Source organism: Aureimonas sp. SA4125 (assembly GCF_019973775.1).
Lineage (GTDB): Bacteria > Pseudomonadota > Alphaproteobacteria > Rhizobiales > Rhizobiaceae > Plantimonas.
The window spans coordinates 1,530,933-2,433,455 of record NZ_AP025032.1; the positions used below are offsets into that span (position 1 = coordinate 1,530,933).

At 65.4% G+C, this 902,523-nt stretch carries 802 protein-coding genes, 10 tRNA genes, 41 pseudogenes, 2 riboswitches and 1 other annotated feature (1 of these 856 cut by a window edge); of the genes and pseudogenes, 412 read left to right on the forward strand and 441 right to left on the reverse strand.

What is annotated here, in order from left to right; translation table 11 throughout:
• Positions 1-41 precede the first annotated feature (41 nt).
• The 7 genes from Sa4125_RS07020 to Sa4125_RS07050 all read right to left on the reverse strand — a co-directional run bounded on the left by Sa4125_RS07020 (position 42) and on the right by Sa4125_RS07050 (position 5,438).
• Positions 42-644, reverse strand: coding sequence for a TIGR00730 family Rossman fold protein (locus Sa4125_RS07020; RefSeq protein ID WP_224005269.1), 603 nt, complete (start codon positions 642-644; stop codon positions 42-44).
• A gap of 81 nt (positions 645-725) precedes the next feature.
• Entirely contained in the window at positions 726-1,574 is an 849-nt protein-coding gene (locus Sa4125_RS07025) for an ABC transporter ATP-binding protein (protein WP_224005272.1), read from the reverse strand.
• A gap of 1 nt (position 1,575) precedes the next feature.
• Positions 1,576-2,295 carry an ABC transporter permease gene (locus tag Sa4125_RS07030; RefSeq protein WP_224007616.1) on the reverse strand — a complete coding sequence of 240 codons (720 nt, stop codon included), beginning with the start codon at positions 2,293-2,295 and terminating at the stop codon, positions 1,576-1,578.
• 127 nt (positions 2,296-2,422) lie between these two features.
• A complete protein-coding gene (locus Sa4125_RS07035) occupies positions 2,423-3,400 on the reverse strand; it encodes an ABC transporter substrate-binding protein (protein ID WP_224005275.1) in 978 nt (325 codons plus the stop codon).
• A 199-nt stretch (positions 3,401-3,599) separates the two neighbouring features.
• Complete coding sequence (locus Sa4125_RS07040; protein WP_224005278.1) at positions 3,600-4,190, reverse strand: energy-coupling factor transporter transmembrane protein EcfT; 591 nt, start codon at positions 4,188-4,190, stop codon at positions 3,600-3,602.
• Positions 4,187-4,861 carry an ABC transporter ATP-binding protein gene (locus Sa4125_RS07045; protein ID WP_224005281.1) on the reverse strand — a complete coding sequence of 225 codons (675 nt, stop codon included), beginning with the start codon at positions 4,859-4,861 and terminating at the stop codon, positions 4,187-4,189. The genes Sa4125_RS07040 and Sa4125_RS07045 overlap by 4 nt, the downstream gene beginning before the upstream one ends.
• Positions 4,862-4,874: 13 nt before the next feature.
• Entirely contained in the window at positions 4,875-5,438 is a 564-nt protein-coding gene (locus tag Sa4125_RS07050) for a biotin transporter BioY (RefSeq protein WP_224005284.1), read from the reverse strand.
• A 205-nt stretch (positions 5,439-5,643) separates the two neighbouring features.
• Here Sa4125_RS07050 and Sa4125_RS07055 point away from each other — a divergent pair.
• Positions 5,644-5,932: pseudogene (locus Sa4125_RS07055) on the forward strand (transposase); the annotation flags it as partial.
• A 463-nt stretch (positions 5,933-6,395) separates the two neighbouring features.
• On the opposite strand, the gene Sa4125_RS07065 reads toward Sa4125_RS07055, so the two are convergent.
• From Sa4125_RS07065 to Sa4125_RS07095, 7 genes are all read right to left on the reverse strand, one after another.
• Positions 6,396-7,301, reverse strand: a complete 906-nt coding sequence (locus Sa4125_RS07065) for a hypothetical protein (RefSeq protein WP_224005290.1) — start codon at positions 7,299-7,301, stop codon at positions 6,396-6,398.
• Positions 7,285-8,472, reverse strand: coding sequence for a cupin domain-containing protein (locus Sa4125_RS07070; RefSeq protein WP_224005293.1), 1,188 nt, complete (start codon positions 8,470-8,472; stop codon positions 7,285-7,287). Before Sa4125_RS07070 ends, Sa4125_RS07065 begins: the two co-directional genes overlap by 17 nt.
• Complete coding sequence (locus tag Sa4125_RS07075; protein ID WP_224005296.1) at positions 8,469-9,545, reverse strand: HEXXH motif-containing putative peptide modification protein; 1,077 nt, start codon at positions 9,543-9,545, stop codon at positions 8,469-8,471. Before Sa4125_RS07075 ends, Sa4125_RS07070 begins: the two co-directional genes overlap by 4 nt.
• The gene (locus tag Sa4125_RS07080; protein WP_224005299.1) at positions 9,529-10,890 is read right to left on the reverse strand and encodes a radical SAM protein; all 1,362 of its coding nucleotides are present in this window, start codon (positions 10,888-10,890) and stop codon (positions 9,529-9,531) included. The genes Sa4125_RS07075 and Sa4125_RS07080 overlap by 17 nt, the downstream gene beginning before the upstream one ends.
• A 35-nt stretch (positions 10,891-10,925) precedes the next feature.
• Complete coding sequence (locus Sa4125_RS07085) at positions 10,926-11,144, reverse strand: hypothetical protein (protein WP_224005302.1); 219 nt, start codon at positions 11,142-11,144, stop codon at positions 10,926-10,928.
• A 329-nt stretch (positions 11,145-11,473) separates the two neighbouring features.
• A complete protein-coding gene (locus Sa4125_RS07090; RefSeq protein ID WP_223998294.1) occupies positions 11,474-12,757 on the reverse strand; it encodes an IS66 family transposase in 1,284 nt (427 codons plus the stop codon).
• A 127-nt stretch (positions 12,758-12,884) separates the two neighbouring features.
• Positions 12,885-13,220: a hypothetical protein gene (locus Sa4125_RS07095; RefSeq protein WP_224008215.1), complete on the reverse strand. Its 336-nt coding sequence runs from the start codon at positions 13,218-13,220 to the stop codon at positions 12,885-12,887.
• Between Sa4125_RS07095 and Sa4125_RS07100 the strand changes: the two are divergent.
• From Sa4125_RS07100 to Sa4125_RS07110, 3 genes and pseudogenes are all read left to right on the forward strand, one after another.
• A pseudogene (locus Sa4125_RS07100) lies at positions 13,203-13,307 on the forward strand (IS481 family transposase); the annotation flags it as partial. The gene Sa4125_RS07095 and the pseudogene Sa4125_RS07100 overlap by 18 nt on opposite strands.
• Before the next feature lie 114 nt (positions 13,308-13,421).
• Positions 13,422-14,630 carry an IS256 family transposase gene (locus Sa4125_RS07105; RefSeq protein WP_223998301.1) on the forward strand — a complete coding sequence of 403 codons (1,209 nt, stop codon included), beginning with the start codon at positions 13,422-13,424 and terminating at the stop codon, positions 14,628-14,630.
• Positions 14,631-14,687: 57 nt separating this feature from the next.
• Positions 14,688-14,866: pseudogene (locus tag Sa4125_RS07110) on the forward strand (IS481 family transposase); the annotation flags it as partial.
• A 70-nt stretch (positions 14,867-14,936) separates the two neighbouring features.
• Here the strand turns inward: Sa4125_RS07110 and Sa4125_RS07115 are convergent.
• From Sa4125_RS07115 to Sa4125_RS07130, 4 genes are all read right to left on the reverse strand, one after another.
• Positions 14,937-15,152: a transcription factor gene (locus tag Sa4125_RS07115; RefSeq protein WP_224005305.1), complete on the reverse strand. Its 216-nt coding sequence runs from the start codon at positions 15,150-15,152 to the stop codon at positions 14,937-14,939.
• Between the two features lie 188 nt (positions 15,153-15,340).
• Positions 15,341-16,831, reverse strand: coding sequence for a glycerol kinase GlpK (gene glpK, locus Sa4125_RS07120; RefSeq protein WP_224005308.1), 1,491 nt, complete (start codon positions 16,829-16,831; stop codon positions 15,341-15,343).
• A gap of 262 nt (positions 16,832-17,093) precedes the next feature.
• The gene (locus Sa4125_RS07125) at positions 17,094-18,833 is read right to left on the reverse strand and encodes an ABC transporter substrate-binding protein (RefSeq protein ID WP_224005311.1); all 1,740 of its coding nucleotides are present in this window, start codon (positions 18,831-18,833) and stop codon (positions 17,094-17,096) included.
• Positions 18,834-18,948: 115 nt separating this feature from the next.
• Positions 18,949-19,233 carry a DUF2160 family membrane protein gene (locus Sa4125_RS07130; protein ID WP_224005314.1) on the reverse strand — a complete coding sequence of 95 codons (285 nt, stop codon included), beginning with the start codon at positions 19,231-19,233 and terminating at the stop codon, positions 18,949-18,951.
• Positions 19,234-19,577: 344 nt separating this feature from the next.
• Between Sa4125_RS07130 and Sa4125_RS07135 the strand changes: the two genes are divergently transcribed.
• The gene (locus Sa4125_RS07135) at positions 19,578-19,901 is read left to right on the forward strand and encodes a helix-turn-helix transcriptional regulator (RefSeq protein ID WP_224005317.1); all 324 of its coding nucleotides are present in this window, start codon (positions 19,578-19,580) and stop codon (positions 19,899-19,901) included.
• Between the two features lie 29 nt (positions 19,902-19,930).
• Here Sa4125_RS07135 and Sa4125_RS07140 read toward each other — a convergent pair whose 3' ends face one another.
• The 8 genes from Sa4125_RS07140 to Sa4125_RS07175 form a co-directional block, all read right to left on the reverse strand.
• Positions 19,931-20,755, reverse strand: a complete 825-nt coding sequence (locus tag Sa4125_RS07140; protein WP_224007619.1) for a carbohydrate ABC transporter permease — start codon at positions 20,753-20,755, stop codon at positions 19,931-19,933.
• Positions 20,756-20,832: 77 nt separating this feature from the next.
• Complete coding sequence (locus tag Sa4125_RS07145) at positions 20,833-21,720, reverse strand: sugar ABC transporter permease (protein ID WP_224005323.1); 888 nt, start codon at positions 21,718-21,720, stop codon at positions 20,833-20,835.
• Complete coding sequence (locus tag Sa4125_RS07150; protein ID WP_224005326.1) at positions 21,717-22,823, reverse strand: ABC transporter ATP-binding protein; 1,107 nt, start codon at positions 22,821-22,823, stop codon at positions 21,717-21,719. Before Sa4125_RS07150 ends, Sa4125_RS07145 begins: the two co-directional genes overlap by 4 nt.
• A 7-nt stretch (positions 22,824-22,830) precedes the next feature.
• On the reverse strand, positions 22,831-23,913 hold the full coding sequence (locus Sa4125_RS07155; RefSeq protein WP_224005328.1) for an ABC transporter ATP-binding protein: 1,083 nt from the start codon (positions 23,911-23,913) through the stop codon (positions 22,831-22,833).
• Between the two features lie 51 nt (positions 23,914-23,964).
• Positions 23,965-25,482: a glycerol-3-phosphate dehydrogenase gene (gene glpD, locus Sa4125_RS07160; RefSeq protein ID WP_224005331.1), complete on the reverse strand. Its 1,518-nt coding sequence runs from the start codon at positions 25,480-25,482 to the stop codon at positions 23,965-23,967.
• A gap of 221 nt (positions 25,483-25,703) precedes the next feature.
• The gene (locus tag Sa4125_RS07165) at positions 25,704-26,486 is read right to left on the reverse strand and encodes a DeoR/GlpR family DNA-binding transcription regulator (RefSeq protein ID WP_224005333.1); all 783 of its coding nucleotides are present in this window, start codon (positions 26,484-26,486) and stop codon (positions 25,704-25,706) included.
• Between the two features lie 111 nt (positions 26,487-26,597).
• Positions 26,598-27,458 (reverse strand): D-amino-acid transaminase, encoded by an 861-nt coding sequence (locus tag Sa4125_RS07170; RefSeq protein ID WP_224005336.1) that lies wholly within the window; start codon positions 27,456-27,458, stop codon positions 26,598-26,600.
• 241 nt (positions 27,459-27,699) lie between these two features.
• Positions 27,700-27,915 (reverse strand): hypothetical protein, encoded by a 216-nt coding sequence (locus tag Sa4125_RS07175; protein ID WP_224005339.1) that lies wholly within the window; start codon positions 27,913-27,915, stop codon positions 27,700-27,702.
• 339 nt (positions 27,916-28,254) lie between these two features.
• On the opposite strand from Sa4125_RS07175, the pseudogene Sa4125_RS07180 reads away from it, so the two are divergent.
• Positions 28,255-28,389 (forward strand): annotated as a pseudogene (locus Sa4125_RS07180) (helix-turn-helix domain-containing protein); the annotation flags it as partial.
• A 20-nt stretch (positions 28,390-28,409) separates the two neighbouring features.
• On the opposite strand, the gene Sa4125_RS07185 reads toward Sa4125_RS07180, so the two are convergent.
• From Sa4125_RS07185 to xylF, 3 genes are all read right to left on the reverse strand, one after another.
• Positions 28,410-29,234, reverse strand: coding sequence for an ATP-binding cassette domain-containing protein (locus tag Sa4125_RS07185; protein WP_224007621.1), 825 nt, complete (start codon positions 29,232-29,234; stop codon positions 28,410-28,412).
• 11 nt (positions 29,235-29,245) lie between these two features.
• Positions 29,246-30,553, reverse strand: a complete 1,308-nt coding sequence (locus Sa4125_RS07190) for a sugar ABC transporter permease (RefSeq protein WP_224005342.1) — start codon at positions 30,551-30,553, stop codon at positions 29,246-29,248.
• A 347-nt stretch (positions 30,554-30,900) separates the two neighbouring features.
• Complete coding sequence (xylF, locus tag Sa4125_RS07195; protein ID WP_224005345.1) at positions 30,901-31,944, reverse strand: D-xylose ABC transporter substrate-binding protein; 1,044 nt, start codon at positions 31,942-31,944, stop codon at positions 30,901-30,903.
• A gap of 207 nt (positions 31,945-32,151) precedes the next feature.
• On the opposite strand from xylF, the gene Sa4125_RS07200 reads away from it, so the two are divergent.
• The 6 genes from Sa4125_RS07200 to Sa4125_RS07225 all read left to right on the forward strand — a co-directional run bounded on the left by Sa4125_RS07200 (position 32,152) and on the right by Sa4125_RS07225 (position 39,633).
• Entirely contained in the window at positions 32,152-33,405 is a 1,254-nt protein-coding gene (locus tag Sa4125_RS07200; RefSeq protein WP_224005348.1) for an ROK family protein, read from the forward strand.
• A gap of 139 nt (positions 33,406-33,544) precedes the next feature.
• The gene (xylA, locus tag Sa4125_RS07205) at positions 33,545-34,855 is read left to right on the forward strand and encodes a xylose isomerase (RefSeq protein WP_224005351.1); all 1,311 of its coding nucleotides are present in this window, start codon (positions 33,545-33,547) and stop codon (positions 34,853-34,855) included.
• A 148-nt stretch (positions 34,856-35,003) separates the two neighbouring features.
• Positions 35,004-36,446, forward strand: coding sequence for a xylulokinase (gene xylB, locus Sa4125_RS07210; protein WP_224005354.1), 1,443 nt, complete (start codon positions 35,004-35,006; stop codon positions 36,444-36,446).
• A 219-nt stretch (positions 36,447-36,665) separates the two neighbouring features.
• Positions 36,666-38,153: a sensor histidine kinase gene (locus Sa4125_RS07215; RefSeq protein WP_224005357.1), complete on the forward strand. Its 1,488-nt coding sequence runs from the start codon at positions 36,666-36,668 to the stop codon at positions 38,151-38,153.
• A gap of 26 nt (positions 38,154-38,179) precedes the next feature.
• Positions 38,180-38,602 (forward strand): response regulator, encoded by a 423-nt coding sequence (locus tag Sa4125_RS07220; protein ID WP_275967470.1) that lies wholly within the window; start codon positions 38,180-38,182, stop codon positions 38,600-38,602.
• The gene (locus Sa4125_RS07225; RefSeq protein ID WP_224005362.1) at positions 38,599-39,633 is read left to right on the forward strand and encodes a response regulator; all 1,035 of its coding nucleotides are present in this window, start codon (positions 38,599-38,601) and stop codon (positions 39,631-39,633) included. The genes Sa4125_RS07220 and Sa4125_RS07225 overlap by 4 nt, the downstream gene beginning before the upstream one ends.
• Before the next feature lie 52 nt (positions 39,634-39,685).
• On the opposite strand, the gene Sa4125_RS07230 is transcribed toward Sa4125_RS07225, so the two are convergent.
• From Sa4125_RS07230 to Sa4125_RS07260, 7 genes are all read right to left on the reverse strand, one after another.
• Positions 39,686-41,140, reverse strand: coding sequence for a phosphomannomutase (locus tag Sa4125_RS07230; protein ID WP_224005365.1), 1,455 nt, complete (start codon positions 41,138-41,140; stop codon positions 39,686-39,688).
• Positions 41,141-41,447: 307 nt separating this feature from the next.
• Entirely contained in the window at positions 41,448-42,554 is a 1,107-nt protein-coding gene (locus Sa4125_RS07235; protein WP_224005368.1) for a branched-chain amino acid ABC transporter substrate-binding protein, read from the reverse strand.
• A gap of 153 nt (positions 42,555-42,707) precedes the next feature.
• Positions 42,708-43,070, reverse strand: coding sequence for a DUF6867 family protein (locus Sa4125_RS07240; RefSeq protein ID WP_224005371.1), 363 nt, complete (start codon positions 43,068-43,070; stop codon positions 42,708-42,710).
• The gene (locus Sa4125_RS07245) at positions 43,070-43,783 is read right to left on the reverse strand and encodes an ABC transporter ATP-binding protein (protein WP_224007625.1); all 714 of its coding nucleotides are present in this window, start codon (positions 43,781-43,783) and stop codon (positions 43,070-43,072) included. The genes Sa4125_RS07240 and Sa4125_RS07245 overlap by 1 nt, the downstream gene beginning before the upstream one ends.
• A 41-nt stretch (positions 43,784-43,824) precedes the next feature.
• Entirely contained in the window at positions 43,825-44,757 is a 933-nt protein-coding gene (locus Sa4125_RS07250; protein ID WP_275967471.1) for an ABC transporter ATP-binding protein, read from the reverse strand.
• Between the two features lie 107 nt (positions 44,758-44,864).
• Positions 44,865-46,265: a high-affinity branched-chain amino acid ABC transporter permease LivM gene (livM, locus tag Sa4125_RS07255; protein WP_224005374.1), complete on the reverse strand. Its 1,401-nt coding sequence runs from the start codon at positions 46,263-46,265 to the stop codon at positions 44,865-44,867.
• 2 nt (positions 46,266-46,267) lie between these two features.
• Positions 46,268-47,185, reverse strand: coding sequence for a branched-chain amino acid ABC transporter permease LivH (locus Sa4125_RS07260; RefSeq protein ID WP_224005377.1), 918 nt, complete (start codon positions 47,183-47,185; stop codon positions 46,268-46,270).
• Positions 47,186-47,509: 324 nt separating this feature from the next.
• Between Sa4125_RS07260 and purU the strand changes: the two genes are divergently transcribed.
• Positions 47,510-48,373: a formyltetrahydrofolate deformylase gene (gene purU / locus Sa4125_RS07265; protein WP_224005380.1), complete on the forward strand. Its 864-nt coding sequence runs from the start codon at positions 47,510-47,512 to the stop codon at positions 48,371-48,373.
• Between the two features lie 99 nt (positions 48,374-48,472).
• Here the strand turns inward: purU and cysC are convergent, their stop codons facing one another.
• The 4 genes from cysC to Sa4125_RS07285 are packed head-to-tail and all read right to left on the reverse strand — an operon-like array spanning position 48,473 to position 53,013.
• Positions 48,473-50,335, reverse strand: a complete 1,863-nt coding sequence (gene cysC / locus Sa4125_RS07270; protein ID WP_224005383.1) for an adenylyl-sulfate kinase — start codon at positions 50,333-50,335, stop codon at positions 48,473-48,475.
• On the reverse strand, positions 50,335-51,243 hold the full coding sequence (gene cysD, locus Sa4125_RS07275) for a sulfate adenylyltransferase subunit CysD (protein WP_224005386.1): 909 nt from the start codon (positions 51,241-51,243) through the stop codon (positions 50,335-50,337). The genes cysC and cysD overlap by 1 nt, the downstream gene beginning before the upstream one ends.
• Positions 51,240-52,304, reverse strand: coding sequence for a glycosyltransferase family A protein (locus tag Sa4125_RS07280; RefSeq protein ID WP_267461360.1), 1,065 nt, complete (start codon positions 52,302-52,304; stop codon positions 51,240-51,242). Before Sa4125_RS07280 ends, cysD begins: the two co-directional genes overlap by 4 nt.
• A gap of 52 nt (positions 52,305-52,356) precedes the next feature.
• Positions 52,357-53,013, reverse strand: a complete 657-nt coding sequence (locus Sa4125_RS07285; RefSeq protein ID WP_224005392.1) for an HAD-IIIA family hydrolase — start codon at positions 53,011-53,013, stop codon at positions 52,357-52,359.
• Positions 53,014-53,261: 248 nt separating this feature from the next.
• On the opposite strand from Sa4125_RS07285, the gene Sa4125_RS07290 reads away from it, so the two are divergent.
• Positions 53,262-55,637 (forward strand): calcium-binding protein, encoded by a 2,376-nt coding sequence (locus Sa4125_RS07290; RefSeq protein WP_224005395.1) that lies wholly within the window; start codon positions 53,262-53,264, stop codon positions 55,635-55,637.
• A gap of 339 nt (positions 55,638-55,976) precedes the next feature.
• Here the strand turns inward: Sa4125_RS07290 and Sa4125_RS07295 are convergent.
• Positions 55,977-57,112 (reverse strand): IS3 family transposase gene (locus tag Sa4125_RS07295; protein WP_224001182.1). Its coding sequence is split into 2 segments (ribosomal slippage): positions 55,977-56,845 and positions 56,845-57,112, totalling 1,137 coding nucleotides; the frame shifts between segments, so codons are not numbered across the junction.
• 447 nt (positions 57,113-57,559) lie between these two features.
• On the opposite strand from Sa4125_RS07295, the gene Sa4125_RS07300 reads away from it, so the two are divergent.
• The 4 genes and pseudogenes from Sa4125_RS07300 to Sa4125_RS07315 form a co-directional block, all read left to right on the forward strand.
• On the forward strand, positions 57,560-59,497 hold the full coding sequence (locus tag Sa4125_RS07300) for a M10 family metallopeptidase C-terminal domain-containing protein (protein WP_224005398.1): 1,938 nt from the start codon (positions 57,560-57,562) through the stop codon (positions 59,495-59,497).
• Between the two features lie 424 nt (positions 59,498-59,921).
• A complete protein-coding gene (locus Sa4125_RS07305; RefSeq protein ID WP_224007631.1) occupies positions 59,922-60,251 on the forward strand; it encodes a hypothetical protein in 330 nt (109 codons plus the stop codon).
• 38 nt (positions 60,252-60,289) lie between these two features.
• Positions 60,290-61,048 (forward strand): annotated as a pseudogene (locus Sa4125_RS07310) (IS256 family transposase); the annotation flags it as partial.
• 53 nt (positions 61,049-61,101) lie between these two features.
• Positions 61,102-62,408: pseudogene (locus Sa4125_RS07315) on the forward strand (IS1182 family transposase); the annotation flags it as partial.
• A gap of 54 nt (positions 62,409-62,462) precedes the next feature.
• Here the strand turns inward: Sa4125_RS07315 and Sa4125_RS07320 are convergent.
• The 6 genes and pseudogenes from Sa4125_RS07320 to Sa4125_RS07345 form a co-directional block, all read right to left on the reverse strand.
• Positions 62,463-62,648: a hypothetical protein gene (locus Sa4125_RS07320; protein ID WP_224005401.1), complete on the reverse strand. Its 186-nt coding sequence runs from the start codon at positions 62,646-62,648 to the stop codon at positions 62,463-62,465.
• 33 nt (positions 62,649-62,681) lie between these two features.
• Positions 62,682-63,206, reverse strand: a pseudogene (locus Sa4125_RS07325) (IS630 family transposase); the annotation flags it as partial.
• 29 nt (positions 63,207-63,235) lie between these two features.
• Positions 63,236-63,742 carry a winged helix-turn-helix domain-containing protein gene (locus tag Sa4125_RS07330; protein ID WP_345944321.1) on the reverse strand — a complete coding sequence of 169 codons (507 nt, stop codon included), beginning with the start codon at positions 63,740-63,742 and terminating at the stop codon, positions 63,236-63,238.
• A gap of 109 nt (positions 63,743-63,851) precedes the next feature.
• Positions 63,852-65,060 (reverse strand): IS256 family transposase, encoded by a 1,209-nt coding sequence (locus tag Sa4125_RS07335; protein ID WP_223998612.1) that lies wholly within the window; start codon positions 65,058-65,060, stop codon positions 63,852-63,854.
• A 116-nt stretch (positions 65,061-65,176) separates the two neighbouring features.
• Positions 65,177-65,881 (reverse strand): annotated as a pseudogene (locus Sa4125_RS07340) (IS256 family transposase); the annotation flags it as partial.
• A 159-nt stretch (positions 65,882-66,040) separates the two neighbouring features.
• A pseudogene (locus tag Sa4125_RS07345) lies at positions 66,041-66,139 on the reverse strand (IS5/IS1182 family transposase); the annotation flags it as partial.
• Positions 66,140-66,447: 308 nt separating this feature from the next.
• Here Sa4125_RS07345 and Sa4125_RS07350 point away from each other — a divergent pair.
• A pseudogene (locus Sa4125_RS07350) lies at positions 66,448-67,844 on the forward strand (IS5 family transposase).
• 163 nt (positions 67,845-68,007) lie between these two features.
• Here the strand turns inward: Sa4125_RS07350 and Sa4125_RS07355 are convergent.
• The 13 genes from Sa4125_RS07355 to Sa4125_RS07415 form a co-directional block, all read right to left on the reverse strand.
• Positions 68,008-69,048 (reverse strand): zinc-binding dehydrogenase, encoded by a 1,041-nt coding sequence (locus tag Sa4125_RS07355; protein ID WP_224005404.1) that lies wholly within the window; start codon positions 69,046-69,048, stop codon positions 68,008-68,010.
• 105 nt (positions 69,049-69,153) lie between these two features.
• Positions 69,154-70,083 (reverse strand): transketolase C-terminal domain-containing protein, encoded by a 930-nt coding sequence (locus tag Sa4125_RS07360; protein ID WP_224005408.1) that lies wholly within the window; start codon positions 70,081-70,083, stop codon positions 69,154-69,156.
• Positions 70,080-70,919, reverse strand: coding sequence for a transketolase (locus tag Sa4125_RS07365; protein ID WP_224005411.1), 840 nt, complete (start codon positions 70,917-70,919; stop codon positions 70,080-70,082). Before Sa4125_RS07365 ends, Sa4125_RS07360 begins: the two co-directional genes overlap by 4 nt.
• A 52-nt stretch (positions 70,920-70,971) precedes the next feature.
• Positions 70,972-71,967 (reverse strand): GDP-mannose 4,6-dehydratase, encoded by a 996-nt coding sequence (locus tag Sa4125_RS07370; RefSeq protein ID WP_224005414.1) that lies wholly within the window; start codon positions 71,965-71,967, stop codon positions 70,972-70,974.
• A 5-nt stretch (positions 71,968-71,972) separates the two neighbouring features.
• Entirely contained in the window at positions 71,973-72,578 is a 606-nt protein-coding gene (locus tag Sa4125_RS07375; RefSeq protein ID WP_224005417.1) for an SIS domain-containing protein, read from the reverse strand.
• Positions 72,578-73,513 carry an SDR family oxidoreductase gene (locus Sa4125_RS07380; protein ID WP_224005420.1) on the reverse strand — a complete coding sequence of 312 codons (936 nt, stop codon included), beginning with the start codon at positions 73,511-73,513 and terminating at the stop codon, positions 72,578-72,580. Before Sa4125_RS07380 ends, Sa4125_RS07375 begins: the two co-directional genes overlap by 1 nt.
• A gap of 513 nt (positions 73,514-74,026) precedes the next feature.
• Positions 74,027-74,740, reverse strand: a complete 714-nt coding sequence (locus tag Sa4125_RS07385; RefSeq protein ID WP_224005423.1) for a nucleotidyltransferase family protein — start codon at positions 74,738-74,740, stop codon at positions 74,027-74,029.
• A gap of 55 nt (positions 74,741-74,795) precedes the next feature.
• Complete coding sequence (locus Sa4125_RS07390; RefSeq protein WP_224005427.1) at positions 74,796-76,304, reverse strand: PfkB family carbohydrate kinase; 1,509 nt, start codon at positions 76,302-76,304, stop codon at positions 74,796-74,798.
• A 117-nt stretch (positions 76,305-76,421) separates the two neighbouring features.
• Positions 76,422-77,804 (reverse strand): HlyD family type I secretion periplasmic adaptor subunit, encoded by a 1,383-nt coding sequence (locus Sa4125_RS07395; RefSeq protein WP_224005430.1) that lies wholly within the window; start codon positions 77,802-77,804, stop codon positions 76,422-76,424.
• A gap of 9 nt (positions 77,805-77,813) precedes the next feature.
• On the reverse strand, positions 77,814-79,655 hold the full coding sequence (locus Sa4125_RS07400) for a type I secretion system permease/ATPase (protein ID WP_224005433.1): 1,842 nt from the start codon (positions 79,653-79,655) through the stop codon (positions 77,814-77,816).
• A gap of 194 nt (positions 79,656-79,849) precedes the next feature.
• On the reverse strand, positions 79,850-80,962 hold the full coding sequence (locus Sa4125_RS07405) for an NAD(P)/FAD-dependent oxidoreductase (protein ID WP_224005436.1): 1,113 nt from the start codon (positions 80,960-80,962) through the stop codon (positions 79,850-79,852).
• 271 nt (positions 80,963-81,233) lie between these two features.
• On the reverse strand, positions 81,234-81,614 hold the full coding sequence (locus Sa4125_RS07410) for a hypothetical protein (RefSeq protein WP_224005439.1): 381 nt from the start codon (positions 81,612-81,614) through the stop codon (positions 81,234-81,236).
• A gap of 187 nt (positions 81,615-81,801) precedes the next feature.
• The gene (locus Sa4125_RS07415; protein ID WP_224005442.1) at positions 81,802-83,088 is read right to left on the reverse strand and encodes a calcium-binding protein; all 1,287 of its coding nucleotides are present in this window, start codon (positions 83,086-83,088) and stop codon (positions 81,802-81,804) included.
• Positions 83,089-83,881: 793 nt separating this feature from the next.
• Here Sa4125_RS07415 and Sa4125_RS07420 point away from each other — a divergent pair.
• From Sa4125_RS07420 to Sa4125_RS07430, 3 genes are read left to right on the forward strand one after another with little or no spacing between them, the layout of a single operon-like run.
• Positions 83,882-84,499 carry a hypothetical protein gene (locus Sa4125_RS07420; protein WP_224005445.1) on the forward strand — a complete coding sequence of 206 codons (618 nt, stop codon included), beginning with the start codon at positions 83,882-83,884 and terminating at the stop codon, positions 84,497-84,499.
• A gap of 20 nt (positions 84,500-84,519) precedes the next feature.
• Positions 84,520-85,554: a phosphotransferase gene (locus tag Sa4125_RS07425; RefSeq protein WP_224005448.1), complete on the forward strand. Its 1,035-nt coding sequence runs from the start codon at positions 84,520-84,522 to the stop codon at positions 85,552-85,554.
• A gap of 26 nt (positions 85,555-85,580) precedes the next feature.
• Positions 85,581-86,243: a class I SAM-dependent methyltransferase gene (locus Sa4125_RS07430; RefSeq protein ID WP_224005451.1), complete on the forward strand. Its 663-nt coding sequence runs from the start codon at positions 85,581-85,583 to the stop codon at positions 86,241-86,243.
• A 60-nt stretch (positions 86,244-86,303) separates the two neighbouring features.
• Here the strand turns inward: Sa4125_RS07430 and Sa4125_RS07435 are convergent.
• The 3 genes and pseudogenes from Sa4125_RS07435 to Sa4125_RS07445 all read right to left on the reverse strand — a co-directional run.
• Positions 86,304-87,494, reverse strand: a pseudogene (locus Sa4125_RS07435) (IS5 family transposase); the annotation flags it as partial.
• Between the two features lie 8 nt (positions 87,495-87,502).
• Positions 87,503-88,903, reverse strand: a complete 1,401-nt coding sequence (locus tag Sa4125_RS07440; RefSeq protein ID WP_224007635.1) for an IS30 family transposase — start codon at positions 88,901-88,903, stop codon at positions 87,503-87,505.
• 39 nt (positions 88,904-88,942) lie between these two features.
• Positions 88,943-89,163: pseudogene (locus Sa4125_RS07445) on the reverse strand (IS5/IS1182 family transposase); the annotation flags it as partial.
• A gap of 243 nt (positions 89,164-89,406) precedes the next feature.
• On the opposite strand from Sa4125_RS07445, the gene Sa4125_RS07450 reads away from it, so the two are divergent.
• Positions 89,407-90,813, forward strand: a complete 1,407-nt coding sequence (locus tag Sa4125_RS07450; protein ID WP_224007637.1) for a DUF2793 domain-containing protein — start codon at positions 89,407-89,409, stop codon at positions 90,811-90,813.
• Between the two features lie 248 nt (positions 90,814-91,061).
• On the opposite strand, the gene Sa4125_RS07455 is transcribed toward Sa4125_RS07450, so the two are convergent.
• The 5 genes from Sa4125_RS07455 to Sa4125_RS07475 form a co-directional block, all read right to left on the reverse strand.
• Positions 91,062-93,137, reverse strand: coding sequence for a sulfotransferase family 2 domain-containing protein (locus Sa4125_RS07455; protein ID WP_224005454.1), 2,076 nt, complete (start codon positions 93,135-93,137; stop codon positions 91,062-91,064).
• A 373-nt stretch (positions 93,138-93,510) separates the two neighbouring features.
• The gene (locus Sa4125_RS07460) at positions 93,511-94,404 is read right to left on the reverse strand and encodes a sugar nucleotide-binding protein (RefSeq protein ID WP_224005457.1); all 894 of its coding nucleotides are present in this window, start codon (positions 94,402-94,404) and stop codon (positions 93,511-93,513) included.
• A 117-nt stretch (positions 94,405-94,521) separates the two neighbouring features.
• Positions 94,522-95,517: a TylF/MycF/NovP-related O-methyltransferase gene (locus tag Sa4125_RS07465; RefSeq protein ID WP_224005460.1), complete on the reverse strand. Its 996-nt coding sequence runs from the start codon at positions 95,515-95,517 to the stop codon at positions 94,522-94,524.
• Positions 95,514-96,452, reverse strand: a complete 939-nt coding sequence (locus Sa4125_RS07470; protein ID WP_224005463.1) for a TylF/MycF/NovP-related O-methyltransferase — start codon at positions 96,450-96,452, stop codon at positions 95,514-95,516. The genes Sa4125_RS07465 and Sa4125_RS07470 overlap by 4 nt, the downstream gene beginning before the upstream one ends.
• 240 nt (positions 96,453-96,692) lie before the next feature.
• Positions 96,693-97,901: an IS256 family transposase gene (locus Sa4125_RS07475; RefSeq protein WP_223998612.1), complete on the reverse strand. Its 1,209-nt coding sequence runs from the start codon at positions 97,899-97,901 to the stop codon at positions 96,693-96,695.
• Between the two features lie 259 nt (positions 97,902-98,160).
• On the opposite strand from Sa4125_RS07475, the gene Sa4125_RS07480 reads away from it, so the two are divergent.
• The 4 genes from Sa4125_RS07480 (at position 98,161) to Sa4125_RS07495 (ending at position 103,032) form a co-directional block, all read left to right on the forward strand.
• A complete protein-coding gene (locus tag Sa4125_RS07480) occupies positions 98,161-99,021 on the forward strand; it encodes a class I SAM-dependent methyltransferase (protein WP_224005466.1) in 861 nt (286 codons plus the stop codon).
• Positions 99,022-99,167: 146 nt separating this feature from the next.
• A complete protein-coding gene (locus Sa4125_RS07485) occupies positions 99,168-100,217 on the forward strand; it encodes a M23 family metallopeptidase (RefSeq protein WP_224005469.1) in 1,050 nt (349 codons plus the stop codon).
• 146 nt (positions 100,218-100,363) lie between these two features.
• On the forward strand, positions 100,364-101,056 hold the full coding sequence (locus Sa4125_RS07490) for a class I SAM-dependent methyltransferase (RefSeq protein WP_224005472.1): 693 nt from the start codon (positions 100,364-100,366) through the stop codon (positions 101,054-101,056).
• A 119-nt stretch (positions 101,057-101,175) separates the two neighbouring features.
• Positions 101,176-103,032, forward strand: coding sequence for a hypothetical protein (locus Sa4125_RS07495; protein ID WP_224005475.1), 1,857 nt, complete (start codon positions 101,176-101,178; stop codon positions 103,030-103,032).
• A 184-nt stretch (positions 103,033-103,216) separates the two neighbouring features.
• On the opposite strand, the gene Sa4125_RS07500 is transcribed toward Sa4125_RS07495, so the two are convergent.
• The 4 genes and pseudogenes from Sa4125_RS07500 to Sa4125_RS07515 all read right to left on the reverse strand — a co-directional run bounded on the left by Sa4125_RS07500 (position 103,217) and on the right by Sa4125_RS07515 (position 107,968).
• On the reverse strand, positions 103,217-104,770 hold the full coding sequence (locus Sa4125_RS07500; RefSeq protein ID WP_224007639.1) for an ISL3 family transposase: 1,554 nt from the start codon (positions 104,768-104,770) through the stop codon (positions 103,217-103,219).
• A gap of 187 nt (positions 104,771-104,957) precedes the next feature.
• Positions 104,958-106,225: pseudogene (locus Sa4125_RS07505) on the reverse strand (IS5 family transposase); the annotation flags it as partial.
• A gap of 187 nt (positions 106,226-106,412) precedes the next feature.
• The gene (locus Sa4125_RS07510; RefSeq protein ID WP_224005478.1) at positions 106,413-107,165 is read right to left on the reverse strand and encodes an ABC transporter ATP-binding protein; all 753 of its coding nucleotides are present in this window, start codon (positions 107,163-107,165) and stop codon (positions 106,413-106,415) included.
• Between the two features lie 5 nt (positions 107,166-107,170).
• Positions 107,171-107,968, reverse strand: a complete 798-nt coding sequence (locus Sa4125_RS07515) for an ABC transporter permease (RefSeq protein WP_224005481.1) — start codon at positions 107,966-107,968, stop codon at positions 107,171-107,173.
• A 330-nt stretch (positions 107,969-108,298) separates the two neighbouring features.
• Between Sa4125_RS07515 and Sa4125_RS07520 the strand changes: the two genes are divergently transcribed.
• From Sa4125_RS07520 to Sa4125_RS07530, 3 genes are all read left to right on the forward strand, one after another.
• Complete coding sequence (locus tag Sa4125_RS07520) at positions 108,299-109,450, forward strand: acyltransferase (RefSeq protein WP_224005485.1); 1,152 nt, start codon at positions 108,299-108,301, stop codon at positions 109,448-109,450.
• A gap of 305 nt (positions 109,451-109,755) precedes the next feature.
• Positions 109,756-110,577 carry a class I SAM-dependent methyltransferase gene (locus Sa4125_RS07525; protein WP_224005488.1) on the forward strand — a complete coding sequence of 274 codons (822 nt, stop codon included), beginning with the start codon at positions 109,756-109,758 and terminating at the stop codon, positions 110,575-110,577.
• Positions 110,578-110,658: 81 nt separating this feature from the next.
• Positions 110,659-111,966 carry an IS701 family transposase gene (locus tag Sa4125_RS07530; protein WP_223998556.1) on the forward strand — a complete coding sequence of 436 codons (1,308 nt, stop codon included), beginning with the start codon at positions 110,659-110,661 and terminating at the stop codon, positions 111,964-111,966.
• 42 nt (positions 111,967-112,008) lie between these two features.
• On the opposite strand, the pseudogene Sa4125_RS07535 reads toward Sa4125_RS07530, so the two are convergent.
• The 3 genes and pseudogenes from Sa4125_RS07535 to Sa4125_RS07545 form a co-directional block, all read right to left on the reverse strand.
• Positions 112,009-112,718 (reverse strand): annotated as a pseudogene (locus tag Sa4125_RS07535) (IS5 family transposase); the annotation flags it as partial.
• A gap of 62 nt (positions 112,719-112,780) precedes the next feature.
• Complete coding sequence (locus Sa4125_RS07540) at positions 112,781-113,989, reverse strand: IS256 family transposase (protein ID WP_223998301.1); 1,209 nt, start codon at positions 113,987-113,989, stop codon at positions 112,781-112,783.
• A gap of 304 nt (positions 113,990-114,293) precedes the next feature.
• Positions 114,294-115,502, reverse strand: a pseudogene (locus tag Sa4125_RS07545) (IS701 family transposase); the annotation flags it as partial.
• Positions 115,503-115,569: 67 nt separating this feature from the next.
• Here Sa4125_RS07545 and Sa4125_RS07550 point away from each other — a divergent pair.
• From Sa4125_RS07550 to Sa4125_RS07560, 3 genes and pseudogenes are all read left to right on the forward strand, one after another.
• Positions 115,570-116,465, forward strand: a pseudogene (locus Sa4125_RS07550) (IS3 family transposase); the annotation flags it as partial.
• 69 nt (positions 116,466-116,534) lie between these two features.
• A protein-coding gene (locus tag Sa4125_RS07555; RefSeq protein ID WP_223998800.1) for an IS3 family transposase occupies positions 116,535-117,670 on the forward strand; the annotation gives its coding sequence in 2 pieces (ribosomal slippage) (positions 116,535-116,802 and positions 116,802-117,670; 1,137 coding nt in all).
• A gap of 312 nt (positions 117,671-117,982) precedes the next feature.
• On the forward strand, positions 117,983-118,378 hold the full coding sequence (locus Sa4125_RS07560; protein ID WP_224005491.1) for an IS5 family transposase: 396 nt from the start codon (positions 117,983-117,985) through the stop codon (positions 118,376-118,378).
• Between the two features lie 3 nt (positions 118,379-118,381).
• Here the strand turns inward: Sa4125_RS07560 and Sa4125_RS07565 are convergent, their stop codons facing one another.
• Positions 118,382-118,519 carry a hypothetical protein gene (locus Sa4125_RS07565; RefSeq protein ID WP_224005494.1) on the reverse strand — a complete coding sequence of 46 codons (138 nt, stop codon included), beginning with the start codon at positions 118,517-118,519 and terminating at the stop codon, positions 118,382-118,384.
• A gap of 121 nt (positions 118,520-118,640) precedes the next feature.
• On the opposite strand from Sa4125_RS07565, the gene Sa4125_RS07570 reads away from it, so the two are divergent.
• On the forward strand, positions 118,641-119,849 hold the full coding sequence (locus tag Sa4125_RS07570; protein ID WP_223998301.1) for an IS256 family transposase: 1,209 nt from the start codon (positions 118,641-118,643) through the stop codon (positions 119,847-119,849).
• A gap of 583 nt (positions 119,850-120,432) precedes the next feature.
• On the opposite strand, the pseudogene Sa4125_RS07575 reads toward Sa4125_RS07570, so the two are convergent.
• The 8 genes and pseudogenes from Sa4125_RS07575 to Sa4125_RS07610 form a co-directional block, all read right to left on the reverse strand.
• A pseudogene (locus Sa4125_RS07575) lies at positions 120,433-120,591 on the reverse strand (IS256 family transposase); the annotation flags it as partial.
• A gap of 180 nt (positions 120,592-120,771) precedes the next feature.
• Positions 120,772-121,892, reverse strand: a pseudogene (locus tag Sa4125_RS07580) (IS1182 family transposase); the annotation flags it as partial.
• A gap of 34 nt (positions 121,893-121,926) precedes the next feature.
• A protein-coding gene (locus tag Sa4125_RS07585; RefSeq protein WP_223999062.1) for an IS3 family transposase occupies positions 121,927-123,080 on the reverse strand; the annotation gives its coding sequence in 2 pieces (ribosomal slippage) (positions 121,927-122,816 and positions 122,816-123,080; 1,155 coding nt in all).
• A 51-nt stretch (positions 123,081-123,131) separates the two neighbouring features.
• A pseudogene (locus tag Sa4125_RS07590) lies at positions 123,132-123,320 on the reverse strand (IS5/IS1182 family transposase); the annotation flags it as partial.
• Positions 123,321-123,373: 53 nt separating this feature from the next.
• Positions 123,374-124,131: pseudogene (locus Sa4125_RS07595) on the reverse strand (IS256 family transposase); the annotation flags it as partial.
• A gap of 121 nt (positions 124,132-124,252) precedes the next feature.
• Entirely contained in the window at positions 124,253-124,807 is a 555-nt protein-coding gene (locus tag Sa4125_RS07600; RefSeq protein WP_224005497.1) for a transposase family protein, read from the reverse strand.
• A 64-nt stretch (positions 124,808-124,871) separates the two neighbouring features.
• Positions 124,872-125,279 (reverse strand): annotated as a pseudogene (locus Sa4125_RS07605) (transposase); the annotation flags it as partial.
• Between the two features lie 336 nt (positions 125,280-125,615).
• On the reverse strand, positions 125,616-126,626 hold the full coding sequence (locus Sa4125_RS07610; protein ID WP_224005500.1) for a sensor histidine kinase: 1,011 nt from the start codon (positions 126,624-126,626) through the stop codon (positions 125,616-125,618).
• Between the two features lie 1,082 nt (positions 126,627-127,708).
• Here Sa4125_RS07610 and Sa4125_RS07620 point away from each other — a divergent pair.
• Complete coding sequence (locus tag Sa4125_RS07620) at positions 127,709-128,473, forward strand: DNA methyltransferase (protein WP_224005506.1); 765 nt, start codon at positions 127,709-127,711, stop codon at positions 128,471-128,473.
• An 11-nt stretch (positions 128,474-128,484) separates the two neighbouring features.
• Here Sa4125_RS07620 and Sa4125_RS07625 read toward each other — a convergent pair whose 3' ends face one another.
• Both Sa4125_RS07625 and Sa4125_RS07630 read right to left on the reverse strand, forming a co-directional pair.
• Positions 128,485-128,796 (reverse strand): hypothetical protein, encoded by a 312-nt coding sequence (locus Sa4125_RS07625; protein ID WP_224005508.1) that lies wholly within the window; start codon positions 128,794-128,796, stop codon positions 128,485-128,487.
• 62 nt (positions 128,797-128,858) lie between these two features.
• A complete protein-coding gene (locus Sa4125_RS07630; RefSeq protein ID WP_224005511.1) occupies positions 128,859-129,260 on the reverse strand; it encodes a hypothetical protein in 402 nt (133 codons plus the stop codon).
• 480 nt (positions 129,261-129,740) lie between these two features.
• Between Sa4125_RS07630 and Sa4125_RS07635 the strand changes: the two genes are divergently transcribed.
• From Sa4125_RS07635 to Sa4125_RS07655, 5 genes are all read left to right on the forward strand, one after another.
• Positions 129,741-130,544, forward strand: a complete 804-nt coding sequence (locus Sa4125_RS07635) for a restriction endonuclease (RefSeq protein WP_224005514.1) — start codon at positions 129,741-129,743, stop codon at positions 130,542-130,544.
• A gap of 105 nt (positions 130,545-130,649) precedes the next feature.
• Positions 130,650-132,182 carry an IS21 family transposase gene (istA, locus tag Sa4125_RS07640; protein WP_223998973.1) on the forward strand — a complete coding sequence of 511 codons (1,533 nt, stop codon included), beginning with the start codon at positions 130,650-130,652 and terminating at the stop codon, positions 132,180-132,182.
• Positions 132,172-132,966, forward strand: a complete 795-nt coding sequence (istB, locus tag Sa4125_RS07645; RefSeq protein ID WP_223998982.1) for an IS21-like element helper ATPase IstB — start codon at positions 132,172-132,174, stop codon at positions 132,964-132,966. The genes istA (Sa4125_RS07640) and istB (Sa4125_RS07645) overlap by 11 nt, the downstream gene beginning before the upstream one ends.
• 547 nt (positions 132,967-133,513) lie before the next feature.
• The gene (locus Sa4125_RS07650; protein WP_224005517.1) at positions 133,514-134,152 is read left to right on the forward strand and encodes a helix-turn-helix transcriptional regulator; all 639 of its coding nucleotides are present in this window, start codon (positions 133,514-133,516) and stop codon (positions 134,150-134,152) included.
• Between the two features lie 110 nt (positions 134,153-134,262).
• Positions 134,263-134,652: a hypothetical protein gene (locus Sa4125_RS07655; protein WP_224005521.1), complete on the forward strand. Its 390-nt coding sequence runs from the start codon at positions 134,263-134,265 to the stop codon at positions 134,650-134,652.
• An 854-nt stretch (positions 134,653-135,506) separates the two neighbouring features.
• Here the strand turns inward: Sa4125_RS07655 and Sa4125_RS07660 are convergent.
• A protein-coding gene (locus Sa4125_RS07660; RefSeq protein ID WP_224000436.1) for an IS5 family transposase occupies positions 135,507-136,276 on the reverse strand; the annotation gives its coding sequence in 2 pieces (ribosomal slippage) (positions 135,507-135,965 and positions 135,968-136,276; 768 coding nt in all).
• A 173-nt stretch (positions 136,277-136,449) separates the two neighbouring features.
• On the opposite strand from Sa4125_RS07660, the gene Sa4125_RS07665 reads away from it, so the two are divergent.
• The 4 genes from Sa4125_RS07665 (at position 136,450) to Sa4125_RS07680 (ending at position 139,149) form a co-directional block, all read left to right on the forward strand.
• Positions 136,450-136,977, forward strand: coding sequence for a hypothetical protein (locus Sa4125_RS07665; RefSeq protein ID WP_224005524.1), 528 nt, complete (start codon positions 136,450-136,452; stop codon positions 136,975-136,977).
• Positions 136,978-136,987: 10 nt separating this feature from the next.
• Positions 136,988-137,452, forward strand: a complete 465-nt coding sequence (locus Sa4125_RS07670; RefSeq protein ID WP_224005527.1) for a hypothetical protein — start codon at positions 136,988-136,990, stop codon at positions 137,450-137,452.
• A complete protein-coding gene (locus tag Sa4125_RS07675) occupies positions 137,436-138,413 on the forward strand; it encodes a hypothetical protein (protein ID WP_224005530.1) in 978 nt (325 codons plus the stop codon). The genes Sa4125_RS07670 and Sa4125_RS07675 overlap by 17 nt, the downstream gene beginning before the upstream one ends.
• A 397-nt stretch (positions 138,414-138,810) precedes the next feature.
• The gene (locus Sa4125_RS07680; protein WP_224005533.1) at positions 138,811-139,149 is read left to right on the forward strand and encodes a LysR family transcriptional regulator; all 339 of its coding nucleotides are present in this window, start codon (positions 138,811-138,813) and stop codon (positions 139,147-139,149) included.
• 15 nt (positions 139,150-139,164) lie between these two features.
• On the opposite strand, the gene Sa4125_RS07685 is transcribed toward Sa4125_RS07680, so the two are convergent.
• The 3 genes from Sa4125_RS07685 to istA (Sa4125_RS07695) all read right to left on the reverse strand — a co-directional run bounded on the left by Sa4125_RS07685 (position 139,165) and on the right by istA (Sa4125_RS07695) (position 141,707).
• A complete protein-coding gene (locus tag Sa4125_RS07685; RefSeq protein ID WP_224007642.1) occupies positions 139,165-139,263 on the reverse strand; it encodes a type I restriction enzyme endonuclease domain-containing protein in 99 nt (32 codons plus the stop codon).
• Positions 139,264-139,479: 216 nt separating this feature from the next.
• Complete coding sequence (gene istB, locus Sa4125_RS07690) at positions 139,480-140,208, reverse strand: IS21-like element helper ATPase IstB (protein ID WP_224005536.1); 729 nt, start codon at positions 140,206-140,208, stop codon at positions 139,480-139,482.
• Positions 140,208-141,707, reverse strand: coding sequence for an IS21 family transposase (gene istA, locus Sa4125_RS07695; RefSeq protein WP_224005539.1), 1,500 nt, complete (start codon positions 141,705-141,707; stop codon positions 140,208-140,210). The genes istB (Sa4125_RS07690) and istA (Sa4125_RS07695) overlap by 1 nt, the downstream gene beginning before the upstream one ends.
• Before the next feature lie 138 nt (positions 141,708-141,845).
• On the opposite strand from istA (Sa4125_RS07695), the gene Sa4125_RS07700 reads away from it, so the two are divergent.
• Positions 141,846-143,066 (forward strand): DNA cytosine methyltransferase, encoded by a 1,221-nt coding sequence (locus Sa4125_RS07700; protein WP_224005542.1) that lies wholly within the window; start codon positions 141,846-141,848, stop codon positions 143,064-143,066.
• Positions 143,067-143,168: 102 nt separating this feature from the next.
• On the opposite strand, the gene Sa4125_RS07705 is transcribed toward Sa4125_RS07700, so the two are convergent.
• From Sa4125_RS07705 to Sa4125_RS07715, 3 genes are all read right to left on the reverse strand, one after another.
• Positions 143,169-144,710, reverse strand: a complete 1,542-nt coding sequence (locus Sa4125_RS07705) for a hypothetical protein (protein WP_224005545.1) — start codon at positions 144,708-144,710, stop codon at positions 143,169-143,171.
• Between the two features lie 257 nt (positions 144,711-144,967).
• A tRNA-Ser gene (locus Sa4125_RS07710) sits at positions 144,968-145,057 on the reverse strand.
• 239 nt (positions 145,058-145,296) lie between these two features.
• A complete protein-coding gene (locus Sa4125_RS07715; protein ID WP_224005547.1) occupies positions 145,297-147,126 on the reverse strand; it encodes a calcium-binding protein in 1,830 nt (609 codons plus the stop codon).
• Positions 147,127-147,486: 360 nt separating this feature from the next.
• On the opposite strand from Sa4125_RS07715, the pseudogene Sa4125_RS07720 reads away from it, so the two are divergent.
• Positions 147,487-148,459, forward strand: a pseudogene (locus Sa4125_RS07720) (IS3 family transposase); the annotation flags it as partial.
• Positions 147,770-147,925 (forward strand) — a sequence feature (AL1L pseudoknot). Its footprint overlaps the pseudogene before it by 156 nt.
• A gap of 7 nt (positions 148,460-148,466) precedes the next feature.
• Here Sa4125_RS07720 and Sa4125_RS07725 read toward each other — a convergent pair.
• Positions 148,467-149,867, reverse strand: a complete 1,401-nt coding sequence (locus Sa4125_RS07725; protein ID WP_224007635.1) for an IS30 family transposase — start codon at positions 149,865-149,867, stop codon at positions 148,467-148,469.
• Positions 149,868-149,919: 52 nt separating this feature from the next.
• Here Sa4125_RS07725 and Sa4125_RS07730 point away from each other — a divergent pair.
• A pseudogene (locus Sa4125_RS07730) lies at positions 149,920-150,219 on the forward strand (integrase core domain-containing protein); the annotation flags it as partial.
• A gap of 23 nt (positions 150,220-150,242) precedes the next feature.
• Positions 150,243-150,656: pseudogene (locus Sa4125_RS07735) on the forward strand (winged helix-turn-helix domain-containing protein); the annotation flags it as partial.
• A 252-nt stretch (positions 150,657-150,908) separates the two neighbouring features.
• Here Sa4125_RS07735 and Sa4125_RS07740 read toward each other — a convergent pair.
• Positions 150,909-151,941, reverse strand: a pseudogene (locus Sa4125_RS07740) (IS110 family transposase).
• 70 nt (positions 151,942-152,011) lie between these two features.
• Between Sa4125_RS07740 and Sa4125_RS07745 the strand changes: the two are divergent.
• Positions 152,012-152,581 (forward strand): annotated as a pseudogene (locus tag Sa4125_RS07745) (IS630 family transposase); the annotation flags it as partial.
• A 39-nt stretch (positions 152,582-152,620) separates the two neighbouring features.
• Positions 152,621-153,619, forward strand: coding sequence for an IS5 family transposase (locus Sa4125_RS07750; protein ID WP_224005550.1), 999 nt, complete (start codon positions 152,621-152,623; stop codon positions 153,617-153,619).
• Between the two features lie 200 nt (positions 153,620-153,819).
• Here the strand turns inward: Sa4125_RS07750 and Sa4125_RS07755 are convergent, their stop codons facing one another.
• Positions 153,820-155,028 carry an IS256 family transposase gene (locus Sa4125_RS07755; protein ID WP_223998301.1) on the reverse strand — a complete coding sequence of 403 codons (1,209 nt, stop codon included), beginning with the start codon at positions 155,026-155,028 and terminating at the stop codon, positions 153,820-153,822.
• Positions 155,029-155,711: 683 nt separating this feature from the next.
• Here Sa4125_RS07755 and Sa4125_RS07760 point away from each other — a divergent pair.
• From Sa4125_RS07760 to Sa4125_RS07800, 9 genes are all read left to right on the forward strand, one after another.
• Positions 155,712-156,866, forward strand: coding sequence for a DegT/DnrJ/EryC1/StrS aminotransferase family protein (locus tag Sa4125_RS07760; protein ID WP_224005552.1), 1,155 nt, complete (start codon positions 155,712-155,714; stop codon positions 156,864-156,866).
• A 156-nt stretch (positions 156,867-157,022) separates the two neighbouring features.
• Positions 157,023-157,982, forward strand: a complete 960-nt coding sequence (locus Sa4125_RS07765) for a Gfo/Idh/MocA family oxidoreductase (protein ID WP_224005554.1) — start codon at positions 157,023-157,025, stop codon at positions 157,980-157,982.
• 212 nt (positions 157,983-158,194) lie between these two features.
• Positions 158,195-160,270 (forward strand): LysM peptidoglycan-binding domain-containing protein, encoded by a 2,076-nt coding sequence (locus Sa4125_RS07770; RefSeq protein ID WP_224005556.1) that lies wholly within the window; start codon positions 158,195-158,197, stop codon positions 160,268-160,270.
• A 151-nt stretch (positions 160,271-160,421) separates the two neighbouring features.
• Positions 160,422-162,317: an ABC transporter ATP-binding protein/permease gene (locus tag Sa4125_RS07775; protein WP_224007645.1), complete on the forward strand. Its 1,896-nt coding sequence runs from the start codon at positions 160,422-160,424 to the stop codon at positions 162,315-162,317.
• 116 nt (positions 162,318-162,433) lie between these two features.
• Entirely contained in the window at positions 162,434-163,132 is a 699-nt protein-coding gene (locus Sa4125_RS07780) for a phosphatidylserine decarboxylase (protein ID WP_224005558.1), read from the forward strand.
• Between the two features lie 4 nt (positions 163,133-163,136).
• Positions 163,137-163,979, forward strand: coding sequence for a phosphatidylcholine/phosphatidylserine synthase (locus tag Sa4125_RS07785; protein WP_224005560.1), 843 nt, complete (start codon positions 163,137-163,139; stop codon positions 163,977-163,979).
• Positions 163,980-163,989: 10 nt separating this feature from the next.
• Positions 163,990-164,550 (forward strand): pyridoxamine 5'-phosphate oxidase family protein, encoded by a 561-nt coding sequence (locus tag Sa4125_RS07790; protein ID WP_224005562.1) that lies wholly within the window; start codon positions 163,990-163,992, stop codon positions 164,548-164,550.
• Positions 164,551-164,585: 35 nt separating this feature from the next.
• Positions 164,586-165,446, forward strand: a complete 861-nt coding sequence (gene kdsA, locus Sa4125_RS07795) for a 3-deoxy-8-phosphooctulonate synthase (RefSeq protein ID WP_224005564.1) — start codon at positions 164,586-164,588, stop codon at positions 165,444-165,446.
• A 332-nt stretch (positions 165,447-165,778) separates the two neighbouring features.
• Positions 165,779-166,504 (forward strand): HAD hydrolase-like protein, encoded by a 726-nt coding sequence (locus Sa4125_RS07800; RefSeq protein ID WP_224005567.1) that lies wholly within the window; start codon positions 165,779-165,781, stop codon positions 166,502-166,504.
• A gap of 91 nt (positions 166,505-166,595) precedes the next feature.
• Here Sa4125_RS07800 and Sa4125_RS07805 read toward each other — a convergent pair whose 3' ends face one another.
• From Sa4125_RS07805 to radA, 5 genes are all read right to left on the reverse strand, one after another.
• Positions 166,596-167,639, reverse strand: a complete 1,044-nt coding sequence (locus Sa4125_RS07805; protein ID WP_224005570.1) for a KpsF/GutQ family sugar-phosphate isomerase — start codon at positions 167,637-167,639, stop codon at positions 166,596-166,598.
• The gene (locus Sa4125_RS07810) at positions 167,639-168,379 is read right to left on the reverse strand and encodes an SDR family NAD(P)-dependent oxidoreductase (RefSeq protein WP_224005573.1); all 741 of its coding nucleotides are present in this window, start codon (positions 168,377-168,379) and stop codon (positions 167,639-167,641) included. The genes Sa4125_RS07805 and Sa4125_RS07810 overlap by 1 nt, the downstream gene beginning before the upstream one ends.
• A gap of 336 nt (positions 168,380-168,715) precedes the next feature.
• On the reverse strand, positions 168,716-170,176 hold the full coding sequence (gene purF / locus Sa4125_RS07815) for an amidophosphoribosyltransferase (RefSeq protein WP_224005576.1): 1,461 nt from the start codon (positions 170,174-170,176) through the stop codon (positions 168,716-168,718).
• A gap of 243 nt (positions 170,177-170,419) precedes the next feature.
• Positions 170,420-171,064: a CvpA family protein gene (locus Sa4125_RS07820; RefSeq protein ID WP_224005579.1), complete on the reverse strand. Its 645-nt coding sequence runs from the start codon at positions 171,062-171,064 to the stop codon at positions 170,420-170,422.
• Between the two features lie 153 nt (positions 171,065-171,217).
• Positions 171,218-172,609, reverse strand: a complete 1,392-nt coding sequence (gene radA / locus Sa4125_RS07825) for a DNA repair protein RadA (RefSeq protein ID WP_224005583.1) — start codon at positions 172,607-172,609, stop codon at positions 171,218-171,220.
• Positions 172,610-172,765: 156 nt separating this feature from the next.
• Here radA and Sa4125_RS07830 point away from each other — a divergent pair, with 156 nt between their 5' ends.
• Positions 172,766-173,065, forward strand: a complete 300-nt coding sequence (locus Sa4125_RS07830) for a DUF1294 domain-containing protein (RefSeq protein ID WP_224005586.1) — start codon at positions 172,766-172,768, stop codon at positions 173,063-173,065.
• A gap of 22 nt (positions 173,066-173,087) precedes the next feature.
• Here the strand turns inward: Sa4125_RS07830 and Sa4125_RS07835 are convergent, their stop codons facing one another.
• From Sa4125_RS07835 to Sa4125_RS07870, 8 genes are all read right to left on the reverse strand, one after another.
• On the reverse strand, positions 173,088-173,231 hold the full coding sequence (locus Sa4125_RS07835) for a hypothetical protein (protein WP_224005589.1): 144 nt from the start codon (positions 173,229-173,231) through the stop codon (positions 173,088-173,090).
• Between the two features lie 118 nt (positions 173,232-173,349).
• Positions 173,350-174,480, reverse strand: coding sequence for an alanine racemase (alr, locus tag Sa4125_RS07840; RefSeq protein WP_224005592.1), 1,131 nt, complete (start codon positions 174,478-174,480; stop codon positions 173,350-173,352).
• A gap of 2 nt (positions 174,481-174,482) precedes the next feature.
• Positions 174,483-175,967, reverse strand: coding sequence for a replicative DNA helicase (locus Sa4125_RS07845; protein WP_224005595.1), 1,485 nt, complete (start codon positions 175,965-175,967; stop codon positions 174,483-174,485).
• Positions 175,968-176,240: 273 nt separating this feature from the next.
• Positions 176,241-176,822: a 50S ribosomal protein L9 gene (gene rplI, locus Sa4125_RS07850; protein WP_224005598.1), complete on the reverse strand. Its 582-nt coding sequence runs from the start codon at positions 176,820-176,822 to the stop codon at positions 176,241-176,243.
• A 42-nt stretch (positions 176,823-176,864) separates the two neighbouring features.
• The gene (locus Sa4125_RS07855) at positions 176,865-177,839 is read right to left on the reverse strand and encodes a hypothetical protein (RefSeq protein WP_224005601.1); all 975 of its coding nucleotides are present in this window, start codon (positions 177,837-177,839) and stop codon (positions 176,865-176,867) included.
• 134 nt (positions 177,840-177,973) lie between these two features.
• Entirely contained in the window at positions 177,974-178,222 is a 249-nt protein-coding gene (gene rpsR / locus Sa4125_RS07860) for a 30S ribosomal protein S18 (RefSeq protein ID WP_188850105.1), read from the reverse strand.
• A 6-nt stretch (positions 178,223-178,228) separates the two neighbouring features.
• Positions 178,229-178,681 carry a 30S ribosomal protein S6 gene (gene rpsF / locus Sa4125_RS07865; protein WP_224005604.1) on the reverse strand — a complete coding sequence of 151 codons (453 nt, stop codon included), beginning with the start codon at positions 178,679-178,681 and terminating at the stop codon, positions 178,229-178,231.
• Between the two features lie 337 nt (positions 178,682-179,018).
• Positions 179,019-181,094 carry an EAL domain-containing protein gene (locus Sa4125_RS07870; protein WP_224005607.1) on the reverse strand — a complete coding sequence of 692 codons (2,076 nt, stop codon included), beginning with the start codon at positions 181,092-181,094 and terminating at the stop codon, positions 179,019-179,021.
• 288 nt (positions 181,095-181,382) lie between these two features.
• Here Sa4125_RS07870 and fabD point away from each other — a divergent pair, with 288 nt between their 5' ends.
• From fabD to Sa4125_RS07910, 8 genes are all read left to right on the forward strand, one after another.
• The gene (gene fabD, locus Sa4125_RS07875; protein ID WP_224005610.1) at positions 181,383-182,321 is read left to right on the forward strand and encodes an ACP S-malonyltransferase; all 939 of its coding nucleotides are present in this window, start codon (positions 181,383-181,385) and stop codon (positions 182,319-182,321) included.
• A gap of 81 nt (positions 182,322-182,402) precedes the next feature.
• The gene (gene fabG / locus Sa4125_RS07880) at positions 182,403-183,140 is read left to right on the forward strand and encodes a 3-oxoacyl-[acyl-carrier-protein] reductase (RefSeq protein WP_224005613.1); all 738 of its coding nucleotides are present in this window, start codon (positions 182,403-182,405) and stop codon (positions 183,138-183,140) included.
• A gap of 203 nt (positions 183,141-183,343) precedes the next feature.
• Positions 183,344-183,580 carry an acyl carrier protein gene (locus Sa4125_RS07885; protein WP_224005616.1) on the forward strand — a complete coding sequence of 79 codons (237 nt, stop codon included), beginning with the start codon at positions 183,344-183,346 and terminating at the stop codon, positions 183,578-183,580.
• Between the two features lie 43 nt (positions 183,581-183,623).
• On the forward strand, positions 183,624-184,889 hold the full coding sequence (fabF, locus tag Sa4125_RS07890; protein ID WP_224005619.1) for a beta-ketoacyl-ACP synthase II: 1,266 nt from the start codon (positions 183,624-183,626) through the stop codon (positions 184,887-184,889).
• Between the two features lie 71 nt (positions 184,890-184,960).
• Positions 184,961-186,133, forward strand: coding sequence for an endolytic transglycosylase MltG (mltG, locus tag Sa4125_RS07895; protein WP_224005622.1), 1,173 nt, complete (start codon positions 184,961-184,963; stop codon positions 186,131-186,133).
• 120 nt (positions 186,134-186,253) lie between these two features.
• Positions 186,254-187,141 (forward strand): YicC/YloC family endoribonuclease, encoded by an 888-nt coding sequence (locus Sa4125_RS07900; protein WP_224005625.1) that lies wholly within the window; start codon positions 186,254-186,256, stop codon positions 187,139-187,141.
• A complete protein-coding gene (gene gmk, locus Sa4125_RS07905) occupies positions 187,138-187,800 on the forward strand; it encodes a guanylate kinase (RefSeq protein ID WP_224005628.1) in 663 nt (220 codons plus the stop codon). Before Sa4125_RS07900 ends, gmk begins: the two co-directional genes overlap by 4 nt.
• Before the next feature lie 178 nt (positions 187,801-187,978).
• Positions 187,979-189,040, forward strand: coding sequence for an SDR family oxidoreductase (locus tag Sa4125_RS07910; RefSeq protein WP_224005631.1), 1,062 nt, complete (start codon positions 187,979-187,981; stop codon positions 189,038-189,040).
• Between the two features lie 52 nt (positions 189,041-189,092).
• On the opposite strand, the gene rsmA is transcribed toward Sa4125_RS07910, so the two are convergent.
• The 6 genes from rsmA to Sa4125_RS07940 all read right to left on the reverse strand — a co-directional run bounded on the left by rsmA (position 189,093) and on the right by Sa4125_RS07940 (position 196,851).
• On the reverse strand, positions 189,093-189,920 hold the full coding sequence (gene rsmA / locus Sa4125_RS07915) for a 16S rRNA (adenine(1518)-N(6)/adenine(1519)-N(6))-dimethyltransferase RsmA (protein ID WP_224005634.1): 828 nt from the start codon (positions 189,918-189,920) through the stop codon (positions 189,093-189,095).
• Entirely contained in the window at positions 189,917-190,963 is a 1,047-nt protein-coding gene (gene pdxA, locus Sa4125_RS07920) for a 4-hydroxythreonine-4-phosphate dehydrogenase PdxA (protein WP_224005637.1), read from the reverse strand. The genes rsmA and pdxA overlap by 4 nt, the downstream gene beginning before the upstream one ends.
• Positions 190,960-191,865, reverse strand: a complete 906-nt coding sequence (locus Sa4125_RS07925) for a SurA N-terminal domain-containing protein (RefSeq protein ID WP_224005640.1) — start codon at positions 191,863-191,865, stop codon at positions 190,960-190,962. Before Sa4125_RS07925 ends, pdxA begins: the two co-directional genes overlap by 4 nt.
• Positions 191,866-192,096: 231 nt before the next feature.
• Positions 192,097-194,583: an LPS-assembly protein LptD gene (locus Sa4125_RS07930; RefSeq protein WP_224005643.1), complete on the reverse strand. Its 2,487-nt coding sequence runs from the start codon at positions 194,581-194,583 to the stop codon at positions 192,097-192,099.
• Between the two features lies 1 nt (position 194,584).
• The gene (gene lptG / locus Sa4125_RS07935) at positions 194,585-195,664 is read right to left on the reverse strand and encodes an LPS export ABC transporter permease LptG (RefSeq protein ID WP_224005646.1); all 1,080 of its coding nucleotides are present in this window, start codon (positions 195,662-195,664) and stop codon (positions 194,585-194,587) included.
• On the reverse strand, positions 195,661-196,851 hold the full coding sequence (locus Sa4125_RS07940) for an LptF/LptG family permease (RefSeq protein ID WP_224005648.1): 1,191 nt from the start codon (positions 196,849-196,851) through the stop codon (positions 195,661-195,663). The genes lptG and Sa4125_RS07940 overlap by 4 nt, the downstream gene beginning before the upstream one ends.
• Positions 196,852-197,131: 280 nt before the next feature.
• Between Sa4125_RS07940 and Sa4125_RS07945 the strand changes: the two genes are divergently transcribed.
• Entirely contained in the window at positions 197,132-198,634 is a 1,503-nt protein-coding gene (locus Sa4125_RS07945) for a leucyl aminopeptidase (protein WP_224005650.1), read from the forward strand.
• 16 nt (positions 198,635-198,650) lie between these two features.
• Positions 198,651-199,103 (forward strand): DNA polymerase III subunit chi, encoded by a 453-nt coding sequence (locus Sa4125_RS07950; protein ID WP_224005652.1) that lies wholly within the window; start codon positions 198,651-198,653, stop codon positions 199,101-199,103.
• 152 nt (positions 199,104-199,255) lie between these two features.
• On the opposite strand, the gene Sa4125_RS07955 is transcribed toward Sa4125_RS07950, so the two are convergent.
• The 3 genes from Sa4125_RS07955 to hemB all read right to left on the reverse strand — a co-directional run bounded on the left by Sa4125_RS07955 (position 199,256) and on the right by hemB (position 201,876).
• Positions 199,256-200,077 (reverse strand): arginyltransferase, encoded by an 822-nt coding sequence (locus Sa4125_RS07955; protein ID WP_224007648.1) that lies wholly within the window; start codon positions 200,075-200,077, stop codon positions 199,256-199,258.
• A gap of 174 nt (positions 200,078-200,251) precedes the next feature.
• A complete protein-coding gene (locus tag Sa4125_RS07960) occupies positions 200,252-200,722 on the reverse strand; it encodes an RDD family protein (RefSeq protein ID WP_224005654.1) in 471 nt (156 codons plus the stop codon).
• Positions 200,723-200,853: 131 nt separating this feature from the next.
• Positions 200,854-201,876, reverse strand: coding sequence for a porphobilinogen synthase (gene hemB / locus Sa4125_RS07965; RefSeq protein WP_224005656.1), 1,023 nt, complete (start codon positions 201,874-201,876; stop codon positions 200,854-200,856).
• A gap of 350 nt (positions 201,877-202,226) precedes the next feature.
• Between hemB and Sa4125_RS07970 the strand changes: the two genes are divergently transcribed.
• From Sa4125_RS07970 to Sa4125_RS08035, 14 genes are all read left to right on the forward strand, one after another.
• Positions 202,227-202,601, forward strand: a complete 375-nt coding sequence (locus Sa4125_RS07970; RefSeq protein WP_224007650.1) for a DUF6163 family protein — start codon at positions 202,227-202,229, stop codon at positions 202,599-202,601.
• Between the two features lie 195 nt (positions 202,602-202,796).
• Positions 202,797-203,306, forward strand: coding sequence for a MarR family transcriptional regulator (locus tag Sa4125_RS07975; RefSeq protein WP_224005658.1), 510 nt, complete (start codon positions 202,797-202,799; stop codon positions 203,304-203,306).
• Positions 203,307-203,684: 378 nt separating this feature from the next.
• Positions 203,685-205,007, forward strand: coding sequence for a L,D-transpeptidase family protein (locus Sa4125_RS07980; protein WP_224005661.1), 1,323 nt, complete (start codon positions 203,685-203,687; stop codon positions 205,005-205,007).
• Positions 205,008-205,211: 204 nt separating this feature from the next.
• On the forward strand, positions 205,212-206,525 hold the full coding sequence (glyA, locus tag Sa4125_RS07985) for a serine hydroxymethyltransferase (RefSeq protein ID WP_224005664.1): 1,314 nt from the start codon (positions 205,212-205,214) through the stop codon (positions 206,523-206,525).
• A 6-nt stretch (positions 206,526-206,531) separates the two neighbouring features.
• On the forward strand, positions 206,532-207,104 hold the full coding sequence (gene nrdR, locus Sa4125_RS07990) for a transcriptional regulator NrdR (protein WP_224005668.1): 573 nt from the start codon (positions 206,532-206,534) through the stop codon (positions 207,102-207,104).
• Positions 207,105-207,246: 142 nt separating this feature from the next.
• Positions 207,247-208,326 (forward strand): bifunctional diaminohydroxyphosphoribosylaminopyrimidine deaminase/5-amino-6-(5-phosphoribosylamino)uracil reductase RibD, encoded by a 1,080-nt coding sequence (ribD, locus tag Sa4125_RS07995; protein ID WP_224007652.1) that lies wholly within the window; start codon positions 207,247-207,249, stop codon positions 208,324-208,326.
• Positions 208,327-208,334: 8 nt separating this feature from the next.
• A complete protein-coding gene (locus Sa4125_RS08000; RefSeq protein ID WP_224005671.1) occupies positions 208,335-208,949 on the forward strand; it encodes a riboflavin synthase in 615 nt (204 codons plus the stop codon).
• A gap of 237 nt (positions 208,950-209,186) precedes the next feature.
• Positions 209,187-209,948: an amino acid ABC transporter substrate-binding protein gene (locus Sa4125_RS08005; protein WP_224005674.1), complete on the forward strand. Its 762-nt coding sequence runs from the start codon at positions 209,187-209,189 to the stop codon at positions 209,946-209,948.
• A 153-nt stretch (positions 209,949-210,101) separates the two neighbouring features.
• Complete coding sequence (locus tag Sa4125_RS08010; RefSeq protein WP_224005678.1) at positions 210,102-210,782, forward strand: ABC transporter permease subunit; 681 nt, start codon at positions 210,102-210,104, stop codon at positions 210,780-210,782.
• Positions 210,779-211,561 carry an amino acid ABC transporter ATP-binding protein gene (locus tag Sa4125_RS08015; protein ID WP_224005683.1) on the forward strand — a complete coding sequence of 261 codons (783 nt, stop codon included), beginning with the start codon at positions 210,779-210,781 and terminating at the stop codon, positions 211,559-211,561. Before Sa4125_RS08010 ends, Sa4125_RS08015 begins: the two co-directional genes overlap by 4 nt.
• 170 nt (positions 211,562-211,731) lie before the next feature.
• Positions 211,732-212,178, forward strand: a complete 447-nt coding sequence (locus tag Sa4125_RS08020; RefSeq protein ID WP_224005686.1) for a 6,7-dimethyl-8-ribityllumazine synthase — start codon at positions 211,732-211,734, stop codon at positions 212,176-212,178.
• A 1-nt stretch (position 212,179) separates the two neighbouring features.
• On the forward strand, positions 212,180-212,665 hold the full coding sequence (gene nusB, locus Sa4125_RS08025) for a transcription antitermination factor NusB (protein ID WP_224005689.1): 486 nt from the start codon (positions 212,180-212,182) through the stop codon (positions 212,663-212,665).
• Positions 212,666-212,667: 2 nt separating this feature from the next.
• Positions 212,668-213,885, forward strand: coding sequence for an MFS transporter (locus tag Sa4125_RS08030; protein ID WP_224005694.1), 1,218 nt, complete (start codon positions 212,668-212,670; stop codon positions 213,883-213,885).
• Positions 213,886-214,020: 135 nt separating this feature from the next.
• Entirely contained in the window at positions 214,021-216,171 is a 2,151-nt protein-coding gene (locus Sa4125_RS08035; protein WP_224005697.1) for a sodium-translocating pyrophosphatase, read from the forward strand.
• Positions 216,172-216,321: 150 nt separating this feature from the next.
• Here the strand turns inward: Sa4125_RS08035 and Sa4125_RS08040 are convergent, their stop codons facing one another.
• Positions 216,322-216,789: an outer membrane protein assembly factor BamE gene (locus Sa4125_RS08040; protein WP_224007654.1), complete on the reverse strand. Its 468-nt coding sequence runs from the start codon at positions 216,787-216,789 to the stop codon at positions 216,322-216,324.
• Between the two features lie 229 nt (positions 216,790-217,018).
• On the opposite strand from Sa4125_RS08040, the gene Sa4125_RS08045 reads away from it, so the two are divergent.
• The 9 genes from Sa4125_RS08045 to Sa4125_RS08085 all read left to right on the forward strand — a co-directional run bounded on the left by Sa4125_RS08045 (position 217,019) and on the right by Sa4125_RS08085 (position 224,521).
• A complete protein-coding gene (locus Sa4125_RS08045; protein ID WP_224005700.1) occupies positions 217,019-217,540 on the forward strand; it encodes a ubiquinol-cytochrome C chaperone family protein in 522 nt (173 codons plus the stop codon).
• Between the two features lie 8 nt (positions 217,541-217,548).
• Entirely contained in the window at positions 217,549-218,112 is a 564-nt protein-coding gene (locus Sa4125_RS08050; RefSeq protein ID WP_224005702.1) for a DUF177 domain-containing protein, read from the forward strand.
• An 89-nt stretch (positions 218,113-218,201) separates the two neighbouring features.
• On the forward strand, positions 218,202-219,266 hold the full coding sequence (plsX, locus tag Sa4125_RS08055; protein WP_224007656.1) for a phosphate acyltransferase PlsX: 1,065 nt from the start codon (positions 218,202-218,204) through the stop codon (positions 219,264-219,266).
• A gap of 7 nt (positions 219,267-219,273) precedes the next feature.
• The gene (locus Sa4125_RS08060) at positions 219,274-220,245 is read left to right on the forward strand and encodes a beta-ketoacyl-ACP synthase III (RefSeq protein ID WP_224007658.1); all 972 of its coding nucleotides are present in this window, start codon (positions 219,274-219,276) and stop codon (positions 220,243-220,245) included.
• A 113-nt stretch (positions 220,246-220,358) separates the two neighbouring features.
• Complete coding sequence (locus Sa4125_RS08065; protein ID WP_224005704.1) at positions 220,359-220,709, forward strand: integration host factor subunit alpha; 351 nt, start codon at positions 220,359-220,361, stop codon at positions 220,707-220,709.
• Positions 220,710-220,737: 28 nt separating this feature from the next.
• Entirely contained in the window at positions 220,738-221,295 is a 558-nt protein-coding gene (locus Sa4125_RS08070) for a MerR family transcriptional regulator (protein WP_224005706.1), read from the forward strand.
• A 99-nt stretch (positions 221,296-221,394) separates the two neighbouring features.
• Positions 221,395-221,471 (forward strand) — tRNA-Pro (locus tag Sa4125_RS08075).
• Between the two features lie 388 nt (positions 221,472-221,859).
• Positions 221,860-222,789: a dihydrodipicolinate synthase family protein gene (locus Sa4125_RS08080; RefSeq protein WP_224005708.1), complete on the forward strand. Its 930-nt coding sequence runs from the start codon at positions 221,860-221,862 to the stop codon at positions 222,787-222,789.
• Positions 222,790-222,943: 154 nt separating this feature from the next.
• Positions 222,944-224,521 carry an aldehyde dehydrogenase (NADP(+)) gene (locus Sa4125_RS08085; protein ID WP_224005710.1) on the forward strand — a complete coding sequence of 526 codons (1,578 nt, stop codon included), beginning with the start codon at positions 222,944-222,946 and terminating at the stop codon, positions 224,519-224,521.
• Positions 224,522-224,639: 118 nt separating this feature from the next.
• On the opposite strand, the gene Sa4125_RS08090 is transcribed toward Sa4125_RS08085, so the two are convergent.
• Positions 224,640-224,843, reverse strand: a complete 204-nt coding sequence (locus tag Sa4125_RS08090) for a hypothetical protein (protein ID WP_224005712.1) — start codon at positions 224,841-224,843, stop codon at positions 224,640-224,642.
• Between the two features lie 249 nt (positions 224,844-225,092).
• Here Sa4125_RS08090 and Sa4125_RS08095 point away from each other — a divergent pair, with 249 nt between their 5' ends.
• From Sa4125_RS08095 to Sa4125_RS08105, 3 genes are all read left to right on the forward strand, one after another.
• Complete coding sequence (locus tag Sa4125_RS08095) at positions 225,093-225,254, forward strand: DUF3563 family protein (protein ID WP_224005714.1); 162 nt, start codon at positions 225,093-225,095, stop codon at positions 225,252-225,254.
• Positions 225,255-225,495: 241 nt separating this feature from the next.
• Positions 225,496-225,780, forward strand: coding sequence for a hypothetical protein (locus tag Sa4125_RS08100; protein WP_224005716.1), 285 nt, complete (start codon positions 225,496-225,498; stop codon positions 225,778-225,780).
• Between the two features lie 623 nt (positions 225,781-226,403).
• Positions 226,404-226,943 (forward strand): formaldehyde-activating enzyme, encoded by a 540-nt coding sequence (locus Sa4125_RS08105; RefSeq protein WP_224005719.1) that lies wholly within the window; start codon positions 226,404-226,406, stop codon positions 226,941-226,943.
• 129 nt (positions 226,944-227,072) lie between these two features.
• Here the strand turns inward: Sa4125_RS08105 and Sa4125_RS08110 are convergent, their stop codons facing one another.
• From Sa4125_RS08110 to Sa4125_RS08125, 4 genes are all read right to left on the reverse strand, one after another.
• Complete coding sequence (locus Sa4125_RS08110) at positions 227,073-228,293, reverse strand: O-antigen ligase family protein (RefSeq protein WP_224007660.1); 1,221 nt, start codon at positions 228,291-228,293, stop codon at positions 227,073-227,075.
• Positions 228,294-228,390: 97 nt separating this feature from the next.
• On the reverse strand, positions 228,391-229,926 hold the full coding sequence (locus tag Sa4125_RS08115; protein WP_224005722.1) for an undecaprenyl-phosphate glucose phosphotransferase: 1,536 nt from the start codon (positions 229,924-229,926) through the stop codon (positions 228,391-228,393).
• 135 nt (positions 229,927-230,061) lie between these two features.
• The gene (locus Sa4125_RS08120) at positions 230,062-231,276 is read right to left on the reverse strand and encodes a glycosyltransferase (protein WP_224005725.1); all 1,215 of its coding nucleotides are present in this window, start codon (positions 231,274-231,276) and stop codon (positions 230,062-230,064) included.
• A 102-nt stretch (positions 231,277-231,378) separates the two neighbouring features.
• Positions 231,379-231,924, reverse strand: a complete 546-nt coding sequence (locus Sa4125_RS08125) for a polysaccharide biosynthesis/export family protein (RefSeq protein ID WP_224005728.1) — start codon at positions 231,922-231,924, stop codon at positions 231,379-231,381.
• Positions 231,925-232,115: 191 nt separating this feature from the next.
• Between Sa4125_RS08125 and Sa4125_RS08130 the strand changes: the two genes are divergently transcribed.
• On the forward strand, positions 232,116-234,170 hold the full coding sequence (locus Sa4125_RS08130) for a GumC family protein (RefSeq protein ID WP_224005731.1): 2,055 nt from the start codon (positions 232,116-232,118) through the stop codon (positions 234,168-234,170).
• An 85-nt stretch (positions 234,171-234,255) separates the two neighbouring features.
• Here Sa4125_RS08130 and Sa4125_RS08135 read toward each other — a convergent pair whose 3' ends face one another.
• Positions 234,256-235,677 carry a GNAT family N-acetyltransferase gene (locus tag Sa4125_RS08135; RefSeq protein ID WP_224005734.1) on the reverse strand — a complete coding sequence of 474 codons (1,422 nt, stop codon included), beginning with the start codon at positions 235,675-235,677 and terminating at the stop codon, positions 234,256-234,258.
• On the opposite strand from Sa4125_RS08135, the gene Sa4125_RS08140 reads away from it, so the two are divergent.
• Positions 235,651-236,622, forward strand: coding sequence for a polysaccharide deacetylase family protein (locus Sa4125_RS08140; RefSeq protein ID WP_224005737.1), 972 nt, complete (start codon positions 235,651-235,653; stop codon positions 236,620-236,622). The genes Sa4125_RS08135 and Sa4125_RS08140 overlap by 27 nt on opposite strands.
• Before the next feature lie 105 nt (positions 236,623-236,727).
• Here the strand turns inward: Sa4125_RS08140 and Sa4125_RS08145 are convergent, their stop codons facing one another.
• The gene (locus Sa4125_RS08145) at positions 236,728-236,946 is read right to left on the reverse strand and encodes a DUF2842 domain-containing protein (protein ID WP_224005740.1); all 219 of its coding nucleotides are present in this window, start codon (positions 236,944-236,946) and stop codon (positions 236,728-236,730) included.
• A gap of 188 nt (positions 236,947-237,134) precedes the next feature.
• Here Sa4125_RS08145 and Sa4125_RS08150 point away from each other — a divergent pair, with 188 nt between their 5' ends.
• Positions 237,135-238,298: a COX15/CtaA family protein gene (locus Sa4125_RS08150; protein ID WP_224005742.1), complete on the forward strand. Its 1,164-nt coding sequence runs from the start codon at positions 237,135-237,137 to the stop codon at positions 238,296-238,298.
• Between the two features lie 33 nt (positions 238,299-238,331).
• On the opposite strand, the gene argC is transcribed toward Sa4125_RS08150, so the two are convergent.
• The 3 genes from argC to Sa4125_RS08165 all read right to left on the reverse strand — a co-directional run bounded on the left by argC (position 238,332) and on the right by Sa4125_RS08165 (position 241,882).
• Positions 238,332-239,387 (reverse strand): N-acetyl-gamma-glutamyl-phosphate reductase, encoded by a 1,056-nt coding sequence (argC, locus tag Sa4125_RS08155; RefSeq protein WP_224005744.1) that lies wholly within the window; start codon positions 239,385-239,387, stop codon positions 238,332-238,334.
• Between the two features lie 134 nt (positions 239,388-239,521).
• Positions 239,522-240,481 (reverse strand): agmatinase, encoded by a 960-nt coding sequence (speB, locus tag Sa4125_RS08160; protein WP_224005746.1) that lies wholly within the window; start codon positions 240,479-240,481, stop codon positions 239,522-239,524.
• A gap of 201 nt (positions 240,482-240,682) precedes the next feature.
• Positions 240,683-241,882 (reverse strand): IS256 family transposase, encoded by a 1,200-nt coding sequence (locus Sa4125_RS08165; protein ID WP_224001988.1) that lies wholly within the window; start codon positions 241,880-241,882, stop codon positions 240,683-240,685.
• Positions 241,883-242,149: 267 nt separating this feature from the next.
• Here Sa4125_RS08165 and Sa4125_RS08170 point away from each other — a divergent pair, with 267 nt between their 5' ends.
• Positions 242,150-243,145 carry a TadE/TadG family type IV pilus assembly protein gene (locus tag Sa4125_RS08170; protein WP_224005748.1) on the forward strand — a complete coding sequence of 332 codons (996 nt, stop codon included), beginning with the start codon at positions 242,150-242,152 and terminating at the stop codon, positions 243,143-243,145.
• A 270-nt stretch (positions 243,146-243,415) separates the two neighbouring features.
• Here the strand turns inward: Sa4125_RS08170 and rpsI are convergent, their stop codons facing one another.
• Together rpsI and rplM are read right to left on the reverse strand one after the other, a co-directional pair.
• Positions 243,416-243,886 carry a 30S ribosomal protein S9 gene (rpsI, locus tag Sa4125_RS08175; protein WP_224005750.1) on the reverse strand — a complete coding sequence of 157 codons (471 nt, stop codon included), beginning with the start codon at positions 243,884-243,886 and terminating at the stop codon, positions 243,416-243,418.
• Positions 243,886-244,350: a 50S ribosomal protein L13 gene (gene rplM / locus Sa4125_RS08180; RefSeq protein WP_188850159.1), complete on the reverse strand. Its 465-nt coding sequence runs from the start codon at positions 244,348-244,350 to the stop codon at positions 243,886-243,888. Before rplM ends, rpsI begins: the two co-directional genes overlap by 1 nt.
• Positions 244,351-244,639: 289 nt before the next feature.
• Between rplM and Sa4125_RS08185 the strand changes: the two genes are divergently transcribed.
• The 3 genes from Sa4125_RS08185 to Sa4125_RS08195 all read left to right on the forward strand — a co-directional run bounded on the left by Sa4125_RS08185 (position 244,640) and on the right by Sa4125_RS08195 (position 247,299).
• Positions 244,640-245,461, forward strand: a complete 822-nt coding sequence (locus Sa4125_RS08185) for an enoyl-CoA hydratase (protein ID WP_224005752.1) — start codon at positions 244,640-244,642, stop codon at positions 245,459-245,461.
• On the forward strand, positions 245,458-245,889 hold the full coding sequence (locus Sa4125_RS08190) for a CoA-binding protein (protein ID WP_224005753.1): 432 nt from the start codon (positions 245,458-245,460) through the stop codon (positions 245,887-245,889). Before Sa4125_RS08185 ends, Sa4125_RS08190 begins: the two co-directional genes overlap by 4 nt.
• 129 nt (positions 245,890-246,018) lie before the next feature.
• Positions 246,019-247,299 (forward strand): O-acetylhomoserine aminocarboxypropyltransferase, encoded by a 1,281-nt coding sequence (locus Sa4125_RS08195; protein ID WP_224005756.1) that lies wholly within the window; start codon positions 246,019-246,021, stop codon positions 247,297-247,299.
• A gap of 4 nt (positions 247,300-247,303) precedes the next feature.
• Here the strand turns inward: Sa4125_RS08195 and Sa4125_RS24165 are convergent, their stop codons facing one another.
• Complete coding sequence (locus tag Sa4125_RS24165; RefSeq protein WP_267461364.1) at positions 247,304-247,438, reverse strand: hypothetical protein; 135 nt, start codon at positions 247,436-247,438, stop codon at positions 247,304-247,306.
• Between the two features lie 121 nt (positions 247,439-247,559).
• Here Sa4125_RS24165 and Sa4125_RS08200 point away from each other — a divergent pair, with 121 nt between their 5' ends.
• Positions 247,560-247,907 (forward strand): cupin domain-containing protein, encoded by a 348-nt coding sequence (locus Sa4125_RS08200; RefSeq protein WP_224005759.1) that lies wholly within the window; start codon positions 247,560-247,562, stop codon positions 247,905-247,907.
• 51 nt (positions 247,908-247,958) lie between these two features.
• On the opposite strand, the gene Sa4125_RS08205 is transcribed toward Sa4125_RS08200, so the two are convergent.
• Together Sa4125_RS08205 and Sa4125_RS08210 are read right to left on the reverse strand one after the other, a co-directional pair.
• Entirely contained in the window at positions 247,959-249,209 is a 1,251-nt protein-coding gene (locus Sa4125_RS08205; RefSeq protein ID WP_224005762.1) for a cytochrome P450, read from the reverse strand.
• A gap of 182 nt (positions 249,210-249,391) precedes the next feature.
• A complete protein-coding gene (locus Sa4125_RS08210) occupies positions 249,392-250,411 on the reverse strand; it encodes a heme-binding protein (protein ID WP_224005765.1) in 1,020 nt (339 codons plus the stop codon).
• A 411-nt stretch (positions 250,412-250,822) separates the two neighbouring features.
• On the opposite strand from Sa4125_RS08210, the gene Sa4125_RS08215 reads away from it, so the two are divergent.
• Positions 250,823-251,302 carry an SRPBCC family protein gene (locus Sa4125_RS08215; RefSeq protein ID WP_224005768.1) on the forward strand — a complete coding sequence of 160 codons (480 nt, stop codon included), beginning with the start codon at positions 250,823-250,825 and terminating at the stop codon, positions 251,300-251,302.
• Positions 251,303-251,731: 429 nt separating this feature from the next.
• Entirely contained in the window at positions 251,732-253,342 is a 1,611-nt protein-coding gene (locus tag Sa4125_RS08220; RefSeq protein ID WP_224005771.1) for an EAL domain-containing protein, read from the forward strand.
• Between the two features lie 103 nt (positions 253,343-253,445).
• Here the strand turns inward: Sa4125_RS08220 and Sa4125_RS08225 are convergent, their stop codons facing one another.
• The 7 genes from Sa4125_RS08225 to Sa4125_RS08255 form a co-directional block, all read right to left on the reverse strand.
• Positions 253,446-253,793 (reverse strand): hypothetical protein, encoded by a 348-nt coding sequence (locus Sa4125_RS08225; protein WP_224005774.1) that lies wholly within the window; start codon positions 253,791-253,793, stop codon positions 253,446-253,448.
• A 171-nt stretch (positions 253,794-253,964) separates the two neighbouring features.
• Positions 253,965-254,840, reverse strand: coding sequence for an SMP-30/gluconolactonase/LRE family protein (locus Sa4125_RS08230; protein WP_224005778.1), 876 nt, complete (start codon positions 254,838-254,840; stop codon positions 253,965-253,967).
• Positions 254,837-255,508 carry a 2-dehydro-3-deoxy-6-phosphogalactonate aldolase gene (locus Sa4125_RS08235; RefSeq protein WP_224005781.1) on the reverse strand — a complete coding sequence of 224 codons (672 nt, stop codon included), beginning with the start codon at positions 255,506-255,508 and terminating at the stop codon, positions 254,837-254,839. Before Sa4125_RS08235 ends, Sa4125_RS08230 begins: the two co-directional genes overlap by 4 nt.
• A 10-nt stretch (positions 255,509-255,518) precedes the next feature.
• The gene (locus tag Sa4125_RS08240; protein ID WP_224005784.1) at positions 255,519-256,475 is read right to left on the reverse strand and encodes a 2-dehydro-3-deoxygalactonokinase; all 957 of its coding nucleotides are present in this window, start codon (positions 256,473-256,475) and stop codon (positions 255,519-255,521) included.
• Positions 256,476-256,582: 107 nt separating this feature from the next.
• Entirely contained in the window at positions 256,583-258,391 is a 1,809-nt protein-coding gene (locus tag Sa4125_RS08245; RefSeq protein WP_224005787.1) for an IlvD/Edd family dehydratase, read from the reverse strand.
• 48 nt (positions 258,392-258,439) lie between these two features.
• Positions 258,440-259,363, reverse strand: a complete 924-nt coding sequence (locus tag Sa4125_RS08250) for a Gfo/Idh/MocA family oxidoreductase (protein ID WP_224005790.1) — start codon at positions 259,361-259,363, stop codon at positions 258,440-258,442.
• A 1-nt stretch (position 259,364) separates the two neighbouring features.
• A complete protein-coding gene (locus Sa4125_RS08255; RefSeq protein WP_224005793.1) occupies positions 259,365-260,183 on the reverse strand; it encodes a FadR/GntR family transcriptional regulator in 819 nt (272 codons plus the stop codon).
• A gap of 304 nt (positions 260,184-260,487) precedes the next feature.
• Here Sa4125_RS08255 and chvE point away from each other — a divergent pair, with 304 nt between their 5' ends.
• The 3 genes from chvE (at position 260,488) to mmsB (ending at position 264,426) form a co-directional block, all read left to right on the forward strand.
• Positions 260,488-261,552, forward strand: a complete 1,065-nt coding sequence (gene chvE, locus Sa4125_RS08260; protein WP_224005796.1) for a multiple monosaccharide ABC transporter substrate-binding protein — start codon at positions 260,488-260,490, stop codon at positions 261,550-261,552.
• 127 nt (positions 261,553-261,679) lie between these two features.
• Entirely contained in the window at positions 261,680-263,227 is a 1,548-nt protein-coding gene (mmsA, locus tag Sa4125_RS08265) for a multiple monosaccharide ABC transporter ATP-binding protein (RefSeq protein WP_224005799.1), read from the forward strand.
• The gene (gene mmsB / locus Sa4125_RS08270) at positions 263,224-264,426 is read left to right on the forward strand and encodes a multiple monosaccharide ABC transporter permease (protein WP_224005801.1); all 1,203 of its coding nucleotides are present in this window, start codon (positions 263,224-263,226) and stop codon (positions 264,424-264,426) included. The genes mmsA and mmsB overlap by 4 nt, the downstream gene beginning before the upstream one ends.
• A gap of 66 nt (positions 264,427-264,492) precedes the next feature.
• Here mmsB and Sa4125_RS08275 read toward each other — a convergent pair whose 3' ends face one another.
• From Sa4125_RS08275 to Sa4125_RS08285, 3 genes are all read right to left on the reverse strand, one after another.
• Complete coding sequence (locus Sa4125_RS08275; RefSeq protein WP_224005804.1) at positions 264,493-265,911, reverse strand: PepSY domain-containing protein; 1,419 nt, start codon at positions 265,909-265,911, stop codon at positions 264,493-264,495.
• 99 nt (positions 265,912-266,010) lie between these two features.
• Entirely contained in the window at positions 266,011-266,397 is a 387-nt protein-coding gene (locus Sa4125_RS08280) for a hypothetical protein (RefSeq protein WP_224005807.1), read from the reverse strand.
• 72 nt (positions 266,398-266,469) lie between these two features.
• Positions 266,470-267,237, reverse strand: coding sequence for a phosphatase PAP2 family protein (locus Sa4125_RS08285; RefSeq protein WP_224005810.1), 768 nt, complete (start codon positions 267,235-267,237; stop codon positions 266,470-266,472).
• A 215-nt stretch (positions 267,238-267,452) separates the two neighbouring features.
• Between Sa4125_RS08285 and pncA the strand changes: the two genes are divergently transcribed.
• Together pncA and Sa4125_RS08295 are read left to right on the forward strand one after the other, a co-directional pair.
• The gene (pncA, locus tag Sa4125_RS08290; protein WP_224005813.1) at positions 267,453-268,082 is read left to right on the forward strand and encodes a bifunctional nicotinamidase/pyrazinamidase; all 630 of its coding nucleotides are present in this window, start codon (positions 267,453-267,455) and stop codon (positions 268,080-268,082) included.
• Positions 268,083-268,279: 197 nt separating this feature from the next.
• On the forward strand, positions 268,280-268,732 hold the full coding sequence (locus Sa4125_RS08295; RefSeq protein WP_224005816.1) for a hypothetical protein: 453 nt from the start codon (positions 268,280-268,282) through the stop codon (positions 268,730-268,732).
• 203 nt (positions 268,733-268,935) lie between these two features.
• On the opposite strand, the gene Sa4125_RS08300 is transcribed toward Sa4125_RS08295, so the two are convergent.
• Complete coding sequence (locus tag Sa4125_RS08300; RefSeq protein ID WP_224005820.1) at positions 268,936-269,436, reverse strand: DUF427 domain-containing protein; 501 nt, start codon at positions 269,434-269,436, stop codon at positions 268,936-268,938.
• Positions 269,437-269,666: 230 nt separating this feature from the next.
• Positions 269,667-270,521 (reverse strand): alpha/beta hydrolase, encoded by an 855-nt coding sequence (locus Sa4125_RS08305; protein WP_224005823.1) that lies wholly within the window; start codon positions 270,519-270,521, stop codon positions 269,667-269,669.
• 124 nt (positions 270,522-270,645) lie between these two features.
• Here Sa4125_RS08305 and Sa4125_RS08310 point away from each other — a divergent pair, with 124 nt between their 5' ends.
• The 7 genes from Sa4125_RS08310 (at position 270,646) to Sa4125_RS08340 (ending at position 277,326) form a co-directional block, all read left to right on the forward strand.
• Positions 270,646-271,815, forward strand: coding sequence for an amidase (locus Sa4125_RS08310; RefSeq protein WP_224005826.1), 1,170 nt, complete (start codon positions 270,646-270,648; stop codon positions 271,813-271,815).
• Positions 271,816-272,007: 192 nt separating this feature from the next.
• Positions 272,008-272,832, forward strand: a complete 825-nt coding sequence (locus tag Sa4125_RS08315) for a transglutaminase family protein (protein ID WP_224005829.1) — start codon at positions 272,008-272,010, stop codon at positions 272,830-272,832.
• A gap of 212 nt (positions 272,833-273,044) precedes the next feature.
• Positions 273,045-273,809, forward strand: coding sequence for a molybdate ABC transporter substrate-binding protein (gene modA / locus Sa4125_RS08320; RefSeq protein WP_224007662.1), 765 nt, complete (start codon positions 273,045-273,047; stop codon positions 273,807-273,809).
• Positions 273,810-273,848: 39 nt separating this feature from the next.
• Positions 273,849-274,550, forward strand: a complete 702-nt coding sequence (gene modB, locus Sa4125_RS08325) for a molybdate ABC transporter permease subunit (RefSeq protein WP_224007665.1) — start codon at positions 273,849-273,851, stop codon at positions 274,548-274,550.
• Positions 274,547-275,671 (forward strand): molybdenum ABC transporter ATP-binding protein, encoded by a 1,125-nt coding sequence (gene modC / locus Sa4125_RS08330; protein WP_224005831.1) that lies wholly within the window; start codon positions 274,547-274,549, stop codon positions 275,669-275,671. Before modB ends, modC begins: the two co-directional genes overlap by 4 nt.
• Before the next feature lie 107 nt (positions 275,672-275,778).
• Positions 275,779-276,186, forward strand: coding sequence for a LysR family transcriptional regulator (locus Sa4125_RS08335; protein WP_224005833.1), 408 nt, complete (start codon positions 275,779-275,781; stop codon positions 276,184-276,186).
• 93 nt (positions 276,187-276,279) lie between these two features.
• Positions 276,280-277,326, forward strand: a complete 1,047-nt coding sequence (locus tag Sa4125_RS08340) for an ABC transporter ATP-binding protein (RefSeq protein ID WP_224005836.1) — start codon at positions 276,280-276,282, stop codon at positions 277,324-277,326.
• A gap of 45 nt (positions 277,327-277,371) precedes the next feature.
• Here Sa4125_RS08340 and Sa4125_RS08345 read toward each other — a convergent pair whose 3' ends face one another.
• Together Sa4125_RS08345 and Sa4125_RS08350 are read right to left on the reverse strand one after the other, a co-directional pair.
• The gene (locus Sa4125_RS08345; RefSeq protein WP_224005839.1) at positions 277,372-279,000 is read right to left on the reverse strand and encodes an iron ABC transporter permease; all 1,629 of its coding nucleotides are present in this window, start codon (positions 278,998-279,000) and stop codon (positions 277,372-277,374) included.
• A gap of 97 nt (positions 279,001-279,097) precedes the next feature.
• The gene (locus Sa4125_RS08350) at positions 279,098-280,066 is read right to left on the reverse strand and encodes an ABC transporter substrate-binding protein (protein ID WP_224005842.1); all 969 of its coding nucleotides are present in this window, start codon (positions 280,064-280,066) and stop codon (positions 279,098-279,100) included.
• A 239-nt stretch (positions 280,067-280,305) separates the two neighbouring features.
• Between Sa4125_RS08350 and Sa4125_RS08355 the strand changes: the two genes are divergently transcribed.
• Positions 280,306-280,578 carry a DUF2312 domain-containing protein gene (locus Sa4125_RS08355; RefSeq protein ID WP_224005845.1) on the forward strand — a complete coding sequence of 91 codons (273 nt, stop codon included), beginning with the start codon at positions 280,306-280,308 and terminating at the stop codon, positions 280,576-280,578.
• A 246-nt stretch (positions 280,579-280,824) separates the two neighbouring features.
• On the opposite strand, the gene Sa4125_RS08360 is transcribed toward Sa4125_RS08355, so the two are convergent.
• From Sa4125_RS08360 to Sa4125_RS08375, 4 genes are read right to left on the reverse strand one after another with little or no spacing between them, the layout of a single operon-like run.
• Positions 280,825-281,268 carry a DUF3305 domain-containing protein gene (locus tag Sa4125_RS08360; RefSeq protein WP_224005848.1) on the reverse strand — a complete coding sequence of 148 codons (444 nt, stop codon included), beginning with the start codon at positions 281,266-281,268 and terminating at the stop codon, positions 280,825-280,827.
• Between the two features lie 2 nt (positions 281,269-281,270).
• Positions 281,271-282,284 (reverse strand): DUF6352 family protein, encoded by a 1,014-nt coding sequence (locus tag Sa4125_RS08365; protein WP_224005851.1) that lies wholly within the window; start codon positions 282,282-282,284, stop codon positions 281,271-281,273.
• On the reverse strand, positions 282,281-282,826 hold the full coding sequence (locus Sa4125_RS08370; RefSeq protein WP_224007668.1) for a DUF6505 family protein: 546 nt from the start codon (positions 282,824-282,826) through the stop codon (positions 282,281-282,283). Before Sa4125_RS08370 ends, Sa4125_RS08365 begins: the two co-directional genes overlap by 4 nt.
• A gap of 5 nt (positions 282,827-282,831) precedes the next feature.
• The gene (locus Sa4125_RS08375; RefSeq protein WP_224005854.1) at positions 282,832-283,803 is read right to left on the reverse strand and encodes a biotin/lipoate--protein ligase family protein; all 972 of its coding nucleotides are present in this window, start codon (positions 283,801-283,803) and stop codon (positions 282,832-282,834) included.
• Between Sa4125_RS08375 and Sa4125_RS08380 the strand changes: the two genes are divergently transcribed.
• Positions 283,736-285,367 carry a 4Fe-4S dicluster domain-containing protein gene (locus tag Sa4125_RS08380; protein ID WP_224005857.1) on the forward strand — a complete coding sequence of 544 codons (1,632 nt, stop codon included), beginning with the start codon at positions 283,736-283,738 and terminating at the stop codon, positions 285,365-285,367. The genes Sa4125_RS08375 and Sa4125_RS08380 overlap by 68 nt on opposite strands.
• A gap of 22 nt (positions 285,368-285,389) precedes the next feature.
• Here the strand turns inward: Sa4125_RS08380 and Sa4125_RS08385 are convergent, their stop codons facing one another.
• Entirely contained in the window at positions 285,390-286,703 is a 1,314-nt protein-coding gene (locus Sa4125_RS08385) for a c-type cytochrome (RefSeq protein WP_224005860.1), read from the reverse strand.
• 131 nt (positions 286,704-286,834) lie between these two features.
• Between Sa4125_RS08385 and Sa4125_RS08390 the strand changes: the two genes are divergently transcribed.
• From Sa4125_RS08390 to Sa4125_RS08425, 8 genes are all read left to right on the forward strand, one after another.
• On the forward strand, positions 286,835-287,527 hold the full coding sequence (locus Sa4125_RS08390; RefSeq protein ID WP_224005863.1) for a DUF3306 domain-containing protein: 693 nt from the start codon (positions 286,835-286,837) through the stop codon (positions 287,525-287,527).
• Between the two features lie 138 nt (positions 287,528-287,665).
• Positions 287,666-288,346: a molecular chaperone TorD family protein gene (locus Sa4125_RS08395; RefSeq protein WP_224005866.1), complete on the forward strand. Its 681-nt coding sequence runs from the start codon at positions 287,666-287,668 to the stop codon at positions 288,344-288,346.
• A 43-nt stretch (positions 288,347-288,389) separates the two neighbouring features.
• Positions 288,390-288,617, forward strand: a complete 228-nt coding sequence (locus Sa4125_RS08400; protein WP_224005868.1) for a twin-arginine translocation signal domain-containing protein — start codon at positions 288,390-288,392, stop codon at positions 288,615-288,617.
• A gap of 7 nt (positions 288,618-288,624) precedes the next feature.
• On the forward strand, positions 288,625-291,573 hold the full coding sequence (locus tag Sa4125_RS08405; protein WP_224005870.1) for a formate dehydrogenase subunit alpha: 2,949 nt from the start codon (positions 288,625-288,627) through the stop codon (positions 291,571-291,573).
• Between the two features lie 12 nt (positions 291,574-291,585).
• Complete coding sequence (gene fdh3B / locus Sa4125_RS08410; protein WP_224005872.1) at positions 291,586-292,182, forward strand: formate dehydrogenase FDH3 subunit beta; 597 nt, start codon at positions 291,586-291,588, stop codon at positions 292,180-292,182.
• Between the two features lie 11 nt (positions 292,183-292,193).
• Positions 292,194-293,228: a formate dehydrogenase subunit gamma gene (locus Sa4125_RS08415; RefSeq protein ID WP_224005874.1), complete on the forward strand. Its 1,035-nt coding sequence runs from the start codon at positions 292,194-292,196 to the stop codon at positions 293,226-293,228.
• A gap of 5 nt (positions 293,229-293,233) precedes the next feature.
• On the forward strand, positions 293,234-294,193 hold the full coding sequence (locus Sa4125_RS08420) for a hypothetical protein (protein WP_224005876.1): 960 nt from the start codon (positions 293,234-293,236) through the stop codon (positions 294,191-294,193).
• Complete coding sequence (locus Sa4125_RS08425) at positions 294,190-294,378, forward strand: hypothetical protein (RefSeq protein WP_224008218.1); 189 nt, start codon at positions 294,190-294,192, stop codon at positions 294,376-294,378. Before Sa4125_RS08420 ends, Sa4125_RS08425 begins: the two co-directional genes overlap by 4 nt.
• A 4-nt stretch (positions 294,379-294,382) precedes the next feature.
• Here Sa4125_RS08425 and Sa4125_RS08430 read toward each other — a convergent pair whose 3' ends face one another.
• Complete coding sequence (locus tag Sa4125_RS08430) at positions 294,383-294,607, reverse strand: sulfurtransferase TusA family protein (RefSeq protein ID WP_224005878.1); 225 nt, start codon at positions 294,605-294,607, stop codon at positions 294,383-294,385.
• Positions 294,608-294,675: 68 nt separating this feature from the next.
• Positions 294,676-295,932, reverse strand: coding sequence for a gephyrin-like molybdotransferase Glp (gene glp, locus Sa4125_RS08435; RefSeq protein WP_224005880.1), 1,257 nt, complete (start codon positions 295,930-295,932; stop codon positions 294,676-294,678).
• Positions 295,933-296,145: 213 nt separating this feature from the next.
• Here glp (Sa4125_RS08435) and Sa4125_RS08440 point away from each other — a divergent pair, with 213 nt between their 5' ends.
• Together Sa4125_RS08440 and mobA are read left to right on the forward strand one after the other, a co-directional pair.
• Positions 296,146-297,048 (forward strand): formate dehydrogenase accessory sulfurtransferase FdhD, encoded by a 903-nt coding sequence (locus Sa4125_RS08440; protein ID WP_224005884.1) that lies wholly within the window; start codon positions 296,146-296,148, stop codon positions 297,046-297,048.
• On the forward strand, positions 297,041-297,670 hold the full coding sequence (gene mobA / locus Sa4125_RS08445) for a molybdenum cofactor guanylyltransferase MobA (RefSeq protein WP_224005887.1): 630 nt from the start codon (positions 297,041-297,043) through the stop codon (positions 297,668-297,670). The genes Sa4125_RS08440 and mobA overlap by 8 nt, the downstream gene beginning before the upstream one ends.
• A gap of 64 nt (positions 297,671-297,734) precedes the next feature.
• Here the strand turns inward: mobA and Sa4125_RS08450 are convergent, their stop codons facing one another.
• The 5 genes from Sa4125_RS08450 to Sa4125_RS08470 are packed head-to-tail and all read right to left on the reverse strand — an operon-like array spanning position 297,735 to position 303,236.
• Complete coding sequence (locus tag Sa4125_RS08450; protein WP_224005890.1) at positions 297,735-299,729, reverse strand: molybdopterin biosynthesis protein; 1,995 nt, start codon at positions 299,727-299,729, stop codon at positions 297,735-297,737.
• A 10-nt stretch (positions 299,730-299,739) separates the two neighbouring features.
• Positions 299,740-300,900 (reverse strand): molybdopterin-binding protein, encoded by a 1,161-nt coding sequence (locus tag Sa4125_RS08455; protein ID WP_224005893.1) that lies wholly within the window; start codon positions 300,898-300,900, stop codon positions 299,740-299,742.
• A 23-nt stretch (positions 300,901-300,923) separates the two neighbouring features.
• Positions 300,924-301,733: a substrate-binding domain-containing protein gene (locus Sa4125_RS08460; RefSeq protein WP_224007671.1), complete on the reverse strand. Its 810-nt coding sequence runs from the start codon at positions 301,731-301,733 to the stop codon at positions 300,924-300,926.
• A gap of 59 nt (positions 301,734-301,792) precedes the next feature.
• Positions 301,793-302,533, reverse strand: coding sequence for an ATP-binding cassette domain-containing protein (locus Sa4125_RS08465; RefSeq protein WP_224005896.1), 741 nt, complete (start codon positions 302,531-302,533; stop codon positions 301,793-301,795).
• A 7-nt stretch (positions 302,534-302,540) separates the two neighbouring features.
• Positions 302,541-303,236 carry an ABC transporter permease gene (locus Sa4125_RS08470; RefSeq protein WP_224005899.1) on the reverse strand — a complete coding sequence of 232 codons (696 nt, stop codon included), beginning with the start codon at positions 303,234-303,236 and terminating at the stop codon, positions 302,541-302,543.
• A 458-nt stretch (positions 303,237-303,694) separates the two neighbouring features.
• Between Sa4125_RS08470 and Sa4125_RS08475 the strand changes: the two genes are divergently transcribed.
• The 4 genes from Sa4125_RS08475 (at position 303,695) to Sa4125_RS08490 (ending at position 307,650) form a co-directional block, all read left to right on the forward strand.
• Positions 303,695-304,603, forward strand: coding sequence for a universal stress protein (locus Sa4125_RS08475; RefSeq protein WP_224005902.1), 909 nt, complete (start codon positions 303,695-303,697; stop codon positions 304,601-304,603).
• A gap of 26 nt (positions 304,604-304,629) precedes the next feature.
• A complete protein-coding gene (locus Sa4125_RS08480; RefSeq protein ID WP_224005905.1) occupies positions 304,630-304,863 on the forward strand; it encodes a hypothetical protein in 234 nt (77 codons plus the stop codon).
• A gap of 162 nt (positions 304,864-305,025) precedes the next feature.
• Positions 305,026-306,630, forward strand: a complete 1,605-nt coding sequence (locus tag Sa4125_RS08485; protein ID WP_224005908.1) for a globin-coupled sensor protein — start codon at positions 305,026-305,028, stop codon at positions 306,628-306,630.
• Positions 306,631-306,744: 114 nt separating this feature from the next.
• Positions 306,745-307,650 carry an alpha/beta hydrolase gene (locus tag Sa4125_RS08490; protein ID WP_224005911.1) on the forward strand — a complete coding sequence of 302 codons (906 nt, stop codon included), beginning with the start codon at positions 306,745-306,747 and terminating at the stop codon, positions 307,648-307,650.
• A 139-nt stretch (positions 307,651-307,789) separates the two neighbouring features.
• On the opposite strand, the gene Sa4125_RS08495 is transcribed toward Sa4125_RS08490, so the two are convergent.
• Entirely contained in the window at positions 307,790-309,775 is a 1,986-nt protein-coding gene (locus tag Sa4125_RS08495; RefSeq protein WP_224005914.1) for a CocE/NonD family hydrolase, read from the reverse strand.
• A 384-nt stretch (positions 309,776-310,159) separates the two neighbouring features.
• Between Sa4125_RS08495 and Sa4125_RS08500 the strand changes: the two genes are divergently transcribed.
• A complete protein-coding gene (locus Sa4125_RS08500; RefSeq protein ID WP_224005917.1) occupies positions 310,160-311,896 on the forward strand; it encodes a PAS domain-containing methyl-accepting chemotaxis protein in 1,737 nt (578 codons plus the stop codon).
• Positions 311,897-312,004: 108 nt separating this feature from the next.
• Positions 312,005-312,499 carry a GAF domain-containing protein gene (locus Sa4125_RS08505; protein ID WP_224005920.1) on the forward strand — a complete coding sequence of 165 codons (495 nt, stop codon included), beginning with the start codon at positions 312,005-312,007 and terminating at the stop codon, positions 312,497-312,499.
• Between the two features lie 45 nt (positions 312,500-312,544).
• Here the strand turns inward: Sa4125_RS08505 and Sa4125_RS08510 are convergent, their stop codons facing one another.
• The 5 genes from Sa4125_RS08510 to Sa4125_RS08530 all read right to left on the reverse strand — a co-directional run bounded on the left by Sa4125_RS08510 (position 312,545) and on the right by Sa4125_RS08530 (position 319,016).
• Positions 312,545-314,179, reverse strand: coding sequence for an ABC transporter ATP-binding protein (locus tag Sa4125_RS08510; protein ID WP_224005922.1), 1,635 nt, complete (start codon positions 314,177-314,179; stop codon positions 312,545-312,547).
• Positions 314,176-314,997, reverse strand: a complete 822-nt coding sequence (locus Sa4125_RS08515) for an ABC transporter permease (protein WP_224005924.1) — start codon at positions 314,995-314,997, stop codon at positions 314,176-314,178. Before Sa4125_RS08515 ends, Sa4125_RS08510 begins: the two co-directional genes overlap by 4 nt.
• 10 nt (positions 314,998-315,007) lie before the next feature.
• Positions 315,008-316,129 (reverse strand): ABC transporter permease, encoded by a 1,122-nt coding sequence (locus Sa4125_RS08520; RefSeq protein ID WP_224005926.1) that lies wholly within the window; start codon positions 316,127-316,129, stop codon positions 315,008-315,010.
• Positions 316,129-317,718: an ABC transporter substrate-binding protein gene (locus Sa4125_RS08525; protein WP_224005928.1), complete on the reverse strand. Its 1,590-nt coding sequence runs from the start codon at positions 317,716-317,718 to the stop codon at positions 316,129-316,131. The genes Sa4125_RS08520 and Sa4125_RS08525 overlap by 1 nt, the downstream gene beginning before the upstream one ends.
• A 317-nt stretch (positions 317,719-318,035) precedes the next feature.
• A complete protein-coding gene (locus Sa4125_RS08530) occupies positions 318,036-319,016 on the reverse strand; it encodes a GlxA family transcriptional regulator (protein ID WP_224005930.1) in 981 nt (326 codons plus the stop codon).
• A gap of 95 nt (positions 319,017-319,111) precedes the next feature.
• On the opposite strand from Sa4125_RS08530, the gene Sa4125_RS08535 reads away from it, so the two are divergent.
• The 13 genes from Sa4125_RS08535 to Sa4125_RS08595 all read left to right on the forward strand — a co-directional run bounded on the left by Sa4125_RS08535 (position 319,112) and on the right by Sa4125_RS08595 (position 332,648).
• Complete coding sequence (locus tag Sa4125_RS08535) at positions 319,112-320,017, forward strand: 3-keto-5-aminohexanoate cleavage protein (RefSeq protein ID WP_224005932.1); 906 nt, start codon at positions 319,112-319,114, stop codon at positions 320,015-320,017.
• Positions 320,018-320,022: 5 nt separating this feature from the next.
• Entirely contained in the window at positions 320,023-321,510 is a 1,488-nt protein-coding gene (locus tag Sa4125_RS08540; protein WP_224005934.1) for a carnitine 3-dehydrogenase, read from the forward strand.
• Positions 321,511-321,769: 259 nt separating this feature from the next.
• Complete coding sequence (locus Sa4125_RS08545) at positions 321,770-322,843, forward strand: type III polyketide synthase (RefSeq protein WP_224005937.1); 1,074 nt, start codon at positions 321,770-321,772, stop codon at positions 322,841-322,843.
• Positions 322,840-323,556, forward strand: coding sequence for a methyltransferase domain-containing protein (locus Sa4125_RS08550; protein ID WP_224005939.1), 717 nt, complete (start codon positions 322,840-322,842; stop codon positions 323,554-323,556). Before Sa4125_RS08545 ends, Sa4125_RS08550 begins: the two co-directional genes overlap by 4 nt.
• Positions 323,557-323,720: 164 nt before the next feature.
• Positions 323,721-325,331, forward strand: a complete 1,611-nt coding sequence (gene ccoN / locus Sa4125_RS08555; protein ID WP_224005943.1) for a cytochrome-c oxidase, cbb3-type subunit I — start codon at positions 323,721-323,723, stop codon at positions 325,329-325,331.
• Between the two features lie 11 nt (positions 325,332-325,342).
• Complete coding sequence (ccoO, locus tag Sa4125_RS08560; protein ID WP_224005947.1) at positions 325,343-326,104, forward strand: cytochrome-c oxidase, cbb3-type subunit II; 762 nt, start codon at positions 325,343-325,345, stop codon at positions 326,102-326,104.
• Positions 326,101-326,268, forward strand: coding sequence for a cbb3-type cytochrome c oxidase subunit 3 (locus tag Sa4125_RS08565; RefSeq protein WP_224005950.1), 168 nt, complete (start codon positions 326,101-326,103; stop codon positions 326,266-326,268). Before ccoO ends, Sa4125_RS08565 begins: the two co-directional genes overlap by 4 nt.
• 4 nt (positions 326,269-326,272) lie before the next feature.
• Entirely contained in the window at positions 326,273-327,163 is an 891-nt protein-coding gene (gene ccoP, locus Sa4125_RS08570) for a cytochrome-c oxidase, cbb3-type subunit III (protein WP_224007674.1), read from the forward strand.
• A 155-nt stretch (positions 327,164-327,318) separates the two neighbouring features.
• A complete protein-coding gene (gene ccoG / locus Sa4125_RS08575) occupies positions 327,319-328,878 on the forward strand; it encodes a cytochrome c oxidase accessory protein CcoG (RefSeq protein WP_224005954.1) in 1,560 nt (519 codons plus the stop codon).
• Positions 328,875-329,366, forward strand: a complete 492-nt coding sequence (locus Sa4125_RS08580; RefSeq protein ID WP_224005957.1) for a FixH family protein — start codon at positions 328,875-328,877, stop codon at positions 329,364-329,366. Before ccoG ends, Sa4125_RS08580 begins: the two co-directional genes overlap by 4 nt.
• Entirely contained in the window at positions 329,363-331,672 is a 2,310-nt protein-coding gene (locus Sa4125_RS08585) for a heavy metal translocating P-type ATPase (RefSeq protein WP_224005960.1), read from the forward strand. Before Sa4125_RS08580 ends, Sa4125_RS08585 begins: the two co-directional genes overlap by 4 nt.
• Entirely contained in the window at positions 331,669-331,821 is a 153-nt protein-coding gene (ccoS, locus tag Sa4125_RS08590; protein ID WP_224005964.1) for a cbb3-type cytochrome oxidase assembly protein CcoS, read from the forward strand. The genes Sa4125_RS08585 and ccoS overlap by 4 nt, the downstream gene beginning before the upstream one ends.
• 179 nt (positions 331,822-332,000) lie before the next feature.
• Positions 332,001-332,648 (forward strand): hemolysin III family protein, encoded by a 648-nt coding sequence (locus Sa4125_RS08595; RefSeq protein ID WP_224005967.1) that lies wholly within the window; start codon positions 332,001-332,003, stop codon positions 332,646-332,648.
• Positions 332,649-332,722: 74 nt separating this feature from the next.
• On the opposite strand, the gene Sa4125_RS08600 is transcribed toward Sa4125_RS08595, so the two are convergent.
• From Sa4125_RS08600 to Sa4125_RS08615, 4 genes are all read right to left on the reverse strand, one after another.
• On the reverse strand, positions 332,723-336,298 hold the full coding sequence (locus tag Sa4125_RS08600; protein WP_224005970.1) for an efflux RND transporter permease subunit: 3,576 nt from the start codon (positions 336,296-336,298) through the stop codon (positions 332,723-332,725).
• A complete protein-coding gene (locus Sa4125_RS08605; protein WP_224005973.1) occupies positions 336,295-337,509 on the reverse strand; it encodes an efflux RND transporter periplasmic adaptor subunit in 1,215 nt (404 codons plus the stop codon). Before Sa4125_RS08605 ends, Sa4125_RS08600 begins: the two co-directional genes overlap by 4 nt.
• Positions 337,510-337,577: 68 nt before the next feature.
• The gene (locus Sa4125_RS08610; protein ID WP_224005976.1) at positions 337,578-338,213 is read right to left on the reverse strand and encodes a TetR/AcrR family transcriptional regulator; all 636 of its coding nucleotides are present in this window, start codon (positions 338,211-338,213) and stop codon (positions 337,578-337,580) included.
• Positions 338,214-338,470: 257 nt separating this feature from the next.
• On the reverse strand, positions 338,471-339,724 hold the full coding sequence (locus Sa4125_RS08615) for a tlde1 domain-containing protein (protein ID WP_224005979.1): 1,254 nt from the start codon (positions 339,722-339,724) through the stop codon (positions 338,471-338,473).
• Between the two features lie 350 nt (positions 339,725-340,074).
• Between Sa4125_RS08615 and Sa4125_RS08620 the strand changes: the two genes are divergently transcribed.
• The 3 genes from Sa4125_RS08620 to Sa4125_RS24170 all read left to right on the forward strand — a co-directional run bounded on the left by Sa4125_RS08620 (position 340,075) and on the right by Sa4125_RS24170 (position 342,841).
• Positions 340,075-340,380 (forward strand): hypothetical protein, encoded by a 306-nt coding sequence (locus Sa4125_RS08620; RefSeq protein ID WP_224005982.1) that lies wholly within the window; start codon positions 340,075-340,077, stop codon positions 340,378-340,380.
• Positions 340,381-340,581: 201 nt separating this feature from the next.
• Entirely contained in the window at positions 340,582-341,898 is a 1,317-nt protein-coding gene (locus tag Sa4125_RS08625; protein WP_224005985.1) for a UDP-glucose/GDP-mannose dehydrogenase family protein, read from the forward strand.
• Positions 341,899-342,127: 229 nt separating this feature from the next.
• Complete coding sequence (locus Sa4125_RS24170; RefSeq protein WP_267461365.1) at positions 342,128-342,841, forward strand: GntR family transcriptional regulator; 714 nt, start codon at positions 342,128-342,130, stop codon at positions 342,839-342,841.
• 4 nt (positions 342,842-342,845) lie between these two features.
• Here the strand turns inward: Sa4125_RS24170 and Sa4125_RS08640 are convergent, their stop codons facing one another.
• The 8 genes from Sa4125_RS08640 to Sa4125_RS08675 are packed head-to-tail and all read right to left on the reverse strand — an operon-like array spanning position 342,846 to position 350,319.
• A complete protein-coding gene (locus Sa4125_RS08640) occupies positions 342,846-343,190 on the reverse strand; it encodes a cupin domain-containing protein (protein WP_224005988.1) in 345 nt (114 codons plus the stop codon).
• Positions 343,187-343,852 (reverse strand): isochorismatase family cysteine hydrolase, encoded by a 666-nt coding sequence (locus Sa4125_RS08645; protein ID WP_224005991.1) that lies wholly within the window; start codon positions 343,850-343,852, stop codon positions 343,187-343,189. The genes Sa4125_RS08640 and Sa4125_RS08645 overlap by 4 nt, the downstream gene beginning before the upstream one ends.
• Positions 343,852-345,426, reverse strand: coding sequence for an ABC transporter ATP-binding protein (locus tag Sa4125_RS08650; RefSeq protein ID WP_224005994.1), 1,575 nt, complete (start codon positions 345,424-345,426; stop codon positions 343,852-343,854). Before Sa4125_RS08650 ends, Sa4125_RS08645 begins: the two co-directional genes overlap by 1 nt.
• Positions 345,423-346,130: an isochorismatase family cysteine hydrolase gene (locus tag Sa4125_RS08655; protein ID WP_224005997.1), complete on the reverse strand. Its 708-nt coding sequence runs from the start codon at positions 346,128-346,130 to the stop codon at positions 345,423-345,425. Before Sa4125_RS08655 ends, Sa4125_RS08650 begins: the two co-directional genes overlap by 4 nt.
• A 3-nt stretch (positions 346,131-346,133) precedes the next feature.
• A complete protein-coding gene (locus Sa4125_RS08660; protein WP_224005999.1) occupies positions 346,134-347,150 on the reverse strand; it encodes a formamidase in 1,017 nt (338 codons plus the stop codon).
• Positions 347,151-347,159: 9 nt separating this feature from the next.
• The gene (locus Sa4125_RS08665; protein ID WP_224006002.1) at positions 347,160-348,080 is read right to left on the reverse strand and encodes an ABC transporter permease; all 921 of its coding nucleotides are present in this window, start codon (positions 348,078-348,080) and stop codon (positions 347,160-347,162) included.
• Positions 348,077-349,183, reverse strand: a complete 1,107-nt coding sequence (locus Sa4125_RS08670) for an ABC transporter permease (protein WP_224006005.1) — start codon at positions 349,181-349,183, stop codon at positions 348,077-348,079. Before Sa4125_RS08670 ends, Sa4125_RS08665 begins: the two co-directional genes overlap by 4 nt.
• A gap of 17 nt (positions 349,184-349,200) precedes the next feature.
• A complete protein-coding gene (locus Sa4125_RS08675; RefSeq protein ID WP_224006008.1) occupies positions 349,201-350,319 on the reverse strand; it encodes a BMP family ABC transporter substrate-binding protein in 1,119 nt (372 codons plus the stop codon).
• Positions 350,320-350,719: 400 nt separating this feature from the next.
• Here Sa4125_RS08675 and Sa4125_RS08680 point away from each other — a divergent pair, with 400 nt between their 5' ends.
• Together Sa4125_RS08680 and Sa4125_RS08685 are read left to right on the forward strand one after the other, a co-directional pair.
• On the forward strand, positions 350,720-350,971 hold the full coding sequence (locus tag Sa4125_RS08680; protein WP_224006010.1) for a hypothetical protein: 252 nt from the start codon (positions 350,720-350,722) through the stop codon (positions 350,969-350,971).
• On the forward strand, positions 350,968-351,519 hold the full coding sequence (locus Sa4125_RS08685; protein ID WP_224006013.1) for a 2'-5' RNA ligase family protein: 552 nt from the start codon (positions 350,968-350,970) through the stop codon (positions 351,517-351,519). The genes Sa4125_RS08680 and Sa4125_RS08685 overlap by 4 nt, the downstream gene beginning before the upstream one ends.
• Before the next feature lie 224 nt (positions 351,520-351,743).
• Here the strand turns inward: Sa4125_RS08685 and hisD are convergent, their stop codons facing one another.
• On the reverse strand, positions 351,744-353,033 hold the full coding sequence (gene hisD, locus Sa4125_RS08690; protein ID WP_224006015.1) for a histidinol dehydrogenase: 1,290 nt from the start codon (positions 353,031-353,033) through the stop codon (positions 351,744-351,746).
• A 137-nt stretch (positions 353,034-353,170) separates the two neighbouring features.
• Here hisD and Sa4125_RS08695 point away from each other — a divergent pair, with 137 nt between their 5' ends.
• The 5 genes from Sa4125_RS08695 to Sa4125_RS08715 all read left to right on the forward strand — a co-directional run bounded on the left by Sa4125_RS08695 (position 353,171) and on the right by Sa4125_RS08715 (position 358,126).
• Positions 353,171-353,740 (forward strand): cupin domain-containing protein, encoded by a 570-nt coding sequence (locus tag Sa4125_RS08695; protein WP_224006018.1) that lies wholly within the window; start codon positions 353,171-353,173, stop codon positions 353,738-353,740.
• Positions 353,741-353,925: 185 nt separating this feature from the next.
• Positions 353,926-354,975 (forward strand): ABC transporter substrate-binding protein, encoded by a 1,050-nt coding sequence (locus Sa4125_RS08700; RefSeq protein WP_224006021.1) that lies wholly within the window; start codon positions 353,926-353,928, stop codon positions 354,973-354,975.
• Positions 354,976-355,078: 103 nt separating this feature from the next.
• Complete coding sequence (locus Sa4125_RS08705) at positions 355,079-356,149, forward strand: ABC transporter ATP-binding protein (protein ID WP_224006024.1); 1,071 nt, start codon at positions 355,079-355,081, stop codon at positions 356,147-356,149.
• Positions 356,146-357,327 (forward strand): ABC transporter permease, encoded by a 1,182-nt coding sequence (locus tag Sa4125_RS08710; RefSeq protein ID WP_224006027.1) that lies wholly within the window; start codon positions 356,146-356,148, stop codon positions 357,325-357,327. The genes Sa4125_RS08705 and Sa4125_RS08710 overlap by 4 nt, the downstream gene beginning before the upstream one ends.
• A 1-nt stretch (position 357,328) precedes the next feature.
• Positions 357,329-358,126: an ABC transporter permease gene (locus tag Sa4125_RS08715; protein ID WP_224006030.1), complete on the forward strand. Its 798-nt coding sequence runs from the start codon at positions 357,329-357,331 to the stop codon at positions 358,124-358,126.
• A 215-nt stretch (positions 358,127-358,341) separates the two neighbouring features.
• Here Sa4125_RS08715 and aqpZ read toward each other — a convergent pair whose 3' ends face one another.
• From aqpZ to Sa4125_RS08730, 3 genes are all read right to left on the reverse strand, one after another.
• Positions 358,342-359,079, reverse strand: a complete 738-nt coding sequence (aqpZ, locus tag Sa4125_RS08720) for an aquaporin Z (RefSeq protein WP_224006033.1) — start codon at positions 359,077-359,079, stop codon at positions 358,342-358,344.
• 134 nt (positions 359,080-359,213) lie between these two features.
• On the reverse strand, positions 359,214-359,831 hold the full coding sequence (locus tag Sa4125_RS08725; protein ID WP_224006036.1) for a ferric reductase-like transmembrane domain-containing protein: 618 nt from the start codon (positions 359,829-359,831) through the stop codon (positions 359,214-359,216).
• A complete protein-coding gene (locus Sa4125_RS08730; protein ID WP_224006039.1) occupies positions 359,812-360,327 on the reverse strand; it encodes a twin-arginine translocation pathway signal in 516 nt (171 codons plus the stop codon). Before Sa4125_RS08730 ends, Sa4125_RS08725 begins: the two co-directional genes overlap by 20 nt.
• A gap of 598 nt (positions 360,328-360,925) precedes the next feature.
• On the opposite strand from Sa4125_RS08730, the gene Sa4125_RS08735 reads away from it, so the two are divergent.
• Positions 360,926-361,986 (forward strand): IS630 family transposase gene (locus tag Sa4125_RS08735; RefSeq protein WP_224006042.1). Its coding sequence is split into 2 segments (ribosomal slippage): positions 360,926-361,418 and positions 361,418-361,986, totalling 1,062 coding nucleotides; the frame shifts between segments, so codons are not numbered across the junction.
• A gap of 15 nt (positions 361,987-362,001) precedes the next feature.
• Entirely contained in the window at positions 362,002-362,565 is a 564-nt protein-coding gene (locus Sa4125_RS08740) for a hypothetical protein (RefSeq protein WP_224006045.1), read from the forward strand.
• Between the two features lie 12 nt (positions 362,566-362,577).
• On the opposite strand, the gene Sa4125_RS08745 is transcribed toward Sa4125_RS08740, so the two are convergent.
• Positions 362,578-363,786 carry an IS256 family transposase gene (locus Sa4125_RS08745; RefSeq protein ID WP_223998612.1) on the reverse strand — a complete coding sequence of 403 codons (1,209 nt, stop codon included), beginning with the start codon at positions 363,784-363,786 and terminating at the stop codon, positions 362,578-362,580.
• Between the two features lie 124 nt (positions 363,787-363,910).
• Here Sa4125_RS08745 and Sa4125_RS08750 point away from each other — a divergent pair, with 124 nt between their 5' ends.
• From Sa4125_RS08750 to Sa4125_RS08760, 3 genes are all read left to right on the forward strand, one after another.
• Entirely contained in the window at positions 363,911-364,060 is a 150-nt protein-coding gene (locus tag Sa4125_RS08750) for a hypothetical protein (RefSeq protein WP_224006048.1), read from the forward strand.
• 241 nt (positions 364,061-364,301) lie between these two features.
• On the forward strand, positions 364,302-364,850 hold the full coding sequence (locus Sa4125_RS08755) for a hypothetical protein (protein WP_224006051.1): 549 nt from the start codon (positions 364,302-364,304) through the stop codon (positions 364,848-364,850).
• Complete coding sequence (locus Sa4125_RS08760; protein WP_224006054.1) at positions 364,847-366,847, forward strand: AAA family ATPase; 2,001 nt, start codon at positions 364,847-364,849, stop codon at positions 366,845-366,847. Before Sa4125_RS08755 ends, Sa4125_RS08760 begins: the two co-directional genes overlap by 4 nt.
• Before the next feature lie 147 nt (positions 366,848-366,994).
• Here Sa4125_RS08760 and Sa4125_RS08765 read toward each other — a convergent pair whose 3' ends face one another.
• From Sa4125_RS08765 to Sa4125_RS08795, 7 genes are all read right to left on the reverse strand, one after another.
• A complete protein-coding gene (locus Sa4125_RS08765) occupies positions 366,995-367,678 on the reverse strand; it encodes a winged helix-turn-helix domain-containing protein (RefSeq protein ID WP_224006057.1) in 684 nt (227 codons plus the stop codon).
• A gap of 291 nt (positions 367,679-367,969) precedes the next feature.
• Entirely contained in the window at positions 367,970-369,262 is a 1,293-nt protein-coding gene (locus tag Sa4125_RS08770) for an MFS transporter (RefSeq protein WP_224006060.1), read from the reverse strand.
• A gap of 267 nt (positions 369,263-369,529) precedes the next feature.
• Positions 369,530-371,113, reverse strand: coding sequence for a hypothetical protein (locus Sa4125_RS08775; RefSeq protein ID WP_224006062.1), 1,584 nt, complete (start codon positions 371,111-371,113; stop codon positions 369,530-369,532).
• A 93-nt stretch (positions 371,114-371,206) separates the two neighbouring features.
• Positions 371,207-372,739 carry an IS66 family transposase gene (locus Sa4125_RS08780; RefSeq protein WP_224000747.1) on the reverse strand — a complete coding sequence of 511 codons (1,533 nt, stop codon included), beginning with the start codon at positions 372,737-372,739 and terminating at the stop codon, positions 371,207-371,209.
• Between the two features lie 57 nt (positions 372,740-372,796).
• Complete coding sequence (gene tnpB / locus Sa4125_RS08785; RefSeq protein ID WP_224000737.1) at positions 372,797-373,153, reverse strand: IS66 family insertion sequence element accessory protein TnpB; 357 nt, start codon at positions 373,151-373,153, stop codon at positions 372,797-372,799.
• Positions 373,150-373,584, reverse strand: coding sequence for a transposase (locus Sa4125_RS08790; RefSeq protein ID WP_224000735.1), 435 nt, complete (start codon positions 373,582-373,584; stop codon positions 373,150-373,152). The genes tnpB (Sa4125_RS08785) and Sa4125_RS08790 overlap by 4 nt, the downstream gene beginning before the upstream one ends.
• Positions 373,585-373,606: 22 nt before the next feature.
• Positions 373,607-374,815, reverse strand: coding sequence for a winged helix-turn-helix domain-containing protein (locus Sa4125_RS08795; RefSeq protein ID WP_224006066.1), 1,209 nt, complete (start codon positions 374,813-374,815; stop codon positions 373,607-373,609).
• 220 nt (positions 374,816-375,035) lie between these two features.
• Between Sa4125_RS08795 and Sa4125_RS08800 the strand changes: the two genes are divergently transcribed.
• Both Sa4125_RS08800 and Sa4125_RS08805 read left to right on the forward strand, forming a co-directional pair.
• Positions 375,036-376,244 carry an IS256 family transposase gene (locus Sa4125_RS08800; protein WP_223998301.1) on the forward strand — a complete coding sequence of 403 codons (1,209 nt, stop codon included), beginning with the start codon at positions 375,036-375,038 and terminating at the stop codon, positions 376,242-376,244.
• 572 nt (positions 376,245-376,816) lie between these two features.
• A complete protein-coding gene (locus Sa4125_RS08805) occupies positions 376,817-377,317 on the forward strand; it encodes a DUF2188 domain-containing protein (RefSeq protein WP_224006070.1) in 501 nt (166 codons plus the stop codon).
• An 85-nt stretch (positions 377,318-377,402) separates the two neighbouring features.
• Here the strand turns inward: Sa4125_RS08805 and Sa4125_RS08810 are convergent.
• The 8 genes from Sa4125_RS08810 to Sa4125_RS08845 form a co-directional block, all read right to left on the reverse strand.
• Positions 377,403-378,538 (reverse strand): IS3 family transposase gene (locus Sa4125_RS08810; protein WP_224001182.1). Its coding sequence is split into 2 segments (ribosomal slippage): positions 377,403-378,271 and positions 378,271-378,538, totalling 1,137 coding nucleotides; the frame shifts between segments, so codons are not numbered across the junction.
• A 50-nt stretch (positions 378,539-378,588) separates the two neighbouring features.
• On the reverse strand, positions 378,589-379,029 hold the full coding sequence (locus Sa4125_RS08815; protein ID WP_224006073.1) for a hypothetical protein: 441 nt from the start codon (positions 379,027-379,029) through the stop codon (positions 378,589-378,591).
• Between the two features lie 37 nt (positions 379,030-379,066).
• Positions 379,067-380,275, reverse strand: a complete 1,209-nt coding sequence (locus Sa4125_RS08820) for an IS256 family transposase (protein WP_223998301.1) — start codon at positions 380,273-380,275, stop codon at positions 379,067-379,069.
• A 567-nt stretch (positions 380,276-380,842) separates the two neighbouring features.
• Entirely contained in the window at positions 380,843-381,286 is a 444-nt protein-coding gene (locus tag Sa4125_RS08825; protein WP_224006076.1) for a DUF305 domain-containing protein, read from the reverse strand.
• A gap of 173 nt (positions 381,287-381,459) precedes the next feature.
• A complete protein-coding gene (locus Sa4125_RS08830) occupies positions 381,460-381,924 on the reverse strand; it encodes a nuclear transport factor 2 family protein (protein WP_224006079.1) in 465 nt (154 codons plus the stop codon).
• Positions 381,925-382,006: 82 nt separating this feature from the next.
• Positions 382,007-382,735 carry an IS21-like element helper ATPase IstB gene (istB, locus tag Sa4125_RS08835; protein ID WP_223999088.1) on the reverse strand — a complete coding sequence of 243 codons (729 nt, stop codon included), beginning with the start codon at positions 382,733-382,735 and terminating at the stop codon, positions 382,007-382,009.
• Positions 382,735-384,234, reverse strand: coding sequence for an IS21 family transposase (istA, locus tag Sa4125_RS08840; RefSeq protein WP_223999090.1), 1,500 nt, complete (start codon positions 384,232-384,234; stop codon positions 382,735-382,737). The genes istB (Sa4125_RS08835) and istA (Sa4125_RS08840) overlap by 1 nt, the downstream gene beginning before the upstream one ends.
• Before the next feature lie 422 nt (positions 384,235-384,656).
• The gene (locus Sa4125_RS08845; RefSeq protein WP_224006082.1) at positions 384,657-385,079 is read right to left on the reverse strand and encodes a helix-turn-helix domain-containing protein; all 423 of its coding nucleotides are present in this window, start codon (positions 385,077-385,079) and stop codon (positions 384,657-384,659) included.
• 277 nt (positions 385,080-385,356) lie between these two features.
• On the opposite strand from Sa4125_RS08845, the gene Sa4125_RS08850 reads away from it, so the two are divergent.
• Positions 385,357-385,902: a transglutaminase-like cysteine peptidase gene (locus Sa4125_RS08850; protein WP_224006085.1), complete on the forward strand. Its 546-nt coding sequence runs from the start codon at positions 385,357-385,359 to the stop codon at positions 385,900-385,902.
• On the opposite strand, the gene Sa4125_RS08855 is transcribed toward Sa4125_RS08850, so the two are convergent.
• From Sa4125_RS08855 to Sa4125_RS08870, 4 genes are all read right to left on the reverse strand, one after another.
• Positions 385,809-386,855, reverse strand: coding sequence for a hypothetical protein (locus Sa4125_RS08855; RefSeq protein ID WP_224006088.1), 1,047 nt, complete (start codon positions 386,853-386,855; stop codon positions 385,809-385,811). The genes Sa4125_RS08850 and Sa4125_RS08855 overlap by 94 nt on opposite strands.
• Positions 386,856-386,929: 74 nt before the next feature.
• Positions 386,930-387,709, reverse strand: coding sequence for a DsbA family protein (locus tag Sa4125_RS08860; RefSeq protein ID WP_224006091.1), 780 nt, complete (start codon positions 387,707-387,709; stop codon positions 386,930-386,932).
• A 138-nt stretch (positions 387,710-387,847) separates the two neighbouring features.
• Positions 387,848-388,183, reverse strand: coding sequence for a hypothetical protein (locus tag Sa4125_RS08865; protein ID WP_224006094.1), 336 nt, complete (start codon positions 388,181-388,183; stop codon positions 387,848-387,850).
• 95 nt (positions 388,184-388,278) lie between these two features.
• Positions 388,279-389,253, reverse strand: coding sequence for a murein L,D-transpeptidase family protein (locus Sa4125_RS08870; protein ID WP_224006097.1), 975 nt, complete (start codon positions 389,251-389,253; stop codon positions 388,279-388,281).
• A gap of 218 nt (positions 389,254-389,471) precedes the next feature.
• On the opposite strand from Sa4125_RS08870, the gene Sa4125_RS08875 reads away from it, so the two are divergent.
• Positions 389,472-389,825, forward strand: coding sequence for a hypothetical protein (locus tag Sa4125_RS08875; RefSeq protein WP_224006100.1), 354 nt, complete (start codon positions 389,472-389,474; stop codon positions 389,823-389,825).
• Positions 389,826-389,986: 161 nt separating this feature from the next.
• On the opposite strand, the gene Sa4125_RS08880 is transcribed toward Sa4125_RS08875, so the two are convergent.
• Complete coding sequence (locus Sa4125_RS08880) at positions 389,987-390,199, reverse strand: hypothetical protein (RefSeq protein ID WP_224006103.1); 213 nt, start codon at positions 390,197-390,199, stop codon at positions 389,987-389,989.
• 711 nt (positions 390,200-390,910) lie between these two features.
• On the reverse strand, positions 390,911-392,119 hold the full coding sequence (locus Sa4125_RS08885) for an IS256 family transposase (protein ID WP_223998301.1): 1,209 nt from the start codon (positions 392,117-392,119) through the stop codon (positions 390,911-390,913).
• Positions 392,120-392,428: 309 nt separating this feature from the next.
• Here Sa4125_RS08885 and Sa4125_RS08890 point away from each other — a divergent pair, with 309 nt between their 5' ends.
• Positions 392,429-393,115 carry a transporter gene (locus Sa4125_RS08890; RefSeq protein WP_224006106.1) on the forward strand — a complete coding sequence of 229 codons (687 nt, stop codon included), beginning with the start codon at positions 392,429-392,431 and terminating at the stop codon, positions 393,113-393,115.
• Between the two features lie 27 nt (positions 393,116-393,142).
• Here the strand turns inward: Sa4125_RS08890 and Sa4125_RS08895 are convergent, their stop codons facing one another.
• Both Sa4125_RS08895 and Sa4125_RS08900 read right to left on the reverse strand, forming a co-directional pair.
• A complete protein-coding gene (locus Sa4125_RS08895) occupies positions 393,143-393,997 on the reverse strand; it encodes a DUF1849 family protein (protein ID WP_224006109.1) in 855 nt (284 codons plus the stop codon).
• A complete protein-coding gene (locus tag Sa4125_RS08900; protein ID WP_224006112.1) occupies positions 393,987-394,565 on the reverse strand; it encodes a copper chaperone PCu(A)C in 579 nt (192 codons plus the stop codon). The genes Sa4125_RS08895 and Sa4125_RS08900 overlap by 11 nt, the downstream gene beginning before the upstream one ends.
• A 191-nt stretch (positions 394,566-394,756) precedes the next feature.
• On the opposite strand from Sa4125_RS08900, the gene Sa4125_RS08905 reads away from it, so the two are divergent.
• From Sa4125_RS08905 to Sa4125_RS08925, 5 genes are read left to right on the forward strand one after another with little or no spacing between them, the layout of a single operon-like run.
• Positions 394,757-397,015 (forward strand): heavy metal translocating P-type ATPase, encoded by a 2,259-nt coding sequence (locus Sa4125_RS08905; protein WP_224006115.1) that lies wholly within the window; start codon positions 394,757-394,759, stop codon positions 397,013-397,015.
• Complete coding sequence (locus Sa4125_RS08910; protein WP_224006118.1) at positions 397,012-397,617, forward strand: isoprenylcysteine carboxylmethyltransferase family protein; 606 nt, start codon at positions 397,012-397,014, stop codon at positions 397,615-397,617. The genes Sa4125_RS08905 and Sa4125_RS08910 overlap by 4 nt, the downstream gene beginning before the upstream one ends.
• Before the next feature lie 31 nt (positions 397,618-397,648).
• Complete coding sequence (locus Sa4125_RS08915) at positions 397,649-398,092, forward strand: DUF411 domain-containing protein (protein ID WP_224006121.1); 444 nt, start codon at positions 397,649-397,651, stop codon at positions 398,090-398,092.
• Positions 398,089-398,586: a copper chaperone PCu(A)C gene (locus Sa4125_RS08920; protein ID WP_224006124.1), complete on the forward strand. Its 498-nt coding sequence runs from the start codon at positions 398,089-398,091 to the stop codon at positions 398,584-398,586. The genes Sa4125_RS08915 and Sa4125_RS08920 overlap by 4 nt, the downstream gene beginning before the upstream one ends.
• Positions 398,587-398,594: 8 nt before the next feature.
• The gene (locus tag Sa4125_RS08925; RefSeq protein WP_224006126.1) at positions 398,595-399,200 is read left to right on the forward strand and encodes an SCO family protein; all 606 of its coding nucleotides are present in this window, start codon (positions 398,595-398,597) and stop codon (positions 399,198-399,200) included.
• Between the two features lie 63 nt (positions 399,201-399,263).
• On the opposite strand, the gene Sa4125_RS08930 is transcribed toward Sa4125_RS08925, so the two are convergent.
• Positions 399,264-400,417, reverse strand: a protein-coding gene (locus tag Sa4125_RS08930) for an IS3 family transposase (RefSeq protein ID WP_223999062.1) whose coding sequence is annotated in 2 segments (ribosomal slippage) — positions 399,264-400,153 and positions 400,153-400,417 — 1,155 coding nt in all. Because the reading frame shifts where the segments join, the coding sequence is not laid out codon by codon here.
• Between the two features lie 71 nt (positions 400,418-400,488).
• Here Sa4125_RS08930 and Sa4125_RS08935 point away from each other — a divergent pair.
• On the forward strand, positions 400,489-400,710 hold the full coding sequence (locus tag Sa4125_RS08935; protein ID WP_224006129.1) for a hypothetical protein: 222 nt from the start codon (positions 400,489-400,491) through the stop codon (positions 400,708-400,710).
• A gap of 3 nt (positions 400,711-400,713) precedes the next feature.
• Here the strand turns inward: Sa4125_RS08935 and mntR are convergent, their stop codons facing one another.
• Complete coding sequence (mntR, locus tag Sa4125_RS08940) at positions 400,714-401,154, reverse strand: manganese-binding transcriptional regulator MntR (protein WP_224006132.1); 441 nt, start codon at positions 401,152-401,154, stop codon at positions 400,714-400,716.
• A 173-nt stretch (positions 401,155-401,327) separates the two neighbouring features.
• Here mntR and Sa4125_RS08945 point away from each other — a divergent pair, with 173 nt between their 5' ends.
• Complete coding sequence (locus Sa4125_RS08945) at positions 401,328-402,674, forward strand: Nramp family divalent metal transporter (RefSeq protein ID WP_224006135.1); 1,347 nt, start codon at positions 401,328-401,330, stop codon at positions 402,672-402,674.
• Positions 402,675-402,677: 3 nt separating this feature from the next.
• On the opposite strand, the gene Sa4125_RS08950 is transcribed toward Sa4125_RS08945, so the two are convergent.
• The 13 genes from Sa4125_RS08950 to Sa4125_RS09010 form a co-directional block, all read right to left on the reverse strand.
• Positions 402,678-403,001 (reverse strand): YnfA family protein, encoded by a 324-nt coding sequence (locus Sa4125_RS08950; protein ID WP_224006138.1) that lies wholly within the window; start codon positions 402,999-403,001, stop codon positions 402,678-402,680.
• Complete coding sequence (locus tag Sa4125_RS08955; protein WP_224006142.1) at positions 402,998-403,810, reverse strand: nucleoside phosphorylase; 813 nt, start codon at positions 403,808-403,810, stop codon at positions 402,998-403,000. Before Sa4125_RS08955 ends, Sa4125_RS08950 begins: the two co-directional genes overlap by 4 nt.
• Positions 403,807-404,403, reverse strand: a complete 597-nt coding sequence (locus Sa4125_RS08960; RefSeq protein WP_224006145.1) for a class I SAM-dependent methyltransferase — start codon at positions 404,401-404,403, stop codon at positions 403,807-403,809. The genes Sa4125_RS08955 and Sa4125_RS08960 overlap by 4 nt, the downstream gene beginning before the upstream one ends.
• Positions 404,404-404,507: 104 nt before the next feature.
• Positions 404,508-405,643, reverse strand: a protein-coding gene (locus tag Sa4125_RS08965) for an IS3 family transposase (protein ID WP_224001182.1) whose coding sequence is annotated in 2 segments (ribosomal slippage) — positions 404,508-405,376 and positions 405,376-405,643 — 1,137 coding nt in all. Because the reading frame shifts where the segments join, the coding sequence is not laid out codon by codon here.
• A gap of 137 nt (positions 405,644-405,780) precedes the next feature.
• A complete protein-coding gene (locus tag Sa4125_RS08970; RefSeq protein ID WP_224006148.1) occupies positions 405,781-406,224 on the reverse strand; it encodes a YqaA family protein in 444 nt (147 codons plus the stop codon).
• Entirely contained in the window at positions 406,217-407,599 is a 1,383-nt protein-coding gene (locus tag Sa4125_RS08975) for an MFS transporter (protein WP_224006151.1), read from the reverse strand. Before Sa4125_RS08975 ends, Sa4125_RS08970 begins: the two co-directional genes overlap by 8 nt.
• Positions 407,600-407,643: 44 nt before the next feature.
• The gene (locus Sa4125_RS08980) at positions 407,644-407,910 is read right to left on the reverse strand and encodes a metal-sensing transcriptional repressor (RefSeq protein ID WP_224006155.1); all 267 of its coding nucleotides are present in this window, start codon (positions 407,908-407,910) and stop codon (positions 407,644-407,646) included.
• Positions 407,911-407,979: 69 nt separating this feature from the next.
• Positions 407,980-408,738: a YkgJ family cysteine cluster protein gene (locus Sa4125_RS08985; protein WP_224006159.1), complete on the reverse strand. Its 759-nt coding sequence runs from the start codon at positions 408,736-408,738 to the stop codon at positions 407,980-407,982.
• 9 nt (positions 408,739-408,747) lie between these two features.
• Positions 408,748-409,251, reverse strand: coding sequence for a YchJ family metal-binding protein (locus Sa4125_RS08990; protein ID WP_224006162.1), 504 nt, complete (start codon positions 409,249-409,251; stop codon positions 408,748-408,750).
• 88 nt (positions 409,252-409,339) lie between these two features.
• Positions 409,340-410,065, reverse strand: coding sequence for a hypothetical protein (locus Sa4125_RS08995; RefSeq protein WP_224006165.1), 726 nt, complete (start codon positions 410,063-410,065; stop codon positions 409,340-409,342).
• A 43-nt stretch (positions 410,066-410,108) separates the two neighbouring features.
• A complete protein-coding gene (locus Sa4125_RS09000; RefSeq protein WP_224006168.1) occupies positions 410,109-410,843 on the reverse strand; it encodes a HupE/UreJ family protein in 735 nt (244 codons plus the stop codon).
• Between the two features lie 55 nt (positions 410,844-410,898).
• Positions 410,899-411,297, reverse strand: coding sequence for a hypothetical protein (locus tag Sa4125_RS09005; RefSeq protein ID WP_224006171.1), 399 nt, complete (start codon positions 411,295-411,297; stop codon positions 410,899-410,901).
• A 149-nt stretch (positions 411,298-411,446) separates the two neighbouring features.
• A complete protein-coding gene (locus tag Sa4125_RS09010; RefSeq protein WP_224006174.1) occupies positions 411,447-411,653 on the reverse strand; it encodes a DUF1289 domain-containing protein in 207 nt (68 codons plus the stop codon).
• Between the two features lie 86 nt (positions 411,654-411,739).
• Here Sa4125_RS09010 and Sa4125_RS09015 point away from each other — a divergent pair, with 86 nt between their 5' ends.
• From Sa4125_RS09015 to Sa4125_RS09035, 5 genes are all read left to right on the forward strand, one after another.
• Entirely contained in the window at positions 411,740-412,018 is a 279-nt protein-coding gene (locus Sa4125_RS09015) for a metal/formaldehyde-sensitive transcriptional repressor (RefSeq protein WP_224006177.1), read from the forward strand.
• Positions 412,019-412,029: 11 nt separating this feature from the next.
• The gene (gene dmeF, locus Sa4125_RS09020) at positions 412,030-412,980 is read left to right on the forward strand and encodes a CDF family Co(II)/Ni(II) efflux transporter DmeF (protein ID WP_224006180.1); all 951 of its coding nucleotides are present in this window, start codon (positions 412,030-412,032) and stop codon (positions 412,978-412,980) included.
• Positions 412,981-413,045: 65 nt separating this feature from the next.
• Positions 413,046-413,435 (forward strand): YkvA family protein, encoded by a 390-nt coding sequence (locus tag Sa4125_RS09025; RefSeq protein WP_224006183.1) that lies wholly within the window; start codon positions 413,046-413,048, stop codon positions 413,433-413,435.
• A gap of 240 nt (positions 413,436-413,675) precedes the next feature.
• The gene (locus Sa4125_RS09030) at positions 413,676-415,541 is read left to right on the forward strand and encodes a diguanylate cyclase (RefSeq protein WP_224006186.1); all 1,866 of its coding nucleotides are present in this window, start codon (positions 413,676-413,678) and stop codon (positions 415,539-415,541) included.
• A 90-nt stretch (positions 415,542-415,631) separates the two neighbouring features.
• Positions 415,632-418,655, forward strand: a complete 3,024-nt coding sequence (locus tag Sa4125_RS09035; protein ID WP_224006189.1) for an EAL domain-containing protein — start codon at positions 415,632-415,634, stop codon at positions 418,653-418,655.
• 793 nt (positions 418,656-419,448) lie between these two features.
• On the opposite strand, the pseudogene Sa4125_RS09040 reads toward Sa4125_RS09035, so the two are convergent.
• Positions 419,449-419,766: pseudogene (locus Sa4125_RS09040) on the reverse strand (IS21 family transposase); the annotation flags it as partial.
• 235 nt (positions 419,767-420,001) lie between these two features.
• On the opposite strand from Sa4125_RS09040, the gene Sa4125_RS09045 reads away from it, so the two are divergent.
• Together Sa4125_RS09045 and Sa4125_RS24135 are read left to right on the forward strand one after the other, a co-directional pair.
• Positions 420,002-421,210 (forward strand): IS256 family transposase, encoded by a 1,209-nt coding sequence (locus tag Sa4125_RS09045; RefSeq protein ID WP_223998301.1) that lies wholly within the window; start codon positions 420,002-420,004, stop codon positions 421,208-421,210.
• 281 nt (positions 421,211-421,491) lie between these two features.
• Positions 421,492-421,953, forward strand: a complete 462-nt coding sequence (locus tag Sa4125_RS24135) for a hypothetical protein (RefSeq protein WP_228748757.1) — start codon at positions 421,492-421,494, stop codon at positions 421,951-421,953.
• An 85-nt stretch (positions 421,954-422,038) separates the two neighbouring features.
• Here the strand turns inward: Sa4125_RS24135 and Sa4125_RS09055 are convergent, their stop codons facing one another.
• From Sa4125_RS09055 to Sa4125_RS09090, 8 genes are all read right to left on the reverse strand, one after another.
• Positions 422,039-422,560, reverse strand: a complete 522-nt coding sequence (locus tag Sa4125_RS09055) for a cytochrome b/b6 domain-containing protein (RefSeq protein ID WP_224006192.1) — start codon at positions 422,558-422,560, stop codon at positions 422,039-422,041.
• 71 nt (positions 422,561-422,631) lie between these two features.
• Positions 422,632-423,903: an adenylate/guanylate cyclase domain-containing protein gene (locus tag Sa4125_RS09060; RefSeq protein WP_224006195.1), complete on the reverse strand. Its 1,272-nt coding sequence runs from the start codon at positions 423,901-423,903 to the stop codon at positions 422,632-422,634.
• Positions 423,904-423,990: 87 nt separating this feature from the next.
• Positions 423,991-424,275, reverse strand: a complete 285-nt coding sequence (locus Sa4125_RS09065) for a copper-binding protein (RefSeq protein ID WP_224006198.1) — start codon at positions 424,273-424,275, stop codon at positions 423,991-423,993.
• A gap of 28 nt (positions 424,276-424,303) precedes the next feature.
• The gene (locus tag Sa4125_RS09070; RefSeq protein ID WP_224006201.1) at positions 424,304-424,783 is read right to left on the reverse strand and encodes a cupredoxin family protein; all 480 of its coding nucleotides are present in this window, start codon (positions 424,781-424,783) and stop codon (positions 424,304-424,306) included.
• A 38-nt stretch (positions 424,784-424,821) separates the two neighbouring features.
• On the reverse strand, positions 424,822-426,204 hold the full coding sequence (locus Sa4125_RS09075) for a copper oxidase (protein WP_224006204.1): 1,383 nt from the start codon (positions 426,202-426,204) through the stop codon (positions 424,822-424,824).
• A gap of 17 nt (positions 426,205-426,221) precedes the next feature.
• Positions 426,222-427,670 (reverse strand): TolC family protein, encoded by a 1,449-nt coding sequence (locus Sa4125_RS09080; protein WP_224007683.1) that lies wholly within the window; start codon positions 427,668-427,670, stop codon positions 426,222-426,224.
• On the reverse strand, positions 427,670-427,951 hold the full coding sequence (locus Sa4125_RS09085) for a hypothetical protein (protein ID WP_224006208.1): 282 nt from the start codon (positions 427,949-427,951) through the stop codon (positions 427,670-427,672). The genes Sa4125_RS09080 and Sa4125_RS09085 overlap by 1 nt, the downstream gene beginning before the upstream one ends.
• A 189-nt stretch (positions 427,952-428,140) precedes the next feature.
• A complete protein-coding gene (locus Sa4125_RS09090; protein ID WP_224006210.1) occupies positions 428,141-428,620 on the reverse strand; it encodes a hypothetical protein in 480 nt (159 codons plus the stop codon).
• An 81-nt stretch (positions 428,621-428,701) separates the two neighbouring features.
• On the opposite strand from Sa4125_RS09090, the gene Sa4125_RS09095 reads away from it, so the two are divergent.
• The 4 genes from Sa4125_RS09095 (at position 428,702) to Sa4125_RS09110 (ending at position 432,568) form a co-directional block, all read left to right on the forward strand.
• Complete coding sequence (locus tag Sa4125_RS09095) at positions 428,702-428,962, forward strand: ribbon-helix-helix protein, CopG family (RefSeq protein ID WP_224006213.1); 261 nt, start codon at positions 428,702-428,704, stop codon at positions 428,960-428,962.
• A 354-nt stretch (positions 428,963-429,316) separates the two neighbouring features.
• On the forward strand, positions 429,317-431,851 hold the full coding sequence (locus Sa4125_RS09100; protein ID WP_224007686.1) for a heavy metal translocating P-type ATPase: 2,535 nt from the start codon (positions 429,317-429,319) through the stop codon (positions 431,849-431,851).
• On the forward strand, positions 431,848-432,309 hold the full coding sequence (gene cueR / locus Sa4125_RS09105) for a Cu(I)-responsive transcriptional regulator (protein WP_224006218.1): 462 nt from the start codon (positions 431,848-431,850) through the stop codon (positions 432,307-432,309). Before Sa4125_RS09100 ends, cueR begins: the two co-directional genes overlap by 4 nt.
• A 55-nt stretch (positions 432,310-432,364) precedes the next feature.
• Positions 432,365-432,568 (forward strand): heavy-metal-associated domain-containing protein, encoded by a 204-nt coding sequence (locus Sa4125_RS09110; protein WP_224006221.1) that lies wholly within the window; start codon positions 432,365-432,367, stop codon positions 432,566-432,568.
• A gap of 194 nt (positions 432,569-432,762) precedes the next feature.
• Here Sa4125_RS09110 and Sa4125_RS09115 read toward each other — a convergent pair whose 3' ends face one another.
• Both Sa4125_RS09115 and Sa4125_RS09120 read right to left on the reverse strand, forming a co-directional pair.
• Positions 432,763-433,227 carry a DUF305 domain-containing protein gene (locus Sa4125_RS09115; protein WP_224006224.1) on the reverse strand — a complete coding sequence of 155 codons (465 nt, stop codon included), beginning with the start codon at positions 433,225-433,227 and terminating at the stop codon, positions 432,763-432,765.
• A gap of 152 nt (positions 433,228-433,379) precedes the next feature.
• Complete coding sequence (locus tag Sa4125_RS09120; RefSeq protein ID WP_275967465.1) at positions 433,380-435,767, reverse strand: heavy metal translocating P-type ATPase; 2,388 nt, start codon at positions 435,765-435,767, stop codon at positions 433,380-433,382.
• Between the two features lie 299 nt (positions 435,768-436,066).
• Between Sa4125_RS09120 and Sa4125_RS09125 the strand changes: the two genes are divergently transcribed.
• From Sa4125_RS09125 to Sa4125_RS09135, 3 genes are all read left to right on the forward strand, one after another.
• A complete protein-coding gene (locus Sa4125_RS09125; protein ID WP_224006227.1) occupies positions 436,067-436,525 on the forward strand; it encodes a hypothetical protein in 459 nt (152 codons plus the stop codon).
• A gap of 591 nt (positions 436,526-437,116) precedes the next feature.
• The gene (locus Sa4125_RS09130; protein WP_224006230.1) at positions 437,117-437,521 is read left to right on the forward strand and encodes a FixH family protein; all 405 of its coding nucleotides are present in this window, start codon (positions 437,117-437,119) and stop codon (positions 437,519-437,521) included.
• Positions 437,521-437,979, forward strand: a complete 459-nt coding sequence (locus tag Sa4125_RS09135) for a hypothetical protein (RefSeq protein WP_224006233.1) — start codon at positions 437,521-437,523, stop codon at positions 437,977-437,979. The genes Sa4125_RS09130 and Sa4125_RS09135 overlap by 1 nt, the downstream gene beginning before the upstream one ends.
• Before the next feature lie 15 nt (positions 437,980-437,994).
• Here Sa4125_RS09135 and Sa4125_RS09140 read toward each other — a convergent pair.
• Positions 437,995-439,148, reverse strand: a protein-coding gene (locus Sa4125_RS09140) for an IS3 family transposase (protein ID WP_223999062.1) whose coding sequence is annotated in 2 segments (ribosomal slippage) — positions 437,995-438,884 and positions 438,884-439,148 — 1,155 coding nt in all. Because the reading frame shifts where the segments join, the coding sequence is not laid out codon by codon here.
• A 64-nt stretch (positions 439,149-439,212) separates the two neighbouring features.
• Here Sa4125_RS09140 and Sa4125_RS09145 point away from each other — a divergent pair.
• Both Sa4125_RS09145 and Sa4125_RS09150 read left to right on the forward strand, forming a co-directional pair.
• Positions 439,213-440,259, forward strand: coding sequence for an efflux RND transporter periplasmic adaptor subunit (locus tag Sa4125_RS09145; RefSeq protein ID WP_345944325.1), 1,047 nt, complete (start codon positions 439,213-439,215; stop codon positions 440,257-440,259).
• Positions 440,256-440,786, forward strand: a pseudogene (locus Sa4125_RS09150) (efflux RND transporter permease subunit); the annotation flags it as partial. The gene Sa4125_RS09145 and the pseudogene Sa4125_RS09150, both read left to right, overlap by 4 nt.
• 73 nt (positions 440,787-440,859) lie before the next feature.
• Here Sa4125_RS09150 and istB (Sa4125_RS09155) read toward each other — a convergent pair.
• The gene (gene istB, locus Sa4125_RS09155) at positions 440,860-441,654 is read right to left on the reverse strand and encodes an IS21-like element helper ATPase IstB (RefSeq protein ID WP_223998982.1); all 795 of its coding nucleotides are present in this window, start codon (positions 441,652-441,654) and stop codon (positions 440,860-440,862) included.
• Positions 441,644-441,838, reverse strand: a pseudogene (locus Sa4125_RS09160) (IS21 family transposase); the annotation flags it as partial. The gene istB (Sa4125_RS09155) and the pseudogene Sa4125_RS09160, both read right to left, overlap by 11 nt.
• Before the next feature lie 63 nt (positions 441,839-441,901).
• Here Sa4125_RS09160 and Sa4125_RS09165 point away from each other — a divergent pair.
• Positions 441,902-443,037 (forward strand): IS3 family transposase gene (locus tag Sa4125_RS09165; RefSeq protein ID WP_223998800.1). Its coding sequence is split into 2 segments (ribosomal slippage): positions 441,902-442,169 and positions 442,169-443,037, totalling 1,137 coding nucleotides; the frame shifts between segments, so codons are not numbered across the junction.
• 61 nt (positions 443,038-443,098) lie between these two features.
• Here the strand turns inward: Sa4125_RS09165 and Sa4125_RS09170 are convergent.
• Positions 443,099-443,347, reverse strand: a pseudogene (locus Sa4125_RS09170) (IS21 family transposase); the annotation flags it as partial.
• Between the two features lie 115 nt (positions 443,348-443,462).
• On the opposite strand from Sa4125_RS09170, the gene Sa4125_RS09175 reads away from it, so the two are divergent.
• Positions 443,463-444,671, forward strand: a complete 1,209-nt coding sequence (locus tag Sa4125_RS09175; protein ID WP_223998301.1) for an IS256 family transposase — start codon at positions 443,463-443,465, stop codon at positions 444,669-444,671.
• A 62-nt stretch (positions 444,672-444,733) separates the two neighbouring features.
• On the opposite strand, the pseudogene istA (Sa4125_RS09180) reads toward Sa4125_RS09175, so the two are convergent.
• The 8 genes and pseudogenes from istA (Sa4125_RS09180) to Sa4125_RS09215 all read right to left on the reverse strand — a co-directional run.
• Positions 444,734-445,825: pseudogene (istA, locus tag Sa4125_RS09180) on the reverse strand (IS21 family transposase); the annotation flags it as partial.
• A 154-nt stretch (positions 445,826-445,979) separates the two neighbouring features.
• On the reverse strand, positions 445,980-446,387 hold the full coding sequence (locus Sa4125_RS09185; protein ID WP_224006237.1) for a hypothetical protein: 408 nt from the start codon (positions 446,385-446,387) through the stop codon (positions 445,980-445,982).
• Positions 446,388-446,932: 545 nt separating this feature from the next.
• Positions 446,933-447,511 carry a Pycsar system effector family protein gene (locus Sa4125_RS09190; RefSeq protein WP_224006240.1) on the reverse strand — a complete coding sequence of 193 codons (579 nt, stop codon included), beginning with the start codon at positions 447,509-447,511 and terminating at the stop codon, positions 446,933-446,935.
• A gap of 5 nt (positions 447,512-447,516) precedes the next feature.
• On the reverse strand, positions 447,517-448,326 hold the full coding sequence (locus Sa4125_RS09195) for an E2 domain-associated cysteine-rich protein (RefSeq protein WP_224006243.1): 810 nt from the start codon (positions 448,324-448,326) through the stop codon (positions 447,517-447,519).
• A gap of 2 nt (positions 448,327-448,328) precedes the next feature.
• On the reverse strand, positions 448,329-449,864 hold the full coding sequence (locus tag Sa4125_RS09200) for an adenylate/guanylate cyclase domain-containing protein (RefSeq protein ID WP_224006246.1): 1,536 nt from the start codon (positions 449,862-449,864) through the stop codon (positions 448,329-448,331).
• A gap of 344 nt (positions 449,865-450,208) precedes the next feature.
• On the reverse strand, positions 450,209-454,099 hold the full coding sequence (locus Sa4125_RS09205; RefSeq protein ID WP_224007689.1) for a vitamin B12-dependent ribonucleotide reductase: 3,891 nt from the start codon (positions 454,097-454,099) through the stop codon (positions 450,209-450,211).
• 893 nt (positions 454,100-454,992) lie between these two features.
• On the reverse strand, positions 454,993-455,490 hold the full coding sequence (gene gpt / locus Sa4125_RS09210) for a xanthine phosphoribosyltransferase (protein WP_224006249.1): 498 nt from the start codon (positions 455,488-455,490) through the stop codon (positions 454,993-454,995).
• A gap of 73 nt (positions 455,491-455,563) precedes the next feature.
• Entirely contained in the window at positions 455,564-456,310 is a 747-nt protein-coding gene (locus Sa4125_RS09215; protein WP_224006251.1) for a competence/damage-inducible protein A, read from the reverse strand.
• Positions 456,311-456,586: 276 nt separating this feature from the next.
• On the opposite strand from Sa4125_RS09215, the gene wrbA reads away from it, so the two are divergent.
• Positions 456,587-457,186 (forward strand): NAD(P)H:quinone oxidoreductase, encoded by a 600-nt coding sequence (gene wrbA / locus Sa4125_RS09220; RefSeq protein ID WP_224006254.1) that lies wholly within the window; start codon positions 456,587-456,589, stop codon positions 457,184-457,186.
• 300 nt (positions 457,187-457,486) lie between these two features.
• Here the strand turns inward: wrbA and Sa4125_RS09225 are convergent, their stop codons facing one another.
• Positions 457,487-457,684: a hypothetical protein gene (locus Sa4125_RS09225; RefSeq protein ID WP_224006256.1), complete on the reverse strand. Its 198-nt coding sequence runs from the start codon at positions 457,682-457,684 to the stop codon at positions 457,487-457,489.
• A gap of 164 nt (positions 457,685-457,848) precedes the next feature.
• Between Sa4125_RS09225 and Sa4125_RS24175 the strand changes: the two genes are divergently transcribed.
• Positions 457,849-457,971 carry a hypothetical protein gene (locus Sa4125_RS24175; RefSeq protein WP_267461366.1) on the forward strand — a complete coding sequence of 41 codons (123 nt, stop codon included), beginning with the start codon at positions 457,849-457,851 and terminating at the stop codon, positions 457,969-457,971.
• Here Sa4125_RS24175 and Sa4125_RS09230 read toward each other — a convergent pair.
• Positions 457,950-458,034 (reverse strand) — tRNA-Leu (locus tag Sa4125_RS09230). The two genes, Sa4125_RS24175 and Sa4125_RS09230, sit on opposite strands and share 22 nt — an antisense overlap.
• A gap of 224 nt (positions 458,035-458,258) precedes the next feature.
• Here Sa4125_RS09230 and ade point away from each other — a divergent pair.
• Both ade and ilvA read left to right on the forward strand, forming a co-directional pair.
• Entirely contained in the window at positions 458,259-460,064 is a 1,806-nt protein-coding gene (ade, locus tag Sa4125_RS09235; protein WP_224006259.1) for an adenine deaminase, read from the forward strand.
• A gap of 428 nt (positions 460,065-460,492) precedes the next feature.
• On the forward strand, positions 460,493-461,755 hold the full coding sequence (ilvA, locus tag Sa4125_RS09240) for a threonine ammonia-lyase IlvA (RefSeq protein ID WP_224006261.1): 1,263 nt from the start codon (positions 460,493-460,495) through the stop codon (positions 461,753-461,755).
• Positions 461,756-461,828: 73 nt separating this feature from the next.
• Here the strand turns inward: ilvA and Sa4125_RS09245 are convergent, their stop codons facing one another.
• Positions 461,829-463,244 (reverse strand): PLP-dependent aminotransferase family protein, encoded by a 1,416-nt coding sequence (locus Sa4125_RS09245; RefSeq protein WP_224006263.1) that lies wholly within the window; start codon positions 463,242-463,244, stop codon positions 461,829-461,831.
• Positions 463,245-463,327: 83 nt separating this feature from the next.
• Between Sa4125_RS09245 and Sa4125_RS09250 the strand changes: the two genes are divergently transcribed.
• Positions 463,328-463,564, forward strand: coding sequence for a DUF1127 domain-containing protein (locus tag Sa4125_RS09250; protein WP_224006266.1), 237 nt, complete (start codon positions 463,328-463,330; stop codon positions 463,562-463,564).
• Between the two features lie 89 nt (positions 463,565-463,653).
• Here Sa4125_RS09250 and Sa4125_RS09255 read toward each other — a convergent pair whose 3' ends face one another.
• Positions 463,654-464,646, reverse strand: coding sequence for an alpha/beta fold hydrolase (locus tag Sa4125_RS09255; RefSeq protein WP_224006268.1), 993 nt, complete (start codon positions 464,644-464,646; stop codon positions 463,654-463,656).
• Positions 464,647-464,780: 134 nt separating this feature from the next.
• Here Sa4125_RS09255 and ald point away from each other — a divergent pair, with 134 nt between their 5' ends.
• On the forward strand, positions 464,781-465,902 hold the full coding sequence (gene ald / locus Sa4125_RS09260) for an alanine dehydrogenase (protein ID WP_224006271.1): 1,122 nt from the start codon (positions 464,781-464,783) through the stop codon (positions 465,900-465,902).
• Between the two features lie 287 nt (positions 465,903-466,189).
• Positions 466,190-467,515, forward strand: coding sequence for an AarF/ABC1/UbiB kinase family protein (locus tag Sa4125_RS09265; RefSeq protein WP_224006273.1), 1,326 nt, complete (start codon positions 466,190-466,192; stop codon positions 467,513-467,515).
• A gap of 750 nt (positions 467,516-468,265) precedes the next feature.
• Here Sa4125_RS09265 and Sa4125_RS09270 read toward each other — a convergent pair.
• Positions 468,266-468,577, reverse strand: coding sequence for a hypothetical protein (locus tag Sa4125_RS09270; RefSeq protein ID WP_224006275.1), 312 nt, complete (start codon positions 468,575-468,577; stop codon positions 468,266-468,268).
• 234 nt (positions 468,578-468,811) lie between these two features.
• Here Sa4125_RS09270 and Sa4125_RS09275 point away from each other — a divergent pair, with 234 nt between their 5' ends.
• A complete protein-coding gene (locus Sa4125_RS09275) occupies positions 468,812-470,020 on the forward strand; it encodes an IS256 family transposase (protein WP_223998301.1) in 1,209 nt (402 codons plus the stop codon).
• A 246-nt stretch (positions 470,021-470,266) separates the two neighbouring features.
• Here the strand turns inward: Sa4125_RS09275 and Sa4125_RS09280 are convergent.
• Positions 470,267-470,342: transfer RNA gene (locus tag Sa4125_RS09280), tRNA-Asn, on the reverse strand.
• 179 nt (positions 470,343-470,521) lie between these two features.
• On the opposite strand from Sa4125_RS09280, the gene Sa4125_RS09285 reads away from it, so the two are divergent.
• The gene (locus tag Sa4125_RS09285) at positions 470,522-470,842 is read left to right on the forward strand and encodes a hypothetical protein (RefSeq protein WP_224006278.1); all 321 of its coding nucleotides are present in this window, start codon (positions 470,522-470,524) and stop codon (positions 470,840-470,842) included.
• Between the two features lie 292 nt (positions 470,843-471,134).
• The gene (locus tag Sa4125_RS09290; RefSeq protein WP_224006280.1) at positions 471,135-471,509 is read left to right on the forward strand and encodes an RcnB family protein; all 375 of its coding nucleotides are present in this window, start codon (positions 471,135-471,137) and stop codon (positions 471,507-471,509) included.
• Positions 471,510-471,682: 173 nt separating this feature from the next.
• Here Sa4125_RS09290 and Sa4125_RS09295 read toward each other — a convergent pair whose 3' ends face one another.
• From Sa4125_RS09295 to phnD, 6 genes are all read right to left on the reverse strand, one after another.
• Entirely contained in the window at positions 471,683-471,862 is a 180-nt protein-coding gene (locus Sa4125_RS09295; protein WP_224006283.1) for a hypothetical protein, read from the reverse strand.
• 88 nt (positions 471,863-471,950) lie between these two features.
• Positions 471,951-472,024: transfer RNA gene (locus tag Sa4125_RS09300), tRNA-Cys, on the reverse strand.
• A 215-nt stretch (positions 472,025-472,239) separates the two neighbouring features.
• Positions 472,240-473,061: a phosphonate ABC transporter, permease protein PhnE gene (gene phnE / locus Sa4125_RS09305; RefSeq protein WP_224006285.1), complete on the reverse strand. Its 822-nt coding sequence runs from the start codon at positions 473,059-473,061 to the stop codon at positions 472,240-472,242.
• Positions 473,062-473,874, reverse strand: coding sequence for a phosphonate ABC transporter, permease protein PhnE (phnE, locus tag Sa4125_RS09310; RefSeq protein WP_224006288.1), 813 nt, complete (start codon positions 473,872-473,874; stop codon positions 473,062-473,064). It abuts the gene before it with no gap.
• Positions 473,871-474,710 carry a phosphonate ABC transporter ATP-binding protein gene (phnC, locus tag Sa4125_RS09315; RefSeq protein WP_224006290.1) on the reverse strand — a complete coding sequence of 280 codons (840 nt, stop codon included), beginning with the start codon at positions 474,708-474,710 and terminating at the stop codon, positions 473,871-473,873. Before phnC ends, phnE (Sa4125_RS09310) begins: the two co-directional genes overlap by 4 nt.
• Positions 474,711-474,785: 75 nt before the next feature.
• Entirely contained in the window at positions 474,786-475,763 is a 978-nt protein-coding gene (phnD, locus tag Sa4125_RS09320) for a phosphate/phosphite/phosphonate ABC transporter substrate-binding protein (protein WP_267461367.1), read from the reverse strand.
• 308 nt (positions 475,764-476,071) lie between these two features.
• On the opposite strand from phnD, the gene Sa4125_RS09325 reads away from it, so the two are divergent.
• The 5 genes from Sa4125_RS09325 to Sa4125_RS09345 all read left to right on the forward strand — a co-directional run bounded on the left by Sa4125_RS09325 (position 476,072) and on the right by Sa4125_RS09345 (position 481,891).
• Positions 476,072-476,434 carry a metalloregulator ArsR/SmtB family transcription factor gene (locus tag Sa4125_RS09325; protein ID WP_224006292.1) on the forward strand — a complete coding sequence of 121 codons (363 nt, stop codon included), beginning with the start codon at positions 476,072-476,074 and terminating at the stop codon, positions 476,432-476,434.
• A gap of 328 nt (positions 476,435-476,762) precedes the next feature.
• The gene (locus Sa4125_RS09330) at positions 476,763-477,785 is read left to right on the forward strand and encodes an ABC transporter substrate-binding protein (protein WP_224006294.1); all 1,023 of its coding nucleotides are present in this window, start codon (positions 476,763-476,765) and stop codon (positions 477,783-477,785) included.
• A complete protein-coding gene (locus tag Sa4125_RS09335; RefSeq protein ID WP_224006296.1) occupies positions 477,752-480,013 on the forward strand; it encodes an iron ABC transporter permease in 2,262 nt (753 codons plus the stop codon). The genes Sa4125_RS09330 and Sa4125_RS09335 overlap by 34 nt, the downstream gene beginning before the upstream one ends.
• A gap of 17 nt (positions 480,014-480,030) precedes the next feature.
• Positions 480,031-481,056, forward strand: coding sequence for an ABC transporter ATP-binding protein (locus tag Sa4125_RS09340; protein WP_224006298.1), 1,026 nt, complete (start codon positions 480,031-480,033; stop codon positions 481,054-481,056).
• Between the two features lie 22 nt (positions 481,057-481,078).
• The gene (locus tag Sa4125_RS09345) at positions 481,079-481,891 is read left to right on the forward strand and encodes an inositol monophosphatase family protein (RefSeq protein ID WP_224006301.1); all 813 of its coding nucleotides are present in this window, start codon (positions 481,079-481,081) and stop codon (positions 481,889-481,891) included.
• A gap of 586 nt (positions 481,892-482,477) precedes the next feature.
• Here the strand turns inward: Sa4125_RS09345 and Sa4125_RS09350 are convergent.
• The gene (locus Sa4125_RS09350; RefSeq protein WP_224006304.1) at positions 482,478-482,633 is read right to left on the reverse strand and encodes a DUF1127 domain-containing protein; all 156 of its coding nucleotides are present in this window, start codon (positions 482,631-482,633) and stop codon (positions 482,478-482,480) included.
• Between the two features lie 242 nt (positions 482,634-482,875).
• On the opposite strand from Sa4125_RS09350, the gene Sa4125_RS09355 reads away from it, so the two are divergent.
• From Sa4125_RS09355 to Sa4125_RS09385, 7 genes are all read left to right on the forward strand, one after another.
• Entirely contained in the window at positions 482,876-483,526 is a 651-nt protein-coding gene (locus Sa4125_RS09355) for a protein-L-isoaspartate O-methyltransferase (protein ID WP_224006307.1), read from the forward strand.
• 177 nt (positions 483,527-483,703) lie between these two features.
• A complete protein-coding gene (locus Sa4125_RS09360; protein ID WP_275967466.1) occupies positions 483,704-485,116 on the forward strand; it encodes a TolC family outer membrane protein in 1,413 nt (470 codons plus the stop codon).
• 261 nt (positions 485,117-485,377) lie between these two features.
• A complete protein-coding gene (locus Sa4125_RS09365) occupies positions 485,378-486,334 on the forward strand; it encodes a DUF2497 domain-containing protein (protein ID WP_224006310.1) in 957 nt (318 codons plus the stop codon).
• 140 nt (positions 486,335-486,474) lie between these two features.
• Positions 486,475-489,258, forward strand: coding sequence for a valine--tRNA ligase (locus Sa4125_RS09370; protein ID WP_224006313.1), 2,784 nt, complete (start codon positions 486,475-486,477; stop codon positions 489,256-489,258).
• Between the two features lie 294 nt (positions 489,259-489,552).
• Positions 489,553-490,959: an outer membrane protein transport protein gene (locus Sa4125_RS09375; protein WP_224006316.1), complete on the forward strand. Its 1,407-nt coding sequence runs from the start codon at positions 489,553-489,555 to the stop codon at positions 490,957-490,959.
• A 253-nt stretch (positions 490,960-491,212) separates the two neighbouring features.
• Positions 491,213-492,928, forward strand: coding sequence for a dihydroxy-acid dehydratase (ilvD, locus tag Sa4125_RS09380; RefSeq protein ID WP_224006319.1), 1,716 nt, complete (start codon positions 491,213-491,215; stop codon positions 492,926-492,928).
• 106 nt (positions 492,929-493,034) lie between these two features.
• Entirely contained in the window at positions 493,035-493,760 is a 726-nt protein-coding gene (locus Sa4125_RS09385; protein ID WP_224007697.1) for a tetratricopeptide repeat protein, read from the forward strand.
• 128 nt (positions 493,761-493,888) lie between these two features.
• Here the strand turns inward: Sa4125_RS09385 and xth are convergent, their stop codons facing one another.
• Together xth and Sa4125_RS09395 are read right to left on the reverse strand one after the other, a co-directional pair.
• Positions 493,889-494,671 (reverse strand): exodeoxyribonuclease III, encoded by a 783-nt coding sequence (xth, locus tag Sa4125_RS09390; RefSeq protein ID WP_224006322.1) that lies wholly within the window; start codon positions 494,669-494,671, stop codon positions 493,889-493,891.
• Positions 494,672-494,680: 9 nt separating this feature from the next.
• A complete protein-coding gene (locus tag Sa4125_RS09395; protein WP_224006325.1) occupies positions 494,681-495,028 on the reverse strand; it encodes an iron-sulfur cluster assembly accessory protein in 348 nt (115 codons plus the stop codon).
• A gap of 187 nt (positions 495,029-495,215) precedes the next feature.
• On the opposite strand from Sa4125_RS09395, the gene Sa4125_RS09400 reads away from it, so the two are divergent.
• The 11 genes and pseudogenes from Sa4125_RS09400 to Sa4125_RS09450 all read left to right on the forward strand — a co-directional run bounded on the left by Sa4125_RS09400 (position 495,216) and on the right by Sa4125_RS09450 (position 507,853).
• The gene (locus tag Sa4125_RS09400; RefSeq protein ID WP_224006327.1) at positions 495,216-496,430 is read left to right on the forward strand and encodes a deoxyguanosinetriphosphate triphosphohydrolase; all 1,215 of its coding nucleotides are present in this window, start codon (positions 495,216-495,218) and stop codon (positions 496,428-496,430) included.
• Positions 496,431-496,530: 100 nt separating this feature from the next.
• Positions 496,531-498,282: an arginine--tRNA ligase gene (argS, locus tag Sa4125_RS09405; protein WP_224006329.1), complete on the forward strand. Its 1,752-nt coding sequence runs from the start codon at positions 496,531-496,533 to the stop codon at positions 498,280-498,282.
• A gap of 101 nt (positions 498,283-498,383) precedes the next feature.
• Entirely contained in the window at positions 498,384-500,204 is a 1,821-nt protein-coding gene (locus Sa4125_RS09410) for an SPOR domain-containing protein (RefSeq protein ID WP_224006331.1), read from the forward strand.
• Between the two features lie 116 nt (positions 500,205-500,320).
• On the forward strand, positions 500,321-501,343 hold the full coding sequence (nagZ, locus tag Sa4125_RS09415; RefSeq protein WP_224006333.1) for a beta-N-acetylhexosaminidase: 1,023 nt from the start codon (positions 500,321-500,323) through the stop codon (positions 501,341-501,343).
• A gap of 299 nt (positions 501,344-501,642) precedes the next feature.
• Positions 501,643-501,882, forward strand: a complete 240-nt coding sequence (locus Sa4125_RS09420; RefSeq protein WP_224006335.1) for a twin-arginine translocase TatA/TatE family subunit — start codon at positions 501,643-501,645, stop codon at positions 501,880-501,882.
• A gap of 159 nt (positions 501,883-502,041) precedes the next feature.
• Positions 502,042-502,404, forward strand: a pseudogene (gene tatB, locus Sa4125_RS09425) (Sec-independent protein translocase protein TatB); the annotation flags it as partial.
• 167 nt (positions 502,405-502,571) lie between these two features.
• Positions 502,572-503,396 (forward strand): twin-arginine translocase subunit TatC, encoded by an 825-nt coding sequence (gene tatC, locus Sa4125_RS09430; protein ID WP_224006337.1) that lies wholly within the window; start codon positions 502,572-502,574, stop codon positions 503,394-503,396.
• A 44-nt stretch (positions 503,397-503,440) separates the two neighbouring features.
• The gene (gene serS / locus Sa4125_RS09435) at positions 503,441-504,724 is read left to right on the forward strand and encodes a serine--tRNA ligase (protein ID WP_224006339.1); all 1,284 of its coding nucleotides are present in this window, start codon (positions 503,441-503,443) and stop codon (positions 504,722-504,724) included.
• A complete protein-coding gene (surE, locus tag Sa4125_RS09440) occupies positions 504,724-505,479 on the forward strand; it encodes a 5'/3'-nucleotidase SurE (RefSeq protein WP_224006342.1) in 756 nt (251 codons plus the stop codon). Before serS ends, surE begins: the two co-directional genes overlap by 1 nt.
• A gap of 40 nt (positions 505,480-505,519) precedes the next feature.
• Entirely contained in the window at positions 505,520-506,164 is a 645-nt protein-coding gene (locus Sa4125_RS09445) for a protein-L-isoaspartate(D-aspartate) O-methyltransferase (protein WP_224006344.1), read from the forward strand.
• Between the two features lie 171 nt (positions 506,165-506,335).
• On the forward strand, positions 506,336-507,853 hold the full coding sequence (locus Sa4125_RS09450; protein WP_224006346.1) for a peptidoglycan DD-metalloendopeptidase family protein: 1,518 nt from the start codon (positions 506,336-506,338) through the stop codon (positions 507,851-507,853).
• Between the two features lie 63 nt (positions 507,854-507,916).
• Here Sa4125_RS09450 and Sa4125_RS09455 read toward each other — a convergent pair whose 3' ends face one another.
• A complete protein-coding gene (locus tag Sa4125_RS09455; protein ID WP_224006348.1) occupies positions 507,917-508,804 on the reverse strand; it encodes an ATP-binding protein in 888 nt (295 codons plus the stop codon).
• 137 nt (positions 508,805-508,941) lie between these two features.
• Between Sa4125_RS09455 and yajC the strand changes: the two genes are divergently transcribed.
• The 4 genes from yajC to Sa4125_RS09475 are packed head-to-tail and all read left to right on the forward strand — an operon-like array spanning position 508,942 to position 512,517.
• Complete coding sequence (yajC, locus tag Sa4125_RS09460) at positions 508,942-509,286, forward strand: preprotein translocase subunit YajC (RefSeq protein ID WP_224006350.1); 345 nt, start codon at positions 508,942-508,944, stop codon at positions 509,284-509,286.
• 52 nt (positions 509,287-509,338) lie between these two features.
• A complete protein-coding gene (locus Sa4125_RS09465; protein ID WP_224006352.1) occupies positions 509,339-509,728 on the forward strand; it encodes an Mth938-like domain-containing protein in 390 nt (129 codons plus the stop codon).
• A 19-nt stretch (positions 509,729-509,747) separates the two neighbouring features.
• On the forward strand, positions 509,748-510,638 hold the full coding sequence (locus Sa4125_RS09470; protein WP_224006354.1) for a phytoene/squalene synthase family protein: 891 nt from the start codon (positions 509,748-509,750) through the stop codon (positions 510,636-510,638).
• Between the two features lie 58 nt (positions 510,639-510,696).
• Positions 510,697-512,517 carry a DUF4153 domain-containing protein gene (locus Sa4125_RS09475; protein ID WP_224006357.1) on the forward strand — a complete coding sequence of 607 codons (1,821 nt, stop codon included), beginning with the start codon at positions 510,697-510,699 and terminating at the stop codon, positions 512,515-512,517.
• On the opposite strand, the gene trmFO is transcribed toward Sa4125_RS09475, so the two are convergent.
• Both trmFO and Sa4125_RS09485 read right to left on the reverse strand, forming a co-directional pair.
• Complete coding sequence (gene trmFO / locus Sa4125_RS09480; protein WP_224006360.1) at positions 512,488-513,906, reverse strand: methylenetetrahydrofolate--tRNA-(uracil(54)-C(5))-methyltransferase (FADH(2)-oxidizing) TrmFO; 1,419 nt, start codon at positions 513,904-513,906, stop codon at positions 512,488-512,490. The two genes, Sa4125_RS09475 and trmFO, sit on opposite strands and share 30 nt — an antisense overlap.
• Positions 513,907-514,077: 171 nt before the next feature.
• Positions 514,078-514,221: a DUF1127 domain-containing protein gene (locus Sa4125_RS09485; protein ID WP_224006363.1), complete on the reverse strand. Its 144-nt coding sequence runs from the start codon at positions 514,219-514,221 to the stop codon at positions 514,078-514,080.
• Between the two features lie 406 nt (positions 514,222-514,627).
• On the opposite strand from Sa4125_RS09485, the gene Sa4125_RS09490 reads away from it, so the two are divergent.
• From Sa4125_RS09490 to Sa4125_RS09520, 7 genes are all read left to right on the forward strand, one after another.
• Positions 514,628-514,712 (forward strand) — tRNA-Leu (locus tag Sa4125_RS09490).
• Positions 514,713-514,793: 81 nt separating this feature from the next.
• Positions 514,794-516,158, forward strand: coding sequence for a trigger factor (tig, locus tag Sa4125_RS09495; protein ID WP_224006366.1), 1,365 nt, complete (start codon positions 514,794-514,796; stop codon positions 516,156-516,158).
• Between the two features lie 202 nt (positions 516,159-516,360).
• The gene (locus tag Sa4125_RS09500; RefSeq protein WP_224006368.1) at positions 516,361-518,730 is read left to right on the forward strand and encodes a mechanosensitive ion channel domain-containing protein; all 2,370 of its coding nucleotides are present in this window, start codon (positions 516,361-516,363) and stop codon (positions 518,728-518,730) included.
• A gap of 179 nt (positions 518,731-518,909) precedes the next feature.
• Positions 518,910-519,542, forward strand: coding sequence for an ATP-dependent Clp protease proteolytic subunit (locus Sa4125_RS09505; RefSeq protein ID WP_224006371.1), 633 nt, complete (start codon positions 518,910-518,912; stop codon positions 519,540-519,542).
• 298 nt (positions 519,543-519,840) lie between these two features.
• Positions 519,841-521,109, forward strand: coding sequence for an ATP-dependent Clp protease ATP-binding subunit ClpX (gene clpX / locus Sa4125_RS09510; RefSeq protein WP_224006374.1), 1,269 nt, complete (start codon positions 519,841-519,843; stop codon positions 521,107-521,109).
• Positions 521,110-521,346: 237 nt separating this feature from the next.
• Positions 521,347-523,755 (forward strand): endopeptidase La, encoded by a 2,409-nt coding sequence (gene lon, locus Sa4125_RS09515; RefSeq protein ID WP_224006376.1) that lies wholly within the window; start codon positions 521,347-521,349, stop codon positions 523,753-523,755.
• A 169-nt stretch (positions 523,756-523,924) separates the two neighbouring features.
• Positions 523,925-524,200: an HU family DNA-binding protein gene (locus Sa4125_RS09520; RefSeq protein ID WP_224006379.1), complete on the forward strand. Its 276-nt coding sequence runs from the start codon at positions 523,925-523,927 to the stop codon at positions 524,198-524,200.
• A 411-nt stretch (positions 524,201-524,611) separates the two neighbouring features.
• Here Sa4125_RS09520 and Sa4125_RS09525 read toward each other — a convergent pair whose 3' ends face one another.
• Positions 524,612-526,090: an MDR family MFS transporter gene (locus Sa4125_RS09525; protein ID WP_224006382.1), complete on the reverse strand. Its 1,479-nt coding sequence runs from the start codon at positions 526,088-526,090 to the stop codon at positions 524,612-524,614.
• 504 nt (positions 526,091-526,594) lie between these two features.
• Here Sa4125_RS09525 and Sa4125_RS09530 point away from each other — a divergent pair.
• Positions 526,595-526,837: a hypothetical protein gene (locus tag Sa4125_RS09530; protein ID WP_224006385.1), complete on the forward strand. Its 243-nt coding sequence runs from the start codon at positions 526,595-526,597 to the stop codon at positions 526,835-526,837.
• A 41-nt stretch (positions 526,838-526,878) separates the two neighbouring features.
• Positions 526,879-527,832: an ornithine cyclodeaminase family protein gene (locus Sa4125_RS09535; protein WP_224006388.1), complete on the forward strand. Its 954-nt coding sequence runs from the start codon at positions 526,879-526,881 to the stop codon at positions 527,830-527,832.
• A gap of 25 nt (positions 527,833-527,857) precedes the next feature.
• On the opposite strand, the gene Sa4125_RS09540 is transcribed toward Sa4125_RS09535, so the two are convergent.
• The 8 genes and pseudogenes from Sa4125_RS09540 to Sa4125_RS09575 all read right to left on the reverse strand — a co-directional run bounded on the left by Sa4125_RS09540 (position 527,858) and on the right by Sa4125_RS09575 (position 536,738).
• Positions 527,858-529,078, reverse strand: coding sequence for an MFS transporter (locus Sa4125_RS09540; RefSeq protein WP_224006391.1), 1,221 nt, complete (start codon positions 529,076-529,078; stop codon positions 527,858-527,860).
• Between the two features lie 61 nt (positions 529,079-529,139).
• Entirely contained in the window at positions 529,140-530,165 is a 1,026-nt protein-coding gene (gene ltaE, locus Sa4125_RS09545; protein WP_224006394.1) for a low-specificity L-threonine aldolase, read from the reverse strand.
• A gap of 250 nt (positions 530,166-530,415) precedes the next feature.
• On the reverse strand, positions 530,416-531,915 hold the full coding sequence (locus tag Sa4125_RS09550; RefSeq protein WP_224007700.1) for an ABC transporter substrate-binding protein: 1,500 nt from the start codon (positions 531,913-531,915) through the stop codon (positions 530,416-530,418).
• A gap of 11 nt (positions 531,916-531,926) precedes the next feature.
• A pseudogene (locus Sa4125_RS09555) lies at positions 531,927-532,952 on the reverse strand (ABC transporter ATP-binding protein); the annotation flags it as partial.
• A gap of 5 nt (positions 532,953-532,957) precedes the next feature.
• Positions 532,958-533,956: an ABC transporter ATP-binding protein gene (locus tag Sa4125_RS09560; RefSeq protein WP_224006397.1), complete on the reverse strand. Its 999-nt coding sequence runs from the start codon at positions 533,954-533,956 to the stop codon at positions 532,958-532,960.
• The gene (locus Sa4125_RS09565; protein WP_224007703.1) at positions 533,953-534,795 is read right to left on the reverse strand and encodes an ABC transporter permease; all 843 of its coding nucleotides are present in this window, start codon (positions 534,793-534,795) and stop codon (positions 533,953-533,955) included. Before Sa4125_RS09565 ends, Sa4125_RS09560 begins: the two co-directional genes overlap by 4 nt.
• A 29-nt stretch (positions 534,796-534,824) precedes the next feature.
• A complete protein-coding gene (locus Sa4125_RS09570) occupies positions 534,825-535,763 on the reverse strand; it encodes an ABC transporter permease (RefSeq protein ID WP_224006400.1) in 939 nt (312 codons plus the stop codon).
• A gap of 81 nt (positions 535,764-535,844) precedes the next feature.
• On the reverse strand, positions 535,845-536,738 hold the full coding sequence (locus Sa4125_RS09575; RefSeq protein WP_224006403.1) for a proline iminopeptidase-family hydrolase: 894 nt from the start codon (positions 536,736-536,738) through the stop codon (positions 535,845-535,847).
• A 147-nt stretch (positions 536,739-536,885) separates the two neighbouring features.
• On the opposite strand from Sa4125_RS09575, the gene Sa4125_RS09580 reads away from it, so the two are divergent.
• On the forward strand, positions 536,886-537,647 hold the full coding sequence (locus Sa4125_RS09580; protein WP_224006406.1) for a LuxR family transcriptional regulator: 762 nt from the start codon (positions 536,886-536,888) through the stop codon (positions 537,645-537,647).
• 195 nt (positions 537,648-537,842) lie between these two features.
• Here Sa4125_RS09580 and Sa4125_RS09585 read toward each other — a convergent pair whose 3' ends face one another.
• The 5 genes from Sa4125_RS09585 to Sa4125_RS09605 are packed head-to-tail and all read right to left on the reverse strand — an operon-like array spanning position 537,843 to position 541,848.
• Positions 537,843-539,111 carry an ABC transporter substrate-binding protein gene (locus tag Sa4125_RS09585; RefSeq protein ID WP_224006409.1) on the reverse strand — a complete coding sequence of 423 codons (1,269 nt, stop codon included), beginning with the start codon at positions 539,109-539,111 and terminating at the stop codon, positions 537,843-537,845.
• 14 nt (positions 539,112-539,125) lie between these two features.
• Positions 539,126-539,578 carry a hypothetical protein gene (locus Sa4125_RS09590; RefSeq protein WP_224006411.1) on the reverse strand — a complete coding sequence of 151 codons (453 nt, stop codon included), beginning with the start codon at positions 539,576-539,578 and terminating at the stop codon, positions 539,126-539,128.
• Complete coding sequence (locus Sa4125_RS09595; RefSeq protein ID WP_224006413.1) at positions 539,575-540,624, reverse strand: aldo/keto reductase; 1,050 nt, start codon at positions 540,622-540,624, stop codon at positions 539,575-539,577. Before Sa4125_RS09595 ends, Sa4125_RS09590 begins: the two co-directional genes overlap by 4 nt.
• Position 540,625: 1 nt before the next feature.
• Positions 540,626-540,985 carry a TIGR04076 family protein gene (locus Sa4125_RS09600; protein WP_224006415.1) on the reverse strand — a complete coding sequence of 120 codons (360 nt, stop codon included), beginning with the start codon at positions 540,983-540,985 and terminating at the stop codon, positions 540,626-540,628.
• Positions 540,982-541,848 (reverse strand): GntR family transcriptional regulator, encoded by an 867-nt coding sequence (locus Sa4125_RS09605; protein WP_224006417.1) that lies wholly within the window; start codon positions 541,846-541,848, stop codon positions 540,982-540,984. The genes Sa4125_RS09600 and Sa4125_RS09605 overlap by 4 nt, the downstream gene beginning before the upstream one ends.
• Before the next feature lie 282 nt (positions 541,849-542,130).
• Here Sa4125_RS09605 and Sa4125_RS09610 point away from each other — a divergent pair, with 282 nt between their 5' ends.
• The 11 genes from Sa4125_RS09610 (at position 542,131) to Sa4125_RS09660 (ending at position 552,390) form a co-directional block, all read left to right on the forward strand.
• Positions 542,131-542,832: an ABC transporter ATP-binding protein gene (locus Sa4125_RS09610; RefSeq protein ID WP_345944329.1), complete on the forward strand. Its 702-nt coding sequence runs from the start codon at positions 542,131-542,133 to the stop codon at positions 542,830-542,832.
• Positions 542,829-543,578: an ABC transporter ATP-binding protein gene (locus Sa4125_RS09615; RefSeq protein ID WP_224006419.1), complete on the forward strand. Its 750-nt coding sequence runs from the start codon at positions 542,829-542,831 to the stop codon at positions 543,576-543,578. Before Sa4125_RS09610 ends, Sa4125_RS09615 begins: the two co-directional genes overlap by 4 nt.
• Positions 543,575-544,489 carry a branched-chain amino acid ABC transporter permease gene (locus Sa4125_RS09620; protein ID WP_224006421.1) on the forward strand — a complete coding sequence of 305 codons (915 nt, stop codon included), beginning with the start codon at positions 543,575-543,577 and terminating at the stop codon, positions 544,487-544,489. The genes Sa4125_RS09615 and Sa4125_RS09620 overlap by 4 nt, the downstream gene beginning before the upstream one ends.
• Positions 544,486-545,466 (forward strand): branched-chain amino acid ABC transporter permease, encoded by a 981-nt coding sequence (locus Sa4125_RS09625; protein ID WP_224006426.1) that lies wholly within the window; start codon positions 544,486-544,488, stop codon positions 545,464-545,466. The genes Sa4125_RS09620 and Sa4125_RS09625 overlap by 4 nt, the downstream gene beginning before the upstream one ends.
• Positions 545,467-545,524: 58 nt before the next feature.
• Positions 545,525-546,991 (forward strand): aldo/keto reductase, encoded by a 1,467-nt coding sequence (locus Sa4125_RS09630; protein WP_224006429.1) that lies wholly within the window; start codon positions 545,525-545,527, stop codon positions 546,989-546,991.
• A 161-nt stretch (positions 546,992-547,152) separates the two neighbouring features.
• Positions 547,153-548,226 carry an extracellular solute-binding protein gene (locus Sa4125_RS09635; RefSeq protein ID WP_224006432.1) on the forward strand — a complete coding sequence of 358 codons (1,074 nt, stop codon included), beginning with the start codon at positions 547,153-547,155 and terminating at the stop codon, positions 548,224-548,226.
• A 154-nt stretch (positions 548,227-548,380) separates the two neighbouring features.
• Positions 548,381-549,145, forward strand: coding sequence for an ABC transporter permease (locus Sa4125_RS09640; RefSeq protein ID WP_224007709.1), 765 nt, complete (start codon positions 548,381-548,383; stop codon positions 549,143-549,145).
• A gap of 11 nt (positions 549,146-549,156) precedes the next feature.
• Complete coding sequence (locus tag Sa4125_RS09645) at positions 549,157-549,936, forward strand: ABC transporter permease (protein WP_224006435.1); 780 nt, start codon at positions 549,157-549,159, stop codon at positions 549,934-549,936.
• On the forward strand, positions 549,923-551,023 hold the full coding sequence (locus Sa4125_RS09650) for an ABC transporter ATP-binding protein (protein ID WP_224006438.1): 1,101 nt from the start codon (positions 549,923-549,925) through the stop codon (positions 551,021-551,023). Before Sa4125_RS09645 ends, Sa4125_RS09650 begins: the two co-directional genes overlap by 14 nt.
• Positions 551,020-551,619, forward strand: coding sequence for an isochorismatase family cysteine hydrolase (locus Sa4125_RS09655; RefSeq protein ID WP_224006441.1), 600 nt, complete (start codon positions 551,020-551,022; stop codon positions 551,617-551,619). Before Sa4125_RS09650 ends, Sa4125_RS09655 begins: the two co-directional genes overlap by 4 nt.
• Before the next feature lie 162 nt (positions 551,620-551,781).
• On the forward strand, positions 551,782-552,390 hold the full coding sequence (locus tag Sa4125_RS09660) for a class I SAM-dependent methyltransferase (RefSeq protein WP_224006444.1): 609 nt from the start codon (positions 551,782-551,784) through the stop codon (positions 552,388-552,390).
• Between the two features lie 50 nt (positions 552,391-552,440).
• Here Sa4125_RS09660 and Sa4125_RS09665 read toward each other — a convergent pair whose 3' ends face one another.
• The 18 genes from Sa4125_RS09665 to Sa4125_RS09750 form a co-directional block, all read right to left on the reverse strand.
• Positions 552,441-555,275 (reverse strand): hypothetical protein, encoded by a 2,835-nt coding sequence (locus Sa4125_RS09665; protein WP_224006447.1) that lies wholly within the window; start codon positions 555,273-555,275, stop codon positions 552,441-552,443.
• Positions 555,272-557,524: a trehalase family glycosidase gene (locus Sa4125_RS09670; protein ID WP_224006450.1), complete on the reverse strand. Its 2,253-nt coding sequence runs from the start codon at positions 557,522-557,524 to the stop codon at positions 555,272-555,274. The genes Sa4125_RS09665 and Sa4125_RS09670 overlap by 4 nt, the downstream gene beginning before the upstream one ends.
• 154 nt (positions 557,525-557,678) lie before the next feature.
• Positions 557,679-557,915: a hypothetical protein gene (locus Sa4125_RS09675; protein ID WP_224006453.1), complete on the reverse strand. Its 237-nt coding sequence runs from the start codon at positions 557,913-557,915 to the stop codon at positions 557,679-557,681.
• Between the two features lie 615 nt (positions 557,916-558,530).
• Positions 558,531-559,778 carry an acyl-CoA dehydrogenase gene (locus Sa4125_RS09680; RefSeq protein WP_224006456.1) on the reverse strand — a complete coding sequence of 416 codons (1,248 nt, stop codon included), beginning with the start codon at positions 559,776-559,778 and terminating at the stop codon, positions 558,531-558,533.
• Positions 559,779-560,023: 245 nt separating this feature from the next.
• The gene (gene atzF, locus Sa4125_RS09685) at positions 560,024-561,823 is read right to left on the reverse strand and encodes an allophanate hydrolase (protein ID WP_224006459.1); all 1,800 of its coding nucleotides are present in this window, start codon (positions 561,821-561,823) and stop codon (positions 560,024-560,026) included.
• Positions 561,820-565,356, reverse strand: coding sequence for an urea carboxylase (gene uca, locus Sa4125_RS09690; RefSeq protein WP_224006462.1), 3,537 nt, complete (start codon positions 565,354-565,356; stop codon positions 561,820-561,822). Before uca ends, atzF begins: the two co-directional genes overlap by 4 nt.
• 3 nt (positions 565,357-565,359) lie before the next feature.
• A complete protein-coding gene (locus tag Sa4125_RS09695; protein WP_224006465.1) occupies positions 565,360-566,010 on the reverse strand; it encodes an urea amidolyase associated protein UAAP2 in 651 nt (216 codons plus the stop codon).
• An 11-nt stretch (positions 566,011-566,021) separates the two neighbouring features.
• Positions 566,022-566,846: an urea amidolyase associated protein UAAP1 gene (locus Sa4125_RS09700; protein ID WP_224006468.1), complete on the reverse strand. Its 825-nt coding sequence runs from the start codon at positions 566,844-566,846 to the stop codon at positions 566,022-566,024.
• A 10-nt stretch (positions 566,847-566,856) separates the two neighbouring features.
• Positions 566,857-567,699: an ATP-binding cassette domain-containing protein gene (locus Sa4125_RS09705; protein ID WP_224006471.1), complete on the reverse strand. Its 843-nt coding sequence runs from the start codon at positions 567,697-567,699 to the stop codon at positions 566,857-566,859.
• Entirely contained in the window at positions 567,696-568,511 is an 816-nt protein-coding gene (locus tag Sa4125_RS09710; RefSeq protein WP_224007711.1) for an ABC transporter permease subunit, read from the reverse strand. Before Sa4125_RS09710 ends, Sa4125_RS09705 begins: the two co-directional genes overlap by 4 nt.
• A 125-nt stretch (positions 568,512-568,636) precedes the next feature.
• A riboswitch (guanidine-I (ykkC/yxkD leader) is annotated at positions 568,637-568,749 on the reverse strand.
• Positions 568,750-568,925: 176 nt separating this feature from the next.
• Positions 568,926-569,993, reverse strand: coding sequence for a putative urea ABC transporter substrate-binding protein (locus tag Sa4125_RS09715; protein ID WP_224006474.1), 1,068 nt, complete (start codon positions 569,991-569,993; stop codon positions 568,926-568,928).
• Between the two features lie 75 nt (positions 569,994-570,068).
• Positions 570,069-570,167, reverse strand: a riboswitch (guanidine-I (ykkC/yxkD leader).
• 103 nt (positions 570,168-570,270) lie between these two features.
• Complete coding sequence (gene ligD, locus Sa4125_RS09720) at positions 570,271-571,251, reverse strand: non-homologous end-joining DNA ligase (protein ID WP_224007713.1); 981 nt, start codon at positions 571,249-571,251, stop codon at positions 570,271-570,273.
• 431 nt (positions 571,252-571,682) lie between these two features.
• Positions 571,683-572,456 (reverse strand): SDR family oxidoreductase, encoded by a 774-nt coding sequence (locus Sa4125_RS09725; RefSeq protein ID WP_224006478.1) that lies wholly within the window; start codon positions 572,454-572,456, stop codon positions 571,683-571,685.
• Positions 572,457-572,528: 72 nt separating this feature from the next.
• The gene (locus Sa4125_RS09730) at positions 572,529-573,257 is read right to left on the reverse strand and encodes an SDR family oxidoreductase (RefSeq protein ID WP_224006481.1); all 729 of its coding nucleotides are present in this window, start codon (positions 573,255-573,257) and stop codon (positions 572,529-572,531) included.
• Between the two features lie 42 nt (positions 573,258-573,299).
• Positions 573,300-574,064 (reverse strand): glucose 1-dehydrogenase, encoded by a 765-nt coding sequence (locus Sa4125_RS09735; RefSeq protein ID WP_224006484.1) that lies wholly within the window; start codon positions 574,062-574,064, stop codon positions 573,300-573,302.
• A 68-nt stretch (positions 574,065-574,132) separates the two neighbouring features.
• The gene (locus Sa4125_RS09740) at positions 574,133-575,134 is read right to left on the reverse strand and encodes a sugar kinase (protein WP_224006487.1); all 1,002 of its coding nucleotides are present in this window, start codon (positions 575,132-575,134) and stop codon (positions 574,133-574,135) included.
• Between the two features lie 260 nt (positions 575,135-575,394).
• A complete protein-coding gene (locus Sa4125_RS09745) occupies positions 575,395-576,615 on the reverse strand; it encodes an ROK family transcriptional regulator (protein WP_224006490.1) in 1,221 nt (406 codons plus the stop codon).
• A 109-nt stretch (positions 576,616-576,724) separates the two neighbouring features.
• Positions 576,725-577,609 carry a sugar phosphate isomerase/epimerase gene (locus Sa4125_RS09750; RefSeq protein WP_224006492.1) on the reverse strand — a complete coding sequence of 295 codons (885 nt, stop codon included), beginning with the start codon at positions 577,607-577,609 and terminating at the stop codon, positions 576,725-576,727.
• Between the two features lie 535 nt (positions 577,610-578,144).
• Between Sa4125_RS09750 and Sa4125_RS09755 the strand changes: the two genes are divergently transcribed.
• The 10 genes from Sa4125_RS09755 to Sa4125_RS09800 all read left to right on the forward strand — a co-directional run bounded on the left by Sa4125_RS09755 (position 578,145) and on the right by Sa4125_RS09800 (position 587,669).
• The gene (locus Sa4125_RS09755) at positions 578,145-579,578 is read left to right on the forward strand and encodes an extracellular solute-binding protein (RefSeq protein WP_224006495.1); all 1,434 of its coding nucleotides are present in this window, start codon (positions 578,145-578,147) and stop codon (positions 579,576-579,578) included.
• A gap of 100 nt (positions 579,579-579,678) precedes the next feature.
• On the forward strand, positions 579,679-580,563 hold the full coding sequence (locus tag Sa4125_RS09760; protein ID WP_224006498.1) for a sugar ABC transporter permease: 885 nt from the start codon (positions 579,679-579,681) through the stop codon (positions 580,561-580,563).
• Positions 580,563-581,399, forward strand: a complete 837-nt coding sequence (locus tag Sa4125_RS09765) for a carbohydrate ABC transporter permease (protein WP_224006500.1) — start codon at positions 580,563-580,565, stop codon at positions 581,397-581,399. The genes Sa4125_RS09760 and Sa4125_RS09765 overlap by 1 nt, the downstream gene beginning before the upstream one ends.
• Positions 581,400-581,403: 4 nt before the next feature.
• Positions 581,404-581,643 (forward strand): DUF2160 family membrane protein, encoded by a 240-nt coding sequence (locus tag Sa4125_RS09770; protein ID WP_224006503.1) that lies wholly within the window; start codon positions 581,404-581,406, stop codon positions 581,641-581,643.
• Between the two features lie 25 nt (positions 581,644-581,668).
• Entirely contained in the window at positions 581,669-582,706 is a 1,038-nt protein-coding gene (locus tag Sa4125_RS09775; protein ID WP_224006506.1) for an NAD(P)-dependent alcohol dehydrogenase, read from the forward strand.
• Between the two features lie 12 nt (positions 582,707-582,718).
• Complete coding sequence (ugpC, locus tag Sa4125_RS09780) at positions 582,719-583,780, forward strand: sn-glycerol-3-phosphate ABC transporter ATP-binding protein UgpC (RefSeq protein ID WP_224006509.1); 1,062 nt, start codon at positions 582,719-582,721, stop codon at positions 583,778-583,780.
• A 52-nt stretch (positions 583,781-583,832) separates the two neighbouring features.
• Positions 583,833-584,558, forward strand: a complete 726-nt coding sequence (locus tag Sa4125_RS09785; protein WP_224006512.1) for an SDR family oxidoreductase — start codon at positions 583,833-583,835, stop codon at positions 584,556-584,558.
• Positions 584,559-584,754: 196 nt separating this feature from the next.
• Complete coding sequence (locus tag Sa4125_RS09790) at positions 584,755-585,753, forward strand: ABC transporter substrate-binding protein (protein ID WP_224006515.1); 999 nt, start codon at positions 584,755-584,757, stop codon at positions 585,751-585,753.
• A gap of 109 nt (positions 585,754-585,862) precedes the next feature.
• Entirely contained in the window at positions 585,863-586,927 is a 1,065-nt protein-coding gene (locus tag Sa4125_RS09795) for a ribose ABC transporter (protein ID WP_224006518.1), read from the forward strand.
• Positions 586,920-587,669 (forward strand): ATP-binding cassette domain-containing protein, encoded by a 750-nt coding sequence (locus Sa4125_RS09800; protein WP_224006521.1) that lies wholly within the window; start codon positions 586,920-586,922, stop codon positions 587,667-587,669. Before Sa4125_RS09795 ends, Sa4125_RS09800 begins: the two co-directional genes overlap by 8 nt.
• A gap of 79 nt (positions 587,670-587,748) precedes the next feature.
• On the opposite strand, the pseudogene Sa4125_RS09805 reads toward Sa4125_RS09800, so the two are convergent.
• The 13 genes and pseudogenes from Sa4125_RS09805 to Sa4125_RS09865 form a co-directional block, all read right to left on the reverse strand.
• A pseudogene (locus Sa4125_RS09805) lies at positions 587,749-588,209 on the reverse strand (heme-degrading domain-containing protein).
• A 48-nt stretch (positions 588,210-588,257) separates the two neighbouring features.
• The gene (locus Sa4125_RS09810; RefSeq protein WP_224006524.1) at positions 588,258-589,127 is read right to left on the reverse strand and encodes an ROK family protein; all 870 of its coding nucleotides are present in this window, start codon (positions 589,125-589,127) and stop codon (positions 588,258-588,260) included.
• 17 nt (positions 589,128-589,144) lie between these two features.
• The gene (locus Sa4125_RS09815; RefSeq protein ID WP_224006527.1) at positions 589,145-589,951 is read right to left on the reverse strand and encodes an alpha/beta hydrolase; all 807 of its coding nucleotides are present in this window, start codon (positions 589,949-589,951) and stop codon (positions 589,145-589,147) included.
• Positions 589,948-590,784 (reverse strand): sugar phosphate isomerase/epimerase, encoded by an 837-nt coding sequence (locus Sa4125_RS09820; protein WP_224006530.1) that lies wholly within the window; start codon positions 590,782-590,784, stop codon positions 589,948-589,950. Before Sa4125_RS09820 ends, Sa4125_RS09815 begins: the two co-directional genes overlap by 4 nt.
• Complete coding sequence (locus tag Sa4125_RS09825) at positions 590,784-591,857, reverse strand: Gfo/Idh/MocA family oxidoreductase (RefSeq protein ID WP_224006532.1); 1,074 nt, start codon at positions 591,855-591,857, stop codon at positions 590,784-590,786. The genes Sa4125_RS09820 and Sa4125_RS09825 overlap by 1 nt, the downstream gene beginning before the upstream one ends.
• Positions 591,844-593,310 (reverse strand): ROK family transcriptional regulator, encoded by a 1,467-nt coding sequence (locus Sa4125_RS09830; RefSeq protein ID WP_224006535.1) that lies wholly within the window; start codon positions 593,308-593,310, stop codon positions 591,844-591,846. The genes Sa4125_RS09825 and Sa4125_RS09830 overlap by 14 nt, the downstream gene beginning before the upstream one ends.
• Positions 593,311-593,560: 250 nt before the next feature.
• The gene (gene ugpC / locus Sa4125_RS09835) at positions 593,561-594,637 is read right to left on the reverse strand and encodes a sn-glycerol-3-phosphate ABC transporter ATP-binding protein UgpC (RefSeq protein WP_224006538.1); all 1,077 of its coding nucleotides are present in this window, start codon (positions 594,635-594,637) and stop codon (positions 593,561-593,563) included.
• 57 nt (positions 594,638-594,694) lie between these two features.
• Positions 594,695-595,648: an SIS domain-containing protein gene (locus tag Sa4125_RS09840; protein WP_224006541.1), complete on the reverse strand. Its 954-nt coding sequence runs from the start codon at positions 595,646-595,648 to the stop codon at positions 594,695-594,697.
• A gap of 23 nt (positions 595,649-595,671) precedes the next feature.
• Positions 595,672-596,550 carry a carbohydrate ABC transporter permease gene (locus Sa4125_RS09845; protein WP_224006544.1) on the reverse strand — a complete coding sequence of 293 codons (879 nt, stop codon included), beginning with the start codon at positions 596,548-596,550 and terminating at the stop codon, positions 595,672-595,674.
• The gene (locus Sa4125_RS09850; RefSeq protein WP_224006548.1) at positions 596,550-597,455 is read right to left on the reverse strand and encodes a sugar ABC transporter permease; all 906 of its coding nucleotides are present in this window, start codon (positions 597,453-597,455) and stop codon (positions 596,550-596,552) included. Before Sa4125_RS09850 ends, Sa4125_RS09845 begins: the two co-directional genes overlap by 1 nt.
• A 103-nt stretch (positions 597,456-597,558) precedes the next feature.
• Positions 597,559-598,740 (reverse strand): extracellular solute-binding protein, encoded by a 1,182-nt coding sequence (locus Sa4125_RS09855; RefSeq protein ID WP_224006550.1) that lies wholly within the window; start codon positions 598,738-598,740, stop codon positions 597,559-597,561.
• 15 nt (positions 598,741-598,755) lie between these two features.
• A complete protein-coding gene (locus Sa4125_RS09860; protein WP_224006552.1) occupies positions 598,756-599,715 on the reverse strand; it encodes a BadF/BadG/BcrA/BcrD ATPase family protein in 960 nt (319 codons plus the stop codon).
• On the reverse strand, positions 599,715-600,515 hold the full coding sequence (locus Sa4125_RS09865; protein ID WP_224006554.1) for a DeoR/GlpR family DNA-binding transcription regulator: 801 nt from the start codon (positions 600,513-600,515) through the stop codon (positions 599,715-599,717). The genes Sa4125_RS09860 and Sa4125_RS09865 overlap by 1 nt, the downstream gene beginning before the upstream one ends.
• A gap of 207 nt (positions 600,516-600,722) precedes the next feature.
• Between Sa4125_RS09865 and Sa4125_RS09870 the strand changes: the two genes are divergently transcribed.
• Positions 600,723-602,003: a D-tagatose-bisphosphate aldolase, class II, non-catalytic subunit gene (locus Sa4125_RS09870; RefSeq protein WP_224006556.1), complete on the forward strand. Its 1,281-nt coding sequence runs from the start codon at positions 600,723-600,725 to the stop codon at positions 602,001-602,003.
• Positions 602,004-602,124: 121 nt separating this feature from the next.
• On the opposite strand, the gene Sa4125_RS09875 is transcribed toward Sa4125_RS09870, so the two are convergent.
• Positions 602,125-602,200 (reverse strand) — tRNA-Val (locus tag Sa4125_RS09875).
• A gap of 365 nt (positions 602,201-602,565) precedes the next feature.
• Between Sa4125_RS09875 and Sa4125_RS09880 the strand changes: the two genes are divergently transcribed.
• Both Sa4125_RS09880 and Sa4125_RS09885 read left to right on the forward strand, forming a co-directional pair.
• Positions 602,566-603,567 carry a sensor histidine kinase gene (locus tag Sa4125_RS09880; RefSeq protein ID WP_224006558.1) on the forward strand — a complete coding sequence of 334 codons (1,002 nt, stop codon included), beginning with the start codon at positions 602,566-602,568 and terminating at the stop codon, positions 603,565-603,567.
• A 228-nt stretch (positions 603,568-603,795) separates the two neighbouring features.
• Positions 603,796-604,080: a hypothetical protein gene (locus Sa4125_RS09885; protein ID WP_224006560.1), complete on the forward strand. Its 285-nt coding sequence runs from the start codon at positions 603,796-603,798 to the stop codon at positions 604,078-604,080.
• Positions 604,081-604,713: 633 nt separating this feature from the next.
• Here the strand turns inward: Sa4125_RS09885 and Sa4125_RS09890 are convergent.
• Positions 604,714-606,624, reverse strand: coding sequence for a potassium transporter Kup (locus Sa4125_RS09890; RefSeq protein ID WP_224006562.1), 1,911 nt, complete (start codon positions 606,622-606,624; stop codon positions 604,714-604,716).
• Positions 606,625-607,124: 500 nt separating this feature from the next.
• Here Sa4125_RS09890 and Sa4125_RS09895 point away from each other — a divergent pair.
• The 29 genes and pseudogenes from Sa4125_RS09895 (at position 607,125) to dnaE (ending at position 636,412) form a co-directional block, all read left to right on the forward strand.
• Positions 607,125-607,201, forward strand: a tRNA-Asp gene (locus Sa4125_RS09895).
• Between the two features lie 537 nt (positions 607,202-607,738).
• On the forward strand, positions 607,739-608,104 hold the full coding sequence (locus tag Sa4125_RS09900; RefSeq protein WP_224006565.1) for an NADH-quinone oxidoreductase subunit A: 366 nt from the start codon (positions 607,739-607,741) through the stop codon (positions 608,102-608,104).
• A 95-nt stretch (positions 608,105-608,199) separates the two neighbouring features.
• Positions 608,200-608,676: pseudogene (locus Sa4125_RS09905) on the forward strand (NADH-quinone oxidoreductase subunit B family protein); the annotation flags it as partial.
• 36 nt (positions 608,677-608,712) lie between these two features.
• A complete protein-coding gene (locus Sa4125_RS09910; protein WP_224006569.1) occupies positions 608,713-609,306 on the forward strand; it encodes an NADH-quinone oxidoreductase subunit C in 594 nt (197 codons plus the stop codon).
• A gap of 8 nt (positions 609,307-609,314) precedes the next feature.
• Complete coding sequence (locus Sa4125_RS09915; protein ID WP_224006572.1) at positions 609,315-609,743, forward strand: GFA family protein; 429 nt, start codon at positions 609,315-609,317, stop codon at positions 609,741-609,743.
• A gap of 1 nt (position 609,744) precedes the next feature.
• A complete protein-coding gene (locus Sa4125_RS09920; RefSeq protein ID WP_224006575.1) occupies positions 609,745-610,935 on the forward strand; it encodes an NADH-quinone oxidoreductase subunit D in 1,191 nt (396 codons plus the stop codon).
• 38 nt (positions 610,936-610,973) lie between these two features.
• Positions 610,974-611,567 (forward strand): Uma2 family endonuclease, encoded by a 594-nt coding sequence (locus Sa4125_RS09925; protein ID WP_224006578.1) that lies wholly within the window; start codon positions 610,974-610,976, stop codon positions 611,565-611,567.
• Between the two features lie 95 nt (positions 611,568-611,662).
• Complete coding sequence (gene nuoE, locus Sa4125_RS09930) at positions 611,663-613,099, forward strand: NADH-quinone oxidoreductase subunit NuoE (protein WP_224006581.1); 1,437 nt, start codon at positions 611,663-611,665, stop codon at positions 613,097-613,099.
• A 32-nt stretch (positions 613,100-613,131) separates the two neighbouring features.
• Positions 613,132-614,445, forward strand: coding sequence for an NADH-quinone oxidoreductase subunit NuoF (nuoF, locus tag Sa4125_RS09935; protein ID WP_224006585.1), 1,314 nt, complete (start codon positions 613,132-613,134; stop codon positions 614,443-614,445).
• 3 nt (positions 614,446-614,448) lie between these two features.
• On the forward strand, positions 614,449-614,757 hold the full coding sequence (locus Sa4125_RS09940) for a pentapeptide repeat-containing protein (RefSeq protein WP_224006588.1): 309 nt from the start codon (positions 614,449-614,451) through the stop codon (positions 614,755-614,757).
• Positions 614,758-614,786: 29 nt separating this feature from the next.
• Positions 614,787-614,996, forward strand: coding sequence for a hypothetical protein (locus Sa4125_RS09945; RefSeq protein WP_224006591.1), 210 nt, complete (start codon positions 614,787-614,789; stop codon positions 614,994-614,996).
• 10 nt (positions 614,997-615,006) lie between these two features.
• Positions 615,007-617,082: an NADH-quinone oxidoreductase subunit NuoG gene (gene nuoG / locus Sa4125_RS09950; RefSeq protein ID WP_224006593.1), complete on the forward strand. Its 2,076-nt coding sequence runs from the start codon at positions 615,007-615,009 to the stop codon at positions 617,080-617,082.
• A gap of 11 nt (positions 617,083-617,093) precedes the next feature.
• Positions 617,094-618,143, forward strand: coding sequence for an NADH-quinone oxidoreductase subunit NuoH (gene nuoH / locus Sa4125_RS09955; protein ID WP_224006596.1), 1,050 nt, complete (start codon positions 617,094-617,096; stop codon positions 618,141-618,143).
• Positions 618,143-618,355 carry a hypothetical protein gene (locus tag Sa4125_RS09960; protein ID WP_224006598.1) on the forward strand — a complete coding sequence of 71 codons (213 nt, stop codon included), beginning with the start codon at positions 618,143-618,145 and terminating at the stop codon, positions 618,353-618,355. The genes nuoH and Sa4125_RS09960 overlap by 1 nt, the downstream gene beginning before the upstream one ends.
• 3 nt (positions 618,356-618,358) lie before the next feature.
• Positions 618,359-618,850 (forward strand): NADH-quinone oxidoreductase subunit NuoI, encoded by a 492-nt coding sequence (nuoI, locus tag Sa4125_RS09965; RefSeq protein ID WP_224006601.1) that lies wholly within the window; start codon positions 618,359-618,361, stop codon positions 618,848-618,850.
• 137 nt (positions 618,851-618,987) lie between these two features.
• Positions 618,988-619,608 carry an NADH-quinone oxidoreductase subunit J gene (locus Sa4125_RS09970; RefSeq protein ID WP_224006604.1) on the forward strand — a complete coding sequence of 207 codons (621 nt, stop codon included), beginning with the start codon at positions 618,988-618,990 and terminating at the stop codon, positions 619,606-619,608.
• A gap of 22 nt (positions 619,609-619,630) precedes the next feature.
• The gene (gene nuoK / locus Sa4125_RS09975) at positions 619,631-619,939 is read left to right on the forward strand and encodes an NADH-quinone oxidoreductase subunit NuoK (protein ID WP_224006607.1); all 309 of its coding nucleotides are present in this window, start codon (positions 619,631-619,633) and stop codon (positions 619,937-619,939) included.
• A gap of 6 nt (positions 619,940-619,945) precedes the next feature.
• Complete coding sequence (gene nuoL, locus Sa4125_RS09980) at positions 619,946-621,952, forward strand: NADH-quinone oxidoreductase subunit L (RefSeq protein WP_224006610.1); 2,007 nt, start codon at positions 619,946-619,948, stop codon at positions 621,950-621,952.
• Positions 621,949-623,460: an NADH-quinone oxidoreductase subunit M gene (locus Sa4125_RS09985; protein ID WP_224007717.1), complete on the forward strand. Its 1,512-nt coding sequence runs from the start codon at positions 621,949-621,951 to the stop codon at positions 623,458-623,460. The genes nuoL and Sa4125_RS09985 overlap by 4 nt, the downstream gene beginning before the upstream one ends.
• A 12-nt stretch (positions 623,461-623,472) precedes the next feature.
• Positions 623,473-624,915, forward strand: coding sequence for an NADH-quinone oxidoreductase subunit NuoN (nuoN, locus tag Sa4125_RS09990; RefSeq protein WP_224006613.1), 1,443 nt, complete (start codon positions 623,473-623,475; stop codon positions 624,913-624,915).
• 7 nt (positions 624,916-624,922) lie between these two features.
• On the forward strand, positions 624,923-625,684 hold the full coding sequence (locus Sa4125_RS09995; RefSeq protein ID WP_224006616.1) for a biotin--[acetyl-CoA-carboxylase] ligase: 762 nt from the start codon (positions 624,923-624,925) through the stop codon (positions 625,682-625,684).
• A 158-nt stretch (positions 625,685-625,842) separates the two neighbouring features.
• Entirely contained in the window at positions 625,843-627,453 is a 1,611-nt protein-coding gene (locus Sa4125_RS10000; RefSeq protein WP_224007719.1) for a ribonuclease J, read from the forward strand.
• Between the two features lie 122 nt (positions 627,454-627,575).
• Complete coding sequence (mce, locus tag Sa4125_RS10005) at positions 627,576-627,980, forward strand: methylmalonyl-CoA epimerase (RefSeq protein WP_224006619.1); 405 nt, start codon at positions 627,576-627,578, stop codon at positions 627,978-627,980.
• A gap of 3 nt (positions 627,981-627,983) precedes the next feature.
• Entirely contained in the window at positions 627,984-628,256 is a 273-nt protein-coding gene (locus tag Sa4125_RS10010; RefSeq protein WP_224006622.1) for a DUF1467 family protein, read from the forward strand.
• A gap of 704 nt (positions 628,257-628,960) precedes the next feature.
• A complete protein-coding gene (gene proS, locus Sa4125_RS10015; RefSeq protein ID WP_224006626.1) occupies positions 628,961-630,283 on the forward strand; it encodes a proline--tRNA ligase in 1,323 nt (440 codons plus the stop codon).
• Positions 630,280-631,584, forward strand: coding sequence for a lipoprotein-releasing ABC transporter permease subunit (locus tag Sa4125_RS10020; RefSeq protein WP_224006628.1), 1,305 nt, complete (start codon positions 630,280-630,282; stop codon positions 631,582-631,584). The genes proS and Sa4125_RS10020 overlap by 4 nt, the downstream gene beginning before the upstream one ends.
• Complete coding sequence (locus tag Sa4125_RS10025; RefSeq protein WP_224006631.1) at positions 631,581-632,276, forward strand: ABC transporter ATP-binding protein; 696 nt, start codon at positions 631,581-631,583, stop codon at positions 632,274-632,276. Before Sa4125_RS10020 ends, Sa4125_RS10025 begins: the two co-directional genes overlap by 4 nt.
• Positions 632,277-632,485: 209 nt before the next feature.
• Entirely contained in the window at positions 632,486-632,830 is a 345-nt protein-coding gene (locus Sa4125_RS10030; protein WP_224006634.1) for a hypothetical protein, read from the forward strand.
• A 93-nt stretch (positions 632,831-632,923) separates the two neighbouring features.
• Positions 632,924-636,412, forward strand: coding sequence for a DNA polymerase III subunit alpha (gene dnaE, locus Sa4125_RS10035; RefSeq protein WP_224006636.1), 3,489 nt, complete (start codon positions 632,924-632,926; stop codon positions 636,410-636,412).
• A 150-nt stretch (positions 636,413-636,562) separates the two neighbouring features.
• On the opposite strand, the gene Sa4125_RS10040 is transcribed toward dnaE, so the two are convergent.
• The 3 genes from Sa4125_RS10040 to Sa4125_RS10050 are packed head-to-tail and all read right to left on the reverse strand — an operon-like array spanning position 636,563 to position 638,961.
• Positions 636,563-637,936: a DNA polymerase IV gene (locus Sa4125_RS10040; protein WP_224006638.1), complete on the reverse strand. Its 1,374-nt coding sequence runs from the start codon at positions 637,934-637,936 to the stop codon at positions 636,563-636,565.
• A 60-nt stretch (positions 637,937-637,996) separates the two neighbouring features.
• A complete protein-coding gene (locus Sa4125_RS10045; RefSeq protein WP_224006640.1) occupies positions 637,997-638,653 on the reverse strand; it encodes a hypothetical protein in 657 nt (218 codons plus the stop codon).
• Complete coding sequence (locus tag Sa4125_RS10050) at positions 638,650-638,961, reverse strand: DUF3572 domain-containing protein (protein WP_224006642.1); 312 nt, start codon at positions 638,959-638,961, stop codon at positions 638,650-638,652. The genes Sa4125_RS10045 and Sa4125_RS10050 overlap by 4 nt, the downstream gene beginning before the upstream one ends.
• A gap of 127 nt (positions 638,962-639,088) precedes the next feature.
• On the opposite strand from Sa4125_RS10050, the gene Sa4125_RS10055 reads away from it, so the two are divergent.
• Complete coding sequence (locus Sa4125_RS10055; RefSeq protein WP_224006644.1) at positions 639,089-639,460, forward strand: response regulator; 372 nt, start codon at positions 639,089-639,091, stop codon at positions 639,458-639,460.
• 9 nt (positions 639,461-639,469) lie between these two features.
• A complete protein-coding gene (locus Sa4125_RS10060) occupies positions 639,470-640,837 on the forward strand; it encodes a PleD family two-component system response regulator (protein WP_224006646.1) in 1,368 nt (455 codons plus the stop codon).
• Between the two features lie 415 nt (positions 640,838-641,252).
• On the opposite strand, the gene rpmG is transcribed toward Sa4125_RS10060, so the two are convergent.
• The 6 genes from rpmG to topA form a co-directional block, all read right to left on the reverse strand.
• Positions 641,253-641,420: a 50S ribosomal protein L33 gene (gene rpmG / locus Sa4125_RS10065; protein WP_188852241.1), complete on the reverse strand. Its 168-nt coding sequence runs from the start codon at positions 641,418-641,420 to the stop codon at positions 641,253-641,255.
• A gap of 208 nt (positions 641,421-641,628) precedes the next feature.
• The gene (locus Sa4125_RS10070) at positions 641,629-642,828 is read right to left on the reverse strand and encodes an MFS transporter (RefSeq protein ID WP_224007721.1); all 1,200 of its coding nucleotides are present in this window, start codon (positions 642,826-642,828) and stop codon (positions 641,629-641,631) included.
• Between the two features lie 5 nt (positions 642,829-642,833).
• Complete coding sequence (locus Sa4125_RS10075; protein ID WP_224006648.1) at positions 642,834-643,577, reverse strand: NUDIX hydrolase; 744 nt, start codon at positions 643,575-643,577, stop codon at positions 642,834-642,836.
• Between the two features lie 3 nt (positions 643,578-643,580).
• On the reverse strand, positions 643,581-644,012 hold the full coding sequence (locus tag Sa4125_RS10080) for a DUF983 domain-containing protein (protein WP_224006651.1): 432 nt from the start codon (positions 644,010-644,012) through the stop codon (positions 643,581-643,583).
• A complete protein-coding gene (rnr, locus tag Sa4125_RS10085) occupies positions 644,009-646,282 on the reverse strand; it encodes a ribonuclease R (protein ID WP_224006654.1) in 2,274 nt (757 codons plus the stop codon). Before rnr ends, Sa4125_RS10080 begins: the two co-directional genes overlap by 4 nt.
• A gap of 4 nt (positions 646,283-646,286) precedes the next feature.
• Positions 646,287-649,064, reverse strand: coding sequence for a type I DNA topoisomerase (topA, locus tag Sa4125_RS10090; RefSeq protein ID WP_224006657.1), 2,778 nt, complete (start codon positions 649,062-649,064; stop codon positions 646,287-646,289).
• A gap of 188 nt (positions 649,065-649,252) precedes the next feature.
• Between topA and Sa4125_RS10095 the strand changes: the two genes are divergently transcribed.
• The gene (locus Sa4125_RS10095) at positions 649,253-649,573 is read left to right on the forward strand and encodes a hypothetical protein (RefSeq protein ID WP_224006660.1); all 321 of its coding nucleotides are present in this window, start codon (positions 649,253-649,255) and stop codon (positions 649,571-649,573) included.
• On the opposite strand, the gene dprA is transcribed toward Sa4125_RS10095, so the two are convergent.
• The 4 genes from dprA to Sa4125_RS10115 are packed head-to-tail and all read right to left on the reverse strand — an operon-like array spanning position 649,544 to position 653,539.
• Positions 649,544-650,680, reverse strand: coding sequence for a DNA-processing protein DprA (gene dprA / locus Sa4125_RS10100; protein ID WP_224006663.1), 1,137 nt, complete (start codon positions 650,678-650,680; stop codon positions 649,544-649,546). The genes Sa4125_RS10095 and dprA overlap by 30 nt on opposite strands.
• On the reverse strand, positions 650,677-651,276 hold the full coding sequence (plsY, locus tag Sa4125_RS10105) for a glycerol-3-phosphate 1-O-acyltransferase PlsY (protein WP_224006666.1): 600 nt from the start codon (positions 651,274-651,276) through the stop codon (positions 650,677-650,679). Before plsY ends, dprA begins: the two co-directional genes overlap by 4 nt.
• Before the next feature lie 8 nt (positions 651,277-651,284).
• Positions 651,285-652,589 (reverse strand): dihydroorotase, encoded by a 1,305-nt coding sequence (locus tag Sa4125_RS10110; protein ID WP_224006668.1) that lies wholly within the window; start codon positions 652,587-652,589, stop codon positions 651,285-651,287.
• Positions 652,586-653,539, reverse strand: coding sequence for an aspartate carbamoyltransferase catalytic subunit (locus tag Sa4125_RS10115; protein ID WP_224006670.1), 954 nt, complete (start codon positions 653,537-653,539; stop codon positions 652,586-652,588). The genes Sa4125_RS10110 and Sa4125_RS10115 overlap by 4 nt, the downstream gene beginning before the upstream one ends.
• A 322-nt stretch (positions 653,540-653,861) precedes the next feature.
• Here Sa4125_RS10115 and Sa4125_RS10120 point away from each other — a divergent pair, with 322 nt between their 5' ends.
• Together Sa4125_RS10120 and Sa4125_RS10125 are read left to right on the forward strand one after the other, a co-directional pair.
• Positions 653,862-654,386, forward strand: a complete 525-nt coding sequence (locus Sa4125_RS10120) for a hypothetical protein (RefSeq protein ID WP_224006672.1) — start codon at positions 653,862-653,864, stop codon at positions 654,384-654,386.
• Entirely contained in the window at positions 654,383-654,715 is a 333-nt protein-coding gene (locus Sa4125_RS10125; protein WP_224006674.1) for a DUF6105 family protein, read from the forward strand. Before Sa4125_RS10120 ends, Sa4125_RS10125 begins: the two co-directional genes overlap by 4 nt.
• Here Sa4125_RS10125 and ruvX read toward each other — a convergent pair.
• On the reverse strand, positions 654,657-655,139 hold the full coding sequence (ruvX, locus tag Sa4125_RS10130) for a Holliday junction resolvase RuvX (protein ID WP_224006676.1): 483 nt from the start codon (positions 655,137-655,139) through the stop codon (positions 654,657-654,659). The genes Sa4125_RS10125 and ruvX overlap by 59 nt on opposite strands.
• Before the next feature lie 153 nt (positions 655,140-655,292).
• Here ruvX and Sa4125_RS10135 point away from each other — a divergent pair, with 153 nt between their 5' ends.
• The 5 genes from Sa4125_RS10135 to Sa4125_RS10155 all read left to right on the forward strand — a co-directional run bounded on the left by Sa4125_RS10135 (position 655,293) and on the right by Sa4125_RS10155 (position 658,973).
• Positions 655,293-655,994, forward strand: a complete 702-nt coding sequence (locus tag Sa4125_RS10135; RefSeq protein WP_224006678.1) for a metal-dependent hydrolase — start codon at positions 655,293-655,295, stop codon at positions 655,992-655,994.
• A 156-nt stretch (positions 655,995-656,150) separates the two neighbouring features.
• Positions 656,151-656,438 (forward strand): Asp-tRNA(Asn)/Glu-tRNA(Gln) amidotransferase subunit GatC, encoded by a 288-nt coding sequence (gene gatC / locus Sa4125_RS10140; protein WP_224006681.1) that lies wholly within the window; start codon positions 656,151-656,153, stop codon positions 656,436-656,438.
• A 23-nt stretch (positions 656,439-656,461) separates the two neighbouring features.
• Positions 656,462-656,941, forward strand: coding sequence for a GNAT family N-acetyltransferase (locus tag Sa4125_RS10145; RefSeq protein WP_224006684.1), 480 nt, complete (start codon positions 656,462-656,464; stop codon positions 656,939-656,941).
• Between the two features lie 91 nt (positions 656,942-657,032).
• The gene (gatA, locus tag Sa4125_RS10150; RefSeq protein WP_224006689.1) at positions 657,033-658,514 is read left to right on the forward strand and encodes an Asp-tRNA(Asn)/Glu-tRNA(Gln) amidotransferase subunit GatA; all 1,482 of its coding nucleotides are present in this window, start codon (positions 657,033-657,035) and stop codon (positions 658,512-658,514) included.
• A 195-nt stretch (positions 658,515-658,709) separates the two neighbouring features.
• On the forward strand, positions 658,710-658,973 hold the full coding sequence (locus Sa4125_RS10155) for a chorismate mutase (protein WP_224007724.1): 264 nt from the start codon (positions 658,710-658,712) through the stop codon (positions 658,971-658,973).
• 16 nt (positions 658,974-658,989) lie between these two features.
• On the opposite strand, the gene Sa4125_RS10160 is transcribed toward Sa4125_RS10155, so the two are convergent.
• Positions 658,990-659,595 (reverse strand): Uma2 family endonuclease, encoded by a 606-nt coding sequence (locus tag Sa4125_RS10160; protein WP_224006692.1) that lies wholly within the window; start codon positions 659,593-659,595, stop codon positions 658,990-658,992.
• Positions 659,596-659,719: 124 nt separating this feature from the next.
• On the opposite strand from Sa4125_RS10160, the gene gatB reads away from it, so the two are divergent.
• The 4 genes from gatB to Sa4125_RS10180 all read left to right on the forward strand — a co-directional run bounded on the left by gatB (position 659,720) and on the right by Sa4125_RS10180 (position 663,177).
• Complete coding sequence (gene gatB / locus Sa4125_RS10165; RefSeq protein ID WP_224006695.1) at positions 659,720-661,222, forward strand: Asp-tRNA(Asn)/Glu-tRNA(Gln) amidotransferase subunit GatB; 1,503 nt, start codon at positions 659,720-659,722, stop codon at positions 661,220-661,222.
• Positions 661,223-661,471: 249 nt separating this feature from the next.
• Positions 661,472-662,041 (forward strand): isoprenylcysteine carboxylmethyltransferase family protein, encoded by a 570-nt coding sequence (locus Sa4125_RS10170; protein ID WP_224006698.1) that lies wholly within the window; start codon positions 661,472-661,474, stop codon positions 662,039-662,041.
• 105 nt (positions 662,042-662,146) lie between these two features.
• A complete protein-coding gene (locus tag Sa4125_RS10175) occupies positions 662,147-662,527 on the forward strand; it encodes an NADH:ubiquinone oxidoreductase subunit NDUFA12 (protein WP_224006701.1) in 381 nt (126 codons plus the stop codon).
• A gap of 167 nt (positions 662,528-662,694) precedes the next feature.
• Entirely contained in the window at positions 662,695-663,177 is a 483-nt protein-coding gene (locus Sa4125_RS10180; RefSeq protein ID WP_224006705.1) for a DUF2155 domain-containing protein, read from the forward strand.
• Here the strand turns inward: Sa4125_RS10180 and aat are convergent.
• The 5 genes from aat to Sa4125_RS10205 all read right to left on the reverse strand — a co-directional run bounded on the left by aat (position 663,117) and on the right by Sa4125_RS10205 (position 668,043).
• The gene (gene aat, locus Sa4125_RS10185; protein ID WP_224006708.1) at positions 663,117-663,785 is read right to left on the reverse strand and encodes a leucyl/phenylalanyl-tRNA--protein transferase; all 669 of its coding nucleotides are present in this window, start codon (positions 663,783-663,785) and stop codon (positions 663,117-663,119) included. The two genes, Sa4125_RS10180 and aat, sit on opposite strands and share 61 nt — an antisense overlap.
• 7 nt (positions 663,786-663,792) lie before the next feature.
• Positions 663,793-665,142: an acetyl-CoA carboxylase biotin carboxylase subunit gene (gene accC, locus Sa4125_RS10190; protein WP_224006711.1), complete on the reverse strand. Its 1,350-nt coding sequence runs from the start codon at positions 665,140-665,142 to the stop codon at positions 663,793-663,795.
• Between the two features lie 13 nt (positions 665,143-665,155).
• Complete coding sequence (gene accB, locus Sa4125_RS10195; RefSeq protein WP_224006714.1) at positions 665,156-665,632, reverse strand: acetyl-CoA carboxylase biotin carboxyl carrier protein; 477 nt, start codon at positions 665,630-665,632, stop codon at positions 665,156-665,158.
• Between the two features lie 247 nt (positions 665,633-665,879).
• A complete protein-coding gene (locus Sa4125_RS10200) occupies positions 665,880-666,635 on the reverse strand; it encodes a DsbA family protein (protein WP_224006717.1) in 756 nt (251 codons plus the stop codon).
• A 34-nt stretch (positions 666,636-666,669) separates the two neighbouring features.
• A complete protein-coding gene (locus tag Sa4125_RS10205) occupies positions 666,670-668,043 on the reverse strand; it encodes a M48 family metalloprotease (protein WP_224006721.1) in 1,374 nt (457 codons plus the stop codon).
• 218 nt (positions 668,044-668,261) lie between these two features.
• Here Sa4125_RS10205 and Sa4125_RS10210 point away from each other — a divergent pair, with 218 nt between their 5' ends.
• Positions 668,262-669,377 carry an aminotransferase class I/II-fold pyridoxal phosphate-dependent enzyme gene (locus Sa4125_RS10210; protein ID WP_224007727.1) on the forward strand — a complete coding sequence of 372 codons (1,116 nt, stop codon included), beginning with the start codon at positions 668,262-668,264 and terminating at the stop codon, positions 669,375-669,377.
• Positions 669,378-669,458: 81 nt separating this feature from the next.
• On the opposite strand, the gene Sa4125_RS10215 is transcribed toward Sa4125_RS10210, so the two are convergent.
• Positions 669,459-672,386, reverse strand: coding sequence for a ribonuclease E/G (locus Sa4125_RS10215; protein WP_224006724.1), 2,928 nt, complete (start codon positions 672,384-672,386; stop codon positions 669,459-669,461).
• A gap of 654 nt (positions 672,387-673,040) precedes the next feature.
• Here Sa4125_RS10215 and Sa4125_RS10220 point away from each other — a divergent pair.
• The 3 genes from Sa4125_RS10220 (at position 673,041) to prfB (ending at position 678,206) form a co-directional block, all read left to right on the forward strand.
• Positions 673,041-674,249: an N-acetylmuramoyl-L-alanine amidase gene (locus Sa4125_RS10220; protein ID WP_224006727.1), complete on the forward strand. Its 1,209-nt coding sequence runs from the start codon at positions 673,041-673,043 to the stop codon at positions 674,247-674,249.
• 221 nt (positions 674,250-674,470) lie between these two features.
• A complete protein-coding gene (locus Sa4125_RS10225; RefSeq protein WP_224006730.1) occupies positions 674,471-676,909 on the forward strand; it encodes a penicillin-binding protein 1A in 2,439 nt (812 codons plus the stop codon).
• A 168-nt stretch (positions 676,910-677,077) separates the two neighbouring features.
• A protein-coding gene (gene prfB / locus Sa4125_RS10230; protein ID WP_224006733.1) for a peptide chain release factor 2 occupies positions 677,078-678,206 on the forward strand; the annotation gives its coding sequence in 2 pieces (ribosomal slippage) (positions 677,078-677,146 and positions 677,148-678,206; 1,128 coding nt in all).
• Between the two features lie 51 nt (positions 678,207-678,257).
• On the opposite strand, the gene Sa4125_RS10235 is transcribed toward prfB, so the two are convergent.
• Positions 678,258-679,580 (reverse strand): M23 family metallopeptidase, encoded by a 1,323-nt coding sequence (locus Sa4125_RS10235; RefSeq protein ID WP_224006737.1) that lies wholly within the window; start codon positions 679,578-679,580, stop codon positions 678,258-678,260.
• Between the two features lie 318 nt (positions 679,581-679,898).
• On the opposite strand from Sa4125_RS10235, the gene Sa4125_RS10240 reads away from it, so the two are divergent.
• The gene (locus tag Sa4125_RS10240; RefSeq protein WP_224006740.1) at positions 679,899-680,174 is read left to right on the forward strand and encodes a hypothetical protein; all 276 of its coding nucleotides are present in this window, start codon (positions 679,899-679,901) and stop codon (positions 680,172-680,174) included.
• Positions 680,175-680,228: 54 nt separating this feature from the next.
• Here the strand turns inward: Sa4125_RS10240 and Sa4125_RS10245 are convergent, their stop codons facing one another.
• Together Sa4125_RS10245 and Sa4125_RS10250 are read right to left on the reverse strand one after the other, a co-directional pair.
• Positions 680,229-681,062: a ferritin-like domain-containing protein gene (locus Sa4125_RS10245; RefSeq protein ID WP_224007730.1), complete on the reverse strand. Its 834-nt coding sequence runs from the start codon at positions 681,060-681,062 to the stop codon at positions 680,229-680,231.
• Positions 681,056-681,526 (reverse strand): peroxiredoxin, encoded by a 471-nt coding sequence (locus tag Sa4125_RS10250; RefSeq protein ID WP_224006742.1) that lies wholly within the window; start codon positions 681,524-681,526, stop codon positions 681,056-681,058. Before Sa4125_RS10250 ends, Sa4125_RS10245 begins: the two co-directional genes overlap by 7 nt.
• A gap of 390 nt (positions 681,527-681,916) precedes the next feature.
• Between Sa4125_RS10250 and Sa4125_RS10255 the strand changes: the two genes are divergently transcribed.
• Positions 681,917-685,183 carry a hypothetical protein gene (locus Sa4125_RS10255; RefSeq protein WP_224006745.1) on the forward strand — a complete coding sequence of 1,089 codons (3,267 nt, stop codon included), beginning with the start codon at positions 681,917-681,919 and terminating at the stop codon, positions 685,181-685,183.
• A gap of 73 nt (positions 685,184-685,256) precedes the next feature.
• Here Sa4125_RS10255 and tyrS read toward each other — a convergent pair whose 3' ends face one another.
• Entirely contained in the window at positions 685,257-686,510 is a 1,254-nt protein-coding gene (tyrS, locus tag Sa4125_RS10260; RefSeq protein WP_224006748.1) for a tyrosine--tRNA ligase, read from the reverse strand.
• A 101-nt stretch (positions 686,511-686,611) separates the two neighbouring features.
• Between tyrS and Sa4125_RS10265 the strand changes: the two genes are divergently transcribed.
• The gene (locus Sa4125_RS10265; protein WP_224006751.1) at positions 686,612-687,763 is read left to right on the forward strand and encodes an anhydro-N-acetylmuramic acid kinase; all 1,152 of its coding nucleotides are present in this window, start codon (positions 686,612-686,614) and stop codon (positions 687,761-687,763) included.
• An 87-nt stretch (positions 687,764-687,850) separates the two neighbouring features.
• Here Sa4125_RS10265 and Sa4125_RS10270 read toward each other — a convergent pair whose 3' ends face one another.
• The gene (locus Sa4125_RS10270) at positions 687,851-688,525 is read right to left on the reverse strand and encodes an alpha/beta hydrolase (RefSeq protein ID WP_188852156.1); all 675 of its coding nucleotides are present in this window, start codon (positions 688,523-688,525) and stop codon (positions 687,851-687,853) included.
• A 206-nt stretch (positions 688,526-688,731) separates the two neighbouring features.
• Here Sa4125_RS10270 and Sa4125_RS10275 point away from each other — a divergent pair, with 206 nt between their 5' ends.
• From Sa4125_RS10275 to Sa4125_RS10315, 9 genes are all read left to right on the forward strand, one after another.
• Positions 688,732-689,934 carry a cysteine desulfurase family protein gene (locus tag Sa4125_RS10275; RefSeq protein WP_224006754.1) on the forward strand — a complete coding sequence of 401 codons (1,203 nt, stop codon included), beginning with the start codon at positions 688,732-688,734 and terminating at the stop codon, positions 689,932-689,934.
• A 138-nt stretch (positions 689,935-690,072) separates the two neighbouring features.
• Complete coding sequence (gene sufB, locus Sa4125_RS10280; RefSeq protein ID WP_224006756.1) at positions 690,073-691,596, forward strand: Fe-S cluster assembly protein SufB; 1,524 nt, start codon at positions 690,073-690,075, stop codon at positions 691,594-691,596.
• Positions 691,596-691,817: a hypothetical protein gene (locus Sa4125_RS10285; RefSeq protein ID WP_224006759.1), complete on the forward strand. Its 222-nt coding sequence runs from the start codon at positions 691,596-691,598 to the stop codon at positions 691,815-691,817. Before sufB ends, Sa4125_RS10285 begins: the two co-directional genes overlap by 1 nt.
• Before the next feature lie 131 nt (positions 691,818-691,948).
• Complete coding sequence (gene sufC / locus Sa4125_RS10290; protein ID WP_224007733.1) at positions 691,949-692,704, forward strand: Fe-S cluster assembly ATPase SufC; 756 nt, start codon at positions 691,949-691,951, stop codon at positions 692,702-692,704.
• Positions 692,704-693,969, forward strand: coding sequence for a Fe-S cluster assembly protein SufD (gene sufD / locus Sa4125_RS10295; RefSeq protein ID WP_224006761.1), 1,266 nt, complete (start codon positions 692,704-692,706; stop codon positions 693,967-693,969). The genes sufC and sufD overlap by 1 nt, the downstream gene beginning before the upstream one ends.
• A 51-nt stretch (positions 693,970-694,020) precedes the next feature.
• Positions 694,021-695,265: a cysteine desulfurase gene (locus Sa4125_RS10300; protein ID WP_224006764.1), complete on the forward strand. Its 1,245-nt coding sequence runs from the start codon at positions 694,021-694,023 to the stop codon at positions 695,263-695,265.
• Positions 695,266-695,351: 86 nt separating this feature from the next.
• Entirely contained in the window at positions 695,352-695,702 is a 351-nt protein-coding gene (locus tag Sa4125_RS10305; RefSeq protein ID WP_224007737.1) for an SUF system Fe-S cluster assembly protein, read from the forward strand.
• Between the two features lie 135 nt (positions 695,703-695,837).
• Positions 695,838-696,215, forward strand: a complete 378-nt coding sequence (sufA, locus tag Sa4125_RS10310; RefSeq protein ID WP_224006767.1) for a Fe-S cluster assembly scaffold SufA — start codon at positions 695,838-695,840, stop codon at positions 696,213-696,215.
• Between the two features lie 19 nt (positions 696,216-696,234).
• Positions 696,235-696,645, forward strand: coding sequence for a TfoX/Sxy family protein (locus Sa4125_RS10315; protein ID WP_345944330.1), 411 nt, complete (start codon positions 696,235-696,237; stop codon positions 696,643-696,645).
• Between the two features lie 36 nt (positions 696,646-696,681).
• Here the strand turns inward: Sa4125_RS10315 and Sa4125_RS10320 are convergent, their stop codons facing one another.
• From Sa4125_RS10320 to parE, 3 genes are all read right to left on the reverse strand, one after another.
• On the reverse strand, positions 696,682-698,256 hold the full coding sequence (locus Sa4125_RS10320; RefSeq protein ID WP_224007739.1) for a DEAD/DEAH box helicase: 1,575 nt from the start codon (positions 698,254-698,256) through the stop codon (positions 696,682-696,684).
• 213 nt (positions 698,257-698,469) lie between these two features.
• Positions 698,470-699,168: a hypothetical protein gene (locus tag Sa4125_RS10325; protein ID WP_224006770.1), complete on the reverse strand. Its 699-nt coding sequence runs from the start codon at positions 699,166-699,168 to the stop codon at positions 698,470-698,472.
• A 46-nt stretch (positions 699,169-699,214) separates the two neighbouring features.
• A complete protein-coding gene (parE, locus tag Sa4125_RS10330; RefSeq protein ID WP_224006773.1) occupies positions 699,215-701,266 on the reverse strand; it encodes a DNA topoisomerase IV subunit B in 2,052 nt (683 codons plus the stop codon).
• A gap of 185 nt (positions 701,267-701,451) precedes the next feature.
• On the opposite strand from parE, the gene Sa4125_RS10335 reads away from it, so the two are divergent.
• Positions 701,452-702,351 carry an alpha/beta hydrolase gene (locus tag Sa4125_RS10335; protein ID WP_224006776.1) on the forward strand — a complete coding sequence of 300 codons (900 nt, stop codon included), beginning with the start codon at positions 701,452-701,454 and terminating at the stop codon, positions 702,349-702,351.
• Between the two features lie 180 nt (positions 702,352-702,531).
• Positions 702,532-702,870, forward strand: coding sequence for a hypothetical protein (locus tag Sa4125_RS10340; RefSeq protein WP_224006779.1), 339 nt, complete (start codon positions 702,532-702,534; stop codon positions 702,868-702,870).
• A gap of 141 nt (positions 702,871-703,011) precedes the next feature.
• On the opposite strand, the gene Sa4125_RS10345 is transcribed toward Sa4125_RS10340, so the two are convergent.
• The 3 genes from Sa4125_RS10345 to Sa4125_RS10355 all read right to left on the reverse strand — a co-directional run bounded on the left by Sa4125_RS10345 (position 703,012) and on the right by Sa4125_RS10355 (position 705,452).
• Positions 703,012-703,689: a type 1 glutamine amidotransferase domain-containing protein gene (locus Sa4125_RS10345; protein ID WP_224006782.1), complete on the reverse strand. Its 678-nt coding sequence runs from the start codon at positions 703,687-703,689 to the stop codon at positions 703,012-703,014.
• Between the two features lie 84 nt (positions 703,690-703,773).
• Entirely contained in the window at positions 703,774-704,745 is a 972-nt protein-coding gene (locus Sa4125_RS10350) for a cation diffusion facilitator family transporter (RefSeq protein WP_224006785.1), read from the reverse strand.
• A 23-nt stretch (positions 704,746-704,768) separates the two neighbouring features.
• Entirely contained in the window at positions 704,769-705,452 is a 684-nt protein-coding gene (locus Sa4125_RS10355; RefSeq protein WP_224006788.1) for a MarC family protein, read from the reverse strand.
• A 405-nt stretch (positions 705,453-705,857) separates the two neighbouring features.
• Between Sa4125_RS10355 and gyrA the strand changes: the two genes are divergently transcribed.
• Complete coding sequence (gene gyrA, locus Sa4125_RS10360; RefSeq protein ID WP_224006790.1) at positions 705,858-708,680, forward strand: DNA gyrase subunit A; 2,823 nt, start codon at positions 705,858-705,860, stop codon at positions 708,678-708,680.
• A 126-nt stretch (positions 708,681-708,806) separates the two neighbouring features.
• On the opposite strand, the gene Sa4125_RS24180 is transcribed toward gyrA, so the two are convergent.
• Positions 708,807-708,935 (reverse strand): hypothetical protein, encoded by a 129-nt coding sequence (locus Sa4125_RS24180; RefSeq protein WP_267461369.1) that lies wholly within the window; start codon positions 708,933-708,935, stop codon positions 708,807-708,809.
• 198 nt (positions 708,936-709,133) lie between these two features.
• Between Sa4125_RS24180 and coaD the strand changes: the two genes are divergently transcribed.
• From coaD to tgt, 5 genes are all read left to right on the forward strand, one after another.
• The gene (coaD, locus tag Sa4125_RS10365) at positions 709,134-709,619 is read left to right on the forward strand and encodes a pantetheine-phosphate adenylyltransferase (RefSeq protein WP_224006793.1); all 486 of its coding nucleotides are present in this window, start codon (positions 709,134-709,136) and stop codon (positions 709,617-709,619) included.
• A 67-nt stretch (positions 709,620-709,686) separates the two neighbouring features.
• Positions 709,687-710,232 (forward strand): peptidylprolyl isomerase, encoded by a 546-nt coding sequence (locus tag Sa4125_RS10370; RefSeq protein WP_224006795.1) that lies wholly within the window; start codon positions 709,687-709,689, stop codon positions 710,230-710,232.
• 137 nt (positions 710,233-710,369) lie between these two features.
• The gene (locus tag Sa4125_RS10375; protein WP_224006798.1) at positions 710,370-710,840 is read left to right on the forward strand and encodes a peptidylprolyl isomerase; all 471 of its coding nucleotides are present in this window, start codon (positions 710,370-710,372) and stop codon (positions 710,838-710,840) included.
• A gap of 260 nt (positions 710,841-711,100) precedes the next feature.
• The gene (queA, locus tag Sa4125_RS10380) at positions 711,101-712,168 is read left to right on the forward strand and encodes a tRNA preQ1(34) S-adenosylmethionine ribosyltransferase-isomerase QueA (RefSeq protein ID WP_224006801.1); all 1,068 of its coding nucleotides are present in this window, start codon (positions 711,101-711,103) and stop codon (positions 712,166-712,168) included.
• The gene (gene tgt, locus Sa4125_RS10385) at positions 712,165-713,295 is read left to right on the forward strand and encodes a tRNA guanosine(34) transglycosylase Tgt (protein WP_224006805.1); all 1,131 of its coding nucleotides are present in this window, start codon (positions 712,165-712,167) and stop codon (positions 713,293-713,295) included. The genes queA and tgt overlap by 4 nt, the downstream gene beginning before the upstream one ends.
• 82 nt (positions 713,296-713,377) lie before the next feature.
• Here the strand turns inward: tgt and Sa4125_RS10390 are convergent, their stop codons facing one another.
• Positions 713,378-713,806 (reverse strand): DUF4864 domain-containing protein, encoded by a 429-nt coding sequence (locus Sa4125_RS10390; RefSeq protein WP_224006808.1) that lies wholly within the window; start codon positions 713,804-713,806, stop codon positions 713,378-713,380.
• A gap of 241 nt (positions 713,807-714,047) precedes the next feature.
• Here Sa4125_RS10390 and Sa4125_RS10395 point away from each other — a divergent pair, with 241 nt between their 5' ends.
• Together Sa4125_RS10395 and Sa4125_RS10400 are read left to right on the forward strand one after the other, a co-directional pair.
• Complete coding sequence (locus tag Sa4125_RS10395; RefSeq protein WP_224006811.1) at positions 714,048-714,242, forward strand: hypothetical protein; 195 nt, start codon at positions 714,048-714,050, stop codon at positions 714,240-714,242.
• A 72-nt stretch (positions 714,243-714,314) separates the two neighbouring features.
• Positions 714,315-714,572 (forward strand): DUF2171 domain-containing protein, encoded by a 258-nt coding sequence (locus Sa4125_RS10400; RefSeq protein ID WP_224006813.1) that lies wholly within the window; start codon positions 714,315-714,317, stop codon positions 714,570-714,572.
• 85 nt (positions 714,573-714,657) lie between these two features.
• Here Sa4125_RS10400 and Sa4125_RS10405 read toward each other — a convergent pair whose 3' ends face one another.
• The 3 genes from Sa4125_RS10405 to Sa4125_RS10415 form a co-directional block, all read right to left on the reverse strand.
• The gene (locus tag Sa4125_RS10405) at positions 714,658-714,957 is read right to left on the reverse strand and encodes a YkgJ family cysteine cluster protein (RefSeq protein ID WP_224006815.1); all 300 of its coding nucleotides are present in this window, start codon (positions 714,955-714,957) and stop codon (positions 714,658-714,660) included.
• Positions 714,958-715,002: 45 nt separating this feature from the next.
• Positions 715,003-716,475 carry a protein adenylyltransferase SelO gene (locus Sa4125_RS10410; RefSeq protein ID WP_224006817.1) on the reverse strand — a complete coding sequence of 491 codons (1,473 nt, stop codon included), beginning with the start codon at positions 716,473-716,475 and terminating at the stop codon, positions 715,003-715,005.
• A gap of 212 nt (positions 716,476-716,687) precedes the next feature.
• Positions 716,688-717,695, reverse strand: coding sequence for a DUF808 domain-containing protein (locus tag Sa4125_RS10415; protein ID WP_224006819.1), 1,008 nt, complete (start codon positions 717,693-717,695; stop codon positions 716,688-716,690).
• A gap of 419 nt (positions 717,696-718,114) precedes the next feature.
• On the opposite strand from Sa4125_RS10415, the gene Sa4125_RS10420 reads away from it, so the two are divergent.
• The 3 genes from Sa4125_RS10420 (at position 718,115) to Sa4125_RS10425 (ending at position 720,778) form a co-directional block, all read left to right on the forward strand.
• A complete protein-coding gene (locus Sa4125_RS10420; RefSeq protein WP_224006821.1) occupies positions 718,115-718,306 on the forward strand; it encodes a hypothetical protein in 192 nt (63 codons plus the stop codon).
• Between the two features lie 9 nt (positions 718,307-718,315).
• Complete coding sequence (locus Sa4125_RS24185; RefSeq protein WP_267461370.1) at positions 718,316-718,447, forward strand: hypothetical protein; 132 nt, start codon at positions 718,316-718,318, stop codon at positions 718,445-718,447.
• A gap of 603 nt (positions 718,448-719,050) precedes the next feature.
• Complete coding sequence (locus Sa4125_RS10425) at positions 719,051-720,778, forward strand: integrase family protein (protein ID WP_224006823.1); 1,728 nt, start codon at positions 719,051-719,053, stop codon at positions 720,776-720,778.
• A gap of 362 nt (positions 720,779-721,140) precedes the next feature.
• On the opposite strand, the gene Sa4125_RS10430 is transcribed toward Sa4125_RS10425, so the two are convergent.
• The 4 genes from Sa4125_RS10430 to Sa4125_RS10445 are packed head-to-tail and all read right to left on the reverse strand — an operon-like array spanning position 721,141 to position 723,909.
• Complete coding sequence (locus Sa4125_RS10430; RefSeq protein ID WP_224006825.1) at positions 721,141-721,611, reverse strand: hypothetical protein; 471 nt, start codon at positions 721,609-721,611, stop codon at positions 721,141-721,143.
• Positions 721,608-723,443, reverse strand: a complete 1,836-nt coding sequence (locus tag Sa4125_RS10435; protein ID WP_224006828.1) for a MobA/MobL family protein — start codon at positions 723,441-723,443, stop codon at positions 721,608-721,610. The genes Sa4125_RS10430 and Sa4125_RS10435 overlap by 4 nt, the downstream gene beginning before the upstream one ends.
• Positions 723,440-723,682 (reverse strand): hypothetical protein, encoded by a 243-nt coding sequence (locus Sa4125_RS10440; RefSeq protein ID WP_224006831.1) that lies wholly within the window; start codon positions 723,680-723,682, stop codon positions 723,440-723,442. Before Sa4125_RS10440 ends, Sa4125_RS10435 begins: the two co-directional genes overlap by 4 nt.
• Positions 723,679-723,909 carry a hypothetical protein gene (locus Sa4125_RS10445; protein WP_224006834.1) on the reverse strand — a complete coding sequence of 77 codons (231 nt, stop codon included), beginning with the start codon at positions 723,907-723,909 and terminating at the stop codon, positions 723,679-723,681. The genes Sa4125_RS10440 and Sa4125_RS10445 overlap by 4 nt, the downstream gene beginning before the upstream one ends.
• Before the next feature lie 307 nt (positions 723,910-724,216).
• On the opposite strand from Sa4125_RS10445, the gene Sa4125_RS10450 reads away from it, so the two are divergent.
• Both Sa4125_RS10450 and Sa4125_RS10455 read left to right on the forward strand, forming a co-directional pair.
• Positions 724,217-724,489 carry a hypothetical protein gene (locus Sa4125_RS10450; RefSeq protein ID WP_224006837.1) on the forward strand — a complete coding sequence of 91 codons (273 nt, stop codon included), beginning with the start codon at positions 724,217-724,219 and terminating at the stop codon, positions 724,487-724,489.
• Positions 724,486-726,615 (forward strand): DotA/TraY family protein, encoded by a 2,130-nt coding sequence (locus Sa4125_RS10455; RefSeq protein ID WP_224006840.1) that lies wholly within the window; start codon positions 724,486-724,488, stop codon positions 726,613-726,615. Before Sa4125_RS10450 ends, Sa4125_RS10455 begins: the two co-directional genes overlap by 4 nt.
• 80 nt (positions 726,616-726,695) lie before the next feature.
• On the opposite strand, the gene Sa4125_RS10460 is transcribed toward Sa4125_RS10455, so the two are convergent.
• From Sa4125_RS10460 to Sa4125_RS10475, 4 genes are all read right to left on the reverse strand, one after another.
• Positions 726,696-726,842: a hypothetical protein gene (locus Sa4125_RS10460; protein ID WP_224006843.1), complete on the reverse strand. Its 147-nt coding sequence runs from the start codon at positions 726,840-726,842 to the stop codon at positions 726,696-726,698.
• 165 nt (positions 726,843-727,007) lie between these two features.
• Positions 727,008-727,265 carry a hypothetical protein gene (locus Sa4125_RS10465; protein ID WP_224006846.1) on the reverse strand — a complete coding sequence of 86 codons (258 nt, stop codon included), beginning with the start codon at positions 727,263-727,265 and terminating at the stop codon, positions 727,008-727,010.
• 58 nt (positions 727,266-727,323) lie between these two features.
• Complete coding sequence (locus Sa4125_RS10470; RefSeq protein ID WP_224006849.1) at positions 727,324-727,572, reverse strand: hypothetical protein; 249 nt, start codon at positions 727,570-727,572, stop codon at positions 727,324-727,326.
• A 74-nt stretch (positions 727,573-727,646) separates the two neighbouring features.
• Entirely contained in the window at positions 727,647-728,948 is a 1,302-nt protein-coding gene (locus Sa4125_RS10475; protein ID WP_224006852.1) for a hypothetical protein, read from the reverse strand.
• A 915-nt stretch (positions 728,949-729,863) separates the two neighbouring features.
• Between Sa4125_RS10475 and Sa4125_RS10480 the strand changes: the two genes are divergently transcribed.
• Positions 729,864-731,234 (forward strand): DNA cytosine methyltransferase, encoded by a 1,371-nt coding sequence (locus Sa4125_RS10480; RefSeq protein ID WP_224006855.1) that lies wholly within the window; start codon positions 729,864-729,866, stop codon positions 731,232-731,234.
• Positions 731,235-731,485: 251 nt separating this feature from the next.
• On the opposite strand, the gene Sa4125_RS10485 is transcribed toward Sa4125_RS10480, so the two are convergent.
• Positions 731,486-731,561 (reverse strand) — tRNA-Lys (locus Sa4125_RS10485).
• A 283-nt stretch (positions 731,562-731,844) separates the two neighbouring features.
• On the opposite strand from Sa4125_RS10485, the gene Sa4125_RS10490 reads away from it, so the two are divergent.
• From Sa4125_RS10490 to Sa4125_RS10510, 5 genes are all read left to right on the forward strand, one after another.
• The gene (locus tag Sa4125_RS10490) at positions 731,845-732,657 is read left to right on the forward strand and encodes a cytochrome c biogenesis CcdA family protein (protein ID WP_224007742.1); all 813 of its coding nucleotides are present in this window, start codon (positions 731,845-731,847) and stop codon (positions 732,655-732,657) included.
• Positions 732,658-732,735: 78 nt separating this feature from the next.
• On the forward strand, positions 732,736-734,100 hold the full coding sequence (glmU, locus tag Sa4125_RS10495) for a bifunctional UDP-N-acetylglucosamine diphosphorylase/glucosamine-1-phosphate N-acetyltransferase GlmU (protein ID WP_224006858.1): 1,365 nt from the start codon (positions 732,736-732,738) through the stop codon (positions 734,098-734,100).
• A 137-nt stretch (positions 734,101-734,237) separates the two neighbouring features.
• Entirely contained in the window at positions 734,238-736,064 is a 1,827-nt protein-coding gene (glmS, locus tag Sa4125_RS10500) for a glutamine--fructose-6-phosphate transaminase (isomerizing) (protein WP_224006861.1), read from the forward strand.
• A gap of 422 nt (positions 736,065-736,486) precedes the next feature.
• Entirely contained in the window at positions 736,487-737,173 is a 687-nt protein-coding gene (locus Sa4125_RS10505; protein WP_224006864.1) for a DUF502 domain-containing protein, read from the forward strand.
• 161 nt (positions 737,174-737,334) lie between these two features.
• Positions 737,335-737,751: a hypothetical protein gene (locus Sa4125_RS10510; RefSeq protein WP_224006868.1), complete on the forward strand. Its 417-nt coding sequence runs from the start codon at positions 737,335-737,337 to the stop codon at positions 737,749-737,751.
• A 112-nt stretch (positions 737,752-737,863) separates the two neighbouring features.
• Here Sa4125_RS10510 and recG read toward each other — a convergent pair whose 3' ends face one another.
• Complete coding sequence (gene recG, locus Sa4125_RS10515; protein WP_224006871.1) at positions 737,864-739,969, reverse strand: ATP-dependent DNA helicase RecG; 2,106 nt, start codon at positions 739,967-739,969, stop codon at positions 737,864-737,866.
• A gap of 127 nt (positions 739,970-740,096) precedes the next feature.
• Between recG and Sa4125_RS10520 the strand changes: the two genes are divergently transcribed.
• The 3 genes from Sa4125_RS10520 to Sa4125_RS10530 all read left to right on the forward strand — a co-directional run bounded on the left by Sa4125_RS10520 (position 740,097) and on the right by Sa4125_RS10530 (position 744,606).
• Positions 740,097-740,393 carry a succinate dehydrogenase assembly factor 2 gene (locus tag Sa4125_RS10520; protein ID WP_224006874.1) on the forward strand — a complete coding sequence of 99 codons (297 nt, stop codon included), beginning with the start codon at positions 740,097-740,099 and terminating at the stop codon, positions 740,391-740,393.
• Positions 740,390-743,899 (forward strand): transcription-repair coupling factor, encoded by a 3,510-nt coding sequence (gene mfd / locus Sa4125_RS10525; protein WP_224006877.1) that lies wholly within the window; start codon positions 740,390-740,392, stop codon positions 743,897-743,899. Before Sa4125_RS10520 ends, mfd begins: the two co-directional genes overlap by 4 nt.
• A gap of 83 nt (positions 743,900-743,982) precedes the next feature.
• Positions 743,983-744,606, forward strand: coding sequence for a hypothetical protein (locus Sa4125_RS10530; protein WP_224006880.1), 624 nt, complete (start codon positions 743,983-743,985; stop codon positions 744,604-744,606).
• 67 nt (positions 744,607-744,673) lie between these two features.
• On the opposite strand, the gene Sa4125_RS10535 is transcribed toward Sa4125_RS10530, so the two are convergent.
• A complete protein-coding gene (locus tag Sa4125_RS10535) occupies positions 744,674-746,518 on the reverse strand; it encodes an extracellular solute-binding protein (protein WP_224006882.1) in 1,845 nt (614 codons plus the stop codon).
• Positions 746,519-746,702: 184 nt separating this feature from the next.
• Between Sa4125_RS10535 and Sa4125_RS10540 the strand changes: the two genes are divergently transcribed.
• Positions 746,703-747,374 carry an invasion associated locus B family protein gene (locus Sa4125_RS10540; protein ID WP_224006885.1) on the forward strand — a complete coding sequence of 224 codons (672 nt, stop codon included), beginning with the start codon at positions 746,703-746,705 and terminating at the stop codon, positions 747,372-747,374.
• Between the two features lie 64 nt (positions 747,375-747,438).
• Here the strand turns inward: Sa4125_RS10540 and hspQ are convergent, their stop codons facing one another.
• Positions 747,439-747,762: a heat shock protein HspQ gene (gene hspQ / locus Sa4125_RS10545; RefSeq protein WP_224006888.1), complete on the reverse strand. Its 324-nt coding sequence runs from the start codon at positions 747,760-747,762 to the stop codon at positions 747,439-747,441.
• Positions 747,763-748,006: 244 nt separating this feature from the next.
• On the opposite strand from hspQ, the gene Sa4125_RS10550 reads away from it, so the two are divergent.
• A complete protein-coding gene (locus Sa4125_RS10550; protein WP_224006891.1) occupies positions 748,007-748,972 on the forward strand; it encodes an AEC family transporter in 966 nt (321 codons plus the stop codon).
• Here the strand turns inward: Sa4125_RS10550 and Sa4125_RS10555 are convergent.
• Positions 748,934-750,157, reverse strand: coding sequence for a UbiH/UbiF family hydroxylase (locus Sa4125_RS10555; RefSeq protein WP_224006894.1), 1,224 nt, complete (start codon positions 750,155-750,157; stop codon positions 748,934-748,936). The two genes, Sa4125_RS10550 and Sa4125_RS10555, sit on opposite strands and share 39 nt — an antisense overlap.
• Positions 750,158-750,302: 145 nt before the next feature.
• Between Sa4125_RS10555 and pcsA the strand changes: the two genes are divergently transcribed.
• A complete protein-coding gene (pcsA, locus tag Sa4125_RS10560) occupies positions 750,303-751,046 on the forward strand; it encodes a phosphatidylcholine synthase (RefSeq protein WP_224006898.1) in 744 nt (247 codons plus the stop codon).
• A complete protein-coding gene (locus tag Sa4125_RS10565; RefSeq protein ID WP_224006901.1) occupies positions 751,043-752,017 on the forward strand; it encodes a quinone oxidoreductase in 975 nt (324 codons plus the stop codon). The genes pcsA and Sa4125_RS10565 overlap by 4 nt, the downstream gene beginning before the upstream one ends.
• A 90-nt stretch (positions 752,018-752,107) precedes the next feature.
• On the opposite strand, the gene Sa4125_RS10570 is transcribed toward Sa4125_RS10565, so the two are convergent.
• The 3 genes from Sa4125_RS10570 to Sa4125_RS10580 all read right to left on the reverse strand — a co-directional run bounded on the left by Sa4125_RS10570 (position 752,108) and on the right by Sa4125_RS10580 (position 754,504).
• On the reverse strand, positions 752,108-752,263 hold the full coding sequence (locus Sa4125_RS10570) for a DUF1127 domain-containing protein (RefSeq protein WP_224006904.1): 156 nt from the start codon (positions 752,261-752,263) through the stop codon (positions 752,108-752,110).
• A gap of 171 nt (positions 752,264-752,434) precedes the next feature.
• Complete coding sequence (locus Sa4125_RS10575; RefSeq protein WP_224006907.1) at positions 752,435-753,556, reverse strand: YihY/virulence factor BrkB family protein; 1,122 nt, start codon at positions 753,554-753,556, stop codon at positions 752,435-752,437.
• Between the two features lie 81 nt (positions 753,557-753,637).
• Positions 753,638-754,504, reverse strand: a complete 867-nt coding sequence (locus Sa4125_RS10580) for a transglutaminase family protein (RefSeq protein WP_224006910.1) — start codon at positions 754,502-754,504, stop codon at positions 753,638-753,640.
• Positions 754,505-754,793: 289 nt separating this feature from the next.
• Here Sa4125_RS10580 and Sa4125_RS10585 point away from each other — a divergent pair, with 289 nt between their 5' ends.
• From Sa4125_RS10585 to Sa4125_RS10600, 4 genes are read left to right on the forward strand one after another with little or no spacing between them, the layout of a single operon-like run.
• Positions 754,794-756,017: an adenylate/guanylate cyclase domain-containing protein gene (locus Sa4125_RS10585; RefSeq protein ID WP_224006913.1), complete on the forward strand. Its 1,224-nt coding sequence runs from the start codon at positions 754,794-754,796 to the stop codon at positions 756,015-756,017.
• A gap of 3 nt (positions 756,018-756,020) precedes the next feature.
• Positions 756,021-756,251 (forward strand): hypothetical protein, encoded by a 231-nt coding sequence (locus tag Sa4125_RS10590; RefSeq protein WP_224006916.1) that lies wholly within the window; start codon positions 756,021-756,023, stop codon positions 756,249-756,251.
• Complete coding sequence (locus tag Sa4125_RS10595) at positions 756,224-756,814, forward strand: ANTAR domain-containing protein (protein WP_224006919.1); 591 nt, start codon at positions 756,224-756,226, stop codon at positions 756,812-756,814. The genes Sa4125_RS10590 and Sa4125_RS10595 overlap by 28 nt, the downstream gene beginning before the upstream one ends.
• A gap of 10 nt (positions 756,815-756,824) precedes the next feature.
• Positions 756,825-758,054 (forward strand): CmpA/NrtA family ABC transporter substrate-binding protein, encoded by a 1,230-nt coding sequence (locus Sa4125_RS10600; protein WP_224006922.1) that lies wholly within the window; start codon positions 756,825-756,827, stop codon positions 758,052-758,054.
• Positions 758,055-758,336: 282 nt separating this feature from the next.
• On the opposite strand, the gene Sa4125_RS10605 is transcribed toward Sa4125_RS10600, so the two are convergent.
• Complete coding sequence (locus Sa4125_RS10605; RefSeq protein WP_224006925.1) at positions 758,337-758,516, reverse strand: hypothetical protein; 180 nt, start codon at positions 758,514-758,516, stop codon at positions 758,337-758,339.
• Between Sa4125_RS10605 and Sa4125_RS10610 the strand changes: the two genes are divergently transcribed.
• The 9 genes and pseudogenes from Sa4125_RS10610 (at position 758,515) to Sa4125_RS10650 (ending at position 770,714) form a co-directional block, all read left to right on the forward strand.
• Complete coding sequence (locus tag Sa4125_RS10610) at positions 758,515-759,819, forward strand: CmpA/NrtA family ABC transporter substrate-binding protein (protein ID WP_224006928.1); 1,305 nt, start codon at positions 758,515-758,517, stop codon at positions 759,817-759,819. The two genes, Sa4125_RS10605 and Sa4125_RS10610, sit on opposite strands and share 2 nt — an antisense overlap.
• A 38-nt stretch (positions 759,820-759,857) precedes the next feature.
• Positions 759,858-760,760 carry a nitrate ABC transporter permease gene (gene ntrB / locus Sa4125_RS10615; protein WP_224006931.1) on the forward strand — a complete coding sequence of 301 codons (903 nt, stop codon included), beginning with the start codon at positions 759,858-759,860 and terminating at the stop codon, positions 760,758-760,760.
• Positions 760,761-760,781: 21 nt separating this feature from the next.
• Positions 760,782-761,582: an ABC transporter ATP-binding protein gene (locus Sa4125_RS10620; RefSeq protein ID WP_224006934.1), complete on the forward strand. Its 801-nt coding sequence runs from the start codon at positions 760,782-760,784 to the stop codon at positions 761,580-761,582.
• A gap of 32 nt (positions 761,583-761,614) precedes the next feature.
• Positions 761,615-764,071, forward strand: a complete 2,457-nt coding sequence (gene nirB / locus Sa4125_RS10625) for a nitrite reductase large subunit NirB (RefSeq protein ID WP_224006937.1) — start codon at positions 761,615-761,617, stop codon at positions 764,069-764,071.
• A complete protein-coding gene (gene nirD, locus Sa4125_RS10630; RefSeq protein WP_224006940.1) occupies positions 764,068-764,418 on the forward strand; it encodes a nitrite reductase small subunit NirD in 351 nt (116 codons plus the stop codon). Before nirB ends, nirD begins: the two co-directional genes overlap by 4 nt.
• 4 nt (positions 764,419-764,422) lie before the next feature.
• Positions 764,423-767,101 carry a nitrate reductase gene (locus Sa4125_RS10635; protein WP_224006943.1) on the forward strand — a complete coding sequence of 893 codons (2,679 nt, stop codon included), beginning with the start codon at positions 764,423-764,425 and terminating at the stop codon, positions 767,099-767,101.
• Positions 767,073-768,581 carry a siroheme synthase CysG gene (gene cysG, locus Sa4125_RS10640; RefSeq protein WP_224006945.1) on the forward strand — a complete coding sequence of 503 codons (1,509 nt, stop codon included), beginning with the start codon at positions 767,073-767,075 and terminating at the stop codon, positions 768,579-768,581. The genes Sa4125_RS10635 and cysG overlap by 29 nt, the downstream gene beginning before the upstream one ends.
• 234 nt (positions 768,582-768,815) lie before the next feature.
• A pseudogene (locus tag Sa4125_RS10645) lies at positions 768,816-769,718 on the forward strand (IS1595 family transposase); the annotation flags it as partial.
• Positions 769,719-770,384: 666 nt separating this feature from the next.
• The gene (locus tag Sa4125_RS10650; RefSeq protein ID WP_224006947.1) at positions 770,385-770,714 is read left to right on the forward strand and encodes a hypothetical protein; all 330 of its coding nucleotides are present in this window, start codon (positions 770,385-770,387) and stop codon (positions 770,712-770,714) included.
• 268 nt (positions 770,715-770,982) lie between these two features.
• On the opposite strand, the gene Sa4125_RS10655 is transcribed toward Sa4125_RS10650, so the two are convergent.
• The 3 genes from Sa4125_RS10655 to Sa4125_RS10665 are packed head-to-tail and all read right to left on the reverse strand — an operon-like array spanning position 770,983 to position 772,564.
• The gene (locus tag Sa4125_RS10655) at positions 770,983-771,399 is read right to left on the reverse strand and encodes a YqaA family protein (RefSeq protein ID WP_224007745.1); all 417 of its coding nucleotides are present in this window, start codon (positions 771,397-771,399) and stop codon (positions 770,983-770,985) included.
• A 19-nt stretch (positions 771,400-771,418) separates the two neighbouring features.
• Positions 771,419-772,330: an MFS transporter gene (locus Sa4125_RS10660; protein ID WP_224006949.1), complete on the reverse strand. Its 912-nt coding sequence runs from the start codon at positions 772,328-772,330 to the stop codon at positions 771,419-771,421.
• Between the two features lie 3 nt (positions 772,331-772,333).
• Complete coding sequence (locus tag Sa4125_RS10665) at positions 772,334-772,564, reverse strand: DUF1289 domain-containing protein (protein WP_345944331.1); 231 nt, start codon at positions 772,562-772,564, stop codon at positions 772,334-772,336.
• A gap of 63 nt (positions 772,565-772,627) precedes the next feature.
• Here Sa4125_RS10665 and Sa4125_RS10670 point away from each other — a divergent pair, with 63 nt between their 5' ends.
• Together Sa4125_RS10670 and dmeF (Sa4125_RS10675) are read left to right on the forward strand one after the other, a co-directional pair.
• Entirely contained in the window at positions 772,628-772,906 is a 279-nt protein-coding gene (locus tag Sa4125_RS10670) for a metal/formaldehyde-sensitive transcriptional repressor (RefSeq protein ID WP_224006953.1), read from the forward strand.
• An 11-nt stretch (positions 772,907-772,917) separates the two neighbouring features.
• A complete protein-coding gene (gene dmeF / locus Sa4125_RS10675; protein WP_224006955.1) occupies positions 772,918-773,868 on the forward strand; it encodes a CDF family Co(II)/Ni(II) efflux transporter DmeF in 951 nt (316 codons plus the stop codon).
• Between the two features lie 212 nt (positions 773,869-774,080).
• Here the strand turns inward: dmeF (Sa4125_RS10675) and Sa4125_RS10680 are convergent, their stop codons facing one another.
• The 7 genes from Sa4125_RS10680 to Sa4125_RS10710 form a co-directional block, all read right to left on the reverse strand.
• Positions 774,081-774,290, reverse strand: coding sequence for a DUF2892 domain-containing protein (locus Sa4125_RS10680; protein ID WP_224006959.1), 210 nt, complete (start codon positions 774,288-774,290; stop codon positions 774,081-774,083).
• A 207-nt stretch (positions 774,291-774,497) separates the two neighbouring features.
• A complete protein-coding gene (locus Sa4125_RS10685; RefSeq protein ID WP_224006962.1) occupies positions 774,498-774,884 on the reverse strand; it encodes a rhodanese-like domain-containing protein in 387 nt (128 codons plus the stop codon).
• A gap of 29 nt (positions 774,885-774,913) precedes the next feature.
• The gene (locus Sa4125_RS10690) at positions 774,914-775,819 is read right to left on the reverse strand and encodes an MBL fold metallo-hydrolase (RefSeq protein WP_224006965.1); all 906 of its coding nucleotides are present in this window, start codon (positions 775,817-775,819) and stop codon (positions 774,914-774,916) included.
• Positions 775,820-775,864: 45 nt separating this feature from the next.
• The gene (locus tag Sa4125_RS10695; RefSeq protein WP_224006969.1) at positions 775,865-776,665 is read right to left on the reverse strand and encodes a sulfite exporter TauE/SafE family protein; all 801 of its coding nucleotides are present in this window, start codon (positions 776,663-776,665) and stop codon (positions 775,865-775,867) included.
• Positions 776,662-777,120 carry a DUF6691 family protein gene (locus tag Sa4125_RS10700; protein WP_224006972.1) on the reverse strand — a complete coding sequence of 153 codons (459 nt, stop codon included), beginning with the start codon at positions 777,118-777,120 and terminating at the stop codon, positions 776,662-776,664. The genes Sa4125_RS10695 and Sa4125_RS10700 overlap by 4 nt, the downstream gene beginning before the upstream one ends.
• Before the next feature lie 3 nt (positions 777,121-777,123).
• Positions 777,124-777,549 (reverse strand): YeeE/YedE family protein, encoded by a 426-nt coding sequence (locus Sa4125_RS10705; RefSeq protein ID WP_224006975.1) that lies wholly within the window; start codon positions 777,547-777,549, stop codon positions 777,124-777,126.
• A 24-nt stretch (positions 777,550-777,573) separates the two neighbouring features.
• Positions 777,574-777,906, reverse strand: coding sequence for a metalloregulator ArsR/SmtB family transcription factor (locus Sa4125_RS10710; protein ID WP_224006977.1), 333 nt, complete (start codon positions 777,904-777,906; stop codon positions 777,574-777,576).
• A gap of 521 nt (positions 777,907-778,427) precedes the next feature.
• Between Sa4125_RS10710 and Sa4125_RS10715 the strand changes: the two genes are divergently transcribed.
• The 9 genes from Sa4125_RS10715 to Sa4125_RS10755 all read left to right on the forward strand — a co-directional run bounded on the left by Sa4125_RS10715 (position 778,428) and on the right by Sa4125_RS10755 (position 785,381).
• The gene (locus Sa4125_RS10715; protein WP_224006979.1) at positions 778,428-778,646 is read left to right on the forward strand and encodes an FAD:protein FMN transferase; all 219 of its coding nucleotides are present in this window, start codon (positions 778,428-778,430) and stop codon (positions 778,644-778,646) included.
• Between the two features lie 221 nt (positions 778,647-778,867).
• Positions 778,868-780,676 carry a heavy metal translocating P-type ATPase gene (locus Sa4125_RS10720; protein WP_224006982.1) on the forward strand — a complete coding sequence of 603 codons (1,809 nt, stop codon included), beginning with the start codon at positions 778,868-778,870 and terminating at the stop codon, positions 780,674-780,676.
• Positions 780,677-781,206: 530 nt separating this feature from the next.
• Positions 781,207-781,818, forward strand: a complete 612-nt coding sequence (locus tag Sa4125_RS10725) for a hypothetical protein (RefSeq protein WP_224006984.1) — start codon at positions 781,207-781,209, stop codon at positions 781,816-781,818.
• Between the two features lie 106 nt (positions 781,819-781,924).
• Positions 781,925-782,191, forward strand: coding sequence for a hypothetical protein (locus Sa4125_RS10730; RefSeq protein ID WP_224006986.1), 267 nt, complete (start codon positions 781,925-781,927; stop codon positions 782,189-782,191).
• Positions 782,192-782,347: 156 nt separating this feature from the next.
• Entirely contained in the window at positions 782,348-783,136 is a 789-nt protein-coding gene (locus Sa4125_RS10735; RefSeq protein ID WP_224006987.1) for a Crp/Fnr family transcriptional regulator, read from the forward strand.
• Between the two features lie 106 nt (positions 783,137-783,242).
• Positions 783,243-783,485, forward strand: coding sequence for a hypothetical protein (locus Sa4125_RS10740; RefSeq protein ID WP_224006988.1), 243 nt, complete (start codon positions 783,243-783,245; stop codon positions 783,483-783,485).
• On the forward strand, positions 783,482-783,712 hold the full coding sequence (locus Sa4125_RS10745; protein ID WP_224006991.1) for a helix-turn-helix transcriptional regulator: 231 nt from the start codon (positions 783,482-783,484) through the stop codon (positions 783,710-783,712). Before Sa4125_RS10740 ends, Sa4125_RS10745 begins: the two co-directional genes overlap by 4 nt.
• A 22-nt stretch (positions 783,713-783,734) precedes the next feature.
• Positions 783,735-784,109, forward strand: coding sequence for a hypothetical protein (locus Sa4125_RS10750; protein WP_224006994.1), 375 nt, complete (start codon positions 783,735-783,737; stop codon positions 784,107-784,109).
• Positions 784,110-784,172: 63 nt separating this feature from the next.
• The gene (locus Sa4125_RS10755) at positions 784,173-785,381 is read left to right on the forward strand and encodes an IS256 family transposase (protein ID WP_223998301.1); all 1,209 of its coding nucleotides are present in this window, start codon (positions 784,173-784,175) and stop codon (positions 785,379-785,381) included.
• 473 nt (positions 785,382-785,854) lie between these two features.
• Here Sa4125_RS10755 and Sa4125_RS10760 read toward each other — a convergent pair.
• The 7 genes and pseudogenes from Sa4125_RS10760 to Sa4125_RS10785 form a co-directional block, all read right to left on the reverse strand.
• A pseudogene (locus tag Sa4125_RS10760) lies at positions 785,855-785,971 on the reverse strand (Rrf2 family transcriptional regulator); the annotation flags it as partial.
• 158 nt (positions 785,972-786,129) lie between these two features.
• A pseudogene (locus Sa4125_RS24295) lies at positions 786,130-786,666 on the reverse strand (metal-binding protein ZinT); the annotation flags it as partial.
• A gap of 1,317 nt (positions 786,667-787,983) precedes the next feature.
• A complete protein-coding gene (gene aztC, locus Sa4125_RS10770; RefSeq protein WP_224007001.1) occupies positions 787,984-788,862 on the reverse strand; it encodes a zinc ABC transporter substrate-binding protein AztC in 879 nt (292 codons plus the stop codon).
• A gap of 343 nt (positions 788,863-789,205) precedes the next feature.
• A complete protein-coding gene (locus Sa4125_RS24300; protein WP_345944332.1) occupies positions 789,206-789,589 on the reverse strand; it encodes an iron chelate uptake ABC transporter family permease subunit in 384 nt (127 codons plus the stop codon).
• 76 nt (positions 789,590-789,665) lie between these two features.
• Positions 789,666-790,220: pseudogene (locus Sa4125_RS24305) on the reverse strand (iron chelate uptake ABC transporter family permease subunit); the annotation flags it as partial.
• The gene (locus Sa4125_RS10780) at positions 790,217-791,179 is read right to left on the reverse strand and encodes an ABC transporter substrate-binding protein (protein WP_224007004.1); all 963 of its coding nucleotides are present in this window, start codon (positions 791,177-791,179) and stop codon (positions 790,217-790,219) included. The gene Sa4125_RS10780 and the pseudogene Sa4125_RS24305, both read right to left, overlap by 4 nt.
• A 20-nt stretch (positions 791,180-791,199) precedes the next feature.
• The gene (locus Sa4125_RS10785; RefSeq protein WP_224007007.1) at positions 791,200-791,988 is read right to left on the reverse strand and encodes an ABC transporter ATP-binding protein; all 789 of its coding nucleotides are present in this window, start codon (positions 791,986-791,988) and stop codon (positions 791,200-791,202) included.
• 168 nt (positions 791,989-792,156) lie between these two features.
• Here Sa4125_RS10785 and Sa4125_RS24190 point away from each other — a divergent pair, with 168 nt between their 5' ends.
• Both Sa4125_RS24190 and Sa4125_RS10790 read left to right on the forward strand, forming a co-directional pair.
• The gene (locus tag Sa4125_RS24190; protein WP_267461371.1) at positions 792,157-792,279 is read left to right on the forward strand and encodes a hypothetical protein; all 123 of its coding nucleotides are present in this window, start codon (positions 792,157-792,159) and stop codon (positions 792,277-792,279) included.
• An 848-nt stretch (positions 792,280-793,127) separates the two neighbouring features.
• Positions 793,128-793,946: a DUF2189 domain-containing protein gene (locus tag Sa4125_RS10790; protein WP_224007010.1), complete on the forward strand. Its 819-nt coding sequence runs from the start codon at positions 793,128-793,130 to the stop codon at positions 793,944-793,946.
• A 15-nt stretch (positions 793,947-793,961) separates the two neighbouring features.
• On the opposite strand, the gene Sa4125_RS10795 is transcribed toward Sa4125_RS10790, so the two are convergent.
• The 7 genes from Sa4125_RS10795 to Sa4125_RS24280 all read right to left on the reverse strand — a co-directional run bounded on the left by Sa4125_RS10795 (position 793,962) and on the right by Sa4125_RS24280 (position 801,529).
• Complete coding sequence (locus Sa4125_RS10795; RefSeq protein ID WP_224007013.1) at positions 793,962-794,771, reverse strand: MBL fold metallo-hydrolase; 810 nt, start codon at positions 794,769-794,771, stop codon at positions 793,962-793,964.
• Positions 794,768-795,577, reverse strand: a complete 810-nt coding sequence (locus Sa4125_RS10800) for a TatD family hydrolase (protein WP_224007016.1) — start codon at positions 795,575-795,577, stop codon at positions 794,768-794,770. Before Sa4125_RS10800 ends, Sa4125_RS10795 begins: the two co-directional genes overlap by 4 nt.
• Positions 795,577-797,118 carry a methionine--tRNA ligase gene (gene metG, locus Sa4125_RS10805; protein ID WP_224007019.1) on the reverse strand — a complete coding sequence of 514 codons (1,542 nt, stop codon included), beginning with the start codon at positions 797,116-797,118 and terminating at the stop codon, positions 795,577-795,579. The genes Sa4125_RS10800 and metG overlap by 1 nt, the downstream gene beginning before the upstream one ends.
• A gap of 90 nt (positions 797,119-797,208) precedes the next feature.
• The gene (locus tag Sa4125_RS10810) at positions 797,209-798,261 is read right to left on the reverse strand and encodes a DNA polymerase III subunit delta' (RefSeq protein WP_224007022.1); all 1,053 of its coding nucleotides are present in this window, start codon (positions 798,259-798,261) and stop codon (positions 797,209-797,211) included.
• A complete protein-coding gene (tmk, locus tag Sa4125_RS10815) occupies positions 798,254-798,955 on the reverse strand; it encodes a dTMP kinase (protein ID WP_224007025.1) in 702 nt (233 codons plus the stop codon). The genes Sa4125_RS10810 and tmk overlap by 8 nt, the downstream gene beginning before the upstream one ends.
• Before the next feature lie 25 nt (positions 798,956-798,980).
• Positions 798,981-800,186, reverse strand: coding sequence for a D-alanyl-D-alanine carboxypeptidase family protein (locus tag Sa4125_RS10820; RefSeq protein WP_224007028.1), 1,206 nt, complete (start codon positions 800,184-800,186; stop codon positions 798,981-798,983).
• Between the two features lie 125 nt (positions 800,187-800,311).
• Entirely contained in the window at positions 800,312-801,529 is a 1,218-nt protein-coding gene (locus Sa4125_RS24280; protein WP_275967467.1) for a septal ring lytic transglycosylase RlpA family protein, read from the reverse strand.
• Positions 801,530-802,104: 575 nt separating this feature from the next.
• Between Sa4125_RS24280 and Sa4125_RS10830 the strand changes: the two genes are divergently transcribed.
• A tRNA-Ser gene (locus Sa4125_RS10830) sits at positions 802,105-802,194 on the forward strand.
• Here the strand turns inward: Sa4125_RS10830 and Sa4125_RS10835 are convergent.
• The 10 genes and pseudogenes from Sa4125_RS10835 to Sa4125_RS10880 form a co-directional block, all read right to left on the reverse strand.
• Positions 802,165-803,802 (reverse strand): annotated as a pseudogene (locus tag Sa4125_RS10835) (recombinase family protein); the annotation flags it as partial. The gene Sa4125_RS10830 and the pseudogene Sa4125_RS10835 sit on opposite strands and share 30 nt — an antisense overlap.
• Positions 803,799-804,122: a helix-turn-helix transcriptional regulator gene (locus Sa4125_RS10840; RefSeq protein WP_224007031.1), complete on the reverse strand. Its 324-nt coding sequence runs from the start codon at positions 804,120-804,122 to the stop codon at positions 803,799-803,801. The gene Sa4125_RS10840 and the pseudogene Sa4125_RS10835, both read right to left, overlap by 4 nt.
• Positions 804,119-804,436: a type II toxin-antitoxin system RelE/ParE family toxin gene (locus Sa4125_RS10845; protein ID WP_224007034.1), complete on the reverse strand. Its 318-nt coding sequence runs from the start codon at positions 804,434-804,436 to the stop codon at positions 804,119-804,121. The genes Sa4125_RS10840 and Sa4125_RS10845 overlap by 4 nt, the downstream gene beginning before the upstream one ends.
• Before the next feature lie 123 nt (positions 804,437-804,559).
• Positions 804,560-804,781, reverse strand: coding sequence for a hypothetical protein (locus Sa4125_RS10850; RefSeq protein WP_224007036.1), 222 nt, complete (start codon positions 804,779-804,781; stop codon positions 804,560-804,562).
• A gap of 84 nt (positions 804,782-804,865) precedes the next feature.
• Positions 804,866-806,398 (reverse strand): IS66 family transposase, encoded by a 1,533-nt coding sequence (locus Sa4125_RS10855; RefSeq protein ID WP_224000747.1) that lies wholly within the window; start codon positions 806,396-806,398, stop codon positions 804,866-804,868.
• Positions 806,399-806,455: 57 nt separating this feature from the next.
• A complete protein-coding gene (gene tnpB / locus Sa4125_RS10860; protein ID WP_224000737.1) occupies positions 806,456-806,812 on the reverse strand; it encodes an IS66 family insertion sequence element accessory protein TnpB in 357 nt (118 codons plus the stop codon).
• Positions 806,809-807,243, reverse strand: coding sequence for a transposase (locus Sa4125_RS10865; protein ID WP_224000735.1), 435 nt, complete (start codon positions 807,241-807,243; stop codon positions 806,809-806,811). Before Sa4125_RS10865 ends, tnpB (Sa4125_RS10860) begins: the two co-directional genes overlap by 4 nt.
• Before the next feature lie 510 nt (positions 807,244-807,753).
• On the reverse strand, positions 807,754-808,833 hold the full coding sequence (locus Sa4125_RS10870) for an alpha/beta hydrolase (protein WP_224007039.1): 1,080 nt from the start codon (positions 808,831-808,833) through the stop codon (positions 807,754-807,756).
• A 234-nt stretch (positions 808,834-809,067) separates the two neighbouring features.
• Positions 809,068-809,466, reverse strand: a complete 399-nt coding sequence (locus Sa4125_RS10875; RefSeq protein WP_224007042.1) for a response regulator — start codon at positions 809,464-809,466, stop codon at positions 809,068-809,070.
• Complete coding sequence (locus tag Sa4125_RS10880; protein WP_224007044.1) at positions 809,466-812,990, reverse strand: chemotaxis protein CheB; 3,525 nt, start codon at positions 812,988-812,990, stop codon at positions 809,466-809,468. Before Sa4125_RS10880 ends, Sa4125_RS10875 begins: the two co-directional genes overlap by 1 nt.
• A 375-nt stretch (positions 812,991-813,365) precedes the next feature.
• Here Sa4125_RS10880 and Sa4125_RS10885 point away from each other — a divergent pair, with 375 nt between their 5' ends.
• Positions 813,366-814,376 (forward strand): sensor histidine kinase, encoded by a 1,011-nt coding sequence (locus Sa4125_RS10885; protein WP_224007047.1) that lies wholly within the window; start codon positions 813,366-813,368, stop codon positions 814,374-814,376.
• A 297-nt stretch (positions 814,377-814,673) separates the two neighbouring features.
• Here the strand turns inward: Sa4125_RS10885 and Sa4125_RS10890 are convergent, their stop codons facing one another.
• Complete coding sequence (locus Sa4125_RS10890) at positions 814,674-816,194, reverse strand: DUF3363 domain-containing protein (protein ID WP_345944338.1); 1,521 nt, start codon at positions 816,192-816,194, stop codon at positions 814,674-814,676.
• Positions 816,195-817,607: 1,413 nt separating this feature from the next.
• Between Sa4125_RS10890 and Sa4125_RS10895 the strand changes: the two genes are divergently transcribed.
• From Sa4125_RS10895 to Sa4125_RS10925, 7 genes are read left to right on the forward strand one after another with little or no spacing between them, the layout of a single operon-like run.
• A complete protein-coding gene (locus Sa4125_RS10895; protein WP_184194128.1) occupies positions 817,608-817,697 on the forward strand; it encodes a potassium-transporting ATPase subunit F in 90 nt (29 codons plus the stop codon).
• A gap of 13 nt (positions 817,698-817,710) precedes the next feature.
• A complete protein-coding gene (gene kdpA, locus Sa4125_RS10900) occupies positions 817,711-819,402 on the forward strand; it encodes a potassium-transporting ATPase subunit KdpA (protein WP_224007050.1) in 1,692 nt (563 codons plus the stop codon).
• 11 nt (positions 819,403-819,413) lie between these two features.
• Positions 819,414-821,426, forward strand: a complete 2,013-nt coding sequence (kdpB, locus tag Sa4125_RS10905) for a potassium-transporting ATPase subunit KdpB (RefSeq protein WP_224007053.1) — start codon at positions 819,414-819,416, stop codon at positions 821,424-821,426.
• Between the two features lie 14 nt (positions 821,427-821,440).
• Positions 821,441-822,244 carry a transporter gene (locus Sa4125_RS10910; protein WP_224007056.1) on the forward strand — a complete coding sequence of 268 codons (804 nt, stop codon included), beginning with the start codon at positions 821,441-821,443 and terminating at the stop codon, positions 822,242-822,244.
• A gap of 11 nt (positions 822,245-822,255) precedes the next feature.
• On the forward strand, positions 822,256-822,849 hold the full coding sequence (gene kdpC, locus Sa4125_RS10915) for a potassium-transporting ATPase subunit KdpC (RefSeq protein WP_224007059.1): 594 nt from the start codon (positions 822,256-822,258) through the stop codon (positions 822,847-822,849).
• A complete protein-coding gene (locus Sa4125_RS10920) occupies positions 822,846-825,503 on the forward strand; it encodes a sensor histidine kinase KdpD (protein WP_224007062.1) in 2,658 nt (885 codons plus the stop codon). Before kdpC ends, Sa4125_RS10920 begins: the two co-directional genes overlap by 4 nt.
• Positions 825,500-826,180 carry a response regulator transcription factor gene (locus Sa4125_RS10925; protein WP_224007065.1) on the forward strand — a complete coding sequence of 227 codons (681 nt, stop codon included), beginning with the start codon at positions 825,500-825,502 and terminating at the stop codon, positions 826,178-826,180. Before Sa4125_RS10920 ends, Sa4125_RS10925 begins: the two co-directional genes overlap by 4 nt.
• 201 nt (positions 826,181-826,381) lie before the next feature.
• Here Sa4125_RS10925 and Sa4125_RS10930 read toward each other — a convergent pair whose 3' ends face one another.
• The gene (locus Sa4125_RS10930; RefSeq protein ID WP_345944339.1) at positions 826,382-826,603 is read right to left on the reverse strand and encodes a ClbS/DfsB family four-helix bundle protein; all 222 of its coding nucleotides are present in this window, start codon (positions 826,601-826,603) and stop codon (positions 826,382-826,384) included.
• Between the two features lie 349 nt (positions 826,604-826,952).
• Here Sa4125_RS10930 and Sa4125_RS10935 point away from each other — a divergent pair, with 349 nt between their 5' ends.
• The 3 genes from Sa4125_RS10935 (at position 826,953) to Sa4125_RS10945 (ending at position 827,964) form a co-directional block, all read left to right on the forward strand.
• Positions 826,953-827,279 carry a hypothetical protein gene (locus Sa4125_RS10935; RefSeq protein WP_224007068.1) on the forward strand — a complete coding sequence of 109 codons (327 nt, stop codon included), beginning with the start codon at positions 826,953-826,955 and terminating at the stop codon, positions 827,277-827,279.
• 184 nt (positions 827,280-827,463) lie between these two features.
• Positions 827,464-827,673 carry a hypothetical protein gene (locus Sa4125_RS10940; protein WP_224007071.1) on the forward strand — a complete coding sequence of 70 codons (210 nt, stop codon included), beginning with the start codon at positions 827,464-827,466 and terminating at the stop codon, positions 827,671-827,673.
• An 81-nt stretch (positions 827,674-827,754) separates the two neighbouring features.
• Positions 827,755-827,964, forward strand: a complete 210-nt coding sequence (locus Sa4125_RS10945) for a hypothetical protein (RefSeq protein WP_224007073.1) — start codon at positions 827,755-827,757, stop codon at positions 827,962-827,964.
• A 548-nt stretch (positions 827,965-828,512) separates the two neighbouring features.
• On the opposite strand, the gene Sa4125_RS10950 is transcribed toward Sa4125_RS10945, so the two are convergent.
• On the reverse strand, positions 828,513-829,679 hold the full coding sequence (locus Sa4125_RS10950; RefSeq protein ID WP_224007075.1) for an alpha/beta hydrolase: 1,167 nt from the start codon (positions 829,677-829,679) through the stop codon (positions 828,513-828,515).
• On the reverse strand, positions 829,676-830,323 hold the full coding sequence (locus Sa4125_RS10955; RefSeq protein ID WP_224007078.1) for a TetR/AcrR family transcriptional regulator: 648 nt from the start codon (positions 830,321-830,323) through the stop codon (positions 829,676-829,678). Before Sa4125_RS10955 ends, Sa4125_RS10950 begins: the two co-directional genes overlap by 4 nt.
• Positions 830,324-830,429: 106 nt before the next feature.
• Here Sa4125_RS10955 and Sa4125_RS10960 point away from each other — a divergent pair, with 106 nt between their 5' ends.
• The 6 genes from Sa4125_RS10960 to Sa4125_RS10985 all read left to right on the forward strand — a co-directional run bounded on the left by Sa4125_RS10960 (position 830,430) and on the right by Sa4125_RS10985 (position 839,463).
• Positions 830,430-831,518: an efflux RND transporter periplasmic adaptor subunit gene (locus Sa4125_RS10960; protein WP_224007082.1), complete on the forward strand. Its 1,089-nt coding sequence runs from the start codon at positions 830,430-830,432 to the stop codon at positions 831,516-831,518.
• Positions 831,515-832,582 (forward strand): efflux RND transporter periplasmic adaptor subunit, encoded by a 1,068-nt coding sequence (locus Sa4125_RS10965; protein ID WP_224007086.1) that lies wholly within the window; start codon positions 831,515-831,517, stop codon positions 832,580-832,582. Before Sa4125_RS10960 ends, Sa4125_RS10965 begins: the two co-directional genes overlap by 4 nt.
• Entirely contained in the window at positions 832,579-835,671 is a 3,093-nt protein-coding gene (locus tag Sa4125_RS10970; protein ID WP_224007089.1) for an efflux RND transporter permease subunit, read from the forward strand. Before Sa4125_RS10965 ends, Sa4125_RS10970 begins: the two co-directional genes overlap by 4 nt.
• Before the next feature lie 240 nt (positions 835,672-835,911).
• Positions 835,912-836,853: an alpha/beta fold hydrolase gene (locus Sa4125_RS10975; protein WP_224007092.1), complete on the forward strand. Its 942-nt coding sequence runs from the start codon at positions 835,912-835,914 to the stop codon at positions 836,851-836,853.
• 443 nt (positions 836,854-837,296) lie between these two features.
• Positions 837,297-838,112, forward strand: a complete 816-nt coding sequence (locus Sa4125_RS10980) for a flagellin (RefSeq protein ID WP_224007095.1) — start codon at positions 837,297-837,299, stop codon at positions 838,110-838,112.
• A gap of 535 nt (positions 838,113-838,647) precedes the next feature.
• Positions 838,648-839,463, forward strand: coding sequence for a flagellin (locus Sa4125_RS10985; protein WP_224007095.1), 816 nt, complete (start codon positions 838,648-838,650; stop codon positions 839,461-839,463).
• Positions 839,464-839,812: 349 nt separating this feature from the next.
• Here the strand turns inward: Sa4125_RS10985 and Sa4125_RS10990 are convergent, their stop codons facing one another.
• Complete coding sequence (locus Sa4125_RS10990) at positions 839,813-840,298, reverse strand: MarR family transcriptional regulator (protein ID WP_224007098.1); 486 nt, start codon at positions 840,296-840,298, stop codon at positions 839,813-839,815.
• A 418-nt stretch (positions 840,299-840,716) separates the two neighbouring features.
• Between Sa4125_RS10990 and mazG the strand changes: the two genes are divergently transcribed.
• Positions 840,717-841,589, forward strand: a complete 873-nt coding sequence (gene mazG / locus Sa4125_RS10995; RefSeq protein ID WP_224007101.1) for a nucleoside triphosphate pyrophosphohydrolase — start codon at positions 840,717-840,719, stop codon at positions 841,587-841,589.
• Positions 841,590-841,670: 81 nt separating this feature from the next.
• Here mazG and hflX read toward each other — a convergent pair whose 3' ends face one another.
• The 7 genes from hflX to dusB form a co-directional block, all read right to left on the reverse strand.
• On the reverse strand, positions 841,671-842,975 hold the full coding sequence (gene hflX / locus Sa4125_RS11000) for a GTPase HflX (protein ID WP_224007751.1): 1,305 nt from the start codon (positions 842,973-842,975) through the stop codon (positions 841,671-841,673).
• Between the two features lie 84 nt (positions 842,976-843,059).
• Positions 843,060-843,305 carry an RNA chaperone Hfq gene (gene hfq, locus Sa4125_RS11005; RefSeq protein ID WP_224007104.1) on the reverse strand — a complete coding sequence of 82 codons (246 nt, stop codon included), beginning with the start codon at positions 843,303-843,305 and terminating at the stop codon, positions 843,060-843,062.
• Between the two features lie 196 nt (positions 843,306-843,501).
• On the reverse strand, positions 843,502-844,866 hold the full coding sequence (locus Sa4125_RS11010; RefSeq protein WP_224007107.1) for a sigma-54 dependent transcriptional regulator: 1,365 nt from the start codon (positions 844,864-844,866) through the stop codon (positions 843,502-843,504).
• Positions 844,866-847,109: a PAS domain-containing sensor histidine kinase gene (locus tag Sa4125_RS11015; protein ID WP_224007110.1), complete on the reverse strand. Its 2,244-nt coding sequence runs from the start codon at positions 847,107-847,109 to the stop codon at positions 844,866-844,868. Before Sa4125_RS11015 ends, Sa4125_RS11010 begins: the two co-directional genes overlap by 1 nt.
• 81 nt (positions 847,110-847,190) lie before the next feature.
• A complete protein-coding gene (gene ntrC / locus Sa4125_RS11020) occupies positions 847,191-848,639 on the reverse strand; it encodes a nitrogen regulation protein NR(I) (RefSeq protein ID WP_224007113.1) in 1,449 nt (482 codons plus the stop codon).
• A gap of 13 nt (positions 848,640-848,652) precedes the next feature.
• Positions 848,653-849,789, reverse strand: a complete 1,137-nt coding sequence (locus tag Sa4125_RS11025) for a nitrogen regulation protein NR(II) (protein ID WP_224007116.1) — start codon at positions 849,787-849,789, stop codon at positions 848,653-848,655.
• Between the two features lies 1 nt (position 849,790).
• Positions 849,791-850,822 (reverse strand): tRNA dihydrouridine synthase DusB, encoded by a 1,032-nt coding sequence (gene dusB / locus Sa4125_RS11030; RefSeq protein WP_224007120.1) that lies wholly within the window; start codon positions 850,820-850,822, stop codon positions 849,791-849,793.
• Positions 850,823-851,014: 192 nt separating this feature from the next.
• On the opposite strand from dusB, the gene Sa4125_RS11035 reads away from it, so the two are divergent.
• Positions 851,015-852,208, forward strand: a complete 1,194-nt coding sequence (locus tag Sa4125_RS11035) for a bifunctional 2-C-methyl-D-erythritol 4-phosphate cytidylyltransferase/2-C-methyl-D-erythritol 2,4-cyclodiphosphate synthase (protein WP_224007123.1) — start codon at positions 851,015-851,017, stop codon at positions 852,206-852,208.
• Between the two features lie 20 nt (positions 852,209-852,228).
• Entirely contained in the window at positions 852,229-852,726 is a 498-nt protein-coding gene (locus tag Sa4125_RS11040) for a CinA family protein (protein ID WP_224007756.1), read from the forward strand.
• Here the strand turns inward: Sa4125_RS11040 and Sa4125_RS11045 are convergent.
• The 9 genes from Sa4125_RS11045 to Sa4125_RS11085 all read right to left on the reverse strand — a co-directional run bounded on the left by Sa4125_RS11045 (position 852,699) and on the right by Sa4125_RS11085 (position 861,189).
• Positions 852,699-853,163: a type II toxin-antitoxin system RatA family toxin gene (locus Sa4125_RS11045; RefSeq protein ID WP_224007127.1), complete on the reverse strand. Its 465-nt coding sequence runs from the start codon at positions 853,161-853,163 to the stop codon at positions 852,699-852,701. The genes Sa4125_RS11040 and Sa4125_RS11045 overlap by 28 nt on opposite strands.
• Positions 853,164-853,175: 12 nt before the next feature.
• Complete coding sequence (gene lipA, locus Sa4125_RS11050; protein WP_224007131.1) at positions 853,176-854,150, reverse strand: lipoyl synthase; 975 nt, start codon at positions 854,148-854,150, stop codon at positions 853,176-853,178.
• A 41-nt stretch (positions 854,151-854,191) separates the two neighbouring features.
• Positions 854,192-854,455 (reverse strand): GlsB/YeaQ/YmgE family stress response membrane protein, encoded by a 264-nt coding sequence (locus tag Sa4125_RS11055; protein ID WP_224007133.1) that lies wholly within the window; start codon positions 854,453-854,455, stop codon positions 854,192-854,194.
• Between the two features lie 157 nt (positions 854,456-854,612).
• Positions 854,613-856,067: a dihydrolipoyl dehydrogenase gene (gene lpdA, locus Sa4125_RS11060; RefSeq protein WP_224007136.1), complete on the reverse strand. Its 1,455-nt coding sequence runs from the start codon at positions 856,065-856,067 to the stop codon at positions 854,613-854,615.
• Positions 856,068-856,138: 71 nt separating this feature from the next.
• Positions 856,139-856,783, reverse strand: coding sequence for an SGNH/GDSL hydrolase family protein (locus Sa4125_RS11065; RefSeq protein ID WP_224007139.1), 645 nt, complete (start codon positions 856,781-856,783; stop codon positions 856,139-856,141).
• A gap of 10 nt (positions 856,784-856,793) precedes the next feature.
• Positions 856,794-858,167: a pyruvate dehydrogenase complex dihydrolipoamide acetyltransferase gene (locus Sa4125_RS11070; protein ID WP_224007142.1), complete on the reverse strand. Its 1,374-nt coding sequence runs from the start codon at positions 858,165-858,167 to the stop codon at positions 856,794-856,796.
• Positions 858,168-858,179: 12 nt separating this feature from the next.
• Positions 858,180-859,616 carry a pyruvate dehydrogenase complex E1 component subunit beta gene (locus tag Sa4125_RS11075; RefSeq protein WP_224007145.1) on the reverse strand — a complete coding sequence of 479 codons (1,437 nt, stop codon included), beginning with the start codon at positions 859,614-859,616 and terminating at the stop codon, positions 858,180-858,182.
• A gap of 13 nt (positions 859,617-859,629) precedes the next feature.
• Positions 859,630-860,574, reverse strand: a complete 945-nt coding sequence (gene pdhA / locus Sa4125_RS11080) for a pyruvate dehydrogenase (acetyl-transferring) E1 component subunit alpha (protein WP_267461376.1) — start codon at positions 860,572-860,574, stop codon at positions 859,630-859,632.
• Positions 860,575-860,868: 294 nt separating this feature from the next.
• Positions 860,869-861,189 carry a septum formation initiator family protein gene (locus Sa4125_RS11085; protein ID WP_224007151.1) on the reverse strand — a complete coding sequence of 107 codons (321 nt, stop codon included), beginning with the start codon at positions 861,187-861,189 and terminating at the stop codon, positions 860,869-860,871.
• A gap of 225 nt (positions 861,190-861,414) precedes the next feature.
• Between Sa4125_RS11085 and Sa4125_RS11090 the strand changes: the two genes are divergently transcribed.
• The gene (locus Sa4125_RS11090; protein ID WP_224007154.1) at positions 861,415-862,311 is read left to right on the forward strand and encodes a formate/nitrite transporter family protein; all 897 of its coding nucleotides are present in this window, start codon (positions 861,415-861,417) and stop codon (positions 862,309-862,311) included.
• Between the two features lie 177 nt (positions 862,312-862,488).
• Here Sa4125_RS11090 and eno read toward each other — a convergent pair whose 3' ends face one another.
• From eno to tpiA, 5 genes and pseudogenes are all read right to left on the reverse strand, one after another.
• A complete protein-coding gene (gene eno, locus Sa4125_RS11095; protein ID WP_224007157.1) occupies positions 862,489-863,766 on the reverse strand; it encodes a phosphopyruvate hydratase in 1,278 nt (425 codons plus the stop codon).
• An 89-nt stretch (positions 863,767-863,855) separates the two neighbouring features.
• A complete protein-coding gene (locus Sa4125_RS11100; RefSeq protein WP_224007160.1) occupies positions 863,856-864,767 on the reverse strand; it encodes a VOC family protein in 912 nt (303 codons plus the stop codon).
• Between the two features lie 265 nt (positions 864,768-865,032).
• Positions 865,033-866,661 (reverse strand): CTP synthase, encoded by a 1,629-nt coding sequence (locus Sa4125_RS11105; protein WP_224007163.1) that lies wholly within the window; start codon positions 866,659-866,661, stop codon positions 865,033-865,035.
• A 329-nt stretch (positions 866,662-866,990) separates the two neighbouring features.
• Positions 866,991-867,521, reverse strand: a pseudogene (gene secG, locus Sa4125_RS11110) (preprotein translocase subunit SecG); the annotation flags it as partial.
• An 88-nt stretch (positions 867,522-867,609) separates the two neighbouring features.
• Positions 867,610-868,365 (reverse strand): triose-phosphate isomerase, encoded by a 756-nt coding sequence (gene tpiA / locus Sa4125_RS11115; protein ID WP_224007166.1) that lies wholly within the window; start codon positions 868,363-868,365, stop codon positions 867,610-867,612.
• Between the two features lie 236 nt (positions 868,366-868,601).
• On the opposite strand from tpiA, the gene Sa4125_RS11120 reads away from it, so the two are divergent.
• From Sa4125_RS11120 to lexA, 6 genes are all read left to right on the forward strand, one after another.
• The gene (locus tag Sa4125_RS11120; protein ID WP_224007168.1) at positions 868,602-870,491 is read left to right on the forward strand and encodes a SurA N-terminal domain-containing protein; all 1,890 of its coding nucleotides are present in this window, start codon (positions 868,602-868,604) and stop codon (positions 870,489-870,491) included.
• Complete coding sequence (gene trpD, locus Sa4125_RS11125) at positions 870,488-871,513, forward strand: anthranilate phosphoribosyltransferase (protein ID WP_224007172.1); 1,026 nt, start codon at positions 870,488-870,490, stop codon at positions 871,511-871,513. The genes Sa4125_RS11120 and trpD overlap by 4 nt, the downstream gene beginning before the upstream one ends.
• Positions 871,510-872,322 carry an indole-3-glycerol phosphate synthase TrpC gene (gene trpC, locus Sa4125_RS11130; RefSeq protein ID WP_224007175.1) on the forward strand — a complete coding sequence of 271 codons (813 nt, stop codon included), beginning with the start codon at positions 871,510-871,512 and terminating at the stop codon, positions 872,320-872,322. The genes trpD and trpC overlap by 4 nt, the downstream gene beginning before the upstream one ends.
• Entirely contained in the window at positions 872,319-872,807 is a 489-nt protein-coding gene (gene moaC, locus Sa4125_RS11135; RefSeq protein WP_224007178.1) for a cyclic pyranopterin monophosphate synthase MoaC, read from the forward strand. Before trpC ends, moaC begins: the two co-directional genes overlap by 4 nt.
• The gene (gene glp, locus Sa4125_RS11140) at positions 872,804-874,015 is read left to right on the forward strand and encodes a gephyrin-like molybdotransferase Glp (RefSeq protein ID WP_224007181.1); all 1,212 of its coding nucleotides are present in this window, start codon (positions 872,804-872,806) and stop codon (positions 874,013-874,015) included. Before moaC ends, glp (Sa4125_RS11140) begins: the two co-directional genes overlap by 4 nt.
• 82 nt (positions 874,016-874,097) lie before the next feature.
• Positions 874,098-874,823 (forward strand): transcriptional repressor LexA, encoded by a 726-nt coding sequence (gene lexA / locus Sa4125_RS11145; protein WP_224007184.1) that lies wholly within the window; start codon positions 874,098-874,100, stop codon positions 874,821-874,823.
• Between the two features lie 63 nt (positions 874,824-874,886).
• On the opposite strand, the gene Sa4125_RS11150 is transcribed toward lexA, so the two are convergent.
• Positions 874,887-877,493: a ComEC/Rec2 family competence protein gene (locus Sa4125_RS11150; protein WP_224007188.1), complete on the reverse strand. Its 2,607-nt coding sequence runs from the start codon at positions 877,491-877,493 to the stop codon at positions 874,887-874,889.
• A 98-nt stretch (positions 877,494-877,591) separates the two neighbouring features.
• Between Sa4125_RS11150 and gltX the strand changes: the two genes are divergently transcribed.
• The gene (gene gltX, locus Sa4125_RS11155; RefSeq protein WP_224007191.1) at positions 877,592-879,013 is read left to right on the forward strand and encodes a glutamate--tRNA ligase; all 1,422 of its coding nucleotides are present in this window, start codon (positions 877,592-877,594) and stop codon (positions 879,011-879,013) included.
• Between the two features lie 151 nt (positions 879,014-879,164).
• Positions 879,165-880,457 carry a citrate synthase gene (gltA, locus tag Sa4125_RS11160; protein WP_224007194.1) on the forward strand — a complete coding sequence of 431 codons (1,293 nt, stop codon included), beginning with the start codon at positions 879,165-879,167 and terminating at the stop codon, positions 880,455-880,457.
• 157 nt (positions 880,458-880,614) lie between these two features.
• On the opposite strand, the gene ssb is transcribed toward gltA, so the two are convergent.
• Positions 880,615-881,139 carry a single-stranded DNA-binding protein gene (gene ssb, locus Sa4125_RS11165; RefSeq protein ID WP_224007197.1) on the reverse strand — a complete coding sequence of 175 codons (525 nt, stop codon included), beginning with the start codon at positions 881,137-881,139 and terminating at the stop codon, positions 880,615-880,617.
• 314 nt (positions 881,140-881,453) lie between these two features.
• Between ssb and uvrA the strand changes: the two genes are divergently transcribed.
• Positions 881,454-884,336 (forward strand): excinuclease ABC subunit UvrA, encoded by a 2,883-nt coding sequence (uvrA, locus tag Sa4125_RS11170; protein ID WP_224007200.1) that lies wholly within the window; start codon positions 881,454-881,456, stop codon positions 884,334-884,336.
• Positions 884,337-884,339: 3 nt separating this feature from the next.
• On the opposite strand, the gene Sa4125_RS11175 is transcribed toward uvrA, so the two are convergent.
• Both Sa4125_RS11175 and Sa4125_RS11180 read right to left on the reverse strand, forming a co-directional pair.
• Complete coding sequence (locus Sa4125_RS11175) at positions 884,340-884,723, reverse strand: type II toxin-antitoxin system VapC family toxin (RefSeq protein WP_224007203.1); 384 nt, start codon at positions 884,721-884,723, stop codon at positions 884,340-884,342.
• The gene (locus Sa4125_RS11180; protein WP_224007206.1) at positions 884,720-884,992 is read right to left on the reverse strand and encodes a type II toxin-antitoxin system prevent-host-death family antitoxin; all 273 of its coding nucleotides are present in this window, start codon (positions 884,990-884,992) and stop codon (positions 884,720-884,722) included. The genes Sa4125_RS11175 and Sa4125_RS11180 overlap by 4 nt, the downstream gene beginning before the upstream one ends.
• Before the next feature lie 53 nt (positions 884,993-885,045).
• Here Sa4125_RS11180 and Sa4125_RS11185 point away from each other — a divergent pair, with 53 nt between their 5' ends.
• Positions 885,046-885,876, forward strand: coding sequence for a DUF72 domain-containing protein (locus tag Sa4125_RS11185; RefSeq protein WP_224007209.1), 831 nt, complete (start codon positions 885,046-885,048; stop codon positions 885,874-885,876).
• Positions 885,877-885,948: 72 nt separating this feature from the next.
• Here Sa4125_RS11185 and Sa4125_RS11190 read toward each other — a convergent pair whose 3' ends face one another.
• Complete coding sequence (locus Sa4125_RS11190) at positions 885,949-887,463, reverse strand: NAD(P)H-hydrate dehydratase (protein ID WP_224007212.1); 1,515 nt, start codon at positions 887,461-887,463, stop codon at positions 885,949-885,951.
• Between the two features lie 283 nt (positions 887,464-887,746).
• On the opposite strand from Sa4125_RS11190, the gene Sa4125_RS11195 reads away from it, so the two are divergent.
• Both Sa4125_RS11195 and glnA read left to right on the forward strand, forming a co-directional pair.
• Positions 887,747-888,085, forward strand: a complete 339-nt coding sequence (locus Sa4125_RS11195; RefSeq protein ID WP_188854956.1) for a P-II family nitrogen regulator — start codon at positions 887,747-887,749, stop codon at positions 888,083-888,085.
• A gap of 51 nt (positions 888,086-888,136) precedes the next feature.
• Positions 888,137-889,546, forward strand: a complete 1,410-nt coding sequence (glnA, locus tag Sa4125_RS11200) for a type I glutamate--ammonia ligase (protein ID WP_224007215.1) — start codon at positions 888,137-888,139, stop codon at positions 889,544-889,546.
• A 111-nt stretch (positions 889,547-889,657) separates the two neighbouring features.
• On the opposite strand, the gene lpxB is transcribed toward glnA, so the two are convergent.
• The 13 genes from lpxB to rpsB all read right to left on the reverse strand — a co-directional run.
• A complete protein-coding gene (gene lpxB / locus Sa4125_RS11205) occupies positions 889,658-890,851 on the reverse strand; it encodes a lipid-A-disaccharide synthase (RefSeq protein ID WP_224007218.1) in 1,194 nt (397 codons plus the stop codon).
• Entirely contained in the window at positions 890,848-891,753 is a 906-nt protein-coding gene (gene lpxI / locus Sa4125_RS11210) for a UDP-2,3-diacylglucosamine diphosphatase LpxI (RefSeq protein WP_224007221.1), read from the reverse strand. Before lpxI ends, lpxB begins: the two co-directional genes overlap by 4 nt.
• A complete protein-coding gene (gene lpxA / locus Sa4125_RS11215) occupies positions 891,750-892,547 on the reverse strand; it encodes an acyl-ACP--UDP-N-acetylglucosamine O-acyltransferase (RefSeq protein WP_224007758.1) in 798 nt (265 codons plus the stop codon). The genes lpxI and lpxA overlap by 4 nt, the downstream gene beginning before the upstream one ends.
• A 13-nt stretch (positions 892,548-892,560) precedes the next feature.
• Entirely contained in the window at positions 892,561-893,028 is a 468-nt protein-coding gene (fabZ, locus tag Sa4125_RS11220) for a 3-hydroxyacyl-ACP dehydratase FabZ (RefSeq protein WP_224007224.1), read from the reverse strand.
• On the reverse strand, positions 893,003-894,082 hold the full coding sequence (lpxD, locus tag Sa4125_RS11225) for a UDP-3-O-(3-hydroxymyristoyl)glucosamine N-acyltransferase (RefSeq protein WP_224007227.1): 1,080 nt from the start codon (positions 894,080-894,082) through the stop codon (positions 893,003-893,005). The genes fabZ and lpxD overlap by 26 nt, the downstream gene beginning before the upstream one ends.
• A gap of 36 nt (positions 894,083-894,118) precedes the next feature.
• On the reverse strand, positions 894,119-896,674 hold the full coding sequence (gene bamA / locus Sa4125_RS11230) for an outer membrane protein assembly factor BamA (protein ID WP_224007230.1): 2,556 nt from the start codon (positions 896,672-896,674) through the stop codon (positions 894,119-894,121).
• A 199-nt stretch (positions 896,675-896,873) separates the two neighbouring features.
• A complete protein-coding gene (gene rseP, locus Sa4125_RS11235) occupies positions 896,874-898,013 on the reverse strand; it encodes an RIP metalloprotease RseP (protein WP_224007233.1) in 1,140 nt (379 codons plus the stop codon).
• 120 nt (positions 898,014-898,133) lie between these two features.
• Positions 898,134-898,985, reverse strand: a complete 852-nt coding sequence (locus tag Sa4125_RS11240) for a phosphatidate cytidylyltransferase (RefSeq protein WP_224007236.1) — start codon at positions 898,983-898,985, stop codon at positions 898,134-898,136.
• Between the two features lie 22 nt (positions 898,986-899,007).
• Positions 899,008-899,760, reverse strand: a complete 753-nt coding sequence (locus Sa4125_RS11245; RefSeq protein ID WP_267461377.1) for an isoprenyl transferase — start codon at positions 899,758-899,760, stop codon at positions 899,008-899,010.
• A gap of 23 nt (positions 899,761-899,783) precedes the next feature.
• Positions 899,784-900,341 (reverse strand): ribosome recycling factor, encoded by a 558-nt coding sequence (frr, locus tag Sa4125_RS11250; protein ID WP_224007242.1) that lies wholly within the window; start codon positions 900,339-900,341, stop codon positions 899,784-899,786.
• A 27-nt stretch (positions 900,342-900,368) separates the two neighbouring features.
• On the reverse strand, positions 900,369-901,088 hold the full coding sequence (gene pyrH, locus Sa4125_RS11255; RefSeq protein WP_224007272.1) for a UMP kinase: 720 nt from the start codon (positions 901,086-901,088) through the stop codon (positions 900,369-900,371).
• Between the two features lie 95 nt (positions 901,089-901,183).
• Positions 901,184-902,110 carry a translation elongation factor Ts gene (gene tsf / locus Sa4125_RS11260; RefSeq protein ID WP_224007275.1) on the reverse strand — a complete coding sequence of 309 codons (927 nt, stop codon included), beginning with the start codon at positions 902,108-902,110 and terminating at the stop codon, positions 901,184-901,186.
• 121 nt (positions 902,111-902,231) lie between these two features.
• Positions 902,232-902,523: the 3' portion of a 30S ribosomal protein S2 gene (gene rpsB, locus Sa4125_RS11265; protein WP_224007278.1), read on the reverse strand. It continues 548 nt past the right edge of the window; the window shows 292 of its 840 coding nt (coding positions 549-840); the start codon falls outside the window, past its right edge; the stop codon is at positions 902,232-902,234.

Consider the following 902,523-nt stretch of genomic DNA (forward strand, 5'->3'; position numbering starts at 1 on the left):
GCGCAAGGACGGGTTCGCCGGGGAAACGCTCCGGCGTCCCGCTACAGCCGCTCGATGATCGCCGCTTCGCCCTCGGCATGCGCCGGGGCGACCCGCATCAGCGTGGGGATGACGTCCTCGGCGCGGTCGATGACGAGGGGGCGGACCTGGTGGGCGGTGTGGATGTAGCCCTCGGCGCGCATGTGGTCGAGAAGGCTGGACAGCGGGTCCCAGAAGCCGCCGACATTGGCGATGGCGACGGGCTTCTTGTGCCGGCCGAGCTGGCCCCAGGTCATGATCTCGATCAGCTCCTCCAGCGTGCCGATGCCGCCGGGCAGCGCCACGAAGGCGTCGGAGCGCTCGAACATGATGTGCTTGCGCTCGTGCATGTCCTCGGTGACGATCAGCTCGTCGAGCCGCTGCAGCTCGCTCTCGGTCGCCTCCATGTCGATCAGGAAGCGCGGAATGACGCCGGTGACCTTGCCGCCGGCGGCGATCACCGCGTCGGACACCGCGCCCATGATGCCGCGCGTGCCGCCGCCATAGACGAGGCCAAGGCCGGCCCGGCCCATGGCGGTGCCGACCACCTCGGCAGCCCGGAGGTGGGAGGGATCGCGGCCGGGAGAGGAGCCGCAATAGACGCAGATGGATCGAATCAAGCTCATGGCGCCAAGGTCGGATGCGGCGGGTTCTGGGTCAAGGGACATCCTGCGGGGCAGCCATGCATCGCCGTGGCGGAACCGCTATCAGGTCACCCCGGGATAGAGCGCGCTGACCATTGCCAGCGTCCTTTCCCGCCATTCCGCATCGCGTTCGGCCCGCGGCGTCGGCAGGTCGTGGATGCCGCGCAGCCGCGCCGGGCGCTCGGTGAGGAAGACGATGCGGTCGGCGAGTTCCACCGCTTCGCGCAGGTTGTGGGTGACCATGACCGCCGTTGTCGGGCGGGCCGACCAGACGTCGAGGAGGAGGGTGCGCAGGCGTGCCGCCGTCGGCTCGTCGAGCGAGACGAAGGGCTCGTCGAGGAGGAGGAGGGCCGGGCGGATGGCGAAGGCCCGGGCGAGCGCGACGCGGCGGGCAAGGCCGAGCGACAGCTCGCCGGGAAACCGCTTCGTCATCTCGGTGAGGCCGAGCGTCTCGAACAGAGGCGACAGATCGTCGCCGCGACGCTCCGGCGGCAAGGCGAGGCGCACATTCGTCTCGACGTCGCGCCAGGGCAGAAGCCGCGGTTCCTGAAACACGGCGGCGATGCGCCCCGCGGGATCGGCGCGCCGGACATGGCCGGAGAAATCCGTGTCGAGGCCGAGGATGATGCGCAGGGCCGTCGTCTTGCCGCAGCCGGAAGGGCCGATGAGCGCGGTGAAGCTGCCCCTTGGCGCGGTGAAGGCGAAATCGTCGATCGCCAGCATGTCCGTGCCGTCGGCCGAGACGAAGCGTTTCTGCGCAACATGGACGTCGAGGTCGATGGGCGCCGTCGATGGGGACGAAGCTGGCACAGCGGGTAACGACGATCCCGCTTCGGTGAAGGGCGTGGGCGGGGGCCGGGCGCCGGATGGCGCGGCTGAAAAGGGCGGGGCGGTCTTGGACAGGTCGGTCATGTCAGGCCGCCCGGCCGCGCCAGCGCGTCGCGCGGGCTTCCAGCGGCTGCACGACGAGAAGCTCGACGATCAGCATCACGGCGACGAAGGCGAGCGTGTAGGCGAGGATCGCCGCGACGTTGGAGAGCGAGAAATAGGTGGCGATCTGAAAGCCGACGCCGCTCGACAGGCCGAAGAGCTCGACGACGAGCGCGATCTTCCAGATCAGCGACAGGCCGGAGCGCGTCGCGGCGGCGAGATAGGGCTGCAGCTGCGGCAGGATGACGTGGACGAGGCGGTCGCGGCGGGAGAAGCGATAGACCTTCGCCATCTCGGCCAGTTGCCGGTCCAGCGCCTGCGCCCCCTCGCGGATGGTGACGACGACGTTCGGGATCTTGTTGATGGCGATCGCCAGGATGGCCGCGGTCTCGTTCGTGCCGATCCAGATGAACAGGAGAAAGATCACCACCAGCGCCGGCAGGTTGAGGAAGAGGATCACCCAGGGATTGAAGAAGCGGTTGGCGGTGCGGCTGAGGCCGAGCCCCACGCCGATGGCCGCGCCGATGCCCATCGCGACGACGAAGGAGGCGCCGACGCGCATCAAGGTCATCGCGAGGTGGAAGGGCAGTTCGCCGGTGCGGGCGTCCTTCCAGAAGGCGAATGCGACGGCACCCGGCGTCGGTAGCAGGCGCGACTGGGCCAGGCTGGCCGCAAGCCACCAGAGGGCGAGAAGCGCCAACATCGAAGCCGTGGTCACCGCCGCGGGGCCAAGCCGGCCGAAGAGGAGAGGTTGACCGCCAGCCCCGGCCCGGCGGGGCAGGGCGGTCTCTCCGCGGGCGGACGATCGCACGGCCGGTGCCACCGTGACCTCAGGAGCCATTCTTCAGTCCGGACCAGTAGGTGCCGGGATCGAGCACCTTGCCGGGGCCGACCAGTTTTTCGCCGGCCAGACCTTCCAGCACCTGGTAGAGTTTCGCCGTGTCCTTTTCCTCCTCGGCCACGGGGCGGGCGGGGATGCCTTCGCGATAGCGCTCGCGCATGGTTGCGAGCGTCGCGTCGTCTTCGGCCTGGACGAGCGGGGCGAGCGCCTGCCATTCGGCGTCGGACGTTTTCAGCAGCTGCTTGGTTTCCTTCGATGCGGCGAGAAAACCGCTCGCGACGCCGGGATGCGCCGTGGCCCAGCCCTCGTCGAAGACATAGCCGATCGTCGCCACCTTGCCGCTTGCACCAAAGGCTGCGGCGGCCTCTTCACCCGAGACGAGCCGGCGAAAGCCTTCGGCCTCGAGGCGGGCGGCGTAGTTCCAGAAGATCAGGACGGCGTCGAGTTCGCCGCTGCGGGCCTTCTCGGCCAGGAGCGGCGGCGCGCCGTAGATGATGCGGGCGTCGCCGGCGAGGTCGGTGCCGGTGTCGCGGGTCGCGAGCGCCTGGATGAGAAGCCAGTTCTTGTCGAGCGGCCCGCCGGCGACGCCGAGCGTCTTTCCCTTCAGGTCGGCGAGCGTCCGGATCGGACTGTCGCCGGGCACCATCAGCGCGCCGACCGAGGTCGAATAGGGGGCGAAGACGTAGGGACCACCCTCGGCACGCTGGCGCGAGACCCACAGCCAGTCGGTCACGATCATGTCGACGCTGCCGCCCTGCAGGGCGATGCCCGTGGCGTCCTCGCCGGCGAAGGGGATGATCTCGACGTCGACGCCGTGCTTGGCGTCGATGCCGTTGCGCTTCATCGCGTCGAGTTCCCAGTTCACCGTGCCGAACTTCAGCACGCCGACCCGGACGGTCTCGGCGGCAGATACCGCTCCGCTCCACAGCACCGCGGCGGCAACCATCGCCGTTAAAATCGCTCTCATGGCGTCCTCCCGATCAGCGCGACGGGAACTTTCCCTCGCTCTGCTCTTCATCTCCGCGCAGCCGCTCCTGCCCCGACCGGCTGGCGATTCCGCGCGCTTTGACGGCGCCCTGGGCAAACCATAGCACCGTCCGCTTTGACGCCGCGAGCCCGTTTCGGGCAAAACTTCCCGTCGGCGGCTCGCAGCCGGCGGAACCGGATCAGGACCGCGCGTCGATGGCCTCGGCCACTTCGTCGGCAAGCTTCAGCGTCCGCACCACCACCGGAGCGGCAAGCGCGAACAGGCTGGCACTGCGGCCGCGCGCCGCCTGTGCCTCCCGCACCTCGGAAAGCACGGACTGGATGACCGGGAAGAAGCGGATGACGAGGGAGATGGCGAGGCTGCATTTGGCGGCGTCCACCCCGGCGAAGGCGAGGAAGGAGAAGCCTTTCTCCAGCGCCGCGATCATGTCGGCGCTGCGCGTCGTCAGGGTCACCAGCGCGGCGGCGAGGATGAGGGCGAGAAAGCGCAGGACGGCCAGCGTCGCCAGCGGCAGGCCGGCGATCCACAGCTGGGCGAGAAAGATGAAGGCGAGAACGAGGGCCACCGGCCGAAGCTGCCGCAGCAGCACGGCAGGCGGGATCTTGGCCGCCGCGTAGAGGAAAAGGACCAGGGCGAGACCGAAAGCGCTGGGGACGAGGCCGGGCAGGGCGAAGAGCAGCGTCCCGAGGATCGGCAGCGCGACGAGTTTCACCCCTGGCCGCAGCCGGTGCAGCGCACTGTCGCGCTCGACATAGGTCGATCCGATCATCGGCAGAGCGCGAGATAGCGGGCGATGGCCTCATTCGGCGGGGCGTCGGTGTGGAGGCGGCCCTCTTCGAAGACCAGCACGCGGTCGAACGCCGCGAGGAGATCAAGATCGTGCGTCACCATCACCAACCGGCCGGGAAAGGCGGCGATCGCCGTTGCGATACGGCTTGTGTTGCGCAGGTCGAGAAGGGTCGTCGGCTCGTCGAGGACAAGCACCTCCGGCTGCATGACCATGACACCGGCCAGCGCCACCAGCTGCCGTTCGCCGCCGGAGAGCTCGTGGATCAGCCGACCTTCGCTGCCGGCCAGCCCTTGGCTCTCCAGCACACCGGCGATCCGCGCCGCGATTTCCGGCTTCGAGAGACCCCGGCCCTTGAGACCGAAGGCCAGATCCTCGCCGACGCTGGGGTAGACGATCTGGCTGTCGGGGTTCTGGAAGACGAAGCCGACTTTCCGCCGCACCGCCTTGCCGTCCCTTGCGGTATCAAGGCCGCCAACCAGCACCTGTCCAACTGTCGGTAGGAGCAAGCCATTGAGAAGCCGCGCGAACGTGCTCTTGCCCGAGCCGTTGGCGCCGATGACGCCGATGCGCTTTTCGCCAAGCGTCAGCGTCAGGTCGGCGAGGACGTCGCGGCCGCCGCGCGAGACGCCGACACCGTCCAGGACGATCACGAGAGGCTCCGCGTCAGACGTCGCGGACGCGGGAGGCCGTGATCAGCGGATAGGCCTGGCGGACGGTGACGACGACCAGAGCGGCCATGCCGGCCTTGATGAGATCGCCCGGAATGAAGGCGACGGCCGAGGCGAGGAAGGCCGCGCCGAGGTTCATGCCGGACATCGCCGCGAACCACGGGACGCCGACGCCGTAGACGACGCCGATGCCGCCGACGACGGCGAAGGCGAAGGCCGAGACGAAGGAGAGACGGTGCCAGAAGCGCTCGGTCAGCCAGCCGATGACGACGGCGGAGATGATCCAGCCGTAGATGAAGCCCGACCACGGGCCGACCAGCGCGCCGATGCCGCCGCGCCCGCCGGCCAGCAACGGCAGGCCGACGGCGACGAGAAGGACGAAGAGCAGCATCGACAGCCCGCCACGCCGGGCGCCGAGAATGCCACCGGCCAGCATCGGTCCCATCGACTGCGCCGTGATCGGCACGCCGATCGCCGGGATCATCAGCGGCGGAAAGACACCGAGCACCGCCATCAGGGCGGCGAACAGCGCGATGTGGACGATATCCCTGGTGCTCATGTCCGGTCCTCTGAAGTCCGCTCGCCCTCAACGGAGGCGCTGCGACAATGCCGGCATCGTGAACCGCATTGCGCGGCAAAGGTCAATCGACAGGGAATGCGTCGCCGCCAGCCAAAGCCTCGGATGCGCGTCGGACCGGGGCCCGGCCAAGGCGCAGGGCGAAGAAAGTCGAAACCGCTTTTCGCAGTGTCCGGCGCGGCAAGCGAACATACTAGACCTGGACAACCTTGGCAGCCACAAGGGGAAGGCCGTGCGCCAGGCCATCCGGGCTGTAGGCGCCAGGCTGCTGTTCCTGCCGAAATACTCGCCCGACCTCAATCCGATCGAGCAGTTCTTCGCCAAGCTGAAGCACTTCCTGCGAGACGGCGCCAAGCGCAACCGGGACGACCTCTGCGCCGCCATCGGAACCATCATCGCCGACGTCCCGCCAACCGAATGCAAAAAACTACTTCGCCAATTCAGGCTATGGCGAACCTAAACTCATCCCGCACTAAATCGCCGACCGTGCCATCTCGAACCAAGTCACGCCTTCGCGGATCTCCTGATCAGTCTCTCGAAATCCCAGAGATCGGAAAAGCATTTGCGCCCCGTGATTGCTTCCTGACACCGCCAACCTGAGCTCGGTTCGTCCAAGCACTTGCGTGCTCTCCAGAGCCTGTCTCAGTAGTCTTCGGCCGACGCCTCCGCGTCGGGCAGTCCGTGTCACAAAGATGTCGAGGAGGAAAGCCCGACCGTCCGCCCGGCCTTCCACCCACACATAACCCTCCGGGCCTCCCGGGCCGTCGAGAACCAGGACGTGCGAGCCGGGGTCTGCGAGAGCAGCGGTAACGCGTTCGCGCAGCGCCGATAGTTCATTCCCCGCAAGGGGGCGGCCAAAGCTCACGCGGGCGGTCTCGGCCTGTGCTTCGGCGATAAACGCGAGGTGGCGCGCATCGGCCGCCACGAAACTCCGGTCGCTCACTGAGTGCCTTCCGAACTTGTACGCGAGCACGTGATATACGACCCGATGCGGGTCGCCACGTCGCGCCATAAGGGCAGGCTCGGCCGTGCCCCCCGCGAAAGAAGACGGGCGGCGTCATCTGCGACCTCGTGCAGCATGCGATTTCGTAGACCCAGATCGACAGTCGCCCAAAGCGCGACCTGGATGTCCGGCGCCGGTCCGTCGATTGCCGTCTGGGCGGCTCCGCCCACAAGGACGTGCTCGGAGGCGATCTGGCCGTGCATTTGGCATATGAGCGGTTTCGGAATGTCGCTCAAGCATGGCCGCCAGCCCTCGCTCCAGGGATCGCCGAGCTTCAGCATCACGGCTGGATCAGGCCGTTCGAGATAGGTCAGCACCCTCGCGCCTATCCCTGAGGCAATTTCGCGAGCTCCTCGCCGAGTCTCGATGCGGATCATGTTGTTGATCAACTGGACTCGATGCATCAGTAGCACGCCCACCCCGCATCTCTCCACGTGAAGATCGTCCAAATAGGCGGTCTTGAGGCAGGAGAGTGCGTCATCGAGGTGCCCTTCCCGATAACACAGGTAGGCCCGAGTGGCATCGGCGAAGGCCGCGCCGAGGCGGCGTGCCGGCTCCGCGTCAATGCGTTCTATGCAACGCGAGGCGCAATCCAGATCGGCGGTGGCCCGCGTCAGTTCGCCACCCCTTGCTCGCAGCAAGGCCGAACGGCTCAGGGATCGTGCTACTGACAGTGCCTCGATAGTCGGACCGGGTAGCAGCCGATAAAGCTCGGCCGAGAGCATCTCGTCAAACCAGTCGCGCTGCGAGACGCGAACTCGCGCCGTGCTTCCGATCTCGCAGGCGCGCGCAAGACTGATGACTTGGGCTTCGTTGAGCGCACCCCTAAGCAGCGACGACAAGGCACCCCTCGTCCACCAGCTTCACGGCCAACGCCAGCCGTTGCTCGTCGGTCTGCGCCGGGATGTCTCGCACCCTGACCTTGCCAATGCGGCTGAGGAACTCGAACGGCTCAACCAAGTGCTTTCCGAGACGCAGGCGAACCCCGTTGATGAGTGCCTCGCAGTTCTCGCCATCCATGCGGAATTCTGTGCGAGCGCCATCAGGAAGCGAGACAATCGTGTCGAGTCCGAGTTCCTGCTGCTTGGCAATGGACGTGAGCGTGCCATCCGTGCGGGGCCTCCGGCGCGCGGCGTGAACCTCCTCCAGCTGGTCGAGGGCCTTCCGCATTCGCGCTGGCGTGAGGCGGGATTCGAGATCCTGAAAGCGGGACTCGCATGCGGCGCGGTCGAAGCCGGCTCCGCCAACCCGAATGGGCAAAGCGTCACGAAAAGCCGTTTCCGTCATGAAAAGCTGGCTGCAGATGTTCGCCATCACGTCGGCCCAGGTGTTCACCTTGATACCGAGCGCGATGTGGACCGAGTACTCTGTGGCCATTGGATTGTGAGCCAGCCCTCGGGGAATGTAAGCGATGTCGCCCGCTTCGAGAAAGATCTCACCCGTAGCCGCACCGATCGGATGACGAGCCCGGTCAAACTCAAAGGTCCGAAGCGGCAGCTCGAGCGCGTTCTCATGCAGAATCCAGCGCTTGCTGCCGGCGATCTGAATGACCAGGATGTCGTGCGCGTCCCAGTGCGGATAGGAGCTCTGGGTGTTGGCGGGCGTGAGATATAGGTTGGTCTGCGCGTCCGAGAGAAACGTCTCCTCCATGTCTTCGCAGAGATTTCGAAGCTTGGGGAGCCAAAGATGCATCGAACGCAGGATGATCGTGTTACCCGCCCGATGAAAGCGGAGCACGTCGGCAGTCCTGACATGAACGCCGTCACTGTACTCCATTGTCGATATGCCGACCGCGTTCTTCCCCAGGTTCACGTGGGCAACCGGCAGTGACACGGTGCTCAGCAGCCGATCGATGTCTTCGACAGACAATAGGTCGGCGTAAAAATCGGGCTCATTTCGCTTCACCAGCAGCATCTTCCGCTGCCAATACTCGTTGATGAACGCCTCGGCAGTGATGGGTCTGATCAGATTGTCGAGAACCTTCAGGCTGCCTGACGGCGGAAAGGTTGTCATGGTCCAGTGGCCCTTCCCTTGAGATCTGTGATGAACAGCAGGGCGGCCGGCGCCACTGCTTGGCAGGTTGACGTTTCAAGCCGCTTGAAGCCCGCACGAATCTGGTCAACGCGCCGGCCCGCATGGCCCGGCAGAATGCCAGCGGTCAGCGCCGCCTCCCAGAACCGCTGAATTGCGAACCAAACAATGCAGGCGTGCAGAAAAGCGTGCTGGTGAAGGAGTGCCCCTGTCCAGGGGGAGCGAACATCCCCCCGAATCTCGCCCTCGATGGGAAGGAAGATGGGCGCCTCGATCTCGGCGCAGCTCGCGAGGGCATGCACCGTCTCGTGGACCAAGCCCTCCGCTATCTCGGCCGGACTCGTTTCCGATGAGCCCGCGTTCACCAAGACGCATCGGCCAATGGCCGCAGCCGAGCTGGCACTGCGGAAAGCCGGCGGCGACCTCCCGTCCTGCCGAAGGACGAGATTGGCTGTGAATCTTCGGACAGCCGACCAGGCCGGCGGCGAAATCGCCTCGATCAGGGTCGCAGCCTCGTCGAGCTTGCAAATCGTCGCATCACCGACGTCGGCACTCACCGCGCAGCCCGCATCCAGTCCGGCGGCTGGGTGCTGCAGGAGGAGCGGGCTTGCGAGGTCGACCGGTATCCCTGCGGCCAGCGACGGCCCGCGCAATCGTCCGTCCGCGCCCATGCGCAGCCGAACAGGAGACGCGACCGGCCCGTACAGACCCAACCACGCATCTCCGAGGGCGGTCCAGCTCTCAACGTGTTCGTCCGGGCAGAGGTCAAAAACGATCTCTGCTTTCACGGTTGCGGCGAGTTGCCCGGCATCGTTGAGCCGCACCGCCTGGCATACGGCCGGCGCCTGGAATATCCGGTCGGCCGCATTCGGTGATATTTGCGGTAGAAGATTGAGGTGGGGCGAGAGGCCCGCGCGGATGGCGGGCCGGGACAAGGCAGACGCCAGCGCGCCAGCGACGAGATTGATACGGAGGGCGTCGAGCTTATCCAGATGCGCCGCGTCCGCTCCCTCTCGCCACTCTATGACTGTCGCCAGGCTAGAGAGCGCGCTCATGGCCCCTCGCCGTCATTTGGCTTGCTGCATAGGCCAGCAATAGGCGATCCGAGATGTTGCGCTTCGCGGAGGGGCAGGGAGCCTTGCCGCTCTCCCACTGCTTCGGACAGGCCCCGCCGCAAACCGGAAGCATCGGGCAGTTCGCGCAACCAAACTGCTTATCCTCGACCTTGTGCAGGAAATTGGCGAGCATGTCGGCAGGCTGCGAAGTTCGCTCCTGGCTCAACGTGCCTCGCGCGTAGACGTTGGGAGACCCGTACGCCGGGACCAGCGAGACCTCGGTGCAATTGAAGGTCTGACCGAAGGGGTCGATCAGCTCCGCGTGCGGGTTGACAGCCATGCAGACTATGGGCTTCGCCGCCGGGATGAGCGCCGCCGCGAGGCCCTTGCGTAGCATGAGCGCCATCCACTCGATCTCGAGTTCGGCGTACTCGTCCACCGCAATCGCTGTCTGCGACGCGTCATTGCCCCAGTCATGGATCGGAGCGAAGTATAGCCGGAGCCGATCGCGCGAGGGTAGCGCGGCGACGCGGTCAATCAACTCCGGAATAGCGTGACAATTGTATCTGTCGACGTTACAGCGAATGGACACATCGACAGGTAAGTCCAGCGCCAGCAAACCCTCAAGGTTCTGGTAGATCCGCTCGAATGTCTTGCCTTGCTTTGACGTGACGCGTCGCCGGTCGTGCTCGTGCGCCGGACCATCGAGGGTGAGTTCAATCTCCGTCACGCCGAGGTCCAGCACCAGCTCACGAGCGATCGCTGGAACCAGGCCGAAGCCGTTTGTCACGATATGCGCGTCGTATGCGCAGCCGTGCTGCCGCGCGATATCTTGAAGAGACCTCGATAGCTTACGGATAATGTCAATGGCGGCAAGCGGTTCGCCTCCGAACCAACCCACCCTCAGCAGTTCATAACGGCACGCGTCATCCCGGATCGAGCCCAGACGCTTCGCGACACGGTCCACCAACAGCGTCTGATCACGCGGACGCAACCGAACATGAGCGTGATCCTGCCCGCAATAGGCGCAGCCGAAATTGCAAAAACCCGTCGGCTGGATACACTCGTAAAGGGTGCGTGTGCCGGCGATGGCCGCGCGACTCGTCCGTATCACCGTAGAGAGTTCATCGACCGTCTCGTCGACTAGAATGAGGTGCGAACGAAGCAGGCTCAAAAAGTCGGCCGGGATCGCACCGAAATCACTTTCCACCAGCTTGTCCCACAGCCCACCGGCGATCAGCAGGGTCTGAAGAGAGCGAGTAGAGAAGATGAGCCGTCGCGCGGTTTCTTCACCGGTTTGAACGAATGGCTCACTAATCGCAAGGTAACGAGATAGTCGGAGCATCCCGGCACCTCAGCTTGTTATTAAGCCAATTTATATCAGCCCTTTAGCTTTGCCAGCATCTCATGACCCGCGGCAGCTATAGATCCCTTACCGCAGCCACTGTTGAAATCGACAAAAGCAGAAGCGATATGGGCTAGGCCCTTAATTTCTGCAAGTTGTTCCGTGTTGGCAGCATCGACCCGTTGTACCGCGTTGTCGATCTGAATTTTCGCCGCCTCGAGTACGGATTTAAGGTGTTCACGGTCTGCGGGCATAGATCCCTCCCTCGTTGCTCACATATACCGAATTGGAATACAGCATAATTAATATCACTCTGCAACCAAAATATGCTCCTAATTCCACTCGGCCGCTGCTATCTTTTACATAAGATATCACTTAAAAAAATTTTCTAATGAATGAAAAAACTAAAATAACAAAAAGAACTAATCTCTTAAGTAAAAATAGTGTGCGATAATTGCTCACATGCCAGTGAATTGAACGCGAAGCAACTGATGACGTTGCGTCACTTTGAAATTCAATCGTCCGCAAAATTCGACAGATAGGGTCGGCCATGTAATTACCCACCCCCGCATTCCGTAGAATGTCAGGCGCCTACCGTCTCGAGAATTGTGTTGAAGACGTTGCCCCCTTGGCGCAGCCGGGCGGTATCGACGACGGTTCGGATGTCAGCTTCGCCTTCGGCGGCCCACATGGATCGATAGCCGTTGGTGACCTTGCGCTGGATCACGGCCGGTCGCAGGGCGCGCTCGCAGCCGTTGTTGGTGGCCTCGACCATCCCGGTCCAGAGAGTGAAGGTCAGGAGCTGGTCGCGCGCTCGCCTGAACTTGTGCTGGACCACTCGAGCGAAAGGGCAGGAGGTCGGTGCGGCGAGGATCTCGGAAAGACTTCGCTCCAGTGCACGGCGCTTGGCGACGATGGTCGATGCGGCGAAGGTCGTGATGCCGCTGGCCAAAGCGAAAGCCTTGGACAGCCAGATCCGCAGCCGCGACGGCAGCAGATCCTCGCCCGCCTGTTCGGCGTAGGCGACGTCGCGGGCCAGATGAGCCAGACAGGTCTGATGGGCGTCGGCATGTCCCTGCTGGGCAGAGTAGCGATCGGAACACCAGACCTTTGGCCGGTGCCCGTCCATCAGGGTCCTGACCACGATGGCACCACGGGTCGGAGCGGCACGATGGACGACTGCGTCATCGCAGCGAAACACCCATTGGAAGGCGTTGCTGCCTTCGATGCGAACGCCGGTCTCGTCCGAGGCCACCACCTTGGAGCGGCGCAGGGCGGCAATGGCGAGATCGCGGTCGGCGACGAAGGTGCCCTGCGCCCGGCGCAGCATGTTCATCAGCCCGCCCTGGCTGATCTGCAAGCCGAAGAGATCGGCCAGAGCTTTCTGAAGCCGTTCATAGGACAGGGCCTGGAAGGTCTTAAGATAGGTCGCCACCGCATGCAGCCGCGGCCCGAACGGCGTCCCCCTTGCCGCATCGGGCAATCCCGCTGAGACAAGCGTGCCGCAGGAAGGACAACAAACCGAAAGCCGGCGATGACGCGTCACGAACGGCTTGATCTCCGGCAGATCGACCGTCTCGTACGTGCCGCCGATCTCCGCGGGAAGGCTATCGGCCAGGGCTGCCTGGCAGCAGGAGCATTGCTCGGGACGGTGATCGACGAGCCGATCGAAATCCTCACCCATCGCTCGGCTGTGGCCTTCGTGACCGGGCTTGGCGCCGCCAGGTCTTGCCTGCTCACGGCGCTCCTTGCGGTCACTAGACGGAGGCTTCGAGGATGTGCGTGACGTCTTCTCCGGACGCTGAATCTTCAGCACCAGATCGATCAACTCTTCCTTCGTCAGACGCTGCAAATCACCGCGATCCATCCGTCCATGGATTCAGGGAATTCGGCCCGTGACAAGGGGGTGGGTAATTACTCGGCCATAGCTCTGATCATGCGGCATTGCGGCATTCAATTTTCTTGTGCTCTCTGAGGTCGTCCGTGTTGACGTATCAATTGGCAAACATTCGGCTCTCGTTGGTTTCGGCGGCAAGCGCCTTGACGAGACGCAGGCGGCTTTCGGAGCTGACAAAGATGAGCACGAGGGGTTGCGCGGCATCATCGCCATGCCCGGCGCCGCAGATGTTTCGGAGACTGGAGGCTGGGTGTTCATCCGGTGCACCGCTTGGCCGGGACGTTTTTCGGGCACCCCAGAATCCTTTCCGGAGTAACTGGCCGAAAAGCAGCTTTCTGGGCCTCTGCCCATTCGCTAGGTGTTTGATCCCAAGCTTTGTTGGTGCGGTCTTTTCCATCGAATGGAAGGAAGCACTATGGGCCAGGTTCACCATGGGAGCGCCACGACGACTGCGGCAGTCCGTCGAGCGATACAGCATAGTCAAGAGAGCCTGAGGGCGCTGGCCAGCCACTACGGCATCGGTAGTGTCCGCGCTCGTGGTGGAAATTCCGACATTGAAAGGTGTGGCTGAGGCGGTCACCGGATAGGGCGGCTAAGGTGGAGTTGCGAGACTTCAACCTGACCGGAGAACCCGATGACCGAGGACAGACTACCGCTTGCCGAGCTTTTTGCGAAAGCCGGGGACGGCGATTTCCTGAGAACGATAGCCGAGAGCGTGATGCAGCTCCTTATGGAGGTCGACGTTGAAGGCATGATCGGCGCCGGGCGCCACGAACGGACGCAGGAACGGGCGACTTATCGCAATGGCTACCGCGACCGCTCGCTCGACACGCGGCTCGGCTCGTTGCAGCTTCGGATACCCAAGCTTCGGCAGGGCAGCTACTTCCCGCCGTTCCTGGAGCCGAGAAAGCTCTCGGAGAAGGCCTTGGTTGCCGTCATTCAGGAAGCTTGGATCAGCGGCGTTTCCACCCGGCGGGTCGACGATCTGGTACAGGCCATGGGGCTGTCGGGGATCGGCAAGAGCACCGTATCGAAGCTGTGCAAAGACATCGACGAACGCGTCGGCGGCTTCCTCGACCGTCCTCTCACTGGCGACTGGCCCTACCTCTGGCTGGATGCGACCTACCTGAAGCAGCGCGAGGGTGGACGCATCGTTTCGGTCGCCGCCATAATCGCCGTGGCCGTGAACACGGACGGCAAGCGCGAGATCGTCGGCCTTCACATCGGCCCCTCGGAAGCGGAGACGTTTTGGTCGAGCTTCCTCAAGAGCCTCGTGCGCCGCGGCCTGTCCGGCGTGAAGCTCGTGATCTCGGATGCTCACGAAGGGCTGAAAGCCGCCATTCGCCGGGTGTTCAGCGCCTCCTGGCAGCGCTGCCGGGTGCATTGGATGCGCAACGCCCTGTCGTATGTCCCGAAGGCGCAGCAGAGCATGGCGGCGGCCGCGCTGCGCCAAGCCTTCGCCCAGCCCGATCGTGCTAGCGCCAGCCAGGCGCTGCGCCACGTCGCCGACCAGCTTCGGGGAAAGTGTCCAAAGCTCGGGGCCTTCATCGACAACAGCGAGACCGACGTGCTGGCGCACATGGATTTTCCCAGTCAGCACCGGACCCGGATCCATTCGACGAATTCCCTGGAGCGCCTGAACAAGGAGGTGAAGCGGCGTGCCGACGTCGTCGGAATCTTCCCGAACGAGGGATCCATCATCCGGCTCATCGGCGCCGTCCTTCTCGAGGCCAACGACGAATGGCAGATCCAGAACCGCTACATGCAGACCGAACCCATGGCCGACCTCATGGCCATGGGCAACACTGCAAAACCCGAACAGATTTCCACCGAAGTCGCCTGAAACGGAGCCGCTTCAGCTACACTCAATTTCCACCACGTTGACGGACACGACCACGGCATCAACCAGAAGACTGTCGCGAAGTAGAAGAAGCGGACGTCGACAGCCGACCGCAAGACAGGCCCGGCCGAGCCGAGATCCACGGGCTGTCGATCGAAGAGGAGGCCGTCATTGTTGCCTTCCGGCGTCATACGCTGCTGCCGCTCGATGATTGCCTCTACGCGCTCCAGCCGACGATCCGGCTCGAAAACCCCGCCGCGTCTGGCTCCGCTGCCATGATCGCGCAGAGGGCGGCGGCGCCGACGAACATCAGTCGTCTTCGTAAAGGCTATCGATCCAGGCCTTGTCGGCCGTCTGCCCCGTGAGAGGATGCTTTGCATGGAGCTCTCGCACCCGTGCCAGCACTTCGCGCACGCGCGGCGACATCTCTTCTTGAGGCTGGATATGCTCCGGTTCCTTCTGCAAAGCCTGACGCACCGTTTCGCTCGTGCTGACGCCTTTGAGCGCTGCAAGGCGGTCGGCCAACTCTCGCCGACCTGTGGAGCCTCGACATGAAGTGCCATGTCCTGTCCCTCCAAGACTGCAATGTCTCAGATGATGGAGAGGCAATAGCGCCGTCAATCATGGTGTCCGGCCCGACGCTCTGGTGCTTTAGCTCCTTGTCCTCGCATGATCTTTTCCGAAAGCCGGAAGCCACCTTTCAAGATCATGCTTTAGATCCGCGTCAGCGTCCGCTTCACCGCATCGCTCCAGCCGGTGAGCTTGCGGCCACGCGTGACCGCGTCCATCGCCGGCTCGAAACGGCGTTCCAGCCGCCAGCGATCCGAAAATCCATCCATGCCCGGCCACACGCCCGCCTTCTGGCCGGCGAGCCAGGCGGCGCCGAGCGCCGTCGTCTCCAGGACCACGGGCCGGTCGACGGGGGCGGCCAGGAGGTCGGCGAGGCGCTGCATCGTCCAGTCGGAGGCGACCATGCCGCCGTCGACGCGCAGCACCGTGTCGCCCCGGCTCGTCCAGTCGCGGCGCATGGCGTCGAGGAGGTCGGCGGTCTGGTAGCAGACGGCCTCGAGCGCCGCGCGGGCGATCTCGTTCGGCCCGGTGTTGCGGGTGAGGCCGAAGATCGCGCCGCGCGCCTCCGCGTCCCACCAGGGCGCGCCGAGGCCGGTGAAGGCGGGGACGAGATAGACGTCCTGGCTGTCGTCCGCCTCCGCCGCCATCGGCCCCGAGCGGTCGGCCCGATCCATCAGTCTCAGACCATCGCGCAACCACTGGACGCTGGCGCCGGCCATGAAGATCGAGCCCTCCAGGGCATAGGTCGTGACGCCGTCGATACGGTAGGCGATGGTGGTCAGCAGCCGGTTCGTCGAGGTGACTTTTTCCGCCCCGGTATTCAGCACGGCAAAGCAGCCGGTGCCGTAGGTCGACTTCAGCATTCCCGGGCGAAAGCAGGCCTGACCGAGGGTGGCGGCATACTGGTCGCCGGCCATGCCGAGGATCGGGATCGCGACGCCGAACAGCCCTGGATCGGTCGCGCCGAAATCGGCGGCGCAATCGCGCACTTCCGGCAGCACGGCGCGCGGCACGCCGAGAAGTTTCAGGAGATCGTCGTCCCACTGGTTGGCGGAAATGTCGAACAGCATGGTCCGGCTGGCATTCGTGGCGTCGGTCGCGTGCACCCGGCCGCCGGTGAGGCGCCAGAGCAGGAACGTGTCGACCGTGCCGAAGGCAAGTTTTCCGGCCTCCGCCTTGATGTGCGCGCCGTCGACATGGTCGAGCAGCCAGCGCAGCTTCGTGCCGGAGAAATAGGGGTCGACGATGAGGCCTGTCCTGTCCGTGACCATCGCCTCCGCCCCGTCGGCGACGAGGCCGCGGCAGAATTCGGCGGTGCGGCGGTCCTGCCAGACGATGGCATTGTGCACGGCCTTGCCGGTCTCGCGATCCCAGAGCAGCGTCGTCTCGCGCTGGTTGGTGATGCCGATGGCGGCGATGTCGGCGGCCGACAGCGAGGCGTCGGCGAGCGCCGTGCGGATCGTCGCCAGCACGGAATTCCAGATGTCCTCGGGGTCGTGCTCGACCCAGCCGGAGCGCGGAAAGTGCTGGGGAAACTCCTGCTGCCCGACGCCGATGATGCGAAAGCCGTCGTCGAAGACAATGGCCCGGGTGGAGGTCGTGCCCTGGTCGATGGCGAGGACGTAGCCGGACATGGGGATTCCTGGGTGAGGGCGCGTGCGTCGCTGGAACCGCCGATCTCCCCCCTTGAGGGGGAGATGCCGGCAGGCAGAGGGGGGTGGATGGCACGGCGCTTGTGTTTTTGTGTTGGAAACGGCGAGATAGGCGAAGGTTGCGCCCCTGGCACCCCCCTCTGGCCTACCGGCCATCTCCCCCTCAAGGGGGGAGATCAGCGCGTCGCCGTTTCACCACGAAAAGGCCGAGGCTTTCGCCCCGGCCTCCTGTCAGCGCTTTGACCTACTTGGCCGGAGCGGCGTCGGCCCAGCTCTTCACCAGCTCGTCATAGTTGACGGTGATTGGCTTTTCCTTCTCGTTCTCGACCTTGGGCTGCGGCGCGAGGGTGCCGTTCGCCTTGGCCTGCTCGGCCCAGTACGCCATGTCCTTCTCTTCGTTCATCTTCGGGCCGATGTCGCCCTGGATGCCGGCGCGCTCGAGGCGTTCCATGACCTTCTCCTGCTCGGCGCAGAGCGAGTCCATGGCTTCCTGCGGGGTCTTGTCGCCGGCGGACGCGTCGCCGATCGCCTGCCACCAGAGCTGGGCGAGCTTCGGATAGTCCGGAACGTTCGTGCCGGTCGGCGACCACTGGACGCGGGCCGGCGAGCGGTAGAACTCCACGAGACCGCCGAGCTTCGGCGCGCGTTCGGTGAAGCTCTCGTCGCGGATCGTCGACTCGCGCACGAAGGTCAGGCCGACATGGCTCTTCTTCACGTCGACGGTCTTCGAGGAGACGAACTGGGCGTAGAGCCAGGCCGCCTGGGCACGGTCGACCGGGGTCGACTTCATCAGCGTCCAGGAGCCGACGTCCTGGTAGCCGAGCTTCATGCCGTCCTTCCAGTAGACGCCGTGCGGCGAGGGGGCCATGCGCCATTTCGGGTTGCCCTCGGCGTCGACCACCGGCAGGCCTTCCTTGACCATGTCGGCGGTGAAGGCGGTGTACCAGAAGATCTGCTGGGCGATCTCGCCCTGCGCCGGGACGGGGCCGGATTCCGAGAAGGTCATGCCCTGGGCCGCCGGCGGCGCGTAGGCCTTCATCCAGTCGATGTACTTCTGGATGGAGTAGACCGCAGCCGGTCCGTTGGTGTCGCCGCCGCGGGCGACGCAGGAGCCGACGGGCTGGCTCTGCTCGTTGACGCGGATGCCCCATTCGTCGACCGGCACGCCGTTCGGAATGCCCTTGTCGCCGTTGCCGGCCATCGACAGCCAGGCATCGGTGAAGCGCCAGCCGAGCGACGGGTCCTTCTTGCCGTAGTCCATATGGCCGAAGACCTTCTTGCCGTCGATCTCGCGGCCGGTGAAGAATTCGGCGATGTCCTCATAGGCCGACCAGTTGACGGGCACGCCGAGGTCATAGCCGTACTTGGCCTTGAAGTCGGCCTTGTTCTTCTCGTCGTTGAACCAGTCGTAGCGGAACCAGTAGAGGTTGGCGAACTGCTGGTCGGGCAGCTGGTAGAGTTGCTTGTCCGGCGCGGTGGTGAAGGAGGTGCCGATATAGTCGGCGAGATCGAGGTCCGGATTGGTGACGGCCTTGCCTTCGCCTTCCATCCATTCGGTCAGGTTGCGCGCCTGCTGGTAGCGCCAGTGGGTGCCGATGAGATCGCTGTCGTTAATGTAGGCGTCGTAGATGTTCTCGCCCGACTGCATCTGCGTCTGCAGCTTCTCGACGACATCGCCTTCGCCGATCAGGTCGTGCGAGACCTTGATGCCGGTGATGGCGGTGAAGGCGGGTGCCAGCACCTTGGATTCGTATTCATGCGTGGCGATCGTCTCGGAGACGACCTTGATGTCCATGCCGGCAAACGGCTTGGCCGCATCGATGAACCACTGCAGTTCCTTTTCCTGGGCCGCGCGATCGAGGGTCGAGAGCTCCTTGATCTCGGTGTCGAGGAACGACTTGGCGGCGTCCATGTCGGCATAGGCCGGGCCGGCGCCGAGCGTCAGCGCCATCGCGGCCGCCGATAGCATCCATTGCTTCTTCATCAAAATCTCCTCCCAGAGAGACGTCTGGCCGGTCGAAGGGTGAGGCGCTGGCGTCGACCGGCCGAGGTCGCGCGCGCCATATCCCGCCCCGGAAGGGGGCGAAAGGGAAACGCCTCTAGACGAGGCGGAAAACGAGGACGGCGTAGCCGAGGCAGACGACGAGCGCCCACCACAGCGAGATCTCGCTGAGACCGAGAAAGCCGAGACAGATGAAGGCCGAGCCGAGCAGCGACAGGAACAGCCGGTCGCCGCGCGTCGTCTCGAAGCGCAGAATGCCGAAGCGCGGATTGCCGCCGGGCGAGGCATATTCCCAGACGCCCATCAGCGCGATCAAAGCGAAGATGGCGATGAAGAAGATCGCCGTCGGCCAGGTCCAGGCCATCCAAGTGAGGTCGATCATCCATGGCTCCTTGCATTGATATCCGCTTTGAGGTATTTAATTTTAGCGCTAAAGCGGATTTTATGATGAAGCTTATTATTCATCCTAATGCCGAAAAGGTTCTGAGTCGGCTGCCTGTTAGAGATAGTGAGGCAATCAAGGCAAAGCTGAAGATCTAAGCGGACACAGGGCATGGCGACGTCAAAAAGCTGTCCGGCCGCGATGAATATCGAATGAGAATAGGCGTCTGGCGCGCGCTGTTCGTCGTGCAGGGAAGCATGATCGTCCTTCGCGTCGCCCACCGACGCGAAGTCTATCGTTGAGGTGTCAAAATGAACGAAGCGGTAAACCTCAAAGGCGAGAGCATGATCGTCATGACTCGTGCGGAGTATGAAGACCTGATTGAGGATTCCGGCGATATCGCTCTCATTCGTCAGGCCGAGATTGACTACCCCGACGCGCCGGGAATGCTGAGCGACTTGGCGAGCGCGGTCTGGGCGGGCGAGCTTCACCCGCTCGCCGCCTGGCGCAAGTCCGTCGGCCTGACGCAGGCGGAACTCGCCGCGGCGGCGGGCCTTCGGCCGGCGACGGTCAGCGACATCGAGAGCCGCAAGATCGACCCGCGGCTGTCGACGCTGAAGGCCCTGGCGAAAGCCCTGAAGCTCGGCATCGAGGACATCACCGACTGAGGTCGGGCGCAGCTTGGTCGGGGAGCGCATCACACCCTCCCCAGGGCGAAGCCCTTGGCGATGTAGTTGCGCACGAACCAGATGACGATCGCGCCGGGTATGATGGTGAGGACGCCCGCGGCGGCGAGGACGCCCCAGTCCATGCCCGATGCCGACACCGTGCGCGTCATGATCGCGGCGATCGGCTTGGCGTCCGTCACCGTCAGCGTGCGGGCGATCAGGAGCTCGACCCAGGAGAACATGAAGCAGAAGAAGGCAGCGACGCCGATGCCGGAGGCGATCAACGGCATGAAGATCTTGAAGAAGAACTTCGGGAAGGAATAGCCGTCGATATAGGCGGTTTCGTCGATCTCCTTCGGTACGCCCGACATGAAGCCTTCGAGAATCCACACCGCCAGCGGCACGTTGAACAGGCAGTGGGCGAGCGCGACGGCGATGTGCGTGTCGATCAGGCCGAAGGCCGAATAGAGCTGGAAGAAGGGCAGGGCGAAGACCGCCGGCGGCGCCATGCGGTTGGTCAGGAGCCAGAAGAACAGGTGCTTGTCGCCGAGAAAGCGGTAGCGCGAGAAGGCGTAGGCGGCCGGCAGCGCGGCGGCGACCGAGATCACCATGTTCATCACGACATAGATGATCGAGTTGATGTAGCCGTTGTACCAGGACGGATCGGTGAAGATCACGCGGTAGTTGGCAAGCGTCGGCTCGGCCGGGAACAGCGTGAACTGGTTGAGAATTTCCGTGTTCGTCTTGAAGCTCATGTTGACGAGCCAGTAGATCGGCAACAGCAGGAACAGGATGTAGACGATCGGAATGAACGCCTTCGGCTTGAAGCGGCCGGACTTCATCCGGCTGCGCATGGCGATCGCGGTCTCGGAATGGGCGGCCGGCGGAATGCCGTCGGCGGCCTGGCGGGGCAAGGTCGGGGCGGTGTTGCTCATTCGACCGGCTCCTTCATGGCACGATCGCGGCCGGCATTTTCCATCACGGTGTAGAAGATCCAGGACATCAGAAGGATGATCAGGAAGTAGATCAGGCTCATGGCCGCCGCCGGTCCGAGGTCGAACTGGCCGACCGCCATCTTGACGAGATCGATCGACAGGAAGGTCGTCGAGTTGCCGGGACCGCCGCCGGTGACGACGAAGGGCTCGGTGTAGATCATGAAGCTATCCATGAAGCGCAGCAGCACGGCGATGAGGAGAACCCGGCCCATCTTCGGCAGCTGGATGTAGCGGAACACCGCCCAGCGCGAGGCGCCGTCGATCTTGGCCGCCTGGTAATAGGCGTCGGGGATCGAGACGAGGCCGGCATAGCACAGCAGCACGACAAGGCTCGTCCAGTGCCAGACGTCCATGACGATCAGGGTCACCCAGGCGTCGAAGCTGTTCTGGACGTAGTTGTAGGGGATGCCGAGCCAGGTGACGAAGCGGCCGAGGAGGCCGATGTCGGTGCGCCCGAAGACCTGCCAGATCGTTCCGACGACGTTCCACGGGATGAGGAGCGGCAGCGCCATCAGGACGAGGCAGACCGGCACCCAGATACCCTTCTTCGGCATGGCGAGGGCGACGAGGATGCCGAGCGGGATCTCAATGGCGAGAATGATGGCGGAGAAGATGAGGTTGCGGCCGAGCGCCGCGTGGAAGCGCGGCGACTGCAGCGTGTCGACGAACCAGCTCGTGCCGTTCCAGAAGAACTCGTTGCGCCCGAACGTGTCCTGGACCGAATAATTGACGACGGTCATCAGCGGGATGACGGCGGAGAAGGCGACGAGGATGAGGACCGGCAGGACGAAGAACCAGGCCTTGTTGTCGAAAGTCTTGTTCATGCCGCTCTCCCCAGCGTCGGCAGGGTCCCGGATCGCTCGACGAGCCAGGAGTCCGCGTAGAGATTGAGGGCGTCGGCGTCGAAGACGACGTCGGACTCGGCCGGCAGGCTTTCGCCCTCGCCCATGATCGCGACGAGCTTCTGGCCATTGAAGTCGGCGCGCACGATGCGCTCCGAGCCGATGTCCTCGACCCGCGTCACCGTCACCGGCATGCCCTGGCCGCGTGGCACGAGCCGCACGAATTCCGGGCGGATGCCGAGTTCCGTCTTCTTGGCGCTTCCCGTCGGCCTGGCACCGCCGGGAATGGCGATGCGCGTCCCGGAGACGAGGGCGTCCGTGCCCTCGACGGCGCAGGAGAGGACGTTCATGCCGGGCGAGCCGATGAAATAGCCGACGAAAGTGTGCTTCGGGCGCTCGAACAGCTCCTCGGGCGTGCCGATCTGCACGACCTCGCCATCGTACATCACCACCACCTTGTCGGCGAAGGTGAGCGCCTCGGTCTGGTCGTGCGTGACATAGACCATGGTCATGCGGAACTGCCGGTGCAGTTCCTTCAACTGGCTGCGCAACTGCCACTTCATGTGCGGGTCGATCACCGTCAGCGGCTCGTCGAAGAGGATGGCGTTGACGTCCGAGCGCACGAGGCCACGGCCGAGCGAGATCTTCTGCTTCTCGTCTGCGGTCAGCCCCTGGGCTCGCCGGTCGGCCTGTTCGGCAAGGCCGATGCGCTGCAGCATGTCGGAAACGCGCCGGTCGATCTCGTCGCGCGGCACTTTCCGGTTCTTCAGCGGGAAGGCGAGGTTTTCGCGCACCGTCATGGTGTCGTAGACGACGGGAAACTGGAAGACCTGCGCGATGTTGCGCGCCTCCGGCGACAACAGCGTCACGTCACGGTCGCCGAAGCGGACATGACCCTCGGACGGCGTCAGGAGCCCGGAAATGATATTGAGGAGGGTGGTCTTGCCGCAGCCGGACGGGCCGAGCAGGGCATAGGCCCCGCCATCCTCGAAAGTGTGGTCGACCTCGCGCAGGGCATAGTTGCCGGAGCGCGCGAGATCGGCGGAATAGGCGTGGCGGATGTGGTCGAGCCGGATGCGGGCCATGGTCTCCTCAGGCCGCAAGGGCGTTGGGGGCGGCGACGGAGCGCCCCGTTGCATCGAACAGCATCATGTCGGCTGGGCGGAAGTCGAGCGCGATCGGGTCGCCCGTCTCGACCCGGTGGATACCTGGCAGCACCGCGACGAGGCGCGTTCCCTCCCAGTCCGCGTGCACGTAGGTCACCGAGCCCGTCACTTCCGAAAGCGATACCCGCGACGCCAGCCGGGCGCCCTCGGAAAACGTGTTGCCGACGGAAAGATGATGGGGCCGAAGGCCGACCTGATAGGGGCCGTCGGACAAAAAGGCATAGCGCGCCGGGACGGCGACGCTGAGATGGTCGCCGCCGGCGAGCACCGCGCCGCGCTTCGTCAGGGTGAGGATGTTCAGCGGCGGGTCCGAGAAGGTTCTTGCCGTCACGAGATCGGCCGGCTGGCGATAGACCTCGGGCGTCGGGCCGAACTGCGTCACCCGGCCCTCCGACAGCGTCGCCGTGTTGCCGCCGAGAAGCAGCGCCTCGGTCGGCTCGGTGGTGGCGTAGACGAAGACCGCCCCGGTCTCGGCGAAGAGCCGCGGCAGTTCCTCGCGCAGTTCCTCGCGCAGCTTGTAGTCGAGATTGGCCAGCGGCTCGTCGAGCAGCACCAGTTCGGCATTCTTGACGAGAGCCCTGGCCAGCGCCGTGCGCTGCTGCTGGCCGCCGGAGAGCGTCAGCGGCGTCCGCTGCAGATAGGGGCCGAGCTTCATCAGCGCCGCTGCCTTGGCAACGGCCGCCTCGATCTCGTCCTTCGACTTGCCGGCGACGCGCAGCGGCGAGGCGATGTTCTCGTAGACGGTCATGGCGGGATAGTTGATGAACTGCTGGTAGACCATCGCGACATTGCGGCGACGCACCGGAATGCCGGTCACGTCCTTGCCGTCCATCACGATGCGTCCCGAGGTCGGGCGGTCGAGCCCGGCCATCAGCCGCATCAGGGTGGTCTTGCCGGCCAGCGTCGGGCCGAGCAGGACGTTCAGCGATCCTCGCTTCAGCTGAAGCGAAATCCCCGACAGGTGCGTCTCGGCTCCAACCTTGCGGCCGACATCGATCAATTCCAGCATGAACCCTCCCAGGTGCGGCCTGCGGTCGGAAGAAGCCTTCCGGTCGCGGTCTCAGGCGGCCGCGGTCCTTTGCGTCAGTCTATAAGTTTCCATGTATCCCGCCAGATCTTCCGTTTGGGAAGGCGAGAAGCGCAGGCCGAGTTTGGAGCGGCGCCACAGCACGTCGTCCGACGTGACGGCCCATTCCTTCGCCATCATCCAGTCGACCTCGGCGGCGAAGAGGCCATGGCCGAAATCGCGGCCGAGGCCCTGCCGGCCCGCCTGCGGCTTCACGATCTCGTCGGCGTCGAGCCCGTAGGAGCGGACCAGCCGCCGCACGCTGCGCGCATCGAGACAGGCGGCCGCAGCCCGCACGCGCGATTCCAGCGCAGCGATGCCGTCGAGAGGAAAGCCGCCGCCGGGAAGGGGCTGCGTCCCCGTCCAAGACTTGCCGCGCATCCCGAGGCGGTCGCCGATCTTCTCCAAGACTTCCTCCGCCAGCTTGCGGTAGGTGGTGATCTTGCCGCCGAAGGCGTTGAGGACGGGGGCCTCGCCTTTGTCGCCCTCGACCTTCAGGACGTAGTCGCGCGTCGCCTCCTGCGCCATGGAGGCGCCGTCGTCGTAGAGCGGCCGAACGCCGGAATAGGTCCACACGATCTGATCGGCCGTCACCGGCTTCTCGAAATACTCGCTCGCCGCCTTGAGGAGATAGTCGGTCTCGGCAGGGGTGATCTTCGCATCGCCCGGTTCGCCGTCGAAATCCTGGTCGGTCGTGCCGATCAGCGTGTAGTCGTCCTCGTAGGGGATGGCGAAGATGATGCGGTTGTCGGCGTTCTGGAAGATGTAGGCGCGGTCGTGGTCGTAGAGCTTTCGCGTGACGATGTGCGAGCCCTGGACGAGGCGGATGTGGTGCGCCTCGTTGCGCCCCATGGCCTGCTGGATGATGCGGTCGACCCAGGGACCGGCGACGTTCACGAGAAAATCCGCCGTGACGACCTCCGCAGAGCCGCCGTCCTTGGGGCTGAGCGTCACCTGCCAGCGTCCATCGACCCGGCGCGCGCTGGTGACCTTCGTGCGAACCCGGACATCGGCGCCGCGCTCGGCGGCGTCACGGGCGTTGAGAACGACGAGACGGGCGTCGTCGACGCGGGCGTCGGAATATTCGAAACCCTTGGCATATCCCGCCTTCAGCGGCGCGCCGAGCGGCCCGCCCGAGAGGTCGACGGTGGTCGTCGCCTTCAGCGCCTTGCGGCCGCCGAGATGGTCGTAGAGGAAAAGTCCGAGACGCAGCAGCCAGGCCGGGCGCAGGCCCTTGTGGTGCGGCAGCACGAAGCGCAGCGGCCGGATGATGTGCGGCGCAATGCGCCAGAGCACCTCGCGCTCCATCAGCGATTCGCGCACCAGGCGAAACTCGTAGTGCTCGAGGTAGCGCAGCCCGCCATGCACCAGCTTGGTCGACCAGGACGACGTACCCGACGCCAGATCGTTCATCTCGGCCAGACCCACCGAATAGCCGCGGCCGACCGCATCGCGTGCGATCCCGCAGCCGTTGATGCCGCCACCGATGATGAAGATGTCGAAATGCTTCATGGTTCCGCCCTTTTCGCATTGCAGCATCTAACGTGCGCTTGCGAAACTAAGGGCAGGGTCAACGAAAGCAAAACGAAAGTCAATGGAAAATTCGTGGCGCGCGGCATATGCGTGCGATGCCCGCGGGGTTGGCCGGTTGTGGAAAACCCCGACCCGGCGCCGGGCATTGCTGCGCCAGCTGCGGCTTCCGGTGACTGCCGGCAGCGACCAAGCCGGGCGGGTCATCCTTCTTCTGCGACGCTTTCCCCCAGGGCCTCGACGAGGGCGACATTCGCCTCCGCGCAGATGCGCCGGATGCCCGGCAGCGGGCAGCGATCGGTGACGAAGGTGGAGATCTGGCTGAGATGGCCGATGCGCACCGGCGCGCTGCGCTCGAACTTGGTGGCGTCGGAGGCGAGGATCACCTGGCGGGCATTGGCCATGATCGCCTGCGCGACGCGCACTTCGCGATAGTCGTAGTCGAGGAGCGAGCCGTCGGGATCGATGGCGGAGACGCCGATGACGGCGAAGTCGACGCGGAACTGGCGGATGAAGTCGACCGCCGCCTCGCCGACGATGCCGCCGTCCGAACGCCGGACGACGCCGCCGGCGATGATCACCTCGATCTCGGGATAGGGCTGCAGGATGGTGGCGACGTTGATGTTGTTGGTGATCACCATCAGTCCGGCATGGCGCAGGAGCGCCTGCGCCACGGCCTCGGTGGTCGTGCCGATGTTGATGAAGAGCGAGGCGCGGTCAGGGATGAGATCGGCGACGGCCCGGCCGATCGCCGTCTTTTCCGTCGACGCGATCGAGCGCCGCGCATCGTAGCCGACGTTCTCGACGCCGGACGAGATCACGGCGCCGCCGTGCACGCGGGCCAGGAGCCGCTGGTCGCAGAGCTCGTTCAGATCCTTGCGGATGGTCTGGACCGATACGTCGAAGCGCTGCGACAGCTCCTCGACCTGAACGCGGCCCACCCGCTTGGCGATTTCGAGAGTCTGGAGCTGGCGATCGGAAAGCATGGGGCGGTCTCGCAGAGGGATGGTCTTCCTTAAAGCGAAATCACCATGCTTGAAAAGCGAAAGCGCACTGCGAAAGATTTTCCGCAATGCGAAACCGCCGGGAAGCGGCGTTCAGATCGCCGTCTGCAGGCTTTCGGCGATGTAGATCTCGCGCATCCGCCGCGTCGTGTCGCCCGGGGTCCCGTCGCCGATCGCCTGGCCGTCGATGGCGACGACGGGCGTGACGAAGGCGGAAGCGGAGGTGATGAAGGCCTCGCGCGCGTCCTTCGCCTCCTCCAGCGTGAAGCTGCGTTCCTCGACGGCAAGCCCGGTCTCGCGGGCGAGACGCAGGACCGCGAGGCGGGTGATGCCGTGCAGGATCGCATGCGACAGCGCGCGGGTGACGAGCGTGCCGGCCTTGGTGATGATGTAGGCGTTGTTCGAGGATCCCTCGGTCACGGTGCCGTCGGCCTCGACCATCCAGGCATCGTCGGCACCCTTGGCCTTGGCTTCCATCTTCGCCATGGAGGGGTAGAGCAGTTGCACCGTCTTGATGTCGCGAAGGCCCCAGCGCAGATCCGGCACCGAGGCGACCTTGATGCCGTTCCGCACGCTCTCGCGCTCGAGCACCGCCATTTTCTGGGTGAACAGGACGAGGGTCGGCTTCGTCCCCTCCGGCGGGAAGGAGAAGTCGCGGTCGGCGGTGCCGCGCGACACCTGCAGATACACCAGGCCCTCGTCGAGGCCGTTCCGCTCGACCAGCGCGCGGTGAATCGCGAGCAGCGCCTCGGTGTCGGCCGGTGCCGTCATCTTCAGCGCCGCGAGCGAGCGGCCGAGCCGGGCCATGTGGCCGGCAAAGTCGATCAGCTTTCCGCCGACGACCGTCGTTACCTCATAGATGCCGTCGGCCATCAGGAAGGAGCGATCGAAGACCGAGATCTTGGCCTCTGCCTCGGGGACGTAGCTGCCGTTGACGTAGACGATGCGGCTCATGGGACCCTGCCAGTTCTGTCGGATGCGTGCCCGACAGCTAGCGGAATCCGGCGGGCGGGGATAGGGCCAGCGCCGCTCCACCCATGCGCCGAATCGCACGGGAAGCGCCGGCGGCGCCGCCTCGTCCAACCCGTGCGCCGCCGAAGGGCGCCAGCGTCACGCCCCCGTCACAAAAGACTCTCGCCGATTGCTGCACTGCCGTTATCGGACTTTCCAAGTCCCGCGGGCCGCGCTAGCATCGTCAGGCAATCACTGGGGTGACCGACATGCTGGTGTTCAACGAGCCGACAACCAAGACGACCAGCGCCTTCACGGTCCCGTCCAGCAAGGAACCGTGCCGCTGCTTCGCCTGCTGCCACCGCCGCACCGGCACCGGCACCGGCACCGGCACCGCCACCCCGCGCCGGGCAGCCCTGATGTCGTGGCGCAGATTGGCCGAGACGTTTCGCTCCAGCATGCCGCGCTGACGGGTCGGTCGGGTCCTGGCGGGGACGGCAGTGCGCTGAGGATCAGGCCAGGCGCGGCGACCGGTATTGATGATCCGATGATGCCAGCCCCTCTCCCGTCTGCTCGCTGCCGCTCGCATCCACCCTCTCCCCTGCGGGGCGAGGAATGGCGTACGGTGTGCACCGTCCGAAAATCGGATACGATTCGCGACAGCTGCTTCTTCTCCCCTTTGGGGAGAAGGTCGCGGCATGTCCTGCCCTGATAGAGTGGTGGCATTTCAGCCCGGATGGATGGGTGACACTTTGTTGGCTGGGAGGACCGGTCGATGGGGTGGCGCGAGAGCAATGCGATGGATGCGCGCATCGAATTTGTGGCGGCGGTGTTGCAGGGCGAGGAGACGATGACGGCGCTATGCGCCGATCACGGGATCAGCCGCAAGACTGGTTACAAATGGTGCGATCGCTATCGTCTGGAGGGCTGTGCGGGGCTGCCGCCCAGCTTCCTCTACTCCGCGCTCGCTCCCGGACCCGGCACGGCGCCGGGCGGGCACTTGCCGAGGATGATCATGCCGAGGACCTCATCCTTGGTCACGTCCGACGTGGCCGCGCCGCCGACGACCTTGCCGTTCTTCATGACGACGACGCGGTCGGCGAGGTCGAAGACGTCGTGGATGTCGTGGCTGATCAGGAAGATGCCGATGCCCTCTTTCTTCAACTGCTTGATGAGTTCGCCGACCTGCGCCGTCTCCTGCGGCCCGAGCGCTGCCGTCGGCTCGTCCATGATCAGGATGCGGGCGTTGAAGAGGATGGCGCGGGCGATCGCCACCGACTGCCGCTGCCCGCCGGACAGCGCCTTCACCGGCTCCTTGAAGCGGCGGAAGTTCGGGTTGAGACGGCCCATGACCGTGCGCGCCTCCGCCTCCATCGCCGCATCGTCGAGCGTGCCCCAGGGGGTCAGCTTCTCCCGGCCGAGAAACAGGTTGGCGGCGGCGTCGACATTGTCGGCGAGCGCGAGCGTCTGGTAGATCGTCTCGATGCCGAAGGCTTTGGCCTCGCGCGGATTGGTGATCGAGACCTTCTCGCCCTTGACGAAGATTTCGCCTTCGCCGGCCTGGTAGGCGCCCGACAGGATCTTGATCAGCGTCGACTTTCCCGCGCCGTTGTGGCCGAGAAGCGCCACGACCTCGCCGGGGTAGAGGTCGATCGAGGCACGGTCGACGGCATGGATGCCGCCGAAGGCGATCGAGATGTCGCGCATCTCGACCAGCGGCGGGCCGGAGCGGTCGACCGGGGCGGGATGGCCGGGCCCGTGGTCGGTGATCTCGGCCATGCTGGACGCGGTCATGCGGCCCTCCTGCGGTAGACGGTGTCGATCCAGACGGCGATGACGAGGACGATGCCGACGACGATCGACTGCAAGGGCGAGTCGATCCCGAGGAGCACCATGCCCGACTGCAGCGACTGCATCACCAGCGCGCCGAGGAGGGCGCCGGCGATCGTCCCGGCACCGCCGGCAAGCGAGGTGCCGCCGATGACGGCGGCGGCGATGACGTAAAGCTCGTCCAGCGTGCCCTGCGCGTTGGTTGCGGCATTCAGGCGGGCGGTCGAGATCGCGGCGGAGATGCCGGCGAGACCGCCCATCAGCATGAACACCTTCATCAGCACCCAGCGCGTGTTGATGCCGGCAAGCTCCGCCGCCTCGGGATTGCCGCCGATGGCGAAGACGTAGCGACCGAAACGCGTCCGCCGGGTGATGAAGGTCATGACGATGCCGGCGGCGATGGCGATCAGCACGGGGATGGCGACACCGTAGCCGATCTGCAGCCCGCCCTCGGGCCAGGCGATGCCGTTCGTCTCGGCGTAACGGCGGGCGATCGCCGTCGGCCAGGAATAGGCGTTCAGGACAGCCGCAGCACCGAGGATGGCCAGGAAGGCGCAAGCCGCCAGGACGCTCTCGGCCCAGATCGGGCGCAGCGGGAAGCCGAAGCGCGTGCGCTTCTGGCGGGCAAGAACGAGCGAGGCGGCGACGGCCAGGCAGGCGAGGGCGGCAAGCACCCAGGTCGCGGTCACGCCGATCGAGCCTTCCGCGCCGCCGCCCATCAGCCGGAAGGTCGTGTCCATCGGCGCGATCGTCTTGCCGGAAGCGAGCCACCAGGCGCCGCCGCGCCAGACGAGGAGACCGCCGAGCGACACGATGAAGGAGGGCACGCCGAGAAAGGCGATGATCCAGCCCTGGAACCCGCCGATGACGACCCCGGCGGCGATGCCGCAGACAAGCGCGAGGATCCAGGTGAACGGGCTCCCGAAGCCGATCAGTCCGGGCAGGACGGCAGTCTGCACCAGCGCCATGATCATTCCGGTGAAGCCGAGGATCGAGCCGACGGAGAGATCGATGTTGCGGGTGACGATGACCAGCACCATGCCGGTCGCCATCACGGCGACGGAGGACGTCTGGACGGTGAGGTTCCAGAGATTGCGGGGGGTGAGGAAGATTCCGCCGGAAAGGAGATGGAAAACCACCCAGATCACCGCCAGCGCCGCCAGCATGCCGAGCATGCGCGTGTCGATCTCGGTCGCCTTCAGGAGACGCTTCACGGCGCCGTCCTCGGTCGTGCGGCCGGCCGCTGCCTGCGATGGTGCCTGCGACATCGTCGTCTCCTGCTGTTGGCCGCCTGCTTCTGGCAGCAGCCTTTTGAAGGCGGCCTTTTGCCGGCCATGCCGGAAAGCGCCCGCTGGCCTCGGATCGGCGGACCGGCAGACACTTGGACGGACGTTCCGGCGAACCCGCCGCGGCGGGAGGGATGACTGGTTGCCGTGTTCAAGGCCTCGCCACCCAAGCCGTCTGACCTGCCGTCTGTCGGCTCGCGAGGGCGGCTCGCGGGAGTGATCCGGCGGCGGAATTTGATGCGACCCTTTCGCAACCGCGATGGGTGGCGGGACTGCGGGTCGGACGGAAAGGCCGCGCGCCCCCCGGGGGGCGCGCGGCCGGCGGCCTGTTACTGGCAGGCGGCGACCTTGGTGTCGGTCACGCCCTGGCAGACGACGTCCTTGGAAACCCAGCCGGCATCGATGATGGTGCCGAGGTTCTCCTTGGTGATGGCGACGGGCTTCAGGAAGATCGACTGCATCTCGATGCCCTTGGCGCCGCCGTTGAAGGCGGTCACGTCGGCGATGTCGCCCATCGCCTTGCCGTCGGCGAGCTCGATGGCGATCTCGGCGGCGCGCTTGCCAAGGTCGCGCGAGTCCTTCCAGACCGACACGGTCTGGGTGCCGCGGGCAATGCGGTTCAGCGCGGCGAAGTCGGCATCCTGGCCGGAGACCGGGACGGTGCCGGCAAGGCCCTGCGCTTCGAGAGCGGCGATGGCGCCGCCGGCGGTGCCGTCATTGGAGGCGACCACGGCCGCGACCTCGTTGTTGTTGGCCGTCAGGATCTGCTCCATGTTGGCCTGGGCGTTCTCGGGCAGCCAACCGTCGGTATAGGTTTCACCGACATTCTTGATCTTGCCCGCGTCCATCGCCTCCTTCAGCACTTCGACCTGGCCGGAGAAGAGGAAGTCGGCGTTCGGATCGGCCGAGGAGCCCTTGATGAAGGCGTAATTGCCCTCGGGCGCGACCTTCAGCACCTCGCGCGCCTGGATCCGTCCGACTTCCTTGTTGTCGAAGGTGATGTAGAAGGCGTCCTTGTTCTCGATCAGGCGGTCGTAGCCGACCACCGGAATGCCCTCGTTGACGGCCTTTTCGACCGCCGGACCGATGGCATCGGAGTCCTGCGCGAGAATGATGAGGGCGTTGGCACCCTGCGAGATCAGGCTCTCGACGTCGGTGAGCTGCTTGGCGGCGGACGACTGCGCGTCGGCCGAGATGTACTTGCCGCCGGCGGCCTCGATGGCGGCCTTGATCGCGGCTTCGTCGGTCTTCCAGCGTTCTTCCTGGAAATTCGACCAGGATACGCCGATGGTCTTGCCGGCCTGCGCAAGGGCCGAGCCCGTCAGCAGGCACGAAAATGCGGCGCCCGCGAGGGCGAGGGTCAATCTCTTCATGGTGTTCCTCCCAGTGGCGCATGCGCGCCCGTCAAAAACCCGGGACTCTCCCATCCCGCCGAGTGCCTTGAAAAGCATCGCACTGACTTTTTCCAAGTCTCGGAAAAAATCGTGACAGACAAAATTATCCGTGTCAACATCGTCCCCAATCACTGGCGACGTCCCGGCAACGGGGCCGAAGCCGGGGCGGGAGGAGACGGAAAAAGCATGCTTTCGAAGGCGGACGCCGATGCCGTCCGGTCGCAGAACCGTCGCATCATCCTCGACCATTTCCGGCGCTTCAAGGTGTCGACGCGGCGTCGCATGAGCGAGGCGACCGGCCTGTCCCTGTCCTCGACCTCGGCGATCGGCAGCGACATGGTCCGCAGTTCCATTCTCAGCGAGATCGGCGCGGCCGAGCCGCCCAAGGGCCGCGGACGGCCGGAGGTCAGCCTGGAACTCTGCGGCGCGCTTGCCAGCGTCGCCGCCGTCAACATCACCGTCGGCGAGATCGCCGTGACGATCTGCGATTATGCCGGCGCGACGCTTGCCACCGGCCGGCGCGAGCTCGACCTGTCCCATCTCTCTCCGGAGGAGCTCGTCGAGGCGGTGCTGACGCTTCTCGCCCGGACGACGGCCGGTGGCATGGCGGGCGAGGGGGCCTTGCGCCAGATCGTCGTCTGCGTCCAGGGCGTGACCGACGCTGCCGACCGGCGCATCGCCTGGTCGCCGGTCCTCGCGATGCGCGACGTCGACATCGCCACGCCGATCGAGGCCGCCACGGGGGCCGTCACGCGCGTCCTCAACGATTGCGGCGCCATGCCGGAACGATTCCGCTGGGGCAACGAGCTCGAGTCGTCGGATTTCGCCACGCTGTTCATCGGCTTCGGCGTCGGCATGGGGCTGAAGCTCGGCGGGCGGACGTTTCGCGGCTCGCACACCTCGGCCGCCGAATTCGGCCATCTCAACCACATCCCGCGCGGCGATCTTTGCCGCTGCGGCAATCGCGGCTGCATCGAGGCCTATGCCGGCGACTACGCGATCTGGCGGGCTGCCCGCGGCGCCCCCTCCGCCGTCGAGCGCCGTGTCCCGGATGCCGACATGCGCGCTCTCGCGGCGGCCGCCCGCGGCGGCGAGGTCGCGGCGCGGGAAGCCTTCGCGCGTGCCGGCGAAGCGATCGGCTACGGTCTCGGCCGCATGTTCGCGCTGATCGACCCGCTGCCGATCGTCTTCGTCGGCTCGGGCGCTGCGGCGATGGACCTTCTCGAGCCCTCGATCCGGCGCGGCATCGCCGAAAGCGCCATTGCCGGCGCCGGCGCCGACGTCGCTTTCCACGTCCTGCCCGATGTCGACCGCGTGACCATGGAAGCGGCGACGACGCTGGCGCTGGCGGCCGTGGACGAGGAGATGGCGCGGGGGCCCGGCGCCGGCGCGCGAACGGAGTTGGCGGCGCGGTTCCTGACGCCGGAGCCGGCGCCGTGACGGCGCGCCGCCGTACCGTCGGCGCCCTGCCGCGAACGCCGGCGAAGGGTCGCCGCGCTTGCTTCCGCCCGTTCGTTTTGAGATACGCAACCGCAGCGCCGGCCCCTGGCCGGATCGCCGCATCGCTCGGAGGAGCTCCATGACCCCATCGTTCTTTTCACGCACCGAACCCGTCGCCTTCGCCGGCGAGGGCTCGACCGATCCGCTCGCCTTCCGCTTCTACGACAAGGACCGGATGGTGATGGGCAAGCGGATGGAGGAGCACCTGCGCTTCTCCGTCGCCTACTGGCATTCCTTCACCTGGCCGGGCGGCGACCCGTTCGGCGGCGAGACGTTTCTGCGCCCCTGGATGCACGGCGGCGATGAGCTGAGCCAGGCGAAGGCCAAGGCCGAGGTCGCCTTCGAGATGTTCCGTCTCCTCGACGTGCCCTTCTTCGCCTTCCACGACGTCGACGTCGCGCCGGAAGGCGCCTCGCTCGCCGAGTCCAACGAGAACCTCGCCGTCATCACCGACATCTTTGCGCAGAAGATGGAGAGCGCGAAGGTGAAACTGCTCTGGGGCACCGCCAACCTCTTCTCCAACCGGCGCTATATGGCGGGCGCGGCGACCAATCCGGACCCGGATGTCTTCGCCTATGCCTGCGGGCAGGTGAAGGCGGCGATCGACGCGACGCATAAGCTCGGCGGCGCGAATTTCGTCTGCTGGGGCGGGCGCGAGGGCTACGAGACGCTGCTCAACACCGACATGAAGCGCGAGCTCGACCAACTCGGCCGCTTCCTCTCGATGCTCGTCGACTACAAGCACAAGATCGGATTTTCCGGACCGATCCTGATCGAGCCGAAGCCGAAGGAGCCGACCAAGCACCAGTACGACTACGACACGGCGACGGTCTACGGCTTCCTCGAGCGCTACGGCCTGACCAAGGACATCAAGCTCAATCTCGAGCAGAATCACGCCATTCTCGCCGGCCATTCCTTCGAGCACGAAGTGAAGCTGGCCTATGCGCTCGGCGTCTTCGGCTCGCTCGACGTCAACCGCGGCGACGATCTCCTCGGCTGGGACACCGACCAGTTCGCGATGGACGCCAAGGAAATGGCGCTGGTCTTCCACGAAATGCTGAAGCATGGCGGCTTCACCACCGGCGGTCTCAATTTCGATGCCAAGATCCGGCGCCAGTCGATCGAGCCGGACGATCTCCTGATTGCCCATGTCGCCTCGATGGACACCTGCGCCCGCGGGCTGCTGGCTGCCGAAAGGATGCATGCCCACGGCGCGCTGGTGACCCCCCTGACCGAGCGCTATGCCGGCTGGACGGGTGCCGAGGGACTGGCCATGGCCTCGGGCGAGCGCACGCTCGAAGCGATCGCCGCGCGCGCCGAGGGGCTAAATCCCCAGCCGCGCTCGGGCCGGCAGGAACTCCTCGAAGGCATCGTCAACCGCTACGTCTGAGCGGGCGGCGCACCCTGCCGTCCCGCACCGATCGGGGCGGCGCCAAGGGGCGGCAGGGTCGGCAATGCGTCTGCCTTGCCGGCCCTCCGCTCAGAGACAAACGCGTGCCGGCCCGCTCGGCCGGACCCTCACTGGGAAGGCCGAAAACATGCCGAACTATCTGGGTTTCGACCTCGGGACGTCCTCGCTGAAGGTTCTCGTCGTCGGCGAGGACCAGACACCGATCGCCACCGCCAGCGTTCCGCTGACGGTGGAACGCCCGGCCTTCGGCTGGTCCGAGCAGGATCCGGCTTCCTGGATCGCGGCATGCCAGACGGCCATGGGAATGCTGAAGGCAAGCCATGCCGAGGCGCTGTCGAGGGTCGAGGGCATCGGCCTTTCCGGCCACATGCACGGCGCGACGCTGATCGGCCCCGACGACGCCGTGCTCCGCCCCTGCATTCTCTGGAACGACACCCGTTCGCACGAAGAGGCGCGCGAGCTGGACGACGCGGCATCGCGGGAAATCACCGGCAACATCGTCTTCCCCGGCTTCACCGCACCGAAGCTGCTTTGGGTGCAAAGGCACGAACCGGAGATCTTCGCGAAAATCCGGCGGGTTCTCCTGCCCAAGGATTTCCTGCGCCTCTGGCTGACGGGCGAAGCGGTGTCGGAGATGTCGGACGCGGCGGGAACGGCCTGGCTCGATACCGGCGCCCGTGAATGGTCGCCGGAGATGCTGTCGCGCACCGGCCTCTCGGTCGATCAGATGCCGATCCTCGTCGAGGGCACCGAGGTCAGCGGCACGCTGCGGCCGGACCTCGCCGCGCAATGGGGCCTCGGCGTCAACATCGTGGTTGCCGGCGGCGGCGGCGACAACGCGGCCTCGGCCTGCGGCGTCGGCATCGTCCGACCCGGCTCGGGCTTTCTCTCCCTCGGCACGTCCGGCGTTCTCTTCACCACCACTGCCAGCTACGCGCCGCGACCGGAAACCGCGGTCCACACCTTCTGCCACGCCCTCCCGAACACCTGGCATCAGATGGGCGTGACGCTCTCGGCCGCGGGCTCGCTCGAATGGCTGAGCACGCTTTTGCGCCAGACGCCGGCGGAACTCACCGCCGCGCTGGGTGCCGAGGTCCAGGCGCCCGGGCGGCTCCTGTTCCTGCCCTATCTGTCGGGCGAGCGCACGCCCCACAACGACGCCGCCATCCGCGGCGTCTTTGCCGGCCTCGAGTCCGACACCGATCGGTCCGACATGACCCGCGCCGTGCTGGAGGGAGTCGCCTTCTCCATGCGCGACTGCCTCGTCGCCGGCGGCGGCACCGTCGACAGGCTCGTCGCCGTCGGTGCCGGGTCGCGCTCGGCCTACTGGCTGGACCTGATGGCGACGGTTCTCGGCTGCGAGATCGTGCTGCCAGCGGCGGGCGATTTCGGTGCGGCGCTGGGCGCGGCAAGGCTCGGCATGTGCGCCGCCACCGGCGCCGATCCGTTCGCGATCATGAGCGAGCCACCGATCGAGCGCAGCTACAGCCCCCGCGCAGCGCTGGCCGGGGAAGTCGACGAGGCCTACGGACGGTATCGCGCGCTCTATCCCGCCCTCCAACGGGCCTGATCCTGCGAGCGCGCCAGCGGATCAAAGTTAACGGAAACCTGCGATAGCGAGCTGGCCAACAATCTTGTTCGGCGGGCCATTTGGCACAGGGCATCGCGGCTATAGCCATCGACGCGCGCCTTCATGTACGGACAAGCGATGCCGGGGCCGTCAGTCCCCGTTTTGTGCCGCGTTGTCGGCCGCGGACGACGTCCGCTTCGCGACAGGAACCTGCAGCTGATGAAGATGCCCGACCGTCTGTCGAACCGCTCGATCCTCGTCATCCTCGCCTCCGGTTTTTTCGCGCTGATCGTCGCCGTCGGCGCGGCGATCTGGGGCCTGTCGCAGTCGCAGGAAATCAGCCGCCTCGTCTCGCACACCTACGAGGTCGAGCAGGCGATCCTGGATTTCCGGGGACTGACGGAGCGTGCGGAGTCGGCGCGCCGCGGCTACCTGTTGGACCCCGCCGACGATCTCACCCAGACCCTTGAGGACACTGTGATCGCCCGGACGGCGGCGATGGACCGGATCGGATCGCTGACCGGCGACAATCCGGTCCAGACCGACGCGCTGGCGCGCCTCAGAGACCGAAGCGCGGCCCATCTGGACGAGATCAAGCGCTCGGTCGCCCTTCGCCAGAGCAGCGGGCAGGAAGCCGCCCGGGCGGCGTTCGCGGCCGCGGGACGCGATACCCTGAACGAGCTGCGCATGACGGCCCGCGGGATGTCGGAAGAGGAGCGGCGCCTCCTGATCGAGCGCAGCGCGGAGCAGAAACGGGGCATCGCGCTGTCCTACGTTCTTCTCGCCGCTTCGGGCCTCCTGCTCATCTTCGTCACGGCGGTGACGAGCTTCGCGCTGCGGCAGAATTTCCGCGACGTGAAGACCTCACGCGACCAGTTGCGCGCGCTGAACGACAATCTCGAGACCGCCGTTCTCGCGCGGACCGCCGACCTGCAGCGGGCGAACGACGAGATCCAGCGCTTCGCCTATATCGTCTCGCACGATCTGCGCTCGCCGCTCGTCAACGTGATGGGCTTCACCAGCGAACTCGACGCCGTGGTCAAGCCGCTTTCCGAGCTGATCGAGAAGGTCGAGGCCGAGTCGCCGTCGCTCGTTACCGAGGAAGTCCGTCAGGCGGTTGTCGAAGACCTGCCCGAGGCGATCGGCTTCATCCGCTCCTCGACGCAGAAGATGGATCGGCTCATCAATGCCATCCTGCGCCTCTCGCGCGAGGGCCGGCGCGTCATCACGCCGGAGCCGCTCGATGTCGGCGAGATGCTGGACGGAATCGTCGACAGCCTGCAGCACCGCCTGACCGAGGTCGGGGCCGAGGTCGCGGTCGAAAAGCCGATGCCGAAGGTCGTCAGCGACCGCGTCGCGATCGAGCAGATCCTGTCCAATCTGGTCGAGAACGCGGTCAAGTACCTGAAGCCGGGACGTCCCGGCAGGGTCGTCGTGCGGGGCAGGCGGTCGGGCAACCGGCTGATTTACGAGATCGCGGACAATGGCCGCGGAATCGACCCGAAAGACCACGAGCGCATCTTCGACCTTTTTCGCCGCTCCGGCACGCAGGATCAACCGGGCGAGGGCATCGGCCTCGCCCATGTCCGGGCGCTCGCCTATCGTCTCGGCGGCACCATCAGCTGCGAATCGAGCCTCGGTGAAGGCGCGACGTTCCGCCTCTCCCTGCCGCCGCAGTTCCAACCCATCAAGGAGAGTCGTAAGTGACCGGCCATCAGACCGTGAATATCGTGATGATCGAGGACGATGAGGGCCACGCGCGCCTCATCGAGAAGAACATCCGCCGCGCCGGCGTCACCAACGGCATCCGTCATTTCACCGACGGTACTTCGGCGATGGAATACCTCTTCCACGCACCCGACGGTCCGGCGCTGAACGGGCCGGCGCTGGTTCTCCTGGACCTCAACCTGCCTGACATGAGCGGCACCGACATCCTGGCGCGGATGAAGGCGGAAGGCAGCGTGCTGAGGCGTACGCCCGTCGTCGTCCTGACCACGACGGACGACAAGGTCGAGATCCAGCGCTGCTACGACCTCGGCGCCAATGTCTACATCACCAAGCCGGTGAACTACGAATCCTTCGCTCAGGCGATCCGCCAGCTCGGCCTGTTCCTCAGCGTCATTCAGGTGCCGGAACCCGAGGCCGACGCCCAATGACACCGGCCTTGCGCGTCCTCTACATCGACGACGACGAGGGCTTGCGGCGGATCACCGCGCGGGCGCTGACGCGCCGGGGCTATGCAGTGGAGACGGCGGGCTCGGGCCAGGAAGGCGTGGCGATGGCCGCCGCGGCGGATTTCGACGTCGTCGCCGTGGACCACTACATGCCGGGGCAGGACGGGCTGGCGACGCTGGCGAACCTGCGCGAGCTGCCCTACCAGCCGCCCGTCGTCTACGTCACGGGCTCGGAAGAAAGCAGCATTGCGGTCGCCGCGATGAAGGCCGGCGCGTCCGACTACGTGGTGAAGACGATCGGCGACGATTTCTTCGACCTCCTGGCGACGACGCTGAAGCAGGCCACCGAGCGCCGCCAGCTGCGCCTCGACAAGGAGAATGCGGAGCGTTCGCTGCTGGCCACGAATGCCCGGCTGGAAGCGCTGCTGAAGGAAGTGAACCACCGCGTCGCCAACAGCCTGCAGATGGTATCGAGCTTCGTGCAGATGCAGGCCGGTGCGGTATCGGAGGATAGCGCCCGCTCGGCCCTGCGCGATACGCAGCGACGGATTCTCGCCATCGCGCAGGTCCATCGCCGTCTCTACACCTCCGACGAGGTCAGCCTCGTCGACATGGTCGACTACCTCACGGCGCTTCTGGCCGAGCTCGAGGAGACCTTTTCCACCGCCGCCGCGCCCCGTCATCTGCGGCTGCATGTCGAGGAAATGCGGTTGAAGACCGACCAGGCTGTCTCGATCGGCGTCATCGTCAACGAACTGGTCAGCAATGCCTGCAAATACGCCTACGATCCCGGCCACTCCGGCGAGGTGCGGATTTCGCTGATGAAGGACGGCGAGGATCGCTTCGAGCTGCGCGTCGAGGACGATGGCCGGGGCCTGGCGGAAAACGACTCCCCGCGCGGAACGGGCCTCGGGCGACGGCTGATCGGGGCCATGGCACACAGCCTGAAGGCCGAACTCGTCTACGAGCCGACCCCCGTCGGCGTTCACGCCATCCTGCGCGCCGCCCTCTGACGACAACGCGGCCGGTGTCGCCGGTCCGACCCGCCGCACCGGCGCCGGGGCGCTACAGGAGCGGCGCCATCGCCGCCGCGGCGCGCGCAAGGCCCCAGCCGAGCAGCCGCTCGGCCGAGGCCGGATCGGCTGCCTCGACGTAGCAGCGCAGTTCCGGCGCATTGCCGGACGCGCGGAAATGGATGACGCTGCGATCGGCAAGCGTCATGTGAACCCCATCCAGCCGGTCGACGGCGACCACGGTACCGACGTCGTCCATGAAGGCTGTGCGGTAGTCCGGGTCGTCCGCGAGGCGCCGGAGCAGTTCGCCGCTGCGTTCGGCCGGCACGTCCTGGAGGCGATGGGCGGCGGTATGGCCGACGGCCAGGCCGGCGACGATGTCGCTGAGGGTCTCGCGCCGTGCCGCCATCGTGGCGAGGACGCTGATGATCGGCAGGAGGGCGTCCCGTGTCGGCAGTGCGGCAAGGCGCCGTCCGGCGCGCTCGATCGGGGTGCCGAGAAGGACGCCGCCATTCGCCTCGAAGCCGAGGACGCCGTCCGGCGCATCCCCCGCCTCGACCATGCCGGCGATGACGAAGGGTGAGCCGACGCGCGTTCGCAGGACGTGCTCGGCGATGCAGGCGGTCTCGATCGCCGAACTCGACGTGATCGGCGTGACGATCGTCCTGATGCGCAGATGGCCGGCCGTCAGAAGGCCGAGAATGTCGCCGCGCAGGATGGCGCCGGTCTCGTCGGCGACGAGGGGGCGATCGGCGTCGCCGTCGGCCGAGACGATGGCATCGAAGCGCCCCTCGGCGGCCCAGCCGGCGATCAGCGCCGTGTCCTCCGGCCGGTGCGCTTCCGTGTCGACCGGGATGAACCGGTCGGACCGCCCGAGACCCTCGACCCTCGCGCCAAGCCCTGTCAGCACCTGTCCCAGCCCGTCGCGGGCGACCGTGCTCTGCTCGTAGATTCCGACGGTGAGGCCGGCCAGGCAGTCGCGCGGGAAGAAGTCGAGATAGCGCGCGATGTAGGCGGCAAGAGCGGGGTGGCGCTGAGCCGGTTCCGCATCCGCCGGTGGCACGACGTCTTCCCCGAGGTCGGCGAAGGCGGCGAGGATGCCGGCCTCGTCCGCCTTGGTGATCTCGCCGTCCGGCCGATAGAACTTCAGCCCGTTGCGGTCGTCGGGGATATGGCTGCCGGTGACCATCACGCCGGCCGCGCCATGCGCCATCGCCGCCAGCGCGAGGGCCGGCGTCGGGAGGGCGCCGCAATCGAGCGGCGTGTAGCCGGCGGCGCGGGCGGCGGCGATGCAGGCGGTGGCGATCGCCGGGCTGGATGACCGCAGGTCCCGCCCGACGAGGAGGGCACGCGAAGCGGCGCCCGGCACGGACTGCGCTGGATCGGTATCGGGCCGCGAAGCGTCGAGATGGCGCAGGAACGCCAGCGTGTAGGCGAAGCTCGGCCGTCCCACGAGATCGCCGACCAGGCCGCGCAGGCCGCTGGTGCCGAATTTCAGGCTGCTCATGGCTGGCATTCCGACCAAAAGGGTTGCTAGGAACACCGCCATGCGCGCCTGAAAGGCGCGCATGGCGGTGGAAGAGATGACCACCGGGCCTCAGATGTCCGCATGGGCATGTGTGGCAAGAGGGGGAGGCGGGCGAGAAGGATGCGCGATCGCGCCGCGGAAAGAGGATACAGGCCGGCGACCGGCACCCGTGGCCTCATGCCGCTGCCATGCCTCGCTCCTGCGGGCACTCCCCAAATAATAGGTCCGGCGCATCGCTGCACCGGACCCATGTTTCGACCGCTCCGACTGGAGCGGCACGTCGTCCTTACTGGGCGGCGACCAGATAGTCGTACTTGCCGGCCTTCCACTCGTACATCACGTAGCCCGGCAGCTTGACGTCACCCTTGTCGTCGAAGGTGATGTCGCCGATGACGGTCTGGTAGCCGCCCTCGTTGAGCGACTTGGTGACGGCCTCGTACTCGGTCGAACCGGCCTTCTTGGCAGCCTCGGCCCAGGCCTGGATCGCGGCGTAGGTGTAGAGGACGTAGCCCTCGGCCGACTTGCCGGCCTTGTCGAGTTCGGCGACGACCGGGGCGGCCGCCTCGTTCTTGCGCGGGTCGGGCGAGAAGGTCATCAGCGTGCCTTCGCCGGCATCGCCCGTGATCGCCCAGTATTCGTCAGTGACGAGCGCGTCGCCGGACATGATCGTCGCGGTGACGCCCTGGTCCTTCATCTGGCGGGCGATGAGGCCGGCCTCGGTGTGGTAGCCGCCGATGTAGACCAGCGTCACGCCGGCCTGCTTCAGCTTGGTGATGAGCGAGGAGTAGTCCTTCTCGCCGGCCGTGTAGGACTCGACCAGCGCAGGCTCCTTGCCGGCTTCCTTCATGTACTTCTCGGTCTCGTCGGCAAGGCCCTTGCCGTAGGCCGACTTGTCGTTCAGCACGGCGACGACGCCATCCTTGAACTTTTCGGCGATGAAGGCGCCGGCGACCTGGCCCTGCTGGTCGTCACGACCGCAGACGCGGAAGATGCCGTCGCCCGGGCGCTTGTCGGTGAAGTCGGGATTGGTCGAGGCGGGCGAAATCTGGATGATGCCTTCCTCGGCATAGACCTGGCTGGCCGGGATCGAGGAGCCCGAGCAGAAGTGACCGGCGACGAAGGGGACCTTCTGGCCGGCAAAGGAGTTCGCTACCGCGACAGCCTGCTTGGGGTCGCATGCGTCGTCGCCGACGGAGAGAACGAGCTTCTCGCCGTTCACGCCACCAGCCGCGTTGATGTCGGCCACGGCCTGCTCGGCGCCGGTCTTCAGCTGCTCGCCGAAGGCTGCGTACTGGCCGGTCATCGGACCCGCGACGCCGATCGTGATGTCGGCGAACGCCATGCCGGCGAAAACCATGTTGAGTGCGGCGCCGGCCAAAAGAGCTTTTTTCATGACAACCTTCCTGTGTGTACGGGACTGGGGTGAACGCGGGTGGAAAGCCAGGTCGGCCGGAGCCGACTGTCTGACGGGATTAAAGACCAGGATGGGCGGGGACGGAATAGCGACGTGCTACTTATCGGTGCCTTTGGTGAAAGATTCCCGGTCTCAGGAAGGGGACGACGCGCCGGCTGCCAGAAATCCGTACTGCCGCGCCATCTGCCGGCTCCGCACGAACTGCCGTCCCGCCGCCGCGATGGCCATCAGGATGACGAAGTCGACCAGCGCATAGTGCAGCGCCGTGGGGAACGTCGAGACGGGCAGGAAGAAACTGCCGCCGAACAGGCTGAAATGGATGAAGCGCGCGGCGACTGTCAGAAGAAAGACGTAGAAGACAAGAATCCCCCAGCCGCTCCAGGTGAGGGCCGTCGACCGTCCGATCATCCAGGCACCGCCGCCGCCGAGCGCCAGCGTGACCACCAGAAACTCGACCCAGCTGACTTCCCACAAAAGCGACATTTCCGGCGCCATCAGTGCGCTCCTCCCTCGAGATAGGCCTGGCGAACCTCCGGCCGGGCGAGAAGCTCGCGCCCCGTCCCGGTCATCGTGATCGCGCCATTGACCATGACGTAGCCGCGATGGGCGAGGCGCAGCGCGTGGAAGGCGTTCTGCTCGACCAGGAAGACGGTGAGGCCCTCGTTGCGGTTGAGATCGCGGATGACCTCGAAGATCTGCTTGACGATGAGGGGTGCCAGACCCAGCGAGGGTTCGTCGAGGAGAAGCAGTTTCGGCCGCCCCATCAGCGCCCGGCCGATCGCCAGCATCTGCTGCTCGCCGCCCGACAGCGTGCCGCCGCGCTGTCCCGCCCGCTCCTTGAGCCGCGGGAAGAGCGAGAAGACCCGCTTCAGGTCGTCGTCGTAGTGCTTCTCGTCCTGGAGGGTCGCGCCCATCTGAAGGTTTTCCGTCACCGTCATTCGGCCGAAGATGCGCCGACCCTCGGGCGACTGGGCGATGTCCTTGGTCATGATGAGATGCGTCGGCAGCTGGGTGATGTCCTCGCCGCGATAGACGATCGAGCCTTCCCGCGCCCGCGGATTGCCGCAGATCGTCATCATCAGCGTCGACTTGCCGGCGCCGTTGGCACCGATGATGGTGACGATCTCGCCCTGGTTCACGTCCAGATCGACGCCGCGCAGCGCCTGGATCTTGCCGTAGAAGGTCTGCAGGCCGCGGATGGTCAGCATCGGCACGGCGGTCGCCGAGGTCTCGGCCTGTTCCAGAGCGCTCACGAGGCTCTCCCTTGCACGTCGCCGGCAGCATCGACCTTCGCGACCTCGATGGCCGCGTCGATGTCGCCTGCGCCGAGTTTCTCCTCCACCGCCTCGACCTCCTCGTCGTCGACGCCGAGATAGGCGGCGATGACCTTGGGATCGTTGCGGACCACCGCGGCCGAGCCGTCGGCGATCTTCTTGCCGTAGTCGAGGACGATGATGTGGTCGGAGATTTCCATGACCACGCCCATGTCGTGCTCGATCAGCAGCAGCGAGACGTCGTGCTCGTCGCGGATGAGGCGCAGGAGCTTGTTGAGTTCGGCCGACTCGCGCGGGTTGAGCCCGGCGGCCGGCTCGTCGAGGCACAGAAGGGCCGGGCCCGTGCACATGGCGCGGGCGATCTCCAGCCGTCGCTGGGCGCCATAGGAGAGGTCTGCGGCCGGATCGTCGGCGCGGTCGAGGAGATCGGCATAGCCGAGCCAGGCGATGGCCTTGTCCATCGCGGCCTTGCGCGCTTTGACATAGCCGGGGAGGCCGAAGAGGCCGCCGATGGTGAAGCCCGAGGCGCGCATCAGCGTGTTGTGTTGGGCGACGAGGAGATTTTCCAGGCACGTCATGCCGCCGAACAGGCGGATGTTCTGGAAGGTTCGGGCGACGCCGGCCTTTTCGGTGATCTTGAAGTCGGCCATGCGCTCGAGGAGGTAGACCGAGCCTTCAGCCTTCTCGCGATGCTGCTCGCCGCTGGCGGTCAGTTCCTCGACGACGGCGTCGGGGATGTTGCGCCCGCGCTTCAGCGCGATGCGGCCTTCCGTCGGCTTGTAGAAGCCGGTGACGCAGTTGAAGACCGTCGTCTTGCCAGCGCCGTTCGGGCCGATGAGGGCGGTGATGTCGCCGCGGCCGACGTCGAAGGACAGGCTGTTGATGGCGACGAGACCGCCGAAGCGCATCGTCAGATTCTGGACGCGGAGGATCGGGTCCGTCAGCCAGCGTTGCGGTGCGGTGTCGGCTGGGGAGGACGCGCCGAGGGGCGAGGGGGCGTTCATGGTGGCGGCCATCAGTGACCCTCCCCCTGCGAGACCATGTCGGCGCCGATCCGCTTCTTCTCCTTGTAGACGGCGGACGGCGTTCGAGACGAGATCAGGCCGCGCGGTTTCCAGACCATGATGGCGATCATGGCGAGGCCGAAGATGAGCATGCGGTACTGCGTCGGGTCGAACCCCTCGCCGAACACCGACTTGAGGATGGTGAGGTTCCTGAGAAGCTCGATGCCGCCGATCATGACCACCGAGGCGATGACGACGCCGAGCTGCGAGCCGAGACCGCCGAGGACGACGATGGCCAGGATGATCGCCGACTCGATGAAGGTGAAGCTCTCGGGCGAGATGAAGCCCTGGCGCGTGGCGAAGAAGGACCCGGCGAAGCCGCCGAACATCGCGCCGGTGGCGAACGCCGTGAGCTTCACGTTCGTGGTGTTGATGCCGAGCGAGCGGCAGGCGATCTCGTCCTCGCGCAGGGCTTCCCAGGCCCGGCCGATCGGCATCTTGCGCATGCGCGTGGTGACGAAGTTGGTGAAGAGGGCCAGCGCCAGGATGATGTAGTAGAGAAAGACGAAGCGGTGGATTGAGGAGTATTCGAGGCCGAAATAGTCGGCGAAGCCGCCTTCGCCACGGCTGAACTCGAGGCCGAACAGCGTCGGCTTCGGGATGCCGAGCAGGCCGTTCGGGCCGCCGGTGATCGGCGCCCAGTTGATGAGGACGACGCGGATGATCTCGCCGAAGGCCAGCGTCACGATGGCGAGATAGTCGCCGCGCAGGCGCAGCACGGGAAAGCCCAGCATCACGCCCCAGGCGGCGGCGAACAGGCCCGCCATCGGCAGGCAGACCCAGAAGCCGAGGTCGAAGTTGATTGCCAGCAGCGCGAAGGAATAGGCGCCGACGGCATAGAAGGCGACATAGCCGAGATCGAGAAGGCCGGCGAGCCCGACGACGATGTTGAGGCCCCAGCCGAGCATGACATAGGTCACGATCAGGATGGCGAGGTCGAGGAGATAGCGGTTCTGGTTCGGCAGTACCGCATCGATGATGAAGGGCAGGAACAGCGCGATCAGGAGCATGGCGAGGCCGAAGACCTTGCCGAGCAGGCTCAGCGTGTTGGCCCGCGACGCCGATGCCGATGCCGGAGCCGCCTTCGCCTTCGGCTCGGACGACGGCTCGGCGCGGAAGATGAAGTAGGAGAGAAGGAAGCGACCGGCAAAGACGAGGCCAATGGCGATCGCCCAGAGATCCGGCCGGATCGACAGGATGAGGCCGCCGACGGCGATGTCGCTGCGCATGAAGAAGAAGAACAGGGTGAGGAGACCCGCGATCGTCGCGGCGACGCAGGCGTCCTTCAGCGACCGGACGAACCGGGTGTCGCGCGCCGGCTCCGTGGCGGCGAGGGTGTTGAGGCTCGTCATGGTCACACCTTCTCCACTTCCGGACGGCCGAGCAGGCCGGAGGGCATGAAGATCAGGACGATGGCCAGGATCGAGAAGGCCGCGACGTCCTTGTACTCCGCGGCGAAATAGCCGCCGAAAAAGGTCTCGATCAGGCCGATCAGGAGGCCGCCCAGCATCGCGCCGGGCAGCGAGCCGATGCCGCCCAGAACCGCCGCCGTGAAGGCTTTCACGCCGGCGAGGAAGCCGATGTAGAAGTCGATGACGCCGTAATAGAGAAGATACATGGTGCCGGCGACGGCCGCGAGGCTGGCGCCGAGGACGAAGGTCAGCGAGATCGTCCGGTCGACGTTGACGCCGAGGAGCGAGGCCATCTTGGCGTCCTGCTCGCAGGCGCGCTGCTGGCGACCGAGCGACGTCTTGGCGATGACCAGGGTGAAGATCGTCATCAGGACGACGGTCGTCACCATGATCAGGATCTGCATGTAGGAGATCTGGACGTCGATATTGCCGTCGCCCACGTAGAGCACGATGTTGCCCGAGAGCTGCGGGGCCAGCGGCTTGGCGCGCGCGCCCTGCGTCACCTGGACGAAGTTCTGGACGAAGATCGACATGCCGATGGCGGTGATCAGCGGCGCCAGGCGGAAGGAGCCGCGCAGCGGCCGGTAGGCGATGCGCTCGATCGTCCAGCCCCACAGCGCCGTGAAGGCCATGGCCACGACCAGCATGATGATGAGCACGATGGGAAAGAAGGTCACGCCGATCATCGCCAGCGCCAGAATGGTCGTCAGCGCGACAAAGGATCCGACCATGAACACCTCGCCATGGGCGAAGTTGATCATGCCGATGATGCCGTAGACCATGGTATAGCCGATGGCGATCAGGCCGTAGATCGACCCGAGCGTCAGGCCGTTGATCAGTTGCTGCAGAAAATATTCCATGAACCGCCTTTGCGTGCCGTTCGGCCGGTGCCCTCGACCGACATGCCGCCTGTTAGGGCAGACTAGGCCGATCTCCTCATCATGATCAGTTTCATAGCAGCGTTGCCGAAGCAACCCGACATTTGACGGGGGAATGGCGCCGATAACGAAAATTGATGAATTCAGGCAACCTTTCCACAACCGTCATCTCCCGCTGTCGCGTGTTCGACGCAAACGGTCGGGAACAGTGTCGCCGCCGGGCATTCTTGCGGGTAGGAGAAGTCTCTCGCCGCGGCGAAGCCGTCGTCTTCGCGCGCGTCCGCTCATCCCGTTCTGGAGCACCGCATGGCCGAAGCCGTCACCGCCACCTACGTCCTGACCCTCTCCTGCGTCGACCGGCCCGGCATCGTCGCCGCGGTGACGACGGAACTGGCCGAGCTCGGCGCCAACATCGCCGAGTCCAGCCAGTTCTGGGACCGCGGGACCGGGCGGTTCTTCATGCGGATCGCCTTCACCGCGCCGGTGACCGTGACGCGCGAGGGAGTGGAGAAGGCGATCGAGCCGGTGATCTCGCGCTTCGACGTGAAGACCCGTGTCGTCGACGCCTCGGTCCGGCCGAAGATCGTGGTGATGGTCTCGAAGTTCGACCACGCCTTGCGCCATCTCCTCTACCAGATCCACGTCGGCTGGATGGATGCCGAGGTCGTCGCGATCGTCTCCAACCACGAGACATCGCGGCGCATCGCCGAGATCGAGGGGATCGCCTTCCACCACCTGCCGGTCGGCAAGGAGACCAAGGCCGAGCAGGAGGAAAAGCTCCTCGGCATAGTGCGCGACACCGGCGCCGACCTCGTCGTCCTCGCCCGCTACATGCAGGTCCTGTCGGACCAGCTCTCGAAGCGGCTGTTCGGCAAGGTGATCAACATCCACCACTCCTTCCTGCCGAGCTTCAAGGGCGCCAAACCCTACCACCAGGCGCATGAGCGCGGCGTAAAGCTGATCGGCGCGACGGCGCACTACGTCACGCCCGACCTCGACGAGGGGCCGATCATCGAGCAGGAGACCGAGCGCGTCACCCATGCCATGACCGCCGACGACCTCGTCGCCGCCGGTCGCGACATCGAGAGCCGGGTGCTGGCCCGGGCGGTGAAGCTGCATGTGGAGAGCCGCGTCATGCTGAACGGCCACAAGACGGTGGTGTTCGCGTAAGCACGGATAGCAGTCTCACCTGTCGCGAGGACAGGGGAGACGGTCTTCGGCCGTCTTTGCGGCGGGGTGTGAGGAGAAGTCCGAACAGCGCCGCACGGCTTACCAGGCCGACACGATTCCGCGCTCCTCAAGAGTCCTGATAACCTCGTCGGCCAGGCGATCGGGCGTCGATCCGCCGGCCATCAGCGCGATTTCCGGGTTCGACGGACGCTCGTAGGCCTGGTCAATGCCGGTGAAGTTTCGAAGTTCTCCCGCCAGCGCGCGTTTGTAGAGCCCCTTGGGATCGCGCGCGATGCAGGTTTCCAGTGGCGCGTCGACGAAGACCTCGAGAAACTCGGAGCTGTCGACCAGCGAGCGGACAATGTCTCTTTCCGCCTGGAACGGCGAGATGAAGGAGCACAGCACGATCAATCCGGCATCCACCATCAGCTTGGCGACCTCGCCGACACGCCGGATGTTTTCGATCCGGTCGACGTCGGTGAAGCCGAGGTTCTTATTGAGACCATGCCGGACATTGTCGCCATCGAGCAAGGTGGTGTGCAGCCCGCGGGAGTGCAGCTTGATTTCCACGATGTTGGCGATCGTCGATTTTCCCGCGCCGGACAGTCCGGTGAACCAGATGACCGCCGGCCTCTGATGCTTCAGCGCGGCGCGCGCCGTCTTGGTGACGGTGAGTTCCTGATGGTGGACGTTTGTCGCACGCCGGAGCGCGAAGTCGATGATGCCGGCGCCCAATGTCGCATTGGTGCGGCGATCGATGAGGACGAAGCTGCCGGTGCCCGGATTGTCGCAAAACGCGTCGAACGCGATCTGCATGGAGACCGAAAGATTGCAGTAGCCGATTTCGTTGAGGCCAAGCGTTTTCGCGGCGATGTGGGTAAGACCGTCGATCTCCACCCGGTGCTTGAGCTCGGAGACTGTCACCGGCAACGTCCGCGTGCCGATCTTCATCAGATACGAACGGCCCGGCAACAGGCGGATGTCGCTCATCCAGACGACATGGGCGGCGAACTGGTCGGCGACGACAGGACGATCCCGGGGGGCAACCAGCAAATCGCCACGTGCAAGATCGACATTGTCAGCGAGCGCGATCATCACCGCGTCACCAGCCTCAGCACTGGTCTTGTCGCCGTCGGAACTGACGATCCGGGCAATCGTCGTCCTGCGCCCCGAGCAGGCGACGACAACTTCCTGACCCGCTGCGAGCACGCCCGTCTCGATCGTGCCGGCATAGAAGCGCTGATCGGCGTCCACACGCGTCACCAGCTGGATCGGCAAGCGCAGGGGACGGGCGAGGCGGGGATTGTCGACCGCGACCTGTTCCAGATGCTCGATTAGCGTCGGCCCGCGGTACCAGGCGAGCTTCTCCGAGGGGGTGGAGACATTGTCGCCGAGGCTGGCCGAAAGGGGGATGGCGGTGAAGGAGTCCAGTCCCAGAATATCGGCATAGGCCTTGAACGCATCGCTGATCTCGCGAAACTCAGCCTCGCGATAGTCGACGAGATCAATCTTGTTGACGGCCAGCACAAAGTGCCGGACTCCGAGGAGTGAGGCGATATAGGCGTGTCGACGGGTCTGGGTCAGGAGACCCTTCTTCGCGTTGACGAGGAGGATGGCGAGATCGCAATTGGAGGCCGCCGTCGCCATGTTGCGGGTATACTGCTCGTGTCCCGGCGTGTCCGCGACGAGGAAGCTTCGTCCTGGCGTGGCGAAGTGGCGGTAAGCGACATCGATCGTGATGCCCTGCTCCATTTCGGCCTCGAGTCCGTCGACAAGCAACGCGAAATCAACGTCGGCCGCGCCCTGCTTGCGTGACAGATCCCGCAGCGCCTGAAGCTGGTCGTCCAGGATGGAGTGCTGCTCGAACAACAGGCGGCCGATCAGAGTCGACTTGCCGTCATCGACGGAACCGCAGGTCAGAAGGTGAAGCGTCGGCAACTCGGGCGTGCGGTCACCTGGCATCAGAAGTAGCCCTCGCGTTTCTTCTTTTCCATCGAGTCTCCCCCGTCACTGTCGATCAGCCGACCTTCGCGCTCCGACCGCCGCGACGACTGCATCTCGTCGATGATATCGTCGAGCGTCGCCGCCGTGGAAGGCATGGCACCCGTCAGGGGATAGCAGCCGAGCGTGCGGAAACGCACGCTCAGGAGCTCGGGCGTCTCTCCCGGCCGAAGGGGCAGGCGTTCGTCGTCGCGGACGATGAGCGCGCCGTCGCGATGCAGGACCGGCCGTTCCCTTGCGAAATACAGTGGCACGACCGGGATGCCTTCTGCCCGGATGTAGTGCCAGACGTCGAGCTCGGTCCAGTTCGAGAGAGGAAAGGCCCGAACGGATTCACCCTCGGCGATGCGGGTATTGTAGAGGCGCCAGAGTTCTGGGCGCTGATTGCGCGGGTCCCAGCCGTGGCCGGCCGAGCGGTGGGAGAGAACCCGCTCCTTGGCGCGGCTCTTTTCCTCGTCGCGGCGGGCGCCACCGAAGGCGGCATCGTAGCCGCCTGCATCGAGGGCCTGGCGCAGTGCCTCCGTCTTCATCACCTGGGTGTGGATATTAGAACCCGAGGCGATCGGCGAAATCCCCTCCTCGATGCCGCGTTGGTTGACGTGGACACGAAGCTCGACGCCCGCCCGGCGCACCGCCTCGTCACGGAAACTGATCATCTCCCGGAACTTCCACGTGGTGTCGACGTGCAGAAGCGGAAAAGGCAGCTTGGCCGGGTAGAAGGCCTTGAGCGCAAGATGCAGGAGGACACTTGAGTCTTTGCCAACGGAATAGAGCATCACCGGCTTGCGGAATTCGGCGGCGACCTCGCGCAATATGAACATGGCTTCCGACTCGAGCGCCCTCAGGCGCGGCGAAAGAGGCTCCGTCATGATCCTGATTTCCCTGGCTCCGTGGGCTTATCCTGCCGGACGAAAGGCTTGTGTTTCCGCTGCTGACGGCGCTCCAGCGCCGTCAGCACGAGGTCGACGAGGCGATAAGGTCGAAGCCGCAGCTGCAGCCAAGCGAGCATCAGCCATTGCGCCGGTGGCATCCGAGGTGCGCAGCAGTACGCTGCGATCACCACGCGGTCGATTGCGCTTGCACCGACCAGTTGCCGGAGGAGGTCGCCTGGATCGGACGACTCCTCGATCGCCACCCGCGCCGCCGCGAACCGCCAGCGTCGCTGAAAGAAAGCGGGATACCAGGCGGGAATTTCGGGATCCTCGGACAGGAGTTGCGGCAGATCATGCAGCGCTTGCTCGGCCATGGCCGGGTCGAGGGCAGTGGTGCGGGAATAGCCCTCGCGAAAGACGTTCCAGGCTGCCATCGGACGGGGCTCGTAGACCATGCCTTCGCCGAGGGCGATCTTGCGCGCCAGGACACCGTCCGCGAAGGATCCGGCGCGCAGGTCGAACCCGCCGCGGGAAACAATGGCATCACGGCGGATGATGGCGCTGCCGGTCAGGATGAAGTTATCCGCCGTGCGAAGCCGGTCGGCCACATCGCCTGGCCCCATCGCCCCGCCTTGGCGCAGCGGCCGGACCGCAGGACGGTGACCGAGTACACGACCATCCTCGCCATCCAGGAGAATCGCGTCGCCGCAGAACAGCCCTGCGCTCGGGTGCTCTTCGAGGCGCGAGAGTGCCAGGGTGAAGAAGCCGGGCAGGACGTAGTCGTCGGCGGCGGCGAAATAGACGTATCGGCCAAGGGCTGCATCCAGCCCGCGCTGCAGGGCGCCAAGGGCTCCCAGATTGGTGCAGTTGCTGAGAATTCGAATTCGGCCGCGGGAGTTCTGCGCGTAGCGCCCGAGAATTTCCAAGCTTTCGTCGGTGGAAGCGTCGTCGACGATGATGATCTCGTCGGCAGGGCGCTGCTGGGCGAGGAGGGCATCGAGCGCGAACGGCAGGAACTGCGCGTGGTTGAAGTTCGGCAGCACGACCGACAGCATCATGGGAGTGACCAAGGCGTTGTCTGCCGACGGAGCCGCCACGCGTGGCATCGCCCTACCGTTCATCGCGCAAGCCGTCGAGACGATCCGTAATCGCCTGCGCTGCCGTTTCCTGGAGCAGTCCGGTGTAACGGCCGAGCCATTTCTGCCGCGCTTGCTCGAAGAGATCCGTCTGTCCTCGGCCGTATCCACTCACCACCAGCGTGCCGCCCGGCAACCCCGCCCGGAAACCGGCCTCCAGATCGCTGACACGGTCACCGATGATCCAGGAAGAGGGGAGATCGACGTGCAGCATTTCAGCCGCTGCCACCAGCATTCCCGGCGCTGGCTTGCGCCAAGGGTGGTCGGCGATCCCCAGCGTGCCCTTTCCGATGCCGTGATAGCCGCAGGCAAAGACCGCAGCGACATGGGCGCCGGCATCGGTCAGTCTTGCGATCAGCGCATCCTGGACGCTTTGAAACTCTGCCCAGCCGAAACGGCCGCGCGCGATGCCCGATTGGTTTGTGACAATTACCACGGCGACGCCGAGCGCATTGGCTTGGGCAATGGCCGGCGCAATTCCCGGGGTCAGTTGGATATCCTCGGCGCGATGCAGAAAATCGACCTCCTCCACCACGACGCCGTCTCGGTCCAGGAACAGAGCGGGGCGGCCGGTGAAGTCGGTCTGTTCGATCTTCTCAGCCCAGGTGCCGATACCGTCTTGCAGATACAAAACCGCCTCTTGAGTATGCGAAAAGGGCCCTGCCCGAAGATGGTGAGTGTTCCACCGGCGAACCGGCGTCAAGCAAAAAAGCCCGTGTACCCGCACGTCGGGTCGTCGTCATCGATCACCTGTGGCGCTTCGGCAGAGTGTCCGCGTCACGCAAACGTCGCACGCTGACGATAGGGAAACACATGGGCGCCAAAATATTTGGACGAATGCAAGCGCTGCCATCTTGCGGGAGCCGGCGTCTTCTACCTATGATCGCTGAAGAGTTCAATGGACAACAGGAGTCGGTGACGACGCTGGCGGGAGGGCAGATGGCAACAATTACCGGAACGAGCTTTGGCAACGTGTTCAATGTCACGGACACGCAGTCGCTTGCGCTGAATTACGCCCTCGGCGTGCATTCGGTCACTGTCGGGGCACGGACCTTCGTTTACACCGCAGGCTACTACGACAGCGGGGTCTCGGTTTTCGAACTCGGCGCTGCGGGTCAATTGACCTTCGTCCAGACGATCGGGGACACCAATTCGACGGCACTGGATGGGGCCGCAAATTTTGCGTCCGTCTCCATCAATGGAACATCCTATCTTTACGTCAGCGGCGCGGAGGATTCTGGCATCAGCGTATTTCAGGTGGGCAGTGACGGAACGCTCTCGCTCAAGCAGAGTGTTTTCGACGACGCGACGCTTGAAATCTCTGGAACCGAGGGGCGAATGTCCATCGCGACGGTCGGCGGCAACTCGTATCTCGTTGCAACGGGATTTGATGACTACGGCATCAGCACGTTTCGCATCAACTCGAACGGGTCGATTACGCCGACGGACTCCGTCGATGATTCCAGCAGCAGCCTCAACGAGTTGTACGGAGCCTATTCCACTGCGACGGCTGTCGTCGGCGGCAATACTTTTGTGTTCGCCGCCGGGTACTACGATGATGGCGTCACCAGTTTCTCACTGGATGCCAACGGGCAGCTGACCTACGCCGACAGCGTCTCGGACAGTGCGACGCTTCAACTCAGTGGAGCCCACGGTCTCGCGACTGCGGTCGTCCAGGGGACGACCTACCTATTTGCGTCCGGCGCCCACGACGACGGGATCAGTGTCTTCTCCGTCAATTCCAGCGGACAGTTGTCGAATGTGTTCAACATCGACGATACCGGGGCACTCGGTCTCGACGGCGCGTCCGGCCTCCAGACGTTCCAGTTCGGCGGTCAGAGCTTCCTCGCCGTCGTCGGCCAGAACGACAGCGCCATCGGGTACTTCCTGATCTCAGCCAGCGGCGCGCTCACATCCGTCGCGACCTTGTTCGACAGCGCCGCGACCGAACTCTATGGGGCCGCCAATGTGACGTTCGCCGAAGTGGGCGGCTCGTCCTTCCTCGTTGCCACCGGCCTCTACGACGACGGCGTCTCGGTCTTCGAAATCGGTGGCGGAAACGACACGCTGACGGGCACCAATAGCGACGACATCATGAGAGGAAGGGGTGGGGCGGACATTCTCGACGGCCTCGCTGGCAGCGACCTGATGGACGGTGGCACGGGCGGCGACCTGATGCGCGGCGGTACCGGCAACGACAGCTATTCCGTCGACAATATTGGCGACGATGTCATCGAATTTGCCAATGAGGGTAGTGATGTCGTCTACGCATCGGTCAGTTTCGATCTCACCGCCAATGTCGAATCGATCGTCATGCAGGGTACCGCCGATATCGGTACCAATGGCAACGCGCTCAACAACCATATCTACGGCAACTCAGGCAACAACTACATTAACGGCGCGGGCGGCAGCGACTTGATGTCGGGCGGCGCCGGCAATGATGTCTATGCGGTCGACAGCGCTGGTGACCAGATCATCGAGGCGGCCAATGGCGGCACCGACACCATGTACATCAACCTGACATACAACATGGTGCCCCAAGTCGAAAATCTAATCATGAGTGGTACCGGCAACCTCAATACCATTGGCAACGGCCTTTCCAACACCATCAGCGGCAATAGCGGCAACAACGTGATTGACGGCGGCGCTGGCGGCGACACGATTTTCGGGCGGGCCGGTGGCGACGCGTTGGCGGGCGGACAGGGCGCCGACACCATCTCCGGCAACGAGGGCAACGACGTCATCTATGGAGGAACCGAGGGAGACCTGATTAACGGCGGGGCGAACAACGATACGATCTCGGGGAATGACGGCAACGATTTCATCTACGGCGACGACGCCGGCAGCGCCAACTTTGGCGACACCCTGAACGGCAACGCCGGCGCCGACTCGATTTTCGGCTTCGGCGGCAACGATACGATCTGGGGCGGAGCGGACGGGGACTCGCTGCGGGGCGGCGATGGCGGCGATACGCTGCGCGGCGAAGGCGGCAATGACTATCTCTATGGCGAGGGCGGCGCCGACGCGTTTCAGTACACGGCCCGCGATTTCGACACCGACCAGATTTTCGACTTCCAGAACGGCGTCGACAAGATCCAGATGTCGCAATCGATCTTCGCCAACTACGCTGCCGTCATGGCCTCCTCGCAGCAGATCGGGGGCGACGTCCTGATCGATGCGGGTTCCGGCGACAGGATCGCACTAAAGAACTTCTCGCTCGCCAATCTCACCGCGGATGATTTCATCTTCTATTGAGAAATCTGCCGAAGAGGCCTGACGCCCACGCATCGGCGGCCGCCGCCCGCGCAATCAAGCTGCGCGGGGCGCGGCCGCATAATTTCGTCAGCGACTAGGGCCCAGCGTGCGGGGGATAGGTTAACATTCTTGGCGGTGGCTCGGATTAACCCGGCCGCTTCTGCCTGTGGTCAGCAATTAGGCGGCCAGGCGGATCCAGCGCTCGAACATGGCATGGCCATCTCCTCTCCGTGCAGGAGATATCGTCCATGTTTGTACGCCGGTTCTTGTACGCGGATAGAGGTGGCTCGGTTTGTCTGAACAGGCTCGGCGGCCTGATAAGTGGATCGTCTGCCGGGTTTATGCCGCTGCGAGAAGCGGCTGGTTGAAGTAGGCGTGGTCCGGGGTCTTCCGGCCCAAGCTCGAGTGCGGGCGTCCGCCGTTGTAGAAGTCGAGGTATCGGGCGAGCGAGGCCCGGGCATGGCTGACCGTCTCATAGGCCCGGAGATAGACCTCCTCGTATTTCACTGATTTCCAGAGCCGCTCGACGAAGACGTTGTCGCGCCAGGCGCCCTTGCCGTCCATGCTGATCTTGATCTCCCTGTCCAACAGGACCTTCGTGAAGTCGATGCTGGTGAACTGCGAGCCCTGATCCGTGTTGAAGATTTCGGGTTTCCCAAAACGGGCCAAGGCCTCCTCCACCGCCTCGATGCAGAAGTCCGCCTGCATCGAGATCGAAAGCCGCCAGCTCAGCACCCGCCGGCTGAACCAGTCGACGACGGCGGCGAGATAGACGAAGCCGCGGGCCATCGGGATGTAGGTAATGTCCATCGCCCAGACCTGGTTCGGCCGCATCACCGGCAGCTTGCGCAGGAGATAGGGATAGATCTTGTGGCCCGGCGCCGGCTTTGACGTGTTCGGCCGACGGTAGATCGCCTCAATCGCCATCCGCTTCATCAGCGTTGCGACACGCAGGCGGCCGACAACAATGCCCTCCAAAGTCAAGAGGTCGCGAAGCATGCGGCTGCCGGCGAAGGGATATTCCAAATGCAGTTCGTCTATCCGTCGCATGAGTGCGAGATCGGCGGCAGAGACAGCGCGTGGCAGGTAGTAGACGCTTCCCCGGCTGATGCCGAGTTCGCGTGCCTGCCCGGCAACCGGCAGAGGATGGGAGCGGTCGATCATCGTCTTGCGCTCGGCAACAGTCCGGCCTTGTCGAGCGCGCCTTCCAAAAAATCGTTGGCCAATGTCAGCTCCCCGATCTTGGCATGCAGCGTCTTCACGTCGATGACTGGGGCGGCGGCGATTGCGGTCGTTTCTGATCCGAAAACTCCGGCGGCGCCCTCCAGAAGCTGAGAGCGCCACTGCGTGATCTGATTGGGATGCACGTCGAACTGCTGCGCCAATTCGGCCAGCGTCTTCTCGCCGCGCACTGCTGCCAGCGCCACCTTTGCTTTGAAGGTAGGGCTGTGGTTCCGCCTCGGTCTCTTGGTCATCGTCTCTCCTGGTCGCGGCCATCCTGGCCGTCTTCAGGCAGACAATCCACTCAGCCCGCTGTGCAGATTTGCCGAGCCACCTCTGATGCCGATATCCGACGATTTCAAAAGTCCCAGTTTTACCTAGTGTTTAGCATGATGCAGTGACGCATGAGGCAATTCTGCAACTAAAAGAGCTAAATCTGTCGATACGTAAGATTGCCTACCTTGTGTCGCGACGGAGGCATCAACTATGCTCCGGCGGCATCAACTATGCTCCGGCGGTGAATAGTTAACTCCTTATTCAGCGAGCTGGCCGAATATCGCGTAATGCTTGAGCTTTAGGTATGCTCATCGATTACGGCCGACCCATACGACAGGTTTCACCATCCACAACAAATGGAACCGACTGGTTGACCTTCGGATCAATGCGTCGGGCAACCACAGCGAGCGAAAAGGCAAGCATCGATGAGCATGCATGCGGCTGACCCAGCAAGCATCCTGAAAGGACTTTCACCGTGGCTAGACGGGGCCGGACCCGTTCTCAGCGCGCCGCCTATGATCAGCGTAAACGACACGATCCGGCAGCTTCGTACCAATTGGATTGACGGAACCCAGGCCACATTCGATTGGGGGTCCGTATCCTCGATCGACTACTACGTCGGTGGCACGCCCTATTCGAGCAGCTCGGGCGAAAATAGTTACGTAACGCCCATGACAAGCCTGATGCAGTCGCGGGCGGTTTTGAGCTTCGAGCTTTGGGACGACCTGATCGCCGTCTCGCTGAATCCTGCGACCTCTGCCGCTTCGAACCAGATACAGTTTGAATATGCAACCAACACCATAAACAGCGGCACATATGCAAAAATCCTGAACGCTCAGGATGTTGGAGAAAATATTTATAACGCCGATCGCTACGTGATGGCGCGAAGCGAGATCTGGTTGAATTCCGGTTGGACGTCACACAACACCGACGGCGACATGTATTTTGGCGGATACGGGCTCAAGACCTATATCCACGAAATCGGCCATAGCCTTGGTCTGTCGCATCCCGGCGCATACGATGCCTCCCAGGGCTCTTTCAGTTACGACACGAGCGCGGAGTACAGCAACGACACCCGACAGTATTCAGTGATGTCGTATTTTGGTGGCTACAATGTCGGCACTGGCTGGAGTACCGATTACGGCGACTACTACTCTTCGACGCCTATGATCGACGATATCTCTGCGGTGCAGGCAATCTACGGCGCGGATATGACGACGCGCAGCGGAAACACGGTCTATGGGTGGGGATCGACGGCAGATCGCGCAGTCTTCGACTTTGCCGCCTATGGCAGCGACGTTCCGATCTTCGCGATCTGGGACGGTGGCGGTATCGACACCATCAACGCATCCGGGTCAAACCAAAACCAGCGGATCGACCTGACGGCTGGCAACTATTCGAGCACGGGTGGCCACATCGCCAATATCGCCATCGCTCGCAACGTCGTCATCGAAAATGCGATAGGCGGCGGTGGAAACGACGTGCTGACCGGAAATGCCGCGAACAACTCTCTCACCGGCGGCGTTGGTGGGGATTCGCTCTATGGTCTTGGGGGAACCGACACGATCGTGGGGGGCATCGGCAACGACTTCATCTACGGCGGCAGCGATCGGGACCTTCTCAACGGTGGCGTCGGCAACGATACAGTCTCCGCCGGCGATGGGAACGATCTCGTCTACGGCGATGATTCCGGAACCGCTGACTACGGCGACAACATCGACGGCGGCGCCGGTTCCGACGCTCTCTACGGGTTCGGCGGCGCTGACAGGATCTATGGTGGCGCCGACGCCGACAGCATCTTCGGAGGGGCCGGAGCCGACACGCTGCTGGGACAGGCTGGCAACGACGTCGTCCAGGCTGGCACCGAAGGAGACCTTATAAACGGCGGCATCGGCAATGATAGCCTGTCCGGTAACGAAGGAAATGACTTCATCTACGGAGACGATCCCGGCACCGCCAACTACGGCGACAATGTCGACGGGGGAGCCGGCGCAGACTCCATCTTCGGGTTTGGCGGCAACGATGTTCTGTGGGGCGGGGCGGAGGGCGACTCGCTCCGCGGTGGCGACGGAAATGACACTCTGCGCGGCATGGGGGGTAACGACTACCTCTACGGTGAAGGCGGTGCCGATGTCTTCCAGTATGTCAGTGCCGGCTTCGCCGTCGATCAATTGTTCGACTTTCAGAACGGCATCGATTTGATCCAGATAGGCGTCTCGATCTTCGCCGACTTTGCCGCAGTCAGTGCCTCGGCCCTGCAGGTCGGGGCCGACGTCTTGATCGACGCCGGAGACGGCGACAAACTGGCGATCAAAGGCTTCTCTCTGGCCAACCTGACCGCGGACGATTTCCTGTTCTTCTAGGCCTGCTCTGGACGCCAATACAGCCCGACCGAGCGTTCGACGCAGGACTCGGTCGGGCGGATGGAGCCCGAAGATTGTATGCGCCCTTTTCGGACGCAGACACGGGGGTGACCGTTTCTGCCTTCGCCAGCGCTATTTTCGCCGGGAAACGGACAACCCAATCCGGCCCGTATCCGTGACATCGGTCAAGCCGTACGAGCATTTGGAGCGGTGGGTGAAATATTAGAGGGATCGATAATCCGGCGGCAAAAGGCGTCAATGCGCATATTCTTGACATATCCTCTTGTATTTTTTCAGAAGGTAGTAATGATCTAAGTTGTGAACTGCTGTGAAACGGCTCTGTTCCCTACTAGGAGAAGTCCAATGGATATTGTTGATTTCTTACCAGTTCATTCAGAAGACGAGCAGACGAGCAGACGAGCAGATGGACAGTGATCCGATTCTTTATTGGAATCGTTGTGGGCTGGAATTCAATAGGTTAACTCATTCTATCCGTGTTCCTCAAGGAGGACCAACGATGAGTTCTCGAGCATTGGGAATGCTTCAACTCTCCATCCATGACGCATTTTTCTCAATTAGGCCGCCGAGCCACAACCACTGGGCAACTTATCTTCTTCTTGCTACGGAAGATAATGCGCCGCAAGAACTGCCCGCGCGGGACCCAGATGCAAATGATGCGGTAGTGTCCGCGCTGGTGGTGGAAACTCGGATCTCAGATGGTGTGACGGAGGTGGCCACCGGATTGGCCGGCTAAGGTGGAGTTGCGAGACTTCAACCTGACCGGAGCACCCGATGACCGAGGACAGATTACCGCTTGCCGAGCTTCTGGCAAAAGCCGGAGACGGCGATTTCCTGAGGACGATAGCCGAGAGCGTGATGCAGCTTCTCATGGAGGCCGACGTGGAGGGCATGATCGGCGCCGGGCGCCATGAACGCACCCTGGAACGGGCGACCTATCGCAACGGCTACCGGGACCGCTCGTTCGATACCCGGCTTGGCTCCTTGCAGCTTCGCATCCCCAAGCTTCGACAAGGCAGCTACTTTCCGCCGTTCCTGGAACCGAGAAAGCTCTCGGAGAAGGCGCTTGTCGCGGTCATCCAGGAGGCCTGGATCAGCGGCGTGTCCACGCGTCGCGTCGACGATCTGGTGCAGGCCATGGGACTGTCGGGGATCGGCAAGAGCACGGTGTCGAAGCTGTGCAAAGATATCGACGACCGCGTCGGCGGCTTTCTCGATCGCCCGCTCACCGGCGACTGGCCCTATCTCTGGCTCGACGCGACCTACCTGAAGCAGCGCGAAGGCGGCCGTATCGTCTCGGTGGCGGCAATAATCGCTGTCGCCGTCAACACCGACGGCAAGCGCGAGATCGTCGGCCTTCACATCGGGCCCTCGGAAGCGGAGACCTTCTGGTCGACCTTCCTCAAGAGCCTCGTGCGCCGCGGCCTTTCCGGCGTGAAGCTCGTGATATCGGATGCCCATGAAGGGCTGAAGGCCGCCATCCGCCGGGTGTTCAGCGCCTCCTGGCAGCGCTGCCGCGTGGGGCTGTTGAAGAAGTCAGTGTCCCCTGATTCACTGGCCCTGTCGATGGTTTGCCGGAGGCAGCGATGCTGGGTCGGAAGGAGCGTGATCAACTCGAACTCTACATGTGCGGGTCGCTACGTGACCTCCTTCCAGACGACCACATCCTCGTCCGCGTCGATCGCGTCCTGGATCTTTCCTGGCTGCGCGAAGCCGTCTCGGACTGCTACTCGCCCGGTTCCGGACGGCCGGGGATCGACCCTGAAGTCGCTGTGCGCCTGATGCTGGCAGGCTTCCTTCTGGGAATCGTCCATGATCGACGTCTGCTGCACGAAGCTCAGGTCAATCTGGCGATCCGCTGGTTCATCGGCTTCGGCCTGCACGAGGCGTTGCCCGATCATTCCTCGCTGACCCGCATCCGCCAGCGCTGGAGTGCCGAGCGGTTCCGCCAGATCTTCAAGCGCACGGTCACCGCCTGCGTCTCGGCCGGGATCGCCAAGGGCGAGGTCGTTCACGTCGATGCCTCCCTGATCCGGGCGGACGTCAGTTGGGAGAGCCTGGCGGTCCGCCACGTCGATGCCATTCGAGCCGAGAACGGCGACGCGAGCGAAGCCTCCCAGGTTGCCGAGGACACCGCCAAGACATCCCGCAAGTCTGGTCGATACAAGAAGGTCTGTGTGACCGATGCAGATGCCAGCATGGCAACCATGGACGCAATCGGCGACTGGAGCCGGCCTACAAGCAGCATGGGGTCGTCGATGATGTCTTCGGCGTTATCCTCGACGTCGAGATCACGACCGGCGAGGTCAACGAGGGGCAGGAGATCCTGAACCGTCTCGACGCCGTGACAGAAACGACCGGTGCGACGATCAAGGTGGCAACGGCCGATGCCGGGTATGCCTATGCCAAAGTGTTCGGCGGCCTCGAACGGCGCGGCATCACAGCCGTGATCCCGACCAAAGCAGAACCGGTCCGGAGCAAGGTGCCGCTTCGCCAGTTTCGCTATGATGCCCGGCATGATCACGTGAAGTGCCCACGCGGCCAGATCCTCCAACCCAATCGGACAAAGATCCCGCATGGACGGTTCTTCGCGTCCAAGGCTGTTGACTGCGCCGGGTGCGATCTCGCCACGATCTGTCTTTCTCCGTCCCGTGTTACCAAGGCCGTCGTCATCGTGCACGATTATCCAGCTCTGCTACGCGCCCGGCGCCGCCGCGAACAGTGGGGTGAGGAAGACAAGCGTCTGTACCAGCGCCATCGCTGGCGTTCGGAAGGATTCCACGGCGAGGCAAAGACCTGGCACGGGCTGGCCCGGGCAGTTCGGCGTGGGCTCGCGAACATGAGAATCCAGGCCTACCTGACGGCCGCGGCCATCAATCTGAAGCGGCTCGCACCGATCTGACCGAGACCGTCCTTGTCCTCTGGCTCTTCCAACGGGGGGCGCCTCTTACCAAACGCAATCTGGCTTCCCCATTCCGCCGATCTCTTTCAAGGCGCCGCCGAGCTCCAGTCGGACAGGCCGGATCTTCGTTTCCTGCGATGCTTCAAAAGCTAACTTCTTCAACAGCCCCACGCGGCATCTTTGCCATGTCGCCGTCAGGACCTTGGTGACGGCCGCGGTCGTGTCCGTCAACGTGGTGGAAATTGGGGTGTAATACCGTCGAGCTTATGAACTGACCGCTTTGATCCATGGATAATTGCAGAGCGAGATGATGCGCTCGAAGTTCTCGGTGGCGCGGTTCCATGCCTGGCAGCAGGCGTCGATGATGGCGGCCTTGTCGGGAAAGACGCGCAGCGAGAGGCAAGTCTCTTTGAGATAAAGCCAGAGGCGTTCGACCGGGTTGAGTTCGGGGCTGTAGGCGGGCAAGGGGACCAGGGTGATGTTGTCCGGCACGTTCAGTGCCGCCTTGCCATGCCAGCCGGCGCCGTCGAGGACCATGACGACATGGACGTCGGCCGCAATGGTCTTGGCGAACTCGGCCAGATAGAGGTTCATCATCTCCTTGTCAGCGAAGGGCAGCACGAGCGCGAAGGACTGTCCCGTCGCCGGCGCGACGGCGCCGAAGATGTAGGTCCAGTCGAAGCGCTGGTCGCACCGCCCCGGCGGACGTTGGCCACGTGTCCACCAGCGATGGCAGAGCCGGCCCTTCTGGCCGACACGGGCTTCATCTTGGAACCACAGCTCGATCCGTTTGTCGCGATGGGCCTGGCGAGCAGCGCTTAGGGCCTCGCGGAGCCCCTTTTTTTGAAGCGCTCCTGCGCTTTGGGATCTTTGGCGGGATGGCTTGGCCGCGTCTTCTGTCGCGAGAAGTCATTTTGTCGAAGGATACGCGACAGGCTGGCAGGGTGCAGGCTCTTGCCGAGGTGCGACCCGATCCAGCGGCACAGTTCCGACAGGGTCCAGGTCGAGATGCCGTCCTTCTCGGGATCGGGGCCGCGGAAGATGACGTTCGACAGCGCCGCCAACTCGCCCTCCGTCAGCCGCGGCGCAGGATGGCCCTTGGGCCGATCTTGCAGTCCGGCCACGCCGTCGGCCCCATAGCGAACCACCCAGTCGCGCAGCGTCTGGCGATCCATGCCGGCGGCCCGCGCCGCATCCGCTCGGCTCATCCCGTCCAACGCGTTGGCGAGCGCCAGCATCCGGCTCGCCACACGGCCGTTCCTTTCCCGCCGGGCCATTGCCCGAAGCTCACCTGCCGAATATCTGTCGCTGATCTCCAGAGCCATAACCTCTCCCTCATCCCGTCCAGAACAAGGGAATCTCCGCCGCGAATACCAAGCAAATCACGCCAGAGTCAGGTCATCCGCTCGGCGGTATAACTGAAGCGGCTCGGTTTCAGGCGGCTGCGGTGGAAATACGTACGGTTTCGGGCTTGGTGCTGTTGGACATGAGTTCGGCCATGGGTTCGGTCTGCATGTAGCGGTTTTGCGTCTGCCATTCGTCGTTGGCCTCGAGGAGGACGGCGCCGATGAGGCGGATGATGGAGCCCTCGTTCGGGAAGATGCCGACGACATCGGCGCGCCGCTTCACCTCCTTGTTCAGGCGCTCCAGGGAATTGGTCGAATGGATCCGGGTCCGATGCTGACCGGGAAAGTCCAGATGCGCCAGCACGTCGGTCTCGCTGTCGTCGATGAAGCTGCCGAGCTTGGGACACTTTCCCCGGAGCTGGTCGGCGACGTGGCGCAGCGCCTGGGCCGCGCCGGCGCGATCGGGTTGGATGAAGGCCTGGCGCAGGGCCGCAGCCGCCATGCTTTGCTGCGCCTTCGGGACATAGGACAGGGCGTTGCGCATCCAGTGGACGCGGCAGCGCTGCCAGGAGGCGCTGAACACCCGGCGGATGGCGGCCTTCAGCCCTTCATGGGCATCCGATATCACGAGCTTCACGCCGGAAAGGCCGCGGCGCACGAGGCTCTTGAGGAAGGTCGACCAGAAGGTCTCCGCTTCCGAGGGCCCGATGTGAAGGCCGACGATCTCGCGCTTGCCGTCGGTGTTGACGGCGACAGCGATTATTGCCGCCACCGAGACGATACGGCCGCCTTCGCGCTGCTTCAGGTAGGTCGCGTCGAGCCAGAGATAGGGCCAGTCGCCGGTGAGCGGGCGATCGAGAAAGCCGCCGACGCGGTCGTCGATATCTTTGCACAGCTTCGACACCGTGCTCTTGCCGATCCCCGACAGTCCCATGGCCTGCACCAGATCGTCGACGCGACGCGTGGACACGCCGCTGATCCAGGCCTCCTGGATGACCGCGACAAGCGCCTTCTCCGAGAGCTTTCTCGGTTCCAGGAACGGCGGAAAGTAGCTGCCTTGTCGAAGCTTGGGGATGCGAAGCTGCAAGGAGCCAAGCCGGGTATCGAACGAGCGGTCCCGGTAGCCGTTGCGATAGGTCGCCCGTTCCAGGGTGCGTTCATGGCGCCCGGCGCCGATCATGCCCTCCACGTCGGCCTCCATGAGAAGCTGCATCACGCTCTCGGCTATCGTCCTCAGGAAATCGCCGTCTCCGGCTTTTGCCAGAAGCTCGGCAAGCGGTAATCTGTCCTCGGTCATCGGGTGCTCCGGTCAGGTTGAAGTCTCGCAACTCCACCTTAGCCGGCCAATCCGGTGGCCACCTCCGTCACACCATCTGAGATCCGAGTTTCCACCACCAGCGCGGACACTACCACGGCCGCCTTGATGCCCTCGTGCGCATCGGAGACGACGAGCTTCACGCCGCGCAGGCCGCGCCGGGTCAGCTTGCGCAGGAATTCGGTCCAGATCGGCTCGGCTTCCGAGGTGCCGACCTCCATGCCGAGCACCTCGCGCCGGCCATCAGCGTTGACGCCGACGGCGATGATCACGGCGACCGAGACGATGCGCCCGCCGCGGCGGACCTTCAGGTAGGTCGCGTCGATCCAGAGATAGGGCCAGTCGCCCTCGATCGGCCGTTCGAGGAAGACCTTCACCTTGCCGTCGATCTCTTCGCAAAGCCTCGACACCTGGCTCTTGGAGATGCCGTCCATGCCCATCGCCTTGACCAGGTCGTCGACCGAACGGGTCGAGATGCCCTGGACATAGGCTTCCTGGATCACGGCCGTCAGGGCCTTCTCGGCCATGCGCCGCGGCTCGAGGAAGCCGGGAAAGTAGCTGCCCTTGCGCAGCCTGGGAATGCGCAGCTCGACGGTGCCGGCACGGGTATGCCAGTCCCTGTCGCGATAGCCGTTGCGCTGGGCGAGGCGCTCGGCGCTCTTCTCGCCATAGCCGGCGCCGGTCGCATTGCCGACCTCCAGTTCCATCAGCCGCTCGGCGGCAAAGCCGATCATCTCGCGCAACAGATCGGCGTCCGGGGTCTTCTCCAGAAGGCTGCGCAGGCTCATCATGTCGTCGGTCATCAGGGGATCTCCGGTTGCGGTTAGGTCTCGCAACCCAAGCCTAACCGGAAACCGCTGGTGACCACCGCGTCGCCAATCCCGTCCTACAGCGCAATCAAAGGCGCGGGCGAGATCGGCGACGCTACCGTCGAGCTACACCACGGGCGGGGACACGACCTTGTCAAAGGCCGTCCGGCCCGGATCGCCAGCCTTGCCGGGCAAAAGCAGCGCGATCCGCGCCCACTGCTCCGCCTTAAGTTCGTACCGCTTGGCCGCCATCGAAAACTCCGCGTCTCAACACGGAACCCTATGAATCAGCGATCACATCGGTTGGGAATCCTGAATGTCGATTTCGCCTAGCCGTCGCGCTGCGGCCGAGATCAACTCGGCAGCGCTCGGAACGTCCTGGATATCGAGTCGTCCGTGAACGATCTCTGACTGTTTGATCCCCCACGGTTTTTCGTATTCGGCAAGTATCCGATTTTGCAAAAAAGCTGGGGTTTGAGCCTGGATTTCTTGCGATTCCGGATTCCCTTTTTCGGCGGTTCATGGTCCGATTCTCCAGGCGATCAGCGGAGGCAGGGACGATGTCCAAACCGCGGGATGAGCGTCATCGAGACCTGTTCCTGCCGGCGCTGTGCGAGATCATCGACATGGGGCACCCGCTGGTGCGGCTTGCCAGGAGATCGACTGGTCCTTTGTCGAGAGGCGCTTTGGCGCGGTGCATCATGCCGGCGTCGGCCAGCCGCCGCTGCCGGTCCGGCTGATGGCAGGGCTTTTGATCCTCAAGCACATGCACTCTTTGTCCGACGAGGCGCTGTGCGCGCGCTGGGTGGAAAACCCGTACTTCCAGTTCTTCTGCGGCGAGGAGACCTTCCGCCACAGGCTGAGCTTTGATCGCTCGTCGCTGACGCACTGGCGTCAGCGGCTCGGCGAGGAGCGGCTTTCGGCACTCTTGCAGGAGAGCCTGTCGGTCGCCCACCGCAGCGGGGCGATCGAGGGCAAGGATCTCGAGCGCGTCGTCGTCGACACGACCGTGCAGGAAAAGGCGATCGCCCATCCGACCGATGCCAGGCTGCTGCACCGGGCGATCGTCAAGCTGGGGGCGCTGGCCCGAAAGAACGGCCTTGCCCTGCGCCAGAGCTATGTCCGGCTTGCCAAGCGGGCGGCGATCATGGTCGGGCGCTATCGTCATGCCAAGCAGTTCAAGCGGGCCAACCGGCAGCTCAAATTCCTGCGCACACGGCTCGGCCGCCTGATGCGCGACATCCGCCGCAAAACCGCCGGAAACGCCGGCCTGGAAGAGCGCTTCGCCGGGCTCTTGTCGCTGTCGATGCGGCTCCTGCACCAGAAGCACCGCCAGCGCGGGCCGAAGGTCTATTCGCTGCATGCGCCCGAGGTCGAATGCATCGGCAAGGGCAAGGCGCACAAGCCCTACGAGTTCGGCTGCAAGGTCTCCGTCGCCACCCCGGCCACCAAGCCCAGGGGCGGCCAGTTCGTCCTCCATGCCAAGGCCCTGCACGGCAATCCGTTCGACGGCCACACCCTCGGCCCTGTCGTCGCCGAGATGGAGAGCATCACCGGCGTCGAGGTCAAGCGCATCCATGTCGACCGCGGCTATCGCGGCCACAATCACCCCAACCGCCTGCGCGTCTTCGTCACCGGCCAGGTCCGCCACACCACAAGGGCCATCAAGCGCGAGATGAAGCGCCGCGCCGCCGTCGAGCCCGTCATCGGCCATCTCAAGGCCGACCATCGAATGGACCGCAACCCCCTCAAAGGCCCCGAAGGCGACCGGAGCAACGCCGTCCTCGCCGCCGCCGGCTACAACTTCCACCTTCTCCTGCGCTGGTTCGCAGCCATTTGGCGTGCCTTCATCCAGACGCTCTTCGTCGGCCCCGCCATACCCCCGCCGGATAAAGAAAAACCCCGATTGCGATTGCAAACGGGCATCGCCCACGACGATGCTCAGATGAATGGGTAGTCAAACTTCACGGGCGACTATCGAGAAGCACCGCCGGCGAATGTCCGCCGCCGCGATCGGGCGGATTTTTCGCTCGACCTTCCCTATGCCGAGTGGCTTCGGCCGGTGGCCGAGGACGGATCTGCCGGCTCGGCACTGGGACCGATCGACTTCCGGGCCGGTCCTACCGCTTTTTCATGTCGATCAGCGGCCGGCCGATCTTGCCGGAACGAAGATCGGCAAGGGCCTCGTTGATCTGTTCGAGGCTGTAGGGTGCCGACAGGAGGTCGCGCACGGGGTAGGGGCTTTCGGCGATCAGGCGGCCGAAGCGGCCGTAGTCGCGGTCTGGCATGCTGTCGCCGCCCCAGGTGCCCATCAGGCTCTTGCCTTGGTTGAACACGCCCGGGCTGATCTCGAGGCTTGAGCCGTGCTTGGCATTTCCGATGACGACGGCCTTGCCGCCCTGCTGACGGGTGACGCCGACAGCGGTGGCCATGACGGCGGGCACGCCCGTCGCCTCGACGGCAAGGTCGACACCGTTCGGCACGATTGCCTTGATCTGCGCGGCGACGTCGCCCTCGGCCGGGTCGATCACATGCGTTGCGCCGAAGGCCTTGGCGAGGTCGCGGCGCGAGGCCTTGAGATCAACGGCGATGACCGGGCTGGCGCCGGCGATGGCGGCCGCCATAACCGCGTTGAGGCCGATGCCGCCGGTGCCGAACACCGCAACGCTGTCGCCGGCCGCGACCTTCAGCACGTTGAAGACCGCGCCCATGCCGGTCGGCGCGGCGCAGCCAAGGAGCACCGCGACGTCGAGTGGCAGACCGGCCGGCACCAGGGTCAGGCGGTTCTCGCTGACGACGGCGTGGCGCTGGAAGGTTGTGACGCCGCCGGCGTTGACCTTCTGGCCATCCCAGTCGTAGACGGCGCCGCCGGCCTCGATGCCGGTGCCCTTGATCCAGGACAGGACGACGTCGTCGCCGACCTTCACCTTGGTGACGGCCGAGCCGATCTCGATGACCGTGCCGGTTGCCTCATGGCCGAGGCAATGTGGACACCACTTGTCCTCGCCCTTGTCGCCGGCAACTTCCATCAGCTGAGTGCCGCAGGCGCCTGAAAACGCAATCTCTACCAGGACCTGGCCGGCCTTCAGCGGCGGCGTCTCGATTTCGACGACGACGAGCGGCTGGCCCGTGGCGACGAGGAGGGCGGCTTCGGTCTTCATGGATCTCTGTTCCTGATTCTGCGGGCGCTTCGGGGCAGCGCCGTTTCGGGCTCCGAGGGGAGCCGTCGGAAAGGAAAGGGCCGCTCGCAGGCGGCCCTTTGGGTCTCAGTGCCTGTCGAGGCATTCGGCGATGGCATGCGCCATCTGGTGGCCGGTGAGGCCGAGCTGCTCGCGGGCATATTCCTGCTCGCCGGACTTCTTGAAGAAGGCGTCGGGCGTCGCGAAGCGCATGAGCTTGCGGGTGTCCTCGCCCTTGTCGACGGCCCATTCGGCGACAGCCGAACCGAAGCCGCCGATCAGGCTGTGTTCTTCGATCGTGGCGACGAGCTTAAACTTCGCAAGGGCCTCGCTAAGGCAGGCCTCGTCCAGCGGCTTCACGGTGTGGAAGCTGACGACGCGGGTCGAATAGCCCTGTTCGGACAGGATTCGCCCGGCCTTGATGGCCTCGGGCAGCATGTTGCCGGTCGACAGCAGGCAGACCTCGTCGCCTTCGGCCATCGTAATGGCGCGGCCGATCTGGAAGTCTGCGATCGGGCCCTTGTGCACGACAGGCTCGCCCTTCTTGCCCATGCGGATGTAGGACGGCTTGTCCTGTTTCATCACGGCGCGCAGCGCGGCACGGACTTCCCACTGGTCGCCGGGGCAGATGACGTTCATGTTCGGCAGCGCCCGCAGGAAGGCGACGTCCTCGCAGGCGTGGTGCGTCGGGCCAAGGCCCGCATAGGACAGGCCGGCGCCAACGGCGACGATCGTCACCGGCAGGTCGTGATAGCAGACGTCGGTGCGGATCTGCTCGAGGCACCGCGTCGTCACAAACGGGGTGATCGTGTAAGTGACCGGGCGCAAGCCCGACATGGCCAAGCCCGCCGCAACGCCGGTCATGTTCTGCTCAGCGACGCCGCAGTTGAAGAAGCTGTTCGGCCGGGCCGCCCGGAACTTGTCGAACAGCCGGTTGCCGATGTCACCCGAGAGCATAACGAGGCGCTCGTCCTCCATGCCGATCTTCGTCAGTTCGTCCGCGAAAGCGTTTCTCATTTCAGGCCGAGCTCCTTGAAAGCCTTCTCGACCTCATCAGCGGTCGGCGCGCGGTAATGCCAGTTGTTGTCGTCTTCCATGAAGGAGACGCCCTTGCCTTTGACGGTGTTGGCGATGAGGGCGACGGGCTTGCCCGAGCCGTTCGGCATCTTCGCCATCAGCTCGGCCAGCAGCCCGATGTCATGGCCGTCGATCTCGTGGGCATCCCAGCCGAAGCTTTCCCACTTGTCGCGCAGCGGCGACAAAGCCAGCGTCTCGTTCGAGCGGGCGGTCGCCTGCCACTTGTTGTAGTCGACGATAACGCAGAGATTGTCGAGATTCTGCCCGGCGGCAAACATCGCCGCTTCCCAGACCGAACCCTCGTTGCACTCGCCGTCCGAAAGCAGCGCGTAGACGCGGTACATCGGCTCGTCCTTGACGCGGGCGGCAAGCGCCATGCCGACGCCGATCGGCAGCCCGTGGCCGAGCGAACCGGTGGCGGCCTCGACGCCCGGCAGGATGTTCGCCGGTGGATGTTCGGCAAGCTTGCCGCCGTCCTGGTGGTAGGTCTTCAGCCATTCCTCGGGAAAGTAGCCGCGGGTGGCGAGCGTGGCGTAGAGCGCCATAGCCGCATGACCCTTCGACAGGATGAAGCGGTCACGCCGGGGATCCGTCGGGTTGGCCGGGTCGACGTTCAGCACCGACCAATAGGCCGCCGTCATGATGTCGAGGCAGGACAGGCAGGACGCCAGATGCGCCGACTGCGCCGCGTGGCACATGGTGATGACCTTGCCGCGCAACTCTGCCGCCTGGCGTGCCAGGCCCGCGGCATCGTCGATTTTCGTGAATGCGTTCATCGTGTCGGTTTCTCCCCCGGGAGGCGTCAGCCCGGCTCGACCGGAGCCGGCCTCAGGCCTTGTGGATGTAGTTCGCGTCGAGTTTCGGAATGTCGTTGCGGAAACGTTCGGCCCAGGAGATCACGTTGGAAATGCCCTCGTCGAGCGACACCTTGTCCTGCCAACCAAGCTCGGTGCGCAGCTTGAAGGAGTCCAGCATATAGGCGGCGTCCTTGCCCGGGCGATCCGGACCAACGTCGACGCATTCATCGAAGGACTTGCCGAGCTTCTTCAGGATCAGTTCGACCAGTTCGCGGATCGAGACCAGTTCGTAGCCCGAGATGTGATAGGTCTCGCCGACCTTGCCCTTCAGTGCGATCTTTAGCGTCGCGTCGGACGCGTCGCGCATGTCGATGAACACCCGCACCGACTTGCCGCCGCCATCGAGCCGCAGCTTCTGGCCGGTCATCGCCGCGTAGACGGTGCGCGGAATGATCCGGTAGAGCTGCTGGCCGGGACCGTAGACGTTGGCCGCACGCGTCGAGACGGCGGGCAGTTGATAGGTGTCGACGAAGGTCTTCAGCGACATGTCGCCGGCCGCGCGCGACACCGCGTAGGGGGTCGACGGATTGAACGGCGTTTTCTCGCGCACCCAGCCCTCGGTGGAGCCGTAGACTTCTGGCGTGGTCACGTGGACGTAGCGGTCGAGGAAATCGAGCCCGCGCAGGAGCACGTGCAGCCGCACGGTGGAAACGACGTTCGTCATCATCCAGTCGTCCGGATGATCCCAACTCTGGCCGACCATCGACTGCGCGGCGAAATTGACCACATGGGTGAAGCGCTCGCGCTTCAGGAGGGCGGCAAGGGCGTCGAGATCGTAGTTGATGTCGATCTTCTCGAACCGGACCTTGCCCGGCCGCTGCTGCCACTTGTAGGGCAACTGCGCGTCGTGCGGCTCTGCCGACCGACTGGTGGCGGTGACGTCGTAACCCTGTTCCGCGAGGTAGTCGCAGAAGGTGGCGCCCGAGAAAGAATTCGAGCCGAGAACGATGAATTTCGGGTCGGCCATGGTGTCTATAGTCTCAATTCGGAACGACGGGACGCGAGGTACTGCACGATCATGTGGCCGATGACCGTTTGCATGTCCTCGGCGATCTGCATGTCTTCGGTCTCGAAATGGATCGGCACGTCGGCCAGCGCCTTGCACTTGCCTCCGGAGAAGCCGAGCACGGCGTAGGAGCGCATCCCGATGCGGCGTGCTTCCTGAATCGCCTTGACGATGTTCGGCGAATTGCCACTGCCGGAGAAGGCGATCAGCAGGTCGCCGGGGCGGGCTTGCACCGCGAGTTGCAGCGAGAAAACGTTCTCGTAGCCTTCGTCGTTGGCCAGGCAGGTCAGCACCGCCGGATTGGCGGCGAGCGAGGAGACCCGGATGCCCATGCCGGAGGTCTTCGACCAGGCGTAGAGAAAGTCGTTGGCAAGATGATTGGCATTGCCGCCGCTGCCGCCATTGCCGCAGAGAAAGACCTGTCGGCCGGTGGTGGCGCAGTCGAATAAGTCGTCGGCAAGCGCCGCCACGTCCGTCCAGTCGAAACCTGTCAGAATGTCCGCTGTCCGCCGGGCGTAGTCGGCGAAATGCGACACGGGCGCTGCGGCCGGGAGCTTGCGGACGGTCTGCATCACAGCACTTCCTTCTGCATCCACTTCATCCGGTAGAAGCTCTCGTCATCGGTCCACGCACCCTGGCGATAGAGACCGACGAGCTCCTTGACCGCGTCCTCGACACCCTTCTTCGGGCGGAAGCCCGTCGCCAGCAGGCGGTCCGAATTGACCCGGTAGGAGCGCGGGTCGTTGGATTCCTTGACCACGATCTTGGCGTCGACGTGCTTGGCCACCAGCTGGGCAATGTCCATGATCGAGATGTTCTCGAAGCCGGCATTGTAGATGCCGGTGTGCTCGGGATGATCGAGCAGGAAGAGGTAGAGGTCGGTGATGTCGTCCATGTGGACGTTCGGCCGGTACTGGTCGCCGCCGAGCACCGTGATCTCGCCGTTCTTCAGCGCGAGCATGGTCAGGAGGTTCACGGCGACGTCGTTGCGCATCGTCGGCGAGAATCCGCAGACAGTAGCGGGACGCACGATCTGCACGACCATGTCGTCGGCATAGGACAGCAGGATGCGCTCGGCGCACATCTTCGTCTTGTTGTACTCGCTGATGGGGACGAGTTCGAGATCCTCGGTGACCTGCTCCTCTTCCTTCACGCCGTAGACACTGCCGGAAGAGGCAAAGATGAAGTGCTTGATCCCGACCCGCTTTGCCTTGTCGGCAAGCCGCATCGTGGCGAGGCAGCTAACTTCCCAGGTCAGCTTTGGATCGAGATCGCCCGCCGGATCGTTGGCGATGGACGACAGATGGACGATCGCGTCGACGCCTGTCAGGTCCATTTCCTCGGGATTGCGGACGTCGCCCTGCACCACCGTGAGCTTGGGGTGGGGCCGAAGATTGTTGCCAAACCACTGTATATCGAACGCAACGACCTCATGCCCACGCTCGATCAACTTGGGAACCAGCACCGTTCCCTTGTAACCACAAGCGCCCGTGAGGAAAATCTTCATGTCTGGTGCTTTCGAAAAGGCAACATCGATTGTTGAGGATGGAAGACGTGGAAGGAGGCACGATCATATTGGCCGATGGGTCGCTCAAATTCCGGGAGTTGTCAACCAATCCTGCATGACTTTGTATATCAGCGACCATGCCAATGCGGCGCATAATCGCTGACTCGCAGGGCTCTTGCACTATGGCGGCGCGCCCGACGATCAATGGTGAGAATTTGCTGCGACGCGGCCTGGAATTGCGCACCCGATGAAAGTGAAGTGGCGAGCGTGCCGACTTTTGTCCGCGCCATCGCCAACCGGTGCCGGACCGTGCGATGGACATCCGGCAAGCGACCTTTTGGAAATCGATTGCCAGCTTCGATGAAGCGAGACGAAGATCGGGTTGAGGGACGGGCGACCGCCAATCTCAGAACTCACAAGCGCGGAAGGAATGCAGTGTCTCCAGACTTTGCCGGTCCGTCGCCTCGTCGCGACACGGCCGTTGCAGGGTTAGCGAGGACTGGCGGCGATCTGTCAGGCAAAACCCGGCATCGGTACGAATTCGCGTTCCGCCAGCGCGAGCGCTTCGGGTGACCCGATGTCGCGATGGTAGCCGTTTGTTTCCACAGCGAGGATGCGTCCCATGAAGGCGGGAATGACCTCGGTCGAGAAATCCACGACGGGTCGCCTGAGACTTCGAATCAAGCGAACCACTTCCGGCTCACACAGGTAAACGGCCGCATTGGCAAGGTTGCCGGGAGGGTTCTCGACCTTCTCGTGGAAGGAGGTCACGACGTTCTCGCAATCGAGGCCGAGGATGCCGCAGGTCTTCGGCACGTCCGTGCGAAAGGCCAGCATGGTGATCGCGCAGTGACTGGGGCGCTGCTGGTGCCGTCTGATGAAGCCGCGAACGTCGAAGTCAGTCAGATTGTCCGCGTGGACGAGGAGAAAGGGGTCGTCTCCCAGCCAGGCAGCGTTCGCTCCGACAGTGCCGGCAGTGCCGAGGAGGTCTGCCTCGTACACCAGATCAATACGGCCGGCAAAGTGCGAGGCCTGGACATGACTACGGACGGCGTCGGGCAACCAATGGGTATTGATCAGCGCGCGCTCGATGCCGGCGGAGAAGATGTGCTCCAGCCAATAGTCGAGAAGTGGTCGCCCGTGGATCTCGACCAGACATTTAGGCACGGTCAGTGTCAGCGGCCGAAGCCGTGTTCCAAGACCTGCTGCCAGCAGAAGTGCCCGCATGTTACCATCCTCGATCTGCCGACCCTCGTCCGCCATCTGTCTACTGACAGAGTCCTTATTCGTCGGGAAGTTCGATTTCCCGGATGATATCGGAAGCCTTCAGCGGCGAGTTGCCGACGCGCGAGACCTGGCACGCTGCTGCAACCGCGCCCAGATAGGCGCCATGCCAAATATCGGCTCCCGAGCAGAGCGCCATCGACGTCGCCGTGAACAGGCTGTCTCCCGCTCCCGCAACGTCCTTGGGTGCAGTGTTAAGAGCCTGCAGACGGTCCGTCATGTATTCGCCGTTGTCGAGCCGCCCGTGAACCAGCATTCCCTCGCTTCCGAGGGTGATGATGACATTCTTTGCATCCGCCTTGCGGCAGAGTTCGTTGGCAAGGACGGCGAGGCCGGAAGCGGTATCATGGAGGGCCAGGCGCACCTCGCGCTCCGTCGGGGTCACCAGGGCCATGCGCTTGAAGCGGGAAATGTCGGAGAGCTGGGAAGAAGCCTGACTGTCGGCCGTCATGGTCACGCCATGGCTTTCGGCAACGGCGCAGATGGAATCGACCAGGGTTTGCGGCAGGCAGCCATAGTTGAAATCGGCGAACATCAACAGATCGGTCGTCGACATCGCTGCCTCGATCTGCTCCAGCATCCGCTTCTCGATCTCGCGGGAAATCGCGTGCTGGCGCAGGTGATTGACGCGCAGCAAGGTCTTATTCAACGCCCGGAAGCGCTGCTTGCGCGTTGTTGGCCGGGTCTCGTCGTGGAATCCGTGCACTTCGATCCCGCCGGCCGTCAGTTCGGCGCGGGCGTAGGCGGCAGTCTCGTCCTCACCGAAAATCGTGAAGAGCCGGGTTTCGGCGCCGAGATTGCGGGCGTGGCAGGCGACCACTCCCGCCCCGCCGACGAAGGTGCTGGTTTGTATCGGGGTCACGACGATCGTCGGATCCTCCTGAGACATCCCGATTGCGTCGCAGGCGATGTAGTCGTCGACGATCACGTCGCCGATGACCATGACGCGCATTCCCGACAGGCTGCGCAGAACCTCCAAGAGAGATGGAATTCCGAAACCATGCCGGTCCGAAAACGCATGCGACTTGTTGATCGTCGAGAAGTCGGTCGCGGAATCGCGGTTCAGGATATCGACGGAAGCAAAGCTCGATTCACCCGATGAGAAGATCAGCTTGCCGCCGTAGGCCGTCACGGCCGCTTCCTCGGGATTGTAACGCTGCTCAAACTCCTTGCCCTTGACGACGAAGTCGGGCCGGAGCCGGCTGACGAAGTCGCTTGCCGACTCGGTCAGGAGAACCGCCTTGCCAACGATGCTCATCGAACAGACGCTTTCAAGGCGCGCCTCGCCCGGCACTGAAACGCCCGTAGTCCCATCCGGACGCAGTCCGACAACCAGCACGTCGGCAACATCGCGTGCAAATTTGAGCAGGCGCATATGGCCTGGATGCAGAACGTTGAAATTGCCCGAGACGAATGCAATGCGTGTGTCGGCCGGATACGAGGCCCGTATTTCTTCGGCGGTGGACTGCAAGCTTATGTCTCCGGGTTCAATACGGTTCTGACGCATCAAAGCATCGAGAACGAGGACTCAGACTGTCCCGATCCGATGGGACGGGTCCTTACACGCTTGGCAGAGCGGGCTCAAGCCTTGCCATGGCGCTCCGCCATCTCTGCCGAACCCACATCAATCTTCTCGGAAGGCTCTGCTGAAGCTGTCGGCAAGCGGCTTCACCAGATATTCCAGGAACGTCCTGTCCGCGGTTCGGATGTAGGTTTCCACCTGCATTCCCGGATAGATATCCGACTTGTCGAGCGGCGGCGGAAGCGTGGATGAGATCTGCAGGCGGGCGGTATAGAAGGGCTGCCCGGTCTTGAGATCGAGCAGGCGATCGGGAGATACGTAGTCGACCGTCGCATCCACGACAGGCGTCACATGCGTATCGAGCGCACTGAAGCGGAGGGTGGCCGACTGGCCGACGTGCACGATGTCGATATCGGCCGGCGAGACGCGTGCCTCGACCTGTAGCTGGTCCGTGGTGGGCAGAAGCTCGAGCATCACTTCTCCCGGCTTCACCACGCTTCCCACACTGTTGTACGTCATGCTGACAACGATGCCGTCCGAGGGCGAGCGCACTTTTGCGCGGCCAATTATGGCCTGGGTCTCGTTTCGCTGCGTCGCCAAGGTCGACATCTGGCTGCGGACTTCGTTCAACTGGCTGGCTGCAGTTTCGATGCGCTGGGTCGTGAGGCGCGACAGCTGCTCCTGTGCCTCGACGATCTGCGACTTCGACGCCAGAATATTGGACGTCGCCTGTCCCAACTGCCCGACGAGATCGGCTTCGCTGCGCAACAGAAGGGTGTATTCTGAGCGATCGGTCAGTCCCTTCTCCAGAAGCTTGCGCTTGCGCTCGGTCTCCTCCCGCACGACCTGCAACTGGCTGTCGATGGCAGTCTGCTGGCTGGTATATCCTCGGATCTGCTCGGTCGCGGCGATCACCCTTTGGCGCAGGATGACGCCCTCCTGACGGTGACGCTCGAGCCGGATGTCGAACTCTTTTGCTTGCTCGTCGACAAGGCTCGTATTGCCGGTGTCGCGGGCAAGCTGCCGGAGTTCGTCGGAGAATTCGACGCTGTCCTGGCTGTTGCGTTCGGCCAAGAGCCGGGCAGTCCGGGCGCCGACGGAGACGATCTGCGCCTGCAGATGTTCCTGCGCCGAGATCGGTGCGGTCGTATCGAGTTCGAACAACACCTGCTGCGCCTTCACAGCCTCGCCCTCGCGAACGAGGATATTCTCCACAATGCCGCCTTCGAGATGCTGCACCCGCTGGTTCTTCCCGGCGGCCGCGACGAAGCCGGGCGCTACAGCCGCACCGGCAAGCGGGGCATAGAAGGCCCAGGCACCGAAGACGAGGCAGAAGATTGCCGTTGCGCCTAGTCCGGCGACGCACATCGCGCGCGTGCCGACGGACACATTGGCTGACCACGGGGGAGGAGGGGCGGGGTTTTTCATGGTGGGCAGCTTCGCCTGAGTGCCGGAGGCAAACGCGATCTTGTCTTCGGTCATCATCGCGATCCCCTAATCGTTGGCCGTGCTGGCCGACGGTCCGACGAGCGCGGGGGCGAACCGTGCCGAAACCACTTGATGGGGGGCATGCGCCTTCGGCGCGGCGACATTAGCTGCGGGCAGACCGGCGCCCTCCGCGGAACTGCCGGGCTTAGCCTTAGGAGCGGTCCTGCCACGCTCCGCCTGCCGCCTGACGACGTCGGCGCGAGGGCCGAAGTCTTCGATGGCGCCGTTGCGCAGCATCATGATCTTGTCGGCGAGATCCGCGATCTGCATGCGCTGGGTCACCACGACCACCGTGATCTTCTCCCGCTTTGCGCCTTCGAGCGCCCGTTCGAGGGCCAAGCTCCCTTCGGCGTCGAGGCTGGCGTTCGGTTCGTCCAGGATGAGCATGCGCGGCTCGCCGAAAAAGGCGCGGGCCAGCCCGATGCGCTGCCTTTGACCACCCGACAATTGCTGGCCCATAGGGCCGATGAGCGTGTCATATGCTTTGGGAAGGCCGAGGATCAGATCATGCACCTGCGCCTTCATCGCCGCACGCACGATCGACGCGTCGTCGGCTTCCTGGCTGAACCGCGCGATATTCTGTGCAACCGTTCCCGGCAGGAGGTCGACGTCCTGCGCGAGATAGCCCACTTGGCGGCCCAACTGGTCGCTCCGCCACGTGGTGATGTCGGCGCCGTCGATACGTACGGCACCGCCCCGCAAGGCCACGGCGCCGACGATGACGCGCGCCAGCGTCGACTTGCCTGCGCCAGAGGGTCCGACGATCGCCACGCACTGACCGGGCTCGATCACGGCGGAGATCCGCTTCAGGATTGGATCTCCACCGCTCGCATTCGCCGGAAAGACGACGACCTGCTGCAGTTCGATCCGCCCGAGCGGGACGGGCAGTGAGGTAGCGGGCGCCTCAACCGCGCGCGCGTCCAATGCCGCCGCGAGGCGTTTCCACGCCCGCCGCGTCTCGACGAAGCCCCGCCAGCCGGCAATGACCTGGTCGATCGGTTGGAGCGCTCGTCCGGATATCAGCGAAGAGGCGAAGATCATGCCGCCGGTCATCTCGCCAGCCAGGACGAGATATCCGCCATACCCCAAAATGGCGATCTGCAGGCCGAGCCGCAGAGCGCGCGAGATGCCGGCGAAGGCTGCGTTGCACTCCTCCATCCTTCCCTGACCAGCCAAAGCGAGCGCCTCGTCGCGGCCCCATGCGGCGATCACGTCACGGCGCATGCCCATGGCCTGGATGCTCTCGGCGCATCGCGCGAAGGCCTGGGCCGACAGCATCGACGCCATCACCTGATCGGCGGAGGCTCCGGCGACGCGGCTCGCCACCACCTGGTTGAGAAGGGCGATCAGCGTCAGGACCACCGCGCCGGCCAGGGCGAGGAAAAAGATATTCGGATGAATCAGGTAAAGAATGGCCATGAACAGGGGCACGAAGGGTATGTCCAGAAAAGCCAGGATCCCGCGGTTGGAAATGAAGCCCCGCACCGTCGTGAGATCGCGCAGGGGTTGCACATCGCCCAACGCCGCACGCGGTCCGTTCATGGAAGCAAGGAGCGCATCGGCGCCGCCGTCGACGTCCATCTGCGCTGCGATGCGCGAGGCGACTGCCGCCCGCAGCGAGTCGAGGACGGCAAGCAGCGCCAGCGCCGCGCAGGCAATGACCGAGGTGAAGATCAGGGTTTCGATGGAGCCCGAGGTCAGTACCCGATCGTACACCTGGAGCATGTAGATCGGCTGGACCAGCAGCAGGACATCGACGGCAAGCGTGAACCAGGCAAGCTTCGCGATCCCCGACCAGAAGATTGTTGCCAGGCGGTTTCTTGTCGGGCGTTCGATGCCTTTGGGCAAGCAGGGATCTTTCCACAATGCACTGTCGGGGCAGGGCGCTTTAGTCGACATGAGGGTGCCGCAAGGTAGCCACAATTGGCTGTCTTCGGCAAGGTTGTGGTTCTAAAGGTCCGGGCTCGTCGACCGCGTAGCGTGGCGACTGAAGACGATACACGTCACGGATATTGCCGGCCTTTGGAACTTCGGACGTGGGCTCAGCTTGCCAGAGTTACGACCCTTTCGGCAATCGAAAGACTGGCGGTAAGGCCCGGACTTTCGATGCCGAAGAGGTTGATGACCCCCTGGACGCCGTGTGTCTCCGGTCCCTCGATGGCGAAGTCGGCGGCAGGCTGGCCTGGGCCGGACAGCTTCGGCCGAATTCCGCTGTAGGCGGGCGACAGGCCGTCGTCGGGCAGTCCAGGCCAGTACCGCCTGATCTCGTCGTAGAACGACTGTCCCCGCTGCGGGTCCACCCGGTAGTCGATGGCCTCGATCCACTCCACGTCCGGTCCAAAGCGCATCTGGCCGGCAAGGTCGAAGGTCAGATGCACGCCCAGTCCGCCGTCGACAGGAACTGGATAGATCAACCGGGAGAAGGGCGAGCGCCCGCCGGCCGCGAAATAGTTGCCCTTGGCCATGTGCAGGCAGGGCACGGCAGTGGATGGAAAGCCTTCGATGGCTTCGGCGATCCGCTGGGCCTGCAGGCCACCGCAATTGATGAACAATGCGGTCGCCAGCTCGAAGACATCGGTGTCGCCGCGCTGCCGCGTCGCGATGACGACCGTGCCATCGGGCCTGATCCTGCCGCCGTCGACGACCGTGTCAAAGACGATCTGCGCTCCCGCATCCTCCGCGTCGCCCTGCAGCGCCAGCATGTAGCCATGGCTGTCGATGATTCCCGTCGACGGTGACAGCAGGGCCGATTGGGCACGAAGTGCCGGTTCCATGCGGCGCGCGTCACTAGCATCGACGAGAGCCAGATCCTCCACACCGCAGGCGGCTGCCGATGACCTGATGGCCTCGAGCCTGACAACCTGGCTTGCATCCGTCGCAACGATCAGCTTGCCGCATCGCCGATGCGCGATCCCGCGCTCGCGCGCATAGGCATAGAGCCGCTCCCGTCCGTCGACGCAGAGCTGCGCCTTGCTGCTTGCGACGGGATAGTAGATGCCGGCATGAATGACTTCGGAATTGCGCGAGCTCGTCTGCGATCCAATGGAATGCTCCGGCTCGATGATCAGGACCTCGCGGCCGGCTTGCGCCAAGCCACGCGCCACGGCCAGCCCGATGACGCCGGCGCCGGCGACGATGCAGTCGACACGATCCATGATACTGGCTTGTCCTCACAACTCCCTGCAGAGGTTCTATCGTCGAAACGCCGATTGCTCCAGTGGGTGCCATGGCGAAAGCGCCGGCTCGATTCCTAAAGGCTCCCGAATCCGCCAGCCGCCTGATCATGACGCCGACGCGGTTCAAAGGTCACCGCGCCGCTTTGAGATGAGGTGCTTTTCGGAGGTATTGCTGTCTCGGTCTCGCAACCCGTTCGGCGCATACGTGACCCAGGAGAGGTGGGCCGTCTGAGGCGGCTCGGCGGCTTGGCTACGAAGCGAGAACCGAAACAATGGCGGCGGCTTTTTGGGCAGGCGGAATTTCTTCCGGATAGTCCCGTCCACCCCAATCGGCGTTAGCTCCCGCTGAGAACCGCCGCAGGAGCAGAGCGGCAAAGGGATCGGTCGGCGATCGTTCAGCGAGCCAGGCTTTCGAAATCCTGATGGTAATGGTCCGCTCCGACGCTTGGAAACGCATGGGCGGCATCGCAAACATGCTCTTCAGCTTCGATAGCATGGACACGGCTCCCAGCATCCTCGCGACTTCGTATTCCGCTCGTTGCGGCCCATCCTCGACAAACGCCACCGGGACTGGTGCCTTCCTCATGGCGATTGCCGGCGAGCGCATAATGGCTTTACGAATGACGTCCATCGCGTCCATTACTGCGGGCCTCGCCGCCAAGACAACGCGACCGGGGTCCTCTTGCTGAACTCGGCGATGGTATCAACGAAGACAAGCTCGCGTCGTCAGGCAGTCAGGTTTTCAGTTAGTCGGAAGAGCCGCGGCATGTGACTTCCGCGGCTCTATGAGGAAAGGCTGTCGTTGGTTTCTGGTTGTCCTAGAAAAAGTTGAAATCATCCGCGGTGAGGTTTGCCAGCGAGAAGAACTTGAGGACGATCTGGTCGCCCTGACCCGCGTCGATCAGGACATCGCCGCCAATCTGCTGCGCTGCGGCGATGGCGGCATTGGCGTTGGCGAAGATCGTCGTCGAGATCTGCAGCTTGTCGACGCCGTTCTGGAAGTCGAAGATCTGGTCGATGTCGAAGCCACGCTGCGTGTACTGGAAGCTGTCGGCAGCGCCTTCCCCGAAAAGGTAGTCGTTGCCGGCTTCGCCGCGCAGCGTGTCGCCGCCTTCGCCGCCGCGGAGCGAGTCACCACCCGCGCCGCCCCACAGGGTGTCGTTGCCGCCAAAGCCGAAGATCGAGTCGGCGCCGTCGCCGCCATCGATGGCATCGCTGTAGTTTACGACGCCGGGATCGTCGCCGTAGATGAGGTCGTCGCCTTCGTTGCCGGAGAGCGAGTCGCTGTCGGCGCCGCCATTGATGAGGTCGCCGCCAGCCTCGCCCCAGATGATGTCGGAACCGGCATTGCCGGACAGCGTATCGTTTCCGGTCCCACCCGTTACGTTGTCGGACTCGGTGCCGGCAACGACCTGATCGTTGCCGCTGCCGCCCGTAATGGCATCCGCGCCGGCACCGCCGTCGATGAGGTCACTGCCGTCCCCGCCAATCAGGGTGTCGCCACCGCCCTGGCCCGAGATCCGGTCGTTGCCGTCGCCACCGTCGAGATAGTCGGCCGCGTTGTCGTCGGCAGCGCTGCTGCCGAGGCTCGAGTTGATCGATCCTGCCAAGGGCGCGTCGTTCGTGCCATTATGGGTATAGTTGATGGTGAAGGAGTATTCGTCAGGCACGGGGGATGTCGCGTAATTGCCCCAGATCTGGTCATCGTGGTCGCCACCGAATATCGTGTCGGCGCCTGTACCTCCCTGTAAGTAGTCTTTACCGAGACCGCCGAAAATCTGGTCTCCTCCCGCTTCGCCGTTGACATAATCCGCGCCATTCTGCGCGTAGATCAGGTCGTCTCCCTCTCCGCCCAGGATCGAGTCGGCATCAAGAGTTACATAGGAGCCTTCAAATCCGTCGGTATAATAATCGCCGAATATGATGTCATTGCCGCCGATAGCCCATATAATGTCTTTATGCCATCCTCCTTCGATGTAATCAGTGCTGCTCGAAGTCCAGATAAAGTCATTTCCGTTGTATCCGTATACTAAAACTGGACTTCCGACATTGAATATCTCACTGTTGCCGGTTCCGGTATAGACTGTACGAGTGGACGTTGCCATTATAGTCTCCCATGGTGATGGCTGTAATCAATCTTATGAACAGGTACATCGGCGAGCCGGAGGCATCCGCTTCGCCATAGACCGGCGGGGCGATGCGCGTGAGAATTTTGCGGCCAAAAGCCCTCTGTGCTCCATGGTGTCATCTGATGACGCAGAAGCAGGGGGAGCGTATATTGTAAAGTGACGAAGGGGAAGTAGGAAAAAGGCCGGCTGTCCTGGGCAATTGGAGAGCTTGGAGTCGCGGAAACGCGGTTTCCAGATAATATCGTATCGAAATCACAGACTGCGGGCATCTGCGACAGCTGTCACCAGGCGTTGATGAGGTAGGTTCTTGCCTTGTCGAGTATCGAAGCATGTCTCGCGCCGCCATCGACGCGATGGCGGCCGCCAGGCAGTGCAACCGCGGACAGTGACGACGGCTTGAGACGCTGAGCCCGTTCGCGCTCGGACTTTGAACCAACGACGGAAACCCCCAGCTCGTGTGACGGCGGGGGATATTCCCGATCGCTGAGCTGAAATCCGGGGCGCGGGCTTGCCGCTCGGTCGCGATATTGACAGGGACGAAGCTTCGACCGTAACTGCCGCCAATGTGGAAAGCCCCTCCTTGTAAGGTGCTTGCCAGCAGGACGGTGCCACATCGCGTTGATCAGGACATCGCGTTGACCAGGGGCGGGCAAGAGGTCGCCCCGGGCAGGCCCCGGGACAGGTTTGCACAGGCGGGTCGCGCTGGTGACGTCCGCAGATCCGACGGCAGCAAATCCGTGGATCAGATGAAGCGACGGGGGCAGGCACGATGCGCATTGGAATCGACTTCGACAATACTGTCGCGTGTTACGATGGCGTCTTCTACGCTGCCGCGCTGGAAAAAGGTCTGATCCCGCCCGAACTAGGGCGGGGGAAGAACGCCGTGCGCGATTACCTGAATGGTTCGGGCCGCAAGGATGACTTCACGGAACTGCAGGGGTACGTCTACGGCGCCCGGATGGACCTTGCCGCTCCCTATGACGGCTTTGCCGCCTTCGTCGCAGGCGCTCGCAGGAACGGCCACGAACTCTTCATTGTCAGCCACAAGACGCGCCATCCCATTCTCGGGTCGCGGCATGACATGCATGATGCCGCCCGCGGCTTCCTCGTCTCCAACGGTCTCGTCGGCGAGACGGCGGTTCCCGCCGGGAACGTCTTTTTTGAACTGACGAAGGAAGAGAAGGTCGCCCGCGCCGCGACGATCGGCGTCGAGGCATTCATCGACGATCTTCCCGAAATCCTGGCCATGGACGGGTTTCCGCACGGCGTGAAGCGCATCCTGTTCGATCCGCATGGCGCCCATTCCGGTGAAGCCTCGCGCGCTGGATGGCAACACGTGACTTCTTGGAACCTCGTCGACACCGCCCTGACCGGGGCGGCGGCGTGAGCCAGGGCGGTGCCGCCGGCATGACGGAATCTCTCTCCGGGTCCTTGGAAAGCGGTCCACGGCACATCGCCGAACGGCTGGTCGAAAAGGCCGGGTTGCCCGCGGTGGCGGAAATTGGCCGACTGACGGGCGGAAAAAACAACCAGGTCTTCCAGGTGACCCTCACCGACGGCAGTCTCCGGGTTCTCAAATGTTACCACGTCGATGCGCGAGATGATCGGGATCGGCTGCGTGCCGAATGGAGCTACCTGAACTACGCCTGGGAACGAAAGGTTCGCAACATACCCGAGCCGATCGCTTGCGACCCGTCGCACGCCGCAGGCCTTTATGGCTTCGTGGCTGGACGCAAGCTTGCCGCCGCCGAGATCGACGCGGCCGCCGTCGCCGCCGCCGCTGCTTTCGTTGTCGCCGTCAACGCAGCACCCCATCGACCGGAGGTCCTTGATGCGGGTTCCGAGGCCTGCTTCACGATCGCCAACCATTTGGCCACGGTCGATCGACGCGTGGCGCGCTTTGCCGATATCGATGACAGTGCGCCCCAGGCCGAGGAAGCCCGGCGCTTCGTCGCCGATCGATTGAAGCCGTCATGGCAGAGGGTGAGGGGCGAGATCGTCCGGGATATCGGGCGGGAGGGACTCGACCCCGAGGCAAAGATCGCCCGGCCGATCGTCTCGCCTTCGGATTTCGGCTTCCACAACATGCTGTGCGACGATCTCGGCCATTTGTCGGTGATCGACTTCGAATATGCCGGTCGCGACGATCCGGCCAAGCTCGTCTGCGACTTCTTCTGCCAGCCGGAAATTCCGGTGCCGATCCAGTTTTTCGATACTTTTGCCGATCAGATCGTGCGCGAGCTTGGTCTGCCGACCGAAGACCGGCGTCGATGCGCCATCCTTCTCGACGCCTACAGGATCAAGTGGGTCTGCATCATTCTCAACGAATTCCTGGCGCTCGGATCGAGCCGGCGCGCCTTTGCCGATCCCGGCGCGCGCGCCGAGCGCTGCCGCCGCCAACTCGAACGCGCCGGCCAGCGTCTGGCGCTCGTTGCCCGTTGACCTACCCATGACTCCTGGAGCTTTTGATGCCGTATCGTGATTTCGTCAGCCTGGTCCACAAATCCACGACGCGCGACTATCTCGCGCGCGTGACAGAGCGCGACAAGGCGGAGGTCGCCGACCTCGCGCTGGAATGGGCCTACGACTATTGGGACGGCTCGCGCCAGACGGGCTACGGCGGCTACAAGTACGACGGCCGCTGGCGCAAGGTCGCCGACGCCATGGTCGCGGCCTACGGGATCAAGCCCGGAATGCGCATTCTCGACGTTGGCGCCGGCAAGGGCTTTCTCCTGCACGATCTTCTGGAGGCGGTGCCCGGTGTGGAGGTACACGGCATTGATATCTCCGGCTACGCGATCGAACATTCGATGGAGTCGGTGAAGGCGAGCATCGTGGAAGGAACCGCGGCAAAGCTTCCTTTCCCGGATGACCACTTCGACCTCGTCATCTCGATCAACACCCTTCACAACCTCTACGTCTACGATCTCTTCGCGGCCTTGTGGGAAATCGAGCGGGTGTCGCGTGGGGCAAAATACCTCTGCGTGGAGGCGTACCGCAACGAACGCGAGAAGGTGAATTTGATGTATTGGCAGTTGACCTGCCGTGCATTCCACACGCCGCAGGAGTGGGAGTGGATCTTCGCCGAAAGCGGCTATCAGGGCGACCACGAGTTCATCACCTTCGAGTAGCCTGTCCAACTGCGCGGCCATCAAGCGCCGCGCAGTTCCCTGGTCGCCCGTGAAGTTTGACTACCTATTCATCTGAGCATCATCGTGGGCGATGCCCGTTTGCAATCGCAATCGGGGTTTTTCTTTATCCGGCGGGGGTATGGCGGGGCCGACGAAGAGCGTCTGGATGAAGGCACGCCAAATGGCTGCGAACCAGCGCAGGAGAAGGTGGAAGTTGTAGCCGGCGGCGGCGAGGACGGCGTTGCTCCGGTCGCCTTCGGGGCCTTTGAGGGGGTTGCGGTCCATTCGATGGTCGGCCTTGAGATGGCCGATGACGGGCTCGACGGCGGCGCGGCGCTTCATCTCGCGCTTGATGGCCCTTGTGGTGTGGCGGACCTGGCCGGTGACGAAGACGCGCAGGCGGTTGGGGTGATTGTGGCCGCGATAGCCGCGGTCGACATGGATGCGCTTGACCTCGACGCCGGTGATGCTCTCCATCTCGGCGACGACAGGGCCGAGGGTGTGGCCGTCGAACGGATTGCCGTGCAGGGCCTTGGCATGGAGGACGAACTGGCCGCCCCTGGGCTTGGTGGCCGGGGTGGCGACGGAGACCTTGCAGCCGAACTCGTAGGGCTTGTGCGCCTTGCCCTTGCCGATGCATTCGACCTCGGGCGCATGCAGCGAATAGACCTTCGGCCCGCGCTGGCGGTGCTTCTGGTGCAGGAGCCGCATCGACAGCGACAAGAGCCCGGCGAAGCGCTCTTCCAGGCCGGCGTTTCCGGCGGTTTTGCGGCGGATGTCGCGCATCAGGCGGCCGAGCCGTGTGCGCAGGAATTTGAGCTGCCGGTTGGCCCGCTTGAACTGCTTGGCATGACGATAGCGCCCGACCATGATCGCCGCCCGCTTGGCAAGCCGGACATAGCTCTGGCGCAGGGCAAGGCCGTTCTTTCGGGCCAGCGCCCCCAGCTTGACGATCGCCCGGTGCAGCAGCCTGGCATCGGTCGGATGGGCGATCGCCTTTTCCTGCACGGTCGTGTCGACGACGACGCGCTCGAGATCCTTGCCCTCGATCGCCCCGCTGCGGTGGGCGACCGACAGGCTCTCCTGCAAGAGTGCCGAAAGCCGCTCCTCGCCGAGCCGCTGACGCCAGTGCGTCAGCGACGAGCGATCAAAGCTCAGCCTGTGGCGGAAGGTCTCCTCGCCGCAGAAGAACTGGAAGTACGGGTTTTCCACCCAGCGCGCGCACAGCGCCTCGTCGGACAAAGAGTGCATGGGCGGATTCAAACGGTCGTCGCAACAGGGTTCGTTTCTGTTTTCTTCAGCCATCCGTCAAGAGCTTCAGCGGGGCTTTTCCAGCCGAGAGTCTTGCGCGGCCTGGCGTTAAGGGTCGCAGCCACGGCGGCGAGCGTTTCGGCGCTGTGGGCGCTGAGGTCCGTACCCTTCGGGAAGTACTGGCGCAGCAGCCCGTTGGTGTTCTCGTTGGTGCCGCGCTGCCAAGGGCTCCGCGGATCGCAGAAGTAGATCTCGACGCCCGTATCAATCTTGAGCGTGGCGTGCTGGGCCATTTCAGCGCCCTGGTCCCAGGTCAAAGACCGTCGAAGTTCTTCAGGCAGTGCTACGATGGTGCGGGCGATTGCATCACGAACAGCCTCGGCGCCATGCCCGGCGAGCGCGGGACCATTCTTGGCTCGCGGCCCGTCACCGTGGCCCTCAAGCCGGGGGAGATGCAGCAGCATCGTGAAGCGGGTCGTGCGTTCGACGAGCGTGCCGATCGCCGAGCTCTCCAACCCGAGAATGAGATCGCCTTCCCAGTGTCCCGGAACTGCCCGATCGGATGCTTCGGCCGGGCGTTCGCTGATCATTATCTCGGGCGACACGAAGCCTTTGCCTCTTTGACCAACTCGCGCCCGCGGCGTCCGCAGCGCCCGCCCCGTGCGGAGGCATGCCGTCAATTCACGGCGCAGCTCACCACGACCCTGGATGAAGAGCTCCTGATAGATGGCTTCGTGACTGATGCGCATCCCCTTGTCATTGGGAAAGTCGACGGTGAGACGGTTGGCGATCTGCTCCGGGCTCCAAGCCTTCGCCCATCGTCGATCCTTGCGCTGGCCATGCCGACGGCTCTTCCAGGGAACAGTCGGGCCGGGAATGGCAACACCCTTCGGCGCCGTGACCATTCCGGCGAGCCGCTCCTCGACATAGGTGCGCAAAGCTGTGTTGAGAGCAAGCTTTGTGGCTTTCGGTCGCCGACCTGATCGCTCCGCATGCCACTGAGCGGTCGTCGCTCGATACTCCAGGCCGCCGCCGCGTGTCGCAGCGTTGCGCCGTAGCTCTCGAGAGATCGTCGAAGCGGCTCGACCAAGTCGGCGTCCGATTTCCTGCCTGGAAAGGCCTTTGACACGAAGAAGCGCAATCTCCTCACGCTCGGCAAACGCGAGATACCGCCCGGACAACGGCTTGGCCGAAGACCTGAACATCGCTGGTGGCATGCCGCCCGCCTTTCGGAACCAGCGAGCGCCGACGGGGGCCGACATGCCCGCCGAGACAGCAGCATCATCGCTGCTCATCCCCATGGCAATACCGGACCAGAACCGCTGGAGCTCGGTTCGTGAGGCCAATGGTGGCCGTCCTGGTGACAGCATAGGCGCTCGTCCCGACCGATGTGATCGCCGTCTCTTCATGTCCATCGCAACCTCCTTGGTTCAGGCGTTGCGACGACCGATTGAATGAAAGATGTGCTTGAGGATCAAAAGCCCTGCCATCAGCCGGACCGGCAGCGGCGGCTGGCCGACGCCGGCATGATGCACCGCGCCAAAGCGCCTCTCGACAAAGGACCAGTCGATCTCCTGGCAAGCCGCACCAGCGGGTGCCCCATGTCGATGATCTCGCACAGCGCCGGCAGGAACAGGTCTCGATGACGCTCATCCCGCGGTTTGGACATCGTCCCTGCCTCCGCTGATCGCCTGGAGAATCGGACCATGAACCGCCGAAAAAGGGAATCCGGAATCGCAAGAAATCCAGGCTCAAACCCCAGCTTTTTTGCAAAATCGGATACTTGCCGAATACGAAAAACCGTGGGGGATCAAACAGTCAGAGATCGTTCACGGACGACGAGGAGGCCGACGTGGACAACACGCCCAATTTTTCCCTTCCCTACATCGCGCCGAGCCAGGCGCAGAAGCATGTGACGCACAATGAAGCGCTTCGCATGCTCGACATGGTCGTGCAGATATGCCTCGCCACGCGAGGAGGGGCCGAGCCCCCGGCCATCGTCGAGGAGGGTGAGTGCCATCTCGTCGGTTCCGGGGCTTCCGGCGCATGGGCGGGGCGCGAGGGCCAACTCGCCGCATGGCAGGATGGCGCCTGGATCTTCCTGGCGCCACGCTGCGGTTGGCAGGCCTATGTGGCGGACGAAGACGTTCTCGTCGTCCACGACGGCGATAACTTTCGTCCTGCGCATACGATGGTCGGTGGCGACGTTGCGACCCTCGGCATCAATCAGAGCGCAGACCTGGCCAATCGCCTGTCGGTCGCCTCTGCGGCATCGCTGTTCAATCACGCGGGCAGCGACCACCGGCTCAAGATCAACAAGGCCGGAACCGCCGATACGGCCTCGACGCTTTTTCAGTCCGGTTTCCAGGGGCACGCCGAGATCGGACTGGCGGGGCGAAACGACTTCGTCGTCAAGGTTAGCGCCGACGGAATAGACTGGGTTGAAGCGCTGAGCGTCGACGCGCAGACGGGCAGCGTCGCGATGCCAGCGACCGCGCTCGGGGAGGACATGCTGGTGAACAGTGGGTTTTCCGTCAACCAGCGCGGCTTTTCCGGGGGTTTGTTGGCAGCAGGAAAGTTCGGCTTCGATCGCTGGAAGAGCGGCAGCGCAGGCGCATCTCTGACCGCTGCGGCGGGTGTCGTCACTTTGAGTTCCGGGTCAATCGTCCAGACAGTGGAGCGCGGGATCTGGCCGGAAGGCGATACTGCGACCATGACGGTCTTCGTCGCCGATCTGGCCGGCGGTTCGCTGGAAGTCACCTGCGGAACGGCCTCCGCCACGATCACGCCGGGTGCGGGACTGTCGGCGGTCACGGTCGCGCCGGGGATGGCACCAAATCTCGCAGTGTCGCTTCGCCCGATCGGTCCGCCGGTAACGTTCACACGGGTCGGCCTGTTGGCGGGCGCCAGGCGATTTTCCCCCCGGCAGCGAACCCTCGCCAGCGAGGTCGAGCTTTGCCGACGATACTATACCAAGGGCTACGACAGTGGCGTCGCTCCCGCCGACGGCGCCGGGGGCCCCGGATACAATCTCGGCATCTGCTACACGGCCGGAACGATCGCGTCCCAAAGAGTGGTGCTGGCACCGTTGATGCGCGCTGTTCCCAGCATCTCCTTCTTCGCGCCAAACACGGGCAATTCTGTCATCAGCGCCAGATGGCAGGCCTATGGCCCCGGCATTGCCTATGGCAATGCCGCCTCGATGTCGCTGGCCGAGGTCAGTTCCGGTGGCTTCACCACCAACATCGCGTTCACTGGCGCCTTGGCGGGTAGCGCCTACCTGCTGTGCGGCGGCTGGAGTGCGCAGGCAGAACTCTAGCCGCCGGGCGGCCCGGCGAGCCCGTGCTTGGGCGCGGGACGCGAACGGTGTGGCGACGGGGTATCGGGCGCGACCGGACCCCAGAGCTACAAGGCGATCGACCAGATTTGCCTGAAACGCCATATCCGCTCGCCGCGCCGGAGAGTGTGAGGACCGGATCTCACCTTCGCCAGCACTTTCGCGCCCTGCACTCTCACGCTGGAGCGAGTTGCTGTCTGCGGTGGTACGTATCGATGCCCGTCTGCCGCTCAAGGCGTGTGCGCAGCCGCCATTTTCTGCGCGGCGTTATAGAGTTCGATGTCTCCGGCATTGAGTTGTTCGATTCGCTTGATCACGTCCGGCTCGATCACCGAACGGTCGAGCCTATCCATGGTGCGGTTGCGGTGCATTTCCTGACCCTCGAAAGTGAAGTCGAGAACCCGTCCAAGCCGGGCGATGTCGCGATCGAATGTTTCGACGAAGCCGATGAAATCGAACGTGGCGAGGTGGCGCAAGGCTGCGTCGACGATCACTCGCCGGTCGGGGTCACGAGGCGCGCGATAATCCGATCCTAGTGCGTGACACTGGTGATCGATGGTGAACATCGAGACGGAGGGCATATCGCACTGCAAAAAATCCGAGAGCGACAGGCTTTTCGCCATCATGGTTGCGCTGTTCGGATCGTCGACAGCGGCGGCCTCACGCAGATAGTAATACGAGGAAAGTACGCGATCGATTGGATCACGCAGGAATGTCATCAGGAAAAGGGGTTTCCGCAGTTTTTCTAGATGAACTGCGCAGAAGTGCCCGAGTATGAGCCCATAATCCTCGAATGCCTCGCGCGGCGTGGCGTCGAAATCGTGCGGCATACCGTTGAAAAACGGCACCTCCGGCATGGCGGATTTCAGGAGGTGGTGCACGCTCGTGCCAGCGCTCTTGCCGATGTGCAGGAATGCTATCTGGCGCGAGCGCTGAGAGGCCGGCACGCCCGACAATGACCGATATCGGTTGGCCAGTGTCTGCACCGGCATTCCGCCGACATGGATCTGGCGCTCGCGCAATTGCCGTAGCTCGGCATTCAGCGCAGCGTTTTCGCCCCGCAGCGCCGTTGCCATCTCTTCCGCCTGCTCCGCCCGCTGGTCGATAACGGGTTCCGACGACGGCGGCGGGCCGTCCGATGCCATGCCAACGGCGATCTGGGCCTGAAGCCGACCGAGCTCGGCACGGAGAGCATGGTTCTCCGTGCGGATGCTCTCGACGACGGCTTCGGCATCGGTGGCGCGCTGGTGCAGCTCTGCCTTGGTTCCGGAGATCGATCCGGCACTTTCCAGTTCCGCTTGGATTTGCCGCTGCAGCCGGCCGAGTTCCGCTTTCACCAAGTTATTTTCGGACACTACCGCGGCGACGACACGCTCGTATTCCGTCACTCTCCGCTGCAAGTCTGCACGCACTTCGGCGACTTCGGCATGCCGAGCTAGGTTTTCGGCTGCGATTACCGCGTCGGGCAGGGGGCTCGGGCTGCGGACGGCGGGGGGAAGCGTAGTAGACGGCATCGTCCCGCGGCCGCCACCAAACTGCCTCAGTGCTTCCTGGTAGACGATCATGTCGGCCTGATTGTAGCGCTCGATCAGCTCGCGCGTTTTTGCATCCAGCTCCGCGACGCCGGGACGTGACGCGGCCTTCTTTTCATGGGCAAGGACGGGCGCAGCCGCACCGAATATGGCTGCCAGACGCGCGGTATCGGCCTGGATTGTATCGAGGAAGCCGACGAAGTCGAAGCCGTCGAGATGTGACAGGGCGAGATCGGCGAGTTCGCGGACTGGCATGACCCGCGGCGCACGCCAGTCGCTGGCAAGGGAGTAGGCCTGCGTATCCCGCGAGAAGCGAATGCAGTCGGGCTCTTCACTGGCGACCCAGTCTGCCAGAGATAGCCGATGCGCCAGTTCCACCGGCGCCGAATTGCCCGGGAGGTCCGGCAGGGCGCGCAGGAACTCGTACATGGATACGACACGGTCCATCGGTTCGCGCAGAAAGGTCAGCAGAAACGGCCGGCGAAATTTTCGAACGTGGTCGTAGGAGAAATGCCCCATCAAGAGGCCATAGTTCGCCAAATTCTCCGACGTCATCGCGTCGTATTTCGTCTCGTCGAGATTGCGAAGCGGAACGCCCGGCATCATCGACGTCAGCGCCCGCTGAATACTTGTCCCGCCGCACTTCATGATGTGAAGGAACGCCACCTGCCGCGACTGCAGGGGAGGCGGAACGCGCATCTCGCTGTTCACACGCATGCGCCAGAGAGCGGCCTCGGCCTCATAGCGGTCGCGCTCGGCCTTCAGTTCGGCCACCGTTTGCGCCTCGCTTGCGACAGCACCCGGGGCCTCGTCCCTAGCCACGCCAAGCGCAGAAGCATGTCGCGGTGTGTCTGGCGATCCAGTGTAAGTCATGTCGGGCTTACTCTCCGGCCCTTCTGCACCGTCCAGTGGGTCGTGGGGTGCGAGCGCCTCCGGTTTTCTCATGCGACCCTGCCCAATCGCGCTTTTATCTGCCCATTTCCAGAATTGAATCTGTCCGGCACGAGAGATGGAATTGAAAAGCTGTCGCAATTATATTTTCCGAACCACGATGATGTAAATGACAGGAAGGAGGCATCGCCGGGATCCTGAGCCGCATCCGGATGCTGCCCTTGAGGGATGCGGATTGGATCGACGCCGATAGCGTCTAGATGCTCCCGCGCCGGCTCTCGGCCAAGGCTATCTCGCCACAGACCTGAGCCATGCTCCGAAGGGGAGAGACAGGCGCGGCCTGCAGTTTGCGGGTCGACAGCGATGTGTCCAGGGGGCGCGCCTCGAGGAAGGGGAAGTCGCCGAGGTGAGCGCGCTCCAGCTTCGCAGCTATCGGTCCGTCCGCTCGTGCGAGCGCGTCGACGAGAAGGGCCGCCAGATCGTAGCGGCTCAACGAGGTCGGCCCAGCCACATGGTAGATACCGGTGCTGCCGAGATCGGCCAGCGCGACCATGACTGCGGCTATGTCGTCGACATGTCCCGGCGTGATGATCTGATCGACGGCGCAGCGCATGGTGCGCCCGGCCTCCATGTCCTCGAGCCACTGGCCGAGCACGCTATGGATATTCCGATCGCCGCTGACGATTTTGGATGACCGGCAGATTAGCCATGGCTCGCTGCGGGTTTCGAGCCAGGCTTCCACCTCGCTCTTTTGGCGTCCATATTCCGTCGTGGGAGAGCGGACTTCATCTTCCGTCCGGTCCCCCTTCGTGCCGTCGTAGACGTAGTCCGTCGACATGAAGACTGGCACAAGGCCGCGGGCAAAGCATTCCGACATAAGCGCCACATTGCTGTCGACGTTGATCTTGCGTGTCGCGGCCGGCTCGCGGGCGCACAATTCCGGGTTGATTGCCCCATAGAGAAAGAAGACATGCCTGAGGTCTGTCGGAAGGACATCCTCGATGTCGGCGAGGCGGCTGCTTTCGGCGCGAAAGCCGATGCCGCCGGAGAAGGCGGAGCCGGCATAGGTGCCGACGCCGCGTCCGCCGAGAGTGTGCAGGAGCCGGCGGCCAAGATAGCCCGACCCGCCGACGACCAAAGCTGATTTCATATTCAGTGTCCTGCGATTACGGGCAAATGCGGGCGAGATGGTATGGGAAGCGTCGAAATCACACGGCCGATGACGCCGCAATCCGGCCCCCGAAGGTTTGGCGGGCGAAATGTCCGCCTAGCCGTGGGTCTTGATGGCAATGCGACCAGTATAGTCGACACGCATCAACATAATCGGCACGTTGTGCGCCTGAAGATATTCGTCGATTGCCTGCTTGGCGCCCTTGAAATGTCCATAATCGTCGATGATCAGGATCCCGTTGGGGACCAGTCGCGGAAAGAGATGCTCCATCTCGTGGACCGTCGACGCGTACCAATCGGTGTCTAGCCTCAGGATCGAAATCTGCTCGGGTGCATGCTGAGGGATGGTCGTCTCCACCATTCCCTTCACATAGCGCAGGCGTTCCTCCGGATAGCCGGTCCGCCGCATGTTTTCCTTGACCTCGTCAAGATGCGCGCGGGCCCAGTCGCTGGCCTCCTCGGAAACCTTCTTTGTCTCCCACCACTTCTTGGCGTCGTGTCCCCAAATATCGACGTCCTCTGCCGACGGCTCGGGGAGACCCTCATAAGTATCGAACAGGTGGATCGTCCGCTCGCCGCCAAACAGCTGTAAAGCTTCTGCCGCAACCATCATGCTGCCGCCCCGCCAGACGCCGCATTCGACGATGTCTCCCGGAATACCGGCCTTTTCGATGTACTCGACGGCCTTGAAAAGGCTGTACATGCGATCGGGCGAGGTCATCGAATAGGAACGGCACCGCGTATAGATCGGCGGAAAGGCCTCATCCATGTCGGCGAGGCCAAGTTCCTTCTGATAATGCGCGCTGGCTGCCTGATGGTCATATTCCGGCTCTGGTTCAGGCGCTGCCGGTTCCGCCGCTACCGGAGAGATGGGCGGAGGCGCCACGACAGGAGCCACCTCCTCGACAACGGGCTCGCTGGGCACTGCGGCGTGCGCTGGCTGAGCCACTGGCTCGGCAACGGCCGGGGGAACAGAGAGGAGCGCCGTATATGCCGTCTCCTTGTCGAGGAGGTCGCGCACTCGCCGCTGCGGCACGATATCGAAGCCTCGGCTTTCGACCGAGCGGCGCACCAGACGTTTCAGGAGGTTCATTCGGGGCTCCCGCGATAATTGTGGACGACAAAGCGTCGGGCGAAAATGCCATAGGTCCCGTCGTCGGAATACTCGATCCCATACCGTTCGACACAATCGCGCCAGGCGCGTCGCTCACCGAACTGCGGGTCCGCGCGGTTGCAATTCCAGTCGTCGAAATAGATGAGCGCGCCCTTCTGAACCATTCCGCGAGAGAACAACCCGTCGAGGACGTCCATCGCGGAACTGTAGAGATCGCTGTCGACGTGAAGCAGCGCAAAGCGCAGGTCACCCGGCAACGCCGGAACCGTATCTGAAAACCACCCGGAAACGATCTCGAACCGATCGGCCGCAAGATGTGCTCCGACCATGCGCCTCAGTTCGTCCGGGGAAACGCCGTGGCAGGAACCGGGCGACCAGACATTGTCTTTGACATGCGGCGACTGCGCGTCGACGCTGTCCTTTTCGGACGCGGGAAGGCCAATGAAACTATCGAAGAGATAGAGCTTTCGCGGCGCGTGCTTATACGCCGACACCGCGTAGGCGAGCGTCGAGTCGCATGATGCGATAGCGCGCGCGATCCCCGTCGCGGTGCGTCCGGTCATGGTGCCGAACTCGGCGATGGCGCCATCCACGTCGTAGCCATAAATGGCGGCAATGCCCTCGGACATCGCGTTGATCGCTGCCTGTGTATGAAACGCGAAAGGATCGCCGGTCCCGTTCCAACCGCTCATGGCCGTAAGCGGGGCGTAACTTGCGAGCCGGCGCGCGAGCGCAGCTTCCTGCTGAACCACGAACGCTCCCTGCGCACTCGCGATCCTGGCATCTACCGAGGCGTGAAGGCGTTTACGCAAATATTTCAGCATTTTAATTTCGATCTGCAGGGCTTTAGAGTTGTCAGCGCGCGTCGCTGGGAAATACATGCACCATCGACTCTGGATGAGCAAGATTGCCACGGCAATTCCATTGACGCCGCGTCACGGCCCTTTGGCCCGCGCGCAACACGGCACAGGTATTGCTCCGAATGGCCTCGATACACCACCTTTCTCTGCCCAGCGGGCAACGCTGCCTTCGGTAGGAGCGATCTCCACAATTGCGCCCGTCGCAAGGCTGACTGTCGCGCGGTCGGTAACGTGTTTCGAAGGTCGTGTCCGTCAACGTGGTGGAAATTGGGGTGTAACTGAAGCGGCTCGGTTTCAGGCGGCTGCGGTGGAAATACGTACGGTTTCGGGCTTGGTGCTGTTGGACATGAGTTCGGCCATGGGTTCGGTCTGCATGTAGCGGTTTTGCGTCTGCCATTCGTCGTTGGCCTCGAGGAGGACGGCGCCGATGAGGCGGATGATGGAGCCCTCGTTCGGGAAGATGCCGACGACATCGGCGCGCCGCTTCACCTCCTTGTTCAGGCGCTCCAGGGAATTGGTCGAATGGATCCGGGTCCGATGCTGACCGGGAAAGTCCAGATGCGCCAGCACGTCGGTCTCGCTGTCGTCGATGAAGCTGCCGAGCTTGGGACACTTTCCCCGGAGCTGGTCGGCGACGTGGCGCAGCGCCTGGGCCGCGCCGGCGCGATCGGGTTGGATGAAGGCCTGGCGCAGGGCCGCAGCCGCCATGCTTTGCTGCGCCTTCGGGACATAGGACAGGGCGTTGCGCATCCAGTGGACGCGGCAGCGCTGCCAGGAGGCGCTGAACACCCGGCGGATGGCGGCCTTCAGCCCTTCATGGGCATCCGATATCACGAGCTTCACGCCGGAAAGGCCGCGGCGCACGAGGCTCTTGAGGAAGGTCGACCAGAAGGTCTCCGCTTCCGAGGGCCCGATGTGAAGGCCGACGATCTCGCGCTTGCCGTCGGTGTTGACGGCGACAGCGATTATTGCCGCCACCGAGACGATACGGCCGCCTTCGCGCTGCTTCAGGTAGGTCGCGTCGAGCCAGAGATAGGGCCAGTCGCCGGTGAGCGGGCGATCGAGAAAGCCGCCGACGCGGTCGTCGATATCTTTGCACAGCTTCGACACCGTGCTCTTGCCGATCCCCGACAGTCCCATGGCCTGCACCAGATCGTCGACGCGACGCGTGGACACGCCGCTGATCCAGGCCTCCTGGATGACCGCGACAAGCGCCTTCTCCGAGAGCTTTCTCGGTTCCAGGAACGGCGGAAAGTAGCTGCCTTGTCGAAGCTTGGGGATGCGAAGCTGCAAGGAGCCAAGCCGGGTATCGAACGAGCGGTCCCGGTAGCCGTTGCGATAGGTCGCCCGTTCCAGGGTGCGTTCATGGCGCCCGGCGCCGATCATGCCCTCCACGTCGGCCTCCATGAGAAGCTGCATCACGCTCTCGGCTATCGTCCTCAGGAAATCGCCGTCTCCGGCTTTTGCCAGAAGCTCGGCAAGCGGTAATCTGTCCTCGGTCATCGGGTGCTCCGGTCAGGTTGAAGTCTCGCAACTCCACCTTAGCCGGCCAATCCGGTGGCCACCTCCGTCGCACCATCTGAGATCCGAGTTTCCACCACCAGCGCGGACACTACCTGTTTCGAAGGCGGCACCGTTGGCGAGGAGGAAGCTTTGTCGTAGCGCGCACCCGCACGAGACTCTGCCAGATGGAATGGCTGCTTGCGTGCCTTAGGCAACGCTTATAATCCTGCCTCAGGATTGGGAAACGCAAAGGTCGTCAATGATCGGATTTGGGCATGTCCGCTACCTGTCGGAGCGGGGGTATTTGGGGCCTCACAGTCGGCTCCTCGACATCGGGTCACAAAATCTCCTGAACCTTTCACGCGAAGACGTGCAGTGGTTCGTCTACAAGCATGGTGGAGCAATTATGCCCGAGGCGGCGGAACAATTGGCGTCGGCGGCCTCCATCCAGCCGGGGAAGGCGACGCTCTACCTCTCCGAACTCATGGTCCATACCGACATCACGTACGGCTCGTACGATGTGTGTCCGGGGATCGAAACGACGATTTTCGACCTGAACACGGACGCCGTTCCCGAAAAGGAAAAGGGTACCTTCGACGTCGTTCTGAATATCGGAACGACGGAGCATGTTCTGCACCAGTTCAACGCGTTCAAAGTGATTCACGAAGCGGCGAAAGTCGGTGGCATCATCATGCACCAGGTGCCGGAGGCCGGTTACACCGGTCACGGTTATTTCGCCTACCGCCCCCAGTTCTTTCGCGATCTGGCCGAGGCGAACGGATACGAGATCCTCGACATCTGGCACAACAACTCAGGATACGATGTCCTCTCCGAGGAGGTCGATTTCCGCGATCCTTACCGGCCAGGGGTGCCGGCCAGCGGTGCGGAGACCCACCCGCTGACGGTCGTCAACTACAACCTGAACGTTGTCATGAGAAAGACTGCGGACAAAACGTTTCGATGTGGGCTGGAACTGGCGACGTCGCATGCTGCCGTCGATCCCGCCGTTGCAGGCCGCTATGCACAGGCCGGCGTCGGCAGGGAAGGCAGGGCCCCACATGCGGCGGAGAAGGGATTCATGTCGCGCTTGGCCAATGCCTTCCGTCGCTGGCGTAGGTAAGAGTTCAGTCATCGCGCCGTCGCCCCGGCACCTTATATCGAAACGTCAGCCGGGATCTGCACGAGAGGAATAGTCGACTTGCCCGAGATTTGGGATGGCGCCACGGCGAGGCTCGCAGGCGGGCTTTCGGAGGAGAGGGCCGGAATGTGCAATCCCGCCCGCCGCAGGTCATGGCGCATCTGCCGACCATGAGGCCGGATGGACGGCTCTTGGCAGCAGCGGCGATGGCCATCGTTGCGACGGCCGGCATCGCCTCGGCCCAAGCCGTTCCTCGTGACTTCGGCCTGCCGGTGTCCTGCGACTTCGGCGTTGACTGTTTCGTTCAGCAACTCCCCGACATGGACCCGGGTCCGTCGATCATCGATCCCTTCTGCGGTCCGTCATCGTACGATGGGCATGATGGCATCGACATCCGCGTCCGAAGCCTTGAGGACGTGCAGCGCGGGGTCGCCGTCTTGGCGGCCCGTGACGGCAGGGTCCATGCGCGGCGGGATGGCGAAGAGGATGTGCTGATTAGAAATGACGGCGATCGAGGCCGTATTGCAGGCCGGGAGTGCGGAAACGGGATCGTCCTGTCCCACGCCGATGGCGCCGAGAGCCAGTACTGCCATTTGAAGCGTGGCAGTGTGCTGGTCGGCACCGGTGATGCTGTTGCCGCAGGACAAAAGATCGGGGAAATTGGCTATTCCGGCCTCGCCGAATTTCCCCACGTACATTTTTCCGTTCGGTTTCGGGGGCGCAAGTACGATCCCGTAAGTGGTCGCCCCCTGGATGCAGGGTGTACAGGCAAGGGAGCGCTGTCCTCGGGGCTGTTCAAGCCTGAAGCCGCCGGGATGCTTCCGGTCGACTTGACGGCCGTGCTCGGAATGGGGCTGACAGGACAGCCCCTCGATCACGATTCCTTGGCCGTCAATGGACCGCTTCCCGGACTCAGTCTGGACGCGGACGCGACGCTCGCATGGGGATGGTTTATCAATCTTCGCAAGGGAGACGTTATCCGCGGCCACCTGCTGGCGCCGGACGGTGCGGTCTTTTTCGAAGGCGAAAACGCGCCGCTCGACCGCAACAAGGCGACGTATTCCTGGTACGCTGGCCGCCGGCAGCCGCCGTCCCCCGGGCTTTGGAAAATAAAAATGAGCATCTTGAGGGACGGCGCCGAGGTCCTTAGCGAATCAAGGATAGTTGATGTTCAATAGGCACTTATGCTTACTGCCTACTTCTGAGGCATCATCGCCGCCGCTCGGGCTGGGTGCGCATTTGCCTTCACGCACTTCTTCGATCGTTGCCGCCATTCGGCAAGGCTGCTATCAGGGGCCGACATTAGAAACCGTTGAGGATCAGCATGCAGAATGACGCAACGACCAAGGAACCGCAGTATGAACTGTTGTTCCGTGTCAAGGAGAAGCATGGGATCACGCGACTTGGCCTGATGGTCAACGAGTCCTGGAACCAGGATCCGAAGAGAACTCTGTTCACGCTCTCGCGGTATAAGTTTGTCTCGCGGATGCTTCAGGGGCGAAAGAATGTCCTCGAAGTTGGGTGCGCCGATGCCTTCGGCACGCGTATCGTTCAGCAAGCGACGGAAAAGGTTACCGCTGTCGACTTCGACCCGCTGTTTATTGCCGACGTAAATGAAAGAATGGATCCGCACTGGCAGTTTGAAGCCCGCATCCATGACATGCTGGAAGGCGGTCCCGTTCCCGGAGACTTCGACGCGGTCTATGCGCTTGATGTCCTTGAGCACATGCAGCCAAGCCAGGAAGATCTTTTCTTAAAGAACCTCGTCGGCTCCATCACCGCCGAAGGCGTCGCCGTGGTCGGCATGCCGTCGCTCGAGTCACAGACCTACGCCTCGCCACAGAGCAAGGCCGGCCATGTCAACTGCAAGACGGGCCTTGACCTCAAGTCGACTATGGAACGCTACTTCCACTCGGTGTTCATTTTTTCGATGAATGACGAGGTAGTCCATACCGGGTTCTATCCGATGGCCCATTACATACTGGCGCTTTGTGCGCACCCGAAGACCGGAGCCTAGGAGTAGAGATGGGTATCGGTCCGCATGCAATCAAGCTAACCCGCATCATCCGCGAGTCCGGCCTTCTCAAAGATGGCTTTTCTGTCATCGAGCTGGGGAGCCAGGATTTTGCGCCAACGATGCCGGCCGCACGGAAGATGATCAAGGCCGAATTCGGCTATGATAATGTCGACGACATCAGCGCACCTGTGGAACTCTACAGGAAAATGGGCGCGGCCCGATATGATTGCATCGACCTGGATGGCCATCGCGGCGCCCATGTGTTCGATCTGAACCTTCCGCTGGATGAGGCCTACGGGTTCACGGACACGTTCGATTTCGTCACCAATCACGGGACGACCGAGCATCTGTTCAACCAGATGGTCGCCTTCGAAAACGTCCACAAGCTTGCCGCCACCGATGGCCTGATCCTGCACGCGTTGCCGTTCCAGGGTTACCAGAACCATGGCATGTTCAACTACAATGCCTCTCTCTTTCTCGATCTGTCGATCTCGAACGATTACGAAGTCTTCGGCCTCTTCCTGAGCGTCGACGACAAGCTTTTTGCCTATGACGAGGACTTCCTCAGCCGCAACAATATCTCGACGACATCTGACGTCCTGATCATGGCGGTCATGCGCAAGACCGTCGATCGGCCGTTCGAGGCCCCCTACGACGGCCGTTACTTCCGGATGCATGGCAAAGGCGACGTTGCGCCGCTGGAGAGTGTCGGATCGACGCGCCGGTTTGGCGGGCGCGAGTTCACCTTCACCGGTCTCGACGACGAGAAAAGCCTGAGCGAGGACGGAGGGACTGAAGAAGAGGCGGCTGACCAGCCGGTCACTCAGTTCCTGACCCCGATCTGGGGCATGGCCTATGTCGAGCGCTATCTGAGCGTCACGCTCCCGTCGCAGCTGTCCAAGGGAAACCTTCAGGCGTATGCGGATGAGCCGGCCGTCTACACCATCGTGACCCAGGCGCCTGAAATGGAGGCGATCAAGGCCTCGCCGCATTTCAAGACCCTCAAGGCGCTGATGCCGGTCGAGTTCGTGATGCACGAGCCGCTTGACTCCGAGCACGCCTACGTCCGCATGACGCGCTGCTACAACATCGGTTTGAGCCACCACCGGGGAAGAAGCGCGTGTTTCTTCCTCACCGCCGACGACTACTATTCCGCGTCGCTGTTCAGCATGGCCAAAAAAGCGGTCGCCAGCGGCAAGCGCGTCGTGATGGTGCCAACCATTCGCGTCGTGGCCGAGAGCTTCGAGGCCGAACTCCTGAGCAATGACGAGATCCATCTCGAGGCGCCCGACGTCGTCGGCATGATGCTGCGCCACGAGCATCCGATGATCACGGCCTGCGTCGTCAACAATCTGAACCGCGACTATCACGAACTGCCGTCGCAGACGATCTACCGTCTACCGAACGGCTATATCGGCCGGTGGAACGTCATGCATCCGCTTGTCGTCGTTCTGCCGACCAATCCCAAGCCGATCCGCTCCACGGTCGACTGGAACTATCCCGCGCTCTACGTCAGCAAGGCGGCGGATATCCACATCGTACGCGACTCCGATCACGGGGCGATCGCCAGCCTGACGGAATGGCACTACGACCAGGACCGGCCCGTTCGCCGCAACGCGGCGCGCTGGCGGCGGGTTCGGAATCTGAAGGACTGGATAGACACGGGGTGGCCGATCAACTTCCATCTGCTCCAGATGGACGAACCGGTCCACATCCATGCGGGGCCGCGGGATCCCGGTGCGGATGCCGGCATGCGGGCGGTCGATGCGGTTTGGAAGCCGTTCCGGCGCTATGTGGTCAAGCATGAGACCTTCCTGCCGCCGGCGACGAAGGGCTTCACCCTCTATCTGCTGACGCCGGCAGTCCAGGCCTCAAAGGTCGGGCTCTTCTTCCGGCGCATTCGGATTGTCCGTCACCGCAAGATGAGCACGCTGAAGCAACGTGTCTACCAGTCGCTGATGAACCGGTTTCGCTGAATAACGAGGACAACAGCAGTGATCGGCGCCAGGCGCCGACACCCGCGTGATAACGGATCGCATCGGCCTACCTTGCGATGCTCCGGGTATGCTGGCTCCCAGAGGATCGAGACGCCGACCGGGCGACCGTGGTCAGGCGCTCCCGGCGACTGGTCGCGCGCCGTGACGGGCGCGAGGGCCCCGATCATGGCGCGCCGAGCAGTCGGGCTTCGAGGAGGTCGATCTTGGCTCGCCCGTACATTTGGCGTTTGACGAGCTTAAGCCTGTTGACGTGCCCTTCGGTCTGGCCGCTCGACCAGGGCTCGGTGATAGCGGCGCGTACGGCGGCAAGATCTTTCCTGATGCCGCGGACGAAGGACGTGATGAGGCGCGGTTCTGCGTCACGAAGCCAAGGGTCGAGATCGGCCTCCGCCTTGCGCCGGACGATCGACTGGAAGCGGTCGATTAGAGCCCGGGCCTCGGCCAATGCCGGTGCCCCTTTCTCGATCACCGCGATAGTCAGCGTCTCGGCCTTTGTGAGATGATCGCGCTTCAGCGTCATCAGGCGGGCGATGGTTCGGGCCGAAGGCGGCTTGCGAAGCTCGGCGGTCGTCATGCGGTCCGAACGCCGACGGCGTGTCGTCCATTCGCAGACCACACGGGTCGAGCCGCCGAAGCCGAGGGCACGAAGGCGACGCCAGAGCTCAGCTCCGTTGCGGCAGCCCGCTTCCCATTGCGCGTCGAGGAACGGCAGATGCGGGTCGAGCGAACCCTGGCGAGCGCGGAAGACGTCCGTGCGCTCGCCCCGCACGATCAGGCGCACGAGTTTGCGACTTCGACCCGTTCTGCGGACAATCTCCTTGATGGAGGTGCCGGTGGAGGCAAGCTCCGCAACGGTCGCGTTCGTCTCCTCGCGGCGGAGATAGCCCTCGTACTGAAGCCGTTCGGCTGACGTCAGGAGCTTGGGATCAACGACGCTCGCCCGTAGAACGGCACGGATCGGCTTCATCGACTTCGCTACGGCGTCGAGGAAGTTAGCGCTGGCGTTCTCCATCAAGTGCCATCGGTCGGCGACCTGGGTGGCATTGGGCAACGCCCGTGCCGCCGCTTCCCTGTAGCCGCCGCCTCGATCGCGGGAGACGACCGGAATGGTCGGATGGTTTGTCAGCCAAGCGGTAACGGTTGCGATCTCGCGATCGGGCAGCAGCTTGACGATCCGGCGACGCTCCAGATCGCAGACGATCGTGCCGTAGCGGTGGTTGCGCCGAAAAGCCCAGTCATCGACGCCGACGGCGGCCAGAGGATCGAGACGTTTACGGGTCCGGCGCCGAACGACGCGAATCAGCGTATCGTTGCTGACAGGGATCATCAGGCGTTTGGCAAAGGCGGCGCCCGGTCTCCCTCCGAGGGCGAGGCCGAGATGATGGACGATGGCCTCCATGCGTCCGGTGCGACGCGACCGTTCCGGAGCCGTCACCCCGAAACGCTCGGCGAAGATCTTCCTGCGGCAACCAAGGCCGTCGCATCGGAAGCGTCGCGTCACCAGTCGGAGCTGGACGGCTCGACCGGCCAGAGGCAGGTCAGCCAAATGGCGGTGATATCGGCTATGGACGCGGCGGGAGGGACGGTCGCAAGAGGGGCACATCGCGACCTGCACACGCGCCGATGCCGTTACGATCAAGATGCCGTCCGCCGACTCCTGATGATCTACGGCAAGCCCGGGCGGGATGAGGGATGAAAGCGGCAGGCGACATGACATGGCAGCGATCTCCATTGAAATCGCCATTCCCATCTCCAAACTGCACCGAAGATGAGTCAGACCCAAAATTGCACGCCGAATGACAGGCGATGCCCGTTTGCAATCGCAATCGGGGTTTTTCTTTATCCGGCGGGGGTATGGCGGGGCCGACGAAGAGCGTCTGGATGAAGGCACGCCAAATGGCTGCGAACCAGCGCAGGAGAAGGTGGAAGTTGTAGCCGGCGGCGGCGAGGACGGCGTTGCTCCGGTCGCCTTCGGGGCCTTTGAGGGGGTTGCGGTCCATTCGATGGTCGGCCTTGAGATGGCCGATGACGGGCTCGACGGCGGCGCGGCGCTTCATCTCGCGCTTGATGGCCCTTGTGGTGTGGCGGACCTGGCCGGTGACGAAGACGCGCAGGCGGTTGGGGTGATTGTGGCCGCGATAGCCGCGGTCGACATGGATGCGCTTGACCTCGACGCCGGTGATGCTCTCCATCTCGGCGACGACAGGGCCGAGGGTGTGGCCGTCGAACGGATTGCCGTGCAGGGCCTTGGCATGGAGGACGAACTGGCCGCCCCTGGGCTTGGTGGCCGGGGTGGCGACGGAGACCTTGCAGCCGAACTCGTAGGGCTTGTGCGCCTTGCCCTTGCCGATGCATTCGACCTCGGGCGCATGCAGCGAATAGACCTTCGGCCCGCGCTGGCGGTGCTTCTGGTGCAGGAGCCGCATCGACAGCGACAAGAGCCCGGCGAAGCGCTCTTCCAGGCCGGCGTTTCCGGCGGTTTTGCGGCGGATGTCGCGCATCAGGCGGCCGAGCCGTGTGCGCAGGAATTTGAGCTGCCGGTTGGCCCGCTTGAACTGCTTGGCATGACGATAGCGCCCGACCATGATCGCCGCCCGCTTGGCAAGCCGGACATAGCTCTGGCGCAGGGCAAGGCCGTTCTTTCGGGCCAGCGCCCCCAGCTTGACGATCGCCCGGTGCAGCAGCCTGGCATCGGTCGGATGGGCGATCGCCTTTTCCTGCACGGTCGTGTCGACGACGACGCGCTCGAGATCCTTGCCCTCGATCGCCCCGCTGCGGTGGGCGACCGACAGGCTCTCCTGCAAGAGTGCCGAAAGCCGCTCCTCGCCGAGCCGCTGACGCCAGTGCGTCAGCGACGAGCGATCAAAGCTCAGCCTGTGGCGGAAGGTCTCCTCGCCGCAGAAGAACTGGAAGTACGGGTTTTCCACCCAGCGCGCGCACAGCGCCTCGTCGGACAAAGAGTGCATGTGCTTGAGGATCAAAAGCCCTGCCATCAGCCGGACCGGCAGCGGCGGCTGGCCGACGCCGGCATGATGCACCGCGCCAAAGCGCCTCTCGACAAAGGACCAGTCGATCTCCTGGCAAGCCGCACCAGCGGGTGCCCCATGTCGATGATCTCGCACAGCGCCGGCAGGAACAGGTCTCGATGACGCTCATCCCGCGGTTTGGACATCGTCCCTGCCTCCGCTGATCGCCTGGAGAATCGGACCATGAACCGCCGAAAAAGGGAATCCGGAATCGCAAGAAATCCAGGCTCAAACCCCAGCTTTTTTGCAAAATCGGATACTTGCCGAATACGAAAAACCGTGGGGGATCAAACAGTCAGAGATCGTTCACGGACGACTGCAGCCTCTCCCGCCTCAGGCCGCAGCGGGCTTTGTCGCCAAAACGTCGGCGATCGGGCCGAACTCGACCATCCTGCCGGACTCTATCCGCATGCCGAGATTGCAGATGCTGCGCAGCAGGTTCTCGTCGTGCGAAGCGATCACGAGGATGCCGGCGCGGTCCGTGATCTCTTTCAGGCGCGCATTGGCTTTCAAGCGGAATTCCGCGTCGCCCACGGCCAGCCACTCGTCCATCAGAACGATATTTCCTTGGACGCTTGTCGCGATGGAGAACATCAGCCGGAGAAGCATGCCGGCGGAGTAGGTCCTGATTGGAAGGTCGATATAATCGCCGAGCCCCGAAAAATCCGCGATCGCCTGGGCCGTGGCCGTGATCTGGCGCTGGGTCAGACCCGACATCAGTCCGCGCAGGATGATGTTCTCATATCCCGTGGACTCGTCGTCGAAGCCGATGTTGATATCGAACATCGGCACCAGCGTACCTTCCCGCCGGATGGATCCGGCAGTCGGGGAATAGATGTCGGCCAGGGCGCGGATCAACGTGGTCTTGCCGGCTCCATTGGGTCCGACGAGGCCGAGACGGTCGCCTGCCTTGAGCGAGAAAGTGATGTTGTCGAGCGCGCGCACGACGCTGACGTCGGTTCCGCTCGAGACCATCTTGCCGCCGACGTTGCGGGCCTTGGCAATAGCGACGGTGCGCAGCGAGCGGGCCCGGCGAGACAGGATGGGAATGTCGACGCAGACATTCGTGGCCACGAGCGAGGTCATCTCGGTTACACCCAGTACGCGATACGGTTGCGATAGCGAAGATAGAGCACGGCTGCCAATCCCGCCGACACGGTTGCCCAACCGAAGGCGCCGACCCAGACGAGGGGATCGACGGCTCGATCGAGCAGCGGATCGCGCGTCACCCTAATGAAGAAGGAGACCGGGTTGAGCCAGAGAACGACATGGCCGTATTTCAGCGTCTCAGGATACCACATGATCGGCGTCACGAAGAAGAGGAATTGCGTGATCGCCTGTACAAGCGGCGGTATATCGCGGAACCGCACGCAGAGAATGGAGACGACGACGGCGACGCCGGAGGAGAATACGTAGGTCAGGAGCAGCCCGACCAGCGCCACGAGCATGGACCATTGCAGATCCCAACGCAGCCAGAGCCAGATCCCCACGAGCACGACGATATTGTGCAGGAAGATGATCAGGTGCCGCTGCATCATTCGCATGATGTGAAAGACGATCGGAAGCTGCGAGCCCTTGATGAAGTTGCCGTTGCCGATCAGCGTATGGGCGGACTCGGTCAGCGTGGCGGAGATGAAGCCCCAGACCAGAAATCCGGTCGCGAAATAGGGCAGGTACTTGTGCATGTCCTGGCCAAAGAACTGGCCGTAGATCAAGCCGATCGAGATGACGAAGATCGCCGTGGTCGCCGTGATCCAGAACGTCCCGAGAGTCGAGAGGCGGTATTTCGAGCGGATGTCGACCCAGGCAAGGGTGCGCCAGATCCGGTTGTCGGTGACGATCCGGATGATGTCACGCCTGCCGCGCTCGTCGTGTCTGATCAAAGCCATGGAATACCTTGCGATGGGACCCGGATACCGACAGCGCGGCGAGCGCCGGACACCGTGAACTCCACCCGGCATACCCAGTCGGTTCTTTCGACGCGCTCCTATAGCGCCATTCCGAAGGCGCACGCAAGTTGGCTGAGATGCCGTTGGGCCTGAACGTGCAACGGGACCCCCGGCGCTAGAAACCGCGGAAGCAGGGCAGGGTCGATCGCGGACCGGGCTGTAAGACGATACCGCAGGGGCACGCTGTCATCCACTCTTTGACCTCGGCTTCGAGCCGTCATAGAGACGGTCGCGACGCTGAGACGGGAAGCACTGGCTGCGAGGCTTACATTGACGCACAGAGTTGAGGCGCTCACGGGGCTGCGTTTCGTCGCCGCAATTTTCGTCCTTCTTGCCCACGCTTATCCCGCGGTGCAGTTCCAGGCCAACCATGCCATCGTCTACGCTCTTCATGGTCTCGCTGGAACCGGAATGGTGCTCTTCTTTACGCTCAGCGGCTATGTCATCTCAGCCAACTACTCTGCGCAGTTTCGAACGAGGCCGTGGCGCAAGGCCACCTGGAATTTTGCCGTTGCGCGCGTGGCGAGGCTCTATCCGGCATACGCCGCCGTGTTCGTTCTGGCTTTGCTGCTGGCGGCCGAGAAAGCGGAGATCGACTGGCCGAACCTGCCGTTCTTCATACCCATGTCCCAGGCATGGTTGCCGACGGCCAACGGCAGATTTCCGATTTATGCGTTGCCCGGCTACGCCCACAGCTGGTCCCTGAGCGTCGAACTCGCACTCTACGCCGTCTTTCCGCTGGCGGTTCTCGCCACGCGCTTCGTGCGCACGCGCGGTGCCTTCCTGCTCGTATGCCTGGCCGTTGTCACGTTGGGGGCGGCCGCCAATCTGCAGCTATCTTCAGTCTGCGGCGGATGGCAGGTGGCGCTCGGCGCGGACGCGTGCGACTGGCTGATCTATCGATCGCCCATCACGCATTTCTTCGAATTCTTTGCCGGAATGTGCACGGCAAGCGCCATCGGCTATCTCGCGCCGCAGAAGCCAAGCGTGTTCGAGCGACGCGTCGGCATGCTCGTCGGGCTTGCGGCGATCGCGATCGGCGGATTTGCCACTTACCTCATGGCCTTGTCCGCCGTCGAGCGTAACGTCCTGCTGCAAGGCTGGTCGCAGTCGCTCCTTCTTCTGGCGGTGCCGCTGCTGCTGTTCGTCGTGGCACGCTATGACGGCCGGATGCGGACGTTCATGGAGACGCGGTTCATGATCTGGGGGGGCGAGATCAGCTACTCGCTGTACCTCCTCCACCCGATCATCATCGAGGCTTTCGTCAAGCCGCCGCGTCTGGGGATCTCCGTGCTCGACTTTCTCTACTGGCTCACGATCATGGCGGCCATTTTCGCCACCTGTCTCCTGGCCGCCTCCGCCTCCTACCAGATCGTGGAAATGCCCGGCCGCAGGCTGTTGCGTCGCCTGATGCGCGAGTAGGACGTAGGCGTATCAGGGATATAACGCTGACGAGCAGCGCCGGCCGGCCGCAGCGACGGCCGCATTGCACTGCAACATGCCGCATGCGCTGCATTCAGACATTCATGTCCCTCAGCTTGTTTTCTGCGCCTTCGGCCTTTGTGCAGCGCACCCCGCAGTGACGCTGGATATCGCTTAACGTTCTGCCTAAGGGTAGAAAGCCGCCAGCACCTCGTGACTTGGAGTTTCCGCATGGGTTTTTCCCGATCGCCGTTGAAGCAATGCTTCAGGAACATCTATATCGGCCCCTGACCGGACGCGTTCTGATGATCGGCCGGCAGAACACGGGTCTTACCGAAGAGGCCGTGAAGGCGCTGCTCAAACGGTACGGTATCGCCCAACGCGACATCGAATTCGAAGTCGATGCCTCGACCGTCCACAAGGTCGCGGCGGGTCCCGGCCCTTTCGTCATGGATCGCAGTTTCATTAATGCGTTCGCGGACTGCACGGTCGAAGCGATCGACGTCTCGCCCTATGAGAGGGCCGAGATCGTACACGATCTGTCGCAGCCCATTCCCGATACGCTGACGCGCCAATTCGACTTCATCTATGACGGGTCAAGTCTTGACAATATCTTCGATACGACGGCGGCGATCAAGAATTACGACCGGCTTCTCAAGCCGGGCGGTCGAATGATCCTGATGAATTGGAGCAATTCTCTGGCGAACGCCTATAGCATGCTGACGCCTGACTGGTTCATGGACTTCTTTTCATTCAATGAATACCGAGACGCGAAGGTCTATGTTGTCCAGATGGAGCCGCCGCATCTTTCGTTCTGGCATTACGACCCTTATGTCGTCCAGCACGGCCAGACCGGCTATCAGATCTCGTCGATCACCAGCAAGGAAATGCGCGCGACGATCTGCGTCGCCGAAAAGGGCGAGAACGACGCCAAGAATGCCAGTCCGGTCCAGCAGCATTACCGCGGGGACGACCGGGATATGTATCTGGCAAGCGCCAAGCGCTTCCATGAGTCACCCCGGCCGATAATGCAGTTGCAGCATTGGGGCAAGACGACAGCCAAACCCAATATCAGCAACCGAAATGCCGTGTATCTTATTGCCGATAGCAATACTGGGAAGTACTAGCACTACTTTGGCAGGTTGGAGGAACCGAGTGGCATCATCGTTGATTCGGATGTCATGATGGGCTGACCGGAATGACGCGCGATGACGGTGGACGATGGCTGGCGAAGCGATTTGGAGCGGTGGCTCGAACCGTTTTTGGCGGGGCTGTCGCATCCCTCTCGGCGCAGGATGTGTCCGCAATACATCGCTGGCTTGATCGGCCCCGGTGACCGCAAGAGCGTGCAGCCGATGGCTGCTCGTGCGGGTGAAGCCGGCTATGACCAGCTTCACCATTTCGTTGCGGCAGGGATATGGGACAGCGCACCGCTCGAGTCGGCGCTGCTGAACGAGGCCGACCGGCTGGTGGGTGGTGCCTGTGCCTTCCTCGTCATTGACGACACGGCGATGCCGAAGAAGGGCTATCATTCGGTCGGCGTCGCGCCCCAATATGCCTCGTCACTGGGTAAGAATGCGAACTGTCAGACGTTGGTGTCGGTGACGCTGGCGTCGCGTGAAGTGCCGGTGATGGTTGGCCTGCGCCTATTCCTGCCTGAGAGCTGGACCGGCGATCCGGAGCGCATGACGCGGGCGAAGGTGCCCGTCGAGAGGCAGGTCGTCCTGACCAAGCCGGAGATCGCTATCGAGGAAATCGACAGGGTAAGGGCCGCCGGTGTGCGCTTCGGCTGCGTGTTGGCTGATGCCGGCTACGGCATGAGCGCGCCGTTCCGCCAGGCGCTGAGCGAGCGCGGCCTATCCTGGGCGGTCGGCATACCCGGCCGTCAGAAGGTGTATCCAGCTGACGTCGCGATGATCTTCCCAATCTCGGGACATGGCCGGCCTCGGCAGCACCACATCCCCGATGCGAAGTCCGTCGCCGCCGAGAAGCTGCTGGCCGGGCAGCAATGGAAAAGGGTCAGTTGGCGGCGCGGCACGAAAGGGCGGCTGGCGGCGCGTTTCGCAGCTTTGCGAGTGCGCGTGGCCGACGGTCCGACCCAGCGGATCCGCGACATGGGCAACCAGCATCTGCCGGGCGAAGAAGTTTGGCTGGTCGGTGAGCATCGCTCGACCGGCGAACGCAAATACTACCTCTCGAACTTGCCAGCCGACGCGACGATCAAAACGCTTGCGGGAGCTATCAAGGCGCGGTGGATCTGTGAGCAGGCACATCAGCAGCTCAAAGAGGAGCTCGGCCTCGACCACTTCGAAGGGCGATCATGGACCGGACTGCACCGACACGCGCTGATGACGATGATCGCCTACGCCTTCCTCCAGTCCCGCCGCCTCACCGCAGCGGGACGGAAAAAAAAGAGTCTCGGGTCCGCCGCCGCAACCGAGCATGCCCGCTGTCCGACAGGCGATCCTCAACGTCTTCGCAAGACCGCCGCCGGCACGTTGCCCTCATTGCAATGAACCGCTCGCTTCGCCTTCGACAATCAACCTGCCAAAGTAGTGCTAGGCAGTGTGGACAAAGTGTCTGATCCACAATCGGATGGATGCCACGAGAACGAAGCCGAGAAAGCTGTCTGCGGTCTTGTCGTATCGCGTGGCCAGCCGCCGACTGTGTTTCAGCTTTGAGAAGCAGCGCTCGACGAGGTTTCTCAGGCCGTAAATGTATCCGTCAATGACGGGTTGGACCTTGCGGTTTCGCTTTGCGGGGATGACCGCGGCAACGCCTCTGGCCTTGAGGTCGGCAAGGATGAAGTCGGCGTCGTATCCCTTGTCGGCGAGCAGGACACAGGGCTTGGGACCGGGCTGGTCCATGACCGGCGCATAGCCTTTCATATCGGAGACCTGACCGCCGCTCAGCGTGATAGCGACAGGGAGGCCTCGAGCATTGCTGCGGAGATGGATCTTGGTCGAGAAGCCACCACGAGAGCGGCCAAGACTTTGGTCCTGATCCCTTTTTTTAGCGCGCCGGCGGCGTGCTGATGGGCGCGGATAATGGTAGAATCGATCATTTGAACGCTGTCATGACCCGTGCCGATCTCATTCAGCGCCTCCAGTATCACGTCCCAGAGCCCCGCCTGCGTCCAGCGCCGGAACTGGCGATAGACGGAGTTCCAGGCTCCGAAATCGCTGTGTAGATCACGCCACGCCGTCCCCGTTCGGGCGATCCAGAAGACCCCGTCGAGCACCAACCGATGATCGCGAGGCCGTCTACCTCGCCTCGGAGGTCGTGTCCGTCAACGTGGTGGAAATTGAGTGTAGCTGAAGCGGCTCCGTTTCAGGCGACTTCGGTGGAAATCTGTTCGGGTTTTGCAGTGTTGCCCATGGCCATGAGGTCGGCCATGGGTTCGGTCTGCATGTAGCGGTTCTGGATCTGCCATTCGTCGTTGGCCTCGAGAAGGACGGCGCCGATGAGCCGGATGATGGATCCCTCGTTCGGGAAGATTCCGACGACGTCGGCACGCCGCTTCACCTCCTTGTTCAGGCGCTCCAGGGAATTCGTCGAATGGATCCGGGTCCGGTGCTGACTGGGAAAATCCATGTGCGCCAGCACGTCGGTCTCGCTGTTGTCGATGAAGGCCCCGAGCTTTGGACACTTTCCCCGAAGCTGGTCGGCGACGTGGCGCAGCGCCTGGCTGGCGCTAGCACGATCGGGCTGGGCGAAGGCTTGGCGCAGCGCGGCCGCCGCCATGCTCTGCTGCGCCTTCGGGACATACGACAGGGCGTTGCGCATCCAATGCACCCGGCAGCGCTGCCAGGAGGCGCTGAACACCCGGCGAATGGCGGCTTTCAGCCCTTCGTGAGCATCCGAGATCACGAGCTTCACGCCGGACAGGCCGCGGCGCACGAGGCTCTTGAGGAAGCTCGACCAAAACGTCTCCGCTTCCGAGGGGCCGATGTGAAGGCCGACGATCTCGCGCTTGCCGTCCGTGTTCACGGCCACGGCGATTATGGCGGCGACCGAAACGATGCGTCCACCCTCGCGCTGCTTCAGGTAGGTCGCATCCAGCCAGAGGTAGGGCCAGTCGCCAGTGAGAGGACGGTCGAGGAAGCCGCCGACGCGTTCGTCGATGTCTTTGCACAGCTTCGATACGGTGCTCTTGCCGATCCCCGACAGCCCCATGGCCTGTACCAGATCGTCGACCCGCCGGGTGGAAACGCCGCTGATCCAAGCTTCCTGAATGACGGCAACCAAGGCCTTCTCCGAGAGCTTTCTCGGCTCCAGGAACGGCGGGAAGTAGCTGCCCTGCCGAAGCTTGGGTATCCGAAGCTGCAACGAGCCGAGCCGCGTGTCGAGCGAGCGGTCGCGGTAGCCATTGCGATAAGTCGCCCGTTCCTGCGTCCGTTCGTGGCGCCCGGCGCCGATCATGCCTTCAACGTCGACCTCCATAAGGAGCTGCATCACGCTCTCGGCTATCGTTCTCAGGAAATCGCCGTCCCCGGCTTTCGCAAAAAGCTCGGCAAGCGGTAGTCTGTCCTCGGTCATCGGGTTCTCCGGTCAGGTTGAAGTCTCGCAACTCCACCTTAGCCGCCCTATCCGGTGACCGCCTCAGCCACACCTTTCAATGTCGGAATTTCCACCACGAGCGCGGACACTACCGCCTCGGACCCTTCTCGACCACGAACGGCTCGAAGAAGGCCCATTCCGCATCCGACATCAAACCTCGAACCAACACCGCCCTCCGCAAAGAGCAGCCTTGAATCAGTCAGCAGGTGATTTGGGAATCCCCTTTGTCCACACCGCCTAGCACTACTTTGGCAGGTTGATTGTCGAAGGCGAAGCGAGCGGTTCATTGCAATGAGGGCAACGTGCCGGCGGCGGTCTTGCGAAGACGTTGAGGATCGCCTGTCGGACAGCGGGCATGCTCGGTTGCGGCGGCGGACCCGAGACTCTTTTTTTTCCGTCCCGCTGCGGTGAGGCGGCGGGACTGGAGGAAGGCGTAGGCGATCATCGTCATCAGCGCGTGTCGGTGCAGTCCGGTCCATGATCGCCCTTCGAAGTGGTCGAGGCCGAGCTCCTCTTTGAGCTGCTGATGTGCCTGCTCACAGATCCACCGCGCCTTGATAGCTCCCGCAAGCGTTTTGATCGTCGCGTCGGCTGGCAAGTTCGAGAGGTAGTATTTGCGTTCGCCGGTCGAGCGATGCTCACCGACCAGCCAAACTTCTTCGCCCGGCAGATGCTGGTTGCCCATGTCGCGGATCCGCTGGGTCGGACCGTCGGCCACGCGCACTCGCAAAGCTGCGAAACGCGCCGCCAGCCGCCCTTTCGTGCCGCGCCGCCAACTGACCCTTTTCCATTGCTGCCCGGCCAGCAGCTTCTCGGCGGCGACGGACTTCGCATCGGGGATGTGGTGCTGCCGAGGCCGGCCATGTCCCGAGATTGGGAAGATCATCGCGACGTCAGCTGGATACACCTTCTGACGGCCGGGTATGCCGACCGCCCAGGATAGGCCGCGCTCGCTCAGCGCCTGGCGGAACGGCGCGCTCATGCCGTAGCCGGCATCAGCCAACACGCAGCCGAAGCGCACACCGGCGGCCCTTACCCTGTCGATTTCCTCGATAGCGATCTCCGGCTTGGTCAGGACGACCTGCCTCTCGACGGGCACCTTCGCCCGCGTCATGCGCTCCGGATCGCCGGTCCAGCTCTCAGGCAGGAATAGGCGCAGGCCAACCATCACCGGCACTTCACGCGACGCCAGCGTCACCGACACCAACGTCTGACAGTTCGCATTCTTACCCAGTGACGAGGCATATTGGGGCGCGACGCCGACCGAATGATAGCCCTTCTTCGGCATCGCCGTGTCGTCAATGACGAGGAAGGCACCGGCACCACCCACCAGCCGGTCGGCCTCGTTCAGCAGCGCCGACTCGAGCGGTGCGCTGTCCCATATCCCTGCCGCGACGAAATGGTGAAGCTGGTCATAGCCGGCTTCACCCGCACGAGCAGCCATCGGCTGCACGCTCTTGCGGTCACCGGGGCCGATCAAGCCAGCGATGTAAGAGGTGGTCCCGGAAAACCGGACCAGCATTTAGGGTGGATCGCCTGATGAGAAGGACGATCCGAGCATGTCGAAGAGGGCGCGGTATTCCGCGGAATTCAAAGCCAAGGTCGCGCTGGATGCGATCCGAGGCGAGCTGACGCTGGCCGAATTGGCGAAGAAGCACGGGGTGCATCCGAATGTAGTCGGCCAGTGGAAGCGCCTGGCCATCGAGAACATGGCGACAGCGTTCGGGGGCGGCGTTGCCGAGACGGCCCAAGATCGCGATGCGGAATTCGAGAAGCTCCACGCCAAGATCGGGCAACTCGTTGTGGAACGGGATTTTTTGCAGAAGGCCTTCGGTCGATGAGCCGGGATCGAAGGCAGGCAGGCATCGAGAAGGACCATCCTCGTCTCAGCGTCCGGCGCCAATGCCGTCTTTTGTCGTTGACGCGCTCGACGCTGTACGCCACGCCCGCGGGCGAGAGCGCCGAGAACCTCGCTTTGATGCGACGGATCGACGAGCAGTTCCTGGAGACGCCATGGTATGGCTCTCGGCAGATGGCGCGCTGGCTGCGTCGGCAGGGTTATCTCGTCGGGCGTCATCGCGTTCGGCGGCTGATGCGCAAGATGGGCCTGTCGCCGATCTACCAGGCGCCGCGAACCAGCCAGCCGCACCCGCAGCACCGGATCTATCCCTATCTCCTGCGGGAACTGACGATCGAGCGGCCGAACCACGTCTGGTGCACAGACATCACCTACATCCCGATGCGGCGAGGCTTTCTGTATCTCGTGGCGATTATGGACTGGGCGACAAGGAAGGTGCTGGCCTGGCGGCTGTCGAATACGATGGACGTCGGCTTCTGCATCGAGGCGCTGGAGGAGGCCATGGCCCGCTTCGGCAGACCGGAGATCTTCAACTCCGACCAAGGCTCGCAGTTTACCAGCGCCGACTTCACCGACAAGCTGAAGGCGGCCGGGATCAGAGAGGTGGTCCCGGAAAACCGGACCAGCATTTAGGGTGGATCGCCTGATGAGAAGGACGATCCGAGCATGTCGAAGAGGGCGCGGTATTCCGCGGAATTCAAAGCCAAGGTCGCGCTGGATGCGATCCGAGGCGAGCTGACGCTGGCCGAATTGGCGAAGAAGCACGGGGTGCATCCGAATGTAGTCGGCCAGTGGAAGCGCCTGGCCATCGAGAACATGGCGACAGCGTTCGGGGGCGGCGTTGCCGAGACGGCCCAAGATCGCGATGCGGAATTCGAGAAGCTCCACGCCAAGATCGGGCAACTCGTTGTGGAACGGGATTTTTTGCAGAAGGCCTTCGGTCGATGAGCCGGGATCGAAGGCAGGCAGGCATCGAGAAGGACCATCCTCGTCTCAGCGTCCGGCGCCAATGCCGTCTTTTGTCGTTGACGCGCTCGACGCTGTACGCCACGCCCGCGGGCGAGAGCGCCGAGAACCTCGCTTTGATGCGACGGATCGACGAGCAGTTCCTGGAGACGCCATGGTATGGCTCTCGGCAGATGGCGCGCTGGCTGCGTCGGCAGGGTTATCTCGTCGGGCGTCATCGCGTTCGGCGGCTGATGCGCAAGATGGGCCTGTCGCCGATCTACCAGGCGCCGCGAACCAGCCAGCCGCACCCGCAGCACCGGATCTATCCCTATCTCCTGCGGGAACTGACGATCGAGCGGCCGAACCACGTCTGGTGCACAGACATCACCTACATCCCGATGCGGCGAGGCTTTCTGTATCTCGTGGCGATTATGGACTGGGCGACAAGGAAGGTGCTGGCCTGGCGGCTGTCGAATACGATGGACGTCGGCTTCTGCATCGAGGCGCTGGAGGAGGCCATGGCCCGCTTCGGCAGACCGGAGATCTTCAACTCCGACCAAGGCTCGCAGTTTACCAGCGCCGACTTCACCGACAAGCTGAAGGCGGCCGGGATCAGGATCTCGATGGATGGCAGAGGTCGCTGGATCGACAATCGGTTCATCGAGAGGCTCTGGCGGTCGTTGAAATACGAATGCGTCTACCTGAATGCGTTCGAGACGGGCTCCGAAGCCCGGCATGGGATCGGCTCGTGGATCAGCTACTATAATGCCGAGAGGCCGCATTCGAGCCTACATGACGCGACACCGAACGAAGCCTATGCGATGAGCTGGGCCGATGAGAAACTGGCGGCATAACCACAACCGCGTTCCACTCTAAATCCGCCGCTGGATGGTCTGAAAACCGGGACCACCTCTGTATTGCGGACACATCCTGCGCCGAGAGGGATGCGACAGCCCCGCCAAAAACGGTTCGAGCCATCGCTCCAAATCGCTTCGCCAGCCATCGTCCACCATCATCGCGAGTCATTCCGGTCAGCCCATCATGACATCCGAATCAACGATGATTCCACTCGGTTCCTCCAACCTGCCAAAGTAGTGCTAGGCATCGTGGACGAAGGTTGACGTGAGACTCGCGCATTGATTCAAGGCTTCTTTTTGGAGGCATCCTTGGGCGAACGCATCGGTCTGACGGACGAGGAATGGGCGCTGATCGGGCCGCTGCTGCCGGCCGAGCGCGGGCGCGGGTGTCGACCGGCGCAAGACAACCGGCTCTATTTCGAAGGCATGTTGTGGATGGCGCGGACGGGTTCGCAATGGCGGCACCTGCCCGACGGATATGGCAAGTGGAACAGCGTGTTCCGTCGCAACCGACGATGGGTCGAAACTGGCGTGTTCGATGCCATGCTCGAAACGCTGGCCGAGATGGTCGAGCGAGACGCGACCGCCGACATGATCGACTCCACCATCGTCCGGGCACATCACTGCGCAGTCGGCATAAAAAGGGGACTCAGCAGACAGAGTGTCATTCGGCGGGCAATTTTGGGTCTGACGCAATCTCGATGACGATCAGGGCGCTCCAATGAGGCGGGCTTCGAGGAGATCGAGCTTGGCGCGGCCGTACATTTGGCGCTTGACAAGCTTCAGTCGGTTGACGTGCCCTTCGGTCTGGCCGTTCGACCAGGGCTCGGTGACGGCAGCACGCACCGCTGCGGGTAGTGTCCGCGCTCGTGGTGGAAATTCCGACATTGAAAGGTGTGGCTGAGGCGGTCACCGGATAGGGCGGCTAAGGTGGAGTTGCGAGACTTCAACCTGACCGGAGAACCCGATGACCGAGGACAGACTACCGCTTGCCGAGCTTTTTGCGAAAGCCGGGGACGGCGATTTCCTGAGAACGATAGCCGAGAGCGTGATGCAGCTCCTTATGGAGGTCGACGTTGAAGGCATGATCGGCGCCGGGCGCCACGAACGGACGCAGGAACGGGCGACTTATCGCAATGGCTACCGCGACCGCTCGCTCGACACGCGGCTCGGCTCGTTGCAGCTTCGGATACCCAAGCTTCGGCAGGGCAGCTACTTCCCGCCGTTCCTGGAGCCGAGAAAGCTCTCGGAGAAGGCCTTGGTTGCCGTCATTCAGGAAGCTTGGATCAGCGGCGTTTCCACCCGGCGGGTCGACGATCTGGTACAGGCCATGGGGCTGTCGGGGATCGGCAAGAGCACCGTATCGAAGCTGTGCAAAGACATCGACGAACGCGTCGGCGGCTTCCTCGACCGTCCTCTCACTGGCGACTGGCCCTACCTCTGGCTGGATGCGACCTACCTGAAGCAGCGCGAGGGTGGACGCATCGTTTCGGTCGCCGCCATAATCGCCGTGGCCGTGAACACGGACGGCAAGCGCGAGATCGTCGGCCTTCACATCGGCCCCTCGGAAGCGGAGACGTTTTGGTCGAGCTTCCTCAAGAGCCTCGTGCGCCGCGGCCTGTCCGGCGTGAAGCTCGTGATCTCGGATGCTCACGAAGGGCTGAAAGCCGCCATTCGCCGGGTGTTCAGCGCCTCCTGGCAGCGCTGCCGGGTGCATTGGATGCGCAACGCCCTGTCGTATGTCCCGAAGGCGCAGCAGAGCATGGCGGCGGCCGCGCTGCGCCAAGCCTTCGCCCAGCCCGATCGTGCTAGCGCCAGCCAGGCGCTGCGCCACGTCGCCGACCAGCTTCGGGGAAAGTGTCCAAAGCTCGGGGCCTTCATCGACAACAGCGAGACCGACGTGCTGGCGCACATGGATTTTCCCAGTCAGCACCGGACCCGGATCCATTCGACGAATTCCCTGGAGCGCCTGAACAAGGAGGTGAAGCGGCGTGCCGACGTCGTCGGAATCTTCCCGAACGAGGGATCCATCATCCGGCTCATCGGCGCCGTCCTTCTCGAGGCCAACGACGAATGGCAGATCCAGAACCGCTACATGCAGACCGAACCCATGGCCGACCTCATGGCCATGGGCAACACTGCAAAACCCGAACAGATTTCCACCGAAGTCGCCTGAAACGGAGCCGCTTCAGCTACACTCAATTTCCACCACGTTGACGGACACGACCCCGCTGCGCAATCCCTGATGATGCCGCGGGCGAACGAGGCGATCAGGCCGGGTTCAGCGTCAAGAAGCCAAAGGTCCAGATCTACCGAGGCCTTCCGCCGGATGATCGACTGGAAGCGGTCGATCAAGGTTCGCGCTTCGGCTAGAGCCGGAGCAACTCCCTCGATCGCGGCGACGGTGAGGGTCTCGGCCTTCGTCAGGTGATCGCGCTTCGACGTCATCAGACGGGCGATGGTACGAGCCGACGGTGGTCTGTGAAGCTGGGCGGCCGTCATGCGTTCGGAACGGCGCCGGCGTGTCGCCCACTCCGAAACGGCCCGGGTCGATCCGTCAAAGCCTAGCACCCGCAGGCGGCGCCAGAGTTCGGCTTCGTTGCGACAGCCTGCCTGTCAAACGGCATTCAAATCTGGGTCTGACGCAATCTCGATGACGATCATGGCGCGCCGAGCAGTCGGGCTTCGAGGAGGTCGATCTTGGCTCGCCCGTACATTTGGCGTTTGACGAGCTTAAGCCTGTTGACGTGCCCTTCGGTCTTGGGCACCTTCGGCCGGATCTGGTCGGCGACGGAGCGCCATTGCAGGCTGGCGGCCTCGGGCGTCTCCTGGGCGAAGGCGGTGGCGATGAAGGCCGACACCACCCGGCGTCCGCTCTTGCCGGCATGGGCCAGCACATTGCGCATGAAGTGCACGCGGGGGCTGTTGAACAAGTCCGCGTTTGAAGCATCGCAGGGAACGAAGATCCGGCCTGTCCGGCTGAAGCTCGGCGGCGCCTTTGTACAAGTCCGGCGGAATGGGGAAGCCAGATTGCGTTCGCTAAGAGGCGGAAGCCCCTTGTAAGAACCAGAGCACGAGGACGGTCTCGGTCAGATCGGTGCGAGCCGCTTCAGATTGATGGCCGCGGCCGTCAGGTAGGCTTGGATTCTCATGTTCGCGAGCCCGCGCCGAACTGCCCGTGCCAGCCCGTGCCAGGTCTTTGCCTCGCCGTGGAATCCTTCCGAACGCCAGCGATGGCGCTGGTACAGACGCTTGTCTTCCTCACCCCATTGCTCGCGGCGGCGCCGGGCGCGTAGCAGAGCTGGATAATCGTGCACGATGACGACGGCCTTGGTAACACGGGACGGAGAAAGACAGATCGTGGCGAGATCGCACCCGGCGCAGTCAACAGCCTTGGACGCGAAGAACCGTCCATGCGGGATCTTTGTCCGATTGGGTTGGAGGATCTGGCCGCGTGGGCACTTCACGTGATCATGCCGGGCATCATAGCGAAACTGGCGAAGCGGCACCTTGCTCCGGACCGGTTCTGCTTTGGTCGGGATCACGGCTGTGATGCCGCGCCGTTCGAGGCCGCCGAACACTTTGGCATAGGCATACCCGGCATCGGCCGTTGCCACCTTGATCGTCGCACCGGTCGTTTCTGTCACGGCGTCGAGACGGTTCAGGATCTCCTGCCCCTCGTTGACCTCGCCGGTCGTGATCTCGACGTCGAGGATAACGCCGAAGACATCATCGACGACCCCATGCTGCTTGTAGGCCGGCTCCAGTCGCCGATTGCGTCCATGGTTGCCATGCTGGCATCTGCATCGGTCACACAGACCTTCTTGTATCGACCAGACTTGCGGGATGTCTTGGCGGTGTCCTCGGCAACCTGGGAGGCTTCGCTCGCGTCGCCGTTCTCGGCTCGAATGGCATCGACGTGGCGGACCGCCAGGCTCTCCCAACTGACGTCCGCCCGGATCAGGGAGGCATCGACGTGAACGACCTCGCCCTTGGCGATCCCGGCCGAGACGCAGGCGGTGACCGTGCGCTTGAAGATCTGGCGGAACCGCTCGGCACTCCAGCGCTGGCGGATGCGGGTCAGCGAGGAATGATCGGGCAACGCCTCGTGCAGGCCGAAGCCGATGAACCAGCGGATCGCCAGATTGACCTGAGCTTCGTGCAGCAGACGTCGATCATGGACGATTCCCAGAAGGAAGCCTGCCAGCATCAGGCGCACTGGACTTGCCCCCTTTTAGTGGAGAGCGTTTTGATTACGCGGCGGCCAGTCGTTCGAACTGGACGGGGCTGATGAAGTCGAGCGCGGAATGGCGCCGGACGGGGTTGTAGAAGCTGTCGATGTAGCGGCCGATGGCCGCCTTCGCCTCGGTCCTGGTCTGGAAGACGGTGCGCCAGACCAGCTCGGATTTCAACGTCTTGAAGAAGGTCTCGACCATCGCATTATCATAGCAGTTGCCCTTGCCGGACATCGAGATCAGCACGTCGTACCTGCGTAGCTCGGCCTGATAGTCGATCGAGCAATATTGGCTGCCGCGGTCAGAATGATGGATCAGGCCGGTTTTCGGGCGGCGCAGGACGAGGGCCTTGCGGAGCGCCTCGAGAGCCAACTCCTTGTGTAGACGATCGCTGACGGCCCAGCCGACGACGCGCCGGGCGAACAGGTCGATGACGACGGCGAGATACAGCCAGCCCTCTCGCGTCCAAACATAGGAGATGTCGGCTCCCCACTTCTCGTCCCGGCGTTCGGTCGCGAAGTCCTGATCAAGGAGGTTCGGCGCGATCGGGAAGGCGTGCAGGCTGTCCGTCGTTCGCTTGAACCGCCGCTTCTGCCGGGCCTTGAGGCCGTTCTCGCGCATCAGGCGCGCTGTCCGACGGCGCCCGATAGCGATCCCCTCGGCCTGGAGTTCATGCCGCATGCGAGGACTCCCATAGGTGCCGTTCGACAACCGAAACGCCGAGCGGACATGCGCCAGAAGCACCATGTCGCGCTGCTGCCGGCGGCAGGCCGGTCGATCCTTCCATGCAAAATAGCCGCTCGAGCTGACGCCGAGGACCTTGCAGAGACGCTGGACGGGGAATTCTTCTTTCGCCGCATCGATGAGTTCGAACCTCACCGACTTCCCTCCCGGGCGAAAAAAGCCATCGCCTTCTTCAGGATGCCACGCTCCTGACGAAGGATCTCATTCTCCCGCCGCAGCCGCTTCATCTCCGCAGCCATGTCCTCGACGCGGTCGGGAGGCGGGCTTTCTATCAAGGCGTCGCGCCGCTTGTCGATCCAGCGCCGCAGTGTCGATAGCCCAACGCCAAGGTCCTCCGCGATCTCGCGCTGCGTCCGGCCGCTCGTCTCAACCAGACGGACGGCTTCCTCCTCGAATTCCTTCGTAAATCGTCGCTGTGTCTTCGCCATGGAGTTCCTCATGCCTCATTGAGAACTCTCCACTTTTCCGGGGCAAGTCCACACAGCGACTTCAGGGTCGATCCCCGGCCGTCCGGAACCGGGCGAGTAGCAGTCCGAGACGGCTTCGCGCAGCCAGGAAAGATCCAGGCCGCGATCGACGCGGACGAGGATGTGGTCGTCTGGAAGGAGGTCACGTAGCGACCCGCACATGTAGAGTTCGAGTTGATCACGCTCCTTCCGACCCAGCATCGCTGCCTCCGGCAAACCATCGACAGGGCCAGTGAATCAGGGGACACTGACTTCTTCAACAGCCCCACGCGGCAGCGCTGCCATGTCGCGTCAGAACCTTGGTGACGGCCGCCTTGATGCCCTCGTGTGCATCGGACACGACGAGCTTCACGCCGCGCAGGCCGCGCCGGGTCAGCTTGCGCAGGAACTCGGTCCAGATCGGTTCGGCTTCCGAGGTGCCGACCTCCATGCCGAGCACCTCGCGCCGGCCATCAGCGTTGACGCCGACGGCGATGATCACGGCGACGCTGACGATGCGCCCGCCGCGGCGGACCTTCAGGTAGGTCGCGTCGATCCAGAGATAGGGCCAGTCGCCCTCGATCGGTCGTTCGAGGAAGACCTTCACCTTGCCGTCGATCTCTTCGCAAAGCCTCGACACCTGGCTCTTGGAGATGCCGTCCATGCCCATCGCCTTGACCAGGTCGTCGACCGAACGGGTCGAGATGCCCTGGACATAGGCTTCCTGGATCACGGCCGTCAGGGCCTTCTCGGCCATGCGCCGCGGCTCGAGGAAGCCGGGAAAGTAGCTGCCCTTGCGCAGCCTGGGAATGCGCAGCTCGACGGTGCCGGCACGGGTATGCCAGTCCCTGTCGCGATAGCCGTTGCGCTGGGCGAGGCGCTCGGCGCTCTTCTCGCCATAGCCGGCGCCGGTCGCATTGCCGACCTCCAGTTCCATCAGCCGCTCGGCGGCAAAGCCGATCATCTCGCGCAACAGATCGGCGTCCGGGGTCTTCTCCAGAAGGCTGCGCAGGCTCATCATGTCGTCGGTCATCAGGGGATCTCCGGTTGCGGTTAGGTCTCGCAACCCAAGCCTAACCGGAAACCGCTGGTGACCACCGCGTCGCCGATCCCGTCCTACAGCGCAATCAAAGGCGCGGGCGAGATCGGCGACGCTACCGTCGAGCTACACCACGGGCGGGGACACGACCAAAAGCCCAGTCATCGACGCCGACGGCGGCCAGAGGATCGAGAGGTTTACGGGCCCGGCGCCGAACGACGCGAATCAGCGTATCGTTGCTGACAGGGATCATCAGGCGTTTGGCAAAGGCGGCGCCCGGTCTCCCTCCGAGGGCGAGGCCGAGATGATGGACGATGGCCTCCATGCGTCCGGTGCGACGCGACCGTTCCGGAGCCGTCACCCCGAAACGCTCGGCGAAGATCTTCCTGCGGCAACCAAGGCCGTCGCATCGGAAGCGTCGCGTCACCAGTCGGAGCTGGACGGCTCGACCGGCCAGAGGCAGGTCAGCCAAATGGCGGTGATATCGGCTATGGACGCGGCGGGAGGGACGGTCGCAAGAGGGGCACATCGCGACCTGCACACGCGCCGATGCCGTTACGATCAAGATGCCGTCCGCCGACTCCTGATGATCTACGGCAAGCCCGGGCGGGATGAGGGATGAAAGCGGCAGGCGACATGACATGGCAGCGATCTCCATTGAAATCGCCATTCCCATCTCCAAACTGCACCGAAGATGAGTCAGACCCAAAATTGCACGCCGAATGACAGGCGATGCCCGCGTCATACCCGCAAACCCCTCCGCTTTCGGTGGTTTTGACGCTTTGGCTGTCGATCACGCCGGCTGTCGGACTGGCCTCGCGCCCTTCCAACTCGCGAGCGCCGATGACCAGAAGGCCGTTGATCGTCGACAGCAGAGCGCTGTCACGCCAGCCGTAGAAATAGCCGCGAACCGTGGATACCGGCGGAAAATCGGCAGGCAGCATTCGCCACTGGCAACCACTCGAGGCAACGTAAAGGATGGCGTTCATCACCTCCCGTAGGCAGGTCGTCCGCGGCCTGCCGCCACGCTTGGCCGATGGCAGCATCGGCGCAATCAGCGCCCATTCCCTTTCCGTCAGGTCGCTTGGATAGCGAACGCATCTGCGGCTATGCTCAAGCCGAGCGGTATCATCCCAGGCCATTTCGATTCCCCATCGTCTCGACAACGTACGGGAATCACAACCTGCTGATATCGCTCAACTCCTTTTCGCTCGGGCTCTAAGGGCGAAGATTCATATATTAGTCAATGGTTTGATCTTTCGGAGAGGAGCTTTCCAAGTCAGACCTTGAAAGCCCGGGCAGCGGTTCTGACGAACCCTCTCTTCAGACGCGTGTGTACCAAGGCTGTATCGACGTTCATGGCGCACGATCGTGTCGTGGGACCGGCAATTCGACAGCCTCGCTCGCAAAAGAGGCCATGTCCGCCGGATCGAAGTCTCGAACCGCAGATAGCTGCCTTCCGCTGGTCGTGGCCGCTTTCATTGAGCGAGCCGTTCGGGCGCAACTCGCAATGTCACCACGAGGCCGCTTTCAGACCAGTTGTAGTTGATGGCACCTTGCAGGTGTCCCGTGACGCTGCGCTCAACAAGCTTGCTGCCGTATCCTCGCTTTCCGACCGGCTCCCGAACCTGCGGACCGCCGCTTTCCGTCCAGACAATTGTGACGGCCTCGTCATGTGCGGAGCAGGAGACATCGAGGGTTCCTGTGTCGACCGACAGCGCGCCGTATTTGAGGGAGTTCGTCGCCAGCTCATGGACGACGAGTGCCATGACGTTCGTTGCCGCATCCCCGACGCGCATCCGGGGCACCGAGACCCTGATCCGTCCGCTGAAGGCCCCGAGGTCGTCGTAGGGCGCCAGCAGCACAGTCAGCAGATCGCCCAGGAGCGACGACGCCGCCTCCGTCTGCCCGGCGACGGGACGAACGAGATCATGTGCCCGACCCAGGGCCATCAGCCTGAGGGTGAGTTCGTGGGCCATGTCGGATGTGGTCTTGGTCGATCGCGAGGTTATGGCCGTCAGTCCGGAGGCGATGGCGAGGAGGTTCTTCACCCGGTGGCTCATTTCACCGGCCAGGAGTTCGCGTCCTTCCTCGGCTTGCTTTCGACCCGTCACATCCAGAAAGATCCCAAACATCACCCGCTTCACGATGCCGGCATCATCCCCTTGCCCGCGCGCGGATATCCATTTGAGCTCTTCGCCGATCATGATCCGGAAGTCGATCTCGTAGGGGCCAATGATCGCACGCGTCGCGTTGAAAGCGGCCCGGACCCGGTCGCGGTCCGCGGGATGGATATGCGCCGACAGGTCCTCGAAGTTGACGTCGATGCCGCGCGGAATGCCCCAGAGGTCATATGCCGGGTCGTCCATCGCCAGCGCGTCGGTGTCGACATTCCAGGACCACAGCGTGACGCCGGCAGCTTCGATGGCCCGGACGAGGTTCTCCGGTTCCCACAGAAGGGGTTTCAGCTTGTCCGCGGTGTCGACCATATCCACTCCTTATCGCTTCCATGCCGTCGCTTGATGCCTCAGCTCTTCGGGATCGCTAAGAAAAGACCATTGGCAAATTGGTCATGCCGACGCAATCGCCCGGATGCTGCAAAAAGAGCGCCGTGCTTCCGGTTTCGATCAAGCGGCTTTTTAGGCTTTCGCCCGCGGCCCCTTCGTCGAAAGCGCCCGATGTCGCCCGTCCCACACCCTGAGGACATCGCCGCTCTCGAGGAGCGCAGTCCAATTGGCGAGATCGATAGGTCGCCGGGTCCCTCCGCCCCGCGCCGGCGAAGGGCTCCGGTTGCGGGTCGAATACGCCCTGTCTACTGTTACGCGAATGGGCGGGGCGGAATCGGCATGGCGGGCAGCGTAGAGGCGTTCATTGCGCGGTGGCAGGGACGCGAGGGCGGACAGGAGCGGGCGAACTACGGCCTGTTCCTGACCGAGCTCTGCACCGTCCTCGATCTTCCGCAGCCGGACCCGGCAGAGGCGACGTCGGAGGGGAACGACTACGTCTTCGAACGCGGTGTCCGGGAGACCGCGCGCGACGGGTCTTCCTCGGTCAAGCGCATCGACCTCTACAAGCGAAACTGCTTCATCCTGGAGGCTAAGCAGTCTGCCGCAGGAGGAGATCGGCGAGCTCCTGGCGGCTGCCGAGCGAAATTGGCGCGAGGTCGAGCCGGCCATCTTCGGCACGCTCCTCGAACAGGCGCTCGACCCGACCGAGCGTCGTCGCTTGGGCGCCCATTACACGCCGCTCGCCTATGTCGAGCGGCTGGTCATCGCGACCGTCATCTACCCGCTCCGGGCGGACTGGGCAGAGGTCCTGTCGACCGCAGAGCGCCAGAAGGCGGCCGGTCGCGGCAAGGACGCGATCGCGACCGTCCAGGCGTTCCACGACAGGCTCTGCGAGTCGAAGGTGCTCGACCCTGCCTGCGGCACCGGAAACTTTCTCTACGTCTCGCTCGAACTGATGAAGCGGCTGGAGGGCGAGGCGCTGGAGGCCGTCGCCGATCTCGGCGGGCAGGAAGCCCTGACGGGCCTTGCCAGCCACACGGTCGACCCGCACCGAGTTCCTCGGGATGGAGCTGAACCCCCGCGCCGCCGCCATCGCCGAACTCGTGCTCTGGATCGGCCATCTGCATTGGCATGTCCGCACCAAGGGCGGCGAGCTGGGCGAGCCGATCCTGAAGGCGTTCCACAACATCAGGGCGATGGATGCCGTGCTCACCTGGGACGGCTATCCCCGCACCACGGTCGTCGACGGCCGCGAGACCTACCCGAACCCGAAGCGTCCGGACTGGCCGAAGGCGGACTTCATTGTCGGCAACCCGCCCTTCATCGGCGGCAAGGACCTGCGCGCCCGCATGCCGCCCGGCAAGGTCGAGGCGCTCTGGGCCGCGCACAAGCACATGAACGAGAGCGCCGACCTCGTGATGAATTGGTGGGACCGCGCCGCCGAAATCCTCCTGAAGAAGGGCACGCCCCTCCGCCGCTTTGGCTTCGTAACGACGAACTCGATCAGCCAGCTGTTCCAGCGCCGGGTGATGGAAAAGTACCTGACGACGAAGAAGCCGCTGTCGATCGTCATGGCGATCCCGGATCACCCGAGGACGAAGCAAACGCGTGACGCCGCCGCCGTGCGCATCGCGATGAACGTGGCGGAGGCGGGGAAGAAGGAGGGGCTGCTCTACGAGGTGACGTCGGAGGCGCGTATCGACACGGACGCGCGGATGATCGGATTGCGCGAGTTGGCGGGGGCGGTGAATTCGGATTTGACGGAAGGGGTGGATGTGACGAAGGCGTTGCCCCTTTGTCAAACGAAGGCATCTGCTCGCCGGGCGTGAAGCTTCACGGATCAGGCTTTATCGTCGCGCCAGAACATGCCGTCGCCCTTGGTCTCGGTCGAAGGCAGGGGCTGAAAAACCATATTCGCGAGTATCGCAACGGCAGAGACCTGACCGCTCGCTCGCGCGGCGTGATGGTGATCGATCCCTTTGGGCTTACCGCAGACGCGGTTCGAGACCGATTTCCAGAGGTCTATCAGCATCTCCTGCGAACCGCGAAGCCAGATCGGGAAGCGCAGTTCGCAAAGTCCGCAACGAAGGATTCCGAAGGCTATCTGCGATCCTGGTGGCTCTTCGGAAAGCCGCGGCAGGAACTGCGACAAGCCATGGCGCCCCTCCCACCCTATGTCGCCACCGTCGAAACAACCAAGCACCGCGGTTTCCGCTACTCGATGCCTCGATAGTGCCCGACAACATGCTTGTTGCCGCCGCCATCGCCGATGCCTTTGCGATCGGCATCTTTTCCTCGCGCGTCCACGCGATCTTCGCGCTTCGCGCCGGCGGCTGGTTGGGGATCTGCAACGACCCGCGCTACTCGAAATCCCGCTGATTCGACCCTTTCCCATTCCCCGTCGCGTCCGACTCCCAAAAATCCACCATCCGCGCCATCGCCGAAGACCTCGACGCCCACCGCAAGCGCGTTCTCGCGGACCACGCGCATCTGACCCTGACGGGCCTCTACAACGTCCTCGAACGCCTGCGCGCAGGCATCAAGCCTGCCGATCTCGACCCGAAGGAGCGCATGATCTTCGACGACGGCCTCGTGCTGATCCTGAAAGAGCTGCACGACCGCCTCGCTGTCGCGGTGGCCGAGGCCTATGGCTGGCCGGTCGACCTTCCGGAGGAGGACCTGCTCGGCCGGCTCGTCGCCTTGAACAAGGAGCGGGCGAAGGAGGAGAAGCGCGGGCTCGTGAGCTGGCTGCGTCCGGACTACCATATCCCGTGCTTCGCTCGGAAAAGGAGAAGGCCAAGCAGATCGAAGCCGATCTCGGGGGCGCGACGGAGAGTGCGGCGCCGGGGGCCAGGGAAGCCTTTCCGAAGGGCGAACTGGAGCAGACCGTCGCTAACATGGCCGCGCTCGCTTATGCAGGCGGCCCCTTGATGCCGCGACGACTGCTGCCGGCTTCAATCCCGGCCGCAACGTCCGCTCGGCCGTCGCCGACGTTCTCGTCGCGCTCTACCGCATGGGGCAGGCGGCCTCGTCCGACGGCGGCAAGACGTTCACCCTGAGACGGGCGGCATGACATGGCGGCATGAAGACGGGGCAATGACGGCGGATATTCCGAGAACCGATTCCTTCTATCGGTTCGTGATCGTCGCGCTCGATGCCATGGGCGGTTCCGGATCGGTCAGCGAGATCGACGACCGGGTGGCGGCCGACCTGAAACTCGGCCAGGATATGCTGGACCAGACCTATAAGAAAACGGGCGTCGCCATCGTCGCCGACCACATCGCCTGGGCGCCCTCCTATCTCAAGATCGCCGGCCTTGCCGACAATCCCTCGCGCGGCATCTGGATCCTGATCGACGACGGCCGCAAGGCGCTCGGCGTCGACGACCGCGTGCTGCGCAGGGTCGTCTCCGAAGCCGCCAAGGCGCGCGCCAAAAAGGAGGGCGGTAAGGCGATTGCCGAGGACCGTCACGAAATCCTCGAGGCGAACGGGCCGGTCCCCCGAGACGAGGCTTCGCCGCTCTGGTCCGACCGGCCGCTCGCCATTCTCCTCGCGATCAAGCCCGATGCCTTCGAGCGTCTCTGCCAGCGCGTGCTGCGGGAATCGGGTTTCACCAAGGTCGACGTGACCGGCCGTTCCGGTGACGGCGGCATCGACGGCAGCGGCGTGCTGCGCATGAACCTCGTCTCCTTCACCGTTCAGTGCAAGCGCTGGCAGGGCTCGGTCGGCTCGGGCGTCGTGCGCGACTTCCGCGGCGCCATGGTCGGCCGTTCCGACAAGGGCCTCATCATCACCACCTCGACCTTCACCGCCGATGCGAGGCGGGAGGCGACGCGCGCCGGCGCGCCGGCGATCAACCTCGTCGACGGAGAGACGCTCTGCGATCTCCTGCGCTGTTGATTTCCACCCGGAACTGACCCGGGACAGCGCCTGATTTCCACTGAGATTTGACCCATGTGACCTTTCCCCGAGCGCGGCGAGCGAGGGGACAATGGAGTGATCTACATGGGACTTTTGAACGTCATCCGCCGCTTGGCTTTGCGAGAGAAGCTACCGATCCGAGAGATAGCCAGGCGGACCGGGCTCTCGCGGAACACCATCAAGAAGTATCTGAAGGCCGGCACGATCGAGCCGAAGTTCTCGGTGCCGGAGCGGCCGAGCAAGCTCGACCCGTTCTCCGACAAGCTTGCAGCCTGGCTGAAGGCCGAAGCATCAAAGTCACGTAAGCAGCGCCGGCCTTTGACGCACTTGCATGCAGATCTCGTCGCTCTCGGGTTCACCGGTTCCTACAACCGTGTGGCCGCGTTCGCCCGCGAATGGCTTGCGGAGCGGCAGCGCGAGCAGCAAACGACAGGGCGCGGCATCTTCGTTCCCCTGTCTTTCCGCCCCGGCGAAGCCTTCCAGTTCGACTGGAGCGAGGACCATGCGGTGATCGGCGGCGACCGCACCAGGCTTCAGGTCGCGCATATCAAGCTGGCGCACAGCCGAGTGTTCCTCGTCCGTGCCTATCTGCTCCAGACCCACGAGATGCTGTTTGACGCTCATTGGCACGCCTTCCGCGTCTTCGGCGGCGTGCCTGAGCGCGGCATCTACGACAACATGAGAACGGCGGTAGACCGCGTCGGACGCGGCAAGGAACGCCAGATCAACCTGCGTTTCCTCGCCATGACAAACCACTATGTCTTCAAGCCGGAGTTCTGCAATCCGGCCTCTGGTTGGGAGAAAGGGCAAGTCGAGAAGAACGTGCAGGATGCGCGGCCGCGTCTGTGGCAGCCGATGCCGAACTTTCCCGATCTCGCCACGCTGAATGCCTGGCTCGAGCAGCGTTGTCTGGAGCTCTGGCGGGAGATCCCACATGGCCGTCTTGCCGGGACCGTCGCCGATGTCTGGGCCGAAGAGCAGCCCACCTTGATGTCGCTACCGCCTGCCTTCGACGGGTTCGTCGAGCAGAGCAAGCGCGTCTCGCCTACTTGCCTGATCAGCTTCGAACGCAACCGCTACAGCGTGCCGGCTTCTTTTGCGAACAGGCCCGTCAGCCTCCGTGTCTACCCGGATCGTCTGGTCATTGCGGCCGAGGGGCAAATCTTGTGCGAGCATGAACGGCGGATCGAGCGATCGCATCATCTGCCGCCGCGAACGATCTACGACTGGCATCATTATCTGGCGGTGATCCAGCGCAAGCCCGGCGCGCTGCGCAACGGTGCTCCTTTCGCTGAACTGCCGTCAGGCTTCCGGCGATTGCAGGATCAGATGTTGCGACGGCCCGGTGGCGATCGCGAGATGGTCGATATCCTTGCCCTGGTCCTGCACCATGATGAGCAGGCGGTGCTGGCCGCAGTGGAGCTGGCACTGTCAGAGGGGGTCGCCACCAAGACCCACGTGCTCAACATCCTGCACCGTCTGATCGACGGAAAGACGATCGACGGCCCGGCCATCGACACGCCGCAAACGCTGCTGCTGCGCCGAGAGCCCAAGGCCAATGTCGAGCGCTACGACGATTTGCGCGCCCGCAGGAGTGGAGGCCGCCATGCGTCATGATCCCGCCAGCGGCGCCGTCGTCATCATGCTGCGCAGCCTCAAGATGTATGGCATGGCCCAGGCCGTCACCGACCTGATTGAGCAAGGCGCGCCTGCCTTCGAAGCCGCCGTGCCGATCCTGACGCAGCTCCTCAAGGCCGAGATGGCGGAACGCGAGGTGCGCTCGATCGCCTATCACATGAAGGCAGCACGCTTCCCGGCCTACAAGGATCTGGCGGGCTTCGACTTCTCAGCCAGCGAGATCAACGAGGCCACGGTGCGCCAGCTCCATCGCTGCGAGTTCATCGAAGGAATGGAGAATGTCGTGCTGATCGGCGGGCCGGGCACGGGCAAAACCCATGTCGCGACCGCCCTTGGCGTTCAGGCCGTCGAGCATTATCGCCGGAAAGTTCGGTTCTTCTCGACCATCGAACTCGTCAACATGCTCGAACAGGAGAAAGCCAAGGGCAAAGCCGGCCAACTGGCCGAGACCCTCGTCCGTCTCGATCTCGTGATCCTGGACGAGCTTGGATACCTGCCATTCAGTGCCTCAGGCGGTGCGCTGCTCTTCCACCTGCTGAGCAAGCTCTACGAGCGCACCAGCGTCGTCATCACGACCAATCTGAGCTTCAGCGAATGGGCCACCGTCTTCGGCGATGCCAAGATGACCACCGCGCTGCTCGATCGCCTCACACATCGTTGCCACATCCTGGAGACTGGAAATGACAGCTTCCGCTTCAGAGCCAGCACCGACGCCGCCACCCGCAAGAGGAAGGAAAGCGCACATGCCTTGACCCACACATGACCCACTCAGCATAACTCAGAGCCGGGTCAATTCTCGATGGAAAACCCGGGTCAGTTCCGGGTGGAAATCAACACGTTGCCGTCAGTCGGCCGAGCGAAACCCGAAGGGGCGAAAGCCCAAAGGATTCGCGATGGACGACAGGGATTCGCAGTTGGAAACGATAGCCGGAGGGTCGCCGGGAAAGGTGCATTGGGGTTCCGCCCTGGGTACACGGCTGGGTACATCAGCCGTTTGGGCGGGGATTTCATAAACGATATCAACCAGTTGCACTGGCGGAGAAGAAGGGATTCTCCCGAGCGCGTCCAAAAGGCCCAGAAAACAAGGGTTCTGAAACCGCTTTTCGGCGGAGTGTTTACCATTGCTGTGTATCGGCGTCCACCAGATCTCCGGTCGCTTGAAGGGCTGAGCTGAACCCGTCACGAGGATGCGTCCGCAGCTTTCTGCTGCGGCGTCTCAGGACGTGTTGCGCTCGGACGCTGGTTACCTTATCGGCATTGTTGGGGTAACAGACGGTTGCGGTTGCTCTAAGCAGCACCGTTGGTGATACATGCAGGACGACATCATCCCCTTCGTACTTGCGGCGCATCAGAATGGGCAATGCGAGACCCTCGACCAGGCTAAGGCTTTGTTGCGCTCTTTGTCTGTCCGCCCCATGCGGAACGTGAACCTGTTCGTTATGGACATGCGCTCCAACGATCCACTTGGCTTCGGCATGCTGGAGACGAAGCAGAATGTTGACCTGCGAGGCGGGGTCGCCCGGCTAGGCGACTACCCCGATAGGAGATGGGTCGAGCAAGATGTCATTCCCCACTACCTCAGGGTCAAAGAAGAAAACCAAGCCAGCGTCAGGCAGATGCGTTCGAGGATCCAAGACGTCGTTGCCGTTTTCGATCGAGTCGTCGTTCCCGTTTTACGCACTGGCGCTGGAACACCTGATTGGGCTTTCTCCCTTACGCGGACTCGTTTCGTGCTTCCCGTAGACGGGACGGCGCTGAGCACTCGGGAAGACGATGTCCTCGACCTTTTGATTTCCGGTCATTCGGCGAAAGAGATTGCCATGCTCTTGGACCTCTCCTTCAGGACGGTTGAGCACCACATTTCAGCGATCAAAACCAAACTGGCGGCGAAGAACGTCGCGCATGCAACAGCCATCGGCACCGCCCGCAAGCTCGGGCTTTCAGAATAGGTAGAAATACATTCAGTCAAATTTCGGCGGCAAATTAAGAGTTTTTTATAAGCCCGCGACTAATGCTCTCCCCCGTAAGCACTTCTAAATTTCACAACCCGGGGCCAGACATGTCGAATATTAGCACTACAGAAAGCATAATTTCCCCTGAATCCCGTTCGCTCGGCTATGTTGCTGGGGCCGCTCTTCTCGTTTTTCCAATCGCTACGCCGATCATCGCAATGATCGATCGAAAAGAGGCATCACCACTTCTGCAATCTCACTACCTCTATCAGGCCGGCACCTTCTGGAAGAGCCTCATCTTGGCCATCGTCTTGACGCTGGCGTGGTTGGTGACGATGGCGGCGATGTTCGTCATTCCCCCACTCGCCCTCCTTTCGCCGGTCTTGGCCATCGGCGCCGTGGCACTCTCGGTCTGGTACGTGGCAAGGGCCATCAAGAGCCTCGTCTATCTCAGCCGCGGTAAGATCTTGTCTAAGCCGGGGACGTGGGCAGTCTGAAATCTGTGGGTCGCCGCGGCAGTTGGCACGCGATCGCCGCGGCAGGCATATGGCGCTGAGGCTTCACGTCGAAGCCTATCACTTGGGCGTCGCCTAGCCACTTCGTTCTGCGCCCATTCTCAATTGACGGTGCGCTGCTAATAGCGCGCCGCAGAGTGGGTGCTCCTTTCCATCATCTCCGGAAACACCCCATGCGTATCTCTATCGCCATTCTGGCAGCGCTGCTCTGCGCCGCTCCGGCTCAAGCCCGGACGCTCGACATGTCGGACGAAGCTACGGCATCACTTTTGCGAGCTTACCTTTCGAACTTGCCTCCGGATTTTGAAGAAATGGCATTGCGGACGGATGCCGTTCGGCAGGCCTCGGAGTTCGACCGCGCCGCCGTTCTAGTATCCGAGATCGATCGGCTCCGTCGCGACTACACGGGGATGGCCGACGTCGACGGGATCGTGCTCCGCCTATCCGACAGTCTCGGCGAGTACGATGCGGCGGCCGCCGGCTTTCCCCTGCGGACCTTCGGCCCCGACATCTATGTGCCCCTCGGGGGCACGAAGATCGTTTTCGACAACTACCGAGACTTCGCTGCCTGGAAACTGCCGGTAGCCGAAGCGAAGAGTGTGTTATCGCAGACCGAAAGGTTGGGTAGGACAGTTGACCTGGAACTGACGGTCAGGCCGTTTGCTGTCTCACGGGATCGCGACGGCGCGCTTCGGACTCAGGTGCGCTCGGTTCGCATCACGTCTGGCGGGAAGGTGATCGGCACTATGACGACGGAAGCGCCCGACGCGCCCATGCAACGGGCGGGCGATGTTGCCGCCTCTGCTATTACCGACGAGCGGCTAGACATGCTTGGCCTAGGCAGTGTGGACAAAGTGTCTGATCCACAATCGGATGGATGCCACGAGAACGAAGCCGAGAAAGCTGTCTGCGGTCTTGTCGTATCGCGTGGCCAGCCGCCGACTGTGTTTCAGCTTTGAGAAGCAGCGCTCGACGAGGTTTCTCAGGCCGTAAATGTATCCGTCAATGACGGGTTGGACCTTGCGGTTTCGCTTTGCGGGGATGACCGCGGCAACGCCTCTGGCCTTGAGGTCGGCAAGGATGAAGTCGGCGTCGTATCCCTTGTCGGCGAGCAGGACACAGGGCTTGGGACCGGGCTGGTCCATGACCGGCGCATAGCCTTTCATATCGGAGACCTGACCGCCGCTCAGCGTGATAGCGACAGGGAGGCCTCGAGCATTGCTGCGGAGATGGATCTTGGTCGAGAAGCCACCACGAGAGCGGCCAAGACTTTGGTCCTGATCCCTTTTTTTAGCGCGCCGGCGGCGTGCTGATGGGCGCGGATAATGGTAGAATCGATCATTTGAACGCTGTCATGACCCGTGCCGATCTCATTCAGCGCCTCCAGTATCACGTCCCAGAGCCCCGCCTGCGTCCAGCGCCGGAACTGGCGATAGACGGAGTTCCAGGCTCCGAAATCGCTGTGTAGATCACGCCACGCCGTCCCCGTTCGGGCGATCCAGAAGACCCCGTCGAGCACCAACCGATGATCGCGAGGCCGTCTACCTCGCCTCGGACCCTTCTCGACCACGAACGGCTCGAAGAAGGCCCATTCCGCATCCGACATCAAACCTCGAACCAACACCGCCCTCCGCAAAGAGCAGCCTTGAATCAGTCAGCAGGTGATTTGGGAATCCCCTTTGTCCACACCGCCTAAAGGTCGGATCTTCCTATTCCGACTACATCACCTGGGCAGCGAGGAGCGGTCTCGTCGCGGAACTCATGGACAAACCATACACTATGGTCGCGTCCTACAACTTCAGCGCCCGCGCCGACGGACTGCCCGGTCCCTGGTCGCCGGTTCGCCCGCCCGCTGCTTTCCCACAGTTGTCGATCGCAGGGGGAGAATTCGACTGCAAGAGCCAACTCGATAAAGAGAAGCTTTGCGGTACCGTGCACTTCTCCGCCGAGCCTTTGATGGAGAGTAAGCGCGTCCTATCGATGCAGATGGTCCAAAACGTCGTTGGCATGACGCCTGAGCAGATCGTCGCCAAACTCGGCGAGAAGTACGGTCCACACACCGACTCCTTCGACGTCGTCGTGTCGGGCGAGAGCAGCCATCGCGCCCGTCAGTACGTCTGGGGCGCGCCGTTCCCACTGGACGACAAGAACAGTGGCTCCGTGACGTTTGCGCGGCAGGAGAACAACTGGCAGATCGAGGCCGTTGTGTTCGAACCCGAAATGAACCGCGCGGTACTGCTGCTTCAACTTATCGGCGCGAGACGGGGCAGCGATGCCGTCGCCGGCGCATCAGACGTCCGACTCTAGGGAGACCGCGATGGCACAGCTCATTCCGATCACCGGCAGGGTTACTGAACTCAGCAACTCCCACTTCGCTCAGAATTGGACCAACTACGGTTCTGTCCACATCAGGGAGGACGACGGACGAGTAACCCAAGTGCGGCTCGCCATCGTGACCTCGGAGATGCCGAACGCTCTGGCTGTCGGGACCCGCGGCACCTTCTACTTCCGCAAGATGCACTTGTTGGGCAGCACGAGGCAGCTCTTGGCGGCTTGCGAAATCGACGGGCAGTTGAGGACGGCATCCGTCACCAAGGGCGCCATCACCTTCGGGATCATCACACTCGTGAGCATTCTCTTCATCCCGCTGTTGGTTGGCCTGATCGCGTTTCCCTTGTGTCTCGCGACCGCGATCTCCTATGCCCGGACGCAAAGTCAGATCTCGGCGCTGCGCCTCAACCCGTCATCCGGTGTGGAGGTGCTCCGTGTCCGTACGATATGAGACCGCGCCGCTGCTCACCCTTATCTTCGTCGCCCTTTCACTCGTTGGCGGCACCGCCAAGGCCGAGAGCGTCTACACGGACGTCGCCTCGTGCCGTGCGCAAGACCTCGGCCCGGACGAGTTCGTGCGGCACTGCAAAGGACCGAAGGGCTATGCTGCGTCCCTCCATTATTTCGATGGTCGGGCGGTCCCTGCTTTTGGCAAGTCCAGACCGGGGACGAAGGACGAGCCCTATCTCGAATCGGCCGACCTGGAACCCATTGAAATCGGCGTCGGCGTGCCCTTCGGCAAAAAAATCGAATGGGTGATGAGGGGGGGCGAACCCTGCGCAGCGATACTGCGGGTCGATACCCGGCAGGGAGAAAGGCTCGTCGTCTCCGCTCTGGATGGTGCTTCGTCACGGGTCGGAATGGCCCGGAAGAACGTGGAGGCACGTCAAATGGCGAGCACAGCCTGCAAGCGGAGGGTGGCGGCACAGCCAGGTGGCAGGGAGCCAGTCGTTCCAACCGAATCAGCGATCAAACCGACGGGGCTTCCCAGAGTGGGGGACGTCTTGCCCATCTGTTCGAAATGCCCCGGGCCTTTGATCACAGAGGTCTCCGCAGGCAGGACCATTACGGTCGTTGCACGGATCGCCCGTCCTCAGGCGAAGGAGCATTGCAGCGCCTGGTACGTCGACAATCCGGAAGGCGAAGCCGATTGCGTCGAAGGCGTCCTGCGCGATTACGGTGAAAGCCGCTTCACGGCCGCCGCCATGTGCAGCGAACAGTCGATCGTCACGGAGGGTGTCAAGTATCGCTACGACGGTCCAGGGCTGGACGAATTCGGCGACAGGACGCCTCAGTGGCTGGATCTTAATACAGGAACCCGCGCGGAGTTGTCCTCCGCCGGTGCCCGCCGGACCGTTTCGGCACAGTTTGAGACCCTCTGCCCCGGCATGCTCGCGGGCATGGGTTTCTAAGCGGTTAGGACGGCATCCTTGCAGTCTGCCGGTGCAAATCCGGCCAACGAGGGTTCGGATTTCCAAAATGCAAAGTGCTACAGGGGGTGCAGTTCGAGATTTCCGAAAGCCAAGTTAGAATGGGCCGCAGCGCCCGGCGTATCGCTTTGGTCGGGACAGCGACCCTGCAACCCGCTCTCCCGCATCCACCTCAACGGGTCGAAGTCATCGAACTAACCCTTCGAAAAAATCGAAGAGACCGCTGCGTCGCGGGAAGGTTCCCGAGTTTAGAGCATTCGGATTTTTCGAAATGCCGACTCTTAGGGAGAGCGTAACGTTCGAGGGTTTCGAAGGGAGGGCGTGACGGTGCGCTGATACGAACTTGCATATGCGTCGTGCCGACTGACTGGAGAATACGATGACCATCGAGAATCTGTCCCGCCCCACGACCGCACTACGACTGAAGGATTTGCAGTTGGGAATCGAGCTTGTGATCGAGGCGCTCGAACAGGAGCGAGGCGCTCGCGATCGAATTGCCACGCGATACGGGATCCAAAAATCGGTGATCACCGACTGCGTCCACCGGATCGAAAGCTATTTCGGCGTTAACCTGTTCGCCGGGACCGCGCGGATCGCGGTTACAGCCGCGGGCCGGGAACTGGCTAAGCGCGGCCCCTCGGTGTTCGATGCTCTCGAAGAGTTGGAGCAGGGGCTACGCGATGCCGAGACGAACGCGCATGTCTCTTCGTCAAGCTAACGGCCGCGCATACCTCTAAGCCTGCACCTCCCGCAAGAAAACCTCGGCCTGCGTGAGTACCGTCTGAACCGCCTCGTCAGCAAGGTCCGGCGGATAGCCGAACCGCTTCAGAATGCGCTACACGAGGATCCGCATCTTCGCCCGGGCGCTCTCGCGGTGGTGCCAGTCGACAGTCGCATTGTTCTGGAGTGTCAAATCGCGTCCAACCGTGACCCCTTTTCGCGTCCAATATTGACCCCTGCGCTGACGTTGTCGCCGACATGCAAAAGGGGCCCGATCGGGCCCCTTTTGCATGTCGGCGTTCGGGATGATGGATTCCGTGTTTGAGGATTAGCTTCGGTTTTTGAAGCGCCAGCTCGTGTTGCCGGTTTCGATGATGTCGCAGTGGTGAGTGAGGCGGTCGAGCATCGCCGTGGTCATCTTGGCATCGCCGAAGATCTGCGGCCAATCGGCGAAGGCGAGATTCGTCGTGATCAGCAGTGAGGTATGCTCGTACAGCTTGCTGATGAGATGGAAGAGCAGTTGCCCGCCGGCCTGGCTGAACGGCAGGTAGCCAAGTTCGTCGATCACGACGAGATCGTATCGCAACAGGTTCTCAGCCAGGCGGCCTCCCTTGCCGGCAGCCTTTTCCTGCTCGAGTTGGTTGACCAGGTCCACGAGATTGTAGAACCGCCCTCGGGCATGAGAGCGGACCACTGCGGCCGAAGTGGCGATGACCAGATGAGTCTTTCCGGTGCCGGTCCCGCCGATGAATATGGCGTTGCGCTTGGCCTCGAGGAACGCGCCGGTGGCGATCTCGCGCACCTTGGCCTCGTCGATCGTCGTGTCGGCAAAGCGGAAGGCGTCCAGATCCTTCAGCACCGGGAACTTGGCACTGGCGACACGGTAGACGATGGAGCGGGCCTGACGATGGTTGTGCTCGGCCCGCAAGAGACTGGCGAGCAATGGGTAGAGTTCGTCGCGGCGTTGCAGGCCCTTGCCGGTGATCTCGTCGAAGCTGGCGCGCATGCCCTGGAGCTTCAGATCTTCCATCATGGCCAGAAGGTCGTGGCGCTCCATCACGCCACCTTCCGGATGCTGTCGTAGCGGGCGCAGTCGGCCAACGGCGGGGCCTTCAAGGCCAGCATCGCGGGAATCTCGATGCTGGACACCGGCGGCGGCTGAAGCTGCCGGGCGAGGATCGTCAAGATCACGTCGCCATGGCAGATCCCGGCCTCTACAGCCTCGGTGCAGGCGGCCTCGACGGCATCAAGCCCATGATCGAGGACGGCGCCGAGCACTTTGACGAACTGGCGGTCGCCGTCGTCGTGCCGCTTCAGATCGGCACGGACCTGCGCCAGAGCGGGCGGCAGGTCCCAGTCCTTGAACGGCGCTCCGTTGCGCAGCGCCCCCGGCTTCTTCAAAAGCACCGGCAGATAATGCCAGGGATCGTAGATGACCTGGTCGCGACGGAATTGCCGCGGATGATCGGCGACGATCTCGCTCTCGAACAGAACGACGACCCGCTCGGCATAGGTTCGCACCAGGACCGTCTGGCCGGCGGCCCGGGCGTCGACGCTGTAGCGGTTGTAGTCGGCCATGACGAGGCAGGTCGTGCTGGCCCGGACCGCCTTCTCGACGAACCCTTCGAACGGCGAGCGAAGCTCCATCAGCGCCAGCTTCTCCTCCTGGAAGACCTCCCAGACGGTCCGATCCTTGAACTCGGGATGACGGGTGCGCTTGGCATAGGCGATGCACTGGTCTTCAAGCCAAGCGTTCAGCTCCTCGAGGCTTGCTACCTTGGGCTTGGGCCGGAATATCTGGTCGCGCAGGTTGCCGACCTGGTTCTCCACCTGGCCTTTCTCCCACCCTGCCGCGGGCGTGCAGGCCACCGGCTCGATCAGGTGGTGCGAGCACATCTGCAAGAAACGGCGGTTGTACTGACGGGCCTTGCCCACGAAGATCGTCTCTACGGCCGTCTTCATGTTGTCGTAGATTCCGCGACGACAAACTCCGCCGTAGAAGGCGAACGCCTTGTCATGGGCGTCGAAGACCAGTTCCTGCGTCTCCCGGAAATAGGCGCGGACGAACGGCATCCGGCTGTGCGACAGGCGCATGTGAGCGGCCTTCACCATCAGCGGCAGTCCCTGGAGCGTGATCGTCTCGTGGCTCCAGTCGAACTGGTAGGCCTCGCCAGGTGCGAAGCTCATCGGCACGTACGCCTTTGCTGGAAGACGAGAGCGCTCCTGACGCCATGTCCGGGCAAACCGATGAACGCTGTCGTGGGCCCCGTCATAGCCGCGACCGCGCAGCTCCTCGAAAAGACGCTGCGTCGAGCGGCGCTCCCGACAGGGCAGCGCGGCTTCCGCTTCCAGGATGGCCGTCAGGTCCTCGACATAAGCCCCAAGCTTCGGCGCCGGCTGAACCTCGCGCTCGTATCGGAACTCAGTGTCGTCGCCGCGAACAACTTTGCGGACCGTCGTCCGCGACACTGAAAACTCCCGGGCGATCGTCTTGATCCCCCGCCCTTGGTCGTGAAACGCACGCCGTATCTGTCCAATCAAATCCACGCCAATCATTCCCCAGCATCGCCCTCCACGGCCCGAAAGGCCGGAAAAGCGGAAACCTAAAACATCGCAGCAGGGGGTCAGTTTTGGACGCGAAATACCCCGCTCAGGGGGTCAGATTTGCATGCGATTTTACACAGCAGGTTCGACTTGGCGAACCTGCTGGAGATGGCGCCGACGATCGCGCAACTCCAGCCCGACATCATCGTCGGGGGGCCTCCTTGTCAAGATTTCTCCTCAGCGGGAAAGCGAACGGAAGGTCGAAACGCCAGCCTGACGCTCGGCTTCGCGATTGCGATCGTAACGGCGAGGCCGGCGTGGTTCGTAATGGAGAACGTCATCGCTGCCCGGAAGACGCAGACCTATGCCCGCGCCCGCGCCCTCTTCGTGAAGGCCGGCTATGGCCTGACGGAAGTCTCTCTCGACGGCAGCCGCTACGGCACCCCTCAAATGCGCCGGAGATTTTTTGCGATCGGGCGCCTTGGCGAGGCGGACGGTTTCCTTGCGTCGGCCATAGCTGAGGCCGCGTCGCCTCACAGGATGTCGGTCCGGGATGAGCTTGGCGACGACGTGGGTGTACATCCCGGCGGGAACCACCCGCCGGAGGCCCGCGCGTTCTTCATGCGTCCATACACCGGACATTCGGGTGTCCGGTCGATCGACGGCCCGTGCCCGACCCTCCTGCGGAGCGCACATGAGGGGCCGCAGAACTGGTACGTCGATCATGAGCGGGACATGGGACCGTCAGCGGACATTCCCCCGCTGCCGATGGATGTACTGTCACGCATCCAGGGGTTTCCTGCGGACTGGAACTGGCTCGACATCCCCCAGAACCGCAGACGGATGTTGATGATCGCGAACGCGGTTCCGCCGCCGCTAGCCGAAGCGGTCGGGCGCGCGATCCTCGCTCGGGCACACGGGGAGACGATCCCGACAACTGAGAAGGCGTTCGACAAGTGGCTCCAGAAAGGCCGTAAGGGTCTCAAGGACCAAGCGCTCCGGAACCGCCGCTTGAATCTCAAAAAGGCGCGCCGTCTTTTGGGCGGACGAATCCTCGCAAATATCGACGCCGAACTGGCGTTGCTGGAAAAGGCGGAGGGGTTCGCGGAGCTTTCCGTCCGGTCGAGGTCCGAACTACGCGGGGCTTTGCGGTCTCATGCGAAGTGGCGAGCCGAGGTGGCTGCGGCGAAGGCGCTGAAAGCCGAACTCAAGCTTTACGACGGAATGACCGAGGCTGACTTCAATGCGCGCGCTCGCGAAGAAGAAGCCATCGAAGCGGACCATCTCCCCTTCAACCCGCGGGTGGCCGCGTCTCTCCAAGCTTCACGCGGAAACATGGGGGAGCTGTCCAATACGGTTGAGGTATCCTGATCCCCCACCCGAACTAGCGTTCGCCTCCGACCCTCCCCCCGGGGAGGGTCTTACGCCCTCGCGGCGGCGATGTGATCCGCCCGGCTCGTGCCGGCTAAGCCGTCACTCCCCGGCCGCGGTTGAGGCTGCTCGAACCTTCTTCCGCCTAAGCTGCCGCGCTGGGCCACGGGTGGTCCGGTAGGGCGACAGGTCCAGCCCCTCGGGCAAGGGCATCGCCGCCAGCACCTCGACTTCGTCGGCGCGCAGCGTCTTCGAGCCGTAGCTCTCCTCGACCGTCTTGAACGCGTGCCCCGTCTGCATGCTGGATGTCCGGGGATCGACCTTTGCGATACGGAGGAGGTCCTTGGCGCTGTGACGCGATGAGTGGAACACGGTCGCGAGCCGCGTGTGCAGCCCGTACGCTCGAAGTCGCGCTCCCTGACGCTTCGAGGCGGTGTCGGCCGGATCGGCGATGTCGCGATGTAGATGCGGGAACACCCATTCGCTATCCCGACGCGCCTTCGCGTAGGCGACGAATCCGACCTCGACCAGTTCTTGGTGCAAGGCGAACAGGCGACGGCTGCCGTCGTTCTTGATCTGGCGGATTTCCGCTTTGCCATTGATCGTCAGATACCTCATGAGGTTCGCGACCCAAAGGCCCGGCCGGACTTCTTGGATGTCACCGCCCTGGAGGTAGGCCAACTCGCCGATGCGGGCGCCGGTGAGGGTGCCGAGCAGCGGCAGCCAGTAGTCGTCTGGACGGACCTCTTTCGTAGCGCGCGCGAACCATGTGTTCAGCGCCTCGACGCTGAACGGCTCGCGCGTGACGGCCTTCGGGGCGTGCGCTGGCGGGGTGACGGTCATTCCGGTGAAGGGCGAGTCGAATTCGCGATCGACAGCCAGCCACTCGAACGCGCCGACGACGGCGCCGACATAGGTGACGATCGTTGTTTCCGACCGACAGGGCGGAATGGGTTTTCCCGCTTTCCGGCGTTCCGCGATTCTGCCCGCGATTTCCAACGGCGTGGAGCCTTGGAACTCCTTGAGCTTGGTCCAGTGGTTCGGCATGTCGGCGATGATCTTGCCGAAGGTCCGTAAGTCCTTCTTGACGTATGCCGACAACGGCTTGTCGCCGACGATGGCGATGAACTCGCCGAGCTTGCCGGCGATGCCGATCGCGTAAGCCTCCGACCTGCCAGCGTCCCGGACCGATTGCGTGTAGGCGCCGACACACGAACTGAGCAACGGCAGACCGGGAACCTCGGGGACGACGGGAGGCAACGGCGAAGCGACGGGGGCCACAGCCGCGTTGGCAGGCTGAGGGTCGATCCGCCGTCCGATGGTGAGGGCGAGGTCGACGAACCGCTCGTGGCTCGCCCGTTCCGACGACCACGCGGCTTCATCCTGCGCCAGCGCCGCGCCGACGACGTCGAGCCTTGTCCGGATCGACGCCAGCGCCTTCCTGCGGGCATCCTGCGCGGCGGCGGCGGAGCGGTGATGCGCGGCGAGTTCCCGCGAGTCGGGATCGTCGTGCCCGCCGTGCTGATCGGCCTCCGAGCGGGCCGACGCAGCTTTCAGCCCAGCCCAGCGGATTCCGCGGTCAAGCGTTTCCAGCTCGGCGGCCAGAACGGCCAGGCTGCGGATCAGGGTTTCGCGGTCGGCCATGCCAGCATCCCAAAGCTCGTGACAGTGAGCCGCAAGCCTAGTCGCTCTGCGTTGAGCTTCCGTTGCCGTCAGTCGGCCGAGCGAAACCCGAAGGGGCGAAAGCCCAAAGGATTCGCGATGGACGACAGGGATTCGCAGTTGGAAACGATAGCCGGAGGGTCGCCGGGAAAGGTGCATTGGGGTTCCGCCCTGGGTACACGGCTGGGTACATCAGCCGTTTGGGCGGGGATTTCATAAACGATATCAACCAGTTGCACTGGCGGAGAAGAAGGGATTCGAACCCTCGAAACGGTTCCCCGTTTACGCCCTTAGCAGGGGCGCGCCTTCGACCACTCGGCCACCTCTCCGAGGCGAGGTACTAAAGGGGTTCGCGGTTCTAATCAAGGGGATTCGGCGCCTAAACTCGCGCGCAAATCCAGCAAGATTGGTCTGCTTCGTGCAGTATGGAACGCGCGGACGGGCTATCGCGAGGCCGTTCTGCGGCACACGCCGTTTTTTCCGCTATGCCGCCGAAGACCTGATGATCGACGGGCCCTCGACCAGTCGCCCGTTACCGGCGGGCGACTGCTTCGTTCTTGGCCAGGAATCAGAAGAAGATGAAATCATCCGCGGTGAGATTGGCGAGCGAGAAGTTCTTTAGTGCGATCCTGTCGCCGGAACCCGCATCGATCAGGACGTCGCCCCCGATTTGCTGCGAGGAGGCCATGACAGCAGCGTAGTTTGCGAAGATCGATTGCGACATCTGGATCTTGTCGACGCCGTTCTGAAAGTCGAAGATCTGGTCAGTGTCGAAATCGCGGGCCGTGTACTGAAACGCGTCGGCGCCGCCCTCGCCATAGAGATAGTCGTTGCCGCCTTCGCCGCGCAGCGTGTCACCGCCGTCGCCGCCCCGCAGCGAGTCCCCGTCCGCTCCGCCCCAGATCGTATCGTTGCCGCCGAAGCCGAAAATCGAGTCAGCGCCGGCGTTGCCGCTGATGGCGTCGCTATAGTTGGCGCTACCAGGGTCGTCGCCGTAGATGAAATCGTTGCCGTCATTGCCGGAGATCGAGTCGCCGTCCGCCCCGCCGTTGATGAGGTCGCCTTCCGTGCCGCCCGAGATGGTATCGGCACCTGCGCCGCCTGTGATCGTATCGGCCCCCTCGCCACCCGACAAATTGTCGGCACCACCGGCGCCGTTGAGCTTGTCGCCGCCGTCACCGCCTGCGATCGAATTGGCGCCTGTATTGCCATTGATGACGTTCGCCAGGCCGTTGCCAATCCCCGAGAGATTGCCCGATCCTGTCAATGTCAGGTTTTCGACCTGGCCAAGAATGACCGCCGAGTTGGCGAGGTCGAAGCTGATGGACGAGATGACCGTATCGTTGCCGTTTCCACCGTCGTCACTTTCGTCGACGACGTCGCCGGAATTATCGACGTAGTAGGAATCGTTTCCGGCGCCACCCCGCATGATGTCGGCGCCCGCAAGCCCGTTCAGCGTATCATTGCCGCCGAAGGTGCGAATCAGGTTGGCGCCGGAACTGCCGGTGACCACGTCGTTCGCATTGGTCGCCCGTACATTCTCGATGCTGACGAGCGTGTCCTGGCTGCCAAAGCCATCGATGGCTATTCCGGTCGTCAAATCAACGTTCACGCCGCGCGTGCCGCCTTGCCGGTCATCACGGTCGTATCGAACCGTGTCCACCCCGCCGCCGCCATCGATCGAGTCTCGTCCGCCGAGGCCGTAAAAGACTTCGCCCACGCTCGATCCTACGAAGACGTCGGCAAAAAGAGTGCCGCGGTAGCCTTCGAAGTTCACAAAGGTTTCCGAGTTACCGAACGGATCGATAACGGTTCCCGTCTGGGCGTTCAGGTTGATGCCACTGAAGGCTGCCGGATCGAAATAGGATGTCTGGAAGGACAGCTGGTCGACGCCGTCGCCGCCGTCGTACGTGTCTGTTCCCTGGCCGCCGTCGATGTAGTCGTCGCCATCGCCGCCGTTCAGCGTATCGTTGCCGGTTTCACCGTAAAGATCGTCGCCGCCGGCCTGACCGATCAGGACATCGTCGCCATTCAGCAGCCAGCGCCCGATATTGGGGCCGTAAGCATTGAACGCTGCCTCGAAATTCTCCAGCGACCGGTTGATATCGGTCAGCTGGTTCACCAGTGTCGTGCCGTCCGCCAACAGGAATTCGGCAGTCTGTATCGTTCCGCCGGTGGCAGCACCCTGGGAGTCGTAGGTGAAACCGGTGCCGATGAGCCGGAACTTCAACCCGCCGCCTGCGTCGAACATCTGTTCGGTTGCGGAGAATGATGTTCTTGTAAGAGATCCAAGAAAGAAAAGGTCTGTAAAACTGATATTGTAATCCACCCCTGGGATCGAGGGTGTATAGTTTTCTGGATAAACGCCGCCAGGAAAGTATGATGTGCCGTTTGCCAATGTATTTCTCTCCATTCCAGATTTCGAAACAACGATTTCGGTACGGTCCGTGTAACCCTAGGTTAGGCAAATTTTTCAAGTGCGTGCAAGCCTGTGAACTCATCAAAAACAAGTTTGTGAGGGATGGAAACGTTCATACCAGCGAGCATCGGGTCTGACTCGTAGGGGATTCCCAAACTGGTTCTGATCTGAATCATGGTGGCAAACGGAGGTTTGCCATGGCGACGCCCATTCCACTTCGCACCGATTTCGATGGTCCTGGCCTGCGTCGTCTGGCGCGGGATACCAAGGACGCCAACCAGGCGCGGCGTGAACCGCCTCGGGTTTGCCGGAGGCTCCAACTCTTGAGAGACTGGAGCCATGACAAGCAAAACGACGAACAGATTTTCCCGGAAGTCCGCGAGCGCGCCGTGCGAATGGTCCTCGAACATCAGAGCGAGCACGCCTCGCAATGGGCGGCGATGGGTTCGATCGCGGCGAAGATTGGCTGCACGCCCGAGACGCTCCGCGGCTGGGTGCGACAGGCAGAGCGTGATCAAGGCCTTCGTCCCGGACCGAGTAGTGAAGAGCGCGACCGGATCAAGGCGCTGGAGCGGGAGAACCGCGAACTGCGCCAGGCCAACGAGATCCTTCGTAAGGCGTCAGCGTATTTTGCCCAGGCCCCTCTCGGCGAATGCCAGCATTCGCCTGCCGGGCAAGGGGAGCTCGACCGCCCGTTCAGACGATGAAGGCCTTCATCGGCGATCATCGCAGCGTCTACGGGGTCGAGCCGATCTGCAAAGGGCTGCCGATCGCCCCGTCGACCTATCGCGTGCATGCCGCCCGGCAAGCTGATCCCGCCCGGGCGCCAGCCCGCGAACGCCGTGACGCCGGCCTTTGCGAAGACATCCGCCGGGTCTTCAAGGCGAATTTCGAAGTCTACGGCGTGCGCAAGATATGGCGGCAAATGCGGCGCGAAGGGATCGACGTCGCCCGTTGCACGGTGGCCCGTCTTATGCGGCGTATGGGTCTGAAGGGCGCCGTGCGTGGCAAGACCGTGCGGACCACGATCAGCAATCCTGCTGCCCCGTGCCCGCTCGATCGGGTCAACCGCCAGTTCAAGGCGCCATGTCCAAACGCCCTCTGGGTTTCGGATTTCACCCATGTCGCCACCTGGGCCGGCTTCGTTTACGTCGCCTTCGTGATCGACGTCTTCGCTCGCCGCATCGTCGGCTGGCGCGTGTCGCGCTCGGCCAGGACGGACTTCGTTCTCGATGCTCTGGAACAGGCGCTTCACGATCGAAAGCCTGCCCGGAAGGGAGGCCTCGTCCATCACAGCGATCGCGGCGTGCAGGGCGGATTCAAACGGTCGTCGCAACAGGGTTCGTTTCTGTTTTCTTCAGCCATCCGTCAAGAGCTTCAGCGGGGCTTTTCCAGCCGAGAGTCTTGCGCGGCCTGGCGTTAAGGGTCGCAGCCACGGCGGCGAGCGTTTCGGCGCTGTGGGCGCTGAGGTCCGTACCCTTCGGGAAGTACTGGCGCAGCAGCCCGTTGGTGTTCTCGTTGGTGCCGCGCTGCCAAGGGCTCCGCGGATCGCAGAAGTAGATCTCGACGCCCGTATCAATCTTGAGCGTGGCGTGCTGGGCCATTTCAGCGCCCTGGTCCCAGGTCAAAGACCGTCGAAGTTCTTCAGGCAGTGCTACGATGGTGCGGGCGATTGCATCACGAACAGCCTCGGCGCCATGCCCGGCGAGCGCGGGACCATTCTTGGCTCGCGGCCCGTCACCGTGGCCCTCAAGCCGGGGGAGATGCAGCAGCATCGTGAAGCGGGTCGTGCGTTCGACGAGCGTGCCGATCGCCGAGCTCTCCAACCCGAGAATGAGATCGCCTTCCCAGTGTCCCGGAACTGCCCGATCGGATGCTTCGGCCGGGCGTTCGCTGATCATTATCTCGGGCGACACGAAGCCTTTGCCTCTTTGACCAACTCGCGCCCGCGGCGTCCGCAGCGCCCGCCCCGTGCGGAGGCATGCCGTCAATTCACGGCGCAGCTCACCACGACCCTGGATGAAGAGCTCCTGATAGATGGCTTCGTGACTGATGCGCATCCCCTTGTCATTGGGAAAGTCGACGGTGAGACGGTTGGCGATCTGCTCCGGGCTCCAAGCCTTCGCCCATCGTCGATCCTTGCGCTGGCCATGCCGACGGCTCTTCCAGGGAACAGTCGGGCCGGGAATGGCAACACCCTTCGGCGCCGTGACCATTCCGGCGAGCCGCTCCTCGACATAGGTGCGCAAAGCTGTGTTGAGAGCAAGCTTTGTGGCTTTCGGTCGCCGACCTGATCGCTCCGCATGCCACTGAGCGGTCGTCGCTCGATACTCCAGGCCGCCGCCGCGTGTCGCAGCGTTGCGCCGTAGCTCTCGAGAGATCGTCGAAGCGGCTCGACCAAGTCGGCGTCCGATTTCCTGCCTGGAAAGGCCTTTGACACGAAGAAGCGCAATCTCCTCACGCTCGGCAAACGCGAGATACCGCCCGGACAACGGCTTGGCCGAAGACCTGAACATCGCTGGTGGCATGCCGCCCGCCTTTCGGAACCAGCGAGCGCCGACGGGGGCCGACATGCCCGCCGAGACAGCAGCATCATCGCTGCTCATCCCCATGGCAATACCGGACCAGAACCGCTGGAGCTCGGTTCGTGAGGCCAATGGTGGCCGTCCTGGTGACAGCATAGGCGCTCGTCCCGACCGATGTGATCGCCGTCTCTTCATGTCCATCGCAACCTCCTTGGTTCAGGCGTTGCGACGACCGATTGAATGAAAGCAGTACGTCTCCATCAGATACACCGAGCGATTGGCTGCCGCCGGCATCGAGCCATCGGTGGGAAGCGTCGGAGATTCCTATGATAACGCCCTCGCCGAGACGATCAACGGCCTCTACAAGACCGAGGTGATCCACCGCCGTGGACCATGGCGAAGCTGCGAGGCCGTCGAATTCGCCACCCTCGAATGGGTCGACTGGTTCAACAACCGCCGCCTCCTCGAGCCCATCGGAAACATTCCCCCCGCAGAGGCGGAGGAACGCTATTACGCTCAGCTTGAGGTGACCTCGATCGCCGCGTAGGACTCAAACCAATCAGCCTCCAGCAGACCCGGGGCGGTTCACTTCTGGCGCTGGCTGCGATCTACGAGGGCGGCTCACGCACCGACGCGGCCCGGATTGGCAGCGTGACGCTCCAGATCGTGCGCGACTGGGTGCTGCGGTTCAACGAGGGTGGTCCGACAGGGCTCATCAACGTCAAGGCGCCGGGCAGTTCCTCCAAGCTAAATGACAAGCAGCGCCATGCCTTGGCGAAGATTGTGGAGAGCGGCCCGATCCCGGCGATCCACGGCGTCGTGCGCTGGCGGCGCAAGGATCTGGCGCAGTGGATCTATGAGGAATTCGCCATCTCGTTGGACGAGACCACGGTCGGGCGCGAACTGAAGGCGCTTGGCTTTGCCAAGCTCTCGGCGCGTCCGCGCCACTATGCGCAGAACGAGTTCGAGGTGGATGCTTTCAAAACGTATGGCTCGCCCCGCCTGCAAGGGATTCTTTTCCGGCTCTTCAGTCTGCGCCAACGTATCCGGTCTCGGGGCCTTGATCGTCCCCGGCCAAGATGGAGCTTTCGCGCGTACCGATCCTCATAAACACGACGGCGTCGAGCGCCATTTTTTTGGTCAGGATGTCGGCATGCCGTTCGACTGTCAGGCCATCTTTCCAGTCCACTCACAGACATCTGCGACCTGAAGGCCTCCCTTCCGGTCGATCTGCAATCATCCAGCCGACGACGTTGTCTCCAACACGAACGGACGCCCGCTTCTCAACACCGCCCAGATAATCCTGGCCATTTTCGCCGCCAGCGCGACGACGGCCGTGTTCATAAGCGTTCGCGACAGCAGGCCCCGGAGCCACTCGCCCAAGAGCGTCTTTCCCTTGGCCAAGGATGGCAGTGTGGCTCGGGCTCCATGGATCAGCATCCGCCTGAGATAACCGTTGCCGCGTTTGCTGATGCCAAGGAGCTTCGGCTTGCCACCGGTCGTCATCTGCCGGGGAACGAGGCCGAGCCAGGCGGCGAGGTCGCGGCCTCGGCCAAACGTCTCGGCCTTGCCGACGGAAGCCACGAAGGCTGTCGCATTCAGCGGGCCGATCCCCGGGATCGTCGAGAGCAGCTTCATCGACGTGTCCTCGCGGGCGAGGTTTGTAAACTCCGCATCGAAGGCGCCGATCCGAGCGTCGAGAGCGCGCCACTCGGCCCGCATGTCCTCGATCAGCACCCGGATCCGAGAGCCGATTGCCATCTCGCCGGCGAGAAGCTCATCCAGTCGAAGTTCGAGCTTGCGTCGCCCCTTGGCGATGACGATGCCGCGCTCGAGAAGGATCGCCCGAAGCTGGTTGATCAGCGTCGTGCGCTCGCCAACCAGCCGATTTCTTGCACGATGCTGGCCTTGCATGTCGAGTTGCTCGTCGCTCTTCAGATCGACAAAGCGCATCGTCGGCCGGGTCGCGGCTTCCGCGATCGCCCTCGGCATCCCTATCGTCGTTCTTCTGAGCTTTGACGTAGGGCCGAACGTATTCTGGCGACATCAGCCGGACGTCGTGACCCTGATCGCGAAGATGACGGCCAAGATGATGAGCGCCGCAGCACGCTTCCATCGCCACGATGCACGTCGGCATTCCCGCCGCCAGCTTCAACACGGTGTCTCTTCGCATCCGGCGCCGCAACAGGACCTTCCCGGCACCGTCCATCCCAACGACGCTGCAAATGTCCTTGCCAAGATCGATGCCCAGAACCCTGATCTCATTCATCGGCTCGCCTCCGTGCTACTCTCAAACGGCGCAGATCATGCGCCGAGGGAAAGGGGCGAGCCATTCCATAAACTTCCCCGCCGAACTGGCAGCCATCCAGGCCAAGCTCCCGAAGGGTACCGAGATCGAGCTCTGGTGGGCTGATGAAGCCCGCATAGGGCAAAAGAAAAAGATCACCCGCCGTTGGGCCAGGCGTGGCACGAGACCGTCCGCGCCGCACGACCAACGCACCATGTGGGCGTACATCTTCGGCGCGGTCTGCCCGCAGAAGGGCAAGGGTGCCGGCCTTGTCCTGCCCTACTGCGACACCGGCGCGATGAACCAGCACCTGGCGGAGATCTCACGCGCCGTCGATCCTGGCGCCCATGCCGTGCTGATCCTCGATCGCGCCGGCTGGCACATGACGCCCAAGCTCGTCGTGCCCGAAAACATCACGCTGCTCTTCCTACCGCCTCGCGCGCCTGAGTTGAACAAGGTCGAGAACGTCTGGCAGTTTATGCGCGACAACTGGCTCTCAAACCGCATCTTCATCGACTACGACGACATCGTCGCACACTGCTGCGAGGCCTGGAACAAGCTCGTCGACCAACCCTGGAAAATCATCTCCATCGGCATGCGGGATTGGGCGCATCGGTTCTGACCAGCGCTCGTTGGTATGACGAGACCTGTGCGCGGGGGCTTGCCGGCAGCCTGTATCGTTAATTCACTGAAGTTCTTCGGACGGGGGGATTGGGTCATGGCGCGGCGTCGCATTGGTCAGGAAGCTCTTCGGCTTGGAGACGCGGGAGCAAAGCGCGGCCCTGGCGCCCTGGACGACATCGCTGGAATGATCGACTGGCTCGAGATCGACCAGGACCTGTCGCCGATCTACCGCTCCGCGTCAGGTGAGAAGTCCTGGCCGCCGCTGGCGATGGTGAAGGCCCTTCTTTTGTCGGTCTGGTACGACCTGTCGGACGTGAAATTGGCCGAGGCCCTGGACGATCGCGCCTCGTTCCGCCGGTTCTGTGGTTTTGCCGCGAGTGAGCCAACCCCGGAGCGCACCGCCTTCGTGCGGTTCCGCAAGGAGCTCGTGAGGCATGGCCTCGACACGGTTCTCTTCGAAGCGGTGACGCGCCAGCTCGACGAGAAGAACGTCATGGTGAAGACCGGCACGCTGGTGGACGCCACCATCATCGCCTCCGCCAGCATCACGAAGGACGAGGAGGCCCGTTGGGTCGGCCATCGCCGCAAGGCGGCCGTGCATGGCTACACGGCGCATGTGGCGACCGACGCCGACGGCGGCATCGTCCGGCGCATCGAGATGACGCCTGCCAATGTCAACGACGGCCGCATGCTCGGCGCGGTGCTGCCGCCCGATCCGGGCAACGTCCATGCCGATCTGGCCTACGCCAGTTCGCGCAATGAGATCCTGATCCGGGATGCTGGCGGCTCGTCGCGCCTGCCGGGGCGAGCGCTATGGGGCGGTGCCGAAGCGCTTGAGAAGCTGGAAGCCTGGAACCGCGAGGTCGGCCATGTCCGCCGCCGGATCGAGAAGGTCTTCGGCACGTGGAAACGCAGCTACGGTCTGCGCCGCATGCGGTGGATCGGACTTGCGAAAGCTGGCCTTCAGGTACGGCTGACGGCGATCGCCTTCAATCTCACGCGAACACGAAACATCCTGCGCGAGCGCATGGCATGACGGCGGGACACCTGTGTCCGCCATCGGCCGATGGAGGCCGCAGCGCCTCGAAACCGCCTGTCGCAAACCGAAATCCAAGCATGCGGTAGACTGGCAAAACCCCTCAGTGCTGACCTCTGAAATCAAAGCCCCCGCGCACAGGTCTCATGGTCGTGTCCGTCAACGTGGTGGAAATTGAGTGTAGCTGAAGCGGCTCCGTTTCAGGCGACTTCGGTGGAAATCTGTTCGGGTTTTGCAGTGTTGCCCATGGCCATGAGGTCGGCCATGGGTTCGGTCTGCATGTAGCGGTTCTGGATCTGCCATTCGTCGTTGGCCTCGAGAAGGACGGCGCCGATGAGCCGGATGATGGATCCCTCGTTCGGGAAGATTCCGACGACGTCGGCACGCCGCTTCACCTCCTTGTTCAGGCGCTCCAGGGAATTCGTCGAATGGATCCGGGTCCGGTGCTGACTGGGAAAATCCATGTGCGCCAGCACGTCGGTCTCGCTGTTGTCGATGAAGGCCCCGAGCTTTGGACACTTTCCCCGAAGCTGGTCGGCGACGTGGCGCAGCGCCTGGCTGGCGCTAGCACGATCGGGCTGGGCGAAGGCTTGGCGCAGCGCGGCCGCCGCCATGCTCTGCTGCGCCTTCGGGACATACGACAGGGCGTTGCGCATCCAATGCACCCGGCAGCGCTGCCAGGAGGCGCTGAACACCCGGCGAATGGCGGCTTTCAGCCCTTCGTGAGCATCCGAGATCACGAGCTTCACGCCGGACAGGCCGCGGCGCACGAGGCTCTTGAGGAAGCTCGACCAAAACGTCTCCGCTTCCGAGGGGCCGATGTGAAGGCCGACGATCTCGCGCTTGCCGTCCGTGTTCACGGCCACGGCGATTATGGCGGCGACCGAAACGATGCGTCCACCCTCGCGCTGCTTCAGGTAGGTCGCATCCAGCCAGAGGTAGGGCCAGTCGCCAGTGAGAGGACGGTCGAGGAAGCCGCCGACGCGTTCGTCGATGTCTTTGCACAGCTTCGATACGGTGCTCTTGCCGATCCCCGACAGCCCCATGGCCTGTACCAGATCGTCGACCCGCCGGGTGGAAACGCCGCTGATCCAAGCTTCCTGAATGACGGCAACCAAGGCCTTCTCCGAGAGCTTTCTCGGCTCCAGGAACGGCGGGAAGTAGCTGCCCTGCCGAAGCTTGGGTATCCGAAGCTGCAACGAGCCGAGCCGCGTGTCGAGCGAGCGGTCGCGGTAGCCATTGCGATAAGTCGCCCGTTCCTGCGTCCGTTCGTGGCGCCCGGCGCCGATCATGCCTTCAACGTCGACCTCCATAAGGAGCTGCATCACGCTCTCGGCTATCGTTCTCAGGAAATCGCCGTCCCCGGCTTTCGCAAAAAGCTCGGCAAGCGGTAGTCTGTCCTCGGTCATCGGGTTCTCCGGTCAGGTTGAAGTCTCGCAACTCCACCTTAGCCGCCCTATCCGGTGACCGCCTCAGCCACACCTTTCAATGTCGGAATTTCCACCACGAGCGCGGACACTACCGGTCTCATCAGACATGTGCGGCGGGCAGTGAGATCGCGTGCGGGTTTCGAGCGGACGAAAGGTGCCGGCAAGTCGAAGGCGCATGCGTGGTGGTGCGCGCTTCCAGAGACCGTATGCGTCGCTGACCGGTTGGCTGGTGCCGGATGGCCAGCGAGCGGACGCCAGGAAGCACAGCCCCTCGCGGGTCTTGGACAGCAAGCTGGGCGACGACCGCCCGACCCGGCCGTCGGTCGCCTGAACGCGTCCGCCGTGCAGTCGGATGGGAATGCGGATCGGGCCGGCCGGCGCCCCGGGAGGAGAGCCTTGGCATAAGGTCGATCCTCGAAAGCTGTGCGGAGGAGCAGGCCGAACCGCGACAGGCAGTTTTGCACAGTCACAATAAGTCCGGGGTTGGCGACAATATGTGACCGGATGGAACGGGCAACTGCATGCGGCATCGTTTGCATCCGGGCCGAAACAGTTTAGCGACAGTGCCTGGAAGTGATGCGGCCGGTCACGCGCGGTGCATCCTTCGGCAGTGATTGTCCGCAGATCTGGCGGACGGGGCCCCGACAGCCCAGAGGAAGAGCATGGACAGACCAATTCCCTTCATCGATCTCGGCGCCCAGCGCGATCAGATCCGCGACAGGATCGACGCCGCAATTACCCGCGTCATCGACAGCGCCGCCTTCATCATGGGACCGGAAATCGCTGCGTTCGAAGAGCAGCTGTCGGCATTCTCGGGCACGGCGCATACTTTGTCCTGCGGCTCGGGCACCGATGCGCTGGTGCTGCCGCTGATGGCCTGGGGCATAACGGCGGGCGATGCGGTCTTCTGTCCGAGCTTCACCTTCGCCGCGACGGCCGAGGTCGTCGCCCTCGTCGGGGCGACGGCGGTATTCGTCGATGTCGACCAGGCGACCTTCAATCTCGACACGGCAAGTCTGCGCCGGGCAATCGAGGAGACGCTCGCCGCAGGCGTCCTCGTGCCGCGCGCGGTCATCGCCGTCGATCTCTTCGGCCAGACCGCCGACTATCCCGCGATCCGGGTTCTTTGCGACGAATTCGATCTGAAGCTGATTTCCGATGCCGCGCAAGGTTTTGGCGCGACGCTTAACGGCCAGATGGCCAATGAATGGGCGGATGTCGTCTCGACCAGCTTCTTCCCGGCAAAGCCCCTCGGCTGCTACGGCGACGGCGGCGCGGTGCAGACCGACGATGCCGAACTCCACAAGGTGATGCACTCGCTGCGCGTCCACGGCCAGGGCGAGGATCGCTACGACAATGTCCGCATCGGCATGAACGGGCGCATGGACACGATCCAGGCCGCCGTTCTGATCGAGAAGCTGGCGATCTTCCCCTGCGAGATCGTCGCCCGCAACCATATCGCCGCACGCTACAACGCGGCGCTTGCCGGTCACGCCACGCCGCAGACGGTCGTGGACGGCGCCGTCTCGACCTGGGCGCAATACACGATCCGCGTGCCGCCGGGCCTGCGCGACGCGCTGGGTGCCCAACTGAAGGCGCGCGGTGTGCCGACTGCGATCTACTATCCCCGGCCCCTGCATCGGCAGACCGCCTACAAGCATTTTCCCGTCGCCGGCAACGGCTTGCCGGTATCCGATCGTCTGGCCGAGGAGGTCATCAGCCTGCCGATGCATCCCTATCTCGACGAGCCGACGCAAGATCGCATCATCGGCGCGGTCACCGAAGCGCTCGCCGGACTGCGCGCCGAGGCGGCCTGATTCGAGCTATCCCGCGCGCCTGTGGCAACCGGATTTCTTCGATCGCAACGGCGGGGAGGGCGGCGCTTCGTCCTTCCCCCGATCCCTTGTTTCGCGATCCCTGCGATGGCAAGCGCCCATCCCAGTGATCGTTCCCGTGCATGAAAAGGCAGTCCCTTGAGAGATAGATTGAGGATCGGCGTCATCGGCTGCGGCTCGATGGGCGGCCATCACGCCCGAACCGTCGCAGCCAATGCGTCGGCCGTTCTCGTGGGGGTCGTCGATCCGCACGAGGAACGCCGCGAGGCTGTCGCCGCCGCCCATGCGGTGTCCAGCTACGCCGACGTTTCGTCCTTGCTGGCCGCGGGCATCGACGCGGCCGTCATCGCCGCGCCGACGGCGAAGCATCATGCGCTCGCCACCCTACTCCTGTCATCCGGCGTCCATGTCCTGGTGGAAAAGCCGATAGCCGGTGGCGTCGACGAGGCGCGCGACCTGGTGGCGCTGGCCGAAGGCTGCGGTCGCAAGCTGATGATCGGGCATGTCGAGCGGTTCAATCCCGCGCTCGTGGCGCTGCGGGCAGCGTTGCAGGGCGAGGACGTCCGTTCCGTCGTCATCACCCGCGCCAGCCCATTTCCCGCGCGGATCGGCGATGTCGGCATCGTCCTCGATCTCGCCGTGCACGACATCGATCTCATCCGCTGGATGGCCTCTTCTGAGATCGCCGAGCATCAGGCGCAGGTCTCGCAGACGCGCGGGGCACATGAAGACAGCGCACTCCTCCAGTTCCGCACGACCAGCGGCGCCATCGCCAGCATCAACACCAACTGGCTGACGCCGTTTCGCCAGCGCCGCATGGAAGTGGCGACCCCGGACCGCTTCTTCGTCTGCGACATGCTGCAGCGGACGCTGACCGTGTTCAGTGACTACGGCAAGGACGGCAGTTTTCGCCAGCGCGCGCTCTTCGTGCCGGCGAGCGACCCGCTGGCGGCCGAGCATGCGGCCTTCTACGCCGCCGTCCGCGGCGAGGCCGAGGTTCCCGTCTCCGGCCATGACGGCCTGCGGAGCCTGGAAATCGCCCTTGCCTGCCTGGGCCGGGCAGGGGGCGCTGGGGTGCGCGGCGCGTCCGGGGTCTGAAGAACCGGCGCCCCTTTCCGGACCATCCACGCCCGCCGATACCCGCTGGGCGGGTGTGATTCGTGTGGCCGAAATACCGTTCAGGCGAGACCCTTAACCAGAAGTCCGGTTAAGCCCGGGGCTGCCTTGTGAGCCGACCACCGCTTGGTTAAACGTTGGTGAACAAAGCGTGTTCTTGACAGCTTTTTCTCGGGAGCGTCGACGGTCTTCACATGAAGCGTAAAATCATCGGTGCCGGTCTTTTTTGTCTCGTCCTGTTTGCCGCCATTCTGGCCGGCTATTGGGACATGCTGAGTACCGAGAAGTTGAAGATCGTCCGCGACGAAGCTTCAGAGAGCGTCGGCGAGATCGCTGATATCGTGCGCGAGGGCAGTGTGCCATCCGCCAGCGCTCCTCCTGCCCAAACGCCGTCCGCTGCCGTACCGGTTTCCGAGGCGCCGCCGGCGCTGTCAGAGTCGGTCACCGCTCCCACCGGGACGGCGGCCGTGTCCCCGGCAGAGACGCCAGACCCTGCGCCCGTGGTTCCGCCGCAGCCCGAGCCGGCTACCGCAGACGCGCCGCCGCCCGCTGTCCCGCCGGCCCCCGCAGGCGATGCGCCGCCGGCGGCCGCCGGCGCCCAGACGCCTCCCGCTTCCGTCACGCAGGTTGAGCCGGGGCCGACCGACGCGGCGGGATCGCCGCCGGCCACGCCTTCGCCGGCGGGACAGACGCCGGAAAAGGCCCCGGCTTCCCTGCCGGACGCCGCGGCGATGCCGCCCGAACCCCTGGTCTCGCCGACCTTCGACATCGTCCGTGTCGAGCCCGATGGTTCGGTGGTTCTCGCCGGCCGCGCGCCCGCCGGCAGCGCCATCGTGCTGCTCGACGGGACGACCCGGATCGGCGGCGACACGGCGAGCGCCAGCGGTGACTTCGTGGTCGCCCTCGACGATCGGCTGAAGGTCGGCGAACACCAGCTGACGCTTCAGGCGACAGCACCCGACGGGCGGGCCACGACCTCCGCCGAGACCGCGATCGTCAACATCCCGGAAAAGGGCAGGGAGAACGAGCTCCTGGCCATGGTGCAATCTCCCGACAGCCCGTCGCGCCTGATCAGCCTGCCCTCGGCCTCGTCGGCCGAGTCGGTGCCGCCCTCCGGCGCGGCCGACCTTGCCTCGGACGAGGCGCCGACCGAGCCGGACAGTGCGGCAAGCCCGGAAGCCGCGGGGGAGGCGCCGCTGCTGCCGTCGGCATCGTCGGCAACCGATGGCGCGGCGGATCTAACGCTTCCCGTTGCGCCTGCTCGGCCGGCCTTGCCCGCGGTTTCGCTGGCGGTCGAGGCGGTCGAGATCGAGGGCGACCGCATCTACGTCGCCGGACGGTCCGCCGGTGCCGCCTCGGTCCGGGTTTATATCGACAATGATTTTCTCGCCACGGCACCGAAGGTGACGGCGGATCGCTTCCTCGTCACGGCGACGGTGTCGGTGCATCCGGGGGAACACGTGGTCCGGGCCGATGCGCTCGACAATGCGGGAACGGTGATCGCGCGCGTCGAGGTGCCGTTCGTGCGTCCCGAGGGGCGGGCCATGTCGGCCATCTTAGCGCCGTCTTTGCCGACAGCGCCAGCAGCCGCGACGGTCGCAACGGCCGATCCCGCAGCGGGTGCGGCGCCGGCAGCATCGAATGATCCGGCAGCGTCGATGGCGCCTGCGGCTGGACAGGCCCAGATGGCCACAAGGCTCGAGCCATCCGGGGTCTCGAACGGGGATGAGCCAGCAGGAGCCGGCGACGCGGCATCCGTGCCGCCGGCTCCTGCCGCGCCGAATTCCGTACAAGCCACTGTTGCACCACCGGTCGCTGCACCGTCGCCGACGCCTGCGGAGCAGCCGGTATCTGCGCCCGTGCCCGCGCCTGCGACGGCGGCACTCGCCGCGGCGGAACCCGTGCCGTCGGTCGAGCCGCCCGTCGCCGCTGCGGCGGAACGGCCGGCTGCCGCGCCGTCGGCCGGTGCCGACGACACGCGGGCAGGGACCGCAAGCGATGCTGCCGCCACCGGTGCGGCCACGGCACCCATGGCGGCTGCGGCGCCGACACCGCCCGACGGCCAGATCACCGTCGTCCGCCAGCCGGCGCTGGAGCCGGCGGAGGCGCGGGTCATCATCCGCCGCGGCGACACGCTCTGGCGGATCTCGCGCGAAACCTATGGCCGCGGCGCCCGCTACACCGTGATCTACCTCGCCAATGGCGATCAGATCCGCGATCCCGACCGGATCTATCCGGGCCAGGTGTTTCGTACGCCGAAAGACGAGTAGGATGCGGCGAGGCTGTTGGAGAGGGAGCTGGCCGTCCTTTGAGGCAGGAACACCGGCGGTTAGCCTCTCCCAGGCCGGGTCGATGCTTCCCCCTCCGACCATTTCACATTAGAACCCATCCAAAGACGCCGAGCCGCGTCGCGCGATGGATCTGCCCTTGCCCAAAACGCCGAAACTGACGGTCGACAGCCAGTCGACCTTCGCGACACTCCGAAACCTCGTCCCTTACATGTGGCCGGATGGCCGCCCGGACCTGAAGGCACGCGTCGTCTGGGCGACGCTGTTTCTCGTCGTCGCCAAGCTCCTCACCGTGGGCGTGCCGTACTTCTTCAAGTGGGCGACCGACGCGCTCGATGGCGCCGACACGGCCGAGGCCTGGCTGCCGCTCGTCATCACAGGCGCGGTGACGCTCGTCGTCGCCTACAATGTCGCGCGCGTCGTCTCGGTCGGCTTCAACCAGCTGCGCGATGCACTGTTTGCGAGCGTCGGCCAATATGCCGTGCGCCAGCTCGCCTTCCGCACCTTCAACCACATGCACCGCCTGTCGCTGCGCTTCCACCTCGAACGCCGTACCGGTGGCCTGTCGCGGATCATCGAGCGCGGCACCAAGGGCATCGAGACGATCGTCCGCTTCACCATCCTCAACACGCTGCCGACGATCCTCGAATTCGCCCTGACCGCGGCGATCTTTGGCCTGACCTATGGCGTTTCCTATCTCCTCGTCATCGCCGCGACGGTCTGGCTCTATTCGTGGTTCACCATCAAGGCGAGCGACTGGCGCATCACCATCCGCCGCGAGATGAACGACAGCGACAATGAGGCGAATACGAAAGCCATCGACTCGCTCCTGAACTTCGAGACGGTGAAATACTTCGGCAACGAGACGATGGAGGCCGAGCGCTTCGACCGTTCGATGGCGCGCTACGAGAAGGCGGCGACCGAGACCTGGACCTCGCTCGGCTGGCTGAATTTCGGCCAGGGCGTGATCTTCGCCGCCGGCATGGGCGCGGCCATGGTGATGTCCGCGCTGGAAGTCAGGGCCGGCACGCAGACGCTCGGCGACTTCGTCTTCATCAACGCCATGCTGATGCAGCTTTCGATCCCGCTGAACTTCATCGGCTTCATCTACCGCGAGATCCGCCAGGGCCTCACCGACATCGAGCAGATGTTCGGGCTCCTCGATGTCGAGGAGGAGGTGAAGGACCGGCCGGGCGCTCCGGCGCTGAAGGTCACCGAGGGCGCAATCCGCTTCGAGAACGTGCGCTTCAACTACGATCCCGCGCGAGAAATCCTGAAAGGCATCTCCTTCGAGGTGCCGCCGGGCAAGTCGGTCGCGATCGTCGGGCCGTCGGGCGCGGGCAAGTCGACCATTTCGCGGCTGCTGTTCCGCTTCTACGATCTGACCTCGGGCCGGATCACCATCGACGGCCAGGACATCTCCGCGGTCACCCAGGCGAGCGTTCGCGCGGCCATCGGCATCGTTCCGCAGGACACGGTGCTGTTCAACGACACCATCGCCTACAATGTCCGCTACGGCCGGATCGATGCCACTGACGCGGAAGTGCGCCGCGCTGCCGAGTTCGCCCAGGTCGCCGGCTTCATCGACGTCCTGCCGGAGGGTTTCGACACCATGGTCGGCGAACGCGGGCTGAAGCTGTCCGGCGGCGAGAAGCAGCGCGTCGCCATCGCCCGGACGATCCTGAAGGCGCCGCCGATCCTCATCCTCGACGAGGCCACATCCGCGCTCGACACGCACACCGAACAGGAAATCCAGTCGGCCCTCGACCTCGTCTCGAAGGAGCGCACGACGCTGACGATCGCCCACCGGCTGTCGACGATCATCAATGCCGACGAGATCATCGTCCTCAAGGCCGGCGAGATCGTCGAGCGCGGTACCCACAGGGGACTTCTTGAAGAAGACGGCCTCTATGCCGAGATGTGGCGCATGCAGCGCGAGGCGACGGAGGCCGAGGAAGTGTTGCGCCGTGCCCGAGAGGCCGACGAACTCGGCATCATCGAGCGCAAACGACCGGTCGAGGCCGGGTGAGGCAATCGGCGGCAGGCATCTTTTCGCCTGTTCGATCTTGCAGATGACGGCAAAACTTGCCCTAACGCAGCCATGGTGCGCCTGCCCTCCTTGCGGCGTCAGAAGGAATGCCCCCGATGCACATGATCGCCTCGATCAGAAACGCGCTCGTCCCGATTCACCGCGCGGGCTATCCGTTCATCGCGATCTTCTTCGCCATCGCGCTGGTTCTCGGCTTCTTCTGGCAGCCGCTGTTCTGGATCGGCCTCGTCCTGACGCTCTGGTGCGCCTACTTCTTCCGTGATCCCGAGCGCGTCACGCCGCTGTCCGACACGCTGGCGGTCAGCCCGGCCGACGGAACGGTCTCGCTCGTCGGCCATGTCGTGCCGCCGGAAGAGCTCGGCCTTGGAATGGAGCCGATGCTGCGCGTCTCGGTCTTCATGAACGTCTTCAACTGCCATGTGAACCGCGCGCCGATGCGCGGGCGCATCGCCCGGATCGCGTATCGCGAGGGCGAGTTCAAGAATGCCGAACTCGACAAGGCGAGCGACGTCAACGAGCGCAATTCCCTGGTGATCGAGAGCCCGCAAGGCGAACTCGGCGTCGTCCAGATCGCCGGCTTCATCGCCCGCCGGATCATCTGCTGGCGTGGGCTCGGCGACCGCGTCGAGGCCGGCGAGCGTTTCGGCCTCATCCGCTTCGGCTCGCGCCTCGACATCTACCTGCCGGACGGCGCCAAGGCGCGGGTTTCCGAGGGCCAGACGGCGATCGCGGGCGAGACGGTCATCGCCGAATTCGGCGCGGGCCTCCAAAGCTATTCGGCACGGCGGGACTGAACCCATGAAATCGCCCTTCCAGCCCTTCGATCCCGACATGCCCGAGAGCGATCCGGCCGATCCGCCGGAGACGCCCGCCGTCCGGCGGCGGATCCCGTTCCGACACATCGTGCCGAACCTCATCACCATCATCGCGATCTGCGCCGGGATGACCGGCATGCGCCTCGCCTTTGAGGGCCGCTACGAACTGGCCGTCGGCATGGTGATCGGCGCGGCGCTGCTGGACGGCGTCGACGGGCGCATCGCGCGTCTCCTCAAGGGCCAGAGCCGCTTCGGCGCGGAGATGGACTCGCTGGCCGACATCGTCAATTTCGGCGTCGTGCCCGGCATGGTGCTCTACGCCTACACGCTGAAGGGCGCCGGCTCGGCCGGCTGGATCGCCGCGCTGCTGTTCTCGGCCACGTGCGCGCTGCGTCTCGCCCGCTTCAACACCATGCTCGACGGCCCGAAGCAGCCGGAGTGGAAGTCGGCCTTCTTCACCGGCGTGCCGGCGCCGGCGGGAGCGGGCCTTGCGTTGTTTCCGATGTATCTGTCCTTCATGGGCGTCGATTTCGGCCAGCCGGTGCTGACCGCCTATCTCTCGGCCGTCTACCTCCTCTTCGTCGGCTTCCTGATGGCGAGCCGCATCCCGACCTGGTCGGGCAAGACGATCTCGATGCCGTTGCGGCGCGAAATGGTCATCCCCGTCATCCTCTGCCTTGTCCTCTTCATCGTCCTCCTGACGAGTTTCCTCTGGCAGACGCTGTCGGCGACGGTGATCGCCTATTACATCGCCATGGCATTTTCCGTGCGGCAATATCGGCGCCGGGCGCGCCAGGATGCTCCCGCCGACATTTCCGCCGCTTGAGAGAGGCACCATGGGCAAGCAGTTTCCGGCCATCGACGACAAACACCGCGACTTCATCGCGCGGCAGAAGATCTTCTTCACCGCCTCGGCCGCACCCGGCAGCCGCATCAACGTTTCGCCGCGTGGCACGGACGCTTTTCGCGTGCTCGACGCCAACACCGTCGCCTATCGCGACCTGACCGGCAGCGGCAACGAGACGGCAGCGCACATGCTGGCCGACGGCCGGCTGACCATCATGTTCTGCGCTGTCGACGGTCCGCCGATGATCCTGCGCCTCTACGGCCATGGACGCATCCTCGCCAAGGACACGCCGGCATTCTCCGCCCTCCTGCGGAGCGACTTCGACGGCGAGGCGCCGCTCGGCACGCGCCATATCGTCGTCCTCGACGTCGATCTCGTCCATACCTCCTGCGGCTACGGCGTGCCGCTGTTCGACTATACCGGCGAGCGTGCCTCGATGCAGAACTGGTCGCAAGCCAAGGGCGAGGAGGGTCTCGAGACCTATCGCCGCGAAAAGAATGCCGTCAGCCTCGACGGACTGCCGACCGGCATGTTCGACGAAACCGCCTGACACAACGCCCACGCTTCCATGACGAGGACCTGCCCGTGACTCCGAACCATGCCGACCGGGATTTCGACGTCGGGGCGATCCGCTTCGGCAATTCTCTGCCCTTCGTCCTCATTTCCGGCCCCTGCCAGATCGAGTCGCGGGCCCATGCCTTCTTCATGGCCGAGAGCCTGGCCCGGATCGCCGCCGAGGCCGGCATCCCCTTCGTCTTCAAGGCCTCCTACGACAAGGCGAACCGTACCTCCCTCGCGGGGACGCGCGGCATCGGCATCGACGAGGGTCTGCGCATCCTCGCCGACATCCGCGACGCCTTCGGCTGCCCTGTTCTTACCGACATCCATGATATTCCGCAGGCGATCTCCGCGGCCGAGGCGGTGGACATTCTGCAGATCCCCGCCTTCCTGTCGCGCCAGACCGACCTGCTCGTCGCCGCGGCCAAGACCGGCCGGGCGATCAACGTGAAGAAGGGGCAGTTCCTCGCTCCCTGGGACATGGCCAATGTCGCGGCGAAGATCTCGGGCTCGGGCAATGACCGCGTCATGCTGTGCGAGCGCGGCGCTTCCTTCGGCTACAACACGCTCGTCACCGATTTCCGCGCGCTGCCGATCATGGCCGAGACCGGCTATCCCGTCGTCTTCGATGCCACGCATTCGGTGCAGCAGCCGGGCGGGCAGGGGACGTCATCGGGCGGCGACCGGCGCTTCGCGCCGCCGCTGGCGAAAGCCGCGGCCGCCGTCGGCATCGCCGCGCTTTTCGTCGAATCGCACGAGGCGCCGGATGCCGCCCCCAGCGACGGCCCGAACATGCTGCCGCTCGACTGGATGCCGGATTTCCTCGCCACGATGAAACGCATCGACGAGATCACCAAGGACGAACGCCCGTCACCACGTCGGATCTGATCCATTAGAGCATGATCCCGAAAGGTCGCTTCCGGCTTTCGGAAGGAGATCATGCGCAAACAAAGAACGAAAGCGGGACGGCGATTCGAAGAAAGGCCATCCCGCTTTAGCTTCGTGCAGTCCCGATGGGCATTTCATGTTGGGCGGCGTGCCGGCACCGGGCATGTTTCCAGTGCGCGTTCTTCCGTCGGATAGCGCCCCCGTGCCGCCGCCGGCCGTCTACGCAAGGAATTTCGAGCCATGATCGATCCTCACCGGCATAGCCTGGCGACGATGTTGGAGAGTGCCGGCATTGTCCCGTTGCTCGTCACCGGCGACGGGGAGCTGGCGTCGTGAGCGCGTCATTTTCCGCAAAGGGGGCCAGGGAGGGGCAGTGCATCGTCTTCGATCTCGACGGCACGCTGGTCGAGACGGCGCCGGACCTGCTGTCGGCGGCCAACAGGGCACTGATCCGCGCCGGATTTCAGGCGACCGAGCCAGCGCTGCTGCGCCCGCAGATCAGCCACGGCGCGCGCGCGATCGTCGTCGAGGCGTTGCGGCACCAGGAGGTGCCGGCGGACGCGGGTCTGCTCGACGCCCTCGAGCGGGATCTCGTCGCCGACTACAGCGCCAACATCGCCGCCGAGAGCCTGCCCTATCCAGGTGTCGTCGACGTTCTCGATACGCTGCGTGCAGACGGCGCGATCCTCGCCGTCTGCACGAACAAGCGGCTTAGCCTCGCCATGAGCCTCCTCGAGGCTCTGAAGCTGGACGGATATTTTGCCGCCATCTGCGGAGGGGACAGCTTTGCGTTCCGAAAGCCGCATCGCGATCATCTCCTGATGACCATCGGCCAGGCTGGCGGCAGTCCCGTTCGGGCCGTGATGATCGGGGACAGCGAGGTCGATGTGGCGACGGCGCAGGCCGCAGCAGTGCCCGCCATCGTGATGACCTACGGCTACAGTGCCATCGACGTGACGACGCTCGGTGCCGACGTCGTTCTCGACAGCTTCGCTGTCCTGCCTGCGGCGATCGATCTCTGCCTGTCCGCCCACGGCTTTCAGAAGCTGCGATCCTAGCTTGCGCCGGGCGGCGCGAGCACAGCTCGCCCGCTCGGTGGAAGCGGGCCGCGCAGTGATCCCCGCCTCGGAAGCTGGCGGCACGAGCGTCTCAGACGATTCCGAGCGACAGCAGGCCCTTCAGATCGACCAGTCCGACGAGGCGGCCATCGTCGCCCGTGACGAACAACGCCGCGATCCGTTCCATCTCGCAGATGGCGAGGGCGTCGACGGCAAGGTTGTCGGACGAGATCTGCCGCGGGTTGGGCGTCATGATATCCGCCGCCGTCTTGTCGAAGACGCCGCGGTCGGTCATGGCGCGGCGAAGGTCGCCATCGGTGATGATGCCGGCCAGCCGGCCGTCCGCATCGAGCACCGCGGTTGCGCCGCGCCGCCCCTTGGAGATTGCGACGATCACCGCGGGCAGGAGCGTCCCCAGGGAGACGCCCGGAATGTTCTTCAGATCCGGAAGGCGTTCCAGCACGTCGTGCATGCGCAGGAGACGCGCGCCGAGCTTGCCGGCTGGATGAAACTTCGCGAAATCGTCGCGCTGGAAATTGCGGGCGCGGATGAGGGCCGCGGCGAGTGCGTCGCCGATGGCGAGCGACATCGTCGTGGACGTCATCGGGGCCAGCGCCAGGGGGCAGGCCTCCACGGCGTCCGGCAGCTGCAGGATGCCGTCGGCATGGCGACCAAGGGCCGATTGCGGCCGGGCCGTCATGGCGACGAGCAGCACGTGGAAGCGCCGGCAGAATTCGATGATCGCCTGCAGCTCGGTGCTTTCGCCGGAATTGGAGATGGCGATCACCACGTCGTCGGTTCCGACCATGCCGAGATCGCCATGCGCCGCTTCGGCCGCATGCAGGAAGAAGGCCGGGGTCCCGGTCGAGGCGAGCGTGGCGGCGATCTTCTGGCCGATATGGCCCGACTTGCCGATGCCGGTGACGATCACCCGGCCGCGGCAGGCCCTGATCATCTCGACGACCGCGGTAAAGCGCTGGTCGATCGACGCAGCCAGAGCCTCCAGCCCGGCAATTTCCAGGGCGATCGTCTCACGGGCGGTGCGTACCGGATCGGCGCTCCCGGACACAGGGCCCGCAGGGTTGCCGTCGCCGTCGATGGCGCTTCGCGTGAGGTTCGGATGGTCGACCTGCATCAGACAGGCTTTTGATAGGCAAGAAAGCGATTCTCGCGCACGTCGAACAGCTGCCCCGTCTCGGTCACGTCCGGATAGGCCAGCGGCAGGATGCGCGCGGCGACGTCGGCCGCCTTCGGCAAGCTGTCCGGATCCTCGCCGGGCATGGCCAGAGCCCGCATCGCGGTGCGGGTGGCGCCGGGATTGACCGAGTTCACGCGCAAGGGGAGGTTTTCGGTCTCGGCCGCCCATGAGCGGACCATGGCCTCCGTCGCCGCCTTGGAAGCGGCGTAGAGGCTCCAGAAGGCACGGCAGGAATGCGCGGCGCCAGACGACATGACGATGGCGCGGCCGGCCTCGGACAGACGCAGGAGAGGGTCGACGGACCGGATCAGGCGCCAGGTGGCGGTGACGTTCAGGGCCATGGTCTTGTCGAAGACCTTCGCCTCGATATGCCCGATGGGCGACAGGACGCCGAGCGCACCGGCATTGGCCACCAGCACGTCGAGCCGACCCCAGCGCTTGTGGATCGCCTCGCCGAGACGGTCGACGCCACCGGCATCCGTCAGATCGAGCGGCACGAGCGTTGCCGAATTGCCGCCGCGGCGGATGACGTCGTCGAGTTCTTCGAGGCCGCCGACCGTCCGCGCCACCGCCACGACATGGGCACCCTCGGCCGCCATCTGCTTGGCAATCTGGTAGCCGATCCCGCGCGACGCGCCGGTGACGAGAGCGATCTTGTCTTTCAGTCTTCCGGTCATAGTGTCTCCCGATCTCTGCTGCCGCCAGCCGACCCCCTGGGCCCAACCCCTGGCCCATCACGAGCGGGGAGGTGGGACGGCAGGGCGGCCACCCATTCTTCTGCGGCGGCAGGCTCGCTACCGGGGGCCGGCGGCATCGATCTTCCGCCGAGTGGAAGGTTTTAATGCGGGAGGCGAGGGGCTTGGGTCAAGCCCGGCCTGCGCCTGCGGAACGGGACCAACGGCGCTCTCGTCGCATCGTCTCCGTCCCCCCAGTTTCGGCTGGCCGCGGACCCAGACACCGCTTTCCCCGGGCCGTGCCGACCCGTAAGCTCAGGCGGGCATCGCCCCTTGACGCTATCCGTTGCCGCCGAGGAGAGACAACTGGCGGACGTTGTCCGTTCCCTCGAAATCGGTGAGCGAAGTCGGATAGTCGCTGGTGAAGCAGGCGTCGCAGAACTGCGGCGCATGGGCGTTGCGCGCGGGCTCGCCGACGGCGCGGTAGAGGCCGTCTATGGTCAGGAAGGCGAGGGAATCGACATTGATGAACTCGGCCATTTCCTCGATCGACATGCGCGACGCCAGCAGCTTCGCCTTTTCCGGCGTGTCGACGCCGTAGAAGCAGCTCGAGCGCGTCGGCGGGCTGGCGATGCGCATGTGCACCTCGCTCGCGCCGGCATCGCGGACCATCTGCACGATCTTTTGCGAGGTTGTACCGCGCACGATCGAATCGTCGACGAGGATGACGCGCTTGCCTTCCAGCACCGCGCGGTTGGCATTGTGCTTCAGCTTCACGCCCATGTGGCGGATGGCGTCGGTCGGCTGGATGAAGGTGCGGCCGACATAGTGGTTGCGGATGATGCCGAGCTCGAAGGGGATACCCGATTCCTGCGCGTAGCCGATCGCCGCTGGAACGCCGGAGTCTGGGACGGGCACGATGACGTCGGCGGGGGCATGGCTCTCGCGGGCGAGCTCGCCGCCGATCTTCTTGCGGATTTCGTAGACGTTGCGGCCCTCGATGTTGGAATCGGGGCGGGCGAAGTAGACATATTCGAAGATGCAGAAGCGCGGTCGACGCGCCTGGAAGGGGAAGATGCTCTCGATTCCCTCGTCGGTGATGATCACCATCTCGCCCGGCTCGATGTCGCGCACGAAGGTCGCGCCGATGATGTCGAGGGCGCAGGTTTCGGAGGCGAGGATCGGCGAGCCCTCGAGATCGCCGAGCACGAGCGGCCGGATGCCGAGCGCGTCGCGCACGCCGACCATCTTCTTCGGCGAGAGGCCGACCAGCGAAAAGGCGCCTTCGAGCCGCGACAGCGCATCGATCAGCTTGTCGGTGAAGAGCCGTGCCGCGCTGGTGGCGACGAGATGGAGGATCGTCTCGGTGTCGGAGGTCGAGGAGAAGATCGAGCCGCGGCGCTGCAATTCGCGCTGCACCGTCATGGCATTCGTGATGTTGCCGTTGTGGGCGACGGCGAAGCCGCCGGCCGAGAGCTCGGCGAAGAAGGGCTGGACATTGCGAAGGCCGCCGCCGCCGCTGGTGGAATAGCGGGTGTGACCGATGGCCGAATGCCCGGGCAGCCGCTCCAGCACGGCCTGCTTGGTGAAGGTGTCACCGATCAGGCCGGAATGGCGCTCGATGTGAAACTGCGTTCCGTCGAAGGCGACGATGCCCGCCGCCTCCTGGCCGCGGTGCTGCAGCGCGTGAAGGCCGAGCGTGACGAAGGGCGCCGCGTCCGTCCGGTTGAAGATTCCAAAGACGCCGCACTCCTCGTGCAGGCTGTCGTCGTCCGTATCGCCGAAGGGAGTTTCATCCATCTGATCGCTCACCTGGGATCGGGTTCGGCCGATCCGTCTCTGCTCGCCACCGCGGGAGGGCGCGGTCCTTAAATGACAAAAGCCGGGCAACCGCGATTGTCTCCAATGCGCGGCCGTCCGGTCATCGATCCTTGCAGTCGCCCCCCATATAGGGCGTGTCTCGCCTTTGCGCGATATGCAACAACACTTTGCGCACCGAAAAGTCGGAGATGACGACAGATCGGTGACAGTGCTCGCGATGCGTCAGTTGGGCGGAGCGTCGGTGATGGCGCCGTCGATCGCGCCTTCGATGCTGCTCGGCTCCGCTGGCTCTGCCGGCTCGGCAGGTGCCGCGTCGCTTGGCGGCGCGGGTTCGCCGGCTGTCGGCGGCTCCAGCTTGTCGCGGAGCTGCTCGGGCAGAAGTTCGACCGGCTTTTCCGGGACCGCCGCCAGCAGCCGGGCGCCAAGATCGTCCAGCATCGGCTTCGACCGCGCATTGGTGATCCAGGTCGGCTGCGATTCGACAGGGCTCAGCCAGTTGAAGAAGAGCATGGCGACGACGACGAGCAACAGGCCCCGCGCCGCGCCGAAGACGAAGCCGAGAGCCCTGTCGACGGCCCCGATCCGGCTGTCGATGATGAAGTCGGCGATCCGCAGCGTGATGAAGGAGACGATGATCAGCGTCACGATGAAGATCGCCAGCGCGGAGGCCGCCATGGCGACGTCTTCGTTGGCGATGTATTCCTGCGCGTAGGGCGTCAGCGCCTCGTAGAAGAAAAAGGCCGCCGCGGCCGCCGCGAGCCACGACACGACCGAGAGGACCTCGCGCGAGAACCCGCGGACCATCGCGAGCAAGGCGGAGACAAGCATAATCCCGACTAGGATCCCGTCGAGAAGCGTGATGGTCATTGCGGTCCAACCCTGTCGTGCATTTTTCTTTTCTTCGTCGCTCGCAGAAGTGCGGTTCTCGTGGCTCTGCGCCCGTCGGCGCCCGCCAGGGGCGCCGCGGCGGCCACTTTGGCGATCATATCGGATTTGGCAAGGGCAGGCGCAGCAATCTCGTCACTCCGCCTCCTGGCTCGCCGCGGCCCCGGCGACCCGGGCGACGAGATGGGGAAGCGTTTCGACCTCGTGCGTCGACACGTCTCGCCCCTTCGGCAGATCGGCGCTGAGGGACGGCAGGACGGCCTGACCGAAGCCGAGCTTTTCCGCCTCCTTCAGCCGCTGCGCGGAATGAGCCACCGGCCGCACCGCGCCCGACAGGCTGATTTCGCCGAAATAGACGCAATCGGCGGGCAGGGCAAGGCCGGACAGGGAGGAGACGAGCGCCGCTGCGACCGCGAGATCAGCCGCCGGCTCGCTGATCCGGAAGCCGCCGGCGACGTTGAGATAGACGTCGTGCTGGCCGAGCCGGACGCCGCAATGGGCCTCGAGCACGGCGAGCACCATGGCGAGGCGCGGCTGGTCCCAGCCGACGACGGCGCGGCGCGGCGTGCCGAGCGCCGAGGCGACGACGAGCGCCTGGATCTCGACCAGAACCGGGCGCGTCCCCTCCATGCCGGCAAACACCGCCGAGCCCGGCGACTTCGTGTTGCGCTCGCCGAGGAAGAGTTCGGACGGGTTCTGCACCTCGCGCAGGCCGAGGTCCGACATCTCGAACACGCCGATCTCGTCGGTCGGGCCGAAGCGGTTCTTCACCGTCCTGAGGATGCGGAAGTGATGGCCGCCTTCGCCCTCGAAGTAGAGCACGGCGTCGACCATGTGCTCGACGACGCGCGGGCCGGCGATCTGGCCGTCCTTGGTGACATGGCCGACGAGGATCACCGCCGCACCGCTCGCCTTGGCGTATTTCACCATCGCCTGCACGCCGGTGCGCACCTGCGTGACCGTCCCCGGCGCCGATTCGGCGAGATCCGACCAGAGGGTCTGGATCGAGTCGATGATGACGAGGTCGGGCCGCTTGTCGTCGCCGAGCGTCGCGAGGATGTCCTCGACATTCGTTTCGGCCATCAGCATCACGTCCGTATCGTCGGCCTTCAGCCGCTGCGCCCTGAGGCGGACCTGCGCCACCGCTTCCTCGCCCGAGACGTAGACGACGCGGTGGCCGCCGCGGCTGAGACCGGCGGCGGCCTGCATCAGCAGCGTCGACTTGCCGATGCCGGGATCGCCGCCGATGAGGATCGCCGAACCGCGCACGATGCCGCCGCCACAGGCGCGGTCGAGCTCGGCGATGCCGGTCGAGATGCGCGGCGCCTCCTCCATCTCGCCCGACAGCGGCAGGAGGGCGGTCACGCGGCCGCGCCGGGCGCCACGCTGCGGCCCACCACCGATGCCGCCGCCGGCGCTTTCCTCGACAATCGTGTTCCACTCGCCGCAGGCCTCGCAGCGCCCCTGCCAGCGGGCGGTGACCGTGCCGCAGTTCTGGCAGATGAAGGAGGCTTTCAGCTTGGCCATGGGGTCTTTCGAGCGTTGGCGGAGAGGCAATCCATGCCATGAGAACAAAGCATAAACAAGACGGGCCGTTGCGGCACCGGTTGCGGCGGCAGGGAACGCCGAGGCTCGACAGGGGGCCGCGCCGGTGCTGAGTGGCGGGGCTATCAGGAGACCGACATGATTCTGCCGTTCATCGCCTACCTCGTCCTGGCCAACGCCGCGACCTATGCGGCCTTTGCCTATGACAAGAGCATGGCGCGGGCCGGCGGGCGCAGGGTTCCCGAGCGTACCCTGCTCGGCCTCGCGCTGGCAGGTGGCAGCGCCGGCGCAGTCACCGCGCAGCGGACCCTGCGCCACAAGACGCAGAAAGAGCCGTTCCGCTCCATCCTCCTGGCGATTGTCTTCCTCCACGTCGCGCTGGTGCTTGGCTGGGCCTTTCTGGGCGAGGCGTGGCTGATCGACGGGTCAGCTGCCTGACGACGTCGTTCTTCCTTGTCCGTTACCGGGGCGGCGGCGACGGGTGCTCCGGCATGGATCCCCGCCTCTTCGAGGCGAGGATGACGAAGGACTGGGAGGCGGGGATGACGAGGGACAGGGAGGCGAAGATGACGAAGGACTGGGCGCGCCCCATGTCACTCGTCATCCTCGGGGCCCTGGACCCGGGGATCCATGCCGCAACGACCGGGACTGGCAACGAGGGTGCAAAACCCGCACGAAAGATGCCCATCCGAAAGGGTGGCGCCGCGGGCAATCCGCCCACGTCACCGCCAGTCGCGCGCGACCCGGGGGCCGAGGCCCGTCAAGAGCTCGTAGGGAATCGTGCCCGCCGCTGCCGCGACCTGCTCGATCGGAACGTTTTTCCCATAGAATTCGGCGCGGTCTCCCGGACGGACGGCGTCCGCGGGAAGATCGGTGATGTCGAGCAGAATGAGGTCCATCGAGATGCGCCCGAGGATCGGCACGGCACGGCCGCCGAGAAAGGCCGTCGGCACCGACCGGCCCGGCCAGATCGCGACGCCCGCGCCGGAGCCGGCGCGCAGAAAGCCGTCGGCATAGCCGAGGCCGACGGTGGCGATGCGGGTGTCGCGGGCGAGCGGTGCGGCGGCGCCATAGCCCGCGGCCTCGCCGCACCGGGCCATGCGGATCTGCAGTATGGCGGCGGTGAGCGTCGCCACCGGCCGGAGGCCCTCCAGTGCTTCGCACGTCCCGCCGTAGAGCGCGATGCCGGGCCGCGTCAGGTCGTAGTGGAATTCGGGGCCGAGGAGGATGCCGGCGGAGTTGGCGAGCGAGCGCGGCACGCCCGGAAACAGGCCGGCCACGCGCTCGAACACGGTGCGCTGCTCGCGGCTCTGCTCGCTCGCCTCGTCGGCCGAGGCGAGATGGCTCATGACGCAGGTGACGGAGAGGGCGCCGGAGGCGGCAAGGGTCGCGGCGGCCCGGGCATCGGTCTCGCCGAGGCCGAGCCGGTTCATGCCGGTTTCCAGCTGGATGAAGGCAGGAGCCGGCGCGGCGCCGGCCTCGCGCCAGACGGCGATGTCGTCGGGAGTGGACAGCACCGGCGAGAGCCTCGTCTCGCGGCAGAGCGCGGCCGCGGAGGAGTCGAGGCCCTGCAGGACCATGATCCGTGTATCCGGCCCGCCGAGGGTCTCGCGCAGCACGGCGCCTTCCTCGGCCCAGGCGACGAAGAAGTCCCGGCAACCGGCATCATGGAGCGTGCGCGCGACCTCCGCCGCGCCGAGGCCATAGCCATCGGCCTTGACCGCGGCGCCGGTGCGCGCGCCGGGCGTGTGAGCCGCGAGACGCTGCCAGTTGCCGGCGAGCGCCGCCCGGTCGATCTCGACGCGGGGCAGTCGCTCCGACAGTGGAGCGCCAAAGCTTCGGATGCCGGACATGCCTACTCGAAGCGCTCCGGCAGATAGCTCTCGTCGGCGAGATCGGTGAAGCGGGTGAACTCGGCCTGGAAGGCGAGGGGCACCGTGCCGGTCGGTCCGTGGCGCTGCTTGGCGATGATCACCTCGGCCTTGCCGCGCGCCTCGTTCATCTCGGTCTGCCAGGTGAAGTGTTCCTGCGTGCCGGGCTTCGGCTCCTTGTTCGAGAGGTAGTATTCCTCGCGATAGACGAACATCACGACGTCGGCGTCCTGCTCGATCGAGCCGGATTCCCGCAAGTCCGACAATTGCGGGTGCTTGTCCTCGCGGTTCTCGACCTGGCGCGACAGCTGCGACAGGCCGATGATCGGCACGTTCAGCTCTTTGGCCAGTGCCTTCAGCCCGGTGGTGATCTCCGTCATTTCCTGGACGCGGTTCTGCGAATTCTTCGACGAGCCCTGCATCAGCTGGAGATAGTCGATGACCATCACGTCGAGGCCGCGCTGGCGCTTCAGCCGCCGCGCCCGGGCCGCGAGCTGGGCGATCGAGATGCCGCCGGTCTGGTCGATGTAGAGCGGCAGGCGCTGCATCGTCTCGGAGCAGGCGATGAGCTTCACGAGCTCGGTTTCGTTGATCATGCCGCGGCGGATCTTCGAGGAGGAGATCTCGGTCTGCTCGGAGATGATGCGCGTCGCCAGCTGTTCGGCCGACATTTCCAGGGAGAAGAAGCCGACGACGCCGCCGTTCTTGGCCGAGAAGGTGCCGTCCGACTGGTCGGCCGGCTCGAAGGCGGCGGCGATGTTGAAGGCGATGTTGGTGGCGAGCGAGGTCTTGCCCATGGCCGGACGGCCGGCGAGCACGATCAGATCGGAGCGCTGCAGGCCGCCGAGACGCCGGTCGAGACCGATGATGCCGGTGGAAACGCCGGACAGACCGCCGTCGCGGTCCTTGGCCGCCGATGCCATCTCGACGGCGAGCGTCACCGCATCGGTGAAGGACTGGAAGCCGCCGTCGTAGCGCCCGGTCTCGGCCAGCTCGAACAGCCGGCGCTCGGCATCCTCGATCTGCGCCTTCGGCTCGACGTCGAGCGGCGCGTCGAAGGCGATGTTGACCATGTCCTCGCCGATCCGGATCAGGTTGCGCCTGAGGGCCAGATCGTAGATCGCACGGCCGTAGTCGGACGCGTTGATGATGGTCGTGGCTTCCGCCGCGAGTCGCGCCAGGTACTGCGCCACCGTGATGTCGCCGACCTTGTCGTTGGCGGCCAGAAAGGTCTTGATCGTCACCGGATTGGCGATCTTGCCCATCCGGATCATCTCGGACGTCTTGGTGAAGATCTCGCGGTGCAGGGGCTCGAAAAAGTGGTCGGGCTTCAGGAAGTCATGGACGACGTAATAGGCGTCGTTGTTGACGAGAATCGCGCCGAGAAGGGCCTGCTCGGCCTCGATATTGTTCGGAGCCTCGCGGTAGAGCGCTGCGTCCTCGTCGAATTTGCGCGCCGCCTCGGCCATTGCCTCTGTCCTTCGTCTTCCGCCGATCGCGCCGTTTTAGCGAAGCTGACAGCCAGATGACAGCGATTTAGCGGCCGCGGCCGAAACCTCGTCGCTGTGCACAGGGTGCGTGCCGCCCCTGTGGGAAAACTGGCGAACGGCTTGACCACCGGCCAAAATCGACTCTGGCGATATCGAGCGGCACGCCTGCTCGGAGCCACGCTGGCAGACACAAAAAAAAGGCCCCGGCGCGATGCCGGGGCCTTCTGGACGTCGTGTGGGTTGCCGAGGGAATCAGGCGGCGTCTTCGTCCGTCGTGGTGCCGGCCTCGGCGTCCTCGGCTGCATCGTACTCGTCCTCGAGGTCGTCGATATCCATGAGGGCGTCGACCGAGGTGAGGTTCTCGCCCTGGGACTGGCGCTGACCCTCTTCGTGCGAGCGCGCGATGTTGATCTCGATTTCGATCTCGACTTCCGAATGCAGGGCGATCTGAACCTTGTGCAGGCCGATGACCTTGATCGGCTGGTTCAGGAGGATCTGGTTGCGGCCGATGCGGAAGCCGGCTTCCTTCAGAAGGTCCGAGACGTCGCGGGCCGAGACCGAGCCGTACATCTGGCCGGTTTCGCCGGCCGAGCGGATGGTCAGGAAGCTCTTGCCGGCCAGCGTCCCGGCGACCTCGCCGGCCTCGCGCTTGCGCTCTTCATTGCGGGCGATGTGCTCGCTCTTCTGCGATTCGAACTTGGCGCGGTTGGCTTCGTTGGCGCGCAGGGCCTTGCCGGTCGGCAGGAGGAAGTTGCGGGCAAAGCCGTCCTTGACGCGGACGGTGTCGCCCATCTGGCCAAGGCGGGCGACGCGCTCGAGAAGAATGACGTCCATGGTGATGTTCCTTTGGTTGGTTTCAAAAAAGGGTATGCGGGGTTACTGCGACGCCCGGCCACGGGAGGAGGGGCGGGCGGTTTCGAAGACGCCGAGCGCCGTGGCGGCGAGCAGCGGGAAGGTCAGGAAGACGATGGCGCTATAGGCGCCGATGAGGATGAGGGTGCGGTTCCTGGCGCCGCGCGACCGGCGATGCACCGAGGCGAGACCGACGAGGGTGAAGGCCGTGCCGAATGCGCCGGCGACGACGGCGGCGACGGTGGAGAGTGTGCTGGGCACGAAGCAGCCTGCGATGGCGAGGGCGAAGATCGAGACGGCAAAGCCGGGAAGCGAGGCCTGTGCCGGGATGTCGTCGCGCGGGCGTGCCAGACGTCCCGACAGGCGGGTGATGATCGCCGAGAGATGCAGGCCGGCGACGAGCGTGATGACGAGGAGCGCGGGCTGGATGAACGGCACGAGCTGCACGATCAGCCGCGCGAGAACCTGCACCTGCTCCTGCATCGCCGGATCGACCGTGGCGCCCATCTGCGCGCTCAGCGCCGCCGACAGTTCGGGTCCGATCTCGGACGCGTTGTAGCCGAACAGCCAGCCGATGAAGAGGCAGGCGACGGAGGCGATGGCGGCGATGGCAAACAGGATTCGCTCGAGCGGATACCAGTCGAAGGCGGGTGCGGCGGGCTCCGCCGGGCCGAAAGGACCGGCCGCGGCCGGCTCCTCGGTCTCCCTGGGTCGCGCAAGGCCCGCCAGGTGGCCGATGATGGCGCTGGGCAGCGACATGGTGGCGAAGAGGATGAGGCCGCTTCCGGCAAAGCCCGTCACGGCGGCAAGCGACGCCGAGGCGGTCAGCGCGGCGACGACGCCGACGCGGCTGCCCCAGCCGAGGCTGGCAAGGAAGATCGGGATCGGCGCGGCCAGCGACAGGCCGACAGCCGTCGGCGACTGCAGGATCAGGCCGGCGAACAGCAGTGCCGAGGCGAGGCCGGCGGCCAGTCCGATGAGGAGCGCGGAAAATTTCATGGGTCTTCGCTGTCCTGCTCGTCGCAGTTAGGGGTGCAGAAGCCACCCCAGCTCGGCCAGATGCCAGTCTCGCCGGTTGCCGGCGGCGAGGACTGCGCGGCCCGGAAAGGGACCGCGCAGCCGGATGTCGAAACCTACTTCAGGACGTAGGGAAGCAGGCCGAGGAAGCGCGCACGCTTGATCGCCTGGGCCAGCGCCCGCTGGTTCTTTTGGGAAACCGCGGTGATGCGCGAGGGCACGATCTTGCCGCGCTCGGAGATGTAGCGCAGCAGCAGGCGGACGTCCTTGTAGTCGATCTTCGGCGAATCGCTCGCCGCGAAGGGATCGGACTTGCGACGGCGGTGGAACGGCCGACGGACGGTGCTGGAAGAAGAATCGCTCATGGTGCCTTACTCCGCATCAGGACGAGGGCGGCGCGGACGATCGTCGTCGTCGCGGCGCGGCGGACGGTCGTCGCGGTCACGGCGCGGACGGTCGCCACCCGGGCGGTCGTCGCGGTCGCCGCGGCGTGGACGGTCGTCGCGCTTCTGCATCATCACCGACTGCGCGTCGTCATGCGCATCGACCTTGATGGTAATGTAGCGCAGGATGTCCTCGTTGAAGCGCATCTGGCGCTCCATTTCCTGCACCGCCGCCGAGGGGGCATCGATGTTCATCAGGATGTAGTAGGCCTTCCGGTTCTTCTTGATCCGATAGGTCAGGGTCTTCAGACCCCAGCTCTCGACCTTGCCGACCTTGCCGCCATTGGCTTCGATCACACCGCGATAGGTATCGACGATCTGATCGACCTGCTGGCCGCTAATGTCCTGCCGGGCGAGAAATACGTGCTCATACAGAGCCATCGCTTTCGCCTTTCCGTTCTTTCGTTTTCATGTCCCTTGCCCGGATACAGCGGCTAAGCCTCTGCGACTCTCCAGAAGGCCCGAGGGCCGGCGGCGGAAAGGCGCGTCTTTGGGACGGTCGAGAGCGGGGACACGGGAAGCGGACAATGCGTCCTCATACCGGCAAGCCGGCACCTTCCGTTCAGCCCCCGGCTTGTGACCGGGCAGCGACGAGCCGGCTGGTAGCGCTTTCGGGCCGAAAACGCAAGGGCGGGCCGTAAAGCGGCGCCTGGCGCTCGGCCCACAGACCGTCCAGCGAGGCGCCTATCGCCCAGTTCGAACGATGTTGTTGCCCGTCTCAGGCAACATGGGGAGACAGCTGACCGGAAAATCCGTCCCTGCCAAATCTGGCGAGCAGCGCCTGGGCGGTGTCGGGCACGCCGAGATAGAAGCCCTGGCCGTCTATGGCGCCGAGCGTGCGCAGCGTTTGCCACTGCGCCTCCGTCTCGATCCCTTCTGCCGTCAACCTCAGTCCGAGACCCCGGCATAAGGCCGCGATCGATGCCACGACCGCCAGCGTCCGGTCTTCGCGGCCAAGACCCTCGATGATCGAACGATCGATCTTCACCCGGTCAACGGCTAGGCTCTGGATGTAGGCGAGGCTGGAATGTCCGGCGCCGAAATCGTCGATCGCGACCCGCATGCCGCCGGCGCGTATGCGGTCGAGGACCTGCCGCACGCTCTGCCTGTCGGCGATCGCCACGCCCTCGGTGATCTCGATCTCGACGAGGCCGGGATCGACCCGGTGCTGCGCCAGGGCGTCGGCGAGGAGATCGACGATGTCGGGCCGCTTCAGCGTCAGCGGCGACATGTTGATCGAGATGAACGGCTTCTCCAGCCCGGCATCCAGAAACTGGCGGATCTGGGCGATCGCCGTCTTCATCACCCAGATGTCGATGAGGCCGATCAGGCCGAGCGCTTCGGCGAGGGGGACGAAGTCGGTCGGGGAGACGAGGCAGCCGAGGCGTGGATTGTGCCAGCGCAGCAAGGCCTCGATGCCGACGATGCGGCCGGTATCGAGGTCGATCTGGGGCTGGTAGGCCAGAGTGAACTCGTTGCGGGCAATGGCCAGGGCGAGATCGGATTCCAGCCTCTGACGTTCATCGATGTGGCGCTCCTGCGCCGGATCGAAGCAGGCGACGAGCCCTCGGCCGCTGCGCTTGACCTGGTAGAGCGCGACGTCGGCCGCCCGCTGGACCTCGGCAGCAGTGCTGCCGTCGACCAGCATGGTGGCGATGCCGGCCGAGCAACCGATCGCCAGCGTCAGTCCGTCGATCTCGAAGGGTTCCGAAAGCCGGCCAATGATCGCTTCGGCGGTCGCCACGGCATCCCGACGCGACGCGGAGCTGCTGATTACGGCAAACTCGTCGCCGCCGAGCCGAAAGCTGCTCGCTCCCTCGCCCGCCGCAAGCCTGATGCGGGATGCCGCGACCTGGAGCAGCCGGTCCCCGACGCCATGACCATGATCGTCGTTGATGCGCTTGAACCGGTCGAGGTCGAGCGCGATGAGGTGCTGCATCCCGGTCGCGGTCCCGGCCGCGGCCTCGGCGGCCAGCTTCTGCCAGATCAGGTTGAACTGGCGACGGTTGCCGAGACCCGTCAGGGAATCGTGGCAGGCCATGTGCTCGATCTGGCTTCGCGCCTCGCGAAGGCGGGTGACGTCGGCCAGCGAGATGATCTTGGCGCCGCATTCGCCAACGGTATGGACCGAGACGATGACGTGGCGGGTGAGATAGGGCATCCGGATGTCGGCCTCGAAGCGTCCGCCCCTCGCCAGATGCGTGGCGAAGGAGATGTCGTCGTTCGGCTCGATCTGGTGCGCCAGGTCGACTTCCTCCATCGGCCGGTCGAGGAGGTCGAGGGCGGCGACATTGGCGAAGACGAGGCGTCCGGCGGGGTCGAGCTTGGCGATGCCGGTCGGGGCGAATTCCGCCAGCGTCCGGTATTCCTCGCGCGTCTCCGTCAACTGGCGCTCACAGGCGACCTTCTCGCTCACGTCGGTGTAGAGCGTGAGGGTGCCGCCCGCCGCCGCGCGTCGTCTCCATGTTACCTGCACCCAGCGACCCGAAGGCGACTGCATCATGAGTTCGCCTTCGCCTTTCTGCCTCATCACGGAGAAATAGGCAGCGGGGTCGAAGTCGGCGGGGTGGTCGCCGCGTAGTGCGCAGAAATTGACGAGGTCGCGACGTCGAAGACCTTTGCGGATGAAGCCGGGCGGCAGCTCGAGAACGAGGGCCGCCTGCGCGTTGAACAGGCGCACGACATCCTCGCCACTGGCATCATGCTCGTAGAGGACGATGCCCTGACGCATCTGCTCGAGCATCTCGCGCATCAACGTCGCGTCGTCACTCGCACCATCGATCAGTGCATCCATGCCCTGATTGAAATCTCTGCGGCGCCGTGCCTCTAGGTTGTGCATGTATCCAACAATCTCGTTTCGTGGTCGGGCTTCTGTAACCAGAACTTATGATCGCACTACCTTAACGTTAGGTGAGGGGCTCGGCGACAACTGGAAGACCGCCTGGAATGGTTGCGATTCCCTTTCCGCGCAGCGATCCCATCGCCGAACCCATGGCACCCGCATCGACCCTCCGTCTTGACAGGCCGTGCCGCTTCCGCGTTCAAGGTCGACATTTGTCGAACGGAATTCAGTAGGACTTCCATGGCGCTTGCATTGATCTTTCCCGGACAGGGTAGCCAGAGCGTCGGCATGGGCCGCGCGCTTGCCGAAGCCTTCGTCGAAAGCCGCCGGATCTTCGAGGAGGTGGACGAGGCGCTCGGACAGAAGCTTTCCCGGATCATCTTCGAGGGGCCGGAAGCCGATCTGACGCTGACGGCCAACGCCCAGCCCGCGCTGATGGCTGTTTCGATGGCCGCCCTTCGCGCCATGGAGGCGCGCGGTTTCGACCTGAAGGCTTCGGCCCGCTACGTCGCCGGACATTCGCTCGGGGAATATTCGGCCCTGGCTGCCGCGGGCGCGTTCAGCCTCGCCGATACGGCACGGCTCCTCCGGATCCGGGGCGAATCAATGCAGCGCGCGGTTCCGGCAGGGGAAGGTGCCATGGCGGCGATCCTCGGTCTCGACCACGCCGCGGTCGCGACCGTCTGCGCGGCGGCCGGCGCCCCGGGTCAGCCTTGCGAACTTGCCAACGACAATGGCGGTGGCCAAATCGTCGTCTCCGGCGAGGCCAGCGCTGTGGCTCGGGCCATGGCTCTGGCGCTGGAGCAAGGAGCCAAGCGGGCGATCGCGCTGCCGGTCTCCGCCCCTTTCCACTGCAGCCTGATGCAGCCCGCTGCCGACCGAATGCGCGAGGCGCTGGAAAGCGTCGAGATGCAGCGTCCCTTGGTTCCCGTCGTTTCCAACGTCCTGGCGCGCCCGATCGAGGATCCCGCCGAGATCCGGCGGCGTCTGGTCGAGCAGGTGACGGGGCAGGTGCGCTGGCGCGAATGCATCGAGTTCATGGCCGGCGACGGCGTCGACACGATGATCGAGGTCGGCAACGGCAAGGTTCTGGCCGGGCTCGGCAAGCGGATCGACAAGGCCGTGCGCACGATCAGCATCGGCGCCCCCGCAGACCTCGACCAGCTTTCGCCGGCGTGACCGGCCGTTTCGCCGCAAAAGCCGGCGACAACCGAATAGGGCGCCAGATGGCCGCCACCAGCCGATCCAAGGAGAGAAGCGATGTTTGATCTCACCGGCCGCAAGGCGCTCGTCACCGGTGCCAGCGGCGGCATCGGCGAAGCTATTGCCCGCGCCCTGCACGGCGCCGGAGCGAGCGTCGGCCTGCACGGGACCCGCCGCGAAAAGCTCGAGGAACTCGCCGCCACGCTCGGCGAGCGCGTCCATGTCTTCCCCGCCGATCTGTCCGACCGCGATGCGCAGAAGGCTCTGGCCGAAACGGCCGACAAGGAGATGGAGGGCGTCGACATTCTCGTCAACAATGCCGGCATCACCAAGGACGGACTGTTCGTGCGTATGTCCGATGACGACTGGGACAAGGTCATCGAGGTCGACCTCACCGCCGCCTTCCGCCTGACCCGCGGCCTGACGCACCAGATGATGCGTCGGCGCTACGGCCGCGTGGTCAACATCACCTCGATCGTCGGCGTCACCGGCAATCCCGGCCAGGCCAACTATTGCGCTGCCAAGGCCGGCATGATCGGCTTTTCCAAGTCGCTGGCGCAGGAGATCGCCTCGCGAAACGTCACGGTGAACTGCATCGCTCCCGGATTCATTTCCAGTGCCATGACCGAGAAGCTGAACGACAAGCAGAAGGACGCCATCATGTCCGCCATTCCGATGCGGCGCATGGGCGAGGGCGCGGAGATCGCCGCAGCGGCCCTGTTCCTGGCCTCCAGCGAGGCCGCTTACGTCACCGGGCAGACCATTCACGTCAACGGTGGAATGGCGATGATCTGAGCCGCAGCGGCGCTGGCGGAGACCTTGGCAGCGCCGTGGTGGCGGCCGCGGGTTGGTCCCCGCCGGACAGCATGCTAAGCGCTTGCCTGACACTGCATCGCCGAGACATCTGTGCGGCAATGACGATTGATGCCGCCGGTGCTTGATTCACGAACCCGGCGCGTCTAACCAAAACAACGAAACCATCTCAAAGAGGAAGAAACATGAGCGACACCGCTGAACGGGTTAAGAAGATCGTGATCGAGCATCTCGGCGTCGAGCAGGACAAGGTCACCGAGAATGCCAGCTTCATCGACGATCTGGGCGCCGACAGCCTTGATACGGTCGAACTCGTGATGGCGTTCGAGGAAGAGTTCGGTGTCGAGATTCCCGATGACGCGGCCGAGACCATCCTGACGGTCGGCGATGCGGTCAAGTTCATCGAGAAGAACCAGTCCTGACTCGTGCGGCGGGCATCGCCCGCTGCCGCGAATTGAGTGTTGTATGAGACGAGTGGTAATCACTGGCGTTGGAATGATCAGTCCCCTCGGGACCGGCGCCAGCGTAACCTGGAAACGCCTGCTGAACGGCGATAGCGCCGCTCGGCGGGTCGACGGTTTCGAGGTTTCCGATCTTCCCTGTCAGATCGCCTGCGAAATCCCCAAGGGGGACGGCTCCGACGGCAGCTTCAATCCTGATCAGTGGATGGAGCCCAAGGAGCAGCGCAAGGTCGATGATTTCATCATCTACGCCGTTGCGGCTGCCGCCGAGGCGCTCGACGATGCCGACTGGCATCCCGAATCCTACGCGGATCAGATCGTCTCCGGCGTTCTCATCGGATCGGGAATTGGCGGCCTGCAGGCCATCGAGCGGACATCGCTGACCCTCGACGAGAGAGGGCCGCGGCGCGTCAGCCCCTTCTTCATCCCCGGCAGCCTGATCAATCTGGCGGCGGGGCAGGTATCGATTCGCAACGGGCTGAAAGGCCCGAATTCCTCCATCGTCACCGCCTGTTCGACCGGCGCGCATGCGATCGGCGATGCCGCGCGGCTGATCGCCTTCGGCGATGCCGACGTCATGGTCGCCGGCGGCACCGAATCACCTGTTTCGCGCCTGTCGCTGGCCGGCTTTGCCGCCTGCAAGGCGCTGTCGACCAATTTCAACGACGATCCGGCCAGGGCCTCGCGTCCCTACGACCGCGACCGCGACGGCTTCGTCATGGGCGAGGGCGCCGGCATCGTCGTCCTGGAAGAGCTCGAACATGCACGGGCGCGGGGCGCCAAGATCTATGCCGAGATCATCGGCTACGGCATGTCGGGCGACGCCTACCATATCACGGCGCCGGCGCCCGACGGTGATGGCGCCTATCGCTGCATGTCCGCGGCGCTGAAACGCGCGGGCATCAAGGCGTCCGACATCGACTACATCAATGCCCATGGCACCTCGACGCCGATGGGCGACGAGATCGAGTTGCGTGCCATCGAGCGCCTTCTCGGCGACGCTTCCGACGGCATGCTCATGTCGTCGACGAAGTCGGCCATCGGCCATCTGCTGGGGGCGGCTGGCTCCGTCGAGGCGATTTTCTGCTTGCTGGCGATCCGCGACAATGTCGCGCCGCCCACGCTCAACCTCGACAATCCTTCAATCGTCACGAAGATCGATCTCGTCCCGCACACCAAGCGCGAGCACCGCATCGACATCGCGCTCTCCAACTCCTTTGGCTTCGGCGGAACGAACGCGTCGCTGGTGTTCCGTCGCCTCGTCGACTGAGATACCGTCTTTCGCCACATTGAGATGGTGGGTCACCGCTTCTTGTCGACCGATCCGTGAGGGATGATTTCGTGACCGACGATTACAGAGGTGGCGACGGCCGCGATCAAAAGCTGCTCCCCCAGTCCGCCGCCGCATCCCTGCGTCCGCGACCGGCGCCCGTGCCGCCGAGGCGTTCGCGCGGATCGCGCAATCAGGTGGTGGTCTTCTTCAACCTGATCTTCTCGGTCGCCATGCTGGTCGCGCTCGTCGCCGTCGGGATCGTTTCCTGGGGGCGTTCGCAATTCTACGGTCAGGGGCCGCTGACGACCTCCGCGAGCTATGTCGTTCCCCGCAATTCGGGCCTCGAGACCATTGCCCGCGGCCTCGAGCGCGAGGGGATCATCTCCAGCGCCAGCGTCTTCGAATACGGCGTGCGGCTGTCGTCCGCCGACGCCGGGTTGAAGGCCGGCGAATACGGCTTCGAGCCCGGTTCCAGCATGTTCGACGTGATGGAAAAGATCCGCAGCGGGCAGTCCGTCCTCCATTCCGTTGCCATCCCCGAAGGATGGACGGTCAAGCAGGCCTATGATCGTCTGGCGGCCGAGACGGTGCTCACCGGCGACCTGCCGCCGATGGTTCCCGAGGGAACGCTGCGGACCGACACGTACCGCGTGCAGCGCGGCATGACCCGTGCCGAACTGGTTGCCAGGATGCAGGCGGCGCAGACGGCGCTCGTCGAGGAGGTCTGGGCCCGGCGCGACAGCGACATCGCCATCAAGGACATCGGCGAGTTCGTGACGCTCGCCTCGATCGTCGAGAGGGAGACCGGACGCGCCGACGAGCGCTCGCGCGTTGCCGCCGTCTTCCTCAACCGGTTGAAGAAGGGCATGCGTCTTCAGTCCGATCCGACGATCATCTACGGCATCTGGGGCGGCAGCGGCAAACCCTCGGACGAGCCGATCCGCCAGTCCCACATCAAGGACGAGAACCCCTACAACACCTACGTCATCAAGGGCCTTCCCCCCGGTCCCATCGCCAATCCCGGCCGCGCGGCGCTGGAAGCCGTCGCCAACCCGTCCGAGACCGACGACGTGTATTTCGTGGCCGACGGAACAGGCGGGCACGTCTTTGCCAAGACGCTCGACGAGCACAACGCGAATGTGAGGCGTTACCGGGCCATCGAGCGGGCGCAGAATGCTGCCGCGGACGCTGCAGCCGAACCGGCCGACGCCGGAGCCAAAGACCCCGTCGTCGCGCAGTAACGCCGGGGCACGCTCGGAGCGGCCAAAAACTGACGATCAAGGGCTCGATCACCCAGGGCTTGATCAGCCACGGACGGCCATAGGCGGCAAATCCGCTGCCGGAAGAAGAGGAGTTGCGGCATGCCTGTCGCGAGCATGACGGGCTTTGCCCGCGTCGAAGGCGAGATCGGCGACGCCGCATTTGCGTGGGAGCTGCGCTCGCTCAACGGCAAGGGCCTCGAACTGCGGCTGCGCTTGCCGCAGGGCATGGAGAGCCTGGAAGCCGACATTCGCCGCATGGCCGGCGCGCGTCTGTCGCGCGGCAACGTCCAGATCAACCTGACCCTGCGGCGCACGAGCGAGGCACCCGTCTTCACCGTCAACGAGGCCATGCTGGCGCAGGTGCTGGAGCTGTCGGACCGGCTGATCACGGCTGGCCACGCCGTGGCGCCGACGGCCGACGGTATCCTCGGCGTCAAGGGCATCATCGATGTCGCCGAGACGGTGGTCGACCCCGTCCACCAGAAGGATCGGCGCGAGGCGGTGCTGGAGGGCTTTGCCGCGGCGCTCGATCAGCTGTGCATGTCGCGCGAGAACGAGGGGGCGATCCTGCGCGGTCTTCTCGACGAGCGCCTGGAAGAGATCTCCACGCTGGCCGCCGCCGCTGAACGCGATCCCGCCCGCACGACCGCGGCGATCCGCCAGAAACTGGCCGATCAGGTGGCGCTGCTTCTGGAAGCGGGCGATCGTCTCGACCCGGCGCGCCTGCATCAGGAGGCCGCGATCCTCGCCGCCAAGGCCGACATCCGCGAGGAACTGGACCGGCTGGCCGCCCATGTCACCGCGGCGCGCGAGCTCCTGGGCGCCGGCGGGCCGGTCGGCCGGCGTCTCGATTTTCTTTCGCAGGAATTTAACCGCGAATCGAATACCCTGTGCTCCAAGTCGAACGCGCCCTCGCTGACCGCCATCGGCATCGAGCTGAAGGTCGTGGTCGATCAATTCCGGGAACAGGTTCAGAACGTCGAATGAGCGAAACCGTCCAGCCGTCGTCGTCGGTCGAAATCAAGCGCCGGGGGCTGATGCTCGTCCTGTCCTCGCCGTCTGGCGCCGGCAAGTCGACCATCGCCCATCATCTCCTGGAAAGCGATCCGCGCTTCTCGCTGTCGGTCAGCGTCACCACGCGCCAGCGTCGCGGCAGCGAGATCGAGGGCCGGCACTACCGCTTCATCGGGCTCGACGAGTTCGAGCGGCTGCGCAGTGGCGATGCCCTCCTCGAATGGGCAGAAGTGCACGGCAATTTCTACGGCACGCCGCGCGCGGCGGCGGAAAAGGCGATGCAGGAGGGGCGCGACATGCTCTTCGACATCGACTGGCAGGGAGCGCGCCAGCTGCAGGAACAGGCGCGGGGCGATATCGTCTCGATCTTCATCCTGCCGCCGTCCATGGCCGAGCTGAAGCGGCGGCTCCTGCGCCGCAACGAGGACTCGATCGACACCATCGCCATGCGGCTGAAGAATTCCCGCATCGAGATCGAGCGTTGGCGCGACTACGATTACGTTGTCGTCAACACGGACCTCAATCAGGCTTTCGGGGAAGTGCGCGCGATCATCGACGCCGAGCGCCTGCGCCGCGACCGGCGTCCCGGCCTGTTCGACTTCGCGGCTGGCCTGTTGAGCGAAGAGGTCTGAAGCCTTTCGACCGCGGGTCTCGGCGCGAAGCGCTGCCATCCGCCGTGGGAGCGCTGCAAGGCTTCATGTCCGGGAAGGCGGGCCGCCGTTCTCGGCATGACGTGACCGAATACCAGCTATGTCCGTGACTTCGGGACCGCGCGCACCATGTGGCGGGGTCTCACGAAGGATGGACATCATGATCAGAACCGCGCTCGTCGTTGGTGCCAGCGGTATCGCTGGAAGCGCCACGGCCAGACTTCTCGTGGAAGAGGGTGCCGAGGTCCTCGGCCTTGCCCGCAATCCGCAGGCGCAGGAGGGCGTGACGCCCATCGCCGCCGACCTCCTCGATCCCGCCGCGCTTGCCAAGGCCGTTGCCGGCATCCGTCCCGATGCCGTCTTCATCACGACCTGGGCGCGGCAGGCGAACGAGGCCGAGAACATCCGCGTCAACGCCGCGATGGTCCGCAACCTGCTGGGCGCGCTCCGCCCCGCCGGCAGCGTCCGCCACGTCGCTCTCGTCACCGGCCTCAAGCACTATCTCGGACCCTTCGAGGCCTATGGAAAGGGCACGCTGCCCCAGACGCCCTTCCGCGAGGAGCAGGGCCGTCTCGACGTCGCGAACTTCTACTACGCGCAGGAGGACGAGGTCTTTGCCGCGGCCGAGCAGGACGGCTTCAGCTGGAGCGTCCATCGGCCCCACACGATCATCGGCCAGGCGGTCGGCAACGCCATGAACATGGGCACGACGCTCGCCGCCTACGCGGTCCTCTGCCGCGAGACCGGGCGTCCGTTCCGCTTCCCCGGCTCTGCCGTGCAGTGGAACGGGCTGACCGACATGACCGATGCGCGGATGCTCGCGCGCCAGCTCCTGTGGGCTGCGACGACACCGGGCGCTGCGAACCAGGCGTTCAACATCGTCAACGGCGACGTCTTCCGCTGGTCGTGGATGTGGGGGCGGATCGCCGAATGGTTCGGCCTGACGCCCGCACCGTTCGATGGCGAGGGACTGCCGCTGGAGGTCCAGATGGCGGACGACGCGGCCACGTGGCGGGCGATCGCCGAGCGCGAGGGCCTCGTCGAAGCCGATCTCGGCCGCATCGCGTCCGCCTGGCATACCGACGCCGATCTCGGGCGCCCGATCGAGGTGGTGACGGACATGTCGAAGAGCCGCCGGCTCGGCTTTACCGCCTACCAGGCAACGGACGACGCCTTTTTCGACCTGTTCGCCAGGCTGCGCCAGGATCGCCTGATCCCTTGATGTCTGCATCCGGCTCGGCGTGAGCGGCACAGCCGCGACACCCGAGCCGGAACTACAGCAGCGCGGCGATGCGGCAGAATTCCTCGACGCTTAACGTTTCGGCGCGGCGCTGGGGTTCGATCCCGGCGCGCAAGAGAAGCGCCTCGCCGCCGAGCGGCTTCAGGCTTTGGCGCAGCATCTTGCGGCGCTGGCCGAAGCCGGCGGCGGTGACCGCCTCCAGCGCCTCGAGCGGCACGTCGACCGGTTCATGGATCGGTTGCAGCTGCACCACCGACGACGTCACCTTGGGCGGCGGCGTGAAAGCCTCGGGGCCGACGTCGAAGAGGATCGACGCCCGCGTCCGCCAGCCGCAGAGGACCGCGAGCCGTCCGTAATGCGCGCTTCCCGGCTTGGCGACGATCCGCTCGGCCACCTCGCGCTGGAACATCAGCGTCAGCTCGTTCCACACCGGCGGCCAGGACGGCACGGCGACCCAGTCGAGCAGCAGCTGCGTGCCGATATTGTAGGGGAGGTTGGCGACGATCTTCAGCGGCCGCCCGTCCGCAAGGGCGGCGACGTCGGTTTTCAGCGCGTCGCCCTCGACGACCGTCAGCCGGCCCGGATAATGCGCGGCGATCGCGGCGAGCGCACCGAGGCAGCGGCTGTCCTTCTCGACCACCGTCAGATGTTCGGCGCCGTTGGCGAGAAGCGCCCGCGTCAGGCCGCCGGGGCCCGGGCCGATCTCGACGACGCTGCAGCCTTCCAGCGGCAGGGCCTGCCGCGCGATGCGGCCGGTGAGGTTGAGGTCGAGAAGAAAGTTCTGGCCGAGCGCCTTGCGGGGATCGAGACCGTGTTCGGTCATCACCACGCGCAGCGGCGGCAGTCCGTCGGCGGCGCTCAAGCCGCCGCCACAGTGTGGCCGGTGTCGGCATGCCCGGCCATTCGCGCAGCGAGATCGAGCGCCGCGATGAAGCTGTCCGGCCGGGCGGCCCCTGTTCCGGCGATGCCGGCGGCGGTGCCGTGGTCGGGCGACGTCCGAATGATCGGCAGGCCGAGCGTGCAGTTCACGGTCTCGTCGAAGGCGAGCGTCTTGGCCGGGATCAGCGCCTGGTCGTGATACATGCAGAGCGCCACGTCGTAGAGCGCCCGCGCCTGGCGGTGAAACATCGTGTCGGCGGGGAGGGGGCCGACGGCGTCGATGCCCTCACTCCGCAACTGATCGACCGCCGGCCGCACGATCGCCTCGTCCTCGCCTCCGATGGCGCCACGCTCGCCGGCATGCGGATTGAGGCCGGCGATGGCAAGGCGCGGCTCGGCGACGCCCATCCGCGTTCGCATCTCGCGCGCGACAATGCGCCCGGTCGCGACGATGAGCTCGGTCGTCAGCACCGACGGTACCGACGCGAGCGGAATGTGGATCGTCACGGGGACACAGGAAAGCTCAGGCCCCGTCAACAGCATCACGGGCATGAAATCGCGCTTCAGCTGACGGGCGCAGAGATCGGCGAGGTATTCCGTATGGCCGGGATGCCGGAAGCCCGCGTCGTAGAGGGCCTTCTTGTCGATGGGATTGGTCACCACGGCACCGATGGAGCCGGCGAGGGCCATCTGCGTTGCGCGGTCGATCGCCTCGATCGTGCCGAGGGCGTTGCGGACGTCCAACGTTCCCGGCTGCTCCAGATGCCGATTCTCCAACGGCATCACCGGCAGCCCCGTGGCAAAACAGGACAGGGCCTCGTCGGACGAGGCGATCTCGTGCAGCGTCAGGTCGAGCCCAAGGCGCGCCATCCGCTGCCGAAGCATCGCTGGATCCGCAAGCAGCACAAAGGCCGGGATCGGCTGGCGAAAACGGCGGCCCCAGGCGGCGAGCGCGATGTCGGCGCCGACGCCTGACGGTTCGCCGATGGTCACGGCCAGCGGCCGTGCCTGACGCGGCGTGTTCATCGCTTGATGATCGTCGCCTTGTCGCGGAGCTCTTTCAGGAGCTTGGCGTCCGGCTCGGACTTGCCGATCTTCTCCAGATCCTGACTCTGGAAGACCATGGCAGCGGTCTTGTCGTCCGAGATGGTGCGCGAGCCGCAGACGACGATGTATTCGACGCCGCGTTCGGTCTCCTGGGGCGGCGTCGTACCGCTGTTGCCAGCCTTGACGATTCCGTCCTTCCAACGTTCCGGAAGAGCCAGCAGCGGTACGCGGCCGAGCTCCCGAACGGTGACGTCGCGCAAGCCCTTGGCGAATTCGTAGTTCTCCTGGCAGGACCGGAAGCGCGAGCGCATCGCGGCGGCCTCGCGCATGCGATCGGCCTTCATCGCGCCGCGCTTGGCTTCGGGGATGACGAAGATCACCTGCTGGAGCGTGTACTCCGTGGTCGAGGGTTTGGTGCCGCCCTGCGCCAGCATCCGCTGCACCGCATCCTGCTCGGTCACGCGGCCGTCGCCGCCGCGCACGCTCGACTGAACCGCCTGGCCCCAGCCCATCTGGACACGGATATATTCCTTGAACGCCTTCTCCGAGAAACCGACCTGTCCGAAGATCTGGCTCAGCTGGGCCCCGGTCAGCTTGTTGTCTGCGGCAAATTTCTGGAACGACTGCTCGACGGCCTGGTCGGGAATCGTGATGTTGCGCCGACGCGTTTCCTGCTTCTTCAGCGCCTCGTCGATGAGTTCCTCGGTAGCGGCCTTGGTGAGGTCACCCTTGACGCGGCGCAGTTTCAGAAAGGCGGCACGCTGCCGGATGGCGAAGGTTGTAACCGGTTCCTTGTTGACGATGACCTTGATCTCGGAGGCTGCCAGGGCCGGCCCGGTCGCGAGGACGCCCATTGCCCCGACTGTGAGAGTCAGAGCCAAGAAGGCTCGCCGAAGTAGGCCAGATGTGGTCGCCAATGAAGATCTCCCCGAAATGCGTTTGTCCGTCTTGCCCCGCCTGGCGGCCGTGACGCAAGGGGCATCACGCGCCAACAAGGGTTGCTCCGGGCCGGAGGACGCCAACTGGCTTTTGTCGGCGGTCAGCACGGCCCAACCTGCCTTGGCGATGCGCTAGCCGATGCCTTTGGCGAAAACATGGTTGGCGACAGGCAACTATTCCTCGGAAAGGTTATATTCGAATTCGGTGTCGGCGATCGTCCGCAGCCCGATCTTGAAGAGGACCGTGTTCTGGGCATCGGTCTGGCGGTAGGCGTCTTCCGTGCTGGTGTAGGTCGCCATGGCGCTGAAGCACTCGTCGAGATAGCCGATGCCGAAGGACCGGCTGATCAGCGTCGAATTCTCGAGATCGTAGCCGAGGGAGGCCGAGGCGGTCCACTCGGCGTTCAGCTTGACGGTGGCCGAGGTCGTGACCTGCCGGCGATCGAGCGGGAAGCCGTAGATCTCCTGTGCGCCGATGAAGGAATAGGCGACGCCGAAACTGCCGCGGCTGTTGCCGTAGGCGGCGGAAACATCGGTACGCCGGTTTTCGAAGGTTTCCTCGTCGAAGCGACCCTGGGCACCCAGAGACAGGCCGATGGGCGTTCCCAGCGTGAGGGAAGTGACATAGTCGGACCGGTCGGTCTCGAGGCCGGAATCATAGCCCACCAACGCCAGATCTTCCTGATCGTAGGGATTTTCGCCGGCGAGGTGGTAGGACTGCCCGACCATGGCGTCGAGCGTGTAGCCGGTCTCGAAGGTGCCGGCATAGCGCAGGCCGACATTGGCGCGGGTGCCGCCCTCGATCCGGTCGTAGCCCGAGAACTTGTCCTCGGAAAAGAGATTGGCGGTCGAAAAGACGAGGCTCTGCGCGTCCTCGTTCGGCAACCGCCCGCTTTTCATCTCGTCGGGACGCACGATCAGCTGGGCGATCGGTTCGATCACGTGCGAGGAATTGGCGGCCTCTATGACGACGGGGTAGCGGGCGAGGAGACCGGCCGTGGCCATGCCGCGGAATCCGGAATCGTCAACGTCGATGCCGCCGAGGCTGATGTAGGGGTTCGCTCCCGACGTCCCGGTCGGCGGGAGAAGAGGGTTGGCCGGCGAGAAGGCGAAACCGTCCAGCGACATGTCGGCGCGATAAACGTCGCCGCGCACGCCGAGCGACGGCGTGAGAAGCAGACCCTCGTCTGTGGTCAGCGTGCGGCGCCAGGTGGCATCGGCCGTCCCGCGCGTATAGTCGCCTTCAAGGACGCTGCGGTCGAAGAAATCGTAGCGATAGGGAAAGTAGGACTGACGGCCGGCATTTGCCGCTGCCGTCGCGCTGCAAGCGCCGTTCACGATGAAATCGGGTTCGCACAAAAGCTGAACGGCGGAATTCGCCTCGCTTCGGCTGAGGCTGGCCACATTGACGTTGACCTCGACTTCGCCGCCGCCGATGGAAGACGGATCGATCCGCTGGTAATCGAAGATCGGCAGCGCGTCGGCCTGGTTTTCTGACGTGAACTCGTCGTCTGTCTGGACGTCGAAGCGCTGTGCCCGAAGATCGAAGAAGCTCTGGTCGCCGAGGCCGGTCAGGTAGACCTCGGAGGTATGATAGATCGCAGAGAAGTTCTCGATGCTGTAGTCGGTCGAGAAGGTCCGGTCGCTCTGCGCGAGAAGGTCCCAGCCGAAGGTCCAGCGATCGCTCAGGCTGAATCGGCCCGTGCTGGCGACCATGCCGCGCTCGACATTGTCGAAGCCCGGAGTGTTGACATTAAAGGAATCCGGATCGTTCTGCGAGATGCCGGCGGCCTGGAGGGTGAAGTAACCGTTGCTGGTCGCTTGGCGATACTCGACTTCGCCGAGAAAACCCTGCCGGCTGTAGTAGGTGCCCGCGACCGTGACGTCGTAGCTGTCGGAGAGGGCGAAGAAGTAGGGTACGCGCAGACCGTAGCCGAGCGTGTCGGACGATTTGAACTCGGGCGGCAGGAAGCCGCTCTTGCGCTTCACGGTCGGGTCGGCCTGCTGGAAATACGGGAAATAGGCGATCGGCTTGCCGAAGATCTCGAACCTCGCGCCGTAGTAGTAGACCTCTTTCTTCTTCTGATCCCAGACGATCTTGCGGGCCTTCACCTGCCACAGCGGCGCGCGTTCGGGATGTTCCTTGCACGCTTCGCAGGCCGTGTAGACACCCTGCTCGAAGGTCGTGAGGCTGCCTTCCTCGCGCACAGCGCCGGTCGCGGCGAAGCGGGTGTTGTCGGGCGTCTCGAGGCGCATGGCCTTGATGAAGCCGTCGGAGAAGTCGTCGGTGATGTCGGCGCCGTCGGCATAGACCTTGTTGCCGTCCGGCTGCTGCAGTTCGACGTCGCCGATCGCCAGCAGGCGCTTGGTCTTCTGGTTGTAAACGACTTTGCGGGCAACGAGCTTGTAGCCGCCATAGTCGATCTGCACGCCGCCGTCGGCGGTGACGACCGCGGCGTCGCGGTCATAGGTGACGGTGTCGGCTTCCAGGAAGAGCTGGGCATCGCTCGGCACGTCGACGCCAGCGCCGATGGCGCCGAGCGGCGCCTGCGCGCTCGCCGTGAGACCGCCGCAATACAGCGCGCATACCGCGACGCCCGCAAAGAGGGCGCTGCGCTGAGCTCTGCTGTTCGTCCGGCGCGAGTTTCCCCTCGCTGTCATACTAGCCATCCTCTTGGTGCAGCAGGATCGTCACCCCGAACAATCCAGCCGCCACGACGGGGAACCATGCGGCGACCACCGGTGGAACCACGGCATTGCTTCCCAGCGCCTGAGCCAGGAACGTTACGACGTAAAGCACGAAGCCCGCGGTGATGCCACCGACTATCGTTCGTGTCGACTGCCCGGTGCGGGCAAACTGCATGGCGACCGTCGCGGCCAGGAGTGTCATGGCAACGAACAAGGCCGGCTTGGCGATAAGCGTGTTGTAATGCATCGAGAAGGCATCGGAATTGTAGCCGAGACTCCGCGCCACCTCGATCTTGGATCGAAGGTCCCAGATCGGGATCGCCTGTGGATCGGCCAGCTTCTGCTCGACATATTCCGGACGCAGCGTCGTCGGCAGCCGGTAGGTCTCGAGCTTGCGCGGCTCGTATCCGACGCGGCTGAGAATCGGCGAGGACAGTCGCCAGCCCTTGTCCTCCAACACCGCGTTCGGCGCATCGATCCGCTCCCTCACGGCACCGTCGGGACCGAGAATGAACGCGGTGACGCCGCCGAGGCTCATGCCGCCGTTCGCCACCGACTTGGCGCCGATAATGGAGTCGACGCCCTCGCCGCTCTGCCGCAGCCACGGCGCTGCGTCATTGGTGGCCTCGGTGCTGCCGCCGGAGAGCGTTGTCTCGATGATGGCGGACTGCGCCTGGGCGAGGGCGGCCAGCGGATTGTAGAAAAGCGTCGCTCCGATGCCGAGGAGAATCGAGCCGAGGACGAAGGGCGCCAGGATCTGCCATGCCGAGACCCCGGATGCGCGGGCCACTACCAGTTCCAGCCGCTTGTTCAGCGACAAAAGCGTGAAGATCGAGGAGAACAGGACGATGAAGGGAAAGGCCTGCTCGACGAAGGAGGGGACCCGCAGCGCCGAGACGAGAGCGATCGTCGAGAAATCGACATTGGCGAACCGGCCGCGGCGCGACACCTCGATCATGTCGATGAGATAGATGAGGGCGAAGACCACCAAGATCGACGAGAAGAAGCTGACGAGATAGCGGCGGAAGAAATACTGGTTGAGCGTCGCTCTCATGACTGCCCCGCCTTTCCGGCGACGGCGCCTGGCCAGCGATTGGCGCCGATGCGCCCAAGGCGCGCGATTCCGTCGCTGATCTTCTGCACGAAGCCCAGATCGGAGACGTTCACGTTTGCGTAGATCAGGATCACACTGAAGCCGATCGACAGGAGCGGTATCAGGAAGACCACGAACTGCAGCCGCGGATCGCGATCGACAAGCGACAGCGACACGAAGCCGAGCGCCTTCAGCGTCAGCGCGCCGGCGAGGCCGAGCCCCATGGCGGGTCCGGCACCCTGGCGATTGGTCCTTGGATGGCCCGCGACAACAAGGGCCCAGAGCGCAAAGCAGATCGGGTACATCCAGTCGGTCAGACGCTGCGACAATTCCTTGCTGAAAGCCTGAGGTCGGCTTTGAAAGTCGGGATCGTTGATGTCGGGAAACAGCAGCTCGCTCGTCGGCCGCTCCGAGGTCCTTGTCCAGTCCTCGCTGCCTGCCGGCTTCAGGCTGGCGAGATCGAAGGCATAGGTCTGGAACTGGATGATCGACGTCGACCCGTCGACCGTAGTCTTCCGGTGCAACTGGCCGTCGAGGAGGAGAAGATAGGATGCGCCGTCGCGTTGCAGGATCTGCGCCTGCTTGGCGAAATAGGTCAGATCCATGGTCGGGTCGCGCGTATCGGACAGGAACAGCCCGTCGACAACCGAACCGTTGACGTCGCTGATGCTGATGACGAGGCTGTCCTGGATCTCGACGAAACGCCCCGGCTGCAGAAAAAGCGTGATGGCGTCCGCGTTGATGGTGCGAAGACCGTTGTAGAAACCCCGCTGGGCCGCCGGGCCGACCACATGGGAAAGGACGAGAAGGAGCATCGCCGCGACGATGCCGAGCGCGAGGATCGGCTTGATCACGACCGCGCCCGAAGCGCCGCTGGCCGCGATTACCGCCCGCTCGCTGTCGGCATTGAGGGCGTTGAGCGCCTGGATGGCGCCGATGATGACCGCAAACGGGACGACACCGGCTGCAAGGTCCGGAATCAGCATCATCGCGATCCAGAAGATGTTGCCAGCCGCCGAAGCGCTGGTGCGCACGATGTCGATCCGCTGCAACGCCTGGACGACCCACACGATCAAGACGAGCGACGCCAGCGATGCGAGGCTGAACCCGAGAGCCCTCCTGAATATGTAGCGCTCGAGAAGGCTCATGGCGTCATCGCTTCAGGGATCTTCTCGGTTGTGAGGGGTGAAACGGTCTGGCTCCCCGGCAATTCGGTCGATGCTTTATCCGGCAGTCTGCAGCAGCTTGGCCAAAAAAAGGGCCAATGAACGAAGTTAACGAATTCTTACCGCTGCCTGCATCCCTTGCAAAGGCGGTGCATGTTTCCATGATAGGGCCTGTGGCGAATGCATCACGTTTGGCGCATCGTCTCTTCCGCAGCGCACACCGCGCCGCCAGCTTCCAAGAACGCTTCCGATCGGAGTTTCCATGTCGATTCGACCATCCGTCCACTTTGCCCCCATGGAATTGCCCGGAAAAGGCGTGCTCGTGCTGTTTGCCGGCGAAGCAGCCGGCCTTGCGTCTTCCGTGTTGCCGCAAATCGGCGAAACGGTGGCGCGGGCGGCCGCGTCGCAGAAATTCACCGGCAAGCGGCTCGCGACCCTCGACATCCTCGCGCCGGCTGGCGTCGACGTCGAGCGCATCCTCGTCGTGGGCTTGAAGGGCGAGACCCCCTTGGGGGAGGAGGACTGGCTGAAGCTCGGCGGTGTCGTCGCCTCCAAGACGAAGAAGGCCGAGACCGTGACCATCTGGTGCGATGCTGCCGACGGCAGCCTTTCGGCCGACGCGGCCGCGGGGATCGCCTCCGGCATCGTGCTGCGGGCCTATGACTTCGACCGCTACAAGACGAAGAAGCCGAAGAAGGACGGCGAGGAGGAAAGCGCCGATGTCGCCTGCGCCGTGACGCTGGCGGTCGCCGACGTCCCCGCAGCCGGTACGGCCTACGAGCTTGCCAGCGCGGTCGTCGAGGGCGTGATCCTCGCCCGCGATCTCGTCAACGAGCCGGCGAATGTGCTCGGCCCGATCGAATATGTCGACCAGATCAACGAACTGTCGGCGCAGGGCATCGACGTCGAGATCCTCGGCGAGGCCGAGATGACGGAACTGAAGATGTTCGCGCTCCTCGGCGTCGCGCTGGGATCGCCCCGCGGCGCGCGGCTCGCCATCATGCGCTGGTCGGGCGGCCCGGAGGGCGAGGCGCCGATCGCCTTCGTCGGCAAGGGCGTCGTCTTCGACACGGGCGGCATCTCGATCAAGCCGGCGGGCGGCATGGAAGACATGAAGGGCGACATGGGTGGCTCGGCCGCCGTCGTCGGCCTGATGCGCGCGCTCGCCGGACGCAAGGCGAAGGTCAACGTCGTCGGCATCGTCGGCCTCGTCGAGAACGCCGTCGACGGAAAGGCGCAGCGCCCCGGCGACATCGTCACTGCCATGTCCGGTACGACTATCGAAGTCATCAACACCGATGCCGAAGGCCGGCTCGTCCTCGCCGACGCGCTCTGGTACTGCCAGGACCGTTTCCAGCCGAAGTTCATGATCGACCTGGCGACGCTGACGGGCGCCGTCATCGTCGCTCTCGGCAACCATCAGGCGGGCCTCTTCTCCAACAATGACGAGCTCTCCGAGCGCCTGCACGAAGCGGGCAAGGCGACCGGCGAAAAGGTCTGGCGGCTGCCGCTCGGGCCGGAATACGACAAGCTGATCGAGGGCAAGTTCGCCGACATCAAGAATGTCGGCAGCGGTCGCGCCGCCGGCTCGATCACCGCGGCGCAGTTCCTGCAGCGCTTCGTCAACGACGTGCCCTGGGCCCATCTCGACATCGCCGGCACCGCGATGGGCTCGCCGTCGAACGAGTACAACCAGTCTTGGGCCTCGGGTTTCGGCGTGCGCCTTCTGAACCGCCTGGTCGAGACGCACTACGAGCAGAAGTAGGCGGAAGGCGCGCGGGGTGGCCGAAGTCCTCTTCTATCATCTCACCGAGAGCCGGCTCGAGGAGGCGCTGCCCGACCTCCTCGAAAAGAGCCTCGCGCGCGGCTGGCGCGTCGTCATTCAGGCGGTGACGCCTGAACGCCGCGACGCGCTCGACCACAATCTCTGGACGTTCCGCGAGGAATCCTTCCTGCCGCACGGCTCGGACGCCGAGTCGAGCGGCGCCCTCCAGCCGATCCTTCTGACCGTCGACCCCGCCCAGAACGCCAATGACCCGCAGTGCCGCTTCATGGTCGAGGGCGCGGTGCCGGCCTCGCTCGAGTCCTATGTGCGGGGTGTCTATCTTTTCGACGGCCACGACGCCGAACAGCTCGCCGGCGCCCGTGCGCGGTGGACGATCGAGAAGGCGGCCGGCCATCAGGTCACCTACTGGCAGCAGGGCGAGGACAAGCGCTGGGTCAAGAAGGCGTAGGAGGCAGCGCGTACGCCAGGGTCTGAAGGCGCCGCTTGGGCCGCCGACCCGCTTGCATCAGGTCAGCCTTGATCGGCAGCCTGCATCGGGAAAGGCCGGAATCGGGACAGCCTGCATCTGTGGGGCAGGCCCTATTTTCGCCCGTTGCTGACTTACGATCCGGCGGCGAGGGCACCGGCGACGACAGCCGGCTCTTCCCGTCCATCGGCCATGGGCTCCGCCGTGTCGCGGGGCCGAAACCGCTCCCAGCCCTTCGACTGCAGGTGCTCCTGCGGCTGGTAGCGGATCTTGTAGTCCATCTTGCGCGAGCCCCTCACCCAATAACCGAGGTAGAGATAGGGCAGGCCGAGTCTCTTCGTGCGCTCGATGTGGTCGAGGATCATGAAGGTACCGAGGCTGCGGTCGTGCTCGTCGGGTTCGAAGAAGGAGTAGACCATCGACATGCCGTCGCCCATCACGTCGCTGAGCGCGGTGCCGATGAGGGCGCCGTCGGAGGCGCGGGTGAAGCCGGAGTCGGGACCGCGCATCCGGTACTGGATGAGGCGCGTGTCGACCTGACTGTCCTCGACCATCATGGCGTAGTCGAGCACCGACATTTCCGACATGCCACCCTTGGCGTGGCGATCATCGAGATAGCGGCGGAAGAGGGAGTACTGTTCGCTCGACGGGAAGGCTGCATCCATCCGGCCGACGATGTCGCGGTTGCGCGCCATCACCCGCTTCATCGACTTCGTCGGCTCGAACTCGTCGACGACGATCCGCACCGAGGTGCAGGCCCGGCAGCGCTCGCAGGCCGGGCGATAGGCGATGTTCTGGCTGCGCCGGAAGCCGCCCTGGGTCAGAAGGTCGAGAAGCTCCGGCGCCTTCTCGCCGACGAGATGCGTGAACACCTTTCGCTCGAGCTGTCCGGGGAGGTAGGGGCAGGGCGTCGGCGAGGTCAGGAAGAACTGCGGTGTCTGCGGATGCGCCGTCATCAGCACGCCAGTCTCCTCCCCCTGCAACCGATGGCTGATCGGCTGATCGTCATACTAACCACAGGCCCGATCCAATTGAAATACGGATGCGCGGGTCCGGGCGCATCGGCCGCGGTCCGCCGCGAGGTCGACCTTCGCCAGCCCGGTCAGGCACCGCGCCGGCGCAGGATCGCGTCACCGGTTCCGGATGACCACCGTTCCCAGCAGCAGATCCTGCAGGAGCTGCTTGCGCGGCGTGAAGAGGCCGACGAGCAGGACGAACGGCGTGAGGACCGCATTGGATGCCCAGAACACAACGCCGTGCACGATCGCCAGCATCGGATCCACCCGGGCGCCGTCAAGACGCACGAGCTTGAGGCCCGCCATGCGCATGCCGAGGGTCGCCTGCGCCGCACTGCCCATCGTGGTGCCGATGTAGACGACGGCAATGGCCGGCAGGAGAATGGCGTAGAGCATCCAGCCGAGGCCCAGCGTCACGATGCCGAACAGGAAGACGATCACCGCCGTCGGCACGGAGAGAAGGAGGACGATCGCATAGTCGGCGACGAAGGCGGCCATGCGGCGTCGGCGCACGCCCTCGTAGAGGTGGTCTGCACTGAAGGCGTCGCCCCGCGGCTCGAACTGCGCACCAATGTGCTCGCTCATCCCTGTCCCCATCTCCTGGTCCGTGCTGGCCCGCGCGATTTTTGCGGCGAGCGCGGGGAAGCGACGCTTCCCCATCTCCCCTTACAGATGGGATCGCCGCGCCGCCGCCGCAATATTCGGCTGGAAGCGTCTCAGTCCCCGCGCAGCTTTCTGGCGACGCGCGGCGAGAAATAGCTGAGGACGCCGGCAGCGCCCGCCCGCTTGAAGCCGACGATGCTCTCCATCATCGCCCGTTCCCCGTCGATCCAGCCATGGCCGGCGGCCGCCATGATCATCGAGTACTCGCCCGAGGTCTGGTAGGCGAAGGTCGGCATGCCGAATTCCCGCGCCAGCCGCGAGACGATGTCGAGATAGGGCATGCCCGGCTTGACCATGATCATGTCGGCACCCTCCGCGATGTCGAGCTCGGCCTCGCGGATTGCCTCGTCGCCGTTGTGGTAGTCCATCTGATAGGTGCGCTTGTCGCCTTTCAGCATGCCGCCGGACCCGACCGCTTCCCGGAACGGCCCGTAGAAGGCGGAGGCATATTTCGCCGCATAGGACATGATCAGCGTGTCGCGGAGACCCTCGCCGTCGAGCGCCGAGCGGATGCAGGCGACGCGCCCGTCCATCATGTCGGAGGGGCCGATGATGTCGCAGCCCGCCTGAGCCTGCACCAGCGCCTGCCGGCACAGCATTTCCACCGATTCGTCGTTGTCGATGCACTCGCCGCGCATAATGCCGTCATGGCCGTGGATGGTGTAGGGATCGAGGGCCACGTCGCAGAGGATACCGACCTCCGGTACCGCGGCCTTCATCGCGCGGGTCGCGGTGCAGACGAGGTTGGCCTCGTTCAGGGCCTCGGTGCCGCGCTCGTCGCGCACGCTCTTGTCGGTGTAGGGAAACAGCGCGATCACCGGAATGCCGAGGTCCCGCGCCTCCTTGGCGGCGTCGACGCAGCGGGCGACCGAGAGGCGGAACACGCCCGGCATCGACTCGACCTTCTGATCCTCGCCGTCGCCGTCGCGCACGAAGATCGGCCAGATCAGATCGTCGACCGAGACCGTCGTCTCGCGCACCAGCCGGCGCGTCCAGTCGTTCTGCCGCAGGCGCCGCAGCCGAAGTCCGCCCGTCGCGTCGTCGATCTTCTGGGAGATGTCACTGCGCTTGGCCATGGCGGGAAGTCCTCGTTTGGGCGCTGTCGGCGGGGCAGACTGCCCAAGGAAACGTCGCTTTCCCAGTCTTCTAGGCGATATAACGGGCATGCTTCAACCGTTGCGCGGGACAAGACCCGTCGCGGAGACGATCGGCGAAGCGCGTTGACGGCCCGGCCCGGCACCCTTAGCGTCGGCCCTCCCGCCCCGGCATGCCGCTCGCTGCGACACGATGGATCCCGTCCAGGCCCGATCGGCCATCGACGCCAGAAGTTTTGCCAGGAAAGGCTTGCCATGCCGACCGCCGTTCGACCCGCCGCATGACGCTGGAACCGTCGGCCCTGGATCATCTGGAGCGGCGCAACCGCCAGATGCTGGTCTGGCTGCTCCGGCTGTCGGCCATGGTTCTTTTTGCCATCGGCATTTTCTACTGGGTAAGGCTGGTCGGTATCTACGACGGCCCGCTCTGGCGTTTCGACCTGATGCCGATCTGGTGGAGGGTGGCCGCGACGGTCCTGGCCGTGCTGGCGCCCGTCGCCGGCGTCGGCCTGTGGATGGTGGTGTCCTGGGGCGCGGTGATCTGGATCATCGTGGCGCTGGTCGAGGCGGTGATGCATCTCGGCTTTCCCGGACTGTTCGGCAGTCCGACGCCCTGGATGTTCTTCCACCTCGTCGGCCTGTCGGCGCTCGCCGTGCTCCGGCTCGTCGCCGCCTGGGTCCGCTGGCGCCGCCTGCGCCGCCCTTGATGCCCGGCAATCCCCGATATTGAAACAAAAAGGTAAGGAATCGCAGGGATTTCATTAAGCAAGTCTCGGGATGATCCGAGGTAAGACTGCATTAAGCCTGGGTTTTAAGTCGAATTTTAGATGCGCCCCGTAGTGTTGGTCTCAAGATGAAGCCGAGTAAGAGCACTCATCAAAGAACACAGCGGAGAAATACAGATGAAGACGCAGATTAGGCATGATGCCTTGACGCCCGCCGCCCCGAAGCTCGAACTGAAGTCGCTCTACCTCGAAACCCTGCAGCTGGTCGAGCGGCTGCACCGCCGCCTGCTCGACGTCGTCAAGGACGAGTTCGACCGCGCCGGCCGCACCGACATCAACGCCGTGCAGGCGCTGCTGCTCTTCAACATCGGCGACTCCGTTCTCACCGCCGGCGAACTGCGCACCCGGGGCTTCTATCTCGGCTCGAACGTCTCCTACAATCTGAAGAAACTGGTCGATCTCGGCTTCATCGACCACCAGCGCTCGCGGGTCGACCGCCGCGCCGTCCGCGTCCAGCTGACGAAGGCCGGCGCCGAAGTCGCGACGATGGTTGCCGAGCTCTACGATCGCCACATCGGCTCGATCGACAAGGTCGGCGGTCTCGACGAGCAGGAATTCCAGAAGATGAACAAGTCGCTGCAGCTGCTCGACCGGTTCTGGAACGACCAGATCCTCTACCGCCTCTAGTCCCCTCCGCTCTGGCCTTCAACGCCTCGACGATGACCGGCTTCTGCCGCTCTCGTCGGGGCGCCGGTGTTTCCGGTGGGCGCAGAGGATCGATGCCGGCAACCACTGGTGACGGGCGCATCGCGGTGAGGTGAGGGCGCCCCGCATGCGCCGGGGAGGAAACCTGCCATACGCGGGCCGCGCCGTTCACGAAGAGGTGGCGGCCAAACGCCGGTGGCTTCACGCTTTGGCCATATTGCCATGACCTTTCACGGGTTAAGGCGCGCTATGGGTGTAGAGTCTCCGCCAGTCTGCCGCGTTGTCTTTCCGTTTACCCTGTTGGCGCGATAATCCGCGCCGACACGCGACCGACCGGGCCGCAGCATTGACGAGGTTGATATGACGAAACCCACCAAGGGCACCGATTCCCGAGCCATGTCGCGGCGCAAGTTCTTTGCCGGCGCTGCCGCCGCGGGTGCCGCCATGATTCCGGGCGTCGGCCATGCGCAGTCGGCCTTGGAGGGGCTGCTGTCCGCGCCGCGCCGCGGCAACTGGAACGACCAGTTCGACACGCGCGGTTCGAGCACGGTCAAGGTCGCGTCGAACGAGCCGGTATTTTCGCCCAACACCGTCGCCTCGATGCAGCAGGCACTCGAGACCTATCGGCAGATCGTCGGCGCCGGCGGCTGGCCGATGGTGCCCGACCAGGCCAAGCTGCAGCTCGGTGTCGACCACCCCGCGGTTTCCACCCTGCGCCAGCGCCTGATGGTCTCCGGCGACTTGTCGCAATCGGCGGGCATGTCGACGGCCTTCGACAGCTATGTCGACACCGCCGCCAAGCGCTTCCAGACGCGGCACGGGCTTCCCGGCGACGGCGTGATCTCGACCTACAGCTTCAAGGCGCTGAACGTGCCCGCCGATATCCGGCTCGGCCAGCTGCAGACCAATATCGTCCGCCTTCAGGCCATGTCCGGCCCCCTCGGCGACCGCTTCGTCATGGTCAACATTCCGGCCGCAACCATCGAGGCCGTGGAGAACGGCCGCGTCGTCCAGCGTCATACCGCCGTCGTCGGCAAGATCGACCGCCAGACGCCGATCCTGAATTCCAAGATCACCAACCTCAACCTCAATCCTTACTGGCATGCGCCGGTGTCGATCGTCCGCAAGGACATCATCCCGCTGATGCAGAAGGATCCGCAGTATCTGGCCAAGAACGACATCCACATCTTCGCGCCCGATGGCAGCGAGATCCCGCCGGAGCAGATCAACTGGAACACGGAAGAGGCGACCAGGTATCTCTTCCGCCAGAACCCCGGCAAGAACAACGCGATGTCGTCGGTCAAGATCAACTTTCCGAACGAACACGCCGTGTACATGCACGACACGCCGCAGCAGAGCCTCTTCTCCAAGCTGCTGCGTTTTGAATCGTCGGGCTGCGTTCGCGTGCAGAACGTCCGCGATCTCGTCGTCTGGCTGGCGCGCGACGTGCCGGGCTGGGACCGCCAGCGCATCGAACAGGTCATCGGGACGCGCGAGCGCCAGGACATCGACCTCTCCAACCCGGTGCCTGTCTACTTCACCTATATCTCCGCCTGGGCGACGGACCCGTCGGTCGTGCAGTTCCGCGACGACATCTATCACCGCGACGGTTCCGAGCTCCTCGCGATGAACGAGCAGACCGCCCCCGCTGGCATGGCCGTGGCGGAAGAGATTCCCTACTGACACAGCTTTGCTGACGAACTGAACACTTGCTGACATCCTGAACATCAGGCAGCTTTCGGCCGGGGACGGAAACGTCCCCGGCCGTTCCGTTTGCGGCCCCGCCCTGTCGCGCCGGGACGAGTGGCGAGAGGCCGGGACATGTGCTATCGGCCCATTGCATCCGGCGGGCCGTTGCGCTCCCGCCCCGACATCGGAGTGACCGGAATGTCCGCAGCCATCGAATCCACGACCGTCCTCGACGGCTTCTTCACCACCGGTATCGCGACGAGCGACCCGGCGCTGTTCAAGGCCATGCGCGGCGAACTGAACCGCCAGCGCCACGAGGTCGAGCTGATCGCCTCGGAGAACATCGTCTCGCGCGCCGTCTTGGAAGCGCAGGGGTCGGTTCTCACCAACAAATATGCCGAGGGCTATCCCGGCCGCCGGTATTATGGCGGCTGCGAATATGTCGACATCGCCGAGGAACTGGCGATCGAGCGCGCCAAGGAAATGTTCGGCTGCGCCTACGCCAACGTCCAGCCGAACTCCGGCAGCCAGGCCAATCAGGCTGTGCTGCTCGCCTTGTCGAAGCCCGGCGAGACGCTGCTCGGCATGAGCCTCGACGCCGGCGGCCATCTGACGCACGGCGCCAAGCCGAACATGTCCGGCCGCTGGTTCAACGCGGTCCAGTATGGCCTCGATCTCGCGACCGGCCTCATCGACTACGATGAAGTCGAACGCCTGGCGCACGAGTCGAAGCCCGCGATCATCGTCGCCGGCGGCTCGGCCTATTCCCGCCAGATCGATTTCGCCCGCTTCCGCGCCATTGCCGACGCTGTCGGCGCGATCCTCTGGGTGGACATGGCGCATTTTGCCGGCCTCGTCGCCGGCGGCCAGCATCCAAGCCCGTTCCCGCACGCCCATGTCGCGACGTCGACCACGCACAAGACCCTGCGCGGCCCGCGTGGCGGCCTCGTGCTGACCAATGACGAAGCCATCGCCAAGAAGATCAATTCGGCGATCTTTCCCGGCCTGCAGGGCGGCCCGCTGATGCACGTCATCGCCGGCAAGGCGGTCGCCTTCGGCGAGGCGCTGAAGCCGGGCTTCCGCACCTACATCAAGGCCGTGACCGACAACGCGAAGGTTCTGGCCGAAACACTGGTCGACGGCGGCCTCGGCATCGTCTCCGGCGGCACCGACACGCATCTGATGCTGGTCGACCTCCGGCCGAAGAACCTCACCGGCAAGGCGTCCGAGATCGCGCTCGGCCGCGCCGGCATCACCTGCAACAAGAACGCGGTGCCGAACGATCCGGAAAAGCCGGCGGTGACCTCCGGCATCCGCCTCGGCACCCCCGCCGCCACCACCCGTGGCTTCGGCACCGAGGAGTTCCGCGAGGTCGGCCGGCTGATCGTCGAGGTTCTCGACGGGCTGAAGGCGGCCAATTCGGACGAGGGCAATGCGGCCGTCGAAGCCAAGGTCAAGGAAAAGATCCTGGCGATGACAGCCCGCTTCCCGATCTACGACGGTCTCGGCTAAGCCAGCGTGCGCTGCCCCTATTGCGGATCGCTCGACAGCCAGGTGAAGGATTCGCGCCCGGCCGAGGATGGCGGCGCGATCCGCCGTCGCCGGGTCTGTCCCGATTGCGGCGGGCGATTCACCACCTTCGAGCGCGTGCAGCTGCGCGAGCTGGTCGTGGTCAAGAAATCGGGCCGGCGCGTCGTCTTCGCCCGTGACAAACTGGCCCGCTCGGTGCAGGTCGCCCTGCGCAAGCGCGCCGTCGACCCGGACCGGATCGAGCGGATGATCTCGGGTATCGTGCGCCAGCTGGAGTCCACGGGTGAGTCCGACATCCAGTCCGACCATATCGGGCTTCTGGTGATGGAGGCGCTGCGCGGTCTCGACGACGTCGCCTATGTCCGCTTCGCCTCGGTCTACCGCGATTTTCGCGAGGCCAAGGACTTTGCCGCCGTGATCGGAGAACTCGCCGGCTCGGTCGCGGCGCCCGATGGCGAGGTCTCCCTGCCGCCGCTGCCCGGCGGCCACAAGCCCGAACCGGCGCGGCCCGATGCCGAGAAGCCTGATGCCGCAAAGCCTGAAACCGATGATGCCGCCTGAAGCGACGGATGGTCCGGCGGCACAAGCCGCGAAGGCTGCCGCCGCCCTTTCTCCTGCGGCTGCCTCTCCGGCGCAGGCCGACGGCGCCACCCGGCGTTTCGCTGGTCCCCTTCGCCCGGTCGACGATCTCGACCGCCGCTTCATGGCTGCCACGATCCGGCTGTCGGAGCGCCATGTCGGCCTCACCGGCACGAACCCCTCCGTCGGCACGCTGATCGTTCGCGACGACGGAAACGGTCCCGTCATCGTCGGACGCGGCATCACCGCGCCGGGCGGGCGGCCCCATGCGGAGACGATCGCGCTCGCCGAGGCCGGTGACCTCGCGATCGGCGCCACGGCCTATGTCACGCTCGAGCCCTGCGCCCATCACGGTCGCACCCCGCCTTGCGCCGATGCGCTGGTGCGCGCGGGTGTCGCCCGCGTCGTGGCGGCGGCCGGCGATCCCGATCCGCGCGTCAGCGGTCGCGGCCATGCCATCCTGCGCGATGCCGGAATCGACGTCGTCCCGCACCTCCTGGCCGAGGAGGCGCGCCAGCCGATGTCCGGCTACCTCGCCCGCCTGACGAAAAAGCGGCCCGAAGTGACCCTGAAACTCGCGCTCTCGCGCGACGGCATGATCGGGCGCCGCGGCGGCGGCCAGGTCGCGATCACCGGCGCCATCGCCAACGCGCAGACGCATCTTCTGCGCGCGCGCCATGGCGCCATCCTCGTCGGCGCCGGTACCGTTCTGGCGGATGATCCTGCGCTGACCTGCCGCTTGCCGGGCCTCGAAGATCGCTCGCCGCTGCGCATCGTCCTCGACGCCGGCCTGCGCACGAAGCTGACGGTGCAGCTGGTGCGCACGGCGCGCGAGACACCGACCGCTTTTGCCGTGCTCGGCCAGCCGCCGGCCGCCGCCGCCTTTCGCGCCGCCGGCTGCGACCTCGTTGCCTGCGAGGCCGAGCCCGGGACGGAACGGATAGCGCTGGACGAATTGCTCGACGATCTGGCGGCGCGCGGCCATTCGAACCTCCTCGTCGAGGGCGGGGCCGAGACGGCGCGGTCTTTTCTCGAGCACGGCCTCGTCGACAGGGTCGTCCTCGTCACCGGCGACATGGTGATCGGCCCGGACGGTATTGCGTCGCCGCTGACGCCGTCCGATATGCCGGCAGAGTTCCGGGCCGGCCGCCAGCTGCAGCTCGGACCCGACCTCTGGCGCGAATACGAGCGCCGAACTTTCTAGGAAGCGCCATGTTTACCGGCATCGTCACCGACATCGGTCGGATCGCCCGCGTCACGTCGCTCGACGAGGGCAAGCGGCTGCGCGTCGAGACTGCCTACGAGCCGGGCGGCATCGCCATCGGCGCCTCGATCGCCTGCAGCGGCGTCTGCCTCACCGTCACCGCCTTGCCGGACGAGGGGGGCAACGAGCGCTGGTTCGAGGTCGAGGCCTGGGAGGAGGCGCTGCGGCTGACGACAGCCGGCACGTGGGGCGAGGGCACCCGCATCAACCTGGAACGCGCCCTGAAGCTCGGCGACGAGCTCGGCGGCCACCTCGTCTCCGGCCATGTCGACGCCATGGCCGACATCGTTTCGCGTGTCGAGGAGGGCGAGGCGACGCGCTTCACCCTCCGCGTCGACCCCGAGCACAAGCGCTATATCGCGAAAAAGGGCTCGGTCTGCCTCGACGGCACGTCCCTGACCGTCAACGGCGTCGACGACGATCTTTTCGACGTCCTCCTCATCCGCCACTCGCTTGCCGTCACCACCTGGGGCGAGCGGCAGGCGGGCGACCGCGTCAACCTCGAGATCGACCAGATCGCCCGCTATGCCGAGCGGTTATTTTCCGCGCGCGAGACGCGCTGAAACATTTGCGCCCGCGGTGGCTGTGTGGTGCGAACGCGGGTATGGCGAGGCCGGACAGGATCGGTACGAGACAGTGGGCCGGGTACTGCCGACCGTTTCTTCGAAATAGCGGACCGAGCGGAACAAACGACCCCAGTTCATCCGCCAGGCGACAATTCATGCCTTGAGATTGAGCAGCTAAATGCCGAGTTTCCGGGCAACGCGCTGCGTGCGCCTCTCGCTTCAGGAATTTCCGCCATGATCCGTATCCTCGCCACCGCTTTTTCCGTCCTCGCGCTCGGCACCGCCGCCTCGGCCGGCAGCCTCGACGACGTCACGGCAGCCGGCGCCCTGCGCATCGGCACGGAGGGCACCTATGCCCCCTTCACCTTCCACGACGCGACGGGCGCGCTGGTCGGCTTCGACGTCGAGATCGGCCAGGCCGTGGCCAAGCAGCTCGGCGTGAAGGCCGAGTTCGTCGAGGGCAAGTGGGATGGCCTGATCGCCGGTCTTGCCTCGGACCGCTACGACGCCGTCATCAACCAGGTCGGCATCACCGAGGAGCGCAAGGCGCGCTTCGACTTCTCGAAGCCCTACATCGTCTCCAAGGCCGTGCTGATCGTGAAGGCGGACAATGCTGACATCGCGAGCTTTGCCGATCTCAACGGCAAGCGCGCGGCGCAGTCGCTGACGTCGAACTACGGCAAGATCGCCGAGACGGCCGGTGCCAGCCTCGTCGGCACGGACGGATTCGATCAGTCGATCCAGCTTGTCCTGACCGGCCGCGCCGATGCGACGATCAACGACAATCTGTCCTTCCTCGATTTCAAGAAGCAGAAGCCGGACGCGCCGGTGAAGATCGTGGCGACGCAGGAGGAGGCTGCCGCCTCCGGCATCATCGTCCAGAAGGACAATCCCGAACTCGTCGCCGCGATCGACGCAGCGCTCGATGCGATCCGCGCCGACGGCACCTACAAGACGATTTCGGACAAGTATTTCGGCGCCGACGTCTCGCAGTAGATTTTAGGCAAGGGCGGCCGGTGATTGCCGCCGTGCCTGCGCTAGTTGTTGAGGCCCAATGATCGACTGATCGACACCGCGGCCAGGAGCATCGCGTTCCGGCCGCGGGCTTTCTCGGAACGTCGATGACCGCTGCGACAGGAACGGACTGCCTTGCCCCCCGCCTTGCAACTGATGCTCGATTCGCTGCTGCCGCTGGTCCGCGCCGGAATCACCTTCACCGTGCCGCTGGCGATCCTCTCCTTCGTCTTCGGCCTGACGCTCGGCTTCCTTACCGCGATCACCCGCCTGTTCGGGCCGAGGCCGCTGGCACTCGTCGCGCGCTTCTACGTCTGGTTCATCCGCGGCACGCCGCTGCTCGTCCAGCTCTTCGTCATCTTCTACGGCCTGCCGAGCCTCGGCATCCTGATCGATGCCTTTCCCGCCGCGCTCATCGGCTTCAGTCTCAGCGTCGGCGCCTATACCTCGGAGATCATTCGGGCCGCGCTCTCGTCGATCTCAAAGGGGCAGTGGGAGGCGGCCTATGCCATCGGCATGACGCAGCCGCAGGCGTTGCGGCGGACCATCGTGCCGCAGGCGGTGCGCGTCGCCGTGCCGCCGCTGTCGAACTCCTTCATCTCGCTCGTGAAGGACACCTCGCTCGCCGCCGCGATCACCGTGCCGGAGATGTTCCAGCAGGCCCAGCGCATCGTCGCCGTCACCTACGAGCCGCTGATCCTCTATGTCGAGGCGGCGTTCCTCTACCTCCTCCTGTCCTCCGTCCTGTCCGCGCTGCAGAGCCGTCTGGAGAAGCATTTCGGGCGCCAGGGCGGCTTTCTGGAGCAGGGCGCATGATCCGCCTTTCCGGCATCGTGAAGCGATTCGGCGACAACACCGTCCTCGATGGCGTCGATCTCGACATCGCCGAGGGTCAGGTGACCGCCCTGATCGGCCCGTCCGGCAGCGGCAAGAGCACGCTATTGCGCACTGCCAACCTGCTGGAGCTTCCCGAGGCCGGGACCCTCGAAATCGGCGATGCGCGTATCGTGTTCACCCCCGTCCGCCGCCCTGCGCAGGCGGAAATCCTCGCCATGCGCCGCAAGACGGGCATGATCTTCCAGAATTTTCAGCTCTTTCCCCATCGCAGCGTCGCCGACAATGTGACGGAAGGGCTGGTCACCGTGTGGAAGTGGCCGACTGACAAGGCGCGGGCTCATGCCATGGACCTCCTCGACAAGGTCGGCATGGCGCACAAGGCCGATGCCTGGCCCTCGACGCTGTCGGGCGGCCAGCAGCAGCGCGTCGCCATCGCCCGCGCCATCGCCGCCTCGCCGACGCTGCTGCTCTGCGACGAGCCGACCTCGGCGCTCGACCCCGAGCTTGCCGCCGAGGTGGTCGAGGTTCTGGGCGCGCTGGCCGGGGAGGGGATGACCATGCTGATGGCGACGCACGACCTGCGGCTGGCGGACCAGGTCGCCCATCGCGTGGCCTTTCTCGACGGCGGCAGGATCGTCGAACAGGGACCACCCGACGCGATCTTCCGCCATCCGGGCGACCCGCGCACCGCCCGCTTCGTCCGGACGCTGCTGGGGACGTCGCAGGAACTTGACCGTGATGGGCGAGCCGGAAGCTGAAGGGTGTCGGCCGGTCAGCGACAGCCACCGGCAATCGGGATCTCGGCACGCGGTCAGGCAACATCCTTCGACGTCTCGATATCGCTTGCGCGCGACTTGGGGTAAGGACTGCGCTTCGGCCGCGGGCAGATGCTTCGCCCGCCGCCAGCATCGACGCCAAAGGGTCCGCCATGTCCGCTCCGCATCTCCTCGTCATCGAAGCCCGCTTCTACGACCACATCGCCGACGCCCAGCTTGCCGGCGCCAAGGCGGCGCTCGAAGCGGCCGGCGCGACCTATGACGTCGTCACTGTGCCGGGTGCACTGGAAATACCGGCGGCGGTGAGCTTTGCCCTCGTCGGCGGCGAAGAGGGCGGCACGGCCTATGACGGTTTCGTCGCGCTCGGCTGCGTCATCCGCGGCGAGACCTACCACTTCGAGATCGTCGCCAACGAATCCTCGCGCGCGCTGATGGACCTGACCTTCCAGGAGGGCCTCGCCATCGGCAACGGCATCCTGACGGTCGAGACCGAGGCCCAGGCGCTGGAGCGGGCAATGCCGGAGCGCCTGAACAAGGGCGGTGCGGCGGCCGAGGCGGCGCTGAAGATGATCGCGCTGCGCGAAAAGCTGGGAGGCTGAGATGTCCGACGCCGACGCAAAACCCATCAAGCCCGCCAACAAGCGGGGCGCGGCGCGTCTTGCCGCGGTGCAGGCGCTTTATCAGATGGATGTCGGCGGCACGCCGCTCCTGGAAATCGTCGCCGAATACGAGACCTTCCGCCTCGGCCAGGAAGTCGACGGCGAGACCTATCGCGACGCCGACGCCGCCTGGTTTCGCGACGTCGTCTCGGGTGTCGTTCGGGGCCAGACCGAGATCGATCCGCTGATCCACACCTCGTTGACGCCGGACTGGCCGCTCGCCCGTCTCGACACCACGCTCCGGGCGATCCTGCGGGCGGGCACCTATGAGGTGATGAACCGCAAGGACGTCCCGGTCGCCGTGATCGTCACCGAATATGTCGACGTTGCCAAGGCTTTCTATTCCGAGGACGAGCCGCGCCTCGTCAACGCCGTCCTCGACCGCATCGCCCGCCGGTCGCGGGGCGAAGGCCGCGGCACGAGCTGATCATGACGGCGCATCCTGCCGGCGAGACGCTGGCGCGGCGCAATGCGGTCGTGCTGGCTGCGGCGCAGGCGCTGGTCGGCGCGGCTGCACCCATCACCATCGCCAGCGGCGGTCTCGCCGGCTTCTGGCTGCTCGGCACCGACAAGGCTTTCGCCACGCTCCCGGTCACCGGCTTCAACATCGGCATCGCGCTCGGCGCCCTGCCGGCCGCGGCACTGATGCGGATCGTCGGACGCAAGCACGGCTTCGTCGCCGGCGCCTGCCTCACCGCCACGGGCGGCCTTGCGGCCGCGACGGCGCTCTTCCAGCAGGATTTTTGGCTCTTCGCGCTGGCACTTCTCCTGATCGGAATCGGTGGCGCCTTCGTCCAGCAGTACCGCTTCGCCGCGACCGACGGCGCGCCGAAGGCGTTTCAGGCGCGCGCCATCGCCACCGTCCTCGTCGGCGGCATCTTCGCCGCGGTGATCGGACCGCAGGCCGTGCGGTTCAGCAGCGGGCTGTTCCTGCCGACCGAATTTGCCGGCGCCTTCGTCGCCGTCACCGCCCTCAGCCTTGCCGGCGCCTTGGTGCTCCATGCCCTGCGCGACGTCGCGCCGCCTGCGGCCTCGCAGATGACCGATGGCCTTCCGGCGCGGCCGCTCGCCGACATCGTGCGCCAGCCGAAATTCCTCGTGGCGCTGGTCTGCGGCGTCGGCACCTATTCCATGATGAGCTTCGTGATGACCGGCGCGCCGCTCGCGATCGTCGGCTGCGGCTTCTCGCAGGACATCGGCGTCCTCGGCATCCAGTGGCATGTCCTCGCAATGTTCGCCCCGAGCTTCTTCACGGGCCGAATCATCGCCCGCTTCGGCAAGGAGAAGGTCGTGGCGACGGGCCTTGTCCTCATCGGCCTCAGCGCAGCGGTGGCGCTCGAAGGCCTCGAGATCTGGAATTTCTGGCTGGCGCTCATTCTCCTCGGCCTCGGCTGGAACTTCGGCTTCATCGGCTCGACCGCGATGGTCGCCGAGACCTACCGGCTGTCGGAGCGCAACAAGACGCAAGGGATGCACGACTTCATTCTGTTCTCCTGCGTCGCGCTGTCGTCCTTCCTGTCGGGCCGCGTCCTTGTCGCCGACGGGTGGCAGACGATGAACATGATCGTCTTTCCCGTCGTCGGGGTCTGCCTCCTGGTCCTTCTCGTCGAGGGAAGGCGACCCGCGGCGCCCGCCATGCGCGGCTGAACCTCCGCGCGACGCCTTGACGCGTTGCAACCCTCCTATAACCTCGCCCCGCCGGGAGGAGGGGGGAGGGATCCCCCGCCGGTAACATGTGCAGGGCAGCCGGGGATCAACCCTCGGCGAGAGCGAGGGAACAGCATGCCAGCCATTCTACCGATCGTATTACTTTGCGGCGTGGTGTCGCTGGTCTACGCAGCCTGGGCGACGCGCTCGGTGCTGTCGGCAGACCAGGGCAATGCCCGCATGCAGGAGATCGCCGGCGCCATCCGCGAGGGTGCGCAGGCCTATCTCGCCCGCCAGTACACGACCATCGCGCTCGTCGGCGTCGTCGTCCTCGCTCTCACCTGGTGGCTCCTGTCTGTCCACGCCGCCATCGGCTTCCTCATCGGCTCCGTCCTGTCGGGCCTTGCCGGCTTCATCGGCATGAACGTCTCGGTCCGGGCGAACGTGCGCACGGCGCAGGCCGCCTCGCGCTCGCTCTCGGCCGGCCTCGACATCGCCTTCAAGTCGGGCGCGATCACCGGCATGCTCGTCGCGGGCCTCGCCCTTCTCGGCGTCGCCGGGTATTTCTACGTCCTCACGGGCAGTCTCGGCTATGCGCCGTCGGACCGCGTCGTCATCGATTCGCTCGTCTCCCTCGGTTTCGGCGCCTCGCTGATCTCCATCTTCGCCCGTCTCGGCGGCGGCATCTTCACCAAGGGTGCCGATGTCGGCGGCGATCTCGTCGGCAAGGTCGAAGCGGGAATTCCGGAAGACGACCCACGCAACCCCGCCACCATCGCCGACAATGTCGGCGACAATGTCGGCGACTGCGCCGGCATGGCCGCGGACCTTTTCGAGACCTATGCGGTCACCGTCGTCGCGACCATGGTGCTCGGCGCCATCCTCTTCGTCGGCCAGCCGGTGCTGGAAAGCGTGATGCTTTATCCCCTCGCGATCTGCGGCGCCTGCATCCTGACCTCCATCGTCGGCACCTTCTTCGTCCGCCTCGGCCGCAACGGCTCGATCATGGGCGCGCTCTACAAGGGCCTGTGGGTCACGACGATCCTGTCCATCGCGGGTCTCGCACTCGCGACCTGGGCCACCGTCGGCTTCGGCGACGTCGCGACGACCTCGAACGGCCTGTCCATCAACGGCCTCAACCTGTTCGCCTGCGGTGTCGTCGGCCTCGTCGTCACCGGCCTCATCGTCTGGATCACCGAATACTACACCGGCATCGGCTTCAGGCCGGTGCGCTCGATCAGCCAGGCCTCGGTCTCCGGGCATGGAACGAACGTCATCCAGGGGCTCGCCGTCTCGCTGGAATCCACGGCACTGCCGACGCTCGTCATCGTCGCCGGCATCATCTCGACCTTCCAGCTCGCCGGCCTCTATGGTACCGGCATCGCGGTGACGGCCATGCTGGGCGTCGCCGGCATGATCGTCGCGCTCGACGCCTTCGGGCCGGTGACCGACAACGCCGGCGGCATTGCCGAAATGGCGGGCCTGCCGGCCGATGTGCGCCGCTCGACCGATGCGCTCGACGCCGTCGGCAACACCACCAAGGCGGTCACCAAGGGCTATGCCATCGGCTCGGCGGGTCTCGGCGCGCTCGTCCTCTTCGCCGCCTACAGCTACGACCTGCAGTATTTCGTCGCAGAGGCCGACGCGGGCAGGGGATTTGCCTACTTCCAGGGCGTCCGGCCGGACTTCGCGCTGACCAACCCCTATGTCGTCGTCGGCCTTCTCCTCGGCGGTCTCATTCCCTTTCTCTTCGGCGGCATCGCGATGACCGCCGTCGGTCGCGCTGCGAGTTCGGTGGTCGATGAGGTGCGCCGGCAGTTCCGCGAGAAGCCGGGCATCATGGCGGGCACGGAACGGCCGGATTATGCCAGAGCCGTCGACCTTCTGACGAAGGCGGCGATCAAGGAAATGGTCGTGCCTTCCCTCCTGCCGGTGCTGGCGCCGCTCGCGGTCTATTTCGGCGTGCTTCTCATCGCCGACAAGAGCCAGGCCTTCTCGGCCCTCGGCGCCATGCTCCTGGGCGTCATCGTCACCGGCATCTTCGTCGCGATCTCGATGACCTCGGGCGGCGGCGCCTGGGACAATGCCAAGAAGAGCTTCGAGGACGGCTTCGTGGATTCCGCCGGCACCCGCCACATGAAGGGCTCGGAGGCGCACAAGTCGTCGGTGACCGGCGACACCGTCGGCGACCCCTACAAGGACACCGCCGGTCCCGCCGTGAACCCGGCGATCAAGATCACCAACATCGTGGCGCTGCTGCTCCTGGCCGTGCTCTCGCACAGCTGAGGCTCCGCTGACTTCGGGCCGGCGGACAGCCGCGCCCGAGGTCCGGGGGCCATCCGCGCCTCATCGACGGTCGCAAAAAACCCGCGGAGCTCGCGCCCCGCGGGTTTTGCATGTCGGTCGGAAGTCCTCGAACTGAACGTCTCGCCTCTGTTACTGGCCGGCCGCCCGGTTCGGATCGACGGGGTTGCCGCTGCCGCCACCGGGAAGGCCGATGCTCGGCGGCGCGCCGGGCTCGAGGATCTGGCCGATGAAGCTGACGTCGCGGCCGCCGGTCGGCGTCGTGCGGGAGATGAAATCGAAGACCTGTCCGTTCTGCAGGCCGTAATTGGCAATGCGATCGACCGTGCCCGTCTGGTTGAAATAGACTGCCAGCACGCGCTGGTCGACGATGTGGGGCTTCATGAAGGCGACGGGCCGGACCCGCTTCTGCGAGATGTAGTAGAAGACCTCATTGTCGAATGTCGCGGTCGTCGAAGGCGATCCGAGCGCCAGAAGCACCTGCTCGCGGCTCGATCCGACGGGCACCAGCGCCACCGTCTGGTCGTCGACGATATAACCCTGGTTCAGGACCTCGCTGGTATTGCAGGCGCTGAGAAGAAGGGCTGCGCCGAGCGCCATGGAGGCAAGAGCGGGGCGACGGTATGGGTGGCTACGGTTCACGCGTGTCATCTCCCCTGGGGCGGCGTCCGGCACTCGGCTGCCCGGCGGTCTATATGAGCCGGTCAAGGCGACATCGCGGCGTGCTCTGGGCAATCCGGATGGGTCGGCCTAGGTAAAGCACCTTTCGAGGCGTTGCAATCGGCTCCAGTCCATGCGACCGCGTCCTCGACTGGCCATGGGAAGCCGAATGCTCGAACGTTTCAGAAAGCTCAGGCGCAATCGCGCGGTCGTCGATACGCTGTACGCGGCGATCGTCGCCGATGCCCGGGCGCCCGACCTCTATCAGGACAGCGGTCTTCCCGACACGGTGATGGGCCGCTTCGAGTCCTTGTCGATCCATGTTTTCCTGTTTCTGGCGCGCTGCCGCGACGATGCCGGCCTGAAGGCGCTGGCGCAGGATCTCGTCGACCGCTTCATCCGCGACGTCGAGGATTCCATCCGCGAGATCGGCGTCGGCGACCCCTCGGTGCCGAAGCGCATGCGCAAGCTCGCTGGCATGTTCTACGAGCGGGTTGCGGCCTATGATGCGCCGCTGCGGACGGGCGACGCCGCGGGTCTCGGTGCGGCGCTTCTGTGCCTCGCGCTGCCGGTGGAGAGAGCGCAAGAAGCGGGGCTGCGTCTGGCCACCTATATGATGGCGCAGAAGGCCGCGCTCGATGCCGTCCGCACCGAGGACATTACAGCCGGCCGGCTCGACGCCAAGGAGTGAGCAAGATCATGCCCGAAACGGTCAAGGCCGCCCCGCCCGTCTCCTATCCGATCATCGTCTCGAAGCTTCCCAAGGACGGGATGACGATCCGCTTCGTCGCCTCGGACGAGGCGCGGGCTGCCATGGCCGCCTTCCTCGATATTCCTGCGGTCGAAAGCCTCGGGGCCGACCTTCTCGTCAAGAGCTGGCGCGGCGAAGGCGTGAAGATCACCGGCCGCCTGAGGGCCGAGGTCGTCCAGTCCGACGTGGTGACGCTCGAGCCGCTGCCGCAGACCGTGGACGAGGAGATCGAACTCCTCTTCCTGCCGGAGCATTCGCGGCTTGCCCGCATGGTCCAGCCGCAGGACGGGGAACTGCATCTCGACCCGGAGGGGGACGACATTCCCGAGACCTATGTCGGCGACCGCATCGAACTGGGGACCATTCTGGCCGAGGCCCTCGCCCTCGGGCTCGACCCCTATCCGCGCGCCGAGGACGCCAGCTTCGAGCGTTTCGACACCGATCCGGACCCCGATGGCGGCAAGGTCTCGCCCTTTGCGACCTTGAGTAAACTCAAGCCCGGCGCATCCTGACCCGCCAGGCCTGTTGTCTGTGCATGTGAATTGGCTATGTTCGCGCCGCCTTGGGGCGTTCTTCGAAGGAAAGCGAGACAGCGTTGGACCTGAAATCCGGAGTCACGATCTCCCTCGACGTCATGGGCGGAGATCACGGCCCATCGGTCGTGCTGCCCGGGGCGAATATCGCCCTGCAGCGCCATCCCGGCCTGCGCTTTGTCCTCTACGGCAAGGAAGAAGAGGTTCGTCCGATCCTCGACGGCCTGCCGCAGCTGAAGGCGGCGTCGAGCTTCCACCATTGCGAGATGTCGATCCGCATGGACGAGAAGCCCTCGCAGGCCTTGCGTCAGGGACGCTACAAATCCTCGATGTGGCGCGCCATCGAGGCGGTGAAGACGGGCGAATCGGACGTCGCGGTCTCCGCCGGCAACACCGGCGCCCTGATGGCGATGGCGAAATTCTGCCTGCGCACCATGGCCAATATCGAGCGGCCGGCAATCGCGGCGATCTGGCCGACCATCCGCGGCGAGAGCGTCGTCCTCGACGTCGGCGCGACGATCGGTGCCGATGCGCAGCAGCTGATCGACTTCTCGATGATGGGCGCGGCCATGGCGCGCGCCCTCCACGGCATCGAGCGGCCGACGGTCGGCCTCCTCAACATCGGCGTCGAAGAGGTCAAGGGACAGGACGACGTGCGCGAGGCCGGCCGCCTCCTGAAGGAGACCGAACTGCCCGGGCTGATCTATCACGGCTTCGTCGAAGGCGATGATCTCGGCAAGGGCACCGTGGACGTCGTCGTCACCGAGGGCTATACCGGCAACATCGCGTTGAAGACGGCGGAAGGCACGGCCAAGCAGATCGCCGGCTACCTCCGCGCCGCCATGACCCGGACCTGGATGGCGCGGGCCGGGTATTTTCTCGCCAAGGGCGCCTTCGACCGGCTCCGCGACAAGATGGATCCGCGCAAGGTCAATGGCGGCGTCTTCCTCGGCCTCAATGGCATCGTGATCAAGAGCCATGGTGGTACCGATGCCGAGGGCATGGCCGCAGCGATCGACCTCGCCCACGCCATGGCCGTGAACGGTCTCAGAGAGAAGATCGAGCAGGATCTTCGCATCTTCTATCTTCGCGTCTCCGAAGAGGCCGCAGCGGGCATGCCGGAAAGCAAGTGACATGACCATCATTCGATCGATCGTTCGCGGCACGGGCTCGATGCTGCCCGAACGGATCATGACGAACCAGGATTTTGCCGGCGTCGTCGAGACCTCCGACGAGTGGATCGTTCAGCGTACCGGCATCCGCAGCCGGCATGTCGCCGGCGAGGGCGAGACCACGGTATCGCTGGCGGAGGGCGCCGCGCGACGGGCGCTCGATGCGGCGGGCCTGACGATCGCCGACATCGATCTCATCATTCTCGCGACGACGACGCCCAACAACACTTTTCCGGCCTCGAGCGTGCAGCTGCAGCAGCGACTCGGCATGCGCCACGGCTTTGCCTTCGACCTCCAGGCGGTCTGCTCGGGCTTCGTCTACGCCCTGACGACGGCGGATCTCTACATCCGCACCGGCATGGCCAAGCGCGCGATCGTCATCGGCGCAGAAACGTTCTCCCGCATCCTCGACTGGGAGGACCGCTCGACCTGTGTCCTGTTTGGCGATGGAGCGGGCGCCGTGGTGATCGAGGCGGCGGAAGGCGAGGGGACGGTCAACGACCGCGGCATCCTCGTCTCGCGGCTGCGATCCGACGGCGAGCACGAAAAGAAGCTCTACGTCGACGGCGGGCCTTCGACGACCGGAACCGTCGGCAAGCTGCGGATGGAGGGGCGCGAGGTCTTCAAGCACGCCGTCGGCATGATCACAGACGTCATCGAGGATTCCTTCGCCGCCCTCGACATCGGTCCCGACGACATCGACTGGTTCGTTCCGCATCAGGCCAACCGGCGGATCATCGACGCCTCGGCCAAGAAGCTCGGCATCGCGCCGGAAAAAGTCGTCGTCACCGTCCAGGACCACGGCAACACGTCGGCCGCTTCGATACCCCTGGCACTCGACCGCGCCGTCCGCGATGGCCGAATCCAGCGAGACCAGCTTGTCCTCCTCGAGGCGATGGGCGGCGGTTTCACCTGGGGCGCGGTCGTCGTGCGGTGGTGATGGGTCAAATCTTGATTAACAGGCGAATATCGGTATTTTAAAGCAGGCCAGTTGATTGATCGTCTCCGTTGGGGAGCGGGCGATGCAAATCAAGGCGGAACAAGGGGATCGCAATGGGTGACAGAACGGTGACGAGGGCCGACCTCGCCGAGGCGGTGTTTCGCAAGATTGGTCTGTCTCGCACCGAGTCGGCTTATCTCGTCGAGATGGTCCTGGAGGAAATCTGCTCCACCATCGCGCGCGGCGAATCCGTCAAGATCTCCTCCTTCGGCTCCTTCCTGGTCCGCGACAAGAACGAGCGCGTCGGGCGCAATCCGAAGACCGGCGAGGAAGTGCCGATCTCGCCGCGCCGTGTTGCGGTGTTCAAGCCGTCCAACGTCATGAAGGACTGCATTCTCGAATCCCACAGCAAGCGCCGGCAGGCCAGCGCTCCCGCCCCGGACATGCTGAAGGCGGCCGAGTAATTCCCTGACCGAAGTCCCGATACCCCCCATGCCAGACAAGAGCATCGACGCCTTTCGCACCATCAGCGAAGTGGCGGAGGACCTGAACCTGCCGCAACACGTGCTGCGTTTCTGGGAAACGCGCTTTGCGCAGATCAAGCCGATGAAGCGCGGCGGCGGTCGCCGCTACTACCGGCCCGACGATGTCGAGCTCCTGAAGGGGATCCGCTTTCTCCTTTACGTCAAGGGTTTCACGATCAAGGGCGTGCAGCGCATCCTGAAGGAGAGCGGCAACCGTTTCGTGATGGCGCTCGGCTCTGGCGACATGTCGGGTCTCGAGACGCTCGAGATGGGGCGTGGCGACGCATCCGACGACGAGCAGGGCGATGTGGCCGAGACGATTTCGGTGGACACCGAGGAAGACGAGCTTCCCCCTCCCGCGGCCAAGCCGGAGGCCGGCCGCTCGCGTCTCGGCCTGTCCGGCCTTCTGCGCCGTGACCCGGAACCGGGCCCGCGCCTCGGCATGCCCGCCGACAGCGCGCAGACATTGCAGGACGTTCTGATGGAACTCCTGGAGTGCAAGCGTCTCCTCGACCAGGTCCGCTGATCCGACGATCCTGTCGCGACGCCGTTCCGGCCGGCTTCTTCGCCTGAGCGATGAAAGACACTTGCGCGGCGGCCTCAGAAACTCTACGAACTCCCCAGTCGGAGCGTAGCGCAGCCTGGTAGCGCACTTGGATGGGGTCCAAGGGGTCGGAGGTTCGAATCCTCTCGCTCCGACCAAATTATCCCTCGCCTTTTCTCTTCTGATCCGTCGTTGCGCGCCCGTTGCGGCATGGCCCGACGCGAGTTGAAATCCCTCCGAAAGAGATGACGTTCTGTTCGGCGCCGCGCCGGACCGCGAGTTCCAGCTGAACGTCCGAACCGGCTCAGGCCGGTTCCTTCAGCCGCCTTTCGCCTTATTCCTTGCGCCCGCTCCGCCAAATTCGTGCGCCGGTGCTGGACGCTTGCGCGCGCCTGGCCTATTCCAAGGCGCGAGTTCTCGCGCCGCCGGGACCGCGTGCCGCCTTGTGGCGCGCCAACGAACGGGCCGGCAAACGCTCCATTCCCTCCGCCGTCGATCACCGCGGTGATCTCCGGCCATCGCTCCAGTCGCTTCGTGGAAAACCTGATGGCAAATCTTGCGTCTACCCCCTTCGCCGGTCTCTTTCCGGTGGCCCCGACCCCCTTCATGGAGAATGGTGACCTCGACCTCGACGGCATGCGCCGGGTTCTCGATTGCATGGTCGACCAGGGCGTCGACGGCATCTGCATCCTCGCCAACTATTCCGAGCAGTTCCTCGTCTCCGACGAAGAGCGCGAGACGCTGACCAAGCTCAGCCTCGAGCATGTCGCCGGCCGGGTGCCGGTGATGGTCACCTGCAGCCATTTCGCCACCGCCATCGCCGCGGACCGTGCGCGCCGCGCCGCCGAGCAGGGCGCGGCCATGCTGATGCTGATGCCGCCCTATCATGGCGTCGGCATGCGCATCGACGAGACCTCGATGATCGAGCATTTCGGCCGCGTCGCTGATGCGAGCGGCCTGCCGATCATGATCCAGGACGCGCCGCTCTCGGGCGTCACTTTGTCCGTGCCGGCGCTTCTGAAGATCGCCGAGGCCGTTCCGCTGGTGCGCTATTTCAAGATCGAGGTGCCGCAGACCGCCGCCAAGCTGCGCGCGCTGATCGCCGCCGGCGGCGATCTCGTCGCCGGGCCCTTCGATGGCGAGGAGGCGATCACCCTGATGGCCGATCTCGACGCCGGCGCCACCGGCACCATGTCGAGCGCGCTCCTGCCCGACCTCATCCGTCCCGTCGTCGAGCATCACAAGGCCGGCGACCGCAAGGCCGCTGCCAAGGCCTACGAGCGCATCCTGCCGCTGATCAACTACGAGAACCGCCAGTGCGGCCTGCGCGCCGCCAAGACCGCCATGGCCGCCGGCGGCGTCATCCGCAGCGACGTCGTCCGTCACCCGCTCGACCAGATCCACCCCGACACCAAGGCAGGCCTTCTCGAACTCGCCCGCGAGCTCGATCCGCTGGTCATGCACTGGGGCAAATAAAGCGCCTCCCGGCCGCGGCAGGCGCTCGAAAGGACGTTTGCCCGGCCGGGGAGGCTTGGGTTTTGGCTCCGGGGACCTATCTCTAGGCCTGCCATCCAGACGATTCTGCCGATCAAGACGATGCGGCACGACATTTCCGTTCAGGAGACTCTCCATGACCATTCTCGGCGAACAGATCATCGGCCATGCCGTCCGCAAGGGCACCCACGGCGAGATTTTCGGGCTTGATGCCGCGACGGGCGAGAAGCTTGAGCCCGGCTTCGGCGGCGCCACGATGGACGACCTCGAAGCCGCCTGTGCTTTGGCCGACGAGGCCTTCTACGTCTTCAGCGAGACCAGCCTCGAGGACCGCGCCGTCTTCCTCGAGACCATCGCCGACAACATCCTCGCCATCGGCGACGAGCTGATCGAGCGCTGCATCACCGAGACCGGGCTGCCGCGCGGCCGGATCGAGGGTGAGCGTGGCCGCACCATGGGCCAGCTGAAGCACTTTGCCGGCGTCCTGCGCGACGGCGGATTCCTCGACGCCCGGATCGACAAGGCGCTGCCCGACCGCAAGCCGCTGCCGCGTGTCGATCTGCGCCTGCGCAACGTGCCTGTCGGTCCCGTGGCGGTCTTCGGTGCCTCGAATTTTCCGCTCGCCTTCTCGGTTGCCGGCGGCGACACGGCTTCGGCGCTCGCTGCCGGCTGCCCGGTCATCGTCAAGGCGCATTCGGCCCATCCCGGGACGTCCGAGCTCGTCGGGCGCGCCGTGCAGAAGGCCGTCAAGGATTGCGGCCTGCCGGAGGGCGTGTTCTCGCTTCTCTTCGACAGCGGCCGCGAAGTCGGCCAGGGCCTCGTCGCTGACAGCCGCATTCGCGCCGTCGGCTTCACCGGCTCTCGCGGCGGCGGCACGGCCCTGATGAAGATCGCGGCGTCCCGTCCCGAGCCGATCCCGGTCTATGCCGAGATGAGCAGCATCAACCCGGTCCTCCTCTTCCCCGCCGCTCTCGCCGCCCGCGGTGCCGCCATCGGCACGGCCTTTGCGGGCTCGCTGACGCTGGGCGCCGGGCAGTTCTGCACCAATCCCGGCCTGATCCTTGCGGTCGAGGGCGAGGGGCTCGACGCGTTCGTCGCCGCCGCGGCAACGGCTCTCGCCAGCGCCAGCGCCGCCGTGATGCTGACCCCCGGCATCCACAAGGCCTATTGCGAAGGCACTGCGCGGCTTGCCGGCCATGCGAGCGTCACCAAGGTCGGCGAGGGGCAGGCAGCCGAGACGCTGCGTGGCCAGGCCATGCTGTTCTCGACGACGGCCGAGGATTTCCTCGCCCATCCCGAGCTTCAGGACGAGGTGTTCGGTTCGTCCTCGCTGGTCGTGCGCTGCGCCGACGAGGCGGCGCTGCGCCGCGTGGTCGAGGCGCTCGAGGGCCAACTGACCGTTGCCCTCCACATCGACGCCGGCGACCATGCGGCCGCGGCGAAGCTTCTGCCGCTGCTTCAGCGCAAGGCCGGACGCCTCCTCGTCAACGGCTTCGGCACGGGCGTCGAGGTGGCGCATGCCATGGTGCACGGCGGGCCGTTCCCGGCGACGTCCGACGGCCGCTCGACCTCGGTCGGCAGCCTCGCCATCGCGCGCTTTCTGCGTCCGGTCTGTTACCAGGATCTGCCGGCAGAGCTCCTGCCGGACGCGCTGAAGGACGAAAACCCGCTCGGCCTCTGGCGCCGCCACGACGGCAAGCTCGATCACGCCTGATCGGCCCGACCCGACGCAAAAGAACCGGCGAATCCACTGGATCCGCCGGTTTTTTCATGCCGATTTTTCATGCCGGGATGGGGCTATCCCGACAGCCCGCGAGCGGCAGGGCGCCTGTTCAGGCGGCGCTGAATTCCTCGAGCCGGCGCAGTCGCTCCAGCGTCGTGAGCGGGATCGTCAGCCCCTCTTCGGTCGCCTCGTCGGCCTGCGGTCTGCCGGCGTCGACGGCCGGTGCATCGGCTTGCGGGGCCGTCATGGAAGCGAGGCGACCGCAGAGGGCCTGCTTCGACGTCCCTTCGGTATCACTGGCCTGATCGTTCATCGCGCGCCTCCTCCGTTGCATACCGTTCGATATGAAACGAAATGCCAAACGCGCCGCTCAGGGTCAAGCTTTAATTATATCGGTCGGTATAAAAATATTCTGCGTTGCTGACAGGGCGTGCGGCACGTCGGGACACCATCGCGGACGGAGGTGAATGCTTCGATCCCGATGCATGGCTTGCATGCAGGATTGTGCGTTGCAGCAAATCCGGGCGCGCGGTAATTTGCAGCAGATATAAGGAGCTTTTCCATGAATATCCTCAGCCGTTCCCTCCGTGCCGCCTTCGGTCAGCGCAACAAGCGCGACCGCGCGATGGACTACCTGAACGAGTCCGTCTCGATCGACGATCTCGAGCGTCGGCAACGCGAGATCGACCAGGGAATGTTTGCCCGCCGACCGAATTCCTACTGATTTCCCTGCCACTCCCGGCATCGGACGACCGATATTCTTAGGACAGCCGTCTCTGTCGCTGCGACATGCAGTCTGGCGGCCGCGGTTGTTGGGTCGCCCATGCGTCACGGCGTCAGCGCCAGCGCGCCACCGCCTTTTCAGGGGTGACGCTACAAACGGCGATCTTGGGCTCCTCCCATTGCCGCTTTTCAGCCACAGTTCTTTGTGGTTCACTCATCGTGTTACCCCGCGGGAGGTGCCGATGTTCGTGGTCAAGGTCGAAACCGACGAAGCCCTGATGTTCCGTGCTTTCCGGAAGCTTTCCGAGGCGAAGTCCTGGGCGGTGCAGTCCTGTCGGAGGGACGGCGACTGCCGAGCGGACGTCTATGGGACGCCGGGGATCGCCGATGAACTCGCCGCCGCCGTTGCCGTCCGCGAGGGCAGGGGTCGTTTGGTCGCGCGCGGCGACAAGCTCGCCGCGTCCGATCTGCGCAACAACTCGAACTTTCTCGTCTGCATGGGACTTGGAACCGGCGCCGGCTTCTGAGACCGCCGGGTTCGGCCTCCCCGGATAAATCCGCTTCCTTGCATTGCCTTCGGCTTGCCCCTTCCGGACATTTTCTCCGCGCGCGCCCGCGCCGATCGCACAGATGGGCCGGGCCTCATTCGGAAAGCTCGCTGCAGGAAGCACCCTGCGGCCGACTGTCAGGGCAGATCGCCCGCGGCATCTGTCCATCTCCGGCGCGCCTTCCAGACGCTGCCGGACCGACCATCGCCTGGCGTCGACCGCGGCGGCTCACGACGGAATGATCGGGCCGCACACGCACGTCCAAAGCGGGATGGCTTTTCTTCGAATCGCCGGCCCGCTTTGGCGTTTCGGGCGATTGTCCGGGATCGCGCGAAACGCTGGCTTTCAAGTTGCCGCGCCGGATACTGCGAAAAACCGGTTCCCACTTTTTCGCCCGGCGCTCTCGTTCTTTGTTTCCGCATGACCCCGAAAGCCGGAAGCCAGCTTTCGGGGTCATGCTCTAAGGGGCAGGCATGGCGACCGATACCGAGCAAGGCGGCTTGGCGAAGCCGAGCGAAGCCGCCGTGGCTGCCCGGGGCTTGCCCACGGCGCGGCGATGCAGCATGCCTAGCCGACGGCAGGAACGAAGGCAGGAGACAGACATGACCGACATCTGGTTCAGGACCGGCGAGGCGACCGTGCTCGCCGCAGAGGGGCAATATACCGACGCCATGCCGGAAGTGCTGCTCGGATCCGTGCGTGGCCCGGTCGGCGCCGCTTTCGCCGCGATGATGGGCCAGACGGCCGGTCACACCCGCATGTTCGTCGTCCGCGACCTGAACCAGCTGGTCCGTCCCGCCACGATGATGACGACGAAGGCCACGATCCACGATCTCGCTTACGTCAATCTTCTCGGCGGCGTGGTGCAGGGCGCGACGGGCGACGCCATCGTCGACTGCCTGATCGAGGGGATTCTGCCGAAGGACGAGGCGGACGAGTTGTGCATGATCATCATGATCTGGCTCGACCCGCGCTGCGCCGACCATGCCGAGATCGATCTCAAGGACCTCTATCGTACCAATTACGAGGCGACGAAGCTCGCCATCTCGCGCGCCATGACCGGATCGCCGACGGTCGACGAACTGATCGCCAACCGCAAGACGGTGCAGCACTACGCGCTCGAAGGCGTCGTCGAGTACTGATCATCGAGCACGCGGCGCCTGATCGACGGGGCGGGGCAGGCCATCGGCATCGACCGTACCGTGCTGGCTCGAACGGTCGCCTGGCAGGCCGGGCCAAGCCCGCCCGAAATCAGCGGGCAGCGGCGGGGCTCAGGCCGCCGCCCGCGGCGGCGAATCCGGCGCGGACGCCCAGCCCTCGGGCGGTCCGTGCAACTGCCAGCGGCGCTCGAGCGCGATGCAGCCCCAGATGATCCCGAAGATCAGATAGTGATGCCGCCAGTGGTCGGTATCGATGACGTTGCCGATGCCGACATGGCCGACGAAGACGCTGTAGGCGGCCATCAGATAGGGCTGCCAGGGGCGATGGCGCAGCAGGATCTTCAGGCCGAGCGCCAGGGTCAGGAAGGTGAAGACGATCCAGGCGACAAATCCCAGCCAGGAATAGTCGAGCAGCGCCTTCAGCCAGATATTGTGGGTGTCCTCGCCATAGATCGGCCCGAACACCAGCGGCCCGATGCCGAGCGGATGCTCCATCGCCATCTGGAAGCCGAGAAGATGGCGGGCAAAGCGCCCGAGGCGCGCGGAATCGTAGGACTGGACGAGCTCGGCGCGCTCGAAGAAGAGATCCGACACCTTTTCCGACTGCATCGCCACGAGGATGACGAGGATCATCGTCACGACGCCCACCGCGGCGATGGCCGCGATCTTCAGCCGGAATCTCGTCGAGCGCTCCTTCAAAAGCAGGAAGCCGACCGAGAGGAGGATCGAGAACGCGAAGAGGCCCCAGGCGGCGCGCGAGAACGAGAGAAAGACGGCCAGCGTCAGAATGCCGAGCGTGATCAGCTTCAGCGGCACGGTCGCCAGGCGCTCGGTGATGATGCGCTGGACGAGGAAGACCGCCGGCAGCGTCAGGAACGGCCCGAACACGTTGGGGTCCTGGAAGGCGCCCTTGGCGCGGTCGTAGAGCGTGAACATCTCGGCGCCGGGAAAGGCGTTGAAATAGCCGAGGATACCGATGGTCCCGGTCGCGAGGGCCGCAAGGGTATAGGCGTTGTAGATCAGCTTCAGGCGGCGCCAGTCTGCCTCGATCACCGCCGCGAAGAACACGGCCGAGAGGGCAAGGAATGTCGAGACCGCGACATACATCGGTCCGTCGGCAAGCTTCGCCATCTGGGTGATCGAGACGAGGCCGCCGATATTGAAGACGAGCAGCAGCACCAGGAGGGGCGCCGTGCCGGCGCTGATCCTCAGTGCGCCCGTCAGCGCGAAAATCCCGATCAGCCCCGCCATGAACAGCTCGTAGGGCGCCGGCTCGGAGATGACGAAACCCGAGAGGAACACGCCGAAGCCGATCGAGCCGCTGGCCAGCATGGCGAACTGCCGGCGCCCGAGCTCGGCCCGCGACAGGCCGGGACCAGGCGGGGACCGGGGCGCCGGCGGCCAGAGCGGGGAGGGGGCGAGACTCATTTCAGTAGGCGTGCTCGGTTTTGAACAGGCTGATCGGCGTCAGCGCGAGGATCGCGATGTCGAGCAGGATCGACCAGTTCTCGATGTAATAGAGGTCGTGCTCGATACGCTTCTTCAGCTTGTCCTGCTGGTCGATCTCGCCGCGGAATCCGTGGATCTGCGCCCAGCCCGTGATCCCCGGCTTCACCTTGTGACGCCCGAAATAGCCGTCGACGATCTCGACGAAGGCCTCGTTCTGGCTCGACACCGCATTGACCGCATGTGGCCGCGGACCGACCAGCGAGAGCGAGCCGAGGATGACGTTCCAGAGCTGCGGCAACTCGTCGATCGAACTCTTGCGGATGAAACGCCCGACGCGGGTGACGCGCGGATCGCCCCTGGTCACGATCCGGCGCGCGGTCGGATCGGACATCTCGTGATACATCGAGCGGAACTTGAAGACCTCGACGACGCGGTTGTTGAAGCCGTGGCGCTTCTGCTTGAAGAAGACCGGGCCCTTGGAATCCAGCTTGATCGCAATCGCTGTGGCGAGGAAGACGGGCGACAGGAGGACGAGGGCAAGGCTCGCGATGACGAGGTCGAAAATCCGCTTGGCGATCCGGTCCCAGTCCGCCAGCGGTCGGTCGAAGACGTCGATCAGTGGGATCTGGCCGATATAGGAATAGGAGCGCGGTCGGAAACGCAGATGCGCCGCGTGGGCCGACAGGCGGATGTCGAGCGGCAGGACCCAAAGCTCCTTCAGGAGCGCCAGGACGCGCTTTTCCGCCGACAGGGGCAGCGTCACGATCAGCATGTCGATGCGCGCCAATCGGGCGAATTCGACCAGTTCATGGACATTGCCAAGCTTTGGATAGCCGGCGACGATGGGCGGCGAGCGGCGATCGTTGCGATCGTCGAAGATGCCGCAGATGCGGATGTCGTTGTCATCCTGGCGTTCCAGGCCGCGGATGAGCGACTCGGCGGCTTCGCCACCGCCGACGATGACCGCGCGTCGCTCCATCACGCCGTTGCGGGCCCAGCGGCGGATGTTCATGCCGAGGAACAGGCGCGCCGCGCCCAGCGCCAGCAGTCCCGTCAGGAACCAGGCACCCATCCAGACGCGGGAGTAATCGGTCTGTGCCTTCATGAAGAAGAGGATCACGGCGACGGCGGCGATTGCTGCCGACCAGGCGAGGCTCACCCGCGCCAGCTGCTTCAGGCGCGATCGCATGGTGGCGATCTCGTAGCCATGGCCCAGCTGGATGCCGAGCACGCCGAGGGCCGCGCCGAGGAGCGAAATGAGGAGATATTGCGAGAACACGCCGTTCTCGGAACCGACATAGGCGAAGTAGACGCTCTGGGCGGCGCCGAGGAGGAGCCCGAACTCCACCAGTCGCCAGATGCCGCTCAAGAGCTTCGGCGACATCACCTGGGTCTGGAACTGTGCCGCGGTTCTCGCGGCGAAGCTGTTGAGCGAAGGGGTGGCGGACGCCACCACTTCGGCGGGGATGGCCCGAATGGCGTCGCGCGAGAAGGGCCCTTGTCCGTCGTGTTTCACGCTGCCGCCTCCTGTCCCGTCGTGCCGGGCCGCCCTTCTCCGCCACTGCGGCGCAGGACTGGCTGTTCGAACGAGGTCCGCATCGCGGGCCAGCGGACATCGCGGGATCGCTGCCGCGACCCTAGCGCGACAATGCTAAGATTCCTTTGCGTTGGCTGGGCGGACGGGCTCTGCCGGTTTTTCCAGCCGGCTGACCTCAAGCGGCTGGCGGCTGGAATTGGCCTTTCTCGAATGGCGGATCGCCTCGCGGTAGGCGGCCATGGTGTCGCTGGCCATCCGCGCCAAAGCAAAGCGGCTGCGCACATGCTGCATCAGCGGATGCGGCGTGAGGAGTGGCTGCGCGAGGCGCGCCGCCATCATCGCGGCCAGTGCCGCGGCGTCGTTCGGCCTGGCGAGGGGCTGCAGGTCCGGCGGAATGATCTCGCTAACGCCGCCGACATCGACGGCGACGACGGGACGATCCGCGGAAATGGCTTCGAGGAGCACATAGGGCAGGGAATCGGCCCGTGACGGCAGGACCATGATCCTTGCGAGGCGCAGCGCCCGACGGATCGGCATCGGATCGTAGAACTTGACCTGGCCGGGAAGAAGCGCCTCGGCCCGCCTGACCAGTTCGCCCTTCTGCTCGCCGGCGCCGACGACGACGGCGGTCGGCGCGATGCCGGTGGATCTCGCTATCTCGCCCAGGGCCTCGATGAAGATGTCGGGACCCTTCAGCGCGCGCAGCATGCCGATGTAGAGAAAATCGACCGCATTCGCGTCGACCGGTTCGGGAGAGAATTCGGCCTCCGACAGGCCGTTGTAGACGATTCGTGCGGGGACCCGCGGCTCCCCGACCTTCGTGCGATAGGCCGTCTTCTCATATTCGGAGACGAACAGCAGGTGGTCCGTCATACGTTCGAAGATCCGCTCGAGCGCGAAGAACAACCTCCCGCCGATCGTGCGCGGATCATAATGCATGCTGCCGCCATGCGGCGTGTAGAGGCGGGCCGTGCGCGTGCCCGAGAGCCTGATGGCCGTGCCGACGAGCCGGGCGTAGGCACCGCCCTTGGCGCCATGGCCATGCAGCACGTCCGGTGCGATGTCGCGGATGAGGGCATAGGTCCGGCAGAGGTCGACGATGTCCGTCGGTCCGATCGCCCGCCGCATGGTCACCCTGTGCACCCCGAGCGTCAGCCGTGGAGCAAGCTCCGCGATCAGCGCCTCCTCGAAGGCGCCGCCGGTGATCGAGTCGCAGAGGATGCCGATCTGGTGTCCGGCAGCGATCTGGGCGTCGATGAGATCGCGCACGTGCCGAAGGATTCCGCCGACGGGAGACCGGAAGCAATGGACGATACGGAGCTTCTTCATGGAGTGTCGCTCGGCGTGAAGTGTCGGGGCGACCGCGATCGCGGCTAGCAGTTTGCCCACAATCTAAACGACGAGTGGTTTAGAACCCGCGTCCGAGATCGGTTAAAAAAGCCTTTCGCGCACGAAGAGCGTGTCGCCGGGCAGGATCGGATCGGAGGTGAGCACCCGGCCGGTGACGACGTTGCCGTTGACCTGGCGCGTGACGTCGACCGTCTTCTGCTCGGCGCGGGGACTGTAGCCGCCGGCGATGGCGACGGCATTCTGCACGGTCATGCCGGGGACGTAGGTATACTGGCCGCCGGTGCCGACCTCGCCCATGATGAAGAAGGGCCGGTACTGGTCGACCTCGACCGTGATGTCCGGGTCACGCAGGAAACCGTCGCGCAGCTTCTGCGACAACAGCGTCTCCAGCTGCTTGGTGGTCTTGCCGCGGGCAGGGACGGTGCCGACGAGGGGCATCGAGAAATACCCGCCCTTGTCCACCGCATAGGTGTTGGTGAGGCCATCCTGCTCGAACACCGTGACGCGCACGCGGTCGCCGCTGTCGAGATGATAGGGCTCGTTCAGGACGTCGTGAAAGGCGGGCGGCGTCGGCTGATAGCTGGCGCAGCCGGCGAGCATCGAGCCGACCAGGCAAAGAAGTCCCATGCTTCGAATACCCATACCGCTCGACCCTCGTCCCCACCGCTCAAAACCCGCTTTGGCTGCCAAACGTTATAGCTTCGTTAGGGTTAATCGAACGTAAACCAAGCGCGATAATCGTCAGTGAGAAGGCGCGTTAACCTCTCGGTTACCTTAATAGAGGATTTTCTTCGGAGCGAGCGGGCTGGAGAATAGCGATGTCGAAGGTTGGACAGGATCACAACGATGTCGACGTCGACATCGGCCGGCTGACCTCCGCTCTCTGGGCGCGCAAGCTGACGGTGCTGTTGTCCACGGTGGCCTTCGCCGGTGCCGGCTTTGCCGTCGCCACACTGCTGCCGTCCAGCTACCAGGCCGAGACGCAGATCGTGATCGAGGCGCGTGAATCGGCTTTCACGCGCAGCGACGCCTCGACCAACGCTGCCGAGGGCACGCTCAGCCCGGAAAGCGTCGAGAGCCAGGTGTCGCTGATGACCTCGGCGGAGATCCTCGGCGACGTCGCCGAAAAATTCAAACTGGCGACCCTTGCAGAGTTTTCTCCCTCGCCGTCGCTTCTCGACCGCCTCGTCACCCGTGTCCGCCCCGAGGCGGACTCCTTGCCGGGCGAAGTCATCGAGAAGATGCGCGAGAAGCTGCAGGTCTACCGCAAGGAGAACCAGCGCGTCCTCGTCATCGAGTTCTCCTCGCACGATCCGCTTCTCGCCCGCGACATTCCGAACGCCATCGCCACGGAATATCTCAGCCGGCAGAAGGGGGCGCTGCTCACCTCCAACAATAATGCGACGGGCTGGCTGGAACAGGAGATCGCCGATCTTCAGACCTCGGTAAAGGATGCCGAGGGCAAGGTCGCGGCCTACCGGGCCCAATCCGACCTCCTCGTCGGTCAGAACCAGAGCGTGCTGGCGACGCAGCAGCTTTCGGAAATTGCCACGGAACTGTCGCGGACCCGGGCGGCGCGCGCCGCGGCGGAAAGCCGGGCGAACAGCGTCCAGGATGCGATCGAGCGCGGGATCGCCCTCGACACCGTCTCGGAAGTCCTGGCGTCGCCCACGGTGCAGGCGCTGCGCGAGCGCGAGGTGGCGCTCAAGGCGGAGATCGCCGACCTGTCGACGACGCTTCTGGAAAATCACCCGCGACTGCGGTCGCTGCGCTCGCAGCGGCGTGATCTCGATACCGAAATCGCGCGCGAGGCCGCCAAGGTCCGTGCGTCCCTCGAGACCGAGGCAGACGCTGCCCGCCAGCGGGAAGCCGCCCTGACGGCCGAGATGGAGCAGTTGAAGATCGATTCCGCCAAGGCCGGCAGCCAGGCGGTCGAACTGCGTTCGCTGGAGCGCGAGGCCGAGTCCCAGAGCCAGCTTCTCGAGAGCTACATGACACGCTATCGCGAGGCGATTGCCCGTGGCTCGCGCGACTACCTGCCGGTCGACGCGCGCGTATTCTCGCAGGCGCAGCTTCCGGCCGAGCCCTATTTCCCGAAGGTCCTGCCGATCACCGCTGCGGCCGGGGTCGCCGGCTTCCTGTTCTCCGCCATAGCGCTTCTCCTGCGCGAACTCTTCTCAGGGCGCGCACTGACGCCCAGCCCGCTGCCGCGCCGGAACGAGACCCTGGTCGATGCTCCCGTGACCGTTGCGCCGACCACCATGCCGCCGGCTCCCCCTGCGCCCGCCAGCAGCCTGACGAACGCGGCCGAGCTCGGCGAGGCGCTTTTGAAGAGCGAGGTGCCGCGCGTCCTCATCGTTTCCGCCGATGCGCAGGGACGCCCCGCCGGCGTCATTCTGGCGCGCGAATTGGCCGCGCACGATCGCTCGACCATACTCGTCGACCTGACGCCGAACAGCGCCGCGGCCCGCGCCATGGGCGTTCCCGAGGACAACATGTCCGGCCATGATCTGGCCGACGGCACGGCCTCCTTCGCCGACCTCATCCACCGCGACCTCCGGACCTCGGCCCATGTGATGTCGTCGTCAGGGCTCGCCCTCACGGACGACGCCTCCTTCGAGGAAGTGAACGTGGTGCTCGAGGCACTGGGCAAGGTCTACGACTGCACCATGGTCGATTGCGGATTTCTGCCGCCGGAAAAGCTGTTGCGCCTGATGGACGGCACGGCCGCCCTCATCGTCGCGGTCGAGCCGGGCAAGGAAGCGAGCGGCGAGGCCATGATGCAGGAACTCGCCGACGCCGGTCTGGGCGATGTCGTCCTGATGAACCTCGGCGCACCCGACGATATCGCCGAGCGCCGCCACGCGGCCTGAGGTCTTTGCTGGAGGCAAGTCGTGGGAGGCGGTTGGGAAGAGGGGAGGCGGGTAGCTTCTCTGACTGCCAATTCGCCCGGGGCCATCACGATCGGCGTAGGTGTCGACGAACCCGCTGCACCGCCGATTTCATCCGCGCATCGGTCTTGACCCATCGGACGAACTGTCCGCGCAGCCGTGCGGCCGCGACGTAGAGACTTCCGGCGGCCGTCAGGGCGAGAATCGCGTCGTATTGCGGGATCACGCGGTCGCACCAGGATCGCTTGTAGCGCTCCTCGCCCGGACCGAGGTCGAGGAGCTCGAGCCCTTCGTCCGCGAGCCGTTCGACCAGATTCCAGAGCAGAAGTTCTCCCGGACTGACATCGGCGTCGGCATCGTCCGAGAACGACGAGAACATTCCCCAGAAGACGCCGTTCTCGACGATCCCGCCCATCATCGCCTTGATGCCGCCGCCGCCGAGAATGCAGTAAAGCCGCGTGTCGATCCCGGGGGCTGCGAAGAGATCGCCGAGAAAGGCCTTGATCCCGGCATCGGCGAACGGGTTCGGCATCTTCAGCTCGGCAAACCGCGATCGCTTCTGATCGAAGAAGGTCGCGAGGGCGGTCGGTCGATCGCCCGGCGGCGTGTCCTGGAAGACGTAGCCCCCGCGCTGCTCGAAGAAGCGCTGCTGCGAACGGAATTTCTTGCGCTTGCGCTTGGCGTTGCCGCGCGCCAGCACGGCCTCCAGGCCACCGGCCAGCGAGATCGCAAAACGTTCCTCGATGGCCGGACGTCGGTCGAAATCGGGGCCGATGAACGCGGTGTCGGGCATCCGCCGAAGGTCCAGCGCGTCGATCCGCAGATCCGCCGGACGGGCCGCGGCAGCAAGGATCTCGGCGGTCAGCCGCGGCGCCGCGAAACCGGGGCGTGCTCGCCAGCCATTGGCGTTGGCATGGGTCTCGCCGGGAAAGGTGGCCACCCGCCAGGGACCGCGGCGGTCGACCTCGAGCGGCAGCACGGCAGCGACACCACCGACGTCCTCGGCCACAAGCCAGAGCGGCGTGCGGCGTTTCAGGCGCCCGCGCGTCCGTTCCCAGGCGGCGACGAAACCTGCCGACTGGAAAGGCGTGCCGACATATTTTCTGTCCGCGAGCGCATCGCCGCCCCCTTCGGCGAAAAACCCGAACCGCAGCGAAAGGGCGGGCATGGCTAGCAAGTCCTCAGAGGAAGTGATGGCTGGCCTCCCGAAACGCTGTCGCCACTTCACTTGCCATAGAAATTTTAAGAATCGCCTTCTAGGCTGTCGCAAAGGGTTGGATGGCTGGTGCTGACAGTTTTTCCGAACGATGCAAAAGAGCGGATGGCGCGTAGGGATCGCAAGCCGCGATCGGTTGCCTCGGAAAGCGAAATGGCCGACTGGAAGACATGGGGCGGACGGGGTGCGCTGAATGCCACCTGGCGATCGGGTGTGGCAGATCTCGCTGCCAGGTGGACGCGGCCTATGGGCGCGATCTTCACCCTTCACCATGTCACGCCGGAGCCGCTCGGCAATTTCCCGCCAAACGGCCACCTGCGTGTCGCTCCGGCCTTTCTGGAGGCGGTCATTCGCCATCTCAAGGCGCGCGACGTCGACTTCGTCGATCTTGCCGAGGTCGCCCGCCGCGTCGAGGCGCAGGCCGAGGGCAGGGCGCGCGGGCGCTTCTTCGCCGCCTTCACCCTGGACGACGGCTACTGCAACAATGCCGTTCATGCCGCGCCGATCTTCCGGCGCGAAGAGGTGCCCTACACGATCTTCGTCACGCCCGGCCTGTCGGACGGCTCCGTCCTGCCGTGGTGGGAAATGATCGAGAAGGTCGTCCGCGACAATGCGGCTGTCGTCGTTCCCTTTGCGCCGGGTTCTCTTCCGTGCCGCACCGCGGCTGAAAAATGCGGCGTCTTCGACCAGCTCAGCATCTATCTGAGGAACCGCTGCGCCGAGGGGGAGGTCGACGTCGAGGTTCGGCGCATTGCCGCCGCCAACGGCATCGACGTCCTCGACGCCGGCGCGCGCGTGATGGACTGGGACGAGCTGCGCACGCTTTCCCAAGATCCGCTCTGCACGATCGGCGCCCACTCCATGACGCATCCGCGGCTGGCACGCTTGAACGAGGCGGACTTGGTCTACGAAATGCAGCGCTCGCGCGAGATCATCGGCGACGAACTCGGGCGCCGTCCGGATTTCTTCGCCTACCCCTACGGCTACCGCAATGCATGCGGCCCGCGCGAGTTCGCGATGGCGGCGCATCTCGGCTACCGCGCCGCCTTCACCACGCGTCTTCACGCCCTCACGGCGAAGTCGTCGGCCAACATCCAGGCGCTGCCGCGTCTCTCGCTCAACGGCTACTATCAGGACCCGCGCTATGTCGACGTGCTGATGTCCGGCCTGCCGGGGCTCTGGAAAGAGCGCGGCACGGACCCGCACTATCTCGGCTGAGGTCGGCCGCCGGAACTGGTGCTGCCGCGCGATGGACCAGACGAAAGCGCCGGCCGATGCGTCAAGATGAGCGTGGCGCAGGCATTTTCATGCGCTCGTGCGCGATCAGGAGCGCGGCTTGCCCTTGTAGCCTTCCATCCAGCGGATCAGGAGCATCGCCGGCACGACCCAGAGGAGGCCGGTCAGCGAGAAGAAGGCAAGGTGCGTCCAGCCACCGGCGTTGGCGAGGTAGAGCGAGGCGTAGGCCGTCGCGAAGATGGCGTAGAGCGAAACGAGGATGATCATCACCACCGTGCCGATGAGCTTCTTCATTCTGATGGACATGGGCCTCGTTCCCTGACGCTTCCCCGCCGGCTTAGTCGCGTCGAGCGAAAAAGGCCAGCGCCGCGCCTGCGACGCTTGCGGCGCTTGAATCCGCGACCGGTTCGAGTCACATCACCGGAAAGCACCGCCACCGATCCTAAGGCGGACCCAGGCGGCGGTGTACGCCGAACTTTCGAGGGATGATGCCGATGTCGACCGCGTCCACCCAGGATTTTCCCGATACCGGCGTGACGAAGGATCGCGCGCTGAGGGACCGGCGGGCCGTGCGCTACTGGCTCTACGCCGTAGCGGCGGTCGTGTTCGCGCTCGTCCTCGTCGGCGGCGCGACGCGGCTTACCGAATCCGGCCTGTCGATCACCGAGTGGAAGCCGATCCACGGCGTCGTGCCGCCGCTCTCGGACGCCGAATGGCAGGAGGAGTTCACGCTCTACCAGCAGATCCCGCAATACCGCGAGCTGAACCAGGGCATGGAGCTCTCGCAGTTCAAGACGATCTACTGGTGGGAATGGGCGCATCGCATCCTCGCCCGCTTCGTCGGCCTCGTCTTCGCCGTCCCGCTCGCCTGGTTCTGGATCCGCGGGCGCATCCCGGCGGGTTTGAAGCCGCGGCTCGTGGGCATCTTGGCGCTGGGCGGGCTGCAGGGGGCGATCGGCTGGTGGATGGTCGCTTCCGGCCTCGTCAACCGGACGGATGTCAGCCAGTATCGCCTTGCGGTCCATCTCACGACGGCCTGCCTGATCTTCACCGCGACGCTCTGGGTGGCGCGGGGCCTCGCGCCGCACTCGGACGATGCGCCGCCCTCGGCGAAATCGGCCGGCGCGGCCCGGCTGATCGTCATCCTTTCGCTGCTGCAGATCTATCTCGGCGGTCTCGTCGCCGGCCTCAATGCGGGCCTGTCCTTCAACACCTGGCCGCTGATGGACGGCTCGCTGGTGCCGCAGGGCCTGATGATCATGCAGCCGGCCTGGCGCAACTTCTTCGAGAACGTCATGACGGTGCAGTTCATGCACCGGATGGGCGCCTATCTCCTTCTCGCCGTCGTGGCGATGCACGCCTTTGCAAGCCTTCGCCAGGCGCCGCGCAGCACCCATGCCCGCCGCGCCGTCATCCTTCTGGCCCTGGTGCTCGTGCAGGCGGCGATCGGCGTCGTTACGCTGATCCTCGCCGTGCCGATCGGCTGGGGGCTCCTGCACCAGGGGGGCGCGCTCGTGGTGCTCGGCTTTGCCACCGCCCACGCCCGCGCGCTGAAGGGTCCCTATGCCGTGGATACCCGGCCGTCCGGCCGCGTCAGGCCAAAAGTCACCGAGGGACGCCGTGCGCCGATCGAGAACGCCGCCGGCATGACGCCGTAGGCCCTTCCTCCTTCAGGTGAGGGAGGCTGCCGCTCAGGGGAACAGCGGCAGCTGCTCGATGCCGGTCGTCTCGCCGAGGCCGTAGGCGACGTTGAAGTTCTGGATCGCCTGACCAGCCGAGCCCTTCACCAGATTGTCGAGCGTCGAGATGACGATGGCGCGGCCGGGGATCCGGTCGGGCACGACATTCACGACGACGTAGTTGGAGCCGCGCACCATCTGCGTCTGCGGCAGAACGCCCTCGTCGGCGACGGTGACGAAGGGTTCGTTCGCATAGGCCTCGACGAGCGTGTCGCGCAAATCCGCCGCGGTGGCTCCGCCGGCAAGCCGGACATAGCTCGTGCATAGCTCGCCCCGGCTCATCGGGATGAGATGCGGGGTGAAGTTGACGCGCAGGTTTTGAACGCCCGCGACCTTGCCGATCTCCTGCTCGATCTCGGCCATGTGGCGGTGCTTGCCGACGGCATAGGGCGACATGCCTTCGCCCGCCTCGCAGAACAGGACGTTCTCCTTCGGGCTGCGGCCGGCGCCGGAGACGCCCGACTTGGCGTCGATGACGAGGTCGGTAACGTCGATCTGGCCGGCGCCCGCGAGCGGCAGCAGCGCCAGAAGCACCGCGGTCGGGTAGCAGCCGGGGCAGGCGATCAGCCGTGCCTTGGCGATGTCGGCGCGGTAGTGCTCGGTGAGGCCGTAGACGGCTTCCGGCTGGATGTCGGTCGCGACATGGTCGAGCCCGTACCATTCCTTGTAGGTCGCCGCGTCGCGCAGGCGAAAATCGGCGGACATGTCGATGATCTTGATATCCGGATAGGTCTCGAAGATCTTCTTCGTGATCGCCTGCGTCGTGCCATGCGGCAGGCCGCAGAACACTGCGTCGACGGCGCCCCAGTCGGCGTCCTCGATCTTCACGAGATCGGGCAGCGGAACATGGGCGAGGTGCTTGAAGACGGCGCGCATCGGCTTGCCGGCATGGCTGTTGGCGGTGAGCGCCGTGATCTCGATGTTCGGGTGGCGGACGGCGAGGCGCACCAGATCGGCCCCGGTGTAGCCGCTGGCGCCGAGCACGCCGATCCTGATCTTGTCCGCCATCGCGTCTGCTCCGTGTTCATGTTCAATGGTTTGCGAGATGTTCTGAATGCGCGGCCGACAGGTCGTTGAATCGGTTTCTGAGCGATCTGAATCGCCTTGTCAGCTGTGTCCCGCAAGAGCGTCGATTGATTCGGTCATCCTGCCTTGCGTTCGGCCAGGATGCCGAGGACATAGAGAGCCACCGTCGCGCCCGCAACGGCGGTCATGTCCGCATGGTCGTAGGGCGGCGAGACCTCGACGACATCGGCGCCGACGATGCCGAGATCCTTCAGCCGGTGCAGGACGGCGAGCATCTTCGCGCTCGATGGACCGCCGGCGACGGGCGTGCCGGTCCCCGGCGCGAAGGCGACGTCGAGGCAGTCGATGTCGAAGGAAAGATAGACCGGCCGGCCCTTCGTGCGCTCGTGGATGCGCCGGGAGATCTCGCTCGACGTCAGGTCCTCGACGGCATTGCCATGGATGATTTCCAGCCCGAGCGTCTCCGGTGCATGGGTCCGGATGCCGATCTGGATCGAGGTCGAGGGATCGACGAGCCCATGCTTTACCGCGGCCGTCAGGAAGGAGCCGTGGTCGACGCGTTCGCCGGCGGCCGATTGCGCCAGTGGCCAGGTGTCCTGGTGGGCATCGAAATGAACGAGCGACATCACGCCGTGCCGGTCGGCATGCGCCTGCAGCAGCGGGAAGGTGATCGAGTGGTCGCCGCCGAGCGTCAGGAGGAAGCCGGTCTCGGCAAGGATCGCCTCCGCCTCGGCCCGGATCAGCGCGTGCGCCGTCTCCGGCGTCCGGTAATCGAGCAGGCAGTCGCCATAGTCGACGACGCTTAACGCCTCGAACAGGTCGCGGTGGAAGGGATATTGCGGATCGTTGTCGAAGATCTGCGACGCCCGCCGCAGCGCCGCAGGGCCGAAGCGCGTGCCCGGCCGGTTCGACACCGAGGCGTCGAAGGGAATGCCCCAGACGGTAACGTCGGCGCCGGAGGGTGACTTCGTCAGCTTGCGCCGCATGAAGGAGGCGATCCCGGCATAGGTCGGGTCGCTGGCGCCGCCGAGCACGTCGGCGGCGGTGAAGGCGTTGTCGATCGATTTGGAAGCCATTTTGTCCGCTCCGCTGCTGGAGCCTCGCGCTCTAGAGCAAAACGCCGACATAATGAAGTCGGCCCGCCGCCATCCCAAGCCGGGCGTTCACCGGATTTATGACAGGCCCGTCTGGGCATGTGCAAAAGCGAAGATTGATCGTGTCCCCTAGCGTGGTGTAGCTGACGGCGTCACACGTCGGTTCCGGCCAGGCCGGGTTGATCAGCGCGTCATTGCTGGCAGGCTGACGAGAGGATCATCGCTCAAGGGTGCAACGGATTCCAGCGTCATGTACCTCGCCCGCTGCACGGCCCACTCGTCATTCTGCTCGAGCAGCAGAGCGCCGACGAGACGCAGGATGGCCTCGTCGTTCGGAAAGATGCCGACGACGTCGGTGCGCCGCTTGATCTCCCCGTTCAGCCGCTCGATGGGGTTGATGCTGTGCAGCTTGGCGCGATGCTCCCTGGGGAAGGTCATGTAGGCCAAGACATCCTCTTCGGCGCCGTCGAGGATGGCGGCGAGCTTGGGCACCTTCGGCCGGATCTGGTCGGCGACGGAGCGCCATTGCAGGCTTGCGGCCTCGGGCGTCTCCTGGGCGAAGGCGGTGGCGATGAAGGCCGACACCACCCGGCGTCCGCTCTTGCCGGCATGGGCCAGCACGTTGCGCATGAAGTGCACCCGGCATCGCTGCCATGTCGCCGTCAGGACCTTGGTGACGGCCGCCTTGATGCCCTCGTGCGCATCGGACACGACGAGCTTCACGCCGCGCAGGCCGCGCCGGGTCAGCTTGCGCAGGAATTCGGTCCAGATCGGTTCGGCTTCCGAGGTGCCGACCTCCATGCCGAGCACCTCGCGCCGGCCATCGGCGTTGACGCCGACGGCGATGATCACTGCGACCGAGACGATGCGCCCGCCGCGGCGGACCTTCAGGTAGGTCGCGTCGATCCAGAGATAGGGCCAGTCGCCCTCGATCGGCCGTTCGAGGAAGACCTTCACCTTGCCGTCGATCTCTTCGCAAAGCCTCGACACCTGGCTCTTGGAGATGCCGTCCATGCCCATCGCCTTGACCAGGTCGTCGACCGAACGGGTCGAGATGCCCTGGACATAGGCTTCCTGGATCACGGCCGTCAGGGCCTTCTCGGCCATGCGCCGCGGCTCGAGGAAGCCGGGAAAGTAGCTGCCCTTGCGCAGCCTGGGAATGCGCAGCTCGACGGTGCCGGCACGGGTATGCCAGTCCCTGTCGCGATAGCCGTTGCGCTGGGCGAGGCGCTCGGCGCTCTTCTCGCCATAGCCGGCGCCGGTCGCATTGCCGACCTCCAGTTCCATCAGCCGCTCGGCGGCAAAGCCGATCATCTCGCGCAACAGATCGGCGTCCGGGGTCTTCTCCAGAAGGCTGCGCAGGCTCATCATGTCGTCGGTCATCAGGGGATCTCCGGTTGCGGTTAGGTCTCGCAACCCAAGCCTAACCGGAAACCGCTGGTGACCACCGCGTCGCCAATCCCGTCCTACAGCGCAATCAAAGGCGCGGGCGAGATCGGCGACGCTACCGTCGAGCTACACCACGGGCGGGGACACGACCCGAAGATTTGCACGACGGAATTTACCGGTTCTTCACTTCCTTCCTTGGGGCAACGTTATCTTTGCCCCGCCTACGATGCAGCCTCAGAAATCGAGGCTGGAGAATCGAAGGTGTTCAAGGCTTTCATCTCGGATCGACGAGGAAATTTCGGGGTCCTCACGGCGCTGGCGGTCCTGCCGCTGATCGGCGCCATGGGCATGGCGATGGATTATTCGCGGGCGTTGAGTGCGCGCGACCTCTTCCAGACGAAGGCCGATGCCGCGGCCCTGTCGGTGGCGAAATACGGGCCGACGAATTCCCAGTCCGCCATCCTTCAGAACGTTCGCGATACGCTCCAGAACGAGGCGGGCATGCGCAACGTCGTCATCGACGCCCGCTGGACGGCCATCAACGACTATACGGTGACGATCTCGGGCGACCTTCCGCTGAGCCTGACGCAGGTCATGCCGGGCGTCGGCTCGACCTTGCCGGTGAAGGCGGAAACGGTCGCGCGCTTCAAGGACGCCCTGCGCATCTACAAGCCGCCGAACGTCACCCAGCTCGACCCGGAGGCCGGCGACTACAACCGCGTCTACGCGTACTGCTTCAACAAGGACAAGAAGGGCGATCCTGTCAGCAAGGGGCGCACGCCGGACATCGCCATCGCCGACAACGGCGGAACGAAGTACAAGGATCCCATGCCGGTGTGCCAGGCCGGCGAGATGATGAGCTTCCGGCTCTACAACGTGCGAAACTCCCGCACGAACAAGAACAATTGGGACAAGCCTTCCGTCGAGCGCTACGACTATCGCACCGATACCGAGCTCGACAAGAATCAGGCTGAAACCTACGATCTCGGCGGCTGGGCGATCCTCGAGACCGTGCTCTGCCCGAGCCTCGAAAAGTGCAAGCCGAAGAACCAGGGTGGTGTCATCCCCTACGGCAAGAACCGGACCCCGGAGCGGTCGACGGAAGCCTGCTCGGCAGGCAAGTTCATGTATTATGGCTGGGAAGACCGACCGCCCGGCCGCGGCGATTCCGATCGGGACTATGACGACATCCGCGTGATCATCGAATGTCCTGAGGTGACCATCGTCGGCAACAACACGGTGCGCCTGATCCGGTAGCGCCGATCTGGATGGTCGGGCGGTCAATATTGATCGTCCGCTGCGCCTCCGCTCGTTCGCCGTCCGAATATCGCAGACCAGTCCGCACTCCGGTGTGCCGGTTCGGTGCGTCAGCAGACCGTCGGCACGCGCCAAAGGGCGATCGCCTGCGCAGTGGCGCCCCGGTCAGCGCAGCAGCCGATGCGTTCGATTCTGCCCTTTGCGCCGTCGCACAAACGAAAAAGAGGCCGGCGTTGCCGCCGACCTCCTCCAAATCCGTAACCTCGAAGCTTAGCGCTTGGAGAACTGGAACGAACGACGGGCCTTGGCCTTGCCGTACTTCTTGCGCTCGACGACGCGGCTGTCGCGGGTGAGGAACCCGCCCTTCTTGAGGACGGCACGCAGGCCGGGCTCGTAATAGGTGAGGGCCTTGGAGATGCCGTGGCGCACGGCACCGGCCTGGCCGGACAGACCGCCGCCGGCGACGGTGGCGATGATGTCGAACTGGCCGTCACGCGCGGCGGCGACGATCGGCTGACGCAGCACCATCTGCAGCACCGGGCGAGCGAAGTAGGCCGCGAATTCCTTGCCGTTGACGACGATCTTGCCCGAACCCGGCTTGACCCAGACGCGGGCGACCGCGTCCTTGCGTTTGCCGGTCGCATAGGCGCGGCCGAGCGAGTCGATCTTCTGGACGTGGACCGGGGCTTCGACGAGGGTCTCGACGCTGCCGAGGCTCTGGAGCGAATTCAGATCGGCCATTATGCAGCCCTCCGGTTCTTGGTGTTCATCGCGCCGACGTCGAGGGTGTCGGGCGTCTGCGCGGTGTGCGGGTGCTCGGAACCGGCATAGACGCGCAGGTTCTTCAGCTGCTGGCGGCCGAGCGGGCCCTCTGGCAGCATGCGCTGGACGGCCTTCTCGACGACGCGCTCGGGAAAGCGGCCCTCGAGGATCTGCCGCGCCTTGCGCTGCTTGATGCCGCCGGCATAGCCGGTGTGCCAGTAATAGGTCTTGTCGGTGAACTTCTTGCCGGTGAACACCACCTTGTCGGCATTGATGACGATGATGTTGTCGCCGTCGTCGATGTGCGGGGTGAAGGTCGGCTTGTGCTTGCCACGGAGGCGAAGCGCGATGATGGAGGCGAGGCGGCCGACGACGAGCCCTTCGGCGTCGATCAGGACCCACTTCTTCACCACCGTCTCGTTCTTCTGCGAGAAGGTTTTCATAAGGTCTACCCTTGGATGAGCGTCAATGCGGCGCTCTTGAAGGGGCGCCAAACGAAAAGCGCGGCACTTGCCGCTCTCTGGGAGGGTCTGTAGCGGGGGAAGGGGTGGACGTCAAGAACAAAAGGGTCGTGCATATTGGGTAATCGGTAGTAATTACAAAGACTTGAGAATAAAGGTATCATAATACCGCAAAAATGCCTCCTCCTTCTGCAAGGCGTCCCCCATGGCGGGCCTCCCGCGCTCCGGGGTATTGCGGTAGAACGCACGAAACAGACAGGAGGATTTCGACATGGCCGATATCGTCACACTGCCGGATGCGGATCTCGCCCATCCCGTTTCCGTCGAGCGGGCGGGCGGCATGCATCGAATCCGGCTGTCCAGCCCGCCGACGAATGCGCTGTCGATGGCGATGATGGATGCGCTGATGAAAGCGCTGGCCGAGGCGGCGGACGATCCGGACTGCCGGGTGGTGGTGATCGCCGCCGCCGGCCGGGTGTTTTCGGCCGGGCACGACCTGAAGGAGATGACCGCGCACCGGGCCGACGAGGACGGCGGTCGGGCCTTTTTCGAGGCGACGATGCGGCGCTGCGCGGAACTGATGCAGGCGATCGTGCGCCATCCCCGGCCGGTCATCGCCGAGGTCGCGGGGCTCGCCACTGCCGCCGGGTGCCAGCTCGTCGCCTCCTGCGATCTCGCCATCGCCTCGGAAGAGGCCGCCTTCTGCACGCCCGGCGTCAACATCGGCCTGTTCTGCTCGACGCCGATGGTCGCGCTCTCGCGCAATATGAGCCCGAAGCACGCGATGGAGATGCTCCTCACCGGCGAGACCATCGACGCGCGCTCGGCCCGCGATTTCGGCCTCGTCAACCGCGTCGTGCCGCCGGAATATCTCGCCACCGTCGTCGACAAATATGCCGACACGATCGCCTCGAAATCATCGCTGACGGTGAAGACCGGCAAGGAAGCCTTCTACCGCCAGGCCGAGATGGGCCTGGCCGAGGCCTACGACTATGCGGCCGGGGTGATGGTCGAGAACCTTTTGGCGCGCGATGCGGGCGAGGGGATCGCCGCCTTCCTCGGCAAGCGCAAGCCCGTCTGGACCGGGCAATGAGTGCCGCCGAGGACGCGGTGATCCGCGACATCCTGGAGAGCGTCAAGGTGATCGCGCTTCTTGGCGCAAGCCCCAATCCGGCGCGGCCCTCGCATGGCGTGATGCGCTTTCTGCTGGAACAGGGTTATCGCGTCATCCCGGTCAATCCCGGCCAAGCCGGCAAGGAGATTCTCGGCCAGCCTTGTGTCGCCGGACTTGCCGATATTGCCGAGCCGATCGACATGGTCGACGTGTTTCGGGCCGGCGACGCGCTGCCGGGGATCGTCGAGGACGCCATGGCGCTGTCGCCGCGGCCGACGGTGATCTGGACGCAGCTGGGAGTCCGACATGCCGAGGCGGAGGCGAAGGCGACGACCGAAGGGTTCACCGTCGTCGCCGGCCGCTGCCCGGCGATCGAGATTCCGCGCCTCGGCATCGGCGCGCGCTGAGACCGAGGCGCGGGATCCGGCCGCGTTTCGAAAAGTTTTCCCGGCAAAGGTGGCGGCAAGCCGCTTTTCGTCCTTGGACGGGTACCGAGGCCGGGCCACACTCTGCAAAATGATCAGGGAGGATCAGCGATGACGACGACACCCGGTTTCGATACCCTTGCCATCCATGCCGGCGCGCGGCCGGACCCGACGACCGGCGCCCGCGCGACGCCGATCTACCAGACCACCGCCTTCGTCTTCGACGATGTCGACCATGCCGCCGCTTTGTTCGGCCTGCAGAAGTTCGGCAATATCTACACCCGCATCATGAACCCGACGCAGGCGGTGCTGGAGGAGCGCGTCGCCGCGCTCGAAGGCGGCACGGCGGCGCTGGCGGTGGCCTCGGGCCATGCGGCGCAGCTTCTCATCTTCCAGACGCTGATGCAGCCGGGCGACGAGTTCGTCGCCTCCCACCGCCTCTATGGCGGTTCGATCAACCAGTTCACCAACGCCTTCAAGTCCTTCGACTGGCGGGTCAAATGGGCAGACCCGGACGACCTCCAGAGCTTCGAGGCGGCGATCACCGACAGGACGCGGGCGATCTTCATCGAATCCATCGCCAATCCCGGCGGCATCATCTGCGACATCGCCGGCATCGCCGAGATCGCGCACCGGCACGGTCTGCCGCTCATCGTCGACAACACGCTGGCCAGCCCCTATCTCTGCCGCCCGATCGAGCACGGCGCCGACATCGTCGTGCATTCGCTGACGAAGTTCATGGGCGGCCACGGCAATTCGATGGGCGGGGCGATCGTCGACGGCGGCACATTCGACTGGTCGGCGAGCGCGAACTATCCCATGCTCTCGGCGCCGCGTCCGGAATACAACGGCGTCGTGCTGCACGAGACGTTCGGCAATTTCGCCTTCGCCATTGCCTGTCGCGTGCTCGGCCTGCGGGATCTCGGTCCCGCCATCTCGCCGTTCAACGCCTTCCTCATCCTGACCGGCATCGAGACGCTGCCGCTGCGCATGCAGCGCCACTGCGACAACGCACTGAAGGTCGCAGAATACCTGAACGGGCACGAGAAGGTCGGCTGGGTATCCTATGCCGGACTTCCCGGCGACCGCTATCACCCGGCGATGCAGACCTATGCGCCGAAGGGGGCGGGCGCCGTGCTGACCTTTGGCCTGAAGGGCGGTTACGATGCAGGTGTCGTCTTCGTGGAGGCGCTGGAGATGTTCTCGCATCTGGCCAATATCGGCGACACGCGCTCGCTCGTCATTCACCCGGCCTCGACCACGCACAAGCAGCTGACGGATGAGCAGAAGGTTGCGGCCGGTGCGGCGCCCGACGTCGTGCGCCTGTCCGTCGGCATCGAGAGCATCGAGGACATCATTGCCGATCTCGATCAGGCGCTCGGCAAGACGTGACGGCTTAGTAGTCCTCGTCGATCCCCCGGTTCGTCCGCCAGGCCATCAGGCTGCGATCGACGAGGCAGCCCAGACAACTCGCGGTCGCGATCGTGGCGGTGAAAACACCGACGAATTGCGCCAAGTCCCCTAAGGTCATCACATTTCTCCCGATATGCCATCATCATCGCACGGGAAACTTGCATCGGCCTCAACAAGGCGCCCTCTCGCAGGTTGCGCTCCTGCAAGGGGGTCCGTTCACCAAGATTCCAGGGAGCTTCATGACCCGCCATCTGCTGACATTCGATCTCGCCGGCCTGACGCCCGACAGCGCGTCGCCCGCACCGGAGAAGGTGACGGACGGCGCGCCGCATAATCGCACATGGAACCTCGAAGAGACCGAAAGTGGCGTCTATGCCGGCGTCTGGGAGTCGGCGCCGGGAGAGTGGCGGGTCGACTACACCGAATGGGAATTCTGCCACATCGTCTCCGGCGTCTCGGTCCTGTGCGAGGACGGCGCCGAGCCCGTCACCTATCGCGCCGGCGACAGCTTCGTCATTCGTCCCGGCTTCAAGGGACGATGGCGGGTCGTCGAGACGACCGTGAAGCATTACGTCGTCAAGGTCTGAGACCTTCCCGCTGATCGCGGTCGAGGCGAGATGACGGACGTTTCCGGCCGCTCAGCGAAGCGCAAGATCGAGCCGGGTCAGTCCATGAAAATGCCAGGTGTCGCCATAGCGCGGCGGAGTGGCGATCCGGATCTGCGGCAGCCGCCCGAACAACCGCTCGAGCGCCACCGCCATTTCCAGCCGCGCGAGCGGCGCGCCGATGCAGAAATGGATGCCGGCGTCGAAGGAAACGTGGCCGAAGGCCGAGCGCTCCGGGTCGAAGCGATCGGGATCGGCGAAGCGACGGGGATCGCGGTTGCCGGCGGCCAGAAGCAGAGCCACCGGTTCGCCCCGCCGCAACCGCGTACCGCCGGAAAGCTCGACCTCTTCGAGGGCAATGCGCCGGAACAGATGCAAGGGCGTGTCGAAGCGCAGGATCTCTTCCACCGCTGCGGAACTGCGATCGCGGCTGGAAAAGAGCGCCGCGCCGTTCGCGCCGGCCTCGAGCACGGCCTTCACCCCGTTGCCGATCTGGTGCACCGTTGCCTCGTGGCCGGCATTCATCAGGAGGATGAGGGTTGCGACCATCTCGTCCTCGCCGAGCCGGCCGGCTACCGTCTCCGCTTGGATCAGGTTTGAGATCAGGTCGTCTGCGGGCCGACGGCGGCGGGTCGCGATGGCCGCGTGCATGAAATCGCGAAACTTCGCGGCGGCTGCATCCGCTGCAGCCTCGACTTCCGGCGTGCGGCCGAACTGATACATCGCGACCATGGCGTGCGACCAGGCGAGCATGTCGGCGTGGGCGCTAGCATCCAGTCCGACGAGACGGGCGATCGCGGCGACGGCAAGCGGGGTCGCGAAGCGCGCGACGAGGTCGACCTCGGCCCTGTCGGCAAAGCCGTCGATCAGATCATCCGCAATCGCCGCGATGCTGGGCTCCAGAGGATCGATCCGGCGGGCGACAAAGCCCTTCGTCACGAAACTCCGCAGGCGCGTGTGGGCCGGCGGCTCCAGCTCCATCAGGGAGTTGGCTTCCAAGCCATAGAAGTTGCGGCTTCCCTCCGGCACAGCGTCGCCCTCGGCCCGTCCTGATGCATCGGGGATGATGCGTCCGAAGCGGCGGTCGCGAAGGATGGCCGAGATCAGTCTGTGCTCGGCAATGGCGAGGCAGCCGAGTTCCTCCCAGAAGAGCGGCACAGCCGCCCGGTGGAGTTCGCCATAGGCGGGATAGGGATTCTGAAAGAAGCCCGCGTCACGCGGGTCCAGTCGGAGCCGCCTGTCGTCTCCGTCGACGTGAAGGCTGGAAGGGAGCTGTACTTGCATGGCGGCAATGTGCCGGGCCGAAACGGACCGTTCAAGCCACCGCCGGGGATCCTGGCGCGGATTCGCGCGGTGATAAACAAGACAGACAAAAAGCGACGGCGCACCGCGATCATGCGATGCGCCGTCGATCAGCCCACGACGAATACCGGGACAGGCTCAGCCCGAAGGCTTAGCCGAAAGACTCAGCGTTCGACCTCGATGAGGATCTCGTTGCGCTTCATGAAGCCGGGGGTCCAAGGCGGGTTGTAGAAGGCGTATTCCGGATCCCCCTTCTGCTTCATGTTTTCCTCGGCAATGTAGTTGTAGAGGATCATGAGCTTCTTCGAAGCGAGGCTCGCGGTGAAGTTGCCGTTGAAGCGGATCGCGACGACGCGCTTCGAGGGCAGTTCGCGGATCGCCACGTCGTCGGAGCCCGGGGCCGGCAGCGTGTCCTTGGTGAACTTCTTCGGCATGACGAAGCGGATGGCCCAGCCCTTGGTCTTGCCTTCGTTCTCCGACAGCTGCTGCAGGACGGGTGCCGTCATCGCGATCTTCTTTCCGGCGCGGTTGCCGGCAAAGATATAGTCGGCGAGCGTTTCGAAGCCGATGCGCCGCGCCTTCTCGTGGTAGCCACTCTTGATGGTCTCCGCGACGATCATCGCATCGTAGTCGCGAATCTCGATGTCACCGTCCGTCCGGACGGTATCGTAATCCGGCTCCTCGGTGTGCTCGGCCACTTTCTTGCTGACGTAGAACGCCGCGCCGACCACCGCGATCACACCGCCGGCAACGAGAACCGTCGTCAACGCCGGACGGCCGCGAAGAAAGGCGAGACCCTGCTGAGCCTGCATCCCGCGGCGGAAGCTGGGCGCGCGCGGCAAGCGGGGATCAGGCAGGCGCGACGCCAGCTCGGACGCCCCCCAGGACGGAAGGTGCGACCTCAGTTCGCTGAGCTGCCCGCGCAGGTCGGGCATCGCCTCGATGAGGCTGCGGTAGGATGAACGGGCGTCCGAGACCGTCGGCATCGACAGGTTGCGGAACGTATCCGGGAGAAAGGAGTGCGAACGCGAGGGGAAGCCCACGGAGCGGCGAACGCGCTCGGTGATTGATGGCGTCGGACTGATGCGTTCCGAGATCTGGTGCTCCAGTTCACCGATGCGCTCACCGATATCTCCGATCGACTCGGCGATGCGATCGTAGGCGCTGGATGTGTCGCGAAACATTCTGATCTCCTGAAAGGGGCTGGCCTGCTCGAAAATCGGAGGCTGCGCTGCTGCGAAATGATACGGCCGCATGACGATGCCGGTTCCGCATTCAACGGGCCATCGCCGCGATGGTTGCGCCGCAGCGATGGCAGTGCATCTGGGTCAACCGGCCCGGTTGTCGAGCCTGTCCCGCGGCAGGGCACGGAACCGAAAGTTCTCCGCGCGCCGCAACCATCCGGGCTTTCGACTGTTCTACAGCCATCAGGTTTCGATCTGACACTCCAGACAAGATTTTCAGGGCGGCCGCTGTGCCGCCCCTTTTTTTTGGCTCTCGTTGCGCTGGGTCGTCGGCATCGAGGCGAGAAGCATCCTTCCCGCCGCGCGGGGGCATACTATCTTCCGTGGCGGGCACCTCGGGAGAAAAGACTGATGACAGACATCAACTCATCGGCTTCTGACGGGCCCGGAACGGCGAACGCCGCCACGTCGATCCGAGTCGCGCGCAGTGGCATGGCCGAGGCGGCACCGGACAAGGTGTGGACGATCATCGGCGATTTCTGCGGCATCGCCGACTGGCATTTTGCCGTCGAACGATGCGTCCTGTCCGACGAGGGCGGAGTGCGGACGCCAACCCTGACGCTTGTCGGCGGCGCCACGCTCGTGGAAGCAGAGGTCGAGCGCGATGACGCCGCAAGGACCTACAGCTACAAGATCGTCGAAGGACCGCTGCCGGTCAGCAACTATCTCTCGACATTGTCGGTGAGACCGGCCACTGGCGCGGGCAGCAGCGAAATAGCCTGGACCGGCTCGTTCGACGCCAAGGGCGTCAGCGTCGACGAAGCGAGCGGCATCATCGCCGGCATTTACGAAAGCGGGATTGCTGCGCTGGTGGCGAAAGCTGCGGAATAGTCGACCGAAGGCACATGCTTCCACCACTCGATGCAGTTCGGCGTCACGGCGTCGAACTGCCTGCGGCGGCTTCGCTTTCCCTAAGGGAAGTCGCGGCCTCGGTCTCCCAGGTTTCTTCCTCGTTTTACCGCCGACAATCCCTTATTGCTCTTGGAGGGGATAACCTCCCGCATCCGGGAATGTGCTCAGCAAATACGCAAATACCTGAAATAAGTCGGCCCATACGACGGATGAAAAGCGTCTCCCGATTTCGGCGCGGTATTTTGTTCAAAAAGTCGCAAAGCTTAATCAAGATGAAAGATTTGCTCCCTCACTATCGGGGAGTGACATCGGCGACTTTCACCTAATCATCGACTGAGGACGCGGCTGCGACGCTGTCATGGGCGCGGGGATGTCTGGGAGCGGGTAAGAGCACGGATCGGACCAGTGATGCTGAACGCTGCAGCCAAGGAAGCGCTCCGCGAGCGCAAAGTCGAATTCGGCTACGCGGCAACGGGAGCGGGGCTCGGCCTCGCCTTCTCCGTGACCGGGCTTCTCGTCGACATGCAGGTCCGGGCCTGGAGCAGTCTCGACCCCAGTGCGGCCGCGACGTTTTCCGCAACGGCGATGCACAGCCTCGCGCTGCTCTCGCCGGCGATCATCGGTTGGATTTTCCTGACCATCGGCCGCTCGCAGCGTCTCCTGCGCGACAAGCTCATGCAGTTGAACCAGACCGAACAGCTGCTGCGCAGTCAGGCACATCTCGATCCCGTCACGGGGCTCTACAACCGCGCCTATCTCACCAAGCGCCTGGAGGAGGGCCTCGCGACGCGGATCTGGGAGCGACGCGGCGTGGTCCTCTACATGCTCGATCTCGACGACTTCAAGCATATCAACGACACCTTCGGTCACCGCGCCGGCGATCTCGTTCTGGAAGAAGTGGCGCGGCGACTGATCGCCGCCGCGGGACCCGAAGACCTCTCGGTCCGCCTCGGTGGCGACGAGTTCGTGGTCGTGCATTTTCCGGCCGCCGACGAGACCTTGCCGGAGCTCTTTGCCGAGAAGCTTCTCGCCATGGTCACGCGGGAGATGCGGGTGGACGACACGCGTATCAGCCCCAATACTTCGATCGGCATCGCCCGCGTCGGCCTCGATGGCGCAACATGGTCCGACGTCATGCGCTCCGTCGACGTCGCGCTGTATCAGGCCAAGCTCGAGGCCCAGAGCAGCTACCGCCTCTTCGTGCCGGAGATGAAGGCGATGAAGGACGATCAGCTCCTGCTCGAGGCGGAAATGCGGGCCGGCATCGATCGGGGAGAATTCGAGCTTCACTACCAGCCGATCTACGGCACGACGAGCGGCGCGATCCGCAGCTTCGAGGCCCTGGTGCGGTGGAATCATCCGACGCGCGGCCTGGTGCCGCCGCTCGATTTCATCCCGCTGGCGGAAACCTCCGGCCTCATCGTCCGGCTGGGGCGCTTTGTTCTGATCGAAGCTTGCCGGACGGCGGCGACCTGGCCGAAGCCGATCGGCATTGCCGTCAACCTGTCGCCTGTTCAATTCAAGGACGCCAATCTCGTCGACCATGTCGAACAGGCGCTTGCGCAAAGCGGCCTCGCGCCGGGGCGGCTTGATCTCGAAATCACGGAATCGCTGCTGCTCGAAGCCTCGCACCGGGTCAAGACGGCGATGTCGCGCCTGCGCGCACTCGGCGTGCGCATCACAATGGACGATTTCGGCACCGGCTTCTCGAGCCTGTCGAACCTTCGCAATTTTTCCTTCGATCGCCTGAAGATCGACCGGTCCTTCACCCGCGACGTCGCGGCGAGCACCGAGGATGCCGAGATCGTGCGCACGATCGTACGCCTGTCGCGGACGTTGCGGATGGAAACCATTCTCGAAGGGGTCGAGACCGAGAGCCAGCTGTCCTTCGCCCGCTCGGAGGGGCTGACCGAAGTCCAGGGCTTCTACTATTCGAAACCCATGACCGGTGACGCCGTCGACGTCCTCCTTGCCGAACGCGACGACGACTCCCCCGCGATAGCTGCCTCGGCCGCCTGAGCGTTCATCGCGGACAGCACCGACCGGTCGCACCCGGCGCACCGAATCGAGAGGGCCCCGAAGGGCCCTCTCGTCGTTCAGGATCTCGCGGCGAAAGCGGAGATCAGTTCAGCGAGGCGCGGACCATCAGCGCGGGGGCGGTGTCGATGCTGAGCGTCTCGCCGGCGCGGCGGATCTCGATCTCGCGGACATTCCTGCCGACTTCGGTCGGGATCGACAGCGTCATCGTCTGGCCGTCGGCGAGCGTCGAAACGATCCGGACGGGAGTGGCGCCTTCCCCGGCGTTCATCGTCGCGACGACCCGGAAGCCCTCGGCCTCCTTGGTGAAATAGACGACGCCCGATCCCGAAGCGAGCGCGAAGCTCTTGCCGGCCATCGGCCGGATCTCGTCGGCATGGGCGGAGCCGACGGCAAGGAGGGTCGCGACAGCGAGAAGAATACGGCGGGTCATGGGTCTCGTCCTAAGAAAGATTGAGTGCGTCTTCATTCGCACTAATATCCTCTTACGCTGCATTGCACAAAGCCCTGGGCGCATGGCTGCCCTGCAACGGGCGAATACCCATCGCATTCAATTGCTTAGGATAAGTTTTGCTGAGTCCGCCGACAGAAAATCTGATGCCTGTCAGACCAGCGCAAGCCGTGCGTCATGCCGTCCTCGAACGGGCAGTCCGAGCAGAAGCGTCGTGCCGGCCCGGTCTTCGGTGGTCGGCGCACCCTTTCGAGCTGACGTGACCAGCATTCGTCCGGCATCGGAGCCGACGAAAAGCGGGCAGGTCGGCTGGCTGACGGGAAGGCCGAACGAGCGCCGGACGGCGCCGTCGGGGCCGTAAACATCGAGCCGGCCGCCGCCCCAGCGGGCGTTCCACAGGCATCCCTCGGCATCCACCACCGCACCGTCGGGGCCACCGCCGGTCGCGCGAGTGTCATGGAAGACGGCGGGCTCGCCGATCGGCAGACCCGTCGCCGGATCGGTCGCCACGCGCATCAGGAGGCCGGTCGGCGTATCGGTATAATAGGCGGTGGCGCCGTCGGCCGAGAAACAGATCGCGTTGGGGATCGATATATTCTTGTAAAGCTGCCGCAACTCCCCGCGGTAAAACCAGTAGATGGCCCCGAGGCCGGTTTCGGCTTCCCGTCCCATCGTGCCCATCCAGAGCGCACCGCAGGGATGCACCCGGCCGTCATTCGACCGGGTGGCGGCGTTGTCCGCCTCGATCGCGGTGTGCAGCGTCAGGTTTCCGCTGGTGACGTCGCGGACGAAGAGACCGGTATCGGCGAAGATCATCTGCCGTTCGGCGTCGATGACCGACAACTGGCTCGCCATGAACGGCAGGTCGTGCCGCCGCGTCCTGCCGGTCGCGAACACATGCTCGAACAGCCCCTTTCCCAGAATGTCGAACCACCAGGCGGTATCGGTCTGGGCGTCGTAGGCTGGCCCTTCACCGAGGAGGCAGGCAGGCGCATCGAGAACCGTCGTGGTGACCGTTTCGGGCTTCATGCCCTGTTCGCCGCAAAGGCTGCATCATAGGCGGCGATCGCCGCAGCGCCCCGCGCAACAACCTCGTTCGCGGGCATCCCGGCCTTGTAGAGGCTGGATCCCAGGCCAAAGGCCTTGACGCCGACGCGGCCGAAGGCCTCGAAGTCCTTGTCGGAAACGCCGCCGACGACGCCGATCGGCACGTCCTTCGGCAGCACGGCCATCATCGCCTGGATGCCGGAGATGCCGAGGACGCCGGCGGGAAAGAACTTCAGCGCCGAGGCGCCGGCCTCGATCGCGGCGAAGGCCTCGGTCGGCGTGAAGACGCCCGGCATGGTCACCATGCCATGTCCGGCCGCGCGGCGGATCACCGCGGGATTGACGTTCGGGCTGACGAGGAGGCGGCCGCCGGCATCGTTCAGCCGGTCGACGGAATCGGTCGACAGCACCGTCCCGGCGCCGATGAGGACGCCCGCCGGTGCCATCTTCGCGGCGGTCTCGATGGAGCGGAAGGGGTCGGGCGAATTCAGCGGGATCTCGATCGCCTCGAAGCCGAGCTCGATCAGGCCGCCCACCACCGTTTCGGTTTCATCGGGCGTCAGGCCCCGCAGGATCGCGACCAGCGAGCGCTTGAGCGCGGGCCAGGCGATTTGGGGAAGGGCGGCGTCGGCGAAGGGGGACTGGCTCATCGGACAACTTTCACGCAGGATTGAAACATTGGAGGGCGCCGGCCATGAGACCCTTGCGGACGGCTTCGTCGGCATCGGCGACGGTGACGGTCCAGCCGGTGGCGGCGAGTGCCGTGCGGTAGAGATCGAAGAGCGGGCCCGAGGCGGCGAGGAAGACGCTGCGTTGCGGATAGATCGCGGCGGCGCCTGATATCTCGAGGCCGAGGAGCATGCCCGACAGGCGCGCCAGCGCCTTGGCCGGGCTGCGGCTGCCGAAGAGTCCCTCGGCGCGCATCGAGAACAGTCGGTTGAGGATCAAGGCCGGCGCCCCATGCCCGGCCTCGACGCCGCCGATGAAGCTCGCGCTCTCGGCCATGACGTCGGCCTCGGCATCGAGGGTGTGGCGCAGGATCGACTGCGTGGACAGGAGCTGGAACAATTCGCCCGTCATGAAGCTCGAGAAAGCCTCGATCCTTTGATCGCCGATGCTGATCCATTTGGAATGCGTGCCGGGCAGGCAGAGGAGCGAGCCGGGCGAAAGACCGAGACCCATGACCTGCGTTTCCTCGCCGCGGATGACGTCAGGGCCGAAGGGCAGCCCGTCGCCGGCAAGCGCTCCGCCGGCCATGCCGGGGCGCTGAGCCACACCGGGCAGGATGCGAACGTCGCGGGCCATGTCCGGCACGCGGATGGCGCCGCCGGCGATGGCGTCGAAGCTGGCGGGCGCGTCGACATAGGGCGCCTCGACCCAGCCCTGGCGCGAACCCGCCATGCCGCAGACGATCACCGGCAGGTCGTCCGCTGCCTTCACCGCCGAAAGATGCTGCTCCAGCACCGCCTGGAAACCAGGCTTTGCCGCCGACTGCATGCCGTCCCGGCTGCGCCGCTCGCCGAGCACCGTCCCGTCACGGCCGAGCAGCCAGAGGCGGAAACTCGTCGTCCCCCAGTCGACGGCCGCACAGAAGGGGCGTGTGTCTGATGTCGTCATCGCGCTCTCCTGGCGGACAGGTCTGGCAGGCAAGTGAAGAAGTCCGGCGAACCGGGCGCCACGACGGCGCCCGGTCCTCGTATTCCCTGGGTCGGGAGAGGGCGGCCTCAGTGATTATCGCGCGGCAGTCCCTTGGTCTGGGCGATGCGCTGGTAGGCGATCGCCGGCTCCAGGACCGCGCCGGTCGACAGCTGCCCGACGATGGCGCGCTGGATCTCCTGCCACGGCGTCTGGTGCGCCGGGTAGTGGTAGCCGCCGTCGTCGGCAAGCGCCTGGCGACGCGTCGCCAGTTCGGCTTCCGAGATCAGGATGTCGGCGGTACCGCGGCCGATGTCGATGCGGACCTTGTCGCCCGTCTGGAGCAGAGCGAGGCCGCCGCCGGCCGCCGCTTCCGGCGAGGCGTTGAGGATGGAGGGCGAGCCGGAGGTGCCGGACTGGCGGCCGTCGCCGATGCAGGCAAGCGAGGAGATGCCGCGCTTGATGAGGTAGTCGGGGGCCCGCATGTTCACGACCTCGGCCGCACCGGGATAGCCGATGGGACCGGCGCCGCGCATGAAAAGGACGCAGTGCTCGTCGATCGCCAGCGTCGGGTCGTCGATGCGGTGGTGGTAGTCCTCCGGGCCGTCGAAGACGATGGCGCGGCCCTCGAAGGCCTCCGGATCCTCGGCGTTGGCGAGATAGCGCTGGCGGAATTCGGGCGAGATCACCGACAGCTTCATGATGGCGGAATCGAACAGATTGCCGCGCAGGACGCGGAATCCGGCATGCGTCTTGATCGGCTTGTCGAAGGTCCGGATGACGTTCTCGTCCTCGATCCGCGCGCCGCGGCAGTTGTCGCCGATCGATTTACCATTCACGGTCGGCGCGTCCTCGTGGATGAGCCCCTGCGTCATAAGCTGGTTCACCACCGCCGGCACGCCGCCGGCGTGGTAGTAGTCCTCGCCGAGATATTCGCCGGCTGGCTGCAGGTTGACCAGCAGCGGGATCTCCTCGCCGTATTTCTGCCAGTCGTCGATGTCGAGCTCGACGCCGACATGGCGGGCGAGGGCGTTCAGATGGATCGGCGCGTTGGTCGAGCCGCCGATCGCCGAGTTGACGCGGATGGCATTCTCGAAGGCTTCACGGGTCAGGATGTCGGAGGGTTTCAGGTCCTCGTGCACCATCTCGACGATGCGCTTGCCGGTGAGGTAGCTCATTTCCTGCCGGTCGCGGTAGGGCGCCGGGATCGCGGCCGAGCCCGGGAGCTGCATGCCGAGCGCTTCGGCGAGCGAGTTCATCGTCGTCGCCGTGCCCATGGTGTTGCAATAGCCGGTCGACGGCGCCGAGGACGCCACGAGCTTGATGAAACCCTGGTAGTCGATCTCGCCCTTGGCCATCAGCTCGCGCGCCTTCCAGACGATCGTGCCCGAGCCCGTGCGCTCGCCGCGGAACCAGCCGTTCAGCATCGGGCCAACCGAGAGCGCGATCGCCGGGATGTTCACCGTCGCCGCCGCCATCAGGCAGGCGGGCGTCGTCTTGTCACAACCGATGGTCAGAACGACGCCGTCGAGCGGATAGCCGTAGAGCACCTCGACGAGGGCGAGATAGGCGAGGTTGCGGTCGAGACCCGCCGTCGGACGCTTTCCGGTCTCCTGGATCGGATGCACCGGAAACTCCAGCGGAATGCCGCCCATCTCGCGGATGCCGTCGCGCACGCGCTTGGCCAGTTCCAGGTGATGGCGGTTGCAGGGGCTGAGGTCCGAGCCGGTCTGCGCGATGCCGATGATCGGCATGCCGGACTGCAGCTCCTCCAGGCTGAGGCCGAAGTTCAGGTAGCGCTCGAGATAGAGCGCCGTCATGTCGGGATTGCTGGGATTGTCGAACCAGGCGCGCGAACGCAGTTTCGTCTGGCCGGAATTTTCGTTCTTCTTCAACATGATGCTCTCGTCTGTTTCAATGAAAGGGGCAGTGTTTTCGAGGATGGGTCAGTCGAAGGCGTCGACCTCCAGGCGGCGGCCGAGCATGAAGGCGTCGGCGACATGGCGGAGCGGCGAGACGTCGACATCCGACCGGCCGGTCTGGACGAGGTCGGCGAAGCGGGCGTAGATCCCATCATATTCCGCTTCGGGGCCGATGCCCACAGCCGCGCCGTCGATCGCGAGCTTGGCGCCGCCCGACGACAGCGTCAGCCGTCCCTTGTCCGTCTCGACATGGATGTCCCAGGTCTGCGGGCCGGTCTGGCGCCAGTCGAAGACAGCCGCGACCGCCAAGCCTTCGCCGTCCGTGAAGGCGAGGTCGGCGGCGATCGGCGTCGCGCGGTTGGCCGGAAATTCCAGCGACGCCGTGGTCAGGAAGATCGGCCGCGGGAGGATCGCGGTGACGATCGACAAAGCGTTGATGCCAGGATCGAAGACGCCGAGACCACCCGGCTCCCAGATCCACTCCTGGCCGGGATGCCAGTGGCGAACGTCTTCCTTCCACTCCACGGACACCGAACGGATCCGGGCATCGGCGAGAAATTCGCGGGCCGGGATGACGGCGGGGGCAAAGCGCGAATGCCAGGTGGCGAAGAGCGTCAGGCTCTTCTCCTCGGCCATCGCGATGAGCGGTTCGATCTCCGACAGGGTGGCGCCGGGCGGCTTCTCCAGCAGCACGTGCTTTCCCGCCGCAAGCGCCTCGGCCGCGAGCGCGTGTCGGACATGCGGCGGCGTGCAGAGCGCGACGGCGTCGAGTTCAGGCATGGCCGCCAGCATCTCGTTCAGCGTCGCGAAATTTCGGACACCGTCGACGGCCGCATTGCGACTGCAGGCGGCGGCGAGTTCGATGCCCGGCGTGCGGGCGAGGGAGGGGATGTGCTGATCCCTGGCGATCTTGCCGACACCGACGAGGCCGACCGTGATGGTTTTCATGTCATGGCACCTGTAAGTCGGCAGCGCTGGCAGCGCTGCCATTTGCAACGGAAGGATACAGCGTCTCGTCCGCTGCGGGCTCGTTGTAGAGCGCGGCGACGACGTCCTGGAAGGCACTTTCGATCAGGCGCCGCATGAAGAGGCTCGCCGCCTCGCCATCGCCGCGCATGATCGCCTCCTGCACGCGGGCGTGCTGGCGGACCGTCTCGTCCTGTGGATTCTGCCGCCAGGAAAGGGAGAAGGAGATCGACAGGCTGCGCTCGATCATCGTCCCGAGCGAGCGCAGGATGGGATTGCCGGTGGCCTCGAGGATGATCCGGTGGAAGTCGAGATCGGCGATGATCAGCCTGTCGGAGCCGCGGGGATGCACCGCCATCGCGGCCAGGGCATCGGCAAGGCGCTCCGACTGTTCGGGCGTGATCCGCGTGGCGGCAAGGCGCGCGGCTTCCGGCTCGTTGATCAGCCGCATCTCGTAGAGCGCCTCGACGAAGCCGCGGCGCTCCCCGGCCATCAGATGCCAGCGCATGACCTCGGCATCGAGGACGTTCCAGTCGTTGGTGTCGCGGACGCGGGTGCCGACCTTCGGCCCGACGGTGACGAGCCCCTTGGCCGCGATATGGCGGATCGCCTCGCGGACGACGGTCCGCGAAACGCCGTACTGATGCTGGATCTCGGCCTCGGTCGGCAGGATGGATCCGGCGGCCAGCTCTCCCGACGTGATCTTGCAGCCGATTTCGGCGGCAAGAGTCATGGTGCGGTTGACCTTTTCGCCCCTGACACCGCCTCCCCAGTGTTCGGGTTGCCTCGTCGGCTCTGCCATTTCACCTCACCTGTGCCCTCAATCATCCTATCATTGGCACGTTCAGAAGCAATGGTAACCATGGATCCGGTCAGGACGGGGGATTGATATGATGAATGGATGTCATGCCCTTGACAGGGCGGCTAAACAAAATCAAGTTCGCATCACCATCCGCGGGGCCCTTTCGCTCGGGCTGCCGGGGGCCGGGAGAGAGTCGGCTCGGGATGGCGAGGAGCGACAGATTTTGCGATTGCCGCTGGCTTCCGGAGCGCGAGCTTTGCTGGGCGAGCCACGTCGCGACACACCGTCAAATTGGGAGAGTACCGTGAAATCATTGAAGTTGCTTCTTGCCAGCGCCGTGTTCGGCCTGGCAGCCCTGGCACCTGCCGCCTATGCGCAGGACAAGGGCACTGTCGGCGTGTCGATGCCGACGAAGTCTTCCGCGCGCTGGATCGCGGACGGCGACAACATGGTCAAGACACTGCAGGCGAAGGGCTACACGGCCGACCTCCAGTATGCCGAGGACGACATCCCGACCCAGCTCTCGCAGATCGAGAACATGGTCACCAAGGGCGCCAAGGTCCTGGTCATCGCCTCGATCGACGGCACGACGCTGACCGACGTGCTGCAGCAGGCGCACGACGCCGGCATCAAGGTCATCGCCTATGACCGCCTGATCAAGAATTCGGAAAACGTCGACTACTACTCGACCTTCGACAATTTCCAGGTCGGCGTGCTGCAGGCGCAGTCGATCGTCGACAAGCTGGGTCTTCCGGCCGCCGCCGGTCCGTTCAACATCGAGCTGTTCGGTGGTTCCCCGGACGACAACAACGCCTTCTTCTTCTACGATGGCGCGATGAGCGTCCTGCAGCCGCTGATCGACTCGGGCAAGCTCGTCGTCCAGTCCGGCCAGATGGGCATGGACAAGGTCGGTACGCTGCGCTGGGATCCGGCGACGGCCCAGGCCCGCATGGACAACCTCCTCTCTGCCAACTACGCCGACAAGAAAGTCGACGCCGTGCTGTCGCCCTATGACGGCCTGTCGATCGGCATCATCTCGTCGCTGAAGGGCGTCGGCTACGGCTCGGGCGACATGCCGATGCCGGTCGTCTCCGGCCAGGACGCGGAAGTCCAGTCGGTGAAGTCGATCATCGCCGGCGAGCAGTCCTCGACCATCTTCAAGGACACCCGCGAACTCGCCAAGGTCACCGTCGACATGGTCGACGCCATGGCTGCCGGCACCGAGGTTCCGGTCAACGACACCAAGACCTACGACAACGGCGTGAAGGTGGTCCCGTCCTACCTCCTGAAGCCGGTTCCGGTGGACAAGTCGAACTGGGAAGAAATCCTCGTCGGCAGCGGCTACTACACGGCCGATCAGCTGAAGTAAGACGACACGACAGGTTGCGGCCCGGGACAGCGTCACGCTCCCCGGGCCGTTTTTGCATACGGGCTGCAATCCGGCTATCTCCCCACGCGGCGGCGACGCCCCTTGCGGGTCTGCCGGTGGAGGAAAAATGGCTCCCATTCTCGAGATGCGCGGCATCACCAAGACATTTCCCGGCGTCCGGGCGCTCGACAACGTCAACCTGACGGTGCGGCAGGGCGAAATCCACGCCATTTGCGGGGAAAACGGCGCGGGCAAGTCGACCCTCATGAAGGTCCTGTCGGGCGTCTATCCGCACGGCACCTATGAGGGCGAGATCCGCTACGAAGGTGAGGCGCGCGAATTTTCCGGCATTACCGATTCCGAGCATCTCGGCATCATCATCATCCATCAGGAACTGGCGCTGGTGCCGCTTCTGTCGATCGCCGAGAACATGTTCCTCGGCAACGAGGTGGCGCGCTACGGCATCATCGACTGGAACGCCGCCAATCAGCGCACGGCCGAACTTCTCGCCAAGGTCGGGCTGAAGGAATCGCCGACGACGCTGATCAAGGATCTGGGCGTCGGCAAGCAGCAGCTGGTCGAGATCGCCAAGGCGCTCGCCAAGGACGTGAAGCTGCTCATTCTCGACGAGCCGACGGCGAGCCTCAATGAGAGTGACAGCCAGGCGCTCCTGAACCTTCTGCTGGAGTTCAAGGCGCAGGGCATGTCGGCCATCATCATCTCACACAAGCTGAACGAGATCTCGCGGGTCGCCGACCAGATCACCGTGCTGCGCGACGGCTCGACCGTCTCGACGCTCGACTGCAAGAAAGAGGCGATCTCGGAAGATCGCATCATCCGCGACATGGTCGGCCGCAGCCTTGCCGACCGCTATCCGCCGCGCACGCCGAACATCGGCGAGATGCTGCTGGAGGTGACCAACTGGAACGCCTTCCATCACCTGAGTTCCAAGCGCCAGGTCCTGTCCGACATCGCTATCAATGTGCGCAAGGGCGAGGTGGTCGGCATTGCCGGTCTGATGGGGGCAGGGCGCACAGAACTCGCCATGAGCGTCTTCGGCAAGTCCTATGGCCGCAACATCTCCGGCGAAGTGCGGATGCATGGCAAGAAGGTGGACGTCTCGACGATTCCCCGTGCCATTGAGGCCGGCATCGCCTACGTCACCGAGGACCGCAAGCAGTTCGGCCTGATCCTCGACGACGACATCAAGCAGAACATCTCGCTCGCCAATCTCGGCGGCATCTCCAAGGGCGGCGTGATCGACAATCACCGCGAGCGCTCGGTCGCCGAGGAATTCCGCGACAAGCTGAAGATCCGCTGCTCCGGCATCTTCCAGAAGACGCTGAACCTCTCCGGCGGCAACCAGCAGAAGGTCGTCCTGTCGAAGTGGCTGTTCTCGGGGCCGGAACTTCTGATCCTCGACGAGCCGACACGCGGCATCGACGTCGGCGCGAAGTTCGAAATCTACACCATCATCAACCAGCTGGCGAACGAGGGCAAAGGCGTTCTCGTGATCTCGTCGGAAATGCCGGAACTCCTCGGCATCTGCGACCGGATCTACGTCATGAACGAGGGCCGGATCGTGGCCGAGATGCCGGCCGCCGAGGCGAGCCAGGAAAGCATCATGCGGGCGATCATCCGGTCAGGCCAGCAAGTCCAGGGTGACACGCTATGAGCATCAAGACGGCCGACGAGCCGACAACGCCGCGCAGCGGCTTCGATTTCGGCTTCCTGAAGGCGCATATCCGCGAATACGGCATGCTGCTGGCCCTCGTCGTGATCATGATCTTCTTCCAGGTCATGACCAACGGCGTGTTGATGAAGCCGCTGAACCTGACCAATCTGGTGCTGCAGAACAGCTACATCATCATCATGGCGATCGGCATGCTGCTCGTCATCATCACCGGGCACATCGACCTGTCCGTCGGCTCGGTTGCCGGCTTCATCGGCGGTCTGGGGGCCGTGCTGATGGTGAAGATGGGGCTCGACGGCTTCTCGTCGGCGCTGATCTGCCTGGCCGTCGGCGCCGTCGTCGGCGCGGCGCAGGGCTACCTCGTCGCCTACTTCAAGGTCCCGTCCTTCATCGTGACGCTGGCGGGCATGCTCGTCTTCCGCGGCCTGACGCTGAAGGTTCTGGGCTCCGCCTCGGTCGGCCCGTTCCCGGAGACGTTCCAGCTCCTTTCCAAGGGCTTCATCCCCGATTTCCTGTCGGCGGGCGGCGGCCTTCACATGACGACGATCGTCCTCGGCGCGCTTGCCGCGCTGGCGCTCGTCTATTTCAGCAACCGCGCCCGCCAGAAGCAGGCGAAAATGGGCAAGGTCGACGAGCCCTTCGGCCTCTTCCTCGGTCGCAACATCTTTATCGCCATGGCGATCATGCTGATCACCTACCTCATGGCGTCCTATCGCGGCTTCCCGAACGTGCTGATGGTCATGGCCGTGCTCATCGCCATCTACGGCTTCATGACGACCCGCACGACCATCGGCCGGCGCATCTATGCCGTCGGCGGCAACGAGAAGGCGGCGAAACTCTCCGGTATCAACACCGAGCGCCTGACCTTCCTCGCTTTCGTCAACATGGGCGTGCTCGCCGCGCTCGCGGGCCTCATCTTCGCCGCCCGCCTCAACTCGGCGACGCCGAAGGCCGGCGTCGGCTTCGAGCTTGACGTCATCGCCGCCTGCTTCATCGGCGGCGCCTCCGCCTATGGCGGCGTCGGCAAGGTCACGGGCGCGGTGATCGGCGCCTTCATCATGGGCGTGATGAACAACGGCATGTCGATCATGGGCATCGGCATCGACGACCAGCAGGTGATCAAGGGCCTCGTCCTTCTCGCCGCCGTCTGCTTCGACGTCTACAACCGCAACAAGGCCTGAGCTTTCCGGCACTGACGGCATGAACCTGGGCCGGGCGCGGAGAAATCTGCGCCCGGCCTTTTGCTGTCAGGCCATGCGCTGCCGCAGCCAAGGAATGCGGCGCACGAGGATGAGATCGATGGCCAGCATCGCGATGATCAGTGCGCCGCTCAGCGGGAATGCGATGCCGAGAACGACGACCATCGCCCAGAGCATGGGGTAGACGCTTCGCGAAGCCGGGTAGGGTGGCACGCCGAGACGCCCGGCGGGACGACGCTTCAGCCACATCACCACGGCGGCGACCGAGACGAGGATGATCGCAAGACACGTCGCCAGCATCAGGAGCTGGTTGGCGAGCCCGAATTCCTGGCCCATGTGGATGTTGACCCCGAGCTCCACCGCTTTCGCCACGCTGCCATAGTCGGCATAGGCGATGTCGACGATCGGCTTGCCGCTGAACTGGTCGATGTGGATCGTCCGCTGTTTGTCGAGCGCGTCGGGAAAGATCGCCGCGGTGTAGACGCCGGTCGCGTCCGCGGGAAGGCTCATCTCGAAGCCGCGGCTGATGCCGGCAGTGCGCGCGATGGCGAGCGCGGCGTCGAGCCCGATGGGCTGCGGCGCTGCTGCCGGAACAAGCAATCCCGCGGCGGGCATGCCGGCGCCGGCCATTCCGGGCATTTGCGACATCGGCATCGGCGAGGTTTCGAGCGTCCAGGCCGTCGTCTCCATCGCATGAGCGGCATGCTCGTCCGAGACTGGCACGCTGTCCCAGAGCGCGGCGGGGTAACCGGTACCGGTCGCAGTCGTGATGGCCGTCAGCTGCCCGCCCCAGACGGTCGACCAGGGCAGTCCGGAGATCGCGAGAAACGCGATGAGGATGCCGGAAAACGCACCGGTCACGGCATGCAGGTCGCGCCAGAAGACGCGCTGGCGTGGCACGCCCCGCACGGTCACGACGCCGCCGCCCCGACGCCGGGGCCACCAGAGATAGAGGCCGGTGACGACGAGGATGATGGCAAAGCCGGCGATCGCTTCCATCACGCGGTTCGCGTAGACGCCGAAATATTCCAGGCTGTGAATCTTGCGCACGACCTCGTTGAGCGTTTCGACCTTCAGGACGCTGCCCAGAACCGTTGCGTCGTGGGGATCGAGGAAGACGTAGGTAGTGCCGGCGTCGGTCGACAGCGTCACCCGCGCCGACTGATCCGGGCGCGCCGGATCGCGGAAGGCAATCGCCTTGCCGCCGGGAATCGCGGCCTCGGCACGGGAGACGAGGGCGCTGGCCGGTGCGCCGAGGCCCTCCTGTTCGGCGACGACGTTGCGCGAGGCGTAGAAGGTATTGTCGATCTCGTCGCGGAACAAATAGAGCGATCCCGTGACGGCAAGGACGATCATGAAGGGGATGGCGATCAGGCCGGCGTAGAAATGCCAGCGCCAGATCGCGCGATAGGCGTCGTTCACCGAGGACGCGCGAAGGCGCCCCTCGGAAAGGCTGAGTTCGGTCATGGCGGTTCTCTCTCTTGGACGCCGAGCGCTTCATGCGTCAGCGGTCGTCCTGTCGACGGTGGCCGGCCGGAACTGCCGGTCGGCACATGGGCGTGACGATCAGAGAGGGAGAGGGGGCGCCTGGGCGTTTTTGTGCAGGCCGACGTCGCCGCGCGACGATCGCGTGACGACGAAGGGCGGGCGCTCGGCCGCGACGGAAAGACGCACCGGCAGGATTTCACCGGGATCGGTCTGCGGCGGCGGGGCAGCAAGGGAGCGACCGGCCTGGCAGGCAAGGGCACAGTCCGCCGCCGTCTGGTCCTGTCCCGGAGCGTGGCGGGGTCCGTGATCGCCGCCGGCCGAACAGATGACCTGCGTGCCGGGCAGGGCGGTCGCGCCGAGAGCGATGCCGCCGAGAAACAGCTGCACCAGAGCCATGACGGCGACGAAGGATGCGAGAACGCCCCCCGTGCTCCGATCGGCCATGATGAGTCTGAGCTGTTTCATCCCTGCCAGATGGCAGGAATTCTAGCGCTTGTCACTTACGTGTGATGCCGTACTCCGCGGCGTACGGGGACCTCAGGATGCGGGGGAGCCGACAACGGACTTTGGCTCGGTCGTGATTTCCTTTTCGACGACGCCGCTCCTTTCCAGCCAGGACGCGATCGTCCACCAGAGCAGTGCCCAGGCGGCGCCTGCCGCCCAGCCGGCGATGACGTCGGTCGGCCAGTGAACGCCGAGATAGACGCGGCTGACGCCGATGATCACGGTGAGAAGGCTTGCCGTCGTCAGGAGGTAGATCTTTATCGACCGGCGGGTCTGCACCCGCGCGACGAGAACGGCGAGCGTCAGGTAGACGATCGCCGAGAGCATGGCGTGGCCGCTTGGAAAGCTCGCGGTGTAGGTCGTCATGCTGTGCGGCACGAGATCGGGCCGTGGCCGATCGAAGCCGAGCTTCAGGAGTGACGTCATGGCAAAGCCGCCGAGGATCGCGGCGAGCACGAGGAGCATGGACCGTCTGTTCCCCTGCATCCACAGGAAGCCGGCGACGGCGAGGGTGATCAGCGTCAGCACCGCATTGCCGCCGAGCGCGGTGAAATCGCGCAGCACCTCCTGCATCCAGGTCGGCCCCAGCGGCTGCGCCGGATCGGCCGCATTGCGCAGCGCCAGAAGCAGGTAGGAATCGAAGCCGTGCGTCTCGCCCTCCATCACCTCGCCGGCGATCGCGAAGAAGGAGTAGATCGCAGCGGCTGCGATGCCAACCTTCGCGAGCGTTGCTGCTTCGACATGGTCGCGGCCCCAGACGACCCAGGCACGGATGTCGAGAAGCGGAATGGGTGCGGGCATGTCGGTCCGATCGGCGAAGGCAGGGCAGGAACGGGTGGGGACGCAGGGTACGAGAAACGATATATGGGAGACGATCCCAGAGAACCAAACCAACTTGTCCCGGTGATGGCGGCAATTGGGCGGGCGCAAGGGCTGCGACTGGTCTCCGGCAGGGGAACTGCTACTCATCGGGAAGGCAGCCGGGTGCCTGGTCCGGAGCGAGGGGAAGCGACAGGATGCGAGGCATTTCAGCACGGGACGCGCTTGTCGTGGTCGACCTGCAGAACGATTTTTGTCCGGGCGGGGCACTGGCGGTTGCCGACGGGCAGGCCGTCGTACCGCTGGTGAACCGGATCGGCCAGGCGTTCGAGAACGTCGTCCTCACGCAGGACTGGCACCCGCCGGGCCACATCTCCTTCGCCTCGACGCATGGCAGGGCGCCGTTCGAGACGGTGGAACTGGCCTACGGCACGCAGGTGCTGTGGCCGGACCACTGCCTCCAGGGCAGCGAAGGCGCCGCGTTTCATCCCGGCGTCGATCTGCGGGGAGCGCAGACGATCGTGCGCAAGGGCTTTCGCCATTCCGTCGACAGCTATTCCGGCTTTGTCGAGGCCGACCGGACCTCGCCGACCGGCCTTGCCGGCTATCTCCGCGAGCGCGGCGTCGAGCGGATCTTCGTCGCGGGTCTCGCGCTCGACTTCTGCGTCGCCTGGACCGCGGTCGACGGGCGCAACAAGGGGTTCGAGGTCGTGCTTGTCGAGGACGCCTGCCGTGCCATCGACGTCGCCGGGTCGCTGGAGCGGGCGATCGCGGATATGGAGGCGGCAGGCGTCATCCGCACAGGCATGGGAGCGTTAGGTTTCTAAAGCGGGATGGGTTTTCTTCGAATCGCCGTCCCGCTTTAGTCCTTTGTTTCCGCATGATCTCTTTCCGAAAGCCGGAAGCCACCTTTCGGGATCATGCTCTAGGTGTATGATCGCCGTCATCGACAACGAATACACTGGCAGCAGGTTGCGGTGGCAATCCTGGCTTCAGAATCATCAAGCGACCGAGGAATTTTTGCATGGCCGACCCACAACCGCGCAAACCCTACCAGTTTCAGTGGGGAGATAGGGTCAGCCATTCCAACTTCGGTTTGGGTACGGTCAACGGGGTGCCTGTTGCCGTCGACGGAACCGACGCGTCTCCTCGCTTCAGCGTCGAGGATCGTGGCTGGAGGGTGCCGGTGGAATGGGACGATCCGGGACGAACGCCCGGATTGGTGAGCAGTGACTCCATCAAGATGATCGAGCGTCCCGACGCCAAAGGCGGCGCCTACTGGAACAATGAGTTCCAGACGCTTCTGGCTCAACTCGCGAGCGCCCGATCAAGGACGGACGCCTATCTGGGCGAGGCGTTCCGGCATTCCCGGGGATCCCAGGTGGCCGCCATCCGCGAACTTGCCGAGGCCGAGCAGCAGATCCTCGCCAAGGTGCTCCAGTTCCTCAATGTGGATGAGACGGGCCGGCATGCCTGACGCATCGGCGAGAGCCTAGAGCGCCGGGCGAAGAAGTGGGAACCGGTTTTTCGCCCGGCGCGGCAACTCGAAAGCCGGCGTTTCGCGCGATCCCGGAAAATCGCCCGGAACGCTAGGTCGCGCGCTTCCCGCAGTATCTTTTTGTTGCGCCTGTTGCCGCGAACAGGCGAAGGCCACCGTTGCGCCCGCGCAACCAATGCGCGTCACCAGAAGCGCGTTCCGGGCGGTCCCTTGAAGGGGCCGGCGAGGGAGCGGGTGATCCAGCCGCCGTAGAAGTCGCCCTCCTGCGGCGTCACTTTTTCGCCGTCGACGAAGCAGGCGTCGACCCGGCCGGCATAGAAGGCGAAGAAGCCGGCGACGGCGGCAAAATCGGGCGTCGGCTGCGGGTAGGACCAGGCGGCATCCGCAACCCTGCGATCACCGACGACAAGGTCGTGATAGGCGGCGCCGCCTTTCCACTCGCAGAGTGTCCGCGTCGAGGCGGGCACCAGGAGGGCTGTCGCGACGTCCCCCGGCGGAAAATAGTAGGAGGGCGGATGACTGGTCTCGATGGCACGATAGCCCCGCCGCGTCTCGGCGACGACGCGGTCGGCGAAGATCACCTGCAGCGTCGACGTGACGGGCTCGATGCGCGCCGGGCGTGGAAAGTCCCAGACGCTCTCCTGTCCGGGGGCGGGGGGGTCTCGGTGCGGGTGAGGGTTCATCGGACCTATCTGGCGCGGCGAATGCGGGTGACGAGGGCGCTGCCCGGAAGAAAAGCGTCGGCCGAAAGCGCCTGCGATGAATCGCCGTCTCAACTTCCGGAATCAGACTATCAGCAACCCGAATCAGTCTTGCAGAAAGGCGCGCCAAGCAACTGATCAGCCTGCCGGATCATCAGCCGAGCCATAGCGGCGGGAGCTGTCTGGCAGGTGCCTGCGGGTGACGTGCGGGTTCAATCCGGCTCGGGCGGCTGCGGGCTGACCAGCGCCGTCATGGCGCTGTCCGGATCGGTGAGGTCATCGATGACATCGTAGTGATGCCGGCCGGGGCTGACCACGGTCCGCGTGGGGTGGCCGAGACCGTACCAGAGGTTGGCGAGAAGGGCGTTCTGGCGCAGGAACTCCGGCAGTTCGTCGCCGCCGACCCAGCAGGTGACGGGAGCGGCGATCGCCGGGTCGAGCAGCGCCGGACTTTCCGCCCGCGCCTCCGCGCCATCGAGATGCAGCACGGCGTTCATCGCGGTGGCGCGGAGCGGCCGCAAATCGTGCACGCCGCTGATCGACAGGACGGCCGCGATGCGCGCGCGCACGTCGTCCGAGATCGGCGACGGCGCGGCCGCCATGCGGGCGACGAGATGGCCGCCGGCGGAGTGGCCGGCCAATGTGATGGGGCCGTCGACCTTCGCCGCGACATGCTCCAGGAATGCCCCGATCTCCTTGACGATGTCGCCGATCCGAACGTCCGGGCAGAGTGTGTAGCTGGGAATGGCGACGGCAAAGCCGCGGGCCAGCGGTCCCCCGGCCAGATGCGAGAACAGGCTCTTGTCGAACCGCTGCCAGTAGCCGCCATGCACGAAGACGAAGAGACCGCGCGGCGGGTGCACGGGCAGGAAGAAGTCGTAGGCCTGCCTTGCGCCGCCGCCATAGGGCTGGTCGAGACTGCCGCGCCCGTCCGCCATCAGCGCCGCGCGAAAGCTCTCGGCCGCTGCGGTCCAGGCGGGCGCGAAGCGCTCCGAACCCTTCACGGCGCCGGAATTGGAATAGGCGGTGTCGTGGTCCTCGAGGCGCGTCGTCGCATCGATCTTCATGGTGGTCTCCTCGCTGGCTCCGCGGGGCGGAGAGGGGTCGTGCGCCTGAGGAGACATTGCTCATCTGCGCCTGCGGTGGCAACAAGGCTGACGGCTATCGGTTGCCGGCAACAGGGGAGAGACGATGCTTTTGGATGATACGGTCGGCGCCTTCCTTCCCTATCCCGCCGTCCCCGTGGTCTCGGCAAAGGAGGGCGTGCTCGCCGGCCTGCGCCTCGGGGTCAAGGACCTTTACGACGTCGCAGGCTACCGCACCGGCTGCGGAAGTCCCTTCATCCTTGCCGCGAGCGCGGTGAAGACGAGGACGGCCCCTTCGATCCAGAAGCTTCTCGATGCGGGTGCCACCTTCGTCGGCAAGACCCAGACCGACGAACTCGCCTGGTCGCTCTTCGGCATGAATCCGCATTTCGGCACGCCGGTGAACAGCGCCGCCCCCGACCGGATCCCCGGAGGTTCCTCGTCGGGCTCGGCCGCGGCCGTCGCGGCCAATCTCGTCGACATCGGCATCGGCAGCGATACCGGCGGATCGGTCAGGGCGCCGGCAAGCTTCTGCGGCCTCTGGAGTTTTCGTCCGAGCCACGGGCGGATTTCGCTCGACGGGTGCATGGCGCTCGCCGAGAGCTTCGACACGCTCGGCTTCTTCTCCCGCGACGCCGCGACGCTGACGAAGACCGGCGCCGTGCTCCTGGGCGACGATTCGTCTCCTCTGCCGGCGTCGCCGCGCCTATTGCGAGCGGGCGACATGTTCGCGCGGATGGCGGGCGATGCCCGCGCCGTGCTCGATGAAGCCTCGGCCGGGATCCCGGCGCCGGATGTCGACGTCTATGCGGGCCTCGGCGCCGAAACGGTCTACGACGCCTTCCGCATCCTGCAGGCACGCGAAATCCTGCGCGCCTTCGGCCCGTGGATCGACAGGGTTCGCCCGGCGCTCGGCAGCGCGGTCGCGGCACGATTTGCCTATGCGCGCTCGCTGACGGACGAGCAGGAAGAGACGGCGGATGGGGTGCGCGCGCGCTTTCGCGCCGCCATCGACGCGCTGCTCGGCGAGGACGGCGTCCTGATCGCGCCAGCGGTCCACGACGCGCCATTCCGTCTCGACGCAGGCGCGGACGTCCACGAGACCTTCCGCCGCGACGCGATCACCCTCCTGTCCGTCGCCGGTCTCGCCGGCCTTCCGCAGGTGACCCTTCCGGCGGGCCGTGCGAATGGCGGGCCCATCGGCCTGTCGCTGATCGGACCGCGCGGCTCGGACGCCTCGCTCATCGCGCTGGCCACCCGCCTCTTCGTGCGCTGAACCCGCAGGCAATCCCTCCGACGGGCTTGGGATCGGCGGAGGGCCGGACGCAATACGGGCCGGAGCGATCAAAACCACCCGCCGCGGCGTCGCGATTCTTCTGCTGCCGATGAAACCATGGCACACTGCTTGCATTGCCTGCCATGCGGGCGGAAGCCCGTTTTGCGGGGAAGGCTTGCTGGTGGAGATCCAATGAAAATTCGTGCTGGTTTCGATGTGGCCTATGAGTGCTGGCAACCGACGCCGATGCTGCTGGTGCTCAATATCCACCCGTCGCGCCGGGTCGACCTCCTGACGGAACAGACGCTGACCTTCGACCGGGATATCGAGGCCTGGGACTATGTCGACGGTTTCGGCAATGCCTGCAGCCGCATCATGGCGCCGCCCGGACTGACGACGATATCGACCCGCTTCGACGTCTACGACAGCGGCCAGCCCGACATCGCCGCCTGGGACGCGATCCAGCACGACATCAAGGACCTGCCGGACGAGGTTCTCGTCTTCCTCCTCGGCAGTCGCTACTGCGATACCGACCGTCTCGGCAATTTTGCCTGGTCGCAGTTTTCCAACACGCCGCTCGGCTGGGGCCGCGTCCAGGCGATCTGCGACTTCGTGCACAACCATATCCGGTTCGACTACCAGCTCGCGGACGCGACGCGTTCGGCCTTCGGCGGCTTTTCGGAAAGGGTCGGCGTCTGCCGCGATTTCGCGCATCTCGCCATAACCCTGTGCCGATGCATGAACATTCCAGCGCGCTACTGCACCGGCTACCTCGGTGACATCGGCGTTCCCGCCGTGCCGTGTCCGATGGATTTCAGCGCCTGGTTCGAAGTCTATCTCGGCGGCCACTGGTACACCTTCGACGCCCGGCACAACGCGCCGCGCATCGGGCGCATCCTGATGGGAATCGGCCGCGATGCGACCGACGTGGCGCTGACCACGCATTTCGGACCGACGCGGCTGGCGCGCTTCGACGTCATCACCGACGAGATTCTGCCGGAGACCGCCGAGAGTTAGGCTGCGGCGACAAGGACCGGCAGGCGCGTGTGTTCGAGGTCCCCGCAGCGAGCCCGTCGCTCGCCGCCCGGCGCTGCCGCTTTGTCGTGGCGGGGCAGCGATATATCCGCCGAAATATCACGGCTTGCTGCCATCGGTTTTGCGCTATATTTCTGGGGATATAGTGCTGTCGAATGGGGCTTGGCCTGATGTGGGATGGATCGTTGCGTCGCATCGCAGGCCTGGCTGCCGTCTTGGCGCTCTGCCTGGGTCAACCCGCCCGGGCGCTTGCGGAGCCTGTCGTCTTCGCCGCCGCCAGCATGAAGACGGCGCTCGACGAGGTGGCGGGAGCCTGGCGCCGGGAGACGGGGAAAACCGTCGCCATCTCCTACGCGGCGAGTTCCGCCCTTGCCCGGCAGATCGAGGCGGGTGCGCCGGCCGATCTCTTCATCTCGGCCGACCAGGACTGGATGGATTATCTCGCCGAGCGCAAGCTGATCGAGCCGGCGACTCGCACCGACCTCCTCGGCAATTCGATCGTGCTCGTCGCGCCGAAGGGTTCGGGCGCCGACGTCGCCATCACGAACGGGTTTCCGCTGGCGACCCTCCTCGGTGACGGCCGGCTTGCCATGGCCAATGTCGACGCGGTCCCCGCCGGCAGATACGGCAAGGCGGCGCTCGACACTCTCGGCGTATGGGAGAGCGTGAAGGACCGGCTGGCGCAGGCGGAGAACGTACGCGCGGCGCTCGTCCTCGTCGCCCGCGGCGAGACGCCGCTCGGCATCGTCTACGCCACCGACGCCGCCGCCGAGGCGGGCGTAAGCGTCGTCGGCGTCTTCCCGGAAAACGCCCACGAGCCGATCGTCTATCCCGTTGCCCTGACGGCGGAGGCGGCTGATCCGGACGCTGCAGCCTTTCTGGCTTTCCTCCAGGGTGGCACGGCCAGGGCGCTCTTCGAAGAGCAGGGCTTTACCGTTCTCGCCGCGGCTGCGAAGTAGGGCTGGCCGGCATTTACAGGCCCGGGGAGACGAGTGATCGTGGACTGGCTGGCATTGAGCCCGGAGGAGTGGACGGCGGTGCGGCTCAGCATCCGCGTCGCGTTCGTCGCCATGGTCGCCAGCCTGCCCCTCGGCCTTCTCCTCGCCTACGTGCTGGCCCGCGGCGAGTTCTGGGGCAAGGCCTGGCTGAACGGCCTCGTTCACCTGCCGCTGGTGCTGCCGCCCGTCGTCACCGGCTATCTCCTCCTGATCGGCTTCGGCCGGCGCGGACCGATCGGGGCCTTTCTCGAGGCGCATTTCGGCATCGTGTTCTCGTTTCGCTGGACGGGCGCGGCGCTCGCCTGCGCGGTGATGGGCCTGCCGCTGATGGTGCGGGCGATCCGCCTCTCCATCGAAGCGGTGGATCGCCGGCTGGAGGATGCCGCCGGCACGCTCGGCGCCCATCCCGCCATGGTCTTCCTGACCATCACGCTGCCGCTGATCCTGCCCGGCATCATCGCCGGGATGATCCTCTCCTTCGCCAAGGCGATGGGCGAGTTCGGCGCGACGATCACCTTCGTCTCCGCCATTCCCGGCGAGACGCAGACGCTTCCGGCCGCGATCTACGGCTTTCTGCAGGTGCCCGGCGGCGATGCCGGCGCGCTCAGGCTGACGCTGGTGTCGATCGTGATCTCGATGGCCGCCCTGATGCTTTCGGAATTTCTGGCGCGGCGCGTCGGCCGGCGGATCGAGCGGGCATGACCGTCGCGATCGACCTGCGGCACCGGCTCGGCGACTTCTCCCTCGACGTCCGCTTCGACAGCGCCGGCGGGCTCACCGCCTTGTTCGGCCCGTCCGGCTCCGGCAAGACCTCGCTCGTCAACCTCGTTGGCGGCCTGATGCGCCCGGACGAGGGGACGATCGCGGTCGGCGGACAAGTGCTCGTCGACACCGGGAAAGGGGTCTTCGTGCCCAAACACCGTCGACGGCTCGGCTATGTCTTCCAGGATGCGCGGCTGTTTCCCCATCTCACCGTCCGGCAGAACCTCGTCTATGGCCGCTGGTTCACGCCCCGGGAGGAGCGCTACCAGTCCTTCGACCGGGTGGTGGACCTGCTCGGCATCGCGCCGCTGCTGGAGCGGCGGCCGAGCCTCCTGTCGGGCGGCGAACGCCAGCGCGTCGCCATCGGCCGGGCGCTGATCGCCAGTCCCCGTCTCCTCCTGATGGACGAGCCCCTGGCCGCGCTCGACGAGGCCCGCAAGGCGGAGATCCTGCCCTATATCCGGCGCCTGCGCGACGAAGCGGGCATCCCGATCCTCTACGTCAGCCATTCCGTCGCCGAGGTGCTGCAATTGGCATCGATGGTGGTCGTTCTCTCGGCCGGACGCGTCGTCGCCGAAGGCGATCCGGCGGCGACGCTGCGCCGTCTCGACCTCTATCCCATGACCGAAGAGGTCGAGGCCGGCAGCATCGTCGACACCAGGGTCGAGCGCCACGACGAGCATTTCGGCCTGACGCATCTGGCCTCGGCGGCGGGCACGCTGCAGGTGCCGCTGCTGGCGGACGCGATCGGCACCCCGGTGCGGCTGCGGCTGCGGACCCGCGACGTGATGATCGCCACGCGGCGCCCCGAGGGCCTCAGCGCGCTGAACATTCTCTCCGGCACGATCAGGGCGATCACCGACAGCGGTCCGACCTCGGCGGACATCCGGCTCGACTGCCACGGCACCGAAATCTCCGCCCGCATCACCCGGCAATCCGTCGCCATGCTGGACCTCTCGGTCGGCCTCCCGGTCCACGCCGTCGTCAAGACGATCTCCTTCGACCGCGGCGGTGGGGAGCGGGGCGGGCCTCGCGGAGAGGACCGCGACGCGTCTCCGTGATCGCGGCACTCTCCCCGAGGCGACAGGACGGCAGGACAGGCCGTCCTTGACCGGCCGGCACCCTCCGCCGACAGTCGCCCTCCAGCCGATCCACTCCGGGCCGCCGAATGCCAGCCAATGTCACCCTTCGCCTCGATTTCGACGCCGGCCGGCGGCTTGGCCACGGCAAGATCGCCTTGCTCGAGGCCGTAGAGCGGCACGGGTCGATCGCGGCGGCTGGGCGCGAGTTCGGCATGTCCTACCGCCGGGCCTGGCTCCTCGTCGACGAGCTCAACCGGATGTTCTCCGCGCCCATGGTCGCGGCGCGCGGGGGCGGCCGCAATGGCGGCGGAGCGGCGCTGACGGAGACGGGCTCGCGCGTTGTCGCGCTCTACCGCGCTGCCGAAAAGACGATCCTCGCCGGCGCTGCCGCGGAGATCGACGCGCTCGAAGCGCTCCTCGCCACGTCGGCCGCCGACGCGTCGCCGGCTGATCCGTCTCCCCTCGACCTTTCGCCTGGCGAATTGCCCGGCTGACCTTGCGAGAGTCGTCTCCTGGCCCACCCTGGCGGCGCCTTCGCAAAACCGTCATGTCCCCCGCTTAGAGCCTTGCGCGACAGAAGGAATGATATGACCGACATTTCCGTGCGCGGGGTCAGCAAACGCTTCGGCGCGACGCAGGCCCTTGCCGACATCTCCCTCGATTTCGCGTCGGGCTCGTTCACCGCGCTTCTCGGCGCCTCGGGCTGCGGCAAGACCACGCTCCTGCGTCTCATCGCCGGTTTCGAGGCGCCCGACAGCGGCGAGATCCGTTTTGGCGGGGACGTGGTCGCCGACGCCCGGCGTCAGGTGGCGCCCGAACACCGCGGCGTCGGCGTCGTCTTCCAGTCCTATGCGCTGTGGCCGCACATGAATGTCGGCGACAACGTCGCCTATCCCCTGAAGACCCGACGCGTCGGCCGCGAGGAGGTTCAGGCAAGGGTCGAGGCGGTGCTGGCGACCGTCGGCCTGAGCGGGTTCGGCACCCGGCGGATCGAGGAGCTCTCCGGCGGCCAGCGCCAGCGCGTGGCGTTGGCGCGCTGCCTCGTCGCCGAATCGCGGATCATTCTCTTTGACGAGCCGCTGGCCAATCTCGACATGCATCTGCGAGCGTCGATGACGGTCGCCTTTCGCGAGATCCACGATCGCACGGGCACGACCATGGTCTATGTCACGCATGACCAGTCCGAGGCGCTGGCGCTCGCCGACCGGGTGGTGGTCATGCAGGCGGGCCGAATCCTGCAGGCGGACGAACCCGCCAACGTCTACGCCGCGCCGGCGGACAGGACCGTCGCCGGCTTTGTCGGACGAGGATTTCTCGTGCCCTGCGCGGTGTCCGCCTGCCGTGATGGCATGGCCCTTGTCAGCGTCGCCGGCCATTCCTTCGGCGCGCGTCTTGCCGGGGGGAGGGCCGCCACGCTCGGCCCGGCCACCGTTCTTCTCCGACCGGAAACGATGCGGATCGATACGACGGGGATCGCCGCCACCGTCGTCGGTGCGATCTACCGCGGGCCGGTGTTCGAGGTGCTGCTGCGCACGCCATCCGGCGAAACGCTCGCCGTCGACTGCATCCTGCCGCCGGCGATCGGCGACAATGTCCATGTCGCCGTCTCGGACGCCTACGTCGTGCCGGACTGAGCGCGTGCCCGGCCCGAGCGCGTACGGAAAAAGCGCCGGCAGCCGTCAGCGCCAGGGCAGGACGCCTGCCGGCAGGCGCCGGCCCACCCGGTCGAGGACGATCAGGAGGCAGACGACGACCACGACCGTCGACACCGCGATCGCCGCCGCGGCGCTGGCGAGCCCCGCCTCTTCCAGGCTGAAGAGGACGACGCCGAGCGTCTCGTTGCCGCCCGACCAGAGCAGGGCGGAGACAGTCAACTCGTTGAAGGCGCTCATGAACACGAGCAGCGCGCCGGCCACCGCCGCCGGCAGCGCGAGCGGCGCGGTGATCGTCGTCAGGCGTCGAAGCGGGCCGGCCCCGGCAACGGCGGCGGCCTCCGTCAGGTCGCCCGAGATCTGTCCGATCGACGCCTCCACCGGCTGCAGGGCCAGTGTTGCAAAACGCATGAGATAGGCCACGAGGATGATCGCGGCCGTGCCGTAGAGGCTGCCGATCAGGGGCAGCGGGCGCAGGAACAGGAGGATGCAGGCGATGGCAAGGACGATGCCGGGAACGGCATAGGCCAGCGCCAGCGAGCCGAAGAGCAGTTTTCGCCAGCGCAGCCCGAAACGCTGGCTGGCGACGATGAGCGGCACCGCGATCACGGCGAGCAGCAGCGCCGCCGTGCCGGCGAGGAGGAACGAGTTGCGGAAGGCGCGAAGCGTCGATGCCTGCCGGGTCAGCACCTCGGCGAAATTGTCGAGCGTGACCGTGGCGAGCGACAGCTTGACGCCGACGGTCGGCACCAGCGCCGTCGACAGGAGCGCCAGCGCGGGCAGGACGAGGATCAGCGCGACGACGGCCCAGGCCGCAAGCCCGAGCGGCCAGCGCCAGGGTCCGAGCCGAAACGTCGCCGGCGTGCCGATGCCGAGGCGGTGGCCCGCACGCCGCAGCGCGAAGGACTGGCAGGCGACGCCGAGGAGCGCCAGGCCCGCGATCAGCGTCGACAGTGCCGCGACCTCCGGCAGGACGCTCGGCCCGAAACTCGACAGTTTCTGATAGATCAGCGTCGCCAGCGTCAGATAGTTGACGGGAAGGCCGAGCAGCGCCGGAATGCCGAAATTGCCGACGCCGGAGACGAAGGCGAGCGCCGCGGCGGCGGCGAAATAGGGCGCTGCAACGGGCAGGATGATGGCGCGGAGCGTCGCGACCGCGCCCGCGCCCGAGGCGCGGGAGGCCTCCGTCAGGTCGCGCGGTATCCGGGCGAAGCCGGCGCGCAGGGTGATGAAGACGATCGGCGCATGCTGGATGCCGTAGAGCCAGATGATGCCGCCGCGGCCATGCAGCGGGTTCGCGGTGCCTGGAGGCGGTGCCAGGCCGAGGGCGCCGAGGAGCGCGCTCGACGGACCGAGCAACTGGAGGAAGGCGAGCGCGGTCACCTGCGGCGCGATCATCAGCGGCAGCAGGAAGAGAAAGCCGATCGTGCGCTTGCCCGGCAGGTCGGTCATCGAGACGGCGACGGCAAAGGCCGTGCCGAGGGCGAGCGCGATGAGCGCACCGCAGAAAGCGGTGTCGAGCGTATGCCAGGTCGCGCGAAGGGCCGAGGCCTTGCCGAGCCGTTCGGCAAACGCCTGGAGATCGACAAGGCCGCCTGGCACCAGTGCCTCGACGACGATCCGCCCCATCGGCAGCGCACCGAGACAGAGGATCACGGCGAGCGCCACGGCCGGGCCGAAGGGGAGGCGTAAAAACGGCCGCGGGGGGAAGCCGCGGCCGGATAAAGACGTCAGGGACATCGCGGCTTTCGGGTTACTGGGCCATCGCTTCGGTGAACTTTTCCTTGTTGGCGGTCTCGTTGGCAAGCGCTGCGGCCGCATCATAGGGCAGGACCTTGATCGCCGAGCGCTCGGGATAGCCGGCAGGCAGAGCGACGCCCGCGCGCGCCGGGATGTAGCCCTGGCTGGACGCCAGCGCCTGGCCCTTTTCCGACAGGACGAAATCGACGAAAGCCTTGGCGGCTTCCGGATTCTTCGCCGTGGAGAGGATCGCGACCGGCTCGGTGACGGCCGAGACGCCCTCGGCCGGGAACACGAACTCGACCGGCGCGCCCTTGGCCTTTTCGCGGATCGGCATGTAGTCGACGATCATGCCGTAGAGTTTTTCGCCGCCGGAAACGGCCTTCAGGACGTCGCCATTGCCGCCCGAGGCCTGTGCGCCGTTTTCGGCGAGCTTCTCGTAATAGCCCCAGCCAGCGCCGAGATTGTCGGTGAGGGTGACCGCATGGATGAGGGCGGCGCCCGAGGTCAGCGGGCTCGGCATGGCGACGAGACCCTTGGCTTCAGGCTTTTCCAGATCGGCCCAGCTTGCCGGCACGAAGGGCGCCTTGGTGTTGTAGACGATGCCGGTGGTGATGAGCTTGGTCGAGAAATAGGTCTTGTCCGGGTCGGACTGGGCATCGGCAAAGGCCGTGAGATCGGCCTCGGGATAGGCCATCAGCCGTCCCTCCTTCTTCAGGCCCTGCATGGTCACGACGTCGGCGATGAGGAGAAGGTCCGGCTGCGGGGCGCCTGCCTCGATCTCGGCGCGGAGCTTGGCCATGATCTTCGGCGTGCCGTCGCGGATCCAGTCGACCTTCACGCCCGGGTTCTCCGCCATGAAGGCGTCGACCGTCTGCTGCGCGTCGGTGTTCGGCTGGCTGGTGTAGAGAACCAGCGTGCCGTCGACGGCGAAAGCCGGGCTGGCGGCAAGAAGACAGGCGGCGATGATGGCGGAGCGCATGGAGACCTCTGTTCCGGAGCAAGTGCGAAAGGCTGCAGTAGCCCCCCGAAATGACGGCGCGATGACAGCCGGCCGCGCGGCAGAATGTCGGCGGGACGGGCCGCCGGCAAGGACGGCGCCTTCACAATTTCAAGGGATGGGCGCGAAGGCCGGGGGATGCGTCCCGGCGCGGCAACGTCGTTAACAAAATGGTCACGGCTCCCGCCGATGGTGCGCGGGCACACTTCAAGGAGCCAAGCATGACGGACACGGTTGGAATCGCGGGCGGCCAGATCCTCGCCTTCATCGAGCGGATCGAGCAGATCGAGACGGAGATCGCCGAACTGAACGAGGGCAAGAAGGAAACCTTCGCGGAAGCCAAGGGCGAGGGTTTCGACGTCAAGATCCTGAAAGAGATCATCAAGCTGCGCAAGCAGGACAAGGACGAGCGGGACGAGCACGAAACCGTCCTCGACCTCTATGTCCGCGCGATCGAGGAGGCCGAGAAGGCTCCGGCGGCGAAGGCCGCCTGACACGGCAGGGTGAGGGATCGGCCGGCGGCCGGTCCCTCCCGCGCGGCATCGTTCCGGCCGACGCGGCTCCGACGTCCGGCCGAGGCACTTCACGGCCGTCGTCAGTGTAGCGCGATGCCTCGATCATCGTTGCGGCCGGCCGACCACGCGGGGGCGGCGCGCCCGTCCATCGAGCCTGTCGGCGATGGCGATGTCTTTCGTGGCAGGGCCGGCTGGCTGCATTCCGTCGCCGGCAAGGCGAGCGGGCTATTCGCGCTTGCGCTTCTTGAAGACGCGTTCGACATGGTGGGTCTTGATGAAGTCGGCGAGGCGCTGGGCGATTTCGGCGGGCATGGGCGCGACGTCGACCATCAAATTGCCGGCCTCCGTCATCGCCTCGCCCTCGGCGGGGTCCGCCGTGACCGAGAGGAGGCGGACGCCCGTGTCCTCGATCGACAGCGTCACCCAGAGCATCGCCTCGCCGGACGCGAGATTGTCGCGGTAGTTGCCCGTTTCCACGCGGTGGAACTCGACATCGGCGGAGCCGGCATACAGCAGAGCGACGCCGTCTTCCTCGCCGAGGAGATGGCCGTCGGCCGTGCCGGCGGCTTCCGGCACGATCGCCGCGACGCGATAGGCGTGGGTCGCCCAGGGGCTCGACGACGGGCGCCGCTCGACCACGACCCCGACACGGAAGTTTGGGCCTGACATGCTCAGCTCGTCTCCTCTTGCGTTCGAAGCGGCAATCCCACGACGAGGTTCTGCGGCTTCATCCTCACTTCGCCGCTCGGCGTCATTGCGAGGAGAAGCCAGACCGGCCGCGCGCCGATCACCGGGAGCGCTTCCTCCGGGCTTGAGAATCGCAGCGCGAAGAGCCCGATGATCCGCTCGGCATCGCCGTCGCCGAGGTGCTCGCCGCGCCAGAGCGCGTTGCCGATGCGCGTCGCCTCGGCGTCGAGACCGACGAACCAGGCCCAGTCCTCCTCGTCCGCGCGCACCTCGGGCGTCACGGTCACGGTCACGCCGAGGAGATGGGCGACCCACAGCTCGATAACCCGCGCCAGGCCCCGCCGCGAGGCGACGCCGCCGGAAAAGGAGAGGACGAGGTCGAAGGATTCGCTGCGGTGGACGTAGGAGGCGGCGTTCTCGTCGGTGAGGACGTCGAGTTCGGTGACGACGGGTTCGGCGAACATCTGCAGCAGCGGCGGTGACGAGCGGCCACGGTCTTCCTGCAGCTCGATGATCTCGGCATCGGCGAGAAGCAGGGCTCCCGCCTCGACGCTGGCGCGCTGCGGCCGAAAGAACAGCTCGGCGGCGCGCAGGACATGCGCGTCGTCACAGCCGTCGAGGACGTTGCGCAGGATCACCTGCGTCAGCTGGTTGACGAAGAGCGGCGGCGTCTGCCGCATCGATCCGCGGACGAGCTCGAGATAGGCCGCCTCCAGCGTCGGGGCCGATGCCAGCCGGTCGCGGAAGGCGAGCATGACCCGCCAGTTCTCCTGCGCGTCCGCGTCCTCGAGAGCGGCAATCTCGGATGCCTCGACCGCACGGCGCGGATCGTCGAGGAGCGCTGAGTGAAGGCTCCGCTCGGCCGCGCAGGCCTCGGGCGGGGGCATCAGTTCCGGCCGGGCGAAATGCGCCTTCAGATAGTCGTCGGTGAGGACGAGGCGTCCGTTCTCGTCCCGGTCGAGAAGCTGGTGTCCGGAAGAGACCCAGAAATCGGTCATGTCGGGCCTCGTATCAGTGCGTGCAGATCGACCGCCTCGGTGACGGCACCCTCGTCTTCATCATCGAGCGCCACGATGTCGAAGGCGCGCGTGTGCTGGACGAGGTCGTCGCGCTTTTTCAGCGTGCGGAATCGTTCGCGGATGCCGTCATCCTCGATGCTGCGCTGCACGGCGAGGATCGTGTTCTCCGGATGGTCGCACAGCGAGGCGGCGAACGCGATCTCCTCCTCGGCCGCGGCGCGTGCCGAGGCCTCGTCCGGCGCGCCCAGATGGACGACGAGCTGTCGCGCGAGCAGGGAAACGGCCGCCTCCCGTTCGGCGGCACTGACGGGGGTGACCACGACGAGCGTCGACCAGCCGAAGCTCGACAGGCCGAGCAGCCCGGAGCGGAATGCTTGCCGCTGCTTGCCCGCGAGCGCGGAGACATCGCGCGTCCAGAAGCGGAAGGCGCCCGAGACGGCCCATTCGCCCGGCTCTGCGACCTCGTCGAAGACGAATTCATCCGACGGATCGAGACGGATCGTGCGCGGCAGCTTGAGAATGCCGGTCAAATCCACGGCGTCCCGGTCGCGGGATCGAGCCATGACACCGTCGTGAGCGCGTCCCCGAGCGATCGGCTCGAACCATCGGAAAGCATATCGCCGTCGTCGAGGATCTCGACGGCTTCTCCGCGCCAGCGGTGCAGCCAGTTCAGACGCACTGCCTCAAACCCTTCTTCGGCCCAGACATTCGTCTCGCGCAGGAAGGTCCGGGCAAATCCCTCGACGAGCATCCCGGGGTTCAAGTCTTCAAATCCCTGCTCGTCAAGTCCGCCGAGCAGCGGGCGCAGCCCGGCTTCGCCGGCCTGCATCACGACGAGGCGGATCGTCACACCGAGGACCAGCCAGGCGGGAACGGCGTCTTCCGGCGTGCCTTCCGGCCAGGCGAGGCGAAGGCCGCCGACCAGGGCGCCGTCCACCCGGATCGCATCCGGCCAGTCCAGCGAAATGTCGACCTGGGCCGGGGCATGGCTGCTGAGGGCATCGCAGAGTGCATTGCCGGCGGCATAGGCGACGCGGCGGGCCGGAGCGAGCGGCTCCTCGGGCTCGAGCACGAGCGCAAATTCCGCCAGATGAAAGCGGCGCGCCCAGATGAGGGTCCCAGCGCCCGCCGCGGACGCGATCTCCCTGGCATGGGAAAAGGGATCGACAACCTCGCGCACCACATGAAGCGTGTAGGGCGGCGGCAGCAGCAGGTCAGGAGCCGTCGAAGGGGAGCGGGGCAGGGGCATGATCACACGGATTCGGATTGACTTTGGACAGTTTACAATGGTTCTAGCCTGAACGGCCAGCGCCGAAAACCCAATAGCGTCAACGAGGATCGCCCAGACAGTGCCCATCTTTGCAATGGACAGGCCGAGACAGACCGCGCTTTCCGCGCTCGGCGCGCGGGTGGTGGCGGAGCCGCCGGTGGTGACGCTGTCGAGCGACGGCGTCGTTCTCGTCCACGGCAGTGGCAGGGCGGCGATCGACGCGGGCATCGCGCTGTCCGACCGGCTCGACGTAACGGTGATCCTGTCCGGCGGCGAGTTGATTGATATTCCCGGCGATCTTGCCTTCCCGGTCGTTTTCGGCCGCGTCGTTTCGGCATCCGGCCATTTCGGCGCCTATGAGGCCGTCGTTGACGGCTTTGCCGCTACCAAGGGTGGTCCGGTGCGGGACGGCGCGGTGTCGCGGTGCGCCCTGATCCTCGATCTGTCGGAGGCGCCGGCGCTGTTTCCCGCCTTCGAGGCCCGCGAGGGTTACTTCAAGGTCGATCCGGCCAACGGCATGGCCCTGTCACGGGCGCTGGAGGAGGCCGGCGCGCTCGTCGGGGAGTTCGACAAGCCGAAATACATCGCGTTCCGGCCCGAGCTCTGCGCCCATTCGCGCTCCTCGATCACGGGCTGCACGAAATGCCTCGATGCCTGCGCGATGGAGGCGATCACACCGCTCGGCGATGTCGTGGCGATCGACGCCATGGTCTGTGCCGGCTGTGGAAACTGTGCGGCGGTCTGTCCGACGGGCGCTGCCTCCTACACCGTTCCGCCGACCGACGAGCAGCTTGCCCGCCTGCGGGCGATGATCCTGGCCTATCGCGACGCAGGCGGGTCCGATGCCATCCTCCTGATCCATGACGTCACGGTGGGACGCCCCCTGATCGCGGCGATCGGCGCAGGGTTGCCGGCGACAGTGCTGCCTTTCGAGGTAAACGAGATCAAGCAGATCGGTATCGAAGTCCTGGCCGCGGCTCTCGCCTATGGCGTGTCGGGCGTCCGTCTCCTGACCCGCAAGGCGCCGAAGAATGGCATGGTCGCGCTTGCCGGGACGGTCGCCATCGCCACCACCTTCGCGGAGGCTTTGGGTTACGGGGAAGGGGCCTGTGCGATCGTCCAGGCCGATGCGCCGGACGACCTGCTCGCCGCGCTGGCCGCCCTGCCGATGGGAACGCCGAGCCCGAGCCCCTCGCGCTTTGCACCCGTCGGCGCCAAGCGCGGGCTTCTGGAGTTCAGCCTGCGCACCATGCACGAGGTCGCACCGGCGCCCGTCGCGCTCGTGCCCCTGCCGGAAGGCGCGCCCTTCGGAACGGTTCTGGTCGAGACCGAGGGCTGCACGCTCTGCCACTCCTGCGTGTCGGCCTGCCCGACCGGGGCTCTGTCGGCAGGCGAGGACCGGCCGATGCTGCGCTTCTCGCAGAATGCCTGCGTCCAGTGCGGCCTGTGCGCCGCGACATGCCCCGAGGACGTCATCACGCTCCGCCCGCAGCTCGATTTCGCCGCCTGGAACGCACCGCGCGTGACGTTGAAGGAGGAGGAGCCCTATCCTTGCGTCCGCTGCGCAAAACCCTTCGGCACGAGAAGCACGATCGAGCGCGTGATCGCCAAGCTCGAGGGCAGCCACTGGATGTTCACCGGCGAGAATGCGCGCCGGCTGGACGCCATCCGGATGTGCGAGCCCTGCCGCGTCGAGTCCGCGCTGAACGAGGGCTTCGACCCCTATGCCGGCCCGGCGCGTCAGCGCCCGCGGACCGCGGCGGACTATGCGGTGGTGGACGACGAGGCCTGAGCGGGACGAGAGCGCGCCGGGATCACTTCTTCTCGGCCGTCGCTCGCTCGAGAAAATCGACGAGCGCCTCGCGGCTTTCGGCACGGAGGATGGTCTGCTCGGGCATCTTCGTGCCCGGCGTATAGGCATGGGGACCGATTTCGAAGAGGCGGGCGATCGTCTCTTTCGTCCAGACGATGTCGTGGCCGGCAAAGGCCGGCGAGTAGTCGTAGTCCGGCAGCGAGGCGATGCGGCGACCCATGATGCCGTGAAGCGTCGGTCCGGCACGCGTGCCGTCGCCCGGCTGCAGGGTGTGGCAGGCGACGCAGGCGCGATAGACCGCCGCGCCGGGGTCGTCGCCATAGGGAGCCAGCGGGTCGGTCTCCGCCAGAAGGATCGTGTTGCCGAGATGGGCACCTGTCCTGGCGTCCCACCGCCGGACGACATGATCGTTCCCGCCGGTCAGAAGCTCTGGGGTGCCCGGCACGAAAGCGAGCGACCAGACGGGCATTCCCGGGCCGACAAGTGCTCGAAGGGGCTTTAGCGTGCGCCCGTCCAGGATCTGCACGACGCCGCGGAGGCCGGAGGCGGCGATCGTCCGTCCGTCCCCCGACACGGCGATCGCCGAGATCGGTGTCGGCGCAATCTCGACCTCGTCGGCGACGCTGCCATCGGATGTCGAAACGAGCCGCAGGCGACCGTCGCCGCCGCCGACCGCCAGTGTGGCGTCACCGACTATCGCCAGGGCGTTTAACGGCGTGTCGAAGGTCGTGACGCGGGCGGCACCGCTGGCGGGCCAGATGCGCAGCGTTCCGTCATAGCCGATGGTCGCGACCTCCCCCCTGGCGAGAAAGCCGATCCCGTTGACATTGCCCTGGTGGCCTTGGAGGACGCGGGGGGCGCTTTTGCCGTCGAGGGGCCAGACCCGGGCGCTGCCATCCCACGCGGCCGATCCGAGATGCGACCCGTCGGGGGCGAGCGCGAGCGCCACGATCGGCCCTTCATGGCCCTCGAGCACGCGCAGCGGAACGGCGCTTCCGGCCGCCCAGATCGCGATCCGACCGTCATCGCCCGCCGTGGCGAAACGGGCGGCCTCTGAAGGGAGATCCGGCAGGAAGATCGCCGCGTTGACCGAGCCTGCGTGGAACCGGAAGACCTGCCGGGCCGACGCCGTTTCGAGCGACCACAGGATCGCCGTCGAATCGAAGCTGCCGGACAGGGCTCCCCGACCGTCCGCGGTGACGGAGAGGGCGCGAACGGGCCCGCCATGGCCGCGAAGGTCGGCCGCGAGCGACCGGGGCGCGAGCATGGCGACGAGAAGGCCGACGAGAAGGGCGAGAATGAGGGAGCGTTTCATCCCGCGATCCTGCTTTGCCGGCGCGCGTCACGCAATCCTCCGGCCATGCCGCAAGGCGCCCTCTTCCAAGGTCGATCCCCCCGCTCCGGATAAGCGCTTGCAATGGCTGTGTCCGCGGGAAAGAGTGCGCCATGAGCACCGACTTCATCGCCCGCTGGTCGCGCCGCAAGCGCGGCGCCGACCCATCGTCGGCCCTTCCGACGCCGCCAGAGGATGCGAGCCCAGACCTCTCCGCCGGCATTGACGGCGAAGCCGCGGAGGCCGGCTTGCCCGCAGAGATCGCTTGGCAAGGGGAGGGCGATTCGATCCTCGCCCCCCTGTCTGCAGATGAGCTTGCGGACCTGCCGTCTCCCGAAGAGTTGACCGCGGCATCGGACATCACCGGCTTTCTGCGCAGCGGTGTTCCCGCTGCACTGCGCAACCGGGCGCTGCGGCGGATGTGGTCCATCGATCCGGCCATTCGCGACGCCATCGGCGACGCGCGCGACTATGCCTGGGACTGGAACGTTCCCGGCGGTATGCCGGTCTCCGGTCCGATCCCCGCTTCGATCGATATCGACAAGATGGTCCGCGGCATCTTCGGGACCGAGAAAAGCGAGGAGGTCGAGCCCGAAACCGACCCGGTGCCCGCCGAGATCCCGGGACCGTGTCCGGTCCCGGCCGAAATCCCCGTCGCGGAGGGACCCGACGGCAGCGAGCCGTCATCGGCCACGGCTGAAATGCGCGCCGAGGCCGCCCCTCTCGCTCCCGAGCATCCAGCCGAGACGCCTTTGGCGTCGGCGCAGGCGCGCCCGCTTCGCCACGGCGGGGCACTGCCGGGTTGAGGCACGATATTTAGGCGGCTTCCTGTTTGGAACCGTTCAAAAAAAGAGTTGCATCGCCTGTCTTCCGCTTTATCGTCCGCCAGACCGGACGAGACAGCATTCGCTTGAGATTTCCGGTCATTCACAGGATATCGGCGCTTGAGGCAGGACGAGAACGACGCGGCTTCCCGGCAGTATATGCCAGACGAGCAGGATCTGCCCGCTGGGGAAATGGTGCCCGCGATCGATCCGGCTGCTGCAGGTGAGCGTGATCCGGCCGACATCGCGCGGGCGCACCTCTACCGAATGCTGGCGGTTCTTTTCGCGCGGGCTCCGACGCACTCCACCCTTGCCGCACTGGCGGGTATCGAAGGCGGACAGGGCGCCATCGGCGACGCCTGCCGCGCCCTTGCGGCGAAGGCGTCGATGGCTGCTCCGGATGTCCTCGAGCGCGAATATTTCGATCTCTTCATCGGCGTCGGACGCGGCGAAATCGTGCCGTATGGCTCCTACTATGTGACGGGCTTTCTCCAGGAGAAGCCGCTGGCGCGGCTTCGGCAGGATCTGGGCGAGCTTGGGATCGAGCGGCGGCCGGGGAGCCGCGAGCTCGAGGATCATATCGCCGTCGTGTGCGAAATCCTGGCGGGTCTCGCCGATGGTGGTTTCGGGACGCCCGAGGGGGCCGACGAGCGATTCTTCGTTCGTCATCTCATGCCCTGGGGAGCGCGGTTCTTCGCGGATGTCGCCGCGGCGAGGGCCTCTGATTTTTACAGGAACGTCGCCGCCGTCGGATCGGCCCTGATGGCCATCGAGGCCGAGGCCTCGGTCCGTGCCGCATGATGCGTCGGACGTTGCGACAACAGCATTCTGGGAGGAAAACACGATGACGTCAGATACCCGCGAGAAGGTCAGTCGCAGAGGCTTCCTCCGTTCGGCTTCGGGTGTTGCCACGGTCGCCGCCGTCACCGCGACGATCTCGCCGGCGATGGTCACCGAGGCGCAGGCCTATGATCCGGGCCCCGAGGAGACCGGAGCCAAGTATCAGCCCGACGCTGCCGACGTTCAGGCCTTCTATCGGTCGAACGGCTACGAAACCCTGAAGGACAAGTGAGGCCGCCATGCTGACCAAGCGCAAGTCCGCCGCTGCCGGCGCCGCGGTACCCTCCGTTGCCGCCTCCCTCCCGGCGCAGGCCCCGCGCGGGCTCGATCGCCGCGCCTTCCTGCGCAATTCCGGCCTTGCCGTCGGTGGCGTGGCCGTGTTCGGCGCGATGGCGCCGGGTGCCGTGCGCAAGGCCGAGGCGATCGCCGGCCCGATGCCCGGCGTGCCGATCGTCATCAAGAAGAACATCTGCACCCATTGCTCCGTCGGCTGCACCGTGACCGCCGAAGTGCAGAACGGCGTCTGGACGGGGCAGGAGCCGAGCTGGGGCAGCCCGATCAACCGCGGCACGCACTGCGCCAAGGGCGCGGCCCTGCGCGAGATCGTGCACGGCGACCGCCGCCTCAAATATCCGCTGAAACTGGTCGACGGGGCGTGGCAGCGCCTCAGCTGGGAACAGGCGATCGCCGAGATCGGCGACAAGATGGCGGAGATCCGCGAGACCTCCGGCGCCGACGCCATGTACCTGCTCGGCTCGGCCAAGTTCACCAATGAAGGCGCCTATCTCTTCCGCAAGTTCGGTGCCTTCTGGGGCACGAATTCGGTCGATCACCAGGCCCGTATCTGCCACTCGACGACCGTTGCCGGCGTCGCCAATACCTGGGGCTACGGCGCCCAGACCAATTCCTACAACGATATCCGCAACGCCAAGACCATGATCATCATGGGCGGCAATCCGGCGGAGGCCCATCCGGTCGCCATGCAGCACGTCCTGGCGGGCAAGGAACTGAATCGCGCGAACATGATCGTCATCGATCCGCGTTTCACCCGCACCGCCGCGCACGGCACGGAATACGTGCGCCTGCGCGCCGGTACCGACATTCCGGTGATCTGGGGCATTCTCTGGCATGTCTTCCAGAACGGCTGGGAGGACAAGGAATTCATCCGTACCCGCGTCTACGGCATGGACGAGGTCCGCAAGGAAGTCGCCAAGTGGACACCGGACGAGGTGGAGCGTGTCTCCGGCGTTCCCGGCGAGCAGCTGAAGCGCGTCGCCTACCTCTTCAGCCAGGAAAAGCCCTCGACGCTGATCTGGTGCATGGGCGCGACCCAGCACACCGTCGGCACGGCCAATGTGCGCGCCTACTGCACGCTGGTCCTGGCGACCGGCAACGTCGGCAAGCCGGGTACCGGCGCCAACATCTTCCGCGGCCACACGAACGTTCAGGGCGCCACGGATCTCGGCCTCGACGTGACGTCGCTGCCGCTCTACTACGGCCTGACCGAAGGCGGGTGGAAGCACTGGTCGCGCGTCTGGGAGGTCGAGTACGAGTACCTCCAGAGCCGTTTCGACGAAGTGCCGGCAAAGGGTGGGCGCAAGCCGCGCTCGCGCAAGGACAACATGGAGACCCCCGGTCTCACGTCCACGCGCTGGTTCGACGCCGTCACGCTGGCGGAGGAGGACATCGACCAGCGCAGTCCGTTGCGCGGCATGTTCGTGATGGGCCATGGCGGCAACACCGTCACGCGCATTCCCGAGATGCTGAAGGCGCTGGAGAAGCTGGAGCTTCTCGTCGTCGCCGATCCGCACCCGACGACCTTCGCGGCGATCCCGGGACGGCGCAACGGCACTTATCTGCTTCCGATCGCGACATCCCTCGAATGCGACGGGTCACGTACGGCGTCGAACCGCTCGCTCCAGTGGGGAGAGAAGATCGTCGAGCCGGCATTCGAGGCTCGAACCGACTACGACGTGATCTACGACTTCGCCGCCAAGCTTGGCTTCGCCGATCAGATGTTCAAGAACATCGCCCGCGTCGACGGCAAGGTTGTTGCGGAGGACGTGCTGCGCGAGATCAACCGCGGCGGATTCTCGACCGGCTATTGCGGCCAGTCGCCGGAGCGGCTGAAGGCGCATATGCGCAATCAGGAGAAATTCGATCTCGTGACCTTGCGGGCTCCGGTGGACGATCCGGAAGTCGGCGGCGAATATTACGGTCTGCCCTGGCCGTGCTGGGGAACGCCCGAGATGAAGCATCCGGGGTCGCCCTTGCTGTACCGGACCGAGGTCTCGATCTGGGAAGGTGGCGGCACGTTCCGGGCGCGCTTCGGCGTCGAGCGCAACGGGGAGACGCTTCTGGCCGAGGACTCCTTCTCCAAGGATTCCGATCTGACCGACGGCTATCCGGAGATCAACTTCGGCATCCTGAAGAAGCTCGGCTGGGAAAAGGACCTGCGGCCGGCGGAACTGGCGACGATCCTTCGCGTCGGCGGCGAAAAGCCCGATGCGGTCAGCTGGGCGACGGATCTTTCAGGCGGAATCCAGCGCGTGTGCATGGACCATGGCGTCATGCACTACGGCAACGGCAAGGCCCGCGTCGTCGCCTGGAACCTGCCCGATCCTGTGCCCGTCCACCGTGAGCCGATCTACTCGGCGCGGCCCGAACTCGTCGCCAAATATCCGACGCGGCCGGACGAGATGCAGTTCCGCCTGCCGAACATCGGCTTTTCCGTCCAGAAAGCCGCTGTCGACAACAACGTCTTCCGCAGCTTCCCGATCATCCTGACCTCGGGACGCCTCGTGGAATACGAAGGTGGCGGCGAGGAGACGCGGTCGAACAAGTGGCTGGCGGAACTCCAGCAGGACATGTTCGTGGAGATCAATCCGCTGGATGCGGAGGCTCGCGGCGTCGTGGACGGCAGCTTCGTCTGGGTGATGGGGACCGAGAACGCGGCGAAGACGCGGGTCAAGGCGCTCGTGACGGAACGCGTGGGGCCGGGCGTCGCCTTCATGCCCTTCCACTTCTCCGGCTACTACCAGGGCGCCGACTGGCGCGAGCATTATCCCGCAGGCACCGATCCCATCGTGCTCGGCGAATCCGTCAATACCGTCACGACATACGGCTACGACCCGGTGACCGGCATGCAGGAGACCAAGGTCGTCCTCTGCCAGATCGCCGCGGCATAAGGGAGGCCAGACATGGCGCGCATGAAGTTTCTCTGCGACTCGGATCGCTGCATCGAATGCAACGCCTGCGTCACTGCCTGCAAAAACGAGCACGACGTTCCCTGGGGCATCAACCGCCGCCGGGTCGTTACGCTGAACGACGGAAAGCCGGGCGAGCGGTCGGTTTCGATGGCCTGCATGCACTGCACCGATGCGCCTTGCGCGGCGGTGTGCCCGGTCGACTGCTTCTTCACCACCGCCGATGGCGTCGTCCTGCATTCGAAGGACCTCTGCATCGGCTGCGGATACTGCTTCTACGCCTGCCCCTTCGGCGCGCCGCAATATCCGCGCGTCGGCAATTTCGGCTCGCGCGGCAAGATGGACAAGTGCACCTTCTGCGCCGGCGGTCCGGAAGCCGACAGCACCGAGGCGGAATACGCCAAATACGGCAAGAACCGGCTCGCCGAGGGCAAGCTGCCGATGTGCGCGGAAATGTGCTCGACGAAATCGCTTCTGGCCGGCGACGGCGAGATCATCGCGAACATCTACAAGGAGCGGGTGGCCCGGCGCGGCTATGGCTCCGGCGCCTGGGGCTGGCAGACGGCCTATCGTGAAACCGTGCAGACGTGAGGGCGGGGACGATGACGCGATTTTTCACTCTGGCAGCCTCGGTCCTGCTCGGCCTTGCCGTGCTCGCCGGCCCGGCCGCGTCCCAGGACCAGCCGGGGGGCGTGCCGACGCAGGCAACGACCGATCCGAGCGGCCAGAACCCGACCGCCGCCGCGCCCACCGAAACCGAGCTTCTCAACGCCCTCAAGGGCGGCAAGATCGTCGGCCGCGTCACCATTCCCGATGGCAAGGCGGCCGTCCTGGAGCAGCCGGAGGGGCGCGACTACCGCAGCTTCCACGAGGGCTGGCTTCCCTGGATCGGCGGCATCGCCGTTCTCGGCATGCTGATCGCGCTCGCGCTGTTCTACATGACCCGCGGCCGTATCATGATGGAGGACGGCCCCGATACCGGCCGCAAGATCCTGCGCTTCGGCGCGATCGAGCGGATGAACCACTGGATGACCGCCTCGGCCTTCATTCTCCTGGCGCTGACCGGGCTGAACTATATCTTCGGCAAGCGGCTGATCTTTCCCCTCGTCGGCCCCGACGCTTTCGCCGCCATGAGCCAGTGGAGCAAGTATATCCACAACTACGTCTCCTGGGCCTTCATGCTCGGTCTCGTCGTCATGATCCTGGTGTGGATCAAGGACAACATCCCCGACCGCACCGACGTGCGCTGGTTGAAGGAACTCGGCGGCTTCGCGGGCAAGGGCCACCCGCCGGCAAAACGCTTCAATGCCGGCCAGAAGGGCATATTCTGGTCGGTGGCGATCGGCGGAGTGGCCCTGTCGGCCACGGGCCTGGCAATGCTTTTCCCGTTCACCGTCCTCGACGTCAACGGCATGCAGACGGCTCAGTACATCCATGCCATCGTCGGCGTCCTGCTCATCGCCATCATGATCGCCCACATCTATATCGGCTCGCTCGGTATGGAGGGAGCCTACGATGCCATGGGAAGCGGCGAGGTCGACCTCCGCTGGGCCAAGACGCATCACAGCCTCTGGGTCGAAGAGGAAGAGGCGCGCGCGGCCAAGACGATTCGGCCCGGCGCGGTTCCGGCGGAGTAGAGACCATGCAGCTCAAGATCCTTGCTCTGCTTCTCGCCAGTGGCAGCATCATTGCCCCAGCGGGTGCTCAGACGGCGTCGCCGCCCGCCGCCGAAGCGCCGGCCGCTGTCGTCGCACCGGCACCCGAGACCGGCGCGCAGGCCGCCCCGCAAGCGCCGGCCACCGCTCCAAACCAGGTTCCGGCAGCACCGACTGGCGTGACGCCGCCGGCGACCGCGACCGTCGCCGCACCCGCCGCGACGGCTGCGGCGGGTGCGGCCAACATCTGCACCGAGCTCGTCGCCTATCTCACGCCGAAGCCGCCCGCGCCGCCGACGCCCGGCCAGCCGGCAGCGCCGACGGCGGCAGCGACCCCGCCGCCTGCCGGGACCACGACGACCACCCCTGGCGCCGCCGCCCCGGCCACGGGCCAGGCCGCAGCGCCTGCCGCGACAGACGCTGCAGGTGTCGCGCCGGCCGCGGGCCAGATCGCGGCGACGACCGCCTCTGGCGCAGCTGCCGCGGCGACCGAAGGCCAGCCTGCCGCGCCTGCCGCGCCTGCAGCCTCCGGCACTGCCACCGCGCCGACTGCCGATCAGGCCGCGGCACCTGCCGCAGCTGCAGCGCAGGGCCAGTCACCCGGCGGCTCCGCCCAGGACGCCTCGAACCAGTCCGGCTCGGCCGTCGAGGCGCCCAACAGCGCCAACGCGCCCGCCGCGCAGGGCTCGGGCCAGAACGCGCCGCAGACTTCTGGTCTCTCGGCGCCAATCCCGACGTCTCCGGAAATCCTGAAGAAGGGGCCGACCATGTCGCTCGCCGAGGGGCAGGCGCTGGCTGACTCCAATGATATCGCCGGTTGTCAGAACGCCGCCCGTTCGATGCGCCGGGAGGGTGTCGACATGCCGCCCGCGCTGATGGCACTCGCCGCACTCGACCTGAAATTCCAAAAGACGGCCGCGCCCGCCGCGCCGGGAGGAACGCCGTGAAATCGATCGTCTTCGGCCTTGCTCTCATGACCTGTATCGGCGTCGTGGCGGCCTTCGCCTTGGCCGAGGCGCAGCGACGCGCCTATGTCGTCTACAGCACCTCCGGCGCCAGAGTGGGTGACCCCGGCGAAAACCTCGTCGGCCCGGACTGGAGCGAGCCCGGCGACGGCGTGGCGGGGGGCTGAGGGCTCAGCCACCCGCCTTTTCGATGGTGAACAGGATCGCCTGCGGCTCGCGCGATGTCGACACCAGGCGGTCGCCGGTCTCGTTCAGGAGGGCTGGGATATCGATGCCGGCCAGGGGATCGGTGCTGCGCACCGACAGCCTGTCGCCAGGCGCCATGCCCTTCAACGCTTTGCGCGTCTTCAGCGCCGGCAAGGGGCATTTCAGGCCGGTCAGGTCTAGCACGATCATGACGAAATTCTCCGGCAGGTGAGAGGGCCGTCAGGCGCGATGCGGACGGAGCTCGGTTGGCCCGCCCGTCAGATCAGGGCGGCATAGGGGATGAAGGCGACCGTCGCGCCGACCTCGGTGCCGGCACTCTCCTCGTCCAGTTCGACCAGGCCGTCGGTGTCGACCAGCGACGACAGGAGACCGGCTCCCTCACGGGGGAATTTGTGCGCCTCCAGCACGCCGTCTGCACCCTCCAGGAGGGTCACCCGCACATATTCGCGCCGTCCGCGCTTCTTGGCATAGGCGAAGGCGGCGCGCAGGGGCGTCGCTGGCAGCGCGGTCTCCTGCGTTCCGGCCAGCGCCAGGATGGCCGGTCGGGCGATGCGGGCAAAGGTGACGAAGCTCGCGACCGGATTGCCGGGAAGGCCGATGAAGGCCGCACCCTTGACGACACCCATGGCGACCGGCCGTCCCGGCTTGATGGCAACGCGCCAGAAGGTGAGGCTGCCCACCGCCTCCACGGCGGACTTCACGTGATCGGCCTCTCCGGTAGAGACGCCGCCCGAGGCGAGGATCAGGTCGTGATTGGCGGCAGCCTCGGCAAGCGCATCGGCGATCGGCCCGGCCGCGTCGGCGAGGATGCCGAGATCGGTGACGGTGCAGCCGAGACGCGCCAGCATCGCCATCAGCATGAAGCGGTTGGAATCGTAGACCTGGGCAGGTCCCAAAGGATCACCGGGCGCGACGATCTCGTTGCCGGTCGAGAACACTGCGACGCGGACGCGCCGGAGCACGGCAACCTCGGTCTGACCGAGCGCCGCCAGCAGCGCCACGTCCTGCGGGCGCAGGCGGTGACCGGAGGCGATGACGATGCGGCCGGGCGCGACATCCTCGCCGGCCGGGCGGACATTGGCCCCGGGCGACAGGCCGGGCGGCAGGAGGATGCGGCCGGAGGGGTCGACGACCGTATCCTCCTGCATGAACACCGTGTCGGCACCCGCCGGCATCGGCGCGCCGGTGAAGATGCGCACGGTCTCACCGGGCGCCAGCGGCCGCGACGGTGCCATGCCGGCCTGGATGCGGTCGGCGAGGGCGAATGCCTGCGGCGCATCCGTGGGCAGGTCGGTGCCCCGCACGGCGTAGCCGTCGACGGCCGAATTGGTGAAAGCGGGGAGGGGCAGGCCGGCCATGACGACCTCGCTCGTTACCCGCCCGTCGGCGAGGGCAAGGCCGACCCTCTCGGTCTCGGTGACGGGGAGAAGGCGCGTGCGGATCAGAGCGACGGTCTCCGCCACGGTCCGCATCGGGCCGCCGAAAGCGAAGCAGTCGTCCGACAGTTGCGCCATGCCGCTCCCTTTGTCCTCGGCCAGCGCCTGCCGCCTGTCGCCGCCAAGGCGGCTTAACAGCCTGAAACCAATGGAGCAAGCGCACCGCTCCAGGGCCGCGGCAACCTGTCCCGGAGCGGATGCCGGCGTTTTTCGCGCCCCGCGCTGCTGGAGAGGCTATAGGGTCAGCCCATCCGGTCCGCCCTCGGGCCGGCTGCCTGTTGCGAGGATTTCATGCAAAGCCAGAACCCGTTGGTCGTGATGCCCAACCCTTCCGACCCCCGGCTGACCGCCAAGGTCGGCGGCCTGGACCATACCGGCGCCGGGGTCGACATCAGCGTTCCCGTCGAGCGCACGTTGACGCTCTACCTCAACGCGCAGGAGATCGTCACCATGATGACGATCGGCGACTATCCGGAATATCTGGCCCTCGGCTATCTGTTCAACCAGAACATGCTGCACGACGACGACCGGGTAACGGCGGTCGACTACGACGAAGACCTCGGCGTCGTGGTCGTGCGGACCGAGCGCGGCACGGACTATGAGGCCAAGCTGAAGAAGCGGACGCTGACCTCCGGTTGCGCCCAGGGCACCGCCTTCGGCGACCTCCTGGAATCGATGGAGGGCGTGTCGCTGCCGGCGGCGGAACTGCGGACCTCCTGGCTCTACCGGCTGACCCGCAGCGTCAACACGACCCCCTCGCTCTATCTCGAAGCCGGCTCGATCCATGGCTGCGTCCTTTGCCGGGAGGGCGAGCCGATCTGCTACATGGAGGATGTCGGCCGTCACAACGCCGTCGACAAGATCTCCGGCTGGCTCTACCGCAACGATGTGCCGACCGCCGACAAGATCATGTACACCACCGGCCGGCTGACCTCGGAAATGGTGATCAAGACGGTGCGCATGGGCCTCCCGATCCTCGTCTCGCGCTCGGGCTTCACCTCCTGGGGCGTCGACCTCGCACGCAAGGCCGGCCTGACGCTGGTCGGTCGCGCCCGCGGCAAGCGCTTCATCGTCGCCTCCGGCCAGGAGCGGATCGTCTTCGACGAGGACCCGGCCGCCATCGCCGACGAGCCGACGCGCGACAAGGGCCGGATCGGCGTGCGCGCGGCAAGAGGAGCAGGAACCCATGACTGACACCATCTGCGAGACGGTCGGCGTCGTCCTCGCCGGCGGGCTGGCCCGGCGCATGGGCGGCGGCGACAAGCCGCTGCGCACGATCGGCGGACGTACCATCCTCGACCACGTGCTGGCGCGGCTGGCGCCGCAATGCGACACGCTCGTCGTCAACGCCAATGGCGATCCCGCGCGCTTTGCCCATTATGGCCTGCCGGTCGTGCCCGACACGGTCGCCGGCCATCCCGGTCCGCTCGCGGGCGTGCTGGCCGCACTCGACTGGGCCGCCGAGCATCGGCCGGAGGCGGAGTTCGTCGTGACCGCGCCCGGCGACTGTCCGTTTCTGCCGCGCGACCTCGTCGCCCGGCTGCAGGCTGCGCGGATCGACGGGGATGCGGATCTCTCCGTCGCACAATCCGGCGGGCAGACGCATCCGGTGATCGGGCTCTGGCGCGTCGCGCTGCGGGCCGACCTGCGCAAGGCGCTGGTCGAGGAGGACATCCGCAAGATCAGCCGCTGGCAGGAGCGCCACGCCTGCGTCCTCGTCGACTGGCCGACCGAGCCCGTCGACCCCTTCTTCAACGCCAATACGCCCGAAGATCTCGGCGCCGCCGAGCGCCTGGCAATGCTGCTGCCCGACTGAGAGTTCGGCCGCCGGTCCGGCAGGGGGTAAGGCCGGGCGGGCCGCTGCTCCATGTCCCGATGTCTCAGGCGGGGGTGAAGCCCGCCTCTTCGAGGCTTCGGCGCACGGCAGGGTCCTGCAGGGCGGCGAGGAAGGCGATCACCGCCGGCCGGTCCCGGCGCGCCGCGACGAGGGCAAAATCGTAATGCTCCTCGGCGAGCGGCAGAAAGCCGAGCCCTCTGGTCTCGGCCACCGGCCGGATGGTCACACCCCAGTCGGCCCGTCCCTGGACGACCGCTGCGGCCACGGCGTGGTGCGAGCGCGGCTGGTTCCAGTAGCCCCCCGGCCGCGCGGGGCCGAGCAGCGAGTCGATCAGGATCCGGGTCCCGGCGCCCTGGTTGCGGTTGACCATCAGGCAGTCGGGATCGGCGAGCGCCCGGCGGAGGGCTTCGGCTGCGGCATCCAGGCCTGCAAAGCGCGGGTCGTCCCGGCGGAAGACGAAGCCCTGCAGGCGGCGCCAGCCGGGCACGAGCGTCAGCCCCGGCGCAAGGAAGGGCGTGTTGTAGGACTTGGTTTCGGCGTCGAAGAGATGGATCGGAGCGAGGTCGCACTCGCCGCGCCGCGCGGCGGCGAGGCCCCCGAGACTGCCGACGGCGAGCGAGCGCACGCCGAGACCCGCCCGCACCAGCGGTGTCAGCACGCGGTCGAGCCCGGTGCAATGGCTGCCGATGACGACGAGGTCGGGCAGACGAAGCTGCGGCGTCAAGAGCTGAACCGTCGCGCGGCTTCCCGCCGGCAGATGATCGGCCAGCGCTTCGATGCGCAGAAATCCGTCCGCCGTCGCAAAGGAGGTGATCGCGCCGGAGCCCTTGCCGGTGGGATAGGCGACGAGGCCGTTCGCCGCCTCGACCAGCGAGACCATCACGAACTCGGTCCGGCCGAGCTCGGACGGGATGCGGACCGGCACGCTTGCCTCGACGGTGTTTTCCGCGCGCGGCGGCAGACCGGCCATCTGGCGCAGCACCGGGGCGACCATGTCGTGGAAGGTGAAGATCGCCGAGGTCGGAAAGCCCGGCAGGATGACCACGGGCTTGCCGTCGCAGACGGCGAGGCAGAGCGGCTTTCCCGGTTTCAGCGCGACGCCGTGGGCGATGATGCCGGGAAGGCCGAGGCGCGAGACGATGCGGTGGCTGACATCGCCGGCGCCCTTGGATGTGCCGCCGGAGAGGATGAGCATGTCGTGGTCGGCGAGGGCCGCGCGCATCGCGGCTTCGAGCACCGCCTCGTCGTCGGGAAAGGCGCCGATGAAATGCGCCGCGCCGCCGTTTTCGGTCACCGCGGCGGTGATGATGGCGCCATTGGCATCGTGGACGCCGGCGGGACGGAGCGGCTCGCCGGGCTGGACCAGTTCATCCCCCGTCGACAGCACGGCGACAAGCGGCTTTGCCGCGACGCGAACTTCCGCGATGCCGGCGGCCGCCAGAATGCCGATTTCGCGCGCGCCAAGCAGAGTTCCGGCGCGAAGGAGCACGTCGCCGCCTGCGATGTCGGACCCGGCATAGGCGATGAACTGGCCAGGCGTCGCCGCGCGGCGGAAGGCGATGTTGCCGTCGTCGGCGACGCCGCTGTGCTCGATCATGATCACGGCGTCGGCGCCGCGCGGAACGACGCCGCCGGTGGCGATCGGCGTCGCCGTGCCCGGTGACACGGCGAGCTTCGGTGCCGTGCCGCAGGCAATCGTCTCGCCGTTGACGACAAGCACGGCTGGCCGGTCCTCGCTCGCCGTTGCGACGTCGGCGGCACGCAGGGCGAAACCGTCGACGTTCGACCGGTCGAAGGGCGGCACGTCGCCGGGCGCGAACACGTCTCCGTGGAGCGGCATGCCGAGAGCGTCCGCAAGCGACCGTAGCTGCGAGAGCCGACCGCTCTGGCGCCCGGCGCTGAAAAGCGCCTCCCTGAAACGCTCCTGGGCGTCCTCGCGGGAGAGAATGGTCAGGAACTGGTTCTGCTCGAGGCCGGACGCGTCGTTCGCTCGGGGCGGAAGGTGCGGGGGCGAGGAGGGTGGAAGATGGGGGGGCATCGGAGTGACCTCAGACCGCTTCAAACAGGGCGAAGGCCTCGACCGCCATGCCGGCGGCGAAGCCTTCGCTGGCACCGGGGACGATGAGGAAAGCATCGGCGCGGCCAAGGCTTTCCAGCGAGAACGTGCCGGTCGCGATGGGCGCGAGCGCGGCGCCCTGATGCTGCAGCAGGACGAGTTCGGCAAGACCACCGGACGATGCGATCTTGCCCGCCAGCGGAAGGGTCGAGGTGAGCCTTTGCCGCCGGCCGGACAGGCGGTCGAGGACGGGGCGCAACAGCGCCAGGGTCGCCGCGACCGCCTCGCCTGGCGTGCCGGGGAGCGCGATCACCGGAAGTCCAGCGATACGCCCGACCGCTGCACTGCCGCCAGGCCGCAGGGCAACGCCGTGACGCAGCGTCTCGGCGCGCGACTTGAGGGCGGCGACGGTATGGTCCTTCGCGCCGCGGCCGGTGCCGCCGACGAGGACGAGAAGATCGCAGCCGTCGGCAAGCACCCGGTCGATCGCGGCTCCGATGGCCGCGAGATCGCGCGGAGTCATGGCGATTGCCGCGATGGCGGCTCCCTCGCTGGCGGCGAAGTCGGCGACGAAAGCGGCCGACGGGCCGTGACGGTCGTTACCGACATTGACGATGGCGACGCGGGGCCGGCGCACGGGAAGGCTCGTCCGCCCCAGCCGCCGGGCGATCAGGAGGTCGATGGGCGACACGCGCCGGCCGGGGGTCGTCGCCGACCCGCCGACGCGCAGATCGTCGCCGGCGCGGCGCATGCCCTGGCCTGGAAAAGCCTCGGCCATCGCCTCCACGAGGCCATCGCGACATTCGACGAGGCTCGCGTCGAGGACGCAGTCGCATCCCCCCGGCATCGGGCAGCCGACCTCCACCCGTCGTGGTTCTGTGAAGAAGGCGACGGGCGAATAGCTCGACGCTCCGACGAGGTCCGCCGCCGAGAAGGCGAACCCGTCGGCGGTCGCCTCGTCGGCGACGGGCAGGCCTTGCGCCACGGGTAGAGCCTCTGCCGCGACGGCGCCGAGGCTCAGATCCAGGGCGAGGTCGACGGCGCCAACCGGCTCGAGCTTCTCCAGGAGAAGCGCAAGGGCGGTCTCCAGGCTCGTGAGGGCGGCAAAGACGCCGGCGGTCCCTGTGCCTTCGGGAGGCGCCTGTGTCGTCATGCCGAACGGAATTCCTTGCGTCGTCAGCTTCGGCCCGCCGCTGCGTTGGCGAAGAACAACTGCTGTCCATCGATCCTGTAGGCGTCGATCGCGGCCTGGCCCGTCGGCGAGACCAGCCAGTCGATGAAGGTCTGGCCGAGGTCGGCCTTCACATGGGGCTGCTTGGCCGGATTGACCAGCATGACGCCGTATTGGTTGAACAGCCTGCGGTCGCCCTCGACGACGATGCCGAGATCGCCTCGGTTCTTGAACGAGAGCCAGGTGCCGCGGTCGGACAGTGTGTAGGCACCCATGGCCCCGGCGGTGTTGAGGGCGGCGCCCATGCCCTGGCCGATCTCGCGGTACCAGTCTCCCCCGGCAGCGGCGATGTCGATGCCGGCGGCCTTCCACAGGCCGAGTTCGGCCGAATGCGTGCCGGATTTGTCGCCGCGCGAGACGAAGGGCAGCGCCCTCGCCCGGATCTGCTCGAGCGCGGCGGCGATGTCCGCCATGCCGGCCACGCCGGCCGGATCCTTGGCGGGACCGACGAGGACGAAATCATTGTACATCACGTCGAAGCGCTTCACGCCGAAGCCGTCGGTGACGAACGTCTCTTCCTGCGCCTTGGCATGGACGAGAACGACGTCGGCGTCGCCGCGGCGCGCGGTTTCCAGCGCCTGTCCGGTGCCTTGCGCGATCACCTTCACGGTAATGCCGGTCTCTGCCTGGAAGAGCGGCAGGATATGGCCGAAGAGCCCGGAATCCTCGGTCGACGTGGTCGAGGCGACCACGATCGAGCGATCTTCAGCCACGCTGGGCTGGAGGCCAAAAGGCAGCGACAGCGCGAGGGCCATGAGGGGCAGCAGCCAGCGACGGGACAGCGAGCGGGGGGGCATGACGGGGCTCCTGAAGATCACGCGTCGAGCGGTGCATCGTACCAGAGATCGCCGCGCACGAAAGCGGCGGACGCCTGGGAACCCTGCGTATCGAAAAACTCCGCCACTGTCTTCTGCTCGCGCAGGCGCCCGCGATCGAGAAAGAGCACGTCGCCGGCCAGTCGCTTCACCTGGGCAAGGTCGTGCGAGGCCATGACGACCTTGATGCCGGCCGCCGCGCTTTCCTGAACGATGGCTTCGACGATGCGGCTCGACGCCGGATCGAGATTGGATGTCGGCTCGTCGAGGAACAGGATTTCCGGATCGCGCGCCAGCGCCCTTGCCAGGGCCAGCCGCTGCTGTTCGCCACCCGACAGTGTCCGGGCGGACTGGCGTGACTGCCGCGTGAGGCCGACGCGCTCGAGAAGTGCGCCGACGCGGTCCTGGCGCTTGCGCCCATCGATGCCGGCGTTTGCCAGCGCGTAGGCGATGTTGTCCGCGGCCGACCGGCGCAGCATCACCGGGCGCTGGAAGACGATGGCCTGCCTCGCCGCTGCCGGCTGGGGCCGTCCGCCCCACGATATCCGTCCGGCGGAAGGTCGCTCCAGCCCCATGCAGAGGCGCAGAAGCAAGCTCTTGCCCGAGCCGTTCGGCCCGACCAGGAGGGTTGGCGGGCCCGGCCGGATCGTCAGGTCGACGTGATCGAGGACCGTCGTGTTTCCCGCCTGCAGGACGACGCCGTCGAGGACCAGCGGCAGGTTGCTCGGTTCAGTCACCATGCCGCCGTCATCCGGGAAACCGCTCCTTCGACCATGCCGTCACGCTCCAGGCGAGGGCGTTGATGGCCAGGATGAGCGCGATGAGGATCATGCCGAGGCCCAGCGCCAAGCCGAGATCGCCCTTGGATGTCTCGAGTGCGATGGCCGTCGTCATGGTGCGGGTGAAGCCGTCGATGTTTCCGCCGACGATCATCACCGTGCCGACTTCCGCCGCAGCCCTGCCGAAACCGGCCAGCAAAGCGGTGAGGAGGCTGTAGCGGCTGTCGTACAGGAGTGTCGCGACGCGGCCGGTGGTCCCGACGTCCATCGCGTTCAACTCGTCGCGATATTCGCGCCAGAGATCCTCGATGGTCTGCCGCGTCAGCGCCGCTATGATGGGAAGGACCAGAAACGCCTGTGCGATGATCATGGCCGTCGGCGTGAACAGGATCCCGAAACTGCCGAGGGGACCCGATCGCGAGAGAAGCAGGTAGACCACGAGCCCGACCACCACGGGCGGCAGGCCCATGAAGCCGTTGAGGATGACGATCAGGACCGTGCGGCCGGGAAACCGCGACAGCGCAAGGACGGCGCCGAGCGGCAGGCCGACGACGGCCGCGGCAAGCACCGCCGAAACGCTGACGACAAGCGACAGTCTGACGATCGACAGCAGCGCGGAGTCGCCGGAGGCGATCAGTCGCAGCGCTGCCTCAACTTCCTGCATGATTTGCCCTTCCGCGACCGTATCGGCATTTCCCGGACAGGACCACCTTCTGCTCGGCAGTCCACTCGCCCCCTGATTGTCCCTTCGAGAGAGGCCGTCAAGGATTTCAGAGAGAACGGCCGTGGTGTCCGGCCGGGCGCGGTGACACCGCCGTCAGCGGGCGCTTCTACCTTGATGGGCGCCGCTGTGTCACGCTGGAGTGGGTGGGTCTGTCGGTAGATCGGGAGAGCCCGCCCTCTGCGCAACCGTCTCATCCGTTTCTGGAAAACCCGCAAGCGCTCGACGCGCGTCCCATGGACGGGACGGGCAGTGCTCCGGCTTCCACGGCGGGACGTTTCGCGCCGACCGCGTTCGTGTCACAAATGATCCGGGCTTGATCCCGATCAAGGTGCGGTCCGGCGGCTGGGCGATACTCGGTGTCTGCGGGAGCTTTTCGTCCCCGACATGTGGAGGCGCAGATGAACGGTGCAGCCGAGGCAAGACCAACGGGCGAGGAGACGCGGGCCCCGACAGGCGCGGCGCGCCATCCCGCACCTGCCGAGCGCAGTTTTCGCGACCTTCTGGTGCATCTCGACGGATCCCCGCGCGACGCCCCCGTCATCGCGCTTGCGGACATGCTGGGAGTGATGGGAAATGCCCATGTCGCCGGCCTGTTGACCAACGAGATTCCGTTGGTCGGGCTCGGCGGCGGGGCGATCTCCGACGGCATTCCCGACGTCTGGATCCGCGAGGAGCACGAACTCGACCGCATCGAGCGTCAGGCCCGGGCGGCCATCGAAGCCATGCAGGCGAGCGCCGACCTCAGGCGGGTGGACGGCAGCCGCCGCGAACTGCTGTCCGTCGCCATTCCGTTGGCGCGGGTGGCCGATCTCTTCGTCATGGCCATGCCCTATGGCGACAGCGCTTTCCTGCCGGAAATGTTCGAGACGATCCTCTTCGACGCCGGCGTGCCGGTGCTGGCGGTTCCGCCGTCCCCTCCCGCGCCGCGGGCGCTCGAGACCATCGTCGTCGGCTGGCGCGACACGCGCGAATCCGCCCATGCCGTCGCCGCGGCACTGCCGCTGCTGCAGCGGGCAAGGCGGGTCTACCTGACGATCGTCGCCGATACCGCCGGGGAGGATCTCAACGGAGCGCCCGCAACCGACATGGCGCGCCATCTCGACCGTCACGGCGTCAGCGTCGAGATCCGGCATCTTCCCAAGCAGGCGCGCCCCGCGGACGCGCTGATGGAAGAGGGTGCCAATGTCGGCGCCGGGCTCCTCGTCGTCGGCGGCTACAGCCGATCGCGCCTGCGCGAAAGGCTGCTGGGCGGGGTGACGCTGGATCTCTTGCAGAAGTGCCGCATCCCCCTGCTGATGGCGCACTGATCCACCGTAACGAGAGGAGAATGGCAATGCATTCCAGCGAGCTGACTTTCGAGATCGAGCCGCGCGGCGACGCGTGGACAATCTCCTTCTGCCACGAGCAGAACGGCACGTTCATTCGCCGTGTCGACGCGATGCGGTCGGCGATCGGCGAGGCCGACAGGATCTACCGGCTCGGCCACTCCGTCAGGATCGTCGTCGACCGCCCGCTGCGCATGGGTGAAAAGCTGCCGAGGCGCGTTCTCCATCCGCATTACGCGTAGCCATGGCCCGCCCATTTGTCTCTCCGCCAGGGCCAAACCACGCGCCGAATTAGCGACCTCTTAAGGATAATGTGTCACTTTCAGACAATATAACCGAAAGTCTAAGCCTCGCTGACGGATACTAAAGTTTGTAACGTCATGCTTATATATTGGGTGGATTGAGTGGATACTATCGACATCAATGCTCTGCGCGATCGGCTCGAATTTTTGGGGATCGACGCGGAAGCCCGCAACCACTTGCGGGAATTGCAGCCGACGATCGAGGGCAGCATCGGTGAGGCGCTGGACGGCTTCTACGGGAAGGTGCGCAGCAATGCCCATACCAGGAAGTTCTTCTCCGACGACAAGCACATCGCCGCGGCCAAGGGGCGGCAGGAGAAACATTGGGGCGTCATCGGCGGCGCGGATTTCGACGCCTCCTATGTCGCAGGCGTCTCGACGGTTGGCAAGGTGCACGCGCGCCTCGGTCTCGAGCCGCGCTGGTACATCGGCGGCTATGCCCTCATTCTCGAGAGCCTGATCGGTTCGATCATGGCAAAGCACTGGCCGTCGCGCTTCGGTCGCAGCAAGTCGGACAAGCTCGCCGCCCAGATCGGTGTCGTGGTGAAGGCGGCGCTGCTCGACATGGATTATGCGATCTCCGTCTACCTCGAAACCCTCGCCACGGAGCGCAGGCTCGTCGAGGAGGCCAAGCAGAAGGCCGATGCGGAAGTGAAGCTGGCCGTGCAGGCTTTTGGCGAGGCCTTCAAGCAGCTGAAGGCCGGCAACATGGATTTCCGCGTCTCCTCGGCCCTGCCTCGCGACTTCCAGGCCATGGCAGAGGACTACAACGACTCGGTCTCGGAACTGGACAGCACGATCGGTTCGGTGGTGACGTCGATCCATTCGCTGCGAACCGGACTCGCAGAAATCTCCATCGCCTCCAACGATCTGGCGCAGCGCACCGAACAGCAGGCCGCGAGTCTGGAGCAGACGGTCGCGGCGCTGTCCGACGTGACCGGCGCGGTGAAGAACACCGCCGACAGCGCCGGCCGGGCACAGGAGACGGCGACGGTGACGCAGAACGACGCGGAACGCGGCGGCCAGATCGTCGGGCGGGCGGTTCTCGCCATGGCGGCCATCGAGGAGTCGTCCGGCAAGATCGGCAAGATCATCGGCGTCATCGACGAGATCGCGTTCCAGACCAATCTGCTGGCGCTGAACGCAGGTGTCGAGGCGGCGCGCGCCGGCGAGGCGGGTAGGGGTTTTGCCGTCGTCGCGCAGGAAGTCCGCGGCCTTGCCCAGCGTTCGGCGGAAGCGGCCAAGGAGATCAAGGACCTGATCTCGGCATCGTCCGACCAGGTGCGTCAGGGCGTCGAGCTCGTGACGGCCTCGGGAAAGTCGCTGGACGAGATCGTCGGAAAGGTCGGCCAGATGTCGACCGTCGTCGCCGAGATCGCCCGAAGCGCCAAGGAACAGTCGGTCAGCCTGCGCGAAGTCTCCGGTGCCGCCGACCAGATGGACAAGGTCACCCAGCAGAACGCCGCCATGGTCGAGGAGACGACCGCCGCGGCGCAGACGCTGACGACGGACACCGAATCCCTGTCCGATCTCGTGAACCGTTTCCGGACCTCGACGGGCGACGCGCGCAGCCGGCCGGCCGGTCGCGTTCCGTCTCGGCCGACCGCAAGCGGAACGCCGCGGCCGGTGGTGCAGATGCGCCAGACCGGCGGCGGCGGCGGCGGCGCCGCGCCGAAGCGCGCACCGTCGGAGTGGCAAGAGTTCTGATCCGAGTTTTCGGACCTCATCTGCCGGTGGAAGATCTTTGGACGGGCCGGCAGGAGACTGCCGGCCCGTCCACGTTCTGGTAGCCTTGCTCCCGACGCCGACGAGGAGCCGCCGATGACCGCGAGCCAGCCGACCGAGAGGGAAATCCTGGCCTTCCAGGCGATCTGCGACGGTTTCTATCCGCCGAATGCCGTCGCTGCTGCGATCGCTCAGCAGCGAACCTGGTATGACGCGCTGTGCAGAAAGTTCGACTCGCCCCATCCCGCCGGCGTCTCGGCGGTCGACCGGGTGCTGGCCGGCATCGGCGTGCGCCACTACCGGCCCTCGTGCGACGCGGTGGGGGCGACCGTCCTCTGCCTCCATGGCGGAGGCTTCGTCGTCGGCTCGCTGGAGAGCCACGATGCGATCTGTGCCGAGCTCGCCGGTGCGGCAGCGGCAGAACTCGTCGCCGTCGATTACCGACTGGCACCCGAGCACCTTCATCCCGCCGCCTCAAACGACGGCATGGCGGTGCTGCGCGCGCTTCTCGGCGAGGGACGGCGCATCGTCCTCGCCGGCGACAGTGCCGGCGGCAACCTCGCCGCGGGGCTCGCTTTGCGCGCCCGCGACGAGGGCCTTTCGGGGGTGGTCGGGCTGGTATTGATCTATCCCGGTCTCGGCGGCGACCTCGTCAGCGGCTCCTATGCCGAGATGGCGGAGGCCCCAGGCCTGTCGACGTCGGACGTCGCCTATTACCGCGCGCTGTATGGCGCGGCGGAGGACGACCCGGTCGCCCATCCGCTGCGCGCGGAAAGCCTTGCCAGACTGCCGCCGGCCTATGTCACGGTCGCCCGCTTCGATCCGCTGCGCGACGACGGTCGCCGCTTTGCCGCGCGGCTGGTCGAGGCCGGGGTCGATGTCACGTTTCGAGAGGAGCCCGAGATGGTGCATGCCTGGCTGAGGGCCCGGCATATGAGCCCCGGCGCGCGCGCCGGGTTCCGGGCGCTGGCGGAAGGTCTCGCCGTGCTGGTCCGCCGATAGGGCGGGGAGTCCGGTCAGTCGCAGGCCCTCGCCGCGCTGCCGTATCGCCGCGCATGAATCCACCGGCGGCAACTGGCGGGCCGACGCAGCCATGAGCCTGTGCCACGGAACGAGGCGCACCGCGGCCGCGCCGTCCCCGTTACATGAAATCGCGCGCGATGCTGCGTTCCCAGGTCTTGCGATGGACCTCCGTCTCCGCCTCGAAGGCGATGGCCTCGGCCGAGATCAGCCAGTGCGTCGCCGTGCAGGCGATGCGCGCCACGGTTCGCGTCGACGTCGCCCAGCCCTCGCGGACCATCTCGGTCGTCCAGCGCGATTCGCCGGTCATCGACAGCGGGTCGTCCGGCGCGATGGTCCAGGTCTCGTCCCGGACCTGCCGCGTGGAGAGGCCGGTGTCCGGATGCTCGAACAGGCCGGTATCCTCCAGGATGTGATACCGCGTCACGCCTTCCTGCAGGTCACGCTCGACCGTCCGTTTCGTCGCGGAGGGTGCATGCTCGACATAGGTCGGCAGCGGGTTCGGGTTCGCCGGCTCCGGAAGATCGATCGTCCCGGCGTCGCCGAGAAGCGGCAGCGACAAAGCAAGGCTTCCGCCGTCGATGGTCACGCCGCCGCCTGAGGGGGCCGGCAGCACGATCGGCCAATAGGCGGTCGACAGTGACAGGCGCAGGCGGTGACCCGGTCGGAAACGGTATCCGCAGGCATCGAGATCGATCTGCACCGGGACCGGCTTGCCCGGTTCCAGCGCCTCGGGCGCGGCATTGCCACCGCGATGCGCGAGGTTCAGGACGCCGAAAGCGACGCGTGTGGCCATGCCGTCCGGATGGACGTCGACGAGCCGCGCGATGAGATTGCCGGATGCCGTTTCTGGCGTCAGCACGAGGGAAAGGCGGGGTTGGCCGAGGATCTCGATCGCGTCGGGGAGGATCGGCGCTTCGAACACCAGCGAGCCCGCATCGTCCAGCCGCTGGTCGCCGGCCATCTCCGCGTCCGGCTTCAGGGTGAAATACTCGCCGGCCATGGTGCCGGTATCGGCCGGAGACTTCAGGTAGAGAAATTCTCCGGCGTCTTCGGATGCGGCGGGCGACAACGTCCGTCCTGCTCCGCCGCGCAGCACGAGCATCTCGGGTGCCGACCATGTGTCGACGGCGACCCAGCGGCCGGGGTCTTCGGCGCGGCGCTTCGCGGGGCGGGGGCCGTCGAGGATATAGGCGCGCACCTGCGGCAGCACTTCGGCCCCGTTCGGCACGTCCTTCAGCCAGCGGTCCCACCAGAGAATCGCCTCGCCCAGAAAATCCATCCGCGGCTTCGGCCAGGCGAAGTGCGGATACTTGTGCACCCAGGGACCGACGAGGGTTTTCGCCTTTGGGCCAAGGCCCTCGATCGCCTTGAAAGGCGTATTGCGGTAGCCATCGGCCCAGCCGGCGATGACCAGCGCCGGGACGGGAAAACCGCCAAAATCTTCGCAGATCGAGCCGTGCCGCCAGAAGTCGTCGCGACGTTGATGCTCCAGCCATTCTTCCAGCATGAAGGGCTCGCCCTCCAGACGCTCCAGCCACATCGCCTTCCAGGCATCGCCGACTATCGCGGGGTCAGGCGCGCGCGACTGGTAAGCCAGCATGTTCGACGCCCAGGAGAGATTGGCCGAGAGGTGGCAGCCGTTCTTGTAGTGGATGTCGTCGTTGTAGCGGTCGACGGTCGAGGCGAGCGAGATCACCGCCTTCAGCGCCGAATGCTTCAGGGCCGCCACCTGCAGGCAGTTGAAGCCGCCCCAGGAGATGCCCATCATGCCGACAGCGCCCGACGACCAGGGCTGGGCGACGATCCAGTCGATCACCTCCAGCGCGTCTGACAGTTCCCGCGGCGTGTACTCGCCGTCGATCACCCCCTCGGATTCACCCGACCCGCGGATATCGACGCGCACGCCGGCATAGCCGGCATCGGCGAACGAGGGATAGGTCGCCTCGTCCCGTGGGCTCGTTCCGTCGCGTTTGCGATAGGGCAGGAATTCGAGGATCGCCGGCACCGGCTCGTGCACGGCGCCGTCCGGCATCCAGAGGCGGGCGGCGAGGCGCGTGCCGTCGGCAAGCGTGATCCAGGTGTTCTCGATGACGGTATGGGACATGCGGTTCTCGGCTGTCGAGGAGACGTGGCTCTGCCCGACTTGCCGCGGCGACGCAAGGGTCGGCCGTGCCCCCGAGGAGTAAGCCCTGGCTTTTGCGCCGGTGTGCTTTTGCGCCGGTGTCTCGTCCGATCGTTCACCGCGGTATTCCGGTCCGGACGACCGCGGCGTGCTCGTCGGAAACAGGCGGGAAATTGCGATCGATCCGTGGCGAGCAGGCGAATGCGAGATCGTGTGCCGATGCAGAGCCGAGGTTTCCCAGAAATGCGTCGCATACCCTTGAAACTTCAACAAAAAATTCAGAGCTTCTTAGTTTCTAACACCCATCGTCAGAAACGGAAAAGTCCCGCACCAGTCTATGTCGCTTCAACCGGATATTAATTCGCTATGCTTGGCAATCATAATATTTTCGGATCGAAGTCGACACGTCTGATCGAGGCGCTGGGAAAGTCCCTCGCCATCATCGAGTTCGACCCGACGGGGATTATTCTGTCTGCGAACGAGAATTTCTGCGGGCTGGTGGGATACTCACCCGACGAGATCGTCGGGCGGCATCACAACATTTTCGTCGAGAAAGAATATGCCGCTTCGGCCGAATACAGGGATTTCTGGTCCGGCCTGGCGCAGGGCCGGTTTGAAAATCAGGAGTACCGCCGATACGGCAAGGGCGGTCGGCAGCTCTGGATTCAGGCCTCCTATAATCCGGTGCTGAACGCGCGCGGAAAAGTCGTGCGCGTGGTCAAGGTGGCCAGCGACACCACCGCCGCGCACCTGCGCAATGCGACCTTCGAGGCGAAGCTGGCGGCGATCGAGCGAGTCCAGGGGGTGATCGAGTTCACACCCGAGGGCATCATCGTCGACGCAAATGAGAATTTTCTCAGCCTGATGGGCTACAGCCTGGAAGAGGTCAGGGGCAAGCACCACCGCATGTTCGTGCAGGACGCCTATGCCGCTTCCCCGGAATATCGGGAGTTCTGGCGCCAGCTGAACGAAGGGGATTTTGTCGCCGCCGAGTTCGAGCGGTTCGGCAAGGGCAATAAAAGCGTCTGGATCCAGGCGTCCTACAATCCGATTGCGGACAGCGACGGCAAGGTCACGTCGGTCGTCAAGTTCGCCACCGACATTACCGATCGTGTGCGGGCCGTCGCGGAGGTGGCGGGCGGGCTTGCCGAATTGTCCCGGAACAATCTCCAGCACCGCCTGGCCCGGCCCTTCGTTCCCGCCTTCGAGCGGCTCAGGTCCGACTATAACGCGTCACTCGACGGGCTGCAGGCGACCATGTCGAGAGTGGCCGCCAGCGCCAGGACGGTGAACACCGGAACACTTCAGATTGTCCAGCACTCCGATGACGTTTCGAGCCGCATCGAACAGCAGGCTGCCAGTCTTCAGGAGACCGCCAGTGCCCTGGATGGGATCACGGCAACCGTAAAAAAGAGCGCGGAAGGCGCGTTGGAGGCGGCCATCGCCGCTTCTGGAGCCCGTTCGGGAACGCTTCTCTCGAGCAGGGTGATGAATCAGGCCGCCGTGGTCATGGGCGAGATCAATGTCAGTTCCGGCAGGATCGCGGAAGTCATCGGCATCATCGATGAAATCGCCTTTCAAACCAATCTGCTGGCATTGAACGCCGGTGTCGAAGCGGCTCGTGCCGGCGAGGCCGGCCGCGGCTTTGCGGTAGTTGCGCAGGAGGTCCGTGGTCTGGCTCAACGCTCGACCGTTGCCGCCAAGGAGATCAAGGCTTTGATCTCGTCGAGCGCCAATCAGATCAAGCGCGGTGTTGCGCTCGTGAACGAGACCGCCGCGGCCCTCGAGGGGGTTACCGGCAAAGTCGGCGAAATCGATGCGGTCCTGTCCGCCGTCGCCAAATCTGCGCAGGAACAGGCGGCAGGGTTGGGCGATGTGAACCTGGCGGTCAACCGCATGGACCACGTCACCCAGCAAAATGCCGAGATGCTCGCTGATTCAAAAGCGGCCGCTCAAAGCCTGGAGATCGCTGCGGCCGAGATGACGGCGCTGATCAGTGAGTTCAAGATCGATACCAAACCGATCGTCGAGGCACCGAGTCGTCGCCCACGGCTGGCCGTTGTCGTAAACAATCAGAATATGCAGGGAATTACGCGAAAATAACAATTTCGTTGAAAATTGCCTGGTACGATAACCACACCACGGCGCAAGATATATCTCTACATCACCCATAGTGTCAGGCGACCCGACAGTCAGATGGTAAGAAGTTCTATGCTGGACATGGATTCCGCTCAGGAAACACTGAGGATCAGACGTCTTCACGACATCGGCATTCTCGATACCGAAAACGACGACGTTTTTCGCGGATTTGCCGAACAGGCCTTGGCGTCACTCCCGGGGACCTGCATCGCCGCGGTGACTCTCATCGATACCGATCGTCAGTGGTTCAAGACGATTGTCGGCCTGGATGTGAAGGAAACGGCACGCAGCCACTCGTTCTGCACCCACACGATTCAATCGTCGGGCACGATGGTGGTGGAAGACGCCACGAGGGATGAGCGCTTCGCCAGCAATCCCTTCGTCACCTCCGCCCCCGACATTCGCTTCTATGCCGGCGTCAAGCTCACGAGCGGTATCGGCGCGCTCTGCGTGTTGGGCAAAAAGCCCCGCCGGGTGACGGATGACGAGCTCTCCAAGCTGAAAAAGCTGGCGCAGTTCGTCGACATCCAGATGCTCGCCCACGGAACGCTCTTCAATCTGAAGTGAGACGTTTCTGGGCGCCTTCGACGGCGATGGTGCTGGAGGGCGGGCTTAGTTCCCCGCCGCCACCATCCGCCGCTGATCGCGCACCTCCTCGAGCCAGCCTACCCGCATCTCCGGCACGGACTTCAGCAACAGGTCGGTGTAGTCGTCGAAGGGCGGCGAGAGCGCCTCCGATTTGGGGCCGAAGCGCACCAGGCGGCCGCGGTGCATGACGGCGACGCTGTCGGCGATGGCGCGGACGGTGGCGATGTCGTGGGTGATGAACAGGTAGGAGACGTCGGTCTCCTTCTGCAGCCGCATCAGGAGCTTCAGGATGCCGTCGGCGACGAGCGGGTCGAGAGCGGAGGTCGGCTCGTCGCAGAGGATGAGCTCGGGCTCTGCGGCCAGCGCCCTCGCGATTGCCACCCGCTGCTTCTGGCCGCCGGAAAGCTCGGCCGGATAGCGGTCGGCAAAGCCCGCGTCCATCTCGATCTGGCCGAGCAACTCGTTGATCCGCGTCGTCTTCTTGGCGCCGCGCAGGCCGAAATAGAAGGTGAGGGGGCGACCGATGATCTGCGCGACCGTATGGCGCGGATTCATCGCGGTATCGGCCATCTGGTAGATCATCTGGATCTTGCGCAGATCGTCGCGCGAGCGTTTGGAGAGTTCGGCCGGCAGCTCCCGCCCCTTGAAGACGACCCGCCCGTTCTGCGCCGGCAGGAGGCCGGTGATGACGCGTGCCAGCGTCGATTTGCCCGAGCCGGATTCACCGACGACGGCCAGCGTCTGGCCCTTCGGCAGATGCATCGAGACCCCGTGGAGAACGCGCAGGCCCGAGGGGTAGCCGGCATCGACATGGTCGATCGACAGCAGCCTGTCCGACTGGTCGGTGGCCTCGGCCTTGCCGAGCTGGCGGATCGAGACGAGCTTCTTGGTGTATTCCTCCCGCGGCGCCTCGAGGATCTGCCGCGTCGTGCCGTATTCGACGGTCTTGCCCTGCTGCAGCACCATGATGTCGTCGGCGATCTGCGCGACGACGGCGAGGTCGTGGGTGACGTAGATCGCCGCCGTGCCGGTGTCCTCGATCGCCCGCTTGATGGCGACGAGGACGTCGATCTGCGTCGTCACGTCGAGCGCCGTCGTCGGCTCGTCGAAGACGATGAGGTCGGGCGAGGGCAGGAGCGCCATCGCCGTCATCGCGCGCTGCAGCTGGCCGCCGGAGACCTGGTGCGGATAGCGCCGGCCGAAGGTCTCCGGATCGGGCAGACCGAGGATCTTGAACAGGTGATCTGCCTTGGCCCGGGCCTGTTCGCGCGTCATCAGGCCGTGCTTCAGCGCTGCCTCGATCATCTGGTCGCCGAGCCGGAAGGCCGGATTGAAGGCCGCCGCCGCGGACTGCGCGACGTAGCAGACTTTTGCGCCGCGTTGCTGGCGCAGTTCGCCCGCGGTGCAGCCGACGAGGTTGGTGCCGTTCAGCGTGACGGTGCCACCGGCGATCGTGATGCCGCCGCGACCGTAGCCGAGCGCGGCGAGGCCGATGGTCGACTTGCCGGCGCCGGACTCGCCGATGAGGCCCAGCACCTTGCCCTTGGCGACGTCGAAGGAGACGCCGTGGACGATGGTGATGTCACGCGCCGGCTCGCCCGGCGGGTAGATGCGGGCCTTGATGACGAGGTCGCGGACGGAGAGGAGCTGGTCGGTCATCCGCGGCCGCCCTTCAGGCTGGAGGTACGGTTGAGCAGCCAGTCGACGACGAGATTGACCGAGACGGCGAGGGCGGCGATCGCCGCGCCCGGGATCAGGGCCGCCCCGATGCCGAAGATGATGCCGTCCTTGTTGTCCTTGACCATGCCGCCCCAATCGGCGGCCGGCGGCTGGATGCCGAGGCCGAGGAAGGACAGCGTCGACAGGAAGAGGACGGCGAAAGCGAAGCGCAGGCCAAATTCGGCCAGCAGCGGCGACAGGGCGTTGGGCAAAAGTTCGCGAAAAATGATCCAGCCCGTCCCTTCGCCACGCAGCCGTGCCGCCTCGACGAAGTCCATGACGGCGATGTCGGTCGCCACCGCACGGCCGAGCCGGAAGACGCGGGTCGAATCCAGCACCGCCATCACGAGGATCAGGATCCACAGTTTCTGCGGCAGGACGGCAAGGACGACGAGCGCGAAGATCAGCGTCGGGATCGCCATCATCAGATCGTTCAGCCGCGACAGGGCCTGGTCGGTCCAGCCGCGCAGGACCGCGGCGGTGAAGGACAGGAGGATGCCGAGGGAGAAGGACAGGAAGGTGGCGCAGGCGGCGACGAGGATCGTCGTCTGTGCTCCGAAGATCAGGCGCGAGAGGAGATCCCGGCCGAGATTGTCGGTGCCGAGGAGGAAAGCCCCGCCCATCGGCTCCCAGACGTCGCCGACCACCTCGGTCTCACCGTAAGGCGCGATGAAAGGCGCAAACAGCGCGCAGAAAAGGGCGAGCGCGATGCCGGCGATGCCGATCCAGGCGCTGAGGGGGATGGTGCGCCATCTCATGTCGGGGCCTTCACTTGGGATGCCGCAGGCGGGGGTTGAAGACGATGCCGAGAATGTCGGCGATCATGTTGAGAACGATGTAGACCGCCGCGAAGAGGAGGCCGCAGGCCTGCACCACCGGCATGTCGCGCACCGTCACCGCGTCGACCATGTACTGGCCGATGCCGGGATAGACGAACACCACCTCGACCACGACGACGCCGACGACGAGATAGGCCAGATTCAGCGCCACGACGTTGATGATCGGCGCGATGGCGTTCGGGCCGGCATGCTTGGCGATGATCCGCATCTTCGAGAGCCCCTTCAACTCGGCGGTCTCGACATAGGGGCTCGCCATGACGTTGAGGATCGCGGCGCGGGTCATGCGCATCATGTGGGCCAGAACCACGAGGACGAGCGTTCCGGCCGGCAGGATGATCGCTTCGACCCGCTCGAGGAACGGCATCCCGGCATAGACCGTCGAGGGGAAGGAGACCCAGCCGAGATTGATCGCGAAGAGGAAGATGAAGAGGTAGCCGACGAAGAACTCCGGCAGCGAGATCGCGGCCAGCGAGAAGACGTTGATCACCCGGTCCGGCAGCCGGTCGCGGTAGAAGACGGAGAGCATGCCGAGACCGACCGCGAGCGGCACCGAGACGACGGCGGCGAAGGCGGCAAGGAACAGCGTGTTGCCGAGCCGGTTCGACAATTGCTCGGTGATCGAATTGCGGCTTGCCCAGGACGTGCCGAAATCGCCCTGGAGGGCGCCGCCGAGCCAGGAGAGGTAGCGGGTGACGGCGGGCTGGTCGAGGCCGAGCTCGCGCCGGATGTTCTCGACGGCCTGGGGCGTCGCCGACTGGCCGAGATAGGTCTGGGCAAAATCCCCCGGCAGCGCCTGGATGCCGAGGAAAAGCAGCAGCGACACGGCCAGAAGCAGGACGAAGCTGATGGCGAGCCGCTGAAGGATCATCGATGCCAGCGGATAGGTCCCGGCAAACCGGCGCAGGGCCGAGGTTCCGGGCTCGGTCGACCGGGGCGCCGGCGGAAGGGAGACGAGCACGGAGCCCGCGGTACCGGCCGTCGCCAGGGGGTCTCCCGCCGGCAGGGTGCCGGCCGGATGGCCTTTTTCGGTTGTCCCGAGCCCGGAAGCCATCAGGCTTCGAGCCAGACGCGGGTGCCGACGAAGCCGTTCGACATGTCGTTGCCGATATCGTGGACGTAGCCCTTCACCTTCTTGGTGGAGGCGTTCACGAAGTCGTTGAACATCGGCAGGATCAGGCCGCCCTCGTCGCGCACCATCGTCGCCATGGTGCGATACATGTCCTTGCGCTTGGGCTCATCGAGCTCGGCGCGGGCTTCGAGCAGCATCTTGTCGAAGTCCGGACGCAGGAAGCGCGTGTCGTTCCAGTCGGCCTTGGAATAGTAGGCCGTGGTGTACATCTGGTCCTGCGTCGGCCGGCCGCCCCAATAGGAGGTGGAGAAGGGCTGGACGTTCCAGACGTTCGTCCAGTAGCCGTCGCCGGGTTCGCGCTTCACCTCGATATTGATGCCCGCCTTCTTGGCGCTTTCCTGGTAGAGCACGGCCGCATCGACCGCGCCGGGGAAGGCGACGTCGGAGGTGCGCAGGAGAACGGCGCCGTCATGGCCGGACTTCTTGAAGTGGAAGGCGGCCTTGTCCGGATCGTAGGCGCGCTGCTCCAGGCCTTCGGGGAAGAGTGCATAGGTCTCGTTGATCGGGAAATCGTTGCCGACCTTGCCGTAGCCGCCGAGGATGGTCTTGACCATCGACTCCCGGTCCATGGCGTATTTCAGCGCCAGGCGCAGGTCGATGTTGTCGAAGGGCGCGGTGTTGCAGTGCATGATGAAGACGTAGTGGCCGCGGCCCGACGTGTTCAGGATCTCGACGTTCGGGCCGCGCTTCAGGAGGCCGACGGTCTTCGGATCGACGCGGTTGATGAAGTGGACCTGCCCCGAGGAGAGGGCGGCGACGCGGGCGGTGGCGTCGTTGATGACGATGATCTCGATCGAATCGACATAGCCGCGGTCCTGGCGCCAGTCGTTCGGGTTCTTCTCGAAGGTGGCGCGCACGCCCGGCTCGAAGCTGGCGACCTTGTAGGGGCCGGTGCCGATCGCGGCATTGGGGTCGTCGAAGCCGCCGTTCGGCTGGACGATGAGGTGGTAGTCGGACAGGAGCAGCGGCAGGTCGGCATTGCCTTCGGCGAGCGTGATGACGAGGTCGCCGCCCTCGACCTTGATGTCGCCGATCGACTTCATGACGCCGAGCGCGCCGGATTCGGACTTCTCGTCGGTGTGGCGCTTCAGGGTCTGAAGCACGTCGTCGACGGTCATCTCCTTGCCGTTGTGGAACTGCACGCCCTTGCGGATCTTGAACGTCCAGATCTTCGCGTCCGGCGAGGATTCCCAGGATTCGGCAAGGGCCGCGACGGGCTGGCCGGTTAGCGGGTCGCTCTCGACGAGCATGTCGCCCCAGTTGCGGCCGACGACGAAGAGCACCTGCGAGAGATATTTGGCCGGATCGAGCACGTCCGTGGCGGCACCACCTTCGAGACCGAGCTTCAGGTGGCCGCCCTTCACCGGTTCGGCCGCCGCGACGCTGGTGGCGAACATCGAACCGGCGGCAGAGAGGCTGACGCCGGCGGCCAGCGCCCGGCCCATGAAATCACGGCGGCTCATGCCGCCGCGGGTGACCTGGCTGCCCAGATATTTCAGATAGTCGCTCATCATCGTCTCCGTTTGCCGGCGGTTTGTCGAAAGGGCCGCGCGCTGCGACCGTGATGCCAGGATCCGCGGCTGACATCGTCAGGACCGCCGCAATACAAGCTATCGTTGGCCAGGGAAAGCAAGATGTCCACGTGCGACATCGCTTGTCGTGTCTGCACAGACTCGCCAAAGGGTCTGTCGGCCAAGCACAGAACAGATGATCTGCCGAAATTGTAGTCGGCATGTGCAAAAATATTGCACTGCAGCGAGCGGTCTTCTCGGAGGCCATCGGCGCCGAAGGGAAAAGTCCCACGATGACTATGGCCCGAACCCGATGACTATGGCCGGCGCCGGGCGTTCCGTGCCTCGCCGGGGCTCGTGCCATAGCGTTGCCGAAAAGCTCTTGCGAAAGCCGAGGCGGACTGAAATCCGCACTGTGTCGAAACAGACGATATATTGTCGCGACTTTCAAGCACCAATCGCCGCCCCGCCTCGAGCCTCAGACCACGGCAGAACTCCTGTGGTGACTGTCCGACATGGGAAAGAAACAGCATTTCGAGGGTCCTTCGGCTCGTCCCGAGGCGCCGCGCCAGCGACGACATCGGCAGGGGATCGGCGAGATGGGTCTCCATCAGGCGGATCGCGGCGGCAAGCCGCGGCTCGTACCAGTCGAGCCGGCCGAGCGAGAGGCTGGGCTGGGGATCCTCGGCGGGATGCGCGCGCTCGTAGATGAAGATGCTGGCGACGCTCAGCGCCAGCGCGTAGCCCTGCCGGAGGCGGATGAGGTCGAGCATCATGTCGAGCGTCGGCGAGGCGCCGCCGCTGGTAAAGCGGTCGCCGTCGACGACGTAGCGGCTCGGCGAGACCAGGATATCGGGAAAACGGTCGGTGAAGGAGGGAAGATCCTCCCAGTGCGTCGTCGCCCGCCGCCCGGCGAGGACGCCGGCTCTGGCCAGAACGAAGGCGCCGGATTCGATCCCGCCGAGCGGCAGTCGGCGGCGGGCGCAGAGCCTCAATGCCTTCTCGAGGTTCGGCCCCGCATGACGGGCGACGTTGAACGCCGCGACGACGACGAGCGCATCGCCTGTCGCCTGCGGATCGAAGATGCCATCGACCTCAAGGCGCAGGCCGCTGGACGTCGCAACGGCCGCACCATCGGAAGAAAGAACCCGCCAGCGATAGAGCGTCCGGCCGGCGACCCGGTTGGCCGCCCGCAAGGGCTCGACCGCCGAGGCGAAGGAGAGCAGCGAGAACTCCGGCAGGACCAGGAAATCGATGGCGAGAACGTCGTCGCCGGCTGCGAAAATATTGGCGTGCATGCGCAATCCGTATCGGTTTCTGCGCACCGTGTATCGCAAGCGCAGCCGGCTTTCGCCAGCATGGTGGTCCTCTATCGGCCCTGGAAGGACACGACATGGCGCTTGGCATGAACCGCGAAGTCTTCATCACCTGCGCCGTCACAGGGGCGGGCGACACCGCCGGGCGCTCCGACAAGGTGCCGGTGACGCCGGAGCAGATCGCCGCGGCCTCGATCGAGGCGGCGGAGGCCGGGGCGGCGGTCGCCCATATCCACGTCCGCGATCCCGCGACCGGGCAGGGCTCGCGCGATCTCGCCCTGTACCGCGAGACGGTGCGCCTCATTCGCGCCTCGGGCGTCGACGTCATCCTCAACCTCACCGCCGGCATGGGCGGCGACCTGACGCTGGGATCGGTCGAGGCGCCGCTGCCCCCCTCGCGGGTTGGCACCGACATGGTCGGCGCGACCGAGCGCCTTGCCCACGTCGCCGAGCTCCTGCCGGAGATCTGCACGCTCGACTGCGGCACGATGAATTTCGGCGAGGGCGACTATGTCATGACGAACACGCCGGCCATGCTGAAGGCGATGGCGGCGCAGATCCAGGCGCTGGGGGTCAGGCCCGAGATCGAGATCTTCGACACCGGCCATCTCGTCCTGGCGCAATGGCTGGAGAAACAGGGCCTCCTCGACGGCCCGGTCCTGGTGCAGCTCTGCATGGGCATTCCCTGGGGCGCGCCGGACGACATCGGCACGCTGATGGCCATGGTGAACAACCTGCCGAAGGACTGGATTTTTTCGGCCTTCTCGATCGGCCGCAACCAGCTCCCCTATGCGGCGCTCGCGGCCCTCGCCGGCGGCAATGTGCGTGTCGGGCTCGAGGACAATCTCTGGCTCGGCAAGGGCGTGCTCGCCTCGAACGGCGATCTCGTCGCGGCGGCGAAGACGACGCTGACCTCGATGGGCGCAAAGGTCCTCACCCCCGCCGAGACGCGGGCGAAGCTGCACCTCAAGAAGCGGACGTAAGGGCCATGGACGGAATCAGGAAAGTCGCCGTCATCGGTGGCGGCGTCATCGGCGGCGGCTGGGTCGCGCGCTTTGCCCAGAACGGGCACGACGTCGCCGTCTACGACCCCGACCCGGAGGCCGAGCGCAAGCTCGCCGGGCTGATGGAGAATGCCGCGCGCGCCTTCGCCGCGCTGATCCCGGGCGACAGGCCTGATTTCGGCACGGTGCGCTTCGTTTCGACCTTAAGGGAAGCTGTCGAAGATGCCGATCTGATTCAGGAAAGTGCGCCCGAGCAGCTGGCGCTGAAGCAGAAGATCCTTGGCGAGATCGACGTCCACGCGCGGGCCGGCGCTCTCGTCGCTTCCTCGACCTCGGGTCTCCTGCCGAGCGACCTGCAGCAGGCGATGCGGCGGCCCGAGCGGCTGTTCGTCGCCCACCCCTTCAACCCCGTCTATCTCGTGCCGCTGGTCGAGCTCGTCGCCGGCGCGGCGACGGCGCCCGAGACGATCGAGACGGCCAAGCGTTTCTACGCCGCGCTCGGCATGAAGCCGCTGCACGTTCGCAAGGAGATCGACGCCTTCATCGGCGACCGCCTGCTCGAAGCGCTGTGGCGCGAGGCGCTGTGGCTCGTCAACGACGATGTCGCCACCGCCGAGGAGATCGACGACGTCATCCGCTATTCCTTCGGCCTGCGCTGGGCCCAGATGGGAATCTTCCAGGTCTACCGAATTGCCGGGGGCGAGGCCGGCATGCGCCACTTCATGGCGCAGTTCGGTCCCTGCCTGAAATGGCCGTGGACGAAGCTGATGGACGTGCCGGACCTCACCGACGCGCTCGTCGACAAGATCTCCGACCAGTCGGACGCGCAGGCTCATGGCCTGTCGATCCGCGACCTCGAGCGGATCCGCGACGACAACCTCGTCGCCATCATGCGCGCGCTGGCCGGCCAGGCGGGCGGCGCCGGCTGGGGCGCGGGCGAGCTGCTGAACACCTACGAGGCGAGCCTGGCCCAGCCGGCGCCGGCGGCTGCCGAGCCCGACATCACCCGGCCGCTCGACCTCCACACCGCGACCGTCCTGCGGGAATGGGCTGATTACAACGGCCACATGACCGAATACCGCTATCTCCAGGTACTGGGCGAGGCGACGGACGCGCTGCTGGCGCTGATCGGCCTCGACGCCGAGATGCTGGCCGCCGGCCGCAGCTTCTACACGGTCGAAAGCCATCTCCGGCACCTCGCCGAGTGCCGTGTCGGCGACCGGCTGGCGGTCTCGACACAGGTGCTCTCCAGCGACGGCAAGCGGCTGCGGATCTTCCACACGATAACGAACGCCACGAGCGGCGACGTCGTGGCGACGGGCGAGCACATGCTTCTGCATGTCGATACCACCAGCGGCAAGGCCGTGGCCGCCGCGCCGGCGCTTGCGCAGACGATGGAAAGCCTCGCGGCAGCACATGCGAGTCTTGCCGTTCCGGACGCGGCAGGGCGCGCTGTCGGACAGCCACGCTGAATGGCGAGGGGCGGGGGAGGTCGGGACGGGTGACAGCACCGCCGCGCCCGCCTTCGTCGGCCAATTGCCGGATACGCGCGACCGGATCGCGCGCACGGTCGCTGAACCCGACCGGCCCGATCGGGGACTCCTGCTGGAAAGGATGGCCGGTGACCCGGCCAACTATACGTTTTCGTTATCTTGTTGATCGCGCGGGAACGATTGCTAGTTCTGATCGAGGGGCACTGCCGCTCTTCGTGCATGGAAAGCGATTCTGCGATTGTCCCACGCCTATCTGAACCGCGTCAGCTCGGCGGTCCCCGAGAACGAAGTGCATCGTTATTTTCTTCGCTTCGCCGCCTCGCAACTGGTTGAGGATCCCCGCCGCCAGGCCGTCTTCAACCGCATGGCCGACAAGGGCGGGATCGAGCACCGCTATTCCTGCCTCGTTCCATCGGGCGATCCGGAAGGAGAGTGCCTGGATCAGGGCAATCTCTATCGGCGCGGGGCCTTTCCCGGCACGGCTCGGCGCATGGACATGTTCGAGGATCAGGCCCATCGGCTGGCGACGCGGGCGATCGGCGGGCTCGATCTCGGCAACGACATTCGCCGCATCACCCATCTGATCGTCGCCACCTGCACCGGCTTCTCGGCGCCCGGCATCGACCTCGAGATCGTCGCCCGTTGCGGCCTCGACCCCTCCGTCGAGCGCACGATGATCGGCTTCATGGGCTGCTATGCCGCGATCAACGCCCTGAAGCTCGCCCGCCACATCGTGCGCTCCGAGCCGGAGGCGAGGGTGCTCGTCGTCAACATCGAGCTCTGCACGCTGCATCTGCGCGAGACGAAGGACCTCGAAAAGCTTCTTTCCTTCTGTCTCTGGGGCGATGGCTGCACGGCGGCGCTCGTCACCGCCGATCCGGCGGGGATCCGGCTCGACAGTTTCAAGGCGCTGCTCGCCGCCGATACGGCCGATCTGATGAGCTGGAGCGTTCGCGACGACGGTTTCGACATGGTGCTCTCCGGCCGTGTCCCGCGCGCCATCGAGGAGACGCTGGAGACGTGCCGAGACGTCTTCCTGCGTGGGGCGGCGGTGAGGGACATCGATCTCTGGGCCGTCCATCCGGGTGGTCGCTCGGTGCTCGACGCCGTGGAGCGGGTGCTGGATCTTCCGGCAGACGCGCTCGGCCCCTCGCGAAAGGTGCTGCGCGACAGGGGCAACATGTCGTCGGCGACGGTGATGTTCGTGCTGGAGGAGATGCTGGCGACGGCCGAGCCCGGCATGCGCGGTTGCGGCATGGCCTTCGGCCCGGGCCTTACGGCGGAGACCATGCTGTTCGAGGCGGTGGGATGAGCTCCCGGCTGGCCCAGCGTGAGGTGATCCCGGAGATCCTCGACGACCTCGCCGAGGACGATCCCCGCGCCGTGGCCTCGCGCCGGGATCTCCGCCGCGTCAACGCGCTGATGTTCCAGGCCGGCATTACCCGAGGCCTCCTGTCCCGGCATCTCGCCGCGCCGCCGCGGCGCCTTCTCGAGATCGGGGCAGGGGATGGCAGCTTCATGCTGTCGCTGGCCCGCCGGCTCCACGGGCACTGGCCGAAGGTCGACCTCTTCCTCCTCGATCGCCAGAGCCTCGTCACTCGCGAGCGGATCGCGGAGTTCGCCGCCTTGGGCTGGACCGTCCATGTCGTCGAGGCCGACATCTTCGCCTGGGCAATGGATGCCGCGGACGAGCGATTCGATGCCGTCACCACCAACCTCTTCCTGCATCATTTCGAGGACGGCCCGCTCGCCGGATTGCTCGCGCGCCTGGCGCCGATGGCCCCGGTCTTCGTGGCCACCGAGCCGCGCCGCACGGCCTTTCCGCTGCTTGCCGCGCGGATGCTCTGGGCGATCGGCGCCAACGACGTGACGCGGCATGATGCTGCCGTCAGCGTTCGCGCCGGCTTTGCCGGCACCGAGCTCTCCGGGCTCTGGCCGGCAAGCCCGCTCTGCCGGCTGGAAGAGGGTCGCCGCGGTCTTTTCACCCACGCCTTCGCCGCCGTCACCGCGGCGCGTCCGGCATAGGGCTCGATTTCCCGGCGGCCGTCTCGCGGGCATCCCCGTCCTGTCGCCGTGCCTCGCCTTGATCCAGATCAAGGCACCCGCCCGTGCCCCGCGCTACCGGGAAAGTCATCGTGAGCCGGCTCGACCGGCGAGGCGGGACGATTACGGGCGACAGGGGGTCCAGGATGAAATTCGGTACGGAGGCGACGATCGCCGGCCTCGGAGCGCTGCTGGCGCTCCTGGCGGCACTGGCCGCGGCAGATGCGGCGTTCCAGAACCATGCCTATGTCCTGCTATTTGTCCTGGGCACGGCGGCCATCGTTCTCCTGCGCAACGACACGCCGGTCGGACAGTCGGTCGCGATCCTCGGCGTGCGCGACGACGGCGCCTATTGCGACGGCGTGGTGCGGGCCGGCGCCATCGCGACGGTTTTCTGGGGCGTCGTCGGCTTCCTCGTCGGTGCCGTCGTCGCCGCCCAACTCGCCTATCCCCAGCTCAACATCGAGCCCTGGTTCAATTTCGGCCGGATGCGGCCGTTGCATACGTCGGCGGTGGTCTTCGCCTTCTGCGGCAACGCCCTTCTCGCCACCTCCTTCTATGTCGTGCAGCGCACCTGCCGCGCGCGCCTCTTCGGCGGCAATCTCGCCTGGTGGGTATTCTGGGGGTACCAGCTCTTCATCGTCATGGCGGCGACCGGCTATCTCCTCGGCATCACCCAGAGCCGCGAATACGCCGAGCCCGAATGGTATGTCGACATCTTCCTGACGGTCGTCTGGGTCGCCTATCTCGTGGTCTTCATGGGCACGCTGATGAAGCGCAGCGAGCCGCACATCTACGTCGCGAACTGGTTCTATCTCGCGTTCATCGTGACGGTGGCGATGCTGCACGTCGTCAACAATCTCGCCGTTCCCGTCTCCTTCCTCGGCACCAAGAGCTACTCGGCCTTCTCGGGCGTCCAGGATGCGCTGACGCAGTGGTGGTACGGCCATAACGCCGTCGGCTTCTTCCTCACTGCCGGCTTCCTCGGCATGATGTACTACTTCATCCCGAAGCAGGCGAACCGGCCGGTCTACTCCTACCGTCTGTCGATCATCCACTTCTGGTCGCTGATCTTCCTCTACATCTGGGCCGGCCCGCATCACCTGCACTACACGGCGCTGCCAGACTGGGCGCAGACGCTCGGCATGGTGTTCTCGATCATGCTCTGGATGCCGTCCTGGGGCGGCATGATCAACGGCCTGATGACCTTGTCGGGTGCCTGGGACAAGCTGCGCACCGATCCGATCCTCAGGATGATGGTGCTGGCCGTCGCCTTCTACGGCATGGCGACCTTCGAGGGCCCGATGATGTCCATCAAGTCGGTCAACTCGCTCAGCCACTATACCGACTGGACCATCGGTCACGTCCACTCCGGCGCTCTCGGCTGGAACGGCATGATCACCTTCGGCGCGCTCTACTACCTCGTTCCGCGCCTGTGGAACCGCGAAGCCCTGTACAGCCTGAAGCTCGTCAGCTGGCACTTCTGGCTCGCCACCATCGGCATCGTCATCTACGCCGCGTCGATGTGGGTTTCCGGCATCATGCAGGGCCTGATGTGGCGCGAATACGATGCGCAGGGCGGCCTCGTCTACTCCTTCGCGGAGACGGTCGCGGCGCTCCATCCCTACTACCTCATGCGCCTCGGCGGCGGCCTTCTGTTCCTGGCGGGCGCCTTGGTGATGACCTTCAACCTTCTCATGACCATCCGCGGACCGGAGGCCGTCGCGGCCGCGGCGACCCCCGTGGCGGCGGAATAGGAGCGGCTCCGATGAAACTTCCCACCGCCCGCAGCCTGGTCAAGGGCCACGGCAAGATCGAGCGCAACGCGTCGCTCCTTCTCGTCCTCTCCCTCGTCGTCGTCATGATCGGCGGCGTCGTCGAGATCGTGCCACTGTTCTATCTCGAGAACACCATCGAGAAGGTCGAGGGCATGCGGCCCTACACGCCGCTGGAACTGGCCGGACGCGACGTCTACGTCCGCGAGGGCTGCTATACCTGCCACAGCCAGATGATCCGGCCATTCCGCGACGAGGTCGAGCGCTACGGTCACTATTCGCTCGCCGCCGAATCCATGTACGACCATCCCTTCCAGTGGGGGTCCAAGCGCACCGGGCCGGATCTGGCCCGTGTCGGCGGCCGCTATTCCGACGAGTGGCACGTCGCGCATCTGAAGGATCCACGTTCGGTCGTGCCGGAATCGGTGATGCCGACCTACACCTTCCTCGCCAATACCGAACTCGACGTCGACAACATCGGCGCAAACCTTGTCGCCAACCGCCATGTCGGCGTGCCCTACACCGACGAGATGATCGCCGAGGCCAAGGCCGATGCCCGCACGCAGGGCAGCGCCGCGGACCCGGCCGGCCTTCAGTCGCGCTATGCCAAGGCCGGTTCCCGCGACTTTGACGGCAATCCGGCCAAGCTCACCGAGATGGATGCACTCGTCGCCTATCTGCAGATGCTTGGCACCCTCGTCGACGTCGAAGCCTACAAGCCTGCTCCCGCCGAGACGCTGGAGACGAGCCAATGACGTACCACGCCCTGCGCGAGTTCGCGGACTCCTGGGCCCTGGCCGGCATGACGATCTTCTTCGTCGGTGTGGTCCTCTTCGTCCTGTTCCGGCCGAAGGCCCGCGACCACGCCCGTGATGCAAAAATGATTCCGTTCAAAGAGGATGACGTCGATGGACGATAGAGGCATCGAAAAGCGCGAGATCGACGATGCCACGGGCACGCCCACCACCGGGCACGACTGGGACGGCATCAAGGAACTCGACACCCCGATGCCGCGCTGGTGGCTTTGGTCGTTCTATGGCTGCATCGCCTTCTCGGCGGTCTACGTCGTGCTCTATCCGGCCATCCCGATGCTGAGCCGGGCGACGGACGGCCTGCTTGGCTGGTCGTCGCGGGGCGATCTGACGACGGAAATGGCCGGCGCCGTGGCGGCGACGGCGGGCCTGCGCGACCAGATCGCGGCATCCTCGATGGACGAGATCATCGCCGACCCCGAACTCTTCCGCTTCGCCGCCGGCGCGGGCCACTCCGCCTTTTCGGTCAACTGCGTCCAGTGCCACGGCTCGGGCGCTGCCGGCAGCGTCGGCTATCCGAACCTCCAGGACGACGATTGGATCTGGGGCGGATCGCCTGAGGAAATCCGCCTGACCATCGTCCACGGCATCCGCAGCGACGATCCCGACTCGCGCGTCTCGGAAATGCCCGCCTTTGGCCGTGACGGCATCCTGGAGCGGCCCGCCATCGTCGACGTCGCCGCCTATGTCATGACGCTGTCGGGGGCCAAGCATGCGTCGGGCGATCCGGAAACCGGCAAGACGGTCTTCGCTGAAAACTGTGCCGCCTGCCACGGCGAGAGCGGCGAGGGCGTCAAGGAATTGGGCGCGCCGGCGCTGAACGACCCGATCTGGCTGCGCGTGTCGGACCAGCAAGGCGTCATCTCGCAGGTCGTCAATCCCAAGCACGGCGTGATGCCGGCCTGGGAGCCGCGTCTTGGTCCCGTCGTGGTCAAGCAGCTGGCCGCCTATGTCTATTCGCTCGGCGGCGGGGCAGCGCTCGCGGCAGCCGACGCCAACTGACGTCGGCACCCTTCGGCACAGGCGATACGGCAAAGGCCGGCACCGGAGGGGCCGGCCTTCGGCCTTTCCTGGTTGATCTGGATCAAGGCTTTAGAAGCCGAAACCCGGCAAGACCCGGAGGGGCGCCTGGTACAAGCGCCTTCCCGGAGACTGCCATGCTCGTTCACAACAGCGTCGATCGCCTCAATGCCGAGCCGGTGAACAGCGCCGATCGACGTGGACCGCTGTTTGCCGCTCGCGAGAAGATCCACCCCAAGCGTGCCGAGGGCAGCTATCGCCGCCTCAAGTGGATCATCATGGCGGTGACGCTGGCGATCTACTACGCCACGCCCTGGATCCGCTGGGACCGCGGCGAAGGTGCACCGGATCAGGCGGTGTTGATCGATCTTGCCGGCCGGCGTTTCTACTTCTTCTTCGTCGAGATTTGGCCGCAGGAATTCTACTATGTCGCGGGCCTCCTCATCATGGCGGGCCTCGGGCTCTTCCTCGTCACTTCGGTCGCCGGGCGTGCCTGGTGTGGCTATGCCTGTCCGCAGACCGTCTGGGTCGATCTCTTTCTCGTCGTCGAACGCTTCTTCGAGGGCGACCGCAACAAGCGCATCGCCCTCGACAAGGCGCCGATGTCGCCGGGCAAGTTCGGCAAGCGCTTCGCCAAGCACGCGGTCTGGCTCGCCATCGCGGTCCTGACCGGCGGCGCCTGGATCTTCTACTTCGCCGACGCGCCGACACTTCTGCGCGATGTCGTGACCCTCGATGCCTCGGGGGCGGCCTATACGACGATCGCCATCCTGACCGCGACGACCTATGTCTTCGGCGGCTTCATGCGCGAACAGGTCTGCACCTACATGTGCCCCTGGCCACGCATCCAGGCGGCCATGCTCGACGAGCAGTCGCTGACCGTCACCTACAACGACTGGCGCGGCGAGCCGCGCTCGCGGCACCAGAAGAAGGCGCTGGCGCTGGGCCAGCCGGTCGGCGACTGCGTCGACTGCAATGCCTGCGTCGCGGTCTGCCCGATGGGCATCGACATCCGCGAGGGGCAGCAGATGGAGTGCATCACCTGCGCCCTCTGCATCGACGCCTGCGATTCCGTGATGGATCACCTGGGGCGCGAGCGGGGCCTGATTTCCTACGCGACGCTCGCCGACTACGATGCCAACATGACGCTCGCCCGCGGCGGGGGCGAGACGATCGAACCGGCACGGGTCCGCGACCCCGTCACGGGCAGACTGCGGGAGGGAGTCGCGCATTTTCGCTGGCGCCACATGGCCCGGCCTCGCACGCTCGTCTATCTCGTTCTCTGGTCTGCCATCGGGGTAGGGATGGCCTACTCGCTCGCCACGCGCGACCAGCTGACGACGTCTGTCCAGCATGACCGAAATCCGGTCTACGTCCTTCTCAGCGATGGTGGCGTGCGCAATGCCTACACGGTCAAGATCGCCAACATGACGAATGTCCCACGCCTGGTGACGGTGGCCGTCGAGGGCCTGCCCGGCGCCGTCGTCGCCGCTCCCGGCCGCACGCTCGATGGCGGCGGGGTTTCGGTCGAGGTACCGCGCGACCGGGTGGAGATGGTCCGGCTCCTCGTCTCGCAGCCCGCAGCAGCGGTGACCGACGAGCGGCAGGACTTCTTCGTCACCGTCACCGACACCGCGGGCGGCGAGTCCAGTCGCGCCGCCGCGGTCTTCCAGTCCCCCGAGGAGGCCCGTCGATGAGCAAGCCGCCCCTGCGCGAATTCACCGGTTGGCACATGCTGACGATCATGCTGCTGTTCTTCGGCTCGATCATCGGGGTCAATTTCCTGATGGCCTATTCCGCCGTTACCTCCTTCGCCGGTCTCGTGGTCGAGAACTCCTATGTCGCCAGCCAGCATTTCGACGAAAAGCTCGTGGCGATGCGGCGGCAGCAGGCGCTCGGCTGGACGGTGGAATTGGCCGTCCTGCCTGATTCCGTCACCGTCGACGTGCGTGATGCGCACGGCGACCGGGTGGCCACCCGCGTCGACGTGGAGATGACGCGCCCGACCACGAACCGCGACGATCACTTTCTCCACGCCGACGAGACGCTCGGTCCCGTGCGCCTGCCGACCGCGCTGAAGCCCGGCGCCTGGGATGCGACGGTGTCGCTGGTGGACAGCGCCGGCGAAACCTTCCTGACCACCCGGCGCGTCGTCATCGGCGCACCGGCCCCGGTGCGGCCATGAGCTGCTGCAGCGACGCAGGGGCGCTCGACCCCCGCCTTATCGCCGATCCCGAGCAGCTGCGCGCCGAGGAGTTCCGCCATTCCGGCCACCGTCACGAGGACGGCTCCATCCACTATCTTCTCGTTGCGCCCGGCATCCACTGCGGCGCCTGCATCGGCCGCATCGAGGGCGCGTTGAAGTCCCTGCCAGGCGTGCGCTCGGCCCGCGTCAACTTTTCCACCCGCCGCGTCCTCGTCACCGCCGATGCCACCCAGGCCGAGCCATTCGCGATCGTGCGCGCCGTCGAATCGCTCGGCTATGCCGTCACGCTCGGAACGGACGATGCCGGCACGGGCGCTGATCCGGTCCTTGCCGAACTGATGCGCGCGCTGGTCGTCGCGGGTTTCGCCGCGGCCAACGTGATGCTGCTCTCGGTCTCCGTCTGGTCTGGAGCGGAGGGCGCGACGCGCACCCTCTTCCAGCTCATTTCCGGCGTCGTCGCCGTCCCTGCCGTCCTCTATGCCGGCCGTCCGTTCTATCGTTCGGCGCTCGGCGCAATACGTAACGGCCATGTGAATATGGACGTGCCGATCTCGCTCGGCGTGCTCCTGACGCTGGTGATGAGCATCTACGAGGCGCTTTTCGGCGGCGGCGAGACCTGGTTCGACGCCTCGCTGACGCTGCTCTTCTTCCTCCTCATCGGCCGTGTGCTCGACCACGCGATGCGCGAGCGGGCCCGCAGCGGCATCGCCAGCCTCGGCCGGATCGCCTCCCGCGGCGCCATGCGCGTCGGCGCGGACGGTGGGCTGGACTATGTCGGCATCGAAGCGGTTCGTCCCGGCATGACCTTGCACGTGGCTGTCGGTGAACGCTTCCCCGTGGACGGCGTATTGTCGGGCGGGGTGACCGAGGCCGATCGCTCGCTCGCGACAGGCGAGAGCGCGCCCGTTCGTCTCGGGCCCGGCGATCCCGTCGAGGCGGGCGCCCTGAACCTCCTGGCGCCGGTGACGCTGACGGCGACGGCTGATGCCGAACACAGCCTCATCCGGGAAATGCTGCGCCTGATGGAAGCGGCCGAGCAGGGCAAGGCGGCCTATGTCCGTCTCGCCGACCGCGCCGCCGCTTTGTATGCGCCCGTGGTGCATGTCGCCGCATTGCTGACCTTCGTCGGCTGGATGGCGTTGACGGGCGACGGCCACATGGCGCTGACCGCGGCGATCGCCGTCCTCATCATCACCTGTCCCTGCGCGCTCGCGCTGGCCGTCCCCGTCACCCAGGTCGTCGGCGCCGGCATCCTGATGCGGCGCGGCGTTCTGATGCGCACGGGCTCCGCCTTCGAGCGCATGGCGGAGGTCCGGCAGGCGGTCTTCGACAAGACCGGAACGCTGACACTGCCAAGCCTCTCGGTCGACGGAGGGCAGGTCGCCGGCGAGGATCTGCGGCGGGCCGCAGCGCTTGCCCGGGAAAGCCGTCATCCGCTGTCGGTCGCCGTCTGCGCCCTGGCCCGGTCGCGTGCACTGCCGGGGACCGAAGCGTCTGGCACCTCGGAAACGCCGGGGGAGGGCCTCGAGGGAACGGTCGACGGAAAGCGGAGCCGCTTGGGACGATGGGATTTCGTCCGCGTCATCGCGGCCGACGACGCTGCGGCGGAACGCGACGGGCTCTGGTATGCGCGCGAGGGCGGGACGATGATCCGTCTCCCGGTGCGCTCGGTCCTGCGGCCGGATGCGCTGGCGACCATGGCCGTGCTCGACGAAGCCGGCATCCCGCGCCACATCCTCTCCGGCGACAGCGCCGAGGCCGTGGCCCTCACCGCCGCCGACCTCGGCTTCGAGCCGGCGCGGACGGCGGCGCGGCTCACGCCCGCTGCCAAGGCCGCACGGATCGGGGCCCTGGCCTCCACCGGCGGCCCGGTCCTCTTCGTCGGCGACGGTATCAACGACGCGCCGGCCCTCGGCACCGCCCATGTCTCGATCACCCCGGCGGACGCCGCGGAAGTCGGCCGGGCGAATGCCGATTTCGTCTTCACCGGCCAGTCGCTGCAGGGCGTCGGCGACGTCTTCCGGGTGTCGCATGCCGTCATCGACTGCGTCCGCCAGAATTTCGGTCTGGCGATCGGCTACAATCTCATCGCCGTGCCGCTGGCCGTTCTCGGCTTCGTCACCCCGCTTGTCGCCGCCATCGCAATGTCGAGCTCATCCCTCGTCGTCGTCGGCAATGCGCTGCGGCTGCAATGGCAGTTTCGCCGTGCCGGAGACGCCGCCACCCCGGCCGGGCCGACGTCGGCCACGTCGTCAATGGCCACCGTCCAGTGGGCACAGCAATGACGAGCCTTCTCATCCTCATCCCCGTGGCGCTTGCCCTCGGCCTCGTTGGTCTCGGTGCCTTCTTCTGGGCCTATCGCAGCGGCCAGTTCGAGGACCCCGAGGGCGACGCGCTGCGGATCCTGTCGGACGACGACCCGCCAAAACCCTGAGTTCGTCCCGCTGACGTGCCGGTCGCCATGATCGGGGACATTTGTGTCCGACGACAGCGCTGCGTCGCAGCGCGATCAATCGCCCTCGGTCGAACAAACTGTTTTCTTCCGCCGCCGCCGTCGGCAGAGTGGCGCCGCGATTCGATGGGCAGTGACAGCCGTCGACGGGAGAGGCGCGCATGCGGAAAGACAGGGGCGGAGAGTTCAACTGGCCCTATTCGGTGGCCGAGCTCTGGGCCGACGGCATTGTCCACGCCCTCGGCGTGGTGCTGGCGCTGTCGGGCGCCGTGGTTTTCCTGGTCGTCATGTCGGGGCGGGCGAGCGCGACGGAGCTCATGACCTGCGGCGTCTATCTCGCCACGCTCGTCCTGTCGATCGCTGCCTCCGCGGCCTACAATGTCTGGCCGGTGTCGCGGACGAAATGGCTGCTGCGGCGGCTCGACCACTCCGCCATCTTCCTCCTCATCGCCGGAACCTACACCCCGTTCATCGCCAAGATGGGCCTGTGGTGGATGCTGGCCGGGGTCTGGGTCGTCGCCGCCATCGGCGTCTTCCTGAAGCTGTTCAGGCCGGGACGATACGATCGCCTGGCGATCCTTCTGTATCTCGCGCTCGGCTGGAGCGGCATCGTCACCTACGAACACATGGTGGAGTCGCTGCCGCCGAGCGTGCGCGAACTGATCCTTGCCGGCGGCCTCGTCTATTCGCTCGGCATCATCTTCCACGTCTGGGAAAAACTGCGCTTCCAGAACGTCATCTGGCACGGCTTCGTCCTCGTCGCCGCGTCCATCCACTTCGTTGCCGTCTGGTACTCCGTCACCGCCTGAGTCACGGTAGGACCCGAGGCGTGACGAGGCTTCCAGCGGTGCCTCGCCCCAGGGGGAAAGATGTGCCTGCCGCCTTATTCCGCCGCCTGCTGCATGCCGGCAGGCGAGGGGCGGTCGGGGCCATCGCCCGAGGAGAATTCGGTCACGCGTTTCCAGGTCGTGTCCTTCTCGTCCGCCTTCTCCGGCTTCGAAGGCGCCGCGGCAACGGCGGATGCCGGGACGATTGCCTCGGCATGGTCGGCCGAGTGTTCATCCGACGCATTGGGGCTCAGCATCCAGCCGAACACGCGGCCGACGAGATGGCTGAGGTCGTCCATCAGCGTGTAGACCGTCGGGATGAAGACCAGCGACAGGACGGTCGAGACGAGGAGGCCGCCGATCACCGCGATCGCCATCGGCGCGCGGAACTCGCCGCCCTCGCCGGACGCCATCGCCGCCGGCACCATGCCCGCCGCCATGGCCAGCGTCGTCATGATGATCGGCCGGGCACGCTTGCGGCCAGCATCGATGATCGCATCGTGCTGCGGCATGCCGTGCTTCTCCTGCTCCACCGCGAAGTCGACCAGCATGATCGAGTTCTTCGTGACGATGCCCATCAGCATCAGGATGCCGATCACCACCGGCATCGACACAGCCGTGTGAGTGAGGAGGAGGGCACCGACCACGCCGCCGACCGAGAGCGGCAGCGAGGCAAGGATGGTGATTGGCACGAAGACGCTGCCGAAGAGGAGGATCAGGACGACCAGCACCATCATGATGCCGGCGCCCATGGCGGAGGCAAAGCCCGTGAAGACCTCCGCCTGGATCTCGGCGTCGCCGACCTCCTGCATGCGCACGCCCGCCGGCATGTCGGTGATCGCCGGAAAGGTCTTGATGCGCTCGCTGCCCTGGCCGATCTCGAAGCCCGGCATCATGCTGGTGCCGACCTTCACGAGGCGTTCGCGGTCGTAGCGGTCGATCGTCGAGGGTCCCTGGCCGAAACCGATGTCGGCGACGCTTTCGAGCGGCACGGACGCGCCGGTGCCGGTCAGGACGCGAAGGTTGCGGATCGTTGCCAGATCGTGGCGCGCCGACTCGCGCAGCTCGACACGGATCGGCACCTGCCTTGTGCCGACATTGAACTTGGCAAGGTTCGCGCCGACGTCTCCGATCGTGGCGACGCGCACGGTCTCGGAGATCGCTTCCGGCGCGATGGCCAGATCCGCCGCCTGGTCGAGACGGGGGCGGATGCGGATCTCCGGCCGGGCGAAGGAGGCCATGGCGGAGGGGTTGGAGAACATCGGGTCGCGCCGCATCTGGCTTTCCAGATCGGCGGCGACCTCGGCGACCGCGTCGCCGTCCGAACCGAGGATGCCGATCGAGAGCTCACGCTCGCCGCGGTCGTTGACGTAGAAGGAGCGGATGTCGGGAATGGCCGCGAGCTTGGCGGCGACGACGGGTTCGAGATCTCCCTGGCTGCGCGTGCGCTCGAACTTGCGCACGAGGTTGATGGTGATGCCGGCGCGGCGGATTTCCAGCGTGCCGGTGGGGCTCGCCCCGCCGATGACGAGGACGCTGCGCACTTCCGGCAGTTCTCGGATGCTGGCGACGACTTCGTCGGTGACGGCCTGGGTCCGGTCCAGCGTCGAGCCGGGCGGCAATTCGAAGGAGACGACGATGCGCGAGGCATCTTCCTTCGGAATGAAGCCCGTCGGCAGGTATTTGATGCTGTCCATCGCCCAGAAGAACAGCCCCAGTCCGACCGCCAGCGTCACCCAGCGCATGCCGAAGGGAACGTGCACCCGCGTCCGCTCGCCGTCCTTGCGCCGCCGCTTGAACGGCGTCCAGATCCAGAAGGTGTGCATCGTGCCGCGCAGGAAGCTGGTGTAGGCGCGCATGATGAGGCCGTCGTGGTGCTCGGCCGGATGCGGCATGGCGATATAGGCAAACAGCGCTGCGACGATGACGACGCCGCCGGCGACGGCAAGGCCGTATTCGCGTGCCTCGTCGAGCGACACGGGCGGCAGCATGCCCGCATAGGAGCGCAGCATGCTCGCCGCCGTTCCGTTGCCGAGATCGGCATCCGGCAGGAAAGCGAGGCCGAAGAGGGCAGCGATTCCCAGGGCGCCCGGAATGCCGAACCAGAGGAGCCTTCGCCCGAACAGCCGCCAGAAGCCCGGACCCGTGGCGGCGTGCGGCCTGAAGAAATAGGCGGCGAGCATCGGCGTGATGAGACGCGCGACGAGCAGCGAGAAGAACACAGCCACCGCGACCGTCAGGCCAAACTGCTTGAAATACTGGCCGGCGACGCCGGGCATGAAGGAGACCGGTGCGAAGACGGCGATGATCGTCATGGTGATGGCGATGACGGCAAGACCGATCTCGTCTGCGGCCTCCATCGAGGCACGATAGGGCGGCTTGCCCATCGCCATGTGGCGCTCGATGTTCTCGATCTCGACGATGGCGTCGTCGACGAGAATGCCGGTGACGAGCGTCACGGCGAGAAGGCTGACGAGGTTCAGCGAAAAGTCCATCATCGACATCGCCCAGAATGTCGGGATGGCGGCGAGCGGCAGGGTGATCGCGGCGACCGCGGTCGCCCGCCAGTCGCGCAGGAAGATCAGGACGACAATGACGGCGAGAAGCGCACCCTCGACGAGCGTCTCCATGGCGGATTCGAAATTGCCGTAGGTGTAGGTGACGCTGTCGTCGATCTTGGCGAAGATGACGTCCGGATATTGCGTCGCCAGTTCCGCGACCTTGTCGGCGGCGGCGTCCGCGACGGTCGTGTCGCTGGCCCCCTTGGCCCGGTAGAGCGAGAAGGCGACGACGGGCTCGCCGTCGAGGCGGGCGAAGGAGCGCGGCTCCTCCCAGGAATCGACGACCTCGCCGAGTTCCGACAGCCGCACCTCGCGGCCGCCCGGGAGAAAAATCCGCGTCGCGGCGAGACCCGCAACGCTGTCCGCCGCCGCCAGCGTCCGGATGGCCTGCTCCTGGCCGCCGAATTCACCGCGACCGCCGGAGAGGTCGACATTGGTCGCGCGCAGCTGCGCGTTGATGCCGGCAGCAGTGACGCCGAGCGCCGCCAGCCGGTCGGGATCGAGCCGCACCTGGATCTCGCGCTCGACGCCGCCGACGCGCTCGACACGGCCGACTCCCTTCAGCCCCTGAAGGGCGCGCACGACGGTATCGTCGACGAACCAGGAGAGCTGCTCGGGCGTCTTGCCAAGGGAAGAGGCGGCATAGGTGACGATCGACTGGTTCTCGACCTCGATGCGCTGGATGATCGGTTCCTCGATCGTCCGCGGCAGGTCGGAACGGACCTTGGCGATGGCGTCCTTGACGTCGTTCAGCGCACGGTCGGTATCGATCTCCAGCCGGAACTCGGCGGCGCTCACCGACTGTCCGTCGGTCACGGTCGAGGTGATGTGCTTGATGCCGGAGACGCCGGCGATGGCGTCCTCGACCTTCTTCGTCACCTGCGTCTCGAGCTCGGACGGCGCCGAGCCCGACTGCGTCACCGTGACGGCGATGACCGGCACGTCGATATTCGGAAAGCGGGTGATCGGCAGCGCGAAGAAGCTGACGATGCCGAGCGCGACCAGGACGACGAAGAGCAGGATCGGCGGAACCGGGTTGCGGATCGCCCAGGCGGAGATATTCCAGTTCATCCCTTGGCCTCCGGATCGATCTCGACCGCCGTCACGGCGTCGCCGTTCCGGACAAAGGTGCCGGCGAGCGCCACGACCCGCTCGCCTTCCTTGATGCCGCCGGTGATCTCGATATCGCCGCCGCTGGAAATGCCTGTCGTGACGTCCCGGCTTTCGATCGTGCCGTCGTTCACGACCTGGACGAGCGCCTTGTCGCCGTCGACGACGACGGCCGTCTGCGGCACGGTGACGCCGCGGCTGCGGGCGATCTCGACGGTGCCGCGCGCGAACATGCCGGTGCGCAGGCTGGGAGAGGGATCGAGCGCGATGAGGACGCGCCCCAGCCGGGTCGTCTCGTCGACCTTGGGCGAGACGAGGCGGACATGTCCGACGAGGGGTTCGGAGGAGCCGGCGAGCGAGACGCTCACGGCCTGATCCCTCTTCAGCGACGCAAGCACCGTCTCGCTGACCGCGGCGTCGAGTTCGATCAATCCGTCGCGGGCGATCTCGAACAGGGCGCCACCGGCTGCGGATGCGATCGCGCCGAGGCGGGCGGAGCGCGACAGGACCAGCCCGTCCGTCGGCGCCTTGATCTCGGCCTTGGCCTTTCTCAGTTCGAGCTGCCGCCTGTTGGCGTCGAGCACCGCCTTGTCCGCGACGGCGACGGCGACACCCTGGCGGGCGCTTGCGAGCTGCGCCCGGGCGCCTGCGGCGGCCGAGACGCGCTGCTCGAGGACGTCCTGGCCGACGATGCCTTTCGTGGCGAGCGGACGCGATCGGGCGAGCGCGGCATCGGCCTCGATCGCGGCGGCCTCGGCCTGCGCGATCTGGCTCTCCGCCTGCGCGATGGCGGCATCGGCGCGGGCGAGCTGCGAGACGTTCTGCGCCAGATCGGTTTCGATCAGGTCGGTCGACAGGCGCGCGAGGACCTCGCCGGCCGACACCCTGTCGCCCTCGTCGGCAAGGAGCGCCTCGATCCGGAGACCGTCGACATCGGCGCCGACCATCACCGTCTCGCGCGGAACCAGCGTGCCGGTGATGGTGACCCGGGCGACGAGTTCACGCACGGTCGCCGGCACGACCGAGACGCTCGGCGCCGGAGGGGCGACACCGACCGGTGCGACACCCGCCGGTGCGGGGTTTGCGGGCGCGGCTTCCTGGGCTGCCGCCGGCATCCCGGCAAAGGCGAGGACAGCAACAAGGGGCAGGATGATCCGATTACGAACGGACATGATTTCCTCAACCATCTGCGGGCCGATCCGCCATTTGAAAGTCGCCATTGCGCCCAAAAGAAGGGCCGTCATTTCTCGTCAGACGCCCTGCGCCGCGGCTCGCCGAGGACACCGACGACGCTGCGTCGCAGATACGGCTCGACCAGCTCGAGGTCGAAGTCGGGCTCGATCTGCAAGCGCATCACGAGCCCGTCGCCGAGCGAGAACAGGACGAAGAGCGCGGTCTCGACATCGACATGCGCGTCGATCTCGCCCTCGGTCTGGGCCTCGACGAGGCTCTGGCGGAAGGCATCGCGGACCTCTCTTTCCACCTCGTGGAATCGCTTGCCGACAGCAGTGTTGCGGATGCTCTCCGAACAGATCTCCACCATCAGGCCGCCGGTCGCGGGATCGCGGGTGCTGCGCAGGTAGTCCATGGCAACCGCGGTGATGCGATCGACGATGCTGCCGCCGGCCGACAGGCCCTGCATGCAGGCGGCAGCCTGACCGCGCTCCTCCTCGGCGATCGCCTCGATGATGGCATCCTTGGCCGGAAAATAGCGGTAAAGCGCGCCCGGGCTCATCTGTGCCTCGGCGCAGATCTGCTGCATCGATGCCCCATGGAACCCGGATCGCGCAAAGCACGCTCGTGCGGCCGCAAGCACATGCAGCCGCCGCTGATCGTGCGCCGTCACCGGCTCGGGATCGTCGAGATGGAAAACCAAGGGCAGGCCTTCGTCAGGAAAGGGAGAGCGAATGATCGTTCTCATACACCAGCAGGGCCCGGCGGTCGAGTCCATGGGCGCGCGGAAGGCCGCGGCAAAGCACGCGGCAGGCTCCTGCCAGAAGGGTCGGTCTATCCGTCGGAAAACTCCGGACATTTCATCCGCGCCGCCTTGGCACGCGGAATTTCTGCGGCACGGACGGCCGCCGGCGCAGTCAGGCAGCCGAGCCGTTCGCCGGCCGGATTTCTCGTCGGCTCCTAGCGGAAGATCGACGCGAAGCGGCCCACCGGGTTTCTGGACATCTTCGCGACCACGACGAGCTTCTTGATCTCGCCGCGCCGGAAGGCCGCGAGGAAACGCTTGTAGTCCTTGATCGAAACGCAGCCGTTTGAATCGCCGCCTTTGCCCAGCATGTAGGTGTGGGCCAGAAGACCGTTGCGGTTGTGAATCGCCTTCTGGCCGCCGACCGGGTTGAGCCGGATCGCCGCCACGCCGTGGAAAAGGCTTTCGCGCATGCTGAGCGTGTAGGTGTGGGGCGGGGTCGGGCCACGCATCTTCTTGTGCGCGTAACTCGGATCGTCGCGCATCATGCCGAGCCCGGAATGCGCCTCGAGCTTCTCGCCGTTGGGCAGATAGACCATCGCGGCGCTGATGTCGTAGACGGCGACGCCCTTGCCGGGCGTCGCGAAGGTGCGGCCCCTGAACGGCGGGGGGACATCGTCGTCGCCGGCATCCGGGCGGGCGTAGGCAAGCACGGGGACCTTCGGCTCGCGGCGTGCGGGACGGGTCGCGGCGACGGGCCGGTCGGCGTCTCTGATCCGGTGCCGCGGCCGGGCGCGGGGAGTCGGGACGCTGGCTGCTTCCAGCTCCGGCGCCGGATGGGCGATGACGCTGCTTGGAAGCCGCGATGGTTCGAGCAGCGCCACCTCGACCTGCGGGCCATTGTCGGTCGCGCCCGGCGGAGAGACGATCGTCGCGGGAACGGCAGCGCTGGCGATGGCGAAAGCCGGCTCCTGTGCGAGATCCAGAGCGATCCTGCGGCTGTCGGTCTGTGCCATGCGGTAGCCGGCCGACGGCATGAAGGATGTCGGCTGGCCGGCCGGGCCGAAAAGTCGGTGCGACAAGCCCGGCATGGTCATCGCCATGGTGACCGGCTTCGGCTCGGCCCGGCCGGTCTGCAAGGTGGCAGGCTGGGGAATGGAGAGGCGGTGCGCAACCGGCTGCAGCGGCGACAGCACGCGCATCGATTTGTCGTGGGCGCGAGACGACCTCGCCGCGTTCGCGGAACCTGCGGCAGGGGGCACCGATGCGGCTGCGACGGCGTGCGCGGGTGCGATGGCATACGGCACGGTCCGCGCCGCGACCGCGACGAGACCGGCCGACAGCGTGAAGCCGGCGGCGACTGCCCAGATCAGGCCCGAACGCTTGCGGAAAGGAGTGGGGCGCGGCGGCTCTTCCGACAACTGTGGCTTTGTCCAGAAAGGTGCGACAGCGTCGAAGCGGGATGTCATGGGGCGCGCCAGGAAACTCGAGAGGAACCGATCATGCGACCAGCCATCCGGCGGTCACGAGCCCGCGACCAATCCGCCGCTGAGGGCAGAATCGCAGCTTATGGTTACCAAGCCGTTCCACCGGCAGGATAACGCCGGGCCGCAGGAGATCTGGCGGCGGCTCGGCTCGACGTTTCGCGCCAAGGACGCACCAGACCCTGTCGGTCGGCGCACCGGGTGCGCCCGACCGTGCGTCCGACCGTGCGTCCGCCCCCGGCAAACCAGGCGTCCAGGCCGGTCCGCGTCGAGTATTGACTGTGACACCCCATCCTGCGGTTTGTGACGATCCCGTGAACTCTTCGGAAAACCCTATGCCCAGTCTGATCGAAACCATTGCCGCGACCGTCCACGAACTGGCGACGCCGGAAATGAAACCCAAGAACCTGATCAAGGCGGTCCGCGAAAAATACCCCGACGCCAAGAAGCAGGATATCGTCAGAGCCGCCTTCTACGCGGTGATCTCCCGCGCAGACGCCGATCCGGAAAAGGCCGACCGTCTGCAGGCGATGGCCATCCGCGAACGCAATGCCGACGCCGACGATTGCAAGCCCGCGACAAAGAAGCCACCGCGCAAGCGCAAGGCCGCTCTTGCCAAAGCGGAAGCGAAGGCGGACTGAGCGGCGTCCGCCGCATCCCTCGGAGCCCCCGACCGTTCAGTGTGTTTGCCCGGACGGCGCCGTTGGGCGGATCAGGTTTTTCTGAAGGGTTCCGGCGGTCGCTCGGCGAAGCGGCCACGCAGCGGGTTCCGAGTCTGGACAATGGGCCGAATAGTTCGCATGAGACGCGGCAGCTCGAATGGGTTGAGGTGAGGGCTTCTGATGCGGCTTGTCATGGTGGGTTCGGGTTATGTGGGTCTCGTTTCGGGCGCCTGCTTTGCCGATTTCGGACATGACGTCATCTGCGTCGACAAGATGCAGGACAAGATCGACGCGCTGAACGCGGGACGCATGCCGATCTACGAGCCAGGGCTCGAGGCATTGGTGAGCGCCAACAGGTCCGCCGGTCGCTTGAGCTTCACCACCGATCTGGCGCGTTCGGTGGCGCAGGCCGAGGTCGTGTTCATCGGCGTCGGCACGCCGTCGCGGCGCGGCGACGGCCATGCCGACCTCACCTATGTCCATGCCGCCGCACGCGAGATCGCGCGATCGGTAACGGGTTTTACCGTCGTGGTGACGAAGTCGACCGTTCCCGTCGGGACCGGCGATGAGGTCGAGCGGATCATCCGCGAGGAAAACCCCGACGCCGACGTCATCGTCGTCTCCAATCCGGAATTCCTGCGCGAGGGCGCCGCCATCGCCGATTTCAAGCGCCCCGATCGGATCGTCGTCGGGACGGAGGATCCGCGCGGCGTGGCGGTCATGCGCGACGTCTACCGGCCGCTCTTCCTCAACGAGGCGCCGCTGCTGTTCTGCGAGCGCCGGACGTCGGAACTCATCAAGTATGCCGCCAACGCGTTCCTCGCGATGAAGGTCACTTTCATCAACGAGATGGCGGACCTTTGCGAAAAGGTCGGCGCGGACGTCCAGAAGGTCGCCAAGGGCATCGGTCTCGACAAGCGTATCGGCGACAAGTTCCTGCACGCCGGCCCGGGCTACGGCGGTTCCTGCTTTCCCAAGGACACGCTGGCGCTGGTGAAGACGGCGCAGGACCACGGCAGTCCCGTCCGCCTGATCGAGACGACGGTGAGCATCAACGACCAGCGCAAGCGCGCGATGGCGCTGAAGGTGATCGCCGCCTGCGGCGGCAGCGTGCGCGGCAAGACCATCGCCGTCCTCGGCCTCTCCTTCAAGCCCAACACGGACGACATGCGCGACGCGCCGTCGCTGACGATCATCCAGGCGCTGCAGGACGGCGGCGCCCGCGTCACGGCCTATGATCCCGAAAGCATGGAGGCGGCGGGCGCCATGGTCGAGAACGTCGTCTTCGGCCGCAGCGCCTACGAGATCGCCCAGGATGCGGAGGCGCTCGTCGTCGTCACCGAGTGGGACGCGTTCCGCGCGCTCGACTTCGAGCGCATCAAGGGGGTGATGCGTGACCCGCTGCTCGTCGACCTGCGCAACATCTATTCCAGCGCCGACGTGACGCGGCACGGATTCCGCTATATCGGCGTCGGGCGCGGCAGCACGGCCGGCTGAGGATCACCGCGAAATGCCGAGCCTGCACATTCCTTCCAATTATCGGTCGAGGAGGCACGCAGGATGATCGAGTTCCAGGCCAGCAGCTGCCGGCAAGGATAAGTTCGCCCGCATCAACAACGTCTGAGCATTGACGGAGGGATGGCGCCGGCCAGCCCATGACCTAAAGTGCGGCTGTCGTCCGGTCGTCGCCCGCCGGGCTCTGCTGCATCCTGCCTGGAACGGAACCGTGCCGCCTGTCGTCAAGAGAACCCAGACCGACCTCATCCGAGAGGCCATCGCGGACCGGATCGTGCAGGGCTATTTCCGTCCCGGGGAAGCGCTGGACGAAACGGTCCTCGCCGCCGAGTTCGGCGTGTCGCGAACGCCGATCCGGGAAGCGCTGCGCCAGCTCGAAGCGTATGGGCTGGCGCAATCGCGCCCGCATCGCGGCACGATCGTCGCCTCGATGTGCGATACGCAGCTCGACGAAGTCTTCTTCGTCATGGCCGAGCTCGAGGCGCTGTGCGCGCGTTTGTGCGCGGAAAACCTCCTCGGCCGGGAAGCCGATGCGCTGGCGATCCTGCACGAGGCGGGCGCGGCCCATGTCGCGGCCAACGCGGTCGAAGCCTTCCGCACACACAATGAGCGCTTCCACAACGCCATCTATGCCGGGGCCGGCAACGCGTTCCTGGAGGAAAGCACCGTCGCCGTCCGCCGCCGGCTGGCGCCGTTCCGCAAGGTCCAGTTCGACGCCTTTCACCGCATCGCCGAATCCCAGCGCGAGCATGGGCTGGTGGTGGCGGCGATCCTGAGGGGCGACGGCGAGGCTGCCGCAGAGGCGATGCGCGCCCATCTCGGCAAGGTCCGCCGCACCGTCGACCGGGTGACGGACTATGTGGCGCCGCGCGAGCTTGCGCCGGAACGGCCAGCCGAGACGCGCGCCCGCATGCCGCCGGCCTGAAGGGCTATTCGCCGAGTATCCGTACGGGTTTTGCCCAGGAGATGAGGACGAGGCAGCCCTGCTCGGACCAGACGCTGTGGACGCTGCCGACAGGGTTCACGACGACCGTCCCGGCTTCGTAGGTGCCGTGTTCGTCGCTTTGGCTGCCGTCGATGACGACGATGCTCTCGAGGCCGACATGCTCGTGGCGGGGCACCGATGCGCCGGGCGCATAGCGCAGGAGAGCGAGCCCCGGCCCCCCGTCCACGGAGCGCTGCAGGTGGCAGATGGTGACGCCGTCGCGAAAGGCCTCGAACACCAGACCGTCGAGATTGCCGAGGGCAAGGCCCGGCAGGACGAGCGGCGTCATGCCGTCAGCCCGGAAACGACCGCCGCGGTCGGTGCGACCCAGCCGACGATGGCGCCCTGCGCCCGGATCATCTCGATCGCCGCCTGCTTGAAGGCGGGAAAATAACTCTCCGTGGCGTCCTCGGCGAGAAGGCATTCGTAGCCGCGGTCGTTCGCCTCGCGCATCGTCGTCTGCACGCAAACCTCGGTGGTGACGCCGGCGAAGACGAGCTGGCGGATCCCCAGCCGCTCCAGTTCCGCTCCGAGCCGCGTCGCATGGAAGGCCCCCTTGCCGGGCTTGTCGATCACCAGTTCACCCGGCAGCGGCGCCAGCGCGGCGACGATGTCGGCGCCGGGCTCGCCCCTGATGAGGATCCGGCCCATCGGACCCTCGTCGCCGATCCGCAGGGCCGCGTTGCCGCGCAGGCGCTTGGCCGGAGGGCAGTCCGAGAGGTCAGGCGCATGGCATTCGCGCGTGTGGATCACCGGCCGTCCGGCATCGCGGAATCCCGCGATGAGAGCGGCGACGGTCGGCACGATCGCCTCCAGGCGCGAGACGTCGTTTCCCAGACTGGCGCCGAAGCCGCCTGGCTCCAGGAAATCGCGCTGCATGTCGATGACGACGAGAGCGACGACATCGCGGTCGAGCGGGAACGGGAAGGGCGTCGCCTCGATCGCGGGCATCAGGCGTGCCCGGCCATGTGCGAACCGATCGCGTGGATGTCGGCGCCGGCGCCACCCGCGGTCTCGAAGACAACATGGCCGTCGAGCATCACGAGGATGCGGTCGGAGAGGGCGACGATCTCGTCGAGATCCTCGCTGACGAGGAGCACCGCCGTCCCCTCGTTGCGCGCCGTCATGAGCTGGGCGCGGATGTCGGCGACGGCGCCGAAGTCGAGCCCGAAGCAGGGATTGGCGGCGACGAGGAGGTCGGTCTCGCCGGAAAGTTCACGTGCCAGCACCGCGCGCTGGACATTGCCGCCGGACAGCGTGCCGATCGGGCTCGATGGCGAGCGCGTCTTGATCTGGTAGGCGGCAATCAGCCGGTGCGCGTCGGCGGCAAAGCGCTGCCGGTCGAGAAACCAGGTCTTCGTCCCGTCCGGGGCGGTGTCGAAGGTGCGGAAGGCAAGGTTTTCGGCCACCGACATGCGGCCGACGCAGGCATTCTTCAGGGGCTCCTCCGGCAGGCAGCGAACTTTCCGCGCCTGCGCCTCGCTGCGGGTCGCGGCATAGGGCTGGCCGGCCACGGTCATCGTGCCGCCGTCCGGCGCGCTCTGGCCCGACAGGACCTCGACCAGCCGCTTCTGGCCGTTGCCGGAAATGCCGGCAACGCCGACGATCTCCCCGGCATGGACGTCGAGGGCCTCGATGGCGATCGAGCCGCGCGTCTGCGGGTCGCCGGAAACGAGGTTGCGGATCGACAGCACCGGGCCGGGCGCAGCGACCGTCGCCACGCGGCCGGGCACGTCGGGCAGCGTCCGCTCGCCGATCATCATGGCGGCCATTTCGCCGGTCGACAGGTCCGCGACGAGGCCGCTGCCGACATGCTGGCCGCGGCGCAGCACCGTCACCCGGTCGCAGTAGGCTGTGACCTCCTTGAACTTGTGGGTGATCAGGAGCACCGACATGCCGGTTCCGATCGCCAGACTGCGCAGGAAGCCGAGCACTTCCGAGGCTTCGTCGGGCGTCAGCACCGAAGTCGGCTCGTCGAGGACGAGGACGCGGCTGCCGAGATAGAGCTGCTTCAGGATTTCCGTCTTCTGCCGCTCGCCGGCCGACAGCGCCTCGACCGGGGTGTCGAGCGGCACCTTCAGCGGCATGGTCGTGAGAAACTCGGCCAGCGCCCGGCGCTCGCTTTTCCAGTCGATGACGGCGGGCACCTCGGCCCGCGCCATCACCATGTTCTCGAGCACCGTCATCGCCGGCACCAGCGTGAAATGCTGGTAGACCATGCCGATGCCCAGACGCCGTGCGTCGCGCGGGCTGTCGATGGTCTGCTCGCGGCCATCGAGGATCACGGCGCCTTCCTCCGGCCTGTAGTAGCCGAGGATGCACTTCACCAGGGTCGACTTGCCCGCACCGTTCTCGCCGAGGAGAGCGTGGAATTCGCCGGGCATCAGCGCGATGGATACGCTCTCCAGCGCGGTAAAGCTGCCGAAGCGCTTGGTGATGCCGACGGCCTCCAGCAGCGGGCGCGGGCCCGTCACTGTCGCGCTGGCAGGAGGCAGGGCGGAGGCCGTCGCGGGGAGTGCGCTCATCCGATCGCCTCGATCAGGCTGGCGCTGGTGGCGACGGCCCCGAAGACCCCGCCCTGCATGGTTACCATCTTGATCGCCGCATCATGGTTGCCGCGGTCCGTCGCCGCGCAGCAGTCCACGACGATCAGGCATTCGAAGCCGCGGTCGTTGGCCTCGCGCATGGTGGTGTGGACGCAGACATCGGTGGTGATGCCGGTGAGGACGAGATTGGTGATGCGGCGCTGGTGAAGGATGAGTTCGAGATCGGTCGCGCAGAACGAGCCTTTGCCCGGCTTGTCGATGATGACTTCGCCCGCGATCGGGGCAAGCTCCGGGATGATCTCCCAGCCCGGCTCGCCCCGCACGAGAATCCGCCCGCACGGGCCGGGATCGCCGATGCCCGCGCCCATCTGGCGCGAGCGCCAGCGCTTGTTCGCCGGCAGGTCCGCAAGGTCGGCACGATGCCCTTCCCGGGTGTGGATGACGGAATAGCCCTTCGCCCGCATCGCCGCGAGCAGCCGCCGGATCGGTTCGATCGGCGCGCGCGTCAGCGACAGGTCGTAACCCATCGCGTCGACATAGCCGCCGACACCGCAGAAATCGGTCTGCATGTCGATGATGACGAGGGCCGTGTTGTCTGGCCTCAGCGAGCCGTCATAGGGCCAGGCATAGGGATAGGAGTCGACCGTCAGGCCATTGCCGGGAGAGACTGCCAGCGTGCTCATCGCCTACTCCGCCGCGTCGTCGAAGCGCTGGCCAAAGGTCCGGACGGGCTTGGGAAAGCCGCAGGAAGTGCCGTCGGTCACCGCCACCTCCTCCTCCCAGGGCACGGCATAGCTGCCCGCGACGAGATCGTGCATGTAGGTGTAGGGGCAGTCCTGCGCGCCGCCCTTCACCGCGACATAGCCGCGATGGCCGAGCTGGTAGATGTTGTTCTCGACGCCCCAGCCCTTGCGCGCCTCGCGCACGAGGTCCGGCCGCACCTCGGCCGTGATGATCTCGTTGACCCGTCCGGTCGTACCATGCGCCAGCACCGCGCCGTCGAAGTCGACGATCATGCCTTCGCCCATGGAATCGAAGCTGCCATCCGAGCCGCACATGCAGACATTGGCCGTGATCATGAGGTTGCAGAAGGAGTTGGACTGGTTGGTGAAACGCCAGGACTCGCGGATCGGCGCGGTATAGCCGGCGGTGCGCAGCATGATCTCGGCGCCCTTGTAGGCGCATTCCCGCGCCATTTCCGGGAACATGCCGTCATGGCAGATGATCAATGCGAGCTTGCAGCCGTTCGGCCCGTCAATGACAGGGACGCCGAGATCGCCTGGCTCCCAGGGTTCGACCGGGACCCAGGGGTGGAGCTTGCGGTAGTTCAGCTGGATCTCGCCCGCATCGTCGATGACGAGGCCGGTATTGTAGGGCATGCCGCCCGGATTGAACTCCATGATGGAGAAGCAGCCCCAGATCCGGTTCGCCTTGCAGGCCGCCTTGAAGGCGGCGACCTCGGGGCCGTCGATCCGGCACATGATCGCCGGGTTGATGTCCATGGACAGGCCGTGCAGCGAATATTCGGGGAAGACGACGAGGTCCATGGTGCCGAGATTGCGCCGGGCCTTGGCGACCATGTCGACGATCACCTGCGTCTGCCGCTTCAGGTCCTCGGGTGTGACGACCGTCGGAAGCTGCAGTTGCACGCAGCCGATGACGACGCCGTTCGCCGATTTGTTCAGTCCGCCGAGGCCGTTCATGGCGTTCTCCTATTTTGTGATCGAAAGCTCGCGTGGCGCGCCTTGCAGGCTGCGTTTCGGCGAGGAGGTGATGATGAGGATGGCCAGCGTCAGGACATAAGGGGCGGCGTAGAAGAGGTAGTAGCCCTGGTTGACGCCGACCGATTGCAGCGCCGGCCCGAGCGCGCCGGCCCCGCCGAAGAGGAGCGCCGCGCCGAGGCAGGCGAGGGGGTTCCAGCGGGCGAAGATGACGAGCGCCACCGCCATCAGTCCCTGGCCGGAGGAGATGCCCTCGTTCCAGCTGCCGGGGTAGTAGAGCGACAGATAGGCGCCGGCGACGCCGGCCATGAAGCCGCCGAAGGCGGTGGCGGCGATGCGCACGGCAAGGATCGGATAGCCCATCGCCCGCGCCGCGTCGTCGCTGTCGCCGACCATTCTGAGGATCAGCCCGATCCGCGTCGTGCGGAACATCCAGAAGAGCGCGACGGCCATGGCGATGCCGATGAGGAACAGCGGGTTGATCTCGAGCGCCGCGCGCACCTGCGGCACGTCGGACCAGAAACCGAAGGGAACCGAGGGGAGGAGGGGTGCCGCCGGCTGCACCAGCGGCTTGCCGAAGAAGAAGGCAAGGCCGGAACCGAGGATCATCAGCGCGATGCCGACGGCGATGTCGTTGACCCGCGGCAGGCTGCAGAGAAAACCGTGCAGGAGACCGAACAGCACGCCCGCGAGACCGGCGACGAGAACCCCGATCCAGGGCGAGCCCGAGAGGTAGGAGCCGCCATAGCCGGCCATGGCGCCGAAGACGAGCGTGCCCTCGAGCCCGAGATTGATGCGGCCGCTCTTTTCGGTGACGCATTCCCCGAGGCTGACGAAGAGGAAGGGTGTCGAGACGCGGATGGCGCCGCCGAGAATGGCGAGCGGCACGCCCCAGAGACCGATGTCGTTCATGCCGCCCTCCCGCGTGCCGCTCGGCCGAAGACGACCAGCCGGCCGAACAGGGTCTCGCTGATCAGGATGGAGACGAAGAGGATGCCCTGCAGCACGAGGACGGTCGCATCCGGCAGGCCCATGCGCCGCTGCACCAGTCCGCCGGCCGCGGCGAGCCCGCCGATCAGGAGCGCCATGGGCACGATGGCCAGCGGGTTCTGCCGGGCGAGAAAGGCGATGAGGATGCCGGTATAGCCGTAGCCGGCGATCAGCGAGGCGTTGGCGCTGCCGTGGATGGCCGCGACCTCGATCATTCCGGCAAGGCCGGCCGCCGCTCCGCCGGCTGCGGTGAAGGCAAGGATCAGCCTGCCGACGCCGAGGCCCTGCACCGCCGCGGCGCGCGCATTGCCGCCGGCGATGCGCGCGGCAAAGCCGAAGGTGGTGCGCTGGATGACGACGCTGGCGGCGATGCAGGCGAGGATGCCGATGACGATGCCCCAGTGGACCGAGAGGCCGGGAATCGCCCCGATCGCAAAGTCCGGGTCGAGCGGAGGGGTCGAGGGCTTGTTGAGGCTGCCGGGATCGCGGAAGGGACCCTCGACGAGGTGGTTGAAGAGGGCGATGGCGATATAGGCGAGGAGGAGGCTCGAGATCGTCTCGTTGACGCCGCGATAGTGCCGGAGCGCCCCGGCCGCACAGATCCAGGCGCCGCCGGCGATCATGCCGGCGATCGCCATGCCGATTATGCCGGCGAAGGCGGGCAGGCCCGACAGCGTGCCGGCCGCGACGGCGGCGGCGAGGCCGCCCAGCACGAAAGCCCCTTCGCCGCCGATGACGACGAGGCCGAGCTGCGCCGGCAGCGCCACGCACAGCGCCGTCAGGATCAGGGGGGCCGCCCGCTGCAGGGTGTTCTGCAGCGAAAACCAGGTGCCGAAGCCGCCGCGCCAGACGAGCGAATAGAGCTCGACCGGCGATTTCCCGATGGCCGCGATGAAGGCGCCGAAGACGGCAAGTCCCGCAGCCAGCGCGATGACCGGGATGAGAACCGCCTCGATCCGGCGGGCGGCGGTTTCACCCGTCAGCCGCTCGGCAAGGCGGGGCGGGGAGGCGGCGACGGCGCTCATCGGCGACTATTCCGGCTTCACGACGTCGAGCCGAGGACGCCCTCGACGAGATAGTCCATGCTCTCCAGCTCGATCGCCGTCTCGGGATAGTCGGTGCCGGCCGCGACGACCTCCTTGCCCTGGTTGTCCTTCAGCGGACCCTTGATGACGGCAAAGCCGCCCTTCATCATTTCTGCCTTGACGGCGTCGGCCTGTTTGCGGGCGGCGTCGCCGACGGCGGAGCCGTAGGGGCTGGTCTTGACGAAACCCTCGGCAAGGCCGCCGCGGACGAAATTCTCGAGCGGCTCGCCCTTCTGGGCGGCCTCGACGAAGTTCCTGTAGACGGTGGCCCAGTCCCATTCGGCGCCGGTCAGGTAGTGTTCGGGTGCGAGTTCTGCCTGGCTGGTGTGGTAGCCGCAGACGAAGGCGCCGCGCTTGGCGGCCGTCTGGACGAGCACCTTCGGTCCGTCGACATGGCAGGTGATGACGTCGGCGCCCTGGTCGATCAGCGCGTTCGTCGCCTCGGCCTCCTTCACCGGCATCGACCAGTCGCCGGTGAAGATCACCTGGGTCTGGATCGTCGGGTCGACGCTGCGGGCGCCGAGGGTGAAGGAGTTGATGTTGAGGAGGACCTGCGGGATCGGCTTGGCGGCGACGAAGCCGAGCTTCTTCGACTTCGTCTGGTGGCCGGCGATGATGCCGCTGAGATACTGCGCCATGCCGATATAGCCGAAATAGGAACCGGCGTTCTTCGGATCGCTGTCCTTGTTCCAGAGCCCGCCGCAGTGGCGGAACTGGACATCCGGATTGGCCTTGGCCGAGTCGACCACGAACGGGCTGAAATAGCCGAACGAGGTCGGGAAGATCAGCGAAGCACCATCGAGCTCGATCATGCTCTGCATGGTCTGCGTCACCGCGTCGGTTTCCGCGACGTTCTCCTCCTCGATGACCGTGATCCCGGCCATGTCCTTGATCGCTGCGGCGCCCTGGGCATGCGCCTGATTGTAGCCGAAGTCGTCGCGCGGCCCGACATAGACGAAGCCGACGGTCAGGTCGGCAGCGAGTGCCGGATTGATTCGCATGAAGCCCGGGAGGGCGGCGAAGGCCGCGCCCGTCTGAAGCAGACGGCGGCGGGAGAAAGGCATTGAGATCGGCATGGTGCACCCCTGAAATGACGGTAATCGACGTGTTCGGCTGATTGCATGCAATCTCGGTGCCAAAGCCGTGATGGCGCGATTTCAGGGAGGCGGGCACAGAGGCGGAGGCTATTGACGATGTCGGCGCCTAAAAAACAGCCATCGGTGCCCGGTTTCCGTCACTGCGATCTTCGGAGCGTGCGGAAGCGAGGTCCTTTCTGGTGCCAGCTGCCTCCTATGCTCATCGGACCCCGCCCACAGACGAGGCGCAGGCCGCTCCGCCGTCGAGAAATGATCGAGGAGGGCCGTCTGCGGACCGCCCCGTCGCACCGTCCGGGCGGTCGTGAGGCGCCATCGGAAATGAGTCGGTGGCCTCGGATCGCTTTCGTGACCGGCGCATTCACCGTAGATGACAAGCCGAATGATCTATCGAAGCGCAAATGGGGACGACTGGCTGCTCGCGACCGACGAGTCGGGCGTCCGCACCGTGGTCCACCGTGCCAATCCCGCGTCGGGCGGGACGCAGACGACGATGCCGGTCGAGGAGTTTCTCGAGCGGGGAGGCGGCAGTCCGGAGGCAGCGGCGGTTCGGGCGGCGCTGGCGGCGCCACCGGCCGACGATGGTATCGGTCGGAACGAGGATGGCGCCCCGGGACTCAGCCGGGTGCCGTGACGGGCGCAGCTGGCGACGTGGTGCGCACGGACGCCGGGTCTGGCGCCCCCTTGATCCTCACGCTGCGGTTCGACGACGCGAGCTTTGCGCACTTCCACGGCATGCGGCGGCGCCACTTTCCGCCCGAGCGGAATTTCATCCCTGCGCATCTGACCTTGTTCCACCATCTGCCCGGTGATCGATATGCCGAAATAGCAGAGGCTGTCGCGTCGCGGGCGGCGCGCCTGGAGCCTTTCCCGCTGGCGATCAGGGGCTTGCGCTTTCTCGGGCAGGGGACGGCCTATGCGATCGACAGTCCGCCCCTCGCCGCCCTTCGGGGCGAGTTCGCGGCACGCTGGGCGCCGCATCTGACGCGCCAGGACATGCAGGGGTTTCGCCCGCATGTCACGATCCAGAACAAGGTCCCGCCGCCGGCATCCCGGACCCTCTTCGAGGCGCTGTCGGCATCGTTCCTGCCGTTCGAAGCGACCGCGACCGGTCTGCTCCTCTGGCACTATCGCGGGGGGCCATGGGAGGCAGCAGGAGAGTTTGCCTTTTCCGGCGGGTAAAAGTTCTTTCGGTCCGTCATTTCCTTGGGGCGCGACGAGATCCAGGACTTCGGGGCCGTGTCGCATGGCGGCGACATCGCCGTCTCTCACCCGCATCCTGAAAAGCCAGCCGGGGCGGGAGTACGGCGGGGCAGGTGGTTGAAGCGACGCGGAGATACGGCGACGTCAGCGGTCCCTCCGGCGGGTCCCGGCCTGCTCGCGACCGCGTCTCGCAGCGGCGGCGATCAGCGTTCGAACTGCTGACGGGCAGGGCGCAGGGCCGCTGCGCGCCGATGTCCCTCCAGGCCCTCGCTGGCGCTCTGCCGGATCGCCGCTGGCGCCACGGCGGCAACGCCTGCCGGTTCCAGCCATTGATGCGTGCAGATCTTGACGTAGGAACCGACCCAGAGACCGCCGGTGTACCGGCCGGCACCCATGGTCGGCAGCGTGTGGTTCGTGCCGCAGCACTTGTCGGAATAGACCACGCTCGCCGCCGTGCCGATGAACAGGGAGCCGTAATTGCTGAGACGCAGCGCGAAGGCGCGGGGATCGAGCGTGTGCACCTGCAGGTGTTCGGCGGCGATGTGGTCGGAATAGGCGATCATGTCCGCCTCGTCCGTGCAGAACACCACCTCGCCCATGCGCCGCCACGCCTCGCCGGCGACCGAAGCGGTCGGCAGATCGAGGAGCTGCCGTTCGACCTCGGCGATGACCGCCTCGCCGAGCGATCGGTCGGTGGTGATCAGCCCGACGCGGGTGCGCACGTCGTGCTCGGCCTGCGCGAGAAGGTCGGTGGCGATCATCTCGGCATCACCGGTGGCATCGGCGACGACGTAGATCTCGCTCGGGCCGGCGAGCTGGTCGATGCCGACCGGGCCGAAGACCTGGCGCTTGGCCTCGTTGACGAAGGCGTTGCCAGGCCCGACGATCTTGTCGACGGCGGGGATGGTTTCGGTGCCATAGGCCATGGCGGCGATCGCCTGGGCGCCGCCGATGCGAAAGATCCGGTCAGCCCCGGCAAGATGGCATCCCGCGATCATCGCGGGATGGGCACCCGGCGGCAGGCAGGCGATCACCTCCGCGCATCCCGCGACCTTGGCCGGCACGATGGTCATCACCGGGGCCGACAGAAGCGGATAGCGCCCGCCGGGCACGTAGCAGCCGACGCGGCGGATCGGGATCACGCGATGGCCGAGATGCAGGCCCGGCAGCGGCTCGACCTCGAGCGGCAGGATCGTCGCCAGCTGCGCCTCGGCAAAGGCGCGGACATTGGCGATGGCGAATTCCGTGTCGGCACGGGTCTGCGGATCGAGGTCGGCCAGGGCCTGCGCCCGCTCCTCCTGCGTGACCTCGAAAGCCTCCATCTCGATCTTGTCGAACTCGGCTGCGTAGCGCCGGACGGCCGCGTCGCCTTCGGTCCGGACGGCGGCAATGATCGCCTTCACGATGGTCTCAACCGCAAGCCCGTCGGCGTTTCCCGATTCCGGGGTCTTCAGCGACTGGATGCGGGAGAAGAGATCGACTGAAGCGGACATGCGCGTGGGCCCCGGGAGATGAAACGCCCGAAGGCTCGCAAAGCGCAGCTTGCTTCACAAGCAGGAAGGCCGCATACGTTCAATATTCTCACCAACAGTGCAAAAATCTGCACAACAAACCGGCAGGCCATTTTGCGGTGCAACCAGGGGGGCGGATCTTGCCGGCGATCGGAGCGGGAATAAGGGAATTGCGGCGGCGCCGGCAATTGTCGACGCGGCAGCTGGCGGTGCGCTCCGGCATCTCGCACTCGACCATCTCGCTCCTGGAGCGCGATCGGCTCAGCCCTTCCGTCGATACGCTGAGCGCCATCCTCGAAGCCATGGGGTCGACGCTCACCGGATTTTTCTCCGAAGTGGCGGCTAGCCTCCCGCATTCGCCCTTCTACCGCCGCGACGATCTCGCCGAGATCGGCCGCAGCGACGGCATCTCCTACCGCATGGTCGGGATCAACCATCCGAACAGGCATCTCCTGATGCTACATGAGCGATACGCGCCGGGGGCCGATACCGGGAAGGCGTTCTCGCATACCGCGCAGGAGGCGGGGGTGGTGATCCGCGGGGCGGTCGAGGTGACGGTCGGGGCGGAGATGCGGACACTTGGCGTCGGCGACGCCTACTACTTCGACAGCCAGACGCCCCATCAATTCAGAAATGCGAGCGGCGAGACCGCGGAGATCATCAGCGCCATCACCCCGCCGACCTATTGAGCCGGGCGGATGAACTGGCCCGATAAGCTGGCCGAAAATCGGCAAGACATGCCGTTTTCAGGAAAGTGAGGCGCTGACCGATTGACGTATCGTTGACTATATTCACCGGCGTTCTTTCGGTTCTGCGCACCCGCCGGCTTTTGTGGTTCAGTCAGGCATTGCCGAACTCAACTGAGGAAACTGTGATGCACAAGACCACATTCATCAAAACGATCGGCGGCGCTTTGCTCGGCAGCCTTCTGGCCCTCAATCCGGCTGCGGCCCGCGACCTCACGGTCGTGTCCTGGGGCGGCAACTATCAGGACGCCCAGCGCGAGATCTACTTCAAGCCCTTCGCCGAGAAGTCCGGCAAGCCGGTGCTCGACGAGTCCTGGGATGGCGGCTACGGCGTTCTCGCCGCCAAGCTCCAGGCCGGAACGCCGAACTGGGACCTCGTCCAGGTGGAGACCGAGGAACTGGCGCTCGGTTGCGCCGACGGCATCTACGAGACGGTCGACTGGGAAAAATTCGGCGGCAAGGACAAGTTCATCGACTCCGCCGTCAGCGACTGCGGCGTCGGCGCCATCGTCTGGTCCACCGGCCTCAGCTACGATGCCGACAAGCTGACGACTGCGCCCGCGAGCTGGGCCGACTTCTTCGACACCACGAAGTTCCCCGGCAAGCGCGGCCTGCGCAAGGGCCCGAAATACTCGCTGGAATTCGCCCTCATCGCCGACGGCGTGCCGCTTGCGGACGTCTACAAGGTGCTGGCGACCCCGGAGGGTGTCGATCGCGCCTTCGCCAAGCTCGACACCATCAAGGGCGACATCACCTGGTGGGAGTCAGGCGCCCAGCCGATCCAGTTGCTCGCCTCCGGCGAGGTGGTCATGACCTCGGCCTATAACGGCCGCCTGACCGGCATCAACAAGTCGGAAGGCAAGAACTTCCAGATCGTCTGGCCCGGCAGCATCTATGCGGTCGACAGCTGGGTGGTCTTGAAGGGCTCGCCCAACAAGGACGCCGCCTTCGACCTCGTCGCCTTCGCCAGCGCGCCGGAGAACCAGACGAAACTCCCCGACTTCATCGCCTACGGCCTGCCGAACAAGGCCGCGGGCGAGGCCCTGAAGCCCGAGGTCGCCGCCACCCTGCCGACCGCGCCTGCCAATCTCGACGTGGCGATGCCGCTCGATGGCGATTTCTGGGTCGACAACATCGAGGCGATCACCACGCGCTTCAACGCCTGGGTCGCACAGTAAGTGCAAGCGTCGCCGCCGCGCTGCGGCGGCGATCACCACCTTCCGCCGCAGGCACGTGGCTTGCGGCGGAAGACAACGAACCGCGACGACAGGTGGGCCGAGATTGACGCATTCCTACATCCACTTCCACGAGGTCTCGAAGAGCTACGGCCCGATCCAGGTGATCGAGCAGTTGAACCTGGAAGTCGAGAAGGGCGAGTTCCTGTCGCTGCTCGGGCCTTCGGGCTCCGGCAAGACCACGATCCTGATGATGCTCGCCGGCTTCGAAGCGCCGTCCGCCGGCACGATCTGGCTCGACGGCCAGCGCATCCATGAACTGCCGCCGCACCAGCGTGGCATGGGCGTGGTGTTCCAGAACTACGCGCTGTTCCCGCACATGACGGTCGCCGAAAACGTCGCCTTTCCCCTGCAGATGCGCGGCCTGCCCCGGGCCGAGATCGCCACGCGCGTCGCCGCGGCGCTCGACCGCGTGCAACTCGCCCATCTCGGCAGCCGCAAGCCCGAGCAGCTCTCCGGCGGGCAGCAGCAGCGCGTCGCCTTGACCCGCGCCTTGGTCTTCGAGCCGAAGGTGGTGCTGATGGATGAGCCGCTGGGCGCGCTGGACAAGCAGTTGCGTGAGCAGATGCAACTGGAGATCCGTGCGCTGCACCGCCGCCTCGGCCTCTCCATCGTCTTCGTGACCCACGACCAGAGCGAGGCGCTGACCATGTCGGACCGCGTTGCGATCTTCGACAGGGGCCGTATCGCGCAGATCGGCCGGGCATCGGACGTCTACGACCGGCCAGCCAGCCAGTTCGTCTCGCAATTCATCGGCGAGACCAATCTTCTCCCCGGCACCGTCTCCGGCCGCGCCGGCGGGGACATGTCGATCGACCTCGGCGGCTTGCGCATCATGGCCTCGCCCCCGGTCGCGCCGCCGGCGGATGCAGGCGCCGTGGTCGTCTCGATCCGACCGGAGCGACTGGCGCTGGGCGAGGCTGCCGCTGGCCACGTCAATCGTCTGGATGCGATGGTCGACGACGTCGTCTACCAGGGCGACCACCTGCGCCTGCATCTGTCCGCCGGCGCGCTGAAGCTCGTCGCCCGTTCCGAGCGCGCCGGTGCGGCGCCGGGGATCGGCAGCACCACGGCGGTCGGTTTCGCCGCGGCCGACTGCTCGGTCTTTCCAGAATGAACCGGGCCGCATCCGGCCGTCTGACAGCGGCAGCGCTCGTTTCGCCGATGATCCTGTTTCTCGCCGTGTTCTTCTTCTGGCCGCTCTGGACGATGATTTCCGTCTCGGTGCATGACGACGCGATCGCCCGCGCACTGCCCCTGACGGCGTCAGCCATCGGCGAATGGGACGGCGAGGGCCTGCCGGGTCGGGAGGTCGAGACCGCGCTCCTGGCCGATCTCAAGGCGAGCGAGGCGAGCGTCGTCGGCCCGGCGGTGCGCCGGCTCAACAGCGACGTCGCGGGTTTTCGCTCGCTGATGGGCAAGACGACCAGCGCCGCGAAGGACGCTGCCGACGTGAACGCGGTGGACTTCGCCGGCATCGACCCAAGATGGGCCGATCCGCGCTTCTGGTCGGCGATCCGCAGCGGCGCCTCGGCCTATACCGACCGCAATCTGCTGGCCTCGCTCGACCTCACGCGGAATGCGGCGGGATCGATCGAGAACATGCCGGCGGGAAGCTCGGCCAACCGGCTGATCATCTGGCGCACCTTCTCGATCGCCGGCCTGATCACTCTCTGCACCCTGGCGATCGGCCTGCCCTATGCCATGCTCGCTGCCGCCACCACCGGCTGGAAGCGCAACGCGCTCCTGCTCGCCGTTCTCCTGCCGCTGTGGACATCGCTCCTGGTGCGCACCGCTGCCTGGTTCATCCTCCTCCAGGACCAGGGCATCATCAACCGGACTCTCATCGATCTCGGCCTGATCTCCGGACCCCTGCCGCTGATCTTCAACCGTGTCGGCGTGATCATCGCGATGACGCACGTGCTGCTGCCCTTCATGGTGCTCCCGATCTACAGCGTCATCTCGACCATCCCGAAATCGCTGATGCCGGCAGCCGCCTCGATGGGCGCGAGCCCCTTGCGCGCCTTCTGGCGCATCCTGTTGCCGCTGAGCGTCCCCGGCATCCTCGCCGGCTCGCTGCTCGTCTTCATGGTGGCGCTCGGCTACTACATCACCCCGGCCCTGGTCGGCGGGCCGAACGACCAGATGATCTCCTCGGTCATCGCCTTCTATGCCCTGCAGACCGCCAACTGGGGCATGGCCGGTGCGCTCGGCCTCATTCTCCTCGTCGTCACCACCATCCTCTATCTCGTCTACGGACGGCTATCGCGCTCCGGCGCGCCGACGGGAGCCTGACATGCTGCGCAGCTTCCAAGCCGTCTTCGGCGTCGCCGCCATGGCCTTCCTGCTCCTGCCGCTGGTGTCGATCCTGCCGCTCGCCTTCACCTCCAGCATCTTCCTGAACTATCCGATCCCCTCGGTATCGCTGCGCTGGTTCGAAATGCTGGCGGAGGCCGATGTCTGGCGCATGTCGATCGTCAACAGCCTGATCATCGGCCTGTCGGCGACGCTGCTCTCGGTCGTCATCGGCACCATGGCAGCGCTCGGCCTGCATGGCGCGCGGCTGCCCTTTCCAGATCTTCTGCGCACCATCTTCCTCTTGCCCATGGTCGTGCCGGCGGTCGTGCTCGGCGTCGGCCTGCAGATCTCGCTGGTCAGGCTGGGCCTTGCAAACTCTTATCTCGGCGTGATCCTCGCGCACACTGTGCTCTGCGTGCCCTTCGTCATCGTCAGCGTCTCGACCGCCCTGCAGGGCATCGATCCCCGCATCGGCCGCGCTGCCGCCAGCCTCGGCGCGTCGCCCGTCACCGTGTTCCGCCGCGTGACGCTGCCGCTGGCTCTGCCCGGAATGGTCACCGGCGCGGTGTTTTCCTTTGCCACGTCGCTCGACGAGGTGGTGCTGACGCTGTTCGTCGCCGGCCCGAACCAGCGCACCCTCGCGCGGCAGATGTTCTCCTCGATCCGCGAGAACATTAGCCCCGTGGTCGCGGCCGCGGCAGCGCTCCTGATCGTGGGAACGCTCCTCCTGGCCGGTCTCTCCGTCCTGCTGAACCGCAAGAAGCGCAAGATCGGGACCGCGGGCGCGCCGGAATAGAGTTTACGCGGCCCAGTATCGCCTCACGCTGTCGCGGATCATCGTGCCGGTCTCGCCCAGAATCGCTGATCTCTCGACGGGGGGGCGGCTTGTCGCGCCACCGGTCTGATGAGAAGACGGCGACGATAACCGCGGCCCTGCAGGGCCTTGAACGCGGTCTCCCCGCCACGCCAATCACGAAAGGCTGCGGATGATTTGTCTGTGACGCGGGCCGTCTACGCCGCGCGTTCCTCGACGACGATCGTATCGACGATGCCGGCCGGCTCGTAGAGCCACTTGGCGAGCGCGCCGGCGACCATCGCCCCGAGGATCGGTGCGATCCAGAACAGCCAGAGTTGTCCGACATACTCGCCGCCGGCGAAGAGAGCCGGCCCCGTGCTGCGCGCCGGGTTGACCGACGTATTGGTGACCGGGATCAAGATCAGGTGGATCAGCACCAGGGCAAAGCCGATCGGGATGCCCGCAAAGCCTGTCGCGGCTCCCTTGGACGTCGTCCCGATGATGATGAACAGGAAGAAGAAGGTGGCGAGGAACTCGGCGAGGAAGCCGGCCCCGAGCGAGAACTTTCCGGGACTCAACTCGCCGTATCCATTGGACGCGAACCCGCCCGGCACCCAGTCGGCACGGCCTGACGCGATCACGTACAAAATGCCGGCGCCGAGGATGGCTCCCAAGACCTGGGCGACGATGTAGGGCAGGACATGCTTGTTGGCGCAGCGTCCCGCCGACCAGAGCCCCAGCGTGACGGCAGGATTGAAATGGCCGCCGGATATGTGGCCGACGGCATAGGCCATGGTCAGCACCGTCAGGCCGAAGGCGAAGGCGACGCCGAGAAAGCCGATACCCAGTTCCGGAAAGGCGGCCGACAGCACCGCCGCCCCGCATCCGCCGAAGGTTAGCCAAAACGTGCCGAAGAACTCGGCGCTGCCCCGGCGAAGCATGTCATTGTCCATTGGTCACGTCCCCTGATCACTTCCGCTTGATCGCGGTCAGGAGACGCCGAAAGTCCCGCTGCGTCAAGCTTCGAAAAGGTGACCTTTGCGGCACGGGGCGTTTGAGCCCGCGCTACCCGCTTGCGCCCGTCATGTCATTGCCTGGTGACGATCCGGCGGCCCAGGACGGCCTTCGAAAGGATGGCGCCGGCTGCCACGACGATGAACACGCAGAGCACCTGCTTCGATGTCTGTCCCATGACACCGTCGATAAGGACGGCGTGGACGACACTGCCGATCACGATCGCCACGGCAAGAACGCTGTGGGCGGCCTGCCAGAGGCGAGGGCGCAGTTTTCGCCGGAAGGCCGCAAGGCACGCCGTCAGGATCACGGCCCAGAGGCCAATGACCCCGTAGACGGCGAAAGGGGTCGGTGACGCCAGGAGAAGCGCGTCGACGATGTCCTCGGGACTGGTGAGGTACAGCCCGCCGACATGCAGCACGACGAGACCGGTGATCGCCGCGCCGACCCACCGGTGCCATCGCCTCTGCGCCAGCGCATGCCCGAGGGGCAGAAGGCCACTGATCAGGAGAGGCTGCAGAAGCAGGAGCACGAGGGCGACGACGCCCGCCATGCCGCCGATGATCCAGAGCGCGTCGCGACTGGCTTGCAGTGGACTGGCCAGGGCGACGGCCAGCGGCACGACGGCGACCCCGGCCACGACCAGCCAGACCGCCGCGCGCCTGAAAAATTCAGCTGCCGGCGGCGTCATCGGCAACCGGGGCGAGGTTGAAGTCGACCTGGATGCTCGTGTCTTCGCGGCTCTGCAGCAGCGGCCGCAGGAACACCGGGGCGAACAGTTCGTCGTCGTAGGACATGTGGATGTGCGCCTGGCCGAAATTGGGAACGACCGGGGAGGTTTCCAGACGGAACGTCCCGTCTGCCGCCGTCATCACGCTCCCGCGGTTGCTGGCCTCGCCCTCGCCGCCGCGCTCGGTCGAGGCCCAGATCTGCACCCGGACATTCCCGAGCCCTTCGCAGGTCCCCGCTTTTCTGACGGTGCCCGACACCACGAAACCCTTGCCGAGATCGTCGACGAGCGGCGCGTCGGGGACGAAATTGTTCTTGCCGCCACGCATCGTCTCCGTCGCGGCGCACTCCACTGCCGCGGCAGTCTGCGCGGCCGCTGGCACCGTCATCGCGCCGATGGCGAGAAAGAAAGCGCCCGCAAGCAGGGCTGCGGGCTGGTCGTTTCGAGCGCTGGTCATTCGTGCGTGTCTCCGGCGTAGAGGGTTGGGATGCCGACCGATTCCATCAACCTGGTTCGGTACTCGACCCCGATCTTGTCTTATTGCGCCAGAACATAGGTCAACGTGAGGCATGCCGCTCGTACCTCCCGGACTATTGACCACGCCGTTAGCGAAATCAGTCAACCTGAAGGTCTCAATGGTCTAAGTTTTGACACTGCTATCGGCTGCAACATTATGGGCGGAGACGCAGAGAGTTAGCCCGCTTTCCGCGTAGCTATTTCCTTAAAGAGTCGACCACAGACAACACGCCGCTCGATAGAATTTTTGGCTTCTGGCGAGAGCGTTTCGCCAGCCGAATCTCCCCGGCCTGGCGGCTTATTTTGCAAAATTGAGATAGTTCATCGGCCGAGTCGTAATCTCTAAGGATCCAGTCGGGTAAAAGGAAGTAGGAGGCAAAAACGTTTGCTTGCCATTCTGCGCTGCAGTATGTAGGTAGCTTTTTCTGTAGTTTATATTTGTCTGGGGCGCGATTTATACCAACGTGCGCCGTTTCTGACTCGTATGGGATTCCCAGATCGAGGAAAGTCTGAATCATTGAGGCAAACGGAGGTTTGCCATGGTGAGACCCATTCCGCTGCGCGTTGATTTTGACGGTCTTGGCCTGCGTCGTCTGGCGCGGGAGACCAAGGACGCCAACCAGGCGCGCCGTCTTCTGGCGCTTGCGACGATCTACGATGGAGGCTCTCGTTCCCAGGCGGCCGAAGTGGGCAGCGTCACTGTGCAGATCGTGCGTGACTGGGTCGTACGGTTCAACGAACGAGGTCCTGTGGGTCTCGTCAACGTCAAGGCGCCGGGCAGTTCCTCCAAGCTGAATGACAAGCAGCGCCATGCCTTGGCGAAGATTGTGGAGAGCGGCCCGATCCCGGCGATCCACGGCGTCGTGCGCTGGCGGCGCAAGGATCTGGCGCAGTGGATCTATGAGGAATTCGCCATCTCGTTGGACGAGACCACGGTCGGGCGCGAACTGAAGGCGCTTGGCTTTGCCAAGCTCTCGGCGCGTCCGCGCCACTATGCGCAGAACGAGTTCGAGGTGGATGCTTTCAAAAAAACTTCCCCGCCGAACTGGCAGCCATCCAGGCCAAGCTCCCGAAGGGTACCGAGATCGAGCTCTGGTGGGCTGATGAAACCCGCATAGGGCAAAAGAACAAGATCACCCGCCGTTGGGCCCGGCGCGGCACGAGACCGTCCGCGCCGCAGGACCAACGCACCATGTGGGCCTATATCTTCGGCGCCGTCTGCCCGCAGAAGGGCAAGGGTGCCGGCCTCGTCCTGCCCTACTGCGACACCGGCGCGATGAACCAGCACCTGGCGGAGATCTCACGCGCCGTCGATCCTGGCGCCCATGCCGTGCTGATCCTCGATCGCGCCGGCTGGCACATGACGCCCAAGCTCGTCGTGCCCGAAAACATCACGCTGCTCTTCCTACCGCCTCACGCGCCTGAGTTGAACCCGGTCGAGAACGTCTGGCAGTTCATGCGCGACAACTGGCTCTCAAACCGCATCTTCATCGACTACGACGACATCGTCACACACTGCTGCGAGGCCTGGAATAAGCTCGTCGACCAACCCTGGAAAATCATCTCCATCGGCATGCGTGACTGGGCACACAGGTTCTGATCAGCGCTTGTTGGTATGACGTCGTCACTTCGTTGGCTGGCCGATCGCATGCCGGGAATCCCGACGATCTACGTCCCGGGAAATCACGACTTCTACCGCAACGGCGGTCCGGACGGCTTCACGATCAACAGCGAGATCGACGACGGACGGGAGCTGGCTGCGAAGACCGGGGTCCATCTTCTGATCGACGACACCATCGAGTTGGCCGGATACAGGTTCCTCGGCTCGACACTGTGGACGGATCTTCGCGCTTGCCACTCGCGTGACCTAGCCCATGCGTGCGGCGAGGCCCGCCGAGGGATGAACGATTACAGACGCATCCATCGCGCCTCGTCCACAAGGCGGTCGCGCAGGCTGCAACCTAGCGACACGCTCGCCATGCACCGCCGATCGTGGATTTTCCTGTCCGACCAGTTCCGGGCGGGCGATGCCTCGCGCACCATCGTCGTCACACACCACGCGCCCAGCATAGCTTCTCTCCGGGATCCGTTCGAGCCCCTGAACCAGTGCTACGCCTCTGACCTCAACGCCGAGATTCGGTCGTGTCCGTCAACGTGGTGGAAATTGGGGTGTAACTGAAGCGGCTCGGTTTCAGGCGGCTGCGGTGGAAATACGTACGGTTTCGGGCTTGGTGCTGTTGGACATGAGTTCGGCCATGGGTTCGGTCTGCATGTAGCGGTTTTGCGTCTGCCATTCGTCGTTGGCCTCGAGGAGGACGGCGCCGATGAGGCGGATGATGGAGCCCTCGTTCGGGAAGATGCCGACGACATCGGCGCGCCGCTTCACCTCCTTGTTCAGGCGCTCCAGGGAATTGGTCGAATGGATCCGGGTCCGATGCTGACCGGGAAAGTCCAGATGCGCCAGCACGTCGGTCTCGCTGTCGTCGATGAAGCTGCCGAGCTTGGGACACTTTCCCCGGAGCTGGTCGGCGACGTGGCGCAGCGCCTGGGCCGCGCCGGCGCGATCGGGTTGGATGAAGGCCTGGCGCAGGGCCGCAGCCGCCATGCTTTGCTGCGCCTTCGGGACATAGGACAGGGCGTTGCGCATCCAGTGGACGCGGCAGCGCTGCCAGGAGGCGCTGAACACCCGGCGGATGGCGGCCTTCAGCCCTTCATGGGCATCCGATATCACGAGCTTCACGCCGGAAAGGCCGCGGCGCACGAGGCTCTTGAGGAAGGTCGACCAGAAGGTCTCCGCTTCCGAGGGCCCGATGTGAAGGCCGACGATCTCGCGCTTGCCGTCGGTGTTGACGGCGACAGCGATTATTGCCGCCACCGAGACGATACGGCCGCCTTCGCGCTGCTTCAGGTAGGTCGCGTCGAGCCAGAGATAGGGCCAGTCGCCGGTGAGCGGGCGATCGAGAAAGCCGCCGACGCGGTCGTCGATATCTTTGCACAGCTTCGACACCGTGCTCTTGCCGATCCCCGACAGTCCCATGGCCTGCACCAGATCGTCGACGCGACGCGTGGACACGCCGCTGATCCAGGCCTCCTGGATGACCGCGACAAGCGCCTTCTCCGAGAGCTTTCTCGGTTCCAGGAACGGCGGAAAGTAGCTGCCTTGTCGAAGCTTGGGGATGCGAAGCTGCAAGGAGCCAAGCCGGGTATCGAACGAGCGGTCCCGGTAGCCGTTGCGATAGGTCGCCCGTTCCAGGGTGCGTTCATGGCGCCCGGCGCCGATCATGCCCTCCACGTCGGCCTCCATGAGAAGCTGCATCACGCTCTCGGCTATCGTCCTCAGGAAATCGCCGTCTCCGGCTTTTGCCAGAAGCTCGGCAAGCGGTAATCTGTCCTCGGTCATCGGGTGCTCCGGTCAGGTTGAAGTCTCGCAACTCCACCTTAGCCGGCCAATCCGGTGGCCACCTCCGTCGCACCATCTGAGATCCGAGTTTCCACCACCAGCGCGGACACTACCCGAGATTCTCATGTGGCGACCGGCTTTGTGGGTCCATGGCCACATCCACCAGGCCTGCGACCATCGCATCGGGGACACGCGCATCCTCTGCAATCCGGCAGGCAGGGCGGAGGAAAATACCGGCTTCGACGCCGGCCTCGTCGTGACGATGGTCGCATGACGCACGGACCCACCGATAGGAACGGACGAATGCCCCACCACCCGATGCTCAAACCGAAACCGCTCGTCGGCATCTCGCCGACCGTGACCCGCCGGAGGTAGCTCAGCCCCTCCGGTGCATCCTTGCATGAGCCGCAAAGCGGCATCGGAGTGATCATATGAACACCGTCTACGAAGTCCATTTTCCCGACCACCATGTCGATGCGCTGGAGGTGTCGGTCGCAAAGGCCGCCGCCAGTCGCATGGCGTTGTCGACCTTTCACCTCCAGACATGCAGCGAACGCCCGATGTTTCGGACGATTTGCGCTCGCGACCTGGCGCTCCTCCTGAACATCGACGTCAATGTCGCCGACTTCCGCTGCTTGCCAGGCATAGTCGAGGGCACCGATGCCAGTGGAGACAAGCTGCGGCACGTCCCCGACTTCCTGGTGACGTACGAGAATGGTGACCGGGTCTTCCTCGACGCAGACGGCCCAGCCCGCTTCCGTCCCCTGGACCCCGGCGTCGGCTACTCATCGATCGGAGAGGACGAGATCCGGACCGAGCCCCGGATGACAAACGCACGCGAGGCCTTCCGGTATTCGCTGCACCAGGTGTCGATGTCCGACCGTCTACGACTTCAGGCAGCCCTGCGCGACAATCCATCAATTTCCCTCGTCGAGGCATCGACCGCGATCCGCATGTCCGACGACGAATTCGCCTGCATCATTGCTCTGGCCGTGAAGCGCGTCCTTCACATCGACTGGTCCGAAGTGATCGGGCCGGACACCCGCGTGAGGCTCGCACGATGACCGTCGACAAGCTCAGGCACGACCCCATCATCGGGGCGTTGGACTTTGATTTTTGCGAAGACGGCGTCGAAGGCGATGAATCGACGGAAGCCTATCTAAAGGACATGCTCGCCAGAGCCGTCCTGGCCCTCCGACCATCCCAGTTCGTGATCTTCGAGGCGCTTCTTGCCGCCGACAGCACGAAGGCAATCAAGCGGCTCGAGGCGGGCGGCAGGATCTGCGTCGTCATGCGTGTCCCATCCGAAGCGTGGAGCGATTGCACGACGAAGAGCCTCGACACGTTCGTGACCCATCTGGCGCTTGGCACGCAGAATCCGCATCTCGCCTCGATCAAGGTCCACGTTCCCGAGAAGCCTAGCCACAGGGCTCGGAACAAGGCGCCGCTCGTAAACGTGCCGCAGGTGCTGATCGGGATTCAAGTGAGCCATGTTGCCGTGGTGGTCGAGCCCGGGCACGATCTGCCGGACCTGTTCAAGGTGATCGCCGACATCACGCACGATCTGACGAGAATTCCTACGGAGCACTTCGTGGCAGCTCTCCGGCGTCGGTATCCCGACGGCGACATCACCTGGCCGAAGTCGCTCGACGTCGCCGGTGTGAGCCCAGTCCCGCTCGACTTCGCCTGCAGCCGCGGCGAAAATGTCACCGACTGTCTCGAACTTCTCGATGTTCTGGTTCGCCAGGAGCTCGAGGCGTCAGGGAGGTCGCCCCTCTCCGCCACCGGACCGGCACTTGCCGATTTACATGGCTATGGCGAAGCCAAGGAATGGGGCATGCGCCTGGTCGCCGACCTTGCGGAATTCGGCAAGGGCACGTTGCCTTGGTCCGAGATCGATGGCGGTTGCCTGCTCGTCGGGCCGCCCGGCACCGGCAAGACGCTCTTCGCGTCCGCCCTCGCCAAGTCCGCCGGCGTCAACTTCATCTCGACTTCCTACGCCGAATGGCAATCGGCAAAGGAAGGCCATTCCGGCGATGTCATCCGCACGATGCGCGAGCGTTTTGCAGCGGCGGCCAGCGCCGCGCCGGCGATCCTCTTCATCGACGAGATCGACAGCATGGTCGCTCGGGGAACCAGTGCCCGCCATGATGACTGGTGGCGCATGATGGTCAACGCGCTGCTGGAATGTCTCGACGGCACCGGTCGAAGGGAAGGCGTCGTCGTCATCGCCGCCTGCAACGATGCGGATTCGCTGGATCCCGCGATGGTTCGCTCCGGTCGGCTCGACCGGCGCTTCCGGGTCGAGCTGCCGGACGAGGCCGACCTCATCAGGATCTTCCAGCATCATCTCCCCGGCATCGCCGCCGCCGACATCGAGCCGGCGGCGATCGCATTGGCCGGATCAACCTCGGGCGCGGATGCGGCAAGGCTAGCACGCGAAGCGAGAAGCGCCGCCAGAAGGGAAAACCGAGAAGTGACCTCCGTCGATCTGATGACCGCGGCCCTGCCGATCGACCTTCGCCCTTGCGGTCTGCGAAACGTTGTCGCCGTTCATGAAGCTGGGCATGCCATCGTCTGCATGCTGATGGGAAACATGCCTCGCTCCCTGTCCATCGTCCAAAACGGTGACGCCGGAGGCGGCGTAGCGGTCAATCAGCAGATCAACGAGAACCGAATCGAAGACTACGACAATGTCGTTCGGCAGCTGCTCGGCGGTCGTGCTGCCGAGGAACTGATCTTCGGAAAGGTCTCCGCAGGAGCTGGAGGTGGAAGCGATTCCGATCTCGGACGGGTCACGGCGATCATCTCGAATGTCCATGCCCGACTAGGTCTTGGGTCGAACCTGATGTCGACGGACGGCATCGAAGGCGACTTCGTCGAAGGCCGGATCAGGCGTCTCTACGCCGAAACGCAGATGATGCTGGCAGGAGAGAGGGAAGCGCTGTCCGCCTTGGCTTCGCTGGCTCTCATGCGTCGCGTTCTCGGGAACCGTGAACTCCGAGCATTTGCCGACGAGTGGGAACTTTTCGATCCTTATCGAGCCTGCCGCACCATGTGACCAGTCGACCCGGCCGCTTTAGGTCGGGTCGACTTCAAGAAAGCGGCTTCTTACGCCCGTCAAGCAATGTCTGCCATGCTCGTATGCGCTGATGGTCGGCCCCGAGCATCAGCTGAAAATTGTCTCGTATGTGCGACAATCAGCACTCTAAGCATCGACAATCGATGCGTCGGCTTTCCGGTAAGCTATCCCGCGACTGGAATACGCAGGGTTGCCGTCACCGGTATCGCGATTACGAAAAACGTCATGAACCGAAATGGCGCCGGACGAGCTTTTGTGGAAAGCTTCGATGGAGGCGAACGAAAGAACGTTTGCGTCGAAAGGACGCAAAAGGCGACATAGCGCCTCCCTATTTGCCGGATCCTCGTCGATGACGACTATGTCTGGCTTGCGGTGGGAGCGAGCGATTCCGGCCACCCGCCCTGTCAGAAGAGACTCCCTTGCTGCCAAGTCTCCCTGCGTGTCATCGGGAACGAAAAGGTAGCCTCTGCCTGACACTGTCTTGATCCGATCGCGCTCCTCGCCCAGCGCCTTGCGCAGGCAGGTAATCTGAAACCTGAGATTGCTCTCGTCGACGATGGTGGACGGCCAGACATATCGCGCCATGACCTCCTTGCTGACGATCTGCCCCTGGTGCGTGAGGAGCAGCACGAGGAGATCGAAGGCACGGGCTCCCAGGCAAACGACATTGCCGTCGAGGAGCAACGTGCGAGCATTCGGGAGAGCAACGTATCTGCCGAACGATAGCTCGGCACCGACATTCGTCAGCGGACCTGCCGGCTGTTCCTCGATGAGATCGACCACGCTTTTGAGTGTTGCGCCGGTGTGCATACCAATCTCCTCATCTCAATTTTTCGGGAAAAGGCGCGTGCGAGGATGTCTCGACACCGCTCTATCCAATTCCGGTGCCCGCATCCTGCAACTCCAAACCTCCCTTTCAAAGTTATGCGTTGTCATGCGGCGTTAAACGAAGCCACGTCGTGGATGGCGCGAAGCACTGCCGAGTTGCGGCAGGGAGCGCTTCCAGCCACTGCTGGCTTAGGCGACTCGAGCCATCACTTACACAGGTTCGGACTCAGCGAAGCGGCTAGGGCCCGCCCGCCAAACAGGCGTCATGCGGGTTCATCGGTTCGGCTGCACCCGAAAATCAAAATCACCTTTTGTGCGGGCGATGGTCTTCAGCCGGACGGCGACGATCAGGGAAAGGAGAAATCCGATCATGATCACTAGCAGCGGCATGTCGTAGCCCTGTGCAAGGTCATAGGAATAACCGACGAGCGCGGGCCCCAGCGCGCATCCCAACAGGAACATGCCGCAAATTCCTCCTAAAACGGTACCGTATCGATCTTCCGGGAAGTAACGGAGCGCATAGAACGGCAGCAGATCCGCCTCCGCTCCCATGACGAACCCTAGCATCAGAGCCGCAGCGATTCCGAACGATCCGGCATCCACGAACATCACCAGGGAACTGAGCAATGCCACGGTGATCACGACGATCGCCAGATGGTCGACCGGCACACGATCGAGCAAGTAACCGATAAGCAGCCGGCCTGCGATCGCCGCAAGCCCGATCAAGCCGGCTGTGTTCGCTGCCTGAAGGGCGGTCTCGCCGGTGTCGATGAGTATGGGTACGAAGTGTACGACGAGGCCGGCGCTGGGAATCGCGAGAAGGAGAAAAAGGCCGCAGATCTCCCAGAAAAGACGGCTTCGCCACACCGATGGCAAATGTCGCCCTTTCGGGATTTCGGGATCCGGTCCACCGATGTGTTTCCTAGCAACCAGATGACGGCGGATCGGCAATAGGACAAATGCGAGAAAGACAGCGACCCCCAGGGGAAAAAGACTTAGCCACTGATAAGCCGATCGCCATCCCTGCTCTTGAATGATGGGCATCACCGCCGGCGGAATGATGAGCGCACCGAACCCGGCCCCGGTCATCACGATGCCCAACGCGATTCCGCGGCGCCGTTCGCATACGGCCAGTATAAGCTTGCTGAAGCAGAGTCCGGTCGCACCGCTGCCCAAGAGCGCCAGGAGGATGGAGAAGCCGATATAGGTTTCGAGGCTTTCGCTATATTGGCCGATCAGAAAAAGACCAAGAGCGAGCCCGACAAGGGAGCACAGTGCCAAGGCGAGCGCGCCGTATCGATCCAGGATCATGCCAAGAAGCGGCGTCATGGCAGCTGATGCCAATGTGCAGAATAAGGGGCCGAGGGAAGCCTGCCCTCGAGTCAATCCTAGCTGCTCTGAAATCGGCAGTATGAAAAGCCCCGCAGTGTACAGGTAGGTTGCGCTGAAGCCGACGGTCAACCCAAGGAAGCCGCAAAAGACGACGATCACACGCCAAGGGTCGCTTAGACGCTCTGATGAAAAACCAAGCGCCTCCGAAGACACTGGATTATGACTGCGGGCCATGGGCATAACTCTCGAAGAATTCAACCCTGCTGAAGTCTGTGATCTAAAATGGAGTATCGGTTAGGTATCTTCTGATCGAATTTCACCGCATATGAGAATAGCTAACCTGGAGGAGAGTTTTCGTGAGAACTACACAATTCATACTTCCAATCAATCCGATTGCACAATCGGGGGCAGCACTCCGTTCCGCCGACTGAACGATACCGAATGCCCGAGAGGACCGTCGGACATTTGAAGTAAAACGTGCGCGTTCATCTATCGATGCTCTCATGCGGAGGATTCGAGAATTGTTCGAGCCCTGATGAGGTCGGATGTTCCGAAACCTTCTGTGAACCGCCCATAGATTTCGCCAAGGACTTGAACACTGGTACCGTTGCCATCATCGAAACCCAGGCGGGCGAGGCTGGTTGCTGCGCGTAGTTCAAATGACAGCGCGCCTTGACGCTTCGCAAGTGCAAGAGATCTTGTAAATCTGTCACGAGCGGCAATGTTTGCGCCAGGCCCACCCCCAATTAGAATAATCTCGCCTTCAAGGCGTATCAACTCAGCCAAGAACCATTGCTCGTCGAGACGCTCACATAGTTCGATTGCCTTGCCTATGTGAGCCAGACCGGCAGCGACATTTCCCGCTCCTGCATCAGCATATGCCAGTTCTCCCAGGAACCTCGTATGATGCATTCCGAACGACCCTTCTGGCACCCCGACTAATGCTTCAGAAAGAATTGTTGCAGCCCCAGTCGCATCTCCCTGCCGACTTAACAAGGCTCCCTTCCAGCACAGTCCGAAGTACTTCCATGGTCCGTTTTGATCTACGACCGAAATTTCAAGCAAATTTTCAATGTAAGTCTCAGCGGCGAGGAAATCGCCCGTTATCACCGATATTCTACAAGCTGAATATGCAAGGGCGTAGGCGGTAGAAATGTCATGATGAACGTTTTGTGCGATTTCGACGCTTCGTGATGCTATTGTCTTAGCATGATCGGGAAATCCTAGTACCCAAAGTGTCTTTGATAGATTTACACATGCGAGTACAGTCTGATCAATACGGAAGCGTAGTACATCCATACTATATCCTCCCTTTAAATAGGCTTCATAGACTTCCCGCTGGTACTTGCAGGCCTCTTTGAATTGGCCATAATAAAACATTTCAATCGCGTGCATTCGCTTGGCATGAAGCGCATCTTCGACGGAGGGAGACAACCCCGCCAGAGCTTCAAAGCGCTCGTGCAACCGCCTAACTTCCCGCATTTTGCCTTCTCTGAAGGAGACGCTCCACATGCTACCGATCGCCCGCAGCTGATAGTCGATGTCGCAGTTCTTCTCTGCTGCCGAAAGGCAGTCGCGCCACGCCTCGTAGGCTTTCGGTCCACCGCCCGAGGTGTACAAAAGTGACATTCCAAGGCCGGCAAGAAGTTGCACTTCGAACTGTGCATCAGGTGCGAGGCCAGCCGGACGATCTGACAGGGCGGATTGAACGCGACTGCGGCACTCTTCATTCAACGAGAGGTGCGTCAAGAGTGGTACAGCAACCGTTGTAAGGGCATCTCGAAGCCGCCATTCGCGGCTGGAAGACGCCCAGTCCAGGGCTGCACGGAGATTGTCCAACTGCGACTTATATGCCTCGACCCATTGTAAACTCGACCATCCACTGGATCGGACGCTTGCGCTCTGGAAGTAGGTAAGAAAATATTCGGCGTGGCGGCGGCTGACCTGCTCGAGTTCAGCAAGGTCAACCAGTCGCGCCCGCCCATAGGCACGGGCGGACTCCAGCAGCCGATAGGTGACCGTTTCGCCCGAGACATCGGCTGCTACGAGGGAAACGGCAACCAGAGCCGCAATTGACTCTCCCATCTCGGTACGTGAGCTTGCGCCGTCCGAGGCAACGGCATTTCCCGCCTCCAACGTGAAGCTGCCCGCAAGGACGCTTAGTCGTAAGCGTCGTCCTCAAGCCACGTCGGCGAGCGCGTCCGTGGGCCTAAACTGCCATGGCATGAGATCATCGATGCCGCTGTTGGGATGGCCCTTTACGATCAGCGTGATGACGGCGGTCATGTAGGCCTGTGGATCGACGCCGTTGAGCTTGCAGGTTTCGATCAGCGAAGCGATGACGGCCCAGTGGCCGGCCCCGCCGTCGGAGCCTGCGAACAGGGCGTTCTTACGGGTCAGGGCCAGCGGGCGGATCGAGCGCTCGACGGTGTTGTTGTCGATTTCCACACGGCCGTCGCCTGTAAAGAGGCAAAGGCCTTCCCAACGTGAGAGCGTGTAGCGGATCGCCTCGGCGAGCTTGGTCTTCTGGCTGATGAGCGCGAGCTTCTCGCGCAGGAATAGCTCGATCGCGTCGAGGACGGGCCTCGTTCTTTCCTGGCGTGCGTGACGGCGGACCTCGGCCGGTCGTCCCCGGATCTCGGTCTCGATCCGGTAGAGCGCAGCGATGCGCTCCAGCATCTCGGCCGCGATCGGTGCGGGGCCGGCGGCGGCGAGTTCGTAGAACCGTCGGCGGACATGCGCCCAACAGAAGGCGAGCCGGACATCCCCTTTCTCGGCCAGCACCTTGTAGCCGCCATAGCCGTCGACCTGGAGGATGCCGGCAAACCCCTTGAGATGGGCGATGGGCCGCTCGGCCTTGCGGTCGGGCGCATAGACATAGGCAACGGCGGGCGGGTCGCCGCCCTGCCATGGCCGATCGTCCCGGGCATAGGCGAAGAGCTGCCCGGTCTTTGTCCGGCCGCGACCGGGATCGAGCACCGGCGCCGTGGTCTCGTCAGCAAATAATTTCGATGATGCCTTGAGGTGGCCCAACAGCCGCTCGTGGATGGGACGCAGCAGGAAGGCAGCTCGACCGACCCAGTCGGCGAGCGTCGAGCGGTCGAGATGGACGCCCTGGCGGGCGTAAATCTGCGCCTGGCGATAGAGCGGCAGATGGTCGGCAAATTTGGAGACGAGGACGTGGGCGACGGTAGCCTCGGTGGGCATGCCGCCCTCGATCAGCCGTGCCGGCGCCGGCGCCTGGACGACAACGCCCTCGCAGGCCCGGCAGCCATAGCGGGGCCGACGGGTGACGAGCACCCGGAACTGGGCCGGCACGATGTCGAGCCGCTCGGCGACGTCCTCGCCGATGACATGCAGGGCATGGCGGCAGCACGGGCAGGCCTTGTCCTCGATGTCGACGACCATCTCGATCCGAGGCAGGTGGGCAGGCAGCGAGCCTCGATTTGCCCGGCGCTTGGCGGCGCGCTCTGTCCGAACGTCCGGAGCCGCGGCCTCTGCGGCCGCCTCGTCATCGGCTGCGGCCTGCTCGACCTCTTCGAGGCCCAGCAGAAGCTGATCTTCCGGCAGCGTCTCGGCCCGGCGTCCGAAGCGGTGGCGCTGCAATTCCTTGATGATTTGCTCGAGACGTTCAGCCCGCAGACGCTCGGTGATCAGCATCGCCTTGAGCGTGCCGGGATCGTCGGGAAGCGTGTCGGCAGCGGGTGTCATGCCAGAAGTGAATCACCTCCCAACGCCTGCGGCAACAGGCTTTTGTGTCCCCAGAGGTCAGCCTGATGACGACGGGACGCGGCTGGTCTGGACCTCGTGGACTCGGCGCCAGTCGAGGCCTTCGAGCAGCGCCGATAGCTGCGCCGCGGTCAGGTGCATGACGCTGTCCTGGGCCTTCGGCCAGCGGAACTGGCCGTCCTCCAGCCGCTTGGCGACCAGCACCACGCCGGTGCCGTCCCAGAATACCAGCTTGATCCGGTCGGCCCGCTTGGCCCGGAAGACGTAGACCGTGCCCGAGAATGGATCGGCGCCCATCGTCTCGCGCACCAGCGCCGCCAGTCCTTCCGCGCCCTTGCGGAAGTCGACGGGCTTGGTTGCCACCATCACCCGGACCGCGCCCGTCGGCCCGATCACGAACCACACTTCAGCGCCGAGATCACCGCCGCTATCGTCGTTGGGCTCGCGTCGGGGCCAATGCGAACAACGACGCCACAGAGCTCCAGTTCGATCCCGCCGCCGCTTCGAGCCGCAGCCCGCTTGCGGCGCGGCGGCTTCGGCGAATTGTGCGGCACGACACTCGAGGGCGGTTCGACGATGACGGGCACGAAAGCCGGCGAGGCCGCCGAGCCCGCATCGAACACACGGCGTGCCTCACGCCGCCACCCAAAAATCTGCTGCGGCAATAGCCCGTGCCGACGGGCCACTTCCGAAACCGCCGCGCCTGACACCAAGGTCTCCTCCAGGATCCGTGCCTTGTCGTCCGCCGACCAGCGACGCCGTCCCCCAGCCCCGTTGATCACCTCGACCCGGCGCATCGGCTTAAGCGTAATGTCAAATCCAGACACAGAACGATCCTCTTCAAGATCGTCAGACTCGCCTGTCAGGCCACAGCGCGAAAGGTGGAGCCGGGATGACGCTTACGCTTAGTCGTCGAAATACCAGTTGCGATGCAGGCGATAGCAACTGGTAGCTCCAGTCGAATACTGCATTCAAGGTTCGGTGGCGCGGTGGTGCAGTTCGCAGTCCTGTAGACAAAAGCCGAAAGCGATCATCGAGCTCTGTGGCTACGCCTCGTATGCCGAAGGTGCCGACCCTTGCTGTTGCAAGCTCGATCGCAAGCGCCATACCATCCAGCCGGCGGCATATCTCGCCGACGGCTTGTACGTCCTCATCACGCAGCTCGTAGGAGCCGAGCGCAGCATTGGTCCGGTCGACGAACAACTGGACAGCCGAAAAGCTCATCGCATCCGCAGCCGTTAGCGCCGAGCCCTCGGGAGGGACGTCCAACGGGCCGAGAGGATGGACGCGCTCTCCCTTTGCCCCAAGGGGCTCGCGGCTTGTTGCCAGAATCTGGACCTGCGGAGCACGAGACAGGATCGCCTCTGAAAGTGTCGCTGCCGCCTCGATGACCTGTTCGCAATTATCCAGGAGAAGCAGGAGCTGCTTGTCCCGCAGAAAAGCAATGATAGCCGGAACGGGGTCGCTAGATATCACGGGAAGTCCAAGTGATGATGCGACCACGCCGGGAACGAGAGCTGGATCGACGATCGACGAGAGGTCGACGAACCATGCCCCGTCCTTTCGATTCCGGCGCAGGGCAGCCGATGCCGTCAAGGCGACAGTGGTTTTTCCGATTCCGCCGGGGCCCACGATCGTGATCAGCCGGCGGTCGGGCAGTTCCGCAGTCAGGTGCTCAATGAAAGTCTCACGACCGAAGATCCTTACCAGAACTGTTGGCAGCTCGTTCCCATCTGTCCCTGGCAGCTCGCCGGCATCGCGTCTCCCGCCCTGAAGCTGCACAGAAACGGGAGCGGCAAAGCTATAGCCTCGCCCGGCGTTGTTGATAATGAAACGGCGTCCATCCTTGCCATCGCCAAGCAACTTGCGAAGGCTCGCGATCTGCACGCGGAGGCTCCCCTCTTGCACGATGACATCCGGCCAGGCACGCGCAAGCAGATCCTCTTTGCTGACCACACCGCCGGCACCGCGAACCAATGCTGAGAGAATGTCAAAAGCACGGCCACCCAGCGGTACGGGTTCACCGCCTTCGACAAGAAGCCTACGCGACGGAAACATTGTGAACGCGCCGAAGCTAATTATTTCCTCGGCTTCTCCGGATGTAGATATGGCGGAGGATGCAGCAGTATCATTATGTACCACAGCTCGATCCTCAAGGCGGATCGGTAGTGTCCGCGCTCGTGGTGGAAATTCCGACATTGAAAGGTGTGGCTGAGGCGGTCACCGGATAGGGCGGCTAAGGTGGAGTTGCGAGACTTCAACCTGACCGGAGAACCCGATGACCGAGGACAGACTACCGCTTGCCGAGCTTTTTGCGAAAGCCGGGGACGGCGATTTCCTGAGAACGATAGCCGAGAGCGTGATGCAGCTCCTTATGGAGGTCGACGTTGAAGGCATGATCGGCGCCGGGCGCCACGAACGGACGCAGGAACGGGCGACTTATCGCAATGGCTACCGCGACCGCTCGCTCGACACGCGGCTCGGCTCGTTGCAGCTTCGGATACCCAAGCTTCGGCAGGGCAGCTACTTCCCGCCGTTCCTGGAGCCGAGAAAGCTCTCGGAGAAGGCCTTGGTTGCCGTCATTCAGGAAGCTTGGATCAGCGGCGTTTCCACCCGGCGGGTCGACGATCTGGTACAGGCCATGGGGCTGTCGGGGATCGGCAAGAGCACCGTATCGAAGCTGTGCAAAGACATCGACGAACGCGTCGGCGGCTTCCTCGACCGTCCTCTCACTGGCGACTGGCCCTACCTCTGGCTGGATGCGACCTACCTGAAGCAGCGCGAGGGTGGACGCATCGTTTCGGTCGCCGCCATAATCGCCGTGGCCGTGAACACGGACGGCAAGCGCGAGATCGTCGGCCTTCACATCGGCCCCTCGGAAGCGGAGACGTTTTGGTCGAGCTTCCTCAAGAGCCTCGTGCGCCGCGGCCTGTCCGGCGTGAAGCTCGTGATCTCGGATGCTCACGAAGGGCTGAAAGCCGCCATTCGCCGGGTGTTCAGCGCCTCCTGGCAGCGCTGCCGGGTGCATTGGATGCGCAACGCCCTGTCGTATGTCCCGAAGGCGCAGCAGAGCATGGCGGCGGCCGCGCTGCGCCAAGCCTTCGCCCAGCCCGATCGTGCTAGCGCCAGCCAGGCGCTGCGCCACGTCGCCGACCAGCTTCGGGGAAAGTGTCCAAAGCTCGGGGCCTTCATCGACAACAGCGAGACCGACGTGCTGGCGCACATGGATTTTCCCAGTCAGCACCGGACCCGGATCCATTCGACGAATTCCCTGGAGCGCCTGAACAAGGAGGTGAAGCGGCGTGCCGACGTCGTCGGAATCTTCCCGAACGAGGGATCCATCATCCGGCTCATCGGCGCCGTCCTTCTCGAGGCCAACGACGAATGGCAGATCCAGAACCGCTACATGCAGACCGAACCCATGGCCGACCTCATGGCCATGGGCAACACTGCAAAACCCGAACAGATTTCCACCGAAGTCGCCTGAAACGGAGCCGCTTCAGCTACACTCAATTTCCACCACGTTGACGGACACGACCGGCGGATCTGCTTTAAGTGGCGATTTCTTGCTACTAGTCGACGCCCGGGAGCCGATCTGGTTCAAGTCAGGCAAGCCAACAGGCTGGTGGTTCGGCCAGCGCGTCAGGAGGGACTTCATGCTAGACATCATCTCAGATCCCCACTTCAATTGTGCAAGCGGAATGCTCCGTCAGGCCCGCGTCTCGATCCCGCAGCTCGCGGAAGAAGGCAGACTAGCCATAGCCGAAATCAGAGGTGCATTGAACGCAAATTGCTTACATCCAGGAGGCGAGTAAGCCATCTCGCGTGCTAGGCCTCCCTGTCACGAATAGCTGCAGTCTAAAAATGTACTGCACCTTGGCTAGGCCTCCAATGGGAAATGCCATCGCGAGGCACCGGGAGCATGGAGGCATACGACGCGACAACATTGAAACTCAGGACGCGCCGTTTCGCAATGGACTCGATGATAACCTTGCCGCCCGCTGCTAGGTTGTTTTCAGTCAATAGCCCCCCGGGACCGCCAACTATGAGGTTGGCGCGATGGCCAAAGCCTCGAAGGGAAAAGCCGCCAGTCCCTACCGATTGGTTGGCAAGACCTACGACGGGGTAAGGGTTCTCGCGCCGAAGGCGAAGTCGAAGACCTTTACCGAGCCCCAGGTGAAGCGGGCAATCCGAAAAGCACTGGATGAAGTCGGAGGGGCGTCGACCGCTATACCGCTTAGAGAGACGGACGCCCTTCGTGTCGAGCAGCGTGCCGACGGGAAGTTCGGTGTGAAGCGGAAAGGCACCAAGCGGGCGAGCACCGTCGTCGATACCCAGACGGATGCCATCACGAACGCGAAGGACTGGATCCTGGAAAGGCGCCGATCGCGAAGCGCGTCCGTAGATCGAACGCCGGAAAGAAGGGCACGTGGCGCGAGGCGTGAAACGCCCGGCGGGGCGTCAGGCGAAAGAGAAGACTCGGTCCTGAACGACCTCGACGTCTTCATCGACTGCCCATTCGACGACACCTACAATGCGATCTTCAATGCCATCGTCTAAACGGTGGTCAGAGCCGGGTATCGCAGAGGTGGCTCGGTTTGTCTGAACAGGCTCGGCGGCCTGATAAGTGGATCGTCTGCCGGGTTTATGCCGCTGCGAGAAGCGGCTGGTTGAAGTAGGCGTGGTCCGGGGTCTTCCGGCCCAAGCTCGAGTGCGGGCGTCCGCCGTTGTAGAAGTCGAGGTATCGGGCGAGCGAGGCCCGGGCATGGCTGACCGTCTCATAGGCCCGGAGATAGACCTCCTCGTATTTCACTGATTTCCAGAGCCGCTCGACGAAGACGTTGTCGCGCCAGGCGCCCTTGCCGTCCATGCTGATCTTGATCTCCCTGTCCAACAGGACCTTCGTGAAGTCGATGCTGGTGAACTGCGAGCCCTGATCCGTGTTGAAGATTTCGGGTTTCCCAAAACGGGCCAAGGCCTCCTCCACCGCCTCGATGCAGAAGTCCGCCTGCATCGAGATCGAAAGCCGCCAGCTCAGCACCCGCCGGCTGAACCAGTCGACGACGGCGGCGAGATAGACGAAGCCGCGGGCCATCGGGATGTAGGTAATGTCCATCGCCCAGACCTGGTTCGGCCGCATCACCGGCAGCTTGCGCAGGAGATAGGGATAGATCTTGTGGCCCGGCGCCGGCTTTGACGTGTTCGGCCGACGGTAGATCGCCTCAATCGCCATCCGCTTCATCAGCGTTGCGACACGCAGGCGGCCGACAACAATGCCCTCCAAAGTCAAGAGGTCGCGAAGCATGCGGCTGCCGGCGAAGGGATATTCCAAATGCAGTTCGTCTATCCGTCGCATGAGTGCGAGATCGGCGGCAGAGACAGCGCGTGGCAGGTAGTAGACGCTTCCCCGGCTGATGCCGAGTTCGCGTGCCTGCCCGGCAACCGGCAGAGGATGGGAGCGGTCGATCATCGTCTTGCGCTCGGCAACAGTCCGGCCTTGTCGAGCGCGCCTTCCAAAAAATCGTTGGCCAATGTCAGCTCCCCGATCTTGGCATGCAGCGTCTTCACGTCGATGACTGGGGCGGCGGCGATTGCGGTCGTTTCTGATCCGAAAACTCCGGCGGCGCCCTCCAGAAGCTGAGAGCGCCACTGCGTGATCTGATTGGGATGCACGTCGAACTGCTGCGCCAATTCGGCCAGCGTCTTCTCGCCGCGCACTGCTGCCAGCGCCACCTTTGCTTTGAAGGTAGGGCTGTGGTTCCGCCTCGGTCTCTTGGTCATCGTCTCTCCTGGTCGCGGCCATCCTGGCCGTCTTCAGGCAGACAATCCACTCAGCCCGCTGTGCAGATTTGCCGAGCCACCTCTCGCGCCCGATGTGCTTTGGAGACCGATGACGGTGGTGAAAACCGGCTCGACAAGATCATCAAGATCGTCGGAGAGTGCAGGTTCGCCGTCCATGACATCTCGCGCACGGGACAAGCGGCGATCCTCCGCTCCCACGTTTCAACATGCCCCTCGAACTCGGTCTTTGGATGGGCGCCCGGCATCTTGGCGACATTCGACAACAGCAGAAGAGTTGCATCGTCTTCGACGTAGAGCCTTACCGTTTTCAGTGTTTTATCTCGGATATTTGCTGTCAGGACATCCATGCCCACGAAGGCAAGATCCCAAAGCTGATCACGGAGTTGTCCGGCTGGCTCAGGCACCTGCCGGGCGGTGTGCACCCGGGCGGTGGAGAGGCAAACTGAAGGAGTATCGGTCGTGTCCGTCAACGTGGTGGAAATTGAGTGTAGCTGAAGCGGCTCCGTTTCAGGCGACTTCGGTGGAAATCTGTTCGGGTTTTGCAGTGTTGCCCATGGCCATGAGGTCGGCCATGGGTTCGGTCTGCATGTAGCGGTTCTGGATCTGCCATTCGTCGTTGGCCTCGAGAAGGACGGCGCCGATGAGCCGGATGATGGATCCCTCGTTCGGGAAGATTCCGACGACGTCGGCACGCCGCTTCACCTCCTTGTTCAGGCGCTCCAGGGAATTCGTCGAATGGATCCGGGTCCGGTGCTGACTGGGAAAATCCATGTGCGCCAGCACGTCGGTCTCGCTGTTGTCGATGAAGGCCCCGAGCTTTGGACACTTTCCCCGAAGCTGGTCGGCGACGTGGCGCAGCGCCTGGCTGGCGCTAGCACGATCGGGCTGGGCGAAGGCTTGGCGCAGCGCGGCCGCCGCCATGCTCTGCTGCGCCTTCGGGACATACGACAGGGCGTTGCGCATCCAATGCACCCGGCAGCGCTGCCAGGAGGCGCTGAACACCCGGCGAATGGCGGCTTTCAGCCCTTCGTGAGCATCCGAGATCACGAGCTTCACGCCGGACAGGCCGCGGCGCACGAGGCTCTTGAGGAAGCTCGACCAAAACGTCTCCGCTTCCGAGGGGCCGATGTGAAGGCCGACGATCTCGCGCTTGCCGTCCGTGTTCACGGCCACGGCGATTATGGCGGCGACCGAAACGATGCGTCCACCCTCGCGCTGCTTCAGGTAGGTCGCATCCAGCCAGAGGTAGGGCCAGTCGCCAGTGAGAGGACGGTCGAGGAAGCCGCCGACGCGTTCGTCGATGTCTTTGCACAGCTTCGATACGGTGCTCTTGCCGATCCCCGACAGCCCCATGGCCTGTACCAGATCGTCGACCCGCCGGGTGGAAACGCCGCTGATCCAAGCTTCCTGAATGACGGCAACCAAGGCCTTCTCCGAGAGCTTTCTCGGCTCCAGGAACGGCGGGAAGTAGCTGCCCTGCCGAAGCTTGGGTATCCGAAGCTGCAACGAGCCGAGCCGCGTGTCGAGCGAGCGGTCGCGGTAGCCATTGCGATAAGTCGCCCGTTCCTGCGTCCGTTCGTGGCGCCCGGCGCCGATCATGCCTTCAACGTCGACCTCCATAAGGAGCTGCATCACGCTCTCGGCTATCGTTCTCAGGAAATCGCCGTCCCCGGCTTTCGCAAAAAGCTCGGCAAGCGGTAGTCTGTCCTCGGTCATCGGGTTCTCCGGTCAGGTTGAAGTCTCGCAACTCCACCTTAGCCGCCCTATCCGGTGACCGCCTCAGCCACACCTTTCAATGTCGGAATTTCCACCACGAGCGCGGACACTACCGGAGTATCAGTCGTTTAAACGGATTCTCCCCGATATCTGTAAGGAGATGAACATGACCGTCGCAGAACTCAGTTCAACGATTTCAACACGTTCCTGACACAGTATGTCGCCACCCTCAAGAAAGCTCCCGTCTATGCGCCAATGGTTGAATGCCGGTGTTCGTTGCGGCCAGCTAACCGCCACAAGGGCTACCAATTTGATATCCGGCGGTTGCTGATCACGACCGTTGAGCCCGGATCATCGGCTCTCGGCAAAGGTTCGTCTTCTCTTCGGAGGTGCTGTGCAAGCCCTTTCGTCCAAATGAACTATTCTCCTTCGAGGAGGTCGCCCTCTCTCTCAGATAAGGATGGCAGCCGCTTTGCGCCGACAGCGTTAGCCGAGCGGTGGCAAGCGCGAGAGGGAGGGGTCCGGCTGCCCGAAGCCTAAAGCCAGTCGGCACTTGAGAAAACGTTATTAGTTTGCGTTTTGAGCTAAAGCCTCGACGCGTGCCGTCATTTCTTTGATCTCCTTCGTCTGAGCGTCGATGATCATCCGCGCAGTCTCCTTCGACTGCTCGTCTTTACCCAGTTTCAGCTCCACCTCGCTCATGGCAATGCCGCCCTGGTGATGGACGATCATGCCGCAGTTGAAGGCAAGGTCGGGGTCCTTGATCATCGTCGCTGCCATCATGGCGCCGTGCATCTTCATCATCGCGTTCATGTTCGCTGCCTGGACTTCGTCCATCCCGGACATCCCGTCCATCGCCGCGGGCGGCTTCGGAGCCCCCATCGAACCGGCAGCTTTGGTGCAGACGGTCGGCAGTTCAAAGGCCGCATCAGGCATGGCGATGCTTTCCTTCACCCAGGCCGCGATGGGGAGGGCGGCAATGACGAGAGCCAAAATGGTGATCCTGCGCATGACGTTTCTCCATTGCCCCTCGGGGCGTTCGACAGTGAATTGCGGTAAGACGTCTAGCCGTTGACCGGCTTGGTGCACTGCAGCGCCGAGAACCGCACGGTCACCGATCAGGTGGTCGTGGCTTTGGTTTCGTAGATGGCTATTCTACGAGAGAGCGCGAATGGCGGGTGACCCTAGAAGCCGAAATGTGTCAGGTCTGGATGGTACTCGGGCCGCGGCCCGAGTGGCCAATGAAACCTCCTGTCAGCCTCCGCAATGGGATGCTCGTTGATGCTGCAGTGCCTCGCACGCATCAGCCCGTCGACCGCAAACTCCCAGTTTTCATTGCCGTAGGCACGGAACCACTGTCCGCTGTCGTCGTGGTATTCGTACGCATAGCGCACTGCGATGCGATCGCCTTCGAAGGCCCAGAGCTCCTTGATCAGGCGGTAGTCCAGCTCCCTGTTCCACTTGCGTGCGAGGAAGGCCTGTACGTCGTCACGTCCGTTGAGGAACTCGGCCCGATTCCGCCACCGCGTGTCCTCCGTGTAGGCAAGCGCTACCGTTGCTGGATCGCGGCTGTTCCAGCTGTTCTCGGCGAAACGGACCTTCTCGATGGCAGATACTTCGGTGAACGGAGGCAAAGGCGGGCGGTACATGTCAAACGGCGTTCAAATCTGACCCCGGATCGGCGTCCAATTTTGACCCCCTTGGCGTAAGGGCTGCGGTCGACCTGAGCGATTAAACCCGGTTCTTGAAGCGCCAGCTCTCGTTGCCGGTCTCCACGATATCGCAGTGATGCGTCAGGCGGTCGAGGAGCGCGGTGGTCATCTTGGCGTCGCCAAAGACCGAGGGCCACTCGCCGAAGGCCAGGTTGGTGGTAACGATCACCGAGGTTTGCTCGTAGAGCCGGCTCACCAGATGGAAGAGAAGTTGCCCTCCCGACTGGGCGAAGGGCAGATAGCCGAGTTCGTCGAGCACGATGAAGTCCATGCGGGTGAGGTAATCGGCCATTCGGCCCTGGCGGCCGGACCGCCCCTCCGCCTCGAGCTTGTTCACGAGATCGACGACGTTGAAGAACCGGCCGCGGGCGCCACCCCGGATGCAGGCCCTTGCGATCGCGATCGCCAAATGGGTCTTGCCCGTTCCGGTTCCGCCGATCAGCACGGCGTTGCGCTGATGGGCGATGAAGTTGCCGGAGGCGAGATCGCGCACCAGCGTCTCGTTGATCGGCGTCTCGTCGAAGACGAAGTCGTCGATGTCCCGGGCGAGAGGCAGCTTGGCAATGGTGATCTGGTACTTGATCGAGCGTGCCTGCTTCTCGGAGATCTCCGCCGACAGGAGATCGCCAACGACCCGCTGCGGTTCGTGCTGGCGCTTCACGGCGGTGGCGATGATCTCGTCGAAGGCGGCCTTCATGCCGTAGAGCTTGAGCTCGCCCATGGTGGCGAGGATCTCGGACCTTTCCATCACACTGCCCTCCTGAGGTTGTCGTAACGGGCGCAGTCGGCCGCTGGCTCATGGCGAAGGCGCAGCGCATCCGGCGTCATAATGGTGATCGTGCGCGTCGGCTCCCGGGCCCGCGCCAGGATGTTGAGAATGACATCGGCGGAGTGAACGCCTTCGCCGAGCGCTTCGGCACAGGCGGCCTCGACGGCGGGCAGTCCGTCACTCAATACCGCAGCGAGGATGCTGACCATTTGGCGGCCGCCGTCGGGCGTGGTGCCAAGCTTGCGACGCACACGCTCGAGATGGGCTGGCAGGATCCAGTCCTTGAACGGGGCACCGTTGCGAAGCGCGCCGGGCTTCCTCGCCAGCACCGGGACATAATGCCAGGGATCGTAGACCGTCTGATCACGGCCGAAGCAGCGGGGATGCTCTCCGACAATGCGCCCGTCCTGGCGCAGCTCGATCCGATCGGCATAGGCCCGGACCTCGGCAGGGCGTCCGACGGCGCTGGCGGCAACGGAGTAGCGGTTGTTGTCGAAGCGCACGAGGCAGGTCTTCGACACCGAGGCCGGCACGGCATGGAAGCCATCGAAGCGGCCGCGATAGGGCACAAGGCTTGGACGCTCTTGCTCGAACATCTCCCAGACCGTCCGGTCGCGGAACTCGGGATGGCGGTGTGCCTTGGCGAAGGCGATGGTGCGATCGAGCAGCCAGGCGTTCAGCTCCTCGTAGCTCTTGACCCGCAGCCGTGGCGTGAAGAAGCGCTCGCGTACCAGACCGACCTGGTTCTCAACCTGTCCCTTCTCCCAGCCCGACGCCGGCGTGCAGGCTACCGGGTCGACGAGGTAGTGGCCGCACATCTGGAGGAAACGCCTGTTATAGGCGCGCTCACGGCCAACGAAGATCGTCTCCACCGCCGTCTTCATGTTGTCGTAGATGCCCCGCGTGCAGGCGCCCTTGAAGAAAGCGAACGCCCGGTCGTGGGAGTCGAACACCATCTCCTGGCTCTCTCGCGGATAGGCTCGGACGAACAGCATGCGGGAATGGCAGAGCCGCACGTGGGCGACCTTCACCGTCACCGTCGTGCCATTGATCAGCACGACCTCGTGGCTCCAGTCGAACTGGTAGGCTTCGCCCGGATCGAAGCTCAGCGGCACGAAGGCCGATGCCGACAGCGAGGACTGATCGCGTTGCCAGCCCCGAGCATAGCGGCGTACGGCATCATAGCCGCCCTCGTAGCCCAGCCTACGCAACTCCTCGAACACCCGGATCAGTGTCAGGCGTTCCCGGGCCGGTCGGGCATTGTTCGTTGCCAGCATCCGGTCAAGCTCAGGCTTCCAGGCACCGAGCTTGGGTCTTGGCTGAACGGAGCGCTCATAGTCGAAGGCCGTCTCGTTCGAGCGGAGAACCTTCCGGACCGTGTTGCGAGAGACATGGAGCTCGCGGACAATCTCCTTGATCGTCCGGCCACGCACGAAAAACTCGCGCCGGATGCGCGCAACTGTATCCACGCCCTTCATCCCCCGCCCGCCCGTCTTCCAGAGGAAAACGCGGACTCTTCAGATCCATCGGATGGGGGTCAATTTTGGACGCCTATGACCCCGCCTAGGGGGTCAAAATTGCACGCCGAATGACAGATCCCGTCGGCCAGGCCGCGTGGTGGTCGTCGATCACCAGCGCGTTGCGGTGGCGGATCGGCTGGTGGCGCTAGGGATGGCGATGTGGCTCCGGCCCCTCCCAGCCCGTGTGCTGGTGTCTGTAGTCTTTGTCGTGGACGTGCGGGGGTGTCGTGTTCGAAGGCATGGTGGACGTGCTCGACCTCGACAGAATTGCTTGCGCGCCAGAGTCCCTGCGCTTCGGCTACGCCAGCCCCGGCGCCCACGGCCATGACTAGGAAGGTCGGGCCGATGCCGATCGTAGTGCCGAGCCCGCCGGCGGCGGGTCAATGTGTCTGTGTGAGACATTCGGCATGGTCGCCGAGAACTTCGATGACCCGGCAATCCTCGACGGTGCCGCTGTGGCACTCGGCCATCCTGGCCACCTCGGTACGGAGGGCCGTCAGCCTGGCGATCTTGTGGTCGATGTCGGCAAGATGGGTGCGCGCGATCTCGTCTGCCCGCTCGCAAGACGTGGACGGATGCCCGGACAGGGCGAGCAACTGCCGGATGGGCTCGATCTCGAAGCCCAGCTCGCGAGCATGCCTGATGAACCGCAGCCGTTGCAGGTCGTCGCGATCGTAAAGACGTCGGTTGCCCTCCGTCCGCGGAAGGGAGGGCAACAGGCCGATGCTCTCGTAGTACCGGATGGTCGGAACCTTGATCCCGGTCTCGGCGGACGCGACACCGATTGCTACCGCTTTCGTCATGGCAACTTCTCCTCCAGCCGCTGGAGGATTACCTTCTCGCGTGTCGCCGCACAAGGGATCCGGTCTCGGCAGATAAGGTCGTTCCGCGCGACTTACCAAGTTCGCTAAAATGCTAAGCGACGCTTTCGAGGGGCGATAACCACCCTCGACGCCATGACCAACTTGCTTAAAAAGCGAGACAAATTCGCCCGGCAACGTCAATCGGCTGGTGCGAGCGTGCTCCTGACAACTAGGAGCCCCGGCAGTGCTATCGCTACTACGTCTCTCGTTAATCTCCATGCTTCTCACGCCCGTTGCGGCATTTGCGGGCATGCCCTTGCAGGGCAAGACGTCGCAACCAGTCGGCCATTACGAGTTCTGCAAGAGCTACGCCGACCGCTGCGGCCCGAACCAGGACGCCCGGCCGATCGAGTTGACGCCGCCGGTTCAGGCGAAACTCGACGAGGTCAACGACGCCGTGAACATCGGCATCCTGCCGAAGACGGACGAGGAAATATATGGCGTGCCTGAGAAGTGGGTCTACCCGACCACAGAGGGGGACTGCGAGGACTACGCGCTCCTGAAGCAGTACATGCTCGAGCGGGCGGGGTATCCACGGTCATCGTTGCTCCTGACCGTTCTCCGCCAGGCGAACGGGGCCGGGCATGCCGTCCTCACCGTCACTACCGACAAGGGCGATCTCGTCCTCGACAACCTCGAGGAGGAAATCCGCGACTGGGCGATGACGACCTACACCTTCCTCAAGAGGCAGTCCGCCGAGGACTCCTCCAAGTGGGTGTCGATCGTCGACGACCGTGAACTGGCGGTCGGCAGCGTCCGCTGAAGAGTGGCGGGCATCCGCTCCGGCGTGGCGACGCGATCGAAGATGCGGACGACCGTGCCTGCTTCCGGCGGCAGCACCAGCGCGGATAACCCGGCATCGTGCCTCATAACGAAATCCGTTTGCCCGGCATAGGCCTTCCACGCGCCCGAGGCGAACTCGTGGGCGCTGCCGAGGACGATGTATCGTACGACAGACCGGCTCTCGAAGACCGCGTGCTCGAAGCCGTTGGCCGCGGGCGGCCAGCAACAGACGACCACCTCGGGCTCCAGCTCCCGCAGCGCCGTCTCCGCATCCATCCCGGCGACGAACGGCGGGTAGTCGATGGCGTGATGCCAACTGCGGTCGTCGCTCGCCTCGATCACGACGCCCGTTTCCCGTAGGAGCCGCGACAGAGTGCCGTCGCCGGCAGCGATCTCGATCGCCCTTCGTCCGCCGATCAGAAGTTTCAATTCCCCGATCAGGCGATCCGAGAAGAAGCAGTAGCTTCCCCGTGTCTGTGCGGCGAGGAGGAACCTGGCCTTCTCCGGGACCAGCGGCCAGAGAAACCTGAAGAGGCTCGATGACACCGCCTTCCTGTTTCCGCGCCGGTCTTGGAAGAGGAGGCTTGTCAGGATGCGGGTCCGCCGCCCGTAGCGCATTTCGTCGGCACCGGCCCCCGAAACGGCGCCGATCGAAAGCTTCTCCAGAGCCAGTAGCGTCATCCGTTTCCCGACAAGCTGCCTCGTAGCGAGGAGGGGCCCCTGTCCCGGGGCCCATCGTTTCGTCTTGCCCGTCCGCTCTCCGGCGACGCCGCGCAGGAGAAGCCGATCCAGCGCCTCGGTGGACTTCCGGGCGAGAGCCTCGGCTAGATCGTGTTCGACGGCTGCCCAATCCTGCGGGCATCTCGTTCTCATTTGCTCGAGCGACGGCCGACCGGCGAGCCAGCGCACTGCTTCCTTGTGAGTCATCCGCACGACGATCTCCCGACGGGGTTCGACGGCCTCGTCCGGCAACGGTGTCGCAAGGACCCGTTGCCGGAGGGGCGGTCTCAGGAGAGGCTGTCGAGGAGTGCCGATATCTGCTCGGGCTTCAGCGCGCCGATGTATTTCTTGCCGTTGACGAAGAAGGTCGGGGTCGAATTTACGCCCATCACGGACTCGCCGCGCTCCTTCACCTTCACGATCTTCGCTTGCAGCTCCTTGTCGGAGAGGCAGGCCTTGAAGCTCTCTTCGGTGAACCCCGCGAGCTTCGATATCGACAGGAGCTTCACGGAAGCGTCGTCGGCGTGGGCCCAGTCCTCGCCCTTCTGGAAGAGGACGTCGATCATTGCCTGACGATTGTCGTTCGGGGCGCAGCGGGCGAGCATGAACGCCGCCGTCGCCCGCGGATCGAACGGGAACTCCCGGAGGATGAGCTTGGCCTTCCCGGTGTCGATCCAATCCCTCTTCAAGGTCGGATAGGTGTTGACGTGAAACGCCGCACAGTGATCGCAGGTCATCGACGCGTACTCGATGATGGTGATCGGTGCCTCGGCCTTGCCGATCACGACGTCCGGAAGCGCCTGGGCGGCCATCAGAACGGCGACGTCGACTTCGCCCTGCATCTGCGGCAGATCGACCGATGGTTCGGATGTGGCGTTGCCAGTCGGCTGGGAAGAGGTAGTCGAGGCGGGCTCGACGGTTTGCGCCGCCGTTTCGTCGGCGGCTTCCTGTCCCGTACATCCGGACAGGACGAGGAGACCCAGGCCGCAGGCCGAGACAAGGCCGAAGCCGCTGGATCTGGTGAAGCGAAATCCGTCGCGCAGACGGTGGATGGTCGAGGACGTCATGGTCCCTGCTCCCGAAAGGTAGTCCGCACGGATGGCGGACGCTGAATTGAGGACGTCGGCGCAGCCGGCTATGCCGGGCTTGCGGACGGATTCATTCGAATGGGGGAGACGATCGCCGTAGGGCGCGTCGCCGTCGGGTCAGACGGCGCGGCGGGGTGGCCTTTCGGCCGGGCCGCGTTCGCGGCCGAGCAGGAACTTCACGTTTGCGGGGATCGGGATGGACCGGACAGTTTCGTGGAACTCGCGCGTGGAGCACGCCACGGCGGGAATCGCGACCGAGCAGTGCGCGACGTCCATGACGCCGGCAGCGTCGGCCGGGCGATCATGATCGGCGTCACCGAGCACCTCCAACGCATCCAAGCAGTATCCCTGGCCGCCGACGGCATGGTCGAGTGAATTCGCCGCCGCTCCATGGGCGACGGAGCAGACGAGCGCGGACAGGGAAAGGAAGAGGAGGAGGGCTAGCCTGATCATGCTCGACGGTGTTCCGGGGACGCGCCGACTCTAACCGAACGGGGCCGGATGTCCAACGACGACCGCAGCGGTGCCGGAACGGCCAAGCCTCGCATCTAGTGATCGGCCTTGAACGGATCGGCGAGGGCGGCGTCCGGGCGGCTGACCTGGACGGCGTCGGCGGACGTCTCCTTAGCCAACTCCTTCGCGCCGAGCTTTTCCAGGATGTCCCGGAAGCGCGGGTTCATGCCGCCGTCCGAGTAGGCCATCGCAGAACCCGCCCGGTTCTCCGACAGCAGCGTCTGGATCGTCTGCTTGTCCTTCTCTCGCTTCGCCAGCACTTCGGGGTCCGTACTCGAGGCCATCACGGGGCAGGCAGAGGTGGCGAGGATCGGACTGACGCCGTCCGCCGCCCGCGAGTCGAAGACGTATCGACCGCCGCAGGCCGCGACGTCCGGCTCCTTGCGCGTGACCTCGAAGACGTCGTAGCCGAGTTTGAGGTTGCGCCAGAATGCGATGTTCGGATCCATCCGGTGTCTTGCCATCTGCGCGGCGGACATGCGGAACGGGAATGCCTGAACCTGGAAGTCGCTCTGCCCGAGCGAGAAAGCCTTCTCGGCCGAAGCGTACACCTCAGAGACCCCTTCGTCGGTCATGGCGAAGCAGCCGGACGACGAGCAGGCGCCATGCACCATCAACGAGTCGCCGGTATAGCCAAGCGCTCTCTCGAGCGGGTTTGGGTACCCGAGATTGAAGGAGCGGTGGTACTTCGAGTTTGGGTTCATCAGGCTGGCCGTCACCTGGTAGAAGCCCTCGGGAGCCTGTCGGTCGCCGTTCGTCTTCTTCGGCCCGAGCTTGCCCGACCACCGACACATCGGGTGCGTCTTCAGGAGCGCGTAGCGGCCGTCCGCACCGAGCTTCCAGACCTCCAGTTCGCTCTCCTCCTTGAAGATGCGGACAAGGATGGATCCGGCGGGACGGGCTTTCGACGACTGTGCGACGGCGACGGGAGAGACGGCGGTGTAGACGTCTTCGGTCACCGCGACGCATCCGCCGAGCAACAGCGCGGACATTGCGGCCGCCAGGGTCATGAATGGTTTCGGCATCTGGGACGGCTCTCTGGCGAAGTTCGAATGCGACTGGATTGCGCCGAAGCTATCGACCGGGCAATGACCGAAGCTGGACCGTCGATGTCGCCAACGACCGGACTCTCATACTAGGGCATTCACGCTCGTCATTGATCGTCGCGACTGACTTAGCGGAAAACCGACGCCGTTAGGCATAGAACTTTTGGGACGAGCTGCGGGCGATGCTGGCCGAGCTTGGGTTCGCCTCTGGCTACGACCATGCCGAACCGCGTCCTTGGGCAAACGCCAGCTTGGTCGAGCATGAGAGCGCAGCTTCGGCGTGTTTCCCTTGTCCGGCGGCGAAACAACTGCGCTTGAACGGCCGTCGAGCGACGACGGTTTGTACCCAGCATAATCGTGCCCTAAGTTGGGGTACGATTAGTAAGTTGGAGGTCGCAATGACGGAGCGAGGACTGACCGCCAACGAAGCAGCATTGGTGCTCGAGATCACCCACTCAGGGTTCATGCCGTGGGAGATGGCTCAGCGTGAAACCAAGCCATCGGTCGGCGACGATCCGATCAATCGCTTCAACTAGAAGATACTGCTTTCTATTGATCGTGGTCGGCTCGGGTGTCAGAAAGACCTGCCCCGAAGCTGTGAACCAACCCGCACCTGCGGAGAACGTATCACCTTCGTATTCACACCCCTGCTCCGCAAGGGCATCGTATACGTCCTTGGCGAGATAGAACATCTCGCTCAAGCGTAGGCGCGAACCTCATTCATACGCCTGCGTGCCTCCATGCGCGCCTTCATTCGCTCGATCATGTCGAGCGCCGGCTGCAAGGAGCCCTCCGCCAGAGCCCGGTCCGCGTTCACAACGTGGAGTTCCGGAACTTCGGGTGAGGTGAACATATGATGCCCACCGACGATTTCGTGAACGATCGTAATGTCCGAAACACGCAGCGGCATCCGTAAAATCCTCTGTTCAAGGAAAGATAATAGGCTTTTCCTTCGATATCTTCAATGCCCCGACCCTTGGCGCGATCCTAGCGTTTGCATCGAAGTCCCGGTAGATGCCGTGCACGCGATCCACAGCCTCCTGGATTTCGGACAACCACGGTCACAAAGGAGCTTCAGTTCTGGCTTTGGACGATCTTGGGCGAACGGACGTCCATTCCGTGACTGGACCTTAAAATTGACCCTCAGGATACCCGTAGACCCGCCGCCTTGTCGGTGGCAACAGCTACCTAATGGCGCAAAAGTCTTCGGTGACAGGGTGCTTCCTCTCGATCAAGCGTCGGTCGCCGTATGGCGCGTCTCTTGGCGGTTCACGGGAAGGGACGGCTCGAGGCTGACCTTTCCTATGTCGCTGTCGCAATCGTCCATCAGGCATGCTTGGTAACGCGAAACTTCAAGGACATGACGGGCAAGGGTGCGCTGCTTCTCGACCCTTTTACGGACCCTCCAACCAAAGGCTGATCGACGTTGACCTCTATGCGGGGGAGAGATGTGGCGTAGTTCGCAGGTCGACTCCGCTTCGTTCAAGTCGCGTGGGCAGAGCGTTCGCGGCGCCACCATCTTGGCGACCTGAAGCCCTTTCCTCGTTCAAATCGCGTGCAGTCAGTCCGGGTCGTGTCCGTCAACGTGGTGGAAATTGAGTGTAGCTGAAGCGGCTCCGTTTCAGGCGACTTCGGTGGAAATCTGTTCGGGTTTTGCAGTGTTGCCCATGGCCATGAGGTCGGCCATGGGTTCGGTCTGCATGTAGCGGTTCTGGATCTGCCATTCGTCGTTGGCCTCGAGAAGGACGGCGCCGATGAGCCGGATGATGGATCCCTCGTTCGGGAAGATTCCGACGACGTCGGCACGCCGCTTCACCTCCTTGTTCAGGCGCTCCAGGGAATTCGTCGAATGGATCCGGGTCCGGTGCTGACTGGGAAAATCCATGTGCGCCAGCACGTCGGTCTCGCTGTTGTCGATGAAGGCCCCGAGCTTTGGACACTTTCCCCGAAGCTGGTCGGCGACGTGGCGCAGCGCCTGGCTGGCGCTAGCACGATCGGGCTGGGCGAAGGCTTGGCGCAGCGCGGCCGCCGCCATGCTCTGCTGCGCCTTCGGGACATACGACAGGGCGTTGCGCATCCAATGCACCCGGCAGCGCTGCCAGGAGGCGCTGAACACCCGGCGAATGGCGGCTTTCAGCCCTTCGTGAGCATCCGAGATCACGAGCTTCACGCCGGACAGGCCGCGGCGCACGAGGCTCTTGAGGAAGCTCGACCAAAACGTCTCCGCTTCCGAGGGGCCGATGTGAAGGCCGACGATCTCGCGCTTGCCGTCCGTGTTCACGGCCACGGCGATTATGGCGGCGACCGAAACGATGCGTCCACCCTCGCGCTGCTTCAGGTAGGTCGCATCCAGCCAGAGGTAGGGCCAGTCGCCAGTGAGAGGACGGTCGAGGAAGCCGCCGACGCGTTCGTCGATGTCTTTGCACAGCTTCGATACGGTGCTCTTGCCGATCCCCGACAGCCCCATGGCCTGTACCAGATCGTCGACCCGCCGGGTGGAAACGCCGCTGATCCAAGCTTCCTGAATGACGGCAACCAAGGCCTTCTCCGAGAGCTTTCTCGGCTCCAGGAACGGCGGGAAGTAGCTGCCCTGCCGAAGCTTGGGTATCCGAAGCTGCAACGAGCCGAGCCGCGTGTCGAGCGAGCGGTCGCGGTAGCCATTGCGATAAGTCGCCCGTTCCTGCGTCCGTTCGTGGCGCCCGGCGCCGATCATGCCTTCAACGTCGACCTCCATAAGGAGCTGCATCACGCTCTCGGCTATCGTTCTCAGGAAATCGCCGTCCCCGGCTTTCGCAAAAAGCTCGGCAAGCGGTAGTCTGTCCTCGGTCATCGGGTTCTCCGGTCAGGTTGAAGTCTCGCAACTCCACCTTAGCCGCCCTATCCGGTGACCGCCTCAGCCACACCTTTCAATGTCGGAATTTCCACCACGAGCGCGGACACTACCGTCAGTCCGCAGTCGGGATCGACCTCAACCTGTTCTACTGACGGACCCTTGCGTCCCCTTCCGAGAGAACTGCTTTATCTCTTCGGTCGATGGCATTTGGGGGGTGCCCATACGCCGGGATCTCCTGACTGTCTTGCGAACCGCCGTGCGAGGTCGCCTTCTCCTTCGCACGCTCACTCGGATTGGATATCTCGCATGGCTACCTGGACGTTCACGTTGTTGCCCTGGGCGGCCCTGGTGATCGGTGCGACCTTCGCAAGCTTCCGACGCCCGAGCCCCGCGACGGCGAGCGCCGTACAGCATCTCGCCGCCGGCGTGGTGTTCGCCGCGGCGGCAACCGAGGTCCTGCCGGACGTCCAGCATGGTGGGTCGGCCCTTGCCATCGTCCTCGGGGGCAGCGCCGGCCTCGGGCTGATGTTCGCCATCAAAGCCGTCGGTTCCCGGCTTCCCGGAAAATGGTCCCTCGTTGCCCTGACGGGCATCGACATCCTCATCGACGGCGTGGTGCTCGGTATCGGCTTCGCGGCGGGGGCAAAGCAGGGCGCCCTGCTGCTGTTCGCTCTGACGCTTGAGATTCTCTTCCTCGGTCTCGCCGCCACCGAGGAGCTGCTTGAGAACCTCGGCTCGAAGGGCAAGGTGATCGCGGCCGTCGCCTTGGGCGGCGCCCTCCTACCTCTCGGGGCGGTGCTGGGCGGTCCCGTCCACGACTTGCCGCCCTTCTGGCTGACCGCTGCGCTGAGCTTCGCCCTCATCGCGCTGCTCTACCTGGTCACGGAAGAACTGCTCGTCGAGGCGCACCAAAAGCCGGACAGTCCCCTCGTCACCTCGTTGTTCTTCGTCGGGTTCCTCGGACTGCTGGTGATCGAGGGTTTCGTCGCCTAGCCGTGCGGTCGCTCAGCGGCGAGACAGTCAGGGGGAGGGCGGACAGGTCGGCACGGGCTTCAAGTCTAGCCTCGAGAGCGAACCGGCGAAGGCGTAGTCGCCGTTGTCGATGGTGATGTCGTCGGAGATGCCGTTCTCATAAAGCGTGTAGGATGTCTGGTAGAGCGGTTGTCCGCTTCCGTCCGCATCGGTGTGGCGGTCGAAATAGGACTCGGTGACGCGCCAGCTCGCGATCCCGTGCAACTTCCCGTCCACATGCTCCCCTGTGGAGGTTTTCGCCCTTTCGGATCCCGAGCCCTCGGGCTTGGTCGGCGTGATGATGGCCGTGGTCGTGAGCATCATGTCCTCTTCGATGTCGCCGTCGAAGAAGGGCGTCTGCACGAACCGCTCGCCGGCCTTTGCATTTTCGATCAGGGCGACCGTATGGGCCGACGGAAAGACAGAGAGGGGGAGGTCGAACTTCGACCTTTCCGGTTCCTCGATCGAGACCTGCGTTCCTTTCGCACCGTTGACGGCTCTCCCCCTCAGCACGGCCTCCGGGGCGTTGTCGACGAAGGTCTTCGTGGTGAAGTCGAAGGTGCCGGCTGCGACGTCCTCGACCGAAACCGTCTGCTGGTCGGTCACGACGGTCTTGTCTTCGCGTTCGAAGCGGGCGACGAACCTGTAGTCGGTGTCGAACCTACCGCAGGCGGGTATCTCGACGTCTGCGGCGATGCGCCCGATCCCGCCCAGGAGATCGAAGGATTTGCGTGTCAGGGACAGCTCGTAAACCGCACGGTGCGGGACAAGCTGTGCGGCCCTGGCAGGCAGAGTGGAGCCGACAACCGTCAGGGTGAGGAACGCTGCGAGAATCCACGGCCGTGCTGTCGGGTCAGTCCTCATGATGGTGATCCTCGATCCTCTCTCCGGACCTCTTGACGACCGCCATGATGGTCAGGGTCTTGCCGTCGTTGAAGCCGACCGTAACGGGGACCTGTTGGCCCGGCAGCAGTTCGGTGCCCGAACGCCGGACAACCAGATGCATTCCGCTTTCCCTCATCAGCAGTTCGGACCGGGACGGAACGAAGATCTCGTTCTCCAGTCCGCCGTTCGGCAAGCGATCGTCGTGACGGCCCCGGACCGTACCGATGCCGGCAAAGGCCGGGCTGGTGATGTCGCGGAGCCCGACGTTCCTCGACGTGCCGTTCCAGACCACAAGGAACGCATCGACCGGAGCGGCGGGATCCGCCTGAATTAACAGTTCCGCATGCTCGATCTTCAGTTCGGCGGAAGCGATCTCCGGACGCGCATCCTTGGCGAAGGCTTCTGCGGAGGACGAGCAAGCGATCAGGAATGTGGCGAGGTGCGCAAGAAGTCTCGCCCGACCAGCACTGGGGGGCGCCATTCGGCCGAAGGTCGGTCCACGGGCCGCGCCTGACATCTTAGACATCGTCTGATCTGTCCCCAGCATTGAGTTTCCCAGCCCGGAGTCGCTACCTCATCTCGCAGGTCTTGCAAGGCTTTTCGCCAAGGATAAGGCATTGCTGCGCGGGGCCCGTGGGCGAGGCCGGACAGGCTTTTCACCGAAGCCGCTTTTTCCTCTTGCTCCTCTAGTCGGTAGAGGAATTACGGTCGGCCAAATCCAGTTTCGAGGAGATTCCCGTGAACGCCGAACCGAGACAGACCCGCTACCGGGTGACGGGCATGGACTGTGCCGCCTGCGCATCGAAGATCGATACTGCCGTCCGCAGGCTTCCCGGGGTTGATGACGTGTCGGTGTCCGTCTCGGCGGGAACTCTGAGGATCGTGCATGGCGACGATCTCCAGGGCGAGACGATCATCAAGCAGGTGAAGAACCTCGGCTATGGAGCAGAGCCCGCTCCGGTCGGAGGCAAGCCCGCACCAAGCAAGCCAGCCACGGTCGCCGATAGCCATGACCAGCACGATCATGATCATGAAGGCCACGACCACAATCATGATCACGACAATGGTTCCCATGCAGCGGATGCAGCCACGGCTCCCTCCGCGCATGCGCACGATCATGGCGCGCCCTCCGATGGTCCCTGGTGGAAGACACGCAAGGCGATGGCGACCGCCACCTGCGCCCTCGCGCTGGTCGTCGCCTACGTCGCCGGGACCATCTACCCGTCGATCGAGAAGCCGGCCTTCATCATCGCCTTGGCGGTCGGGCTGGTGCCGGTTGCCGTACGCGCCTTCAACGCCGCCCGCTACGGCACGCCTTTCTCGATCGAGACCCTGATGACGATCGCCGCGGTCGGCGCGGTGTTCATCGGTGCCGAGGTCGAGGCCGCCACCGTGGTCCTCCTTTTCCTCGTCGGCGAAATGCTGGAAGGCGTCGCGGCCGGTCGGGCCCGCAAGAGCATCCAGGGGCTCTCGGCACTGGTGCCGAAGACCGCGCTGCTCGAGACGAACGGCCAGGCGACCGAGGTTCCCGCCGAGACGCTGGTGGTCGGCGCGACGATCGTCGTCCGTCCCGGCGACCGGGTCCCGGCCGACGGGGAGATCGTGGAGGGTGCGAGCGAGATCGACGAGGCCCCGGTCACGGGCGAGAGCGTGCCAAAGAGCAAGAAGGTCGGCGACCCGGTCTTCGCCGGCACGATCAACGCCGGTGGCGTCCTGCGGGTGAAGGTGACGGCCGCGGCATCCGACAACACGATCGCCCGCGTCGTCAGGTTGGTCGAGGAAGCGCAGGAATCAAAGTCCGAGACCGAGCGTTTCATCGACCGCTTCTCACGGGTCTACACGCCTGGCGTCCTCATCGTCGGCGCGCTTGTCGCCGTCGTACCACCGCTGGCCTTCGGCGGCTCCTGGGAGGAGTGGATCTACAAGGGCCTCGCGATCCTCCTGATCGGCTGCCCGTGCGCCCTCGTCATCTCGACGCCTGCGGCCATCGCGGCAGGCCTGTCGGCTGGCGCCCGTCGTGGTCTACTGATGAAGGGCGGTGCCGTCCTCGAGACGCTCGGCAAAATCACGGCGATCGCCTTCGACAAAACTGGAACGTTGACCGCTGGCAAGCCTGTCGTAACCGACGTGGTCGCCGGAGAGCGCCCCGTCCGGGACGTCCTCTCGCTTGCCGCCGCGCTCGAGCGTGGCTCCAGCCATCCACTGGCCGTCGCCATCCTCGACAAGGCGAAGGCCGACGCGATCCCGGTTCCGCCTGCTTTCGACGCGAGCGCGATCGCGGGCGAGGGAATCGAGGGCGGCGTCGGCGGCGAGCGGGTCTTCCTGGGGTCGCCCCAGGCGGCTGCCAGACGGGCGACGATCACCCCCGAGCAGCAGTCCGCCATCGAGGCTTTCAACGCGGATGGCAAGACAGTCTCGGTCATCGTGGTTGGGACCTCCATGATCGGGTTCATCGCCATGCGGGACGAACCGCGTGCCGACGCACGCCGGGGCCTGGCGCGCCTGAAGAGCATGGGCGTCCGGACGATCATGCTGACGGGCGACAACAAGACGACGGCCAAGGCGGTCGCTTCCTACCTCGGCATGGAAGCACGGGCCGAACTGCTGCCCGAGGACAAGCAGCGGATCGTCCGCGACCTTCAGGCCGAGGGCCTGAAGGTCGCCAAGATCGGAGATGGCATCAACGACGCCCCGGCGCTCGCGGCGGCCGACATCGGCATCGCGATGGGTGGCGGCACGGACGTGGCGCTCGAGACAGCGGACGCCGCCGTCCTGCATGGTCGGGTCATGGACATTCCCGATATGATCGATCTGTCGAAGAGCGTGATGGCGAACATTCGGACGAACATCACCATCGCCCTCGGGCTCAAGGCGGTGTTCCTGGTGACGACGATCGTCGGCGTCACGGGCCTCTGGCCGGCGATCCTCGCCGACACCGGAGCGACTGTTCTGGTCACCGCCAATGCGATGCGCCTTCTCGGGTGGAAGCCCGCATGATGGAAGAGGTCATCACCCACCCCCTCCGCCTCGGGCCGTTCGCCGTCCTCGTCGCCACGTGCCTCTGGCTGCTTGCCGCCACAAGGCGGGTGTCCCGCGAGATCGGTGGCAGCGCCTACGGGTTCGGAGGCACCTCTTGCCAGCTCTGGGCCCAGCGACTTTTCCGCGCATCCGTCGTCGGCGCCTTGCTGTCGACGCTGGGCGACGCCATTCACCTTGGATGGATGGGAGTGGATGCGATCGCCATCGTTCCGGAGGCGCTGATCCCCGTCGGGATGGTGATGGCGGTTGCGGGCTCCGTGTCGACGGTTGTCGCCCGGTCCGACATGGGGCGGCGGTGGCGTGTCGGCGTTCCGGAAAAGGATCCGGACGCCCTCGTGACGACCGGCCTCGTCGCATTGTCGCGCAATCCCGTCTTCGTCGGGATGCTGACACTCGCCGCGGGCCTCGTCCTCGCGCTGCCGTCGCCGCTGATGGTCGCCAGTGCTCTCGGGTTCTGGCTGGCCTGCGAGATGCAGCTCCGCGACGAGGAACGCTTCCTGGAGAGTGCCTTCGGCGCCTCCTATGCCGACTACAGACGGCGTGTCCGGCGCTGGCTTTGAACCGACAACGAAACGAACGGGGAGTGGGACGATGACGTCCATTCGAAAGACCATCCTTGCGGGCGCGTTCGCCCTTCTCTCGAACTCGGCGTTTGCGTCTGAAACCGTCTCCGTCTTCTCGACATCGGGCTGCGGCTGCTGCATCGGCTGGATCAAGCATCTCGAGGAGGCAGGCTTCACCGTCGACGCCAAGAACCTCGCCATGGCGGACCTGTGGGCGAAGAAGATGGAGGCCGGGTTGAAAGAGGGGCAGACCTCCTGCCACACGGGCTTCGTCGGCGGCTACGTCGTGGAGGGCCACGTGCCCGCGGCCGAGGTGAAGCGGCTGCTCACCGAGAAGCCCGACGCGATCGGACTCGCGGTCCCGGACATGCCGATGGGAAGCCCCGGCATGGGGGAGAGCGACGAGCCCTACGACGTGCTGCTCGTCATGAGGGACGGCAAGACCGAGACCTTGGCGAGCTACCCGAAGTGAGGACGGTCTTTCGCACGGCGATACTCATCGGCTGCCTCTCTGCGCCCGCCCTTGCTTCCGCTCACGAGTTCAAGTCGGGCGCGATCTCGGTCGACCATCCCGAGTCCAGGCCGACGCCGAAGACGGCCAGGATCGGCGTCGGCTATCTCGCGATCACCAATGCCGGGACCGAGGCCGACCGCCTTCTCGGTGGATCGTCCGAGGCGTCCGATCGCTTCGAGCTGCATACGTCCGAGATCGTCGACGGCGTAGCCCGCATGCGCCCCGTCGAGGGTGGCATCGCGATCGAGCCCGGGGCGACGGTCGCCCTTCGATCCGGCGGAACGCATGTGATGCTCGTCGGCCTCAGGAAGCCGCTCGCCGCCGGTGAATCCTTCAAGGGCGAACTCGTCTTTGAAAGGGCAGGGACGGTCCCCGTCGAGTTCAAGGTCGAGCCGCATGGCGCGGCTGCCCCGGTCTCCCACGCGCGCCATGTCATGGGCGGGGCGCAATGAATCTCGCCGTGATCCGACGTGTGCTTTGGGGCCTCGTCGCCGGGGTGTCCATGATGCTCGCGCTCGTGTTGACGGGCTTTGTCGACCTGCGCTCCGGGATCGAGTCCCCCGTGGCCGCGGCTCTGAACCCAGTGCCCATCGGTGGCGAGTTCACGCTTGTCGACCAGAACGGCACGACGCGGACATGGTCGTCGTTCCGGGACAAGCCCGTCGCGGTTTTCTTCGGATTCACGAACTGCCCCGACGTCTGCCCGACGACGCTCGCCGAGTTGACGCTGCTCCTCAAGGGCATGGGTCCCAAGGGCGACGACCTGTCCGTCCTCCTCGTCAGCGGCGACCCGAAGCGCGACACGCCGTCGGTCCTGAAGGAATATCTCGAACCGTTCGACCCGCGGATCACGGGTCTGACCGGAGGAGAGCCCGAGATCGACGCTGCCTTTTCCGCCTTCAAGGCCTACCGCAGGATCGTGCCGCTGGAAGGCACCGACTACACCGTCGACCACTCGGCCGGGGTCTACCTCTACGATCGCGAAGGCGCCTTCGCAGGTACACTCGACATGCACGAACCTCAGAGCGTCCGGATCGAAAAGCTGGATCGTCTCGTCTCCGGATAAGGAGGCCTTCGTCCCCCGGTCCTCCACAGTGGACTTGCCCCCTTTTAGTGGAGAGCGTTTTGATTACGCGGCGGCCAGTCGTTCGAACTGGACGGGGCTGATGAAGTCGAGCGCGGAATGGCGCCGGACGGGGTTGTAGAAGCTGTCGATGTAGCGGCCGATGGCCGCCTTCGCCTCGGTCCTGGTCTGGAAGACGGTGCGCCAGACCAGCTCGGATTTCAACGTCTTGAAGAAGGTCTCGACCATCGCATTATCATAGCAGTTGCCCTTGCCGGACATCGAGATCAGCACGTCGTACCTGCGTAGCTCGGCCTGATAGTCGATCGAGCAATATTGGCTGCCGCGGTCAGAATGATGGATCAGGCCGGTTTTCGGGCGGCGCAGGACGAGGGCCTTGCGGAGCGCCTCGAGAGCCAACTCCTTGTGTAGACGATCGCTGACGGCCCAGCCGACGACGCGCCGGGCGAACAGGTCGATGACGACGGCGAGATACAGCCAGCCCTCTCGCGTCCAAACATAGGAGATGTCGGCTCCCCACTTCTCGTCCCGGCGTTCGGTCGCGAAGTCCTGATCAAGGAGGTTCGGCGCGATCGGGAAGGCGTGCAGGCTGTCCGTCGTTCGCTTGAACCGCCGCTTCTGCCGGGCCTTGAGGCCGTTCTCGCGCATCAGGCGCGCTGTCCGACGGCGCCCGATAGCGATCCCCTCGGCCTGGAGTTCATGCCGCATGCGAGGACTCCCATAGGTGCCGTTCGACAACCGAAACGCCGAGCGGACATGCGCCAGAAGCACCATGTCGCGCTGCTGCCGGCGGCAGGCCGGTCGATCCTTCCATGCAAAATAGCCGCTCGAGCTGACGCCGAGGACCTTGCAGAGACGCTGGACGGGGAATTCTTCTTTCGCCGCATCGATGAGTTCGAACCTCACCGACTTCCCTCCCGGGCGAAAAAAGCCATCGCCTTCTTCAGGATGCCACGCTCCTGACGAAGGATCTCATTCTCCCGCCGCAGCCGCTTCATCTCCGCAGCCATGTCCTCGACGCGGTCGGGAGGCGGGCTTTCTATCAAGGCGTCGCGCCGCTTGTCGATCCAGCGCCGCAGTGTCGATAGCCCAACGCCAAGGTCCTCCGCGATCTCGCGCTGCGTCCGGCCGCTCGTCTCAACCAGACGGACGGCTTCCTCCTCGAATTCCTTCGTAAATCGTCGCTGTGTCTTCGCCATGGAGTTCCTCATGCCTCATTGAGAACTCTCCACTTTTCCGGGGCAAGTCCACAGCACGCAAGGAATATCTCATGGCCGGAACGGTCGACCTCGTCCTCAAGTGGACCCTTGCCATCGTCTACGCCGCGATGGGCGCACTCATGGGCTCCGCCTTCGCGTTCGTGGCGGTGAAGATCGTGCTGCTGTTCATCGGAACGTCCGCCCTTTCGGCACAGGCGGTCCAGACTATCGTCATCGTGGCCACGATCATTTCGGCGCTCCTGGCGGCGATCGGGTTCCTGCGCCAGCGCTGACGCTCACCTGCCGAGGTGCCGGCGGAATGCCGCAAGGGCCTCCGGACCGACATGGTGCTCGATTCCTTCGGCGTCGAGCTCGGCGGAGTCCCGGTCGACGCCGATCGAGACCAGGAAGTCCTGCACCAATCCATGGCGCGCCCGCGCCTGTGTGGCCATCGCCTTCCCCTTGGCCGTCAGGAAGATCGAGCGGTAGGGTTCGCTTGTCGCCAATCCGTCCCGGACCAGTCGCTGAACGGTGCGGGCGACTGTGCCGGGCGAGACACCGAAGCACTCGGCGAGATCGGCTGAACGCGCCTCGCCGTGTTCGGCGATGAGGTCGTCGATCATCTCGACATAGTCCTCGGCAAGTTCGGATTGGTGCGCTTCCCGGACGCGGGCGAAGCGTGCCGCCCTGCTTGTCGCCAGCAGCCGATCTGTCGGATGTTCCTGATGACTTCCCATCGACCTGACCTCCCTTATTCCTGCCGCTACACGGTACCGAAACTTGGGCTATGACGCAAAGTTTGTCACTGGACAACTTTGATGGCACAGGCGTACGCTCGCGTTGTCGAAGGAGCCATCTGTCGACACTGCCAAACAGCGTACCCATCGATCACATCAGCGAGGACGGGCCCGTGACATCCGACATTGTGGATCAGGAACCCCTGGGAGGGTGGCGCCGTTCCCGCGGCGAAGGCTCACTGTCTGACGTCAATCGGTCCATTGCGGTCAACACGTCGGGATCAAGCCTGCGAAAGGCCGCGTCCTTCCTCGGTCCCGGCTACCTCGTCGCTGTCGGCTACATGGACCCGGGCAACTGGGCGACCTCGATAGCGGGCGGCTCGAAGTTCGGCTACACGCTGCTGACGGTCGCTCTCGTGTCCAACATCATGGCGATCGTCCTCCAGTCGCTATGCGCTCGGCTTGCCATCGCGTCCGGGCGGGATCTTGCGCAGGCCTGCCGGGACGCTTTCCCAGCTCCCGTCGCATACGTCCTGTGGTTCCTAGCCGAGATCGCCATCATCGCGACCGACATCGCCGAGGTCATCGGTACGGCGATCGGTCTCAACCTCGTATTCGGCATCCCGCTCGAGTTGGGGGTCCTAATCACCGCGCTCGACGTCTTTCTAATCCTCTTCCTCCAGAGGCTCGGCTTCCGCTGGGTGGAGGCGTTGATCATCACGCTGCTCGGCGTCATCGCCGTCTGCTTCGGCGTCCAGATCGCGCTCGCCGATCCCGACTGGGGCGCGGTCATCCTCGGCTTCGCTCCCACGACGGAGATCGTGACCAATCCGGAGATGCTCTACCTGGCTCTCGGAATCCTCGGCGCGACCGTCATGCCGCACAATCTCTATCTCCATTCCGGCATCGTGCAGACACGGGCCTACGGAACGACGCTCCCGGAGAAGCGGCAAGCGCTGAAGTTCGCGACGATCGACTCGACGGTGGCACTGATGTTCGCGCTCCTCGTCAACTCCGCGATCCTGATCCTCGCCGCTGCCACCTTCTACACGACGGGTCGGACGGAGATCGCCGAACTCGGCGAGGCTCATTCCCTCCTCGCGCCCCTCTTGGGGCTTGCCATCGCCCCGACCCTTTTCGGCATCGCGCTCCTGTGCTGCGGCATCAACTCGACGGTGACGGCGACGCTCGCGGGGCAGATCGTCATGGAGGGGTTTCTCGACATCAAGCTGCCCGCCTGGGCCCGCCGCCTGATCACTCGCGGCATCGCGATCGTCCCGGCGGTGTCGGTGACGATCTGGTATGGGGACGCCGGGACGGGCAAGCTTCTCGTCCTCACCCAGGTCGTTCTCAGCCTTCAGCTTTCCTTTGCGGTCTTCCCGTTGGTGATGTTCACCGCGAGCCGCGAGAAGATGGGCGACCTCGTCACCCCGAAGTGGTTGATAGCTATCGCTGTGTTCATCGCGCTCGTGATCGCGCTCTTGAACATCAAGCTCCTCGTCGACTTCGTGATGACCTGACGATCAGGCCGGGCGAGGTGCGAAGAGGATGATGGCGGCACCCGCTAGGCAGACGGCGGCACCCGTGAGGTCCCACCTGTCGGGCTTGACGCATTCCACCGTCCAGAGCCAGACGATCGACGCCGCGATGTAGACACCGCCATAGGCGGCATACGCGCGTCCTGCCGCTTCGCTCCCGACCAACGTCAGGAGATAGGCGAAGGCAGCGAGCGCGAGCATCCCAGGCGCAAGCCAGAGGGCGGACTTGCCGAGCCGGAGCCAGGCCCAGAACGAGAAGCATCCGGCGATTTCGGCGAGTGCGGCGCCGACATAGACGAGGACGGTCATCGCGGGACGCCGCGAGACGTCTCGCTCCATCCTCTCACGACCGACGCGAGAAGCGCCAGCGCGTCGGACGTGCCGTCGGCCTCGCCCTTCTCGAAGTCTCCTTCTGCCTGCGCCATCTGGTTCGTGACGTGAGCAAAGCACAGTACCGGGCGGGCCCGCGCCGTCGCGAAGGCGTAGAGCGCTGCGGCCTCCATCTCGACGGCCGCGATCCCTTCGCCCTTCCTCGCCTCGATGGCGTCCACCGTCTCGCGGTAGGGTGCGTCGGTGGTCCAAGTCGCACCCTCATGGATGGGCTCGAGAAGGCCGGCGAGGTACGGGCCGATGCGGGCGAGCAGCGCGGGATCGGCGGCGGCGAAATCGGCAGGCGCCGCATAGTGGTGGCTTGTGCCCTCGTCGCGCAGCGACTTCGCGATCATGACGAAGTACGGCGTCGGTCCGAGCGGCGCGATCTGCCCGGCCGACGTGATGCTGACGAGGAATTCGCATCCGGAGGCAAAGAGTTGTTCGGCGACGAGGACGGCGAAGGGCGCGCCGACGACGCAGCCGACGACTCCGATGGACGTGCCATGGAGGTCGAAGACGTGAAGCTCGGTGTGGTAGCAGGCCCAGACCTCAGATACCCGGCTGCGGCCTTCCGCCTTCAGGCGGCGGACGATGTCTCCGTCGGGATCGAGGAGGCAGATCGCCGGGACAGAACCCTCAGGCAATCCCTTTTGCCGTCGCGCCTCTCGAAGCAGATTCTCGGGTTGGAAAACCGACGGGGCGGCAAAGGACTTGTTAGCTAGGAGCGGAGACGAAGGAGCGCTCATGGCGTCTCCTCGAAGGTCGCGCCGTAGTGGTAGGGCGGCAGCTCGACGAGCCGCAAGCTTTCGAAGCCCGCGGGCTCGACGACGGCGCGGAGCATATCGGGCGACATCCGCATCTCCGTTCTCGGGCCGCGCAATTGCCCGAGGACCGGCGTCTCCTCGCGGGGACGGGCATGCCAGTTGACCACGCTGAACAGTCCGCCGGGCGCGAGGACTCTGCGGATCGCAGCGAGAAGGTTCGGCTGGTCCGGCACCCCATGGAAGGTGTTCGCCATCAGCACGAGATCGACCTTGCCCGGAAGGTGCCGGGCAACGTCCGCCGCGTCCGCCTCGATCCAGCCGGCCACGTCGGCACCGTGGCGGGCGACCTCGGCCCGGGCGGCATCGAGCATCGCGGGATTGATGTCGAGCGCGTGGACCCGGCCGCCGACGAGCCTTGCGAGCGGCGCGGTGAAGAGCCCGTCGCCGCAACAAAGGTCGAGGACGGTCATGTCCGGGCGGATGCCGATGGCGGAGAGGACGGCGGCAGGGTCCGGCCAAAGCACCGACCACCAGTCGCGGTCCGGCATTGAGGTGCCGGGAAAGACGGTCGTCATGGCAATCTCCTTTGCCTCTCGTCGCGCAGCGGATCGAGCAGGCAGAGGTGGCTCGGTTTGTCTGAACAGGCTCGGCGGCCTGATAAGTGGATCGTCTGCCGGGTTTATGCCGCTGCGAGAAGCGGCTGGTTGAAGTAGGCGTGGTCCGGGGTCTTCCGGCCCAAGCTCGAGTGCGGGCGTCCGCCGTTGTAGAAGTCGAGGTATCGGGCGAGCGAGGCCCGGGCATGGCTGACCGTCTCATAGGCCCGGAGATAGACCTCCTCGTATTTCACTGATTTCCAGAGCCGCTCGACGAAGACGTTGTCGCGCCAGGCGCCCTTGCCGTCCATGCTGATCTTGATCTCCCTGTCCAACAGGACCTTCGTGAAGTCGATGCTGGTGAACTGCGAGCCCTGATCCGTGTTGAAGATTTCGGGTTTCCCAAAACGGGCCAAGGCCTCCTCCACCGCCTCGATGCAGAAGTCCGCCTGCATCGAGATCGAAAGCCGCCAGCTCAGCACCCGCCGGCTGAACCAGTCGACGACGGCGGCGAGATAGACGAAGCCGCGGGCCATCGGGATGTAGGTAATGTCCATCGCCCAGACCTGGTTCGGCCGCATCACCGGCAGCTTGCGCAGGAGATAGGGATAGATCTTGTGGCCCGGCGCCGGCTTTGACGTGTTCGGCCGACGGTAGATCGCCTCAATCGCCATCCGCTTCATCAGCGTTGCGACACGCAGGCGGCCGACAACAATGCCCTCCAAAGTCAAGAGGTCGCGAAGCATGCGGCTGCCGGCGAAGGGATATTCCAAATGCAGTTCGTCTATCCGTCGCATGAGTGCGAGATCGGCGGCAGAGACAGCGCGTGGCAGGTAGTAGACGCTTCCCCGGCTGATGCCGAGTTCGCGTGCCTGCCCGGCAACCGGCAGAGGATGGGAGCGGTCGATCATCGTCTTGCGCTCGGCAACAGTCCGGCCTTGTCGAGCGCGCCTTCCAAAAAATCGTTGGCCAATGTCAGCTCCCCGATCTTGGCATGCAGCGTCTTCACGTCGATGACTGGGGCGGCGGCGATTGCGGTCGTTTCTGATCCGAAAACTCCGGCGGCGCCCTCCAGAAGCTGAGAGCGCCACTGCGTGATCTGATTGGGATGCACGTCGAACTGCTGCGCCAATTCGGCCAGCGTCTTCTCGCCGCGCACTGCTGCCAGCGCCACCTTTGCTTTGAAGGTAGGGCTGTGGTTCCGCCTCGGTCTCTTGGTCATCGTCTCTCCTGGTCGCGGCCATCCTGGCCGTCTTCAGGCAGACAATCCACTCAGCCCGCTGTGCAGATTTGCCGAGCCACCTCTGGCTGCCCCTTACGCTCTACACACGGCCGATCAACGGAACATGACCGCAAGCGTCAGTCCCAATTCCACGCCAGCGCTCCGCCCGCGACGACAAGGTATCGCCCGAGCTTGCCGATGCCTACGAGGGTCGCGAACGGCACCAGATGCACCCGCAGCATTCCGGCGATGACGGTCAGCGCGTCGCCCACGACCGGAACCCAAGCGATCAACAAGGTCCAGAGGCCGTAGCGCCGGAAGAAGCCAGAGAAGCGGTCGATCTGTGCCGATGGGACCGGGAACCAGCGTCGATCACGGTAGTGCGCGAAGAAACGCCCGCAGGCCCAATTGGTGACCGAGCCAAGCGTGTTCCCGACGGTCGCGGCCGCGACGACGATCCATGGCTCGCCTGTCCCGCCGACGAGGAGGGCGACGAGCAGCACCTCGGAGGCGCCGGGCAGGATCGTGGCGGCAAGGAAGCCCGACCAGAACATCCCAGCGTAGGTCGCGACGTCACCCACCCGCGGTTCCCGTCGGCCAGGTCGCATGATGGTCGTCGATCACCAGCGCATGGCGATGGCGGATCGGCTGGTGACGGTGCGGGTGGCGATGGGGCTCCGGCCCTTCCCAGCCCTCGTGCTCATGGGTGTGGTGCTCGTCGTGGACATGGGGGGCATCATGCTCGAAGGCGCGGTGGACGTGCTCGACCTCGACGGGATCGTTCGCGGGCCAGAGGGTCAGCGCCGCGAAAACACCCGCCGCAGCGCCCACCGCCATGACGACGAAGGTCGGGCCGATGCCGATCGTGGCGCCAAGCCAGCCTGCGGCCGGGTAGGTCACGAGCCAGCAGGCATGCGAGAGGGCAAACTGCGCGGCGAAGACGGCGGGTCGGCTGTTCGCGTCCGAGGACCGTCGCAGGAGCAGCCCGCCGGGCGTGCCGATCGCGGAGGATGCCGCTCCGAGCATTGCCCATAGCGCTAGGCTGCCCGTCCACCCGGGGCCGACGCTCGCGGCGACGAGGAGGCACGCCATGGCGCCCGCGCCCGCGATCATGACGGTGCGTGCCGCCACTCGGTCCAAGAGACGGGATAGGATGATCGCCACCGCCATGGATCCGAGGCCGTAGGCCGCGAACAGGAAGGCGACGTCGTCGTTGGTCCCTCCGAGCTGCGAGCGCACGATGACGACGGTGTTCACGATCACCATGGACCCGCCCGCGGACGCCGCGAAGGACAATGCCAAGAGGCCGCGCAGGCGCGGCGTCGCGAGGTAGAAGCGGATCCCGCGGGTCAGCTTGTCGACGAACCGTCCGCCCGCGGCGGCCTTGGCGGCGGGCAGCGCGACCGACACGACCAGCGCCGCCGAGGAGAGGAAGCCCATCACTGTCCCGAGGAAGAGCCAGTGAAAGGAGATCACTGTCAGGAGCAGCGCCGCCAGCAGTGGGCTGAACAGGGATTCGAGGTCGTAGGCAAGGCGCGAGAGCGAAAGGGCGTTCGTGTATTCGCGCTCGTCGGGAAGGATATCGGGGATGGTGCCCTGGAAGGTGGGGGTGAACAGCGCCGACATGGACTGGAAGGCGAAGACGAGGACGTAGACCTGCCAGATCTCGGAGACGAAGGGCAGGACGAGGACGAAGGCCGCCCGCGTCAGGTCGAGGCCGACGAGCAGCGTCCGACGCGGCAGGATGCTCGTCAGGACGCCCGCGAACTGCGAGACGCCGACATAGGCGATCATCTTTATCGCCAGCGCGGTCCCCAGCACCGCCCCGGCGTCGGCCCCGGCGAGATCGTAAGCAAGGAGCCCGAGCGCCACTGTCGTCAGTCCCGTCCCGATCAGGGAGAGTACCTGCGCGGCGAAGAGGTGGCGGTAGGTGCGGTGGCGGAGGACGGCGAGCATGCGTCAGGTCCTGGATGAGTGTGTGCGATGGCTCGGCAGGAAGCTCAAAGGTACTTCGTCATGGTCTTCAGCTCGGCGAGCTGGCCCGCCGCGTCCGCCTCGGTCGCGCCGACGAGGCAATGCTCGATGTGATCGCGGATGAAGGTGTTCTTCGCGCTCGTCAGTGCATTGGTTGCCGCAGAGAGCTGTTGGGCGATGTCCGGGCAGGGCCGCCCGGCCTCGATCATCGCCGCGCAGCTCCGGACCTGCCCCTCGATGCGCTTCAGGCGCTTGACGATCTCGGCATGGGAATGGTGAGGATCAGGGCTCATGGATACCCTACTAGGGTATGGTACTTCGGCAGGCAAGGCCTGGAACGCTGCGTTGGCTTCTGGCTGACCTCAGGGGCGGTATCGCTCGAGATCGGCCATGGCCTGACGATAGAAAGTCTGGAACTCGCGGAATGCCGGATCGCCCGCCGTCTTCTGGGCCCAGACCTCCAGCACCGGATACTGGCGCCGGGCGTAATCGATGAGGTCGAGGCTCCTGTCAGCGCGCACGTAAGACAGGAAGCCGACCACCACCCGCCCGGGCACGCGAGCCTGCGACGCCTGCGCGATCTGCGCCCGCAGCGGCGGATTGTGTTGCAGCAACTGGTCGACGAACCGTTGCAAGTCCGGCGCCTGGTCGATCAGAACGCTTCGCTCGGCATCGAAGTCCGCCCGGTCGACGATCCGCCGATCGCGGTACACCGTCGGCGCGTCGGCCCCGGTGTCGCAGAGCCAGCCGGCGCGGGGAACGAGCATGTCGGCCTGGGCATCCTCGTCCTTGTAGGGATAGAAGGGCATGGTCCGGCACCGCAGCGGCTTGTCGTCGTGGATCAGGCAGAGGCCGTCGTCAGAGAGCTGTGGGCACGGCAGCGAGCTCGGCACGAACGAAAGGGGCGTGACGACGAGGGACACCGTCTGCTTCTTCGACAGGGTCACAGTGGCTCCTATCCGTCCCACGATCTTTTGGCCCCGGGCGGACGGCATGACCGGCGTCAGGCTCATCGCCAGCGGGAACGTGTCCGCTCGCTTGAGTGCCTCCGCAACGTTGATCGGCAGCGAGCCCGAGCAGCAGCGTCCGCACGCGGTGCAGGCAAAGTTCTGTATCGCCATGCCCTCGGCTCAAGCCGCGCCGGGCGGCGTCGGCCCGCCGCAGCACTTCTTGTACTTTTTGCCGGAACCACAGGGACAGGGGTCGTTCCGGCCGACCCGCTTCACCTCGACGGGTGGCGACTTCGGATTGATCTCGCTTTCATCGTAGAGCCAGATCCCGTCGACGCGCTGGAACCGCGCGATCTCGCGCTGCGCGTGATCGCGGTCCTGGAAGCGGTATCGGAAGCCGAAAGTGACGATGCCCTTGTCGTCGTCCGGGCCGCCATCTTGCCGTCCGGTGACTTCCAGACCCAGCCATTCGACGCCGGGATGCGAGCGCTCCATGTCGACGCGGTTGAAGGCTCGAAGCGCCTTCTCCGTCGACGTTCTTTCGATGTGGTCGAAATTGCCGAGCGACATAGCGGTGTAGCGCGACCGCATAAGCGCCTCGGCCGTCGGCGCGGGCTCGCCGTCGAGATAGGGCTTGCAACAGGTCTCGAAGGCCCGTCCCGAACCACAAGCGCATGCCGTCATGACCTTACTCCCTGTTACCGTTATCGATGTCCCCGGGGGCCAGCGGATGCCCGTCCGCCGACGGCCCCCGGTATTCCATTACGTCCGCTTAGACCTTGCGCTCAATGCTCGAATAGGTGCCGCTTGTGCGCAGCGTCAGCGAGATCGGCGCCGTGCCGCGGTTTCTCCAGAACCAGCCATGGTTTCCGGCAAAGGCGGCCTTCAGCTCGCCACTGTCGGACGAGACGCCGCGTCCCTTCTCGTAGCTGATGTTCTGGCCGCCGCCGTCGCCATGGGTGTCGAAGTTGACGTTGGCCCCTTCAGACGCAGCCCAGGCGAATGCCGCGACTTCCCCCTCGCGCATGGTCAGCTTGATCTCCGCGCCCTCGCCGGGCGCAAGCGTGAGGGTCATTTCGTCTTGCCGGGCCTCCTGCGCATGGGCGGACGTGACGAAGAGCCCGCCAATGGCGCCCAGCAGGCTCGACTGGCGCTCAGGCGCGGGCGGTGCGGGTGGAGCCGGGGGCGCGATCGGCGCGATGGCGGCAGGAGCTGCGGGCGGGTTCACGCCCGGCGCCGTTGCCGAGGGAACCGCGACGGGCGCGGCCATTGGAGCGACTGCGTCGGCGGCGGCTTCCGCCGCGAGCTGCGTCTTGATCTCGCCCATCTCTGTGAGGTTCAGCGCGGTGCCGATCCCGGTCGGGTCGATGCCGTATTCGGAGGGCAGCACGATCGCGACGAGGATCGCGGTGGCGGAGGCAGCGGCGATCGCGGTGGAGCGCAGGAGTTGCTTCGTGGTCGGAAGCTCGGCGCGGTTCGGCATGTCGGTGTTGTACATTCGGATGTCCTTTGGTTCGGGGAGTGGGAGTGGTCGGAAGCCGTCAGGAGACGGCGAGGCCGGCGAGCTGGTAGCCGACGAGCACGAAGCCCGCGGTCATCATCACGACGTTGGCCGTGTAGGCATGGCGCAGGAAACTCTGGCGACGCCGCCAGAAGCCCATGGCAATCAGGATCGCGCTGAGCGCCAGGAGCTGGCCGATCTCGACGCCGACATTGAAGGCGAGGAGGTTCGGCACGAGCCCGTCGGGCGCGATGTCGTATTCCAGGATCTTCGTCGACAGGCCAAAACCGTGGAAGAAGCCGAAGACGAGCGTCGCTACCTTGGTGTTCGGCTGGAATCCGAACCAACGCTGGTAGGCCCCGAGGTTGTCGAGCGCCTTGTAGACGACCGACAACCCGATGATGGCATCGATGACGTAGGCGTTGATCCCGACGTTGAAGTAGACGCCGAGGAGCATGGTCGTGGAGTGACCGATCGCGAAGAGGGTCACGTAGGCGGCGATGTGCTTCATCCGGTACAGGAAGAAGACCACCCCGAACAGGAACAGGATGTGGTCGTAGCCCGTCACCATGTGCTTGGCGCCGAGGTACATGAAGGGGATGAGGTTCACCCCCGTAATCTCCTGGATGTAGCCCTGGTCGCCCGCCGTCACGGCATGGGCAAGGGCTTGGCTTCCGCTCGCGAGCACCAGGAGGAGCGCAAGCAGGGGCATGGGAAGGGTCGCCCGGAGCGCGTGGCGCGTCCCGGTGCGACCTTCCGTGGAAGGGTCGTGCATTGTGGGGTTCCGATGGTCCGATGGCTGTCGGGCCGCCCGGTTGGGGCGGCAGCGGTCAGGCGATGTCGAACGGTCTCGGAGGGCGGAGGAAGCTCGTGGAGAGGCCGCGCACCTTGGGATAGCAGGTCGCGATCACGTGGCGGCCGAGGGGAGCCGACCCGAGCGCCATGAGCGCCGGCAGCGTGCCGAGCTTCTCGTGGCTATGGTCGCCGGGATTGTGCTTGTGGTGGTCACCGCCGTGCGAAGGCGACTGGGCAGCCTCGTCGGATGCTTCGTCGATGTCGTGCGAATGACCGTGGTCGGTCTTGTGCACGTCCGCATTGGCGAGGACGGCATGCCCCACCGCAGCCGCATCGTGGAAGGCGGAAGACCCGGTCGGTGCCGTGAGCACGGCCAGTACGATCGAGAGCGCGATCGTCAGGCGTGCCAGCAGGGATCGGGTCAGTGTTCGCATGCGTCTCTTCGATGGCCAGGGCGCGCTGGGACGATGAGTCCCGGTCCCAGTGCGAACCTTGTCGCCGGAGATCATGGCACCGTCAAGATGGACAGTGCCCGCCACCTCGACCTCGCCGTTACGTCCGGCATCGGCTCACCAGGGTCTCTTCAGGGGCCGCGAGACGCCGTTGACGATGCCGCGCGATCCAATCTCGCCAGCCGCCGCGCCAGCTCGCGTTCTAGCGCCTGTCGACGGAAGGGGGTCAGCTTCTGCCATGCCTTGATCTCGTCCCGGGTGCGTCCACAGCCATGGCACCAGTTGTTCCGGGGATCGAAGAGGCAGATGTCGGTGCAGGGAGAAGCAGCCTTCGGCATGGGGGTGATCGACCTTGTTGCCATCGACGGAGCGACGGTACCGGACCTCATAGACGACAATCGCTAAATAGGGTAGGGGGTACCCTATGGCTCATCTTTCGAAAGACCCTGCGAAGCTTGTCGCCCGCATCCGCCGCCTCCAGGGGCAACTGGATGCCGTCGCCCGGGCCCTTGAAGCCGATGCCCCCTGTGGCGAGGTCCTCCAGCTCGTCGCCTCGATCCGCGGCGCGGTGAACGGGCTGACCGTGGAGCTGATCGAGGACCATGTGCGCCATCACGTGGTCGACCCCGACGCAGAGACCGATGCCGATAAGGCCAAGGGCGCCGCCGATCTGCTGGCCGTGCTGCGGACCTACCTGAAGTGAGCACGCACGCCATGACCGAGACCCCTATCGCTGACCCCGTCCACCGTCACGACTTCCTTGGCGATAACCACGGTCGCAACGAGCGTCGCGTCTGGGCCGTCATCCTTCTGACCGTGACCATGATGGTCGTGGAGATCGTGGCGGGCGTCGCCTACGGCTCGATGGCGCTCGTGGCCGACGGCCTGCACATGTCGACGCATGCCGCAGCCATGCTGATCGCGGCAGGGGCCTATTTCTATGCCCGCAAGCATGTCGCCAACAGCCGCTTTACCTTCGGGACGGGCAAGTTCGGCGACCTCGCCGGGTTCGCGAGCGCGGTGATCCTCGCGCTGATCGCCCTATTGATCGGCTACGAAAGCTTCCTTCGCCTCGCCAATCCCGTGTCGATCTCGTTCGGGTCGGCGATCTCGGTTGCGGTGGTCGGGCTCATAGTCAACCTAGTCTCCGCCTGGCTCTTGAAGGACGACCATGCCCATCACCACCACGGTCATGACCACGGCCACGATCATGATGGGCACTCCACCGGCGGGCACGACAACAACCTGCGCGCCGCCTATGTCCATGTGCTTGCGGATGCGCTGACCTCCGTTCTGGCAATCGTCGCCCTGACGCTGGGCAGCCTGTATGGCTGGATCTGGCTCGATCCGGTGATCGGCATCGTCGGCGCCCTTGTTATCGCCCGCTGGTCGTGGGGTCTCATCCGCGACGCCGGCGGCGTGCTGCTCGACTACATTCCGGAGGGCGAGGACTTGCCGGACGAGATCCGCGAGGCGATCGAGGCGGACGGGGACCGGATCACCGATCTCCACGTCTGGCAGGTGGGCCCCGGCCACCATGCGGCTATCGTATCGATCGCGACGGAGCGCCCGCGCCCGCTTGAGGCCTATCGTGCAAAGCTTGCCCACATCCACGACCTGTCCCACCTCACGGTGGAGATCGATGCCCGTCCGCAGGCGGCCTAGCGGTTGGTCGAGTGGACGCACGAAGGCGACCGTTCAAGTCGGAGCGCATTCGAGATAGGCGCAACATGAACCGCTGGCTGGCGGCGGCGAAGTCTTGGGCGAAGGCGCTGAAGCGCGACGTCGTCGCGCTCTGGATCGCAGCCCGGGATCCGCGAACGCCAGGCATGGCAAAGCTCGTCTCTGCGCTGGTCGCGGCCTACGCCCTGTCGCCCATCGACCTCATCCCCGATTTCATCCCGGTGCTAGGCTATCTCGACGACCTCCTGATTGTCCCGCTCGGCATCCTTCTCGCAGTTCGATTGATTCCCGCATCCCTCATCGAGGAGTTCCGGCGGCTCGCGGTCCAACGCACCAGTCGACCGACAAGCCGGGCGGGGTTGATCGCGATTGTCCTCATTTGGGCATGCGTCACCATCGGCATCGTCGCATGGTCGGTGACGCAGCGAACGCTTTGACCAGGACGGCGACCCCGGTTCCAATGCGTGCTCTCCCCGGACACCGGGCGTTAAAGTCCACGTTGTAAGCTGATCGTCCACGTCCGCTCTTGGCCAGACATCATGTTACAACCCATTCTGAAGAAACTTGGCGTCAGGGAGCGCCTGCTCCTGCTAATCCTCGGATCGACGCTCCCGCTTGCGGCCCTCCTGCTGGGTGGAAGCATCATAGACTACCGCGAGACGCTTGGGCGGGCCCGCATGGAGGTTCGCGAGGCGGCGAACCTAGCGGCTTCCAGAGAGTCGAACGTGTTCCTGGAGGCACGCACGCTGCTCGGGTCGCTGCGGGTCCTTCCGGAGGTGAGCGCTCTCGGCGGCGTGGCCTGCGAGACGGCCATCACGCGGGTCCGCGCGGAGAATCCGCAGTTCAACACGATGGGCGTGTTCGACGCGAACGGCATGATCACCTGTCACAGTTCGCTGCGGCGCCAGCAATTGTTTGGTGATCCCGGCCTTGCCGTCAAAGTCGTTGCCGCTGGAGGGCCGGACTTTGCCCTCAGCAAGTTCCAGATCGGCAAGGCGAGCGGCAAGCCGACGGTGATCGCTGCGATGGCCCTGCCGCGCGTGAACGGTCGCACCACGGGAGCGATCTTCGCGAGCTTCAACCTCGACAGACTGTCGGATATCGCAAAGGACGTATCCGCGGGCGGCACGCATGTGGTGTCGCTGATCGAGGCCGAGGCCGGGCGGTTGATCGCTCGGCATCCCCCCTTGCCGATGGCCTTCGGCACGGCCCTCCCGGACCATCCCCTCGTGCGTTTCATGCAATCGTCACGCCTTGGAGGTGTGACGGAGAGCCCCGGCCTCGACGGCATCGAGCGCATCGAGGGCGTCGCGCCGCTTCTGGCCTCCGACATCTCGGATCTCATGATCGCCGTCGGAATGGCCCGCGACGACGTACTCCGACCCGTCCGGCTGCGGGCGATACTCGTCGGATCGTTCGTCGCACTTGCCCTTCTGGTGGTCTTTCTCGCCACCTGGTGGCTCGGGCAGCTCACACAACTAAAGCCGATCAAACATCTGACAGACACCTCCCTGCGCATCGGTTCGGGTGACTTCGCGGCACGCGCCTCGTTGGAGCCGTGGCAGGCGCCGGAATTTCTGCGCTTGGCCGAGACTCTCGACGACATGGCGGTCAAACTGGCGAGAGGCAAGGAGGCTGAACGGGAGGTCGCCCGAAGCCAGGCGCGTTACCGCATTCTTGCCGAGAACACGGCCGATCTGGTTACTCTGATAGATTCATCCGGCAAGCGGGTCTACGTCTCGCCCGCCAGCCGCGACATGCTCGGCTACGAGCCGGACGAGATGCTCGACATGCCACCACAGGCGCTCGCGCATACTGCCGACCTGCCGATCCTCGGCAAGATCAAGGCGACACTCGAGGCCGGAACGAACGTCACTAACGTCCAGTACCGGGCCAGGCATCGGGAGGGGCACTACGTGTGGGTCGAAGTCAGCGGGCGGATCGTCGAAGGGGATGGCGACGTCGTTTTCCTGATGCGCGACATCAGCAAGCGCAAGCAGGCGGAAGAGCGCCTCGAGGAGACCAATCTCCGGCTCGTGGATCTCGCGTCCACGGATAGCCTCACAGGACTCGCGAACCGCCGCGCCTTCGACGAGAGGCTGCTCGACGAAGTCGCTCGAAGCGTGAGAGATGGCGAGGGCCTCAGCGTCATCATGATCGATGTCGACAGGTTCAAGGCTTACAACGACACCTACGGCCATCCCGCTGGCGACGAGTGCCTGCGGAAGATCGCGGAGGTGCTCAAGAGCGAGCTTCGTCGGCCGGGGGACATGGCGGCTCGATACGGAGGCGAAGAATTTGTCGCCATCCTGCCGAAGACCGACCTTGCTTCCGCGTTCAGGCGTGCCGAAGCGATCATGAAGGCGCTTAGCGCGCTGGAACTTCCGCACGCGGGCAGCGAGTTCAACACCGTGTCAGTCAGCTCGGGCGTCGCGACGCTTCGGTCGGCGCACGGAAGCAGGGGTGCGGCTGACCTGCTGGCAGCGGCTGACGACGCACTCTACGCGGCGAAGGCGGCGGGAAGGAATCGTGTGGCTGCGTGAGACCGAAGCACGATCCAGCCTCTGATCAGCTTATTTTGGCAACTATCGCTCAAGCCGTCATCATCGCATGGCTGACAAGGATTTGATCCAATGGAGAAAACGCTCGGGCATCTGACGCCTGTCGGCTGCTCGGGATCCGCATCGGCCTCCGAGGCAGATCGCCTCCGGGCGCTACGTAGCCTGGAGATTCTCGGCACAGCTTCCTCGCCCGAACTCGACCGCCTTTGCCGGATGGCGCAGGCTGTCTTCGGCGTCCCGATCTCCCTGGTCACCCTCGTGGAAAACGACTTTCAGTGGTTCAAAGCCAAGTGTGGCCTTGATATCGAGGGCACATCCCGTGATGCCGCCTTCTGCGACAAGACGATCCGCGGCGACGTAGTGATGGTCGTGCCAGACGCGCGTGCGGACGAACGTTTCGCGAGCAACCCGTTGGTGACGGGCGAACCCTTCATTCGCTTCTATGCGGGCGCGCCGCTGATCCTCAGCCCGGGCGTTCGGCTCGGCTCGATCTGTATTATCGACAGCAAGCCGCGCTCGGTCTCCGGGCAGGAAGCGGAGATCCTCAATCAGCTCGCAGATGCAGTTGTCGGTGAGCTCAGACGGCACCGCTCTGATCTGGATCTTCGTTCCGAGCAGCTTGCTAGGGAAAGCGAGCTCTCGACCCAGCGGCATATCCTGACGCAGGCGGAGAACGAGGGCGCGTCGGGAAGCTGGGAGTTCGATCGTCTCACAGGAGGCATCGGCTGGTCAGACGGTCTCTATCGCCTGCTCGGCTACCAGCCGTGCGAGACCACTCCTCCCGACGAGCTGTTCCGACGGCACGTCCATCCCGACGACACTCACCTCCTCGACCGCGCAATCTCCGCCGTAGTCGAAGCGCGCGCCTTCGACCTCGAGATCAGGATCGTAGATGCGAAGGGGGCGACGCGGTGGCTGTCCAGCCGCGGCGAGCCTCTCCACGAAGCGGACGGCACGACGCGGCGGATGATCGGCGTGCTGCGGGACGTCACCGAGGCGAAGCGTGCGGACGATGTGTTGCGTGAAAGCGAGGACCACTACCGCCATGTGGTGGAGCTGAACCCGCGCATACCGTGGACTGCGGATCCCGAAGGCGCCATCCTCGAGGTTAGCAACCGCTGGGTTGCCGTAACAGGATCGTCCCGGGAGGAAGCGCTTGGCCATGGGTGGCTCGAAGCGCTACATCCCGACGACCTGGAGTCGACGGCACGGATCTGGTTGGCTTGCCTCGCCAGCGGCGAGCCGGTCACCTGCGATTATCGCATTCGTCAGCGGGACGGCACCTACAGGTGGTTCCGCGCCGAGGGTGCTCCGAAGCGCGCATCGGACGGAACGATCCTGCGCTGGTACGGCACGTGCGAGGACATCCACGAGCGCCGGCTCGCCTCGGAGGCACTCCGGCGAAGCGAGGCGTTCTCACGTAGCGTCCTTGAGAGCAGCTCGGACTGCATCGCCGTGCTCGATGTCGCCGGGCACCTCCTGTTCATGAACGATCGTACCCTTCGGGCGATGAACATCGACGCGCTCGACAACGTCCTCGGCCGACACTGGTCCGCTCTCTGGCCGCGGGAATATGCGCCCTACGTCGCTGATGCCGTGCTGATCGCGTCGCAGGGGGCTGGATGTCGCTTTTCCGCACCCTATGCTCCCACCGAGGGGTCGACGCGATGGTGGGACGTGCACCTCGGCCCCATCCGGGAAGCCGACGGCAAACCCGGTCGCCTCCTGGCAGCCGCGCGTGACGTGACCGAGCAGAAGCTTGCGAGGGACAGGATCGTGCATGTCGCTCGCCACGATCCACTGACGGGGCTGCCGAACCGGATGAAGTTCAACGAAACGCTGAAGGAGACCCTGTCACGCAGTGACGGCGCCGAGGTCGCTGTCCTCCTGCTGGATCTCGACGACTTCAAGGAGATCAACGACACGCGCGGCCATCCCATCGGTGACACTCTGCTGCGTCAAGTCGCGGCGCGCCTGACGAAGGTCACGGAGAAAGCCGGGCCGCTCGCCCGCCTCGGGGGGGACGAGTTTGCGGTCATCCATGCCGTGTCTGTCAGCGGAATGGCACCGCTCGAACTTGCTGATCATGTTGTCGATGCGATGAAGGAGCCGTTCGAGATTAACGGCGATCAGCTACGGGCGGGCGTCAGCGTCGGGGTCACGGTGACGCGTCGCCTCGGGCAGCCGATGGAGGAGCTCTTCAAGGAAGCTGACATCGCACTCTACGAGGCCAAGGCAGACGGCGGCGGTACGGCCCGTCTCTATGAGGCGGCCATGCAGGAGGCCATACACACTCGGCAAGCGTTGAAGCACGACCTGTCATTCGCGCTGGAGCGCGGCGAGTTGAGTCTGGCGTACCAGCCGTTGATGGATCTCTCCAACGGACGGATCCGGTGCTTCGAGGCGCTGCTTCGATGGCAGCATCCTGTGCGCGGTGCGGTCTCGCCCGTCGAGTTCATCCCGCTCGCGGAGGAAACCGGGCTGATCCTGCCGATCGGCGAGTGGGTTCTGGCCCAAGCTTGCGGTGAGGCGGCGAAATGGCCGCAGGATGTCAGCGTCGCGGTGAACGTGTCCCCTGTCCAGTTCCGGAGCGGGAGCTTGCCACTTCGCGTCGCAACCGCACTTTCGGCGTCCGGCCTACAGCCTTCCCGCCTGGAGCTGGAGATCACGGAGTCTGTGCTCCTCAACGACAGCGAGTCCAACCTGAGGCTCCTCCATGCGCTGAAGGCGCTCGGCGTCCGCATCGCGCTCGATGACTTCGGTACGGGGTACTCGTCGCTGGCTTACCTCCGTACGTTCCCTTTCGACAAAATCAAACTGGACCGCTCGTTCGTCGGCGACATCGGCGTCTCGCATCATTCCGAAGCGATCATCGAAGCCGTCGGCAGCCTGGGCCGCTCACTGTCGATGACGACCACAGCGGAGGGAGTGGAATCCGCCGAGCAACTGGAGTGGCTGTCCGATCACGGGTGGATGCAGGTGCAGGGCTATCTTATCGGAAGGCCATCAAAGCCCGAGCTGGTCAAAGCCTTCTTCGAAAAAGGCCACGACCCGACGTTCACGGATGGAAACCGTTCTCGACCGCGGGTGGCATGACCGACCTGCTCTCGGCACTTGCGCTGACGCCTACTCGCACCCGATGGCGATGCCCGTCCTTCTGAACGGCACTCCAGTCTTACTGCCCGACCTCTTCGTCGACGGGGACGGGATCGTGCGCTCCGGGATGCTCGAGTGCGAAGGCCTGGGTGCGGCGCGCCGTGCTTTCCACGACCCGCGGGGCGGAGGCGCGGCTGTGCAATTCGGTGCAAACGGTTACTCAGCGGACGACCTTGCGGTCGTGCTAAACGCAAATAGGCTCCTCGCTTGTCCGACAAGAATTCGCCCGAGGAGGCGGACGCGGCGCTGCTGGCCGTGATCGACCCCGTCGTGGTGGAGGGCACCCGTCGCCCGCCGGGGAAGCTTGCATGGGTCCCGCCGTACCGACCAAGAGGGTCAGAAGATCGGCTCTGGCGACACGTTCACGGGTGAATTGTCCCATCTCTGGATGCGGGACGGCACGGTTCCAATCGAGGCTGCCGATCCTGCTTCCCGCGCCGTCTCGAACTCTGTCGAGGCGAGGGGCATCCCTCGGGATTTTAGAGAGGCCCCTGGCGTTCCGATCTCCTCTTCCGACCGACCGACCGCACGCCGGGCCGGATCCTAAACGAGGCGCCGTTTTCCCCGAGGCGCGACAGCGCGTGCCTGATGCCCGCATGGAGCGGGCGACCGGCGCGGACATCGAGTTGATGGTCCGCGACGCCCGGCGGCGTGCGCGTCGGCGACGCGAATCCATCACGGTTTCGGTCATCGAGAAGGGACTGCCGCCCGACGGCGGCAGTCCGGCGCCCGCCTTCCAATCCCGGGCAAAGGCGGCAACGCGGTTATAGGAGCCCCCATAGCCGAGAACGGCCAGATCTGCATGCAACTGCTTGATCGTGCGCTTTTGCTTGCGGGACTTGCCCATCTCGACACGCAGCATCGCCGAGAGTTTGTCGGCATAGGGATCCAGCTTGCTCGGTCGGTCCGGAGCCGTGAACTGCGGCTCGACGCTGTCGGCGCGCAGGTACTTACGGACCGTGTTCCGGGAAAGGCCGCTGCGCCGGGAGATCTCCCTGATCGAGAAATCGTCTCGATGGCGCCAGCGTCGAATGACACTCAATAACTCCATGTCGATCACTCCGATGTCCCCCGCACAGGTGGCGTGGGGACGAGTTCAAACATGGGTCAATTCTCGATGGAAAAACCGAGGCTGCCTGGGTCAGCTCTCAGTGGAAATCAACATCCGGTGGGGTAGTGTCCGCGCTCGTGGTGGAAATTCCGACATTGAAAGGTGTGGCTGAGGCGGTCACCGGATAGGGCGGCTAAGGTGGAGTTGCGAGACTTCAACCTGACCGGAGAACCCGATGACCGAGGACAGACTACCGCTTGCCGAGCTTTTTGCGAAAGCCGGGGACGGCGATTTCCTGAGAACGATAGCCGAGAGCGTGATGCAGCTCCTTATGGAGGTCGACGTTGAAGGCATGATCGGCGCCGGGCGCCACGAACGGACGCAGGAACGGGCGACTTATCGCAATGGCTACCGCGACCGCTCGCTCGACACGCGGCTCGGCTCGTTGCAGCTTCGGATACCCAAGCTTCGGCAGGGCAGCTACTTCCCGCCGTTCCTGGAGCCGAGAAAGCTCTCGGAGAAGGCCTTGGTTGCCGTCATTCAGGAAGCTTGGATCAGCGGCGTTTCCACCCGGCGGGTCGACGATCTGGTACAGGCCATGGGGCTGTCGGGGATCGGCAAGAGCACCGTATCGAAGCTGTGCAAAGACATCGACGAACGCGTCGGCGGCTTCCTCGACCGTCCTCTCACTGGCGACTGGCCCTACCTCTGGCTGGATGCGACCTACCTGAAGCAGCGCGAGGGTGGACGCATCGTTTCGGTCGCCGCCATAATCGCCGTGGCCGTGAACACGGACGGCAAGCGCGAGATCGTCGGCCTTCACATCGGCCCCTCGGAAGCGGAGACGTTTTGGTCGAGCTTCCTCAAGAGCCTCGTGCGCCGCGGCCTGTCCGGCGTGAAGCTCGTGATCTCGGATGCTCACGAAGGGCTGAAAGCCGCCATTCGCCGGGTGTTCAGCGCCTCCTGGCAGCGCTGCCGGGTGCATTGGATGCGCAACGCCCTGTCGTATGTCCCGAAGGCGCAGCAGAGCATGGCGGCGGCCGCGCTGCGCCAAGCCTTCGCCCAGCCCGATCGTGCTAGCGCCAGCCAGGCGCTGCGCCACGTCGCCGACCAGCTTCGGGGAAAGTGTCCAAAGCTCGGGGCCTTCATCGACAACAGCGAGACCGACGTGCTGGCGCACATGGATTTTCCCAGTCAGCACCGGACCCGGATCCATTCGACGAATTCCCTGGAGCGCCTGAACAAGGAGGTGAAGCGGCGTGCCGACGTCGTCGGAATCTTCCCGAACGAGGGATCCATCATCCGGCTCATCGGCGCCGTCCTTCTCGAGGCCAACGACGAATGGCAGATCCAGAACCGCTACATGCAGACCGAACCCATGGCCGACCTCATGGCCATGGGCAACACTGCAAAACCCGAACAGATTTCCACCGAAGTCGCCTGAAACGGAGCCGCTTCAGCTACACTCAATTTCCACCACGTTGACGGACACGACCTCCGGTGGCTTCTCGTTCCCTCAAAGCTCGATAGTAGTTCAGCATGGCGGTGAGGGAGCCGCGATGCGCCCAAGCTTTCGCGTAGCGGTCGATCGCTACCGGCACAAACGTGCCTGCGCAGGCGCTGCCCTGAAGCGCACCTCTGAGGATCGCGAAGTCGAACGCCCGGAGCGTTCGCCTCAGGGAGACGCGAAAACTGAAAGAATGCGAAATAGAAGCTGCGAAGCGCATGAACTCGGTACGCGAGGGTCTTCGTGCCCCAGACATCGGGATGCGGCGCGCCAATAATGACGACACGCTCCAGCCCCTGGCGGTGCCTTGCGGCTACCCACCAAGCGACAACGCCGCCCCAACCGTGGCCGACCAAACGAAAACGACCGGCGCCGTAGGCATCGGCCAGCGCTACAACGTCCATGGCGAGAATATCGAGTTGGTATGCCGAGACCTCCTGCGGAGCCTCGCTTTCGTTATAGCCGCGCATGTCCGGAACAACGACATGGTAACCCTGATCCGCCAGCGGAGTGATCTGATGGCGCCAGGCCCACCAAAACTCGGGAAAGCCGTGGAGAAGGATGAGCAAGGGTCCGTTCCGCGGACCAGCCTCGACCACATGGAGCATGATGCCGTTCACCCGTCGCGTCGTGTCAGTCCAGCCGGCTTGTTTCAAGTTGAGTGCGCTCATGCAGGATAAGCTTCCGAAGTTGATCGTAGCCTCAGTGGGTAGCTGGGTTGGTCATGACGGCGAGACTGTTGGTCACACCCGTGGCTCCCTTACCTCAGGGTCCGATCGTGGTCGCTTGCGATCCGGGAAGCATGCGCCCGAAGACGCCGTCTCGCCGGACGAGATGGTAAATCGCACCGAGGACGTGCAGCACCAGGAGGGCCAGGATGGCCTTCCAGATCCAGACGTGGGCAAGTCCGGCTCCGCCCCAGAGGTAGCGGGTTACGAACCCTGTGGCCGCTTGGGCCAGCAGGGCCATGTAGAGGCCGGAATGGACCAGGGCGGCAATTCGGTCCTTCCATTCGACGCGCGGGACTGTCCGTCGACGATGGATGCGCAGTCCGAGGCGCCCCACCATGAGAACGCCGATCAAGATCCCCGCCCAAGTGTGGATGGAGTGCTCGAGAAGGTCGACGGGCTTCGGACGCATCAGGGACGAGTGGGTTCTGGCGATCGCGTCGTACGTCAGCCACTGCACCGTCACGAGCCCAACGACGGCCCAGTGGAGGAGTATCTGCACCAATGAGTAGCGCGGGCGATCGATCTCTGCCGGGATCTCCCAACGGTTCTTCGGCATGCTCCGTCTCCTCAAGTCAGTTTTGATCGCACCGCCGCGCGAAAGCCAAGCCAAGGCCAACCTACGCATCCTCAGTAAAGGACTCCCGACGGCAGGAACGCGACGTCGACGGGCTCGACCCGGCCCGGCACCTCCACCTGCCGGCGCCTGCGCCACGTCTCCCCCAGCGCCGCCGGCGGCAGTCGGTCCAGCACGGCCCCGGAAACGACCAGCCGCGCCGAGAGGACCTTGCACATGGACTGGAGGCGTGCGGCAAGGTTCACCGTGTCGCCGAGGACGGTGTGTTCGCCGTGCGCGCCCCCCGCCACGACGCCGCCGACGACAGGGCCGAAGTGCAGGCCAATGCCGAAGGCCATCGGCTCGGCTCCGGCTTTCACCCTCGACTCGCTCCAGGCTTCGAGCCTGGTCACGAGCTGGCAGGCGCAGTTGAAAGCCCGTTCGGCATCGGCTGACCGGGACTCGTCGAGCCCGAAGACTGCCATGACCCCATCGCCCATGAACTTGTCGATCGTGCCCTCCCAATGGCCGACGGCGTCGACGACGCGATTGCGGTACAGCGCGAGTAGGACCCCAAGGTCCTCGGGCGACATCGTCTCGGCAAGGCCCGTGAAGCCGCGGATGTCGACGAACAAAACCGCTGCCTCGCGCCGCACAAGGCCGATCTGGAACCCGTCGGTCGCGATCCGTTCCGCCGTGCTTGGCGCGAAAAATCGAGCGAGGTTCTCTCTTTCTGACGTACTCGATACGGCCGTCACGACTACGCGGCGGATATCCATTGCAAGCATGACCTGGAACACCGCGACGGCAAGGAAGGCGATGGCCCGTACGCCCGCGTCTCGAAGATCGTCGAGCGGAGGAAGCCCGGCGTTCGGGCCGAACAGCATGGACGCAGCCGCAGCGGCGGCAGTGCCGAGCGAAACGATCGCGGCGAAGGCAGCCACCGTCCCGGCCCGCATCCTGAGGCCTGCGTGCGCCAGGAGAACGAAGGCGATGGCGAGGCTCGGAGTCGAGACGGCTTCGCCGATCCCGACACCCTGCATGAACATGTGCTCGGCCGCGAGGTACACCACCAGCGCGGCATCCACAGCGACGTAGACCCAGTTCATCCAAGGTCGATAGAGGTCCAAGGCGACAAGCCCGATCGCCATGATCGAGGTCGCAGCATAGGACATGAGGAGGAGGAGGTGGACGGGATGGCTGCCCCCGTCCGGTTCGAGCGCCACGGAGAAGGCGAATACCGCGAGGGTGACGAAGCGCCAAAGGGCGGTTCTCAGCTCGCTCTTGTGCTCGACTTCGAACATGATCCTTGCCGGATTGCCGCTCGCCCCATCGATGGCCACCATATGCGTTTCTTCCTGCCGGGCGCGATAACCGCGGCGATGCCTGTGTCGTCGGGGTGGCGGCGGGACTTGCGTCCCGCCGCCAGGTCGTCACTTCATCTCGACGACGGTAATCTTGCCCTTCACGCGCTCGGCGACGAACTCAACCTTCTGGCCGACCTTGGCCTTCTCGACCATGGAGTTGTCGGCAACCGCGAAGACCATCGTCATCGCCGGCATCTCGAGGTTCTTCAACTCGCCGTGCTTGATCGTGATCTTCTTGGCCTTCTCGTCGACCTTAGTGATCTCGCCCTTGGTGTACTCCGCCGCAAGGGCAGGAGCCGCAAGGCCGAGGGCGAGGGCCGCGACGGCGGCAAACATGGATGTCTTCTTCATTGTGTCACTCCTTAATGTGGTTGCGGATTCAGCCCGAGACCTTCACGGGACCGTGCATGCCGGACTCGTAATGGCCGGGAATGAGGCAGGCGAACTCGAACTCGCCCGGGTTGGAGAACGTCCAGACGATCTCGCCGGACTTGCCGGGCGCCAGCCGCAGCGCGTTCGGATCCTCGTGTTCCATCTCCGGGAACTTCTCCATGAGCTTCTTGTGCTCGGCGTTCTTGGCCATCTCGTCCAGGATGAACTCGTGATCCGTCTCGCCCGTGTTCGTGACGACGATCCGGATCGTCTCGCCCTTCTTGGCGACGATCTGCGAGGGCTCGTAGAGCATCCTGCCGTCGTCGGTCTCCTTCATGGAGATCTTGACGGTGCGGCTCGCCTTGGCGGCCTTGCCGGGCTTGCCGACGGCCATCTCGTCATGGCCTCCGGCATGGCTTCCGGTCGCGAAGGCCGGGCCCGCCATCAGCGACAGCCCGACAGCGGCAGTCATCATCATTCTCGACATCGTTCTTCCTCTTGTCAGTCTTCGGGGATGTGACCGGCTCAGTGGCCGGAGTGGTCCGACGCCTTCGCGGGCGTCGCGGACTTCTGCTCGAGCGACCCGGTCTTCACGGGCGCATCGGGAGCCTTGGCGGCCATGGGGAGCTCGCCCGTCCACTCGTAGGCAACGGTGCCCGGGGGATGCTCATACTCGCCGGGATCGGAGTAGTCGCCCTTGGCAAGGTCCTCGCGGACCTTCACCACGGTGAACATGCCGCCCATCTCGAGCGGGCCGAACTGGCCCCACCCCGTCATCATAGGGATGGTGTTGTCGGGGATGGGCATCGACATCTCGCCCATGTCCGCCATGCCCTTCGTGCCCATCGGCATGTAGTCGGGCTGGAGCTGGCGGATCTTCTTGGCGACGCTCGTCTTGTCGACGCCGATGAAGGTCGGGACGTCATGTCCCATGGCGTTCATCGTGTGATGCGACTTGTGGCAGTGGAGCGCCCAATCCCCGGGAACATGCGCGTCAAACTCAAAGGCCCGCATGGCGCCGACTGGAATGTCGATTGTGACCTCGGGCCAGCGCGCCTCCGGACGCACCCAGCCGCCATCGGTGCAAGTCACCGAGAAGTCGTAGCCGTGCATGTGGATTGGGTGGTTAGTCATCGTGAGGTTGCCCACGCGAACCCGGGCGCGCTCGTTCAGCCCGATCGGCAGCGGATCGATGTTCGGGAACACCCGAGTGTTCATCGTCCACATATTGAAGTCGGTCATCTCCATGACACGGGGCACATAAGTGCCAGGATCGATGTCGTAGGCCGAGAGCAGGAAGACGAAGTCCCGGTCGACGGGCATGAAGGTCGGGTCCTTCGGATGCACGACGAAGGAGCCCATCATCCCCATCGCCATCTGAAGCATCTCGTCGGCGTGCGGGTGGTACATGAACGTCCCGCTCTTCTGCATGACGAACTCGTAGACGAAGGTCTTGCCCGACTTGATATGAGGCTGGGTCAGGCCACCGACGCCGTCCATGCCGCAGGGCAGAAGCATGCCATGCCAATGGATCGTCGTGTGCTCGGGCAGCCTGTTCGTGACGAAGATGCGAACCTTGTCGCCCTCGACGCACTCGATCGTGGGCCCCGGGGACTGACCGTTGTAGCCCCAGAGGTAGGCCGTCATTCCTTCGCCCATCTCGCGCTCGACGGGCTCCGCGATCAGGTGGAACTCCTTCCAGCCGTTGTTCATGCGGAACGGCAGGGTCCAGCCGTTGGGCGTGACGACGGGGTTGTAGTCCGGGCCCGCCGACGGAGCGAGCGGCGGCTGCGTGGATGCGTCCTCCATGATCGGGGCGTCCGGCAACGACATGGCGGACGTCTTGGACCAGGCGGCGACGCCCGCGAGGGCAGCGCCGGCACCGACGAATGCTCTTCTCGAAACCATTTTCCCGTTCCTCTCGATCACTCGTCGCCGCCGGCATCGGCGACCATGGCGCCAGACCCGGAAGGGGTTTCTCCGCCGCCATAGATGGCCGATGTCAGGCCCGCCTCGGCGAGCCAGAACGCGCGCTTGGCGTTCAGCGACTGCGTGGTTGAATTGATCCGCTCCCGTGTATCGGTCAGCAGGTCGAAGGTGTTGGTGATCATGCCGTTATAGGTGAGGAGACCTTCATCCTCGATGAGCTTGCGCAGCGGCAGCACGCTGGAACGGTAGTGCCGCGCGATGTCGTAGCTGGAGCGATAGGCCTGGTATGCCGACCGGGCTTCGCTCCTGACATTGACCGCCTTCTCAGCCAAGAGATTGGCGGCGCGCATGTAGCCGAATTCGGCCTTGCGCAACCGCGCCTGGCCGGAGTCGAAGATGGGGATCTCGAAGGCGAGTTCCACAATCCCGGACGTGACGTCCTTCTTCGATGTGGATCCATCTTCGTTCTCGGTGATCTCCTGCTCGACCTCGAGACCGGCGCCGAGTTCCAGATCGGAGACGTAGCGGGTTGCCTTGGTCAGCCCGTACGACGTTGCCAGTGCCTCCAACTCGATCTTCGCCAGCCGGAGATCGACGCGGTTGCGCAAGGCCTCCGCCTCGATGTCGTTGCGGGTTCGCACGTTTCTCGGAAGGTTCGGAAGCGTGTTCGGGACCTCGAAGTCGAGTTCCTGGCCATAGACCCCCATGACGCGCACGAGCCGCTCCTTGGCGAGCCGCGCCGCAAGACGCGCCTCGGCGGTGCGCCCGGTGAGTTCTGCATAGAGGACCTGCTCGCGAGCTTGGTCGGCCTTCGTCATCGCGCCGGTGCCACCGAGCTTAGAGGCTAGTTCCGCCGCCGCGTCGGCCGAGGCCTTGGCCCGGTTGAGGTACGCGACCTGTTCCCAGGCCGAGGCCGCCTCGATCCACGCGGTCCGCGCTTCCGCCGCGACCGCCAGCGTCTTCTCGACCGATCCGAGCTGCGCTTCCGCGACCTTGGCAGCCGCAGCGTCGAGACGCCGCTCGCGGGTGATGAGCGAGACGATGTTCGCGGAAATGACGCCCTCGATCGTTCGGGCGACACCGAGCCTACTTGCGGTGATGCCGATGCGCGGATTGACGCCCAGCCCCTCCTGCCAGAGATCGGAGGTGGCAATCCCAACCTCGGCATAGGCAGCCTGGAGGCCGCGATTGTTGAGCAGAGCCACCTGGACCGCAGTGTCGGCGCTGATCGTTTTGTTCTGGACCAGCGACCGGACGCGGCTTCTCACATGGCCCGACGCATTCCGGTCCTGGATCCAGACGGTTTCCTTGCCGAGCTTCGCGGTTGTTTCCTGCGATACCCGGTCGAATCCGAACTGTGGCTCGAAGCCGCCGTCTGCGGAGACACAGCCAGAAACCAACAGGGGAAGCGTGACGACCGCCACTCTCTTCAGGAGGAGCGCGATCACTTGGTCCGCTCCGTATCGGAGCCGGGTTTCTCGGGCGAGGCTTCCGGCGTCGGAGAGGCGAGCGGCGCCACCTCGACGCCCGTTCCCCGCCACCCGTTCGGGGAAACGGGATTCCGCGGCGTGTAGGCGCCGATGACGTTGCTGTAGCCGGCCTCAGCCGTGCGTACACCGGGATCGGCGGCCGAGGTGTAGGCAGCCAGATCGGTCAAGCCGATAGGCTGGCCCGCGCAGCCGGCCAGAAGCAAGCCGGGCAAGCCGACCGCGAAGATGCGATGCATGTGGGATGGACCTGACGACGGACAGGCTACGCCCGGCTTCTTGCCGGGGCCGGAGCCCTGTCATGGGACAACGACGCGGAGCCCGGACGCGTCCTGCGACGCACGGGGGTTCCGGTGATCGGATGCGGTCACACGTCCATAGGGGACGCAGGGCGCATGCGGCTACGCCATCGGCGTAGCCGTGTCAGGTCAGGTTCTGGGAGGTCTTTGGTCGGCGGGAACGGGGACGCCATCGAGGCGCGTTTCGGTCACGATCAGTTCCGCGGGCATGCTGGCGCGGACGGAATTGGACGCGTTGCCGTTGATGCCGAACACAGACGGGCAATGCGTCGAGCAGTTGCCGTCGGACTTGCCCGTCGGATGATCGGCGTCGCCGTCGTCGGACTGGGATGCGTGCTGGTGAGCCTTCGCCGAGCCGTGATCATCGCTGCTCGACGCGGCATCCTGCATGGCGCTGACGGAGATCGCAGCCGGGACGCCCGCATGAACGACCTGCGAATACACCAACGCAAAGCACATCAAGGCCGCAAGGAGCAGCCCCTTCAGTGTCGCCGTGAGGGTGGTTTCGCAAATCATGTCGGCCGCGAACTTATCCGAAGTCGTGCTCGGCGTCCATACGCGATGGCTGCCGGACCCGGCAGAGTCCGTTCGACGAGTGGCCGTGGTCACAGGCTGGCCTCCGCACTTCTGGAAGGCGTCTTGCGACAGAACTCAGTCTTTGCTGTACGGCGTATTACAATGGAGGCTTTCATGAGCAAGATCGAGTTGTCCGACCCAATCGCAATCCGTCTCCCCGTAGACGTCCTGTCGGATATTGAGGCTATCGCGGAGACAACAGAACGGACGCGTAGCTGGGTCATGGTTCGTGCCATGCGCCAATACCTTCTGCGCGAGGGCGCTGAAATCCTTGCAGTCAGAAGAGGCCGGGATCAAATCGCGAACGGAGAGTCAGAGGATTTTGATGACGTTGTCCGCGATCTGGAAGCGATTGTTGCAGGCCGTGCAGCTTGAAGCGTGCTCGTCCTTCAAGGAAGCAAGTGACCTCCTGCGCCATCAGACGCGTGAGTTGTGCAAGCTGAGCACCACTGCGGCTGACCGCTTGTCGGGCTAAACTAAAATCAGCCCGTTCAAGCCTGACTATGCTTCCTGAATTGGGAGCAGCCGAACAGGACTCGGCTGTACCAGGATCACGCAAGCTGGTGGTCGTTGGTACCTAAGCCGCACCGATCGACGCGACGCCGAAGCGATGCTTCCGAAATCGCTCCTGCCCCCGTTGACCTTCCCATGGTGGGAAGCCCCACCTTCGTCGAAACGGCCAACGGAGCCACTTCGATGAACCAGATCGCCTCGCTGGCGGGCACAGAAATGTCGCCTGCCGTTTCCATCTCCTTCCCCGTCGAGGGCATGACCTGCGCATCCTGCGTCCGACGTGTTGAGCAGGCGATCGCCGCCGTCCCGGGCGTCGTGTCCGCCAACGTCAATCTCGCCACTGAACGGGCCGACGTTTCGCTCGATGTCCAGGCCGGGGATGCGGGCTCCGTCGTGGCCGCCATCCGGTCCGCGGGCTACGAGGTCCGCTCCGACATGTTCGAGATCGAGGTTCGGGGCATGACCTGCGCTTCGTGCGTCCGGCGTGTCGAGCAGGCGATCGTCGCCGTAGCCGGCGTCTCGAGCGCCAGCGTGAACCTCGCGACCGAACGGGCGAGCGTTACGGCTGTCGCAGGGACCGACCTTTCCTCGATCGAAGCGGCAGTGCGCAAGGCTGGCTACGAGCCCGCGAGGGTTGGAGCCGCAGAGGACGCCGGCGACATCCGCGCGAAGGAGAAGGAGCGGGAATACGCCCGTCTGAAGCGAGACCTCGCGATCGCGGCGATCCTGACGCTCCCGGTCTTCGCGGTCGAGATGGGGTCACACCTCGTGCCGGCGATCCACATGTTCGTCATGGACACGATCGGCGAATGGCAGAGCCGAGTCCTCCAGTTCGTCCTGGTGACGGCCGTCCTGTTCGGCCCCGGGCTCCGCTTCTTCCGGAAGGGCGTTCCAGCGCTCCTGCGCCTGGCTCCCGACATGAACTCCCTGGTCGTCGTCGGCACCAGCGCCGCCTACGCCTACTCCGTCGTCGCGACCTTCTGGCCGGCGGTCCTGCCAGCCGGAACGGCGAACGTTTACTACGAGGCGGCCAGCGTGATCGTGACGTTGATCCTGCTTGGACGGCTTCTGGAGGCGCGGGCGAAGGGGCGCACGAGCGAGGCGATCAAGCGCCTCGTCGGTCTCCAGCCGAAGACCGCGCGGGTCGAGCGCGAGGGACAAACGGTCGATATCGATCTCGGCGCCGTCATCGTCGGCGACCGGGTCGAGGTTCGTCCAGGGGAAAGGATTCCCGTGGACGGGACAGTCCTGTCGGGAGCCTCGTTCGTCGACGAGTCCATGATCACGGGCGAGCCCGTCCCCGTCGAGAAGGCGGACGGCGCCTTCGTCACCGGCGGCACGATCAACGGCAACGGCAGCTTCACGTACCGGGCCGAGAAGGTCGGTGCCGACACGATGCTGGCGCAGATCATCAAGCTCGTGGAAACCGCCCAAGGCGGCAAGCTGCCTATCCAGGCGGCCGTCGACCGCGTGACCCAATGGTTCGTGCCGGCGGTCATGGCTGCGGCCGCGGCGACCTTCCTTGTCTGGCTGTTCTTCGGTCCGGATCCCGCCTTGGCCTTCGCCCTCGTCAACGCGGTGGCCGTGCTCATCATCGCCTGCCCCTGCGCCATGGGCCTCGCCACGCCGACGTCGATCATGGTCGGGACGGGACGCGCGGCCGAGATCGGCGTCCTGTTCCGGAAGGGGGAGGCCCTCCAGACGCTGCGGGACGCGGACGTCGTCGCGCTCGACAAGACAGGGACGCTGACGGAGGGACGGCCGGAACTGACGGACCTCGTCGTTGCGGAAGGCTTCGACCGCGCCGAGGTGCTGGCCCTGGTGGCCGCCGTCGAGTCGCGCTCCGAGCATCCGATCGCCGCCGCCATCGTCGCCGCCGCCGATCGCGAGGACCTCGAGCGACTGGTGCCGAAAGGCTTCGAGGCTGTTCCTGGCTACGGCGCGCAGGCCTCCGTCGCGGGACGGGCGGTCGCCGTCGGCGCGGACCGCTTCATGGCGCGGCTCGGGCTCGACATCGTCGCCTTCGCCTCGGATGCGGAACGTCTCGGACGGGAGGGCAAGTCGCCTCTCTACGCTGCCGTCGACGGTCGGCTCGCCGCCATGGTCGCCGTCGCCGATCCAGTGAAGCCGAGTTCGGCGGCCGCCGTGCGTGCGCTCCACAAGATGGGTCTGCGGGTCGCGATGATCACGGGAGACAACAAGCGTACCGCCGACGCCATCGCGGCGCAGCTCGGGATCGACGAGGTCGTCGCCGAGGTGCTGCCAGAGGGCAAGGTCGACGCAGTGAAGCGGCTGCGGGAGGGTGGCCGCAACGTCGCCTTCGTCGGCGACGGCATCAACGACGCGCCCGCGCTGGCCGAGGCGGACACCGGGCTTGCCGTCGGCACCGGGACCGACGTCGCCATCGAGAGCGCGGACGTCGTCCTGATGTCCGGCAACCTGATGGGCGTCGTGAACGCGATCGCGATCTCGAAGTCGACCATCGCCAACATCCGGCAGAACCTCTTCTGGGCGTTTGGCTACAACGTCGTCCTGATCCCGGTCGCCGCTGGGGCGCTCTACCCGTTCACCGGGATCCTCCTGTCCCCGGTCCTCGCCGCGGGCGCCATGGCGCTCTCGAGCGTCTTCGTGCTCGGGAACGCGCTGCGTCTGCGGCTGTTCGAGCCACCGTTCGCGGAAGGGGCGCCGAATGGGACGGGTCACAGGACCGGAGCCCGGGCGGCTCTCACCGGGGTGGAGACACGGACATGAACATCGGCGAAGCGGCGAAGGCGTCGGGCGTGAGCGCCAAGATGATCCGCTACTACGAGACCATCGGCCTCATCGCTGCGGCGGAGCGGGCGGTCTCGGGTTACCGCGTGTACTCGGCCGCCGACGTGTCGACGCTTCGGTTCATCCGAAGGGCGCGGGACCTCAACTTCTCGGTCGAACAGATCAAGGACCTTCTCGGCCTGTGGGGGGACAGGAACCGCGCAAGCGCCGACGTGAAGCGGTTGGCGCTCCGGCATGTCGAGGAGCTAGAGGCGCGCATGCGCCAGCTCCAGGAGATGGCGACCACGCTTCGCGATCTCGCGGAGCACTGCCATGGGGACGACCGGCCCGATTGCCCCATCATACGCGATCTGGCGTCCGCGGCCGATCCGCACCCGTCCGGGGCCGCGCGGAAGGCGGGAGGATTCGACGCAATCAGCGCCCGTCGCACCCCTTGACCTTCCAACGCTGGGAAGCCCCACCTTCCGGTCATCGAAACGAAAGGAGCCGAACATGCTGAAGCTGAAAGTCGAGAAGATGAACTGCGGCCACTGTGCCTCGACGGTGCAGAAGGCCGTGAAAGCTGTCGATCCTGTTGCCACGGTCAACATCGACCTGCCGTCCGGCACGGTATCCGTCGACAGCGCCGCCAGTGAGGACAGCATCGCGGATGCGATCAGGTCCGCCGGGTATCCCAACGAGAAGATAGCGGCCTGATTGCATGCCTGGCTCGCCCCCTTTCCGGGAATCGAGCCGGGTGTGTCGATGCCCGCCGGGACGAACCCCGTTTCGATGGAGCTGAGTCATCATCAGCGGTACCAAGGAGGTATGCTGTCGGCGGGCTGCATGGAAGCAAGCGAGAAGGGCAAGCCCCGAGGCCTGCCCTTCTGCAATTTCTGACAGAGTGGAGGCTACTTCGCGTTCTTCTCCACCCACGCGGTCATGTCGGCAATCTCCTTTTCCTGCGCGGCGATGATCGTCTCCGCCAGCTTCTTGGACGCCTCGTCCTTGCCCATCTCGATCTCGACTTTGGACATGGCGATCGCGCCCATGTGGTGGACGATCATCCCGCAGTTGAAGGCAAGGTCCGGGTCCTTGATCATCATGGCCTTCATCATGGGTGCATGCATGCCCATCATCGCCTGCATGTTGGCCTTCGGTGCGCCTTCCATCATGCCACCGCCGGACATCATGCCCGACATCCCGTCCATGCCGCCCATCATCTTGGACATGTCCATCGAGCCCGCTGCGGCCTCGCAGGCTGCGGGCAGGGCGATCTTCTCCACTGGCATCGCGGGCGTGGCCGCGTCCTGTGCGAGAGCTGAGCCGAAGGGCAGGATCGCCAGTGCGGCAACGACGCTCAAAAACTTGTTCATGGGTATTCTCCTTGTTGCCCGGCCACTGGGACCGGTCTCCGGCGTTGGTTCGGAGGCTCTCATGAGTGCTCCGATGGCTTGCCGAATTTCTTGGGTACGACGCGCCGCTCCGGGAAAGGCTCCTCGGTCGGCTCGGGTACCCGCGGGATTAGTCAGATCTTGGCGAACCGGAGCCGAAGGGCGTTGACGATGACGCTGAAGGAGGAGAGCGCCATTGCCGCCGCGGCGATGATGGGCGACAGGAGAAGCCCGGTCAGCGGGAAGAGGACCCCGGCTGCCACCGGGACGCCCGCCGCGTTGTAGGCGAAGGCGAAGAAGAGGTTCTGCCGGATGTTGCTCATCGTCGCCTGACTGAGCTTGCGCGCATGGACGATGCCCATGAGGTCGCCGCGCAAAAGGGTGACGCCGGCACTTTCCATTGCCACGTCCGTCCCGGTGCCCATGGCGATCCCGACGTCCGCGGCCGCCAGCGCGGGCGCATCGTTGACGCCGTCTCCTGCCATCGCGACGACCTTTCCCTCGGCACGCAGCTTGGCGACGATGTCGCCCTTGTCCTTGGGCAGCACGTCCGCCTCGACCTCGTCGATCCCGAGCGTTCGTGCCACGGCCTCCGCCGTCGTGCGGTTGTCGCCAGTCAGCATGACGATCCGGATCCCGGCTTCATGCAGCGCCGTGATGGCCGCCTTCGTCGTTGCCTTCACGGGGTCGGCGATGGCGAGGACACCAGCCGGCTTGCCATCGACCGCGGCGAGGATCGCGGTTGCTCCATCGCCGCGCAGCCGATCGGCCTGCTCTTCGATTGCGGAGACGTCGACCCCGAGTTCTTGGAGGAACCGGGCATTGCCCAGCGTGATCTTGCGACCGTCCACGACACCTACGACGCCCTTGCCCGTCGGGCTGTCGAAGTCATCGACGGCGGAGAGGGGAATGTTTCGCTCTTTTGCGGCGGCAACGATTGCGGCCGCAAGCGGATGCTCGCTGGACTGTTCAAGGCTTGCCGCGAGGTGAAGGAGATTGCTCTCGGTAAAACCTTCCGCAGGCTGGATGACGGTCACCTTGGGCCGTCCCTCGGTGAGTGTCCCGGTCTTGTCGACGACGAGGACGTCGACCTTCTCCATCCGCTCGAGTGCCTCGGCGTTCTTGATGAGGACGCCGAGTTCGGCGCCTCGCCCAATCCCGACCATGATCGACATCGGCGTCGCGAGCCCGAGGGCGCATGGGCATGCGATGATGAGGACGCTGACCGCGGCGATGAGGCCGTAGGCCATGGACGGCTCGGGTCCCCAGACTGCCCATGCGCCGAAGGCAGCGAGGGCGATCAGGATGACGGCGGGTACGAACCAGCCCGAGACGATGTCTGTAAGTCGCTGGATCGGCGCCCGGGACCGCTGCGCCTTCGCGACCATCTGGACGATCTGCGCCAGCATGGTATCCGCGCCGACCTTCTCGGCGCGCATGACGAAGCTGCCCTGGCCGTTCAGCGTGCCGCCGATGACCTTGCCGCCGGTCGTCTTGGCGACGGCCAGTGGCTCACCCGTGACCATGGACTCGTCGACGTTCGAGCGCCCCTCGAGAACCTCCCCGTCGAGGGGCACCCGGTCACCGGGTCGGATCCTCAGGCGGTCGCCGACGGCGATCTGGTCGAGTTCGACTTCCTCCTCGCTTCCGTCCTTGCCGATCCTGCGTGCCGTGGCTGGCGCGAGGTCGAGGAGGGCCTTGATGGCGCCGGAAGTCTTCTCCCGGGCACGAAGTTCGAGCACCTGCCCGAGGAGGACGAGGACCGTGATGACGGCTGCCGCCTCGAAGTAGACGGCAACGGTCCCGCCATGGCCTCGGAACGTGTCAGGGAAGATGCCGGGTGCCACCGTTCCCACGATGCTGTAGAGCCACGCCACTCCGGTGCCCATCGCGATCAGCGTGAACATGTTGAGGGAGCGGGCTACGACCGAGTTCCATCCCCGGACGAAGAACGGCCACCCCGCCCATAGGACCACGGGTGTCGCCAGAAGGAGCTGGATCCAGTTCGACGTCGCAGGGGCCACGAAGCGATCGAGACCGAGGAAATGCCCGCCCATCTCGAGGATGACGACGGGAACGGACAGGGCGAGCCCGACCCAGAACCGCCGCGTCATGTCGTGAAGCTCTTCGCTCGGGCCCTCCTTGCCGGTGACGGTCTCCGGCTCGAGGCTCATCCCGCAGATCGGGCAGTTTCCGGGTCCGACCTGACGGATCTGCGGATGCATCGGGCAGGTGTAGATCGCGTCCGGCTGCACGGCCACCTTCGGCCTCTCGCGGGTGTGGATGAACCGATCCGGCTCGGCCTGAAACTTCGTCTGGCATCCTTCCGAGCAGAAGAAGTAGGTCTCCCCGAGATGGCGCGTTCGATGCTGTGCCGTCGCTGGGTCGACGGTCATGCCACAGACGGGGTCGGTGGTTGCGGTGGTGGAAGCGTGCGAGCGGCCGTCGAGGCCACGGCCCTTCGCGCCTGACGGACCGTGGCCTGAGTGATCGTGCGAAGGAGTTTGGGCTGTCGTCGACATGTCGGTCTCCTAGAGGTCCAGGACCACGGCTTCCTTCGTCGTTGGCTCGAAGGCCGAGTTCGACACCGTCAGTCCTGCGGACGGTCTCTGGGTGGGGCAGGGGACCCATCCAGAAACAAACGAGCCATCTTCCCCCTCACATCGCGGTATGATGGTGATCCAGGATGGCTCGGCAGAAGCATGTGCGGCCGTCTTTCGGACGAACCCGCTCTTCAGAAACATCCATGCGGCATTGCCAGGTGGTAAGGTCAAGGGCCTTCCTGACCAAGTGGTCGACCTCTTTTGGAAGGAAATGTGGGATGCAGGACGACGGATGGCTGCGAGCATTCCGTCGATACCTCGGCGCGACGGTCCTCGCGAACCTGGTATGGGAATTCGCGCAGATGCCGCTCTACACAGTCTGGCAGGCTCCCTGGGCTGAGATCGCCTTCGCCGGATTGCATTGTCTTGGCGGCGACGTTCTCATTGCCTCGGCTTCCATATGGGCCGCCCTGATCGTCTTGAAGGCCGAGCGCTGGCCGGAGATGCGGTTCCGGCGCGTGGCCGCGGTGACCATGACCGTCGGGCTCGGCTACACCGCCTTCAGCGAATGGCTGAACGTTTCGGTTCGTCAAAGCTGGGCCTACTCCGATCTTATGCCGACCGTCACGCCGCTGGAGATCGGCGTTTCACCCCTCGTCCAGTGGATCGTCGTTCCCGCACTGGCTCTCTTCATCGCACGGCCGTCTCACCGAACTAAGGGCGCCTCGTTGAAGTGAAGCCATTTGCGTGCCTCGGGGCGGCTCAGCCAGAAAGCCATGATGTTGCATCGCCGCTTCCCCGGCGGCATAGGCTGTGGCAGAATGACGTCGTGATCCTCCGTCCCATCCTTTTTCGGCTTTTCGCCTTTACGATCTTGCTCGCTTTGGCATCGATGCCGTTCGGTGGGGCCGTTGCCATGAGCGCAGGTGCCCCTGTTATGGCTGAGATGCCCGGTATGTCGCCCGGGGAAGTGGCCGACGAGATGCCATGCTGCCCGAACGATGTGCCGAAGCCGTCGACCGGATGCGACAAGTCGGCGTGCCCGACCATGGCGACCTGCGCGCAGCAGTGTGTCCCTGCTGCGGCATCCGCAGATGCCGGCATCTTCGTGGCTCCTGTTCGCCAAGACCTGGGACGGCCTACCGTGAGCGCGGTGCTCGCGTCGCTCGGCCCCGAGCCTCCCCCCCGTCCTCCAAAAAACTGATCGATCAGCCGACGTGCAGCGTCGTGCAAACGGTGCGGAGCAGTCCGCATCGATGCTGAGACATGGCGTTTCGCCACCCCGCCGCAGGCCAGACCGCGGACGGGATCGATCAGGAAGTGAGATCATGAAGAAGACCAGCATGCGCGTCGCCGCGGCGACCGTCGCAGGCCTGTCGTCGCTTGGGTTCGGCTCGTCCGCTCTTGCGGCAATGACCGACTACGAGTTCCAGCTCGTGGAGAGCAAAGTGAAGTCCGGGAAGGACGCCGTAGTGGCGGTTCGGCTCGTCGACAAGCGTACGGGCAGGGCTGTCCCCGACGCCGTCGTCTTCGAGACGCGTGCCGACATGGCGCCCGACGGGATGGAGACGATGACGACGCCGATCGAAGCGGTGCCGTCGGACGAACCCGGTGTCTACCGCTTCAAGGTCGCGCTCGTCATGGACGGCGGATGGCGGATCTCGCTCGGGGCCAAGGTCCAGGGCGAGGACGGCACCTTGAAGAACGAAGTCGTCCTCCAGGCGACCGAGTGATGCGAGCGGCGTTTGTCGTCCTCGCCCTCGTCGCCGTCTCGGCGGCGGGGGCCGGAGGCTATTGGGCAGGGCAGGCCGGAGTGACGGTTATCCAGCTCGAGGAGATGCTTGGCATTTCGGTGGACGCACCAGTCCCGCTGGAGCGTGCGATGGCCGCGGAGATGCCGTCGACGCCCGTCGTCGCCGCGGAACTCAGGCGCGTCCTCTACTGGCGGGATCCCGACGGGAAGCCAAGCTACTCAGCCTCGCCGAAGAGGACGGACGACGGGCGGGATTTCATTGCCGTCCGCGACGACGGAGCGAGCGCCGCATCGACGGCCTCTCCAGCGGTCTCGCCCGTGATCACCACGCCGGGACCTCTCGCGGCTTCAGACAGGAAGGTTCGCTCCTACCGCAACCCGATGGGCCTTCCAGACACCTCGCCGGTGCCGAAGAAGGATGGACTTGCCCCCTTTTAGTGGAGAGCGTTTTGATTACGCGGCGGCCAGTCGTTCGAACTGGACGGGGCTGATGAAGTCGAGCGCGGAATGGCGCCGGACGGGGTTGTAGAAGCTGTCGATGTAGCGGCCGATGGCCGCCTTCGCCTCGGTCCTGGTCTGGAAGACGGTGCGCCAGACCAGCTCGGATTTCAACGTCTTGAAGAAGGTCTCGACCATCGCATTATCATAGCAGTTGCCCTTGCCGGACATCGAGATCAGCACGTCGTACCTGCGTAGCTCGGCCTGATAGTCGATCGAGCAATATTGGCTGCCGCGGTCAGAATGATGGATCAGGCCGGTTTTCGGGCGGCGCAGGACGAGGGCCTTGCGGAGCGCCTCGAGAGCCAACTCCTTGTGTAGACGATCGCTGACGGCCCAGCCGACGACGCGCCGGGCGAACAGGTCGATGACGACGGCGAGATACAGCCAGCCCTCTCGCGTCCAAACATAGGAGATGTCGGCTCCCCACTTCTCGTCCCGGCGTTCGGTCGCGAAGTCCTGATCAAGGAGGTTCGGCGCGATCGGGAAGGCGTGCAGGCTGTCCGTCGTTCGCTTGAACCGCCGCTTCTGCCGGGCCTTGAGGCCGTTCTCGCGCATCAGGCGCGCTGTCCGACGGCGCCCGATAGCGATCCCCTCGGCCTGGAGTTCATGCCGCATGCGAGGACTCCCATAGGTGCCGTTCGACAACCGAAACGCCGAGCGGACATGCGCCAGAAGCACCATGTCGCGCTGCTGCCGGCGGCAGGCCGGTCGATCCTTCCATGCAAAATAGCCGCTCGAGCTGACGCCGAGGACCTTGCAGAGACGCTGGACGGGGAATTCTTCTTTCGCCGCATCGATGAGTTCGAACCTCACCGACTTCCCTCCCGGGCGAAAAAAGCCATCGCCTTCTTCAGGATGCCACGCTCCTGACGAAGGATCTCATTCTCCCGCCGCAGCCGCTTCATCTCCGCAGCCATGTCCTCGACGCGGTCGGGAGGCGGGCTTTCTATCAAGGCGTCGCGCCGCTTGTCGATCCAGCGCCGCAGTGTCGATAGCCCAACGCCAAGGTCCTCCGCGATCTCGCGCTGCGTCCGGCCGCTCGTCTCAACCAGACGGACGGCTTCCTCCTCGAATTCCTTCGTAAATCGTCGCTGTGTCTTCGCCATGGAGTTCCTCATGCCTCATTGAGAACTCTCCACTTTTCCGGGGCAAGTCCAGGATTCGATGGGAATGGACTACATCCCCGTCTACGACGGTCCGGAGGAAGAGGAGGGCGTCGTCACCGTCTCCCCGGGGCGGCTCCAGAGAACGGGGGTCCGCTCCGAGCTCGTGTCCCGGCAGGTCGTCGGTCGGCCGCTGCGGGTGCCGGGCGTGGTGAAGCTCGACGAACGGATGGTCTCTGTCGTCACTACGCGGGCCGACGCCTTCGTGGAGGAGGTCGCCGACGTAACCACGGGTGCGGCCGTTCGGAAGGGGCAGCCGCTGGTGCGCCTCTACTCGCCAGAGATGGCCGCTGCCGGCGCGCAGTACGTGATCGAGCTCAAGAGCGGGGGAGCAGCTAGGTCGGGCGGAGCGGGCCTGAAGCTCCGCAACCTCGGCGTCCCGGAGGGGGCAATCACGGAAATGGAGCGGACGGGTAAGGTCCCGCCTTCCATGACCTGGACGGCGCCTAGGGACGGTCTCATCCTAGAACGGGCGGCCGTCGACGGCATGATGACCGAGGCGGGAGACGTCCTCTTCCGTCTCGCCGACGTCTCGCGGGTGTGGCTCGTCGCAGACGTGCCCGAGCGCGAGGTCGGAGTCCTCCGGCTCGGCAACGCCGCGCGAAGCACCTTCAGGGGACTGCCTGGCCAGACATTCGACGGCCGCGTAGACCTCGTCTACCCGCAGGTCTCGCCCGAGACTCGGACGGTGAAGGTGCGCATCGAGATCGAGAACCTGGACGGTCTCCTGCTGCCCGACATGTATGCCGATGTCGAGATCGAATCAGGTGTCGGCAGTGCAGTCGTTGCAGTTCCGAATGACGCCATCCTCGACACGGGATCGCGACAGGTGGTGATCCTCGATCGCGGCGACGGCCGCTTCGAGCCCCGTCCCGTCGAGATCGGTGCCCGCGGCACGGACGTGACTGAGATCACGACGGGCATCCAGGCGGGAGACCGAGTGGTGACCGGCGCGAACTTCCTGATCGACGCCGAAAGCAACATCAAGGCGGCCCTGTCCGCCCTCGATCCCAAGCCGAACGGGCCGGCCCCGATGGCGGAGGCACGGCCGTGATCGCGCGTGTCATAGCATGGAGCGCGAGGAACCTCGTCCTCGTCTTCGTCGGCACCCTGTTCGCGGTCGCGGGTGGCCTCTACGCGTTGAAGACGCTGCCGCTGGACGCGATCCCGGATCTCTCCGACGTCCAGGTCATCGTCTACACCGAGTATCCAGGCCAAGCCCCGCAGGTCGTCGAGGACCAGGTCACCTATCCCCTGACGACGGCCATGCTGACGGTGCCGAAGTCGAAGGTCGTGCGCGGCTTCTCGTTCTTCGGCGTGTCCTTCGTCTACGTCGTGTTCGAGGACGGCACCGATCCCTACTTCGCCCGCAGCCGGGTCCTCGAGTTCCTGAACGCCGCCGGGCGTCGCCTTCCTGTTGGCGTGACGCCGACGCTCGGCCCGGACGCGACGGGCGTAGGCTGGGTCTACCAGTACGCGGTGGTCGCCAAAGACAGGACGCTTGCTGAGCTCCGATCCTTGCAGGACTGGGTCGTGAGGTTCGCCGCTTCCGACGCCGACGGGGTCGCCGAGGTGGCAAGCTGTTGATTTCCACCCGGAACTGACCCGGGTTTTCCATCGAGAATTGACCCGGCTCTGAGTTATGCTGAGTGGGTCATGTGTGGGTCAAGGCATGTGCGCTTTCCTTCCTCTTGCGGGTGGCGGCGTCGGTGCTGGCTCTGAAGCGGAAGCTGTCATTTCCAGTCTCCAGGATGTGGCAACGATGTGTGAGGCGATCGAGCAGCGCGGTGGTCATCTTGGCATCGCCGAAGACGGTGGCCCATTCGCTGAAGCTCAGATTGGTCGTGATGACGACGCTGGTGCGCTCGTAGAGCTTGCTCAGCAGGTGGAAGAGCAGCGCACCGCCTGAGGCACTGAATGGCAGGTATCCAAGCTCGTCCAGGATCACGAGATCGAGACGGACGAGGGTCTCGGCCAGTTGGCCGGCTTTGCCCTTGGCTTTCTCCTGTTCGAGCATGTTGACGAGTTCGATGGTCGAGAAGAACCGAACTTTCCGGCGATAATGCTCGACGGCCTGAACGCCAAGGGCGGTCGCGACATGGGTTTTGCCCGTGCCCGGCCCGCCGATCAGCACGACATTCTCCATTCCTTCGATGAACTCGCAGCGATGGAGCTGGCGCACCGTGGCCTCGTTGATCTCGCTGGCTGAGAAGTCGAAGCCCGCCAGATCCTTGTAGGCCGGGAAGCGTGCTGCCTTCATGTGATAGGCGATCGAGCGCACCTCGCGTTCCGCCATCTCGGCCTTGAGGAGCTGCGTCAGGATCGGCACGGCGGCTTCGAAGGCAGGCGCGCCTTGCTCAATCAGGTCGGTGACGGCCTGGGCCATGCCATACATCTTGAGGCTGCGCAGCATGATGACGACGGCGCCGCTGGCGGGATCATGACGCATGGCGGCCTCCACTCCTGCGGGCGCGCAAATCGTCGTAGCGCTCGACATTGGCCTTGGGCTCTCGGCGCAGCAGCAGCGTTTGCGGCGTGTCGATGGCCGGGCCGTCGATCGTCTTTCCGTCGATCAGACGGTGCAGGATGTTGAGCACGTGGGTCTTGGTGGCGACCCCCTCTGACAGTGAGAGGTGGTCCCGGAAAACCGGACCAGCATTTAGGGTGGATCGCCTGATGAGAAGGACGATCCGAGCATGTCGAAGAGGGCGCGGTATTCCGCGGAATTCAAAGCCAAGGTCGCGCTGGATGCGATCCGAGGCGAGCTGACGCTGGCCGAATTGGCGAAGAAGCACGGGGTGCATCCGAATGTAGTCGGCCAGTGGAAGCGCCTGGCCATCGAGAACATGGCGACAGCGTTCGGGGGCGGCGTTGCCGAGACGGCCCAAGATCGCGATGCGGAATTCGAGAAGCTCCACGCCAAGATCGGGCAACTCGTTGTGGAACGGGATTTTTTGCAGAAGGCCTTCGGTCGATGAGCCGGGATCGAAGGCAGGCAGGCATCGAGAAGGACCATCCTCGTCTCAGCGTCCGGCGCCAATGCCGTCTTTTGTCGTTGACGCGCTCGACGCTGTACGCCACGCCCGCGGGCGAGAGCGCCGAGAACCTCGCTTTGATGCGACGGATCGACGAGCAGTTCCTGGAGACGCCATGGTATGGCTCTCGGCAGATGGCGCGCTGGCTGCGTCGGCAGGGTTATCTCGTCGGGCGTCATCGCGTTCGGCGGCTGATGCGCAAGATGGGCCTGTCGCCGATCTACCAGGCGCCGCGAACCAGCCAGCCGCACCCGCAGCACCGGATCTATCCCTATCTCCTGCGGGAACTGACGATCGAGCGGCCGAACCACGTCTGGTGCACAGACATCACCTACATCCCGATGCGGCGAGGCTTTCTGTATCTCGTGGCGATTATGGACTGGGCGACAAGGAAGGTGCTGGCCTGGCGGCTGTCGAATACGATGGACGTCGGCTTCTGCATCGAGGCGCTGGAGGAGGCCATGGCCCGCTTCGGCAGACCGGAGATCTTCAACTCCGACCAAGGCTCGCAGTTTACCAGCGCCGACTTCACCGACAAGCTGAAGGCGGCCGGGATCAGGATCTCGATGGATGGCAGAGGTCGCTGGATCGACAATCGGTTCATCGAGAGGCTCTGGCGGTCGTTGAAATACGAATGCGTCTACCTGAATGCGTTCGAGACGGGCTCCGAAGCCCGGCATGGGATCGGCTCGTGGATCAGCTACTATAATGCCGAGAGGCCGCATTCGAGCCTACATGACGCGACACCGAACGAAGCCTATGCGATGAGCTGGGCCGATGAGAAACTGGCGGCATAACCACAACCGCGTTCCACTCTAAATCCGCCGCTGGATGGTCTGAAAACCGGGACCACCTCTGTGCCAGCTCCACTGCGGCCAGCACCGCCTGCTCATCATGGTGCAGGACCAGGGCAAGGATATCGACCATCTCGCGATCGCCACCGGGCCGTCGCAACATCTGATCCTGCAATCGCCGGAAGCCTGACGGCAGTTCAGCGAAAGGAGCACCGTTGCGCAGCGCGCCGGGCTTGCGCTGGATCACCGCCAGATAATGATGCCAGTCGTAGATCGTTCGCGGCGGCAGATGATGCGATCGCTCGATCCGCCGTGGTAGTGTCCGCGCTCGTGGTGGAAATTCCGACATTGAAAGGTGTGGCTGAGGCGGTCACCGGATAGGGCGGCTAAGGTGGAGTTGCGAGACTTCAACCTGACCGGAGAACCCGATGACCGAGGACAGACTACCGCTTGCCGAGCTTTTTGCGAAAGCCGGGGACGGCGATTTCCTGAGAACGATAGCCGAGAGCGTGATGCAGCTCCTTATGGAGGTCGACGTTGAAGGCATGATCGGCGCCGGGCGCCACGAACGGACGCAGGAACGGGCGACTTATCGCAATGGCTACCGCGACCGCTCGCTCGACACGCGGCTCGGCTCGTTGCAGCTTCGGATACCCAAGCTTCGGCAGGGCAGCTACTTCCCGCCGTTCCTGGAGCCGAGAAAGCTCTCGGAGAAGGCCTTGGTTGCCGTCATTCAGGAAGCTTGGATCAGCGGCGTTTCCACCCGGCGGGTCGACGATCTGGTACAGGCCATGGGGCTGTCGGGGATCGGCAAGAGCACCGTATCGAAGCTGTGCAAAGACATCGACGAACGCGTCGGCGGCTTCCTCGACCGTCCTCTCACTGGCGACTGGCCCTACCTCTGGCTGGATGCGACCTACCTGAAGCAGCGCGAGGGTGGACGCATCGTTTCGGTCGCCGCCATAATCGCCGTGGCCGTGAACACGGACGGCAAGCGCGAGATCGTCGGCCTTCACATCGGCCCCTCGGAAGCGGAGACGTTTTGGTCGAGCTTCCTCAAGAGCCTCGTGCGCCGCGGCCTGTCCGGCGTGAAGCTCGTGATCTCGGATGCTCACGAAGGGCTGAAAGCCGCCATTCGCCGGGTGTTCAGCGCCTCCTGGCAGCGCTGCCGGGTGCATTGGATGCGCAACGCCCTGTCGTATGTCCCGAAGGCGCAGCAGAGCATGGCGGCGGCCGCGCTGCGCCAAGCCTTCGCCCAGCCCGATCGTGCTAGCGCCAGCCAGGCGCTGCGCCACGTCGCCGACCAGCTTCGGGGAAAGTGTCCAAAGCTCGGGGCCTTCATCGACAACAGCGAGACCGACGTGCTGGCGCACATGGATTTTCCCAGTCAGCACCGGACCCGGATCCATTCGACGAATTCCCTGGAGCGCCTGAACAAGGAGGTGAAGCGGCGTGCCGACGTCGTCGGAATCTTCCCGAACGAGGGATCCATCATCCGGCTCATCGGCGCCGTCCTTCTCGAGGCCAACGACGAATGGCAGATCCAGAACCGCTACATGCAGACCGAACCCATGGCCGACCTCATGGCCATGGGCAACACTGCAAAACCCGAACAGATTTCCACCGAAGTCGCCTGAAACGGAGCCGCTTCAGCTACACTCAATTTCCACCACGTTGACGGACACGACCTCCGCCGTTCATGCTCGCACAAGATTTGCCCCTCGGCCGCAATGACCAGACGATCCGGGTAGACACGGAGGCTGACGGGCCTGTTCGCAAAAGAAGCCGGCACGCTGTAGCGGTTGCGTTCGAAGCTGATCAGGCAAGTAGGCGAGACGCGCTTGCTCTGCTCGACGAACCCGTCGAAGGCAGGCGGTAGCGACATCAAGGTGGGCTGCTCTTCGGCCCAGACATCGGCGACGGTCCCGGCAAGACGGCCATGTGGGATCTCCCGCCAGAGCTCCAGACAACGCTGCTCGAGCCAGGCATTCAGCGTGGCGAGATCGGGAAAGTTCGGCATCGGCTGCCACAGACGCGGCCGCGCATCCTGCACGTTCTTCTCGACTTGCCCTTTCTCCCAACCAGAGGCCGGATTGCAGAACTCCGGCTTGAAGACATAGTGGTTTGTCATGGCGAGGAAACGCAGGTTGATCTGGCGTTCCTTGCCGCGTCCGACGCGGTCTACCGCCGTTCTCATGTTGTCGTAGATGCCGCGCTCAGGCACGCCGCCGAAGACGCGGAAGGCGTGCCAATGAGCGTCAAACAGCATCTCGTGGGTCTGGAGCAGATAGGCACGGACGAGGAACACTCGGCTGTGCGCCAGCTTGATATGCGCGACCTGAAGCCTGGTGCGGTCGCCGCCGATCACCGCATGGTCCTCGCTCCAGTCGAACTGGAAGGCTTCGCCGGGGCGGAAAGACAGGGGAACGAAGATGCCGCGCCCTGTCGTTTGCTGCTCGCGCTGCCGCTCCGCAAGCCATTCGCGGGCGAACGCGGCCACACGGTTGTAGGAACCGGTGAACCCGAGAGCGACGAGATCTGCATGCAAGTGCGTCAAAGGCCGGCGCTGCTTACGTGACTTTGATGCTTCGGCCTTCAGCCAGGCTGCAAGCTTGTCGGAGAACGGGTCGAGCTTGCTCGGCCGCTCCGGCACCGAGAACTTCGGCTCGATCGTGCCGGCCTTCAGATACTTCTTGATGGTGTTCCGCGAGAGCCCGGTCCGCCTGGCTATCTCTCGGATCGGTAGCTTCTCTCGCAAAGCCAAGCGGCGGATGACGTTCAAAAGTCCCATGTAGATCACTCCATTGTCCCCTCGCTCGCCGCGCTCGGGGAAAGGTCACATGGGTCAAATCTCAGTGGAAATCAGGCGCTGTCCCGGGTCAGTTCCGGGTGGAAATCAACATCCCGCTCTCTGGATCACCCGTTGCAAGCAGAGGGTCAGGGGATCACATTCCAAAAGGGTAGACGGCGACCCAGCCGTCGCATCGCGGGTCCCGTTCGGGATTTGTCGACCGCAGCCGACCTTGATGCCGGCACCAAAAAGACCGTAGTGCGGCAACCGCCTCGCCGTCGGTGTAAGTGCCGCCTATCAGGGCGATTTCGACATTGTGTCGGTCTCCCAATGGCGGCGCCGATTCCCGCCTTCGGCGTCGAAGCGGTAAGCCTCCAACTCGCACCCGGGCTTTCAGAAGGTCCAGATCCAGCACCTCTTTCAGGTCCGCCGGATCCGGGCGCTTGGAGTGCCCGCGTCTCACGCCCTCGTTGATCCTGTCGATGACGTCGCGCGGCATGTCCAGGCAGTTGAGCCCCGCTCCAAGCGTCCTCAGGTCGTTGGCGGACTTTTCGACGAGCATGTGGAGACCCTTCCGCGGAGTCGTAGATGCAGCAGAGGCGAGTGCCATCCTGAAGGCTCTCGACGATGCCGTCGAGCGTCCACGCGGTGCGTCGCGTCGCCACGACGCTCACTACCGTATGATGATGGGAGCCGAGGTGCAGGCGCAAGATCCCGCCGCGGTGGCAGAGGCCGCCCGACGAACGACAGCTAGGTTCGGAAGAAGCCGTGGCGGGGAGGGTGAGCGTGAGTATGCCGTAATGAAGCGGCTGTCACGGTCACAGGCGAGACCTGGGGCTGGCCCGACGACTTCGTCCACCGCCACTTCTGCCCGACCTGCGGCTAGAGGCTCTTCAGCGTCGAGGGCAACGGCGAGCTCGAGGTCCGCTTCGGGTGCCTCGACGCCGCGCCGACGGATCTGGCGCCGACATACGAGAACTGGGTCGTCCATCGGGAGAGGTGGCTTCCGGAAGTGCCGGGCGCCGGGCAGAACGGGCGGGATCGAAACGGCTGACTCCGGCTGGGCATCTGCCCTCGGCAAAAGTTAGAGACAGCGCGTGGCACTGGCTACAGCCACCCTTTAGCCACTCCATACCTCGCACCGAGCGATGCGAGCGCATGCAGGATCGGGAGCGTCTGAAGGGCGAATGCCACGAGCACAAGCCACGCGGCCCGGGTGAAGGCTTTGAACTTCCGGTCGGCGATCTGGCTTTGGACCGTGATCTGAACAGTCAGGTCATCGAAGTAGCGTTCTGTGAAGGACGTATTCTCCGGCGGGAAGTAGCGTTCGCGGACACGTTGGCCGTATTGCTCCGGCTTCATCTTGGCGATGTCGCCGAAGTATAGGAGGTTGCGCCCGTCCCCCTCGGCCTTGTGGTGGTGATGCAGGAACCGTGGCAAGAACGATTTCAGAGACAGAAGCGCCGCTACGGCGAGCAGGGGCAGGACGTAGAGGAACACCCGATCGTAGCCCATCGGCAGTGCCGTAGGTGCTCGCAGTAGCCCTATGATCGCACCGATCCAGACAGAACAGAACGTCAGGAGGGCGGCGTTCTTGGTCTCGGCGAATTTGACGAAATCGATCATCCGCCCATGGTGAGCTGACAGGATCTTCTCGTAGCTTTCCTGCTGATCGTCCTTGGCCATGGTTCTCAGGCTGCCTGTCTTTTGGCTTGCTCGGGCAAAGGCAAAGGACAGCCGTCGACCGACCCGCAGCATTCATGTCCGCACGAGGCGGCAAATTCGAAGAACTTTCGTTCGGCTGCCGCCCAGCGCTCCAACGACAGCGCCAGTGTCGCAAGCGCGGCCGCATGGTCGGCACATGCAACAATGGGGAGGGGCCTCCCGCCTTGTCGGTCACATGGGCATCGTGATCGAAGGGTTAGGACACTTTTCGTTTTGACGTCGACTGACGTAAGGCGCCGCCCGTCGAGGAAAAGGCGGACTCTCTTGTTCCCGGCGACCCGAGAACGCTTCGTGGACAGGCGGCCCTCGTCCATTGCAGAAGTGAAACGCTTGCCGAGCGCCGTCGCAGCCCGCTCGGCCGACGCCTGGCCTCGGGCGGCTTCCGGGCCATGGGCGCGGGCGTCGCTTTTGCCCGGCCAGCGACGAAGGCTGTCGACGGCTATCTGGCGGCGAAGGAAAGCAAGAAGCTTTCCCCACCAGAGCATGATGTCGTCCTCCGTCCCGAAACCGAGGGGCTCTTCCTCCGCCCAATGCAGGCAGAAGGATCCGTCGGAGTTGAGATGCCGCTCTGGGCAGTACGCGGGAAGCCGGTGGGACCCACACTCCTGGACTCGGAGCGCCCCGCCGATCGCCGACACTTCAATCAGGTAGGTCGGAGGCGGCGCCCCAGAATCGAGCGTCGGCCGCACCGCGATCCGCACTCCGTTCCCACCCTCGTCGATGACGGTCCCGTCGTTGGCCGCTGCGACCTGTTTTACCAGGTCGAGGGGCGTCATGTTCAGCCTCCATCTCCGGCATATGGTCTGAACGGAGTTTCGGCAGCACGGGCAGCCGCGGGTGCTGCCATGACAATGCTCGCTGCGCGAATGGCTTTTGCCGCAGCGTTGTTATCTGCCTCGAGGCTAGCCATCACGACGTCGTAAGTCAGGCCGGGCTTCAGGCGGCCAGTTCCGAAGAGCGTGCGAACAGATCCCGGGCCCTCGTCGTATGCGGCCTTACCGATCGCGGTCTCCAACCCGTCGCACCGCTTCTGCTCGTTCTCTGCGCCGATGACGGTGCGCCCGATTGAGGAGCGCGTTCTCGAGCCTTGAATGCCGAGTCTCGATATCGCCGTCTGGCCGTACTCAAATCCAATCGCGAGACCTAGGTCGTCCGTCTCAACTCCGGCGTCGGCGAGACGCTCTAGCGCGAGGTTGAAGCTGCTCCGGAGCGCCCGGGCACAGATGGCCCCCGTGGACACTGTCGCCACCGCGTCCGTCGTGGCCGCAGTTCCCTCCAACAAATGGCCGTGGACGCAGTCCCCGATGAACCGGATGCGGCGCCCGTTGAAGTCGGACGTAAGCACGCGGTCGAGCTCGGCGCGGATGACATGAAGGCAGCGGACGACGTCTTCTGGATCGTCCTCGATATGTGCGTCGACGTAGGCGGTGAAGTTGTCGATGTCGGCGTAGACCGAGACCGTCTCCATGCGGCGGGAGTTGCCCGGCGTGAGCGACGAGATGTCGAGATGCCGGATCGGCGGTGTCGTCCTTGAGAAAACGAAGGACCCGATCGGGTGGTCCTCGTTGTCCTTTCGCCAACCTTTGACGATTTCGTCCTTCGATACCTCAAGGTCCGCGGTCTCGACCGAGGCCTCGATCTCGCCGTAGCTGAGAGGTGTGGTCGCGAGGTCGTCTCGGTCTACCTCGTCGAGGCCGATTGCGAGGCGGGCTTCGTTCGTCAGATAGATCCCGACGGCACCGTCCCGGGATGCGAGTTTGGCGGCTTGGTTCGCCGGCCTTCCGAGAAAGAGCGGCTCGCGGTATCCGCTTCGGCCATTGTTGACGGCCAGAGCGCGGCCCGTATCGATCCCAACGCGGACCTCTGCGTCGGGGATGTTCAGGTCATCGTCGCCGGTCTCGGCCAAGACGTCGATGACGAGCTGCGCGATCGCGACAGCGCGATGTACCCGCGTGGCCTCATCGGCCCCGCCATAAGGTTTCGCCACGACGGCATGCAGTCGCTGTCCGTGAAAGTCGACGCGACGCGTGTCGGTCTTTCGCAGGATGCGGTGGACAGCGCGCTGGTGGAGGTCGAGGAAGCGAAGGGCACGCTTGTGGGCCGTGACGCCGTCGACTTCGGTCGATGAAAGGATGGCCCCGAAGTTCCGGATGTCGACGTAGAGGTGGACTGCGTCCATCCGGTACGCCTTGTTGGTCGGGACCGACTCCAGCGAAGTCTCACGCTTGTAGTCCACGATGGTAACCGTCTCGACGTCCTTGATACGGGCATCGATGGCCGCCTTCGCACGGTCATGCTTCCAGTTGTTTGCCATGGTGGCTCTCCTGCCGTTTGAGTCCGGCCGCATGGGCGTCTGTGCCTAGCGGATCGTTCATGCCGGACACTCGAGGCACGATACGAGTTGCTCGTTTGTTCCTGATTGCATTCCTGCGCGCCGGGCGGCGCGCAGGTCTTGAGTATTTGGGGAGGTTCTAGGAGCTCTCTCCAACTGCGGCACACCTACGGTGCCACGACGGGGTCATTTCTGTGCCCTGAGGCAAATCAGCGTGCCGCTGAGATCTAGGAACATAGTCCGTTACAGGGAAACTTTCCCATCCGATTTACAACTTTGGCCCCCAATTTACAACATTGGGTATGCCGACAGAACAAACGGAACAATCAACTGCACCCAGATGTACTCCCGCAGGTGTCGCACTTCAGGCAGGTGCCATTGCGGACCATGGTGAAGTTGGCGCATTCCGAGCAGCTTTCGCCGGTGTAGCCCTTCATCATCGCTTCGGCGCGGCGCTCGTTGGCGCTGGGGCGCGGGGCGGCTTCGACCTGGGCCTTGTCGCGATCCGAGGCGGGGAAGGCGAGGGGGCTGTCGAACAGTCCCTGCGCCGGCGAGACGTCGGCAATCGGGGCGGGCTGGGTCAGCGGCTCGAAGTCGCGCTTGAAGGCCGTGGCCAGCTTGCCCGAGGCCGCTGCGCCCGCACCGCTGCGGGCGGACAGCGACGTCACATTGGCCGCCGGAGCGGCGGGTGCCGGCGAGGCGGCGGGCGCCACGGCAGCGGGCAGGGGTGCCGCGCTGCCGGCCGAAGGGCCGCGCAGGATGGTGGCGGTGGCGGGCGTCGCACCCTTCGGCGCAGCCGTGCCGAGCGAGCCGGCCGGCTCCCCGGTACCGACAAGGCGGAACTTTGCCGTCTGGCCGCGGACCATGCCGTGGCTCACCGGCGAGGGCTTGTCGCCCTCGACGCCGCGCCCGATGGTCGAGGTGCCGAAATCTTCCGGCTGGACATGGGCAAGGTCGTGCCGGCCGAGATAGGAGACGGCCAGCTCGCGGAAGACGTAGTCGAGGATCGACGTGGCGTTCTTGATCGCCTCGTTGCCCTGGACGATGCCCGCCGGCTCGAAGCGCGTGAAGGTGAAGGCCTCGACATACTCCTCCAGCGGCACGCCGAACTGCAGGCCGAGCGAGATGGCGATGGCGAAATTGTTCATCATCGCGCGGAAGGCGGCGCCTTCCTTGTGCATGTCGATGAAGATCTCGCCGATGCGGCCGTCGTCGTATTCGCCGGTGCGCAGGTAGACCTTGTGGCCGCCGACGATCGCCTTCTGGGTGTAGCCCTTGCGCCGGTTCGGCAGCTTCTCGCGGTCGCGGATCACCTTCTCGACGATCCGCTCGACGATGCGCTCGGCGACTTCCGCCGCACGCGCCGCGGCAGGAGCGGCGATCAGCATCTCGGTCGCGGTGGCGACGAGATCCTCCTCGTCGTCGACATCGTCTGATATGAGCGAGGAGTTCAGCGGCTGCGAGAGCTTCGAGCCGTCGCGGTAGAGGGCGTTGGCCTTCAGCGCCAGCTTCCACGACAGCATGTAGGCGGCGTTGCAGTCCTCGACGGTCGCGTCGTTGGGCATGTTGATGGTCTTGGAGATCGCCCCGGAAATGAAGGGCTGGGCGGCCGCCATCATCTTGATGTGGCTGTCGACCGAGAGGTAGCGCTTGCCGATGCGCCCGCAGGGGGTGGCGCAATCGAAGACGGGCAGGTGCTTGTCCTTCAGGAACGGCGCGCCCTCGAGCGTCATGGCGCCGCAGACATGGACATTGGCGGCCTCGATGTCGCCCTTGGAGAAGCCGAGGAAGGGCAGCATTTCGAAGGCGAAATCGTTCAGCTGCGCGTCGGTCATGCCGAGCGTCTTCTTGCAGAACTCCTCGCCGAGGGTCCACTTGTTGAAGGCGAACTTGATGTCGAAGGCGCTCTTCAGCGCCGTGTTCAGCGCCTCGATCTCGGCCGGGCCGAAACCCTTGGCGCGCAACGAGGCCGAGTTGATCGCCGGGGCCTGGTTGAGATTGCCGTGGCCGACCGCATAGGCCTCCATCTCGCCGATCTCGGCTTCCGAGTATCCAAGTGTGCGCAGCGCGGCGGGGACCGCATTGTTGATGATCTTGAAGTATCCGCCGCCGGCGAGCTTCTTGAACTTCACCAGCGCGAAGTCGGGCTCGATGCCGGTGGTGTCGCAGTCCATCACGAGACCGATCGTGCCGGTCGGCGCGATGACCGAGACCTGGGCATTGCGAAAGCCGTGCTTGACGCCGAGCTCGACCGCCTCGGTCCACGCCGCCTTGGCGCGGCCCGACAGGCGCTTGTCCTTCAGCGAGGAATGGTCGAGCGGCACCGGTTCGACGGCGAGGCCCTCATAGCCGTTGGCGATGCCATGCGCGGCACGGGCATGGTTGCGCATCACCCGCAGCATGTGGTCGGCATTGCGCTCGTAGTCGGGGAAGGTGCCGAGCTTTTCGGCCATCTCCGCCGAGGTGGCATAGGCAACGCCCGTCATCAGCGCCGAGACGGCACCGCAGATCGAACGGCCTTCGGCCGAGTCGTAGGGAATGCCGGAGGTCATCAGGAAGCCGCCGATATTGGCGAAGCCGAGTCCGAGGGTGCGGTAGTCGTAGGAGCGCTGGGCGATCTCCTTGGAGGGGAACTGCGCCATCAGGACGGAGATCTCGAGCACCACCGTCCACAGCCGCGTCGCATGTTCGAAGGCTTCCGTCTCGAAGCGCCCGCCCTCTTCGCGGAACTGCAGGAGGTTCAGCGAGGCGAGGTTGCAGGCCGTGTCGTCGAGGAACATGTATTCCGAGCACGGATTGGAGGCGATGATCTCGCCGGCCGCCGGGCAGGTGTGCCAGTCGTTGATGGTGGTGTGGAACTGGATGCCGGGATCGGCCGAGGCCCAGGCGGCATAGCCGACGCGCTCCCAGAGGTCGCGGGCCTGCAGCGTCTTGACGGTGCGGCCGTCCTTGCGGGCGGTGAGGTTCCACGGCCCGTCATCCTCGACGGCGCGCAGGAATTCGTCGGTGACGCGGACGGAATTGTTGGAGTTCTGGCCGGCGACGGTCAGATAGGCTTCGGAATCCCAGTCGGTGTCGAAGACGGGGAAGTCGATGTCGGTGTAGCCCTGCCGAGCGAACTGGATGACGCGCTTGATGTAGTTCTCGGGTACCTGGCTCCGCTTGGCGTCCTTGACGGCGCGCTTCAGCGCCGGGTTCTGCATCGGGTCGAAGCGAACCTCCTCGGGCTCGGGTCCGTCGACGCAGGCGGCGAGGATCAGCTTCAGGTGTTTGGAGACCACGCGCGAGCCGGTGACGAGGGCGGCGACCTTTTCCTCCTCCTTCACCTTCCACGAGATGTAGGCCTCGATGTCGGGGTGATCAATGTCGACGACGACCATCTTGGCGGCGCGGCGCGTGGTGCCGCCCGACTTGATCGCGCCGGCGGCGCGGTCGCCGATCTTCAGAAAGCTCATCAGGCCCGACGATTTCCCGCCGCCCGACAGCCGCTCGCCTTCGCCGCGCAGGCGCGAGAAATTGGAGCCGGTGCCCGAGCCGTATTTGAACAGGCGCGCCTCGCGCACCCAGAGGTCCATGATGCCGCCATCGTTGACGAGATCGTCGGCGACCGACTGGATGAAGCAGGCATGCGGCTGCGGATGCTCGTAGGCCGAGGTCGAGCGGGTCAACTCGCCCGTGAGGTAGTCGACGTAGAAATGGCCCTGGCCGGGGCCGTCGATGCCATAGGCCCAGTGCAGGCCGGTGTTGAACCATTGCGGCGAATTCGGCGCGACCTTCTGCGTCGCCAGCATGAAGGCGAGTTCGTCCATGAACGCGCGCGCGTCTTCTTCGGCGGCGAAATAGCCGCCCTTCCAGCCCCAATAGGTCCAGGTGCCCGCGAGCCGGTCAAAGACCTGCCGCGCGTCCATCTCCGAGCCGTAGCGCTCCTTTTCCGGCAGCGCCTCAAGGGCCACCTCGTCGGCGACCGAGCGCCAGAGCCAGGACGGCACGTCGTTCTCCTCGACGCGCTTCAGCCGCGCCGGAATGCCGGCCTTGCGGAAGTACTTCTGCGCCAAAATGTCGGAGGCCACCTGGCTGAACTGGGCGGGAACATCGATGCCTTCGAGGCGGAAGACCACCGAGCCATCGGGATTGCGGATCTCGCTTGTCGCCTGACGGAAGGCGACGCTCGCATAGGCGCCTTCACCGGCCTTGGTGTAGCGGCGATCGATTTTCATGCCCATGGGACGGGTCCTTGGAAAGCTGGCGGGGTAATTGGCGCGGGGCGATTCTCGTCGCCTCGGAGAGTCCGACACGAGGTTTTCCCGTGACTTCGCCCCATGACGACATGTTGTGTGCATGCCTGATGCTGACGCTAGATATAGTATGATCGGGAGGGTTAAGCGAGTCTTTCCGCGGCCTGGAAAACTTTCTGCGGAGGCTCCGGCGCGGGTTTTTGGCGTGCTCCGGCGTGCCAAGGAAGCGGCAAAACCCCTGCAAACGCTGTGAGTCCGAGGCTAGGGCGAGTCCGACGGAAGGGTCAAGGCGATGCGGTCGCGCCTTCGAAATAGCGCCGCGCGATAAGCCGCGCTTGTGGATAGTGGGCAGAACCGAGGATGACGCCGTACCTGTCGTGGCGGGGACACCCTGTCGATGGTTGCGCACGCAGTCGACGGGCCGCCAAATGGCGTTTTCTGCGCGTCCTGGCGCCTTGATGCTGTCAAGGCGGGACAAGGCAGAACCGCACCTGCATCCGGGATTCCGGGAAGTCGGACGATGAGCGCCGACGGCTCGTCGGACATGGCGCCCGGCGCTTCTCGATTCGCCGCCGGAAGGTCTTCGACCGAATCGCTGATCCTGTCGCCAGGTATCTTCAGGGACTGGCGCCGCCGGTGACGGACTTTCACACGCATAGCTGCCGACGAGGCTGCCCAAGGTGGCACGCCTCGTTCAGGAGATGGAGCACCGCGTCAGGATGAGCCTGCCGGCGCGCAGGCGATCCGCGGCCTGTCGCTGCAGGGCGGCACCGAGCGTGAAGAGTTCCGCAAATGGGTGAGCCGAGACATCGGCGCGCTCGATGCCGCACCGCCGGATCGGGCCAGCCTTGACTGGACTCGGAAGGGGCCGGCAGTCAGCCCGCCGTGCCCTTGGCGATCGGCGCCTGAAAGGTCAGGCCGAGATCCCAGGGGAAATAGATCCAGGTGTCCTGCGATACCTCGGTAATGAAGGTGTCGACCAGCGGCCGGCCCTTCGGCTTGGCGTAGACGGTGGCAAAATGCGCCCTGGGCAGCATGGCGCGCACGAGACTCGCGGTCTTGCCCGTGTCCGTCAGGTCGTCGACGATCAAAATGCCTTCCCCGTCGTCCTCGACGAGTTCGGGGCTGATTTCCTTCAGGACCATCAGCTCACCCTGCTCGGCATAGTCGTGGTAGGACGCGATGCAGACCGTCTCGATCAGCCGGATGCCGAGCTCGCGCGAAATGATCGCCGCCGGCACCAGTCCGCCCCTCGTGATGCAGACGATTGCCTTCCATTCCGGCCTGATGCCGGCAAGGCGCCAAGCCAAGGCCCGTGCGTCGCGGTGGAACTGGTCCCATGAGACCGGGAAGGATTTTTCGGCGGCCGACATGGCAGACTCCTGCAAAAGGACGAGCGGGCCACCGCGATAGACCGCAACGGTCGAGCGGGCAAGTCGGGACGCGTCACCTCCCGGACATCGCCGCCATCAGCGCCTCGACCGCCGCCGTCGCGGCGACGAGCTTGTCGTTGTCGCGCGAGCGCAGCACGATCTGTGTCGAATAGCCCTGGCCGTCGAAGCGCGGATAGGAGCCGATGGCCACGCCCGGATGAAGTTTCTGGATCGCGGCGAGCGGATCCCCGATATCGCCCTCGCCGAATGGGCATTCGACGCTGACGCTGGCGATCGTCTGGCCCGCCGGCAGTTGCGGAAGGGCATTGCCGAGCATGGCTTCGAAAACCGCCGGCACGCCGGCGAAGACGAAGACGTTGTCGATCCGAAAACCCGGCGCCATGGAGACCGGATTGTCGATCAGGCTGGCGCCCTCGGGCGTGCGGGTCATGCGGCGCCGCGCATCGGTGAAGGGGAGGCCACGCCCCGCGTAGTAGGCTTCCAGGCGCGCGACGGCCTCGGGATGCTCGATCAGCGGCAGCGAAAAGGCTGCCGCAACCGCCTCGGCCGTCACGTCGTCATGCGTCGGCCCGATGCCGCCGGAGGTGAAGATGAAGTCGTGGCTCCGGCGGAGCGTGTTCAGCGTGTCGGCGATCAGATGCGGGTCGTCGCCGATGATCCGCACTTCCTTCAGATCGATTCCAGCCATGGTCAGCACGGTGGCGAGGTGGCCGATGTTCCGGTCCTTGGTCCGGCCCGAAAGGATCTCGTCCCCGATCGCCAGCATTGCGGCCGTCGTTGGCGTCATGGGTTGCGTCATGTCTTGACCTCGTCGCATCGACAGACCTTGCCGACGGCGGGGTCTTTGCTGGCTGGTGCTGGCTTATTCGTCGGCTGAACTAGATCGCGCATTCACCGGAAAAGGCAAGCCGGGGTGGTCGGGTCGGGACTGTCCAGCCGGGAGGGGCGCCCGAGACTGTCCCGCCTGCGTGGACGGTGTGTCCGGGCATCGCCGTCTTCCCAACGCATGGCGCCTCGTATGTCTATGCGGGCATTCCCGAGATCTGGGACCCACGAAGCGACAAGGGCGGACATCATGGCAAAGGTACTGGTACTCTATTATTCGAGCTATGGTCATATCGAGACCATGGCGAAGGCGGTGGCCGAGGGTGCGGCAAGCACTGGCGCGGCGGTCGACATCAAGCGCGTGCCCGAGACAGCGCCGCCCGAGGTCGTGGCCGCGGCCCATTTCAAGACGGACCACGATTTTCCCGAGGCACAGCCGGACGATCTGAAGAACTACGACGCCATTATCGTCGGCGCGCCGACGCGCTTCGGCAACATGTCCTCGCAGATGGGCTCGTTCTGGGACCGGACGGGCGGACTCTGGTTCACCGGGGCGTTGATCGGCAAGGTCGGCGGCGCCTTCACGTCGAGCGCCTCACAGCACGGCGGCAACGAGTCGACATTGTTTTCCATCCACAAGACGCTGCTGCACCACGGCCTCGTCATCGTCGGCCTGCCCTATTCCTTCCAGGGTCAGATCCGCAATGACGAGATCACCGGCGGGTCGCCCTATGGTGCGACGACCATCGCCGACGGCGACGGCTCCCGCCAGCCGAGCGAGAACGAGCTCGACGGTGCCCGTTTCCAGGGTAAGCACATCGCCGAGATCGCGGCGAAGCTCGCAATCTGATCTGACGCATGGAGAGCCGCGCGACGACCTTCGTCGACCGCGCGGCTTGGTCCGGTGATCGCACCAAAGGCCAGAGCGCTGATCGCGGCGAAACGGGAATGGGTCCCTTCAGCGAGGGATTTTATGGCGACCGCTGAAACCGCCATCGCGTCGCAGTCCAAGCCGTGGTCCTCGCAGCAAACGACCATTATCCAGCCGAGTTACCGCCTTTCGGTTATCGGCGACTTGGCACAGCGACACTCGTCGAGACCGCCATGTGCCTGGCCTGTCCGATGACGAAAACCAACGCCATGGCCGCTGTCAGGACTGGGTGACCCTCCGGGGAGATGCATCGTCGCAGCAGTCGTCGTCGAGGGCCTGGCGGAGCTTTTCGAGCGCCGAATTCTGCCGCTGCAGCCTGTGCAGCATGCTGTCCCCGAATTCTGCCAGGGTGATGTCGAGACGTGGACCCTCGATCTGGTGGAGAGCTACGCCGAATTCATTCTTGTAAGGCGCCATTGCGACGTCTCCTGCTCGAATATGTCCGACAGCATGGATTCTACCGAATTTCGATCAGAAAACCACCACAAACTGCCCCCACAGAAACAAATGAAATATTAGTTAATACAAGATGATTTTTTGCGGTGAATTGACGCGGTACAGTATCACCGGAGCCGGCATAGATGCATTTCGAGGCCAGCCGCCTCATCGAAGAGGATCGTCGGCCGGCCCGGGCCGGTGCAGCCATGGCCGACGGCGCCTGCCGCGAGACGCAAAGCATCCGTGGTGCGGACGACGGGACTTGAACCCGTAATCCCGAGGGCGACAGATTTTAAGTCTGCTGCGTATACCAATTCCGCCACGTCCGCACGCCGCGTTGTCGTAAGCAAGCCGCTGGAGATTGCAAGGGCAAGCTCCGGCGCGCCTGCCGCCGGCTTCCAGCTCTCAAGCGCGATCTTGCGGCATGTAAGCGGACGCGGCGCCGCGCGCATTGGCCCCGGCTGGCGCTCGGCCACTCGACACGGGAATCAAGGCTTGCTCAAAGGGCCGGCTTTGGCCGACTGTTCGGCAGGGCCTCCGGAGAGAATGAACCATGTCCCACCCGACACCGCCTTTGTCAGCCTTCGCGAACGCTGCCCCCGCCCTCGTCGACGTGGCGATGGGCAGGGCGCCCGCAGACCTCGTCGTGCGCAATGGCGTCTGGGCGAACGTCCACTCCGGCGAGATGATCCCCGTCACCGACATCGCCGTGAAGGACGGGCGCTTCGCCTATTGCGGGCCGGATGCCAGCCACGCGATCGGGCCCGAGACAGTCGTCGTCGACGCCAAGGGACGCATCCTCGTTCCGGGTCTCTGCGACGCGCACATGCATGTCGAGAGCGGCATGGTCACGGTGACCGAGTTCTGCCGGGCCGTCATCCCGCACGGCACCACGTCGATGTTCATCGACCCGCATGAGATCGCCAATGTCCTCGGCCTCGAGGGCGTGCGGCTGATGCACGACGAGGCGATGGTGCAGCCGGTGAATGTCTGGGTGCAGATGCCGTCCTGCGTGCCGTCGGCGCCGGGGCTGGAGGAGGGGGGCGCGGAACTCGGGCCAGCCGAGATCGCCGAGGCCATGGCCTGGCCGGGGATCATCGGTCTCGGCGAGGTCATGAACTTTCCGGGCGTCGTCGCCAACGACCCCGTCATGACCGGGGCGATCGCGGCGACGCGGCGGGCGGGCAGGACCGTCGGCGGTCATTATGCCTCGCCCGATCTCGGCCTTCCCTTTCACGGCTACGTCGCCGGCGGGGCGGAGGACGATCACGAGGGCACCCGCATGGAGGACGCCGCCGCCCGCGTGCGCCAGGGCATGAAGGCGATGCTGCGCCTCGGCTCGGCCTGGTACGACGTCGCCACCCAGATTCGTGCCGTCACCGAAATGGGCCTCGACCCGCGCCACTTCATCCTGTGCACCGACGACTGCCATTCCGGCACGCTGGTGCGCGACGGGCACATGGACCGCGTCGTGCGCCACGCCATACAGCAGGGGCTGAGGCCGATCACCGCGATCCAGATGGCGACGCTGAACACCGCCGAGCATTTTGGCCTTGCCCGCGAGATCGGCTCGATCGCGCCCGGCCGCCGCGCCGATTTTCTTCTGGTCTCGAACCTCGCCGAGCTCTCGATCGACGCTGTCTATGCCCGCGGTGTGCTGATGGCCGAGGACGGGAATCTTGTCGCCGACCTGCCGGCCTATCCCTATCCGGCTAAGGCCAAGGGGACAGTCCGCCTCGGCAAGAAACTGTCCGCCGCCGACTTCGCCGTGGCGGCGCCCGAGGGCGCCAATGCCGCGATGGTGCGCGTCATCGGCGTCGTCGAGAACCAGGCGCCGACGAAGGCGCTGACGGCGACGCTTGGCGTCAGCGACGGGCTGGTCGAGGCCGACGAGGAGCAGGGCGTCGCCCATATCGCGCTGGTGGAGCGGCACCGCGCGAGCGGCGATGTCACCAACGCCTTCGTCCAGGGATTCGGCTATCGCGGCCGCATGGCCATGGCCTCGACGGTCGCCCATGACAGCCACCACATGATCGTCGTCGGCACCGACCGCGAGAACATGGCGCTTGCCGCCAACCGGCTCGGCGACGTCGGCGGCGGGGTGGTGTTCTTTGCGGATGGCGAGGAGAAGGCGCTCGTCGAGATGCCGATCGCCGGCCTGATGTCGGACGAGCGGGCGGAAATCGTCGCCGAGAAGGCCGACCGGCTCATCGCCGCCATGCAGGCCGCCGGCTGCGGGCTGAACAACGCCTATATGCAGCACTCGCTGCTGGCGCTCGTGGTGATCCCGTCCTTGCGCATTTCCGACAAGGGCCTCGTCGACGTCGACCGGTTCGAGATCGTCGATCTCTTCGTCTGATCGCCCGTCGATGATGCATGGCGCGGGCCGGGCAGGCGCCTGGCGCGCCCTCGAAGACCGGAGAGACGTGCTGCCCTCCGGTGCAGTCGCCGCCAGTTGCGCCTGCGCCGACGCCTCGCGCGGGACGGCGTATCTCCCCTGACTGGCTTTACAACGGCGCCGGTTTGGCCGATGGCTGTGGACTTGGTCAACCCGGCGAGGAGAGGGGCGTATGATGGCATATTCGGCATCGATCTGCGGAGCCGCGACCCTCATTACCGGCGCCGGCGCACGCTAGGCTCGGGCGGTTTCCCGCCCCGTTCCACGTGCTTCCGGTTCGCGGCGGATCGTCCTCGACCATCGCCGCATGCCGCGCCGCAGGCAATTGCCCGGGCGCATGACCTTTCCGGGACCGGCTGAGCCGCATCCCCAGACGATAAGATCCGACCATGACCACCGATGATTTTCCGTCCCGCGTCGCCCGCGCGGAAGAAGCGTTGCGCCAGCTGTTTCCGGCGACTCCGCTGCAGCTGAACGAGCATCTGTCCGCCCGTTATGGCGCGCGCATTTTCCTGAAGCGCGAAGACCTGACGCCGGTCCGCTCCTACAAGATCCGCGGCGCCTTCACCTTCATGCGCAAGCATCTGGAATCGGGCGCCGAAACGACAGCCTTCTGCTGCGCGTCGGCCGGCAACCACGCGCAAGGGTTCGCCTTCGCCTGCCGGCATTTCGGCCTCAAGGGCCGCATCTTCATGCCGGTGACGACGCCGCAGCAGAAGATCCAGAAAACCCGCATCTTCGGCGGGGACGCCATCGAGATCGAGCTCGTCGGCGACTTCTTCGATGACTGCTATGCCGCGGCAAAAGCCTATTCGGCATCGTCGGGCGCCGCCATGGTGCCGCCCTTCGACCACGAGGACATCATCGAGGGGCAGGCGAGCGTCGCGATGGAAATGGTCGCGCAGCTGGGCGGCGAAGCGCCCGACATGATCATCTTGCCGGTCGGCGGCGGCGGGCTCTCGTCCGGCGTCACCCGCTATTTCGAGGAAGCGTCGACCGGCACCCGTCCGGACATCCGCTATGTCGAGCCGCTGGGCGCGCCGAGCCTCCAGACCAGCCTCCTCGCCGGCAAGCTCGTCCGTCTGCCGCAGCTCGACGGTTTCGTCGACGGCGCCGCCGTGGCCGAGATCGGCCACATCCCCTTCGCCGCGCTCCGCCATGTCGATCCCGGCAAGGTGGTGCTCTCGCCCGAGGGGCGCCTCTGCCAGACCATGCTGGAAATGCTGAACATCGAGGGCATCGTCCTGGAGCCGGCCGGCGCGCTCGCCATCGACGCGCTTCGGTCCCTCGGCGCGGAAGTGCGGGGCAAGACCGTCGTCCTCGTCGTCTCCGGTTCGAACTTCGACTTCGAGCGCCTGCCCGACGTCAAGGAGCGGGCGCTGCGCTACGAGGGGCTGAAGAAATACTTCATCCTGCGCCTCGCCCAGCGTCCCGGCGCGCTGCGCGACTTCCTGGCGCTTCTCGGGCCCGACGACGATATCGCGCGCTTCGAGTACCTGAAGAAGTCGGCCCGCGATTTCGGCTCGATCCTTCTCGGCATCGAGACCAAGGCGCCCGAAAATTTTGCTGCGATCTTCCAGCGTTTCGAGGCGAACGGGATTCGGTACCAGGACATAACCGACAACCAGATCATGGCGGACCTTTTGATCTGAGACGGAGCAATGGCGCCATTCTTCTCCCCGCCGGGGAGAAGAAGCCCTTCCGCAGCCGCCCTGGCGAACCGTCTCACGTCTCCGCGTCGTACCCGGCGACACCGCTGTCGAGCAGCCGACGCAGGCGCTCGAGCCCGACTTTGACCGTGTCGCGTTGCGAGGCGGAGAAGGCGATGCGGACGCGGTGATAGCTGCGGTCCATGCGCGCGGACTTGTATTCGTCCTCGTCGTCGATGAGGAGGTCCTGGGCGAGCGCTGCGTTGCGGAACGTGCCGGACAGCCAGGCCTCCGGCAGCTTCAGCCAGATGAAGGGCACGTTCGGATGCGAGCGGAAGTCGTGGCCGGCAAAGACCCCGCGTGCGATCGCTTCTCGCGCCGTCGCTTCCGCCACGGTGCGCCGGCTGATGTCCTGTGCCGCGCCCGAGAGAACGAGCCGGGCCGCGGCCTCGGTGAGGATGAAGGAGAGCCCGCCCGTCGTCATCTTGTGCGTGACCTTCACGCGCTGGCTGAGATGCGGTGGGCAGGCGACCCAGCCGCCGCGCACCCCGGCGGCCACCGCCTTCGACAGGCCCCCGACGACAAACGTGCGCTCCGGCGCAAAGCTCGCGATCAGCGGCGTCGGATCGCCGGAGACGCCGCCATAGATGTCGTCCTCGATCAGCCAGACGTCGTGGCGCCGAGCGATCTGGGCGATGGCGCGGCGCCGTTCCTCGTTCAAGATCGTCAGCGTCGGATTGTGCGCCGTCGGGATCAGGAAGGCGACCTTGGGATGCTGCTGCGCGCAGACGCGCTCGAAATCCTCCGGCACCATGCCGCCATCGTCGGTTTCCACCGGCGCGATCCGCCGTCCGATGAGGCGCGTGCTGCGGCTGAGCTGGCTGTAGGTCAGCGTCTCGAACGCCACCCGGTCGCCCGGCGCGGTGACCGCCGCGATCACCGCCAGCGCCGCGGCATGGGCGCCGTGGGTCGGCACGATGTCCGCCGGGTCGGGCTGCCAGCCGTTGCGCTGTAGCCAGAGGGCGCCGGCGTCGAGCCAGGACTGCTGATGGGTACGCGAATAGCTCGCGATGTTGAGGGGATGGTCTGATGCCACCGAGGCGAAGATCTCGCCGATGATGGCGCCCTGACCGATGTCGGGGGCGGCGGTCGAATCGAAGCGCAGCTTGTCCGGCGGGGCGTCGTGGAGCCGGGTTCCGCCAAAGTCCGGCAGGATGGGCGCCGAGGCGCCGGGCACGGCACCGGGAGCCGGCGCAAGGACATAGGTGCCGCGTCCGATCTCGCCGCTGACGAGACCGCGCTCGCGCAACAGCCCGTAGGCGCGCCCGACGGTCCCGATTGTCACCCCAAGATCGAAGGCAAGGTTTCGCTGCGGCGGCAGCTTCGCGGCGGGCGCAAGCGTCCCGTCTGCCATGGCCGACTCGATCGCGTCGGCGAGGCGGGCATAGAAAGGGCCTTCGCCCTCGCGGGGTTTGGGGATCCATATTGTCATGAGGACAATGAACTATATTGCCAATCGATCCGCGTCAATCATAGAGACAATAGCGATAAGGGGCAGAAAAAAAGGGATACAATATGAGCATCCATCTCGATGAGAGGGTGACAATTCATTCCGGGGGAGTTCGGTCGGCCGAGTGGACGAGGCGGATCGCGGCTCGCGCCTCGCGTTGGGTGGCCACGCTGCGTCGGCATTCGGCGCTGTACGTCAGCCGCCGCCAGTTGCTGGATCTGTCGGAAGCACAGCTTCGCGATATCGGCGTCACGCGGGCGGAAGCAGCCGCCGAGGCACGCCGCGGCTTCGGCTGGCGCTAAGGGCAAAGGCGAAGCGTTCCCCTCCACGGTTCGTGACGGCGCCAGGCCTTTCGCCGGTGCATCGTTGCGGAGAGCAGTCCGGAGAGCGCCTACTTGGCCGACGCTCCGCCCGGCAAAGCGCCGATCCAGTCGATGATGCGCGAGGTGATCTCGTCGCTCGTCGCCGGCGAGAGCACGCGGCCTGCCAGAACATGGTGGTTGGGATCACCCGTCACCGGCACCTGGATCAGCCTTTGCGGCGCGCCCCAGCGTGCGGCGACCGCCTCTGTGGCGGCGGGGTCGACGATCTTGTCCTGCGGGGAGACCAGGAAGAGTGCGGGGATGGCGATCTTCCCGACATCGAGGCTCCGCACGGCGCGGATGAGCGCGCCCATCGGCAGGAGCGCCACCAGCGGATAGCGAGTCGTCCAGTGCGCCGCCTGCGCCGCGTTGACCGGCTCGAAGCTGCGCTCCTCGCCCATGAGCCGGGGGCCGATTTCACGGGCGAAGGGAAGTTCGAGCGCGAAGGCGTAGCGGTCGAGAAGGCGATAGTTCGGCGAGACCAGCACCATCCCGGCGACGTCGTCCATCACGCCGGGGCGCGTCGCGCCGAGCGTCGCCAGCGTGCCGCCGGTCGAGGTCGCGACGACGATCACGCGCTCGCCGATCATCCTGCCGATGGCGACGGCCTCGGTCAGATCGTTCAGCCATTCGTTGACGTTCGTGCGGCCGAGCGCCGTGCCGTCGCGCCCGTGGCCGGAGAGGCGTGCGAAGAAGAGGTTCGCGCCCAAATGCTGCGCCACGTCGTCCGGCACCGGCCGGATCTCCTCCTTCGATGCCGAGAAACCATGGACGTAGACGATGGCGAGCGGCGTCTTGGCGCGGGAGGCGGGATAGGCCCAGACGATTTCCTTCGCGTCGGCTGGCCTCAGATTGGCGATGTTCGCCTCGGTGCGCGCGAGATAGGCGTCGGGATCGCTGCCGATGACGGCGGGATCGAAGGTGATCGTCAGATCCACTGGCTCGCGCGGCCCGGCCACCCAGGCGGCGGCGCCGGTCAGGATCAGAAGAAACAGGATGATGAGACTGATGCGAAGGAACACGGCCGGCCCGCAGGGAGAGATCGGAAGCAGTTGACTTAGCCGGTTTGCCCCGCCGTTCAAACATCGATGCGCCGAGGCCTTCGATAATGCCGGACCGCGTGGCATAAACATGCCACGGGGCGAAGGGGAACAGCATGCACGTCGGATGTCCGAAAGAAATCAAGAACCACGAATACCGCGTCGGCCTGACGCCGGGTGCGGTCCGTGAGTATGTCACGCATGGCCACAGCGTTCTCGTCGAGACGGGGGCGGGCCTCGGCATCGGCGCGACGGACGCCGACTACCTTGCCGCCGGCGCCACCATCGCGTCGTCTGCCGCCGAGGTGTTTTCCGCAAGCGACATGGTGGTCAAGGTCAAGGAGCCGCAGCCGCACGAATGGGTGCAGTTGCGCCCCGGCCAGATCCTCTACACCTATCTCCACCTTGCCCCCGATCCGGCGCAGACCGAGGGCCTGCTGGCCTCCGGCGTCACCGCCATCGCCTACGAGACGGTGACGGACGCGCGCGGCGGCCTGCCGCTGCTGGCGCCGATGTCGGAAGTCGCCGGGCGGCTGTCGATCCAGGCGGCGGCGACGGCGCTGGAAAAGGCGCATGGCGGCCGCGGCATTCTCCTCGGCGGCGTCCCCGGCGTCGCGCCGGCGAAGATCGCCATCATCGGCGGCGGCGTCGTCGGCAAGGAAGCGGCGAAGATGGCGATCGGCCTCGGCGCCGACGTCACCATCCTCGATCGGTCGATCCCGCGCCTGCGCGATCTCGACGACCTCTTCGCCGGCCGCGTCCATACGCGATATTCCACCGTCGCGGCGATCGAGGAAGAGGTGTTTTCGGCCGATGCGGTGATCGGCGCGGTGCTCATTCCCGGTGCCTCGGCGCCGCAACTCGTGACGCGCGCCATGCTCGCGCTGATGAAGCCGGGCGCCGTCCTCGTCGACGTCGCGATCGATCAGGGCGGCTGCTTCGAGACCTCGCACGCCACCACCCATGCCGAGCCGACCTACGAGGTCGGCGGTATCGTGCATTACTGCGTGGCGAACATGCCCGGCGCGGTGCCGGTGACGTCGACGCACGCCCTCAACAACGCGACATTGCCCTTCGGCCTCGCGCTTGCCGACCACGGCCTCGATGCGCTGATGCGGGACCCGCATCTGATGGCCGGCCTCAACGTCCACCGCGGCCAGATCACCAACCGTGCCGTCGCGCAGTCGCTCGGACGCGACCTGGTCGAGCCACAGGTGGCGCTGGCAAGCCGCGCGTGATGGAATGACGCCTGACGGTGGCGTGGCGACGTACCATCGTCGGCACGCCATCGGGCGCGACGAAGGCGGCCAGAGTGGCTCGGCAACCCTGCTTCGACCGATCGCCACGTGGCCTGAGGCCGGCAGGCAATCCACTTATCAGGCCGCCGAGCCTGTTCGGACAAACAGAGCCACCTCCTGGCCCTGACAATGCGCCGCAGTTCGGCGCTATTCTCCTTGAGCTCTCCCGGACCCAAGTCGTGCACGTCGCGCAGGATAATCTGCGTCGCACCTGAAAGGTGATCACCTTGGCGCCTCGCTTTCCCCCGTCCGCCGGCTCTTCCGTTCCCAGCCGCCGCCTGTCGCGAATGGCACGGCTGGGAGGCATGGCGGCCAACGTCGCCGGTGGCATGCTTCTGGACGGCGCCAGCCGGTTCGCGCGGGGCGAGCGACCGCGTCTGGAAGATCTGCTGATGACGCCCGCAAATGTTCTGAAGGTGACGGGGCAACTCGCCCATCTGCGCGGCGCCGCGATGAAGATGGGGCAGCTGATCTCCATGGAGGCCGGTACGTTCCTGCCGCCAGAGCTCAGCGCCATCATGGCGCGCCTGCGCGCCGACGCAGAGCCCATGCCGCGCCACCAGGTTCAGAGCGTGCTTGATCGCGAATGGGGACCGGGATGGCAGTCGCGTTTCGAGGACTTTTCCTTTCGGCCGATGGCCGCTGCGTCCATCGGGCAGGTACACCGCGCCGTTACGACGGACGGACGGGACCTCGCCGTCAAGATCCAGTATCCCGGCGTCCGCCGCAGCATCGACAGCGACGTCGACAATGTCGCGACGCTCTTGCGCATGTCGGGCATGGTGCCGCGCCATCTCGACATCGCACCGCTTCTCGGCGAGGCCAAGCGGCAGCTTCGCGAAGAGGCTGACTACGCGCTTGAGGCGGACTACATCGAGCGCTACGCGGCGCTTCTCGGTGACGATCCGGACTTTCTGCTCCCGGCCGTGCACCGCGACCTGTCCGGTGGGAGCATCCTGGCGATGACCTACCTGCCCAGCGTGCCGATCGAGACGCTGGAGAGCGCGCCGCAGGAGGAACGCGACCGTGTCGCAAGGCTCCTTCTCGACCTTGCCCTTCGTGAGATCTTCGATTTCCAGCTCATGCAGACCGATCCGAACCTCGCAAACTTCCGCTACGAGCCGGAGACGCGCAGGATCGTTCTGCTCGATTTCGGCGCAACGCGGGCCTTCACCGCATCCTTCGCCGAGGAGTGCCGCGCGCTCGCCGCGGCCGGCATCGCAGACGACCGGTCCGGCATGCATGCGGCGCTCACCGCCATGGGGCTCATCGACGAAACCGTTCCGAAGCGGCATCAGGACAGAGTGATGGCTATGGTCGACAGGACGAGGGCACTGCTGTTGCGCTCCGACGTCTTTGACTTCGGCGACACCACGTTTCTGCACGATCTTCGAGAGCAGGGGATAGAGTTCGCCAGCGAACGCGACGGCTGGCGCCTGCCGCCGACCGACACGCTGTTTCTCCAGCGAAAGTTCGGCGGCATCTATCTCCTGGCCTCCCGGCTCAAGGCACGCCTCGATGTGAAAGCGCTGCTGTCACCGCATCTGCTTTAGGTAGCGGGTGCTGCCACAAGCTTCTCGAAAGCCGCTCGGCTGGTGACTCCGCCAAACATGAGCCGAGGAGCGGACCTTCCCGTAAAATCCGCCTTCCGGTCCGTCGCCGTCAGCCTGAACCAGAGCGTAAACCGCCAGCCGAGTTGCGACTCGATCGTCCCAAGTCGCGCAACCGTCCGGCAACAGTGATCAGGTGGCAGTGGAACTCATCTCGCTCAGCCGGGCCGGGTCCTCCGCAGGGCCGCCCTCGAGCAGAATGAGGACATCGATCTTCCGGCGCGAAGCGGAAGAGGTCGGGCTTGGGCCCCGGTGCGGAACATTCCCCATGTCCCTTGGACCGGCCGACGGTATCGGACGCGACTCAGCCGAGGGGCCTACAGCCAACGAGTTTTGAGCCGCCGTCTGCAAAAGCCGGCACGAACTGAGGTAGTCGATTGATACCAAAAGCATGTGAGCCAAAATGGCTCCCCGAGCAGGACGCAAGCACCTGATTTTGCTGGCCTTGTTGCGCACATCCGCTTGATTTTCATAACGCGCATGTCACTATGGTTGCAGGGTTTAACCCGACTGCAAGCCACGGCTCGACAAGACGTGCCTCGCCGCGGGGCGGCAGGCCGTCGCCATGCCGTAGCCATGCAGTGTTGTCTACCGGTGGACCGGAGCCCGCATCACCGAAGAGCGGAGGGAGGCGGCTAGGCCAGATACAAAAAGGCCTCGCCGAAGCGAGGCCCGCACTGACGTCGTCGCGTTCTAATATCGACGATAGTTGTTCGCCTTGCGGTGAATGTTCCGGTTGGCGCGATCCTGCATCCGCTCCACCTTCCGGCGCTCACGAGGGGTTACGTAGCCGTCACGCGCGACACGCCTTTGGGCCCTGTCGATGCGGTTCTGTTGACGAACGAGGTTCCTCGTTTCCCGAGGGGTGAGGTCACCCTGCACCAGAGCGCGGCCGATCCGGTGCTCTTGCCTGTTTTCCCGGTACTCGCCGCGTGCGGTCTGGGCAAGGGTGGGAATTGCACCAGCCAGCACAAGTGCGACGGTGGCGATAATCATCTTCCTCATATCGTTCAAATCTCCGACCTCGGTTTAAGCGATGGGGGGAAGCATCGTCTATCGAGAATGAACGATGCACTAAGGCTCCATTCATTCGAGGTTCAGAAAAGCCAGCGGAGCTCCGGCGACGGTAGTGTCCGCGCTCGTGGTGGAAATTCCGACATTGAAAGGTGTGGCTGAGGCGGTCACCGGATAGGGCGGCTAAGGTGGAGTTGCGAGACTTCAACCTGACCGGAGAACCCGATGACCGAGGACAGACTACCGCTTGCCGAGCTTTTTGCGAAAGCCGGGGACGGCGATTTCCTGAGAACGATAGCCGAGAGCGTGATGCAGCTCCTTATGGAGGTCGACGTTGAAGGCATGATCGGCGCCGGGCGCCACGAACGGACGCAGGAACGGGCGACTTATCGCAATGGCTACCGCGACCGCTCGCTCGACACGCGGCTCGGCTCGTTGCAGCTTCGGATACCCAAGCTTCGGCAGGGCAGCTACTTCCCGCCGTTCCTGGAGCCGAGAAAGCTCTCGGAGAAGGCCTTGGTTGCCGTCATTCAGGAAGCTTGGATCAGCGGCGTTTCCACCCGGCGGGTCGACGATCTGGTACAGGCCATGGGGCTGTCGGGGATCGGCAAGAGCACCGTATCGAAGCTGTGCAAAGACATCGACGAACGCGTCGGCGGCTTCCTCGACCGTCCTCTCACTGGCGACTGGCCCTACCTCTGGCTGGATGCGACCTACCTGAAGCAGCGCGAGGGTGGACGCATCGTTTCGGTCGCCGCCATAATCGCCGTGGCCGTGAACACGGACGGCAAGCGCGAGATCGTCGGCCTTCACATCGGCCCCTCGGAAGCGGAGACGTTTTGGTCGAGCTTCCTCAAGAGCCTCGTGCGCCGCGGCCTGTCCGGCGTGAAGCTCGTGATCTCGGATGCTCACGAAGGGCTGAAAGCCGCCATTCGCCGGGTGTTCAGCGCCTCCTGGCAGCGCTGCCGGGTGCATTGGATGCGCAACGCCCTGTCGTATGTCCCGAAGGCGCAGCAGAGCATGGCGGCGGCCGCGCTGCGCCAAGCCTTCGCCCAGCCCGATCGTGCTAGCGCCAGCCAGGCGCTGCGCCACGTCGCCGACCAGCTTCGGGGAAAGTGTCCAAAGCTCGGGGCCTTCATCGACAACAGCGAGACCGACGTGCTGGCGCACATGGATTTTCCCAGTCAGCACCGGACCCGGATCCATTCGACGAATTCCCTGGAGCGCCTGAACAAGGAGGTGAAGCGGCGTGCCGACGTCGTCGGAATCTTCCCGAACGAGGGATCCATCATCCGGCTCATCGGCGCCGTCCTTCTCGAGGCCAACGACGAATGGCAGATCCAGAACCGCTACATGCAGACCGAACCCATGGCCGACCTCATGGCCATGGGCAACACTGCAAAACCCGAACAGATTTCCACCGAAGTCGCCTGAAACGGAGCCGCTTCAGCTACACTCAATTTCCACCACGTTGACGGACACGACCCCGGCGACCCTCAGCACTCACCGCGCGCTAAGGCGCGAGGGCGCTTCACGTTGCGTTGTCGCATGGACCAGCCGAGGGTATCGGGACACCCCTGTGAGTCAAGGAAACGCGACAGGAGACGTTATGAACGAACTTATGTCGCCGCCAGCATCAGCCAAAATGTTGCAACAGTAACAACGTTTTAACGGATCAAATGGCTCCCCGAGTAGGACTCGAACCTACGACCTAGCGATTAACAGTCGCGCGCTCTACCAACTGAGCTATCGGGGAACAGGCGTCACTGACGCGCCGCTGCCTATAGCAAGCATGTTCCCGTCTTGCAAAGAGGCATTGTCGCCAAAAATGCGCTTTCTGCGTCAAAGGCCTGCGGTACCGGGCCTTTTTCTTTCCATGATGATGTCCCATCTGCAGGCGACGGCCTTGTTCCGGTACCCTGAAAGAAGAATCGCATGGCAAATGATGCAGCAGGCGCGAAAGCATCGCGATTCTTCAATCTGCGCGGGCGCGCGCTCGAAATCTTCGGGCAGCGGATCATGCTGCCGCAGTCGCGACTCGCCCGGATCGGGATTGGCTGCACATTTCTCATCGGCGGATGCCTGGCCATCCTGCCGGTCTTCGGCGTGTGGATGCTGCCGCTCGGCTTCCTGATCCTCTCGATGGACATCGCGATGATCAGGCGCTGGCGGCGGCGTGCCCAGGTCCGCCACAGCCGTTGGCGGGCCCGCCGTCTCGCGCTGAAGGCATCGGCCGCCCTCAGATCCCGCGGCTGAGACTTAAGGGCGCGTCAGGCGGCGGGGGAGGGACCCGCTTCCTCCGGGCCGGCCGTGGTCACAGCTTCGAGTCGGTACCGGGTCCCTGAATAAGATCCGTGCGATCTCGGTCGCAGGCCGGCAGCGCGGCTGTCGAAGGGCCGATGCGACGGGAGCCGGCGTGGCCAGCGGCACGGAGACCGCCTGTCCAAAATGTCATGTTGCGCTCATCTGGCATTCATCGCCAAGACGCTAAACCTTGCTGATCGAAGGGCCACGCGGCAAGCGGCGCCCAGATGCAAGGAAAATGACGATGAAGAAGACCCTTCTGACAGCCGTGGCGATGATGTTTCTCGCCTCTCCTGTCCTGACCGCCGCCAGTGCTTCCGCCCAGTCCCGCCAGGATGCACGGCAGGAACTGCGCCAGGATCGCCAGGAACTGCGGCAGGACCGCCGGGAGCTCCAGCGGGACCGCAAGGAAGTCCGCCAGGATCGCAAGGCTCTTCGGCGCGCTGCCTGGGTGAAGCGCGGCGGCCGTTACCAGAGCGGCGGGCGCAATGTCAGCAACTACCGCCAGTACGGCCTGAAGGCGCCGGCTCGCGGCCAGCGCTGGGTCCGCTACAACAACGACTACCTGCTGGTCTCGATCGCCAGCGGCGTGATCGCGGGCATCGTCGCCGCCCGGTAAGGACGTCAGGCCGCAACGGCCGAACAGCGAAAGGCCGGCCCTGTCTGATGGGCCGGCCTTTTCATGTGGATAGGATTTTCGTCGGGCGCTGATGGTAAGATTTGGCGATAAGCGACATGCGCGCGTGGTTGTCGGTGCGTCGAGCCCGGTCCGTACGCGGCCGATGTGCTGCCTCAGCGCGATTCCGTCGGCTTGTCGAAGGTCGCCTCGAGATCGACAGCGGTACCGCTCCAGGTGCGACCGCGATCGGGGTCGCGAAAACACTTCCACAGGCCGGTTTTCTTGTCGCGTTTCCAGCCTCGCGCCGCGATCCGCTTTTCCGCTTCGGTCTCGCGCGGTGTCTTGAACGCCATGACCATCTCCGCCTGCTTTGAACGTCGGCTCTTCGCCGATGGCGCGCGCCATCCGCGTGTCCTGGGCCGCGACGATGACGACGGGATCTGGAGGCCTCGCCCGGAATCGAACCGGGATGCAAGGATTTGCAGTCCTCTGCGTAACCACTCCGCCACGAGGCCTCACCGGGGGTGTACCTACTGCGCCGTCGGGTCTGGCGCAAGAGGTGGGAGAAAGCCTTCTGAAAAAGCTTTATCCCTTTCTCCTGAAAAAGCGTTCGCGCCTCGTTCTCGCATCGGCTCTCTATCCTTGGCGGGCGGGCCTCTTCCGCTCCCGGCCGTTTCCGCGACGATCTGCGACAACCGCGTCGAGCCTTTGCCGAAGGGCATCGACGTCATCAGATGATGGCGTGACGCACCTTTGCCGAGACCCACTCGCTGAGGAACACGGTGCCGAGGATGACGATGAAGATCATCGTCACCTGCGGCCAGGCAAGGACGTTCAGCGAGGCCTGGAGTTTCAGGCCCAGCCCGCCCGCGCCGACGAGGCCGAGAATGGCGGATTCGCGGATGTTGATGTCCCAGCGAAAGACCGAGATGCCGAGAAAGGACGGCAGAACCTGCGGGACGATGGCGTAGTCGATCACCTGCATGCGGCTGGCCCCCGTCGCCGAGACCGCCTCGACCTGCGCGACGTCGATCTCCTCGATCGCCTCGTAGAGCAGCTTGCCGACGAAGCCGATGGAGCGCAGCGCGATGGCGATGATGCCGGCCAGGAGCCCGGGCCCGAGGATGGAGACGAGCAGGAGCGCCCAGATCAGCGAGTTGATCGAGCGCGAGGCGACGATGACGAACAGCGCGATCGGCCGCACGATCATCGTGCTCGGCGTCGTGTTGGCGGCCGCCAGGAAGGCGATCGGCACGGCGACGATGATGCCGGCGAGCGTTCCGAGCGTCGCCATGTTCACCGTGTCCCAGAGAGGCAGCAGCAGCTCGCCGACATAGGACCAGCGCGGCGGCCAGGAGCGCGCCAGGATGTCGCCGCCCTGGCGAGGGGCGTCGGAGACGAAGGCCCAGATCGTGTCCTTCGTCATCACCTGCCAGCAGAAGACGAAGAGCGCGACGAGGGCCAGCCAGCCGAGCCAATGCAGGAGCTCGGCGCGGCTGGTGCGCTTGCGCCAGGTCGGCACGCCGGGAGTGGATGTTGCAATGACCGGCATCTACTGGATCTTCTTGCGGATGACGCCGGAGAGGTATTCGGCGAGCATGACGATGACGATGATGAGGATCAGCACGGCGCCAGCGCTGTCGTATTCGTAGCGGTCGATGGACGTGTTCAGCGTCGCGCCGATGCCGCCGGCCCCGACGATGCCGATGACGGCCGATTCCCGGAAGTTGATGTCGAAGCGGTAGAGCGACAGCCCGATCAGGCGCGGCATGACCTGCGGCTGGACGGCATAGTTGACGAGTTGCAGCCAGGACGCGCCGGTCGCCTTCACCGCCTCTGCCTGGCCCTCGTCGATCTCCTCGATATCCTCGGCGAGGAGCTTGGAGATGAAACCGATGGTGGCGAAGGAGAGCGTCAGGAAGCCGGCGAAGGGACCGAAGCCGAACATCGCCACGAAGAGGATCGCGACGATGATCTCCTGGAAGGCGCGGGAGGCCGCGATGATCGCGCGGCAGACGATGTAGACGGGCGGCGGGGCGAGGTTGCGGGCCGCGCCGATGCCGATGGGAACGGAGATCAGGATGCCGACCACGGTGGCGCAGACCGTCATCGTCAGGCTCTCCTGAAGACCGATCAGGATATCGCGCGAGCGGGTGAGGAAGTCGGGCGTCAGGAAGCCGAGGACGAAAAGCCAGCCGCGGTCGAGGCCCTCATAGGCGCGCTGCCAGTTCACGTCGACGGTCGAGATCGCCGCGATGACGTAGACGAGAAGGCCGCCATAGACGAGGCGGCGCGTGGTGCTGTTCTTGATGAACAGCGGCGGCCGCTTCCACCGCGTCGGAAATTCCGTGGCGGGGACGGTCATACGAGTGCCGCGACGCGCTCGCCGAGGCGCTTGGCCTCGGTGGCCGCCTCGCGCTCCTCGACCTCGTCGTCGGAGGCCTGCTTGTGCATCGCCGCCCAGTCCTCCTCGCCGTAGATGCGGGTCAGGGCGGCGGTGTCGAGTTCCTCGGGCGTGCCGTCGAAGACGACCTCGCCGGCGCGCAGCCCGATGATGCGCTGGACGAAGGCCTGCGCCAGGAGGACGTCGTGAATGTTGATGATGGCGGGAAGATCGCGCTCGCGGCAGATCTCGACGATGAGGCGCATGATCTGACGCGAGGTCTTGGGATCGAGCGAGGCGGTCGGCTCGTCGACGAGGAGAAGCTCGGGGTCCTGCTCGAGCGCGCGGGCGATGCCGACGCGCTGGCGCTGGCCGCCGGAGAGCGCATCGGCACGCTTGTCGGCGTGCTCCGTCAGCCCGACACGCCCGAGCAGCCTGAAGGCCTTGGCGACGTCGTCGGCGGGATAGCGGCGAAAGAAGCTCTGCCAGAAGGGGACATAGCCGAGGCGTCCGGACAGGACGTTCTCCATCACCGTCAGGCGCTCCACCAGCGCATATTCCTGGAAGATCATGCCGATGCGGCGGCGTGCCTTGCGCAGCTCGCCGCGGGAGAGCCCGGTGACGTCGAGAGCGCCGAGATGAATGCTACCCTCGCTCGGCTCGATCAGGCGATTGATGCAGCGGATGAGACTCGACTTGCCGGCGCCGGACGGGCCGATGAGGCCGACGACTTGCCCCGGCGGGACCTCGAAGGTGACGCCCTTCAGGGCCTTGTCCCCGGTCTTGTAGGTCTTGGTCAGTCCGGTGATCCGCAGCATGCGCCCCAACTCCTCATTCAACGCGAAGGGCGCCGCGCGACATGCGCGGCGCCCCGATAGATCAGGTTAGGAAGTTTACTGGCACTCGTACGAGACGCCCGTGGCTTCGTCGATCTGGCGGATGACGGCCCAGTTTTCCTTGAAGCTGATCGGGATGAAGGTTTCCTGCGGCGGCTCGGAGGTCTGGAACTCGGCAAGAAGCTTCGACCCCGTCCAGTCGAACGACATGAACGCGTCCTGGATCTTGGCCTGAAGGTCAGGCGTCAGGTTGTACGCGACGCCGTAGCCCGTCGTCGGAAAAGTCTGCGACTTGTAGATCGAGACGACCTGATCGGCCTTGATCACGTCGCGCGCCACCATGCGTTTCATGACCGAGTTCGCGATCGCCGCCGCGGGATAGTCCTTGTTGGCGACGCCGAGGATGGAATTGTCGTGCTTGCCCGAGAAGACCGGCTCGAAGTCGGTGTTGGCGGCGAGGTTGTATTCGGCCTTCAGCAGGGCCGACGGCGCCTTGAAGCCCGAATTCGACGTCTCGGCAGTAAAAGCGAGCTGCTTGCCCTTGATGTCCTCGACCTTTTCCACGCCGGAGCCGGGATAGGTGATGATCTCCATCTCGTAGCCGAAGGCACCGTCCTTGGCGGCCATCATGGCGAAGGGACGGAAGCCCGCGCAGGCGACGGCGATCGGGTTGGAGCCGGTGTTGAAGCCCGCGACATGCAAGCGCCCGGCGCGCATCGCCTCGATCTGGGCAGCGTTCGACTGGACGGGGAAGAACTGGACGGACTTGCCCGTCTTCTCTTCCATGTGCTTGAGGAAGTCGGCCCAGACGTCGGCGTAGACGGCCGGATCCTCGACCGGCGTGTAGGCGAAGATTAGCGTGTCCGGATCCATGAGCTGCGCGGCGTCGGTCGGAACGTCCGCGACCATGTCGCCGTCCGCATCGGTGTAGCGCGCGTCGAGCTTGAACTCGGCGTGGGCGACGGCGGCACCCGACATCAGCATGGCGACGGAGAGGCCAGCGGCACGGGCGACGGCGGCAATTCGTGATCTCATCGGAAACACCCTCATTTCGAGAAATATCGATGAATCCGGCACTAGCCATTTTGCACGACAACCGTGTGACAACCGCCGGCCCTCAGTGCGCCGGCTTCTGGACGAAAGGCATATGTCGACGCCGGCTCCGCGTCGCATCACGGCCAGACCGACTGCATGCCTTCTCCCGGCGCTGTCATCTTGCGGTCTCCGAGTTCGTGCTAGCTGGTGAATCGGCGTGGGCTTTTGCCGGACCGCGCCGGGGCATGGCACCGCGATCGCATCATGCAGCTTCGGTCCTTCGGCGAGACCTCGTTGGCAGCTCGACCATGACAGAATTTCTGCTGATGCTATCGGCCCTTTCCCACGAGACGAGGCTGGAAACCTTCCGCCTTCTCGTGACCGAGATGCCGCTCGGACTGCCGGCGGGAGAGATCGCGCGACGTCTGGGAACCGTCTCGACGACGATGTCGACGCATCTGGGCATTCTCGAGCGCGCCAGGCTCATCGCCTCTCGGCGCACCGGGCGATCCATCATCTACACCGCAAGCCTCGGGACGATGCAGGAGCTGATCGTTTACCTCCTGAAGGACTGCTGCAAAGGCGATCCGACCTCCTGCGCGACCGTGACCGCCATGCTCGCCACGGCAACCGCTCCGGGAGAAGCCGAGACGGCGCCGATCCAAAACTAGGGGCGGTGCATGCGTCGCCGGCCTGTGCCAGCCGAGGATCGACGCGGAAAGGCTTTTGGCGACAGGCCGCTCGCGACAGGCGTGGTGCTCTCGCGGACATCTGGATCGTCCTTTTCCTGTCCGGCTGAGGTTCGGTCGTGCCAGACCAGCAGTCGCTGCTCGATCAGATTCCGATCGTGGACCGTATCACTTTGGCCGCAATCGTTTTCGTGCGCTGGCACTTTGGGAGTTTCCGCGTTCGCCGACCGATAGGCCCGGCACGAAACGACTTTCATGAAACTGTCGCGAAAAGACGATAGCCGGGCCGTCTAACAAGGGGGACCAGGACATGAAGAAATGGATGGTGGCACTTGCCGCGGCATCGGCAATCGGAGGCATGACGGCCTCTCAGGCGGTGGCGCAAACCGGCGAACTGGTCCTCTACTGCTCGGTGGAGGAGGAGTGGTGCCGGGTCATGTCGGAGGCCTTCGAGCGTGAGACCGGAATCGACGTTCTGATGACGCGCCGTTCTTCCGGCGAGACCTTCGCCCAGATCAAGGCCGAGGAAGGCCAGCCGCGCGGCGACGTGTGGTGGGGCGGCACCGGCGACCCCCATCTGCAAGCCGCGCAGGAAAAGCTGACCAAGGCATACAAGTCGCCCAAGCTGGCCGAGCTGAACGACTGGGCCGTGCGGCAGGCCGAGACGGCCGAGTACCGCACCGTCGGCATTTATGCCGGTGGACTTGGCTATGGCTACAACAGCAACATGGTCACCGAGAACCCGCCGGCCTGTTGGGCGGACCTTCTCGACGCGCGTTTTGCCGACGACATTCAGGTCGCGAACCCGAACTCTTCGGGGACGGCCTACACGATGCTGGCGACGCTCGTGCAGTTGTTCGGCGAAGACAAGGCGTTCGAGTTCATGGCCAAGCTCCATGCCAACGTCAGCCAGTACACCCAGTCGGGCTCGGCGCCGATCCGGGCGGCGGCGACCGGCGAGAGTGCCATCGGCATCGTCTTCATGCATGACGCCGTGGCGCAGGCCGTCAAGGGAGCGCCGATCAAGACGGTGGCGCCCTGCGAAGGCACGGGCTACGAGGTCGGGTCGATGTCGTTGATCGAAGGCGGACCGAACGCCGACAATGCGCGCCTCTGGTACGACTGGGCGCTTTCGGCTGCGGCCCAGGAACTCGGCGCGACGGCGAACAGCTTCCAGGTGCCGTCCAACGCGTCGGCCGCCACACCGGCTGCCGCGCCCAAACTCGCCGACATCAAGCTGATCGACTATGATTTCGCGACCTACGGGTCCAGCGAAACGCGCAGCCGACTTCTGGCACGGTGGGACGCAGAGATCGGCGCACTGCCGAAGTGACGATCGAGACGGCGGAAAACAGGTGGCGGTCCGTCGGGGCCGCCGCCCGAAAGCGGGACCGGATCGGCGGCCTGTGGCTAGCTCTTCTCGGCGCCGCCCTCGTGGCGATGCCATGGTACCGCGGCACGTCGCTGACAGAGGGCCCAGACCGATCGGCCTTGATCGAAGGGCTGGCCGGGCGCGGCTGGCTCCTGCCACTAATCGCGATCGCGATCGCTCTCATTGTCCTCGCCGCGTCGCGAGGCGACTGGCGGCGGCACCCCGCAACTCTCTCGCTGGTTGCGGCAGGTCTCGTGGTCCTGGTCGCTCAGGGCTTTGCCATCGACCTCGACGGGACAAGAGTGCCCGGATTGGGTCTGCTGTTCCCGCGGGCTCTGGTCGGTCAGCCTGGGCTCGGCTGGGGCGGGTTCACCTGTGGCATCGCTCTGCTGTGCCTTCTGGCGGACGTGGCAGCCGCGCGCGGCTTCTGTCGGGGAGAGCGCTTCGCCGCAGGCGCCATCGTCCTCATCGTGGCGCTGCTGACGCTTTTCGTTCTGTTTCCCATCGTCAATCTGGGTGTTGCCGCCTTCGTCGGTCCTGACGGACGTCCAGGGCTCGCGCAGTTCGGCGCGCGATTGGCCGCGCCGGAGCTGTGGCGCCTCAATTGCCTGCAAGGCACGGGACGCTGCGGGGTGGTGATCAACACCGTCGTGCTCGGCGTGCTGGCCGCGTTCTTTTCGACCCTTTTGGGTCTTGCGCTGGCCATGCTCGTGGCCCGCACCGATTTCAGGTTCAAGCGAGCGCTCCGGGCCATTTCCATTCTCCCGATCATCACCCCGCCTTTCGTCGTAGGCGTGGCGATCATCGTTCTGTTCGGGCGCACCGGAATCCTGACGGTCTGGGGTGCCGAGCTGTTCGAGATCCGCCCGACGCGTTGGATCTATGGCCTGCCCGGCATCCTGATCGCCCAGGTGCTCGCCTTTGCCCCCGTCACCTTTCTCGTCCTGCTGGGGACGATCGAGGCGATCAACCCGACGCTGGAGGAAGCCTCCAGAACACTCGGCGCACGTCCTGGCGCGACGTTCCGAACGGTGACCTGGCCCCTTTTGCGTCCCGGACTCGCCGCCGCCTTCCTGCTCGCCTTCATCGAAAGTCTGGCCGACTTCGGCAATCCGATCGTCCTGGGGGGCGGTTTCGAAGTGCTGTCCACCAAGATCTTCTTCGCCGTCGTCGGCGCGCGCTACGATCTCGGCAATGCCGCGACGCTGGCGCTGATCCTTTTGATGCTGACGCTCGTTGCCTTCTGGTTGCAGACCCGGTGGCTGGGCGGAAAAAGCTATGTGACGGTGACCGGCAAGTCGGATGCCGGATTGGTCGCGCCGCTTCCGCCGGCGATCCGGGTAGCCATGGTCGCGCTGATCGTGCCCTGGGTGCTGTTTACGGTCGGCGTCTACGCCATCGTCCTGGGTGGCGGCTTTGTCACCGATGTCGGGCGGATGGACCTCACTCCAACCGCCGGCCATCTCGTGACGGCGTTCTCGTTCGAAGTCGGGGTCGAGGGCTTGCGGCTTTACGGTTCAGCCTGGAATTCGATGCTCACCACCTTGCAGGTGTCCGCCATCGCCGCCCCGCTGACGACGATCATCGGCATCCTCACGGCGTGGCTGGTCATGCGCCAGGATTTCGTGGGCAAGCGCGCGTTCGAGTTCGGCACGATGCTGTCCTTCGCCATCCCCGGCACGGTGGTCGGTGTCTCCTATGTCGCCGCTTTCAACGTGCCCCCGGTGGACATTACCGGGACGATGTCGATCTTGATCATATGCTTCGTGTTCCGCAACATGCCCGTCGGGATGCGCGCCGGCATGGCAGCGCTGAGCCAGATCGACCGAAGCATGGAAGAAGCGTCGCTGACGATGGGCGCCGGCGGGTTCGCCACCTTGCGCCGTGTCGTGCTGCCGCTGATCCGGCCCGCGGTCTTCACCGCGCTCGTCTACAGTTTCGTCACCGCGATGACGGCGGTTTCAGCCGTGATCTTTCTCGTGTCGGCGCGCCACAACATGGCGACAGCCTACATCATGGGCCGGGTGGAAAATGGCGAATACGCCCTGGCGATCGCCTATTCGGCGATGTTGATGATCCTGATGATCGCGTGTGTCGCGGCGATCCAGGGGCTCGTCGGCAAGCGAAAGCTGGGCCGCAGGAGCCAGAGGCAGGCCAGCGGCGATACCGCACCGATCGCCGCCGCATGACAGTGCAAGGGAATCGCATGACCAAGACCGTGCCCGACACGGCGATCCAGTTCATCGACGTCGTCAAGCACTACGGCACGGCGACCGCCGTGGACGGGATCGACCTATCGATCAAGCGGGGCGAGCTGGTGACCTTTCTCGGCCCCTCCGGCTGCGGCAAGACGACCAGCCTTCGGCTCATTGCGGGACTGGAACTGCCGTCGTCCGGACAGGTGCTGATCGGTGGACGCGACGTCAGTCGCGACCCGGCCTCGGAGCGCAATGTCGGCATGGTCTTCCAGTCCTATGCCCTGTTCCCCCACATGACCGTGCTCGACAATGTCGCCTACGGCCCGGTGATCCGGGGCGAACCCAAGGCACTGGCGCGGGAAAAGGCGCGGTCCATTCTCGACCAGATCGGCCTGGGCGGCTTGCACGAACGGCTGCCGTCGGAACTGTCGGGCGGGCAGCAGCAGCGCGTGGCGGTGGCGCGCGCGGTCGTCCAACAGCCGGACGTTCTGCTCTTCGACGAGCCGCTGTCGAACGTCGATGCCAAGTTGCGCCGCCGCGTGCGCGCCGAAATCCGCGACCTGCAACGTCGGTTTGGCCTGACGGCCGTCTACGTTACGCATGATCAGGAAGAAGCACTGGCGGTGTCCGATCGGATCGTCGTGATGCGGGCGGGACGGATCGAACAGATCGGCACGCCCGAGGCCCTCTATGATCGCCCCGCGACCCCTTTCGTCGCCGATTTCATCGGGGATGCGAACCTCCTTGAGGGAAAGGTCGACGGCGGACGGTTCCGGGCCGGCATGCTCGACCTGCCGCTCGCCGGGCAGGACGGGATCGCGACCGTGTCGATCCGACCCGAGCGCATCCGCCTGACGGCGGGCGGCCCGGCGCAGATTGTCTCGGCGACCTATCTGGGCAGCCGCACCGAATATGTCGTGGCCCTGGGCCGCGAGGAACTGCTGGTGTCGCGTCCGATCGCCGAATCCGCTTTTCCTGCCGGCAGCGCCGTCAGTGTCGGGATCGATGCCGCCGACCTGACCCGCGTCGCCTGAAAACCCTCACCAAAGGACCCTCATGACCGACCCCGTCGCCGCCCGTCTCGCCCTTGCCGAAACCGTCGCCGCCGAAGCGGGAGCGCTGGCGACCCGCTTTTTCGAGGACCGCGACGCGCTGGTCGTCGAAGCCAAGGCCAGTCCGCAGGATATCGTCAGCCGCGCCGATCGCGAGGTCGAGGATCTGATCCGCGCCCGCATCCTCTCGGCCTTTCCGGAGGACGGCGTGCTGGGCGAAGAAGGCGGCATGCAGCCGGGAAAGTCGGGCTATACATGGGTCCTCGATCCGATCGACGGCACTTCGCCGTTTCTGGCCGGGCTGCCGCATTGGTGCGTGGTGATCGCCGTGCAGCAGGGAGATGAGACCGTGGTGGGCGTCATCGCGCATCCGTCGGCGGGGGAAATGTTCACGGCCCGCCGGGAGCACGGGGCGTATCTGAACGGCCAACGCCTCGGTCCTCGCCGGGACTTGCGGATCGACAACAGCCTCGTCGCGATCGGCGCCAGTCACCGCACGGCGCCTGCCCACGTCGCGGGCGTCATCGGCGCGCTGATGGAGCGGGGCGGCATCTTCTATCGCAACGGATCGGGGGCGATCATGATCGCTGCCGTCGCCGCCGGGCGCCTCGGCGGCTACTACGAGCCGCACATGAATCCCTGGGACTGCCTTGCCGGCCTGTTGATGGTGCGCGAGGCCGGTGGCCGGACACTGCCGTTCCCCGCAGGCGCCGACGGCGGCCCGGTCATGGCAACCGCTCCGGCAGTCTGGGAGCCGCTGACGACGATCGTCGCGCTTGCTCCTGCGGACAAGGAGCGTCACGGGGCCCGAACGTGAACCGGCCGTCTGCGCCATCGCCGAACTGTGGATGAAATCGATCCAGACGCTTTTCCTCTGAAACGAGGCACGCAGGGAGCTGCAGCCTTGGTCTCACTCAGATTTATTGGAGACGAGGGTCGGGACTCAGATTAAAAGCAACTCTAAAAAATCCAGGAAACCGCAGCAAACCAAGGGCAGAAAACCAAGGGCAGAAAACCACTCAAGAGTGCGGTAGGGATCGCGCTTCTGCAGACGCAGCGTTGATATTGCTCACCCGTAAGCGGATTTCTAGTCCTCTGCTATCCGCTCCGCCACGAGGCCTCACCAGGGGTGTGTCCCCCCGCGGGCGTTGCCCGAGTGCAAGAGCCTTCAGCGCCGATCGCGCCGGGCGGGGTGCAATCCCATGAGAACAGCGCCCGCGGCCCCATGAAAACAGCGCCCGCGGCCCCTTGAGAACGGCGCCCGCGGCGGTGTGGACAGCAGGAGGCCGGCGGTCTCTCAAGCCCGCGCTTCGGGCCAGGCGATGCTGCAAGATCCCCGGACAGCAAAAAGCCGCGTCACCCCAGGGCAAACGCGGCTTCGGCAATGTCGGGAGCGACAGCTGTCAGAACTGGAGGCGGCCGTTGCGGACCACGGTCTCGATGTCGCCGCGGGCAAGCCCGATGTCCTGCAGCTGACGGTCTTCCATCTGCGAGAGCAGGCTAACGGTGCGCTGATGGGAGCGGTAGTTCTTCAGGCGGGCGGCGAGGCGGGCGAACATTGGGGCGGGTGCTTTCTCAAAAGCGTTGGTTGATGACGCTGATATACTCCCTGCCTGTGCCTAGAAGAAGAGCAGATGCTGCACAGGAGTTATGCAGCGCGCGCATGGAGTGTGCAGGCGCCGCTTAGGGAAATCTTAATACGGCTGTGTTCCGGGCAGCACGACGGCATGGCCGCCTTGCGCCATTTGAGGCGTCCGATTATGGGACTCCCAACCCGACAATCAAAGGACCGGAAGCCGCCATGGATTTCGCTGCCGCTCGTATCAAGATGGTTGACAACCAGGTCCGCACCACAGACGTCACGGATGCCCGCATCCTGCGTGCCCTTCTTTCCGTTCCGCGGGAAACCTTCGTGCCCGAAGCGCGCCGGAGCCTTGCCTATATCGACGATGACCTCTCGCTCGGCGAAGGCCGCTTCCTGATGGAAGCCTCGCCGTTCGCAAGGCTCCTGCAACTTGCGGGCATCGGCGCCGGGGACCGGGTGCTCGTCATCGGATGCGGCTCGGGCTATTCCGCGGCAGTCGTGGCGCAGCTCGCGGCCGACGTGGTCGTGGTGGAGTCCAGTTCAAGCCTGGCGCAGGCGGCTCGCGACGGGCTTGCCCAATCCGCGGTATCGAACTGCACGGTGATCGAAGGTCCACTGACCGACGGCCATGCGGCTGGTGCGCCTTACGACGTCGTCTTCGTCGAAGGAGCAGTCGACGTGGTCCCCGCGGGCTTGTTCAAGCAACTGGCCGAAAGCGGGCGGCTGATCGTCGTCGAGGGACTGGGAAATGCCGGTTTTGCCGTCGCCTACCTCAACGAGGAGGGCGTGATCTCCCGTCGCACTGCGTTCAATTGCAGCGTGAAGCCGCTCCCGGGATTTGCGCAGCCGCGGGCATTTAGCTTCTGAGGTGTTTATTTCGGGTCACACTCACTTCGTCAATCGAATGCTAACGTCTGTCCAGGGCCGACCCTGAAGCGAATCTGCTCGATCAGAGCAAAGAAGGCGCAGCGTTGCGGGGGCAACAATGGGAGCCTTGCCCCGAGTCTTCGCCATGAGCGAGACCGAAGATCTGGAGTGTGTTGAGTGACTTACAAGTTCTGGATCAGCGCAGCGATGACGGCGGGACTTCTGGCGGGCGGCGTTGCCGATGCCGCTGCCGAATCCCTGAACGGCGCTCTGGCGCGAGCCTACCGAAACAATCAGAGCCTCAATATCGCCCGCGCGCAGTTGCGGGCGACCGACGAGAACGTGCCGCAGGCGAAGTCGGGCCTCCGTCCGATCGTCACAGGCGATGGCAGTGCCGTCTCGTCGAGGTCGCGCACGACCTTCGGCGACGGCATCGAGACCCAGCGCGACCGCGCCGGGCAGATCGGCTTCGGCATCACGATCAGCCAGACCATCTTCGACGGGTTTCAGACGCCCAACAACGTCCGCTCCGCCGAGGCGACGGTGAAGGCCTCGCAGCAGAACCTCTCCAACACCGAGCAGGACACGCTTTTCAACGCCGCCGCCGCTTACATGGATGTCCTGCGCGACCGCCAGATCGCCGGCCTGCGCCGGCAGAATCTCGCTTTCCTGCAGGAGCAGGTCCGGGCGGCGCGGGCGCGGTTCGACGTCGGCGAGGGGACCCGCACCGATGTCGCCCAGGCCGAGGCGGAGCAGGCACTGGCGACGGCCTTGCTGAATTCGGCACTGGCCCAGGTGGCCTCGAGCGAGGCGACCTACCTGCAGATCGTCGGCGATGCGCCACGCGACCTGCAGCCCGGCAAGGCGCCGGCCAATCTCATTCCCTCCTCGATTACCCAGGCCCTCGCGATTTCGCAGAAGGAGCACCCGGCGATCCTCGCGACGCTCTACGCTGTCGACGCCGCGGCTTTCCAGGTGAAGTCGGCTGAGGGTCGGCTGCTGCCGACCGTCAGCCTGTCCGGCTCGGTCGACAACACCTACAGCCTGTCCGACTCCTCGCCCGACAGCCTTCCGGGCGTCGACGTTCTGACGCAGAATCAGGTTTCGGCGACGGTCGGCGCGAGCCTCAGCATTCCGATCTACTCCGGCGGCCTCATCTCCTCCCAGGTCCGCCAGTTCAAGGAAGTGCTCGGACAGCGCCAGATCGAGGTCGACAGCCAGCGCGACGCCGTTCGGGCCGCGGTCGCCACGACCTGGGCCGAGCTGCAGGCCGCCCGCGCCAATGTTACGGGCTACAATGCCCAGGTCCGCGCAGCCCGCCTCGCTCTCGAGGGGATCATCGAGGAGCGCAATGTCGGACAGCGCACCACGCTGGACGTCCTGAACGGCCAGGCCGATCTGATCTCGGGTCAGATTCTTCTCGTCGGCGCGCAGCGCGACGAAGTGGTGGCGAGCTATGCGCTCGCCTCGGCCATCGGCCGACTGTCGGCCACCCGCCTCAGGCTGGGCGTGGCGACTTACGAGCCGAAGGAGCATTACAACGCGGTCAAGGACAAGTGGTACGGCCTGCGCACGCCGGATGGCCGCTGATCCGGCATCCTGGCTCCCGCATCCGCCGCGAGCATCCATTTTTGCAAAAGCCCGGCACCGTCCGGGCTTTTGTCTGTGCGCCCGCGGCGCTCCATTCTTCCACTTCTTCTGGTGATATGCGGCGATCGCGCCCGGCGGGGATTCTTTCGCGCGGTTTTTCGGTTTAGGCTTCACGCATGATTCGACCGCTAGCGTCGCGGATCTTCTCGAACATGCGGAACCGCCTTCATGAGCAATGCCAGTTCCCTTAAAGAGCCGTCGATGGAAGAGATCCTGGCCTCAATCCGGCGGATCATCGAAAGCGGGGACGATCGCACGCCGGTGTCGGCGCGCCCGCGGCCGGTGACCGAGCCTCTGCATACCCGGATGGGGACGATCCAGCCGGAGATCGCGTCGGTCGGCGGCCGTCTCCCGGAGCCGACCTATTTCCAGCAGCCTGTGCCGGCTTCCGATCTTTCCGCCGATCCTCACGCCCACGCGGCGACGCCCGTCGGCGAGAACGATCCCATCGACGATTTAGAGGCGGACTGGCCGCCTCTCGCTTCGGTCTCCGCCAACGACCGACCCGCGGCCGTGTTGCCTCTGCGTCGCGGCGCCGCTGTCTCTCCCGCCGAGACGGAGCGTTACACGAGCTCTCACCACACGCCGTTTGCCCGGGAGGAGGAGCGGGTCGCCGAGCGCCTTCCGCCTCTGGCTGCGCACGGCCGGGGCGCGGATGCCGCCTTCCTGGAAGGCCTTCGACCGGCGACGGACGAGCACCCGCCCCGGGTCGAGCGCGTCGAGAGTGCGGCGCGGCACGACGAGCCGGTCGTCTACGATTTCAATCTGGAGTTCGACGAGGAGAGCTTCTCGTCGGAGTTGCGCGACGAAGTCGTCTCTGTCTTCTCGCAGTCCGAGGTGCGCGCACGCGATGCCGAGAGCCATGGCCCTGCCGCAGCGGAGGCGCTCGACGTGCCGCTCGTTGCGGACGATGCGCCGGCGTCGCTGATTTCGGAGGCATCCTCGCTGATGTCGGAAGCGGCGGGCGCCCAGGTGGCCTCGGCCTTCGACGAGTTGGCGCGGTCGATCCGCGAGGGGCAGATGAAGTCGATGGAGGAGATGGCGCGCCAGATGCTGCGTCCGATGCTCCAGGAATGGCTGGACGACAACCTGCCGCGCATCGTCGAGCGTCTCGTCCGCGAGGAGATCGAGCGCGTCGCCAAGGGCGGCCGCCGCTGATCGCCAGTCGCGGTCGGGCGGGCTCGGGCGGGTTCTGACCCGGCTTCCCGGCGCAGCAGCGTCCTGGATTCGTTGACACGGTGGAAGGCTTGGGCGAAACCCCGGGCCAGACGCCTTCAAGCTATCCATCGGACGCCATCATGATCGAGAAGACCTACGACGCCGCCAGCCTCGAGCCGCGCATCGCCGAGCGCTGGGAAGCGGCCGATGCTTTCCGTGCCGGCGCCGGAGCCAAGCCGGGCGCCGAGCCCTATTCGATCGTCATCCCGCCGCCGAACGTCACCGGCTCTCTCCACATCGGCCACGCGCTCAACAACACGCTGCAGGACGTGCTCGTCCGCTTCGAGCGCATGCGCGGCAAGAACGTCCTGTGGCAGCCGGGCATGGACCATGCCGGCATCGCCACGCAGATGGTCGTCGAGCGGCAGCTGAAGGACCGCAAGGAGCCGGGCCGTCGCGACATGGGGCGCGAGGCCTTCGTCGAGCGGATCTGGCAATGGAAGGACGAATCGGGCGGCACCATCCTCGGCCAGCTGCGCCGGCTCGGGGCCTCCTGCGACTGGTCGCGCGAGCGTTTCACCATGGACGACGGCATGTCCGAGGCGGTCCGCACCCTGTTCGTCGACCTCTACCGGAAGGGCCTGATCTACAAGGACAAGCGGCTGGTCAACTGGGACCCGAAACTGCTGACGGCGATCTCCGACCTGGAGGTCGAGCAGGTCGAAATGAAGGGCCATCTCTGGCACTTCCGCTATCCCATCGACGGCAGGGTCTTCGATCCCGAGGACGCCACGACCTTCATCACCGTCGCGACCACGCGGCCGGAGACGATGCTGGGCGACACCGGCGTCGCGGTGAACGGCGAGGACGAGCGCTACCAGGCCCTGATCGGGAAGAACGTCCGCCTGCCGCTCGTCGGCCGCCTGATTCCGATCTTCGCCGACGCCTATGCCGATCCGGAGGCGGGCTCGGGCGCGGTGAAGATCACCCCGGCGCACGATTTCAACGATTTCGAGGTCGGCAAGCGCCAGGACCTGCCGAAGATCAACATCATGACCATCGAGGCGGCAATCACGCTGGCCGAGAACGAGGATTTCCTCGCCGGCCTGGCGCCGTCGACCGAGCTCGCCGAAACGATCGCCGCCCTGCACGGGCTCGATCGTTTCGCAGCGCGCGCGGCGATCGTCGAGATGATGGAGGCGGGCGGTTACCTCGCCCGCATCGAGGACCATCCACACACCGTGCCGCACGGCGATCGCGGCGGCGTGCCGATCGAGCCCTTCCTCACCGACCAGTGGTATGTCGACGCTGCGACGATGGCCAAGCCTGCCATCGCCAGCGTGCGCGAGGGTCGGACAAATTTCGTCCCGAAGAACTGGGAAAAGACCTATTTCGACTGGATGGAGAACATCCAGCCCTGGTGTATCTCGCGCCAGCTCTGGTGGGGCCACCAGATCCCGGCCTGGTACGGCCAGGACGGCGAGATCTTCGTCGCCAAGACGGAGGAGGAAGCGGTCGCCGCCGCGCTCGCCCACTACGTCACCAACGGCACCATCGACGACGCCGAGGCGCGGGCCATGGCCGAGGATCCCGAGCGGCGCGCCAACCTCATCACCCGCGACGAGGACGTGCTCGACACCTGGTTCTCCTCCGCCCTTTGGCCCTTCTCGACCATGGGATGGCCTGACAAGACGCCGGAACTCGCCACCTACTACCCGACCTCGGCGCTCGTCACCGGTTTCGACATCATCTTCTTCTGGGTCGCCCGGATGATGATGATGGGCCTGCACGTGATGGGCGAGGAGCCGTTCCACACGGTCTATGTCCATGCCCTCGTCCGCGACAAGAACGGGGCCAAGATGTCGAAGTCGAAGGGCAACGTCATCGATCCGATCGAGCTCTTCGACGAGTTCGGCGCCGATGCCGTGCGCTTCACCCTGGCGATCATGGCGGCGCAGGGACGCGACGTGAAGCTCGATACCCAGCGCATCGCCGGCTACCGCAATTTCGGCACCAAGCTCTGGAACGCCACGCGCTTCGCCGGCATGAACGGCGCCGAGCACGGCGCCGCGATCGATCCCGATGCGCTGACGCTGCAGCTGAACCGGTGGCTCCTCACCGAGCTGTCGCGCACCATTGCCGAGACGGAAAAGGCGATCGAGGGCTACCGCTTCAACGAGGCTGCGGGCGCGCTGTACCGGTTTGTCTGGAACAATTTCTGCGACTGGTACCTGGAACTCACCAAGCCGGTCTTCCTCGGCGACAACGAGGCGGAGAAGGCCGAGACGCGCCGGGTCACCGGGTTTGCCCTCGACCGGATCTTTGCGCTGCTGCACCCCTTCATGCCGTTCCTGACCGAGGAGCTATGGGATCTGACGGCGCCCAAGTCGCATCCGCGCGGAAGCCTGCTCTGTCACGCCGACTGGCCGTCCTTCGCCTTCGAGGACACGGAGGCGGCCGACGACATCAACTGGTTGATCGCGCTCGTCAACGAGATCCGCTCCGTGCGCACGGAAATGAATGTGCCGCCGGCAGCCGAGGCGGCGTTCGTCGCGGTCCAGCCCGATCCGCTCCTGGTCGCGCGGCTGGGGCGCCACGATGCCTCGCTGAAGCGGCTGGCGCGGCTGAAGACGATCGACACGGCCGAAACGGCCCCGGCCCAGGCGGCGCAGATCCTCGTCGGCGGCGCCGCCTTCGCCTTGCCGCTGGAAGGCATGATCGATCTGGCCGCTGAAGAGCTGCGGCTGACCAAGGCCAAGGCAAAGGCCGAAGAAGAGGTTGCCCGGATCGACAAGAAGCTCGGCAACCAGAAGTTCGTCGCCAATGCACCGCCCGAGGTTGTCGAGCAGGAGCGCGAGAAGCGCGATGCCTATCTCGCCGAGGCGCAGAAGCTCGCAGCGGCTTTGGCGCTCCTGCGTCCATGACACAATGCCGTCACATATTTGCCACGCTGACTGCCTGAAAATACGCCCGTTTTCGACCCGCCTGCCATGGAAACTCCTGGGAAAGCGGAGCTGTAAAGGATTTTTATAAAATAGGGTCAATGGCTTACGCGGTTATCCTTAATGCTTGTGTCGGTACCGATGCTTCGCCGGTCTTGAAAAACGTCGTTCGCCCACGGGAATCCCACGTTCCCCCGCCGGAGAATTTGAATTACGTTTGCGTCAATGAACCAGAAAAGGTTCGGTCCCGTGGGGGGATGCAGTGGGGGAAGCATGATGAAGCGGATTACGAACTACGTCCTGGCAGGTACCGCATTCGCGCTGCTGTCGGCGTCCTCGGCCCAGGCCGGTGGTTTTCAGCGCGGCACCGCCGACACCGATATCCTCTTTGAAAAGGGGACCTTCTCGTCGCGCTTCGGCTACACCTACGTCAATCCGAACCGCGGCTTCTCGTCCATCAATGGCGTCGAGGGCGACTACGGGAACTATACCGGGATCTACAACATCCCGAGCGCCGCCGTCGCCTTCGGCAACGAGGACTTCGGTTGCGCCGGCACCTATACCATCCCGTTCGCGGCTGAGGCCGACTACGACGGCTCGCCGGGTGGCTCGCTGCCGAGGCAGGTCAGTTCGACCACCTCGACGTCGAATGCCGACCGCCTGAATTTCGGCACGGCCGCAAGCACATCGCGCACGCTTGGAACCGAGTTCTCGACGGACGAGTTCGGCGCGACCTGCCGCATCAGCTACTCGACCGAGAACAGCCGTTTCAGCCTGCTCGGCGGCGTCTTCGTCGAGGACTTCCGCTTCGACGGCCAGAGCATCGGCGCCCGCAATCTCAATCCTGCGTTTCAGGCGTCTGGTCCCTTGGGACAGGCCCTGGTCGCCGGACTTGGCGGTGCGCAGCTGACGCTTCCGACCACGATCGATGTCGACAGCGGCTCCGACTACAGCGCCGGCTATCGCATCGGTCTGGCCTATGAGATGCCGGAGATCGCGCTGCGGGCGCAGATCATGTACCGCTCCGAAGTCAAACACGAGGGTATCGAGGGCACCGGCACCGTGACGGTCAGCGACTCGGCCTATGTCACGCTTCCCAACGGCGCGACCACGAGCGTCCCCACGGCCTTTGCCCCGACGGTCGCCGCGGCACTGCGTGGGCTTGGCCTCGGCGTCGGTACGGTCATTCCCGTGACCTCCTATCTCAGCGACTCGATCAGCCCGGCGTCGCTCACAATCTCGGCGCAGACAGGAATCGCGGCCGGAACCTTGCTCCTCGGCTCGTTCCGCTGGACCGATTGGAGCACCAACAACTCCGTCGTGTCGACAATCGAGCTGCCGGACGGGTCGATCTCGTCGAGCTACGCGCCCTACAACTGGAAGGACGGGTATACCGCGAGCATCGGCATCGGCCGGGCGTTCAACGAGCAGATCTCGGGCGTGGTGTCGCTCGGATACGACAGCGGCGTCTCCACGGGCTCCGAGACCACCTATACGGACCTGTACACCCTCTCGGGCGGCGTCTCGATCAAGCCGGAGAACTGGGCTGAAATTCGCTTCGGTGCCTTGATCGGCTACTGGACGAGCGGCGACCAGACCATCAGCGACGGTGCCTATTTCAACGCGACGGTCGACGACACCTTCGTTTATGCCGGCAGCGCTTCGCTGAAGCTTTCCTTTTAAGCAACGGCTTTCGTCGATAGTGGAAGGGCGCGCAGCAATGCGCGCCCTTCTTGTTAGGTCTGTCTTGCCGCGCCGCCGTCGTTCAGTTTGTGCTGTAATCGCAACACTATGGCAAACTTGCACGCAGCGTGCGCCAGCTCGGCGCGAAGCCGCCGTGCCGCCATAAACGGCGCCCATCAGCGGTGGTGCAAGACACGCGGTCGACCAATGCGGGGGCGTTGGGCCGTTTGGATGGGTGAGGGGTGACTGGGGCGTGATTTTCGACAAGAGCAGATTGCCTAGCCGTCACGTCACGGAGGGTCCCTCGCGGGCTCCGCACCGGTCGTACCTCTATGCCATGGGCTTGTCGCGCGACGAGATCCATCGACCGCTAGTCGGTGTCGCCAGCTGCTGGAACGAGGCGGCACCGTGCAATATCTCGCTGATGCATCAGGCGCAGTTCGTGAAGAAGGGCGTGACGGCTGCCGGCGGAACGCCGCGCGAATTCTGCACCATCACGGTGACGGACGGCATCGCCATGGGCCATCAGGGCATGAAGGCCTCGCTGGTGTCGCGCGAGGTCATCGCCGATTCGGTCGAGCTGACCATGCGCGGCCATTGCTATGATGCCATCGTCGGCCTTGCCGGCTGCGACAAGTCGCTTCCCGGCATGATGATGGCGATGGTCCGCCTCAACGTGCCGTCGATCTTCATCTATGGCGGCTCGATTCTCCCCGGCACCTTCCGCGGTCGTCCCGTGACGGTTCAGGACGTGTTCGAGGCGGTCGGCCAGCATTCGGTTGGCGCGCTCGACGATGCGGGTCTCGACGAGATCGAGCAGGTCGCCTGTCCGGGCGCGGGTTCCTGCGGCGCCCAGTTCACCGCCAACACGATGGCCACGGTCGCCGAGGCCATCGGCCTCGCGCTGCCCTATTCCTGCGGTGCGCCGGCACCCTACGAGATCCGTGACCAGCTCAATTATGCCGCCGGCGAGAAGGTGATGGAGCTCATCGCCGGCAATATCCGGCCTCGCGATATTGTGACCCGCAAGGCGCTGGAGAATGCGGCCGCCGTCGTCGCGGCATCCGGCGGATCTACCAATGCGGCCCTGCACTTGCCGGCGATCGCGCACGAGTGCGGTATCGAATTCGATCTTTTCGATGTGGCTGAAATCTTCAGGCGCACTCCCTACATCGCTGACCTGAAGCCGGGCGGCAAATACGTCGCCAAGGACATGTTCGAGGCGGGAGGGATCCCGTTGCTCATGAAGACGCTGTTCGACAAGGGATTTCTCCACGGGGATTGCATGACGGTGACCGGCCGGACTCTGGCCGAGAACATGGAGAGAATCGCCTGGAATCCGGATCAGGACGTCGTCTACCCCGCTGACAAGCCGATCACCGTCACCGGCGGCGTCGTCGGGCTGAAGGGCAACCTCGCCCCCGACGGTGCCATCGTGAAGGTCGCCGGGATGAGCAATCTGACCTTTTCCGGACCGGCGCACTGCTTCGATTCGGAAGAGGCCTGCTTCGAGGCGGTGTCGACGAAGGCCTATGCGGAGGGCGACGTCTTCGTCATCCGCTACGAGGGACCGCGCGGCGGTCCCGGCATGCGCGAGATGCTGTCGACGACGGCCGCGCTCTACGGGCAGGGCATGGGCGACAAGGTGGCCCTGATCACCGACGGCCGCTTTTCCGGCGCGACACGCGGCTTCTGCGTCGGGCATGTCGGTCCGGAAGCGGCGGTCGGCGGGCCGATCGCCCTGCTGCGCGACGGCGACATCATCGATCTCGATGCCATCGCGGGAACGTTGTCCGTCCGCCTGTCGGAGGCGGAGCTTGCGGAGCGCTTGTCAGCCTGGCGGCCGCGGGAGACGGATTACGCCTCCGGCGCGATCTGGAAATACGCACAGCAGGTAGGATCGGCCCGCAAGGGCGCGGTGACCCATCCGGGCGGCGCGATGGAAAAGCATTGCTATGCAGATGTTTGATATGATGTCTTCGCGTGCCGCACGAGCGGTTCTCCTCTCAGGGCTGACCGTCGCCACCGCGACTTTCGCCTTGGTGCAGCCATCGCATGCGCTCGATCCTTCGGCGATGGTAACGCCCGAGGCAGGGCCGATGGAACTCTTCAGCCTCGGCTTCAGAGCCTATAAGCGCGGCGAAAAGGCCGAGGCGCTTGAAGCGCTGCGCTACGCGGCCGACAAGGGACATCCCGGAGCCCGATGGAAGCTCGGCCGCATGTATGCCGAAGGCGACGGCGTGGCCAAGAACGACTACGAGGCGTTCAAGATCTTCGGCCAGATCATCAACACCGAGCAGGACGACACCTCGAACTCGCCGAACGCCGCCTATGTCGCCAGTTCCGTCACCGCCCTTGGCGACTACATGCGCACGGGCATTCCAGGCTCGCCGGTCACGGTCGACCTGTCTCAGGCGCGTCAGCTGTATTTCCACGCGGCCTCGATCTTCGGCGATCCCCGTGCCCAGTTCGAGCTCGGACGCATGCTTTTGAACGGCGAAGGCGGCCGGGCCAACGCACGGCAGGCGGCGCGCTGGCTGAAGCTCGCGGCGGAGAAAGGCAATGTCGGCGCCGAGGCACTGCTCGGCTACCTCCTGTTCGACGGCGAGAAGATCGGGCTTCGTCCCGAGCCGGTGCGCGGGCTGGCGATGCTGACCATCGCCGCCAAGAAGGCCGGAAACCTCGACCAGACATGGATCCGTCCGTTGCAGGAAGAGGCATTCTCGTTGACGAACGAGGCGGACCGCCGGACGGCGCTGGCTTATGCCGAGAGCAAGGGTGCGGTTCTGGCCGGCAACTGAGGCGGCCGCGGACTGCCGCCGCCGGGCGACTGCCGCCGCCGGGCGGTCTAATCGCTCGTAGACCGGCGACCAGCCATCGGCATGCCCGGCCGACGGGGCTGCCGTGCTGATCTGGCCGATTGGCGCTGCTACGCGGCCAGCTGGACCATGATCGGCACGTGGTCCGACGGCTTTTCCCAGCCGCGGACATGGCTGTCGATGCCGACCGAGACAAGCCGGCCTGCCGCTTCCGGCGACAGGAGCAGGTGGTCGATACGAATGCCGTTGTTCTTCTGCCAGGCGCCGGCCTGGTAGTCCCAGAAGGTGTAGATGCCGGCGTCATCGGTCGTCGCTCGCAGTGCGTCGGTCAGCCCGAGATGCTGGAGGCGTCGCCAGGCATTGCGGCTTTCCGGCTGGTACAGGGCGTCACCGAGCCAGGCCTGCGGAAATTTGACGTCCCCCGGCTCTGGGATGACGTTGAAGTCGCCGGCGAGGACGAAATCGCTTTCCTCGTCGAGACGATGGCGCGCATGCGCCTCCAGCCGGGCCATCCACCGCAGCTTGTAGTCGAATTTCTCGGTGCCGAGGGGATTGCCGTTCGGCAGGTAGAGGGAGGCAACGCGCAGGGTCCGCGGGCCGACCTTCCAGACGCCCTCGATGAAGCGCGATTGCTCGTCGCCGACATCGCCCGGCAGGCGCCGCGACACATCCGCCGGTGGCACCTTCGACAGCAGCGCGACCCCGTTGAAGCCCTTCTGGCCATGCGTCTCGACGTGATAGCCGAGCGCCTCGATGGCCTCGCGGGGAAAGCCCTCGTCGACGCTCTTGATCTCCTGAAGGCAGACGATGTCGGGCGAGCGCTCGTTCAGCCAGGCGAGAAGAACCTCGATCCGCGCCTTGATGCCGTTGATGTTCCAGGTGGCGACCAGCATGCCGGACGATCAGACCGAAAAGCTCGTGCCGCAGCCGCAGGCGGCGACGGCGTTGGGATTGCGGATCTGGAAGGACTGACCCATCAGGTCATCGACGAAATCGACGACCGATCCGTCGAGATAGGGCAGGGAGACCTGGTCGATGAAGACGGTCGCGCCGTCCTTCTCGATGACCACGTCGTCCGCCTCGGCGGTTTCGGCGAGATCGTATTTGTAGGAGAAGCCCGAGCATCCGCCGCCCTCGACCGAGATGCGCAGGCCGTGGCTCCCCGAACTCTTGGCGACGATCGCCGCGATGCGGCGGGCCGCGGCATCCGAGACGGTGACGGCGATGGTCGGCGCGATCGTTTGGCTCATGGTCGGCTCCGGCGGCGGCGATGCGAAAATTCCGCGGCGCCTGCCTCTGCTTGTTGAAATCCGATCCTTTAAGTATGCAGTCGCAACAGGCCGGTCAATGCGGCGGCCGGTCGGCATGATGGAGCCGCACAGGGGCGCGACCCCACGGGGCCGGGACCCGACGACCGCCACCGGGAGCGCAGGGCGCATGACGGATTTTCCAGGCGAGGCGATCGGCAAGGGCGGCGGAGGACGCGCCGTCTTCGCCGTCGATCCCGAGCGCTCGCGCGGCCGCTTCTCGCCTGAGGCGGACAGCCCGACGCGCACTCCCTACCAGCGCGACCGCGACCGCATCGTCCACTCCACCGCCTTTCGCCGGCTGAAGCACAAGACGCAGGTCTTCATCGCCTACGAGGGCGATCATTTCCGCACGCGTCTGACACACACGATCGAGGTCTCGCAGATCGCCCGCGCCTTCGCCCGGGCGTTCCGCCTGGACGAGGACCTCACCGAGGCGGTGGCCCTCGTCCACGATTTCGGCCACACACCCTTCGGCCATGCCGGCGAGCGCGCGCTCGACGAGAAGATGCGTGCCTTCGGCGGCTTCGACCACAATGCCCAGGCGCTCCGGATCGTCACGGCGCTGGAGCGCCGCTATGCCGAGTTCGACGGGCTCAATCTATCCTGGGAAACGCTGGAGGGCCTCGTCAAGCACAATGGCCCCTTGTGCGGCCCGCACGTGCCGCAAGGCGGGGGGGTGCCGAGACCGATCCTCGATTTCGACGCGCTCTTTCCCCTGGATCTTGGCAGCTTCGCCAGTCTCGAGGCGCAGTGCGCCGCCATCTCGGACGACATCGCCTATGACACGCACGATCTCGACGACGGGCTCAGGGCCGGGCTGATCGACATCGCCGACCTTGCCGAGCTCGATCTGGCCGGCGAGATCCTGCGCGAGGTGAACGCCGCCTATCCCCGTCTGGAGCGCCCGCGGCTGATCCACGAGATCATGCGGCGGCACATCACCCGCATGGTCGAGGACGTCATTCGCACGACCGCGTCGAACCTCAAGGCGAGGGCGCCTCTCAGCGCCGATGCCGTCCGGACCGAGGGGCGTGCGCTCGTCGCCTTTTCGCCGGCGATGCAGGCGGCGGAGGCCGAGACCAAGCGATTCCTCTTCGCCCGCGTCTACCGCAGCACGTCGATCATGCGCGTGATGAACCGCGCCGAGACCGTCGTCGCCGATCTGTTCGATCGCTACCTTGCCGAGCCGGCCGAGATGGGCGGCGCCTGGAGCGACGCGATGGCGAGGCTCGGCACGGAGAGGCGGGCACGCCATGTCGCCGACTATCTCTCCGGCATGACCGACAGCTATGCCCTTGGCGAGCACCGCCGGCTGTTTGACGCCACCCCGGATTTGCGTTAGGCGCGCCGATCCACCCGAGACGATGGGCGTGCCCGACGGCGCCCCGGCAACCACCGTTCGGGACTGCACCGGCCCGCCGACAGCTTCGGAAAGAATCTCCATGAACATCTTCGCCGACTTCGAGCAGCGCGTCCGCACAGCGGTCGAGGCGACACTGGCCGCGATGGCCGTCGCCGGCGCCGACCTGTCGCGCATCGCGGTCGAGCCGCCGCGCGATCCGAGCCACGGGGATCTGGCGACGAACGCCGCGATGGTGCTGGCAAAACCCCTGCAGAAGAAGCCGCGGGAACTGGCCGTGGCCATCGCGGCGCGGCTCGGCGAGGATCCCGACATCGATGCCGTCGAGATCGCCGGTCCCGGATTCATCAACCTCAGAGTCTCGGCCGGTTTCTGGACGCGTCATCTCGGGGCCGTTCTGGCAGCCGGCCCGGCCTACGGGCGGGGACCCGCCAGCGGCCGGAAGGTCAATGTCGAATACGTCTCGGCCAACCCGACCGGGCCGATGCATGTCGGACACTGCCGCGGTGCGGTGGTCGGCGACTCCATCGCCAATCTCCTGGCCTTCGCCGGCCATGCCGTCGTCAAGGAATACTACGTCAACGATGCCGGCGAGCAGGTGAACGTCCTCGCGCGCTCGGCTTACCTGCGCTACCGCGAGGCGATGGGGGAGAAGATCGAAATCCCCGCGGGCCTCTACCCCGGCGACTACCTGAAGCCGGTCGGCCAGGCACTGGCGATCCGCCATGGCGACAAGCTTCTCAGCCTGGACGAGCCGGAGTGGCTGCCGCTGGTGAAGAATTTCGCCATCGACGCCATGATGATGATGATCCGCGACGACCTGAAGCTCCTCGGCATCACGCATGAGGTCTTCTTTTCCGAGCGCGCGCTGCACGCTGTGCCGGAGGGCGCCGATGCAAGCCGCATTTCCCTGGCGATCGAGGATCTTCGCGCCAAGGGGTTCGTCTACCAGGGCGCGCTGCCGCCGCCGAAGGGGCAACTGCCGGAAGACTACGAGGACCGCGAGCAGACGCTCCTGCGCTCGACCGAGGTCGGCGACGACATGGATCGGCCGCTGGTCAAGTCGAACGGCAGCTTCACCTATTTCGCCGCCGACGTCGCCTATTTCGCCGACAAGTTCGCACGCGGCTTCGACGAGATGGTGTTCGTGCTCGGGGCCGATCACGGCGGCTATGTGAAGCGGCTCGAGGCCGTGGCCCGGGCGATTTCCGGCGGCACTGCGCGTTCCGACGTCGTCCTCTGCCAGCTGGTGAAGCTCTATCGCAACGGCGAGCCCGTGAAGATGTCGAAACGCTCCGGCGACTTCGTCACTCTCGCCGAGGTGGTCGAAGAGGTCGGGCGCGATCCCGTCCGCTTCATGATGCTGTTTCGCAAGAGCGACGCGCCGCTCGACTTCGACTTCCAGAAGGTCACCGAGCAGTCCAAGGACAACCCGGTGTTCTACGTCCAGTATGCGCACGCAAGAGCCCGTTCCGTGGCGCGTCAGGCGGAAGGCGAGGGCATCGTCGAGGCGCAGATCGATGCCGAGCTGCTGTCGCTTCTCGCCGACGAGGGAGAGATCGGTCTGATCCGCAAGCTCGCCGAGTATCCGCGGCTCGTGCTGTCGGCGGCCGAGGCGAAGGAGCCGCACCGGATCGCCTTCTACCTCTACGACGTCGCCCAGACTTTTCACGCTCAGTACAACCGGGGCCGCGACATCTCGGGTTTGCGATTTGTTAACCGTGATGAGCCAAGGTTGACCCAAGCGAGACTGGCTCTGGTGCGTGCCGTCGCCACTGTTGTCGCGTCCGGACTGCAGCTGATCGGCGTCGATGCTCCGGAGGAAATGCGCTGACGGATCACGCTTTGGTCAATATCGTCCCCTAGCCAATATGTCCGCCCCTTCGGACACATTGCACCGCTGCGGGACAGAGGGAATGCGGAGTGAGTGACCCCATGGGAGAGATGAAGGCCCCGGTCCGCGGCACGGAATTTTCTCCGGTGGATGACGACCCGTTCGCAGACCTCGCCACGCTGTTCGAGGCCGAGCTTGCCAAGGACGACGAGGCCTACCGGCCGCATCGCACCGCCGCGGCGCGGCTCGACCCTCCCGGTCTTGACGACGACTTCGACCAGGCTTTTGCCGACGCCTTTTCCCGGGACGAGGGTCACGCGCCGGACGATCGCGACGGTCGCGCGGTGCCTGGGCGCCCCGACGCGCCGCGAATGTCTTCGCCATCCGACAGTTCCTACAGCAGCTGGCTCTCCCCGGCTCCATCCAGGAGCAGTGCGGGAACGGCGGGTGCTCACCTCCACACCACGCGCGGCCCTGCCGCGGACACCGATCTCGATCATGCCCTGCGTGGTCTCAGCGCCCCAGCCAGGCCGCGCGAGGGCAGCGTCTTCGAGACCCAGTCGTTTGCTCCCGAGCGGGTCGTCGAAGCGGACGCCGGACCGACGGTGCAGACCGAGCTTGATGAGTTCGACCAGCTCATCGCCAGCGAACTGGCGATGATGCATGACGGCCGGAGGTCTCCGTCTCACGGCTCCCCGGCGTCCTATGCCGCCGCCATGCCGGGCGATGGCGATCCGGACCAGGATCAGAGTTTTGAAGCGGGCGATCCGTCCGGTGCCTATTACGACGAGGACGAGAGGCTGGCAAAGCGGGAGCGTCCGGGGCACGGCTCGTTCCGGCGCAGCATGGTCGCCCTTGGCGGCGGCGTCGCCTCGATCGCGATCGTCGCGGCCGTCGGCCTGTTCCTCTGGAACGGCGGCACGGCTGGCAGCAGTTCGTCTGGCAATGCAGAACCTCTTTTGATCAAGGCGGATGCAGAGCCTTACAAGATCGAGCCGAAGGATCCGGGCGGACGCACGATTCCCAACCAGAACAAGGCCGTCTACGATCGTGTCGCAGCTTCTGAAGGGCAGCCGATGCCGTCGACGACGCAGCAGGCGCTGCTGACGGGGGCGGAGGAGCCGATCGATCTGCCGGCCGAGGAGCCACCGACCAGCTACGCGGATCTGCCGGGTGTCGAGGTTGCGGGAAGCCCGGGCCTTTCGGCGCCTGAGGACGCAGCCGACGAGGCCCGTCTGGTCGCCGCCGCCAGCGATGCCGCGACCCCAGTATCCGAGCCCGTGGGTGTGCTTCAGCCCCGCAAGGTCCGTACCATGGTGGTGCGTCCCGATGGAACGCTCGTCGCGGCCGCCGAGCCGGCCGCCGCCGAGGCTTCGCCACAGGGTGCCGCTGCTCCTGGCCTGATCGAAGTGTCGTCGCCGCCTCGGCAGGGTGCCGCCGCGCCGGTTGCGGCCTCCGCCGATGCGGCGCCGGCCGCAGACGCGCCGATCGCCGTCGCTTCCGCCGAAGTCCCGGCAGCCCGGACGCCAGACGTCGCCTCGCGGCTGCCTGTTCCGGAAGCTGCGCCTGTCGAGGCGTCCGTTCCGCCCGGTGCCGCGCAGCAGCAGGTCGCGGCCGTCTCGCCTGTCGATGCGACCGGCGGCATCGCTCCCACAACGCCGTCGGCCCCTGCGCCGAAAGGGACCTACTTCGTACAGATCTCGTCGCAGCCGTCTGAGGCTCTGGCGCAGCAGTCGCTGCGCAATCTCACCGGCCGCTATTCCAGCCAGATCGCAGGCCGCAGCGTCGGGATCCAGAGCGCCGACATTCCCGGCAAGGGCACCTTCTATCGCGTGCGCGTCGCGGCAGGCTCGAAGGATGAGGCGTCAGCCCTGTGCACCCAGTTGAAATCCGCCGGCGGCAACTGCTTCGTGGCGCGCTGACAGGCAGCGTCGGCCTTGTGCTGTACGGTTCGCGCTCTCCCTCCGGCATGACCGCGGGGGCGGGCGCTGCTTCCGGCGTCGACCCTGTCGCCGCCCACCCCATTGCGGAGAAGACGATGAGTGGATCGAAGGCCTGGATCGCAGGCTGCGCCGGACATCGCCTGAGCGCCGACGAAAAGGCCTTCTTCGCGGCGGAGCGTCCCTGGGGTTTCATCCTGTTCGGCCGCAACATCCACGCCGAGAATCAGGTCCGCGATCTCGTGGCGGAACTGAAGGAGGCGGGCGGCCGCGCGTCGACGCCGATCTTCATCGATCAGGAGGGCGGAAGGGTTCAGCGTCTGCGCCCACCGCTGGCGCCGAGCTACCCGGCGCCCGCGAGCCTCGGCGTCGTCTACGGCCGCGACCGGCGCGCCGGCGAGCGCGCGGCATGGCTGCAAGGCCGCCTGCTGGCGCTGGACCTCGCGAATTACGGGATCAATGCCGACTGCCTGCCCTGCCTCGACGTGCCCGTCGCGGGGGCCCATTCCGTCATCGGCGACAGGGCCTATGCCATGCGCGCCGAGGATATCGCGACGCTCGGCCGCGCTGCCGCCGACGGCCTGGTCGCCGGCGCGGTCATGCCGGTGATGAAGCATATTCCCGGCCACGGCCGCGGCAATGCCGACAGCCACCTCGACATGCCCGTCGTGCCGACGATTCGCGCCGAACTCGGCCAGGCCGATTTCGCGCCCTTCGCGGCCTTGCGAACCCTCCCGGCGGCGATGACCGCGCATATCCTCTACACCGACATCGACCCGGTCCGCCCGGCGACCCTCTCGCCCATCGTGATCGAGCAGGTGATCCGCGACGAGATCGGGTTCGACGGCCTTCTCATGACCGACGACATGTCGATGAAGGCGCTGAGGGGCGATATCGGCGAACTCAGCGCCCTGGCGATCACCGCCGGCTGCGACGTCGTCCTCCACTGCAATGGCGACATGATAGAGATGCGCAAGGTGTCCAGCGCGGTGCAGCCCCTGCGCGGCAAGGCGGAAACCCGCGCCGCCGCAGCCGAGGCCTATGTCAGACACCGGCCCGGTATCGTTGACGAGGCGGCACTGCGCGCGGAATACGCGTCGTTGGTCGGAGAGTTCGTCTGAGGACGTCGGGCGACCGCGTTCCGTCGGGCGCCGGCCGGCCGTTATTTTCGCCGCCCTTGCGAAAATCCGGCGGGATCGCCCGGCGACCATAACTGTGACGTTTTCGTATCCGTTGATCTTCAGGGCGTTATCGTGTTTGAAGATTGCGACGCGAAGTCTTAGCTTGAACAATGGCAATGCCGTCGCCGGGCCGTCATGGCCCGACTGATGCATTCTCGTGTCGCTGGGACGGCGAGAGCAGTTCGAACGCGGCAAACATATCGCCGGGGCATTGAGCCCCGTGGCAAAGGAGATCGACATTGGGTAGCTTCAGCATCTGGCATTGGCTCATCGTCCTGGCGGTCGTGCTCCTGCTCTTCGGTCGCGGCAAGATTCCGGAACTGATGGGCGACGTCGCCAAGGGCATCAAGAATTTCAAGAAGGGCATGACCGACGACGAACCGACGGTGACCCAGGAGCGCCGCACCCTCGACAACCGCGACGGCGAGATCGTCGCGCGCGAGACCAAGACGACCACCACCGAGAAGCCGCTTCTCTAGAAATGACGGCTTCGGCGGCGCGCGGTCTGTGCGTCGCCGGCCAGTTTTTTCCAAGGGTCCCGATGTCCGGGATGATGATCTTTGTGAAGCGCCGCATGATCCGGGCTTGCCGGACCATCTCCGTCCGATGTGGTTCTGTTCCCGAACGGGTTGCTGAATATGCTCGATATTGGCTGGTCTGAACTGCTCGTCATCGGCGTGGTGCTGATCGTCGTGGTCGGCCCGAAGGATCTGCCGCGCATGCTGCGCACCTTCGGCAAGACGATGACGCAGCTGCGCCGGATGGCGGGAGATTTCCGCAAGCAGTTCGACGAGGCGCTCAGCGAGGCCGAACTCGACGACGTGCGCACGTCGGTTCGCGATCTCAAGGCCATGGATCCGCGCAAGGACCTGCGCAAGGCGCTGGACCCGATGCGGGCGGTGGGCGACGAGATCCGCTCGTCGCTGCGCGCCGCGACCCAGGCGCCCGATCCTACCGTGCCATCGGCCGATGCTCCGGCTTCGCCGGTGGCGCCCGCTGTCGTGGGGCCCGCTGTCGTTGCACCGGCCATCGTCGCGCCGAGCGTCGTCGGTGAAGCGGCGATGCAGCCAATGGCGTCGAACCCGACGCCCCGGCCGGCCGAGACCACGCCGGCGGTCAAATCCGAACCGGCCCATGTCAACGGCCGTGATACCAGCGGAGACCCGCAGTGAGCCGCGCCGACACCGACGATATCGAAGCCTCCTCGGCACCGCTGATCGAACATCTGATCGAGCTCCGGACCCGCCTGATCTGGGCACTGGGCGGCTTCTTCGCGGCTTTTCTGGTCTGTTTCTTCTTTGCCAAGGAGCTGTTCAACCTCCTCGTCGTGCCCTACCAGGTCGCGGTCGCCTGGGCCGGCATCACCGAGGAGCACGTTCAGCTCATCTACACGGCGCCGCAGGAATTCTTCTTCACCCAGGTCAAGATCGCGGCCTTTGGTGGTCTGTTCCTGGCGTTTCCGATCATCGCGATCCAGGTCTACAAGTTCGTCGCGCCCGGCCTCTACAAATCGGAGCGTTCGGCCTTCCTGCCGTTCCTGGTGGCGACGCCGCTCCTGTTCATTCTGGGCGCCGCTCTCGTCTATTTCTTCTTCACGCCGATGGTGATGTGGTTCTTCCTGTCGATGCAGCAGTCCGGCAACGTACCGGGACAGGCGTCGATCCAGCTTCTGCCGAAGGTGTCGGAATACCTGTCGCTGATCATGGGGCTGATCTTCGCCTTCGGCATGGTCTTCCAGCTGCCGGTCGTCACCTCGCTCCTCGTGCGCGCCGGCATGGTCACGTCCGAAACGTTGGCCGGCAAGCGCAAGTGGGCGATCGTCATCGCCTTCGTGGCCGCTGCCATCCTGACGCCGCCCGATCCCCTGTCGCAGATCGGCCTTGCGATCCCGACCATCCTTCTCTACGAGATTTCGATCATCACGGCGCGGCTGATAGAGCGCAAGCGGGCCGAACAGCTCAGGGAAAGCGACGCGTCAGCCGACTCCGTCTAGTCTGGATCGTGCTCGTCTTCTGCTGATCGAAGACGGGAGAATTCATGCTCGATATCAAATGGATACGCGAAAATCCGGAAGCGTTGGACGCGGCTCTCGCCCGCCGTGGCGCTGAGCCTGCTGCCGCCGAGCTTGTCCGCCTCGACGAAGAACGGCGCGGTCACGTCTTCCGCCTGCAGGAACTGCAGAGCCGCCGCAACGACGCCTCCAAGGAGATCGGCAAGGCCAAGGCGTCCGGCGACGCCGCCCGCGCCGATGCCGTCATCGCCGAGGTTGCCGAGATCAAGTCCGCGATCCAGGACGGAGAGACCGAGGAACGGCGGATCGACGCAGTCCTCTTCGACCTTCTTGCCCGCCTGCCGAACGTGCCTCTCGACGACGTGCCCGTCGGCGCAGACGAGTCCGGCAATGTCGAGATCCGCGCGCACGGGACGAAGCCGGCCTTCGATTTCGCGCCGAAGGAACATTTCGACATCGGCGAGGCGCTCGGCCTCATGGACTTCGACCAGGCCGCGAAGATTTCCGGCGCGCGCTTCACCATCCTCAAGGGCCCGCTCGCCCGGCTCGAGCGCGCGCTCGGACAGTTCATGCTGGACCTCCACACGTCCGAGCACGGCTACCAGGAAGTCGTCGCCCCGATTCTGGTCAAGGCGGACGCGCTCTTCGGCACCAACCAGTTGCCGAAATTCGAGGAAGATCTCTTCAAGACGACGGACGGACGCTACCTTATCCCGACCTCGGAAGTGCCGCTGACCAATCTCGTGCGCGAGAGCGTGCTGGACGAGGCCGAGCTGCCGCTTCGCTACACCGCGCTGACGCCGTGCTTCCGTTCGGAGGCAGGTTCCGCCGGCCGCGACACGCGCGGCATGCTGCGCCAGCACCAGTTCTACAAGGTCGAGCTGGTCTCGATCACCGCCGAGGACACTTCGCTCGCCGAGCACGAGCGGATGACGGCCTGCGCCGAGGAGGTGCTGAAGCGTCTCGGCCTGGCTTTCCGCACCGTGGTGCTGTGCACGGGCGACATGGGTTTCGGTGCCCGCAAGACGCACGACATCGAGGTCTGGATGCCCGGCCAGAACGCCTATCGCGAGATTTCCTCGTGCTCGGTCTGCGGCGACTTCCAGGCGCGGCGCATGAACGCCCGCTACAAGGCGGCGGGCGAGAAGCAGACGCGCTTCGTCCACACGCTGAACGGCTCGGGCGTCGCAGCCGGCCGTTGCCTCATCGCGGTCATCGAGAACTACCAGAACGCCGACGGCAGCATCACGGTGCCCGAAGTGCTGCGTCCCTATATGGGCGGCGTCGACCGGATCGGAGTTCCCGCCTGATGCGCATTCTCATCACCAACGATGACGGCATCCATGCCGAGGGCCTTGCGGTGCTCGAGCGGATCGCGGCGACGCTGTCGGACGACGTCTGGGTGGTCGCGCCCGAGACCGACCAGAGCGGCCTCGCGCATTCGCTGACGCTGTCCTCGCCGCTCCGTCTGCGCAAGATTTCGGACCAGCGGTTCGCGCTCTCCGGCACGCCGACGGACTGCGTCATCATGGGCGTCAAGCACGTCATGCCGGGCCCACCGGATCTTGTCCTTTCCGGCGTCAATGCCGGCCAGAACATCTGCGACGACGTCACCTATTCCGGTACCGTCGCCGGCGCCATCGAGGGGACGATGCTGGGCTTCCGCTCCATCGCCCTCAGTCAGGCCCACACGCCCGGCACCGACCGCGAGGCGCTGTGGGACACCGCCGAGAGCCATGCCCCGGCAATCATCGAGAAGCTTGCCACGCTGGATTTCCAGCCGGGCGTCTTCTTCAACGTCAATTTCCCAGCCATCGCGGCCGAAGCCGTCGCCGGCATAGAAGTGACCCGGCAGGGCAAGCTGGACTACAATCTGGGGCTAGAGGAGCGGCGAGACGGTCGCGGCTTTCCCTATTTCTGGCTGAAGTTCGGGCGTCAGGCCGGCCCGGAAATGGCGCAGTCGGATATCGGCGCGCTGCTGGCGGGAAAAATCTCCGTCTCGCCGCTGAAGCTCGACCTCACCGACCATGAGCTGCGCGACAGGCTCCAGTCGCTGTTCGACTGAGCGAGGTTGCCGTGAAGGCTGGAGCATACCGACCGTGCCGATGACCAACCTCGATCGCGAGGATCTTGCCGCCTTCCTGCTCCGGCTGCGGTCCGAGCACCCTGCAAGCGGGCGCCTGACCGAGGCCGTCGAGGCGGTGCCGCGCCGTCTTTTTCTGCGCGACGGCCTGAGGAACGCCTATGCCGACGGTTTCCTGCCGATCGACTGCGGCGAGACGATGCCGGGCGCCGCTTTCGCCGTGGGTCTCGTCGCCGCGCTGCGGGTCGAGGCCGCCAGCCGCATACTCGAGATCGGCACGGGCAGCGGCTACATCACGGCGCTGCTGGCCAAGCTCGGCGCGCGCGTGCATTCGCTCGACCGCTACCGGCGTCTCCTGACACCGGCCGCCGAGCGGTTGAAGGCCTGCGGGATCGCCAATGTCTCGCTGATCCAGGAGGACGGACGCGAGGGTTATCCCGATGCGGCTCCCTACGACCGCATCATCATCCACGCCGCTAGCGAGACCTTGCCGCGCACCTTTCTCGACCAGCTTGCCCAGCACGGCCAGATCGTCTGCGCACTCGGGCCGGGCAACGGTTCCCAGACGCTGGTGCGCCTGCAGAAAGTCGGCAGCCGTCTCGAGCGCGAGGACCTGCGAACCGTGCGCTATCAGACGCTGGCCGTCGGCGTCGCCAAGATCCTCTAGCGCCCGCGCAAAGACCTTCCGAAGGAGAGTGTGGCCCCAGCGCATCGCCATGCCCGCATGTACCGTTATGAATAACAGAAAATGCACTGGCCTACCCGACAGTTAACGGGCCGGTAAGATTAACGGTGTCAAATGACTTCCATGGTGATGCGTGGTGCGTGGGGTCATACGATGCGTATGGAAGTGCTGAAGAACACTCGGTTCCGTCTGGCGGGCTCCGTCGCGGTGCTGGCACTGGCAACGCTGATGGCCGGCTGCAGTGCCGACACGGCGCGATTCGATGACGGCTTCTACACCGGCGCGGTTCCGAGGCAGCCGGTGCCGCGTGGCGACGTCGGCCAGAGACAGGCCTATCCGGGCGGTCTCGACCGGGTCGAGACCGGATCGGTCGCTCCCTACGGCAGCAATCCCGGCGCCGGCGTCCAGGCGGAAACGCCCGGCTACGGCTCCAGCCAGGCCTATCCGTCGGGCGGCGGCGGTTCCGTGCGGACTGCCAATGTCGAACGCACCATGCTCCCGCCGCCATCGGCAGCCGCTCCGGCGCCGAGCTACGAGCCGGCGATGGCGCCGCAGCCGGAGCCCGTTCAGGCCGCAGCACCGGCCGCAGCACCGATGGGCAAGGGCTGGCACAAATCGAACAATCAGGTGACGCTCGGCAACGGCGAGACGATCGACACGCTGTCGACACGCTACGGCGTGCCCGCAAAGGCGATCCTGTCGACCAACGGCCTCAGCCGCTCGAGCGACGCTGTCCCCGGCCAGCAGATCTCGATTCCGACCTATTCCTACGGTGGCCCGGTCCGCACGGCGAACGCCGGGGAAGAGCGTACCCTCGGCGCCCCGCCGGCTCCCCTGCGCGCCCCGACGGCAGGGCGCCCGGCACCGGCTGCCGCTTCGTCGGCAAGCATTGTCGTGGAATCCGGTGACTCGCTGATGGGCATCTCGCGCCGCACGGGCGTTTCCGTCACGGACCTGAAGGCCGCCAACAACCTGACGAGCGGCGATATCAAGATCGGCCAGAAGCTTCGCCTGCCGGGCGGCGCGGCGCAGCCCCAGCGCGTCGCCGCGGTGGAGCCGAAGCGCGTCGCGCCCGCAGCACCGGCAAAAGCCGCCGAGCCGGAAGTTCGTCCGGCCGCGCAGCCGAAACCCTATTCGGCGCCCCAGGCGGTCGAGAAGCCGGCTGCGCCGGCCAAGGTCACGGCCGAGAAACCCGCCCCGGCAGCCGCGGCCCCCGTGAAGGTCCAGGCCCCGTCAACCACAGTCTCCGCCGAGGAGCAGAAGGAAGTCGCGACCGCAGCGCCGAGCGCGACCGGCATCGACCAGTTCCGTTGGCCCGTCCAGGGCCGCGTGCTCTCGCGCTACGGCGAGAAGAGCGGCACAAGGCGCAATGACGGCCTCGACATCTCCGTGCCGCGTGGCACCCCGGTGAAGGCCGCCGAGAACGGCGTCGTCATCTACGCCGGCGACGGCCTGAAGGAGTTCGGCAACACCGTCCTCATCAAGCATGACAATGGCCTGGTCACCGTCTACGGCCATGCCGATACGTTGAAGGTAAAGCGTGGCGCGACGGTCCGTCGCGGCGAGGAGATCGCCACCGCTGGCGTCAGCGGCGACACCGATACGCCGATGCTGCATTTCGAGGTTCGCAAGAACTCCGCCCCTGTCGATCCGGCGAAATTCCTGCAGTAGGCATCAAACTGCGCCAGACCACGGGCTCGGCCATCACGGCCGGGCCCGTTCGCGTTCGGGCGGTCAGCCGCCGATGGAGGTCGGCGCGAGCCGCACGCCAAGCCGCCCGGCGAAGTCCTGCACGAACTGGAAGGCGACGCGGCCGGACCGGCTGCCCCGCGTCGTCGACCATTCCAGTGCCTCGCGGCGCAGAAGGTCGGCGTCGACCTCGACACCATAGGCCGCGAGATAGCCGTCGATCATGGCGAGATAGTCGTCCTGGCTGCATTTGTGGAAGCCGAGCCAGAGGCCGAAGCGATCGGACAGCGACACCTTTTCCTCGACCGACTCACCGGGGTTGATCGCGGTCGAGGCTTCGTTCTCGATCATGTCGCGCGGCAGGAGATGACGCCGGTTCGAGGTCGCGTAGAACAGCACATTGTCCGGCCGCCCCTCGACGCCGCCGTCGAGCGCCGCCTTCAGCGACTTGTAGGAGGCATCTCCGGCGTCGAAGGAGAGATCGTCACAAAAGAGGAGGAAGGGGCAGGGTGCGTCCCTCAGAAAGCCCATCAGGAGCGGCAGGTGCTCGATGTCCTCGCGGTGGATCTCGATAAGCTTCAGCCGGGGGTGATCCGCCGGCAGGCCCGCGTTCACCGCGGCATGCGCAGATTTCACCAGCGACGACTTGCCCATGCCCCGCGCGCCCCAGAGCAGCGCGTTGTTGGCCGGCAGGCCGTTGGCAAAGCGCTGGGTGTTCTCGGTCAGGATGTCCTTGGCCCGGTCGATTCCCTTGAGAAGGTCGATCTCGACCCGATTGACCCGCCGGACCGGAGCAAGGCGCGCCGGCGGCTCGAAGACAAAGCAGTCGGCCACGTCGAAGTCGGGCGGCGCGAGCGGCCGCGGGGCCAGCCGCTCGAGGCTCTCGGCGATGCGCTCCAGCACCGATTGCAGGTCCGGGGTGTTCATATCCATCGAAGTGTCCCACAAGCCGTTGAGCGCAAGGGCGCCTCGGCCCGTCGCGTGTTGCATTCGAGGCGACCGATCGTATATTCCGCCCGATACGTAAAGGGGCGGTCGCCGCCCGTCACCTTTCCATCCAGGAGCCATCCATGTTCGTGACCGATGCTTTCGCCCAGGCGGCCAGTCCTTTAGGCGGAGGCAGCAGCGAGTTGCTGATCAGCATCCTTCCCTTCGTCGCCGTGTTCGCGATCATGTACTTCCTGATCATCCGGCCGCAGCGCACGCAGATGAAGCGCCGCGAGGAAATGCTGAGGAACATCCGCCGCGGCGACACCGTCGTCACCGGTGGCGGCATCATCGGCAAGGTCACGAAGGTGATGGACACCGGCGAACTCGAGGTCCAGATCGCCGAGACGGTGAAGATCCGCGTCGTCCAGGGCAGCGTCTCCGACGTCCGCGTCAAGGGCGAGCCGCTCGCCGCCAACGCGAAATAGCATTCTCCGGCCGACCGGATGACCGGCGGCCGTGCAGGCTTTCAGGAACGGCATGGCCCAGGGCATCGAGATCAGGCAGGCGCATTTTCCCGGTCGGGCGCCCATCGATGCTTACGGCAACGGTGGTTTTCGCTTCGCGTCGATGTCGCACAAGGGCTCTATCCTGTGCCTGCCCTCGGGCATCTACGGCTGGGAGGCGACGATTTCCCAGCCCTTCACCGGCGAGCGCCTGTTGAAGATCTTCGAGGAAGCCGATGCCGTCAGGTTCGTCCTGTTCGGCACGGGTCCCGACATCCGGCGCCTGCCGCCGGCCCTCGCCGAGCGCTTCAGGAAGGCCGGCATCTCCTGCGATCCGATGTCGACGGGCGCGGCCGTCCGCACCTTCAACGTCATGCTGGCCGAAGGCCGGCCGGTTGCCGCCGCCCTGGTGGCGGTGGAATGACCGGGCGGGCCCCATCGCGATGACATCGGCGGAGCTGTCGGCGGACTACGCGCAGTGCGAGCGGATCGTGCGCGACGCCGATCCTGACAGGGCGGTCTCGGTGCAGTTCGCCCCCGCCGACAAGCGCCGTCATCTCCACGCGCTCTATGCCTTCAACATCGAGACGGCGCGCGTCCGCGACCAGATCAGCCAACCGCTGCCGGGCGAGATCCGCCTGCAATGGTGGCGCGACATGGTCGCGCCATCGGGCGACGCTGGTTCAGGGAGCGCCGAGCGGGTCGGCGCTTCGGGCGATCGCGGCGGCGGGGGGCATCCCGTGGCCTCGGCACTGTTCGATACCATCGCGCGCTTCGACCTTCCGCCTGCGGCCTTCGAGCGCTTCCTCGATGCGCGGATCTTCGACCTTTATGACGATCCGATGCCCTCCGTCACCGCCTTCGAAGGCTATGCCGGGGATACCGCGTCGGCCCTGATCGTCATGGCCGCGATGATTCTGGATCGCAGCCGGGCGCCGCAAGTGTCTGAGGCCGCTGGCCATGCAGGCGTCGCGCAGGCGGCCGTCGGGGCGCTGAGGCTGCTGCCGATCCACCGCCACCGTCGCCAGGTCTTTCTGCCGGCCGATCTCCTCGACGCCGCCGGCTGTCCGGCGGAAGCCCTCATTGCCGGAGACAGCGAGCCGACCGACCGGGCCATCTCCGCGATGGCGGCCTTTGCCAGAGATCACCTCGGCCGCTACCGGATGCACCGGGAGACCGTCCCGCGGAGCCTGAGGGCCGCCTTCCTGCCCGCCGACATGACGCAGACCTATCTCCGTCCCATCGAAGCGGCAGGACGCGCGGCGATCGAGCAGCCCCCACGCATCGGGCCCTTCCGCCGAACCTTCACCCTCTGGCGCGCCATGCGCGGCTGAGGCTATCTCTGTCGGGCCGACGGTGCCCGGCGCCGCAGCGCGCCGAAGGAACCCTTGCATGGCATTTTCGGGTATGGCGGGATTTGGACGATGGTCGCGCTCCCTGGCACTCGGCGCCGGGCTCGCCACGGCGCGCTTTCCGCTGGCGGTGGTTCTGATCCTCGTCATCGCGGCGCTGGTCAATCTCGAAGTCGCGGACATTCATCTCCTTTCTGACGAGGACGCCGTCTGGCTTCTGGCGGCCCTGTCGGCGGCTTTGTCGACATCCGTCGCGCTGCGGCTCGCGGCGGAATCGCACGGGGCGGGCAAGGTGGCGGTTCTCGCGCTGCCGCCGGCGGGGGCGCTTGTCGCCGGCTTTCTCATCTGGAACGCAGAGGCACTCGGCATCCTGGCCCCGCCGCTCCTCGCCGCAATCTGCCTCTCGATCCCGCTCGTTCCCTATGTCGGCCGTCCCGACGTCAGACGTTTCTGGACCTTCACGCTGTGGACCAGCGTCGGCATCACGCTCGCCTTCGTCTCGGTCCTGATTTTCGTCCTCGGCGTTTCCGCCATCCTCGAAATGATCCGCTATCTCTTCGGGATCGGCCTCTCCACCGACGCCTACGAGCACATCTACATCACCGCGCTTACCCTCGTCGGCCCGCTTTTCGCCCTCGGCCGCATCCCGGCCGAGTTTGACGAGACCACCGTGGCTGGACCAGGCGACAGGCTTGCGAACGGCGTCCGACCGCTGCTTGGTTGGGTCGCCGCGCCCCTCACGCTGACGACGGCCTTCGTCATCCATCTCTACGCCGTGAAGATCGTCCTCACGCAGGAGGTCCCGAAAGGCGAGATCGGCTGGATCGTCAGCTTCTACTCAATCCTCGTACTGTCCCTGCGGGTGGCGGCGGAGCCGTTTCTTCAGGACGGGGCGGCGTCGACGCGGGTGTTCGGACGGTTCTGGGCAGACTTGCTCGTCGTTCCGACGGCTCTCCTCGTCTACGCCGTCGGCATCCGCATCCAGTCCGAAGGCGTCACCCTGGAGCGCTATTTTCTGGCGCTGGCGGCGCTGGCGAGTTGTCTCGTCGTCGCAGCGCAGTGGACGCGGTGGCGCGGCGACATCCGCCTGATCGCGGCCGTTCCGCTCGTTCTCCTCGCGCTGTCCTCCGCCGGACCCTGGGGCGTTGCGGCGACGGTCGGCAGGAGCCAGGCAGCGTTGCTGGTGCGCGGCCTTTCCGATGGCGAGACGATCGACCCGGAAAGGCTCGACGATGCCTCCCGAAATTCCCTCCGCTCGCGGCTGGGGGCGCTGGACGAGGTCGACGAGCTCGGCCGAGTGCTGCCTCTCCTGCCGGCAGAGCAGCGGGCCGAGATCGAAGCCCGCTCCGCCGGCAAGCCCGACCAACTCTCCGCCGCGATGATCGGCGTGCTCGGGCTCGACTACGGGCGAAGCGCTCTCGGTGCCGAGGAATCGTGGACCTTCGCGGCCGGGCGGCCAAGCGATCTCGATCTCGGCGGTTTCGATCGCGCGCTGATCGAGCGGATCATCCAGCAGCGTCCGCCGGAGGGCGGATCGGATGCTGCCGTCCTGCCCGTGACGATCGAGGGCGCCGACCTGGTGATCAGCCTCGGCGGCACGGCGGACAGGTTCCCGCTGGCTCCCTCGCTGAAGTCGCTGCAAGCCGCGCTGCCGGAGGCCGGCGCTGGCGACCGCGATCCGGGGCAGGTCGCGCCTGCGGTCTTCGACGTCACGTCCGCCGGCGGGCGGAGGCTTCGCCTGCGCGTCACTTTCGCCACCTGGGACAGGATCAGCGGCGCGCCGGTTTCCTTGACCGCCACGATCCTTCTGCGCGGCGCCGACTGGCCAGGCTCACTCGGCGGCGGCGGCGATCCGCGATAGCCCAAGCCAGACCGCGCAGTCGGCGAGCGCGCGGGCGGACATCGCCCGGCGACGCTGGTCGGCCTTCTCCTTGCCGCGCACCCGCTTGCCGTCGATCCGCGGCACCTTCGGCACTTCGACCGGCGGGAACAGGCCGAAATTGACGTTCATCGGCTGGAACGAGCGCTTGCCGCTTTCCTCGATGCCGGAGAGATGGCCGCCGGTGATGTGCGACAGGATCGCGCCCATGGCGGTCGTCGGCGGCGGCGGCGTCGCCGCGTCACCGCGCGCGTCGGCGGCGGCGAAGCGCCCGGCCAGGAGACCGATGGCCGCCGACTCGACATACCCCTCGCAGCCGGTGATCTGGCCGGCAAAGCGCAGGTCCGGCCGCGACTTCAGCCGCAAGGCGTTATCGAGCAGGCGCGGCGAATCGAGATAGGTGTTGCGGTGGAGGCCGCCGAGACGGGCAAATTCCGCATTCTCGAGGCCGGGAATGCTGCGAAAGATCTCGGCCTGCTCGCCATAGCGCAGCTTTGTCTGGAACCCGACCATGTTGTAGAGCGTGCCCAGCGCATTGTCCTGGCGCAGCTGCACCACAGCATAGGCCTTCACGTCCGGATTGTGGGCGTTGGTGAGGCCCATCGGCTTCATCGGTCCGTGCCGCAGGGTTTCGGGTCCGCGCTCGGCCATCACCTCGATCGGCAGGCAGCCGTCGAAATAGGGCGTGCCTTCCCATTCCTTGAACTCGACCGTGTCGCCCTCGACCAGTGCTGCGATAAAGGCGAGGTATTGCTCCTGGTCGAGCGGGCAGTTGATGTAGTCCTTGCCCGTGCCGCCAGGCCCCACCTTGTCGTAGCGCGACTGGAACCAGGCCTTGTCCATGTCGATCGTGTCGAAATGGACGATCGGCGCGATCGCGTCGAAGAAGGCGAGGGCGTCCTCACCGGTCTCCGCGCGGATCGCGTCGGCAAGATCGGGCGCCGTGAGCGGACCTGTGGCGATGATCGTGGAGCCCCAGTCGCGCGGCGGGAGACCCGCGATCTCCTCGCGGCGGATCTCGATCAGCGGATGGCTTTCGATCTCGGCCGTGACGCGGGCCGCGAATCCATCGCGATCGACCGCCAGCGCGCCGCCGGCAGGCACCTGGTGCGCATCGGCGCAGCGCATGATGAGAGAGCCGGCCAGCCGCATCTCGGCGTGGAGGATACCGACCGCATTGGTCTCGGCGTCGTCCGACCGGAAGGAATTGGAGCAGACGAGCTCGGCCAGCGACTGCGTCTTGTGCGCCTCGGTCCCACGGACCGGGCGCATCTCGTGCAGCACGACGGGAACGCCTGAAGTGGCGACCTGCCACGCGGCTTCGGAACCGGCAAGGCCGCCGCCGACGATATGGATGGGGGTGTTCTGCATGAGCGCCAGTCTAACACCGGTCGATTTCCGGGGAAAGCCAGGGCCGAAAACAACAACACCCGCCGGGGGAGGAACCGGCGGGTGTCGTTTTCAAACCTGCGATGGGAGGAGGATTCGCAGGTTCCAATCCGCAACGGTTCTGGGAGGAAAACCGTCGCGAAACTTTGATATTTAATTGCTTGCCTGGCGTGCAATCGAGGGGATGTCGGCGCGCGAGATGCCGAGATCGGAAAGTTCGCGCTGCGACAACCGGTTCAACTCGTTGCAGGTCTCGCGAAAACGGCGCCAGTTGCTGTAGGAACGAACGAGGTTCATGGGTCTCACCTTGGGACTAAATCGATTGAAGGGGCTGCCCGAGTGGCCGTGTCCCGCTTCGTTGAGCAATATTTAGATGCATGGAGGGCGACGCACCAGCGACGAAAATGCATGGCTGATCTGCACATTGTGCATCGCAACATAAATCGGTTCGCATCCTGCAAACGCTGGGGTTCCGGATCGGGGAACGGACCGCCGGCGAAAATCGGGTTCTGGGGGTTAACCGGATGGAAACGGTCTCTCAGAGCGTCGGCGTCGCCCGCGCGTGGCATCGCGGCGCAATGGCCCGATCGTGGGCACGGTACCGCCGTCTACCCGCTCGAAGAGGGACCCGATTTGCTCTTTAACGCCCAGATGACAGGTGTTATGGAGACGCGCGCCTGCAAGGGCATCTGTGCGGCGCCATGCGGGTGTGGCGGAATTGGTAGACGCACTAGATTTAGGTTCTAGCGCCTAACAGCGTGGGGGTTCGAGTCCCTCCACCCGCACCATTTGCCGACGGGACAGGATTCATCATCGATGTGGCGGACGAAAGAGGGTCCGCCGCTCGCAAGGTCAAAAGGTTAGAGACAATGCAGGTAACGGAAACCAAGGCCGAGGGCCTGAAGCGCGAGATCGAGATCGTCGTGCCGGCCTCGGACCTTGAAGCGCGGCTTCAGGTCAGGCTCAACGAGGCCAAGGGCCAGGCGAAGCTGAAGGGTTTCCGGCCCGGCAAGGTCCCGATGACGCATCTTCGCAAGATGTACGGTCGGTCGATGATGGCCGAGATCGTCAACCAGATCATCAACGAGACCCCGCGCTCCGTCATCGCCGAGCGCAACGAGCGTTCCGCCATGCAGCCCGAAGTCGCAATGACGGAGGACGAGAAGGACGCCGAGAAGGTCCTGAACGGCGAGAAGGATTTCGTCTTCACGCTGTCCTACGAGACGCTGCCGGCCTTCGACCTGAAGGACACCAAGGCGATCGCGATCGAGCGCCCGATGGTCGAGATCTCGGACGAGGAAGTCGAGGAGCAGGTCAAGCGCATCGCCGAGAACGCCCGCACCTACGAGGTCAAGGAAGGCGCGGCCGAAACGGGCGACAAGGTCAACATGGCTTTCGTCGGCAAGATCGACGACGAGCCCTTCGACGGCGGTTCCTCCGAAGAGTCGAGCCTTGTGCTGGGTTCGAACACTTTCATCCCCGGCTTCGAGGACCAGCTGATCGGCGTCTCCGCCGGCGACGAGAAGAAGGTCACCGTGACCTTCCCCGACGACTACAGCGCGCCCCATCTCGCGGGCAAGGAAGCCGTGTTCGACATCACGGTGAAATCTGTCTCCAAGCCGGGCGATCTCGAGCTGAACGACGAGTTGGCCAAGACCATGGGCCTCGAATCGATCGATCGTCTTCGCACCCTCGTCCGTGAGCAGATCGAGAGCCAGTTTGGCAGCGCGACCCGCCAGAAGGTCAAGCGCCAGCTGCTCGACGCGCTGGACAAGGATTACGACTTCGAGCTGCCGGAGAAGCTCGTCGAGGCCGAGTTCAACAACATCTGGGGCCAGGTCACCGCCGAGCTGAAGAAGAACGACAAGAGCTTCGAGGACGAGGACACGACCGAAGAGAAGGCGACGGCCGAATACCGCCGGCTCGCCGAGCGCCGCGTCCGTCTCGGCCTCGTTCTCTCGTCGATCGGCGAGGGCGCCGGTGTCCAGATCACCGATGAGGAGCTGCAGCGCGCGGTCTTCGAGCAGGTCCGGCAATACCCGGGCCAGGAGCAGCAGATCTACGAATACTTCCGCAACTCGCCCGAAGCCGTCGCCGCCCTGCGCGCGCCGCTCTACGAGGAGAAGGTCGTCGATCATCTGCTCGCCACGGTCGACGTCACCGACAAGATCGTGACGAAGGAAGAGCTCCTGAAGGACGACGAGGACGAGGCCGGCGTCACCGCCGCCGCCTGATCTTCAGCATCGACGCATGACAAAAGGCCGGCTCATCTGCCGGCCTTTTGCATTTCAGCGGCGGTTTCTTGCCGCCTGTGCCAAATTCTCGTCAAAGCGTGCGTTATGACAGGCTCAGCGCCGGCAAATGTCCGCCCGCCGTAGCCTGCCCCGGTGGCCGGATCGGCCGACTGACCACACCAGGACCGAAGAAATCACCTCGATGCACAGACTGATCTCCGCGGGCGCCGCCCTCCTGTTTGTGGCGATGCTGTTCGCTTCGACGGGAGCCAGCGCGCAAATCCCGGGCCTGTCCTTCCCCGCAGCCGCTCAGGAGCCGGCCGCAGCCGAAAGCCCGGCCGCTGCGGACCCCTCGCTGGACGATCTGATCCGCCTCCTGGAGAACGACGACACCCGGCAGAAGCTGGTGGAGTCGCTGAAGGCCGCGGCCTACAAGTCACCGGCGGCGGCGGCTGGCGCCGGCGCGGCGGCTCCGGCGGATTCCCCGGAAAGCCTTTCCGTGCCCGGCGAAATCGCCCGGGCAAGCCAGATCCTCGTGGGCCAGGGCTTTGCCCTCGCCGGTCAGGTCGCCGTCTCCGTTCGGGAGGCAGAGAGCCTCCTGTCAGGCGCGAGCGCGGTGCATCTGCCACGGCTCTACGACGCCATCCTGCCGGTCGTGCTGGTCGCGCTGATCGTCTTTGCCATCTATGCGATCCTCAGCGCCATCAGGCACCGTATCGCCGACCGGCTCGAAAAGCGGGCGGAACATGCCGGCCCTCTGGCCAAGCTTGGCCTGCTCCTGCTGCTGACGGGCGCCAGTCTGCTGGCCATCCTGATCAGTCTCGCCGCCGGCTACGCCACGGCGATCCTCTTCTTCGGCGGGCCACCGAACATCAACCAGGCGCTGTTTCTCAACGCCTTTCTCTTCATCGAGGTGACCAAGGGCCTCTTTCACGTCTTCGTCGCGCCCGACCAGCCAAAACTGCGCCTGACACCCTTCGGGGACCGCCATGCGCGATACTGGTATTTCTGGATATCGCGACTGATCTCGGTCCTCGGCTACAGCTTTCTCTTCGTCGCGCCGGTGGTCGAAGCCAGTTCCAATGCAGCCGCCGGCGATGCTGTACGCTTCATCGTCGCCTTTCTCAGCCTGTGCACGGTCATCTTCCTGATCCTGCGCAACCGCGCCACGGTCCGCGACCGGCTCGGCCGCCAGCGGGCGAGGGGAGACCGAAGCTTTCGTGCCCGTTTCTACTCCCTCCTCGGCCATGTCTGGTGGATCTTCGCCATCGTGTTCGTGCTGGCCCTGTTTTCTGTCTGGCTGAGCAGCCCGGACGAGGGCTTGCGCTTCATGACCGTCGCGACCCTCAAGTCGATCGCGGCCATGGCGTGTGGGGGGCTGGTCGTCTCCATCCTGACGAAGATCATCGTCAAGGGCATTCCGGTGCCCGACAGGATCCGGGACCGCCTGCCGCTGCTCGAACGACGGGTCAATTCCTTCATTCCGAATGCGCTGACGATCATCCGGGTCCTCGTGGTGATCGTGGTCCTTGCCTTCATCATGGAGGCCTGGAGCCTCTTCGACCTCGGCGGCTGGGCGGCCACCGAAGTCGGCCAGAGCATCATTGGCGGCACGATCGGCGCCGGCGCCGTCATCATGCTCGGCTTTGCGGCCTTTCTCGCCGTCTCCTCCTGGATCGAGTACCGCCTCAACCCCAATTTCGGCTCGGTTCCGACCGCGCGGGAACGCACGCTCCTCTCGCTGCTTCGCAACGCCTTCACCATCCTCCTCCTGGCGATGACGGTGATGCTGGTGCTCTCGCAGATCGGCATCAACATCGCGCCGCTTCTCGCCGGCGCCGGGGTGGTGGGCCTGGCCATCGGCTTCGGCGCGCAGAAGCTGGTGCAGGACGTCATCACCGGCGCGTTCATCCAGTTCGAGAATGCCATGAACGAGGGCGACGTCGTTCTGGTCGCCGGGGTCTCGGGTGTGGTCGAGCGGCTGACCATCCGGTCGGTCGGCTTGCGGGCCCTTGACGGGACCTATCATCTGATTCCGTTTTCCTCCGTCGACCAGGTCGCCAACATGACGAAGGATTTCTCGCAGTTCGTCGCCGATCTCGGCGTCGCCTACCGCGAGAACACCGACGACGTGAAGCGCCTGATGCAGGATGCCTTCGACGAGCTGAAGGCCGGCGACCTCGGCGCCGATATCATCGCCGACTTCGAGATGTTCGGGGTCAACGAGCTGGGGGCCTCCGCCGTCGTCGTCCGCGGCCGGATCAAGACCTTGCCGGGCAAGCAGTGGGGCGTCGGCCGGGCCTATAACGAGATCGTCAAGCGCCTGTGCGACGAGCGCAGCGTCGAGATCCCGTTTCCGCACATGACGGTCTGGTTCGGCGAGGACAAGGGCGGGAATGCGCCGCCGGTGCACCTCGCCGCGCCTCTCGTCGCGGCGGATCCGACGCAGGTCGGTCGCCAGATCTCAAGATCCAGTCCATCGCGCTACGGGTCGGTCAACGCCGACGGCTCGCCGATCCCGCCCAGCGTCCATGATATCGACGACGCCGCGGACGGAGATGAGGGGCGCTGACGCGAACCCTGCCGATCGTCGGGCAGCCATCCAGACGATTAAGCCTGCGCTTCGCTTCGTCGGCGCACATCTTGCACAGAAGGGTCGTCAAGCCCTATCTACGGCATGGGCCACGGCCGACTGATTCTCCGAAGGTACGGTTCCGCCGCGCCTGCCACACCAGAACCGAAAGCACCCTAATGATGCATCCCGTGGAAAGAGCGATGAACCTCGTCCCGATGGTGGTCGAGCAGACCAACCGCGGCGAGCGCGCCTACGACATCTTTTCGCGCCTCCTCAAGGAGCGGGTGATCTTCATCACCGGTCCGATCGAAGACGGCATCGCGACCCTGGTCTGCGCGCAGCTGCTGTTCCTGGAGGCCGAGAACCCGAAGAAGGAGATCGCCCTCTACATCAACTCGCCGGGTGGCGTCGTCACCTCCGGCATGGCGATCTACGACACCATGCAGTTCATCCGTCCGCCGGTGTCGACGCTCTGCATCGGGCAGGCCGCCTCGATGGGCTCGCTGCTCCTGTGCGCCGGCGAAAAAGGCATGCGCTTTGCCACGCCCAACGCCCGCATCATGGTGCATCAGCCCTCCGGTGGATTCTCCGGCCAGGCATCGGACATCGAGCGCCATGCCCAGGACATCATCAAGCTGAAGCGCCGGCTGAACGAGATTTACGTCACGCACACCGGCCAGGACATCGAGACGATCGAGCGCACGCTCGACCGCGATCATTTCATGACCGCGGACGAGTCGCAGGAGTTCGGCCTGATCGACAAGGTCTACTCTTCGCGCGAGGCGCTCGAGGCTCACGTACCCAGCTGATCTGCATCGCTTTTCGGCATCAAGGCACCGAACGTCTCGTCCGGGACGCGCCCGCGACCAGTCGTCCGGAGCCTTGATCTGAACACGGGGCGACCCTACCCTAGAGCAAACCAAGGGGTGGGCCGTTCAGGGTCGCTCAAGGTTTGTCCCGCACGATCCGCATGAGTCAAAGTGTCATACGCGACAATGCGGCCCTTGTGGCGCCGCAGTTGCAATCGGTGCGACGTGGCATAACATCCGGGTTCGAGGCCACCGGCGCGAAGGCGGGCCTGCGGATACCGGACCGGAAGGAAGAACGATGAGCAAAGTCAGCGGCGGCGATTCGAAGAATACGCTCTATTGCTCTTTCTGCGGAAAGAGCCAGCACGAGGTTCGCAAGCTGATTGCCGGTCCGACGGTCTTCATCTGCGACGAGTGCGTCGAATTGTGCATGGACATCATCCGCGAGGAAAACAAATCCTCGATGGTGAAGTCGCGCGAGGGCGTGCCGACCCCGCAGGAAATCATCGCGGTGCTGGACGACTACGTCATCGGCCAGTCCTTTGCCAAGAAGGTCCTGTCGGTCGCGGTGCACAACCACTACAAGCGGCTGGCGCATGCCTCCAAGCACAACGACGTCGAACTGGCGAAGTCCAACATCCTCCTGATGGGCCCGACCGGTTGCGGCAAGACCCTGCTGGCCCAGACGCTCGCCCGCATCCTGGACGTGCCGTTCACGATGGCGGATGCGACGACGCTGACCGAGGCCGGCTATGTCGGCGAGGACGTCGAGAACATCATCCTGAAGCTCCTGCAATCGGCCGACTACAATGTCGAGCGGGCACAGCGCGGCATCGTCTACATCGACGAGATCGACAAGATCTCCCGCAAGTCCGACAACCCGTCGATCACCCGCGACGTCTCTGGCGAGGGCGTGCAGCAGGCGCTCCTGAAGATCATGGAAGGCACCGTCGCCTCCGTGCCGCCGCAGGGCGGGCGCAAGCATCCGCAGCAGGAGTTCCTGCAGGTCGACACGGCGAACATCCTGTTCATCTGCGGCGGCGCCTTCTCGGGTCTCGACAAGATCATCTCCGATCGCGGCCGCAAGACCTCGATCGGCTTTGCCGCCAACGTTTCGTCCCCCGAGGATCGCCGCACCGGCGATCTCTTCCGCCAGGTCGAGCCGTCGGATCTCCTGAAGTTCGGCCTGATCCCCGAATTCGTCGGCCGTCTGCCGGTGCTCGCGACGCTCGAGGATCTCGATGAGCCGGCATTGGTGCAGATTCTGGTCGAGCCGAAGAACGCGCTGGTCAAGCAGTATCAGCGGCTGTTCGAGATGGAGAACGTCGAACTCTCCTTCCACGACGACGCGCTGAAGGCGATCGCGCGCAAGGCGATCGAGCGCAAGACCGGCGCCCGCGGACTGCGCTCGATCATGGAATCCATGCTGCTGGACACCATGTTCGACCTGCCGACGCTGGAAGGCGTGCAGGAGGTCGTGATCTCCGAGGAGGTCATCGACGGCAAGGCACGTCCTCTCTACATCTATGCCGACCGCAAGGACGAGAAGGAAACCGCCAGCGCCTAACGAGTCCCTTCGCTTCAGCCTCGGCGGACACAGAAAAGCCCGTCCTGGCTTTGTCAGGACGGGCTTTTTGTTGCCTGCAACGGAACAGGCGCGCACAATGTGCGCTGAAGGAATTGAATCATTGAAGCGGTGGGCGCTCCCTCCCACATAGGACGACGACGGCATTCACGCCGGGTGCTTGTGCAAGGCCCGGGGCGCAATGGCCAAAAGCGGCGAAAGCCGAAGAAAGGAAATACCATGTCGAGTATCAATGAGGCCGGCGCGGTCCTGTATCCCGTCCTGCCGCTTCGCGACATCGTCGTCTTCCCGCACATGATCGTTCCGCTCTTCGTCGGGCGCGAGAAGTCGATCAAGGCCCTGGAAGAGGTGATGGGCGCCGACAAGCAGATCCTGCTCGTCACCCAGAAGAATGCCAGCGACGAGGACCCCGCCGCCGACGCCATCTATGACCTCGGCACCGTTGCCAATGTCCTGCAGCTCCTGAAGCTGCCTGACGGCACCGTGAAGGTTCTGGTCGAGGGCATGATGCGCGCGCGCATCGACAGCTTCTCCTCCCGCACCGAGTGGCACGAGGCGTCTGCGCGGATCGTTCCCGAGATCGAGGAGGACGCCGTCGAGGTCGAGGGGCTGGCGCGTTCTGTCGTTTCGGAGTTCGAGAACTACGTCAAGCTGAACAAGAAGATCTCGCCGGAAGTCGTTGGTGCTGCGGGGCAGATCGACGATTATTCGAAGCTCGCCGATACCGTCGCTTCGCATCTGGCGATCAAGATCGCCGAGAAGCAGGAGATGCTCGGCATCATCAGCGTCCGTGCGCGGCTGGAAAAGGCGCTTTCCTTCATGGAGGCGGAGATTTCCGTCCTGCAGGTCGAGAAGCGGATCCGTTCGCGCGTCAAGCGCCAGATGGAGAAGACGCAGCGCGAATACTATCTGAACGAGCAGATGAAGGCGATCCAGAAAGAACTGGGCGACGGCGAGGACGGCCGCGACGAACTGGCCGAACTCGATGACCGGATCAAGAAGACCAAGCTCTCCAAGGAAGCCCGCGAGAAGGCGACCGCCGAGTTCAAGAAGCTGAAGCAGATGAGCCCGATGTCGGCGGAAGCCACCGTCGTGCGCAATTATCTCGACTGGATCCTCGGGCTTCCCTGGGGCGTTCGCTCGAAGGTCAAGATCGACCTGAAGGAAGCCGAGAAGATTCTCGACGAGGAGCATTACGGCCTCGACAAGGTGAAGGAGCGCATCATCGAATATCTGGCCGTGCAGAGCCGCCAGACGAAGATGAAGGGTCCGATCCTCTGCCTGGTCGGCCCTCCCGGCGTCGGCAAGACCTCGCTCGCCAAGTCGATCGCGCGGGCCACGGGCCGTGAATATGTTCGCATGGCGCTCGGCGGCGTGCGCGACGAAGCGGAGATCCGCGGCCATCGGCGCACCTATATCGGCTCGATGCCCGGCAAGGTGATCCAGTCGATGAAGAAGGCCAAGAAGAGCAACCCGCTCTTCCTGCTCGACGAGATCGACAAGATGGGGCAGGACTTCCGCGGCGATCCGTCGTCGGCGCTGCTCGAGGTTCTCGATCCCGAGCAGAACTCGACCTTCATGGACCACTATCTCGAGGTCGAATACGACCTGTCGGCGACGATGTTCGTGACCACGGCGAACACGATGAACATTCCAGGTCCCCTTCTGGACCGCATGGAGGTCATCCGCATTGCCGGCTACACCGAGGACGAGAAGGTCCAGATTGCCCGCCGGCATCTCCTGCCCAAGGCGATCCGCGATCACGCCTTGAAGCCCGAGGAGTTCTCCGTCAGCGATGATGCGTTGCAGGAGATCGCCCGGCGCTACACCCGCGAGGCGGGGGTGCGCAGCTTCGAGCGCGAACTGATGACGCTGGCCCGCAAGGCCGTGACGAAGATCCTGAAGGGCGAGACGAAGTCCGTCGAGGTCACCAAGGACAACCTGCCGGACTATCTCGGCGTCTGGCGCTATCGCTACGGCGAGGCGGAGCTCGAGAACCAGGTCGGTATCGTCACGGGTCTTGCCTGGACCGAGGTCGGCGGCGAACTTCTGACCATCGAAGGCGTCATGATGCCCGGCAAGGGCAAGATGACGGTGACGGGCAATCTGAAGGACGTGATGAAGGAGTCGATTTCCGCGGCGGCGTCGTACGTCCGCTCGCGCGCCGTCGACTTTGGCATCGAACCGCCGCTGTTCGACAAGCGGGACATCCACGTCCACGTGCCGGAAGGCGCGACCCCGAAGGACGGACCGTCTGCCGGTGTCGCGATGGCGACCGCCATCATCTCGGTGATGACGGGTATTCCGGTCCGGGGCGACATTGCCATGACCGGCGAGATCACCTTGCGTGGACGAGTCCTGCCGATCGGCGGGTTGAAGGAGAAACTGCTGGCGGCACTGCGGGGAGGGATCAAGACGGTCCTGATCCCCGAGGAGAATGCCAAGGACCTCGCCGACATCCCGGACAATGTGAAGAACAATATGGAAATCATTCCTGTTGGCCGCATTGGCGAAGTCCTTCAGCACGCGCTCGTTCGCGAGCCGGTTGCCATCGAATGGACCGAGCCGGCGACGCCGATCGCGGCAGCGGAAAAGGTCGAAGATGGCGCCGCCTCGATCGCTCACTGAGGCGGGCCGACACACCCTGTGACTGAAATGCCGCCCCTCGGGGCGGCATTTTTGTGAGCAAACCCTTATTTTGCGCGGTTTGCGGGACGATGCGGCTTGAATGATCCTCAAGACTCGCCCATCGTCCCCGGGAGTCGATGCGACTTACAGAAAATCAGGAGGATGTCTGATGAACAAGAACGAGCTGGTCCAGGCCGTTGCAGAAAAGGCCGAGTTGTCGAAGCAGCAGGCAAGCCAGGCTGTCGATGCTCTGTTCGACGTGATCGAAACCACCATGGCCAAGGGCGACGACATTCGTCTCGTCGGCTTCGGCACGTTTTCCGTGTCGCACCGCGCCGCTTCCAAGGGACGCAACCCGTCCACCGGAGCCGAGGTCGACATTCCGGCGCGCAATGTGCCGAAGTTCGCCGCCGGCAAGGGCCTGAAGGACGCCGTCAACAAGTAGGGTGTCCAGCTGGCGCATCCTGGCATCCGCCAGGCGATCAGGCCAGGTCTCCGACCACCGCGTGTAGTGGACAGCACCGGCACACCGAGCCGGCGCTGGAAACTGCCTTGTCCGCAGGACCGCCATGTCGGCCCTGCGGGAAACCAGGTTTCCGGACCATCCGCGTTCGCCGGTGGATCCCCCGGCGCATCCGCGAGGCTGACAAGTGTCGCCGCCAAATTCGCTTCGCTGGTTACCAAGTCTCCGGCGCTGGCCGTAGACCCCGCCATTCTCCGTTGACGGGCAGCCTCGAGCTCTGCGGAGAGCTTCTGGCGGTCGATCCCTCGCGTCTTCCGAAATGATCGCTTCATTCTGCCGGGAAGTGTTGCTCAGGCCGTGCCTGGTGCGTCTCGCCGAAGGAACCTCAGGGTTCTATGCCGACGGTGCTGCGGTCGTTGCGGCGGGGTGATGAACGCGCGGCACCATGAGGGCCGTGAAGAAGGTCAGCACCGACACGATGAAGACGCCCCAGAACGTCAGGTGCAGCGAATGGCCGAGCGCCAGCCGCGCCGATGCTTCGCCCACGAGCGTCCCCGGGCTCTCCAGCAATTGCCGGATGGTGTCGAAGTCGACGGCGACGATGCCCCGCCCACCGGTCGCCAGGCTGATGTTGAAGACCGCGCCGAGCGCGGTGGCGCCGAGCGTGCTGCCAAGGTTACGGGCGAAGATATTCGACGCCGTCGCGGCGCCCCGCTCGCCCCAGTCGACACTGCTCTGGATGATCACGATCGCCGCGGTGCTGAGAAAACCCATCCCGAGCCCCATGACGACCGAACCGATCGCGGCGACCTGCGGCGACGTCGAGGGATTGAGCAGAACGAAGCCGATGGCCCCCAGTGGCAGAAGCGTCGCGCCGAAGAGCAGGGTGGGACGGAGGCCGAACCGGGAGAAATTGCGGGCGGCGAGCGTTGCGCCGATCGGCCAGCCCAGCACCATGGCCGTCAGCGTGAAGCCCGCGACGAGCGGCGATTGCCCGAGAACACCCTGGACATACATCGGCAGAAAGGTCGTCAGCCCGATGATCGACATGCCGCTGAGGAGCGTGGCGATGTTGGCGGTTGCGATCGGCCGACGGCGCCAGAGACTGATGTCGAGCATCGGCGTGCTGGCCCGCCGTTCCTGCAGAATGAAGAGGAGCGCCGCGATCACGCAGACGACGAGAGCCCCGAGCGCGATCGAGCCACCGCCGTCGGTGCCTGCCTCGGTCAGGCTGATCATCAGCGCCGCGACCGCGACGGCAAAAAGCGCCGCGCCGGCATAGTCGACGCTCTGGCTCTTCTGCGGCACGCTCTCGTGCAGATAGGCGATGAAGCCTGCCGCCGCGGCCAGGCCGATCGGCACATTGATCCAGAAGATCCAGGCCCAGCTGACCTGCTGGATGATCAGGGCCCCGGCGAACGGGCCGACAACCGACGATATGCCCCAGACGCTGGCGAGATAGCCCTGGATCTTGCCGCGTTCCTCGATCGAATAGAGGTCGCCGACGACCGTCAGCGCCACCGGCTGGATCGCCCCCGCGCCCAGTCCCTGGACGAGACGGAACGCGATCAGCGAGGGCATCGACCAGGCCAGGCCGCACATCACCGAGCCGATGAGGAAAACCGTGATGCCGATGAGGAGGACGGGCTTGCGGCCATAGACATCGGCAAGCTTGCCAAACACCACGGTGGTCGCCGTCTGGGCCAACAGGAAGGCCGAGAACACCCACGAGTAGAGGTGCAGATCGCCGAGCTGCCCGGCGATCTGTGGCATGGCGGTGGAGACGATCGTCGCCTCGATGGCGATCATCGCCATCGAGGCCATGATCGATCCGAGGATGAGAGGGCGACGCAGGGTGGGGGAGGCAAGCATCGGCATTATCGCTTGGCTGATGGCCAAAGGACGTGGCCCTCGCCGACGGCTGACCGTCGCGGCAACTTCGCGTGAAGTCGAGGGAGCCCTCAAGGCAAAGGGTTCGGCAGGAAATCTCGACCTTGGCCATAGGCTTGCGCCCCGGCGCTGGCAAGGACCCTTTCCCGCGCCGGTCGCCGAGCGAAGCGGCAGGTCTGTCCTCCGCTGCCCGAGGGGGTTGTCAGGCCGAGCACGCGCCGAGGATCCAGGGTCTGCCGGCATGCGCGGAGTGAAACGGTGGCAATCGCCTGCGGCAGGCTCAAGTTTCTCGCCAAAAGCCGTGTGTCCTCAACAAAAAGGGGGTAGGGTTCGCACGATCGCCCCCGCACCCGGTCACCCGCTTCTGGTCGTCATGTCCTGAGAATGCTACGGACTTTGACACGCGATGATGAGCGGCCGCGTCCCTTACCCCGTAGGAAGCCCGGGCAGCCGCATCGGTCCTGCCCGGACAGAAGAGATCCACCCATGTCGTCTGATGAAACTCCGGCCGTCAAAGCCGCCCAAGCCTATTTTCGCAACACCGAGATGCGCGCCGAGAAGGGCACGGCCATGTCGATGATCGCCGTGGCAGCCGACGCCACGCAGGCGAAGAACGAACGCCTGAAGGCTGCCCGACTGGCCCGCGACGAGACCGACCGTGTCGCCCTCGAAGCCGAGCCAAAGCCGAAGCCGGTGAAGAAGCGCAAGGCCAAGCCGACCGTCGAATAGTCTTCGCGGAAGATGGGCACGCAAACGTTTCCGAGGCCGGCATGATCGTCATCGGTGCTGCCGAGGTCGAGCAGCGACTCTCCTGGCCGGAGCTCGTCGGCGCGCTCGATGCCATGTTTCGTGGGGGCTGCGCGGCGCCCCCCCGCCATCACCACCCCTTCGACATCCCCGGCGAAAGCGCCGGCACGCTGCTCCTGATGCCGGCCTGGGTCCCCGGCGCCTATCTCGGCGTGAAAATGGTGAGCGTCGTCCCGGACAATGGCAGCCGTGCGCTTCCCGCCATCGCCGGGACGTATATCCTGGCATCCGCGCTGACGGGCGAGACGCTCGCCATCATCGACGGCGCCTGCCTGACCGCCTGGCGCACCGCCGCGGCCTCGGCGCTCGCCTCGCAGTACCTGTCGCGCCAGGACAGCGCGAACCTCCTCGTCGTCGGTACCGGCGCGCTGTCGGCGCGGCTGGCAGCGGCACATGCCAGCGTCCGGCCGATCCGTCGAATTGCAGTCTGGGGCCGCGATCGACAGAAGGCGGGGGAGGCGGCCGCTCGCATCCGTGCGGACGGACTGGACGCCGAGCCGGTCGTCGATCTGGAAGCCGCCGTGCGAAGCGCCGATATCGTCAGCTGCGCCACTCTGTCGCGGGAGCCGCTGGTCAGGGGTGCCTGGCTGCAGCCCGGCGCCCATCTCGACCTCGTCGGCGCCTTCAATCCCGGCATGCGCGAAAGCGACGATGCGGCGGTCCTGCGGTCGCAGATCTTCGTCGACACCCGCGAAGGCGCCCTGCACGAGGCGGGCGACCTGGTGCAGCCGATCCGCGCCGGCCTGATCGGCCCCGACGCGATCGCCGCCGACCTGCGCGAGCTCTGTCTCGGCCTTCACCCTGGCCGTCGGAGCGCCGACGAGGTCACCCTGTTCAAATCGGTCGGCGCCTCGCTGGAGGATCTCGCGGCGGCGGTTCTGGTCTACGAAAAGCACAGGGCGGAGCAGGCGAGATAGCAGGGACTGCGATCGCCCCTGGGAGTCAGCCCCTGCGCGCCCGGCGAAAGGCCACGACCGCCCCGGCGAACCCGCATCCTCCGAACAGCGCGAAGGTCGAGGGGAAGCTGCCGAGCGCGCCGGCGACGAGGGCGAAGGTCGAGGGTCCGACCATGACACCGAGAAAGGTGTAGATCAGGACGCCCCCCGTCATCGCGCCGGCCCGTCCGGCGGGGGCATGCCGCGCCGTCTCGGCGAGGAGCACGCCGTTCCAGCCGAGCCACAGCGCGCCGTTTACCGTCATCAGCAGAACCTGCAGCGGAGCCGGCATGACATCCAGCCAGAAGAGCGCGACGGCACTGAGGCCCCCGGCAATGCCGAGGCCGCACAGCGTGACGAAGCCGCCGCCGAGCCGATCGGCGAGATAGCCCCAGCTGACGCGCCCGATCGCGCCCGCAAGCTGCATGGCCGCCGCGAGGGAACCGGCGGCCAGGATGGACCAGCCGGCGTTCTCGACGAGCGTCGTCACGGCAAAGGCGCTGAGCGACAGCTGGACGCCGGAATAGAGGAAGCCCAGCGTGGCGAGGGCCCGCAGGTTGGGATCGGCAAGGAGAAGACGCTGGTCCGCGAGAAAGCCGTTCGCCGCATTCGAGGCGAGAGACGCCGTTTTGACGGGGTGCAGGTCGCCCTGCGTCGCCTGCAGCAGGCAGGCGAGCACGACGGGGACGATCGCAGACAGCGCCAGTCCGCCCTGCCAGCCGAAAAACAGGGCGAGAAACGGGAAGGCGAGGCTCGCCAGCATGCCGCCCATAGGCACGCCGGCCTGCTTGATCGAGAAGACCAGATTGCGCCATCGCGCCGGCGTGATCCCCATCAGCATCTGTGACGCCGCCGGATTCTGGTAGCCGTAGCCGATACCGATGAAGACGGAACCCAGTATCAGGAGATCGAGGCGCGCGGCCGAGAAGCACAGGAGACCCGCGGCAAAGCAGGCAAGGCAGAGCTGCTCGACCCGCAGCGCCCCGAACCGGCGCAATGTCGCGCCCGCATAGGCGGACGCGAAAATGCCGGCGAGATAGATCAGGCTGATCTGATAGCCGACGAAATGCGGGCCGATCCCGAGTGCCTTGCTGACGGCGGGAGAGATCGCCGTCAGCGCGAGGGCCGCGGCTGTCGCCACAACCTGCACTGCCGTCGCGCCCGCCAGGATGCTCCACAGGAGCGGGCCGGGGCGATCATCCGTCTCGGCATCGGAAAGGGTCGTCATGGGCCGGCTCCGGCTTGGCAGGGCGGCTTCGGTCTCGCGTTGCCGGTCAACGCCGGCATGCTCAGGCGGCGCGGCGCGCGACCTTGGCGAAGACGTCGAGGGTGCGGGCGACGCCGTCTTCCGGAATGTCACGGTGGAGGACGAGGCGCATCTGTGGGCTGACCGCGGCGATGATGTTGGCGGCCTGCAGCGCGCTGGCGAGGGGCTTGAGCAGCGGCGCATCGACATGCAGCATCACCATGTTGGTCGCCGCCTGGGTGATCGTCACGCCGGCAAGACCCTGCAGGCCCGAAGCCAGTTGCCGCGCCTTGTCGTGGTCGGCCGCAAGGCTCGGGATATTGTGGTCGAGGGCATGGAGGCAGGCCGCGGCGAGGATGCCGGACTGGCGCATCCCGCCCCCGAGCACCTTTCGCCAGCGCAGCGCCTTGGCGATCAGTTCGGCGCTGCCGACGAGGCAGGAACCGACCGGCGCCCCGAGACCCTTCGAGAAGCAGAGGGAAACCGAATCGAAGGGGCGGCAGATCTCGCCGATCGTCACGCCGCCGGCGACGGCCGCGTTCCAGGCGCGTGCACCGTCGAGGTGGAAGGCGAGGCCCGCCGAGCGTGCCAGCGCGCCCGCGGCCTCGACATAGGCCGGGTCGAGGACGCGGCCGCCAATGGTGTTTTCGAGGGTCAGAAGTTTCGTGCGGGCAAAATGCGGGTCGATCGGCTTGATCGCCGCGCGAATCCTGCCGAGCGGCAGCGAGCCGTCGGCATCGTGCTCGATCGGCTGCGGCTGGATGGAGCCAAGCACCGCCGCGCCGCCTCCCTCGAAGCGGTAGGTGTGCGCGCCCTGGCCGACGATGTACTCGTCTCCCCGCTCGCAATGGGCCATCAGCGCAGCGAGATTGCTCTGGGTGCCGCTGGGAAAGAACAGTGCCGCCGCCTTGCCCGCGCGGTGTGCGACCGCCGATTCCAGCTCCTTGACGGAAGGATCGTCGCCCCAGACGTCGTCGCCCACCGGCGCCTCGGCCATGGCCGCCCGCATCTCCGGCGAGGGCCGCGTCACGGTATCGCTGCGGAGATCGACGGTCTGGTTGCTCAACATCGGATGCGCTTCCTGTTGGTCTGTCCGCCCGTCGAAGTGCGTTGCGGCCGCATTGTCAATCGCTTGCAGCGACTTGCGGCCGTCATTTCGCAGCCTGGCGAAACTCTTCGCCGCAGTCGTGGCCGCAAGGCCGCAATCCACCCCGTGCGACTGGGCTTTCGACCACCGGTCGTGCCGGCATCCCGGTCACGGTCCCGCGCGAGGGAGCGACCCGCCTGCCATTCGCCGGCAGGCGGGTCGCCGGGCGTGCTCAGTTTTTCACGACGTCCTCGAGCCAGAAGCGGCCGAGCGGGTTCTGGTAGAAGCCGTCGATGTTCGAGCGCGTCACGTTGATGTAGGGGCTGTAGTAGAGGTCGATCCAGTTGACGTCCTCCTTGGCCGTCTCCTGCAACTTCACGTACATCGCCTCGCGCTTGACCGGATCGGCCTCGGTACGCGCCTCGGCGACCAGTGCCTTCACCTCGTCGTTCTTGTAGCGGGTCATGTAGTTGAGGTTGGTGTCGTGGCCGAGGACGAAGGTGGTCTTCTGGTCGGGGTCGAGCACGTCGTTCGTCCAGTAGCCGACCGACACGTCGAAATCGCCGGCGACGAAGATGTCCCACTGGCTCGACGGGTCGACCTTGTTGATCGTCACGGTCACGCCGGCCTGCTGTAGCTGCTGCTGCAGGAGCACGGCGATCTGCTCGTCGACCTCGTCGCCGGCCTTGACGTTGTAGTCGAGGGTGAGGTCCGAGGCGCCGGCGGCCGCCAGCATCTCCTTGGCCTTGGCCGGGTCGTAAGGACGCTGGATATTGGCGGCGTTGTAGTAGAGGGCGCCCTTCGGAACGTAGGAATTGGCGACCTCGCCAATGCCGAAGGTGACGGCGTCGACGATGGCCTGCTTGTCGATCGCCATATCCAGCGCCTGGCGCACGGCCTTGTCGGCGAGCTTGCCCTTCTCGTGGTTGATGAGGAGGGCATCCTCGCGGGTCGAGGGGTCGAGCGTCACCTTGAGGTTCTTGTCCTCCTTCAGCGTCGCGACGCGCGAGAAGGGCACGAAGATCGCGGCATCCAGTTCGCCCGCCTGGACGTTCAGCATGCGCGTATTGTCGTCGGGCACGGAAATCCACTCGACGCCATCAAGGCTCACCTTGTCGGCTTCCCAGTAGTTCGGATTCTTCTCGAGGATCACCCGATCGCCGCGGATCCACTCCTTTACCGAAAACGCCCCGGAGCCGATGGGTGCTGAGGCGAAGCCTTCGGCGTCGGCCTCGATCGCGGCCTTCGGCAGGACAGAGACGTTCGGCAGCGCCAGCGAAGCCAGGAAAGGCACCGAAGGCTCCTTCAGCTTCACCGTCAGCGTCTTGGCGTCGGTCGCCACCGCCGTGTCGACGATGGTGTAGGAGGAGGACCAGAGCGAGGTCTCGGCATCGCGGATGCGCAGGAGCGAGAAGGCGGCGTCCTCGGCGGTCACGGGCGATCCGTCGGAGAATTTCGCGTCGCGCAGCGTGAACGTGTAGGTCAGCTTGTCGTCCGAAATGGTCCAGCTTTCGGCGAGGCCCGGCTCCAGCTTGGTGCCGGTCTTGTCGACGCGCACGAGGACGTCGAAGACATTGGAATAGACCCAGTTGTCGACGTTCTGCGCGGAAGCGATGGGATCGAACGTGGTCGAATCCTCGCGGCGGCCGATGGTGAGAATGCCGGCGGCCTCGGCGATCGAGGTCCCCAAGGTGAGGCCGGCAAGCATGGTGGCGGCGAGAAGGCGGGTCATGCGCTGTCTGGTCATGCGAATTCTCCTTTTGGGGCGGGAAGGCGGTTCGGGGTGGGGGAGGGCGACAGGCTGCCGGGCGGCAGAATGCAGGCCCAGCCGTGGTCGTCGGCACGGTTCAGCGACGGCGGCGGACCGCTGCGGCAGACGTCCTGCGCAAAAGCGCAGCGGGGATGGAAGGCGCAACCCGGCGGCAGCGCCAGCGGGCTCGGCGGCTCGCCCATAACCGGCGCTTCGGGCAGCGTATGGTCCGGATCGATCTCGGGAATCGCGGCGATGAGGGCGGCGGTATAGGGGTGGCGGGGGGCCGAGAACACCGCCTCGGTCGGGCCCTCCTCGACGATGCGCCCGAGATACATCACCGCCACCCGGTCCGAGAGCCGGCGCACGATGGCCAGGTCATGCGCGATGAAGATCAGCGTCAGGCCGATCTGTTCCTTGAGGTCGAGGAAGAGATTGATGATCTGGCCCTGGATCGAGACGTCGAGGGCGGCGACGCATTCGTCGGCGATGACGAGTTTCGGCTCGACCGCCAGCGCCCGCGCAATGCCGACGCGCTGACACTGGCCGCCCGAGAGCGCCGCCGGTCGGCGCGATGCCAGCGCCGGATCGAGCCCGACCGTCTCCAGGAGCTCCGCCACCCGCGCCGCTTCCGCGCCGCGCGGGACCTTGCGGTGGACGCGCAGCACCTCGCCGAGCGTGGCGCCGACCGTCATCTTCGGGTTCAGCGCGCTGGCGGGATCCTGGAAGACCATCGCAGTCTCGCGCCGCAACCGGGCCAGCGCCTCACGGCGACCGCCGGAGACCCGGATGTCGTCGAAGTCGACATGGCCGGAATGGGAGGGCTCCAGCCCGAGGATGGCCCGGCCGAGCGTCGACTTGCCCGAGCCGCTCTCGCCGACGATGCCGACCGTCTCGCCGGCTGCGACCCGCAGGGAGACGCCATTGACCGCATGCAGAAAACGCGGCCGGAGCCCGAGTGCCCCGCCGCCGGGCGCGGCAAAGCGCACGACGAGGTCGTCGACCTCGAGGATCGGGCGCCCCGTCATGCCGACACCCCGAGATGGGCGGGATCGCCGACCGGGTGAAAACAGGCCGCCGACTCCGCCGGGCCGAAGGGCATCATCTGCGGCTGCTCGCTGCGGCAACGATTGGACGCGTTGCCGCAGCGCGGATGAAAGCGGCAGCCGGGCGGCATGGCGGTCGGCGAGGGCGGCTGGCCCTCGATCGTGCGCAGCCGCGAAAGGACCGCAGCGCCGCCGGGCTGGCAGGCGATGAGGCCGGCGGTGTAGCGATGGTGCGGATGGCGCAGGATCTGGCGCACCGGGCCCTTTTCGCAGAGCCGCCCGGCATAGAGCACGGCGATGGAGTCGCAGAGCTGGGCGACGACCCCGAGATCGTGGGTGATGAAGATCAGCGACATGCCGCGCCTGTCGCGCAGTTCCTTCAGGAGCCTGAGCACTTGCGCCTGCACCGTCACGTCGAGCGCCGTCGTCGGCTCGTCGGCGATGAGGATCTTCGGGTCCGACGCGAGCGCCACGGCGATCATCGCGCGCTGGCGCATGCCGCCGGAAAATTCGTGCGCATAGGCGTCGGCCCGCGCGACCGGATCGGGAATGCCGACCTGGCGCAGGATATCCACCGCCTCCGCCTTCGCCTCGCGCCGGCTCGCGCCCTTCGCGACGCGCACCGTCTCGGCGATCTGCTCGCCGATGCGCATCACCGGGTCGAGATGGCTCGACGGGTTCTGGAAGATCATGCCCATCTCGCGGCCGCGAATCCTGGCAAATTCCGTCTCGCCGAGCTTGGAGATGTCGCGCCCGCCGAGACGGATGGCGTCGGCCGAGATCGACAGGGTCGGCGAGGTGAGGAGCCGCATCAGTGCGCGACACGCCATGGTCTTGCCCGATCCGCTCTCGCCGACGAGGCCGAGGATTTCGCCTTGGCCAAGCGCGAAGGAGAGGCCGTCGAGGATGGCGCGGCGCGTCGTGCCGTCACGGCTCTCGACGGTCAGTGCCTCTACCGTCAGCACCGGCTCGCTCATGGCCGGGCTCCCAGCTTCTCGCCAAGACCATCGGCGAGAAGGCTGAAGGCAAAGGCGAGCGCGACGATGGCAAGTCCCGGAAAGGCCGAGATCCAGGAGGCCTGGGTGATGAAGCCCTGGCCTTCCGCGACCATGATGCCCCATTCCGCCGAGGGCGGCTGCACGCCGAGTCCGAGATAGGAGATCGAGGCGCCGGCAAGCAGCACCAGCACGCAGTCCGACATGGCGAAGACGATCGAGCCCGACAGCGCGTTCGGCAGGAGATGCCGGAACATGATGCGGAAGTGCCCGTAGCCGAGGCTGCGCGCAGCCAGCGCGAAGTCGCTCGACTTCAGGATCAGGATTTCCGCCCGGACGAGCCGTGCATAGGAGACCCAGCCGACAAGGGCCATGGCGACGTAGAAGCTTTGCAGCCCGGGCCCGAGCACGGTGATGATCGCCAGCATCAGGACGAGAAAGGGGAAGGCGAGGATGATGTCGACGAGGCGCATGAGCAGGGTGTCGACCAGGCCGCCGAAATAGCCGGCGATGGTGCCGATCGCCGTGCCGATGAGAAACGGGAAGGCAACGCCCAGAAAGGCCAGCTGCAGGTCGATCCGCGTCGCGTGGATCACACGCGAGAGGATGTCGCGGCCGTAGTTGTCGGTGCCGAAGGGATGGGCGAGGGAGGGCGGGACGAGCCGCGCCGTGCCGTCCTGGACGATCGGGTCGTAGGGGGCGATGAAGGGCGCCAGCAGCGCGACGAGAACGAAGGCCGCCAGCAGAAATCCGCCGGCAAGGAGCGGCAGCGGCAGACCGGCGAGGCGCCGGCGCCTGCTGGCCGGCTCGGCGTCGAGCAAGGGGCGCGGGACGACGCCCGGCGAGGCGCTCAAAACTTCACCCGCGGGTCGAGAGTGGCGGTAAGGATGTCGGCGAGAAAGTTGACGATCACCGTGGCGCAGGCAAACACCATCGCCACGGCCTGCACCACCATGTAGTCGCGCGAGAAGATCGCCCGCACCAGCAGCTGCCCGGTGCCGGGAATGGCGAAGACCGTCTCCACCACCACCGTTCCGCCGATCAGCCAGCCGATGTTGACGGCCAGGAGATTGAGCGTCGGGATGATGGCGTTCGGCAGGACGTGGCGGCGGAAGGTCATCTTTTCCGGGATGCCGCGCGCCCTTGCCGCGAGGGCCACGTCGGAGGACAAGCCGGCGATGAGGCTGGAGCGCAGGCTGCGCGTCAGGACCGCCGACAGCGACAGCGCGATGGTCAGCCAGGGCAGGACCATGTGGTGCAGCTTGTCGCCGAACGTCCGGCCATAGCCGGAGACCGGGAAAAGCCCGAGCGTGACGCTGAAGACGATGATCAGCATGATCGCCAGCCAGAAGTTCGGCAGGCCGAGACCCGTCGTCGACAGCACCCGCACGGCCTGGTCGACAATGCCGCCACGGTTCTTCGCCGCGAGCGTCGCCAACGGCACGGCGATGAGAACGGAGAGGAGGACGGCGCCGATGACGAGCACGAGCGTCGGCTCGAGCCGGTCGGCGACGAGGCCGAGAACGTCGATCTTGTAGAGGATGGACTTGCCCATCTCGCCATTCGCGAGGTTCTTCAGGAAGTAGAAGTACTGCAGCCAGAGCGGCTCATCGAGGCCGAACTGGGCGCGGATCCGCTCCAGCGCCGCCGGAGTCGCCCGCGTGCCGAGGATCAGCCGTGCCGGGTCACCCGGGATCGAACGAACCAGGACGAAGGTGATCAGGCTGATGCCGAAAAGGACGGGGATCAGCTGGAAAGGGCGCGTCAGGACAAAGCGGAAGCGATGCATCTCACACCTTCGCCGACCACGCCGGTACCGGCAAGATCGCGGTCTTTCGCGGCGCGACCGCCCCGGCTGCCATCCGTCCTGTCACGCTCTTCCGCCGCGGCGGGCGAGAAAATCGATCAGCACCGGAAAGAAGGCCGCCGGCTCCTCGAAGAACGGCATGTGGCTGGAGTTGGGAAACACCTTGAGCTCGGCATCCGGCAGCGCCTGCTTCATCCGCGCGGCGCAGGCGGGTGTCAGTTCGTCGTGCTGGCCGACGGTGATCAGCACCGGCACGGTGATCTTGTGCATGTCCGGGATGCGGTTCCAGTCCTTGAGGTTGCCGGTATAGGTGAATTCGTTCGGCCCCTGGATCGTCTCGTAAGGGCCCATGTTCCAATCCTCCAGCGAGCGCTTCACCGGTGCCGGCCATTCGGCGAGGCGACAGACGTGACGGTAGTTGAGAAGCGTCACGGCCGCCTGGTATTCCGGGTGCGACAAGGTGCCCTCGGCCTCGTGCCGCTGCATCATCGCCACGGTCTCCGAGCCCAGCGCTTCCCGCAGGCGGTTCAACTCGCCGACGAGATGGGGAATATCGGCGGCCGTGTTTTCCAGCACCAGCGTCTTCAGCGCTTCCGGATGGGTCAATGCGTATTCGATGCCGAGCCAGCCGCCCCAGGACTGACCGACGAGGTGCACCTTGCCGAGGCCGAGCGCCAGGCGCACCGCCTCCACCTCCTCGACATACCTAGTGATCGTCCACAGCGCCGGGTCGGTCGGCCGGTCGGACTTGCCGGTGCCGAGCTGGTCGAAGGCGACGACCCGGTACCCCTCGTCGACGAGGCAGGAATGCGAATCGCGCAGGTAGTCGCAGGGAAGTCCCGGTCCGCCGTTCAGGCAGAAGACCACGTCGTCGCCGCTGCCAAAGCTGTAGGTGACGATGCTGTGGCCGTGGACGTCGATTGTCCGGGTCTCGTCAGGGGCCATCTCGCGCCACATCGTCCATGTCCTTCATTTCGTTCAGTCGCCGACTCTATGCGCAGTCGCCGGGACTTGCGTAGCTATCACATTCGATAGGTCCGGCTTGCCATGATCCGCACAGAATGTAATCGTGATGAAAAGGAAGGCAGGGACGTTTTGACACTCATGCTGCAGGACGTCTGTGACATCGACGCCAAGCTCTCGGATGCCGCCACGCTCGAAGGGCGACTGGCGCGGGCGCATGCCGTCGCGGGCGATTTCGGGCTGACATCGCTGATCTACGACTATACGCCGGTCCCCTATTCGCACGATGGTGATCTGATCAACCCGTCCTTCCTCGGCATGCGCGGGGTGCCGGACGATTTTGCCGCACTCTGGTGCGAGGGCGGCTACTACCAGATCGATCCGGTCCAGCACCTCGCCTTTCGTTCGCCAAAGCCCTTCGTGTGGAGCTACCGGCAGGAAGCAAGGACGGTCCTCAACCCCTATCTCAACGAAGGCCATGCGCCCGTCGTCGACTATGTCCACGCGACGCGGATCACCTGCGGCATGACCGTGCCCGTGCATCTTCCGGGCGGCAGCTGCGCCACCGTCACCGGGATCCGGCAGGATGCGGAGGCCGGTTTCGATCGTGCCGCAGATGTCCATCTCGGCGGCTTCACGGTGCTGGCTCACGCCCTGCACGCGGCGCTCGAGCCGCTGTTCGGTCGTCGGGAGCGCCAGTCGCAGGCCGTGCGGCTGAGCCCGCGCGAACTGGAATGCGTCCGCTTCGCCGCGGAAGGCCTTTCGGCCAAGGAGATCTCGCTGAAGCTCGGCCGATCCGCCGCGACCGTCGTCATGCATCTCAATGCCGCGGCACGGAAACTGCAGGCCCGCAACCGGGCGCAAATGGTCGCCCGCGCCGCGCACTACCGGTTTCTGAGCTGAGGCGTCGGACGGGAGGGGCCACCTTTGCGCGCCCTTGCCGGCGCGCGGCGCAAGGCTCGGGTGCCACGGCGCGGCTGGCCTCGGCGCGCCTGGCCAGGGCGGGGGTGCCAGGGCGCGAGTGAGGGGGGCGCGCGTGAGAGGGGCGTGGGTGAGAGGGTGCCCGCGACAGGATCTTCTGCCGCGGGCCTTGCCGGCCTAGTTTTCGAGTTCGGCCTTCAACTGGGTGACCGTGTCGGCCGACATCTCGCCGGTCGTCGTCACCTCGCCGCCAGTGATCTTCCAGAGCCGGAAGGGCCCGGTGATGTCGCCATTCTGGTCGAAATTGACCGGACCGATGACGCCCTCGTAGCGGATCGGCTTGCCCTCCTTGATGAGGCCGAGCGCCTTCTTGAACTCCTCGGGACCGGCGAAGATCGGCTCGCCTGCCGGGTCGACCACCTGCGGGATGGCCGCCTTGATCGCGGCGGGCTCGGCTTTGCCGGCCTTGGCGATGGCGAGGCCGACGATCGCGCCCGCGTCATAGGAGCGGTCGGCGGCCGGCGCGTCCGGCTTGATGCCGCCGGAGAAGGCCTCGTAGTTCGCGTTGAAGTATTCGGTCGACTTCGTCGGACTGGTGCCGGACGACGTGCCGTAGGCGTTTTCGAGATATTTCGCGCCGACCGCTTCGATGAAGTCCGAGGAGTTCATGCCGTCGTTGAGGAGGAAGGTCGCCGGCCCGCCTTGCGAGACCCAGGCCCGTGCGATGGTCGCGCCGTCGACGGGATAGCTGATGAGATAGAGCGCCTCGGGCTCGCCCGCCATCGCGGCCGTGGCCTCCGACGCGTAGCTCGACTGCTTTTCGTTATAGGGCGTGACCGAGGTGATCGTGCCGCCGAGTTTCTTGTACGCCTTCTCGAACTCCCGCTGCATGTTCACGCCGAAATCGTTGTTGACGTGGACGACGGCGAGCTTCTTCAGACCCTGATCCATCGCGTATTTCGCAGCCGCCGTGCCCTGCAGCGCGTCCGAGGTGATCGTGCGGAAGAAGACGCCGTTCGTCTTGCCGTCGCGGGCGAGATCGGTCAGCGTCGGCGAGGAGGAAGCGGGCGAAACCTGCGGCACACCGGCCGGCGCGGTGACGGAGGTGAGGATCGGGATCGACACCGACGAGATGATGCCCCCGATGATCACCGGCACCTTCGCGACGTTGACGAGCTGCGTCGCCTGGTCGACGGCGACGTTGCCCTGGCTCTGTGAGTCGCGGGTATCGCTGGCGAGCTCGCAGCCGTTGACGCCGCCGGCCGTGTTGATGTCGCGGAAGGCCATGTCGACCGACTTGGCCCCGGCCTGCCCGTAGGCGCCGGCCGGACCGGTCAGTTCCATCACCATGCCGACGGTGGTGGTGCAGTCGGCCGCCAGCGCCGGCGCGGCATGGGAGAGCGCGCCGGCACACAGCGCGGTCGACAGGAGAAGCTTGACGTGCATGGCGCGCGGTCCTTTCACTCGGCCGAGGGGGAATGCCCTGCGGGCCCGTTGGGTTGGATGGTGGTTTCCTGCAGATGCCGCCAGAGGACACCCAGCGGTGCCGTGGGGCAGGCAATGAAGAGGGCGGTCGACTGCCGGCAAGTCTCCACCTGTCCGGCAGACTGGCGTTCGACGTAGGAGACGAGTGCTGCGCGATCGTCGCGCCAGACGGTGTGGCCGTCCTCGATGCGAATGGCAAAATCGGGCGCCGTGGCGACGCGGCGGGCCGACAGGAACATGGAGAGGTCGGCAAAACGCACCTGCCGTCCATCGGGCGCGATGCGCAGGAAGTCCGGCGAGAAGGCCGCCAGCCGATCGGACAGCGCCGCTTCTTCGAGCCGGCCGGCATACCAGTCGACGAAAAAGGCATGGCACGCCGCGACCTCGACCAGCGCCGCCGCGCCCAGATCCGGATGCCCGGCGGTCACGCGTCCTCGCTGTTGATGCTGTAGCGCATGATCGCCCCGTGCCGTCCGTCGCGGTCGCGCTCCAGCGCGTAGACGTCGCCGGTCGCCGTCTGCAGGTCGGCGCGGGCTGTTGCGATGGCGGCGTGATCGTCGGCATCGAGCGCGAGGTCGGCAATGGCAAGATTGGCGGCGAGATGGCTGCGGTTGCGCGCGCCGACGATGACCGCGGCAACGCCCGGCCGGTCCAGCACCCAGCGGCTGGCGACGGTCGCGATATCGCTGCCGTGCCGGTCGGCCACGCCGCGCAGCGCCTGCAGCAGCGCCTGGAACGCCGCCCAGCCGCCGGCCTCGTCGATCATCAACCTGTATTTCACCAGCGAGCGGTTCTCGAGCGGTTCGGCCGGCTCGCGGGCACCGAGCCAGGCATCGCTGAGAAACCCGCCGGCGACGGTCCCGTAGCAGAGAAGCTGCACGCCGCGCTCGGCACCGACGGCGACCATCGACTGTTCCGGCCTGGTGTCGAGGAGGGAATACTGGACCTGCATCGAGACCAGCGGCACGCCCGCATCCAGCATGGCGGTGAGGTGGGGCGTGTCGAAATTGGTGCCGCCGACATTGCGGATCTTGCCGGCCTGTTTGAGGCCGCCGAGCCAGCCGGCGGTCTCCAGCCAGCCGTCCACCGCATAGTCCCACCAGTGAAACTGGACGAGGTCCAGCTGCTCGGTGTTCAGGCGCTTCAGCGAGGTGTCGATCGCCGTCTCGACGGACCGCCGGTCGATCCGCGCGAGCATGTCGAGGTCCGGCACGAATTTGGTGTGCACGCGGATGGCGTCCAGCGCCGCCGTACCGCGCTCGGCGAGCAGACGCCGACGGAAATCGCCGATCAGTTCCTCGACGCCGGTGTAGATGTCGGCACAGTCGAAGGTGGTGATGCCCGCCTCGGCGAAGGCCATGAGATCGTCCAGGGCGGCATCGCGGTCGATGGCGCCATGGCCGCCGGCGAGCTGCCAGTTGCCGCGAATGACGCGCGAGATCCGGTGGTCGGGGGAGAGCGTCGTCGTGAGCATGTCAGTCTTTCCTGGCGAGCGGCACGGCGGTCGTCGCGGCATGGCTGAAGCGGCGAAGGCCGAGACGGGTGATCCGCATCCGCGTCGGGCAGTTCGGATCGGGGCAGGCGACCTCGGCATCGCTGGTCATCCAGTCGTTCGGATGGGTCTGACGCTGCTTGGCCGGCAGCAGGGGAAGGATGGCGGCCAGCGAATAGATCGAGAACCCCTGGCCGTCGGGAAAGTGCAGCATCTCGCCGTGCAGCTCGAAACTGTCCCCCGGCTTGGCACCGCAGTAGATCGTCGCACCCGGCGGGCTGACGACTTCGACCTTGAGATCGTAGAGCGAGAAACCGTCGTCTGGGCTGTCCGTCGACGTCATGCGCCGGCCCCTTGGCCTGCCGGCAGTTGCGTCGGCCACCGCGTGCGCAACAGGTCGAACGCACGGCCGATATCCCGGCGCAATGCTTCCACCGCCGCATCCGCGTCGGCCCGCTCCAGCGCCTCGAGGATTTCCCAGTGGAAATGCGTCGCTCTCAGCTCGCTGCTCCCGTCGTAGAGGTCGGCGGAGGCGCGGATGAAGGGTCCGCACTGCAGCCACAGGCTCTCGATGATCGGAAGGAGTACCGCCGAGCCGCAGGCCCGGTAGATGCCGAAATGGAAGGCATGGTTGTAGGACGCGCGGTAGCCATGATCGCCGCCAGTTGTCGCGACCTTGTCGTAGGCCTTCGTCATCGCGCGCAGAAGGTCGATGTCATCGACCGACAGACGCGGTGCGGCAAGGCGGATCGCCTCGCCCTCGACGAGGCTGCGCGCGCGCGCGACATCGTCGAGTCGCTCGCGGGTCGCTTCCGGAACGCGGACCGAGCGATTCGGCAGGGCTTCCAGCGCCCGCTCGGAGACAAGCCGCGCCAGCGCGTCCCGCACCGGCATCGTGCTGGTCGCCAGCTTCGTCGCCACGGTCTGGATACGCAGGACTTCGCCGGCGTCGAGCTGCCCTTCGATCAGAAGGCGCCGCAAGGCATCGTAGACACGCTGGTGGACCGTCCGTCGTTCGAGCGGCACGAGAGCTGTCAGACCATTGGATGAAACGAGCGATGGCGTGGTGAGCGCTTCAACTTCCGACGGGTCGGCGGACGACGCCGTGTCGGTCAGCACGAGGGGAATGCTCTGCCGTCGGTGACGATGGGCGAGACCGACATGTCCGACTGCCTCTTTGTTCGGCACTGCATTATTGCTTGCCATCAAAACGGTAGCCGAATAGCCTGAGGGTGTAAAGTTTGATCACATATCAGAATATTCGGTTCTTTTTGCCGGAACGGGCACCAGGATTTGAGCGATAGCGGCATGCATTTGGACCCCGGCGAACAGCCGCAGGGGCGGACTTCACTGCCGCTTGGCGCTGACCCCTCGGCATCTCCCGCCGCTGATCGCTCGTCGCTTGCGCATGACGAAGCCGGTCGTCCACCGGCGCTGGCCGTCGAGTCCGTGTCCATCGCCTTTGGGGGGGTGAAAGCCGTCGACGGAATGTCGCTGTCTATCGAAACGGGCGGCATGCTCGGGCTGATCGGCCCGAACGGCGCCGGCAAGACGACGATGTTCAATCTCATCGCCGGCACGCTGAAGCCGGACAGCGGCAGGATCGCTCTTTCCGGCGTTTCGGTCGAAGGCGAGGCCGCCAGCAAAAGGGTCGGCCGGGGGCTGGCGCGAACCTTCCAGCTGCCGCGCCCGTTTCTGGCAATGACGGTGCTGGAGAACATGCTGACGGCGCCGCGCGGGCAGGCGGGCGAGACGCTGCTCGGCAATTTCCTGAGGCCCCGGGAAGTGGCGCGGCAGGAGCGCGCCTCGGTCGAGCGGGCAGGCGAGCTCCTCGATTTCCTGCAGCTGTCGCGGCTTCGGGACGAGGAAGCGAGGGTGCTCTCGGGCGGCCAGCGCAAGCTCCTGGAATTCGGCCGGGCCCTCATGGCCGAGCCCGCCATCATCCTCCTCGACGAGCCGGCCGCCGGCGTCAATCCGGCGCTCCTCGACTTCATGATCGACCGCATCGCCACGATCAACGCGCGCGGCATGACCGTGCTCCTGATCGAGCACAACATGGACATGATCCGCCGGCTCTGTCCCCGTGCCCTCGTCATGGCGCAGGGGCGAAAGCTCGCCGAAGGCAGGCCCGACGAGCTCGTCCGCGATCCCGACGTGGTTCTCGCCTATCTCGGCGGAGCTTCGGCATGATCCCGGACGCGCCACCGGTCCTGTCGGCGACCCGGCTCGTCGCCGGCTACGAGCGCGACCTGCCGATCGTCAAGGGCATCGATTTCCAACTGCCGCCCGGCGGCTTCACGACCATTCTCGGCCCGAACGGGGCGGGCAAGTCGACCTTCGTCAAGGCCATGGCTGGCCTCGTGCCGGTCCATTCCGGAGAGGTCTGCCTCGCAGGACGCGACATCACCCGGACGCAAGCCCACGAACTCGTCCGCGCCGGCCTCGCCTTCGTCCCGCAGACCGAGAACATCTTCGCCACCCTCGGCATCGACGAGAACCTCCGGCTGTGCGCCGGGATACTGCCGGCGAACCGGCGAGCGGAAAGGATGGAGGCGGTCTATGCTCTGTTTCCCGACCTCGCCTCGCGCCGCTCGATGATCGCGGGTGCCCTGTCCGGCGGCCAGCGCCAGATGCTGGCGACGGCCCGCGCGCTGCTCGTCGAGCCCGAGGTGATCATCCTCGACGAGCCCTCAGCCGGCTTGTCGCCAAAACTCGTCGGCGAGGTCTTCGAGACGCTGGCCCGCATCAATGCGGCGGGAGTCGCCATCCTCCTCGTCGAGCAGAACGTTCGCGCCGCGCTCGCCGTCGCGCGAACAGCCCTGGTTCTGGCCGACGGACATATCGTCCACGACGGACCTGCCGCCTCTCTGGCGGGCGACCCGCGACTCGGCGAGATGTTCCTCGGCCGCCACCCCGCGGCGGGAGCGGGCGCGTGAACGCGCAGTTCCTGGTGGACGGCGCCATCGCCGGCTCGATGATCGGGCTCGGCGCCATCGGCGTCACGCTGACCTATTCGATCCTGCGCTTCGCCAACTTCGCCCATGGCGAATTCATCGCCTGGGGCTCCTATGCCGCACTGGCGGTGGCGACGGCCGCCGCCGGGGCGCTCGGCATCGGCCTGTCGCCGCTCGGCCCCTTCTCCTTCGGCTGGATGCTGCCGGTCGCCGCGCTCCTTGCCGCCCTCCTGACCGGCGGCCTGGCCGTCCTCCTCGACGCGCTGCTGTTCGCTTCCTTCCGCCGGCGCGGCTCGGCGACGATCATCATGGTCATCGCGAGTTTCGGCGCCTCGATGGCGTTGCGCAGCCTGCTCGAATTCGTCTTCACCTCGAAGCCCGCCTATTTTACCCGCGAGTTGCAGATCGCTCTGCCGCTCGGCGGCGGCATCCGGGCGACCCCCGACCAGCTGTTGATGCTCGGCGTTACCGTCCTGCTCGTCGTCTCAGTCCACCTTCTCCTGACGCGCACGGCGACAGGCCGGCAGATGCGCGCCGTCGCGGAGAACCCGGCACTGGCCCGCATCGTCGGCATCGACGTCCGCCGGGTGATCCGGACCGTCTGGTTCCTCGGCGGCGCGCTGGCCGCCTCTGCCGGCGTGATGGCCGGGCTGCTGGTGCAGATCCGCCCCTATATGGGCTTCGACCTCCTGTTGCCGCTTTTCGCTGCGGCCATTCTCGGCGGCATCGGCTCGGTTCCGGGTGCCGTGCTGGGTGGCCTCGTTGTCGGCCTCTGCGAGGCGCTGGCGGTCCAGACCGTCGGGGCGGAGTGGCGGGCTGCCGTCGGCTTCGTGATCCTCACCGCCGTCCTCGTCCTCCGCCCGCAGGGGATTCTGGGGAGGGCGCGGGGATGATCGACCTTCTCGGCTACGGCGCCTTCTTCCTCACCATCGCTCTTTCCTATGCGATCATCGCCATCGGCCTGAACGTGCAATGGGGCCAGACCGGCCTTTTCAACGTCGGCGTCGCCGGCTTCGTCGCCATCGGCGCCTATGTCTCGGGCCTGTTGACGACGCCCGCCGTCGCGGACCGGCTTGGCGGTTTCGACCTGCCGATCCCGGTCGGCTGGATTGCGGCGCTCGCGGCGGGAGCGCTCTGCTCCCTCGCGCTGGGGTGGATGACCATTCGCCTGCGCTCGGACTATCTGGCGATCACCACCTTCGGCTTCGCCGTCACAGTGCAGCTTGCCGCCCTCAACCTGGAAAGCATCACCGGCGGCCCTTTCGGCATGGGCTTCATCCCGCGCCCCTTCGCCTCGCTTGCCGGTGATCCGTTCACCTTCGGCCTTGCCAATCTCGGCCTCGTCGCGGTCGTGCTGGTCGTCGTCTATCTTGTCGTCGAGCGGCTCGGCGCGTCGCCGTTCGGGCGGGTGCTCCGGGCGATCCGCGAGGACGAGGCGGCGGCGATCTCGCTCGGCAAGAACGCCGTGCGATTCCGCCTGAAAGCCTTTGCCGTCGGTGGCGCGCTGATGGCGCTCGGCGGCGCCGTTCAGGCTCACTTCATCGGCTTCATCGCGCCGGAGAACTACCTGCCGCTGATGACCTTCCAGGTCTGGGCCATGCTCATCGTCGGCGGATCCGGCAACCACCGCGGCGCCATCGTCGGCGCAGTCCTCGTCTGGGCGCTCTGGGCGGCTTCCGCCTCGCTCATCGGCGCGGTGGTGCCGGCGGGCGAGCAGGCGAGGGCGGCTTCGCTGCAGATCGTCCTCATCGGCGTCGCGCTCTGCTCGATCCTCCTCTTGCGACCGCGCGGCATCCTCGGCGAGCGCCGGACGGTGTCCCGCCATCTCGCCCCGCGATCGCAGGCGGGGCCGCGCAAGCCCGAGCCATGATGCCGACGGGGCCTTTGCCAAGGCGCATACTCCCATTTCCGACCGAGGAGACCTCGCCATGACCGACCGGCCCGACCGCTTCGTGCTGACCCCGGAACTGTCCATCAGCCGGGTGATCACCGGGCTCTGGCAGGTCGCCGACATGGAACGCTCGGGAAAGCCGCTCGATGTCGAGCGCGCCGCCGATGCGCTCGGCGCCTATGCAGCTGCCGGCTTCGACACCTTCGACATGGCCGACCACTACGGCAGCGCCGAACTCGTCGCGGGCCGTCTGCTGGCCCGGCACGAAGGCACCAATCGCCCCCGCGCATTCACCAAGTGGTGCCCGACGCCCGGACCGATGACGGCGGAGATCGTGCGGGCCGGCGTCGAGGAACGGCTCGTGCGCCTCGGCGTCGAGACCGTGGATCTCCTGCAGTTGCACTGGTGGTCGTTCGAGCATCCGGCCTGGCTCGACGCCCTCCACGTCTTCAAGGACCTGCAGGCGGAGGGAAAGATCGGCGCGATCGGTCTCACCAATGTCGATGCGGCGCATCTGGCGCTCGCGGTCGCCGACGGCATTCCGGTCGTCACCGACCAGGTGTCCTTCTCGCTCCTCGACCGGCGCGCCGCCGGCGACCTCTCCGCCGTCTGCGCCCGCACCGGCACGAAACTCCTCGCCTATGGCACGCTCTGCGGCGGCTTCCTCACCGACCGCTGGCTCGGCAAGCCCGAGCCGGAAGTGATCGGCGACTGGAGCGGCATGAAGTACAAGCGCTTCATCGACGCCGCCGGCGGCTGGGCGGTGTTCCAGGCCGTCCTCGAGGCGGCCGCCGCGGTCGGGCGGCGGCACGGCGCCTCCATCGCCAATGTCGCGACGCGCTGGGTGCTCGACCATCCCGCCGTCGCCGGCGTCATCGTCGGGGCGCGGATCGGCGAGCGCGAGCACCGCGCCGACAATCTCGCGCTCTTCAATCTCGTCTTCGACGCCGAGGACCGCGAGCGCCTTGCCGCCGCGCTCGCCGGCACGACGCCCATTCCGGGAGATTGCGGCGACGAGTACCGCCGGCCGCCCTACCTCACGGCCTCAGGCGACCTCAGCCATCACCTCGATGCGATTCCCTCGGTCTTCACCGCCGAGCCGGTGGCGGGCCGGCCGGGCCGCAGCCGGGTCTCGTCCGGCAGCATCTGGGAGCCGCTGGCGGGCTATAGCCGCGCCGTGCGCGACGGCGACCGGATCATGGTGTCCGGAACGACGGCGACGCACGGCGTTGACCGAATCGTCGCACCCGGCGATGCGGGAGCCCAGGCGACCTACGTCCTCGACAAGATCGCCGCCAGCCTGAAAGCCCTCGGCGGCAGCATGGAGGACGTGGTGCGAACCCGCGTCTATCTCCGGCGGGTCGAGGACTGGGAAGCGGTTTCGCGCGCGCACGGCCGCGTTTTCGGCGACATCCGTCCCGCCAACACGCTTCTGGCTGTGGGCGCGCTCGTCGGCGACTACGCCGTCGAGATCGATGCCGAGGCCGTCGTCGCGAGCAGCTGAGGCTGTCTGCAGGCCGGACGCGAGACGATCCCGCGCACTTGCACCGCGGGCCGGCGTCGCTATCATGCCAGCCAACGGCGCCTCGGCGGGCGCCCGCCGTCGGCTGACGGTCTGTCCAGGCTGGATCCGCTGCGGCAGACAGCAAAATGTGGGAGCTTCCAATGCGGCTGACACGGCGTGACATCATGGCCATCCTGGGAACCGGCGCGGTCGCGGCGACGGGGCTTGGCGGTCTCTCCGGACCCGCCCGTGCCGCCGGCAAGATCACCGTCCTCAACTGGCAGGGCTACGGCACGGACGAGGCCTGGGCGCTCGAGATCTTCAAGAAGGAGACCGGCATCGAGGTGGTCAGCGACTACTTCAATTCCGAAGCCGAGATGCTGACGAAGCTGCGGACCAATCCCGGCGTCTATGACGTTGTCCTCGTCAACTGCGCGCGGACCCGGCAGGCCGTTTCGGAAGGGCTGCTCGACCCGATCGACTTTGCCGCTTTCCCCAATGCCAAGGGGCTGTCGCCGCAGCTGAAGGACAATCCGTTCATCGTCGTCGACGGCAAGACATACGGTGTCGCCTGGGTGTGGGGCATGAACGCGCTCGCCTATCGCGAAGGCGGCGCCGTGCCGGAAAGCTACGCGGCGCTCGCAGACCCCGCTTTCGCCGGCAAGGTCGGCCTCTACGACGACGCCGTGACGGCGATCGCGGTCGCGGCCCTGATGACCGGCCAGGACATGAACGATCCGAAGGACCTCGAGGCGATCAAGACCCAGCTGAAGGCGCTGAAGCCCAATGTGAAGACGATCTGGTCGAGCGAGGACCAGTGGAACAAGGCCTTCTCCGCCGGCGAGTTCGACCTGTCGATCTACTGGTCCGGTGCCTCGGTGCGCTCGAAACGCAATTTCAGCCTGCCGGTCGTCTTCGACGTGCCGAAGGAGGGTGCCATCGGCTGGTTCGACACGCTGGCGATCCCGGCGACATCAGAGAACAAGGACGATGCGGCGAAATTCATCAACTACATGATCGATCCGGTCTTCTATGTCGAATGGGCCACGAAGATCGGCGCGCCGGCCTCGGCCAACGAGGCGGCGATGGAGAAGCTTCCGGCCGACGATCTGAGCCGGACCGTCCACGACCCGAAATTCCTGGCGTCGATGACGCTGATGGCGCCGATGGAAGACGACAAGCGCCAGGCCTTCAACGATCTTTGGCAGGAGGTGAAAGCCTTCTATGCCAGCTGAGGCCCCGGCCTCAGCCACTGGCCATTCTGCCGCGCCTGCAGCCCTCCCGTCGGCGGGGCGGTTCGGGCGGCTTCCTCCCTGGGTCGCGACGACGGCGCTGCTCCTGCCGACCTATGGCTGGCTGACCCTCGCGGTCCTCCTGCCGCTGGCCACCATGTTCGGTTTCTCCTTCCTGACGGCGACGCCGATGGGCAACAAGGAGATCGGCTTCACGCTGAAGAACTACCGCGTGTTTGCCGACCAGCCGTATCTTCTCGGCGTCGCCTGGACCTCGCTGTCGATCGGGCTTTGGACGACCGCGATCTCGGCCGTCGTCGGCTTTCTCGCCGCGCTCGCGCTGGCCAAGGCGACCGCCGGACGGGTGCGGGAGACGCTGCTGATCCTGATCCTCCTGCCGTTCTGGACGAATGGCCTCGTGCGCGTCTTTTCCTGGACGATGGTGATCCGCGAGGGCGGGTTCCTCGACTGGATGGTGCGCAGTGTCTGGGCGGATGCGCCGTCCCTCGGCTTTCTCTACAGCCAGCCGGCGATCGTTCTCGGCCTCGTGCACGGCTATCTGCCCTACATGGTCCTCACCTGCTACATCGCCCTCGTCAGCATCGACGACGCGGTGATCGAGGCGGCGGCAAGCCTTGGCGCGCGCTGGTGGACGATCCTCGCCAGGATCCTGATCCCGATGGCGATGCCCGGTCTCGTCTCCGGCGCGGTGCTGATCTTCGTGCCCGTGATCGGCTCGTTCATGGAGCCGCGCATTCTCGGCGGCACGGTCGGCGTGACGCTCGGCACGGTGATCGAGGACCAGTTCACGCAAGCTTTCAACTGGCCGCTCGGGGCGGCGCTCTCCTTCACCATCCTCGCCGTGGTGCTCGCCGTCTTCGCCACCTTTTCAGGCGTTCTGCGCCGCAGCGCGACGATCTGAGGAGAGGGAGCATGCGCGGTCTCGCCAGGGTCTACCTCGTCGTCATCCTCGTTTTCCTGTATCTGCCGATCGCGGTGATGATCACCATGGGATTCAACGCCTCGCCGCTCTACGCCATGCCGTTCAGCTTCTCGACGGACTGGTATTCGGCGCTTGCCGGCAATAGGAAACTCCTATCGGCGGGCTGGAACAGCGTCTTCATCGCGGCGATTGTCGCCGTCATCGCCACCACCCTCGGCACAATGGCCGCCGTCGCGCTGTCGCGCCGGAGCTTTCGCGGCGTGACGCTCCTGAAGATCCTGCTGCTGCCGCCGATCGCCATTCCCTGGCTGATCACCGGCACGGCCATGCTGGTGTTCTTCTTCTGGACCGGCATCGGCCGCGGCTTCCACGCCATTCTCATCGGCCATGTCGCGCTGGCGATCCCCTATGTCGTCCTTGTCGTCGGCACCGGGCTCGCCACCATCCGGGTCGACCTCGAGGAAGCGGCGATGAGTCTCGGCACGCCGCCGCTCGCGGCCTTCTTCCGCGTCACGCTGCCGCTGCTGACGCCGAGCATCATCGGCGCGGCGCTGTTCGCCTTTGCCGTCTCACTCGACCAGTTCGTCGTCTCCTATTTCCTGGCGACGCCCGGCTCCAGCACACTCCCGGTCGAGATCTATTCGGCGATCCGCAAGGGATTCACGCCGGAGATCAACGCCATCTCGACCATCCTCCTCCTCGGCTCCATGGCCGTCATCCTCGCCTTCGCGATCTTCGCCCGCCCGGGAGCCGCCAGTGACCGCAGTTGATGTCGAGGCCGTGGCCAAGAGCTACGGCGCGACGAGAGTTCTCGACGATATCTCGGTGCATTTTGCCGAGGGATCGTTCACCAGCCTGCTCGGCCCGTCGGGCTCGGGCAAGACGACGCTCCTGCGCATCGTCGCCGGTTTCGTCGCGCCCGACAGGGGGCGCGTGCGCATCGGCGGAGAGGATGTGACCGACGTGCCGGTCTGGGCGCGCAATATCGGCATGGTCTTCCAGTCCTACGCGCTCTTTCCGCACATGAGCGTCGCCGACAACGTCGCCTTCGGCCTCGGCCGCCGCGGCATCAAGGGTGAGGCGGCCCGCCGCGAGGTGGCGCGGGTGCTCGAACTCGTGCGCCTGCCGGAATACGCCAAGCGGATGCCGAAACAGCTCTCCGGCGGCCAGCAGCAGCGCGTCGCGCTCGCCCGCGCCATCGCCACGAAGCCGAGCGTTCTCCTTCTCGACGAGCCGCTGTCGGCCCTCGACCGGCGGCTCCGGCAGGAGATGCAGGTCGAGCTCCTGCGCATCCAGCGCGAGAGCGGCCTCACCACCATCTTCGTCACGCACGACCAGGAGGAGGCGCTGACGCTCTCCGACCGTCTCGCCATTCTCGACCGTGGCCGCATCGTCCAGATCGGCGCCCCGTCGGAAGTGTACGAGAACCCGAAGACGCGCTTTGCCGCGGAATTTCTCGGCGACACGAATTTTCTCGAGGGCATCGCGACGGAGAACGGCATCCGCCTCGGCGGCGGCGAGACCCTGGGCTGTCGCGGGCCATTGCCGGCGCCGGGAACGAGGATCACCGCAGCGATAAGGCCGGAGAAAATCCGGATCGAGGGCGCCAGCGTGTCCGGAATGCCGGAGCCGAGCGTTGCCGACGGGCAGGGCGGGGGTGCCGAGAACCGTGCCCCCGCCATCATCGCCGCCGTCGTCTATTCCGGCGCGGCCCTGACTTATACGGCCGAGGCGCTCGGGCAGAGGTTCACGGTCTTCGCCCAGAACCGCGACGCCCGGAGCCAGGACGTCGGCGCAGCCGTGACGCTGTGCTGGTCGCCCGAACACACCGTGCTCGTCGGGGATGATATCCGATGACCCTTGCACCGATCGGCCCGAACGCCGCGCACCTCGTCGTCGACATGCAGCGCATCTTCGCCGAACGGACGGAGTGGTATTCTCCGACCATGGCAGACGTCCTGCCGGCGATCCTTCGCCTCGCCTCGGCCCGCCCGCGTGAAACGCTCTACAGCCGCTTCACCGTACCCGACCATGCCGGTGCCGCGACGGGCCGCTGGAAGACCTATTACCAGCGCTGGTCGATGTTCACCGGCGAGAGAATGGACCCCGGCCTCGTCGATCTCGTCGAGCCGCTGAAGGCCCTGGCGCTGCCCGGCAATGTCTACGACAAGCCGACCTATTCGCTGTTCGAGACAGAGCCCTTCGTGAAGCGCCTTGCCGCCGACGGCACCGACACGATCATCCTCACGGGCGTAGAGACCGATGTCTGCGTCCTTGCGACGTTGTTTGCCGCCGTCGACCGCGGCTTTCGCGTCGTCGCCGTCTCCGACGCGCTGACGAGTTCGGACGAGGCATCGCACCGGTCGATCATGGATATCCTGCTGCCGCGCATGCCGGAGCAGGTGGATATCGCCGATGCGGATGAGGTGCTGGCGGCGTGGGCCACTGGATAATGCCAATGTCGGCAGCCGACGGCGTCGTGGCGGGTGCTTCCGGCGTATTCCACCCCCGGGGCGACGCGTGGCCGGAAGCGTTCGCGCGGCAGTGCCGGGGAGATTTCAAGCCGGGCTGATTTCTGGCAAGGCTTTGGGTGGCCAGACGGGACGGGAACCGAGGTGCAGGACATTCTGGACGCCTACGCGGCAGCCACCACGCCGGCTTTCATCGCCGCCTATGAATCCTTGTCGACCGAGACGATCTACAAGAACGTCATCGACCTCTTTCCGGCGCATGTTTCCCGAATCGTCGATGTGGGTGCGGGGACAGGCCGGGATGCCGCCTGGTTCGCCGAACGGGGACACAGCGTGCTCGCCATCGAACCTGTGAGCGGCCTTCGCGACGCCGGTCGGCAACTCCATCGCTCCGCTGACATAAGCTGGCTGGACGATCGCTTTCCCGACCTCGCCAAAGCAAGGCTCGAGGACCCCTTCGACCTGGTTCTTCTGGGTGGCGTCTGGCAGCACATTGCGGATGAGGACCGAAAGACCGCCATGCGCAGCATCGCGGCCATGACGCGGCCCGGGGGCCGTCTGATCATGTCGCTCCGCCACGGTCCCGGCGCCGGGGCCCGGCGGGTCATTGCCATTGATCCGGAGTCGACGGTTTCCGACGCAAATGCCTGCGGTCTGCGGGTGCTCCGAAGGTGCGAGACGGGCTCCATCCAGCCGGGAAACCAGGCGTTGGGTGTTCGCTGGACTTGGCTCGCCCTCCAGATGGACGGATAGCCGGTCAGGGATCGTTCGACCCGGTCGGCTCAAGCGGATCCGGCCGGGCCTCATAAGGCCCGTGCTTCCAGGCGGGGTGTGGCAGTGATTCCAGATGGCTCGTATGTTCCGTTCCAGAAGGGCTGGCCGGGATAGTAGCGGTTGGCGGCCGTGTTTCGCACGTGAAGGACAAGATGCGCGTTTCCGCTGATGCCAGTCAGGGGGAAGGCGGCTTCGCCGGCGACGTGACGCCCGACGAAGGTGCCGTTGACGAAGCATTCGGCGGTTTCGCAAAGGCCGGGCAGGGCGAGGGTCCAGGCAAGTCCGGCAGCCAGTTGTGGCAGCACGGCGTCGCAGCGATAGATGCCGGTACCGGCGAGACCGGCAAAGCCCTGGACTTCCCAGCCGCGTGTCACGTCGATGGCGACCGCCGCTTCCCGGCTGCCGCGGATCTGGAAGGTCCAGCCCTCTGCGAGCACCACCGCAGGCGGAGGGGCAAGCGATGTGTCGGGCTTGGGGCGCGCGCGCCGGATCGCCTCGCCATCCCGGACGGAGAGGCAGAACACCTGCTGCGCGCCGACGTCGATTTCGAAACCGCCCCTGCCAGCGTGCACGTCGATGGCGGCAACGGTGCCGGTTTCCGGGTTCCAGCGTCGGACGAGCCCGACCGGCCCGCCCAGCGTGATCGTCACGCGCCGCGTCGTGTCGGCATCGTTGAAGAGGGCAATCTTCCACGCGTCGTCGTCCCGAAGCACGGTGTTCCAGCCAGGGCCTGCGTCGAAGCGGATGTCGGGTTGCGGCCGCGGAAGCGCCGCGACGGCGTCATCGATGGTCGGCTTCGATGCAGTCGGAAGATGCTGGACGGCGGGCAATGCGGCGAGGGCAGCGAAAATCCCCGCGCACTGCGCATCCTCTCCTTCCGCCCGGCTTTGGGACGGCAGGACGCCGGAGGCGAGCAACCGGCCGCCGGCGGCGACGAAGGCGGCGATGTGCTCCGCCGAACCGACCGAGGCGAGGGTGTCGACCGCAGGGAGGATCAGCGTCTCGTAGGTAGCTGATGCCTTCGCACCTGTCGCTGTCGGGAGCCCGGTGGCTGGCGTCTCTCGCCTGGACTCCGCTGTCTTGGACCCCGCTGTGCTCGAGGAGCCCAGCGCGTGACCGAGCCGTTCCAGCCCCGCCTCGTCGATGATGTCGTAGCCGATCCCCGCTTGCGCCAGCGCCTCCGCCCACCAGCCGAAATGGCGTCCGCAGTCGGGAGAGCCTGCGCCGGCGCGGATCGTTTCCAGCGGGTAGAGCAGCGCGACGGGTCGGAGCGGTTTGCCGTCTTCCAGGAAGGCGGAGATGCGCGAGAGCTCGCCAAGGACGCCGGGACAATCTTCCCACCAGGGCTCGAAGTTGAAGCCGGGCGGAAAATCGAAGCGCGGCGAGAGGAAGCGACTTTCGTCGTCCGTTTCGTCGCTGGCGTTGTAGGAATGCAGCACGATCTGTCGCGCGCCGAACAGGAGGTGCCGGATGGCCTGCGCCCGAAACTTCTCCAGCGTCAGCCCCCATTGGCCTGCCAGGCCCGGCAGGCCGGCTTCCCGGCCAGTCGCATATTGCTCGATGGTGCAGCGCTTGCGACCGTTGGCGCGGGCGACGCTGTCGCCGAAGCGTGCCGCGAGTTGCGGGGCGTAGTCGGCAGCGTCGACGGTCGTGTGGCTGCGATAGGCGTCGATGGCGAAGTAGTCGACGCCAGGCATGGAGCGGGGATCGACGCCGCCGATCCCCTCCTGCAGGCCCCAGGCGCCGACATGCGTCAGGAGTTCGTGGCCGGAGAAACCAATGCCGCGCGCCGCCGCCCAACGTGACAACGTGCCGAAGAAGGCCTCGTGCAACTGCAACTGATAGGCGGCGAAGAAGCCGGCGCGCAGGCTCGCTGTCGGTGGTCCGACGTCTTGGGTCAGTGAGAGGAGCTGCAGCGCCAGCGGCGCCTCGCCGCCGAGGAGGGCGGGCAGGCGGTCATCCCACAACGGGCTGTTGCCGAGATCGCCCCGATGCTGGTCCCAGCGGTAGAAGCCGGCATAGGGGTGGTCGAAGAAGAAGCTCTCGGCCGTTCCACCCGCTGCCTCGAGCAAAGGGGCATAGACGACATCGGCAAAACGCTCGGCCGCCTCGGGCATGAGGTAGTTGATCATGCGCGAGGAGCGGCACCGCGCGGCGACGAACACGGTAACCGGCGTGCCCGCGGGGAGACCGGCCTCGACGAGCGCGATCCTGCAGCCCCCATCACCCGCGGCTGAGAGGCGGACGCTGGCCGTCGCATCGGCAAATCCACTATCCTGACCGGACGCGTCAGGCGCACCGGCAGGCCGCGCAGACTTCCCGTCCAACTGATTCTCGACTGCCGGCCCCGATGCGGCGGCGACGATGGTCCACTCGTCCCAGAGCGGCTCTCCGCCCTCATAGACCCAGTGCCGCCCGACATCGCCGAGGAAGTCGTAGAAGGACGAGGCGATGCCGGAGATGTTGAGGGACAGCGCGCCCTCTTCGCCGACCGTGCCGCTCGTCCAGAAGAGATGCCGTTCGCGCAGATGGTCGGCGCCGGCGACGGTGCGCCCGCCGCCATGTCCGGACATCCAGTTGTACTCGTCGTAAACGGTCACCCGCAGGCCAAGGCGCCGCGCTTCCTGGCAGGCGAAGCGGTAGGCGGCGAGAAAGGCGGGCGAGAGATAGTCCTCGATCGGCAGGGCCAGCCGCGGCTGGATCATCATCGTCCCGATGCCCGTCGCCGCCATGTCGGCAAGCTGACGCAGCATCTCCGCTTCGGACGGGATGGCGTGCCAGAACCAGAAGGTCGACGGCTGGAAATCGGCGGAGGGCGCCCGGAACCAGTCCGGCACCTCGAAGTCGGGGGCGACCTCGCTCATGCCGACGGCGCGAAATGCAGGTCGAGCCTGTCGCCACTGGCCGCGGCGGCGAGGTCGACCATCAGCCAGCCGTCAGCGACCCTCGGCGTCACGGTCTTCCCGCCGAGTCGTGCCGACACCAGCGACCGATGAGGGTCGACCGCAACGCGCAGCGTCGCGCCCTGCGCCGCCGTGCCACGCAAGAGAAGAGAAAACATGCCGCGCTCGATGACCAGATGGCTGAGCCGCCCGTGGAACCCGGTCGAAAAGACCGGTGCATCGCCCTTGAGCACTGTCAGCACGCCGTCTTCCACCTCGATCGTGACAGCGCCGATCGGGCTCGCGACCGGACCGAGCCGGACGGGAGCACCGGTATTCGTGATCTCCCAGCCGTTCCACGGACCGACGTCCATGACCTCGGCGACGCCCAGAAGCGGCATCATGGCGCCCCAGGAGTAGAAGGGGTCATTGTCCGGCCGGTCGGTGATCTCGCCCGATGTCGCCGAATAGTTCTCGCCGCACTGGCGCCGGTCCTGCCAGGATTGCTCGAACAAGGCGACGCTCTTCTGCGCCAATACGCTGGCCTCGGCGTCGAAACCGTAGCGGCGCAGGCCCTGCCAGACGAAGAAATTGACGTTCGCCCAGATCCGCCCGCGCCAGTAGACGTTGTCCGCGAACGAAGGGTCGTCGCGCGATACGTTCGCAATGACGAATTCGCCGCCGAAGGTCCGGGGATCGGCCAGATGGGCGAGGAGGCTGGCCGCCTGCTCCGGCGTCGCGGCGCCGCAGAGGAGCGGGTAGAAGCTCGTCGGCCCGACGCTCTGCACAAAGCCGCCGGAACGCTGGCGGTTGGCGAAAAGGCCGCGTGTCTCATCCCAAAGCTCGCTCTGGATTTTGGAGCGCGTATCGGCGGCAAGGACGGCAAATTCGGCAGCGTCCTCGGCATGGCCGAGCTCGCCCGCCATGAGTGCCAGCATCTCGGCATCGAGCGCGAGGGCCGCGTTCAGCCCGACGTCGAGGGTCGACAGCGTGCGCGTGATCGGATCGTAGAACGCCTCGTCATGCGTCGGCGAATTGTCCATGCCGGTCTCGTTGCGGGCGCCGAAATGCGTGCCCTTGTAGAGCCCCGCGCCGACCTCGTCGGTGCCGCAGGAAACGAGGCCGTGCCCGTCCGGGTCGCGATGCTCTCGCCACCATCGCTGGTTGCGCACAAACGTCGCGTAGGCGAGATCGAGCAGCGAGCGATCGCGGCTGCGCAGATACATCGTCCAGGCGATGAAGGCGCCGTTCGGCGGCTGGCTGCGGTCCACCCAGGAATCTCGCGAGGTCAGAAGGCAGGCGATATTGCCCTGCGGCGTCGCGCTCGCCATGGCGACTGCGAGGTTTTCGCGCCCAAGTGCGGGATCGAAAACACCTGTCATCAGTGCGGCATAGGTCTGGTCGTTGAACCAGACCGCGAAGTCGCCGAGATTCCAGATGCGGCTCACGGCGGTGGTACGGCGGTGATTGCGGCGATCATAGAGCGTGTTCCAGCCCATCACGTCGCGGACCGCGTCGAGGGCGCCGGCATGGCGGCCCGTCTGGGTTGCAAGAGGCGGCGGGGCGCTGGGATCGCCGACGGCTCGGCCGGCGTCTGCGACGGCCGCTTCCGCCCGCGCGATCGCCAGTTCCGGCGTATCGGCGACGGCAGCGGCAAAGGCACCGTGCGGCTGCATTTCCAGATTGAAGCGCAAGGCGATGACGGGCGCCGCGGTCGATCGGCTGGCAATGTCGAAATAGCCGTGGGCGTCGTAGTCGGCGACGAGAGCCTCGACGCTCGCATGGCCCGTGACCTGCACGGGGGTCTCGCGCGAGGCGAGCGCGACGCAGCGAGAGCCGATCCGGACCACCGCCGCGCCATCGGTCTGGCTGAACCGCACCTCTTCGCCAGAATCAGTCGAGAGACAGATCGTCACCCAGAAGCGCAGACCCCACTCGGCCCGGTGGAAATCCTTCCAGTTGCCACTGATCGTCCAGGGATCGCGCTTGGCATAGGCGAAGGCGAGGCGCGTGCCGCCGTGCTCGGCCTCGAACTCCACCGCCTCGCCATGGAGGCCGTGCCGGCCGGGGAGGAGGTCCCGCATCATCGCAAGCGTCGTCGCCTTGCCGAGGCTTGCCGCATAGAGAACCGGCGTCACCCGCACGCCGAGCGGCAGGAACACCATTTCCGCCGGGCGATCGCTCCAGGTGTTCCAGGCATCGCCGGCAGGAATGGTCGGGTCGACGAGCATGAGGCGATCCTGGGAAAGGGCGACGGCCGCCGGCGCGACGGAGGTCGCACCGCGCGGTCCTTCCTAGCATGCCGTCGGAAGGACGGAAGGATCCGGTTTGGTCGAATGAGACGGCCAGGATTGTCGGCTGCAAAGCGCGTGCCGAACGCTCCGTCTAGCTTGTCCAGAAGGCCTCGTTCAGGGGGTACCTTGCGATCTCGGCCTTATCGGGATCGAGAAGACGGACATGGGTCTCCTCGCCCTGCTGGTAGCCGAGCCCGGTCAGCGCGGTCCGCAGGCCGCCCTTGGCCGCCGCATCATCGGCGGCGTTGAAGGCCTCGTGGAAGCTGCCCGCGGTCCAGCCGCCGTCCGCGTCGTTCCCGGTTTCGATCACGTATCGTGTCCTCGGCATGGTCATCCTCCCGTTGCGCCGACTCGTTCGAGCGGCCGGCGGATGTTGAAATAGAGCGCTTCTCTCCATTGCCGACAAGACCACGCCAACGCGGCCTTTCATGGTCAGACCCCGTCGGAAACAACTGCTCTGGCTGCTGGTCGAAGCGCCTGACCCGGCTTTGACCCAGGGGAGGTCGACATGGCGGCACCATTCGGAGCCGAATAGGGATCGAAGCGGCATTCGGTAGCAAGAGCCACCAACGGATCGGCCGTTCGACCCAAGCAGACATGCCGGACCCGGATAGGACTTGGGGCAAGTGAACGCCATCCACCTCCACGCGCGTGTCGAGCCCCGCCACCAAGAAGGGCCGCAATGCCTTGCCTTCGCCGAACCCGTCGGCGAATTCGTCGGCAGACGATACTGTCTCCATCGCATGGATGGTCCCGAACTCTGCGCCCTGTGCACGGCGTGCAGCCCGGCAGGTCAGAAGCTCACCTTCATCGTGCACGCGAAAGCTCTCGGGGTCGGCAAAGGTAATCCTCGCGGCCTGGCCGTCGCAATGAAGGTCGGGCCAGAGGTCCCAGTCCGCCGAGCAGCCGCGGCAGGATTACGCCGCGGCCTCCAGTCGTGGGCTCAGAAGAACGCCTGCAGCCCGGTCTGCGCCCGCCCGAGGATCAGCGCGTGGACATCGTGCGTGCCCTCATAGGTGTTGACCGTCTCGAGGTTCTGCGAGTGTCGGATGACGTGGTACTCGCCCATGATGCCGTTGCCGCCATGCATGTCGCGGGCCTGGCGCGCGATGTCGAGGGCCTTGCCGCAGTTGTTGCGCTTGACGAGGCTGATCATCTCCGGGGCCATCTTGCCCTCGTCGAACAGGCGGCCGACGCGCAGGGATCCCTGCAGGCCGAGCGCGATCTCCGTCTGCATGTCGGCGAGCTTCTTCTGGATCAGCTGCGTGGCGGCCAGCGGCCGGCCGAACTGCTTGCGCTCCAGCGTATAGGAGCGGGCGCGGAACCAGCAATCCTCGGCGGCGCCCATCGTGCCCCAGGAAATGCCGTAGCGGGCGCGGTTGAGGCAGCCGAACGGCCCTTTGAGGCCCGACACGTTGGGCAGGAGATTCTCCTCCGGCACGATCACGCCGTCCATGACGATCTCGCCGGTGATCGAGGCGCGCAGCGAGAGCTTGCCGGAAATCTTCGGCGCGGAGAGGCCCGCCATGCCTTTTTCCAGGATGAAGCCGCGGATCTTGTCGTCGTGCTCGGCCGACTTCGCCCAGACGACGAAGACGTCGGCAACGGGAGAATTGGAGATCCACATCTTGGCGCCGGTCAGGCGATAGCCGTCCGCGACCTTCTCCGCCCGCGTCGTCATGCCACCGGGATCCGAGCCCGCATCCGGCTCGGTCAGGCCGAAGCAGCCGATCCATTCGCCCGAGGCGAGTTTCGGCAGATACTTCCTCCGCTGCGCCTCCGAGCCGTAGGCGTAGATCGGATACATCACCAGCGAGGACTGCACCGACATCATCGAGCGGTAGCCGGAGTCGACACGCTCGACGGCGCGCGCAACGAGGCCGTAGGACACGTAGGATGCGGCAGCGCAGCCGTAGTCTTCCGGCAGCGTCACGCCGAGCAGGCCAAGTTCGCCCATCTCGTTGAAGACCGAGCGGTCGAAGCTCTCGTCGCGATAGGCGTCGACGATGCGCGGCCGCAGCTTTTCCTCGGCATAGGCGGCGGCCGACTCGAAGATCATGCGCTCGTCTTCCGAGAGCTGGTCGTCGAGGCGGAACGGATCGGCCCAGTCGAAGGCGGCGTCTGCCTTGGGCTGTGTTGGCACGGCGGAAAAGGACGAGGGGGCTGGACTCGTCGGGGCGGCGGCGGACATGGCGCTCTCCTTGCTGGCGCGGCGGACGGCTGCGTCAGGTCTTCAATGACAGGGACGCAAGCGCTCGGGCAAGCCCCGGCCCGCGTTTTCCGGTTTCGGCAGTCCTTCGTCGGCGTAAGGCGAGCGGACCGCCGGCTCGTTTTCCACGACAGCGGTCGGCTGCCCCGGGGTGCGGGCGAAGGATCGCGGTCCTGCTCATCTGCCCTGCACCTCGTCCCAAATGATGGCGAGGCCCATGGGCCTTCTCAAGGGGCGAGCGATGCGACATAGGCGCGCCAGCCGCCGAACGCCGTCACCTCGGTCGCTCCCGATACCGCCGCGGGTTCGGCGATAAAGCCTGAAACGCAGCTGCCATCGGCCAGCGTCAGCTTGCCGATGCCCAGCGGCTGCGGGATCTCGGCGACGAAACTGCCGAAGCCTGCGGCATCCAGCGACCAGATCTCGACGATCAGGCCGGGACCGGCAAAGCCCGGCTCGCGCACGAGGCCGGGTTTCGCCGGCACCGTTCCGGCGAGGGCGTAGAGGCGGTAGTCGGGCGCGGTGCGGTCCTCGCGCAGGAACCGCGCCTTGCGGCTGGTCAGCTGGTGGTTGAGGGGCATGCCTGTGAGATGCGCGCCGACGACGGCGACGGCGATGCGCCCGGTCTCCGAGGGCGTCGGCAGCGGTGGCGTCGGGAGATCGCGGGCAAGGCCGGCGCCGGTCGCGGCTGCCGCGTGCATCCTGTCGGCAAAGACGGCGAGTGCCTCGTCCGTATCCCCCGGTGCGACCAGCTGGACGCCGAAGGGGAGACCAGCCGACGTGAAGCCGGCGGGAACCGCAATCGCGGCGCAGCCGAAGAAGTTGGCGAAATTAGTGAAGCGACCGAAGCGGGCATTCAGGGCGATGGGATCGGCCAGCATCGCGTCGACCGTCTGGATGTCGGGCGATGTCGGCAGCAGCAGCGCGTCGACCTTGGCCCATTCGGCTTCCGCCTGCCGCCTGTAGGCTGCAAGCTTGTACTGCCCCTCGAAGGCATCGACCGCGGTCATGCCTCTGGCGCCCTCGATGATCCGTCGCACCGTCGGATCCATGGCGTCCGCGTGGATCCCGATGAATTCCTTCACCGCCGCAAATCGCTCGGCCACCCAGGGTCCTTCATAAAGGAGGGCGGCCGCCAGGCGGAACGGGCGATAGTCGAACTCGACGATCTCGGCGCCCAGGGTCTTCGCCCGCTCGATCGCCTCCTCATAGAGCGCGGCATAGGCGTCATTGCCGAAGAACTCGCGCTCCTCCGACCTGAGCACGCCGATCCGGAGCCGTGTCGGCAGGGCGATGTCGTCGAATGTCCGGCTGTATTCGTCGCTCGGATCGAACCCTTCGGCGATCCGGCGAACCGCGATGCCGTCGGCGACGCTCGCCGCGAACACGGTGACGACATCGATGCTGCGGCAGGCCGGCACCACGCCCGTCGTCGGGATCCGCCCGGGCGAGGGCTTGATGCCGACGAGGTTATTGAAGGCCGCCGGCACCCGGCCGGAACCGGCCGTGTCGGTGCCGAGCGCAAAGGCGGCAAGGCCTGACGCCACGGCGACGGCCGAGCCGGAACTGGAACCGCCGGAGACGTAGTCGGCATCGAAGACGGAGCGCGGCGCGCCATAGGGCGAACGGCTGCCGTTCAGGCCCGTGGCGAACTGGTCGAGATTGGTCTTGCCGACGAGGAGCGCGCCGGCTGCCGTCAGCCGCGCGATGACCGTCGCATCACTTGCGGGATCGTAGGCAAAAGCCGGACAGGCGGCCGTCGTCGGCAGGCCGGCGACGTCGATATTGTCCTTGGCAGCGAAAGGTAGCCCCCAGAGCGGCAGCGAACCCGGCTCCGGCGCACGCGCCATCAAGGTGCGCGCCGCCTCCCGCAGGGCCTCCGGGGCAACCGGGGTGATGAAGATCGCCGGATCGCCCGAGCCTACCATGCGCCGGATCACTTCCTCGACCATCGCGAGCGGCGTGCCGCCCGTGGCGTAGAAGGATCGCAGCGCGGCGAAGTCGAGAACGGCGGGCAGGGCGGTCATGTCAAAGCCTCCAGAACGGCAATAATGTCGCCGGCACGCAATTGCCGGCCGGGCTCGGTGCGGATCTCACGGACTCGTCCGCGCTGGAGTGCGGGGACGGCGATCTCCATCTTCATCGACTCCAGAATCGCGACCGTGTCGCCCGCCTCGACGATAGCGCCGTCGGCGACGAGGATCTTCCAGACGCTTCCCGGCACATGCGTCGTCAGCGCCGAGCAACCGGCCGGCAATTCGGCGGGGTCGGGCGCAAAGGCCGCATCGGCGACCGCGTCGTCGATGCCGTCCGCCTTCCAGCGCTGGCGCTCCGCCTCGAAAGCCTCCTGCTGGCGGCGCTTGGCGACCGTGATCGACGCGCCTTCGGTGCCAAGCATCGTCAGATGATCGCGGTAGCGAAACGCCGTTTCCTCGATCCGGATGGGATAGGCCCCATGCGGAAACGCCACGCGCGCCTCGGCCAGTTCCGCCCCGTCGACGGGGTAGAAGCGGATCTGGTCGAAGAAGCGCAGGAGCCAGGGGTTCTCGAACTCCCTCGTTTTCCGCCAGGCGTTCCAGACCTGGAGGGTCCGACCGAACAGCTGGTAGCCGCCCGGACCCTCCATCCCGTAGATGCACATGTAGGCGCCGCCGATGCCCACGGCGTTTTCCGGCGTCCAGGTGCGGGCCGGATTGTATTTCGTCGTCACCAGCCGGTGGCGCGGGTCGAGGGGCGTCGCCACCGGCGCGCCGAGATAGACGTCGCCGAGCCCCATCACGAGATAGCGGGCGTCGAAGATCGTGCGCTTGACGGCTGCCTCGTCCGCAAGGCCGTTGATGCGCCGGATGAACTCGATGTTGTCGGGGCACCAGGGTGCGTTCGGCCTGACGAGCTCCTGATACTTTCGCGCCGCCAGCTGGATGTCGGGATCGTTCCAGGACAGCGGCAGATGGACGATGCGGCTCGGGACCACGATGTCCTCGATCGCCGGCAGCCCCCCTTCGATTTCCGCCAGCGCACCCAGCAGTCTTGCCCGTGAGAGGACCGCGGGGTCGTAATGCACCTGCAGCGAGCGGATGCCCGGCGTCAGGTCTATCACGCCCGCCAGCCGCGCCTCCTGCAAAGCGCGCATCAGCACTTCAGCCCGGAGGCGCAGGCCGATGTCGAGCGACATGGCGCCGTATTCGACGAGGAGGTTTGCGTCGCCCTGGCGCCGGTACACGACGGGGACGGCAGCCCCGTCGTTGCGCGCAAGAACCGCGGAGCCGGCGTCCGGTCGGGCGTGGATGACGGGCCCGGCCACCGGATCGGCCGGGCGGGGGACGGGGTGGAAGCGGACGGCGTCTCCCGGCTTCAGCTGACCGATCTTCCAGAGATCCTCGGCCGCGACCACGGCCGGGCAGACGAAGCCGCCAAGACTCGGCCCGTCCGGCCCGAGAATGATCGGCGTGTCGCCGGTGAAGTCGAGCGCGCCGATGGCATAGGCGTTGTCGTGCAGGTTCGACGGGTGGAGTCCTGCTTCCCCGCCGTCGGCCCGCGCCCATTCGGGTTTTGGCCCGATCAGTCGGACGCCCGTGCGGGCGCTGTTGAAATGCACCTCGTAGGTCGCGGCGAAAAGCGTCGCGATGTCCTCTTCGGTGAAGAAGTCCGGTGCGCCGTGGGGGCCGTAGACCACGGCAAGGGTCCAGGCATGCGAGAGGAGCGGCAATGGCTGCGCTGCCGGCTCGGAAACGTGTGGCCGCCCGCCGAAAGGCAGGATGTCTCCGGGCTTCAGCGTGCCGGTCGCATGGCCGCCGAAACCGCCGAGCGCGAAAGTCGCGCGCGATCCGAGGATTTCTGCGGCATCGAGGCCGCCGCGCACGGCAAGATAGGTCCGCTGTCCCGGCCCCTCGATGCCGCCGAGCACCAGCGTCTCGCCGGCCGACACGAGGACGGGCTCGCCCCAGGCCACCGGGCGATCGGCGATCCGTGCCGCCATCTTGGCGCCGGCGAGCGCCATCGTGGCATCGGCGTGGAAGCGGAGCGTCGGCCCCGACAGGGTCAGTTCCAGCGCGGCCGTCTCCGGCGCATTGCCGACGGCGCGATTGGCGAGGGCGAAGGAGACCGCGTCCATCGGCCCGCTCGGCGGCACGCCGACATGCCAGAGGCCGAGCCGGCCCGGCAGTTCCTGCAGGCTCGTCTGGGCGCCGGGCAGGATCACCTCGATCGCCTCGGGCCGATAGGGGAAATCACCGAGGACCGAGGTCGCGACGGCGCCATCGGCGAACATGTCGCTCCTTGCGATGGCTCTGAGATAGCCGAGATTGGTCTCGATCCCGGCGACCGTCGTCGCCTCCAGCGCCGACCGCAGGGCTGCGATGGCCGCGGGACGATCCGCGCCACGCACGATGATCTTCGCCAGCATCGGATCGTAGAAGGGCGTGACGTCGCTGCCAGTCTCGATCCAGCCGTCGACCCGGACATTCTCGCTCGCCGGCGGAAAATTCACCGCCGTCAGCCGTCCGGCGCTCGGGCGGAAATCCTGCAGCGCGCTCTCGGCATAGAGCCGGACCTCGATCGCCGCGCCCTGGGGTGCGGTCGGCACATGGCCCGCCAGCACGTCCTCGCCGGCGGCCTGCCGGATCATCCATTCGACGAGGTCGATGCCGGTGACCATTTCGGTGACGGGGTGCTCGACCTGGAGCCGCGTGTTCACTTCGAGGAAGGCGAAATCCTCGCGTTCGGCATCGTAGACGAACTCGACCGTGCCGGCGGATGCGTAGGCGACGCTTTCACCAAGTCGTACCGCCGCATCGAGAAGCGCCGCGCGCGTCCCCGCCGAGATGCCGGGCGCGGGCGTTTCCTCGACCACCTTCTGGTGGCGGCGCTGTAGCGAGCAGTCGCGCTCGCCGAGCGCTGTCACCTGGCCTTTGCCGTTGCCGAAGATCTGCACCTCGATGTGGCGGGCGGTGGCGACGAAGCGCTCGAGATAGACGCGCGCGTCGCCGAAACTCGCCTGCGCCATGCGCTGCACATTGGCGAATTTTTCCGACAGGTCGGCCGCATCGCGGCAGACCTGCATGCCGATGCCGCCGCCGCCGGCCGTCGACTTCAAGATCACGGGAAAACCGATTGCCTCGGCCGCTTCCAGCGCTGCGCCGAGATCGGCGAGAAGACCCGAGCCCGGCAGCAGCGGGACGCCCGCCGCCTCGGCCAGGGCCCGCGCCGAATGCTTCAGGCCGAATGCCTCGAGATGCTCAGGCCTGGGGCCGATGAAGGCGATGCCTTCCGCCTCGAGTATCCGGGCGAAGCCGGCATTCTCCGACAGGAAGCCGTAGCCGGGATGCACCGCCTCGGCGCCGGTACGCCTGCACGCGGCGAGGATCTTTTCGATGCAGAGATAGCTTTCCCCTGCAGGCGCAGGACCGATTACCAGATGCTCGTCCGCGTCCAGGACGGCACGGTGAAAACGGTCGGCCTCCGACGCGACGGCGACCGACGAGATGCCCATCTGCCGGAGCGTCCGCGTGATTCTCCCGACGATCTCGCCGCGATTGGCGATGAGGACCTTTCGGAACATGCCTCAGAGACCTTCGGGCGGGAAGATCTGGACGCGGATCGGGGTCGGATCGAAGCCGTTGCAGGGATTGTTGACCTGCGGACAGTTGGAGATGACGCAGAGGACGTCCATCGCCGCCACCATCTCGACCGTGCCGCCGGGTTCCGACAGGCCGTCGGCGATGACGAGATCGCCGGCCGGGTCGATCGGCACGTTCATGAAGAAGTTGATGTTCGGCACGATGTCACGCTTGCTCATGCCTTGGCGCGAGACCTCGAGCAGGAAGTTTTCGCGGCAGGAATGGAGATAGCGTGTCTCCTCGCCGAACCGGGCGGTGTTGGATTCGCAGGAGCAGGCGCCGGCAGACGTGTCGTGCCGGCCGCAGCTATCGGCGGTGATGGTCAGCATGACCCGGCCCTCGTTGGAGAGGAGTTTTGTGCCGGTGCCGAGATAGGCAGCGCCTTGCGCCCGCAGCGTATCCTGCGCGCTGTAGCGCTCGCCAAAGTCGTCGGCGCGGTAGAAGAGCGTATCGACCGCCTGCTGCCCAAAGCTGTCGACAAGGCGCAGCGTCTCGCCTTGGCGCACGATGCCGGACCAGGGAGCGCGCGCGGGAACGACATGGTCGAGGCGGGGCAGGGGTACATGAGAGGGGGAGCCGTCGAAGATCGGGGGCATGCTCTGGTCCTTCAGCCGGCGAGGTAAGTGAGTGTGTTGTCGAAGCCGCGTCTGGCTTCGATCGAGGCGTTGCGGCAGAGATCATCGCGACCGGGCTCGGTGCCCTTGAAGCGGATCGCCTCGACGGGTCCCGGCGCATAGACGGGGGCGGGGTCGAGCGGATGCGGCGCGCAGGAGACGACGAGAAGAAGATCCATTTCGGCCCGGAGGTCGACGAACCCGCCTCGCTGCCGCCCGCCGTTCCGCCATTCCAACGCACCGTCAGCGGTGACCGAGACCGGGGCGAAGAAGGTGACGCAGGGCGCAATGTCACGGCGCGACAGGCCAAGCTTCAGCGCGCCCTGGATGAAGTTGTCGCGGGTATTGCGGAAACTCCCCTCGCCGAACCGCAACAGGGTCGAGGCCGCGGTCGAGCCGCCGGCGAGCGCGTCATGCGCGGCGCTCGTATCCTCGGTGATCGACAGGAGAACGCGGCCCATGTCGGAGAAGATCACGCGTCCCTTGCGAAGGCGCGCCGACCACTGGATCTTCATCGTATCGGCATGGTTCAGCCGCTCCGACGGGTCGGCCGCGTTCCAGGCGAGAAGCGAGGCCGCGGCCGTTCCCTCGACATCGACCAGCCGCAGCGTCTCGCCGCGCTTCAGCCGCAGCGGCGCATACCAGCCGCCGGGGATGGTCTCGCGGCCGACCACGGTCGCGGGATCGATCGGGACTGCGTCCGGCGCCGTCGGGCCGGGCAGGGCCTCCGGGGAAACGCCGGTTCCGGCCGATTTCAGCGCATCATAGCGGCGCCTGTGTTCGGCCGTGGCGGCGCGGGCGTCCTCGGTCTGGGGCATGGGGGGTCCTTCAGGCGGAAAGCGCCGGGTCGTCCCGGCCAGGAGAGAACACCGTCGCCGCGTCGTCGCGGGCCGGGGGAGGCGGTGGCGCCATTGGCGGGACTTCCGTGCCGAGCGGTGCGGCGAGGCGCGGCGGCCAGAGCGCGATGTCGCGGGTGATCGTCGCGCCGTAGCGCTCGCGCTCCTCCGGCCGGTCGCGCGGACGCTCGAAGGCGACCACCCGCGACGCCAGGCCAAAGGCCTCGGACAGGTCGTGCGTCACCATCACGACGGTGAGGTCGGCGCTGTTCCAGATCCGGCGCATCAGGGCGTGGATATCGGCGCGGATGCCCCGGTCGAGGGCGCCGAAGGGCTCGTCGAGGAGAAGGATCTTTGGCCGCTGCATCAGCGCCTGCGCAAGGGCAAGTCGCTGCTGCATGCCGCCCGACAGCTGCGCCGGATATTTATCCTCCTGGCCGCCAAGACCGACCTCGACAAGCAGTGCCATGGCGTCGTCGCGCGCGCGGCGCCGGTCGGCGCCGAACAGCCGGGCGAGGACGCCGCCGGTCTGGAATTCGCGCGCCAACATGACGTTTCCAACCGCCGTCAGGTGCGGAAAGACGGAATAGCGCTGGAAGACGACACCACGGTCCGGACCGGCCTCGGCGGCAAGAGGCCGTCCGTTCAGGAGGATCTCGCCCCGCGTCGGCCTTTCCTGCGAGAGGAGCATGCGCAGGAAGGTGGTCTTGCCGCAGCCGGACGGGCCGACGAGCGCCACGAAGGCGCGGGGCGCGATGTCGAGATCGATGCGCTCGAGGACGACCTGGTCGCCGAACTCCTTCCAGACGTTGCGGATGGAGAGGGTGCCGCTCATCCGGCTCTCCCGGCAAACCAGGGAAAGGCCTTTGCCTGAAGGCGGCGCAGACAGAGATCCATCAGGAAGGCGAGGAGGGTGATCCAGGCGACATACGGCAGGATCACCTCCATCGAGAGGTAGCGACGGACGAGGAAGATGCGGTAGCCGAGCCCCGATTCCGACGCGATGGCCTCGGCCGCGATCAGGAACAGCCAGGCCGGTCCGAGCGACAGGCGCAGCGAATCCAGAAGCCTTGGCAGGACCTGCGGCAGCGTCACCCGGAGGGCGATCTGCCAGCTGCTGCTGCCGAGCGTCTCTGCCTTGATCGTCTGCTCGCGCGGCAGCTCCTCGACGCGGGCGGCAAGGTCGCGGATGAGGAAAGGCGTGATGCCGATGGTGATGAGGGTGATCTTGGCACTCTCGCCAAGACCGAGAAGAATGAAGAGGATCGGCAGCAGCGCCAGTGGCGGCACCATCGACACTACCGCGACGAACGGCGCGAAGGTCGCGCGCGCCAGCGGCAGGAGGCCGAGGACGAGCCCCGTGACGAGGCCGACGATCGTGGCGATGGCGAGCGCCGACAGGAGCCGCTGCAGGCTCGCCAGCGTATCGACCCACATGAGGTAGTCGCCGCTGCGGGCGTCGGGCGTGAACGCCATGCGCTTCACACCGTCGACGAGGTCGGCAAAGGCCGGCAGCAGCTTGTCCGCCGGATTGGCGGCCAGCCGCGCCTCGGAAGCGACGGCATAGACGAGGATGGCGAGGACGAACGGCAGGAGGGCCAGAAACAGCGCGCCCGTCCGGCTTGGTCGCCGGTTGATCCAGCGCAGCCCTTTTGTCCGGCCGGGGGAAGGGCCTGATGGGGCGACAGGAGGGATATAGACCCGTGACATCGGCGGCGGCATTCCCTGACGAGCGTTCAGCAACCGGCAGCGCCGGTCCGTTGGCTTGCGAGGTCTCCCGGGTTTTTGTCCCGCCGTGCGCCGTGCGGATGTCTCCCGCCCGGCGGCAGCTCTCGGACCAGCATCTCTCCCGAGGGACGAGACCGGAACCCTAGCCGCCAACTCAAAACGTCCCACGCAAGGACCGTGCCAGACTGCAGCGGCCTGTCTCCCGGACTGCGCCGCGTGTGACATGGGCCAGCTTGCTCGAATATTAGGCATCTGCACGGTTGCATGCATGGAAATGTGGCCGGACTCATTTCCGGCCGTTGCCGGCGCCGACTGGCGACGCCGGCAAGTTTGCTACAGCTTGCCGTCGGCTGCGGCCTGCATGAAGACCGGGTCAAAGCGCAGCTTGACGTTGGCGGGATCGCCGAGCGTGTCGCCGTTCGCGAGCGCGATACCGACGATGTCGGCCGAAGCGGCACCGGCGCCGAACAGGCCCTTGGCGAAGAGGAACTGGCGAACGGCGTCCATCTTGGCGCTGAGGTCGGCACTGTTGACGAAGTCGAGGCCGGCCTGGGGCGTCGCGAACAGGTTCGTCGCCGAGAGTTGCGACTCGAAACCCTTCTGATCCGTGCCGGAGGAGGCACCCATGGCGGCGCGGGCGGCGGCGCCCTCGGGCGTTTCGGCGGTCATGACTCCCATGGTCTCATACCAGATCCCGGCCAGTGCCTTGCCGAAGGCAGGATTGTCGGCGAGGACCTCGGTCTTGGCCACGGTGAGGTCCATGATCTCGCCCGGGATCTTCGAGGAATCGAAGATCGCCGTGCCATTGCCGGCGGCGACGATCTCGGAGGCCAGCGGGTTCCAGGTGACGACGGTGGAGACATCAGGCGTCGCCGCGGCAGCGACCATGTCGGCATCGGAAGTGTTGACGACGGTGACGTCCCTCGACGTCAGGCCGGCGGTTTCGAGCGCGCGCACGAGAAGATATTCCGAGACCGACAGCTCGACGAGGTTGATCTTCTCGCCCTTCAGGCCGGCCACGTCCTTGGCGTTCTTGGCGATGACCATGTCGTTGCCGTTCGAATAGTCGTTGATCACCACCACGGATGTGTCGACGCCACCAGCCGAGGGAATCGACAGCGCGTCCATGTTGGTAAGGGTCACGGCGTCGTAGTCGGACGCCGTGAACTGGTTGATCGACTCGACGTAGTCATTGAACTGCGTGACCTCGATCGTGATGCCGTACTTGTCGGCCCATTTCTTGACGATACCGGTGTCATCGGCCCAGCCCCAGGGCATCCAGCCGACATAGATCGACCAGCCGAGCTTGAAGGCGGTCTTTTCCGCGGCGATCGCGGCGGTGGGGGCCGTGGCCAGCGCGACAGCCAGAAGGGTCGCGGATACGAGGGATTTGATGCGCATGGAGAGCCTTTCGGGCGACGGTTGGGACAGAGCGACGCACAGCCTTGAGGGCAGCGCGCCCTCCAGCCTGTCGAGGTCTCCCGGGCTTTTCCCCCGCCGTGGACCCGCCTATCGGGGCGGGCGAAAGCTCTCGGTCGCAGACGCCACATGGCCGGAACCCTAGCTTTCAACTCACGTCGATCGAAGCAAGTTCGGTGCCATCTCGCGGAATGCCCGTCCGCCGCATTCCGCGCAGAACCTCGGGGCCACCATCAATTCCGGTGCGCGAGGATGGCCGTCAGATCTCCAGCACGGCGCCGACATCCGCCGCGTCGCGCAGGCCCTTGAACGCGGCATGCCGCAGACGCCCGTCGCTGGTCCAGGCCCGGAATTCGATCTCGGCGACGAGATCGGGACGCGCGAACACCAGCCGATTGCTGGCGTCCGCCGGGAGCGTCGCCGCCGGCGCTGAAATCTCGAGTGTGTCGAGGCGCACCTTCAGCGCGCGCGCCGCGTCCTGGCTGAAGCCTGTCCCGACCGAACCGACGAAGACGAGATCCTTCCCGCGCCGCGCGGCCAAAAGGAGGCTGGCAATGGCGCCGCGCATCGCGGTCGACGGCTCGTAGCCGATCACGGCGAAGCTCTCGCTCCTGACGCACTTGATCTTCACCCAGTCGCCCTGCCGGCCCGAGCGATAGGGGCGGTCGCGGTGCTTGGCGATGATCCCTTCCAGGCCATGCTGGCAGGCGATTTTCAGGAGGGCCGCGCCATCGGCCTCGATCTCCTCCGACAGGCGGACCTCTCCCGTCTGCCCGGAAAGGAGGCTTTCGAGGAGATGCCGGCGTTCCGCCAGGGCCATGCCGGTAAGGTCCATGCCGTCGAGGTAGAGGAGGTCGAAGGCGTAGAGGAGGGCCTCGCCCGCCGCGCGCTTGCCGCTGCGCCCGCCCAGCGCCTGCTGCAGCGCGCCAAAGTCGGAGCGCCCCTCCGCGTCCAGCACCACCGCCTCGCCGTCGAGGATGAGCGTCGAGACGTCGAGCGCTTTCGCTGCCGCCGCGATGCCGGGAAACCGATGCGTCCAGTCATGCCCGCCGCGGGTGAGGATCCGCACGCCCTGCGGCTCGACGTGGACGGCCAGGCGGTACCCGTCCCACTTTACCTCGAAACTCCAGTCGCGTCCGATCGGCGGCTGCGACGCGAGCAGCGCGAGGCAGGGCTCGACACGCGAAGGCATCGGGTCGAGCGGAAGCTGCGGCTGCCGCGGATCGCGCGCCGGCGCCATCGGCCCACGCAGGGCCGTTTCGGTTTCGCGCCGAAGCGGCAGGGATCGCGGAGTGCCGGGGGGACGTCTGGCCATCTCCGCATTGGGCGGCGAAAGGCGTTAATTTCTCGTGGAAACACAGCCAGAGCCTGCCGGACCGGGGGAAATCGCCGCGATCCACCCTCCAGGCCTTCGCCGCGGGGCAGGACGCACGACAACGAGATCTGTCCGGAACCGTCGCTCGAGGAGCGCAGGCCGAAAGACCGTCAGGTGGTCCAGCGGATCGCCGTGTCCATTGCCGTCCGGGCAATGCAAAGCGACACCTCCGACCTCACCTCCTGACAAGGACAAGAAGTGCCGGCGCGGCAAGCCTTGGCCGGAGTCATCGTCCGAAGTGACGACGGAGATCGTTGGAAAGCGCGGCGAGAATTTTGCCGGATTTGGCTCCATCCCTACCAGCAGGTGAAGCCACCATCGACCGCGACGATCGCACCGGTCATCAGGCTGGCTGCATCGGAGGCCAGAAAGAGCACGGCCGAAGCCACTTCGTCCGGCTGGCCCATGCGGCCCATCGGCGTGTCGGCCAGCCAACCCGGGATGCGGTCTCGGTTCAGCGGGTTTGCGTGCACCATCGGCGTCTCGATGTATGTCGGCGCCACCGCGTTGACGCGCACGCCGTGTTGCGCCCATTCGGCACCCATCGAGCGGGTCAGGTGATGCACCGCGGCCTTGGAGACGTTGTAGGGCGTCTGCGGCTGCGGCCGGTTGGCGATGGTGCCTGACATCGAGCCGAGATTGACGATTGCGCCTCGCTTGGCCGCGATCATGTGCCGGCCGAAGGCCCGCGAGCACCAGAACACCCCGTTGACGTTCACGTCCATCATCCGCAGCCAGGAGGCGTCGGTGACATCCTCGGCCGCAATGCCGCTCTCGCCGATGCCGGCATTGTTGACGAGGATCGTCACCGGGGTGCCTCGTGCCGCCAGCATGTCGGCAATTTCGGTCATCCGCACCGAAGAAGTGACGTCGCCGACAAGGGCCTCGGCGTCGAAGCCCTTGGCAGCGAGCGCGGCCTTGCCGGCAAGGCCGGCCTCCTCCGTCGGCTCGATCAGCACCAGCCTGGCTCCCGCTTCGGCGAAGACCTCCGCGCAGGCAAGGCCGATGCCGCGGCCGCCGCCGGTAATCGCGGCCACTTCGCCGTCGACCCGGAAACGCTTCATCTGCATGGTGTCACTCCCATTCCGAAATCCCTGAGGCCCGCCGCCGGGGGGGGGGCAGGTCGGTTGTGGCGGGCGCCGTCAGACGTCCTGCGCCTGCGGCAGGATGACGAGGTCGCGAATGGTGACGTTGCGCGGCCGCGAGACCATGAACAGCACCGCCTCGGCAACTTCTCGCGGCTCGATCAGGCTACCCGAGGCGATCGCCCGTTCCAGCCGGTCCTTCGGCCAGTCGTCGAGAAGTGCGGTGCGCACAGGACCCGGTGCGACGGCGCCGACGCGCAGCCCGTGCTTGATCACCTGGCGGCGAAGGGTGTGCACGAAGACCTGCACGGCATGCTTGGATGCCGAATAGATCGGTTCCCACTGGATAGGCTCATGGCCGGCGACCGAGGTTGTGACGATGATGTCGCCGGTCTTGCGTTCGATCATGTGCGGCAGCACCGCCTGCACAGAGCGGAACACGCCGTTGATGTTGAGCGCCAGCATGCGATCCCAGGCGTCCGGGTCGCCGTCCGAGACGTCGCCGGCGACGTAGGACCCGGCATTGGCGTGGAAGATGTCGAGATGGCCCGCCTTGGCGAGAATCTGCGGCAGCATGCCCGCGACGCTTTCAGGGCTGGTGAGATCGACGACGACCGCGTGGGCCGAGGCGCCGAGCTCGGCGCACAGCGCATCCAGCTGGTCCTTTGCCCAGTCGACCAGAAAGACCGTGGCACCCTCGGCCACGGCCATCCTGGCGCAGGCGAGACCGATGCCCGAGGCAGCGCCGGTGATCGCAACGACCTTGCCGGACAGAATTTCGCTCATGAACTTTCCTCCCAATGATTGATGTCGGCTCTGGCGGTCGCGCTAACGCGTGGTGTAGCCGCCATCGACCAGAAGCACCGAACCGGTGACGTATCCCGCCGCGGGCGAGACCAGGAAGAGCACGCAGTTGGCGACCTCTTCGGCGCTGCCATAGCGGCCCATCGGCGTGCGGCCGCGCCAGATCGGGTCCCAGTCCGGGTTGGTGAAGCCGCCGCGCGACATGTCGGTGTCGATGTAGCCTGGAGCGACGGCGTTCACGCGGATGTTCTCGGCGGCGAACTCGCTGGCGAGGCTCTTTGTCATCATGTGCACCGCCGCCTTCGACGCGTTGTACATGACCTGGCGCTGCGGCATGTTGGTGGCGAACCCCGACATCGACCCGACATTGAGAATCGAGCCGCCACCCTGGCGCTGCATGACCGGCAGGACGGCGCGCGAGAAGCGGAAAACCTGGGTGATGTTGGTGGCGATCAGGTCGTTGACCCGCGTGTCGTCGAAATCGGTGGTGTCGCCATGCCGGGCGATCCCGGCATTGTTGATCAGGATGTCGATCTGTCCGTACTTGTCCAGCGTGTGCTGGACCAGTCGCTCGGGCGTATCCTCCGCGGTCGCGTCGGCCGAGACGAAGTCGTATTCGTAGCCTTTGCTCTTGAGCAGTTCATCCGCCTCGGGATTGTCGCGCCGGGCGGTGAGGACGGATCGGGCGCCGGCCTCGCCAAAAATCTCGGCACAGGCGAGCCCGATGCCGCGGTTGCCGCCCGTAATCAGCGCGACCTTTCCATCGAGACGAAATTGACCAAGTGACATGGGTCTCCCTCCCTGGTGTCGTGATCCACGCCCGGACGGCTGTCCGGAGCGCATGCGTGGCGCCGCCCTCAGGCGACACGGTCCGTCGCCGCGATGAATGCCTCGAGCTCGGCGCGGGAACCTGCCCCCTCCATCGGCCCGCGCACGGCGACGTTGCGGGCGCCGGCGGCGTTGGCGTAGGTCAGCGCCTCCGCCGGCGCGAGGCCGAGACGCCGGAGGGCGACATAGGCGCCGCCAAAACAGTCTCCGGCGCCGGTCGGGTCGACTTCCGCGACGGCGAAGGCGGGGCAGTCGATGCGCGTCCCATCGGCTGCAAAGACGGTCGAGCCGCGCCCGCCGCGCTTCAGCGCGATCTCCCCGACGCCGCGGGCGAAGAGGGCGGCGACCGCCTCTGCCTCGCCGTCGACGCCGGCGGCGACGGACAGCTCGCCGCCAGAGGGCAGCAGCAGATCCGCGCTGTCGACGAGCGCCTGAAAGCGCTGATGCGTCTGACCCTGGCCTAGCAGTTCCTTGCGCAGGTTCGGATCGAACGAGACGCTGCCGCCGCGCGCGCGGATCGTTTCCATGGCCTGCTGGATCAGTTCCCAGACGCCGGGAATGGCAAAGGCGGTGCCCATCACGTGGAGGTGGCCGGCACGTGCGAACAGGGCAAGGGATGCTTCCGTCGGCCCGATCTCGGCCGCGGCCGAGGTCGCAATATTGTAGACGAAGTCACGGGTTCCATCGCCACGGTAGCGCACGAAGGCGCTGCCGGTCGGAAGGCACGGGCTGACGGCGATCGCCGAGACGTCGACGCCGTCTTTGCGCAGCCGCCTGATATTGATGCGTCCGAAATCGTCGTCGCCGACACAGGCAACGATGGCCGCCCGGCCGCCGATCCGGGCGCACTGGTCGATGAAGATGGCCGGCGCGCCGCTGGGATAGGGGCCGACCAGATGCAGCGGCTCGAGGAAGCCAAAGCCCGGCTCGACGGCCATGATCTCGACGAGGATCTCTCCGATCACGACGGTCGGCCCGAGCCCGTCCGGCGCCAACCGCGACGGCGTCAACCTGGCGGATGCGTCAGCCATCGCCGGCGCGGCTTTCGCTGTCAGCGGCGTTCATGCCGTTCCTCCCACGCTCGGTCGTTCCCTGCGGGCCACCCAACGGTGACGGGACGGAGTTCGCGTGCCCGGCCACTGGGTCAGGACGCCCGCTGGCGCCGATTTTCAGTCAGGCGTAAACGAGATTGTATCAAGGCGCAACATATTATCAGGGCGAAGGCGGGGGAGCGACGCGGAACGGCGCGCTGGACACCGAGTGGCCAGCCGCGACGGTGTCCAGCGCGTCATCACGCAGGCTCGTCGTCGCTCGGCGCAGCAACCTCGACGTAGCGGGCCGCGTCCACGGAAACGAAACGCTGGTGCATCATGCAGGCTGCACCGAAGGCGCCGCCGAACGCGGCTTCCTCGTTCACGGTGATCTCGGGGCAGGGGAAGCTGCTTTCCTGCCCTTGCTCCACATAGGCCGATACCCGCTTGGCCACGAGCGGATAGAGCGCGGCGACCGATCCGCCGAGGACGATCCTATCCGGGTCGATGATGCGGCAGGCCTGGACGAGGCCGAAGGCCAGCGCCCTTGCCCATTCCTCCGCGATGGCGACCGCGCGCGGTACCCGGTCGCGAACGTCGGCGACCAGCCTGTCGAAGCTCGGCAACTCGGTGCTGTTCGGCTCGCGATAGGCGCCGATCAGGCTTTCCAGTCCGATCATCTCTTCCAGCGTGCGGCCGGGCTCGCCTTCCAGAACCTTCAGATGGCCGATCTCGCCGGCGAGCCCGTGGGCGCCGCGCAGGAGGACGCCGTCGACGATGATGCCGCCGCCGACGCCGCTCTCCAGGACCAGGAACAGGGTGACCCCGGATATCGGCGCCGCTCGGCCATAGCTGGCACCGATGGCGAAGGCATTCGCGTCGTTTTCCGCCATCACCGCGACGGCAACCGGCAGCGCCTTCTCGACGATCTTGGCCAGGTTGAGGTTGCGCCAGCCGAGCAGTGGCGCGATGCGGAGGAGACCGTTCTTGTCCATCTGTGCGGGCACCGACAGGCCCACGCCCTCGCAGCGCTCCCACCGTTCCGGCGGGATCGACTTCGAGGCTTGCCGCACCGCGCGCTCGACCGCCGCCTCGATCCCCAGCGAGGGCACGTCGAGCGGCTCGACACTCGACGAGACGATCTTCGCCTCCAGATCGAGCTCGACGACGCTGATGTGTTCGACGCCGATCTCGATGCCGAGGAAGAACATCGCGTCGGGCACCAGCTGCAACAGGATGCCGGGGCGGCCCGCGCGAGCATAGTTCGGTCTCTCCGCAGCATCCTGCACCACCTCGCGCACAAGCCCGCTGGCGGTGAGCCCGGCGATAATATGGCCGGCTGACGAGCGGTTGACCTTCAGCTTGCGCGCGAGTTCGGCCCGGCTCAGCCGGCCGAACTGGTGGAGTGCCTGCAGGGCGGCGACCTCGTTGCTCTGCCGCACGCGGCGGGGAGAACTGGCGATCGCGGCGGGGTCGGACAACGGCATTTCCTTACGTCGGAAGGCGCGACGGGTTGGCTTGAACGCGATCCTGCATAGAACCGGCACCGGGGGGCTGCAACCCTGCGCGGTCCTCGCGGGCTGGCTGCGATCAGGCGCGGCTCACCGTGGCGCGGCGCCGCGCCGCTTCCTCCCGCCGGATGTCGATATAGGCCTTGGCGTGCCGCGCGAGCGGCAGGTTTTCCGTCCATGTGTCGCGCCAGATCGCGCAGGCGATGGACAGGCCTTCGTCGACGACGGCGCTGGAGAAGGATTCGAATGTGATGTCCCGGTCATAGCCGATGTCCAGCAACGCGTCGAAGATCAGGTCGAAGTTGATGGTGCCGTCGCCCAGATAGCCCCGATTGCTCTCGCCGATGTGGAAATAGCCAAGCCTGTCGCCGGCCAACCGGATCGCGGCGGCGGGGTTGGCCTCCTCGATGTTCATGTGGAACGTGTCCAGGTGGAGCCGCACATGGTCCGAACCGGTGGCGGCGATGAAGTCCAGGCCTTGTGCGGTGGTGTTGAGAAGGTTGGTCTCGAAGCGATTGACGATTTCGAGCACGAGGTCGATCCCCGCCGCCTGGGCGATGTCCGCGGTCCTGGCGATCGCCTCCACGCTGTTCTGACGACCGCGGTCAGTCGGCATCGCGGCGTATTTCATGTGGGCGGAATAGAGAATGCCGCCGAGCTTCGAGCCGCCGACGTCTCGCACGGCCGTCACGGCGCTGGCCAGAAGCGCCTCGCCACGCCTTACCGCATCGGGGTCCTCGCTGGATACGTCGGATGCGGCCGGCAGGCCCATGGTGACGGCGATGTCGAGGTCGAGCGACTGCGCGCGCCTGGCGAGGCGATCGAGGTCAAACTTTTCCGGCCTGAGATAGGCCAGTTCGATCAGCTTGAAGCCACAGCCGGCAGAGGCCTCCATCGCCTTCTCGATGTCGTCCTGGGTGGCCCCGCCAGTCCAGCAGAAGGAATGGATTCCGAGACGACGCATGACTTTCTCCTCCGCAGGGCGCTTTTCTTAATTGTTGTATACCGCAACAAAATGGGGAAGTGCGCGCTTTGTCAAGATTTCGGCGCTGGCACTCCGGAAGCAGGATTTCATCAACTCTCCTCCGCACCATTCCCGAGAGGCAGAGTGCCAATCACAAGTCTAGTGGCAGGCACTATACGGTTGCGCTGCAGTAATTGTTCGCAAATGCGAGATTATTGAGTCTACAGGTTATAGGCTGCAAGGCGTTGGAATCGACAGAGAACCGATGGCGCTGGATGTTCACAGCAGCCGAGGATGAAGCCTTCTGCACTGAAGGACAACGCGGCTGGTGAAGCTGGAAGGCCAATTTGAATGCTATCGCAACAAATGTTGTGCATCCCAATTTTTTGCATTAACGTCCTTGAAGATCTGCGGCGCCGGTCGTCGCGGGCAGCCCGAAATGTCCCTTCGCTGAAGGGGAAATCCACCGTCGAAGACGGGGTGTTTCGCGGTCAATAGTCGGTCCAGATGGTCGACGGCTTTGGGAGGAATAAGCATGAGACGCGCAGTCGCAGTTAGTCTGGCCGCCCTCGCGGCGGGTTTGATGGGCAGCATGGCTCCGGCCCGTGCCGACTTCTGGTCGGACGCCGGTGCCAAGTTCCAGGGCGTCACCCTGCATGGCGTGACCGAAAGCACGCCGCCGTCCAACTACATCAAGGACGTGCTCGCCCCTGAATTCGAAAAGAAGACCGGCATCAAGGTCGAGATCGAGACGACATCCTGGGACCAGATGTACGACAAGGCGATCAAGGACATGGAGGCCAAGACCGGCATCTATGACATGGTCTACATCGAGCAGGACATCATCTACGCCTACCTCTCGCGCAACTTCCTCGTCGATGTCACCAAGACGCTCAAGGACGACCCTTCGCTGAAGGCGCCGGATTTCGATGAATCGCACTTCACCACCTTCGCCAACTACTTCAAGGATGACAACGGCAACCTCTTCGGTGTGCCGATGGAAGCCTTCATCAAGATCTATCTTTACCGGACCGACCTGTTCAACGATCCGGCGGTGAAGGAGGCCTTCAAGACGGAGACCGGCAAGGACCTCGCGCCGGCCAAGACGCACGAGGACTACACGCAGATCGCGGAATTCTTCACCAAATGGGGCAAGGACAAAGGTGAGCAGCTCTGGGGCACGACGGCCCAGGCGCATACCGGCCATCCCGCTTCCTGGTACGAGTTCTTCGAGTCCGTCGCCCCCACGTTCGGGGTCTACAACTGGGGAATCGACACCTCGAAGAACTATGCCGCTTCGGTCGCCAACGGCGGCTCCATGAACAGCGACAAGTCGAAGGCGGCGCTGAAGTACTGGCTGCATCTGCGTGATATCGCGCCGCCGGAATCGGCCGCCAGCACCTGGACCGAGGTCGCAACGACCTTCGCCGCCGGACGCGCGGCGCAGGGCCTCGTCTATGGCGAGAATGCCGCCTGGATCGCCTCGGATTCCGAAAAGTCCAAGGTCGTCGGCAAGGTCGGCGTGGCGCTGCCCCCGGTCGAGCCCGGCGTGATGGAGGAGGTCGAGGCCGGCAAGGGCTATATCGGCTATTATGACGGCGGCGCCTTCGGGCTTCCCGTCACCTCGAAGAACAAGGAAGCGGCTTTGCTCTTCCTGCAATATATCGGGCAAGACTCGGTCCAGAGCGGCTGGGCCGTGGCTGCGCCGCGCATCACCAACACCGCCACCTATGAAGACCCGGGCGTCAAGGACATGGACGCCAAGCTCGGCGGCTACTACACGATGCTGAAGGACGACGGGAAGCTGTTCGCGGGTGCGCCGCCCTATCCCTTCCATGCGCAGGTGCGCGAGGCGACCGCATCGATCTTCTACCGCATCCTCACCGGCGAGGTCGGCCCGGACGAGGGCCTCGACCAGATGGCTGCCGCGGCCGAAGAGGAACTGACCAACCTCGGCTATCGCAAGTAGTCCAGAGCCAGAGGATCACGCCGCCGCCCTGTCGCGGCGGCGTGATCGCCCCTGCGCTCGTCGCTGCACCCTGGTGCGACGCTTCCGATAGGATGGTTTCATGCGGTCGAATACGGTGGGATGGCTTCTCCTCGCTCCCACGCTCGTGATCCTCGGCCTGTTCGGGATCATGCCCTTCATCTACGTGCTGTATGTCGCGTTCCACCAGTGGAACCCGTTCGGCTTCAGTCCGGACATGATCTACAACGGCGCGAAGAATTTCCGCCGCCTGGTCTTCGATCGCGAGTTTCTGCTGTCGCTCTGGGTGACCCTGAAGTTCGCCTTCTTCGCCGTGACCAGCGAGATCGCCCTGGGTTATCTGCTGGCGCAGCTGTTCACCCGCGAGTTCCCCGGCAAGGCGTTCTTCCGAACCATCCACACGCTGCCGCTGATCGTCGCGCCGATCGTCGTCGGATCGGTCTGGCGGCTAATGACGACGCCGAGCATCGGCATCATTCCCTACTATCTCGATGCCTGGTTCGGCTACGAGCTGAACATCGGACGCGATGCCGGGGCGGCCTTCGCGCTGACGGTCATCATGGACATCTGGCACTGGACGCCGCTCGTCACGCTGACGTTGCTGGCGGCGCTCGTGTCGCTGCCCAAGGAGCCGTTCGAGCAGGCGCAGATCGATGGCGCCAGCAAGTTCCAGATCTTCTGGCACATCACGCTGCCGATGATCCGCCCGGCGATCCTGGCGACGGTCTTCATCCGACTGATGGATGCATTGCGCACCGTCGACGAGGTCTGGATGCTGACGGGCGGCGGTCCGGGGGCGGCGACCCGCTATGTCGGCCTGCATATCTGGAAGGTGGTCTTTCCCAAGACCGATTACGGCTACGGCTCGGCCATTTCGGTCATCGTTCTCTACCTCACCCTGGTGATGTGCTGGATCCTTTACGTCGCGCTCGTCGCCCCGCGCGACAGGAAGAAGAGGACAAGCTGATGCCGACCGAGCGTCCCTACCTCGCCATCCTTCTCTGGTCCATTCTCAGCATCGCGACCCTGTTCCCGGTCTACTGGCTGTTCGTGATCTCCGTGAAGCCGGCGGTCGATCTTTTCACCACGCCGAGCGTCATCCTCGACTCCGTGTACTGGAAGAACTACGCCGACGTCCTCGGCAACGAGACGCTTCGCCGCTACATGATGAACTCCATCATCATCTCGACCGGCAACGCCTTCCTGGTCACGACGCTCGGTTTCATGGCGTGCTATGCGCTGTCGCGCTTCGACATCGCCGGCAAGGAAAACATCTTCTTCTGGACCATTACCAACCGGATGGCGCCGGCGGCGGTTTTCCTGCTGCCTTTCTTCCTGCTGTTCACGCAGGTCTTCGCGATTGGCGACTGGAAGCTCTACGATACCAGAATCGGCATGATCCTGTTGTATTGCACCTTCAACCTGCCCTTCGCGATCTGGACCCTGCGTCCGACGATCGACGGGATCCCGAAGGAGCTCGACGAGGCGGCGACCGTCGACGGCTGCTCGACCTGGCAGGTCATCAGCCAGGTGATCTTCCCGCTGGCGCGGCCGGGCCTCGCGGTGACGCTGATCCTGACCTGGGTCTTCGCCTGGAACGAGTTCCTGCTGGCCGCGACGCTGACCAGCTTCAACGCCCGCACCATCACCACCGGGCTCTCGGAATACGTGACCTCGACCGGCACCGAATGGGGCACCATGGCGGCCATCGCCATCATCACCCTCATTCCGGCCCTGATCATCTTCTCGGTCGTGCAGCGGCATATCGTGGCCGGCCTGACCTTCGGCGCGGTGAAGGAGTAGACGGATGAACCAACTCGTCGATCTCGATGCCGCCGACGAAGAGGCCGCCATCGTCGCCGCCGCGCCGGAGCGTCGCGGCTTCCTGCCGATCGTCACCAACTGGTTCGACCGGCTGTTCATGGGAATCTACCTCTTCGTCGCGCTCGAGCTTTTCTGGCTGCGCTTCGTCGAATGGATGGTGCCGCTGACCGTCTGCCACATCCTCGCCGTGGCGCTCGGCGCGCTGATCATCTGGAAGGGCTGACGATGAACGCCGAGGGAGGGGCGCGATGAGGGCGCTGGTGCTCGAAGAGAAGATGAAGCTGTCGATGCGCGACGTGGCCGTCGACGATGCGATGGGACCGAACGACGTGCGCATCAAGCTGCACACCGTCGGCATCTGCGGCTCGGACGTCCATTATTACACGCACGGTGGCGCGGGCATCTTCCAGGTCAAGGCGCCGATGATCCTCGGCCACGAGGCCTCCGGCACGGTGATCGAGGCCGGCACCGCAGTGACCAGCCTGGCCGTCGGCGACCGCGTCTGCATGGAGCCGGGGATTCCCGATCCCCTGAGCCGCGCGACCCGCCTCGGCCACTACAATGTCGATCCGGCCGTCCGCTTCTGGGCAACGCCGCCGGTGCACGGTGTGCTGAGGCCGACCGTGGTGCATCCGGAAGCCTTCACCTTCAAGCTGCCGGACAACGTCTCGTTCGGCGAGGCTGCGATGGTCGAGCCGCTCGCCGTCGGCGTGCATGCCGCGATCAAGGCGGATGTGAAGCCCGGCGACGTCGCGCTCGTCATGGGCGCCGGGCCGATCGGGCTCGTCACCGCGCTGTCGGCTCTGGCCGCCGGCTGCGCGCGGGTCTTCGTCAGCGACGTCGATCCGACGAAGCTCGCGCTGGCTGCCAGCCTCGGCCCGATCATTCCGGTCAACATTGCCGCGGAGGACGCCTCGGCGGTGATCCTCAAGGCCACAGACGGCTGGGGGGTCGAGATCGTCTTCGAATGTTCCGGCAACGGCCGGGCGGCGGCCGGGGTGTTCGACCCCCTGTGTCCGGCGGGCCGTGTCGTCTTCATCGGGTCGCAGATGCACGACGTCGCCTACAACGTCGGCAAGGCCATGGTTCGCGAAGCCCGCGTCGAGCACGTCTTCCGCTACGCCCATGTCTTTCCGCGCTGCGTCGCCATGCTTTCGTCCGGCGCGATAAACGTCAAACCGCTGATCACGCGTCGTTTCGCCTTTGAGGAAAGCGTCCACGCCTTCGAGGTCGCCGCCACGGCTCCGGCCGGCGAAGTGAAGATGCAGATTGAGCTGCCCCAGTGAGAGGATCGATGAATGGCTGAGGTCAGCGTCAAGAATATCGTCAAGCGCTACGGCAGCGTCCAGGTGATCCACGGGGTGGACGTCGACATCAAGGATGGCGAGTTCGTCGTGCTGGTCGGCCCTTCAGGCTGCGGGAAATCGACCTTGTTGCGGATGATCGCCGGCCTCGAGGCGATTTCCGGCGGAACCGTCAGCATCGGCGGGCGGGTGGTCAATGACATGCTGCCGAAGGACCGCGACATCGCGATGGTCTTCCAGTCCTATGCCCTCTATCCGCACAAGACCGTGCGCGAGAACATGGGCTTCTCGCTGAAAATCAAGGGGCTGCCGAAAGCCGAGGTCGAGGCCAAAGTCGCCAAGGCCGCCGATATCCTCGATCTGGCCAAGCTGCTCGACCGCTATCCCAAGGAGCTTTCCGGTGGTCAGCGCCAGCGCGTGGCGATGGGGCGGGCCATCGTGCGCGACCCGCAGGTCTTCCTGTTCGACGAACCCTTGTCCAATCTCGACGCCAAGCTGCGCGTGGCGATGCGCGTCGAGATCAAGGAGTTGCACCAGCGCCTGAAGACGACGACGGTCTACGTCACCCACGACCAGATCGAGGCGATGACCATGGCCGACAAGATCGTCGTGATGAAGGACGGCCATGTCGAGCAGATCGGCAAGCCGCTGGAACTCTACGACAGCCCGCGCAACATCTTCGTCGCCGGCTTCATCGGCTCGCCTTCGATGAACTTCATCAAGGGCCGGATCGATGAGGCGGATGGCAGGCCCGTCTTCGTCTCCGACAAGGGGGCGACGCTGCCGGTCGGCGAGGTTCGCGCCGAGAAGAGCCAGTCGGTGATCTACGGCATCCGGCCTGAGCACATTGCCATCGGACCTAGCGGAATTCCCGCACGGGTGTCGCTGCTGGAACCCACCGGCTCGGAGACGCAGATCTTCGCCAGGATCGGCGGCGACGCGATCGATGCGGTGGTCAAGGACCGGGTCGACGTCAACCCCGGTGACGAGGTGCTGTTCACCATCGACCCCCGCCGGGCCCACATCTTCGATGCGAAGACGGCGGCACGGATCTGATCCGCACTGGGGCAGGTTGCAAATCTTCCCGGACATCAAGGAAAGGCAGGCCATGGATTTCGAAGGAAAGCGCGTCATCGTCACCGGGGCGGGCAAGGGGATCGGCAGGGCGACCGCCGTCATGCTGGCCAGGCGCGGCGCTTCCGTCGTCGCTCTGACGCGATCGCCCCGCGATCTGGAGACGCTGGAGGCCGAGATCGGCTGCATCTCGATCGCGGTCGATCTCGCCGACGCCGACGCCACGCGTGCCGCCGCCCGCCAGGCGCTACCCGCCGATCTCCTGGTCAACTGCGCCGGCACCACGGAGCTCGAAGCCTTTCTCGATGTCTCGGTCGAGAATTTCGATCTTCTGCATGCGGTCAACACCCGCGCGCCGATGATCGTCGCCCAGGAGTTCGCTCGCGAACGCGTCGCCTCGGGCCGCAAGGGAGCGATCGTCAACGTCTCGAGTTGCGCCTCCTTCGTCGGCATTCCCGACCACGCGGCCTACTGCGCGTCGAAGGCGGGCTTGGACGGGCTGACGCGGGTGATGGCGAAGGAACTGGGACCAAAGGGCATCCGCGTCAACGGCGTTGCGCCGACGGTGACGCTCACTCCGATGGCGGTCAAGGCGTGGAGCGACCCGGACAAGGCTGCGGCGATGCTGACGCGCATCCCGCTCGGCCGCTTCGCCGAGCCGGACGACATCGCCGAGGTGATCCTTTTCCTGCTGACGGACGCCGCCGGCATGGTGCATGGCCTGTCGATGCCGGTCGACGGCGGCTATCTGATCGCCTGAGCCGCCGGTGTCGCGTCGTGCCATCGAAGTTGGGCGATCACGGTGCGCCGTGCGGCACACGGCAGGGGTGAACGATTGCACTTGACCCTGCGTCAGACGAAGACTTCATAAGACAGGGTGAGCAACCCGGAAAGGGTCCCAGGGAGCAGGTGTGGGAGCACCGTGCAGAGGAAGAGCTCATCCAAGGGAGGACGATATGGAGCGTCGCACGATACTGAAAGCCACCGCCGCCATGGCCGCGGTCGCAACCATCGGCCTTGGGGTCGCACCCGGAAACACCCAGGAACCCAAGAAATACCGGATAGCCCTGATTCCCGGGCTGACGACCGATGCCTTCTACATCACCATGCGCAAAGGCGCGCAGGCTGCGGCGGACGCGCTCGGCGTCGAGCTGGCATTCCAAGGGGGGCCGGAGTTCAATCCTGTCGTGCAGGTGCCGGTGCTGGACGCGATGATCGCCCGCAAGCCGGATGCCATCCTGATCGCCCCTACCGACAAGACCCAGCTCGTGGAACCGCTGCGCAAGGCCTTCGATGCCGGCATTGCCGTCATCACCGTGGACACCTTCATCGGCGAGGGAAAATACCAGACCGGTCAGGGCGGCGCCGATTTCCCGCTGTCCTACATCGCGTCGGACAATGTTCTGGGCGGGCGCATGGCGGCGCGGGCGCTGGCCAAGGCGATCGGCGAGGGTGGCGGCAAGGTCTACGTCTCCAACGTCAAACCCGGCATCTCCACCACCGACCAGCGCGAGGAAGGTTTCAAGGCGGAAATGGCCGAGAATTTTCCCGGCATCAGCGTGCTCGAAACTCAGTTCAACGAGAACGACGCCAACAAGGCAGCGAGCCAGCTGCAGGCGGTCTTTGCCCGCAACCCCGACCTCAAGGGTGTCTTCGGCGCCAACCTGTTCTCGGCGCTCGGCGCCGGCAACGGCGTCCAGCAGTCTGGCCAGACGGGCACTGTGAAGGTCATCGCCTTCGACGCGCCGACGTCGATCGTCGACAACATCCAGTCCGGTCTCGTCGATGCCGCGATCGCCCAGCATCCGGCCGAGATCGGCTATTACGGCGTCGTCTCGGCCTTCGCCCACCTCACCGGCCAGTCGATCCCGGTCTCGATCGGCACCGGCTTCACCGTGATCGACAAGGACAACGTCTCCGATCCCGAGGTCGCCAAATACATCTACTCGGACTGAGCCTGTGGCCGGGTCCCTCAGCCGCGGCGGCGGCCGGGGACCCGGCCTTCCGCCCGTCCGATCCCCATTCGGCGATCACGAGCACGATCGCCGCCGAGCAGGTGAAGCAATGTCATCATCACTAAGCGACGGTCCGGCTGCGGGCGGGGACGCCAAGCCGCAGGCCGACCATGCCGACCGTACGCGGACGATCCTGCAGCGGATTGCCGAACTGCGCGCTTGGCTGTTCCTCCTGGCGCTGGTCCTCGGTTTCGAGGTGTGGGCCCGCAGTTCATTCGGCGGCACCTTCATCCTCAACCCGTTCAATCTGCAGTCGATCGCGATCTTCGCCGTGGCGCCGCTGCTGCTGGCGACGGGCCAGACCTTCGTCATCATTTCCGGCGGCATCGACCTCTCGGTCGGGTTCGTGATGGGATTGGCGGCGGTGGTCGCGGCCCATGTGATCAATCTCGCGACGCCATCGCTCGGCATGCCGCTGGGTGTTTTCGTCGGCTTCGTCGGCGCCGTCTGCGTGGCCGCGATCCCCGGCTTCATCAACGGCCTCCTGATCTCGCGCCTGCGCGTGCCGCCGTTCATCGGAACGCTCGGCATGTTCGGCGTCGCCCGCGGCGCGGCCTTCCTTTTGGCCAATGGAACGACGGTGCCGGTCAACAACGCCTTCTTCGCCTTGATCGGCAACGGGCGGATCTTCACCATTCCCTATATCGTGATCATCACGGCCGTCTTCATGCTGTTCATGCACTACGTCCTCAGCCAAACCCGCTTTGGCCAGCACAACTACGCGATCGGCGCCAATGTGCAGGCGGCACGGCGAGCGGGCATCAACATCCGCTCGCATCTTCTGCGCCTCTACATTCTCTCGGCCTGCTGCGCCGGCCTTGCCGGGGTGCTCTATTCGGCCCGCTTCAATGCGGGTGCCGCGCAGGCCGGCGAGCCGCTGCTGCTCGACTGCGTGGCCGCCGTGGTGATCGGCGGCGCGAGCCTTTTCGGCGGGTCCGGCACGCTCCTCGGCACCATTGCCGGCGCCCTGGTCATCGCCGTGATCCAGTACGGCCTCGTCTTCGTGAATGTCGAGCCGTTCTGGCAGTTCATCAGCGTCGGCGTGGTGATCATCATCTCCGTGCTGATCGACCAGGCGCAGCGCCAGTTCGGCGGAGGCCGCGTCGATGAGTGAAACCGTCCGGCCGATCCTCGAAGTGGTGAACCTCTCCAAGCATTTCGGCGCTGTCCGGGCGCTCGACGACTTTTCCATGAGCGTGCGGCCCGGCGAGGTCGTGGCGCTGGCAGGCGACAATGGCGCCGGCAAGACGACGCTGATCAAGTCGATCTCCGGCGTCTTCCGCCCGACCTCGGGCGAGATCCGTCTGGAGGGCGTGCCCGTCAGCTTCGCAACGCCACAGGAGGCGCGAGACAAGGGGATCGAGACGATCTACCAGGACCTCGCGCTCGCCGACAACCTGTCGATCGGCGCCAACATCTTTCTCGGCCGCGAGCCGATGACGCGCAAGTTCGGCTTTCTGCCGGTGCTCGACCGCAAGAAGATGGCCGACGCCGCACGCCAGACCATGGCGCTGCTCGACTTCCATGTCTCGCGCATGGACGCGCCGGTCAGCAATTTTTCCGGAGGCCAGCGCCAGGCCGTCGCCATCGGCCGCGCCGTCTACTGGAATGCGCGAATCCTGATCATGGACGAGCCGACGGCCGCGCTTGGCGTGCCCGAACAGCGCAAGGTGATCGCGCTGATCCACCAACTGAAGGCGCAGGGACGCGGCGTCATCTTCATCTCGCACAATCTGCAGGACATTTTCGCCGTGTCCGACCGCATCGTCGTCCTGCGCCGCGGGGTCACCGCCGGCGAGCGGAGAATTGCCGAGACGACCCATGACGAGGTGGTCAAACTGATGGTGGGCGGCTGAGGCTCCGACGTGGGGCGGGCGGAACCTCGTGCGACGTCGCCCGATGCACCGCGTCGGGGCGGGCGGGTGGCGCCTGTGCCTACGGCTGAAAAGCCCGCAGCGCGCTGACAACGAGCGCGTGATCCTCGACATCGGGCAGGCCGCTGACGACGACGGCGCCGATGCAGCCTGTTCCCGTCAGAAGGATCGGGACGCCGCCGCCGCTGGCCACGTAGTCGCGATCGGCCAGTCCATAACGTTCGCCAAGCGATTGGCCCTTGGCTTCGCAGAGGAGCCGCATGGCGAGCGAGGACCGCCTGAAGCGCATGACGGTGTTTCGCTTGCGCCGGATCCATTCGGCATTGTCGGGAGTGGCCCCCGGCAACGCCACGTGAAACAGGACATGCTCGGCGAGACGATCTCGATGGCAATTGGCAAGGCATGGTCTGACGCATGTTGTCGAATCCAGGAGCCGACCCTCCAGGCAAGATTGGCGTCGAATGCCGGAAATCCAAGTCCGGATTCCTGGCTTGCGATATCCTCAAGTCCCAGAACGGTCATCACTCGCCTTCCCGCCACCTTCTGCCCTTCATACGCGAAGGGCCGCGTTCAAGTCGCGCGGTCCACCCGGTGAAGGACCAGCCCGCCCCAGATGGCCGCCTGCCAGCCCAGACTTGCATAGACGATTTCCGGCGACCGGACACCGCTCCCCGGCGGCCGACACGCGCCAATGTGGCTTGCCAGAGCCTCGCGCGGATAGCCCGGCATGTCGACCACGCCGCCACCGATCAGCAGCCGTCGCGGCGAAAACAGCGCCAGCGCGGTGGCGATGGCGATGGCCTGATCACGGATCAGAATAGCCAGCGCTTGAGAGAGGGTGGGGATGCCTGTCTGCAGAAACACCGACCCGACGTCGATCTCGAATTCAGCCGAAAGACTGGCGAGGGCAGCGCCGGAGGCGTGCGTTTCCAGGCTCGCAGGGATCTCGCCGGGGGAGGCGGGGCGCCACGGGATATGCCCGATCTCCAGCGCCCATCCGCCGCCCCGGAAAATGCCGTGCTCCCCGAGATAGGCGGCGCCGATACCCGTGCCGATATAGACAGCCAGAATTTCCGTTCTGCCGCGAACGGCGCCGGCGCGGGCTTCGCCGAGAAGCTGAAGCACCACGTCCCGCTCGAGCTGCACCGGGCACCGCAGCGCCTTCGACAGTTCCGTGGCGAGGCGGTGCCCCTCGAGCTCCGGGACGTTCTTGGCGTGCAGCACGGTATCGAAATCATGATCCAGGAAGCCGGGCACGGTCGCGACGACAGCTGTCGGCGACAGTCCGGCAGTCGTGCAGGCTTCGATGACGAGGGTTGCGAGATCGGCAGCGGGGTCCGCCGTGCGAATCCGCTGGGTCGCGAACGTCCGGGTGAAGTCGCTCGGCCTGCCATCGACGCCGAAGCCGATCTTCACCGATGTTCCGCCGATCTCGACCACGGCCAGAACGTCGCCAGTCATGTCAGGCGTCCCAGAAATGCCTGCAGCGCCGATTGGAAGTCGCGGCGATAGGCATCCCGATCGACGGCCTTTGGCGTGATGCGGACGAGTTCGGCGCCAGGAATCAGGCCGGCCAGCTTTTCTGCCATGGCCTCGGGATGCGCGAGATCCTGGCCGTGGCCGATCACCAGCACCGGCCTGTCGATCGCGGCGATCTCGGCTTCCGTCACGCCCGGCCCGTCCGCGGCGATGGCCGAGAGCAGGGCGCCGAAGGTTTTTGGTTCTGCCCGGGCGAAGAAGCCGGCAAGGCTGCTCAGATTGTCCGGTGCGAGGCGGGCAAGGGTCTCGGCAATCTCGCTTTCCATGAAACGGAGACGCGCCTCCTCGGGCTCGAAACGCTGCAGGAGATCGCCGACGAGGCCGTAGGGCCGCATGTTTTCCGGCGCGCGTTGCGTCACCCAGGCCGGACGGGCCAGGATCACGGCCCGCACCGTCTCCGGTCGGCGAACGGCGAGACGCAGGGCGATCGCTGCGCCCATGGAGATGCCGCCGACGACGGCCCGTCCGATGGCCCGTTCGTCGGCGAGCGCTGCGACGTCGTCCGCAAAACCTGCGATCGAGAAGCCGGTGGTCGGGCCGAAGGGCGAGCCGCCCTGACCGCGGCATTCCAGGGTGATCCGGCGAAGGAGAGGAGAAGTCGGCATGACGTCGGCAACCTGCGCCGCATCGCCGCCGAGGCCATGCTGAAACAGCAATGGCAGCCCCGTGCCGACGTCGCGATAGCGCAGCGCCAGTCCGTCGCGGACGAAGTGCCGGTCCGTCATCGTCCGCCGCTTTCGGCGACAATCCCGCCGAGATAGGCCGCGACATCCCTTGCCTCGGTCTCCGACAGGCCATGCGTGACCAGCGGCCCGTCGAAGCCAGCGCTGCGCAACCGCGCGACGAAATGCGGAAAGTCGATCACGCCGCGACCTGCTGCGGTGAAGCCGCCCTTCGGGTCGCGGTCCTTGGCATGCGCCATCGCGATGCTTCCGGCGAGGAGATCCACGGCCTCGTCCACGAGGCGGCGGCGCTCGGCCGGTTCGGCCACCTCGAACAGGTTGGCGGGATCAAGGACGACACGCAGCCTTGGGCTCGCCATCGTCTCGATCATTCGGCGCGCATCGGCGGCGGACGCCACGACATTGGCAAGTTCCGGCTCGATGCCGAGGTCGGCGTCGAAACGCTCGGCGATCTCCAGCGCCTTCGTCATCTCGGTGCAGAGCGCGCGCCAGGCTTGCGGCGTCGCGTTGTCGGCGTGCCAGCGCCATTGGTCGACCGGATCGCGCGTGCCGGTGCACAGTGTCACCAGACGCGTCCCCATCGCCGTCGTAGCGGCGCAGAGAGTTTCCAGCCGCTCCATGCCTCGTCGGCGGACGGCCGGGTCCGGGTGGACCATGTTGTAGGTTCCAGACACCGCCTCGATGACGATGCCGGTTTCGCGTGACGCGGCACCGATCGTCGCGGCAACCGCCGGATCGATCCGGTCGGGCATCGAGGGAAGGCCGAGGCAGGCGAGGTTGAACTGCGCGCCCTCATAGCCGGCGGCGGCTACCGCCCGCAGCGCCGGTTCGGCGCCGATCGCGGCAAACGTCTTGGCGAAGATTCCGAGCCGCATCAGACGGCCCCGGTCGCGTCGGCAAGGCGGACAAGCCTGCCGGTCTCCGCCGAGTGCGCCACGGCGACCATCGCGCGAACCGAGGCAATGCCGTCATCGATGTCGGCGCCGACCATCGGCGCGCCGTCGAGGATGACCCGCGCGAAGGCTTCCACCTGTCGGCGGTAGAAGTGCCCGTCAGCGCCGAGCGTCCGGTGCCAGCCGCCATCGGCCTCGCGAAAGATGTCGACTTCGCTGCTTTTGTAGAACCAGGGATTGTAGGTTTTCGCGAGCACGCTGCCGTTCTCGCCGTAGATCTGGAAACCTTCGTGCCAGTCCATGCGGACCGCGACGGTCAGATCGAGATGGCCGATCGTGCCGTCGGCGAAATGCGCCGTGACCAGCCAGCAATGGGCACCGAAGCGCTGGGTGAGGTGCGCCTCGACCGCTTCGATCGGGCCGCCGAGGTGACGGGCAGTGTCCAGCAGATGGCATCCGTGCGCCAGCATGTAGTAGCGCTTCAGGTTCGCCTTGGGATTGACCGCCGGCTTGCGGGCGCTGGCCGAGGTAACGATCAGCGGCTGCACGGCGTCGGTCATCGCGTAGCGGTGGGTGTTGTCGCAGTACCAGCCCTTGTAGGCGAGCTTATCGCCCATCTCGTTGTCGACGAACGCCTTGGCGCTCTCGATACCGGCATCGAAGCGCTTCATATGGCCGACCTGCAGCAGCTTTCCCGACGCCGTGACCGCCTCGCGCAGTCCTTCGGCTTCCTCGATGTCGACGCCGAGCGGCTTTTCGCAGAGCACGTGCTTGCCGGCGGCGAGCGCCAGCCGCGCAGCCTCGATGTGAAACGCGTCGGAGGTGGCGACGATCACCGCGTCGAGGTCCGGATCGTCCAGCATGGCGCGGTAGTCGGAGAATGACCGCGCCGGCGCGAATGTGGCGGCCATCCGGTGGCGCAGATCGTCGGCGACGTCGCAGATCGCGTAGAGCTCGGCATTGCGCGCCTTGGTGCAGGATTCCAGATGCGCCGCCTGGGCGATCGGCCCGCACCCGAGCACGCCGATGCGCAGCCGCTTCTCATCTTTGGCCATCGTGGGTGTCCTCTTGGCCGCTGCCGGGAGGGCAGGGCAGCGCCGCCGGCGTTTCGTTGGAAAGCATGGCCTGGTGCATCAGGTAGGCTGCCCCGAGCGCCGGACGGTTGATGTCGGCGGCGGCGGTCTGGATCAGCGGCATCGGGTAGCCCTCGACCAGCGCCGACCGCATGAGGGCCTCGATGCTGGCGGCGACGAAGGGATAGACCGCGCCCACCGAACCGCCGACGATGATGCGTTGCGGCTCCAGCATGCAGACGACGGCCGTGAGCCCCCGGGCGAGCCATCGTCCCCATTCTTCCGCGGTCAGCCGAGCCAGCGCTTCGCCTTCGTCCAATGCCGCCAGAAAGGCATCGAGGGATCGGGGCGTGCCGGCCCGATAAGCATCGCGCGCGAGAAGCGCGCTTTTGCCGACATAGCTCTCCAGGCGTCCGGGGCGCACGGAGTCGAACACGTAGCCCTCTTCGCCGACCGGCATGTGGCCGATCTCGCCGGCGCCGCGCAGCAGGCCCCGATGCAGCCGGCCGCCGCTGATGATGCCGCCGCCGAGCCCGTTCTCGATCAGCACCACCAGCACGTCCTCGGGGTCGTGGTTCTCGCCGGTCCAGCGATAGGTCTCGGCCACGGCGAAGGCGTTGGCGTCGTTCTCGAGCAGGATGGGCACATCGCCATCGAACGCTTCTTCCAGAAGCTTCGCCAGCGGCAGGCCGTGCCAACCGAGGATCATCGCGTGATGACTTTCCCCGTCTGCAGCGGGGAAGCCGGGAATGGCCACGCTCAGCCCCCGCACCCTGCCGGGCACGGGCAGCGTCGCCGTCACCGCGTGGATCAGGGCCACCGTCGCTGCGATCGTTTGGACCGGGTCGCTGTCGCGGCCGTCGAAGGCTCGGCCCATTCTGGCACGGACCGTGCCGGCGAGATCGATGGCCAAGGCTTCGATCCGGTCGATACCGATATCGGCACCGAGGAAGAAGGCACCGTCGCCGTCGATCTCGACGAGGATTCCCGGTCGTCCCACTCTGGCTCCGCCATCTTCCACGCCCTCCGGATTTTCGCGGGCGAAGCCGGCTTCGACGAGGCTCTGCACCAGATTGCCGGTCGTCGAGCGGGTGAGGCCCAGGGAACGGGCGAGTTCGGCGCGTGTCATCGGCCCCTGCCGGAACAGCACCGTCAAGGCCCGCGCCTCGTTCGTCTTGCTCGACAAAATCACCAATACAACCGCCATTTGTTTGACTGAAAAACTAATTCGCGGATAGTCAGGCGTCAAATCGCTCATGAGTGATGCAGTGCACTGCCATCCACCGCGTGGGAGTGCAGATTGTCGATGGCTGAATTGTCTGGATTGTTCGAGGAAAGTACAATTGGCGATCGGGCGGGACGGCATGGCGCTCCTGGCCGGGAACCGGGCGGCAAGACGGAAACGAGCCTGCGTGCAGGACGGGGCGCGCAGCATGCCGGTCGTCTGCCGGCGGGGCATCCAGAGGGCTTTCTCGAAGCCTTGAGCCGGCCCTACGAGGGCCGCGCGCCGCACGCCTCGGCCGCCGCGACGCCCGGCATCGAGGATGGCGTTCGAGGGCTGCAGATGGTCGCGGCGGCCCCTCGGTCGAACGGGCAATGGACGACATTATAGCGGCGGAGCGACGTAGCCTGATCCGGATACTCCCGGTGAAAATACATCAATTCCGTCTTGCAAGTCTCTGGTGTCAGAGGCGAAATCCGGTTTCCGCATGGAAGACGTGGATCTCGCCCGGCTTCGGCGTGACGAAGGCCGTGTCGCCTGGCGCGTGACGGGCACGGCCGTGCAGGGCGATGATGGCGGATTGACCGGCCAGACGGCCGTAGAGATGCGACTCGGCGCCCGTCGGCTCGACGAGATCGACGGTAAAGGGCAGGCCCGTCGCCGCGCTTTGTGCGGTGACGAGGTCGGCGTGCTCGGGCCGGATGCCGCAGACGACCGACGTGCCCGACGCCGCATCGATGTCGGGAGCGAGAGCGAGCCGGGTCTCGCCGATCTGGATGAAGGCCGCGCCATCCTCGCGCAGCAGCGTGCCGGGCAGGAGGTTCATCGCCGGCGAACCGATGAAGGTCGCCACGAACAGATTGGTCGGGCGGTCGTAGACATCCAGGGGCGCGCCGGCCTGCTCGATGCGTCCGCCGTTCATGATGACGATGCGGTCCGACATCGTCATCGCCTCTATCTGATCGTGGGTGACGTAGATCGACGTCGTGCCAAGGCGTTTCTGCAGCGACTTGATCTCTACGCGCATCTGCACTCTGAGCTTGGCGTCGAGATTTGAGAGCGGCTCGTCGAACAGGAAGACCTGCGGCTGCCGGACGATCGCCCGGCCCATCGCCACGCGCTGGCGCTGTCCACCGGAGAGGGCACGCGGCAGGCGGTCGAGATAGGGACCGAGGCCGAGCAGATCGGCGGCCGCCTCCACCGCCTTGCGCGTCTCGAGCTTGGAGACCTTCCTGAGGCGCAGCGAGAAGCCCATGTTGTCGGCGACGGTCAGATGCGGGTAAAGCGCGTAGTTCTGGAAAACCATGGCGATGTCGCGATCCTTTGGCGCGACATCGTTGATCACGCGGTCGCCGAGCGAGACCGTGCCGCTGTCGATCTCCTCTAAGCCGGCGATCATCCTGAGCAGCGTGGACTTGCCGCAGCCGGAGGCGCCGATCAGCGAGACGAACTCGCCGTCGGCAATCGACAGGCTGACGCCGTGGATCACCTTCTGGGTGCCATAGGCCTTGCGCACGTCCCGAATTTGAACCGTCGCCATGGATATCCTCCGCTTCTAGTCTGCGTCCGACGCTCTCGCGGCGGACGGTGGCCCTGTTCAGGCGAGGACGACGACCTTCGAGAGATGGCGCGGCGCTTCGGTGTCGGCCCCGCGCATCTCGGCGACGCGCTCGCCGAAGATCTGCAAGGCCGGGAGGGCGGCAAGCGCGCGGTCCTCGTTACCCCCGGGCACATCGAGCGAGAGATCGCCGGGGCCCCCGAAGGCGAGGACGAACGCGCCCTTGTCGCGGACGTCCCGGATTACCCCGGCCTCTTCCTCTGCGGTGTCGGCGTTGTAGACGATGACGACGAAGGTTTTGTCGTCGACGAGGCTGATCGGGCCGTGGCGGTATTCCATCGGGTGGAAGGATTGCGAATAGCTGAGGCTCATCTCCTGCAGCTTCAGCGCGCCCTCGGTGGCAAGACCGTAGAGGACGCCGGAGCCGAGATAGACGAAGTGCGAGCGGCCCTGGATAATGCGGGAGATGTCGCGGTCGGCGGTCCGCATCAGTGTTTCCGCCTTGGCGGCGATGTCGGCATCGATGCTGACGCCTGCCATGCGCAGGCCAAGCAGCAGCATCAGGCTGGCCGATGACGTCATAACGATGCCCTCGCTCGGATGCGTCGGCGCGAAGACCACGGTCTCGGCCGCGCGGGCGATCGAGCTGTCCCCTTCGCAGGTGATGGCGATGGTTCTCAGTCCCGCCCTGCGGCTCGTCTCGACCGCCTGCACCGTCTCGCTGGACTCGCCGCTGCGCGACAGCGCGACCACGGTGATGTCGTCCTGTCCCGCCGCATAGCTCTCGCGGCGACGAGCCCATTCGGCCCCCGGCACCGCGATCGCCATCCAGCCGCGGCTATTGAACGCCGCCGCGATGCTCATTGCCAGATAGTAGGACGTGCCGCAGCCGACGATGACGTTCAGTCCGGCGCCGGGAGCCGGCAGCGTGATGTCGAGTGCCTCCCTCCAATAGGAGAACTGTTCGCGGATGACGCGTTCGGTGACGTTCATGAAATCGGTCCTTGAGGGGAAGTCTATTTGCCGGCACCGGCCATCAGGCCGGAGACGAGGTAGCGATTGAGGAAGAGAACGACGAGAACCGGCGGGATGATTGCCAGGATGCCGGCGGCGTTCATCAGCCCATAGTCGACGTAGTTGCGCGTCACGAATTCCGGGATCAGCACCGTCAGGGGTTTGGTCGCCAGTGTCGGCGAGAACACCAGCGGCACCATGAACTGGCCCCAGGCGCTGAGGAAGGTGAGGATCGAGGCGGCGATCAGCCCGGGCGCGGCCAGCGGAAGCAGGATCCGGATCAGCGTGTAGGTTCGCCCGGCACCATCGAGCCAGGCGGCTTCCTCCAGCGACAGCGGCAGCGACTGGTAGACGCTGCGCATCAACCAGAGTGCCAGCGGCAGGAAGGCCGAGACGTAGATCAGCGTGACGCCGAGATAGGTGTCGATCAGACCGAGCGCGATCATCAGCCGGTAGAGCGGGATCATCACGGTGTAGGCCGGGATGGCCAGCGTCGCGACGACGAGGATGAACAGCAGGTCGCGCCCGGGGAAGCGCAGCCGGACGAAGGCATAGCCGCCAAAGGCCGCGAGCACGATCGTCACCACGGTCGAGGCGAGCGAGGTAATCAGGCTGTTGAGAAAGGCGGCCGAAACCTGCGGCCAGATCGACTGCGTCTCATTGCCCTGCGAGCTGCTGGTCGCCCCGAAGAGCTTCGCGTAGTGCTCGAAGGTGACGTTCGGCGGCCAGAAATGCGGGTCGCGCGAGACAAGGTCGGCGGGTGTCGACAGGCTGGTGACCAGCGCCCAGTAGATGGGGCCGAGCGACCAGAAGAGCAGGACGAGGACGGCGACGGCGATGCCGATCTTGCCGGCGGTGCGGGAGAGGCTGCGCTGGCTCATCACTCGTACCGCGTTTCGCGGTAGACCCGCAGGACGTAGATCAGCGAGACCAGCAGCGAGGCGATCATCGCCAGCACCGACAGGGCCATGCCGAGGGAGAATTTCAGGTTTTGGAAGGCCGACATGTAGACCTGGATGATCACCGTGCGGGTGTCCAGACTGGTGCCGGCAAGGATCCAGGCCTCGTCGAACAGGTTGAAGGCAAAGACCGTCGACTGGCTGAGGGCGATGGCGATGCCGCCGGAGATGAGCGGCAGCGTCACCATGCGGAACGCCTTCACCGGCCCTGCGCCATCAAGCTTGGCCGCTTCGTAGAGTTCCCTCGGGATGCTCTGCAGCGCCGCGAGCAGGATGATCGCCGTCAGCGGCAGCATGCGCCAGACATGGACGAGCGCGATCAGAAACAGGGCCGTGGTTCGGTCATTGAACCAGACCTGGTTTGTCTCGATCAGCCCAAGCGACTGCAGCACGGCGTTCAGAAGGCCATAGCTCGGATTGTAGATCCACAGCCAGACCAGCGCGTTGACCACCGGCGGCAGGCACCAGGGCAGGACGAGGGCCGCGAGCAGCCAGCGTCGGCCGGTCCTGACCCGGTTGAGCAGCAGGGCGGCGCCGAGCCCGCCGACGGCCTGCAGCGCCACCGCGATGACGACGTAGATCAACGTGTTGAACCAAGCCTGGCGGACATTGAAGTCGCTGGCGAGCGCGGCGTAGTTGTCAAGGCCGATGAAGGGCGTTCCCGCCTTCATCGGATCGATCCGGTAGAGACTGTCGATGACCGTCGAGATCATCGGCAGGAAGACCAGCCCGCCCATGATCGCGATGATGGGGACGACGAAGGCAAGGCCGAGCCATGCCTCCCCGCCCAGCCGGCGAGGCCGTCGTTTCGACGGACTGGATGTCATGCTGTCCACCTCGCCGGCCCGTCCTACTCTTGGGCCGTCTTGGCGGCAGCGGCGATCTGCTCCACCGCCTCGGCGACGGTGATCTGCCCCTTGGCAGCCTGGTTCAGATAGGTCGCGACGGCGCTGGAGAACTCCGGGTACCAGCCAGGCGTGCCCTGGGCGAACAACGGCTCGACCGTGGCGGCCTGCTGCAGAAGGACGGTGCCGCTGGCGAGCTTGCCGTCGGCATTGAGCTTCTCCAGGACGCTGGTGCGGGTCGGCAGGTTGCCGAGCGTCGTGTAGCTCTGGATCTGGTCTCGGGCTTCAGCAGCCAGTCGATGAAGGCCAGACCCGCCTCCGGATCGGCGGCCGAGATAGGGATGCCGACGGCGCCCGGCAGGCCGAAGGTGCGTGACCGGCCGGAGGTCGAGGGCAGCAGTGCCGCCTCCACATGTTCGGCGACCTGCGACTTGGCCTTGTCAGAATAGACCGCGACGTTGCCAGCCCAGCCGGCGACATCGAAGGAGATGCGGCCGCTCTTGAACAGTTCCTGGATCTCGACGTCCTTCAGGCCGGTCGACGCGGGATCGATGAGGCCCGCCTTCAGCGCCTCGACCTCAAATTCCATCGCCTTGTAGCCGGCCGAATCCGGCGCCGTGAATTGCGGTGCGAAGGCGTCGTCGAAGAGCTCCCCGCCGAAGGCCTTGGTCAGGAGGTACCACGCGGTGGCACTGCCCTCGGTCGCCGACAGCGGCAGACCGATCGGGAAGTCGGCAATGCCCGCGGCCTTGATCGCCTTGGCCGCGGCGAGGAGGTCGTCGGGCGTCTTTGGCGCGTCCTTGATGCCGGCGCGGGTCAGGTGATCGCGGTTGAGGATCAGAATGCGGAAGTCGTTGTTGTAGGGCACGGCGAGCAGCTTGCCGTCGAACTGGAAGATCTTGGCCGTCGGCAGGTCGGCGAGGAGCGCGGCGTCGACCTTGTCGGCCAGCAGCGCGTACCAGCCGGCCGAGCCGAACTGCCCGACCCAGGACCAGTCGACCTCGGTGACGTTGGCCGGCGCCGTGCCGGCGACCATCGAGGTCACGATCTTGGTACGGATGTCGTCCCAGCCGAGCGTCTGGGTCTCGAGGCTGATCCCGGTTTCGGCGACGAACCGGTCGGTCATGTCTTTCGGCAACGTGCCCCAGGGCGGCAGCAGGACCGAGATCGCCTTGCCCGCCTGCGGCTGGGCATCCTGCCCGAAAGCGGGAAGGCCGAAGACGAGCGGCATGGCGGTCATGGCGGCGAGAAGCGAGCGTCGGTTCATGGCATTTCCCTTTGGCTACGGTTGCGGTGACGAGACGGGATGGTGGGCGAGGGAGGCGGAGAGGCGATCGATCCAGGCGTCGTTGACCGGCCAGCCGGCCCGCTCGGCCGCGCGCAGCAGCGCGCCGCCGACCGGGGAAAGGCGGGGCGGTACGGGGGCGATGCCGAGGTCGGCGGTAACGGCGGCCAGAAAGGTCGGGCTGGCGAAGACGCCGCCGGCATAGCTCCAGCGGAGCGGCTGGTCGGTGCCGACCATCCGCCAGGCAGCGCCGGCATGGTCGGACAGATGGGCGGCGGCGGCGTGGATCAGGCGGCTGGCGTCGGGATCGCAGGTTTCGCACAGCGCCGACACGATGCGGGCGAGCGAGGCGAAGCCGGCGCGCCGGTTTTCGAGGGCGGCGGCCCAGAACAGAAGGTCGTCCGGTCCGATCGCGAGATTGTCGAGAAGGGCAGCGGCAAAGGGCAGGGCGTCGCTGCGGCCGTCAAGGGCGCGCGTGGCAAGGCCCAGCGCCTCGCGGCCGATCCAGAAGGCGCTGCCCTCGTCGCCAAAGGCTTCGCCCCAGCCGCCAATGCGCACCTGGCGAGCGTCCGGCCCGCCGGCGCTCGCCCAGGCCATCGAGCCGGTGCCGGCGAGCAGCAGCACACCGCCCGCGCCGGCCAGCGCGCCGTCGAAGGCGATGCGCACGTCGTTTTCCACAAGCGCCTCGTCGCCCGCGAGGGCCGCGACGACGCTCTTCTGGTGGTCGCTCTGTGCCGCGATCTCGCCGAACGAGGAAAGGCCGAAGACCGCCGCCTCGATTTCTTGGGTCGGCGCGCGCGACGCGACCATCATGTCGCGCAGGAGTAGAGCCCAATCGGGATGGGCAGCCGGGTCCATGCTCGCCCCACGCTCCACCGAGACGATGTCGCCGCCCCTCGTGGCCAAAGCGAGAAGCGTCTTGCTGCCGCCGCCGTCGACGCCGAGGATCAGGCCCATCAGGTCTCCTCCTCGTCGGGAGCGGCGACCAGCGGCACGGCGACGACCGTCGTCGGGCATCCGAGGTCGCTCAGCCGGTGTCGCCAGTCCGGCGAGAGCGCCGCATTGGTCACCAGCGAGACGGCGGGCCCCAGCGCGGTGACGAAGTAGGTGAGGCGCTGGCCGAATTTCGAGGCGTCGGCCAGCAGCACGGTTTCAGCCGAGCGCGCCATCATCCGTTCGTTCAGCCGTGCTTCGTTCTCGTCGAGGCTGTAGAGCCGGCCGTCGTCGGCAATCGCGCCGGCGCCGAGGAAAAGCTGGTCGAACCAGAGCCGGTCGATCATCGCCTCTGCGGCGGCGCCGACCATCGAGGCGTTTTCGGATCGCAGTCGGCCGCCGATCACGGTCACGGCCAAGCCGGCAATCTCCATCAGCGTCTGGGCGACGACAAGTCCGTTGGTGAACACGGCGAGCGGCATCGGATCGAGGCGCAGCCGACGGGCGAGTTGCAGCACCGTGGTCCCGGCGTCGAGGAAGACCGTGCTGTGCGGCTTGATCCTGTCGAAGGCGGCATCGGCGATGGCACGCTTGGCGGCGATGTTTTCCTGCTCGCGCAGCGCGAACGCGACTTCGACGCCACTGCCGCGCGAAATCCGGGCGCCGCCATGGGTCCGGGCGATAATGCCTTCCGCCTCGAGCGCCAGCAGATCTCGCCGGATGGTCGCAGGGGAAGCGCCGACAGCCTCGGCGATGTCCTGCACCGAGCTGAAGCCATGCGAGTAGAGGTGCTGGCGAATGGCCGTCAGCCGGTCGTCCTTCATCGCTCGCGGGCCTCCATGCCGGGTGGACACATTCCGCCTGCTCCGGAATGCTGACCGGGAATCCGGCGCGAAAGGGAGCAGGCGCTTCTTCTTCATTGATGACCGGTCAAAAGATCATCGTCAATCAGAAATATGACCAACCTTGATCGTTTGATGCGACTGACATAGAGTTTTGCCAGGTTCACACGGCGCAACGGGAGACAGACGATGCTTGACGAACTGAAGGCTCTTCCGGGGCGGAGCGCCGGCGCCACGCGTTGCGGCATCGTTTCGATCTGCTCGGCGCATCCCTGGGTGATCGAGGCCACGCTGACCCACGCGCTCGCCCTGACAGGCCCCGTGCTGATCGAGGCGACCTGCAACCAGGTCAACCAGTTCGGCGGCTATACCGGCATGACGCCGGCGGACTTCCGTGGCTTCGTCGCGGGCATCGCCGACAAGGTCGGCTTTCCTGCGGGAAGGCTGATCTTCGGCGGTGATCATCTCGGCCCCAACCCCTGGCGCGACAAACCAGCCGAGGTGGCGCTACGCCATGCCGAGGTGATGGTCGCCGCCTATGTCGAGGCAGGGTTCGGCAAGATCCATCTCGACGCCAGCATGGGCTGCGCCGGGGAGCCGGAGGCTGTCGGCGACGCCGTCGCGGCAGAACGCGCCGCGCGCCTTGCGAAGGCCGCGGAAGCGGCGGTCGACCGGTCGGGCCAGGCCAGGCCGCTCTACGTCATCGGAACCGAGGTGCCGACGCCGGGCGGCGCCCTGGAAGCACTCGACCATGTCCTGCCGACAACCCCCGAGGCGGCGCTCCAGACGCACCGCATCCATGCCGAGGCCTTTGCCGCCCAAGGCCTCGACGACGCCTTCGGCCGCGTCGTCGGGCTGGTGGTGCAGCCCGGCGTCGAGTTCGGCGACGCCGACGTCGTGCACTATGCCCGTGCCCGCGCGGCCGCTCTCAGCGCTGCGCTGGCAAGGCTTCCGGGACTGACCTTCGAGGCACACTCCACCGACTATCAGAGCGGCGCGGAGCTCACCGCTCTCGTCGACGACGGCTTTCGGATCCTGAAGGTCGGTCCCTGGCTGACATTCGCCCTGCGCGAGGCGCTCTACGGGCTCGACGCCATCGCCCGCGATCTCGGCCTCGCCGGTTCAAAGGAAGGACTGAAGCCGGCGATGGAGCAGCTGATGCTGTCCGAGCCGGCCTCCTGGACGAGATACTATGCCGGCGACGACAGGACGCTGCAGGTGAAGCGACACTACAGCTTCAGCGACCGCATCCGCTATTACTGGCCGCACCCCGAGGCGCAGACGGCGGTGGCCGATCTTCTTGAAAAGCTGGAAGGCGTCAGCATTCCGCTCCCGCTGATCAGCCAGCATCTTGGCCGGATCGCCAACCGGTTCGAAACGCCGTCGGCGCCTGTCACGGCCAAGGCGCTGATCTTCGCCTCGATCGATCGTGTTCTCGACCTCTACGCGACTGCCGTTCGCGCCAGCTGACGCAGCGGTCTTCCAGCCGGTCATCGGGCCATCGCAAGATAAATGGTGGGCTGACGATACCAACGCCGCAGACGTCCGGCGAACCCCGAAGGGCCCGAGCTGAAATCACCCGGCAAGGGGATGGTGGGCGATGACAGGCTCGAACTGCCGACATCCTCGGTGTAAACGAGGCGCTCTACCAACTGAGCTAATCGCCCTTTCGGGGTGCGGGGTGGAGATAGGCGATCGGGGACCGGGAAGCAAGCTTTTCGGCAGCGCTCGATTGCTGGCCCGCGCTTTGCGATTGGCGAGGCCTCGCGCTGTTGCCCGCCCTCCCTGCGGATGTGCCGGGCAGAGGATCGACCGCCTACGCCGATCGAGAGCGCCACGGATGCCTTGGCCGCGATCCCGCCCGAGCCCGTGTGGCCTCAGATTTCGGCCTTGGCCCAACGGCCCCGTCATGATCTAGATCTGAACGCTGCTACTTTTCGCGGCAGATCCTGCTGAACGGCGCCTTTGCCGGCAACGGGTCGATTGCTCTCGAAGGCGCCGGATGCGGCAACGATCCCAGATTGGAATAGACATGCAAAAATCCGACGGACGCACTGGCAGCTGGGATGCCCAGCGGCTGCGCCTCGCGGTCAAGGCCGCCGGCGTCGCGTTGTGGTCGTGGAATGTCGACACCGACGAGCTGGAACTCGACGACCGTTCGATCGAACTCTGGGGTTTGCCCGATCGTCATGGCGTCACCTTCGAGGATCTGTCGGTGCATATCCATCCGGCCGATCGGGACAGGGTGCGGGCGGCGTTCGCGGCGACGCGCGCCATTGTCGGTCCATATGAGATCGATTTTCGCATCATGATCGGCGATGAACTCCGGTGGATCTCGGCCAGAGGGCAGGGGAGCGATGCCGACATTCTCGACCGGACCATGTTCGGCGTCTTTCTCGACGTCACCGGCCGCAAGCAGGCCGAGGAAGGCAACGAGTTGCTCGCCGGCGAGATGAGCCACCGCGTGAAGAATCTCCTCGCGATCGCCACGGGCCTCACCAACATCACGTCGCGGTCGACCGAGACGTCGGCCGAGATGGCGCGGGAACTGACGCAGAGGCTGACGGCGCTGGGTCGCGCGCATGACCTCGTTCGGCCCTTGCCGGGCAACCAGGGTTCCGCCGCTCTTCTCGGCGACCTTCTGAGCGTTCTTCTGGCGCCGTATGACGACCTCGGGGCGTTCAGCGGCCGGATCCGTGTTTCCGTCCCGCGGATGGGGGTCGGCGAGGCCGCCGCCAACACGCTGGCCCTCGTCGTTCACGAACTGGCGACGAACTCGGTGAAGCACGGCGCGCTGTCAGCCGATTCCGGAACCCTGGATGTCTCGTGCGATTCTCCAGGGGAAGACGTCGTCATCGTCTGGACGGAGCGGGGCGGTCCAACGACGGAAATCCAGGAATGCATGCGGGGCTATGGAAGAAAACTCATCGACCGCAGCGTCACGGGTCAACTGGGCGGTTCGATCACCTATGACTGGCAGCCCGAGGGGCTGGTTGTCACGCTGACGGTCCAGGCGAGTTCACTCGCCAAGTGACGCGAACGGGGATGTTCCCCGCCTGCTGACATCAACCGATCCGGCTTTTTAGGGCCAACACGCCACCCGCTCGCCGATCGCGGGCAGGGGTGTCTGCGCCATGGCTCCGCAGTTCATCCCGGTCTTGGTTACCAATTAGTTAGGACATTTTCGGCAATCATAGGCCGCGGCATGGAACGGGTATGCCGCGAGCCGATTGAGTGCTTCTGTCTGACGGAAACGGTAACGATGGTCGAAAAATCCTATCTTCCCGCAGCGATCGAGCGCACCGACCTCGATCGTCTCGGCGCCATCGATGAAAACGAGCTTCGGGAAATGGCCGAAGAATGTGCGCGCTGGCTCCGGTCCTGCCGCGAGTTTCGCCACTCCCTCGTGACACCCGCTGCCCGGACCGTGTGGGCAGCGCTTGGCCAGAGGGAGTTCGACGAAGTGGCGGCGATCCACGATCGACTGGAGTCGGAGGTGGCAAGGCGTGGGCAGCCCGTTTTGCGTCGATGCGCGCGCTCCCACTAGAGCATGATCCCGAAAGGTGGCTTCCGGCTTTCGGAAAGAGATCATGCGGAAACAAAGGACTAAAGCGGGACGGCGATTCGAAGAAAACCCATATCGCTTTAGAACAGGGGTGGCGACGGTCACCGCCGCGCGGCTCGCCGAGGCCCCAATGACCAAGTTCCCCCCATCACGCGGCCCGTTGATGCTGTAGGCGCTTCTGCCCTGGTGCGTCAGAAGTGAGCGGCGAGGTCTCGTCGCGCCAACAGGTCGGCAGGGATGTCATGGATCGCCCCGGCGCCGGCTTTCGGGAGCGTGCGAGCGCCGAAGCCGCGATTGCGGAGGGCAATCGTGTGAAGGCCGAATTGGCGACCGCTTGGACATCGTGGGGGCTGTCCCCGACGACGACGGCATCGGCGACGTCTGCACCGATCTTTCAAGCGCCGCCGCGATGATGTCGGGAACCGGCTTTTGCAATACGATCCGCGACGAGTCCTCAACTGCGGCGGCTCAGCCGGCTGACATCAAGCACGACGATACGGGCGCAAGCCGGATAACACTCGGATTCCCAAGACTTGACGCTGTGCCGCAGATCGACCCGCCTCGGCGCGGTTCAAGGCAGGGCAAGGAAGCCCAGCGGCCCGCGCTGACGCCGGTTCACAGATTGACCCGGGTGCCGAGTTCCACGACGCGGTTTGCCGGGATCTGGAAATAGTCGATGGCGTCGTAGGAATGGCGGGCCATCTTGATGTAGATGGCGCGCTGCCAGCGCGGCATGAGGCTGGCGCGCCCGGCCTTGATGGAGCGACGACCGACGAAGAAGGTCGTCGACATGATGTCGAACTTCACCCCTTCGCGCACATGAATCAGCGCCTTCAGGATGTTGGGCTCCTCGAGGAAGCCGTAACGCAGTTCCAGGATCCAGAAGCTGTCGTCGAGTTTCTGAAGCCTCGCCCGGCGGGCCTCCGCGACATAGGGCGAGGACATCGTCCGAACGGTCAGGATCACGTTGCGCTCGTGCAGGACGTGGTTGTGCTTGAGGTTATGGCGCAGGGCATCCGGCACGATCGTCGGTGCGCTCGTCATGAACATCGCCGTTCCCGAAACCCGGATGACCGATGAGCGCTTCATCGCCGCGGCGAAATGGACCATGGTTTCGCTGCCTTCGACCGCCTTGCGGGTCGCGATGCGCGTGCCCCGCATCCAGATCGCCATCAGCATCATGATGACGGCGGCGATGAGCAGAGGCAGCCAGCCGCCGTCTAGCAGTTTCAGGAGATTGGCGAGGAGGAAAGCGCTGTCGATCGCAAGGAACGGCAGCACCACCGCCAGCGCCAGGCCAAACCCCCATTTCCAGCCGCGCGCGAAGACGACGATCGCCATGAGGCTCGTGACGACCATCGTGCCGGTGACGGCGATTCCGTAGGCCGAGGCGAGGGCGGAAGACGAGCCGAAGGACAGGACGAGCGCGACGACGCCCGCCAGCATCAGCCAGTTGATCGTCGGCAGGTAGATCTGTCCGCGTTCAGACGCCGAGGTGTGCTCGATCTCGAGGCGGGGCAGGAGGCCGAGTTGGATCGCCTGCTGGGTCAGCGAGAAGGCGCCGGTGATGACCGCCTGGCCGGCGATGATCGTGGCGGCCGTGGCCAGCAGCACCAGCGGCAGACGCGCCCATTCCGGCGCCGACAGGAAGAACAGGTTCGGGATCGCCGCCGGCTCCGACAGGGCAAAGGCACCCTGGCCGAGATAGTTGAGGAGCAGTGCCGGCGCGACGATGGCAAGCCAGGCGTAGCGGATCGGCTTCTTGCCGAAATGCCCGAGGTCGGCATAGAGCGCCTCGGCCCCGGTGACGGCGAGGAAGACCGAGCCGAGGACGGTGAAACCGACGATACCGTGGCTGGTCATGAACCACAGCCCGTTGATCGGGTTGAGCGCGGCGAGAATCGCGGGATTGGCAATGAGATGCGTGATTCCGATGAGCGCCAGCGACGCGAACCACAGCGACATGATCGGGCCGAAGAAGCCTGCGACCCTCGATGTGCCGTAGGATTGAACGACATAGAGCGCGACGATCAGCGCCAGCGAGATCGGGATCACATAGGCCCCGAGGGCGGGAGAGATGACCTTCAGCCCCTCCACGGCGGAAAGAACCGAGATCGCCGGCGTCAGGATCGCGTCGCCGTAGAAAAGGGCGGCGCCGAGGGTGCCGAGAACGAGAATGGTGGTGCTGGGCTTCGACAGGGCGCGCTGCGTGAGCGCCATCAGCGCGAGCGCGCCTCCTTCGCCGTGATTGTCGGCGCGCAGGATCAGGACGACATATTTGATCGTGACGACGACGATCAGTGACCAGACCAGCAGCGAAACGACGCCGACGATTTCCTGCGTCGACGGTGCGCCGCCGACATGGAGGAGCGATTCCTTCATCGCGTAGAGCGGGCTGGTACCGATGTCGCCGTAGACAATGCCGACGCTGCCGAGAATGAGGACCGGCAGGCTGCGCTTGGGGTGATGCGGCTCGGCGATGTCGGCAAGCGCGGCGTCCGACTCGGCGGTGCTGTCGAAGGTCATGCGGCGACGGCTTTCTCAAACGGCAGCGGAGTGTGGATATAGGTCACGGCGCCCCGCGTCATGAAGGTGCTGCCATCGCCGAAAGGGAGGTGAAGCGCCGGTGCCTCCCTTTTTGTGCATTGCGAAGTAACAGAATTCGCCTTCGCCGCAAACCGGGCGTCTCGTTGCCGAATCTGCCCGGCTAGAGTCTCGGGCGATTTATCGAGATCGCCCGAGACTCTAGGTCTTTGCTTGCCGCGCCGGATGCTGCGAAAAACCGGATTCCACTTTTTCGCCCGGCGCTTTAATCGTTGCGAGATGCATCGACGGAATGCTGCCCTGCCGACGCATCCCGGCACTCCACTAAAGGACCGGTCAGCAATCGTCCTTGCTGCATTCCGTTCCATTCCCGGCCCGTTCGATTAATCGCCGGCCCTCTTCGCATTTGCCGATATCGCGCTTGACAGGGCAGGGGTCGTCTCGTAGATCAGCGCCACAAGCCGCCGCAAGCGGCCTGGAGCGCGGGTGTAGCTCAGTTGGTTAGAGTGCCGGCCTGTCACGCCGGAGGTCGCGGGTTCGAGCCCCGTCACTCGCGCCAGTCTACTTCCATTGTCGTATCAGGCAATGGAAGTAGACTGAAGCTCCTGAACTTTGACAAGTTCGTTCTTGCGACATTTAAGTTTCATGCAGCGGCACTACCGGACAGATTGTCCGGCAGTGTCGCTGCATGTGTTGATCTCTTGTTGTCATGCGGCTTGAACGGGGCAAGGCTTTGGCCCCGGCGGGGGCAAGGCTTCGACTCATGCAGACCATCCCCGACCCGCGCGCGGTGACACGGTGACACGGTGCCGTCGTGACGATGTCGACGAAGGCGAGGCGCTCGGCGGCCGAGCGTGTCTCAACTCTGCGACAACGGCTGAATTCCCGGCAGCCGCGACCGTGAGGGATGCTTGCGCTCTCGGATTGAAGGGTCTAGTTCTCGCCGCATTGCAAGAGACGGTCGGTGCGACCCGATTTCGCATCGAATTCGGTGTGGTGGACGCCTATTTGTCCCCTTGCCGACGACGTCATTCTGCCCGGTTGTCCTACCGCCAGCGCGGTCGGAGCCGCTGCCGCCGCATCATTGGGATCGCCGATGCCCACACTTCTCGCTTCCTATCTGCCGATCGTCATTTTCGTCGGCGTAGCACTGTTCATCGGCCTGGCGCTCCTGGTCTCCCCGTTTCTGGTGGCCTTCCGCGCGCCGGACGACGAGAAGATGTCGGCCTATGAGTGCGGCTTCGAGGCCTTCGATGATTCGCGCATGAAGTTCGACGTGCGCTTTTACCTCGTGTCGATCCTCTTCATCATCTTCGACCTCGAGGTCGCCTTCCTGTTTCCGTGGGCCGCCTCGTTTGGCGCTGTCGGCTGGTTCGGCTTCTGGTCGATGATGGTGTTCCTGGGCGTTTTGACAATCGGCTTCATCTACGAGTGGAAGAAAGGCGCCCTCGAATGGGACTGACCGATAGAGAGACCTTCCTGCGCGCCGCCTCGGTGGAAGCCGGCAGCCGCTCCAGCGCGCTGCAGGTGCCGCGCGCGCCCGATCCGTTCCTGACCGACATCAATGACGAGCTGGCCGACAAGGGCTTCCTCGTCACCTCGACCGACGATCTCATCCAGTGGGCCCGGACGGGATCGCTGATGTGGATGACCTTCGGCCTGGCCTGCTGCGCCGTCGAGATGATGCAGATGTCGATGCCGCGCTACGACGCCGAACGTTTCGGTTTCGCGCCGCGCGCTTCACCGCGCCAGTCGGACGTCATGATCGTCGCCGGCACGCTGACCAACAAGATGGCCCCGGCGCTGCGCAAGGTCTATGATCAGATGCCCGAGCCCCGCTACGTCATCTCGATGGGCTCATGCGCCAATGGCGGCGGCTACTATCACTATTCCTATTCGGTGGTGCGCGGCTGCGACCGGGTCGTCCCCGTCGACATCTACGTCCCGGGCTGCCCGCCGACGGCCGAGGCACTTCTCTATGGCGTTCTGCTGCTGCAGAAGAAGATCCGCCGCACCGGAACGATCGAGCGCTAGTCGCTGCATCATGAGACAAGGGGCTTCGCGCGTCCGATGAACGAATTTGCCGATAACATCAGCGACCTGCTCGGCGACAAGCTCGGCGAATCGATCACGGCCTTCGGGGAACTGACGATCATCGTCGACGCCTCGGACATCATCGAGACGCTGACCCTGCTGCGTGACGCGCCAGGTCAGGAGTTCGTCGCTCTCGTCGACATCTGCGGCGCCGACTATCCCGCCCGCGCAGACCGTTTCGAGGTGGTCTACCACCTTCTCTCGCCGCGCCAGAACAAGCGGATCCGGGTCAAAGTCCGCACGAGCGAGGACAATCCGGTGCCGTCGGCGACGGCGGTCTATGTCGGTGCCGACTGGTTCGAGCGCGAGGCCTACGACCTGTACGGCATCCTCTTCACCGGCCATCCCGATCTTCGCCGCATCCTCACCGACTACGGCTTCGAGGGCCATCCGCTGCGCAAGGACTTTCCGCTCACCGGCTTCGTCGAGGTGCACTACGACGAGGCGCTGAAGCAGGTGATCTACGAGCCGGTGGCGCTGCGCCAGGAGTTCCGTAACTTCGACTTCCTGTCGCCATGGGAAGGCACCGACTACGTGCTGCCGGGCGACGAGAAGGCAAAGCTGAGCTGAGGGTCGACATGAGCGGAGCGGGTTCCAGTCTTTCCGGCGGCTGTCTCTGCGGCAGCGTTCGTTTTACGGCAACGGTTGCCGCCCACGAATTCGCCGCCTGTCACTGCAGCATTTGTCGCCGCTGGTCGGGTGGCGTCTTTCTCGCCGTCGACTGCGCGAGCCTGACGATCGAGAACGACGAAGGGCTCGGCATCTACCGCTCTTCCGACTACGGCGAACGCGGTTTCTGCAAGACCTGCGGCTCCAACCTGATCTGGCGGATGCAGGACGGCAGTGCCGCGGTCGTGTCTTTCCAAGCGCTCGACGAGCCCTCCGGCTTCACCTTTGCCAGTGAGATATTCGTCGACGAAAAGCCTGACGTCTACGCCTTCGCCAATCCGACGAAGAAGATGACGGGCGCAGAATTCATCGCGGCCTTTGCCGGCGAGGGAACGTAACATGGCTGAAATCGACGTCCGCAACTTCAACATCAATTTCGGCCCGCAGCACCCGGCGGCGCATGGCGTGCTGCGGCTGGTGCTGGAGCTCGACGGCGAAGTCGTCGAGCGCGTCGATCCGCATATCGGCCTCCTGCACCGCGGCACCGAGAAGCTGATCGAGGCAAAGACCTACCTGCAGGCGATCCCCTATTTCGACCGGCTCGACTATGTCGCACCGATGAACCAGGAGCATGCCTTCTGCCTCGCCATCGAGCGGCTGACGGAAGTGTCTGTGCCGAAGCGCGCGCAGCTGATCCGCGTGCTGTATTCCGAGATCGGTCGCATCCTCTCGCATCTTCTCAACGTCACCACGCAGGCCATGGACGTCGGCGCCCTGACGCCGCCTCTCTGGGGCTTCGAGGAGCGCGAGAAGCTGATGGTGTTCTACGAGCGCGCCTCCGGCTCGCGCATGCACGCCGCCTACTTCCGCCCCGGCGGGGTCCATCAGGATCTGCCGCAGAAGCTCGTCGACGACATCGGCGCCTGGTGCGACCCGTTCCTGAAGGTCTGCGACGACATCGAGGGGCTTCTCACCGAGAATCGCATCTTCAAGCAGCGCAATGTCGATATCGGCGTGATCGGCATCGACGACTGCTGGGCCATGGGCTTTTCCGGCGTGATGGTGCGCGGTTCGGGCGCCGCCTGGGACCTGCGCAAGTCGCAGCCCTACGAGTGCTATGACGAGATGGAATTCGACATTCCGATCGGCAAGAACGGCGACTGCTACGATCGCTACCTCATCCGCATGGTCGAGATGCGCGAATCGGCAAAGATCATGAAGCAGTGCGTCGAGCGCCTGTCGGGCACCGAGCGCACCGGCCCGATCGCGGCGACGGAGGGCAAGATCGTGCCGCCCAAGCGCGCCCAGATGAAGCGCTCGATGGAAGCGCTGATCCATCACTTCAAGCTCTATACCGAAGGCTTTCACGTTCCTGCCGGGGAAGTGTATGCGGCGGTCGAGGCGCCGAAGGGCGAGTTCGGCGTCTATCTCGTCGCGGACGGCACAAACAAGCCGCATCGCTGCAAGATCAAGGCACCGGGCTTTGCCCATCTCCAGGCCATGGATTTCATGTGCCGCAAGCACATGCTGGCCGACGTCTCGGCCATCCTCGGCTCGCTCGACATCGTGTTCGGCGAGGTGGACCGCTAGGATCGATGGCGGGGATCGGGACGTGCTAGGATGACGCCATGATTCCGAAGCCCGCCAGATCCGAAAAAATGACCGCCGACGCCTTCTACACCTGGGCCGAGAGCTGGGGTGAGGGCGAGCGCTACGAGCTCGTGGAGGGGCTGGCCTACCGGCTGCAGTGCGAGCGGGTGAGTCACGCGGAGACCAAGGCGGCGGTATGGCTGGCGCTTCGCAACGCCATCGCCGGCGCCCAGCTGGACTGCCGCGCGTTTCCGGACGGAGTCAGCGTCAGGATAAGCGACCACAATGTGCGCGATCCCGACGTGGTCGTCCAGTGCGGACACTATGACAGCAATTCCCTGTTCGCTCCCAACCCGGTCGTCGTCGTCGAGGTGATCTCGCCGTCGAGCGTCAAGACGGATGTCGACCGAAAGCTGATCGACTATTTCTCGGTCATGTCGATTCTCCACTACATGATCGTCTACGGCGATGACGGGCGGATCGTTCACCACTTTCGATCGAGCGCCGGAGCCACGATCGAGACCCGCATCCTGGGGCGCGAGGCGATCATCGAACTGTCGCCCCCGGGACTTGTCGTGGCGGCAGCCGACTTCTTCGTCGACCCGGCGCCCGAGGATGCTTCGGCTCCTTGACCCTGCGGCTTTCGGCCACTGGCCTTTTGCCGATCCTATGTTAGAACGCGGCGCAGCAATGCGATTTAGAAACAAACCAGAGAAGCCGAGGTCCGATGTCCGTCAGACGTCTCGCGGAAGATAGCGTCCAGCCCGCCGGCTTTGCCTTTTCGGCCGACAATGCCAACTGGGCCGAGAGCACCATCCAGAAATATCCGGAAGGCCGTCAGCAGTCGGCCGTCATTCCCTTGCTGATGCGCGCGCAGGAACAGGACGGCTGGGTCACCAAGGCCGCCATCGAGCATGTCGCCGGCATGCTGAAGATGCCGCTGATCCGCGTTCTGGAAGTCGCAACCTTCTACACCCAGTTCCAGCTGAAGCCGATCGGTACCCGAGCCCACATCCAGGTCTGCGGGACAACTCCCTGCATGCTGCGCGGCTCGGACGAACTGATCCGGGTCTGCAAGTCGAAGATCCATGCCGAGCAGTTCCATCCGAACGCCTCCGGCACGTTGTCCTGGGAAGAGGTCGAGTGCCTCGGGGCCTGCGTCAACGCGCCGATGATCATGGTCTTCAAGGACACCTACGAGGATTTGACGCCCGAGCGTCTGGAAGCCATCATCGACGGTTTCGAAAGCGGCGAGGCGATCCCTGTCGGCCCGCAGATCGACCGGCAGCTGTCGGCGCCGGAGGGTGGACCGACGACGCTGCTGGAAGAGAAGGCCTCGCCCCCTGCCGAGGGCGGCCCCGCAGCAGGGGCAGCGCCGCAGGGCCCCGGCGCCGGTGGGAGCGTCGAGGGCGAGGAGTCCAATGCGGGCCGTCCACGCACGGGCGCTGCCGAGACCGATCCGAGCCTCGTCGGCATGAGCAAGGGCACAGGCGGCACTGCCGGCCAGCAAACAGAAACCGCCATCGACCCGTCCGCTGGTGCCAGCCGTCCGCATGCCGGCTCGACCGGCGGCGAAGTCGACGGGCCGACGGGCGCTGGCGGCAAGGAATCGGGTGGCGAAAGCGCCGCGCGGACCTCGCCCGATGGCGACGAAGTTCGGCGCGACGGCAGGCTGCAGAGCCAGGAGCGGGCGGCCGAGGCGGCCGTCGTGCCGGATGTTCGGCGGCCGGGTTCCGAGGCTGTGACGGCTTCCCCGCCGGCCGCAGGCGATGGGCCGGCAGAGGCCAACCGCGTCAGCGACGACGTGCTGCCGGGACCCGCCGCCACCGACCACTTCGAGGCGAAAGACGACGCGGGGCAAGCCGCGGGCTCTGCCGGCTCGACGCTGGAAGGCGACGGCCCGCAGCAGGCGGGCGAAAAGCCCGGCGGTCTCCTGGCGCTTGCCGACGGACAGAAGGACGACCTCAAGGTCATCCGCGGCATCGGCCCCGTGATCGAGAGCAAGTTGAACGACCTCGGCGTCTTTCACTTCCGCCAGATCGCCGCCTGGACGCCGATGAACCTGGTCTGGATCGACAATTTCCTGAACTTCCGCGGACGCGCCATCCGGGAGAACTGGATCCGGCAGGCGGGACTGCTCGTCGCCCGGGCGGAGACAAAGTGATGCGGACGCAGAGACGGACCAGGAGGATCTAGATGCTTCAGGACAAGGACCGCATCTTCACCAATATCTACGGCCTGAAGGACAAGAGCCTGAAGGGCGCGATGAGTCGCGGCCATTTCGACGGCACCGGCGAGATCATCGCCAAGGGCCGCGATTGGATCATCAACGAGATGAAGGCTTCGGGCCTGCGCGGACGCGGCGGCGCGGGCTTTCCGACCGGCCTGAAATGGTCCTTCATGCCGAAGGAGTCGGACGGACGTCCGCACTACCTCGTCGTCAATGCCGACGAATCCGAGCCCGGGACCTGCAAGGACCGGGACATCATGCGCAACGATCCGTTCACGCTGATCGAGGGCTGCGTCATCGCCGGTTTCTCGATGGGCGCGCATGTCTGCTACATCTACGTCCGGGGCGAATACGTCCGCGAGCGCGAGGCCCTGCAGCTCGCCATCGACGAGTGCTACGAGGCCGGCCTTCTCGGCAAGAACAACAAGTGCGGCTGGGACTACGACATCTACGTCCACCACGGCGCCGGTGCCTATATCTGCGGCGAGGAGACGGCGCTTCTCGAAAGCCTCGAGGGCAAGAAGGGCCAGCCGCGGCTGAAGCCGCCCTTTCCGGCGAATGTCGGCCTCTACGGCTGCCCGACCACCGTCAACAACGTCGAGTCGATCGCCGTCGCGCCGACCATTCTGCGCCGTGGCGGCGCCTGGTTCGGCGCCCTCGGCCGGGCCAACAACACCGGCACGAAGCTGTTCTGCATCTCCGGCCATGTGAACCGTCCCTGCACGGTCGAGGAGGAGATGGGCATCACCTTTCGCGAGCTGATCGAGACGCATTGCGGCGGCATCCGGGGCGGTTGGGACAACCTTCTGGCCGTCATTCCCGGTGGCTCCTCGGTGCCGCTGGTGCCGGCTGCCGACATCATCGACTGCAAGATGGACTTCGACGGTCTGCGTGAGATCAAGACCTCGCTCGGCACCGCCGCCGTCATCGTCATGGACAAGTCGACCGACATCGTCCGCGCCATCGCCCGGCTCAGCTACTTCTACAAGCACGAGAGCTGCGGCCAGTGCACGCCGTGCCGCGAGGGCACCGGCTGGATGTGGCGGCTGATGGAACGCATGGTCGTCGGCAATGCCGAAAAGCGCGAGATCGACATGCTCCTCGACATCACCAAGCAGGTCGAGGGTCATACCATCTGCGCGCTCGGCGATGCGGCGGCCTGGCCGATCCAGGGCCTGATGCGCCATTTCCGTGCCGAGGTGGAGCGGCGGATCGACGAGTTCTCGGCCAACAAGGTGCCCGCGCCGAATCGTCCCGTGATGCTGCAGGCGGCGGAGTAGGGCATGACCGAGATCATCGGCAAGGCCGACGTCCTGACGGTGCAGAAGGCCGACATTTCGAGCTCGCTGTTTTCCGATGCCGACATGTCGGAGACGCGCTTCGAGAACGTCGACCTCTCCGGGGCGGAAATCTCGAACGCCGATCTGGCGGAGATCGTCTTCACCGATGTGGACATGACCGAGGCGCGCTTCACCAACGCCAACCTCACCGACGCGGTGTTCGAGAACGTCAAGGTCGAGGGCATGACGATCAACGGCATCGACATCGCGGCGCTGCTGGCGGCTCACGCCGCGGCAAAGTCCAAGGCATAGGACAAGTGACCAGAGAGGGAGGTGCCATTGTGAGCGACGTACCCGGCAATCTGGTCCTCGCAATGTTGCGTCGGATGGACACCAAGCTGGATCGCGGTTTGGAAGAGCTTCACGACGTCAAAGTACGGCTGACTGCCGTGGAAGAGAATTTGGCTGGCGTTCACCGTCGGATCGATCGGCTGGACGAGCGGATCCAGCGGATCGAGCGGCGTCCTGAACTGACAGACGCGACACATTGAGAAGAAGCTGATGGCCAAACTTAAAGTCGACGGCACCGAGATCGAAGTTCCCGACCACTTCACGCTGCTGCAGGCGGCGGAAGAGGCGGGCGTCGAGATTCCGCGCTTCTGCTTCCACGACCGCCTGTCGATCGCCGGCAACTGCCGCATGTGCCTCGTCGAGGTGAAGGGCGGACCGCCGAAGCCGACGGCGTCCTGCGCCATGAACGTGCGCGACCTCAGGCCAGGCCCGAACGGCGAGGCGCCGGAGATCTTCACCAACACGCCGATGGTGAAGAAGGCCCGCGAGGGCGTGATGGAATTCCTCTTGATCAACCATCCGCTCGATTGCCCGATCTGCGACCAGGGCGGCGAGTGCGACCTGCAGGACCAGGCCATGGCCTTCGGCGTCGACTCCTCGCGGTACCGCGAGAACAAGCGCGCCGTCGAGGACAAGTACATCGGCCCGTTGGTCAAGACGATCATGACGCGCTGCATCCATTGCACCCGTTGTGTCCGCTTCACGACCGAGATCGCCGGCATTTCCGAGCTCGGCCTGATCGGTCGCGGCGAGGACGCGGAGATCACCACCTATCTCGAAAAGGCGATGAGCAGCGAGCTTCAGGGCAATGTCATCGACCTCTGCCCGGTCGGCGCGCTGACTTCGCGCCCCTATGCCTTCCAGGCGCGGCCTTGGGAGCTGTCGAAGACCGAGACGGTCGACGTCATGGACGCCGTCGGCTCGGCTATCCGCGTCGACACGCGCGGCCGCGAGGTCATGCGCATTCTCCCGCGGATCAACGAGTCTATCAACGAGGAGTGGATCTCCGACAAGACCCGCTTCGTCTGGGACGGTCTGCGCACGCAGCGCCTCGACAAGCCCTATGTCCGCCGCGACGGCCGCCTGCAGCCGGCTTCCTGGCCGGAGGCCTTTGCGGCCATCAAGGCGAAGGTTGACGCCTCGGCCGTCGGCAAAATTGGCGCGATTGCCGGCGATCTCGCCGCGGTCGAGGACATGTGGGCATTGAAGCGGTTGATGGAGGGCCTCGGCTCCGCCAATCTCGACTGCCGCCAGGACGGCGCCAAGCTCGATCCGGCGGACGGCCGGGCGTCCTACCTCTTCAACACGACCATCGCCGGGATCGAGGATGCCGACGCGCTCCTCATCATTGGCGCCAATCCGCGCTTCGAGGCGTCCGTCCTCAACGCGCGCATCCGCAAGCGCTGGCGGCTCGGCGGATTTCCGATCGGCGTCATCGGCGAGAACACCGACCTGCGCTACGACGCGGTCTATCTGGGGGCCGGCACCGATACGCTGTCCAGCATCGACGGCGCCAGCCACGAATTCTATGAGGCGCTGAAGGCAGCCGCCAGGCCGATGGTCATTGTCGGGCAGGGCGCTTTGTCCGGTCCCAATGGTGCGGCCGTGCTCGCCTCCGTCGCCGCTTTGGCGCGTGAGATCGGCGCGATCAGCGAGGGCTGGAACGGCTTCAACGTGCTGCACAACGCCGCCTCGCGCGTCGGCGGCCTCGACATCGGCTTCGTGCCGGGCGAGGGCGGCCAGACCGCGGCCGAGATGGCGACCGGCGGTGTCGACCTCCTGTTCAACCTCGGCGCCGACGAGATCGACATCGCGGCTGGGCCCTTCGTCGTCTACACCGGCACGCATGGCGACAAGGGCGCGCACCGCGCCGACGTCATCCTGCCCGCTGCGGCCTATACCGAGAAGTCCGGGACCTGGGTCAATGTCGAGGGCAGGGCACAGACCGGCAGCCGCGCCGCCTTCCCGCCGGGCGATGCCCGCGAGGACTGGGCCATCTTCCGCGCTTTGTCTGCCGTCCTCGGCAAGCCCTTGCCCTTCGACTCGCTTGCCGCGCTGCGGCAGGAGATGTACCAGTCCCACGCGCATTTCCGTTCGAACGCCGTCACCGTCGCCGATTCCTCCGTCATCACGGCGCTGGCAGACCGTGCAGGCGCGTTGACCGGCGGCGCCTTTGCCTCCGGCATCGGCGACTTCTACCTGACGAACCCGATCGCGCGGGCATCGAAGGTGATGGCGGAATGCTCGCGGCTGGCCCAGGCCGACCAACTCGAAGCAGCGGAATAGGAAGGCCGGACGTGTCGGATTTCTTCACCCTCTATGCCTGGCCGGGCATCGTCATTCTGGCGCAGAGCGTCCTTTTCCTGGTCGTGCTTCTCGTCCTCATCGCCTACATCCTCCTCGCCGATCGCAAGATCTGGGCCGCGGTGCAGATGCGCCGGGGACCCAACGTCGTCGGGCCCTGGGGTCTTTTCCAGTCCTTTGCCGATCTCCTGAAATTCGTTCTCAAGGAGCCGGTGATCCCGGCCTCGGCCGACAAGTTCGTCTTCCTGCTCGCCCCGCTCGTGGCGGTGACGCTGGCGCTGGCGACCTTCGCGGTCGTGCCGGTGGCCGAGGGCTGGGTGATCGCCGACGTCAATATCGGCATCCTCTACATCTTCGCCATCTCCTCGCTCGAGGTCTATGGCGTGATCATGGGCGGCTGGGCCTCGAACTCGAAATACGCTTTTCTCGGCGCCCTGCGCTCGGCGGCGCAGATGGTCTCCTACGAGGTTTCGATCGGCTTCGTCATCGTCACCGTCCTCCTGTGCGTCGGATCTCTGAACCTCACCGACATCGTTCTGGCGCAAGGGACCGGCGTCGGCACGATGATCGGCCTGCCCGGCAGTTTCCTCGACTGGCACTGGCTGTCGCTCTTCCCGATGTTCATCATCTTCTTCATCTCGGCGCTCGCCGAGACGAACCGGCCGCCCTTCGATCTCGTCGAGGCCGAATCCGAGCTCGTCGCCGGCTTCATGGTCGAGTACGGCTCGACCCCGTACATGATGTTCATGCTCGGCGAATACGCCGCCATCACCCTGATGTGCTGCCTGACGACGATCCTCTTCCTCGGCGGCTGGCTGCCCCCGTTCGCCTTCGCCCCTTTCACCTGGGTGCCCGGCGTCATCTGGTTCCTCGCCAAGGTCGCGCTGGTCTTCTTCATGTTCGCGATGGTCAAGGCCTTCGTCCCGCGCTACCGCTACGACCAGCTGATGCGCTTGGGGTGGAAGGTGTTCCTGCCGATCTCGCTCGGCATGGTCGTCGTCGTCGCGTTCGTGCTGAAGCTCACTGGCTGGGGTCCGGCCTGATGACGGCGGCGATCATCGGCGCAGTCGTCGGGCTTGCCATCGGCATCGCGGACTTCGTCGTCCTCGGCGCCGCCGCCCGCAACAGCGCCGGCAGCCGGGGCGGTCCGCTCAAGATCATTCGCATGATGTCGCTCGTGGTGTTTCCGATCGTCGGCTGGTTTGTCGGTCCGATCGTCGCTTCGAGCCTGTCCACTTCCAGCCTTGGAGGCTGATTTATGAGCGCCGTCACCCAGACCATCCGGTCGCTGTTCCTGATCGAGTTCGTCAAAGCCTTCGGCATGTCGATGCGCTACTTCTTCGCGCCGAAGGCGACGATCAACTACCCCTTCGAGAAGAACCCGCAGAGCCCGCGCTTTCGCGGCGAGCATGCGCTGCGCCGTTATCCGAACGGCGAGGAACGCTGCATCGCCTGCAAGCTCTGCGAGGCGATCTGCCCGGCACAGGCCATCACCATCGAGGCCGGCCCGCGCCGCAACGACGGCACCCGGCGCACGGTGCGCTACGACATCGACATGGTGAAGTGCATCTATTGCGGCTTCTGTCAGGAAGCCTGCCCGGTCGACGCGATCGTCGAGGGGCCGAACTTCGAGTTCTCCACGGAAACCCGCGAAGAGCTCTACTATGACAAGGAGCGCCTGCTCGCCAATGGCGACCGTTGGGAGCAGGAACTCGCCCGCAACATTGCGCTCGACGCGCCGTACCGCTAATCCGGCAGCGAGTAGGGGAGTCGCCTGAGGCGACGCGCCGACATGCTGCCTTACTGACCATCCGCCCGCCAAGATCTCGCGCCGCTCGCCGGCCATGGGCTCGCAGACGACGACCGACCAGACGAGGGAGCCCGACGATGCTGGGCCTGCAGGCACTGTTCTTCTACATGTTTTCGGTGGTGACGGTCTTTTCGGCCGTCATGGTCGTCTTGTCGCGCAATCCGGTGCATTCGGTGCTGTTCCTGATCCTGACCTTCGTCAGCGCCGCCGGCCTCTTCCTTCTCACCGGCGCCGAGTTCCTCGCGCTGATCCTCATCGTCGTTTATGTCGGCGCCGTGGCGGTGCTCTTCCTCTTCGTCGTCATGATGCTCGACGTCGACTTCGCCGCCCTGAAGCGGGGCGCGCTGGAATATGCGCCGATCGGCGCCATCATCGGCCTCGTCCTCTTTGCCGAACTGATCGTCGCCGTGACGGGGACGGTCTATTCGCCGACCCTGGCCACGACGACCGCCTACCCGACGCCGTCTCTGGACGTCACGTCGAACATCGAGGCGCTCGGCTTCATCCTCTACACCCGCTACGTCTATTTCTTCCAGGTTGCCGGCCTGATCCTCTTCGTCGCGATGATCGGGGCGATCGTCCTGACGCTGCGCCACAAGGAAGGCATCAAGCGGCAGTCGATCCCCGATCAGGTGGCGCGCAACCCCGCGACGGCGATCGAGATCCGCAAGGTCGAGAGCGGACAGGGTCTCCGGTAGTTTCGAGGCAAGGAAAAACACCATGGAAGTCGGTCTCGGACATTTTCTGACCGTCGGCGCGATCCTGTTCGTCACGGGCGTCTTCGGCATCTTTCTCAACCGCAAGAACATCATCACCATCATGATGTCGATCGAGCTGATCCTCCTGGCGGTGAACCTTAACCTCGTTGCGTTCTCGGCCTTCCTCAACGATCTCGTCGGCCAGGTCTTCGCGCTCTTCATCCTGACCGTCGCCGCCGCGGAAGCGGCGATCGGCCTTGCAATCCTCGTCGTCTTCTTCCGCAACCGCGGTTCGATCGCGGTCGAAGACGTCAACACGATGAAAGGCTGATCGTCGATGTATCAAGCGATCGTCTTCCTGCCGCTCCTCGGCTTTCTCATCGTCGGCTTCTTCGGCAATTCGCTCGGCGCGAAGATGTCGGAATACATCACGACGGGCCTTCTCATCGTCGCGGCGGTTCTGTCCTGGATCGGCTTCATCTCCTTCGGCTTCGGCGAGGGCGAAACGCTGCGCGTTCCGCTCCTGACCTTTATCCAGTCCGGCACGTTCGACGTCTCCTGGTCGCTCCGGATCGACCGGCTGACCCTCGTGATGCTCGTCGTCGTCAACACCGTGTCGGCGCTCGTCCACGTCTACTCCATCGGCTACATGTCGCATGATCCGCACCAGCCGCGGTTCTTCGCCTATCTCTCGCTCTTCACCTTCGCCATGCTGATGCTGGTGACGGCCAACAACCTCGTCCAGATGTTCTTCGGCTGGGAGGGGGTCGGTCTCGCCTCCTATCTGCTCATCGGTTTCTGGTACAAGAAGCCCTCGGCGAGCGCGGCCGCGATGAAGGCCTTCATCGTCAATCGAGTCGGCGATTTCGGTTTCATCCTCGGCATTTTCGGCGTCTTCGTGCTGTTCGGCTCGGCCAATCTCGACACGATCTTCGCGGGCGCGGCCGACATGGCGGCGCAGCTTGGCGGCGGCGGCGGCGAGCATGCGGCGGGAACCGCGGAGGCCGCGGCGACAGGGGCCTCCGTGCTCAACTTCGCCGGCTATTCGCTGCCGCTCGGCGCAGCGCTGACGGTCACCTGCCTGCTCCTCTTCATGGGCGCCATGGGCAAGTCGGCGCAGATCGGTCTGCACACCTGGCTGCCGGACGCCATGGAAGGCCCGACCCCGGTGTCGGCGCTGATCCATGCCGCGACGATGGTCACCGCCGGCGTCTTCATGCTCGCCCGCATGTCGCCGATCTTCGAACTCTCGCCGACGGCGTTGACATTCGTCACTTTCATCGGTGCGACGACGGCAATCTTTGCCGCGACGATCGGGCTCGTGCAGACCGACATCAAGCGCGTCATCGCCTATTCGACCTGTTCGCAGCTCGGCTACATGTTCGTGGCGCTCGGCTGTGGTGCCTACGGGCCGGCGGTCTTCCACCTTTTCACCCACGCCTTCTTCAAGGCACTGCTCTTCCTGGGCGCCGGCTCGGTCATCCATGCGGTGGGCGGCGAGCAGGACATGCGCAACATGGGCGGACTGCGCAAGCACATCCCGAAGACCTACTGGATGATGATCATCGGCACCGTGGCGCTCACGGGATTCCCGTTCACGGCCGGTTACTTCTCCAAGGACGCGATCATCGAGAGCGCCTTTGCCGCCCACAACGCCTGGGCCGGCTACGCCTTCGTCCTGACGGTCCTCGCCGCGCTCCTGACGAGTTTCTACTCCTGGCGGCTGATCTTCATGACCTTCCACGGCAAGCCGCGGGCGTCGCACGAGGTCATGCACCACGTGCATGAATCGCCGATGGTGATGCTCGTGCCGCTGTTCGTGCTGGCCGTCGGCGCGCTCTTTGCCGGCATCGTCTTCGAGCCCTACTTCATCGGCGAGGGCTACGAGACGTTCTGGAACGCCGCGCTCTTCACGTCAGCCGAAAACCACATCCTGCACGATATCCACGAGACGCCGTTCTGGGCGGCCTTCTCGCCGACCGTGGCGATGGCGATCGGCTTCGTCCTCGCCTACGTCTTCTACATCCGCTCTCCGGAAATGCCGAAGCGGCTCGCCGCGCAGCATCGCGGCCTCTACCAGTTCCTCCTGAACAAGTGGTACTTCGACGAGCTCTACGACTTCCTGTTCGTCCGCCCGGCCAAGGCCATTGGCAACTTCTTCTGGAAGACCGGCGATGTCGGCATCATCGACCGCTACGGTCCCGATGCCGTATCGGCCCGCGTCGTCGACGTCACGGGCCGGGTGGTCCGGCTGCAAAGCGGCTATCTCTATCACTACGCCTTCGCCATGCTGATCGGCATCGCCGCCATGGTCACCTGGATGATGGCCGGAGGAGCACGCTGATGGATTGGCCGATACTCTCCGTCGTCACCTTCCTTCCCCTGGTCGGCGTGGCGCTGATTGCCATCACCGGTGACTCCGACGAGGCTGCGCGCACGAACATCCGGCGCATCGCGCTGGTCACGACGGTCATTACCTTTCTCGTCTCGCTGCTGATCTGGACCGGCTTCGACAATTCGCTTGCCGGCTTCCAGATGGTCGAGGACGTCGAGTGGCTGGGTGTCGGCGGCATCGGCTATCACATGGGCGTCGATGGCATCTCGATGCTGTTCGTGATCCTCACCACCTTCCTGATGCCGATCTGCATCCTGGCCAGCTGGGAGACCATCGCGGCCCGGCTGAAGACCTACATGATCGCGTTCCTGCTCTTGGAAACGCTCGTCATCGGCGTCTTCTGCGCGCTCGACATCGTGCTGTTCTACGTCTTCTTCGAGGGCAGCCTGATCCCGATGTTCCTGATCATCGGCGTGTTCGGCGGCAAGCGCCGGGTCTATGCCAGCTACAAGTTCTTCCTCTACACCTTCCTCGGCTCCGTCCTCATGCTCGTCGCCATCATGTCGATGTCGTGGACGGCAGGAACGACCTCGATCCCGGAACTACTCGCCTTCCAGTTCCCGGCATCGATGCAGACCTGGCTCTGGCTCGCCTTCTTTGCTTCCTTCGCCGTCAAGATGCCGATGTGGCCGGTCCACACCTGGCTGCCGGATGCGCATGTCGAGGCGCCGACGGCAGGCTCGGTGATCCTGGCGGGCATCCTTCTGAAGCTCGGCGGCTACGGCTTCATCCGCTTCTCGCTGCCGATGTTCCCGCTTGCCTCGGCCGACTTTGCGCCGCTCGTCTTCACCCTCTCTGTGGTGGCGATCATCTACACCTCGCTGGTGGCGCTCATGCAGCAGGACATCAAGAAGCTGATCGCCTACTCCTCGGTCGCCCACATGGGCTTCGTGACCATGGGCATCTTCGCGGCGAACGAGCAGGGCGTGCAGGGGGCGATCTTCCAGATGCTCTCGCATGGTCTCATCTCGGGCGCGCTGTTCCTCTGCGTCGGCATCGTCTACGACCGGATGCACACCCGCGAGATCTCCGCCTATGGCGGTCTCGTCAGCCGCATGCCGGCCTATGCGACCGTCTTCATGCTGTTCACCATGGCCAATGTCGGTCTCCCCGGCACCTCCGGTTTCGTCGGCGAATTCCTGACGCTTCTCGGCGTCTTTCAGGTGAACAGCTGGGTGGCGATCTTCGCCGCGACGGGCGTCATTCTGTCTGCCGGCTACGCGCTCTGGCTCTACCGCCGCGTGATCTTCGGGGCGTTGGAGAAGGAGAACCTGAAGCAGATCCTCGACCTGTCGACGCGGGAAAAGGTGCTGCTTTATCCGCTGGCGGTGCTGACGATCTTCTTCGGCGTCTATCCGGCACCGGTGCTCGATGCGACGGCGGCCTCTGTCCAGGCCCTCGTCTCCAACTATTCCGCCGCCATCGAGGCTGCCCAATCCCTCGCGATGGCAAAGTAGCCGGAGACGATGATGACACCCGACTTCCTCTCCGCCAGCCTGCCGCTCGTCGCTCCCGAGATGATCCTCGCGGTCGGCAGCATGGCTCTCCTGATGCTCGGCGTCTTCATCGGCGACAAAAGCTCCCGCATGATCGCCATGCTGAGCGTGGTGCTCATCGTCATTGCCGGCTTCTGGCTGGTGTTGGCGACGCCCAATGGCATCGCCTTCGGCGGGTCCTTCATCTCTGACGCCTTCGCTCGCTTCATGAAGGTCCTCGTTCTCGTCGGCTCGGCCGTCGCCATTCTCCTGGCGCGCGGCTCCTCGGCCAGCGACCGTCTCGATCGCTTCGAGTTCCCGGTGCTGGTCGTGCTCGCGACGGTCGGGATGATGCTGATGGTCTCCGCCGGCGATCTGGTCGCGCTCTATCTCGGTCTGGAACTCTCCTCGCTCGCGCTCTACGTGCTTGCCGCCTTCAACCGCGACAGCGAACGTTCGACCGAGGCCGGCCTCAAGTATTTCGTCCTCGGCGCTCTTTCGTCGGGCATGCTCCTCTACGGTGCCTCGCTCGTCTACGGTTTCACCGGGCAGGTCGGCTTTGCCGAGATCGCGGCTGCGTTGACGGCCGAGGGACGCTCGGTCGGTCTCGTCGTCGGTCTCGTCTTTGTGCTCGCGGGCCTTGCCTTCAAGATTTCCGCCGTGCCCTTCCACATGTGGACGCCGGACGTCTACGAGGGCTCGCCGACCCCGGTGACGGCGCTCTTCGCCGCAGGGCCGAAGGTGGCGGCCATGGCGCTGCTGACGCGCTTCACCATCCAGGGTTTCGCTCCGCTGACCGCCGACTGGCAGCAGGTCATCGTCTTCATCTCCATCGCATCCATGGGGTTCGGCGCCTTCGCGGCGATCGGGCAGAACAACATCAAGCGGCTGATGGCCTACTCGTCCATCGGCCACATGGGCTATGCCCTCGTCGGGCTTGCTGCAGCCGATGCCGCCGGCGTTCGCGGCGTTCTCATCTACATGGCGACCTATGTCGCCATGACCGCGGGGACCTTCGCGGTGATCCTCGCCATGCGGCGCAAGGGCGGGCAGGTTGAGGACATCTACCAGTTGTCGGGCCTGTCGCAGACCAATCCGATGATGGCGCTGGGGCTGACCGTCCTGATGCTCTCGCTCGCCGGCCTCCCGCCGCTCGTCGGCTTCATCGGCAAGTATTACGTCTTCATGGCCGCCGTCGGCGCAGGCCTCGTGCCGCTGGCGGTGATCGGCGTCATCGCCTCGACCATTGGGCTCTTCTACTACCTGCGCGTCGTCAAGGTGATGTGGTTCGACGCGCCGGCGGAAGGCTTCCTGCCGATGACCATCGAGCTCCGGGCGGTGCTGGCGATTTCTGCGATCTTCGTCTTCCCGATCTACCTCTTCGTCGGCCCTTCGCTGCTGGCGGCCGCTGAAGCTGCGGCGGCGACATTCTTTTAGTGGGACGGTGAGCAGGCTGCCGCGCCGACATCTGGCGCTTGATGAGGTCGGCTCGACCAATGTCGTCGCGCTCGACGCCGCGCGTGCGGGAGACCCCGGCAGCCTGTGGGTGACCGCGGAGCGTCAGTCGGCAGGCCGCGGCAGGCGCGCGCGGCCTTGGGTTTCCGAGCGCGGCAACCTATATGCGTCACTGCTCCTGATCGATCCGGCCGGGATGGTCGATCTGCAGAACCTGCCGCTTGTCGCCGCCGTCGGTGTTCGGAACGGACTGGCGACCCTGGAGGGCGCCGCCCGTCGCGATATCCGGATCAAGTGGCCGAACGACATTCTGGTGAACGGTCGCAAATGCGTCGGCATTCTCCTCGAAAGCGAGCGGCTTTCGGACGGTCGGTTTGCCATCGTCATCGGCTGCGGTGTCAACGTCGAGAACGTGCCGGACGACACGCCCTATCCCGTCACCGGGCTCCGGCGCGAGGGCGTGACGGCAAGCGTCTCCGATGTCTTCGCCGCGCTGGCGACCGGCGTCGAGCAAGCCCTCGCGCTGTGGCAGCGCGGAAGAAATTTCTCTGCCGTCCGGCAGACCTGGATAGACCATGCCGCGGGGATCGGCATGCCCTGCACCGTGCGAATGAACAACGCGGTGATCGAGGGGACGTTCGTCGACCTCGACGACACCGGCCGATTGATCCTGGCGGATGACAGCGGCGGACGCCGATCGATTTCGGCAGGAGACCTGTTTCTCCTCGGCTCCTCGGGCGACGCGCCATAGCGCGGCGCGGAGGCACCTGCAGCCGAACGAAGAATTGCCGGCTTGAGGCCGGATCTGAATGCGTGATGTGAACCGGCGGAATCGCCCTTTGAAGATGAAGTGAAAACACCTTGGATCAATTAGTATTTTTGCCGCTCGGCGGCATCGGCGAAATCGGCATGAATTTCGCCCTCTACGGCTATGGGCCGGAAGACCACCGCGAATGGATTGCGGTCGATTGCGGCGTCTCCTTTGCGACGCCCGACTTTCCCGGCGTCGACCTCGTCTTCCCCGACATCCGCTTCATCGAGCGGGAAAAGGGTTCGCTGAAGGCGATCATCATCACGCATGCGCATGAGGATCACTACGGCGCGCTGCTCGACCTCTGGCCCCGCCTGCAGGCGCCGGTCTACGCGACCGCATTTGCCAGCGCCATGCTTCAGTCCAAGCGTGAGGGGGAAGCCGGGGCACCGAAGATTCCGGTGACCCTGTTCAAGGCCGGCGACACGTTCCGCGTCGGTCCTTTCGAGATCGAGGCGATCAACGTCACGCACTCCATCCCGGAGCCTGTGGCACTCGCCATCACCACATCCTTCGGGACCGTCGTCCACACCGGTGACTGGAAGATCGACAAGACGCCGGCGCTCGGCCGACCGACCGACGAGGCGCGGTTTCGCCAGATCGGCGAGCGAGGCGTTCTGGCCATGATTTGCGACTCGACCAATGCCATGCGCGAAGGCGTTTCGCCCAGCGAGGCCGACGTCACCAAGTCGTTGACCGAAGTCATTCAGGAGGCCACCGGCCGCGTCGCCGTCACCACCTTTTCGTCCAATGTCGGCCGTATCCGCTCGATCGCGGTGGCGGCAGCCAATGCCGGACGCCAGGTCCTTCTTCTCGGCCGCTCGATGAAGCGGGTCGCGGATGTCGGTCGCGAACTGGGCTATCTGGAAGGGATCCCGGAATTTCTCGACGAGCAGGATTTTGGCTATATCCCCCGCGAGAAGGCGGTCATCATCCTCACCGGCAGCCAGGGAGAGGAGAGGGCGGCACTGTCGCGCCTATCGCGTGACGAGCATCCGTCAGTCGCTTTGGCGAAGGGCGACACCGTGGTCTTCTCCTCGCGGGGCATTCCCGGCAACGAGCGGGGAATTCTCGAAGTCAAGAACGGCCTGATCGACCGCGGCATCCTGATCGTCGAGGACACCGACAAGCTGATCCATGTCTCCGGCCATCCCCGGCGCAGCGAACTCCGCCAGATGTACGAATGGGTGAAGCCGAAGATCGCGATCCCCGCCCATGGCGAGGCGGCCCATCTCTCCGCCCACGCCGCGCTCGCGCGCAGCCTCGATGTTCCCGAGGTCGTCGAGGCGCGCAACGGCAAGATGGTGCTTTTGGCACCGGGCGCCGCGCGGATCATCGACGATGTCCCGGTCGGTCGTCTCTACAAGGACGGCAGGCTGATCGGGACGGTCGAGGAGATGGGCATCGGCGAGCGTCGCCGTGTCGCCCAGGTCGGCCACGTCACGGTGCTCGTCGAGCTCAGCGCCAAGCTGGAGCTGCGGCATGATCCGGACGTCGTCTGCCTCGGCATGCCGAAGCTCGATGCTGCCGGCGAGGACATGGAGGAGGTTCTGATCGACGCCGTCGCAGGCGCCATCGAGAGCATTCCGCGCGCCCGGCGGAAGGATCTGGAACTCGTCCGCGAATCGGCCCGCCGCGCGGCCCGTGCCGCCGCCAACGCCGCCTGGGGCAAGAAGCCGCTGGTAACGGTGTTTGTCACGCAGTCCTGAGACTGCGATAAGGGAGACCGCGCCGGATCGAAGGATCGGGCGCGGTGGCTTTCCGCAGCAACCCGTCTGACGGGGAGGCGCAGAACTGCCGTCCCCCCCTGGCCGTGTTCGGAGAGACATCGATGCTTGGCCGTCTCAACCACGTCGCCCTTGCCGTGCCGGATCTCCAGGCCGCGATCCGCACCTATGAGGCGACGCTCGGTGCGACGGTGTCGGTTCCGCAGCCTCTGCCTGAACACGGCGTGACGGTGGCCTTCGTCGATCTCCCGAACACCAGGATCGAACTGCTCGAGCCGCTCGGCACGGCCTCACCGATTGCGGCCTTTCTGGCAAAGAACCCGAAGGGCGGCATGCACCATCTCTGCTACGAGGTCGCCGACCTTGCCACTGCCGCGGCCCACCTGGCCAGGAACGGCGCGCGGGTTCTCGGCGACGGCCGACCGAAGATTGGCGCCCATGGCCGGCCCGTTATCTTCATCCACCCCGGCGACATGGTCGGCACGCTGATCGAACTGGAGGAAGTCTGAGCCATGACCTGGATCACCCTTCTCGCTCTCTACTTTCTGATCTGGTGGACGGTACTCTTCGTCGTCCTGCCGATCGGCATGCGTTCGCAGAGCGATGACGACAGCGTCATCCTCGGCACCGATCCCAGCGCGCCGACGCACTTTCGTCCCCTGTGGATTTGGTCGTGGACGACATTCATCTCGCTGCTGGTGATCGGCGCCTACTACGTCGTCACCGAGATTCTTGGGATCGGCATCGACAGTTTCCCCAATCTCCTGCCGGGCGTACGATCTTAAAGCGGGATGGCTTTTCTTCGAATCGCCGTCCCGCTTTAGTTCTTTGTTTGCGCATGATCTCTTTCCGAAAGCCGGAAGCCACCTTTCGGCATCATGCTCTAAGCGGCACCTGCCGGGAGCGTTTGGACGAAGCGATCGGCTGGAAGGTTCATCCGGAGCGCCAGGTATCAGGAGGCTCTGAAAAGCCCGGTCCTGCGCAGTCCGAACCGGATCAGGCGACTGTCGGCAGGCAGGGCAGGCCATCGGACGAAATGAACTGCACAAAAAAAATGCAAGGCCGAGGCCTTGCATTTTCAGTTGCAGATCTGGGTTTTCATAACCGGATGCTTTGTCCGGGGCCGCGACCGAAGTGCGCCGAAAACCACGTCCTCCCGAGACTAGACCGCGTGCCGAGTGCCTTAAGGACACCCGTGTTTATGAATGCGAACGTATCGCCAATAAGGCGAGCTGTCACGAAAAATATCACGATTGTGACAGAATTCGATTGCTGCGCTGCGATATGCATCATGACGCTGGTCAAATCACAGGCATCCGAGCGATGGCTTTTCAAGGCAGGGTCAAACGTCTAAGACCGCAGCAACGTCGGCCGACGACTCCGTGAAGTCGCATTCGGCCAGCATCGAGTAGACGTTTCCAGAACCGGCTCCGCCGCCCGCGTGTCACCGCGGTCGCGATGGCGGAGGCCTTCGAAAGTGCGGTCCAGCATGCGCATGTCGCGTTACTTCCTGCCGATCCTCAAGGAAACGCCGAAAGAGGCGGAGATCGTCTCGCATCGGCTGATGCTGCGCGCCGGCATGATCCGCCAGCAGGCGGCCGGGTCCTACTCGTTCCTGCCGCTCGGCAAGCGCGTCCTCGACAAGGTCTGCGCGATCATCCGCGAGGAGCAGGACCGCGCCGGCGCCAACGAGATCCTGATGCCGACGATCCAGTCGGCCGATCTCTGGCGCGAAAGCGGGCGCTACGACGACTACGGCAAGGAGATGCTCCGGATCGAGGACCGGCATGGACGGGACATGCTATTCGGCCCGACCAACGAAGAAATGGTCACCGACATCTTCCGGTCCTACGTCCGGTCCTACAAGGATCTGCCGCTCAATCTCTACCACATCCAGTGGAAGTTCCGCGACGAGGTGCGGCCGCGCTTCGGCGTGATGCGCAGCCGCGAATTCCTGATGAAGGACGCCTATTCCTTCGACGTCGACTACGAATCCTCGAAGACCGCCTACGACCGGATGTTCGTCGCCTATCTCCGGACCTTCGAGCGGCTCGGCGTCAAGGCGATCCCGATGCGCGCCGATACCGGGCCGATCGGCGGCGAGCTCAGCCACGAATTCCTGATTCTCGCGTCGACCGGCGAGAGCGGCGTGTTCTGCCATAAGGATTTCCTGAAGCTCGAAACGCCGGGCGAGGGGATCGACTTCGCGGACGCAGCGGCTCTGGCGAAGATCGTCGAGACCTGGACGACGCCCTATGCCGCCACCGAGGACATGCACGACGCCGCCGCCTTCGAGGCTCTGCCGGAAGAAGACCGGGTCGCTGCCCGCGGCATTGAAGTCGGCCACATCTTCCACTTCGGCACGAAGTATTCCGAGCCGATGAATGCCGTCGTTACCGGGCCGGACGGCAAGGATACGCCGGTTTTCATGGGCAGCTACGGCATCGGCCCGAGCCGGGTGATCGCCGCCATCATCGAGGCCTCGCATGACGAGGCCGGGATCATCTGGCCGAAATCGGTCGCACCCTTCGATGTCGGGCTCATCAACATGAAGCCGGGCGATGCCGATTGCGACGCGGCCTGCGAGGCGATCTATGCCGGGCTCACCGCCGCCGGCCAGGATGTGCTCTACGATGACGAGGACACGCGCGCCGGTGCCAAGTTCGCGACCATGGATCTGATCGGATTGCCGATGCAGGTGATCGTCGGACCGCGCGGCGCAAAGGCCGGCGAGGCCGAGGTGAAGGATCGCAGGACCGGCGAGCGCGTCACCGTGCCGCTCGCCGACATCTTCGGGCATCTCACGGCATGACCGCGGCGGACGCGGCCAAACCCGCCGAGACGCCCCCCGGCGCCTCGACAAAACCCTTCTCCCGATTCGAGTGGATGATCGCCGGGCGCTACCTGCGCTCGCGGCGGCGCGACGCCGGCGTCTCGGTCATCGCCGGCTTCTCCTTCGTCGGAATTCTCCTCGGCGTCGCGGCGCTCATCATCGTCATGTCGGTGATGAACGGATTTCGCACCGAGCTTTTGACGCGCATTCTCGGCGTGAACGGCCACGTCGTCATGCGGGCGATGGATTCGCCGCTGAACGACTACGAGGCCGTCGCCGACCGGATCACGAAAGTGCCCGGCGTCACCAGCGCCATGCCGCTGGTGCAGGGGCAGGTGCTCGTCAGCGGCAAGGGCGAGGCGCGCTCGTTTGCGCTCGTCAAGGGCGTGCGGGGCGCCGATCTCCTGCGGCTGAAGCCGGTCGCGTCCAATATCATCCTCGGCACCATCGGTGACTTCGACGCGGGCGGCGGGGTGGCCGTGGGCAGCCGGCTGGCGCAGACGCTCGGCCTCGTCCTCGGCGACAGCATCACGCTGATCGCGCCGGAGGGCGACACGACGCCGCTCGGTACCGTGCCGCGGGTGAAAGCCTACCCGGTCACCGCGATCTTCGAGATCGGCCTCTCCGACTTCGACGCGGCCTATGTCTACATGCCCTTCGCCGAGGCGCAGCTCTTCTTCAACGCCGAGGACCAGGCGCAGACGATCGAGATCTTCGCCGACAATCCGGACGATGTCCGCGATCTGCAGGCGGCGATCGAGCAGGCCGCGGGGCGGCCGAACTACACCTCTACCTGGCAGCAGGACAACCAGTCCTTCTTCTCGGCGCTGCAGGTCGAGCGCAACGTCATGTTCATCATCCTGACGCTGATCGTCCTCGTCGCGGCGCTGAACATCATCTCGGGCCTGTTCATGCTGGTGAAGGACAAGGGGCGCGACATCGCGATCCTCCGAACCATGGGTGCGACGCGCGGCTCGGTGATGCGGGTGTTTTTCATCACCGGAGCCTCGATCGGAACGGCGGGAACGCTGGCCGGTCTTCTTCTCGGCGTCGTCTTCTGCCTCAACATCGAGAACATCCGGCAGTTCTTTTCCTGGGTCTCGGGCCGCAGCCTGTTCGACCCGGAATTCTACTTCCTCAGCCGCCTGCCGGCGGAGATCGACGTCAGCGAGGTGATGCTCGTTACCGCCATGGCGCTCGGTCTCTCCTTCCTCGCGACGATCTTCCCTTCGTGGAAGGCGTCGACACTCGATCCCGTCGAGGCTCTGCGCTACGAATGATCGACCGTTCCCACTCCCTCCGCCTCGACAAGGTCGAGCGCTTCTTCGCCCAGGGCGAGGAGCGGCTGACCATTCTCGACGGCGCCGATTTCGAGATCTTTCCCGGCGAGATGGTGGCGCTCGTCGCGCCGTCGGGGGCCGGCAAGTCGACGCTGCTCCACATCGCCGGTCTCCTCGAACGGCCGAGCGCCGGCGAGGTCTACATCAACGGCGAGGCCTGCGGCAGCCTCGACGACCAGCGCCGCACGCTGATGCGGCGCCAGTCGATCGGCTTCGTCTACCAGTTCCATCACCTCCTGCCCGAGTTCTCGGCGCTCGAAAACGTCATGCTGCCGCAGATGATCGCCGGCCTGGCACAGAAGGAAGCGGAAGAACGGGCGAGGCAGCTGCTCGACTACATGCGCATCGGCGCGCGCGCGACGCACCGCCCGGCGGAGCTCTCCGGCGGCGAGCAGCAGCGCGTCGCCATCGCCCGGGCCGTCGCCAACAGTCCCTATGTCCTCCTTGCGGACGAGCCGACCGGCAATCTCGATCCGACGACGGCGGGCTACGTCTTCGACGCGCTGACGGCGCTGGTCCGCCAGTCCGGTGTCGCCGCCCTGATCGCCACCCACAACCACGAGCTCGCCTCGCGCATGGACCGCGTGATCACGCTCGAGAGCGGCAAGATCGTTCCCTATCAGATGGGCTGACGAACGCAGGGCGGGACGGTCGACCGCCCGTCCCAACCGTGCACGCTCTCCGATCCGATCGCCGTCATCTCCCGAACGTTTCCCAAATCTCATCCCCGAACCCTCATCCTGAGCTTGTCGAAGGACGGGGCCCTGCGTCCGTGCCTGGCACCCCGTCTTTCAACCATTCGGGCGTGCCGCCGCGTCTTTTCGCGTGATGGGGATCGGGAGTGGCGACCGCTCATTTCTGCCGCGCGACCTGTCGCTGCCGATCAGGTGCATCACTGACGAGTGCTGATCGCGAGCCAATCGCCCGGAAAGACCAGTCACAGCACCGACGTGAGACCACGACGCGTAAGGGCATTCACGCGCGGATTAACCATGGCCCTTCGATTTCAGGCCATGTCGGCACTTTTCAGCGTCCCCGCTTGACCTTTTCTCCAAAAAGGAACAAAACAAGAACATCGAAACAGACAGGGAACGATGACATGCTGTATCTCGTCAAGGATCTCGCTTCGCTCGCCGCCGTCGCCATGTTCATCACCAGCTTCGTCCTGGTCCTGAATTCGATCTGAACTCCGATTTCCTGTTGAGTTCGCGTCCGCGAACTCGACAGGAGAGGCGGCGGAGAAGACAGTGCGGCTCCATCAGCGACAAGGGAGAACGGCATGGCGGGCGCCACCAAGCCGGACGCAGCGGCGCCGGCACTGAAGTTCGTGCACCTGCGCTGCCACAGTGCCTTCTCGCTGCTGGAAGGCGCGCTGCGCATCGACCAGATCGTCAAGCACGCCAAGGCCGACGGCATGCCGGCGATCGGCATCGCCGATACCGGCAATCTGTTCGGCGCGCTCGAATTCTCGGAAAAGGCGGCGAAGGCCGGCATCCAGCCGATCACCGGCTGCCAGCTGGAAGTCGATTTCGGCGACGCCGATCCGGAGGCCGGCGTGTCGCAGCGCGAGCGCAATGCGCCGGAGCCGCATGCCCCGCTGGTCTTCATCGCGGCGACCGAGGCAGGCTATGCCAATCTCGTCGAGATCGTCTCGCTCGCCTATCTCGAACACGACGGCAATGTCCGTCCCCATGTCCTCCTCGACTGGCTGCGCACGCGGTCTGAGGGGATCATCGCCCTGACCGGTGGGCCGCTGGGGCCGATCGGCGCGGCGATCCAGGCCGGACGCGGTGGCATTGCCCGGCAGCGCCTGGAGACCCTGCGCGCGATCTTCGGCGACAGGCTCTATGTCGAACTGCAGCGCCACGGCCAGCGCGGTCGCCGGATCGAGAGCGAGACCATCGCGCTCGCCTACGATCTCGAACTGCCGCTCGTGGCCACCAACGAACCCTTTTTCCACGCGCCCGACGATTTCGACGCGCATGACGCCCTGATCGCGGTCGCGAGCAACCGCCTCGTCAGCCACGAGGACCGCCGCCGCCTGACCCGCGACCATTATCTCAAGTCGCAAGCCGAAATGGCCGTCCTCTTCGCCGACCTGCCGGAGGCGCTGGAGAACACGATCGAAGTGGCGCAGCGCTGCTCTTTCCGGCCGCGGACCCGCAAGCCGATCCTGCCGCGCTTTGCCGGTGCCGACGTCGATGCGGCCGAGGCCGAGGTCGCCGAAGTGCTTGAGCTTCGGCGCCAGGCGGAGGAGGGGCTGGAGGCGCGCCTTGCCGCCCACGGCCCGTGCGAAGGCCAGACCGTCGAGGTCTACCGGGCGCGTCTCGCCTTCGAGCTCGACGTCATCGAGCGGATGAAATTTCCCGGTTACTTCCTGATCGTCGCCGACTTCATCAAGTGGGCGAAGGTTCAGGGCATTCCCGTCGGCCCCGGCCGCGGCTCCGGCGCGGGCTCGCTCGTCGCCTATTCCCTGACGATCACCGATCTCGACCCCTTGCGATTCTCGCTGCTCTTCGAGCGTTTTCTCAACCCCGACCGCGTGTCGATGCCCGACTTCGACATCGACTTCTGCCAGGACCGGCGCATCGAGGTCATCCGCTACGTCCAGGAGAAATACGGCCGCGAGCAGGTCGGGCAGATCATCACCTTCGGCACGCTGCAGGCGCGCGCGTGCCTGCGCGACGTCGGACGCGTCCTCGAGATGTCCTATGGCCATGTCGACAAGCTCTGCAAGATGGTGCCAGCCAACCCCGCCAATCCGGTGACGCTGGCGCAGGCGCTCATCGAGGAGCCGCGGCTGCAGGAGGAGCGCGAGAAGGAGGAGATCGTCGACCGGCTGATCACCATCGCGCTGAAGCTCGAGGGCCTCTACCGCCACGCCTCGACGCATGCCGCCGGCATCGTCATCGGTGACCGGCCGCTGTCGCAGCTGGTGCCGATGTACCGCGATCCGCGCTCCGACATGCCGGTCACGCAGTACAACATGAAATGGGTCGAGCAGGCGGGCCTGGTGAAGTTCGACTTCCTCGGCCTGAAGACGCTGACGACGTTGAAGACGGCGGTCGACCTCATCGCCCGGCGCGGCATCGACATCGACCTCGGCAGCCTGCCGCTCGACGACAAGAAGACCTACGACATGCTGACGCGCGGCGAGACCGTCGGCGTGTTCCAGGTGGAATCGATCGGCATGCGCAAGGCGCTGATCGGCATGCGGCCCGACCGCTTCGAGGACATCATCGCCCTCGTCGCGCTTTACCGTCCGGGCCCGATGGAGAACATCCCGACCTACAACGCGCGCAAGCACGGCGAGGAAAAGGCCGACTACATCCACCCAATGATCGAGGTGGTGCTGAAGGAGACGCAGGGCGTCATCATCTACCAGGAACAGGTGATGCAGATCGCCCAGATCCTGTCCGGCTATTCGCTCGGCGAGGCCGATCTCCTGCGCCGCGCCATGGGCAAGAAGATCCGCGCCGAGATGGACCAGCAGCGCGTGCGCTTCGTCGAGGGCGCCGTCAAGAACGACCTGACGAAGCCTCAGGCGAACATGATCTTCGACCTTCTGGCGAAGTTCGCCGACTATGGCTTTAACAAGAGCCACGCCGCCGCCTATGCGCTCGTCGCCTATCAGACGGCCTATCTCAAGGCGAACTACCCGACCGAATTCCTGGCCGCGTCGATGACGCTCGATATCGGCAATACCGACAAGCTGAACGATTTTCGCCTCGACGCGACGCGCCTTGGCATCGCCGTCGTTCCGCCCTCCGTCCAGACCTCGCACCGTGCCTTCGAGGTCGAGGGCGACCGGATCTTCTATTCGCTGGCGGCGATCAAGGGGGTCGGCGAGCAGGCGGTCGAGCACATCGTCGAGCAGCGCGGGACGAAGGGCTATGCCACGCTGGAGGATTTCTGCGCCCGCATCGATCCGAAGATCGTCAACAAGCGCACGCTCGAAAACCTCGTCGCCGCCGGCGCTTTCGACTGCTTCGGCTACGACCGGGCACAGCTCTCGGCCAATCTCGAGATCCTGTCGGGCTATGCCCTGCGCCTGCATGACGCGCGCATTTCCGGGCAGAACGACATGTTCGGCGCCGCCTCCGGCGAGCCGGAGCGCCTGCGCCTGAACCCCGCGCCGGGCTGGACTTCGACCGAGAAGCTGATGCGCGAGTTCCAGGCGATCGGCTTCTATCTCTCCGCCCATCCGCTCGACGAGTACAAGGACACGCTGAAGCGGCTTCGGGTGCAGACCCATGCCGAGGTCGTGGCGAGCGTCAAGCGCGGGGCGAGCGCCGGCAGGCTCGCCGGCACCGTCACCTCGCGCCAGGAACGCAAGACCAAGAGCGGCGGCAAGCTCGGCATCATCGCCCTGTCGGATCCCAGCGGCCAGTACGAGGTCGTGCTGTTCACCGAGGCGCTGACGCAGTTTCGCGAGCTGCTCGAACCGGGATCGTCGGTGATCCTTATGGTCGGGGCCGAGGAACGGCCGGAAGGCATCTCGCTGCGCGTCCAGGGCGTCCAGTCGCTGGAGGACGAGGCCGTTCGCAATCAGAAGGCGCTGCGGGTCTTCATGCGCGATGCAGGGCCGCTGAAGGTTTTTCGCAACCAGCTGCGCGATCCCGGCGACGCCGAGGTCTCCTTCGTGCTGATCCAGTCCGGCGGTGAGCGCGAGATCGAGATCTCGCTGCCCGGGCGCTATCGCGTCTCGCCGCAGATGGCCAGTGCGATCAAGGCGGCGCCGGGCGTCCTCGAGGTGGAGTTGACGTAAGTCGCGAGGGGAAGCGTTGGGGAAGGCCGCCGGCGCCGGTGGCAGGGGCCCGTCCAGTCGGATGGCGTGGGTGAGCCCGCAGGAGGCGTTGCGCTGTGTCGGTGGGTGCTTTCCTGCCCGCAACAGCGACCGCGCACCTGAATCGTTCTGTCAGCGACCCGGCTTAGGCCGTTCGGACGGCTGATGTTCTGGCGTCTCGTCCAATGTGCGCAGCGACGAGGCGGGCGCATCGATCGGCTTGGCCCGAAACGTGTAGCCGGTCTCGATTGCAGCGTTCCCGAACTTGTCGCGCAGCTTGTCGAGGGCGGCTTCCGCCTTGGCGCGCTTTTCCGCCTGGGGATCGACGAGGTCCGCCGGATCGGCGAGCGCGGCGGCGGAAAAATCGTGGCAACCGATGCCGATGAGGCGGAAGCGCGTGCCGTCGAGTTCGGCCTCGATCAGGTGCCGCCCGGCCTCGAAGATCCGGTCGGCGAGCCGTGTCGGACGCTGCAATTTGCGGCTGCGCGTGCGCGTCTTGAAGTCGCCGGTCTTCAGCTTCAGGATGACGGTCGCCGCGGCAAGGTCGGTCGCCTTCAGGCGACGCGCCACCTTCTCGCTGAGCGTTCGCAGGATGGGGATCAGGTCCTCCCGGCGCGAGAGGTCGTCGTTGAAGGTGGTTTCGGCCGAAATGCTCTTCGTTTCGCCGCGGGGTTCGACCGGGCGCGGGTCGATGCCACGCGAAAGTCGCGACAGGCGTTGCCCCATCATGCCGTACCGCCGCATCAGCGCGGTCTCGTCCATGCCCTGCAGCTGTCCGATCAGGCGCAGCCCGTCGCGCGCGAGCGCCGTCTCGGTCGCCTGCCCGACGCCCGACAGGAGCGTGATCGGCTTGTCCCGCAGAAATCCCAGCGCTTCCGCCCGGCCGATGACGGAAAAGCCACGCGGCTTGTCGAGGTCCGAGGCGATCTTGGCGAGAAAGCGGTTGTGCGACAGTCCGATCGAGACCGAGATCCGCAAGTCCCGCTCGATCGCCGCTGCGAGCCTGGCGAGCGTCATCGCCGGCGGCTCGCCATGCATCCGCTCGGTGCCGGAAAGGTCCAGAAAGGCCTCGTCGATCGAGACCGGCTCGACGAGCGGCGTGATGGCGCGCATGCGCTCGCGCACCTCCTTGCCGACGGCGGCGTACTTCGCCATGTCGGGTTTGATCACCACGGCCTCGGGGCAGAGTTTCAGGGCCTTGAACATCGGCATGGCCGATCGCACGCCGGTGATCCGGGCGATGTAGCAGGCCGTCGTCACCACGCCCCGGCGTCCGCCGCCGATGATCAGCGGCTTGTCGGCGAGATCGGGGCGGTCGCGCTTTTCGACGGCGGCGTAGAAGGCGTCGCAGTCGAGATGGGCGAGGGAGAGCGCGAAGAGTTCGGGGTGGGAAAGGACGCGCGGGCTGCCGCAAACGAGACAACGCCGGGCGTTGCCGGACTGCCGGGAAAGGCAGTCCCGGCAGAAGCCAGGGTGAACGGGATCAGCAGACTCGGGCGTCGCCATGACCCGATCTAAGGGCAGCCGCGCAGAACCCGCAAGCGGCGAATGGGGCGATGCGATTGCTCAGCCGGCGAGAAGCCGTGCCATGATGGGCTTGGCCTCCGCCCAGTCGAGAGCGCTCTCGGCGCCTTCGGGCAGAGGCGGCAAATGGCGCCGAAACATGTCGTTGGCCATGAGATGAACGAGGCGCGCCCGTGGCAGGCTGCGGCCGACGGAGGCCAGATTGGGCGGCAGGTCGTCGGCGAAGACGATCGGCCCGCTCCAGCGCTGGCCGAGTTCGGCCACGACCGCGCCCTTCGAGCGCTCGGTCGCGATCATGGGAAAGCCGAGACCGGCCGCATCGAGCAGCCGCCGCCGCTGCGGATAGTAGGACGGCGTCATCGCCGTGAGAAAGACGATGTCGGCGCTGTCCGACAGGCGCTCGAGCGCGGGGCCGACGCCGTCGACCGGCAGTTGCCGGGTCTCCTGCTCGGCATAGAGGCGCATCGTCACCGCGTCGAGCGCGCTGCCGGCCAGGGCTGCGCCCGTGGCCACGGAGCGGACATTGCCCGTCAGATGGAAGCTGTTGGCTCGCAGCCGCGCGCCGCTCTCTTCCAGAAGAGCGCAGAACGGCTCGATGAAATGGAGAACGACCTCGTCGATGTCGAGCACAAGCAACGCTTGCCGGCTGATGGCGAGGGAATCGACTTCCGGCCCGGCAGTGACCAGTGGGCGACTCACCGAGGCGCCGCCTCGAAGGGGCCGCCGAGCCGGTCGCGGGCCTCGCCGACCGACTGGGGCGAGAGTTCAGCCGATTCGGCAAAGGCGATCAGCGTCGGCTCATGGCCGAGCACGAAGTCGAGGAGTCCGGCGAAGAAGGCCGGGTCGCGCGTCGCGGCCCGCACCTGGCCCGCCTCCATTCCCGACAGCGCAAGAAACCGCTCCAGCTGCTCGGAGTCTGCAGCAATGAATGTCAGCGCCTTTACTCCGATTTCCAGAGCTGCCGCCTGCGATGATTCCCGCGTGGCATCCCTTTCAGTTTTCAACACGGATATTGTCCTTCACACTCGGTTCGATTGATTCCCAATTCTTAAATCAAATCGCGCTATGTCTCGACGTATCTGCCGACGAAAACGTTGTGTCCGGGTCGCATTGCCGGAAAGTGGAGACGGGTGAATGCCGAAGACCGTGATGATCGTCGAAGACAACGAGCTGAACATGAAGCTGTTTCGCGACCTGATCGAAGCGCACGGCTATCTCACCGTCCAGACGAGGAGCGGCCTGTCGGCGGTGGAACTGGCGCGCCAGCACCGACCCGACCTGATCCTGATGGACATCCAGCTGCCGGAAATTTCGGGGCTGGAGGTGACGCGCAATCTCAAGGCGGACCATGATCTGTACAAGATCCCGGTGATCGCCGTCACCGCCTTCGCCATGAAGGGTGATGAGGAACGCATCCGGCAGGGCGGCTGCGAGGCCTACATCTCCAAGCCGATCTCCGTCACCAAGTTCATCGAGACGATCAAGTCGTTTCTCGGAGATGCGTGAGGAAGCTCCATGACCGCCCGGATTCTCGTCGTCGATGACATGGACATCAATCTGCGCCTGATGGAGGCGCGGTTGGCGGCGGAGTATTTCGAGGTGCTGACGGCGCGTAGCGGCGCCGAGGCGATCGAGATCTGCGAGCGCGAGACCATCGACATCGTCCTGCTCGACGTGATGATGCCCGATCTCGATGGCTACGAGGTCTGCCGCCGCCTGAAGCAGAGCCCCCGCACGCGTCACCTGCCGATCGTCCTGATCACGTCGCTGGACCAGCCTGCCGACCGGGTCGCGGGCCTCGATGCGGGCGCCGACGATTTCCTGACCAAGCCCGTCCGCGACCTCCAACTGTTCAGCCGCGTGCGCAGCCTCGTGCGACTGAAGATCCTGACGGACGAGCTGAGGATCAGGGCCGAGACGACGGTGAGCCTTGTCGCCCGCAACGACCTTCTCGGCCAGCTCGCCGGTCAGGGCATGGCGGGCCGTCTGCTCGTCTTCGACGACGACGCAGGGATCGCGGCACGGATCAAGAAGATCCTGCAGAACGAACACCAGGTGGACTCCACGAGCGATCCCGCGGCGGCGCTCCACGCCGAACAGTCCAGAAATTTCGATCTCTTCATCGTGAACCTTGCGACGGCAAGCTACGACGCCTTGCGTCTCTGCTCGCAGATCCGTTCGAGCGACGCGCTCCGCCAGGTGCCGATCCTTCTCGTCAGCGATTCGGCAGACGAGGCGCGCACCGCCAAGGCGCTGGAGCTCGGTGCCAACGACTATCTCGCCAACCCGCTGGACCGCAACGAGCTCCTGGCGCGCGTGCGCACCCAGATCAAGCGCAAGCGCTATGACGAGGGCCTGCGGCAGTCGCTGCGCGAGACAATCGCCCTCGCCGTGACCGATCCGCTGACCGGATTGAACAACCGACGGTTTCTGGAGAGCCACCTGCCGACGGTGATCGAGCGCGCCCGTAAGGACGCCAAGCCGCTGTCCGTGCTCATGGCCGACATCGATCATTTCAAGCGCATCAATGACGGCTGGGGGCATGACGCCGGCGACCGTGTGCTGAAGGAATTTGCAGCGCGGCTGAAGCACAGCCTGCGCGCCAGCGATCTCGCCTGCCGCTTCGGCGGCGAAGAGTTCGTCGTGTTGATGCCCGAGGCCGACGGACGTACCGCGCAGCTTATTGCCGAACGCCTTCGCAGCATGGTCGCCGACCAGCCCTTCGACATTTCCGGGGAGTCCATCTCGGTGACCGTCAGCGTCGGGGTCGCGGTCCTCGACGCGGTGACGGACGACTGGGAGACGCTGCTGAAGCGCGCGGACAGGGGCCTGTACGCCGCCAAGCGCAACGGCCGCAACCAGGTGATCGCGCTCGCGGCGTGATAGCCGCGTGGTCTGGCTGACCAGACCCCAATATATTCGCCGGAACCGTCCCGTACCGGTTGCAAAGCCGCGAAATTCACGTGACCTTGGCGCGGGGAATCCGTGCCGCCCCGTCAGGCACACGAGAGTCCCCATGGAGTGCCCGGGGCAGCCGCATCTCCTGGGTCCGTGGGGCCGGCGACCGGTATCCAGGCATGAACGGTGTCCTCGCACCGTCGCCGGGTACCGGTTGCCAACCCCGCCCATCGCGCCCGGATCTTCGTCGATCATCCGTGCTGCCGCGTTCGCTGGGCCCGTCTCTCAGGCGGTTCGACCGGGCAGGGTCGACCGGGCACAGGTTCGACCGGGCAGGGGAGTTCAAACGAAAACGCCGCCCGAAGGGCGGCGCGTCATCGTCACACCGGAGACGTCGATCTTACTTGATCTTGGTCTCTTTGAACTCGACGTGCTTGCGCACGACCGGGTCGTACTTGGTCTTCGTCATCTTGTCCGTCATGGTGCGGCTGTTCTTGGTCGTCACGTAGAACGTGCCGGTGTCAGCCGTGCTGAGGAGCTTGATCTTGATCGTTGTCGCTTTCGCCATATCGGTAACCCATCGCCTTGCGAAATGAAGCTCTGCAAGACGATGACCAGGGGGTTATCGAGGCTTGCGGCATGTAACTGAAACTGGTCGGCACGCCTCGATCCATGCGGATGCTCCAAAGGAGCCATCGATCCGCCGACGCCAAGGCATGGCGGTTGCAACACCCGACCGTGCTTTCGGCGGGACACTAGCCGAGCAAGCTCCGAAGTCAAGCGTGATGTTTGTTCACCGACAGCCGAACCAGGGTCAGCACGAGGTAGGCGGCGAAGAACAGCGCCAGCGACCAGGCAAATCCATCGGACCCGAACAGGTCGAGTGCGCCACCGATCGTCTGCGGGCCGATCAGCATGCCGGCGGAATAGCAGAAGATGAAGGCGGCATTGGCTGAGGCGAGCTCCGTCGTCTCCAGCTTGGCGCCGAGATGGGCGAGGCCGACGGTGTAGAGACCGGCGACGACGCCGCCCCAGATGAAGAGCGTGGCCGCCATCAGCCACCAGTTTTCCACGAGGAATGGCAGGCAGAGCGAGCCGACGAGCCCGACGGCGGCGAAGAAGAGCAGCAGTTTGCGGCGGTCGCCGACGCGATCGCTGTAGAGGCCGATCGGGATCTGCAGGAGGACGTTGCCGAGGCCGATGGCCGTCAGCAATTGGGCGGCGCTCGCCTCGCTGAAGTTGACCAGCTGGCCGTAGATCGGAAACAGCGCGAAGCCCCCCGATTCGACGGCACCGAAGATGAGGACGGCGGCGGTGGCCGTCGGTACGAGCGTGAGATAGCGCCAGAACCCGCCGCGAAGCTCCGCCCCGACGGCGGGCTGACGATCCCAGGCGAGAATCAGCGGAATCAAGGCGGCGAGGATGACGCCGGCGCCGATGCCGAAAGGCAGGAAGCCCTGCGAGCCGATCTGCGAGAACAGCCAGGGGCCGAAGGCGAAGCCGAGAGACAGGAAGGTGGCGTAGATGCCGAGGATGAAGCCGCGCTTGCCGGGCGGGGCTGCCGCGTTGATCCAGAATTCCGACAGGATGAACAAAGCGGTGATCGCGAAGTGGAAGACGAGCCGGAGCGGAAACCACGTCCAGAACGGAACGAAGAAATAGAAGCCGAGCGCCGAGACGGACGCTGCGACGATCGCGATCGCCATCGTCATGCGGACGCCGAGACGTCGGGCGATGGGCGTGACCAGCGGCGCGGCGAGGAGCGATGCGGCACCTGCCACCGCCGTATTGGCGCCGATCATCGTCGGCGATACGCCGCGCTGTTCGAGGATGACACTGAGGAGCGGCAGTCCGAGGCCAAGGGCGACGCCGACGGCGCTGATCGACGCGATGGCGGCGCCCGCCGCCCACCAGTCGATAGCACCGGCCTCGCGCCTGATTTCGTCGACGATCTCCGAGGAATGCGGATTGTCCATGTCGATCAAATCATTTCCCGAATGGGTCGACCCTTGAGAAAGCGATAGAACGGCATGGTCTGGCTGCTGTCCCGCCAGCTGCCGTCACGCAACCGGCCCTCGATGTCCGCCAGCACCTGACGCGTTATCGCGGGAAGATCAAGCGCTGCGATCTCGTCGAGGGAAAACCAGCCGATCCGATCGAATTCCGGATCGGGACGATCGGCGAAGGAGAGGGTGCTGACGATGCTGTCCGCCGAGGCGCAGAAGAAGCGCGTGTCGAACCGGCGCGGCAGTCCCGGCGGCGTGATGGCGCGGGCGATCGGAAAAAGCGTCGCGGGCGCAGGCACGATCCCGGCCGCGGCGAAGGCCGACCAGGCCGGGTTGGAGCCGTCGAGCTTGCCCGGTGTCCCGAGCATGGCTCCGGCCTCCTCGTAGGTCTCGCGGACTGCCGCGAGCATGACGGCCACGGCGTGCCGTTCGGTGAACCGCGCCGGCGTCCCCGCCAGAAGCCGGGATGCTGCATCAGCGGGGAGGCCGAGACCGGCTGCGAGCCTGAGATCCCCGGCTTCCAGGCGGCCGCCCGGAAAGACGAACTTGCCGGGCATGAAGGCGAGCTTTTGAGACCGCTGCCCCATCAGAATGCGGGTCACCGGGCTCGTCTCGTCCAGAAGGATCAGCGTCCCCGCCTGGCGAACGGTCGGCCGCGCGGCGGCCGCCGGCATGACCGAGGAGCGCACGACCTCCGAGGCGCGAACCGGCTCTTGCAAGGCCTAGTGATCCGTATCGTCGGGATTTCCGCTGAAGCCATGCATGCGCATCGCCCACTGCATGCCGATCGTGCCACCCTTGACGGGACGCAGCATCGCAAGGGTCATCACCAGCGTCAGGGGAAGCCAGATTGCCAGGAGGGCGGCAAGCGACAGGGTCGTCATCTCCTCCGTCGCCATGTACAGCGCGACGACGATATGGCCGACGACGAAAACCGTGATGTAGGGCGGGAGATCATCCGCCCGCTGGTGAAACAGCTCTTCCTTGCACTCGGCGCAACGGTCGACGGTCGTGAGGTATCCGCGGAAGACCTGACCCTTGCCGCAGTTCGGGCAGCGGCAGAGAAGCCCTCGACCGATCGAGCGCCACAGCGGGCGGTCAGGCTTGTCCGCGGTGCCATCGAAGGTGGTGATCTCGGTATTTTCGAGGGTCATCGGTTCTTTCTCACTTTGGCCGCGACGTTCTTGGACCGGCCCGGGCGCCCAGAGGGTCGAACGCGCATCTTGTGAAACGAGGCCGAGGACGAGGGTAGCGGCCGTGGCTCGGTCACCATCTCGAACCGCATCGAGCCGGCCAGTGGAATGGCTTCCACCAGCTTCACCAGAACGCTGTCGCCGAGGCGGTAGCCGCCGCCGCTCCGGCTACCGACAAGCGAGTGGCTGACCTCGTCGTAATTGAAGTACTCGTTTCCAAGGCTCGATATGGGGATGAAACCGTCGGCGCCAAAGGCCGGCAGCTGCACAAACAGCCCGGCTTTCGTGACGCCGGCGATGCGTCCGTCGAACTCCTCGCCGATCCGTCCGGCGAGATGATGGGCGATCAGTCGGTCGACCGTATCCCGCTCGGCCGCCATGGCCCGGCGCTCGGCCTTGGAGATCAGCTCGGCCGTCGCCTCCAGCTGCTCCTCGTCCTCGCGGCTGAGGCCGCCCTCGCCGAGCCCGAGCGCCGTCACCAGCGCGCGGTGGACGATGAGGTCGGCATACCGCCGGATGGGCGAAGTGAAATGCGCGTAGCGCATGAGGTTCAGGCCGAAATGGCCGATATTGTCGGGCGAATAGGCCGCCTGGCTCTGCGAGCGCAGCACCACCTCGTTGACGAGGCTCTCGTGCTCGCCGCCGCGCACCTGGGCGAGAATGCCGTTGAAGTGCGAGGGCCTGAGCGCGCCGGATTTTGCCAGGGCGATGTCGAGCGTGCGCAGGAAGTCGCGCAGCGACTCCAGCTTCGACATCGAGGGCGCGTCATGCGCACGGTAGATCAGCGACTGCTTCTTGGCCTCGAGCGCCTCGGCCGCGGCGACGTTCGCCTGGATCATGAACTCCTCGATCAGCTTGTGAGCGTCGAGACGTTCAGGGATCATCACCCGGTCGACCTTGCCGTCGGGGCCGAGGATCAGCTTCTTCTCCGGCAGATCGAGATCGAGCGGCTGGCGCCTGTGCCGGGCATCCTGCAGGAGGGCGTAAGCTGCCCAGAGCGGACGCAGGACATCGGCGAGGATCGCCGGCGCCACAGGCGAGGGCAGGCCGTCGATGGCCGCCTGCGCCTCGGTGTAGGCGATCTTGGCGTGACTGCGCATCAGGATGCGGTGAAAGCTGTGCCGTCGCTTTTCGCCGTCGGCCGAAATGACCATGCGCACCGCGAGCGCCGGGCGGTCGACGTCCGGCTTCAGCGAGCACAGATCGTTGGAGATCCGCTCCGGCAGCATCGGGACGACACGATCGGGAAAATAGACCGAATTGCCGCGAAGCCGCGCTTCGGTGTCGAGCGGCGACCCGGAGCGGACATACCAGGAGACGTCGGCGATCGCGACTGTCAGGACCATGCCGCCGGGATTGGCCGGGTCGTCGTCGGGCCGGGCATGGACGGCGTCGTCGTGGTCCTTGGCGTCGATCGGATCGATCGTGACGAGCGGCAGATCACGCCAGTCCTCGCGATCATTCAGCCCGACGCTCGAGGGCGCGGCTTCGGCGGCCTCGATGACTGAACGCGGGAAGACATGCGGGATGTCGTGGGCGTGCAGCGCGATGGTCGAGATCGCCTTCTCGCTCGACAGCGATCCAATGATCGTGGTGATGCGGCCGATCGGCAGGCCGACGCGCGAGCGCTCGGACGGCTCCACCTCGACGAGATCGCCCTCCTTGGCACCCAGCGACGCGTCCGGCGCGATCCGGTATTCGAGCTGACGCCGCTCGACGGGCTCGACCCGCCCGCCGCCGCCCGGCATCGGCCTGTAGACGCCGAGCGCGATTGTCTTCTTGCGTTCCAGCAGGCGGATGACCGAGGCGGTCGGCGCATCCGGATCGCTGCGGTCGAGCTTTGCCAGGATGCGGTCGCCGATGCCGGCTGCGGGGCCGGTACCGGGCGTCTGGCGCACGGAAAACACCGGACGATCGCCGCTGACGGCATTGTCCCAGCCCAGTGGCACGGCCAGCAGACCGCCGTCTTCGTCGCGGTGGCGAATTTCGAGGACCGTGACGTCGGGAAGTACGCCCGGCCGGACGAATTGCTTGCGCCCGCCCGCCAAAAGGCCTTCGGCCTGCAGGTCGGCAAGGATGTCCTTGAGGAGCAGCCGGCTGTCGCCCTTGACGCCGAACGCCTTGGCGATCTCGCGCTTGCCGGCGCTGTCCGGATTGTCCGCAATGAAGCGCAGCACCGCCTCCCGCGTCAGCACGGTGCTGATGTCGAACGGCTTTGCGCGCTTGGCCATGCTTCTACTCGGCCGCCGGCTTGGCGACTTTCTTCGGGGCCTTGATGAGGGTCGTCACGACCTGCGCCTTGACCGGCGCGGCAGCGACAGGCGCCGCAGGCTTCGCCCGGGCGCTTGTCTTGGCCGCGCCCTCGACAGCCTTCTTCGCGGGCGCCTTCTTGGCCGGAGTCTTGACGACCTTGTCCGCCGCCTTCTTATCCGCCGCCTTCTTGGCCGGAGCCTTCTTCGCCGGTGCCTTTTTCGGCGCCTTCCCGGATTTTTCCGCGCGTTCGTTGAGAAGAATGATCGCCTCTTCCAGCGTCACGCTGGCCGGGTCCTTGCCCTTTGGCAGGGTGGCGTTGATCTTCGCGACGTTCACATAGGGGCCGAACCTGCCCTCCCGCACCGTGATCTGACCACCGAAATCGGGATGCTCGCCTAGCGTCGCCAGCGCCGCCGGAGCGGCGCGCGCGGCAAAGCGATCCTTCTTCTCGGCGATCACGGTGACGGCCCGGTTGAGGCCGACGGTGAAGACGTCCTCGATCGTCTCGAGATTGGCATAGGCGCCGTCATGCTGCAGGAACGGCCCGTAACGGCCGAGCCCGGCGAGAATCGGCTTGCCGCTTTCGGGATGGAGCCCCACCTCGCGTGGCAGCCGGATCAGCTGCAGCGCCTTCTCGAAATCGAGCTCCGCCGGCAGCCAGCCCTTGGGCAGGGACGAGCGTTTGGCTTCCTTGCCCTCGCCCCGCTGGACATAGGGGCCGAAACGGCCCGAACGCAGCGTGATCGGCTCGCCGCTGTCGGGATCGTCGCCCAGCACTTTCGGCTCGTCGAGCCCGGCATCGCCGACGCCTTCGGCCTGCATGTTGCTGCCGAGCTGGCGGGTGAAGTTGCATTCGGGATAGTTGGAGCAGCCGACGAAGGCGCCGAACTTGCCGAGCTTCAGGCTGAGCTGGCCGCCGGCGCAGCGCGGGCAGGCGCGCGGCTCGGTGCCGTCCTCCTTCGGCGGGAAGGCGAGCGGGGCGAGCTCGATGTTCAGCGCGTCGAGAACGTCGGTGACGCGAAGCTCCTTGGTGCCGTCGACCTGGGCGGAGAAATCCTTCCAGAAATCGCGCAGCACGTCCTTCCAGGCGAGTTCACCCGCCGAGATCCGGTCGAGTTGCTGCTCGAGATCGGCGGTGAAGTCGTATTCGACGTATTTCTCGAAGAAGTTGTGCAGGAAGGCCGTGACCAGCCGGCCCTTGGAATCGGGAATCAGCCGGCGGTTCTCGTTGATGATGTATTCGCGGTCCTGCAGCGTCTGCAGCGTCGCGGCATAGGTGGAGGGACGGCCGATGCCGAGCTCTTCCATCTTCTTGATCAGCGAGGATTCGGAATAGCGCGGCGGCGGCTCGGTAAAGTGCTGCGACGCCTCGATCGCCCGCTTCTCCGCCGTCTCGTTCACCTCGATCAGCGGCAGGCGTGCCGACTCGTCGTCGTCACTGTCGGCGGCAGGCAGGGCATCGTCGCGGTGATCGACATAGGCGCCGAGAAAGCCGTCGAAGCGCACGACCGATCCCGTGGCGCGCAGGGTCGCCGTCTTGTCGCCGTTGCGCGCGGCGATGTCGACGGTGGTGCGCTCGATGTCGGCCGAGGCCATCTGGCTGGCGATGGTGCGCTTCCAGATCAGGTCGTAGAGGCGTGCCTGGTCGCGGTCCAGATGCTGCTCGACGTCCTTCGGCAGACGGGCGAAGGATGTCGGCCGGATCGCCTCGTGGGCCTCCTGGGCGTTCTTGGCCTTGCTCGTGTAGATGCGCGGCTTGTCCGGCACGTATTTGGCACCGAAGGTCGAGCCGATGGCGGCGCGCGCGTCGTCGATGGCTTCCGGCGCGATCTGCACGCCGTCCGTCCGCATATAGGTGATGAGACCGACCGTCTCACCGCCGATGTCCATGCCCTCGTAGAGCTTCTGCGCCACCTGCATGGTACGCGAAGCCGAGAAGCCGAGCTTGGCCGACGCTGCCTGCTGCAGTGTCGAGGTGGTGAAAGGCGGGCCGGGATTGCGCTTGGTGGGCTTGGCCTCGACCGAGGCGACCTTGAAGCTCGCGCCGTCCAGCATGGCGCGGATCGTCTCGGCACGCTCGCCGTTCGCAACCGTCAGTCGCTGGATCTTGTCGCCCTCGAAGACGGAAAGGCGCGCGCTGAACTCGTCGCCGCGCGGGGTCGCGAGACGCGCGCCGATGTTCCAGTATTCCTCGGGCTTGAACCGCTCGATCTCCGACTCGCGGTCGCAGACGAGGCGCAGCGCCACCGATTGCACACGGCCCGCCGAACGCGTGCCGGGCAGCTTGCGCCAGAGAACCGGCGAAAGGGTGAACCCGACGAGATAGTCGAGGGCGCGGCGGGCCAGATAGGCGTCGACCAGCGGCTCGTCGATCTGACGCGGATTGGCCATCGCGTCGAGCACGGACTTCTTGGTGATGGCGTTGAAGACGACGCGGCTGACGGGCTTGGTGCCGACGACCTTCTTCTGCCGCAGAACCTCCAGCACATGCCAGGATATCGCCTCGCCCTCGCGATCCGGATCCGTAGCCAGAATCAGCCGGTCGGCTCCCTTCATCGCCTGGGCGATCTCGGTCAGCCGCTTCTGCGAGGCCTTGTCAACGTCCCAGCTCATCGAGAAGTCGTCGTCGGGCAGCACGGAGCCGTCCTTGGCCGGAAGATCCCGGACATGGCCGTAAGAGGCAAGAACCTTGAAGTTCGAGCCGAGATACTTGTTGATCGTCTTCGCTTTTGCCGGCGACTCGACGATGACGAGATCCATGCAGGCGTCCTAGAGTTTGATGACGGAAGCAGTCTGGCGGGGCGGTCATGCCGCCCTCGCTCCGCCACAGCACGCCACACATGGACAGCCAGAGCCGGGGGGTCAAGCCCTTGCAAGGCGAGCCGATCGGCATACTGCAACCTGTAGACGCGCAACTAATATGGTGCTCTTATAGGAGGAACGGCAGCATGGGTACATCGCCGCCGCCGCGCAGTGGACCAAACTCCATCAAGATGACAGCCATGACGCACGGCACGAACAGAGAGTCGCACAATCTTCGGTACGTCAAGGATATGCTGGAGCAGCTTAAGGTTGTCGCCCAGGGTGGGGGAAGCCCCTTCCTCGTCTATCTTATCGATCTCGCCCGGCATGAGGCGGCCGAAAAGCTCAGACTGGGGGGAAGCCCCTTCCTCGTCTATCTTATCGATCTCGCCCGGCATGAGGCGGCCGAAAAGCTCAGACTGGGGGGAAGCCTCCAGTCAGAAGAGCAGGGAAACACGTCCGCCTGAGTGGCGTTCCAGGCGGCCCGCCAGATCCAGTTCGAGCAGGGTCAGGTGAACTGCGCCTGGCGCAGCGCCCGTATGTTCGATCAGATCGTCGATGGCGACAGGTGTCGGGCCGAGCGCTTCGATGATGCCCTCTCTCTCGTCGTCGGTAGCCGTCGCTGCCATCGCTACCTCTTCCGGCTCTTCCACCTCAAGGCCGGGACGGTGTTCCAGCCGGCCATCCATCGGACGCAGCGCCTCGATCATGTCGGATGCTTCGGTGACGAGCAGACTGCCGTCCTTCAGCAACTGGTTCGTACCGCCCGCCCGCGGGTCGAGCGGCGAGCCGGGAACGGCAAACACCAGTCGCCCCATCTCGGCCGCCAACCGGGCACTGATGAGCGAGCCGGAACGCGACGCCGCCTCGACGACGAGGAGTCCGAGCGACAGGCCGGCGACGACGCGGTTGCGGCGAGGGAAGTCGATGGCACGGGGCTCCCAGCCGAAGGGCATCTCCGAGACGAGACAGCCGCCGTCGTCGACGATGCGGCGCATCAGCGGCCGGTTTTCCCGGGGGTAGGGGCGGTCGAGGCCGCCGGCGAAGACGCCGATCGTGCCGGTCTCGAGGCTGGCGTCATGGGCAGCCGCATCGATCCCGCGCGCGACGCCGGAGACCACGACAAAACCGGCGCGGCCGAGTTCGGCGGCGATGTGGCGGGCAAACTTGATTCCCGCCAGCGAGGCATTGCGCGCGCCCACCACGGCGACCGTCGGTCGGTTGAGAACGGAGGCATCTCCCATGATCGCGAGAACCGGCGGCGGGGCGTCGGCGGCCCGCAAGGCCGCGGGGTAGTCCGGTTCGCCGACACAGACGAAGCGGGCGCCGAGCCGCTCGGCCTGCGCCATTTCGGCCTCCGCGGCCTCCGCGCTCGCGACCCGCACGGACCGCGTCGAGCCGCCTCTCTGCGCCAAGGATGGCAGCGCCTCCAGCGCCGCCTGCGCGCTCCCGAAACGGTTGATCAGGGCGCGAAAGGTGACCGGCCCGACATTCTCGCTGCGGATGAGACGCAGCCAGGCGAGACGCTGCTCGGGACCGAGCCGGATGCCGGTCGGGGCATCCGGCTTGCTCACCCCTTGGCTCCGATCTTGCCTTCCGTTCCGGCGAGGAGGCGTTCGATGTTCGGGCGGTGCTTCACATAGACGATGAGGGTCAACAGGCCCGACAGCAGAGCCGCCGAACGATTGCCGAGGGCGAGGTAGGCGAGGGGCACGACGAGCGTCGCCGCCAACGCCGCCAGCGAGGAGTAACGAAACACGGCTGCCATCGCGAGCCAGACCACGGCAAAGACCGCGACGCCGATCGGGGCAAAGCCGAGGAGGATGCCGATATAGGTCGCGACGCCCTTGCCGCCCTTGAAGCCGAGCCAGACGGGAAAGAGATGGCCGAGAAAGGCGCCGAGCCCGGCCGCCGCAGCCGGGTATTCGCCGAATTGCCAACCGATCAGCACAGGAACCGTCCCCTTCAGGACGTCACCAGCCAGCGTCAGCGCTGCAAGAAGCTTGTTGCCGGTGCGCAGCGCATTCGTCGCACCGATATTGCCCGAGCCGATGCTGCGCAGGTCGCCGAGGCCGAAAAGGCGCGTCAGCACGAGGCCGAAGGGGATCGTGCCGGAGAAATAGCCGAGCGCGAAAAGTCCCGAGATGGCCAGCCAGCCGCCGTTCAACATGCCGATCGTCAGCTCCCCGCGCCATCCCTCGAGAACACCGTGCGGCCTGCCACGATGGTGCGCAAGATCCGACCCTGGAAGCGGGCGTTCTCGAAGGCGGTATTTTTGGACTGCGAGCGGATTTCCGCCTTGCTGTAGATGAAGGGCGCATCGAGATCGACGATCGCGATGTCCGCTGGCCGGCCCGGCCGCAGCGTGCCGCGATCGAGCTTCAGGAGCCTTGCCGGCGCCGATGTCAGCGTCTCGACCACCCGCAGCAGCGACAGCGAGCCGTCATGATGGAGGCGAAGCGCCGCCGCAAGGAGCGTTTCCAGCCCGATCGAACCGACCTCGGCCTCGGCGAAGGGGTGGCGCTTGCCGTCCTCGTCGTGCGGATCGTGCGAGGAGACGATGATGTCGATCGTGCCATCGGCGACCGCCTCGACCATGGCCGCCCGGTCGTCCTCACAGCGCAGCGGGGGCGACAGGCGGAAATAGGTGCGGTACTCGCCAATGTCGTTCTCGTTCAGCGCCAGATGGTTGATCGAGATGCCCGCGGTGACGGCGATGCCGCCCGCCTTGGCCCGCCGGACCGCCTCGGCCGACGCGGCGACCGAGATCTTCGCGGCGTGGTAGCGGCAGCGCGTGAGCTCGGCAAGGCGCAGATCGCGCTCGAGCGGAATGACTTCGGCCTCGCGCGGCACGCCGGGGAGGCCGAGCCAGGAGGCCAGCAGGCCCTCCGTCATCACGCCCGATCCGGTGAGGTCGGCGTCCTGCGTCTCATGCATCACCAGCGCGTCGAAATCGCGCGCATAGGTCATGATTCGGCGCAGCAGCGCCGGGTTGGCGATGGTCTTGCGCCCTTCGGTGAACGCCCTGACCCCGGCCGCGCCGAGAAGCCCGATCTCGGTCATCTCCTGGCCGAGGAGGCCGCGCGTCAGCGCCGCGGCGGGAAAGACATTGATGTCGGCGGTCTCGCGCGCCGTGCGCATCACGAACTCGGCGAGCGCGACGTGGTCGACCACCGGATCGGTGTCCGGCATGGTGAGGATCGAGGTGACGCCGCCCGCGGCCGCGGCGCGGCTCGCCGAGCGGATCGTCTCGCGGTGCTCGCCGCCAGGCTCGCCGATGAAGACGCGGGCGTCGATGAGGCCGGGCAGGGCGGCGAGCCCCCGGCCGTCGACGACCTCGGCTCCCTCGGGATGCCCCTGGCCGAGCGCCTCGGCGCCGGCCGCGGCGATGTTGCCGTCGATGACGATGATCGTGCCCGTGGTGTCGATGCCGCGATCGGGATCGACGATGTGGATGCCGTCAAAGACCAGCGGGCGCGTCATTCGTTGCTCCCGAGACCCGGCAGCAGCGCCTGGATCACCGCCATGCGGACGGCGACGCCCATCTCGACCTGCTCCTCGATGACGCTTTGCGGCCCATCCGCGACCTCGGACGAGATTTCGACGCCGCGGTTCATCGGACCGGGATGCATGACCAGCGCATCGGGCCGGGCAAAGGCGAGCTTCTCGGCATCGAGGCCGAAATAGTGGAAATACTCGCGCACCGACGGCACGAAGGATCCGGCCATGCGCTCTCGCTGCAGGCGCAGCATCATGACGACGTCCGCGTCCTTCAGCCCCTCGCGCATGTCGCGATAAACCTCGACGCCCATCTCCCGGATGCCCGATGGCAGGAGCGTCGACGGCGCGATGACGCGCACGCGGGCGCCGAGCGCGTTGAGGAGGAGGATGTTCGAGCGCGCGACCCGGCTGTGCAGCACGTCGCCGCAGATCGCCACGGTCAGCCGGGCGATCTTGCCCTTGTGGCGGCGGATCGTCAGCGCGTCGAGCAGCGCCTGCGTCGGGTGTTCGTGCGCACCGTCGCCGGCATTGATGACGGAGCAGCCGACCTTCTGTGCCAGCAGCGCCACGGCGCCGGCGGCGTGATGGCGCACGATGAGGACGTCGGGCCGCATGGCGTTGAGCGTCATGGCGGTGTCGAGCAGCGTCTCGCCCTTCTTCACCGAAGAGTTCGCCACCGCCATGTTCATCACGTCGGCGCCGAGTCGCTTGCCGGCGAGCTCGAAGGACGCCTGCGTGCGCGTCGAGGCCTCGAAGAAGAGATTGATCTGCGTGCGCCCCCTGAGGACGTTCCGCTTCTTGTCGCGGCGCCGACTGACCTCGACCTCCGCTTCGGCGAGATCGAGCAATTGCTCGATTTCGTGCGGCAACAGGTTCGCCATGCCGAGAAGGTGGCGATGCGGAAAGACCGGAGGGGTGTCGGGCGCGTTCATGTCAAGGCGGGCGTATAGGAGAAACTCGGGGAACCGGCAAGGTCGCTGCGGCGGGGCAGCCTGCAGGGTCGGCCATGGCTCAGGGCAGGGTGGACCGGAAGCCCGACGGGGACCGGCCGCGCCTGTCCGACGCCTGATGGCCGCGGTCCTGCGCAACGCGGCGCGGCGAGGAAAGCCATCCGAACATCGGCTCGCGGTCCTTGCCATTCCGGTACAAATCGCTGCGAACGCAACAGATTAAGGTTAAGGACACCTCGTGATTGATTCCGGTCCGGCCGAGGTTCAGACTGGCTTTATGCTTTGTTAAGCATGGGAGCCGCCGATGCCGCGCATGATGACGACCGTGACCCTGGCTTGCTGGCTCGGCTACTGCGCTGTCGCCTCGCTCACGAGCGGATTCGCCGCGCTGGATGGGGCGATGGGGTCGTCCCTGCCCATGTCCTTCTTGGCGCCGTCCTCCCTACCGGCGTCATTTGTTGGGGATGTCTCCGGCGCCGCGGCCCTTCTCGCCGTGGCCGCCCTGTTGGCTTTCGCCCTCTTCACGCTGCACGCCGAAAAGGACCGGCAGGCGATCGCCAGGGCCGAATGGTTGGGGATTGGCGGTCTCGTCCTGGCAACCGTCGCGATCCTGACCGGGGCGGGGCACTCGCATCCCGTTTCCGATTCCACGGCCATCGCGCTGCTGGCCGTCTCCATCATGGCGATTGCCGTCGACCGGCTGATCACCGTCGAGGAGGAGGAGGAGGACAAAGAAGCATTCGAGGCCGGGATCGCCGCCATCTCGCAGGCCATGGCGCGCCAGACGCAGCTCTATACCCCGTCGCATCTCGACCGCTCACGCCGATGAAGCTGCTCGGCTTCTGGCTCGGCACCATGGCCGTCTTCTGGCTCTGGTTCTGTCTGTCGTCCCTTGATCTCGGCCTGCCGCTGCTGACGAGAAGCTTCCACGACGACACCATGCTGGTCTATGGCTGGGCCCTCGGCGTCGAACCCGCCCTCGTTCCCTGGTTTTTCGCCAAGGCCTTCGCGATCGACGGCGCACTGGTCGCCGCCATCGTCGCCTTTCGCAAGCGCCGGACCCTTTCCGTGAAGCTCGCCGCCGCGACGGCGAACATCGTCACTCTTCTCCGGCGGCTCGAATCGACGAGAGCCGATCGAGTGCGCCCTGCAGAATGAAGGCCGCTGCCGCCGAATCGATGCGCTCGGCGCGCTTCTTGCGGGAGACGTCGGCCTCGATCATCGAGCGCTCGGCCGCGACGGTCGACAGGCGTTCGTCCCAGAAGCAGATCGGGCGGGGGTCGAGCCGCAGATAGTTGCGCACGAAGGCACGCGTCGACTGGGCCCTCGGCCCCTCCGACCCGTCCATGTTCAGCGGCATGCCGATGACGATGCCGCCGCAGCGCTCGTCATCGAGGCTCTTCATGAGCGCCGCCGCATCGGCGCCGAACTTCGTGCGCCGGACAAGCTTTCGCGGCGTCGCCAGCCGCAGGCCGACATCGGACACGGCGATGCCGATCGTCTTGGTGCCGAGGTCGAGGCCCGCGATCAGGCGGCCAGCCGGCACCAGCGCCCGCAACTCCCGAATGTCCACGATGCCCATCGGCACTCCTTTTCGCGCCCGGCAGGACGGAGAAGACCCGTTATCCCTGACGACGCGGCTTGACCCGGCCCGCCCTGGGCTCACATTGCCGCCCAGACGCGACGGGTCATAGCTCGTCGCAGGCCTTCACGTCAGCCAGGGACACCGCACGATATGAAGATTACCCATTTCGGTCACTCCGCCTTTCGCATCGAGACCGGCGCCTCCGTCATCCTCGTCGACCCCTTCCTGACCGGCAACAGCCACTTCACCGGCGATCTGGCGACCGCAAGCCGCGGGCTGACGCACATTGCGCTGACGCATGGCCATGAGGATCACGTCGGCGACACGGTGCAACTCGCCCGCACCACCGGCGCTAAGGTCATCGGAAACTTCGATCTCCTGATGTGGCTCGCCGCGCAGGGCGTCGAGAATATCGAGCCGGCCAACACCGGTGGCACTCTCAAATTCAACGATTTCTCGGTGACGCTGACCCAGGCATTCCATTCGTCGGGGCGCATCGCGCCGGACGGCAGCGTGTCCTATCTCGGCATGCCGAACGGTCTCGTCTTCCATTTCACCGATGGCCCGACAGTCTACCACATGGGAGACACCGATATTTTCGGCGACATGGCGCTGATCGAGGAACTCCATCACCCGAAAATCGGGCTGGTGCCGATCGGCGACCGCTTCACCATGGGCGCCGCCGTCGCCGCGCTCTCCTGCCGCCGCTACTTCGCCTTCGACACGATCGTGCCCATCCACTACGGCACGTTCCCGATGCTCGATCCCAATCCGGCACGGTTCATCGAGGCCATGGAAGGCGACGGCGGCAAGGTCAGAATCCCGGACATCGGTGTCGCCTTCGACGTCTGACGCGCGCTACCGCGCCAGAGGCGACGTGAGACAGGATGACGGCGCGACGGGGGCCTTGTTGCCACCGTCCGGTCGCCTCGCTATAGCGGGAGGACGCGCGACACTTCTCCCGAGCATCGCCCGGCATCCTCCCGCTCGACCAATTCCGGAACCGCCATGTCCGTCGACAATGCCACCGTCCGACGCGTTGCGCGTCTTGCCCGTATCGCCGTCTCAGATGACGATGTGGAGGCCATGAAGGGCGAGCTCAACACCATCCTCGGCTTCGTCGAGCAGCTCGGCGAGGTCGATGTGACGGGCGTAGAGCCGATGACCTCGGTGATCCCGATGGTCATGAAAAAGCGCCAGGACGAAGTCACCGACGGTGCCAAGGCTGACGACATCGTCGCCAACGCCCCGGCACACGACGAGAATTTCTTCATGGTCCCCAAGGTGTTGGAATAGAGTCCGGACAAGGAACCTTTGCCGTGCGCATTGTCATCGCCGAGGAAAGCCCGCTGCAGCCCGAGGTCCGCAACCTGATCGCCGAGCTCAATGCCGCGCTTCTCGCGCTGACGCCGGCAGAGTACTGCTATCACATGACGGTCGACGAAATGGCGGGGCCGGAAACGACGGTTTTCATCGCGAGGGAGGACGGCAAGGCCGTCGGCTGCGGCGCGCTTCGCCGACTCGGATCGTCGGCAGGCGAGGTCAAGCGCATGTTCGTGAAGCCGGCGCTGCAGGGGCGGGGGCTCGGCGGCCGCCTGCTCACTGCGATCGAGGCACGCGCCTCGGCCGACGGGATCGACACTCTCCTCCTGGAGACCGGTGACCGGCATCCCGCAGCCTGGCGGGTCTATGAGCGGGCGGGCTTCACCAGACGGGGCCCGTTCGGCGACTATCCCGACACCGGTTTCTCCGTCTTCTACGAAAAATGCCTGGTCGCCGCGCCGCCGATCGAAGGGTGATCGCGGACCAGTTTTCGCCCCACAGACAAAGCCTTGGCTATGCTCGTCCCGCCGGGGAAGCGGCCTTCAGAATCCGACGAAACGGACCGACATGACCGATCTCACCGCCCTGACCATCGCCGAAGCCCGAACGGCCCTGGCTGCCAAGTCGGCCAGTGCCGCTGAACTGACCGAGGCCTATCTCGGCGCCATCGACCGCGCCAACGGCCAGCTCAACGCCTACATCGCCGTGACGGCGGACAAGGCGCGCGCGATGGCCGCGGCCTCCGACGCGCGCATCGCCAGAGGCGAGGCCGGGGCGCTCGAGGGCATTCCGCTCGGGATCAAGGACCTCTTCGCGACCGAGGGCGTCCATACCCAAGCGGCCAGCCACATCCTCGACGGCTTCGAGCCGGTGTATGAATCCACCGTCACCGCAAACCTCTGGGCCGATGGCGCCGTCATGCTCGGCAAGCTGAACATGGACGAATTCGCCATGGGCTCGTCGAACGAGACGTCCTACTACGGCCCGGTGATCAATCCCTGGCGCCGCAAGGGATCGAACCTCGATCTCGTGCCGGGCGGCTCTTCGGGCGGCTCGGCCGCGGCGGTCGCCGCGCATCTGTGCGCCGGCGCGACGGCGACCGATACCGGCGGCTCGATCCGCCAGCCTGCAGCTTTCACCGGCACTGTCGGCATCAAGCCGACCTATGGCCGCTGCTCGCGCTGGGGCACGGTCGCCTTCGCCTCCTCGCTCGACCAAGCCGGCCCGATCGCCCGCGACGTGCGCGATGCGGCCATCCTCCTGCGCTCGATGGCCTCCGTCGACGCCAAGGACACCACGTCCGTCGATCGTCCGGTGCCGGACTACGAGGCCGCCGTCGGGCGCTCGGTGAAAGGGCTGAAGATCGGCATTCCGCGCGAATACCGCGTCGACGGCATGCCGGCGGAACTCGACGCGGTCTGGCAGAAGGGCATCGAGTGGCTGCGCGAGGCCGGCGCCGAAATCGTCGACGTCTCGCTGCCGCACACCAAATACGCGCTACCGGCCTACTACATCGTCGCGCCGGCGGAAGCCTCGTCCAACCTCGCGCGCTATGACGGCGTGCGCTACGGCCTGCGCGAGACCGGCCGCGACATCACCGACATGTACGAGAACACCCGCGCCGCCGGCTTCGGCCGCGAGGTCAAACGCCGCATCATGATCGGCACCTATGTCCTGTCGGCGGGCTACTACGACGCCTACTACATCAAGGCCCAGAAGGTCCGCACGCTGATCAAGCGGGACTTCGAAGCGGTCTATGCCGACGGCATCGACGCCCTGCTGACCCCCGCGACCCCGTCCGCCGCCTTCGGCATCGGCGACGAGGACATGAATTCCGATCCGGTGAAGATGTACCTGAACGACATTTTCACCGTGACCGTGAACATGGCCGGTCTTCCCGGCATTGCCGTCCCGGCGGGTCTGACGGGCGAGGGCACGCCGCTCGGACTGCAGCTCATCGGGCGCCCCTTCGACGAAGAGACGCTGTTTGCGACCGCGTCCGTGATCGAGAAGGCGGCAGGCCGCTTCACGCCGGCGAAGTGGTGGTGAGTGTCGACGACGAGTGTGGTCCGGCAAGGCCTTCATGACGCTCGGGCCGACCGCCGGCTGGATGCATCTCGGCAGGCTTGCCGGCATCCACATGGAGTTCGACGTCTCCGCCGTCATGCTGGCCCTGACAGACCGCATCTCGGCCAACCCCTGAGGTTCCCCGTGACACGTCTCGCCCCGTCCGACTGCCATTCGATGGCGCAGCTGCGCGCCGAGATCGACGCGCTCGACACCGAGCTTTTCGCCCGGTTCGCCGAACGCATGCGCTATATCCACCGCGCCGCGGAGCTGAAGCGCGCTGCCGGCATTCCGGCCAACGTGCCGGAGCGCGTCGACGAGGTCGTCGGCAATGCCCGCGCCCGGGCCGAGGCTCATGGACTCGACCCGGCGCTCTACGGCGAATTCTGGCGGATGCTGGTCGACGCGGCGATCGCGGAGGAGGAGAGGCTGGGAGTGTGAAAGACGGACACCCGCATCAATCGACGTTCCGGTAGATGTCTGCGAAGCTGAGCCGAGCACCGACCACGTCGACCGAAATCTCGGAGTCCGGCGCATCGATGAGCAGAGGCTCTTCCGGCCAATCGCCGTTCTCCTGACGTGTCCACTGCCATGCGCAGCGCGTCTCCTGGGCGATGATCAGGCATGTACCAAGAGTTGCAAGGGCGAGATATTCCCGCGTCTTTGGACCGAAATCGACATGCATTGTGCTGGTCGGAAGGATCTCGACAAGCACCACCGCTTTGTGCGTCGTCCTGGCACTTCCGGGACCGCCGGCGGCTTCCACCATCACGTCGGCAAAGCGGACGCTGTGCGAACCGGTGGTGACGGCAAAGTCACCTGTCGCGATCTCGTAGGCTGTTGCGTCGATCTGCCGGGCAAGAGCGGTGACAAGGTTGACGGCGATGCGGTTGTGATTGCGTTTCACCCAAGGCAACAAGCGCGGAACTCCATCAACGAGTTCGTATCTGCGATCAAGGGGTTCGGCCCAATGAAAGAATGCCTCGACGGACATTCTGGGCGCGGTGTTGTCGGACCGGGATTGGATATTCATCACTTTTCCAATCAACTGTTTCATCTCCATCTTAGCGCCCTTGCTAGGTCCCGAAAACAGCCGATTTCCAAGCCGTCAACGCCGAACCTTGAACCCCCGGCGCCTTTGCTCTAGCGCTTGCCCAAGCCCTGCCGACACTGCGAAAGACCCGGACATGACCGACCTCGTCGACACCCGCATTCCCGACCCGAAGAAGTTCATCGCCGGCGCCAGCGGCGACTGGGAGATCATCGTCGGCCTCGAAGTGCACGCGCAGGTGCTGTCGAACGCCAAACTGTTTTCCGGGGCCTCGACCACCTTCGGCTCGGAGCCGAACGCCAATGTCAGCCTCGTCGACGCGGCCATGCCGGGCATGCTGCCCGTGATCAACGAGGAGTGCGTGCGCCAGGCGATCCGCACGGGCCTCGGGCTGAAGGCGAAGATCAACAACCGCTCGGTCTTCGACCGGAAGAACTATTTCTACCCCGACCTGCCGCAAGGCTATCAGATCTCGCAGTTCAAGGACCCGATCGTCGGCGAGGGCGTCGTGAAGGTGTCGGTCGGGCCGAACAACAAGGGCGAGTTCGACGAGGTCGAGATCGGCGTCGAGCGGCTTCACCTCGAGCAGGACGCCGGCAAATCGATGCACGACCAGCACGCGACCATGTCCTATGTCGACCTCAACCGTTGCGGCGTCGCCTTGATGGAAATCGTCTCCAAGCCCGACATGCGCTCGGCCGACGAGGCGCGCGCCTATCTGACCAAGCTTCGCACCATCCTGCGCTATCTCGGCACCTGCGACGGCAACATGGACGAAGGCTCGATGCGCGCCGACGTCAACGTCTCGGTCCGCCGTCCCGGCGGCGCCTTCGGCACGCGCTGCGAGATCAAGAACGTCAACTCCATCCGCTTCGTCGGACAGGCGATCGAGGCGGAGGCGCGGCGGCAGATCGAGATCATCGAGGACGGTGGAACGATCGACCAGGAGACGCGGCTCTACGATCCGGCGAAGGGCGAGACGCGCTCGATGCGCTCCAAGGAGGACGCGCACGATTACCGCTATTTCCCCGATCCCGACCTTCTGCCGCTCGAATTCGACGACGCCTATGTCGCCGCGCTCGCCGAGCACCTGCCGGAACTGCCCGACGACAAGCGTTCCCGCTTCGTCGCCGATCTCGGCCTGTCGCTCTACGACGCCTCCATCCTCGTCTCGGAAAAGGCGATCGCCGACTATTTCGAGGCGGTCGCCAAGGGGCGGGACGCCAAGCAGGCGGCGAACTGGGTCATCAACGACCTGCTGGGCGCCTTGAACAAGGCCGGCAAAGCCATTGACGAGACTCCGGTTTCGGCCGCCCAGCTCGGCGCGATCCTCGACCTGATCCGGGCCGAGACGATCTCCGGCAAGATCGCCAAGGACCTGTTCGAGATCGTTTTCACCGAGGGCGGCGACCCGGCCGAACTCGTCGAATCGCGCGGCATGAGGCAGGTCACCGACACCGGCGCGATCGAGGCGGCGGTGGACGCCATCATCGCCGCGAACCCCGACAAGGTCGAGCAGGCGAAGCTGAAGCCGACACTTGCAGGCTGGTTCGTCGGCCAGGCGATGCGCGCCATGGGCGGCAAGGCGAGCCCGGCCGTCGTCAACCAGCTGGTCAAGGATCGGCTGGGCCTGGAGTAGCCGCCAGCCTTTTCGTGATGATCACGTCCAAGGCGTGAAGGGCTTTGCCGCCAACTCGGCAGTGGCGGCGCGGCGTATGCCGACGCAGAATGTGCGCCGGAGCCTTGGCGACGTCCCACCCATGGACGCCTGATGTCCAGGCGTCATCGCCGGCAATGGGGCCGCCGTTAATGATGAATGAAACATTAACGCACCGACCACGGAGGAACGGCTAGAACACGTCGGTCGACTGACGACGGGAGCCTGTTCTTGAACTATTACGGCCCGATCATCCTTGCCTCGAGCGCCTTGCTGATCGCGGTGCACGGGCTCGTCATGCGGCGCCGCGCTGCGAGGCGAAGCGAGACCGGAACCGGGGCGGGACCGTCATCGGCGCGTGTCACGCCGTCCTCGCTGTTTGTCTGGCTCTCGGCGCTCGGCGCCGGTCTCGAATGGCTGCTTCCCACCGGGTCGGCCTTGAAGCCCGTATTGGGATGGCTCGCCGCGGGTGTCGCTCTGGTGATCGCGGCCGAATGCATCATGCGGGCCGCATCCCGCACGCTTCAGCGACATGCGACCACGCAGGACGCCAGGCGCGTCGCCGATGTGCTGGTCGCCGATGGCCTCTTTCGCTCGACCCGCAATCCGATCTATCTCGGCATGCTGCTGCTCTTCCTTGGCGTCGGCGTCGCGGCGACCAGCCTGTGGGCGCTGGCGCTGCTGCCGGCCTATTTCCTCGCACTGCATCTCCTCGTCGTTCGCCCGGAGGAGGCGGCGCTGCGCCACCGGTTCGGCGATCGCTACCGACGCTATGCGGCAAGGGTTCCGCGCTATCTCTGACGACATGCCGAAATCGGCCCCTCCGCCCGTGGGGCCGCCCTGCGCGGGTGGACAATCGGCGCCGGCGGCGCCATAAAGCCGTCGACCAAAAGGCGGATCGCGGCAATGAAGAAGACCCTTCTCGAAATCTTCACATGGTGGCAGGGCCAGACGATGGGCACCCGCTTCCATACCTGGCGCTTCGGCAAGAAGGTCGGCGAGGACGAGCGCGGCAACATCTATTATCAGAATGCCGACGGGTCGCGCCGCTGGGTCATCTACAACGGTCCGGCCGATGCTTCCGCCATCGGTCCCGGCTGGCATGGCTGGATGCATCACCGCGTCGACGTCGCCCCGGCCAGCGAGACCTACACGCCCCGCACCTGGCAGAAGGCGCACCAGGCCAACCGGACCGGCACGCCCGCTGCCTATCGCCCGAAGGGATCCTTGCTCAACCCCTCCGAGCGGCCACGCGTCACGGGCGATTACGACGCCTGGCAGCCCTGACAGGCTCAGCGGCCGCCCCGGCATCCGGACAGTCGCGTGCGGTTCCGTCGTATCGGAGCTTTTCCGCTGTATCGGGAGAAGGGCGCGGATCTTCGATCCCGTCATATTTCGGTCGGCTCTGCCGGCCACCACCGCGGCAGAGAGATTCTCGCCGCAGGAAATGACTGATGAGACTGCTTCCCGCCACCTTGCTCGCCCTATCGGCCCTGACGATCGCAGTTGGCGCGCAGGAACTCCTGCTGCCGCCGATCGATGCCCCGGCGCCCAGCGACGCTCCTGCGCCCGGCGAGGGCGCGGCGACGCCCGCTCCGCCTGCAGAGCGCGTGAAGAACAAGGTCGCCGAGTTTTCCGGTCTCGACAAGATCACCGGGCGGATTACGTCCTTCGATGTCTATATCGACGAAACGGTGCAGTTCGGTGCCCTGCAGGTGACGCCGCGCGTCTGCTATACCAGCCCGCCCAGCGTGCCGCCGCAGACCGACGGTTTCACCGAGGTGGACGAGATCACCCTGGACCGCCAGATCAGGCGCATCTTTACCGGTTGGATGTTTGCCGACTCACCCGGCCTCAACGCCGTCGAGCACCCGGTCTATGACGTCTGGCTGACCGGCTGCAAGAGCGATTCGGCCGTGCCCCCGCCCGCCGGATAGAAGGTCGCGGGCAGGGCGACCGCCTCTTCGAGCCTTTCGTGATAGTCCGCGCGCGAGATCTCGACCGCGCCGAACTGGGCAAGATGGCTGGTGATGAACTGTGCGTCGAGCAGGCGGTATCCCCCAAGACGCAAGCGTTCGACGAGAAAGGCCAGCGACACTTTCGAGGCGTCGGTCTCGCGCGAAAACATGCTCTCGCCGAAAAACGCGCCCCCGAGGCTGACGCCGTAGAGCCCGCCGACGAGATGGCCGTCGCGCCAGGCTTCGACCGAGTGCGCATTCCCGTTCTGAAAAAGCTGCAGGTACAGCTTGCGGATCTCGGCGTTGATCCAGGTGTTCGCCCGGCCCGGCGCCGGCTCGGCGCAGGCGTCGATGACGGCCGGGAAGGCGCTGTCGTAGCGCATCTCGAACGTGCCGCGGCGGATCGTCTTCCTCAGGCTGCGCGACACGTGAAAGCTGTCGAGCGGGATGATGCCCCGCTCTTCCGGATCGATCCAGAACAGTCCCGGATCGTCGGCATTCTCGGCCATGGGAAAGATCCCGCAGGCATAGGCCTTCAGCAGGATCCCCGGCGTGATCTCGAAGCGCTGGTCCCGTCGCCTGGCCATGGCCGGCTCAGTGCGGCTGCTTGTCGGCCAGGTACTTCTCCAGCCAGTGGATGTCGTAGTTGCCGGCGGCAATGTCGGCATTGTCGACGAGGTCGCGGAACAGCGGCAGCGTCGTCTTGACGCCATCGACGACGATCTCGTCGAGGGCACGGCGCAGCCGCATCATGCATTCCTGCCGGGTCCGGCCGGAGACGATGAGCTTGCCGATCAGGCTGTCGTAGAAGGGCGGGATGACATAGCCCTGGTAGATGCCCGAATCGACGCGCACGCCGAGGCCGCCCGGTGTGTGGTAGTGGGTGATGGTGCCGGGCGAGGGGGCGAACGTCGCTGGATCCTCGGCATTGATGCGGCATTCGATGGCGTGTCCCGAAAAGACCACTTCCGACTGCTTCAGCGACAGGCCGACCCCGGCGGCGACGCGGATCTGCTCGTGCACGAGATCAAGCCCGGTGATCGCCTCCGTCACGGGATGCTCGACCTGCAGCCGCGTGTTCATCTCGATGAAGTAGAATTCCCCGTTCTCGTAGAGGAACTCGATCGTACCGGCGCCGCGGTAGGACAGCTGGCTCATGGCATTGGCGCAGATCATGCCGATGCTGTCGCGCTGAGCGTCGGAGAGGGCGGGCGAACGCGCCTCTTCCCAGACTTTCTGGTGACGGCGCTGCAGCGAGCAGTCGCGCTCGCCGAGATGGATGGCATTGCCGGCGCCATCGCCGAACACCTGCACCTCGATATGCCGGGGCTTCTCCAGGTACTTCTCGATATAGACCGCGTCGTCGCCGAAGGCTGAACCCGCTTCCGTGCGAGCGGTGGCAAGTGCCAGCGACAGATCCTCGGCGGTGCGCGCCACCTTCATGCCGCGTCCGCCGCCGCCGGCGGAAGCCTTCACGATGACGGGAAAACCGATCTCCTTGGCGATCTTCGCCGCCTCGACGTCGTCGGTGACGGCGCCGGGCGAGCCCGGCACGACAGGGATGCCAAGGCGCTTGGCCGTGCGCTTGGCCTCGATCTTGTCGCCCATGATCCGGATATGCTCGGCGGTCGGGCCGATGAAGGTGATCTTGTGCGCGTCCAGAATGTCGGCGAAGCGCGAGTTTTCCGACAGGAAGCCGTAGCCTGGGTGCACCGCGTCGGCGCCGGTGATCTCGCAGGCCGCCAGGATCTGCGGAATGTTCAGATAGCTGTCGCGCGACGGCGGCGGGCCGATGCAGACGCTCTCGTCGGCAAGGCGGACATGCATGGCGGCGTTGTCGGCCGTCGAATGCACGGCGACCGTCGGGATGCCGAGTTCCTTGCAGGCGCGCAGTACCCTGAGGGCGATCTCGCCGCGATTGGCGATCAGGATTTTCTTGAACATCGTGCTTCTCGCCTCAGCCGATGACGACGAGCGGTTCGCCGTACTCGACCGGTTGGGCATTGTCGACGAGGATCTTCTTGACCTTGCCGGCACGCGGGGCCGGGATCTGATTCATGGTCTTCATCGCCTCGATGATCAGGAGCGTCTCGCCCTCGACGACCGTCTGGCCGATCTCGACGAAAGGCTTGGCGTCGGGTCCCGAGGCGAGATAGACCGTGCCGACCATGGGCGAGGGCACGCTGCCAACCTCGGGGCCGGTTGCCACCACCGCCGCAGGCGGGGCCGACTGCATGTCCGGCGCGTAGCCTGCCTGCTGCGGAAAGGGTGCCATGTGCATCTGGGCGGGATAGCCGCCGAATTCCTTCTGGCGGCAGACGCGCACGCGCAGCGTACCCTGCTCGACTTCGATCTCGGTCAGATCCGTGTCGTTCAGGATATCGGCCAGCTCGCGAACAAGGCCGCGGTCGATGATGTTGTCTTTGGTGGACATGCTTTACCTTTGAACCTGGCCGGACTGCCGGGGGACTGCGGGCGGACCCGAACGCATTCACGGGCCCGCATCGAAGAGGCGCCTGCCCAGGCCGTGCCGTTACGCGATCGCTACCAGCCTACGATGACGAAACTCTTGATGAGAACCGATGTCGACGCGCCGACACGCGGACAGCGGCAAGATCGGCCGTGTATAGACCGAGCCGCCCGCTTCGAAAAGCCGAAAGATCGGCCGCGCGGTAAAGCCTTCAGCAGGCGGTCTTACCACAACTGCGGACGTTGGCGATCTTCTCGGCCAAGCCCTCCATGCCGATGGCGCCGGGCACCACCTCGTTGGCAAGGACGTAGGAGGGCGTGCCGGTGATCTTCAGAAGCTCGGCGATGCGCGCATCCTCCTTCAGCGTTTCCTCGACCTCCGGCGACGTCATTGCCGTGCGGATGGCCGCTTCGTCGACCCCGAGCTCCTCGGCGACGGTAAGGGCGCTGTCGGCGTTTGCGACGCCCTTCAGCCCGAGGAGCTTCATGTGGAAATCGACATAGCGCTCCGGCGCGACATGCCTGAAGGCCAGGCTGACCTGGCTCGCCTCCATCGACTGGGGGCCGAGGACCGGAACTTCCTTCAGGACGAATCGGAGCTTCGGATCGGCCTCCACCAGCGCCTGCATGTCGGTCATTGCCTTTTTGCAGTAGCCGCAATTGTAGTCGAAGAACTCGACGATCGTCACGTCTCCCTGCGGATTGCCGAAGACCGTGCCGGCCGGCGTTGCGAAAAGATTCGGACCGGCCAGCGCGATCGCTTCCTTCTGCTCGGCCAGTTCCTGGACCTGTCGCTTGGCCTGCAGGGCGTCCATCGCCTCGAGCAGCACCTCCGGATTGCGGATGAGATAGTCCCGGACCACGGCTTCGATGTCGGTCTTTTCGCCCGCGGTGAGGGCCATCGCCGGGACGGGGGAAGCCAGGGCCAAGGCTGCGGCCGTCGCGGCGAGGAGAGACTTTCGAATCAAGATGGCGTTCCTTTTTGGACCGGAAATCTCACGGTCACTTCGATGAGCTCTTGGTGGAAATGATGTCCTGGGCTTGCAGCCACTGCGGCGACCCGGGTTTCAGCTTCATTTGCGCCCGTGCGGCGAAGATCCGTGCGTCGAGGAGGGCCCCGGCCTGCCAGTGAGCCTCCGCCATCGCGAGTTCGGCCGAGGCATCATCGCCTATTCGCCCGTAGGCCATAGCCAGGAATCGATAGCCGCTGGCATTCGAAGGGTCCGACTGCAGCCCTTTCTTGATGATGGCGATGGCGTTTTTCATGTCGTCGGCATCGCCCCCGGTGACCATGGCCTGGCCGATCGAGGCCTGGAGAAGACCGGACTTCGTCGGGTCGAGCTTGGCAGCGCGGGTAAAGGCGACGGCCGCCTCCTTGGCCTTGCCGGCCTCCATCAGGATCTCGCCGCGGATTTCGTGAAACCAGGGGCTTTTCGGATCCTTGGCGATCAGGGCGTCGATCTTCTGCAGCGCGATCGCCGGCGAGCCCGAAAGATGGGCGGAAATCGCCTCGCCATAGGTTGCGGCAAGACCCCGCGAATCCTTCGAGAACATCCGCCTGACGGCACCCGCGCCCTCGCCATAGGCCGCGATCTTCGCGCGGGCCAGATCATGGCGCAATTGCAAGGCCGGATCGTCCTTGCGGTCGTAGTAGGGACTCTGGCGTGCGAGATCCTGGAGCCGCACGATGCGGTCGCGGGGAGCGGGATGGGAGGTGATGTAGCGCCGCGGCGAGACGCCCGAGAGGAGATTGGCCCGTTCCAACCCCTCAAAACTCTGGATCAATCCCTTGCCGGACTGGCCGGCCTTTTCGAGATAGACCAGCGCCGAGCGGTCGGCCGTGGTCTCTTCGGACCTCTGATAGGCCTGAAGCCCGCGCAGCGCTGCCGTACCGCCGCCAACCGCAAGGCCTGAGCCCGCCCGCGCCGCGTTGGAAGACCCGGTCGCAGCGCCTGCCACGGCGACACCGGCGCCCAGAAGGCCTGCGATCAGGGCGATCCTCTGCGCCTGCTCCATCTGCTCGCGCAGCCGCAGTTGGTGGCCACCGGCCAGATGGCCGATCTCGTGCGCGATCACGCCGACCAGCTCGTTCGGCGTCTCGGAGCCGACGATCGTGCCGGTGTTGATGAAGATGCGCCGACCGGAGACGAAGGCGTTGAACTCGGGGCTGTTGACGAGAATCACCTCGACCCCGGAGCGGGAAAGCCCCGCCGCCTTCAGGATCGGCTGCGTGTATTCAGCGACCAGTCCCTCGATCTCCGCGTCCCGGACCACCGGAACTCCGCGACCGACGGGCCCCGCGGCCAACGTATTGGAGGGAACCATCACGCAGGCGATAAGGAGACAGACAAGTCGGGTCTGGAGGCGAGCGATCATCGGCCTTATTCTGTCCTTCTCAAGATGGTCGGTCGGATTCGCGTCGACATCCCAATCCTTTTCAATCCGGCAAATGTGAGGCTATCCCGGCCTGACCCGCGCCGTGCGGCATGCGACACGCCCTGTGCCGCAGAATGCGCCGTTCTAGGAGTATCACAGTGTCAAAGATCATCACCGTCAAGACTTCGGCCCGCTCGGCCGTCGAGCCGTTCCGTGCCATGGACGTCTTGTCGGAGGCAAACCGGATGATCGCCCGCGGCGACAGAGTGATCTCGCTGGCGGTCGGCCAGCCCGCAGCCCCGGCGCCCCGCGCGGCCATCGCCGCGGCACGGCGGATGCTGGACCATGGCCGCGTCGGTTATACCGACGCATTGGGGCGTGCAGACCTGCGCCAGCGCATTGGCCATCACTATTTCGACACCTATGGCCGGGCCGTCGCGCCCGAGCGCATCATGGTGACCACGGGCTCCTCGGCCGGCTTCAACCTCGCCTTCCTCGCCGCCTTCGATCCCGGCCAGCGCATCGCCATCGCGGCGCCCGGCTATCCAGCGTATCGCAACATCATTCGCGCCCTCGGCCTCGTCCCGGTCGAGATCGAGGTCGACGCCGCCGATGGCTATATCCTGGACACCGAGCGCCTCGCTTTCGAGCACGCTCGGGGCAGGCTCGACGGCGTGCTGATCGCCAGTCCCGCCAACCCGACCGGAACCGTGACGCCGCGCGGCGAACTGCAGCGCCTGGTCGAATTCTGCGACGAGCAAGCCATCACCTTCATCTCCGACGAGATCTATCACGGCCTCGTCTACGGCCCGAAGGAAGCCTCTGCCCTCGAGTTTTCCGACAGCCCGATCGTCGTCAATTCGTTCTCGAAACTCTACTGCATGACCGGTTGGCGTGTCGGCTGGCTGGTTCTGCCGGAGCCCTTGATGCGGGCCGCGGAGCGGATCGGGCAGAGCCTCTACATCTCGGCGCCGGAACTGTCGCAGGTCGCGGCCGTCGCGGCGATGGACGCGGTCGAGGAGATGGCGCTTGTCCGCGACGGCTACGCGGCGAATCGCGACATCCTGATGCGGCGGCTGCCGGAAATGGGCTTCAGCGCGATCGCCCCGATCGACGGCGCCTTCTACGCCTATGCCGCCGTGCCGGAAGGGGCGGGGACGTCGACGCACTTTGCCCGCGCGCTGCTCGAAAACAGCCACGTCGCGCTGACGCCCGGCGGCGATTTCGATGTCCGCCGCGGCGAGCGCTTCGTCCGCCTGTCCTACGCCTGCAGCACCCCGTCGCTGATCGAGGCGACCGATCGGATGGCGGACTTTCTCGATCAGAATGGCTGATGCCTGCTGCCGGCAACGACGAAGGGCGGGGAATGATCCCCGCCCTTCGTGATGTCCTGTGCGTGTTGCGGCCGCCTGATTCTAGAAGAAGCTGCGGCGCGCCCACCAGCCGGTGCGCTTGGCTCCAGGCTCGGCCTGTTCGCTGCCGCGGCTGGAGGTGACGGCCGGCTCCGAGCGAACCGCCGGCTCGGCGGGCGCGGCAGCCTCCTCGACGGGCGCGGCAGCCTCGTCGGTCACGCGGGTCTCGCCCGCTGCAGTTTCCGCCTCCAGCAGCGCCGGAGCCTCGGTCACGGGTTCCAAGACCGCCGCAACCGGAGCCACCTCAGCCCCAGCCGGCTCGTCCGAAACAGGTGCGACCTCGGCCACGGCGGTGGGCTCGGCAGTCGGCTGTTCGTGCTCAGCCTCGGTCGCCGGAGCGCTGTCCCAGGGGTTGCGGACGGGCTCAGGGGAAGCCTCGAACGGCAGCTCGGCTACCTCGGCCGCACCGACCTCTTCCGCCGTCTCAGGCAAGGGCAGGGCGCCTGCTTCAAGCGGACCGTCCTCGCCGGAGGTCACGGCTTCGCCGTTCTCGCCCTCGGTCCGGTCATCGGCACCGGCCGACACGCCCTCGGTTTCCCCGTCGCGATTCTTGCGCCCGCCACGGCGACCGCGACGGCGGCGTTTGCGGGCGCGCTCCTCTTCGGAGCTCTCGTCGTCGGACGTCACCTGAGTCGCTGCTGTCTCTTCGGCGTCGCCCTCGTCGTCGGTAGCGACCGTGTCGTCGCCCGACGCGTCGTCGCCGCCATCGTCCTCGCCAGCATCGCCGGCATCCTGGCCGTCATCCGAGGCGTCGCTGCCGCCCCGCCGGCGCCGACGCCGGCGCTTGCGGCGCGGCTGGTCGTCGGTCTTCTCCTCGGTGTCGGCATCGCCGGCGGGTGCGTCGACCACCGCGGTCGCCGAACCGGTCTCTTCGGTCTCCTCGACGTCCTCGACCAAGTCGAGATCCTCCGGCTCGTCCTCGTAGACGACAGGGGCGACCGCCGGCAGGTACTCGCGGCGGACAGCCTCGGGACCCTGCTCGATGGCGACATGCTGGTGGCCATGCGAATCGTCGGCTTCGATCGTGATCCTGAGACCGTTGGCCCGCTCCAGATCCTCGATCGTCTGGCGCTTTTCGTTGAGGACGTAAAGCGCGGTCGCCGTCGGCACCTTGACGATGACGTCGTGCGTCGAATGCTTCTGCACATGCTCCTCGATGGCGCGCACGACGTGCAGCGCCAGCGAGGAGTTGGACCGGATGTGGCCGACGCCGTCGCAGGTCGGGCAGACGCGGGTGGTGGATTCCAGAACGCTGGCGCGGATGCGCTGGCGGCTCATCTCCATCAGGCCGAAATGCGAGATATGGCCGATCTGGATGCGGGCGCGATCGTCCTTCAGGCAGTCCTTCATCTTCTTCTCGACGGCGCGGTTGTTGCGCTTCTCTTCCATGTCGATGAAGTCGATGACGATGAGGCCCGCGAGATCGCGCAGGCGCAGCTGCCGCGCCACTTCCTCGGCCGCCTCGAGATTGGTCTGGTAGGCGGTGTCCTCGATCGAGTGCTCGCGCGTCGACCGGCCCGAATTGACGTCGATGGCGACGAGCGCCTCGGTCTGGTTGATGATGATGTAGCCGCCCGACTTCAGCGTCACATGCGGCTGCAGCATGCGGTCGAGCTGCGCCTCGATGCCGCCGCGCGCAAAGATCGGCACGGGGTCGCGATAGGCCTGGACGACCTTCGACTGGCTCGGCATCAGCATCCGCATGAAGTCCTTGGCCTCGCGGTAGCCCTCCTCGCCGGAGACGCAGATCTGGTCGATGTCCTTGTTGTAGAGATCGCGAATCGAGCGCTTGATCAGGCTGCCCTCCTCGTAGACGAGGGTCGGCGCCGCCGAGGCGAGCGTCAGGCTGCGGACGGTCTCCCACAGGCGCATCAGATATTCGTAGTCGCGCTTCACCTCGGCCTTGGTGCGCATCGCGCCCGCGGTCCGCAGGATGATGCCCATGCCCTTCGGCACTTCGAGCTCGCGCGCCACTTCCTTCAAACGCTTGCGGTCGGCGATGTTGGTGATCTTGCGCGATATGCCGCCGCCGCGCGCGGTGTTCGGCATCAGCACGGAATAGCGGCCGGCGAGCGAGAGATAGGTGGTGAGAGCCGCGCCCTTGTTGCCGCGCTCTTCCTTCACGACCTGGACCAGCAGGATCTGCCGGCGCTTGATGACTTCCTGGATCTTGTACTGCTTGCGCGGGGCGCGCGGAACGCGGACGGGGACTTCCTCCATCGCGTCCTCGGCGCCCATCTCGTCGACGACTTCCTCTTCATCGTCGCCGCCCGGCGCATCCTCGGCGCCGTGACCACGGCGGGAGCGCGACCGGCGCCCACGACCGCTGGCACTGCGTGCCGGGCGCCCCTCGGCGTCGGCTTCCTCACCGGACGTCTCGTCTTCGGACTCGTCGCCGAGGAGTTCGTCGCCGCCGGCGTCGTCGCCCATCAGCTCGGGCGCTTCGTGCTCATTCTCGGAAAGGGATGGCGCGCCGTCCGTCTCTTCGTCGCCCGGCTCGCCGCCCTCGGCCGCGATCGGCTCGAAAATGCTGTCGTCGCCCGACGATTCGGCAGCGCGGATCGACTTGCCGCCGCCCGGCCGACGGGGATTGCGACGCTGCGCGGTGATCTTGCGCTCTTCGTCTTCTTCTTCCTCGCGGACGCGGGCCATCTCGTCCTCGACGAGCGCCTGACGGTCCGCGACCGGGATCTGGTAGTAGTCGGGATGGATCTCGCTGAAGGCCAGGAAACCGTGGCGATTGCCGCCGTATTCGACGAAGGCGGCCTGAAGCGACGGTTCGACGCGCGTCACCTTGGCGAGGTAGATATTGCCCTTGATCTGCTTCTTATGCTCGGATTCGAAGTCGAATTCCTCGATCCGGTTACCCCGGACGACGACGACCCGGGTTTCCTCGGGATGCGACGCATCGATCAGCATCTTGTTTGGCATGGCGAAATCTCTCCGGGACGCTCACCTCGGCGCGCATCCTGGCGTCAGACGCCATGAGGAATACGGGGAAAGGTGCGTCCGCAAAGGTCGTTGGGCGGCGGCGATTCGCACTCGAGGATGGCTGGCGCCGAGGCTGATAAGGCTCGGGCTGAAGCGTCAGGGATCCGGTGGAGGCTGGCGACACTGCTGGGGCGACCTGCGTAACTGACTGGCCGCCTGGGGCGACCGATGAAATCTCGCGCAATCCGCTCGATAACGGGCCGGATGCGCGTCGAAAGATGGACGTTCGGGATTTCTCCACGGACGTGAAATGGTACAGAGGTGGAAGACCCAAAAACACCGATCTCACGACCGCGACGTTTCGCGCGCGAGATCCTGGACTGAGGACCTCGCAGCCGACATTTCGTCGAACTTGCTCGGCGGTCCTGGCGGTCGTGGACGGGATGTTTCAAGCGTTTGAGTTTTCCCAGCCTCAGTTCTGCTTTTATGGTGCGCGAGGGCAAGACACAAGGGTAAAGCCCGGCGGGCGCCTGTGGGGGACATGTCGGGCCCGGTTGTACACGCCTTCGTGCGTGCCGACCGACGTGTCCAGCGCCAATACCGAGACGACGGGATGTCATGACCGAGAGTAGATCTGCGAATCAGTCGGCCCGCATGGCAGTGCTTCTCGTTCTGTCGTTTCTTGGAATCGCGACCTTTGCTGCAAGGCCAGCCGATGCTGCGGAGGGGATAACCGAGAGCATCCTGACCGGCTTCAGCCAGACGAGCGCGCCGAAGACGTTCGTTGCCTCCCTCGATCTTGTCGGAACGCCGCGCTCGCGCCTCATCCTCCTGCGCCGTCCCGACCGCGTCGCCATCGATCTCTTCGACACGGTTGCGGCGCTGAAGACGATAACGATCGAGGAGAACCCGATCGTCGCCAACGTTCGCCAGGGGCTGGTCGCGCACGACCGGTACCGAATCGTCTTGGCCCTGAAGCAGCCGGGGCTTCCCGTCGCCACCATCGACACGAAGGATGGCCACTCGGTGCTCAAACTCACGATCAGCGCGACCGATGCCGCAGGCTTCGGCCGCGCTGTCGCCAGCCAGGAGATCGGTGCAAGCGTCGACGTGGCGAAGGGGGTTCCTCCAGTCTCGGGGCCTCAGGAGCGCGTGACCGTCGTCATCGATCCCGGCCATGGCGGCGTCGATACCGGTGCAGTCGGCCGGCACGGAACGCTGGAGAAAGACATCAACCTCCAGTTCGCCAAATCGCTGAAGCAGGCGCTGGCCAGCCTGCCGAACGTCGACGTCGTGATGACGCGGGAGGACGACCGCTTCGTCAGCCTCAGCGAGCGGTCGAAAACTGCCCGGCGAGACAAGGCGGCGCTGTTCATTTCGCTCCATGCCGATTCGATCCGCTATCCCGGGATCCGCGGCGCCACCGTCTACACGCTGTCGGAACGCGCTTCCGACCAGCTGTCGCGGGAAGTCGCGGAAAGCGAGAACTCTTCCGACCGCTTCGTCGACCCTAAATGGCAGGAGGGCGAGCCGGAGGTCTTCGACATCCTGATCGAGCTGATGCGCCGCGAGACCGACAGCTTTTCCGAGCATTTCGCTGCCGGGCTCGTCGAAGAGTTTGGCCGCCACAAGGTCCGGCTGATCCGCAATCCCAAGCGCTCCGCCGGCTTCAAGGTCCTCCTCGCGCCGGACGTTCCGTCGGTGCTTGTCGAACTCGGCTACCTCTCCAATGTCGACGACGAGCAGCTCTTGCTCGACAGCTCCTGGCGCGAGGACACGGCAAGCGCGATCGCCTCCGCCGTTTCGGGCTATCTCGGTTCGCGCGGCCTTGCCGCAACGCTCGACAAGGCCGAGGGCGGCTGAGCCAAAGCTGTGTGATCACGGCAACAGTGCGAAGGTAACGGCCCGGTTTGATACCCTTGCAGACACGGCTCCGCCGCATTTTACCGGCATCGGGAAGACGAAGCACGACGAATTGGCTAAGGCGCTGGCGAGGTGCCCGGAATGCCATTGCAGCGCTGCTTCGATGGTGCCGGCGCGCGGGCTAGCCGGCGAGAGGGTCGCGTGCGGCTGATGGAGTTCCAATGATCAGGTTGCTCGGCTATTTCTTCGGCATCGGAACCGTCATGGCGCTGATCGTCGCGGCGGGCGTCGCCCTTTACGTCCAGCACATGACGAAGGACCTGCCGGATTACCAAGTGCTGGCCGCGTACGAGCCGAAGGTCGCAACCCGCTTCCATGCCTCCGACGGATCGCTCATGGCCGAATACGCCAAGGAGCGCCGGCTCTTCCTGCCGATCCAGGCGATCCCGAATCTCGTCAAGGGCGCCTATCTCTCGGCCGAGGACAAGAATTTCTACGGCCATCCCGGCATCGACATCTACGGCCTTGGACGCGCGGTCCTGGTGCTGGCGAGGGGCGGCCCCATGCAGGGCGGCTCGACCATCACCCAGCAGGTTGCCAAGAACTTCCTTCTGACCAACGAGCGCTCGATCGAGCGCAAGGTGAAGGAGGCGATCCTGTCGCTGCGCATCGAGCAGGCCTATTCCAAGGACAAGATTCTCGAGCTCTACCTCAACGAGATCTATCTCGGCCTCGGCTCCTACGGCGTCGCTGCCGCCTCGCTCGCCTATTTCGACAAGTCGGTGAACGAGCTCGAGATCCACGAGGCGGCCTATCTCGCGGCACTGCCGAAGGCACCGGAAAACTACAATCCCTACCGCAGCGCCGACCGGGCGATGGAGCGCCGCAACTGGGTCATCGACCAGATGCAGGCCAATGGCTACGTCACCGCCGCGGAAGGCGACGAGGCGCGCGCAAAGCCCCTCGGCGTCAATCCGAAGAAATCGGGCACCTACCTCTTCGCCGGCGAGTATTTCACCGAGGAGGTCCGCCGCGAGGTCATCCAGCGCTACGGTATGACGGCGCTCTACGAGGGCGGCCTTTCCGTGCGCTCGACGCTTGACCCGAAACTTCAGGTCGAGGCACGCGCGTCGCTGCAGCGGGGCCTCGTCGCCTACGATGAGGCGCGCGGCTATCGCGGACCGATCAAGACCATCGAACTTGAGAGCGACTGGGGCAAGGCGCTCGGCGAGGTGCCGGGCTATGTCGACGTGCCGGAATGGCGCGTCGCGGTCGTGCTGTCGGCCCAGGCGGACAGCATCAGCATCGGCCTGCAGCCCGTCCGTGGGATCTCGGGCGCCCTCGGCGCCGACCGCGAAACCGCGACCATCGCGCTTGCGGACATGAAATGGGCGCTGCGGGTGAGCGTCGACGGCAAGGCGCGCGCGGTCAAGTCGGCCGACGAGGTGCTGAAGCGCGGCGACGTCGTCTTCGTCGAGAAGAATGCCGGGGGCGAGGGTTATCGCCTGCGCCAGCCGCCGAGGGTGCAAGGCGCGCTTGTTTCCATGGACCCGCATACGGGCCGCGTCCTCGCTATGGTCGGCGGCTTCTCCTATTCGCAGTCGGAGTTCAACCGCGCCACGCAGGCGCTCCGCCAGCCTGGCTCGTCCTTCAAGCCGATCGTCTACGCCGCGGCGCTCGACAATGGCTATACGCCCGCCTCGGTCATCCTCGACGGCCCGATCTCCATCCCGAACGGCACCGGCGGTTACTGGGAGCCGAAGAACTACGGCGGCGAGGCAGCCGGCCCGTCGACGCTCCGCTCGGGCATCGAGAAGAGCCGCAACCTGATGACCGTGCGGCTGGCCCGCGACATGGGAATGGACCTCGTCGCGCAGTATGCCGAACGCTTCGGCGTCTACGACAAGCTGGCGCAGTATCTGCCGATGGCGCTCGGCTCGGGCGAGACCACGGTGCTGCGCATGGTGGCCGCCTATTCGGTGATGGCCAATGGCGGCCGCTCGATCGAACCTTCGCTGATCGACCGTGTGCAGGACCGCTACGGCCGCACCATCTACAAGCACGACAGCCGCGGCTGCGACACCTGCAACGTCTCCACCTGGGAGAACCAGGCGGAACCGGCTTTGGTCGACAACCGCGACCAGGTGCTCGACCCGATGACCGCCTACCAGATCACGTCGATGATGGAAGGCGTTGTCCAGCGCGGTACCGGCTACGCCGTGCACACGCTGGGCGTTCCCGTCGCGGGCAAGACCGGCACCACCAACGACGAGAAGGACGCATGGTTCGTCGGCTACACGGCCGACCTCGTCACCGGGCTTTATCTCGGCTACGACAATCCGGCACCGCTCGGACGTGGCGAAACCGGTGGCGGGCTCGCCGCGCCGATCTTCCTCGACTTCATGACGCAGGCGATCGCCGGAAAGCCGCCTGTGGAGTTCCGCGTGCCCGAGGGCATGACGATGGTGTCGATCGATCGCAAGACCGGCATGGCGTCCAGCGGCGCGGGGGCCATCATGGAAGCCTTCAAGCCGGGCACAGGACCGTCCGACAGCTACCAGATCATCGGTGCCGACGATGCCTACAGCGCCGCGCCCGCCGTCATTTCACCGGCGACCCAGGACGCCATCGTGCAAGGCGGGGCCGGCGGCCTGTTCTGAGCACCGGACCCCGGGCACGGCCCGAGGGGCGTCAGCACGGCAGACCCTTGTTTCCGCTCGCAGCCGTGACGCTGCAACCCCACGGATGGGGTTGCATCTGCTTTACAGCCCGGGACGCCGACCCTATACCCGCCAACACCCTGCCATCACCATAGAAGGGACTGCGGCATGCGCGCCGAGATCGAGACCATGACATCAGAAATCAAGCAGGCGATCGACCTGCTGAGGAGGCATCTTTGACTGGGATTCATCCCTCAAACGCCTGGACGTTCTGAACGCACAGTCGGAAAATCCCAATTTCTGGGATGACGCAGCCGCCGCCCAGAAGCTCATGCGCGAACGGCAGTTTCTCGAATCCGCGATCGACGGCATCCGCAAGCTGGAAACCGGCCTGCAGGACAATATCGACCTCATCGCCATGGGCGAGGAGGAGGGCGACCAGTCGGTCGTCGTCGAGGCCGAAAGCGAGATCAAGGCGCTCAAGGCCGACGTCGACAAGCGGCAGATCGAGATGCTCCTGTCGGGCGAAGCCGACAAGTTCGACACCTATGTCGAGGTTCATTCGGGTGCCGGCGGTACCGAAAGCCAGGACTGGGCGGCGATGCTGCTCCGCATGTACATGCGCTGGGCGGAGCGCGCCGGGATGAAGGTCGAGCTTCTGGAGACGCATTACGGCGAAGAGGCCGGCATCAAGTCGGCAACGGTCCAGATCAAGGGCCACAACGCCTACGGCTGGATGAAGACCGAATCGGGCGTCCATCGTCTCGTCCGGATCTCGCCCTATGACAGTCAGGCCAAGCGCCATACCTCCTTCGCGTCGGTCTGGGTCTATCCCGTCGTCGACGAGACGATCGAGGTCGAGGTGAACGAGTCGGAAGTCCGGATCGACACGTACCGAGCCTCGGGATCAGGCGGACAGCACGTCAATACGACCGATTCGGCCGTGCGCATCACGCATATTCCGAGCGGTATCGTCGTGCAGTGCCAGAACGAGCGGTCGCAGCACAAGAATCGGGCCACCGCCTGGGACATGCTGCGGGCCCGACTTTACGAGGCGGAACTGCAGCGCCGTGAGGAAGCGGCAAACAAGGAAGAGGCGTCGAAGACAGACATCGGTTGGGGTCACCAGATCCGATCCTACGTGCTGCAGCCCTACCAGATGGTCAAGGATCTTCGCACGGGCGTGCAGAGCACGGCACCGCAGGACGTGCTCGACGGAAAGATCGACGAATTCATGGAGGCAGCGCTCGCCCACCGTGTCCATGGTGGCAGCGTCGACGTCGCCGACGCCGAATGATTGAATCCCGCCGGTCGAAAGGTCGGCGGGATCTGCCCCCCACAGTCCCGATCAGCCGAAGGTATTGATCCGGCGGCCGGCACGCAGAAAGCGCGCGGGGTCGACCGCGTTGCCGTCGCGGCGTACCTCGTAATGGAGATGCGGTCCGGTGCTGCGACCCGTGCTGCCGACGCGGCCGATCACGGAACCGGCCTTCACCCTGTCACCGACATTGACGAGAATCTGCGAGAGATGACCGTAGCGGGTCATCAATCCGCCGCCGTGGTCGACCTCGACGAGGTTGCCATAGCCGCCATTCGGGCCGGCCTGCACGATCGTTCCCGAGGCCGTGGCACTGACATTCGTTCCGGTCGTCGCCACGAAGTCGAGCCCTGTATGCATGGCGGAACGACCGAGAAAGGGATCGGGCCGAACGCCGAAGGTCGAGCTCATCAGGAGCGTGTCGACAGGACGGGCAAGCGGCAGCCTGTCGGTCGTGCGCTGCAGCAGTTGCAGATCGGTCAGGGCCTGATCGAGCTCGGCGAAACTGGCGTCGAAGCGTTCGGTCTCCGGCATGTCGACAAGCGGGCCACCCTTGCCGTCGGCATCGTCGGACGATCCCCGGTGAAGGCCCGCACCGGCCAACATGCCCTCCGATCGCAGTACGGCGGCGATATGCTCCGTCTTGCTGCGGGCGGTGATGGCAAGGCTCGTCAGATTGGCGATTTGTCCGTCTTCGACGCTTTCGAGCGAATCGCCGATCTTCTGGATCAGGGCAACGGGAATGGCCAAGGAGACGTGCGGTTTGGTCGCCGAGGGATCGCCGGCCCGAAGCACCGAGGCCGAACGATCGACAAGCCGGAAACGGGCGAGGGCCGGCGAGGGTGCGTCCGGTGCGAACGCCGGTGCGAGTTCCGGTGCGGCGACGTCTTGGGACGGGCCGCCGAGCGACCCGTTATCGACCGCGGTCGACACGGCTGCCGGGCTTGCCGCGTCATCGCGAGGCTTCGGCCGGGGAATGGGGATTTGGGCGGACAGAAGACCCGTCGCGCGAGCCCGGTCCATCAGAGGCTGCAGCTTTGCGTAGCGGGCCTTCAGTTCCTGCTGCTGGTCGATCAGCGTGTCGATCTTCTCTTCGACCGACTGCTTGTCGAGGATCTGCCGACTGACCGCCCGGTCGAGTTGTGTGCGCAAAGAGGCGATGCGGTCCTCGTAGGCCTGCTCGAGCCGAAACTCGCTGGCGGTGCCCGAAGACAGGATGTCGTCGCGCATCATCATGTAGCCGCCGGTCGCCACGCAGCCGAGGACGAGAGTGGAGGCGAGGGTGGTCGACAGGGCAAGGACCCAGGGGCGCACGGTGAAGTGCCGGATATCCTCGCCGCGGGCGATGATCACCGTGTGGGGAATCTTCCGCCGCCCAAAACTTCCGTGGTGCTGGCCCGATGTCATCGCGTACCCTGTCCGTGACGACCCGCAGGGGCGGGTCTTCAACCCTCCCGATTACGCCCTGTTAAGGTTAAGGAATGCTTTCGCGCCGCAAGGGGACTGGCAATATCGGTGCTTGTCCCTTCGCAGCTGACGTCGAGCGCCGCCCGAAATCGCGAGGCTGGCTCGCCCATCGCGGCGAGGGATGGAACGGCCGGGGATGCCTCCCGTTGCCCTCTGTGGAGCCACGACGAACCAGCAACACCCGCAGATTTGGAGACGATTCGAATGACGCCAGAGACGCATGTCTACTTTCGCCAGACCGGACAGGAGCCCAGCGCCTACGTTCTCGTGCGGCTGTACGAGGAAGAGGGGCAGTCCGCCGCCGAAGCTTCGTTGGCCGGAGAAATGGTCGGCGAGGCGAAATACGAGTATCCGACGACGGGCGAGCCGCATTCTGTTCTGCGCGATGCGCGCGACTACGCCGCCGGCCACGGTTTCGACGTTCGGATCGAACTCGACGGCGTCGCCTGGGACCCCGGCCTCGGCTCTCTCGTCGGTTAGAAACCGCGCGAGAGGCCTGTTCCGCCGGCCGGGAGCGCGCGTGTCCGAAAAAGCTCAGTTCGAGAGCGGTGACAGGGACCGATAGAATGTCGGCGTCAGGCCGGCTTCTGCCCGGGCGCGATCGTTGAACGGCGGCTTCACGTCGCCGCGAAAACACTGCCGCACCAGGACCTGGAAACGCTGCGCCGGGTTGACGCCCTGGCGGGCGCAGAGGAAGCGAAACCATTTCGCGCCGACCGCGACATGCTTCTTCTCGTCATTGTAGATGATTTCGAGGATCGCTCCGGTTTCGCGGTCGCCGACCTCGTCGAGCTTGGCGAGCAGAGAGGGCGTCACGTCGAGCCCCCGCGCTTCGAGGATCAAGGGCACGATGGCGAGCCGGGCGGCGAGATCGCCCGCCGTCGCCTCGACCGCCTGCCAGAGGCCATCATGCGCCGGCAGGGCACCATAGAAAGAGCCGAGGTCTTTGAGCCGTCCGGACAACAGACGAAAATGCTTCGCCTCCTCCATCGCCACCATCATCCATCCATCGAAAAACGATCGCGGCACCGGTTCGCGGGCAAAGCGCGCGACGATGTCGAGTGCCAGATCGATGGCGTTCAGCTCGATATGGGCGAGGGCGTGGATCATGGAAATCCGGCCCTCCGGCGTATGGACCGAGCGACGCTTGACCAGCCGCGGCGATACCAGATCCGGCTTTGCCGGACGACCGGGGCGCGATGGCTGGGCCGGGTCGCCCGGCGACGACAGGCCGAGCCGACGCTCGAACCAGCCATTGCCGGCATAGTCCGTCAGGCGCAGCTTCTCGTCGAGATCGGCTGCGAGCAGCGCCTCGATGGCGGCGCCGCGAAGGCTCGCCGCACCCCTTTGCAGGCTGTCGCTCACGATGCGGCTAGCTCGCGTGCGGCTGCCAGAACTTCTTCCGCATGACCGGGCACCTTCACTTTCGGCCACAGGCGGACAATCGTGCCGCTGGCGTCGACGAGCACCGTCGTGCGCTCCACGCCCATATACGACTTGCCGTACATGCTCTTCTCCACCCAGACGCCGAAGGCACCGAGCAGCGACTTCTCCTCGTCCGAGAGCAGCCGGACGGTGAGCGCGTGCTTGTCCCTGAACTTGACATGCTTCTTCACCGGATCGGGCGAGACGCCGATAAGCGCGACCCCGAGGGCGTCGAAATCGGTCTTCAGCCGGGTGAAGTCGATCGCTTCCTGGGTGCAGCCCGACGTGTCGTCCTTGGGGTAGAAGAAAAGAACGAAGGGCTTGCCGGAAAGGTCGGCGAGCCCCACGCTGGAGCCGCTGTCGTCGGGCAGGGTGAAATCGGGACAGGGTGAACCAGTGCTGATCATCGGCAGGCGCCTTCCTTTCGGCCAAATGGACTGAGATGGGGTCGGTGTTGCGACCCGCGCGACGCGGACGGGATGCGTCACGGTCAGTCTATCCGTGAAGTCCGGCGCTGGCGAACGCTTGTTGTCGGCCCGCCGTGGCACCCACAGTTCAGGTCGAGGCGATGTTGGGCTGTCAGGACATGTCTGCGAACTCCACAGGGTTTATGCGAATGTCGATGTGACGCTCGCGCGGAAAGGTGATTCGACCGATGGGGGAAGTCTTTGCTGCGGGGCAGCCTGCCCACGCCCGCCCCGCCCACGCCCGCCCCGCCTTTGCCCGTCGCGCCTGCGGCTGAGATGCGCCGCTCCCGCTCCAGGATGGTTGGGTTCTGCAGCACGGGGCTGACCCTGGTGCTCGTCCTTCTCGGGGCGACGGTCCTGACGGTCGGCACCCGTTCGGGCCAGGACCTGTTGCGGCGACAGACCATCGCGACCGTCGATCGCGTGCTCGGCCAGGATTTCGCGGTCGGTCTCGGTCGGCAGACCCTGTCACGCACCGCCGATGGCGGCATGGCGATCAAATGGTCCGATGTCAGCGTGACGCGCCGGGACGAGGAGCATCCCGTGGCACGGATCGGCTCGATCAAGGTCGGACTTTCTCCGATGCCCTTGTTGTCCGGGCGGCTGCAGTTCCGGTCGATCGAAATCGAGGGAGGGACGATCGATCTGACGCGCCCGGCGGATCGCGGCGGTTCGGCACCATCGCGTCCTTCGACCGAACCTTCTCCCGGACCGGCGGTTGCCCGGAAATTCACGGCGGCACTGGCAGGGATCGAGCACGAGCTGGAGCAGTTCGGGCGGGTCGGCATCGATGCGATCAGCCTCGTCGATGTCGACGTGATTGTCCCGGCCGGCTCCGGCGAGGCCCCTGCCACCGCCCGAATCGTCAAGGCCGATCTTGCCTTGGCCGATCGACGGGACATGACCCTCGACGCCCGGATCGATCTTGGCGACATGACACTCCCCCTGGCGGGCAGGATCGACTTCGACGCCTCGGCACGCCGAATCGCGGCGCTCTCGCTGACGGCCGGCCCCGTGGATTTCGGCCTCCACCTGCCGCCGGGCTCACAAGACGACAGGCACGAAGAGCGTCCGTTCGGCACCGATGCCGACGCGGCGATGACCTTTGCCATCGCCAGTGATGGGGCAGCACCGCGCAGCGCTACGCTCAGCCTCGACGTCGGCCCCGGTCTCGTCCAGATCGGCAAAGGCTTTACACGGATGGAGCGGCTGAGGGGCGGACTGCGCTATGTCGAGGGCGAGGCCTTGGTACGCCTCGTCGACACCGACATCGTCTTCGACGGGCTGTCGATGGCGCTTGACGGCAACGCCTCGGTCGCCGGCGACAAGCCCGTCATCGAAGCCATCGCTTTCGCGCTGCGCTCGCGCCACCTTCGATCGACGATCGATTCCACCACCCCGGTCGAGGCGACGCTGGCACTCGAGGGCGCCGCCGACCTCCTGGCCAAGGAGGTGACAGTCGCAAAGTTCGATCTCGCAACCGCCGGCGGCTCGCTGGCGGGCGACGGCGTGCTTCGCATGGGCGCGCCGGACGCGATGACGCGGCTGCGCCTGAGCGCAAGCAATCTGGGAGCTGCCGGTGTCAAGGCATTCTGGCCGTTCAGCATATCCGTCAACACGCGGCGCTGGGTCCTGGCCAATATCGGTGACGGCGGCCGCGTGACGGACGGCACGATCGCGATCGATGTGCGAAACGACCGGATGGATCCGGCATTCCGGCCGGGCAGTCATCCCCGGCCCGAGGAGATGGACCTCAAGTTCCGGCTGCAGGGCGTCTCGGCCACGACGCTGGGCAAACTCCCGGCCATCGTCGACGCCAATGCCGCCATCCATACCCGCGGCGGCGACACGCTCGTCACCATCGAAGGTGGCAAGGTTGCCGGCTTCGATGGCGTCGCCATCACGAAGTCGACCGTCTCGTTCGACCGCGCCGCCGCCAACGCCGTGCAGGAACTCGACGGGCACCTGGTTCTCGGCTTGTCCGGTGCGGTCCCCGATCTCCTGTCGATCGCCGCCCGGCCGCCGATCAACGCCATGAAGGAAGCCCCGGTCCTGCCGCAGGACGCCACCGGCAAGGCATCGGTCACCGCTGACCTGCCCTTCTTCCTTGGCCAGGACGTGGTGAAGAGCGACGAACTCGGCGTCTGGTCGCTCACCGTGGCGCTTGAGAACGCCGGCCTGAACGTCCCGCTGGAAGGCAGGCTCCTGGCCGATATGAACGGCACGGCCAAGGTCGTTTCAGGAGGCCTGAGCGGCAGTCTCGAGGGCAAGGTCGACGGGATTCCCGCGTCGATCACGTTCAATCAGCCGTTCGGCGCCAACCCTGATGGCGACCGGCAGCTCTCCGTGGACCTCTCGCTTGATGGCAAGGAGATTGCCAAGCTCGCGCCGGCCCTCGCCAAGATCGTCACCGGACCCATCAAGGCACGGCTCGACCGAAAGGACGATGCCGGTTTCGAGGCAGAGGTCGATCTTGGTGGCGCCGCGGTGGCGCTGCCCTGGATCGGCTGGCGCAAGGGCAAGGGGGTCGCGGCGGACCTCCGCTTCGATCTCGAGCCCGGCGAGACGGTCACCGCCTTGAAGAACGTCGTCCTGAAAGGCGACGGATTTTCCGCTTCGGGCGAAATTGTCGCGGACAAGGACGGCTTGCGGAGCGCCGAACTCGGCGCGCTGGCGCTGAACGCGGGGGACGATGTTGCTTTGTCGCTCGAGCGTGTCGCCAACGGCTACAGCGTGCGCGTCGACGGCACACGGTTCGATGCGCGGCCCTTCCTCCAGGACCTGAAGGCCAATCTCGGTGCCAAGACAAAGACGTCCGGCGACAGCGGCCAATTGGACATCGGCATCGCTGTCGACACGCTGAAGGGATTTGGCAGTGAGGAAATCGGGGATTTCAGCCTGAACTACGCCGGCAGCGGCGGCAATGTGGCGGCGCTGTCGATCTCGGGCAAGTCGACAGGTGGCCGCTTTTCCGCCGACATGTCGCCGCGCGGCAGGCAGCGCGCGGTCGCCATCCGCACGCCCGACGCGGGATCGCTCGCGAAGTTCGCCGGGCTCTACGACAAGATGGAGGGTGGCGAGGTCATTCTGGAACTGACCGGATCGCACCTGTCCGGTTACCGCGGCAACCTGAAGGCGCGAAACTTCACGCTCGTCGACGAGCCGCGCCTGTCCAACCTCGTCGGATCCAGCCCGTCGCCCGACAGGGCGAGCCTGTCGCAGGCCCTAGGCACCGAACTGCGCACGGAACGCGCCTTCTTCGACCACGCCTCGGCCGGCATCGTCTACGGCCGGAATGGTCTGCAGCTTTCCAACGGCATCATCCGCGGCCCGGTCTTCGGCTCCAGTTTCTCCGGCACTGTCTACGACATCGCGAACCGCATGGATATCGTCGGTTCCTTCATGCCGGCCTACGGCGTCAACCGCATCTTCGGCGCCATTCCGCTGGTCGGCCGGATCCTCGGCAATGGCAATGAGGGCGGCCTCATCGGCATCACCTACCGTCTCGCCGGCGAATTCGCCGCGCCGACGCTGACGGTCAATCCGATCTCGGCCATCGCTCCCGGCATTTTCCGCTCGATCTTTTCCTACGAGTGACGGCCCGCCGGCGCGAGATGCCAGCGGCGTCGACGTGCCGCAACGCCTGTTGCGACCGCTCTCACTTCTCGGATCAGGCCACCGGCCGCAGCAGAACATGCTTCTTGCGGCCGAGCGACAGTTTCACGACGCCGGAAGCAAGGTCAGCCGGGCCAAGAATCCGCTTCTCGTCGGAGACAGGCTGGTCGTTGATGCGCACGGCGCCGCCCTGGACATGCCGACGCACCTCGCTGTTCGATGTCGCAAGGCCCGCCCGCACGTACAGCGTCAACAGCCCGATGCCGGCATCGAACTCCTCGGCGGGAACCTCGATCGTCGGCAGGTTCTCGGCAAGCGCGCCTTCCTCGAAGGTCTTGCGCGCGGTCTCGGACGCTTCGGTCGCCACGGCCTCGCCGTGCAGCAGACCCGTCACCGCATTGGCGAGGATCTTCTTCGCCTCGTTGATCTCCGCCCCGCCCAGGGCCTCGAGTCGCGAGATCTCGTCCATCGGCAGGGTGGTGTAAAGCTTCAGGAAGCGCCCGACGTCGGCGTCCTCGGTATTGCGCCAGTACTGCCAGAACGCGTAGGGGCTCAGCATGTCGGCGTTGAGCCAGACGGCGCCCGAGGCGGACTTGCCCATCTTTGCGCCGGACGATGTGGTGAGGAGCGGCGAGGTCAGTGCGAAGAGCTGCGGCGTGCCCATGCGATGGCCGAGATCGAGCCCGTTGACGATGTTGCCCCACTGGTCCGAACCGCCCATCTGCAGCCTGACGCCGTAGCGCTGGCTGAGTTCGACGAAGTCGTAGGCCTGCAGGATCATGTAGTTGAATTCGAGGAAGGACAGCGACTGCTCGCGGTCGAGCCGGAGCTTCACCGAATCGAAGGCGAGCATCCGGTTGACCGAGAAATGCCGGCCCACATCGCGCAGGAACTCGACATAGTTGAGCCCCATCAGCCAGTCGGCATTGTTGACCATGATCGCATCGGTCGGACCATCGCCGAAGGCGAGATAGGGCGCAAAGGCCTGGCGGATGCCGGCGAGATTGCCCTCGATGCCTTCGGGCGTCAGGAGCTGGCGCGCCTCGTCCTTGAACGAGGGGTCGCCGATCATGCCGGTGCCGCCCCCCATCAGCGCGACCGGCCGATGGCCGGTCTTCTGCAGCCAGTGCAACATCATGATCTGGATCAACGAGCCGACATGGAGGCTCCTGGCCGTCGGGTCGAAGCCGATATAGGCGCTGACCGTCTCCGTCGCGAAGAGCGCATCGAGCGCTTCGTCGCCCGAGGTCTGGTGGATGAAGCCACGTTCCGACAGCGTGTGCAGAAACTCGGACTTGAAGCCGGCCATGAAGAGTGATCCTTGACGGGGGCCGGACGGCGTGGCGTCTGGCCCGGGAAGGCTGCGGTTTAACCAGCATTGCCGCGTTTTTAAAGGGCAGGGGCACAGCTTTGGACGAAACGACAGGGCTTCGCGCCATCGGCCTGATGAGCGGCACCTCGATGGACGGCATCGATGTCGCGCTTCTCGATACCGACGGGATCCACCCGCCGACGCGCGGACCGGCGCGGACCTACCCGTACGAGGCGCCCTTCCGCCGACGGCTGGAAGCGGCGATGGAGATGGCCAAGCGGATCGTTTCGCGTGGCGAGCGCCCCGGCGACCTTGCCGGGATCGAGCGCGAGATCACCGACCGCCATGCCGACGCCGTCAGGCAATTCCTCGCCGATACCGGGATCGACGCAGCGACCATCGACGTCGTCGGCTTTCACGGGCAGACGGTGCTGCATCGGCCAGGCGAGGGACTGACGGTGCAGCTGGGCGACGGGCCGCGTCTTGCCGAAGCGCTGCAGTGCAAGGTCGTCTACGACATGCGCGCGGCGGACATGGTCGCCGGCGGGCAGGGCGCGCCCCTCGTCCCCGCCTATCATGCCGCGCTGGCGGCGGCACTGCCGGAAGACATGCGGGATACACCCGTGGTGTTCGTCAATATCGGCGGCATCTCGAACATCACCTATCTCGACGGCGACAACGATCCGATCGCCTTCGACACCGGCCCGGGCAATGCCTTGCTGGACCAGTGGGTATCGCGCGAAGCCGGCATTGCCTTCGATCAGAACGGCGCCATCGCCAGCGAGGGCGGCATCATCTTGAGTCTTTCCGAAGCCTATCTGGCCGCGCCCTTCTTCGCCAAGCCGATCCCCAAATCCCTCGACCGCTTCGATTTCCTGCCGCCGAGTCCCGATGCCGGCTCGCTCGAGGACGTCGCGCGCACGCTCTGCCTCGTTGCCGCCCGGTCCATCCTGATGGCGGCGACGCACCTGCCGCGGGCGCCCAAGCTCTGGGTCGTCTGCGGCGGCGGCCGCCGGCATCCCGCGATCATGCAGGACCTGGCGCGGGGCGCCCTCGAACAGGGCGCGCGGGTGGTCTCTGCCGAGGAGGCGGGGCTGGACGGCGACGCGATGGAGGCCGAGGCCTGGGGGTTCCTCGCCGTCCGATCGCTGCGCGGATTGCCGCTCACCTGGCCGACCACCACCGGCTGCCGGACGCCCAGCCTCGGCGGCCTTCTCGCGGATGGAACGGGAGCCGGCAAGCATGTCTGACCGTCCGACGCCGTCCGCGCCTCCGACCCGCAACGACCGGTCGGTGGAAGACGGATCGGCGCGCGGGCAAAGGGATGACGAGAGCCGTCAGCGCAGACGCTTGGGCCTGACGTCGACGAGCTCGCCGGCAAGGCGACGGTCGAGATAGTCGGCGCATTCCGTCATCAGTTCCTCGGAATGGTCGGTGTAGAAGTGGTTGGCGCCGGCCAGCGTCTTCTGGGTTATGAGGATGCCCTTCTGCGTCTTCAGCTTCTCGACGAGGACCTGGACGTCCTTCGGCGGCGCGACCCGGTCCTTGTCGCCGTGGATGATGAGGCCGGACGAAGGGCAGGGGGCGAGGAAGGAAAAGTCGTAGGAATTGGGCTGCGGCGAGATGGAGATGAAACCCTCGATCTCCGGCCGGCGCATCAAGAGCTGCATGCCGATCCACGAGCCGAAGGAGTAGCCCGCGACCCAGCAGTTCTTGGAATCGGGGTGCAGCGACTGGATCCAGTCGAGCGCCGCGGCAGCGTCCGACAGTTCGCCCGAACCGTGGTCGAATTCACCCTGGCTGCGACCGATGCCACGGAAATTGAACCGCAGCGTCGTAAAGCCGCGCTCCACGAACATGTAGAAGAGCTGGTAGACGATCTGGTTGTTCATCGTGCCGCCGAAGCGGGGATGGGGATGCAGGATGATCGCGATCGGCGCGTTCTTTTCCTTGCCGGCCTGATAGCGGCCTTCCAGCCGTCCGGATGGGCCGTTGAAGATAACCTCGGGCATGTTGTCAATTCCTAAAACGAGCCTGGCGCGCGACACGAATGACGGCGCGCCTTGACGAAGAATACGCGGCCTTTTAGGTTCTAATTTAGAACGATTCAAAACTGCACGCTTCCACCGAAGGCGCTTTGTAGGCCGGATAGGGCGTGATATTCAAGAAATTTGCGCTTTCGTCCGGCCTGATATGGGGTTGCCGCGAGGGTGCCGCGATGGATCTGATGACCGAGCGTGATCGACGCATCTATCTCGACTACAATTCCGGTGCCCCGCTCCTGCCGGAAGCGCGCGCCGCACTGATCGATTCGGCGGATCTTGCCGGCAATCCCTCGTCCGTCCATGCCGAAGGTCGCCGCGCCTATGCCGTCGTGGAGGAAGCGCGGCGCCGCGTCGCCCGCCTCGTCGGTGCCGATCCGGAACACCTCGTTTTCACCAGTGGCGCGACGGAGGCTGCCGCGACATGCCTGACGCCGGAGTGGGTGATGGGCGACCAGATCGTCACCCTCGGCGCTCTGGCCGTCGCCGACACCGACCACCCGGCAACGCGCGAAGGCGGGCGTTTTGCCCCCTCGGCGGTTTCCCGCCTGCCGGTCGATGCGCAAGGGCAGCTGCGTCTCGACGCGCTCGGGCGCTGGTGCGATGGTCTCGCCTCCGGCAACCGCGCCATGTTGTGCCTGACGCTCGCCAACAGCGAGACCGGCATTCTTCAGGATCTCGCGCCGATCCGCGAGACGATCGCGGGCAGCGGCGTGCTCCTTGTCCTTGATGTCGTCCAGGCGGCCGGACGCCTGCCGCTCGCCATATCCGATCTCGGTGCTGACGCGTTGCTTCTCTCCGGCCACAAGATCGGCGCCGCCAAGGGAATCGGCGCCTATGCCCTTGCCGACGGCGCCTGTCGCCCGACGCCTCTCCTCACCGGCGGCGGACAGGAGCGACGCCATCGCGGTGGAACGCAAGCCGTCGCGCTGATCGCCAGCTTCGGTGCAGCCGCGAGCGTTGCCGCAGACCGCCTCGCCGATGCAGAGGGACGTCTGAACACGCTCGCCGAGCGCCTGCTCGCGCGGCTCGGTGGCGTCGCCGCTCCCTGGAAGCTCCTCGGCAGCGACAGCGCAAAGCTCGCCAATACGTTTGCGATCACCTTGCCCGGCCTCAACGCCGAGACCGCTCAGATGGGGCTCGACCTTGCGGGCTTTGCGGTCTCCGCCGGCTCGGCCTGCTCCTCCGGCAAGGTCGGTGCGAGCCATGTGCTGAACGCCATGAAGGCGGGCGGGCTCGATATCGACGCTTCTGCCGGTGCAATTCGCATCAGCTTCGGTTACGAGACAACCAGTGAAGAAATCGACCTCTTCGCCGCGGCCTTCGGTCGCCTCGCGGAACGGGTCGGGAAAGCTACATCCGGTCTCAGGGCCGCTTAACCGAAGATCCCGGTCTTTTCGCCCGCGAGCCTTCAATTCGCGGTCGATGAGGCCCATCTAGCGTGTGTGACGCCGGTCTTTCCGGCCAAGCGTAACCAAACCACCGGACCTTGAATCCGGCGAGTGTGGAGAAGTGAAATGGCTGCAGTCCAAGAGACCATCGATCAGGTCCGTCGCATTGATGTGGATCAATACAAATACGGCTTCGAGACCATCATCGAGTCGGACACGGCTCCCAAGGGCCTGGACGAGGGAACGATCGCGTTCATCTCGGCAAAGAAGAACGAGCCGCAGTGGATGCTGGACTGGCGCCTTGCCGCCTTCGAGCGCTGGCAGACGCTGGAGAGCCCGACCTGGGCCAAACTCGACTATCCGCCGATCGATTTCCAGGACCTTCACTACTACTCCGCGCCGAAGTCGATGTCGGGTCCCGCGTCGTTGGACGAGGTCGACCCCGAACTCCTTCGCACCTACGAAAAGCTCGGCATCCCCTTGCGCGAGCAGGAGATCCTTGCCGGCGTCGTGAAGCCGGTCGCGCCCGTCGAGTATGACGAGAACGGTGACGCGCTGCCCTCGACCGAACGCCGCGTCGCGGTGGATGCAGTGTTTGACTCGGTGTCGGTCGCAACGACCTTCCAGGCCGAACTGAAGAAGGCCGGCGTGATCTTCATGCCGATCTCGGAGGCCATCCGCGAGCACCCCGATCTGGTGAAGCAGTATCTCGGTACGGTCGTGCCGGTCTCCGACAACTTCTTCGCGACGATGAACTCGGCGGTCTTCACCGACGGCTCCTTCGTCTACGTGCCCCCGGGCGTGCGCTGCCCGATGGAGCTGTCGACCTATTTCCGCATCAACGAGCGCAATACCGGCCAGTTCGAGCGCACGCTGATCATCGCCGACAAGGGCTCCTACGTCTCCTATCTCGAGGGCTGCACCGCGCCGCAGCGCGACGAGAACCAGCTGCACGCCGCCGTCGTCGAGCTGATTGCGCTGGACGACGCCGAGATCAAGTACTCGACCGTCCAGAACTGGTACCCCGGCGACAAGGACGGTAAGGGCGGCATCTACAACTTCGTCACCAAGCGCGGCGATTGCCGCGGCAAGAACGCGAAGATCTCTTGGACGCAGGTCGAGACCGGCTCGGCGATCACCTGGAAATATCCGTCCTGCATCCTGCGCGGCGACAATTCGCGCGGCGAGTTCTACTCGATCGCCGTGTCGAACGGCCGCCAGCAGATCGACTCAGGGACCAAGATGATCCATCTCGGCAAGAACACGTCGAGCCGCATCATCTCCAAGGGTATCGCCGCGGGCCAGTCCAACAACACCTATCGCGGCCAGGTGACGACGCACCGCAAGGCATCCAATGCGCGCAACTTCACGCAGTGCGACAGTCTCCTGATTGGTGAGGACTGCGGCGCGCATACCGTGCCCTACATCGAGGCGAAGAACGCGACCGCGCAGTTCGAGCACGAGGCGACGACGTCGAAGATCTCCGAGGACCAGCTGTTTTACTGCATGCAGCGCGGCATCCCGCAGGAGGAGGCGATCGCGCTGATCGTCAACGGCTTTGTGCGCGACGTCATCCAGCAGCTGCCGATGGAGTTCGCCGTCGAGGCGCAGAAGCTCATTGGCATCAGCCTCGAGGGCAGCGTGGGGTAATGAGCGAAAACACCGACAATCTCGTTCTTGAGTTGCTGAGGCAGATGCGTGGCGACATCGCCGTGATCAAGGACGAGATGTCGCTGATGCGCTCCGAGATGCGCGTGATGCGCCAGCACATGGCCGCCGTCGTCGGAACTCAAGTGCTGCACGACGAAGAGATCGCCACGCTGAAAGTGCGTGTCGACCGTATCGAAAGACGTCTCGAATTGGCCGACTGAGGCGGCATCTGCCGAAATCATGCACAGGGTAGACCAGCAGCGAGATTGGTTGTCCTTTACGCCGCCGCCTCTTTCCAAACCATTGACCATGATCTGCACCACAGGTGCACCGTTCGAAAAGCAAAGTGACCATGCTGGAAATCAAGAACCTTCACGCCCGGGTGGCGGGCACCGACACGGAAATCCTCCGGGGCGTCGATCTGACCGTGCGCGGCGGCGAAGTCGCTGCAATCATGGGTCCGAACGGCTCGGGCAAGTCGACGCTCTCGTACATCCTTTCCGGACGCAGCGACTACGAGGTCACCGGCGGAGACATTTTATACAATGGCGAGTCGATCCTCGAGCTCGACCCGGCCGAACGCGCCGCCGCGGGCATCTTCCTCGCCTTCCAGTATCCGCTGGAAATTCCCGGCGTCGCCACCATGACCTTCCTCAAGACCGCCGTGAACGCACAGCGCAAGGCGCGCGGCGAGGCCGAGCTGACGACGCCGGACTTCATCCGCCGGGTGAAGGCCTCCGCGGCCGACCTCAAGATCGATCCCGCCATGCTGAAGCGGCCGCTGAATGTCGGCTTCTCCGGTGGCGAAAAGAAGCGTGCGGAAATCCTGCAGATGGCGCTCCTGGAGCCGAAACTCTGCATCATGGACGAAACCGATTCCGGGCTCGACATCGACGCGCTGAAAATCGTCTCCGACGGCGTCAACGCGCTGCGCTCGGCCGACCGCTCGTTCCTCGTCATCACCCATTACCAGCGCCTGCTCGAACACATCGTCCCGGACACGGTGCACGTCCTCTACCAGGGCAGGATCATCCGCACCGGCGGCAAGGAACTGGCGCTGCAGCTCGAGGACGAGGGCTATTCGACGATCATCGGCGAGGCGGCCTGATGTCGGTCGTTCCGCTGCGTCGGCTGACGCCTGCCGAAGAGAGCGTGATCGCCAGCGCCGAGAAGGGTCTCGCCGCGGGTGACGAGACGCGGCGCAACGCCCTCGCGGTTTTGCGCCGCGAAGGTCTGCCGCACCGCCGCGTCGAGGCCTGGCACTACACCGACCTTCGCTCGCTGGTCGGCAGCCACAAGCCCGGCCTCGTCGCGCGCGTCATTGATGCGTTGACCCGGGCGCACGAGCCGGAGCTCCTCGCACCCTTCATCCCGGGCAGCACCGTGATCGATCTCGGCGCGATGACCGGGACGGTCAATCTCGCCGGCGTTACCGTCGAGCGGTTGTCGGCGAGCCCCGACTGGCGCGAGGCTGCCAACCATCTCGACCGGGACGTCGACACCGTCCGTCTCCTCAATGCCTCGTTCGGCTCCCAGGCCACGCGCATAACCGTCGCCGCCGGCACGGATTTGGCGCATCCGGTGGAGCTCAGCGCCATCCCCGGTCAGGGCAGCGAGAGCACCTTCGTTCTCTGCGACGTCGGTGCCGGGGCGAAAGCCGTCTTCGTCGAGCGGCTGTCGCCCGGCAACCAGTCGGCGCTGTCGACGGGCGTGACCAACCTCACCGTCGGCGACGGCGCCGAGGTGCTCTGGATCGTCGATCAGGCAAAGGACAAGGACGAGACGCATCTCGGCCAGCTGAACGTCACCGTCGGCGCCGATGCCACCTTCCGCCTGTTCATGCTGAACGCCGGCGGCGCGCTGGTCCGGCTCGAAGTGCATGCCGAGACGACGGGCGAGGGCGCCGACATCCAGATGCGCGGCGTCACGCTCCTGCACGGCAACCAGCATATCGACGTGACGACGACGCTGAACCACACGGTGCCCAACACGACAGCCACGGAAACCTTCCGCAATGTCGTCACCGGCGGACACGGGGTCTTCCAGGGCATGATCAAGGTCTCGCGCGGCGCGCAGAAGACCGACGCCCGCATGGCCTGCAACACGCTTCTCCTGTCCGACGACGGCGACTTCTCGGCCAAGCCGGAGCTTGAGATCTTTGCCGACGACGTCCAGTGCGGCCACGGCGCGACGGCGGGCGAGATCGACGCGAACCACCTGTTCTACCTGATGTCGCGCGGCATACCCGAGCGCGAGGCGCGGGGCCTGCTGGTCAAGGCCTTTGTCAAGGAAGTCGTCGAGGAACTGGAAAACGAGGCGGCCATCGAGGTTCTCGAGGCCCGGATCGACGCCTGGCTGGCCGCCGACCACTGATGTCCCGCAAGCCCTGCCGGCTTAGCCGGCGGGCATGGAAGGAGACGACGCATGAACCTGGAAAGCCCGATCCGCGCCGGTTACGACGTCGAGGCCGTGCGCCGCGATTTTCCGATCCTGGCAACGACGGTCTACGGCAAACCGCTCGTCTATCTCGACAACGGTGCGTCCGCGCAGAAGCCGCGCGCCATGCTCGACGCCATCCACAAGGCCTATTCGCAAGACTATTCGAACGTTCACCGCGGCCTGCACTACCTGTCGAACAAGGCCACCGAAGAGTACGAGAACGCGCGCGAGACGGTCCGTGCCTTTCTCAACGCCGGCAGCATCGACGAGATCGTCTTCACTTCGTCGGCAACCGAGGCGATCAACCTCGTCTCCTACGGCTACGGCATGCCGGAAATCGGCGAGGGCGACGAGATCCTGCTGACGATCATGGAGCACCACTCCAACATCGTCCCGTGGCATTTCCTGCGCGAGCGCAAGGGGGCGAAACTCGTCTTCGTGCCGGTCGAGGACGACGGGTCGATTTCGGTCGAGGCCTTCGAGCGCGCGATGACGCCGCGCACGAAGCTCGTGGCCATGACGCACATGTCGAACGTCCTTGGCACCGTGACGCCGGTGAAGGAAGTGGTCGCGCTGGCGCAGGCCCGTGGCATTCCGGTTCTCGTCGACGGCAGCCAGGCCGCCGTGCATCTGCCCGTCGACGTCCAGGATCTCGGCTGCGACTTCTATGTCGTCACCGGCCATAAGCTCTATGGTCCGACGGGGATCGGTGTCCTCTACGGCAAGGCGGCGATGCTGGAGCGCATGCAGCCCTTCAACGGCGGCGGCGAGATGATCGTCGAGGTCAGCGAGGAGCGCATCACCTACAACGCGCCGCCGCATCGCTTCGAGGCCGGCACACCGCAGATCGCCCAGGCGATCGGGCTCGCGGCATCTTTGCGTTACATGGAATCACTCGGCCGCGACGCCATCCTCGACCACGAGACCATGCTGCGCGACTATGCCCATGAACGACTGAGTGCCGTGAATTCGTTGCGGATCTACGGGACGGCTCCGGGCAAGGGGGCCATCGTTTCCTTCGACCTCGAGGGAATTCATTCCCACGACGTGTCGATGGTCATCGACCGTGAAGGCGTCGCGGTACGGGCCGGAACGCACTGCGCCCAGCCCCTGTTGAAACGCTTCGGCGCGACCTCTACCTGTCGTGCCTCGTTCGGGCTGTATAATACGCGGGCGGAAGTTGATATCCTGGCCGAGGCTCTGGAAAAGGCGAGGCGTTTTTTCGCTTGAGGACCAATAACATGACCGAAGATGCCGACCTGAAGATGGAAGCCGTGACACTGGCTGCGGACGAGACGGCCGACGCCAACGTCGCGATGGCGCAAGGAGCGTCCGACGTCTCGGCGATCCCGGCCGAGGAACTCACACGGCTGACCGACGATATCGTCGCCGCGCTGAAGACCGTCTACGACCCTGAAATACCGGCCGACATCTACGAGCTCGGTCTCATCTACAAGATCGACATCGAGGACGACCGCAGCGTCGGCGTCGAAATGACGCTGACCGCGCCGGGCTGTCCCGTCGCCGGTGAAATGCCGATCTGGGTGGAAAACGCCGTGTCCTCCGTCGAGGGAGTTTCCCATGTCCGGGTCAACCTCGTCTTCGACCCGCCGTGGACCCCGGACCGGATGAGCGAAGAGGCACAGGTCGCCGTCGGCTGGTTCTAGCTGGCGTGGGCTGGGCCGAGACTGGAGGAAGGCACGCCTGACTCCGCAGCTGGCCTTGTGTTCTGCCGCACGGGCGCGCATTTTCGTACCGATCGTTCGCATACGATCCTGCTGCCACGAAAGGACTTGGGACTCATGGGTCGATTCGCCATCATGAACCTAACCGACACCGCCGCCCTTAGGGTGCGGGACATTCTGGCGGCAAAAGGCGGCGATGCCCTCGGTCTGCGCGTCGGCGTGAAGAAGGGCGGCTGTGCCGGTATGGAATACACCGTCGAACTCGCGACCGAAACGAAGCCGCATGAGGACATGGTCGAAAAGAACGGCGCCAAGGTCTTCGTCGCCCCGGAGGCCGTCCTTTTTCTGCTCGGCACCGAGATGGACTACGAGGAGACGACGCTTCGCTCGGGCTTCACCTTCAGGAATCCGAACCAGACCTCGGCCTGCGGATGCGGCGAATCCGTGGAGCTGACGCCGGTCGACGCGTCGGCGATCGAAAACCGCGCCGTCTGAGGAACGCCCGGGAACTCGGATGGACGAAGACCTGCTCCGCGAGGTTTTTGAGTCGTTGGGCACGATCTCCGTCCGGCGCATGTTCGGCGGGCAGGGCATCTACGCCGACGGGACGATCGTGGCCCTTGTCGTGCGGGGCGATCTCATGCTGAAGGGCGACGCGCAGTCTGTGCCTGTGTTCGAGGCCGCCGGTTCGACCCGATGGGTGTATGCGACGTCAGGGAGACCCGAGGTCCAGATGCCGTATTTCACCGCTCCCGGCGAAATCTTTGACGATCCCGGATTGCGCGGCCTATTGGGCGGCGCTGGCGTTCGAAGCGGGACGCCGCAGTGCTGCTTCCAGGAAGCGGGCCACTCCGACGTCAAAACGGCCGCGCTGATCAAAGTCGCGGCCGCTCGAGGTGTTGCAAGGGTTCCGTCTGCACGCTGAAACCGCGCGATGGGTCGCGCGGCCCTTGGCGCCGAATCAGAATCCCGTCTCGATCAGCATGAAGGCCGGAACCTCCTCCCCGAAACCGATGGGGGAGCGTTCGTCCGAGCGGCCGCCGTCATGGCGCCCGCTTTGACGGGCGCCGTCGCGTGGCTCGCGACCGCCCCGAGCGCCAGAGGTTTGACGGGGCGCCGGGGCCCGTTCGATCGCAACCGGACGGGGCTCTGCGGCAGGCGGGACGGCGACGTCGATCGGCGGCACGTCGGCCGTCGGAGCGACAACCTCGGACGGGCTCACCATGACCGGTGCCGCGACGTCGGGAACCACATCCGGCACTTCGGCGACCGGCTCCGCTTCGGCGGCGGCGCTGTTGCGCGCCTCGACCGAATTGGCACGGGGACGGCGCGGCGTTCCACTGGCACTGCGGCGCAGCTTCTTTTCGGGCTTGGGCTCTTCGGCGGACGTTTCGATCGCGGGGAGGTCGGCGACCTGGCCGTCGAGCCACTCGAATTGGGTGTCGAGCATCTTCTCGATCGCATCGAGATACTTCTTGTCGGTGCGGGTGACGAGCGTGAAAGCCTTGCCCGAACGTCCGGCGCGGCCGGTGCGGCCGATGCGGTGGACGTAGTCCTCGGCATGGATCGGTACGTCGAAATTGAAGACGTGACTGACCGCCGGGATGTCGAGCCCGCGGGCGGCGACGTCCGACGCCACGAGGATCTGGATCTTGTTCTCGCGGAAATTGTGCAGCATCGTCATGCGCGCCCGCTGCTCCATGTCGCCGTGCAGGGCGCCGGCGGAGAAGCCGTGCTTTTCCAGCGACCGGAAGAGAGAGGCGACATCGATCTTGCGGTTGCAGAAGATGATCGCGTTCGTGATGTCGTCCTGGCTGCGCAAGAGCTTCCGCAGCGTTTCGCGCTTGGCGTAGTCTTCCTTGTGGGTGGCGACGGCCTTCTGCTCGACGGTCAGCGCAGCCGAGGAAGCCTTGGCGACCTCGATTCGGACCGGATTCTGTAGGAACTGCTCAGTCAGGCGCGTGATCTCAGGCGGCATGGTGGCGGAAAAGAAGAGCGTCTGGCGGGTAAAGGGGATCATCTTGCAGATCCGCTCGATATCCGGGATGAAGCCCATATCGAGCATCCGGTCGGCCTCGTCGATGACGAGGATCTCGACGCCGGTCATCAGCAGCTTGCCGCGTTCGACATGGTCGAGCAGGCGACCGGGCGTTGCGATGAGGACATCGGCGCCACGATCGATCAGCTTGTCCTGTTCGCCGAAGGACATGCCACCGATCAGCAGCGCGACGCTGACCTTCTGGTCCTTGCCGTATTTCGTGAACGTCTCAGCAACCTGCGCGGCGAGTTCGCGTGTCGGCTCGACGATGAGGGTGCGCGGCATGCGGGCACGGGCGCGCCCCTTCTCGAGCCGGGTGAGCATCGGCAGCACGAAGGAGGCGGTCTTGCCCGTCCCGGTCTGGGCAATGCCGAGCACGTCACGGCCTTCCAGCGCATGCGGGATGGCCTGCGCCTGGATCGGCGTCGGCTCGGTATAGCCGGCGGCTTCAACGGCTGCGAGAACTTTGGCGCTGAGGCCGAGTTCGGAAAAAAGCATAGAGTTAGGTAATCTCGTGAGTGACGAAGGGTGAGGCGAAAGCCGCAAGTCGCACGCGTATGGCATCGGCGATAGGGCGAAGACTTTTTCAAGTCAACCTCTGCAACCTATATAGGGAGGGATCATCCATTTTCTATGACGGATGGATAACGCCCCCGGAAGCCCGGCGAACCAGACGCCGGGCGGACCAGATGACGTCAGCCGGAGCCGACGTCAGTTCGTCGCCGGCCCGAAGGTGTAGGGCTGATCTTTGAAGTAGTGAAGTTCGTAGGTTTCGGCAATCTCGCCGTCGGAAGGCACGATGTCGAAGAACAGCGTCAGGCCACTGGGCTCGTCTTCCGACGGCTCGTCGGCACGATAGCCGACAATGGCACCATTGACCGTCGTGATCTCCTTGATCTCGGTGGTCGACAAGACGCTCGTCGCTCCCGCGGACTTGTCGATCTGCTGGATGAAGAAGCGGTAGATCTCCTTTTCCGCCGGCCCTGACTGCACCATGGCGGTGCGCCACACGCCGTTCTTGTCGCCGTCGGTCCAGGGACCGACGATCTGCACGTCCTCGATGAGCGTCGGCAGCGACTGCACGGCAGTCAGAACCTCGTCGTCTGCCGGGCTCACCGCTGTGGCGTCGGGAACAGGGGTTACAGAGCTGGCAGCCGCTGGAGCTGTGGCGGGAGCGGCGGCATCCGGCGCGGGCGCCGTTGCTGCCGCAGGCTTTTCGGCGGCGGCAGGGGCCGCTGGAGCGGGCGTCGCCGGTGCCGGTGCGTCGGGCGCCGTGGCGGCCGGGGGCGTATAAGGCGCTGGCGCCGCAGGAGCGGCAGCCGGGGTTTCGGCCTGCGACCAGGCGGTGAGCGGCTGCAGGCCAAGCGCTGCGGCCGCGATGCCGGCGAGAAGAGCTGTGCGGGTCGTCATCGTGTCGTTCCCTTGCCTGTTGTCGTAGAGCCTGCGGAAGCCGGCATCACACGTCGAGATCGACAGCGAAGGCCGCCCGATCCTGGATGAAGCGGAAGCGGGCATCGGGCCGGTTGCCCATCAGCGCGTCGACCGCCCCGGCGGTTCCCGATTCCGGCGTCTCGTCGATGGCCACCTGCAGGAGCGTGCGCTTCCTCGGATCCATCGTCGTTTCCTTCAGCTGCGAGGGCAGCATTTCGCCAAGACCCTTGAAGCGGCTGACCTCGACCTTGCCCTTGCCCTTGAACTCCCGCGCCATCAGCCGTTCGCGGTCCTTGTCGTCGCGGGCATAGGCCACTTTCCCGCCCTGCGCGAGCCGGTACAGCGGCGGAACGGCGAGGAAGAGGTGGCCCTGGCGGATGAGGTCGTGCATTTCCTGGTAGAAGAAGGTGATGAGCAGCGAGGCGATATGGGCGCCGTCGACATCGGCGTCGGTCATGATGATCACGCGCTCATAGCGCAGGTCTTCTTCGCGGTAGCGCGCGCGGGTGCCACAGCCGAGCGCCTGGATGAGATCGGAGATCTGCTGGTTGGCGCTGAGCTTTTCGCGACCGGCGCTGGCGACATTGAGGATCTTGCCGCGCAGCGGCAGGATCGCCTGGCGGGCGCGGTCCCGCGCCTGCTTGGCCGAGCCGCCAGCGGAATCGCCTTCGACGATGAAGAGTTCCGCGCCTGCCGCGCCGCTCTGCGAGCAGTCGGCGAGCTTGCCGGGCAGGCGGAGCTTGCGCGTCGCGCTCTTGCGGTTGACTTCCTTTTCCTGGCGCCGCCGCAGCCGCTCGTCGGCGCGGTCGACAACCCAGTCGATCAGCCTTGCCGCATCCTGCGGCGAGGAGGCGAGCCAGATGTCGAAGCTGTCGCGGATCGAGCTCTCGACGATGCGCTGCGCCTCGGCGGTGGCAAGGCGGTCCTTGGTCTGCCCGACGAATTCCGGCTCGCGGATGAAGATCGACAGCATGGCCGAGGCCGAGATCATCACGTCGTCGGCGATGACGGCGGCGGCCTTCTTGTTGCCGGAGACTTCCGCAAACGCCTTCAGCCCGCGCGTCAGGACCGAACGCAGGCCGGCTTCGTGCGTGCCGCCTTCAGGCGTCGGGATGGTGTTGCAGTAGGAGCGGACGAAACCGTCGCCGCCCGTCCAGCTGACAGCCCATTCGACCGCGCCGTGGCCGGAGACCTTCTCGGTCCGGCCGGCAAAGGTCTGGCTGGTGACGCGCTGCTCGTCACCGAGAGAGCCTTCGAGATAGTCCTTGAGGCCGCCGGGAAAGTGGAATGTCGCGCGCGCCGGCGTCTTGCCGTCGGCGGGCAGGAGCGCGGGATCGCAGGCCCAGCGGATTTCGACGCCGCCGAAGAGATAGGCCTTGGACCGCGCCATCTGCAGGAGACGCGCCGGGTCGAAGGCGGCGTTCGCGCCGAAGATCTGCGTGTCCGGCAGGAAGCGCACCTTCGTGCCGCGGCGATTGTGGACCTCGCCGACTTCCTCCAGCGGACCGACGGCATGACCGCGCTCGTAGACCTGGCGGTAGAGCTTGCGGTTGCGCGCGACTTCCACTTCGAGCCGCGACGACAATGCGTTGACGACCGAGACGCCGACGCCGTGCAGCCCGCCGGAGGTCTCGTAGACCTTTGAATCGAACTTTCCGCCGGCATGCAGCGTGGTCATGATGACCTCCAGCGCCGAGCGGTTGGTGTATTTCGGATGCGGGTCGACCGGGATGCCGCGGCCGTTGTCGGTGACGGCGAGATAGCCGTCGGCCTCCAGCGAGACCTCGATGAAATTCGCGTGGCCGGCGACGGCCTCGTCCATGGCGTTGTCGATCACCTCGGCGAAGAGGTGGTGCATCGCCTTCTCATCGGTTCCGCCGATATACATGCCGGGCCGACGGCGCACCGGCTCCAGGCCCTCCAGCACCTCGATGTCGGCCGCGGTGTAGCTCGCCTCCGCCGATCCCGGCGCCGCAGCCTTCGCCGCCGACAGCGCGTCGACCGCCTTTGGCCGGGCCGGGGACCTGACAGTGCGCACCTTGGCGGCCGCGCCTCCGGAGAAGAGATCATCGCTCATGATGCGCTGCAAGCTGCCTTGTTTCCGAGCCCTTGGCGGGATGAGGTATCACGGCAATGGACTATACTTTCACGAAATGTTCTTCAACCCGGCAGCGCTCAAAAGGCGGCGCAGACAGCAACTACCAACAGTTTTCGACCCCTGCGTGGCTTGCGCGTCGCGCCAGTTTCGGCAAGGAAACCGGCATGGCCGTAATGCTTCTCTCCCGCGCCGTCCTCGCCTTCGCCGCACTGGCGTTTCTGGCGGACCAAGCGCCTGCCGCGCCGGCGCAGCTTGCACCTTTCAAGGACGCGCTCTTCGCCTATCCGCCGCTGACCGCCATCAGCGACGACGGCGACCTCATCGACGTCGACTACTCCGAGCTTCGCGACATCAACGGCCGCGACGAGATCCCGGAGCGACGGGTGAAGCCCTCCTATGTCGACCTTGCGCCGCTCGCGCGCCAGGAAGAGTCCGTCGTATCGACACCGGCCGGGCCATTGAAGATCGTGACCGTCGGCGACACAAAGTCGCCCGGCAGCATCGTCCTCTTCATCCACGGCCGGAACGGCGACCGACGGCTGGGCATGAACGACCGCACCTTCGGCGGCAATTTCAACCGGCTGAAAAACCTGATGCTTCGCTCCGGCGGCCTCTATCTCACGGCCGATGCGGGCGGCTTCGGGAGCGTGGACCGCACCAGGATCGGAACGCTCCTCGAAACGCATCGGCGGGATCACCCGGCGGCCACGATCGTTCTCGCCTGCGCCTCGATGGGCGGCGAGTTCTGCTGGGACCTCGCAGGCGACGCCGGCGTCATCGATGCGATCGACGGACTGGTGATGCTCAGCGCCAACACGCCGCCGTCAAAGCTTGCGTCCCTGCGCAAAGCTGCCGGGACCCGCCGCATCCCGCTTCTTCTGGCGCACGGCACGCGCGACAAGGTGTTTGCCTGGGACAGCGCCAAGGCCGTCTATACCGCGCTGCGCGCGGAAAAATATCCCGTCCGTTTCGTATCGTTCGAGGCCGGCAACCACGGGACACCCATCCGGATGATCGACTGGCGTGACAGTCTGAACTGGATTTTCAGCCGGACGACCAGATAGGAAGAACACGTGGCCGGCGCAACCGTAAGTGGCTTTCGGGCCGACCGGTCTCGCCCTGCGGCACCTGCCGTAGAAATACTTTGCAGGACGAACCTTCCCCTCGTGTCGAGTGAACTGTTTTCCAGTACATCTCGACGTGCCGACGATTCCGTCGCGCTTTCCCTGGAAAGGAATTCCTGCATGTCGCGTCTTCTGTCGACGACCAGCCTCCTGGTCGCCGTGGCGGCCCTGTCGCTCTGCGCCGGTGCGGCCCTTGCTCTCGACCGCACGGTCACGGTCACCAACAATTCCAGCACGCCGATGATCGAGTTCTATGCTTCCAACACCGGCACGAGCGAGTGGGAAGAGGACATTCTGGGCGTCGACGTTCTCGAGGTCGGTCAGGCATTCGACGTGACGATCGACGACGGCAGCGGCTACTGCAAGTTCGACTTCAAGGCGACCTTCAGCGACGGCGCCTCGGCGGTGAAGCAGGGCGTGAACGTCTGCGAGATCTCGGATTTCAGCTTCACGGATTGAACGCCGGCCGGCAGAGATTTGGCTGAGGCCAGCTGCCCGGTGATCGCTCGCGATCACCGGGCTTTTCTGTGGACCGCTTTAGGTCCTGGTCCACGCGTGATCTTTTCCGAAAGCCGGACAGCCAGCTTTCGGGACCATGCTTTAGCCAAGCGCCTTGAGCAGTTCCTCGGCCGCGGGTCCCGATGACGCCGGGTTCTGGCCGGTGATCAGCAGACCGTCGGTGAGGACGTGCACACCCCAATCATCTGTCTTGGAATAGGTGCCGCCGCGTTCCTTCAGCATGTCCTCGACGAGGAAGGGCACGATGTCGGTGAGGCCGACGGCCGCCTCTTCGCTGTTGGCAAAGCCGGTCACCTTCTTGCCGCTGACCAGGGGCGTGCCATCCGCCTTGGTGACGTCGCGCAAGATTCCGGGGGCGTGGCAGACGAGGGCGACGGGCTTGCCCGCGGCGATCGCCGCCTCGATGAGGGTCCGCGAGGTCGCGCTGTTCGCCAGATCCCAGAGCGGACCATGGCCGCCGGGATAGAAGACGGCGTCGAATGCCTGCACGTCGACATCTGCGAGTTTGTGGGTCGTGGCGAGTTGCGCCTTGGCGTCGGCGTCGGCGTCAAACCTTCTGGTAGCGTCGGTCAGGGCGCTTTCGTCGGCGCTGCTCGGGTCAAGCGGCGGCTGTCCGCCGAGGGGCGACGCCAGGGTGATCTCGGCGCCGGCATCCTTCAGCACGTAGTAGGGGGCTGCGAGTTCCTCGAGCCAGAAGCCGGTCTTCTTGCCGGTTTCGCCCAGTTTGTCGTGCGAGGTCAGAACCATCAGAATTTTCATGTCAAACGCCTTTCGTATTGCAGGTCGGCCGCAGATGGGGGCGGGGTTCACTGATTGCGACCCCAGCGCCCCGCAGAACCTGACTCAGGCGAGAGCCTCCTCGTCGGCGAGGGCTCGCCGGTGGGCATCTTTCGATTGCACCTCGATGTAGAGTCGTCGGACGATCGGGAAGGCATGTTTCACCCGCTGTTCGATGTCGCTCACCGCGGCCTCGATATCCTGCGAGAGAATGTCGTCCTGGAAATCGCAGCTCATGGTCAGGAGCACGTCGCGGGGCCCGAGATGGAGCGTGCGGATCTCGTTGACGGAAACGATCTCGGGGCGTTGCGACACGCGGTCCCTGATGGTCTCGACCATGGCAGGCGAGGCGGCCTCGCCGATCAGGAGCCCCTTCGTCTCGCTGACGAGCAAGACCGCGGTGACGGCCAGGACCACGCCGATGACGATCGAGCCGATGGCGTCGAACTCCGCTATGCCCGTGATCCAGGCAGCCGCAATCCCCGCCGCGGCGATGAGAATGCCGATGCAGGCGGCCGTATCCTCGAAAAGGACGACGAAAATCGTCGGATCCTTCATCGCCCTGACGTCGGCAAAGAAGCCGTTGGTGGCAGAAGGATCGCGCATCGCGCTGAACTCGCCGAAGGCCACCGAGAGGGAATAGCCCTCCATCGCCAGCGACGCGGCAAGCACGCCAAGCGCAACCAGCGGCGCCTCGACGGCATGGCTCGGCTCCATCAGCCGCTGGACGCCCTCGTAGATGGAAAAGCCGGCCCCGAGCGCAAAAATCAGGATGGCCACGATAAAGGACCAGAAATAGATCTCGACGCCATGGCCGAAAGGATGCTCGGCATCGGCGGGTTTCTTTGCGCGGCTGATGCCGAGAAGGAGAAAGCCCTGGTTCGCGGTGTCGACGAGCGAATGGATGCCTTCCGCCAGCATGCTCGAGGAACCCGTGTAGAACGCCGCGCCGAATTTCGTCACGGCGATGCCGAGATTGGCGGCGAGGGCGGCGATGACAGTCTTGCTGCCGCCGTCCTTGGAGTGTTGTGCGGTCATGCAAGTCCATCCGTTTGGCCGGTTCATCCGCTTGGAGCCCCCGCGGCTTCGGGAGCGGATGATGGGGTCGTCGCTTGCGTCGTCCGGGCCAGTTCGGCCGCCCCGTCGGCGACGAACTGGACGGCCAGGGCCGCCAGCAGCACGCCGAGCAGGCGCGAGATGATCGCGCGCCCGGTGCGTCCGAGAAAGTGATCGACGCGGTGCGCCAACGCCAGAATGCCGAAATTGATCCCGAGCGCGGCGACGATGACGAGCACGAGCCCGGTCTGGCCGGCCAGCGTCGGCAGCGAGCCCGACAGAAGGATCGTCGCCGAGATCGCGCCGGGCCCCGCGATCAGCGGAATGGCGAGGGGAAAGGCGGCCACGTCCTCCTCGCCCTCGTCACGATCCTCGACGGCGATGGTGGCGCTCCGCTCATGCCGCTCCTTGCGCTTTTCGAAGACGAGCTCGAAGCCGATCCAGAACAGGAACAGGCCGCCGGCGACGCGGAAGGCACCGAGCGTGATGCCGAGACCGGACAGGATGGCGAGGCCGAAGAGGGCGAAGACGAGAAGGATGCCCGCGGCGATGAGGCTCGCCTTCAGCGCGATCCGGCGCCGCTTCGCCGCAGAGGCGCCCCGCGTCAGCGTCAGGAAGAGGGGCAGGAGACCAAGCGGGTCGAGGATGACGAACAGCGTCACGAAGCCGTTGACGAGAAGTTCGATCATGACGCCGGTCCCGAAATGTCCAGCCACCGCTTTAGCAGCATCGAAGGGCCGGGCTCAATGCCGCGGCGGCAGGGTTTCGGCACGCGTCATGCGCTGGCGTCAGGGGACAGCGCCGTGTGCTGCCAGGATGAGCGCTGACGCACGCCATGCTCTTTTCGATGCGCCGACACAGCGTCGAAGGATCAGGAAAGATCCGCGCCAGGGCCGAAACCGTCCGAATCGAGCGCCGAAGAGCCCAAAAACGGGCGGCGCGACCCACCAGCACCTTCATTTTCTTTGCCGATTATCATAACCATTTGGAAAAGCTGTGGAATTTTGGGGTTTTTCGGCTGTTTGCGATTTGCCCAAAGCGGGCGCGAAGGGCTATATACAGCGTCACTCCCGACCATCATTCAGGACAGCAGCTTGGCAGACGACGAGATCGACATCATCCCTCCGGAGCGCCCGCGCGGCATCGATACCATCTCCATCGTCGAGGAAATGCAGCGGTCCTATCTCGACTACGCGATGAGCGTGATCGTCAGTCGCGCGCTGCCCGACGTGCGCGACGGGCTGAAGCCGGTGCACCGGCGCGTGCTCTACGCCATGCACGAGATGGGCCTCGTCTGGAACCGGCCTTTCCGCAAGTCCGCCGGCGTCGTCGGCGAGGTCATGGGCAAGTTCCATCCGCACGGCGATCTGTCGATCTACGACGCCCTCGTGCGCATGGCGCAGCCCTGGTCGCTGCGCGCCCCGCTGATCAACGGGCAGGGCAATTTCGGCTCGATCGACGGCGATCCGCCGGCGGCCATGCGCTACACCGAGGCACGGCTCCAGAAGGTGTCGGACTCGCTGCTCGCCGACATCGACAAGGAAACCGTCAACTTCCAGGAAAACTACGACGGACGCGAAATGGAGCCGGTCGTCCTGCCGGCCCGTTTCCCGAACCTTCTGGCCAACGGCTCGGGCGGCATCGCCGTCGGCATGGCGACGAACATCCCGCCGCACAATCTCGGCGAGATCATCGACGGCACGATCGCGATGATCGACAATCCGGCCATCACGCTCGACGAGCTGATGGAGTTCATCCCCGGTCCCGACTTCCCGACCGGCGCGCTGGTGCTCGGCAAGGCCGGCATCTACTCGGCCTATGCCACCGGGCGCGGTTCGATCCTGATGCGCGGCAAGGTGCATATCGAGCAGATCCGCGGCGAGCGCGAGGCGATCATCGTCACCGAGGTTCCCTACCAGGTGAACAAGGCCTCGATGATCGAGAAGATGGCCGAGCTGGTGCGCGACAAGCGCATCGAGGGCATCTCGGACATCCGCGACGAGAGCGACCGCGAGGGCTACCGCGTCGTCGTCGAGCTGAAGCGGGACGCGACCACCGACGTCATCCTGAACCAGCTCTACCGCTTCACGCCGCTGCAGACCTCGTTCGGCGCCAACATGGTGGCGTTGAACGGCGGCAAGCCCGAGCAGATGACGCTGGTCGACATGCTGCAGGCCTTCGTCGCCTTCCGCGAGGAGGTGATCAATCGCCGCACGCGCTTCCTCCTGCGCAAGGCGCGCGAACGGGCTCACGTCCTGGTAGGCCTTGCCATCGCCGTCGCCAATATCGACGAGATCATCAAGCTGATCCGCCAGGCGCCCGATCCGCAGACGGCGCGCGAGCAGCTGATGGAGCGGCACTGGGAGGCCAAGGATGTCGCGCCGCTGATCCGACTGATCGACGATCCGCGCCATCGGATTTCCGAGGCGGGCACCTACCGTCTGTCGGAGATCCAGGCGCGCGCGATCCTCGATCTGCGCCTGCAGCGACTGACGGCGCTCGGCCGCGACGAGATCGCCGACGAGCTGAACAAGATCGGCGAGGAGATCAAGGAATACCTCGACATCCTGTCGTCGCGCACCCGCATCCGCGACATCATCAAGGACGAGCTGCGCGAAGTCCGCGACGAGTTCGCCACGCCGCGCCGGACCGAGCTCACCGAGGGCGCGGCCGACATGGACGACGAAGACCTGATCCCGCGCGAGGACATGGTCGTCACCGTCAGCCATGGCGGCTACATCAAGCGCGTGCCGCTCGCCACCTACCGGGCGCAGCGCCGCGGCGGCAAGGGCCGCTCCGGCATGACGCTGAAGGGCGAGGAGGATTCGGTCACGCGCCTGTTCGTCGCCAACACCCACACGCCGATCCTGTTCTTCTCCTCGCGCGGCATCGTCTATAAGGAAAAGGTCTGGCGCCTGCCGCTGGCAACGCCCCAGTCCAAGGGCAAGGCGCTGATCAATCTCCTGCCGCTGGAGAAGGAAGAGCGGATCACCTCGATCATGCCGCTGCCCAACGACGAGGCGCAGGCGGCCGAGCTGAACGTCGTCTTCGCCACCACGCGCGGCACCGTCCGGCGCAACAAGCTGTCGGACTTCACCCAGGTGAACCGCAACGGCAAGATCGCCATGAAGCTCGACGATGCCGGCGACGAGATCCTTGCCGTCGCCACTTGCTCGGAAGACGACGACATCCTCCTGACCGCCAATTCCGGCCTCTGCATTCGCTTCCCCGTCACCGATGTGCGCGTCTTTGCCGGCCGCAATTCGGTCGGCGTGCGCGGCATGGCGCTGCCGAACGGTGACAAGCTGATCTCGATGGCGATCCTGCGCCATGTCGATGCGACGCCGGCCGAGCGCACGACATATCTGAAGATGCGCAGGGCCGTCGAAGGCGAATCTGCGGCGGTCGAAGGCGCCGAAGAGGAGATCGTCGAGGAGACGGCGGAGGAAGTGTCGCTGACGCCCGAACGCTACGGCTTCCTCAGCGCCAATGAGGAGTTCGTGCTGACGCTGAGCGAATTCGGCTATGGCAAGCGGTCCTCCTCCTACGACTTCCGCACCATCGGTCGCGGCGGCAAGGGCATCCGGGCGACCGACACGGCGCGCGCCGCCGAGATCGGCCCGCTGATCGCCGGTTTCCCGGTCGAGCCCGGCGACCAGATCCTGCTCGTCACCGATCGTGGCCAGTTGATCCGCGTGCCCGTCGAGGGCATCCGCGTCGCCGGTCGCGCGACCAAGGGCGTGACGATCTTCAAGACGGCGGAAGGGGAGCGCGTGGTCTCGGTCGAGCGCATCCCGGACCAGGGCCCAGAAGATGCCGACGGCGTTGCGGAAGGCGACGGTCCCGATACCGGACCTGCGGCCCTCCCTGGGGATGAGCCGATCGGGGAAGCACCGACCGAGCCGAACGAGGAGTAACCGGAGGTGGTGCGTCTAGCGCTGGCCCACCGCGGGCGATCCTAGACGCACCGGCAATAAAAAAGCCGCCTTGCGAGGCGGCTTCGAAGTATCGGGGCGTCAGGATCGCCCCCTTCGACCGAACGTTTAGTTGATCGGACGGTGCCGACGCGCGGCAATTTTGATCCGCGACGCCTCCGCCTCGTTATGAAGCGCGACTGCTGTAGCGGAGACCAGGCCGGCGGCCATGGCGAGGGCAAGGGCGAAAATCAGCATGCATCTTCTCCGCGGGTTCGGGATATTAACGAAACCTTGGGCAATTTGTTCCATGCGCGCGGTACCCCTCGTACCACCGGAACGACCATTGACTAGGCATCGCCTTCCACCGACACGTTTTACGCCCGGAGGCCTTGCACACTGGTTTCGCGACGTGATGAACGAACCGATAATCGTCGCCTCGAACAGGGATTTCCCGTGACACAGCGTATCGCCCTCTATCCCGGCTCGTTCGACCCCATGACATCAGGGCATCTCGACGTCCTGAGGCAGGCGATGCGGCTTTTCGACGAGGTCGTGATCGCCATCGGCGTCCACCCCGGCAAGGCGCCGATGTTCAGCTTCGACGAGCGGGTGGCGTTCATTCGCGACTCTGTCGCCGACGACGGAGGAAAAGTCCGTGTCGTCTCGTTCGACGGGCTTGTGATCGACGTGGCAGCCGACCACGGTGCCGTTGCGCTCGTGCGCGGCGTGCGGGACGGCTCCGATCTGGACTACGAAATGCAGATGGCCGGGATGAACGGGCGCATGGCGCCGGACATCGTCACGCTGTTCCTGCCGGCAAGCCCCGAATTCAGGCCCATTACCGCCACATTGGTCCGCCAGATCGCGGCCATGGGCGGCGACGTCGCCCCCTTCGTTCCCACGGTCGTCGCGCAGGCGCTCAAGGCGAAATTTGCGTGATGCCGTGTCCGACGCCCGACTTTCGACCAGACGACTTCAGACAACACTGTTGAGGATGCCGACCATGATGCGTTTTGCCAGAATCGGGCTCGCTGCCGCGATTGCCCTTGCCACCGTTGCCGGGCCGGTCGTCGCGGCCCAGGCTGCCGAGACCCTCGTCATCACCACCAAGGACGGTGAAATCGACATCGCCCTGCGTCCCGATCTCGCACCGAACCATGTGAAGCAGATCGAGGCCCTGGCGAAAAAGGGCTTCTATGACGGCATCGTCTTCCACCGCGTCATCGACGGCTTCATGGCGCAGACGGGCGACCCGACCGGCACCGGCGCCGGCGGCTCCGATCTGCCCGACCTGAAGGCGGAGTTCTCGCAGGAAAACTTCAGCCGCGGCACGGTCGGCATGGCCCGATCGCAGGACCCGAATTCGGCCAACTCCCAGTTCTTCATCATGCTCGCCGACGGTGATTTCCTGAACGGCCAGTACACGGTCGTCGGCAAGGTCACCGAGGGCATGGACGTCGTCGACAAGATCAAGAAGGGCGACCCGTCCGACAACGGCTCGGTCGCCGATCCCGACAAGATGCTGAAGGTGACGGTCGCGACGGCGCAGTAGCGTCCACAGCATGGAGGGCCGGGGCGGGCTTGTTTCCGCGCCGGTGATCGTCCATGTGCACATCATTGCAAGGGAGCCTCGGCTATTGCCGGGGCTTTCTCGTTTTCGCCTTGAGAACCAACATGGAAGGAAACACCATGGCCTATGACAATCCCGAAGACACGCTCGTCCTCGAAACCACCAAGGGCAAGGTCGTCATCAAGCTCCGGCCCGATCTCGCGCCGGGCCATGTCGCCCGCTACAAGGAACTCGCCCGCGAGAAGTTCTACGACGGCGTCGTCTTCCACCGCGTCATCGACGGCTTCATGGCACAGACGGGCGATCCGACCGGCACCGGTTCGGGCGGCTCCGACAAGCCCGATCTGAAGGCCGAGTTCTCGGCCGAGCCGCACAAGCGCGGCACGGTCTCGGCGGCGCGGACCGGCAACCCGAATTCCGCCAATTCGCAGTTCTTCGTCTGCTTCGAGCGGGCCCCCTGGCTCGACAAGCAGTATACGGTCTGGGGCGAAGTGATCGAGGGCATGGACGTCATCGACCAGATCAAGAAGGGCGAGCCGGTTCGCGACCCCGACTCGATCACGACGATGCGCGTCGCCGCCGATCTCTGAGGTCTGCTGAGCCTTCGGAGGCCTCTTGCTTTTGCGGTCGTCATCCTCGGGGCCTTGGCCCCGGGGATCCATGCCGCGGTGGCAAGGAGACAAATCCGGCACCGAAGCGGCCCTTCACCCTCGCGGCACGAATCCCCGGCCTTCGGCCGAGGATGACGACCGCGAGAGGAAGGCGCTTTCGGTCTTTACTCCAGGCACAGCGCAGTCGATTTCCATCCGCGCGGCTGCAAGGCCGGGCGGATTTCCATTGAGAGGACGCGATGCGCGTCGACGAGTTCGATTTCGATCTGCCTGAGGAACTCATTGCCCTGCGTCCGGCGCTACCACGCGCCTCGGCGAAGCTTCTGCACGTCGGTCCGGACGGCGGTCTCGCCGATCACACGATCGCCGACCTCCCCGGGCTGCTCCGGCGCGGCGACGTACTGGTTTTCAACGACACCCGCGTCATCCCGGCGCGACTGTCCGGCCTTCGCCATCGCGGCGACACCGTGGCGCGCGTCGAGGCGACGCTGCACATGCGGTTGGCGCCCGAGCGTTGGCAGGCGTTCCTGAAGCCCGGCAAGCGCGTTCATGTCGGAGAGACGCTTCGCTTCGGCGAGGCGCCGGGTGCGCTTTCCGCCGTGGTCGCCGAGAAGAACGAAGGCGGCGAGGCGCTGCTCGTCTTCGACCGCGGCGGTCCCGACCTCGACGCGGCGCTGGCGGAGAGCGGCATCCTGCCCTTGCCGCCCTACATCGCATCGAAACGTCCCGTCGACGCGCAGGACAAGGCGGACTATCAGACCATCTATGCGCGAGAGGACGGCGCCGTCGCCGCCCCGACGGCCGGCCTGCACTTCACAGACGATCTCATCGAACGGCTCGATGCTGCTGGTATCGCTCGTGAATTCCTGACCCTCCATGTCGGGGCAGGGACCTTTCTGCCAGTCAAGGCCGAGACCACCGAGGCGCACAAAATGCATGCCGAGATCGGCCGCATCGATGCCGCGACGGCCGACCGGCTGAACGCCGCACGGGCAGGCGGCGCACGCATCGTCGCCGTCGGCACGACGTCGCTGCGGCTTCTGGAAAGCGCTGCGGACGAGGATGGCCGCATCCAGCCCTTCGACGCGCCGACCTCGATCTTCATCACGCCGGGCTATCGCTTTCGCGGGGTCGACGCCCTAATGACGAATTTCCACCTGCCGCGCTCGACCCTTTTCATGCTCGTCTCGGCCTTTTCCGGCCTCGACACCATGCGCGCCGCCTATGCCCATGCCATCGCAGAACGCTACCGCTTCTATTCCTATGGCGACGCCTGCCTGCTCGAACCCGCGGAGAGACTGCGTTGAGCGAGACCTTTCAGTTCAAGCTGCTCGCCACCGACGGCCTCGCCCGCCGCGGCGAGATCTCCATGCCGCGCGGGACGATTCGCACGCCCGCCTTCATGCCGGTCGGCACCGGCGGCACGGTCAAGGCGATGTATCTCGATCAGGTGCGCGACAGCGGCGCCGACATCATCCTCGGCAACGTCTACCACCTGATGCTGCGGCCGGGCGCCGAGCGCGTGGCGCGCCTCGGCGGTCTCCACGACTTCGCCCGCTGGCCGCATCCGATCCTCACCGACTCCGGCGGCTTCCAGGTCATGTCGCTGGCCAATCTGCGCAAGCTCGACGAGACGGGCGTCACCTTCCGCTCGCATATCGACGGCTCGGCGCATGTCCTGACGCCGGAGCGCTCGATCGAGATCCAGGGCCTTCTCGATTCCGATATCCAGATGCAGCTCGACGAATGCGTGCGGCTCCCGGCCGAGCGCGCCGAGATCGAGCGGGCGATGGAAATGTCGCTGCGCTGGGCCGAGCGCTCGGCGAAAGCGTTCGGCACGCAGCCGGGGAAGGCGATGTTCGGCATCGTGCAAGGGGGCGACGTCCCGGACCTCAGGCTTCGTTCGGCGCAGCGGCTCGCCGCCATGGATCTCAAGGGCTATGCCATGGGGGGCCTTGCCGTCGGCGAGCCGCAGGCGGTGATGCTGAAGACGCTGGACGAGACGCTGCCGGCGCTGCCGAGCGAGAAACCGCGCTACCTGATGGGCGTCGGCACGCCCGACGACATCGTCCAGTCGGTCGCGCGCGGCATCGACATGTTCGACTGCGTGATGCCGACCAGAGCCGGCCGCCACGGTCTCGCCTTCACCCGCTTCGGCAAGGTGAACCTCAAGAACGCCCGCCACGCCGACGATCACCGGCCGCTCGACGAGGCCTCGGACTGCCCGGCCACGCGGGACTATTCCCGGGCCTATCTGAACCATCTCGTGCGCTCGGACGAGCTTCTCGGCGCGATGCTGCTCACCTGGAACAACCTCGCCTACTACCAGAGCCTGATGGCCGGGATGCGCGCGGCGATCAGCGCGGGCACCTTCGAGGCGCATGTCGCGGAAGTGCGCGAGGGCTGGGCGCGCGGGGATCTCGCCGCGCTCTGAGTCGGCGGCTCACCGTCACCGTCAGGCGCTGGCCGATGGACCGGCGTGGCGGCACGCTTGCCGTCCCCGCTGGTCGCGAGAATCAGGCTGCGAGGTCGTTACCCCTACGGATGGCGCAGCTGGTGATCTTCAGCGAGCCGTCGGGCTGGCGCTCGAGAGTGTAGCTGGCGATGTAACTCTGGCCACTCGGATCGGTGAGATGGACCTCTTGCCGAAAGCCCGCGCCCTCCGCTTTCAAAGGCCCGAAGGTTGCATTGCTCGACTGGAACACCGGCGCATAGCCCGACTGCACCATCGACATGAAGATCTCGGGGCTCGGAAACATCCGCCGGATGTTCGGGGCGGCGAAGGAGTAGGCGGCGTCGCTGTCGCCTGTCTTGAAGGCCTGCAGCTGCTGCGTGATCACGGCGCGAATGTCGCCGGCATCGTCGGCCGATGCCGGGAGCGTCGCGGCGAAAGGTCCGGCCACAAGCCCGGCGACGAGTACAAGATATCGAAAACCCTTCAGCATGGCTTCTGCCCTCGGCTGTCCATGCGCCAAGCTCGTCCATCTCGCGGCTCCTGCCTATGCCTGAGAGATCACAAATGCGGGATGGCGACGGCCCGGTACTGCGATGCCGCGAGGCGAGGATAGCCACGCGGCCTGCTCGCGCTTGGGCACCAAGGACACGGCGATGACGCTCCATCCTGGCAGGTGGAACCAGTGGCAACTCTTCGCCTTTTCCTATGAGACACGCAGGAGGGCATCACTCATGTCGAATATCGAGAGCAACATCATCGACCCCGCGGGCAATGGACCACCGCCGCCAGATGTTATCCCGGTCATCGACGATCCCGGCTCGGACCATGTCGGATCGGATGACATCAGCGAGCCAAACGACGTTCCGGCGATCGAACCGGATCCGGAGGAGGGCGGCCGGCCTCTGCCCGGCATACGGCGCGCGTAGAGCCTCAAGACAGGTGTGTTAGTTGCTCAGCTGGCGTACAGTCGTTGGACCGATGTAATCTCAGGAAAACCAATGACCGATTCCAGCCAGATCAAAGAACATATGGAAGTCATCGGCGCCGATGGCGTCCATGTCGGTACCGTCGACCATGTCGTCGGCGAGCGCATCAAATTGACCAAGAAGGACAGCGGTGAGGGCGCCCATCGCGGACACCATCACTTCATCTCCCTGGCGCTGGTCGCCGAGGTAGAGGGCGACAAGGTACGCCTGTCGGCCAATGGCGACGTCGCCGTCCTTTTCGAGGAGGAAGACGGCGGCCAGCAGGCCTGATCGTTTCCCCCGTCTTGACCTACCGGAGCCCGCCTCGTGCGGGCTTCGTCATGTCTGGCCGCAGGAAATTGAATCGCCGCGGGGGTCAGGCGGCAAGTCCGAAGGCCCGGCGCGCCATCCGGCAATCTTCGTCGCCGGGAAGACAGGTGCGGCAGACCTCGGGACGGACGGCATAAATCGAGCATGCCGTCGCCGTCCCGACGACCCCGGTCAGTGCCGCGCACCGGTCCCCCTCGCAGCGCATGGCGTTCAGCGTAACGGCAACGAGCGTCGGCGGAATCCGGTCGAGGTCCGCATCGCTCTCCGTCGAGAATCGTGGCCATTCCGACGAAAACGAGCAGCAGGCACCGCAGGTCTGGCAGTCCGTACTATCGAGATCGAGCATGCGCGCTCATAGCATGTTTCCCGGAGGAGAGGGCCGCTCGCCGGCTCACGTTCCGCAGAAGGTGCGGTAGGCCTCGCCGCTGCTGGCCGGCGGAATGGCGTAGGCGTCGTTCTCCGGCTGGTCCTCGTATGGCCGCGCCAGAACCGACGCCAATGTTTCGAAAGGCGCGAAATCGCCGTTTTCGACGGCAGCCGCGATCACGGCCTCGACCTGGGCGTTGCGGGGGATAAAAGCCGGATTGGCGGTGCGCATGGCCTCCGCCCGCCCCATCTCCGCTTCCTCGCCGAGCCGCCGCAGCCATCCCTCGGCCCACAGCATGAACGGCGCGGGATCGGCAAATCCCTGCGCGACGGATGCGATCGCGGCGGGATCAGCTGCTGCAGCACCGAGGCCCCGAAAGGTCAGGGTAAAATCCGCCTTGCCGTCGGCCATGATCCCAAGCAGATCCTGCGCCATCTGGAGATCGCCGTCCCCTGCCGTCATGAGGCCGAGCTTGCGGCGCATGCCGGCGAGATAGGCCTGCTGGAACGTCTCGGCATAGCCCGCCAGAACGACCTTCGCCCTCTCGATGGCCCGGGCCTCGTCCGCGTCGATCAAGGGCAGCAGGCACTCGGCCAGACGCGTCAGGTTCCACTGCGCGATGCCCGGCTGGTTGGCATAGGCATAGCGGCCGCCCCGGTCGATCGAGGAGAAGACGGTCGAGGGATCGTAGACGTCGAGGAAGGCGCAAGGCCCGTAGTCGATGGTCTCGCCCGAGATGGCCATGTTGTCGGTGTTCATCACCCCGTGCACGAAGCCGATCAGCATCCACCGTGCCACGAGTTCCGCCTGTCGGGTCGCGACTTCGCCGAGCAGAGCGAGCGCCGGGCAGTCGGCATCGGCGGCCGCGGGATAATGCCGGGCGATGGCGTAGTCGGCAAGGCGCCGTACCGCCTCATCGTCGCCTCTGGCCGCAAAGAACTGGAAGGTGCCAACGCGGATATGGCTCGCGGCAACCCGCGCCAGCACCGCGCCGGGCAACACGGTATCACGCCAGACCTGGTCGCCGGTCGCCACCATCGCCAGAGCGCGGGTCGACGGAACGCCGAGGGCTGCCATCGCCTCGCTGACAAGATATTCCCGGACGACCGGCCCGAGCGCCGCGCGCCCGTCTCCCCCGCGCGAAAACGGCGTCGGGCCCGAACCCTTCAGCTGGATATCGCGGCGCTGTCCGTCGCGGCCGACGATCTCACCAAGGAGAACGGCGCGACCGTCGCCGAGCTGCGGCACGAAATTGCCGAACTGGTGGCCGGCATAGGCGAGCGCGATCGGCTCGGCGCCTTCGGGAAAGCCGGAGCCGGCGAACCATCGCGCTGCCTCCTGCGTCTCCAGTGCCGCGGGATCAAGACCCAGCGTTTCGGCGAGCGCCCGGTTGAGCTTCAGGAGCCGAGGCGCCGAGGCGGCACTCGGTTCAATCCGGGCGTGAAACGAGCCGGGCAGGCGTGCATAGCTGTTGTCGAACGGAATGTGGATGGTCATGGCCGTTCTTCTCCGCTGTTTCAGGGCAGCCGATCGACCGCGCATTCGATCGGGCGCACCTGAGCCATATGCTGTTCGATGCCGGGTCCTGCAATGCCCGTGGCCGGTTACGCCAAGCCGCCGGCGACGGATCGCGACGGAACCATCCGGTACCGCATCGCCGGCCCCTCCGGTGGAACCCAGCTCAAGCGTCGCGCGACGGCATCGAAGCCCTACTGGGCCGATCCTCTGTTCTTCGACGAGAACAGCCCGACGACTTTGTTCGCCACAGGAGCGAGGACATAGCCCGTCACCGGGATCAGCGCCGCGCCGACGACGAGCCCGACAAGGCCGGAACCGGCCGCCGTCACCAGCCATTCGACCGCCGCACCGAGGGCCGGCAGCATCGAGGCCGCGGCAAGGGCCGCATCGTGGATGACGTGGGCGGGTCCGGCGATGCCGTATCCTTCCAGCGCGTGGACGATGATGCCGCCACCGACCCAGATCATCGCCGCCGTGCCGACGATGGACAGGAGCGACAGGAAATAGGGCATGCCGATGACGAGCCCCCGCCCGATCCCGCGCACGAGACTGCCGAAGGCGGACGGCGATTTCACCGTGGCCATGGCGACGCCGGCATCGTCGGCTTTGACGATCAGGGCGACGCCGCCATAGACGACGATCGTGATTCCGATGGCGACGACCGCGAGCACGATCGCCTGGTTCAGAAGGCTTCCGGCCGGCAGGGAGGCAAGCGTGATCGCCATGATCTCGGCCGAGAGGATGAAGTCGGTCTTGATCGCGCTGGCGATTTTCTGGTCTTCCAGTGCGGCGTCGTCCTTGGGTCCGCCTGCAAGTTTCGCTTCGTGGGCATGTGCCTTGTGCGGAAACAGGGCCTCATAGACCTTTTCGGCCCCTTCATAGGAAAGGTAGGCGCCACCGAGCATCAATAGCGGTGTCACGAGCCAGGGGGCGAAGGCGCTGAGGGCAAGGGCCCCGGGAAGAAGGAAAAGGATCTTGTTGCGCAGCGAGCCGAGCGCAATGCGCCAGACGATCGGCAATTCGCGCGCTGCCGCAAATCCGACGACGTAACGCGGCGTGACGGCCGCATCGTCGATGACGACGCCCGCAGCCTTCACGCCGGCCCGCCCCGCCTGCGCCGCGATGTCGTCGATCGAGGCGGCTGCCGTCTTGGCCAGAGCCGCGACATCGTCGAGAAGGGCGATCAATCCAACACTCACGGGCATTCTCCAAGGGTTCGGCTCATGTGTTGGGGACATAGCGGGCAGGGGAGCGCAAAGTAAGAGCTGGCGGCCGAGATGATCGCCTGATCGCTTCGCCTCGAGCGCAACGCTTCCATCTGCTCACGACCCACGAGCTGGGCGCGCGTCGTCTCCCCCGGCCCTCCATCTTTGACGGCAGAAGCAGATATTCGCGCCGCGGGGTATGAGCTCCGACATCTGATCAACTTTCGCGCTCGTCAGAGGTGAAATTCACGGCCGTCTGATCGGCCATCCTCCCGACTCCCGCGACCGTGGCCGCAAACCCGGTCCGATGGGCTGAAAGCTATTCGAGAGAACCCATCCGTGGCTGCGACCCTCATTTCTGGCACTTTTGTCCGTGTCGCGCGTTCCAAATCATGACCAAGTGGAGAGACATCATGGCCGACAATGAAGCGACAGCGCAGACTCAGGATTTCCAGGTTCAGGAGTTGGCAGCAAAACACAACATTTCGATCGAGGAGGCAAAGCAGCTCATTGAGAAGGTCGGCACTGATCGCGGGTCAGTCGACGCTGCCGCCCAGGACCTGAAATTGGGCAACGCCCCAGCTCCAGACCACAGCCAGGATTAGGATCGCCAGATGACTTTGCGCCTCTCAGCACTGATCGCGCTCGCTTTCGCCGCGAGCGTCAGCCTGACCGCCTGCGGTGACGACGACGACCGGGACGAGGTCGAGATCGAGGACAGCAGAGAAGGGGACGATGACGACTAGCTCATGCTGACTGGCAAGATGGAGGCGGAACGCGCCAGATACGTCGCGATCCGCCGCACCGGGCTTAGCTGTGTTGCGCTTAGCGTTGTTCACGCCTAGCTTTGTTCACAACGACGGCGGCCGGATCTCGATGACGATAATCTCATCCGGTTGACCTCGGCCTTTGAAGCCCACCCCGCCTCCGTCTGACCGCCATGCAACTCTGTCGCGCTTACGTCGCGCCCATGTCGCTTGGACTAGCCGAGGGTATCGGGAAACCCTTTGGATCAAGGGAACTGAGTGCAACGCAGACGCAACATGGCAGAGGCCACACTTGCCTCCCAGCCGTCGATTTTGTTGGTGAGCGCGTCGGGGCTCGAACCCGAGACCTACAGATTAAAAGCCTAAATTGTTGACAGAGCGGGCAATCCTAAGTGCTCGGATCGATACCATTTAAGTCATTGAAAGGGCTACTGTAGGAGGCTCTTGAGGTCGCTTTCTGTAAACCATCTGTCGAGGTGGAAAGGACCCTTGTCAACAATTCAGTTGGTCTAAACTTGGTCTAAGGATAGGGTGTGGTGGACTGAAAGACCACTAGACCAACCATTTTCGAGACCAACAGATATGCCGACACACCGCGTCGAAATCGGCCCGAAGCACCTCGCCGAGGCCCGGAAAGCCGCCGAGGGCCGCACGTTCACGACCTCAAATCCTTTAGCGTTCGCGGACGTGGTCGAGAAGGGTCTCATCCTCCGCGTTCAATCCGGCTCCGCCGGGTGGGTGCTCAAGTGGAACGGCAAGACGCGCTCCCTCGGCAAGCTGGACGACGTGAAATCCGCCAAGGCCGCGCGGGAGGCCGCGCAGAAGGTGAGGGCGCTCCTCAAGGACGGCACGGACCCCGCTGCGTTCCTGACGGGCAAGGCTGCGGGCAAGGTCGAGGCCGAAGCCTTCGCCGAGGCCGAGAGGCGGACGGCGATCGCATCCGGCCGCTGGACGTGGGAGACGCTGGCGGAGCGCTACGTCTCGTACCTGTCGGAACCACGCATGACGTCCCGCGGAATCGTCAAGCCGCCGTCGCCCGCGACCGCTAACGAGGCGAGGCGCTATCTCGGGATGGATGCCACGGCCCCGTTGCGCGGCCGGCTGGTGTCGGACCTCCGTCCGGGCGACCTGGAGGACGTCCGGGATTCCGCGCTGGCGCTGAGCAAATCGGCATCGAGACAATTCGTGGCCTACTCGAAGGCGGCGTTGTCGTTCGCCCGGAGGAAGCATTCGCGGGCATCCGGCCTCGAAGGGTCGCCGAAGTGGTGGCTTGAGGTCGAGAAGTTGGACGCGACGATCCCGGCCGCGCGATCGCGCCATCCGTCGATCAAGGAACTCGCACGCGTCTTGTGGATCGCAGAGACGAATCGCGTCGCGGCGGGCCGCGAGGTCAACCGGGAAACCTCCGAGGAAGTCCTGTCGGCGCTGTGGTGGCTCGCCCTGACGGCGCAGAGGACCGGGGCCGGGCTGTCGATTCGCCGGGCGCACATCCTGCCGTGGCCGGACGGCCCGGCAGGATGGCGCGTGGCCTTCTGGCCTGCCAACGTGATGAAGAGCAAGCGTCCCCATTCGGTCCCGCTGCCAGCGCGTGCCGTCCTGCTGATCGAACGGGCGGTCGCCGCGTCCGAGACGGCCTCGCCGTTCGTGTTTCCGGCGAAGCGGACACGGGGAGGTCGGGCAGACGTGCCGATGACGAAGACGACGCCGGGGCTGCTCCTGCGGCGGCTGCGCGGGCAACCGCCATCGACGGTGTCCGTCAATGATGAGGACGAGGGCCAGGACGAAGCAGAGGCGACAACGCACGGACCCGATCTGCTGGACGGCATCCCGCATTTCAGCCCGCACGATCTGCGCCGAACCTTCGCGACCACCCTCGGCGATCTCGCGATCCGCGGCGACGCGGTGTCGGCGGTCCTGGACCACACGCAGGAACTCGGAACGGCAGGTCGCTTCGCGCCGGCCACGACGGCGGCGGACATCACGCGACTCGCCTACGACTACAGCCAACGGCTGGAGCTCAAACGGATCGCGGTCGAGGCATGGACTAACGCGCTGTTCTCTGCCTGCGACGCCGAGTGGGGCAAGCATCGGCCGTCGCGCAGCTTCCGCGTTCCCGTCGCCCCGGGGGCGGGACTGCCGAAGTGGCTGCCTTGGTACGTCGCCGCCGAGTCCACGGCAGCACGCCGGGCCACCGAAGAGGAGGAACGGATACGGCGGGCGCGCCGTCCGATCGACCTGAAGGTGCTTCGCGCGTCGGCATGGCAGGACGGCGAGAAGGACGGCTCGGAGAGGCCCGACGACGACGCTTGAAAGAATGGAGAGTACCGGAGCGGCGAGCATGGCGGCCGGTCACGGCGACGCGGGAGTCTCGGGTGCGGCGAGCGGTCCCCAGGGTAGCCGCAGGAGCGACAGCCGAAGGCGGGCGCGGGACCGACCACCCCCGACGCCGCACTCCATGCCCCCGGCAGGGGTCTGCCCGCCTCGTTGGCCTGATCCTGCGTGTCGCCGCTCGGCGAGGGCGACGCGGACGGTTCGGGTGGTGTCAGATGCCATCCAAGGGGTCGATGACCTTAAAACGGCTCTCCTGCGAGGCACCAGGACGACGAGATGAGGACGGGTGGCACTTTCCTACCCCGGAAAATCTCGCCGTCCTGAGCGGCACGCCTGCCGCGTCAGACGGCCGACAGAGACCGCTTGCCCGTCCCTCGCGCGGCGAACCGTCCGGCGAGGGTTCCGCCCGCTTGATCGGGTTCTCCGGACACGGCCGCGAGGAGGCGTCGGCCCCGTGCGCGCCAGTCCGTCAGGCAGCGGGCGGGTGCGCGGTCGGCAGCGATGAACAGGCGTCGCCATGAGCCGAGGTCGCCGTCGTCGATCGTGGCGAACGTCGCCTGGAGTTCGTCGTCGGTCGCGATCGACAGGTCCCGGCCAAGGACCGCGCACCACGGCTCCGAGGGCTGGCGGACCCGTCGCCACTCGCGGCCCGACGTAGTGGCCTCGACTTCACTGGTCGCGAGCCAGACGCCGAGGCGGTCGTCGTAGACGATCCACTCGGTTGCGCCACGGCCGGCGGCACGCTCGCGGGCATACCGCCGGAGCGCAATCGCGTTCTGGCGGGATTCGAGAAGGGCCGCGATGCCGGTCACGTCGGGCGCCGTTCGTAGTCGTCGCACGGGGCCTTTGGCTCGGGCTGCGCGACGACGGTCGCGGCGGCGGGGTCGCGTTCGAGTTCGGCGTTTCCGAACTTTCTGAACGACGGCAGCGCCGCGACGATCTCCTCGCGGTCGGCACGGACGAGGTCGCGGCGCTGGTCGTCGTCGAGATGGCCCTGCACAAAAGCCCGGAGGTCGGCGTCGAGCCTGCGCAGCGCGGCGACGTCGCCCGACGCGGCTGACAGGAGCAAGTCTGCCTCCCGGGTCTCCGACCGCACGGCGCGGAGTTTCGTTGCTGAATCGGAAAACTTTTCCGATTTAGCCTGCCATGCCGCGACGAGTTCCGGCGACGGCTCGTAACCGACGAGGTCGACGCCCTGTCGCTGGCACTCCGTCCAGAGCCTCGCCTGCGCCTCGGCCGGCCACGGGCCGTCCAGCGAGAGGCTGCCGCCCCAATCCTCGGCGGCTTTGGACGCGAGCGCACGTAGGGCCTCGTCGGAAACCGGACCGAACAAATCGATGTGGTCGCCCGAGTCGAGGAGGCGGGATCGGCCGCCGAGACCGACGCGGACCCCGGCGGGACTTTCGACGACGTCGGCGAATCCGCGGCGACGCCATTTGTGTGCGATCGAGATCGCCTCGTCCTCGGAAACGGCTGTTTTCCTGCGGTTTTTGCCGGGCTTCGCGACGGTGGAGGTGCGCTCGACGCGGTCGATGCCGTAGCCGGTGGAAACCGAGATGGACTCGGCGAGGGCGGCGGCGGACGCGCTGCGCGGTCCCCAGAGGGACACGGTGCCCGACTCGTCGTCGCTCTCGACCCACGCGCCATCGCGGGTCAGGACACGGGTCCGGCGGGGGTCGCGCACGTCCACGAGGTACAAGGATTCGCTGATCGCGGTGGGCAGGACCGCGTCCGGGAAGCGGTCCCGCAGAAGGCTCGCCTTGTAGTCCTGCTGGTGCGGTGCCTTCGTCTGGCGGGCGGGGGCGCGGGGAAATCCGCGTGCTGACAAGGCCATTTCCATCTCCAGTTTCGTGATTTCGTTATCGAGTTTTCGTGACTCACGGATGCCCGCGACGACGGCCGATCGACGATCGTGCGATCGGCGTTTGCGGACGACCGCGACGCGCGGCTCGCCCATCGGCGGTTCCGGGGTTCGGGGATCGCCGCGGGCCTGGTACGATCGTGCGTCGGCCCGCCGCTTGGAACCAGCGGCGCGGAGGTGGGTGTTCATCGCGGCGGCGATGCGCTCGCGCTCGCGCGTCAGGGCATCGCCGCGGGCACCGCCGCCGTGGCTCCCGCCGGACGTGAGGAGCGCGTTGACGGCGGCGTTCCTGGTCGGCGCGAATCCGGTCGGACTGGACGGGTCAAGCGCGCGGACGGTGATGAGGATGTGGACGTGCGGCTGCTCGCCCCTGTCCGCCGCGCGCGGTTCGTGGAGCGCGACGTCGAGCACCGCCCCGGCGGCAAGGTACGGTGCGCCGACGTCGGCGATGAAGGCACCCCAGGCGCTACGCGGCAGGTCCCTCGGAATCGCGATCTGCAACTCGCGGGCGGTCTGGGCGTCCTTGCGGCGCTCGGCGAGTTCGACGCGCGACCAGAGGGCCTCGCGGTCGTAGACCCAGGCGGCGGACCCAGCGGGGGCCATAACGTAGGAATCCGTTACGGACTTCTTCCGACTGTAGTCCCAAACCTGTCCGGTACGAGCGTCCGTCAGACGGGCGGCAGCGCGGTAGGCCGCTGCCGCCACGCTGCTCTTGCCGCGGGACCGCTGGATGACAGATGCGCGGACGTGGCAGAGCGCTTCGTGGTCGGGGAGGCTGGTCACCGTGCCTCGCTTGATCGGCCTGCGCGCTGCCACCGCGCGTAGTCGCAGGCGAGATCGTCACACACCTCGACGCTGAGGACGGGGAACAGCTTGGCACGGCTGAGGCTGACGGCGTGACCGCGACGCTCGACGCGCAACGCGGCGACGGTGCCGCCGCAGAGGGGGCACGGTTCGGAGCGGTCGGAGGCGGAGGCGTCGTCGCCGCGATCGGGACGCGGCATGCCGGGGTGCCAGGTCATCGGACTGACTCCTGACCCGTCGCCCCGTAGTCGAGTGCGGCGAGGATCGCCGCGGTGTCGTCGGCGAGGGCCTGGTGCCAGCGGCAGCGCTGTTCGTCCGCGTAGTCCGCGAGGGCATCGATATCGACGCGATCCGCGCCGGCCGTCCGCGCGGCGATGAGGAGGGCATGCGCGCAATCCCAGGCAACGCGGGCGGCATCGGCGATCTGGTGATGGGCGGACGGCATGCGGTCTCTCCTCGGCATCGGCGGGTAGGCCCTGGCCCGGAGGGCGCGAAACTCGGTCGTTTGGACCGAGTTATAATCGCGCTCTACGAGAGTTCGGGTTCCCCTTACCCAAAGGGTCTGGCGCCGATTTGCTCGACGCAACCTCTCCACTCACCCTTGATGTCGGGCGCTCCGCTTGGGGCGCCTCCGGGCCGCACGAAACCTACAAAAACTGGTCGGCGGCCGGATCGACGCGGAAGGATTCGCCTTGCCGCGCGATGGGCTTCCGCCGGCGGATCGGTCGACCGGCGCGACGGGGAGGACGACGATGGTGGTGGACTTGACGAAGCTGGCGCAACGCCGCGCGGCTCTGGAAAGCAAACTGGCGGCGACGACGATGACGCTGCGCGAGGCTGAACGGCGCCTGGATAGCCGCCGCAAAGTGATCCTCGGAGGCACCTTGCTCGCCGCTCTTCGGGACGGCTCCGTCTCCGCGGACACGCTGACGCTGCTGGTGTGCCGGATGAGCGAACGTGATCGGGCGCTCTTCGTGGACGAAATCGCGCTGCCGAAGCCCGACTTTGAAGGGGCGGTCCAGTGAATCCCGCCGACCTTTTCCGCGAGCCGGCGTCGACGGATGTCGCCTGGCAGATCGCGACGACGATCCTCCCAATGGGCGACGACGCGACCGCTTTTGCGGTTGTCGTCCGCTACCTGTCGGCGACGCTCGTCGTGCTCGCGACCGCGTATCTCGGGTACTCGATCCTGATGTCGATCGTGCGCGCGGCGAGGAAGGGGGAGGCCCTGAGCGATCAGCAAAGCGGTGCGATGGCGATGGTCCGCGTGGTGGTCGGTCTCGGGTGTCTCGTGCCGATCGGCGCGGGCGGTCTCTCGACGGTACATTACCTGCTCCGCGATGGATTCGTGCGCCCCGGGATCAACGCGGCCAACGCGGCGGCGGGGTCGGCCGCCGAATTCATTTTGCGCGATGGCCATCCGCTTTCGCCGGTCTCTGCGGGCGGGCGCGACGTCGTCCTCGCGGTCGTCGAGAGCGAGGTCTGCGCGCGGGCCTACGCGGCATCGCGGGCGTGGCAGGTGATCGACGGCGACGGGGCGGCTGCGCAGCCGTCGCCGGCCGGCGAGGAGGTCCGGTCGCCAGCGCGGGAAAGTTGGTTTCCGTGGGGGACGGACGAGCCGGAGCGGGTGACCGGCTACGCCTGGGATTGGGGCCGGGCCTGCGGGTCCCTGAGCCTCACGACGGCGGCCGGGTTCGGCGACGGCGCGTTCGGCACCGCTCGCCGCCAGGCGGTCGCGGCGGTGATCTCCGAGGTGCGGGCTATGGGCTGGCTCGATCGGCTTGCCGAGGCGGCGCGAACGGCTTCGGAGACGCACGTCGCCGGGCCTGACGCGGACGCGGCCTATGCCGGACTCGGCATTCTGCGATCGGCCGTCGACGCCGAGTTGCGGGCTGCGGGCGGGCGGTACGACAGGGACCTGTCGGCGGTCGCGGCGGGCCTCTCGACGGGCGACGACGCCGGCATGCGCGAGACCGTGCTCCGGGACATCGAGGAGCGCGGATTCTATGCGCTCGGCTCGTACTACAGGGTGATGGCGCATGCCTCGCTCGCGTCCGCCGAGGCGGTGTCCGAACGTGCGCAACGGACGGCGCCGGACCCGGCCGCGTGGGAGGCGATGGCAGGTCCGGTCGGCACGGCGCTGGCGCTCGTGGACGGGCAGTTGCGGCGGGAGTCGGCGGTCTCGGCGCTGGCGACTGGAACCGAGCTCACGGGCAAGGCTGCGGAGGGCGGCAACTTCCTCGCGACCGTCATGCAGTCCATCACGGTGCCGCTGAACGACTTCCTCACGGGGTACGAGGGGCCACGCGCCGATCCAGTCGGGGACCTGATGAGTCTGGGCGGCGTCCTCATGGTGTCCGCGCAAGGGGCATGGGCGCTGGCGCTCGCGGCCTATACCGCGTCCGGCATCTTCGGCGGCATCGGTGGCGGTGTGCTCGACTTCCTGATGGCTGCGGGGTGGCCGATCATCGGCGGTGCCTGGGTCGTCGGCGCGATGCTCGCCTACATCGTCCCGATGGTGCCCTTCGTATTCGTCACCTTCGCGTTGGTCGCCTGGGCGTGGGAGGTCGTCAAGGCATCGATCGCGGTCGTCGTGTGGGCGTTCCTGCATGTGCGGATCGACGAGCCGGACCTCGTCGGGCAGGCACAGAAACAGGGCTATATCAGTTTGCTCGTCGGCATCATGCTCCGACCGATAGTCACGGTCGCGGCATTCACGGCGATGCACATGATGAACGTCACGATCCTCAACATTTTCTTGACCGGATACAACGCCGCCTTCAAAGGATCGCAGGTCGGATACACGATCGGCGGAACCGGGGTGCTAATTTCGGTTGCGGTGATGCTGTACGTCGAATGGCAGATCATCCTCTGGAGCTACAAGACAGTTACGACCATGCCGCAGAAGGTCGCCGAATTCTTGGGCTATTCCGCGTCCGGATGGGGCGACGACGACGCGGGTTCGTCGGTCGTCGGCGCGATCTCGGGTGGACATCGCCACGTTCCGAAGCCGGGTGCCGGCAAGGGCGGCAAGGCCGGCCGCGCTGACGACGGTAAGGCAGGCGCGAAGGCCGGGGCGAAGCTCGGGGCCTCGGCTGCGGGCGGTCCCGGCGCTGGTGCCGCAGCGGGCGCGGCGGCGGACAAGGTGTAGGCGAGGAATCCATTACGTTCGGCAAACGAAAGGGCACCCACGCGGGTGCCCTTTTCTCGTTCCAAGATCGTCGTCGGCGACTATCGGACAACAACCCAGATGGCCGCGACCATCAGCGGGAAGCCGATGATCATGACGACCGGGGAGGCCATGAGGACGAGGACTGCGAGGCCCCGGAGCCAGCGGTTCTGGATGCCTGCGGTAAGTGCGATTGCTGCCGATCCCATGTCGATCTCCTGTCGTTTTTCCCGCCGCCCCCTGCGGCCGTTCCGACCTCGTCCATCGGCATCCTGGCCGGGGGTAGCTGCCTCGCCGACGTGTCGGCGACGCCCCGCGCTTGGGCATGAGCGCCCCCGGAAAGGATGCCGTAGAGGTGTTGAGGAACGACGTCTTCAGGCGGTCGGATTCGACGGATCGGGCTTGCTCGGCGGGCGGGTCGCGCGGCGGAGCTCATCTGTGCCGACACCCAGGATGATGCCTGCGACCATGACGGCACCACGGGACATGATCGCGTCCATGTCGCCTGTGGTCGAGAAGGCGATGCCGCCGCCGATCGCGAGGATGGCGGCGACGAGATAGCCAACGGCGAGGATGGCGAGGCGCGCCGCCGGGTGTCGGCGGAGCGCGGTGGCGATGGTCGTCGGCAGCATGGCGGGTCTCCCATGGGTCTGGAGACCAGCGTGAACGCGGTCGGCGACGGCGTCCAGGTCAGGCGGTTGCCGCGGCTTCGGCACGGGCGAGCTGGAGCGCCCACGCGCCGTTATCGCGGATGCACTGCACCTCGCCAAGGCAGGCACCGCAGGCGAGCATGGCGGCATCCTCGACGTCGGTCGACGAAAGCGAGCCGAGGAGCCGGAGGTCGTCGACCGCGACCTCGATGGCGCTCGGGCGCTGGCATCCACTGCAAGCCCGCCCGATCCAGATAACTACTTTCTCGTCGTCGGCGATCTCGTCCATGTCAATTCCCTCGATGCCGGGCGACTCCCTTATGGCCGCCGATCATCGCCTTCTTCCGGGAACGGGAACGGGCGTCAAGCCGCGATCGGCAAGACCGCGACCTGGCGGCGCGCGAGTTCGGCGACGACCTCTGCGACGGTCGGCGGCGCGATGCCCGGAACGGCGGCGGCGGTCGCGGCGATCGCGTGGCCGATGGCAGCCCGCGTTCCGGCTCCGCCGCGTGCCTCGACACGCGCGGCGGTCTGCCGGATGAGCTGTCGGCGGGTACGGTCGTCGGACGTCGCCTGACGGGCTGCCTTAGCCTCTTCGGCGTCGCGGCGACGGACCTCGGCCTTCTCGGCGATGGCGCGGATGCGGTCGTCGGCCTCGGCGGAGATCTCCGCCAGGATCAATGCGAAGGCCGTCCCGTCCAGAACGGGCGCGGCCTCGATCGAGGCGAGGAACGTCCCGGCCAGGCCCGTCCGCAGGATCGTCCGCCATGTCTGCGACGGCACGTCGCCGACCTTCAGGGCCTCTTCCGTCAGGTCGAACTCGCCGCCCTTCTCTTCGTCGTCCTCCGCGTCGATTCCGAGCGCGGCGGCGAGCCTGGGCGTCACGACGCACGAGCGCGTGCCGGGCATGGCCTCGGCGAACTCGCGCCAAAGGGCATAGGACGGCTTGTCGCCATCGATCGCGTCCTCGGCGATGGCCCAGGGCGTGCGCCCGGCGGCGTGCGACTTGTGGCCGGATGATCCGCCCGCCAGTTCCCACGACGTGCCCTTAGCGATGTACTCGCCCGCCGCCTCCGGGCTCGCGGCGATCTGGACGCCCTGCGCGTGCCGGAGGGCCTTGCCGCCGCGCTTCTCGACGGCCCGCATGAACCGCTCGATCATGGCCTCGCCAGCCGCGCGCGCGGCTGCCTCGTCGGCCAAGCAGGCCATGCCGAAGTGGATGTGGAAGTGCCAGCCGTGGTCGCCATGCGTGACCTCGGGCGCGACCAGGACGCCGGCGATTCCGCCTCGTCGCTTGATCCGCTCCCACGGTGCGCCACGCCGCGCGGCGGCGAAGCTCTCGGACACGAGGCGCTTGAGGTCCTCGAGGCGGTCGGCCGGGCCGTGCGAGACGGTCACGAGGCCCATGACGAAGGACCCGTCGTGTTCCGTCGTCGCCTCCACGACGCGCTGCACGCGGGCCTGCCGGATCGCGGCGACGGCGGGCGCACAGGTCGGGCAGAGCCAGCCGGAGCCGCAGCGGTACACGCCGGAGACGAACGCTCGGCGCGTGCCGTCCTCGCGCGTCCGGCGATGGATGCCGACGCTCTCGACGTCGAAGCCGGGGCGTCCGCATCCGCAGACGGACGGCCCGCGCTCGTCGGGGGCGAGACCGATGCGGAGCATGCGGGAGATTCCCGACATGAGGTCCCATCGACGCTGGGTCGTAGGTGCTGCCGCGCGGGCTGTCTCGTCCCTCTGTTGTCTCTCCTTCCGCTTGGCGTTGGCCCTCTGCACCTGTCTGGATAGAGGGGGGGTGAATGTAGCTCCTCCGTTGGCGAGGCCGGCCGCTGCGCGCCGGCTGGCGGTGTCCATTCCGGCCGACGCGGCGGGAGTGGTCGCGAACAGGGCGTGGACGGAGTTCCCGGCAGAGCCGGCGACTGGCAGGCGTGACCTGCGGGCGAGGCGCTGCGCGGCGGCGGTGCCCGGGCGCGGGCCGCGTGCGTCGGCGGCGGCCTGGAGGCGAGCGGCGACTCCGCCCTCGACAGGGCGGTACGGCTGCAAAATTTGTTGACGGGCTTGGGCTGGGGAGGCTGTCGGCAGGCTGGTGTCTATGCCCAGCCGCGGGATCATTCGTGGATGCCGTTGACGGCGCGGATGCCGATTGCCATTGTGAAGCCTCTACCAGAGGCCTCCCGGTCACGGCGCTACGAACGCTGCGGGGGGCCTTTTCCGTTTCAAGGGTTCGGTGGATCGGCGCGGGCGTCAAACGGTCGGCGGAATTTAACTAATTATCGGTTAATTCCGCATTTCCGTTTCAGGCGAGAATTAAATTCCACGCGGCCGAGGAGCGGCGGCGCAGCCGTCGCGAGCCAGGTGAGCCGAGGACGCCGCTCGGCGGGTAGGGCCGTCCCCGTTTTCCAGCCCCGGGACGGGGCCGAAGCCGAAGGCGGAGTAGGCGGGGCGCACCGCGCCCGTGAGGTAGCGCCGAAGGTGCGCCCCGCCTGTGGTAAACGGGGGCGGACCGGGTCCAGTGGACGTCAGCCCCGCGACGGTCTCGCCCCCTACGACCGTAGGCCAGAATCGCGTTACGGGGGCAGCATGCGGACGGTCGAACTTTTCTGCGGCGTGGGTGGTCTGTCCCTCGGTCTCGGCCGCGCCGGTTGCGAGGTCGTCCGCGCGCTGGACGTATGGCCGGAGGCGGTCGCGGTGTATCGGGCGAACCTCGGCCATGCCGCCGAGGTGGCCGATGTCGGCGATCTCCTGACGGTAGCGCCGGCCGTGGCCGCGCTGCGCCCCGACCTCGTTTGTGGTGGCCCGCCCTGCCAGGATTTCTCGGCGGCGGGACGTCGTGTCGAGGGCGCGCGGGCGAACATGCTGGTTGCGTTCGCCATGGTCGTGATCATCGCTCGACCGCGCTGGTTCCTGTTAGAGAACGTCCCGCAAGCGGCTCGCTCGTCTGCCTGGGCGACGGCGCGCGAATTGCTCGTCCGGGCGGGCTATGGCCTGTCGGAGGCCGTGGTCTGCGCGAGCCGCTACGGCACGGGGCAGGCCCGCCGGCGCCTGATCGTAGTGGGGAGGCTCGGCGAGGCGCACGGGTTCCTCGCGTCCGCGATCCGCGCTGCGGCATCGGAGCGGCCGACGACGATCCGAGACGTTCTCGGCGGCGAGGTCGGCGGACTGGTCCACGCGCATCCGCGGCATGCAGGCAAGCGGCGACTGTGGAGCGTGGATGCCCCCGGACCGACGATCCGTGAATCCTCGCGACGCCCGTTACCCGAGTCCTACGTGCCGACCACGGCCGATGTCGCGCTGCTCGAAGCGGGGGCGGTGTACGCGAGGCCGTTCACTTCGGGGCGCGGTGTCCGGTCGGTGGACGAGCCGGCGGCGACGGTCGTCCGAAACTCCCGCATCGCCCCGCCGCCGAGCTACCTCGCGAATCCGCATCCGCGGGATGCCGCGCCGGCCGCGACCGTCCCGCACCTGACGCAAGACCAGGCAGCGCGGTTGCAGGGGTTTCCGGTGGGCTGGGGCTGGTCCTCGGCGGGCACGCAGAGGAACCGTGACCAGATGATCGCCAATGCGGTCCCGTCCGGCCTCGCCGAGGCCATCGGCCGCGTGATCATCGGCCGGGACCGTGGTGACACGGCGCCGGCGCTGGAGCCGGGGTTCTCCGCATGGCTTCGCGCGCGAGGGGTGACGGGCCAGGCCCTCCGAAATCGGCGTGCGCAACTCGGCCGCGCGCGTCGCCTGCTCGGGGGTCGAATCCTTGCGGAGCTCACGGTCGAACTCGCCATGCTGGAGGCCGTCGAAGGATTCGCGACGCTCTCGACGGGGGTCCGTTCGGACCTGCGTGCGGCGCTGCGTCTGCATGCGGAGTGGCGGGCGCTCCCGCCGACGACGCGTCGGACCAGGCTCGTGACGGTCGCGGACGCGGACGAGGAGAGGTCCGACGAGCGAGAGGCTGCCTGATCCCCTCCCGGTCCTGCGGACTTGCTCCGACCCTCCCAGGAGGGTCTCACGCCCCCGCAGGGGCGTTGCCGGGGTCGTTCGGCTCGCGCCGGCTACGCCGACGCTCCCCGACCGCAAATCCTTCAATGGCGGCAACTGGTCCTTGTCAACAATGTTGGTCTAAACTTGGTCTAAATCAAAACCGCGTCGCAAAGAGGAGTCGAACACCCACTCCGCTGTCTAAATTTCTTCATACACTTCAAAGGTTTATATGGTGAGCGCGCCGGGGCTCGAACCCGGGACCTACAGATTAAAAGTCCGTTGCTCTACCAACTGAGCTACGCGCTCGACTGGCGAGGAGCCTTGAGCCCGCTCGCGAAATCGGGCGGACCATAGAAAGGGGGCAGGGAGCGGTCAACCGCAAATCCGCCATGGCCCCAGAAAAGCCGAAGAGGGCGTGATTTGCAGTTTCGGCTACTTCGTGGCACGGCCGGGTCCCGGACGGGATTGCCGCCGGGTTGCGACCGAAGCACGGTCGTCGTGCACGGGTGAGCCAGCCTCGTCTCCGGGATCCGTTGCGGGCAAGCGCGTTACCGGGAACGACGACCCGGCTGGAAGGAATGGCTGCTTGATCGACGATCTGTCCTATCCGACGGCGGTGCTGGCCGGAGCGCTCTCCTTCCTGTCGCCCTGCGTCTTGCCGCTGGTGCCCCCCTATCTCTGCTACATGGCCGGCGTCTCGGTGGAGGAGCTGAGGGCCGGGCCGCAAATGCGCTCGGTCGGAGCGCAGGCGGTCGGGGCGCAAGCCATGGAATCGGTGCCGTCGGGGCGCCTCGGCACAAACGGCTATATCAGGGTGCTGGCGACGGCCCTTGTCTTCGTCCTCGGCTTTTCCACCGTCTTCGTGGCGCTCGGCGTCGGTGCGAGCTCGGTCGGGCAGATCCTCCGCCAGAACCTCGACTGGCTCGGCATCATCGCGGGCCTTGCGATCATCGTCATGGGGCTGAATTTCCTCGGCGTCTTCCGGATCGCCTTCCTTTCCGGCGAGGCGCGGTTCCGCGCGCCCGACAAGCCGCGCAGCGTGCTGGGCGCCTATCTGATGGGTCTGGCCTTCGCCTTCGGCTGGACGCCCTGCATCGGACCTGTCCTCGGCGCCATTCTCGGCCTGGCGGGTACGCATGACACGGTCGGCGCGGGCGCGGTGATGCTCGGTCTGTATTCGGCCGGGCTTGGCATCCCCTTTCTCCTCGCCGCCGCCTTCTCCGGCGTCTTTCTCCGACTGATCGGCCGGTTCCGGCGGCATCTCGGGCTCGTCGAGAAGGCGATGGGCGTCTTTCTGGTGCTGACCGGAATCCTGTTCCTCACCGGCGGCATGCAGACAATCTCCTTCTGGCTCCTGGAGACCTTCCCGGCGCTGATGAACGTCGAGGCGATCGCCACCTGACGCGGCGATTCACCCATTGCTCAGCTTCCTCTGCTAATTTTCTGAAGACGGCCTGTGACCTGCGAACGGAATGCGATCATGAACCGCACCTGCCTCTCCATCATCCTCGCCGCCGGAGAAGGCACGCGGATGAAATCCGCCCGTGCCAAGGTTCTGCACGAGGTGGCGGGCCTGTCGATGGTCGGCCATGTCGCGCGGACGGCCGAGGCGGCGGGCTCGACGCGCACGGCGCTCGTCATCGGCCGCGACGCGGCGACGGTTGCCGCCGCCGTCGGCGTTTCCATTCCCGGCCTGTCGACGCATGTGCAGCTGGAGCGGCTCGGCACCGGCCATGCCGTGCTGGCCGCTCGCGACGCCATCGCGGAGGGCTTCGATGACGTGCTGATCCTTTTCGGCGACACGCCGCTGGTCAGGCCCGAAACGCTCGCGCGGGCGCGGGAGACACTGGCCGTGGGAGCCGCGGTCTGCGTTGTCGGCTTCCGCACAGCGACGCCGCGGGGCTATGGCCGGCTGATCGAGCGGGACGGCGAGCTTCTCGCCATTCGCGAGGAGCGCGATGCCAGCGAGGACGAGCGCCGGATCGAATTCTGCAACGGCGGCGTCATGGCGCTGCGCGGCGACATCGCGCTCGAACTTCTCCTGGCGATCGGCAATGCCAACGCCAAGGGCGAATATTATCTGACCGACGCCATCGAGATCGCCCGCGCCCGCGGCGAAACTGTCCGCGCGATCGAAGCGGATGCCGACGAGGTTCTGGGCGTCAACACGCGGGTGGAACTCGCCGCGGTCGAGACGATCTGGCAGCAGCGGCGCCGGCGCGAGATGATGCTGGCGGGCGTCTCGATGATCGCGCCGGAGACGGTCTTCTTCGCGCACGATACCGACATCGCCGCCGAGGTTCTGCTGGAGCCGAACATCGTCTTCGGACCCGGCGTCTCGATCGGCGCGGGCAGTGTCATCCACGCCTTTTCGCATATCGAAGGAGCCCGCCTCGGCGAAGGCGTCGCCATCGGACCGTTTGCCCGGCTGCGGCCGGGCACGAGCCTGGCCGGGGGCGCCAAGGTCGGCAATTTCTGCGAGGTGAAGAACGCCGAGGTCGGCCCGGGCGCCAAGGTCAACCATCTCAGCTATATCGGCGACGCCTCGGTCGGCGCCCATGCCAATATCGGCGCCGGCACGATCACCTGCAATTATGATGGCGCGCTGAAGCACCATACGGCCATCGGCGCGAACGCCTTCATCGGCTCGAACTCGGCCCTCGTCGCCCCGGTCAGCATCGGCGCGGGCGCCTATGTCGGCAGCGGCAGCGTCATCACCGAGGACGTGCCGGATGACGCTCTCGCCATCGGGCGAGGGCGTCAGGTGACGAAGCCCGGCCGCGGTCGCGAGATCGCCGAGCGCAATGCCGCCGCCAAGGCAGCGCGCGGCAAGCCTGCCAGCTGACGCCAAGGCCTTCGCAGAAGACGTCGACCCAGCCAAAATGTCACGGCCGGCAATGAAGAGTGTCTGGACCGAGGCCGGCATCGCCGGCAAAGCGCTGCAGCGGCTTGCCGCAGTCCAACCAACCGAGGAGACGTCGAATGTGTGGAATCATCGCGATCGTCAGCCGTCACCCGGTCGCCGACAGGCTCGTCGACTCTTTGAAGCGGCTGGAATATCGCGGCTATGATTCCGCCGGCATCGCCACCTTGTCTGAGGCCGGTCTCGACCGGCGCCGGGCCGAGGGCAAGCTCGTCAACCTCGAAGCGCTCCTGAAGCGCGAGCCGCTCGGCGGCACGATCGGCATCGGCCATACCCGCTGGGCGACGCACGGCGCACCGACCGAGCGGAACGCCCATCCGCACGCGACGCCCCGCGTCGCCGTCGTCCACAACGGCATCATCGAGAATTTTCGCGAGCTGCGCACGGCGCTCGAGGCCGACGGCTATGTCTTCGAAAGCGAGACCGACACCGAGACCATCGCGCACCTCGTCACCCGCGCTCTCGATCGGGGGGCCGATCCCGTCGAATCTGTCCGGCAGATCCTGCCGCAGCTGGAAGGGGCTTTCGCGCTGGCCTTCGTCTTCGCTGGCGAGGAGGAGTTGATCGTGGGCGCACGCCGCGGCTCGCCGCTCGCCGTCGGCATCGGCCAGGGCGAGATGTTCCTCGGCTCCGACGCCATCGCTCTGTCGCCCTTCACCGACGCGGTGCGCTATCTCGAGGACGGCGATTTCGTCGTGCTCGACCACCAGCAGGCGAAGATATTCGACGTCGACGGGCTCGCGGTGGAGCGGCCGATCCGGCGCTCGGTCGGCAAGGCCTTCTATGTCGACAAGGGCAATCATCGGCACTTCATGCAGAAGGAGATCTACGAGCAGCCGGAGGTCATCGGCCATACGCTCGGCTCCTTCGTCGACATGACCACCGGCCGCACCCGCGTGCCGAACGGCCAGACGCTGGATTTCACCAACATCAAGCGCATGGCGATCTCGGCCTGCGGCACCGGCTATCTCGCCGGCCTCACCGGCCGCTACTATTTCGAGCGGCATGCGAGGATCGCCTGCGACATCGATGTCGCCTCGGAGTTCCGCTACCGCGAGAGCCCGCTCGGCGACGTCGACCTCGCGCTCTTCGTCTCGCAGTCCGGCGAGACGGCCGACACCCTGGCGTCACTGCGCTATGCCAAGGCGATGGGGCTGAAGACGGCCTCGGTCGTCAACGTCCAGGAATCGACGATCGCGCGCGAGTCGGACGTCGTCCTGCCGACGCTGGCGGGGCCCGAAATCGGCGTCGCCTCGACCAAGGCGTTCACCTGCCAGCTGATGGCGCTTGCGGCGCTGTCGATCCGCGCCGGCATCGACCGCGGCGTGATCTCGCCGGACGAGGAACTGGCGATGACCCGGGCGCTCGCCGAGGGACCGCGCATGGTCGCGGAGGCGTTCAAGCTGGAGGGCCAGATCGAGATCCTGGCGCGCGAACTGGCGACCTATCGCCATGCCCTCTATCTCGGCCGCGGCCTCAGCTATCCCCTGGCCTTGGAAGGCGCCCTGAAACTCAAGGAAATCAGCTACATTCACGCGGAAGGTTATGCGGCGGGTGAACTGAAGCACGGGCCGATCGCGCTGATCGACGAGACCATGCCGGTGATCGTCGTCGCGCCGCATGACCGGATGTTCGAAAAAACCGTGTCGAACATGCAGGAGGTCGCCGCGCGCGGCGGACGGATCATCCTGATCACCGACGAGAAGGGGGCTCGTGCCGGCGCGGTGAGCGCCATGGAGACGCTGGTCCTGCCGGACATGCCCGAAATCCTGACACCCATCGCCTTCGCCGTTCCGCTGCAGATGCTGGCCTACCACACCGCCGTGCACATGGGCACCGACGTCGACCAGCCGCGCAATCTGGCCAAGTCGGTGACGGTGGAATAACTGACCAAGGCTAAAGTTCAGCAATTACGGATATTTACAACGGGTTCTTGCGCCGTCATCACGGATGACGGTTGTCGCCGACGCAACGGAAATGCTGGTGCGCGCCAGGTTGCGCGTCTCATGGGCGCCGCGACCGGAAAACGACACGGCTCCTGCCGACGTCGGGATGTTTCGCTGATTATGGGGAAGCTGCGTTCGCCCCTGTCCATCCGCACGGCCGGCTGGGTCGCACAGTGCTGGAAGTCCCGCGAGTCCTTGCCCGGCGGGTCGACGCTATCAATCCCGCGCCCGTCCCAAATGTTTGCCGGTCTGGCCCGATTTCGCCGTGGTTGGGCGCGAAGCATGGCAGTCTGCTCTCGCGTCTTGCGGCGATGCGGTGCAGATTGCTGCAGTGCAGGGGCGGTTTCGAGTTTGGACGGGCAATGACACGGCTGAGAAACTACTTCCTGACGGGCTTCGTGATCTGCGCGCCGCTGGCGATCACGGCCTGGCTCACCTGGTCCTTCGTCGTCTGGGTCGACAGCTGGGTGAAACCCTACATTCCCAGCGCCTACAATCCCGACAATTACCTCTTCTTCCGCGTCCCGGGCTTCGGGCTCGTCGTTGCACTTTTCCTGATCACGCTGATCGGATTCCTGACGGCCAGCCTCATCGGCAAGACGATCGTCGGCTGGGGCGAGCGAATGCTCGGGCGCATGCCGTTGGTCCGCACGCTCTACACCGCGCTGAAGCAGATCTTCGAGACGGTCTTCGCCTCGCAGTCGAATTCCTTCAAGACGGCCGCGCTGATCGAGTATCCGCGCCGCGGAATCTGGTCGATCGTCCTCATCGCGACGACCGCGCGGGGCGAGATCGCCTCGCTGTTCGAGGCGGACGGGACCGAATTGCTGGCCGTTTTCCTGCCGCCGACGCCCAACCCGACCTCGGGATTCCTGCTCTACGTGCCGCGCGAGGACGTGAAGATCCTCAACATGAAGGTCGAAGACGCCATGAAGCTGGTCATCTCCGCCGGCATCGTCGGACCTGAGGGCGAACAGTCGGTGACGCAGGCCGAGGCGTCGCGCATCGCGGAGGGGCGGCTTGCTTCCCAGCCGGAAGAGATCGGCTGACGATCCCCTGACGGAAGTGCCGAGCGACGGATCGCACGGCCTTGCAACGCCGACACGGTGCCTTGCGGAATGGCCGCATGCGCCGTATCGACAGCCACCATGCGGCATGAGATGACATCGGAACCACGGCCGCACCGGCCGAACACCCGGAAAATCCCCCCATGCATTTCTTGCCTCGCATCGCTTTTGCCTCAGCCCTTGTCCTTGGCTCCCTGCCGCCAGCCGTGGCCGACAGCTACAGCGCCACCAGCAACACGGCCATGAGCATCACCGGCGACATCGACATGGACGATTTCAGCATCACCTTCGCCAACGGCGCGATGCTGAACTTTTCGGAGCTCGTTGCCGACCATTTCGTCGTCGACGGCCGGGACGTCCCTGCCTCGGTCTTCCGCGTCGCCGACCCGGCCGATCCGGTGCTCGAAAACGGCAACTCGCTCTGCGGCAATGGCGACGTCACCTATATCGCGAGCTGGGGCGCGGGAGCTGACATGACGCTCGGCGTCTTCACCGGCGATGCACCGCCGGAGAGCGATGCCGAGATGTGCGCGTCCTATTCCTACGAGATCGTCGGCTGAGCCTTGCGGTGCCGCGCCTGCATGCGGGCGCTGGGGAAAGGAAACGCGGTTTCGAGCGGGTTGCACCTTCAAGCTTCGCGGCCAGCGGAGCGCGGCTGCGTTCCGTGACCGGTCATCCAGCCCGCAGGAGGCGGATCGCGTCGTCGCGCCCGAACAGATAGAGGAGCGTGCGCAGCGCCTCGCCGCGCGGCGTCTCCAGTTCGGAGTCGCGGGTGAGGACGAGGCGGGCATCGTCGCGGGCGGTCTCGAGGAGATCGCCGTGCAACTCGACCTGCGCCACGCGAAAGCCGGGAAGGCCGGACTGCTTGGTGCCGAGCAGGTCGCCTTCGCCGCGCAGCTTCAGGTCTTCCTCGGCGATGCGAAAACCGTCCTCGGTCTCGCGCATCACCGCGATCCGCGCCTTGGCCGTCTCGCCGAGCGGCGCGCGATAGAGGAGGACGCAGGATGATGGTTTTGACCCGCGCCCGACGCGGCCGCGCAATTGGTGCAGCTGTGAGAGGCCGAAGCGCTCGGCATGCTCGATGACGATGATGGTCGCGTCCGGCACGTCGACGCCGACCTCGATCACCGTGGTGGCGACGACGATGCGGGTGCGGCCGGCCTTGAAGTCGGCCATGGCGGCGTCCTTCTCCTCGCCCGTCATGCGCCCGTGCACCAGCCCGACTCGGTCGCCGAAGATGCCGGCGAGCTGGCGGTGACGCTCCTCGGCGGCCATCAGGTCGCTTTTTTCCGATTCCTCAACGAGCGGGCAGACCCAGTAGAGCTTGTCGCCGTCGTCCATCGCCTTGCCGGCGCGGGCGACGATCTCGGGCAGGCGCTCCATCGGCACGGCGACGGTGGTGATCGGCTTGCGTCCGGCCGGCTTGCCCTGGAGTTTCGACACGTCCATGTCGCCGAAGGCGGCGAGAACCAGCGTCCGCGGGATCGGCGTCGCGGTCATCACCAGAAGATCGGGGGTCCTACCCTTGGCCGTCAGGCTGAGGCGCTGGTGCACGCCGAAGCGGTGCTGCTCGTCGACGACGACGAGGCCGAGATCGTGGTACTCCACGGCGTCCTGGAACAGCGCATGGGTGCCGACGACGATGTCGGTCCGCCCCTCGGCAATCGCCGCCAGCTTTTCCGCCCTGGTGCGGCCGGTGTCGCGGCCGGTGAGGAGGGTCATATGCAAGCCCGCGGCCTCGGCATAGGATGCGAGCCCCTGCGCGTGCTGACGGGCGAGGATTTCCGTCGGGGCGAGCAGCGCCGACTGCGCCCCGGCCTCGGCAGCCCGTGCCATCGCCATCAGCGCCACCACCGTCTTCCCGGCGCCGACATCGCCCTGCAGCAGGCGCAGCATGCGCTCGCCATCGGCCATGTCGGCATCGATCTCGGCAATGGCCTGGGCCTGACCCGCGGTCAGCACGAAGGGCAGGGCGGCGATCACCCTGGCCGTGCGGCTGCCGTCGCCCTTCAGCGGCCGGCCGCGCGCTTTCTTCATCTTCTGCCGGGACAAAGCGAGCGCCAGCTGGCCGGCGAGGAACTCGTCATAGGCGAGTCGTCGCCAGGGCGCACCGAGAGGGTCGATGGCGAGCGCGTCCTCGGGGGCATGCAGGCGGCTCAGCGCGTCATTGAACCGGGGAAACGAGTGCTTCGCGACAATGGCGGGGTCGATCCACTCGGCCAGCGCCGGCACTTCGGCGAGGCTGCCGGCGATCGCCTTGCGCAGGACCTTCGCCGAGAGGCCGGCGGTGAGCGGATAGACCGGCTCGACCAGCGGCATCGTCTCGGCCTCTTCGAGGCTGCAGACGAAGTCCGGATGGACCATCTGCGGCCGGCCATTGAACCATTCGACCCGGCCCGAGACGACCATGGTCTCGCCGACCGGTAAGAGCTTTTCCATCCAGCCGGACTGGGCGCGAAAGTAGGTGAGGGCGATCTCGCCCGTCTCGTCCTGCGCGAACACCCGGTAGGGCATGCTCGACGCTCGCCCCGGCGCCTGGTGGCGGTCGATGCGCACCGTCAGGGTGACGATCGCCCCCTCCGGCGCCATCGCGATCTCGCCGCGCTGGCGCCGGTCGACGACGCTGGCGGGGAGATGCAGCAATAGGTCGCGCACCCTCAAGCTGGCGTCCGAACCGGACGGCAGGAGCAGCGTCTTCAACAGGCCGGCAAGTTTTGGCCCGACACCGTCGAGCGTGGTCACCGGCGCGAAGAGGGGATCGAGGAGCGAGGGGCGCATGCGGGGAGGTTTATAGGCTGCTGCGGCGCTGACAAGTCCGGCATCCCGCCAGCCGAAATCCGGCGACGGGCTGACACTGTGCAAGGCTCCCTATATACGGAGCGCAATCCCAGCATCCGGATAAGACATGTCAGGCACGCGCCGCTCCTCCACCGATCTCGACGTCCGCCGCCGCAAGGCGCTGTTCCGCTCCTGGCATCGCGGCATGCGCGAGATGGATCTCGTCTTCGGCCGATTCGCCGATGCGCAGATCAGCGAGCTCAGCGACGCCGAAATGGATGATTTCGAGCTGCTGCTCGACACCATCGACCGCGATGTCTTCATGTGGCTCACCGACGAGATTGCCGTCCCCGAGGCGTTCGACACGCCGCTCTACCGCCGCATCAAGGCGTTCTGCGCCGTTGACGGGGCGGTCGCGCGATGAAGAACCAGGAGCGCCTGGCCAAGGCCCTCGGCGGCGGCCACGGCCTGTCGATCGGCAATGTGCTCGACGGCTACGAGCCATTCCTCCTGGCCGAAATCGCCCGGCAGCGGTCGCCGAAGAAGCCGTTGATCTTCGTCATGCGCAACGGCAACCGCATGGCCGAGCTGGAAGACGCGTTGCGCTTCGTCGCGCCCGAGCTGCCCATCATCTCGCTGCCCGCCTGGGACTGCCTGCCCTACGACCGCGTCGGTCCTTCCGCAGAAGCCGCCGCCATGCGCCTCTCGGCGATGACGGCGCTCGGCAATCTGCGCGCCGAGCCGCACCGGGCGCTCGTCCTCACCACCGCCAACGCGCTGCTGCAGAAGATGCCGCCGGCGCAGGTGCTGGCGGACGAAACGATCTCGGCCAAGGCGAGCGGCCGCATCGCCATGGACCACATCGTCAAGGTGCTGCAGCGCGGCGGCTTCGAGCGCGTGGCGACGGTGCGCGAGCGTGGCGAGTTCGCGGTGCGCGGCGGCATCCTCGACCTGTTCGCGCCGAGCGACGAGGAGCCGATCCGGCTCGACTTCTTCGGCGACACACTGGAATCGATCCGCACCTTCGATCCCGCGACCCAGCGCACCACCGCCCAGCGCAAGAGTTTCGAACTCGCTCCGGTCAGCGAAGTGTCGCTGAAGGACGAGACGATCAGCCGCTTCCGCACAAACTACCTCAAGCGCTTCGGTGCACCGCTGAGGAATGACGGCCTCTACGCCGCGATCAGCGAGGGCCGGCGTTTCTCCGGCATGGAGCACTGGCTGCCGCTCTTCTACGAAAAGCTCGATTCGCTCTTCGACTACTGCGCCGGTTTTCCGATCGTTCTCGACCACCTCGTGCTGGAGGCCGTCGCCGAGCGCCGCAAGACCATCCAGGACCATTATGACAGCCGCAAGCGCGGCGCGGGCGAGGGGACGAGCGAGGCCGTCCCCTATCATCCGGTCGATCCGGACGAATTGTATCTTTCCGAGGACGAGCTGATCGGCGGCCTCGCCAGCGCCGATCCGGTGCGTCTGTCGGCCTTCGCGCTGCCGGACAAGGGTGGGCGCGACACGGTGAACCTCGAGATCACCCGCGGCCGCAATTTCTCCGCCGAGCGCGCGGCCGGCGACGTCAACGTTTTCGAGCGCGCCGTCGAGCACATCTCGACGCTCCGTGCGAACGGCCTGAAGGTCATCCTCGCCGCCTGGTCCGAAGGCACCCGCGAACGCCTGGTGCAGGTCGTCGAAGAGCACGGCCTCGGCGGCCTGAAGGCGGTCGAGAGCTTCAAGCAGGCGCTGGAGGCGCCGAAGAACGTCGTCGCGACGGCCGTGCTCGGCATCGAGGCCGGCTTTGTGACCGACCGCATCGCCGTGATCGCCGAACAGGACATCCTCGGCGACCGCCTGGTACGCCGGGCCCGCCGCAAGAAGCGCGGCGCCGATTTCATCGCCGAGGTCTCCGGCCTCGACGAGAACGACATCGTCGTCCATGTCGATCACGGCATCGGCCGCTTCGTCGGCCTGCGCTCGATCCAGGCGGCCGGGGCGCCGCACGACTGTCTGGAAATCCGCTATGCCGGCGACGACCGGCTGTTCCTGCCCGTCGAGAACATCGAGCTTCTGTCGCGCTATGGCGGCGAGGGCTCGGAGACCATCCTCGACAAGCTCGGCGGCGGCGCCTGGCAGGCGCGCAAGGCGAAGCTGAAGAAGCGGCTGCTCGACATGGCCGGCGGCCTCATCCGCATCGCCGCCGAGCGCCAGACCCGCGGCGCGCCGAAGCTTCTGCCGCCCGAAGGCCTTTCCGGCGAGTTCGCCGCGCGCTTCCCCTATGAGGAGACCGAGGACCAGCAGAGCGCCATCGACGCGGTCGCCGACGACCTCGCGCTCGGCCGGCCGATGGACCGCCTCGTCTGCGGCGATGTCGGCTTCGGCAAGACGGAAGTGGCGCTTCGCGCCGCCTTCACTGCCGCGATGAACGGGTTGCAGGTCGCTGTCGTGGTGCCGACCACGCTCCTCGCCCGCCAGCATTTCAAGACGTTTTCCGAGCGTTTCCACGGCCTGCCGCTGAACGTCGCGCAGGCTTCGCGCCTCGTCACGGCGAAGGATCTGGCCGCGACCAAGAAGGGCCTCACCGACGGCACGATCGACATCGTCGTCGGCACCCATGCGCTGCTCGGCAAGGGCGTCACCTTCAAGAACATCGGCCTTCTCATCATCGACGAGGAGCAGCATTTCGGCGTCCGCCACAAGGAGCGGCTGAAGGAGCTGAAGAGCGACGTCCACGTTCTGACCCTGTCGGCAACGCCCATTCCGCGGACGCTGCAGCTGGCGCTGACCGGGGTGCGCGAACTGTCGCTGATCACCACGGCGCCGGTCGACCGCATGGCGGTGCGCACCTTCATCACGCCCTTCGATCCGCTGGTGGTGCGCGAGACGCTGTTGCGCGAGCGCTATCGCGGCGGCCAGAGCTTCTACGTCGTCCCGCGTCTTTCCGATCTCAAGGGCATCCACGACTTCCTGTCCGAGCATGTTCCGGAACTGAAGGTCGCCGTCGCCCACGGCCAGATGGCTGCAGGCGAGCTCGAAGACATCATGAACGCCTTCTACGAGGGCCAGTACGACGTCCTCCTGTCGACGACGATCGTCGAATCCGGCCTCGACATCCCCTCGGCCAATACGATGATCGTCCACCGCGCCGACATGTTCGGCCTCGCCCAGCTCTACCAGCTGCGCGGCCGCGTCGGCCGTTCCAAGCTGCGCGCCTATGCGCTGATGACGATCCCCGCCAACAAGACGCTGACCGCGCAGGCCGATCGCCGGCTGAAGGTGCTGCAGTCGCTGGATACGCTCGGCGCCGGCTTCCAGCTCGCCAGCCACGATCTCGACCAGCGCGGCGCCGGCAACCTCCTCGGCGACGAGCAGAGCGGCCACGTCAAGGAAGTCGGCTTCGAGCTCTACCAGCAGATGCTGGAGGAGGCCGTGGCCGAGATGAAGGGCGAGCCGGATGTCGGCGACGGCAAATGGTCGCCGATGATCAGCCTTGGCAGCGCCGTGATGATCCCGGAGACCTACGTCCCGGACCTGCAGCTGCGCATGAGCCTCTACCGCCGCCTGGCCGATCTCTCCGACATCCGCGAGATCGACGCTTTCGGCGCCGAGATGATCGACCGTTTTGGCCCGCTGCCGGACGAGGTCGAGCACCTCCTGAAGGTCGTCTACATCAAGGCTCTCTGCCGGCGCGCCAACATCGAGAAGCTCGATGCCGGGCCGAAGGGCCTCGTCGTCCAGTTCCGCGACAAGACCTTCGCCAACCCGGTCGCGCTGGTGCGCTACATCTCCGAGCAGGGCGCGGCGGCAAAGATCCGGCCGGACCAGTCGATCGTTCTCATGCGCGACTGGACGGAACCGGCCAAGCGCCTCGCCGGCGCCGCGACCATCGCGACGCAGCTGGCGCGTTTTGCCGAGGAGGCGATGAAGAAGGCCGCCTGAAAACGGATTGCCTGCGGGTCCTGGATATCTTCTTCTTCCCCGGTCGGGGCGAGGAGCCCGACCGGGGCAAGGGGGAAGGGCGCATGCGCAAGCCGCAATCAGTTCAGGCGCTGACCGGTTTCGGCCGGACGCGCCTGTCGAAAACCTTCTTCATGCGCGACTTTCTCTATTCCGACATCGCGACCATCCACGGTCTTTCCAATCTGCCGGACGATCCGGACCTCGCCATCGCCGCCGGCACGCGCCTTTGCCACGAACTGCTCGAACCGCTTCAGGACGTCTTCGGCCGGCTGGCGGTCCGCTCGTCCTACCGCTCGGCCGAGGTCAACGGCTTCGGCTGCGCGCAGCAGCGCGCCGGCAAGGCCGGCTACAATTGCGCAGCCAACCACAAGGACCTTGGCGGTCACATTTGGGACCGCCGCGACGCCGACGGCTGCATGGGCGCCATGGCCTGCATCGTCGTACCGACCTTCTGGAATCGCTTCCAGGCGCCCGGCGACTGGCAGCGGCTGGCCTGGTGGATCCACGACCATCTGCCCTATTCGCAGATGCAGTTCTTCCCGAGATACTTCGCCTTCAACCTCGGCTGGCACGAGCGCCCGGTGCGGCGGATAGACAGTTTCGTCGCGCCGAAGGGCTGCCTGACGAAGCCAGGGATGGCGAACCATCGCGGCAGCCACGAGGCGGCATGGCGGGGGATTTTGTGATCGCGGCGTCGCAGAACCAATTTCTTCTCCCCTTGGGGGAGAAGAAACCCGGCCTCGGTCGCCCCGCTTATTCGCTCTTCGGATCGCGCCAGAAGCTCGGCAGATAATACCCCGTCAGCGGCGTCGCGTCGGGGTGCTGGATGAAATTCCAGCGGGCGAGCCATTGTTCGGCGATGTAGAATAGCGGCACGACGTACTGGCCGGAGATCAGCACCCGGTCGTAGGCGCGCACGGCGGCGACGAAGTCCTCGCGCGTACGGGCCTGTGTCATGGCGTCGATCAAGGCGTCGATGGCAGGGTCGGCCGTGCCGGCGAAGTTGAAGGAGCCGCCGGCATCGCGGGCGCCGGAGCCCCAGCGGCCGCGCTGCTCGGCGCCGGGGGACAGCGAGGACGTGAACGACGACATCAGCATGTCGTAGTCGAATTCCTGCTTGCGCAGCTGGTACTGCGCATCGTCGACCTGGCGGATGGAGACCCCGACGCCGATCCGCCCGAGCGTTGCGGCAAAACCCTGGGCGATGCGCGCCTGGTCGGCGTTCTGAGCCAGGATCTCGAAGGCGAGCGGCCGGCCATCCGGTGCGACCATTTTGCCGCCGACAAAGCTGTACCCCACCGTCTTCAACTGCTCGACCGCCTGTCGCAGAAGTTTTCGGTCGCTGCCCGAACCGTCGCTGACCGCCGGGCGCCATGTGCCGGCCATGACCGCCGGCGTCACGGCGTCGGGAAAGGGCGCGAGCAGCGCCTTTTCCGCTTCGCTCGCCGCCCGGCCGACGCTCGACAGCTCGGAGTTTTCGAAGAAGCTCGTCACGCGCTTGTAGGAGCCGAAATAGAGGTTCTTGTTCGCCCACTCGAAATCGAAGAGGAGGCCGAGTGCCGCACGCACACTCCGGTCCCGGAATACCGGCCGGCGCGTGTTGAAGAAGAAACCGTAGGTGCCGGCTGGCTTGCCGGTCTGAAACGTCTCCTTGATCACCCGACCGTCCGCGACCGCCGGAAAATCATAGGCCGACCGCCACTGCCGGGGGCTTGCTTCCGGGTAGACGTAAAACAGGCCCTTCTGGAAAGCCGAGAACTGGGTGCTCGCGTCGCGGAAATATTCGATGACGATCTCGTCATAGTTGTCGATGCCCCGCTTCACCGGCAGGTCCTTGGCCCAATAGTCGGGATCGCGCCTGTAGCTGATGCGCCGGCCGGGCTCGACCGTATCGATGAGATAGGGGCCGGAGCCGATCAGCGGCGCGAGTGTCGTCCGCTCGAAGGTGGCGCGATCGAAGCCGTGCTCGGGAAGCACCGGCAGGCCGGCAAGGAGCATCGGCAGCTCGCGGTCCGCCTTCTCGTTGAAGGTGAAGCGCACGCTTCGATCGCCGACCTTCTCGATCCTTGCGACCTTCTGCAGCCACGCTGTGTATTGCGGCCTGACGACGCCGATCTGCTTCATCATGTCGGTGGTGAAGAGGACGTCCTCCACCGTCACCGGCCTGCCGTCGGAAAATTTCGCGCGGGGGTCGAGGGTGAACTCGACGAAGGTCCGCGCGTCGTCGGTCTCGACGCTTTCGGCCAGCAAACCATAGAGCGTGAAGGGTTCGTCCGGGCTGCGCTGCATCAGCGGCTCGAAGACCAGATTGCCGTATTCCTGGTCCGCCCAGATGCCCCGCGCCGTGGTGGTCGCGCCGCGAACGATGATCGGGCTGAGATTGTCGAAAGTCCCGAACACGCCGTAATGCATGGTCCCGCCCTTCGGCGCCTTCGGGTCGACGAAGGGAAAGTGGTCGAATCCTGCCGCCAGCGCGGGTTCTCCCTGCATGGCGATGCCGTGCATCGGCGCGGCCGACGCAGGCAGCGACGCCGTCCCCGAGGCCAGGAGGGCCAAAAGGGTGGTGGCAAGGGTCGGCGCAAGCATGCGGAAGGCCATGGGACGAGAATTCTCCGGTCGTGGGTCGCGCCGATTCTTATCGGCTTCGCATGGCTTTGCCTACCGCCCGGCGTCTCCTGGAGCGAGGGAGCAGGGGCCTTCAAACGGCCGTATTTGCGAAAGAGCACCACAGGGTCTATGGAACCGTCAGCGCCAGAGAGACGCCCGAGAGGAAGCACGACCCGTGAAGAACCGTTTGCACACTGTCCCCGCCCATGCGCTTGCCGCCGGTGCCATCGGTCTGGCGATGCTGGGCGCTGGAATGACCTCCGCTTCGGCCCAGGCTGCGGCGCCCGCGCCGGCCGCTGCGGCCGCCGCTCCAACGGGCTCGGAGCCGCAGTGGTTCAAGGTCTGCACCAAGCAGGGCGAGAACGACATCTGCAACACTCAGTTCACGCTGATCGCCGACACGCGCCAGCTCGTCACGGCGGTCAACCTGATCGACGTCAAGGGCAAGGTAAACCAGCGCGTCCTGCAGGTCGTCGTTCCGACCGGCCGCGTCATCCCGGCCGGCGTGCAGATGCAGGTCGACCAGAGCGCGCCCCAGGGCATGAACTATTCGGTCTGCTTCCCAGACCGCTGCATCGCGGAATCGCAGCTTACCGATGCCGTGATCGCCGGTCTGAAAAAGGGCAACGGCCTGACCGTCACCTCGGTGAACTTCCAGCGCCAGGCCAATCCGATCAAGATCACGCTGGCGGGTTTCAGCAAGGCCTATGACGGCCCGCCTGTTGCCCAGCCGGAGCTGGCGCAGCGCCAGCAGGAGCTGAACGATGCGCTGAAGCAGCAGGCAGAGGCGCGCCGCAAGAAGTTCGAAGAGGCGCAGGCAGCCGCGAAGGCCGCTCCGGCACAGTAATCCTTCTGATCCAGCAAAACGGCGGCTCCCATGGGAGCCGCCGTTTTGCTGTCGGGGTGCCGCGTCAGTGGCGGTGGGCGAGCTTGATGCGATAGGCGCCGTCGATCGGACCGTCGAACATCTCGTTGACCTGCGGATGACGGACGGGCGCATCGGTGTCGTCGGGCAGGAGGTTCTGCTCGGAGACGTAGGCGACGTATTCTGTCTCCGCGTTCTCGGCAAACAGATGATAGAAAGGCTGGTCCTTGCGCGGACGCACGTCCTGCGGGATGGACTGGTACCACTCTTCGGTATTGTCGAATTCCGGATCGACGTCGAAGATCACCCCGCGGAACGGGAAAACCCTGTGCCGAACGACCTGGCCGATGAAAAAACGTGCTGTCTGCATGGCGGCGGTCCTCAAGAGTCCATCAGTTCTGCCCAGGCGGAACCGGCGATATGCCGTGCCTGGCCTTGGCTGTCTCGTCTACCACTGATGTCGTCAACTGCCGGATAAACATAGTGCCTGACAAGATGCAAACATCAGGCCAGATCGGCTGCGGCGTGTCCTCGAGCGACGGGGGATCCGGTAATTCCCCTCCCTCCGGGATGCTGCCTCGATACCATGCCGGATTCCTTGGCAGACGCCAGTCGTGATCGCCATCCTCGGACTGATCTTCCCGTTCTTTGCGCTGATCGGGCTGGGCTATGGCACGGGACGGGTGGCGCCGCGGCCGATCGAAGGACTCGCCTGGCTGCACGTCTTCGTCGTCTATCTCGCTTTGCCCGCCATGTTCTACCAGCTCCTGTCGAAGACGCCCGTCGACCGCCTGGCCAATCCGGCCTTCATCGGCGCGACGACGCTCGCAACCCTGGTCATCTTCCTGCTGGTCGGGGCCATCGCCCTTCTGCGCACGTCGGGCGACGTGCCGTCGTCGACGATCCAGGGACTCGGGGCGGCCTACGGCAATATCGGCTATATGGGGCCCGGGCTCGCCATCGCTGCCTTCGGGCCGGAAGCGACGGTGCCGGTGGCGCTGATCTTCTGCTTCGACAACACGCTGCATTTCATCCTGGCGCCGCTGTGCATGGGGCTGGGCGGTCGTTCCGGCCGCCCGGCCGCGGCGATTGCCGGAGAGGTGGCGCGCAAGATCTTTACTCACCCCTTCATCCTCGCCACGATCGTCGGGGTCGCCGCAGCGGTGATGGAGGTGGATCTGCCGGAGCCCGCCGAGCGTCTGCTGTCGCTTCTGGCCAATGCCGCGGCTCCTTGCGCCCTGTTCGCCATGGGCGTGACCCTGGCGCTGAGGCCGCTGAAGCGGGTGCCACCGGAGCTCGGCTACATCGTGCCGGCCAAGCTCGTCCTTCACCCGCTTGTCGTCTATCTCTTCCTCGGCCTCTCCGGGCCCTTCGACCCGCTCTGGGTGCATGTGGCGATGCTGCTCGCCTGTCTGCCGACGGCGACGAACGTCTTCGTCATCGCGCAGCAGTACGGCGTCTGGGTGGAGCGCGCGTCGGCAGCCGTCCTTGTCACCACGATGGCCTCGGTGGTGACCGTGACGCTTTCGCTCTACCTGATGTCAGCCGGCGTGTTCCCCACCAATCCCTTCGCGCACTGAGCGCCCGATCCCCTTGAGACCGGCTCCCGGCGCAACACCCTCGCGCATGGCGAACCGCCGCAGCCACGGAATTGCCGCGAGGGCGGAAAGGCCGACGGCGCGCGCTGCCTGCGTCGGCAGAAGGCTGGCGAGAAGCGAGCGGTTGAGGAGGTCGACGCCGAGACTGCGCGACATCACGTCGCCCCGCCGCGCCGCCTCGTAGCGCGACAGCACCATGGTGCAGCCGGGATCGTCGCGCCCGGCCACGGCCGCCTCGACGATCGCGGCGGCATCCCTCAGACCGAGATTGAGACCCTGCGCACCGATGGGGGGAAACACGTGCGCGGCCTCCCCGACCAGCGCAACGCGCGGCGCCGTCAGCCGCGCGGCGCTCGCCCCCTTCAGGGGAAAGGCCTGAACCGGTCCGTCCAGGGTCACGGCGCCGAGGATCGAGTGCAGGCGCTCCTCGATCATCCGCTCCAGCCGCTCGGGCTTCAGGTCGACGACGAGGTCTGCCGTTTCCGGCGTCTCGACCCAGACGAGCGAAGAGCGACGGCCGGGCAGGGGAACCTGGGTGAACGGTCCCGTTGTCCGGTGAAATTCGGTCGATATGCCGCCGTGGGGACGCTCATGGGCGAAGTTGAGGACGATCGCACTCTGCGGATAGGACCAGGCGCGGCAGGCGATCTTGGCGCGTTCCCGAACGACGGAATGACGCCCATCCGCCCCGACGACGAGCGCGACGGAAAGGCTGGAGCCGTCACCGAGGCGCAGCAGCGCTCCATCCGGTTCGACGGCGACGTCATCGACGGAAGCATCGATCACCCGCAGGCGCTCGCCCAGCGTCGCGGCGCGGGTCGCCAGAGCCTGCATGAGGTCGGCATTGAGGGCGTTGAACCCGAAAGCGGCGAGATCGATCTCGCGGGAGTCGAAGGAGATCGAGGGAGCGCGCATGAGCCGGCCCGTGTCGTCGATGATCCGCATCACCGTCAGCGCTTCGGCCTTGGCGCGCAGGCCTTCAAAGACCCCCAGCGATTCGAGGAAGGCGACGGACGGGCCGAGCAGCGCGGTGGAGCGGCCATCCTCGCGCGAGGGCGCCGGCGCGAGGAGCACCGTATCGAAACCCTCGAGCGCAAAGGCAATCGCCGTGGCATAGCCGGCCAGTCCACCACCGACGACGCCGATCTCTGCCTTCAGATGTCCCACAATGTTTCCTTTCCGCGACCACGGGACAAAGAACCGACTGCGCGCGCCCTGTTTCCCTTTGATTTCAGACATACGAACGATACAGCTTTAAGCAATGGGGGATGGGACGGCGTTGGTGTCCCTGCGACAACGAGTACGGGAAGACATGGCCGAGCCGGTATCGAAATGGGAACAATGGCGCGCCTTCGCCGTGCATCTGCTGACGGCCAGCGGTGCCTTCTGGGCATTTCTGTCGATCATCGCCGCGGCGGACCACCGCTGGGTCGCGATGTTCGGATGGCTGGGCTTTGCTCTCTTCGTCGACGCGATCGACGGTCCGATGGCGCGCAAGGTCGATATCCTCAGGGTCCTGCCGAACTGGTCCGGCGATGTCCTCGACCAGATCATCGACTACGCGACCTATGTCATCATTCCCGCCTTCGCCCTCTATGAATCCGGAATGATCGGCGGCGCGCTGTCATTCATCGCGGCGGCCATGATCGTCATCTCCAGCGCCATCTACTATGCCGACACGCGGATGAAGACGAACGACTATTTCTTCCGCGGCTTTCCGGTGGCGTGGAACATGGTGATCTTCACCTTCTTCGCCATCCAGCCGAACGAGATCACCGCCTTTGCCTTCGTCGCCTTCTGCTCGGTCGCCACGTTCCTGCCGATCAAGTTTCTTCACCCCGTCAGGGTGAAGCGCCTGCGCCCCTTCAATCTCGCGGTCGTCGCCCTCTGGTCGGCCTGCGGGCTCGGTGCGCTCTACTACAATTTCGATCTGCCGGACTGGCTGAAAGTGGGGATCCTGGCGACCAGCCTCTATCTCTTCTCGATCGGTGCCATCCTCCAGGTTCTGGACGGGCTGCGCCGGCGCAAGGGTGATACCGTGGGAGACGTCGAATGACGAAAGCGATGGTGGTGCACGCCTTCGGCGGCCCCGAGGTGCTGTCGTGGGAAGAGCACGATTGCGGCCAGCCCGGACGCGGCGAAATCCTCGTCGAGCAGGCGGCGGTCGGCGTGAACTTCATCGACGTCTATTTCCGCACCGGGCTCTACAAGCCGCCGACCATGCCCTTCGTGGTCGGCAAGGAGGGCGCCGGCACCATCGCCGCCATCGGAGAGGATGTCACGACGCTCTCCGTCGGCGACCGCGTCGCCTATAACGGGGCCAACGGAACCTATGCCGAACGCGTCGTCATCGCTGCCGACCAGGTGGTGAAACTGCCGGACGCCATCTCCTCGGACATCGCCGCCGCGGTAATGCTGAAGGGCATGACGGCCGAGTATCTTCTGCGCCGCACGTTTCCCGTCGGACCGGGAACGGTGATGCTGTTCCACGCTGCCGCCGGCGGCGTCGGCCTGATCGCCGGACAATGGGCGAAGCATCTCGGTGCGACCGTCATCGGCACGGCCGGCTCGGCCGACAAATGCGCGCTGGCGCTCCAGCACGGCTACGATCACGTCATCGACTATCGCCAGGAAGATTTCGTGGCGCGCGTGCTGGAGATCACCGACGGCAAGAAGTGCGACGTCGTCTACGACTCGGTCGGCAGAGACACGTTCCCGCACAGCCTCGACTGCCTGAAGCGCCGCGGGCTCTGGGTCACCTTCGGCCAGTCGTCCGGCAAGCTGCCGGACATCGACCTCGGCATTTTGAACCAGAAGGGTTCGCTCTTTGCGACACGACCGAGTCTGTTCGGCTATGTCGCCAATGCACGAGAACGCGAAGAGTCGGCAGAGGCGCTGTTCGGTGTCATCGCGTCGGGCGCCGTCAAGATCCGGATTGACCAGACCTACCGGCTGGAAGATGCGGTCGAGGCGCATCGCGACCTGGAAGCTCGCAAGACGACGGGTGCGACCATCCTCAAGGTCTGACCGGATCGGGAAACTGACCGCCTGCTACCGACAAAAAAATGGCCCGGTGCTCCCTGAGCGCCGGGCCTTTCGAACAAAATGCGAGAGAGCCTACAGCTGATGGCGACCGCTGCGCACGAGGTACTCGATCTCGCTACGGCTGATGCCGATATCCAGGAGTTCACGATCGTCCATGCGGGCGAGGTGGCTGGCGACCTTGCGGTTTGCCTGGTAGGCGCGGAAGCGGCTGGCGATTTGCGAAAACATGCGTCTGTCCATTCTGATGTTGAGGTTATCAGATAGGAAATTGCACTGCACAAAAGAAGCGCATCCAGTGCACGTTAGATATGCACCAGGTGCATTTTACGACGATTGCATGACAGTCAGGCGAGCATGGATTGCGATGGTATCGCCATGGCTGCCGAGCCTTCCGACGGCTCAGCCTTGGGTATCGCCGACGGTGTCCGCCATCGTCGCGCCGCGCGTGCCCATGGGCTTGGCAGTGCGGGTCGTGGTGTCGACCGCCGTCTGATGTTCCAGTTCGGCGTTTAGCTCGGCGCCGATCAGAACCAGAACCGTCGATATCCAGATCCAGGTCATGAAGCCGATCACCGCGCCGAGCGACCCATAGGTCTTGTCGTAGCTGCCGAAATTCGTGACGTACCAGGAGAACAGGAGCGAAAACGCAATCCACAGGACCGCGGCCAGAATTGCGCCCCAGGAAATCCAGCGCCATTTGGCGTCCGCGCGGCTCGGGCCGACACGGTAGACCAGCGTCAGTCCGGCAACGACGACCACAAGCATGGCGGGCCAGCGCAGCACGAGCAGCCAGGCTTCAAGATCGCCAAGGCCAACGAATTTGAGCGCGATCGGGAGTGCGACGACGGCGCCGAGCGTCAGAACGACAAAGACGATCATTCCGAGGGTGAAGGCGAGGGAGGTCAGGGTGAGCTTGACGAAGCTGCGCTTCTCCGTCTCCTCGTAGACGATGTTGAGCGCGTCGAAGAGCGTCTTCATCCCGGCATTGGCGCTCCAGAGCGCAAGGCCGAGACCGAAGACGAGGCCAAGGCCCAGCTTGCCGTCGCCCTGCGTCGTCACCCGCGCCATCTGCTCGCTGATGATGTCGACCGCGCCGCCGGGAAGAACCCCAGCCAGCGCCCGGATCTGTTCGCCAAGGCTCGATGCGTCGGTGAAGAGACCATAGATCGAGATCAGCGCGGTGATCGCGGGGAAGAGGGCGAGGAGCACATAGAAGGTGACGCCCGCAGCAACCAGCATCAGCCGGTCCTCGGAGAATTCCTTGAACGTACGCACCAGGATGTCCTTCCAACCCTTGGCGGGCATGTCGGACGGCGTCGTGGCGGTGCGACCGCGCTGAGGGTCTGCATCCGGCAGTGAGGCGGAACGCTGCTTGCCGCGCCATTTCGTTTCATCCGCATCGTCAGCGCCGCCGATACCGCGGCCTGCCAGATAGCCGAGCAGCGTCAGCGCCCCGCCGGAGGCCAGACCAAGCAGAAGGTCGCTGGCGAAGGATCCGCCTCGCCGTTGGGTTTGCCGCATCGCATGGGTCTCCCTATCGCTGCCGGAAGGGCGTGCGGGCGTCCGATGGCGCCCAGCGCCGTGCCAAGCCAGTAAAAGATTTCAGTTGGCGCCGGCGTGCGGGGCTGGCTCTTCGGTCGAGATCGCATCGGTGGTGCGGCCCAGCAGTTCCGGCGAGCCGTCCGCATGATCGATGGTGATCCTGATCGGCCCGGCCTCGAAGGGGCCGAAGGGGGAAGCGAAGGCGATTTCCGCCGCGTCGCGCCCGACGCCGATCCGCACCAGGCCGTCGAGGTTGGCCTGCCGCGTCGCGTCGAAGAGCCACCAGCGCCCGTCGAGATAGGCTTCGAACACCGCATGGAAATCGCGCGGCTCCAGGCCGTAGGCATAGCAGCTGACGAAGCGCGCGGGGATGTTGAGCGCCCGACAGAAGGCGGTGCCGAGATGGGCGAAATCGCGACAGACGCCGGCACGCAGGATCAGGCTCTCATCCGCCGTCGTCTGCGCGTCCGAGGAGCCGGGCTGGTAGTCGAGATTGTCGTAGATCCAGTTGCAGATCGCCGTCACCCGCCCGTGCCCCTTTGCCAACTGGCCGAACTCCTTCTGGGCGAAGGCGCTCAGCCGGTCGGACGAGACGAAGCGGGAAGGCAGGAGGAAAGGCATGATGTCGAGGGGCAGGGCCTCCAATGGCGTCTCCCGGATCGTGTCGGGATCGGCCCTGAACACGTCCAGCGTCACTTCGGCTTCGTAATGGACATTCAGCGGGCCGGCATCCGCCGAGACGCTGAAGTAGCGGTTCTGGATGTCCGGCACGACATAGCTTCGACGCGCGAGATCGGGCGTGATCGTCAGGCGCTCGGTGAGGTCTCGATGGCGGTTGAGCCTTGCGACCTCGAGATTGAAGATGAAGACCGTCGGACCCTTCACCTCGTAGGAGAGATCGCACCCCAATCTGTACCGAACGCCCATTTCGCTTCCCTTCACACGGCCCGCTGTCACGTCCGCGGCCACCGCAGCCAACCATGAAGCCATGAAGCCATCAGCATCGCGGAAGGCCTCGACGACCACGACCGCAAACTGGCGAAATCGTGGCAAAGCCGGGACGCCCGGACAAGCGCATCCGGCGGCAAAGGTTCCACCGCTTTCGCCCAGCGGCGTGCGCGCGGGCCAATTTATGTCGATCGCTGCAAAACGCCGGGAAGGGTGGAACAGCGGGCGCGAAGACCTTAGGTGAGCGTTCTCGCCGCGGAGACTGACAATGACCACTCTGATGCCCGACACGATTGCCCCGCCTTCGGAAAGCGGACAATGGCCGGCGCGGCGAAGCCAGATCCTCGACTGGCTCGTGAATGGCACGCGCGACGAGCGCTTCATCGACAACATCTTCGTGCAGCTCTGCGACCGGCTGCGGGCAGGCGGCATGCCTCTGGCGCGGGCGACGCTCGCCTTCACGATTCAGAACCCGCAATGGCTCGGCGCGCGCATTCTCTGGCGCAAGGACCAGCCCAACCCCGCGATCAACATGTTCGATCATGACGTCCTCGAAACGGCGCAGTATCTGAACAGCCCGGTCAGCGAGATCGACAACGGTGCCGACGAAGTTCGCGAGCGTCTCGACGTCGACGATGGAAGGGCCTCGCGCCATGCGATTTTCGACGATCTGCGTTCCGAGGGTCTGACGGACTATGTCGCCTGGCCGATCCTCCACACTCTCGGCAAGCGGCATGTGATCAGCTTCGGCTGCGACCGGCCGGGCGGGTTCAGCGAGGAGGACATCAGCTTTCTCCGCGACCTGCTGCCCGCGCTCGCGCTCGTCAGCGAGATCCGGATCAAGAACCGCCTGGCGCGCACGCTGCTGGAGACCTATGTCGGCCCGCATGCAAGCGAACTCATTCTGGCCGGTGCGACACGGCGGGGCAGCGGCGTCACCGTCGGCGCGGCGATCCTGATCTGCGACCTTCGGGATTTCACGACCATTTCCGAACTCTGGCCGCGCGACCATGTCATCGATCTCCTCAATGGCTATTTCGATGCCATGTCGGAGCCGATCGAGCGCAATGGCGGCGAGATCCTGAAATTCGTCGGTGACGGCCTGCTGGCGGTCTTCCCGCTCTCCAACCCCGATGCCTGCGCCGCGCTGCTGCGTTCGGTCGGCGAAGCCCGGGCGGCAATGAGCGCGGTGAACGCGGAACATGTGCGCCTCGGCCACGATCCGCTCGGCTACGGCGTGGGCATCCATGTCGGCGACGTGATGTACGGCAACATCGGCTCGCGCAAGCGCCTCGACTTCACCGTCATCGGTCCGGCCGTCAACGTCGCGTCGCGGCTCGAGACGCTGACGAAGGAGGTGAAGCGCCCGGTTCTCCTGTCGCGGGCATTCGCCGACATGGCCGGCGATCACGGCATCTTCGACAATCTCGGCTTCTATCCCCTGAAGGGCCTCGGAGAGCCTCTCGAGGTGCTCGCTCTGCGTTTGCCGTAGCGCATGGCCATGCAGGTTGTCGACGCCGCGCCGATTTCCGGGTGCCGGACGGCCGATGTCAAAAGCGAAGGCGCTGACGGCGCTCTGACCGGATACGACGTGGAAGGAGAGGGCATCGCCGACATCTCCGGCTGTCGGTCAGCGGAAAGTGCGCCTCTGTCGCAGTTGCATGTTGCGTTGCGAAATAAGCTGCGCAAGATCATGTCATGGAACCAAGCGATGTCGCCATTCTGATTGTCGACGAGAACAGGGCAAGGGCATCGATCATCGAGGATGGCCTGCTGGAGGCTGGGCACACCCGCGTCCATATCGTTGCCGAGATGAATGGTCTGGTGCGCGAGATCGAGGCGTTCAAGCCGGACGTCATCGTCGTCGACCTGGAGAATCCGAACCGCGATCGGTTGGAGCAGTTTTTCCAGGTCACGCGCACCGTCCCGCGTCCGATCGCCATGTTCGTCGACCGCTCCGACGCCGCCTCGATGGAAGCGGCCATCGCCGCCGGAGTCTCCGCCTATATCGTCGACGGACTAAAGAAAGAACGGGTCAAGCCGATCCTCGACATGGCGATCCTGCGCTTCCATGCCTATTCCCGTCTTACCCGCGAGCTTGCCGAAGCCCGATCGGAGCTGGCGGACCGCAAGGTGATCGACAAGGCCAAGGGGCTTGTCATGACCAATCGCGGATTGTCCGAAGAACAGGCCTACCGCCTGCTGCGCCAGACGGCGATGAACGAGAAGAAGCGTCTCGTCGACATCGCCCGCAGCGTAGTGACCGCCGCTTCACTGCTGGCGAAATGAGAGGACGCCGATGAGCGAGCTTCGTCACGATCCGGTGGTCCGCGCCGGCTTTATTCCCCTCCTCGACGCAGCCGTGCTGGTCGCCGCGAGCGCTCTCGGGCTCGACCGGGAGCACGGCGTCCGGCTGGAACTGGTGCGGGACGTGTCCTGGTCGAACATCCGCGATCGCCTGGCCTTCCGACAGTTCGACGTGGCGCACATGCTGGGCCCGATGGCGGTCGCCTCGCAGCTCGGGCTCGGCTCCAACCCCCATCCCGTCATCGCGCCTTTCGCGCTCGGCATGGGCGGCAACGCCATCACCCTGTCGACGTCGCTGTTTGCCGCCATGCAGGAAATCGGGGAGGGCGCCGACACGGCTTCAGGATACGGCCGTGCCCTGAAGCGTGTCATCGATGCCCGCCAGGCGGCGGGGAAACCGCCGCTGGTGCTCGGCTGCACCTATCCCTTCTCCTCGCACAACTACGAATTCCGCTTCTGGATGGCCGAAGCCGGCATCGATCCCGACCGGGACGTCACCATGACGGTCGTGCCGCCGCCGATGACGGCCGATGCGCTGAAGGCGGGGGTTATCGACGGCTTCTGCGTCAACGCGCCGTGGAACGTGCTGGCGGTCGAGGCCGGCATCGGCCAGGTGGTCGCGGTGAAGGCGGACATCTGGCCGTCGTCGCCGGAAAAGGTGCTGGGGATGCGCCCCGACTGGTGGGAGACCAACCGCGACACCGCAGAGCGCCTGCTCTTCGCCCTGGACGCCGCCGCCCAATGGTGCGACGTGCCCTCGAACCGGGCCGAACTTGCCGGCATTCTCGCCCGGCCCGAGCATGTCGGAGGATCGGCGACGATGATCGCCGAGATCCTGGCGGGCGACCTGCCCGTCGGCCCGGACGGGTCCCACCGGCGCATTCCCGCCTATCTCACCTTCCATGCCGGCGCGGCCAATTTCCCGTGGCAGAGCCAGGCGCTGTGGACCTACAGCCAGATGGCGCGCTGGGGCCAGGTCGGCCTCGGCAAACGCGAGGCCGAGCGCGCAGCCAGTGCCTTCCGCCCCGATCTCTACCGCGAGGTCTTCGCCGACCGAATTGCCGCGATGCCACCCCTGGACCAGCGGATCGAACTCGGTCCGACGGGCGCAGGCGACAGGCCAGGCTATCGCTTCGATCCCGCGTCGATCCCCCGTTACATCTCGGAGTTTCCGATCCGCCAGTCGCTGCCCCCTAACGGTCCGGCCAACAAAGACGACTAGGGAGCGATCCGGAAGCGCGACATTCGCCTTTCCGGAAAGATCGTGCCGAATCAATAAAGCTGAACGCGATAGCGGCTCGACGGAGCGTCATTCCGTGCACGATGCCGAGCCCAGGCGGGACAAATGCCTCTCTGTCGAATCTTTCGTCAGTGCGGCGCAAAATCGGGCATCTGCCGCACAAGCCTGGAATCCCTACAAAGCAAAGGCTAGCGGGTTAATGCCGAAAAAATAGGCATGCCTATCTGGCGCACATTTGGACTTTCCAATGGGCCCCGATTGCAGTCAAATGACTGCGTGCCCGTCAAAGAAGACAGGGCATCGAACGCCTTCTTTGCAGAAGCCTTCACCAGACATCGACGTCGCAAGTCCGGCCACCCATTCCTCTTTCGGAATGGATTGGTCAGGGATGCGGCGTTTTTTTTCGTCTTCCAACTTCCCATTTCCTGGCCCGAGGATCGACATGCCCGACATTTTCTCCGCCGATCTCAGCCGTCGCCGCTTTCTGCGCCATGCTGCCGCGACCGCCGGCACGACGGCTCTGTTCTCGGCCATCGGCGCATCCTTCCCGGCCGGCGCCTTCGCGCAGGGCACGGGGCCGGAGACGACCAAGGCTATCCTCGGCTTCATCGCTTTGACGGACGCCGCTCCGCTGATCGTCGCCAAGGAGAAGGGATTCTTCGACAAGCACGGCATGCCCGACGTCGAGGTGACGAAGCAGTCTTCCTGGGGCACCACACGCGACAACCTGGTCCTTGGCTCGGCTGGCTCGGGCATCGATGGCGCACATATCCTGACGCCGATGCCCTACCTGATGACGGCGGGCAAGGTCACCCAGAACGGCCAGCCGCTGCCGATGGCGATCCTGGCGCGCCTCAATCTCAACGGTCAGGGGATCTCGGTCGGCAAGGCCTATGCGGACCTGAAGGTCGGCCTCGACTCGTCGGTTCTGCGCGAGACTTTCGCGCAGAAGAAGGCGGCCGGCGCCCCAGCCAAGGTCGCCGTCACCTTTCCCGGCGGCACCCACGACCTCTGGATGCGCTATTGGCTCGCGGCCGGCGGCATCGATCCCGACAGCGATGTCGAGACCATCGTCGTTCCCCCACCGCAGATGGTCGCCAACATGAAGGTCGGCACCATGGATGCCTTCTGCGTCGGCGAGCCGTGGAATGCGCAGTTGGTTGAGCAGGGGATCGGCTACACGGCCTTCACCACCGGCGAACTGTGGTCCAAGCATCCGGAAAAGAGCTTCGCGATGCGCGCCGACTGGGTCGAGAAGCATCCGAAGGCGGCCCTCGCGCTCGTGATGGCGGTGCAGGAAGCCGCGCAATGGGCCGATGACATGGCCAACAAGGACGAACTCGCCGACATCCTCGGCATGCGCGCCTGGTTCAACGTCAAGCCGGCCGATATCGGCCCGCGGATGAAGGGCGTGATCGACTACGGCAATGGCCGCGACGTCGCCGACTCCCCGCACTTCATGAAGTTCTGGCAGGACGACGCCTCCTATCCATTCAAGAGCCACGACGCCTGGTTCGTCACCGAGGACATCCGGTGGGGCAATCTCGATGCGTCGACCGACATCAAGGCCATGGTCGAGCAGGTCAACCGCGAGGATCTCTGGCGCGAGGCCGCCAAGGCGCTGGGCGTTTCGGCCATTCCCGCCTCGACGTCGCGCGGCAAGGAGACCTTCTTCGACGGCAAGGTCTTCGATCCCGAAGATCCCGCCGCCTATCTCGCCAGCCTCGCCATCACGCGGACGGCCTGACCGGCCCGCGCGAAACGACCGCCAACGGGAGACCGATGATGTCCCAGACCATCCTGAAGACCGATGCCGTCGTTCACGTCATCGGCAAACCGGCGACGAGCGCGGCGGTGGTGCCGCTACGGCCGCAAAGCGAGTCGGGCAGGGCCCGCTTCCTGCGCCTTGCCCGCACCGCTTCCGCCAACATCCTGCCACCGCTCGTGACCCTCGTGATCCTCCTGGCGCTCTGGGAGGCGATCTGCTCGGGAACGGGAGCGCGACTGCCGCCGCCGAGCCAGGTGGTCAGCGATACCTGGGAGCTCATCGCGCATCCCTTCTACGTCAACGGCGGCAACGACGTCGGCATCGGCTGGCAGATCTGGGCCAGCCTGCAGCGGGTCGCCCTCGGCTACGCCTTCGCCGTCGTCGTCGGCATCGCGCTCGGCGTCCTCGTCGGCCAGTCGAACCTCGCCATGCGCGGTCTCGACCCGATCTTCCAGGTGCTGCGCACGGTCCCGCCGCTGGCCTGGCTGCCGCTGTCGCTCGCCGCCTTCCAGGACGGCCAGCCCTCGGCGATCTTCGTCATCTTCGTCACCGCGGTCTGGCCGGTGATCATCAACACGGCGGTCGGGGTGCGCAACATTCCCGACGACTACCGGAACGTGGCGAAAGTACTGCGGCTGAACGGCTTCGAGTTCTTCTGGAAGATCATGATCCCGGCGGCCGCCCCCTACATCTTCACCGGCCTTCGGATCGGCGTCGGCCTGTCCTGGCTCGCCATCGTCGCGGCCGAAATGCTGATCGGCGGCGTCGGCATCGGCTTCTTCATCTGGGACGCGTGGAACTCCTCGCTGATCAGCGACATCATCCTGGCCCTCGTCTACGTCGGCATCGTCGGCTTCGTGCTCGACCGGATCGTCGCCTCCATCGGCAAGGCCTTCACCCGCGGCACTTCGTCCACCTGAGCGGATCGGGAGATCACAACGATGAACACCAAACCATTCCTGTCCATCGAAGGCGTGAGCAAGGAATTCGCCCGGGGCGGCGCGGTCAGCGAGGTCCTCAGGGACATCGACCTGACCGTCGCCAAGGGCGAGTACATCTCGATCATCGGCCATTCCGGCTGCGGCAAGTCCACGCTCCTGAACATCGTCGCCGGGCTGACCGAGGCGACGCGCGGCGTCGTGCTTCTGGAAGACAAGGTTGTCGACGCGCCGGGTCCCGACCGCGGCGTCGTGTTCCAGAACCATTCGCTTCTGCCCTGGCTCACCGTCTACGAGAACGTCGCGCTCGCTGTCGACAAGGTGTTCGGCCGGACCAAGAGCCGCGCCGAGCGGCAGGAATGGGTGATGCGCAATCTTGAGCTGGTCCACATGGGCCATGCCCGCGACAAGCGCCCGTCCGAGATTTCCGGCGGCATGAAGCAGCGCGTCGGCATCGCCCGGGCGCTGGCGATGGAGCCCAAGATTCTGCTCCTCGACGAGCCCTTCGGCGCCCTCGACGCGCTGACGCGGGCCCATCTCCAGGACCAGGTTATGGCGATCCAGGCCGATCTGGGCACCACGGTGATGATGATCACCCATGATGTGGACGAGGCGGTGCTCCTGTCGGACCGGATCGTCATGCTGACCAACGGCCCTTCGGCGCGGATCGGCGAGATCCTCGACGTTCCGCTGGCACGGCCACGGCGCCGGCTCGAGCTCGCCGCCGATCCCGTCTACCTGCGCTGCCGCACCGCGGTGCTGAAATTCCTCTACGAGCGCAACCGCTTCGTGGAGGCGGCATGACCCCGGCACCCATCCCAGGAGTGGTCCCTCCCATGCCCCAGAAACTGGTGATCGTCGGCAATGGCATGGCGCCCGGACGGGCGCTCGAGCACCTCTTCGAGAAGAGCCCCGGCCGCTACGCGGTGACGGTCTTCAACGCCGAGCCGCGGGTGAACTACAACCGCCTGATGCTGTCGCCGGTGCTGTCGGGCGAGAAGCGCTACGAGGACATCATCACCCATGACGATCCCTGGTATGCCACCCATGGCGTGACGCTCCACAAGGGCAAGCGCGTCGAGACGATCGATCGCGTCGCGCGCACCGTCACCGCCGCCGACGGGACGGTTGCAGCCTACGACCGTCTGATCATCGCCACCGGCTCGACCCCCTTCATCGTGCCGGTGCCCGGCCACGACCTGCCGGGCGTCCTCGCCTATCGTGATCTCGACGACGTCGAAAAGATGTGGGACGCCGCGCGCCGGGGCGGACGGGCCGTCGTCATCGGCGGCGGGCTGCTGGGCCTCGAGGCCGCCGCCGGCCTGAAGGCCAAGGGCATGGACGTCACCGTCCTCCACATCATGCCGACGCTGATGGAGCGCCAGCTCGACCCGGCCGCCGGCTGGCTGCTGGAGCGCTCGCTCAAGGAGCGCGGCATCGACATCACGTGCAAGGCCAACACCAAGGCGATCCTCGGCGACGGCAAGGTCGAGGCGGTGCTGCTCGACGACGGCACGACCATCCCCTGCACCGCGGTGATCATGGCCGTCGGCATCAGGCCCTCGACGGCCCTGGCGAAGGCTGCCGGCCTCGAGGTCAATCGCGGCATCGTGGTCGGCGACGACATGCGCACCTCCGACCCCGCCATCTTCGCACTCGGCGAATGCGCCGAGCACCGCGGCATGGTCTACGGCCTCGTCGCGCCGCTTTACGAGATGGCCGAGGTGGTCGCCTCGCAGCTCGCTGAAAACGCCAGCGGCCAGTATCTCGGCTCGGTCACCGCGACCAAGCTGAAGGTGACGGGGATCGACCTCTTTTCCGCCGGCGACTTCGCCGAGGGCGAGGGGCGCGAGGAGATTGTCCTGCGCGACGCCTCTGCCGGCGTCTACAAGCGGCTGGTGCTCGAAGGAGGGCGCATTCTCGGCGCGGTTCTCTACGGCGAAACGTCCGACGGCGCCTGGTTCTTCGATCTGGTGAAGAAGAAGAGCGACGTGTCGGCGATGCGCGACACCCTGATCTTCGGCCAGTCCTACCAGGGAGGGTCCCCACTGGACCCTATGGCGGCCGTTGCAGCCTTGCCGGATGATGCGGAAATCTGCGGCTGCAACGGCGTGTGCAAGGGCAAGATCACGACGGCCATCACGGCCAAGGAACTGACGACGCTCGACGATGTCCGCGCCCACACAAAGGCTTCCTCGTCCTGCGGCTCGTGCACGGGCCTCGTCGAGCAACTGATGAGCCTGACGCTCGGTGCTTCCTTCAATCCCTCGGCGGTCAAACCGATGTGCGCCTGCACCGATCTCGGCCATGCCGACGTGCGCCGGCTGATCGTCGCCAAGCACCTCGGATCGATCCCCGAGGTGATGCAGGAGCTGCAGTGGAAGACCTCCTGCGGCTGTTCGAAATGCCGCCCGGCGCTGAACTACTACCTCCTCGCCGAATGGCCCGGCATCTATCAGGACGACAAGCAGTCGCGCTTCATCAACGAGCGGGTCCACGCCAACATCCAGAAGGACGGCACCTATTCCGTCGTGCCGCGGATGTGGGGCGGGATGACGACCTCGCACGAGCTTCGCGCCATCGCCGATGTCGTCGACAAGTTCCAGATCCCGGCGGTGAAGTGCACCGGCGGGCAGCGCATCGACATGCTCGGCGTGAAGAAGGAGGACCTTCCGGCCGTCTGGGCCGATCTCAACGCCGCCGGCATGGTTTCGGGCGCTGCCTACGGCAAGGCGCTGCGCACGGTGAAGACCTGCGTCGGGACCGACTGGTGCCGCTTCGGCACGCAGGATTCGACGGGCCTCGGTATCCGCCTCGAACGCTTCATGTGGGGGTCCTGGACGCCGGCCAAGCTGAAGCTCGCCGTTTCCGGCTGTCCGCGCAACTGCGCCGAGGCGACGTGCAAGGACATCGGCGTGATCTGCGTCGACAGCGGCTACGACATCCACTTCGCCGGGGCCGCCGGGCTCGACATCAAGCCGACCGAGGTCCTCGGCCACGTCAACAGCGAGGACGAGGCCCTGCAGGTGATCGTCGCACTGACCCAGCTCTACCGCGAGCAGGGTCATTATCTCGAGCGGATCTACAAATGGAACAAACGGGTCGGCATCGACAGCATCCGCGCCGCAGTGGTCGATGATCTGGCAAAGCGCGCCGAGCTGTTCGAGCGTTTCGTCCACAGCCAGAAATTCGTCCAGAAGGATCCCTGGGCCGAGCGCGCCAGCGGCCGGGTGGCCGCGCACGAGTTCCGGCCGATGGCCGATCTCACCGCCTACCGGGAGGCAGCGGAATGAGCGGCGGGCAGTGGATGGCGATCGGCCATCTCGACGATATCCCGCGCCGGGGCGCCCGCTGCGTCGTCTCGCCGCTCGGCCGCATCGCCGTCTTCCGCACCGAAGACGACCAGGTCTTCGCCACGGAAGATCGCTGCCCGCATCGCGGCGGGCCTTTGAGCCAGGGCATCGTCCATGGTGCCTTGGTCTCCTGTCCGCTGCACAACCAGATCATTGCTCTCGATAGCGGCCTCGTTCAGGGACCGGACACCGGGGCGGTACGGACCTTTCCGATCCGCCTCGGCGACGCGGGCGAGTTGGAGATGCTGATCGAGCTCAGCCCGGCCCTCGCCGAAGCGGCGGAATAGGCTCTTGGACTCCGCCCCCGCCGATCCGACGGTCCGCACCACATGCCCCTATTGCGGCGTCGGCTGTGGCGTCCTCGCGACGCCGCGGGCGAACGGCACGGTCGCCATTTCGGGCGATCCCGCCCATCCCGCCAATTTCGGCCGGTTGTGCTCCAAGGGCTCGGCCCTCGGCGAGACGCTCGGGCCGGACAGGCGGTTGCTCCACCCCAGCATCGCCGGGCAGGCGGCCTCGTGGGATCTCGCCCTGGGCACCATCGCCTCGACCTTCGCCGCCACCATTGAGGCGCATGGGCCGGACAGTGTCGCCCTCTACGTGTCGGGCCAGTTGCTGACCGAGGACTACTACGTCGCCAACAAGCTGATGAAGGGGTTCATCGGTTCGGCCAATATCGACACCAATTCGCGTCTCTGCATGTCATCGTCCGTCGCCGGCCACCGCCGCGCCTTCGGCGCCGATACGGTTCCCGGCTGCTATGCCGATCTCGAGCAGGCGGAACTCCTCGTCCTCGTCGGTTCGAACCTCGCCTGGTGCCATCCCGTGCTGTTCCAGCGCGTGATGGCGGCAAAAGCGGCCCGGCCCGGCATGCGCATCGTCGTTGTCGATCCCCGGCGCACGACGACGGCCGACGCTGCCGACCTGCACCTCGCCATCCGGCCGGACGGCGACACGGCGCTGTTCACAGCACTGCTGGCGCATCTTTTCGAGGCAGGGGCGATCGACCGCTCCTATGTCGACGACCACACCACCGGCCTTGCCGAAGCCCTCGACGCCGCCCGGCAGACGGGCGACGTCGCCGCGGCGACGGGGCTTGCCGCCGCCGACATCGCCATGCTGTTCGACCTGTTCGCCCACACCGAAAAGGTCGTCACCGTCTACAGCCAGGGCGTCAACCAGTCGGCCTCGGGCACCGACAAGGTCAACGCGATCATCAACTGCCATCTGGCCACAGGTCGGATCGGCCGTCCGGGCATGGGGCCGTTCTCCGTCACCGGACAGCCGAACGCGATGGGCGGACGCGAGGTCGGCGGTCTCGCCAACCAGCTCGCCGCCCACATGGATCTCGACAAGCCTGCGCACCGCGACCGCGTCCAGCGGTTCTGGAAGGCGCCCCGGATCGCCGCGACGCCCGGGCTGCAGGCCGTGGCGATGTTCGACGCGGTGGCCGACGGGCGGATCAAGGCGCTCTGGATCATCGGCACCAACCCGGTCGATTCCCTGCCGGATGCGGACAGGGTCCGCGCCGGCCTCGCCACCTGTCCCTTCGTCGTCGTCTCCGACATCGTCTCCGATACCGATACGCTGCCCTATGCCCACGTCGTGCTCCCCGCCGCTGGCTGGGGCGAGAAGGACGGCACGGTCACCAATTCGGAAAGGCGTATCTCGCGCCAGCGCGCCTTTCTTCAGGCGCCGGGCGAGGCATGGCCGGATTGGCGGATCCTCGCCGAGGTCGCCCGGCGCATGGGCTTCGGCGCTGCCTTCGACTGGGAGAGCCCCGATGACGTCTTCGACGAGCATGCCCGGCTGTCGGCGACCGAGAACGAAGGCGATCGCGACTTCGACCTGGCCGGCCTCGTCGGCATGTCGGCCGAGGAATACCAGGTTTTTCCGCCGGTGCAGTGGCCGGTGCCCCGTCTCACCGAAGATGCAGCGCCCGCCGACGCGCCTCAGCCCGACAGCCGATTCTTTGCCGCGGGAGGGTTCTTCACCCCCGATCGACGGGCGCGGTTCGTCCCTGTGCTCGCGGCCAGTCCGCTGCCAGAAGATGCATGCCGTCCCTTCACGCTGAATACCGGCCGCATCCGCGACCAGTGGCACACCATGACGCGGACCGGCCGTGCCCCGCGCCTGTCCGCCCACATCGCCGAGCCCTTCGCCGAGATCCACCCCGACGACGCCCGCGATCTTGGCGTCGGCGACGCCGACATCGTACGCCTGGAGACAGGGTTCGGGAGCGGACTGTTCCGCGCCTGTCTGACGCCGCGACAGCGGCGGGGCTCGCTGTTTGCGCCGATGCACTGGACCGAGCAGTTCGCATCCGCTTCGCGGGCCGGCGCCCTGACACAGAAGCAGACCGATCCGCATTCGGGCCAGCCGGCGCTGAAATCGACCCCGGTCTCGCTCGCGCGCTTTCCCGTTGCCTGGCACGGCTTTGCCGTGACGCGGCTGCGGCCTTCGACCATTCCCGCCGATTACTGGGCCGTCGCCCGCACGGAGGCCGGCTGGCGCATCGAGCTGGCGGGACTGGCGACGCCTCAGAACTGGCCCGCCTTCGCTGCCGATCTCTTCGGCGCCGACGCGGCCGACCTTCTGTCCTACCACGATGCCACGACGGCGCGCTTTGCAGCCTTCGACGGAGAGACGCTGCAGGGGGCGCTGTGGACCGCGCCCGGGCCGGTCGCGGTATCGCGAGCCTGGGCGGCCGGCCAGCTCCTCGCGCCGCATGCTTTGTCGCGGCAGCGCATCCTCGCCGGACGCGGCGGCGCCGACACGGTCGATGTCGGGGCGATCGTCTGCGCCTGCTTCTCGGTCGGCGCCGGCCAGATCTCCGGCGCGGTGCGCAGTGGCCGATGCCGCAGCGTCGCCGAGATCGGCGGCCTGCTTCAGGCCGGAACCAATTGTGGTTCCTGCCGAACCGAAATCCAGGAGATCATCGATGGCTGCCTTGTCCTTGACGACGCCTGACCCGGCGGAGCGACGCGGGCGCAGCCAGCGCATCGAGGCATTGGCGACGCTGCCGGTGTTCTTCGACCTGACGGGCAAGCGGGTGGTCATGGCCGGCGGCAGCGCCGCCGCCGCCTGGAAGGCGGAACTGCTCGCTGCCGCGGGGGCCGACGTGGTGCTGTACGCGCCCAGTGGCGAGATCGGCGAAGAGATGGCGGCGGTCCTGGCCGCTCGCCCTGCCGCCGGCTCGCTGACGCGTCTCGACCGGCCCTGGGGTCTCGACTCCTTCGCCCATGCCGCGCTGGCGGTCGCAGACTGCGCCAGCGATGCCGAGGCGAAAGCCTTCGCCTGCGCAGCGCGTGCCGCCGGGGTGCCCGGCAACGTCATCGACAGGCCGGACTTCTGCTCCTTCCGCTTCGGGACGATCGTCAACCGATCGCCGGTGGTGCTGGGAATCTCCACCGACGGCGCCGCGCCGATCCTCGGTCAGGCGATCCGCCGCCGCATCGAGACGCTCCTGCCACCCGCGCTGGCGGGTTGGGCTCGGCTTGCCGCGACGATTCGCGGCGAGGTGATGGCAAGGCTGGAAGCAGGCCCGCTGCGCAGGGCTTTCTGGGAGCGTTTCGCCGAAAAGGCTCTGACGGCGTCCGCGCCCGATGACGACGCGGCGGCCAACATGCAGCGCCTTGTCGCGGATATCGCCGATGCCAAGAACGTCGGCGGCCGGGTGACGCTGGTCGGGGCTGGGCCGGGCGCCGCCGAACTCCTGACGATGAAGGCGGTGAGGGCGCTCCAGGCCGCGGACGTCATCCTGTTCGACGATCTCGTTTCGGACGAGATTCTCGAACTCGCCCGCCGCGAGGCCAAGCGCATGCTGGTCGGCAAGCGCGCCGCGCGCGAGAGCTGCCGGCAGGAGGAGATCAACGCGTTGATGATCCGGTTCGCCAAGGCCGGCAAGCATGTGGTGCGGCTCAAATCCGGCGATGTCTCGGTGTTCGGTCGGGCGGGAGAGGAAATAGCGGCGCTGAAGGCCGAGGGGATCGCCGTTGCCATCGTGCCGGGCATCACCGCGGCCTCTGCGCTGGCCGCCAGTTTCGGCGTGTCGCTGACGCACCGGGATCGGGCAAGCCAGGTTCGCTTCGTCACCGGCCATTCCAAGGAAGGCGTCCTGCCCGCGACGCTGAACTGGACGGCGCTGGCCGATGACCACGCCACCACGATCTTCTACATGGGCGGACGGATGGCGCCGGCCATCGCCGCACACCTGATCGCCCACGGACTGCCGGGCTCGACGCCCGTCGCCGTCGCCGCGAACATATCGCGGCACGACGAGATGCGCGGGGCGGGCACCCTCGCCGAACTCGCCGCCATTGTCGCGCGCATCGGCGTCGAACGCCCGGTCCTTATCGGCGTCGGCCGCGTCTTCCTCGAATGCCAGGCGAGCGAAATGCCGGAATATGACCTCGGATCATCGGCTTCGCTGCTCCAGATAGCTAGTTAGACCAACAGATTTAAACGACAATACGAATATAGGCTTGATTCGGAGTTAAAATGACTAAGTTCCCTATGTGCGTTACTTTTATTTTTTTATTGCTTATCCCCTTCGCTCAGGCGGTAACCATACCTAGCGAAGCCGCGTGACGGCGGGGGCCCTGTCCCCTATCTCGTCTGGATGTCCGAGGCCCTGTTCCCCACGCGCTGGAAGAAAGACAAGCCGCCGTCGCTCGAGCGGTTTATGGCCACGTTCCCAGACGACTACGCTTGCGCCGACCACCTTGCCCGAAAGCGTTGGCCGAACGGGTTCCGGTGCCCGCATTGTGCCTCGCAGAAGGGATGGAAGTTGGAATCCCGCCCCTGGGTCTTCCAATGCTCAGGAAAGGGCGAGAACCCCGGCTGTCGCAAGCAGACTTCGGTAATCGCCAAGACGGTGATGCACGGCACGCACCTGCCGCTGCGCACATGGTTCATCGCGGCCTACCTCGTGGCAACCCACTCCAACTCGATCTCCGCCCTCCAGCTCCAGCCCAAGATCGGGGTCGGGTCGTACAAGACCGCCTGGCTACTGCTCCATAAGCTCCGACGCGCAATGGTCGACCCCGGTCGGTCGCCGCTCGAGGGCAAGGTCGAGATCGACGAAACGAGCTTTCCCCATCGCAAGAGGACGGAGAGCCCGGACGGCGGGCAGGGAAAAAGCACGGTCGGCAAGGTCTTCGTCATCGGTGCGGTCGAGCATCGCGATGGCAGGAAGTCCGGACGGCTGCGGCTCGCCAAGATCGCCGAGGACCGGCGCGAGTTCATGGTTCCCTTCGTGCTGGCGAACACGGCGAAGGGATGCACGATGGTCACCGACGGAAGCAGTTCCTACGTCGGCATTCCGGATCGCGGGCATATCTTGAAAAACCTGAGCAAGGACAATGCACCGCCTGGCCATATCGCCATGGAGCGCATCCACCGCGCCTTCTCCAATTTGAAACGCTGGTCGCTGGGCACGTTCCACGGCTTCCGGGAGAAGCACGTCGACGCTTACCTCAACGAGTTCGTATTCCGCTGGAACCGACGTCGCTCGTTCCAGACCACGATGGAGCGCATCCTCGGTATCGGCCAGGCGCTGCCACGCACCACCTACCGGGACATCGTGGGCGATACCTCGGAATGGCGAAGGCAGCATCAAGCCCAGATCTTCAAGATGACCTCTCCCCTTCGGATGAAGATGGCGAGGGAACTGGCACGCGAAATGCGCATCCCCATCATCGAGGCACTCGCGCAGATCCGCACCGAGACCGATAAGCGATACGAGCGTCGCCAACCGAAACGGCCAGCCCTTGCCCTGCGCCGGGAGGGTGATGCGCGCCTGTCCGGCCGTTATCGATATGTCGCCCGGCCAACAGTGGCCGCGATCGAGGCGCGCTATCCAAAAGTGGTGCCTGAGCCGAAAGTCGCGGCCCACTGACCGAGGCACGGGCTCGGGTTCCGACATCCAGCGACATGAATCCGAGCAGTTTCTGTGGACCGCAGGCCGGGAAGCGGATCTGTGCGCGACGCGCCGTCGCCGATGGTCTCTCCTACTCCAGCAGCTCGATCGATTCCCTTCCGCGGAGGCCTCCGGCCCCGCCATCGGCTAGCCTAGGCTTCAGCTATATCTGGTGGTCACCTGAGCAAAGGGGATAAGCAATATTTTTTTATAATATATCAATATTTTCGACGAGATTTGATATAAGAAAATAAATTTGTCTTTTACTTTGCAAATAACTGCAACATTATCCCTATTATTATTTCCATTTATTTTCGATACAGGAGAGGACGGATGAGTTGGGGTCCCTTGATGAGCTGTATCATGCTGATTCTGGCGATCGGGCTCGGCCTGCCCAGTTTCTTGTCGTTGGTGGAGGGCTATGTACCGGGAACGACCATCGCCTTTGCCGCGACGACGGCAGGAGCCAGCGCCGCGATCGGGGGAACGGCCATGGCTTTCCAGAACTACGACCATGGGGAGGCCTTGCTCTGCATCTTGTTGTCCGGGGCGATCGGCATTGGCGTGACGCGGCTGATGCCGGGGATGCGGGGGATGCGGGGCATGACGCTCATGCCCCTGATATCCCTGGCCTTCCTTGTGTCGCACCATTCCGCGATCTAACGGTGATGCCCATACAGGACGATGGCAATCTGCGTGCGAGAGCGCGGCAGTAGGAGGGAAGCCGACGGGCATCGCCCTGCCTGGACGCTCCCTGATCGCAGGCTGTCGCCTCATCCGATTTTGCTTCTTGCCAACGCGGAGTTGCAGCCGTGATGATCGAGGGCGACGGCGCCAGTCTACCGAACGATGCGTATCCTACAGAATCACGACGCCCAGAAACTGGCCCGAATCTTCTGGCTATCCGTGTTGAAGCGTTGAGCGTGACGTCTCAGAATTTCCCCCAAGCCAAAGCGCCGCCCGCGACGATGAGGTAGCGCCCGAGTTTTCCAATCGCGACGACGATGGTGAATGGCAGGAGCGGAACTCGCAGGGTTCCCGCGATGACAGTCAGCGCGTCTCCGACTATCGGTGCCCAAGCGAACAGGAGTGACACCATCCCGTAGCGCCGGAACAGGCCAGAAAAGCGGTCGACCGTTGCGGCGGAGACCGGGAACCATCGGCGGTCTCGGTGGTGGGCCAGGAACCGCCCGCAGGCCCAGTTGGCGAGGGAGCCGAGCGTGTTTCCGACGGTCGCCGCCGCGATGACGATCCATGCCTCGCCCGTCCCGCCGACGAGGAGGGCGACGAGCAGCATCTCGGAGGCGCCGGGCAGGATCGTGGCGGCGAGGAAGGCCGTCCAGAACATCCCGGCATAGGCAGCGATGTCACCCACCCGCGGTGCCCGTCGGCCAGGTCGCGTGATGGTCGTCGATCACCAGCGCATGACGGTGGCGGATCGGCTGGTGGCGATGCGGATGACGATGGGGCTCCGGCCCCTCCCATCCCTCGTGTTTATGTCGGTGGTGATCGTCGTGGACGTGCGGAGCGTCGTGCTCGAAGGCCCGGTGCACGTGCTCGACCTCAACCAGATCTTCCGCGGGCCAGAGGGCCAGCGCCACGACGACGCCTGCCGCCGCGCCCACGGCCATCACGATGAACGTGGGCCCAATGCCGATCGTGGTACCGAGCCACCCGGCCGCCGGGTAGGTCACGAGCCAACATGCGTGCGAGAGGGCGAATTGCGCGGCGAAGACGGCTGGCCGACTGTCACGGTGCGAGGAGCGTCGCAGGAGCAGCCCACCGGGCGTGCCTATAGCCGACGAGGCGGCGCCGAGCAGCGCCCAGAGCACGAGGGCCCCTGTCCACCCCGGGCCGACGCTCGCGGTGCCGAGGAGACCGGCCATTGCCGCGGCACCTGCAACCATCACGGTGCGTGCCGGCACTCGCTCGAGGACGCGCGAGAGAAGGATCGCGACCGTCATGGACCCGAGGCCATAGGCGGCGAACAGGAACGCGACGTCGTCGTTGGTGCCGCCGAGATCGGAGCGCACGAGATGGTCAGGGTGACCGGGACGATGCGTCCCGGTCCCGGCGAAAACCTTGTCGCCGCGGATCATGGCGCCGTCAAGACGAACAAGGCGCGCGCCCGCGACCACGATATCGCCGTCACGTCGGCACCGGCCCGCGCCGAGGTGCCGTCTAAAGCGGGATTGCTTTTCTTCGAATCGCCGCCCCGCTTTAGGTCCTTGTCCTCGCATGATCTTTTCCGAAAGCCGGAACCCACCTTCCGGGATCATACTCTAGGAGCCGCGCGACGCCGCGGGCGATGCCGCGCGGTCCACTCTCGCCAGCCGCCGCGCCAGCTCTCGCTCCAGCGCCTGGCGGCGGAACGGGGTCAACTTCTGCCACGCCTTGATCTCGTCCCGGCTGCGACCACAGCCGTGGCACCAATGGTGCCGGGGGTCGAAGAGGCAGACGTCCGTGCAGGGAGAGGTAGCCTTCGGCATAGGGGTGATTGACCTCGTTGCCATCGACCGCGCGACGGTGCCGGGAACTCATAGACGGAATTCACAAGATAGGGTAGGGGGTACCCTATGGCACATCTCTCGAAAGACCCCACGAAGCTCGTCGCCCGCATCCGCCGCGTTCAGGGGCAACTCGATGCCGTCGCCCGGGCACTCGAAACCGACGCCCCCTGCGGCGAGGTCCTCCAGCTCGTCGCCTCGATCCGCGGCGCGGTGAACGGGCTGACGGTAGAGCTGATCGAGGACCACGTACGCCACCACGTGGTCGACCCCGATGCCGAGGCCGACCCCGACAGGGCCAAGGGCGCCGCCGAGCTCCTGGCGGTCCTGCGGACCTATCTGAAGTGAGGGCGCACGCCATGGCCGATACCCCCATTGGCGATACCGCCCACCATCACGATTTCCTCGGCGAGAACCACGGTCGCAATGAACGTCGCGTCTGGGCCGTCATCCTTCTGACCGTGACCATGATGGTCGTGGAGATCGCGGCGGGCGTCGCCTTCGGCTCGATGGCGCTCGTGGCCGACGGCCTGCACATGTCGACGCATGCCGCGGCCATGCTGATTGCGGCGGGCGCCTATTTCTACGCCCGCAAGCATGTCGCCAACAGCCGCTTCACCTTTGGGACCGGCAAGTTCGGCGACCTCGCGGGGTTCGCGAGTGCCGTGATCCTGGCGCTGATCGCCCTCCTGATCGCCTATGAGAGCTTCCTTCGGCTGTCCGATCCCATTTCGATCTCTTTCGGCTCGGCGATCTCGGTCGCGGTGGTGGGACTGGCCGTCAACCTCGTCTCGGCGTGGCTCCTGAAGGACGACCACGCCCATCATCATCATGGGCACGGCCACGCCCATGAACACGACGCCCACGGCAAGGGCGGGCACGACAACAACCTGCGCGCCGCCTATGTCCATGTGCTCGCGGACGCGCTGACCTCCGTGCTGGCGATCGTCGCCCTGACGCTGGGCAGCCTGTATGGCTGGATCTGGCTCGATCCGGTGATCGGGATGGTCGGCGCCCTCGTCATCGCCCGCTGGTCGTGGGGCCTCATCCGCGACTCCGGCGGCGTGCTGCTCGACTACGTTCCGGAAGGCGAGGACCTGCCGGACGAGATCCGCGAGGCGATCGAGGTGGACGGGGACCGCATCACCGACCTGCACGTCTGGCAGGTGGGGCCCGGTCATCACGCGGCAATCGTCTCGATCGCGACGGCACGTCCGCGCCCGCTCGATACCTACCGCGCCAAGCTCGCCCACATCCACGACCTGTCCCACCTGACGGTGGAGATCGACGCCCCGACGCCGGCGGCGTAGGGGTGATCAGGGCTGCGAAGCTCTGGGCGAAAGCTCTGAAGCGCGGCGTCGCTGCGCTCTGGATCGCTGCGCGGGATCCACGCAGGCCCGCGAGGACCTTGGTCCGACTTCCGATGGTGGCAGGCGATACGGACAAGCGTCACGGAGCGGGGTCGGCGAAGACCCGGCGCGGCACTCTCAGCGACTGGTCTCGACGAGCCCTCGGCGCGAGCTTAGCGGGAGACCTTGCACGTGCTGGCCCCGACCAGCCGATAGGCCGGGCAAAAACGCATTAGCGCTGTGACGACCAGAACGCCTGCGACCGCATAGGCCACGGAGGACCATGGGCCGGCGAGGTTCGCATAAGCATAGGCCGCCAGTGCGATGCCGATGAGGATGCGAATGACGCGGTCAGCCGTGCCGATATTGGCGGTCTTGATCATGACGATCTCTCCTTTGTTGGTGCTGCCGCAGGGCATCTTGCCCCGGGTCAGGCGATGAAGGTCCGCGCATTCATTCGGGACGCAGTTAAAAGGCGTTGCTGTGTGGCCCGATTGCCGTGCGGCCGAAGATCGCCGGCCATGCGGGATGCGTCTGAAGATGGCGGTGTGGCGGCTTCTTGTCAGGGCGGCCAGCGAGCGTTGCCGAAGCTATCGACGGGTCGTCGGTACTCCGGCTGTCTCCAGGGCCGCAAAACCGCCGGCGACCGAGGCGACATCGGGAAATCCCATCGCCTGAAGCGCCCGCGCCGCCAAGGTCGACCGGCCACCGGAGGCGCAGAAGAGCACGAGGCGCTTTGCCGGATCGAGCTCGGATTTGTGGCTGGGGCTGGATGGATCGGCGTGGAATTCCAGCAGGCCGCGCGGGACGTGAAGCGCACCCGCAACGGTTCCGGTCTTCTCGATTTCGTTCGCCTCGCGCACGTCGACGAAGACTGTAATGGGCGATCCTACGAGTTTTGCCGCGTCCCGGGCCTCGATCGTCGTCACGTCGGCGGAGGCCTTGGCGATGAGATCCTTGGCGCTGTGAATGGTCATGGCGTCCTTCGGTTTTGCTGTGACGGCGTTCACCACGCCGCGCCTTCGAGGGCGTCGAGCGGAATTTTGAGATAGCGGCGGCCGTCGTCCTCGGGTTCCGGCAGGCGGCCCCCGCGGATATTGACCTGAAGCGAGTGCAGGATGAGGTTCGGCATCGCGAGTTCGCGGTCGCGTGCCTCTCGAAGCGTCACGAAGGCTTCCTTCGTCGGCGCCTTCACGAGATGCACGTTGGTGCCCCGCTGCTCGTCCACCGTCGATTCCCAGCGCGGCTCGCGTCCGCCCGGCTGGTAGTCGTGCCCGGTGAAGACCCGTGCCTCTCCGGGGAGGGCGAGGATGCGCTGGATGCTGGCCCACAGCACTTCGGCGCTGCCGCCCGGGAAATCCGCGCGCGCTGTGCCGCCGTCCGGCATGAAGAGCGTGTCGTGGACGAAGACGGCGTCGCCGATGCGGTAGGCGATGGAGGCGAGCGTGTGGCCCGGCGTGAACATCACCTCGACATCCAGCGTGCCGATCTTGAAACGGTCCCCGTCGGCGAAGAGGCGGCTCCATTGTGAGCCGTCCGCCGGGCAGCATCCCTCGATGTGATAGATCCCGTGCCAGAGCGCCTGGACCTCGCGAACCTTCTCGCCGATCGCGGTCGGGGCGCCCGTCTTGTCGTGCAGGTAGCCGGCCGCGGAGAAGTGGTCGGCATGGGGGTGGGTGTCGAGGATCCATTCGAGCCGCAGACCTTCGCGTTCGATGAAGCCGAGCAGCGCGTCGGCCGAGCTTGTGGCGGTGGCGCCGGACTTCGGGTCGAAGTCGAGCACGGGATCGATGATGGCGCAGGCCTTCGTCTCGGGATCGGCAACGACGTATTGGACGCTGAAGGTGCGCTTGTCGAAAAAGCCGGTGACGACCGGCGAGCCGGCGAGGCGGGAGGGTGTCGGAGATGGCATGCGAAGTCTCCTTGAGGCGGGTTGATGTGAATGTTGACTGCGGGATCAGGCGAAGAAGGCGCCGAACCCCTTGGCGACGATGAAGATGCCGACGACCACGACGAGGCCGGCAAAGGCGAGACCGAGCGCCTGCTTGCGGGCGGCGAGCCGTGCGCCAAGCGCTGCCCCCGCCCAGCCGCCGGCCAGTCCACCCGCGACGAAGAAGAACGCGAGGGTCCAGTCGACCAGCCCGGAGAGGGCGTAGCTTGCCGCCGTGGCCGCCCCGAAGGAGACCACGCCGACGAGCGAAGTGCCGATGGCGTAGGCGAGCGGTATGCCCGTCGCGAGGACGAGGCCGGGCACGATGAGGAAGCCGCCGCCGATTCCGAAGAAGCCGGAGAAGAGCCCGACGGCGAAGCCGATGCCGATCAGCATCGGAAGGAGGCGGCCTGCCGATTCCCAGGTGAGGCGCACCGCTGAATCGCCGACTGCCCCGCGCCGGCGCGACATGGCCAGACCGACCCCGATCATGACGAGGCCGAAAAGCGCCAGAAGACGCTCGCCGTCCATCGCCTTGGCGGCGGTCGCTCCGAGGAGCGAACCGAGGACGCCGGCGAAGGCGAAGACGCCGGCGCAGCGCCACTTCACCCGGCCGCCCCGGGCGTGGGGCACGAGGTTGCCGAGCGCACTGGCCGCGACCGCGACGGCGCTGGTGCCGATCGCCACATGCGGCGAGGCGATGCCGACGACATAGACGAGGAGCGGCACCGCCAGGATCGAGCCACCGCCGCCGAAGAGGCCGAGTACGAGGCCGACGATCCCGCCCGATCCGGTCGCCGCCGCCACAGTGTAGGCGAGGGCGGTCATGCGTCCGCGCCCTCTGTCGTGGCGGCGGCTCCCGTCGGCGGTGACGGCGCAAGCGTCAGGTGGAAGACGACCATACCGGCGACCATGGCCGCAACGAACAGAAGGGCCGGGCCGAGGCCAAAGCCGAGGGCGACGAGGGCCGGGCCGGGACAGAGACCGACGAGGCCCCAGCCGATGCCGAAGATCGCGGCACCCGACAGAAGGCGGGGATTGAGGTCACGCCGCGTCGGGATCTCGAAGGAGCGCGCCAGCGCCGGACTGTTCATCCGCCGGGCGACCGCGAAGGCCGGCGCGGAGACGAGGATCGCTCCTGACATGACGAAAGCGAGGCTCGGATCCCAGTTGCCGAAGACATCAAGAAAGCCGAGGACCTTGGCGGGCACGACCATCTGCGAGACGACGAGGCCGATGCCGAGGACGAGGCCGGCGAGGAGGGCGACGAGGATGCGGGCCATCGGTCAGGCTCCCAGGACGTGACGGGTGACGAAGACGGTGGCCGCGGCCGTCGCCATGAAGGTCAGCGTCGCCGCGACCGAGCGCCCCGATCCGCGCCCGATGCCGCAGACGCCATGGCCGCTGGTGCAGCCCGAACCCAGCCGCGTGCCGAAGCCGACAAGGACGCCCGCAGCGACAACGACGGGCAGCGCGGCGTCGATGGCGATCGCGGGCAGGTCGTAGCCCGCGAGCGCCATCAGGGGAGCGGCGGCCAAAAGCCCCGCGAGGAAGGCCATGCGCCACCCGAACTCGCCCGCCTTCGGGCGCAGGGCACCGTCGAGAATGCCGCTGATACCCGCGATGCGCCCGTTCGCCAGAAGCAAGAGGGCGGCGGACAGGCCGATCAGCAGGCCGCCACCGAGGGCGGGGAGAGGGGTGAAGTTGTCCATGCGTCGCTCCTTTGAAAGGCGGAATCAGGGCCGTGTCGTCGATGCGAATGCGTCTCGCCGGGGGCAGAACATTGCGTGCGGCGCCGAGAACAGGTCATCGATGCGCGGATCGGCGACCCGGGACCAGAGGGTCTGGCGCTCGCGGCGGTGGGTAACAATTTCCTGTTCACGCAGGACGGTCAGGTGCTGGGAGAGGGCTGACCGGGACAGGCCGGCAGCATCTGCAAGTGAGCCGGCCGTGGCCTCGCCCGGTTCGAGCAGCTTGCAAAGCAGCATCAGCCTGCGTTCGTTGGCAACGGCCTCGAGCAGCGTGGCGACTTCCGTCGCCTTGGCTTGAAACTCCACCACCCCACCCACGGCCTTCCCCTCAAATATTTAGCAAGATCTAATGTAGCGTTCTCTTAAATAAAAGGGTCCGTCGTAGGACTTTCGAATAGCCCGTGCTCTGATCGGCCGAGCAGTCGATCCAAGAGATTGCCCGACCGCGTAAGACGCCCGGGCCCGTCTGGCCTCCGGATCCAGAAGGAGGATGCGCGCCTCCTTCCGCGGAAATCGCTGCCCGACCCCGAACTTGGTATGGGCGCTCGGCGAGAAGGGCACCGAACGGCGGCTGAACGCAGTTGCATGCGGCCACCCACCGGGTCGAGCGGACAAAAGCATCGATAAAGGCGTCTCAGGCTTTCTGGGAAGCCTCGATCGATACTCGCGCTGAAATCGGCGGGAGTGATTGATGAAGATCAATGATCCGGACGATCAGCATCCTAAGGATAGGCAGTCGCGGGACGGGAAAGCGCGTGAAACATCAACTGCTGTTCCTGACTTTGCCGGCGTCCACTCCTGCTCGATCAGGCCGCCGCCGTGGATGACGCGCTCGTCGCATGCCGCTTCGCAGCCGCGTCGCCTCGGTGACCGTCGTCGCCGCAACCACCATGGAGGCGGATGCGCTGGCGACGGCGCTGATGGTGGTGGGCGCGGACACCGGCGCGTCCGTTGCGCGGGATCAACGCATCGATGCGCTTTTCATGCTGAGAGAGGGTGCCGGCATCCGGGAGATCGGCTGCGGTCGGTTTGCGTCGGCTCCGGCAGTTCCTGCGTGAGGAACAGCCGACGTCGTGTCGCTGCCGCGTAGACGAGGCTGCATAATTTCTCGCCGTGCGGCCAAGCCTCCGCAGGACGGCCTCCTGACCCCGAATGCGGTCGGCCGCAGGGTCGCTTTCCGATCATGCCTGACCTGTTGCCGGAGCAATCCATGACCGTGGTGTCGACTGTCCCCTCACTCAAAGCAGACCGGAAGCCCGATGGCCGCAAAGGCCTGATCATGATGCTTCCGATCGCCTGCGCGGTGACGGGCCTTGCCGGCGGCACCGCGGCCTATTTTCTCGGCGCGCCGGACACGGCGTCGCTGATCTGGTCGGTCGGTGTCGTTCCCGTGCTCGCCATTCTCCTGTGGGAAATCGTCGTCAGCCTACGCCGCGGTGATGTCGGGCTCGACCTTGTGGCGGCTCTGTCGATGACGGCGGCGCTTCTTGTCGGCGAGACATTGGCTGCGGCCGTGGTGGCCCTGATGTATGCCAGCGGACAGGCACTCGAAGCCTATGCTGCCGGTCGTGCCAGCCGTGAGATGAACGCGCTCCTCGACCGCGTTCCCCGGACCGCCACCCGCTACTCTGGCGATACCCTCCAGACCATCCCGATCTCGGACGTTGCCGTCGGCGATCGCCTGCTGGTGCATCTCGGCGATGTGCTTCCCGTCGACGGCACGGTTGTCGGCTCGGCGCTTCTCGATGAGGCACCGCTGACGGGCGAATCCCTTCCCGTCACCCGGCGCGACGGCGAGGCCGCCATGAGCGGCTCGACCAATGTCGGCGCGGCCTTCGATCTCTTGGCGAGCGAACCGGCGGCCCGCAGCACCTATGCCGGCATTGTCCGGCTCGTCGAGGAGGCGACGAAAGCGCAGGCGCCGATGACGCGCCTCGCCGACCGCTACGCCCTCGGTTTCATGGCGGCGACACTCGGCCTTGCCGCGTTTGCCTGGTGGATCTCCGGCGACGCCGTCCGTGCCGTCGCCGTGCTCGTCGTCGCGACGCCCTGTCCGCTGATCCTCGCCGTGCCGGTGGCCATCGTCGCCGGCATCTCGCGCGCGGCCAGGGTCGGCGTCCTCGTCAAGGGCGGTGCGGCGCTCGAGACGCTCGGCCGCATCCGGACCCTCGTCGTCGACAAGACCGGGACCCTGACCCATGGGTCCGCGGCGGTATCGCAGATCGTCGCCACCCCCGGATGGACCGAGGCGGAAATCCTGCGGCTGGCGGCCAGTCTCGACCAGGCCTCGCAGCACGCCGTCGCCAGGGCTGTCGTCACCGCTGCGGCTGAGCGCGGGCTCGTGCTCGATCTGCCGACCGAAACACGGGAGGTGCCGGGTGAGGGCGTCGAGGGACGGATCGCCGGGCGGCTCTTGCGCGTCGGCGGCAAGGGCTTCGTCTCGAACGCAATGTCTGACGACGACCGTGCGACGCTGATGGCGGCCGTGCCCGCGGGCGCCTTGACCGTCGCACTGTCCGTCGACGGCGCGTTCGCCGGGCTGGTCTTGATGCGTGATGCGCTCAGGGCGGACGTCTCCGGGACACTGGCCCGCATGCGTACGCTCGGTGTGACGCGGATCGTGCTCGCCACCGGCGACCGAAAGGATGTGGCGGTCGCAATCACTGAAAACCTCGGGATCGACGACATCGCCGCCGATCTCGGGCCCGAGGACAAGATCGCGCTCGTCCGGCGCGAGAAGGCGCGGGCCCCCGTCATGATGGTCGGGGACGGCGTCAACGATGCGCCGGCGCTGGTGGAAGCCGACCTCGGCATCGCCATGGGTGCCAAGGGGGCAGCCGCATCGGCGGAGGCGGCGGACGTCATCCTCCTGCGCGACAGCCTCGACGGGCTGGGCGAGGCGATGGCGATCGGCCAGCGTTCCCGGGCGATCGCGCTCCAGAGCGTCCTTGCCGGGATAGGCCTCTCCGGAATCGGCATGGTGGCTGCCGCGCTCGGCTATCTCCCACCCGTCCAAGGCGCTCTCCTTCAGGAAGCGATCGACGTTGCCGTCATCCTCAATGCCCTGCGGGCCCTTCGTCCGGGCTAGCTGCACCACAAGCCACATCCGAAAGTCCGCATGCGCCTTGATCACATTGGTTAACCCGGATCTCGAGGAACCTGGTCCGCCATCAGGAGGACGATGACGTCATTGCTCGACAGGTCCGGCCACACAGGTGTCGAAATCACTCTCCACGCGGTCATCGCTCAGCAATGTTGATCAGCCTGCCGCGCAACGAGCCAGAAACCTGAGGAATTTTCATGGCGAAAGCTGTCGCGCGAAGCTCAGCTTTAGCCTGCGGTCGACGCGGGAATGCCGCCAACGCCATGATCTGGTCCTGCAGACGTTGATCGGGTCGCGGGGGGTGGGACGTGCTGCTGGCGATGCTGCCCGAACCGATCTGGTGTCCGCGATGCGGGGGCGGATAGGGGCGGCGGCTGTTCACGCAGCCGGACGGTCGGTGGCGGCGTGAGGAAGCCGGAGTTTGAACGGTTTCTGACGGAAGCCGAGAAGGGCCCGCAATTCGTTGCTTTGCGTCACCGCGTGGCTAGTTTCGCCTAGACACGGGAAAGAAATCGATGTCGTCGCAATCCTCGACCACGAAGCTCCTGCATACCCACGTTGTTTGGTCGAAACGCGACGACGTCCGGCGTGCGCTGGCTGCCGGCTTCACAGCGCAGGAAGTTGCGTACATGCTCGCGCTCGCTGACGCTTTGCCGCGATCCCCCGAGGCAGTTGTCTTCCTGCCGATTCAGAGGCTTGATGAGCCCCGCCGCGGCTATGTCCATTCGGACGGCGTTGATAATGTGCAACCGGAATCTTTTCCGGAGGCCGACATCTCATCTCGCCCGCATCTGCCTCTGGCGACAGAGTACCTCGATCGCAACTCTCTGAAAGACGTGCGCGATACCGAACTTCGGGAAATGCTCGACGAGTGCGCGGTCTGGACCGCGAATGCCGAAGATTTTCAAGGATCGCTGATTACGCCGTCGGCTCTCGTATTGTGGAAGGTGCTGATCGCCGAAGAGATCGAGACCGTCGACAGCGCCATTTTGCGCGTCGTGGAGGAGATTGACGACCGGAGGAAGGGCGGGGCGGGGGACGCCGTCCATGCCCCCGGCGAAGAGTCCAGAGGACTGGACGGCGAGAAGACGGACGCCTTCGACGACGAGCACGCACCCGGAGACTGACCAGACTGGGGCTTGTACGTAGTTTCTTGTTCGACCAACTCTGTTACTCGTTCGGAACACCGGCGGGCCGTTGTTCCCGCATCAGGTGAAATCCCAGATACAGAGAATGTTCTTCAATATGCGCATCGATGGCTTCCTTGTCGTCGATTACGACGGAACCGAATGCGCTGATCTCGATGCTGCCGTCGAGGAGGCCAGGGCTTCGGCGAGGGATCTGATCGGCGAGCACATCAAGTCAAACGACCCTTCAGTACTGCTGAACAGCTTCGAAATCACGGACGAGCCCGGCGTCATACTGACGACAAAGAAATTCACCGAGGGACTTCGGGAGGAATTTAAAAGAGCGATAAGATACTGCCGACGCCTTCATTAGTCCTTCCGCCGCGCGGACCGTCAGAAATCGTACAGTGTCGGCTGTTGTTTTCGGGAATGCGCGAAAATCTACCGATGATGTTCTAGAGATCGTGGACCGATATTAGTCCACACGGGGCAAATTCTCGGGTTGTTAATGAATTCGAGAGAATGTTCCATGACGAAGCATCGGAAATCGGGGAGCGGCGTGAACGCGGGGCCGGACGCCAGCGTTCGGAACCAGCTCCTTCGGGGGCTCAGCAATAAGGACATGGAAATCGTCCGCCCGCTTCTGCATCATGTCGACATGCCGAGAAGCATGAAGCTCGACGATCCTGGAGCGAAGGTCGACGACGTCTTTTTCCTTGAATCCGGCATGTGTTCAGTCGTGGTGGTAGGCAAACACGGCGAAAGCACGGAGGCCGGGCATATCGGTCGGGACGGGATGGTCGGTTCAGCCATAGCGTCGGATGTAGATACGTCGCCCAACCAGGCGGTGATGCAGATCGCCGGGGACGGCTGGACGATGTCGGTCAAAGATTTCAAGAAATGTCTCGCCGAGTGCGAAACGCTTCGCAAGTCGGTACTACGCTACGGCCAATCGCTGGGCATCCAGGTCAGTCACACGCTCCTTGCAGCAGCTCGATTCAAGATTCAGCAGCGCCTAGCTCGCTGGCTCCTCATGTGTCACGACCGCGTCGATGGGGACGACCTGGGCATCACGCACGAATTTCTTGCTTTGATGCTGACCGTCCGTCGCTCGGGAGTCACCAACGAGCTGCACGTCCTCGAGGGCATGCACCTTATCAAATCGACCCGCGGCAACGTTCGCGTGCTCGATCGGGAAGGGCTGATCAAACTCGCGTCGGGATCGTACGGCATTCCGGAGGAAGAATACGGGAAGCTGTTCCCGCTGCTCGACGACGGGCGGCTCAACGTCCCCGGTCCCCAGGTCCAGGCCCCGTAAGAGGGGCTGCGGCATCGCACGGTCAGAAACCGCACGGCAACGCCGGACGGACTTCGCTCTTTCTCATGCTCAGGCGTCGATGGGACGCCCACAGAGGAAGGCCGAGATGCAGCAATTCTTCTTCAATACGCGGTCGGGCGGTGTGCTGGTGAGGGATTACGCCGGTCACACGCTTGCACACCTGGACGAGGCGATATCGCAGGCCAGGGAGATGGCGCTGAACATGCGCTATGCCGAAAAGCTGGGGAAGAACATCGGCGCCCGTCAGATCGAGATCTGCGACGACGAGGGGCGGACCGTGAAGATCGTCGCCGTGAAGCACGTCGCCGACAAAGGTGACGCGTCGTGAGCGAGGTCCTCTTTCCCGAACCCGTCGTCACGATGATTTCGCAAGGATTCACGACGACGAGGGCGTTCCGCTGGCACTTGGGTCTGCCAATACAGTGTCTGGCGTCCCGCACCGGCATCGAGGTTGCGCGCCTGCTTGTTATCGAAAGCGGAAGCAGCGCGTCCGAGGACGAGATCGAGGCGATCGCCAAGGCATTGGAGCTGCCGCACGGGGTCTTCCGCGGGTGATGGTGCTGTTTCTCCGCGCCCAGTGCGCGAAGGCTATCTATCGATCCGGATCTTTTTCGAAATGTTGCCGTTGGACCTGGGGGTATTGATGCTCGACCACGTTAATGTCCGTCGGGACGTCGCACCTCCGGAGTCCGCTAGCGACGCTGAATTCGAGGAGATGGCGGTCACGCTTCTCATGCTGGCCAAGCGCATCCGGGCTCTGTTCGGATTGGCTCTTGCTGAGGCGGGGTTCTACAACGGCCAAGATCAACTGCTGGCATGCCTCGTTTACGGGAAACCCGTTGCGGTGTCCGTCCTAGCCGTGTCTCTCGACGTCCGGCCATCCACGATTTCCAAGATGCTGGGTAGTGTCCGCGCTCGTGGTGGAAATTCCGACATTGAAAGGTGTGGCTGAGGCGGTCACCGGATAGGGCGGCTAAGGTGGAGTTGCGAGACTTCAACCTGACCGGAGAACCCGATGACCGAGGACAGACTACCGCTTGCCGAGCTTTTTGCGAAAGCCGGGGACGGCGATTTCCTGAGAACGATAGCCGAGAGCGTGATGCAGCTCCTTATGGAGGTCGACGTTGAAGGCATGATCGGCGCCGGGCGCCACGAACGGACGCAGGAACGGGCGACTTATCGCAATGGCTACCGCGACCGCTCGCTCGACACGCGGCTCGGCTCGTTGCAGCTTCGGATACCCAAGCTTCGGCAGGGCAGCTACTTCCCGCCGTTCCTGGAGCCGAGAAAGCTCTCGGAGAAGGCCTTGGTTGCCGTCATTCAGGAAGCTTGGATCAGCGGCGTTTCCACCCGGCGGGTCGACGATCTGGTACAGGCCATGGGGCTGTCGGGGATCGGCAAGAGCACCGTATCGAAGCTGTGCAAAGACATCGACGAACGCGTCGGCGGCTTCCTCGACCGTCCTCTCACTGGCGACTGGCCCTACCTCTGGCTGGATGCGACCTACCTGAAGCAGCGCGAGGGTGGACGCATCGTTTCGGTCGCCGCCATAATCGCCGTGGCCGTGAACACGGACGGCAAGCGCGAGATCGTCGGCCTTCACATCGGCCCCTCGGAAGCGGAGACGTTTTGGTCGAGCTTCCTCAAGAGCCTCGTGCGCCGCGGCCTGTCCGGCGTGAAGCTCGTGATCTCGGATGCTCACGAAGGGCTGAAAGCCGCCATTCGCCGGGTGTTCAGCGCCTCCTGGCAGCGCTGCCGGGTGCATTGGATGCGCAACGCCCTGTCGTATGTCCCGAAGGCGCAGCAGAGCATGGCGGCGGCCGCGCTGCGCCAAGCCTTCGCCCAGCCCGATCGTGCTAGCGCCAGCCAGGCGCTGCGCCACGTCGCCGACCAGCTTCGGGGAAAGTGTCCAAAGCTCGGGGCCTTCATCGACAACAGCGAGACCGACGTGCTGGCGCACATGGATTTTCCCAGTCAGCACCGGACCCGGATCCATTCGACGAATTCCCTGGAGCGCCTGAACAAGGAGGTGAAGCGGCGTGCCGACGTCGTCGGAATCTTCCCGAACGAGGGATCCATCATCCGGCTCATCGGCGCCGTCCTTCTCGAGGCCAACGACGAATGGCAGATCCAGAACCGCTACATGCAGACCGAACCCATGGCCGACCTCATGGCCATGGGCAACACTGCAAAACCCGAACAGATTTCCACCGAAGTCGCCTGAAACGGAGCCGCTTCAGCTACACTCAATTTCCACCACGTTGACGGACACGACCAGATGCTGGATCGCCTGACCGACAGGGGATTGGTCAAGCGACGACAGGTCGACCAGGATAGACTGCTAACGCTTGTGTGCCTTACTGTGGAAGGAGAGCATGCTCAGGCGGAAATTAGGCAGCTTTGGGCGACAGTCTGTCGCCAGGTGACTGCCGGAATGCAGGGAGATCCAAGTGCCATGGTGCTTCAGCTGGGGAGTCTCAGCGACAGGCTGTCCGCCCGGCTGATGAAGCTGAGGTGAACTCACGGGAGGCCACAATGTCGGCTGAAAGGGAAATACACGACCTGAATCTGGGCGGGGTGGACTTGCCTCGTGCGATATAGGTGGCGGCGGACAGCCCGGCGAAGCTGCCGCCGATGATGATCGCTTCTTGCCGCATTGGGCGCGTCCTCGAAGTTGCAATGGCTGGCGCGCCGGCACAGACGCGCATGGACGTCGGCGCTGAGGACGGCGAGTGTCACGCCGCCCAGTCGCCGGAGAAGCAGGGATTCGGCGAAGGCCTCGTCCATCGCGGCGTGCACCGCCTCTTCCACCAGGCGCTTCCAACGCCCGACCTCAGAGGCCGGGCGCTCATCAATACAGCCGATGCCGAATTAGAGCATGATCCCGAAAGGTGGGTTCCGGCTTTCGGAAAAGACCATGCGAGGACAAGGACCTAAAGCGGGTCGGCGATTCGAAGAAAAGCCATCCCGCGTTAGTGCGCCATCATCTCGGTGACGATCTGTTTCGCGTCGAGCGAGGACGGGTAGTAGGTCGGCCAGTTCGTGACCTCCTCCAGGAGGGCGGCACGATCGTTGCCCCAGTAGAGGTGGTAGTGATCGGCCTTGGCCTGCGCGATCCCGTGGTCGCTGAACTGGATGAACTGCGGTGCCTCGGCGTCGCCGTCGTTCTTCTTGAAGATGAAGCGGACGCCGCGGTTGCCCTTCTTGTAGGTGAGGGTCTCGTGGCCGTCGTAGGCATAGGTCCCCTTCAACGGCTTTCCGTCCCGGTAGAAGGTCACGACGTCGCCATGGATCGTGATGCGCTCCACATCCGTGCGATAGCCGGTCTCGTACTCCGCCTTGACCTCCTCGGCACCCATCGTGCCGCTCTCGGCCTTGTGCGCCCAGACTGGATCCAGCGTGCCGTCCTGGAGATAGGGATACAGCGACTGCCAGTCGCCGGCGTAATCGGACAACGGGCGGTCCTGGATCTGGCTGTCCTCGAAATAGCCCGCGTAGATCTTCGGATCGCCATGACTATGGGCGTGGCCTACATGGCCGTCGCCCTCATGGACGACGCCGCTGCCTCCGGCGACGGCGATGTTGTAGGGCATGCCCTCGACGGCAATCGTCCCGGCTTCCTTCAGCGTGTCCTTGGCGATGCGGCGGACCATTCCGGCCTTGGGGTCGCTCATGACCACCTCGTTCCCCGCCATGGCGAGCCGCGGACGGGGGTCGTTCCAGTGCCCGTCCATGGAGTAGGGCTCGGTCGCCCGGGCGCTCCTTTCGACCTTGCCCTTCAGGACGTCGATCTGGTGGAGCGTGCCATCCTCGGTCAGCACGTATCCAAAGCGGGCATTGGCAGGATCGAGGGCGAAGTCGATGCGCCGGAAGGGGAGCTCGATGTGGCGGAAGTGGGGTTCGTCGGCGGGATCGACGACGACCAAACCCTTGGCGCCGTAGTTGCCGAGGAACACCTGCATGCTCTTGGAGCCGAGGAGGGTTCCCGTGGCCTCGCCCGCGGGCAGGTCCGCCGGATATGGCAGCATCTTGAACGACGGTCCGTCGGTGCCCGCGGTGACGGTGAGGATGCCCTCCTCGCAACCCGTCGCGAGATAAGCGCCGGAGAACGCCTCGCCGTGGATGCCGGTGCAGGTCGCGATCTCGCCGACGGGTGTGCCGTCCACCTTCACCTGTTGCAGGCCGAGGCGCGTGGGCGCCGCATCGCCTTCGACAGGGACATCCGAGGCGACGCTCGTCACCCAGAATTTGCCGATCGGGGCTGCATAGCCATGATGTGCCCGCGCCTGGGGAAGGCGGGACGCTTCGACTTTGCCCTCTGCGAGGTCATGCGCGTCGACGATCTCGGCATATCCGCCCCGGTCGAAATTGATCACCACCTTGCCGCCGTGGTCGATCAGGTGAAAGGGGCGTGGCCCCGTGAGCGACCCTTCCAGAGCCACCGGATCGGCGATGGCGATGTCTGAATGCTCGCCATGGGAGTGAAGGACGATGCCGCTCTTGAAGAAGTGCACGGCATCATTGTCGGACTGGACGGCTGCGACCGCTGCGCCGTTGTCGACGCCGTAGATCTTGCTTTGCCCGGTCGTCTTGAACGTCCACCGCTTGTTCGGCTCGGTGAGGTCGAACGCCGTAATCTTCGGATCCGCGTGATCGCCGACGAAGACGCGATAGAGCGTGACGTCGTCACGGTCTCGCTCGGCTTCCTGTGCCATGGCGTTGGCTGCCAGGATCAGTGAGATGCCCGTAGCGCAGGCAAGTGTTCGCAGCATTGTCTTCTCCATGAAGTTGCGATGGTGGGGGGTGGGGGTGGAGCTCGGGCGCGCTCAGTCGGCAGCAAAGGCCGTGGCGATGGTCTGCGCATTGTGGCGCATCATGTCCGCGTAGGTCGGCGCAGGTTCGTCCTCGGTCGAAAGGGCGTCCGAGTAGAGTGTTCCGCTGAGGGTGAATCCCGCCTCGGAGGCGATCTGCTCGACCAGACGCGTGTTCGAGATGTTCTCGGCGAAGACCGCCACCGCACGCCGCGCGCGGATCTCCCGGATCAGGGATGCGACATCCGCCGCCGGCGCCTCCGAGCCCGTCGACACGCCCTGTGGCGACAGGAACGTCACGCCGTAGTCGCGCTCGAAGTACCGAAAGGCATTGTGGCCGATCACGCCGACGCGTCGGTCGGCAGGAATGTCGGCGATGGTCTGCTTGATCTGTGCATCGAGAGCCGAAAGCGTCCCGTGGCAGGTCGCGGCATTGGCCTCGTAATCCGCGCAGTTGGTGCTGTCCGCGGTGCAGAACGCCCGGGTGATGTTCCGGACGTACACTTTCGCATTCGCGATCGACTGCCACGCATGTGGGTCGTTGGGCGTGGCGTGAAAACTCGCCTGGCCATTGATGAAGTGGTAGTGGCCGCCGTTGGGGTCTTTCAGGACATCGGCGCCTTCCGCAAGTTCGACCATGGGCGCCTTGGTGCCGCTCGACTCGACGAGGCGCGGCAGAAAGCCTTCGAAGGAAAGGCCGTTGACGAGCACGACGTCGGCACGGGCGAGGGCCCTCGCGTCGGCCGGACGCGGCTCGTAGACATGCGCGTCCGCGTTCGGCCCGACGAGCGTGGTCAGTTCGATGTGTTCGCCGCCGACCTGCCGGGCGAAATCCCCAATGATGGAAAAGCTGGCGACGACGCTCAGGGGCTCGGCCGCAGCGACCGTCGGCAAGGAAGTTGCAGCAAGGCAAGTTGCCGGTCCGAACGTCAGGCGCAGTGACTTCACAGGTTGCCTCATCGATTCAGGCGGTTCGCCGGGCGGCGTTCCGGCAGTGCGTCGGGGCCACACGGCCCCAGGACGGTCGCGGTCCGCGCCCGCCGTCAGAAGTCCGCGTGGCCCTTCAAGGCGCGGCTCCGGCAATCTGCTGTTCGCCCGCGTCCACCGCGACCGTCTTCATCCTCCTACATGTAATGTAATATCTTTACAACACCGAATCCGTCGCAAATCGTCGTCATTGGATAGAAGGCTTCGAACCCGGGGATTCTGGCCGACGGTGCGAACCGCGCTTCGGCGCTCACCGCCGCAGGACGACGGCCAACACGAACAGGGCGCCTGCGGCGGAGGTGACGATCCCGACGGGGAGTTCCTGCGGTGCAAGGACGACGCGGCTGGCGAGATCGCTGACCAGAAGCAGGATGGCGCCGAGAAGTGCGGAGGTCGCGACGAGCGCTCCGTGGCGCACGCCGACGAGGGCGCGGGCGAGGTGCGGCACCATGAGGCCGACGAAGCCGATCACGCCTGACAGGGCAACCAACGAAGCCGTGGCCAGCGCCGCAAGGGCGAAGACAAGAAGGCGCAGCTTTCCGACATCGACGCCGAGGGAGGTCGCGGTTTCCTCGCCGCCGAGGAGGGCGTCCAACCGGCTGCGAAGTGCCAGTCCTGTGCCGACCGCAAGCACGGTCCCGAAAATTCCGCAGGTTGCTCCAGCTCGCCAGGCCGAGCCCTCCCGCTGTCCAGAACAGGACTGAGTAGGCCGCCCTCTGGTCGCCGGAGAAGACCATCCAGGTCGTCAGCGCGCCGAACAGGAAGGACACCGCCAGTCCGGCAATCACCAGCCGCTCCGGTCCCCGGCCGTCCTGGCGCGTCATCAGCGTCAGGACCGCGGCCGCCGACACGAGCGCACCCGCGAAGGCGGCTGCGGGGAGGGTCCAGACGCCGAGCCGGTCGCCAAAGACGGTGATGACCGACACCGCCCCGGCCGCAGCTCCCGAGGAGAGGCCGAACAGGAAGGGATCGGCGAGGTCGTTGCGCGTCGTCGTCTGGAGAAGTACGCCGACGACGGCGAGACCGGCTCCGACACAGATGGCGAGGAGGACGCGCGGCAGCCGGAGGTCGAGGACGATCCGGGCGATCGGCCCGGAGATACCGTCGCCGATCCCGAGCGCTCCGGCGAGAACCCGCAAGACGTCGCTTGCGTCCAGCGGCGTGGAGCCGAAGGCGATGCCCGCGATCGCCAGGATGAGAAGGAGGCTCGCCCCGGCGACCAGAACAAGCGCGAGAAGGCCCGGCTTCGATGCGAAGGTCTTCACTGCGCCGCAAAGTCAGCGGGATGCAGGGCTCTGGCCAGGGCCTCGACGGCGTCGATGTTGGCGGGGCCGGGCGTGATCTGCTCGTAGCGCAGCGGCAGGAAGCGCTCGTTCCTGACTGCGGTCGTCTCGCTCATCGCTGGATGTCGCTTCAGGAAGTCGAGGAGCTTGGCGTATCCGGCGCCGTCCTGGTAGTCGAGGAGGACGAGGAACTCGGGGTTCCGGACCGCCACGTCCTCCCACGACGTCGTGCCCCAGCTCATGTTTATGTCGCCGAGCACGTTGGTGCCGCCCGCGGCTTCGATCAGGGCCGTCGGCATCGCGAACTTGCCCGCCGTGAACGGCTTGTCCTCGCCGGAATCGTAAAGGAATACGGAGACGGGCGTCTTGCCCTTCACCGCGTCCGACACCTTGGCGACCCGGTCCTTCCAACCCGCGACCAGCGCCCTGGCCTCGCTCTCCTTGCCGAAGATCGTGCCGAGCGCGATCTCGTCGCCGTACAGGAGATCCATCGAGGCACGGGGCCGGGCCTTGTCGACTTGGGCGCAGCTTTCGGTGAGGACGTAGGTGGCGATGCCCTTGGGCGCCAACGTGTCCGGCGTCACCTCGCCGCCGGGCTTCATGCCGTAGTGCCAGCCGGCCATGAAGAAGTCGGCGTCGGCGGCGATCAGGGTTTCCATCGTCGGGTACTTCGGTGCGAGCTCGGGGAGCGCTCCCTTCGCCGCATCGAAGGCGGGTGTCGTCTTGTACCAACCGGAGACGCCCGTGACCCCGGCCATATGAGGCTGGAGACCGAGCGCAAAAGCCATCTCGCTCATGTTGAGATCGTGGACGACGGCGCGCTCGGGCGCCTTGTCGAAGGTCAGCATGCGCCCGCAGTTCTCGACCGCCACGGGGAAGGCCAGCGCGGGCGCGGCGAGAACGAGCGACGCCACGAGGGCGATGTGGGGCAGGGCGCGCATGGCGATCTCCGGGGGTAAGTTCAGGCTGCGGGGGTGTCGAAAACCAACAGCGGGCGGCCGGTCGACGGATTGGTGAAGGGGAAGCAGTCCATCGCGAAAACGCTGCGGACGGTCGCTGCCGACAGGGCGGCGGCCGGATCGCCGTGCGCGACGAGGCGCCCGGACTGCATGACGGCGACGCGATCGGCGAAGGGCGTGACGAGCGCGAGGTCGTGCAAGACCGCGACGACTGTGATCCCGAGGCCGCGGGCCAGATCCAACATGTCAGCGCGTGCCAGCGGGTCGAGATGATTGGTGGGCTCGTCGAGGATCAGGATCGACGGCTCCTGCGCCATCGCGCGGGCGATCGCAGCGCGCTGGCGCTCGCCGCCGGACAGGGTCGCGAGGCGACGATCGCCGAGGCCGTCGAGGCCGACACGCTCGCACGCCCGTTCCACCACGACGGCATGGCGTTGGTTCGGGCATCGGCCGTGATGGGGGATGCGCCCGAGGCCGACATAGTCGACAACCGTCAGCCTTCCATCCGGCAGGTCGCTCTGGCCGACGACGGCGATCAAGCGGCCACGATCGACAAGCGGGATCTGGGCGAGGTCACGCCCGTCAATCGAGATCGATCCCTTGCTGGGTCGGACCTTGCCGAACAGGAGGCGCAGCAATGAGGTCTTGCCGGCTCCATTGGGTCCGACGATCGCCAGCCGCTCCCCGGGAGCGACCTCGAGATCAACCTCCTGAAGAATGGGGCGGCCATCGCGCGTGATCAGGTGGATCGATGCGACAGAGATTCGACCTGCTTCTGTCGGCAAGCGCATGGGTTTCAATCCGATAACAGAAAGGCGCGACATGCCGGACAGCGTTCGCACGGGACCCTCGGAGGTTGGACAGTGTCAGTGCACCCCGTAATGTTATCCTATTACAAATACAAGCCTGAAACTTCCAGAAAACCGGGCTTGCTTGCGGTTCGAACAGGAACATTTGTGATGTCACAACAGCTTCGGCGATCGGCGCTTCGGGGATCGGCTCTCCAGCGCTTGGGCTTCGTCGTCGCTCCCATCTCCGTGCTCTGGCTGTTCGTCGCCTTCGCATTGGACGCCTTCGCGTGACCTTCTCGGCGATGCCCGCCGTCCGGCTTCCATTGAAAAGCGCGGGATCGCCCAATCTCGGAACAGGTGAGAACAATTCGGGCACAGCGGCGGTTTAGGGCATCGCTGCGATCAAATCCAAGTCAATGAGGCTCTGCGCGCTGGCCCGTATTGCCTCTTCCTTCGGGCGCGGCCGTAGTTCCCGACCGACTGGACGATCTGCAGGCGAAACGCTCGTCCAGCCCGAGCGCGGAGCCATTGCCGGGATCGAGGCCGAGGAAGCGCTTCACTTTCGGATCGGATCGGGCCGTTCACCGCCCGAAATGTGGGCGCTACCAGCTCAAGAACGTCAATGCATGGCGGACCTCCACGCGACGCTGGTGCGGCTTCGGGCAGGCGATGCCGACGATCTCCGGATCGCGACCTGGCTTATCGGCGGACACATGGACGATCACCGCGCAATCTTCGTGCGACGCATCCAACGTGATGACGCGTGGAAGAGGGTAGGTGTGCTGAGGATCCATAGGCCGCCCGACATGCGCCCATCACCGTCGATATATAAGTTGCATAAGATAGATTATGGAACCTAGCGGATGATGCCCTGGCGCCGGACGCTGGTTGCTGACCAATGCTCGCAATGGAGAGCGGACGGGAATGTCCCTCTTTCGCACGCCCCACTGACGCTCGATGGCGGACGCGATCGTGAGACGCCCGGCCCCACAGGCTCTCGCGACCCGCGGTGTCCAACGGTTGAGACGCAGCTCACGCCATTGCGATGTCACTCTCTCTGTACGTTCCTCTGGGCTGGCCCAGTTGCAATGCGACGGCGTCGGCCGCTGTGGCTGGTGCGATTTTTCGGGAGTGCCGCAATGACCCATGTGCTGCATGCCTCCAAGACGCGTTCCGGCGCGCACCGTCTCGTCATCCGCGAGCTTGGCCCCGAACAGGTCGGGGCAGCGTTTCGCAAGGGCCTCGACGATTTCCGTCAGAAGCCGTCGCACTACGTGTTTCTGTGTCTCGTCTATCCGCTGATGGGGCTGGTCATCGGGTTGTGGACCTCGGGCAACGAAGCGCTGCCGTCGCTCTTTCCACTGGTCGGCGGCTTCGCGCTGCTCGGCCCGATCGCCGCGCTCGGGCTCTACGAGATCAGCCGGCGGCGCGAAGCGGGCCTCGATACCGCGTGGCGCCATGCCTTCGATGTCCTGCGTTCTCCCTCGATCGTCCCGATCGCGGCGCTGGGTGTCGTCCTGATGGCGATCTTCTTCTGTTGGATCATGAGCGCCCAGGCGCTCTTCGATTGGGCCTTCGCCGGCCAGGAAACTCAATCCGTGCCGGGTTTCGTCGCCGATCTCTTCGGAACGGCGCGTGGCTGGACTCTGATCGTCGTCGGAAATCTCGTCGGTTTGGGCTTCGCGCTCGTGACACTCTGCATCAGCGTCGTGTCGTTTCCGCTGCTTCTCGACCGCCCGGTCAGCCTCCTGCAGGCCGTGGAAACCTCGCTGCGAGTCACGGCCCGGAACCCGAAGGCGGTCCTTCTCTGGGGGCTGATCGTCGGTACGGCGCTCTTTGCCGGTTCCATCCCGCTGTTTGCCGGTCTCGCCGTCGCCGTTCCTGTCCTCGGCCACGCGACATGGCATCTCTACCGGGCTGCTGTGGAACCGGAAGCAAATCTCTCGCGCAGCGACTGAAAGCGCGAGCGCCCGTCAGTCGATCGCGAACTCGTGCGTGAGACCGTCATATCCCGGGCGCACATGCTCTGGCAGGCTGGCGCAGAGCGTGGCGTAGTCGAGCGGCGTATGCATGTGCGTCAGCGTCGCGCTGCCGACGCCCAGCCGGCCGATCCAGTCCAGTGCCTGGTCGAGCGAGAGATGGCTGGGATGCGGGCGGTACTGCAGCGCGTCGATGACGATATGCTCGGCGCCCGCAAGGGCATCGACAGCCGCCGGCGGAAAATCACTGACATCGGTGCAGTAGGCCAGCGGCCCGACGCGGAAGCCGAGCGAATGAAGCGAACCATGACTCTGCCGGAAGGCGGTGATGGCGAGCGGCCCTCCCGGCCCGTCGATTGTAAAGCCTGCGCCCGGCTCGATCGGCACGTGGCGAACGATCGGCCTGTAGGCACTGCCGACGGGTGTCTCGTAGCAATAGCCGAACCCCGCGACGAGGCGTTCATGCGTCTCGGCGTCGGCGTGGACGGGAATGAGCGACCTGGAATCGAGATTGTAGCCGCGCACGTCATCGAGCCCGTGGATATGGTCGGCGTGGGAATGCGTGATGAGGACCGCGTCGAGCCGGGATACCTTGGCCGAGAGCATCTGCAGACGAAAGTCCGGACCGCAGTCGATCGCCACCACCGTCTTTCCCTCGGGCGTGATCCGCTCGAGCAGCGCCGAGGCACGGCTGCGCCGATTGCGGGGATTTGCCGGATCGCAGGCCCCCCAGTCTCCGGTGATGCGCGGCGTTCCGGGCGACGAGCCGCAGCCGAGGATCGTCAAACGCAGCGTCGCGCTCACGGCAGGTCGTTCCGCCGGGGATCGGGTACCTTGCCAAATAGGCGGAAGAAGTTGTCGGACGTCGTCGTCGCGATCGTTTCGAGATCGACGCCTTTGACCTCGGCCAGCACGGCAGCCGTCTCGCGGGTGAAGGCTGGTTCGTTGCGCCGGCCGCGGTGCGGCGGCGGCGCGAGATAAGGTGCATCCGTCTCGACGAGAAGCCGCTCCATCGGCACCTTTGCCGCAATGGCGCGCAGCTCTGCCGAGCCCTTGAAGGCGAGAATGCCGGAAAAGGAGACATGGCCGCCGAGGGCGACGCCGGTGGCGGCGAGTGCCGGGCCGGAGGAGAAGCAGTGCAGGATGAAGGGGAAGGCCCCCTTCCCGGTCTCGTCCTCGAGGATCGCCGCCATGTCGTCGTCGGCCTGGCGCGAATGGACCACCAGCGGCAGTCCTGTCTCGCGCGCAGCGGCGATGTGCCGGCGAAACACCTGTCGCTGCAGGTCGTGCGGCGCGCGATCGTGAAAATAGTCGAGCCCGGCCTCGCCGATGGCGACGATCTTGGGATGCGCGGACAGTCGCACGAGTTCGGCGGTCGGCACGTCCGGTTCCTCGGCCGCGTTGATGGGATGCGTGCCGACGGAAGCATAGACAGCAGGATGCGCCTCGGCGATTGCCGTCAGGCGGTCGATCTTCGACACAAGGGTCGAGATCGTCACCATCAGCTTGACGCCGGCCGCAGCCGCACGGTCCACAAGTTCGTCGCGCTCGCCGTCGAAATCGGGAAAATCCAGATGACAGTGGCTGTCGACGATGAAGACGCCCGCCATCAGGCGACGTCCGGTTCCACGAAGCGCGGAAAAACGCCCTCGGGCACCGGAAGCGGCCGCCCCGATACGAGCGTCGCCTCCGGCACCAGCTCGCCGAAGGTTCGTTCGTCCTCGCCGACGCCCAGAAGGTCCAGCATCTTCGCCATCGAGCCCGGCATCACCGGCTGCAGCAGGATCGACACGCGCCGGAGGATCTCGGCCGTCACGTAGAGGACCGTCGCCATCCGCGCCGGATCGCTCTTGCGCAGCGCCCAGGGCTCCTGGCCGGCGAAATACCGGTTGGCATCGGCTACGACGCCGATGATCGGCGCCAGCATATGGTGCATCTCCTGCCGGTCGATCGCCTCGCGCGCCGTCTGCAGCAACGACGCACTCGCCAGGAGGATGGCCTCATCCGCCTCGGTGAAGGCGCCGGGGGTCGGCACGCGCGACTCGCAATGCTTCGAGATCATCGACAGCGAGCGCTGGGCGAGATTGCCGAGGTCGTTGGCAAGTTCCGAGTTCGTGCGGTTGACGATCGCCTCGTGCGAATAGTTGCCGTCCTGGCCGAACGGCACCTCGCGCAGGAAGAAGTAGCGGAACGGGTCGAGCCCGTAGGCCTCGATGAGATCGAAGGGATCGACGACATTGCCGACCGACTTCGACATCTTCTCACCGCGGTTGAAGACGAAGCCGTGCGCGAAGACACGCTTGGGCAGCGGCAGTCCGGCCGACATCAGGAAGGCCGGCCAGTAAACCGTGTGGAAGCGCACGATGTCCTTGCCGATGACGTGGAGGTCCGCCGGCCAGAAGTCGCTCCGGGCCCCCTCCTCCGGAAATCCCGTCGCCGTCAGGTAGTTCGTCAGGGCGTCGACCCAGACATACATGACATGCTTCTCGTCGCCCGGCACCGGGATGCCCCAGTCGAACGTCGTGCGCGACACCGAGAGGTCGCGCAGGCCCGACTTGACGAAGGAGACGACCTCGTTGCGCCGCTCCGACGGCCCGATGAAGTCGGGATGGGTGTCGTAATGGGCGAGCAGCCTTTCCTGGAAGGCGGACAGACGGAAGAAATAGCTCTCCTCCTCGACCCAGGTGACCGGCGTACCCTGCGGCCCGAAGCGCTTGCCGTCCTCGCGCAGCACCGTCTCGTCCTCGGCGTAGTAGGCCTCGTCGCGCACGGAATACCAGCCGGAATAGGCGTCCTTGTAGATGTCGCCGGCATCCTGCATGCGCTTCCAGATCGCCTGGCTGGCGATCTTGTGGCGGGCTTCGCTGGTGCGGATGAAATCGTCGTTCGAGCCGCCCAGGACGGCGGCCATGCGCTTGAACTCCGCCGCATTGCGATCGGCGAGGTCCTCGACCTCGATGCCTTCGGCCCGCGCCGTCTGCAGCATCTTCATGCCGTGCTCGTCGGTACCGGTGAGGAAGAGGACGTCATAGCCGTCGAGCCGCTTGAAGCGCGCCACTACGTCGGTCGCGATCAGTTCGTAGGCATGGCCGATATGCGGCTTGCCGTTCGGATAGGAAATCGCCGTGGTCAGATAATAGCGTTCGGCCATAGGGCTTTCTTGCGAGTCGCGTTGAGAGCGTTCAATCCAGTCGGACATAGGGCATTAGAGCCCTCGCCTCAATGCGCTGCGCGCCGTCGATCAGGCGACGGCGGCTCGAAGGCTGAAGACGGCGTGGAACAGGCTGACCAGCATCTGCTTGCGGTCGAGATTGTAGGCAAGGCCCTCCCGCAGCCGCTGGCTCTCCGCCATCCACAGCGCGGCGAAGCGCCCGGCATGGGCCCCGTCTGCACCGGCAAGCCGGGCCTCGGCCTCGTGCGCGATCCATTTGAAGACGGCGTCCAGCATCAGCTCGAAGGCCGATTCCCGCCCCTTTTGCGTCAGGACGTCCGCAAGTCCCTGGATCGCCTGCCAGTCCGGCTCATCGGCGGTGTAGAGCTCGCGGATCTTCGCCTCGATCTCGAGCCCGCCATTGGCGATGAGCGAGACGGCGGTGCGCACGCTGCCGCCGGCAAGCCCGATGGCGCCGGTGATCTCGGCCTCGCCGAAGGTCGTCGGCATGGAATGCAGCGCCGCCGCCATGTCGGCCTCGCCAAGGCCGTCGAAGCGCAGGACGCGGCATCGCGAGCGGATCGTCGGGAGGAGCCTCCCCGGCAGATGGTTGGTGATGAGGAAGATCGAGCGCTCCGGCGGCTCCTCGAGGATCTTCAGGAGAGCATTTGCGGCATTGCGGTTCATGTCGTCGGCGGGATCGATGAGGGCGATCCGCCACTGGCCGCCGCCGGTCGTCGTGCGGAAGAAGCGGTTGAGCTTGCGGATCTCCTCGACCGTGATCTGCGTCTTGAAGCCGCCGCCGCGCTCGGCCGCGGGTCGGGTGATGTGAACGAGGCCGGGATGCCCCCCGCCGGCGATCTGACGTGCCACCGGGCTTTCCGGATCGGCGACGGGCTCGGCCGAACCCGGTGACAGTTTCGGCGAGAGGAGATACCGCGCGAAGGCAAAGGCGGCGGTCGCCTTGCCGATGCCGCGCGGCCCCTGCAGAAGCCAGGCGTGGTGGAGCTTGCCGCTTTGGTGGGCACCGACGAGCGCTGCCCATTGCGTCGCATGGCCGAAAAGGCGTGACCGGGCAGCCGGCGACGGGACGTCGGGAAGCGAGTCGTGATCCTCGCGGGCTTCGACCGTGCTCTCACTCATGACGACCGTCCGCGCCGAGGATCTGGCCCGTCTCGCCGAGCCGGCGGCCGCTCTTCTGGAGAGCGCTGATCTCCAGCCGTTCGGCGACGAGAAAGCCGATCTCGGCAGAGATTTCGTCAGCCGGCCTTGCCGCATCGATGACGACGCAGCGGTCGGGCTCGGCCCGGGCTATACCAAGAAAAGCGTTGCGGCGCGCCTCGTGCAGCCCAAGGCTTTCCCGCTCGAAGCGATCGGGCACGCTCTCGCCGCGGCGCCCGGCGGCGCGGCCGAGCCCCTCGCGGGCGGGAATGTCGAGGATCAGCGTGAGGTCCGGCACCAGCCCGTCGAGAACCGCTCTCTCGAGCCCATCGAGGACTACCCTGTCGACCCCGGCAAGGCCCTGGTAGACGCGGGTCGAATCGTGGAATCGGTCGCAGAGGACAACCTTGTCGGCAGCCAGCGCCGGAGCGATGACGGCGGCGATATGATCGATGCGGGCCGCCGCAAACAGGATCGTCTCGATCTCCGCTCCCAGCGCCTCGGCGGCACCGGAAAGGATGATCTGCCGCACGGCGTCGGCCCCGGGCGAACCACCGGGCTCGCGCGTCACGACGACGGGAATGCGGCGTCGGCGCAGCGTTTCCGCGAGACGATCGATCTGGGTTGTCTTGCCGCTCCCCTCCCCGCCCTCGAAGGTGATGAAGAAACCGGTCAAAGCCCGCGCCCGATGCTGGGCAAGGTCAAAGCGATCTGATCCATCCAAAAGCCAATTCCTGGGCCGCATCGAGCGCGCGTGCGGCAAAGGTGCCCTGCTCGACGCTCTCGGCGGCAAAAAGCGGCTGGGCGATGCTCACCCTGCCGTCGATCAGCACCTCGATCTGCCCGACCTCGGCACCGGCGACAACCGGTGCCAGGAGCGGCCCGGCATAGCGGACACGCGCGGAAACCCGCTCCGGATGGTCCTGCGGCACATAGGCGACGAGCGGAGTGCGGGTCAGCAACGACACCTCGGCCTGACCACCACCGAAGACGGTCGCCGAGCCGACACGCACACCCGCTGCGAACAGTTCCCGACGACGAAACGAGGTGTTCGACCAGTCGAGCAGGCGCCTCGCTTCCTCGGTCCGGTCCTTGATGCTCTCCAGGCCGCCGAGGACGATGATGGTCGTGCGCCCCTCGCGCTCGGTCACGCCGACAATCGAATAGCCTGATGCCTCGGTATAACCCGTGCCCATGCCGGTCGCGCCGATGTTCATCGGCAGGAGCGGATTGCGGTTGCGCTGAAAGATCTTGTTCCACTCGAAGCTCGGCTCCGCGTAGATGCCGTAGAACTGCGTGTGGGTCGACCGGATGTGCCGGGCGAGCCGCACGAGGTCGCGAGCGGTGACCGCCTGCCCTTCGGCCGGCAGGCCGGTCGGATTGACGAAAGTGGAGCGAGAAAGCCCGAGCCTTGCCGCGGTCTCGTTCATCAGTCCGGCAAAGGCCTCCTCGGAGCCCGCCATGCCCTCGGCGAGGATGATCGCGGCATCGTTCGCCGCCTGAACGATGGTCCCGCGGATGAGTGCTTCGACGGCGACGCTGGAATTGAGCTTGGCGAACATGGTTGAGGTGCCGGAGGGCGCGCCGCCCGTCCGCCAGGCGTGTTCGCTGACGGTGAACTCCTGGGTCGGCGACAACCTGCCGGCCTCGATCGCCTCGAACACCACTTCCATCGACATGAGCTTGGCGAGGGATGCCGGGGGAAAGCGGGTATCGGCGTCCTTTTCGAAGAGCACCGCGCCGGTCTCGCCGTCCACGATCAGCGCTTGCCTGGCCTTGGTCTCGAGACCAGCCGGTTCGGCGCCGAGCGCCGCGGATGCCGAGATCAGGCAGGCAAGAACGAGAGAACCGAGAGTGGCCCCGATGCGGCGGGTCCGGGCATGGCGGGAGACGACGAAGGCTGACATCGGCTTCTTGAAAAGGGAGTGCAAGTCGACCGCTGGGGTCCAGCCTTCCCTATCAGACTCTGGCGAAGAGGTCATGTGTCTGAAGCCGCAGGCGCGACCATCCCTTCGGCAGGGTCGCGGCGGCTTCAGTCGCGCAGGACGAAAGCGCCGTCGGCACCAGCCTGCCAGAGGGCCTGCAGAAGGCCGTCGACATCTGCGCCGGGCGCTGCATCGATCGCGAGCGACACCGACAGCGGCTGGTCCGGAATGCCCGCGTCGACCACCAGGCGGCCGCGGCCCTCGGCGATCTTGCGGACGGCGGCAACGAGTGCCTGATCCTCGACGAGGCCGATCTCGATACGCTCCGGCGCGCCGCCTGCCGCGATGGCCGCGAGTGCGCCGGCAGCACCGGTGCGGCCGGGGGCGGCGGCATAGGAGGAGGCAACGAGCTGATACGAGGCAGCGGGCGGCGTCGGAAGGGGCGCAGCGCCGATATCGGGCGCTTCGGCCTGCGAGATGATGGAATCGACGCTGACGGCGCCGCCCGGAAACAGCGAGCCCGGAGTGCGGGCCGCAGCTGTCGCTGCCGGGATCGCCGCGGGCCGCACGCCGGGCAGGCCGATCGCCTGGACGCGGGCGGCTGCCGAACGGGGGGCGGAAGCATAGGAGAGACGCGAGGGAGCCTCGTTCGAGGCGACCATCACGCCGCTCGCCATGCCATCGTTCAGAGGGGAAGCGCTGCCCGGACGATAGCTCGCCATCAGGATGGCGGTATCGTCGCCGTCAACGGGCGCCTTGCCGACATACTCGACCTTCACGTCGCCGACGCCGTCGGACTTGTAGCCGAGAAGCTCGGCGGCGCGGGAGGAGACATCCAGGACCCGGTCGGCGACATAGGGGCCGCGGTCGTTGACACGCACCATGATGCTGCTCCCCGTCTTCCGGTTCGTGACGCGGGCATAGGACGGAAGCGGAAAGGTGGGATGGGCGGCAGAAAGCCCGAACATGTCGTAGATTTCGCCATTGGCGGTCAGCCGGCCGTGGAAGCTGGCGCCGTACCAGGAGGCCTTGCCGCTCTTGACGTAGCCGGGCTGGTCCTTGGGATAGTACCATTTGCCGCGCACTTTGTAGGGCTTGCCGATCTGCGCCCGGCCGCCGCCCTTGGGTACGACCTTCAGGTCGGTGACGCGGGGACTGGCGGCCACGCCGTATTCCTTCGAAGAGAAGGACTCGTTCGGATCGCTCTTGATCCGCTCATGCGTCGTGCCGCCGTGGGTCGAAGACCCGGACTGGCAACCCGAAATGGCGACGGCGGAGAAAAGAACCGAAACGGCCACGGCGCGTCGCAGAGCGGGTTTGGCCATGATCATAAGTCCCCTGGCTTTCGTCGACGAGGTCATTGTGCAAAGGGTCCGAAAGCCCCCGCCTCGGTCCCACTCCTGTCGTGAAAGAGTTATCAGCGCATTAAGCCGGAGGGGCAACAGCCCCGTCCGCGCCCACCGCCGCACCGCTGTTGTATTAATGTATTGACTGTTGTTTTCCGATGACATGGTGGAAACGCTCACTCTGAGGCGTCCCTCCGCCCGGCGACGAACGTCCAGCGGCACTGCAAAAAAGACGGTATCCATTGGAACTCTATGGGTTTTCGGCCGGCGCGGACTGCGCGTGCCCGTCTCACCAGACGCGGCAGACCCGCTATGCGCGCATGCGCGGGCCTTGTTTTCGACATGTTTCATCCACTTTTGCGCCAGAAGTTAATTTTTGATCACGAATTGTTACAATTCCGGGGTGGCGGCATTTCTGAGAGCTGCCGCGGGGGATCGCCATTGCCCCCGCCTCGCAATCGGTCCGGCGAGAACAGTCGCTTTGGCGGCAAATGTGGATGGACGGCCAACAGGCCTTGCTTCCCAACGATCTCAGCGGCTATTTCTTCTTCGCTGGATGGGTGGCCGAGCGGTTGAAGGCACCGGTCTTGAAAACCGGCGGGCGGGAGACCGTCTCGTGGGTTCGAATCCCACCCCATCCGCCACTTCGGAACAAAGCTGGGCACTGCGCCCGGCAGCGTTCCTGCCCCGCCTGCGGCGGCGAGCGTGCGCAGCAGGTCGGACTTCGATCCCATGATGCGGACCTCGCCGTCGTTGACTTCGACGCGCTGCGCGAGCGCGCGGAGATGGTCTCGGCGGTAACCGCCGCCTGAAAGGCGGATGCGTTGCCGTGCGGTCTGTGCGAACTTGGCGAGCATCGGCGCGGTGATCGCCTTCTGACCCGCGCTTTCGAGCATGGCGGATGCACGGTCGGCATCGACGCGCGACTGGTCGCGGATGGCCTTGAGGCTGGCGATGCGGTCCTTGAGGTCAGGGTCGTCCAGATCGGCGACGCCGCTCTCGATGGCGTCGTAAAGGCGCTTGAGGCGAAGGTCGGTCTCGGTCGCGCGCTTGTTCAGCTCAGCAATGTGATTGCGGCGGCGCTCGGTGCGCTCCTGCCGTCTGTCGAGAACGGTCGCTAGAACCTCCTCCAGCCGCGCCGGGTCCAGTAGCCTGTCCTCCAGATGACCGGCAACCAGCGCGTCCAGCTTCTCCATCGGAACGGTCATGCCGGTGCAAGCGGTCGGACCCTGCCGGGCCTTGGTCGAGCAGGTGTAGTAGCGGTAGCGCCCGCTCTTGCCAGTGCGGATCGTCATGGCCCCGCCGCACTTGGCGCAATGGATCAATCCGGTAAGGAGCGTGGGACCGCCCACAACCTGCGGCGGCGTCACCTTGGGGTTGCGGGCCTTCATGCGCGCCTGCACGGCATCGAAGACGGCCTGGTCGATGATCGGCGGCACCGCGACCGGGATGACCTCCTCATCGGGCTTGTTGTCCCCGTTCTTCGTTCGCCGGTTAAACTCGTGCCGCCCGATATAGGTTTTCCGCGTCAGCATCCGATGGACCGTGCCGATGCCCCATCGCCCGCCGTCGCGGGTGAAGATGCGGTTTTCGTTCAAATGCTTGGTGATCGACTTGACGCCCATCGGGCCGGATGTGCCGTCGCCCTCCAGCGCAAGCCGGAACGCCAGCCGCACGGTGTCGGCGTGCAGCGGGTCGATCTCCAGCTTCTTCTTGATCTTGGCCCCGCGCTGCTCGGCGGCGACGACCCGGTAGCCGATCGGCGGCAGCGAGCCGTTCCAGAAGCCCTGCCGTGCATTCTCCTTCAAGGCGCGCAAAACGTGCTTGGCGTTCTCCTTGGACTGATACTCGTCGAACAGCGCCATGATCTGGCGCATCATGACGTGCATCGGGTCGTCGCCCATTTCCTGGGTGATCGACAACAAGCGGATGCCGTTCTTCGCCAGCTTCCTGACATAGAACTCCAGCTCGAAGTGATCGCGGAAGAACCGACTGAACGAATGGACGACCACGACCTCGAACGGAGCGGGCTTCGCCGTCCCGGCCTCGATCATCTGCTGAAACTCGGGGCGGCGGTCGTTGGTGGCGGATGCGCCCGCATCGACGAACGTCTCGACTAGCTGGTAGCCGCGCGCGACACAATAGGCTTCGCCTTGCTTGCGCTGGTCGGGGATCGACACGTCATGCTCGGCCTGCCGGGCGGTCGAGACGCGCAGGTAGAGCGCGGCGCGCAAAGGAACCACGGCGGTCATGCCGCCTTCTCCACCACGCGGAGCCGCCCGCGCTGTCCGCTTCTGGGCGGAGATTTGATGACGATATCCACGTCCTGCCCGAGCGCGTTGAGGCAGCGCAGCAGCCGATCGCTGGAGAACCCTGTCAGCCGACCGTTGATCAGCGCCGACACCTTGGGCTGGTCAAGCCCGACCAGCGCGGCGGCTGCCGCCTGGGTCAACCTCCGGCGCTTGATCGCTTCGCGGATGTGGCTGGCGAGCTGCGCCTTCGCCAGCTCTTCATCTGGTTCTGCGACGCCAAGGTCGGCGAACACGTTGCCCGAACCTTCCGTCAACTTCATGTCGTCCTGCCTGCTTGCCATTGTTCGTGGTCCTCTCTGGCTCGCTTCAATCTCTGTTCGATCAGCGCGATATCGTGCTTCGGCGTCGCGATCCCGTGCTTCGACTTCTTCTGGAAGACGCGGAGGACGTAGACGACGCCAGCAAACCGAACGGTATAGACAGTGCGATAGGTGTCGCCGTCATGGTCATCGACCACCACCAGCACGCCCGCTCCGCTGAACCCTTTGAGCGGCTTGGCCCATCCTGCCTTGCCGCCGGTCTGCGCCTCCCACAGCGCCCCGCCGCACCGGCTCCGGGAATCCCCGCGGATCATCGCGACTGCTTCCGATCCACCTGACAGGCTTGACGCTCGCCTCATCCGCCACATCATTCCTTCCTATGCTAGATATGGCATATCGACGGCGTCGGTCAACCGCACTGTGCCCGCGCCGGACGGTTAAACAGGTCCGAATCGCTCGTCGAAGAAGTCCCCGAACCACGCCTCGAAGACGGCGATCTCGGCGTCAGTCACCGGCACCTCGTCGGGCCAATTATCGCTGACGCGCCAGTTGGATACGTTATGCCGGGGCGGACGGCCTGGGAACGGCCACGGCTCGCCGAGCAGCGCTTCGAGCTGCTCGGAAGCAGTGAGTTCATGCTGGGGGGAGGCGAGGGGCATCGCGCCAGAGTCAACGATACCGCGCGGGGACGGAACAACGCATCTTTACGCCCCGCTACGCTGCGTAATCCGTAAGCGTCGTCCTCAAGCCACGTCGGCGAGCGCGTCCGTGGGCCTAAACTGCCATGGCATGAGATCATCGATGCCGCTGTTGGGATGGCCCTTTACGATCAGCGTGATGACGGCGGTCATGTAGGCCTGTGGATCGACGCCGTTGAGCTTGCAGGTTTCGATCAGCGAAGCGATGACGGCCCAGTGGCCGGCCCCGCCGTCGGAGCCTGCGAACAGGGCGTTCTTACGGGTCAGGGCCAGCGGGCGGATCGAGCGCTCGACGGTGTTGTTGTCGATTTCCACACGGCCGTCGCCTGTAAAGAGGCAAAGGCCTTCCCAACGTGAGAGCGTGTAGCGGATCGCCTCGGCGAGCTTGGTCTTCTGGCTGATGAGCGCGAGCTTCTCGCGCAGGAATAGCTCGATCGCGTCGAGGACGGGCCTCGTTCTTTCCTGGCGTGCGTGACGGCGGACCTCGGCCGGTCGTCCCCGGATCTCGGTCTCGATCCGGTAGAGCGCAGCGATGCGCTCCAGCATCTCGGCCGCGATCGGTGCGGGGCCGGCGGCGGCGAGTTCGTAGAACCGTCGGCGGACATGCGCCCAACAGAAGGCGAGCCGGACATCCCCTTTCTCGGCCAGCACCTTGTAGCCGCCATAGCCGTCGACCTGGAGGATGCCGGCAAACCCCTTGAGATGGGCGATGGGCCGCTCGGCCTTGCGGTCGGGCGCATAGACATAGGCAACGGCGGGCGGGTCGCCGCCCTGCCATGGCCGATCGTCCCGGGCATAGGCGAAGAGCTGCCCGGTCTTTGTCCGGCCGCGACCGGGATCGAGCACCGGCGCCGTGGTCTCGTCAGCAAATAATTTCGATGATGCCTTGAGGTGGCCCAACAGCCGCTCGTGGATGGGACGCAGCAGGAAGGCAGCTCGACCGACCCAGTCGGCGAGCGTCGAGCGGTCGAGATGGACGCCCTGGCGGGCGTAAATCTGCGCCTGGCGATAGAGCGGCAGATGGTCGGCAAATTTGGAGACGAGGACGTGGGCGACGGTAGCCTCGGTGGGCATGCCGCCCTCGATCAGCCGTGCCGGCGCCGGCGCCTGGACGACAACGCCCTCGCAGGCCCGGCAGCCATAGCGGGGCCGACGGGTGACGAGCACCCGGAACTGGGCCGGCACGATGTCGAGCCGCTCGGCGACGTCCTCGCCGATGACATGCAGGGCATGGCGGCAGCACGGGCAGGCCTTGTCCTCGATGTCGACGACCATCTCGATCCGAGGCAGGTGGGCAGGCAGCGAGCCTCGATTTGCCCGGCGCTTGGCGGCGCGCTCTGTCCGAACGTCCGGAGCCGCGGCCTCTGCGGCCGCCTCGTCATCGGCTGCGGCCTGCTCGACCTCTTCGAGGCCCAGCAGAAGCTGATCTTCCGGCAGCGTCTCGGCCCGGCGTCCGAAGCGGTGGCGCTGCAATTCCTTGATGATTTGCTCGAGACGTTCAGCCCGCAGACGCTCGGTGATCAGCATCGCCTTGAGCGTGCCGGGATCGTCGGGAAGCGTGTCGGCAGCGGGTGTCATGCCAGAAGTGAATCACCTCCCAACGCCTGCGGCAACAGGCTTTTGTGTCCCCAGAGGTCAGCCTGATGACGACGGGACGCGGCTGGTCTGGACCTCGTGGACTCGGCGCCAGTCGAGGCCTTCGAGCAGCGCCGATAGCTGCGCCGCGGTCAGGTGCATGACGCTGTCCTGGGCCTTCGGCCAGCGGAACTGGCCGTCCTCCAGCCGCTTGGCGACCAGCACCACGCCGGTGCCGTCCCAGAATACCAGCTTGATCCGGTCGGCCCGCTTGGCCCGGAAGACGTAGACCGTGCCCGAGAATGGATCGGCGCCCATCGTCTCGCGCACCAGCGCCGCCAGTCCTTCCGCGCCCTTGCGGAAGTCGACGGGCTTGGTTGCCACCATCACCCGGACCGCGCCCGTCGGCCCGATCACGAACCACACTTCAGCGCCGAGATCACCGCCGCTATCGTCGTTGGGCTCGCGTCGGGGCCAATGCGAACAACGACGCCACAGAGCTCCAGTTCGATCCCGCCGCCGCTTCGAGCCGCAGCCCGCTTGCGGCGCGGCGGCTTCGGCGAATTGTGCGGCACGACACTCGAGGGCGGTTCGACGATGACGGGCACGAAAGCCGGCGAGGCCGCCGAGCCCGCATCGAACACACGGCGTGCCTCACGCCGCCACCCAAAAATCTGCTGCGGCAATAGCCCGTGCCGACGGGCCACTTCCGAAACCGCCGCGCCTGACACCAAGGTCTCCTCCAGGATCCGTGCCTTGTCGTCCGCCGACCAGCGACGCCGTCCCCCAGCCCCGTTGATCACCTCGACCCGGCGCATCGGCTTAAGCGTAATGTCAAATCCAGACACAGAACGATCCTCTTCAAGATCGTCAGACTCGCCTGTCAGGCCACAGCGCGAAAGGTGGAGCCGGGATGACGCTTACCGTAATCCAGCGCGTTAATACAGGCAGACGGCGGCGGTCGGAAGCTTGAGGCGGAAGCAGCGTAGTGTGCAGGACGGGTGCCATATCATTCTGGCTGTCGGGAGCGTTCTGCCATTGCCGCGCGCCCCTTGTATCGTCTGGGAGGTGTTGACGGCTTGCGACCCCCACAAGCTGACGAAAAGGCAGTATTTGCTCGATTTTTTCAAATGCTGATATTCGATTATCAGCTCTAATGACCGAGCCGTAATCCGGGAACCAGGCTCTGTTCCTTCAGTTGTCAAAATTGATGTTCACGTTTTGCGATACCGAAACGGGTCGCTGTTTTCAAATCAGGCTTGGGGCCCTTTCCACCCGGCATGTATTCAAAGCAAGCGGCTCTTCCGCAACCATGGTTACTAAGATGCTGCGCTTTCTGTAGAATTCGGCGCCGCAGCCTAATCCTCGTCGCTGGCTGACCGACTATGAGCACCAGCCGGAGCGAGTTTTTCGAGCATCCAATCGGCAACGAAACTTTCGACCTTTTTTGCGACCGACGTGCCCATGCGGTTGAAGGCGTGTGGGCTCTCCGGGGCGATCAGGAGTTCAGAATTGCCGCTTGCCTCCTCCCATTTTGCCGCCATGCGCTCATTGTCCTCGAGCAGCATATCCTTCGTGCCCACTAAGAAGAGTGCCGGGGGCATACACGAAAGGTCGGCATAGAAAGGCGAAATCGCTGGATCTCGCCGTTCTTCCTCGGTCATTCCGGGGGTCAGCTCGTACAGGGTTGCGCGCACTGTCGGTCCGTGCAGTACCAGCGTTTCAGGCCCGGCGGCGCGTACCATGGCAGTGCCCGCGAAGTCGTATAGGCCGAAGAACAGCACCGTGCCCGCAATCTGCGGCGCAAGTGTGCTGCGATCACGAAGCCGGAGCAGCGTAGCCGCGGCGAGATGCGCGCCGGCAGAGGACCCCTTGACGACGATCCGGTCCGTGCCGAACTCGCGCATGGCGTGCTCAATCGTCCATACTGCCGCCGCTTCGCAATCGTCCACCAGCGCACTGATCGGATTTGAGAGCGCCAATCGATAGTCGACGCTAACCACCGCGACACCGATCCGGACGGCCAGCTCGGCATTCTGATCATCGCCCATTCGAGCGTTACCGATCGTCCATCCGCCACCGTGATAGTCAAGAATGATCCCGCAGCACTCGCCCGCTGGCCGATGTATTCGCAATTTCACAGGTCGATTAAGCGCAACGATCTTTTTCAGAGTGCGGGTAGCGTTCGTCTGGCTGCCTCGAATTAAGGGATAGAGTTCCGCAACCCGCAACATGGCGTTCAGGGCAACGCGTCCGAGCGCGGTTTCCATACGCAGTCGCGGGAGTATCGCCAGCCTCCTGTTTAAGCGCCGCGCTTCATCAAGGTCTTCCGGAGTGAAATTAAGGTCCATCGAAGGCAAACGCAGGGCGTGTCGTTGAGGTCCCAAGCCTTCATGCGACGCAGGCACACGATCCCGGCTTCTGTTGGCGAGTTGCAACTGGCCAGCAGTCCGCTGGCTTAGACGACTATGATTACGACGAATTGGACTGACAATGCGAGGGCGTTATTTGCACTACATCGGCCGTTAAGACAATTTTCGCCCGTCGGTAGCCGCTCCTCGGGACGAGGGTATAGGGCAGGTGATGGCGATTAGCTGACGCATTGATCATCATTTCGCAGGACTCGTCCAAGTGTGGCTCACGGCTCAAGCCGACCGAGCGGCTCAACTTTTTTAAACAGTCTGGTTAGAAGCCGAGCATGTGAACGCGGCAACCATCGTCGCTTTGAGCTCGGTCTCACTGAATGGCTTGCCTATTCGGGGCGCACGATTGAGACTCTCCGCGAGTTCGAGCGCACCATATCCAGTGGCGACAACGAATGGCACCGACGCCGCCCTTAGAGCGACAGCGATTGGAGCGCTGCTGTCGCCGCTCAGATTGGCATCGAGCAGTGCGCCGTCCAGGCCACCGTCATTGACAACCGCAAGCGCCTCCTCGATCGTTCCCACCGGGCCAACGACGTCGCATCCGAAATCCTCCAATACCATGCTGATATAATCAGCGACCATGTATTCGTCTTCCACGACGAGAACCCGCAGGCCAGCCAGCTCCGAGAGCGCGAGCGCCGCCATCAAACGGTGTTTACAGTGGGAGGACGTGCCGCACCGGTCGGCATGACAGCCGACTCCATCGGGAAGGTCAGCGTCGCGCGCAGACCTTCCTGCTCGAAGGTCACGCTCGATTTGCCCTTAAGCTCATAGGCGATGCTGCGCTCGATGAATCGCGTCCCCTGTCCACGCCGCGTCGGCTCCTGAACGGGCGGGCCTTGGCTTTCGGTCCAGTCGACTTCGATCCTTGGTTCTGGGTCGGCTGAATTGATCCGCCATGCGATCAGCACCCGCCCCTTGGCCACCGACAGCGCCCCGTATTTTACCGCATTGGTCGCGAGTTCATGCAGGATCATTGCCAACGCGAGCGAGGCCTGTGGGCGCAGGTCGATGTCCGGACCGTCCCCCAGCGCGACCTGGCGATCGACCGCGAACGGCCTGAGCGACCGATGAACGATGTGCCTGAGCGTCACACCTTTCCAGCTGCCGTCGACGATCGCATCGTTGGCACCCGCCAGCGCCTGAAGCCGACCCTTAAAAGCCTCGCCAAAATATTCGAGCGTGTCACTGGACCTCAGCGTCTGCACGACGATCGACTGCACGACGGCCAGCGTGTTTTTCACACGGTGGCTCAACTCTCCAACCAGCAGTTCCTGATGCCGCGCCGTGTCCCTGCGCTCGGTAACATCCTCCAAGGCCAGTATGACGAGTTCACCACGCGAGTCATCGCTATCGATACGGCGGGCATTAAGCATCATGCAACGCTTCCCAAGCCGTGGAACTTCAATTTCGATTTCATAATCGGCAATCTGTTGCCGGTTTGGAATCAATTCTTCTAGGAGGGTTCGAAGCGACGGAATATTCCACTGACCGTCGACCAGGTCGTAAACGAGAGAGCCGGTCGTATCGGCGGGGCTGATGCTGAAGGTCTCGTAGAACGCCGAGTTGGCGGATATCACACGGAGATCTTTCGACAACGCCAGCAGCGGATCGCGGATGGTTTCAACGATCGCCTCGGCATAGTCGCGGGCCGCCGCAATCTCGACCTGCTTAGAATTGAGGTCGGTGATGTCGATGAACGTGGCGACCGCTCCGGCGATGCGGTTGTCGCGAGTGCGGTATGGCGCCACGCGCAAGAGCAGGGAGCGACCGTCGCCGGCGTTCACTTCCTGCTCGGATATCGCCAGCCGTTCGATCGCGGCTTTCGCTTTTTCTATCAAATCGCCGCGCGCAAATTTCTGGGTGAAATTGGCGATAGGTCGACCGACGTCCTTTTCGATCAGCTCGAACAGCGTCTGGATCGCCGGACTGAACCATTTGATCCTCAGCTCGGTGTCGAGGAAGATCGTTGCGACTTCGTTGCCGGTGAGGAGGTTACGAAGATCATCGCTCGCTTCGGCCAGCTCGACGATCTTGCGGTCGAGCTGCGAGTTGATGGTGCTCAGCTCTTCATTGAGTGACTGCAGCTCTTCCTTGGACGATTCGAGTTCCTCGTTGGTGGCTTGCAGCTCCTCGTTGACGCTGGTCACTTCCTCGTTGGCGGCGGTCAGTTCCTCGTTGGTGGTTTCATACCGCTCGATTGTCACGCGCATCTCCTCGCGCGCGATCCGCAGCTCCTCTTCCATGCCCTGGTCCGACCCAACAGGGGCGGACGTTTCCCGTGCAGGCGGACTGGCGATGTCACCCTGATCCGTGCCGAAGCTTACCAGTATCATGCTGGGATTAGGTCCGTTGCGGACCGGGCCGGCGGTCACCACCACAGCGTCGCTCGATCCGCGCCTGAATGCGGCGCGCAGCGAGATGGTCTCATCATTCTCGATCGCCTTGCGCACCGCGCTGCGGACCGTAACGCGCAATCCCTCGCGCGCCAGCGCCAACAGGTCCATCGTCGGTGCGCCCGCCGGCTGCGTCAGATAATCTTCGGTCGATCCGTGAAAATGGAGCACCCGATAGTTCCGATCGATCAGCACCGAAGCTGGCGCGAAGCGATCGGCGAGCGACTTGAGCGCGATGTCGGCAAGCTTGGGCGGCGCGGCAACGCCTTTCGACAGACCATCGCGGATCGGCCAATGGGCAAAGTCGATCGCCGGCGGTCTGGCCGGGCCGACGCGTCGGTAGATCCGCCAGCGCTTCGATATGCTGGTAAACAGATGGTCGCGCTGGCCGACGGTCTCGGCGTTGCCGAGAAACAAGACGCCGTTTTCGCGCAGCGCGAAGTGCGCCAGCGAGAGAATCTTGTCCTGCGCCGCCGGCTCCAGATAGATCAGCAGGTTGCGGCAGCTGACGAGATCCATGCGCGAATAGGGCGGATCCTTGAGCACATTCTGCGGCGCGAACAGGACTGTCTCGCGGATGTCCGGTTTGATCCGGTAATAATTGTCGTCGATCTTGTCGAAAAAGCGCGCAATGCGCGGGGCCGTCAGGCTTTCGACCATGCTCCCCGGAAAGGTCGCCCTGCGCCCTGCGCTCAGATGATGTTCGGCCGCATCGGTCGCGAAGACTTTTACCGCAAGGTCTTTTTTGGCGGCCTCGCTGCGTTCGGCAAGGATCATGGCAATGGTATAGGCTTCTTCGCCGGTCGAGCAGGCCGGCACCCAGGCCCGGATTGACTGGCCGCGCTCCGCTTGCTCGACCATCGGCGCGATCACTTCCCGGTCGAGCGCCTCCCAAGCCTCGGCATCGCGGAAAAACGCGGTAACGTGAATCAGCAGATCCTTGACGAGCGCGCCGGCCTCGTCGGGATTGCTCGCCAACAAGGCCAGATAATCGTCGAGCTTTTCGACGTGCGCGATACCCATTCGGCGGTGGATGCGCCGGGACAGGGTATTGTGCTTGTACTGGCTGAAATCATGACCGGCGCGAGCGTGCAACAGGGTAAGCACATCCTCCAGTCCCGGCCCCGACCCGTCCGTGCCCGGACCCTCAGCCATTTCGGGCCGCGGCGCCTCGACATAAGAATGGCGCGCGTAACGCAGCAGCGCCTCGGGCATCAGCTCGGGCGCGAGCACGAGATCGACCAACCCCGACGCGATCGCGTGGCGCGGCATGCTGTCGAACTTGGCTGTCTGAGGATCCTGCGCGATGCACAGGCCGCCGGCCTGTTTGATGTCGGCCAGCCCGGCGGTGCCGTTGCTGCCCGCGCCGGAAAGCACGATCGCGATCGCCTTTGCCTTCTGGTCCTCGGCCAGCGCGCTGAAGAACTTATCGATCGGATGACGCTGGCCGCGCGGCTCCTCGGGCTCGACCAGCTGCAACAGGCCGTCGTGGATGAGCAAAGTCTTGGCCGGAACGATGATGTGCACGCGGTTCGGCTCGACGCGCATGCCGTCCTCGATCTGCACGACTGGCATCGTCGTTGCCCGACCAAGCAGTTCGGCGAGCAAGCTCTGGCGGGTGGGATCGAGGTGCTGGACGATAATGAAACCCATGCCGCTGTCGGACGCCATCGCGTTCAGGAAGGCCGTCGCCACCTCCAGCCCGCCCGCCGACATGCCGATACCGACGATCGGAAAGGCACCGCCTACTCCTTCCGCCGCGTCGCTGCCCATCGATTGTGGCGCGGTTTGACGATCGGGCCCAGAGCCACCGTCCGCCGCCGGTCGTCGCCGACGGGAGGTGGGCTTACCGGGATCTTCGATCGACTTAGCCAGCCTCTTGCTCCAATATGATGGTAAACGTTCTATCGTAACGTCCCGATCGACGCTAGTTGCCAGATCATATGCTTAACGCGATCTTTTTTACGGCTTTTTGCCGGGCAACGTCGGATTTTGCCTTGTAATCAGATCTCACGTGAGAGGGTTGATCGCCGAGGCCATGACTGCCTGCTGTCTGGCCTCAAGGCTCGCGCGCGAGTGCAATGAACGTTGCCCGTTCAAAGAACTGCGCATTTTGCCGCTTCGGCAACTGCGGACTAAGGAGCCCGAATGACCACAACAGCAGAATCTTTAAAGCCTCTTCTCTGGGAGCCGCAAAACCTAGTGCGGGCGATTGAAGCGGCGGGGGTAACACTCTGGTCGTGGAACGTCGATACCGACGCGTTGGCGATGGACGACCATGCATATGATCTTTGGGGCATTCCACGTGGGATCGACGTTCAGTTCGAGGATCTTTCGGCTCACATTCATCCCGCCGATCGCGATCGGGTTCGTGCAGCCTTCACGGCTACGCGCGCCATAATCGGCCCGTATGAGATCGACTTCCGAATCATGGTTGGCGAAGAGCTGAAATGGATTTCTGCCCGCGGCCAGGGCCACGATGTGGGGATGGTCCACCGGATCATGTTCGGCATCTTCATCGATGTGACGGGGCGTAAGCAGGCCGAGGAGGGTCGAGAGCTACTGGCGGGTGAAATGAGCCACCGCGTCAAGAATCTGCTCGCCATTGCATCCGGGCTCACGGCGATCACGTCGCGCTCCACCAACACAACGGACGACATGGCGCGCGAACTCACGCTCAGGCTGACTGCCTTGGGCCGAGCGCACGATTTGGTTCGGCCAGTACCTGGACAGACCGAGACGGCCTCGGTGCTTCTTGGCGACCTGCTGACGGTCCTGCTTGCCCCGTATGACGATCTCGGCGCTTTCAGCGGTCGGATCCGGGTATCCGTGCCACGGATGCGTGTCGGTGAATCCGCTACGACAATCCTTGCGCTCGTCGTGCACGAATTGGCGACGAACTCGCTCAAATACGGCGCTCTCTCGGTCGATGCCGGTATTCTGGACGTGTCGTGCTCGGCACATGATGAGGCGGTCACGGTCATATGGTCGGAAAGCGGCGGACCGACGGTTAAGCCTCCCACGGGCCCGGGCGGCTATGGTCGCAAGCTCATCGAACGCAGTGTCACCGGTCAGCTTCGTGGTTCAATCAGATATGACTGGGCCGAGGAAGGCGTGATTGTAACCCTAAAGGTAAATCCCGACCGCTTGACTGCGTAAAGCAGTGACTACGCGGCCACGCCACGCTCGGTCCTGCAAGGGCACAAGCGCGCGACCGCTCAAAATAGGAGAACGGGCGAGCCGTCGCCGCAGGGTGGCGGCGCTGGCGTGGCAATTGATCGCCGCGCCTGCCAAACTAACGACTGACAGAACACCACCGCACCTTGACGACGCAAAAGCGGCCCGCTTCAGTAGCAAATGCGATCTTAACCTGTACTAAATCGCTGGCGCTCACGCACCTTAGTGGCGATTGTTGCCGGTCCGAATTCAACATTGGCGGACGATCGGCCGAAGCAATCACAGCCCCAGTCCCCGGCTTCGGCCTAGCGTCCAGTCAACGCCACCGCCGGGCATTGGAATTCCGTCCACCTGCTGGCCGAGGCGTTTGGCAAGCGTGTCGTTCCACGGGACGAGCTGGAATCCCAAGCCGTTGTCGATCATGGCGAACCGCCCGCTGCTGAGCTGGGCCTGCCCGACGAGCTTGCCCGACACACGGTCGCCAGCTCCAGTGGGATGCCAGTCGAGGCCGCGTTCGGCTGCGAACTTCTTGCCCGCCCGGTTGACCTCGGCTTGCTCAAGTTGCGCGATCAGGTCGGTTGGCGCGCGGAACTGGCCACCGCCAAGATCGCGGACATATCCCATGTCGGCGAGCGCCTGCTTGCGAGCGTCCCAGGCAGCGCGCACGTCGCCGCCGAAGCCGGTGTGGGGCATGGTCTCGCGTCCGCCACCGAGCATGGTTCGGTCGAGCCAGGTCGCCCCGTCATGGCGCACCTGCCGGTCGAGTGGCAGGTGGGATAGCTCGTCGATGCGCGGGTCGTTGCCGAACCGCTGGCGGTCATGGGCAAGGCCGCGTTCGGGAAGGTCAGCGGGGATCGTCCAGTGTTCGGCATGGACGCGCTCGACGATCCCCGCGCGGCGCAAGGCTTCGAGTCTGCGGACGTGCGACTGGACATGACGCGCATGGTCGACCCGGGGCATGGTCTCGCGCACGGATTCTAAGTGCGCCGAAGGCCGGTAGATGCCTTGGGCGTCGGTGTGTTGCACGATGTTATCATCGGCGACGCGCGGCCTGCTCGGCGGAGGTTCTAAGGCGATGATGCTGCCGCGCCGGATATCCTCGGCACTTGTCGCCGGAACCTCCAAATGATGGACGCGCCCGTCCACGCCGTCGATGGTCAGCCCGATCCGGTCGCCCAACTCGTCGCCGCCTAACCCCTTGGCGACAACGCGACCGACAATGCGTTCGGTCGGGATGGCGTGATGGACGTTGTAGCTGGAGGCCGCTCGATATTGCGCGACGCCTTCGCGTTCGAGCGCCTGATGCATCGTCTTGATGATGTCGCCGCGCGTGCCCAGCTCGCGGAGGATCGGCTCGGCGCGGGCCGATATCGTCCAGACGCCCGGCGTATGCTCGGTCGCCAGACCCATGCGCTCCAGCTTGCGGGCGCGGTCGATCAGCAGCGCCCGGTTCTGCCGGGCGGTTTCGAGCATATCCTTGTCGGGGCGCAGGTCTGAGAACTCGTCGCGCTCTTGGCTCCCGATCAGCATCCGGTCGAGCCGGGTGAACCGCTCGGCGTGCACCTCTCGCTCAAGCTGGCGACTAACCTCCTGCTCGGTCTGACGGCCCAGCTCCAGCGTGACGATCTCGCTCGCGCGCTCGCGCACGCCGTGGGCGATGTAATCCCCGGCGATGTTGAGCATCTTGCCGTCGTCGGTGACGCCACGCATCAGGACGTGTGTGTGCGGGTGGCCGGTGTTGTGGTGATCGACCGCGATCCAGTCGAGCTTGGTGCCAAGGTCCGCCTCCATCTGCGTCATCAGGTCGCGCGTGGTCTGGCGAAGGTCGGACAGCTCGACGCCTTCCTCTGCCGACACAATGAAGCGGAACTGATGGCGGTCCTCGCGGCCCCGATCAAGGAACGCCGGACCATCGGCAATATCCTTGTCGGCGGAATAGACCTGGCCTTTCTCACCGTCGCGAGTCACGCCATCGCGCTCCAGGTAACGCAAATGCGCGTCCACCGCCTTGCGGCTGACGAACTGCCGTCCGCGCGTGGCACCGCGCTGCGGATTGAGCTTCACCACACGGGCCTTCACCGCCACCCGGCGCGAGCGGGTGCGGACGCCACGCCCGTCCCGACTCCACCCGTTCTGGCCTTTCAAACCCGCTGCGACCTGAGCGCCCCGTCCGCGCGCGTTGAACCGCCCGCTTCCCTTCCCCGTTCCGGCCAACCTGTTCGGATTGCCGCCCGCCCGGCGGATGGCCTGATGCACCTCGCCGATGAAGGTCTTGGGACGCTGCCGCACCACCCTTGGCAACCGGCTTGCCCCCGGTCGCGGACCTTGCCGGGACGGATACGGAATCGGTCGTCATCGTTCGCCATGACGTGACGATTGAGGGCTGGATTTACCCGCGCAAGACAGCAAATCGAGGCGTAGGGCCGTGGCGTAGAAAGACTTGCAAACGGCGGGAAACGGCGGGACTGGATTTCGCGCACATCGTCGATTGTGCATGTCGAAGCATTGATAACAAACGAGAAAATGGCTTGAGTGCCACCCATGCACCGCGTTAACAGTGCCGCGCGACGCCAAAAAACAATGTGCAGACAAACACTTAGGAACGAAGTTCCGGCAGTGAGGAATCTCGCTTTATCTTGCCGTCATCTTCCTTCCCCTCATCCTGCCATCCACATCCATTGATTCCGCCGATCTTACTACTACGCTATACCACGATAACGCCCCAACCCGAGCCGTTGATTCGCCGGATTGTGACAAAACGATTGCGCGAGCGCAGCGCAGTAACTGTGCAGCCAAGCCGGGATAGTCGCCTTCCGGGAATGCCGCCGCGATACTTAATTCAGCGTTGTCGATCTGCAACGGTTTGGACGTCGGCTCCTCCATCGTAATGCCGCTGAATGATCCGGGAACCAGCTTTACACACGCGCCCGATTTTACAAAAGTCAGCAGGGCGTGACGATGAAAGGCACGCGCGACGACCTTCGGCGACACACCCCGCCGTGAACAAGGCATGTGCTTGATCGTTGCTGCCGGGACCAAATTCGGGGGTCTACCAAGCGTATATCGGGAACGGCTGGCAGGTCGCCGTACGGCTCGCCATGCACGAGCAGTTATAAAACTTATGCTCGCTTAACGCATCGCCGCCGCATTCCACCGCGCCGCTTAATGCAGTTCTAAGGCAAACGCTGGGCTCGATCTAACAAAGGCGACCCCATGCCCTTCGACTTACTGCTCGGCGCAATCGTTGCCGCGATTGTGCTTGTCTATCTGCTCGCCGTGCTCGCGCGCCCTGAGCGGTATTGAAGGAGTGCCGGGCATGACGCTCACCGGTTGGAGCATGATTCTCCTCTTCACCGCTCTTTTCGTGGCGCTGGCCAAGCCCGCCGGAGCGTGGCTGCACGCCCTTTATGCACGCGAGACTTTGCCGCTCGGAAGCATCGAGCGGGGGTTTTATCGCGTCGCGGGTGTTGACCCGAAGGCGGAGCAAAGCTGGGTCGGCTATGCTGTTTCGCTGATGGTCTTCAACGTCGCGGGGATCGTTTTTCTGTTCGCAATTTTGAAGCTGCAGGGTTTGCTGCCGCTCAACCCGCAAGGCTTCGGCGGTGTCGAAACTCTGCTCGCATTCAACACAGCTGTCAGCTTCGTCACGAACACAAACTGGCAGAACTACGGCGGGGAAACGACGCTCTCGCACCTATCCCAAATGCTTGGCTTGACGGTGCAGAACTTCCTTTCCGCTGCGACCGGGATCGCGGTGGCATTCGCGTTCATTCGGGGTTTCGCGCGTCGGCAGGCAACGGGCATCGGCAACTTCTGGGTCGATGTGACGCGCGTCACGATCTATCTCCTGCTGCCCGCCTGTATTGTGCTCGCGCTGGTCTATGTCGCGCTCGGCGTGCCACAGACATTCGCGGCGTCGGTCACCGCGACGACGGTCGAGGGCGCTCAACAGGTTATCGCGCTCGGACCGGTCGCGTCGCAGCTAGCGATCAAGATGCTCGGCACCAACGGGGGCGGCTTCTTCAACGTCAATTCCGCGCACCCATTCGAAAATCCGTCGGCGCTCGTCAACATGATCCAAATGCTGACGATATTCGTGCTCGGCGCGGGGCTGACACTCACGTTTGGCAAGGCGGTCGGCAGCGTTCGCCAGGGCTGGGCGCTGCTCGCGGCGATGGTCGTGCTGTTCCTGATTGGCGTAACTGTCGCCTATTGGGCAGAGGCCGCAGGCAATCCGATTCACCAAGCGCTCGGGCTTGCTGGCGGCAACATGGAAGGCAAGGAGGTTCGGTTCGGGATCGCCGCGACCGTGCTGTTCGCGGTCGTCACAACCGCTGCGTCCTGCGGCGCGGTCATCGGCATGCACGACAGCTTCATGCCGCTCGGCGGGCTGGTGACGATGTTCAACATACAGCTCGGTGAGATCGTGGTCGGCGGCGTCGGCGCGGGCTTCAACGGAATGCTGATTTACGCCATCCTCGCGGTGTTCATCGCTGGCTTGATGGTCGGGCGCACCCCTGAATATATCGGCAAGAAGATCGAGGCGCGCGAGATGAAGCTGGCGGTGATCGCCATCGCCATCCTGCCATTGATGATCCTTGGACTGACTGCAATTGCCAGCGTCACCTCTGCCGGACTGGCGGGTCCTCTCGCCAAGGGGCCGCACGGCTTCAGCGAAATTCTCTATGCATTCTCGAGCGCGGTAGGGAACAATGGATCGGCTTTCGGCGGCCTGACAGGGAATACGCCCTTTTACAATCTGCTGCTCGCGCTGGGCATGTTCGTCGGCCGTTTCGGTGTAATCCTGCCCGTCCTCGCGATTGCTGGAGGTCTGGCGGCGAAGCGCCACATACCACCCGGCGCGGGTTCGTTCCCGACAACCGGTCTGCTTTGGGTTGGACTGCTCGTCGCTATCATCCTGATCGTGGGCGGACTGACGTTCCTGCCCAGCCTCGCGCTCGGCCCGATCGCCGACCAGGCGCAAGTCGCCGCCGGCAACCTTCTTTGAGAGACGCTGCAATGTCCGAACAAACCTCGCTTTTCACCGGCCCGCTAATGGCCGCTGCTGCCCGCGACGCCTTCATCAAGCTCGATCCGCGCGCCCTGATCCGTAATCCGGTGATGTTCGTTACCGCGATCGTCGCCGCGCTTTCGACAGTGCTGCTTGTGAAGGGGCTCGCGACTGGGACGGGCAACCCCGCGTTCGAGGCGCAACTGGTGTTCTGGCTATGGCTGACGGTGCTCTTTGGCAATTTTGCCGAGGCGCTCGCCGAGGGGCGTGGAAAGGCTCAGGCCGCTTCGCTGCGCGCAACCAAGGCCGATCTTCAGGCCAAGCGCTTGGCGGGGGTCGGTAACGTATGGGAAATGGTCGGCGCGAGCTTGCTCGGCGTCGGTGATGAGGTGCTTGTCGAGACCGGCGACCTCATTCCCGCTGATGGGGAAGTCATCGCCGGTGTGGCTTCGGTGAATGAAGCCGCGATTACTGGCGAAAGCGCGCCTGTGATCCGCGAAGCTGGCGGCGACCGTTCGGCGGTGACGGCGGGGACGCGGGTCATCTCGGACAGCATCCGCGTTCGCGTCACGGCAGCGGCCGGACAGGGCTTCCTCGATCGGATGATTGCGCTCGTCGAGGGCGCGTCACGGCAGAAAACGCCCAATGAAGTCGCGCTGACGATCCTGCTCGCCGGGCTAACGCTCATTTTCCTGATCGCGGTCGGCACGCTCCCCGCGCTTGCCTCCTACGCAGGTGGTTCGCTTGCGGTGCCGGTACTAGTCGCACTGTTCGTCACGCTCATCCCGACTACGATCTCGGCGCTGTTGTCGGCGATCGGCATCGCCGGGATGGACCGTCTGGTGAGGTTCAATGTGCTCGCCAAATCGGGTCGCGCTGTCGAGGCGGCGGGGGATATAGACACGCTGTTGCTCGACAAGACGGGTACGATCACGATTGGTGACCGGCAGGCGACGGCTTTCCTGCCCGTAGCAGGGGTCAGCGTCTCGGAACTCACCGCCGCCGCGCGCTTATCGAGCCTCGCCGACGAGACGCCAGAGGGTCGCTCGATCGTTGTGCTCGCGGGCGCTGGCGAGGCCATGCCAGCCGGTGCCGAGCCGATCGCCTTTACCTCGCAAACGCGAGTCTCAGGGCTTAAAATCGGGGAGCGGGAGCTGGTCAAGGGCGCGGTCGATGCCGTGCTCAAGCGGCTGGGTCCGGTAGCCAATGCCGATGCACTGCGCACCATTGCCGACGACGTTGCTCGCCAAGGCGCTACGCCGCTCGCGGTGGCCGATGGACAGCGCCTGCTCGGCGTCGTCCAGCTCAAGGACATCGTCAAGGCGGGCATCCGCGAACGCTTTGGTGAACTCCGCCGCATGGGCATCCGCACCGTGATGATCACCGGCGACAATCCGCTCACCGCCGCCAGCATCGCCGCAGAGAGCGGGGTCGACGACTTTCTCGCCGAAGCGACGCCTGAGGACAAGCTCGCCCTGATCCGCAAAGAGCAGGAGGGCGGCAAGCTGGTCGCGATGTGTGGCGACGGCACCAACGATGCGCCCGCGCTCGCACAATCTGATGTCGGCGTTGCGATGAATACTGGCACGCAGGCCGCGCGTGAAGCTGGCAACATGGTGGACCTCGACAGCGATCCGACCAAGCTGATCGAGATTGTCGGCCTCGGCAAACAGCTGCTGATGACACGCGGCGCGTTGACGACATTTTCGATCTCGAACGATGTGGCGAAGTATTTCGCGATCCTACCCGCGATCTTCGTCGTGCTTTATCCGGGGCTAGGCGTTCTCAACGTCATGGCGCTCGGTAGTCCCGAAAGCGCCATTCTGTCAGCGATCATCTTCAACGCGCTGATTATCCCGGCGCTGGTGCCGCTCGCTTTGAAAGGCGTGAAGTACCGGCCTGCACCAGCGGGCACGCTGCTTGCACGTAACCTAGCCGTCTACGGCGTCGGCGGTCTCGCCGCGCCGTTTCTCGGCATCAAGCTGATCGACCTCGCCGTCACTGGCCTCCATCTTGCCTAGTAAGAAACACCATAATGATCATCCGTTTTCAACTGTTCGCCATCGCCCTTGCGGTCGTTCCCACGGTTGCGCTGGGACAGCCGACCAGCGAACCAAGCCCGATCTGCACCGACCGGCCGACAAAGGCCACGTCAGTCTGCACCGGGCCCGCTGGCACGTTCCAACTCGAAGCCGACCTGCCCAATTGGACCAGGCTGGATGATGCGGGAACGCAAACCGACACGGTCCTATACGCTAATCCGACCCTCAAGCTGGGGCTTGGCCCGAATACGGATATCCAGGCCAACATCGCGCCATATGTCGATGTTCGCACGCGGGCGGGCGGTGTAGTCAGCCATGTTCGCGGTGTGGGCGACCTCTTCGTTCGCGTGAAGCAGCGGCTGACCAATCCGGCTGCGAAGGTCCAGGTCGGGGTCGTGCCTTACATCAAGGCACCTCTCGCCAAGCGCGGTATCGGCAACCGCGAATGGGAAGGCGGCGTCGTCGTTCCGGTTCAGTTTTCGCTACCGCAGAGCTTTACCTTAACCTTTGCGCCCGAGATGGACGTGCTTGCCGATGGCGACGGCTCGGGCAAACACGTCCAGCTGATCGGCGTCGTGAATCTGGCAAAGCCCTTGTCGTCCAAGATCACCGCCTACGCGGAACTCTGGACCGCTCAGAATTATGATCCCGCCGGAACGGTCCGCCAATATTCTGCCGACGTTGCGCTCGCCTATCTTGCGAGCCCGACGCTCCAGTTTGATGTCGGCGGAAACTTTGGCCTGAACCGCGCCACGCCTGACGCGCAAATCTACTTCGGCATTTCGACCCGCTTCTAGGAGTAGCGACTATGCGTTCCGAACTTACTGCCTCGCTCCGCCCAGCGGCGGTACTCCTGATCCTGTTTTCGCTGGTGCTGGGGCTCGCTTATCCAGCAGCCGTGACCGGTCTGTCTCAAATCGCCATGCCACGACAGGCAAATGGCAGCCTCATCCGGGATGGTGATCGCGTTATCGGTTCGGAGTTGATCGCGCAGAATTTCGCCAGTCCGCGCTACTTTCAGCCGCGTCCCTCGGCCGCGGGCAAGGGCTATGACGCTGCGGCCTCCGCCGCGACCAACCTTGCCCCCGGCTCGAAAGATTTGCGCGATGCTATCGCCACCCGAGTGGCCGACGCGCGCGCGAAAGGAATGACCGGGGTTTCTGTTCCGCCTGACCTGGTCACCACTAGCGCCTCGGGGCTGGATCCCGATCTCAGCCCCGAGGCGGCTTTTTCGCAGACCGCGCGGGTCGCCACCGCACGGGGGTTGCCGGATGAGCAGGTGCGCGCGCTCGTCGAAAGCAGCATCGCCTATCCCCTGTTCGGCATCATTGGAGAACGGCGGGTGAACGTGCTGCTCCTTAATCGACAGCTCGACCGGATTGCGCCTACCGCTACACCATGAACGATGCCGCCCGTCCCTCTCCCGAAGCGCTGCTGAAGGCAGCGCGGCGTGAGGCGCGCGGGCGGCTCAAGATTTTCCTGGGTGCGGCCCCCGGTGTGGGCAAGACGTTCGAGATGCTTCGTGAAGGCGCGGAGCTGCTGCGAAGTGGCCTTGATGTCGTCGCGGGTGTGGTGGAAACGCACGGCCGCGCCGAAACGGAGAGTCTGGTTGCGCCTTTTGAAGTGTTGCCACGCAGCTCGATCGAGCATGGTGCGCATACCCTGGCTGAGTTCGATATCGATGCGATGCTCGTTCGCAAGCCGCGCGTCGCGTTGATTGACGAATACGCTCACACCAACGCCCCCGGCAGCCGTCATCCCAAACGCTGGCAGGACATCGAAGAACTGCGCGACGCGGGCATTGATGTTCTGACGACCTTGAACATCCAGCACGTCGAAAGCCTGAATGATGTCGTCGCCGGGTTCACGCGCGTTCGTGTCCGTGAGACCGTTCCCGATGCGATCCTCGACGATGCCGACATCGAAGTCGTCGATCTGCCATCCGACGAACTTATCGAGCGGCTGAAGGCTGGCAAGGTGTATGTCCCGCAAGAGGCGACGCGTGCGCTTGGGCATTTCTTTTCCAAGTCAAACCTGTCGGCATTGCGTGAACTGGCTTTGCGGCGCGCCGCGCAGACGGTCGATCGCCACCTGCTCGATCACGTCGAAAGCATTGGCGAGCGCGGCACCTGGGCGGCGGGCGAGCGCGTGGTTGTCGCCATCGGCGATCAGCCCGGCGGTGAAGCGCTTATCCGCGCCGCCAAGCGACTTGCCGACGCGCTGCACGCGACCTGGACAGCGGTGAGTGTCGAGACGCCGCGCAACGCGACCCTGAGCGCCGACGCGCGCGAGCGCATGGCCGATGCGCTAAAGCTCGCGACCGGCCTTGGCGCTACCATCGTTACCGTCCCCGCGCGGTCGGTGTTCGACGGGCTGTGCGCGCATATCCTCGAGACGCGCGCAACGGCCGTCGTCATCGGCAAGTCTCGCCGGAGCTGGTGGTTCGAACTTCGCCACGGCTCGGTCGTCGATCGGCTGGTGCGCGGACTGGACGGTGTGGCTGTCCACGTTGTTCCCGTCGCCGAAGCGGCCTCGTCCAAGGCGGAGCTGCCAACTATCCGACCGCCAGCGACTCGCGGGATGTTTATTGGCTTCGGGCTTGTGACGTTGACGACGATAGCGGCAATCGGAGTCCAGCCGCTGCTTGGACTGAACTCGATCGATTTAGTCTACTTGCTGCCGGTAATCACGACTGCGACGCTGTTCGGTCTGCGGCCCTCGCTTGTGGCCAGCGTAGCCGCCGCCCTCGCCTACAACTTCTTCTTCCTGCCGCCGCTCTATACCTTCACGATCGCTGATCCGCAGAATGTCGTGACGTTGCTCGTACTGGTGATCGTGGCGATTGTCGCAAGCCAGCTTGCGGGCCGCCTGCAACGTGAAGCCACCATCGGCGCGCGTACGGCGACCGAAAATGCAGCCCTCGCGGCGTTTGGACAACGCTTGGCGGCGGTTTCCGATCAAGCGGGGACTGCGACGGCGGTCTGCGAGGAAGTAGCTCATCTTCTCGACGTCTCAACCGTTCTGTTTGCACGAGATGGGAACCGGCTCGTCGTGATCGGCGCAAGTCCCGAAAATCCATCGCTGGGCGCGATCGATATGGCAGCGGGCGAATGGGCCTTTGACCGAGGCGAAGTGACCGGGCGCGACAGCGGCACGCTGACCGCGAGCGACTGGCAATTCCACCCGCTCGAAACGGCACTAGGCGTATTGGGTGTTCTTGGTCTCGCCCCCAACGGACGTGGCGACCCGGTACCAGCCGACAAGCGCGTCTTGTTCACGACGCTCATGGGTCAGGCGGCGCTCGCCCATGAACGCCTGACACTCGAAGCGAATGCGCGCGAAGTGAGCGCGTTGAAGCAACGCGACGATCTGCGCGTGACGCTCCTATCTTCTATCGGGCATGACCTGAAGACGCCTTTGACAGCCGTTGTCGCGGCGGCGGACGAACTGGCAGCTCAACATGGCGCATCGACGACGACCGCCACGCTCAAGGGTGAAGCCCGCCGGTTGCGGCGGGTGTTTGACGATCTCGTGGAAATGACCCGGATTGAGGCCGGGGCGTTGGTCGTCCGGCGCGAGGCGACCGACCTGACTGATGCCGTTGCCGCCGCCGCCCAAGATTTGCGCGCCGAACTTACCCATCATCTGCTGGTACTGGATGTGGCGCCCACGCTGCCGCTCGTAGAGGCCGATCCGCGCATGTTGCATCATGTTCTTATCAACCTGCTCGGGAACGCTGCCAAGTTTGCCGCTCCCGGAACGTCGATCCGAATCCATGCACGACGCGCCCATGATGGGCTAACGCTAGCGGTGCTCGACGATGGACCGGGCTTGCCGCAAGGTCGTGAAACAACGCTGTTCGACCGTTTCACTCGCGTGGACGGAGACGACATGAGCGGTGGCACCGGCCTCGGCCTAGCAATCGTCAAGGGCTTTGCTGATGCGATGGGCTTAGGCGTCACAGCACGCAATCGTGATGAAGGAGGGGCGGTGTTCGAAGTTATTTGGCCCGAATCGAGCATTCGCCAATCGCTGCCCGAAGAGGGGCAGATGTGACCGGACAGATACTGATCGTTGACGATGAACCAGCCATTTGCCGATTGGTGAGGGGTGCTGTCGAACGCGCCGGTTACACTGTCAGCGAAGCAGCGACCGCCGCAGAAGCGCTAACGTTGGCGCGTCGCGAAGGCTGTGAACTCGTTCTTCTCGATCTTGGCCTTCCCGATCGTGACGGCATTGAGCTCGTGCCGCTCATCAAGGCAATGCACCGGGCGGTCATCGTCCTGACTGCCCGCGACGCGACCGCAGAAAAGGTCTCAGCGCTCGATCTCGGCGCGGACGATTATGTCGTCAAGCCGTTCGACACCGACGAATTGCTTGCACGAGTTAGGACGGCACTCAGGCACCGTTTGGCCTCGAATAACGGCAGCGGCGTCCTCGCTGTCGGTTCCATAATCATAGATTTGACCGCCCGGCGTGTGTCGCGCGACGGGGCGGAACTGAAATTGACGCGCAAGGAATATGCCGTCCTCGCCGAACTCGCTCGGCATCCCGATCGCGTCCTGACGCACTCCCACTTGCTTCGAGCGGTATGGGGCGAAGCCCACACCCAAGATGTCGAATATCTGCGTGTCACGATGCGAGGACTGCGGCTCAAGCTGGAGGAAGATGCCGCATCGCCGGTGCTCCTCAGAAACGAGCCGGGAGTTGGTTATCGCCTTACGGTGACCTAGGCGTGGCAGCCGACCATATTGCACCGGGCGACGATCATAGTGCTACAGCGTATTCGTAGTGCTCATCTTCATCGGTCGTGGCCCGCCAGACCGCCGTTCTGCACTGTGGCGCGATATTCCGCGCAATGGCGACGCGAACGCCGCCGACAGACGCACGGTTGGCCAAGCGCCGATTGATAGTATTCCGGGAGGATCCCCGTTTCAGTCATGCGTCTTCAGCCACACGCGAAGGCGAGCTCGAGCATTGGCATAAGCGGACGAGGTATTGAACTGGATCATACGGCCCTTGGTCCATTTCGCGTACCAGGCGCTGCCATAGAGTTCCTCATCTGACCGGGCCGTGATCGTCGCGATCAATCCTGCTTTCGCATCCTCCAGCCGGGCGAGCAGTCGAAAACGCCTTCCTGCTCCGCCAGACAGCAGATAGGACGGGCGTGTCCAGTGCGCCTTGTGAGGTCAGGGGGTGGGGCCGCTCGGTCACCGCGACGATCGATGGGAGCAGCGGTGAGGCCCGGTAGCTCTGCCCGCCAATCAGCGGTGTGATGCGAGAGCAGGGATAGCTGATGGAGAGCGGGGGGACGGTCCAGATGGCCTCGCCTTTACCGTTGCGGCAACGGCATCGCCTTCTGCGATCTGCCTCGGCAAGCCGCCTCCCTCCACTCTTCCGCGAGGCGGGCGCCGGTCGTGGGCTAGTCAACGCGTTACGGAAATGATTGGGTTGCGTAGCATTCAGATGGAGATCGGGTAGGCGTCAACGGCCAAGGTGAGCCGAATGGGCTATCGTCATCGTTATTCCGCCGCTGTCATGCGCCGGGCTCTTGTTTCGACTTTTCTTGCGATGGCGGCGATAGGGTCCGCACCTGCCGCCGAGATGGCGAAGTCTGGGCCGATCCGGATGGTGGTGTCTCGGTATCCCGAACCGAAGCGTTTCGCTGGCATCACGCTCGAGAACCTGTCGGTCATCGTCTTTGCCAACGACTGCAATGCTTGCGCCGACAGGTTCCGGAAAGACGTGATCGTGGTCTGGTCCACCGCCGCCGGGAGCAAGTGGACGATCCTGCCGCCACGCCGCATTGGAGCAGCGGCAGAACCCCAGTAACGGGTGCGCCGGATCCAGCAGGGCCGGCCGAAATACAGACATGCGCGGAAACTGATAATAGAGACTTCCAAATCCAATTACATTTCAAGTCTTTAGTCTCGGCTGTACGATTTTCGCCTCAATCGGGTTGTCCTTGTCCGCAGCGGTTCCCGTTCGGCGCCTCACACGCAATCAGGGAACAGCAATGGCTATCGTCATCTATGACGTCCGCGAGGGCTCGGTTCTGATCGAAGGATTAGAGGAGCATGAATTCGCCGCGATCGAAGAAGCCCGCCACGAAGCAGCGCGAATGATGCTCTCGGAGACTGTCCACCGGAAATCACGGCCGGACATTCGACGCCGCCGTGATATTCAGGACTGCGCATCGGCCGCTCCCAACTTCTACACCGAATGAGCCTGCCGGGGCCCCTTAAGAGTGCCTCACATCTCCTCCTTCGCAGGTGTATGCTCATTGCTTGCTACGAAGGAGCGGGAAATGGCGACGAAGCTCATTGCGACTGTCGAACTTGCTGACAATGCGGGAAGGTTGCAATTCGCCAATAAGCTTCAGAATCTTAACCTGTCTAGGTTGAAGCGGCAGGGCGAAGCCGACGACGAGACGTCCTACTGGCGAATGAGGGACGGTCGGACGCTGACGACCGACGATGGATTTGACGCTTCAGGACGTGGACGGAAAAATCTATGAGCTGACAAGGTAAGCAGATGACGATCGGCGAGAGGGATTTTACAGAATTGTGGCGCTGGTGCCCGCGCTCGATGACGAACAGCTTCGAAAACTTGCCGCGCGAATATCAGACGAGGCGAGGATTCGGGGGCTGAAACCGCGGCTGAAAGTCGTCAGCGACAACGCGCACGCCAGTTAGCCCTTGGCGATGCGGCAGACAGGTGTTCGCGCGGCCTCCGCTGCAGCGGTATAACGTCCAGTCCTCATTGAAACGGACCTTTGCTGCCTTCAGGAAGTGCCTGGTCCCATGATCTCTTCCCAAATTGCCAGGACCGTAGCCGGACATCGCGGTGTAGCTTGTTTTGACAGGGCGCATGGAGATGAAGGGCCGGGACTGGCCTCGGCGCTGACGGCAGGCCTTCATGCGTGCCCTTCGGATCGCGCCGGTTGCCAGGGGATCGTGACGCCCCCTCCCCGAAGCGCCGTCGACGCCCTCCAGAGTGCCGGTGCCGACAGCAGGAATGCATCCGGGAATCGCTCGGGCTGCTGTGAGGTCGCTCCGGGCGGCGCTATTCCCCTTCCAGCGCCCTCCCCGCAAGCGTGAACGGGCTCGCCACCGCAGCGCCCGCGGCGTTGAACACGAAAGCCCCGACCTTTCCGACGCGACCGAGGGGGCTTCCCTCCTGCGTCGTCTCGCTGGCCTGCAACATCGCAAAGCGAACGAAGCGGTCGTGCCGCGCGGCATCGCTGGCCGCAACCGACGAGATGTCGACCACGCGCACGCCTTGTCGTCGCGCGATTACCTCAAGGGAGGGATCGCCAATGTCGGCGGCACCGACCCGAAGTCGACCGCCGGTCAGGCGGCGAGACGCATCGAGGGCCCTGTCGTCCTTCGACACGAGGATCGTCAACGGCGGATCGAGCGGTCCCACCACGGCAAGCTGGCTCCGAAAAACGTCGACGTCGATATCCGGTGCGGCCAAAGCGACCTCGAAGCGGGCGATCAGTTCGTCACGCCCTTCGAGACGAAGCTGGCGCACGGTTTCCATGACGAGCCAGGCACCCATGCTGTGCCCGGCCAAGGCGATCGTGCCCTCCGTGCGGATGCCGCCCAGAATTTCCAGGACATGCGCAAGGTCGTCCCGGGCGTAGGCAGCCGCGTCGCGATCGGCGACATAGCCCGTCACGGCCGCTTCGGAAGGCCAGGAGAACAGGATCGGAACTGTAACGCTCGGGGCATCCATGGAAAGCTGCGCGACGCGAAAGACCGCCTCGGTCAGCGTGTAGTTGTACCCATGGGCAAAGAGGCCCGCCGTGCCTTTCGTGCCGATACGCATGGCGATCGTCTGCTTGAACGCTGCCTCGTCGAGGGTCCGTCGCCCCGTCACGACGAAGCTCTTCGAAGCATCGCGCGCGGTTTCCCCGCTCCACTCGATGTTTCCAGGTTCGTGCCCCGGCGGGATGGAGATCGTCAGCTCCTCGTAGCGCAGCGATGCGCGCCCGCTGCCGTAGCCGACCTGCTGCACACCGTCCGGGGCCCGATCCGTCGCGACGAGGACGATGACCGGTGTCGCGCCCGGGACCGCCCCGGCCGTCGGGGCAAGCTCGAGCGAACCGGGCCTCGAGGCGCAGCCTCCGATCACGACGCCGAGCAGCAGCAGGATCGACAGAACTCGTGGCCGCCGCGGAGGCCTTCGGCCATCGGGGATCGGTGAGACGGGCTGCGAAACGATCATGGCTGCTTCTTCAATGCGAGGGTGGGGCGGAGGATGGCGAGGAGCCAGTCGATCCTTTCATGAATCTCGTCCTGGGTCGGAATGACTGTCAGTCCGAGGATGGCGGAAAAAAATCCAGGTCCCAGGAGGGTGCCGACCATCAAGTCGGCAAGCTCTTCCGACTGCCGACCTCCGGCCGGAGTCGCTCCACCGATGCGACGGATCGTCTCCGCCAGCCTGGCCTGTCCCCGGACCACCGCCACCTCGAAAAATATCTTGGCAATTTCGGGCGCGGATTGGCTTTCGGTAAAAACCAGTCGCGTCAGCGCGACCTGCCGCGGACTGAGGATGAAGGCGGCCATCGATCGCAGGACGTCGCGAAGCAGGACTTCTCCGCACGCCTGCCCTATGCGCGCCTCGTCGAGGCGGGGTGCTTGATCCAGGGAAGACGTGACGATCTGATGGAAGATCTGCTCCTTGCTGTGGAAGGTCTCGTAGACGGTTTTCTTCGACATTCCACAGGCTCGAACGACGTCGTCCATGCTGGCCGTCGAGTAGCCCTTGGACGTGAAAACTTCTTCCGCTGCAACGACAATTCGACCGCGACGCTCGTCCGCACTCATCAAAGGCGGGCGCCCGCGCCGTTTCGGCTCTGTCATTTCCATGCTGATCGGCTCGCTTGACAATAAGAAACGCATGAGTTTGATATATAAATCAGAAACTGTTCAGTTTTCAAGTCGGCGCGCTCCGCCGGAATGGAGTGCCAGCGTCATGCCACGCAGGTCGAAGACCATCGCCCTCAGCCTCCTCGCGCTGATCGTCGCCGGCTGCCAGGCCGAGGAACCGCCCCCCGCCCCGACGAAACGGCCCGTCAAGGCCATCGTGGTCGAACCGGTGGCATCCGCCGAAAGCGTGACCCTGACAGGCTTCATCGCCGCGCAGATCGAGGGAAACCTGTCCTTCCGCACGAGCGGACAGATCATCGAGCGGACGGTCGACATCGGCGATCGGGTCCGCAAGGGACAGGTGCTCGCCCGCATCGATCCCAAGGTGCAGCAGGCCGATGTCGAGGCCGCCCAGGCTGTCGCGTCGTCTGCCGCCGCCGATGTTGAGCAGGCTTCGGCAGCCTTCGCCCGCTCGCAGAGCCTATTGCAACGCGGGTTCACGACACGGCGGGACTTCGACGCGGCAGACCAGGCCCTGAAGGTGGCGCGGGCCAATGCCGCTTCCGCCCAGGCCAGTCTCGAGAGCGCGGAGGACTCGCTATCCTATGCGGCCCTCACGGCCGAGGCCGACGGCGTCGTGACCGCCCGGGAACTCGACGTCGGCGAAGTCGCACAGGCTGCCGCCACGGTGTTCACCATCGCACTCGACGGGCAACGCGATGCCGTTTTCGACATCTACGAAAGCCTCCTTCTCGGCGGCAGGGAACCGCCCGAGATCACCGTCGCGCTCGTTGCCGATCCATCCGTCAAGGTAAAGGGCCGCATCCGGCAGATATCGCCGACGGTCGACCAGACGAGCGGGACCGTCCGCGTCAAGATCGGGCTGGAAAGCACTCCGGACGCGATGACGCTGGGCGCGGCTGTCGTCGGAACAGCGGTTCTGCCCTCGATTGAAGTCGTGGTGATTCCCGCATCCGCGCTGACCTCGCTCGACGGCCGCGCCGCGGCCTGGGTGCTCGACCCCGTCAGTGGCGAGGTCGTCCCCCGCCCGATCGCGATCTCCTCCTACCAGGCGTCGACCGTGACGGTCCGCGACGGCTTGAAGGCGGGCGACCGGGTGGTGGTCGAGGGCACCAAGCTGCTGCGTCCCGGCGAGGCGGTCGTGATACCCAAGGAAGAGGCCGCATCCCGATGAGATTGCTGTATCCTCTTCCGCTCGTCCTCGTTCTGCTGGCGGGATGCCAAAGCGAGGAGCCAGCCCCGGCGCCGGTGGTTCGCCCCGTGAAGTCGGTTCTCGTCGAGCCTTTCGGACAGCAGCCCCTGACCTTTTCCGGATCGGTGGAGCCGCAGGTGAGCACCGATGTCAGCTTCCAGATTCTCGGTCGGATGGTCGACCGCCGGGTCAATGTCGGCGACATTGTCGCCGCCGGCGCCGTTCTTGCCACGCTCGACGCCTCGGTCCAGGAACAGAACGTGCAGGCGGCGGAAGCCGCCCTGGCGAGCGCCGAAGCTTCCCTGTCGAATGCCACGGGCGTCGCGTCGCGACAGCGTGCCCTCCAGGCTTCCAGGGTGGCGACGCAGGCCACCGTCGACGAGGCTGAACAGTCGCTGCAGTCGACGAGGTCAGCGGTCCTGCAGGCCCGGTCCGCGCTGGACAAGGCCCGCGAACAGCTCGGTTACGCCCGGCTGACCGCCGGCGCCCCCGGCATCGTTACCGCTGTCTCCGCCGAGGCCGGGCAGGTCGTCTCGCCCGGCCAGACCGTCGTGACGATCGCGCGCCCGGACCTTCGTGACGCCGTCGTCGACCTGCCTGACCGCCTGGCGGCCACGCTGAAACGCGGCGCGCCGCTGCGCGTCCAGCTGGAACTCGATCCCGACGTCACCGCCGAGGGCACCGTCCGCGAGATCGCACCGCTGGCCGATGCGGTCACCCGCGCCCGACGGGTGAAGATCGCGCTGATCGATCCGCCGGAAGGTTTCCGCCTCGGCTCCATCGTCAAGGTCGCCCTGACCGGCGGCGAGGCGAAGGCGCTGGCGCTGCCGGCCTCGGCCATCCTCCGGCGTGACGGCGAGAGCTTCGTCTGGGTGATCCTCGAGGGAAGCGACACGGTAACGCTGCGCCCCGTCGCGGTGCGCGAAGAGGCCGATGGTCGCCTGGCGGTCCTGGACGGCCTGAAGGCGGGCGAGCGGGTCGCCGCCGCCGGGGCCAACACGCTCACCGACGGCCAGCGCGTGAAGATCGAGGAGACAGCCCGATGACGTCCTTCAACCTGTCCGAATGGGCGCTGCGCCATCGCTCCATGCTCTGGTACTTCATGATCGTCTTCTCGGTCGCGGGCTTCTTCTCCTACCTCAATCTGGGGCGGGAGGAGGATCCGGCCTTCACCATCAAGACCATGATCATTTCGGCGCAATGGCCGGGCGCCACGGTCGACGACACGATCAAGCAGGTTGCCGAGCGGATCGAGAAGAAGCTCGAGGAATTGCCGGAGCTCGACTATACGCGCTCGATGACGACGGCGGGTGCGACCACGATCTTCGTCAACCTCCTCGACACAACCCAGGCCAAGAACATTCCGGCAACCTGGGTTCGGGCGCGCAACCTCGTCGGCGACATCGTCGGCACCTTGCCGCAGGGCGTGGTCGGTCCGCAGTTCAACGACAATTTCGGCGACGTCTACGGCAACATCTATGCCTTCACCTCGGACGGCTTCTCGCAGCGCGAACTGCGTGACTTCGTCGAGGATGCGCGCTCCAAGGTCCTCACCGTGTCCAATACCGGCAAGGTCGACATTCTCGGGGCCGAAGACGAGATCATCTACCTCGAGTTCTCCCCGCGGCGCCTGGCCGCCTACGGGATCACACAGCAGAACGTCGTCGAGACCCTCCAGGCACAGAATGCTGTTACTCCGTCGGGCGTCATCCAGACCGACGCCGAGCGGATCAGCATTCGCGTCAACGGACAGTTCGCCTCCGAGGAGAGCCTTCGGACTCTCAACCTTCGCGTCAACGATCGCTTCTTCCGCCTGTCCGATGTCGCCGAGATCAAGCGCGGCTATGTCGACCCACCCTCGAGCCTGTTCCGATACAATGGCCAGCCGGCGATCGGGCTTGCCGTCGGCGTGAAGACAGGCGCCAATCTGCTCGCCTTCGGCGAGGATCTCGACAAAGAAATGGCTCGCATCGAGGGCGAACTGCCGGTCGGCATCGGCATCCATCTGGTTTCCGACCAACCCCTCGTCGTCGAAGAAGCGGTGTCGGGCTTCACCACGGCCCTGTTCGAGGCCATCGCCATCGTCCTGGCGGTGAGCTTCGTCAGCCTCGGCCTGCGCGCCGGCCTCGTCGTCGCCGTCGCGATCCCGCTGACCCTTGCCATGACCTTCGTGGTGATGGAGTACCTCGGCATCTCCCTCCAGCGCATCTCGCTGGGCGCCCTGATCATCGCCCTGGGGCTCCTCGTCGACGACGCCATGATCGCGGTCGAGATGATGGCGTCCCGACTCGAGGCGGGGGATACCCTCCAGAAGGCGGCGACGTCGGTCTGGACCTCCACCGCCTTTCCCATGCTGACGGGGACGCTCGTGACCGTGGCAGGCTTCATCCCGGTTGGTCTCAATTCAAGCGCCGCCGGCGAGTTCACCTTCACGCTTTTCGTGGTGATGGCGGTCTCGCTGATCCTGTCCTGGGTCGTCGCGGTGCTGTTCACGCCGCTGATCGGCGTGGTGATGCTGCCGAAGACCATGAAGAGCCACCACGGGAAGAAGGGCCGGTTCGCGCGTGTCTTCGGCTGGCTGCTTCTGCTCTGTATGCGCTGGCGCTGGGTGACCATCGCCACGACAGTCGCCGTCTTCGGCGTGTCGATGTACGGCATGCAGTTCGTCCAGCAGCAGTTCTTCCCCTCCTCCGACCGCACCGAGCTGATCGTCGACTGGAACCTGCCGCAGAGCGCCTCGATCAAGCAGACGCTGTCGGAAATCTCGCGGTTCGAGAAGGAACAGCTTACGGGCAATGAGAGCGTAGAGCGCTGGTCGAGCTATGTCGGGGAAGGCGCCCCCCGCTTCGTCCTGTCGCTCGACGTCCAGCCGGCCACTCCGGCCTTCGGCCAGACGGTGATCGTGACCAAGGACATCGAGGCCCGCAATCGTCTGCGGACAGTCTTCAGCGACTATCTCCTGCGCACCTTTCCGAACACCGACGCCTACGTGAAGCTCCTCGACATCGGCCCACCGGTCGGTCGCCCGGTCGCCTACCGCCTGTCGGGACCCGACATCCAGACGGTGCGCAAACTCTCGTTGGAGCTCGGCAGCATCATCGCCCAGAATCCCAATCTCGGCGAGGTCGTCTACGACTGGAGCGAGCCGTCGCGGGTGGTGCGGATCGACGTCATGCAGGACCGTGCCCGCCAGCTCGGCGTGTCCTCGGAAACCATCGCCTCGACGATCAACGGCATTGTCGGCGGAACGACGGTGACGGAGGTGCGCGAGGACATCTACCTCGTCGACATCATCGGGCGTGCCTTGGCGGCCGAACGCGGTTCCATCGAGACGCTGCGCGATCTTCAGCTTCCCTCGGGCGACGGACGATCCGTTCCCCTCGCGGCGGTTGCCACCTTCCGCTACGAGGTCGAGCAGCCGCTGGTGTGGACCCGCTCGCGGATCCCGACCATCACCGTGCGGGCCGGCATCGCCGGCTCGCTGCAGCCGGCCACGGTCGTTCAACAGATCACCCCGGCGGTCGACGCCTTCACGCAGAAGCTTCCGGCCGGCTACAACATCGAGATCGGCGGCTCCGTCGAAGACAGCGCCAAGGGTCAGGGACCGATCCTTGCCGTGGCCCCGCTGATGATCTTCGCGATGGCGACGATCCTGATGATCCAGCTCCAGAGCTTCAGCCGCCTCGTCCTGGTCTTCGCCGTGGCCCCCCTCGCCCTCATCGGCGTCGTGGCGGCGCTTTTGCCGAGCGGCGCGCCCATGGGCTTCGTTGCGATCCTCGGCATCCTCGCCCTGATCGGCATCCTCATCCGCAACTCGGTCATCCTGGTGGTGCAGATCGAGGATCATATCCGCGAGGGGTTCGACAAGTGGGACGCGGTCGTCGATGCGACAGAACACCGGATGCGGCCGATCCTCCTGACGGCCGCTGCCGCCTCGCTCGCGCTGATTCCGATCTCCCGCGAGATCTTCTGGGGACCCATGGCCTACGCGATGATGGGCGGCATCATCGTCGGCACGGTGCTCACGCTCCTGTTCCTCCCCGCACTCTACGTGGCCTGGTTCCGGATCAAGGCCCCGCCACGCGACGCAACAGCCGCCTCCCCAGAGGAGCTCCATGGGCGTCAAACTGTTTGAAAATCGGCCGCTGCGGTCACGACGCAGTGACAGCAGCCAAGAATTATCTCTCGATAAAGACGTTATTTCAATGGCTTGCGGCAAAAATTGGCATGTGGCCCTTCGGAAGCAGCGCTTGCGATAGGGGCCTGTAGCGGCGGCTTTGTCGATGCCAAGGTTGATGTCAGCCGACCCGTGAGTATGAGAAGGATGCGATGCGCCGGCCCTGCAGCCGGTGTCGACGAGCGGGATGGCGTTCCAATGTCAGAGACTTCCTCGGTGCCGGTGGTGCATCCCGTCGCCATTCCCTGCCGGGACGGCGTGACGCTCGGCGGTCATCTCTGGACCGGAGCCGGCAGAACCCTGATCGGCACGGTGGTCATCAATCCCGCGACCGGCGTGCTGGCCCGGTACTATCATTACTACGCGGCCTTTCTGGCGGAGCACGGCTTCGATGTCCTGACCTACGACTATCGCGGCATTGGCCAGTCGCGCCCGGCGAATTTGCGGGGCTGCGGCTATCGCTGGCGGGATTGGGGCGAGCTCGATTTCGACGCCGCTTTGCGGTTCGCCAGGAACCGCAAAGCCGATCACCCGCTGTTCGTGGTCGGCCACAGCATCGGCGGGTTCCTGCCGGGGCTTTCGGAAAATGCGCCGATGATCCACCGCATGCTGACGGTCGGTGCTCAATATGCCTACTGGCGCGACTATGCCCGGAACCGCCGGGCCCATCTGTTCTTCAAGTGGCATGTGATCATGCCGGCGATCACGGCTCTCTACGGTTACTTTCCCGGGCAGCGTTTGGGCTGGCTGGAAGATCTCCCGGCGGGAGTCGCGAACGAGTGGAGTTTCCGGCGTTCACGGATGGAATCCAGTCACGCGCGACAGGCGCGAGAGGAGATCCTTCGGCGTTTCGAGAGGGTGACGGCACCGATCCTGGCCGTCGCGATGTCCGATGACGAGTTCGGGACGGTGCCGGCGGTGGCACGGACGCTTCGCTACTACCGCGGCACCGATCCCATTCACGTGGTTCTGGAACCTTCCGATCTGGGTCATGAAGACGTCGGTCACTTCGGACTGTTTCACAACCGGCATGCGCCTGATTTCTGGCGCGACACCGTCGGATGGTTGAGGGACGGCACGAACCCGTGGCCGGACAAGCGTATTTGGCAGAAGAGCCTGGGAGAGAGAACTCACGGGTAGTCGTCGCGGACCAATGGACTGGCGGAACGCCGACTTGCGTGCCTGTCACGCGGGACGTCGCGTGGATCGCCGGCTCGCCGGCTCCTAACCTCTGCGAGAAGCTCGATGTGAGACGGGAACATCCACGCCAAAGGGAGCGCGGAACCCGTTATCGCGCATAAATCCAGCGGTTTGGCTTTCCTCCACGAGCCCGCCCGCAGAGAGCGCCGCTCCGCCAAAGGCGCCGGCATGCGGTTGCCCCCATGCCTAAGGAACTGTTTCTCGCACCAGTCGCATTTTCAGAAACAACAACAGTTCCCGGCAACCAAGATAAGATCGATCGATCCTCCATCGCCGGATCGATAAAATGCCACCTAATTTCCGTCCGGAAGCTTTAGTCCCGCCGCGTACAAACATCCCTGCAAGCAACGAACAACAGTTCATTGCAAACGGGGAAAAATACCATGGTCAGCATCAACGCAACCGCCGCCAATTCCGCAGTCCTCTCCAGCCTCCGCCAGATCAACAGGGACATCGCGACAAACCAGACGCGCATCGGCACCGGCCTCAAGATCAACAGCTACTCCGACAATCCGGCCCTCTACTCGACCGCCCAGAACATCCGCTCCGACATCAAGGCGCAGGACGCGCTCTCCTCGAACATCGGCCTTTCCAAGGCCCGCGCGGACGCTGCCAATGCGGGCCTCGACAAGATCGCCGACATCCTGACCAAGATGTCGGATGTGGCCTCCACCACGACGGCGACCTCAACCGCCTCCGAGGTTGCTGTAGCATCGGCCAAGATCGCGTCTTACTTCACCCAGGTCACGGCAATCGTCGCCTCGTCTGGTTTCCAGGGCAGCAATCTCCTCAAGGGCAGCGCCACCGAGAACGTTGCCCTGTCTAACGAGAGCCTGGCTCAGATCCAATTTTCCGGCGCCGATATCGAGACTGGTACGGCCTACTCGCTCCTGGCCGCTGCCGACAGCGCGACCGGTACAGACATTGCCGCCCTCTCGACGCTGATCGATAACACCTTGGCCGAAGTCGTCGGCGTGCAGGCCGGCGTCGCATCCTTCTCCGACATGCTCGGCTCGCAGCTCGACTTCCAGTCGACGCTGAAGGGCATCAACGAGGGCGCGCTCAGCTCGATCGTCGACGCCAATCTCGAGGAAGAAGCCGCCAAGTCCACCGCCCTCCAGGTCAAGCAGCAGCTCGCCTACCAGGCCCTCTCGATCGGCAATTCGTCGAGCCAGAACATCCTGCGCCTCTTCCAGTAAGATCCCCTTCCGCCACGACGCGATCAGCGTCTCCCCGTCGCGGCATCGTTCGTGGCACCGCAGCCCCCGGCTCTTGCACCGGGGGCTGCACTCGTTTGGACGAAAGCCTGCGGGCGACGATATCGCGCACCGGCAGACCCCTTGGATCCGGAGGCGAAGTCGGCGGTGCCACCCGCTCCGCCTCCCTCCCCGGCAGGCGCCGCCGGCGGTCACCTCGCCGCAGCGCCACGGCGTACAGGCTGCACGCGCCCAAGGCGCATTCGCGACCTGCCGCAGGACGCGCGACCGCGTCCAGGCCGCCGGCATGCGTCCCGCGCACGGCCGGGCCGCTCCCATGGTTGACGACATATTGCGCCGACCGATCGCATTTTCCTCAAGTTCAAAAGACAACAACAACCAAGATCAAATCAATCGATCCTCCATCGCCGGATCGATAAAATGCCACCTAGTTTCCGACCCGAAGCTTTAGTCCCGCCGCGTACAAACATCCCTGCAAGCAACGAACAACAGTTCATTGCAAACGGGGAAAAATACCATGGTCAGCATCAACGCAACCGCCGCCAATTCCGCAGTCCTCTCCAGCCTCCGCCAGATCAACAGGGACATCGCGACAAACCAGACGCGCATCGGCACCGGCCTCAAGATCAACAGCTACTCCGACAATCCGGCCCTCTACTCGACCGCCCAGAACATCCGCTCCGACATCAAGGCGCAGGACGCGCTCTCCTCGAACATCGGCCTTTCCAAGGCCCGCGCGGACGCTGCCAATGCGGGCCTCGACAAGATCGCCGACATCCTGACCAAGATGTCGGATGTGGCCTCCACCACGACGGCGACCTCAACCGCCTCCGAGGTTGCTGTAGCATCGGCCAAGATCGCGTCTTACTTCACCCAGGTCACGGCAATCGTCGCCTCGTCTGGTTTCCAGGGCAGCAATCTCCTCAAGGGCAGCGCCACCGAGAACGTTGCCCTGTCTAACGAGAGCCTGGCTCAGATCCAATTTTCCGGCGCCGATATCGAGACTGGTACGGCCTACTCGCTCCTGGCCGCTGCCGACAGCGCGACCGGTACAGACATTGCCGCCCTCTCGACGCTGATCGATAACACCTTGGCCGAAGTCGTCGGCGTGCAGGCCGGCGTCGCATCCTTCTCCGACATGCTCGGCTCGCAGCTCGACTTCCAGTCGACGCTGAAGGGCATCAACGAGGGCGCGCTCAGCTCGATCGTCGACGCCAATCTCGAGGAAGAAGCCGCCAAGTCCACCGCCCTCCAGGTCAAGCAGCAGCTCGCCTACCAGGCCCTCTCGATCGGCAATTCGTCGAGCCAGAACATCCTGCGCCTCTTCCAGTAAGATCCCCTTCCGCCACGACGCGATCAGCGTCTCCCCGTCGCGGCATCGTTCGTGGCACCGCAGCCCCCGGCTCTTGCACCGGGGGCTGCACTCGTTTGGGGCGGAGGAGCTGGATGGTGCATCTTCGGCTGCGGCCGGCCGCGACGCGGACCGTCGGACGGTCCTCGGACGTCAACTGCGGCGGCAGTCGAAAGGCCGGAGGTCACGCACCGACCTGTGTCGCCCAGCTGGATGAACCGGGCGATTGCGGCAAAACAGGACGGTATGCCCGAGGCTGCAGGCCATCATTTCGAGGGCATTCGCGGCACGAAGAACGGCCGAGATCTCATCTGCCCCGGTCACGCCTCCTTCAGGCAGCCTTTTTGGCAGATACCGGAAAGTCGGTGCCATCTGTCCCGAGCTCGATCAGGTTGCTGCGAAGATGAGCCAAGGCCCGGGTCATGACGGACGCCTCCTCGTCGGTGAGCCCCTGCACCATCTGGTCGTAGACGACGATGGCGAGCGGTCTCACCTGGTCGAATACCTCCGTGGCAGCCGCCGTCACGGAAACGGTCTTGGCTCGCCGGTCGGTGCGGTCGCAGGTACGCTTGATCAGCCCGCGTGCCTCGAGACGATCGAGGTAGGCCGAGAGAGTCATCGGCTCGACACCCATGACATGCGCCAGTTTCGCCTGCCGGGCGCCGTCGAGGCGGGCGACATGGGCCAGCGCGCGGATCTCGCCGGACGTCAATTGAAGACCGGCATTTTGGACAGCTCGATCAAAGACCTGGCGAAAAAGCCTCGAGACGTCCGTCAGCAGGAAGCCGAGCGAATCCGAGGGCATGAGCTGCGTCATTATCGCTGTCCTTGTCGTCCGTCAGCAGCTGCACCCCGCGGGTCCATCATTTAGAACTGCTATAATTCATATAAGTTTATTAATTCCGGGAGACAAGGTTGCTGCCTGCAGCTGAACCAGAATGAAAGTAAACTAGGCAACACATCGGCGTGATGTCGTTTGCGAGCAGTCGATGCCATGCGGCTTTTGCCGGGAGACGTTCCCCTTGACGGATGCAGTGGCCGCCGGCCGAGGACCGCGTCGTCTGGGCCCGCCGCAGCAGGAAAACCGAAGCCACCACCTTGAACCCAAGCCTCGGCGCCCAAATGCGCGCCATCGGACGACGACGAGAGCTTGATGGGCGTCTCTTCTGCCAGCATGGTGGCGCGCCGGGCGCGACATCCGCCGCCGCAAACCACCCGCATACAGGACGCACCCCATGCAGCCATCGCGCGACATCAGCCGACTCATCGAGATCATGGCGGCGCTGCGCAATCCCGAGACTGGATGCCCCTGGGACATCGAACAGTCGTTCGAGACCATCGCGCCCTACACCATCGAGGAGGCCTATGAGGTTGCCGACGCGATCGAGCGACGCGATGCCGAGGATCTTCGCGAGGAGCTCGGAGACCTGCTGCTGCAGGTCGTCTATCACGCGCGTCTGGCCGAGGAGCAGGGGCTGTTCCGGTTCGAGGACGTTGTCGAGGGCATCACCCAGAAGATGATCCGCCGGCACCCTCATGTCTTCGGAGACGAGACCGCGCGCAATGCGAAATCCGCCAAAGGCCAGTGGGAGCGGATCAAGGCAGAGGAACGCGCCGAAAAGGCCCTGGCGCGGATGGCGCGGGCCCGGCCGGGCGGAAGCGGTTGGGAGGCATCCCCCGAAAGGAGCGCGACCGCCCTGCTCCTCGACAGCGTTCCCGGCAACTTTCCGGCCCTCACCCTGGCGCTGAAGGTGCAGGAGCGAGCGGCCAAGGTCGGCTTTGACTGGGACGCGGCGGCGCCGATCCATGCCAAGATCGACGAGGAGTTTGCCGAGTTCGACGTGGCTCTGGCCGCCGGCGACACGGACGCCATGGAGGACGAGTTCGGGGACCTTCTGTTCACGCTGGTGAATCTCGCCCGCTACCACGGGCTTGACCCGGAGAAGGCGCTGCGCCGCTGCGTCTCAAAATTCCGCGGACGGTTCAACCATATCGAGTCCAGCCTCGGCGCCCGCGGCAGTTCCCTGCAGGCCGCGTCGCTGGACGAGATGGAAGCGCTCTGGATCGAAGCCAAGCGCCTGGCTGAGGCGGATCAGATCCCAGCCTAGCTGCAGGGTTTCGCCCTTTCCGTGCGGGCCTGGCACCCGGGCGCCTGGCCCGGCGAGAGTTCGGCAGGGATAGCCCTGCCCTCAGTCGATCTGCAGGCCGGGGTTCTTTTCGGCCATGCGGCGAAGCTCGGCATGAGCCTGCGTGGTGATCTCGGCGGTCAGTTCGACGGCCCCGTCCTCCTGGTCGACGCGATGGTGGACCGACGCGTTCTCGTACAGCCAGGGGAGCACCGACAGGGCTTCCGGCTGGATGGTCAGCGTCACTTCACCCAGCACGCCACCGATGCGCGTCTCGATGTCTGCCAGGAGTGCCGGCAGGCCATCTCCCGTAAGAGCGGACACCAGATGGACGCCGTGGCCTTCGGCGCGGTTGGCGGCGGCCGTGTGCAACTGAGCGATGGCCGCCTCGTCGAGAAGGTCGACCTTGTTCCAGACCTCGACGAGGTGCCCGGCATCGGCGGTGTCGATGTCGAGATCGGCCAGGATCTTGTTGACGTCGCTCGCCTGCGCCGAGGCGTCGGGATCGCTCATGTCGCGCACATGCAGGATCAGCTCGGCCTCGACCACTTCTTCCAGCGTCGCCCGGAAGGCCGCGACGAGATGCGTCGGCAGGTCGGAAATGAAGCCGACGGTATCGGAGACGATCACCTCGGTGCCGTGCGGCAGCGCGATGCGGCGAAGCGTCGGGTCGAGCGTGGCAAAGAGCAGATCCTGCGCGAGGACGGACGCGCCGGTGATGGTGTTGAACAGCGTCGACTTTCCGGCATTGGTATAGCCGACAAGGGCGATGACGGGATGCGGCGCCTTCTTGCGTTTGGCACGGTGGAGCGTGCGCGTGCGGCGGACGGCTTCGAGATCCTTCTCCAGGCGCTTGATGCGCTCCTGCAACTGACGCCGGTCGGATTCGATCTGCGTCTCGCCGGGGCCGCCCAGGAAGCCGGCGCCGCCGCGCTGGCGTTCCAGATGCGTCCAGGACCGGACAAGCCGGCCCTTCTGATAGTTCAGGTGCGCCAGCTCGACCTGCAGCCTTCCCTCCTTCGTGCGCGCGCGGCGCCCGAAGATCTCGAGGATCAGGCCGGTCCGGTCGAGCACCTTGGTGCCCAGTTCCTTTTCCAGATTGCGCTGCTGCACGGGCGTCAGCGGATGGTCGATGATGACGAGCCCGATCTCCTCCGCGGCGACGACGCCCTTCAGTTCCTCGACCTTGCCTGCACCGATCAGCGTCGCCGGCCGGGCCTTTGCCACGGAGATGATCCCGCGGGCCACGATCTCGAGATCGATCGCCGCGGCCAGACCGCAGATCTCCTCAAGCCGCTGCTCGTCGGCGCGCCTGATGACATCGGTACCCGCACTGGCGCGGTCCTCGGCCAACTGCACCTTCTTCAGGAGCGGCACGAACACCCCTGCCCGCGTCACGACGGCCTTGTGCTCAATGGGACCTTTCGGCCGCGTCTCGTCGAATTCGGTCAATCAGACTTGTCCTGGCTCTTCGGTCTCGAACATGTTCACCGGCTGTGATGGCATGATGGTCGAGATGGCATGCTTGTAGACGAGCTGCGAGTGGCCATCGCGGCGCAGCAGCACGCAGAAATTGTCGAACGATGTCACCACGCCTGTGAGCTTGACGCCGTTCACGAGAAAGATGGTGAGGGAGATCTTCTGCTTTCTGACGGTGTTCAGAAAGACGTCCTGCAGGTTCTGCAAGCGATCGGCCATGAGACATTCCTATTTTCTTGTTGGCGTAACCCAGGACGTTGCCCGGGCGGGCGCGGTTCGGTCTGATATGGGCAGTCTAAGGACGCATGCCGATCGCCACCCGGATAGCACTTTTGGCTGCTGCGGCGCAACCTCGGCACCCCGTTGCGCGTCCCCATCCAAACCCATGCTGCAGCGGCCCTGGCGCGCCAAAACGTCAGATGCCGAGGGACTTCAGCTTGCGGTGAAGCGCCGAGCGTTCCATGCCGACGAATTCGGCCGTACGCGAGATGTTGCCGCCGAAGCGGTTGATCTGCGCCATCAGATATTCCTTCTCGAAGACCTCCCGGGCGTCACGCAGGGGAAGCGCCAGAATGCGGCCGTCAGACTGGCTCGGCGTGCGCGGCAGCATGTCGCCGACCTCGTGCGGCAGCATGTCGGCCGAGATCGGCGCATCGTCGTCGCCCTCCCGCGAGAGGATCATCAGCCGTTCGACATTGTTGCGCAGCTGGCGGATGTTGCCCGGCCAATCGCTCGACTGCAGCACTGCCATGGCTTCAGGGCTGATCGCCTTCGTCTTGATACCGGTCTGCTCGCCGATCTGCTTCATGAAAGCCTCGATCAGCAGCGGGATGTCGGCGCGGCGTTCTGACAAGGGCGGCACGGCGATCGGCACGACCGCGAGCCGGTGATAGAGGTCCTCCCGGAACGTTCCTTCGCTGATCATCGATTCCAGGTTCTGCGCCGTCGAGGACACGATGCGCACGTCGACCTTGACGCGCTTGGTTCCGCCGACACGCTCGAAAGTCTGTTCGGTCAGGACGCGCAGGATCTTGTTCTGCGTCTCGCGCGGCATGTCGCCGACTTCGTCGAGGTAGAGGATGCCGCCGTGCGCTTCCTCGAAGGCACCGACCTTGCGCTCGACGCCAGCAGGCGCGTCGGTGCCGAACAGCTCGACCTCCATGCGATCCGGCGTGATCGCTGCGGCGTTCAACGCGACGAAGGGGCCGTTGGCGCGGGCAGAGGCGGCATGGATGGCGCGGGCCACCATTTCCTTGCCCGAGCCCGAGGGCCCGAGAATCATCACGCGGCTGTTGGTCGGCGCCACGCGCTCGATCGTCGTGCGCAGCTGGTTCATCGGATGCGACTTGCCGAGGAGCTCGGAGAAGTCGACCGAGCGGCGCCGGAGGTCCGAGACCTCGCGCCGCAACTTGGAGGTCTCGAGCGCCCTTTCCGCGACCAGCACCAGGCGGTCGGCCTTGAAGGGCTTCTCGATATAGTCGTAGGCACCGCGACGGATCGCCGAGACGGCCGTCTCGATGTTGCCGTGGCCCGAGATCATGACCACGGGAACCTCAGGATGCTGCGCCTTGATCGCCTCGAGAAGGTCGAGCCCGTCGAGCCGGCTGCCCTGGAGCCAGATGTCGAGGAAGACCAGACGCGGCACACGGTCGGCGATCGCCTGCAGCGCAGCGTCGGAATTGCCGGCGATGCGCGTCTCGTGGCCTTCGTCCTCCAGAATGCCGGCGACGAGATCACGGATGTCGGCTTCGTCATCGACGATGAGGATGTCTGACGCCATCAGTCACCAGTCCTTTCTACTGCAGGGGAATGTGAGGGGCTCGCGTCGTCCGCAGGCGTCTGCGTTGCCGGCAGAACGACACGAACCAGAGCGCCCTGTTCTTGTTCCGGGGCGTCACCGAGTTGGATCGTGCCGCCATGCTCCTCGATGATCTTGCGCACGATGGCGAGGCCGAGGCCGGTCCCCTTCTCGCGCGTCGTCATATAGGGCTCCAGAAGGCGTTCGCGATCCTCGCGGGGAAAGCCGCGGCCGTTGTCGGTGAAATCGATCCGGTGAAAACCACCGGACGTCGTGACGGCAATGCCGATCCTGCCTTCCGCGAGTTCGGAAGCCTCAACGGACTCGACGGCGTTTTTCACGATGTTGCCGAAGGCCTGGCTTAGAAGGCGGATGTCGAATGTCCCAAAGAGCGGCGCCGCACCGAAGTCGGTCGAGAAAACGATGCCGTGATCGCCCATCTCGCGCATGAAAACCGCTTCCTTCAGCGCTTCCCGAAGATCCCGGTTTTCCATGCGCGGCTTTGGCATGCGCGCGAAGCTGGAGAATTCGTCAACCATGCGGCCGATGTCGGAGACCTGCCGGATGATCGTGTCGACGCAGCGATCGAACACTTCGCGATCGCCCTCGACCATCTTGCCATAGCGCCGCCTGATGCGTTCAGCCGAGAGCTGGATCGGGGTCAGCGGGTTCTTGATCTCATGGGCGATGCGGCGGGCGACATCGGCCCAGGCAGACGAGCGCTGCGCGTCGACGAGGTCGGTGATGTCGTCGATGGTGACGACGCTCGACTGCGCGCCTTCGCGGGTCTCCTCCGAGGTCACGCGAATGGCCAGAACCCGTTCGCGCTCCTGGGTGCGCAGCTTGATCTCTTCCTGGTACTCCGCCTTGCGCGAGGCCGCGGCGGCGCGGTGGATCTGGGCGATCAGCGGAAAGATCTCGCGCAGGTTGCGCCCGACCGCCTCGCCCGAGGAAACCGCCAGAATGCGCTCGGCCGAAGGGTTCAGCATCGAGATCGTGCCATCGCTGCCGACGCCCATGACGCCGACGGTCACGCCCGAGAGCACGGCTTCTGTGAAGCGCCGCCGCTCGTCGATCACGTCCTTCGCGTGCACGAGTTCGCCCCGCTGCGTCCGCAGCTGGCGGATCATGTTGTTGAAGGTGTTGGACAGCGAGCCGACGTCACCGTCCGAGGCGCGCACCGGCACGGAAATGGCGAGATTTCCTTCACTGACCTCGTCGGCGGCAGAGATGAGGAGCCGGATCGGCCGCACCAGACGGTCGGCGACGCCGATGCCGGTCCAGATCGCAGACAGGAGAACGATCAGCGTAATGCCGAGATAGAGCAGCGCGAACGCGATCTGGGTCCCGATCCGGTTGCTCTGGAGGCTCGAATATTCCGCCGAGCGATCCTCCATCAGCCGCAGCGCCGAGATGACCTCGGGATCGACGGCCCGCACGGTGTAGAGAAAGATATTGTCGCCGAGGGCCCGGAGCTTGAGGATGGCGCCGACCAGATTGGTGACGCCCGGCGGGATGAAGACGAGATTGCCCTGCTTGGCCTGCTCCATGGCGTCCGCCGGCGGCGCCGGCAGGGGCCGTTCCACCGGCACGTCGGCCCGCATCACCGGATCGCCGGTCTCCCGCAGCAGCTGCGCCCCGATCAACGACCGCCCCCTCGCCTGCTCGGTCAACAGTGCCTGGAAGCCGGTTCGGTCGAGGTCGTAGAGACGGCGCTGGGCATCGAGATCGTAGGCCATCGACAACGTGGTGCCCTGCAGATTGCGGGCGTTCTCGTTGACATAGGCCCGGGCGACGCTGACGGACGATTCCACGATCGCCCGCGTCCGGATCTCGAACCATCGGTCCAGGCCAAGGTCGAGCGTGATGCCTGCGACGACCGCCACGAGCAGCGCCGGCAGTGCCGCGACGATGGCAAACAGGACGACGATCCGCACATGCAGGCGCGAAGCCGCCTTGCCCTGGTGGCGGGCCCGCGCCATCCGCAGGACCTCGCGCCAGATCAGCGCGCAAAGACCCAGAACGAAAGCGCCGTTGACCACCGAGGCGATGCGCACGACCGTTTCCGTCGGCTCGATCGGCGTCAGCCCCATGAGGACAACGAAGGAGATCGCCCCCGTCACCAGCGCGCTGGCGACGGCGATCACTCCGGGCACCAGCATGAACCGCCGCCGTTCCGGAAGAACGGCGGCGTCGTGGTCGGATTCTGCGGGCTCTGCTGTCATCGAGTCGCTTCGAACATTTGCGTCAGTTGCGAGATTGCAACGTAATGTGTTCGAAATGCAACGGACGCAAGAAAAGTTGAGCTATCGAAGCGACCGGACCACGGAGACGTCGAGATCCCGAATCTTCTTGCGCAGCGTGTTCCGGTTCACGCCGAGGAGATCGGCAGCCTTGACCTGATTGCCGCGGGTCGCCGCCAGCGCGGCCGCGATCAGCGGGTACTCGACTTCCCGCAGGATCCGGCCATGCAGTCCCGGGGGTGGGAGCTGGTCACCGAAGGACGCGAAATAGTCGGACAGGTACCGCTCCACCGAAGCACTGAGATCAACCGGCCGGCTGCCGTCGGTCTCGCTGTCGAGGGCACGGGCATATTCGTTCGACAGCTCGTGCTCGATGAGCTCGCCGGAAATCTCGTCCTGCGGATAAAGGGCCGACAGGCGCCGGATCAGGTTTTCCAGTTCGCGCACATTGCCTGGCCAAGTGTAGCGCCGCATGACGTCGAGTGCGCCCTGGCTCAGCGTCTTGCGCGGCAGCCCCTCCTTCTGCACTTCGGTGAAGAAGTGGCGGGCAAGATCGGGCAGATCCTCGATTCGTTCGCGCAGCGGCGGCAGCCGAAGCGGCACCACGTTCAGCCGATAGAAAAGATCCTCGCGAAACAGGCCGCGGCTGATCAGCTGGCGCAGATCCTTGTTCGTCGCCGAAACGATGCGCACGTCGGTGGCGATCGGGGTGCGTCCGCCGACGACCGTGTATTCGCCCTGCTGCAACACCCGCAGCAGCCGGGTCTGCGCCTCCATCGGCATGTCGCCGATCTCGTCGAGAAAGAGCGTGCCGCCTTCGGCCTGCTCGAAGCGGCCGCTCGACCGGCTCTGGGCGCCGGTGAAGGCACCCTTTTCGTGGCCGAACAGCTCGGACTCGATGAGGTCGCGCGGGATGGCCGCCATGTTGATCGCGACGAACGGGCCCTTGCGACGGCGCCCGTAATCGTGGAGCGCGCGCGCGACGAGTTCCTTGCCCGTGCCGGATTCGCCGGTGATGGTCACCGTAAGATCGGTCTGCATCATCCGCGCCAAAGCGCGGTAGATGTCCTGCATCGCCGGCGACCGGCCAACCAGCGGCATGTTGTCGGCTGGATCCTCGCCGGGACCGGCACTCGGCTGGGGCTTCGGCTCGGCCAGCGCGCGGCGGACGATCGAGACCAGCTCGGTCAGATCGAAGGGCTTGGGAATATAGTCGTAGGCCCCTTTTTCCGACGCCTTGATGGCCGTCATGAAGGTATTCTGCGCCGACATCACCACCACCGGCAGGTCGGGCCGGCTGTTCTTGATCTTCGGCAGCACGTCGAAGGCATTGCCGTCCGGCATCAACACGTCGGTGATGACGAGGTCGCCCTCGCCGGCCGAGATCCAGCGCCAGAGCGTCGCGATGTTGGCGGTGACGCGCACTTCGTAGCCGGCGCGCATCAAGGCCTGGGAAATGACCGTGCGGATCGCGGCGTCGTCGTCGGCAACGAGTATCTGAGCGGGAGCCATCAGATCATGTCCTTCAATGGTCGCCGGCTGCGACGTCTGCTTCGACGGGGCCGGCCGGGTCCATGGCCTCCCGCCACATGGGCATGAGAACCCGGAAGGTCGTATGCCCCGGCTGCGACTCGCATTCGATGACGCCGCCGTGGTCGCCGATGATTTTCGCGACGAGGGCCAGCCCGAGGCCCGAGCCGCTGGGCTTGGTGGTAACGAAGGGATCGAAGATGTTTTCCCGGATATCCTCGGGAACACCCGGGCCATTGTCCTCGACGAGAAACTCGAGCGGCAGGGTGACGCGGCGCTTGGTCCCGGGCACCGACAGACGGACGCCCGGACGGAAGGCCGTGGACAGGCGGATTTCGCCTCCCTCATGTCCGGCAATCGCCTCGTTGGCGTTCTTCACGAGGTTGAGGAACACCTGGACGAGCTGGTCGCGATTGGCGAAGACGGAGGGCAGTGACGGGTCGTAGTTTTCCACGAACTTCGTTCCCCGGGCGAAGCCGCTGCGGGCCAGCGTCTTCACATGGTCGAGGACCGAATGGATGTTCACCGCGGAGCGCTCGATCGGCCGCTGGTCGGAGAAGACTTCCATGCGGTCGACCAGCTTGACGATCCGATCGCTCTCTTCCTGGATGAGGCGCGTGAGCACCCTGTCCTCGTCGCTAACGGCGGTCTCGAGGAGCTGCGCTGCCCCCTTGATGCCGGAGAGCGGATTACGGATCTCGTGCGCCAGCATCGCGGCAAGGCCGGTGACCGTACGGGCGGCCGACCGGTGCGTCAGCTGCCGGTCCATCTTGTCGGCGATGGAACGGAGCTGAATCATGATCACGACATGATCAGGCGCATCGACTAGGCCCGAGACGTAGAGATCGACGAGCCTTTCCCCGCCGATCCGCGGCGAGGACACGTCGACGCGGTATTCGCTGATGCGTGAGCGATCGGCGCGCACCTGCTCGATCAGGCCGAAGAGCGGACTGTCGGCGGGGATGAAGTCGGAGAGCTGGCGCTTCACGAGATGCGAGGCGCCGGCGGAGAAGAACTGCTCCGCGTCCGAATTGGCAAACACGAAAAAACCCTCGGCGTCGATGACGATCACCGGATGCGGCAGCGCGTTGAGGATCCGGAGCTGCAGCTCCGGCAGGGCAGGAGTTTTCATGTCAGGCAGCCTCTCGCCTCCTTGTCGCATCGGTCCCGCGCTCGATCTCGGCGATGCTGGTATCGCCGAACACATGGCGCAGCCGCTCGATCGCGACCGCCGACGAGCGCGCGACGAGGATGGCGGCGCGGTCCGCGGTGATCTCCGCGCCGCTCGCCGCCGCAAAGCCATCGAGATACCAACCGAGATGCTTGCGCGAATGGCGCAGCCCCGTATCGCTGCCATAGTGGAGGAGCATGTCCTCGTAGTGGTCGATCACGAAGTCGGCAAAGGACAGGGCGTCGAGATCATCGAGGGTGATGGCGCCGGCAAGAAGCCCGGGAAACCACGGCCTGCCATAGGTGCCGCGCCCGATCATCACCGCGTCGGCGCCGCTCGCCGCCAGCATGGCCGACCGCTGGCCGCTCGCGACGAGATCGCCATTGGCCACCACCGGCACCGTCACGGCCGCCTTGACGGCGGCGATGGCCCGCCAGTCGGCCGAGCCCGTGTAGAGCTGCTGGCGGGTTCGCCCATGTACCGTGATCATCCGGACACCGGCGGCCTCGGCGCGCGCGGCGATTTCCGGCGAGTTGATCGTCTGGTGGTCCCAGCCGAGCCGCATCTTCAGCGTCACGGGGACGGCACCCGCGCCGGCCACCGTCGCGTCGACCAGCCGCAGTGCCAGATCCGGCTCGCGCATCAGCGCCGATCCGGACTGGCCGCCGACCACTTTCTTGGCCGGGCAGCCCATGTTGATGTCGATGATGTCTGCGCCAAGATCGGCGGCCCGCTCGGCCGCCTCCCGCATCCAGGCGGGATCGCGACCGGCGAGCTGCACCACATGGACGCCATCGCCATCGCGCATCGCGCGCAGCATGCTTTCGCGAAAACCACGCACGAGTTCGCCGCTCGCCACCATTTCCGACACGACCAGCCCCGCGCCGAAGCGGCGGGCACGGCGGCGGAAGGGCACGTCGGTGATCCCGGAGAGAGGGGCCAGGAACACTGTATTTCCCGGCCTGAGGCCACCGATGTCGAAGCCGGCGGGCACAAATGGCGTCGCCCCGCCCGGAAGGGCGTCGCCTATTGCTTGGGCAGCTGCGGGAGATGTCGATTCTGGCGTCATGTCTTCTGCAATCTAACCGCACATGCTCAAAAGACAAGCACATCTCGCTTGCAGTGCACAGGTGCCTATGATCAGTCCCCCAAGGGATCTGTGCGATGCAATATCACGGGACGAACCATGCCGAACTCAAAAGTCGCCGTCATCATCGTCGCCGCCGGAAGAGGCGCCCGCGCCGGCCAGGCGGCTGGCCCGAAACAGTACCGTGAGATCGGCGGTCGAACGGTGCTGGCGCGCAGCATCGACGCTTTTGCCACGACCGCGGACCTCGGCGACCGGCTCGTCGTCGTCATCCACCCCGACGATCGCGATCGCTTCGAACTGGCCACGGCTTCCTCGAGACAGCCTGTCCGAAGCGTCGACGGCGGCGCCACGCGGCAGGACTCGGTCCGCCGCGGCCTCGAGGCCTTGACCGATCTCGAGCCCGATATCGTCCTCATTCACGATGCCGCCCGGCCCTTCGTCGATGCCGGGACGATCGCCCGCGTCGTCGCCGGCGTCGGCAATGCCTGGGGCGCCATCCCCGCCATGGCGGTTTCCGATACGCTGAAACGGGCGGGCGATGCCGGCGATATCACCGAAACGGTCGACCGCGCCGGCCTGTATGCGGCTCAGACGCCACAGGGATTTCCCTATGCCGCCGTTCTCGCCGCTCACCGCGCTGCTGCAGAAGCAGGCCTTGACGCCTTTACCGACGACGCGGCCATCGCCGAATGGGCGGGGATGGCCGTCAGGCTTGTCGAGGGATCGCCGGAAAACCTGAAACTGACGCGCAATGAGGATATCATCCGGGCCGACCGGATTTTGCGAGGAGAAGCTGAATTGATCGATGTCCGGACGGGGAATGGATACGATGTGCACCAGCTGGTCGACGGCGACCACGTGACGCTCTGCGGCGTCAGGATCACCCATGACCAGACGCTGCTCGGCCATTCCGATGCCGATGTCTGCCTGCACGCGTTGACGGACGCGCTGCTGGCGACATGCGGCGCCGGTGACATCGGCACGCATTTTCCGCCGAGCGAGGAGGAATGGCGCGGCGCCGCCTCGCACATCTTCGTCCGCCGAGCCGTCGAGATCGTGCGCGAGCACGGCGGCCGGATCGCCAATGCCGACATCACGCTCATCTGCGAGGCGCCGAAGGTCGCGCCGCACCGGGAGGCGATGCGGCGGGCGGTGGCGGAGATGACCGGGCTCGACCTCTTCCGCGTTTCGGTCAAGGCGACGACGAACGAGACGATCGGCTTCGTCGGCCGGCGCGAGGGCATTGCGGCCCTTGCGACCGCCAGCGTCATCTATGGAGAAGGCAGATGAGCATGTCGTTCGAAAACCTGATGGAGGCGGCCGCCGACCTGGTCGAGGGCTTTGCCGACAGGGGCAAGGTGATCGCGACGGCGGAATCCTGTACCGGCGGGATGATCGCGGCGGGGCTGACGGACATTGCCGGAGCCTCCTCGGTGCTCGACCGCGGCTTCGTCACCTATTCCAATGCCGCCAAGACGGAAATGCTGGGCGTGCCGACCGCGCTGATCGAGGCCCATGGCGCCGTCTCGGAGCAAGTGGCACGGGCCATGGCGGAAGGCGCGCTGGCGGCCTCCCGCGCCGACGTCGCCATCGCCGTCACCGGCATTGCCGGGCCGGGAGGCGGCTCGGTCGAAAAGCCCGTCGGCCTCGTCCATCTTGCTGTCGCCAGCCGGCGCGGCTCATTTCACCGCGAGGCCCGGTTCGGAAACGTCGAACGGCTCGGTGTCAGGCGCGAGACGGTCGCTCTTGCCTATGCCATGCTCGCCGAGTGGCTGGCGGCTCACGATACGGCAGCAACCGACCCGTAGATCTCGTCGGCCCGCGTTTCGAAGGCCGCCGCAAAGCGCCGAAAGGCGAAATCGAACATCGACCCCATGAGCAGGCCGAGCGTGCGGCTCTTGAACTCGTAGTCGATGAAGAAACTGACGTCGCAGCCGCCGCCCTCGCGCGGCGTGAAATTCCACTGGTTGTCGAGATAGCGGAACGGACCGTCGACATATTTGACGTCGATCCGGTGCTCCTCGGGCTTCAGCAGAACCTGCGAGGTGAAGGTTTCCTTCACCATCTTGTAGGCGACGGTCATGTCGGCGACCAGGAGCGTCTTGCCGTCCGATTGACGGCGGTCGCGGATCCGAAGACTTCTGCACAGGGGCAGAAATTCCGGATAGCGCTCGACGTCGGCGACGAGCGCGAACATCTGATCGGGATTGTGGCTGACGGGGCGGACGGTTTCAAACTTGGGCATCGGCCACAGATATTAGGCGGCGACCGCCCTCGCAAGCCGCGCCGCCTTCAGCCGCTCGAAATCCTCGCCGGCATGGTGGGACGACCGGGTTAGCGGGCTCGACGCGACGACGAGGAAGCCCTTCGATGTCGCGACCGTCGCAAAGGAGTCGAACTCGGCCGGGGTCACGTAGCGAATCACCGCATGGTGCTTCTTCGTCGGCTGCAGGTACTGGCCGATGGTCAGGAAGTCGACGTCGGCCGAGCGCAGGTCGTCCATCAGCTGCAGCACCTCGTTCCGCTCTTCCCCCAGACCGACCATGATGCCGGATTTGGTGAAGATCTCCGGGTCGAGTTCCTTCACTCGCTGCAGAAGGCGGATCGAGTGGAAATAGCGGGCACCGGGACGCACCGTCAGATAGTTCGACGGGACGGTTTCGAGATTATGGTTGAAGACGTCCGGCTTGGCGGCGACGACGGTCTCGAGCGCGCCGGGCTTGCGCAGGAAGTCTGGCGTGAGGATTTCGATCGTCGTCCCCGGCGCCGCGGCGCGGATGGCCCGGATCGTCTCGGCGAAATGCTCGGCACCGCCATCGTCGAGGTCGTCGCGGTCGACCGAGGTGATCACGACATGATGGAGCCCCATCGACGCCACGGCCCGGCCAACGCTTGCCGGCTCGCCGGCATCCAACGGATTGGGCTTGCCGGTGGCGACATTGCAGAAGGCGCATGCGCGCGTGCAGATGCCGCCCATGATCATGAAGGTCGCGTGCTTCTTGTCCCAGCAGCCCCCGATGTTCGGGCAGCCGGCTTCCTCGCACACGGTGATCAGGTTGTTGGATTTGACGATGTCGCGGGTCTCGAAATAGCCCTTCGAGACAGGCGCCTTCACCCTGATCCAGTCCGGCTTCGGCAACGTATTGTCGGAGTCCGGACGATGGGCCTTTTCGGGGTGGCGGAGACGGGGAAGATCCCCGGCTCCGCGCAGCGTATCGATGATGGTGACCATGACAACCAATCTAGGAGGCGTCGGTCACCGATGCAATCGGTTCAGACGCGGCGACCGCGGAACAGCCGGGCGATCGCGATGAGAAGGCACGCGCCGATGAAGCCCGTGATCAGGTAGGCGATGAGGCCCGTGCCAAAGCTGAAGCCGATGGCCGCCAGGATCGCGTTCAGGACGATCGCGCCGACGATGCCGAGGATGATGTTCATCAAGAGCCCCATGTTGCTCTTCATCACCTGCTCGGCGAGCCAACCGGCCACTGCGCCGACGATGATCGCACCAATCCAACCCACGCCATTCGTATCCATGCTCAGTCTCCATTCAGGACAATAGTGTCCGTGACGAAATTGGGCGGAACCGCGATACAGCAAGACGGCTTAGGGTTTTTATATTTGAGCGTCGAGATGGAACAAATCAGGCTCTGGGGTCAGTAGGCCGTCTCCACGAAGGGTCGGCGTTGCCGGACTACATGTGGATGACACGCCCGTAAGCATCGAGCACGCTCTCATGCATCATTTCCGACAGCGTCGGATGCGGGAAGACAGTGTGCATCAACTCCTCCTCGGTCGTTTCGAGGCCCATCGCGATGACGAAACCCTGGATAAGCTCGGTGACTTCCGCGCCGACCATGTGGGCGCCGAGGAGTTCTCCGGACTTGGCATCGAAGATCGTCTTGACGAGGCCTTCCGGCTCGCCGAGCGCGATGGCCTTGCCGTTGGCCTGGAATTTGAAGCGCCCGACCTTGATCTCGCGCCCGGCTTCTCTTGCCTTGGCTTCCGTCAGTCCGACCGAGGCGACCTGCGGCTGGCAATAGGTGCAGCCGGGGATCTGTTCCTTCTTCATCGGATGGGCGTCGAGGCCCTTGATCTTCTCAACGCAGATCGTGCCTTCGTGTTCGGCCTTGTGTGCCAGCATCGGCGCGCCGGCGACGTCGCCGATGGCGTAGATGCCCTCGACATTCGTCTTGCCATAGGCGTCGATCTTGACGAGGCCGCGTTCGATCACGACGCCGACGTCCTCGAGCCCCAGCCCCTCGCAATTGCCCTGGACGCCGATGGCCGAGATCAGCCGTTCGGCCGTCAGCGTCAGCTTGGCGCCGTCCTTGGCTTCGGCTTCGACGGTCACGCCCTCGCCTGATTTCGTGACCTTCGTGACCTTCGTGTCGGTCAGGATTTTCAGTCCCTGCTTCTCCAACTGCTTGCGGGCGACAGCCGCGATCTCGGCATCCTCGACCGGCATGATCTGCGGCAGCAGTTCGACCACCGTCACCTCGGCGCCCATGGTGCGGTAGAAGGAGGCGAATTCGATGCCGATGGCGCCCGATCCCATGACGATCAGCGATTTCGGCATCACTTTCGGCTTCATCGCCTCGAAATAGGTCCAGATCCGCTCGCCGTCCGGCTCGATTCCCGGCAGCACCCTTGGCCGGGCGCCCGTGGCGACGATCACATGCTTGGCCCTGTAGCTGCCCTCGCCGAGCGTGCCCTTCGGCACCGGGTTCTGCGGCTCGACCACCGGCTTTTGCATCTTGCCGACGGAGACCTCGACCGGACCGCCCTTCCCCGCCTTGGTGATCTTTGCCTCGCCCCAGATGACGTCGACCTTGTTCTTCTTCAACAGGAAACCGACGCCGCCATTCAGCTGGGCCGAGATGCCGCGCGAGCGCTTCACCACGTCGGCGATGTCGAAATCGGGCTTGGCGATCTTCAGGCCATAGTTCGTGGCGTGCTCGGCATAATGGAAGACTTCGGCCGAGCGCAGGAGCGCCTTGGTCGGGATGCAGCCCCAGTTCAGGCAGATGCCGCCGAGATGCTCGCGTTCGACGACCGCCGTCTTGAAACCGAGCTGCGCGGCGCGGATGGCCGCGACATAGCCGCCGGGTCCACCGCCGATGATGAGGATGTCGTAGATGTCGGCCATCGGGTTCGTCCTTGCCGTCTCTATTTCCGGGGTCTTTCAGGCGCTCATGCAAGCGGCCCGTCGGTCAGGGCTCAGGGCCGGGCGAGGATCGCCTGCACGCTCCCGACGAGCGCCTCGCCGATGCGGCGTGTGTTCGTGGGGTCGAGATGGATGCCGTCGAGCGGCGAACACTCGGCAATCTCGGAGGCGTCGAAGACGTCACAGCCATACTCGTCGGCGACGAGCGCATAGGCCGTACCGAATTCCTGCGAATTCTCAATGGCGTGACCGAACAGCAGGGCAAAATCCGGCTCTTCCGTCGCGACGAAATGCGGCGGCGCGACGATGAGGATCCGCGGCACGGGATGGCCGAGATGATAGGGGTAAAGCCGCACGATCTCGACGAGCCGCTCCATGCCGATGCGCGCCTCGAACACCCGTCCGCCGCCGGTGTGGCGCTTCAAGTCGTTCGTGCCGAGGAAGAGGATCACGAGATCGAGCGGCTCGTGCGTGGCGAGAAGCGTCGCCAGCGTCTTCACGCCATTGCGCTCGGCCAGCGAGGAGTGGTCGTCGAAGCAGGTCGTGCGCCCGTTCAGTCCCTCGGCGATCACGGCGACGTCGGGCCCGAGCCCCTGGGCCAGCACGGAAGGCCAGCGGTCGGCGTAGGAATGCCGGCCCGCCGTCGCCGGATCGTAGCCCCAGGTCAGCGAGTCGCCAAAGCAAAGGACGGTCTTCATCGCCGCGTTCCTAAACCAGCATGCCCATCGGGCTCTCGATGTACTGCTTGAACGCCGCCATCAGCTCGGCACCGAGCGCGCCGTCGACCGCCCGGTGATCGGTGGAAAGCGTCACCGACATCACGGTGGCGACGACGACGGCGCCGTTCTTCACCACGGCCCGCGGCTCGCCGGCACCGACGGCGAGGATCGTCGCATGCGGCGGGTTGATCACCGCGGCAAAATCCTTGACCCCAAACATGCCGAGATTGGACACCGCCGTCGTGCCGCCCTGATACTCCTCGGGCTTCAGCTTGCGGGCGCGGGCCCGGCCGGCCATGTCCTTGACCTCGTTCGAGATCGCCGACAGCGTCTTCTCGTCGGCTCTGCGGATGATCGGCGTGATCAGCCCGCCCTCGATCGACACGGCGACGCCGACGTCGACGTTCCCATGCTTCAGCATGGCGGTCTCCGTCCACGAGACGTTGGCCGCCGGCACGGCCTTCAGCGCCAGCGCATGCGCCTTGATGATCATGTCGTTGACGGAGAGCTTGTAGGCCGGCTTGTCGCCCTTGTCGGTCTTCGTCACCGGGGCGGCGGCATTCAGCTGGGCCCGGAGCGCCAGCAGCGCGTCGAGCTCGCAATCGATCGTCAGGTAGAAATGCGGGATCGTGGTCTTCGCCTCGACAAGGCGCTTGGCGATGGTCTTGCGCATGCCGTCATGCGGGATCGACTCGTACGAGCCTTCGGCGAAGAGCTTTTTGATCTGCTCGTCGCTCTGCCCCTTCGGCGCGGCGGCGCCTGCCGCGGCCGGGGCGGCAACTTCCGCCTTCGGGGCGTCAGTCTTCGGGGCTCCCTCCGCCTTCGGAGCGGGGCCAGCCTTGGCGGCGGCCTCGACATCGGCCTTGATGATCCGCCCATGCGGGCCGGAGCCTGTCATCGAGCCGAGGTCGACACCGGCGTCCCTGGCGATGCGCTTGGCGAGCGGCGAGGCGATTACGCGTCCGCCCTTGCCGGCATCCGCGGCCACCGGCTTTTCCCGCGGTGCAGCGGCAGGCTCGGCCGGCTTGGCGGCAGGGGCCGCTTCCGCCTCCGGAGCGGTCGCGGCGTCGTCGGCCTTCGGATCGGCCGCGATGGCGCCCTCGGCAGCCGACGCATCCTCGCCTTCGGCCGTGAGGATGGCGATCACGGCATTGACCTTCACGCCCTCGGTGCCGGCGGCGACGAGGATCTTCGTGACCGTGCCCTCGTCGACGGCCTCGACCTCCATCGTCGCCTTGTCGGTCTCGATCTCGGCGATGACGTCACCCGAGGAGACCTTGTCGCCCTCCTTGACCAGCCATTTCGCGAGGGTGCCCTCCTCCATCGTCGGGGAAAGGGCCGGCATCGTCACATTGATCGGCATCGGGCTCTTCCCTTAATCGCGGTAGCAGACGGCTTTCACCGCATCGATGACGTCCTGGACGGTCGGCAGCGCCAGCTTTTCCAAGTTGGCGGCATAGGGCATCGGCACGTCCTTGCCGGTGACCTTGAGAACCGGCGCGTCGAGATGGTCGAAGGCGCGTTCCATCAGCTCGGAAGCGATATGCGAGCCGATCGAGGACTGCGGCCAGCCCTGCTCGACGGTGACGCAGCGGTTGGTCTTCTGGACGGACCGCACCACCGTCTCGATGTCCATCGGCCGGATCGTCCGGAGATCGATGATCTCGCAGTCGATGCCGTCCTTCGCCAGTTCCTCGGCGGCGGCGATCGCGTAGGTCATGCCGATCGAGAAGGAGACGATGGTGACGTCGCGACCCTTGCGGTGGATGCGCGCCTTGCCGATCGGCACGGTCCAGTCGTCGCCCTTCGGCACCTCGAAGCTCTGGCCGTAGAGAATCTCGTTCTCGAGGAAGACGACCGGGTTCGGGTCGCGGATCGCCGATTTCAGGAGGCCCTTGGCATCGGCCGCCGAATAGGGCGTGACGACCTTGAGGCCGGGGATCTGGCCGTACCAGGCGGTGAAGTCCTGGCTGTGCTGGGCGCCGACGCGCGCGGCGGCGCCGTTCGGGCCGCGGAACACGATCGGGCAGCCCATCTGGCCGCCGGCCATGTAGAGCGTCTTGGCGGCGGAGTTGATGATCTGGTCGATCGCCTGCATGGCGAAGTTGAAGGTCATGAACTCGACGATCGGCCGAAGGCCGGCGAAGGCCGCACCGACGCCGAGGCCGGCAAAGCCGTGCTCGGTGATCGGCGTGTCGACGACGCGGCGCGGGCCGAACTCTTCCAGGAGGCCCTGGCTGATCTTGTAGGCGCCCTGGTATTCCGCGACTTCCTCGCCCATCAGGAACACCGCGTCCTCGCGGCGCATCTCCTCGGCCATGGCGTCGCGCAGTGCCTCGCGCACGGTGGTCGTCACCATTTCCGTGCCGGCCGGATAGTCCGGCGCGCTGTCGTCGGGCTCGGGATTGGCCCTGGCGGCGGCAGGCACCTTCGTGCCCTCCGATTCCGACTGGGCCTTTTCGCCGGAAGCTTCGGACGGTGCAGGCTTGGTCGGTGCGTCCTGGGTTGGCTCCTCCCTAGGGCCAGCTGCAGGTGTAGCAGAGGCGCCATCCATCGCCGCGGCGTCCTCGCCTTCGGCGAGCAGGATGGCGATGACGGCATTCACCTTCACGCCTTCGGTGCCGGCGGGAACGACGATCTTGCCGATCGTGCCCTCGTCGACGGCCTCGACTTCCATGGTCGCCTTGTCGGTCTCGATCTCGGCGATGACATCGCCGGCGGCAACGCTGTCGCCTTCCTGCTTCAGCCATTTCGAGAGCGTGCCCTCCTCCATCGTCGGAGACAAAGCGGGCATCAGAATATTGGTCGGCATGTGCCCGGTTCCTCTACTTCGTCGCCTGGGGCGCGATGTCGGCGTAAATATCGGTCCACAGCTCGGACGGATCGGGCTCGCGGTCGTTCTGGGCGTAATCGGCGGCATCGGCGACGATGTCGCGGACGTTCTTGTCCATCGCCTTCAGCTCGTCGTCGGACAGACCGTGCGCCTCGATCAGCCGCTGCTTCACCTGTTCGATCGGGTCGTGGTCCGAGCGCATCTTCTGCACCTCGTCGCGCGACCGGTATTTCGCCGGATCGGACATGGAATGGCCGCGGTAGCGGTAGGTCATCATTTCGAGGATAATGGGACCTGCGCCCGAGCGACAGTGCGCCGCGGCCAGGTCGCCGGCGGCCTTGACGGCGCGCACGTCCATGCCGTCGACCTGGATGCCCGGAATCTTGAAGGACAGGCCGCGATGGGCGAAATTCGTCTCGGCCGAGGCGCGGCTGACCGATGTGCCCATGGCGTAGCGGTTGTTCTCGATGATGTAGACGACCGGCAGCTTCCACAGCGAGGCCATGTTGAAGCTCTCGTAGACCTGGCCCTGGTTGGAAGCGCCGTCGCCGAAATAGGTGAGCGAGATCGAGTCGTTGCCGTTGTAGCGGTTGGCGAAGGCCAGGCCGGTGCCGATCGACACCTGCGCCCCGACGATGCCGTGGCCGCCGTAGAACTTCTTCTCCTTGGAGAACATGTGCATCGAGCCGCCCTTGCCGCGCGAATAGCCGCCGCGGCGTCCGGTGAGCTCGGCCATGACGCCGCGCGATTCCATGCCGGTCGCCAGCATGTGACCATGGTCACGATAGCCGGTGATGACCTGGTCGCCTTCCTTCAGCGCCATCTGCATGCCGACGACGACCGCTTCCTGGCCGATGTAGAGATGGCAGAAGCCGCCGATGAAGCCCATGCCGTAGAGCTGGCCGGCCTTTTCCTCGAATCGCCGGATGAGCAGCATGTCGCGATAGGCGGTCAGCTCCTCCTCGCGCGAGAACTCGCTCGGCGCCGGCGCATCGAATTGTTCGAGGGTGCGCACGACTTCTGCCGCGCCGTCAGGAGCGGCAGCGTCTGCGGCCTCGACGAACTTCTTCTGCTTGATGGTCGCCATCGCGCCCTCCGATCAGCAATGCACCCGGCTGGATGCAAATTTTGCCGGAGTATATGCGGGCACGAGAGCAGAGCAAGCGACGCACAGAAATACACCAGATTTCAGTTAAAATGCTGCTTCGCAGCAATTTTAACCTATTACTGGTTACTTAGCGAAGGACCGCATGATGGTGACTTCGTCCGGGGCAGTATAGCCCAAGAGCCGACGGGCACTCTCGTCGATCATGTCGCGCTCGAGCGTGCCGTCGTGGAGTAGCTGGACGCGGCGTTCGAGCTTCTCGCGCCGCTCGAGGAGCTTCTCGTAGCGCGCTGTCCCCGCCGCGAGGTCGGCCGTCAGGATATCCTTCGAACCGATGCCATATTTTCCGCTCTGCGCGTGGAAGGCGAAATAGGCAAGGAAGCTCAGCGTGATCGCGGGCACGATCAGGCGGCCCATCTTCGAGTTTCTGTGCTGTCTGGTGCGCATCGGTCTCTCCATCCCGCCATGTTGCCAGCGGAGCTTTAAGGCCGGGTTAAGCCTGTCGCGTCGTCGCGACGGGAAGCGCCCGGGGAACTTCGCATGCGTTGAACCGCTCTTTTGACGACGGCGCCGAATCCCGAGCGGCGACATCATTCAAGGCGCCTGCCGATGCCCAATCCTCACGATGACGCCTTCCGGTCCGAAGCGACAGCTGCGATCGAGGCACCCGCTTTGCCGTTGCGAAGACCGCCCGATACCGGCGAGACGCTGTCGGATTATTTCGCCTTCGAGGAGATCTTCGCGCGTGTCCTTGGCACTGCCGATCACGAGCTCGCGGCGTCGAGCAAGTTCCTGTTCTGGAGTGGGCTTGCGGCCGGGCTGGCGCTCGGCCTGACCTTCCTGGCAAAAGTCATCTTCACCCATCATGCCGGAGAGGCGAGCCCCGGCATTCTCGGCAATCTTCTCTATCCCATCGGTTTCATCGTCATCGTCATCGGCCGCTACCAGCTCTTCACCGAAAACACGCTGACGCCCGTGGCTCTGGTTCTCACCAAGCTGGCCAGCCTGGCCAATCTGCTTCGCCTATGGCTGGTGGTGTTTGCCGCCAACATGATCGGCGCGATGATCGACGCGGCCATCGTCGCCTACGCCGAGGTGCTTGAGACGGATGCCCTGAATGTCGCCGTGGAGATGGGACACCATGCGCTCGGGACATCGTGGCTGGGGCTCTTCTCGAAGGCCCTGATCGCCGGCGGAGTCGTCGCCTCGATGGTCTGGTTGATCCATGCCGCGCGCGACACCATGGCCCGCATCACCATCGTCTGGATGCTGATGTATTTTATCGGCGTCGGCGGCTTCTTCCACGTCGTCACGTCGTCCGTCGAGGTCTTCTTCCTCGCCTTCCGGGGCGAAACCTCGTTCTGGGCCCTGTGGCCGCAGTTCATCCTGCCGGTCTTCCTGGGTAACACGCTCGGCGGCATAGGCTTTGTCGCGATCGTCAATTACGTCCAGTTCGGCGAACTCGAGAGCAGCAGCTCGTTGCAGCGTTATGGCGACCGGCTGACCTGGCGGGAATGGATTTTCGGGCGGTCACGGGTGTTTGGCGACGAAAGAGCGCGTGTGGAGTGAATCTGGTCGAGGAAGAAAGCATCCGGGAGAATCCTGACTGCCGAGTGTGATGGTGTGGCCGACCTCCGTGCCGCTTACTCTGGATCTCCCCCGCTTCGTGCGAGGGAGATCAAGTCAGGCCGATGATGCTCCCCCGGCCCTCACAATCGAGAGGCTGATGCCAGCGTCTCCCGCCGTTCAGCGACGGCGCAGGATCGAGCGACCGGCATAGGCCGCCTGGTCGCCGAGTTCTTCCTCGATGCGCAGGAGCTGGTTGTATTTCGCCAGCCGGTCCGAGCGGGCGAGCGAGCCGGTCTTGATCTGTCCGCAGTTCGTGGCGACGGCGAGGTCGGCGATGGTCGAATCCTCGGTCTCGCCGGAGCGGTGCGACATCACCGCGGTGTAGCCGGCACGGTGGGCGACGCTGACGGCATCGAGCGTCTCGGTCAGGGTGCCGATCTGGTTGACCTTGACCAGGATCGAATTTGCGACGCCGAGCTCGATCCCGCGGCGAAGCCGGTCGGAATTGGTGACGAACAGATCGTCGCCGACCAGCTGGCAGGAAGCGCCGATCTGCTCGGTCAGGGCCTTCCAGCCATCCCAGTCGTCCTCGGCCATGCCGTCCTCGATCGAGATGATCGGGTAGGCGGCGGCCAGCTCGCCGTAATAGGCGGCCATCTCGGTGGGCGACAGCTTGCGGCCTTCGCCGGCCAGATCATAGACGCCGTCCTTGAAGAACTCGGTCGAGGCCGGATCGAGCGCGAGGAAGATGTCCTCGCCCGCCTTGTAGCCGGCCGTGTCGATCGCCTGCATCACGAAGTCGAGGGCTTCCTTGGCGGAGCCGAGATTGGGCGCGAAACCGCCCTCGTCGCCGACATTGGTGTTGTGGCCGGCATTCTTCAGCATCTTCTTCAGCGTGTGGAAGACTTCCGCGCCCATCCGCAGCCCTTCCGAGAAGGTCTCGGCGCCGACGGGCATGATCATGAATTCCTGGAAGTCGATCGGGTTGTCGGCGTGGGCGCCGCCGTTGATGATGTTCATCATCGGCACCGGCAGGAGATGCGCCGACGCGCCGCCGACGTAGCGGTAGAGCGGCAGGCCCGAGGAATCGGCCGCGGCCTTGGCGACCGCGAGCGAGACGCCGAGGATGGCGTTGGCGCCGAGCCGGCTCTTGTTGGCGGTGCCGTCGAGCTCGATCAGGATCTGGTCGATGCGCATCTGGCTCTCGGCCTCGAGACCGCCCAGCGCCTCGAAGATCTCGCCGTTGACGGCATCGACCGCGGCGAGCACGCCCTTGCCCATGTAGCGCTCGTCTCCGTCACGCAGTTCCATCGCCTCGTGCGCGCCGGTCGAGGCGCCTGAAGGAACGGCGGCGCGGCCCATGGAGCCGTCTTCGAGGATGACGTCGACCTCGACCGTCGGATTGCCCCGGCTGTCCAGAATTTCCCGTCCGATGATGTCGATGATCGCGGTCATGGCCCACTCCTCTGCTGACGCGTTGGAAGCCTCTTAGACCAGACCTGCGACGGATTGAACTCGTTTCGCGAAATTCCGCGGGCTAGCGGTCAGGCCGCGGCCTCGAAGGCAAGGAAGGGGCCGCCTGCGTCCGCGAGCGGGATGACGAGACGCTCGTCCTTGTGCCGAAAGCTCATACCCGCCTGCCGCGCCCGCTCCTCGACCGGACCGGTCGCGGGAACCGTCAGAACCACGCCCTCGAGGCGCAGGCCACGCTCGGCGCCCCGAATGGCACCGTAGCGTTCGGCGAGCGTCGACCGCATCAGCACCTCGAACTGGACGTTCGCCGCGCCGAGACCGGTCTGGTCATCCTCTCTCGCCACAGGGGTATGGCCACTGGCCGCCTGCAGCAGCGCGACGAAATCGGCAGGGTGTGGCTCCGAGAGGACGAGCCGCGCCATGCCGGTCACGCCATTGGCATGGACCGTCAGCGCCGATCGATCGCCCGGCCTCGCCAAAGCCTGGCAGCAGAAAAAGAAGAGGTCGGGCACCCGCCGGTCGTTCGCGAAGGCGAGACGAAACCCGAGCTCGCGCCTTGCGCCATCTGGCGCCTCGAATATTCGCGCGAACTGGAAGACGTCGCCGTCGGCAAGTCCGGAGGCCCGAAAGGCGCGCCAGTCCGCCTCGGCATCGTCCGATGCGAAGGCGATGCCGGAAAAGCCCGGCGCGCCGCGCCGGAACCGGAAGGCGCCATCGCGAGAGACGAAGACGGCGCCGCCCTGCCCGGCTTCGGCATAGGCCGCGGGATCGCCGATAGCGAGCGGCTCCAGATAGGTGCCGTCGGCGAAGAAGACGCAGGCGTTTTCGGTCCCGAAGGGATGCGCGGCGTTTGGGGCGACGGTAAAGCCGAGGGTGTCGAAGAAGGTGCGCGAAGCATCCAGCGAAGTGACGGGCATGACGATGTGGTCGATGCGACGAGCCGGAGGACCGGCCCCCTGCGTCTGAGCTCTCTCGCCGTTCATCTGCGCAACCTCTTTTTCCAGCCTCGCACCCGGCCGCTGGCCCCGCGGCCCAGCGACTCACGCAGATGCGCACGTGTCGGCTGCTTCTTCTCCCCACCGGAGAGAAATGACCGGCAGGTCGATGAGGGGGGCCGGAGGCGACGACGCGACAGCTCTTCAGTGTGCAATGGCGGGTCTTGCGGCCCGCTCCCCGCTCCCGTCTCGCTGGAGGGGAGAAGAAAAAGCGTTGCCGTTGGCCCGCGACACGGCACTTCGCGACGATCCGTCAGACCAGCCGCGACTGCTCCAGTGCCGCGGCGATGAAGCTTCGGAACAGCGGGTGCGGCTCGAAGGGGCGCGACTTCAGCTCCGGGTGATACTGCACGCCGATGAACCAGGGATGGTCGGGAAACTCGACCGTCTCCGGCAGCAGGCCGTCCGGCGACATGCCGGCGAAGATCATGCCGGCCGCTTCCAGGCGCTCGCGGTAGGCGCGGTTCACCTCGTAGCGGTGGCGATGGCGTTCGGTGATGTCGGTCGCGCCGTAGATCTCGGCGATGCGGGATCCCGGTGCGAGATCGGCGTGATATGAGCCGAGCCGCATCGTGCCGCCGAGATCGCCTTCGCGCGCCCGCTGCTCCAGCTCGTTGCCGCGCATCCATTCGGTCATCAGGCCGACCAGCGGTTCGTTCGTCGGGCCGAACTCGGTCGAATCGGCGTCCGCGATGCCGGCCAGCGACCGCGCGGCCTCGATGACGGCCATCTGCATGCCGAAACAGATGCCGAAATACGGCACGGCATGTTCGCGGGCGAATTTCGCCGCCAGTATCTTGCCCTCGGCACCGCGCTCGCCGAAGCCGCCGGGAACAAGGATTCCGTTCACGCGGTCGAGATAGGGCGTCGGGTCCTCGGCCTCGAAGACCTCGGAGGAGATCCAGTCGAGCTTCACGCGCACCTTGTTGGCAATGCCACCGTGCTGCAGGGCCTCGGTCAGCGATTTGTACGCATCCTTGAGGCCGGTGTACTTTCCGACGATGGCGATGGTGACCTCGCCCTCGGGATTGTGGATGCCGAGCGAGATCTGCTTCCAGCGATCGAGCTTGGGCTTGGGCGCCGGATCGATCCCGAAGGCGGCGAGAACCTCGGTATCGAGGCCCTCGTGATGGTAGGCGATCGGCACGTCGTAGATCGTCGCCACGTCCAGCGCCTGGATCACCGCGCTCTCGCGGACATTGCAGAAGAGGCTCATCTTGCGACGCTCCTCGACCGGGATCGGCCGGTCGGCGCGCACGAGAAGGATGTCGGGCTGGATGCCGATCGAGCGCAGCTCCTTCACCGAATGCTGCGTCGGCTTGGTCTTCAGCTCGCCGGCGGTGGCGATATAGGGCATCAGCGTCAGGTGGATGTAGATCGCACCGTTGCGGGGCAGATCGTTGCCGAGCTGGCGGATCGCCTCCATGAACGGCATGGCCTCGATGTCGCCGACCGTGCCACCGATCTCGCAGAGGACGAAGTCGAACTCCTCGTTGCCGTCGAGGACGAAATCCTTGATCGCGTCGGTGACGTGAGGAATGACCTGGACCGTCGCGCCGAGATAGTCGCCGCGCCGCTCGCGGGCGATGATGTCCTTGTAGATCCGCCCGGTGGTGATGTTGTCCTGCCGGTTGGCCGGACGGCCGGTAAAGCGCTCGTAATGGCCGAGGTCGAGGTCGGTCTCCGCGCCGTCATCGGTGACGAAGACCTCGCCATGCTGCGTCGGGCTCATCGTGCCCGGATCGACGTTCAGATAGGGATCGAGCTTGCGCAGGCGCACGCGGTAGCCGCGTGCCTGCAGGAGAGCCCCGAGGGCCGCCGAAGCGATGCCTTTTCCAAGGGATGAGACCACGCCGCCGGTGATGAAGATATATCGCGCCATGGGGCTTCCAGTTAACTGCTGTGGGTCGATTCGGCCAGTCCGTATCCGGCCGCAAAATGAAACAGGGCGCTTGGAGCGCCCTGCTGGTTACCTGTCGCTCGGGTCCGGCCCTACTGGACCGGCCTCGCCTGCCCGGCCGGCGACGTTGCGGGGGACGTCGCGTCACCCGAGCCGCCATTGCCTGTCGCCGGTGCGGACGGCGCCAGTTCGGCAGGAGCGGCATCCGGCGACGGCGTTTCCGCGGGCGACGTGGCCGCATCCGGAACCGCGGCGTCCGGCGCCGTCGCTTCCGGCTGCACCACCGGCGAGGCGCCGGTGACCGGTGCCGTGCCGGCCGGCGCCGTCGCTGGCAAGTCGCTCGGTGCCGCCGGCGCCGCAGCGGGCGCGTCGGCTCCAACCGCAGGCGTCTCAGCACCCGGTGTCGCGGACGGCGCATCGGCTGCCCCGGATGCAGGCGCTTCGGTCGTCGGCGTGACGGCGTCCGGTGCAGCCGGCGTCGTCGGTGCGGCCCCATCGTCCGTCGGTACGCCGCCGAGCTGGTCGAGCAGGTTGCCGCTGGCGGCGCCTGCCGCTCCAGCCGCACCTGCCGTGCCAGCCTCCGACGCCGGCAGGCGGTCGAGGATGTCGGTCGGCTGCGATCCATAACGGGCCGTCAGTCCGAGAGCGAGCGACGTGATGAAGAACAGGCCGGCGAGAATGGCGGTCGTTCGCGTCAACGCGTTCGCGGCGCCACGCGCCGTCATCAGGCCGCCGCCGCCGCCGCCGATGCCGAGCGCCCCGCCCTCCGAGCGCTGCAACAGCACGACGACGATGAGCGCAACGACGATCATCAGATGAATGATAATAAGGACTGTATCCATGATCAGCTTCGCACACGACTTTTGAGGAGACGCGCGCCTTCTATAGGAGGGTTCGACTTATTCCAAACGCTTTCGCATCAAACGGCGTTCAGGGCGACGGCACGCTCTGGCATATCGCGATGAAATCGGCAGCCTTCAAGCTCGCCCCGCCAACCAGCGCCCCGTCGACATTGCGGGCGCCGAGAAGTTCGGCCGCATTCGACGGCTTGACCGAGCCACCATAGAGGATGCGCACGGCAACGCCAATCTCCGGCCCGAAGCGATCGTTCAAGGTGTTGCGGATGAAGCCGTGGACCTCCTCCACATCGGCGACTGTCGCTGTCTTCCCCGTCCCGATCGCCCAGACCGGCTCGTAGGCGACGACCGTCGACCGCGCCGTCACGTCATCCGGGAGCGAGAGCGCGAGCTGGCGGGCGATGACGTCGAGCGTCCTGCCGGCGCCGCGCTCGTCTTCCGTCTCGCCGATGCAGATCACCGCGACGAGGCCGGCGCGCCAGGCGGCAAGAGCCTTCCCGCGGACGATCTCGTCGCTCTCGCCATGGTCCGCGCGCCGTTCCGAATGCCCGACAAGAACATGACTGGCCCCGAGATCGGCGAGCATCTCGGCGGCGATATCGCCGGTATGGGCGCCGGAGACGCCGGAATGGCAGTCCTGCCCACCGATCGCCACCGCCTTGCCGGCGACCTCGATGGCTTGCGAGATCAGCGTCGCGGGCGGACAGATCAGCATGTCGCAGCGGGCCGCAAGCGCCGCCTGTGCTTCGACGATCCGGCCGAGTTCGGCCAGAGCGGCTCTGTCGCCGTTCATTTTCCAATTGCCTGCGATCAGCGCACGATTGCCCATTCTATCCTCCAACAAGCGTATCGGCGCCCCCGCTGCGCCTGCCTAGCGGCGGAGAAACGCGAAATCAATCATGGTGCCGACTTGCGCGCCGGCACAGCATTTTCCTAATAGAGCGTGAAGCCTGCCGACGCGTCCACCGGCGGGGCCTCCCTCGGTCGTTCGTGGCGACCATGGAGCTGAAATCGCGGACATGAAGACGCTCGCGCCGCGCGGACGTCTGCGGGAGAATCCGATCGATGATGAACAGCCTTCGCAAGAGCGTTTCCGGCGGGGTGGCAAAACTGCTGCTCGGTCTTATCATCATCGCTTTCGTCGTCACCGGCTTCTCCGAGTTCTTCACCGGCAGCTCGTCCAATACGGTCATCACGGCCGGCGAGAGCGAAGTGACGACGGAGGACTACCGCCTGGCCTACCGTCAGGCCGAAGTGCAGCTGTCGCAGGAACTGCAACGACGGCCGACGCGCGAGGAAGCCATCGCGAACGGCATCGACCAGCGTGTCCTCAGCCAGCTCGTCGCCGAGGCCGTCCTCGAAGAGCAGGGCCGCGAGATCGGTCTCGGCCTCTCGGAAGAGCGTCTGGCCCGGCTGATCGCCGACGACCCGTCCTTCCACGACCAGGCCGGCCGGTTCTCGCGCACGAACTTCCGCGATCTCCTGGCCAATGTCGGGATGCGGGAAAACGACTTCATCCGCAACCGCGAGCAAGCGGCCGTGCGCAGCCAGATCGTCGATGCGATCTCCGAGGGCGCGACGGCCCCCGAACTCGTGAAGCAGGCCTTTGGCCTTTACAACGGCGAGCGGCGCACAGCGGACTATCTGACGATCGCGCCCGCCGCGGTGCAGCCGATCGCCGAGCCCGCCGACGACGTCCTGCAGACCTATTTCGACACCAACAAGCAGCGCTATGCGGCGCCCGAGTACCGCAGCATCGCCTATGCCACCCTGACGCCCGAGGCGATCGCCGACCCGGCTGCCGTGACAGAGGCCGAGATCAAGGCGGCCTACGACGCCGACAGCCAGAAATTCACGACACCCGAACAGCGGCGGATCCAGCAGATCGTCTATCCCGACCGACCTGCAGCAGAAGCTGCCAAGGTATCGCTGGCCGCCGGCAAGACGTTCGACGACCTCGCCACGGCGAGCGGCCGCAGTGTCGCCGACACGGAGCTCGGCCTTCTGACGAAGGCCGCGATCCCGGTGCCGGCCATCGCCGACGCCGCCTTCGCGCTCGGTGCCAACGCGGTATCGGACGTCGTCGATGGTACCTTTGGTCCCGTCCTCCTGCGCGTCACCGAGATCCAGCCCGAAATCAAGAAGCCGCTCGCGGAGGTCCAGGAGGACATCCGGAGAGACATATCGCTGCAGGCCGCGAGCGAAAAGGTCCGTGCGGCCTATGATGCCTACGACAATGCCCGCGGCGGCGGCGCCGACCTCGCCGAGTCCGCCAAGGAGGCCGGGCTCGAGGTGAAGACGATTCCCGCCATCTCGCTGGCCGGCCAGACGCCGGAAGGCAGCACCGTCCCCGATCTGCCGGAACAGCAAGAGATTCTGAAGGTCGCCTTCGAGAGCGATGTCGGCGTCGAGAACACGCCGGTCACCGTCGGCTCGACCGGGTTCGTCTTCTTCGACGTGACCAGGATCGACGAGGCGCATGACCGGCCGCTGGCCGAGGTGAAGGATCAGGTCGTTGGCGACTGGAAGGCCGAAGAGACCCGGCGGCTTCTCGGCGTGAAGGTCGAAGATCTGAAGAAGCGTCTGGACGCCGGCGAAACGCTCGACGCGCTGGCGGCCAGCGAGGCCCTGCCGAAGCAGACGGTCAATGCCGTAACACGGCGCAGCGGCGTCTCCGAGATCGGCGCCGATGGCGTCCGCGCCCTCTTCTCCGGGGTCTCCGGCCTCGTCGCTACGGCCGATGCCGCGGACGGTCAGTCGAAGCTCCTGATCAAGGTGACGCAGGTCGCGCCGCCCGCCGATCCGATGTCGAACTTCCCGCAGGGCCAGACGGCGCAGCTCGACTCGATGCTGGCGAACGACTTTCTCCAGTCCTACGTGAACCGCCTGCAGAGCGAGACGTCGGTCGTGACCTACCCGGCGACGATCCGCGCGGTACAGGCTTCGCCGCAATGACGAACACGCTGAAGCCCTTTCTTGCCAAGGTCGCCGGCGGTGCCGCCCTGTCGCGCGCCGAAGCGGAGGAGGCCTTTGGCGTCATGATGGCCGGCGAAGCGACCCCGTCGCAGATCGGCGGCTTCCTGATGGCCTTGCGGGTCCGCGGCGAGACGGTGGACGAGATCGCGGGGGCCGTCGCCGTCATGCGGGCAAACATGCTGAGGGTCGTGGCGCCCGCCGACGCGGTGGACATCGTCGGGACCGGCGGCGACCACGCCGGAACGCTGAACGTCTCGACCTGCGCCGCCTTCATTCTCGCCGGCTGCGGCATCACCGTCGCCAAGCATGGCAACCGCGCCCTCTCCTCGCGCTCCGGCTCTGCCGACGTCCTGATGGCCCTCGGCGTCAAGGTCGATCTCAGCCCGTCCGAGATCTCGCGCGTGATCGCCGAGGCAGGGCTCGGCTTCATGTTCGCGCCGACCCACCACGCCGCCATGCGCTTCGTCGGCCCGAGCCGCGTCGAGCTCGGTACCCGCACCGTCTTCAATCTTCTCGGGCCCCTCGCCAATCCGGCCGGCGTCGAGCATCTCCTCGTCGGCGTCTTCTCGCCGGACTGGCTGATGCCGCTGGCAGAGACGCTGCGTACCTTGGGAGCGAGAAACGCCTGGATCGTCTACGGCGACGGCCTGGACGAAATGACCGTCTGCGGACGCACCGATATCGTCACGCTCCGCGATGGCGTCATCGACCGCTTCCATATCGAGCCCGAGGAACTCGGCCTTCGACGCGCCGACCTTGCCGAGATCAAGGGCGGCGACGCGGAGCACAATGCGGTGGCGCTGCGCGCGGTGCTGGAAGGCGATATCAACGCCTATCGCGACATCGCTCTTCTGAACACCGCCGGCGCGCTGGCCATGGCCGGGCGGGTCGAGAGCCTCAAGGCTGGCCTGGTGCTGGCGCGGGACTCGATCGATTCCGGGCGGGCACTTGCCGCCCTCACCCGCCTCATCGCGGCAACCAACCGGGGCGGCGCGGCATGACCGACATCCTGAAAGCCATCGAGACCTACAAGCGACAGGAGATCGCCGCCGCGAAGGCGGCCCGGCCGGAAGGCGAGATGCTGGCACTGGCGCGCGCCGCCGATCCGGTGCGCGGATTTGCCGACGCCCTCGGCCGCAAGCATGCCGCCGGCGACTTCGCGCTGATCGCCGAGGTCAAGAAGGCCAGCCCGTCGAAGGGCCTCATCCGCGCCGATTTCGACCCGCCGGTTCTCGCCCGCGCCTACGAGCGCGGCGGCGCCGCCTGCCTCAGCATCCTCACCGACGGGCCGTCCTTCCAGGGTAGCCCGGCCTTTCTCATGGCAGGACGCGCGGCGACATCCCTGCCCGCCCTGTGCAAGGATTTTCTCTTCGACCCGTACCAGGTGCTGCAGGCCCGGGCGTGGAACGCCGATGCCATCCTGATCATCATGGCGGCCGTGGACGACGCCTGTGCGGCGGATCTCGAAGCGGCCGCCATCGATCTCGGCATGGACGTCCTCGTCGAGGTGCACGACGCGGCCGAGATGGAACGGGCGCTGACGCTGCGCTCTCGCCTCATCGGCATCAACAACCGCGATCTCAGGACCTTCGACACCGATCTTGCCGTCGCCGAGCGACTGGCGCCGCTCGTGCCGCCCGATCGGCTGCTCGTCGGCGAAAGCGGCATCTTCACCCCGAGCGACTGCGCCCGGCTGCAGCGCGCCGGCATCTCGACCTTCCTCGTCGGCGAGAGCCTGATGCGGCAGGACGACGTCGAGGCCGCCACGCGCCACCTCCTCGCGCGGCAGCCGGTCGGGACCGCCGCGTGAGCGGGCTCACCCATCTCGACGCCACGGGCGCGGCCGCCATGGTGGATGTCGGCGACAAGGCCGAAACCGTTCGCGTGGCGCGCGCCGAAGGGCTGGTGCTGATGGCGCCGGAGACGCTGGCGCTGATCGAGGCGGGAGGCGCCAAGAAGGGCGACGTCATCGCCGTCGCGCGCATTGCCGGCATCATGGCGGCGAAGAAGACCGCCGATCTCATCCCGCTCTGCCACCCCCTGATGCTGGAAAAGGTCTCGGTCGAAATCACCGCCGAACCCGCGCTGCCGGGCCTGCGCGTGACCGCGACGGCGCGCGTCAGCGGCAAGACCGGCATCGAGATGGAAGCGCTGACGGCGGTCAGCGTCGCCTGCCTCACCATCTACGACATGGCCAAGGCCGTCGACCGCGGCATGGAGATTTCCGGCATCCGCCTGCTCCAGAAGTCGGGCGGCCGTTCCGGCGACTGGTCGGCCACCGCGGAGCCGGCGTGACCCTGATCTCCGTCGAGGCTGCCTTCGCCCTCCTGATGGATGGCGCCGTCCCCGTCGAGGGCACGGAGACGATCGGCCTCAACACCGCATACGGCCGCATTCTCGCCAGCGATCTGGCTGCCCTCCGCACCCAACCCTCCTTCGCCGCATCGGCGATGGACGGATACGCGCTGCGTGCGTCCGACGCGACCGCCTCCGGGTCGCGCCTGCGGGTCGTCGGTGAATCAGCCGCCGGGCGCGCCTTCGGGGGGCGCCCCGGCCCTGGCGAGGCCGTCCGCATCTTCACCGGCGCGCCTGTGCCGGAGGGATGCGACGCCATCGTCATCCAGGAAAACGCCGACCGGGTTTCGGACGGCGAGGTCCTGCTTCTGGAGGCCGCCGTCCCCGGACGCCATATCCGCAGCGCCGGTGCCGATTTTTCCGCCGGCGCCGTGCTGCAGCCGGCGGGGACGCGCCTGTCCGCCGGGGCGATCGCGCTGGCTGCCAGCGGCGGATACCCCGAGGTGTCGGTCCGACGGCGTCCGCGCATCGCGGTGCTGGCCACCGGCGACGAGCTCGTCCTGCCCGGCGAGAGCATCGGTCCGTCGCAGATCGTCGCGTCGAATTCCTATGGCGTCGCGGCGATGGTGACGTCGGCCGGCGGCGTGGCCCTCGACTACGGCATCGCGCGCGACGATGCCGCCGAGATCGGCGGCTTTCTCGACCGCGCCCTCGCCGAGCACGTCGACATCTTCGTCACCATCGGCGGCGCCTCCGTCGGGGACCACGACCTCGTCGCCGACGTGTTCGCGCAGAAGGGCGTCACGCCGGATTTCTGGAAGGTCGCCATGCGTCCGGGCAAGCCGCTGATGGCAGGTCGCATCGGCTCGATGCGACTTGTCGGACTTCCCGGAAATCCCGCGTCCAGCCTCGTGGCGGCGACGCTCTTCCTGAGACCCCTCGTATCGACGCTGGCCGGATGCCCGAGCGCTCCGATGTACCGCAACGCCGTTCTCGGCACCGATATGCCGGCCAATGATCTGCGTGCCGATTTCATCCGCGCGACGCTTGGCGAGAGAGAGGCCCTGACACCGGTCGTCATGCCCATCACACGCCAGGACTCCTCCCTCCTCTCGGTCTATGCCCGGGCCGACGTACTGCTCCGGCGCGAGCCGTTCGCGTCCGCCGCAAGAGCCGGCGACCCCTGCCGCTACATCCTGCTCGACTGAGGCAGTCGCGCCACCGCCCCTTGCGGAACACAACTAGAACAGATAGGTTTGTTCAGGTTTTGTTTTATAGGGATTCTCACCGATGCTGACGCGCAAGCAGCACGATCTGCTGATGTTCATTCATGGACGGTTGCAGGAAGTCGGCGTGCCGCCGTCCTTCGACGAGATGAAGGATGCGCTGGACCTCCGGTCGAAATCCGGCATCCACCGGCTGATCACCGCACTCGAAGAACGCGGCTTCATTCGCCGCCTGCCGAATCGCGCTCGCGCGCTGGAAGTGTTGCGACTGCCCGATTCGGTGACGCAGATGCCGAAGCGGACGGCGTTCACGCCGAGCATCGTCGAGAACTCCCGGGCCCGCACCGAGCCGGTGGCCGAAGTCGCCTCCCTGCAGAAGCGCCCGCGCGCCGTCTCCAACGAGAACAGCGCGGTCGGCATTCCGATGATGGGTCGCATCGCCGCGGGCGTTCCGATCGCCGCGATCCAGAACAACACGCAGCAGATCTTCGTGCCGCCCGACATGCTGGGTGCGGGCGAACACTTCGCCCTGGAGGTCAAGGGCGACTCGATGATCGAGGCGGGCATCCTCGACGGCGACACCGTCGTCATCCGGCGTGCCGACACGGCGACGCCTGGAGACATCGTCGTCGCCCTCGTCGACGAGGAGGAGGCGACGCTGAAGCGCTTTCGCCGTCGCGGCAACACCATCGCCTTGGAAGCGGCAAACCCGGCCTATGAGACCCGCATCTTCGGATCGGACCGGGTCAAGGTCCAGGGCCGCCTCGTCGGGCTGATTCGACGGTACTGACAAACGCCGGGGCCTCTCGCAGGACATCGCGCCTGCCCGCCGGTGCATCCCTCCCCGGTTGCGTCATGGAGACGAGGATGCAGCCGATGCGGGCTGGGCCAACGTCGGTGTAGTCTGCCGGCCGTCAGGCGTGATCCGCTCGCCTGCGGGGCTGACGCCGAGGAGCGAATCCGCCGGGTCCGATTGCGCCGACGAGTCCGGCTGTGCCGACGAGTCCGGTTGTGCCGACACGTCTGGTTGCGATGACACCGCGGTCGAGGGGTTCCGCCAGGTCTCCGGCCAGGGTGCGTCGCGGTGGCGATTCCAGGGCTCAGGCGCGGAATCGATCGATGCCACCTGGCGCGGCCCGGGGCCATCGCCGTAGACGGCGATCGAGCCGCTTCGGCGCAGGGTCTTGAGCGTCAGCAACATCGCGCCGGAGCGGCAGGCATCGAGCCGGATGGCGCGCGCCACGATGGCGACATCTCCCTCGTCGCAGGCCCGGCCGGTTTGCCGATAGTCGTCGGTCCAGGTCACCCGGATACCGCCTCTCGTCGTCGCACGGCAGAAGGCCATCGGCCTTTGTCGTCGCGAACTGGCGATTGTCGTGGGTTTTACGCCAGCGGACTGAAAGGTCTTTGCCCCGGCGGGCGGAAGGCCTGGCGCCGTGGCATTGTCGGCGGTCGGAGCAGAGTCGGCGGCGGCCGTGACCCTGGCGGGGAAATTTGACCCTTTGTCCGGGGCCGGTGAAAGCGCTTCGCATTGAAACGAGAGCGCCGGCCGGCCAGCCGGCGCCTCGAAGCCAGCACCCGGCTGTTCCGGAAAGGCCCTCACCCACTGCTCCTGCACGAAGGCATTCGGCCGCGGCAGCCGGGGGATGAGACGATGCGCCTCATCGATCATCGCCACCTGCCGGCCGTCCTCGAAGACGAGGAGGTCCGGCCGCGTCGAGCGGTCGGGCGCAAGGAGGAGGCCAATGGCGGCAAGTGGAACGGCGACCCAGCGCAGGCGGCTGGAGAGGAAGCAGAGGAAGGCGAGCGCGAGGGTCAGCGCGAGGAGACCGCTCGCCGTCATGATGCCGGTCGGCTCGTCCGACAGACGATCGTGCAGGAAATGCGCGATCTCGAACACCAGCGTCAGCCCGTATCCCATCAGTACCAGCAGCGGCGAATCGAGACCCAGCGGCATCGCCACCATGGCGATCAGCGCCAGGGGCATGATCCAGAACGAGAAAAGCGGCACGGCGAGAAGGTTGGCGACCAGGCCATAGGGCGCGACACGCTGAAAATGATAGGCGGCATAGGGCGCCGTCGCGGCCCCGGCGATCAGCGACGCTGCGCCGAGGCCAACGAGGAAGAGCAGGGTACGCGTCGGCCAGGCACGCGACCTCCGGTCTTCCTCCCGCGTCGCCCGCCACCGCGAAAATCCGCCGTAGACGCCGACCAGCGCGGCCGTCGCGCTGAAGGACATCTGAAAGCTAGCCGTCATCAGCGCATGCGGTTCGAGCGCGAGGACGATGATCGCCGCGATGGCGACATTGCGCAGCGTCAGCGCGGGCCGGTCGAACAGCACGGCGAGAAGCACGATCGACAGCATGACGAAGGAGCGATCGGAAGCGATGTTGCTGCCGGAGAGGAGGAGGTAGAAGCCGGCGATGCAGAGCGCCACGACGGCGGCGATCTTCTTTACCGGGAGCATCAGGGCGCACCAGGGGATCGCGGCCAGGATCACCCGGACCACGGCCATGGCAAAGCCTGCCACGAGCGCCATGTGGAGGCCCGAGATCGACAGGACATGCGACAGGCCGGTGGTGCGCAGCCAGCTTTCGACGTCGTCGGGAATACCGGCCCGGTCGCCGGTGATCAGCGCCGACGCGACGGCCCCTTCCGCGCCGCCGATGCTGCTGCGAATACGCGCGCTGACGTCGAGGCGCAGGCGCAGGATACGCTGGCCCGGCGACAATTCCGTCGGCGGGGCCGCCTCATCAGCCCTCTCGGGCGGTCCGAGGGCAAAGCCGGTGGCGCCGAGCCCGGCGAAGAAATTGCCGAAGGCAAAATCGTAGCCGCCGGGATAGGCCGGCCCCGACGGTGCGCGCAGCCGAACGAGCCCGCGATAGCGGCCGCCGATGCCGATCGGCTCGTGGCGGCTGGAGACGAGGATCTGGACGCGCTCGGGCGCGCGCGACAGATGTGGCCGCTCGGTCCCGGTGATATCGACGCGATAGCGATAGCGCCCCTTGGCGTCCTGGTCGCGCCAGGCGACGGTACCCTCGATCCGTACCGTCGCTTCGCCGGCAAAGATCGTCGTGCCCGTGCGCTGCATTTCCCACGCCGCAAAGCCTAAACCGGCAGCAGCCGCGGCAAGCGCTACGATAAAGGTTTTTGCGGCAGACCGTCCTGCCAGGCGACTCCCTAGCAGCAGCATGACCGTGAAGAGCGCCAGCAGGCAGAGGGAGGAAGGCGTCGGACCCGAGAAATAGGCTCCGATCCCCAGCATCAAGGCGGCCGGGATCATAAAGAAGCCGGTGCGCTCTCCCGCCTCTATATCGACCTGGCGCGACAGCCATTCGGAAATGCCGTCCCTCGCCCTGGCAAGGTGCTGTCCGAGCGTGAGCCTCGGCCGCACTGCGCCACGCGCGGTCGCCGACCGATCGCCGATCCCACCCTCGCGCCCGCCCTCGGCCGCACTCATGCGCGCCCTCGCCGCCTTGTCTCTCCCCCACCCTATGCTACACAGCCGCAGGAAAATGACGATCCGAAAACGATCGCCTCCGGGCGAGTGGAGACCTGATGACGAAACCCGTCGTGACCCGTTTCGCGCCCTCGCCGACCGGCTTCCTGCACATCGGCGGCGCCCGCACGGCCCTGTTCAACTGGCTGTATGCGCGGCGCATGGGCGGCAAGATGCTGCTCCGAATCGAGGACACCGACCGCGAGCGGTCGAGCGAGGCAGCTGTGGTGGCGATCATCGAGGGCCTTGCCTGGCTTGGCCTCGACGCCGACGAGCCACCGATTTCGCAGTTCGAGCGCGCCGCGCGTCACCGAGAGGTCGCCGAGGAAATGGTGGCGGCCGGCAAGGCCTATTACTGCTATGCCTCGCAGGCGGAGCTCGACGAAATGCGCGAGAAGGCCCGCGCGGAAAAGCGCCCGCCCCGCTATGACGGGCGCTGGCGCGACCGCGATCCGTCCGAGGCACCGGAAGGCGTCAAGCCGGTGATCCGGCTCCGCGCGCCCCAGGAGGGCGAGACCGTCGTCCACGACCAGGTTCAGGGCGAGGTCCGCTTCCCCAACCGCGATCTCGACGACATGGTGCTTCTGCGCTCCGACGGCTCGCCGACCTACATGCACGCCGTCGTCGTCGACGACCACGACATGGGCGTCACCCACATCATCCGCGGCGACGACCACCTGACCAATGCCGGCCGCCAGACGCTGATCTATCAGGCGATGGGCTGGGAAGTGCCTGTCATGGCGCACATCCCGCTGATCCACGGCGAGGACGGCGCAAAGCTATCCAAGCGCCACGGCGCGCTCGGTGTCGATGCCTATCGCGGGCTCGGCTACCTGCCCGAGGCGCTCCTCAACTATCTCGCCCGTCTCGGCTGGAGCCATGGCGACGAGGAAATCATGTCGATCGGGAACATGATCGCCTGGTTCGACATCACGGACGTCAACAAGGGCGCCGCGCGCTTCGACTTCGCCAAGCTGAACGCGCTGAACGGGCACTATCTCCGCGCCGCGCCCGACGCCGATCTCGTCGACCTCCTGATGACCGAGCGCGACCATCTGCCGAATGGCGATATCCTGAAGCAGAAGCCCGACGCAGAGACAATTGCTCTCCTGTCGGCCGCCATGGCGGGATTGAAGGAGCGCGCGAAAACCCTCGTCGAACTGACTGATTCGACATCCTATCTCTTCGCCGCGCGCCCGCTGGCGATGGAGGACAAGGCCGAGGCGATCCTCGCCGAAGGCGGCCGCGCCATCGTCAGGGATCTCGCGCCGATGCTTGCGGCGGTCAGCGACTGGAGCGCGATTCCGCTCGAGGACGCCGTACGCGCCTATGCCGAGGAGAAAGGCCTGAAGCTCGGCAAGGCCGCGCAGCCGCTGCGTGCCGCGCTGACAGGGCGCACCACGTCACCGGGCGTCTTCGACGTGCTCGCCGTGCTCGGCCGCGACGAAGCGCTGGCGCGGCTGAAGGATCAATCGATCTGACTGGCAATTCAGCAGATTGGATCGCAGTGCGGCGCAATATGTTCACCTGCTACGCAACTTGTCCCCTTTCCGGGATTGGAGTAGGCAGGTTCCATCGAGGTGTGCGCTGCGAAAGCCTCGGCGCTCGCGTCTTTCAAGGAAGGGGATACGCATGACGGACCACTCGGCGACGATCGCACTGGGAGACAAGACGGCAACCTGCGAAATCCGAAGCGGCACGATGGGCCCGGATGTCGTCGACATTGCGACCCTCTACAAACAGACCGGCACTTTCACCTACGACCCCGGTTTCTCCTCGACCGCGTCCTGCGAGTCGAAGATCACCTATATCGACGGTGACGAAGGCGTTCTGCTGCACCGCGGTTATCCCATCGATCAGCTGGCCGAGAGGGGCGATTTCCTCGAGACCTGCTATCTCCTGCTCTACGGCGAATTGCCGACCGAGCGCGAGATGTCCGACTTCGTCTACCGCGTCACACGGCACACCATGGTGCACGAGCAGATGTCGCGCTTCTACTCCGGCTTCCGCCGCGACGCCCATCCGATGGCCGTCATGGTCGGCTCGGTCGGCGCGCTCTCGGCCTTCTACCACGACTCGACCGACATCGCCGATCCGCACCAGCGCATGGTCGCCTCGATCCGCATGGTCGCGAAAACCCCGACGCTCGCGGCCATGGCCTACAAGTACCATATCGGCCAGCCCTTCGTTTACCCGCGCAACGACCTGTCCTACGCCGAGAACTTCCTGCACATGTGCTTCGCGGTCCCCTGCGAGCCCTACAAAATCAATCCCGTCCTCGCCCGCGCCATGGACCGGATCTTCATCCTCCACGCCGACCACGAGCAGAACGCGTCGACCTCGACGGTGCGCCTTGCCGGTTCGTCCGGCGCCAACCCGTTTGCCTGCGTCGCCGCCGGCATCGCCTGTCTCTGGGGACCGGCGCATGGGGGCGCCAACGAGGCGGCGCTGAACATGCTGATGGAAATCGGCACGGTCGACCGCATCCCCGAATACATCGCCCGCGCCAAGGACAAGAACGACCCCTTCCGCCTGATGGGTTTCGGCCATCGCGTCTACAAGAACTACGACCCGCGCGCCACGATCATGCAGAAGACCTGCCACGAGGTGCTGGACGAGCTCGGCATCAAGGATGATCCGACGCTGGAAGTGGCGATGGAGCTGGAGCGCATCGCGCTGACCGACCCCTACTTCATCGAAAAGAAGCTCTACCCGAACGTCGACTTCTATTCCGGCATCACGCTGAAGGCGCTGGGATTCCCGACGACGATGTTCACCGTCCTGTTCGCCGTCGCCCGCACCGTCGGCTGGATCGCGCAGTGGAAGGAAATGATCGAGGACCCGCACCAGCGCATCGGCCGCCCCCGCCAGCTCTATACCGGCGCGGCGCTTCGCGACTACGTGGCCGTCGGCGACCGCGCCTAGGCCTGCCGCGCACGTTTCTGCCAGACGGGCGCTTCGGCGCCCGTCTTCGTTTGAATGACAAGGGCGCTTCGGTGCCGCTACCGCCTATGAAAATGCCGGAGCGACCAGTTGGCCGCCCCGGCAGGACTGAACGTCGCCATGCAGGCGTGATGTCAATTTAGAACGGAATCTCGTCATCGAGGTCGCGGGACGATCCGCCACCGCCACCGCCACGGTCGTAACCACCCCCGCCGCCGCCACGATCGTCGCTCGGGCCGCGATCATAGCCGCCGCCACCGCCCCGACTGCTGGAGCCACCGCGCTCGTTGTCGCCGCCGCCGGAGCTGTCGCCACGTCCGCCGAGCATCTGCAATTCGCCGCGAAAACGCTGCAGCACGACCTCGGTCGCGTATTTCTTCTGGCCCGACTGGTCTTCCCAGGAGCGCGTCTGGAGCTGGCCCTCGATGTAGACGGTCGAGCCCTTTTTCAGATACTGCTCCGCGACCTTCACGAGGTTCTCGTTGAAGATCACGACGTTGTGCCACTCGGTCTTCTCCTTGCGCTCGCCCGAGGACTTGTCGCGCCAGGATTCCGACGTCGCGATGCGCATGTTGACGACGGCATCGCCCGAGTTGAGGCGCCGCACTTCCGGGTCGGCGCCGAGATTGCCGACGAGGATCACCTTGTTGACGCTGCCTGCCATGTCGTTTGTTCCTTCCATTGCTCGCCGCATCGCCGGCATTCCGGGCGCACCTTAAAGCACCCGTTGCCGTCCCGCCTGCCTGACGGCGCTGTTTCCACAGGCGCAGCCATGACCCGGTTTCCACAGGCGACGTCGCGGCGAGGCTTTCCCTTGCGCAATGTTCGTATTATGTTCCGGATTAGTCAACGGGGCGTGTGTCCGCCGAATGATTCCCACGGGTGCGCATCTCGACATCCCCGCGCGAATTTTTATCTAACGCTGGGCGTTCCGCAATTTCGCCGGATCGCACCCTCCTCAAAATCAAGCGACAGTCGATGCCCGAACTGAAGACGATCTCCATTCGCGGCGCGCGCGAGCATAATCTCAAGAATGTCGACATCGACATTCCCCGCGACAAGCTCATCGTGATGACGGGGCTGTCCGGCTCCGGCAAGTCGTCGCTGGCCTTCGACACGATCTATGCCGAGGGGCAGAGGCGCTACGTCGAGAGCCTGTCGGCCTATGCGCGCCAGTTCCTCGAGATGATGCAGAAGCCCGATGTCGACCAGATCGACGGCCTGTCGCCGGCCATCTCGATCGAGCAGAAGACGACCTCGAAGAACCCCCGTTCGACGGTCGGCACCGTCACCGAGATCTACGACTATCTCCGCCTTCTCTACGCCCGCGTCGGCGTGCCCTATTCCCCGGCGACGGGCCTTCCGATCGAGAGCCAGACGGTCAGCCAGATGATCGACCGCGTCCTGGCGCAGGAGGAAGGGACCCGCCTCTACCTGTTGGCGCCGATCGTCCGCGGCCGCAAGGGCGAGTTCAAGAAAGACCTCATCGAGCTTCAGAAGAAAGGGTTTCAAAGGGTTCGCATCAATGGCGAATTCCACGACATCGCCGACGCACCCGAACTCGACAAGAAGTTCAAGCACGACATCGACGTCGTGGTCGACCGCATCGTCGTGCGCGGGGACATCGGCGCGCGCCTGGCGGATTCGCTGGAGACGGCGCTGCGGCTTGCCGACGGCATCGCGGTCGCGAAATTTGCCGAGGGGCTCGACGAGAACGGCAAGCCGAAGCAGCTGATGTTCTCGGAAAAGTTCGCCTGTCCCGTCTCCGGCTTCACCATTCCCGAGATCGAGCCGCGGCTGTTCTCCTTCAACAACCCCTTCGGCGCCTGCCCGAAGTGCGACGGGCTTGGCGCGCAGCAGTCGATCGATCCGAAACTGATCGTTCCGGACGAGGCGATGACCCTGAAGCAGGGTGCCGTCGCGCCCTGGGCGAAATCGACGTCACCCTATTACGGCCAGACGCTCGAGGCGCTCGGCCGCGAGTTCGGCTTCAAGCAGACCGATCGCTGGGACAGCCTCTCCTTCGAGGCCCAGTACGCCGTCCTGCACGGCACCGGCACGAACAAGATCGAATTCCGCTACAATGACGGGATGCGCGCCTACAAGACGACCAAGACCTTCGAGGGTGTCATCCCCAATCTCGAGCGGCGCTGGAAGGAGACCGATTCCGCCTGGATGCGCGAGGAGATCGAGCGCTTCATGTCGGCGACGCCCTGCCCTGCCTGCAAGGGTTACCGGCTGAAGCCCGAGGCGCTGGCGGTGAAGATCGCGGGATGCCATGTCGGCCAGGTGACCGAGCTGTCGATCCGCCACGCGCTCGAATGGTTCGAAGCGCTGCCGGAAAAACTCAACGACAAGCAGAACGAGATCGCCGTCCGGATCCTGAAGGAGATCCGCGACCGGCTGCGCTTCCTCAACGATGTCGGCCTCGACTACCTCACGCTGTCGCGCTCCTCCGGCACGCTGTCGGGCGGCGAAAGCCAGCGCATCCGCTTGGCGTCGCAGATCGGCTCCGGTCTCACCGGCGTGCTCTACGTCCTCGATGAGCCCTCGATCGGCCTCCACCAGCGCGACAATGCGCGCCTCCTCGTCACGCTGAAGCACCTGCGCGACATCGGCAACACGGTGATCGTCGTCGAGCATGACGAGGACGCGATCCTGCAGGCCGACTACGTCGTCGACATGGGACCGGCCGCCGGCATTCACGGCGGTGAGATCATCGCCGAAGGCACGCCCGACGAGGTGAAGGCCAATCCGCGCTCGATCACCGGCCAGTATCTCTCCGGTGCCCTCGGCGTCGCCGTGCCGGAAAAGCGCCGCAAGCCGCAGAAGGGCAAGCGGCTGAAGGTCGTCGGCGCCACCGGCAACAATCTGAAGAACGTCACCGCTGAAATCCCGCTCGGGCTGTTCACCGCCGTCACCGGCGTCTCCGGCGGCGGCAAGTCGACCTTCCTCATCGAGACGCTGTTCAAGGCCGCCGCCCGGCGCATCGCCAATGCCCGCGACGTGCCCGCGCCGCACGACCGTATCGAGGGGCTGGAACTTCTCGACAAGGTCATCGACATCGACCAGTCGCCGATCGGCCGCACGCCGCGCTCCAATCCCGCGACCTACACCGGCGCCTTCACGCCGATCCGCGACTGGTTCGCCGGCCTGCCGGAGTCGAAAGCCCGCGGCTACATGCCCGGGCGCTTCTCGTTCAACGTCAAGGGCGGGCGTTGTGAGGCCTGTCAGGGCGATGGCGTCATCAAGATTGAGATGCACTTCCTGCCCGACGTCTACGTCACCTGCGACGTCTGCCACGGCAAGCGCTACAACCGCGAGACGCTCGACGTCACCTTCAAGGAGAAGTCGATCGCCGACGTCCTCGACATGACGGTCGAGGAAGGCGTCGAGTTCTTCGCCGCCGTGCCGGTGGTGCGCGACAAGCTGCGCGCACTGCTCGAGGTCGGGCTCGGCTACATCAAGGTCGGCCAGCAGGCGACGACGCTGTCGGGCGGCGAGGCGCAGCGGGTGAAGCTCGCCAAGGAACTGTCGCGCAAGGCGACCGGCAAGACACTCTACATCCTCGACGAGCCGACGACGGGCCTCCACTTCCACGACGTCGCCAAACTCCTCGAAGTGCTGCACGAGCTCGTCGACCAAGGCAACAGCGTCGTCGTCATCGAGCACAATCTCGAAGTCATCAAGACCGCCGACTGGGTCGTCGACATCGGCCCCGAGGGCGGTGACGGCGGCGGTGAGATCGTGGCCGTGGGCACGCCGGAACAGGTGGTCAAGGTCGAGCGGTCCTGGACGGGGAAGTTTCTGAAGGAGCTGCTGGAGCGGCGGCCGCCGGCGAAGCGGCAGGCGGCGGAGTAGTGGCTACCAGAGGGTCGCCACGCCAAATGCGACGAAGGCAGGATCGCGGGTGACGAGGGTCAAGTTTTCTGCGATCGCCTGAGCGGCGAGGAGGCGATCGAAGGGGTCGCGATGGGAACCGGGTATCAAACCTGCGAGCGTTGCATGCTCGACTGTCAGTGGAAGGATCTGCAGACCAAGGCGCAGCATGGTCGGCTGGAAGGACCTCAGCAGACTTTCGATTCCAGGCCACTTTCCGATCCGGTTTTTGGTCGCCATTTCAAAAGCAGTTACGGGGCTGACGGCCGTGCGCCTTGAACGAGAGATTGCCATTCGTGCTGGCTGCGACAGCTGCGGATCATCAAGCAGCCACCATGCAAGTGTGTGGGTGTCGAGCAGCAGGCTCAATCGGGTCGTTCCGGCGGAAAAACCGGGCCATCTTCCCAAAGCCGGAGCTCTTCTTCCGAGAGCGGATCGAAGAAATCGTCCGGTAGAACAAACTGGCCCTTCAGGGCGCCAGGCTGACGCAGCGGCGCCGCTTCGTCCGTGTTGGCGACAGGCGTCAGGCGTACTGCGGGCTTGTCGGCGCGCGAGATGACGATCTCTTCACCGGCCTCGGCGCGGGCGATGAGCTGGTCGAGGTCGGCCTTCGCGGTCTGGACAGTGAACACGGCCATGACGCCAATTTAGCCGTACGACGTACGAACGGCAATCGGGACGAGAGCACCTCATGACATCCACCGGCATCGTCCGCGCCGGCATCGGCGGCTGGACCTTCGAGCCCTGGCGCGGGACCTTTTTTCCCGAAAAGCTGAAGCATGCCGACGAGCTCGGCTTCGCCGCCCGGAAGCTCCCGACGATCGAGGTCAACGGCACCTACTATCGCTCGCAGACGCCCGCGACCTTCGCCAAGTGGAAGAGCGAGGTGCCGGATGGCTTCGTCTTCTCGTTGAAGGCCCCGCGCTTTGCCACCAACCGCAAGATTCTCAGCGAAGCCGGCGAGTCGGTCGCGCGCTTCATGGCTTCGGGGATCGCCGAGCTTGGCGACAGTCTCGGTCCGATCCTCTGGCAGTTCGCCAACACCAAGAAGTTCGAGCCCGAGGATTTCGCCGCCTTCCTGGCGCTGCTGCCGGAGAGGGCCGAAGGCATCCCGCTGCGGCATGCGGTGGAAGTTCGGCACGCCTCCTTCGAGGACCCCGCCTTCGTCACCCTCGCGCGCAAGCACGGCGTCGCCGTCGCCTACGCACACCACGCGACCTATCCGGAGATCGCCGACGTCACCGCCGACTTCGTCTACGCCCGGCTCCAGCGCGGCGAGGACGACATTCCGACGGCCTATCCACCGAAGCAGATCGACGCCTGGGCGGCGCGGGCGGAAGTCTGGGCCGAGGGCGGCGTGCCGGACGATCTGCCGCTCGTCGCGCCGGACGACAAGCCGGAGAGGAAGCCGCGCGATGTGTTCCTCTATGTCATCCACGAGGGCAAGGTTCGCGCGCCACAGGGCGCCATGGCGCTGATGGAACGGGTGCCGGCGAAGGCGCGGCCGACCGTGGCTGTTTGAACACCGACGCTGCCGGCGGCTTTCGCCAGACCGGCGTTCTCGACCACCAAAGATCTGGCGGCTCAGCGGTCGTCAGCTCGCTCCCGGCATTTCCCTCAGCACTGCCGGCAGCAGACCCGGCAGGTCCTCGGCGATGAGGCCGGGCCCGAACAATTCGGCGGCTCGTCCGTGCATCCAGACGCCGCACGCGGCGGCCTCGAAGGCCGGCATCTTTTGCGCCAGAAGCCCGGCGATGATGCCGCACAATACGTCGCCGCTGCCGGCGGTGGCGAGATAGGGTGTGCCGGTTGCGTTGATGGCAGCGCGCCCGTCCGGCGCCGCGATGACCGTGTCGGCGCCCTTGAGGACGACGACGGCACCCGAACGCTCTGCCGCCAGACGGACCTTCTCCAGCTTCGACAGACTGACGGCGGATGCAATATCGGGAAACAGCCGCGCGAATTCCCCCTGGTGGGGCGTCAGCACCACCGGAGAGGCAGATTCTCCGATGACAGAAAACAGCGCCACCGGGTTGTCGGCGAAGGCCGTGATTCCATCGGCATCCAAGACCAGCGCGCGCCCGGCGGTGATGATGGCGCGGGCGTAGTCCCGGGCCGTCTCGCAGATTCCGAAGCCGGGCCCGAGCACGAAGATGGAAAGCCGGGTGTCTTCGAGGGCGCCCTGCAATGCCGCCACGTCCGCGCAGCGTCGCAGCATGATCGCCGTCAGATGCGCGGCATTGACCATCAGCGCCGAGGGCGGAGCGAAGACCGTGACGAGCCCTGCCCCCGCGCGCAGTGCCGCCATCGCCGCCAGGCGCGCGGCTCCCGAGGTCGTCGCGCCGCCGGAAAACACCACGGCATGTCCGCGGTCGTATTTGTGGCCGCAGGCAGAGGGATTTGGGCGCGCCTCGGCCCAGAGTGCCGGGTCGTTCGCGGATGTCTTCGGCCGGATGGTGGCGAGCACGTCGGCGGCGATGCCGATATCGGCCACCGCCAAGCGCCCGCAGCGGCTGCGGCCGGGCTGCAGCAAGTGGCCGGGCTTGCGGCGGAAGAAGGTGACCGTCAGCGCGGCGACGAACGCTTCGCCGAGGACGGCACCGGAGAGGCCGGAGATGCCGCTCGGCAGGTCGACCGCCACCACCGGCACACCGGAGGCGTTCGTCGCCCGGATGATGGCGGCGATCGGCTCGGATATGGGGCGGTCGAGCCCGGCGCCGAAGATCGCGTCGACCACAATGTCGGCGCCGTCCGCGCTGAAGGCCTCCAGCGGTTCGACGGGGCCGCCGAAGCTCTGGGCCGCCCAGGCTGCGTCACCCTTGAGGGTCGTGCTCGCCACGGAGGAGAAGACCGCCACCGCCAGTCCCGCCTCTCGCAGCAGGCGCGCGGCGACATAGCCGTCGCCGCCGTTATTGCCGAGCCCGGCAAGGATCGCCACGCGCCGGGCATCGGGAAAAGCGTCGCGCAGCGCGTCGGCCACCGCCTGACCGGCGCGTTCCATCAGGACGATGCCCGGTGTTCCCGCCTGGAAGGTCAGTCGGTCCGCCTCCCCCATCTCGGCCGGATCCAGCAACAGCGACCCGGAAGAATCTCGGTACTGGTCGCTCATTTCGTGATCCCCGGCGCTTGAACTTCCGTCGTGGACCCACGCTCCGAGGATCCCGCCGCCATCTTTCCTGCCAAAATGGCGGTTTTTCCTGTCAACTCACTCGCCACACCCGCTTGCCGCTGCTCATTGGTTGCTCGAACCCCTGTAAAAGCATATCGCTTGTTTCGTGCCACACGGATATCGAACGCCCGTCGCGGATCGCTGTATTGTCTTGGCATGGCACCTGCATCCGAGGGCTCGCTGGGCTTTGCCCGCGGCGGGACAACGTCGAGAAGGACATTCGATGAAGAAGGTTGAGGCGATCATCAAGCCTTTCAAGCTCGACGAGGTGAAGGAGGCGCTGCAAGAAGTCGGCCTGCAGGGCATCACCGTCACCGAGGCCAAGGGTTTCGGCCGACAGAAGGGCCATACCGAGCTCTATCGCGGCGCCGAATACGTCGTCGATTTCCTGCCCAAGGTGAAGGTCGAAATCGTCCTCACCGACGAGGCAGTGCCGGCAGCCGTCGAAGCGATCCGCAAGGCCGCCCAGACTGGCCGGATCGGTGACGGCAAGATCTTCGTGTCGAACATCGAGGAAGCCATCCGCATTCGCACCGGTGAAGCCGGCAACGACGCGATCTGACGGCACCCAAGTTTCAAGATTACCCGATCAACAGACAGGAAGGACCGCTTCATGACGACGGCTAATGACATTCTGAAGCAGATCAAGGACAACGACGTCAAGTTCGTCGACCTGCGCTTTACCGACCCCAAGGGCAAGATGCAGCACGTGACGATGGACCAGACCATCGTCGACGAGGACATGTTCTCGGAAGGCTCGATGTTCGACGGCTCCTCGATCGCCGGCTGGAAGGCGATCAACGAGTCCGACATGGTGCTGATGCCCGATCCCGAGACGGCGCACATGGACCCCTTCTTCGCGCAGTCGACGATGGTCCTCCTCTGCGACATCCTCGACCCGATTTCGGGTGAGTCCTACAACCGCGACCCGCGCGGCACCGCCAAGAAGGCCGAGGCCTATCTGAAGCAGTCGGGCGTCGGTGACGCGGCCTATTTCGGCCCCGAGGCCGAGTTCTTCATCTTCGACGACGTGCGCTACAAGGCCGATCCCTACAACACCGGCTTCAAGCTCGACTCGACGGAACTGCCGTCGAACGACGACGCCGAATACGAGACCGGCAATCTCGGCCACCGTCCGCGCGTCAAGGGCGGCTATTTCCCCGTGCCGCCGATCGATTCCTGCCAGGACATCCGTTCGGAAATGCTGACCGTCATGGCCGAGATGGGCGTGCGCGTCGAGAAGCACCACCACGAGGTGGCGGCAGCTCAGCACGAGCTCGGCATCAAGTTCGACACGCTCGTGAAGAACGCCGACAACATGCAGATCTTCAAATACGTCACGCATCAGGTCGCCAATGCCTATGGCAAGACCGCGACCTTCATGCCGAAGCCGATCTTCGGCGACAACGGCTCGGGCATGCACGTCCACCAGTCGATCTGGAAGGGCGGCAAGCCCGCCTTCGCCGGCAATGAATATGCCGGCCTGTCGGAATCGGCGCTGTTCTACATCGGCGGCATCATCAAGCACGCCAAGTCGCTGAACGCCTTCACCAATCCGTCGACGAACTCGTTCAAGCGGCTGGTTCCGGGTTACGAGGCGCCGGTGCTGCTGGCCTATTCCGCACGCAACCGCTCGGCTTCCTGCCGCATCCCCTTCGGCCAGTCGCCGAAGGCCAAGCGCGTCGAGGTCCGCTTCCCCGACCCGATGGCGAACCCCTACCTCGCCTTCGCCGCCATGCTGATGGCCGGCCTCGACGGCATCAAGAACAAGATCCATCCAGGCGAAGCCATGGACAAGGATCTCTACGACCTGCCGCCGGAAGAGCTGAAGCAGATCCCGACCGTCTGCCGTTCCTTGCGCGAAGCCATGGAAAGCCTCGATGCCGACCGCGACTATCTGAAGGCCGGCGGCGTCTTCGACGACGACCAGATCGACTCGTTCATCGAACTGAAGATGGCCGAAGTGCTGCGCTTCGAAATGACGCCGCACCCGGTCGAGTTCGACATGTACTACTCGCTGTAGGCTCCGGCCCGCGCGACAAGAGAGCCTCCGCTTCGGCGGGGGCTTTTTTTACGCCCGCCCGCGGCGGACTTGCGCGTCGCGGCCGCCCATCCGGCCGCCCGTGGCACCGTGTCAGGACGAATAGGGACTGGGCTGCGGCGGAAGGACCATCGAGCGCGCGCGGATCTCCGCAAGGACGATCGCCGCCGCCGCATCGCCCGGGTCGACGTCGATCGCCATCTTCCGGCGGATATCGCGAAAACCCTCGACCTGCGCCCGCCGCTCCGGCGTATCGGTCAGGAGCCGCTGCAGCCGCCGCGCCAGCGCCTCTGGGCGGATGAACTCGTGAAAATGCTCCGGCACCAGCGGATGGTCGGTGATGTAGTTCGGCAGTGCCGCCGTCCAGCCGGTGATGAGATGGCGCAGGATGTAGCCGACAGGGTCGAGACGATAGCAGAGCGCCATCGGCACGCCGGCAAGCGCAAGCTCCAGCGCAACGGTGCCGGAGGCCGCAAGCGCGGCATCGGCAGCGGCAAAGGCTGCCCATTTCTCGGCCTCGCCCGTGACGATCTCTGGCTTGACCGGCCAGTCCGCGACCTTCTCCTCGATCAGCGCCCGCAGCCGCGGCACGGCCGGCAGAATCGCACGCACGCCCGGCAGCCGTGCGTCGAGGAGTTCGAGCGTCCTGCCGAAATCCCCAAGCAGCCGGTTGATCTCGCCCCTGCGCGATCCCGGAAGGATCAGCAGCGTCGGCGGCGAGCCTGGCGAAGGCTGAGCCGGGAGCGAATCGAGCCGCGCCATGATCGCGGCCAGGTGCGGCTCGTGCATCAGGGGATGGCCGACATAGGTCGAGGGCGGCCCACCATGGCGCGCATGGAAAGCCGGCTCAAACGGGAAGACGCAGATGGCGCGATCGATATAGCCCGCCATCGCCGTCGAGCGCTCGGGGTGATAGGCCCAGACCGCCGGTGGCACGTAGTTGACGATCGCAAGGTCCGGCAGCGCCTTGCGCACCCGCCGCGCGACGCGATGGGAAAACGCGTAGGAATCGATCACGACCAGCGCGTCCGGTTTTTCCGCCAGGATGTGCCGAACCGTCTGGCCAATGCGGCCGACCAGCTGCGGCAGCCGCGCGAGGACCGCGCCGACGCCGACGATGGAGAGCTCGTCGATATCGAATAGGCTGGTCAGCCCCTCCGCCGCCATGGCGTCGCCCCCGAGCCCCGTCACCTCCACGGGCTCCGCGGAGCGGTTCCTCAGACCGCGGATCAGCGCGGCACCCAGTCGGTCGCTCGAATTCTCGCCGACGACGAAGGCGATTTTCATGGGCCCGTCCTCGCGCTGTCGGCGTCCGTCCATCCCCACAGAAATATCCGTCGCGCCCGCGCCGCGGCAGTGACGTCGTCGAGACCGATGACGAGGGCATGGCCGGCACTGAGGCCGATGCCGACGAGACCAGCCTCGGCCGCCTCCTCGATCGTCGAGACGCCGATGCTCGGAAGATCGAAGCGCAAATCCTGCCCCGGCTTCACACCCTTCACGAGCACGCAGTGTTCGGCCGAGCCGATGCGGCCGCGACGCCGGAGGTCCGCCACGCGCTGCAGCATCTCCCGCGTGCCTTCGATTCCCTCGAGGGCGATCACCCTGTCCTTGGAGGCGACGACGGCCTGGCCGACGTCGAGGGCCCCGAGCACCCCCGCCGCCTGAAAGCCTCGCCGCAGCGCCGCACGGTCATCTTGGCCGGGTGCACCGCAGCTAACGCCGCCGGGCGGCATCAGAAGCTCCGGCAGGATCTCCTGGACCGCCACCAGCTCGAATCCGCGCTGCTCGAAGGCACGGGCCGCCGCGCGCAGGAGATTGTCATCGCCGCCGCGGATGACCCGGAAGATCTGCGGCAGCATGGCAAGCGTTCGCAGGCTGGGCAGGATGGAGCGGAAATCCGGACGCACCGAGACCGTTCCGCACAGGACGAGGCGGCGCACGCTCCGCCCCTTCAGATAAGCGAACGCGTCACCGAGACGCCCCCAGGCCATCGGCCAGGCGTCCTCGGGAAGCCAGCTCTCACCGATCCCGTCGCCGACGGCCAGAATTTTCGGGGTCCAGCCATGAAGGCGGGCCTGCTCCGCCACCAGCCGCGGCAGGTCTCCCCCGCCGGCGATGATGCCGAGCGGCTCACCGGCATGGCGTGGCGCAACGATCGCATCCTTGATCGCCAGCGTCACCGTCACGCCGGTCGGCTGTGCCGTGGAAAACAGATCGCGCGGTCGCCGCCGGAGCGGATGAAGCCGAGAAGATCCTGGACGAGCGGATCATCGGGATATTCGCTCTGCACCTCGTCCATGTTTTCGCGGAAGGTGAGGTCGTCCGAGAACAGCATGCGATAGGCCTTGCGGACGTTCCGGACAGCCTCCCGGTTGAAGCCGGCGCGTTTCATGCCGATGACGTTCAGGCCCGAGAGATAGGCACGATTGCCGAGCACCATGCCGAAGGGAATCACGTCGCCCTCCACCGCGGCCAGCCCGCCGATATAGGCGTGGTGGCCGATCCGCGTGAACTGGTGGATCCCCGAGCCGCCGGCGATCGTCGCGTGATCGCCGATAACGCAATGGCCGGCGAGCATGACGTTGTTGATGAGCGTCACATTCGCGCCGAGCTGGCAGTCATGGGCGACGTGGGCCCCGGTGAAGAACGAACAGTCGTTGCCGATCGTCGTCTCCGACCGCCCCTGCACCGTCCCCGGATTCATCGTCACGCTCTCGCGCACCAGGCAATTGTCGCCGATGACAAGACGCGTATCCTCGCCGCGATATTTCAGGTGCTGAGGCGCGTGGCCGAGCGAGGCGAAGGGATAGATGTGGACGTTCGCCCCGATCGTCGTGTTGCCGGCGATGACGACATGCGAGACGAGCTTCGCCCCGGGTCCAAGGGTCACCCGCGAACCGAGATGGCAGAAGGGACCGATCTCGGCGCCCTCGCCAATGACCGCGCCGTCCTCGATGATCGAAGAGGGATGAATCTGCATCATTGCGCCTCGTTCAGCTCGCGTCGCGGGGGACCAGCATGGCGCTGACGCTGGCTTCGGCGACCTTGACCCCATCGACCTTGGCGATGCAGTCGAATTTCCAGATATTGCCGCGCTTCTTGGTCTGCACGACATGATACTCCAGCCGGTCGCCTGGAACGACGGGACGGCGGAATTTCGCATTGTCGATGGTCATGAAATAGACGAGCTGCGGCGTCCCCTTGCCCATGGCCATGGTGCAGATCGCCCCGGCCGTCTGGGCCATCCCCTCGATGATGAGAACGCCCGGCATCACAGGCGCACCCGGGAAATGCCCGAGGAAATGCGGCTCGTTCATGGTGACGTTCTTGATGCCGATGGCCTTGAGATCCGCATCGATGCCGACGATCCGATCGACCATCAGGAAGGGATAGCGGTGCGGCAGCAGTTCGAGAATCTGGAGGATATCGACGCTCTCAAGCGTTGTCGTCGTCTCGTCCATCCCTGACCTCCGGTACTCGGCGCAGTTTCGCCATCTCACTGACCCAGGTTACCTCGCGGAACCAATCGCGCACAGGCTTCGCCGGAGCGCCGCCCCACCGTGCGCCGGGCGGCACGTCGCCGGCGACGCTGCTGATGGCGGCGATCTGGGCCCCGTCTCCCACCCTGACGTGGTTGTTGACCCCCGACTTGCCGCCGATGACGACACCGTCGCCGAGCGTCACGCTGCCGGCCAAGGCGACCTGTGAAACGATCATGCAGTTGCGGCCCACGCGAACGTTGTGGCCGATCTGAACCTGGTTGTCGATCTTGGTGTTCTCGCCGATGACCGTGTCGCGGATAGCGCCCCGATCGACCGTCGTGTTGGCGCCGATCTCGACGCCGTCCTGGATAATGACCCGTCCGACCTGCACGACCTTCAGGATGCCGTCACGGCCAGCCGAATAGCCGAAACCATCCTGCCCGAGACGCACCCCGGGGTGGAGGATGACCCGGTCGCCGATCAGCGAATGCTGAACGCTCACATGCCAGCCGATCCGGCAATCGCGTCCGATATGGCAGCCTGCCCCGATCACCGCGCCAGCGCCGATGAGCGTTCCCCGGCCGATAACCGCATGGGGTCCGATGACGGCCTGCGGCTCGACGGTGACACCCTCCTCCAGCACAGCGGAGGGATCGACGAAGGCCCGATCCGAAACGCTTCCAGCACCGCTTTCGAGCCCTTCAGGAAGCAAGGCGGCGGGAAAGAGGGCGCGTCCTGCTAGGGCAAAACCCCTGCCCGCATCCCTGACGATCAGGGCGGCGATACCGGGTGGCACCAGACTGACGCTGCGCCGCGCGACAATAACGCAGCCCGCCCGCGTCGACGCCAGCTGGCCTGCGTATCTGTTGTTGTCGAAGAAACCGATGTCGCTCGGTCCGGCATCGTCGAGCGGTGCCAGAGCATCGACGCGGTGGGACGCATCCGCGCCGTCTCGAAGCTCGCCCTCGCACAAGACCGCGAGCTCGGCGAGGGTCAAGCCCTCGCCCCTGGGATAGAATCGCGTGTCTGTCATGATGTGCCGGGAGGACGAAGCCGCCCTCCCCGTTCCTTAGAACCGCGTCGAGAAGCCGAAGGAAAGCTCCTGCGTCTCGTCGTATTCTTCCTTCATGAAAGGATGGGCGTAGTTCACGCGCAGCGGCCCGAAGGGCGAAGCCCAGATCAGGCCGACACCGGCGGAAGCACGGATCTCGAGGTCGTCGCCGACAACGCCCGAAGTCCCCGCGAATTCCGTCCCCCAGAGCGTTCCGGCATCGGCGAATACCGCGCCGCGGAAGCCAAAGTCGCGCGAGACCAGCGGCAACGGGAACGTCGCCTCGGCCGACGCGTTCAGGAAGTTCTCGCCACCGATGGCGACGCCGTCGCCGACAGTGTTGCCGTTGGCATCCAGCTCGAACTGACGCGGGCCGATGCCCTTGGTCTCGAAGCCGCGAACGATGTCCTGACCCTTGAAGAAGTTGTCGAACACCCGCAGGTCGTCGCCAAGGCCAGTGACATTGCCGCCACCGACGCTGAGCTGGCCGACGACGTCGTATTCTTCCTGCAACTGCTGGAAGTAGGACGCCTTCGCCGTCGTCTTGATGAAGCTCGCATCACCGCCGAGGCCGGCGACTTCCTGGCCGAAGGAAGCGATGATGCCGTTGCGCGGGTCCTTGTTGGAGTCGAGCGTGTTGAAGGTCAGCGCATAGGAAACCGACGACGTCGTGTAGGGGCTGTCGCAGATCGCCTGGTTGATGATCGTCGAGCGGGTGTACTTCGGCGCATTGCTGAAGTCGGACGCCAGACCGGTCGCGTTCGCCGACACCAGACCATAGGGATCTGGCCTGCCACAGGTCGCGTTCACGAACTGCTCGCCGCTCTGAAGGTCGTAATCGTTAGAAACAGAACCGATGACCGTCGGCGTTCCGCTATCGGTCTCGATGTAGTAGTTGCCGGCACCGTCCTGAATTCTGCGTCCACCGTCGTCGTCGCCGAACTTCTCCTGCTTGAAGTTGTAGGCGACCTGGGCCGTCAAATCGTCGGTGATGGGAGCCGCGAGACGCAGCGATCCACCGGTCCGCTCGACGTCGTAGGATTCCGAGGTGTTGGTCGAGGTGTAGATGTCGAAACCAGCAGCCAGGCGACGGCCGAGGAAATAAGGCTCTGTGAACGAGAGCTGGTAGTTGCGCGTATCAGCGCCGAAGCCCGCGGAAACCTTCACGAACTGACCACGGCCGAGGAAGTTGCGCTCGGTGATGCCGATTTCGGCAACCGGGCCCTCGTTCGATCCACCTGTCGTGTAGCCGCCGCCGATCGAGAACTCGCCCGTCGACTTCTCGACGACGTCGACGATGACCACGACGCGGTCCGGCTCGGAACCCGGAGCGGTGGAGATGCCGACGGAGGTGAAGAAGCCGAGGGCATCAAGCCGCTGCTTGGCGCGCTGCACCAGAACCTGATTGAAGGCATCGCCCTCGGACACGTCGAATTCGCGCCGGATGACGTAGTCACGCGTCTTGGTGTTGCCGCGGATGTCGAGCCGCTCGATGTAGGCGCGCTGGCCCTGGTCGATGACGTAGTCGATCGAGATCGTGCGATTGTTGAAGTCGCGGTTGCCGCGGGGCGTGACCTGGGCGAAGGCGTAGCCGTTCTCGGCCACCTTGTTCGTCACCGCCACCAGCGACTTCTCGACCTGCTCGGCGTTGTAGACATCGCCCGCCTCGGTCTTCACTTCACGCTTCAGCGCTTCGGCATCGACGCCGGGAATGCTCGATTCCACGTTGATGTTGCCGTAGGTGTAGCGCTCGCCCTCCTCGACGGTGAAGGTCACGGCGTAGGTGTTCTGGCTCGCGTCGAGTTCCGCCGACGAGGAGACGATGCGGAAATCGGCATAGCCGCGGTTGTAATAGAAACGACGCAACGTCTCTTCGTCGGCCCGGAGGCGATCCTCGCTGTAGACGTCGTTGCGCTGGATGAAGCTGAGAAGGCCCGACTCGCGCAATGCGATGACTTCCTTCAGCCGGCCGTCGCCAAAGGCGTTGTTGCCGACGAAGTTGATCTGGCCGATCTTGGTACGGTCGCCCTCGTTGATATCGAACACCACGTTGACGCGGTTGTTCTCGACCGGAAGCGTGCGGACCGAGACCGTGGCGTCGCTGCGGCCGATCTTGACGTAGGCGTCGCGGATCGCGGTGACATCCGCTTCCGCGGTCGCCGTGGAATAGGCGCCGCGCGACTGGGTCTGCACGGAAGCCCCGAGCTGCTCGTCCTTGAGCTTGGAATTGCCCTGGAAAAGAACCTGGTTGACGATCTGGTTCTCGTCGACGCTGACGGTCACGACACCACCCGCCTGGCTGATCCGCACATCGGAAAAGAGGCCGGTCGAATAGAGCTTGCGAACGCCCTCGTCGATTTCGGCATCGCCGATGTTCTGTCCCGTGCGAATGGCGAGGAGGCCCCGGATCGTATCTGCCTCGACCCGCTGATTGCCTCTGACCTCGATGCGATTGACCACGGCGGCATGCGCCGGCGCAACCATGGCCAGCTGCACGCCAAGCGTCGTCGTCAGCAAAGTCGAGGAAAGCGCCAACGCCGATGCGGCTCGAAGAAGCTTTGATCCAGCCGTCATAGGCCTCACCACCTTTTTGTCATTATGCCGCACGGACACCAGCTTGGCACCATGCATCCATGCCTTTTACCGGCTTTGTAAGCGCGTTCAAGCAAACTGGACCGATTCAGTTTAGGAATCGGAAAACCGTTGCGCACCAGCCACTGATCGGTCCGATATGGTCAACGCTTTCTTACCGGGGCAAATGCCCTCGGGGCGATCACGTCAGCCACGTTATGTCGTTCCAGACGGCGAACAGCATCAAAGATAAAACAAGCACGATTCCAATGCGAAAACCCACTTCCTGCACCTTCTCGCTGAGCGGGCGGCCGCGCAAGGCCTCGAAGGCGTAGAAGAGGAGATGGCCGCCATCGAGCATCGGAATGGGAACGAGGTTGAGAAGGCCGATCGATATCGACAGCTGTGCGGCCAGGATCAGGATCGCGCTGAAACCAAGCGTCGCGACCTGGCTGGAGATCCCGGCGATTCTGATCGGGCCGCCGATCTGCTCGGCGCCCTGGTTGCCCGTGAAGATGCCGCCGATGAAGGACGCGGTGTGGTGGGTGAAGAACCAGGTCTGTTCGGCTCCGTAGCGGATCGACTGGAGGGCCGACAGTTTCTCGGTCCTGAAGGCCGCGCTTTCACGCGTCGCGACCAGCCCCATCAGCGGGCCCTTGATCTCGTTGCCGAACCCATCGGTCTGCGTGACGGTCCGTGGCGTCACCTGCAGCGTGACGCGCCCCCCGGCCCTCTCGACCTCTACCGCGATCGGCACGTCGGCCCGCGTCGACACATATTCCAGGATGTCGCTGAAATAGGCGACCGGGTTTCCGTCCAGCGCGACGATCCGGTCGCCGGCCAGAACCCCCGCCTCGGCCGCCGGCGACTCGGCTCGAACCTCGGCGACGACCGGATCTCCGACGACCCGGCCATTGAAGTAGGCGACGCCCGCGAAGATCGCGATGGCGAGGATGAAGTTCGCAATCGGCCCCGCGGCGACAGTGGCGGCGCGCCGACCGACGCTCTTGGCGGGGAAAGCCATGCTTCTCTCTGCGTCGTCCATCTTCTCGACGGCAGCGCGATCGGGGGTAGAGGCGACGTTCTCGTCGCCCAGAAACTTCACGTAGCCGCCCAGCGGAATGGCGCAGAATTTCCAACGCGTGCCGTGGCTGTCGTTGAAGCCGACGAGTTCCGGGCCGAAGCCGACGGAGAAGGCGAGAACCCTGATCCCACAAAGGCGGCCGACCAGGAAATGTCCCAGCTCGTGGAAGAAGACGATGACCGTGAGAACGAAAAGGAATGGCACGATCTTGATCAGGGCCGAGTCCCAGATCATGGCAAAAAAGGACGAGACGTCCATCTGAAAACCCTCGAGAGCGTGCCGCCCTGGGCACAAAATGCAGAACGTGGAGAACTGCCCCCGGCAGCACTACTCCATCAACCGACCGGATCATACCAGCAGGTCGACAGGCGGCGGCCCTTACAGGCGGAATATCGCCTGGGCCGGGTGATCAAGCCCGTTCGACACCATGCCGACGATCCAAGCGGCAGAAAGCGCCACGATCAAGGCATCGATCCGGTCCATCAGCCCGCCGTGGCCCGGAATGATCCTCCCGGAATCCTTGACGCCGAAATGCCGCTTGATCCAGGACTCGAACAGATCTCCCGCCTGTCCGAGGATCGACAGGCAAGCCGTCAGGAAAAGCATCCAGACGTGCAGCTCGCCGGTGACGGCGACGGCGAAGAGGGTTCCGAGGAAGACGCCGGCGACCAGTCCGCCGAGGCATCCGGAAATGGTCTTCTTCGGCGAGACGGAGGGCATGATCTTCGGGCCGCCCAGCGCCCTCCCCGTGAAGTATGCAAAGATGTCGCTCGACCACACGACGGTGATGACGAGCCCCAGGACGGCAAGACCCGCCGCATCGTCGGCCCGCAACATGCCCGGCGCAAATCCGGCGAGGCTGGCATAGGCAAGGCCACCGAGGACCCAGTCGGCGCGATGCTCGCGGCGGTCGACGAAAGCGATGAAGGCACCGGCGACAACGACGATCGCGAGGGCCGCGGCATTGGCGCCGAGAAGGAAGGCGAACAGGCCGAAGAGCAGCGACCGGCGCGCCAGCTTGAAGAGCGGGCCGGCGCGGCGCGCGCGCGTCATCTTCGACCACTCCTCGAAGACCACGATGGCCGCCGCGCAGCACAGGAGACGGAAAAGAACGCCGCCGATCATGGCGATCGCGAGCACGACGCAACCCAGCACCACGGCCGACATCAGACGGACACGCAGGTCGGTCCAGGATTGCGAGCGAGGCGACGGAACGCTCTGGATGCTCATCGGGGGAGAATCCGGCGTCACCTCAGGACGCTATGTCGCGCGAGACATCGCCGAACCGGCGTTCCCGTCCGGCGAAATCCTCCAGTGCTTCCTCGAAGGCCTTCCGGTCGAAGTCCGGCCAGAGGCAGGGCATGAAGACGAATTCGGAATAGGCGGCCTGCCAGAGCAGAAAGTTCGACAGGCGAAGTTCTCCGCTGGTGCGGATGATGAGGTCGGGATCGGGAATTCCGGCCGTGTCCATGTGACCGTCGAGAAACTCGGCGGTCACCGCGTCGGCGGAGACCTCGCCGGACGCGAGCTTGACCGCGATCCGCTTGACGGCGCGCGTCACTTCCTCGCGTGCGCCGTAGTTGAAGGCGATCACCAGCGTCGTGGTGTCGTTGTCGCGGGTGAGATTCTCCGCCTCTTCGAGAAGCGCGCGGATGTCGGGGCTGAGGTTGTCCCGCCCGCCAATCACCCGCACGCGCACGCCCTCCTTGTGGAGATCGGCGAGATCACGTCGGATGAAGAGCTTCAGAAGCCCCATCAGCTCGTCCACCTCCTGCGCCGGCCGTCGCCAGTTCTCGGATGAAAAGGCAAACAGCGTCAGGTAGCGGATGCCCAGCGCGCCTGCAGTGCGGACGGCTTCCCGGACTGCCTCGACGCCACGGCGATGGCCGACGGTGCGCGGCAGACCGCGCGCCTTCGCCCAGCGGCCGTTGCCGTCCATGATGATCGCGACGTGTTGGGGAAGGCGCACGGGCGTGCCTCGTTCTCTGGCAGACCGTCGGCGGATCCGGCGGCATCGGTAGCTGCAGTCTAGACCTGCATGATTTCGGCTTCCTTAGCCGACAGGGAGCGGTCGATCTCGGAAATGGTCTCGTCCGTCATCTTCTGGACGCGGTCGGACATCTGCCGGCTGTCATCCTGACCGATATCGCCGTCCTTCTCCATCCTTTTCAGCGTCTCCATGCCGTCGCGGCGCACATGGCGCGCCGCAATGCGGGCATTCTCGCCATAGGTATGGGCGACCTTGACCAGTTCCTTGCGACGCTGCTCGTTGAGCTCGGGCAAGGGAATCCGGAGTGTGGCCCCGTCGGTGATGGGGTTGAGACCGAGATGGCTGTCGCGAATGGCGCGCTCGACCTTGCCGACCATGCTCTTGTCCCAGACGGAGACCGACAGCATGCGCGGCTCGGGCACGGAAACGTTCGCCAGCTGGTTCAAAGGGGTCTGCGTGCCGTAGGCGTCGACCGTGATCGGGTCGAGAAGGCTTGCCGAAGCGCGGCCTGTCCGAAGACCCGACAGATCGTGCTGGAGGGCGTTGATCGCGCCATCCATGCGACGTTTCAGTTCGGTGAAGTCAAAATCCGCCATGCTGCTTCCTTCGTTTCTCTTCGCGTCTCAGTCCGTCACGATCGTGGCGCGGCCGGCACCCGAAAGAATACGGGCGAACTCGCCCTGTTCGTGAATGGAAAAGACGACAATCGGAATGTGATTCTCGCGCGCGAGCGCCACGGCCGCAACGTCCATGACCGCGAGGCCCCGCTGGAGCACCTCGCCGTGGGTCAGCTGCTCGAAGCGCTCGGCGGTCGGATCGGTCTTGGGATCGGCCGTATAGATGCCGTCGACCTGGGTGCCCTTGAACAGCGCTTCGGCACCCATCTCGGCGGCACGCAGGGCCGCGGCCGAATCGGTGGTGAAGAAGGGGTTGCCGGTGCCGCCGGCGAAGATCACCACCCTGCCCGCGTCCGCATGCGCGAGCGCGCCGCGCTGAGAAAAGCTCTCACAGATCTCAGGCATGGCGATGGCCGACAAAACGATCGATTCGACGCCGATCTTCAGGAGCGACGTACGCAGGGCCAGCGCGTTGATGACGGTCGCCAGCATGCCCATGTGGTCGCCGGTCACGCGGTCGCCGCCCTTGGACGCCACTGCGACGCCCCGGAAGATGTTGCCGCCGCCGATGACGACGGAAATGTCGGCGCCCATCTGCCTGGCTTCGAGGATATCTCCCGCAATGCGGTCGACCACGGTGACGTCGATGCCGAAACCCTGGCTGCCCATGAGGGCCTCGCCCGAGACTTTCAGGAGCACGCGTTTGAAACGGATGGCTGGCATCATCAAATGTCGTTCCCTGGCATTTCGGCCTGCGATACAATAAGGGCGTCCGCTTGTCACGCGGACGCCCCTCCCGGACCGCTTTGTCTTTCGGTGTGTTACTTCTTGCCGGCGTAGGCCGCAACTTCGGCAGCGAAATCGGAGGTCTCGCGCTCGACGCCCTCGCCGAGGGCGAAGCGCACGAAGCCGGTGATCGTCGCCGGAGCGCCGAAATCCTTCTCGGCTTCCTTCAGCGCCTTCTCGACCGTGAGGTCGGGATTGATGACGAAGGCCTGGCTGAGAAGGACGACTTCCTCGTAGAACTTGCGCATCCGGCCCTCGACCATCTTCTCGATGATGGCTTCGGGCTTGCCCGACTCGCGGGCCTGCTCGACGAAGATCGCCTTTTCGCGATCGGCCGTCGCCTGGTCGACTTCGGCGGCGGTCAGAGCCAGCGGGTTGGTCGCGGCGACATGCATGGCGACCTGGCGGCCGAAGGCGAGAAGCGCGGCCTTGTCGCCGGTCGATTCAAGCGCGACGAGCACGCCCATCTTGCCGAGACCTTCGGAGATCTGGTTGTGGATGTAGGTTGCAACCACACCCTCGCCGACCGTCAGCTTGGCGGTGCGGCGCAGGGCCATGTTCTCGCCGATCGTGCCGACAGCCTCGGTGATCGTCTCGGCGACGGTCTTCGAGGAGCCGGGATAGGTCGCCCCGGCGACCGCTTCGAGCGAGCCGTCCGTCGGCAGGCCGACAGTGGCCACATTGCGCACGATCGCCTGGAAGGCGTCGTTGCGGGCGACGAAATCGGTCTCGGAATTGACCTCGACGACGATTGCCTCGTTGCCGTTCGACGCGGCGCCGATCAGGCCTTCCGCGGCGGTCCGGCCGGACTTCTTGTCGGCCTTGGAAATGCCCTTGGCACGCAGCCAGTCGATCGCGGCTTCCATGTCACCGGCATTCTCGGAAAGGGCGGTCTTGCAGTCCATCATGCCTGCGCCGGATTTTTCGCGCAGCTCTTTCACCATCGCGGCGGTAACGGTCATCGGTCAGCCTCTTGGAAATGAAACATGCGCACCCCTGTCGCCAGACGAGAGGTGCGCCGTAATTGTGACGGCGCGATTACGCCGTCCGGTCAGCGGGAGCCGCCGGAGGCGGCTGCAGCCGTCAAGCGGCCGGCTGGACTTCCGGCTCGGCAGCGGCCGTCGCTTCGGCAGCGACATCGGTCTCGGGCGCCGACTGGTCGGGCATGGAGACTTCGCCGATTTCTTCGGCCGGAGCGTCCGCCATCGCGCCGATGTCGACGCCCATGGCGCCCGCCTGGCGGCCGATGCCGTCGAGGCAGGCCTTGGCGATCAGGTCGCAGTAGAGCGTGATCGCGCGGGCCGCATCGTCATTGCCGGGGATCGGGAAGTCGATCGGGTTCGGGTTGCAGTTCGAATCGATCACGGCGACCACC

What these genes read in the sequence shown, in the direction of transcription:
- tyrS (WP_224006748.1), bottom strand. Translation starts at nt 686,510, where the DNA reads ATGGCCGGCTTCAAGTCCGAGTTTCTGCACACGCTGTCGGAACGTGGC.
- Sa4125_RS08750 (WP_224006048.1), top strand. Translation starts at nt 363,911, where the DNA reads ATGTGGCGACCGGCTTTGTGGGTCCATGGCCACATCCACCAGGCCTGC.
- Sa4125_RS08760 (WP_224006054.1), top strand. Translation starts at nt 364,847, where the DNA reads ATGACCGTCGACAAGCTCAGGCACGACCCCATCATCGGGGCGTTGGAC.
- queA (WP_224006801.1), top strand. Translation starts at nt 711,101, where the DNA reads ATGCGCGTCGACGAGTTCGATTTCGATCTGCCTGAGGAACTCATTGCC.
- Sa4125_RS08305 (WP_224005823.1), bottom strand. Translation starts at nt 270,521, where the DNA reads ATGAAGATCGATGCGACGACGCGCCTCGAGGACCACGACACCGCCTAT.
- Sa4125_RS07570 (WP_223998301.1), top strand. Translation starts at nt 118,641, where the DNA reads ATGACCGAGGACAGACTACCGCTTGCCGAGCTTTTTGCGAAAGCCGGG.
- Sa4125_RS09775 (WP_224006506.1), top strand. Translation starts at nt 581,669, where the DNA reads ATGAGGGCGCTGGTGCTCGAAGAGAAGATGAAGCTGTCGATGCGCGAC.
- Sa4125_RS10040 (WP_224006638.1), bottom strand. Translation starts at nt 637,936, where the DNA reads ATGGCGACGCCCGAGTCTGCTGATCCCGTTCACCCTGGCTTCTGCCGG.
- Sa4125_RS09615 (WP_224006419.1), top strand. Translation starts at nt 542,829, where the DNA reads ATGATCCCGGACGCGCCACCGGTCCTGTCGGCGACCCGGCTCGTCGCC.
- Sa4125_RS07855 (WP_224005601.1), bottom strand. Translation starts at nt 177,839, where the DNA reads ATGAAATTTTCCGCGCTCCTCATCGGACTGGCCGCCGGCCTCGCCTCG.
- nuoG (WP_224006593.1), top strand. Translation starts at nt 615,007, where the DNA reads ATGGCCAAACTTAAAGTCGACGGCACCGAGATCGAAGTTCCCGACCAC.
- Sa4125_RS08530 (WP_224005930.1), bottom strand. Translation starts at nt 319,016, where the DNA reads ATGCACGCCAATATTTTCGCAGCCGGCGACGACGTTCTCGCCATCGAT.
- Sa4125_RS08450 (WP_224005890.1), bottom strand. Translation starts at nt 299,729, where the DNA reads ATGCCCCCCCATCTTCCACCCTCCTCGCCCCCGCACCTTCCGCCCCGA.
- Sa4125_RS07500 (WP_224007639.1), bottom strand. Translation starts at nt 104,770, where the DNA reads ATGTCATGTCGCCTGCCGCTTTCATCCCTCATCCCGCCCGGGCTTGCC.
- Sa4125_RS07440 (WP_224007635.1), bottom strand. Translation starts at nt 88,903, where the DNA reads ATGAAGAGACGGCGATCACATCGGTCGGGACGAGCGCCTATGCTGTCA.
- Sa4125_RS08465 (WP_224005896.1), bottom strand. Translation starts at nt 302,533, where the DNA reads ATGGTGACTGAACCGAGCAACCTGCCGCTGGTCCTCGACGGCGTCGTC.
- Sa4125_RS08595 (WP_224005967.1), top strand. Translation starts at nt 332,001, where the DNA reads ATGCGGAAAGACAGGGGCGGAGAGTTCAACTGGCCCTATTCGGTGGCC.
- ssb (WP_224007197.1), bottom strand. Translation starts at nt 881,139, where the DNA reads ATGGCAGGCAGCGTCAACAAGGTGATCCTCGTCGGCAATCTCGGCGCC.
- Sa4125_RS07385 (WP_224005423.1), bottom strand. Translation starts at nt 74,740, where the DNA reads ATGCGGGCACTTCTGCTGGCAGCAGGTCTTGGAACACGGCTTCGGCCG.
- hemB (WP_224005656.1), bottom strand. Translation starts at nt 201,876, where the DNA reads ATGGCCAAGCGCAGTGACATCTCCCAGAAGATCGACGACGCGACGGGC.
- ruvX (WP_224006676.1), bottom strand. Translation starts at nt 655,139, where the DNA reads ATGGGCATCGTGGACATTCGGGAGTTGCGGGCGCTGGTGCCGGCTGGC.
- Sa4125_RS10715 (WP_224006979.1), top strand. Translation starts at nt 778,428, where the DNA reads ATGCCGCTTCGCAGCCGCGTCGCCTCGGTGACCGTCGTCGCCGCAACC.
- gatA (WP_224006689.1), top strand. Translation starts at nt 657,033, where the DNA reads ATGACCGATCTCACCGCCCTGACCATCGCCGAAGCCCGAACGGCCCTG.
- frr (WP_224007242.1), bottom strand. Translation starts at nt 900,341, where the DNA reads ATGGCGGATTTTGACTTCACCGAACTGAAACGTCGCATGGATGGCGCG.
- Sa4125_RS08255 (WP_224005793.1), bottom strand. Translation starts at nt 260,183, where the DNA reads ATGGCAGAGCCGACGAGGCAACCCGAACACTGGGGAGGCGGTGTCAGG.
- Sa4125_RS09470 (WP_224006354.1), top strand. Translation starts at nt 509,748, where the DNA reads ATGACATCGGCGGAGCTGTCGGCGGACTACGCGCAGTGCGAGCGGATC.
- surE (WP_224006342.1), top strand. Translation starts at nt 504,724, where the DNA reads ATGCGCATTCTCATCACCAACGATGACGGCATCCATGCCGAGGGCCTT.
- Sa4125_RS10785 (WP_224007007.1), bottom strand. Translation starts at nt 791,988, where the DNA reads ATGCGCTTGCCGACAGAAGCAGGTCGAATCTCTGTCGCATCGATCCAC.
- Sa4125_RS10475 (WP_224006852.1), bottom strand. Translation starts at nt 728,948, where the DNA reads ATGCTCCGCATCGGTCTCGCCCCCGACGAGCGCGGGCCGTCCGTCTGC.
- Sa4125_RS07290 (WP_224005395.1), top strand. Translation starts at nt 53,262, where the DNA reads ATGATCGCTGAAGAGTTCAATGGACAACAGGAGTCGGTGACGACGCTG.
- Sa4125_RS10610 (WP_224006928.1), top strand. Translation starts at nt 758,515, where the DNA reads ATGCCCGACATTTTCTCCGCCGATCTCAGCCGTCGCCGCTTTCTGCGC.
- Sa4125_RS09060 (WP_224006195.1), bottom strand. Translation starts at nt 423,903, where the DNA reads ATGGTGGCCATCGATGGGGCGAGCGGCAATCCGGCAAGGATCATGTTC.
- istB (WP_223998982.1), bottom strand. Translation starts at nt 441,654, where the DNA reads ATGCGTCATGATCCCGCCAGCGGCGCCGTCGTCATCATGCTGCGCAGC.
- Sa4125_RS10655 (WP_224007745.1), bottom strand. Translation starts at nt 771,399, where the DNA reads ATGTTCTGGACGGCCTTCCTCGCCGCCACGATCCTGCCCGGCGCCTCC.
- Sa4125_RS08035 (WP_224005697.1), top strand. Translation starts at nt 214,021, where the DNA reads ATGCCAGCCATTCTACCGATCGTATTACTTTGCGGCGTGGTGTCGCTG.
- Sa4125_RS07900 (WP_224005625.1), top strand. Translation starts at nt 186,254, where the DNA reads ATGCCTGTCGCGAGCATGACGGGCTTTGCCCGCGTCGAAGGCGAGATC.
- Sa4125_RS07790 (WP_224005562.1), top strand. Translation starts at nt 163,990, where the DNA reads ATGGGCAAGCAGTTTCCGGCCATCGACGACAAACACCGCGACTTCATC.
- Sa4125_RS07530 (WP_223998556.1), top strand. Translation starts at nt 110,659, where the DNA reads ATGACGGTGGACGATGGCTGGCGAAGCGATTTGGAGCGGTGGCTCGAA.
- Sa4125_RS08215 (WP_224005768.1), top strand. Translation starts at nt 250,823, where the DNA reads ATGACAGACATCAACTCATCGGCTTCTGACGGGCCCGGAACGGCGAAC.
- Sa4125_RS08975 (WP_224006151.1), bottom strand. Translation starts at nt 407,599, where the DNA reads ATGCTCGCCGTCCTCCGCCACCGCACCTACCGCCACCTCTTCGCCGCG.
- Sa4125_RS07280 (WP_267461360.1), bottom strand. Translation starts at nt 52,304, where the DNA reads ATGATGCTGTCGGTCGTGCTGCCGAACTTCAACCACGCGCAGTTCCTG.
- Sa4125_RS08525 (WP_224005928.1), bottom strand. Translation starts at nt 317,718, where the DNA reads ATGAGCGACTATCTGAAATATCTGGGCAGCCAGGTCACCCGCGGCGGC.
- Sa4125_RS07830 (WP_224005586.1), top strand. Translation starts at nt 172,766, where the DNA reads ATGATTCTGCCGTTCATCGCCTACCTCGTCCTGGCCAACGCCGCGACC.
- kdpA (WP_224007050.1), top strand. Translation starts at nt 817,711, where the DNA reads ATGACGCTCACCGGTTGGAGCATGATTCTCCTCTTCACCGCTCTTTTC.
- Sa4125_RS10220 (WP_224006727.1), top strand. Translation starts at nt 673,041, where the DNA reads ATGGCAGTGCTTCTCGTTCTGTCGTTTCTTGGAATCGCGACCTTTGCT.
- Sa4125_RS07040 (WP_224005278.1), bottom strand. Translation starts at nt 4,190, where the DNA reads ATGATCGGATCGACCTATGTCGAGCGCGACAGTGCGCTGCACCGGCTG.
- Sa4125_RS09700 (WP_224006468.1), bottom strand. Translation starts at nt 566,846, where the DNA reads ATGCCCCAGACCGAGGACGCCCGCGCCGCCACGGCCGAACACAGGCGC.
- metG (WP_224007019.1), bottom strand. Translation starts at nt 797,118, where the DNA reads ATGGCCGAACGCTATTATCTGACCACGGCGATTTCCTATCCGAACGGC.
- Sa4125_RS10350 (WP_224006785.1), bottom strand. Translation starts at nt 704,745, where the DNA reads ATGACCGCACAACACTCCAAGGACGGCGGCAGCAAGACTGTCATCGCC.
- modC (WP_224005831.1), top strand. Translation starts at nt 274,547, where the DNA reads ATGACCGTCGCGATCGACCTGCGGCACCGGCTCGGCGACTTCTCCCTC.
- Sa4125_RS08335 (WP_224005833.1), top strand. Translation starts at nt 275,779, where the DNA reads ATGCCAGCCAATGTCACCCTTCGCCTCGATTTCGACGCCGGCCGGCGG.
- Sa4125_RS09960 (WP_224006598.1), top strand. Translation starts at nt 618,143, where the DNA reads ATGACGGCGGCGATCATCGGCGCAGTCGTCGGGCTTGCCATCGGCATC.
- Sa4125_RS09285 (WP_224006278.1), top strand. Translation starts at nt 470,522, where the DNA reads ATGGCAAATGATGCAGCAGGCGCGAAAGCATCGCGATTCTTCAATCTG.
- Sa4125_RS09245 (WP_224006263.1), bottom strand. Translation starts at nt 463,244, where the DNA reads ATGACAATATGGATCCCCAAACCCCGCGAGGGCGAAGGCCCTTTCTAT.
- Sa4125_RS08780 (WP_224000747.1), bottom strand. Translation starts at nt 372,739, where the DNA reads ATGACACCCGCTGCCGACACGCTTCCCGACGATCCCGGCACGCTCAAG.
- Sa4125_RS07260 (WP_224005377.1), bottom strand. Translation starts at nt 47,185, where the DNA reads ATGGAATATTTTCTGCAGCAACTGATCAACGGCCTGACGCTCGGGTCG.
- Sa4125_RS09375 (WP_224006316.1), top strand. Translation starts at nt 489,553, where the DNA reads ATGAAGCGGATTACGAACTACGTCCTGGCAGGTACCGCATTCGCGCTG.
- Sa4125_RS08500 (WP_224005917.1), top strand. Translation starts at nt 310,160, where the DNA reads ATGCTTGGCAATCATAATATTTTCGGATCGAAGTCGACACGTCTGATC.
- rpsI (WP_224005750.1), bottom strand. Translation starts at nt 243,886, where the DNA reads ATGGCCGATCTGAATTCGCTCCAGAGCCTCGGCAGCGTCGAGACCCTC.
- Sa4125_RS07375 (WP_224005417.1), bottom strand. Translation starts at nt 72,578, where the DNA reads ATGCAGACCGTCCGCAAGCTCCCGGCCGCAGCGCCCGTGTCGCATTTC.
- Sa4125_RS07420 (WP_224005445.1), top strand. Translation starts at nt 83,882, where the DNA reads ATGCGCATTGGAATCGACTTCGACAATACTGTCGCGTGTTACGATGGC.
- Sa4125_RS09550 (WP_224007700.1), bottom strand. Translation starts at nt 531,915, where the DNA reads ATGACCCGCCTTCTCGCCGCCACCATGCTTGCCGGCCTCACCTTGGGG.
- Sa4125_RS09865 (WP_224006554.1), bottom strand. Translation starts at nt 600,515, where the DNA reads ATGAAGGACGACCGGCTGACGGCCATTCGCCAGCACCTCTACTCGCAT.
- Sa4125_RS08805 (WP_224006070.1), top strand. Translation starts at nt 376,817, where the DNA reads ATGGCCAAAGCCTCGAAGGGAAAAGCCGCCAGTCCCTACCGATTGGTT.
- Sa4125_RS09145 (WP_345944325.1), top strand. Translation starts at nt 439,213, where the DNA reads ATGGACTACATCCCCGTCTACGACGGTCCGGAGGAAGAGGAGGGCGTC.
- Sa4125_RS09735 (WP_224006484.1), bottom strand. Translation starts at nt 574,064, where the DNA reads ATGTCACTTGGTCAATTTCGTCTCGATGGAAAGGTCGCGCTGATTACG.
- Sa4125_RS10355 (WP_224006788.1), bottom strand. Translation starts at nt 705,452, where the DNA reads ATGATCGAACTTCTCGTCAACGGCTTCGTGACGCTGTTCGTCATCCTC.
- Sa4125_RS09505 (WP_224006371.1), top strand. Translation starts at nt 518,910, where the DNA reads ATGATGCATCCCGTGGAAAGAGCGATGAACCTCGTCCCGATGGTGGTC.
- trpD (WP_224007172.1), top strand. Translation starts at nt 870,488, where the DNA reads ATGACGAACACGCTGAAGCCCTTTCTTGCCAAGGTCGCCGGCGGTGCC.
- Sa4125_RS09530 (WP_224006385.1), top strand. Translation starts at nt 526,595, where the DNA reads ATGTCGTCTGATGAAACTCCGGCCGTCAAAGCCGCCCAAGCCTATTTT.
- rpmG (WP_188852241.1), bottom strand. Translation starts at nt 641,420, where the DNA reads ATGGCGAAAGCGACAACGATCAAGATCAAGCTCCTCAGCACGGCTGAC.
- aqpZ (WP_224006033.1), bottom strand. Translation starts at nt 359,079, where the DNA reads ATGGACAATGACATGCTTCGCCGGGGCAGCGCCGAGTTCTTCGGCACG.
- Sa4125_RS07145 (WP_224005323.1), bottom strand. Translation starts at nt 21,720, where the DNA reads ATGAACAAGACTTTCGACAACAAGGCCTGGTTCTTCGTCCTGCCGGTC.
- Sa4125_RS11105 (WP_224007163.1), bottom strand. Translation starts at nt 866,661, where the DNA reads ATGGCGCGATATATCTTCATCACCGGCGGCGTGGTCTCATCCCTTGGA.
- Sa4125_RS09970 (WP_224006604.1), top strand. Translation starts at nt 618,988, where the DNA reads ATGCTGGGCCTGCAGGCACTGTTCTTCTACATGTTTTCGGTGGTGACG.
- Sa4125_RS08990 (WP_224006162.1), bottom strand. Translation starts at nt 409,251, where the DNA reads ATGACGGCATGCGCTTGTGGTTCGGGACGGGCCTTCGAGACCTGTTGC.
- Sa4125_RS07200 (WP_224005348.1), top strand. Translation starts at nt 32,152, where the DNA reads ATGCTTTCGAAGGCGGACGCCGATGCCGTCCGGTCGCAGAACCGTCGC.
- Sa4125_RS10470 (WP_224006849.1), bottom strand. Translation starts at nt 727,572, where the DNA reads ATGGACGAGATCGCCGACGACGAGAAAGTAGTTATCTGGATCGGGCGG.
- Sa4125_RS08880 (WP_224006103.1), bottom strand. Translation starts at nt 390,199, where the DNA reads ATGCCGCTGCGTGTTTCGGACATTACGATCGTTCACGAAATCGTCGGT.
- istA (WP_224005539.1), bottom strand. Translation starts at nt 141,707, where the DNA reads ATGATTGGCGTGGATTTGATTGGACAGATACGGCGTGCGTTTCACGAC.
- Sa4125_RS09655 (WP_224006441.1), top strand. Translation starts at nt 551,020, where the DNA reads ATGACCCTTGCACCGATCGGCCCGAACGCCGCGCACCTCGTCGTCGAC.
- Sa4125_RS08825 (WP_224006076.1), bottom strand. Translation starts at nt 381,286, where the DNA reads ATGCGCAGGATCACCATTTTGGCTCTCGTCATTGCCGCCCTCCCCATC.
- Sa4125_RS09010 (WP_224006174.1), bottom strand. Translation starts at nt 411,653, where the DNA reads ATGCCGAAGGCTGCTTCTCCCTGCACCGACATCTGCCTCTTCGATCCC.
- Sa4125_RS10660 (WP_224006949.1), bottom strand. Translation starts at nt 772,330, where the DNA reads ATGATCCCGGAAGGTGGGTTCCGGCTTTCGGAAAAGATCATGCGAGGA.
- Sa4125_RS10465 (WP_224006846.1), bottom strand. Translation starts at nt 727,265, where the DNA reads ATGCTGCCGACGACCATCGCCACCGCGCTCCGCCGACACCCGGCGGCG.
- Sa4125_RS10600 (WP_224006922.1), top strand. Translation starts at nt 756,825, where the DNA reads ATGAGCGAGCTTCGTCACGATCCGGTGGTCCGCGCCGGCTTTATTCCC.
- dmeF (WP_224006180.1), top strand. Translation starts at nt 412,030, where the DNA reads ATGACCGAGACCCCTATCGCTGACCCCGTCCACCGTCACGACTTCCTT.
- Sa4125_RS09250 (WP_224006266.1), top strand. Translation starts at nt 463,328, where the DNA reads ATGAGCATCCATCTCGATGAGAGGGTGACAATTCATTCCGGGGGAGTT.
- Sa4125_RS09815 (WP_224006527.1), bottom strand. Translation starts at nt 589,951, where the DNA reads ATGACGGACCGGCACTTCGTCCGCGACGGACTGGCGCTGCGCTATCGC.
- Sa4125_RS10450 (WP_224006837.1), top strand. Translation starts at nt 724,217, where the DNA reads ATGGTGGTGGACTTGACGAAGCTGGCGCAACGCCGCGCGGCTCTGGAA.
- Sa4125_RS24185 (WP_267461370.1), top strand. Translation starts at nt 718,316, where the DNA reads ATGACTTTGCGCCTCTCAGCACTGATCGCGCTCGCTTTCGCCGCGAGC.
- Sa4125_RS07220 (WP_275967470.1), top strand. Translation starts at nt 38,180, where the DNA reads ATGATCGAGGACGATGAGGGCCACGCGCGCCTCATCGAGAAGAACATC.
- nuoE (WP_224006581.1), top strand. Translation starts at nt 611,663, where the DNA reads ATGTCCGTCAGACGTCTCGCGGAAGATAGCGTCCAGCCCGCCGGCTTT.
- Sa4125_RS11120 (WP_224007168.1), top strand. Translation starts at nt 868,602, where the DNA reads ATGATGAACAGCCTTCGCAAGAGCGTTTCCGGCGGGGTGGCAAAACTG.
- Sa4125_RS07410 (WP_224005439.1), bottom strand. Translation starts at nt 81,614, where the DNA reads ATGGACGTCATTCGTAAAGCCATTATGCGCTCGCCGGCAATCGCCATG.
- Sa4125_RS09870 (WP_224006556.1), top strand. Translation starts at nt 600,723, where the DNA reads ATGCTTGACGAACTGAAGGCTCTTCCGGGGCGGAGCGCCGGCGCCACG.
- Sa4125_RS07405 (WP_224005436.1), bottom strand. Translation starts at nt 80,962, where the DNA reads ATGGATCGTGTCGACTGCATCGTCGCCGGCGCCGGCGTCATCGGGCTG.
- Sa4125_RS08090 (WP_224005712.1), bottom strand. Translation starts at nt 224,843, where the DNA reads ATGAACGATCAGGCCAGTGATACCGAAGGGACGTCGAAGCAGGCCCTC.
- Sa4125_RS11015 (WP_224007110.1), bottom strand. Translation starts at nt 847,109, where the DNA reads ATGACAGCAGAGCCCGCAGAATCCGACCACGACGCCGCCGTTCTTCCG.
- Sa4125_RS08700 (WP_224006021.1), top strand. Translation starts at nt 353,926, where the DNA reads ATGCACAAGACCACATTCATCAAAACGATCGGCGGCGCTTTGCTCGGC.
- Sa4125_RS08740 (WP_224006045.1), top strand. Translation starts at nt 362,002, where the DNA reads ATGACGTCGTCACTTCGTTGGCTGGCCGATCGCATGCCGGGAATCCCG.
- Sa4125_RS08615 (WP_224005979.1), bottom strand. Translation starts at nt 339,724, where the DNA reads ATGACATCCCGCTTCGACGCTGTCGCACCTTTCTGGACAAAGCCACAG.
- Sa4125_RS09485 (WP_224006363.1), bottom strand. Translation starts at nt 514,221, where the DNA reads ATGAACCTCGTTCGTTCCTACAGCAACTGGCGCCGTTTTCGCGAGACC.
- Sa4125_RS09475 (WP_224006357.1), top strand. Translation starts at nt 510,697, where the DNA reads ATGGCATTTTCGGGTATGGCGGGATTTGGACGATGGTCGCGCTCCCTG.
- Sa4125_RS09830 (WP_224006535.1), bottom strand. Translation starts at nt 593,310, where the DNA reads ATGCTGCGCGCCCCGTCCTGCACGCAGGCTCGTTTCCGTCTTGCCGCC.
- Sa4125_RS09600 (WP_224006415.1), bottom strand. Translation starts at nt 540,985, where the DNA reads ATGACGTCGACGGACAGCCCAGACGACGGTTTCTCGCTCTACGATCTC.
- lpxA (WP_224007758.1), bottom strand. Translation starts at nt 892,547, where the DNA reads ATGCAGATTCATCCCTCTTCGATCATCGAGGACGGCGCGGTCATTGGC.
- Sa4125_RS08765 (WP_224006057.1), bottom strand. Translation starts at nt 367,678, where the DNA reads ATGCACACCGGCGCAACACTCAAAAGCGTGGTCGATCTCATCGAGGAA.
- Sa4125_RS09670 (WP_224006450.1), bottom strand. Translation starts at nt 557,524, where the DNA reads ATGCTCGTCGACCCGACCATTCCTGCCGGCGATGCCTGGAACACCTGG.
- Sa4125_RS08995 (WP_224006165.1), bottom strand. Translation starts at nt 410,065, where the DNA reads ATGTACAACACCGACATGCCGAACCGCGCCGAGCTTCCGACCACGAAG.
- Sa4125_RS08000 (WP_224005671.1), top strand. Translation starts at nt 208,335, where the DNA reads ATGTTTACCGGCATCGTCACCGACATCGGTCGGATCGCCCGCGTCACG.
- nirD (WP_224006940.1), top strand. Translation starts at nt 764,068, where the DNA reads ATGAGCGGCGGGCAGTGGATGGCGATCGGCCATCTCGACGATATCCCG.
- nuoN (WP_224006613.1), top strand. Translation starts at nt 623,473, where the DNA reads ATGACACCCGACTTCCTCTCCGCCAGCCTGCCGCTCGTCGCTCCCGAG.
- Sa4125_RS07620 (WP_224005506.1), top strand. Translation starts at nt 127,709, where the DNA reads ATGGAGCTGAACCCCCGCGCCGCCGCCATCGCCGAACTCGTGCTCTGG.
- Sa4125_RS08730 (WP_224006039.1), bottom strand. Translation starts at nt 360,327, where the DNA reads ATGACCAGCGCTCGAAACGACCAGCCCGCAGCCCTGCTTGCGGGCGCT.
- Sa4125_RS10335 (WP_224006776.1), top strand. Translation starts at nt 701,452, where the DNA reads ATGGCCGTAATGCTTCTCTCCCGCGCCGTCCTCGCCTTCGCCGCACTG.
- Sa4125_RS07240 (WP_224005371.1), bottom strand. Translation starts at nt 43,070, where the DNA reads ATGGCGCCGGAAATGTCGCTTTTGTGGGAAGTCAGCTGGGTCGAGTTT.
- istA (WP_223999090.1), bottom strand. Translation starts at nt 384,234, where the DNA reads ATGAAGGGCGTGGATACAGTTGCGCGCATCCGGCGCGAGTTTTTCGTG.
- Sa4125_RS10970 (WP_224007089.1), top strand. Translation starts at nt 832,579, where the DNA reads ATGACGTCCTTCAACCTGTCCGAATGGGCGCTGCGCCATCGCTCCATG.
- Sa4125_RS09455 (WP_224006348.1), bottom strand. Translation starts at nt 508,804, where the DNA reads ATGGATATGAACACCCCGGACCTGCAATCGGTGCTGGAGCGCATCGCC.
- pncA (WP_224005813.1), top strand. Translation starts at nt 267,453, where the DNA reads ATGCGAGGCATTTCAGCACGGGACGCGCTTGTCGTGGTCGACCTGCAG.
- Sa4125_RS07175 (WP_224005339.1), bottom strand. Translation starts at nt 27,915, where the DNA reads ATGCTGGAGCGAAACGTCTCGGCCAATCTGCGCCACGACATCAGGGCT.
- Sa4125_RS07770 (WP_224005556.1), top strand. Translation starts at nt 158,195, where the DNA reads ATGAAGCGTAAAATCATCGGTGCCGGTCTTTTTTGTCTCGTCCTGTTT.
- Sa4125_RS07475 (WP_223998612.1), bottom strand. Translation starts at nt 97,901, where the DNA reads ATGACCGAGGACAGATTACCGCTTGCCGAGCTTCTGGCAAAAGCCGGA.
- glmS (WP_224006861.1), top strand. Translation starts at nt 734,238, where the DNA reads ATGTGTGGAATCATCGCGATCGTCAGCCGTCACCCGGTCGCCGACAGG.
- Sa4125_RS09705 (WP_224006471.1), bottom strand. Translation starts at nt 567,699, where the DNA reads ATGAGCGGCACCCTCTCCATCCGCAACGTCTGGAAGGAGTTCGGCGAC.
- gmk (WP_224005628.1), top strand. Translation starts at nt 187,138, where the DNA reads ATGAGCGAAACCGTCCAGCCGTCGTCGTCGGTCGAAATCAAGCGCCGG.
- Sa4125_RS07805 (WP_224005570.1), bottom strand. Translation starts at nt 167,639, where the DNA reads ATGCAGGTCGACCATCCGAACCTCACGCGAAGCGCCATCGACGGCGAC.
- mobA (WP_224005887.1), top strand. Translation starts at nt 297,041, where the DNA reads ATGACTGACACCATCTGCGAGACGGTCGGCGTCGTCCTCGCCGGCGGG.
- Sa4125_RS10955 (WP_224007078.1), bottom strand. Translation starts at nt 830,323, where the DNA reads ATGGAAATGACAGAGCCGAAACGGCGCGGGCGCCCGCCTTTGATGAGT.
- Sa4125_RS07510 (WP_224005478.1), bottom strand. Translation starts at nt 107,165, where the DNA reads ATGACCTCGCTCGTGGCCACGAATGTCTGCGTCGACATTCCCATCCTG.
- Sa4125_RS09740 (WP_224006487.1), bottom strand. Translation starts at nt 575,134, where the DNA reads ATGGCTGACGCATCCGCCAGGTTGACGCCGTCGCGGTTGGCGCCGGAC.
- Sa4125_RS08755 (WP_224006051.1), top strand. Translation starts at nt 364,302, where the DNA reads ATGGCGTTGTCGACCTTTCACCTCCAGACATGCAGCGAACGCCCGATG.
- mfd (WP_224006877.1), top strand. Translation starts at nt 740,390, where the DNA reads ATGAAGAACCAGGAGCGCCTGGCCAAGGCCCTCGGCGGCGGCCACGGC.
- glpK (WP_224005308.1), bottom strand. Translation starts at nt 16,831, where the DNA reads ATGTCCGGCTACGTCCTCGCCATCGACCAGGGCACGACCTCCACCCGG.
- ugpC (WP_224006509.1), top strand. Translation starts at nt 582,719, where the DNA reads ATGGCTGAGGTCAGCGTCAAGAATATCGTCAAGCGCTACGGCAGCGTC.
- Sa4125_RS07165 (WP_224005333.1), bottom strand. Translation starts at nt 26,486, where the DNA reads ATGCTTTCCGATCGCCAGCTCCAGACTCTCGAAATCGCCAAGCGGGTG.
- kdpB (WP_224007053.1), top strand. Translation starts at nt 819,414, where the DNA reads ATGTCCGAACAAACCTCGCTTTTCACCGGCCCGCTAATGGCCGCTGCT.
- Sa4125_RS10240 (WP_224006740.1), top strand. Translation starts at nt 679,899, where the DNA reads ATGACGCCAGAGACGCATGTCTACTTTCGCCAGACCGGACAGGAGCCC.
- Sa4125_RS07250 (WP_275967471.1), bottom strand. Translation starts at nt 44,757, where the DNA reads ATGCGCTTCGGCGGTCTCGTCGCCATCAACAGCCTGTCCTTCGACGTC.
- Sa4125_RS08375 (WP_224005854.1), bottom strand. Translation starts at nt 283,803, where the DNA reads ATGCCCGCGTCGATCGCCGCCCTGCCACTGCCGTGGACGAGAACGACG.
- atzF (WP_224006459.1), bottom strand. Translation starts at nt 561,823, where the DNA reads ATGACCGCCCTGCCCGCCGTTCTCGACTTCGCCGCGCTGCGATCCTTC.
- Sa4125_RS09525 (WP_224006382.1), bottom strand. Translation starts at nt 526,090, where the DNA reads ATGCTTGCCTCCCCCACCCTGCGTCGCCCTCTCATCCTCGGATCGATC.
- Sa4125_RS09005 (WP_224006171.1), bottom strand. Translation starts at nt 411,297, where the DNA reads ATGCGAACACTGACCCGATCCCTGCTGGCACGCCTGACGATCGCGCTC.
- Sa4125_RS09940 (WP_224006588.1), top strand. Translation starts at nt 614,449, where the DNA reads ATGACCGAGATCATCGGCAAGGCCGACGTCCTGACGGTGCAGAAGGCC.
- Sa4125_RS09625 (WP_224006426.1), top strand. Translation starts at nt 544,486, where the DNA reads ATGATCGACCTTCTCGGCTACGGCGCCTTCTTCCTCACCATCGCTCTT.
- Sa4125_RS10460 (WP_224006843.1), bottom strand. Translation starts at nt 726,842, where the DNA reads ATGGGATCGGCAGCAATCGCACTTACCGCAGGCATCCAGAACCGCTGG.
- Sa4125_RS08670 (WP_224006005.1), bottom strand. Translation starts at nt 349,183, where the DNA reads ATGAGCGCCGTCGCCGCCTCCCCGCCCCGCCTTGCCGAGCGGCTGACG.
- Sa4125_RS08050 (WP_224005702.1), top strand. Translation starts at nt 217,549, where the DNA reads ATGCCCGAAACGGTCAAGGCCGCCCCGCCCGTCTCCTATCCGATCATC.
- Sa4125_RS08680 (WP_224006010.1), top strand. Translation starts at nt 350,720, where the DNA reads ATGATCTATCGAAGCGCAAATGGGGACGACTGGCTGCTCGCGACCGAC.
- sufD (WP_224006761.1), top strand. Translation starts at nt 692,704, where the DNA reads ATGTCGGTCGTTCCGCTGCGTCGGCTGACGCCTGCCGAAGAGAGCGTG.
- Sa4125_RS07395 (WP_224005430.1), bottom strand. Translation starts at nt 77,804, where the DNA reads ATGATGACCGAAGACAAGATCGCGTTTGCCTCCGGCACTCAGGCGAAG.
- Sa4125_RS08580 (WP_224005957.1), top strand. Translation starts at nt 328,875, where the DNA reads ATGAGCAAGCCGCCCCTGCGCGAATTCACCGGTTGGCACATGCTGACG.
- Sa4125_RS09535 (WP_224006388.1), top strand. Translation starts at nt 526,879, where the DNA reads ATGATCGTCATCGGTGCTGCCGAGGTCGAGCAGCGACTCTCCTGGCCG.
- Sa4125_RS09855 (WP_224006550.1), bottom strand. Translation starts at nt 598,740, where the DNA reads ATGAACCGACGCTCGCTTCTCGCCGCCATGACCGCCATGCCGCTCGTC.
- Sa4125_RS10285 (WP_224006759.1), top strand. Translation starts at nt 691,596, where the DNA reads ATGAGCGAAAACACCGACAATCTCGTTCTTGAGTTGCTGAGGCAGATG.
- rnr (WP_224006654.1), bottom strand. Translation starts at nt 646,282, where the DNA reads ATGGCCAAGCGCGCAAAGCCGTTCGACATCAGCACCGTGCTGACGCGG.
- Sa4125_RS08225 (WP_224005774.1), bottom strand. Translation starts at nt 253,793, where the DNA reads ATGACCCGCCGTATTCTTCTCGCTGTCGCGACCCTCCTTGCCGTCGGC.
- Sa4125_RS08910 (WP_224006118.1), top strand. Translation starts at nt 397,012, where the DNA reads ATGATGGAAGAGGTCATCACCCACCCCCTCCGCCTCGGGCCGTTCGCC.
- Sa4125_RS08875 (WP_224006100.1), top strand. Translation starts at nt 389,472, where the DNA reads ATGCTGGCCGAGCTTGGGTTCGCCTCTGGCTACGACCATGCCGAACCG.
- alr (WP_224005592.1), bottom strand. Translation starts at nt 174,480, where the DNA reads ATGTCCGGCATCCGAAGCTTTGGCGCTCCACTGTCGGAGCGACTGCCC.
- Sa4125_RS09190 (WP_224006240.1), bottom strand. Translation starts at nt 447,511, where the DNA reads ATGGCCAAGGACGATCAGCAGGAAAGCTACGAGAAGATCCTGTCAGCT.
- Sa4125_RS08150 (WP_224005742.1), top strand. Translation starts at nt 237,135, where the DNA reads ATGTCGACCGCGTCCACCCAGGATTTTCCCGATACCGGCGTGACGAAG.
- Sa4125_RS09075 (WP_224006204.1), bottom strand. Translation starts at nt 426,204, where the DNA reads ATGGTTTCGAGAAGAGCATTCGTCGGTGCCGGCGCTGCCCTCGCGGGC.
- Sa4125_RS10780 (WP_224007004.1), bottom strand. Translation starts at nt 791,179, where the DNA reads ATGCGCGCCCTGCCCCACATCGCCCTCGTGGCGTCGCTCGTTCTCGCC.
- Sa4125_RS09015 (WP_224006177.1), top strand. Translation starts at nt 411,740, where the DNA reads ATGGCTCATCTTTCGAAAGACCCTGCGAAGCTTGTCGCCCGCATCCGC.
- Sa4125_RS08135 (WP_224005734.1), bottom strand. Translation starts at nt 235,677, where the DNA reads ATGGTGAAGGGTGAAGATCGCGCCCATAGGCCGCGTCCACCTGGCAGC.
- fabF (WP_224005619.1), top strand. Translation starts at nt 183,624, where the DNA reads ATGAGACGAGTGGTAATCACTGGCGTTGGAATGATCAGTCCCCTCGGG.
- Sa4125_RS24180 (WP_267461369.1), bottom strand. Translation starts at nt 708,935, where the DNA reads ATGCTGATTTTCGCCCTTGCCCTCGCCATGGCCGCCGGCCTGGTCTCC.
- Sa4125_RS10935 (WP_224007068.1), top strand. Translation starts at nt 826,953, where the DNA reads ATGGGCTATCGTCATCGTTATTCCGCCGCTGTCATGCGCCGGGCTCTT.
- ccoS (WP_224005964.1), top strand. Translation starts at nt 331,669, where the DNA reads ATGACGAGCCTTCTCATCCTCATCCCCGTGGCGCTTGCCCTCGGCCTC.
- Sa4125_RS10095 (WP_224006660.1), top strand. Translation starts at nt 649,253, where the DNA reads ATGGGTACATCGCCGCCGCCGCGCAGTGGACCAAACTCCATCAAGATG.
- Sa4125_RS08885 (WP_223998301.1), bottom strand. Translation starts at nt 392,119, where the DNA reads ATGACCGAGGACAGACTACCGCTTGCCGAGCTTTTTGCGAAAGCCGGG.
- Sa4125_RS08775 (WP_224006062.1), bottom strand. Translation starts at nt 371,113, where the DNA reads ATGGGAGAGTCAATTGCGGCTCTGGTTGCCGTTTCCCTCGTAGCAGCC.
- tig (WP_224006366.1), top strand. Translation starts at nt 514,794, where the DNA reads ATGCAGGTAACGGAAACCAAGGCCGAGGGCCTGAAGCGCGAGATCGAG.
- Sa4125_RS08510 (WP_224005922.1), bottom strand. Translation starts at nt 314,179, where the DNA reads ATGACCGACCAGCTCCTCTCCGTCCGCGACCTCGTCATCAAGGCCCGC.
- Sa4125_RS09595 (WP_224006413.1), bottom strand. Translation starts at nt 540,624, where the DNA reads ATGCTCACGACGACGCTCTCCCCCGACCACCGGATCTCGCGCGTCATT.
- Sa4125_RS08365 (WP_224005851.1), bottom strand. Translation starts at nt 282,284, where the DNA reads ATGACCGATTTCTGGGTCTCTTCCGGACACCAGCTTCTCGACCGGGAC.
- Sa4125_RS07035 (WP_224005275.1), bottom strand. Translation starts at nt 3,400, where the DNA reads ATGAGAGCGATTTTAACGGCGATGGTTGCCGCCGCGGTGCTGTGGAGC.
- Sa4125_RS10060 (WP_224006646.1), top strand. Translation starts at nt 639,470, where the DNA reads ATGACCGCCCGGATTCTCGTCGTCGATGACATGGACATCAATCTGCGC.
- fabD (WP_224005610.1), top strand. Translation starts at nt 181,383, where the DNA reads ATGGCGCTTGCATTGATCTTTCCCGGACAGGGTAGCCAGAGCGTCGGC.
- Sa4125_RS07430 (WP_224005451.1), top strand. Translation starts at nt 85,581, where the DNA reads ATGCCGTATCGTGATTTCGTCAGCCTGGTCCACAAATCCACGACGCGC.
- Sa4125_RS10700 (WP_224006972.1), bottom strand. Translation starts at nt 777,120, where the DNA reads ATGGCCCGCATCCTCGTCGCCCTCCTCGCCGGCCTCGTCCTCGGCATC.
- Sa4125_RS10680 (WP_224006959.1), bottom strand. Translation starts at nt 774,290, where the DNA reads ATGATCAAGACCGCCAATATCGGCACGGCTGACCGCGTCATTCGCATC.
- sufA (WP_224006767.1), top strand. Translation starts at nt 695,838, where the DNA reads ATGGGTCGATTCGCCATCATGAACCTAACCGACACCGCCGCCCTTAGG.
- Sa4125_RS08230 (WP_224005778.1), bottom strand. Translation starts at nt 254,840, where the DNA reads ATGAAGCCCGAAACGGTCACCACGACGGTTCTCGATGCGCCTGCCTGC.
- Sa4125_RS08640 (WP_224005988.1), bottom strand. Translation starts at nt 343,190, where the DNA reads ATGACGCCGCTCGTCCTGCCGGGCCTTGCCCTCGGCAATCTCGACGGT.
- Sa4125_RS09345 (WP_224006301.1), top strand. Translation starts at nt 481,079, where the DNA reads ATGACCGACCCCGTCGCCGCCCGTCTCGCCCTTGCCGAAACCGTCGCC.
- Sa4125_RS09915 (WP_224006572.1), top strand. Translation starts at nt 609,315, where the DNA reads ATGAGCGGAGCGGGTTCCAGTCTTTCCGGCGGCTGTCTCTGCGGCAGC.
- trmFO (WP_224006360.1), bottom strand. Translation starts at nt 513,906, where the DNA reads ATGCAGAACACCCCCATCCATATCGTCGGCGGCGGCCTTGCCGGTTCC.
- Sa4125_RS08725 (WP_224006036.1), bottom strand. Translation starts at nt 359,831, where the DNA reads ATGACGCCGCCGGCAGCTGAATTTTTCAGGCGCGCGGCGGTCTGGCTG.
- Sa4125_RS11065 (WP_224007139.1), bottom strand. Translation starts at nt 856,783, where the DNA reads ATGAAGACCGTCCTTTGCTTTGGCGACTCGCTGACCTGGGGCTACGAT.
- Sa4125_RS10605 (WP_224006925.1), bottom strand. Translation starts at nt 758,516, where the DNA reads ATGTCGATCCTCGGGCCAGGAAATGGGAAGTTGGAAGACGAAAAAAAA.
- Sa4125_RS08005 (WP_224005674.1), top strand. Translation starts at nt 209,187, where the DNA reads ATGATCCGTATCCTCGCCACCGCTTTTTCCGTCCTCGCGCTCGGCACC.
- Sa4125_RS08280 (WP_224005807.1), bottom strand. Translation starts at nt 266,397, where the DNA reads ATGAAACAGCTCAGACTCATCATGGCCGATCGGAGCACGGGGGGCGTT.
- gltA (WP_224007194.1), top strand. Translation starts at nt 879,165, where the DNA reads ATGACGGACCACTCGGCGACGATCGCACTGGGAGACAAGACGGCAACC.
- Sa4125_RS09185 (WP_224006237.1), bottom strand. Translation starts at nt 446,387, where the DNA reads ATGCTCGTCGAAAAGTCCGCCAACGACCTGAGGACGCTTGGAGCGGGG.
- argS (WP_224006329.1), top strand. Translation starts at nt 496,531, where the DNA reads ATGAACATCTTCGCCGACTTCGAGCAGCGCGTCCGCACAGCGGTCGAG.
- Sa4125_RS10340 (WP_224006779.1), top strand. Translation starts at nt 702,532, where the DNA reads ATGTCGCGTCTTCTGTCGACGACCAGCCTCCTGGTCGCCGTGGCGGCC.
- lpdA (WP_224007136.1), bottom strand. Translation starts at nt 856,067, where the DNA reads ATGGCCGACATCTACGACATCCTCATCATCGGCGGTGGACCCGGCGGC.
- glyA (WP_224005664.1), top strand. Translation starts at nt 205,212, where the DNA reads ATGTCCGCAGCCATCGAATCCACGACCGTCCTCGACGGCTTCTTCACC.
- fabZ (WP_224007224.1), bottom strand. Translation starts at nt 893,028, where the DNA reads ATGGACGAGACGACGACAACGCTTGAGAGCGTCGATATCCTCCAGATT.
- Sa4125_RS08100 (WP_224005716.1), top strand. Translation starts at nt 225,496, where the DNA reads ATGTTCGTGGTCAAGGTCGAAACCGACGAAGCCCTGATGTTCCGTGCT.
- Sa4125_RS07885 (WP_224005616.1), top strand. Translation starts at nt 183,344, where the DNA reads ATGAGCGACACCGCTGAACGGGTTAAGAAGATCGTGATCGAGCATCTC.
- Sa4125_RS08665 (WP_224006002.1), bottom strand. Translation starts at nt 348,080, where the DNA reads ATGAACGACATCGGTCTCTGGGGCGTGCCGCTCGCCATTCTCGGCGGC.
- topA (WP_224006657.1), bottom strand. Translation starts at nt 649,064, where the DNA reads ATGGATCTCGTCATCGTCGAGTCGCCGGCAAAAGCGAAGACGATCAAC.
- Sa4125_RS09675 (WP_224006453.1), bottom strand. Translation starts at nt 557,915, where the DNA reads ATGCCGAGGACACGATACGTGATCGAAACCGGGAACGACGCGGACGGC.
- Sa4125_RS08655 (WP_224005997.1), bottom strand. Translation starts at nt 346,130, where the DNA reads ATGAGCACGCTGGCAGTCTCTCCCGGCAATGGCCTGACGGTCGACTCC.
- Sa4125_RS24135 (WP_228748757.1), top strand. Translation starts at nt 421,492, where the DNA reads ATGAACTCGGTACGCGAGGGTCTTCGTGCCCCAGACATCGGGATGCGG.
- ilvA (WP_224006261.1), top strand. Translation starts at nt 460,493, where the DNA reads ATGACCACCGATGATTTTCCGTCCCGCGTCGCCCGCGCGGAAGAAGCG.
- Sa4125_RS10125 (WP_224006674.1), top strand. Translation starts at nt 654,383, where the DNA reads ATGAAGCTGCTCGGCTTCTGGCTCGGCACCATGGCCGTCTTCTGGCTC.
- Sa4125_RS09580 (WP_224006406.1), top strand. Translation starts at nt 536,886, where the DNA reads ATGCTGCAGGACGTCTGTGACATCGACGCCAAGCTCTCGGATGCCGCC.
- Sa4125_RS09730 (WP_224006481.1), bottom strand. Translation starts at nt 573,257, where the DNA reads ATGAGCGAAATTCTGTCCGGCAAGGTCGTTGCGATCACCGGCGCTGCC.
- Sa4125_RS07140 (WP_224007619.1), bottom strand. Translation starts at nt 20,755, where the DNA reads ATGCGCAGCCGGATGAAGTCCGGCCGCTTCAAGCCGAAGGCGTTCATT.
- Sa4125_RS11085 (WP_224007151.1), bottom strand. Translation starts at nt 861,189, where the DNA reads ATGCGCACCAGACAGCACAGAAACTCGAAGATGGGCCGCCTGATCGTG.
- Sa4125_RS07130 (WP_224005314.1), bottom strand. Translation starts at nt 19,233, where the DNA reads ATGATCGACCTCACTTGGATGGCCTGGACCTGGCCGACGGCGATCTTC.
- Sa4125_RS07670 (WP_224005527.1), top strand. Translation starts at nt 136,988, where the DNA reads ATGGCACAGCTCATTCCGATCACCGGCAGGGTTACTGAACTCAGCAAC.
- lpxB (WP_224007218.1), bottom strand. Translation starts at nt 890,851, where the DNA reads ATGAAAATCGCCTTCGTCGTCGGCGAGAATTCGAGCGACCGACTGGGT.
- lon (WP_224006376.1), top strand. Translation starts at nt 521,347, where the DNA reads ATGTCGAGTATCAATGAGGCCGGCGCGGTCCTGTATCCCGTCCTGCCG.
- Sa4125_RS09095 (WP_224006213.1), top strand. Translation starts at nt 428,702, where the DNA reads ATGAGCAAGATCGAGTTGTCCGACCCAATCGCAATCCGTCTCCCCGTA.
- Sa4125_RS10395 (WP_224006811.1), top strand. Translation starts at nt 714,048, where the DNA reads ATGTCGAATATCGAGAGCAACATCATCGACCCCGCGGGCAATGGACCA.
- Sa4125_RS10480 (WP_224006855.1), top strand. Translation starts at nt 729,864, where the DNA reads ATGCGGACGGTCGAACTTTTCTGCGGCGTGGGTGGTCTGTCCCTCGGT.
- glp (WP_224005880.1), bottom strand. Translation starts at nt 295,932, where the DNA reads ATGGCGCAACTGTCGGACGACTGCTTCGCTTTCGGCGGCCCGATGCGG.
- ltaE (WP_224006394.1), bottom strand. Translation starts at nt 530,165, where the DNA reads ATGTTGAGCAACCAGACCGTCGATCTCCGCAGCGATACCGTGACGCGG.
- nuoI (WP_224006601.1), top strand. Translation starts at nt 618,359, where the DNA reads ATGAGCGCCGTCACCCAGACCATCCGGTCGCTGTTCCTGATCGAGTTC.
- Sa4125_RS07780 (WP_224005558.1), top strand. Translation starts at nt 162,434, where the DNA reads ATGCACATGATCGCCTCGATCAGAAACGCGCTCGTCCCGATTCACCGC.
- Sa4125_RS08645 (WP_224005991.1), bottom strand. Translation starts at nt 343,852, where the DNA reads ATGCCCGCGATCGAGGCGACGCCCTTCCCGTTCCCGCTCGACCGCGAT.
- Sa4125_RS10670 (WP_224006953.1), top strand. Translation starts at nt 772,628, where the DNA reads ATGGCACATCTCTCGAAAGACCCCACGAAGCTCGTCGCCCGCATCCGC.
- xth (WP_224006322.1), bottom strand. Translation starts at nt 494,671, where the DNA reads ATGCTGGTCGCCACCTGGAACATCAACGGCATCAAGGCGCGGATCGAG.
- Sa4125_RS08195 (WP_224005756.1), top strand. Translation starts at nt 246,019, where the DNA reads ATGACGACGACACCCGGTTTCGATACCCTTGCCATCCATGCCGGCGCG.
- Sa4125_RS07190 (WP_224005342.1), bottom strand. Translation starts at nt 30,553, where the DNA reads ATGTCGCAGGCACCATCGCAGGCAGCGGCCGGCCGCACGACCGAGGAC.
- Sa4125_RS09070 (WP_224006201.1), bottom strand. Translation starts at nt 424,783, where the DNA reads ATGTCGAGAATGATGATGACTGCCGCTGTCGGGCTGTCGCTGATGGCG.
- mazG (WP_224007101.1), top strand. Translation starts at nt 840,717, where the DNA reads ATGCAGCCATCGCGCGACATCAGCCGACTCATCGAGATCATGGCGGCG.
- Sa4125_RS09045 (WP_223998301.1), top strand. Translation starts at nt 420,002, where the DNA reads ATGACCGAGGACAGACTACCGCTTGCCGAGCTTTTTGCGAAAGCCGGG.
- Sa4125_RS09900 (WP_224006565.1), top strand. Translation starts at nt 607,739, where the DNA reads ATGCCCACACTTCTCGCTTCCTATCTGCCGATCGTCATTTTCGTCGGC.
- Sa4125_RS08850 (WP_224006085.1), top strand. Translation starts at nt 385,357, where the DNA reads ATGCTTCTCACGCCCGTTGCGGCATTTGCGGGCATGCCCTTGCAGGGC.
- Sa4125_RS11010 (WP_224007107.1), bottom strand. Translation starts at nt 844,866, where the DNA reads ATGGCGTCAGACATCCTCATCGTCGATGACGAAGCCGACATCCGTGAT.
- dmeF (WP_224006955.1), top strand. Translation starts at nt 772,918, where the DNA reads ATGGCCGATACCCCCATTGGCGATACCGCCCACCATCACGATTTCCTC.
- Sa4125_RS09325 (WP_224006292.1), top strand. Translation starts at nt 476,072, where the DNA reads ATGACAGAATTTCTGCTGATGCTATCGGCCCTTTCCCACGAGACGAGG.
- ald (WP_224006271.1), top strand. Translation starts at nt 464,781, where the DNA reads ATGCACGTCGGATGTCCGAAAGAAATCAAGAACCACGAATACCGCGTC.
- Sa4125_RS07610 (WP_224005500.1), bottom strand. Translation starts at nt 126,626, where the DNA reads ATGGTCGACACCGCGGACAAGCTGAAACCCCTTCTGTGGGAACCGGAG.
- Sa4125_RS07680 (WP_224005533.1), top strand. Translation starts at nt 138,811, where the DNA reads ATGACCATCGAGAATCTGTCCCGCCCCACGACCGCACTACGACTGAAG.
- Sa4125_RS09860 (WP_224006552.1), bottom strand. Translation starts at nt 599,715, where the DNA reads ATGGGCCTGATCCTCGGCGTCGACGGCGGCGGCAGCAAGACGCTTCTC.
- glmU (WP_224006858.1), top strand. Translation starts at nt 732,736, where the DNA reads ATGAACCGCACCTGCCTCTCCATCATCCTCGCCGCCGGAGAAGGCACG.
- ntrB (WP_224006931.1), top strand. Translation starts at nt 759,858, where the DNA reads ATGTCCCAGACCATCCTGAAGACCGATGCCGTCGTTCACGTCATCGGC.
- rplI (WP_224005598.1), bottom strand. Translation starts at nt 176,822, where the DNA reads ATGGACGTCATTCTTCTCGAGCGCGTCGCCCGCCTTGGCCAGATGGGC.
- Sa4125_RS07725 (WP_224007635.1), bottom strand. Translation starts at nt 149,867, where the DNA reads ATGAAGAGACGGCGATCACATCGGTCGGGACGAGCGCCTATGCTGTCA.
- Sa4125_RS09500 (WP_224006368.1), top strand. Translation starts at nt 516,361, where the DNA reads ATGCACAGACTGATCTCCGCGGGCGCCGCCCTCCTGTTTGTGGCGATG.
- nuoK (WP_224006607.1), top strand. Translation starts at nt 619,631, where the DNA reads ATGGAAGTCGGTCTCGGACATTTTCTGACCGTCGGCGCGATCCTGTTC.
- hisD (WP_224006015.1), bottom strand. Translation starts at nt 353,033, where the DNA reads ATGTCCGCTTCAGTCGATCTCTTCTCCCGCATCCAGTCGCTGAAGACC.
- Sa4125_RS08405 (WP_224005870.1), top strand. Translation starts at nt 288,625, where the DNA reads ATGCTGACCAAGCGCAAGTCCGCCGCTGCCGGCGCCGCGGTACCCTCC.
- Sa4125_RS08355 (WP_224005845.1), top strand. Translation starts at nt 280,306, where the DNA reads ATGACGGACACGGTTGGAATCGCGGGCGGCCAGATCCTCGCCTTCATC.
- Sa4125_RS07090 (WP_223998294.1), bottom strand. Translation starts at nt 12,757, where the DNA reads ATGGATCGCGGTGATTTGCAGCGTCTGACGAAGGAAGAGTTGATCGAT.
- Sa4125_RS08440 (WP_224005884.1), top strand. Translation starts at nt 296,146, where the DNA reads ATGCAAAGCCAGAACCCGTTGGTCGTGATGCCCAACCCTTCCGACCCC.
- Sa4125_RS09715 (WP_224006474.1), bottom strand. Translation starts at nt 569,993, where the DNA reads ATGCGCATCAAATCCCTCGTATCCGCGACCCTTCTGGCTGTCGCGCTG.
- Sa4125_RS10025 (WP_224006631.1), top strand. Translation starts at nt 631,581, where the DNA reads ATGATCGACCGTTCCCACTCCCTCCGCCTCGACAAGGTCGAGCGCTTC.
- Sa4125_RS10730 (WP_224006986.1), top strand. Translation starts at nt 781,925, where the DNA reads ATGTTCTTCAATATGCGCATCGATGGCTTCCTTGTCGTCGATTACGAC.
- Sa4125_RS10940 (WP_224007071.1), top strand. Translation starts at nt 827,464, where the DNA reads ATGGCTATCGTCATCTATGACGTCCGCGAGGGCTCGGTTCTGATCGAA.
- Sa4125_RS07975 (WP_224005658.1), top strand. Translation starts at nt 202,797, where the DNA reads ATGAAGACGCAGATTAGGCATGATGCCTTGACGCCCGCCGCCCCGAAG.
- dnaE (WP_224006636.1), top strand. Translation starts at nt 632,924, where the DNA reads ATGGCGGGCGCCACCAAGCCGGACGCAGCGGCGCCGGCACTGAAGTTC.
- gltX (WP_224007191.1), top strand. Translation starts at nt 877,592, where the DNA reads ATGACGAAACCCGTCGTGACCCGTTTCGCGCCCTCGCCGACCGGCTTC.
- Sa4125_RS10565 (WP_224006901.1), top strand. Translation starts at nt 751,043, where the DNA reads ATGACGAAAGCGATGGTGGTGCACGCCTTCGGCGGCCCCGAGGTGCTG.
- rpsF (WP_224005604.1), bottom strand. Translation starts at nt 178,681, where the DNA reads ATGGCTCTGTATGAGCACGTATTTCTCGCCCGGCAGGACATTAGCGGC.
- Sa4125_RS08915 (WP_224006121.1), top strand. Translation starts at nt 397,649, where the DNA reads ATGACGTCCATTCGAAAGACCATCCTTGCGGGCGCGTTCGCCCTTCTC.
- Sa4125_RS08495 (WP_224005914.1), bottom strand. Translation starts at nt 309,775, where the DNA reads ATGTCCCATACCGTCATCGAGAACACCTGGATCACGCTTGCCGACGGC.
- Sa4125_RS07155 (WP_224005328.1), bottom strand. Translation starts at nt 23,913, where the DNA reads ATGCTGGAATTGATCGATGTCGGCCGCAAGGTTGGAGCCGAGACGCAC.
- Sa4125_RS07785 (WP_224005560.1), top strand. Translation starts at nt 163,137, where the DNA reads ATGAAATCGCCCTTCCAGCCCTTCGATCCCGACATGCCCGAGAGCGAT.
- Sa4125_RS10895 (WP_184194128.1), top strand. Translation starts at nt 817,608, where the DNA reads ATGCCCTTCGACTTACTGCTCGGCGCAATCGTTGCCGCGATTGTGCTT.
- Sa4125_RS08480 (WP_224005905.1), top strand. Translation starts at nt 304,630, where the DNA reads ATGCATTCCAGCGAGCTGACTTTCGAGATCGAGCCGCGCGGCGACGCG.
- Sa4125_RS09340 (WP_224006298.1), top strand. Translation starts at nt 480,031, where the DNA reads ATGACCAAGACCGTGCCCGACACGGCGATCCAGTTCATCGACGTCGTC.
- nuoF (WP_224006585.1), top strand. Translation starts at nt 613,132, where the DNA reads ATGCTTCAGGACAAGGACCGCATCTTCACCAATATCTACGGCCTGAAG.
- Sa4125_RS10740 (WP_224006988.1), top strand. Translation starts at nt 783,243, where the DNA reads ATGCAGCAATTCTTCTTCAATACGCGGTCGGGCGGTGTGCTGGTGAGG.
- Sa4125_RS10875 (WP_224007042.1), bottom strand. Translation starts at nt 809,466, where the DNA reads ATGGCGGCGCTCGCGCTCTCGGAGCTGGCTGGCCTGCGGGTTCTCGTC.
- Sa4125_RS09025 (WP_224006183.1), top strand. Translation starts at nt 413,046, where the DNA reads ATGAACCGCTGGCTGGCGGCGGCGAAGTCTTGGGCGAAGGCGCTGAAG.
- hspQ (WP_224006888.1), bottom strand. Translation starts at nt 747,762, where the DNA reads ATGCAGACAGCACGTTTTTTCATCGGCCAGGTCGTTCGGCACAGGGTT.
- Sa4125_RS09765 (WP_224006500.1), top strand. Translation starts at nt 580,563, where the DNA reads ATGCCGACCGAGCGTCCCTACCTCGCCATCCTTCTCTGGTCCATTCTC.
- Sa4125_RS09850 (WP_224006548.1), bottom strand. Translation starts at nt 597,455, where the DNA reads ATGACATCCAGTCCGTCGAAACGACGGCCTCGCCGGCTGGGCGGGGAG.
- Sa4125_RS07330 (WP_345944321.1), bottom strand. Translation starts at nt 63,742, where the DNA reads ATGGCTCTGGAGATCAGCGACAGATATTCGGCAGGTGAGCTTCGGGCA.
- Sa4125_RS08470 (WP_224005899.1), bottom strand. Translation starts at nt 303,236, where the DNA reads ATGCAGGAAGTTGAGGCAGCGCTGCGACTGATCGCCTCCGGCGACTCC.
- Sa4125_RS08895 (WP_224006109.1), bottom strand. Translation starts at nt 393,997, where the DNA reads ATGAGGACTGACCCGACAGCACGGCCGTGGATTCTCGCAGCGTTCCTC.
- Sa4125_RS08310 (WP_224005826.1), top strand. Translation starts at nt 270,646, where the DNA reads ATGCTTTTGGATGATACGGTCGGCGCCTTCCTTCCCTATCCCGCCGTC.
- Sa4125_RS10575 (WP_224006907.1), bottom strand. Translation starts at nt 753,556, where the DNA reads ATGCGGCAAACCCAACGGCGAGGCGGATCCTTCGCCAGCGACCTTCTG.
- Sa4125_RS08955 (WP_224006142.1), bottom strand. Translation starts at nt 403,810, where the DNA reads ATGAGCGCTCCTTCGTCTCCGCTCCTAGCTAACAAGTCCTTTGCCGCC.
- Sa4125_RS07235 (WP_224005368.1), bottom strand. Translation starts at nt 42,554, where the DNA reads ATGAAAAAAGCTCTTTTGGCCGGCGCCGCACTCAACATGGTTTTCGCC.
- Sa4125_RS10225 (WP_224006730.1), top strand. Translation starts at nt 674,471, where the DNA reads ATGATCAGGTTGCTCGGCTATTTCTTCGGCATCGGAACCGTCATGGCG.
- istB (WP_223998982.1), top strand. Translation starts at nt 132,172, where the DNA reads ATGCGTCATGATCCCGCCAGCGGCGCCGTCGTCATCATGCTGCGCAGC.
- Sa4125_RS09575 (WP_224006403.1), bottom strand. Translation starts at nt 536,738, where the DNA reads ATGTGGCGCGAGATGGCCCCTGACGAGACCCGGACAATCGACGTCCAC.
- Sa4125_RS10880 (WP_224007044.1), bottom strand. Translation starts at nt 812,990, where the DNA reads ATGGGCAGCGACGCGGCGGAAGGAGTAGGCGGTGCCTTTCCGATCGTC.
- Sa4125_RS08770 (WP_224006060.1), bottom strand. Translation starts at nt 369,262, where the DNA reads ATGGCCCGCAGTCATAATCCAGTGTCTTCGGAGGCGCTTGGTTTTTCA.
- Sa4125_RS24190 (WP_267461371.1), top strand. Translation starts at nt 792,157, where the DNA reads ATGTCACAACAGCTTCGGCGATCGGCGCTTCGGGGATCGGCTCTCCAG.
- Sa4125_RS07515 (WP_224005481.1), bottom strand. Translation starts at nt 107,968, where the DNA reads ATGGCTTTGATCAGACACGACGAGCGCGGCAGGCGTGACATCATCCGG.
- Sa4125_RS09570 (WP_224006400.1), bottom strand. Translation starts at nt 535,763, where the DNA reads ATGCATCGCTTCCGCTTTGTCCTGACGCGCCCTTTCCAGCTGATCCCC.
- phnE (WP_224006288.1), bottom strand. Translation starts at nt 473,874, where the DNA reads ATGACCGTCCCCGCCACGGAATTTCCGACGCGGTGGAAGCGGCCGCCG.
- eno (WP_224007157.1), bottom strand. Translation starts at nt 863,766, where the DNA reads ATGACCGCGATCATCGACATCATCGGACGGGAAATTCTGGACAGCCGG.
- Sa4125_RS08295 (WP_224005816.1), top strand. Translation starts at nt 268,280, where the DNA reads ATGGCCGACCCACAACCGCGCAAACCCTACCAGTTTCAGTGGGGAGAT.
- radA (WP_224005583.1), bottom strand. Translation starts at nt 172,609, where the DNA reads ATGGCCAAGCTGAAAGCCTCCTTCATCTGCCAGAACTGCGGCACGGTC.
- Sa4125_RS09175 (WP_223998301.1), top strand. Translation starts at nt 443,463, where the DNA reads ATGACCGAGGACAGACTACCGCTTGCCGAGCTTTTTGCGAAAGCCGGG.
- gatB (WP_224006695.1), top strand. Translation starts at nt 659,720, where the DNA reads ATGACCGACCTCGTCGACACCCGCATTCCCGACCCGAAGAAGTTCATC.
- Sa4125_RS09365 (WP_224006310.1), top strand. Translation starts at nt 485,378, where the DNA reads ATGGAAGAGATCCTGGCCTCAATCCGGCGGATCATCGAAAGCGGGGAC.
- Sa4125_RS08820 (WP_223998301.1), bottom strand. Translation starts at nt 380,275, where the DNA reads ATGACCGAGGACAGACTACCGCTTGCCGAGCTTTTTGCGAAAGCCGGG.
- Sa4125_RS10300 (WP_224006764.1), top strand. Translation starts at nt 694,021, where the DNA reads ATGAACCTGGAAAGCCCGATCCGCGCCGGTTACGACGTCGAGGCCGTG.
- Sa4125_RS24280 (WP_275967467.1), bottom strand. Translation starts at nt 801,529, where the DNA reads ATGGCCAAACCCGCTCTGCGACGCGCCGTGGCCGTTTCGGTTCTTTTC.
- xylF (WP_224005345.1), bottom strand. Translation starts at nt 31,944, where the DNA reads ATGAAGAGATTGACCCTCGCCCTCGCGGGCGCCGCATTTTCGTGCCTG.
- Sa4125_RS08220 (WP_224005771.1), top strand. Translation starts at nt 251,732, where the DNA reads ATGCTGAACGCTGCAGCCAAGGAAGCGCTCCGCGAGCGCAAAGTCGAA.
- Sa4125_RS08235 (WP_224005781.1), bottom strand. Translation starts at nt 255,508, where the DNA reads ATGAGCCAGTCCCCCTTCGCCGACGCCGCCCTTCCCCAAATCGCCTGG.
- Sa4125_RS10410 (WP_224006817.1), bottom strand. Translation starts at nt 716,475, where the DNA reads ATGACCATCCACATTCCGTTCGACAACAGCTATGCACGCCTGCCCGGC.
- Sa4125_RS09725 (WP_224006478.1), bottom strand. Translation starts at nt 572,456, where the DNA reads ATGCAGATGAAGCGTTTCCGGGTCGACGGCGAAGTGGCCGCGATTACC.
- Sa4125_RS07540 (WP_223998301.1), bottom strand. Translation starts at nt 113,989, where the DNA reads ATGACCGAGGACAGACTACCGCTTGCCGAGCTTTTTGCGAAAGCCGGG.
- Sa4125_RS07930 (WP_224005643.1), bottom strand. Translation starts at nt 194,583, where the DNA reads ATGACAGCGAGGGGAAACTCGCGCCGGACGAACAGCAGAGCTCAGCGC.
- Sa4125_RS08565 (WP_224005950.1), top strand. Translation starts at nt 326,101, where the DNA reads ATGACGTACCACGCCCTGCGCGAGTTCGCGGACTCCTGGGCCCTGGCC.
- Sa4125_RS10840 (WP_224007031.1), bottom strand. Translation starts at nt 804,122, where the DNA reads ATGAAGTTGACGGAAGGTTCGGGCAACGTGTTCGCCGACCTTGGCGTC.
- Sa4125_RS10000 (WP_224007719.1), top strand. Translation starts at nt 625,843, where the DNA reads ATGAATTTCGCCCTCTACGGCTATGGGCCGGAAGACCACCGCGAATGG.
- Sa4125_RS09635 (WP_224006432.1), top strand. Translation starts at nt 547,153, where the DNA reads ATGCGGCTGACACGGCGTGACATCATGGCCATCCTGGGAACCGGCGCG.
- xylB (WP_224005354.1), top strand. Translation starts at nt 35,004, where the DNA reads ATGCCGAACTATCTGGGTTTCGACCTCGGGACGTCCTCGCTGAAGGTT.
- Sa4125_RS10275 (WP_224006754.1), top strand. Translation starts at nt 688,732, where the DNA reads ATGGATCTGATGACCGAGCGTGATCGACGCATCTATCTCGACTACAAT.
- Sa4125_RS09030 (WP_224006186.1), top strand. Translation starts at nt 413,676, where the DNA reads ATGGAGGTTCGCGAGGCGGCGAACCTAGCGGCTTCCAGAGAGTCGAAC.
- Sa4125_RS09295 (WP_224006283.1), bottom strand. Translation starts at nt 471,862, where the DNA reads ATGGCGTTCAAGACACCGCGCGAGACCGAAGCGGAAAAGCGGATCGCG.
- Sa4125_RS08130 (WP_224005731.1), top strand. Translation starts at nt 232,116, where the DNA reads ATGTCGAAGGTTGGACAGGATCACAACGATGTCGACGTCGACATCGGC.
- Sa4125_RS09135 (WP_224006233.1), top strand. Translation starts at nt 437,521, where the DNA reads ATGCGAGCGGCGTTTGTCGTCCTCGCCCTCGTCGCCGTCTCGGCGGCG.
- ligD (WP_224007713.1), bottom strand. Translation starts at nt 571,251, where the DNA reads ATGGCGCCGGCGCGCGATCCGCGGCAGCCGCAGCTTCCGCTCGACCCG.
- Sa4125_RS07525 (WP_224005488.1), top strand. Translation starts at nt 109,756, where the DNA reads ATGATCGGCCGGCAGAACACGGGTCTTACCGAAGAGGCCGTGAAGGCG.
- Sa4125_RS08520 (WP_224005926.1), bottom strand. Translation starts at nt 316,129, where the DNA reads ATGGCTTCCGGGCTCGGGACAACCGAAAAAGGCCATCCGGCCGGCACC.
- Sa4125_RS10535 (WP_224006882.1), bottom strand. Translation starts at nt 746,518, where the DNA reads ATGGCCTTCCGCATGCTTGCGCCGACCCTTGCCACCACCCTTTTGGCC.
- Sa4125_RS07425 (WP_224005448.1), top strand. Translation starts at nt 84,520, where the DNA reads ATGACGGAATCTCTCTCCGGGTCCTTGGAAAGCGGTCCACGGCACATC.
- Sa4125_RS07305 (WP_224007631.1), top strand. Translation starts at nt 59,922, where the DNA reads ATGGACAGTGATCCGATTCTTTATTGGAATCGTTGTGGGCTGGAATTC.
- cysG (WP_224006945.1), top strand. Translation starts at nt 767,073, where the DNA reads ATGGCTGCCTTGTCCTTGACGACGCCTGACCCGGCGGAGCGACGCGGG.
- ccoN (WP_224005943.1), top strand. Translation starts at nt 323,721, where the DNA reads ATGAAATTCGGTACGGAGGCGACGATCGCCGGCCTCGGAGCGCTGCTG.
- Sa4125_RS09035 (WP_224006189.1), top strand. Translation starts at nt 415,632, where the DNA reads ATGGAGAAAACGCTCGGGCATCTGACGCCTGTCGGCTGCTCGGGATCC.
- Sa4125_RS09330 (WP_224006294.1), top strand. Translation starts at nt 476,763, where the DNA reads ATGAAGAAATGGATGGTGGCACTTGCCGCGGCATCGGCAATCGGAGGC.
- nagZ (WP_224006333.1), top strand. Translation starts at nt 500,321, where the DNA reads ATGAGTGGATCGAAGGCCTGGATCGCAGGCTGCGCCGGACATCGCCTG.
- Sa4125_RS09110 (WP_224006221.1), top strand. Translation starts at nt 432,365, where the DNA reads ATGCTGAAGCTGAAAGTCGAGAAGATGAACTGCGGCCACTGTGCCTCG.
- Sa4125_RS08045 (WP_224005700.1), top strand. Translation starts at nt 217,019, where the DNA reads ATGCTCGAACGTTTCAGAAAGCTCAGGCGCAATCGCGCGGTCGTCGAT.
- Sa4125_RS10585 (WP_224006913.1), top strand. Translation starts at nt 754,794, where the DNA reads ATGACCACTCTGATGCCCGACACGATTGCCCCGCCTTCGGAAAGCGGA.
- Sa4125_RS07020 (WP_224005269.1), bottom strand. Translation starts at nt 644, where the DNA reads ATGAGCTTGATTCGATCCATCTGCGTCTATTGCGGCTCCTCTCCCGGC.
- Sa4125_RS07050 (WP_224005284.1), bottom strand. Translation starts at nt 5,438, where the DNA reads ATGAGCACCAGGGATATCGTCCACATCGCGCTGTTCGCCGCCCTGATG.
- Sa4125_RS11150 (WP_224007188.1), bottom strand. Translation starts at nt 877,493, where the DNA reads ATGAGTGCGGCCGAGGGCGGGCGCGAGGGTGGGATCGGCGATCGGTCG.
- Sa4125_RS10510 (WP_224006868.1), top strand. Translation starts at nt 737,335, where the DNA reads ATGCATTTCTTGCCTCGCATCGCTTTTGCCTCAGCCCTTGTCCTTGGC.
- lptG (WP_224005646.1), bottom strand. Translation starts at nt 195,664, where the DNA reads ATGAGAGCGACGCTCAACCAGTATTTCTTCCGCCGCTATCTCGTCAGC.
- Sa4125_RS10520 (WP_224006874.1), top strand. Translation starts at nt 740,097, where the DNA reads ATGTCAGGCACGCGCCGCTCCTCCACCGATCTCGACGTCCGCCGCCGC.
- Sa4125_RS10135 (WP_224006678.1), top strand. Translation starts at nt 655,293, where the DNA reads ATGAAGATTACCCATTTCGGTCACTCCGCCTTTCGCATCGAGACCGGC.
- Sa4125_RS07150 (WP_224005326.1), bottom strand. Translation starts at nt 22,823, where the DNA reads ATGGCCCGCATCCGGCTCGACCACATCCGCCACGCCTATTCCGCCGAT.
- Sa4125_RS08660 (WP_224005999.1), bottom strand. Translation starts at nt 347,150, where the DNA reads ATGAACGGCCTCGGCGGACTGAACAAATCGGCGAACGGCGTCGTCATC.
- Sa4125_RS07655 (WP_224005521.1), top strand. Translation starts at nt 134,263, where the DNA reads ATGTCGAATATTAGCACTACAGAAAGCATAATTTCCCCTGAATCCCGT.
- Sa4125_RS09085 (WP_224006208.1), bottom strand. Translation starts at nt 427,951, where the DNA reads ATGCATCGCATCTTCGCGGTCGGCTTGCCCGGCTTGCTTCTGGCCGGC.
- lpxD (WP_224007227.1), bottom strand. Translation starts at nt 894,082, where the DNA reads ATGACAGACACGCGATTCTATCCCAGGGGCGAGGGCTTGACCCTCGCC.
- Sa4125_RS10180 (WP_224006705.1), top strand. Translation starts at nt 662,695, where the DNA reads ATGAGACTGCTTCCCGCCACCTTGCTCGCCCTATCGGCCCTGACGATC.
- Sa4125_RS09755 (WP_224006495.1), top strand. Translation starts at nt 578,145, where the DNA reads ATGAGACGCGCAGTCGCAGTTAGTCTGGCCGCCCTCGCGGCGGGTTTG.
- glpD (WP_224005331.1), bottom strand. Translation starts at nt 25,482, where the DNA reads ATGAAGCATTTCGACATCTTCATCATCGGTGGCGGCATCAACGGCTGC.
- Sa4125_RS07170 (WP_224005336.1), bottom strand. Translation starts at nt 27,458, where the DNA reads ATGAGCCGCATCGTCTACGTCAACGGCAGCTACGTCCCCGAGGCAGAG.
- Sa4125_RS09695 (WP_224006465.1), bottom strand. Translation starts at nt 566,010, where the DNA reads ATGCCCCCGATCTTCGACGGCTCCCCCTCTCATGTACCCCTGCCCCGC.
- Sa4125_RS08745 (WP_223998612.1), bottom strand. Translation starts at nt 363,786, where the DNA reads ATGACCGAGGACAGATTACCGCTTGCCGAGCTTCTGGCAAAAGCCGGA.
- Sa4125_RS08340 (WP_224005836.1), top strand. Translation starts at nt 276,280, where the DNA reads ATGACCGACATTTCCGTGCGCGGGGTCAGCAAACGCTTCGGCGCGACG.
- Sa4125_RS11240 (WP_224007236.1), bottom strand. Translation starts at nt 898,985, where the DNA reads ATGAGCATCCAGAGCGTTCCGTCGCCTCGCTCGCAATCCTGGACCGAC.
- mce (WP_224006619.1), top strand. Translation starts at nt 627,576, where the DNA reads ATGCTTGGCCGTCTCAACCACGTCGCCCTTGCCGTGCCGGATCTCCAG.
- gpt (WP_224006249.1), bottom strand. Translation starts at nt 455,490, where the DNA reads ATGTCGGCCGCCGAAAAATCCTTCCCGGTCTCATGGGACCAGTTCCAC.
- Sa4125_RS08430 (WP_224005878.1), bottom strand. Translation starts at nt 294,607, where the DNA reads ATGATCGTGCTAGACCTGACCGGCCTGAAATGCCCCTTGCCGGCGCTG.
- Sa4125_RS10855 (WP_224000747.1), bottom strand. Translation starts at nt 806,398, where the DNA reads ATGACACCCGCTGCCGACACGCTTCCCGACGATCCCGGCACGCTCAAG.
- Sa4125_RS08385 (WP_224005860.1), bottom strand. Translation starts at nt 286,703, where the DNA reads ATGAAACGCTCCCTCATTCTCGCCCTTCTCGTCGGCCTTCTCGTCGCC.
- Sa4125_RS08535 (WP_224005932.1), top strand. Translation starts at nt 319,112, where the DNA reads ATGGCGCTTGGCATGAACCGCGAAGTCTTCATCACCTGCGCCGTCACA.
- Sa4125_RS09055 (WP_224006192.1), bottom strand. Translation starts at nt 422,560, where the DNA reads ATGCCGAAGAACCGTTGGGAGATCCCGGCAGAGATCGATCGCCCGCGC.
- Sa4125_RS10960 (WP_224007082.1), top strand. Translation starts at nt 830,430, where the DNA reads ATGCCACGCAGGTCGAAGACCATCGCCCTCAGCCTCCTCGCGCTGATC.
- kdpC (WP_224007059.1), top strand. Translation starts at nt 822,256, where the DNA reads ATGCGTTCCGAACTTACTGCCTCGCTCCGCCCAGCGGCGGTACTCCTG.
- Sa4125_RS09640 (WP_224007709.1), top strand. Translation starts at nt 548,381, where the DNA reads ATGTTCGGTTTCTCCTTCCTGACGGCGACGCCGATGGGCAACAAGGAG.
- Sa4125_RS10070 (WP_224007721.1), bottom strand. Translation starts at nt 642,828, where the DNA reads ATGGACAATCCGCATTCCTCGGAGATCGTCGACGAAATCAGGCGCGAG.
- Sa4125_RS09840 (WP_224006541.1), bottom strand. Translation starts at nt 595,648, where the DNA reads ATGAACGTCACCGAACGCGTCATCCGCGAACAGTTCTCCTATTGGAGG.
- Sa4125_RS07665 (WP_224005524.1), top strand. Translation starts at nt 136,450, where the DNA reads ATGGTCGCGTCCTACAACTTCAGCGCCCGCGCCGACGGACTGCCCGGT.
- Sa4125_RS10735 (WP_224006987.1), top strand. Translation starts at nt 782,348, where the DNA reads ATGACGAAGCATCGGAAATCGGGGAGCGGCGTGAACGCGGGGCCGGAC.
- Sa4125_RS08095 (WP_224005714.1), top strand. Translation starts at nt 225,093, where the DNA reads ATGAATATCCTCAGCCGTTCCCTCCGTGCCGCCTTCGGTCAGCGCAAC.
- Sa4125_RS08620 (WP_224005982.1), top strand. Translation starts at nt 340,075, where the DNA reads ATGCCCAGTCTGATCGAAACCATTGCCGCGACCGTCCACGAACTGGCG.
- ccoO (WP_224005947.1), top strand. Translation starts at nt 325,343, where the DNA reads ATGAAACTTCCCACCGCCCGCAGCCTGGTCAAGGGCCACGGCAAGATC.
- Sa4125_RS07945 (WP_224005650.1), top strand. Translation starts at nt 197,132, where the DNA reads ATGTCGATTCGACCATCCGTCCACTTTGCCCCCATGGAATTGCCCGGA.
- istA (WP_223998973.1), top strand. Translation starts at nt 130,650, where the DNA reads ATGGGACTTTTGAACGTCATCCGCCGCTTGGCTTTGCGAGAGAAGCTA.
- Sa4125_RS07095 (WP_224008215.1), bottom strand. Translation starts at nt 13,220, where the DNA reads ATGGTGAACCTGGCCCATAGTGCTTCCTTCCATTCGATGGAAAAGACC.
- istB (WP_224005536.1), bottom strand. Translation starts at nt 140,208, where the DNA reads ATGGAGCGCCACGACCTTCTGGCCATGATGGAAGATCTGAAGCTCCAG.
- Sa4125_RS11045 (WP_224007127.1), bottom strand. Translation starts at nt 853,163, where the DNA reads ATGCCCAAGTTTGAAACCGTCCGCCCCGTCAGCCACAATCCCGATCAG.
- Sa4125_RS10580 (WP_224006910.1), bottom strand. Translation starts at nt 754,504, where the DNA reads ATGGGCGTTCGGTACAGATTGGGGTGCGATCTCTCCTACGAGGTGAAG.
- Sa4125_RS08505 (WP_224005920.1), top strand. Translation starts at nt 312,005, where the DNA reads ATGCTGGACATGGATTCCGCTCAGGAAACACTGAGGATCAGACGTCTT.
- Sa4125_RS10910 (WP_224007056.1), top strand. Translation starts at nt 821,441, where the DNA reads ATGATCATCCGTTTTCAACTGTTCGCCATCGCCCTTGCGGTCGTTCCC.
- Sa4125_RS07845 (WP_224005595.1), bottom strand. Translation starts at nt 175,967, where the DNA reads ATGGCCGAGGCGGCGCGCAAATTCGACGAGGACGCAGCGCTCTACCGC.
- Sa4125_RS10345 (WP_224006782.1), bottom strand. Translation starts at nt 703,689, where the DNA reads ATGAAAATTCTGATGGTTCTGACCTCGCACGACAAACTGGGCGAAACC.
- clpX (WP_224006374.1), top strand. Translation starts at nt 519,841, where the DNA reads ATGAGCAAAGTCAGCGGCGGCGATTCGAAGAATACGCTCTATTGCTCT.
- purF (WP_224005576.1), bottom strand. Translation starts at nt 170,176, where the DNA reads ATGGATGAAACTCCCTTCGGCGATACGGACGACGACAGCCTGCACGAG.
- ntrC (WP_224007113.1), bottom strand. Translation starts at nt 848,639, where the DNA reads ATGGCTCCCGCTCAGATACTCGTTGCCGACGACGACGCCGCGATCCGC.
- Sa4125_RS10055 (WP_224006644.1), top strand. Translation starts at nt 639,089, where the DNA reads ATGCCGAAGACCGTGATGATCGTCGAAGACAACGAGCTGAACATGAAG.
- Sa4125_RS08185 (WP_224005752.1), top strand. Translation starts at nt 244,640, where the DNA reads ATGGCCGATATCGTCACACTGCCGGATGCGGATCTCGCCCATCCCGTT.
- Sa4125_RS24165 (WP_267461364.1), bottom strand. Translation starts at nt 247,438, where the DNA reads ATGACCTTAGGGGACTTGGCGCAATTCGTCGGTGTTTTCACCGCCACG.
- Sa4125_RS08865 (WP_224006094.1), bottom strand. Translation starts at nt 388,183, where the DNA reads ATGATCAGGCTAGCCCTCCTCCTCTTCCTTTCCCTGTCCGCGCTCGTC.
- Sa4125_RS10445 (WP_224006834.1), bottom strand. Translation starts at nt 723,909, where the DNA reads ATGCCGTCCGCCCATCACCAGATCGCCGATGCCGCCCGCGTTGCCTGG.
- Sa4125_RS08040 (WP_224007654.1), bottom strand. Translation starts at nt 216,789, where the DNA reads ATGGCGCTCGGCGCAGCCCTTCTTCTCAGCGCCTGCAATACCAGCGAG.
- Sa4125_RS10320 (WP_224007739.1), bottom strand. Translation starts at nt 698,256, where the DNA reads ATGCTTTTTTCCGAACTCGGCCTCAGCGCCAAAGTTCTCGCAGCCGTT.
- Sa4125_RS10885 (WP_224007047.1), top strand. Translation starts at nt 813,366, where the DNA reads ATGACCACAACAGCAGAATCTTTAAAGCCTCTTCTCTGGGAGCCGCAA.
- Sa4125_RS10620 (WP_224006934.1), top strand. Translation starts at nt 760,782, where the DNA reads ATGAACACCAAACCATTCCTGTCCATCGAAGGCGTGAGCAAGGAATTC.
- Sa4125_RS09795 (WP_224006518.1), top strand. Translation starts at nt 585,863, where the DNA reads ATGTCATCATCACTAAGCGACGGTCCGGCTGCGGGCGGGGACGCCAAG.
- Sa4125_RS11035 (WP_224007123.1), top strand. Translation starts at nt 851,015, where the DNA reads ATGCCGAACTCAAAAGTCGCCGTCATCATCGTCGCCGCCGGAAGAGGC.
- Sa4125_RS08315 (WP_224005829.1), top strand. Translation starts at nt 272,008, where the DNA reads ATGAAAATTCGTGCTGGTTTCGATGTGGCCTATGAGTGCTGGCAACCG.
- Sa4125_RS08145 (WP_224005740.1), bottom strand. Translation starts at nt 236,946, where the DNA reads ATGTCCATCAGAATGAAGAAGCTCATCGGCACGGTGGTGATGATCATC.
- Sa4125_RS10175 (WP_224006701.1), top strand. Translation starts at nt 662,147, where the DNA reads ATGAAGAAGACCCTTCTCGAAATCTTCACATGGTGGCAGGGCCAGACG.
- Sa4125_RS07960 (WP_224005654.1), bottom strand. Translation starts at nt 200,722, where the DNA reads ATGAGCGAGCACATTGGTGCGCAGTTCGAGCCGCGGGGCGACGCCTTC.
- Sa4125_RS07705 (WP_224005545.1), bottom strand. Translation starts at nt 144,710, where the DNA reads ATGGCCGACCGCGAAACCCTGATCCGCAGCCTGGCCGTTCTGGCCGCC.
- Sa4125_RS08985 (WP_224006159.1), bottom strand. Translation starts at nt 408,738, where the DNA reads ATGGCGATACAGAACTTTGCCTGCACCGCGTGCGGACGCTGCTGCTCG.
- Sa4125_RS08360 (WP_224005848.1), bottom strand. Translation starts at nt 281,268, where the DNA reads ATGTCAGGCCCAAACTTCCGTGTCGGGGTCGTGGTCGAGCGGCGCCCG.
- Sa4125_RS10690 (WP_224006965.1), bottom strand. Translation starts at nt 775,819, where the DNA reads ATGCCATCTCCGACACCCTCCCGCCTCGCCGGCTCGCCGGTCGTCACC.
- rpsR (WP_188850105.1), bottom strand. Translation starts at nt 178,222, where the DNA reads ATGAGCGATTCTTCTTCCAGCACCGTCCGTCGGCCGTTCCACCGCCGT.
- Sa4125_RS10390 (WP_224006808.1), bottom strand. Translation starts at nt 713,806, where the DNA reads ATGCTGAAGGGTTTTCGATATCTTGTACTCGTCGCCGGGCTTGTGGCC.
- Sa4125_RS09820 (WP_224006530.1), bottom strand. Translation starts at nt 590,784, where the DNA reads ATGCGGCTCGGAATCTTCGCCAAGACGTTTGCCGCGATCGGCGCCGAA.
- Sa4125_RS08540 (WP_224005934.1), top strand. Translation starts at nt 320,023, where the DNA reads ATGGACGGAATCAGGAAAGTCGCCGTCATCGGTGGCGGCGTCATCGGC.
- Sa4125_RS09290 (WP_224006280.1), top strand. Translation starts at nt 471,135, where the DNA reads ATGAAGAAGACCCTTCTGACAGCCGTGGCGATGATGTTTCTCGCCTCT.
- Sa4125_RS08110 (WP_224007660.1), bottom strand. Translation starts at nt 228,293, where the DNA reads ATGCTGGCCAGCGGCTCGATCGGCTTCGGCGTGTTCCTCTCGGGTTTC.
- Sa4125_RS07380 (WP_224005420.1), bottom strand. Translation starts at nt 73,513, where the DNA reads ATGAAGATTTTCCTCACGGGCGCTTGTGGTTACAAGGGAACGGTGCTG.
- Sa4125_RS10820 (WP_224007028.1), bottom strand. Translation starts at nt 800,186, where the DNA reads ATGTCAGCCTTCGTCGTCTCCCGCCATGCCCGGACCCGCCGCATCGGG.
- Sa4125_RS10420 (WP_224006821.1), top strand. Translation starts at nt 718,115, where the DNA reads ATGGCCGACAATGAAGCGACAGCGCAGACTCAGGATTTCCAGGTTCAG.
- Sa4125_RS09800 (WP_224006521.1), top strand. Translation starts at nt 586,920, where the DNA reads ATGAGTGAAACCGTCCGGCCGATCCTCGAAGTGGTGAACCTCTCCAAG.
- Sa4125_RS08650 (WP_224005994.1), bottom strand. Translation starts at nt 345,426, where the DNA reads ATGAGCGCACTCCCCGCGACGGCCTCCGCCCTGCCTCCTGCCAGCGCG.
- Sa4125_RS10705 (WP_224006975.1), bottom strand. Translation starts at nt 777,549, where the DNA reads ATGGACAACTTCACCCCTCTCCCCGCCCTCGGTGGCGGCCTGCTGATC.
- Sa4125_RS07460 (WP_224005457.1), bottom strand. Translation starts at nt 94,404, where the DNA reads ATGAAATCAGCTTTGGTCGTCGGCGGGTCGGGCTATCTTGGCCGCCGG.
- Sa4125_RS08800 (WP_223998301.1), top strand. Translation starts at nt 375,036, where the DNA reads ATGACCGAGGACAGACTACCGCTTGCCGAGCTTTTTGCGAAAGCCGGG.
- Sa4125_RS10440 (WP_224006831.1), bottom strand. Translation starts at nt 723,682, where the DNA reads ATGACCTGGCACCCCGGCATGCCGCGTCCCGATCGCGGCGACGACGCC.
- ccoG (WP_224005954.1), top strand. Translation starts at nt 327,319, where the DNA reads ATGCTCGTTCACAACAGCGTCGATCGCCTCAATGCCGAGCCGGTGAAC.
- Sa4125_RS09770 (WP_224006503.1), top strand. Translation starts at nt 581,404, where the DNA reads ATGAACCAACTCGTCGATCTCGATGCCGCCGACGAAGAGGCCGCCATC.
- Sa4125_RS11040 (WP_224007756.1), top strand. Translation starts at nt 852,229, where the DNA reads ATGGAGGCGGCCGCCGACCTGGTCGAGGGCTTTGCCGACAGGGGCAAG.
- ade (WP_224006259.1), top strand. Translation starts at nt 458,259, where the DNA reads ATGTCCCACCCGACACCGCCTTTGTCAGCCTTCGCGAACGCTGCCCCC.
- Sa4125_RS08490 (WP_224005911.1), top strand. Translation starts at nt 306,745, where the DNA reads ATGACCGCGAGCCAGCCGACCGAGAGGGAAATCCTGGCCTTCCAGGCG.
- Sa4125_RS09215 (WP_224006251.1), bottom strand. Translation starts at nt 456,310, where the DNA reads ATGACGCAACCCATGACGCCAACGACGGCCGCAATGCTGGCGATCGGG.
- aat (WP_224006708.1), bottom strand. Translation starts at nt 663,785, where the DNA reads ATGGCCAGGCGACGGGACCAGCGCTTCGAGATCACGCCGGGGATCCTG.
- Sa4125_RS09445 (WP_224006344.1), top strand. Translation starts at nt 505,520, where the DNA reads ATGACCAACCTCGATCGCGAGGATCTTGCCGCCTTCCTGCTCCGGCTG.
- uvrA (WP_224007200.1), top strand. Translation starts at nt 881,454, where the DNA reads ATGCCCGAACTGAAGACGATCTCCATTCGCGGCGCGCGCGAGCATAAT.
- Sa4125_RS08900 (WP_224006112.1), bottom strand. Translation starts at nt 394,565, where the DNA reads ATGCTGGGGACAGATCAGACGATGTCTAAGATGTCAGGCGCGGCCCGT.
- pdhA (WP_267461376.1), bottom strand. Translation starts at nt 860,574, where the DNA reads ATGCTGCTCATCCGGCGATTCGAGGAAAAGGCCGGCCAGCTCTACGGC.
- Sa4125_RS09680 (WP_224006456.1), bottom strand. Translation starts at nt 559,778, where the DNA reads ATGTCCGCCGCCGCCCCGACGAGTCCAGCCCCCTCGTCCTTTTCCGCC.
- yajC (WP_224006350.1), top strand. Translation starts at nt 508,942, where the DNA reads ATGTTCGTGACCGATGCTTTCGCCCAGGCGGCCAGTCCTTTAGGCGGA.
- plsY (WP_224006666.1), bottom strand. Translation starts at nt 651,276, where the DNA reads ATGTTGAACGGCGGCTGGCTGGCCATCTCGGGACTTTTCGCGCTCGGC.
- Sa4125_RS07070 (WP_224005293.1), bottom strand. Translation starts at nt 8,472, where the DNA reads ATGACAACCTTTCCGCCGTCAGGCAGCCTGAAGGTTCTCGACAATCTG.
- Sa4125_RS08475 (WP_224005902.1), top strand. Translation starts at nt 303,695, where the DNA reads ATGAACGGTGCAGCCGAGGCAAGACCAACGGGCGAGGAGACGCGGGCC.
- Sa4125_RS07360 (WP_224005408.1), bottom strand. Translation starts at nt 70,083, where the DNA reads ATGAGAAACGCTTTCGCGGACGAACTGACGAAGATCGGCATGGAGGAC.
- Sa4125_RS08065 (WP_224005704.1), top strand. Translation starts at nt 220,359, where the DNA reads ATGGGTGACAGAACGGTGACGAGGGCCGACCTCGCCGAGGCGGTGTTT.
- Sa4125_RS10115 (WP_224006670.1), bottom strand. Translation starts at nt 653,539, where the DNA reads ATGAACGCGCCCGACACCCCTCCGGTCTTTCCGCATCGCCACCTTCTC.
- Sa4125_RS07760 (WP_224005552.1), top strand. Translation starts at nt 155,712, where the DNA reads ATGGACAGACCAATTCCCTTCATCGATCTCGGCGCCCAGCGCGATCAG.
- Sa4125_RS09520 (WP_224006379.1), top strand. Translation starts at nt 523,925, where the DNA reads ATGAACAAGAACGAGCTGGTCCAGGCCGTTGCAGAAAAGGCCGAGTTG.
- lipA (WP_224007131.1), bottom strand. Translation starts at nt 854,150, where the DNA reads ATGGTCACCATCATCGATACGCTGCGCGGAGCCGGGGATCTTCCCCGT.
- Sa4125_RS09200 (WP_224006246.1), bottom strand. Translation starts at nt 449,864, where the DNA reads ATGGCAAACAACTGGAAGCATGACCGTGCGAAGGCGGCCATCGATGCC.
- Sa4125_RS09750 (WP_224006492.1), bottom strand. Translation starts at nt 577,609, where the DNA reads ATGCGTCGTCTCGGAATCCATTCCTTCTGCTGGACTGGCGGGGCCACC.
- Sa4125_RS08350 (WP_224005842.1), bottom strand. Translation starts at nt 280,066, where the DNA reads ATGCGCTCCGCCATCATCGCCGCCTGTCTTCTTGCCGCCAGCCCGGCT.
- Sa4125_RS09115 (WP_224006224.1), bottom strand. Translation starts at nt 433,227, where the DNA reads ATGAACAAGTTTTTGAGCGTCGTTGCCGCACTGGCGATCCTGCCCTTC.
- Sa4125_RS10270 (WP_188852156.1), bottom strand. Translation starts at nt 688,525, where the DNA reads ATGCCCGAGGTTATCTTCAACGGCCCATCCGGACGGCTGGAAGGCCGC.
- Sa4125_RS08165 (WP_224001988.1), bottom strand. Translation starts at nt 241,882, where the DNA reads ATGACCGACGACATGATGAGCCTGCGCAGCCTTCTGGAGAAGACCCCG.
- Sa4125_RS09560 (WP_224006397.1), bottom strand. Translation starts at nt 533,956, where the DNA reads ATGAGCGAGCCGGTGCTGACGGTAGAGGCACTGACCGTCGAGAGCCGT.
- hfq (WP_224007104.1), bottom strand. Translation starts at nt 843,305, where the DNA reads ATGGCCGATCGCTTGCAGAACCTGCAGGACGTCTTTCTGAACACCGTC.
- Sa4125_RS10725 (WP_224006984.1), top strand. Translation starts at nt 781,207, where the DNA reads ATGTCGTCGCAATCCTCGACCACGAAGCTCCTGCATACCCACGTTGTT.
- Sa4125_RS08275 (WP_224005804.1), bottom strand. Translation starts at nt 265,911, where the DNA reads ATGACCGAACTCAGCCTTTCCGAGGGGCGCCTTCGCGCGTCCTCGGTG.
- Sa4125_RS10205 (WP_224006721.1), bottom strand. Translation starts at nt 668,043, where the DNA reads ATGATCGCTCGCCTCCAGACCCGACTTGTCTGTCTCCTTATCGCCTGC.
- Sa4125_RS07300 (WP_224005398.1), top strand. Translation starts at nt 57,560, where the DNA reads ATGAGCATGCATGCGGCTGACCCAGCAAGCATCCTGAAAGGACTTTCA.
- Sa4125_RS10215 (WP_224006724.1), bottom strand. Translation starts at nt 672,386, where the DNA reads ATGCCAAACAAGATGCTGATCGATGCGTCGCATCCCGAGGAAACCCGG.
- accC (WP_224006711.1), bottom strand. Translation starts at nt 665,142, where the DNA reads ATGTTCAAGAAAATCCTGATCGCCAATCGCGGCGAGATCGCCCTCAGG.
- purU (WP_224005380.1), top strand. Translation starts at nt 47,510, where the DNA reads ATGGCCGAAGCCGTCACCGCCACCTACGTCCTGACCCTCTCCTGCGTC.
- Sa4125_RS09400 (WP_224006327.1), top strand. Translation starts at nt 495,216, where the DNA reads ATGACGGATTTTCCAGGCGAGGCGATCGGCAAGGGCGGCGGAGGACGC.
- Sa4125_RS07755 (WP_223998301.1), bottom strand. Translation starts at nt 155,028, where the DNA reads ATGACCGAGGACAGACTACCGCTTGCCGAGCTTTTTGCGAAAGCCGGG.
- Sa4125_RS10790 (WP_224007010.1), top strand. Translation starts at nt 793,128, where the DNA reads ATGACCCATGTGCTGCATGCCTCCAAGACGCGTTCCGGCGCGCACCGT.
- Sa4125_RS09195 (WP_224006243.1), bottom strand. Translation starts at nt 448,326, where the DNA reads ATGACGCCCCTCGACCTGGTAAAACAGGTCGCAGCGGCCAACGACGGG.
- Sa4125_RS09920 (WP_224006575.1), top strand. Translation starts at nt 609,745, where the DNA reads ATGGCTGAAATCGACGTCCGCAACTTCAACATCAATTTCGGCCCGCAG.
- Sa4125_RS10665 (WP_345944331.1), bottom strand. Translation starts at nt 772,564, where the DNA reads ATGGCAACGAGGTCAATCACCCCTATGCCGAAGGCTACCTCTCCCTGC.
- parE (WP_224006773.1), bottom strand. Translation starts at nt 701,266, where the DNA reads ATGAGCGATGATCTCTTCTCCGGAGGCGCGGCCGCCAAGGTGCGCACT.
- Sa4125_RS10120 (WP_224006672.1), top strand. Translation starts at nt 653,862, where the DNA reads ATGCCGCGCATGATGACGACCGTGACCCTGGCTTGCTGGCTCGGCTAC.
- bamA (WP_224007230.1), bottom strand. Translation starts at nt 896,674, where the DNA reads ATGACGGCTGGATCAAAGCTTCTTCGAGCCGCATCGGCGTTGGCGCTT.
- mntR (WP_224006132.1), bottom strand. Translation starts at nt 401,154, where the DNA reads ATGGGAAGTCATCAGGAACATCCGACAGATCGGCTGCTGGCGACAAGC.
- Sa4125_RS11190 (WP_224007212.1), bottom strand. Translation starts at nt 887,463, where the DNA reads ATGAGCGACCAGTACCGAGATTCTTCCGGGTCGCTGTTGCTGGATCCG.
- Sa4125_RS08845 (WP_224006082.1), bottom strand. Translation starts at nt 385,079, where the DNA reads ATGACGAAAGCGGTAGCAATCGGTGTCGCGTCCGCCGAGACCGGGATC.
- Sa4125_RS09370 (WP_224006313.1), top strand. Translation starts at nt 486,475, where the DNA reads ATGATCGAGAAGACCTACGACGCCGCCAGCCTCGAGCCGCGCATCGCC.
- Sa4125_RS07030 (WP_224007616.1), bottom strand. Translation starts at nt 2,295, where the DNA reads ATGTTGGCGCTTCTCGCCCTCTGGTGGCTTGCGGCCAGCCTGGCCCAG.
- Sa4125_RS07125 (WP_224005311.1), bottom strand. Translation starts at nt 18,833, where the DNA reads ATGAAGAAGCAATGGATGCTATCGGCGGCCGCGATGGCGCTGACGCTC.
- Sa4125_RS09065 (WP_224006198.1), bottom strand. Translation starts at nt 424,275, where the DNA reads ATGAAGAAGACATCCATGTTTGCCGCCGTCGCGGCCCTCGCCCTCGGC.
- Sa4125_RS10530 (WP_224006880.1), top strand. Translation starts at nt 743,983, where the DNA reads ATGCGCAAGCCGCAATCAGTTCAGGCGCTGACCGGTTTCGGCCGGACG.
- mmsB (WP_224005801.1), top strand. Translation starts at nt 263,224, where the DNA reads ATGAGCATCAAGACGGCCGACGAGCCGACAACGCCGCGCAGCGGCTTC.
- Sa4125_RS08080 (WP_224005708.1), top strand. Translation starts at nt 221,860, where the DNA reads ATGGCAAATCTTGCGTCTACCCCCTTCGCCGGTCTCTTTCCGGTGGCC.
- Sa4125_RS09825 (WP_224006532.1), bottom strand. Translation starts at nt 591,857, where the DNA reads ATGGCCAAAGATGAGAAGCGGCTGCGCATCGGCGTGCTCGGGTGCGGG.
- Sa4125_RS09100 (WP_224007686.1), top strand. Translation starts at nt 429,317, where the DNA reads ATGTCGCCTGCCGTTTCCATCTCCTTCCCCGTCGAGGGCATGACCTGC.
- Sa4125_RS10305 (WP_224007737.1), top strand. Translation starts at nt 695,352, where the DNA reads ATGGCGCAAGGAGCGTCCGACGTCTCGGCGATCCCGGCCGAGGAACTC.
- Sa4125_RS09395 (WP_224006325.1), bottom strand. Translation starts at nt 495,028, where the DNA reads ATGAGCCAAACGATCGCGCCGACCATCGCCGTCACCGTCTCGGATGCC.
- Sa4125_RS09120 (WP_275967465.1), bottom strand. Translation starts at nt 435,767, where the DNA reads ATGTCGACGACAGCCCAAACTCCTTCGCACGATCACTCAGGCCACGGT.
- Sa4125_RS08190 (WP_224005753.1), top strand. Translation starts at nt 245,458, where the DNA reads ATGAGTGCCGCCGAGGACGCGGTGATCCGCGACATCCTGGAGAGCGTC.
- Sa4125_RS08890 (WP_224006106.1), top strand. Translation starts at nt 392,429, where the DNA reads ATGGCTACCTGGACGTTCACGTTGTTGCCCTGGGCGGCCCTGGTGATC.
- Sa4125_RS08250 (WP_224005790.1), bottom strand. Translation starts at nt 259,363, where the DNA reads ATGAAAACCATCACGGTCGGCCTCGTCGGTGTCGGCAAGATCGCCAGG.
- Sa4125_RS09125 (WP_224006227.1), top strand. Translation starts at nt 436,067, where the DNA reads ATGCAGGACGACGGATGGCTGCGAGCATTCCGTCGATACCTCGGCGCG.
- trpC (WP_224007175.1), top strand. Translation starts at nt 871,510, where the DNA reads ATGACCGACATCCTGAAAGCCATCGAGACCTACAAGCGACAGGAGATC.
- Sa4125_RS09785 (WP_224006512.1), top strand. Translation starts at nt 583,833, where the DNA reads ATGGATTTCGAAGGAAAGCGCGTCATCGTCACCGGGGCGGGCAAGGGG.
- Sa4125_RS24175 (WP_267461366.1), top strand. Translation starts at nt 457,849, where the DNA reads ATGCATTTCGAGGCCAGCCGCCTCATCGAAGAGGATCGTCGGCCGGCC.
- Sa4125_RS08245 (WP_224005787.1), bottom strand. Translation starts at nt 258,391, where the DNA reads ATGTTGAAGAAGAACGAAAATTCCGGCCAGACGAAACTGCGTTCGCGC.
- Sa4125_RS08860 (WP_224006091.1), bottom strand. Translation starts at nt 387,709, where the DNA reads ATGACGTCCTCGACCATCCACCGTCTGCGCGACGGATTTCGCTTCACC.
- Sa4125_RS08515 (WP_224005924.1), bottom strand. Translation starts at nt 314,997, where the DNA reads ATGAGATGGCGCACCATCCCCCTCAGCGCCTGGATCGGCATCGCCGGC.
- Sa4125_RS09885 (WP_224006560.1), top strand. Translation starts at nt 603,796, where the DNA reads ATGGTCGAAAAATCCTATCTTCCCGCAGCGATCGAGCGCACCGACCTC.
- Sa4125_RS07135 (WP_224005317.1), top strand. Translation starts at nt 19,578, where the DNA reads ATGATCGTCATGACTCGTGCGGAGTATGAAGACCTGATTGAGGATTCC.
- Sa4125_RS10695 (WP_224006969.1), bottom strand. Translation starts at nt 776,665, where the DNA reads ATGACCGCCCTCGCCTACACTGTGGCGGCGGCGACCGGATCGGGCGGG.
- phnE (WP_224006285.1), bottom strand. Translation starts at nt 473,061, where the DNA reads ATGCCGGTCATTGCAACATCCACTCCCGGCGTGCCGACCTGGCGCAAG.
- phnD (WP_267461367.1), bottom strand. Translation starts at nt 475,763, where the DNA reads ATGAGATCACGAATTGCCGCCGTCGCCCGTGCCGCTGGCCTCTCCGTC.
- Sa4125_RS10945 (WP_224007073.1), top strand. Translation starts at nt 827,755, where the DNA reads ATGGCGACGAAGCTCATTGCGACTGTCGAACTTGCTGACAATGCGGGA.
- Sa4125_RS08070 (WP_224005706.1), top strand. Translation starts at nt 220,738, where the DNA reads ATGCCAGACAAGAGCATCGACGCCTTTCGCACCATCAGCGAAGTGGCG.
- Sa4125_RS07085 (WP_224005302.1), bottom strand. Translation starts at nt 11,144, where the DNA reads ATGCCCGCAGACCGTGAACACCTTAAATCCGTACTCGAGGCGGCGAAA.
- Sa4125_RS07600 (WP_224005497.1), bottom strand. Translation starts at nt 124,807, where the DNA reads ATGGCGATTTCAATGGAGATCGCTGCCATGTCATGTCGCCTGCCGCTT.
- Sa4125_RS10155 (WP_224007724.1), top strand. Translation starts at nt 658,710, where the DNA reads ATGGCGCAGCTGCGCGCCGAGATCGACGCGCTCGACACCGAGCTTTTC.
- Sa4125_RS10850 (WP_224007036.1), bottom strand. Translation starts at nt 804,781, where the DNA reads ATGCCCCTCGCCTCCCCCCAGCATGAACTCACTGCTTCCGAGCAGCTC.
- Sa4125_RS07335 (WP_223998612.1), bottom strand. Translation starts at nt 65,060, where the DNA reads ATGACCGAGGACAGATTACCGCTTGCCGAGCTTCTGGCAAAAGCCGGA.
- Sa4125_RS07980 (WP_224005661.1), top strand. Translation starts at nt 203,685, where the DNA reads ATGACGAAACCCACCAAGGGCACCGATTCCCGAGCCATGTCGCGGCGC.
- Sa4125_RS11025 (WP_224007116.1), bottom strand. Translation starts at nt 849,789, where the DNA reads ATGAAAACTCCTGCCCTGCCGGAGCTGCAGCTCCGGATCCTCAACGCG.
- Sa4125_RS07415 (WP_224005442.1), bottom strand. Translation starts at nt 83,088, where the DNA reads ATGGCAACGTCCACTCGTACAGTCTATACCGGAACCGGCAACAGTGAG.
- Sa4125_RS09925 (WP_224006578.1), top strand. Translation starts at nt 610,974, where the DNA reads ATGATTCCGAAGCCCGCCAGATCCGAAAAAATGACCGCCGACGCCTTC.
- Sa4125_RS10505 (WP_224006864.1), top strand. Translation starts at nt 736,487, where the DNA reads ATGACACGGCTGAGAAACTACTTCCTGACGGGCTTCGTGATCTGCGCG.
- Sa4125_RS09410 (WP_224006331.1), top strand. Translation starts at nt 498,384, where the DNA reads ATGGGAGAGATGAAGGCCCCGGTCCGCGGCACGGAATTTTCTCCGGTG.
- Sa4125_RS10160 (WP_224006692.1), bottom strand. Translation starts at nt 659,595, where the DNA reads ATGGAGATGAAACAGTTGATTGGAAAAGTGATGAATATCCAATCCCGG.
- pcsA (WP_224006898.1), top strand. Translation starts at nt 750,303, where the DNA reads ATGGCCGAGCCGGTATCGAAATGGGAACAATGGCGCGCCTTCGCCGTG.
- Sa4125_RS10010 (WP_224006622.1), top strand. Translation starts at nt 627,984, where the DNA reads ATGACCTGGATCACCCTTCTCGCTCTCTACTTTCTGATCTGGTGGACG.
- rseP (WP_224007233.1), bottom strand. Translation starts at nt 898,013, where the DNA reads ATGGACGTCTCGTCCTTTTTTGCCATGATCTGGGACTCGGCCCTGATC.
- Sa4125_RS07230 (WP_224005365.1), bottom strand. Translation starts at nt 41,140, where the DNA reads ATGAGCAGCCTGAAATTCGGCACCAGCGGCCTGCGCGGCCTGGTCGGC.
- Sa4125_RS08585 (WP_224005960.1), top strand. Translation starts at nt 329,363, where the DNA reads ATGAGCTGCTGCAGCGACGCAGGGGCGCTCGACCCCCGCCTTATCGCC.
- Sa4125_RS08020 (WP_224005686.1), top strand. Translation starts at nt 211,732, where the DNA reads ATGTCCGCTCCGCATCTCCTCGTCATCGAAGCCCGCTTCTACGACCAC.
- Sa4125_RS10375 (WP_224006798.1), top strand. Translation starts at nt 710,370, where the DNA reads ATGGCCTATGACAATCCCGAAGACACGCTCGTCCTCGAAACCACCAAG.
- Sa4125_RS07080 (WP_224005299.1), bottom strand. Translation starts at nt 10,890, where the DNA reads ATGCTCCGACTATCTCGTTACCTTGCGATTAGTGAGCCATTCGTTCAA.
- Sa4125_RS08240 (WP_224005784.1), bottom strand. Translation starts at nt 256,475, where the DNA reads ATGACGACATCAGACACACGCCCCTTCTGTGCGGCCGTCGACTGGGGG.
- Sa4125_RS08140 (WP_224005737.1), top strand. Translation starts at nt 235,651, where the DNA reads ATGGGCGCGATCTTCACCCTTCACCATGTCACGCCGGAGCCGCTCGGC.
- Sa4125_RS07635 (WP_224005514.1), top strand. Translation starts at nt 129,741, where the DNA reads ATGACGGCGGATATTCCGAGAACCGATTCCTTCTATCGGTTCGTGATC.
- Sa4125_RS07810 (WP_224005573.1), bottom strand. Translation starts at nt 168,379, where the DNA reads ATGACCGGAAGACTGAAAGACAAGATCGCTCTCGTCACCGGCGCGTCG.
- Sa4125_RS08455 (WP_224005893.1), bottom strand. Translation starts at nt 300,900, where the DNA reads ATGACGACACAGGCGCCTCCCGAAGGCACAGGGACCGCCGGCGTCTTT.
- Sa4125_RS11070 (WP_224007142.1), bottom strand. Translation starts at nt 858,167, where the DNA reads ATGCCGATCAATGTGACGATGCCGGCCCTTTCCCCGACGATGGAGGAG.
- Sa4125_RS09270 (WP_224006275.1), bottom strand. Translation starts at nt 468,577, where the DNA reads ATGAGGAAGATGATTATCGCCACCGTCGCACTTGTGCTGGCTGGTGCA.
- Sa4125_RS08120 (WP_224005725.1), bottom strand. Translation starts at nt 231,276, where the DNA reads ATGAAGAAGCTCCGTATCGTCCATTGCTTCCGGTCTCCCGTCGGCGGA.
- Sa4125_RS10020 (WP_224006628.1), top strand. Translation starts at nt 630,280, where the DNA reads ATGACCGCGGCGGACGCGGCCAAACCCGCCGAGACGCCCCCCGGCGCC.
- Sa4125_RS10685 (WP_224006962.1), bottom strand. Translation starts at nt 774,884, where the DNA reads ATGACCATTCACAGCGCCAAGGATCTCATCGCCAAGGCCTCCGCCGAC.
- Sa4125_RS08950 (WP_224006138.1), bottom strand. Translation starts at nt 403,001, where the DNA reads ATGACCGTCCTCGTCTATGTCGGCGCCGCACTCGCCGAAATCGCCGGA.
- Sa4125_RS09630 (WP_224006429.1), top strand. Translation starts at nt 545,525, where the DNA reads ATGACCGACCGGCCCGACCGCTTCGTGCTGACCCCGGAACTGTCCATC.
- wrbA (WP_224006254.1), top strand. Translation starts at nt 456,587, where the DNA reads ATGGCAAAGGTACTGGTACTCTATTATTCGAGCTATGGTCATATCGAG.
- Sa4125_RS10810 (WP_224007022.1), bottom strand. Translation starts at nt 798,261, where the DNA reads ATGAGTGAGAGCACGGTCGAAGCCCGCGAGGATCACGACTCGCTTCCC.
- Sa4125_RS11180 (WP_224007206.1), bottom strand. Translation starts at nt 884,992, where the DNA reads ATGGCCGTGTTCACTGTCCAGACCGCGAAGGCCGACCTCGACCAGCTC.
- Sa4125_RS08300 (WP_224005820.1), bottom strand. Translation starts at nt 269,436, where the DNA reads ATGAACCCTCACCCGCACCGAGACCCCCCCGCCCCCGGACAGGAGAGC.
- accB (WP_224006714.1), bottom strand. Translation starts at nt 665,632, where the DNA reads ATGTCCACCAAAGACAACATCATCGACCGCGGCCTTGTTCGCGAGCTG.
- Sa4125_RS07365 (WP_224005411.1), bottom strand. Translation starts at nt 70,919, where the DNA reads ATGAACGCATTCACGAAAATCGACGATGCCGCGGGCCTGGCACGCCAG.
- Sa4125_RS08870 (WP_224006097.1), bottom strand. Translation starts at nt 389,253, where the DNA reads ATGACCCTGGCGGCCGCAATGTCCGCGCTGTTGCTCGGCGGATGCGTC.
- Sa4125_RS10405 (WP_224006815.1), bottom strand. Translation starts at nt 714,957, where the DNA reads ATGCTCGATCTCGATAGTACGGACTGCCAGACCTGCGGTGCCTGCTGC.
- Sa4125_RS07355 (WP_224005404.1), bottom strand. Translation starts at nt 69,048, where the DNA reads ATGAAGACCGAAGCCGCCCTCCTCGTCGCCACGGGCCAGCCGCTCGTC.
- Sa4125_RS08125 (WP_224005728.1), bottom strand. Translation starts at nt 231,924, where the DNA reads ATGGGACTTCTTTGCCTGGTCGGCTCGATGCTCGCCGGCTGCGCCAGC.
- Sa4125_RS09845 (WP_224006544.1), bottom strand. Translation starts at nt 596,550, where the DNA reads ATGAGCCAGCGCAGCCTCTCCCGCACCGCCGGCAAGATCGGCATCGCC.
- Sa4125_RS08550 (WP_224005939.1), top strand. Translation starts at nt 322,840, where the DNA reads ATGAGCTCCCGGCTGGCCCAGCGTGAGGTGATCCCGGAGATCCTCGAC.
- Sa4125_RS09890 (WP_224006562.1), bottom strand. Translation starts at nt 606,624, where the DNA reads ATGACCTTCGACAGCACCGCCGAGTCGGACGCCGCGCTTGCCGACATC.
- Sa4125_RS10650 (WP_224006947.1), top strand. Translation starts at nt 770,385, where the DNA reads ATGAGTTGGGGTCCCTTGATGAGCTGTATCATGCTGATTCTGGCGATC.
- serS (WP_224006339.1), top strand. Translation starts at nt 503,441, where the DNA reads ATGCTCGATATCAAATGGATACGCGAAAATCCGGAAGCGTTGGACGCG.
- Sa4125_RS10110 (WP_224006668.1), bottom strand. Translation starts at nt 652,589, where the DNA reads ATGACGCGCCCGCTGGTCTTTGACGGCATCCACATCGTCGATCCCGAT.
- nusB (WP_224005689.1), top strand. Translation starts at nt 212,180, where the DNA reads ATGTCCGACGCCGACGCAAAACCCATCAAGCCCGCCAACAAGCGGGGC.
- Sa4125_RS10325 (WP_224006770.1), bottom strand. Translation starts at nt 699,168, where the DNA reads ATGACGACCCGCACAGCTCTTCTCGCCGGCATCGCGGCCGCAGCGCTT.
- gatC (WP_224006681.1), top strand. Translation starts at nt 656,151, where the DNA reads ATGTCCGTCGACAATGCCACCGTCCGACGCGTTGCGCGTCTTGCCCGT.
- Sa4125_RS11075 (WP_224007145.1), bottom strand. Translation starts at nt 859,616, where the DNA reads ATGCCGACCAATATTCTGATGCCCGCTTTGTCTCCGACGATGGAGGAG.
- Sa4125_RS07185 (WP_224007621.1), bottom strand. Translation starts at nt 29,234, where the DNA reads ATGGCCGAGATCACCGACCACGGGCCCGGCCATCCCGCCCCGGTCGAC.
- Sa4125_RS09275 (WP_223998301.1), top strand. Translation starts at nt 468,812, where the DNA reads ATGACCGAGGACAGACTACCGCTTGCCGAGCTTTTTGCGAAAGCCGGG.
- Sa4125_RS08105 (WP_224005719.1), top strand. Translation starts at nt 226,404, where the DNA reads ATGACCGACATCTGGTTCAGGACCGGCGAGGCGACCGTGCTCGCCGCA.
- Sa4125_RS08600 (WP_224005970.1), bottom strand. Translation starts at nt 336,298, where the DNA reads ATGAACTGGAATATCTCCGCCTGGGCGATCCGCAACCCGGTTCCGCCG.
- Sa4125_RS08960 (WP_224006145.1), bottom strand. Translation starts at nt 404,403, where the DNA reads ATGACGACCGTCTTTCCCGGCACCTCAATGCCGGACCGCGACTGGTGG.
- Sa4125_RS08030 (WP_224005694.1), top strand. Translation starts at nt 212,668, where the DNA reads ATGACGGCGCATCCTGCCGGCGAGACGCTGGCGCGGCGCAATGCGGTC.
- mmsA (WP_224005799.1), top strand. Translation starts at nt 261,680, where the DNA reads ATGGCTCCCATTCTCGAGATGCGCGGCATCACCAAGACATTTCCCGGC.
- Sa4125_RS09760 (WP_224006498.1), top strand. Translation starts at nt 579,679, where the DNA reads ATGCGGTCGAATACGGTGGGATGGCTTCTCCTCGCTCCCACGCTCGTG.
- Sa4125_RS08085 (WP_224005710.1), top strand. Translation starts at nt 222,944, where the DNA reads ATGACCATTCTCGGCGAACAGATCATCGGCCATGCCGTCCGCAAGGGC.
- Sa4125_RS10980 (WP_224007095.1), top strand. Translation starts at nt 837,297, where the DNA reads ATGGTCAGCATCAACGCAACCGCCGCCAATTCCGCAGTCCTCTCCAGC.
- Sa4125_RS07390 (WP_224005427.1), bottom strand. Translation starts at nt 76,304, where the DNA reads ATGCGTCAGAACCGTATTGAACCCGGAGACATAAGCTTGCAGTCCACC.
- Sa4125_RS07215 (WP_224005357.1), top strand. Translation starts at nt 36,666, where the DNA reads ATGAAGATGCCCGACCGTCTGTCGAACCGCTCGATCCTCGTCATCCTC.
- tsf (WP_224007275.1), bottom strand. Translation starts at nt 902,110, where the DNA reads ATGACCGTTACCGCCGCGATGGTGAAAGAGCTGCGCGAAAAATCCGGC.
- Sa4125_RS09350 (WP_224006304.1), bottom strand. Translation starts at nt 482,633, where the DNA reads ATGTTCGCCCGCCTCGCCGCCCGCCTGAAGAACTACCGCTCCCATCAG.
- Sa4125_RS07495 (WP_224005475.1), top strand. Translation starts at nt 101,176, where the DNA reads ATGCCGGCCGCACGGAAGATGATCAAGGCCGAATTCGGCTATGATAAT.
- Sa4125_RS10595 (WP_224006919.1), top strand. Translation starts at nt 756,224, where the DNA reads ATGGAACCAAGCGATGTCGCCATTCTGATTGTCGACGAGAACAGGGCA.
- Sa4125_RS07835 (WP_224005589.1), bottom strand. Translation starts at nt 173,231, where the DNA reads ATGACGAGTGACATGGGGCGCGCCCAGTCCTTCGTCATCTTCGCCTCC.
- Sa4125_RS10370 (WP_224006795.1), top strand. Translation starts at nt 709,687, where the DNA reads ATGCGTTTTGCCAGAATCGGGCTCGCTGCCGCGATTGCCCTTGCCACC.
- Sa4125_RS09645 (WP_224006435.1), top strand. Translation starts at nt 549,157, where the DNA reads ATGCGCGGTCTCGCCAGGGTCTACCTCGTCGTCATCCTCGTTTTCCTG.
- Sa4125_RS07370 (WP_224005414.1), bottom strand. Translation starts at nt 71,967, where the DNA reads ATGGCCGACCCGAAATTCATCGTTCTCGGCTCGAATTCTTTCTCGGGC.
- Sa4125_RS07025 (WP_224005272.1), bottom strand. Translation starts at nt 1,574, where the DNA reads ATGACCGACCTGTCCAAGACCGCCCCGCCCTTTTCAGCCGCGCCATCC.
- proS (WP_224006626.1), top strand. Translation starts at nt 628,961, where the DNA reads ATGCGCATGTCGCGTTACTTCCTGCCGATCCTCAAGGAAACGCCGAAA.
- Sa4125_RS10800 (WP_224007016.1), bottom strand. Translation starts at nt 795,577, where the DNA reads ATGGCGGGCGTCTTCATCGTCGACAGCCACTGTCATCTGGATTTTCCC.
- Sa4125_RS10975 (WP_224007092.1), top strand. Translation starts at nt 835,912, where the DNA reads ATGTCAGAGACTTCCTCGGTGCCGGTGGTGCATCCCGTCGCCATTCCC.
- nuoL (WP_224006610.1), top strand. Translation starts at nt 619,946, where the DNA reads ATGTATCAAGCGATCGTCTTCCTGCCGCTCCTCGGCTTTCTCATCGTC.
- Sa4125_RS07075 (WP_224005296.1), bottom strand. Translation starts at nt 9,545, where the DNA reads ATGAGCGCGCTCTCTAGCCTGGCGACAGTCATAGAGTGGCGAGAGGGA.
- Sa4125_RS10755 (WP_223998301.1), top strand. Translation starts at nt 784,173, where the DNA reads ATGACCGAGGACAGACTACCGCTTGCCGAGCTTTTTGCGAAAGCCGGG.
- Sa4125_RS07650 (WP_224005517.1), top strand. Translation starts at nt 133,514, where the DNA reads ATGCAGGACGACATCATCCCCTTCGTACTTGCGGCGCATCAGAATGGG.
- fabG (WP_224005613.1), top strand. Translation starts at nt 182,403, where the DNA reads ATGTTTGATCTCACCGGCCGCAAGGCGCTCGTCACCGGTGCCAGCGGC.
- pdxA (WP_224005637.1), bottom strand. Translation starts at nt 190,963, where the DNA reads ATGAACACGCCGCGTCAGGCACGGCCGCTGGCCGTGACCATCGGCGAA.
- Sa4125_RS09605 (WP_224006417.1), bottom strand. Translation starts at nt 541,848, where the DNA reads ATGGCAAGCAATAATGCAGTGCCGAACAAAGAGGCAGTCGGACATGTC.
- Sa4125_RS07955 (WP_224007648.1), bottom strand. Translation starts at nt 200,077, where the DNA reads ATGACGGCGCATCCGCAGACACCGCAGTTCTTCCTGACCTCGCCGACG.
- Sa4125_RS08625 (WP_224005985.1), top strand. Translation starts at nt 340,582, where the DNA reads ATGCGGCTTGTCATGGTGGGTTCGGGTTATGTGGGTCTCGTTTCGGGC.
- Sa4125_RS08205 (WP_224005762.1), bottom strand. Translation starts at nt 249,209, where the DNA reads ATGCAAGTACAGCTCCCTTCCAGCCTTCACGTCGACGGAGACGACAGG.
- Sa4125_RS07910 (WP_224005631.1), top strand. Translation starts at nt 187,979, where the DNA reads ATGATCAGAACCGCGCTCGTCGTTGGTGCCAGCGGTATCGCTGGAAGC.
- Sa4125_RS10950 (WP_224007075.1), bottom strand. Translation starts at nt 829,679, where the DNA reads ATGATCGTTTCGCAGCCCGTCTCACCGATCCCCGATGGCCGAAGGCCT.
- Sa4125_RS09130 (WP_224006230.1), top strand. Translation starts at nt 437,117, where the DNA reads ATGAAGAAGACCAGCATGCGCGTCGCCGCGGCGACCGTCGCAGGCCTG.
- Sa4125_RS09665 (WP_224006447.1), bottom strand. Translation starts at nt 555,275, where the DNA reads ATGAGCGAGGTCGCCCCCGACTTCGAGGTGCCGGACTGGTTCCGGGCG.
- speB (WP_224005746.1), bottom strand. Translation starts at nt 240,481, where the DNA reads ATGGCTTCCAAATCGATCGACAACGCCTTCACCGCCGCCGACGTGCTC.
- Sa4125_RS09205 (WP_224007689.1), bottom strand. Translation starts at nt 454,099, where the DNA reads ATGAAAATCGATCGCCGCTACACCAAGGCCGGTGAAGGCGCCTATGCG.
- Sa4125_RS08390 (WP_224005863.1), top strand. Translation starts at nt 286,835, where the DNA reads ATGAGCACCGACTTCATCGCCCGCTGGTCGCGCCGCAAGCGCGGCGCC.
- livM (WP_224005374.1), bottom strand. Translation starts at nt 46,265, where the DNA reads ATGACGAGCCTCAACACCCTCGCCGCCACGGAGCCGGCGCGCGACACC.
- Sa4125_RS08715 (WP_224006030.1), top strand. Translation starts at nt 357,329, where the DNA reads ATGCTGCGCAGCTTCCAAGCCGTCTTCGGCGTCGCCGCCATGGCCTTC.
- Sa4125_RS10250 (WP_224006742.1), bottom strand. Translation starts at nt 681,526, where the DNA reads ATGATCAGCACTGGTTCACCCTGTCCCGATTTCACCCTGCCCGACGAC.
- Sa4125_RS09585 (WP_224006409.1), bottom strand. Translation starts at nt 539,111, where the DNA reads ATGCACGTCAAGCTTCTCCTGTCGACCGCGCTGTGTGCCGGCGCGCTC.
- nirB (WP_224006937.1), top strand. Translation starts at nt 761,615, where the DNA reads ATGCCCCAGAAACTGGTGATCGTCGGCAATGGCATGGCGCCCGGACGG.
- Sa4125_RS10990 (WP_224007098.1), bottom strand. Translation starts at nt 840,298, where the DNA reads ATGACGCAGCTCATGCCCTCGGATTCGCTCGGCTTCCTGCTGACGGAC.
- Sa4125_RS08795 (WP_224006066.1), bottom strand. Translation starts at nt 374,815, where the DNA reads ATGTTTCCGTCGCGTAGGCTTCTTGTCGAAGGCGGTGAACCCGTACCG.
- Sa4125_RS07820 (WP_224005579.1), bottom strand. Translation starts at nt 171,064, where the DNA reads ATGACCATCACGCTTCTCGACGGGATCCTAGTCGGGATTATGCTTGTC.
- phnC (WP_224006290.1), bottom strand. Translation starts at nt 474,710, where the DNA reads ATGCTGCGGATCACCGGACTGACCAAGACCTACAAGACCGGGGACAAG.
- Sa4125_RS11185 (WP_224007209.1), top strand. Translation starts at nt 885,046, where the DNA reads ATGACATCCACCGGCATCGTCCGCGCCGGCATCGGCGGCTGGACCTTC.
- Sa4125_RS10315 (WP_345944330.1), top strand. Translation starts at nt 696,235, where the DNA reads ATGGACGAAGACCTGCTCCGCGAGGTTTTTGAGTCGTTGGGCACGATC.
- Sa4125_RS07490 (WP_224005472.1), top strand. Translation starts at nt 100,364, where the DNA reads ATGCAGAATGACGCAACGACCAAGGAACCGCAGTATGAACTGTTGTTC.
- Sa4125_RS11195 (WP_188854956.1), top strand. Translation starts at nt 887,747, where the DNA reads ATGAAGAAGGTTGAGGCGATCATCAAGCCTTTCAAGCTCGACGAGGTG.
- Sa4125_RS08015 (WP_224005683.1), top strand. Translation starts at nt 210,779, where the DNA reads ATGATCCGCCTTTCCGGCATCGTGAAGCGATTCGGCGACAACACCGTC.
- glnA (WP_224007215.1), top strand. Translation starts at nt 888,137, where the DNA reads ATGACGACGGCTAATGACATTCTGAAGCAGATCAAGGACAACGACGTC.
- Sa4125_RS09910 (WP_224006569.1), top strand. Translation starts at nt 608,713, where the DNA reads ATGAACGAATTTGCCGATAACATCAGCGACCTGCTCGGCGACAAGCTC.
- Sa4125_RS09465 (WP_224006352.1), top strand. Translation starts at nt 509,339, where the DNA reads ATGGCCCAGGGCATCGAGATCAGGCAGGCGCATTTTCCCGGTCGGGCG.
- Sa4125_RS07480 (WP_224005466.1), top strand. Translation starts at nt 98,161, where the DNA reads ATGATCGGATTTGGGCATGTCCGCTACCTGTCGGAGCGGGGGTATTTG.
- argC (WP_224005744.1), bottom strand. Translation starts at nt 239,387, where the DNA reads ATGGCGGACAAGATCAGGATCGGCGTGCTCGGCGCCAGCGGCTACACC.
- Sa4125_RS07940 (WP_224005648.1), bottom strand. Translation starts at nt 196,851, where the DNA reads ATGAGCCTTCTCGAGCGCTACATATTCAGGAGGGCTCTCGGGTTCAGC.
- Sa4125_RS07870 (WP_224005607.1), bottom strand. Translation starts at nt 181,094, where the DNA reads ATGGATGCACTGATCGATGGTGCGAGTGACGACGCGACGTTGATGCGC.
- Sa4125_RS07465 (WP_224005460.1), bottom strand. Translation starts at nt 95,517, where the DNA reads ATGAACCTCCTGAAACGTCTGGTGCGCCGCTCGGTCGAAAGCCGAGGC.
- Sa4125_RS08710 (WP_224006027.1), top strand. Translation starts at nt 356,146, where the DNA reads ATGAACCGGGCCGCATCCGGCCGTCTGACAGCGGCAGCGCTCGTTTCG.
- Sa4125_RS10400 (WP_224006813.1), top strand. Translation starts at nt 714,315, where the DNA reads ATGACCGATTCCAGCCAGATCAAAGAACATATGGAAGTCATCGGCGCC.
- Sa4125_RS10425 (WP_224006823.1), top strand. Translation starts at nt 719,051, where the DNA reads ATGCCGACACACCGCGTCGAAATCGGCCCGAAGCACCTCGCCGAGGCC.
- Sa4125_RS08605 (WP_224005973.1), bottom strand. Translation starts at nt 337,509, where the DNA reads ATGTCCGTTCGTAATCGGATCATCCTGCCCCTTGTTGCTGTCCTCGCC.
- Sa4125_RS08285 (WP_224005810.1), bottom strand. Translation starts at nt 267,237, where the DNA reads ATGCCCGCACCCATTCCGCTTCTCGACATCCGTGCCTGGGTCGTCTGG.
- Sa4125_RS08980 (WP_224006155.1), bottom strand. Translation starts at nt 407,910, where the DNA reads ATGAGCCCTGATCCTCACCATTCCCATGCCGAGATCGTCAAGCGCCTG.
- Sa4125_RS09880 (WP_224006558.1), top strand. Translation starts at nt 602,566, where the DNA reads ATGCAAAAATCCGACGGACGCACTGGCAGCTGGGATGCCCAGCGGCTG.
- Sa4125_RS10985 (WP_224007095.1), top strand. Translation starts at nt 838,648, where the DNA reads ATGGTCAGCATCAACGCAACCGCCGCCAATTCCGCAGTCCTCTCCAGC.
- Sa4125_RS09790 (WP_224006515.1), top strand. Translation starts at nt 584,755, where the DNA reads ATGGAGCGTCGCACGATACTGAAAGCCACCGCCGCCATGGCCGCGGTC.
- Sa4125_RS10080 (WP_224006651.1), bottom strand. Translation starts at nt 644,012, where the DNA reads ATGACCCTCGAAAATACCGAGATCACCACCTTCGATGGCACCGCGGAC.
- Sa4125_RS11100 (WP_224007160.1), bottom strand. Translation starts at nt 864,767, where the DNA reads ATGAACGGCGAGAGAGCTCAGACGCAGGGGGCCGGTCCTCCGGCTCGT.
- Sa4125_RS10965 (WP_224007086.1), top strand. Translation starts at nt 831,515, where the DNA reads ATGAGATTGCTGTATCCTCTTCCGCTCGTCCTCGTTCTGCTGGCGGGA.
- Sa4125_RS09225 (WP_224006256.1), bottom strand. Translation starts at nt 457,684, where the DNA reads ATGGCGCCTTACAAGAATGAATTCGGCGTAGCTCTCCACCAGATCGAG.
- Sa4125_RS08210 (WP_224005765.1), bottom strand. Translation starts at nt 250,411, where the DNA reads ATGTTTCGCGACACATCCAGCGCCTACGATCGCATCGCCGAGTCGATC.
- Sa4125_RS09450 (WP_224006346.1), top strand. Translation starts at nt 506,336, where the DNA reads ATGCGTATGGAAGTGCTGAAGAACACTCGGTTCCGTCTGGCGGGCTCC.
- Sa4125_RS10920 (WP_224007062.1), top strand. Translation starts at nt 822,846, where the DNA reads ATGAACGATGCCGCCCGTCCCTCTCCCGAAGCGCTGCTGAAGGCAGCG.
- istB (WP_223999088.1), bottom strand. Translation starts at nt 382,735, where the DNA reads ATGGAAAGGTCCGAGATCCTCGCCACCATGGGCGAGCTCAAGCTCTAC.
- Sa4125_RS10570 (WP_224006904.1), bottom strand. Translation starts at nt 752,263, where the DNA reads ATGTTTTCGCAAATCGCCAGCCGCTTCCGCGCCTACCAGGCAAACCGC.
- Sa4125_RS07225 (WP_224005362.1), top strand. Translation starts at nt 38,599, where the DNA reads ATGACACCGGCCTTGCGCGTCCTCTACATCGACGACGACGAGGGCTTG.
- Sa4125_RS08400 (WP_224005868.1), top strand. Translation starts at nt 288,390, where the DNA reads ATGACGTCAGATACCCGCGAGAAGGTCAGTCGCAGAGGCTTCCTCCGT.
- cueR (WP_224006218.1), top strand. Translation starts at nt 431,848, where the DNA reads ATGAACATCGGCGAAGCGGCGAAGGCGTCGGGCGTGAGCGCCAAGATG.
- Sa4125_RS08415 (WP_224005874.1), top strand. Translation starts at nt 292,194, where the DNA reads ATGACGCGATTTTTCACTCTGGCAGCCTCGGTCCTGCTCGGCCTTGCC.
- sufB (WP_224006756.1), top strand. Translation starts at nt 690,073, where the DNA reads ATGGCTGCAGTCCAAGAGACCATCGATCAGGTCCGTCGCATTGATGTG.
- Sa4125_RS10890 (WP_345944338.1), bottom strand. Translation starts at nt 816,194, where the DNA reads ATGACGCAGATGGAGGCGGACCTTGGCACCAAGCTCGACTGGATCGCG.
- xylA (WP_224005351.1), top strand. Translation starts at nt 33,545, where the DNA reads ATGACCCCATCGTTCTTTTCACGCACCGAACCCGTCGCCTTCGCCGGC.
- Sa4125_RS10720 (WP_224006982.1), top strand. Translation starts at nt 778,868, where the DNA reads ATGATGCTTCCGATCGCCTGCGCGGTGACGGGCCTTGCCGGCGGCACC.
- ugpC (WP_224006538.1), bottom strand. Translation starts at nt 594,637, where the DNA reads ATGGCGACGGTTCAAATTCGGGACGTGCGCAAGGCCTATGGCACCCAG.
- Sa4125_RS08420 (WP_224005876.1), top strand. Translation starts at nt 293,234, where the DNA reads ATGCAGCTCAAGATCCTTGCTCTGCTTCTCGCCAGTGGCAGCATCATT.
- lexA (WP_224007184.1), top strand. Translation starts at nt 874,098, where the DNA reads ATGCTGACGCGCAAGCAGCACGATCTGCTGATGTTCATTCATGGACGG.
- Sa4125_RS09355 (WP_224006307.1), top strand. Translation starts at nt 482,876, where the DNA reads ATGGATTTCGCTGCCGCTCGTATCAAGATGGTTGACAACCAGGTCCGC.
- Sa4125_RS07970 (WP_224007650.1), top strand. Translation starts at nt 202,227, where the DNA reads ATGCTGGTCTGGCTGCTCCGGCTGTCGGCCATGGTTCTTTTTGCCATC.
- cysD (WP_224005386.1), bottom strand. Translation starts at nt 51,243, where the DNA reads ATGACGGAGCCTCTTTCGCCGCGCCTGAGGGCGCTCGAGTCGGAAGCC.
- sufC (WP_224007733.1), top strand. Translation starts at nt 691,949, where the DNA reads ATGCTGGAAATCAAGAACCTTCACGCCCGGGTGGCGGGCACCGACACG.
- Sa4125_RS09610 (WP_345944329.1), top strand. Translation starts at nt 542,131, where the DNA reads ATGTCGCTGTCTATCGAAACGGGCGGCATGCTCGGGCTGATCGGCCCG.
- Sa4125_RS09000 (WP_224006168.1), bottom strand. Translation starts at nt 410,843, where the DNA reads ATGCACGACCCTTCCACGGAAGGTCGCACCGGGACGCGCCACGCGCTC.
- Sa4125_RS08200 (WP_224005759.1), top strand. Translation starts at nt 247,560, where the DNA reads ATGACCCGCCATCTGCTGACATTCGATCTCGCCGGCCTGACGCCCGAC.
- ribD (WP_224007652.1), top strand. Translation starts at nt 207,247, where the DNA reads ATGGCTGCCACGATCCGGCTGTCGGAGCGCCATGTCGGCCTCACCGGC.
- Sa4125_RS10590 (WP_224006916.1), top strand. Translation starts at nt 756,021, where the DNA reads ATGGCCATGCAGGTTGTCGACGCCGCGCCGATTTCCGGGTGCCGGACG.
- Sa4125_RS08830 (WP_224006079.1), bottom strand. Translation starts at nt 381,924, where the DNA reads ATGTACCGCCCGCCTTTGCCTCCGTTCACCGAAGTATCTGCCATCGAG.
- Sa4125_RS09385 (WP_224007697.1), top strand. Translation starts at nt 493,035, where the DNA reads ATGGTAACGCCCGAGGCAGGGCCGATGGAACTCTTCAGCCTCGGCTTC.
- recG (WP_224006871.1), bottom strand. Translation starts at nt 739,969, where the DNA reads ATGCGCCCCTCGCTCCTCGATCCCCTCTTCGCGCCGGTGACCACGCTC.
- cysC (WP_224005383.1), bottom strand. Translation starts at nt 50,335, where the DNA reads ATGCCAGGTGACCGCACGCCCGAGTTGCCGACGCTTCACCTTCTGACC.
- Sa4125_RS08460 (WP_224007671.1), bottom strand. Translation starts at nt 301,733, where the DNA reads ATGGCCCTCGCGCTGTCGCTGCCTTTTGGCCTCCAGCCCAGCGTGGCT.
- tpiA (WP_224007166.1), bottom strand. Translation starts at nt 868,365, where the DNA reads ATGGGCAATCGTGCGCTGATCGCAGGCAATTGGAAAATGAACGGCGAC.
- rplM (WP_188850159.1), bottom strand. Translation starts at nt 244,350, where the DNA reads ATGAAAACCTTCTCGCAGAAGAACGAGACGGTGGTGAAGAAGTGGGTC.
- Sa4125_RS08675 (WP_224006008.1), bottom strand. Translation starts at nt 350,319, where the DNA reads ATGCCGATCTCAATGCCTTTCTCCCGCCGCCGTCTGCTTCAGACGGGC.
- Sa4125_RS10845 (WP_224007034.1), bottom strand. Translation starts at nt 804,436, where the DNA reads ATGATCCGCGGGGATTCCCGGAGCCGGTGCGGCGGGGCGCTGTGGGAG.
- Sa4125_RS08935 (WP_224006129.1), top strand. Translation starts at nt 400,489, where the DNA reads ATGGCCGGAACGGTCGACCTCGTCCTCAAGTGGACCCTTGCCATCGTC.
- Sa4125_RS11055 (WP_224007133.1), bottom strand. Translation starts at nt 854,455, where the DNA reads ATGGATACGAATGGCGTGGGTTGGATTGGTGCGATCATCGTCGGCGCA.
- uca (WP_224006462.1), bottom strand. Translation starts at nt 565,356, where the DNA reads ATGTTCCGAAAGGTCCTCATCGCCAATCGCGGCGAGATCGTCGGGAGA.
- Sa4125_RS07105 (WP_223998301.1), top strand. Translation starts at nt 13,422, where the DNA reads ATGACCGAGGACAGACTACCGCTTGCCGAGCTTTTTGCGAAAGCCGGG.
- Sa4125_RS10210 (WP_224007727.1), top strand. Translation starts at nt 668,262, where the DNA reads ATGGACGTCTTGTCGGAGGCAAACCGGATGATCGCCCGCGGCGACAGA.
- Sa4125_RS07245 (WP_224007625.1), bottom strand. Translation starts at nt 43,783, where the DNA reads ATGCTGACCATCCGCGGCCTGCAGACCTTCTACGGCAAGATCCAGGCG.
- pyrH (WP_224007272.1), bottom strand. Translation starts at nt 901,088, where the DNA reads ATGATGCCAGCCATCCGTTTCAAACGCGTGCTCCTGAAAGTCTCGGGC.
- fdh3B (WP_224005872.1), top strand. Translation starts at nt 291,586, where the DNA reads ATGGCGCGCATGAAGTTTCTCTGCGACTCGGATCGCTGCATCGAATGC.
- Sa4125_RS09540 (WP_224006391.1), bottom strand. Translation starts at nt 529,078, where the DNA reads ATGACGACCCTTTCCGATGCCGAGACGGATGATCGCCCCGGCCCGCTC.